The sequence below is a fragment of the Pseudomonas sp. G3-19 genome (genome assembly GCF_054855875.1).
Genome location: NZ_JBMPIQ010000003.1, coordinates 343,933 through 1,260,997 on the forward strand (window position 1 = coordinate 343,933; position 917,065 = coordinate 1,260,997).

Here is a 917,065-nt window from a genome sequence, read left to right on the forward strand (position 1 = left end):
ACCGCCGCGCTGGCCAAGTGACGACGCGACTGACGCTTGAGGCGCTGGCGAATCAGCGCGGGATCGAGTTCCGGATTGGCCGGTTGCTGCAAGGCACCGCCCAGGGCTGCGCGCAACAACTGGGCGTCGTGCTGCCAGGCGCGCACCTGCGCGGCGGCTTCCGGGTGAGTGGTCAGCCAGGTGTCGACCAGACGCCGGTCGGCTTCGTTGAGTTGGTGATCGACGTACGCGTGCAGGTCGCGCTCGCTGGGGGGCATGCTGATCATCTGAGTATCCGCAAAGAAGGGCTGCTGATTTCGCCGTCGCTGAGCTGGCGCAAGGCTTGGCGGGCGCGGGACAGGCGCGACATCACCGTGCCTGTGGGGATGTCGAGGATTTCGGCGACTTCCTTGTAGCTCAGGCCTTCGACCGAGACCATCAGCAACAGCGCGCGTTGTTCGGTGGGCAGGCGATCGAAGGCTTGCAGGGTCGATTGGGCGATCACGGTACGCTCGACCGAGGGCTCGGCATCGTCGCGACCAGTGAAGAATTCGAGCATCCGCGCATAACGACGCGAGCGCCGATGGGCGTCGAGAAATTGCCGATAGAGAATCGCGAACAGCCACGCGCGCACATCACCCTCGGCGCGTTTCGCACCCCAGCCGGACAGGGCCCGCTCGAGGCTGGCCTGCACCAGATCGTCGGCGCTGCTGCTGTTGCGGGTCAATGACACGGCAAAGCGGCGCAATCTGGGAATGATTTCTCTCAACTGTTCGTCGAATTCGCTCATGAATTTCTGCTAGTCACTACGCTGTGGACTAGGGAGACGTCTGCCGTTCGAGGTTATTCCACGTTCGGAGAAATAAATACCGGGCCATGGAATAAATCCCGCTGGGGCGCGTCTTGCTGATTCTTCCTACTTGTGGCCGATGGCCCTGGAGTTATTCATGGTTGATCGCACTTCACCGCCGGGCAGGCCGTCGCGCCCGCCCTTGAGTGCCGCGAGCACAGTGTTGCGCCTGACGGCGATTGCCGTGGTGGTTGCCGCAGTGGCTGGGGCGTTTGCCTACGTGCACGGTAACCTTGACCCACAACGTCTGACGCCCAAGGCGCTGGTCGATGTGCTGGAGAAAAACAACGGCGTGCATCCCGGGTTCCGGCGCAACCACGCCAAGGGCGTGTGCGTGATCGGGCATTTCGAGAGCAGTGGCGAGGCGCGGGCGTTTTCTTCGGCGCAGGTATTCAACGAGGCGCAAACCCCGGTGGTCGGGCGTTTCGCATTGCCGGCGGGGAATCCCTACGCCCCGGACAGCAGCGTGCCGATCCGCAGCCTGGCGCTGCGTTTCACCCAGGCCAACGGTCAGCAATGGCGCACCGGGATGAACAGCATGCCGGTGTTCCCGGTTGGCACCCCCGAGGCGTTCTATCAGTTGCAGCAGGCGCAGTCGCCGGATCCGGCCACGGGTAAACCGGATCCGTCGAAAGTGCCGGCATTCTTTGCCGCGCACCCGGAAGCCGTGCCGTTTCTGACGTGGGTGAAGACCGCCAAACCGTCGGCCAGCTATGCCACTGAAACCTACAACAGCGTGAATGCGTTCTATCTGGTCAACGCCAGTGGGCATAAGCAGGCGGTGCGCTGGAGTGTCACGCCATTGGCGCGCGATGCCGCCGGAGCCTCGGCGCCGGAGGGTGCGGATTTTCTCGAGAAGGATCTGGTGCAGCGTCTGGCCGAAGGGCCGTTGCGCTGGCAGCTGAATATCACCCTGGCCAACCCCGGTGATCCGGTGAACGATGCCAGCAAAACCTGGCCCGAGGGTCGCAAGGTGATCAACGCCGGCACGCTGGTGCTGGAGAAGACTCAGCCGCAGCTCAGCGGCGAATGCCGCGACATCAACTACGATCCGCTGGTGTTGCCGGCCGGTATCGAAGGTTCCGACGACCCGCTGCTCGCCGCGCGTTCCGCCGGTTACGCCGATTCCTATCTACGGCGCACCAGTGAAGTCAGCCAATTGCCCGCCGCCCGTCAGGAGGCTCGCCCATGAGCACGCAACCGACTCATTTCGCGCTGTTGGCGCGGCTGCTGCACTGGCTGATGGCGCTGATGATCATCGCCATGTTGTTCATTGGAGCCGGCATGGTCACTTCGGTTTCACAGCGGCATGAATGGCTGATTCATCTGCACAAACCATTGGGGATCGCGATTCTGCTGCTGGTGGTCGTGCGTCTGTTGGTGCGGTTTTCCACTCGACAGCCGCCGCTGCCGGCCGATCTGCCGGGCTGGCAGGTGATGGCGGCCAAGGCTTCGCATGTGTTGTTGTACGCGTTGATGCTGGTGCTGCCGCTGCTCGGTTGGGCGATGATCAGTGCGTCCGGGGAGCCGGTGATGCTCAACAATACCTTGCAGTTGCCGTCGATCCTGCCGGCCGATGCGCAAGTGTTCGCCCTGCTGCGCAAGGCGCATGGCTATCTGGCGTACCTGTTGTTCCTCACCGTGCTGTTGCACCTGGCAGCGGCGCTGTTCCATGGTTGGGTGCGCCGCGACGAGGTGCTCGACAGCATGTTGCGCGGTCGCGATCGCGATTAACCCGCTTGTGTGGCGCACCGCTGCGGTGCGCCACTTCTCAGGGTCAGCCACCAATAACCCAGCGCCACTGCGTTGATAACGGCGCCAAGCAGACACACGCCGGTCCAGCCGGCCCAGGCGTACATCGCCGTCGAGGTAATCGAACCCAATGCACTGCCGATCGAATAGAACAGCATGTAGCCGGCGGTGAGGCGGCTTTGCGCTTCAGGGCGCACGCTGTAGATCATGCTCTGGCTGGTGACGTGCACGGCCTGCAAGCCCAGATCGAGGGTGATCACGCCGAGCAACAGCGCCCACAGCGAGGACTGGGTGAGGGCGATCGGCAGCCACGAGGCGAGCATCAGCAGCAGCGACAGGCCACTGACCCATTGGCCGAGGCCGCGGTCGGCCAGATGCCCGGCCCGTGCGGCGGCAAGTGCACCGGCGGCACCTGCCAACCCGAACAGGCCGATTTCACTGTGCGACAGCGACAGTGGCGGGGCGGCCAGCGGCAGCACCATCGGCGTCCACAGCACCATGGCGCTGGCAAAGGTCAGCAGCGCGAGAATCGCCCGTTGCCGCAGCACCGGCTCTTGCCCGAACAGGCTGAACACCGATGCGATCAGCGCGCCGTAACGGCTTGCGGGCTGCGCGGCTTCATTCTTGGGCAAGACGCGCAACAGCAGCAGTGCCATCAGCAGCGTCAGCCCCGCCGACAGCAGATAGATCGCCCGCCAACCGGCCAGATCAGCCATGGCCCCGGCAATGGTGCGCGCGAGCAGAATGCCAACGACGATGCCGCTGGTGACCACGCCGACCACCCGGCCGCGTTGCGCCGGGACGGCCAATGTCGCGGCGTACGCCACCAGCACTTGCGTCACCACCGCGAGCAAACCGGTCAGGGTCATGCCGAGCAGCAACCACACACTGTTGGGCGCCAGCGCGATCATCAACAGCGCGGCGGCCGAGAGCAGGGTCTGGGTGACGATCAGCCGCCGACGGTTGAGCAGGTCGCCAAGTGGCACCAGCAACACCAGACCGATGCCATAGCCGATCTGCGTCAGGGTAATGACGATGCCGATGGTTGCCGGTGACATGGCGAAGGCATCGGCCATGGCGTCCAGCAGCGGCTGCGCGTAATACACGTTGCCCACCGCAAGTCCGCAGGCGACGGCAAACAGCAGCACCACGCTGCTTTTGAGAGGTTGAGGTTGCATGCCCTGATTCCTTTTTGGGTTTCAAATTAAAACCATAATCAAGGTAGGCACTCTGGTTTTAATTTGCAACCTTGTTGGTCATGGCGTGTGATTGCGCAAAAAAAAGATCGCAGGCATAGCTGCGATCTTTGGGTAGAGCGGGGGAAGGATCAGCGCAGAGTGTCGATCATGTCTGCGATCGTGGTCAGCACGTCCTTGCCCAACTGTTTCGAGCGCTTGCCCGACCAGCCCGTTTCTTTGTTCGGATGGTCATCGTGATCCTTGAACGGCATTTCCAGGGTCAGCGACAGGCAGTCGTATTTCTGGCCGACCGCGTTGCAGGCCAGGGTCATGTTGGCCTGACCCGGTTCGTCACGGGTGTAGCCGTATTTGGTCTGGAAGTCTTTCGTGGTGTGCTTGAGGTGCGTGCGGAAATGCTCTTCGAGCTTCTCGATGCGCGGCGTGTAACCCGGGTTGCCTTCGCAACCGGCGGTGAACACGTGGGGAATTTCTTCATCACCGTGTACGTCGAGGAACAGATCGACGCCGTACTTTTCCATCTGCTGTTGTACGAAAAGGACTTCAGGGCTGATGTCCTGACTGGCGCTCTGCCAGGCGCGGTTCAGGTCCTGGCCCATGGCATTGGTTCGCAGATGCCCGTGGAAGGCGCCGTCCGGGTTCATGTTCGGTACCAGATACAGATCGGCGCTGGCGAGCAGCTTGTTCAGCACCGGGTCGTCGTGGCGCTCCAAACGTTCGATCACGCCTTCCATGAACCATTCGGCCATGTGTTCGCCCGGGTGCTGTTGCGCGATGATCCAGATTTTGCGCTGGCCTTCGGCACCGATGCCCTTGCGCAGCAACTGAATGTCACGACCCTCGACGCTTTTGCCGGTGGCCAGCAGTTCGGTGCCGGCCTTGGTCAGCGCTTGCTCGATCAGCCAGTCGTGACGACCTCGGCTGTAGGGTTCGAAGTAGGCGAACCAGGCGTGGGTCTGCTCGGCTTCGAGGCAGAAGCGCAGGCTGTCGCCTTCGAAACTGGTAGGAATACGAAACCAATTCACATGGTCGTAGGACGCAACAGCCTGATAGCCAGTCCAGGCCTTGTTGTAAGAGGATTGACTGGCGTTGACCAGGCGAAACCAGTGTTCCTGATGAACATGCAGGCCGCTGGCCTTGAAGTGGAACCACTGAAAATGCGCGCTGCGGGTATCCGGGCGAATGGCCAGAACCGGGTTGAGCGGGTTGGAGATGTCGATGACTTGGATGTTGCCGTTGTCGAAGTTGGCGCTGATGTCGAACGAAGATTTGGCCACGGTCATAATCGGTTCCTGAATATGATTTTTATGGCGGCTACTTTACACGCAAGACAGGGCTGAAACCGAGGGAAATTGCGGGTTGCGTGGGGGGCGTCTTCCATGACGCGCAAGCAGCTTAGAGAGTGTGCGATTGATTCTCAAGTGCTAATTGTCATTAGTTTGCCCCAATCGGGCCGGGCTTTGCTTGCCAAGCGATATTCTTTTGATATTATCCGCGCCATCGAATTTGCAGCACCCAAAGACTTCATTAGCCTGAAGCCATAAGCCCGAAAAACGGGCAAAAAAAGACCCGGCAAAAAGCCGGGTCAAAAACCGTGATTAGCCTGATGAGGAGATAGTCCAGAAGACCGACCTAAGGTCTCTGGTCCATCGACTGATCTCGCGACCAGCTGCTTGCAATAATAATCATTATCATTTGCAAGTCAAATGTTTTTATCTGCGCGATTGGAAAACTCTTTCCTGCCCGTCCGCTTCCCGTGTCCGTCAGAGCTGTTCGCCATCGATTGAATGGTCGACCATCGCTCGCGCCATATCCACCATATGCACCACCGAAAATGCCAGGTCGCGGCTCGCGCCCTGCAGGTTTTCGGCTGCCTTGAAGGCGGTGGCGGCTGCGCAGCGCAACAGATCCGACGCGTGCACCAGAGCTTCTTCGCCGCTGAGATGGCGTTTCACATCAAAAAAACGTTCATCTACCTCGGGTTCTGACACAGCTGGTTTCAAGTAATAGTCCAGTGCTCGCTGCGCTGCTGCATTGCCTTGAGGGGAGGTGAACGTGGTGTCCATTTGCAGATCGGGCAAGTCTTTGCTGCTGATATTCATGGTGAAGGGTCACTCCTTGTTCGATTGAAAGTCCGTGCTTCCAGCATAGTACGATGCGTAGTTGTGACCAGAATTTAAATACTACAATATGTGTTTTGCCGGCCGAAGGCGGGGCAAGTAAGGTGCCGCACATGGATAAATGGATTGAGTTGGTCAAGGCCAAAATGAGTGAACTCAAAATCACTCAAACAGAGCTCGGAGAGCGCGTCGGCATGTCCCAGGGCGGGATCGGCCATTGGCTGAACAAACGTCGCGAGCCGGGTATTACGGAAATGAACCGCGTATTGCAGGCGCTGGGGATGGACTTCCTGGAAGTGGTGCTGGTGATTCGCGAGCCGCAGGAGACCGACGATGACGAGATGCCGCTGGCGCAGAAGTACAACCCGTATTTCCGCTATCCGGTCAGCGATTGGCACACGCCGTGCGAATCGCGTGAGAGTGCAACCGCCGCTTACGCCCCGTCACATGACAAGCAGCGCTTCGAACTGACGGATTATCACGCCCGTGGCGCAGCGTTCTGGCTGACCGTGACGGGAAATTCGATGACCGCACCTTCAGGTCAGAGCATCGCCGAAGGCATGCTGATCCTGGTGGACCCGGAGGTGGAGGCGCTGCCCGGCAAACTGGTGATCGCCCAGTGGCAGGGCTGCGATGAAGCGATCTTTCGCAAGCTCGACGAAGAGGGCGGCCAGCGTTATCTGGTACCGCTCAATCCGACCTGGCCCAAAGCCCTGTTCACCGATGAGTGTCGAATCATCGGCGTGGTGGTTCAGGCCACGGCGCGTTTCTAGTCCGATCGATCCTCGCTCGGCGTAGGATCGATCTCCCATTTACTCGGCTTCCAGTTCCACCAAAGCGCTGCCTTCGCCGACCATTTCGCCTTCCTGGCAATACAGCGCTTTGATCACTCCCGCATGGGGCGCGCGAATGCTGTGCTCCATCTTCATCGCCTCCAGCACCACCAGTTGCGCACCGGCCTCGACCGATTGCCCGGCCTCCACCAACACCCGCACGATGCTGCCGTTCATGGGCGCAGTCAGACCGCCCTGATGGCTGTGGCTGGCGTCGACGGCGCTGATCGGGTCATACGCCTGAATGCGCCGCAACTCGCCGTCCCATTGCAGGTACAGCGAATCGCCCTGGCGAATTGCCCGCAGGACACGGCGTACGCCATCGTGCTCGACCACCAGTGCTTCACCGGACAGTGTGGCGTTGCCTGAGCTATTCAGCGTCAGCGCCCGATCCTGGCCCTCGCAGCTCAAATGCAAAGTGACTTCTGCCGGCAGACCGGCGCGCAAACCACTGTTCAAGGCCCACGGCGACTCCGGATCATCCGCCCGAACAGTACCCGGCAAACTCTGCGCGAAAGCCTGTGCTGCGGTCTGCCAGAACTCATCGCTCAGCTCACCCGGAGCGGGCAGCAGCGTTTCCTGATAACGCGGAATAAACCCGGTATCCAGCTCCGCGGCGGCAAACGCGGGATGCGCGATGATCCGCCGCAGGAAGTTGATGTTGGTCTTCAAGCCGCCAATCGCGAACTCATCAAGCATGCTCAACAGCCGTAGGCGCGCCTGTTCGCGATCCTCGCCCCAGGCGATCAGCTTACCGAGCATCGGGTCGTAGAACGGCGAAATTTCATCGCCTTCTGCAACCCCGCTGTCCACCCGACGCCCAGGTCCTCCTGCCGATTCACGGTACAAATCCAGGCGACCGGTAGCCGGAAGGAAATCATTCGACGGATCTTCGGCATACAGGCGCACTTCAATCGCATGGCCATTGAGCGGCACCTGATCCTGGGTGATCGGCAGCGCTTCACCGCGCGCCACAAGAATCTGCCACGCCACCAGATCGAGGCCAGTGATCGCTTCGGTGACCGGGTGCTCGACCTGCAAGCGCGTGTTCATCTCCATGAAGAAGAATTCGCCACGCGCATCGAGCAGAAACTCGACGGTGCCGGCACCGACGTAACCGATCGCCTGCGCCGAACGCACGGCCGCTTCGCCCATGGCGCGGCGCAGTTCCGGGGTCAGGCCCGGGGCCGGGGCTTCTTCGACGACCTTCTGGTGCCGGCGCTGGATCGAGCAATCACGCTCGTTGAGGTACAGGCAGTTGCCATGCTGATCGGCGAACACCTGAATTTCCACATGGCGTGGTTTGAGCAGGTATTTCTCCACCAGCATCCGCGAATCGCCGAACGACGACTGCGCCTCACGCTGCGCCGAGGCCAGCGCTTCGGCCAGTTGGCTGACGTCCTCAACCACTTTCATACCTTTGCCGCCGCCACCGGCCGTGGCCTTGAGCAGCACCGGATAGCCAATGCGTGCGCAGGCATCGCGGAAGGTTTCGAGATCCTGCGCCTCGCCGTGATAGCCCGGCACCAGCGGCACACCGGCGGTTTCCATCAGCGCCTTGGCTGCGGATTTGCTGCCCATCGCGTCGATGGCCGAAGCGGGCGGGCCGAGGAAAATCAGCCCGGCCTGTTCAATGGCACGGGCGAAGCCGGCATTCTCCGACAGGAAACCGTAACCCGGGTGAATCGCCTGCGCGCCGCTGGCCTTGGCCGCTGCGATCAGTTTGTCGATTTGCAGATAGCTGTCGGCGGCTTTGCTGCCCCCGAGATCAACGCGGATATCCGCCTCCCGGCTGTGCCGCGCTTCGCGGTCGGTGGCACTGTGCACGGCGACGGTGGTCAGGCCCAGCGCCTTGGCGGTACGCATGACCCGGCAAGCGATTTCGCCACGGTTGGCCACCAGCAGGGTGGTGAGAACAGGTGCGCTCATCAACGCGGCTCCTTAGTGGTGGTTGCGGCTTGCCAGCTTGGCGCACGTTTTTGCAGAAAGGCGCGCAAGCCTTCCTGGCCTTCAGGGCTGACGCGGATGCGCGCGATGGCGTTTTCGGTGTAGCGGCGCAGCGCCGGGGTCAGCGCGCCGTTACCGACTTCGCGCAACAGATCCTTGCTGGCGCGCATCGCGGCCGGACTGTTGAGCAGCAGGTTGTCGATCCATTGCTCGACGGCTTGATCAAGCTCGGCGGCCGGGTAGCTGTCGGACAACAAACCGATTTCTCGCGCACGCTGCCCGCCGAAGCGCTCGGCAGTCAGCGCATAACGACGCGCGGCACGTTCGCCGATGGCCTGCACCACGAACGGACTGATCACCGCCGGTGCCAGGCCGATGCGCACTTCCGACAGACAGAATTGCGCGTCATCGGCGCCAATCGCCATGTCGCAGCAACTGATCAGCCCCAGCGCGCCGCCGAACGCCGCGCCCTGCACCACGGCCACGGTCGGGATTTTCAGCTTGGCGAGGTTGTACATCAGCTCCGCCAGTTCGCGGGCATCGTCCAGATTGGTGTGATAATCGAGCTCGGCCGATTGCTGCATCCACGCCAGATCGGCGCCGGCGCTGAAATGCTTGCCACGCCCGCGCACCAACAGGAAACGCAGGCTGGCGTCGCTGGCAACCTTGTCCAGTGCGAGGATCAGTTCGCGGATCATTTCGGCGTTGAACGCGTTGTTCTTTTCCGCACGGTTGAGCCACAGGGTGGCGAAACCCCGTGGGTCGTTGTGCAGTTCGAGGGTGTTGAAGTCGCTCATATTCTTCCGTCTCCACGGTTTCTGTGGGAGCGGGCTTGCTCGCGAAGACGGTCTGTCAGTTGCGGATACGTCGACTGATACACCGCTTTCGCGAGCAAGCCCGCTCCCACAAAAAAGCATCACATCCGGAACACGCCGAAGCGGCTCGGTTCGATAGGCGCGTTCAACGACGCGGACAAGGCCAGGGCCAGCACATCGCGGGTCTGCGCCGGGTCGATGACGCCGTCGTCCCACAGGCGTGCGCTGGAGTAGTAGGGGTGACCCTGCTCTTCGTACTGGTCGAGGATCGGTTGCTTGATCTCGGCTTCCTGCGCGGCGCTGAAGGTCTGGCCGCTGCGTTCGGCCTGCTCGCGCTTGACTTGCACCAACACGCCCGCAGCCTGCTCTGCGCCCATCACGCCGATGCGCGCATTCGGCCACATCCACAGGAAACGCGGATCGTAAGCGCGCCCGCACATGCCGTAGTTACCGGCGCCGAAGCTACCGCCGATGATCACGGTGAATTTCGGCACTTTGGCGCAGGCCACGGCGGTCACCAGTTTCGCGCCGTGCTTGGCGATGCCGCCGGCCTCGTATTTCTGGCCGACCATGAACCCGGTGATGTTCTGCAGGAACAGCAGCGGAATGCCGCGCTGGCAGGCCAGCTCGATGAAGTGCGCGCCTTTTTGCGCGGCTTCGGCGAAGAGGATGCCGTTGTTGGCGAGGATCGCGATCGGGTAGCCATGCAGGTGCGCAAAACCGCAGACCAGCGTGGTGCCGAACAGCGCCTTGAATTCATCGAACACCGAACCGTCGACCAGCCGCGCAATCACTTCGCGCACGTCGAATGGCTGTTTGGCGTCGGCCGAAACCACGCCATATAACTCGTCGCTGGCGTACAGCGGCGCAATCGGCGTGCGCTGCTGCACTTCGCCGAGCTTGCGCCAGTTGAGGTTGGCGACGCTGCGGCGGGCGAGGGCGAGGGCGTGTTCGTCGCTCTCGGCGTAATGGTCGGCCACGCCGGAAATCTTGCAGTGCACGTCGGCACCGCCGAGGTCTTCTGCGCTGACCACTTCACCGGTCGCGGCTTTCACCAGCGGTGGGCCGGCGAGGAAGATCGTCGCCTGATTGCGCACCATGATTGCTTCGTCCGCCATCGCCGGCACATAGGCACCGCCTGCGGTGCAGGAGCCCATGACCACGGCGATCTGCGGAATGCCCATCGCGCTCATGTTGGCCTGGTTGAAGAAGATCCGGCCAAAGTGCTCGCGATCCGGGAACACTTCGTCCTGACGCGGCAGATTGGCGCCGCCCGAGTCCACCAGATAGATGCACGGCAGGCGGTTCTGCTGGGCGATGGTCTGCGCGCGCAGGTGTTTTTTCACGGTCAGCGGGTAGTACGAGCCACCTTTCACCGTCGCGTCGTTGGCGACGATCATGCACTCGACGCCTTCGACCCGGCCGATCCCGGCAATCACCCCGGCGGCTGGCACGTCTTCGCCGTACACGGCGTGGGCGGCGAGCTGGCTGATCTCGAGAAACGGCGAGCCCGGATCGAGCAGGCGGTTGATGCGTTCGCGCGGCAGCAACTTGCCCCGCGAGGTGTGACGTTCCTGGGCTTTCGCGCCGCCGCCCAGCGCCACTTGGGCGAGCAGGGTGTGCAGCGCGTCCACCTGTTCAAGCATCGCCGCGCTGTTGGCGGCGAACTCCGCTGAGCGGGGGTTGAGCTGGGTATGCAGGATAGCCATGTGCAGCTCCGTTTAGCGGGTTTCGTTGAACAGTTCGCGGCCGATCAGCATGCGCCGGATCTCACTGGTGCCGGCGCCGATTTCGTACAGCTTGGCGTCACGCAGCAGACGTCCGGCCGGGAATTCGTTGATGTAGCCGTTGCCGCCAAGAATCTGGATCGCGTCGAGGGCCATTTGCGTGGCGCGCTCGGCGGTGTAGAGGATCACCCCGGCGGCGTCCTTGCGCGTGGTTTCGCCACGCTCGCAGGCCTGAGCGACTGCATACAGGTAGGCGCGGCTGGCGTTGAGCTGGGTGTACATGTCGGCGACTTTGCCCTGGATCAGCTGGAATTCGCCGATGCTCTGGCCGAACTGCTTGCGATCGTGGATGTACGGCACGATCAGGTCCATGCACGACTGCATGATCCCGGTCGGGCCGCCGGACAGTACGACGCGCTCGTAATCGAGGCCGCTCATCAGCACTTTCACGCCGCCATTGAGCACGCCGAGGATATTTTCTTCTGGCACTTCGACGTCATCGAAGAACAGCTCGCAGGTGTTGGAACCGCGCATGCCGAGCTTGTCGAACTTGTTGCTGCGGCTGAAGCCTTTCCAGTCGCGCTCGACGATGAACGCGGTGATGCCGTGCGGGCCTTTTTCCAGGTCGGTCTTGGCGTAGATCACGTAGGTGTTGGCGTCGGGGCCGTTGGTGATCCAGGTCTTGCTGCCATTGAGCACGAAGCGGTCGCCGCGTTTGTCGGCGCGCAGTTTCATCGAAACCACGTCGGAACCGGCGTTCGGCTCGCTCATGGCGAGTGCACCAACGTGTTCGCCGCTGATCAGCTTCGGCAGGTATTTGGATTTCTGTTCGTGGTTGCCGTTGCGGTTGATCTGGTTGACGCAGAGATTGGAGTGCGCGCCGTAGGACAGCGCCACGGAAGCCGAGCCGCGGCTGATTTCTTCCATCGCCACCACGTGCGCCAGGTAACCCAGGCCCGCGCCGCCGTACTCTTCCGGCACGGTGATGCCGAGCAGGCCCATGTCACCGAATTTGCGCCACATGTCGGCCGGGAACAGGTTGTCGCGGTCGATCTGCGCGGCGCGTGGGGCGATCTGATCGGCGACGAAGGACTGAACCTGATCGCGCAGCATGTCGATGGTTTCACCGAGGGCGAAGTTCAGGGATGGGTAGCTCATGGGTCACCTTTTGGCTTTTTTGTAGGGTGGGGAGGGCGGTCGAACGGCTCTCACCTTTACGTTAACGTAAGCCTGTGACGAATGGCTGTCAATCACCCTTTACGTTAACGTCAACATAGGCGAGAGTAGGACCAGTTCAGGATTGAAGCGGAGTGCTTTTGGTGGGAGCGGGCTTGCTCGCGAATGCAGTGTGTCAGCCTATACATCTGGCGACTGATCCTCCCCATTCGCGAGCAAGCCCGCTCCCACCCGAAGCAAAATCCCGGTAAACCCACTAATAAAGACAATAGGGGTCATCATGGATCAACCCAGTGCAAACCCGCAGCGCAGCTATACCCGAGGCTCCCAGGAAAAAGCCTTGCTGGCGATGACCATCGGGCAGAAGTTCGATCAGACTGTCGCGCAACACCCACACGGCGAGGCGCTGGTCGTAAGGCATCAGCAGTTGCGTTATACCTGGCAGCAACTGGCCGATAGCGTCGACCTGCACGCCAGAGCCTTGCTGGCGCTGGGTTTGCAGGCGGGAGATCGGCTCGGTATCTGGGCGCCGAACTGTGCACAGTGGTGCATCACGCAAATCGCCACGGCGAAGCTCGGCGTGATCCTGGTCAACATCAACCCGGCCTACCGCAGCTCCGAACTGGAATACGTGCTCAAGCAGTCCGGTTGCCAGTGGCTGGTGTGCGCCGGCGCTTTCAAGTCCTCCAACTACCACGCCATGCTGCAAGGGCTGGTACCGGAACTCGCAGAGCAATCCATTGGCCATTTGTGCAGCGAACGTCTGGCGGATTTGCGCGGGGTGATCAGCCTCGACGCACAGCCACCGTCGGGCTTCCTGCCGTGGTCGCAACTGGCCGATCTGGCGAGCAGAGTTTCGCCCGAACAACTGCGTGAACGCAGCGACAGTCTGCACTTCGATCAACCGGTGAACATCCAGTACACCTCCGGCACCACCGGTTTCCCCAAGGGCGCGACCCTCAGTCACTACAACATCCTCAACAACGGTTACATGGTCGGCGAAAGCATCGGCCTGACCCCGAGCGACCGCCTGGTGATCCCCGTGCCGCTGTATCACTGCTTCGGCATGGTCATGGGCAACCTCGGCTGCATCACCCACGCCAGCACCATGATTTATCCCAACGACGCGTTCGACCCGCTGCTGACCCTGCAAACTGTCGCCGAAGAACAAGCCACCGGCCTGTACGGTGTGCCAACCATGTTCATCGCCATGCTCGATCAGCCGCAGCGGGCCGAGTTCGACTTGTCGACCCTGCGCACCGGGATCATGGCCGGCGCCACTTGCCCGATCGAGGTAATGCGCCGGGTCATCAGCGAGATGCACATGAGCGAAGTGCAGATTGCCTACGGCATGACCGAGACCAGTCCGGTGTCGCTGCAGACCGGGCCGAACGATGAGCTGGAACTGCGCGTCACCACCGTCGGCCGCACCCAGCCGCAACTGGAAAGCAAAATCATCGACGAGGCGGGCAACCTGGTGCCGCGCGGCACCATCGGTGAGCTGTGCACCCGCGGTTACAGTGTGATGCTCGGTTACTGGAGCAACCCGCAAGCCACGGCCGAAGCCATCGACGAGGCCGGCTGGATGCACACCGGCGATCTGGCGAGCATGAACGATGAGGGTTACGTGAACATCGCCGGGCGCAACAAGGACATGATCATCCGTGGTGGCGAGAACGTTTATCCGCGTGAGCTGGAAGAGTTTTTCTTCACCCACCCGGCGGTGGCGGACGTACAAGTGATCGGCATTCCGTGCTCGCGTTACGGCGAGGAGATTGTCGCCTGGATCAAATTCCATCCCGGCCACAGTGCCTCGGAACTGGAACTGCAAACCTGGTGCAAGGAGCGCATCGCCCACTTCAAGACGCCGCGTTACTTCAAGTTTGTGGAGGAGTTTCCGATGACGGTGACGGGCAAGATCCAGAAATTTCGGATGCGTGAGATCAGTATCGAGGAGCTCCGCGAAAAGCAGGCCTGACACAATCAAATGTGGGAGCGGGCTTGCTCGCGAATGCGGTGTATCAGATACAAATTTGTCGCCTGACACTCAGCATTCGCGAGCAAGCCCGCTCCCACAGGGAATCTGTGATGTTTTCAGGAATCACAGAAAGCACAAAGGGGAGCCGAAGCTCCCCTTTAATTTTGTCGTCGCGTGCTCTTTTTTATTATTGAGGGGCGGTCTGTTGTTGTTTTTGGCAACCGTGGCCCTTTACCGCTGTTTTTGGCGACCCCCATCCGGGGTCAAGAGCAAACGTATTTTTTTGAGCGCTGATCTGCTTTCTCGTTAAACGATCCAACCGATTCGGGAGCTACCTGAAGGTAGTTTTATTGTTCTCTGCCCGGTTGCGGGTCACTCCTGAGAGCACCCTGAAAAGCACACCTTCTCCAAAAAAATCTGTTAGCTGCGTCTCTGCCGTGTTGTTTTTGTTATGTCAGAGTCGGTACGTCTTATTTTTATTGGTTTGCTGCTTTTTATTCTTGTTATGCCATAGAGATAGCAGAAGCCGTGCCAACTTTTTAAATCCCTTGTAAATCAATGCCTTGAGATTTTTGAAGGATTTTTCCTTCAGGGCAAACCAGACAATTTGTTTCCGTGTTACTCGACTACGCCCGCGTTTCGGACACAGCGGTAACACCTTCGCCCTCACTGGGCGTTACGGGCCTTGGCCACACGCGAACCGCTCGGGCGACCGAGCACCGCGCTGATCTGCTGACCCGCCGCAATCAGGGCGTCGAGGTCGATACCGGTCTCGATGCCCAGGCCGTTGAGCAGGTACACCACGTCTTCGGTGGCGACGTTACCGCTCGCGCCTTTGGCGTACGGGCAGCCGCCGAGGCCGGCGATAGAGCTGTCGAACACCGCGATGCCTTCCAGCAGGCTGGCATAGATGTTGGCCATCGCCTGGCCGTAGGTGTCGTGGAAGTGCCCGGCGAGTTTTTCCCGTGGCACTTGCGCCGACACCACTTCGAACAACCGCCGGGTCGCGCCGGCGGTGCCGGTGCCGATGGTGTCGCCGAGGGACACTTCGTAGCAGCCCATCGCATACAACTCGCGGGCGACCATCGCCACTTGTTCCGGTGCGACCTCGCCTTCATAAGGGCAACCGAGCACGCAGGACACGTAACCGCGCACGGTAACGCCGTGCTGTTTCGCGGCCTCCATGATCGGTGCGAAGCGCGCCAGGCTTTCGCTGATCGAGCAGTTGATGTTGCGCTGCGAGAACGCCTCGGACGCCGCAGCGAACACCGCGACTTCTTTCACGCCGGCAGCCAGCGCATCTTCAAATCCGCGCAGGTTCGGCGCCAGTGCGCCGTAGGTCACACCGGGTTTGCGCTGGATCTGCGCAAACACTTCGGCGGATCCGGCCATCTGCGGCACCCATTTCGGCGAGACAAAACTGCCGACTTCGATATAACCAAGGCCGGCGGCGCTCAGGGCGTCGACCAGTTGCACCTTGTCAGCCACGCTGATCGGTTGGGCTTCGTTCTGCAGGCCATCGCGCGGGCCGACTTCGATCAGGCGTACTTGGGAGGGGAGGGACATGGGTTGACCTGCTCTTCTGGATTCGAGGAGATCCCCTGTAGGAGTGAGCCTGCTCGCGATAGCGGTGAGTCAGTTAATATTTGCTCGACTGACACACCGCTATCGCGAGCAGGCTCACTCCTACAAGGGATTTGTGTTGTTTACTAGCTCGCCTGCTGGCCCTTGAGCGTCTGCTCCAACGCCTGCACGCAGCGCTCTTCAGCGGTGTCGAGTTCCAGCTTCATCTGTTCGATGTCGAGCAACTGCTGCTCAAGCTGTTCGCGGCGTTCGCTGATTTTCGCCAGCATGCTGTTGAGCTGTTTGGTGTTACCGCTGGACGGGTCGTAGAGTTCGATCAATTCGCGGCATTCGGCCAACGAAAAGCCGATGCGCTTGCCACGCAGGATCAGCTTCAGGCTGACCTTGTCGCGCGGCGAGTAGATGCGTTCCTGGCCACGGCGCTCAGGGCTGAGCAAGCCTTGTTCTTCGTAAAAGCGGATCGCCCGGGTGGTGATGTCCAGCTCGCGGGCGAGGTCGGAAATGCTGTAGGTCTGGCTGCTCATGAAAGCGCTCGGAAAAAGGTCTTGGCGCTAAGCTAATGGCGAGTTGACGTTTACGTCAAGAAGGATGATCTGCGGTGTTCTTGTGGGCCTCATCGCGAGCAGGCTCACTCCTACAATTGAAACGCGGTCGTATGTAGGAGTGAGCCTGCTCGCGATGCCAGCGACTCGGTGCAAAGACTTACACCTTGTCCAGCTTCTTCTCCTGCGCTGCCACCTGCTGGCACAACTCGATGATCTGCTCGCGCATCCAGCGATTGGCCGGGTCCTGGTCGGTGCTTTCATGCCAGTACAGGTGAGTCTCCAGCGGCGGCACGTCGTTGACCGGCAGGTTGAACGCATGCAAGTCATTACGCCGGGCAAAGCGCTCGGGCACCGTCATCACCATGTCGGTCTGCTGCATGACCTGCGACGCCATCAGATAATGCTGCGAGCGCAGGGCGATCTTGCGCTGAATGCCCATTTTGCCCAGCGCCAGATCCACATAGCCCAGCCCGCTGCGGCGACTGGAGATATGGATGTGGGTCAGCGACAGATAGTCATCCAGCGACAGTTTCTCCTTGCCCGCCAGCGGATGGCCCTTGCGCATCGCACAGACGTAACGGTCTTCCATCAGCTTGACGTGGCGCACCTGCGGGTCGGTGTTGAGCGGGGCATCGACGGCAAAATCCAGGCGTCCGGCCGCCAGTTCCTTGGTGGTCTCGCGGCGTTTCGACAGGAAACTTTCAATGATCACCGTCGGCGCCAGACGCCGCAAACGCTGGAACAGCGGCGGCAGAATCACTGCTTCAGTGAGGTCGGTCATGCTGATGCGATAAGTCTTCACCGCCTGCGCCGGGTTGAAAATCCGGCTCTCCTGGACCGACACCCGCAGCAGCGACAGCGCGTTGCGCACCGGGCCGATGATGTTCTGTGCCATCGGCGTCGGCACCATGCCCTGGGCGGTGCGCACGAACAGCGGATCGTTGAAGGTCTCGCGCAACCGCGCCAGCGCGTTGGACACCGCCGGCTGGGTAATCCCGACAATCTGCCCGGCGCGGGTCAGGTTGGCTTCGGTGTAAATCGCGTCGAAGACGATGAAAAGGTTGAGGTCGACCTTACTCAGATTCATAACGCGGCTTCTCTTGTTCTAGGGGCTGACGATCAGCGGATCATATATCGGTGATGAATGTTTATACACGCCGAGAATAGGCTAGGTAAATTATCAGCGCTGTTCTAGCATCGATTGCATGATCTGAACAACCTCTGCCTAAAGAAGGTAATTGCTCATGGATTTCGCTTATTCGCCCAAGGTGCAAGAACTGCGTGAGCGCGTGACCGCGTTCATGGACACTTACGTTTACCCGGCCGAAGCCGTGTTCGAACGCCAGGTTGCCGAGGGTGATCGCTGGCAGCCGACCGCGATCATGGAAGAGCTCAAAGCCAAGGCCAAGGCTGAAGGGCTGTGGAATCTGTTCCTGCCTGAGTCGGAACTCGGCGCCGGTCTGACCAACCTTGAATACGCACCGCTGGCAGAAATCATGGGCCGTTCGCTGCTGGGGCCGGAGCCGTTCAACTGCTCGGCGCCGGACACCGGCAACATGGAAGTGCTGGTGCGCTACGCCAACGAAGAGCAGAAACAGCGCTGGCTCGAACCGCTGTTGCGCGGCGAGATTCGCTCGGCGTTCGCCATGACCGAGCCGGACGTGGCCTCGTCAGATGCCACCAACATGGCCGCCCGCGCCGTGCGTGATGGCGATGAGTGGGTGATCAACGGCAAGAAGTGGTGGACTTCCGGCGCCTGCGATCCGCGCTGCAAGATTCTGATCTTCATGGGCCTGAGCAACCCCGACGCACCGCGCCATGCGCAGCACTCGATGATCCTCGTGCCGGTCGACACCCCCGGGGTGAAAATCGTCCGCCCGCTGCCGGTATTCGGCTACGACGATGCACCGCACGGCCACGCCGAAGTGTTGTTCGACAACGTGCGCGTGCCGTACGAAAACGTCCTGCTCGGCGAAGGTCGCGGCTTCGAAATAGCTCAGGGTCGCCTAGGTCCAGGGCGGATTCACCACTGCATGCGCTCGATCGGCATGGCTGAACGTGCGCTGGAATTGATGTGCAAACGCTCGGTGAGCCGCACCGCGTTCGGCAAACCGCTGGCGCGTCTGGGCGGTAACGTCGACAAAATCGCCGACTCGCGCATGGAAATTGACATGGCACGCCTGCTGACCCTGAAAGCGGCGTACATGATGGACACCGTCGGCAACAAAGTAGCGAAGAGCGAGATCGCGCAGATCAAGGTCGTCGCACCGAACGTGGCGCTGCGGGTGATCGACCGGGCGATCCAGATTCACGGCGGCGCCGGGGTCTCCAACGATTTCCCGCTGGCCTACATGTACGCCATGCAGCGCACCCTGCGCCTGGCCGACGGCCCGGACGAAGTGCACCGCGCGGCGATCGGCAAGTTCGAGATCGGCAAGTACGTGCCGAAGGAAATGCTGCGCAGCGGTCATTAAGACCGCGTCGCCGGCTTCGCGAGCAAGCCCGCTCCCACATTCGACCGCATCCCGACTGGAAGAATGCGATCAAAAGTGGGAGCGGGCTTGCTCGCGAAGGGGCCCATGCATCCAGCACACCTGCATCAGATTCAGTACACCCAAACCTCAACCCGCCGATTCTTGATCCTGCCTTCATCCGCACTGTTCGCCGCCACCGGCATCAACGCGCCAAACCCGCGCACTTCGCGCATCACCACGCCGTTCTTCACCAATTCACGGCGCACCGCCATCGCCCGCAGCTTTGACAGCAGGTCGGCGCGGGCCGGATCGTCTTTCTCGTCGCCAAACCCCACCAGCGTCACCGCGCGCTCGGTCTTGTCGTGGCGCTGTATATAGTCGAGCACCCGCGCCAGATCCAGCCGCGCCTTGTTGTCGAGACTGGCGCTGCCTTCTTCGAAGCGGAAGTTCACTGTCAGACGCTGGGCATGGCGGCTGAGGGATTGATAACCCTCGGGCATCAGCACATTCGGGGTCACGGTCATCGCGTGCACGGTCTGGCTGATGAAGCCGTTGGCCGCGACAATCTTCTGGCCCTGTGGGCTTTGCGCAAACGCCACCAGTGCCGATGCCCACGGATTCTGGTTGCCCGGCGGCAGATAAAAGAACAGGCGCCGCGACAGCGGATAGTCCTCAGTGGCAATCAGGCTGTTGAGCGGCAACATCGATTGCGATGCGCCATCGGCGATTGCCACGGCTTTGGCTTGGCGCACATAAGGCAGACCAATAAAACCGATACCCTGCGGATCACTGCTCACCGCGTCGGACAATTGCTCGCTGGATTCGAAGCGTTTCGCACTGGAACTCAGACTTTTCCCACGCCGACCCAGCACCAGTTCCTTGAACGTGTCGTAAGTGCCGGACTGATCATCCCGCGCATATAAATGAATCGCGCCGCCGCGACCGCCGAGGTCTTCCCAGGTTTTCACCTCACCGCTGAAGATCCGCGCCAGTTGCTCGGTGTCCAGTTGCTGCAGTGGGTTGTCGGGGTGAAGGATGATCGCCAGACCGTCGATGGCAATCACCTGCTCGGCGGCGGCGCTTTTCAGATCGCCGAGCGCTTGCAGGCTGAGCAGTTCGCTGTCCTTGATCGGGCGGGAGGAGGCGGCGAGGTCGGCACTGGCGCTTTTCAGCGCGGTGAATCCGGTGCTGGAACCGTGGGCGGCGACTTCAATCACCACCCGTTTGCCTTGGGCAGTCTGGCCGACGATGTGTTGTTCGTTGGCGGCGTCGGGGTTCTCGCGGTGAACTTTCAGCAGGCCCTGGTCCTGTAGAAAGCCTTCGACCAGCGCCGGGCCGAGATCGGCGCCGATGGTGTTGGAACCCTGAATGCGCAAAGCCGGGCCGTTTTCAGGGATGGGCAGGGCGGCGGCACTGACCGTCAGCCATGCACTCGACAGAAAAGCGAACAGAACACGCAGGATCATGCCGGCACCGAATCAAGCCAAGGGGATTGCCGGGGAGATTAAGTCAGGCGCATGACCAAAACATGACAGTGATCCAATGTAGGAGTGAGCCTGTGGTGAGGGGATTTATCCCCGATGGTTGGCGAAGCCGACCCAAAATCTTCATTTCGATCTATTAGAGACGACTGGGGCCGCTTCGCAGCCCATCGGGGATAAATCCCCTCACCACAGGCTCACTCCTACAGGGAGAAGCGTTGTGAATCAGCTCAACTCAAGCCAGATCGGCGCATGATCCGACGGTTTTTCCATGCCGCGCAGTTCATAGTCCACGCCCGCATCCTTGACCCTTGGCAGCAAACCATGGGACGCCAGGATCACGTCGATGCGCAGCCCGCGCTTCGGTTCGTCTTCAAAACCACGGCTGCGATAGTCGAACCAGCTGAACATGTCGGTCACGTCCGGGTTCAAGTGGCGATAGCTGTCGGTCAGGCCCCAGTTTTTCAGGCGGGCCATCCACTCGCGCTCTTCCGGCAGGAAGCTGCATTTGCCAGTTTTCAACCAGCGCTTCATGTTGTCCGGGCCGATGCCGATGTCGCAGTCCTCCGGGGAAATGTTCACATCACCCATCACCACCAGCGGCTGCTCGTTGTGAAACTGGCTTTCCAGCAGGGTTTGCAGGTCGCTGTAAAAGCGTTGCTTGGCCGGGAATTTGGTCGGGTGGTCGCGGCTTTCGCCCTGCGGGAAGTAGCCGTTCATGATGGTCACCGGCACGCCATTGGCGTCGGCGAAGGTGCCCCAGATAAAGCGGCGCTGTGCGTCTTCTTCATCGCTGGCGAAGCCTTTGTGGATCGCAAGCGGTTCTTTGCGCGACAGCAGCGCGACGCCGTAATGGCCTTTCTGACCGTGGAAATAAACGTGGTAGCCCAGCGCACGCACTTCTTCCAGTGGGAACTGGTCGTCGTGGACCTTGGTTTCCTGCAGGCCGATCACGTCCGGCTGATGCTTTTCGATCAGCGCTGCCAGCTGATGCGGACGGGCGCGCAGTCCGTTGATGTTGAAGGAAACAATCTTCATGGTCGGCAGTCCTGGCAAAAGGGCGATGCTAGCTGACATGTGGGATGGGGGCCAGTGTGGGGTGGGAGAAATCATTTTTGTCTGTGGGATGTGGGTTGCCCGAGCTGACGCCATCGCGAGCAGGCTCACTCCTACAATTTGGAATGCGTACCCCTGTAGGAGTGAGCCTGCTCGCGATTGACGGCCGCCCGGTCGATGAAGAGTCTGGCTTGGTCTATACCTGTGGGGAACTGCGCCACCCGCAAAAGGTTCGTACCATCAAGAGCGCAGTCATTTGAGCCGCGCCCCGGGGGAGAATCACCGTCATGCCTGAAACCCAGACCGCCATCGCCGACATCCACATGCTCGACCGCGGTTACTCGCGCGAAGCCCGATCGCTGCTGTATCAGGCCTATCGCCACGAGCCGACCTTCGGTTACTTGTTCGAGGCCGAGCGGCCGGGTTACGAGCAGCGCGTGCGGGCCACGGTGCGGGAACTGGTCAAACAGCACTTTCTGCAGGATCAGCCGGCCATCGGCCTGTTGGTCAACGACCGGCTGATCGGCATCGCCCTGATCGCACCGCCGCAGCGTCGTCTGGGCATCACCGAAAGTTGGGCGTGGCGCCTGCGCATGGTGCTCAGCACCGGATTCCGCTGCACCCGGCGTTATCTGGAATACCACGATGCGGTGGCCGCCTGCGTGCCCAGCGATTCGGTGCACATGCTGCCGCTGCTGGGGATTCATCCGCAGTTTCAGGGCAAACACTTCGGCGAGCAGTTGCTGACCGCCGTGCATAACTGGTGCGCAGTGGACGAAACCTCGCAAGGCGTGGTGCTCGACACCGGCAACCCGCGCTACCTGGAATTCTACAAACGTCAGGGTTATGAGGAGATTGGCGAAGTGGCCGTCGGCCCGGTGCGCGAGCACGTGTTTTTCCACGCCAATCCGCAGGTGTTACAAACTGCAACGGCTTAGCCATAGAACTTTTCAGGAAATTTCCTGTTCTATCACGCTCCCAAGCCCGTGATAGCATCCGCGCCTATGAAGTTTCCAGGAAGATTTACCAGTGGCGTGCTCATGCTGTTAACCAGCTGCGCGGCGCTGGCGCAAAGTGAATTGGACGTGCGGATCAAACCGTCCAACGATGAACTCAAGGCCAATATAGAAGGTTATATCGGCAGCCTTGGCGATCGTGACGAACAAGCCTTGCTGCGCTTCAGTCGCGGGGCCGAGGAGCAGGCGCGCAAAGCGGCGCAGGCCTTGGGTTATTACCAGCCGCAGATCGACAGTGACGTGAAGGGCGGCGAAAAGCCGCGCCTGGTGCTGAACATCGATCCCGGCGAACCGATTCGTCTGCGCAACGTCACCATCCGCGTCGACGGGCCTGCCGCCTCCCTCAAATCCTTTCGTGTGCCGAGCAGTGACACGCTCAAGTCCGGCGCCGTGCTCAACCATGGGCGTTATGAAGACGCCAAACGCCTGATCCAGAACCAGGCCTCGCGCTTCGGCTTTTTCAGTGGCCATTTCACCAGCCAGAAACTTTTGGTCGACCCGCGTGCCGGGGTGGCCGACGTTGAATTGATCTACGACAGCGGCCCGCGTTATGCGCTGGGCAAAGTCAGTTTCGAGGGCGATACGCCGTTCGACGAAGACCTGCTGCAACGCATGGTGCCGTTCAAGGCTGGCGATCCGTATGACTCCGAGCTGATCGCCGAACTCAACCGCGACCTGCAATCGAGTGGCTATTTCGAAGGCGTGCGCGTCGATGCGGCGCCGACGGCGGCGAAAAACGACGTGATCCCGGTCGACGTCAAACTCGACACGCGCAAACCACGCACCATGGGCCTGGGCCTCGGTTATTCGACCGACGTCGGCCCGCGGATCAAGGCCAACTGGACGCGCCACTGGGTCAACCCGCAGGGCGACAGTTACGGCTGGGAAGCCGAGTTGTCGGCTCCACGGCAGAACGTCGGATTGTTCTATGACATCCCGCTTGACCCGCCGCTGACCGACAAACTGCGCTGGGCCGGTGGTTATCAATACGAAGACATCGACGGCTCCGACACCCTGAGCAAGCTGCTGACGTTTGGCCCGGAATGGCACAGCAAGTTGCCCAGCGGCTGGCAGCGAGTGATCTCGCTGAAATGGCAGCGCGAAGAATATGAACTCGGCGACGACTCCGGCCTGAGTACCTTGCTGATGCCCGGCATCAGTTACTCGTACCTGAAAAGCGACAACCGCATCGACCCGCACAACGGCTATCGCCTGACCTTTGAAAGCAAGGTGGCGAAGGAGGGCCTCGGTTCGGACAACAACCTCTTATATGGCACGGCGTTGATCAAAGGCCTGACCACGGTGTTCGACAACCACCGCTTCCTCGGTCGGGTGCAGGTCGGCGGCAGCGCCACCAATGGTTACAACTCGGTACCGCCGTCCCTGCGTTTCTTCGCCGGTGGCGATCAGAGCGTGCGCGGTTACGACTACCAAAGTCTGTCCCCGGAGAACTCCAAGGGCGACCGTATTGGCGGACGCTACATGGTCGCCGGCAGCGTCGAGTACCAGTATTCGATTGCCGAGAAGTGGCGGGTCGCGACCTTCGTCGACCAGGGCAACTCCTTCAACAAACTCGAACTGCCGAACCTCAAGACCGGGGTCGGTATCGGTGTGCGCTGGGTCTCGCCGGTGGGGCCGATCCGCCTCGACCTGGCCCACGCGCTGGACGACGACGGCGGCATCCGGCTGCACTTTTCCATGGGGCCTGAGCTGTGAAGCGTGGTTTGAAAATATCGGCACTGGCGCTGTTGGCGCTGGTGCTGTTGGTTGTATTGAGCATCAGCGCGGTACTCGGGACGCAGGCCGGCAGCCGTTGGGCGCTGAGCCTGGTGCCGGGTTTGAGCGTGGAGAATTTCCAGGGCCGTCTCGGTGGCCAATGGAGCGCCGATCATCTGCTGTGGCAGCAGGACAGCAGTCGCGTCGAGCTGAACAAGGCAATCTTCGCCTGGTCACCGCTGTGCCTGACCCGCATGACTTTGTGCATCGAACAGCTCAAGGCCGATCGGGTAACTCTGCAATTCCCGCCGAGTGAAGAAACCACTGAAAGCGGCCCGATCAAACTGCCGGATCTGCAACTGCCGGTGGCCATCGAACTCGGCGACGTACAAGTCGGCAGCCTGTTGTTCAACGGCAGCGAGCAGCTCAAGGGCCTGCAACTGGCGGCGCACTGGACCGCCCAGGGCATGCAGATCGACAGCGTGAAATTGCAGCGCGACGACCTCAGCCTGAATCTCTCCGGCCTGCTGCAACCGACCGGCAACTGGCCGCTGAACATCGCCGGTGACCTGAACCTGCCGTCCCCAGGCACTGGCCCATGGACGCTGGCGTTGAAAGTCGACGGCGATCTGCTGAAAACCCTCAACCTGCACGCCGATAGCCTTGGCTACCTCGACGGCCAGTTGAGCGGCGAACTGCAACCGCTGGCGGAAAACCTGCCGGCCAAGGTGCGTATCACCTCCGAGGCATTCAAACCGAGCGCCGATCTGCCGGACACTCTGCAACTCAATCAACTGGTTTTGACCGGCGAAGGTGACTTGAAAAACGGTTACCAGTTAAACGGCAATGCCACGCTGCCCGCCGATAAAGGCCCGGTGGCGCTGCTGCTCAAAGGTAAGGTCGATGCCAGCGGCGCGCAGATCGCCGGCCTCGACCTGACGGCCAACGATAAGCAAAGCCTCAAGCTCACCGGCAGCGTTGACTGGAGCAAGGGCCTCACGGCTCAGGCCAACATCAACTGGCAGGATTTCCCGTGGCATCGGCTGTATAACGAAATCGACGAGCCGCAAGTCGCCTTGCGCACCTTCACCGGCGAAGTCTCCTACACCGACGGTCAGTACCTCGGTAACTTCGCCGCCGACCTCGATGGCCCGGCGGGGGCGTTCAGCTTGAGCAGTCCGTTCAGCGGCAATCTGAAACAGATCGCCTTACCGCAATTGAAAATGCAGGCCGGGCAGGGCAAGGCTGAAGGGCATGTCAACGTGCAGTTCGCCGATGGCATCGCCTGGGACACCGCGCTGGATCTCTCTGCGCTGAACCCGGCGTACTGGGTTGCGGAGCTGCCGGGCACCTTGGCCGGGCCACTGAAAAGCAAAGGCGAAATGAAGAACGAACGCCTGAGCCTCACCGCCGATCTCGACCTCAAAGGCAAATTGCGCGGGCAACCGGCGATCCTGCAAGCCAAGGCTGACGGCGCGGGTGAGCAGTGGAACCTGAATGCCCTGCACATCCGCCTCGGCGATAACAGCATCAGCGGCAAGGGCAGCCTGCAACAGAAACTCACCGGCCAGATCGACATCAAACTGACGCGTCTGGCCCAGCTCTGGCCGCAGCTGCGGGGGCAGGTCACGGGTCAGGTCAACGTTGCCGGTACGCTGAAAGCACCGCAAGGCAAACTTGATCTGCAAGGTTCGCAACTGGCGTTTCAGGACAATCGTCTACAAAGCCTCAACCTCGACGCCACGCTCGACAGTGCGCAACGGGCGAAGATCGACTTGAAGGGCAGCGGCATTCAGGCCGGCGACACCAACCTCGGTGTGTTGACCGCCAGCGCGCAGGGCGACATCAAGAGCCAGAAACTCAACCTCGACCTGCTCGGGCCGAAGCTGAAACTGGCCCTCGGTCTGGACGGCAATCTGGACAAGGGTAACTGGCGCGGTCGTTTGGCCAGCGGCGATATTCAGGCCGGCGGCCAGGACTGGAAACTGCAGAATCCGGCCAAACTCGAACGCCTCGCCGACGGCAAGATCAACTTCGGCGCGCATTGCTGGATGTCCGGCAATGCCAGTCTGTGCGGTGAAGATCAGCGCCTGCTGCCGGAGCCGAAACTGCGTTACCACCTCAAGCAGTTTCCGATCGAAAGCCTGGCGCAATGGTTGCCGAAAGACTTTGCCTGGCAGGGCAAGCTTAACGCCGACCTGCAGCTGGACTTGCCAGCCAGCGGCCCCAACGGCGTGGTCAGCGTCGACGCCAGCGGCGGCACCTTGCGCATGAAGGAAAAGGATCAGTGGCTGGACTTCCCGTACCAGACCCTGAAGCTCACCAGCAAACTCACACCGAAGCGCGTGGACACCGAACTCAACTTCGTCGGCGGCAAGCTCGGCGAATTGATGGTGCAGACACAGCTCAATCCGTTGCCGAAAAACAAACCGCTGAACGGCTCGTTCCGTCTCTCCGGGCTGGACCTGTCGGTGGCGCGGCCGTTTGTGCCGATGGTCGAGAAACTGACCGGGCGCCTCAACGGCAGCGGCACGATATCCGGCGGACTGCTGGCGCCGCTGGTCAACGGTACGGTGAAACTCAGTGACGGCGAAGTCTCCGGCGCCGAGCTGCCGACGGAACTCAAGGATCTGCAACTGCAAGCAGTGATTGCCGGTGAGTCGGTACGTCTGGACGGCGGCTGGAACAGCGGCAAGACCGGCCAGGGCAGCCTCAATGGCAACGTCGCGTGGGGGCAGGCGCTGATAGTCGATCTGGCGCTCAAGGGCACGCAATTGCCGGTCACCGTTGAACCGTACGCCAAGCTTGAAGTGGCGCCGGACCTGAAGATTTCCATGGCCGGCGATGAGCTGAAGATTGCCGGCAAGGTACAGGTGCCGCGAGGCGAAATCACCGTGCGTGAACTGCCGCCATCGACGGTAAAGGTTTCCGACGACACGATCATCGTCGGGGCGCAGACCGAAGAGGGTAAACCACCGATGGCGATGAAAATGGACATCGACGTGGTGGTCGGCGAAGACAAACTGAGCTTCGCCGGGTTCGGCCTGACCGCCAACCTGCAAGGTCACGTGCACATCGGCGACAACATGGACACCCGTGGCGAGCTGTGGCTCAACGACGGCCGTTACCGCGCCTACGGCCAGCGCCTGAACGTGCGCCGTGCGCGTCTGTTGTTTGCCGGCCCGATCGATCAGCCGTATCTGGACATCGAAGCGATCCGCCAGACCGACGACGTGATCGCCGGTATCCGCCTGAGCGGCAGCGCCGAGCAACCGACCACGCAAATCTTCTCTGAACCGGCGATGAGTCAGGAGCAGGCGTTGTCGTATCTGGTGCTCGGGCGACCGTTGAGCACCAACGGCGAAGACAACAACATGCTCGCGCAAGCGGCGTTGGGTCTGGGCTTGATGGGCAGTTCCGGGGTCACCAGCGGCCTGGCCAAAGACCTTGGGATTCAGGACTTCCAGCTCGACACCCAAGGCAGCGGCAACACCACCAGCGTGGTCGCCAGCGGTAATATTTCCGAGAAGCTCAGCTTGCGTTATGGCGTCGGCGTGTTCGAGCCAGCCAACACCATCGCGCTGCGCTACAAGCTGAGCAAGAAGGTATATGTCGAGGCGGCGAGTGGCGTGGCCAGTTCGCTGGATATCTTCTACAAGCGCGATTTCTGAGAACTGGGCCAATAGCCGGGTCGTGACGCTGCGATCCGGTTTTTCCAGGATGTATTAGACTCACCGAGCCCTCAAAACCTTGCCGGTTGCGCCTATGGTCCGCTTGAGTATTGTCTTGCTCGGTAATGACTTTGTCCGTAACCGTTGGTCGACGCTGGCGCTGACCGGCATTGTCTGGGGCGCGGCCGGGGTGGCGATCTTCATCGATGCACTGGACGGCGTGCTGTATTTTCCGCTGCATGTCTTTGGCTATCTGCTGTTACTCGAGGCCCTGATTATCCTGCTGGTGCCAGCACCGCAGACCGGCACCGCCGCCGCGTTGCGCAAGGCGCGCGGTCTGGCGTTCCTGCTGCTTGGGCTGCTGATCGTCGACCGGCAACATGTCGCCAGCCTGATTCTGGCAGTGCTGTTCGGTGTGGCGTTTCTGCTCGATGGCGGCTTTCGGCTGGCGGCGGCGGTGGTGGTGCGCTTTGTCGGTTGGCGATTGTCGCTGCTCACCGGATTGTTCGAAATCACCTTTGGCCTGTTCATCCTCGAACCGTATCCGACGTTGTATAAGGGCACGGTGCCTTTCTGCATTGGCATGAGCATCTTTCTTTCGGGCTGCGCGTTGTTGCGCCAGTCACTGCGCTTCAAACACCAGCCACCGTTGGCGAGTCCGGCCTCGGTCGGTGGGCCGGCCCCCAGCACAGCGCTGGTGATCCATGTCTGGACCCCCAGCGGCACCGTCGATGACACTCTGGTGCGCAACCGTCTGCTCAACCGCTATATCGCCGCGGTCGACATCAACGGCGTGATCTCCGCCGGCCACGCGGCGCTGGAATGTGGCCCGGAGATTTACATCAGCCATTACCCGCTGGACGACATCGATCGTTCGGCGGGGGATTTCGTGCGCTTGCTGCGGGCGACGCCGAACAACGATGTCGCCGGGCGGTTTCTGCCGGACTATGCGGGGGAGGTGGCCGACTGGTGCCCGTCTTCGGTTCAGGTCAGTTTTGCTCACTATGACGCCCGGCGGTTGCAGGCGTTCTGGGCTGAGTATCGACAGAACAGCACATACAACCTCACCAGCCGCAACTGCTCGAGTGCCGTCGCCCACAGCCTCGAAGCAGCCCTTGAAGGGGCGATGAATCGCGGGCATTCGAGCATGCTCGATTTCGCCAGAGTGATCCTCAGCCCCGAGTTCTGGGTGGCGGCGCAGGTGCGTAAACGCGCCGAAGTGATGGCCTGGACGCCCGGTCTGGTGCTCGATTATGCACGGGCGTTGCATGCCGCCATCGAGCCGGCACCGCCGGGCTGGCACAGCATGTATGCGGTGATCAAACGCGCTTGCGGTTATGCGCTGACGGCCTTGCGCGGGCGCGAAGTGCATCCCCTCCAGCCGCCATCTGTGCATCCTTCCGACAAATCCTGACCGACGTTACACCCAGTCGCTGCCTTCGCGAGCAAGCTCGCTCCCACATTGATCCATGTATGCATGAGATCCCTGTGGGAGCGAGCTTGCTCGCGAAAGCGTCAGTGCGGGCAACACAAAAACCCACTCCACTGGTCAACTAATTACAAAGCAACCTAACTATTACGTTGACATTCGCTGCCTAGGCAGTAACATCTCGACATACATTCACTGCCTAGGCAGTTATTAGGTGAGCACATGAAGCATTTCACCCCGGACGAATTCAAACATTGCCATCTCGGCCTGTTGCTCGGCCGTGCCGCGCTGCTCAAGGACCGGATCATCGACACCCACATGGAACCCCACGGCATCACCGCCGCGCAGTTCAAGGTGTTGATCATCATGGCCCAGTTCGGCGTCGACACCCCGGCCGAGCTGTGCCGGCATCTGTCGCTGGACAGCGGTTCGATGACACGCATGCTCGATCGTCTGGAGCAGAAAGGCTTCCTGGTTCGCCAACGCAGCGAAGGCGATCGCCGTCAGGTGCAGCTCAAGCTCACCGAGCAGGGCCAGCAACTGGCCGATCGCCTGCCGCACATCGGCGCCGATGCGATGAATGAACTGGCCGGTGCCGTCACTACGGACGAGTTGAAAACCCTGGAATACATCCTCAAGAAAATCCTGCTGGCAGCCGGTGACCCGATCACTATCCAGCGGTTAGGTGAACACAATGAGCGGTAAAACCTTGCGCACCAGCCTGACCCTGGTGCTGTCGGCGATGATCCTCGCCGGCTGCGCCAATTACAGCGGCCTCGACACACAGGGCAAAAGCCTGGATGCGAAAAGCCTCAACGCCAGCCAGTCCCTCAACGGCGTGACCCTGTCGCCGGCCGCCTGGCCGAAGAGCGACTGGTGGACCAGCCTTGGCGATTCGCAACTCGACGGGCTGATCCGCGAAGCGCTGCACGACAGCCCGGACATGCAGATCGCCGAAGCCCGCGCGCATCAGGCCAGCGCCGCCGCGTATGCCGCCGATGCCGAACGCTATCCGACCCTCGACGCCAGCGCCGGCATCAGCCGTTCGCGCTTGGCCAAGGATCAGGACCCGCGAGGGCAGGGCGATGCCTACGCCACCGTGCGTAACGTCAGCGCCGGTTTCAATTACAACTTCGACCTGTGGGGCGGCCAGCGTGATGCCTGGGAAGCTGCACTCGGTCAGGCTCGCGCTGCCGAAGTCGACCGTCAGGCCGCGCAATTGACCCTCGCCGCCGACGTGGCCCGGGCCTACAGCGATTTGGGTCAGGCGCACATCGTCTACGACCTGGCCAACGACGATCTGAAACGCACCAAACAGATGCTTGATCTGAGCCAGCGCCGCTTGAGTGCCGGGATCGACAGCCAGTACCAGTTCCAGCAAACCCAAAGCCTTGAGGCCAGTTCCGAAGCCAGCCTGATCGACGCTGAAAAACGTCTGAACAGCGCGAAAATCGCCCTGGCCGTACTGCTCGGCAAAGGCCCGGATCGCGGCAACGAAATTGCTCGACCGAAAGTTCTGCAAGCCAGCGCCGTGGCGGTGCCGTCGGTGTTGCCGGCGGAACTGCTCGGTCGGCGTCCGGATCTGGTCGCTGCGCGCTGGCGCGTAGAGGCGGCGAGCAAAGACATCGACTCGGCGAAAACCCGCTTCTATCCCAACTTGAACCTCACGGCTTCGGCCGGTGCCGAATCTTTGTTGGGTGACGCGATGTTCGGGTCGGCCAGTCGCTTCTTCAGCATCGCCCCGACCATTTCGGTGCCGATCTTCGACGGTGGACGCCTGCGCGCCAACCTCGATGCGCGCGACGCCGATTACGATCTGGCGGTGGCGCAGTACAACAAAAGCCTGGTGAAAGCCCTCGGTGATGTCAGCGACACGATCAACCAGTTGCGTGACATCGGCCGGCAGATCGGCGCGCAGCAGCACGCCACCGAGATTGCTCAGGATTCTTACAACACCGTCGTCCAGCGTTACGGTTCCGGCATCGGCAACTACCTGGACGTGCTCAGCATCGAGCAGCAATTGCTGCAGGCCCAGCGTCAGCTGGCCAACCTCAATGCCGAGCAGATCGACCTGTCGATTCAACTGATGCAAGCGCTGGGCGGCGGCTTTCAGGGTGAAACCCTGACCGCAGCCAACGCCACCCCAGCCACGTCGCACAACTAATTCAGGTATTTGTCATGGCCACTGCCGAAAACACTCAAGCTCAAGCCAACACCCCCGACACCGGCAATCCGCGCAAGCGCAAAGTCATGCTGTTGGTCTTGGCCGTTATCGTGCTCCTCGCCTGTGCTGGCGTGTGGGCGTATCACGAATTCATCGGGCGCTTCAACGAGAGCACCGACGACGCCTACGTCAACGGCAACGTCGTGGAGATCACCCCGCTGGTCACCGGCACCGTGGTCAGCATTGGCGCTGACGATGGTGATCTGGTTCACGAAGGTCAGGTGCTGATCAACTTTGACCCGAACGACGCTGAAGTCGGCCTGCAAAGTGCCCAGGCGAAACTGGCGCGTACCGTGCGTCAGGTGCGCGGCCTGTACAGCAACGTCGATGGCATGAAAGCCCAGGTCAACGCGCAACAGGCAGAAGTACAGAAAGCGCAGGACAACTACAACCGCCGGAAAAACCTCGCTGCTGGCGGGGCGATTTCCCAGGAAGAGCTGTCCCACGCCCGCGACGACCTGACCTCGGCGCAAAACGCCCTGGCCAACGCCAAGCAGCAACTGAAAACTACCAGCGCGCTGGTCGATGACACCGTGGTTTCGTCGCACCCGGACGTGATGTCCGCCGCAGCGGATCTGCGTCAGGCGTACCTGACCAACGCCCGTAGCACCCTGATCGCGCCAGTCACCGGTTACGTCGCCAAGCGCACCGTGCAACTCGGTCAGCGCGTACAGCCGGGCACCGCGCTGATGGCGGTGATTCCGCTGGATCAACTGTGGATCGATGCCAACTTCAAGGAAACCCAATTGCGTGACATGCGCATCGGCCAACCGGTGGACATCGAGTCCGACATCTACGGCAGCAGCGTGAAATACAGCGGCACCGTCGACAGCCTCGGCGCCGGTACCGGCAGCGCGTTCGCCCTGTTGCCGGCGCAGAACGCCACCGGTAACTGGATCAAGATCGTGCAGCGCGTGCCGGTGCGGATTCACATCAACGCCGAAGAACTGGCCAAGCACCCGCTGCGGGTCGGCCTGTCGACCAACGTAGAAGTGAACCTGCACGACCAGAGCGGCCCGGTACTGGCCCAGCAACCACCGCAAAAGGCCTCGTTCAGCACCAACGTCTACGACCGCCAACTGGCCGAAGCCGACGCGATGATTGCGCAACTGATTCACGACAACAGCGCTGCGGTGAGCAAGACCGCGCAACGCTGAATCTTCCCCCTGTGGGAACAGGTTCTCAAGGTGATGAGATTTACTGTGGCGAGGGGATTTATCCCCGATGGACTGCGCAGCAGACCCAGCTTTTCTGAATCAAAGGAGGGGCCGCTTCGCGACCCATCGGGGATAAACCCCCTCACCACAGATGAACTTCCTCATCACAAGGGCCTGTTCCTTATGGGCAACTGCTTCTTTAACAGACGCAGCGTCAACCCGGTTTCATAGGATTCACAATGAGCAATAACGCCTCTTTCACGCCGCCCAGCCTGTTGCTCAGCACCATCGGCCTGTCGCTGGCGACGTTCATGCAAGTGCTCGACACCACCATCGCCAACGTGGCTCTGCCGACGATTTCCGGCAACCTTGGGGTGAGTTCGGAGCAGGGCACCTGGGTGATCACCTCGTTCGCCGTGAGCAACGCGATTGCGCTGCCGCTGACCGGTTGGCTCAGCCGCCGTTTCGGTGAGGTGAAGCTGTTTCTCTGGGCCACCATTCTGTTCGTGCTGGCCTCGTTCCTCTGCGGTATCTCCACCTCAATGCCGGAATTGATAGGCTTCCGCGTGCTGCAAGGCCTGGTGGCCGGGCCGCTGTACCCGATGACGCAAACCCTGTTGATTGCCGTGTATCCCCCCGCGAGGCGCGGCATGGCCCTGGCGTTGCTGGCGATGGTCACAGTGGTCGCACCGATTGCAGGTCCGATTCTTGGTGGCTGGATCACCGATAGCTACAGCTGGCCGTGGATCTTCTTCATCAACGTACCGATCGGCATCTTTGCGGTGATGGTGGTGCGCTCGCAACTGGCCAAGCGCCCGGTGGAAACCAGTCGCCAACCGATGGACTACGTCGGGCTGATCACGTTGATCATCGGCGTCGGCGCGTTGCAGGTGATCCTCGACAAGGGCAATGACCTGGACTGGTTCGAGTCGAACTTCATCATCATCGGCGCGGCGATTTCGGTGATCGCCTTGGCAGTGTTCGTCATCTGGGAAATGACCGACCAGCATCCGGTGGTGAACCTGCGGTTGTTCGCCTACCGCAACTTCCGCATCGGCACGCTGGTGCTGGTCCTTGGATACGCCGGTTTCTTCGGCATCAACCTGATCCTGCCGCAGTGGCTGCAAACCCAGATGGGTTACACCGCGACCTGGGCCGGTCTGGCGGTGGCGCCGATCGGGATTCTGCCGGTGCTGTTGTCGCCATTTGTCGGCAAGTACGCGAACAAGTTCGACCTGCGCCTGCTGGCCGGTCTGGCGTTCCTCGCGATTGGCCTGAGCTGCTTCATGCGCGCCGAGTTCACCAACGAGGTGGACTTCCAGCACATCGCTCTGGTGCAGCTGTTCATGGGTATCGGCGTGGCGCTGTTCTTCATGCCGACCCTGAGCATCCTGATGTCCGACCTGCCGCCAAGCCAGATCGCCGACGGCGCAGGCCTGGCAACCTTCCTGCGCACCTTGGGCGGCAGCTTTGCGGCATCGTTGACCACGTGGATCTGGATCCGCCGCGCCGATCAGCATCATGCGTACATGAGCGAAAGCATCAGTACCTTCGAACCGGCGACCCGCGAGACCTTGAACCATTTAGGCGGCGCGAGCCAATCGGCGTACGCGCAGATGGATCAGATCCTCACCAGTCAGGCGTACATGCTCTCCACCGTGGATTACTTCACGTTGTTGGGCTGGGGCTTCATGGGGCTGATTCTGATTGTGTGGCTGGCGAAGCCGCCGTTTGCGGCGAAGGCCGGGCCTGCTGCTTCAGGACACTAAGGTCAAAAGCCCCTCACCCTAACCCTCTCCCGGAGGGAGGAGGGGACTGACTGAGGGTTTCTTTCGAGGTCCGCCGACCTGAGCCACCGAGTTGAACTCAGGTTTTGAATAGCATGAAGATCGGCTCCCTTTCCCCCTCGCCCCCCTGGGGGAGAGGGCTGGGGTGAGGGGGGGCGATCTTCAGCCGTGCGGCAGGGCCGGCGGCGGAGCAAAGTCGAACGGTGCCAGGGCATACCCGTTCTCATCCACCTGCAACGCCCAGCCCTGACGATCCCAGTCCCCCAGCACAATCCGCTTAGCTGCCTGCTCGCCGAGTTGCAGCTTGTGGATCGCCGGACGATGGGTATGCCCGTGAATCAGGGTTTTCACCGCGTATTGCTGCATGATCCGCGGAATTTCCTCAGGTGTGACATCAACAATGTCATTGGCCTTCATCCGCGTCTGCGCGCGGCTTTCGCTGCGCAGCTTGCGCGCCAGTTTGTGGCGGGTGCTCAGCGGCAGGTGGCGCAGGATGAACAAGGTGATCGGGTTGCGCAGGTAGCGCCGCAGCTTCATGTAGCCGACATCGCGGGTGCACAGGCTGTCGCCGTGCATCAGCAGCACCGGCTCGCCATAAAACTGCACGACACTCGGGTCCTTCAACAGCGTGCAGCCGGCTGCTTTGCAGAAGGCCTTGCCGAGCAGGAAGTCGCGATTGCCGTGCATCAGAAAGATCGCCGTGCCGCTGTCGCTCAACTGGCGCAGGGCCTGGCAGATGGAACGCTGGAAGGGCGTCATGGCGTCGTCGCCAATCCATGCCTCGAAAAAGTCGCCAAGGATATACAACGCACTCGCCGAGCGGGCGCGTCCGGCGAGCAAATCCAGAAACGCCCGGGTAATGTCCGGGCGCTCCTCTTCCAGATGCAAGTCTGAAATCAGCAATATCACGCTTCGATGATCTCGGCTTTCTCGATGATCACGTCGTCTTTCGGCACGTCCTGGTGACCGGCCTTGGAAGTGGTGGCAACGGCTTCGATCTTGTCGACGACATCGGTGCCGGCAACGACTTTACCGAACACGGCGTAACCCCAGCCCTGAGCGGTCTTGGCGGTGTGGTTGAGGAAGCTGTTGTTGGTGGCGTTGATGAAGAACTGCGCCGAGGCCGAGTGCGGGTCCATGGTGCGGGCCATGGCCAGGGTGTACTTCTCGTTCTTCAGGCCGTTGTCGGCTTCGTTCTGGATGCTGGCGCGCTTGTCTTTCTTTTCCTGCATGCCAGGCTGGAAACCGCCGCCCTGGATCATGAAACCCTTGATCACACGGTGAAAGACTACGTTTTCGTAGTGACCGGCCTTAACGTATTCAAGGAAGTTGGCAACGGTGATCGGCGCTTTTTCAGCGTCCAGTTCGATGACGATGTCGCCGTAGTTGGTGGTCAGTTTGACTTGAGTCATGATCGGTGCTCTTTTTCAATGAAGCGTTTTATAAGGAATTCGTGGGTATTGGGACATTTGCGCCCTATACCGGTTCAGCCCATCGGCCAAGGTGCGCAGTTTAGCGTGACAGGCGCGAATTTCGAGGCTGTTTTTCATATCCCGGCGATTAAATGCGCTCCTTTATAGGCCGCGCTCTGTCAGGCCCTTGACAGCATCGGCTATGATAGCGGCTTTGTTTTGTCTGGCCCCCTTTGCGGCCGCGCACATGTAAGTCAAGGATCCTATGAGCAAGCCCACTGTCGACCCTACCTCGAATGCCAAGTCCGGCCCTGCCGTGCCGGTCAATTTCCTGCGGCCGATCATCCAGGCAGACCTGGACTCGGGCAAGCACACCCAGATCGTCACCCGTTTTCCGCCTGAGCCCAACGGCTACCTGCACATCGGCCACGCCAAGTCGATCTGCGTGAACTTCGGCCTGGCCCAGGAGTTCGGCGGCGTCACGCACCTGCGTTTCGACGACACTAACCCGGCCAAGGAAGACCAGGAATACATCGACGCGATCGAATCCGACGTCAAATGGCTGGGCTTCGAGTGGTCCGGCGAAGTGCGCTACGCCTCGCAGTATTTCGACCAGTTGCACGATTGGGCCATCGAGCTGATCAAGGCCGGCAAGGCCTACGTCGACGACCTGACCCCGGAGCAGGCCAAGGAATACCGTGGCAGCCTGACTGAGCCAGGCAAGAACAGCCCGTTCCGCGACCGTTCGGTGGAAGAGAACCTCGACTGGTTTGCGCGCATGCGCGCCGGTGAGTTCCCGGACGGTGCCCGCGTGCTGCGCGCGAAGATCGACATGGCCTCGCCGAACATGAACCTGCGCGATCCGATCATGTACCGCATCCGCCACGCCCATCACCATCAGACCGGTGACAAGTGGTGCATCTACCCGAACTATGACTTCACCCACGGTCAGTCGGACGCCATCGAAGGCATCACCCACTCGATCTGCACCCTGGAATTCGAAAGCCATCGTCCGCTGTACGAGTGGTTCCTGGAAAACCTGCCGGTGCCGGCCAACCCGCGCCAGTACGAGTTCAGCCGCCTGAACCTGAACTACACCATCACTAGCAAGCGCAAGCTCAAGCAACTGGTCGATGAAAAGCACGTCAATGGCTGGGATGACCCGCGCATGTCGACGCTGTCGGGCTTCCGTCGCCGTGGCTACACGCCGGCGTCGATCCGTAACTTCTGCGACATGATCGGCACCAACCGTTCCGATGGCGTGGTCGACTTCGGCATGCTCGAGTTCAGCATCCGCCAGGACCTGGACGCGAACGCCCCGCGTGCCATGTGCGTGCTGCGTCCGTTGAAAGTCGTGATCACCAACTACCCGGAAGGTCAGGTCGAAAACCTCGAACTGCCGCGTCATCCGCAGAAAGAAGAACTCGGCGTGCGCCAGCTGCCGTTCGCCCGTGAGATCTACATCGACCGCGATGACTTCATGGAAGAACCGCCAAAGGGCTACAAGCGCCTGGAGCCTAACGGCGAAGTACGTCTACGCGGCAGCTACGTGATCCGTGCCGAGGAAGCGATCAAGGACGCCGACGGCAACATCGTCGAACTGCGTTGCTCGTACGACCCGGACACCCTCGGCAAGAACCCTGAAGGCCGCAAGGTCAAAGGCGTGATCCACTGGGTGCCGGCCGCTGCCAGCATCGAGTGCGAAGTGCGTCTGTACGATCGCCTGTTCCGTTCTCCGAACCCGGAGAAGGCCGAAGACAGCGCGAGTTTCCTCGACAACATCAACCCTGACTCACTGCAAGTGCTGACCGGTTGTCGTGCTGAGCCATCGCTTGGCAACGCACAGCCGGAAGACCGTTTCCAGTTCGAGCGCGAAGGCTACTTCGTCGCCGACATCAAGGACTCGAAACCAGGTCAGCCGGTATTCAACCGTACCGTGACCCTGCGTGATTCGTGGGGCCAGTGATTTAGCGTCAAGGAAATATAAAGTGCTGACGATCTACAACACGCTCACCAAGAGCAAAGAAGTCTTCAAGCCGCTGGATGGCAACAAGGTGCGCATGTACGTCTGCGGCATGACCGTGTACGACTACTGCCACCTCGGCCACGGCCGCAGCATGGTCGCGTTCGACCTGGTGACCCGCTGGTTGCGGTTCAGCGGTTACGGCCTGACCTACGTGCGCAACATCACCGACATCGACGACAAGATCATCAATCGTGCCCGCGAGAACGGTGAGTCGTTCGACGCGCTGACCGAGCGCATGATCGCGGCGATGCACGAAGACGAAGCGCGCCTGAACATCAAGAAGCCGGACATGGAACCGCGCGCCACGGATCACATTCCGGGCATGCACGCGATGATCCAGACCCTGATCGACAAGGGCTTCGCTTACGCTCCGGGCAATGGCGACGTGTATTACCGCGTCGCCAAGTTCATGGGTTACGGCAAGCTGTCGCGCAAGAAGATCGAAGACCTGCGCATCGGTGCGCGCATCGAAGTCGACGAGTCGAAAGAAGATCCGCTGGACTTCGTCCTGTGGAAAGCCGCCAAACCGGGCGAGCCGAGCTGGGAATCGCCGTGGGGCGCCGGGCGTCCGGGCTGGCACATCGAGTGCTCGGTGATGTCCACCTGCTGCCTCGGTGAGACCTTCGACATTCATGGCGGCGGCAGCGACCTCGAGTTCCCGCACCATGAAAACGAAATCGCCCAAAGCGAAGCGGCCACCGGCAAGACCTACGCCAACGCGTGGATGCATTGCGGCATGATCCGTATCAATGGCGAGAAGATGTCCAAGTCCTTGAACAACTTCTTCACCATTCGCGACGTGCTCGACAAGTACCACCCGGAAGTCGTGCGTTACCTGCTGGTGTCGAGCCACTACCGCAGCGCGATCAACTACTCGGAAGACAACCTCAAGGACGCCAAAGGCGCACTCGAGCGTTTCTACCACGCGTTGAAAGGCCTGCCGAACGTGGCACCGGCCGGCGGCGAAGCGTTCGTCGAACGTTTCACCACCGTGATGAACGACGACTTCGGCACGCCGGAAGCCTGCGCGGTGCTGTTTGAGATGGTTCGCGAGATCAACCGTCTGCGCGAGAGCGATCTCGACGCGGCGGCCGGTCTGGCGGCGCGCCTCAAAGAACTGGCCAGCGTGCTGGGTGTGTTGCAGCTCGAAGCCGATGACTTCCTGCAGGCCGGCGCCGAAGGGCGTGTCGATGCCGCTGAAGTCGAGGCGCTGATCGCTGCGCGTCTGGCGGCACGTGCCGGCAAGGACTGGGCCGAATCCGACCGCATCCGCGACCAGCTCACCGCCATGGGCGTGGTGCTGGAAGACGGCAAGGGTGGCACGACCTGGCGTCTGGCTGACTGATTGCCTGATCCGCGTTAAAACAAAACCCGCCGAGTGCGGGTTTTGTTTTTTCTGGCGGGGCCTTAGCTCAAGGCGCCGGTGCTGACCGCGACGATCAGGAAAATCCCCAGCACCGCACGGTAGATGACGAATGGCCAGGTGGAGAACTTCTCCAGAAAACGCATCAGGCCCCAGATCGCGAAGAACGCCGAGATGCTGGCAATCACCAGACCGAAAATCAGGTGCCCCCAAACGGCAGCTGGAAGGTCGGCATGGAACAACACCCACAACTCTTTCAAACCGGCGAGGGCGATGGCCGGCAGCCCGAGCAGGAACGAGAACCGCGCCGCTTCTTCACGCTTGAAGTTGAGAAACAACGCCGCCGTCAGCGTCGAGCCGGAGCGCGACACCCCAGGAATCAGCGCGCCAATCTGTGCGATGCCGACGATCAGCGCATCGCGCAGACGCATTTCGTCAACGCTGCGCCGATGGCGGCAGGTCAGTTCGGCAGCCGCCAGCAGCACCGCCATGACCACGCAGGAAATCCCGATCACCATCAGGCCGCGCAAGGGTGAGTTGCAGGCGTTGAGTGTCGATGACAAAGCTATACCGGCGATGCCGATGGGGATGGTCGCCAGCACGATGGCCACCGCGAGGATGAACCAGCGATTGTTGAAATCCCGTTGGCGCACCGCATCGACGCTGCCGCCGACCACTTGGCGGACATCGCGCCAGAAATAACTGACCACCGCCGCCAGTGCCGCCAATTGCATCGCTGCGGAAAACGCCGAGCCGGGATCCGGCCAGCCGAGCAGGGCCGGGACGATGCGCATATGCGCGGTGGAGGAAACGGGCAGCAACTCGGTGATGCCTTGAATGATGCCGAGGAAGCCGATCTGCAGGTAGTCCAGCGAAGCGAAGCCGATATCGAGGCCGGTGGAACAGATGTTGGTCAAAGCACTTATCCTGTGAAAATCAGGAGGAGGGAGGTGTCTGAATCAATGGCATGGCGAAAAACTGAAACATTTCGTCACAGTCTAGTCGGTTCGGTCAATGAGGGCGGATTGATAGTTGTGGGGTGACTGGGCTGGCGCCTTCGCGAGCAAGCCCAATCCCACATTGGATTTTTGTCATGTCTGATTTTTGTGTACGACACGGATCCCCTGTAGGAGCGGGCTTGCTCGCGAAGAGGCCGGTTCAGCCACCCTGTCACTCAGCCTGACGCAAGCGCTTGTAAAGGGTATTGCGACTAACCCCCAACCGCCGCGCCAGATGCGAAATATTCCCCCCGGCTGCTTTCAACTCCCGGTTCAACGCTTCCACATCATTCAGATCCAGCCCCAGCGGCTGCACGCTCTCCACCGGCTCCATCTCCAGATCGACAAAAAAGTCATCCGGCAAATGCTCCGGCCGCACCGGCTGTTCCTCGGCCATTGCCAGCGCTACCTGCATCACACTGCTGACCTGACGCAGATTACCCGGCCACGGGTGCCGCTCGAACAGCTCCAGCACTTCGCGGCTGAGCCCGGCCCATTGCGTCGGTTCGCGATGCTGCTCCCACAGGCGTTTGAACAGCGCCTCTTTATCACTGCGCTCTCTGAGCGGCGGCAGTTCCAGTGTCAAACCGCCAATTCGGTAGTACAAGTCCTCACGAAATCGGCCCAATTGCACTTGTTCGCGCAAAGAGCGGTTGGTCGCCGAGATGATCCGCAGATCCACCGCGAACAACTCGCTGCTGCCCACCGGTTGCACGCAGCGCTCCTGCAACACCCGCAACAACCGCGCCTGAGTCGGCAACGGCATGTCGCCGATTTCGTCGAGGAACAGGGTGCCTTTGTCGGCTTTGCGGATCAGGCCGATGCTGCCTTTCTGGTTGGCGCCGGTGAACGCGCCTTTTTCATAGCCGAACAGTTCTGATTCCACCAGTTCGGCGGGGATCGCCGCGCAGTTGACGGCGATAAATGCCTGTTTGCTTCTCGAACTGGCCTGGTGCAGGGCTTTGACGAAGACTTCCTTGCCGACTCCGGTTTCGCCGTGGATCAGCAGCGGAATGTCTTTTTCCAGCAGGCGTTCGGCCTGACGCACGGCTTTTTCCACCCGGCTGTCACCGAAGTGCAGGGTGCTGAGGCTGATGGCGCCCGCGGGTTTGAGCGACGTTTCGGCGCTTTTCGGTTCAGCAAATACCCGAGGCTGAACCGCTGCCTGTTGCGGTCGCTTCAACAAACACTGAAAACGGTTGCGCCCGGAGGTCTGCAGGGCGAACGGCAAGCCGTCGGGCTGATTCAACAGCTCCAGCAGCGACACGTTGAACAGGCTCTCGACACTGACCCGCGACAGGCGCACGCCGAGCAGATTGTCCGCCCGGCGATTAGCCGACAGCACCTGCCCGCTCTCATCGAAAATCAACAAACCGGCCCACTGACTGTCGAGGTTGTTCAACCCGGTGTTGAAGGTCAGTTGAAAGTGCTGGCCGTGGAACAGGTTGAGGATCAGCCGGTTCTCCACGGTCTGGCTCATCATCTTGACCATGCCCAGCGTGTGCGAGGGCGGCAAATAGCTGTCGCTGGACACGTCGAGTACGGCGATAACTTTGCGCTCGGCATCGAAAATCGGCGCGGCGGAACCGGTCATGAAACGGTTGGCTTTGAGAAAGTGTTCATCGTGCTCGATGTGCACCGCTTGCTCGCAGGCCAGCGCGGTGCCGATCGCATTGGTGCCACTGCAGCGTTCCATCCAGCTCGCCCCGGCGCTAAACCCTCGGGCCAGGTTCGGCTCGATAAAGCGCTGAGTGCCCCACGAGGTCAGCACCTGACCCTGATGGTCGGCGAGCATGATCAGGCAATTGGAGTTGCTGAGGATGTTCTCGTAGTACGGCAGCACTTCCTGATGGGTGGTTTGCACCAGCGCGTGGTGACGGTCGAGCAGCTGGGCGATGCCGGCGGCGGGCAATTGATCGAAGGCCGGGGTGCTTTGGTGGTCAAGGCCGAAGGCGCGGCAACGTTGCCAGGAGGTCTGGACAATCGCGTCGTGGGACAGCGGCGGGGCAGGTGCGGCCATGGTGGTGGGCCTCTGAAGGGCATTTTATTGTTGTTATGGCACTGCTTTCAAAACCAACACAGATCAAAACTGTGGGAGCGGGCTTGCTCGCGAAAGCGGTATATCAGACACATTTACATCGACTGACACACCGCATTCGCGAGCAAGCTCGCTGCCACAGGATCTCCGGTGTTCACCGAAATGAGTTCATAGAGTGTTGTTCACTATTGTTCATTGTCAATCGCCCAGCTGTTCAAATGTGTTCAGCAATGAACGCCTGATCCCCGCGTTTTCAGCCCTTTTCACGACAAATCAACCACTTGCCATTTCTGGCACGAATGTCGCTCTGCTGCACAGATCGCTTGACTCCAATAATAAAAAGGCCGAGCCATGTCACTCACCCTGGAGCACGTCAGCCGCACCGTCGAGGGCCAGAACTGGATCGACGATGCCTGCCTGAAATTCGAACCCGGATCTTTCAACGTTCTGCTCGGCCGCACGCTGTCCGGCAAGACCAGCCTGATGCGCCTGATGGCAGGCCTGGACAAGCCCGACAGCGGCCGGATCCTGATGAACGGCGTCGACGTCACCCAGCGCCCGGTGCGCCTGCGCAACGTGTCGATGGTTTATCAGCAGTTCATCAATTACCCGACCATGACCGTGTTCGAGAACATCGCCTCGCCGCTGCGTCAGGCCGGTGTTTCCAAAGAAATCATCCATAGCAAAGTGCTGGAAACCGCGAAGATGCTGCGCATCGAGAAGTTCCTGCAGCGCTATCCGCTGGAGCTGTCCGGCGGCCAACAGCAGCGCACGGCGATGGCCCGGGCGTTGGTCAAGGATGCCGAGTTGATCCTGTTCGACGAGCCGCTGGTCAACCTCGACTACAAGCTGCGCGAAGAACTGCGCCAGGAAATGCGCGAGCTGTTCAAGCTGCGCCACACCATCGCGATCTACGCCACCACTGAACCCAACGAAGCGTTGGCGCTGGGCGGCACCACGACGATTCTGCACGAGGGCCGGGTGATCCAGAGCGGCCCATCGACCTCGGTCTACCACCAGCCGCAAACCGTGCTGGCGGCGGAGTTGTTCTCCGAGCCGCCGATCAACCTGATGCCCGGGCGCATCGCCGGCAACGAAGTCAGCTTCGCCAACTTCGTGCACTTCCCGTTGAACGTCGACCTGCGCCCGGTGGGTGAGGGCGAGTTCCGCTTTGGCGTGCGCCCCAGCCATATCTCGCTGGTGCCGAGCAACGATGACGATTTGGAACTGGCAGTCACCGTCGAAGTGGCGGAGATCAGCGGCTCGGAAACCTTCCTGCACGTGCGCAACGAGCATTTCCTGCTGGTGCTGCACCTGCCGGGGGTTCACGAATACGACGTCGATGCGCCGATCCGCATCTACATCCCGACCCACAAACTGTTCGTGTTCGATGCGCAGGGCCGTCTGGTGCAGGCACCGGGTCAACGTGTCGCGAGGGTTGCCTGATGGCCGAAATCCGTTTGCAGCACCTCGCCCACAGCTACAGCAAGCAGCCGAGCGGGCCTGACGATTACGCGATCCGCGAGATGGATCACATTTGGGAGCAGGGCGGCGCGTATGCCTTGCTAGGCCCTTCGGGTTGCGGCAAGTCGACCTTGCTCAACATCATTTCCGGCCTGCTCAGCCCCTCGCAAGGGCATGTGCTGTTCGATGGCAAAGCGGTCAACGACCTGACCCCGGAGAAGCGCAACATCGCTCAGGTGTTCCAGTTCCCGGTGGTCTACGACACCATGACCGTGTTCGACAACCTGGCCTTCCCCCTGCGCAATCAGGGCATGGCCGAGGCGAAAGTGCACAGCAAGGTGCAGGAAATTGCCGAAGTCCTCGACCTGCAAAACTTGCTGAGCAAGAAGGCGCGTAACCTCACTGCCGACGAAAAACAGAAAGTCTCCATGGGCCGTGGCCTGGTGCGTGACGACGTCTCGGCGATTCTCTTCGACGAGCCGCTAACGGTGATCGACCCGCACCTGAAGTGGAAACTGCGGCGCAAGCTCAAGCAGATCCACGAGCAGTTCAACATCACCATGGTCTACGTCACCCACGATCAACTGGAGGCCTCGACCTTCGCCGACAAGATCGCAGTGATGTACGGCGGACAGATCGTGCAGTTCGGCACGCCCCGGGAATTGTTCGAGCGGCCGACTCACACCTTTGTCGGCTACTTCATCGGCAGCCCGGGGATGAACCTGATCGAGGTGCAGCCGCAGCCGGGCGGGGTCGGTTTCGCCTCGACGCACTTGCCGTTGTCCGACGCCTTGCAACGGCATATCGAACACGGTCAGTGGAAAAATCTGAAGGTCGGCATCCGCCCCGAATTCATTCACGTCTGGGACGAGCCGTTTGACGAGGCGATGCAGGCGCGGGTGGTTCACGTCGAAGACCTCGGCACCTACAAGATCCTCACCCTCGACCTCGATGGCGCGCCGCTGAAGGTGCGTCTGGCCGAAGACAAACCGGTGCCGCAGGGCACGGCGTATATCAGTTTTCCGGCGCAGTGGCTGATGGTCTATGCCGATGAGTTTCTGCTCGAAGCCGACGACGAGGTGCAGCCATGAACAAGGTGCAGAACAACAAGGCCTGGTGGCTGGTGTTGCCGGTATTTCTGCTGGTGGCGTTCAGCGCGGTGATCCCGATGATGACCGTGGTCAACTACTCGGTACAGGACATCTTCGACCAGTCCAGCCGCTACTTTGTCGGCGCCGACTGGTACAAGCAGGTGCTGCTCGACCCGCGTCTGCATGACTCGCTGCTGCGCCAATTCATCTACTCGGCCTGCGTGCTGCTGATCGAAATTCCGTTGGGTATCGCCGTCGCCCTGACCATGCCGACCAAGGGCCGCTGGTCGTCGGTGGTGCTGATCATCCTGGCGATTCCGCTGCTGATCCCATGGAACGTGGTGGGCACCATCTGGCAGATTTTCGGGCGTGCCGACATTGGTCTGCTGGGGTCGAGCCTGAATGCGCTGGGCATCAGTTACAACTACGCGGCCAACACCATGGACGCCTGGGTGACGGTGCTGGTGATGGACGTCTGGCACTGGACTTCGCTGGTGGCGCTGCTGTGTTTTTCCGGGTTGCGGGCGATTCCCGACGTGTATTACCAGGCGGCGCGGATCGACCGCGCCTCGGCGTGGGCAGTGTTCCGCCATATTCAGTTGCCGAAGCTGAAGAGCGTGCTGCTGATCGCGGTGATGCTGCGCTTCATGGACAGTTTCATGATCTACACCGAGCCGTTCGTGCTCACCGGCGGCGGGCCGGGCAATGCCACGACCTTCTTGAGTCAGACGTTGACGCAGATGGCGGTCGGTCAATTCGATCTGGGGCCGGCGGCGGCGTTTTCGCTGGTGTACTTCCTGATCATCCTGCTGGTCTCGTGGCTGTTCTACACCGCCATGACCCATTCCGACGCCAACCGCTGAGGGCCCGGCCATGAGCAAGAGAAAGCTGATTCCGCTGCTGGTGTACATCCTGTTTCTGCTGGTGCCGATCTACTGGCTGCTGAACATGTCGTTCAAGAGCAACACCGAAATTCTCGGCGGGTTGACCCTGTTCCCCCAGGATTTCACCTGGCACAACTACAAGGTGATTTTCACCGATCCGAGCTGGTACACCGGTTATCTCAATTCGCTGTATTACGTCAGCCTGAACACGGTGATCTCGCTGAGTGTGGCGCTGCCGGCGGCCTATGCGTTTTCGCGCTATCGCTTCCTCGGCGACAAGCACCTGTTCTTCTGGCTGCTGACCAACCGCATGGCGCCACCGGCGGTGTTTCTGTTGCCGTTCTTCCAGCTGTATTCGTCGATTGGGCTGTTCGACACGCACATCGCCGTGGCGCTGGCGCACTGCCTGTTCAACGTGCCGCTGGCGGTGTGGATTCTTGAAGGTTTCATGTCCGGGGTGCCCAAGGAAATCGACGAAACCGCGTACATCGACGGCTACAGCTTTCCCAAGTTCTTCGTGAAGATTTTCATCCCGCTGATCGGCTCCGGCATCGGCGTCACGGCGTTTTTCTGCTTCATGTTTTCCTGGGTCGAACTGCTGCTGGCGCGCACGCTGACTTCGGTTAATGCCAAGCCGATTGCCGCGGTGATGACCCGCACGGTGTCGGCTTCCGGCATCGACTGGGGCGTGCTGGCGGCGGCGGGGGTGTTGACCATCCTGCCGGGCATGCTGGTGATCTGGTTTGTTCGCAACCACGTGGCCAAGGGCTTTGCCCTGGGTCGGGTCTGAGGAACGCATGATGGAATGGATGAGTTGGACCACCCCCACGGCGGGGTTCTTTATCGCCATCGGCCTGTTGCTGGTGGGCATGACCACCTGGGAATTGCGCTCGCCGAGCATCCTGCGACGCGGTTTTCTGCCGATTGCCACCACCCGTGGCGATCGCTTGTTCATCGGTCTTCTCGGCAGCGCCTACCTGCATCTGCTGGTAATCGGCGTCACCGACTGGAGCATCTGGGTAGCGTCCGCGCTGTCTCTGGTGTGGCTGTTGGTTGTGATGCGCTGGGGCTAGTCGAGTCGCTCGGCAATCGTGCTCCGTAACTCAAACTGGAGGTCTCTATGTTCGACAAAAACAATAAGCTGCGACATAGCATTTCATTGGCAGCCGTGCTGGCACTCAGCGGTTTGAGCGCATCTGCCTGGGCCGATGCCTACGAAGACGCTGCGAAAAAATGGATCGGCAGTGAATTCAAGCCGTCGACCCTGACGGCCGATCAGCAACTCGAAGAATTGAAGTGGTTCATCAAGGCCGCCGAGCCGTTTCGCGGCATGGAAATCAAAGTGGTTTCCGAGACCCTGACCACCCACGAATACGAGTCCAAGGTGCTGGCCAAGGCGTTCACCGAAATCACCGGGATCAAGCTCACCCACGACCTGCTGCAAGAAGGCGATGTGGTGGAAAAAATGCAGACGGTGATGCAGTCGGACAAGAACATCTACGACGGCTGGGTCAACGACTCGGACCTGATCGGTACGCACTTTCGCTACGGCAAGACCGAATCGATCACCGACCTGATGGCCAACGAAGGCAAGAACTTCACCTCGCCGACCCTCGACATCAAGGACTTCATCGGCATCTCGTTCACCACCGCGCCGGACGGCAAGATCTATCAACTGCCCGATCAGCAGTTCGCCAACCTGTACTGGTTTCGCGCCGACTGGTTCGAACGCGCGGATCTGAAAGCCAAGTTCAAGGAAAAGTACGGCTACGAATTGGGCGTGCCGGTGAACTGGTCGGCCTATGAAGACATCGCAAAATTCTTCAGCGAAGACGTCAAGGAAATCGACGGCAAGCGCGTTTACGGCCACATGGACTACGGCAAGAAAGACCCGTCGCTGGGCTGGCGTTTCACCGATGCCTGGTTCTCCATGGCCGGTGGCGGCGACAAGGGCCTGCCCAACGGCTTGCCGGTGGACGAGTGGGGGATTCGCGTCGAGGATTGCCACCCGGTCGGTTCCAGCGTGACCCGCGGCGGCGACACCAACGGCCCGGCGGCGGTGTTCGCCACCACCAAGTATGTCGACTGGCTGAAGAAGTACGCGCCACCGGAAGCGGCGGGCATGACTTTCTCCGAGTCCGGCCCGGTGCCGTCGCAGGGCAACATCGCCCAGCAGATTTTCTGGTACACCGCGTTCACCGCCGACATGACCAAACCGGGCCTGCCGGTGGTCAACGCCGACGGCACGCCGAAATGGCGCATGGCGCCGTCGCCGCGTGGGCCGTATTGGGAAGAGGGCATGAAGCTCGGCTATCAGGACGTGGGTTCGTGGACGTTCATGAAATCCACGCCTGAGAAACAGAAGCTGGCGGCGTGGCTGTACGCGCAGTTCGTCACCTCGAAAACCGTGTCGCTGAAGAAAACCATCGTCGGCCTGACGCCGATTCGTGAGTCGGACATCAACTCGCAGGCGATGACCGATCTGGCGCCGAAACTCGGTGGCCTGGTCGAGTTCTACCGCAGCCCGGCCCGCGTGCAATGGACCCCGACCGGGACCAACGTGCCGGACTATCCGCGTCTGGCGCAATTGTGGTGGAGCCACATCGCCGAAGCGGCCAGCGGCGAGAAGACTCCGCAACAGGCGCTGGATGGCCTGGCCAAGGATCAGGACGCAATCATGACCCGCCTCGAACGCTCCAAGGCGCAAGCCACTTGCGCACCGAAAATGAACCCGGAACGCGACGCGCAATACTGGTTCGATCAACCGGGCGCACCAAAACCGAAACTGGCCAACGAGAAGCCGAAGGGCGAGACCGTGAGCTACAACGAACTGCTGAAATCGTGGGCGGATGCGCGCAAGTGATGGTTGATGTGTGAAAGGCAAACGGCACCGTAAGGTGCCGTTTTTTTTGTTGCCTGATCTACCGCTATCGCGGGCAAGCCACGCTCCCACAGGTTTCTGTGTTGCTTACAAATTCAGAGTGCACCCGAAACCACTGTGGGAGCTTGCCTGCAAGCGATTGCTTTCTGACATTCAACATGGATATCGCCTGATCCGACGCTTTCGCGAGCAAGCTCGCTCCCACAGGTTTTGGCGGTGTCCACACATTTTGTGAATGACTACTGTCCCTGTGGGAGCGAGCTTGCTCGCGAAGGCTCAGTATCAGGCAGTGCAGATGTTGCAGGACCCACCGCCATCGCGAGCAGGTGAAGGCCTACAGGTTTCAGTGGTGGTCACAAAACCTGAGTACCCCGCAAATCACTGTGGGAGCTTGCCTGCAAGCGAAGGGCCATGGGTGTCGCCGCGGGAAAACCGAGGCGGAATACGGTCATGACACCTGGCAAGCTCTTCACCTCCGCCACGCCCTGATGCAGACTCATGATCGAGCGCACGATTGCCAGTCCCAGCCCGGTGCTGCCCTGTGAACGCGAGCGGGCGCTGTCGACGCGGTAGAAGCGGTCGAACAGGTGCGGCAGATGTTGCGCCTCGATGCCGGCGCCGGGATTGCTCACCAGCAGTGACGCTTGCGTCGCGCCTTGCTCGATCAGCAAAGTGATGGTTTTGCCGTTCGGGCAATGGCGCAGCGCGTTGGACAGCAGATTGGAAATAGCCCGCTGGATCATCAGCCGATCGCCCAACACCGATGCGCTGCCAACAACATTCAAATGAATCTGCTTGTCCTGCGCCGCCAGCGAAAACATCTCCGCGACCTTCGCCGCTTCCTCCTCCAGCGCCACCGATTCAAACGGCGCCAGTGCCGACGGATGACTGACCTGCGCCAAAAACAGCATGTCGGAAACAATCCGCGCCACGCGCTCCAGCTCCTCGGTGCACGACACCAGAACGTCCTGGTATTCCTCGCTCGTGCGCTCGCGCGACAGCGTCACCTGGGCCTTGCCCATCAGGTTGTTGATCGGCGTGCGCAGTTCATGCGCCAGGTCATCGGAGAACTGTGACAACTGCTGCACCCCGGCATCGAGGCGATGCAGCATGAAGTTGATGCCCTGCGCCAGTTCGCTCAACTCCTGCGGCATGTTCACCACCGACAGCCGATGATCCAGGTCCTGCGTCGAGACCATCGCCGCCACTTTGCGAAACTCGCGCAGCGGCGCCAATCCACGCTGCACCGCGCCCCACGCGGTGAGGCCGATGAACACCAGCAACAACGGCAGGGCAATCAGCGTCGAGCGCAGATAGGCGCTGAGCAAAGCCTGATCATGGGCGTTGTCCATCGACAGCAGCACCGGCACGCTGCTGCCATCCTTGAGGCGAATCAGCTTCGACGCGGTGAGGAACTTCGCACCTTCGGCATCGCTGCTGTCGCTGTAGGTCAGTTGATCGGTGGTCCCGCGAACAGCTCTGAGTTCCACCCGTGGATCGTTCAGACCCGTGCCGGATTTGAGCAGCGGCGAACGCAGATTCGAGCGCTCGTAAATCGTCAGCGTCAGGTTGTCATGGCCCATGACCTGATCGAGCAGAATGTGCGGCTTGCCACTGACTTCGTTGGTGTCGGCGTACAGCGACAGGCTGTGCTCGACCTGCGCCATCTTCTTTTGCAGGCTGTCGCGGGCCAGCGCATTCAGCTCATGGGTCAGGGCGAAATAGGCGAGGATCGCCAGGAATACCACCAACAGCGCGCCGAGAATACTTACCGTCAGACCGAGGCGCATCGACAGGCTGGCCGGCTTCATTCCCGCGCCTCCAGCACATAGCCGACACCGCGCAGGGTGTGGATCAGCTTGTTGTCGAACGGATCATCGATCTTCGCCCGCAAGCGCCGGATCGATACTTCGACCACGTTGGTGTCGCAGTCGAAATTCATGTCCCACACCAGCGAGATGATCTGCGTGCGGGTCAGCACCTCGCCGGACTGGCGCATCAGCAAATGCAGCAGGGCGAATTCCTTGGTGGTCAGGTCGATGCGCTGCTCGCCACGAAACGCCCGATGCCGGCCCGGATCAAGCTCCAGATCGGCGACTTTCAACACCTGCGGTAGCGGGATGTTTTCACTGCGGCGCATCAGGGTACGCACCCGCGCCAGCAGTTCGGGAAACTCGAACGGCTTGACCAGATAGTCGTCGGCGCCCAGGTCCAGACCACGAATCTTGTCCGCCAGCCGCCCGCGCGCGGTGAGCATCATCACCCGCGTCGAGTGGGTGCGGCGCAGTTGCTCCAGCACGCCCCAGCCGTCCAGTTCCGGCAAGTTCACGTCGAGAATGATCAGGTCATACGCCTGCTGTTGCGCCAGATGCAATCCATCGGCACCGGTGGCGGCGTGGTCAACGATATAACCACTTTCGGTCAAACCCTGATGCAAGTATTCGGCAGCTTTAAGCTCGTCCTCGACGACAAGGATTCGCATGATCTATCACCACTTTTATTTAAGGGATATCTAATTAAGGCAACCCCTCACCCTAACCCTCTCCCCGAGGGAGAGGGGACTGAATGCGGGATATTTCAGAACTACGCCAACGTGAAAAAACTTTACTGAATCCATAATCGACTTGATGTAACAGGTCGATAAAAAACCCGAGACACTTCGGTCGGCCCCCTCTCCCCCCGGGAGAGGGCTGGGGTGAGGGGATGTCCGCAACGATAAAGGTTGTAGCGGCTACAGGGTCAACAACCCAATGCTTTAAACCGGGGCTGTGCGACAGTCCGCCGCAGCGCGGACTACGTGATTCTCGTAAGTTTGATTCCGACAAGTACTGTTCAGCAGTTAACTACCGAGTATTTGTTTCCATGTATTACGACAAAGCCGATTGCACTTCGCATCCTAGAACAAAACAACTTTGCTGAACCGTGGATAACGGATTTGTAATGTTCCAGTCACCTTGTCGATAAGTTCAAAACCCTAACGTGGCGGCATCGAAAAATCCTGAATTAAAGGAAGCCCTCCATTGCCCGGTTTAATTGAACTGACGGCGCGATCACGCCTGAACAAAACCGCCAGCTGCCTCTTGTTGCTGGCGTGCAGCAGCCTGGCCAGCGCATCGACCCTGACACTGGATCAGGCGCTGCAAAGTGCCTTCGCCGGCAACCCCGATCTCGCTGCTGCGCAATGGGAAATCGGTATTGCCGAGGGCGATCGCCAGCAGGCCGGGCTGATCCCCAATCCCGAGGTGTCGTGGGAGGCCGAAGACACCCGGCGCGACTCGCGCACCACTACGGTGATGCTCAGCCAGCCGATTGAACTGGGCGGCAAACGCGGTGCGCGCATTGATGTCGCCAGCCGTGCGCAGGACGCCGCCGGCATTGAGCTGGAGCGCAAGCGCAATGCCTTGCGCGCCGATGTGATTCAGGCGTTCAACAGCGCGCAAACCGCGCAGCAACGCTTGCAGCTGTCGCGTCAGTCACTGCAACTGGCCGAGCACGGTTTGCGCGTCGCTCAGGGGCGGATCGAGGCCGGTAAATCGTCGCCGGTCGAAGGTGCGCGAGCACAGGTGCAGCTCTCGGAAGTGCGCCTGGAGGTGAGCCGCGCCGAGCGCGATCAGGCCAACGCCTATCAGCAACTGGCGCAGGTCATGGGCGCACCGTTGCCGACTTCGACCAACGTCCAAGCCGCCACGCAAAACCTCGCCACGCTGCCGCCGCCCGGCCGTTTGCTCGAGCGTCTGAACCAGACTGCCGAGCTGCGTCTGGCGAAGCTGCAGATCGATCAGCGCGAAGCCTCGTTGGGCCTGGAAAAGTCGCAGCGCATTCCCGACCTGACCGTGAGCATCGGCAGTCAGTACAGCGAAACCGAGCGCGAACGGGTCAACGTGGTCGGGCTGTCGATGCCGATTCCGCTGTTCAACCGTAATCAGGGCAACGTGCTCGCCGCCGCACGCCGCAGCGATCAGGCGCGGGATCTGCGCAACGCCACCGAGCTGCGTTTGCGCACCGAAGTCCAGACCAGCCTTGAGCAATGGCAGACCGCCAACGGCGAAGTCAACGCGTTCAACCAGACCATCCTGCCCGCCGCACAAAGCGCAGTGGACAGCGCCACGCGCGGTTTCGAAATGGGCAAGTTCGGTTTCCTCGACGTACTCGATGCCCAACGCACCCTGATCGCCGCGCGCAGCCAATACATCCAGGCCGTCAGCGAGGCGACCGACGCCCGCGTGCGCCTCGAACGGATCTACGGCGACCTCAGCGTCAGCCCTTGAATTTCACTTTTCAGACAACTGCGCGATGGCACGGCGCAGAGGAGTTTCCATGGATAAAAAACTGATGGTGGTCGCGGTGGCGACCTTGGCGCTGGGCATTGGCCTCGGTTCGATGTGGCCGGCCAATTCAAATATCGACGCGCATGCCGATGAGGCCTCCGAACACGCCGATCACGCCGAGGAGGGCGCTGCCGCCGAAGGCGAACATGCCGAAGAAGGCCACATCGAATTGAGCACCGAGCAGATCGCCGCCGCAGGCATTCAACTGGCCGAGGCGCGGGCGCAGAGCATCAGTCTTGGCCTGTCGTTCCCCGGCGAAGTGCGCTTCGACGAGGACCGCACTGCGCACGTCGTGCCGCGCGTGCCGGGGGTGGTCGAGTCGGTGGCAGTCAACCTCGGGCAACCGGTGAAAAAGGGCCAGTTGCTGGCCGTGATCGCCAGTCAGCAGATTTCCGATCAGCGTAGCGAGCAGGCCGCCGCGCAACGTCGCCTGGCGCTGGCGCGCACCACCTACGAGCGCGAGAAAAAACTGTGGCAGGACAAGATCTCCGCCGAGCAGGATTTCCTCCAGGCGAAGCAGGCGTTGGAAGAGGCGGAAATCGCCATGAACAACGCCCGGCAGAAAATCAGCGTACTCAGCGGCAGCGTGGTCGCCACCGGTGGCAATCGCTACGAACTGCGCGCGCCATTCGACGGCGTAGTGGTGGAAAAACACCTGACGCCGGGCGAGGTGGTTGATGAAACCACTGCCGCATTCACCCTCTCGGATCTGTCGCGGGTGTGGGTCACGTTCGGTGTCTCGCCCAAGGATCTGACCCAGGTGCAGGTGGGCAAACCCGTCACCGTCAGCGCGCCTGAACTGAAGGCCGAAGTGACCGGCAGCGTGGCGTACGTCGGCAGCCTGCTCGGCGAACAAACGCGCACCGCGACCGTGCGCGTGACGCTGGAAAACCCGCAGGGCTCATGGCGTCCGGGGCTGTTCGTCACCGCGCGGGTCGCCACCGACAGCCGCCAGGCCAAAGTCGCCGTGCCGGAAACCGCGATCCAGACCGTCGAGGACAAACCCACGGTGTTCGTGCGTACCGACGACGGCTTCAAGGCGCAGGCGGTGGAACTGGGCAGCCGTGCCGCAGGCCACGTGGAAGTCACCCAAGGGCTGGAACCGGGCGTGCAAGTCGCCAGCGCCGGCAGCTTCGTCCTCAAGTCGGAGCTGGGCAAAGCCTCAGCCGAGCACAGTCATTAATTCTGGAAGGTTCCCATGTTCGAACGCCTGATCCAGTTTGCCATCGAGCAGCGCATCATCGTGCTGCTCGCCGTTCTGCTCATGGCCGGCCTCGGCATCGCCAGTTATCAGAAACTGCCGATCGACGCCGTGCCCGACATCACCAACGTCCAGGTGCAGATCAATACCGGCGCCGCCGGGTTCTCGCCGCTGGAAACCGAGCAGCGCATCACCTTCCCGATTGAAACCGCGATGGCCGGTTTGCCGGCGCTGGAACAGACCCGGTCGCTGTCGCGTTCGGGGCTGTCGCAAGTGACGGTGATCTTCAAGGACGGCACCGACCTGTTCTTCGCCCGCCAACTGGTCAACGAGCGTCTGCAGATTGCCAAGGAGCAATTGCCCGAAGGCGCCGAAGCGCTGATGGGACCGATCTCCACCGGCCTCGGCGAGATCTTTCTGTGGACGGTCGAGGCGCAGGAGGGCGCGTTGAAGGACGACGGCACAACCTACACGCCGACCGATCTGCGGGTGATTCAGGACTGGATCATCAAGCCGCAATTGCGCAACGTACCGGGCGTCGCCGAGATCAACACCATCGGTGGGTTTGCCAAGGAATATCAGATCGCGCCGGACCCGAAACGCCTCGCCGCGTACAAGCTCACGCTCACCGATCTGATCACCGCGCTGGAGCGCAACAACGCCAACGTCGGCGCCGGGTATATCGAGCGCAGCGGCGAGCAATTGCTGATCCGCGCGCCGGGGCAAGTGGCGAGTACTGAGGACATCGCCAACATCGTCATGGCCAATGTCGATGGCACGCCGATCCGGGTGAAGAACGTCGCCACCGTGGAAATCGGCCGTGAGTTGCGCAGCGGTGCAGCCACCGAAAACGGTCGCGAAGTGGTGCTGGGTACGGTGTTCATGTTGATCGGCGAGAACAGCCGCACCGTTTCGCAAGCGGTGGCCAGCAAGCTGGAACAGATCAATAAATCCCTGCCGCAAGGCGTGATCGCCGTGCCGGTGTACGACCGCACGCACCTGGTCGACAAAGCCATCGCTACGGTGAAAAAGAACCTGATCGAAGGCGCGATTCTGGTGATCGCGATTCTGTTCCTGTTCCTCGGCAACATCCGCGCCGCGCTGATTACGGCGATGGTGATTCCGCTGTCGATGCTGTTCACCTTCACCGGGATGTTCAGCAACAAGGTCAGTGCCAACCTGATGAGCCTCGGCGCGCTGGACTTCGGGATCATCGTCGACGGTGCGGTGGTGATCGTCGAAAACACCCTGCGCCGGTTGGCTCACGCACAGCAGCATCACGGCCGTTTGCTGACTCGTGCCGAGCGTTTCAAGGAAGTGTTTGCGGCGGCGAAAGAGGCGCGGCGCCCGCTGATATTCGGCCAGTTGATCATCATGGTGGTGTACCTGCCGATCTTCGCGCTGAGCGGCGTCGAAGGGAAAATGTTCCACCCGATGGCGTTCACCGTGGTCATCGCGTTGCTCGGTGCGATGCTGCTGTCGGTGACCTTTGTGCCGGCAGCGATTGCGCTGTTCGTCACCGGCAAGGTCAAGGAAGAAGAGGGCGTGGTGATGCGCGGCGCCCGTCGTATTTATGCGCCGGCGCTGGCCTGGGTCATGGCCCATCGCACGGTGGCCGTGGGCGCGGCGTTGGGCGTGATCGTGCTCAGCGGCGTGCTCACCAGCCGCATGGGCAGCGAGTTTGTACCGAGCCTCAGTGAGGGGGATTTTGCCCTGCAAGCGCTGCGCGTGCCGGGCACCAGCCTGACGCAATCGGTGGACATGCAGCAGCGGCTGGAGACGCTGATCCTGGCCAAAGTGCCGGAGGTTGAACGGGTGTTCGCCCGCACCGGTACGGCGGAAATCGCCTCCGATCCGATGCCGCCGAACATCTCTGACAGCTACGTGATGCTCAAACCGAAGGATCAATGGCCAGACCCGAACAAGTCCCGCGAAACACTGATGGCCGAGTTGCAACAAGCCGCCGCGACGTTGCCGGGCAGCAACTATGAGCTGTCGCAGCCGATCCAGTTGCGCTTCAACGAACTGATCTCCGGTGTGCGCAGCGATGTCGCGGTGAAGGTGTTCGGCGATGACATGGACGTGCTCAACGCCACGGCGGCGAAGATCGCGGCGGCGATGCAAAAGGTCAACGGCGCCTCTGAAGTGAAAGTCGAGCAGACCACCGGGTTGCCGGTGCTGACCATCAACATCGACCGCGACAAGGCGGCGCGTTACGGGCTCAACGTCGGTGATGTGCAGGACACCATCGCTGTGGCAGTGGGCGGGCGTCAGGCCGGCACCTTGTACGAGGGCGATCGGCGCTTCGACATGGTGGTGCGTTTGTCCGACGCCATGCGCAAGGACATTGACGGCTTGTCGGCGTTGCTGATTCCGGTGCCGGCGCTGAGCGGTGCGGCGAATCAGATCGGGTTTATCGCGCTGAAGGACGTCGCCAGCCTCGATCTGGTGCTCGGGCCGAACCAGGTCAGCCGCGAAAACGGCAAGCGCCTGGTGATCGTCAGCGCCAACGTGCGCGGGCGGGATATCGGCTCGTTCGTCAGCGAGGCGGGTGCGCTGATCGAGCGCGAGGTGCAGGTGCCGGCCGGTTACTGGACCAGTTGGGGCGGGCAGTTCGAACAACTGCAATCGGCGGCCAAGCGCTTGCAGATCGTGGTGCCGGTGGCGTTGCTGCTGGTGTTCGGCTTGCTGTTCATGATGTTCAACAATCTGAAGGACGGCTTGCTGGTGTTTACCGGGATTCCGTTTGCGCTGACAGGTGGGGTGATGGCGCTGTGGCTGCGGGATATTCCGTTGTCGATTTCCGCAGGCGTGGGGTTTATCGCGCTGTCCGGGGTAGCGGTGCTCAACGGGCTGGTGATGATCGCGTTTATTCGCAATTTGCGCGAGGAAGGAAGGTCGCTGGCGGAGGCGATCAACGTCGGCGCGTTGACGCGGTTGCGGCCAGTGTTGATGACCGCGCTGGTGGCTTCGCTGGGGTTTATTCCGATGGCGCTGGCAACCGGCACCGGTGCTGAAGTGCAGCGGCCGCTGGCAACCGTGGTGATTGGCGGGATTCTGTCCTCGACGATCCTCACGTTGCTGATCTTGCCCGCGCTGTACCAGATCGCCCATCGCCGGGATGAGGACACCGTACCGTCTGAATAGGTGATCCCTTGTGGGAGCGGGCTTGCTCGCGAAGAGGCCGTGTCAGTCGACATCAATGTTGGATGACACACCGCTTTCGCGAGCAAGCCCGCTCCCACATGGGTTCCGTGCACTGATCCGGCAGATAACGGATATGTAATTCCCCCGCCACCGTCACGAAAGGTGCGCCTTGTTACTTTGATCCCGTCAGCTACTTAAACGAGGAATCAACCATGAAATTCGCCCAACTGAGCACCTTCGCAGCCGCCCTGATGCTGTCGTCCCTGGCCATGGCCGAAGGCGGCGGTGACCGCACGTTCGACCGGATGATGACCGCCAATGATCGCGCCGTGGAGCTGTTCGTGACCAAGGAACAGGCCCGCGACCCGGTCGTCGTCAACGAGAAGAAAGACGACAAGACCAAAGACCTGTAAGCCCGGCGCACTGGAACAAGCCCGTTGTCGTGTGCCGATGCCGGGCTTTTTTACGGAGGAGTAAACATGCAGTTGATCAAATGGATGACCTTCGCCGGCGTCATGGCGATGTCGGTAAATGCACTGGCTGAAGGCGGCGGCGATCGCACTTTCGAACGTGCTTTCAGCGCCAACGCCAAAGCCATGGCGCAATACGCAGCCGAGCGCGGCAAAGCGGCGCCGGTGGTCAAGGAATACGAATACGGCATGAAGCTCGACGTGGTGAAAATCGTCAGCGTGGTGAAGCCGCAGCCTGCCTGCTCGGTGGTGCCTACCGCTATGACCTACGAAGACTCGCAAGGGCAGCTCAACACCCTCAGATACAGCGTGGCCGGCGTGTGCCGCAACAGTGGTGGCTAACCAACACCTGATCCCCGGAGCTGCATTTAAAAGTTGTGTGGGAAAAGCAGAACCTTCCCACAATGTTTTCAGGTTGCCCTTCGGACGTCAGCTCTCTAGCCTGTGTGTTCAAGGAGGGTTACTTGGTCGGCAAGGGCTCGACGTCGACAGTGGCCGGGAGCGGAGACGCTTCCTGGTTCAACTTGCGTCGGGCAATCTCGGCGCCGCGCAGACGCAGAGGCGTTTCGATAAAGCGGTAGTTGAGTTCGCTCAGCAGCACCAGCAGACCCACCGACGTCAGTAACAGCTCAAGGGTGAAACGCCCATCCAGCGGCACGCCTTGGTTGGCGGCAATACGCGTCCAGATCTCTGTACTCAGGTGGTTGGTGAACACGTGGATCACGTAGAGCCCATACGACCGTGAGCCAAGCCACTGCATGAGACCGCGCATGAAGGCCGGACAGTAGATGTAGCCTTTCTGATAACTCGCCAGCCAGACAATCAATACCGCGACCATCGCGACGATGCCGACAGCAATGGGCATGGCAATCAGCTGGATGGCGATAGAACCCAGCATGTAGAGCAGGAACAGCGTGCAAAGCAGCGGTTTGATCGTCCCCTGACCCAGCCCGACCGGTTCTATCTGCCGATAGAGGCGGGTACGGGTGAACAGGCACAGAAGAATTCCCCAGAGCATTGCATCCAGACGGAAGTGCGTGAGGATGCTTGTGGGTTGGCCGTAGGGGTTTCGATCAATACCGAACTGCAACGCAATCAGTGCGAACAGGGCAATGATCCGCCAACGCGGGGCCGTGACAAACAGCAGAAAAAACGGAAACACGAAGTAAAACTGCTCTTCGAGCGCCAGGCTCCAGTATTGAGGGCTAGGGCCCAACAGCGAGTTGTAATGCATCGCCAGATTGCCGCTGAAGGTCGCGACGGCGGTGAAACTGCGCAGATTGTCGTACCACGAACCAAAGGCGTTCGATTGGTTGAAAACAATGGAAAACAACAGCGGAATGAGTATCCAGAGCCATGCCGTGGGCAGCAGGCGATAGGCGCGGCGCAGCCAGAAACAGGCCGTTGCCAGACCGAACTGACCTTGGGCGCGCTGTTGGTCGAAATGGTCCAGATAGGCCTTGCTGACCACGAAACCGGAAATGCAGAAGAACAGGTCGACACCGGTCCAGGGCATGAAAATCGAGAATATTCTCAGCAGCGTATCGGTATGGAACGGCAGCATCATGGTGACATGGCACAAGAAGGTCATGGCCACAGCAGCCCCTCGCAAGTACTCGATTTCCAGGTTCTTACGGCTACTCATCGGTCCCTCGTTATTCTTGTTGGTCAGCGCAGGCGAAGATGGCAGGTGGCTTGCGGTTCGGTCAAGAAAACGATGAGTTTATTCAGCGCAAAAAAAGGCGCCCCGAAGGACGCCAAAAAATTCACCTCTGACCAAAGGAGCAAGGAGCTTCTAAAGGTGAATGGTATTGCTCGGGAAACTCAGAGAATCGCCAGCGGGTATTCGACGATCACCCGCACTTCATCCAGGTCCGACTCGAACGCCGTGGCGCGGGTGGTGGCCTGGCGCAAACGCAGTGACAGGTCTTTCATCGAACCGCTCTGCACCACGTATTTGACTTCGATGTCGCGCTCCCAGCGCTTCTGGTCGGTCAGCGGATTGCCTTCGGCATCGCGGCGCATGTACACGGCGTTGGCGTTGGAATAGTCGGCGTCGGTGCCGCGCGCGTAACGGGTCATGAACGACAGACCCGGCACGCCATAAGCGCTCATGTCGAGGTCGTAGCGCACCATCCACGAACGTTCTTTCGGTGAGTTGAAGTCGCTGTACTGGATCGAGTTGTCGAGGAAGATCGAGTCGGACTGGCGCAGGTAATCGAAGTCGTCGTTGCCGTTGTTGCGCTGATGGGAGAGGGCGACGGAATGGGCGCCGAGCTTCACGCCGACGCGGCCGCTCCAGATGTTGTTGTCGAACTGGCCAAGCAGTTGTTTGCCTTCGTCGACCGCCTTGTAATAGTTCAGGCCGCCGAACAGCGACAGGTCGTCCGCCAGCGGATAGGTCCAAGCGGTGCCGGCGTAATACTGATTCCAGGCATCCTTGAGACGACTGGAGTACAGGCTGAAACTGAGGTTCTTGTTCAGCACGTAGTCGCCCCCGCCATAAGCGATCCACGGCGAATTGACCGGGCCGGCGTAGAACGTGGCGAAATTTTCGCGCATGTCGCTGGACACCGGTTGGCTCATCGCATGCAAACGACCGCCCTGAATCGACAGACCGTCGATGCTGGTGTTGGTCGCCGTCACACCACGAAAGCTTTCCGGCAGCAGGCGCGAATCACCTGCGGCCACCACCGGGTTGGCCGGGAACACATCACCGACCTTGACCACGGTATCGAAGGCCCGCACTTTGGCGGCGCCACCGATCTTGGTGTATTCATCCCGCGCCTGGCCGTCACGGTTGACCGGCAGCACATCGAACGAACTGCGCCCGCCGTTGCGGCCGTCACCGGTGTCGAGTTTCAAGCCGACCATGGCAAATGCGTCGACACCGACCCCGACGGTGCCTTGGGTGAAACCGGATTCGAACTTGCTGATCACCGCATGCGCCCAGGCTTCGGAATAACCGTTGCCGGTGGGGCTGGACTGGCCGTTGCGATGATCACGATTGAAGTAGAAGTTGCGGTTGAGCACCGTCAGGCTGCTGCCTTCGACAAAGCCTTCGGGCTTGTCTTCTGCAAACACCATGGACGGCCCGGAGCCGACCACCACCGCTAAAGCGGCCATCGACATTTTTGTATTGTTAACCATCAAACACTCCTTGGGTTCGGCAGAACGGGAACGTGCGTCGGCGTGGTTTTATTGTTCGACGGGGCAGGGCCCGCCGGCATTGGTCGCCGGGTCACATCGTTGCAAGCTGCGGATAACGCCAAGGTGATGGGGGAATTACAATTTCGTCATGTGGCTGGAATCAAAACCCCGTGTCAGGTCAGGGCTGCGAGTTGTTCGATTGTCTGTGGAAAACGCTCGACCAGACGGATCAGGGTTGTGGCCTGAGCATTGGGCGTAGCTCGTCCTTGCTCCCAGTTCTCGAGCGTTCGCGTATTGGTGCGTAGATACATCGCGAAAACTGACCGGGAAAGATTAAGTTGCTGACGGATGGCTATCACTTCCTCAGCAGTGATCGGCATCAGTTTTGGCAGCTGAACCTTATGGGTACGCAAGGTGATTTTGCCTTGGCGTTCATCGGCCAGTGCTTCCAGTCCATCCATCAGTTCGGAAAAAATGTCACGTTTCATAGTGGCTTCTCGCGTTGAGTTCTCTATCCAGTGTTTTTCTGAAAAGCTTTTTCTGGGCAGGCGTCAAATCGTCCTGCTCGTTTTTGTTGAAGACGGTAAAGAGCCAGAACTGATCGAAGCCTGACCACCAGTAATAAATCACTCGTAATCCGCTGCGCTTGCCTTTCCCTCTTCGTTGGTCGCTGAAGCGAATTTTACGAAGCCCGCCTGTGTCCTCGATGAGATCGCCCGCTTCCGGATTTTTCAGCAACTCCAATTGAAAGCTGCGAAACAGTTCGTCATCCAGATAGTCGTCTCGGTGCTTCTGAAACACAGGCAATTCGATAAATAGAGCATCCATGTTCTGTACGTTACCTACGTATAGTGTTGTCTCGATAATCGAATCGGTCAAGGCCTCCAGGCCTTGCTTTTCGTCCCTTTTTCAACCGTAGACGCCGGTCGTAAAAACACCTGTAGGACGAATCGACGAGTGTGGTGAGAACGTTCGATTGAGTAGAGAGGAGGCTTAGCAATTGACGTGTCGGAACAATCCGCAGCACTATCGCCCCATGACTGTCCAACTTCGAATGACCATGATGTGCTCCTCCATGACCGCTTCCGGCGGGCCATGAGGTCATACGTGTTTGTCATTTGACGTGTTACCCGAGGCCCCGCCAGCCATGGACGGGGCTTTTTTCATGCCCCGTCCGCACATGGCTCAAGGAGAGAGAAATGTTCGACATAAGAAGAGCCACCCCGGACGACGCGCAGATCGCATTCGACATTCGGCGACTGGCCATCCGGCACCAATGCATCGGTGCCTACAGTCAGCAGCAAATGCTCGACTGGACCAAAGGCGCGGCCGAAGACGGCTACGACACGCTGATGGCAAAACACTTTTATCTGGGCTGCATTGAGGGTCAGGCTGTAGCGACCGGCATGCTTGATCTGGATTACCGTGAAATCGGCGCGATCTTCATTCGCCCGGATTTCATGCAGCGTGGGCTGGGCAAGCGTGTTCTGTTCTTTCTCGAAGATTTGGCGCGGGATCTCGGGTTGACCGAGGTGTGTCTGGACGCCACATTGAATGCGGCCGACTTTTATCGGCGCTGTGGTTATGTCGGGGAAGAGAGTGCGGTTTATCAATCACCTTCGGGTCTGCAACTGGCGTGCGTGCCGATGGTGAAGAGGTTGTAAAGATCAAAAGATCGCGGCCTTCGGCAGCTCCTACACAATTCCCCTGTAGGAGCTGCCGCAGGCTGCGATCTTTTGACGTTAAATCCCACAAAAACAAAAACGGCACCCGAAGGTGCCGTTTCCGTTTCCAGCCAGCCGAATATCAGCCCGCCAGACCCGCCTGCTGAACCAAGGTCAGCAATGGCTGCGGGTACACACCGAGGAAGAACGCGACCAGGGCGATGGCCAGCAGCATTACGCCGCCTGCCTTCTGTTCCCAGTGCAGCTGGGCGTCGTGGCGGCGCAGGTTCGGTTCGATCAGGTACAGGGTGACCATCACGCGCAGGTAGTAGAACACGCCGATGGCGCTGCCCAGTACCAGCGAACCGACCAGCCACCATTGGTGCGACTCGACACCGGTGGCGATGATGTAGAACTTGCCGATGAAGCCAGCGGTCAGCGGGATACCGGCCAGGGACAGCATCATCACGGTCAGTACCGCGGTCAGGTACGGACGGCGCCAGAACAGGCCGCGGTACTCGTACAGCGCGTCGGCGTCACGGCCGTTGTACGGCGAGGACATCAGGGTGATCACGCCGAAGGCGCCAAGGCTGGTGATCACATAAGTAACCAGATACACGCCGATGGCTTCCACCGCCAGACCCTTGCTCGCCACCAGCGCGATCAGCAGGTAGCCGAAGTGCGCGATGGACGAGTAACCGAGCAGACGCTTGAGGTTGCTCTGGGTCAGGGCCAGCAGGTTACCGAACAGGATCGAGGCGACGGCGATCACGCTCAGTACGTCGCTCAGCACGCCACTGCTCGCGGCAGGGGAGATCTGGAACAGACGCACCATCACCGCGAACACGGCAACCTTCGACGCCGTGGCGAGGAACGCGGCGACCGGTGCAGGAGCACCTTCGTACACGTCCGGCGTCCACAGGTGGAACGGTACCAGCGACAGCTTGAATGCCAGACCGATCAGCATCATGCCCAGACCCAATTGAGCCAGCGAGCTCGGCAGGTTGGTGGTGGCCAGCGCCTGACCGATACCGTTGAAGCTCAGGGTGCCGGCGTCAGCGTAGAGCAGGGCCATACCGAACAACAGGAACGCGGAACCGGCGGCCGACAGCACCATGTACTTGATACCGGCTTCCAGCGAACGCTTGTTGAAGAAGGCGTAAGCCACCAGACCGTAGACCGGCACCGACAGCAGTTCCAGACCGATGAACAAACCGGCCAGGTGCTGCGCGCTGACCAGAACCAGACCACCGGCGGCGGCCATCAGGATCAGCAGGTACAGTTCTTCACGGTTGCCCGGGTAACCCGAACCGCCATCGCCGAGGTAGGCGTGGGCGAGGGTCACACAAGCGAGGGTGGCGACCAGGATCAGCGCCATGTACAGGCAGGCGAAGGTGTCGATCTGGAGCAATGGGGTCACGGCCAGAGGCGCGACTTTCAGGGCTGGCAGGATCGACAGCAGGGCCAGGTTCAGACCGGCGACCGAGATCAGGAAGGTCTGCGAGTGGTTGCGGCGCCAGGCGATTGCCAGCATCACCACGATAATGGTGAGGCTGGTGATCAACAGTGGCGCAAGCGCAATAAAGTGTTGAATCGTGAATTCCATAGCGCTCTTACCGGGCCGAAGCGAGTTGAGTGAAGGCGGTGCCGAGCCACTGCTGCACGCCATGCATCGTGGCGGCGGAAGTGTCGAGGAACGGTTGCGGGTAGACGCCGAGGTAAATCAGCAGCACCGCAAGGCCCAGCACCATGATCAGTTCGCGACCGTCCATGCCGTGCAGTATCGAATCCGATTTCGACGGACCGAAGTAGGCACGGTGGATCATGATCAGCGAGTAGACCGAACCGAACACCAGACCGGAGGTGGCAATCGCGGTGATCCATGGCGCACTGGCGAACGTACCGATCAGGATCAGGAACTCGCCGACGAAGTTACCGGTACCCGGCAGACCCAGCGAGGCGGCGGCGAAGAACAGGCTGATCGCCGGCAGGTAAGCGATACGCGACCACAGACCGCCCATCTCACGCATGTCACGGGTGTGCAGACGCTCGTACAGCTGACCGCTGAGGATAAACAGTGCCGCGGCCGACAGACCGTGCGCCAGCATCTGGATCACTGCACCTTGCAGCGCCAGTTGGCTGCCGGAGTAGATGCCGATCAACACGAAGCCCATGTGGGAAACGGACGAGAAGGCGATCAGACGCTTGATGTCGGTTTGCGCGAACGCGAGGAACGCACCGTAGAAGATCCCGATCAGACCGAGGGTCATGGCGATCGGCGCGAACTCGGCCGAAGCATTCGGGAACAGCGGCAGGGCGAAACGCAGCAGACCGTAGGCCGCGGTTTTCAGCAGGATACCGGCGAGGTCGACGGAACCGGCAGTCGGCGCCTGGGCGTGCGCGTCAGGCAACCACGAGTGGAACGGTACGACTGGCAGCTTGACCGCGAAGGCGATGAAGAAGCCGAGCATCAGAATGTACTCGGTGGTCATCGACATCTTGGTCTTCAACAGGTCGGCGTAGTTGAAGGTAATCACGCCAGTGTTGTTGAAGTTGACCAGCACCAGACCGAGGATCGCCACCAGCATGATCAGGCCGGAAGCCTGAGTGAAGATGAAGAACTTGGTTGCTGCGTAGATCCGGGTTTTCTTGCCGTCCGAAGAACTGTGACCCCAGAGCGCGATGAGGAAGTACATCGGCACCAGCATCATTTCCCAGAAGAAGAAGAACATGAACAGGTCGAGGGCGAGGAACACGCCGACCACGCCGCCCAGGATCCACATCAGGTTCAGGTGGAAGAAGCCAACGTGACGTTGAATCTCTTTCCACGAGCAGAGTACCGAGAGGATACCCAGCAGGCCGGTCAGCAGGATCATCAACAGCGACAGGCCGTCGAGGGCCAGGTGCACGTTGATGCCGAAGCGCTGGATCCAGACGTGCTTGAACTCGAGCGCCCAGGTCGGATCGGCGCCAGGCGCCGGAGCAAATGAATAGTCACCGTGGGCCCACAGCCAGAGGCCGAGGGCGAGTTCCAGGGTCATGGTCAACAGCGCAATCCAGCGGGGGAGGGTAGCGCCGAAGCGCTCACCCATCCAGCACAGCAGGCCGCCGATGAAGGGGATCAGGATTAGCCAAGGCAGAATCATGACGGGCTCGTTTCCTTTCGCAAATTCGCAAGGTTCATATCAGACCGCTACCAGCACGATGGCGCCAATTACCAGCACGGCACCAGCAGCCATCGAGGCGGCATACCAACGCAGTTGACCGGTCTCGGTGCGGCTCAGGGCGGTGTGACCGCCTTTGGCCATACGCGGGATCAGACCGATGGTCTGGTCGAGCGGGTCTCTGCGCAGTACATGGCTGATCGCAAGGTACGGCTTGACGAACAGTTTGTCGTAGATCCAGTCGAAGCCCCAGGCAGCGAACCACCAGGCTGAAAGGAAACGGCCGACGCCGCTGTTGGCGATCGCGGTCACGAAGCGACGCTTGCCGAGGAACAGCAGGGCCGCCAGCAGGATACCGGCCAGGGCGATGGCGCCCGAAGCGATTTCCAGACTGTGCTTGGCTTCACCACCGGCATGGCCAACGCTCTCAGGCAGTACGCCGTGCAGCGGTGGAACGATCATGGCGCCGACGAACGTCGACAGTACGATCAGCACCGACAGTGGCAGCCAGTGAGAGATGCCGTGACCGGCGTGGGCTTCGGTCTTGGCTTCACCGTGGAACGTGATGAAGATCAGGCGGAAGGTGTACAGCGAAGTCATGAACGCACCGACCAGACCGGCGTAAAGCAGACCGTGGTTGCCGCTGGCGAACGCTTCCCAAAGGATTTCGTCCTTGGAGTAGAAGCCTGCGGTGACCAGTGGCAGGGCGGCCAGTGCAGCACCACCGACGATGAAGCTGGCGTAGGCCAGTGGCAGCTTTTTCCACAGACCGCCCATCTTGAAGATGTTCTGCTCGTGGTGGCAGGCAACGATCACCGCACCGGAAGCAAGGAACAGCAGGGCCTTGAAGAAGGCGTGGGTCATCAGGTGGAAAATCGCGCCATCCCAGGCACCCACGCCCAGCGCCAGGAACATGTAGCCGATCTGGCTCATGGTCGAGTAGGCGAGGATACGTTTGATGTCGGTCTGTACCAGTGCGGCGAAACCGGCCAGTACCAGAGTCACACCACCGACGATGCCGACCAGGTGCAGGATTTCCGGCGCCAGGGTGAACAGACCGTGGGTACGGGCAATCAGGTAGACACCGGCGGTCACCATGGTCGCGGCGTGGATCAGTGCCGACACCGGGGTCGGACCGGCCATCGCGTCCGCGAGCCAGGTTTGCAGTGGCAGTTGCGCCGATTTACCGACCGCGCCACCCAGCAGCATCAGGGTCGCCAGGGTGATCCAGAAGTCGCCGACCTGGAATTTCTGCGGTGCCAGCACCAGCAGTTCCTGGATGTTCAGCGTGCCCACTTGCTGGAACAGGATGAACAGGCCGATGGCCATGAACACGTCGCCGATCCGGGTCACGATGAAGGCCTTGAGTGCGGCGTTACCGTTGTTGCGGTTGCTGTAGTAGAAACCGATCAACAGGTACGAGCACAGGCCCACGCCTTCCCAGCCGAAGTACAGGAACAACAGGTTATCGCCGAGTACCAGGAACAGCATGCTGGCGATAAACAGGTTGGTGTACGAGAAGAAGCGCGAGTAGCCCGCTTCGCCGCGCATGTACCAGGACGCGAACAGGTGGATCAGGAAACCCACGCCCACCACCACGCCGAGCATGGTGATCGACAGGCCATCGATGTAGAGGGCGAAGTCAGGCTTGAATCCTTCGACCGCCATCCACTTCCACAGCACCAGGGTGTAGTGACCACCTTCGGGCGGCGCGACGTTGAATTGCCAGATGACGTAGGCGGCGACAATCGCCGACAAGCCAATGGAGCCCACGCCGATCAGCGCCGAGAGGTTTTCCGACCAGCGTCCACGGGAGAACGACAGCAGCAGGAAACCGATCAGAGGGAATACAAAAGTCAGAAAGATTAGGTTCATCCGCGCATCTCACTGGCAGCGTCGATATCGAGCGTGTGGAAGCGGCGATACAGTTGCAGCAGGATCGCCAGGCCAATACTGGCCTCGGCGGCTGCCAGACTGATCACCAGGATGAACATGATCTGTCCATCCGGTTGGCCCCAACGGGCGCCTGCAACGATGAAGGCCAGTGCAGAGGCGTTCATCATCACTTCCAGACTCATCAACACGAACAAAATGTTGCGGCGGACCATCAGGCCGACCAGACCAAGGCAGAACAGGATGCCGGCAACGGCCAATCCATGTTCGAGAGGGATAGCAGGCATGTCTTACTCCTTCGCCTCGTTACGGCCCAAATGGAACGCCGTGACGGCTGCAGCGAGCAGCAGCATCGAGGCGAGTTCGACCACCAGCAGATACGGACCGAACAGGCTGACGCCCACGGCTTTTGCATCGACGGTGGTGTGGCCGATGGCCTGGCCGCTCTGGTGAGCGAACAGCACATACAGCAGTTCGGCCAGCAGCAGGGCGGCGAGAATCACCGGCCCTGCCCAGATGCCGGGCTTGAGCCAGGTGCGTTCCTGCTGAACCGAGGCCGGGCCCAGATTCAGCATCATCACCACGAACACGAACAGCACCATGATGGCGCCGGCGTAGGCGATCACTTCCAGCACGCCGGCGAACGGTGCGCCGAGGGCGAAGAAGGTCATGGCCACGGCGATCAACGAGATGATCAGGTAGAGCAGGGCGTGCACAGGGTTGGTGTTGGTGACCACACGAAGCGTGGACACCACCGCGATACCCGATGCGAAATAGAAAGCGAATTCCATCGTTCTTCCTTAAGGCAGCAAGCTCTTCACGTTGATCGGTTCGGCTTCGTTCTGCGCAGAGCCTTTCGGCTTGCCAGCGATTGCCATACCTGCAACACGATAGAAGTTGTAATCAGGGTTTTTGCCGGGGCCGGAGATCAAAAGATCTTCTTTCTCGTACACCAGGTCCTGACGTTTGAACTCGGCCATCTCGAAATCCGGAGTCAGCTGGATTGCGGTGGTCGGACAGGCTTCCTCGCAGAGACCGCAGAAAATGCAGCGCGAGAAGTTGATACGGAAGAAGTCCGGGTACCAGCGACCGTCTTCGGTTTCAGCTTTCTGCAGCGAGATGCAACCTACCGGGCAAGCCACGGCGCACAGGTTGCAGGCTACGCAACGCTCTTCGCCATCGGGGTCACGGGTCAGGACGATGCGACCACGGTAGCGTGGTGGCAGGTAGACCGGCTCTTCCGGGTATTGCAGGGTGTCGCGCTTGCGGAAGCCATGGCCGAAGACCATGACCAGGCTGCGCAACTGGGTACCGGTACCCTTAACGATGTCGCCAATATATTTGAACATGGGTCAAATCCTCACTGAACCGCAACCGCAGGTGTGTTCCACAACACAACCGCAGCGGTTATCAGCAAATTGATCAGGGTCAGTGGCAGGCAGAATTTCCAGCTGAAATCCATCACCTGGTCATAACGCGGACGCGGAATGGAAGCGCGCAGCAGGATGAACAGCATGATGAAGAACGCGGTCTTCAGTGCGAACCAGACGAAGGACAGTTGCGGCAGGATGCCGAACGGACCGTGCCAGCCACCGAAGAACAGGGTGACCAGCAGCGCCGAGATCAGGATGATGCCGATGTATTCACCGACGAAGAACATGCCCCATTTCATACCGGCGTATTCAATGTGGTAACCGTCGGCCAGTTCCTGTTCCGCTTCCGGCTGGTCGAACGGGTGACGGTGAGTCACGGCGACGCCAGCGATGAAGAAGGTACAGAAGCCGAAGAACTGCGGAATGATGAACCACAGGTTCTGCGCCTGGTACTCGACGATGTCGCGCATGTTGAACGAGCCGACCTGCACCACGATGCCCATCAGGGCCAGGCCCATGAACACTTCGTAGGACACGGTCTGCGCCGAAGCACGCAAGCTGCCGAGCAGGGCGAACTTGTTGTTGCTCGACCAGCCGGCGAACAGCACCGCGTAGACCGACAGACCGGCCATGGCGAAGAAGAACAGCAGGCCGATGTTCAGATCCGCCACGCCCCAGGTCGGGGTGATCGGGATGATCGCGAACGCGATCAGCAGGGCGGACATGGCGACCACCGGTGCCAGGGTGAAGATCACCTTGTCGGCAAACGGCGGGGTCCAGTCTTCCTTGAAGAACATCTTCAGCATGTCGGCGGCGATCTGGAACATGCCGAACGGGCCAACGCGGTTCGGACCGTAACGGTCCTGCCACCAGCCCAGCAGGCGACGTTCGACAAAGCTGAGCAACGCGCCCGCGACCACAACGGCCAGCAGAATCACGATGGCTTTGATGACCGTCAGGATCACATCGATCACTTCAGGGGTGAACCAGGTCATTGCGCTGCCTCCTGCAGACCGTCGACGGACAGGCCGGCGAATGCCGGTGGAATGCCGGCGATGCCCGCAGGCAAGGCCACCAGACCCGCGCCCAGTTCTTCATTGATGCGCAGCGGCAGACGCAGGGTCTGGCCGGCCACGTTCAGGCTCAGCAGAGCACCGTCGTTGACGCCCAGGCGATCCGCTTCGGATTTGGCCAGAGCGACGTATGGCGCCGGGATGCGTTCCTGTACCGGCGCGGCTTTCGACGAGTTTTCGTCGCTGCCGAACAGGTGGTAGAACGGCACGGCTTGCCAGGTGCCCGGCGCCGGGTTGAAGGCGCGCGGAGCAGCGGCGAACCAGTTCAGCGAATCACCGGTGCTTTCGATCAGGCGGGTGCCCGGGTCGCCAGCACGCAGGTGACCACCGACTTCGTCCTGGAACTTGTTCCAGGCTTGCGGCGAGTTCCAGCCCGGCGACCAGGCAAACGGCACTTGCTGACGCGGTTCGGCAGAGCCCGAGTAACCTTCCATGGAGAAGGCGAACGCGGTGTCTTTGTCTTGCGGGGTGCGCGGTTCGTGAACGCTGATGTCGGCGCGCATCGCGGTGCGACCGGAATAACGCAGCGGCTCACGCGCCAGTTTCAGACCCTTGATGCGGAACGCGGCAGACGGCGCGGCGTCGACGATACGCGCCAGTTGCTCGGTGCTCGACGCCACGGCAGCGGTGACGTGGTCGAGTTGCGTCCAGTCGATCGGCTGGTTCAGCAGGGTCGAGCGCAGGGCGTGCAGCCAGCGCCAGCCTTCGTGAACCAGGATGCTCGCGTCCATGTATTGCGGATCGAAAACCTGGAAGAAGCGCTGGGCGCGACCTTCCTGGCTGACCAGCGTACCGTCGCCTTCAGCGAAGCTCGCCGCTGGCAGCACCAGTTGCGCGCGGTCGGTGGTGGCGGTTTTCTGGTGGTCGGCAACGATCACTACTTTCGCAGCGTTCAGCGCGGCATCGACCTTGGCTTTCGAGGTGCGGGTGTACAGATCGTTTTCCAGCACGACGATGGCGTCGGCCTTGCCGTCGATCACGGCTTGCAGCGCCGCGTCGACCGATTCGCCACCGAGCATGGCCAGGCCAAGGCTGTTGGCTTCCGGCACGATCAGGCTGATCGAACCGTTCTTCTCGCGCAGCTTCAGGGCTTTGGCGATGTTCGCCGCCGCTTCGATCAAGGCTTTGGAACCGAGCGAAGTACCGGCGATGATCAGCGGACGCTTGGCCGCGAGCAGGGCGTCAGCGATGCGCTGAGCCAGTTCCAGTGCTTCGGCGTCCAGACCTTCAACGGCCGGGGCGCTGGCATCCAGTGCGTGGGCCACAGCGAAGCCGATGCGCGCCAGATCGTCCGGAGCGGCGTGAACGCACTCTTCCGCGATGTCGTCGAGCTTGGTTTCCGCCAGGCTGGCGATGAACAGCGGGTTCAGTTCGTGCTGACCGATGTTCTTCACCGCGGCGTCGAGCCACGGCTGAACGCGCATGGCCTCGGCCATGTCTTCAGCTTTGCCCTTGACCGACTGACGCAGGGACAGCGCCATACGGGCGGCGGTCTGGGTCAGGTCTTCACCGAGGACGAACACGGCGTCGTGGTCTTCGATGTCGCGCATGTTCGGCACTGGCAGCGGGCTGTCTTTGAGCACTTGCAGGACCAGACGGATGCGCTCCAGTTCGGAGGCTTCGATACCGGAGTAGAAATGCTCGGCGCCGACCAGTTCACGCAGCGCGTAGTTGCTTTCGAGGCTGGCACGCGGCGAACCGATACCGACGATATTGCGCCCGCGCAGCAGGTCAGCGGCTTTATCCAGCGCAGCGTCGACGCTCAGCTTGGTGCCGTCGGCCAGCAGTGGCTGACGTGGGCGGTCGGTGCGGTTGACGTAGCCATAACCGAAACGGCCGCGGTCGCACAGGAAGTAATGGTTCACCGAACCGTTGAAACGGTTTTCGATGCGACGCAGTTCGCCGTAACGCTCGCCCGGGGAGATGTTGCAACCGCTGGAGCAGCCATGGCAGATGCTCGGCGAGAACTGCATGTCCCATTTACGGTTGTAGCGCTCGGAGTGAGTCTTGTCGGTGAACACACCGGTCGGGCAGACCTCGGTGAGGTTGCCGGAGAACTCGCTTTCGAGGGTGCCGTCTTCAACGCGACCGAAGTACACGTTGTCGTGGGCGCCGAACACACCGAGGTCGGTGCCGCCGGCGTAGTCCTTGTAGAAACGCACGCAGCGGTAGCAGGCGATGCAGCGGTTCATTTCGTGGGAAATGAACGGGCCCAGTTGCTGGTTCTGGTGGGTGCGTTTGGTGAAGCGATAACGGCGCTCGTTGTGGCCGGTCATCACCGTCATGTCTTGCAGGTGGCAGTGACCGCCTTCTTCGCACACAGGGCAGTCGTGCGGGTGGTTGGTCATCAGCCATTCGACAACACTGGCGCGGAACGCCTTGGATTCTTCATCGTCGATGGAGATCCAGGTGTTGTCGGTGGCAGGGGTCATGCAGGACATGACGATGCGACCACGGGTGTCGTTCTCGTCGCTGTATTGCTTGACCGCGCACTGGCGGCAGGCCCCGACGCTACCAAGCGCGGGGTGCCAGCAGAAATAAGGGATGTCGAGGCCCAGCGACAGACATGCCTGTAACAGGTTGTCTGCCCCGTCGACTTCGAGCGCTTTGCCGTCTACGTGGATAGTGGCCATGGTTCAAAGGTCTTCGTTGGCCCGGTGTCAGCGGGCGTGGCTAATGGAATCTTGTTATCCGTCCGAATCCAGTCAGCCCCGAAAGGCGTCATCGGACGAAAGGCGAAGGGCACGGACCCTTCGCCTTTTTAAGCGTTTACGCGCCGATTACGATCGGCCTTGCCAGAGGCGGGACGGCGGCGCTTGCAGGCGCGATACCGGCTTCGAACTCTGGACGGAAGTATTTGATGGCACTGCCCAACGGCTCCACGGCACCCGGTGCGTGAGCACAGAAGGTCTTGCCTGGGCCGAGGAAGCCGACCAGACCCAGCAGGGTCTCGATGTCGCCTGGCTGACCACGGCCTTCTTCGATGGCCATCAAGAGCTTGACGCTCCATGGCAGGCCATCACGGCACGGGGTGCAGAAGCCGCAGGATTCGCGAGCGAAGAACTGCTCCATGTTGCGCAGCAAGGAGACCATGTTGACGCTGTCGTCCACCGCCATCGCCAGGCCGGTACCCATCCGGGTGCCCACTTTGGCGATGCCGCCGGCGTACATCTGTGCGTCGAGGTGTTCCGGCAACAGGAAACCGGTACCGGCGCCACCTGGCTGCCAAGCCTTGAGCTTGTAACCGTCGCGCATGCCGCCGGCGTAGTCTTCGAACAGCTCGCGACCGGTGACGCCGAATGGCAGCTCCCACAGCCCCGGATTCTTGACCTTGCCGGAGAAGCCCATGAGCTTGGTGCCCATGTCTTCGCTGCCTTCGCGGGCCAACGATTTGTACCAGTCAACGCCGTCGGCAATGATCGCCGGCACGTTGCACAGGGTTTCCACGTTGTTCACGCAGGTCGGCTTGCCCCACACGCCGACGGCGGCAGGGAAGGGCGGCTTGGAGCGCGGGTTGGCGCGGCGGCCTTCGAGGGAGTTGATCAGTGCGGTTTCTTCACCGCAGATGTAACGCCCGGCGCCGGTGTGGACGAACAGTTCGAAATCGAAACCGCTGCCCAGAATGTTCTTGCCCAGCAGGCCCGCAGCCTTGGCTTCTTCCACGGCACGATTCAAGTGCTTGGCGGCGGTGGTGTACTCGCCACGCAGGAAGATGTAGCCACGGTAGGTTTTCAGCGCGCGGGCACTGATCAGCATGCCTTCGATCAGCAGATGGGGCAGTTGCTCCATGAGCATGCGGTCTTTCCAGGTGTTCGGCTCCATTTCATCCGCGTTGCACAGCAGGTAGCGGATGTTGATGGATTCGTCCTTGGGCATCAGGCCCCACTTCACGCCAGTGGGGAAGCCTGCACCGCCGCGACCTTTGAGGCCGGCGTCTTTCACGGTCTGGACGATGTCGTCCTGGGCCATGTCGGCGAAGGCCTTGCGCGCAGCGGCGTAACCGTTCTTGGCCTGGTATTCGTCGAGCCACACGGCTTCGCCGTCGTCACGCAGACGCCAGGTCAGCGGGTGAGTCTCGGCCGAACGCTTGATGCGGTTGGCGGGACCGAAAGATGTCAGGGTCATACGTAGCCCTCGAGCAGTTTGGCCACGCCGGCAGGCTGCACGTCGCCAAAGGTGTCGTCGTCGATCATCAACGCCGGTGCCTTGTCGCAGTTGCCGAGGCAGCAGACAGGCAGCAGGGTGAAACGACCGTCGGCGGTGGTCTGACCCAGGCCGATGCCCAGATTGTTCTGGATTTCGCTGACCACCGACTCGTGGCCGCCGATGTAGCAGACCATGCTGTCGCAGACGCGAATGATGTGACGGCCGACCGGCTGACGGAAGATCTGGCTGTAGAACGTCGCCACGCCTTCAACGTCGCTGGCCGGGATGCCGAGGATCTCGCCGATCGCGTACAGGGCGCCATCCGGCACCCAGCCGCGTTCCTTCTGAACGATCTTCAGGGCTTCGATCGACGCCGCGCGCGGGTCTTCGTAGTGATGCAGCTCGTGCTCGATGGCCGAGCGCTCGGTTTCACTCAAGGTGAAACGGTCTGTCTGGATAAGCGTGCTGTTCATGCTTAGCGGTCCACGTCGGCCATAACGAAGTCGATACTACCCAGGTACGCAATCAAGTCCGCGACCATGCTGCCTTTGATCACCGAAGGGATCTGCTGCAGGTGCGGGAAGCTCGGAGTACGGATCCGGGTACGGTAGCTCATGGTGCCGCCGTCGCTCGTCAGGTAATAACTGTTGATGCCCTTGGTCGCTTCGATCATCTGGAAGGATTCGTTGGCCGGCATGACCGGGCCCCACGAAACCTGCAGGAAGTGCGTGATCAGGGTTTCGATGTGCTGCAGCGTGCGCTCTTTCGGCGGCGGCGTGGTCAGCGGGTGATCCGCCTTGTACGGGCCTTCCGGCATGTTGCGCATGCACTGGTCGATGATCTTGATGCTCTGGCGCATCTCTTCGACACGGACCATGCAGCGATCGTAGGCATCGCCATTGGCGGCCAGCGGTACTTCGAATTCGAAGTTCTCGTAGCCGGAGTATGGACGCGCTTTACGCAGGTCGAAGTCGCAACCGGTCGAACGCAGGCCGGCACCGGTGACGCCCCATTCCAGGGCTTCTTTGGTGTTGTACTGGGCGACGCCGATGGTCCGACCTTTGAGGATGCTGTTCTGCAGGGCAGCCTTGGTGTACTCGTCGAGGCGCTTTGGCAGCCATTCAACGAAGTCTTTCACCAGTTTGTCCCAGCCGCGCGGCAGGTCGTGGGCGACGCCACCGATGCGGTACCAGGCCGGGTGCAGACGGAAACCGGTAATGGCTTCGATCACCGTGTACGCCTTCTGGCGGTCGGTGAAGGTGAAGAACACCGGGGTCATGGCGCCGACGTCCTGGATGTAGGTCCCCAGGAACAGCAGGTGGCTGGTGATCCGGAAGAACTCGGCCATCATGATGCGGATGACGTCGACCTTCTCCGGGACCTTGATGCCGGCCAGCTTCTCGACCGAGAGCACGTACGGCAGGTTGTTCATCACGCCGCCGAGGTAGTCGATACGGTCGGTGTACGGGATGAAGCTGTGCCAGGACTGACGCTCGGCCATCTTCTCGGCGCCACGGTGGTGGTAACCGATGTCCGGTACGCAGTCGACGATCTCTTCACCGTCGAGTTGCAGAATGATGCGGAACGCACCGTGAGCTGAAGGGTGGTTCGGGCCCAGGTTGAGGAACATGTAGTCCTCGTTGGCCCCGGAGCGCTTCATGCCCCAGTCTTCAGGACGGAAGCGCGCGGCTTCTTCCTCAAGCTGCTGCTTGGCGAGGTTGAGGCTGAACGGATCGAATTCGGTGGCGCGCGCCGGGAAGTCCTTGCGCAGCGGGTGACCTTCCCAAGTAGGCGGCATCATGATGCGCGACAGGTGCGGGTGGCCTTTGAAGTCGATGCCGTACATGTCCCAGACTTCACGCTCGTACCAGTTGGCGTTCGGCCAGATGCTGGTGACGGTCGGCAAGCTCAGGTCGCTTTCGGACAAGGCGACTTTGATCATCACGTCACTATTACGCTCAAGCGACATGAGGTGATAGAACACGGTGAAGTCGGCGCCCGATGGCAGCCCTTGACGCTTGGTGCGCAGACGCTCGTCCACGCCGTGCAGGTCATAGAGCATGACGTACGGCTTGGGCAGGTTACGCAGGAAGGTCAGGACTTCGACGAGTCTGGCGCGCGCCACCCACAGCACCGGCATGCCGGTGCGGGTCGACTGAGCGGTGAACGCTTCGGCGCCAAAACGGTTGTTCAATTCGACGACCACATCCTGGTCGTCTGCCTTATAAGGCGGGATGTACAGAGCGCTGCCTGTAGTCATGGTTATTTTTTCGCTTTCGGTCAACGTAAAGAATGAAGCCAGCTTCTCGTTTCTTTGAAACAGACTGGATCAGACTTCGTCAGGGCTGCGCAGATTGGTGACTGCGATTCGCTGTTCGCGGCGCTGTTCCTTTTGCGAAGGCATGTCGGCGCGATAAACGCCTTGGTCGCCAACGACCCAGGAAAGCGGACGACGCTCCTGTCCAATCGATTCCTGCAACAGCATCAAGCCTTGAAGGAAAGCTTCTGGACGAGGCGGGCAGCCAGGTACGTAGACGTCCACGGGCAGGAACTTGTCCACCCCTTGAACCACGGAGTAGATGTCGTACATGCCACCGGAGTTGGCGCACGAACCCATGGAGATAACCCACTTAGGCTCGAGCATCTGCTCGTAGAGACGCTGAATGATCGGCGCCATCTTGATGAAGCAGGTACCGGCGATAACCATGAAGTCGGCCTGACGCGGTGATGCCCGGATAACTTCGGCGCCAAAGCGCGCGATGTCGTGGGGCGCCGTGAAGGCGGTGGTCATTTCCACGTAGCAGCACGAAAGGCCGAAGTTGTACGGCCACAGGGAGTTTTTACGCCCCCAGTTGACCGCGCCACTCAGCACGTCTTCGAGCTTGCCCATGAAAATGTTTTTGTGAACTTGATCCTCTAACGGATCGGAAACGGTTTCCCGTTCGCCGATCGGATACTGCTCGTTAGGAGCATCGGGGTCGATTCTGGTGAGATTGTATTGCATTGCCAAAGCCTCATTGTTTCAGCTTCGCCTGCCGCTTGCGACGAGCTTCCGGAGCCCAGTCAAGGGCGCCCACTCGGAACAGGTAGACAAGACCTGCCAACAGAATTGCTATGAAAACGAGAGCTTCGACGAATCCGGTCCAGCCGCTTTCGCGGACGGACACAGACCATGCAAAGAGAAAGAGGGCTTCGATATCGAAGATCACGAACAGCATCGCGACCAGATAGAATTTGGCTGAGAGCCGCAAGCGGGCGCCACCTGTAGGTAGCATGCCGGACTCGAACGGTTCGTTTTTGCTGCGGCCCCAGGCTTTTGACCCGAGGAGGCTGGAGACGCCAAGCATGAAGGCACACAGGCCGACGACACCCAGAAGGAAAATGGCAAAGCCCCAGTTGTGGGCCATGAGTCCTGTCGCTTCGGGCATGCTGGTAATCCTTAACAGAGAGCAAAGGTCTCTGAGCTTGATAAAGAAATAGGCAGTGACGATATGTCGCAGCAATCAATCGCGCTGATTTTATGGCTAAACACCCGGCAAGTAAAATTCCTATAGCGAAATTATTTATTGGAATAAGGACATAGCGTACCTCCAATGCCCTGCAGCCCATGCGTTGCGGGCATTAGCCGGGTTTATGCAAATAATGTTTTGTAGGGAATGTAACGAACATAGTTGCGGCTAAATGATAATTGATATCGTTTGCAGGGGTTTTGTAACTGTTTAGCGGCGCAGTAAACAGAAAGTTGTCTTATATGCCTGTTACTGCAAGTAGCGGTGGCGCCCGTTTTAGCTGATTTTTCTGACCTGAGTACTGGTCTGGATCAATGTTTTGTCGCGCGGCGGGCGTCAAACCTGTGGGAGCGGGCTTGCTCGCGAATGCGGTGGGTCAGTCGCGCATGTGCAAGCTGACACTTCGCTTTCGCGAGCAAGCCCGCTCCCACAGGGGGGGGGGGGTTGGGAAATAGGCGCGCAAAAAAAAAAGCCCCGAACCAGTCGGGGCGTCAGTCTTGCGGCTTTGCGGTTAGCTTTCTATACGATCCGCAAAGGCCGTTTGCTCAGCGAAGCCGAATCAGTGGAACTGTTCTTCTTCGGTCGAACCGGTCAGCGCGGTCACCGAGGACGAGCCACCCTGAATCACGGTGGTCATGTCGTCGAAGTAGCCGGTGCCCACTTCCTGCTGGTGAGCCACGAAGGTGTAACCCTTGGCGGCGTCAGCGAATTCCTGCTCTTGCAGCTTCACGTAGGCAGTCATGTCGTTGCGGGCGTAGTCGTGCGCCAGGTTGAACATGCTGTGCCACATGTTGTGAATGCCGGCCAGGGTGATGAACTGGTGCTTGTAGCCCATGGCGGACAGTTCGCGCTGGAACTTGGCGATGGTCGCGTCGTCCAGGTTTTTCTTCCAGTTGAAGGAAGGCGAGCAGTTGTACGACAGCAGTTGGTCCGGGTATTCCTTCTTGATCGCTTCAGCGAAGCGACGGGCTTCTTCCAGATCCGGTTTGGCGGTTTCGCACCAGATCAGGTCGGCGTACGGTGCGTAGGCCAGGCCACGGGCAATCGCCTGATCCAGACCGGCACGTACCTTGTAGAAGCCTTCCTGAGTACGCTCGCCTGTCACGAACGGCTGGTCGTACGGATCGCAGTCCGAAGTCAGCAGGTCAGCCGCGTTGGCGTCGGTACGCGCCAGGATGATGGTCGGCGTGCCGGCAACGTCAGCCGCCAGACGAGCAGCGGTCAGCTTCTGTACGGCTTCCTGAGTAGGAACCAGTACCTTGCCGCCCATGTGGCCGCATTTTTTCACGGAAGCCAGTTGGTCTTCGAAGTGAACGCCGGCGGCGCCTGCTTCGATCATGCTCTTCATCAGCTCGTAGGCGTTCAGCACGCCGCCGAAACCGGCTTCAGCGTCAGCCACGATTGGTGCGAAGTAGTCGATGTAGCCTTCGTCGCCCGGATTCTTGCCGGCTTTCCACTGGATCTGGTCGGCACGACGGAACGAGTTGTTGATGCGCTTGACCACGGTTGGCACCGAGTCCACCGGGTACAGCGACTGGTCCGGGTACATCGATTCTGCGGAGTTGTTGTCCGCAGCCACTTGCCAGCCCGACAGGTAGATCGCCTGGATACCGGCCTTGACCTGCTGAACAGCCTGGCCACCGGTCAGGGCGCCCATGCAGTTGACGAAATCTTTCTCTGGGCGGAAGGACGGCTTGGCACCCTGGGTCACCAGGTTCCACAGCTTCTCGGCGCCCATTTTCGCAAAGGTGTGCTCAGGTTGAACCGAGCCACGCAGACGGACGACGTCAGCAGCGGAATAAGTGCGAGTCACGCCTTTCCAGCGCGGGTTTTCAGCCCAGTCTTTTTCAAGGGCTGCAATTTGCTGTTCGCGTGTCAGTGCCATGGAGATAAACCTCGTCGCGTCTTTATGAAAAGTTGTTCTGCGGTGGAAAATTCCTGCGCTCGCTGACCAGAAGCTTAGGTGGTCAAGTCGGATTCGGCGGGGGAGGCGACGGGATGAACGATGGGCTCGAGGGGAAGTGAGCAGGTAGTGGCGGACTGCGGGCGCATTCGGGCGTCGTGGGCCTTTATACGGTCTACAGCGTGAAGCCGGGTTACCTAATTACGCTTCCGTCCCTCGGGACAACTTCGTTCCAGTCGGCAACCTCGTCAAACACACCTTGTGGGCGGTACAGACACGAAGCGGTTCGCGGGGTAGGTGCGAACATCGCTTCGAAGGCCCTTGCCAGGGCCTCTGATTAGCGGGAGCGAGGCCATCATGCCTTCGCTTTTTTAACCCGTCAAACGTTTTGTAGTGCTTTTTTTCAAGCACTACATCTTTCGTCTAATACGACTAATCAGTCAGTTTTCGGTGCTTTAGTCCAGGGCGTCGACTTTGACCCGTAAAGTCATGTCATCTCGGCCTTGAGTCGAGTAGCTGCGGGTCAGGCCCTGTTTGTCGGCCTGAGTCTGGCGATTTACGCCGGCGAGGGTGATCCATTCGCCCAGGCGTCCGCTGACCGTTGTGTCGGTACTTTGCACGTTCACTACATCGGGACGTTCCTGGCTCATGCGGTCACGGTTGGTACTGATTGCCAGGTGAACGATGTCGCCGGTGACGCTGGCGGTGACGTAGAAGCCTTGAGTGACGTTGCGGTATTGGGTCTGGCTACTGTAGTCGCCGTAGGAGTTGGTCTGGCTGCTGGTGATCGGCACACTTTGGCCGACCTGGATCAGCGCCGGCGCGCCCTCGCTGGCCTGAATCTGCTGGATGCCGCCGTCACGGCTGGCGGTGCTGTAGTTGATGATCCGGGTCTGTTGGTCGCCAGTGTTCTGCTGGTTGTTTTCGTTGGTGTCGACCGTGATCAGCAGGCGCTTGGGCGCAGTGTCAAGCTGGGTGATCAGCGCTTTGAGTTCCTGAATCTTGTCCGGCTCGGCCTTGATGATCAGTTGGTTGCCATAGGCGCTGACCTGGCCATCCTTGCCGATAAAGTCTTGCGCCATCGGCAACATGTCGGCGCTGGTGCGGTAGTTGAGAGGCACGATTTCTGTGGCTGCCATCACCGAAAAACTGCAACCGAGCAGCAGGGTGGTGAGCAGGGTGCGTAGGGACATGTCCGTTATCTCCGCTTTCGAAAGGCTTGATATTGCCAGTTTGTCGGCTCGGGGTGGGGCAAGTTGAATCGTAGACAGCAAAACGCCCCGGCATCCGAAAATGGCAGGGCGTTTTGAGAGGGTGCTCAAGAGCCTTTGTAGTGAGGGGATTTATCCCCGATGGGGCGCGGAGCGGCCCCAAAAAACCTTGGGCCTGCTTCGCAGTCCATCGGGGATAAATCCCCTCACCACAGGATCTCCAAAGATCACAAGATCTCTGCCGCTCAAGCCGAATGGCGAACCATATCGACATGCGGAATCCCGGCTTCGAGGAATTCCTCGCTGACCAGTCTGAAGCCCAGACGCTCATAGAACGCCGTGGCCTGTACCTGCGCACTGAGCATCTGCTCTTTCAGGCCGCGGGCTTCGGCTTCGGCGATGACCGCTTGCATCAGCGCATCGCCTACCTTCATGCCGCGCCAGTCCTTCAACACCGAAACCCGACCAATGTGCCCGTCGGGCAGCAGGCGGGCGGTGCCGATCGGAAAGTCGCCTTCGAACGCCAGAAAATGCACGGCGGTCGCGTCATCGGCGTCCCATTCCAGCTCGGGTGGGACCGATTGTTCGGCGATGAACACCGTTTCACGAATGCGCCGGATCTCGGCGTTGTCCTTTTGCCAGTCTGCGACACGTACGCGAATCTTATTCATCGGCAAATCCCAGGCTGCCCTGTTTGACCAGCTCGCACAGCAGGCCGCGACCGTCTTCGTCGTTCAGCCACTCGCCGAGGTTGTCGACGTGCAGCGCCTCGGCGGCGCAGATCATCTTCAGCAGCTCGCGCAGCTTGCCCGGCAGGTAACGGCTCTGGCCGCTGGCGAACAGCAGCAGATCGTCATCGACTTCCGACCAGGCCAGGCGCGCGCTCGGGTTGCGGATCAGCACGGCGCCGTCTTGCAGGGCGTTGAGGAAGTCGTCTTCTTCAACGTCTTCCGGGCCGACCACCAGTTCCGGGTAGCGTGGCTCGGTCATGTACTGGCCGAACCACGTCAGCAGCAGGCGCTCGTCACTCATGTGTTCGGCGAGCAGGCTTTTCAGGCGGCCGAGTGCATCGTGCTGGATCTGATGTGGATCATCGCTGACCGGCTTCGCATCGGCGTCGGTGTAGCGTTCTTCGTCAGTCAGGAACTGGCTGAGGAAGTCGGTGAAGTGGGTCAGCACTTCCGAGGCGCTTGGCGCACGGAAACCAACCGAGTAGGTCATGCAGTTGTCCACGGCGACACCGCAGTGAGCCAGGCGCGGCGGCAGGTAGAGCATGTCGCCCGGTTCCAGCACCCACTCTTCGGTCTCGTGGAATTCGGCGAGGATGCGCAGATCCGCGTGTTGCAGCAGCGGGCTCTCGGAGTCGCACATCTGGCCGATTTTCCAGTTGCGCTTGCCGTGGCCTTGCAGCAGGAATACGTCGTAATTGTCGAAGTGCGGACCGACGCTGCCACCTGGGGCGGCGAAGCTGATCATCACGTCATCGACGCGCCAGCTCGGCAGGAAGCGGAAGTTTTCCAGCAGTTCGCTGACTTCCGGGACGAATTGGTCAACGGCCTGAACGAGCAGGGTCCACTCTTTTTCCGGCAGCTTGCTGAATTCGTCTTCGGCGAACGGGCCGCGACGCAGCTCCCACGGGCGCTCGCCGTGCTCGATCACCAGGCGCGACTCGACCTCTTCTTCCAGGGCCAGGCCGGCCAGCTCGTCGGCGTCGATCGGGCTTTCGAAGTCAGGGATGGCCTGACGGATCAGCAGCGGCTTTTTCTGCCAGTAATCGCGCATGAATTCGCGCGCCGTGAGACCGCCCAGAAGTTGAAGAGGAGTATCAGGATTCATGTGTAACCTATTGAAAAAAAGCATTTTTCAGACGGGAATAAAAACGCCCGGCGCGGCCGGGCGTCTCAAACGGGTCAAGCGGTGAATCAGATGCGTTTGGCTTGCGCTACAGCGTTACCGATGTAGTTGGCCGGGGTCAGCTGTTTCAGCTCGGCTTTCGCTTCGGCTGGCATGTCCAGGCCGTCGATGAAAGTCTGCAGCGCTTGCGGGCTGATGCCCTTGCCGCGGGTCAGTTCTTTGAGCTTTTCGTACGGGTTTTCGATGTTGTAGCGGCGCATCACGGTCTGGATCGGCTCGGCCAATACTTCCCAGCAAGCGTCCAGATCGGCAGCGATCTTGTCAGCGTTCAGCTCAAGCTTGCTGATGCCTTTGAGGCTGGCTTCGTAGGCGATCACGCTGTGAGCGAAGCCCACACCGAGGTTGCGCAGTACGGTGGAGTCGGTCAGGTCGCGCTGCCAGCGGGAAATTGGCAGTTTGCTCGCCAGGTGCTGGAACAGTGCATTGGCGATGCCCAGGTTGCCTTCGGAGTTTTCGAAGTCGATCGGGTTGACCTTGTGCGGCATGGTCGACGAACCGATTTCGCCAGCGATGGTGCGCTGCTTGAAATAACCCAGGGAAATGTAGCCCCAGATGTCACGGTCGAAGTCGATCAGGATGGTGTTGAAGCGCGCGATCGCGTCGAACAGCTCGGCGATGTAGTCGTGCGGCTCGATCTGCGTGGTGTACGGGTTGAAGCCCAGGCCCAGCTCGTCTTCGATGAAGGCGCGGGCGTTGGCTTCCCAGTCGATCTGCGGGTAGGCCGACAGGTGCGCGTTGTAGTTGCCTACTGCGCCATTGATCTTGCCCAGCAGCGGCACGGCAGCGACTTGAGCGATCTGACGCTCGAGACGGTAAACCACGTTCGCCAGCTCTTTACCCAGAGTAGTCGGGGAGGCCGGTTGGCCGTGGGTGCGCGACAGCATCGGCACGTCGGCGAAACGGATCGCCAGTTCGCGGATGGCGTTGGCAGTCTGGCGCATCAGCGGCAGCATCACGTCGTCACGGCCTTCGCGCAGCATCAGGGCGTGGGACAGGTTGTTGATGTCTTCACTGGTGCAGGCAAAGTGGATGAACTCGCTGACCTTGGCCAGCTCCGGTAGCTTGGCCGCCTGCTCCTTGAGCAGGTATTCGATCGCCTTGACGTCGTGGTTGGTGGTGCGCTCGATCTCTTTGACGCGCTCGGCGTGCTCCAGCGAGAAGTTTTCAGCCAGTTCATTGAGAACGGCGTTGGCCTCGGCGGAGAAGGCTGGCACTTCCGGGATACCGGCGTGGGCGGCCAGGCGCTGGAGCCAGCGCACTTCAACCAGGACGCGGGCACGGATCAGGCCGTACTCGCTGAAAATCGGGCGCAGGGCCTGGGTTTTGCCGGCGTAGCGGCCGTCAACAGGGGAAACCGCAGTGAGCGAAGAGAGCTGCATGGGGTGTTCTCGGACAGTCGGGCAACGAAATGGGGCGCGTATCATACATGAAAAAATCCGCCGGTCCGTTGCCAACTGACCGGCGTATTACGCGCTACAGACTACAAAACTTTTATTGCGCGACGATTTACTCGCTGCGCATCAACGGATACAGCTCTTTGAGCAGCTTGCGCCGGCTGATCACCAACTGCCAGCGGTGGCCGCCGAGCTGCCGCCACAGGCGTGCCGAACGGATGCCGGCCAGCAGCAGGGCGCGGATCTTCGAGGCGTTGCTCGGTTGCTGCAGGTTGCGCATGTCGCCATGCACCTGAATCCGCTGGCGCAGCGTGCTCAGGGTGTCCTGATACAGCGCACCGCAGGCGGCGATCACGTTTTCGTGGGCCGGGCCGAAGTGTTCGACCTGCGACTGGATCTGCGGCAGGCGTTTGCCAATGGTGTCGAGCATGTCGTCACGTTTGGCCAGTTGGCGTTCCAGGCCGAGCATCGACAGGGCATAGCGCAGCGGTTCGCGTTGCAGGGTGCTCGGGTCGCGCTCGAGAGCGCCGATCAATGCGCGATAACCCTCGCGCAGATTGAGGTCGTCGCCACCGTACACGTCCAGTGTGTCCTTCGGGTCGCGTACCAGCAGGCTGCCGAGCATGCAGCTCAGGCCGGCCTCGCTGGTCTGGCCGGTCTTGGCGATGCGGTCGACCAGCACCGCGGCGAGAAACACGCCGCCCAGCGCCGTCAGTTGCTCCTGAGTCGGGCTCATGCCTGGCCGCTCCACGGCTCGGCAACTTCGATCACGCCGCCACCGAGGCAGATTTCACCGTCATAGAACACCACGGACTGACCCGGGGTTACCGCGCGTTGCGGTTCGTCGAACACGGCGCGGTAGCCGTTTTCGGTTTTTTCCAGGGTGCAAGCCTGATCACTCTGGCGATAACGCACTTTGGCGGTCAGGCGCAGCGGCTGGCTCAGGTCGATCGGATTGACCCAGTAGATTTCCGAAGCGAGCAGGGCGCTGGAGAACAGCCACGGATGGTTGTTGCCCTGGCCGACGATCAGCTCGTTGCTGTCCAGATCCTTGCGCAGCACGTACCACGGCTCGTCGCCGGCATCTTTCAGGCCGCCAATGCCCAGGCCCTGACGCTGACCGATGGTGTGGTACATCAAGCCGTGGTGACGGCCGATGACTTCGCCTTCGGTGGTCTTGATCTCGCCCGGTTGTGCCGGCAGGTATTGCTTGAGGAAGTCGCTGAAACGTCGCTCGCCGATGAAGCAGATCCCGGTGGAATCCTTCTTCTTGGCGGTCGCCAGCTCGTATTTCTCGGCAATGGCGCGCACTTCGGGCTTTTCCAGTTCACCGACCGGGAACAGGGTCTTGGCGATCTGTTCGCCGCCGACAGCGTGCAGGAAGTAGCTCTGGTCCTTGTTCGGATCGAGGCCCTTGAGCAGTTCGGTACGACCATCGATGTCGCGACGGCGCACGTAGTGGCCGGTGGCGATCAGGTCGGCGCCAAGCATCATGGCGTAGTCGAGGAACGCCTTGAACTTGATCTCGCGGTTGCACAGGATGTCCGGGTTCGGCGTGCGACCGGCCTTGTATTCGGCCAGGAAGTGCTCGAACACGTTGTCCCAGTACTCGGCGGCGAAGTTGGCGGTGTGCAGCTTGATGCCGATCTTGTCGCACACGGCCTGGGCATCCGCCAGGTCGTCCATGGCGGTGCAGTATTCCGTTCCGTCGTCTTCTTCCCAGTTCTTCATGAACAGGCCTTCCACCTCGTAACCCTGCTCGATCAGCAGGAGAGCGGAAACGGAAGAGTCCACGCCGCCGGACATGCCGACAATGACGCGCTTCTTGGATGTGTCAGAAGGGGCTGGATCACGCATAGGGATTCAATGAGTGTCTTGAAAAAGGACGCGATTCTAGCAGGCTCACGGCCTCAAGGCTAAAGAGAAGGGCGGATCAGTTCGAGACTGAAGTGATGACCGGCCAGATAGTCGTCGATGCAGCGGATGATCAGCTCGCTGCGCCAGTTGTCGCGCTGAGCGATTAATTCGCTACGGGTCAACCACTTGGCGCCGACGATGCCGTCGTCGAGTTGATAGTCCGGGTGATGTTTCACCGCTTTGGCGCTGAAGCACACGCGTTGATACGTCACGCCGTTGCTCGGCGCGGTATACAGATAAATGCCGATCACGCCGGTGGGTTCGACGTCCCAGCCGGTTTCCTCAAGGGTTTCGCGGATGGCGGCGTCGATCAGGGTCTCGTTCGGATCCAGGTGGCCGGCGGGCTGGTTGAGCACATTACGCCCTGCTTTGTGCTCTTCGACCATCAGGAAACGGCCGTTGTCTTCGACGATGGTGGCGACGGTGATGTGGGGGAGCCATTCCATAAATCTTCCTCAATCTATTGGTTAAACCCCAATCCCCTGTGGGAGCGAGCTTGCTCGCGAAAGCGGTGGGTCAGTCAATGACGATGTTGAATGATAAACCGCATTCGCGAGCAAGCCCGCTCCCACAGGGGTTTCGTGTTGTATTTGGAAACAGAAACCCCGGCACTGGGCCGGGGCTTCTTTTGCAGCATTACAACCTTAAACCAGCGCAGCAATCGCCGCGTTGAAGGTTGCGCTTGGGCGCATGGCCTTGCTGATCAGCTCGGCATCGGCGTGGTAGTAACCGCCGATGTCCACTGGCTTGCCCTGCACAGCGTTGAGCTCGGCAACGATGGTCGCCTCGTTCTCGGTCAGGGTTTTGGCCAGGGTCGCGAACTGCGCTTGCAGTGCAGTGTCTTCGGTCTGGGCGGCCAGGGCCTGAGCCCAGTACAGCGCCAGGTAGAAGTGGCTGCCGCGGTTGTCGATGTTGCCGACCTTGCGCGATGGCGACTTGTTGTTGTCGAGGAACTGACCGGTGGCCTGATCCAGGGTTTTCGACAGAACCAGCGCTTTCGGGTTGTTGTAGTTCACACCCAAATGCTCGAGGGAGGCTGCCAGAGCCAGGAATTCGCCCAGCGAATCCCAGCGCAGGAAGTTCTCTTCAACCAGTTGCTGCACGTGCTTCGGCGCCGAACCGCCGGCGCCGGTTTCGAACAGGCCACCGCCGTTCATCAGCGGCACGATCGACAGCATCTTGGCGCTGGTGCCCAGTTCCATGATCGGGAACAGGTCGGTCAGGTAGTCGCGCAGTACGTTGCCGGTCACCGAGATGGTGTCCTTGCCTTCGCGGGTGCGCTGCAGGGTGTACTTCATGGCATCGACCGGCGCCATGATCTGGATATCCAGACCAGTGGTGTCGTGATCCTTCAGGTAAGCCTGAACCTTCTCGATCACTACGCCGTCGTGGGCGCGCATCGGGTCCAGCCAGAAGATCGCCGGGGTGCTGCTGGCGCGAGCACGGTTGACAGCCAGTTTGACCCAGTCCTGGATCGGCGCATCTTTGGTCTGGCACATGCGGAAGATGTCGCCGGCTTCGACAGTCTGTTCCATCAGCAGGTTGCCCTTGCTGTCGGTGACGCGAACCACGCCGTCAGCCTTGATCTGGAAGGTCTTGTCGTGCGAGCCGTACTCTTCGGCTTTCTTCGCCATCAGGCCAACGTTTGGCACGCTGCCCATGGTGGTCGGATCGAACGCGCCATTGGCTTTGCAATCTTCGATCACAGCCTGGTAGATGGTTGCGTAGCAACGATCCGGGATCACTGCCTTGGTGTCGTGTAGCTGACCGTCGGTGCCCCACATCTTGCCGGAGTCACGGATCATTGCTGGCATCGAGGCGTCGACGATGACGTCGCTCGGCACGTGCAGGTTGGTGATGCCCTTGTCGGAGTTGACCATCGCCAGCGATGGGCGAGCAGCGTAGACCGCCGCGATGTCAGCTTCGATCTGTGCTTGCTGCTCGGCCGGCAGGGCCTTGATGCGCGCGTACAGATCACCGATGCCGTTGTTCAGGTTGAAGCCGATCTGGGCCAGCACGTCAGCGTGCTTGGTCAGGGCGTCTTTATAGAACTCGGCAACGATCTGGCCGAACATGATCGGGTCGGAGACCTTCATCATGGTCGCTTTCAGGTGCACCGAGAGCAGTACGCCTTGCGCCTTGGCGCTGTCGATTTCAGCGGCGATGAACGCGCGCAGGGCGTTTTTGCTCATCACGGCGCAGTCGAGGATCTCGCCAGCCTGAACGCTGGTTTTTTCTTTCAGGACGGTTGCGGTGCCGTCTTTGGCGATCAGCTCGATTTTCACAGCGTCAGCGGCGTCGATCAGGGCAGCTTTTTCGCTGCCGTAGAAATCGCCGGTGCTCATGTGAGCGACGTGGGATTTGGAGTCTTTGGCCCAGGCGCCCATTTTGTGCGGGTGCTTGCGGGCGTAGTTTTTTACCGACAGCGGAGCGCGGCGGTCGGAGTTGCCTTCACGCAGAACCGGGTTCACGGCGCTGCCCTTGACCTTGTCGTAACGCGCCTTGGCTTCTTTTTCGGCGTCGTTGGTCACGGTTTCCGGGTAGTCCGGCAGGTTGTAACCCTGGGCTTGCAGCTCTTTGATCGCCGCTTGCAGCTGAGGCACCGAAGCACTGATGTTCGGCAGCTTGATGATGTTGGCTTCAGGCGTAACGGCCAGGTCGCCCAGTTCGGCGAGGTGGTCGGCTACGGCTTTGTCGCCCAGTTGCTCGGGGAAGCTGGCCAGGATGCGTGCTGCAAGAGAGATATCGCGGGTTTCCACGGCGATATCGGCCGAGGCGGTGTAAGCCTCGATGATCGGCAGCAGGGAATAGGTGGCGAGGGCTGGAGCTTCGTCGGTGAAGGTATAGATGATCTTCGAGCGGGTGGGCATATTCGGATTAACTCTCTCTTCTTTGCTAAAGCGTGCGCAGAAACTCGAGGGGCGCCGGGTAAGCGCGTTCGTTCAAAGTCATCCATGAACCGAATGTCGAGATTCTTCGCGGTGATGTTGGGTGCATCAGTAGAGCGTCAAGCAGTCGGACTGCGGTAACAACCCGACCAATCAGGCGGAAAGTCTCGTGCTAGAGAGGCCAGCCGTCGTGACCCTTTGGTCAGCGGGCGGCATTATACATAGGTAGCTGGCAATCTGCCGATGGTTCATATGCAACGATTCTCGTCCATTGGTCTAAAGGTCGCAGGGGCGGGTGGGGCGTAGAGTCGCTGCGAATGCTTGAGTTTGGCGCTTTTCCCTTTGCTTTCAGGCTTGTACGAAACCAGATGTGCCCGCGCCGTGAACAGAGGGTTTGCGTGTTGATTTAACTGGGTTACGCTCGAACCAAGCCAGATGTTCAATCCAAACAATGGAGTTCAGCATGGGTTACAAGAAGATTCAGGTTCCAGCCGTCGGCGACAAAATCACCGTCAATGCAGACCATTCTCTCAATGTTCCTGATAACCCGATCATCCCCTTCATCGAAGGTGACGGCATTGGCGTCGACGTCAGTCCGGTGATGATCAAAGTGGTTGATGCTGCCGTGGCCAAGGCCTACGGGGGCAAGCGCAAGATTTCCTGGATGGAGGTTTATGCTGGCGAAAAAGCGACTCAAGTCTATGACCAGGACACCTGGCTGCCCCAGGAAACCCTGGACGCCGTCAAGGATTACGTGGTCTCTATCAAGGGCCCGCTGACCACCCCGGTCGGTGGTGGCATCCGCTCCCTCAACGTGGCCCTGCGCCAGCAACTCGACCTTTATGTCTGCCTGCGTCCCGTAGTGTGGTTCGAAGGTGTGCCGAGCCCGGTGAAAAAGCCTGGCGACGTCGACATGGTGATTTTCCGCGAGAACTCGGAAGACATTTATGCCGGTATCGAATGGAAGGCCGGCTCCCCTGAGGCCACCAAGGTCATCAAGTTTCTGAAAGAAGAAATGGGCGTCACCAAGATCCGTTTCGACCAGGATTGCGGTATCGGCATCAAGCCTGTTTCCAAGGAAGGCACCAAACGTCTGGTGCGCAAGGCCCTGCAATACGTGGTGGACAACGACCGCAAGTCGCTGACCATCGTGCACAAGGGCAACATCATGAAATTCACCGAAGGTGCCTTCAAGGACTGGGGCTACGAGGTGGCGAAGGAAGAATTCGGCGCCGAGCTGCTCGATGGCGGCCCATGGATGAAATTCAAGAACCCGAAAACCGGCCGTGAAGTCATCGTCAAGGACGCCATCGCCGACGCCATGCTTCAGCAGATCCTGCTGCGTCCAGCCGAGTACGACGTAATCGCCACGCTGAACCTCAACGGTGACTACCTCTCCGACGCCCTGGCGGCGGAAGTGGGCGGTATCGGTATCGCGCCGGGCGCCAACCTGTCCGACACCGTGGCCATGTTCGAGGCGACCCACGGTACCGCGCCGAAGTACGCCGGCAAGGACCAGGTCAACCCGGGTTCGGTGATTCTGTCGGCCGAGATGATGTTGCGTCATCTGGGCTGGACCGAAGCAGCGGATCTCATCATCAAGGGCACTAACGGCGCCATCAAGGCCAAGACCGTGACCTATGACTTCGAACGTCTGATGGAAGGCGCCACGCTGGTGTCTTCTTCGGGCTTTGGTGAGGCGATCATCAAGCACATGTAAATCGTGCAGGTACAAAAAAACCGCCTTCGGGCGGTTTTTTCATGACTGGGTGACGGTTGAGTCAGCCTGATACCGTTTCTGTATGAGGGGCATGCATAGCCGCTTCGCCTGCCACGGTTGCCGCTTTGATCTTTACCGCGTGCAGGCCTTTGGGCCCCTGGACGATGTCGAAACTGACGATCTGCCCGGCCTTGAGAGTTTTATACCCGTCCATCTCAATGGCCGAGTAGTGGGCAAAGAAATCGACCTCTTTGCCGTCCTCGTCACGTCCTTCCCGGGCATCGGTGTTGATGAAGCCGAATCCCTTGGCATTGTTGAACCACTTGACCTTGCCGACAGCCATGCTCAAATCCCTCTGCAACAGACTCCATCGCTGGAGTATCATCCAGGACATCCGCAATCTAATCCGTTAAAAGGATTGACTCCGCGGATCTTTTTTACCCACTGTGGGCTCTATTGGTTGTAACACCGTTTTCCCGATAGTCAAGGTGACCGGGCAGTCGGAGTTGAAAAGGTGTACAGCCGCCCCCACCACTGTATTTGCACAACTGACGAACCTTTCTTTCCATGCATGCAATCAGCCAGATTCGACTAACATTCAATCAGGATCGCCCGCTTCTCCAAAAGGATCATCCAGAGGAGCACGACGACGATTCGGCAGGCGTTGCTGTTCAGGAAGCAAAGCCTGCGTTACAGGCGCCGCCGATGTACAAGGTGGTTTTGTTCAACGATGACTACACACCGATGGATTTCGTCGTCGAAGTGCTCGAGGTGTTTTTTAACCTGAATCGCGAGCTGGCGACCAAGGTCATGCTGGCCGTTCACACAGAAGGACGGGCAGTATGTGGAGTGTTTACCCGCGACATCGCCGAGACAAAGGCCATGCAGGTCAACCAGTACGCCAGGGAAAGCCAGCATCCGCTACTCTGTGAAATCGAGAAGGACGGTTAATCGCCGACCACTTGGGTATGAGGTGAAGCTATGTTAAACCGCGAGCTCGAAGTCACCCTCAATCTTGCCTTCAAGGAGGCTCGTTCGAAGCGTCATGAATTCATGACCGTCGAACACCTGCTGCTGGCCCTATTGGACAATGAGGCTGCCGCCACCGTATTGCGTGCCTGCGGCGCAAACCTCGACAAACTCAAGCACGACCTGCAGGAGTTCATCGACTCCACCACGCCATTGATCCCCGTCCACGACGAAGATCGCGAAACCCAGCCAACCCTGGGCTTCCAGCGTGTACTGCAACGTGCTGTCTTTCATGTGCAGAGCTCGGGCAAACGCGAAGTAACCGGCGCCAACGTGCTGGTTGCAATCTTCAGTGAGCAAGAGAGTCAGGCCGTATTCCTGCTGAAACAGCAGAGCGTTGCGCGCATTGATGTCGTCAATTACATCGCCCACGGCATTTCCAAAGTGCCAGGGCACGGCGATCACTCTGAAGGTGAACAAGATATGCAGGACGACGAGGGCGGTGAGTCTTCTTCTTCAGGCAATCCGCTGGATGCTTATGCCAGCAATCTCAACGAACTCGCGCGCCAGGGTCGGATCGACCCGCTGGTCGGCCGCGAGATGGAAGTCGAGCGTGTCGCGCAGATTCTCGCGCGTCGGCGCAAGAACAATCCGTTGCTGGTCGGCGAGGCAGGTGTGGGTAAAACCGCGATTGCCGAAGGCCTGGCCAAGCGCATTGTCGACAACCAGGTGCCGGATCTGCTGGCCAACAGCGTCGTCTATTCGCTCGACCTCGGTGCACTGCTCGCAGGCACCAAGTATCGCGGTGATTTCGAGAAGCGCTTCAAGGCGCTGCTCAATGAACTGAAAAAACGTCCGCAGGCGATCCTGTTCATCGACGAGATTCACACCATCATCGGTGCGGGTGCTGCGTCCGGTGGCGTGATGGATGCCTCGAACCTGCTCAAGCCGCTGCTGTCGTCTGGCGACATTCGCTGCATCGGCTCGACCACGTTCCAGGAATTCCGTGGCATCTTCGAGAAGGATCGTGCGCTGGCACGACGCTTCCAGAAGGTCGATGTTGTCGAGCCGTCGGTGGAAGACACCATCGGTATCCTGCGCGGCCTGAAAGGGCGTTTCGAACAGCACCACAACATCGAATACAGCGATGAGTCGTTGCGCGCTGCTGCCGAGCTGGCATCGCGCTACATCAATGACCGGCATATGCCGGACAAGGCCATCGACGTGATCGACGAGGCGGGTGCCTATCAGCGCCTGCAGCCGGTCGAGATGCGCGTCAAACGCATCGAAGTGCCGCAGGTTGAAGACATTGTGGCGAAGATCGCGCGGATTCCGCCAAAACACGTCACCAGCTCCGACAAGGAATTGCTGCGTAACCTGGAGCGCGACCTGAAGCTGACGGTGTTTGGTCAGGATGCGGCGATCGATTCGCTGTCGACCGCGATCAAACTGTCCCGTGCCGGGCTCAAGTCGCCTGACAAGCCAGTCGGCTCGTTCCTGTTCGCAGGTCCTACCGGTGTCGGTAAAACCGAGGCCGCGCGGCAACTGGCCAAGGCGTTGGGTATCGAACTGGTGCGCTTCGACATGTCCGAGTACATGGAGCGCCACACCGTATCGCGTCTGATCGGTGCGCCTCCGGGCTATGTCGGCTTTGATCAGGGCGGTCTGTTGACCGAAGCGATCACCAAGCAACCGCACTGCGTATTGCTGCTCGATGAAATCGAGAAGGCGCATCCGGAAGTCTTCAACCTGCTGCTGCAGGTGATGGACCACGGCACGCTCACCGACAACAACGGGCGCAAGGCGGATTTCCGCAATGTGATCGTGATCATGACCACCAACGCCGGTGCCGAAACCGCGGCGCGTGCTTCGATCGGTTTCACCCATCAGGACCACTCGTCTGATGCGATGGAAGTGATCAAGAAGAGCTTCACGCCGGAGTTCCGTAACCGTCTGGACACCATTATCCAGTTTGGTCGCCTCAGCCATGAGGTCATCAAAAGCGTGGTGGACAAGTTCCTTACCGAACTGCAGGCGCAGTTGGAGGACAAGCGTGTGTTGCTGGAGGTTACCGATGCGGCGCGCAGTTGGCTGGCGGCCGGTGGTTATGACTCGGCGATGGGCGCACGTCCGATGGCGCGTCTGATCCAGGACAAGATCAAGCGTCCGCTGGCGGAGGAGATTCTGTTTGGCGAGCTGGCCGAGCATGGCGGTGTGGTGCACATCGACATCAAGGATGGTGAGTTGACGTTTGACTTCGAAACCACGGCGGAGATGGCCTGACGGTTGTTGGTCTGTTGTAAAGCGAAAGGCGCCTTCGGGCGCCTTTTTTGTTGTCTGATTTTTTTGGGTGTATATCCGTTGCTGCGGTTATGGCTGCTTAGGGTTCCGCCCTTACGGCGGGTCACTTTTGGCAAACGCCCCAAAAGTAACCAAAAGGTCTATGCCCTGACGTTCGGCCCTCGCCTAGGCTCGGGTTCCTTCGCTCCGGGATTCATCCGGGGGCAGCGCCTACGGTTTGCTTCGCTGCACCTCCTCTCGCTGTGTTTGGCTGCGCCAAACGGTCGCTGCGCTCCCACCCCGGATAAATCCCTCCACTCAGCCTGCCGACGGGCCCTGAGATCAAAAGCGGTACTCGAGCTAACGCTCATCGTGTTGAGTGGGGCGGCTTCGCCGCATGGGGTGCACGCACTCTGAACTGTAGGAGCCAGCCTGCTGGTGATGGCGGCCTACGAGCCGACCGATCTCTAACTGAATACACTCATTCCAAATGTGGGAGCTGGCCTGCCAGCGATGGCGGCCGACCAGCCTACCAATCTCCAACTGCCTACCCCAATCCACTGTGGGAGCGGGCTTGCTCGCGAAGGCGGCCTGCCAGCCGACCAAACTCCAAATGAAAACACCCAATCCCATGTAGGAACTGCCGAAGGCTGTGATCTTTTGATCTGCTTTGGCTTTGGCTTTTGATGTGGCTTTTGATCTTCAACCCCTTCGGCAGGCCGAGCGTAGGTGTCCATCAGGGGGGGGGGCGCGCAGCGCCATGCGGCGAAGCCGCATCCATCGAGAGGAGGTGCAGCGAAGCAAACCGGAGGCGATGCCCCCTGATGGGCACCGTAGCGAGGGAACACTGAGCCTCAGCGAAGTGCCGTACGCCGGGGGTAGCCTTTTTGGTTACTTTTTCGGCGTTTGGAAAAAGTGACCCGCCGTAAGGGCGGAACCGTAATCAGCAACCACCGCAGCAACGGATATGCTCACAAACCCAAACCCAAACCCAAATCGCAGACAAACAAAAACGCCCGGCAAAGCCGGGCGTCTTGTATTGACTTGATTAACGAGCGCGGTAAGTAATGCGCCCTTTGCTCAAGTCATAGGGCGTCAGCTCGACGCGCACTTTGTCACCGGTAAGAATACGAATGTAGTTCTTGCGCATCTTGCCGGAGATATGCGCGGTTACGACGTGCCCATTTTCCAACTCCACACGAAACATGGTGTTGGGCAGGGTGTCGACGACAGTGCCTTCCATTTCGAAGCTGTCTTCTTTCGACATGCAGTAAAGCCCTCGGTGTCCAATGAATGGCCCGGTGCAACTGCGCCAGGCAAAAGCGGCGTGCATTGTGCCCGAAAAAGGGGGTTTAAGCCAAGGGGTTTACGGCTTGCGATCAGTTAAGAATCACCCAGCGCTGATTAATCAGCAATTCAATGGGGCGATACTGGGTCTTGTAGTTCATCTTTTTGCAGTTCTTGATCCAGTAACCGAGATACACCGCCTCTAGCCCCAGGCGCTGGCTTTCGGTGATTTGCCACAGAATTGCGAAACGCCCCAGGCTGCGGCGTTCCTCGTCAGGTTCGTAGAAGGTATAGACCGCTGACAAGCCATTGGGCAGCAGATCGGTCACCGCGACGGCGAGTAACCGTCCGTCGAGACGAAATTCATAAAAGCGCGAGAAGGGCAGATCGCGTACCAGAAAGGTCGAGAACTGGTCCCGGCTCGGCGGGTACATATCGCCGTCGGCGTGTCGTTGCTCGATATAGCGCTGATACAGATCGAAATATTCTTCGCTGAAGTGCGGTTTTACCGGGCGTACCTGCAGATCGGCATTGCGTTTGAAAATGCGTTTCTGCTGGCGGTTGGGCAGGAACTGCGCCACCGGGATGCGTGCAGGCACGCACGCATTGCAATTCTGGCAATGGGGCCGATACAGATGATCGCCGCTGCGACGAAAACCCATTTCCGACAGGTCTGCGTAGACGTGCACATCCATGGGCTGACTCGGATCGAGAAACAGCGTCGTCGCCTGCTCCTCGGGCAGATAACTGCAGGAATGAGGCTGAGTGGCATAGAACTTCAAGCGCGCCAACTCGGTCATGATCAACCCTCGGGATAAGCTGGTGAATTAAGTGTAAGCCACGCGCGCAAAAGTCGCTCAGCAAACCCAGGTGGCACGACTCGGTTGATCCAGGTGGCGAGCCAGATAGTCGGCGAATTCGTGGCGGGGGATCGCGCGGGCGCCGAGGCTGTGCAGATGATCGGTCGGCATCTGGCAGTCAATCAGAACGAATCCAGCGTCTTTCAAATGCTGCACCAGCGTGGCAAAGCCGAATTTGGAGGCGTTGTCGGCGCGGCTGAACATCGATTCGCCGAAAAACAGCTGACCCATCGCCAGGCCATACAGGCCGCCGACCAGTTGGCCCTGATCCCAGACCTCTACTGAGTGGGCGAAGCCGCGGCGGTGCAGTTCGAGGTAGGCGTCCTGCATCGCTTCGGTGATCCAGGTGCCGTCGGCGTAGTCCCGTGGCGCGGCGCAGGCGCGAATCACTGCGTCGAAATCCTGATCGAAGGTCACCTGGTAGCGTTGCTTGCGCAGCAATTTGCCGAGGCTGCGCGAGACATGCAGTTCGTCGGGAAACAGAACGGTGCGCGGATCCGGTGACCACCAGAGGATCGGCTGGCCTTCGGAGAACCACGGAAAACAGCCGTGCCGGTAAGCCTGCACCAGCCGATCGGCGGACAGATCGCCACCGGCAGCCAGCAATCCATTGGGATCGCGCATGGCCTTTTCCAGGGGCGGGAAAGTCAGGGAATTGCGTTGTAACCAAGTCAGCATGGCGTCCAGGCTTGCAGAAGGGGAGGGCGGTGCGGGCGCGAGGCCCGCGATAAAGTGTGCCGTTAAATGACAGGAATGTCGTCCAGATACTTCTCCGCGTCCAGTGCCGCCATGCAGCCGGCGCCGGCCGAGGTCACGGCCTGGCGGTAGACGTGGTCGGCCACATCGCCGGCAGCGAAGACGCCGGGGATCTCCGTGGAGGTGGCGTCGCCGTCGCTGCCGCCCTTGACCAGCAGGTAGCCGTCGCGCATTGGTAATTGGCCCTGAAACAGGTCGGTGTTGGGTTTGTGGCCGATGGCGATGAACACGCCGGCCAGCGGCAACTCGCGGGTTTCGCCTGTGTGGCTGTCACGCAGGCGTGCACCGGTCACGCCGCTGGCGTCGCCCAGCACTTCATCCAGATTCTGGTTCCAGTGCAGGCGAACGTTGCCGTTGGCGGCTTTTTCGAACAGTTTGTCCTGAAGGATTTTCTCCGAGCGCAATTTGTCGCGGCGATGGATCAAATGCACCTCTCTGGCGATGTTCGACAGGTACAGCGCCTCCTCGACAGCGGTATTGCCGCCGCCCACCACGGCGACCACCTGATTGCGATAGAAGAAGCCGTCACAGGTCGCGCAAGCCGAAACCCCTTTGCCGGCGAACGCTTCTTCCGAGGGCAGGCCCAGATACTGCGCCGAAGCGCCGGTGGCGATAATCAGCGCGTCGCAGGTGTAAGTGCCGCTGTCGCCAATGAGTTCGAACGGGCGCTGCTGCAACTTGGCGGTGTGGATGTGGTCGTAAACGATCTCTGTGGCAAAGCGCTCGGCGTGTTTTTGCATGCGCTCCATCAGCACCGGACCGGTCAGGCCTTCGACGTCGCCAGGCCAGTTGTCGACTTCGACGGTGGTGGTGAGCTGACCACCGGCCTGCAGTCCGGTAATCACCACCGGTTTGAGGTTGGCACGGGCGGCGTACACGGCGGCGCTGTAACCGGCAGGGCCGGAGCCGAGAATGATCAGGCGTGAATGCTTCGCTGCGTTCATCAAATACACCTCATAAGCCTTTGTCACAAAAGACAATGCATGCTCAAATTGAAACGCAGTATTTGTGCGCTTGGCTATGCTCAGCTATGGGTTGAAGCATGGCATCAGCCGCACAAACCCGTACAATGCCGGGCTGTTACAGAATATTTGTAGAGCGCTGTGTTTATGGCTGTGTTTATAAAAGCTGCGGCACAGTGTTAAAAGTAGTCTCAGATGCGCCGGTTCACTTTTTTACCTGCCTGGATTGGGCAGTTTTTTATCGACATTCAATAGATGGACGCGCCCCGGGCGCAGGAAAAGAAGCGTTTTGAAGAAATCCACCGCAGCACCAAAAACAGTCGTTCCGCTCTGGCGCCAGCAATTGCACTACCGGCTCAAGGAAGGTGCATTGATCGCCATCGGTGCCTTGTGCCTGTTCCTGATGATGGCCTTGCTGACCTACGGCAAGGATGATCCGGGCTGGAGCCACAACAGCAAGATCGACGATGTGCAGAATTTCGGCGGCCCCGCCGGTTCTTACAGCGCCGACATCCTGTTCATGGTGCTGGGTTACTTCGCGTACATCTTCCCGCTGCTGCTGGCGGTCAAGGCGTATCAGATCTTCCGTCAACGCCACGAGCCGTGGCAGTGGAGCGGCTGGCTGTTCTCCTGGCGCCTGATTGGTCTGGTGTTTCTGGTGCTGTCGGGCGCCGCGCTGGCGCATATCCATTTTCATGCGGCCACCGGCCTGCCGGCGGGCGCCGGCGGGGCGCTGGGCGAAAGTCTCGGTGATCTGGCGCGTAACGCGCTGAATATCCAGGGCAGCACGCTGCTGTTCATTGCACTGTTCCTGTTCGGCCTGACCGTATTCACTGACCTGTCGTGGTTCAAGGTGATGGACGTCACCGGCAAGATCACCCTCGACCTGTTCGAACTGTTCCAGGGCGCGATCAACCGCTGGTGGTCGGCCCGAACCGAGCGTAAGCAACTGGTTGCGCAACTGCGTGAAGTCGATGATCGCGTTCACGATGTGGTCGCCCCGACTGTCACCGACAAGCGTGAACAGGCCAAGGTCAAGGAGCGTCTGATCGAGCGCGAGCAGGCCCTGAGCAAGCACATGTCCGATCGCGAGAAGCAGGTACCGCCGGTCATCGCCCCGGCCCCGGTCAAGGCGCCGGAGCCAAGCAAGCGTGTGCAGAAAGAGAAACAGGTGCCGTTGTTCGTCGACAGCGCCGTGGAAGGCACCTTGCCGCCGATCTCGATCCTCGATCCTGCGGAAAAGAAACAACTCAACTATTCGCCGGAATCCCTGGCAGCGGTCGGCCACTTGCTGGAGATCAAGCTCAAGGAATTCGGCGTCGAAGTCACCGTGGACTCGATCCATCCGGGTCCGGTGATTACCCGTTACGAAATCCAGCCTGCAGCCGGCGTTAAAGTCAGCCGCATCGCCAACCTGGCGAAAGACCTTGCACGTTCGCTGGCCGTGACCAGTGTGCGGGTGGTCGAGGTGATTCCGGGCAAGACCACGGTCGGTATCGAGATCCCCAACGAAGACCGGCAGATCGTGCGCTTCTCCGAAGTGCTGTCGACCCCCGAGTACGACAATTTCAAGTCGCCGGTCACCCTGGCTCTGGGCCACGACATCGGCGGCAAACCGGTCATCACTGACCTGGCGAAGATGCCGCACCTGCTGGTCGCCGGTACCACTGGTTCCGGTAAGTCGGTGGGCGTGAACGCGATGATCCTGTCGATCCTGTTCAAATCCGGCCCGGACGACGCCAAACTGATCATGATCGACCCGAAAATGCTCGAACTGTCGATCTACGAAGGCATTCCGCACCTGCTGTGCCCGGTAGTAACTGACATGAAAGACGCTGCCAACGCCCTGCGCTGGAGCGTTGCCGAGATGGAGCGTCGCTACAAGCTGATGGCGAAGATGGGCGTGCGTAACCTGTCCGGCTTCAACGCCAAGGTCAAGGAAGCCCAGGACGCTGGCGAGCCGTTGAGCGATCCGTTGTACAAGCGCGAAAGCATTCACGACGAAGCGCCGCTGCTGCAGAAGCTGCCGACCATCGTCGTGGTGGTCGACGAATTCGCCGACATGATGATGATCGTCGGCAAGAAGGTTGAAGAATTGATTGCGCGTATCGCGCAGAAGGCGCGTGCCGCCGGTATTCACCTGATCCTCGCGACCCAGCGACCTTCGGTGGACGTGATCACCGGTCTGATCAAGGCCAACATTCCGACGCGTATGGCGTTCCAGGTGTCGAGCAAGATCGACTCGCGGACCATCATCGACCAGGGTGGCGCCGAACAACTGCTCGGTCACGGTGACATGCTCTACATGCCACCGGGCACCAGCCTGCCGATCCGGGTACACGGCGCGTTCGTTTCCGACGATGAAGTACACCGCGTGGTCGAAGCCTGGAAACTGCGTGGCGCACCGGAATACAACGATGACATCCTCAACGGTGTCGAAGAGGCGGGCAGCGGTTTCGAAGGCAGCAGCGGTGGCGGTGACGGTGATGATCCGGAAGCCGACGCGCTGTATGACGAAGCCGTACAGTTCGTCCTGGAAAGCCGCCGGGCGTCGATTTCCGCGGTACAGCGCAAGCTGAAGATTGGTTACAACCGCGCTGCGCGCATGATCGAAGCCATGGAAATGGCCGGGGTCGTCACCTCAATGAACACCAACGGTTCGCGTGAAGTTCTGGCCCCGGGCCCGGTTCGCGACTGATTGCAAAAGCAAAGGGCGGGACAATGATGTGCCGCCGCTCTCCCAACGAGTATTCAAGAGGACTCCCATGCGTCTTATCCGCATGCTGTTGCCAGTACTGGCGCTGACCACGTTCACGGCCCACGCCGACGACAAGGATGTGGCGCGTCTGACCCAATTGCTGGAAACATCGAAAACCCTGACCGCGAACTTCTCGCAGCTGACCCTCGACGGCAGCGGCACGCAGTTGCAGGAAACTCGCGGTGATATGGTTCTGCAGCGTCCGGGCCTGTTCTACTGGCACACCGAAGCGCCAAACGAGCAGACCATGGTCTCCGATGGCAAGAAAGTCACCCTGTGGGACCCGGACCTGGAGCAGGCAACCATCAAGAAGCTCGACGAGCGTCTGACCCAGACCCCGGCGCTGCTGCTGTCCGGTGACGTGTCGAAGATCAGCCAGAGCTTCGAGATCAGCGCGAAAGAGGCAGGTGGCGTGATCGACTTCACCCTCAAGCCGAAGACCAAGGACACCCTGTTCGACAGCCTGCGTCTGTCGTTCCGCAACGGCCTGGTCAATGACATGCAACTGATCGACAGCGTTGGTCAGCGCACCAACATCCTGTTCACCGGGGTCAAGGCCAACGAAGCGGTGTCGGCGTCGAAGTTCAAGTTCGACATCCCGAAGGGTGCTGACGTTATCCAGGAATAAGCCCTCAGCCCTGTAGTTCTGTGAAGGGGCTTTTGTGGCGAGGGGATTCATCCCCGATGGGCTGCGAGCAGCCCCAAAAAAGGTGACTGCTACGCAGTCAGTCGGGGATGAATCCCCTCACCACAGGGTTCTCGACAGGCTTTAAGACAATCAGAGGTTTCAACGCTACGTGATGGATCTGTTTCGCAGTGCACCGATTGCCCAGCCACTGGCCGCGCGTTTGCGTGCGACCAATCTGGATGAGTATGTCGGTCAGGAGCACGTGCTCGCTCGCGGCAAGCCTCTGCGTGAGGCGCTGGAGCAGGGTGCCCTGCATTCGATGATCTTCTGGGGGCCGCCGGGCGTGGGCAAGACCACCCTGGCGCGATTGCTCGCGGAAGTCTCGGATGCGCACTTCGAAACGGTCTCGGCGGTGCTTGCCGGGGTCAAGGAGATCCGTCAGGCGGTGGAAATCGCCAAACAGCAGGCCGGCCAATACGGCAAGCGCACGATCCTGTTCGTCGATGAAGTGCACCGCTTCAACAAATCGCAGCAGGATGCGTTCCTGCCGTACGTCGAAGACGGCACGCTGATTTTCATCGGTGCCACCACCGAAAACCCTTCATTTGAATTGAACAACGCGCTGTTGTCGCGGGCCCGTGTCTATGTGCTGAAAAGCCTCGACGAGACCGCGCTGCGCAAACTGGTACATCGCGCGCTCACCGAAGAGCGCGGGCTGGGCAAGCGCAACCTGACCCTCAGCGATGAAGGCTTCCAGATGCTGCTGTCGGCCGCCGATGGCGATGGCCGGCGCCTGCTCAATCTGCTGGAGAACGCCTCGGATCTGGCCGAAGACAACAGCGAGATGGGCACCGAGCTGCTGCAAAGCCTGCTCGGCGATACCCGACGGCGCTTCGACAAGGGCGGCGAAGCGTTCTACGACCAGATCTCGGCGCTGCACAAATCGGTACGCGGCTCCAACCCCGACGGCGCGCTGTACTGGTTCGCGCGGATGATCGACGGCGGCTGCGATCCGTTGTACCTGGCCCGGCGCGTGGTGCGCATGGCCAGCGAAGACATTGGCAACGCCGACCCACGCGCCCTGAGCTTGTGCCTGGCGGCGTGGGAGGTGCAGGAGCGCCTCGGCAGCCCGGAAGGCGAATTGGCGGTGGCTCAGGCCATCACCTATCTGGCCTGCGCGCCAAAAAGCAACGCGGTGTATATGGGTTTCAAGACTGCACTGCGCGCCGCTGCCGAATACGGTTCGCTGGAAGTGCCGCTGCACTTGCGCAATGCACCGACCAAGCTGATGAAACAATTGGGCTATGGCGACGAATACCGCTACGCCCACGACGAACCGGATGCCTATGCCGCCGGCGAAGATTATTTCCCGGAAGAGCTCGAGCCGATCCCGTTCTATCAACCGGTGCCCCGTGGCCTGGAATTGAAGATCGGCGAGAAGCTCAACCACCTCGCCCAACTCGACCGTTTAAGCCCAAGACAGCGGAGAAAATAGTGCTTCCATTGATCGTTGCGGTCTCCGTCGGCGGGATTGCCGGCACCCTGTTGCGCTTCGCCACCGGCAATTGGGTCAACGCCAATTGGCCGCGGCACTTCTATACCGCGACGCTGGCCGTTAATATCGTGGGCTGTCTGCTGATTGGCGTGTTGTACGGCCTGTTTTTGATACGCCCGGAGGTGCCGATCGAGGTGCGTGCCGGGTTGATGGTCGGCTTCCTCGGGGGGCTGACGACTTTTTCATCCTTTTCACTGGATACGGTGCGCCTGCTGGAAAGCGGGCAAGTGCCGCTGGCCCTGGGCTATGCGGCGATCAGCGTATTCGGCGGGCTGCTCGCGACGTGGGCCGGCCTGTCCCTGACCAAACTTTGATAACGAGAAACCGACATGCTCGATTCCAAACTGTTACGTAGCAACCTTCAGGACGTAGCGGACCGCCTGGCTTCCCGTGGCTTTGCCCTGGATACCGCGCGCATCGAAGCGCTGGAAGAACAGCGCAAGACCGTCCAGACCCGCACCGAAGCACTGCAGGCTGAGCGTAACGCGCGTTCCAAATCCATCGGTCAGGCCAAGCAGCGCGGCGAAGACATCGCGCCGCTGATGGCGGACGTCGAGCGCATGGCGGGCGAGCTGAGTGCCGGTAAAGTCGAGCTGGACGCGATCCAGACCGAGCTGGACTCGATTCTGCTGGGTATCCCCAACCTGCCGCACGAATCGGTACCGGTTGGCAAAGACGAAGACGATAACGTTGAAGTGCGCCGCTGGGGCACGCCGACGCAGTTCGATTTCGAAGTGAAAGACCACGTTGCACTGGGCGAGAAGTTCGGCTGGCTGGACTTTGAAACCGCCGCCAAGCTGTCCGGCGCCCGTTTCGCTCTGCTGCGCGGTCCGATCGCCCGTCTGCACCGCGCTCTGGCGCAGTTCATGATCAACCTGCACGTCAACGAGCACGGCTACGAAGAGGCCTACACGCCTTATCTGGTCCAGGCCCCGGCGCTGCAAGGCACCGGTCAGCTGCCGAAGTTCGAAGAAGACCTGTTCAAGATCGCTCGCGAAGGCGAAGCCGATCTGTACCTGATCCCGACGGCCGAAGTGTCGCTGACCAACATTGTGGCCGGTGAAATCGTCGACTCGAAACTGCTGCCGATCAAGTTCGTCGCCCACACCCCGTGCTTCCGCAGCGAAGCCGGTGCGTCGGGTCGCGACACTCGCGGCATGATCCGTCAGCACCAGTTCGACAAGGTTGAAATGGTCCAGATCGTCGAGCCGTCGACTTCGATGGAAGCGCTGGAAGGCCTGACCGCCAACGCCGAAAAAGTCTTGCAACTGCTGGGTCTGCCTTACCGCACCCTGGCGCTGTGCACCGGCGACATGGGCTTCAGTGCCGTCAAGACCTACGACCTCGAAGTGTGGATTCCGAGCCAGGACAAGTACCGCGAAATTTCGTCGTGCTCCAACTGCGGCGACTTCCAGGCCCGCCGCATGCAGGCGCGTTTCCGCAACCCGGAAACCGGCAAGCCTGAGCTGGTACACACTCTCAACGGTTCGGGTCTGGCGGTCGGTCGTACGCTGGTGGCGGTGCTGGAAAACTACCAGCAGGCCGACGGTTCGATCCGCGTGCCGGACGTACTGAAGCCGTACATGGGTGGCCTCGAGGTCATCGGCTAAATGAAATATCTGCCGCTGTTTCACAACCTGCGCGGCAGTCGTGTGTTGGTGGTCGGTGGGGGGGAAATTGCCTTGCGCAAATCCCGCCTGCTGGCCGATGCCGGTGCGCTGCTGCGGGTGGTCGCACCTGAAATCGAAGCGCAACTGCGCGAACTGGTCAGCGCCAGCGGTGGCGAATGTCTGCTGCGTGGTTACGTGGAAGCGGATCTGGACGGTTGCGGGCTGATCATCGCCGCCACCGACGACGAAACGCTCAACGCTCAAGTCTCCAGCGATGCCCATCGGCGTTGCGTGCCGGTCAACGTGGTCGATGCGCCGCAGCTGTGCAGCGTGATCTTCCCGGCGATCGTCGATCGCTCGCCGCTGATTATTGCAGTGTCCAGCGGCGGCGATGCGCCAGTGCTGGCGCGGCTGATTCGCGCCAAGATCGAAACCTGGATTCCCTCAACCTATGGCCAATTGGCCGGACTGGCCGCACGTTTCCGCAATCAGGTGAAAAACCTGTTTCCGGATGTGCAGCAACGTCGCGGTTTCTGGGAAGACGTGTTTCAGGGCCCGATTGCCGACCGACAACTGGCCGGACAGGGTAATGAAGCCGAGCGGCTGTTACAGGCCAAGATTGATGGCGAAGCGACCGTCACCACCGGAGAGGTGTATCTGGTGGGGGCAGGGCCGGGTGATCCGGATCTGCTGACCTTCCGCGCCTTGCGCCTGATGCAGCAAGCCGACGTGGTGCTGTACGACCGCTTGGTCGCTCCGGCGATTCTTGAGCTGTGCCGTCGCGATGCCGAGCGCGTCTATGTCGGCAAGCGTCGCTCTGATCATGCGGTGCCACAGGATCAGATCAACCAGCAACTGGTGGATCTGGCCAAGGCCGGCAAACGCGTGGTGCGCTTGAAGGGCGGCGACCCGTTCATCTTCGGTCGCGGCGGTGAAGAGATCGAAGAGCTGGCAGCCCACGGGATTCCGTTCCAGGTGGTGCCGGGGATCACGGCGGCCAGCGGTTGCGCGGCGTATGCCGGGATTCCGCTGACCCACCGCGATTACGCGCAGTCGGTGCGCTTCGTCACCGGCCACCTGAAGGACGGTTCCACCGATCTGCCGTGGGCCGACCTCGTCGCCCCGGCGCAGACGCTGGTGTTCTACATGGGCCTGGTGGGCTTGCCGGTGATCTGCGAGCAGTTGATCAAGCACGGCCGCAGCGCGGATACCCCGGCGGCGTTGATCCAGCAGGGCACCACAGTCAATCAGCGAGTCTTCACCGGCACGCTGGCCGACCTGCCGCGTCTGGTGGCGGAGCATGAAGTGCATGCGCCGACACTGGTGATCGTCGGTGAAGTGGTGCAGCTGCGCGAGAAACTGGCGTGGTTCGAAGGGGCTCAGGCGCAGGTCTGAAAACGAGTTGCCCTCATTCGCGAGCAAGCCCGCTCCCACATTGGATTTGTGCATGACACAGATCCAATGTGGGAGCGGGCTTGCTCGCGAAGAGGCCCTCAAAAACACCGAATCAATTAACCCCGCCGCCAAACTCCTTTCCCGCTCAGCCGCTCCCGATCATGAGCGATGGTGAAATCCTGCTTCGGCCCCTTCGGCACAATCCCCGTCGGATTGATGGTCTTGTGGCTACCGTAGTAGTGGTTTTTGATGTGCTGAGAATCCACCGTCTCGCCAATCCCCGGCCACTGATACAGCTCACGCAGCCAGTTCGACAGGTTCGGGTAATCGGCAATCCGCCGCAGATTGCACTTGAAGTGCCCGTGGTACACCGCATCGAAGCGAATCAGCGTGGTGAACAGTCGCACATCGGCCTCGGTCAGGTATTCACCCGTCAGATAGCGATTGGCGCCCAGCACCCGTTCCAAGTGATCCAGCTCGGCAAACACCTCATCGAACGCCTCTTCATAAGCCTGTTGCGAGGTGGCAAAGCCGGCGCGATACACACCGTTGTTCACCGCCGGATAAATCCGTTCGTTCAGTGCATCAATCTCGCCGTGTAACGGTGCCGGGTAGAAGTCCAGTTCGTTACCGGTCAGGTCATCGAAGGCGCTGTTGAACATGCGGATGATTTCCGCCGACTCATTGCTGACAATGCGCTTGAGCTTTTTGTCCCACAGCACCGGCACAGTGACACGGCCGGTGTAGTCCGGCGTGTCGGCGGTGTAGCGCTGATGCATGAAGTCGAAGTGGTCGAGCTTGTCGCCGGTCGAGCCAAGGGTTTGGTCGAAGGTCCAGCCGTTTTCCAGCATCAGCCAACTGACCACGGACACGTCGATCAGGCTTTCCAGACCTTTGAGCTTGCGCAGAATCAGCGTGCGGTGTGCCCACGGGCAGGCGAGGGAAACGTAAAGGTGATAGCGCCCGGCTTCGGCGGCGAAACCGCCTTCACCGCTCGGCCCGGGCTGGCCATCTGCGGTGACCCAGTGGCGACGCTGCGCCTGTTCGCGCTGAAAGGCGCCGTCCTTGCTGCTTTCGTACCACTTGTCCTGCCAGTGGCCGTCGACGAGTAAACCCATGATCAAGACTCCTGAATCCAATAAGCGTTGGAGCCGAGTCTATTCCGATGAGTTCGAACAAAAAGCGCAAAGATCGGGCGTCGATGATCGGTTAAATCGATTTGTTACGCGCCGCCCAGTATTGCTCGGCGGTTGCGAACGCCTGCTCGCGACTTTGACCGAGACCGCGCAGGGCCAAGGCCATGGTCGAAATCAGGGCCATTTGCGGATAGCTGTCGACCACCTCGCCGCGCCACACAGCCTTGAGATGTTCGACGTCCAGCGAGGCCGGTTTGACGTGGCGCTGGCTCGACAGCTGCGGCCATTCCTCGTCCCAGCTCTCGCCGCCCCTGGTGCCGTAAAGATGGCTGTCGGCATCCGGGTTGATCTCGATTTCGCCGCCATCGCCCTTGACCACGATCGCCGTGTCGCCGAGCAGACCGCTGGCCTCGCGATGCACCGCTTGATAGCCCGGGTGGAAAATACTTTGCAGGCCACAACGGGCGCGCAGTGGATTGAGGATGCGTGCCAGCGAGTGAATCGGCGAGCGCAGGCCCATGGTGTTGCGCAGGTCGATCATCTTCTGCAACTGTGGCGCCCAGTCGATCAGCGGCATGAACGCCAGACCGCCGTGGTCCAGCGCGCTGCCGACTTGCTGCCAGGTGCGGCACAGCGGGATGTTCAGCTCGCCAAGCAGTTGTTCGGTGTACAGACGTCCGGCGGTGTGCGCGCCGCCGCCGTGCATGAAAATCCGCACGCCGTTTTGCGCCAGGCACTTGGCCGACAGCAGGTACCACGGCAGATGGCGTTTCTTGCCGGCATAGGTCGGCCAGTCCAGATCGACATTCAGCGTTGGCGCTGACAGGCGCTCGCGCAAGGCTTCGGTGAAACCGGCCATTTCCTCCGCGCTTTCTTCCTTGTGCCGAAGCAGCATCAGAAAGGCGCCGAGCTGGGTGTCTTCGACTTTGTCGTCGAGCACCATGCCCATGGCTTCCCGCGCTTCTTCACGGGTCAGGTCGCGGGCGCCGCGTTTGCCCTTGCCGAGGATCCGTACGAACTGCGCGAACGGGTGCTCGGCGGGCGTTTCGAGGGTCAGCGCTGGAAAGTCGGTCATAAGCAATTCGTCGGTTTGGGCAGGCCCGCCAGTTTCGCGGCGAGTTTGGCAGGGGTGCCTTTGAACAGTCGGTTCAGGTGCAGGCTGTTGCCTTTGTCCGGGCCGAGTTTGAGTGCGGTGTACTTGATCAGCGGGCGGGTGGCCGGCGACAGCTGGAATTCTGCGTAGAAACTGCGCAGCAGTTCGAGGACTTCCCAGTGTTCCGCGGTCAGTTCGATGTCTTCAGCGACGGCGAGGGCGCTGGCAACGTCATGAGACCAGTCGTCGAGGTCGACCAGAAAGCCGTCCTTGTCCAGTTCGATGGCGCGGGCGCCGACAGTCATCGAGTTCATAGCCAACTGTTGACCTTGTCGTGGTGGATCGACAGTTCGACGAAGGCCGGGTAATCGATGGCTTCGGCCCAGTCGGGAGCAACGATGGCACGGGCCTGCAGGTCTTCGGCGAGGGCGAATAGCTTGCCCCGGCGCTCGTTCAGCGTGGCGAATGGCGCAGTGCCCGGTTGCAGGGCGTAGACCGCGTCGCCGGATAACAGTAAGGCGTCGGCAGCGCCGATCACGCGCAGGCAACTGCTCAGGCGATCATCGCCGAACGGGGAATGAGACAACACATGCAAAGTCGACATCAGAGGGTGATCACCTGGTCGTAACGGTCAATAAGGGCGGTGATTTCGCTGGCGCCGAGCGGCTGCGCTTCGTCCAGCGACAGCGTGCTCAGGCCACGGGCGCTGGCGCTGTCGGTGCAGTAGAACAGTTCTTCAACGCCGAACATCGGCAGCGCCTGCAGATTGGCACTGAGGTCTTTCTGTTGCAGGGCCTTGGCGTTCTGTCCGGCGGCCAGTTGCAACACGCCATCGTCGAGAAACAGCAGGCCGATCGGCAGATCGAACGCGCCGCCAGCCAGGACGATGTCCAGCGCTTCGCGGGCGCCGGGGCCGGACCATGGCGACTGGCTGCTGATGATCAAAAGGGATTTGGCCATTTCACGCGCCTCCGAAACAGATCAGTCGATCGGCGTCCTGCACCGCGTCGTGCAACTGGCCGAGGCCGGACAACTCCCACGGCGCGCTGACCGCGACGGCATCACGCTGGTAGCGTTTGGCTTCTTCGTCATTCAGCACGCCACGGCGCAGGGCGGCGGCGATGCACACCACGCCGTCCAGTTGCTGCTCGCTGATGAACGCGCGCCACTGTTTGGGCAGGTCCAGTTCGTCCTGCGGGGTGACCACCGCGTCGGAGGCGTTGTAGACGCCGTCCTGATAAAAAACAGCCGGACAATCTCATGCCCGCCGGCCAGCGCAGCCTGCGCAAACAGCAGGGCACGGCGCGAGGAGGGCGCATGGGCGGCGGAAAACAGCGCAATGGCGAACTTCATGACGGACTCGATCAGCAAAACTGCGGCCATGATAAAGCTTTATGAAGGCAGCCGCGAAACCAAGTGAAGCACATGCCCTCTGTGGGAGCGGGCTTGCTCGCGAAGGCGTTGGGTCATTCGACACATCTTTGACTGATGCACCGCTTTCGCGAGCAAGCCCGCTCCCACAGGATCGTATTTCAGCGCGGCATATAGCCCAGTTGCCAACGCCGCGGAATGCTCAGGGACAGCACGCCCAGCACCGCCGCCAGCAAGCCGCTGGCGAACAATGCCCGAAGTCCGAAATGATGTTCCAGCACTGCGCCGAGTATCGCGCCGATGAACATCCCGCTCCACGGCACCAGTTGCACCCGCCAGCCATTACGGCGTTCGCCGAGCATCCAGCGCCCCAGTCCACGGCCGAACCGCGACAGCGCTCCGGTCACGTACGTCAGGCCCACTGGCAGGCCATTCACTTCCTCGACCGCCGCGTTGAGCATGCCCATCGCGATGATCGCCGCCAGCAGCGCCGGCAGTTGCGTGTCGTACGGCCATGCCGCCGCCAGGCAAAGCAGGGTGGCGATGCACAGCAACAAGGGCAATGTGCGCCGACCACCGAGGCGCCCGATCACGATCCCCAAGGCATTACCGATCACGAAGGTGACGACGAGGATGATCAGGCGCAAAGTCAGTCCGAGGTCGCCGTCACTGATCGCCACCGCCAGCCGCGTGGTATTACCGCTCATGAAAGAAACGAAATCGCCGCTGGCCATGAAGCCGATCGCGTCGGTCATGCCCGCCAGCACTGACAGGCTGGCCACCAGCGCCAGACCGATGCGCCCGCGCCATTTCTGCCGATGCAGATGCCCGGAGGTGGCGCGGTGAGTCGAAGTGGAGGGCAGCATCGGCGACGATATCCTTCAGCGGCGTTTACGGTTCCAGCCCATACAGATCGCAGTAATCCTTCCAGCTCATGTGCGCCATTTCCGCTACCTCGCGATGCACCTCCATGCGCTGGGCCTGATACTCCTGGGGCGATGCAGCCGTGAGTCGCAAGGTCAGTTCCCAGGCGAACAGCCCCTGATTTTCCGCCTCGGCCTCGAAGGCTTCGTGCAGGCGTTCTTCACGATACTGCGCCGGGGTTTCGCCTTTGGCCTGGGCCAGCAGCGGATTGAGATGATCGAGGGATTCGCGCAGTTCGGGGCGCGCGTCGAGAAACAGTTTCAGGGCTTGTTCATGTCGCTGGTCGGTGGGCGCCATGTGTGTTCCTTGTGAGGCTGATGACCCTAGGGTGCCGGAGCGGCCGTCGCATGTCGCGCTATAAATGCAGTAAAGCAGAACGATTTTGCCTGTTGCGGTGATACAGTCCGCTTTTTTCTGAATGAGCGAATGCAATGCGAATTCTGATGGTAGCGCTGGCCGCGACCCTGCTGGCTGGCTGCGCGGGTTCGGTGATGGACGATTCTCGCACCAAAGCCCCGTACAAGGTTCTGACTTCGGACAAGCCGGAGAAAGTTGTCGCTCAGTGCGTACAGTTCGGCTGGCAGGACGAAGCAGTGTTTGGCGTGGACGCCGGAGCGTATCTGCAACCGGGCAAGAAGGGTGGCTCGACGGTGTACACCCGTTCCGCAGAGTCATTTGTCGACGTGACCAGCGATGCGTCGGGAACCGTGCTCAACTACTACGCGCAGAAGGACGATTTTGTTGCCAAGCGCCGGTTGGCGGCGTTGGCGACCTGCCTCTGATCATGCGTTGAAGCGGCTGCCGTTATCGCCAGCAGGCTGGCTCCCACACTGGATTTGTGTTTGCCACCGATCCTGTAGGAGTGAGCCTGCTCGCGATGAGGCCAATGAATTCAACCGATCAAGCGCTTCTGGAAATAATGCCGGCTATGCCCCGGCGGGTAATCAACGATCTCGCCAAACTGGCTGAATCCCAGCTTCTGGTAGAACGCCGGCGCCTGAAAATCGAAGGTGTCCAGCCAGATGCCCAGGCAGTTCTTCTCCTTGGCCAGATTTTCCGCCATGGCCATCAGTTCCGAGCCGATGCGTTGCCCGCGACCCTGTTCCGGGACGCACAGCAACTCGATGTACATCCACTGGAAGATCACCCGGCCGTACAAACCGCCGAGAATCGCGTCGTGTTCATCGCGCACCAGCAGGGCGAAAGGTTCAGATGTGGAACCACCGGTCCGGGCGTCGTTATACGCAATCAAAGGCTCGAGAATGGCTTTGCGCTGTTCTTCCGTAGGGTTCTGCGACAGCTCGATTCGCAACGTCATGTGCAACTTCCTTGTGAGATGAACCGCCAGCCTATCCTGCCCGGGGAGCGTCTTCCAAGTCCTTCCTCATCCCTTTGGAACCGCCGCTGTCGCGCCGGGGTCTAGCTTTTACAGCGTCATTCCGAACGCGGTTGATGAGGATCCCCCATGAATATTTTCGAAGCCCTTCGCGAAAGCCACGACCGCCAGCGCAGTTACGCCAAAGCCCTGGTCGAAACCAGCGGTGATACTCCGGAGCGGGTTGAGGCCTACAAACAGCTCAAGGCTGAACTTCAGGCCCATGAAACCGCCGAAGAGCGGCACTTCTACATCCCGCTGATGGAGTTCGACAACGGTGTCGACCTCAGTCGCCATGCCATCTCCGAGCACCATGAAATGGACGAGATGATGGAAGAGCTGGACGAGACCGAGATGTCCAGCCCGGCGTGGCTGGCAACGGCGAAGAAGCTCTCCGACAAAGTCCATCACCATCTCAAGGAAGAAGAGCAGAAGTTCTTCCAGATGGCCGGCAAATTGCTCGATGACAAGCAAAAGGAACAGCTCGCTGGCCAGTACGAAAAGGAGTACCAGGCGCAACTGCCATAAGTACTGAATGCCAGTTTTTGCAGTGTCGGCGTGTAGGCCTTTGGCCATGCGTTGGGTGGGTCTTGTCGTAATAAGCTGTATATTCATCCAGTGTTTTCGGCGTTTTTGACTTGAGACGCCGATCGACTGCGACAAAACCGCCGATGGACAAAAAAACCACCTCCGTTAGCTTGAAGGCCTCTCCTCGGACAGGAGAGTTCTTAAATCAACGGAGTGAAAAACATGAATCAACCACACGCTCAAACCCAACTGCGACACGGTCGCGTCACCTCTCCAGCCAGCCGCGGTGCGGTAGCCATCGAGCAAGGATTGCTCGGTGCCTGGCAGGTCAACGAAATGGAAGGCGGCAAGAACTTCCCGGCGCTGACGGCAGGACCTTTTCCTGCTCCCTATGGCAGCGACAGTGACAGTGTCACGCCGCCCGCCGACGGTTACATCCTCAGCGGTGGCAAGACCGATGCCCGTGACTGCGTGAACTTCACCGACGAGGAAATGAGCAAAAAGCTCAATCGTCCGTTCAGCTGGCCACTGCTCAGTGTCACCCCGGGCCAGACGCTGGAAGTGAAGTGGGAATACACCGCGCCACACACCACCCGTGGTTATCGCTGGCTGATCACCAAGGATGGCTGGGATCCGAAACAGCGTATTTCCCGTGCACAACTCGAAGCGCAGCCTTTCGCCGAAGACTTCTACACTCAAGTGCCGTATTACAGCTATCCGGGGGAATTGAAGGCCAAGGTCAATCATTCGGTGAAATTGCCGGCCACCAAAAAGGGCCGTCACGTCATCGTGCTGATGTGGATCGTCGCCAACACCGGCAACGCGTTCTATCAGGCGTTCGACGTCGACTTCAAATAACGGCGTTACGCTCAACTCACAGGTTCTGAAGGATTAGAACATGTCAAATATCGACTTCACGCTAGTGCAAAACCAGGCGGCCGACGCGGCCTCGCTGATGCCGAGCATCGCCGGCAAAAAAATACTCATGGGCTTCTGGCACAACTGGCCGGCGGGTCCAAGTGACGGCTATCGTCAGGGCCGCTTCGCCGAAATCGCTCTGGAAGCGGTGCCTAAGGAGTACAACGTGGTCGCGGTGGCGTTCATGAAGGGCAGCGGGATTCCAACCTTCAAGCCGTACAACGTCTCCGATGCCGAGTTCCGGCGTCAGGTCGGCGTGCTCAACAGCCAGGGGCGGGCGGTGCTCTTGTCCCTGGGTGGCGCCGATGCGCACATCGAGTTGCGGGCCGGACAGGAACAACCACTGGCCAATGAGATTATCCGTCTGGTGGAAACCTACGGCTTCGATGGGCTGGACATCGATCTTGAACAGAGCGCGATTGATTTCGCCGCCAACAAGACCGTGCTGCCGGCCGCGCTGAAACTGGTCAAGGATCACTACGCAGGCCAGGGCAAGCACTTCATCATCAGCATGGCCCCGGAGTTTCCGTACCTGACCACCAATGGCAAATACGTCGGTTACCTGCAGGCACTTGAAGGCTATTACGACTTCATCGCGCCGCAGTTCTACAACCAGGGCGGCGACGGGGTCTGGGTGCCGGAAGCCAATAATGGCAATGGTGCGTGGATCGCGCAGAACAACGATGCGCTGAAAGAGGACTTCCTCTATTACCTGACCGAAAGTCTGGTGACCGGCACCCGGGGCTTCACCAAAATCCCGGCGGACAAATTCGTCATCGGCCTGCCGGCCAACGTCGATGCGGCGGCCACCGGTTACGTGATCGACAGCACTGCCGTCGGCAATGCGCTCAAACGTCTGGCGATCAAAGGGCTGCCGATCAAGGGCCTGATGACCTGGTCGGTAAACTGGGACAACGGCGTCAGCAAGGATCGCGTGCCGTATGGCTGGGAATTCAGTCGGCGTTATGGACCGCTGATTCACGGAGCGAAAACAGCGGCACAGGAAACGGATGACACGTTGTCGCGCGTCGCCCGTTAGCAGCAATTAAAGAGCCCGGTAGCGCTGCCGGGCTTTTTTGCGTGGGCCAGGCAAACAATGCTCGGGTGTGAGTCATAGCGGAGCGGGTTGCTTATCCGATTGGGACGCGCTCGATACATTGAGTGAATGACTGGACGAGATCCAGCAAGCAGGCAGCCGCCTGATTGATCTGCGTATCGGTAAGCGCCGCGTAGCCAATCAGCACGCCGGGTTTGACCGCGTGACTGCTGGTGAATGCGGATACCGGTTGCAGGCAAAGATTGAAGAGGGCAGCCCGTGCGCAGAATTCTCTTTCATCAATGTCTGTGGGTAACCAGAGCACAAAATGTAATCCGGATTGCTCGCCGGAAATCTGCAGATCAGGGTTTTCTCGCAGCTTTGAGATCAGCAAATCGCGTCGATGTTGATACGTCTGTCGCGAGATGCGCAAATGCCGTACATATTTTCCGGTGCAGAGAAACTGGTTGAGTGCGAGCTGACCCAGTATGCCTGGCGTCTGGCCGGTGTCTTCGATGAGGTTGATGACTTTCTTCTGTAAATGTTTGGGAATGACCATGAAGCCCAGACGAAAGTTGCTGAACAGGGTTTTATTGAAGCTGCCGCAGAAAATCACCCGGTCGTTTGTATCTATTGATTTGATGGCGGGCAGGGGAGCACTGCCATAGTTGTATTCGCTGTCGTAGTCGTCCTCGATGATGATCGCATTGGCTGCGGTCGCCGAGGCCAGCAGAGCCTTGCGGCGTGCCATGCTCATGCAGACACCCAAAGGAGCCTGGTGAGAGGGCGTGACATAAATGGCCTGAACCGGACTGGCGGGTGACAACGCTTCAACGATCAGACCTGCATCGTCCACTGGAATATCGATGATTGTGTTGCCGGAACAATTGAATATCCGCCGGGCCCAGTAATAGCCGGGATCTTCCATGGCAACGACGGCCTCTTTTCCCAATACCCGGCTGATGAGGTCGAGACAGTGCCTGATGCCGTGGGTAATCACGATGTCCTGAGGTGAGCAGTCAATTCCCCGGTAGATCTGGATATGGTCGCAAATGGACTTGCGCAAGTTCTCGTCACCGCCGAGTGACGAGGCCGATACTGCGGTGGCGAGGTCTTTGGCGGAAGGTGTGCATAACGACTTTACATCTTTTTCTTCGAGCAATCCCGGATCGGCCAGTCTGGCAATAAACGGTACATACGGCTGTAAATAAGTAATGGGAGCAGGTGAATCGGATGACCGGTGAGTATCAAGTTCGACTTGCAGTTCCTTAGTTCTGGCGGCGGCGATCAGATTATCCGGCAATGTTGCGCAGACTACCGAGCCGGCACCTCGCTTGCGAATGATGAAACCTTCTTCGCGCAATTGATCGAAAACAGTTTCCAGGGTCCCTCGGGAAACTCCCCATCTTTGCGCAAGCGTACGCGTGGAGGGCAGCGCTTCGCCGGATTGGAGCCGACCGGAGCTGATCAGGTGTTCAAGGAAACGGCACAAAAGCTGATGTTTGGTGGACAGCGAATGTTCGGTCAATTCGAACGGCAAGACTAGGTCGAGGCCAACTGGCCGCTTACCTCTGGTCATAGTGGTACACACCAAAATCCATTTAATGGATCTTCATCTTAGCGCGGCATACAAATACGCTCAACGCCGCTCAAGCTAACGCGTTGAGGGGTGGCGCGCGAGTCATTGGGGTCAAGAGAAACTGGATTGGTATAGGGATATCGTCGGCAATGACTGCTTTTGAAAAACTGTCAACACTCAATAAGACTAATCATCGCGAGCCGCAACTAAAGATTGCGATAGTCGGAGGGGGTGCAACAGCGATTAGTGTAATTGATGCGTTGCAGCGCGACGTTAAGCTGAAAAATATGGATGTTGCAATTACCCTCTATGAGCCTGACAAGAAAATAGGTCCAGGTCGCGCTTATCAAAACGATGGTGATTATGGATTGATTAATCGCCAGGCCCGCTTCATGTCCGTGAAAAGTGACGATCCCCGGCACTTTGTAGGATGGGTCACTCATAAATATGGAAGTGCACTGGCGCAACTTGATTTCTTGCCCCGTCACTATTTTGGTGAGTACCTGTCCGATTGTTTTGCCGAGCAAGTGGCGCTGGCGCGCGACCTCAAGCGGCCGATTCGGGTGATCGGGCAAAAGGTCACCAGCCTGACAATGCACGATGACAAAGCAGTCGTCGGTGTCGAAAACGGGCCGCAACAAGTGTTCGACCGGGTGATTCTGTGCATCGGTACCGCTGAACCGGCGGATATCTTCTCGTTGGCCTGCTCCCAAAACTACATCGGCAATCCGTATCCGATGTGGACCAAGTTTTCCGCGATTGGCGGCGACGATCAGGTGGCGATCATTGGTTCCAGCCTCTCCGCTGTCGATGCAGTCCTGGCCCTGAATGCCCAGGGACACCGCGGCAAGATCGTCATGCTGTCGCGCAATGCGCTGCTGCCAGCGGTGCGCATGCCGCATCACGACTTCACTTACAAGGTCATCACCCGCGAACGCATCGAAGAGCTGCGTGATGAAGCGGGGATGATCTCCTGGTCGAAATGGCTTGGCCTGATCACCTTCGAACTGACAGCCCAAGGCGTGGATCTGGAGAAGCTCAAGGCTGAACTGGCGCCAGGTCAACTGCCGTTCGAGCGGCTGGAGCGCCATCTTCAGGCGTCGGCCCGCGGCGAAAAGTGGCTGTCCATCCTGATTGATATTGCCAACGACTACGTCGAGCTGGCCTGGGACAGCCTGAGTGCGGGCGATCGCAGTTATTACATGGCCAACTATCACTCGATTTTCATGAGCCTGTGCAACCCGATGCCTCCGGCAACGGCCAACAAGTTGCGCAACATGCTCGAATCCGGGCACCTCGTGATTCGTCCTGGCCTGAAGGGCGTGGAACTGAGTCCCGGAGGCGGTTTCGTCCTGAATTACCAGGCAGGCGCCTGTCATGCCGACTGGGTCATCAACGCCACGCGATCTGAAACCGGTGGTGTCGGGCAGACCGGTACCGAGCTGGTGTCTTCGATGGTCAACAATGGCGTCGCTCAGCACCATCCGTTTGGTGGACTGCACGTGTCATTCGGCTCGCACAAGGTCATCGACCGCAGTGGCAAGGCCAGCGACGCTATTTATGCCTTGGGCCAACTGGCTGCCGGTAACCATTACTACACCAGTTCACTGGCCATGATCACACGTCAGATCGACCGGGTTCTGCCGCATTTGCTGACGACTGATCAATACCTCAAGGAGCTTTCTGCGTGAAATCCAGCCGCCCCGGAATCCTGTTACCTGCAGCGTTGTTGTCGGCCGTAATCGTGCCGCAGCTCGGACTCGGTCTGATGACGCCCACCGTTGCAAAACTGGCGGAGGAGTTTCGAGTCCCCCATGAGGCGATTCAGGAAACGTTTGTTGTTTACATGATCGGGTATGCGTTGTCCGTGGTCTTGGCGGGGATTCTTGCCGATCGTATCGGAGCCCGTCGCGTACAGATTTCGGGGTTGCTGATTTGTGCTGCCGGGTGCCTGCTTGCAGCGTTCTCGGACTCCTTTTACCTGTTTGCGGTTGCGCGTTTCATGCAGGCCCTCGGAGGGTGTGTAGGGACCGTAACCACCAGGCTGATCGTGAAATCCGATTATCCGGAAAGCAAACGCCTGCGAATTCTCACCACCCTTGCCTCAGCGATAGCGCTCACGCCGTGTATCGCACCGTTGCTCGGCGGCGTGTTGTTACCTTCGCTGGGATGGCGCTGGATGATGGGCGGCGTGGGGATGTTCAATCTTGCGGCATTGGTGCTTTTCTGGCAGGTCGACACCTCTCCGGGGGCATCGGATTCGACGGGGCGCAGCATCATTGCCGTTTATGCCGCCAACTTCAAAAATGCGGATTATCTGGCTTATGCCGCCGGCATCAGTCTGGTGTGGATGAGTTACTTCGTGTTCCTGTCCTGTTCGACTTATGCGTTGCAAACGGAACTGGGCATGTCCAGCCTGGGTTACGGTGCGGTGATCTCCCTGTGCGCCGTCGGTTATGTGATTGGCAGTACGTTGGCGCGAGCATTGAGCGCCAGGTGGGCGTTGAACGAGATCCTGCTGCTTGGAAGCAGGGTAGGCATGGCCGGGTGCATGTTGCTGGGCATTCTGCTGTCGGTGTTTGGCAGTGTGCTGCCGGCGCTGCTGATTCCGATGGTGTTCATTCTGTTGTCGGTCGGGATGGTGATTCCCGCGACTCAGGCCGGGCTATTGAAGAGTGTCAGTCGCGATATCGGTATTTCCTCCGGGCAGTTTTTCTTTTTCCAGATGGCGGCGGGGGCCGGTTACGGTTTGCTGGTCAGTTCCTTTTCCGAACTGGGCGTTCGTGGCCTGGCACTGTTTATCGCCATTCCGATGGTCGTGTTGTTCGTTTTCCTGAATATGTCGCGGGCACTGTCGAAGTCCCCGGAAGAACAGTTGAAGGCAGTCTCTCGGACCTGAGTTTGCTGTTGCTGCGACCCTGATAAAAAAAACAAGGATGTGTAGTCGTGCAGTATCTGAAATCGCTGAAGTTGAACAGTGTGTGTTATGACATTCGTGGCCCGGCACTGGAGCAGGCCAGAAAGATGGAGGAGGACGGCCAGCGCATTCTCAAGTTGAATATCGGCAATCCCGCGCCCTTCGGTTTCGAGGCGCCCGACGAGATACTCCAGGATGTGATCCGTAATTTGCCGACGGCGCAAGGTTACAGTGACTCCAAAGGCTTGTTCAGCGCCCGCAAGGCCGTCATGCAGTACTGTCAGCAGAAGCAGATCGAGGGCGTCGGCGTAGACGATATCTACCTGGGCAATGGCGTCTCCGAGCTCATTGTGATGTCACTGCAGGCGCTGCTGAACAACCGCGACGAAGTGCTGGTGCCTGCTCCGGATTATCCGTTGTGGACCGCCGCGGTGAGTCTTGCCGGGGGCAATGCGGTGCACTACAGGTGCGACGAGCATCAGGACTGGTGGCCGGACCTCGATGACATACGGGCCAAAATCACCCCCAACACCCGAGCGCTGGTGATCATCAACCCCAACAATCCCACCGGTGCGGTGTATCCGCGAGACGTGCTGCTGGGAATGCTGGAGATCGCGCGCCAGCACAATCTGGTGGTGTTCTCCGACGAGATCTACGACAAGATTCTCTACGACGAGGCTGTGCACATCAGCACCGCCTCGCTGGCGCCGGACTTGCTGTGCCTGACCTTCAACGGGTTGTCCAAGTCGTACCGGGTGGCCGGGTTCCGCTCCGGCTGGCTGGTGATTTCCGGGCCGAAGCAGCATGCCGCCGGCTACATCGAAGGCATCGACATGCTGGCGAACATGCGCCTGTGCGCCAACGTTCCGGCCCAGCATGCGATCCAGACCGCGCTGGGGGGTTACCAGAGTATCAATGACCTGGTCTTGCCTCAGGGGCGCCTGCTCGAACAGCGCAACCGGGTGCATGAACTGCTCAACGCTATTCCTGGCGTCAGTTGCGTCAAGCCGATGGGCGCGCTGTACGCATTTCCAAGGATCGATCCGAAAATTTGCCCGATCAAGGATGACGAGAAGTTTGTCCTCGAACTGCTGATGTCGGAAAGGCTGCTGGTGGTTCAGGGAACCGCGTTCAACTGGCCCGCGCCCGACCATTTCCGCGTGGTCACGTTGCCGGCATTGCCGGACATCGAAGACGCGATGGCGCGGATTCATCGATTCATCAGCAGCAGGTCAGTCAACAACCTGAGCGTTCGTCGAGTGGCGAATAACGCCCGGGACCTGTGGCCGGTCTTCTGATTCCAGACGCAGATCAAGTAAGCAAGTTGTCATGCCAGACGTAAGTTCGTGGCAGGTGTGACAGCGCAAAGTGCCAGACGGCTGGATGCCACGCTCGGCCATCTCTCTAAGTTGTGCAGCATAAAGGAATGAGTATGCGGAACTTTGATGCGCAGGTTTCTTATCGGGTCATGCTTTCTCAGGATGAGATTAATCATCGTGGGGCCGGTTGGGAAAAAGAGGCCTTGAATGAACTGCAAGAGCGACTTGGGGCAGGGTCCGACTTTCCCTGCATCTTTTCCAAGAATGCATTCAAGAAGTCTTCGATCAAGTTTGTATTTGTCGACACTTTGGATGCTCAAGGGCTGGCGAAACTGGCTGAAGGGTTAAAAGAGTATGTAACGCTTTCCAGAACATGGAGTGGTTCAATCGAGGACGCTTATCCGCTCATCGTGTTCTTTTCAACCGATGCGATATCGGCGAGTACCGCGCAGGAGTATCAGGCCGCCGGGTGGGGCGTGCTGCAGAGCCTGCACTGGCTGGATGAAAGCCCGTGGCCGGACAGCGTCGATGTCGACCCGGAGTCACCGTTCTGGTCGATGTGCTTCGCGGGAATGCAACTGTTTGTGAATATGAGTTCTCCCGCACACAAACTTCGCAAGAGCAGAAACCTCGGGTCGAGATTTGCGTTGGTCATTAATCCGCGTGAACGCTTCGATGTATTTGCCGGCGATACCGTGGGCGGACGTAATGTTCGCGCCAATATACGCAAACGCATCCTTAAATATGATTCGGTACCCCACGCCTTGCAATTGGGCGGCTTCGGCTCTGACGCCAAAGAGTGGTGGCAATACGGTTTGATTGAAGAAAATGCAGAGCGCACGGATGTTTGCCCGTTCAAACATTCCAGCCATGAAAATAAAGAGGAAGCCTGATGTTCAAGTTGATTGTATCCAACGGCAGGGTGGCAGACCGCACGGCATTTACCCGTATCGGCGCGTTGAAGGCCGCGTCGGCACTTGAAGCAAAGTACGGTGTAGCGCCGCTGTATGTCGGTGACGGCAGCTGCGAGCCTGCGGCCGATGACTGGACAGTCAGTCTGCCGGCAGGACGTGAGCAGATCGATTCGCTGCATCGCGCCGTAGCCTGTGCGGTAGAGGAGCAGCAACTCACAGTGGTCATCAACGGCACCTGCCCGGCCAGCCTGGGCAGCGTACCTGCGGTTGCCAGACATTACCCGGACCTTTGTCTGGTGTGGGTCGATGCCCATGGTGACTTCAATATTCCGACGACCACTGACACGGGCTACCTGGGCGGGATGGTGGTGTCGGCATTATGTGGCCTCTGGGACAGCGGCTGTGGCGCCGGCGTGCGTGCGGAGAACGTCATTCTGGTCGGCGCGCGTGACATCGACGGGCAAGAGCAGCGTCTGCTGAGCGTCAATAATGTGCGCACGCTTTCTCCGCAGCAGGCAACCGCCGAAGCGGTGCGTAGCGCGATCGGCCAATCGAAGGTCTGGGTGCACATCGATTGGGACTCTCTTGAGCCTGGCTACGTTCCCGCCGACTACGCAGTGCCTGACGGTCTGCTGCCGCAACAGCTCGCGGCGATCCTGGGAGCAATTCCGCTGGAGCAGATCGTCGGCCTGGAAATCGCCGAGTTCAACGCCTCCTGCGATGCGGCGACGGCACAGCGTGCGACCCAGTGCATCATCGATATCGTTGACCCGCTCCTGTCCAAAGCGTGTCTTGAGGCGAGTGTGTGCCATGCATAAGCCGCCTGCTGCTGCCCGGCTGCGTTTCAGCAAGATGCACGGTGCGGGCAATGACATGATCATTCTCGATCTGCGTGATGCGCAGGATCCGTCGCGCGAATTGTGCAAGTACCTGGCTAACCGCCATAAAGGTATCGGCGCCGATATGGTTCTGGGCGTCAAGGCGGCGCGCAATCCATCGTCCGTGGCCTCGTTCGATATATGGACGGCGCAGGGCGAGTCCTCCCGGCAATGCGGCAACGGCGCGCGGTGTGTCGCCGCATGGCTGGTTCGGGCAGGCCTGACGGAGGCGTCCGAGTTCACCCTCGACAGTCCCTCCGGTACCCACCGGGTCCGGGTCATGGAGGACGGCAACTATCAGATCAGCATGGGCGCACCGAATTTCTCGCCCGCCGCCATCCCGGTGTTCGGCTTCGACCAGGCGCAGTCGGCTTATCAACTCGAACTCGCCGGGCAACACCTGGCGTGTTCGGCGGTATCGATGGGCAACCCGCATGCGGTGATCGAAGCCGAACGTGATCAGTATGAGATTCCAGCTGTCGGCAGCGCCCTGCAAAACTCCGGGTATTTCTCCCCTGATGTCAACGTCGGGTTTGTACAGCTGCAATCGCGCAACAGGATAAAACTCAAGGTCTACGAATTCGGCGCAGGCGAGACGCTGGCCTGCGGCAGCGGTGCCTGCGCGGCGGTCGCGGTGCTGGCGCGGGCCGGGCGGGTCGACCGCTCGGTCGATGTCGAACTGCCCGGCGGAACCCTTGAAGTGACATGGGAGAGTGACTTGTCCGCGATGTACCTCTCCGGCCCTGCTGAATTCGTATTTGATGGAGAACTCGCTCATGCCGTTGTATGAAAGCATTCTGGACACGATCGGCCGTACGCCAATCGTCAAGCTGCAAAGGCTCGCCCCGGAACACGTCAGCATTTATGTGAAGGTCGAGTCGTTCAACCCCGGCGGCTCGGTCAAGGACCGGCTGGCGCTGGCGGTGGTACTCGACGCCGAAGCCAGAGGCCTGTTGAAGCCTGGCGATACGATCGCCGAATGCACCTCCGGCAACGTCGGCATTGCGTTGGCGATGGTTGCCGCGGCGCGCGGCTATAACTTTGTGGCGATCATGTCCGACAGTTACTCGATCGAACGGCGCAAGCTGATTCGTGCCTATGGCGGCAAGGTTCTGCTGTTTCCTGCTCACCTGGGCAGCAGCGGCGGCAACCAGATTGCCGATGAACTGGCGCAGAAGTTTGGCTGGTTCAGATCGCGACAATTCGATAACCCGGCCAACCCTTCCTATCACCGCGAAACCACCGCCACCGAAATCCTCGGTGATTTTGCCGGTAAACGCCTGGACTACTTTGTCACCGGTTTCGGCACCAGCGGCACACTGACCGGCGTTGGCCAGATGCTGCGAGTCGCGCGACCTGCGGTGCAGATCGTTGCCGCAGAACCGGAAAATGCTGCGTTGCTGTCGGGCGGCACCTGGGGCGTGCACCAGATTCAGGGACTCGCGCCCAACTTCACGCCGACCATCATGGACAAGACCGTCATCGACAAAGTCCTGACCGTGAACGAGTACGAAGCACGTGACACTTCGCAGCGCCTGGCCAGGGAAGAGGGGATCTTCGTCGGCATTTCTTCGGGCGCTTCGGTCGCCGCAGCGTTGAAGGTTGCCGAGACCGCGGCGGCCGGTTCGGTGCTGCTGGCCATGTTGCCGGATACCGGTGAACGTTATCTCTCGACGTTCCTGATGGACGGCATCGCCGAAGGTTCCGACGATGACTGGTTGCAGTCGCTCGAGCCGTAACAGGCAACCGGTTACTTGGCGAAGCAGGCGCTCTAAGGGATTAGCATCATGGTGGAAACTCTTCCGGCAGCAGATTACATCGAGTTCGCGCGCCCGTTTCCAATGCATCGTGGAGGTGTACTGGAAGATTTCAGGCTGACGTATGAGACGTTCGGGCAACTGAATGATCGTCGCGACAACATCGTCCTGGTGCTGCCCGGCATGTCCGCCAACAGCCACGTCTGCAGTGTCGCCCGCGATCCTGAGGCGGGCTGGTGGGAGGACTTTGCCGGTTCAGGCAAGCCGATCGATACAGACCGCTGGTATGTGATCTGTTTCAACTATCTGGGGGGTTGCAAGGGCTCGACGGGGCCGCTGTCCACCGAGCGGGCGAGTGGCAGGCCTTACCAGTCGCGCTTTCCCGAGCTGAGCATCGAAGACATCGTCGACACGATCGTCATGGCCGTGAAAGCGCTGGGCATGGCGCAAGTGACCTGCCTGATCGGCGCTTCGATGGGTGGCATGTGTGCGCTGGCCCTGTTGACCCGGCATCCGGGGTTTGTCCGGCATCACATCAACCTGTGCGGCGCGGCCAGTTCGCTTCCCGTGTCCACGGCCTTGCGTTCATTGCAGCGGGAAGCCATCCGCAGTGATCCGCTATGGGCCGGTGGCGAGTATTCGCCGGATGCGCGCCCGATTCACGGCATGACGCTGGCCCGCAAGATCGGCCTGTTGAGTTATCGCTCCGGCGCGCAATTGAATCGCCGTTTCAGCCGCAGCGATCAGGCGGCGGGGAAATCCGCCGGCATGACCCACGACTTTGAAGTCGAGGATTATCTGCAGGCCAATGCCTGGCGATTCGCGCGGGATTTCGACCCCAACAGTTATCTGCAGCTAAGCCGCGCGATTGATCTTTATGCCTGTCTGACGCCGCCGCAGGGCGGTTTTCAGACTGCCGGGCTGGAGCAGGTTCTGGTGGTCGGCGTCGAGAGCGACACGCTGTTTCCTGTTGCGCAACAGCAGCACATCGCTCAAGGGCTCGAGCAGGATGGTGCCGAGGTGACCTTTGTCCGGCTCGATTGCCCGGACGGCCACGACGCCTTTCTGACCGATCTGCGGGCGTTCGGGCCGCTGCTGGAACATTTCATGAATCGTATTGGTTCCGTCCTTCCTGCGGGCAGGGCGGAGCGTTGTCTGGAGTTGCACGATGAACGATTTTGACAAGGTTGCATTGGTGACCGGTGCCAACCGTGGCATCGGTTTCGAGGTGGCGCGACAACTGGCCGCCGAGGGCGTGACGGTGGTGCTCAGTGGCAGGAATTATCAGGCTGTCGCTCAGGCGGCCGACGAATTGGTCGACATGGGCCTGAAGGCGTTCCCGTGCCTGCTGGATGTCACGGATGAAGACAGCATCGCCTCGGCGGTCAAATTGCTGGAGGCGAAGTTCGGTCGACTGGATATCCTGATCAATAACGCGGCGATCCGTATCGAATCCTACGGGTTGAACCCTTCGCAACAACCACTTCAACAGTGGCGCCAGACGTTTGAAACCAACCTGTTCGGCATGGTCGCGGTGACCCAGCATTGTCTGCCGCTGATTCGCCAGTCTGCGGCCGGGCGCATCGTCAACGTATCCAGTCTGCTGGCATCGCTCACCACCCATACGGACGTCGATTCTTACGCCTATTCACCGATGTTCAAATCCTTGCCGGGCTACAGCGCCAGTAAAAGCGGGGTGAATTCGTGGACGGTTCATCTGGCTTACGAGCTTCGCGACACGCCCGTCAAGGTCAATGCCGTGCACCCCGGTTACACCAAAACCGGCATGAATGACGGCGCCGGTGATCTCGATGTGCAGGAAGGCGCGCGGACCAGTGTCGCTCTGGCATTGATCGGTGCCGATGGCCCCACGGGCACTTACCGCCATCAGGACCGCGTGATTCCCTGGTGAGTCGTCGCTGTTTTTCTGCTTCCAACTGTTCAGTAGAAAGGATTCTTCATGATTAAGCTTGCACTCGTCACCGATAAGCCGAACCTGCACATTGACTACGACATGCCGCCATTGCTTGAAGCCTGCAAGCAACTGTCGATCAACGCCGATGTGTGCTTCTGGGACGATCCGTCAATCGATTGGGCGGCGTATACCGCCGTATTGATCCGTTCACCGTGGGACTGCATTGAAAGCCTCGACGAATTCTTTGCCTGGTGCGACAAGGTGCATGCACTGACCTGCCTGTTGAACGTGCCGTCCGTGGCCCGGTGGGGCTTGAACAAGTTGTACCTGAAGGACATTGCTGCGCGCGGCGTGCCGATTATTCCGAGTGTGTTCCTGGCGCCCGACGACGCTCCCGAGGGTTATCTGGCTGACTTCCTCGACGCGAACACCGACAGCCACGAATTTGTCGTCAAACCGACGATCGGCTCGTATTCGCGCGGAGTGAAAAGATTTGTCCGCTGCGGTTCCGAGGCCGCGCTGGCGCACATTCGCGCGCTGCAAAAGCGCGGTTCGCACGTGATCATCCAGCCGTACATCACCACCATCGACACTTACGGCGAGACGGACCTGACCTTCTTCGATAACACCTTCAGCCATTCCATCCGCAAGGGCGCCATGCTCATGGCGGACGGTACGGTGAATGTGCCGACCCCCGAATTTCGCCAGCCGCGCGAGGCGGATGCCGAGGAGCAGGCGGTGGCGCTATCGGCGCTGGTGGCTTCTGCCGAGGTGCTCGGGCTTGAGCTGCCGTTGCTCTACGGCCGGGTCGACGTGATCCGCGACTATGACGGTCGGCCGATGATCATGGAAATGGAGATTTGCGAGCCTTCGCTTAACCTGCCGTTTCGCGCCGACAGTGCGATGAACCTGATCAAAGGCGTGCTCAAGCGCATCGACCGGCACCTGGTCGATCTCTGACACCCTCCGCGAACACCAGTAAACAGGCCCGACAGCATTGCCGGGCTTTTTTTGTGCGCGCGATTATTCGACTATGGGCGTTTTCCGATGGCACAAGGAACAGGCGTCATGACCAAGACAGCCGAGCGGGTCAACATTGTCGATACTCATGTGTTGTCCCACGACTGGTATCTGTTGCAGAAAATCACCTTCGACTATCTGCGCAACAACGGTGACTGGCAGCGGCAGACTCGCGAAGTCTACGACCGTGGCAATGGCGCGGCGATTCTGTTGTTCAACCGCGAAAAGCGCACGGTGGTGCTGACCCGCCAATTTCGCTTGCCGGTGTTCGTCAACGGCCACGACGGCTTGTTGATCGAAGTGGCGGCGGGGCTGCTGGAAGGTGCGGCGCCGGAACAGCGGATCCGCGACGAGGCCGAAGAGGAAACCGGTTACCGCGTGCATGAGGTGAAGAAGGTCTTCGAGGCCTACATGAGCCCCGGCTCGGTGACCGAGAAGCTGCACTTTTTTATCGCCGAATACGACGCGAAGTCGAAGGTCAGCGAGGGCGGCGGCCTGGAAGAGGAAACCGAAGAACTGGAAGTGCTGGAATGGCGCTTCGATGAGGCACTGGCGGCGTTTCAGCGCGGCGAGATCTGCGACGCCAAGACCATCATGCTGCTGCAATACGCGGCGATGAATAACCTTTTCGACAGCTGATTCAACGCCAATCCATTGTGGCGAGGGAGCTTACTCCCGCTGGGCTGCGCAGCGGCCCCAGGTTTTTGCCCGTGCTGCGCACTGGAGCGGGAGCAAGCGCCCTCGCCACACAATGGCATTTACGGGGTTAAAACAGGTCGCCTGTTCTACCGACATCAGACCAGTCCCCGCCCTCCAGCGTCAGCAACCGCTCCTTGGCCTCAAGCCCACCCGCAAACCCGGTCAACTTCCCCGACGCGCCGATCACCCGATGACACGGCGCCACAATCGAGATCGGGTTACGCCCATTCGCCGCTCCCACCGCGCGCACGGCTGTCGGATTACCGATCTGCTCGGCGATCTGGCTGTAAGTGCGGGTTTCGCCAAACGGAATGGTCAGCAACGCCGCCCAGACCTTTTTCTGAAAATCGGTGCCGACAAAATCCAGCTCCAGATCGAAGCGATCACGCTTGCCGGCAAAATATTCTTCAAGCTGCTGCGAGGTTCGCTGCAGCAGCGGATTGTCCGGTGCTTCGCTCATCGGCCCGAGGCGCACCCGGCCCGGTTTGTCGTTTTCCCAGAGGATGGCCGCCAGTCGTGAGCCGTTCGCCACCAGCTTCAATTCGCCGACCGGTGAGGGCAGGGTGATGAACGTGTACGACATGGGCAGAACTCCGGATCGGTACGGCGAAAGCGCCCAGCATACTGCCTGAGCGGGGAGGCGCAAATCGCAATAGCGACCATACTGCTTGGTGCTTTTGCTGCGTTCCCCTCTGTTCTGCACAGAACCCGAAAACAAAAAAGAGATCGACTCATGAAGTACGAACCTTTGGCCAAAACGCTGATTGCGACGTCACTGGCACTGAGCTGCCTCATGGCCCACGCCGCTTCCGTAGCACCGGTTGCCGCCGAAAACGGCATGGTGGTCACCGCTCAACACTTGGCCTCGCATGTCGGTGTCGATGTGTTGAAAAACGGCGGTAACGCGGTGGATGCGGCGGTCGCTGTGGGCTATGCGCTGGCGGTGGTGTATCCCGCCGCAGGCAACCTCGGCGGTGGCGGTTTCATGACCATTCAACTGGCGGACGGGCGCAAGACCTTCCTCGACTTCCGCGAAAAAGCCCCGCTGGCGGCGACTGCCAACATGTATCTGGACAAGGACGGCAACGTCGTCCCGGATCTGAGCACTCGTGGTCATCTCGCCGTGGCGGTGCCGGGCACCGTGTCGGGCATGGAGCTGGCGCTGAGCAAGTACGGCACCAAACCGCGCAAGGACATGATCGCCCCGGCGATCAAACTGGCGGAAGACGGCTTCGAGCTGGAGCAGGGCGACGTCGATCTGTTGGACTACGCCACCGATGTGTTCAAAAAGGACATGCGTGATTCCGGCTCGATCTTTCTGCACAACGGCGAACCGATGCAGGTCGGGCAGAAACTGGTGCAGAAGGATCTGGCGAAAACCCTGCGCACCATTTCGGACAAAGGCGCCGACGGTTTCTATAAAGGCTGGGTGGCCGACGCCATTGTCACGTCCAGTCAGGCCAACAAGGGCATCATCACCCAGGCCGACCTCGACAAATACAAGACCCGCGAACTGGCCCCGGTGGAGTGCGATTACCGTGGCTACCATGTGGTTTCGGCGCCACCGCCAAGCTCCGGCGGGGTGGTGATCTGCGAGATCATGAACATCCTCGAAGGCTATCCGATGAAGGATCTGGGCTTCCATTCGGCCCAAGGCATGCACTACCAGATCGAGGCGATGCGCCACGCTTACGTGGACCGCAACAGCTATCTGGGTGACCCGGATTTTGTGAAGAACCCGATCGAGCATCTGCTGGACAAGAACTACGCGACCAAGCTGCGCAACGCGATCCAGCCGCAGAAGGCCGGGATCTCCGCCGAACTGAAACCCGGCGTCGCGCCGCATGAAGGCAACAACACCACGCACTATTCGATCGTCGACAAGTGGGGCAATGCGGTGTCGGTGACTTACACCCTCAACGACTGGTTCGGCGCCGGGGTGATGGCGAGCAAGACCGGTGTGATCCTCAACGACGAGATGGACGACTTCACCTCCAAGGTCGGTGTGCCGAACATGTACGGTCTGGTGCAGGGCGAGGCCAACGCCATCGCCCCGGGCAAAACCCCGCTGTCGTCGATGAGCCCGACCATCGTCACCAAGGACGGCAAAGTGGTGATGGTGGTTGGTACGCCGGGTGGCAGTCGGATCATCACCGCGACCTTGCTGACCATGCTCAACGTCATCGACTACAGCATGGGCCTGCAGGAAGCGGTCGACGCGCCGCGTTTCCACCAGCAATGGATGCCCGAGCAGACCAACCTCGAAGACTACGCCGCCAGTCCCGACACGAAGAAAATCCTCGAAAGCTGGGGCCACAAATTTGCCGGGCCGCAGGATGCCAACCACATCGCCGCGATCTTGGTCGGCGCGCCGTCGCTGGGCGGTAAACCGGTGGGCAACAACCGTTTCTACGGGGCCAACGATCCACGGCGCAATACCGGGTTGTCGCTGGGTTACTAAGAGGCGTAAAACGGGGTGGGCTCAGGTCCGCCCCTGTTTCAAGGATCGATCAAGGAAGACTCATCATGTCTACTGCATTGCTGATCATCGACGTCCAACAGGCTCTCTGCTCAGGCGAGTATCAGTGCTTCGACATCCACCGTGTGATCGACACCATTAACCCGCTCAGCACGCGTGCGCGCAAGACTGGCGTGCCGGTGGTGCTGATACAGCATGAAGAAAAGGACAGTCCTTTGGCCTACAGTGCCGAAGGCTGGCAACTCGCCGACGGCCTGCTGACGACGGAGCAAGACCTGCGCGTACGCAAAACCACCCCGGATTCGTTCTATCAGACCGAGCTGGGCAAACTGCTGCCCAGCGAAGACTTCGAACGCCTGATCATTTGCGGCCTGCAGACCGACTACTGCGTCAACGCCACCGTGCGCAAGGCTCATCAGTTGGGTTACGACGTGGTGCTTGTGGCAGACGCCCATTCCACCCTCGACAACGGCACCATGAGCGCCGAAGACATCATCGCCGAACACAACAAGGACCTGGCGCACCTGACGGGCGCCACGGCCCGGGTCGACGTCAAACCCGCAGCCGAGATCACTTTCTAAAACCAGCGCATACCCCTGTGGGAGCGGGCTTGCTCGCGAAAGCGGTGGGCCTGTGACGCATGTGTGGGCTGACCCGGCGCCTTCGCGAGCAAGCCCGCTCCCACAATGATTGATGGTGTTCACGGATTCCCATGTCCAGCACAAATCCCCTGTGGGAGCGAGCTTGCTCGCGAAAGCGGTGGGCCTGTGAAGCATGTATTGGCTGACCCGACGCCTTCGCGAGCAAGCCCGCTCCCACAATGATTGATGGTGTTCACGGATTCCCATGTCCAGCACAAATCCCCTGTGGGAGCGAGCTTGCTCGCGAAATCGGTGAGCCTGTGAAGCATGTATTGGCTGACCCGACGCCTTCGCGAGCAAGCCCACTCCCACAATGATTGAAGGTGTTCACAGATTCCTTGCCCAGCACAAATCCCCTGTGGGAGCGGGCTTGCTCGCGAAAACGGTGGGTCTGTGACGCATGTGTTGGCTGACCCGACGCCTTCGCGAGCAAGCCCACTCCCACAATGATTGATGGTGTTTACAGATTCCCACGTCCGGCACAAATCCCCTGTGGGAGCGGGCTTGCTCGCGAAAGCGGTGGGTCTGTGACGCATGTGTTGGCTGACCCGACGCCTTCGCGAGCAAGCCCACTCCCACAATGATTGGTGGTGTTCACAGATTCCCATGTCCAGCACAAATCCCCTGTGGGAGCGAGCTTGCTCGCGAAATCGGTGAGCCTGTGAAGCATGTATTGGCTGACCCGACGCCTTCGCGGGCAAGCCCGCTCCCACAATGATTGAAGGTGTTCACCAATTCCTTGCCCAGCACAAATCCCCTGTGGGAGCGGGCTTGCTCGCGAAAACGATGGGCCTGTGACGCATGTGTGGGCTGATCCGACGCCTTCGCGAGCAAGCCCGCTCCCACAATGATTGAAGGTGTTCACCAATTCCCATGTCCAGCATGAGTTCCCTGTGGCGAGCGAGCTTGCTCGCGCCGGCTGCGTAGCAGCCCTCACACTTCAAGTCGCAAACAAAACCCCACGAATCTCCCCAACCCGCGGGGCCACGACGCCCTCCAGCACCAACCGCGTAATGGTCTCGGCTGCCGTCGCGTAATCCTCATCCTGCGGCACTTCGCGTCCGGTGATGCAGCCCATCTGCCAGCCAATATTGGTGTAGGTGCGGGTCGCCGACCAGATGAACAGCATCAGGTGTTCCGGGTCCACCGGGGCCAGCAGGCCGCGTTCGATCCAGCTGCGCAGGCAGTCGACGTTGCGTCGGGCTTCGGCGTGCAACAGGTCGCGGCATTCGTCTGGCAACTGGCGCCCGCCGAGCAGCAGCTCGCCGCTGAATACCCTGGCAATCGCCGGGTGTTCACGGGCGATGCGGATACGCGCGGCGATGTAGGCGCGCAGGCCGATCAGCGGGTCATCGCTTTCGCGCAACGCTGCCGAGGCTTCCAGCAGCGGTTCGACAAATCCCAGGAGGACTTTCGAGTACAGGTTTTCCTTGGTCTGGAAGTAGTAATACAGGTTGGCCTTGGGCACACCGGCGCGGGCGGCGATGTCGCGGGTCTGGGTCGCTTCAAAGCCGTTGGCGGCAAATTCTTCGCTGGCGGCGGCGAGGATCAGTTGCTCGTTGCGTACGCGGATGGCGCTCATGGGAACACGATGTGAATAGTAGGCATGGGCAGATACGGGCAATTTCGGTTTCGCAATATACAAAACTATATAGCGGCGAAGCCAGCTAACTGTTCCACTTGCGACAGGGCTGAGCGGATATTTTTGTGTAAATTTCCTGATTCAGTCTTTCCTCAAGCGAGCGCTCTCTCTAGAATCCGCCCCGCCTCCGCAATGGAGGCTCATTGCTATCATTTGGCTCGGTTCACATAGGGAGGACAACATGCAATTCGGGAAAATCCTGGCGCTGGGCCTGGTGCTTGCGCTCGGTGGTTGTGCCAGTTTCACCAAAGACGAAGTGGCGCCGGTCAAACTGCCATCGATGGCCAGCTACGCCAACAAACCCAATGTCTATGTGGACTTCGACTTCTATCAGGGCGAGCCGAAAAGCGCTTCGGCCGTAGAAGTGCCGCAGGCGCGTGATCAGCTCAAGCCTGAGCTGCAAAAGATTCTGACCGATTCGGGCCTGTTCGGCCGTGTCACCCTGGACGAGTTCCAGAAGCAACCGGGCGACTACAGCCTGCGTCTGAAAATGTACAACCATCCGCCGAATGCCGGTTCGATGGTGCTGGGCTTCATCAGTGGTTTCAGCCTGGGGGTGATCCCGGCGTACGGCACCGATCAGTACACCATGAGCCTCGAAGCCGTCGACGGCACAGGCCAGGCCCTGACCACCGCGAGCAACCATGATGCGGTCGGTACCTGGATCGGTATCTGGTTCATTCCGCTGATGGGCAACACTCCGAAGGCTGCGGTCAACGACACCTTCGCCCGTCAGGTCAACGCGCTGCTCAAGCAGATGATCGACAACAACAACCTGAAATACTCGGCACTCGAGCCCCGTACTCCACGGGCCTGATGGCAAAAAAAAAGAGCCGCAATCGCGGCTCTTTTTTCGCCCTTACTTCAGGGCCTGGATGAACTGAGGATCGCTGTACAGTTCTTTCAGCAAGTCACGCAGCATCGGGTTGTAGGCGTTGACCGCATTTGGAATCGCAATGAAACCGAAGAAGCTGCTGCTCCACTGGCTGCTGACATGCTTGGTCGCGTCGTAAACCACATTCTGGCCATTGAGCAGGGTGAAGCGTGCCGCGAGTTGGCCTTCGCCTGTGCCCATGCCGGCCGACAGGTTGTTCTTCACCACCAGCACTTTCAACTGACGCTGAGCCTGCGGATCAAGCAGACCGGCCTTGCGCAGTTCTTCGGTGATCGCGTCCTGGATATGCGCCGGGATGCTGCCGGATGGCGAGCGCACCGGGTTGGCCCGCACAGTCAGCGAACCTTCACCGGATTCGGCAGTTACCTGAGGATTGCTGATCGCCTGCAGCGGCGGAGTCTGCTTGAGCTTCTGAACGTTTTCGAAGCTCGGCTCATAGCGAGTCATGGTCATGCCACAACCTTGCAGCAGCACTGCCAGCATCGGGATCAACAACAGAGACTTTTTCACGGCGTTTCCTTGCGTGAGGAATAAGGGGGGCGAATTATGGGCAGAGTGCCATCATTGGGCAACCGACTTCATCGTGAAGCGCTCAGAGCTTCAACAAATTCTCGATCTGCGCCAGTTCCCAGGTACTGAGCAGATTCACCGGGTCGGTGCCGTAACGGCTGTTGAATTGCCATTCGCGGCCATCCGGGCAGCGGCACTGTTCACAGTGATGCAAGCGCCCACCCTCAAAATCCAGCAACAAGCGCCAGCCCTCGATATCGACCGTAACCAGTCCGGTATCAGCGGGCGTCTCGGATCTATTGAACATCAGCACGCCCAGCGCAGCCTCGCGCAAGCGCTGGCAAACGTCGCGGGCGGTCAGCAATGCAGTCATGGTCGTACTCAATGGGCAGAAGCGCGTCAGGATAAATCGCGCGTCGACGGGTGTCAGCGATCACTGGCCCGATTCCGAACTATTCCGTAACATCCGCTCCCCGCTTTTTTACGAACATCAGCGGCCGTACTCGTCGGCCGTCAGTCAGGTAAGCCATGAAACCGAAACGTCTGCGCGCCGATGTCCTGGCCGGACTCACCACCTCATTTGCCCTGTTGCCCGAATGCATTGCGTTCGCGCTGGTGGCTCACCTCAACCCGCTGATGGGCCTGTACGGCGCCTTCATCATTTGTACGCTGACTGCGTTGTTCGGCGGCCGGCCGGGAATGGTCTCCGGGGCGGCGGGTTCGATGGCGGTGGTGATCGTGGCGCTGGTGGTGCAGCACGGCGTGCAGTACTTGCTGGCGACGGTGTTGCTCGGCGGTTTGATCATGATGGCGTTCGGCTTGTTGCGCCTGGGCAAACTGGTGCGCATGGTGCCGCATCCGGTGATGCTCGGTTTCGTCAACGGCCTGGCAATCATCATTGCACTGGCGCAACTGGAGCATTTCAAGAGCGGTGAACATTGGCTCAGCGGCACGCCGCTGTACCTGATGACCGGGCTGGTGCTGCTGACCATGGCCATCGTCTACATCCTGCCGCGCCTGACCCGCGCAGTGCCGCCGGCATTGGTGGCGATCCTCGGCGTGGGCCTGCTGGTCTACCTGTTCGGTCTGCCGACCCGCACCCTTGGCGACATGGCGCACATCGCCGGCGGTCTGCCGACTTTCGCGCTGCCGGACATCCCGTGGACGCTGGAAACCCTGCGCATCATCGCCCCGTACGCGATTCTGATGGCGCTGGTCGGTCTGCTGGAAACCCTGCTTACCCTGAACCTCACCGACGAAATCACTGAAACTCGCGGCTACCCGGATCGCGAGTGCGTGGCGCTGGGCGCGGCGAACGTGGTCTCGGGCGCGTTCGGTGGCATGGGCGGTTGCGCGATGATCGGCCAGACCGTGATCAACCTCAGTTCCGGCGGCCGTGGGCGTTTGTCCGGGGTGGTGGCGGGAGTGCTGATTCTGCTGTTCATCCTGTTTCTGTCGCCGCTGATCGAGCGTATTCCGCTGGCGGCACTGGTAGGAGTGATGTTGGTGGTCTCGCAGCAGACCTTCGCCTGGGCGTCGTTGCGGGTGTTGAACAAAGTGCCGCTCAACGATGTACTGGTGATCATCGCCGTGACCACTATCACCGTGTTCACCGACCTGGCCACTGCCGTACTCTGCGGGATCATCATCGCCGCGCTGAATTTCGCCTGGCAGCAGGCCCGCGAGTTGTACGCCGATGAGCATCTTGAAGCCGACGGCAACAAACTCTACCGCCTGCACGGCACGCTGTTTTTCGCCTCGACCACGCCGTTCCTCAACCAGTTCGACCCGGCCAATGACCCGGCCCGTGTGACTCTCGATTGCCGGCATTTGAGCTTCGTCGATTACTCGGCGATTGCCGCGTTGAAGACCCTGCGCGAGCGTTACGAAAAGGCGGGCAAGGAGCTGCAGGTGTTTCATCTCTCCGAGCGCTGCAAGAAGCTGTTGAAACGCGCCGGCGTCGAACACCACTGAGTGCAGTTGTGGGCGCGGCTTGCTCGCGAAGGCGGTATGTCGGTGAAACGGTATCGACTGCCACTACGCCTTCGAGCAAGCCCACTCCCACAGAGGCGATGCCAAAGATCACTATCGGGAGAACTTCTTCGCCCCGGCCACACAAAGAATCACGCCCACCGTCACCACCAGCATGCCGATGCTGACTTGCTCATGCAGCAACGTCGCTGCCAGCGCCAGGCCGAAAAACGGTTGCAGCAACTGCAGTTGACCAACCGCGGCAATCCCGCCCTGGGCCAGGCCGCGATACCAGAACACGAACGCGATCAGCATGCTGAACAGCGAAACGTAGCCCAGACAGACCCATGCCGACACGCTGATGCCGCTGAACGACGGCGGGGCCAGCCACAGGCTCGCAATTGCCATCGGGGGCAGCGACAAGACCAGCGCCCAACAGATCACCTGCCAGCCACCCAGGGTGCGCGACAGTTTTGCGCCTTCGGCATAACCCAGACCGCAGACCAGAATCGAGGCCAGCATCAGCAGGTCACCGGTGGGCGAGGCGGACAATCCCTGTGACAAGGCGAACCCCACCACCAGAGCACTGCCGAGGATCGAGAAGAACCAGAATACCGGGCGCGGACGCTCGCCACCGCGCAACACGCCAAACAGCGCAGTGGCCAATGGCAGCAAGCCGACAAAGACGATCGAATGCGCCGATGTCACGTGCTGCAATGCCAACGCCGTCAGCAGCGGGAAACCGAGCACGACGCCCAATGCCACGATCAGCAACGAAAACCACTGATCCCTGGACGGTCGCCGCTCACGGAACAACCACAACAGGGCAACGGCCAGGACGCCGGCAATGGCGGCGCGCGCGACGGTGAGAAACACCGGGTCAAACTCCAGCACGGCCAGGCGCGTCGCCGGCAGCGAGCCGCTGAAGCACACCACGCCAATAAAGCCGTTGATCCAGCCGCTGGTTTTTTCCAGTGTCGGGTTGCTCACGTTTGAAGTCCGTTCCATACGATTCACACTCATTGTGGGTTGCTTTGAGAGAATCCTATGATTGAGAATCAGGACAATCAAAAAATTGTCATGGATACATCCCGACATGTCCCGCTCTCGCTACAAGACCCTCGTCGACACTTACGCCGCCGACATTCGCACCGGACGTCTGGCGCCCGGCACCCGTCTGCCGACGCACCGGCAACTGGCCACGCAGGAAGGCCTGGCGCTGGTCACGGCCTCGCGGGTGTACGCCGAACTCGAAGCCATGGGGCTGGTCAGCGGCGAAACCGGGCGCGGCACCTTCGTGCGCGAAACCTCGTTGTCGCCGGGGCAGGGCATCGACCAGAAAGACGTGGCCGTCGGCATGATCGACCTCAATTTCAACTACCCGTCCTTGCCCGGTCAGACGCAATTGTTGCGCACCGCACTGCGCCAGTTGGCGTTGTCGGGAGATCTGGAAGCGTTGTTGCGCTATCAGCCCCATGCCGGCCGGGCCCACGAACGGGCTTCGGTCGCGCGCCATTTGCTCAGTCGCGGTGTCAACGTCGACGCCGAACAAGTACTGCTGGTCAACGGCGCCCAGCAGGGGCTGGCGGTGACGCTGATGGCGTTGCTCAAGCCCGGCGATGTGATCGCCGCCGATGCGCTGACCTATTCCGGGTTCAAAGTGCTGGCCGAGGCGTTGCATCTGGAAGTGGTGGCGATCCCGGTCAACGAGCAGGGGCCGGATCTGGCCGCGCTGGAAAAGCTCTGCCGCAGTCGCTCGGTGCGTGCGGTGTACAGCATGCCGACCCTGCACAACCCGCTTGGTTGGGTGATGCCTATCGAGCAGCGCGAAGAATTGGCTGCCATCGCGCGGCGGCATGATCTGACCCTTATCGAAGACGCGGCCTACGCTTTTCTGGTGGAAGACCCGCCGCGTCCTCTGATCGACCTGGCGCCTGAGCGCACGGTCTACGTTTCGGGCCTTTCGAAGAACATCGCCACCGGCCTGCGCGTCGGTTTCATTGCTGCGCCTGCGGCCCACGTTCCGGCACTGGAGCGGGTGATTCGCGCAACCACCTGGAACACCCCGGGACTGATGACCGCGATCGTCTGCGGCTGGCTCGACGACGGCACCGTGATCGAACTGGAAGCGCAAAAACGCCACGATGCTCAGGCGCGCCAGGCACTGGCTGCCGAGTTGCTCAAAGGGTTGCCATGCGTCGCCCATCCGAACTCGTATTTCCTGTGGCTGCCCTTGCCGGAAGACGTGCGTGCCGATCAGATTGTGGTGGAGCTGATGCAGAAGCAGATTTCGGTCACCACGGCCGAGCCGTTCGCCGTATCGGCGCATGTGCCGCATGCGATTCGACTGGCCCTGGGTTCAGTGGAAATGGATGTGTTGCGGCAGGCCTTGACCACCGTCAGGAAGGTCATCGCCGCTTACCTGTAAAACGAGGCCCGGGGACAGATGTTACCCTTGCGCAGCCAGATTCAAGCCGTTCCGGAACCTTAGATGAAAAACACCGTTGCACTCTTGCTTGCCTTGACCGCCACCGCCGTACTGTTCAGCTCGACCACCCGCGCTGCAGGCGATCCGCAGGCCGGCGAAAAGATCTTCCCGCGCCTGTGCGGCGGCTGCCACCAGGTTGGCCCGGATGCGCGCCCGGGGTTCGGCCCGCAACTCAACGGCATCATCGGTCGAGCGGCCGGAACCTCGGCCAATTACGTGTATTCCGAGGCGATGAAAAATTCGGGCAAGACCTGGGACCGCGAAACGCTGACTGCGTATCTGAAAGATCCAAAGGGCGTGGTGCCGGGCACACGAATGATTTTCTGGGGGCTGAGTGACGAGGAGAAAATCGATAATTTGCTGGCGTATCTGCAGCAGTTCTCCAATTAAAGATTTTGCTCGACCGGCCCGGCAAACCAGGCCAACGGCATTTGCGAAGTCAAAGAGGGCTGATCAAGCCACCTGATTACGGCCCGCCGCTTTCGCCTGATACAGCTGCTGGTCGGCACGTTTGATCAGCATCGTGTGGCTGTTGTCCGCCGGGTCGGCCAGCGCGACGCCAATGCTCACCGTGACCTGTCCGATCTCGGGAAAGTGCGCCTGGGCCACGGCGACACGGATCTTTTCGGCGACCACCTCTGGAGTATCAGGCTGGGCGACTTCCGGCAGCAGTACGGCGAATTCCTCGCCGCCATAACGGGCGACGAAGTCTGTGGCGCGCACGCTGACCTGAATGAGCTGCGCCAATTGCTGCAACACGTCGTCGCCAATCGCGTGGCCGTAGGTGTCGTTGATACGCTTGAAGTGATCGGCGTCGATCAGCAGCAGGGCAAACGGTCGCCCGGTGCGGCGGAACAGCAGACTGTATTCGCTGAGTTTTTCATCGAAGCGGCGACGGTTGTAGACGCCGGACAGGGCGTCGTGGGTCGCCAGGTTCAACAGGTCGGCATTGGCCTGCATCAGGGCCGCGGTGCGCTGGGCGACGGTTGCTTCCAGCGAGGCGTTGGCTTCCTGCAGTTCGCGCTCCTTGGCCAGCAGCGACCGGGTCATGGCGTCGATCGACTGCCCAAGCTGGGCGATTTCCCGCACCGGGTGCTGCAGCGGGAAGTGTGCGCCGGGCTGCTGGTTCTGCACCTGTTTGGCCGAGTGCGCGAGTTGCTCGATCGGCCGGCTCAGATACTGCGCCAGATAGTACGCCACCAGCCCGAATGCCACGGCGGCGGCCACACCCAGCAGCAACAATTTATAGAGCAGCAGGCGCGCCGGCTCCAGAGCGGTGTCCAGTGGCTGGCGCACGGCAATCGACCAGGACAACGCCGTACTCGAAGGCGTCGGTACGGTGACCATGCTGGTCAGGTAACCGTTGCCGACCGACCAGCCCGGCGACTTCGAATCATTCACCGCCAGTTGCTGGCCCATCAGGGCTTCCGGGTACAGCACCTTGCCGTCGTGATCGATGATCAGCGCTTCGATATCCGGCGACGCATTTTTATGCGAGAACGCTGCCGATTCGACGATACGCGTCACCCAGCTCCAGTGCGCGTGCGCGCCCAGCACGCCAATCACCTGGCCGTCGGCGTTGCGGATCGGGGCGGCGAAGTCGATGAAACGCAGCGGTTCGCCGTTGGGCGTTCCCGGCAGCAGTTTGGCCAGCAACACCGCTTCGTGCGGGTCACCGGTGTACTCACCCCGCAGGCCAGCCTGGAACCATGGCCGTTGCTGCACCGATTGCCCGACCAGCAAATTATTCACCGCTTGATGCACATGGCCCTCGGCATCGGTCACGCCCATCCACGCATACTCGGCCCGGGCCTGGGTGCGCAGTTGCATCGATTTGAGAATCGCCGGGTTGTCGAGGTCGCCGCGTTCCAGATGCGGCGCACGGCTGAGCAGGTAGACCTCCAGCTGGCGCTCGCGTAATTGGTCACCGAGCAACGTTGCCGCAGAACGCGCGGTATTGAGCAGTGAATTGCCGCTGACCTGTTTCATCTGTTCGGTGGCGATATGCCCGACATAGAAGCCGACGCTCGCCAGGGTCAGCAGGGACAAACCGGCGAACCAGAGGGTCAGGTGACTTCGCAGACTGGCTTTGAGCATGGGCAGGCAAATTCTGTTTGGACGTTGTGGCCGCATGGTATGCGCATTAAGCGTCGGGCTGCCAGTCGGTCGCTTCGGATAAGCACCGTCGGAAGTTTCGCCAATGCCCTACAAGGCAAGGTCCTTTCTGACGCGGGTTGTTGAAAAGAACCACGCCAGCAAACGACGAAATGCAAAAGCCCGGCTGATCAGGCCGGGCTTCTTTGACTGCTTTAGAGCCGTTGTTTTATGCATTGCGGCTTTCGATCAGACGATCCGAACCACCTTCAGCGACACGGCGTTCTTGCAGACGATCCGAACCACCTTCAGCGACACGGCGTTCCTGCAGACGATCCGAACCACCTTCAGCGACACGGCGTTCTTGCAGACGATCCGAACCACCTTCAGCGACGCGGCGCTCCAGCAGACGATCCGAGCCACCTTCAGCGACACGGCGCTCCAGCAGACGATCCGAGCCACCTTCGGCAACACGGCGCTCCAGCAAACGATCAGAACCACCTTCAGCCAGACGGCTTTCAATCAACTTGTCCGAGCCGCCTTCAGCGACCAAGGTGTGAACGGGTGTTGCTGCAAAAGCGTTAACTGCAAGAACCGAGAAAGCGATGCCGAGGATGGTTTGGCGTTTCATGATCGTGTGCTCCGGGGTGTATTGGGTTGGTATGGAGCTGATGTTACGCCGCGGATTTTTTATGAGAACTTCATTGGCGTGATGGTGACTATCGACGCCAGCGATGTATGCCGCAAGTCCGGATTCAGAGCTTCTGCGCCCGAATGCATAGTTCTCCGGTGGCGCGGGTCAGGGCCAGATCATGCAGTGCGTCGTGTGTCAGGCCCTGCCGGGCCTTGGCCAGCCAGACCGGGCAATCCGGGTCGCGGCGATGCGGCGCGAAGTCGGCGTACTGGCGCAGCAGGCGGGTTTGCAGCTCGTCCAGGCGCGGACGAATCTGCCCGGCCAGATCCGGTCGCGGCGTGTCCGGCGCCGCACCAGCCGCTTGCCATTGCGCGAGCAATCCGTACTGCACCAGTTTGTTTGCCTCCATTTGTGCAGCGATCAACTGGGCGACTTCTTCGGGGTCGAGCTGGTGTTCGGTCGCCAGGGTGCGGGCATTGGCGATGACCTGGGCTTCGCGCGGGCTGTCCTGAATCGGCTTGCCACTGTCCCATTTGGTCAGGGCGACGAGGTCGCCGATGTTCAGGCGTTCGTTCAAGGTTGTCAGCAACGGACGCAACGATTCGGAGGAAACAGGGGGCTCGGCGGCGCCGGCAGTATGGCTGAACAGAAGCAGCAGGGAACAGGTCAGAGCATTTCGCAACGGAGTCATGGGCAGGCGCGTTCCACAAAAAATAGTGCCGACATTTAAGCCTTGAGCAGAGGCGATGTCGACCGACTTTATCCCGCCCATCTAGCGTAATATCCCTCGCATCTCCCACCCCGAGAACGATCCTCAATGCAAACCCCCAGCACCATCAAACCGCTCTGGCAAACCTACCTGCTGTTCCTTGCGCCGATGGTGTTGTCCAACTTCCTGCAATCGATGTCGGGCACGGTCAACAGCATTTACATTGGGCAGATGCTCGGTACGCAAGCGCTGGCGGCGGTGTCGGGGATGTTTCCGGTGATCTTTTTCTTTATCGCGCTGGTGATCGGCCTGGGCGCGGGCGCCGGGGTGTTGATCGGCCAGGCGTGGGGCGCGCGCGAGGCACACATGGTCAAGGCGATCGCCGGGGCAACGCTGTTGCTGGGGGTGTTGATCGGTTTGCTGGCGGCGGTACTCGGCAGCGTGTTTGCGCGTCAGGCATTGCAAGGGTTAGGAACGCCGGCGGATGTACTGGACGACGCAGTGGCGTATGCGCACGTGATGATGTGGATTCTGCCGTCGATGCTGGTGTTTGTGCTGTTCACGCAATTGCTGCGCGGAGTCAGCGACACCGTGTCGCCACTGTTGGCGCTGATCGTGTCGACCTCGGTCGGGCTGGCGCTGACCCCGGCGTTGATTCGCGGCTGGTTCGGTCTGCCACAGTTGGGCATTCAGAGTGCCGCCTTCGCCGGACTGGCCGGTAACCTGTCGGCCATGACGTGGCTGGCGTGGCGGCTGATTCGCAAGGACCATCCGCTGGCGCCGGACCGCGAGTTCTTCGCGGCACTGCGCCTGGACGCGGCGATTCTCGGCAAGGTGCTGCGCATCGGCCTGCCGACCGGGGTGCAGATGATCGTGTTGTCGCTGTCGGAGCTGGTGATTCTGGCGCTGGTCAACCAGCACGGCTCGCAGGCGACAGCGGCCTATGGCGCGGTGACGCAGATCGTCAACTACGTGCAGTTTCCGGCGCTGTCGATTGCCATCACCGCCTCGATCCTTGGCGCCCAGGCCATTGGTGCCGGGCAACTGCAACGCCTGGCAGCGATCCTGCGCACCGGGCTGTTGATCAACGTGTGCCTGACCGGCGGTTTGATTGTGCTCGGTTACCTGTTGTCGCACTGGTTGCTGGGACTGTTCCTGACCGAAGATTCGACCCGGGCGATGGCTGAGCACTTGCTGCACATCATGTTGTGGAGCCTGTTGGTGTTCGGCTTCCAGGCGATCATCGGCGGCATCATGCGCGCCAGCGGAACGGTGCTGGTGCCGGTGATTATTGCGATTGTCTGCGTGGTCGGCGTGCAGTTGCCGGCAGCTTACTGGCTGGACGGTCAGTACGGTTTGCAGGGCGTTTGGATGGCGTTCCCGGTGGCGTATCTGGGCATGCTGGTGTTGCAGACGCTGTATTACAAACTGGTCTGGCAGCATCAGAAGATCGAGCGGCTGGTCTGAGCCCGAGCCACATCGGCAGACAAATGACATGGCGCATTCGCCGGTTGTTTGCTTAAGTCAGTCGAGGCCTCGAAGGTTTGCCCTGTCCGGAGAATCCCATGCGTGCCCGATTCACCGCTGTGGCACTGTTTGCCTGCCTGTGCGTCACGAGCGCGGCGCAGGCCGCTGAATACAACCGCGTCAACACCACCGCCAGCCAGATCAGTTTCACCTACAGCCAGATGGGCTCGCTGATGTACGGCACCTTCGGCAAGTTCGACGCGACACTGCAGTTCGACAGCGACAACCTCGCCGGCGCCCACACCACATTGCACATCGACCTGAACAGCATCGACGCCGGCAGCACCGACGCCAACACCGAACTGGTGAAACCGGCGTGGTTCGATACGCAGCGCTTTCCCGTGGCGGTGTTCGAGTCCAGCCGTTTTACCTGGGTCACGGGCAATCATTATCTGATCGCCGGCCAGCTCACCCTCAAGGGCATCACCCGCGAGGTGCAGGTGCCGGTCGAGCTGAAACCGGACAGTTCGATCGGCATTTTCGACGGTGAGCTGGTGCTCAAGCGTGACCAGTTCGGACTCGGGGCGGGGGAGTGGACGGACACTGTGGTGTCCAACGACATCGCGATCAAGTTCAAGGTAGTGGCGCCACAGCAGTGACGCCAGCCGCTCAGGTCAGTAGGCGCGCCAATGTCCCGGTGCCCAGCGCCACTCACGTCCATCCCAACGATAGTGACCGGCGACCCAGTGATAACCGGGCGCTGGCATGACCGGCACGACTTCCACCGGCGGTGGTGGCCGATGCGGCCGTACCGGTTCGACAATGCAGCCCGACAGGGTGATCGCGACCAGTGAGGCGGCGAGCAGGGTTTTCAGGTTTCGCGACATGGTGGTCTTCCCGGTAGATAAGTTGTTGTTGCCGAGCGGGTTCAACGGGCCCAGTGGCCTTCGACCCAGTACCAGTTAGGACCGCGCGCCTGCCAGTGGCCTGGTCGCCAGTGCGCGCCGTACCTCACCGGTTGCCAATGACCGGGCATCCACACGTAGCCGCGTCCTTCCCAGCGCCAATGGCCCTGATCCCAGACATAACCGGGGCGCGGGCCGGGCATCACTTCCATGCGCATCGGCGGCGGTGCCTGCTGAATGTAAACCGGGGGTTGTGCAAACACCGGGGTGCTGGCCAGCGCTGCCAGGGTCAGCGGCACCAGCAACAAGGCTTGCCGCCATTTGAACAGAGAACGCAAAACGTTCATGTGAACTCCTCAAGGCCTGCGTTAAAAAAGTGAACGCAGCTGAAGAATTGGACGCTAAATCGGCGAAAGATCCGAGCCTTGGCAGATGAAATTTTCTTCAGGTCAACCGTCAGCTTGCTTCGGTATTTCCTGCGACAGTGGCAGGCGTCGGGACACGGTATGATGTCGCGGTTTTCCGCCGGAGTTCAGTTGTCATGCCACGCATCACCCACTACAAATCCCCATGCCCCGAAAGCGTCAACAGCCAGATTCTGCAACTGGTGGTCGATTACCTGACCGACATCAGCGCGGTCGGTCTTGGCCCGAGCAATCTGCTGTACAACGTCTATCAGTACGCGGTCGGCTATGAGGTGCATCTGTATCTGGAGGCGCTGAATGGCGAGAAGGGCACCGAGGTGGAGTTGCTGGTAGCGACGGCCGAGGACGATCCGGAGCGGGTCATAGGTTTCCTCTTGTACCTGCCGGTGCAAGGCGATTGGGAGGCGTGCAGCGTCGCCTACATGGCCGTGCGCGAAGGCTATCGGCGCCAGGGCGTGGCGCGGGCGATGATCGGCGAGATGGTCAGCCGTTATCCGCACGCCGAACTGACCTGCAGCGTCGGCAAGGTGCCGTACTTCGAGGCGCTGGGTTTCGAGGTGATCGGCGCGCGCGAAACCCAGGTGTTGATGAGCACCCGGCATTACCGCAGCAATGGCCTGCGCGGTTTCATCGACACCACACCGATCTATCGCTCGCTGGAAGTGCAGCAGATCCACACCTACCTGCTGCAGAAAAACGGCAAGCGCGCGATGCTCGATGCGGAAAAACAGCGCGACCGGCATCTGGATCAAACTACCCGTCACGTCGAAGAGTTTGTCCGTCAGCGCCTGACGCTGCACTGAGTCCTGAGTCCGGCGCAAAAAACGGACAAAAAAAGAGCCTCAAGGCTCTTTGATGGGGAGAAGTAGAGCCCATGAGGCTCAAGCTGCGCATGAAACAGGGAACAGGCTTGATTTGGGGTTCAGAACACCCGTTCCCTACGCAGTCGCTCAGGAGTGAAGCGCCTGCGTACCTTCATCATGGGAACGCGCGGGGGCCGACTCAAGTACCGCTAGTCGCACGGGCGGCGGCCCGTTCCACCATCGCGATGATGGTCGCGAACAACTCGTCCTTCGCTTGCCGGGCACTGATTTCAGCACTGGCGGCAGCATTCGACAACGCCTCGGCGGCACCGAGCATCGCGCGCAAACCGGCTTGGGTGATTTCCCCGCCAGCAGCCAGCGGTTGCAGCACACTGCGGCACTTTTCGAGGAAGATTGCCTCGTAGTCGCGCTTGATCTTTTCCAGCTCCGGCGTGCTGCCCAGCGCGGCAATCACTCCAGGAATCTCATTGCCCTGCAATAACACGCAATCGACGTACGCCGTGGCGATCACTGTCGCGGTGGCGGTCAGTGTCGGCGGACATTGGTCGATGGCAGCGTCCATCACCGCGGTCTGGCGCGTATCGAAGTCCCGGTAAAGCGCCGCGAGCAAGCCCGAGCGAGTGGTGAAGTGGTCGTAGACCACCGGTTTGGTCACCCCTGCCTTGTCCGCCAGATAACCCAGGGTCAGGGCATCGGTGCCCTCGGCCCGAATGATCTGCCAGGCGACGTCGAGCAACTGGCGGTTGCGATCTTCGCGCGACAGGCGACGTCGCGGCTGGGCAGGGGAGTCGGCTTCGGTCATTTCTGTGGTTGACATCGGTTATATACCAAACGTAACTTACTGTTCGTAACTTACCAAGAGTACATAGCCCTTGGTCAGCGCAAACTTACAGGAGAATGACCATGCACGCATTGATTGTTGTGGCGCATCACGAACCGCGTTCGCTGACCCACAGCGTGGCAACGCAGATTGCCGAGGGCCTGACAAGCGCCAACCCTGCCAATACCCGGGAAATCGCCGATCTGTACGCCGAGGGATTTCAGCCGGTGTTCGGCGCAGCGGATTTCGCCGTGCATCACCGTGAGGCGCGGCCGCCAGCCGACGTATTGGCGGAACAGGCACGGATTGATCGGGCCGACGCTCTGGTGCTGGTATTCCCGGTGTACTGGTGGTCGATGCCGGCGTTGCTCAAGGGTTGGATTGATCGGGTGTTCAGCAACGGCTGGGCGTTTGATTTCGCTGGCGACCTCAAGCATGTGAAGAAGCTGCAGCGCCTGCGCGTGCATCTGGTCGGGCTTGCGGGGGCCGACGAACGCGCCTACGAACGCCACGGTTATGGCCCGGCGATGAAGGCGCAGATCGAACACGGGATTTTCGATTACAGCGGGGCGACGGTGGTCAGCTCGACGCTGATGGTGGAGTCGGAGGTGCGTGATCCGCAGGAGCATCTGCAAACGGCGCGACATATCGGCGCCCAGATGTTCACCTGAACCTCACCTCCTGCAGCAGCTGCCGAAGGCTGCGATCTTTTGATTTATGAAAGCAAGGTCAAAAGATCGCAGCGTGCCGCAGCTCCTACAGGTCAGCGGGCGCCGGGCCAGCCGGCCTTGGCGAGGGCGGCGAGCAGAGTTTCCTTATCCAGCCCAGGCACTGCATGCCCGTTGCCCTCGGTGCTCTCGCTGGCGAGCAGGGCGTTGATGATCGCTTCTTCGACCGCTTCGGTGGCGGCGAGGAACAGCTCGCTGATGTGGTCGTTGTTGACCATGCGCAAGCCGTCGCAGGTTGGCGCGCCTTTGCCCTCGTAGGCGGCGGGCGGCACGTGATCGTTGCCGGTGGCGAAGGCGATGAAGATGTCGCCGCTGTGGTCTTCGTTACCGCCGCCGCTGCGCGCCAGACCGAGGCTGGCGCGCTGTGCCAGGCGCGTGCATTGATGCGGCAGCAGCGGTGCGTCGGTGGCCAGGCAGACCACGATCGAACCCATGCCTGGATGCGGCAGCGAAGCCCGCAGGAACGGCGAATCTACCTGCTCCATGTAGCGGCCCACCGGATAACCGTCTACCCGCAACTCACTGCGAATGCCGTGGTTGGCCTGCACGATCGCCCCCACGGTCCAACCGCCCTGAGCGCTGCTCAAACGGCGTGACGCGCTGCCGATGCCGCCCTTGAATTCATGGCAGATCATGCCGCTGCCGCCACCAACGGCGCCTTCTTCTACTGCGCCGTCATGCGCTGAGCTCAGCGCCTCGGCGACATGCTCGGGCTTTACGTGAAAACCATTAATGTCGTTGAGCAAGCCATCGAAAGTTTCCAGCACCACCGGCATGTTCCAGTAGAGGCGCCCGTCGTCCGGTTGCTGCTGACGATCCAGCGCAATCAACGCATCGCGCACCACGCCAAGACTGTGGGTGTTGGTGAAGGCGATGGGACTGGTCAGCAGCCCGGCCTCGCGAATCCACTCAAGGCCGGTGGCATCGCCATTGCCATTGAGCACATGCACCCCGGCGAAGCACGGTTGCTGGTTGGTCGAGCCGCGGCGCGGTTCGATCACTGTGACGCCGGTGCAGATGTCCCGTCCGCTGTCGCTGCGGCCACGCACGTTACTGTGGCCGACGCGCACGCCGGGGACGTCGGTGATGGCGTTGAGCGGGCCGGGTTGCAGTTGGCCGATGCGGATGTTGAGGTCACGGGCACGAGGTTTCATGGGATGTCTCTCTATAAAAAGGCAGAAATGAATGAGCGGGACTGAACACAAAACCCCTGTGGGAGCGTGGCTTGCCCGCGAATGCGGTGTGTCATTCAAAGGAGATGTTGACTGACCCGACGCATTCGCGAGCAAGCTCGCTCCCACAGGGAAATGTGTTGGGGTTACTGGCCGTTCTTGACCTTGCTCCACACCCGCGTACGCACGCGTTCGGTGGCTTTGGGCAGCGGTTCCAGGGTGTACAACGTGGCCATCGCCGCGGCCGACGGATACACCGCCGGGTTATCCCGCGTGGCCTCGGCCACCAGTGGTGTCGCCGCACGATTGCCGTTGGGGTACGACAGGTGATCACTGACCGGCGCGATCACTTCCGGGCGCAGCAGGTAGTCGATAAACGCCAGACCCTGAGCGCGGTTCGGCGCATCCTTGAGCAGCACCAGCGTGTCGAACCACACTGGCGCGCCTTCCTTGGGCAGGCTGTAGGCGATCTTCACGCCGTTGTTGGCCTGCTCGGCGTTGGTCTTGGCTTCGAGCATTGCACCGGACCAGCCGACTGCCACGCAGATGTTGCCGTTGGACAGGTCACTGATGAACTTCGACGAGTTGAAGTAGGCAATGTGCGGGCGCAATTTGAGCAGCAGCGCTTCGGCTTTCTGATAGTCCTCGGGGTTGGTGCTGTTGGGCGGCAAGCCCAGGTAGTGCAGGGCCACCGGGAGCATTTCCGACGGCGAGTCGAGCATCGCCACCCCGCACTGGCCGAGCTTGGCGAGGTTCTCTTCTTTGAACACCAGATCCCACGAATCCAGCGGCGCCTTGTCGCCGAGCGCGGCGCGCACTTTGTCGACGTTGTAGCCGATGCCGTTGGTGCCCCACAGATAAGGCACGGCGTATTGATTGCCGGGGTCGTTGTTGGCCAGTTTGCTCAGCAGATCGCTGTCCAGATTGTTCCAGCCCGGCAGTTGATCGCGAGGCAGCGGGGCGAGGGCGCCGGCCTTGATCAGCGTCGGCAGGCTGAAGTTGCTCGCCACCACCACGTCGTAACCGCTGCGGCTGGTCAGCAGTTTGCCTTCGAGCACTTCGGCGCTGTCGAAGGTGTCGTAAACCGGTTGAATGCCGCTGTCGCGCTTGAAGTCAGCCAACGTCGTGGGGCCGATGTAGTCGTACCAGTTGTAAACGTGCACGCTCGGCGCATCGGCGGCACTGGCGGCGGATGCGACGCCAAAACAGGCGAGCAGGCCAAGGTTGATGCCCCGGTTGATATAGCCACGACGACAACGCATGATGCGGCACTCCTGGCCTGCGGCAGGCCGGTGATTGACAGGAGTGCTCAGCCTATCGGGGCGGGCACGCCTGACCCATTCCCATCATGGGTTACTCAAAAGGGGTAGAGCGTGGACGCGTTGTTGCAGGAGTTGCCGGTGCACCAAAGTCTGGCGCGGGTGTTTGCCGCCGTCGGCCAGGACGCTTTCTGGCGCGCGTTGGTCGACACGCTGCGCCTGCTGGTGCCGCTGGACAACGCGCTGGTGGCGTTGATGAAGGCGGGGCAGGCACCGCAATTGCTGATCGACTTCGACAGCAAGGGCCGCGCCGACGAGCAGGAAGAACTGGCCAGCTACACCGCTGGCATGTACCTGCTCGATCCGTTCTACCAAACCGCCTCGACCGGCATCGCCGACGGCCTGCATAGCCTGGCCTCGGTGGCGCCGGACCAGTTTCTGCACAGCGAGTATTACCAGAGCTACTTTCGCTCGGTGGTCGGTGAGGACGAGTTGCAGTTCATGATCAACATCGAGGGCGGCGTGCTTGGCCTGTCACTCGGACGCTCGACGGCTTTCGATCTGGCCGAGCAGGGCCGTCTGCTGTGTGTGCGCGACTGGGTGCTGGCGGCGATGCGCCGACACGTGCAGCTGTTGCCGCCGCAAGGGACGGGCGCCGAGCCGGTGGCGGGGGATCTGGCAACGCTGCTCGATCGCTTCGATGCGCGCCTGACCACCCGTGAAGTCGACACCGCGCGGCTGATTCTGCAGGGCTTTTCCAGCAAGGCCATCGCCCAGCAGATGGGCATCTCGCCGGAGACGGTGAAAGTGCATCGGCGCAATCTCTATCACAAGCTCAATGTGAACGGGCATGGCGAACTGTTTGCGCTGGTGTTGCGCCCACCGACTGCCTGAACCTGTGGGAACTGGCTTGCCAGCAATGACGCCCTTACAGCCAACCAATCCCCAAATGAATACACCCAATACAACTGTAAGGGCCAGCCTGCTGGCGAAGGCGGCTCACCAGCCAACCAATCCCAAACTGAATGCACTCAGTCAAATTGTGGGAGCGGGCTTACCAGCGATGGCGGCCTGCCAACCGACCAACCTCCCACCTGAATGCACTCATTCCAACTGTGGGAGCGGGCTTGCTCGCGAAAGCGGCCTGCCAGACAAAATCAAAACAACAGAGCAAACGCCGCACATAAACATCACCCCGCAACCACGTTTAAAGTACACGAACCGTTACGCCATGCCGGCTACAACGCCTTGCGCCGTTACCTACGCGTACGCCAGAATCCGCCGGCTTACACGGCTATGCGACGGGCTTATCGTTTCCCTGTCACTGAAAATCAGTGATCGGGTTTGGTAGCCCGTCTGTAATAGCTGTATGGCAACACCTATGCAGTCCCTTTGTGGGGCTCGGTTTTATGGTGGTCATGCGTGGGGCTCACTCGTGAGCGCCGGGTTCCTATTGCAGCCGGTCTACCAACCCGCGTATGGCCACCACCCCTCGTTTGGTAGCGAGAGTGATGGCTCCTGAATAACTGCAATAGGAGTACATCCATGTTCAAAGCCACACCCAACCCCCCGGACACCTCAATCCCGTACGACCCAGCCCTCGACCCGCAGAAGATAAAAGCCGCGACCGACCGTGCCATCAACTTCTACCTCAACCCCGGCGCCCTGAAGATCTCGATCCCTTCAATCTCGTCATGCAAGGCGAACAGAATCTTCCTCATCGACCCCACCGTGGACGAAGAAACCTTGCTCGTCGAAGCCTGCGAATCATTAGCCGCCGCCAGCGACATGGCCCGCGATATTGGCGACGTCGTCGACCACCCACAGCGCCGGGCGATGCTGATGCTGCATCAGGTGATCATGCTCAGTGAACTGATGGTCAACCGGGTACTGGACGGCCGCCGCGTGCCGAATTAACTGCCCGGTCCCCCTGTAGGAGCTGCCGCAGGCTGCGATCTTTTGATTTTGTTTTTCAAGATCAAGATCAATAGATCGCAGCCTGCGGCAGCTCCTACAGTGAGTAATCCTTTCAAAGTGCCCCGATCGGAGTTCCAGCTGATGTCCGAAACCTCAACCAATCCGCCAATCACAGACCCGCTATCTCCCTACGAATCCCTCAACTCCAGAAAACTCCACGAAGCCGCCGAACGCGCCCTCGACCATTACCTCGCGCCCGCGAACATCATGGCAACGCCGTACACCCCCAGCAGCATGTTCCTGGTCAACCCACAAACCGACACCGAATCCCTGCTGGCCAACGCCTGCGAATCCCTGGCCTTCGGCCACGGTCATGCTCGGTGATTTCGCCGGCACGCTGGAGGGGCCGAGTCGTAATACGGTGTTGGGCATTGCGCAGGTGGTGATGCTGGGGGAGTTGGCGGTGAATCAGGTGCTGGATAATGTTGTGCCCAAGGAATAGGTGCTGACAGTTCTGGCCTCTTCGCGAGCAGGCTCGCTCCTACAGTGGATCTGCGTTGGTCACGGGTTAAGTGCCCGGCAAAGATCCCTTGTAGGCGTGAGTCTATTAAATAAATTCGTCCCCTTCTCCCGCCTTATTCCAGATTGTTTTTCGCAGGCCAAGAATTGGCCTGCATATGTTTTGAGTAATGTAGGTGAGTATTCGGATACAGCTGTGCTCGGGTTAATTGATCGGGGTAACACTATCGTGGGAAATCGTTACCCCGGCCAATAACCTCCTGGGTTCACTTCAGTTCATTGAAAACACACCAGCTTTAGGCGAAAGTGCTAAGCACCTCCCCACCAAGGAGAGGTGCCTAGCGTGGATTACCCGTTTTCGGGCAGTGATGCTCTTGGAGAGGTCACGGGAACTGTTTAGCTTTTGAATGTGACCCTGCCGATGTCAATCCAATGCGCGGATTCATTCCCAAAATTCGTAGTCACCACGAACTTGAGTGTATCGAACGCTTGGCCATTGTCTGGGGCGACGTCCCGTTCATAATATTCTTCAGGTGGCTTACCCTCGTAATACAACATTGAGAACACCACAAAATTGTTCCGTAGAAACTCAAGCTGGACGCGGATAGAAAGAGTTATGGAAAAGATGCCGTAGATTGTTGCGCTCTTGGCACTCCCTTGTTTCAATCCTAAGGAGTACGCAAGTGTGGCTGAACTATCCGCGCCGTGCATACTGCCCCGAAACCACGGTGTCGAACCCATGTCGGTCACCAAAACGCCCTGGTGCCGCATCCCCCCTGTATTTGTATTCAACGTTACTTTGGTGTGCGTCCCCTCGAGAGATCCCCCTGGATTTGAAATCAGTACTTCTTTTGGATATGACTTAAAGTCTTCGACGAGGTCAACGAAATCGACCACGTTCACTATCCACTCTCCCGACTCCATCCCGCTGCCATACAACGCCTTGGCTTTGAACACATGCTTCGTACGCGTCAGTCCGGTCAGTTCAACCGTCCATATTCCATCTGCATTGGCCTCGACCCTTTTGCCTGTGGAGCTGTTACCGTCGAAAATTTCCACCTCAAGATGCTTGGTCGCCGTCCCCCTCAGACGAACAGTGGTGTCACCGGTGCTTCCATCATTGCTGATTGGCTGCCCGTTGGAATCTTCCGCACCGGTGATCGCCGGCCGGACCCCATTCAATACGGTCAGGCGCCAGGGATTCGACGGCGGGTTATTTGCGTATTGACCAATGGCCGTGAAAGTATGCAACACGTCCAACGACAACCCGCTAACGGGACGGCTCCAGATGGAGTTGCTTTCTGCCTTGGCCTTGCCTTTGGAGACCGCACCGAGAAAAACTTCCACCTCCTGGCCGGCCGGCGCAGAGCCAGTGAGCGTGATGCTGGTGTGCACGGTGTAACCGTTTTCGCGGATGTTCCAGTTGCTCTCGTCTTTTACTGATGTGATGGCCGGTGTGTCGGCAGCCACCACGACCACGATCCGCGGAAGCGATACCTCCTCATTACCATACCGCGCAGTAGCGGTGAAACTATGGGTGTCGGCGCTCAGCCCCGTCACCGGGAACTCCCAGTCACCACTCTGTGGATCGATGTCGGCAATGCCTATCTCGATATTGCCATCCTTGATCAGGACTTTCTGACCTTTAGCGCCTTTCCCTTCAAGCTTGATCGAGGTGTCAACGGTCGTGGCGCCCGGGAGAATTTCTTCCCCTTTGGAGTTTTCCACCCGAGTGATAGTTGGCGCGGTAGGAGCGGTCACGACCACGACCCACTGATCCGATATCTGCCCATTGCCGTACTGGGCAGTGGCGGTGAAACTATGGGAGACAAGGGCCAGCCCCGTCACCGGAAACTCCCAGTCACCACTCTGTGGATCGACGTCGGCAATGCCTATCTCGATGTTGCCGTCTTTGATCAGGACTTTCTGACCTTTAGCCCCTTTCCCTTCAAGCTTGATCGAAGTGTCAACGGTCGTGGCGCCCGGGAGAATCTCATTCCCTTTGGAGTCTTTCGATCCGGTAATTTCTGGCCGAACATCCTCAAACGCTTTGATCATGTAGGTGCGCACAGGGAAGTCCACTGCCTCGCTCTCATTCGTGTTCTTGCCGAACGCGGCCTTGAACTCCATGGTCAGCGGGCTGCCATCCTTGAGGTTTCTCAAGCCTGCAAAGGCGATGCTTCGCTCGTAATAACCTTGATTGATCCATTGATCAGTGACGTATGAGCCTGGTGCCGTATGAATCTGCAGGTTGTAGTTGCTGCCATCAGCGTTCGTCCCTTTCAGGCGCAGCCAGACATATTGGCCTGTGGCAATCAACGGCCAGACGCCCATGCGATAGGTGGCATTGCTGGTCAGATTCCCTACGTTGAACTCCGGGCCTTCGCCGTCGTTGTCCGCGTCCTTGATGATCGGTTTGAGCAGTTCATTCTGCGGCATGCTCAACACAGTCAAATCAAAGACGAGGGACGGCAGCGGCTTGCTGTCGCGGATGACGACGTAGGACACCTTCACATCTTTGTTCAGGTTGAACGCGACCACACTATTCGGAATCGCAAACTCCCGGTTGCTGCCCAGCGGCCGAGGAACAGAGGTGTGCGAACCGCCTGCGGGCGTACCCTGTGCGCCAGTCCAGGTGGCGATGATTTCATCAGTTGGCAGCAACGCGCTGTTGTCCGGCACCACGATGGTCAAGGTGTCCCTGACCAGCAGCGGGTTGAGTGTGCTGTCGCCGTTGTTCTCCTTGATCGAGGGGGCGAGCAGTTCCAGCGCGACGCCCACGGTGAACACCAATGGATTCGAAAGGCTGGTCTCATCTGTGGCATTCCGCCAGAGCTGGTAACGGACGGTGATCTTGCTGCCGCGGTTCGGTTCGATGTGCTGGGCGACGAAGGCGGCGTCCAGGTTGATGACCCAGTCTTGTTGGGCGGTTACGGCATTGAATGTGCGGGACCCGGGTTCCTCGCCGGAGATGTCGCCCACCCACTTCCAGGTGGCCTCGTCGTTGGCTACCCATGGCTTCACCACAGGCCTGGGGATGGTCAGTTTACTGGTACCGCCGGGCAGTGTGGCCGGGTCGAGGAAGCCGTTCGCCACCCCGAGGACAATGGGGGCGTCCAGCTCGAATTTCGGTTCACCCACATTGAGCAATTTCGTGTGCAGCGATTCCCGTCTGAGGATCTCGTCGCCTTCGGCTGTCAGCAGGTCGTACCACCCCTTCAGGGTTCCGCCGTCAAGGAGCTTGAGGTTGTAGTCATCGACGGTGATGACAAAACCTTCGGGATTCTCGACTTCATCCTCCTCCGGAATGTGCCACTCCAACTCAGGCAGGAAGGTGCTGCCGTCCGGACGTTTACCCAACAGGAACAGCTCAATGCCCATGCCGTACTCGATGGCCGGATCGAACGGAATGCGGACGTTGATGGGTGTCTTCGTGGGATCGATGAAGTCTCCCTCGGCTTCTTCGATGATCGGTGCGGCCAGGCGGTGGGCTGCGCCGGTGACTTGTACAAACTGCCTTTTTGAGCGTAACGGGTCACTGCTGCCGCTGCGTTCCAGCCGATAGAAGAAACTGATCTGGGTATTGACCAGTTTACGCACGGCCGCAATGGACAGCTTGAACTCGTAGTTATGCGGGATATTGTCGACGGTCTGGGGCAGAGCGGTGACTTCGACTTTTTCGCCCTCCAGGGTGGTGCCGAGCATGGTCAAGTGAATGATGTCATTCATCTCGAAGTCTGGTCGGTCGGCCGTGACATGCACTGTGATGTCGTTGTCGCCCTGTTTATCGGCGTCGAGCTTGTTGTTGACGGCCTCCTGAACAATCGGTGCGGCCAGCAGGTCGATGCCGGTGGTGACGACAATGCGGGTTGCCTTGCACCAGTCTTCCGATTCATTGCCGACGATGTCGCGCACCTTGAAGGTGACCGCCAGACCGAAGAGGTCGGTGTCACCAGCCTCTTTAATAGTGGCTTTGGAGACCGTGATTAATATCGGGTTTGCCGCTGGATCGTTGATCTGCTCCAGGGTCACCGGTGTGGAATACTCAAAAAAGCCACCCCAACTGAGATGAATGACGTCGCCCTCCGCGATGTCAGGGTAAGGCAAGCCGCCGGCCGCGGACCTGATGACAATCGGCACCCCCGCTTCGGCAACGTCTTTGTCCACCCCGCCGTTGACGATTGCCGGGGGAATGTACATGTACAGGTTGGAGTGACCAGGGTCCGGGTCGGTATCCTGGCCACCGGGGAGTTCCAGTTTGACGAAGAGGTCGAGGGGCTTGTCCGGACGCTCTTCTTTTTGATTGGGCTGTTTGATTTCGTAGGTGAGTTGGTAAGGACCTGTCTGCAGATGACGAGGAGCCACCCACAAGAGGGTCGGTTGTTTGAGCTCGGTCTGGTCAATGATGGGACGCCCGTCGACCTCACGGTCATTGAGCAGCAGCTTGACGGTATCGCCGACAGCCTTGGTGGCCCAGATGGGGATGACGACCAGCAGGCCGAGGTCGGGAAAAGTGAACACCGCCGCCCGGTTGATCCCCCACTGACCGGAAGGCAGGAGGCGCCCGAGCACTATCGGGTCCAGCAGTGAATGGGGGGCAGAGATTTTCATCTTGGGCTGAACGAGCATGGACGGAACTCCGTGCGAACTGTCGGGAGACAAAGGGCGTGGAGTTATTCAGCGCTGAAGATGACGGCTCTGGCTACTGTCAGAAATTACAGGTAGGGACGTATTTGCGATGAACGGTCGGGGGGCGCTGAGGTGATTGCGGGTGGGCAGGACAGCGCGGCAATCATCAGCAGCGTGCTCAATGATCATTCGTTGAAGACGGGGACGGTTTGATCTCGGCCTGAACGACAAAACCCGCCGCCCCGGTTGATCGGGGCGGCGGGTTTTGTCCTTCTGAAGAAATGGGTTGCCGGTGAGTCAGTCTTCGCGAGCAGGCTCACTCCTACAGGGATGAGCGGGGTTCGCGGGATGTCGGGTCAGTCGAGGCGTTTGAAGACGAGCGCCTTCAGGCCGCTCTCAGGATCAATATCCGGAAACTCCGGCGGATTCTCCAGCCGCTCCTCAAAGCGCAAACTCGGCGCCTCTTGCGTCACGCCATCGATCAGAAAGTCCGAACCGAACGACGGATCATTCATGCACGCCAGCACCGTGCCGTCAGCCGTGAGCAATTCCGGTAAACGACGCAATACGCGCTGGTAATCCTTGGTCAGCAGAAAGCTGCCTTTCTGGAACGACGGCGGGTCGATGATGACCAGGTCGTACGGGCCGCTGTTGATCACCTTGCCCCAGGACTTGAACAAGTCGTGACCGAGAAAACTCACCTTGCTCAGGTCATGCCCGTTCAGCCGGTGATTGTCGCGACCACGGCTCAGCGCGGCGCGGGACATGTCGAGATTGACCACATGGCTGGCGCCGCCTTCGATGGCTGCCACGGAAAACCCGCAGGTGTAGGCGAACAGGTTCAGCACCCGTTTGCCCGCCGCTTGTTCACGCACCCAGTTGCGCCCGTAGCGCATGTCGAGAAAAAGCCCGGCGTTTTGCTTGCGGCCCAGGTCGACGCGGTACTGCAAGCCGCCCTCGACGATGCTCATCTCGTCGATTTCATTGCCCAGCAACCATTCGGCGGTGCTCTGCGGCAAATACCGATGTTGCACCAGCAAGGTGTGGGCGCCGGACTGTTGCCACTCGGCCGAGGTGCTGAGGTCTAGCAGCGATTGCTTGAGCGCTTCGAGCTGTTCGGGCTGCGGCTCCTTGAACAGCGACACCAGCACCACGCCTTGCAGCCAGTCCACCGTCAACTGTTCCAGCCCCGGCCAGCAACGCCCACGGCCATGGAACAGGCGGCGGGTTTCGCTCGGTGCCGCGGCGAGTGCAGGCAGCAGATGGGCGCGGAGGGTGGCGAGGGCTTCAGGGTTCATCAGTCACGGTCGGCAAGCAAAAGGGCCGGCATTTTAACCACAAAAGCCGCTTGGCGAACGCCCGTCGCCGAACGCTGATCAGGACTGTTAAGAAAAGACCTGTATCAAAAATGAATTTATGCAGGGCGCGCTGCTCATACCAGATAAGCAGCGGAAACAAGCCGCTAAATCGTTAATGCAATTCAGGGAGTGCCAGTTCATGAGTCCAACACCGACGGCGAGCGAGCACCTTCCTGACGGGTTGATTCTGGTGGTTGAGGACGACCCGTTGATTCTGGAGTTTCTCTGCGAAATTCTTCAGGAGGAAGGTTTCAAGGTCGAGCCGCAAACCAGCGCGGATGCCGCCAAGCTGTATCTGGAAGAGCACGCGCCGGAAGTCGCGCTGCTGCTCACCGACATCACCATGCCCGGTGAAATCAACGGAGCGGGGCTGGCCAATCTGGTCGGCGACCGCTGGCCGGACAAACCGGTGATGGTCATGTCCGGTTATGAAACCCCGGAAACTTCCGGGGTCAAGCATCCGGTGGCGTTCATCAAAAAGCCTTGGGCCATCGGCCAGTTGCTTGACTGTGTCGACAGCGCGTTCAAGTCCAAGGCCGCGCGTCTGCACTGAGCCCTTCGGGGCGAATGGCCGGGCAAAAATGCTACATTGCCCGGCCAATCTGCCCAATTCTGTCAAAGGATGCGACCTTTTGTCTGCTCACGATAACGTCTTCGACCGCGCGTTCGGCGCGTTCCTGTTCGACATGGACGGCACCGTCCTCAATTCCATCGCCGCTGCCGAGCGCGTCTGGGCCGCGTGGGCCGAGCGCCACGGGGTTGATGTCGAGCGTTTCCTGCCGACCATCCACGGTGCTCGCGCCATCGACACCATCCGCCGGCTGAACCTGCCGGGAGTGGACGCCGAGGCGCAAGCGGCGTTCATCGCGCAGGCGGAAATCGATGATGTCGAAGGGATTGTGCAGATACCTGGGGCTGCGGCGTTTCTCGAAGCCTTGCCGAGTGAGCGCTGGGCGATGGTGACGTCGGCGCCACGGGATCTGGCGTTGCGGCGGATGGCCGCGGCGGGGATTTCCGAGCCTGCGGTGATGATTACGGCGGAGAATGTGGCGGCTGGCAAGCCTGATCCGGCGGGTTATCTTCTGGCCGCGCAACGTCTGGGGCTTGATCCCGCTGATTGCCTGATTTTCGAAGATGCCACTGTCGGTATTCAGGCCGCTGAAGCGGCAGGTGCAGCGCTGATGATCATCACCACGACGCACCAGCATCCCCTCGAAACCCGCCACGCGACTATCGACAGTTATGAGCAGATGAGCGTTGTCGTCGATAGCCAAGGTCAACTGCACCTGCAAAAGGCCTGACACTACAAAGTCCCCTGTGGGAGCGGGCTTGCTCGCGAATGCGGTCTTTCAGTTGCATGCGATGTCGACTGATTCAGCGCATTCGCGAGCAAGCCCGCTCCCACATTCGATCAATGTCGGGCCGTAAATGTTGCCCGCTATCCAACACTGCAGGAGCCAGTCAGTCTGCTGGTGATGGCGTCAGTAAACCCTCGGCAACAATCGCCAGCTACGCGCGCAATAAGCCTCGTACTCTGCACCAAACTGCCCGCGCAGCAGCGCCTCTTCCGAGTGAATACGTGCGATCAGTGGAATCAGCGTCAGCGCCGCCAGAATCAACCCGACACTGGAACGAAACGCCAGCGCCCAGCCCACGGCGTTGACCACCAGCCCCAGATAGCTCGGATTGCGCAGGCGTGTGTAAATGCCGTCGGTGACCAGCCGATGCCCCGGCTGAATCGCCACCAGGCCGCTGAACCGACGGCCCAGCACAAACACCGGCCACAGCCGCAGCGTGCCACCGACGATAAACAACAGCGCGCCGAGCCAGCGCACGCCTTCAGCGCCGAAGGTCCAGAAGTCGATGCGGTCGCAGTATGCCGGGAGAAAACCGCTGACCAGACCGATCACGCCGAACGCCGGAATCACCCAGCGATTGGCGCGGTCCTCGCGCTCGCCCGAGCTCATGTTTACATCGGTGAACAGCGACGCCACCACCATCAGCACCGTGGCCAGCGCCACCAGCACCAGCGCCCCATGCGAAAAGAACACCGCCGGCCCGCCAATGCCCCACACCGCAAGGCCCAGGTAGGCGAGGGTGGCGAGCACCGCAACCACGGTCATTTGCGCAGACATTTTCATGGTCATCTCTTGAAAAGCGGCTGATCCTTTCAGTGTAGGACGCCGCTGAACCCGCGTAGGTACCGGATCAGTCACCATTGAAGCCGGATGTCCCGACCCCTTCGTGAGCAAGCCCACTCCCACCCTTGATCCGGGCCAGCCCGAGAGCCTCCATCGACCGACAATCCCCAGTGGGAGCGGGCTTGCTCGCGAAGGCGTCAGGTCAGTCACCATTGAAGCCGGATGTCCCGACCCCTTCGTGAGCAAGCCCACTCCCACCCTTGATCCGGGCCAGCCCGAGAATCTCCATCCACCGACAATCCCCAGTGGGAGCAGGCTTGTTCGTGAAGGCGTCGGGTCAGTCACCATTGAAGCCGGATGTCCCGGCCCCTTCGTGAGCAAGCCCACTCCCACCCTTGATCATGGCCAGCCCGAGAGCCTCCATCGACCGACAATCCCAAGTGGGAGCGGGCTTGCTCGCGAAGGCGTCGGGTCGGTCGTGACCAGTCTTTGGTCGGCAACGCCTTCATCCGGCCAACATCGCGTCTACGCTGATCCATTCCTTCTATTTGTCCGTGTATTGCCCATCGAAGAGGTGAACCCATGAAAATCGACTTGAGTGGAAAACTGGCCATCGTCAGCGGCAGCACGGGTGGCATTGGTCTGGGCATCAGTCAGTCACTGGCCGAGGCCGGAGCCACGGTTGTGGTGATCGGGCGTGAAACGGCCAAGGTCGAGCAAGCGCTGGCGAGCATTCGCCAGCAGGTGCCGGGTGCGCAACTGCGCGGACTGACGGCCGACCTGGGCACTGCCGAAGGTGCGGAAAAACTGTTCGCCGCCGAACCACGCGCCGACATTCTGGTGAACAACCTCGGCATTTTCGATGCCGTGGATTTCTTCGACACCCCGGACAGTGAGTGGACGCGTTTCTACGAGGTCAACGTGATTTCCGGCGTGCGCCTGTCGCGGCATTACGTGCCGGCGATGGTCGAGCAGGGCTGGGGACGGGTGATTTTCCTGTCCTCGGAATCCGGTGTGGCGACCCCGGCCGACATGCTTAATTACGGCGTGACCAAAAGCGCCAACCTTGCGGTGTCCCATGGCTTGGCCAAGCGTCTGGCGGGCACCGGTGTGACGGTCAATGCGATCCTGCCGGGGCCGACGTTTACCGGTGGCGTGGAACACATGCTCAAGGATGCTGCCGCCGAGTCCGGCCGTAATCTGCGTGAAGAGGCTGATGCGTTTGTGCGCAGAGCGCGGCCGACGTCGATCATCCAGCGGGTGGCCGATGTTGCCGAGGTGGCGCATCTGGTCACGTACATCGCTTCGCCGTTTTCCTCCGCCACCACTGGCGCGGCCTTGCGCGTGGATGGCGGTGTAGTCGACAGTATGGCGATCTGAACCGCGAAGACTCTGGAGAAGCGTTTATTTATGGCAACTGCATCAGCAACGATCGACATCCCGGCTTCGGCCGATCAGGTCTGGCAATTGATCGGCGGCTTCAACACGCTGCCGGATTGGCTGCCGTTGATTCCCAAGAGTGAGCTGAGCGAAGGCGGACGCGTGCGCACCCTGCAAACCGCCGACGGCGCGGTGGTGATCGAGCGTCTGCAAGCGTTCGACAACGCTGCCAGGACCTACAGCTACTCGATCGAACAGGCACCGTTCCCGGCGACTGACTATCTGGCGACGATCAAGGTTGAAGCTCAGGGGCAGGGCGCCCGGGTAACGTGGTCGGGACGCTTCAACGCCAAGGGCGTGAGCGAAGAGGAAGTGGTGGCGCTGTTCACCGGCATCTATCAGGGTGGCCTTGAGGCGCTGCGGGCCAACTATCCAGCCTGATTGAACGCCACAAAAACCCTTGTAGGAGTGAGCCTGCTCGCGATAGCGGTCGATCATTCAACAATTATGTTGGCTGACCCACCGATATCGCGAGCAGGCTCACTCCTACAATGCAGCGCGGTGATTCTCAGGACTGCGAGATCAAACTCTGTCGACAATCCAGCACCAGCTGCGCACCGCCCAGCTCACTGCTGCCCACCTCAAGATTGAAGCCATGCAGGCTGACAATCGCCGCGACAATCGACAAACCAAGGCCAAAACCACTCTGCGGTTGCCCGCCCTCGGCACGATAGAAACGCTGGAACACCGCCTCACGCTCGGCTTCGGGAATCCCCGGTCCGGAGTCGTGGACTTCAATCCGCGTATGCCCACCGTCATTCACACCACGCAAAATCACCGTGCCGCCTGCCGGGGTGAACTTTATCGAGTTGCTCAACAGATTGGCCAGCGCCTCGAACAACAACGCCCGGTCGCCATTGAGCGGTGGCAGGGTTTCCGGCATGTTCAGTACGAACAGCAGTTCGCCTTCCTCGGCCAGTGGCAGATAAAACTCATGCAGTTCTTCCAGCAGTTGCACCGGATCGAGCTCGACAAAACCTGAGCGGCGCTGACGATCTTCCAATTCGGAAATCCGCAGCAATCCGCGAAACCGCGCCATCAGCGTGTCCGCCTCGGCCAGCACCAGGTCCAGTTGCGCCGCCTCCTGTGAGCCTTCACCCGCCTGCTGTTGCATGCGATACAACTGCGCGCGCAAACGCGTCAGCGGCGTGCGCAAATCGTGGGCGATGTTGTCGCACACGCCTTTGACTTCATGCATCAGCCGTTCGATGCGATCGAGCATGGCGTTGACGATGGCGGCGAGCATGTCCAGTTCGTCGCGGCGGTTGGACAGCGGCAAACGGTGGGTCAGGTCGCCAGCGACAATCGCCTGGGCGCTGTCCTGAATCGCGCGGATGCGGCGCATTGGTCGGCGGCGCAGCAGATGCCAACCGGCAATCCCCGGCAGAATCGTCAGTGATACCCCCCAGAACAACGCGTGCAGAATGATCCGCGTCACGGCGAACAACGAACCGTTATCGCGCAACAACACCAGCCAGCGACCGTCGCGGGTCTGGGTTGCCACCGCGTCGCAGCTGTCGGCGGGCAGGGTCGGGTCATCGGAATCGGCGCAGTCATCCAGGGTGTGGATCTTGCCATCCAGCGGCAGGCCTTCGGGCAGTTGCTGCAAGGCACCGCCGAGGTAAACGCCCTGGGCGTCGAACAGGCCATAGGCGTCGATGCCGCGGATGTCAAAGGTCATGCTGGCGGCGAGCGCTTCTTCCAGTTGTTCACCGCGAAAGTGCGAAAACAGATGCTGACGTTGCATCAGCGAATGCTTGGCGAGGTTATCGAGATAGCTGGAGACCTCGAAATACATGACCCCCATGAGGATCGCGCTCCAGGCCACGAACAGCGAACTGTACAGCGCCAGCAGTCGACTGCTAGAGGAGCGCCAGCCGTCAGACGGGTTCGGCAATGACATAACCCGAGCCCCGTACCGTGCGAATCAGCGGAACATTGCCCGCCGCGTCGATCTTCTTGCGCAGACGACCGATGTGTACGTCGATCAGATTGGTGCCCGGGTCGAAGTGATAACCCCAGACCTCTTCGAAAATCATCATCCGCGACAGGATCTGCCCGCTGTTGCGCATGAGGAATTCCAGCAACTTGTATTCGGTGGGCAGCAGCGTCAGCACCTGCCCGGCGCGGCGTGCTTCGTGGCTGATCAAGTCCAGTTCGAGGTCGGCAACCTGCAACGTGGTGGCCTGGGTGGCAACGCTGTTCTGCCGGCGCAGCAGCACTTCCACGCGTGCGGCCATCTCGTCGGTGGCGAACGGTTTGGTCAGGTAATCATCGCCGCCGGCGCGCAAGCCGCGCACGCGCTCATCGACATCGGAGAGGGCGCTGATCATCAGAATCGGCGTGGCCACGCCCATGGTGCGCAGGGTGGTGACGATCGCCAGGCCATCGAGTTCCGGCAGCATGCGGTCGAGGGTGATCAGGTCGTAGTTGCCGCTGACGGCGCGGTCCAGGCCCTCGCGGCCATTGTCGACCCAATCCACTTGCAGGCCGTGGCTGCTGAGTTCGGCAACGATTTCACGGGCAGTCACGGCGTCGTCTTCGATGGTCAAAATACGCGTCATAGGGCAGGCCTTGATCGGTTCAAACGGAATGGCAGCATTTTGCCAAGTATTTTGCGTCGCGCTTTAAATTAACTTTCATGTATAGCCTGTCACAAACGTCAATTCGGGGCGCTTCGCGGCGTTGGCGTCAATGCATAAAACCCGCTGCTTTCCGTCCATTGTTGCAAATTGCAATGAATGTAGAAGTTCAGTCTTTTTAAATCATTGAAATTGAAGGATTTATTTCGGGCTCTCGACTGGCACGGTCGCTGCAATTCATCTCGTGACGAGTTGTAACACCATTTTTCATGCCTGGAGCACTACAACAATGAATAGATCCTCTGATGGGTTTTATCCTGCCTTCGAAGGAGAGTCGAGCAACGTGTCAGGCGTGTCCTGGGGCGCGATTTTCGCGGGCGCAGCGGCGGCCGCAGCACTGTCGATGATTTTAGTGCTGCTTGGCTTCGGTTTGGGATTCTCTGCCGTTTCACCTTGGGCCGGGGAGGGCATCAGCGCCAAGGGTCTGGGGATTTCGACGATTGTCTGGCTGGCGGCGACGCAAATCATCGCCTCGGGTCTGGGTGGCTACATCGCCGGTCGGCTGCGGGTGAAGTGGGCCAACATGCACGGGGATGAAGTGTATTTTCGTGATACTGCCCATGGCTTCCTTGCCTGGTGTGTGGCCACGCTGGTCACCGCAGTATTGGTAGTCGGCTCGGTCAGCAGTGTGATCAGTGGCGGTGTGCAGGCCGGTGCCAGTGTCGCCGGTGGCGCAGCGGCTGCCGCGACTCAGGCTGCCGGTAGCGCAGCGGCCAACACCGACAGCAATCAGTACGGTTACTACATCGACAATCTGTTCCGCGATGACCGTCCAGCGTCGGTCAGTGATGATGCCGCCCATGGCGCCGTAGCGCGGATCTTCGCCCAGAGCCTGGCCAACGGCCAACTCAGTCCGGAAGACCGTACCTACCTCGCGCAACTGGTCGCACAACGAACCAATCTGAGTCAGGCCGACGCCGAGAAGCGTGTCGATGAAGTGTATGCCCGCACTCAGAAGGCCATCGCCGACGCCAAAGTCAAAGCCCAACAGGCTGCCGACACCGCTGCGAAAGTTGCTGCCTGGACCTCGCTGTGGATGTTCATCGCGTTGCTGGCCGGTGCGTTCTTCGCCAGTCTCGCAGCCACCTTCGGCGGTCGTCGCCGGGATGCGGTCGAGTACGTTGAAGTCGAGACCTACGCCACCACGACCACTCTGCCTCCAGTCCGTTAACAAGGAGAATCACCATGCGCTCTCTATTACTGTTTTTCCTCGGTGTGCCAATCCCGATCATCATCCTGATCGCCCTGTTCGTACACTGATTCCAATGCTCCATTGAGGCCCATGCCTCGGCCGCTTTCACTTCACGGTGAAAGCGGCTTTTTGCTTTCTGGCGTGCACCATTCGTCTTCTTCAACCGAATCGTTGAACAATCCGACCGCTTTCACTGGCCTGGATCAATATTCGCGTTTGTAACTTCCCCTAACGTAAATGTTCCAGGCCTTCGCTGAGGTTTGAACTACAGTGCTTCACGCGCACTTTGCTGCGCTGACGAAGTACCCGCGAGCCCGCCTGTAATCGAACAATTAAACGGGCCGCATGGTGTAGAGCAGCAAGGAGCTGACGCAATACCTTCCCCCTGAACCTTTTCACGGATGAACTTCGTAATGCACTGCCTAGAACGCACTTTCGATATCCAGCCCCTGACCCAGGCGGATATGACCGTCCACATCAATGGTCAACCGGTGACGGCGGCCATTGGCGAAACCGTCCTGAGCGTTATCCAGTCCCTTGGCGTGCGCCAGGTCGCACGCAACGACCATGGCCAGATCAGCGGCGCCTACTGCGGCATGGGTGTGTGCCAGTGCTGCCTGGTGAAGATCAACGGCCGCCACAAGCGCCGTGCCTGTCAGACCGTGGTGCGCGACGGCATGCAGATCGAAACCCAGGTCAACCGCATCAACGAGCTGGAGGTCGTATGAGCCTGCAACCGGTGATCGTCGGCGGTGGTCCGGCGGGGATGGCGGCGGCCATCGAGCTGGCGCGTCATGGGGTGCGCTGCACCTTGCTCGAAGAGGCCTCGCGTCTTGGTGGCGTGGTCTATCGCGGGCCGCTGCGCGACGGCGTGCAACTGGATTATCTGGGGCCGCGCTATTCCGAAGCCCTGAGCAAACTGCACGGTGATTTCCAGGAACAGTCCGGGTTGATCGACGTGCGCCTCAATCATCGCGTGGTCGGCGCCGAAGGCACCCGCGCGCTGGTGGTGCTCGACGGCGACGAGCAGCTGCACGAGATCGAGTATCCGCAATTGCTGCTGGCCGCCGGCTGCCACGAACGCAGCGTGCCGTTTCCCGGCTGGACCCTGCCGGGGGTGATCATGCTCGGCGGCCTGCAACTGCAAATCAAAAGTGGCGTGGTCAAGCCGCAGGGGCCGGTGGTCATCGCCGGTACCGGGCCGTTGCTGCCATTGGTGGCAACGCAGCTGCACGCGTCCGGCGTCAAGGTCGCGGGCGTGTACGAAGCCTGCGCCTTCGGCAAGATCGCCCGCGAAAGCCTGGCGTTGCTGAACAAGCCGCAGCTGTTCCTCGACGGTTTGAGCATGCTTGCTTACCTTAAACTGCACGGCATCCCGATGAACTACGGCTGGGGCGTGGTCGAAGCCCACGGCGACGGCGAGCTGAAAAGCGTCACCGTGGCACCTTACTCGGCCAGCTGGGAGCCGGACCTGACGCGCATCGAGCGCTTCGAAGCGCAGACCCTGGCGGTCGGTTACGGCTTCATTCCGCGCACCCAGCTCAGTCAGCAGATGGGCCTCGATCACGGTTTCAGCGACGACGGTTACCTGCGCGCCAATTCGAACAACTGGCAGCAAAGCAACGACCCGCACGTGCATCTGGCCGGTGACATGGGCGGGATTCGCGGCGGTGAAGCGGCGATGCTTGCCGGCAAGATCGCCGCGACCTCGATCCTCCTGCAACGCGGGGTGATCGAAGAAGAGCTGGCGCGGGTTCGCCGCGATCGTTATCTGGGCAAGCTCAAATCCATCGTGCGCTTCCGCGCGGCTGTTGATCGCTACACCGAACGCGGTGTCGGCCAGACCGCTTTGCCGGCCGCCGACACCGTGATCTGCCGCTGTGAACACGCCACCCGCGCGGACATCGATCTGGCACTGGAGCAGGGTGTGCAAGACATCGCCAGCCTGAAAATGCGCACCCGCGTCAGCATGGGCGATTGTCAGGGGCGGATGTGTGTCGGCTACTGCAGCGACCGTCTGCGTCAGGCCACCGGGCGCAAGGACGTCGGCTGGCTGCGTCCGCGCTTCCCGATTGATCCGATCCCTTTTTCCGCGTTCCAGTCCGTCGGCACGGAGGCCGCATCCCATGAGTAAGTTCTATGACGTGATCATTGCCGGCGGCGGCGTGATCGGGGCGTCCTGCGCCTATCAATTGTCCAAGCGCCAGGGCCTCAAGGTGGCGGTGATCGACGCCAAGCGCCCGGGCAACGCGACCCGCGCTTCGGCCGGAGGCTTGTGGGCCATCGGCGAGTCGGTGGGGCTGGGCTGCGGGGTGATTTTCTTCCGCATGATGTCGGCCAACCGCAAGCGCGAAACCCAGGGCGCGGCGGTCGCGGTGGACGCCAGCACGCCGCACATCCTGCCGGAGTCCTTCTTCGATTTCGCCTTGCAGTCCAACGCGCTGTACCCGGCGTTGCACCGCGAGCTTAAAGACAAGCACGGGATGGATTTCAAGTTTGAAAAGACCGGGCTGAAGTTCGTCATCTATGACGACGAAGACCGCCTCTACGCCGAGCACATCGTCAGTTGCATTCCGCATCTGGCCGATCAGGTACGCTGGCTCGATCAGGCGGCGCTGCGTGAAGCGGAACCGAGCGTCAGCCATGAGGCCCGTGGCGCGCTGGAGTTTCTTTGCGATCACCAGGTCAGCCCGTTCCGTCTGGCCGATGCCTACATGGAAGGCGCGCGGCAGAATGGCGTCGACATCTTCGTCAACACCAACGTCACCGGTGTGTTGCACCACGGCAGCCGCGTGACTGGCGTGCAGACGGCCGAGGAGGGCGTGTTCCACTGCAAGACCCTGATCAATGCTGCTGGTGCCTGGGCGGCGGACTTGAGCGAGTGGGCGACGGGGATTCGTATCCCGGTGAAACCGGTCAAGGGCCAGATTCTGCTGACCGAACGCATGCCGAAGATCCTCAACGGCTGCCTGACCACCAGCGACTGCTATGTGGCACAGAAGGACAACGGCGAGATCCTGATCGGCAGCACCACCGAAGACAAAGGCTTCGACGTCACCACCACCTACCCGGAAATCGCCGGACTGGTGCAGGGCGCGGTGCGGTGCCTGCCGGAACTCAAGGACGTCAATCTAAAGCGCACCTGGGCCGGATTGCGTCCGGGCTCGCCGGATGAGCTGCCGATCCTCGGGCCGATGCGTGGGGTGGAGGGTTACCTGAATGCCTGCGGACACTTCCGCACCGGTATTCTGACCTCAGCGATCACCGGCGTGCTGCTGGACAAACTGGTCAATCAGGAAGCGCTGCCGCTGGATATCACACCGTTCCTGGCGGATCGGTTTGAGACTGTACCGGTCAAGCAAGAGCGTGAATTGGAAATGGCCTGAGCCCATCCACAATCCCTGTAGGAGTGAGCCTGCTCGCGATGGCGGTGTGTCAGTAACAGAGATGGGTACTGATAGATCGCCATCGCGAGCAGGCTCACTCCTACAATTGGAATTGCGCTGAAGTCAGACCTTGCGCGCTTCTTCTTCCAGTTGATCCGACTCGAACAACCGCGCCAGTTCCGCTCGGGCTTCCTGGGCGGTTTGCAGGACTTTGGCCGCGTCGTCGTAGACCGCGTGCTGGGCTTCCAGCACCTGTTCGTCATGGTGTTTGAAACGCTTGATCCGCGCATCGGCCTGGGCCTGGGTCAGGCCGAGGCCGACCAGGGTACGGCGGCTCATTTCCAGGCTGGAGTAATAGGTCTCGCGAATCGCTTCGGCGCCGACATCGACCAGGCGGTGCACGTGCTGACGGTTACGTGCGCGAGCGATGATCTTCATGTGCGGATACAGCTTGCGCACGATCTCGGCGGTCTTGATGTTGGTCTCCGGATCATCCGTGGCAATCACGAAATACTCCGCCTCGCCAACCTTCGCCGCATTGAGGATTTCCGGGCGCATCGGGTCGCCGTAGAACACCGGCACGCCGCCAAAACTGCGCGACAGTTCGATGGTTTCCACCGAGGTGTCCAGCGCCACGAACTTGATGTTCTGCGCCCGCAGAATCCGCGCCACGATCTGGCCCATCCGGCCCATGCCGGCAATCACCACGCGCGGTGCCTCGGTGTCGATTTCGCGGAATTTCTCCGGCACCTCCACTGGCTGCACTTTCGGGCTGACCAATCGTGCACAGATCAACAGCAGCAACGGCGTCAAGGCCATCGACAGAGTGATGGTCAGCACCAGCAAGTCATACAGGCGCGGTTCGAACAGGCCCTGATCGCGCCCGATCTTGAACACCACAAAGGCAAATTCACCGCCGGCGGCGAGCACGATACCCAAGCGAATCGCACTGACCTTGGTCAGCCCACCGGCCAGACGCCCGACCACAAACAGCAGCGGCAACTTCAAGCCGATCAGCAGCAGCGTCAGGCCCAGCACGGTGATCGGCGCACTCAGTAGCAGACTCAGGTTGGCGCCCATGCCGACGCTGATGAAAAACAGCCCGAGCAGCAGGCCTTTGAACGGCTCGATCTGCGCTTCCAGTTCATGGCGATACTCCGAGTCCGCCAGCAGCAGGCCGGCGAGGAAAGCTCCGAGCGCCATCGACACGCCGACCAGATCCATCAGCCACGCCGTACCGATCACCACCAGCAATGCGGTGGCGGTAGAGACTTCCGGCAGACCGGTTTTTGCCACCACGCGAAACACCGGACGCAACAGATAACGCCCGCCGACCACCACCACGGCGATCCCGCCGAGTACTTGCAAACCGTGGTTCAGGCTTTCCGCGTTGCTGCTGGCGTGGGCGCTGCTGGCGAGCATCGGCACCAGCGCGATCAACGGGATCGCGGCGATGTCCTGAAACAGCAGAATCGCAAACGCCAGCCGCCCATGCGGGCTGGTCAGTTCCTTGCGCTCGGCCAGGCTTTGCAGGCCGAATGCGGTGGAAGACAGCGCCAGACCAAGACCGAGCACGATCGCACTGTTCAGCGGCTGTCCGAACACGTACAACGCCAGCACGCCGATCACCGCCGCCGTCAGCAGCACCTGCGCCAGACCCACGCCGAACACCGACTTGCGCATTACCCACAAGCGACGGGGTGACAGCTCAAGGCCGATGATGAACAACAGCAACACCACGCCCAGTTCGGAAATATGCGCAACGCTCTGCGGATTGCCGATCAGGCCGAGCACCGACGGGCCGATGATCACCCCCGCCAACAGATAACCGAGCACCGCGCCCAGTTGCAGACGCTTGGCCAGTGGCACGGTAAGCACGGCTGCGAGGAGAAACACGACAGCGGCTTGTAACAGGTTGCCTTCATGGGGCATGGGTTGACTCCTGACAGCGGTACGGCGGGGGGTGACAAGGATAAGGGCTGCGCCGCTCGTCAATCCACCACAAAACCCTGTGGGAGCGGGCTTGCTCGCGAAAGCGCTGGTTCAGTCGATGTTGATGGCGACTGTGACACCGCATTCGCGAGCAAGCCCGCTCCCACAAGGGCGATATCATCAAATCTGTAATAAATTGCATCATTTGGTTACATTGATAGCCTTCATGAATCAATCTTTTCGAGTCCGCCATGGCCATCAACTTCGACCTCAACGACCTGCAAGCCTTTCGCGCCGTGGTCGAGCAGGGCAGTTTCCGCAAGGCCGCCGACACCGTGCGCCTGTCACAACCGGCCCTGAGCCGACGCATCGAGAAGCTTGAAGACGCCCTCGGCGTAAAGCTGTTCGAGCGGACCACGCGCAAAGTCAGCCTGACCCAGGCCGGGCGTGGCTTCATGCCCAGCGTCGAGCGTTTGCTGGATGATCTGGACGTGGCGCTGCTGGGCATCAGTGAAGTCGCATCGACCCGACTCGGTCATGTCACCGTGGCTTGCGTACCCTCGGCGGCGTACTACTTCATGCCGCGGGTGGTCGCTCGCTATCACCAGCAGTTTCCGCGGATCAAGGTCAAAGTCCTCGACTCCAGCGCCCACGACGTGTTGAGCGCAGTGGTCAACGGCGAGGCGGATTTCGGGTTGAGTTTTCTGGGCACGCAGGATGCCAAAGTCGATTTCGAACCGCTTGTGCAGGAGTGCTATGTCGTCGCTTGCCGGCGCGATCACCCTTTGGCCGGACGCAGCAGCGTGACCTGGGACGAGTTCTATCAGCAGGATTACATCTCGCTGGACAAGACGTCCGGCAACCGTTTTCTGCTCGATCAGGCCTTGAGCAGCGTGGTGCCGCAGCGCCCGAGCATCTGCGAGACGCGGCATGTGACGACCATGATTGGTCTGGTGGAGGCGGGGCTTGGCGTGGCGGCGGTGCCGTTGATGGCGATGCCCGGGCCGGATCATCCGATCCTGACGCGGGTGCCGCTGACCGATCCGCAAGTGATGCGCAGTGTCGGCATCCTCAAGCGCCGGGGTCGCACGTTGACCCCGGCGGCATTGGAACTGGAGCGGCTGGTAGTGGAAATGAAAGTCCAGCCGCCAACGCTTAGCGCTTGACCGAATCCAGCCCTGTGGCTTGCACGTCAGCCTGGGCGGCAGGCGCGGCAAGATAGTTGAGCAGGGCCTTGGCCTCTTTTGGATGCTGTGCGCCGACCGGGATGCCGGCGGCGAAGCGCGTCACCGACTGCACCGACTCCGGAATCTTGCCGACAAACGTCACCCCCGGCACCGGCAGCAATTCGCTGACCTGCTGGAAGCCCAGTTGATAATCGCCGGTGGCAACCACCGAGCCGACCGGGACTTTCGGGACCATCTTCGCTTTCGGTTTCAGTTGATCCTCGACACCGAGTTTGTTGAACAACTCCTTCTCGATGTACACGCCGCTGGCGCTGTCGGAGTAGGCCACCGATTTTGCGTCGAGCAGGGTTTTCTTCAGGCTTTCGACGCTGCTGATGTCCGGCTTCGGCGCGCCTTCACGCACCACCAGACCGATCCGTGAATCCGCCAGTTCGACCCGCGAGGCCGGGTCGACCTTGCCCTGTTTGATCAGGTCATCGAGGGCGTAGCCGACCATGATCACCACGTCGGCGTGCTCACCGCGAGCGAGGCGATTAGGGATCGCTTCCGGCGCCTTGCCCATCGACGGGCCGAGTTGGGTGTCGAGGGTGTTGCCGGTGGCGGCCGCGAATTTCGGGCCGAGGATTTTGTAGGCGGCGGTGAAGCCGCCCGACGTCATCACATTCAGCTGTTCAGCATGGGCCAGGGCGCTGAAAGCGAAGAGGGCGATGGCGCTGAGATTGATCAGTTTTTTCAAGGTGATTGCTCCTTATGCGGCAACCGGTTGCAAACGGCCGCCTGCGCGGCGATAGAGGTACAACGTGGCGCACAACGCGCACAGTGCGCCGACGCTCATCCAGTAACCCGGCGCCGCTTTGTCGCCGGTGTACTGGATCAGGAAGGTCGACATCGCCGGGGTGAAACCGCCGAAAATCGCGGTCGCCAGGCTGTAGGCGAGGGAGAAACCGGCTACTCGCACTTCCACCGGCATGATCTCGGTCAGCGCCGGAATCATCGCGCCGTTGTACATGCCGTAGATGAACGACAGCCACAGCAGCGACAGCAACATGTGACTGAAGCTCGGCGCCTGCACCAGGTACGACAGCGCCGGATAGGTGGTGGCCAATGCCAGCAGCGCCATGGCGATCAGCACCGGGCGCCGGCCGATACGGTCGGACAACATGCCGCCAATCGGCAACCAGAAGAAGTTCGACACGCCGACCAGCAAGGTCACCAGCAACGCATCGGAAGTGCTCAGGTGCAGCACGGTTTTACCGAAGGTCGGCGCGTACACGGTGATCAGGTAGAACGCGGTGGTAGTCAGCGCGACCATCAACATGCCGCCCAGCACCACGCCCCAGTTCTGACCAAGCGTGCGAAACACTTCCTTCATGCTCGGGCGGTGTTTGCGTGCGGCAAACTCTTCGGTTTCTGCCAGGTTACGCCGCAGGAAAAAGATGAAGGGCACGATCATGCAACCGACGAAAAACGGAATGCGCCAGCCCCAATCGGCAATCACGTCTGGCGCCATCCACGCGTTCAACGCATAGCCCAAGGCTGCCGCGACGATGATCGCCACTTGCTGACTGGCCGACTGCCAGGCAGTGAAAAAGCCCTTGCGGCCAGGGGTGGCGATTTCCGACAAGTACACCGAAACACCGCCCAGTTCCGCACCGGCGGAGAAGCCTTGCAATAGCCGTCCGACCAGCACCAGCGCTGGCGCAAACAGACCGATGGTCTCGTATCCGGGCACCAGCACAATCAGGATCGTGCCGCTGGCCATGATCGACAGGGTGACGATCAACCCTTTGCGCCGACCGACGTCATCGATGTACGCACCCAGCACGATCGCCCCCAGCGGACGCATCAGAAAGCCTGCGCCGAATACGGCAAAGGTCATCATCAGGGAAGCGAACTCACTGCTCGCGGGGAAGAACACCGCCGCGATCTGCGTGGCGTAGAAGCCGAACAGAAAGAAGTCGAACTGTTCGAGGAAGTTGCCCGAGGTGACCCGGAAAATGGCGCCGGCCCGCGAGCCGCCGTGTGGGATTGAGGCTGTCATAGAAAAATCTCCACCGCTTTTATGACGTGCGCGGCGTGGAAGCGGCGCACGGTTGTTATTGCGGCGGATGGTCGCGCAGCTGTAACAGGATGTTAATTGCATTGTTGGCATGGATTGATGCACAAAGCGGATCAATCCTGAAAACACCATCTAATCTGTGGGAGCGGGCTTGCTCGCGAAAGCGGTGGTTCAGGCGGAAAAGTGTTGAATGTGCCGGCCTCTTCGCGAGCAAGCTCGCTCCCACAAGTTTCCGGATTGACTGCAAACCTTGCTCCCACCAACTGCTCTGTGGGAGCGAGCTTGCTCGCGAAGGCGTTGTGTCAGATAAAGCGAGTGCTGGAAGTGCCGCCCGGTTAGTCTGCACTCCCATTCATGCTCGTTCCCGTGTCGGGCTCTGTGATCAGAAAGGGTGGCAGCGGGCAGTCGAGCAGATCCGCCACCGCACGAAACAACTCGGCTTCCGCCACAGTGATTACCCCGTCATGCATCACACAGCGGGTCATCGCATTGAGCAGGGCAGGCCGTTCTTCTGGCATCAAGTGGCGCAGGCGTTTGATTGCGGCTTCGAGCCCTTGCAGATCCTCAAGTTCGACCGGTAATTCCGACGGTCGCTCGAATGGCAATCCCTCCCAGGCAAAGTGCAGCGCCTGCAACGCCACTTGCTGATTCTGCTGACCGGCGCGCGCCATCGCATTCAGCAGCACCAGCAGTTGTTCGGCGCACTGGAACAAGCCGAACTTGAACTGAACCGCTGGCGCGCCCTCGACATTGCGTTCGACTATGCGTAGCAGTGTCCACTCCAGCAGCTCGGTTTCGTTATCGGCGTCAATCAGCAGGTTCATGTTCTGCTTCATCGTCGCGAAAGGTTTCTTGCCAAGGCGCTTAAGGCTGGGAATCAGAAGATCCAGCAACGGCAGGCGCAGGCCCGGATTGAGTAGTGACAAATGCTCGCGCATGGCATTGAGGATGTTGAACAGCGTGCGGTCGAGGCTCGACTCCAGCAGAGATAATTGCAGTGCCCGCAGCGAGTCGGAGCGTGACAACAACAGGCCGTATACCAAAGCTTGCGCGCTGTCAGTGCTGCGTGCCGCAAGTTTGAGCTTTTGTGGAATTTTCTCCAGCACCCGGCGCGCTTCGATCAGATGTTCGGCGCGTGGCGCACCGATAGCGGCCACGGATGCCTGCACGGCGTTCATGTCGTACACCACGGACATCGCTGTGTCCGGCACGCCGCTGAAGGCATCCGGGACCGGCAACACGGCTCTGGCCACCATTGAGTCCTGCGGCGGCGCGGCAATTTTCACGAACGTGCCATCCCAACTGGCATCGATGCGACGAATACGCTCGCTCAAATCCGGATGACTGGACATCAAGTCAAAGCTTGAAGTACCCGAACCGAAATACAGATGGCTGAACTCGGCGGCGCGCGCCGCGTTGATCTTCGCGCCCAACGCGTAGCCGCCGATCTTCTTCAATGCACCGGCAATGCTATGTGGGTCGCGGGTGTACTGCACCGCTGTTGCATCGGCAAGGAATTCGCGCTGCCGGCTGACCGCCGCCTTGATGAGATTGCCGAACACAGTCCCGCCATACCCGACGATGCACAGCACGGTGCCAAACATCACGGTGAGGATGGCCGGTTGAGTGCGATTGACTGGGGAGCGACGCACGTCATCCATGCCGCGCAAAATGAAGCTGCCAGTCAGGCCGATCACCAGGATGCCGTGGACGACGGCGACCAGGCGAGTGTTCAAACGCATGTCACCGTTGTAGATGTGACTGAACTCGTGGGCGATTACGCCTTGCAGTTCATCACGCGACAGTAGGGTGATCGCTCCCTGCGTCACACCGATGACCGCGTCTTGCGCGGTAAAACCTGCGGCGAATGCGTTGATGCCCAAATCCGGTAGCAGGTACACCGAAGGCACGACGGTGCCCGACGCCAGGGCCATTTCCTCGACCACATTGACCAGGCGCTGCTCTTCCAGAGTTTGCGCGCTGTGATTGATCAGACGTCCGCCCAGCCGACGTGCGATCACTTTGCCGCCGGCCGATAATTCGCCGTATTTGACCAGGCCGCCGACCAGCACAATGCTTGTCACCACCACCGAAACGGCGGTGAACATTTCCCAGCTCAACTCAAGGTCTATGACCGTATTGCCGTCGCCGTCGGAAACCGGCAGCGTCATCAGTAAGCACGACATGAGGATCAGACTGAGTACAGCGAGGCCCATCAAAATAACGAGCAGCACCGAGCGGCGCTTGGCCTGGCGCTGTTGCTGGAAGAAATTCATCGTAAAGTCCGGAAGATGTCGGGTGCGCCTGTCGTATCGTGTTCAGGGGGGCTGGCGGTTACTGCGCGGACGACGCAGTAAGCTGGCCGTCCCATTGTGGATCGATACGCCGGATACGTACGCTCAGATCGGGATGGGTAGCAAACATGCGACTCAGCGTGGTCGAGACGCCTGTGCTGAAGTACAAATGACTGTACTCACCGGCCCGGGCAGCGCTGATTGACGAACCTTGAGCGCCGATTTTTTTCAGGGCGCTGACGAGTGCCTGAGGGTTGCGAGTGAATTGCACCGCACTGGCATCGGCCAGGAACTCGCGCTGGCGGCTCACGCCGGCCTTGACCAGATTGCCAAAAAAATTGCCGATGCAACCGGCCAGACACAGCAAAAAGCCAGCGAATAACGCCAGCAGCATCAAGCGCACGTCGCGCTTTCCACCCTTGAGCAGGCTTGCCATCAACAGACCGCCGGAAAGCCCTAGCACCAGAAGGCCGTGTACCACTGCCACGAGTTGCGTGTTCAGGCGCATATCGCCATTGAAAATGTGGCTGAACTCATGGGCGATCACCCCTTGCAGCTCTTCGCGCGTCAGTTGGGTGACTGCGCCCTGGGTTACGCCGATGACCGCGTCCTCAGGTGTAAACCCCGCGGCGAAGGCGTTGATACTTTGATCCGGTAACAGGTACACCGCTGGCATTACGCTGCCAGAGGCGATAGCCATTTCCTCGACAACGTTCATCAGCCGTTTTTCGCCCGGCGTCATCGCAAATCCGTTGAGCCAACGCCCGCCAAGCTTCTCGGCCACCACTTTGCCGCCCGCCCGTAACTCCCGGTATTTCAGGAGGCCGCCGATCACCACGATGCCGCCGACGATTGTTGCGATAACGCCCAGCGCCATAAAGGCATCCAGCAGACTTCCGGTTCCGCTCAGATAATCCTCAAAACCACTGAAGACGAAAGGCAGGCTCGTCAGACCGATCAACATGACAATGGACAGGATCATCATGTTGATCAGGCGCGCGGTCTGGTTTTTCGCCTGGCGTTGTTGTTCGAAAAAGTTCATCGGGCCTTCCGTGGGCAAGGGGGTTAGAAAGAAACTTTGGGAGCCGTCTTGATCGCCAGAGTGTCGGCAAATTTGAGCGGTGCCGCATCATCGCGATGGCCGAAGCTGGGGGCTAGCAACACTGTCGGAAAACTCTGCTTGAGGGTGTTGTAGGTCATCACCGCATCGTTGTAAGCCTGGCGGGCAAAACTCACTCTGTTTTCAGTACTGCTCAATTCTTCACTCAACTGCAGCATGTTCTGCGAGGCCTTGAGATCGGGATAAGCCTCCAGCGTGACATTCAGACGATCCACGGCAGTATTGAGCGCGCTGTCGGCCTGACCCAGATGTTCGATGTTTTGCGCGTTCCCCGGTTGTGCCTGCGCGGCCTCAAGTACGGCCACCGCGGCATTGCGTGCCGCGATCACGGCTTCAAGGGTTTCGCGCTCGTGGGCCAGAGCGCCCTTGGCAATGGCAACCAGATTGGGAATCAGGTCGTAGCGACGCTTGAGCTGGACTTCGACTTGCGCGAAGGCGTTCTTGATTTCGTTGCGGCGTGCGACCAGCGAGTTGAATGCGCGAACCGCGTAGAGGGCGCAAAGACCGAGCAAAACCAGATTGACGACAAGATAGGTGTTCACGGTGATGTCCTTATTCACTCGGCGGGATTTTACGCGCGGCATATTAGCGCAAAAGCATGCAGTTGAGCCCGGATCCTGTGGGAGTGAGCCTGCTCGCGAAGGCGGCCTGCCTGCCAACGACAATGCCCGGGCATCCCAAGCTAAAAAACAAGGAATGATTGCGTGACGCCGCAGTCGGAGTTCAGGTATCACACATCTGAAGGAGGTTCACCGATGAACAGCAAAACCCTAATCGCCAGCCTGGCCCTGGTCGCCGGCATTGCCGGGATCAGCCCACTTGTTCAAGCGGCGCAAACCTCAAGCGAACAGGCTGTCCAGTCGCCGACCAGCGACCGTGAGTTGAAGGTCAACGACCGTGCACCAGACATTTATCAGCGCAGCGACAAAGCATTGAAAAACTGGAAGCAGAAAGGCTTGAAAGCCCCGGTCGATCAGGCGCAGTGGGTGCAGATCAACGACAAGTACGTGATGGTCATGATCACCAACGGCACCATCGTTGAGATGCAGCCTGTCGAGCGTTAATCACCGGACTCAAAGGCCCTGCGCATGCATCCGTGCAGGGCTCTCGCCCCCCAAACGATACTGATTATTCCCACTGCGCTTGGCCTCATACATCGCCAGATCGGCAATGTGCAGCAGCCGATCCATGGTTGGCGCATGGTCCGGAAACACCGCGACCCCAAGGCTGGTACCGACATGGCGCTGGTCGTTGCCGATGCAGATCGGTGGGGACAGTTCGATGAAAATTTTCTGACAGATGCTGCGGGCTTCGTCCTGCAGGTTGAGGCTCGGGGCCAGGCCTTGCAGAATCACCACGAATTCGTCGCCGCCAATCCGCGCGACGGTGTCGGTGGCGCGCAGGATGCGTTTCAGACGAGTCGCAGTGGTGATCAGCACGCGGTCGCCGGCGGCATGACCGTAGTGGTCATTGATCGCCTTGAAACCGTTGAGATCGATAAACACCAGTGCCACCCGGGTCAGGCTGCGGCGCGCCTGTTCCAGTGCTTCGGATAAACGCTCCTCGAGCACCAGACGATTGGGCAGACCGGTCAACGGGTCGAAGTGGGCGAGGTGCTGGAGGTAACTCGCCGAGGCTTTCTCCTCGGTAATGTCGCGCACCACGCCCATCATTTTGATGACGGCGTCGTGGTCGTTGCGCACCACATTACCAGTCTCGCGGAGCCAGCGAATCGTGCCGTCGGGCCAGACCACGCGGTATTCCTCATCGTGGTTTTCACCGGTCTCCAGGCAACGCAATTCACCGTCGCGCACTCTGACGCGGTCGTCCGGGTGCACGCAGGAGCAGAACAGCGCATAAGACGGCGTGATCTCGCCGATCTTGAACCCGAACATGCCATAGATCGCGTCTGACCAGTACAGCCGATCGGTGTCGACTTCCCAATCCCAAGTGCCGATCCGCGCAAAATATTGGCTGCGTTTGAAACGCTCGGCGTCACCGTCCTGGTGGATGTTCTGCCGTTCGGCGGCGCGGGTCAGCAACTCGCGGTATTCGTCCAGTTGCTTGCGCAAACCGCGCGCTCGCCAGATCAAGACGACGATCAATCCAATCATGACAACGCCAAGGGCAAGGCTGATCCAGAGGTAAGTCATTCGGGAACTGCCAGCATGAAGAATCGATCCGTGAAGTAATGGCGGTTGGCTATCTTAATGGGTTGTCAGTCACTTCGGATACAGCGCCAATTTTCGTCAATGAGTTGCGAACAGCCGACATTTCTGGGAAAACGGCGGCCAGTTGAGCAATAGAGTGAATGTCATGAATGATGAACTGCAGGTAATCGATCTTCAGGTGGGCGAGGGCAAGGCTGCCGTCAAAGGCGCGCTCATCACCACCCACTACACCGGCTGGCTGGAAGACGGCAGCGAGTTCGACTCTTCCCACAGCCGAGGCAAACCTTTTCAGTGCGTGATTGGAACGGGCCGGGTGATCAAGGGTTGGGATCAGGGGCTGATGGGGATGCAAGTGGGCGGCAAGCGCAAACTGCTGGTGCCGGCGCATCTGGGCTATGGCGAGCGGACGATGGGCAAGATTCCGCCACATTCGAATCTGGTGTTCGAGATTGAGTTGTTGGAGGTTTTGACGCGGGACGATTGAGGCGAATAAACGCCGATCAATCAGTGTCCATGCAACCTGTGGCGAGGGGATTTATCCCCGATGGACTGCGCAGCAGGCCTTGTTGGGGCATTGCTCCGCGATCCATCAAGCCCTCGCCATTTTTACTCAGGCAACCATCGCAATCTCGGTCAACGTGTCAGCCACTGTCCTTTCAAGTGACGGAAACCGCCGTTTCACCCGCTGCAGCGCGGGCAGCACAGCCTCCATCTCAAGCTCATCGAGTTTCCCGAGAGCGGCCACTGCCGAGGCCACAATTGTTTCTAGCTTGCTGTCATTCCTTAAAGCCTGGTAGGCCTTGAGCTGCACGCCATTCCTTCACTGTTCGTGTTACACCTTCGGCAGAGTTGTCCGCCCCGGGTTCCGGGTGGAAAATCAGGTCGTAGCCATCTGGATGCCCCGCAAGTCGACTGAACTTTTCAAGCAACTCGCCAAGCTCTTCGTCCGTGCCTCCTTTGTTAACGACACGTATATTTTTGATAAAGGCAATGAATTCGGCTTCGGTAAAGTCAGAAATATTTTCCATGCTGTGCCTATTTCCTTCTGTGAAGATCAATGTGATTTCGTGGGGTGTTAACCCTTAAGTTATCCACGTCATAGACCGCGCCGCCATCTTTAATTAGCTCGACATGGTGTATTTCATAGGTAACCCGTTTGCCTACCGAGTCTCTGAATCGAACAGTAGGGGCGTTACCAGTTAGCACACGCGCCTGATCGTCCGCACTCAGTTGGCTAAATAGCTCAGGATCGTTGCTAACTGCTCTCCAGAACGCACCTCTGAAAGTATCGAAGCTTTTAAAGGTTTGTCCTCTTAATGAATCCGCTATTCGGGTAGGGATAGGTGCACCTAGCCCTGTTGTAGCGCCAGCAAGCCATATACCAGAGACATCCTCGCCGCGACCCGTGACAACGCCCGGTGAGTAGCGAGCGCTGATGACAATGTATAGCGGCTGTATGCCAGAATCCGCCGGGAACACGAGGATGAAGTCTTTGTACTCGGGCGGATAGATCGGGTTGACGATGATGCTATCCGCTTTTTCGGACGGCGGATAAATCCAGATCTGCGGGGCTTGAGGTGCACCCTCTAACGGTGGGATACCTGACGTGCTGGACGGGTCAACGGCTGGTGTCCAGATCAGGGTCACACCATCGCCAAAGTCCGCCACTTGTTGAGAACCTTGCTCCACAAATTGCACAACCGGAATCATCTCCCAGTCAGTGCGGTTCTGGGGGTTGTACCCATACCCCTTCAGAGTGCCATCTGCTTGCTGTTCTACGTGAATCCGAACCCGTGTGCGGCCTTCCTTTAACGCCTTCAGTTGCTCTTCAGAGTACAAGCTGCTGTCTCCGAGATTACCGGGCACCATCAGCCCGATAGCTCCCAGTAAAGAGCCAAGAACTACGCCAGCAGTAACTATTCCAGCTCCCGCACCCGCAGCTCCCGCAGCACCTGCACTCGTTGCAGCATTCCCGCCAGCAACAGCAACTCCGGCAGTACACAGGCCACCACAAGACGCACCAGCAGCCGCAGCACCACCTAATAGAAGGCTGCCCAGTGCAGTTGGTAGAGCGTTACCACTGATTTTCTTGAGCGGGATGTTCCCGTCTGCATCCGTTTCATTGCCGCCGAGAATGGCAAACTCGCCGTAGTTAGCCACCTTCTCGACGGGGATGAATCCGGCTGGATTCTTGTGGTCGATCACGCCGTCTGGAAGATCGCAGCTCTTGGCGAACACACACCCCAAGCTATTTGGCTTGGCTTCCTCTTTGGGGGGAAGGTCTTTGTATTCAGCCCAACGCTGGGCGTGCATATCAACAGGCTCAACGCCGCTGTAGCGGTAGCCCTTTGGTGGGTTGGGTACATAGCCAGACATGCAGCTTCCTTTCTTCCTTTCTTCCTTGGTGAGTTCCAGCCGAAGCTGGGGCAGCATTGACGTTATCGAGCAGCGAACGCGGTGGCTGTAGGACTAATCCCAAAAGCCTTGCAGATGGTTCCCTGTATTTCGTGTCGTTTGCTGAGGGGCGAAGGATAAACTCTTGGGGTGAGCGTTTGAATGGTGGCCACTGGCTATAAAGTGGTGGATTTCGCGACTGTATTCTCTGCTAACCTCCAGTGCTTGGGATTCTTTTAATCAGAAAATACAGGCGTAAGAATGAGCAAAGTCATCAAGTGGATTGGTGTAGGTGTTATGGTTCTGGTTGTCGCTGCGATTGCAGCCTACAAGATAGAGCAAACTAGTATCGCAACTTCAACCACAGGTTACACTCGTGAGGGTGCTGTAATGCAAGTTACTATATGCAAGGCTTGGATTTATATCTGCTCGCGTACAGTTGATTACAATGTTCGGAATCTTGATGTCTGTCTTTTTGTCGCTGCAATAGCTCAGCAAGGGTTGCAACGTCTTGCTTCCCCTTGGTATGAAACAAAGAACGCCGAGTGTGTAGCCGTTAGTGTCAAATGAACTGCCTGATTGGCATTGTATTGCAAAGGGTTATATTTCTCGGATGGGCCGCTGTAGTTCATTGTTAAGCGCATGACTCCTGTTAACATCTGCAACACTAACCGGGCTTAGGTGACCGCATGAATTCCAGACGTAGGAAGCAGCTAGTGTGGACGGTTATGCTTGGGGCTATTACCGCCTTCATTGGCGCCGTTATCAAGATGTTAGTGACAGATCAGTGGCCGAACCTTCGTCCTTTAGTCGCCACCGGCTGGGACAGGACACTAGCTGCCTTCACGTGGCTGGATCAGACTATTGCTCTCCCGCACTGGGTAGTCATCAGCGTTCCACTGATGATGCTCTTTTTGATGGCGATTCTTGTGTGGTCGCTGAATTCAACGGGTGCGAAATTGACCGATGCTGAAGAGGCTATAGCCGGTCTGAAAACTCCTTCAGTGCCTCCCCTGAACAACCATCAGGAAATTGTCCTTGCAGCCATTGCTGCATACGATACCGCTGATAATGGCTGTGATGTCAGAACTTTGCCTCCTGGTAGCGGCCTCACACTTTTGCAGGTGAATGGTGCAGTTGATGTGCTTGAGCAAAGGAAGCTAGTTTCGTTTTACTACGCAAGTTCTGGAAAATTCGTATCTTTGAGTCCTGCTGGCCGTGCCCACGTACTTGCTCCCGACTATTCTCCCCCTATCCTTCCTAGCGCTTCTACTGTGCCTGTAGCTAAACGTCGCTAAGCCCGTTTCCTCGGCGTCATCAGGGGCTGATGGGGATGCAAGTGGGCGGTTAGCGCAAACTGCTGGTGCCGGCGCATCTGGGCTATGGCGAGCGGACGATGGGCAAGATTCCGCCGAATTCGAATCTGGTGTTTGAGATCGAGTTGCTGGAGGTTTTGACGCGGGACGATTGAGGCGAATAAACGCCGATCAATCAATGTCCATGCAACCTGTGGCGAGGGGATTTATCCCCGATGGACCGCGCAGCAGGCCTTGTTGGGGCATTGCTCCGCGATCCATCAAGCCCTCGCCATTTTTACTCAGGCAACCATCGCAATCTCGCCCAACGTTTCTGCCACCGTCCGTTCCAATGCAGGAAAGCGGCGTTTCACCCGCTGTAGCGCTGGCAGCACAGCCTCCATTTCAAGCCCATCAAGTTTCCCTAGAGCGTTCACGGCCGAGGCCACAATTGTTTCTCGCTCGCTTTCAAACAACACCAGGCATGCGTTCTGCGCCCAGCGGCGATCCCGTTCGTTGAGGCCCATGGCGACTAATGCGGCGACGACGTGGGCATCTGGTTTATTGGCCATGTGAAGTTCTCCTTTGCGTCGTTTTCCTTGTGGCGAGGGAGCTTGCTCCCGCTGGGTTGCGAAGCGACCCCAAGCCCCATCGATCCGGTTCGGATCCGGATTTTCGACTGCTGTGCAGTCGAGCGGGAGCAAGCTCCCTCGCCACAGGGATGCTTTTTCAATTGCTGATCGGGGGCTCGAGGTTGTCGAGGGCGCGGTTGACGGCGAGTTCGCCGAGCATGACTACTTGCTGGATGCCGAGCACGGTGTTGCGATAGGGCGTGTCGAGCAGGCCGGCGAAGTCGCTGAGCATGATGCTGGCCGAGGCCATGGATTCGCAGGCGTGGGCCAGCAGTTCTTCGTTGTCCATGTTCGGGGCGACGACGAACATGTGGCTGGGTTTGCGCTCGGGCGGGGCTTGCGGTCTCAGGTAGTGATCGAGGGCGCGTTCGGCGGCTTCGTGGAGTTTTCTGGAATTGGGGTCGGAGTAGGGGGACGTTGATTCGGGGTCAGGTATTGCGTCCGCTTCAGGCGGATTTGGCGTCACTTTAAACATTTGCTGGGTAACCTCAATGAGGCTGACACGCACTTGCGACTAAACAATGGGTGGCAGCTGTACGCAGGTTAGTCGACCAGTACCCAAGCATTACCGGCGCGCCAGAAGGCGCCCTGCGCACAGCCGCCATTGAGCGCAGGCGTAGAGATGCCTGACTGAATAACAGCTTGCGAACTTGAGATAACACCGAGCGACTAAACCCGATCACTGATCATTCAGTGACGCGAGCCAAGTTACCGATGCCCCCCAAACCGCACAAGCCGGCGGATTCTGGCGTACTTGTAGGCAAAGGCGCAAGGCGATGTAGCCTCTTGGATGATGCTGAAATGATGCTGCGTTTTTCAGGCTGCCATCGCCAGCAGGCTGGCTCCTACAGGGGAATCTGCGTACGGCGCGGAACCCGAGCACCCCCCGGAAAAATGTAGGAGTGAGCCTGCTCGCGAAGGGGCCGGTACATTCAGCATCTTTGTTTCCAGACACACCGCTATCGCGAGCAGGCTCACTCCTACAACGGGAGTGAGGTCGCTTTCCGCATCCCGTTCATCCTTTGAACACTCACCGAGCTTGCGATTGCCCAAGCCATAGGCGACCATGCGCGCCATATAGGGGTAGGGGGTATAGGTATGTCGCACATTCATGAACACAAAGACGAGCTGCTCAACCGTGTACGACGCATTGCCGGCCAGGTACAGGCCGTCGAGAAAGCGCTCGAGGGCGATGCCGATTGTGCCAAGACCTTGCATCTGGTGGCGGCGATTCGTGGGGCGGTCAACGGGTTGATGGAGCAGTTCATTGAGGCTCACACCCGTGAGCACGTGGCGCATCCCGACCTCACCGACGAACAGCGCGCTCAGGGCGCCGAAGATCTGCTGCAAGCCATCCGCCGTTATTCCAAATAGAGCATCCGTATCATGAGCCTGACCCCAAGCGCTGAGCGTTTCAGCCACGATCACCAATTCCTCGGCGGGTCTCACGACGAAAACGCCCGCCGCACCTTGTGGGTGGTGGCGCTAACCTTTGTGATGATGATCGGCGAGATCGCCGCCGGTTATCTCACCGGCTCCATGGCCCTGCTGGCCGACGGTTTCCACATGGCGACCCATGCCGGTGCGTTGGGCATTGCTGCTGCGGCCTATGGTTTCGCCCGGCGCAACGCCAACAACCGCCGCTACAGTTTCGGCACCGGCAAGGTCGGCGATCTGGCCGGTTTTGCTTCAGCCATGGTGCTGGGGCTGGTGTCGCTGGGCATTGCCGGCGAGTCGATTTTTCGTTTGTTCGAACCGACCACCGTGGCGTTTGGCGAAGCGACCGTGATCGCGATTGTCGGGCTGGGCGTGAACGTCCTCAGCGCCTTCCTGTTGATGGGCCATCACGGCCATGACCACGGCCATCATCATGACCACGGTCATGATCATCATCACCATCACGACAACAATCTGCGTTCGGCCTATGTCCACGTGCTGGCCGATGCCCTGACCTCGGTGCTGGCAATTGCCGCGTTGCTGGCCGGACGCTATTTGGGTTGGGTGTGGCTGGACCCGGCGATGGGGATTGTCGGCTCCATTGTCATCGCGAAATGGGCTTACAACCTGATGCGCGACAGCGCTGCGGTGCTGCTCGACACCACCGACGAACCGGTTGCCGCAGAGATTCGCGAACTGCTGGAAACCTCGGACAACGTGCGCATCAGCGACCTGCATGTCTGGCAGGTCGGCCCGCAGGCGCGGGCGGCGATTGTCAGTGTGGTCGCGGCGGCGGGCGTGACGACGGAGGCGATTCGCGAACGGCTGGCGCCGGTGCATGAGCTGTCGCACCTGACCATTGAGCTGCGCAGCGCTTAAGGCTGCATTGCGCTGAACAGTGGAATCCGCCCATTGAGCGATGGGCGGTAATGCCACGTCAGTTGTTGCAGATTCATACCCTGATCAAGGATTTCTCTGACAGTCGCAGCGGCAATGCTCAACGCCAGCGTCTGCCCCGGACACTGATGCCGGCCGCTGCCAAAGCTGAAACTGCGCCGGTCAGGACGATCCAGCAGAAACCGCTCGGGCTCTGCATTCAACAAAGGATCGCGGTTGGCCGAGGCCAGCAGCACCAGAATCACCTCACCGGCCTCAAGCCGCACGCCATTGATCTCGCAAGTCTGCGCGACAAAGCGCCGAGTGTTCTGCACTGGCGGATCAAAGCGCTGAACCTCGGCCAACAGTGCGTCCACTGAGGCATGGCGCAATTCGGGCTGACGTCGCAGCGCAATCAGTGCATTGCCGATCAGTCCCGCACTGGCCTCGAGCGTCTGCGAACAGAGGCCGATCAGGTTGGCAATCATGGTCTCCTCATCGCCATCAAATCGCTGCCCGACGGCCTTGAGCAAATCGCTAGGCGGTTCGGCCAGCAACTCGACGAAGTAACCGCGCAATTGCTCCGCCGCCGCATGCGCCGCCGCCAGTTGCAGGTCATTGCTCAGCGGCGACAGGCAGGCGACGAAGTCCGCGGTCAGATCACTGATCGCCCGGCCCTGCGCCGGGGTGAAGCCGAGCAGCGCCGCGACCACGCACACCGGGCCGCGAAACATCGCCTTATTTAAGCCGTCGGCGTCCGCTGTAATCAGACGCGCGGCCACCAGTGCGCGTACCTGCTCGTCATCTATCAACTGCAGTGACGGCTCGATTGCCGCACGCGGACAGCGCTGACGTTCGCCATCGTTCATCCGCATCAACTGCCCGAACACCTTGCCGGCCAGCCCCGAGGCAATCGCCTTGGGCACCGGTTCCTGCAACGGTCGCACCCGACAATCGGCATGCGTCAGCACCGCACGCACCGCTCGGGCGCTGCTGGCGACCCACAGCTTCAATCCATGATCAAAGGTCAGTCCGCCCTCGGCGCGCAGTTTGGCGTAGTAGGGGTAGGGATCGGCATGCGTCGCAGCGATGATCGGGTCCATGGTTCACAGCCTTGTGGTCGGGAAAGTGATGCGAGTATCTTCAGTTCGCAGCGACGACGATTCGTCGGGGAGCGAAATATGCACGCAGAACATCAAGACATCGGCGTTTCGCAGGTGGCGGCCGCCATCGCCGAACCGGCACGCACGAAAATTCTCTGCTCGCTGATGGACGGCCACGCCCGCACCAGCACTGAATTAGCGGCCGTGGCGGAAGTCAGCGCCTCCACCGCCAGTGCACATCTGGCCAAGCTCAAGGATCTGGCACTGGTGCGCCTGCACGTGCAGGGCCGCCATCGTTATTACAGCCTCGCCGATCAGCGGGTGGCTCAGGCGCTGGAAGCGTTGATGGTGATCGGACAGAACGCCGCGCCGGGCTTCAAGCCGCACACCCCGGATCGCCTGCAATTCGCCCGCACCTGCTACGACCACATGGCTGGGACGCTCGCGGTGTTGCTCCACGACCGTTTGCTCGAGGCGGGGTGGCTGGTGGAAACCGATGAGCGGGTTTATCGCTTGAGCGGCACCGGCGACGCGTTGTTTGCGAGCTTGGGAATTGAGGTGCAGGACTTGAGTACCTTGCGCCGCAAGTTTGCTTGCCCGTGCCTGGACTGGAGCATGCGCCGGCCGCATCTGGGCGGATCGTTGGGCGCGGCGTTGTTGCAGATGGCGTTGAAACGCAAGTGGGTGACGCAGGATCTTGATAGTCGAGCGTTGGCGCTCACCGTGGCGGGGCGAAAGGAAATGGGTAAGCGGTTTGGTCTTGAGTTGCCTTTAGACGCGAAGATCAAAAGATCGCAGCCTGCGGCAGCTCCTACAGTAAGTCCGTACACCCGATAAATCTCGACCCTGCCCAATCCATGTAGGAGCTGCCGCTGGCGGAATCCTTTGATCTTGAGCTTCTGCCCGACGAGGTGCGCTTCTACCACCTTGTAACCCCGTGCTCGGACCTATACTGTATATCCACACAGTAAAGAGCCCGCGCCATGCAAATCATCGACAAGCTCAGCATTCTCGCCGACGCCGCCAAGTACGACGCCTCCTGCGCCAGCAGCGGTGCGCCCAAGCGCAGCTCCGAAGGCAAGAGCGGGTTGGGCTCGACCGATGGCATGGGCATCTGCCACAGCTACACGCCGGACGGCCGTTGCGTGTCGCTGCTGAAAATCCTCCTGACCAATTTCTGTCTCTACGACTGCCAGTATTGCGTCAACCGTCGCTCCAGCGATGTGCCGCGCGCACGCTTCACCCCCGAGGAAGTGGTCACGCTGACCCTGGATTTCTACCGGCGCAACTGCGTCAGCGGGCTGTTTCTCAGTTCGGGGATCATCCGTTCGGCGGACTACACCATGGAACAACTGGTGCGCGTGGCGAAGCTGTTGCGCGAGCAGCACGAGTTTCGCGGCTACATTCACCTCAAGACCATTCCCGAGGCCGATCCGGCATTGATCGAGGAGGCCGGGCGCTACGCCGATCGCCTCAGCGTCAATATCGAACTGCCCACCGACGCCAGCCTGCAAACCCTGGCGCCGGAGAAGCAGATCGGTTCGATCAAGCAGGCAATGAACACCATTTACACCGGCGTACAAACGGTGCTCAACGAACCGCGTTCGGCAAAATTCGCTCCCGCCGGGCAGAGCACGCAAATGATTGTCGGCGCCGATGACACCGACGACAGCACGATCCTGCACAGCGCCCAGTCGCTGTATGGCAACTACCGCTTGCGGCGGGTTTACTATTCGGCCTTCAGCCCGATTCCCGATAGCCCGAAAAGCGTGCCATTGGCCGCACCACCGCTGATGCGCGAACATCGTTTGTATCAAGCCGATTTCCTCTTGCGCAGCTACGGCTACAGCGCCGATGAGTTGCTCAAGGGCCCGGGTAATCTGGCGCTGGATATCGATCCGAAACTGGCTTGGGCGCTGCAGAATCGCGAGGTGTTTCCGCTGGACCTGAACCGCGCCGAACCGGCGCTGATCGCACGAATCCCCGGCATCGGCCTGCGTACCACCGAACGTCTGGTGCAATTGCGCCAGCAACGGCGCATTCGCTACGAAGATGTGGCGCGCATGCGTTGTGTGCTGGCCAAAGCCAAGCCGTTCATCATCACCAGCGACTACCATCCGCAACAGGCCGAAGTCACCAGCCACATGCTTTACCAGCAATTGCGCGATCGGCCGCAGCCGCAGCAGATGGGGTTGTGGGGATGATCAATCTCGATTGCGACGACCTGTTCGACACCTGGCGCCAGCAGGCACGCTGGCTGCTCAGCCATGAAGTCGACCCGAGTCTGGTGAGTTGGGCGTCGGAAGGGGTGAGCGATCTGTTTGCCAGTGACGTCTCGGTACCCGAGGGGCAGGGGCCGTTTCAGGCACGCATCCCCCGTGCAATGCTCGATACCCTGGAGCAAGCCGCGCGCTACCGGGGCGACCAGCGCTGGAGTCTGTTGTATGAAGTGCTGTGGCGAGTCAGCCATGGCGATCGCACGGCGATGATGGCCGGCGACAAGCTCGGCAGCGAGTTGCAGCGGCGGATCAAGCAGGTGCAGCGCGAAGCCCACCATTTGCATGCGTTCGTGCGTTTCATCGAACGCCCGCAGGATCAGCCAGGCCCGCAATACGTCGCGTGGCACGAACCGGCCCACGACATCCTGCACAGTGCCAGCGAACATTTCATCGGACGCATGGGCCGGCATCGCTGGTTGATCGCCACGCCGCGTGACGGGGTTTATTACGACGGTGAACAGTTGATTCATCAGCGCCAGTGCCCGGTGGAATGGCAGCAACTGGCGCAGAACGTCGATGACCCGCATGGCGAGCTATGGCTGACCTATTACAGCCACATCTTCAACCCGGCGCGATTGAACGAGAAGGTCATGCAAGGGCATTTGCCGGTGCGGTTCTGGAAGAATCTGCCGGAAGGGGAATTGATCCCCGGGTTGATCACCCAGGCGCGGATGGGCAAACAGCAAAATGGTCAGGCCAGCGGAATAGCCGCGCGAGCCGGCAAGCGAATTGCCTTGAAACAGAATGAGCCTGAGCAGGTCGATCAGCGGGTTGCCGACGCCATCAGCAGACCAAAACCGGCAAAGGTCACCCCCGAGACTTTTGCCGCCAGCCAGGATCCTTTCGGGCTCGACAGCCAGCCTTTGGCCGCATTGGCGAGCAGGGCGTAGCTGCCGTGCACCAGAATTACCAGCACCGCGTAAGAGGCCACCAGTTTGAAGAACTGCGGGTAAAAAGCCTGTTCAGTGTCGATGAACTGCGGGAATACGGCCAGAAAGAAGAAGATCGCTTTCGGATTGAGAAACTGCAGGGACGCGGCTTCGAGAAAACGGTAGCCCGGACGAGAAGGGCGAACCTGCTGCAGGCTACGGAAACGATCTGAACGCCAGCTCTTGAAGCCCAAGTACAACAGGTATGCAGCTCCGGCGTATTTCAGCACGGTAAACGCCTCGGCCGAGGCGCTGAGGATCAAGCCGACGCTGGTGGCGCTGAGGGCAGCCACCACGAACGCGCCCGAGGCGATGCCCAGAATGCCGGGTGCTGCGCCGGTCCAGCCCAGGCGCACGGCGTTGGACAGGGTCAGCACCACGCCCGGGCCGGGGCTCAAAATGGTCAGGGCGGCGAACAATACAAAGAGTCCGTAGCTGTGCATGATGTTGCTCCGTCGAATCGCGTATCTGCGTGCGGGCAGATTGGCGTGGCGGCAACGCGCTGACAAACGCTTTAAATGCAGTGCATATGTAACTAAATTAGACCCATGAAAAATTCACTTCCCCCGCTCAATGCGGTTCGCGCCTTCGCTGTGGCTGCTCGTCATCAGAGTTTCAGCCTGGCGGCCGACGAGCTGCATGTCAGTCATAGTGCGGTCAGCCGCCACGTCAAATTGCTTGAAGAACATCTGGGCGTTTTGTTGTTTGAACGGCGCATCAGGCAGTCGCTGCTGACGCCGGCGGGTGAGCTTTTTTATCAGCAAGTCAGCGCCGGTCTGGCGCAGATTGCCGACGCCGCTGCCGAGTTGAGGCGACAGGCAGCGCGGCCGACGATCACGATCAATGTCCGGCCGTCCTTCGCCCTGTTATGGCTGACGCCTCGTTTGGCGGACTTTTCGGTGCAGCATCCGCACATCGACACCCAGGTCGTCACGCAGACCCAGTCGCCGGATCCGGCCCGCGACGATTTCGACATTGTCATCCGCCGGGGCCGCGACGATTGGGCGCCGACGCTGGAGGCGCACGCGTTGTTCGAGGATGAATTGGTCATGGTCGCGGCGCCGGCATTGATTGAGCGACTGCCGCTGACAAATCTCGCCGGCCTCAGTGCGCATACCTTGCTGACCGTCAGGGCGCGGCGTGAAGACTGGCACCACTGGGCCATGCATTTTGGCCAGAGCCAGAGCAGTAGCCAGGTGATCCGCCAGTTTGATTACATGCACCGGGTGCTGGAAGCGGCCGTGGCGGGCGAGGGCATCGCGCTGTGTCCGACTACTTTGCTCGGCACACATTTGTCGAGTGGTCGCCTGATCTGTCCGTTGCCGGATCTGCGCATGCCGCTGCCACGCTATTACTACGGCGTTGCCCCGCAAGCGTCGGCGCACACCAAAGTGTTGATTGAGTGGCTACAGCAACAGCGCCCATGAAAAAGCCCCCATCGATCACTCGATGGGGGCTTTTGTGCATCAGCAGCCGTCAGATCAAACCTTGACGATCCAGCCCGCTGGCGCTTCGATGTCGCCGGTCTGCACGCCAGTCAGCTCTTTGTAGAGCTTCTGGGTGACCGGGCCGACTTCGGTTTCGCTGTGGAACACGTGCAGGTGGTCGTTGTAACTGATCCCGCCGATCGGGGTGATCACCGCCGCGGTACCGCAGGCGCCGGCTTCCTTGAAGTCCGACAGTTTGTCGATCAGCACGTCGCCTTCAATCACTTCCAGACCCAGACGGGTTTTCGCCAGTTCGATCAGCGACAGACGGGTGATGCCTGGCAGCACGGATGGCGAGTTCGGGGTGATGAACTTGTTGTCGTGGGTGATCCCGAAGAAGTTGGCCGAACCGACTTCCTCGATCTTCTTGTGGGTCAGCGGATCCAGGTAGATGGCGTCAGCGAAGTGCGCTTTCTTGGCCTGAGAGCCCGGCATCAGGCTGGCGGCATAGTTGCCACCGACCTTGGCCGCACCAGTGCCTTGTGGGGCGGCGCGGTCGAAGCTGGAGATCTGGAAGTTGTGCGGAGTCAGGCCGCCCTTGAAGTAGGCGCCGACCGGGATCGCGAATACCGAGAAGATGAACTCCGGCGCGGTACGCACGCCGATGTTGTCACCCACGCCGATCACGAACGGACGCAGGTATAGCGCGCCGCCGGTGCCGTATGGCGGGATGAAGCGCTCGTTGGCGCGAACCACTTCCTTGCACGCTTCGATGAACTGCTCGGTCGACACGTGCGGCATCAGCAGGCGAGCGCAGCTGCGTTGCATGCGCGCGGCGTTCTGGTCAGGACGGAACAGGTTGATCGAGCCGTCCTTGCAACGATAAGCCTTCAGGCCTTCGAAGCACTGCTGGCCATAGTGAAGGGCAGTCGAGCCTTCGCTGATGTGCAGCACGTTGTCTTCGGTCAGGGTGCCTTTGTCCCACTCGCCATTGCGAAAGTACGACAGATAGCGTTTGTCGGTCTTGATGTAGTCAAAACCCAGCTTGTCCCAATTGATGCTTTCGTTACCCATGACACCCTCTATCACTGAACAACCGTCGAAACGGTTCAAGGCTTCTGACGTTTTTTTGGATGGGCACAACAATACTTCATTCTTGCGCGGTTTCGCAGCCCGGACTATCGGATGACAGGCAGATAAATCGAGTCGGCCTCAAGAATTCGCGAGCAAGCCCGCTCCCACAGGGGGAATGCATTTCCCTGAAGAAGCCGCTCCCACATTTTGGAATACATTTCCCTGTGGGAGCGGGCTTGCTCGCGAAGAGGCCACCACTGCCACCATCCATCACAGATGCAACGCATGCCCCAAAGCACGCAACGCCGCTTCCTGCACCGCTTCACCCAGGGTCGGATGCGCATGAATAGTGCCGCCAATGTCTTCGAGGCGCGCACCCATTTCCAGGCTTTGCGCGAACGCGGTCGACAACTCGGAAACGCCTGCCCCGACCGCTTGCCAGCCGACAATCACATGATTGTCGCGACGCGCGACCACCCGCACGAAGCCGCTTTTCGATTCCAGGGTCATCGCCCGGCCGTTGGCAGCGAACGGGAAGCTGGAAACGATGCAGTCCAGTCCGGCAGCCTTGGCTTCGTCCGGGGTCTGGCCGACCACCACTAGTTCCGGGTCGGTAAAGCACACGGCGGCGATGGCGGTCGGGTTGAATTCGCGGGATTTGCCGCTGATCAGTTCGGCAACCATTTCGCCCTGAGCCATGGCGCGATGGGCGAGCATCGGCTCGCCGCTGAGGTCGCCGATGGCGTAGACGTTGCGCATGCTGGTCTGGCAGCGGCTGTCGATCTTGACCGCCGAGCCGTTCATGTCCAGGTTCAGCGCTTCGAGGTTCCAGCCTTGAGTACTTGGCTTGCGCCCGACTGCCACCAGCACCTGATCGGTTTCCAGATTGAGGGTGTCGCCGTTCGGGTCACGCACCTGCAAGGTGCCGTCGAAACCCAGCACGCTGTGCTTGAGATAGAGCTTCACGCCCAGTTGCTTCAGTGCTTCGTGCACCGGTTGCGTCAGCTCGGCATCGTAGGCCGGCAGGATACGATCCTGCGCCTCGACCACACTGACCTCGGCGCCGAGCTTGCGGTAAGCAATGCCCAGCTCCAGACCGATGTAACCGCCGCCGACCACCACCAGACGTTTGGGCACGGACTTCGGTGCCAGCGCTTCGGTGGAGGAGATGATCGGCCCGCCGATTGGCAGGATCGGCAGGTTGACGCTGGTCGAACCGGTGGCCAGCACCAGATGTTCGCACTGGATCCGCGTATCGCCGACTTCCACGGTTTTGCCGTCGATGACTTTGGCCCAGCCATTGATGACCTGGACCTTGTTCTTTTTCAGCAGTGCGGCGACGCCGGTGGTCAGGCGATCGACGATGCCGTCCTTCCACTCGACGCTCTTGCTGATGTCGAGGGTTGGCGCCGAGACGCTGATGCCCAGCGCCGAATGCTGGCTGTGATGGCGGGTCTGGTGGAACTGCTCGGCCACGTGAATCAACGCTTTGGACGGAATGCAGCCGATGTTCAGGCAAGTGCCACCCAGCGATTGGCCTTCGACCAGAATCGTCGAAATGCCCAGTTGCCCGGCGCGAATCGCCGTGACGTAACCGCCGGGGCCGCCGCCGATGATCAGCAGCGTGGTGTTCAAGGTTTGCATTGCATCACTCCACAAACAGGGTTGCGGGTTGTTCGATCAAGCCACGAATGGCCTGGATGAAGAGCGCCGCGTCCATGCCGTCGACCACGCGGTGATCGAAGGAGCTGGAGAGGTTCATCATCTTGCGGATCACCACTTGGCCTTTGACGACCATTGGCCGTTCGACGATTTTGTTCACGCCGACGATCGCCACTTCCGGCAGGTTCAGCACCGGGGTGCTGACGATGCCGCCCAACGCACCGAGGCTGGTGAGGGTGATGGTCGAGCCGGACAATTCGTCGCGGCTGGCCTTGCCATTGCGTGCGGCATTGGCCAGACGCGAGATTTCCGCGGCGCTGTCCCACAGGCTGCGCGCTTCGGCGTGACGCACCACCGGCACCATCAGGCCGACATCGCTTTGCGTGGCGACACCGACATGCACTGCGCCGAGGCGGGTGATGACCTGGGCTTCGTCGTCGTAACGGGCGTTCATCTGCGGGAAGTCACGCAGGGCGACGACCAGTGCGCGGACCAGGAACGGCAGCAAGGTCAACTTGCCCCGGGTGGCACCGTGTTTTTCATTCAGATGCGCGCGCAGTTCTTCGATGGCGGTGACGTCGATTTCCTCGACGTAGCTGAAGTGCGCGGCACGCTGAGTGGCGTCCTGCATGCGCTGGGCGATCTTGCGGCGCATGCCGATCACTTGAATCTGTTCTTCATCGTGACGCTGGGCGTACGCGGCGGTTGCCGGTGCCGAAGCGTTTGATTGACCCTGGGCCAAATAAGCGTCGAGGTCTTCGTGCAGCACACGACCGGCCGGGCCGGTGCCGCGTACCAGACGCAGCTGAATGCCCAGATCCAGCGCATGTTTGCGCACGGCCGGCGAAGCCAGCGGACGTTCATCAGCCTCGCGGGCAACCATCGGACCCTGGCAAACCGGTGCGGAACGCGGTGCAGCAGCGGCGGCAGGTTTGCTCTCGACTGCGGCTTCAACTTTCGGCGCAGCAGGTGCCTCTTTCGTAGCAACCGGTGCTGGTGCGGCGGATTTCTTCAGGTTTCCGGCGCCTTCAACTTCGATGCTGATCAGCACACTGCCGACCGCCATCACTTCACCCGGCTGACCGCCGAGCGAAATCACCTTTCCGTGCACCGGCGATGGAATATCAACCATTGCCTTGTCGGTCATCACGTCCGCCAGCACCTGGTCTTCAACCACCAGATCGCCAACCTTGACGTGCCACTGCGACAGTTCTACTTCTGCGATGCCTTCGCCGATGTCCGGCATCTTGATAACGTGCGTGCCCATTCAGACCTCCATGACCCGTTTCAACGCCGCGCCCACTCGGGACGGCCCTGGGAAATACGCCCACTCTTGCGCGTGCGGGTAGGGGGTGTCCCAACCGGTGACGCGTTCGATCGGCGCTTCCAGGTGATGGAAGCAATGCTCTTGCACCAGCGACACCAGCTCGGCGCCGAAACCGCAGGTGCGCGTGGCTTCGTGTACCACCACGCAGCGGCCGGTTTTCTTCACCGACTTGACGATGGTTTCCAGGTCCAGCGGCCACAGGCTGCGCAGGTCGATGACTTCGGCGTCAACGCCGGATTCTTCGGCGGCAACTTGCGACACATACACGGTGGTGCCGTAGGTCAGCACGGTCACGTCCTTGCCCGGACGGGTGATGGCGGCGACGTCCAGCGGCACGGTGTAGTAACCGTCCGGCACTTGGGCCTGCGGATGTTTCGACCACGGGGTTACGGGGCGGTCGTGGTGGCCGTCGAACGGGCCGTTGTACAGGCGTTTCGGCTCAAGGAAGATCACCGGGTCATCGTTTTCGATGGAGGCGATCAGCAGGCCCTTGGCGTCGTACGGGTTGGATGGCATGACGGTGCGCAGGCCGCAGACTTGAGTGAACATCGCCTCAATGCTCTGGCTGTGGGTCTGGCCGCCGTAGATCCCGCCGCCGCACGGCATGCGCAGGGTCATCGGCGCGGTGAACTCGCCGGCCGAGCGATAACGCAGGCGCGCGGCTTCGGAAATGATCTGGTCGGAAGCCGGGTAGACGTAGTCGGCGAACTGAATCTCGGCGACCGGACGCAGGCCGTAAGCGCCCATGCCCACCGCAACACCGACAATGCCGCTTTCAGAGATCGGCGCGTCGAATACCCGCGAGGTGCCGTACTTGGTCTGCAGGCCTTCGGTGCAACGGAACACGCCGCCGAAGTAGCCGACGTCCTGACCGAACACCACCACATTATCGTCACGCTCAAGCATCACATCCATGGCCGAGCGCAGGGCCTGGATCATGGTCATGGTGGTCGTGGTCATGGCGGTTTCCAACTGAATATTGTTGTTGTGATCGTTCATGTCAGATCCCCAACTGCTGACGCTGGCGCTTCAAGTGCTCCGGCATCTCTTTGTAGACGTCTTCGAACATGGTTGCGGCGCTTGGAATCTGCCCGCCGGCGAGGGTGCCGTACTGTTCGGCCTGTTTCTGCGCGGCAATCACTTCGGCTTCGAGCTCGGCGCTGACGGCGGCGTGCTCTTCTTCCGACCAGTGGCCGACCTTGATCAGGTGCTGCTTCAGGCGGGCAATCGGGTCGCCCAGCGGGAAGTGGCTCCAGTCATCGGCAGGACGGTATTTCGACGGATCGTCGGAGGTCGAGTGCGGGCCGGCGCGGTAGGTGACCCATTCGATCATGGTCGGGCCGAGGTTGCGCCGGGCGCGTTCGGCAGCCCAGGCGGAAGCGGCGTAGACCGCGTAGAAGTCGTTGCCATCGACCCGCAGCGAGGCGATGCCGCAACCAACGCCGCGTCCGGCGAAAGTGGTGGCTTCACCCCCGGCGATGGCCTGGAAGGTCGAGATCGCCCACTGGTTGTTGACCACGTTGAGGATCACCGGCGCGCGGTAAACGTGAGCGAAGGTGAGGGCGGTGTGGAAGTCCGATTCGGCGGTGGCGCCGTCACCGATCCAGGCCGAGGCGATTTTCGTGTCGCCCTTGATCGCCGAGGCCATGCCCCAGCCGACGGCCTGAATGAATTGGGTCGCGAGGTTGCCGGAGATGGTGAAGAAACCGGCGTCCTTGACCGAATACATGATCGGCAACTGCCGGCCCTTGAGCGGATCACGCTCGTTGGACAGCAGTTGGCAGATCAGATCGACCAGCGGGACTTCGCGGGCCATCAGAATGCTTTGCTGACGGTAGGTCGGGAAGCACATGTCGTCGATGTTCAAGGCCAGGGCCTGGGCGCTGCCGATGGCTTCCTCGCCAAGGCTCTGCATGTAGAACGACATTTTTTTCTGGCGCTGGGCGACCACCATGCGGTTGTCGTAGATCCGCGTCTTGAGCATGGCGCGCATGCCCTTGCGCAGGATCTCGACCGGCACGTTTTCAGCCCAGGGGCCGAGGGCGTTGCCCTGATCGTCGAGCACCCGAATCAGCCCACGCGCCAGGTCGGCGGTGTCGGCAGGTTCGACGTCGATGGAAGGTTTGCGCACCGTGCCGGCATCGGTCAGATGCAGGTAGGAGAAGTCGGTTTTGCAGCCTGGGCGGCCCGAGGGTTCAGGGACGTGCAGACGCAGCGGTTCATACGCTTGGGTCATGGCTTCTACGCTCGATCTTGTGAATTTCTTGTAGTGAGCTGGCAATCATTCTTGGGTGAAAGAAATCTTGTCCTACAACAATCATAGGCCCGGGCCAGAAGAATATTTCTCTCTGTTTCGTTGCGCTGGAGACGATTTGCAGATAGAAATTCTGCATAAACATAAAAAACAGGTGGTTTTGTCTCATGCGCAAACTGGACCGTACCGACATCGGCATTCTCAACAGCCTTCAGGAGAACGCGCGCATCACCAACGCCGACCTCGCGCGCTCGGTGAACCTGTCGCCGACGCCGTGTTTCAACCGGGTCAAGGCGATGGAGGAATTAGGGCTGATTCGCGAGCAGGTGACGCTGCTGGATGCCGATCTGCTGGGGCTGCATGTGAACGTGTTCATTCACGTCAGCCTGGAGAAACAGGTCGAGGAGGCGTTGCAGCATTTCGAAGAGGCGATCTCCGACCGCCCCGAGGTGATGGAGTGCTACCTGATGGCCGGCGACCCGGACTATCTGATCCGGGTGCTGGTGCCGACGATTCAGGCGCTGGAGAGGTTCATGATGGACTTTCTGACCAAGGTGCCGGGGGTGGCGAATATCCGCTCGAGTTTTGCCTTGAAGCAGGTGCGCTACAAGACGGCGTTGCCGTTGCCGGCGAATGGGTTGACCCTCGGGTCCTGAAGATCAAAAGATCGCAGCCTGCGGCAGCTCCTACAGGGACACCGTTTATGTGTGCCCTGTGTAGGAGCTGCCGCAGGCTGCGATCTTTTGCTTTAAAGCTTGTTGATCGGCACTTTCAGATAAACCACACCATTGTCTTCGGCCGCCGGAAAATTCCCCGCCCGCACATTCACCTGAATCGCCGGCAGCAACAGCGTCGGCATGCCCAACCCGGCGTCACGTTTGGTGCGCATCTCGACAAACGCCGCCTCGTCGATCCCGTCATGCACATGAATATTGCTCAGGCGCTGCTCACCGACGGTGGTCTGGCACTGTGACTCGCGGCCTTCCGGCGGGTAGTCGTGGCAGACGTAGAGTTTGACGCTGGCCGGGAAGGCCAGCAGTTTGTGGATCGAGTTGAACAGCTGATGCGCGTTGCCGCCGGGGAAGTCGCAGCGGGCGGTGCCGACATCGGGCATGAACAGCGTGTCGCCGACCAGAATCTGTTCGCCGTCGATCAGGTAAGCCATGTCCGCCGGGGTGTGGCCGGGGACGTGCAGGGCGGTGGCCTTGAGGTTGCCGATCATGAACGACTCGTTCGGCGCGAACAGGTGATCGAACTGCGAGCCGTCGACGCAGAATTCCTGTTCCAGATTGAATAGCGCCTTGAACACGTTCTGCACCTTGCTGATGGACTGGCCGATCGCAATCTTGCCGCCGAGTTCGCGGCGCAGGTACGGCGCGGCGGACAGGTGGTCGGCGTGGGCGTGGGTTTCCAGCAGCCATTGCACCTGCAAGTGGTGTTCTCGGACGAAGGTGATGATTTTGTCGGCCTGCGCGGTGCAGGTGCGACCGGCGGCGCCGTCGTAATCGAGTACCGGGTCGACGATTGCACACTGCCCGCCATCGGCTTCATAGACCACGTAGCTGTAGGTCGAGGAGGCGGGGTCGAGGAAAGCTTCAATCTGCGCGGGCATGGACACCAACCTGAATCAGGGAAATGGGTTGCAACACTTTATCTAAAAACATAATGTTCGCAGCTTAAGTGACGTTGAAGGCATCGTGCAAATGCAATCCAGTCTGACCGAATGTGAAGTCGCCCAATTGCGGGCGTCCGCCTCCAAGGCCTGCGCGCTGCTCAAGGCGCTGGCCAATGAGGATCGCCTGTTGATCCTGTGCCAGCTGACCCAGGGCGAGCGCAATGTCGGCGAGCTGGAAAAAATGACCGGCGTGCGCCAGCCGACCCTGTCCCAGCAACTGGGCATCCTGCGCGATGAAGGCCTGGTGGCGACCCGTCGCGAAGGTAAATACATCTTTTACGGTCTGGCCAGTCCTGAAGTGATTCAGGTGATGAAGACCCTGTCCGGGTTGTATTGCGGAGCGGTGCTGAAAAGCCTGGGCCATCAATAAATGTCAGCCACCACACAATCTCTGTAGGAGTGAGCCTGCTCGCGATAGCGGTGTATCAGCCAACATCTTCATAGACTGACATACCGCTATCGCGAGCAGGCTCACTCCTACAATGGATTTGTGCGATGGCCAAGAAATCCTTGCATGCAGCAATAAGGAACAAGCAATGAACGATCAACACTGGGGCCTATCCATCAGTGCCGATATCGTGGTCATCGGCGGCGGCACCGCCGGCATCGGCTTCGTCGCCAGTCTGCTCAAGCGTGATCCCACTCTTAAAGTCACTGTGATCGAGCCAAGCGTCCAGCACTACTACCAACCGGCGTGGACGCTGGTCGGCGGTGGCGCCTACGACGTCAAGGACACCGTGCGGCCGATGAGCAAAGTGATGCCGCGTCAGGCCACCTGGATTCAGGCGGCGGTGACCGGTATCGATCCCGATCAGCGCCAGTTGACCCTCAACGATCAGTGCACCGTCACTTACCAGAACCTGATCGTCTGCCCCGGCCTGCGGCTGGCCTGGGAGAAGATCGAAGGCCTGCAGGAAAGCCTCGGCCAGCATGGCGTGACCTCCAACTACAGCTATCAGCACTCGCAGTACACCTGGGATCAAGTGCAGAAACTGCGTGGCGGCAAGGCGTTGTTCACTCAGCCGGCGATGCCGATCAAATGCGCCGGCGCGCCGCAGAAGGCGTTGTACCTGTCGTGCGATCACTGGCGTAAAACCGGCGTCCTGAACAACGTTAAAGTCGAGTTCAACCTGGCCGGCGCCGCGTTGTTTGGCGTCGCGACCTTCGTCCCGCCGCTGATGAAGTACATCGAAAAGTACAACGCGCAACTGGCCTTCAGCTCCAACCTGGTCAAGGTCGACGGCCCGGCGAAAACCGCCTGGTTCGAGGTCAAGGATGCTGACGGCAACCTCACCACACAGGCGAAAACCTTCGATCTGCTGCACGTGGTGCCGCCGCAAGTCTCGCCGGATTTCATCGCCCAGAGCCCGCTGGCCGACGCTGCCGGCTGGTGCGAAGTCAATCCGCATAGCCTGCAACATCCGCGTTACCCCGAGGTGTTCGGCCTCGGTGATATCTGCGGCACCAGCAATGCGAAAACCGCTGCCGCCGTGCGCAAGCAGGTCGTCGTAGTCGCCGAAAACCTCTTGGCCCTGCGCAAGCAACAACCGCTGCCACTGAAGTACGACGGCTACGGTTCGTGCCCGCTGACGGTGGAGAAGGGCAAGGTGATCCTCGCCGAGTTTGGTTACGGCGGAAAGTTGCTGCCGACCTTCGCCCTCGATGCGACCGTGCCGCGCCGCTCGGCGTGGTTCCTCAAGGCGACGCTGCTGCCGTGGTTCTATTGGAACGGCATGCTCAAGGGCCGCGAGTGGCTGACCGGTTTGTCCAAAGTCGACTGAGAATTCCCTATGTTGCTGGCAAGTCTGTTTGGCGTGTTGATGGGGCTGATTCTCGGACTGACCGGGGCGGGCGGCGGGATTCTCGCGGTGCCGGCGCTGGTGCTTGGCCTCGGCTGGAGCATGACCCAGGCCGCGCCCGTGGCGTTGTTCGCCGTCGGCAGTGCGGCGGCAGTGGGCGCGATCGACGGTTTGCGCCATGGGCTGGTGCGCTACCGCGCGGCGCTGCTGATCGCCGCGCTTGGCGCGGTATTTTCGCCACTGGGCATCTATTTTGCGCACCAGTTGCCGGAGAAGATCCTGATGATCCTCTTCAGCCTGCTGATGGTCATGGTGGCCTGGCGCATGCTGCGCCGCGAGCGTGCGCAAACGGGGCCGAGCGACCACGGCCACGCCAGTTGGGGGCAGAAAAACTGCATGCTCAATGAGCAGACCGGGCGTTTCGACTGGACCGCCAAATGCACCGCGACCCTCGCGGCGCTGGGTGCGGTGACCGGCGTGGTCTCGGGCTTGCTCGGCGTCGGCGGTGGCTTCCTGATCGTGCCGGCGTTCAAGCAACTGACCGATGTGCAGATGCGCGGGATTGTCGCGACGTCGCTGATGGTGATCAGCCTGATTTCGGCGATTGGTGTGATCGGCTCGTTTCACGCGGGTGTGCGGATTGATGCTCAGGGCGCGGCGTTTATCGTGGCCAGCATCGTCGGCATGATCATCGGCCGCAAACTGTGCGCGCGGGTGCCAGCGCGGACGTTGCAGGTGGGGTTTGCCAGCGTGTGTCTGGTGGTGGCGGGGTATATGTTGTTGCGTGCCTGAATGTTGGCAGATCAAAAGATCGCAGCCTTCGGCAGCTCCTACAGGAAGCGCATTCCCATGCAGGAGCTGTCGAGTGAAACGAGGCTGCGATCTTTCAGGCTGTTACAACACCAGATGCGGTAGCCACAGGGAAATGGCGGGGATGTAAGTGACCAGCATCAACACCAGAAACAGCACCGCATAAAACGGCAGCAGCGCCTTCACGGTGCTTTCGATACTGACCTTGCCCACCGCCGAACCGACAAACAGCACCGCACCCACCGGCGGTGTTATCAGCCCGATCCCGAGGTTGACCAGCATGATCATGCCGAACTGCACTGGATCGACACCGATGCCGAGAATCACCGGCATCAGGATCGGCGTCAGAATCAGGATCAGCGGCGCCATGTCCATCACCGTGCCGAGCAACAGCAGCATGACGTTGATGCACATCAGGATCACGTAACGGTTGTCCGACAGGGTCAGAAACAGCGTGGTGATTTTCGCCGGAATCTGCATCAGGGTCATGATGTAGCCGAAGCTCGCGGCGAAACCGATCAGGATCATCACGATGGAAATGGTGCGTACCGTGCGGTGCATCAGCTTCGGCAGTTCACGCCACTTGTAATCGCGGTAGATGAACATGGTCACGAAAAACGACCACAACACGGCGATGGCCGCCGATTCCGTGGCGGTGAAAATCCCCGAGAGGATGCCGCCGAGGATGATCACCATCGCCATCAGGCCCCAGAGGGCTTCGCCGACGATTTTCAGCGCCTGGCGCATCGGGATCACTTCACCCTTGGGGTAGTTGCGCTTTTTCGCGAAGATCAGGCACAGCACCATCAGGCAGGCGCTCATCATCAAGCCCGGCACGATGCCGGCCATGAATAGCGAGGCAATCGAAACCGTACCACCGGCGGCCAGGGAGTAGAGCACCGAGTTATGGCTGGGTGGCGTGAGCAGGGCTTGCACCGAGCCGCTGACGGTCACTGCGGTGGAGAAATCCCGTGGATAGCCTTTGCGTTCCATTTCCGGAATCAGCACCGAACCCACCGACGCGGTGTCGGCCACCGAGGAACCGGAGATCGCGCCGAAAAAGGTCGAGGCGACAATGTTGACCAGCGACAGGCCACCACGCACGAAACCCACCAGCACCCCGGCACACGCCACCAAGCGCCGCGACATGCCGCCCTCGGCCATGATCGCGCCGGCCAGGACGAAGAACGGAATGGCCAGCAGCGAGAACTTGTTCACCCCCGACGCGACCTGGATCATCACCGCCTGGAACGGGATGTCGATCCACCACGCACCGATCAGCGCGGCGGCGCCCAGCGCATAGGCGACCGGCATGCCGATCAGGATCAATACGATAAAACTGCCCAGCAGAATCAGAGCGTCCATTAAGCGCCACCTTCACTTTCTTCAACCAGATCGAACTGCACGACCCGCCGTTTGCTCTGGTCACCGAGCAAGAGTTTTTCCAGGACGAAAACCAGCGTCAGCAAGCCGCCCACGGGAATCGGCAGATAGGTCACGCCAACCCGCAGATCGGGCAGGGCCGCCATGAACTGGTTCCAGGTGGACAGGCACAACTTGGCGCCCCAGATGGTCATGAAAATGCAGATCGACGCCATGAGCAGTTGCGAGAATATCGCCGCCGCAGATCTCAGCCGGGGTGGCATGCGGTCGGTGAGCATGGCCACGGCCATGTGCGCACCGGCGCGGTAACTGGCGGCGGCACCGATGAAGGTGAACACCATCATCAGCAGGATCGCCGTGGGCTCTGGCCAGCTCGAACCGGTGCCCAGCACGTAGCGGGCGAAGACGCCCCAGGGAATCATCAGGGAAATCGCCAGGACGGAAAGGCCGGCGACCCAGATGCACGTCATGTAGATCTTGTCGTTGATACGCAGCAGTAGATTCTTCATCGGGTTCCACCGTAACCGGGCGCGCCTGTGTCATCAGGTGCGCCGGGCCTGGTTAATGAGGACGGAGCGGGAGGCGTTACTGCACGGCTTCGATTTTCTTGATCAGGTCGGCGTACTTCGCACCGTACTTTTCCCGCACCGGTGCGGTGGCGTCGTAGAAGGGTTTCTTGTCGACCTCGATGAACTCGACGCCAGCGGCCTTGAGTTTTTCTTCGCTGGCAGCGGACTTCTTGTCCCACAGCACACGCTCTTCAGCCTGGGCAGCCTTGGCGGCGTTCTTGACCAGCGCCTGTTGATCCGGGGTGAGTTTTTCCCAGGTGATTTTCGACATCACAATCGGCTCTGGCAGGATCAAGTGACCGGTCAGGCTGTAGAACTTGGCGTTCTGGAAGTGGTTGTGTTCGAGCAGGGTCGGCGGGTTGTTTTCCGCGCCGTCGATCACGCCGGTTTGCAAGGCGCTGAAGATTTCCCCGGTGTCCATGGCGATACCGTTTCCGCCCATGGCGTTCATCATGTCGATGAACATCGGGTTGCCCTGGACACGAATCTTCATGCCCTTGAGGTCTTCGAGCTTGCGCACCGGTTTCTTGGTGTAGACGTTGCGCGTGCCGCCGTCCATCCAGGCCAGCGCCACGAGGCCGAATTCGGAGTTGGTGATTTTGTCGAGGATCTCGTCGCCCACTGCGCCGTCGATGACGTTACGCATGTGTTGATGGTCGCGGAAGATGAACGGCATGTTGAACACGTTCACATCCGGCACTACCGGGCCGACGATACCCAGGCTGACGCGAGACAGCTGTACCGCGCCGACTTGCATCTGCTCGATGACTTCCTTTTCAGAACCCAGCACGCCGCCGGGAAAGTATTGGAAGGTCAGCTCGCCGTTGGTTTCCCTGGTCAGGGTCTTGCCCATGTTTTCTTCGGCTACCACGGTGGGATAACCGGCGGGATGGATGTCAGCGAATTTGAGTTGCAGGGCCTGGGCGGCGCCAGTGAAGGTGAACATCAGCGGGAGTGCAGCGGCCAGCAAGGTGCGTTTGAAGTTCATGGGGGGGAGTCTCCAGTCTTGTTATTGTTGTGTTCAAGGCGCAGCGGTGCAGCAGAGGCGGGTGTTACAGGGAATCGTCGAATAGTGGTTCTTCCAGGCCTTTGACTCCGGGATTGAGGGCGAACACGCCGCCGGCCAGGGATTGCGGATCGCGGTCGTCGCCGGGACGAATCGAGGTCACGAAGAGGGTGTCCAGGCGGCTGCCGCCGAAGGCACACATCGTCGGTTTCTTCACCGGCACTTCCAGCGAGAAATCGAGGCGGCCGTCCGGGGCAAAACGGTGAATCAGTCCGGCGTCGTTGGCGCAGATCCAGTAGCAGCCTTCGGCATCCACGGCAGCGCCATCCGGCCGGCCGGGGAAGTGGTTCATGTCAACGAAGATCCGCCGATTCGACGGGGTGCCGGTCTCGGTGTCGTAATCGAAGGCCCAGATCAATTGCACGTGCGGATGTGAATCGGACAGGTACATCGTCTTGCCGTCAGGGCTGAAGCCGAGGCCGTTGGGCACGATGAACCCGTCGAGTTGCGCTTCGATCACACCAGACTGCCCGGCGCCGTAGCGGTAGAGGCGGCCTTCGGATGCGTTCAGGCCCATGTTGAGCACCATGCTGCCAGCCCAGAAACGGCCCTGGCGGTCGCAGCGACCGTCGTTGAGGCGCATGTCTGCTCGGCTGTGCTCGACGGTGGCGAGCCATTCGCTGTCGAGGCTGCCGTCGCTGTGCGGGTGCAGATGAAAAAAGCCGCTCTCCATGCCGGCAACCCAGCCGCCACTGCTATGACGGGCAATGCAGGCGAGCATTTGCGGGGTTTTCCAGGCATGCACATGGCCGGTGTCAGCGTTCCAGCGTTGCAGTCCGCCGTTGGCAATATCGACCCAATACAGCGCGTTTTCCTGCGGCACCCAGACCGGGCTTTCGCCCACGGCGTTGCGCGCATCGACGATCAATTCGGCTTGCATACTCATTCCTTTGCGTCGTTGGCAGAGTGTTCAGTCGCCGAAGGGGCCGGCCGCGACGAACGCGCCGCCCTGATAGATCCGCGCCGGGTCATCGGCGGCGGGCATAGGCTGCGCTTCGACTTTTTCGCGGAACACTTCGGAGCTGTCCCTGGCCTCAAAACCGAGGTGACTGGCGAAGCGGTTGTCCCACCAGACGTCCTTGTTGGCGGACATGCCATAGACCACGGTATGGCCAACGTTTGGCGTGTACAGCGCGCGCTCGAGCAATTGGGTGAGGTCGTCGAAGCTCAGCCAGGTGTGCATCATTCGGCGGTTCTGCGGCTCGGGAAATGAGGAGCCGATGCGGATGCTGACCGTCTCGATGCCGTAGCGATCGAAGTAGAAACTGGCCATGTCTTCGCCGTAGGACTTGGACAATCCGTAGTAGCCGTCGGGGCGGCGGGCGCAGCTGGCATCGAGCGGCTCGTCCTGTTTGTAGAAGCCGATGACGTGGTTGGAACTGGCGAAGATCACTCGCTTCACACCATGGCGGCGTGCAGCTTCGTAGATGTGAAATACGCCGCAAATGTTGGCGCCGAGGATTTCTTCGAAGGGCCGCTCCACGGAGACACCGCCGAAATGCAGGATCGCGTCGACGCCTTCGACCAGTTGGTGCACTGCCTGTTTGTCGGCAAGGTCGCAGGGGACGATTTCTTCGCGATCATCAATGGCTGGGGCGAGAGCCGCGATGTCCGACAGGCGCAGGACATGGGCATAAGGGCGCATACGTTCGCGCAGGACTTTGCCCAGGCCACCGGCAGCGCCGGTCAGCAGCAGACGGTTGAACGGGGCGCGGGGAGTAGAGGTAGACGTCATGGCAATCCCTTACACGTTGTTATTAGGTTTGTTGTAGGTTGTCGTATGACTGCGCTGAAGTATCGGTAGGGTTTCCGGAACTTGTCAACGCGACTTTTGGGGTAAATGACGGAAGGGGCTCATTCACTTTTCAATCACCGCGACGCCTTCGTTGCAATGCAATCCCCCTATGGGAGCGGGCTTGCTCGCGAAAGCGGTGTGTCATTAAAAGGTAAATTGACTGACCCGACGCATTCGCGAGCAAGCTCGCTCCCACAGGGAAACCCGGTGTGAGGACTGGCTTTACAACAACGAAATCGGGTAGCTGACAAAGATCCGGTTCTCATCGAACTCATTGGTGCTGAAGTCCCGGCGTATCGTCGCGTTGCGCCATCTCACGTTGAGGTTTTTCAGCGGCCCGCTCTGCACGGTGTATCCCAGTTCCGACTCGCGACCCCATTCCTTGCCGTCGGTAATCGTCCCGGTATGCACGTTATCGCCGCTGATGTAGCGGTTCATCAGGGTCAGGCCGGGAATCCCGAGGGCGACGAAGTTGTAGTCATGACGCAACTGCCAGGAACGCTCTTTGGCGTTGTCATAACTGGCGTTGTAGCTGTCGTTGGCCAGGGTGCCGCCGCTGGTGCCGTTGACCCGCATCCACGCGTCGTCGCCGCTGAGTTTTTGCAGGCCGACATAGAAGGTGTTGCCGCCGTAGCGGGCCGACAGCATGGCGAACGCGGTCTTGTTATCGAGGTCGCCGGCCTGGGCGCTGCCGTCTTCCTTGCCGGTGAAGAAACCGAGGTTGGCGCCCAGCGTCCAGTCACCTAGCGGCTGGCTGTGGCTGAGGTTGAAATACTGCTGCTGGTAGATGTCGCTGAGTTCGGCGTACCACACGCCGACCAGGGTGCGCTTGTCGTTGAAGGTGTATTCGCCGCCGCCGAAGTTGAAACGGTCGGAGGTGAAGGCGCCGCGGCCGTTCATCGACATGTCTTCCATGCTGGCGTCGTTGCGCGGGCTGTTGCCACGGAACTGCCCACCGTAGAGGGTCAGGCCGTTGATTTCGGTGGAGGTGATCTGGCCACCGCGAAAGGTCTGCGGCAACGAGCGGCCATCGTCCGAGCGCAGGATCGGCAGCACCGGCATCCATTCGCCAACCTTCAATTCGGTCTTCGACACCTTGGCCTTCAGCGCCACGCCGAGGCGACCGAAGTTGTCCGCCGGACGCCCGTCATCGTGAATCGGCAACAGTTGCGTACCGCCGGTGCCCTTGCCGCCATCGAGTTTTTGCGAATACATCCCCAGCACATCGAGACCGAAGCCGACGGTGCCTTGGGTGAAGCCGGATTTGGCATCAAGGATGAAGTTTTGCGTCCACTCTTCAGCCTTGCCCTGCGGGTAGTTCGGGTTGACGAAGTTGCGATTGAAGTAGGCGTTGCGCAGGTTCAGCGTGGCTTTGCTGTCTTCGAGGAAGCCTTCGGCGTCTGCGCTCATCGGCAAAACCAGGGCGAGGCTGCTGCAGCCGATCAAACTCAGGGTGGAACACGGGCGGGGGAAGGAAATACGGGACGTGCGAACGGAATTGCAGACGAGTGTGCTCACTGTGACGCTCCCTGTTGTTGTTTTTATTATTTGTCATACGTCGTCGTACAACATGGTTGCGGATAGTTGCGAGGTTTTCCGCAAAAGTCAACAGGGCTTGTTACGATTGTTTTGCGCGATTTGGCAGCCCTCCAAATACTGCGAAGAGGGCTGTTTTCGGCGGGTTTACCGGTTATAGAGCGCCTCTGTGTTGTCGATCAGCGGGTTTTTCTCGGTCAGGACGATCCGGGCGATCTGGTCCTTGCGCATGAATGTCACCTTCGGATGCGCCTGCGCATAGCGGATAAAGCGTTCCATCGCCTCGACCATCGCCGGAGTGCCGCCGATGCGATCGTGCAGACTCACTGACATCATCCGCCGCTTGCCAGCTCCTTCGGAGTACAGGCGATCAAATTCCAGAACCAGTTGCTGATAGAACTGCTCGGCGGAGAAATGCCGACCCTCGATCAACACGATGTCGTTGTTGCGCAAGGTATAGGGCACCACGGCGAATTTGCGCCCACGGACCATGGTCACGAACGGTTCGTCGCGGCTGACATCATCGATGTGGTAGGTGAAATTCAGGTCTTGCAGGACCTTCAGCGTGTTGGCGCTGCGCCGCAACCAGTTGGCGTTGTAGCCCAGCGAGCGCTGGCCGGTAAGTCTCTCGACCGCGTTGACACCGTCGCCGATGAACTGTTTTTCCTGGTCGTAACTCATGTTGTAGGAATCGGCCCAGCGCATGCCGTGGGCTGCCAGTTCGTGGCCGCGCTCGGCAATCGCTTTCGCCAGTTCCGGGTGCTTGAGCGCCGCTTCGCCGACCACATGCGAGGTGACCTTGATCCCGGTGCGATCCCACAGGTCGAGCATCCGCCACAAGCCTTCCTTGTAGCCATAATCAAACCAGGTCTGCGCCGGCAGATCAGGGTAACCCTTGGGCAATGGACTGCCGGAAAACGGACTTTCCGCACCCTCGGGCTGGCCGCCGGTTTCGAACTGCATCGACACCGAGATCACCAGTTGCGAGCCGTCCGGCCACGGGCGTGCCTGGGCGAAGGCGAGGGCGGGCAGCAACAGGGCGGCAGCCAGAAGGTTTTTCAGCAGGCGTGGGGAGCGTTGCCGGTGGGGCGTGGTCATAACGGGCACCTTGCAGGTTGAGAAGGGCTGCAAGGGTGGCAGTTGCCCGGCGCGGGAAAAATCCGTTGCGGGCGAGAGGACCTTTAAACAGAATTTACGAATCCACCGCGAACCCTGTGGGGGCGGGCGTGCCCGCGATAACGGTCTGCCAGTCAGCCTGTTGCCGAGCCGACTACCGTCATCGCCGGCAGGTCAGCTCCCACAGGATTGTGGGTTTGCCGCAAGATTTGCGGCAAACTCCCGGCAACACAAGCACAAGGCCTTTCAATGGATCGATACGCCCCGCGCGACTGGCAGCCTCACGAGAAGCCCAGTCTGCCCGGTTCCCCCTCGACGCCGCTGCACTCCAACCCCAAGCGCCTGGCCTATGCGCTGGTCGGGCTGCTGGTGGCGGTGACCGGTGGTTTGGGTAACTCGCTGGTGGTCGCCAACCTGCCTTACCTGCAAGGCGCGCTGGGCGCGACCACGGCGGAGATGGCCTGGCTGCCAGCTGCGTACGTGATGACCAACGTGTCGATGAACCTGCTGCTGGTGAAGTTTCGCCAGCAGTTTGGCCTGCGTGCATTCACCGAAGTGTTTCTGGTGCTGTATGCGCTAGTGACGTTCGGTCATCTGTTCGTCAACGACTTGAGCTCGGCCATCGCGGTGCGGGCGGCGCACGGCATGGTCGGTGCGGCGTTGAGTTCGCTGGGTCTGTATTACATGGTTCAGGCGTTTCCGGCCAAGTGGCGGCTGAAGGCGCTGGTGCTGGGCCTCGGCGCCTCGCAACTGGCTTTGCCGCTGGCGCGATTGTTCTCCGAAGACTTGCTGCAGATTGCCGAATGGCGCGGTTTGTACCTGTTCGAATTGGGCATGGCCTTGCTGTCGCTGGGCTGCGTGCTGCTGCTCAAGTTGCCGCCCGGTGACCGCTTCAAAACCTTCGAGCCGCTGGACTTTCTGACCTTCGCCATTCTCGCCAGCGGCGTGGCGCTGCTCTGCGCGGTGTTGTCGCTGGGACGCATCGACTGGTGGCTGGAGGCGAACTGGATCGGCTACGCGCTGGCGGCCTCGATTGCCCTGATCCTCGCCGGCCTGGCGATTGAACACAATCGCAGCAACCCGATGCTGATGACCCGCTGGCTCGGCAGCGGCACGATGATCCGCCTGGCGCTGGCGGTGACCCTGATCCGCATGGTCACCTCGGAACAGTCCACCGGCGCCGTCGGTTTCATGCAGAACCTCAACATGGGTTATGAGCAGTTGCACAGCCTGTATGTGGTGATGCTGATCGGCAGCGTCGCCGGGCTGGCGACCAGCGCACTGACCATCGATCCCAAGCACCTGCTGATGCCGCTGATCATCTCGCTGGCGCTGATGGCGACCGGTTCGGTGATGGACAGTTTTTCCAACAACCTGACCCGCCCGCAAAACCTGTATTTCAGCCAGTTCCTGCTGGCCTTCGGCAGCACGTTTTTTCTGGGACCGACCATGGTTTTCGGCACCCGCAACGTGCTGACCAATCCGCGCAATCTGGTGAGTTTTTCGGTGTTGTTCGGGATCTGCAACAACCTCGGCGGCCTGCTCGGCGCGGCGTTGTTGGGCACGTTCCAGATCGTGCGCGAGAAATTCCATTCCAGTCACCTGGTCGAGCACCTGACGCTGTCCGATCCGCTGGTGGCCGCCCGTGTGCAGAGCGGCGGGTCGGCTTACGGTTCCTTGCTGGCCGACCCGAGCCTGCGCAATCTGGCCGGGATTCGCAGCCTGGCGAATGCCGCGACTCGCGAAGCCAACGTGCTGGCCTATAACGATGTATTCATGCTGATCGCCGTGATTGCGGTGCTGACCATGATCTGGCTGTCCATTCGTGCGCTGTGGCTGATGAGCACCACCAAAGCCGTCGACCCCGCGCCTTCCGTACCTCCTGACGGTGCTTCCAATTCATGACCGAACCGACCACCACAACCACCAATGCCATCGCCGCCACCCCGGAAGGCGTGGCACCGCCGTCCTCGCCGAACACCGAGCCGCGCTCGTTGCGGGTGCGGATCATCTCGTCGCTGGGCTTTGCCGCGATTGCCATCGTCGGTGTGCTGATCGTGCTCTACGCCTGGCAGTTGCCGCCGTTCAGCAGTGCGGTCGAAACCACTGAGAACGCCCTGGTGCGTGGCCAGGTGACGATCATCGGCCCGCAGCTCAGCGGTTACGTGTTCGAGGTGCCGGTGCAGGACTTCCAGTACGTGAAGGCCGGCGACCTGCTGGTGCGGCTGGACGACCGGATTTATCAGCAGCGCCTCGACCAGTCGCTGGCGCAACTGGCGGTGCAGAAAGCCGCGCTGGCCAACGTGGTGCAGCAACGCAACAGCGCCGAAGCGACGATCAAACTGCGTCAGGCGGTGGTGGCCGACAGCGAGGCGCAGTTGCGCAAAAGCGAGGCGGATCTGCGCCGTAACAAGGAGCTGGTGAGTGACGGCTCGGTGTCGAAACGCGAGATGGACGTGACGCTCGCGGCCAATGCGCAGAGCATTGCGGCGGTGGCGCAGTCAAAGGCCAATCTGGAAATCGCCCGGCAGGATCTGCAAACGGTGATCGTCAATCGCGGCTCGCTGGAAGCGGCAGTGGCCAGCGCTGAAGCAGCGGTGCAACTGGCGCGGATCGACCTGTCGAATACGCGCATCGTCGCCCCGCGCGACGGCCAACTCGGGCAGATCGGCGTGCGCCTGGGCGCTTACGTCAACTCCGGCGCGCAGTTGATGGCGTTGGTGCCGAACCAGAAATGGGTGATCGCCAACATGAAGGAAACCCAGATGAACAACGTGCGCGTCGGGCAGCCGGTGCGTTTCACCGTCGATGCGCTGAACCACCGCAAGTTCACCGGCCATGTGCAGCACATTTCGCCCGGCACCGGTTCGGAATTTGCCCTGTTGCAGGCCGACAACGCCACGGGCAACTTCGTGAAAATCGCCCAGCGCGTGCCGGTGCGGATCACCATTGATGAGGGGCAGCAGGAAGAGGAACGCTTGCGTCCGGGGATGTCGGTGGTGGTCAGCATCGACACCGCGGCGGGTGACACACAACCGCATTGACCTGCGCAGATCAAAAATGTGGGAGCGGGCTTGCTCGCGAAAGCGGTGTGTCAGGCGATATTTTCGTATCTGATACACAGCCTTCGCGAGCAAGCCCGCTCCCACAGTCTGATTGGGTTTATCCAGCAATCATCGGCGGCAAGGTACCGAGCAGGGAGACGGCCGCCACCGCACCCATCCCCAACAACCACTCCAGCACCACACTGCGCTTGAGCGCGCCCATCCGCTGTTCGCAATCATCAATCCGCAAGCGATTGAACAGCGCCAGCGCGAGCATGCCCAGCACCAGCAAGGCCTTGATCAGCAGAATCAAGGCAAACCCTGCAAAGAGCGGCGTCGGCCACCATTGCCCGGTCAGCACGCGCACGTTGATCAACCCGGTGATCAGAAGGCCGCCAACGATCGCATAACCGACACCGCTGAAGCGTTGCAGGATCCGCCCCATCGCTGTGCTCGGCTGACGCAGGATCAACACCAATAGCAACAAGCCGCCCAGCCATGCAGCGACGCAGGTCAGGTGAACGATCTGGTTGAGGATCAGCAGTTGCCCGCTGAGGCCGTCGAGCATCGCGCCGTGACCGACCGGCGCCAGGGTCGCCAAGAGCAGCGCGCTCAAGCCCAGGCGCAGCAGCACATTCGAACGCCACGGCGTGAACAGCAGTGCCAGCAACAGCGCGTTGATCAGCAGATGCCAGCGCCAGACCTGGCCGAAAAAGGTGTTGCCGAGCACCACGCCAACAGTGTCCGGATCGAACGCTGCCGCCGCCGAACCGGCCATGCTCGCGGTGATCAACAGTGCCCAGGTGACACCGCTGACCAACGCAATCGCGGTCAGCCAACGCGCCAGTCGCGCCAGATGCCGATCCAGTGTCGGCACTGGCGTCTTGAGCAGCAACGGCTGGAACAGCCAGGCGCCGAACAACATCAACACCGCGCTGAAATGCACAAAGCGGCACAGCACCAGCGCTTCACTCATGAATTACTGACCAACCTTGAACTGGTAGGCGCCTTCGCTCTTGTGTGTGTCGACCGACACCGCGTGCCATTCGACTTTGTATTCACCGGCGCCGAGCGGTGCGGCGGGGGTGACGATCAGGGTTTTCTTGTCGCCTTCGGTGGTCAGCGGTTTGATTGCGACCGGGGCGCCGTCGTGGGTCAGGCTGACTTTGGTGAAACTGGCTTCGACGCCTTCAGAAAAGGTCAGGCGCAGATCGGCCGGCGCGGCGACGGTGCTGTCGGCGGCCGGGGTGGCACTTTTCAAGTGGGCGTGGGCGAAAACCGAAGATGCGGCGAACAGCGAAGCGAGCAGGGCAGTGGTGGTCAGGACGTTCTTGAACAGCATCGCGGATACCTCTGAGGCAGGACAAAGAAGCGCCAGTTTAGCCATGCGCCGGCCTTCATACGAAGTTTTGTTTGCAGCGGTCGCCCCGAGGCCAGAGCGGATGCTAGTCTTCAACAACGTCGTTGTCAGGGAGCCCTCATGGGCAATCACAAGATCGAGATTCGTCGCAGTAACGTCGAGAAAATCCTGCTCGCGGCGGAAAAAGTCTTCGCCGAAAAAGGTTTCGGCGGCACCGCCATGGCCGACATCGCCGCCGAAGTGCAGCTGCCGCGTTCCAACCTGCATTACTACTTCTCGACCAAAAGCGAACTGTACAGCGCGGTGCTGTTCGACCTGCTGGAGGTGTGGAAACAGGACGCGCTGTGCTTCGAGATGTTCGATGACCCGCGGGTGGTGCTCAGCAGCTACATCCGCGCCAAGATGAACCACTCGCGCAGCCGGCCGCACGGCTCGAAAGTCTGGGCCAACGAGATCATCCACGGCGCGCCAACGTTAGGCGAGGCGCTGGATGTCAGCCTGTATGACTGGGCGAAAATGAAGGAAGCGAAGATCCGCCAATGGGTTGAGGACAAGCGGATTCTGCCGGTGGAGCCGTCGAGCCTGCTGTACATGATCTGGGCTTCGACCCAGCATTACGCCGACTTCGATCATCAGGTGAATATTCTCAACGAGCATCAACCGCTGTCGGACATGCAGTTCGAGCGGGCGGTGCAGACGGTGACCAGTGTGATTTTGCGCGGGATCGGGTTGGAGCCCTGAAGCAAGAGCTGACCCTCACCCCAGCCCTCTCCCGGAGGGAGAGGGGGCCGACCGAGGTGTCTTGCGAGTTACATCGACCTGAAAAATCCAGTCGAATATGGACTCAAAAAGCCGTCCGTGCCTGTGCATGCATCGATTTTGGATTCAAAGCCGTCCGTGCCTGTGCATGCATCGATTATGGATTCAAAGCCGTCCGTGCCTGTGCATGCATCGATTATGGATTCAAAGCCGTCCGTGCCTGTGCATGTATCGATTATGGATTCAAAGTAAATCGCTCAAGTCGGTGGATTTCTGAAATATCCCCCAATCAGTCCCCTCTCCCTTTGGGAGAGGGTTAGGGTGAGGGGGCTGTTGGATCAGCCGGCGATCTAGACGGCAACGTGGTAAGGATTCCTCGGATCATGATTCCAGTCCAGAAACGGCTTGCCGGTTTCCATCGGCACCATCTCGATACAGTCCGCCACCGGACAAGTGATCTGGCACAAGTTACAACCCACACACTCCTCATCGATCACTTCATATTTATGCGTGCCGTCAGCCTGTTTCAAGCTGCTGATCGCCTGGTGTGAAGTGTCTTCGCAAGCAATGTGGCAACGCCCGCAACCGATGCACGCGTCCTGGTCGATCTTGGCGATCACCTGGTAGTTGATGTCGAGGTACTTCCAGTCGGTGGTATTGCCCACTGCGCGCCCGGAGAACTCGGCGATGTTGGCGTAGCCTTGGCTGTCCATCCAGCGCGACAGACCGTCCTTCATCTCCTCGACAATCCGGAAACCGTGGAGCATCGCCGCCGTGCACACCTGCACCGCGCCGCTGCCCAACGCCATGAACTCCGCCGCGTCACGCCAACTGCCGATGCCACCAATGCCGCAGATCGGCAGGCCCTGGGTCTGTGGATCACGGGCGATTTCGGCGACCATGTTCAGCGCGATCGGTTTGACGGCCGAGCCGCAGTAACCGCCGTGGGTGCTCTTGCTGCCGACGGTGGGCAGGGCGACCATGTGTTCCAGGTCGACGCTGGTGATCGAGTTGATGGTGTTGATCAGCGACACCGCATCGGCGCCCCCGCGATGCGCAGCGCGGGCGGCGACACGGATGTCGGTGATGTTCGGTGTCAGCTTGACGATCACCGGTAGCGAGCAATAGGTCTTGCACCAGCGCGTCACCTGCTCGACGTACTCCGGCACCTGACCCACCGCTGCGCCCATGCCGCGTTCGGGCATGCCGTGCGGGCAACCGAAATTCAGCTCGATGCCGTCGGCACCGGTGGCTTCCACCAGCGGCAGGATGTGTTTCCACGATTCCTCGACGCACGGCACCATCAGCGAGACGATCAGCGCACGGTCCGGCCAGTCCTTCTTGACCTGTGTGATCTCGCGCAGGTTGATTTCCAGCGAGCGGTCGGTGATCAGTTCGATGTTGTTGATGCCCAGCACCTCGCGGTTGTTGCCGTAGTGCGCCGAGTAGCGCGACGATACGTTGACCGCTGCCGGGTCCTCGCCGAGGGTTTTCCAGACCACGCCACCCCAGCCGGCCTCGAAGGCGCGGACCACGTTGTAGGCCTTGTCGGTCGGTGGCGCGGAGGCCAGCCAGAACGGATTGGGGGCTTTGATACCGGCGAAGACTATCGAGAGATCGGCCATTTACGCAGCCTCCACGTTGAGCATCAGTTGCGCGTTGATCGCCTCGGCGGCGAGTTTGCCATGCTGCACCGCTTGCACGGTGAGGTCCTGATCGAGGCTGGTGCAGTCGCCGCCGGCATACACGCCGGGAATGCTGGTGCGCAGGTTGTCATCGACCTGAATCCGTTCGCCCTGACGCTTGAGTTCACGGGCCAGCGGGTCGGCGAGGGCGCTGCTGTCGAAGGCCTGACCGATGGCTTTGAAGATCGCGTCGGCGGCCAGTTCGAAGGTCTCGCCAGTGGTTTGCAGGCGACCGTCGACCAGTTGTGTACGGGCGAAACGCATGCCGCGCACCTTGCCTTGCGCGTCGAGCAGCACTTCCTCCGGTTGTGCCCAGGTCAGCAGGCGCACCTGATTGGCTTTGGCGATGTCTTGTTCGTGACCGGTGGCGCCCATGTCCGCCGCGCCCCGGCGATATACCAGATTCACGTCACGCGCTCCGAGGCGGGCCATTTGCACGGCCATGTCGATCGCGGTGTTGCCGGCGCCAAGGACGATGCAGCGTTCGGCCAGTGGCAGTTGCGTCAGGTCATCGGCCTGGCGCAGCTCGCGGATGTAGTCGGTGGCGGCGAGCAGGCCGGGCGCGCCTTCGTGGGCCAGACCGAGCTGTTTGCTGGCGTTGAGGCCGAGGCCGAGGAACACCGCGTCGAACTGCTGATGCAGCTCGCTGAGGGTCAGATTCTCGCCGAGTTTCTGTCCGTGACGGATTTCGATGCCGCCGATCTGCAGGAGAAAATCCAGCTCTTTCTGCGCATAGTCATCGACCAGTTTGTACTTGGCGATCCCGTATTCATTGAGGCCGCCAGCCTTCTCCCGTGCTTCGAAAATCACCACGTCATGCCCGTGCATCGCACTGCGGTGGGCGCAGGACAAACCCGCTGGCCCGGCGCCGACCACGGCGATGCGCTTGCCGGTGCTGGCCGCACGCTGGAACGGGTGCTCGGTGAAATTCGCATTGTCCACGGCGTAGCGTTGCAACAGGCCGATCAGCACTGGCGCGCATTCCTGGGCGTTGTTGCGCACGCAGGCTTGCTGACAAAGGATTTCCGTCGGACAGACCCGGGCGCAACTGCCGCCGAGGATGTTCGCCGAGAGAATTTTCTGCGCCGCACCGGGGACGTTGTCCTGATGGATATTGCGGATGAACGACGGAATATCGATCTCGCTTGGGCACGCGTTGACGCATGGCGCGTCGTAGCAATACAGGCAGCGCGAGGCTTCCAGATGCGCCTGCCGGGCGTTGAGCGGTGGCGCCAGATCGGTGAAATGACCGGCGAGGGCGGCCGCGCTTTCGTGCGGATGCGGGAGATGGTTCAGGGTCTCGATCACGGTTTTGTGCCTCACGGTTATTGAGGTTCTCTGCCTCTGATGGGCAGTGGTTTTTGTGTTGTCTGGACGGGCCCCTTCGCGAGCAAGCTCGCTCCCACATTTTGGAATGCGTACACCCTGTGGGAGCGAGCTTGCTCGCGAAGGCCGAAGGCCTGGATTTCAGCGTTTCACCGCCGTCGGCTTGTGCAACTCAGCCCGCTTGCTCAGCAAATCAAACACCGCCGGATACGGCGGCCGTTCGATATACCGCCCGGCCCCACGCTCGGCGCGCAGGTCGCCGTCGGCCCAGACCACTTTGCCTTGGCTGACGGTATGGCTCGGCACGCCGCGCACGGTCTTGCCTTCGAAGATGTTGAAATCCACCTGCTGATGGTGGGTCTTGGCGGAGATGGTGCGGGTGCCTTGCGGGTCCCACAGCACCAGGTCGGCATCGGCGCCGACGCGGATCGCGCCTTTGCGCGGGTAGAGGTTGAAGATTTTCGCGGTGTTGGTGGAGGTGAGGGCGACGAAGTCCTGCATCGACAAACGTCCGCTGTTGACCCCTTCATCCCACAGCACCGCCATGCGGTCTTCAATGCCGGCGGTGCCGTTGGGGATCTTGCTGAAGTCGTCGCGTCCGGCGGCTTTTTGCTCGGCGCAGAAGCAGCAGTGGTCAGTGGCGGTGGTGTGCAGATTGCCGCTTTGCAGACCGTGCCACAGCGCTTCCTGATGGCCGCGCGGGCGGAACGGCGGGCTCATCACGTAACCGGCGGCGGTCTGCCAGTCCGGGTGCTGATAGACGCTGTCGTCGAGCAGCAGATGCCCGGCCAGCACTTCGCCGTACACTGGTTGACCCTTGCTGCGGGCGTAGGTGATTTCGTCCAGCGCTTCCTTGGTGGAAACGTGCACCAGATACAACGGCGTGCCGATGGTCTCGGCAATACGGATCGCCCGGCTCGCCGCTTCGCCTTCCACCTGCGATGGCCGCGACAGTGGATGCGCTTCCGGCCCGGTGATGCCCTGGGCCATCAACTTGCGTTGCAGGTGATAGACCAGTTCGCCGTTTTCCGCATGCACGGTCGGCACCGCGCCGAGTTCCAGGCAGCGTTCAAAACTTGCCACCAGCGTGTCGTCGGCGGCCATGATCGCGTTCTTGTAGGCCATGAAATGCTTGAAGCTGTTGATCCCGTGATGGCTGACCAACTCGGCCATTTCCTCACGCACTTGCTCGCTCCACCAGGTGATCGCGACGTGGAAGCCGTAGTCCGATGCCGACTTCTCGGCCCAGCCGCGCCACTGATGAAACGCTTCCATCAACGACTGCTGCGGATTGGGAATCACGAAGTCGATGATCGACGTGGTGCCGCCGGCCAGACCTGCAGCGGTGCCGCTGTAAAAGTCTTCACTGGCCACGGTGCCCATGAAAGGCAGTTGCATGTGAGTGTGTGGGTCGATGCCGCCGGGCATCAGGTATTGGCCGCTGCCGTCGAGCACTTCGGCGCCGGCGGGAACATCCAGGTTCTGACCAATGGCTTTGATCACGCCGTCGGCGCAATAGACGTCGGCGCGATAACTTTCATCATGGGTAACAACGGTGGCGCCACGGATCAACAGAGACATTCCGAGTTCCTCGCAGGCATGACCGACTTGTGCCGGTTCTAAATGTTTTATTGATGTACAACGCTGATCGGCGTATTCCTGTCAGCGCTGTCAGGAATAGAAGCTAGTCGCAGTTTTGAAATTGATCAAGATTATTTTTTATAAGCTTATGACTGTTTTAAGTGTATGAAAAATAACGTTAAAAAACCTAAATCACCAAAATGGTGAGGCTGTTCACCATTTTGACGCACTTGACAGGATGGAAATATGAGCAAGATTTCCTATGTGAAATCAGCCGCTTGAAGTTGAGCTGCGGCTGATTGCCCATGATGAAAAAAAGAGCAGTGCACCAGATTGAGTCCTGACAGTTCGAACAACTTGGCAAACGTTTGGCCTGAGCGTGCAGACAAGTTATCGCGGACTCTTTCGGTGAATAATTAAAACCGAGCAATATCAGAAAGTTGCAATGTGTTTGAACCACGGCCCTACCGTTAAGCGGGGCACCCGGCACGTTTATTGATGCCGCCGCTGACACCATGGCCGGTACACGAAAGTTGTCAGTTCCTCCGGCCATCGTCCGGCTCGCACCCCGTGTGCAGCCGCCTGATGAGCAAAAAAATAATCAGAAGAACAGTGGAGCGGCCATGCAACAGAACAGATCGCAAGTGACCGAGCGCGACGGCTTGTTCGAACTCGAAGCCGGCAGTGACGTCCTCGACAGTCCCCGTTACAACCACGACATGGCACCGACCAAGGTGCGCGAACGAACCTGGAATAAATGGCACATCACCGCGCTGTGGGTCGGCATGTCGGTGTGCGTGCCGACTTACACCCTCGGCGGCGTACTTACCGCGTATTTCGGCCTGACCGTCGGCGAAGCGCTGATGGCGATTCTGCTGGCCAACGTCATCGTGCTGATCCCGTTGACCCTCAATGCTTTCCCCGGCACCAAGTACGGCATTCCATTCCCGGTGCTGCTGCGCTCGTCGTTCGGCGTGCTCGGTTCCAACGTGCCGTGCCTGATTCGTGCGCTGGTGGCGTGTGGCTGGTTCGGCATTCAGACCATGTTCGGCGGGCTGGCGATTCACCTGTTTCTCGGCTCGATCTTCGACGGCTGGAAGTCACTCGGTGGAACAGGGGAGGTGATCGGCTTCATGATCTTCTGGTCGCTGAATCTGTGGGTGGTGATCCGCGGGGCCGAGTCGATCAAGTGGCTTGAAACCCTGTCCGCGCCGTTGCTGGTGGCGGTCGGCATCGGCCTGCTGATGTGGGCGATGCCCAATGTGTCGATGACCGAGCTGCTGGCGATTCCACCCAAGCGTCCTGAGGGCGCGAGCGTGGTCAGTTACTTCGCCGCCGGGCTGACGGCGATGGTCGGCTTCTGGGCCACGCTGTCGCTGAACATTCCTGACTTCAGCCGTTACGCCAAGAGCCAGAAGGACCAGATCCTCGGGCAGATTTTCGGTCTGCCGCTGACCATGTTCCTGTTCGCTTCGCTGGGTGTGGTGATGACTGCCGCGTCGGTGAAACTGGTCGGCGTGACGGTGTCCGACCCGGTGAGCCTGATCGGCCATATCCAGAGCCCGCTGTGGGTGGCGGTGGCCATGGCACTGATCATCATCGCCACGCTGTCGACCAATACCGCAGCGAACATTGTCTCGCCGACCAACGACTTCCAGAACATCGCGCCCAAGGTGATCAACCGCACCAAAGCCGTGTTGCTCACCGGCTTCGTCGGGCTGGCGCTGATGGCCCACGAGCTGCTGAAAAAGCTCGGGCTGATCGTTTCCGATGTCAGCTTGGAAACCGTGTATTCCAACTGGCTGCTGGGCTATTCGAGCCTGCTCGGACCGATTGCCGGGATCATGGTGGTGGACTATTTCCTGATCAAGAAACAGCAGCTGGACCTGGCCGGGCTTTATCGCGACGACGTGTATCCGGCGTGGAACTGGGCCGGGTTTACCGCATTTGGCGTGCCGGTGGTGCTGACCTTGCTGTCGCTGGGCAGCGATGCGTTCAGTTGGTTTTACAGCTACGGCTGGTTTACCGGTTCGGCGCTGGGTGGGGTGATTTATTACGGGTTGTGTTCGATGCGAAGCAGCCCCTCTGTTGTGAAATCTTCGGTGTGAGGAATGGCCCCTTCGCGAGCAAGCCCGCTCCCACAGGGTGAACGCATTCCAAATGTGGGAGCGGGCTTGCTCGCGAAGACGGCCTCAAATACACACAAGAACTGCCTGTAGAAACTCATAAAAAAACTGCCTGAGGAGATCAACATGAACGCAGCCGTAGACGTTCTGCAATCCACCCATCAGCACATCAACCGCGACCGCCTCTGGGCCTCGCTCATGGAACTGGCCAAGCTCGGTGCCACGGTCAAGGGCGGGGTCTGTCGTCTGGCCCTGACCGACCTCGACCGTCAGGCTCGTGACCTGTTCGTGCAGTGGTGCAAGGACGCCGGGTGCAGCGTCACGGTGGATGAAGTCGGCAACATCTTCGCCCGCCGTCCCGGGCGCAATCCGAACCTGCCGCCGGTGATGACCGGCAGCCACATCGACACCCAGCCCACCGGCGGCAAGTTCGACGGCTGTTTCGGCGTGCTCGCCGGCGTCGAAGTGCTGCGCACCCTCAATGACCTCGGCGTAGAAACCGAAGCGCCGCTGGAAGTGGTGGTCTGGACCAACGAAGAAGGCTCGCGCTTTGCTCCGTGCATGATGGGTTCCGGCGTGTTCGCCGAGAAATTCACCCTTGAAGAAACTCTGGCCAAGGTCGATGCCGACGGCGTCACCGTCGGCCAAGCCCTGAATGCCATCGGCTATGCCGGGTCACGCAAGGTCAGCGGACATAAGGTCGGTGCCTATTTCGAGGCACACATCGAGCAAGGCCCGATCCTCGAAGACGAACAGAAAACCATCGGCGTGGTACTCGGCGCTCTCGGGCAGAAGTGGTTCGACCTGAAACTGCGCGGCGTAGAAGCCCACGCCGGGCCAACGCCGATGCACCTGCGCAAGGACGCGCTGGTCGGCGCCTCGGTCATCGTTGGTGCGGTCAACCGCGCCGCCCTCGGCCATCAACCCCACGCCTGCGGCACGGTCGGTTGCCTGCAAGCCTACCCCGGCTCGCGCAACGTCATCCCCGGCGAAGTGCGCATGACCCTCGACTTCCGGCATCTGCAACCGGAGCGGCTGGACTCAATGATCGCCGAGGTGAAGCAGGTCATCGACGCCACCTGCGAGGAACACGGCCTGACCTATGAGCTGACCCCGACTGCAGACTTTCCGCCGCTGTACTTCGAAAAGGGCTGCGTCGAGGCGGTACGCGGCGCGGCAAAAGGCCTTGGCCTGTCGCACATGGACATCGTCAGCGGCGCCGGGCATGACGCGATCTTCCTCGCCGAACTCGGTCCTGCGGGGATGATTTTCGTACCGTGCGAAGGCGGGATCAGCCACAACGAAATCGAGAATGCCGCGCCGGAAGATCTGGCGGCCGGGTGTGCGGTGTTGTTGCGGGCGATGCTGGCGGCTTCGGCGATGGTGGCGGAGGGGCAGCGCGCGGCCTGAAAACGCGGCGTGACCTGTGGGAGCTGGCTCGCCAGCGATGGCGGTGGACCAGTCGACACTGGATTAACTGAAAGTCCGTCATCGCTGGCAAGCCAGCTCCCACAGGTTTTTGTTCAGTTGAGTAAAGTGATCAGCCGGGCCGGTCATTCTTGCCCGCTGTGCCCTGGCGTCGGTCGGGGCCGTTGGGGTTGCCGACATCCAGCAACCGTCGTTCGACCAAAACATTCTCCAGCGCCTGACGCTCGACCGGCGCCATTTGGTGTTCGCGCTTTTTCAGCTCCAGCAGAATCGGGCTGGACCAGGTGCGATAAGTCTGTTCGATGTTGCGACGCGACGTCATCAGTCTCTCCTTGATCAAGAGCCCGGTGGATCTGGCAGGGGCTCAATCCGATGAGGGGGTAACCTTAGTCGAGAATCCCCGGGTCCGCGAATGTGGCGTTGTTCCCTGTAGGAGTGAGCCTGCTCGCGATAGCGGTGTGTCAGTAGCGCAAATGTCAGCTGACACACCGCTATCGCGAGCAGGCTCACTCCTACAGGTTTTGCATTGCATGTGGATCCGCGGTCAATCCTCGATATTCATCATCGCCTGCACACCTTCCCATGCCTCGGCGCGCATCCGTTCGATATCCAGCCCCGGAATCACGCCGTTATCGACCACGATCCGGCCGCCCACCAGGCTGTACTTCACCGTGATCGGTTCTCCCGCGACCACCGGTGCAACCGCACTGTCGTGGAAACCGAAGAAGCGTGGGTGATCAAGGCTGTAGATCACCAGATCCGCCGCTTGCCCGATTTCCAGCGTACCGACCGCGCCCAGTCCCAATACCTGCGCGCCGCCCGCCGTGCCCCAGTGGATCACGTCTTCGGCAGTGGTCGCCGAGGCGCCTTGTTCGGCGCGATGGATCAGCCATGCGGTGTTGGCTTCGCCGACCATGCTTCCGGATTCGTTGGACGCGACGCCGTCGACGCCGAGGGAGATCGGTACGCCGGCCTCATACATTTGCGGAACCGGCGCGACGCCGCTGCCCAGGCGCGCGTTGCTCACCGGGCAATGCGAGATGCCGGTACCGGTCTGGGCGAGCATGCGGATTTCGCCGGGTTGCAGGTGCACGGCGTGGGCGAACCAGACGTCGGGGCCGAGCCATTCGTGTTCGGCGACGAACTCCACCGGCAGGCAGTTGTATTTCTCGCGGCAGAAATTCACGTAGTTCTGCGTTTCCGACAGGTGCGTGTGCAGGCGCAAACCGAGGCCGCGCGCGGTGTGCGCCAGTTCGCGCAGCAGGGTCGGCGGCAGCGAAAAGGTCGGTGTGGTTGGCGCGACGACCACCCGGCGCAGGGCATCCGGGGTGTCCTGGTGATACAGCGATTTCAGTCGCTCGATATCGCCGACCATTTGTTCGAGGCTTTCCGGTTGCAGCGCGGTTTTCGAGAAACCCGGGTGCGCGCTGGCGGATTCCAGCGCGCCACCGCGACACAGCACAAAGCGCAGGCCGAACTCATCGGCCAGATCGAACAGCAGGTCCCCGGTCTCGGTGCTGCCGTGGGCGTGGTAGAGATAATGATGATCGGCGCAGGTCGTCACCCCGGACAACAGCAATTCGACCATGCCCAGCCGAGCGGCGATCCGCGCCAGTTGCGGGGTAAAGCGGTTCAACCTTGGGTAGGGCACGCTCGCCAGCCAGCCTTGCAGATCCTGATTCAAACCTTCGGGCACGGCTTTGAGCAGGTTCTGGAACAGGTGATGGTGGGTGTTGATCCAGCCCGGATAGACCACGCAGTTGCGTGCATCGATCACGCGCTCGCCGGGTTGCGCTTGAAGGTCGGCGGCCATTTCGGCGATGCGGCCGTTGACCACGCGAATGTCCACCGCACCGGCCCGGGCTCGCGGGCCGCGCAGGCCGGTCATCACCGCCAGCGGGTTTTTGATCAGGATGTTTTGAAGTTGAATCATGGGCAGGCTCCAGTCAGAGAATGTGCGAGGCGGATTTGCCGGGTGTGGTGTCTGGCACGCTGACGCCGTTGAGCGCCGCGTTGAGCAGCACCGACACCAGGCAGGCGATGACCACGCTGCTGTGCAGGAACGGCTGTGACCACTCGGGCATTTGTTTGAACAGGGTCGGGGCGAGCACCGGTACCAGCGCGGCGGCGATGGTGAAACCGACGATCAATACGTTGTAGCGATTGCGCTCGTAATCGACCTTGGCCAGGGTCTGAATCCCCGCCGCCGCGACCACGCCGAACATCGCGATACCGGCGCCGCCCAACGCCGCGGTCGGCATCGACGCGATGATCGCCCCGGCCTTGGGCACCAGCGCAATCGAACACATCAACAGGCCACTGACGGCGACCACCCAACGGCTGCGCACGCCGGTCAGGATCACCAGGCCGACGTTTTCCATGAAGGCGATAAACGGGAACGCGGCGAACATCCCGGCGATGGTGCTGGCCAGGCCATTGGCGCGCAGGCCGTTGATCACTTGCTGGTCTTCCACCGGTTTGTCGACGATGTCGCCGATGGCCACGAACAGCCCCATCGACTCGACCATCTGCACGATCATCACCACCACCATGGTCGCGATGGGGATCAGGCTGAAAGTCGGCAAGCCGAAGTAGAACGGGTAGGGCAAGGTCAGCCAGGGCGCCTCTTCGACGCTGTGGAAATTGCCCATGCCCAGACCGTAGGCCAGACCGGCGCCGACCAGCATGCCCACCAGCACCGCCATGTTGCGCAGCAGCGGACTGCCATAGCGATTGACCAGCAGAATGGTCAGCAGCACCACCACCGCCACCGCGAGAAATGCCGGGGCGCCGAAGTTGCTCGCGTTGCGTCCGCCACCGACCCATTCATAGGCGATCGGGAACAGCTGCAAACCAATCACCGTGACGATGCAGCCGGTGACCACCGGCGGGAAAAACCGCCGCAATCGGCCCACGAACGGCGCCATCAGCAGGGTGAAAATCCCGGCGCCGATCACCGCGCCGCAGACTCCCGCAAACCCCACGTCGGGGTTGCTGCCGATGGCAATCACCGGACCGACGCTGCTGAACGCCACGCCTTGCAGGATCGGCAGGCGTACACCGAACTTCCAGAAGCCGACGGTTTGCAAAAGGGTGGCGATGCCGGAGCAGAACAGCGTGGTGCTGATCAGCACCACGGTATCGGCGTGGGACATCTTCAGGGCACTGGCGACGATCAACGGCACGGCGATGGCGCCGATGTACGAGACGGCCATGTGTTGCAGGCCGAGGGTGAGCATCTGTCGCACCGGCAAAACGCGGTCGACGGGGTGCACGGTGGAGGAAGGAGTGGCTGACGACATGGAATCACCTCTGGCTGTTTTTATGCGGTAGAGAGGGGTATTCGTCTGATGCCGCGTAGCGCCAGAACACGGTGTAACCCTGTGGGAGCGGGCTTGCTCGCGAAAGCGTTGTGTCAGTCGACATCACTGTGCAATGACCCACCGCATTCGCGAGCAAGCCCGCTCCCACATGTTCTGCGCCAGGCGAAAGAACATCAGTCATTCGTGCTGCGAAGCCGCCATCCACCGGCTCCGATGCCTTGTTCAGCCTGCCAGGCAGGCGGCAAAGCCCTGGTTCAGCGCCGCGCGGTCCAGGTCGCGGCCGATGAACACGATCTTGCTCGAACGGGGCTCCGTGCCCCAGGCGGTCGAGGCGCGGAATTCCACCAGGCTGTGCACGCCTTGCAGCACGTAGCGCTGGTCTTCGTTGGCCACGGCGAGCACGCCTTTCATGCGATAGAGGTTGTCGGCCTGGGACGAGCGCAGCTCGCTGATCCAGCGGTGGAACGCCATCAGATTGACCGCGCCGTCGACGGCGATGCCCACCGATGACACGCTCGGATCGTGTTCGTGGTCTTCTGATTCATGGTGGTGGTCATGGTCGTGATGCTCAGGTTCCGCGCCGATTTCCATAAGCTTCTGCGTGCACTCGAACGCACCGATGCCGAGGATTTTCGTCAGGTCGATCTGCGCGTGGGTGGAGGTCACCAGATCTGCGGTGGCGTTCAAACCACGGATCTTGCCGCGCAGAATGTCCACCTCTTCAGGGCTGACCAGATCGACCTTGTTGATGACGATGCGGTCGGCGCAGACGATCTGATCCACCGCCTGATTGTCGACGCCATCCAGTTGCAGATCCTCCAGGTGCTGGGCGATGTGCCTGGCGTCGACCATGGTCACGATCGCGTCGAGTTCGACTTCTTCGGCAATGGGGTCATTGATGAAAAAGCTCTGCGCCACCGGGTACGGATCGGCGAGGCCGCTGGTCTCGATGAGGATGTGATCGAGGCGCACCGGGCGCGCCACCAGCTCGCGGACGATGCGCACCAGGTCCTCACGAACCTCGGCGGTACAACACACGCAGCCGTTGACCATTTCGTAGATCTCTTCGGTCTCCGAGCTGAGCACCAGATCGCCGTCGATGCCGACCTCGCCGAACTCGTTTTCGATTACGGCAATCTTGCGCCCGTGGTTTTCCTTGAGGATGTAGTTGAGCAGGGTGGTTTTGCCGGCACCGAGGAAGCCGGTGAGGATGGTCACGGGGATTTTGGTGTTGGGGGTTGGGGCGTTGAAGGGGGTGTTCATATGCAGCTCCTTGATGGACGCGGATTTGCTTTGGGTGGGAGCGGGCTTGCTCGCGAATGCGGTGGTTCAGCCACCATCATTGTTGAATGACCCACCGCATTCGCGAGCAAGCCCGCTCCCACAGGGTTCTCGGTGTTCTTTCCAGCGGGTGGCAACGCCGGCATCGAGGCCGAACAGGTCGAGCACTCTGCCGAGGCTGTGATCGACCATCTGCGCCAGGCTTTCGGGCCGGGCGTAGAACGCCGGCACCGGCGGGGCGATGATTCCGCCCATCTCGGTCACGGCAGTCATGTTGCGCAGGTGGGCGAGGGTCAGCGGGGTTTCGCGGGCCATCAGCACCAGGGTGCGGCGTTCCTTGAGGGTGACGTCGGCGGCGCGGCCGATCAGCCCGGACGAAGTGCCTGTGGCGATCTCCGCCAGGGTGCGCATCGAACACGGCGCGACCACCATGCCCAAGCAGCGAAAGGAACCGCTGGCAATCCCGGCGGCGACGTCATCGGCGCGGTGGTAGTGGCTGGCGAGCGCAGTGACCTCGGCCAGTTTGTAGTCGGTTTCGTGGGCCATGGTCAGCAGCGCGGCGCGGCTGATGATCAGGTGGCTTTCGATGTCCAGTTCGACGAGCAATTGCAGCAGGCGCACGCCGTAGATGAAGCCGGACGCGCCGCTGATGCCGACCACCATCCGCTGACGGTTCACGATGCCAGACCCTTGAGCAATTGCCGGGCACGTTCGAGCACGTCCTGATCGAGCTGCGCCTTGATCCCGTCGAAGCCCGAGCCACGGGTGGCGTCCAGGCCCATGCGCGAAGTGGTGCCGTTGACCGATGACGACGGATCCAGCGGGCTGCCGGGCAAGCCGTCGATCATGAACAGATCCAGATGCGGCTGGAAATGCGTGGCCAGCGCCCACAACACCTGGCTGTCGTCGGTGATATCGATATCGCTGTCCACCGCGATCACGTTTTTCAGATACGGATCCCAGCCGAGCAGGGCCAGCATGATCTGCCGCGCCTCACCGTCGCGGCTCTGATCCAGTGCCACGTAGCAATGAAAGTGGGTGCCGGAGTTCGGGTAATGCACGGCGGTGACGGCGGGGAAACGCGCCTTGAGCTTCTCGCTCATTTCCGCTTCGCGCGGCAGCCGGGCGAGGGTCAGATGCTCGGCGTAGCGGCCGCCCATCACGTCCACCAGCCAGGCGTCCCTGCGCCGCAACAGGGTGTCGACGCGCAGCACGTTGTTGGTCGAGCGATCCGAGGAGTAACCGCTGAACTCGCCGAACGGGCCTTCCTCGGCGTAGGCCGTCGGGTCGATGGCGCCTTCGAGGACGAACTCGGCGTATGCCGGGACGCCGATGCCATAGCGCGGGGTCTTGACCAGTTCCAGCGGTGCGCCGAACAACCCGCCAGCGACAGCGCGCTCATCGGCGCCATACGGCAAACGCGCTGCCGCCGCGAGCATGAACAGCGGATGTGCGCCGACCACCATTGCCACGCGCAATTCTTCGCCGCGCTCACGGGCGGTCTGCAGCATCCGCCACAGGTGTCCGCGCGAGTGCAGGCTGGTCGCCAGGGACTGGCGCGCGTGGCGCATCGAGCGGTGGTAGCTCATGTTGGCGATGCCGGTCAGCGGGTCCTCGGCGATGATGATCGCGTTGGTGATGTACGGCCCGCGATCGCTGTCGAAATGCTTGAGCATCGGCAGCAGCGCCAGATCTACGGCTTCGCCTTCGAACACTTCATCAAGCACGGGGCCGCTTTCCACGTAGCGCGGGGCGATGGGCTGGTTGGCGCGGCGCTGGAAGGTTTCGTGCAGTTGTGCCGGGGTGACATCGAACAACCGGGCAATGCGGGTGCGGGAGGCGAACAGGTTAGTTGCCACCGGTACCTTGAGGCCGCCGACGTTGTCGCAGATCAGCAATGGATCGCGGCCCTGTGTGGCGAGGGCATCGACCAGGGCGGTGATGTCCTGATCGGCAGAAACGGGTTGGGTGATGGTCAGCACATCGTCCGGGTACTCACGGCGATAGGCGTCGATGAACACGTGAAAATCCTGAGAATCGCCGAGCGTCGAACGGGTCATGGTTTCACCTCGTAAAAAGCAGGCACGCAGGGGTGAGAGGGCGTTCGATCGAGCAGCCGTTGGCCTGCCGGTCGAGGGAACGCCGGGTCATCTTCGTGCCTGTAAAGTCGCTGTGTAACTGTCGTAACACGGCCCCAATGTGGGAGCGGGCTTGCTCGCGAATGCGGTGGATCAGCCACCTTCATTGTTGAATGAAGCACCGCTTTCGCGAGCAAGCCCGCTCCCACATGGATTGTGTGTGGCTACAAGTACGTGGTGGTCAGGCGTATATCCGCCTCAACCAGATCCTTCGGCGGTGGCGTCGGTTCGATCCCGCACAACCGGGCGATGTTGTTGCCCAGGTAGTCCTCCAGATGATCCTCATCGATGCCAAGACCTTGCGGCGCCGGTGAGCACAACACCTCCAGTTCGCGCAGCCACATGCCCGGTTCGTTCGGCGGCGAGTCGGTGCCGAACACGATCTTGTTGCGCGGCAGTTCCTTGGCGAACTCGACGATCCGCGACTGGAAGCACCAACCCGATTCGCAGTACACGTTCGGCGTGTCCATCGCCATCCAGAACGCCTCGAACGAGTAGTTGCCGCCGGTCTGGATGCCGAAGTGGCCGATGATGAAATTGACCATCGGGAACTCACGGATGATCGGGTAGAACATCGTCGGAATGGTGTACGGGCCGTCGCCGGTATGGATCAGCACCACGATGTTGTACTTGGCGCAGACTTTCATTGCCGGGCGCAACCAGTCCAGCGCCCGGTCCGGGCGATAGCCGTGCATGTTGGCGTGCAGCTTGAGCATCTTGAAACCGTATTCCTTGATGTGGAATTCCAGCTCCGCCGCACCGTTTTCCGGTCCCCAGCGCGGGTTGAAGTTGAAGTTGCCGATGAAGCGATCCGGGTACTTCACACAGAGTTCGGCGACATACGACATGTAGTCGCGCACGCCCTCGCGGCCCCGGCGGTTACCGTCGCGATAACCGGTGTTGCCCGGTGGCGGCTGGATGAAACCCATGTCGATGCGGCGCGGTTTGCCGTTGATCATGTACGGGCCGTCCATCAGTTTGAGCATGCGCTCGCCGGTGAACGGTTCGCCGGTGTGGCGCCAGGCCTCGTCGACCAGATTGGTGGGGTGCAGATGGGTGTCGATGATCATCGGTTCAGCTCCTGGCCAGTTGCGTGGTGACGGGGCGCTTGAGTTGCGCCTCTGCTTCGGAAACGGAACGCGGCGGCGGGGTCGGTTCGAGGCCGATCATCCGCGCGGTGTTGTTGCCCAGGTATTCCTCGAGGGTGTCTTCGTCGAGGTTCAGGCCTTGCGGCGGCTCGTGGCACAACACTTCGAGCAGGCGCAGCCACATGCCCGGTTCGTTCGGCGGGGTGTCGGTGCCGAACAGGATCTTGTGCGTTGGCAAGACCTTGGCGAACTCGACGATCCGCGATTGTAGGCACCAGCCCGATTCGCAATAGACGTTGGGCAGCTCCATCGCCCATTGCATCGGTTCGAACACGTAGACCCCGCCGGTCTGCACGCCGAAGTGGGCCATGATGAAATTCACGTTGGGGAATTCCTTGATCATCGGCACCCATTCCGACGGGATGCTGTACGGCCCGTCGCCAGTGTGCAGCTTGACCGGGATGCCCAGTTCGGCGCATTTCTCGAAGCACGGGCGCACCCAGTCCAGTGCACGATCAGGCCGGTAGGCGTGCATATTGGCCTGCATCTGCACCATCTTGAAACCGTGCTCCTTGACGTAGCGCTCGATCGCCTCGACGCCGTTTTCCACGCCGCAGCGCGGGTTGTAGACGAAGCAGCCGATGAAACGATCGGGGTAGGTCTGCACCATTTTCAGGGTGTAGGCCATGTAGGCGTCGATGGATTCGCGGCCCGAGAGTTCGCCGTCGGTCCAGGTGTAAATGGTGTTGCCCTGCGGCGGCTGGATGAAGGCTTTGTCGATCCGGCGAGGTTTGCCGTTGACCATGTACGGGCCATCCATCATCTCCAGCAAACGCTCGCCGGTGAACGGGTCACCGTCATGCCTCCAGGCGAGGTCCACGAGATCCGTGGGATAGCAGCTGATATCGATGATCATTGAAGTCGATCTCCTGATAGCGGGGAAGGGAGCCTTGCGGCTCTCGGCATCCACGCCCCGGGCTATCGGCCATTTCTATGCGCAGCACTCGCGCATTCCCTCGCCTGTTCGCATCCGGCCCGGGTGGGTGGTTGCTGAGGGCGAGTATTGGAAGGCGGGGGAGGGTTCGTACAATATTAATTGGGTGGGGTGGTGATACTTCTGGGATATGGGCCTTGGATCAAGAGCCTTGCCCTCACCCTAGCCCTCTCCCGGAGGGAGAGGGAACCTACGGAGGTGTCTTTCGGTTTACATCGACCTGAAAGATCCAGTCGATTATGGATTCACAGCTGAGCTTTCACGTCGGCGTAATTCGTCAATATTCCCCAATCGGTCCCCTCTACCTCTGGGAGAGGGAACTTACGGAGGTGTCTTTCGGTTTACATCGACCTGAAAGATCCAGTCGATTATGGATTCACAGCTGAGCTTTCACGTCGGCGTAATTCGTCAATATTCCCCAATCGGTCCCCTCTACCTCTGGGAGAGGGCTAGGGTGAGGGCAGCGTTCTCAAGCGTACACAGAGCCAACTGTTTGATGACCTCAACCACCGGCGCCACACGCTCGGCCTGCCCATGCGGCCAAACCGCATACAGGTTGTAATGCGCAGCAATCTGCGCCTCGTTCAACGCCACCAGCCGCCCATTGCGCAACGCATCGGCGGCGAGTAAACCGCGCACCAGCCCGGCACCAACCCCGGCTTCAGCCGCCGCAATCAGGTTCGCCGCATTATCGAAAATCACCCGCGCCGCTGGCTCTACCGGGGGCATTCCGGCCGCATCCAGCCACGGTATCCACGAGCGCCGCGTATAGCCCAACAGCGGCAATTCAAGAATCTGCGCCGGGCTCAGCGGCAACTGCAAACCATAGCGCTCAAGCAGCGCCGGTGAAGCCACCGCCAGCACCCGGTCGCCGCAGATCTGCGTCATCTCGCAGTCATCCCAATCGCCATAGCCGTAACGCAACGCCAGATCGACCCGCTCAAACGTGCTGCGATCACTGCGTGGCATCGACAGCAGCGTCACCTCGTAATCCGGCAGTCCGTCGAGCAACTCCGGCAGGCGCGGATTGAGCCAGCTCTGCGCCAGTTCACTGTCGACGTCCAGGGTCAGGCGCTGCGCCACGCTGCGGTTTTTCACCGAGGACAGGGCCCGGTCGATCTGCGCCAGCCCGTCCGCTAGCACGCTGGCAAACAACTGCCCGGCATCGGTGAGGTTGCTGCCGCCGCCCTCACGTACGAACAACGGCTGACCGATGAAATCTTCCAGTGCGCGAATCTGCTGGCTGATCGCACTGTGCGTCAGGTCGAGCTTGCGCGCAGCGCTGGAGAAACTGCCGCTGCGCGCCGCTTGGATGAACGCGCTCATGGACTGCACCGACGGGTATCGCTTGTACATGTTGTTAGTCCTGCTTACACCGGTTGGCAGAAATCGTCGCTGGCCGCGTGTTGCGTGGGCTTCCAATAATCGGTCACCAGGCCCGCACAAAGACGGGCCGCTCTTTTGGAGCCTGACAATGATCGCATTCACGGTTAACGGCGAACGACGCGAGCTGGATGAGGCGTCCCCCTCCATGCCCTTGTTATGGGTACTGCGTGATCAACTGAAACTCACCGGCACCAAATTCGGCTGCGGCATGGGCCTGTGCGGTGCCTGCACCGTGCATCTGGACGGTGTCGCGGTGCGTTCCTGCCAGTTGCCGCTGGCCGCCGTCGCGGGCCACAGCATCACCACCATCGAAGGCTTGTCGCCGAACGAAAGCCATCCGCTGCAACTGGCCTGGGTCGCCGAAGATGTGCCGCAATGCGGCTACTGTCAATCCGGGCAGATCATGTCCGCCGCCGCGCTGCTCAACACCGGCGCGACGGTAACCGACGATTCGATCCGCAATGCGATGACCGGCAATATCTGCCGTTGCGGCACTTACGCGCGGATCAACAAAGCGATCAAACGTGCGGCGAATGCGCCGAAGGAGGCGTGATGAGCCTGCGCGACGACACCTTGATCGAACCGTCACGCCGGGTGTTTCTCAAGCAGGCAGCGACGGTCGCTTCGGGCCTGGCGATTGCCTTGTACCTGCCATCCGGCAGCGCCGCCAGCGACCCGAAAGCCCCAGCGCCGGCCACCGAATTCGAGCCCAACGCCTGGGTGCGGATCTTCCCCGACGGCACAGTGAAACTGGTGGTGCACAAACACGATTCCGGCACCGGCACGCAAACGGCGTTGGCCGCGTGTGTGGCCGAAGAGCTGGATGTGAACCCGATGACCGTGCAGGTCATCACCCCGGAAGATCCGTTCTTCGAGACCTACATTCACCCGGTCTGGAAAGTCTTTTCCACCGGCGGCAGCACCAGTGTTTCGCTGGAATACGAGCGCCTGCGTATGGCCGGGGCCACGGCGCGGGCGCTGCTGATCGCGGCGGCAGCGCAGCAATGGAAAGTCAGCCCCGACAGCTGCAGCACCGAAGAAGGTTGGGTGGTTCATCTGCCCAGCAAACGCAGCCTCGGCTATGGCGAACTGGTCGACGTGGCGGCGCATTTGCCGGCGCCGGCCGGTGTCACGCTGAAGGATCCGACGCAGTTCAAATACATCGGCAAACTGCGGCACAAGCGCGATGCCGCGGCCAAGGTCTGCGGGCGCTTCAAGTACAGCATCGACGTGCAGTTGCCGGGGATGATGGTGGCAGTGATTCAGCGCGCGCCGGTGGTCGGGGCGAAAGTCGTCAGCGTGAATTCGGCGGCGGCATTGCAGGTGCCGGGCGTGCGCCAGGTGCTTGCAATCCCTGGGCGCCCGGACGTGCTCGGCGGCAATCTGGAAGGCGTCGCGGTGCTGGCCGAGACATTCTGGGCGGCGCAGCAGGGGCGCAAAGTGCTGGAGATCAAATGGAGCGATTCGCCGCTGGCCGGGTTCGACAGCGCGGAACTGGCCAAGGCCCAAGCGGCCGCTATTTCCGACCCGAACAGCCAAACCATCAAAGCCATGACGCATGGCGATGTCGGCGCGCAATGGCCGCACGCGGCGCAACTGATCGAAGCCGATTACCGCATGCCGTACAAGGTGCAGAACCCGCTCGAGCCAATCTGCATCACCGCGCACGTGCAGGACAAGGCGATCACTTATTGGGGCGGCGTGCAGGTACCGTCGTCGGCGCTGGAAGCCGCGCAAACCGTATGCGGCATCGCCAAGGAGAAGGTCACCATCAATGAGCTGGTGTCCGGCGGCAGCTTCGGCGCGCGGGAGGCCAAATACTGGTTGTTCGAGGTGGCGTATCTGGCGCAAAAGACCGGCGTGCCGGTGAAGTTGCTCAACAGCCGCGAAGACGAAATGCACGCACTGTTCAATCACCCGGCGACGCTGCACCGGGTCAGAGGCGCGCTGGATGCCCAAGGCAAACTCAACGCACTGCAACTGCACGCGGTGTCACCGGCCTCGCCGGAGCAGTGGGAGCCGGGCTATTTCGAACGCCCGGATCACATGGATTACAGCACCACCGAAGCGATCACCGCGTGGGACTTCGCCTACCGTCCGCCGCACCTGGAGTTGAACTGGGTCAAGCACGAAAGCCATGTGCCCAGCGGCTGGTATCGCTCGGTGAGCTTTATTCCCAATGTGTTCGCCGTCGAGAGTTTCATGGACGAACTGGCCCATGCGGCAGGCGCGGATCCGCTGGCGTTCCGTCTGGCCAACATGCAGGAGCGGCCACGGCATGTGGCGGTGCTGAAACAGGCTGCCGAACGCGCCGGATGGGGCCAGCCGTTACCGCCCGGCACTGCGTTGGGGATTGCGACCAATCAGGGTTACACCAGTTTTATCGCGGTGGTGGCGCGGGTCGCGACGGTCGATGGCAAGTCGAAAGTCGAGAAGCTGACCTGCGTGGTCGATTGCGGTCTGGCGGTGTCGCCGGGCGGGGTCGAGGAGCAGATCTACGGCGGACTGATGTGGGGCTTGGGCCATGCGTTGTTTGATCGCCTCGACATTCAACAGGGCAGGGTGGTGCAGAGCAATTTCCACGACTACCGCGTGACCCGCATGTCGGACATGCCGGCCACCGACATCGTGGTGCTGGATGGCGAGCCGGGCAAGCCCGGTGGCGTAGGCGAGTTGGGCAGTCCGTCGGTGGCGCCGGCGATTGCCAACGCCTTGTTTGCGCTGACCGGCGTGCGCCAGCGCTCAACGCCGCTGAGTCTGGGGTAAGCGCCATGGACCTGCGTCTGCTGCGGTACTTCATGGCCCTGGCCGATGAGCTGCATTTCGGCCGGGCCGCCGAACGTTTGCACATCTGCCAGCCGCCGCTGAGCCAGCAGATTCGCCTGCTGGAGGAGGAGCTGGGCACGCCGTTGTTCGAGCGCAGTCACCACCGGGTCGAACTGACAGCGGCGGGGCAGATGCTCAAGGAGCAGGCGCCGCTGGTGTTCGAACAACTGGAACGGGCGCTGGACCTGACGCGCCAGACCGGGCGCGGGCAGCTTGGCGAGCTGGAAATCGGCATGATCAGCTCGGTGATGGTCGGCGTGCTGCCCAGAGCCCTGCACCTGTTTCGCGAGCGCTATCCGCAGGTGAACTGGCGCCTGCATGAAATGACCCCGGCGGCGCAGGTCAAGGCGTTGAAGGAAAAACGTATCGATGCCTGCGTGTTCCGCGTGGGTTATGACGATCCGTTGCTGCGCAACGAGTTGTTGATCTACGAACCGATTCATGTGGTGATGCCGGCCGATCATCCGCTGGCCAGCCGCGAGCTTCTGGCCCCGGCTGATCTGGCACAGGAACCGTTTGTCGCGCTGGAACTGAAGCAGTCGCGGTTCGCCAACTTCCTTTATCAGTGCTGCATCCAGGCCGGTTTCACCCCGCAGATCCGTCAGCAGGTGATCGAGGTGCAGACCTTGCTCAGTCTGGTGCGCGCCGGTTTCGGGGTGGCGCTGTTGCCGGCCTCGATCGAGCAGTTGGCCCCGGCGGGGCTGGTGTTTCGCAAGCTGACACCGGCGCTGCCGGAGGTGCCGTTGTATGCGACTTACCGGGCGGATGATGCCTCGCCGGTGCTCAAGCTGTTTCTCAATACGTTGCGCGAGCTGGTGGAAACTTCAGATCACCATTGATCCCCTGTAGGAGTGAGCCTGCTCGCGATAGCAGTGTGTCAGTCAGAGTTGATGTGGCTGACAGACCGCTATCGCGAGCAGGCTCACTCCTACAGGGATTTGTGGTGTTGTTGAAGAGTTCGGCACGATCACGAACGCCTGCGGTCGTAATCTTCACACGCGAATTCCCTGTGGAGATCCAATGAGCCAGGAAGTCCTGACCACTGAAACCAACCGTCGCCAGTTGCAGCAGATCATCGCCGGGCTGTCCGACGGGGTGATTCTGCTGGAGCTCGATCAGAGCATCCTCTGGGCCAATGAGGCGGCGCTGGCGATGCACGGTGTCAGCCGGATCGGTGAGCTGGGCACTAATGCCGATGAGTATGCCAAGCGCTTCAGCCTGCGCTATCGCAACAATCATACGGTGCCCCCGGAACACTATCCGATCAGCCGCGCTGCACGCTGCGAAGCCTTCAACGACGTGCTGATCGAAGTGTCTGCCGTGAATGATCCCGAGCACGTCTGGGTGCACAGCGTGCGCAGCATGATCCTGACTGATCGCGAAGGGCAGCCGGAGTCACTGGTGCTGATCATGAGCGACGTCACCGATTGGGCGAACGCCGAGCAGCGCTTCGAAAAGACCTTCAATGCCAACCCGGCGCCGGCGGTGATCTGCCGCCTCAGCGATTTGCGCTACATCAAGGTCAATCCGGGGTTTCTGGAGATGACCGGTTACACCCGCGAGCAGGTGATCGGCACCTCGGCCTATGAAATCGACATCTTCGAGCAGGCCGAGCAAAAGGATCTGGCGATCCAGCGCCTGCGCGATGTGGCGACCATTCCGCAGATGCAGGCTCAACTGCGCCTGCCCGATGGCGGCAGCAAGCAAGTGATCGTCGCCGGGCAGCCTCTGGTGCTCAATGATGAGGATTGCATGCTGTTTTCCTTCGTCGACATGGAGCTGCGCCACAAGGCCGAAGTTGCGCTGCGTCAGAGTGAAGAGCGCTTTGCCAAGGCGTTCCGCCTGACTCCGGTGCCGATTCTGATCTGTACCGCCGACGAACAGCAGGTGATCGATGTCAATCAGGCGTTCCTCGACACCCTGGCGTACGAGAGTGACGACGTCGTCGGCAAAACCGTGACGCAGCTGAATTTCATTGACGACGATGGTGCGCGGGCCCGACTGCTGACCGCCTTGGCGAAAAGCGGACGAGTGGATCGGGTCGATGTGCGGGTGCGCAAGAAGGACTCGGATCTGCTGGAGTGCGCGGTGTCTGCCGACACCGTGAATATTCAGGACACGCCGTGCTATCTGCTGGTGCTGATGGACATCACCGAACGCAAGCGCACCGAGCTGGAGCTGGTGGCGGCGATTGAAGAGGTGATGAAGGACGCATCATGGTTCAGCCGGACGCTGATCGAAAAACTGGCCAATGTGAAGAAGGTCAACTCGCCGCAACTGCCGAGCGTGTCGTTCACTGACCTGACGGCGCGTGAGCGCGACGTGCTGGGGCTGATCTGCGAAGGCCTGGCCGACAAGGAGATCGCCGCCCGCCTGAAACTGGCGCCGAATACCGTGCGCAATCATGTGGCGACCGTGTATTCCAAGCTTGATGTACACAGTCGCAGCGAGGCGATTGTCTGGGCGCGGGAGCGTGGTCTGTTTTCTGGCGAGCGCGGCGCGAAGGGTCAGCGGTAGGTGCAAATGCACTAGCTGATGCGGTGCAAATGCAGGTTCTGGTGAGATAGGGCAGTTCTTAGTCTGTTGGGGTGCGATACGAGCCTGTTGGCTTGGGATCGTCTCCCTTCGAAACAGCTAAAGGAACAGGCTCCATGATGAATCTTGCGCAGTTGCGCGCCAGCCTCGAACAGAGTTTTTCGCCCTTGGCGTGCGAGTGTTCAGTGGATGGGGATCATTCGCTGACGGTGAAGTTGTATCACCCGGATTCGGGGCAGGTGGATCTGGTGATCAGCGGGTTGAAGCTCAATGCGTTGCGTACGCCGGAGTCGGTGGCGGCGTTGGTTGATGAGTTGCGCTATGAGTTGGAGAGCAATTCTTTGCGGGCTGCTCGGGATCCGGATATGGCCTAGGGTTTTGGTGTTGGTTTGTTTTGGGTGTATATCCGTTGCTGCGGTAACGGCCACTTAGGGTTCCGCCCTTACGGCGGGTCACTTTTTCCAGACGCCGAAAAAGTAACCAAAAAGGCTTTACCCTGACGTTCGGCCCTCGCCTAGGCTCGGGTTCCTTCGCTGCGGGATTCATCCGGGGGGCAGCGCCTACGGTTTGCTTCGCTGCACCTCCTCTCGCTGTGTTTGGCTGCGCCAAACGGTCGCTGCGCTCCCACCCCCGGACAAATCCCTCCACTCAGCCTGCCGACGGGCCCTCAGATCAAAAGCGGTACTCGAGCTAACGCTCATTGTGTTGAGTGGGGCGGCTTCGCCGCATGGGGGGCTCGCTCTCTGAATTGCAGGAGTCAGCCTGCTGGCGATGGCGGCCTGACAGCCGACCAATTTTTTGCTGATGCACCCGGCCCAACTGTGGGAGCGGGCTTGCTCGCGAAGGCGGCCTGACAGCTGACCCATTTCAGTCAGGAATACTCAACCCCTGTGGGAGCTGGCTTGCCAGCGATGGCGGCCTTCCAGTCAAAAAAATTCTTGTTGATGTACCCCTCCCACACAGATTTACTCCCCGCAAAATCGACAGCCAATTCTCTTATCCCCCTCCATTTCACTGGCGCTTACAGGGTGGTCGGCTATAAAGAATGAGTGGTCAGGTCTTCCGTCATCCGCGGTATTCGTGCGCGATTGCGGAAGTGGCTCTTCCATTCATCGCGGGTCGTCCTATGAATAATCCTGGGAAACGCGTGTATCTGCCGTTGTCGCTGGCTTTCTCTGTCGCGCTATTGAGCGGCTGCGCCAGTCCTCCGCCACCGCCTCCTGCTGCACCGCCGCCACCGCCGGTGCGTACCTGTCAGACTCTGGAAAACACTCAGGTGTCGGGCGATATGTATGTTGACGAGCAGGTCACTCGGCATATCACCACCACCCGGTGTGTCACGCAGTAGTGCTGTGGGGGTGCTTGCCGGTGCACTTTGTCAGGCAATTACCCAAAGTCACCGTCTTACGGATAACCCCTGTGGGAGCGGGCTTGCTCGCGAATGCGGTGTGTCATTCAAGGCAATGCTGCCTGACACTCCGACTTCGCGAGCAAGCCCGCTCCCACAGGGTTGTCAGAGAGATCAGGACAGGAACCCACCGTCCACATTCAGCGAAACCCCGGTGGTGTAGCTCGATGCATCACTTGCCAGATACAGCACCGCCCCGGCCATTTCACTCGGATCGGCCACGCGCTTGAGCGGGATCTGCGTCAGTGCCTGCTTGAGGATCGAGTCATTCTTCACCAAGGCCGAAGCGAATTTGGTGTCGGTCAGGCCCGGCAGCAAGGCGTTGCAGCGGATGCCGAATTGCGCGCATTCCTTGGCGAAGACTTTGGTCATGTTGATCACGGCGGCCTTGGTCACCGAGTAGATGCCCTGGAACACGCCCGGTGAAATCCCGTTGATCGAGGCGACGTTGATGATGCTGCCGCCACCGTTTTCGCGCATCAGCTTGCCGGCTTCCACCGACATGAAGAAGTAGCCACGGATGTTCACGTCGACAGTCTTCTGGAACGCACCCAGATCGGTGTCCAGCACGTTGCAGAACTGCGGGTTGGTCGCCGCGTTGTTCACCAGAATATCGAGGCGACCGAACTGTTCCTTGATCCCGGCGAAGACCTGGCTGATCTGTTCCATTTCACCAATGTGGCAGGCCACGGCGGTGGCCTTGCCGCCGGCGGCAATGATCGCGTCGGCGACGTGCTGGCAGCCTTCGAGCTTGCGGCTCGAGACGATCACGTGGGCGCCTTGCTGGGCCAGCAGTTTGGCGATGGCTTCACCGATGCCACGGCTGGCGCCGGAGACGAATGCGATTTTGCCGTCGAGGTCGAACAACTGAGTCTTGGACATAAAGGTTCCTTGGTGTGGGCCGTCAGAGGCTCGATTTCGCAATGACCTGCAGGCTCATGTGCTCCAGCAGTTTGTTCATGTGAATGAACTGCGCGAAGCGTTTGTCCTGGGTCTGGCCGTGGTAGAAGCGGTAGTAGATCTGCTGCACGATGCCGGCCAGACGGAACAGGCCGTAGGTGTAGTAGAAGTCGAAATTGTCGATCTGGATGCCCGAGCGTTCGGCGTAGTAATCGACGAATTCGCGTCGAGTCAGCATGCCCGGGGCGTGGCTCGGCTGGCGGCGCATCAGTTGCACCGGTGCCGGATCATCGGCCTGAATCCAGTAGGCGAGGGTGTTGCCCAGATCCATCAGCGGATCGCCGAGGGTGGTCAGTTCCCAGTCAAGCACGCCGATGATCTGCATCGGGTTGTTCGGGTCGAGGATCACGTTGTCGAAGCGATAGTCGTTGTGGACGATGCTTGAGGTCGGATGGTCGGCCGGCATCTTGTCGTTGAGCCAGGCTTTGACTTTCTCCCAATGCGGCGCGTCCGGGGTCAGGGCTTTTTCGTAACGTTCGCTCCAGCCTTTGATCTGGCGGGCGACATAGCCTTCAGGTTTGCCCAGATCGCCGAGGCCGCAGGCGTTGTAGTCAACCCGGTGCAGTTCGACGAAACGGTCGATGAAGCTCTTGCACAGTGCTTCAGTCTTGGCCGCATCGAGGCCCAGTTCTGGCGGCAGGTCGGAGCGCAGGATGATGCCCTTGACCCGTTCCATCACATAGAACTCGGCACCGATCACCGACTCGTCGGTGCAGTGCACGTAGGCTTTCGGGCAGTAGGGGAAACCGTCGAGCAGTTGATTGAGGATGCGGAATTCGCGGCCCATGTCGTGGGCGGATTTGGCCTTGTGGCCGAACGGCGGCCGGCGCAGCACGAACTCCTGCTGCGGGTATTCCAGAAGGTAAGTCAGGTTCGACGCACCGCCTGGAAACTGGCTGATCTGCGGGGTGCCGGTCAGGCCCGGAATGTGCGCCTTCAAGTATGGATCGATCAGGCTGGCATCGAGTTCTTCGCCAGAGCGGATCCGGGTGGACTGGTCAGTAAGCGCCATGCTTATCCCTTCTGCTTATTTTGGAGGCCAGACATCATTGGCTAATCTAATGGCGCACTCGGGCGGCCACAAGCGCGCAGCGGTCTTATAGGTTAGCGTGTTGCAGGATAATCAGCGTTTCGAATAGGTACGGCAGCAGGGCGCTGCCGGCTCTTTTCAATGCACGCGCTGGTTGTTGAGCCTGGGGGGCAGGGCGATGGGCGTCAGCACCGGTTGCCCTGAGAAGAACGCCACGAGGTTTTTTCCACCAGTTCCACCGTGCCTTGGGTGGCCTCGGGTGACAGGCCGGCGACGTGTGGCGTGAGAATCACATTACTCAGGGTTTTCAACGCATCCGGCACCTGCGGTTCGTGATCGAACACGTCCAGTGCGGCGCCGGCAATCCGCCGTTGCTCAAGGGCGCTGATCAGCTCAGCGGTGGCGATCACACTGGCCCGCGCGATGTTGACGATGAAACCGTTCGGGCCAAGGGCGTCGAGTACCGGGCGAGTCACCAGATGCTGGGTGCCAATCCCGCCCGGCGTGGCGACGATCAGAAAGTCCGAGGCCCGCGCCAGTTCGGTCGGCGTCGAGCAGAACGCGTAGGGCACATCACTGCGCAACTGACGGTTGTGGTAACTGATCTGCATGTCGAAACCGAGGTGAGCACGCTTGGCAATCGCCATGCCTACCGCGCCCAGACCGAGAATCCCCAGGCGTTTATTGGCCAGCGACGGGCGCATGATCTTCGGCCATTCACCCCGGCGCACCGCCGCGTCGCAGCGTGGAATGTCGCGCACCAGCGCCAACAGCATCGCCATCGCATGATCGGCCACCGACGAGGCGTTGACCCCGGCACCATTGGTCACGGTGATCCCGCGATCGCTGGCAGCCTGCAGGTCAACGTGTTCATAACCGGCGCCGATCACGGTGATGATTTTCAGCGCCGGCAGGGCGGCGATTTCCTCAGCGGTCAGTCCCAGCGGGCCACGGGTCAGCACCGCGTCGATCCGTGCGCCGTGGCTGGCGATGGCTTGCGCACGTTCGGCAGGGGTTGGTGCGAGGATCAGGTGAAAGCCCTGATGCTCGAGAATCGGCAAATAGTCATTGATGGTTTCAACCAGTACCAGAACGGTGGCGGGCATTGCGCGGCTCCTGTGATCTATGACGGTGTGGTCGCGAAAGTCGTGTCAGAGTGCTGATTCCAGAGCGGTTTGGCAATGGTGGCCGCAGCCCCGCTTCAGCCAGTGTAGGAGCTGAAACGGGGAGCGCGCGGGCGCTTCGTCAGAAGCTCACGTCGGCGCTGTTGATCAGCCGTGCAAATGCTCCGCCGAGGGTGGCGTTATGGTGCTCGATGATGACCTGGGCGGGTAATGCCGGTGTGTCCATGCAAGTGTGGGCGTCGGCCACCAGCAACGGTTTGAAGCCCAGATCGGCAGCGGCGCGGCAGGTGGCGTCGACGCAGAACTGAGTTTTCATGCCGACCAGGTAAAGGTCGTCAATCTGATTAGTGTTGAGCTGCTGCGCCAGATCGGTGCCATGGAAGGCGTTGGGTCGGGACTTGTCGAACACGTGGTCGGACTCGGCATTCAGGTCAAGTTCCGGCAGCAATTGCCAGAAGGGGCTGCCGGCGGCAATCGGCGAACCTGTCGGGCCGGTGTGGCGTACGGCGTAGATCGGCACGTGCTGCTGGCGTGCCTGGCGGATCAGCTGCTGGATGTTGGCGAGCACACGTTCGCCGTCGTGGGGTTTTTCCGGGCCATGGAACAGACCGACCTGCATATCGATGATCAACAATGCTGCGGACATGATGTTTCTCCTTGAGGGCTGCAAAAGCCGCACGGACGGGAGAAACAACAAGGCCCCGTCCATTGCTGGCGGGGCCTTGGGTTCACTGCGCTGGATTCACCTCAGGCAGCAACACCACGACCCGCCGGTGGCGGTCGTGGTGGTACGGGTGAGGTGCAGCGGGCGAAGGTTCATGCCGCCGATCATGCTGGCGGCGGCGAAGGGCTGTCAACTGGCGTATTGAGCGATGCCGTTGCCGAACGACCAATTCTCCTTTTTGACTTCCACCAGATTGATGAACACGTCTTCCAGGCGGATGCCCAGTTGGGTGTTCAGGTTGTGCGCGATGGTCTGGTACAGGGCTTTTTTCTGCTCCAGCGTCCGGCCTTCATTGAGGGTGATCTGGATGATCACCAACCGATCGCTGCGCTGGATGCCCAGGTACTGCGGGTCGAAGATGAAATGCTCGCCGTCGTGCTCGTTGAGGATCTGGAAGTTGTCGTGCTCCGGCACGTTGATGGTGCTGCGCATGGCGGCGTAGATCTGCTCGCCGATGCGTTTGGCGAAGGTGGGGTCAGAGTGTTTTTTGATTTCGACGCGGACGAGGGGCATGGGCAGAGACTCCGTGAGGCAGGGGACTGATCTCACGCTAGAACATGTCGGCCAGATTGAAAGTGTAGGGTGATGAACTCGCCGCTGTTTTTGTACGAGGCTACCTACGTTTTTCGCGGATTTTGCCTACGAGTTTGGCGGATGCGTCTGCTACCGGAATGGTGATGAACGCGAAATCATGGAGGCACAAAGTAGCTTGGGCAGTGACTACCAACAGCCAAGGAAGGCAAATGCTTCAAAACAATCGAGAACACCTGGAACTCGAAAGGATAATGAGTGAAATACGGAAACTGGCGGCCGAGAGAAAAAAGCTTATAGCGGAAGAAAAGAAGTTGAGGTGGGATACGTATTTTTATCCGTTTGCGGTAGTCACTGGGGTGTTGACCGCAACAGCAGCCGCAGTAGGACTTTCACTCAAGGTTTAAGTGTTTGCGTTTGTACCATTCAGACCCCTCTCTAAAAAAGGAAATCACCATGAGTACATTTGACCGTCAGGCCATGATTGAACGGGCAGATCGAGAATACGATGAGGACGTTGAAAGAATGCGCATTAAAAACAAGGGCGATATGTACCCAATCTGGGGGATGCTGGTGTTCGGCCTGTTTTGCATGTCACTCGGATTCATGCTGGCTCGATCAATCTGATCAAGTCTTGCCGGTGGAATTGTCGCTGAAACTTGCCGGAAAACGACATCTCACGTATCCGGAGCCGACAGCCATTTTCCCGAAAACGACAACCCGCTGATCTGCTCCGCACAACCATTCCTCAGCTAAGTCTTTGCTTCTGCTCATTTATCGCGGAGAATCGCGCCCCTGTTTCGGCCGGAGCATGTCTGTCGGTTTTTTCCGACGCGTCCTGACCGAGTGGCAAGTGACCGGAATGCGGAGATCCGACCGGATGAATGATCAGGCCAATAGCGTCGACGCACGCTATGAAGCGGCAGCACCAGCTGAACTGTCGAGCTGGAATCGCCATGACACCACGTGGATGTTGGGACTGTTCGGGACGGCCATTGGCGCCGGTACCCTGTTTTTGCCGATCAACGCGGGTCTGGGTGGCTTCTGGCCGCTGGTGATCCTCGCGCTGCTGGCCTTCCCGATGACGTTCTTCGCTCACCGCGGCCTGACCCGCTTCGTGCTCTCCGGTCGCGAAGGCGCCGACATCACCGAGGTGGTCGAGCAGCATTTCGGCATCAAGGCCGGCGCGCTGATCACCCTGCTGTACTTCTTCGCCATCTTCCCGATCCTGCTGATCTACAGCGTCGGCCTGACCAACACGGTCGCCAGCTTCCTCGAACACCAACTGCACATCACGCCGCCACCGCGCGCGCTGCTGTCGTTCGTGCTGATCCTCGGCCTGCTGGCCGTGGTGCGTTGCGGCGAGCAGGCGATCGTCAAGGCGATGAGCCTGATGGTGTATCCGTTCATCGTCGCGTTGCTGTTCCTCGCGGTGTACCTGATTCCGCACTGGAATGGCGGCATTCTCACCACCGCTTCGCAAGTGCCGGCACCGTCGGCACTGCTGCACACACTGTGGCTGGCGATTCCGGTGATGGTGTTCTCGTTCAACCACTCGCCGATCATCTCGGCCTTCGCGGTGGACCAGAAGCGTCGTTACGGTGCCAATGCGGAGCAGCGCAGCTCGCAGATCCTCTGCCGCGCCCACCTGCTGATGGTGGTGATGGTGCTGTTCTTCGTCTTCAGTTGCGTGCTGACCCTGTCGCCGGAACAACTGGCCGAAGCCAAGGCGCAGAATCTGTCGATCCTGTCGTACCTGGCCAACCACTTCAGCAATCCGGCCATCGCTTTTGCGGCGCCGTTGATTGCCTTTGTGGCGATTTCCAAGTCGTTCCTCGGCCACTATATCGGTGCCAGCGAAGGCCTCAAGGGCCTGATCGTCAAGAGCGGCAAGCGTCCGGGCGCCAAAGCGCTGGATCGCATAGTCGCGGCGTTCATGCTGGTGGTGTGCTGGATCGTTGCAACCCTGAACCCGAGCATTCTCGGGATGATCGAGGCCGTCGGCGGTCCGGTGATTGCGGCGATCCTGTTCCTGATGCCGATGTACGCGATTCGTAAAGTACCGGCGATGGCGCGCTATCGCGGTCAGGCGTCGAACGTATTCGTTACCCTGGTCGGTCTGGTGGCCATTTCGGCGGTGATTTATTCGCTGACGGCGTAAGCCAAAGCGCCAGAGACTCAGCTACAGTGGCCGCTGTGCGTGATACGCACAGCGGCTTTTTTTCGTCTGGAGACAGTGGATTGTCGAGCGCGCCCCAATCTGTAGAGCCACCCAATCGCTGGCAGGATATCCTCGCCGGTCTGTCGATTGCCGGTCTGCTGTTGCCCGAAGCGGTCGCCTATTCGACCATCGCCGCACTGGCGCCCCAGGCCGGGGTGATTGCGCTGTTTGCCGGGTTGCTGTGCTATGGGTTGTTTGGCACCAGCCGCTTTGCCATTGTCTCGGCCACGTCTTCGTCAGCGGCGGTGCTAGCGGCGGCCACCGCGACCATGGCCAATGGCGACCTGCAGTTACGCGCGACGCTGGCGGTCGGGTTGGTGCTGGTCACCGGTGGGCTGTTCTTGCTGGCGGGGATCTTTCGTTTCGGCAGCGTCACTGCGTTTATCGCCAAACCGGTACTGCGCGGCTTCGCTTTCGGCCTCGCGCTGACCATCATCCTCAAGCAGGTCGCCAGCGTGGTCGGCGTGCACCTGATCGACGCCAATCTGGTGCGCTTCGCCCCGCAACTGCTCGAACAACTGCCGCAGTGGAACTGGCCGGCGGCGGCCGTCGCAGCGGTGGCGCTGGTGCTGTTGGGACTGTTCTCGCGTTTTCCACGGGTGCCTGGCGGTTTGCTGGTGGTGGTGATCGGCATTGTGGCCGGGCAATGGCTGAACCTTCCGGCGTATGGCGTGAACATGATCGGTTTGATCGACCTGAGCCTGGAGGTACCGAGCCTGCCGGTGCTGCCGTTTGCCGACTGGCTGCGGCTTGGGGAGGTGGGTTTTGCGCTGGTGATGATTCTGTACGCCGAGTCGTACGGCTCGATCAGTTCGTTCGCCCTCAAGCACGGTGATCGTGTGACCTCCAACCGCGATCTGCTGGCGCTCGGCGCAGCGAACTTGTTGTCCGGATTGTTCCATGGCATGCCGGCGGGGGCCGGGTATTCGGCAACGTCGGCGAACGAGGCCGCTGGCGCGACTTCTCGCTGGGCCGGTGGGGTGGCGGCGCTGGTGGTGCTGGTGATCGTGCTGACGGTGCTGCCGTGGATCGCCCTGACACCGGAGCCGATTCTGGCCGCCATCGTGGTTCATGCGCTGGCGCGGGGCTTGAGTCTGCAGCCGCTGGGGCGCTATTTCGTCTGGCGCCGGGATCGGCTGCTGGTGCTGTGCGCGGTGGGGGCGGTGCTGGTACTGGGCATTCTCGATGGCTTGCTGGTGTCGGTGGCCATCAGCGTGTTGCTGATGCTCAAACAGATGTCGGCGGCGGACATTCAGGTGCTCGGTCGGATCGACGGCGGGCATGATTTTGTCGATCTGCAGCGTCACCCAACGGCGGTGACTGAGCCGGGAGTGCTGATTGTGCGGCCCAGTGAGGCGTTGTTCTTTGCTAACGTCGAGCGAGTTCTTGGTGCAGCTTTGCACTTGATTCGTCATTCGGACGTGGCGCTGCACACGGTGATTCTCAGTCTGGAGGAAACCCCGGATCTGGACGGCACCAGCATCGAGGCGATCCAGGAGTTCTTCCTGCGGGTGCATCAGGAGGGCAAGCGCCTGATTCTGGCGCGACTCAAGCATGAGGCACTGGCGGTGCTGGAGGTGTTGCCTGAAGTGCAAGCAAATGGCGTGACGCTTAGCGGGCTGAGCGTTGATGGCGCGGTCCGGCAAGCCCTCAAACTCAACACTTAACCCCCCTGTAGGAGTGAGCCTGCTCGCGATAGCGGTGTGTCAGTCGATACAAATGTATCTGACACACCGCTATCGCGAGCAGGCTCACTCCTACAGGGGACGGTATTCCAAGGCATAAAAAAACGCCGCGCATCTCACGATGGGCGGCGTTTTCTATTGCTTTGTAACGTTAGGCTTGAACGACCGGAATCTTGGCGTTCGCAGCAGCTTCACGGAACTCGGCGATCTGGTCGAAGGACAGGTAGCGGTAGACATCGGCCGCCATGCTGTCGATCTTGCCAGCGTATTCCATGTACTCCTCGACGGTCGGCAGGCGACCCAGGATCGAAGCCACGGACGCCAGCTCGGCCGAAGCCAGGTAGACGTTCGCGCCGTCGCCCAGACGGTTCGGGAAGTTACGGGTCGACGTCGAGACCACGGTGCTGTTCGGCTCAACGCGTGCCTGGTTACCCATGCACAGCGAGCAGCCTGGCATTTCCATGCGTGCGCCGGCCTTGCCGTAGATGCCGTAGTAGCCTTCTTCGGTCAGTTGGTGAGCGTCCATCTTGGTCGGCGGCGACAGCCACAGACGGGTAGGCAGCTGACCCTTGACCTGATCCAGCAGTTTACCGGCAGCGCGGAAGTGACCGATGTTGGTCATGCACGAACCGATGAACACTTCGTCGATCTTCTCGCCAGCCACGCTGGACAGCAGACGGGCGTCGTCCGGATCGTTCGGCGCGCACAGTACCGGCTCGTTGATGTCGGCCAGATCGATTTCGATGACTTCGGCGTATTCGGCGTCGGCATCGGCTTCCATCAGCTCAGGGTTGGCGATCCAGGCTTCCATCGCTTGCGCGCGACGTTCCAGGGTACGCGCATCGCCGTAGCCTTCGCCGATCATCCAGCGCAGCAGGGTGATGTTGGACTGCAGGTACTCGGTGATCGACTCTTTCGACAGCTTGATGGTGCAACCGGCAGCCGAACGTTCGGCCGAGGCGTCGGACAGTTCGAACGCCTGTTCCAGGGTCAGACCTTCCAGGCCTTCGATCTCCAGGATGCGGCCGGAGAAGGCGTTTTTCTTGCCTTTCTTCTCGACGGTCAGCAGACCGTTCTGGATGGCGAAGTAAGGAATGGCATGAACCAGGTCACGCAGGGTGATGCCAGGTTTCATTTTGCCTTTGAAGCGCACCAGGATCGATTCCGGCATGTCCAGCGGCATGACGCCGGTGGCAGCGGCGAACGCGACCAGACCGGAACCGGCCGGGAACGAGATGCCCATCGGGAAGCGGGTGTGCGAGTCACCACCGGTACCTACGGTGTCCGGCAGCAGCATGCGGTTCAGCCACGAGTGGATGATGCCATCGCCCGGACGCAGGGAAACGCCGCCGCGGGTCATGATGAAGTCAGGCAGGGTGTGGTGGGTGGTCACGTCGATCGGCTTCGGATACGCCGCGGTGTGGCAGAAGGACTGCATCACCAGGTCAGCGGAGAAGCCCAGGCACGCCAGGTCTTTCAGTTCGTCACGGGTCATCGGACCGGTGGTGTCCTGAGAGCCGACGGTGGTCATTTTCGGTTCGCAGTAGGTGCCAGGACGAACGCCTTTGCCTTCTGCCAGACCGCACGCCTTGCCGACCATTTTCTGCGCCAGGGTGAAGCCCTTGGTGCTTTCAGCCGGTGCTTCCGGCTTCTTGAACAGATCGAATGCCGGCAGACCCAGTTCGGCACGAGCCTTCTCGGTCAGGCCACGGCCGATGATCAGCGGAATACGACCGCCGGCACGGACTTCGTCCAGCAGCACAGGGGTCTTCATTTCGAAGGTGGTGATGACTTCGTCGGTACCGTGCTTGCAGACTTTGCCAGCGTGCGGGTACAGGTCGATCACGTCGCCCATGTTCATGTTCGACACGTCGAACTCGATTGGCAGTGCGCCGGCATCTTCCATGGTGTTGTAGAAGATCGGAGCGATTTTGCTGCCGAAGCAGAAACCGCCAGCGCGCTTGTTCGGCACGTAAGGGATGTCGTCGCCGAAGAACCACAGCACCGAGTTGGTTGCCGATTTACGCGAGGAACCGGTACCGACCACGTCACCGACGTAGGCGATCGGGAAGCCTTGACCGCGCATCTCTTCGATCTGCTTCATCGGGCCGGTCTTGCCTTGCTCGTCCGGAACGATGCCGTCACGGGCCATTTTCAACATGGCCAGGGCGTGCAGCGGGATGTCAGGACGCGACCAGGCGTCTGGTGCAGGCGACAGGTCGTCGGTGTTGGTTTCGCCGGTGACCTTGAATACGCGCAGGCTGATCTTGTCGGCCAGGACAGGACGCTTCTTGAACCACTCGCCGTCAGCCCAGGATTGCAGCACGGCCTTGGCGTGAACGTTGCCGTTCTTGGCTTTTTCAGCCACGTCGTGGAAGGCATCGAACATCAGCAGGGTGTGCTTGAGTTCTTCGGCAGCCACTGGCGCCAGCTCGGCGTTGTCCAGCAGTTCAACCAGAGTCACGATGTTGTAGCCGCCCTGCATGGTGCCGAGCAGTTCTACAGCGCGCTTCTTGTCCAGCAGAGGGGAGGTGACTTCGCCTTTGGCCAGGGCCGACAGGAAACCGGCTTTGACGTAAGCGGCTTCGTCCACTCCTGGTGGTACGCGATTGGTGATCAGGTCAACGAGGAAAGCTTCTTCGCCAGCCGGAGGATTCTTCAGCAGCTCGACCAGGCCTGCAGTTTGTTCGGCGTTAAGCGGCTGGGGAACGATACCCAGGGCTGCACGCTCTTCGATATGTTTGCGGTAGGCTTCAAGCACAGTTATTACCCTCATCAGTGGTCCCAAATGGGTGTCCGGGACGCTCATCCCGAAATTGCCGTACTCATGCACCGCACGACGTTGTGGGTCGTTTGGCCAGAATTACCGGCAATTCCTTACAGAAGCTGCTTTCAAAGTTTTACGCCTGCAGAACGGGGAGCTGATGAGGGTTGGCGTTGGGCTTTTCCCCGCTGGAAAAACCCTTCGCCAACACCGCTCTGAAGGAACGACTGTGCTCGTGACGCTTTGAAAACAGCTTCTAACGGACATTGGCGCCTTAAAAGGCTGGCTGATTCTACGGCAAAAAAAATTTAAAGGTAAGTCGCGCTCTATTGGACTTTGGTGGCGTTGTGCGCGGGCGAGGCAAACCGCGAGCCAGCGCTTGCCCCTGACGTTTGAGGGGTGATCAATGCCCGACAAAGGGCTAACATGCCGGCCTGTTCCGCGTTTCAGTGTTTTGCCAATTTATGCCCAATCAGACCATCAAGACCCCCTGCGTCGGCCTCTGCTCCACTGTTTACGGAGATCTGGTGTGCCGTGGCTGCAAGCGTTTCCACCACGAAGTGATCCACTGGAATGGTTACGGCGAGGAGGAAAAGCGTGCGGTGTGGTTGCGTCTGGAGCAATTGCTGTCACAAGTGATGGCGAGCAAGGTCGAGATCTTCGATTCGGCGCGCCTGCGCCAACAGCTGGAACAGCGCAAGATCCGCTTCGTGCCGCATCAGTCGGAATATTGCTGGGCCTATCAGCTGATTGCGCGCGGGGCGCGGGTGATCATTAATCTGGAAGCCTACGGGATGGTGTTGCTGCCGGAGTTCCGCGACTGGAACCTGCCGGCGTTGCGCGATGCCATTGATCGGGAATTTTTCCTGCTGTCGGAAGCGCATTATCAGCGCTACATCGCCCCTGGCTTCCTCAAGGACGTCTTTGGCGCCTGAAGATCAAAAAGCTTCGCGAGCAAGCCCGCTCCCACAGGAGATTGCATTCCAAATGTGGGAGCGGGCTTGCTCGCGAAGACTGACTTTCAAACGCCGCAGTCCTTAATGCTTCACTGCCAACTCCACCAGATGATCCTCAACCTCCTGCGGCTTGAGCACCAGCACGTCGCTTTCCAGCGCATCCAGCACCACTTCGGCGGTATTGCCGATCAGTGCGCCCGACAACCCGGTGCGCGCCACGGTGCCGATCACGGTCACTGCCGCCTGCAGCTTGTGCGCCATGAACGGAATCAGCACATCCGCCGGGCCTTCCTCGATGTGCAGGTGTTCGTCGTCCACATCGAACTCGGCCTGAAACGCTTTGCACTGTTCGCGGTATTTCGCCTCGATGGTTTCCTTGAGTTGAAAGGTCGGATCCGCTGCCGAGAGCATGGGTGACGGATGCGCCGTGATCACATGCAGATGCGCCTTGGCGAGGCTGGCAATGTCGTAGCCGTGATCAATGATCGTGGTGTGCAAATGCCGGTGTTCGCCATCGGCATTGCCCACGTCCACGGCCGCAAGAATCACCCGGTCTTTCCAGGAAGTGGATGTTTTTACCAATAGCACCGGGGTCGGGCAGTGCCGCAGCAGTTTCCAGTCCGCCGGGGTCAGCAGGGCCTTTTTCAGCGCACTGTCGGGATAGTGCTGCTTGACCACCAGCCCGCAGCCTTCGGCCTGCTGCACATCGATGATGGTTTCATGCAGGCTCTCGTTCCACGCCTGTTCGGTGGTCGCGCTGTAGCCATCCGCCAGCAGCGCGGCTTTGAGCACGCCGAGCATGCCGGCGTGGTCGTGCTTGCGGTCGCACACCAGCAGGTGCAGATGGGCCTGGGTCACGCCGGCGATCAACTTGGCGCGCTTGAGCGCCAGGCTTTCCGAATGTTCGGGTTCGATGACCACCAGAATGCTGCGAATGGCTTGCATGAGCGGAGTCTCCAGCAAAGAAAAGGCACGGCGTTGCACAACTATAGTTGCTGCTCATGCGCCTGCGACTTGATACATATCAACGCCTGCGACTGGTGGTCTGCGGGCAGGCCGGTATAATCGGCGGCCTTTGCTCGTACACCTTTTACCGTGAGCCCCATGATCCTTCCCGAAATCCACGAATTCCTTGGCTGCCGCACGCCCGACGCCTGGGTCCAGGCGGCACTGGCCGATCAGGAAACCCTGCTGATCGACCACAAGAACTGCGAGTTCAAGGCCGCCAGTACCGCGTTGAGCCTGATTGCCAAGTACCATTCCCACGTCGACCTGATCAACATGATGTCGCGTCTGGCCCGGGAAGAACTGGTGCACCACGAACAAGTCATGCGCATCATGAAACGCCGCAAGATCGAGCTGCGCCAGTTGCACGCCGGGCGTTACGCCTCGGGCCTGCGCAAAGTGGTGCGCAGCCATGAGCCGGTGAAACTGGTGGATACCCTGGTGGTCGGCGCATTTATCGAAGCGCGCAGTTGCGAGCGTTTCGAAGCGCTGGTGCCGCATCTGGACGAAGAACTCGGCAAGTTCTATTTCGGCCTGCTGAAAAGCGAGGCGCGGCACTTTCAGGGTTATCTGAAACTGGCTTACCAGTACGGCGACGCGAAGGACATCGCTCAGGTGATCGACAAGGTGCGTGCGGCCGAGCAGGAGCTGATCGAGTCGCCGGATGAAGAATTCCGCTTTCACAGTGGTGTGCCGGCCGCGGCCTGAAACACAAACTGTTAAAAACTCTTAAGAGTATGAAATATCACCGAAAACCGGCCCCTGCGGCCGGTTTTTGCTGGCCGAAACAACGCCTCGCCGACGAATCCCGCCATACTGTCGCCCACTTCACACATGGGTTGGCAGACGGTCGTTATGGATAACCTGGGTTTTGGCAAAGTCCTGCTGGTCGAAGACGATGAGCGTCTGGCCACGTTGATTGCGCACTTTCTCGAACAACATGGCTACGAGGTGCGCGCGGTGCATCGCGGTGATCTGGCAGTGGCCGCGTTTCTCGAGTTCCAGCCCAAAGTGGTGGTGCTCGACCTGATGCTGCCGGGGCAGAGCGGCCTGCACGTGTGCCGGGAAATCCGCAGCGTGTCGGACACGCCAATTGTCATCCTTACCGCCAAGGAAGACGACCTCGACCATATTCTCGGCCTGGAATCCGGCGCCGACGACTACGTGATCAAACCGATCAAACCGCCGGTACTGCTCGCTCGGCTGCGCGCCTTGCAGCGGCGGCAGATGCCGGAAGCCGGCGTGGTCAGTGCGCTGGAGTTTGGGCGCTTGAGCATCGATCGCAGCTGTCGCGAAGTGCGTCTGGCCGGCGAGATCATCGAAATGACCACCATGGAATTCGAGCTGCTGTGGTTGCTGGCCAGCGCCGCCGGCAAGACCCTGTCCCGCGATGACATCCTCAATCGCATGCGCGGTATCGCTTTTGACGGGCTCAACCGCAGCGTCGACGTGTACATCAGCAAGTTGCGCAACAAACTCAAGGACAACCCACGCGAACCGGTGTGCATCAAGACCGTGTGGGGCAAGGGGTATCTGTTCAATCCGTTCGCGTGGGAGCTGTAGATGCTGCGGTTATTCCTCGGGCTGTTTCTGGTGATGACGGTGGGCCTGGTCCTGGCCCTGCAAACTGTCGAGCGTACGTTCGATGCCTTGCTCGACTATCAGATGCAGGACTACAACCGCGAGGCGGTGCGTGGTCAGGCCTGGACGCTGGGGGAGTTGCTGCGCAACCTCGACAGCCCGGCCCGTGAAAAACAATTGCAGGCCCTGCGCCCGCACTATGGCCTGGGGTTGACCTTGGTCGACGCCGATCAACTGGCGCTCAGCGACGAGGAAAAAGCCGAGCTGGCTCAAGGCTTGCTGGTGATCCGCGACAAATACACCCAATACATTTCAGCCATCGACGGCGGCTCGCAACTGCTCAGCATTCGCTTGCCCGCCGAACCCAGCCTGATGCCGTTCTACATTGCCGGTGCCTACTTGATGATCGCCGTGCTGATCGGCTGTGTGTTGTTTTTCTGGGTGCGTCCGCACTGGCGCGATCTGGAAAAACTGCGTCTGGCCGCCGAGCGCTTTGGCGACAACGACCTGTCGGTGCGCATTCAACTGTCCAAGCGCTCGAACATTCGCGATCTGGCTGAACACTTCAACCTGATGGCGGCGCGCATCGAGAGTTTGATCGCCAATCAGCGTGAGCTGACCAACGCGGTTTCCCACGAACTGCGCACGCCGATTGCGCGATTGTCGTTCGAACTCGACCAGCTCAAGCAGCAACCGGACGCCAGCCAGAACCGCGAACTGATCGCCGACATGTACGCCGACCTTGGCGAACTGGAAGAAATGGTCTCCGAGCTGCTGACCTACGCCAGCCTCGAACGCGGCGCGACGGTGATCAAGTGCGAAAACATTCAAGCCGCCAACTGGCTCGACAGCGTGGTCGGCAGTGTGGCGCTGGAGGCGGAAGCGGCGGGGGTGCAGTTGCTGATTGGTGATTGCCTGCTCGACACCGTACGCATCGAGCCGCGCTTTATGGCGCGCGCAGTGATCAATCTGCTGCGCAACGCCATTCGTTATGCCGAGCGCCGTGTCGAGGTGACGCTGGTGCGCAGCGGCGATTACTACGAAGTGCGGGTCAACGACGACGGCCCGGGTGTGCCGGTGGAAGGTCGAGAGAAGATCTTCGAGCCGTTCTCGCGGCTGGATGCCAGTCGCGATCGGCGTACCGGTGGGTTCGGCCTGGGTCTGGCGCTGGTGCGGCGGGTGTCGCAGTCTCATGGCGGGCAGGTCGAGGTCGGGGAATCAGTGTGGGGTGGGGCGTCGTTCCGGATGACCTGGGCGCATCTGGACTGATTTGTGTAGACAGGTTGGGCCCTATCGCGAGCAGGCTCACTCCTACATTTGGAATGCATTCCCTTGTAGGAGTGAGCCTGCTCGCGATAGGGCCATCAATCACAACACCCCCCCTGTCATTTGACCAACCCCAACCGCTCATGCCACTGCGCAATCGACTCCTCGGGATACACCGCAAACTGCTTGTCCTTGGGCTTCGCATCCACCTCGACCCAGGGCGCCTTCGACCCCAGCATCAAATGCGTGTGCTGCGGCGGCACCGGCAGTGGCGTATCGATGGCCGAGGCAAATGGATGAATCAACTCCGGCCATTCCGGGCTGAACAGCCACAAACCACTGCCGCACTGTGAGCAGAAATGCCGCTCGGCGGTGCTGCGATGGGCACGTTTTTCACCTGCTTCCTTCATCTTCGCGTGGTAGATGCTGATGTGCTTGCGCCCCTGAATCTTGAGGCTGGCCGCATCGCCACCGAGGTTGATCGCATAGCCGCCACCGCCCTGAGTCTTGCGGCAGATCGAGCAGTAGCAGCGTTGATAGGGGTAGGGATGGGCGCTGGTCAGGCTGAAAGTGACGGCGCCGCAGTGGCAGGAGCCTTCGAGGTGCATGTTGGGCCTCCGGTTGGCTGAAGTGGGTGCGGTTGAGCCTAGAAGATTTGTGGTGATCATGTTGACGCCTTCGCGAGCAAGCCCGCTCCCACAGGGGAACGCATTTCAAAGTGTGGGAGCGGGCTTGCTCGCGAAGAACGATAACGCGGTGCCACTGGACGCCTGCTCAAGGCCCGGTCAGCATGTCCCAAAAAAAGGCACCCCAACCCATGCGAAGACTCCCCTCACTGGCCGCCCTGCGAACCTTCGAATGCGCCGCCCGCCACGCGCATTTCGGCCGGGCTGCCGCCGAGTTGTGCGTCACCGACAGCGCGGTCAGCCACCAGATCCGTCAGCTCGAAGAGCAGCTCGGCGTCTCGCTGTTCATCCGCGAAGGCCGGCAGATTCGCCCGACCATCGCCGCCGGACGCTTGATGCAAAGCCTGCAACAGGCCTTCGAACTGATCGGCGAGGCCTGCGATGAACTGCGCGATCCTTCCTCGCTGGCGGTGTTGCGCCTGGCGGTCACCGCCGAGCTGGCGCAAAAGTGGCTGATGAACCGCCTCACCGATTTCTACGCACGCTATCCGCACATCACCCTGCATCTCTACGAACAGCCGATCGACGCCAGCGCGCCGGGCGAAGACATCGACCTGGCGATCACCTACGGCACCGGCCCGGTGGACAGCAGCGCCTACTTCGTACGGCCGTTACCAGCGCTGCAATTTTTCCCGGTGTGCAGCCCGGGGCTGTTCAACCAGGGCACTCTGAAAACCCCCAAGGACCTGGCCCGTCATTGCTTGCTGCACGACGATCAGGACGGCAAGACCTGGACCGCCTGGCTCACCAGTCACGCCGGTGATCTGCGCCCGCAGCGCCAGTTGTATTTCGCTCACGCCGGTCTGGCGCTGGAAGCGGCGGCACAGGGGCAGGGTGTGGCGATGGGCGACAACCTCACCGCGCAGGAGGACTTGCTGAGCGGGCGGCTGGTGCGGCCGTTCGCATCGAGCATGACCGCGCTCGGCCAATACGCGCTGGTCTGCGAGCGGCTGCGCCTGGAGCGGCCGGCGGTGGCGCAGATGCTTGAATGGTTCAACGATCAACTGGCCGATTGATGAGTTGAATTCAACTGTTCCGCAATATTCATCGTTGGCGGGCCAGCCGTCCGCGATCGTAGCCTGTGGTCATTCCCAACCCCAAGACGAGGTTTGACCATGGCACGTTTGCTCGACTCCACCCCCAAGCGCGACGGCTTCCGTCTGCCCGGCGAATTCGAAGCCAAGTCCGGCTGCTGGCTCGGCTGGCCGGAGCGCACCGACGTGTGGCGCAACGGCGCGAAACCGGCGCAGAAAGTCTGGGTGCAGATCGTCACCGCCATCGCGCAGAGCGAACCGGTCACCGTCTGCGCCTCCGCCGCGCAATTCGCCACCGCCCGCCGCCAGTTGCCGCCGCAAGTGCGCGTGGTCGAGATGACCTGCAACGACACCTGGTTCCGCGACAGCGGTCCGTGCTTCGTGGTCAACGACCAGAGCGGCGAAGTGCGCGGCGTCGACTTCGAATTCAACGCCTATGGCGGCCTCGACGGCGGGCTGTACTACCCGTGGGACAAGGACGATCAGATCGCCAGCAAGATCCTCGAAATCGAACGCTTCGACCGTTACCGCGCACCGCTGATAGCCGAACTCGGCGGCATCCAGAGCGATGGCCAGGGCAGCATCCTCACCACCGAACAGTGCCTGCTCAACCGCAATCGCAACCAGCATCTGGGCAAGGACGAGGTCACTCGACGCCTGACCGATTACCTCGGCGCCGAACAGGTGATCTGGCTGCCACGCGGCTGCAAGTTCGACGAGACCGATGGCCATGTCGATGACCTCGCCTGCTTCGTGCGCCCCGGCGAAGTGGTGCTGCAGTGGACCGACAACCGCGACGATCCGCAATGGGAAATCTATCAGGAGGCCTACGACATCCTGCGCAGCATCCGCGACAGCCGTGGTCGCGAGTTGATCGTGCATAAACTGCCGCAACCGGACGTGCTGGAGTGGACCGCTGAGGAAGCCGAAGGCCTCGATCAGCAGGACAGCACGCACACCCGTCAGGCCGGCACCCAAATCTGTGCGTCGTATATCAACTACTACGCCGGCAACAGCTCGATCGTGGTGCCGCTGTTCGGTGATCGCAACGATCAGGTGGCGCTGGCGACCCTCGCCGAACTGTTCCCGCAGCACAAGATCGTCGGCATCGAAAACTCCCGGGAAATCCTCCTCGGTGGCGGCAACGTCGCGTGCATCACCATGCCGCAATACGCCGGCACGTCTAATCGCAAGGGGGTGTGATGATGGGCCTGCACAAACTGACTCAAGCGTTATTGCTGGTGCTTGCACCCCTGTGTGTGCAGGCCGCCGACCCCGCCAGACCGGTGGTCAATCTGTATATCTGGGGCGAGTACCTGGCCCCGGATACGCTGAAGAACTTCGAGGCGCAGACCGGTATTCAGGTGGTCGCCGATCACTTCGATTCGCTGGAAACCGTGGAGACCAAACTGCTCACCGGACGCAGCGGGTATGACCTGGTACTGACCGCCGGCCAGCACCTGTCGCGGGCCATTGAAAGCGGTGCGATCCAGCCGCTGGACAAGGCCCGGGTGCCGCACTTTGCCGGGGTTGGCGAGGAGTTCCGCCAGCACATGGCGGTGTTCGATCCGGGTAACCGTTACGCCGGGATCTACGCCTGGGGCACAACCGGCGTCGGCTATCAGGAGCAAGCGATCAAGCAGCGTTTACCAGAAGCGCCGACCGACAGCTGGGCGATGCTGTTCGACCCGGCGGTGGTGGCGAAATTTGCCGATTGCGGGGTGAGTCTGCTCAACGACCCGAACGAAGTGTTCGCGGCGGTCATGAAGTACCTGGGCCTGGACATCAACCGGCAGAACCTTGATGACTTGAAACTCGCCGAGCAGCAACTGGCGAAGATCCGCCCGTACATTCGCTACTTCGACAACGACCTGAACATCAGCGACCTGGCCAACGGCAACACCTGCGTGGCGATGTCGTGGAATGGCAACGTGGCGATTGCAGCGGGGCAGGCGCAAGCGGCGAGCAAGCCGTTCCAGCTCAGTTACCGCATCCCCAAAGAAGGCACGTTGATCTGGTTTGACGCCATGGTCATTCCCAAGGATGCGCCGCATCCTCAGGCCGGGCTGGCGTTGATGGATTACCTGATGACGCCTGAGGTGATCGCGCCGATCACCGACACCATCCACTACGCCAATGCGATCACGGCGGCGGATGGTCTGGTGGATGTATCGATCCGTAATGATCCGGGGACGTATCCGTCGGAGGCGGTGCGGGCTTCGCTGTACAGCAAGAATGACAATGGCAAGGCGTTCAATCGGGCTTTGATTCGGGCGTTCAGCAAGTTGAAATCCGGCCTCTGAAAAGCCAACCCTCACCCCAGCCCTCTCCCGGAGGGAGAGGGAGCCGACCGAGGAGTCTTGCGTAATACATTGACCTGAAAATCCTGGGCGACTATGGATTCGCAGCAGCTATTACAGGTCGGCAAACATCTCCAGTCTCCCCCAGTCAGTTCCCTCTCCTGGAAGGACAGGGAGCCAACCGGGGCGACTATGGATTCACAGCCGCTATTTCAGGTCGGCGGATATCTCCAATCTCCCCCAGTCAGTTCCCTCTCCCTCCGGGAGAGGGCTAGGGTGAGGGCAGCGGTTTTGGCACGCGCCACAAATACCACGCCGCCACCGTCCGATACGGACTCCACGCCAGGCCGATCTCGATCATCTGCCTGCGCGTCGGCTGTACCTCCAGCGCCTTCAATCGGCGATAGCCCTCGCGCACGCCAAAATCATCCGCCGGCAGAATATCCATGCGCTCCAGGCTGTAAATCAGCAGCATCTCCACGGTCCAGCGGCCAACCCCGCGCAGGCTGACCAGGCGTTCGATCAGCGCTTCATCGTCCATCGCCAGCGCGGTGGGATAATCCGGCACCATACCGTCCAGCGTTGCCCGGGCGATGCCCTGAATGGTCGCAATCTTGCCCGCCGAAAAACCGCAACCGCGCAGTTGATCGAAGTCGGTCGCGAGAATCTGTTCAGGCCGGGGAAACGTCTGCCCCGGAAACAGCGCCACCAGACGCCCGACAATCGCATCCCCGGCCTTGGCGTGCAGTTGCTGATAGGCAATCGCCCGCACCAGCGATTCGTAAGGGTCACGCGCCGGGTGCGGTTGATGCAGGCACTGGCCGACGGCTGCAACGTGGCGCTGCCAGTCCTCGTTGAGCGCGGCCAGAAATTCGCTGGCCGCCTGATAACGATCCGGCATGCTATTTCAGCAGTCCGTTGACTTCGCCGTAGGTCAGCGCCTTCAGGTCGTGGGTGTCGAGCTTGCCGCTGACGAGGAAGCTTTTTACCAGCGAACCCATCGCGCCGTAGAGGAACTCGGCGATCCCGGACCCGGCGCTCAGGCGCCGCACGCCCAAAGCTTGCAGCTCGGACGGCGAGGGCAGGCAGGCGAAGCCGAGCACGTTCACCGGCAGTGACGTGCCCTTGCAGATTGCCTCGATTTCATAAGCGGCGGTCACGCCAGCGGCAAACAAGCCATCGGCCCCGGCGGCCTGGTACAACGCTGAACGGTGCAGGGTTTCGGCGACGCGATCCTCGGCCGGTACCAGGCCCTTGAGGTAGACGTCAGTGCGCGCGTTGATGAACAGCTTCACACCACGCTTCTGAGCGACTTGCCGCGCCACTTCAATCTTGCGCGCCAACAGCTCCGGGGCGCCGCTGCCGTCCTCGATATTGATCCCGACCGCACCGGCGGCGAGCACCGCGTCGACCACTTCGGCCACACGGCCAAGGTCATCCGAATAACCCGCCTCGATGTCCACGCTCAGCGGCACCTGGATCACCCGCGCGATGGATTCCACGGTTGAAATCAGCCGTTCGAGGGGCAAGGTGTTGCCGTCTGGATAGCCATGCGCCCAAGCGACTGCCGCGCTGCTGGTGGCGACCGCTTGCCCACCCGCGTGCTCGACCAGCCGCGCGCCGGTGGCGTCGGCGACGTTGGTCAGGATCAGCAGACCTTCCTGGTGTAACTGGTGAAACCGAGTGTCGAGCGCGTTCATCGAAATCCCTTTTTGTGAGTGGTGCAAAGCGTCAGAAAGCCAGTGGTTGCGTGAGCTGCACCGCAGCGTTTTCCAGCCTCAGCAAAAACGCCTTGCGCGGCTGTCCACCACCATAGCCGGTCAGCGAACCGTCCGCACCGATCACCCGATGGCACGGGACCACGATCGACAGCCGATTGTGTCCATTGGCCAAGCCTACCGCGCGACTGGCGCCGGGTTTGCCCAGGCGTGAGGCGATGGCGCCGTAGGTGCTGGTCTGGCCATAAGGAATTTGCAGCAGTTGCTCCCAGACTTGCTGGTCGAACGCGCTGCCGGGCAGATGCAGCGGGACGCTGAATGCACTGCGCGTCCCGGCAAAATATTCGTTGAGTTGCTCTTCGATCTGCCGCAAAGGCGCGTTGTGTCCCGGGGCGACCAAGTAGCCATGACGGGTTTGCAGCTCTTCGACTTCGCGGGTCAGCGCCGGGCGATCGAGAAACTCCAGCAACACCAGTCCGCGACGTTCGGCCATGGCGATCATCGGCCCCAGCGGCGTGGTCAGGCGGGTGAACAGCAGCGGTTCACTGTTGGCCGCGCGGCCCGGGGTGATGTGGAACGACTTCTGGAACGCATCGCGAAAACCGCTGAGTGATTCGTAGCCGGAATCGAACGCCGCATGATCAATCGAGGTACCTTGGCGAATGCCGCCCAGCGCCATGCCGAGCCGGCGCGTGCGCAGCCAGGCATGAAAGGTCATGCCGAAATGCTGCTTGAACCAGCGCCGCAGCTTCAGCGGTTCGATGCCTGCGGCCAGCAGTTGCGCATCGCTCCAGCGCATTTCCGGGTCGGCATCGACGGCGGTGAGCAGGCGCTGCACCCAGTCGGGGGCGATGGCTGCGGCGTCCAGCGGCTTGCAGCGCAGGCAGGCGCGATAACCGGCGCTCAAGCACTCATCGGCATGGGCGAAGAATTCGACGTTCTCCGGTTTCGGCTTGCGCGCCGTGCAGCTGGGGCGGCAGAAGATCCCGGTGGTTTTCACGGCCGTGAAGAACACCCCTTCGTAGGCGGTGTCGCGTTCGAGCATGGCGCGAACCATCTCGGCGTGGGGCGGCAGGAGTGCGGTTTGTATGTTCATGGGCAGAGCTTAAATCCAGGATTTCGATGGCTCCACCGAAAAATCGACAGTGAATTTTTTCGATTCTGCACCACAATCAGCGGATCGCCGATTCGCTGGAGCCAACCATGCCACCGTTCATCATTCAACACATCGATCACATCGTCCTACGTGTCGCCGATCTGCAACGCAGTATCGAGTTCTACCGCCAGGTCTTCGGCGCCGAGGTGGTCAGGCACAACGAACCATTGGGGCTGGTGCACCTGCGCGCCGGCACCTCGATGATCGACCTCGTCGACTTGCAAGGCGAACTCGGCAAAAAGGGTGGCGCGGCGGCCGGTGCCGAGCGGCGCAACGTCGATCACTTCTGCCTGCGCATCGAGCCGTTCGATGAATCTGCGCTGACCGAGCACTTGCAGGCGCACGGTCTGACTGTGGAAAAAGCCGCCAGACGCTTCGGCGCCGAGGGCTACGGCCTGTCGTTGTATTGCTTCGACCCGGACGGCAATCAGGTCGAACTCAAAGGGCCGTCCGAGGCCTAGGTATCACGCGCGTTTCGCCAGCAACAACACCGAAGCCGCCGCCGACAACAGCCCTGCGCAGCAACGGTTGAAGATCCGTTTGCCGCGCGGCTCGGCGAACCAGCGGCGCATGTGCAGGCCCATCCACGCGTAGGCGCCGATGGCAATCCATTCCAGCAGCAGAAACAGCGCGCCGAGCACGGCGAATTGCGCCGGCACCGGGCGGCTCGGATCAACGAATTGCGGCAGAAACGCGGTGAACAACAGGATCGCCTTCGGATTGCCCGCCGCCACCAGAAACTCCTGACGTGCCAGCCGCCAGAACCCCACCGACGCTCCGTCCATCTGCTGCTCAGCCTCGGGGTTGGCCCGCCACAGTTGCCAGGCCAGGTACAGCAAGTACGCCGCGCCAATGATCTTGATCGCATGGAACAGCCATTCCGAGGTCTGCAGCACCACCGACAGCCCCGCGCCGGCGAGGGCGATCATTGCGGCGAATGCAACGATTCGCCCGATACCGGCGGCGCAGGCCCGACGATAGCCATAGCGGGTGGCATTACTGACCGACAGCAGGTTGTTCGGGCCGGGGGCCATGTTCAGGGCGAAACAGGCCGGGAGAAACAGCGAGAGCGTGGCGAGATCCATGGGCTTGGGCTCCGGAAACGATGACGCTTTTTTATCACAGGCTGCGGGCGCGCTGACCCGTACAGTCACGTGCTGCTGTCGCGGTACAGCATTGGCAGCCCTTTAATCGAGTCGAACTTTTCTGATTCTTCAGAACTCTGAAAGGTCAGAAGGTGCTGGTTTCGTCAGAAAAATCTGTGCGCCAAGTCAGAAAAAGGCGTTTGCCGTGTAATATCCGTCCAAAGCTGCAAACACCCTGCCGGCCCCGAAGCGGCCCCACCAAGAGCGATCTACATGCAAGCAAAGGCCCGTGAAGTTTATGTGCCACCGGTGCTGCAAGATCTGCGAGCCGGCACTGCCGAACTGCACATCGCACTGGAAAAACGTCTTCCTTTTTTCTCCGATACCCTCGATTCCAACGCTTTTTTGCGGTTGATGCAGGCCTACTACGGCTTTTATCGACCGCTGGAAAGTGCACTGCTCGACAGTGGCGTGATGCCGGTCGATTTCGATCTTGCGCCACGTCTCAAGGCACCGACCCTGTTCAATGATCTGAGGGCCCAGGGTCTGTCGGTCGAGGCTATCGCCCGTTTGCCGCTGTGTCAGGCGCTGCCCGTGATCGACTCCAACGCTGCCTGTCTGGGAGTGACGTACGTGCTGGAAGGGGCAACCCTCGGCGGGCAGATCCTGCGCCGCGAAATCGCCTCGCGGTTGAGCCTGAACGCCGACAATGGCGCGGCATTCCTCGACATTTATGGCGCCGCCACCGGCCGCCGCTGGCGCGCTTTCATTGAATACCTGGGCAGTCGATCACTGGATGCGAGCGAACGTGAAGCCGTGGTTGCGGCGGCCCGAACCACATTCAGTTGTTTCGAGCGCTGGCTCGAAAGCCGGGAGGTACTGGCATGAACCCGCAAGACCAAGAAGCCTTTGAAGAACTGCTGGCCAACTGTGCCGACGAACCGATCCGCTTTCCCGGGGCAATCCAGCCCCATGGCCTGTTGCTGACCCTGAGCGAGCCGGCGCTGGAGATCATTCAGATCAGCGCCAACGTCGAGACCCTGCTGGCACGCCCGGCGCAGGAACTGATCGGCCAGCCGCTGCACGAATTGCTGGGTGAGAAGCACGCGGTGGCCGTGCGCGAGGCGTTGCAACAACCGGTATTTGCCGATGCCGCACCGCTGCACTTTCGCCTCAACGGCACCGCGTTCGAAGGTCTGCTGCACCGGCATCAAGGCGTGTTGATTCTGGAACTGGAAATCCACGTTGAAAACTTCCAGCCGCGCAACGTCGCCGGTAACCAGACCCATCTGGGGCGCATGCTCCAGCGCTTGCAAGCGGCCACTTCGCTGCAGGCCCTGTACGACATCAGCGTCAAGGAAATCCAGGCGATGACCGGTTACGACCGGGTGCTGATCTACCGCTTCGAGGAGGAGGGCCACGGTCAGGTGATCGCCGAGGCGTCCGATCCGTCGATGGAAGTGTTCAACGGCCTGTTTTTCCCGGCCTCGGACATCCCCGAGCAGGCGCGCGAGCTGTACCGCACCAACTGGCTGCGGATCATCCCGAATGCCGATTACCAGCCGGTGCCGCTGGTGCCCAAGTTGCGCCCGGACACCCAGACCCCGCTGGACCTGAGTTTTGCCACTCTGCGTAGCGTCTCGCCGATTCATTGCCAGTACATGAAGAACATGGGCGTGCTGTCGTCGATGAGCATCTCGCTGCTCAAGGGCGACAAGCTCTGGGGCCTGATCAGCTGCGGTAATCGCCAGCCGCTGCATGTGCCGCACGAACTGCGCAGCGCGTGCCAGACCATCGGTCAGGTGCTGTCACTGCAGATCAGCGCGATGGAGGCGCTGGAGATCAGCCGCCAGCGCGAAGAGAAAGTCGAGGCGCTGGCGCTGCTCAATCAAGCGATGATCGACTCGCCGGAAAATGTCTTCGATGGTCTGGCGCAGCAGCCGCAAGTGCTGATGGCGCTGGCCGGGGCCGGGGGCATTGCGATCATCGAAGACAAGCAATTGCATCGCTACGGCAACTGCCCGGAGCCGGAAGACATTCGCGCCTTGCACAAGTGGTTGCAGGAAACCGGTGAGCCGGTGTTCGCCAGCCATCATCTGGCGAGCGTCTATCCGCCGGCTGCGCAGTTTCAGCAAGTGGCCAGCGGCGTGCTTGCCATGAGCCTGCCCAAGCCGGTGGACAACGGGGTGATGTGGTTCCGTCCCGAGGTCAAGGAAAACATCAACTGGAGCGGCGACCCGCGCAAACCGCTGGATCTGGAAAATTCCGACGCCGGCCTGCGTCTGCGTCCGCGTACTTCGTTCGAAATCTGGAAAGTCGAGATGGCTGGAATCTCCACCAAATGGAGTCACGGTGATCTGTTTGCGGCCAATGACCTGCGCCGTTCGGCACTGGAAAACGACCTCGCCCGTCAGGTGCGCCGTGAGCAGGAGGCGGTGCGCGCCCGTGATGAACTGGTAGCGGTGGTGTCCCACGACTTGCGCAACCCGATGACCGTGATTTCCATGCTCTGCGGCATGATGCAGAAGACCTTCAGTTCCGACGGCCCGCACACCTCGCGGCGCATCTCCACCGCGATCGACACCATGCAGCAGGCAGCTGGGCGGATGAACACGCTACTGGAAGATCTGCTCGACACCTCGAAGATCGACGCCGGGCGCTACACCATCGCCCCGCAGACCCTGGATGTCGGGCAGATGTTCGAGGAAACCCAGTCGCTGCTCGGGCCACTGGCGATGGACAAGGACATCAATATCTCGTTCGAGGCCGATCCCGACCTGAAAATCCACGCCGACCCGGAGCGCCTGTTTCAGGTGCTGTCGAACCTGATCGGCAACGCGATCAAGTTCACCCCGCGCAAAGGTTCGGTGGGCGTGTTGGCCAAGTCTGACGGCAAAGAGATCGTGTTTACCGTGCGCGATACCGGCGAAGGCATTCCCAAGGAAAACCTGGCGCGGGTGTTCGATCGCTACTGGACGGTGAAGGAGGGCAACCCGACCGGAACCGGACTGGGCTTGTACATCACGCAGGGGATTGTTGAAGCCCATGGCGGGCGCATCGAGGCCAGCAGTGAGCCGGGTGAGGGCACGGAGTTTCGGTTTACCGTGCCGGCGATGCTCTCCGGGGAATGAAGAAATCCGTGCCACGTTAAACGGGGCACGGATTTTGGGTGGTTAGCCCAGATCGCTCAACGACATGAACACGTGTTTCGGCATCGGTACAAATCGATTGTTGCGCAGTTGGCTGATCGCATACACCGCGCTGGCGGTACGACCATTGCCGTCGCCGAAGCCTTGAAAACCGGCGATGGCCGCCAGCAAGTGTTTGTCGACGTGCTCATGGGCGGCATCGAGCTTTTTCAGATGTTGTTCCAGCGAAGCATAACCGCTGATGCTGCCACCATATTTTGTTGGCTGTCCTACCTCGCGCACAGACTCCGCCAGTTGAGGCACCAGTCGAGCGTGGATCTCTTTGACCACGTTCGCATCGGTGAGCGATTTATTGTTGCTCGTATACTCGCGCAGGATCGCGACAATGTGCTCCAGTTCGTTGTCGGAGGACGAACCCTTGACCATCCAGGCTCCGGCTCTCTGCGCATTGTCGGTGAAACCCTGCGGGTTGAACGCCGTTTCGGGCATCACGTCGCTGTAGGGTGGCTTGCCCAGATCCGTCTTCAAGACGCTTTGCTGATGATTCTTCAGATAGATGACTTTCCTGGATTCAAGCTCGGCCATTGATCCAAGTATTTCCGAATAGTCACCAGCTTTTGTAGTGAACTTTGTGCCGTTGAACCGGGGGCCTCTGCTTTTGGTGAAGCTGATCAGTACGTCGTTCGCCGCGGCATGACCTATTAACGATTCCAGTTGCTGGAATCCCTTTGAGGACTGAGTCGCTTCCCTCGTTGCAGCGTTGAACAGATGCTGCAGTTCTGTCGCATTGCCGCCCTTGGGTATGGAAACAACGTCCTGGCTCAGGCGTGTGACGAGCTGTTCGACTGTTTCGAGTGCATCATCCTTGAACAATGCCCGTGCATGCGCCAGCGTCGGCAACGTCATGCGAATCTCCGCTGCAACTCCGGTCTTGCTCAGGGCCTTGACCAGGTCGTACGAGCCGCTGCTGGTACTGCTCAGCGCTCGGAGTTGTCCGGCTCCGGCCCGGATGACGGTATGGCCGAAATGGCTGAGTTTCATCACGCCTTTGCCGACCAGTCTGGCGCCACCGTAAACCAGCTTCGGAACGCCATCGAGCGGATTGAACACCGACAGCGCTACGCTTGCGCCGACCTTGCTCAGGCTTAACAGTCTTGTACTGCTGCCCAGCGCCTTGCTGAACGGCCCCAGCGCTCCGGCAAAGACGAAGAGGATCGCGGTCAGGTCCATCACACAACTGAATATGGCGCCGCTGCGAAGATCCGGGTCACTGGAGGACAGGCCCCTGATGCATTGGCGGAACGGGATGACGACGTCGAGAATGGTTTCGGTGATGTTGTCCCAGTCATCAAGATTCTTCTCCAGGGCGGTTTTGTCGTAACTGATTGCATAAAACTGATCGTAATGGGTCGGCGGATTATGTTCGGCAATGATTTCGCCGATCTTGTTGAAACGTTCCGAGTTGAAACTGTGCATAGGGCTACGCGTAAAGGGTAGCGCGTCGTCAGGCTCATCGAATTCGGCAAAGCGTTCGAGAATGATGCCCGGCCTGTCTCGCAGCTCCTCGCCCAAGGGGGCCTGGCCTTCGAAGTAGGCGGTTTTTTCGATTCGCGTATGAAGATACGTCAGCGACTTGAAGTCGTTGTCGCCGTTCGGCCCTTCGGTAAACCATCCGATCTCATCGAGTGTCTGGCCGCGGACGTAGGCCTCAGCAAGAGCCGGATTATTGCGGCAAATGCCTTGCAGGGGGAATATTTCAAAACAGTAAAACTGCAATCCATACTTGCAAAACAGCAGGGTGCCGAAGCGCGCTGTTTTACGTGGATCAAAAGGCACAAAGCTGCTGTTTATCGGGGTTTGTATGGAGAATTCGCGAACGATGAATATGGCTGCCTTGCCAAATTCAAGTGCCATCCGTTCTTCCTGTGGCAGTCGTGAAAGTGTCAGGCGCATAGTGGTGTTGATGGCCGCTTTGTATTGCTTGAAGTATTCTTTTACTTTTGCCTTGTAAAGGTCATTGATTGGTTCGAGTCTCAGCAGATCCGGATGTGCCTTGTAGATACTTGTGCCGGATTGCCTGTCATAGTCCTTTTTGAACAACAGGTTGCGCGTCATATAAACATCAAGTACGGAATGATAGTTGCGTTTGAATCCGTATTCGACCGGCAACGATATTTCTGTCGTCGGATCGCAATCAATGTCGTACAGCTCGGCTTTCGCCAGCTTGCGCCGACTGACCGGTGGGGTGGCGAGCGTTGTCAGTGCGGCGCTGATCGCATCGAGGTGGGCGTTGTATTGGGTGGCAGCCAGCTTGAATAGGTCTTGGGTTGGCAGTTCATTGGCATTTTCCGGTTCCAGGCCATTCAGCATCGACCAGTCCATGATGCCTTGCAGGTTCGCCCAGTCATGCAGGGTCTGCTGTTGCGCACTGGTGGGCAAAATCGCGCCCAATTCAAGCAGCTTGTCATAGGACATCTGACTGGACAGGCCCGGCGCGACGCTCTCGGCCAGACTTACCGATTTGCGCAGAATTACCCAACCAGGCGTGCCGATCTGCAGAGTCGCGGGTGTCCTGACCAGGAACTCAGGTGCAAGTCCGGCGAGGATCAGTTCCAGCGTCATGGGAACTGCATATTCCTTGATACGTCGGCGTCCGAGTGCCTGTTCCAGTCTCAGGTTGACCTCATGGGAGGTAGCCTGCACGTAACCTGGGTTATAGATATTCTGCTCGATGAAGTTCTGGTTCTTGTCTTCGCGACCCAACGACAAATCCAGCATGACCGCTGCGACCAGCAGGCGACTGCGCTGCGCTGTGCTCAGCACAGTCGCATTGACCATGGACGGTCCATTCAGCGCTTCAAGGCAGGACTGGACGAAAGCTCTGGCTTCTTCGGTCTCGATCAGCAGTGCCCAGGCGCGACGCGGGTATTCACGCAGGGCTGTCGGCGTCTCTTTCTTGAGCAGTGCGCCCGCCAGATAATTGATCAGCGGTTCCGCGCGCGGCTCGCCCTTGTCCATCAACTTATGGATGACCTGGTAGATAGCCGATTGCTGATCTTCGTCGATGCACAGCTCTGTTGCGCTGGTTTCGTTCGATATCCCCCAGTAGTTGCCATGCGTGGGCGGCAGCGGCAACGTCAGTTCGAGCCAGGCAATCAGGTTTTGCAACTGGTCTGCGGTCTCGGGCAGGTTCAGTTGCTGGAACTGCAGCCAGTTGAGCAAGGGCAGACGTTCGCTTGAAGACACGATGCCGCCTGTCATGACTGCACTGCTGGCCAGCAGTTGCAGGTCGGCTTTCAACGAATCAATCTCGTTGATCTGCTGGGTGATATCAATGCGCTCGATAAACGTCCCGACAGTTGTTTCGATTTCATGGACTTGAAAGATTTCGCCCTTTTTATTGACCAGTGTCCAGTTGTCATCATTGATTTCTAACGTATCGACGATTGCAACGAATTGTGGCTGACGTACCAGTTGGCGCAGGACGATGTGTGCCGAAAAATGCGCTTGATTGAATAGACTTCCCTCAAGAGTCGATATGCACAGTTGTTTGTTATTAACACGGTTGGTGGGGTAGGCATAGTTGTCGCTGGCCTTGGCCTTTTCCCACTTTTCGAGCATGGCTCTCATTGTCTGCGCAATATCACGTCGCTCAAGTTGCTCACTTGATAGAGGTGCTGGGGTAAAAAGATTGGTTGAAGTCGTCATTGGGTGTCAGTCCATCCATGGCTATATAGGTGGGTCAATAAACGGGTACCGCGAAGATTTGTTTTCGCGTGGCGACTATATCGGCGCAACCAGGGTTTGTTTTGCAGTATTGGTTTCAACGTATGTTTCGTGTCGGTCGATACGAGGGCAATTTTGTTCAATACAGCAGGCCGTGCCTTAGTTAGCCTGAGTCTCTTTCTCCCCACTCTGCAGCAGGTGCGTAATGAGTCTGATTGTGTCGATGGCGGCGTTTGCGCTGGTGGCGTCCATAACCCCGGGGCCGGTGAATATAGTGGCGCTGAGTTCCGGTGCGCAGTTCGGCTTTCGGGCCAGTCAGCGGCACGTGGCAGGAGCGACGCTGGGTTTTGTGCTGTTGCTGGTGCTGATGGGCCTGGGGCTGCATGAGGTCCTGAAACTGTGGCCATTTCTGACCCGGGTGGTGCAATTGGCCGGGGTGGCGTTTCTGTTGTTCATGGCCTGGAAACTGGCTGCCGATGACGGCCAGTTGCATGCCGGCGAGGCGGGTCGGGCGCCGTCGATGTTGTACGGCGCGGTGATGCAATGGCTCAACCCGAAAGCCTGGCTGGCGTGTGTGGCAGGGATGGGCGCGTTTGTCGCCGATGGCGAGGCACGGCTGGTCTGGCAGTTCGCCGCGGTGTATCTGGTGATCTGTTATCTGTCGGTCGGTTGCTGGGTCTATGCCGGGACGTTTCTGCGTGGGTATCTGGGCAATCCGAAGGGGATGCGCCTGTTCAATCGGTTGATGGCCTTGTTGCTGGCGGCGAGCGCGGGTTATCTGCTGTTGCCGTGAGCCCGGCGCCAGGATCAGCCGCGATATTGGCCGGGTGTCGCCGCCAGATGCTGTTTGAATGCGCGCTGAAAATGCGCCTGATCGGCAAACCCTGCTTCCAGCGCGACATCGGCAATCAACTGGCCGCTGCGCAGGCGTTCGCGGGCGAACTGGATGCGCTGGTTGACCACAAAGGCATGCGGAGTCATGCCGTAATGCTGCTTGAACGCACGGATCAGATACGACGGTGACAACTGCGCCGCCGTGCAGATGTCCTCCAGGCTGAGCAGGTCAGTGCAGTGTTCGCGGATGAAGTCGGCGGCGCGTTCGAGCTTGAAATTCGGCTCGCGTAACGGTGGTTCAGCCGGGTTCAGGCGAAGTTGCAGATCGCCGAAAAACTCCACCGCTGCGCTGTGTTTGCGCAGTACGTCCTGCTGCTCGTCGACCAGTGTGGCGTAAAGCCCTTGCAGGTCACGAAACAGTCGCGGGTCATCCAGATGAGTAGTGGAAAACCGCCGAAACTCAAGCTCGGCACTGAACCCCAGTTGATGCTGCAGATCCGTCAGCCACGGCGTCTCGACATACAGCATCAAGTACGACCACGGCTGATCATCGAGTGGGTTGCAGGCATGCACGTCGCCCGGATTCATCAGCACCACGGTGCCGGCGGCGACTTCAAACGTCGATTGCTCATGCACATAAATGCTCCGTCCGGCGGTGATCGCGCCAATCGAAAAATGCGCATGGGAATGGCGCGAGTAGCAGACCTCACGGCCATCGGCGATGGCCCGTGCCTCGATGAAGGGCAGAGCATCGTCGCGCCAGAAGCGAGGGGCTTTTTCAGGTTTTTTGGCGGCAGCGTGTTTCATCGTTATGGTTCCCGGCAGGCCAGAACCGGAGTGTATTAGCTCTGGCCGGCAAAGGCCCGCTCCAGTTCGGCGATGTCGAGTTTTTTCATCTTGAACATGGCCTGCATTGCCCGTTGCGACTTGCTGGTGTCGGGGTCCAGCATCATGTGCATGAACGCCACCGGCACGATCTGCCACGACACCCCGAACTTGTCCTTGAGCCAGCCGCATTGCTGGGCCTCGACCGGGCCGCCTGCCGACAGATTGCCCCAGAAGTGGTCGACCTCTTCCTGATTCTGGCAATTGACCTGAAACGAAATGGCCTCGCTGAACTTGAACATCGGCCCGCCGTTGAGGCCGGTGAAGGTCTGGCCGTCGAGTTCGAAACTGACGGTCATCACCGCGCCTTCCGGCTTGCCGTGAAATTCCTGGCCGACCTTGCTGTAGTGGGTCAGGCCGGTGATTTTCGAATGATCGAAGATCGAGCAATAGAACTTCGCGGCGGCTTCGGCCTGATCATCGAACCACAGGCACGGTGTGAGTTTTTGAAAGCGTTGCATGGCAGTCATCCTCGGCAGGTTAGACACGCAGGATTTACAGCGTAGTCAGTCCTTGGTCGAATGGCGGTGCCGTAGATCGACAAGTGCGGCGCTTGCTGACAAACCCTGTAGGAGTGAGCCTGCTCGCGAAAGCGTCGGCACATGCGGCAACGAGCCTGTCAGACACTCCGCATTCGCGAGCAAGCTCGCTCCCACAAGGGGTTCGAGTCGCCCCGGTCAGCGCCGTTCGGCGATCAGCAACAGCGACTGTGGCACTGGGCTTTGCGGATGCTGCGGCTCTTGCAGGCTGACCAGGTGAAACCCGGCCATGTCCAGCGCGTTGCACCAGCTCGACAGCGTGCGGAAATACCATGGCATCGGCTGCCACTGGCCCTTGAACCCGGCGAAGAACTCTTCACGCCAGCCATCCTGATAATCGCCGGCCGCCACGGCCCACGGATGCAGGGTCTGAATGATCATGGCGCCGCCGGGAACCAGTAACTCATGCATTGCGGCGAGCAATGGAATGATGTCCTGATGCAGCAGCGAGAAGTTGGCGCAGATCAAATCGTAGTCACGGCCAATATCAATTTCGGTGTCGACCAATGCCGCATAACTGGCCACATGTACCTTGGCCGAACCGGCCTCGCGTGCAGCTTCTATCAAGGTCGCATCGCCATCGACGCCCGCCGAATCGATACCGCGATCCGCCAGCGCCCGCAACAACCAGCCTTCGCCGCAACCCAGATCCAGCACGTGTTCCGGTTGGCGGCCCATGATCGCCAGCAGGATCGCCTGATCGGTGACCTGCTGACGGCTTTCGATGGCACCGCTGCGGATCGCGTCGATCCAGGCATTAGCGTTGGTGTGCCAGCTCTGTAACAAGATGGATTCAGGGGAGGGCATGGAGCGGTCTCCGGTAAAGGCCGATTGTGGGCGTTCGCTTGTTGGCTGCTATGTTCAAAGGCTGAACAGAGTCTGGCAGAGGATAGACACCATGAACCCATTAACTGGCGGTTGCCTGTGCGGCGATGTGCGTTTCGAAGCATCAGGCCAACCTTACCGCGTCGGCATCTGCCACTGCCTCGACTGCCGCAAACACCACGGCACGTTGTTTCATGCCTCGGCGATATTTCCCGAGAATGCGGTGACCGTCAGTGGCAAGACCGGCGAATATCAAGGGCGGGTGTTCTGTCCGCGCTGTGGTTCGCCGGTACTGGCGCGTTCGGGGGATGAAATTGAAGTGAATGTCGGCTCGCTGGACGCGCCGAACCAGCTCAAGCCGACTTATGAACTGTGGACTGTACGGCGCGAGTCATGGTTGCCGGCGCTGCCACTTGCGCACCACTACGAACGTGATCGCGAACGCACGGGGCGCACCGAGGAATAGCAAAAAGTCCGGGCAAGCCCGAGTCCCCTGGTGGGAGCGGGCTTGCTCGCGAAAGCGGTGGTTCAGCCAACTCGATATCGACAGACCGATTGCCTTCGCGAGCAAGCCCGCTCCCACAGGATTTGTGTTGGATAGATAGAATTGTTTGCACCACCGACCTTGGTGGGAGCGAGCTTGCTCGCGAAAGCGGTGATTCAGTCAACCTGATATCGACAGACAGATAGCCTTCGCGAGCAAGCCCGTTCCTACAGGGGAGTCAGCTGACTTCGGTTATCTCAACCGCGAATAAACGCCAGCAAATCGGCATTGATCGTCGCCGCCTCAGTCGTCGGCATCCCGTGCGGAAACCCCGGATATGACTTCAGCGTGCCATTTGGCAGCAGTTTCGCCGACAAAGGCCCCGAGTTCGCATACGGTACGATCTGATCGTCCTCGCCATGCATCACCAGCACCGGCACGGTGACTTTCTTCAGGTCTTCAGTGAAATCGGTCTGCGAGAACGCAACGATCCCGTCGTAATGCGCCTTGGCGCCGCCGATCATGCCCTGACGCCACCAGTTGCCGATGATCCCCTCAGACGGCTTGGCCCCGGGGCGGTTATAGCCATAAAACGGCCCGCTGGGGATATCGCGGTAGAACTGCGCACGATTGTCCGCCAGTTGCGCCTGAAAATCGTCGAACACCGATTTCGGCAAGCCACCCGGATTGCTTTCGGTCTGCACCATCAACGGTGGCACCGCGCTGATCAACACGCCTTTGGCGACGTTGTCCTGACCATGACGGGCGATGTAGTGGATGACCTCGCCGCCGCCGGTGGAGTGGCCGACATGCACCACGTTCTTCACCCCCAGGTGCTGAACCACCGCCAGCGCATCGTCGGCGTAATGGTCCATGTCATGGCCGTCCCAGACCTGACTCGACCTTCCGTGCCCCCGGCGGTCATGGGCGATCACTCGAAAACCCTGGCCCAGGAAGAACAGCATCTGCGCATCCCAGTCATCCGAGCTGAGCGGCCAGCCGTGGTGGAAGTGGATCACCGGGGCGTCCTTCGGGCCCCAGTCCTTGTAGAAAATATCGACGCCGTCTTTGGTGGTGACAAATCCCATGTTCGCGACTCCTGAGCATTGTGATGGGTTACCGCGCTCGTCGCAGACCGGTCGTGAGGGTTCGGATAAGCGCCGTTATCAGCCAGAGGATTAAAGTCGACATTTTTGCGATAGGGCATGACCGGTGGTCGCCACGTCTGGCTTCACGCGCAAATTAGGCTTTGCTGAAAGGGATAAGCCGAGGCGCGCACAGGCTTCGATGGCCGTAACGACGCCCCTTCAGAACACCGTGAGTCTGAGGAAAATCCCCGATGTTGACCTTGAATATCAATGGCAAGGATCAGGAGCTCGATGTGCCGGCCGACATGCCGTTGCTCTGGGTCCTGCGTGACGTTGCGCACCTGACCGGTACCAAATTCGGCTGTGGCATGGCCCAGTGCGGCGCCTGCACCGTACACGTCGATGGCGCACCATTGCGTGCCTGTATCACGCCCGCCACCGCGGTGGCCAACGGGCAGAAAATTCTCACCATCGAAGGCCTTTCGACCGATGGCTCGCACCCGGTGCAGCAGGCCTGGGCCGAACTTGATGTGGTGCAGTGCGGCTACTGCCAGTCGGGGCAGATCATGTCTGCCGCCGCGCTGCTGGCGAAAATCCCCAAGCCCACCGACAGCGATATCGATCAGGCGCTCTCCGGCAATATTTGCCGCTGCGGTACCTATCCGCGAATCCGCGCGGCTGTGAAACGTGCGGCCGAGATCGGCTGATTGGGAGACAGACGATGAACAGTCCTGTATCGCGTCGCGGATTTCTCAAGGGCAGTGCCGTGCTGGGGGGCGGTCTGGTGGTGGCGTTCGTCGTGCCTGGTGCCCATCGTTTTGCTCTGGCGGCGGAGAATGAAGGCAAGGTCTTCGCGCCGAATGCGTTTTTGCGCATTGCCGCCGACAACAGCGTGACGGTGTTGCTCGGGCATTCGGAAATGGGTCAGGGCATCTGGACCGGTCTGACCATGCTGATCGCCGAAGAACTGGACGCCGACTGGTCGACGATCCGCGTCGAACACTCGCCGGCCTCAGCGGCGAATTACGGCATGCCCGCGTTTGGCGGGATGCAGATTACTGGCGGCTCGACCTCGACCTGGATGGAATTCGACCGCTACCGGCTCGCCGGGGCCACGGCGCGGCAGATGCTGGTGGAAGCGGCGGCCAAGCGCTTCAACGTCGCTGCGTCGACTATTCGCACCGAGTCCGGCGTAGTGATCGCCGGCGATAAACGCGCGACGTACGGCGAACTGGCGGACGCCGCCGGGCAACTGCCAGTGCCGGATCCAAAGTCGATCACCTTCAAGGAGGCCAAAGACTGGAAGGTCATCGGCAAGCCGACCAAGCGTCTCGACACCCCGGAGAAAATCACCGGCCGCGCCAAGTTCGGCATGGACGTGCAGTTCGACGGTTTGATGACGGCGATGGTCGCCCGTGCGCCAGTGTTCGGTGCCACGGTCAAATCCTTCGAGGGCGCCGAGGCGCTGGCGGTGCCCGGCGTGCACAAAGTGGTGCAGGTGCCGACCGGCGTGGCGGTGATTGCCGATCATTACTGGGCGGCGAAACTTGGTCGCGATGCGCTGAAGGTCGATTGGGATCTCGGGCCGCACGCTGACCTGAGCAGCCAGGGCCTGCTCGACAGTTTCCGCAAACTGGCAGCGACACCGGGCACTTCCGCCAGCCAGGCTGGGGATCCGAAAGGCAACTTCGACAAGGCGGCGAAGAAAATCGACGTCGAATACAGCGTGCCGTATCTGGCGCACGCACCGATGGAACCGCTGAACTGCACAGTGAAGATCAGCGCCGAAAAGTGCGAGATCTGGACCGGCACGCAATTTCAGACCCTCGACCAGATGGTCGCCGGCAAGATCACCGGACTCAAACCGGAACAGGTGGAAATTCACACCGAATTTCTCGGTGGCGGCTTCGGGCGTCGGGCCAATCCGACCTCGGACTTCGTCGCCGAAGCGGTGCAAGTGGCGAAAGCCGCCGGCATGCCGGTAAAAACCGTGTGGTCCCGCGAAGATGACATTCGTGGCGGCTATTACCGCTCGATGTTCCTGCATCAGGCACGCATAGGCCTGGACGGGCAGGGCATGCCGCTGAGCTGGCAGCATGTGCTGGTCGGCCAGTCGATCATGGCCGGCACCATGCTCGAACAGACCATGGTCAAGAACGGCATCGACGCGACTTCGGTCGAAGGTGTGGCCGACAGCCCGTATATCAAGGGCCTGGCCCATCAACAGGTCGAGCTGCATTCGCCGCAGACCGGAATCAATGTGCTGTGGCTGCGTTCGGTGGGGCACAGCCACACCGCGTTCGTCATGGAGTCGCTGATCGATGAAATGGCCTCAGCGGCGGGCAAGGATCCGGTGGAATACCGACGCACCTTGCTCAAGGACCACGCGCGCCATCTCGGGGTGCTGAATCTGGCGGTGGAGAAGGCCAACTGGACAGCGCCGTTGCCTGACGGGCATGCATTGGGCGTGGCGGTACACGAGTCGTTCGGCAGTTATGTGGCGCAGGTGGCCGAGGTCTCGCAGGACAACCTGGCGATCCGCGTGCACCGCGTGGTGTGTGCGGTGGATTGCGGAATCGCGGTCAATCCGCAAAGCATCGCGGCGCAGATGGAATCGTGCATCACCTTTGGCCTGGGCATGGCGCTGCACAGCAAACTGACGCTCAAGAACGGCGCGGTGGTGCAGTCCAATTATCACGATTACCAGGTGCTGCGGCTCAACGAGATGCCGATGGTCGAGGTGCATATCGTGCCCAGCAGCGACAAACCCGGCGGCATCGGTGAGGCCGGTGTTCCGCCCACAGCGCCGGCGGTGGCCAATGCCGTGTATGCGCTGACCGGGCAGCGCTTGCGTGAACTGCCGCTGCAACTGTCGGGGGTGTGAGATGAAACGACATCTGCTGTTGGGCACGGTGATATTGCTGGGGCTGGGCGGCTACGCCTCGGACCTGTTCGCCGATGATCAGGAAGCGCTCAAGGCGTTCGGCACGGTGCAGAAGGTGTTCCAGAGCCCGCGCTGCCAGAACTGCCACATCCCTGGCGACTCGCCGCTGCAATTCGATGCCGGCAAACCACACGCGATGAATGTGGTGCGCGGCATGGACGGCAAGGGTGCCGCCGGTTTGCCCTGCGCCACCTGCCACGCCGAGACCAATCCGCCGGCCAGTTATGGCCCGCATGCACCGCCGGGGGCGCCGCACTGGAGCTTGCCTCCGGCGGCGCACAAGATGGCGTGGATCGGCCTGCCGCCGGACAAGTTGTGCGCAATGATCAAGGATCGTTCGAGCAATGGCGACCGTGATTTCGCCGCGCTGATCAAACATGTCAGCGACGACAAACTGGTGTTGTGGGGATGGAATCCCGGGGCAGGGCGCACGCCGGTACCGGTACCGCATGACATTTTTGTGGCCCAGTTCAAGCTTTGGGCCGATGCTGGCGGGCCATGTCCGGTGGCGGGCGGTTGAGTGTGTGAGTCGCTGGCGAATCAAGCTACTCTAACGGTCATTGACCCTGATGGAGTGCGTGATGCTGGCCCCGATCAAACCCGCCAATGAAGCCACCCGAATTCAAGCGCTGCACGGCTTGAAGGTTCTTGATTCGGCGCCGGAGGAGCGTTTTGACCGGCTCACGCGGCTGGCCAAACGCCTGTTCAACGTGCCGATTGCGCTGGTGACGCTGGTGGACAAGGATCGGCAGTGGTTCAAGTCGTGCGTCGGCCTCGAGGTCAACGAAACCCCGCGTGATGTGTCGTTCTGTGGGCACGCGATTCTTCAGGACGAATTGCTGCTGGTGCCTGATGCCAAGCAGGACAAGCGCTTTCATGACAATCCGCTGGTCACCGGCGAGCCGAAGATTCGTTTCTACGCGGGCTACCCGCTGACCGTGCCCAACGGCAACAAAATGGGCACGTTGTGCCTGATCGACACCAAGCCGCGTGAACTCGACGACGAGGAGCGTGCCCTGTTGCGCGATCTCGCCGGCATGGCCGAGCAAGAGTTGATGGCGGTGCAGATGGCAAGCATGGACGAGCTGACGCTGCTGTCCAACCGCCGCGGCTTCAAGACCCTGGCCCAGCATGCGCTGGACGCCTGCAAACACCGGGACAAACCGGCGACGCTGCTGTTTTTCGATCTCAATGACTTCAAACAGATCAATGATCGTTACGGCCATGCTGAGGGCGACAGTGCGCTGAAGACCTTTGCCGATGTGCTGCGCATCGCTTTTCGCGAGAGCGATGTGGTCGGGCGCCTGGGCGGTGACGAGTTCGTGGCGCTGCTGACCGGCTCCAGTCACGTCGAAACCACAGCGATCATGGCCCGGCTCAAGGAAATCCTCGACGAACGCAATGCGATGTTGCAGCGCGGCTACGAGATTCGCTTCAGCGTCGGCCAGATCGAATACGATCCGCAACGCCATGAAACGGTGGATCGACTGCTGGCCGATGCCGACGAGGCGATGTATGCGCACAAGCAGGCGTTGAAACGGCGCTGATTCAGGCCTCATCGCTGGCAAGCCAGCTCCCACAGGTTTATCGGCTGCCCACAAAATCCAGATACACCGCAGAACCCTGTGGGAGCTGGCTTGCTCGCGAAAGCGTCCGCTCAGGCGATATCCATGTCGAATGTGCCGGCCTCTTCGTGAGCAAGCCCACTCCCACAGGTTTATCCGCTGCCCACAAAATCCAGATACACCGCAGAACCCTGTGGGAGCGGGCTTGCTCGCGAAAGCGTCCGCTCAGGCGATATCCATGTTGAATGTGCCGGCCTCTTCGTGAGCAAGCTCACTCCCACAGGTTTATCGGCTGCTCACAAAATCCAGATACACCGCAAAACAGTGTGGGAGCGAGCTTGCTCGCGAAAGTGTCCGGTCAGGCGATATCCATGTCGAATGTGCCGGCCTCTTCCTGAGCAAGCCCACTCCCACAGGTTTATCGGGTGCTCACAAAATCCAGATACACCGCAGAACCCTGTGGGAGCGAGCTTGCTCGCGAAAACGTCCGGTCAGGCGATATCCATGTTGAATGTGCCAGCCTCTTCGTGAGCAAGCCCACTCCCACAGGTTTATCGGGTGCTCACAAAATCCAGATACACCGCAGAACCCTGTGGGAGCGAGCTTGCTCGCGAAAGCGTCCGGCCAGGCAATATCCATGTTGAATGTGCCAGCCTCTTCGTGAGCAAGCCCACTCCCACAGGTTTATCGGCTGCTCACAAAATCCAGATACACCGAAAAACAGTGTGGGAGCGGGCTTGCTCGCGAAAGTGTCCGGTCAGGCGATATCCATGTTGAATGTGCCGGCCTCTTCGTGAGCAAGCCCACTCCCACAGGTTTATCGGCTGCTCACAAAATCCAGATACACCGCAGAACCCTGTGGGAGCGAGCTTGCTCGCGAAAGCGTCCGCTCAGGCGATATCCATGTTGAATGTGCCGGCCTCTTCGTGAGCAAGCCCACTCCCACAGGTTTATCGGGTGCTCACAAAATTCAGGCATATCGTAAAAACAGTGTGGGAGCGGGCTTGCTCGCGAAAGCGTCCGGTCAGGCGATATCCATGTTGAATGTGCCGGCCTCTTCGTGAGCAAGCCCACTCCCACAGGTTTATCCGCTGTTCACGAAATTCAGGCTCACTCCTACAGGGGATTTGGGTTGTTGAAGACATTGCAGGCACAAAAAAACCCGCCGATTGGCGGGTTTTTTATCGGCAGAGCGAAGATTACTCTTCGATGTTGCCCATGGCGGTGGTGTTGAAGCCGCCGTCCACGTACATGATTTCACCACTGATGCCCGACGCCAGGTCGGAGCACAGGAAGGCGCCGGCGTTGCCGACTTCTTCGATGGTGACGTTGCGGCGCAGTGGGGTTTGCGCTTCGTTGGCGGCCAGCATCTTGCGGAAGTTCTTGATGCCCGAGGCTGCCAGGGTACGGATCGGGCCAGCCGATACGCAGTTGACGCGGGTGCCGTCCGGGCCCAGGGAGCCGGCCAGGTAACGTACGCCAGCTTCCAGCGAAGCCTTGGCCATGCCCATCACGTTGTAGTTCGGCATGGTGCGCTCGGCGCCCAGATACGACAGGGTCAGCAGGCTGCCGTTGCGGCCTTTCATCATTTCGCGGCCAGCCTTGGCCAGGGCCACGAAGCTGTAGGCGCTGATGTCGTGAGCGATGCGGAAACCTTCACGGGTGGTGGCTTCGGTGAAGTCGCCGTCCAGTTGGTCGCCCGGGGCGAAGCCGACGGAGTGCACGATGCAGTCCAGGCCGTCCCACTTCTTGCTCAGTTCTTCGAAGACCTTGGCGATTTCTTCATCGCTGGCCACGTCGCACGGGAAGCACAGCTCAGGGCTCGAACCCCAGCCTTGAGCGAATTCCTCAACACGACCTTTCAGTTTGTCGTTCTGATAAGTGAAGGCAAGCTCAGCGCCCTCGCGATGCATGGCGGCAGCGATGCCGGATGCGATGGACAGCTTGCTGGCGACACCGACGATCAGTACGCGCTTACCGGCGAGAAAACCCATGTGTTGCTCCTCTTTCAGGTTATTGCGCAGTGGCTGGTGCCAAAAAAGCGGCTTCCAGCAACTGCTGTGTATACGGATGTTTGGGGGCGGCAAAAATATCTTGCGCAGCTCCCTGTTCGACCACTTGGCCATGCTTGACCACCATCAACTGGTGGCTCAGCGCTTTGACGACAGCCAGGTCATGGCTGATGAACAAATACGTCAGGTTGTACTTGGCTTGCAGTGAACGCAACAGCTCCACCACTTGCCGCTGCACCGTGCGGTCGAGCGCGGAAGTCGGCTCGTCCAGCAGGATCAGCGCCGGTTTCAGCACCAAAGCCCGGGCAATGGCGATACGTTGCCGTTGCCCACCGGAAAATTCGTGAGGGTAGCGGTGCCGGGTTTCCGGATCCAGACCTACCTCCTTCAATGCCGCAATAATCGCCGCTTCCTGCTCGGCGGCGGTGCCCATCTTGTGAATCCGCAGGCCTTCGCCAACGATGTCGCTCACGCACATGCGCGGGCTCAGGCTGCCAAACGGATCCTGAAACACCACCTGCATCTCCCGACGCAACGGGCGAACCTCGTTCTGCGTCAGGCAGTCTAGCTGTTTGCCCTCAAAGCGAATCGCGCCTCTGCTGCCGATCAGCCGCAAAATTGCCAGACCGAGGGTGGATTTGCCGGAACCGCTTTCCCCCACGATCCCCAGCGTCTGTCCCTGAGGCAGGCTGAAATTGATGCCGTCCACTGCCTTGACGTAATCCACCGTGCGCTTGAGCAGGCCTTTCTTGATCGGGAACCAGACTTTGAGGTTCTCGACTTCGAGCAGCGGCGCCCCGATTTTATTGGTCGCCGGGCCTCCGCTGGGCTCCGCGCCGAGCAATTCCCGAGTGTACGGATGCTGCGGCGAACGGAACAGCTCTGCGCACGATGCCTGTTCGACGATGCAACCGCGCTGCATGACACATACGCGATGCGCAATTCTTCGCACCAGGTTCAAATCGTGACTGATCAGTAGCAGCGACATGCCCAATCGAGCCTGAAGTTCCTTGAGCAAATCGAGGATTTTCAGCTGAACGGTCACGTCCAGTGCGGTGGTCGGCTCGTCGGCGATCAGCAGTTCCGGCTCGTTGGCCAACGCCATGGCGATCATCACCCGCTGGCGCTGGCCGCCGGACAATTCGTGGGGCAGGGCCTTGAGGCGTTTGTGCGGCTCGGGAATGCCGACCATCTCCAGCAGCTCCAAAGTGCGCTTGGTCGCGACTTTGCCGCTCAGACCCTTGTGGATGCCGAGGATCTCGTTGATCTGCTTCTCGATCGAGTGCAGCGGGTTGAGCGAGGTCATCGGCTCCTGAAAGATCATCGCGATGCGGTTGCCACGAATATGCCGGATGGTCTTTTCGCTCAGCCCCAGCAGATTCTGCCCGGCATAGGTGATGCTGCCGGCTGGATGGCGGGCCAGCGGGTAGGGCAGCAGGCGCAAGATCGAGTGCGCCGTCACTGATTTGCCCGAGCCGGACTCGCCGACCAGGGCCAAGGTTTCGCCGCGCTTGATGTCGAAGCTCACGCCCTCGACCACCCGGTGCAGCCGCTCGTTGAAGCCGAACTCGACGGCGAGGTCGCGCACTTCGATCAGATTGTCCTGATTCATTTCACTTCCTCGGGTCGAAGGCATCGCGAGCGGACTCGCCGATAAACACCAGCAAACTCAACATCAGCGCCAGCACCGCGAACGCGCTCATGCCCAGCCATGGTGCCTGCAAGTTGGATTTGCCCTGGGCCACCAGTTCACCCAGCGACGGACTGCCGGCCGGCAAGCCGAAGCCTAGGAAGTCCAGCGCAGTCAGGGTGCCGATGGCGCCGGTAAGGATGAACGGCATGAAGGTCATGGTCGAAACCATGGCGTTGGGCAGGATGTGGCGGAACATGATTGCGCCGTTCTGCATGCCCAGCGCCCGTGCCGCACGCACGTACTCGAGGTTGCGGCCACGCAGGAACTCGGCGCGCACCACGTCGACCAGGCTCATCCACGAAAACAGCAGCATGATCCCCAGCAACCACCAGAAATTCGGCTGGACGAAACTGGCAAGGATGATCAGCAGGTACAGCACCGGCAATCCCGACCAGATCTCCAGAAAGCGTTGCCCGGCCAGATCGACCCAGCCGCCATAGAAACCCTGTAGCGCGCCGGCGATCACGCCGATGATCGAGCTGAGCACGGTCAGCGTCAGGGCAAACAGTACGGAAATGCGGAAGCCGTAGATCACCCGCGCGAGCACATCGCGGCCCTGATCGTCGGTGCCGAGCAGGTTGTCCGCCGAGGGCGGGGCCGGGGCCGGGACTTTCAGGTCGTAGTTGATGCTCTGGTAGCTGTAGGGGATCGGCGCCCACAACACCCACGCATCCTTGGCCTTGAGCAGTTCGCGGATGTACGGGCTCTTGTAGTTGGCTTCCAGCGGGAATTCGCCGCCGAAGGTGGTTTCCGGGTAGCGCTTGATCGCCGGGAAGTACCAGTTGTTGTCGTAATGCACCACCAGCGGCTTGTCGTTGGCGATCAGCTCGGCACCGAGGCTCAGGCCGAACAGGATCAGAAACAGCCACAGCGACCACCAGCCGCGCTTGTTGGCCTTGAACAGTTCGAACCGGCGGCGGTTGAGAGGGGACAGGTTCATCTCAATGCTCCCGGCTGGCGAAGTCGATGCGCGGATCGACCAGGGTGTAGGTGAGGTCGCCGATCAGTTTCACCACCAGACCGAGCAGGGTGAAGATGAACAGAGTGCCGAACACCACCGGGTAATCGCGGTTGATCGCCGCTTCGAAACTCATCAGACCCAGACCGTCGAGGGAGAAGATCACCTCCACCAGCAACGAGCCGGTGAAGAAGATGCCGATGAACGCCGACGGAAACCCGGCAATCACCAGCAGCATGGCGTTGCGGAACACATGGCCGTAGAGCACGCGATTGCGCGTCAGGCCCTTGGCCTTGGCGGTGACCACGTACTGCTTGTTGATCTCGTCGAGGAAGCTGTTTTTGGTCAGCAGGGTCATGGTCGCGAAGTTGCCGATCACCAGCGCGGTCACCGGCAGCGCCAGATGCCAGAAATAGTCGAGAATTTTGCCGCCCAGGCTCAGCTCATCGAAGTTGTTCGAAGTGAGGCCGCGCAGCGGGAACCAGTCCAGATAACTGCCGCCGGCAAACACCACGATCAGCAGAATCGCAAAGAGGAACGCCGGAATCGCATAGCCGATGATGATCGCCGAACTGGTCCACACGTCGAAGTGGCTGCCGTGTCGCGTGGCCTTGGCGATCCCCAGCGGGATCGACACCAGATACATGATCAGCGTGCTCCACAACCCGAGGGAGATCGACACCGGCATCTTTTCCTTGATCAGGTCGATGACCTTGGCGTCGCGGAAAAAACTGTCGCCGAAATCCAGCTTCGCGTAGTTCTTGACCATGATCCACAGACGTTCCGGGGCCGACTTGTCGAACCCGTACATGTGCTCGATTTCCTTGATCAGCGCCGGGTCGAGGCCTTGCGCGCCACGATACGCCGAACCGGCCACCGAGACTTCGGCACCGCCACCGGCGATGCGGCTGGTGGCGCCTTCGAAGCCTTCGAGCTTGGCGATCATCTGCTCCACCGGGCCGCCGGGCGCGGCCTGGATGATCACGAAGTTGATCAGCAGGATGCCGAACAGGGTCGGGATGATCAGCAGCAGTCGCCGAAAGATATACGCCAGCATCTGATTACTCCGTGCCCACAGGGTCGGCTTGCAGTTTGGTTTCGACTTCTATGGCGGGTTTCGCGTCAGGCTTGACCCACCAGGTGTTAATCCCGATGTCGTATTTGGGCGAGACTTTCGGGTGACCGATGTGGTTCCAGTACGCCACGCGCCAGGTCTTGATGTGCCAGTTGGGGACCACGTAGTAACCCCATTGCAGCACTCGATCCAGCGCCCGGGCATGCGCCACCAGACTGCTGCGCGAATCGGCGTTGATCAGGTTTTCCACCAGTTGATCGACGATCGGATCCTTCAGGCCCATGGTGTTGCGGCTGCTCGGTTTGTCGGCGGCGGCGCTCATCCAGAATTCGCGCTGCTCGTTGCCCGGCGAGTTGGATTGCGGAAAGCTGCCGACCATCATGTCGAAGTCCCGCGAACGCACGCGGTTGATGTATTGCGAAACGTCGACACGGCGGATCACCAGATCGATGCCGAGGTCGGCCAGATTGCGTTTGAACGGCAGCAGCACGCGTTCGAATTCGGTCTGCGCCAGAAGGAACTCAATGACCACCGGTTTGCCGTTGGCGTCTACCATTTTGTCGTCGACGATCTTCCAGCCGGCCTCCTGCAGCAATTGATAGGCCTCGCGCTGCTGGGCGCGGATCATGCCGCTGGCGTCGGTCTTGGGGTTCTCGAAGGCTTCGCTGAACACCTGGGCCGGCAGTTTGCTGCGAAACGGTTCGAGGATCGCCCGTTGCTCGGCGTCGGGCAGGCCGGTGGCAGCCATTTCCGAGTTCTCGAAATAGCTGCGGGTGCGGAAGTAGGCACCGTTGAACAGCTGCTTGTTGGTCCACTCGAAATCAAACAGCAGGCCGAGCGCCTGACGCACGCGCACATCCTGAAACACCGGGCGGCGCAGGTTGAAAACGAAGCCCTGCATGCCGGTCGGGTTGCTGTTGGCGATCTGTTCCTTGATCAGCCGACCTTCGGTCACGGCCGGAATGTTGTAGGCGTTGGCCCAGTTCTTCGCGGTCATTTCCAGCCAGTAATCGAACTGGCCGGCCTTCAGCGCTTCGACGGCGACGGTGTTGTCGCGGTAGTAATCGGTGGTCATTACGTCGAAGTTGTAGAACCCGCGATTGACCGGCAGATCCTTGCCCCAGTAGTCCTTGACCCGTTCATAGCGCACCGAGCGCCCGGCTTTCACTTCGGCGACCTTGTACGGGCCGCTGCCCAGCGGGATCTCCAGATTGCCCTTGGAAAAATCACGACTGGCCCACCAGTGTTTCGGCAGCACCGGGAGCTGCCCGAGGATCAGCGGTAACTCGCGATTGTTGGTGTGCTTGAACTTGAACAACACCTTGAGCGGGTCTTCGGCGATGGCCTCTTCGACATCGCTGTAGTAGCCGCGAAACAGCGGCGAGCCGTCCTTGGTCAGGGTCTGGAAGCTGAACACCACGTCTTCGGCGCGCACCGGATGGCCATCGTGAAAACGCGCTTCCGGGCGCAGGTAGAAACGCACCCAACTGTTGTCCGGGGCTTTCTCGATCTTCGCGGCGATCAGGCCGTACTCGGTGAACGGCTCGTCGAGGCTGTGCTTGGTCAGGGTGTCGTAGATCTGCCCGACATCATCGGCCGGCACGCCTTTGCTGATGAACGGGTTGAGGCTGTCGAAGCCGCCGAACCCGGCCTGACGGAAGATCCCGCCCTTGGGCGCGTCGGGGTTCACGTAATCGAACTGCTTGAAGTCCGCCGGGTATTTCGGCGGCTCGTTGTACAGGGTCACGGCATGTTGCGGGGCGGCAATCGCCAGCCCGGCGAACAGCAGACCGCTGGCCTGCACGAGCAGGGCGCGGATGGGCGTCATTTATTGTTCTCCGAAGATTTCAGCCACCACGCGCTCAGGCCCAGGGTGTAGGGCGGCGTGGTGACGAAGGCCAACCGGTTGCGGTAGGCCAGTCGGTGATAATTGAGGTACCAGTTGGGAATGCTGTAGTGCTGCCAGAGCAGCACGCGGTCCAGCGCCTTGCCGGCGGCGACCTGTTCGTCGCGGGTTTGCGCGGCGAGCAATTGTTCGAGCAGGTGATCGACCACCGGGTTGGCAATACCGGCGTAATTCTTGCTGCCCTTGACCCCGACCTGACTGGAATGGAAGTACTGCCATTGCTCCAGACCCGGGCTGAGGGTCTGGTTGAGGGTCATCAGGATCATGTCGAAATCGAACTGGTCCAGACGCTGCTTGTACTGGGCGCGATCCACCGTGCGCAGGCGCGCATCGATGCCGATGCTGTTGAGGTTTTCGATATAGGGCTGGAGGATCCGCTCAAGGTTCGGATTGACCAGCAGCAGTTCGAAGCTCAGCGGTTGCCCTGCGGTGTTTTGCAGACGCTGGCCGTTGAGTTTCCAGCCGGCCTCGGCGAGCAGCGCCAGGGCCTTGCGCATGGTCTCTCGCGGGATGCCACGGCCATCGGTTTGCGGCAGGGTGAACGGCTCGGTGAATAGCTTCGCGGGTAACTGATCTTTATACGGCTTGAGCATCAGCCATTCGTGCCCGACCGGCAGGCCGCCGGCGCTGAATTCGCTGTTGGGGTAGTAGCTGGTGGTGCGTTTGTAGGCATCGCTGAACAGTGCGCGGTTGGTCCATTCGAAGTCGAACATCAGGCCCAGCGCTTCGCGCACCTTGACGTCGCTGAAGGTTACACGCCGGGTGTTCATGAACAGGCCTTGGCTCTGCGTCGGGATCTGGTGCGGAATCTGCGCCTTGATCACTTCGCCACGGCGCACGGCCGGAAAGTTGTAGCCGTTGGCCCAGTTCTTTGCCTGATGCTCGATGTAGATGTCGAATTCGCCGGCCTTGAACGCTTCGAAGGCCACGTCGCTGTCGCGGTAGAACTCGACTTCCATGCGATCGAAGTTGTACTTGCCGCGATTGACCGGCAGATCCTTGCCCCAGTAATCCTTGACCCGCTCGAAAATCAGCTGCCGCCCCGGCGTCACTGAGGTGATGCGGTACGGGCCGCTGCCCAGCGGTGGTTCGAAGGTGGTGGCCTTGAAGTCGCGATCCTTCCAGTAATGCTGCGGCAGCACCGGCAACTCGCCGAGGCGCAGGATCAGTAACGGATTGCCCGAGCGTTTCATCACGAAACGAATGCGCTGCGGGTTGAGGATGTCGACCCGCGAGACTTCCTGCAGGGCGGTGCGGTACAGCGGGTGGCCGTCCTTGAGCAGTGTTCGGTAGGAGAACGCCACGTCGTAGGCGGTGATCTGGGTGCCGTCGTGAAAGCGTGCTTCCGGGCGCAGATTGAACACCACCCAGCTGCGATCTTCGCTGTACTCCACCGATTGCGCGATCAGGCCATAACTGGATGCCGGTTCGTCACCGGACGGCGAATACTGGCCAGTGCCGACCATCAGCGGTTCGTTCAGCTCGTTGATGCCGTACTGCAGGAAATTCGGTGTGGTGACCGGGCTGGTGCCCTTGAACGTGTATGGATTGACCGTATCGAAGGTGCCGAACGCCATCACCCGCAACGTACCGCCCTTGGGCGCTTGCGGGTTGACCCAGTCGAAGTGGGTAAATCTGGCCGGGTACTTGAGCGTGCCGAACTGCGCATAACCGTGACTCTCGGTAATCGTCGCGCTTGCGGGTGAGCTCAAGGCCAGGCTGATCAGGAGCAGGAGGAGGGGACGCTTCAAGTCAGATCCGATCCAGGCGGCTTGGGCTTTGTGGGCCGTACAGTAACAGCTTGTCTGGACAGGAAAAAGACAGAGGTTAATGTGGGGTTAATCGGCAAGGCCAAGAGCCCCTCACCCTAACCCTCTCCCGGAGGGAGAGGGGACTGACCGAGGTGTTTATGAGAAGTACGCCGACCTGAAATATCGAGTTGAACCCAGGTTTGAAAAAAAACCCAATCTGCTCCCTTTCCCCCTCGCCCCCTTGGGGGAGAGGGTTGGGGTGAGGGGGAGAAATTTTGAGGGCGCAAACAAAATCAAGCCAGGCGCCAGGCGAAAAAAAGCCCCTGAAAGTTCAGGGGCTCTTCTGTCAGTGCGGCTGATAAACCGTGAGCATCTGCCCAGGCTTGAGGGCCTTGCCGGCACCCGGGTTCCAGCGCTTGAGATGCTGCATCTCGACGTTGAAACGCTTGGCTACCACGTACAGGGTGTCGCCACGTTTGACCTTGTACTGGGTCTGCTGCTGACTGTCGGCCTTGCCTTTGGTCTTGCTGTTGGCGGCGATCACCGTGTTGACCCGGCCACCGCTGCGCGCCGGGGTGCGCTTGGTGTTGTCCTGCATCACCAGAGTCTGGCCGACCTTGAGGTTCTTACCGGTCAGCTTGTTCCAGCGCTGCAGGTCCTTGACTTCGACCTTGTTGGCCTTGGCGATGGAACCGAGATTGTCGCCGCGTTTGACCCGGTAAGCGCGCTTGAGCTTCGCCACTTCAGTCGGGTCGGCACCGTCGAACACCGGCTTCAGCGAGCGCGGGCTGATCAGCTCTTCAGGCCGCATGGTCTGCAGGCTGGCGGTCAGCAATTGCGCCTTCGACGTCGGCACCAGCAGATGCTGAGGGCCGTCGATGGTGGTGCGCTGCTTGAAGGCCGGGTTGAGCTGGAACAGCTCGTCTTCGTCGATGTTGGCCACCGCTGCGACCTTGGACAGGTCCATGCGCTGGTTGATTTCGACGACCTGGAAATACGGTTCGTTGGCGATCGGGTTGAGGTTCACCCCGTAGGCTTCCGGGGCCAGTACCACTTGCGACAGGGCCAGCAGTTTTGGTACGTAAGCCTGGGTTTCTGCCGGCAACGACGACAGGTTCCAGTAGTCGGTCGGCAGGCCGAGCTTCTCGTTACGCTCGATGGCGCGGCTCACCGTGCCTTCACCGGCGTTATAGGCCGCCAGGGCCAGCAGCCAGTCACCGTTGAACATGTCGTGCAGACGAGTCAGGTAGTCCATCGCGGCGGTGGTCGAGGCGGTGATATCGCGACGGCCATCATAGAAGCGGGTCTGGCGCAGGTTGTAGTAACGACCGGTGGACGGAATGAATTGCCACAGGCCCGAAGCGTCGGCCCGGGAATAGGCCATCGGGTTGTAGGCGCTCTCGATCACTGGCAGCAGGGCCAGCTCCAGCGGCATGTTGCGCTCTTCGAGACGCTCGACGATGTAATGAATGTAGAGACTGCCGCGTTCGCCGGCGTTCTCCAGAAAGGACGGGTTGCTGGCAAACCACAGGCGCTGCTGCTCGATACGCGGGTTGACGCCCAGGCCGTCCTGCAGCTGGAAACCACCGCGCATGCGCTCCCAGATGTCCTGAGGCACCTGCGGGCTGGGCTTTTCACTGAGCCAGATCGGTTTCTGCTTGGCTCGCGCAGCAATGTTCGGCGTATGGCTCGCTTCAGGCTGCGGAGCATGGCTGGAACAGCCCGCCAACGTGGCGGACACAGCCACCGCGATGGCTTGCGCCAGGCGGGTCAGCGTGTCTGAATTGACGGACTTACGTATGGATGACGACATTGGCTGGAAGTAAGTTCCGGGCAAAAATGTCGGGCGATTCTAGAAAGCGCACCCCCTGCGGTCAACCATTCAGAATTTTTGTACCAGCTGGTGAGTCACTTAGAACGTATCTTTCCATGCCCGCAGAGCCGCAAAAACCTCACTCGGCGCCCGGTTTTGAGCGCCTGCCCGTTCGTCCACTTTTTGTGTAACTAATGTTTCAGCGGTACGCAAAAACGGATTTGTGAGCTTTTCCAGGGCCAGGGTCGAGGGCAGGGTCATCACGCCTTTTTCCCGTTGTTGGCTGACTTTTTCCAGACGGGCGGCAATGTCCGGGTTGCCCGGTTCGACTGCCGCAGCAAACTTCAGATTGCTCAGGGTGTATTCATGGGTGCAATACACCAGCGTATCCTCGGGCAAAGCGGCGAGACGGCCGAGCGAGTGGTGCATCTGCTCCGGCGTGCCTTCGAACAGGCGTCCGCACCCGGCGGCGAACAGGGTGTCGCCGCAAAACAGCAGGCCGTGGTGGTAATAGGCAATGTGGCCGAGGGTGTGGCCGGGCACCGCATAGACATCGAAGTCCCAGCCGAGCACGCTGACCTTGTCGTTGTCCTTGAGCGCCACGTCGCGCCCCGGAATGTTTTCGCTGGCCGGGCCGTAGACTTTGGCGCCGCTCGCGGCTTTCAGGCGCTCGACGCCGCCGACGTGATCATGGTGGTGATGGGTGATCAGAATGTCGCTCAGCACCCAGCCCGGGTGCGCGTCGAGCCAGGCCTGCACCGGCGCGGCATCGCCCGGGTCGACCACGGCGCAACGCTGGCTGCGGTGATCCTGTAACAACCAGATGTAGTTGTCGGTGAACGCGGGCAGGGCACTGATCTGTATCATCGTCGGAATTCGCCAAGCGGAAAACATTGGCGCATCTTAGAGCTTCTAGCGGCGTTGGAGAATGACATGACCGATAAAGCGTTCGCTCAGGCCGATCCCGACTGGCTGGCGTTGATCGGCGCGGCCCGTGAATGGCTGGCCGGCCCGCTCGGGCAATTTCTGCTGGATGAAGAACGGCGCATGCTCGAAGACGAGTTGGGGCGGTTCTTCGGCGGCTACCTGGTGCATTACGGGCCGTCGGCCCAGACCCCGCCGTCGGCGCCGCAAGTACAGCGCAACGTGCGGCTCGGCGCGCCGTTGCCGGGTGTCGAGATCGTCTGCGAGGAACAGGCCTGGCCGTTGAGCGAGCACGCCGCCGACGTGGTGGTGTTGCAGCACGGTCTGGATTTCTGCCTGTCACCCCACGGTTTGCTACGCGAAGCGGCAAGCAGCGTGCGCCCCGGCGGGCATCTGCTGATCATTGGCATCAACCCCTGGAGCAGCTGGGGCTTGCGCCATGTATTCGCCCACGACGCCTTGCGTCAGGCACGCTGCATCTCGCCGTCGCGGGTCGCCGACTGGCTCAATCTGCTGGGCTTTGCGCTGGAGAAACGCCGCTTCGGGTGCTATCGTCCGCCGCTCGCGTCGCCCAAGTGGCAGGCCCGACTGGCCGGCTGGGAACGCAAGGCCGGCGACTGGCAACTGTCGGGCGGTGGCTTCTATTTATTGGTCGCGCGCAAGATCGTGGTCGGCCTGCGTCCGGTGCGTCAGGAGCGTCGCGAGCCGATGGGCAAGCTGATTCCGCTGCCGATGGCCAAGGTCAACCGCCGTCGTATCGAACCGTAAACCTTCTTTTTATAGTGGCCGGACTTGTTCCGGCCGCGGCCATCGTCGATCCGCGATTGACGGGGCCAGGCATTTTTCTGGATAGAGTGGCATGAGCGAAAGCGTCGATAGCGTAGAACTGTTCACCGACGGTGCCTGCAAGGGCAACCCCGGCCCGGGCGGCTGGGGCGCCTTGCTGGTGTGCAAGGGCGTCGAAAAGGAACTGTGGGGCGGCGAAGCCAACACCACCAACAACCGCATGGAACTGCTCGGCGCCATCCGTGGCCTCGAAGCCTTGAAGCGGCCGTGCGAAGTGCTGCTGGTGACCGACTCGCAATACGTGATGAAGGGCATCAACGAGTGGATGGCCAACTGGAAAAAGCGCGGCTGGAAGACGGCGGCGAAAGAGCCGGTGAAAAACGCTGATCTGTGGAAAGAGCTGGACGAGCAGGTCAACCGGCACAAGGTCACCTGGAAGTGGGTGCGCGGGCACATTGGTCACCACGGTAACGAACGGGCTGACCAGTTGGCCAACCGTGGGGTGGATGAGGTTCGCGGGTACAAGCAGAGCTGATTCCCTCCGTTGCACCGAGTCGTGGCCTTCGCGAGCAAGCCCGCTCCCACACTGGATCTCCTGCGTACATCAGCACTGTGTCCACCGCAGATCAATTGTGGGAGCGGGCTTGCTCGCGAATGGAGCGACTCGGTCTACCTGAAACACCCCCACCGAGCGTGTTAACATCGCCGCTTTTGCACGATTGACCCCGTTGAGAATTGAACACTGATGGCCACCAGATCCGTTGTACTCGATACCGAAACCACCGGCATGCCGGTGACCGATGGTCACCGGATCATTGAAATCGGCTGTGTCGAACTGATCGGTCGGCGCCTGACGGGCCGGCACTTTCACGTTTACCTGCAACCGGATCGCGAGAGTGACGAGGGCGCGATCGGCGTTCACGGCATCACCAACGAATTCCTTGTCGGCAAACCGCGTTTCGCCGAAGTCGCCGACGAGTTCTTCGAGTTCATCAACGGCGCGCAACTGATCATCCATAACGCGGCGTTCGACGTTGGCTTCATCAACAACGAATTTGCCTTGATGGGTCAGCACGATCGCGCTGACATCACGCAGCACTGCACCATCCTCGACACCCTGATGATGGCCCGGGAACGTCACCCGGGGCAGCGCAACAGCCTCGACGCCTTGTGCAAACGTTATGGTGTCGACAACTCTGGCCGTGAACTGCACGGCGCCTTGCTCGACTCGGAGATTCTCGCCGACGTCTACCTGACCATGACCGGTGGCCAGACCAGTCTGTCGCTGGCCGGCAACGCTTCCGACGGAAATGGCACGGGCGAGGGCGCGGACAACTCCGCCACCGAAATCCGTCGTCTGCCGGCGAGTCGTCAGCCTGCGCGGATCATTCGGGCGACGGAAGATGAACTGGCGGCGCATATGGCGCGGCTGGAGATCATTGCCAAGTCGGCGGGCGGGCCGGCGCTGTGGACGCAGATTGCCGAGGCTGATGCTCAAGCTTGACCCCCTCTGTGGCGAGGGAGCTTGCTCCCGCTTGGCTGCGAAGCAGTCATAAAACCTGAATGCACTATTGATGCTGAACGAATACTGGGGGCCGCTTCGCGCCCCAGCGGGAGCAAGCTCCCTCGCCACAAAAGCCGAGTCAGGCTGAATGAAGCCAACTGGCCACCCTCGCCACTTTCGCTGCAACCCTCTACCCTGAGTGCATTGGCAGACTTTGATCCGCCGCCTCGGGACACTGAGCCTCATGTACAAAGATTTGAAGTTTCCGGTGTTGATCGTCCACCGCGACATCAAGGCCGACACGGTCGCCGGTGACCGTATCCGTGGCATCGCCCGGGAGTTGGAGCAGGAAGGTTTCAATATCGTTTCGGCCATCGACTACACCGAAGGGCGGTTGGTGGCCTCCACCCATCATGGTCTGGCGTGCATGCTGATCGCTGCCGAAGACGCCAGCACCCACTCGCATCTACTCCAAAACATGGCCGAACTGATCGGTCTGGCGCGAGTGCGGGCGCCGGATCTGCCGATCTTCGCGCTGGGCGAACAGGTCACCCTGGAAAACGCCCCCGCCGATGCCATGGCCGAGCTCAATCAACTGCGCGGCATTCTCTACCTGTTCGAAGACACCGTGCCGTTTCTGGCCCGGCAGGTAGCGCGGGCGGCGCGTAAATATCTGGATGGCCTGCTGCCTCCGTTTTTCAAAGCGCTGGTGCAGCACACCGCCGACTCCAACTATTCCTGGCACACCCCCGGGCATGGCGGTGGCGTGGCTTATCACAAGAGTCCGGTGGGGCAGGCGTTTCACCAGTTCTTTGGCGAAAACACCCTGCGTTCGGATTTGTCGGTATCGGTGCCGGAACTCGGTTCGCTGCTCGATCACACCGGCCCGCTCGCTGAAGCGGAAGAGCGTGCGGCACGCAATTTCGGCGCCGATCACACCTTTTTTGTGATCAATGGCACCTCGACTGCCAACAAGATCGTCTGGCACTCGATGGTCGGTCGTGATGATCTGGTGCTGGTTGATCGCAACTGTCACAAGTCGGTGCTGCACGCGATCATCATGACCGGCGCGATCCCGCTGTACCTGTGCCCGGAGCGCAATGAGCTGGGGATCATCGGCCCGATTCCGCTGAGCGAATTCAGCCGCGAGTCGATCCAGGCCAAGATCGACGCCAGCCCGTTGACCAAAGGCCGTGCGCCGAAAGTCAAACTGGCGGTGGTGACCAATTCGACCTACGACGGCCTGTGCTACAACGCCGAGCTGATCAAGCAGAGCCTGGGCAATAGCGTTGAAGTGCTGCATTTCGACGAGGCGTGGTACGCCTACGCAGCGTTTCACGAGTTCTTCGCCGGGCGCTATGGCATGGCCACCTCGCGCACAGCAGACAGCCCGCTGGTGTTCACCACTCACTCCACGCACAAGCTGCTCGCCGCGTTCAGCCAGGCCTCGATGATTCATGTGCAGGACGGCGGCGCGCGGCAACTGGACCGTGACCGTTTCAACGAAGCGTTCATGATGCACATCTCAACCTCGCCGCAGTACAGCATCATCGCTTCGCTGGATGTGGCCTCGGCCATGATGGAAGGCCCGGCCGGGCGCTCGCTGCTGCAGGAAACCTTCGATGAGGCGCTGAGTTTTCGCCGGGCGCTGGCCAATCTGCGCCAGCACATTGCGGCGGATGACTGGTGGTTCTCGATCTGGCAGCCGCCCGGCGTCGAAGGCATCGACCGGGTGCGGACTGAAGACTGGCTGCTGCAGCCGGACGCCGACTGGCACGGCTTCGGCGAAGTCAGTGACAACTATGTGCTGCTCGACCCGATCAAAGTGACCCTGGTCATGCCCGGGTTGAATGCCGGTGGCGCGCTGAGCGAGAAGGGCATCCCGGCGGCGGTGGTCAGCAAGTTCCTCTGGGAGCGCGGGCTGGTGGTGGAGAAGACCGGGCTGTATTCGTTCCTGGTGCTGTTCTCGATGGGCATCACCAAGGGCAAGTGGAGCACGCTGCTCACCGAATTGCTGGAATTCAAGCGCAGTTACGACGCCAACGTCAGTCTGGCCACTTGCCTGCCTTGCGTGGCGCAGCAAGACACCGCGCGCTATCGCGGCATGGGCCTGCGTGACCTGTGCGATCAACTGCACGCCTGTTACCGCAGCAACGCCACCGCCAAACATCTGAAGCGCATGTACACGGTACTGCCGGAAATCGCCATGAAGCCGGCCCATGCCTATGATCATCTGGTGCGCGGCGAAGTCGAGGCGGTGCCGATCGATGAGCTGGAAGGACGGATCGCGGCGGTGATGCTGGTGCCGTATCCACCGGGAATTCCGTTGATCATGCCGGGGGAGCGCTTTACCGAGGCAACCCGCTCGATCATCGACTACCTGAAGTTTGCCCGCACGTTCGATAGCAGCTTCCCCGGTTTTGTCGCTGATGTGCATGGACTGCAACATGAAGACGAGGGCAATGGACGGCAGTACACCGTCGATTGCGTCAAGGAATGAGGACTTTTCCGAGTATGCAACCGGTCATGAATCCGAAATACCCAGGGCTGTCGGTGCGCGTCGCCGACGATGGTTTCGCGGCGTACATCTGGGGCAGCGACTTCAGTTTCGAGGTCGCCGCGTACGGTGCCGCCGTCATTGGCCAACCGGTCGAGCGCTGGGCGGTGACGCCGATCGTGCCGTATCGCAAGTGCTACGGCATTGATCCTGAAGAGTTCAGCAGCTATCGCGATGCCGCCGACAGCGCGATTTTCATGGCGTATCTGGATGACGAGCCGGTCGGCCATCTGGTGATCAGCACCAACTGGAACGGCTTTGCTCACATTGATGAACTCGCGGTGCACGCACCGGCGCGCCGGCATGGTGTGGCCAAGGCGCTGCTGGATGTCGCGCAGTTCTGGAGTCGCAAGAAAAAACTGCCGGGGATCATGCTCGAGACGCAGAACAACAACCTCGGCGCCTGTCGTTTGTATGAGCGTTGTGGCTACGAGATTGGTGGTATCGACCATCTACGTTATCGCGGGATTGATCCGAACACCGCGGAAATCGCGCTGTTCTGGTACCGGCTGTTCGATAACCCGCTGGAAAACCCGCTCAGCTCGCCAGCATCGCCTCGGCTTGTTCCGTGACAATCGTCAGCAGCGTCTGAATCGCTGTGGGCGTGGCGCTGTGTCGGTAGGTCAGGGCATACAGGCTGATCGGAACCGCCGGTGACAATGGGCAGACATCCAGTCCGCTCGTCCGCGCGCCGAGGGCGGTGAACGGGTCGACGATGGCCAGGCCTTCGCCGGCCTCGACCATGCTGCGCATCATCTGATGGGTTTGTACTCGGGTCTGGATGCTCGGCGCCGGGCGCAGGGCCTGGAGTTTGTTCTCCAGCGCCGGGCTCAATGGGTCGTGGCCTTCGAGGCCAACCATTGCCTGGCCAGCCAGATCCTGCAGGGAAATGTATTTCTGCTTCGGTTGCAGCCAGCCGTGGGGCGCGAGCAGTTGCAGCTTGCCGTGGGCCAATGGCTGGCAGTGGATGTCGGGGTGTTCCGGATCGTGCAGGCTCAGGCCCAGATCGCTTTCGCGCAGCAGCAGGCTGCGGACGATGTCGCAGGTCGGAGAGCTGAGCAAGCGGCAAGGAGCGTCGGGCAACCGTCGGCGCAGCAGCGCGATACTTTGCGGCAACAGCTGTTGCGCCAGCGGCGGGGTGCCGATGATGCGCAGGGGCGGGGCGAGGTATTGCTTGAGGCTGCTGGCCAGACGCTGCACCGGCTCCAGCGCCTGATAGACATGAGCGATTTCCACCTGCAACGCCCGCGCTTCAGGCGTCGATTGCAGCCGGCCGCGTACGCTGGCGAACAGCATGAACCCCAGCTCGCTCTCGGCTTCGCGCAAACGCTCTTCGACCTCGGTCACCGGGAGCTGCAGCCATTCGGCGGCGGTGCCCAGGTGACCGGTCTGCAAGAGCGCCTGAATCACTTCGATATGACGTAAACGCATGCGTGAAGTCCATGTTCAGCAGGTGGGGTCAGTGGCTGAATCCTACCCCAAGTCTGCGCATATGACTTCTGCTCATAACGGCCAGTTATGACGCGACGGTTGTCTCAGGCTCACGGGTCAGGGTAATACCTGACTGAACCAGGAGAAACTCGGTGTCACTGACTTTGTTGACGCGATCGCCAATGGCCAGTTTGTAAATCGGCTCCGAGCCAGTGGAACCGTCTGCCGACGGGGTGGATTCCTGGAACTCATGCACGGAATAAACGCGGCCTTCCGCATCTCTTGCATGGAACTGACCGACGAGTACTGCTGCCATCTGCTTAGAACCTCTGGAGATAAAACGCTTGATTTGCGGCTTGGTAGACCGTCATCAAGCCCTGTAAGTTTTCCTACAGGAAAAAAATAATCAGCGCGCAGGAATTTCCCTTGCTCGCTGGTGAAACTGTCATCGAATCATCTATAACTACTGGCTCTTCCCACCGACAGTCGAGAGTCTTCCATGAGCAATGTCTACAACGTCGCTGTAGTCGTCGGCAGCCTGCGCAAAGCATCGATCAACCGCAAAGTCGCGCTGGCGCTGGCCGAGCTGGCACCGGCGAACCTCAAACTGAAGATTGTCGAGATTGGCGACCTGCCACTCTATAACGAAGACATCGACGGCGATTCACCGCCGGCAGCCTACAGCACTTTCCGCCAGGAAGTCGGTTCTTCCGACGCGGTGCTGTTCGTCACCCCGGAATATAACCGCTCGGTGCCGGCGCCTCTGAAGAATGCGATTGACGTGGGTTCACGGCCGTATGGCAAAGCCGTCTGGAGCGGCAAACCGGGTGCGGTGATCAGCGTGTCGCCGGGGGCGATTGGCGGTTTTGGCGCCAACCAGCATTTGCGCCAGTCCTTCGTGTTTCTCGATGTGCCGTGCATGCAGCAGCCGGAAGCGTATCTGGGTGGCGCGGGTTCGGCGTTTGACGAGGCGGGCAAGTTGAGCGAGTCGGTGAAACCGTTCCTGCAGAATTTCATCAATGCGTATGGGAAATTTGTGGAACAACACAAAAAATAATCTGGTCAGAGCTGCGATAAAACAGAGATCCTGTGGGAGCGGGCTTGCTCGCGAAAGCGGTGTGTCAGACACAAAGTTGTCATCTGACACACCGCTTTCGCGAGCAAGCCCGTTCCCACGTTTGGATCTCCACTCATTGAATAATTGAAGGCTGTCGCGAATGCTCGCTGCGTCACTGATCTTCCTGCTGACCATCACCCTTGTCATCTGGCAACCCAAAGGCCTCGGGGTCGGCTGGAGCGCGACGCTCGGTGCCGTGCTGGCGCTGATCTTCGGCGTCGTGCACCTGAGCGATATTCCGCTGGTGTGGCAGATCATCTGGAACGCCACCGGCACCTTCGTTGCGCTGATCATCATCAGCCTGTTGCTCGACGAAGCGGGGTTCTTCGCCTGGGCTGCGCTGCATGTAGCACGCTGGGGGCGGGGCAGTGGGCGCAAGCTGTTTGCCTTCATGGTGCTGCTCGGCGCGCTGGTATCGGCGTTGTTCGCCAATGACGGCGCGGCGCTGATCCTCACGCCGATCGTGATTTCCATGCTGCTGGCGCTGCGCTTTTCCCCGGCGGCGACCCTGGCGTTCGTCATGGGTGCCGGTTTTATCGCCGACACCGCGAGCCTGCCGCTGGTGGTGTCGAACCTGGTCAACATCGTTTCGGCGGACTTCTTTCACATCGGCTTCAACCGCTATGCGGCGGTGATGGTGCCGGTCAACTTCGTCAGTGTGGCCGCGACGCTGGGCGTGCTGCTGTGGTTTTTCCGTCGCGACATCCCTAAGGCTTACGATCCCGAACAGCTCGAACAGCCGCACACGGCGATCCACGATAAGGCCACGTTCTATGCCGGTTGGGTAGTGCTGGTGATTCTGCTGATCGGCTGCTTTTTCCTCGAACAGCTGGGCATCCCGATCAGCGCGATTTCGGCGGTCTGTGCGGCCCTGCTGCTGGGGATCGCCGCCCGTGGCCACAAGATTTCCACGCGCAAGGTGCTGAAAGAAGCGCCGTGGCAGATCGTGATTTTCTCGCTGGGCATGTATCTGGTGGTGTATGGCCTGCGCAATGCCGGGCTGACCGGGTATCTCGCTGGCTGGCTGGATGTGTTCGCCGGGTACGGCGTATGGGGCGCGGCGCTGGGCACCGGGGTGCTGACGGCGTTGTTGTCATCGATCATGAACAACTTGCCGACAGTGCTGATCGGCTTGTTGTCGATCGATGCCAGTCAGGCCAGCGGTGTGATCAAGGAAGCGATGATCTACGCCAACGTGATCGGCAGCGACTTGGGGCCGAAAATCACCCCGATCGGCAGCCTGGCGACCTTGCTCTGGCTGCATGTGCTGGCGCGCAAGGATATCCGGATTGGTTGGGGCTATTACTTCAAGGTCGGGATTGTGCTGACGGTGCCGGTGTTGTTGATTACCTTGGCGGCGTTGGCGTTGCGGTTATCCATCTAGAACGCGTTGGCCCCTTCGCGAGCAAGCCCGCTCCCACATTTTGAGCAGCATTCCAAATGTAGAAATTGGAATGCCATCCCCTTGTGGGAGCGGGCTTGCTCGCGAAAGGGCCGGTCCAGGCACTGCAGAAACTCAGGCCTGCCCCGGCACATTCGGCCAAAGATCCGCCACCAGAAACAACCGCTCCGCCTCTTCCCATTCGCCCTGCGCATTCTCGGTCAGGCGTACCAGCAGTTGCGCCGGGGCCATCGGTTCCAGGTCGTCCAGCCACATCTGCAGATGTTCAGCGCTCCAGGTCTGATCCGCCGGGTAGTGTGCCGGCGCGAGCCACGCATGGCGGGGCAGGGGTTGCCAGCGCCCGGCCGGACGTTGAGCGACGAACGCCGGCCAATCCTTCTGATGCAGCCAACTGCCACGCAGGTGCTGCGGATGCGCGCCTTTCGGTGGTTCGGCCTGACCGGGCCACGGGTACAGCAGATAACCGCCCAGCCACAACTGCGCACTGAACACCTCGATATCCAGCTTCGCCAGCACCTCACGGCTTTCCGGGCGCGCCGAGATCGGCAGTTGGTGTTCGGCCAGATGCGCCAGTTTGCGGTCCAGTCGATCATGACAACCCGGCCCCAGCCACTGCGCCGGGTCGTGGCCGTCGCCTTCCTGTGGGCCGAGGTAGAGCTTGATCGCCAGTTCCAGGTGATGCACGCCGTCGCGGTCGCGCAGCAGCATGTCGAGTTCACCGAGGGTGTGGCCTTCGCGGCGGATCGGCAGGTTGGCGGCAATCAGTTCGATGCCCGGCGCATGCTCCACGGCAAACTGCCACAACCGTTCGTAATAAAGGCCCAGCCGCCGGGTACGCGCCTGCGACAGCCAGTGCAGCAAACCATAACTGTCACGATCAAGTTGCCGCAGCCAGTGCTCCAGGCGCTGCGGATCACTGACCCAGTCGCTGCCGGCCAGCGGATGGCGCTGCGGCCACGGCGTTGCGGCCAACATCGGCGGCGCGAGAATCACCCACGCCAGATCACGCACTTCGGGATGGCGTAATTGGTGTGGCAACTGAAGCAGGTCGGGAAACAGGATCATCTTGCGAGCATAGCCTGAAACACGCGCGCACCCTTGAGGCTGAAAGGATTTTGTCTATCGCGGGCTTTCGCCCATAATCGTGTTTTTCGCGTTTTCGATTGTCCGCAGAGGTCCCATGGAGCAATTTCGTAATATCGGCATCATCGGTCGCCTGGGCAGTTCCCAGGTGCTGGATACCGTCCGCCGACTGAAACGCTTTCTGCTCGATCGTCACCTGCACGTGATTCTCGAAGACACCATCGCCGAAGTCCTGCCGGGCCATGGCCTGCAAACCTCGTCACGCAAGATGCTCGGCGAAGTCTGCGACATGGTCATCGTCGTCGGCGGTGACGGCAGCCTGCTCGGCGCCGCGCGGGCGCTGGCCAAGCACAATATTCCGGTACTCGGGATCAACCGGGGCAGCCTCGGTTTTCTCACCGACATTCGTCCCGATGAGCTGGAAGTCGAAGTGGCCAAGGTGCTCGACGGCCATTATCTGGTGGAAAACCGCTTCCTGCTGCAAGCCGAGGTGCGCCGGCATGCCGAGGCCATTGGCCAGGGCGATGCGTTGAACGACGTAGTGCTGCACCCGGGCAAGTCGACGCGGATGATCGAGTTCGAGCTGTACATCGACGGCCAGTTCGTCTGCAGCCAGAAGGCCGACGGCCTGATCGTCGCCACGCCGACCGGTTCCACCGCGTACGCGTTGTCCGCTGGCGGGCCGATCATGCATCCCAAGCTCGATGCCATTGTGATCGTGCCGATGTACCCCCATATGTTGTCGAGCCGGCCAATTGTGGTCGATGGCAACAGTGAGCTGAAAATCGTCGTGTCGAAAAACATGCAGATTTACCCGCAAGTCTCCTGCGACGGTCAGAACCACTTCACCTGCGCGCCGGGCGACACCATCACCGTGAGCAAGAAAGCCCAGAAGCTGCGGCTGATTCACCCGCTCGACCACAACTACTACGAAGTCTGCCGGACCAAGCTCGGCTGGGGCAGCAAGTTGGGTGGTGGAGGCGACTGATGCTCGATCCCGCGCGCAGTTATGACTTGATTGGTGACGTGCACGGATGCGCCCTGACCCTCGAACACTTGCTTGACCGTCTCGGTTATCACAAGCAGGGCGGGGTCTGGCGGCATCCATCGCGCATGGCCGTGTTCGTCGGCGATATCATCGACCGTGGCCCGCGAATCCGCGAGGCACTGCACATCGTCCACGACATGGTCGAGGCCGGGCAGGCGCTTTGCATCATGGGCAACCACGAATTCAACGCACTGGGCTGGAGCACGCCGTCGCTGCCGGGCAGCGGCAAGCAGTTCGTCCGTGAGCACACGCCGCGGCATGCGCGCCTGCTGCACGAAACCCTGACCCAGTTCGAAGACCATCCGGGCGACTGGCATGACTTTCTCAACTGGTTCTACGAACTGCCGCTGGTGGTTGATGCCGGACGCTTCCGTGTGGTGCACGCCTGTTGGGATGCCAGCCTGATCGAACCGTTACGCGGGCTGTTTCCCGATGCGCGCATCGACGAGCACTTTCTCCAGGCGTCGGCCGTGCCCGGCAGTTTCGCCTGCACCGTGTTCGACCGCTTGTTGCGCGGCACCGACATGCGCCTGCCGGATGGCTTGACCATGACCAGCGGCGACGGTCTGGTGCGCTCGTTCTTCCGCACCAAATTCTGGGAAGACGACCCGAAAACCTACGGCGACATCGTCTTCCAGCCGGATGCATTGCCGGAGCCGGTGGCGCAGAAGCCGCTGACCTCCAGCGAAAAAAACAATCTGCTGCGCTACGGCATTGACGAGCCGTTGCTGTTCGTCGGCCACTACTGGCGCAGCGGCAAACCGGCGCCGATCCGCCCGAACCTCGCTTGTCTCGATTACAGCGCGGTGCTCTACGGCAAACTGGTGGCCTATCGTCTGGATCAGGAAACACGTCTGGATCCGCATAAATTTGTCTGGGTCGATGTCGAGCGGCCGGAGGTGCTGCAATGAGTGCGGTAGCGGTATTGCGTCTGCCGTTGGCGGTGGATCTGAGCGGTTTCGTCAAGCTGCTGCAACGGATGCAGGTGCCGCATCGAGTCAGCGAAGAGGCGGGCGAGCAGGTGCTGTGGGCACCTTCGGAAATCAGCGCAGACGTACGCTCGCTGTACGAGCGCTTCCCGGCCGGCGACCCTGATCAGCAACTGGACATCCCGCTGGCGCCGACTTTCAAGCGTCCGAGCTTCGCCGAGCAACTCAAACACGCCAAGGCCACCGGGTTGATCCTGCTGCTGAGCCTGCTGGTCGGTGGCCTGACCTATCTGGGTGACAACCTCGACACCATTCGCTGGCTGACCTTCCTCGACTTCCGCGTGGTCGGCGAGTACATCCAGTTCACGCCGCTGGCCGACAGCCTGGCGGCGGGGCAGTGGTGGCGCCTGTTCACGCCGATGCTGCTGCACTTCGGCATCCTGCACCTGGCCATGAACGGCATGTGGTACTGGGAGCTGGGGCGGCGCATCGAGTCACGTCAGGGCAGCATCAACCTGCTCGGACTGACCCTGCTGTTCAGCCTGGTGTCGAACTACGCGCAGTTTGCCTGGAGCGGCCCGAGCCTGTTTGGCGGCTTGTCCGGCGTGCTCTACGGTTTGCTCGGCCATTGCTGGATTTTCCAGTTGCTGGCGCCGAACCCGGCGTATCGCCTGCCGCGAGGCGTGCTGGTGATGATGCTGGTGTGGCTGGTGATTTGCATGTCCGGACTGGTCTCGATGATCGGTTTCGGCCAGATCGCCAACGCCGCGCACGTCAGCGGGTTACTCATCGGATGCTTCACCGGTTTGTTGGGCGGTTTGTATAACCGCCGTAAACTGGCCGCCTGAAATTTTAAGTGAATAAAGAGCACGGAGACCCTGATGTCCTCTTTTAACGACATGATCAAGAACATCACCCCGGACATCTACGAGAGCCTGAAACTGGCCGTGGAAATCGGCAAGTGGTCCGACGGCGGCAAACTCACCGCCGAACAGCGCGAGCTGTCGCTGCAGGCGATGATCGCCTGGGAAATCCAGAACCTGCCTGAAGACCAGCGCACCGGTTACATGGGCCCGCAGGAATGTGCGTCGAAGTCGATCGAAGTACCGAACATCCTGTTCAAGTCGGATGCCATCCATTGATCGAGATTGGCCGCGGTGCAATCAGCAAAATGTCGGCGCGCCTGGACGGGCCGAATGTGCAATACGCGTTTCGTCTGGATGACGTCGAGGTCCCGGTCAACCCCATGATCGGCACCACGGTGCGTCTGGAGTACCTGGGGGCGATTCATTGCACCCATTGCGGGCGCAAGACCAAAACCAGTTTCAGTCAGGGTTACTGCTACCCGTGCATGACCAAACTGGCGCAGTGCGATCTGTGCATCATGAGCCCGGAGCGTTGTCACTTCGAGGCCGGTACCTGCCGGGAGCCTGAGTGGGGGCAGAAGTTCTGCATGACTGATCATGTGGTGTATCTGGCCAACTCGTCGGGGATCAAGGTCGGTATCACCCGCGCCACGCAGTTGCCGACCCGTTGGCTGGATCAGGGCGCGAGTCAGGCGCTGCCGATCATGCGCGTATCGACGCGCCAGCAGTCGGGCTTCGTCGAAGACCTGTTCCGCAGCCAGGTGGCCGACAAGACCAACTGGCGCGCCTTGCTCAAGGGCGATGCGGCGGCGGTGGATCTGGCCCAGGTGCGCGACCAGCTGTTTGAAAGCTGCGCCGAGGGCTTGCAAGGCCTGCAACAGCGATTCGGCCTACAGGCAATTCAGACGATTGCCGATGTAGAACCTCTCGAAATCCGCTATCCGGTCGAGCAATACCCGGCCAAAATCGTCAGCTTCAACCTGGACAAGAACCCGATTGCCGAAGGCACGCTGCTGGGAATCAAGGGTCAGTACCTGATTTTTGACACCGGCGTGATCAACATTCGTAAATACACGGCCTATCAGCTCGCCGTGCATCAATAAGGATTCCAGCATGCGCACCGAACAACCGAAGATGATTTACCTGAAGGACTATCAGGCCCCCGAGTACCTGATCGACGAGACGCACCTGACCTTCGAGCTGTTCGAGGACCACAGCCTGGTCCACGCGCAACTGGTGATGCGCCGCAACCCGGAGCGTGGCCCGGGCCTGCCGCCGCTGGTGCTCGACGGCCAGCAGCTGGAACTGCTGTCGGTAACCCTGGCCGACCAGGAACTGAGCGCCGGCGATTATCAGCTGAGCGAAAACACCCTGACCCTGCAACCGGCCAGCGCCAGCTTCACCGTCGACACCAGCGTCAGGATCCATCCGGAAACCAATACCGCGCTGGAAGGCCTGTACAAGTCCGGCACGATGTTCTGTACCCAGTGCGAAGCCGAAGGCTTCCGCAAGATCACCTATTACCTCGACCGCCCGGACGTGATGAGCAAGTTCACCACCACGGTGGTCGCCGAGCAGCACAGCTATCCGGTGCTGCTGTCCAACGGCAACCCGATTGCCTCCGGCCCGGGCGAAGACGGCCGACACTGGGCGACCTGGGAAGACCCGTTCATGAAACCGGCGTACCTGTTCGCGCTGGTGGCCGGTGATTTGTGGTGTGTCGAAGACACCTTCACCACCATGACCAATCGCAATGTTGCACTGCGCATTTACGTCGAGCCGGAAAACATCGACAAGTGCCAGCACGCGATGAACAGCCTGAAGAAGTCGATGCGCTGGGACGAAGAGGTCTACGGTCGCGAGTACGATCTGGACATCTTCATGATCGTCGCCGTCAACGACTTCAACATGGGCGCGATGGAGAACAAGGGCCTCAACATCTTCAACTCCAGCGCCGTGCTGGCCCGCGCCGAAACCGCCACCGACGCCGCGCACCAGCGGGTCGAGGCGATCGTCGCCCACGAATACTTCCACAACTGGTCGGGCAACCGCGTGACCTGCCGCGACTGGTTTCAGCTGTCGCTCAAGGAAGGCTTCACCGTGTTCCGCGACGCCGGTTTCTCCTCGGACATGAACTCGGCCACGGTCAAGCGCATCCAGGACGTGGCGTACCTGCGTACCCACCAGTTCGCCGAAGATGCCGGCCCGATGGCCCACGCGGTGCGCCCGGACAGCTTCATCGAGATTTCCAACTTCTACACCCTGACCGTGTACGAGAAAGGCTCGGAAGTGGTCGGCATGATTCACACCCTGCTGGGCGCCGAAGGCTTCCGCAAGGGCAGTGACCTGTACTTCGAACGCCATGATGGCCAGGCCGTGACCTGCGACGACTTCGTCAAGGCCATGGAAGATGCCAACGGTGTCGACCTGACCCAGTTCAAACGCTGGTACAGCCAGGCCGGGACGCCGCGTCTGGCGGTCAGCGAGTCCTACGACGCCGCAGCGAAAACCTACAGCCTGACCTTCCGCCAGAGCTGCCCGGAAACCCCGGACAAAGTGGAAAAACTGCCCTTCGTGATTCCGGTCGAACTCGGTCTGCTCGACAGCAAAGGCAACGAGATCGCGCTGCGTCTGGCCGGTGAAGCGTCGGCGCAAGGCACAACCCGCGTGATCTCGGTGACCGAGGCTGAGCAGACCTTCACCTTCGTCGACATCGCTGAACAGCCGCTGCCATCGTTGCTGCGTGGTTTCTCGGCACCGGTGAAACTGAGCTTCCCGTACAACCGTGACCAGTTGATGTTCCTGATGCAACACGACAGCGACGGCTTCAACCGCTGGGATGCCGGTCAGCAGCTGTCGGTGCAGGTCCTGCAGGAGCTGATCGCCCAGCAGCAGAAGGGCGAGAGCCTGGTGCTCGATCCGCGTCTGATCTCGGCGCTGAAAACCGTGCTGTCCGACGAGTCGCTGGATCAGGCCATGGTCGCCGAAATGCTCTCGCTGCCGAGCGAAGCGTATCTGACCGAAATCAGCGAAGTGGCGGATGTCGAGGCGATCCACACCGCTCGCGAGTTTGCCCGCAAGCAACTGGCGGACAACCTGTTCGAAGCGCTGTGGCTGCGTTATCAGGCCAACCGCGACCTGTCCAGGCAAACGCCGTATGTGGCCGAGGCCGAGCATTTCGCCCGGCGTGCGCTGCAGAACATTGCGCTGTCGTACCTGATGCTCAGCGGCAAGCCGGAAGTGTTGGCCGCGACCCTTGAGCAGTTCGAAAACAGCGACAATATGACCGAGCGTCTGACCGCGTTGGCGGTGCTGGTCAACTCGCCGTTCGAAGAGCAGAAGGCCTTGGCGCTGGCGAGCTTCGCCGAGCACTTCAAGGACAACCCGCTGGTCATGGATCAGTGGTTCAGCGTGCAGGCCGGCAGCACACTGCCGGGCGGTCTGGCGCGGGTCAAGGCGTTGATGCAGCACCCGGCGTTCAACATCAAGAACCCGAACAAGGTGCGTGCGCTGGTCGGTGCGTTTGCCGGGCAGAACCTGATCAACTTCCACGCCGCCGACGGTTCGGGCTACCGCTTCCTCGCGGATCTGGTGATCGAACTGAACGGCTTCAACCCGCAGATTGCTTCGCGGCAACTGGCGCCACTGACTCGCTGGCGTAAATACGACAGCGCCCGTCAGGCGTTGATGAAGGCTGAGCTGGAGCGGATTCGGGCTTCCGGTCAGCTGTCCAGCGACGTATATGAAGTGGTGAGCAAAAGCCTGGCGTAACGCATAACGACATGTGGGAGCGGGCTTGCTCGCGAAAGCGGTGTGTCAGACACGGAGATGTCGACTGGTATACCGCATTCGCGAGCAAGCCAGCTCCCACAGGTTTTTGCGTTTTCTGTTATTTCAGGTCGAATCGATCCAGCTCCATCACCTTGGCCCACGCCGCCACGAAGTCTTTGACGAACTGCTCTTTCGCGTCAGCACTCGCATACACCTCGGCCAGCGCACGCAGTATTGCGTTGGAACCAAACACCAGATCAACCCGCGTTGCCGTCCACTTCACGCTACCGGTTTTACGGTCGCGTCCTTCGAACTCGTCCGCCGCTGCCGACGTCGGCTTCCACTCCACACCCATGTCCAGCAGGTGGGTGAAGAAGTCGTTGCTCAGGGTTTCCGTGCGCGAGGTGAACACGCCATGCCGGCTCTGCCCGACATTCGCCCCCAATACCCGCAGACCACCGACCAGTACGGTCATTTCCGGAGCGGAGAGGGTGAGCAATTGCGCCTTGTCGATCAGCAGCGCCTCGGCCGACACGGTGTATTTGCCCTTGCTGTAGTTGCGGAAACCATCGGCAATCGGTTCGAGGAAACCAAACGACTCGACGTCGGTTTGCTCCTGAGTCGCGTCGGTGCGTCCTGGATTGAACGGCACAGAAACCGAGTGCCCGGCGTTTTTCGCCGCTTGCTCGACCCCGGCGTTACCCGCCAGCACGATCAGATCCGCCAGCGAGACTTTCTTGCCGGATGATCCGGCGTTGAACTCGTTCTGAATGCCCTCCAGGGTCTTCAGCACTTTGTCCAGTTGCTCCGGCTGGTTGGCCTGCCAGAATTTCTGCGGGGCCAGACGCAGACGTCCGCCGTTGGCGCCCCCCCGTTTGTCCGAACCACGGAATGTCGATGCCGCGGCCCAGGCGGTGGACACCAGTTGCGACACCGACAGGCCGGAAGCCAGCACTTTGCTTTTCAGCGCTGCCGCATCGTTGCTGTCGATCAGTGGGTGAGTGGCATCGGGAATCGGGTCTTGCCACAGCAGTTCTTCGTTCGGCAGTTCCGGGCCGAGGTAGCGCGACAGCGGACCCATGTCGCGGTGGATCAGTTTGTACCAGGCGCGGGCGAAGGCGTCGGCCAATTGATCAGGATTGGCCAGGAAACGGCGGGCGATCGGCTCGTAGATCGGGTCGAAACGCAGCGCCAGGTCGGAAGTGAGCATGGTCGGCGAGAGCTTTTTGCTCGGATCGTGCGCATGGGGAACAGTGCCAGCCCCGGCGCCGTTTTTTGGTTTCCACTGATGCGCACCGGCCGGGCTTTTGAACAGTTCCCACTCGAAACCGAACAGGTTTTCCAGGTAGTTGTTGCTCCACTGAGTCGGGGTCGTGGTCCAGGTGACTTCGAGGCCGCTGGTGATGGTGTCGGCGCCTTTGCCGGTGCCGAATGCGTTGCGCCAGCCGAGGCCTTGTTCTTCCAGCCCGGCCGCTTCCGGCTCAGGCCCGACATTATCGGCCGGGCCGGCGCCGTGGGTCTTGCCGAAGGCGTGACCGCCAGCGATCAGGGCCACGGTTTCTTCGTCGTTCATGGCCATGCGGCCGAAGGTTTCGCGGATATCGCGACCCGAAGTCACCGGATCCGGGTTGCCCTCGGGCCTTCCGGGTTGACGTAGATCAGGCCCATCTGCACGGCGGCCAGCGGGTTTTCCAGATTGCGTTCGCCCTGATCGGTGCGGCTTTGCTCTTTGCCGTGCAGGTCCGGTTCGGCCACCAGCGTACCGTCACCCGGTTCCTGCATGGCCGACTTGTCTTTGCCGTAGCGACTGTCGCCGCCAAGCCATTCGCGTTCCGAACCCCAATACACGTCTTCGTCCGGTTCCCAGACATCGGGACGTCCACCGGAGAAGCCGAAGGTCTTGAAGCCCATCGACTCCAGCGCGACGTTGCCGGTGAGCACGATCAGGTCGGCCCAGGAAATATTGCGGCCGTATTTCTGTTTGATCGGCCACAGCAGTCGCCGGGCCTTGTCGAGGCTGACGTTGTCCGGCCAGCTGTTGAGCGGAGCGAAACGCTGTTGCCCGGAACCGGCGCCACCACGGCCATCGGCGGTGCGATAGGTGCCGGCGCTGTGCCAGGCCATGCGAATGAACAGCGGGCCGTAGTGGCCGAAGTCGGCTGGCCACCAGTCCTGGGAGTCGGTCATCAGTGCGCGCAGGTCTTGTTTCAGCGCCTGGAAGTCCAGGCTTTTGAAGGCTTTGGCGTAGTCGAAGTCCTTGCCCAGCGGATCGGACTTGGGCGAGTGCTGGCTGAGGATCTTCAGGTTCAGTTGATTCGGCCACCAGTCACGGTTCGTCGTACCACCACCGGCGGCGTGGTTGAACGGGCATTTCGATTCGTTTGCCATGTTCGAGTCCTTATCAGGTCTTGTGCGGCCGGCTCATGCCGACTTCGGACTAGTAAGGCTAGACCCGACTTGGGCAGTCAGCTAATAGGCCGACTATTGGAGCGTGATAGGCGCAGTCTTTCGAGACCCTGGTAACGCGGGTCTATTCCATAGCTGGCTGATACTTTGCCGAAAACTGGTTTGATAACGCCGTTAATGATTTTAAATATTGAACTTTTTATTTCGAATTGGGCTAGCGGCCTGTCAGATATGACAGTAGCGCTCGAAGTAATGGCGCATTAGCTTTGTCAGCGGAAGCAACGGTCTCAAGATTTTTTGAGAGCCAATCATCACTATAAAACTATTTTGGAATGCATTCGGATGAACAAATCAATTAATACAAAAGAGCAACTTGATGCGTTGCTGCAGGAGATTGGTCGCGGCTCTAATGGTGAGTTCAGTGCATCTATTGGTGGAAGAAATTTCTTGTCGGCGACGAAGGAGAATGCGACTTTTTATATAGCAGCAAATGACTTCATGATTATTGGAGCTGATGACAACAATCGAGGGCATGTAGCTTTCTGCGTTCCAAAGAGCCTGGTTGGTGACGGACCTCATGAGGTGACGTGCTACACAGGTGACTTGAGTTGGACCGCGGCTGACAATGACAATTATCAACTTATTAAATCAGGACGGGCAAAACTGACGTTCTTGAAAAAGGAACATGCGCGAGTCGGCGTTACAGGAAAGATCTATTTTGATTTTCCTGATGGAGGGGAAATAGAGGGGGATTTTAATATCAAGCTTGTTTAGCAAACGTAAAGGGACGGATCCAGCCAATCCGTCCCTTCCCTGATTTCAACTCGATTGCACAGTCTCATCATCGGGCAACGCATCCAGCGGATCTTCCTGCCCCGGCAATTCAGTAATCACACTGAAATCCGTGACCTCGACCGCACCCAATCCATAACCCAGCAAATGAAACGAGAAAGCCTTGCGTTGCTGCGGGTTGTCGAAGCTGAAATCCATCTCCAGCGGCTGATCGGCTGTGGCGACCATCTCGGTCGGCAGGCCCAGTTGCACGTCCTGTTCGAACTCCTTGGCCTTGAGCTGAATGTACGCCGCCTGCTGCGGGTCCACCGAGCGCACGGTCAGGCGCACACGAGTGTGCGAGCCCTTGGGCATTTCCAGGTATTGCGCACCGATCAGGTTATCGGCCCAGTCATCCTTGATCTGCGCCTGTAGCGGGATGACGTTGTTGCTGCCGAACTGGTAACGCTGATTGAGCGGGGTGCGCAGCAGTGACAGGTCCAGCGCCATGGCCCGCGCGGCTATCTGTCGGGCCTGCTGGCTGCTTTCGGTACCCTTGAAGGTGGCGCGCTCGGCAATGAAACCGGCGCTTTCGTAGTAGCGACAACGGCGCGGCATGTCGCACTCGGAAAAGATTCCCTGGCCGTTGTGGTAGCGCAGTTTACCGTTGGTGTAGGACATGATTTCGCGTCCGCTGTCGTAATCGCGAAACAGCGAACGGCCGCTCAGCGCCGACGGCACCGGCAGATCGAAATAGTCGAGGATCGACGCACTCAGATCGACATGCCCATACACCCCGGCATTCAGTCGCGGCAGTTGCTCGTGTTCCGGCGCCAGCGTCAGGTTGAAGCCCCAGGACGACGCCAGACGCACGCCATCGATGCCGTGGGATTCGTCCGAAGTAATCACCACCAGCGTGTCCTTGAGCACGCCCTGGCGTTCGAGGCCGCTGAGGAACTGCTCCAGCGCATCGTCCAGATAACCGACGGCGGCCTGTTTCGGCGTCTCGTAGCGCGCCAGATAGTCTTCCGGTGCGGAGTAGGGCTGGTGGGTGCCGACAGTCAGCAGGGTGAGCATCCACGGTTGCTTCTGCTTCTTCAGTTGGCCGACGTAATCCAGCGCACCTTCGAAGAACGCCTTGTCATCCTTGCCCCACGGGAACTCCAGATAGTTGGCGTTGGTGAACCATTCCAGACCATGGGTCGCATCGAAACCGATGTGCGGCATGATCTTGTCTTTGGCCATGAAACGCAGACCGGCGCCTTGCAGGTAATGAGTGCTGAAGCCGTTCTGCCGCAGTTGCGCCGGCAGGCAGGCCTGATTGCGCTCCTGCTGAGTGAGCATCTCCACGCCTTTGGGCGTGCCGTTGTTGAGCTTGTCGTAATCGCCACAGAGCATGGCGTACAGGCCGCGAATGGTCTGGTGCGTATGCAGCACGTAATCCGGGGTGTTCATGCCGCGCTCGGCCCAGCGGCTGAGATGGGGCATCAGGTCTTCCTGATAATGACTGCCGATGGCCTCGCGATTGGCGCGGATGTACGCGCCGGGGATGCCTTCCAGGGCGATGATCAGCACATTGCGCGCCTGACCCGGTGCGGCCAGCAGCTTGTGGCCATTGAGATCCAGATCGGTCAACCCGGCCATCTGTGGCGCGGGCTCTTCGACGTCACCGTCCAGCCATTCCTCGGCCTGCAACTGCAGCTCGGCGACTTGCGAGGCGAGCAACTGATGCGGCAGGTTGTACAGGCGCCATGGATCTTCCTCGCTTGGCCACTGGTTTTGCACGCCCCAGTGCGCGGCGAACAGCAGCGCCGGTGCGGCCCACACGGCACGGGGCAGGGCAGCAGCGGGCTGCGCGCGATTGGCGAAACGCGTCAGCAACCAGAGCAGCAGCGCCAGCAACAGGGCAACGCCCAGCGCCGGATGGGCAAAGCCGCCACCGGTGGAGTTTTCCACGAACTGCGGGTCAATCAGGTAATGCAGGTCGGATGGGGTCGGCAACCGGCCGACAGCGCTGACCAACTCCGCCGTCGCCACCGCCAGCAACCCCCAGAACAGCAGCAACGGCAACGCGAGCCACCACGCGCGGCGATGCAGCAACAGCACCAGCAAACTGCCAATCGCCAGGTCGGATAAATAGCCCAGCGACGACGACCAGCCCAACGCCGCGCGCAGGCACACCGGTACGATCAGCACCAACAGAATCAGGGAAAACAGGCGGGCATGCGGCTGCCGTAACCAACGCAATAAAACGCTCACAAACAAAGACCTTCCAGCCATCAAACCGTCATAAAAGTGTGCGCGATGATACCAAGGGTGGGCTGTCTGATCGCCCTTTTAAACACACGGCTGATCTGCTCTCGCAGGCACGGCGCAGGGCTTGAGGCCGTGACTGGCGTTGGTGTCAGCGCGCTGACGGCTGACGCACAGCGTGTAATCGATGGCAGATTTATTGTTTCAGGCTGTTTAAATCAGCGCATGACGGCAAACGTGAGCGTGCTATGGATATTCGATAACGGTATTTAATTTCTGTTTTTTATAGCGATAGAGTTCGGCCTTTCAGCCAATTCACCCGACTGCGAGGTTGTCATGGCCATACCGTTCAAACGTTCTGCGCTGATTCTGTTGGCCGCATCCCTGGCAGGCAGTCTGCTGTTCAGCACCGGCGCTCAGGCCGAAGGCAAGATCAGCATCGCCCAGCAATTCGGCATCGGTTATCTGATTCTCGACGTGGTTCGTGATCAGCAGTTGATCGAAAAACACGGCAAGGCGCAGGGGCTGGAGATCAAGGTCGACTGGAACAGCATCTCCGGCGCCACTGCGATGAACGAAGCGCTGCTGACCGGCGCGCTGGACGTGGTCTCCGCCGGGGTGCCGCCGATGCTCACCGTGTGGGATCGCACCCGAGGCAAACAGAACGTCAAGGCGATTGCCTCGCTCGGCTCGATGCCCAATTACCTGCTGACCAACAACCCGAACATCAAGACCCTGAAGGATTTCAGCGACAAGGATCGCATCGCCGTGCCGGCGGCGGGCGTGGGGTTCCAGTCGCGGACCCTGCAGATCGAAACGGCCAAGGAATTCGGCAATGACCAGTACAAAAAATTTGACGACATCTCGGTCAGCCTGCCGCATCCGGACGCCACGGCGGCGCTGATTGCCGGTGGTTCGGAAATCAACTCGCACTTCTCCAGTCCGCCGTTCCAGTATCAGGCGCTGCAAAACCCCAACGTGCACAAAGTGCTGAGTTCCTACGACGTGCTCGGCGGTCAGGCCACCTTCAACGTGCTCTACACCACGGAAAAATTCCACGACGAAAATCCCAGGACCTACAAGGCGTTCTACGACGCGTTGGCCGAAGCGGAAAAAATCATCAAGGCCGACAAGCCCGCCGCCGCCCAGGCGTACATCCGCGTCGAACAGTCGAAACTTCCGCTGGCGCTGGTCGAGAAGATCGTCACCGATCCGGAAATCGACTTCACGGTGGTGCCACAGCGTACGTTTATCTATGCCGAGAAACTGCAGGAACTGGGCGTGCTGAAGAACAAGGCTGGCAGCTGGAAGGATTACTTTTTTGAAGAGGCGCATGGTGGCGCTGGGAGCTGATAACGGCTCGCCAAAGAGTTGAAGCCTGTGGTCGTTTCTGGACAGCCTGATGGCCACTCAGTAGCATTCGAGCCCAACGGACTTTCCCTTCGCACGTCGTCCGACGTGGAGTTCACAAGGAATCGACATGCGCGACACCCCCAATGGCGAACAACGAACGGTCGTGACCTTGGTCAACGGCGAGATTCATCACGAAACCCAGATCAGTTTCAGCTCGGTGTCGGTCGTCAATGGCGAAGTGCGGGTGCATACCGCTGAAGGCAATCAGATAAATGTCCAGGTACCGGGGGCGGATTTCTCATTGCGCTTTGATCTGGATGGAGTGCAGCAGATTCCAGTGGCGCAGCAGGCACCGGTTGAAACGGTGCCCGTCGACAACAACCTGAAGCTGTTCACCTGGAAAACCGTACTGATCACCCTTGGGCTGTGGACAGTGGTCAACCTGATCACTGGTTGGCTGGGATTTTTTGCGGCGGCCGGTTATCTCGGTTATCGCTGGAGTCAGGTGTTGAAGCGCAAGCAGCAATTGGCTGCGGCACCCGTGGAGAAAACTGCGGCGGCATCGCGCTCGGGGATGTCGAGAGAAAGCGTGCGCAATGCACTGGCCCGCAAGCGCGGCTGACATGCGCGATAAAAAAGGGGCGACCTGATCATCAATCAGGCCGCCCCTTTTTATTACCGCCAAGTCAGATCAATGCATCTTGCTGTGATCGTGGCCTTCCATGTGCGTCAGCGCACGCACTTCGGCTTTGACTTCGACGGTTTCTTTCTCGCCCTTGGCGTTTTCCACGGTCAGGGTCAGCGGTACGCTTTCGCCTTCCTTGAGCTGGCCGGTCAGGCCCATCAGCATCACGTGGTAGCCGTTCGGGTCGAAGGTGACGGCTTTGCCGGCTGGCAGGTCGACCGATTTGACCGGGCCCATGCTCATCACGTCGTTCTTCATCGACATTTCGTGGATCTGCACATCCTTGGCCACTGGCGAGGCCACGCTCAGCAGTTTGCTGTCGCTGTCCGCGGTGACGGTCATGAACGCGCCGCTGGCCGATTGGGTCGGCACGGTCGCACGCACCCAGGCATCATCGACCTTGGTCTGAGCCGAGGCTTGAAACGCCAGGCCCAGCAGGGACAGGGCGAAAACGGCGCGTTTGATGTTGTTCAAAACGGGGTGCATCAGCAGACCTCCATAACGGTGAGCAAATCTTCCGTGCACTCTTGTGCCGAAAGCGATACAGACAGACCCAGGCGCAACTGGCCGCGCGAGTCGTAGACGTAACTGGTGGATGTGTGGGAGATCGTATAGGTGTCGCCGGCCGGCACCTTCTCGAAGAACACGTCGAATTCCTTGGCGGTGGCCTGGGTTTCTTCCAGCGTGCCGTACAGTGCGACGAAGCTCGGGTCGAAGGCTTTGACGTAGGCGTCGAGGATCTGCGGCGTGTCGCGTTCCGGGTCGAGGGTGATGAAGATCACCTGCAGACGGTCGCCGTCCTTGCCCATCAGCTTCTTGATTTGCGCGGCGCGGGCGAGGGTGGTCGGGCACACCGCCGGGCATTGGGTGAAGCCGAAGAAGATCATCGGCATCATCCCGCGAAAGCTCGACAGCGTCATGGTTTCGCCGTCGGTGTTCTTCAGCTTGAAGGTGCGTCCGAGGATCTTGTCACTCAGGTCCTTGCCGTACTTGTACGACAGTTGGCCACGGGTGTCGCAGCCGGCGAGCAGGCCCAGGCCCAGCACGCCCATTCCCGCAAGCACCTTGCGGCGAGTCAACAAAGCCGTCATCTAATACCGCCTTTTGCAGCCCGTCAGTCGGCAGGACTGGCGGGGGGTTAACCGTAAAAGCGGCGCATGATACCAAACTGACGGCAGACGCCGGCCACGGATCGCCGCGCGGCGTCGGATCGGGCGACAAAAGGTGTAAGAAAAAGTGACGAGGGGCTACTGAACCCGGGCCTCATTGGCCTGCCAGCCGCCGCCCAGCGCGGTGTACAGGTTGACCTCGGCAACCAGCTGCGCAAGACGATCAGTGATCAGCCCCTGCTGTGAACTGAACAGCGAACGCTGTGCATCAAGAAACGTCAGGCTGCTGTCGACGCCATTCTGGTAACGGTGTTGCGCCAGGTTGTAGTAGTCCTGAGTGGCCTGCACCAGATCGCGCTGTGCCTGCAATTGCTGCTGATAAGTGCTGCGCGCTGCCAGGCCGTCGGCAACTTCCTGAAACGCGGTTTGAATCGATTTCTCGTATTCGGCGACCGCGACGTCTTTCTGCAATTTCGAATAATCCAGACTCGCGCGCAGGCTGCCGGCGTTGAAAATCGGCAAGTTGATTTGCGGCTGGAACGTCCATGCCCCGGAGCCGGCGCTGAACAGGCCGGACAGATCGCGGCTGGAGGTGCCGGCGCTGGCGGTCAGGCTGACACTGGGGAAAAACGCCGCGCGCGCTGCACCGATGTTGGCGTTGGCCGCTTTCAGTTTGTACTCGGCCTGGAGAATGTCCGGGCGCCGTTGCAGGAGGTCCGACGGCAACCCGGCCGGCAATTGCTGAACCAGATCGTTGGCCAGTGGTTGCGCCGGCAGTTGCTCGGGGACTGGCGCGCCAACCAGCAGTGTCAGGCTGTTGAGATCCTGCGCCACCTGACGTTTGTATCGCGCCAGATTGGCTCGCGAACTGTCGACGCTGGTTTGCGCCTGCGCCTGTTCCAGCGCCGAAGACTTGCCGGCCTCACGGTTGCGCGTGGTCAGGCGCAGACTTTGCTGATCGGCGGCCAGGGTCTGGCGCGTCAGTTCGAGCAACTCTTGATCGGCGCGCCAGGTCAGGTAGGCATTGGCGACGTTGGCCACCAGACTCAGCTCGGCACTGCGCCGCGCCTGTTCGGTCGCCAGCCAGGTTTGCAGCGCCTGCTCGCTGAGGCTGCGCACTCGGCCGAAAAAATCCAGTTCATAGGCACTGACGCCCAGATTCACCGCATAGGTCGAATTGATCATGGCTTTGCTGCGGGTCACGCTGGGCGGCATGCGCTGGCGCGACTCGCTGGCATTGGCCGATACCGCCGGCAGCAGATCGGCGCGCTGGATCCGATACTGCGCCTGGAACGCCTCGACGTTCAGCGCCGCGACCCGCAGGTCGCGATTGTTCACCAGCGCGCTTTCAATCAACTGTTGCAGCGCCGGGTCGTTGAACAGCGTGCGCCAGTCTTCAGTGCGCGCTGCGGCGGGTTTCGGTGCCGGGTAAACCGCGCCTTGCGGATACTGCGCCGCGCTCGGTGAGGCAGGGCGCTGGTACTCGGGAATCAACGAACAACCGGCCAGCAGGGCGGCGAGGGACAGCAGGGAAATGCGCAGCATCGAACGCTCTCATGCAGAAAAAACACGTGCCGGGCACTGCGTCCCCACACCATCATCAAACACCGTTGAACCACGGCCGCGCGGTTATGCCCCAGCCATCCAGCGCGCCAGACCGTGCCGTCCGCTGACCCCCAGTTTGGCGGTCGCCCGTTTGAGGTAGGTCTCGACCGAACTGCTCTTGACCCGCAGCTTCTCGGCCAGTTGCGGCACGGTACCGCCGGTCAGCAGACCCAGGCAGACTTCCTTTTCCCGCGCCGACAGCACGATGCCACCCAGCGCCAGGCGTTCGTCGAACACCTGCTGCAACGGCGCCTGCTCCAGATCGGCCAAGGGCAGGCGCGGCTGTTTGGCGACAATCTGCCGACTGAGCTGCGCGTGCCGTTCGATCAGCGGCAACAGCGTGTCGGACAGGCTTTTAAGAAACGACAGCTCCGGCAAGGAAAACACTCGTTGCGTATGCGGTCGGTAGAACGAGATGACACAGCGGCGATTAGAGGTGCGGGACACCAGATTGCACTGGTGCACGCTGTGCTGCGGATGTTGCGGCTGGAGCGACGCTTTGAGTTGAATCAGCAGGGAATCATTCATCTCGATCATCTTCTGCAACAACGGATGATCGTCCGGACTTTTCAACGGGTCCGGTGGCGGGAAGGTCTGCGGCAGTCCGGCGCTGCCCAGCGCCTTGATCTCGACCACGCTGGCCTGACGTTCGTCCAGCGTCCACTCACTGAGATCGACGCGATTGACCGGCACCAGGGTGTCGACCAACTGGAACAGGTTGCTGGCGAAATGATCGTCGCCGGTGCTGGCAATCAGTTCCCCCAGTTGCCAGTAGAAATGCGGGTTTTCCATGTTGCGAATGCTGCCGGTCAGATTCATATCCTTGTCATCCCTGGTTTCGAGTCATCACCGAGTCGTCCGCTGTTTATGCAAAAGCCGCCCACGCAATCGTCTCTCCTTGAAACTGATCTGGGGCGGGATTTAAGCCTATGGATTTGTCCTACGTCTGTAGGGGAAAACAGGGACACAAAGTGCCATCATTTCTGAAAGTTGGCGCCGGGCTTCTGACGCCGTTTGCGACAGGTGTTGCGCATCGCGTGACTGTTTGGTCACGGCAAGACCTTGAAAACCGGGGCAGTTGCGTTTTTTTGAGGTCACAACGCAGGTCGATGGCAGCGCTGGTGTGTGGCATTTTTCCTACAGGATTTTCAGTGTTTCCTCTTCGAACTTTTAGTGGGTTCCCACCCAATCAGGGGCTACAAGCGCTGACAGGCCAGCGCCCGGGGCGGGGTTGTCCGGGTTTTACGTGTCATGTCGGCATCGGGGCCGATGCTTGAATAGGCGCAAAATCACATGAGAAGGATCTTATGCCGCCTATTTCTGCCCCTGCGGTGGCCACGCCGTCCGCATCGCTCCAGACGTATCCGCTGACCGCTGCGCAGCTGGATATCTGGCTGGATCAGCTGAGTCGCGGGGATTCGCCGCTGTACAACATCGGCGGCTATCTGGACCTCAGCGGGCCGCTGGATCCGGCGCGGCTGCAGGCTGCGCTGGAAGCACTGGTAGCCCGGCATGACGCGCTGCGCACGATTCTACTGCCGGGCGCCGGCGCCGATGGCCTGCCTTTGCAGCAGTTCGCCCGGTCAGTAGCGGTGCCGATGCCGATCGACGATGTGTCGGCGCACAGCGACCCGGAATCGGCGGCGCGGGCATTGGTGCAGGCGCGAATCGATCAGCCCTTTGTACTGGACGGCGGCTGCCTGTTGCGCTTTCTGTTGATCCGCCTCGATGACCAGCGACACTGGCTGTCCGTGCAGGCGCATCACTTGATCGTCGATGGCTGGGGCTTCGGCGAAATGTTCAAGTCGCTGGACGAGATCTACAACGCGCTGGCACACGGTCAACCGACACCGGTCGCGGCGCCGTCGTACATCGACTTCATCGAGGACAATGCGCGCTATCACGCGTCGCCGCGTTATGCGCAGGATCGCGCCTATTGGCTGGACAAGTACCGACAATTACCCGAGCCGCTGTTGCTGCCACGGCATCAGCAGAGTCTGGCCGGCCAGACCGCGCAGACGCAGGTCTACGCGCAGCCCTTGCCGGCGTTGCTGCACGAGCGCATGCAGCAGGTGGCCCGAGCGTTCGGCGCGTCGGCGTTCCATGTGTTGCTGGCGGCGCTGCATGTCTACTTCAGCCGCACCGCACAACGTGACGAATGGGTGGTTGGATTGCCGATTCTCAACCGCTCCGGCGCGCGCTTCAAATCCACGCTTGGGCTGTTCGCCCAGGTCAGTGCGGTGCGCATGGGCTTCGGTCGCCACTGCACGTTCGCGGAACTGGTCAGAGCGATCCGTGAGGAACTGCGCAAGGATTTCCGCCATCAGCGCTTCCCCGTGAGTGAGATGAACCGCGCCCTCGGCCTGCTGCGGGAGGAGCGCTCGCAGCTGTTCGAGGTCACGGTGTCTTACGAGCAGGGCACTCACGATTATCGCTACGGCGAGGCGTCGGGACGGATCATCAAGGCCTCGAACGTCGAAGAGGCCACACCGCTGGCGGTGCACTTGCTGAGCAATCTGGCCAATGACGACGCGCGGCTGTACCTGATCTACAGCGAGGCGTATTTCAACGCCGATGAAGTCCAGGCACTGGCTGAACGCTGGCTGCTGATTCTGGAGCAGGGGCTGGAAGCGGTGAACCTGGCGGTGACGGATTTCGATCTGAGCACGCCGGAAGAAACCGCGCTGCTGCAACAGTGGAATGCCACGCGGGTGGACTACCCGGCCCCGACGACCATTCAGCAGCGTGTCGAAGCGCAGGCGACGCTACGGCCGCAGGCGCTGTCGGCGGTTGAGCAAGGGCAAGGCCTGACCTATGCCGAGCTCAATCAGCGCGCCAACGCGCTGGCTCATCATCTGCTCGATCTCGGGGTGCGCCCGGATGACCGGGTGGCGATCGTTGCCCGGCGCGGCCTCGACACACTGGTCGGGCTGTTGGCGATCCTCAAGGCTGGCGCCGCTTATGTGCCGCTGGATCCGACGCATCCAGCCGAGCGCCTGAGCTACCTGCTGGAGGACAGCGCGCCCATCGCGGTGCTGACCCAGCGCGCGCTACGCGGGCATTTGCCGGCGTTGTCGGTGCCGGTGATCGAACTGGATCAGCCGAGCTGGCCCGCCGAACATGTCGGCGCGCCGAAGGTGCCGGGGCTGACCCCGGCCAACCTCGCTTATGTGATTTACACCTCCGGCTCGACCGGCCTGCCCAAGGGGGTGATGGTCGAGCACCGCACCCTGTGCAATCTGGTCGATTGGCACGCTGATGTCTTCGACCTGCATGCCGGCAGCCATACCTCGAGCCTGGCCGGTTTCGGTTTCGATGCGATGGCCTGGGAAGTCTGGCCGGCGCTGTGCGTGGGCGCGACCCTGCACCTGGCGCCGGCCAGCGAGGGCAGCGAAGACATCGATGCGCTGCTCGATTGGTGGCGTGCGCAGCCGCTGGACGTGAGCTTCTTGCCGACGCCGATCGCCGAATACGCGTTCAGCCGCCAGCTCGATCACCCGACGTTGCGCACGCTGCTGATCGGTGGCGATCGCCTGCGTCAGTTCCCGCGTCAGCCATCGTTCGAAGTGATCAACAACTACGGCCCGACCGAAGCCACCGTGGTGGCGACCTCGGGACGTATCGACGCCGGGCAGGCGCTGCACATCGGCAAACCGGTGAGCAACGCCACGGTGTATCTGCTCGACGAGCAGCAGCAACCGGTGCCGCTGGGCGTGACGGGCGAGTTGTACGTCGGCGGGGCCGGGGTGGCGCGCGGTTACCTGAACCGCGCAGAGCTGAGCGCCGAACGCTTCCTGCGTGATCCGTTCAGTGCTGAACCGGGCGCGCGCCTGTACCGCACCGGCGACCTCGCGCGCTGGCGCGCCGACGGCAATCTCGAGTACCTGGGGCGCAACGATGATCAGGTGAAAATCCGTGGCATCCGGATCGAGCCGGGGGAGATCGAGAGCGCAATCGCCAGCCATTCGGCGGTGCGCGAAGCGGTGGTGCTGGTGCGCGACGGGCAGTTGCTGGCGTGGTTCACCGAGCAGGCGCCGCTGGACATCAATGAGCTGCACGCGCAGCTGAAAACCCGCCTGAGCAGCGCCATGCTGCCGAGCGCCTACGTGCGTCTAACGTCGCTGCCGCTGACCGCCAACGGCAAGGTCGATCGCAAGGCCCTGCCGGCGCCTGGGCCGGACGATCTGATCCGCCGCGAATACGAGGCGCCGCAGGGTGAGGTCGAAATCGCCCTGGCGCAGATCTGGGCCGAAGTCCTGCAAGTCGAGCGGGTCGGGCGTCACGACCATTTCTTCGAACTCGGCGGCCATTCGTTGCTGGCGGTGATTCTGATCGAGCGCATGCGTCAGCTCGATCTGAGCAGCGACGTGCGCGTGCTGTTCAGTCAACCGACCCTGGCAGCGCTGGCGGCTTCGGTCGGCAGCGGTCGAGAGATCGAAGTGCCGGCCAACCGCATCGCCGCCGATTGCACCCATATCACCCCGGATATGCTGACCCTGCTGCAACTGAATCAGCCGACGCTCGACCGGATCGTTGCGACGGTACCGGGCGGCGCCGCCAATGTGCAGGACATCTATCCGTTGGCACCGCTGCAGGAAGGCATTCTCTATCACCACATCACCGCCGCGCAGGGCGATCCGTACCTGCTGCAATCGCAACTGGCGTTCGACAGTCTTGAGCGCGTCGAGGCTTTCGCTGCGGCACTGCGCGAGGTCATGGCGCGCCACGACATTCTGCGCACTTCGGTGCTCTGGGAAGGCCTGAGCACCCCGGTGCAGGTGGTGTGGCGCGAAGCGATTCTGCCGTTGCAGGAGGTCGAACTGGACCCGGCCGACGGCCCGGTCATCGAGCAGTTGCACGAGCGTTTCAACGCCCGGCGTTATCGCCTCGACGTCAGCCAGGCGCCGCTGATGCGCCTGGTGTATGCCCGTGATCCGGCGCTGGATCGGGTGGTGGGGATTCTGCTGTTCCATCACCTGGCCATGGATCACATCGCCCTCGAAGTGATGCGCAGCGAAATGCAGGCCAGTCTGTCGGGGCAGGTCGTGGCGCTGGCGCCGCCGGTGCCGTATCGCAATTACGTGGCGCAGACGCGGCTGGGCGTCAGCGAGCAGGAACACGAGGCGTTTTTCCGTGAGCAACTGGCGGACATCGACGAGCCGACCCTGCCATTCGGCCTGCAGGAAGTGCAGGGCGACGGACGCGGCATCGACGAAGCGCAGCAGGCGTTGCCGGCTGACGTCTATCAGCGTCTGCGCACCCAAGCACGACAGGCCGGGGTCAGTGTGGCGAGCCTGATTCATCTGGCCTGGGCGCGGGTGCTGGCGGCGACGTCGGGCCAACAGCGTGTGGTGTTCGGTACGGTGCTGATGGGGCGTATGCAAGGCGGCGAGGGCGCCGACCGGGCCTTGGGCGTGTTCATCAACAGCTTGCCGTTGCGCATCGATGTCGATGCCGGGGTGCGCGACGCCGTGCGCGCCACCCATGCGCGGCTGACCGCGCTGCTCGGGCATGAGCACGCGTCGCTGGCACTGGCCCAGCGCTGCAGCGGCGTCGCCTCGCCGTCACCGTTGTTCAGCGCGCTGCTCAATTATCGGCACAGTGACGAGTCCGAACTGCTGGAGCCGTCCAGCCATGCCTGGAAAGGCATCGAAACCCTGGCCAACGAGGAGCGCACCAATTACCCGCTGACCATGAGCGTGGATGATTTTGGCAACGGCTTGCGCCTGACCGGCAGGGCCGTGGCGCAGATCGGCGCGCAGCGGATTTGCGGCTACATGCAAACCGCGTTGAGCGGCCTGGTACAGGCCTTGGAGCAGACTCCGCAACAACTGTTGAACCGCTTGCCGATCCTGCAAGCCGAGGAGTTGCAACGTTTGCTGATCACGTTCAACGCCACCGAGGTCGATTGTCCGCTGGACCAGCCACTGCACGCGTTGTTCGAAGCACAGGTGCGGCGTAAGCCGGACGCCATCGCGCTGCAATCCGCGCAGGGAACCCTGACTTACCTTGAGCTCAATCAGCGCGCCAATCGCCTGGCCCATCACCTGCGTGAACTCGGCGTGCAACCGGACTCGCGCGTAGCAATCTGCGTCGAGCGCGGACTGGATCTGATCGTTGGTTTGCTCGGCATCCTCAAGGCCGGTGGTGCTTATGTGCCGCTGGACCCGGACTATCCGCTGGAGCGCCTGAATTACATGTTGCAGGACAGCGCGCCGGTCGCACTGCTGGTGCATGGCGCCACGCGGCAATTGCTCGGCGAACCGGGTGTGACGCTGATCAATCTGGATCACGGCAGTTGGGAGCAGCAGTCGTCAGGAAATCCGCAGGTGCCTGGCCTGAATGCTTCGAATCTCGCGTACATGATCTACACCTCGGGCTCCACCGGGTTGCCGAAAGGCGTGATGATCGAGCATCGCAGCGCCTGCAACATGGTGCATTGGGGTTCGCAGCTCAGTCCGCCGACCGAGCACGGTGCGCTGCTGCAAAAAGCGCCGTTCAGCTTCGACAGTTCGGTGTGGGAGATCTTCTGGCCGCTGTGTTCCGGGATGCGTCTGGTACTGGCGCGACCGGACGGCAACCGCGATTCGGCGTATGTGGTGCAGACCATTCGTGAGCAGCAGGTGACGGTGGTCAAGTTCGTCCCGGCGCTGTTGCAGCAGTTCATTGAGCAGGACGGTGTCGAACAGTGCACCAGCCTGACCGATGTGCTCAACGGTGGTGGCGAACTCAGCGCAGCGCTGGCCCGCCAAGTGCGCGATCGCCTGCCGTGGGTGCGGTTGCACAACGTTTATGGCCCGACTGAAACCACGGTGGACAGCACAGGCTGGACGCTGGAACCGGACATGCCGGTGCCGGACAACGTGGTGCCAATCGGCACAGCACTGAGCAACACGCGGCTGTACGTGCTTGATCCGTACGGTCAACCAGTGCCACATGGCGTCAGCGGTGAGTTGCACATCGGCGGCGTCGGCGTGGCGCGTGGTTATCACGGTTTGCCGGAAATGCAGGCCGAGCGCTTCATCGACAGCCCGTTTGTGGCGGGTGATCGCCTGTACCGCACTGGCGATTTGGCGCGCTACAACAATCATGGGGAACTGGAATTCCTCGGCCGCAACGACTTCCAGATCAAGCTGCGGGGCTTGCGTCTGGAGCCGGGGGAAATCGAGGCACGGTTGATCGAACATCCGGCGATTCGCGAGGCGGTGGTGATGGTCCGCGATGAGCGTCTGGTGGCCTGGTACAGCTTGCGCGCCGGCATCGACGCGCCATCGTTGGAAACCTTGCGCGGCCATGTGCTGGAGCGTTTGCCGGAGTACATGGTGCCCGGCGCGTTTGTGCGGCTCGACGCTTTGCCGCTGACACCAAACGACAAGATCGATCGCAAAGCCTTGCCGGAGCCGGGAGCCGACGCAGTCATCAATCGCCCATACGTGGCACCCGAGGGTGAAGTCGAAACCGCGCTGGCGCAGATCTGGAGCGAAGTGCTTGGCGTCGAACAGGTCGGTCGTCACGACAACTTCTTCGAACTCGGTGGGCATTCGTTGCTGGCGGTGAGTCTGGTGGCGCGCATGCGTCAGAGCGGCCTGCACACCGACGCCCGGGCACTGTTCAGCCAGCCGACGCTGGCGGCACTTGCGCTCAGCACCACACCCGAGGCGCAGCAAGTGTTCATCCCGCAAACCACCATCCCGAGCCTCACCCGCAAACGCCGGCTCTAGCCCGGAATTGATTGTGTAAACCAAACCCTGTGGGGGATTGCGGCGGCCGAGCCGGCGGCTTGTCCCCGCTTCCCATGTCAGCCCCGCAAGCCCCGATGTTTTAGTTTTTCCAGGCTGCGCACAGCAGGCACGGACTCGCGGCTGCGCGCTCCTTTTTCTCGTATTTACAGCAGGTTATCCCATGCATTTCAGCGAACTGATGGCTGTTCTTTCCACCCATGCGATCCGCCTTCAACAGGAAGATGAAGACCTGGTCATTCTGGGCAGCGACGACGCGCTGGACGATGCGTTGTGGGACAGCCTCAGCGAACACAAGGCGCAGTTGCTGGAACTGGTCGCGCAAAACGGTGGCGACTGGCTGAGCCCGGCGTTTCGCATCACCCCGGACATGCTGCCGCTGGTGACTCTGGATCAGCCGACCATCGATCGCCTGGTCGCCAAAGTACCCGGCGGCGCCGCCAACCTGCAGGACATTTACCCGCTGGCGCCGCTGCAGGAAGGCATGCTCTATCTGCACCTGTCGGCGCCCGCCGGCGACCCGTACGTGTCGCAAGCGCGATTCGCCTTCGACAGCCGCGAACATCTCGAAGCCTTCGCCGAGGCGCTGCAATGGATGATCGAACGCCACGACATTCTGCGCACCTCGTTCGTCTGGGAACGCCTGGACGAACCGCTGCAAGTGGTGCAGCGGCAGGCTCGTCTGCACTGCGAAGAAATCGCCCTCGACCCGGGCTCGGATGTCCTGACGCAACTGCTGGAGCGCCACGACCCACGGTTCTTCCGCCTCGACATCCGGCAGGCGCCGCTGCTGCGTCTGGTGTACGCCATGGATCCGGCCAACGGGCGCGTGGTCGCGCTGTTGCTGTTTCATCACCTGATCATGGACCACGTCGCGCTCGACGTGGTGCGCCGTGAAACCCGCGCGCATCTGCTGGGCCAGACCGCGCAGGTCGGGCCGCCGGTGCCGTACCGTGATCACCTGGCCAAGGCGCGCATGGGCCTGGACGAAAAATCCCATGAAGGGTTTTTCCGCGAGATGCTCGCCGACATCGACGAGCCGACCTTGCCCTGTGGTCTGCAGGATGTGCAGGGCGATGGCCAAGGCATCGAAGAAGCCTTGCTGATGCTCGACACCGATTTCAGCCGGCAACTGCGCGGCCAGGCACGTCAGCTCGGCGTCAGTGTGGCGAGCCTGATGCACCTGGCGCTGGCGCGGGTGCTCGGCCAGTTGTCCGGGCGCACGGCTGTGGTGTTCGGCACTGTGCTGCTGGGGCGGATGGAGGCGGGCGAGGGCGGCGAACAGGCGCTGGGGATGTTCATCAACACATTGCCGCTGCGCGTGGATGTCGGGCAGGACGGCGTGCGTGCCGGGGTGCTGGCCACCCATCGACGCCTGACCGCGTTGCTCGGCCATGAACAGACCTCACTGGCCCTGGCCCAGCGTTGCAGCGCAGTGGCGGTGCCGACGCCGTTGTTCAGCGCGATCCTCAACTATCGCCACAGCAGCAGTGAAGAGATCGCCGAGGTCAGCGAACTGGCCCCCGGCGTGCAAGTGCTGGGCGCCCGCGAGCGCACCAACTACCCGCTGACGATCAACATCGACGACCTCGGCGAAGACTTGCGCATCACCGCGCTGGCGGATGCGGCGCTGGGTGCCGAACGCATCGCCGCTTACCTGCACACCGCGTTGCACAGCCTGCTGCAGGCCTTGCAATCGACCCCGGATGCACCGCTGCAACGCCTGAATACTCTGCCGGCGGCCGAGCGCGAATACCTGCTGCACGGGGTCAACTCGCCGTTGCCGCAGTTCCCGGAAACCCCTTTGATCCATCAGCAATTCGAAGCCCACGCGGCGGCACGCCCGGAGGCCGCAGCGCTGCTGTTCGAAGAGCAGACGCTGAGCTACGGCGAGCTCAACCGCCGCGCCAATCAGCTTGCGCATCACCTGCTGGCGCGGGGGATTCGTCCGGATCAGCGCGTGGCGATCTGCGTCGAGCGCGGCCCGCAGATGATCATCGGCCTGCTTGGTATCCTCAAGGCCGGCGCCGGTTACGTGCCGATCGACCCGGCCTATCCACTGGAGCGCATCGCTTACACCCTGGAGGACAGCGCCCCGGTGGCGGTGCTGACCCAGGCCGATACGCTGGATCGGGTTGGCGCGCTTGGCGTGCCGATCATCGATCTGGACAGCCTGCAGTTGCAGGCTGAACTCAGCAGCAATCCGCAGATTCCCGAGCTGACCCCAAATCATCTCGCCTACGTGATCTACACCTCCGGTTCCACCGGGTTGCCCAAAGGCGTGATGGTCGAACACCGCAACGTGGTGCGACTGTTTTCGGCGACCCACGACTGGTTCAACTTCAACCCGCAGGACGTGTGGGCGCTGTTCCATTCCTTCGCTTTCGACTTCTCGGTGTGGGAAATCTGGGGTGCACTGGCGTTCGGCGGACAATTGTTGCTGGTGCCGCAGGCCGTCAGCCGCTCGCCGGACGACTGCTACGCATTGCTGTGCCGTAGCGGCGTGACCGTACTCAATCAGACCCCGAGCGCCTTCCGCCAGTTGATCGCGGCGCAGGGCCGCAGCCCGTTGCAGCACTCGTTGCGCGAAGTGATTTTCGGCGGCGAAGCCCTGGAGCCGGGCCTGCTCAAACCGTGGTACGCGCGGGTCGGCAATGCCGGTACACGGTTGGTGAACATGTACGGCATCACCGAAACCACGGTGCACGTGACCTATCGGCCACTGGAGGCAGCGGACTCGCTACTGGTCGGGCGCAGCCCGATCGGTGTGGGCATTCCCGACCTGCAACTGTACGTGCTAGACGCGCAGCGCGAACCGGTGCCTGCCGGCGTGATCGGCGAGTTATACGTCGGTGGCGCCGGGGTTGCCCGCGGCTACCTCAACCGCGAGACGCTGACCGCCGAGCGCTTTATTGCCGACCCGTTCAGCGGCCGTGCCGAGGCGCGTCTGTACAAGACCGGTGACCTGGCGCGCTGGACCGCCGATGGCAGCCTCGAATACCTCGGTCGCAACGACGATCAAGTGAAGATCCGTGGTTTTCGCATCGAACTCGGTGAAATCGAAGCTCGCCTCGCCGCCTGCGCCGGTGTGCGTGAAGCGCTGGTGATTGCCCGCGAAGACAGCCCCGGTGACAAGCGTCTGGTGGCCTACTGGCTGGCCGCAGCAGGCATTGAGCCGAGCGCCGCGCAATTGCGCGACGAGTTGCTGCTGTCGCTGGCCGACTACATGGTGCCGAGCGCCTTTGTGCGCCTCGACGCCATACCGCTGACCACCAACGGCAAGCTTGATCGCAAAGCCTTGCCGCAACCGGACAGCGATGCGTTTGCCCGGCGCGGTTTCGAAGCGCCAGTGGGGGAAGTCGAAACCCTAATTGCCGGGATTTGGCAGACCCTGCTCGGTGTCGAGCAGGTCGGGCGGCATGACAATTTCTTCGAACTCGGCGGCCATTCGCTGTTGGCGGTGAAACTGATCGAGCGCATGCGCCAGCACGACTTGCAGTGCGACGTGCGCGTGCTGTTCGGTCAGCCAAGCGTCGCGGCGCTGGCGGCGACCTTGAGTCACAGTCACGCCCTGCGGGTGGCGGACAATCTGATTGCTGCCGATTGCACGCGCATCACCCCGGACATGTTGCCGCTGGCCACGCTGGATCAGGCGGCCATCGACCGTGTGGTCGCCACTGTGCCCGGCGGCGTTGCCAATGTGCAGGACATCTATGGTCTGGCACCGTTGCAGGCGGGGATTCTCTATCACCATCTGGCGACCAGCGCCGGTGACCCCTACGTGCTGCAGGCGCAATTCGCCTTCGCCGGTCTGGCGCAGATCAAGGCCTTCGTCCGTGCGTTGAATGCGGTGATCGAGCGCCACGATATTCTGCGCACCAGCGTGGTCTGGGAAAGCCTTGAAGAGCCGGTGCAAGTGGTCTGGCGCGAGGCGCCGCTGGCGCTGGAACGGGTCGATGCCGACTTGCTGGAGGGCGATGTGCTGGAGCAGATGCAGGCACGTTTCGATCCGCGGCACTACCGCCTCGACCTGCGCCGGGCGCCGCTGATGCGTCTGGCCTACACCGAAGACCGTGAACAACAGCGCTGGGTCGGCATCCTGTTGCTGCACCATATCGTCCTCGACCACACCGCACTGGAAGTGTTGCTGGCGGAAATGAACGACAGCCTGTACCCGAGCGGCGCCGATTTGCCGATGCCGATGCCGGTGCAGTACCGCAACTACGTGGCGCAGGCGCAGCAACAGGCCAATGCCGAGGCGCATGAAGCGTTCTTCCGCGACATGCTCGGCGACATCGACGAGCCGACCGTGGCCTTCGGTGTGCAGGACGTACATGGCGACGGCAGCAGCATCGTCGACAGCGAGCAGGCGCTGGATTCGAGCGTGGCCCAGCGCTTGCGCGAGCAGGCGCGCCGCCTCGGCATCAGCGCCGCCAGTCTGGTGCACCAGGCCTGGGGCCAGGTGCTGGCGCAGGTTTCGGGGCGCGAAGAGGTGGTGTTCGGCACCGTGCTGCTCGGGCGCATGCAGGGTGGCGAGGGCGCCGATCGCGCACTCGGCATGTTCATCAACACCTTGCCGTTGCGGGTCAGTGTTGGCGCTACCTCGGTAGAGCAAGGCGTGCGCGCTACTCATGAGCGTCTGGCGCAACTGCTGGCGCATGAGCAGGCCTCGCTGTCGCTGGCCCAGCGTTGCAGCGGTGTTGCCGCGTCGCTGCCGCTGTTCAGCAGCTTGCTCAACTATCGCCACAGCGCGGCGGAACCGACAGGCGTGGCCTGGGACGGGATCGAGATTCTCAGCTCGCGCGAGCGCAGCAACTATCCGCTGGTGGTCAGCGTCGACGACCTCGGCACCGGTTTCCGCCTGAGCGTGCAAGCGGTGCCGCAAGTGGATGGCGCGCGGGTCTGCGATTACCTGCAAACCGCGCTGCACAACTTGCTGACCGCTCTGGAGCACTCGCCAGCAACGTCGCTGCGGCAGATCTCGGTGCTGTCACCGAGTGAACGCCAGCGGGTCCTGGTCGGCTTTAACATCAGCGGTCGCGACTACCCGCCGGCGCAAACCGTGCAGCATTTGGTCGAGGCCCAGGCCGCCGCGCACCCCGAGGCTTTGGCGGCGGTGCAAGGTGCGCAGCAGTTGCGCTATGGCGAACTCAATCAGCGGGCCAATCGCCTGGCGCATCACCTGATCGGCCTTGGCGTGCAGCCCGATGACCGGGTCGCCCTGTGCGCCCGGCGCAGCCCGGACATGCTGGTGGCGCTGCTGGCGATCCTCAAAGCCGGCGCCGGTTATGTGCCGGTCGATCCGGCGTATCCGCCGGAACGCATCGCCTATCTGTTGCAGGACTGCGCCCCGGTGGCGGTGGTGGCGCAGGCGTCGACTCGCGATCTGCTCGGTGGCGTGCCGGTCATCGATCTGGACAACGACCTCTGGCAGCACCTGTCGGATGCCAATCCGCAGGTGCCGGCATTAACCCCGAACCATCTGGCTTACGTGATCTACACCTCCGGCTCCACCGGTCAACCGAAAGGGGTGATGGTCGAGCATGCGACCCTGGAAAACCTTGTGTACTGGCACGCTGAAGCCTTTGATTTGGAGGCCGGCAGCCAGACCGCGAGTGTCGCCGGCTTCGGTTTCGATGCCATGGCCTGGGAAGTCTGGCCGGCACTGTGTGTTGGCGCGACCTTGCACCTGCCGCCGCAGTCGATCCGCAATGAACATCTGGACGAGCTGCTCGACTGGTGGTGCGCGCAGCCGTTGCAGGTCAGCTTCTTGCCGACGCCGGTGGCCGAATTCGCGTTCAGCCGGCAATTGCAGCACCCGACCTTGCGTACGCTGCTGATCGGTGGCGACAGACTGCGTCAGTTCAGTCGCCAGCAAACCTTCGCAGTGATCAACAACTATGGCCCGACCGAAGCGACGGTGGTCGCCACCTCGGGGCGGGTAGAGCTTGACCAGCCGTTGCATATCGGCCGCCCTATCGCCAATGCCAAAGTCTACGTGCTGGACGCTGAGCAGTGCCCGGTGCCTGTGGGTGTGGCAGGCGAGTTGTATGTTGGCGGGGCCGGCGTGGCGCGTGGTTATCTGAATCGCCCCGAGCTGAGCGCTGCGCAGTTCCTCTTCGATCCGTTCAGCGACGAGCCGCAGGCACGCATGTACCGCACCGGCGATCAGGCGCGTTGGCTGGCCGACGGCAACATCGAGTACCTGGGGCGCAACGACGATCAGGTCAAATTGCGTGGCGTGCGTATCGAACTCGGTGAAATCGAAGCCGCGCTCGGCAGCCACGCTGCGCTGCAGGAAGCGGTGGTGCTGGTCCGCGACGGACGGCTGATTGCCTGGTTCACCGAGCGCACGGCGGTCGATATTCAACAGTTGCACTCGCATTTACAGGCTCGCTTGCCGGATGCGCTGTTGCCGGCGGCTTACGTGCGGCTGGACGCATTGCCGCTGACCGCTAACGGCAAGATCGACCGCAAGGCCTTGCCGGAGCCGGAACAGGGCGCATGGCTCAGCCGCGAATATGAAGCGCCACAAGGTGCCGTGGAAAACGCGCTGGCGCAGATCTGGATCGACGTGCTGAAAGTCGAGCGGGTCGGGCGTCACGACAACTTCTTCGAATTGGGCGGGCATTCGCTGTTGGCGGTGAGCCTGATCGAACGCATGCGCCAGATTGACCTTGCGGCCGACGTGCGCGTGCTGTTCAATCAGCCGACCCTGGCCGCACTCGCCGCCGCCGTCGGCAGCGGTCGCGAAATCGAGGTGCCAGCCAATCGCATCCCGTCGGGCTGCACCCGCATCACCCCGGACATGCTCAGCCTGACTGAACTCGATCAGGCCAGCATCGAGCGCATCGTCGCCACCGTGCCGGGCGGGGCTGCCAACGTGCAGGACATCTATCCGCTGGCACCGTTGCAGGAAGGCATTCTTTATCACCACTTGAGCGCCGAACAGGGCGATCCGTACCTGCTGCAATCGCGGCTGATCTTCGACAGCGTCGAGCGCCTGCGCACGTTCAGCCAAGCCTTGCAGCAGGTCATCGCGCGCCACGACATTCTGCGCACCAGTGTGGTCTGGGAAGGGCTGGCGAGTCCGCAGCAAGTGGTCTGGCGTCAGGCGCCGCTGGTGGTGCAAGCGGTGGCGCTGGACCCGGCGCAGGGCGACGTTCTCGAACAGTTGCACGCGCGGTTCGATGCCCGGCACAACCGCCTCGACCTGAGTCAGGCGCCGCTGATGCGTATCGTCTATGCCGAAGACCCGGCGCAACAACGTGTGGTAGCGATCATCCTGTTCCAGCACTTGATTCTCGACCACACCGCCATGGAGGTGGTGGGCCAGGAAATGCGCGCGTTCATGTTCAATCAGGCCGACAGCCTCGGCACGCCGATGCCGTACCGCAACTACGTGGCGCAGGCGCGTCTGGGCGCCAGCGAGCAGGAGCACGAAACGTTCTTCCGCGACATGCTCGGCGATATCGACGAACCGACCTTGCCGTTCGGTCTGCATGACGTGCAAGGCGATGGCGGCAACATTGAAGAGGCGCAGCAAGCCGTCGATGCCGGGTTGACCCTGCGTCTGCGTGAACAGGCGCGGCAGTTGGGTGTCAGTCCGGCGAGCTTGATGCACCTGGCCTGGGCGCAGGTGCTGGGCGTGCTTGCCAACCGCCGCGACGTGGTGTTCGGCACGGTGCTGTTGGGGCGTTTGCAGGGCGGTGAGGGCGCGGATCGCACCCTCGGCGTGTTCATCAATACCTTGCCGCTGCGGGTGGATGTCAGCGAAGGCGTGCGCGCTGCGGTCAAGACTACCCACGCACGGCTGACCGCGTTGCTGGCCCATGAACACGCGCCATTGGCGCTGGCCCAGCGTTGCAGCGCGGTGTCCGGGGCGCCGCTGTTCAGCGCACTGCTCAACTACCGGCATACCGCTGCCGAAGCGCAGCCGCATGACGGTCAGGGCATCTGGGAAGGCGTGCAATTGCTTGGCGGCGAAGAGCGCAGCAACTATCCGCTGACCCTCAGCGTCGACGATCTCGGCGAAGACTTTTCCCTGTCCGTGCTGGCGTTGGCGCAGATCGGCGCGCAACGGATCTGCGGCTACATGCACACCGCGCTGGAGCATCTGGTGCACGCGCTGGAACAGGCGCCGCAACGTCCGCTCAACCGCTTGCCGATTCTTGCGGTCGAGGAATACGAGCGCTTGCTGGTCGGTTTCAACCCGACTGCGGCAGCCTACCCGCGCGGTGCAACGATTCAGGCGCTGGTGCAAGCGCAGGCCGAGCAGCAGCCGCAGGCATTGGCGGTGGTGCAGGGCACGCAGCAACTGACCTATGCGCAACTCAATCAGCAGGCCAATCGCCTGGCGCATCACTTGCTCGGCCTCGGCGTGCAACCGGACGACCGGATTGCCGTGTGCCTGCAACGCGGCCCGCAGATGCTGGTGGCGCTGCTGGCGATTCTCAAGGCCGGCGCCGGTTACGTGCCAATCGACCCGGCGTACCCGGCCGAACGCATCGCCTACCTGCTGCAGGACAGCGATCCGGTGGCGGTGCTGGCGCAGGGCTCGACCCGCGAGTTGCTGGGCCGGGTGCCGGTGATCGATCTGGACAACGCCCTCTGGCAACACCTGCCGGCTACCAATCCGCAACTGCCAACGCTGACCCCGGCGCATCTGGCCTACGTGATCTACACCTCGGGTTCGACCGGTCAGCCGAAAGGCGTGATGGTCGAACACGCAACCCTGGAAAACCTTGTGCACTGGCACTGTGAGGCGTTCGACCTGCGCGCCGGCAGCCACACCGCCAGCGTCGCCGGTTGCGGTTTCGACGCGATGGCCTGGGAGGTCTGGCCGGCGCTGTGTGTCGGCGCGACCCTGCACCTGCCGCCGCCGTCGATCAGCAACGAACACCTGGATGAACTGCTCGACTGGTGGCGCGCGCAGCCGTTGCAAGTGAGCTTCCTGCCGACGCCGATTGCCGAATACGCCTTCAGTCGTGAGTTGGGTCACCCGACCTTGCGCACGCTGTTGATCGGTGGCGACAAGTTGCGCCAGTTCTCGCGTGGGCAGACGTTCGACGTCATCAACAACTACGGCCCGACCGAGGCCACGGTGGTTGCGACTTCCGGTCAAATCCATGCCGGGCAATTGCTGCACATCGGCCGGCCCATCAGCAACGCCAGGATCTACCTGCTCGATGAACAGCAACGTCCGGTGCCGGTTGGCGTGGCGGGCGAGCTGTACGTCGGTGGCGCGGGTGTGGCCCGTGGTTATCTGAACCGTCCCGAGCTGACCGCCGAACGCTTCCTCGAAGACCCGTTCAGTGACGAGCCACAGGCGCGCATGTACCGCACCGGCGACCTCGCGCGCTGGTTGGCCGACGGCAATATCGAGTACCTGGGGCGTAACGACGATCAGGTCAAACTGCGCGGCGTGCGGGTGGAACTGGGGGAAATCGAAGCTGCGCTGTCCAGCCATCCAGCGGTGCAGGACTCGGTGGTGCTGGTACGCGAGGCGCGGTTGATCGCCTGGTTCACTGCGCGCGCAGCGGTCGATATCGAAGAGCTGCGTGCGCATCTGCAAGCGCGTCTGCCACAGGCACTGGTGCCGGCAGCTTACGTGCGGCTTGAGGCGCTGCCGCTGACCGCCAACGGCAAACTCGACCGCAAGGCCTTGCCAGAACCGGATCAGGACGCCTGGCTCAGCCGCGAATACGCAGCCCCGCAAGGGCCGGTGGAAACCGCGCTGGCGCAGGTCTGGGCCGAGGTGCTGCAAGTCGAACAGGTCGGTCGTCACGACAACTTCTTTGAACTGGGCGGACATTCGCTGCTGGCGGTGACCCTGATCGAGCGCATGCGTCAGCTCGGCCTGAGCACCGACGTGCGCGTGCTGTTCAGCCAGCCAACCCTCGCCGCGCTGGCGGCCGCCGTCGGCAGCGGTCGCGAAGTCGCGGTGCCGGTCAATCTGATTCCACTCGGTTGCACGCACATCACGCCAGACATGCTGACCCTGCTGCAACTGGATCAGCAGAGCATCGAGCGGATCGTTGCAACGGTGCCGGGCGGTGCCGCCAACGTGCAGGACATCTATCCGCTGGCGCCGTTGCAGGAAGGCATTCTTTATCACCACCTGAGCGCCGGGCAGGGCGATCCATACCTGCTGCAATCGCGCCTGGCATTCGATAGCCTTGAACGCTTGCAGGCCTTTGCCGCCGCGCTGCGCCAGGTCATGACACGTCACGACATTCTGCGCAGCGGAGTGGTCTGGGAAGGGTTGTCGACGCCGGTGCAAGTGGTCTGGCGCGAAGCTCAACTGCCGGTGCAGGAAGTCGCACTCGACCCGGCCGCCGGTGATGTTCTGGCGCAGTTGTATGAGCGCTTCGACGCGCGGCATTACCGCATCGACCTCAGTCAGGCGCCGTTGATTCGCCTGGTCTATGCACAAGACCCGGCCAATGATCGAGTGGTCGCCATGCTGCTGTTCCATCACATCGCCATGGATCACACGGCGCTGGAAGTGGTGCAGCAGGAACTGCAGGCGCTGCTCTTCGGTCACGGCGAAGCCCTGATCCCCGCCGTGCCGTATCGCAACTACGTGGCGCAGACCCGGTTGGGCGTCAGCGAGCAGGAGCATGAAGCGTTCTTCCGCACGATGCTCGGCGAGATCGATGAGCCGACGCTGCCGTTCGGTCTGCTGGATGTGCACGGTGACGGCCATGACATCGAAGAAGTCCGTCAGCGCGTGCCGGAAGTCTTGGCGCAGCGCTTGCGCAGCCAGGCGCGGCAGCTGGGCGTGAGCGTCGCGAGCCTGTTCCATCTGGCATTTGCCCAGGTATTGGCGGCGACTTCCGGACATGAGCGCGTGGTGTTCGGCACCGTGCTGCTGGGGCGGATGCAGGGCGGTACCGGTGCTGATCGCGGTCTGGGAATGTTCATCAATACGCTGCCGCTGCGGGTGGATCTGGGTGATGTTCCGGTGCGTGCCGGGGTGCGCGCCACCCATGCGCAACTGACCGCATTGCTCGGCCATGAACATGCGTCACTGGCATTGGCCCAGCGTTGCAGCGGGGTGGCGGCGCCGTCGCCGCTGTTCAGCGCCATGCTCAACTACCGGCACAGCGTCAGCGCGGAACAGTTGCAAGCCAATCGCCTGGCCTGGCAAGGCATCGAAAACCTGTCCAGCGAGGAGCGCACCAACTATCCGCTGAGCTTCAACGTCGATGACCTGGGCCAGGGCTTTGACCTTACGGCAATGACCCCTTCACAGATTGGCGCGGCGCGGGTGTGTGGCTACATGCAGCAGGCGTTGGCGGGGCTGGTCGAAGCGCTGGAGCAGACACCGCAGCAGGCCCTGAATCGCCTGCCGGTGCTGGCGGATGCCGAGCGCCAGCAGTTGCTGTTCGGCCTCAATGCCACGGACGTCGATTACGACCTTGAGCAGACCATTCATGGCTTGTTTGAAGCGCAAGTGGCGCGTTCGCCTTGGGCACCCGCGGTGGTTGCTGATGAACAGCAACTGAGCTACGCCGAACTCAACGCCCGGGCCAATCAACTGGCGCGGCACCTGCGTGAATTGGGTGTAGGGCCGGATGCGCGGGTGGCTATCTGCGTCGAGCGCGGTCTGGACATGGTGGTCGGGCTGCTGGCGATCCTCAAGGCTGGCGGCGGTTATGTGCCACTGGACCCGGCGTATCCGCTGGAACGACTGGCCTACATGCTGGAGGACAGCGCGCCGCTGGCGGTGCTGGTGCAGGGAACGACGCGCTCGTTACTCGGTGACGTTGGCGTGCCGGTGATCGACCTGGATCAGCCGCATTGGCAAGCGCTGCCGCCAGACAATCTTGCGATAGCCGAACTGGCCCCGCAGCACACCGCGTACGTGATCTACACCTCCGGTTCCACTGGCCAACCGAAAGGCGTGATCAACGAACACAGCGGGGTAGTCAACCGCCTGCTGTGGATGCAGGACGCCTATCAACTCACCGCCAGCGACACGGTGTTGCAGAAGACCCCGTTCAGCTTCGACGTCTCGGTCTGGGAGTTCTTCTGGCCGCTGATGACCGGCGCCCGACTGGTCATGGCCCGGCCCGAGGGACACAAGGACCCGCTGTATCTCAGCGACATCATCGAACGCGAACACATCACCACGCTGCACTTTGTCCCGTCGATGCTCGACGTGTTCCTCGCTCACTCCGACACCGCACGTTGCAGCAGTCTGCGGCAAGTCATGTGCAGCGGCGAAGCCCTGCCGGGCAGTGTGGTGCGGCGCTTCAAACAGCAACTGCCGGGCAGCCAATTGCACAACCTTTACGGCCCGACCGAAGCCGCGGTGGACGTGACCGCGTGGAACTGCGCCGGTCCACTGGAAAGCACCCCGGACAACACGCCGATCGGCAAACCGATTGCCAACACCCGCATGTACATCCTCGATGCCCAGCAACAACCGGTGCCGCACGGCGTGGTTGGTGAGTTGTACATCGGTGGCGTGCAGGTGGCGCGCGGTTATCTGAATCGCCCGGAGCTGAACGCCGAGCGCTTCCTCAACGATCCGTTCCAGAACAATGGGCGGATGTACCGCACCGGCGATGTCGCGCGTTACCTGCCGGACGGCAACATTGAATACCTCGGCCGTAACGATGATCAGGTGAAGATCCGTGGCTTGCGCATCGAACTCGGCGAGATTCAGGCACGCCTGACCCAGATCGACGGCATTCAGGAAGCCGCCGTGCTCGCCCGCGAAGACGCATCCGGCGACAAGCGTCTGGTGGCGTACTACACCGGGGCACGCCTGGAAATCGACGTGCTGCGCAGTCATCTGCTGGAAAACCTGCCGGACTACATGGTGCCCGCGCTGTTCGTGCATCTCGATGCACTGCCGCTGAGCCCCAACGGCAAACTCGACCGCAAGGCGCTGCCGGCGCCGGATCAGGCCGCATTGCCGGTGCGCGAATACGAAGCCCCGGTGGGCGACGTCGAAATCACCCTCGCACGGCTCTGGGCCGAGTTGCTCAACGTCGAGCGGGTAGGGCGCCACGATCATTTCTTTGAACTGGGTGGTCACTCGCTGCTGGCGGTCAGTCTGATCGGCCGGCTGCGTCAGGAAGGCATGGAAGCCGATGTCAGGTCGCTGTTCGAACATCCGACCTTGGCAGGCTACGCCGCAATTACCGAACGAATGGAGATCGTCCTGTGAACGTGATCGAACTGTTGGCCACATTGAAGGCTAAAGATATCCAGCTGGCGGTCGCGGACGACCAATTGCGGGTCAATGGCAACAAGCAGGCGTTGAACGACCCGGCGTTGCTGGCGCTGTTGCGCGAGCACAAACCGGCGCTGATCGAGCTGATCAAGGCCGGGCAGTACTCGGCCAGCAAGCACGGCCAGGTCGAGGTGCCGGCCAACGGCATCGCCTCGGATACCACGCGCATCACCCCGGCGATGCTGACGCTGGTCGAACTCGACCAGGCGACCATCGACCACCTCGTCGCACAAGTCCCTGGCGGCGCGGCCAACGTGCAGGACATCTACCCGCTGGCGCCGCTGCAGGAAGGCATCCTGTATCACCACGTGAGTGGCGGTGACGGTGATCCGTATGTCATGCAATCGCATTTCGCCTTTGCCAGCCGCGAGCGTTTTCAGGCGTTTGCTCAAGCGCTGCAAGCGGTGATCGATCGGCATGACATTCTGCGCACCGCTGTGCATTGGGCAGGGCTGGATGCGCCGGTGCAGGTGGTCTGGCGTCGGGCCGAACTGCCAGTGGAAGAGGTGACGTTGCCTGATGCAAATGGCGACGTGCTGGCGTATCTGCATGAGCGTTTCGACGCCCGGCACTTCCGCCTCGACGTTACCCTGGCGCCACTGATGCGTCTGGCCCACGCCTGGGATGAAGCCGGGCAACGGGTGATCGCCACGCTGTTGTTCCATCACATGGCGCTCGACCACTCGGCCCTCGACGTGGTGCGCCACGAAATGCGCGCCTGCCTCACCGGGCAGCGTGAACGGCTCGGGCGCCCGGTGCCGTTTCGCAACTACGTGGCGCAGGCGCGTCTGGGCGTCAGCGAGGCCGAGCACGAGGCGTTCTTCCGCGAGATGCTCAGCGACATCGACGAACCGACGCTGCCTTACGGCCTGCAGGACGTGCAGGGTGACGGCAGCGAAATCGTCGAACTCAGCGTGCCGGTCGCGGCGCTATTGGGCCAGCGTCTGCGGGCGCAGGCGCGGTCGCTCGGCGTCAGTGTCGCCAGCCTGTTCCACCTCGGCTGGGCGCAGGTGCTGGCCGCGCTGACCGGCAAGCAGCAAGTGGTGTTCGGCACCGTGCTGATGGGCCGCATGCAGGGCGCCGAAGCGATTGACCGGGCGCTGGGGATTTTCATCAACACCTTGCCGTTGCGGGTGAACATCGACGGGCAGGACGTGCGCGCGGCGGTCAACGCCACCCACGCCCGGTTGACCACGCTGATGCGGCACGAACACGCACCGCTGGCCCTGGCTCAGCGCTGCAGTCACGTGGTGGCGCCGACGCCGCTGTTCAGCACACTGCTCAATTATCGCCACAGCCACAACGTCGCCACCGCCAGCGCCGAAACCCTCGCGGCGTGGGACGGTATCTCCACGTTGCACTCCGAAGAGCGCAGCAACTATCCGCTGACCCTGAGTGTCGATGACCTCGGTGATGCCTTCAGCCTGACCCTGCTGGCGAGCACCCAGACCGATCCGCAGCGCATCTGCGATTACCTGCACTGCGCGCTGGAAAACCTCGTGCTCGGGCTGGAGCAGGCGCCGCAGACACCGATCAACCAACTGCCGATTCTGCCGGCGGCAGAGCTTGAACAGGTGCTGCTCGGCTTCAATGCCACCCATGTGGATTTCCCGACGGCACAGACCATCCAGCAGCGTTTCGAGGCGCAGGTGGCCGAGCAGCCTGAGGCGCTGGCGGCAGTGTTTGCCGACGTGCAACTGACCTACGCCGAACTCAATCAACAAGCCAATGCCTTGGCGCAGCACCTGATCGGCTTGGGTGTGAAGCCGGATGATCGCGTGGCGATCGTTGCCCGCCGTGGGCTGGACACCCTGGTCGGGCTGGTGGCGATCCTCAAGGCCGGCGCCGGTTACGTGCCGATTGACCCGGCGCACCCGGCGGAGCGCTTGAACTACCTGCTCGACGACAGCGCGCCAGTCGCCGTACTGACCCAAAGTCATCTGCGCGAGCGACTGCCGGCGCTAAGCGTGCCGGTGCTCGACCTCGATCACTGCAACTGGCCGCAGGGCGTGACCCATAATCCGCGCGTTCCCGGCCTGAGTACCGAAAACCTGGCCTACGTGATCTACACCTCCGGCTCCACCGGCCTGCCCAAGGGTGTGATGGTCGAGCATCACACCTTGAGCAATCTGGTCGACTGGCACTGCACCGCGTTCGACCTCTGCGCCGGACGTCACACCTCAAGCCTCGCCGGTTTCGGCTTCGATGCGATGGCTTGGGAAGTCTGGCCGGCGCTCTGCGCGGGCGCGACCCTGCATCTGGCGCCGACTCACGAGGGCGGCGAAGACATCGATGCCTTGCTCGCGTGGTGGTGCGCGCAGCCGCTGGACGTGAGCTTCCTGCCGACCCCGGTGGCCGAATACGCCTTCAGCCAGAACCTCGAACACCCGACCCTGCGCACGTTGCTGATCGGCGGCGACCGCTTGCGTCAGTTCAATCGCAACCAGCATTTCGACGTGATCAACAACTACGGCCCGACCGAGGCCACAGTGGTCGCGACCTCAGGTCTGGTGCAAAGCGGCGACGCGCTGCACATCGGCAAACCGCTGAGCAACGCCACGGTGTACCTGCTCGACGAACAACAGCGCCCGGTGCCGCTTGGCGTGGCGGGCGAGTTGTACGTTGGCGGTGCCGGGGTCGCCCGTGGCTACCTGAATCGCCCGGACATGACTGCCGAACGCTTTCTGCGTGACCCGTTCAGCCGCGCGCCGAACGCGCGGATGTACCGCACCGGCGACCTTGCACGCTGGCGCGAGGACGGCAACATCGAGTACCTGGGACGCAACGACGATCAAGTGAAAATCCGTGGCGTGCGCATCGAGCTGGGCGAGATCGAAACCTGCCTCAACCAGTTGCCGGGGATTCAGGAAGCGGTACTGCTGGCCCGCGAAGATCAACCCGGTCAGCCGCGACTGGTGGCCTACTTCACCGAGCAGGCGCAGGTCGAAGCGCTGCCGGTGGGCGAGTTGCGCGCGCAATTGCTCAGCCGTTTGCCGGAGTACATGGTGCCGACCGCGTTCGTCAAACTCGCCGCGCTGCCGCTGACCGCCAACGGCAAAGTCGACCGCAAGGCCTTGCCGGCGCCGGATCTGGCGGCGCTGTTCACCCGCGAGTACGCGGCGCCCGAAGGCGAGGTGGAAACCGCGCTGGCGCAGATCTGGGCCGACGTGCTGCAGATCGAGCGGGTCGGGCGGCAGGATCACTTTTTCGAACTCGGCGGGCATTCGTTGCTGGCAATGCGCATGGTCTCGCAAGTGCGCCAGCGCCTGGGTGTCGAGCTGGCGCTGAGCGATCTGTTTGCCAACGCCGAACTGGCGGCTGTCGCGGCAGTGCTGAACGAGGCCGGACGCTGTGCGCAACCGCAGATCGTGCCGGTCCCGCGTGACGGCGCGTTGCCGCTGTCGTTCGCCCAACAACGCCTGTGGTTCCTCGCGCAAATGGAAGGCGCCAACACCGCCTACAACATTCCCGTGGCCCTGCGGCTGCGTGGCCGTCTCGACGACGCGGCGCTGCAACGCGCACTGGCACGGATCGTCGCCCGGCACGAAACCCTGCGCAGTCGCTTTGCGCAATTCAACGACGAAGCGCAAGTGCTGATTGCCCCGGTGGACACCGGTCTGCTGCTGCGTGTCGAGGACCTGCGCCAGCACCCGCAACCCGAGGAAACCTTGCAAGCGCTGATTCAGGGCGAAGCCTCCGGGCCGTTCGACTTGCAGGACGATCCGTTGATTCGCGGGCGACTGGTGCGGTTGGCGGATGATCACCATGTGCTGTTGCTGACCCTGCACCACATCATCTCTGACGGTTGGTCGATGGGCGTTTTGACCCGCGAACTGATGGCGCTGTATCAGGCGTTCAGTCACGGTCAGCCGGATCCATTGCCGCCGCTGGCGCTGCAATACACCGACTACGCGGTGTGGCAGCGGCGCTGGCTCAGCGGCGAGGTGCTGCAACGCCAGAGCGAATACTGGCAACAGAACCTGGCCGGCGCCCCGGCGCTGCTGATGCTGCCGACCGATCGGCTGCGCCCGGCGCAGCAGGACTATGCCGGCAGCAGTGTCGCCGTCGTGCTCGACGAGCGCCTTAGCGCCGGGCTCAAAGCCTTGGGCCAGCGCCACGGCGTGACCCTGTACATGACGCTGATGAGTGCCTGGGCGATGCTGCTCAGTCGCTTGTCCGGGCAGGCGGAAGTGGTGATCGGTTCGCCGGTGGCCAACCGCACCCGCGCCGAAATCGAAGGCCTGATCGGCATGTTCGTCAACACCCTGGCGCTGCGCATCGACACCTCCGGCGAGCTGAGCGTCGAAGCGCTGCTGGCGCGGGTCAAGGCGCAAACCCTGCAAGCGCAGGCGCATCAGGATCTACCGTTCGAGCAAGTGGTGGAAATCACCCGGCCGGTGCGCAGCCTGGCGCACAGCCCGTTGTTCCAGACCTTGCTCAGTTGGGATGGCCTCGAAAGCCCGGCGCTGGCCCTCGGTGAACTGACGCTGGAAGGCGTGGCCGAGCCGAGCCACTTTGCCAAGTTCGACCTGTCGCTGAGCCTCAGTGAGTCCAACGGCAGCATTCGCGGATCGCTGGAATACGCCACGGCGTTGTTTGACCAGAGCACGGTCGAGCGCTTCACCGGTTACTTCCTGCGCCTGTTGCAGGCGATGGTCGCCAACGATCAGGCGCTGCTGGAACAGGCGCCGCTGCTGGAGCCGGAAGAAGAGCAGCGTTTGCTGGTCGAGTTCAATGCCACGGCGGTCGATTACAACCTTGAGCAGACCATTCACGGCTTGTTCGAGGCGCAAGTGGCGCGCTCGCCGCTGGCACCAGCGGTGGTCGCGGGTGAGCAGCAACTGAGCTACACCGAACTCAACGCCCGAGCCAATCAACTGGCGCGGCACCTGCGTGATTTGGGCGTAGGGCCGGATGCGCGGGTGGCGATCTGCGTCGAACGCGGTCTGGACATGGTGGTCGGGCTGTTGGCGATCCTTAAGGCCGGCAGCGGTTATGTGCCGCTGGACCCGGCGTATCCGCTAGAGCGTCTGGCTTACATGCTGGAAGACAGCACGCCGCTGGCGGTGCTGGTGCAGGGTGCGACGCGTTCGTTGCTCGGCGAAGTCGCAGTGCCGCTGATCGACCTGGATCAGCCGCATTGGCAAGCGCTGCCGACAGACAATCTATCGCTCGCTGAACTGACTCCGCAGCACACCGCCTACGTGATCTACACCTCCGGTTCCACCGGCCAACCGAAAGGCGTGATCAACGAACATCGCGGGGTGGTCAACCGCCTGCTGTGGATGCAGGACTCCTATCAACTGACGTCGGCCGACAACGTATTGCAGAAGACCCCGTTCAGCTTCGACGTCTCGGTCTGGGAGTTCTTCTGGCCGTTGATGACTGGCGCACGTCTGGTCATGGCCCGACCTGAAGGGCACAAGGATCCGCAATACCTCAGCGAAATCATCGAACGCGAACACATCACCACGTTGCACTTTGTCCCGTCGATGCTCGATGTATTTCTCGCTCATGCTGACACCGCGCGTTGCGCCAGCCTGCGGCAAGTCATGTGCAGCGGCGAAGCGTTGCCGGGCAGCGTGGTGCGGCGTTTCAAGCAGCAACTGCCGGGCAGCCAATTGCACAACCTCTACGGCCCGACCGAAGCCGCGGTGGACGTGACCGCGTGGAATTGTGCCGGGCCGCTGGAACAAACGCCAGACAACACGCCGATCGGCAAACCGATCGCCAACACCCGGATGTACATCCTCGATGCCCAGCAGCAACCGGTGCCGCACGGCGTGGTCGGCGAGCTGTACATCGGTGGCGTGCAGGTGGCGCGTGGTTATCTGAATCGCCCGGAACTGAACGCCGAGCGCTTCCTCAATGATCCGTTCCAGAGCAATGGGCGGATGTACCGCACCGGCGACGTCGCGCGTTATCTACCGGACGGCAACATTGAATACCTCGGCCGTAACGATGATCAGGTGAAGATCCGTGGCCTGCGCATCGAACTCGGTGAAATCCAGGCACGTCTGACCCAGATCGACGGCATTCAGGAAGCCGCTGTACTGGCCCGCGAAGACGTGCCGGGGGACAAGCGTCTGGTGGCGTACTACACCGGCGCACCGCTGGAAGTCGAAACGCTGCGCAGCCATCTGCTGGAAAACTTGCCGGACTACATGGTGCCCGCACTGTTCGTGCATCTCGATGCATTGCCGCTGAGCCCCAACGGCAAACTTGACCGCAAGGCGCTGCCGGCCCCGGATCAGGCGGCGCTGACCGCCCGTGAATACGAAGCCCCGGTCGGCGAAGTGGAAACCGCGCTCGCGCAGCTCTGGGCTGAATTGCTCAAGATTGAGCGGGTAGGGCGCCACGACCATTTCTTCGAACTCGGTGGTCACTCGCTGCTGGCGGTGAATCTGGTGGCGCGGATGCGCCGTGCCGGCCTGAGCGCCGACATTCGCGTGCTGTTCAACCAGCCGACCCTCGCCGCGCTGGCCGCTGCCGTGGGCGGTGAACCGGAAGCCGAAGTCCCGGCCAACCTCATCCCGGCGGACTGCACGCGCATCACTCCCGAGTTGTTGCCACTGGTGGCGCTCGACCAGCCGAGCATCGACCGCATCGTCGCCAGCATCCCCGGCGGCGTGGCCAACGTGCAGGATATTTACCCGTTGGCGCCGTTGCAGACCGGCATCCTCTTTCATCACCTGTCCGCCGCCCAGGGCGATCCGTATGTGTTGCAGGCGCAGTTCGCGTTTGCCGATGAGCAACGCCTGAACAGCTTCACCCAAGCCTTGCAGAACGTAATCCAGCGCCACGACATCCTGCGCACTTCGTTGTTCTGGGACGGACTGCAAGACCCGGTGCAAGTGGTCTGGCGTGAGGCGCCGCTGGCGTGCGAATACCTGGAACTGCATGACGCGGACGGCGATGTACTGGAGCAATTGCGCCAACGCTTCGACGCTGCGCAATACCGCATGGCCGTCAATCAGGCGCCACTGATGCGCGTGGTGCACGCCTGGGACGCCGCCAATCAACGTGTGGTGGCGTTGCTGCTGTTCCATCACCTGGTGATGGACCACGTGGCACTGGAGGTGCTGCAACACGAAATGCAGGCGTTCCTCAGCGGCCAGCCGCAACGTCTGGCCGAGCCGGTGCCGTATCGCAATTATGTGGCGCACAGCCGTGGCGCAATCAGTGATCAGGCGCATGAAGCGTTCTTCCGCGAAATGCTCGGTGACATCAGCGAACCGAGCGCGCCGTACGGCCAGCAGAGCATTGCCGAGGGCCACGCCGCAGAAGCACGACGGGTACTCGACCTCGATCTGAGTCAGCGCGTCAGGGCCAAGGCCCGGCGTCTGGGGATCAGCGCCGCGAGCCTGATGCATCTGGCCTGGGCGCAGGTGCTGGGAAAACTCTCCGGGCGAGACGCGGTGGTGTTCGGCACCGTGTTGCTGGGGCGGTTGCAGGCGGGCGAGGGCGCCGAACGCGCGCTGGGGGTGTTCATCAACACCTTGCCGCTGCGCGTCGATCTCGGGCAACGCTCGGCGCAGGAAGCCGCGCTCGCCACCCACCAACAGTTGAACGCGCTGCTGCAACATGAGCATGCGCAATTGGCGCTGGCCCAGCGTTGCAGTGGTATGCCCGCCGGCACGCCGTTATTCAGCACGCTGTTCAACTATCGCCACAGCGCAACTGCCGGCACGCCTTCCCCGGAGGCGGCGAACGCGTGGCAAGGCATGCAGTTGCTCAATACCCAGGAGCACACCAATTACCAGTTGAGCGTGAGTGTCGATGACCTCGGCGAAGGTTTCGGCTTCACCGCACTGGCCGCTCCCGGCATTGATCCCGCACGCATCTGCGAGTACCTGCAACGGGCGGTGAGCAACCTGCTGCAGGCACTGGAACAGACACCGCAACTGAGCATTGATCAAGTGTCGATTCTGGCGCCGGACGAACGCCGGCAATTGCTGGTCGAGTTCAATGCCACCGAGCGGGAATACCCGCGTGCGCTGACCGTGCACGCATTATTCGAAAGGCAAATGGCGGCAGATCCACACGCCATCGCTGTGGTGCATGGCGGGCAAATGTCGAGTTATGCCGATTTGAATGATCGGGCCAACCGTTTGGCCCACTACCTGATCGCTCAAGGCGCAAAGCCGGGCGCTCATGTGGCGATCCTGCTGCCGCGCTCGCGGGAGCTGTTGGTCGCGCAGCTGGCGATTGCCAAGTGTGCGGCGGCTTATGTGCCGCTGGACATCAACGCGCCGAGCGAGCGCCAGGCGTTCATGCTTGAGGACAGCCGCGCCGTGGCGTTGCTGACACTCAGCAGCGAAGAGATCGACTACGCCGCGCCGCGCATCGACCTCGACCGGCTCAAGCTCAGCGGTCAGTCGACGCACAATCCGAATCTGGCGCAAAGCTCGGACGCGCTGGCGTACATCATGTACACCTCCGGTTCCACCGGTACGCCGAAGGGTGTGATGGTGCCGCACCGTGGCATCGCTCGTCTGGTGCTGAACAACGGCTACGCCGATTTCAACCCGCAGGATCGCGTGGCGTTTGCGTCCAACCCGGCGTTCGACGCCAGCACCATGGACATCTGGGGGCCGCTGCTCAACGGCGGACGCGTGGTGGTGATCGATCACCAGACCCTGCTGGATCCGAACGCATTCGGTCGCGAATTGAGCGCCAGCGGCGCGACAATCCTGTTTGTCACCACGGCGCTGTTCAACCAGTACGTGCAACTGATTCCGCAGGCCTTGAAAGGCTTGCGCATGGTTCTGTGCGGCGGTGAACGCGGCGATCCGGCAAGCTTCCGCCGCTTGCGGGCCGAGGCGCCGCAGCTGCGCATCGTGCATTGCTACGGCCCGACCGAAACCACCACTTACGCCACCACGTTTGAAGTGCACGAAGTGGCGGAAAATGCCGAAAGCGTGCCAATTGGCGGGCCTATCTCCAACACCCAGGTGTATGTGCTCGACGCGCATCAGCAACCGGTGCCGATGGGCGTGACCGGCGAGTTGTACATCGGCGGGCAGGGCGTGGCCCTCGGTTACTTGAACCGTGCCGATCTGACGGCGGAAAAATTCCTGCCCGATCCGTTCAGCGACCGTCCGGGCGCGTTGCTCTACCGCACTGGCGACCTCGTGCGCTGGCTGGCGCCGGGGCAGCTCGATTGCATCGGGCGCAATGACGATCAGGTGAAAATTCGTGGTTTCCGCATCGAACTCGGTGAGATCGAAAATCGTCTGCTGAGCTATCCGGGGATCAACGAAGCGGTGGTGCTCGCCCGGCGCGATGGTCAGGAACCGCTGCGGCTGGTGGCCTACTACACCGCGCACGACAGCACGCTGGAACTGGCTGACCTGCGTGAGCATTTGCAGACGCAATTGCCGGAATACATGGTGCCGAGTGCCTGGGTGCAGCTCGATACCTTGCCGCTGAACAACAACGGCAAAGTCGATCGCAAAGCCTTGCCCGAACCGGATGCTGCGGCGTTGTTCACCCGTGAATACGTTGCGCCGCAAGGTGAACTGGAAACCGCGCTGGCGCAGATCTGGGCCGAAACCCTGCAAGTCGAGCCGATCGGCCGCCATGACCACTTCTTCGAACTCGGCGGTCATTCGTTGCTGGCGATGCGCATGTTGTCGCAGGTGCGCCAGCGTCTCGGCGTTGAATTGCCCTTGAGCGAATTGTTTGCCGACCCGCATCTCAGCGCCGTGGCCGAGGTGCTGAACCGCGCCGGGCGCAGCACGCTGCCGGAGATCTTGCCGGCGGCGCCTGAGCAAGCACTGCCGCTGTCCTTCGCCCAGCAACGCCTGTGGTTCCTCGCGCAAATGGACGGCGGCAATTCGGCGTACAACATTCCGCTTGGCCTGCACCTGCGCGGGCAGCTCGATGTCGAAGCTTTGCAGCGCGCGCTGACGCAGATCGTTGCGCGGCACGAAACGCTGCGCAGCCGTTTCGTCAGCGTCGACGATCAGGCGCAGGTGACGATTGCACCGGTCGATAGCGGCCTGCTGCTGCAGGTGGAGGACCTGCGCCAGGTTCCACAGGCCGAAGCCACGGTGCAGGCACTGCTCGCGCAGGAAGCCGTGACTGCCTTTGATCTGCAGCACGATCCACTGATTCGCGGACGCCTGCTGCGTCTGGCTGACGAGCACCATGTGCTGTTGCTGACCGTGCATCACATCGTCGCCGACGGTTGGTCGATGGGTGTGCTGACCCGTGAGCTGATGGCGCTGTATCAGGCCTTCAGTCACGGTCAGCCGGATCCATTGCCGCCACTTGCGCTGCAATACGGCGACTACGCCGTGTGGCAGCGGCGCTGGCTCAGCGGTGAAGTGCTGCAGCGGCAGAGCGATTACTGGCAGCAGACCCTCGACGGCGCGCCGGCCTTGCTGACCCTGCCCACCGACCGTCCGCGTCCGCCACAACAGGACTTTGCCGGCAGCAGCGTCGAAGTACGCCTGGATGAGCAACTAAGTGCCGGGCTAAGAGCCTTGAGTCAGCGTCACGGCGTGACCCTGTTCATGACCCTGATGAGTGCCTGGTCGCTGTTGCTGAGTCGTCTGTCTGGGCAGTCCGACGTGGTGATCGGCTCGCCGGTGGCCAACCGCACCCGCGCTGAGATCGAAGGCCTGATCGGCATGTTCGTCAACACCCTGGCGCTGCGCATCGACACCTCGGGTGAACCGAGCGTTGCCACGCTGCTGGCGCGGGTCAAGGCGCGCACGCTGGAGGCGCAGGCGCATCAGGATCTGCCGTTCGAGCACGTGGTGGAAATCGCCCGGCCGGCGCGCAGTCTGGCGCACAGCCCTTTGTTCCAGAGCACGCTGAGCTGGGACAGCAGCGTCGGCCCGCACCTGGCGCTGGGCGATCTGCGCCTCGAAGGGGTGGCCGCGCCGGGCCGGGTGGCCAAGTTCGACCTGACTTTGACCCTGGGTGAGGTCAACGGGGTGATTCGCGGTTCGCTGGAATACGCCACGGCGTTGTTCGATCAAGCGACCGTCGAGCGTTATGTCGGCTACTTGCAGCGCCTGCTGGCGGCGATGGTCAGCGATGAGCTGACAGTCCTGGAGCGGGTGCAATTACTCGCCGAGTCTGAGCGTCAGCGCTTGCTGTACGACTTCAACGCCACGGCGCGCGAGTATCCGCAAACGCTGACCGTACACGGGATTTTCCAGCAACAGGCAGCGGCGCATCCCAAAGCGGTGGCGGCGGTGCATGGCGAGCATTCGCTGAGCTACTTTGAGCTGAACGCCCAGGCCAACCGTCTGGCGCATCACTTGATCAGCCACGGCGTGCAGCCCGGCGACCACGTGGCGATCCTGTTGCCGCGTTCGCTGGAATTGCTGGTGGCGCAACTGGCGATTGCCAAGTGCGCGGCGGCCTATGTGCCGCTGGACATCAACGCGCCAAGCGAGCGGCAGGCGTTCATGGTCGAGGACTGTCACGCGGCGGCGTTGCTGACCCTCAGCAGTGAAGTCATCGACTACGCTGCGCCACGCATCGACCTCGACCGCTTGACCCTCAGCGGCCAACCGACGCACAACCCGAATCTGGCGCAGTCCTCGGAGTCGCTGGCGTACATCATGTACACCTCCGGCTCCACCGGCACCCCGAAAGGCGTGATGGTGCCGCACCGCGCCATCGGCCGCCTGGTGCTGAACAACGGTTATGCCGATTTCAATGCGCAGGACCGCGTGGTGTTCGCCTCCAACCCGGCGTTCGACGCCAGCACCATGGACATCTGGGGACCGCTGCTCAACGGCGGGCGCGTGCTGGTGATGGATCACCAGACCCTGCTTGATCCGAACGCCTTTGGCCGCGAGTTGAGCGTCTCCGGGGCGACCGTGCTGTTCGTCACCACTGCGCTGTTCAACCAATACGTGCAACTGATTCCGCAGGCGCTGAAAGGCTTGCGCATTCTGCTGTGCGGCGGTGAGCGCGGCGACCCGGCGGCGTTCCGTCGACTGCTGGCCGAGGCGCCAAAGTTACGCATCGTGCACTGCTACGGCCCGACCGAAACCACCACTTACGCCACCACCTTCGAAGTGCGTGAAGTGGCGGAAAACGCCGAGAGCGTGCCGATTGGCGGGCCGATCTCCAACACCCAGGTGTATGTGCTCGACGCGCATCAGCAACCGGTGCCGATGGGCGTGACCGGCGAGTTGTACATCGGCGGGCAGGGCGTGGCGCTGGGTTACCTGAACCGCGCCGATCTGACCGCCGAGAAGTTCCTGCGCGATCCGTTCAGCGAGCAGCCGGGTGCGTTGCTGTATCGCACCGGCGACCTCGCACGCTGGCTGGCCCCGGGGCAGCTCGATTGCATCGGGCGCAATGACGATCAGGTGAAGATTCGCGGTTTCCGTATCGAGTTGGGCGAAATCGAAAACCGCCTGCTCAACTGCCAAGGGATCAAGGAAGCGGTGGTGCTGGCGCGCCGCGATGGTCAGGACATCACGCGTCTGGTGGCCTACTACACCGCGCACGCCGGCCGTCTGGACAGCGCGGATCTGCACGCGCAGTTGCTGGCGCGACTGCCGGAATACATGGTGCCGACCGCCTGGGTACAACTGGATGTACTGCCGTTGAACAACAACGGCAAGGTCGACCGCAAGGCGCTGCCGGCACCGACGCAGGCAGCGCTGCTCAGCCGGGTGTATGTGGCGCCGATCTCGGCGCTGGAAGACCATTTGGCGCGGATCTGGGCTGGCTTGTTGCAGCTCGAACAGGTCGGTCGTCACGACAACTTCTTCGAACTGGGCGGGCATTCGTTGCTGGCGATGCGCATGCTGTCGCAGGTGCGCCAGCAGTTGGGCGTCGAGCTGACACTCGCCGAGTTGTTCGCCAATCCCGAGCTGGCCGCTGTCGCCGAAGTGCTGAGCCGGGCGGGGCGCAGCACCTTGCCGGAGATTTTGCCGGCGCCCCGCGACCAGCTATTGCCGCTGTCATTCGCCCAGCAACGCCTGTGGTTCCTGGCGCAGATGGACGGCGGCAACAGCGCCTACAACATCCCGGTCGGTTTGCGCCTGCGCGGTCGGCTGGATGAAGACGCGCTGCAACGGGCACTGGCACGCATCGTCGCGCGTCACGAAACCCTGCGCAGCCGCTTCAGCCAGATCGACGATCAGCCGCAGGTGCTGATTCTGCCGGCCGAGAGCGGTCTGTTGCTGGCGGTAGAAGACTTGCGTCAGCACCCGCAGGCTGACAACGCCTTGCGCGGTCTGATCGAAGAGCAGGCCTGCGCCTCCTTCAATCTGCAGCACGATGCGCTGCTGCGCGGACGTCTGGTGCGTCTGGCTGATGATCATCATGTGCTGTTGTTGACGCTGCACCACATCATCGCCGATGGCTGGTCGATGGGCGTGCTGACCCGCGAGCTGGCGGCGTTGTATCAGGCCTTCAGCCGTGGCGAAGACGATCCGCTGCCGCCGCTGGCGCTGCAATACACCGACTACGCGGTGTGGCAACGGCGCTGGCTCAGTGGCGAGGTGCTGCAGCGTCAGAGCGATTACTGGCAGCGGACCCTGGCCGGCGCGCCAGCCCTGCTGACCCTGCCCACCGACCGTCCGCGTCCGCCACAGCAGGACTATTCCGGCAGCCGCGTCGACCTGCTGCTCGATCAACACTTGAGCGCCGGTTTGAAAGCCTTGTGTCAGCGTCGCGCGGTGACGCCGTACATGGTGATCATGAGCGCCTGGGCGATGTTGCTCAGTCGGTTGTCCGGGCAGAGCGACGTGGTGATCGGCTCGCCGGTGGCCAACCGCACCCGCGCCGAGATCGAAGGCCTGATCGGCATGTTCGTCAACACCCTGGCGCTGCGCATCGACACCTCGGGTGAGCCGAGCGGCGAGGCGCTGCTGGCGCGGGTCAAGGCGCAGACTCTGGACGCTCAGGCGCATCAGGATCTGCCGTTCGAGCAAGTGGTGGACATCAGCAAGCCTGTCCGCAGCCTGTCGCACAGCGCGTTGTTCCAGACCATGCTCAGTTGGGACAACAACGACGGTCCGAGCCTGACCCTCGGCGACCTGACCCTGGAAGGGGTGGCCGGCGACAGCCATTTTGTGAAGTTCGACCTGTCGCTGAGTCTTGGCGATTCCCACGACGGGATTCGCGGTTCGTTGCGCTATGCCACGGCGTTGTTCGATGAAGCGACGGTGCAGCGTTTTGTCGGCTACTTCCAGCGGCTGCTGGCGGCGCTGGTCAACGATGATCAGGCGGTGCTTGCGCGAGTGCCGTTGCTGGCACCGCAGGAGCAGCAGCGTTTGCTGGTCGATTTCAATGCCAGCGCCGTTGATTGTCCGCTGGAGCAGCCGTTGCATGGCTTGTTCGAAGCGCAGGTGCGGCGCAAACCGGACGCTGTCGCGCTGCAGTCCGCGCAAGGCAACCTGACCTACCGCGAGCTCAATCAGCGCGCCAACCGCTTGGCCCAGCACCTGCGCGAACTCGGTGTGCAGCCGGATGCGCGGGTGGCGATCTGCGTCGAGCGCGGGTTGGATCTGGTGGTCGGTCTGCTCGGCATCCTCAAGGCCGGTGGTGCCTATGTGCCGCTGGACCCGGGGTATCCGGTGGAGCGTCTGGCCTACATGCTCAAGGACAGCGCGCCGACTGCGGTGCTGGTGCAGACCGCTACTCGCGGGTTGTTCGATGACGCGGTCGCCACGGTGATCGACCTTGACCGCAGTACCTGGCAGCACCTGCCGGATCACGATTCGTCAGTGCCGGGCCTCAGCGCCTCGAACCTTGCGTACATGATCTACACCTCCGGTTCTACCGGGCTGCCGAAGGGCGTGATGATCGAACACCGCAGCGCCTGCAACATGGTGCATTGGGGTTCGCAGATTTCGCCGCCGACCGAACACGGTGCGTTGCTGCAAAAAGCACCGTTCAGCTTCGACAGTTCGGTGTGGGAGATCTTCTGGCCGCTGTGTTCCGGGATGCGTCTGGTGCTGGCGCGGCCGAACGGCAACCGCGATTCGGCCTATGTGGTGCAGACCATTCGTGAGCAGCAGGTCACCGTAGTCAAATTCGTTCCGGCGCTGTTGCAGCAGTTCATTGAGCAGGACGGTGTCGAGCAATGCACCAGCCTGACCGATGTGCTCAACGGTGGTGGTGAACTCAGTGCGGTACTGGCGCGACAGGTGCGTGATCGCCTGCCGTGGGTGCGTTTGCACAACGTTTATGGCCCGACTGAAACCACGGTGGACAGCACGGGCTGGACGCTGGAGCCGCATATGCCGGTGCCGGACAACGTGGTGCCGATCGGCACAGCCTTGAGCAACACTCGGCTGTACGTGCTCGATGCGTACGGTCAGCCGGTGCCGCAAGGCGTCAGTGGTGAGTTGCACATTGGCGGCGTCGGCGTGGCGCGTGGTTATCACGGACTGCCGGAGATGCAGGCCGAGCGCTTCATCGACAGCCCGTTTGTGGCGGGTGATCGCCTTTACCGTACGGGAGATCTGGCGCGCTACAACAATCACGGCGAGCTGGAATTCCTTGGTCGCAACGACTTCCAGATCAAGCTGCGGGGCTTGCGCTTGGAGCCGGGGGAAATCGAGGCGCGGCTGATCGAACATCCGGCGATTCGCGAGGCGGTGGTGATGGTCCGTGATGAGCGTCTGGTGGCCTGGTACACCGTGCGTTCCGGCGTGGAAGCACCGAGTCTTGAGACGTTGCGCAGCCATGTGCTGGAGCGCCTGCCGGAATACATGGTGCCGGGCGCGTTCGTGTTGCTCGACGCTTTGCCGCTGACACCAAACGACAAGATTGATCGCAAAGCCCTGCCGGAGCCGGGAGCGGACGCCGTGATCAACCGCCCATACGTGGCGCCACAGGGTGACGTCGAAACCGCGCTGGCGCAGATATGGGGTGAAGTCCTCGGCGTCGAACAGGTCGGTCGCCATGACAACTTCTTTGAACTGGGCGGGCATTCGTTGCTGGCGGTGAAGCTGGTCAATCTGATGCAACGGGCCGGGCTGTCGCTGTCGCTGGCCGAACTGTTCCAGCATCCGAGCATCGAGTCTGCCGCCGCGCTGCTCAGTCAGGGCGAGGCGGTCAGTCAGCCTGACGGGCTGGTCGTGGTGCGTGCCGGGACGCACGGTACGCCGCTGTTCCTGCTGCATGAATTCAGCGGCAGGGACGTGTATTTCCCGACGCTGGCCCAGCACATCGGTGGCGAGTTCCCGATTTACGGCCTGCCCGGTGTGCCGCTGGGGCAAGCGCAATTGCGCACGCTTGAGTGCATGGCGCAGCGCATGGTCGGGATCATCCGCGCGGTACAGCCTCACGGGCCGTATCGGCTGGCGGGCTGGTCGTTCGGCGGGGTGCTGGCGCATGAGGTCGCGCAGCAATTGCTCGGCCTCGATGAGCCGGTGGATTTCATCGGCATGCTCGACAGCTATGCGCCAAACCCACTCGCCCAAGACAAAACGATGTGGAGCGGCGAGGGCCTCGACAAGCGTCAGTTGCTCGGCCATTGCCGTGGGCGTTCGCTGATGCTTGGTGCTGGAAGCGAGACGGCGCTGGCGGCGGTGCAAGCGCTGGAAGCGCAAGTCGAACAACTGGATTTCCCCGAGCTGTTCAAGCGCTGTCAGGCGCAGCAACTGACCGATCCGGAACTGGCCACGGTCAGCGCGGCGGACGCCTGGCATTACTTTGATCGCGAAGCGGCGCATCGTCTGGCGCTGGCGCATTACCGGGTCAGCCCGGCGAGCCAGCCGATCCACCTGTTCCGTGCACAGGAACTGATGGAAGGCCAGTCATTGCCGAGCTCGACGCGCGGCTGGGAAGAGCGCTTCGACATTGGCTTGCTGCGCTGCATCGACATCCCCGGCGACCACCGGACCATGATGAAGCACCCGCACATCCAAGCGCTTGGCCAGGCCATTACCCAGGCGCTGGAAACCCTGGTGACGCCGGAACCGGCGCTGTATCAACCGCTGCTGACGATTCAGACCGGGCAGCCGGGGCATGCGCCGATTTTCTGTGTGCCGGGGGCGGGTGACAGCGTCACCGGGTTCATTCACCTGACCGAGGCGATCGGCCCGGAGTGGCCGATCATCGGCCTGCAACCGCGCGGGCTGGACGGCGTCAGTGTGCCGCACAGCGCGGTCGAAGCCGCTGCCGCGTTCTACCTGCAAGCCATCGAGCAGATCCACCCGCAGGGGCCGCTGCACCTGATCGGCCATTCGTTCGGCGGCTGGGTCGCGCATGCCATGGCTGCGCAGTTGCAGGCGGCCGGGCGCGAGGTGGCTTCGCTGACCTTGATCGACAGCGAGGCACCGGGCGGTGACGGCACGGCGGGCAAGCCGTACACGGCCACTGCCGCGCTGCAACGGCTGATTGACACCCTGCAGTTATCCTGTGGCAAATCGCTGGGCATCGATCCTGCGACCTTCGCCAACGCCGACGACACCACGCAACTGCGTCTGCTGCACGACGGCATGGTGCGCGCCGGGGTGTTGTCGGAGCGCGCGGCGCCGGACGCGATGCATGGCCCGGTACGCACCTTCGCCAGCGCCTTGCGCACGGTCTATCAACCGCGACTGGCCTATACCGGGCCGGTGCGGCTGGTACTGGTCGATGACCCGACGCTGGACGAGTGGGGCAATCAGCGCGAACAGGCGGCGGTGCTTGAAGGCTGGCAGCGGCAGGTCAGCGATCTGGCGGTGTGGTACGGGCCGGGCAACCACTTCACGATTCTCAAGGCGCCCAACGTCTTCAGTTTCGCCGCGTGGTGGCATGACGGCCTGGCGCTGACGGTCGGCGAAGTGCTGTCCTGAGTGTGGTTGTTCTATCAAGACCCGGCCGCTGGCCGGGTTCATCCCTGAACGGACTTGTGGTTATTTATGGAAAAGTCGAAGTTGCGCAAAGTCGGTATGGGGTTGGCATTGGCGGCGGTGGCCGGGTTGGTGCTGTACACGGTGCAGGCACCGGCCGAAGCGCCGAAATACCAGACCGCCCCGGTCGAACGCTCGGATATCGAAAACACTGTGCTAGCTACCGGTTTGCTGGAAGGCGTCAAGCAGGTGGACGTCGGTGCCCAGGTGTCGGGGCAGTTGAAGTCGCTCAAGGTCAAGGTGGGCGACAAGGTGAAGAAGGGCCAGTGGCTGGCCGAGATCGATCCGCTGGTGCTGCAGAACACCCTGCGGCAGGCGCAGGTCGATGAGGAAAACCTGCAGGCGCAAAAGCGCGCCACACAAGCCCAGCTCAAGCAGACCAAAGCGATTTACCAGCGCTATCAGAACCTGCAGGAAGACGCGTCGATCTCGCGTCAGGACTTCGAAACCGCGCAATCGGACTACGAGGTGCAGCAGGCCAATCTGCTGTCGCTGGACGCGCAGATCAAAAGTGCGCACATCCAGATCGACACCGCCAAGGTCAACCTCGCGTATACGCGGATCGTCGCGCCGATCGATGGCGACGTGGTCGGCATCGTCACCCAGGAAGGCCAAACCGTGATTGCTAACCAGTTGGCGCCGATCCTGCTGAAACTGGCGGATCTGGACACCATGACCATCAAGGCCCAGGTCTCGGAGGCCGACGTGATTCATATCGCGCCGGGGCAGCAGGTGTATTTCACCATTCTCGGCGAAGACAAACGCTATTACGGCAAGCTGCGCGGCACTGAGCCGGCGCCGCAGAACTTCCTCGAAACGCCGCCGGCCGGCACCCCGAAGCAAAACACCGCAGTGTTCTATAACGCGCTGTTCGAGGTGCCCAATCCCGACCATCGCTTGCGCATCTCGATGACCGCGCAGGTGCGTATCGTCCTCGATACCGCGCAATCGGTGCTGACCGTGCCGGTGGCCGCGCTTGGGCCACGCAACGCCGATGGCAGCTTTCCGGTGCGGGTGCTCGATGCCAAGGGCCAGGCGCAGTCGCGCAACGTGCAGACCGGGATCAACAACAACGTCAAAGTGCAGATCAATCAGGGCCTCAGCGAAGGCGAGCGGGTGGTGATCGGTGATCCGTTGCCCGCCGTGGCGGGGGCTTGAGCATGACGCAAGCGTTGCTGCAATTGACCGGCATCACCCGCAGTTTCACCGCCGGCGACCGCGAGTTTCTCGCGCTGAAGGACATCAACCTGACGATCAATGCCGGAGAAATGGTGGCGATCATCGGCGCCTCCGGCTCCGGCAAGTCAACCCTGATGAACATCCTCGGCTGCCTCGATTACGCCACCGCTGGCAGCTACAAGATCAATGGCCAGGAAACCCGCGACCTCGATGATCAGGCGCTGGCCGAGCTGCGCCGCGATTACTTCGGTTTCATCTTCCAGCGCTATCACTTGCTGCCGCACCTGAGCGCGATGCACAACGTCGAGATGCCGGCGATCTACGCCGGCATCCCCGCGCCGCAACGCCACGCCCGCGCCCGCGAGCTGCTGGCGCGTCTGGGTCTCGACGGGCACTTGACGCACCGTCCGAGCCAGCTCTCCGGTGGTCAGCAGCAGCGGGTGAGTATCGCCCGGGCCTTGATGAACGGCGGTGAAGTGATCCTCGCCGACGAACCCACCGGCGCCCTCGACACCGCCAGCGGCAAAGAGGTGATGCGCATCCTGCTGGAGCTGCACGCGGCCGGGCACACGGTGATTCTGGTGACCCACGACCCGAAAGTCGCGGCCAACGCCGAGCGCATCATCGAAGTCAGCGACGGTGAAATCCTCAGCGACCGGCGCAACCAGCGCGACACCGGGCAACTGTCCGACGAAGAGGAGGTGCCGCCCAAACCACCGGCGACACGCCGTTTGGTCGCCAGCCTCGGGCTGTTCAAGGAGGCCTTCAACATGGCCTGGGTGGCGCTGATTTCGCACCGCATGCGCACCTTGCTGACCATGCTCGGGATCGTCATCGGCATCACCTCGGTGGTGTCGATTTCGGCGATCGGCGAGGGCGCGAAAAACTACGTGCTCAAGGACATTTCGGCAATCGGCAGCAACACCATCGATATCTATTCCGGCAGCAGTTTCGGCGACAAACGCGCCGCCTCGATCGAGACACTGGTGCCGGCCGACGTCACCGCGCTGAATCAGCTGTATTACGTCGACAGCGCCACCCCGGTGGTCGGCCGCAGCATGCTTTTGCGTTACCGCAACATCGACCTCGACGCGCAGATCAATGGTGTCAGCGACCAGTATTTCCAGGTTCGCGGAATCAAACTGGAGGCGGGCATCACCTTCAGCGAGAGCGACGCGCGGCGCCAGGCGCAGGTGGTGGTGATCGACTACAACACCCGGCATCGGTTATTCGGCGAGGGCGTCGATCCGCTGGGCCAGGTGATCCTGATCGGCAACCTGCCGTGCACGGTGATCGGCGTGGCGGCCGAGAACAAAAACCTGTTTGCCTCTGGCAAGACCCTCAACGTCTGGGTGCCCTACGAAACCGCCGCCGGCCGTATTCTGGGCCAACGCTTCCTCGACAGCATCAGCGTGCGCATCAAGGACGGTCAGTCGAGCAAAGTCGTGGAAAATCACGTCACCCAATTGATGCTGCAACGCCACGGCATCAAGGACTTCTACACCAACAACCTCGACAGCGTGATGCAGACCGTGCAGAAAACCAGCCGCTCGCTGGCCTTGCTGCTGTCGCTGATCGCGGTGATTTCGCTGGTGGTCGGCGGCATCGGCGTGATGAACATCATGCTGGTGTCGGTCACCGAGCGTACCCGCGAGATCGGCATTCGCATGGCGGTCGGCGCCCGCCAGTCGGACATTCGTCAGCAGTTTCTGGTGGAGGCGGTGATGGTCTGCCTGCTCGGCGGGGCCATCGGCATTTCCCTGTCGTATGCCATCGGCCACCTGTTTTCGCTGTTCATCAAGGAATGGGAGATGGTGTTCTCCATGGCCTCGGTGCTGACGGCAGTGATCTGCTCGACGCTGATCGGCATCGTCTTCGGCTTCGTCCCCGCGCGCAATGCTTCGCGCCTGGACCCGATCGAAGCGTTGGCACGGGACTGATTGCCGAAGCTGATTGGCCGGGCTCGTGCCTGAAGTGCAAAAATCGAAAGGGACGGGTCATGAACCCGTCCCTGTTTTTCGCTTTCCAACTGTGGGAGCTGGCTTGCCAGCGATGACGGCCCAGAAGCCGACCAACCTCCCAACTGAATGCACTCGTTCCAACTGTGGGAGCTGGCTTGCCAGCGATGGCGGCCTACCCGCCGACCAACTCCCACCTGAATGCACTCATTCCAACTGTGGGAGCGGGCTTGCTCGCGAAAGCGGCCTCACAGTCGACCAATCCCCAACTGAATACACTCGGTCAAATTGTGGGAGCTGGCTTGCCAGCGATGGCGGCCTACCAGCCGACCAACCTCCCACCTGAATGCACGCAATCCAACTGTGGGAGCGGGCTTGCTCGCGAAAGCGGCCTCACAGTCGACCAATCCCCAACTGAATACACTCGGTCAAATTGTGGGAGCTGGCTTGCCAGCGATGGCGGCCTACAAGACGATCACCCTCCCACTGAATGCACTCATTCCAACTGTGGGAGCGAGCTTGCTCGCGAAAGCGGCCTGCCAGACACCATCAAAACTACAGGAGCAATCCCGGTTCTCCACACACACACACACACAATAAACGCACCCCTGCAACCACGTTTAAAGTACACGAACCGTTACGCCATAACGGCTACAACGCCTTGCGCCGTTACCTACGCGTACGCCAGAATCCGCCGGCTTACACGACTATGGGTCGGGCTATATCGTTTCCCTGTCACTGAAAATCAGTGATCGGGTTTGGTAGCCCGTTTCTAAGTGTGATGGCGACACCATATGCAGTCCCTTTTCAGGGGGACTCGATTTTTTATGGTGGCCATGCGTGGGGCTTCTTCGGGAGCGCCGGGTTTTCCTGCTTAGACCGGTCTACCAACCCGCGTATGGCCGCCACCCTCGTTTGGTAGCGAGAGTGATGGCTCCTTACTTTTGCTAAGCAGGAGCTTCATCCATGTTCAAAGCCACACCCAACCCCCCGGACACCTCGATCCCGTACGACCCAGCCCTCGACCCGCAGAAGATAAAAGCGGCAACCGACCGCGCCATCAACTTCTACCTCAACCCCGGCGCACTGAAGATCTCCATCCCTTCAGCCTCGTCATGCAAGGCGAACAGAATCTTCCTCATCGACCCCACCGTGGACGAAGAAACCTTGCTCGTCGAAGCCTGCGAATCATTAGCCGCCGCCAGCGACATGGCCCGCGACATCGGCGACACCGTCGATAACCCACAGCGCCGGGCCATGCTGATGCTGCATCAGGTGATCATGCTCAGTGAACTGATGGTCAACCGGGTACTGGACAGTCGCCGCGTGCCGAACTAACTGCCCGGTCCCCTGTAGGAGCTGCCGCAGGCTGCGATCTTTTGATTTTGCTTCTAAAAACAAGATCAAAAGATCGCAGCCTTCGGCAGCTCCTACAGGGAGTCATTCTTTCAAAGTACTTTGATCGGAGTTCTTGCTGATGTCCGAAACCAAGCCCAATCCGCCAATCACAGACCCGCTATCACCCTACGAATCCCTCAACTCCAGAAAACTCCACGAAGCCGCCGAACGCGCCCTGGACCACTACCTGGCCCCCGCGCAAATCATGGCCACACCCTACACCCCCAACAGCATGTTCCTGGTCAACCCGCAAACCGACACCCAATCCCTGCTGGCCAACGCCTGCGAATCCCTGGCCTCGGCCACGGTGATGCTCGGTGATTTCGCCGGCACGCTGGAGGGGCCGGGCCGTAATACGGCGCTGGGCATTGCGCAGGTGGTGATGCTGGGGGAGTTGGCGGTGAATCAGGCGCTGGATAATGTTGTGCCCAAGGAATAGGCGCTGACAGTCCTGGCCTCTTCGCGAGCAAGCCCGCTCCCACAGTGGATCTGCGTTGGTCACAGGTTTTGTGCCCGACAAAGATCCCTTGTAGGTGTGAGTTTGCTCGCGATTTTCATTAAATAAATCCTTCTCTGATCCCCGTTATCCAGGCGCCTACCCATCAGGGAGAGGCGCTTAGTGTGGCTCGCGGTTTTTTCGTTTCAAACAAATCGCAGTTCGAAAGTACCGTACACCTCGGTAGGTTTGGTGTCGGAGGAGACAACGAAGGTATAAATACTTCGGGAGTTAATCCTGACAACAATATGATCGGTCGGACCGACAGTCACTGGTTTCCCTGCGGTAACTGGTATCCATAGCCAAGTGAAACTGTCATAGGGTCCGCCAGCCCCCCGCCTTAAATTAAAATTTACTCTTCGTATCGATTTAGAGAAGGTTGTGACGATAGAAATCGTTTTGTCACGATAAGCATCAAAGCTCAAGGTTGCGCCGGATGTGTGCTGTTGCCGGTCCGTCCCGTCGAGCCGCTGTGTGTATAGCGCATGGGAAAGAATCACGCCTGTGGATTTGATCGTATAAGTGCGCACTGGAAACTCCACCGCCTCACTCTCCACCGTGCTCTGACCAAGCGCCGCTTTAAACACCAATTCCAGGCCGCTGCCATCCTGCAGAGCGTTGAGCTCATCGGCTGGAAGCTGAACAGTGAAGAACCGGTCAGCAATCCAGTCGGGGGTGGTGAAGGCCGTCGGTGCGCTCCAGATCTCGCGTGTGTAGGCGCTGCCGTCGGCATTGGTCCCGCGCAGGCGCAACCAGACGTATTGGCCGAGGGCGATCAGCGGCCAGTCACCCATGCGTACGGAAGCTTGGGTCAGGTTGCCGGTATGCAGTTCCGGGCCGGCGCCGTCGTTGTCGGCCTGCTCGATGGTGGGGCTGACCAGCGCGCTCTGCGGCATTGCTTGCACCGTCAGGTCAAATACCCGGGACGGTGTCGGATGACCATCAATGATGACGACGTAGGAGATTTTTACCTGCTTACCCAGATTGAACGCCACCACGCTGTTGGGGATCGCAAACTCAAGCCCTTCGCTTACCGCGCGCGGCACTGAGGTATGCGACCCGCCGGCCGGCGTGCCGTCAGCGCCAGTCCAGGTGACGCTGATTGCATGGTTTGGCAGCAACGCGCTGTTGTCCGGCACCACAATGGTCAAGGTGTCCTTGACCAGCAGCGGGTTGAGTGCGCTGTCGCCGTTGTTCTCCTTGATCGAGGGGGCGAGCAGTTCCAGCGCGACGCCCACGGTGAACACCAATGGATTCGAGAGGCTGGTCTCATTTGTGGCATGGCGCCAGAGCTGGTAACGGACGGTGATCTTGCTGCCGCGGTTCGGTTCGATGTGCTGGGCGACGAAGGCGGCGTCCAGGTTGATGACCCAGTCTTGTTGGGCGGTGACGGCATTGAATGTGCGGGACCCGGGTTCCTCGCCGGAGATGTCGCCCACCCACTTCCAGGTGGCCTCGTCGTTGGCTACCCATGGCTTCACCACAGGCCTGGGGATGGTCAGTTTACTGGTACCGCCGGGCAGTGTGGCCGGGTCGAGGAAGCCGTTCGCCACCCCGAGGACAATGGGTGCGTCCAGCTCGAATTTCGGTTCACCCACATTGAACAATTTCGTGTGCAGCGACTCCCGTCTGAGGATCTCGTCGCCTTCGGCTATCAGCAGGTCGTACCACCCCTTCAGGGTTCCGCCGTCAAGGAGCTTGAGGTTGTAGTCATCGACGGTGATGACAAAACCTTCGGGATTCTCGACTTCATCCTCCTCCGGAATGTGCCACTCCAACTCAGGCAGGAAGGTGCTGCCGTCCGGACGTTTACCCAACAGGAACAGCTCAATGCCCATGCCGTACTCGATGGCCGGATCGAACGGAATGCGGACGTTGATGGGGGTCTTCGTGGGATCGATGAAGTCACCCTCGGCTTCTTCGATGATCGGTGCGGCCAGGCGGTGGGCTGCGCCGGTGACTTGTACAAACTGCCTTTTTGAGCGTAACGGGTCACTGCTGCCGCTGCGTTCCAGCCGATAGAAGAAACTGACCTGGGTATTGACCAGTTTACGCACGGCCGCAATGGACAGCTTGAACTCGTAGTTATGCGGGATATTGTCGACGGTCTGGGGCAGGGCGGTGACTTCGACTTTTTCGCCCTCCAGGGTGGTGCCGAGCATGGTCAAGTGAATGATGTCACCCATCTCGAAGTCTGGTCGGTCGGCCGTGACATGCACCGTGATGTCGTTATCGCCCTGTTTATCGGCGTCGAGCTTGTTGTTGACGGCCTCCTGAACAATCGGTGCGGCCAGCAGGTCGATGCCGGTGGTGACGACAATGCGGGTTTCCTTGCACCAGTCTTCCGATTCATTGCCGACGATGTCGCGCACCTTGAAGGTGACCGCCAGACCGAAGAGGTCGGTGTCACCAGCCTCTTTAATAGTGGCTTTGGAGACCGTGATTAATATCGGGTTTGCCGCTGGATCGTTGATCTGCTCCAGGGTCACCGGTGTGGAATACTCAAAAAAGCCGCCCCAACTGAGATGAATGACGTCGCCCTCCGCGATGACGGGGTAAGGCAAGCCGCTGCCGGACTCGGACCTGATGACAATCGGCACTCCCGCTTCGGCAACGTCTTTGTCCACACCGCCGTTGACGATTGCCGGGGGAATGTACATGTACAGGTTGGAGTGACCAGGGCCCGGGTCGATGTCCTGGCCAGCGGGGAGTTCCAGTTTGACGAAGAGGTTGAGGGGCTTGTCCGGACGCTCTTCTTTTTGATTGGGCTGTTTGATTTCGTAGGTGAGTTCGTAAGGACCTGTCTGCAGATGACGGGGAGCCACCCACAAGAGGGTCGGTTGCTTGAGCTCGGCTTCGTCAATGATGGGACGCCCGTCGACCTCACGGTCATTGAGCAGCAGCTTGACGGTATCTCCGACAGCCTTGGTGGCCCAGATGGGGATGACGACTTGCAGACCGTCATCGGGAAAGGTGAGCAGCGCCGCCCGGTTGATCCCCCACTGGCCGGAAGGCAGGAGGCGCCCGGGGACTATCGGGTCCAGCAGTGAATGGGGGGCAGAGATTTTCATCTTGGGCTGAACGAGCATGGACGGAACTCCGTGCGAACTGTCGGGAGACAAAGGGCGTGGAGTTATTCAGCGCTGAAGATGACGGCTCTGGCTACTGTCAGAAATTACAGGTACGAGGCCTTTTCGGATGAGCGGTAAGGCGCGGCCCGACGGATAAAAATACGTTTCCCGGCATCCCTTGGCGCCTTCTGTGCCCGTCGCGGGCAGTGCCTGCAGGGCTTGAAGGAGAGGGTTGCCAGCCGTACCGGCCTCTTCGCGAGCAAGCCCGCTCCCACAGTTTTAGCCGGGTGTTGCCGTAACCATTGGCTCAGCGCATACCAATGTGGGAGCGGGCTTGCTCGCGAATGCGGTGTGCCAGCCAACACCTTAAGTGCCTGACACGGCCTCTTCGCGAGCAAGCCCGCTCCCACAGTTTTAACCGGGTGTTGCTGTAACCATCGGCTCAGCGCATTTCGATGTGGGAGCGGGCTTGCTCGCAGCGGCAGTTCCTGCAGATCGGGCACCATCAAGCGGCGTGGGGTGAGCCGGGCAGGGTGGCGGTATGTTCAGGCGAGTACATCCAGCGCATCAACGAATGCCGGCCGCTGATCCCCAGTTTGATCGCGGCGCGCTTGAGGTAACTTTCCACCGTGTTGACCTTCAGTTGCAACTGCTCGGCCAGCTCCGGTGCGGTACGCCCGGCGAGCAGGCCGATGCACACTTCGGTTTCGCGATTGGACAGCCTCAGGCCCAGTTGCTGCAAACGCTCGTTGAAGCGCAGCCGCAGGTTTTCCAGGCCCTGTTGCGCGCCATCAGCGCTGGGCGACGGGTCTTCTGTGTTGGTCTGCTGGGGTTGCAGGGCGTGAATGTGTTTTTCCACCATCGGCAACAGCACCGGAGATATGTCCTGCAACAAACTCTGCTCCTGAGCCGAGAAGCGCTGCGACTGGTCGTTGCGATACACCGAAATCACGTAGCGGTAGCCGTCCTTGCGCCGGGTCAGGTGCAGCTGCGAGGCATCGGCGCTGGCCGCGTCTGGCGTGTCCATCGGCTCGCTCGAGCGTGCGGCAATCTGTTCGCAGAATACCGTTTCAGCCTGCTGGGCCGAGTCTTGGCCGGTTTCCGGCGGGTTGCGATGGGCGGGGCGGCCCACCGGCTCGACGCGCATCTGGCGAATGTGTGTGGCGTCCACCGCCAGTTGTGTCTGGATCAGGTCATGCAGCATCCGCGGAAAGTGCCGGCTGCCGGTGCTCGCAATGACTTTACCGATGTGGGGAAACAGGTGTGAATTCATAAACATCATCCATGAGTTGCAGGTGAAACAGTCCCATTCCTGACCTGCGTCGAGCATGTTCCCTGGTCGGCGCAAATGTCAGGATGTGGATCCTATCCTAGTACAACGTTTGAAAGACGGTTTAATGAAGGCGTTATTAGCTCATAACTTCATCCACAGGGTTATGCGGTGAACCCAGGAATGTCGGCTTGTCGAGATCATTGTGGGAGCGGTGAACTCAGGAATGACGGCCTGCCGAGATCCAGTGTGGGAGCGGGCTTGCTCGCGAAAGCGGTGTGTCAGCCATTTGAGATGTTGCCTGGAATGAACCCTTCGCGGGCAAGCCCGCTCCCACAGGGTTATGGGGCACCGCCTACCCGCAAGGCCTCAACTTGATTGGCGCAACGGTGGAGAGGGTCCTGAACCGGGCACCGTACAGTTTGATGATCGCCAAACCAATTCCCGAGGCGGATTGAGTTGGAGGCTGGCAAGCCTGTGTTGTGTCGCCAGGATTGTCCGTTATGAGTTGACAGTGAAACGCTTTTCAACCGATTTATCCGTTCAGGCGGTATCCGTAATCTGTGCCCATGTTCAACGCAACGCCCACTACCTCAACCAAGAAAAGGGATTCAAACATGAGCACTGCAACCTACAACCGCCTGAACAAAGACGACGCCGTAGTCCTGCTGGTCGACCACCAGACCGGTCTGATTTCTCTGGTTCAGGACTTTTCGCCGAACGAGTTCAAGAACAACGTCCTGGCCTTGGCCGACCTGGCAAAATTCTTCAACCTGCCGACCATTCTCACCACCAGTTTCGAACAAGGCCCCAACGGCCCGCTGGTCCCGGAACTGAAAGAAATGTTCCCAGACGCGCCGTACATCGCCCGTCCAGGCCAGATCAACGCCTGGGACAACGAAGACTTCGTCAAGGCGATCAAGGCCACCGGCCGCAAACAGATCATCATTGCCGGTGTGGTCACCGACGTCTGCGTAGCGTTCCCGACCCTGTCGGCACTGGCCGAAGGCTTCGACGTATTCGTCGTCACCGACGCCTCCGGCACCTTCAACACCACCGTCCAGCAAGCCGCGTGGAGCCGCATGACCCAGGCCGGCGCACAAATGATGAACTGGTTCTCGGTCGCCTGTGAGCTGCACCGCGACTGGCGCAACGACATCGAAGGGCTGGGCAATCTGCTGTCGCAGCGGATTCCGAACTACCGGAACCTGATGAACAGTTACTCGGCGTTGACCGCTCAGCAGAAGTGATTGCAGCGTTGTGAACGTGAAAGCCTGCCCTGAAAAGCAGGCTTTCTTTGTTTGCGCCGCTGCATCAACGTTACTACCCGGCGCGATGAACCGAGCGCTGGCGTCTGCGGTTTTTTGATCAGACTCCGCTGGGTATTCCCTGACGTTTACGGCTAATCTGCGCACTCGCTGACGACAACAAGACAAAAACAGGAGTCACTGATGCAACCGATCCGTCTCGGTCTGGTGGGCTACGGCAAGATTGCCCAGGATCAACATGTTCCGGCGATCAACGCCAATCCCGGATTTCGTCTGGTGGCGGTCGCCACGCAAGGTAAACCCTGTGCCGGGGTGGAGAACTTTCACTCGTTGAGCGAGTTGCTGGAGAACGGCCCCGAGGTGGATGCGATTGCGTTTTGTACGCCGCCGCAAGGTCGGTTCGCACTGGTGCAGCAGGCGCTGGCCGCCGGCAAACATGTGTTGGTGGAAAAACCGCCGTGCGCGACGCTGGGCGAGGCGCTGGCCCTGGTCAGTCAAGCGCAGCAACAGGGTGTCAGTGCGTTGTTCGCCTGGCATTCGCGCTACGCCCCCGGTATCGAAGCCGCCCGCGACTGGCTCGCCAGCCGCACGTTGCAAAGCGTGCAGATCGACTGGAAAGAAGACGTGCGCAAGTGGCATCCCGGTCAGACGTGGATCTGGCAACCCGGTGGTCTGGGCGTTTTCGATCCGGGCATCAATGCCTTGTCGATTGTCACCTATTTGCTGACGCAGCCACTGTTTGTGAAGTCCGCCGAACTGCGCGTACCGGACAACTGCCAGTCGCCGATAGCCGCGTCGATCAAGATGTCCGATGCGAACCGACTCGACGTGCAGGCCGAGTTCGATTTCGACCACGGTCACGACGAACTCTGGAGCATCGAGATTCGCTGCGCCGAAGGGCTGCTGCGCCTGGACAACGGCGGGGCGCTGCTGAGCATCGACGGCGTGCGCCAAGTGGTGTCGGAAGAGGGCGAGTACACCGCGGTGTATCGACACTTCCGGCAACTGATTGGCGATCGGGCTAGCGACGTCGATCTGCAGCCACTGCGGCTGGTGGCTGACAGTTTCTTTGTCGGCAGCCGGGTGGCAGTCGAACCGTTTTATGACCCGGCACGTTGATCAGTTGAAGCGGGAGAGCTGTCGCGTGATGACAGCGAACTTGAGCGTCAGGCCTAAGCTAATGCAAAAAGGGTATTTGTTCGTGGTTTTTAAGATCGTTTAGTTTTGTCTCACGACGAATCGAACGCATCAAACCGATAGACCCCCGATTGCCATGACGGCACACGCTGAATCGATCAAAGGCTCTTAAGGTTTGGTTCACACGGGAGTGAATCATGCCGCATACCCTCGATATCACTACGCTGCCGACGCTCGACCTTTCGTTGTTCGAAGGCACCGCGCAACAGCGTTATGAATTTCTTGAAAACCTGCGTCACGCCGCGCGTGACGTCGGCTTTTTCTATCTCACCGGCCATGGCATCGACAGCCACCTGCTCAAGCAGGTGCAGGATCACGCCCGGCAGTTCTTCGCCTTGTCCGAGCAGGAAAAGACCGCCGTCGGCATGATCAATTCGCCGCATTTTCGCGGTTACAACCGTGCCGCTTCCGAGATCACCCGTGGTCAACCCGACTGGCGTGAGCAATTCGATCTCGGCGCCGAGCGCGAAGCGTTGCCGCTGGACGCGGACAGTCCGTTGTGGGCTCGGTTGCAGGGGCCCAACCAATGGCCGGCGGCGCTGCCAGAACTGAAACCGCTGCTGCTCGAATGGCAACAGGCGATGACGCGCATGGCGTTGCGTCTGCTGCGTGCCTTTGCCCAGGCGCTGTCGCTGCGGGCGGACGCGTTCGATCAGTTGTACGGCGACAAGCCCAACGAACACATCAAGTTGATGCGCTATCCAGGCCAGGCCGCCAACGCGAGCCAGCAAGGCGTCGGCGCGCACAAGGATTCCGGATTCCTCAGCTTTCTCCTGCAAGACCAGCAGGCCGGGTTGCAAGTGGAAGTCGAGGAGGGGCGCTGGATCGATGCGCTGCCCCGCGACAACACGCTGGTGGTGAACATCGGCGAACTGCTGGAGCTGGCCACCAACGGTTATCTGCGCGCCACGGTGCATCGGGTGGTGTCGCCGCCCGCAGGCAGCGAACGCTTGTCCATCGCCTTCTTCCTCGGCGCGCAACTCGATGCCGTGGTGCCGCTGTACCCGTTGCCCACCGCGCTGCTGCGCGAAGCGCGTGGCCCGGCGAGTGATCCGCTCAATCCGTTGTTTCGCGATGTCGGCTGGAACTACCTCAAGGGACGGTTGCGTTCGCACCCCGACGTCGCCCGGCGCTTCTATGCCGACGCGCTGATGCCCGCCGCACCAGCTCGTAAAACCGCCAACGCCTGATTCATCACTCGCTCAAGGACTCCGCACATGTTGAAAAAAGCAGGTTTGACCCTGGCCGTGCTCGGCGCGCTGGTGACTTCGTTCGGCGCTCAGGCACTGGAGCCGTTGCGGGTGGCCGCCGACCCGGTGCCCCACGCGCAGATTCTCGCGTACATCCAGACAATCGATCCGCAACTCAAGCTCAAGGTCATCGAGATTCCCAACGGCGTGAACTCCAACGAGCTGTTGGTGCATGGCGATGTCGATGCCAATTACTTCCAGCATCTGCCTTATCTGAAATCCCAGGAACAAGCGCTGGGGCAGAAACTCGCGGTGGCCGCCACGGTGCATATCGAGCCGCTGGGCATCTATTCGCGCCGGCACAAAAGCTTCGCCGACGTGCCGGAAAAAGGCACCGTGGCGGTTCCCAACAACGTCACCAACCTGAGCCGTGCGCTGTACCTGTTACAGGACAACGGGCTGATCAAACTCAAGCCCGGTTTCAAGGATCCGGCAGCCGATCAGGCCACACCCAAGGACATCGCCGAGAACCCGAAACAGCTGAAGATCCTTGAAATCGAATCGCCGCAAATCCCTCGGGCCCTGGACGATGTCGACCTTGCGGTGATCAACGGCAACTACGCGCTGGAAGCCGGACTGGTGCCGGCCCAGGATGCGCTGGGGCTGGAGAAGGCCGAGCACAATCCGTACGCCAACATTCTGGTGACCACGCCGACACTGCAGAACGATCCGCGCATTGTGCAACTGGCCAAGGACCTGACCTCGCCGCAAGTGGCGAAATACATCACCGATAACTTCAAGGGGTCGGTGATTCCGGTGGAGGATGGCAAGCCATGATCGTCGTCGAGCAGTTGAGCAAGACCTACCCGTCGGCGCCGGCACCAGCACTGGATCAGGTGTCGCTGAGTATTCCCGACGGCGCGATCTACGGCATCCTCGGGCGCAGCGGGGCGGGCAAGTCGACCCTGTTGCGATGTCTCAATCTGCTTGAACGCCCGGACAGCGGGCGAATCCTGATCGACGGCGTGGACCTGCTGACGCTGTCTGCCAGCGACCTGCGCCGCCAGCGTCAGCGCATCGGCATGATTTTCCAGGGCTTCAATCTGCTGCATTCGCGCACGGTGTTCGACAACATCGCCGTGCCGCTGGAAATCGCCAACGTCGGCAAGCCGTGGCGCCATGTGCGGGTGCGCGAGCTGCTGGAACTGGTCGGATTGACGGACAAGGCGCAAGCCTTTCCCTCGCAGTTGTCCGGTGGGCAAAAACAACGGGTGGGGATCGCCCGCGCCCTGGCCGCCGAGCCGGCGTATCTGCTGTCGGACGAAGCCACCAGTGCACTGGATCCGGAAACCACGGCGTCGATTCTTGAGCTGCTGCGCGATATCAATCGGCAACTGGGCGTGACCATCGTGCTGATCACCCATGAGCTGGAGGTGGTCAAGTCGATCTGCGATCACGCGGCGTTGATGGCGGACGGGCGTCTGGTCGAGTCCGGCCCGGTGCCGCGCTTGCTCGCCGATGCGCAATCGAGTCTCGGCACTTCGTTACGTCCGACCTGCGGCCTGCCGCTGGGCCACGACATCCCCGGGCTCAGCTTCCTCAAGCAATACGGCGTGCGGGCGGCCCAGTCATGAACCGCGCGATCAACTGGGATGAAATCCTGCAACTGGTGTTCAACGCCACCGGCGAAACCCTGTACATGGTCTTGCTTGCCGGGCTGTTCACGCTGCTGATCGGTTTGCCGCTCGGGGTGTTGCTGTTTGTCAGTCGCCGAGACGGACTGTGGCCGCTGCCACGGCTCAATGCCGCGATGGGTTCGCTGGTCAATCTGGGGCGCTCGCTGCCGTTTGTGGTGATGTTGATTGCACTGATTCCGCTGACCCGACTGGTGGTCGGCACCACCCTCGGCAGCACCGCTGCGGTAGTGCCGATCACCATCGGCGCGTTTCCGTTTTTTGCGCGGATCGTCGAGAACGCGCTGGACGAAGTCGACAAGGGCCGCATCGAAGCGATCCTCGCCATGGGCGGCGACATCCGTCATGTGATTTTCAAAGTGCTGTTGCCCGAAGCGCTGCCCGCGTTGCTGGCGGGGATCACTCTGACGCTGGTGATGCTGATCGGTTTTTCATCCATGGCCGGGGTGATTGGCGGTGGCGGCCTCGGTGATCTGGCGATCCGATATGGCTATCAGCGTTTCAACAATGAAGTGATGGTCGCCACCGTGGTGGTGCTGGTCATTCTGGTGCAGGGCGTGCAGAGCCTGGGCGACCGGCTGGTGCGTTCGCTGGCCCATCGGCGTTAAGGAATTTTATGAGTGTCGTCGTGGCCCGCGCGCCGCTGATTCAGGTGCGTGAACTGAGCAAGCGCTTCGGCTCGAACAGCGCCCTGGATCGCGTCAGCCTGCAGATTCATCCCGCCGAAGTGGTGGCGTTGCTCGGTGCCAACGGTGCCGGCAAATCGACGCTGGTGAAGATTCTCGCCGGCAGCCAGCGCGCCGATGGCGGCGAGATTTACATCGACGGGCAGCCCCGGCAATTCAGTTCGCCGCTGTCGGCACGCCGGGTCGGGATTGTCGCGGTGCATCAGCAGATCAACGAGGGCATTGCGCCCGGTTTGAGCGTGGCGGAAAACCTGTTGCTCGATGAGTTGTGCAAGCCTGACGCGGACTTCTGGCTCAATCGCAAACGCTTGCTGGAACGCGCCGCGAGTATCGCCGCCGGGCTGGGTCTGGTGTTGCCGCTGGAGCAGCCGATTGAACACTTGGGCCAGGCCGAGCGGCAGTTGGTGGTGCTGGCGCGGGCCTTTGCCTTGCAGCCGCGTCTGCTGATTCTCGATGAGCCAACGGCGGCGTTGTCGGATGCCGAGGCGCAGCGTCTGTTTGATCTGATCGATATCTTGCGCAGCCGTGGCGTGGCGATTGTTTACATCTCCCATCGCTTGTCCGATCTGCAACGGGTGGCGGATCGCGCCATTGTCCTGCGCGATGGGCGACTGGCCGGAGAGTTCAGCGCGCGGCAGTTGCCCGAGGCGGTGCACGCCATGCTCGGGCAGGCGCTGGACGGGCATGTCTACACGCCCGGCAGCGTGGGGCAAAAAGTATTGGGTGCGCGAGGTTTGCAGATTTTGCCACGATCCAGACGTTTCGATTTCGACCTGCACCAAGGCGAAGTGGTGGTGCTGACCGGGCTGCTCGGCGCTGGCAAAAGCGAGATCGCCGAAGTGCTGTTCGGCTTGCGTAAAGCCGTGGCTGGCAGCCTGCAACTGGACGGCATGGACTGGCTGCCGGGTTCGCCAAGGGCGGCGATTCGCAGCGGTGTGTTTCTCGCAGCGGAGGATCGCGCCAGTCAATCGTTGGTGCCCGACTTTTCCCTGCGCCGCACCCTGACGCTGCCGTTTCTGCAGCGCTTCACCCGTGCCGGGTTCATTCGCAACCGCGCCGAAGCCGCAGCGGTCGAGGCGCAAGTCGCGGCGCTGGGGATCAAGACCGCCGGCATCGAGGTGCCGATGAGCGCGCTGTCCGGCGGCAATCAACAGAAAGTTGTGCTGGGTCGCTGGCTGCTCGGGGACGGGCGGGTGCTGATTCTCGATGAACCGTTTCAGGGTGTCGACGTGCGCGCCCGTCGCGAGATCGGCCAGTTGCTGCGCGACAGTGCCGGCGGCCGCGCGACCCTGGTGATCTGCGCCGATGTCGATGAAACCCTGGAAATCGCCGACCGCATTCTGTTGGTGCGCGATCACGCGGTGGTCGCCGAATACCCGCGCGCCGGTCTTGAACGCGCGACCCTGGTCGCTGCGCTGGCCGGCAGCGACGCTAGCGAAAATCCCTTTCATGCCACGCCAAGGAGCAGAGCGAGTGCCTGATTCGAGTTCATTGTTGTCTGCCGCTACGGCACCCGCCGAGCGCCTGCTGCAAGCGCTGATCCGCTACGGCCTGTTGTGGCTGCTGGCGCTGATCGTGGTGTTTTTCAGTGTCGCGGAGCCGGCGTTTTGGCGCGTCGGCAATCTGTTCAGCATCTTGCAGTCGGTGTCGATCGTCGCACTGCTGGCCCTTGGCGTGACCCTGACCATGGCGGTCGGCGGGCTTGATCTGTCGATTGGTGCGGTGGCGGCGATGAGCCTGATGATCGCCAGTTACGTGATGGTGGTGCTCGGTTGGGGCGCGGTGCCGGCGGTGCTGATCAGTCTGGCCGGTGGCGCACTGGTCGGGCTGCTCAATGGCTGGCTGATCGTCAAGCTGCGGGTGCCGGACATTCTCGCGACGCTGGGCAGCATGTTTCTGGTGATCGGCGTGCAACTGATTCCCACGGGCGGACGCTCGATTGCGGTGGGCATGACCTTGCCCAGTGGCGTGGAAACCGAAGGCACGTTCAGTACGGCGTTTCTCGCCCTCGGCCGCGGCCGCTTGTGGGACGTGGTGCCGGTGCCGGTGTTGATCACTGCGTTGGTGGCGCTGGCGGTGTGGCTGTTTCTTGAGCGCACGCGCATCGGCCGGTTGTTTTATGCGATTGGCGGCAACGAGCAGGCAGCGCGATTGGCAGGCGCGCCAGTGCAGCGCTTCAAGTTGCTCGCTTACGTACTGTCGGCATTGCTCGCTTCGCTTGGCGGGTTGCTGTTGGCGGCGCGCCTGGGTCGGGGTGATGTCAGCTCCGGCAACGGACTGGTGCTCGACGCCCTCGGCGCGGCGCTAATCGGTTTTGCCGTGCTCGGGGCGAAGAAGCCCAATGCCTTTGGCACATTGGTCGGCGCACTACTCGTTGCCTCGTTGCTCAACGGTCTGACCATGCTCAACGCGCCGTACTACACGCAGGATTTCGTCAAGGGACTGGTGCTGGTGCTGGCCCTGATGTTCACCTTCGGCCTCGCGCATCGGGCGCGCTGAGCCGGTTCATTTGTCGCTGCAAGGAAGATGTATGCACGGTTCAATCAAGCAGTTCGCACGCCATTGCCTCGCCGGCGCGGTGCTCTCGGCGTTGGCTTTGAGCGCTCAGGCCAAGGCATTGCCGGGGGCTCCGGCGCCGTTCGACAAGGGGCAGGTGCAGATCGCGCTGGTCGGCTATCTGTTTTCCGGGGACTTTCCCGAAGCGTATCTGCGCGGCGTGGAGAAACAGACCGAGGCGCTGGGGGCCAATCTGCGGGTGTTCGATGCGCGGCAGCAGGCAGCGAGTCAGGGCGAGATGATCGATCAGGCGATCGACCTCGGCGTAGACGGGATCATCGTGCAACTGGGCCTGGCGGAAACCCTCAAGGGACCGATTGACCGGGCGATCGCCAAAGGCATCAAGGTGGTGGCGTTCGACGTTGACCTGAACAGCCCGCAGGTGACCCAGGTCGAGCAGGATCACCATGCACTGGCGCGACTGGCGCTGGATCAGGCGGTGAAGGACAACGGCACGCGGTTCGATGCCGGTTATGTGTACATCAGCGGCTTCACGCCGATGGAGCGCCGCGACGAGATCTGGAGTCAGGTGAAAAAGGCCAATCCGGGCATCATCGAGAAGGCGCGTTTCGGCACGCTCAACCCGCCGATTGCCAACTCGGTGGCGGATCAGGCCAGCGCGGTGTTGCGCGCCAATCCGGATATCAGCGTGATCTTCGCGCCGTTCGACGAGTTTGCCAAAGGCGCGAAGATCGCCGTCGACGAGGCCGGGCTGGGGCGCAAGGTGAAGATCTACAGCGCCGACATCTCCACCGCCGACATTCAGATCATGAAAGAACCTGACAGCGCCTGGGCGGCGACCGCCGCGGTCAATCCGCAAGTGGCGGGGGCGATCAGCGTGCGCAGTCTGGCGATGTTGATTGCCGGCGAAAATCCGGGACATCAGGTGTTGGTGCCACCGACCCTGATCACCCGTCAGCAATTGCTCGATCTGGACGTGAAAAACGTCCGCGACCTGGCGCAGAAACTCCCGGCGTTCGGTGATACCGCCAACGTGGCGCGGGCCGAGTGGATTCCTGTGGCGAACTAAATGCAGCCGTTATCACCGGGTGATGCGCTGTATGCGCGGCAGGCATCCTGACGCGCTTGGGAGTGAATATGCACAACAAAGCCATGCGCTTGCGCAACAGCCGCGCACCCAAGGCTGATCCGGCGCTCGGTCAACGCTTGCCGCCGGGGCAGGTGTTGACGGAGCGCTTCCCGATCCTCCACGAAGGCACGGTGCCGGAGTATGAGTTGGCAACCTGGTCACTGCGCCTGTTCGGCAAGGTCGGACGTGTCGTCGAGTTGAGTTTTGCTGACCTGCAAAGGTTGCCGCAGCGCGAGCTGCAATGTGACATTCATTGCGTGACACGCTGGTCGAAGTTCGACACGCAGTGGAGCGGGGTGCATCTGCAGGATCTGCTGAGCGAGTTCGGGATCCAGCCCGCTTCACGTTTTGTCATGGCCCACGCCGATCACGATTACCAGACCAACCTGTTGCTGGACGACCTGCTGCACCCGGACAGCCTGCTCGCCACCCATTACGCCGGCCAACCCTTGACCGCCCAGCACGGCTGGCCACTGCGGCTGGTGGTCGCCGGGCGCTACTTCTGGAAGAGCGCCAAATGGCTGCGCGGTCTGGAGTTTGTCGACGAAGAACAACCCGGTTTCTGGGAGCGCAACGGCTTTCACCTGCACGCCGACCCGTTTGCGGAACAACGCTTCAGTGCGCAGGCCCTGGACATCGCCGCGGATGCCTGGCTGGAAAAGGAATTCGACTAAAGGTTTGCGCATGTTTGCAGTCAACATCTCGGGTGACTGGACTGGCCCCTTCGCGAGCAAGCCCGCTCCCACATTGGATCTGCGGTGGATGAAAGCAATGTATTCACCCCGATCAACCTGTAGGAGTGAGCCTGCTCGCGATGGGGCCCGGACATTCAACTGCTTCGGTGGCTGATATACCGCTATCGCGAGCAGGCTCACTCCTACATTGGATCTGTGATGGATGATAACTATGCGTTTACCCCGATCAACCTGTAGGAGTGAGCCTGCTCGCGATGGGGCCCGGACATTCAACTAATTTGGTGGCTGATACACCGCTATCGCGAGCAGACTCACTCCTACATTGGATCTGTGGTGGATGAGAAGTCAGTGTTCACCCAGTCAGACCTGTGGGAGCGGGCTTGCTCGCGAAGGGGCCAGCCCAGTCGATATTTTCGGTGACTGAACGATAGCTATCGCGAGCAGGCTCACTCCTACAAAAGATCTTTGTCTGATCTCGAATTAGTTGGTGTTAGTTACGGCTTCAGTGTTTGTCCAGCAACACTTGTGTTGGACTAAATACAATTATTCAACCCGATCTAACCTAAGTGTTATTGGTTCTTTTACGGCAAACCTCTGCCCGTCTAGCATCGGTGTTCAAGGGGAAATAACTAACTTTGGGGATTCTGCGCTTAACCAACTCAATACGTTTAACCAGCCTTCACCACCTTCCTGCTTTCTAAAACTACAGCAGACATTGCCGTGCATTGATTGCCGAACCTTTATTGTCGGCAACGGCCGGGTATTAGCTGCGATAAAGGAGCTGTCCCATGTATCAGCGTTCCCGTTCATTACTGGCCATCGCGGTTGTCGGTGCGATCTGGCAAGTTCCGGCGCAAGCCGAAGACACTTCCACGCGCGTTAACGATGACACACGGCTGGGTACCGTGCTGGTCACCGGCACCCGTGGCACTGCTCGCACGGTGCTGGATTCTCCGGTGCCGGTTGACATATTGACTGCCACCGACCTCAAGTCCACCGGCGCGGCCGACGGTGAGCTGGGTCAGGCGCTGCAAACGTTGCTGCCATCGTTCAGCATGCCGCGTCAGTCCAACTCCGGTGGCGCCGACCACGTGCGCGCCGCACAGCTGCGCGGCATGAGCCCGGATCAGGTGCTAGTGCTGGTCAACGGCAAGCGTCGTCACACTTCAGCGGTGGTCAACGACTCGTCGAAAATCGGTCGCGGTACGGCGCCGGTGGACTTCAACTCGATCCCCATCAGCGCGATCAAACGCATCGAAGTGCTGCGCGACGGCGCCGGTGCGCAGTACGGTTCCGATGCGATTGCCGGGGTGATCAACATCATCCTCGACGACGCGCCCGAGGGCGGCGAAGTGTCCACCAGCTACGGCGCGTTTCACACCCATCAGGACGCCATCGGCAGAACCACCACCGACGGCCAGAACAGCGTGACCACGGCCAAGATCGGCACGCGTCTGGGTGAAGAGGGCGGGTTCATTCGCGGCGGTACCGAGTACAAAAATCGCAACCCGACCAACCGCGCCGGTTTCGACGGTTTTGCCGATACCCCGGACCAGCGCAACTACGTGATGGGCGACGGCCTGGCGCGGGACGTCAACCTGTGGTTCAACAGCGAGCTGCCGCTGGCCGGCGGCAAGGCCTACAGCTTCGGCACCTACAACCAGCGCCACACCACCGGCGCCGAATTCTATCGCTACCCCTACGAGCAGCCGCAGTTCTATCCCAACGGCTACCTGCCGCAGTCGCTGGGCGACAACAAGGACGTCTCTGCCACCGCCGGTTTCAAAGGCATGATCGGCGAAGACTGGGACTTCGACAGCAGCCTTACCCATGGCCGTAACCGCTTCGACGGATCCACCCGCCGCACCCTTAACGTCAGCCTCGGCGAGGACTCGCCGACGAAATTCGACACCGGCGATTACGAGCTGCGCCAGACCACCACCAACCTCGATTTCAGCCGCGAACTGCGCTTGGGCGGACGCTCGTTCGTGCTGGCGCTGGGCGGCGAATATCGCTACGAAAACTACCTGACCTACGCGGGTGACGAGGCCTCTTACATTGGCTCCGGCGCTGATGGTGCCAACGGTCTGCGCCCCAGCGAAGAGTCGGACCTGGACCGCAACGTGTTCGCGACTTACGCCGAGTTGTCGGGCGATCTCACCGAGCGCTTCTTCGTCGACGCCGCCACGCGTTGGGAACATTACGATGATGCCGGCAGCAAACTCACCGGCAAGCTCAGCGGTCGCTACAAACTGACCGAGCAGTGGGCGCTGCGCGGTGCGGTGTCGAACAACTTCCGCGCGCCATCGCTGGCGCAGAGCGGTTTCCAGAACACCACCAGCAACTTCGGCGAAGGCGGCACGCTCACCGATATTCGTGTGCTCTCGGTCAACGACCCGATCGCCCGCGCGCTGGGGGCCGAGAAGCTCGATCCGGAAACCTCGAAGAACTTCAGCTTGGGGCTAACCTTCCAGCTCAACGAACGCTTCGACGCTTCGCTCGATGTGTTCCGCATCGACGTCAAGGACCGCATCACCCTGTCGCAGCGCATCGGCAGCGACGCCATGGAGCAATACATCAACGACAACTTCGGCGTGGCCGGGGTGCACGACGTCAACTTCTTCACCAACGCCGCCGACACCAGCACCCACGGTGCCGAACTGGTGCTCAACTACCATCAGCCGCTGTACGAAGGGCAACTGGGCCTGACCACCGCGTACACCTACAACCACACCAAAGTCACCAACACCAAAGGCACACCCTCGCAACTGACGGCGTTGGGTATCGGCAACGATGCACTGGTCGGTGTCGAAGAAACCAACACCCTGACCGACGCTGCGCCCAAGGATCGTTTCGTGTTTTCCGCCAACTGGGCCAGCGAACACTGGGGCCTGCTCGGGCGTCTGACCCGTCAGGGCGAGACCACCCGGGTGTTCGATTTCGGCGACTCGCAACCGGAGCAGACCTATGGCGCGGTGTGGCAACTGGATGCCGAGGTGACCTACAAATTCACCCCGAAATTCAGCGTCGCCCTGGGCGGCAACAACCTCACCGACAACTACCCGGAGCGCTCCGGCTCGGCGATCAATTACGGCGGCAACCTGCCGTATGACGTGCTGTCGCCGATCGGCACCAACGGCGCGTACTACTACGCCAGCGCCACCTACGGCTTCTGAGCCGATCCGCCACGGATGGCGGACTTTTTGCGGAACTCTCCATGAATCACTCCAACGGCCCCAAGCGCCATCTGCCGGTGCTGCAGGCGTTGCTGATCACGCTGGGCATGGTGATCACCACCGACATCCTGAAAACCGCGCCAACCGTGGCGCTGAACGTCGGGCCTGCCTGGTTCTACTGGGTCTGGGTGCTCGGCGGCCTGGCGTCGATGGCCGGGGCGTTGTGCTTTGCCGAAATGGCCGCGGCATTTCCACATCCTGGCGGCGACTATCACTTTCTGCGCACGGCCTATGGCGAGCGCATGGGTTTCCTGTTCGCCTGGTCGCGCTTTTCGGTGATGCACACCGGCTGGATCGCCTTGTCGGCGTTCATGTTTGCTGATTACGTCAATGCCGTGGTGCCGCTCGGTCGATACGGCTCGGGGCTGTTTGCTGGCGGGGTGATCGCCGCGTTGGTGCTGCTCAATCTGACCGGCAAGCACATCGGTTTCATCACCCAGACGTTGTTGGTCGGCTTGTTGGCGCTGGGCTTTCTGAGCATCGCCAGCGCCGGGGTGTGGCTGGCGTGGCAGGGGATTGAAGCGGCGCCAGCGAGCGTTTCGGTTGCGCCGGAAAACACCGGTATGGCCGGGTTTTCGGCGGCGATGATTTTTGTGTTTCTGGCGTTTGGCGGCTGGAGCGATGCGGCCACATTATCGGCGGAAGTGCGCGATGGGCGGCGAGGGATTTTCATCGCCATGCTCGGTGCGCTGACGCTGCTGATGGCGATTTATCTGGCGCTGAACTGGGCGTTTGTGCGAGGCCTGGGATTCGCCGGACTGGCGGCGAGCAATGCACCGGCGGTGGAACTGTTGAACCGTGCATTCGGCGCGCCGGGGGTGCTGCTGATTCTGCTGATGGTCGGCATCGCGGCCATCGCTACCATCAACTCGACCTTGCTGGTCGGCGCCCGCACCACCTATGCCGCTGCTCGCGATGTGCCGCAGTTGCGTCGTTTTGGCGAGTGGCACGAACGCGACGGCGTGCCGCGCAAGGCCTTGCTGGCGGAGGGCGCGGTGGCATTGTTGCTGGTGCTGTTCGGCAGTTTCACCCAGAGCGGCTTCAACACCATGGTCGAGTACCTGACCCCGGTGTACTGGCTATTTCTGAGCTTCAGCAGCCTGGCGCTGATCATTCTGCGCCGGCGTTTCCCTGAGGTGCCGAGGCCGGTGAGGGTGCCGTGGTATCCGCTGTTGCCGCTGCTGTTTTTCGGGCTGTGCCTGTACATGCTCTATTCGAGCGTGAAGGTGGTGGGGTGGGGCGCGTTTCTGGGGATTGGCGTGTTGGTGGTCGGTGCGCTGCTGCTGGTGGGATTGAGCCGCCTGGCGTCGACGCCTCGGCAAGCTCTCGGCCAGATCAGCGATTAGAACGATACGTCGGCCGGTTGCGACAGACGCAGTACCGACAAGTCCCCGGTAATGCGTTTGTACGCCAGTCGAATTGCCTCGATGTTGCCGGCGTTCTGCGGATTGTTCTCGTGCAGGATCACGATGACCTTGGTGCTCAGCCGCTCCGGCTCCTTCGCCCCATGATCACGCCACTGCCCATAGGCATCGAACACGGTGAAACCGTCGGGAAACCGCGACGTCACTTCCTTGTCGAGAAACTCGCGCCAGCGCGCCGGGCTGACCGCGCCTTCCTTGCCATCCACGGTGCCCACCGAGAAGTACAGCTCGGTGCGGATCCACTGTGCCTGTGCCGGACGCGTGGCGTCGCCTTGCAGGGTTGAACTGGTGGGGTCATGGGTGTGAACGGCGGCAGGCGGCGGGCTGGCACAACCGGCGACAGTGACGAACAGTGCGGCCAGTAACAGGCGTCTTTGCATGGAATATCCCTTTTTATGAGTTAGTGCAGACGCGCAATTATAAGGGGCGGGGTTAATAGCCATAAAAGATTAAAAAGTGGTTTTTTGGTTGATTAATGGAATAAGAAACCAACGAGTCCTGGATGCTCAATGTACCGCCGCCTTCGCGGGCAAGCCCGGCTCCCACAGGTTTTGTGGTGTACACAAATCCGCTGATCGAAACATCTCCCCTGTGGGAGCTGGCTTGCCAGCGAAAGCGGTGTGTCAGGCAATGAAGATGCGGGATGTACCGCCACCATCTCGGGCAAGCCCGGCTCCCACAGGTTGTGTGGTGTGCTCACGGTTGGTGATCAGCACAGATCCAATGTGGGAGCTGGCTTGCCAGCGAAAGCGGTGTGTCAGGCAATGAAGGTGCTGGATGTACCGCCGCCTTCGCGGGCAAGCCCGGCTCCCACAGGTTGTGTGGTGTGCTGATCGACGCTGGGAAACGCCATCTGCAAATAGGCCGCTCAGCGCCCCTCATGCTGCTTGCGATAAGCCCCCGGTTGCACACCCACCGACTTGGCAAACGCTCGGGTAAATGCGGCGATCGACTGATAGCCCACCGCCGCGCACACCTGTTCCACCGTGTGATTGGCCCGCAGCAACTGGCAGGCATGCCGAATGCGCAACGCCAGCAATACCTGCCCCGGCGATTGCCCGGCCAGTTCGTTGAAGCGTTTGAAAAACGCCGAGCGCGACAGGCCGATACTCGCCGCCATGCTCTCCAGCGACCACGGCAATTGCGGTTGTTCGATCAACTGGTCCAGCAACGGCGCGAACTGCGGATTGCGCGCCAAAGCCACGAGGCCGCCGAGGCTCTGGTTGTCGGCCATCTGTTGGCGCAACACATACAAAAACAGCAGATGACTCAAGCGTTCGAGCAGCGCCGAGGAGGGCGCCGGCAAGCGTTCGCACTCTTGCAGGATCAACTCGAACAAGGCTCGCGCGGCGCTCGAAGAAGGATCGCCCGCGCGCAGGATGATCCAGTCCGGCAAGCCTTCGATGATCAGCGACGACAGCCCGGACTTGAAATGAAAGAACCCGCAGACCAGCCCGACGCCATCCTGTGCCTGACTGTCGAGCGCGGTCATGGCCCTGCGCGGCAGCGTTTGGGCGAGTGCCGGCTCTTCGGCGCTGGAGAGGCGGTAGTTCAGATCGCGCAGCAGAAATACCGCATCTCCGGCGTTCAACACTATCGACTGCTCCTGCCCGTCAATGTGCAGCCAGCAGCGGCCCTGCACGATCAAGTGAAAACTGGCGCGCGCCAGTCCGTGCGTACTTGCATGCCAGCCACCGCAATAGCGCCCGACGTGAAACAGGCTGGCATCGAGTTCGAGGCTTTCTAATAACCAATCAACCAGGGGGCTGGACGAAATCATCTAATGGAAACACTCAGGAGCAAGTAATCGCTACTTTAGAATATGGATCGAAATTTTTATAACCAACAGACTGGCCGGACACTCAACAGCAGGAGTCCACTCCATGTCGCGCGTCACTCTTCACACCGTGCAAAGCGCTCCCGAAGCCGCCAAACCGTTTCTGGAAAATGCGCAGAAAAACTCCGGATTCATTCCGAACCTGCTGGCCGTGCTGGCCAATGCCCCGGCCGCGCTGGAAACCTACGTTACGGTATCGGCGCTCAATGGCAAGTCCGAACTCAGCCTCGCCGAGCGCGAAGTGGTGCAACTGATTGCGGCGACCAACCATGGTTGCGATTTCTGTGTCGCAGGTCATACCGCCGTCGCGCTGAATAAGGCAAAACTGCCGCCGGAAGTGGTCAGTGCGCTGCGTGAGAAAGCCACCGTGCCCGTGGAAAAACTGGAAACCCTGGCCGCGTTTGCCCGCGAAGTGATTGCCACCCGGGGCAAGGTCAGCGACCAGACCTTCAACCAATTCAAGGCTGCCGGCTACACCGAAGGCAATGCGCTGGAAGTGATCCTCGGCATCAGCCTGGCGACCCTGTGCAACTTCGCCAACGTGTTCGCCGGCACGCCGCTCAACCCCGAGCTGGCGCCGTATCGCGCGTAATCGGCCAGCGCTTCAGGCCGCATCGTCTATGGTTGATGCGGCTGCGTACAAGGAGAGAAACGACATGCTCAATCCGGCATTGATGCAATGGCTGGAACACAACGCCCAGGCCCTGGATGCGGGCGACGGCGATCCGCAACAGGTGCTGACGCAACTGGCGCAGGCCGGGGTGCTACGGGTCGGCATCAGCCCGGCGCTGGGCGGCAGCGGTGGTCACGTCAGTGATGCCGTGGAAACCCTGGCTGCCGTCGCCAGCCATTCATTGGCGGCGGCGTTTGTGTTCTGGGGCCAACGGGCCTTTATCGAATACCTGCTGCACAGCCCCAACACTGCGCTGAGGGAAAAACTGCTGCCGGCGTTGCTCAGCGGCGAACTGGCCGGCGCCACCGGTTTGTCCAACGCGATGAAGTACCTGTCCGGCATCGAGGCATTGCAAGTGCGCGCCGCCCACACCGCAGACGGCTGGACCTTGAACGGGCGCCTGCACTGGGTCACCAATCTGCGCAAAAGCGGTTTTGTGGTGGCGGCGGCGATCGAGCACGAGGAGGGCGGTTCGCCGTTCGTGCTGGCGATTGCGGATGACGCGGCCGGTGTGCAACGTTCCGCCGACCTGCAACTGATGGGGCTGCAATCGAGCAACACGGCTGCGATCGATTTCGCGCAAGTGGCGGTCGGACGCGAATGGCTGCTGCATGAAGATGCACGCAAGTTTCTGCCAGCGGTGCGCCCGGCGTTTCTCGGTCTGCAATGCGGTATGGCGATCGGTCTGGCGCGACGGGCGCTGGCCGAGGTCGAAGGACATTTGCAGGACGGCCGTTCGATTCTGCTGGAGCCGTTGCAGGAACAACGCGAGCAACTGGCGCAGAGCGTCGATGCGCTCAAGCAAGGTTTGCACGACGGGCGTTTCCTGACCCAGCCGGGCGCCTTGTTCCAGATCCGCATCGCGCTGGCCGAATCCGCCGCCAACGCCGTGCAACTGGAACTGCAATCGAGCGGCGGCAAGGCTTATCTGACCGAGCACGGCAGCGGTTTCGCCCGGCGCTGGCGCGAGTCGGCGTTCGTGCCGATTGTCACCCCAAGCCTGGTGCAACTGCGCGCCGAATTACAGCGGCAGAAACGGGAAGCGACGGCATGACGGCGCCGGTGCTGGAGGCGCAGGGCATCAGCTTCGGCTACCCGCGAGAGCAGGGCTGGCACACGGTGCTGGAACACTTCGACCTGCAATTGCAGCCCGGTGAAGTGGTGACCATTCTCGGCCCCAGCGGTGTCGGCAAATCCAGTCTGCTGCGAGTGCTGGCGGGTTTGCAGGCACCGCAACAGGGGCGGGTGAGCCTGCTTGGCGAACCGCTGACCGGTGCGCATCCACGGGTCGCAGTGGCGTTTCAGGATCCGAGCCTGTTGCCGTGGCTGACCCTGGAAAACAACGTTGCCTTCGGTCTCGACTTCGCCCGCCAGCCGCATCTCACGGCCGAGCAGCGCAAGGCGCGGATCGACCACGCCATTGCTGCGGTCGGCCTCGAACATGCACGTCAGCAGCACCCGGCGCAGTTGTCCGGCGGCATGGCCCAGCGCACCGCGTTGGCCCGCTGTCTGGCGCGGCAGCCGCAGGTGCTGTTGCTCGATGAACCGTTCGGTGCGCTGGATGAAATCACCCGCGCCGACATGCAGCAGTTGCTCCTGCAACTGATTGCCGAGCACCACACCGCAGCCGTGTTGATCACCCACGACATCGACGAAGCCCTGCTGCTTTCCGAGCGGATTCTGCTACTGGGTAACAGCCCGGCGCACATCCTCGGCGAGTGGCGCATCGACCTGCCTCAGCCGCGTGCCGAGCTGGTCGAGGAACTGGGCGCGCTGCGCATCGACATCCTCAAAACCCTTCGGCGGGCGAGCCGCAATCCTCTTACTCAACCTGTGCCCGCTATGTCGGAGATTGACCATGTGCCTGGACGACTTCACTCACACACGTCGTGACTTCCTCAAACTCAGCGCGCTGCTGACCGCTGGCGGCGCGTTGCCGCTGCTCAACAGCCTCAACGCCCGCGCCGCGTCCGAGCCGAACGCGCCGGTGCGCATCGGTTACCTGCCGATCACCGACGCCACGCCGTTGCTGGTGGCGCACAACAACGGCCTGTTCGAAGCCGAAGGCATTCAGGCCGAGCGCCCGGTGCTGCTGCGCAGTTGGGCGCAAGTGATCGAGGCGTTCATTTCCGGGCAGGTCAACGTGATTCACCTGCTTTCGCCGATGACCGTGTGGGCGCGTTACGGCAGCAAGGTGCCGGCCAAGGTCGTGGCGTGGAACCACGTCGGCGGCTCGGGCCTGACCGTGGCGCCGGGCATCACCGAGGTCAAGCAACTTGGCGGGCAGTCGGTGGCGATTCCGTTCTGGTATTCGATTCATAACGTGGTGGTGCAGCAGTTGTTCCGCGACCACGGTCTGGTGCCGGTGAGCAAATCGGCGAGCGCCGCGCTGGCGCCGAACGAGGTCAATCTGCTGGTGCTGCCGCCGTCGGACATGCCGCCAGCCCTGGCGAGCAAACGCATTGCCGGCTACATCGTCGCCGAGCCGTTCAATGCGCTGGCCGAGGAACTCAAGGTTGGCCGCGTGCAGCGCTTTACCGGCGACGTCTGGCGCAATCACGCCTGCTGCGTGGTGTTCATGCACGAGCAGGATCTGAACAACCGCCCCGAGTGGTCGCAGAAAGTGGTGAACGCCATCGTCAAGGCGCAGGTCTGGACCCGCGACAACCGCGCCGAGGCGGCGAAACTGTTGTCCAAGGACGGCGCCAATCGCTACACGCCGCACGCGCAACCGGTGCTCGACCGGGTGCTGTCGCCGGCCACTAGCGACCGCGAGCAGTATCTGGCCAGCGGCGCGATCCAGCACAGCCATTGGGACGAGCAGCGCATCGATTTTCAGCCGTACCCGTTCCCCAGCTACACCGAAGAACTGGTCAAACGTCTGAAGGACACGCTGATCGAGGGCGACAAGGGTTTCCTTGCCAACCTCGATCCGCAGCAAACCGCTCGGGATCTGGTAGACGATCGCTTCGTGCGCAATGCCATTGCTACAGTCGGCGGGATGAAGGCATTCGGATTACCGGAAAGCTTCGAACGCAGCGAGGAGTTCAGCCTCTGATGCGTCAGCGATCTTCTTCGACCGTTCATGGTTTGTTGGGTGTGGCGGGACTGTTGGGCCTGTTGCTGCTGTGGTGGCTGGGCGTACACGTGTTCGGCGGCAACGACAGCCTGGCGCTGCGCTTTTCACCCGAGGCAACCCTGGCGAGCCTCGGCGAACTGCTGCTGCGCCCGGAGCTGTACGAGCATGTGCTGGTCAGCCTGAAGCGGATTCTGGTCGGTCTGCTGCTGGCGCTGCTGATCGGCGTGCCACTGGGCTTGATGATCGGCAGCTACCGGCATCTGGAAGCAGCGACCACGCCGGCGTTTCAGTTTCTGCGGATGATTTCGCCGCTGTCGTGGATGCCGGTGGTGGTGATGCTGATGGGCGTTGGCGATCAGCCGATCTACTTTCTGCTGACCTTTGCCGCCGTGTGGCCGATCCTGCTCAACACCGTGGCCGGTGTGCGCCAGCTCGACCCGCGCTGGCTGCAACTCAGCCGCAGCCTCAGCGCCACCCGCTGGGAAACCCTGCGCAAGGTGATCCTGCCCGGCGTGCTCGGCCATGTGCTGACCGGGGTGCGGCTGTCGATCGGCATTCTGTGGATCGTGCTGGTGCCGTGCGAGATGCTCGGGGTCAGCGCCGGGTTGGGCTACTTCATCCTCGATACGCGGGACCGCCTGGCGTATTCGGAACTGATGGCGATGGTACTGCTGATCGGCGTACTGGGCTTTGCCCTGGATGCGTTCGCGCGCTGGCTGCATCGGCGTTGGGCGCCGGCGTGAGGCTCATCGCGAGCAGGCTCGTTCCCACAATGGATTAATGACAAGCATGCATTCCGTGTTTAGCGCAGAACCCCTTGTGGGAGCGAGCCTGCTCGCGAAGGCGGAGTATCAGTCGCCGGAAATTTTCCCTGTGCCGGCGTCTTCGCGAGCAAGCCCGCTCCCACAATGGATTAATGACAAGCATGCATTCTGTGTTTAGCGCAGAGCCCCTGTGGAAGCGGGCTTGCTTGCGAAAGCGGAGTGTCAGTCGCCGGAGGTTTTGCCTGTGCCGGCGTCTTCGCGAGCAAGCCCGCTCCCACAATGGATAAATGGCAGGCATGCATTCTGTGTTTAGCGCAGAGCCCCTGTGGAAGCGGGCTTGCTTGCGAAAGCGGAGTGTCAGTCGCCGGAGGTTTTGCCTGTGCCGGCGTCTTCGCGAGCAAGCCCGCTCCCACAATGGATTAATGACAGGCATACATTCCGTGTTTAACGCAGAGCCCGCTCCCACAGGGGGGCTGTTACGGGGCGGAGGCTGGTTTCGCCAGCGCAATCCCCGCATCCCCCAACCGCTTGAGAATTTCGAACAGCAAATCACTCTTGGTCCCGCCGACAATCCGCGGGCTGCCGACGTAGCCGGTCACCGTCAAGGTGATGCCATCCGGCGACAGCTTGCTGAAGCGCACGTACGACGCTGGTTTGTCGAGGATGTTTTCGTTTTCGCGGTAGGTGTTCAGCAGCAATTCCTTGACCTGTTCGGGGTCGATGTCCAGCGGGAACATCAGCTCCAGGCTTGCCACCCCCTGGGCGCTGCCGCCGAGGGTGACGTTGCGCAGGTTCTGCGAGATCAGTTGCGAGTTGGGCACGATCACGATGGAGCGGTCGCTGAGCTGAATTTCCGTGGCGCGCACGTTAATCCGGCGGATGTCGCCCTCGACGCCGCTGATGCTGATCAGGTCGCCGACCTTCACCGGGCGTTCGGTGAGCAGGATCAGCCCGGAGACGAAGTTCTTGACGATCTCCTGCAAACCGAAACCGATCCCCACCGAGAGCGCACTGACGATCCACGCCAGATTGGTCCAGCGCACGCCCAGCGACGACAGCGTCAGGAGGATGACCGTGGCATAACCGATGTTGGAAAACAGCGTGCTCAACGACGCGCACATGCCCGGATCCATGTCGGTCTTGGGCAGGAATTCATTGTCGAGCCAACGGCGCAAAGCGCGGATCAGGTAGATGCCGATCAGCAACGCCAGCACGGCATTGATCAGATGCGCGGGAACGATGTTCAGCTTGCGCAATCCGGCGCCGCCGAGAATGCCCATGACATTGGTGGTCAGTTGCCCGAACGTGGTGCCGATGCCGCCGACGAACAGGGTAATCACCGCCAGCAACAGCAGCCCGGCGCGGCTGGCACCGGACAGCACAATCGAAATCTGCTCCAGCCGCCGGTCGCCCATGCCCAGGGTCTGCTTGATGGTTTTACCGGCCGAGTAGCGCGGCGAGAACAGGTATTCGCAGGCATCCTTGACCACTTGAATCAGCAAATAGAACCCGGCCAGCACGATATAGGCCCAGACCAATTCATAGGTGACGAAGCGGGCCAGCGACACGTAGCCGGTGAGCAAGGCCAGCGCCGACACGCACATGCACACCGTGGCGATGCTGTAGATCGCCCCGGCAAATGTGCTGCCGGCCTCTGGTTCATTGGCGCTGATCAACGCCTTGCGCACTCTGCCGACGCGCAACAGCAGCGGCACCAGAATCACGATCACCACGATGGCAATCACCCCACGTTGAGCGATCACGATCTGGCTGCTCATGCCGGTGGCATTGCTGACCTGCACCAGTGTCACCAGCACCAGCAGTATGGCCGCGAGAATCCTTGGATAGGGTCTCAGTGCCAGCGCCACCGAGTCGGCAATCGCCGGCAGCCGCCATGAGGGATGTTTGGTCGACAGCAGTGCGCGGCTCAACGCGGTGATCAGGACGCAGGCGTAGACGGCTTTTTCGAATTCCTCGGAAAAAGTCTGCAGCACTGGCGTCAGCGGTTCGTGGCGGGTGCAGGCGTAGAACAGCAGATGCAGGGCGATGGCCGTGGTGCCAAGGGTCGCCAGCGCCGAGGCGAATGCCAGCGCGCTACGGCGCAAGCGCCCCTCCGGCATGCGGTGGATGCACAACCAGGTCAGCCCGCGCTCGGCGAGTCGGCGGCCGACCGTCCAGAAAGCCAGCGCCAGCAGCACCAGCACGCAGGTGAAAAAACGTTGCCCCGGTGCCCAGACCGTGGCCCAGGTGAGGTTCACCTGATTGATGAAAAAATTCAGTCGCTGGCGGTCATCCGGCTCTGGCGACACCAATGGCGACCAGAAGGCCGGACTCAGAATGCTGTCGGTGCGCAGCGTCAGTTCGCTTTCGAGCAGTGTGCGGCGAATGCCGGCGATTTGCGTGATCAGCTCGGCGGCGCTTTGTTTGAGCGCGGCAAGGCTTTTGAGCGTGGCATCGACCTTGTTTTTTTGCTCGTTGAGCTGCGCCCGTTGCGCGGCGATTTCCGCTTGTTCGGCGGCAATCTGCGTATCCGGCGCTGCGCCGAGCACCCCCAGTTGCACCGTCAATTGAGCTTGCTGCGGCAACAACGAAGCCGACAACCGATCGATGTCCAGAATGAACGTTTGCACCCGGTCTTGCGGGCCTTCGAGCTGGTTGTAGTTGTTGGCGGCGGAAATCTGCTGCTTCAGCCCGTCGAGGCGCAGTTGCAGGGCTTGCAGATCACTTTGCGAGACCTCCACCAGCGGCGCCGCAGTGGTCGCCGAAGGCGCCGGCAAATCCGCCGCCCACAACGCCGAACTGCCCGCAGCGAGCAGGAGCAGCGCGACAAACAACAATAACTTCAATGTGTTGCGCATGAGAGGGGCCGGTTCTCGTTGATCACACAAGCTATGAGGTTAGGTGATCGAACCGGGCGCGGCGGAAAATTTCAGGCGAGCAGGGCGGGCCAGTGAGCCGGCCGTGCCGTGTAGGCCCTCAGTCTCAGCTAAGTATTGGCTCGTATCTTCCCCCCAGCGCAAGTTCAGCGCTGGACAGCAGAGGCGATCCACACATGAATCCCGCAAAAGCCGGATGGCTTAACAAAGTCCCCGAAGTGACACTGGCCTTCTGGGTGATCAAGATTCTCTCGACGACCGTGGGTGAAACCGGCGCCGACTTTCTCGCCGTGGATGCCGGTTTCGGTGCTGGCTGGACCAGCATCGGCATGGCGCTGTTACTCGGGTGCGCGCTGTTCTTTCAAATGCGTAAAACCGCGTATACGCCCTGGATCTACTGGTTGACCGTGGTGCTGGTGAGCATCGTCGGCACGCAGATCACCGACATCATGACCGACATGCTCGACATCAGCCTGTACGTCAGCACTGCGGTGTTCTCGGTGTTGCTGGCCGTTAACTTCCTGATCTGGTTCACGATGGAGAACAACCTGTCGATCCGCGAAATCAACACGCCGCGGCGCGAGCTTTTTTACTGGTCCACTGTGCTCTGCACCTTTGCCCTGGGCACTGCCGCCGGGGACCTGGCAACCGAAGCGTTGGGGTTGGGCTTCACCGTCGGTGCAGTGATATTCGGCGCGCTGATCGCGGCGACGCTGTTGGCCTGGCGGATGGGGGCCAACGTGGTGCTGACCTTCTGGATCGCCTACATCCTCACCCGTCCGTTCGGCGCCTCTCTCGGTGACTTGCTGACTCAGGCCAAGACCTACGGTGGCCTGGGCATGGGCGCCGCCTGGACCAGTGCGATCTTCCTCAGCGTCATCGTGCTGCTGGTGGCGGTCGCGCAGATCAGCCTTGGCAATCGCAAAACCCTCACTCAATAAACGTTTGGATACCCATCAAGGAATCAATATGCACGCCTTCAAAACGGCTTTTCGCCACGTCGCGATCATCTCGTCTCTGGTACTGCTCGGTAGCCTCGCCGGCTGCTCGAAACCCGCCGACAAGCCCGCTGTCGGCACGCCGACCAGCTCTTTGAGCGCGCCGCCGCAATCGGGCTCGAAGCTGGGTGACCTGAGCGAGTTCCGCAACATCGCCGCTGACGTCAGTACGCTAGTCGAGAAAAACGACCTGCTCGGCGCCAAGACCCGGATCAAGGATCTGGAGACCTCCTGGGACTCTGCCGAAGCCGGCATCAAGCCGCGTGCCGCTGCCGACTGGCATGTACTGGACAAGGCCATTGACCGCGCGCTGGATGCTCTGCGCGCCAACTCGCCGAAGCAGGCTGACTGCAAGGCGGCCATGGACGACCTGCTCAAGGCCTTCGATTCGATGAACGGCAAGCAGTGATCGCAGCGCTGAACCGGCGGCGGACAAACGTCGGTTCAAGTGCTTCAATACAGGCGCGATGGCAATGACCGTCGCGCCTTTTTCTGTCGGAGCGCTGCATGCGGATTCTGCTGGTCGAAGATGACCTGATGATTGGCGAAGCCATCGAGGCGGCGCTCAAGGAAGCGAGCTACGCCACCGACTGGGTGAAAAACGGCCTCACCGCGCTGGCGGCGCTGGACACCCAGACCTACGATCTGGTGTTGCTCGACCTCGGCCTGCCCGGCAAGGACGGGCTCGATGTGCTGGATGCCATTCGCGCGCGCAACAACCCCGTGCCGCTGCTGATTATTACCGCCCGCGATGGCCTCGATGATCGGCTGCGCGGCCTCGATGGCGGTGCGGATGACTTCCTGCTCAAACCGTTCGCCATGGCCGAGTTGCTGGCACGGATGCGCGCGGTATTGCGCCGTCGCGGCGGTAACGCGCAATCGTTGCTGGATAACGGCGAGGTGTCGCTGAACCTGATTTCGAAACAGGCCTCTACCGCGCAAGTCGCCGATGTGCAGCTTTCCAGCCGCGAGTTTGCGCTGTTACAGGCACTGTTGATCCGCCCGGGGGCGATTCTCTCGCGCAGCGAACTTGAAGACCGGATTTACGGCTGGGGCAACGAAGTGGAAAGCAACGCGGTGGAGTTTTTGATCCATTCGCTGCGGCGCAAACTGGGCAACCATGTCATCAGGAATGTCAGGGGGATGGGATGGATGGTTTCAAAAGGCGTTTGAGCGACTCGGTGCAGTCACGGCTATCCATCACGCTGTCACTGGCGATACTCATCGTCGCCTTGCTCGCCGGTGCATTCGCGTTCATCTCGGCACTCGACGAAGCGCACGAAATGCAGGACGAAAGCCTGCGTCAGGTGGCGCTGCTGTTCGATCGGCAGCACATGACCCTGGGTTATCCCGCTGCCGGGCAGGTCGTTGGCGATGACGAAGACTCGCGGATCACCGTGCAATACCTGTCCGACAGCAGCAAAGCCGTCGGCACTGATGACGCGAGCATTCCGTTGCCCTTTCCCCTGACCCTGGCCGATGGTCTGGCGACGCTGAATATCGCCGGTGAACACTATCGTGTGCTGGTCAGAACCACCTCGGCAGGCGAACGCATTGCGGTCGCGCAGGAAGCCGATGTGCGCGACAAGGAAGCCCGGGAAAGCGCCTGGCGCAGCCTGCTGCCATTTCTGATTCTGTTTCCGGTGCTGCTGTTGGTGGTGGGGGATCTGGTGCGCAAGCTGTTTCGCCCGATCGCGACGCTCTCGGCGGAAATCGATCAGCGCGACCAACAGGCGCTGCATGCGATTGATGAACAGCACTTGCCGAGCGAAATCCGGCCCTTCGTCGTGGCGATCAATCGATTGCTGCGCCGCGTTGCGCAGGCGATGGAGGCGCAACGACGGTTTATCGCCGATGCCGCCCATGAACTGCGCTCGCCGATGACGGCGCTGTCGCTGCAGGCTGAGCGATTGGCCGCTACGCCCATGTCGGCTGACACCCGGCAGAACTTTCTGCCGCTGGCTCAGGGGATCGAGCGCAGTCGCAAGCTGATCGAGCAATTGCTCGCTCTGGCCGCCGCACAATCAATCGCGCAACGCGCCGAGGCCGCCGTGTCGGTGCATGCAGTGTTCCGCCGAGTGCTGGAAGACCTGCTGCCACTGGCAGAGAACAAAGACATCGATATCGGCGTGGAGAGCGTCGAGGATGTGCAGGTCGTCATCAGCGAACTGGATCTGATCATCCTGATCAAGAACCTGGTGGATAACGCCGTCCGCTATACCCCGGCGGGCGGACGAGTCGACCTCAGCGTCGAACGGACGGAGCAGGGCGCGCGCATCGAAATCAAGGACTCGGGGCCGGGCATCCGCGCCGAAGAACAGGCGCTGGTGTTCGATCCGTTTTACCGCAGCCTGGGCACCGGCGAGGCCGGGTCCGGGTTGGGGCTGTCGATTGTCAGGGCGATCGCCGAACGGACGGGGATTCGGGTGGGTTTGAGTTTTGTCGATGAAGTGGGGCGGTGTGGCTTGCGTGTTTCGCTGTGGTTGAAAGATAGGTTGTGAGAGAACCCTGCATTTAAAAAAGCGACGGTGACAGGCATGCTATGGCTCACGCCAATGTTCGGACGTCAGGGATAGTCAGCTCCATGTGGAAAGTTTTGTTGCAAAGACTCACCGGAAAAACATCCACCACTGCAAAAACCGAACGCTCAGTAGATCCAGTAGATCCAGTAGATCCACCTGAAGTATTGCCAGTGCGTGACTGGAAGTGGCTGGTCATGTCCTGGGATGGATTCCACAGGGAGGCCGGTCTACGGCAAATCCGCTCATCGCAATCGACCGAGCGGCTGGCGTCCATTATCGTGCGGCTCAACGACTGGGTGCCGCAGGTACGTGCGGCGGCCAGAGACGCTTTCGCAGACTACCTGACCCCCGAGTATGGCCCTTGGCTGATCGCCAAGACTCCCGCCATCCTTGCCCTTGAGCAGCGCCGACGCGAAGACCACGGCGTTACTATCCAAAAGCTTGAAGCGCTGCTGGCAACACCCGAATGCCTCGCGCAAACCACAGCTGCCTTCGAAACCAGCCGTGGCGCCTGTACGCGGTTGTTTTTCAGGGTACTCGCTCAGACAAAGCGCGCAGATGAGCTGGAGGCGTTTCTTGTCGCGAGCCTTCATCATGCAGATTTCAGTGTGCGGCGAGCTGCGCTCGGCAGGGCAATGGCGCTGCCTCTGGAATCGGCGCAGAAGGCCATCGCCTATGGACTCGCCAGCAACAGCAGCATTCTCAGGCGCCTGTCGTTTCTGCAAGCCATTGAGTTGCAAACGGATCGCACACGACTGATCGAAGACTTTCTGACCGACCCATCGTCTGCAGCAAGATCGACTGCACTCTGGGCCGCCAGAAAGTATGGCGTCGACCCGTTGCAGGTACTTCAAGCGCAACTGGCAGGCGAGATTCCCGCTACCAAAGCCCGTTGGCTTGGCGTACTCGGGTTGGCGCAGTCGCTTGGCATGGCGATCCCGCAAGGGTGGATGAACGCTGCCCTCAGCCAAAACAGTGGCGAGGTTCGGGCACTGGTCCTGAGCCTCGAAGGAGAGGGCAGGCCTGATTTACTGATCGCGGCGATCGCGGACCCGTCACGCCCGGTGTTCGAGGCCGGGGTACGCGGCCTGCGCCCGCAGCCATGGAAAGTCATCGAGTCAGCATTCAGCGCTCAGCTCGAGACCCTCTGGCCAGCGCTGTCCGCCTCTCGACGTCAGGCACTGCTTGAACTGATGCCCAAATGGACACAAGCCGGGTATCTGTTGCAGCAGCTGTCTCGCACACCTGCTGAACCCTCCGTGCTTGAGCAGTTGCGTGCATGGGTCTATGGCCAGACTTACTCGATTACTGACCGGGAAACATCGGAAAGCGAGCGTGCCCGAGTTGTCGCGAAACTGACTGCGCTTGAGAAGGACGGGGTATTGCCGACAGGGTCGGTTGCCAGGCTGACATGAAGGTGATGTCAGGCAGGCATGAGTGCTCGAACCCGGATAGGTTGAATCGGGGAAGGTCTGTTATGCGGTTGGATCCGGATCACGGCTGCTGGCTGTCATGGCCTGTCCACGACATTTCGATATGCGTGTCCGTCGCCCCAGTCCTGCGAAAACCCAGTCGTTCATAGAGCTTCTGCGCCAGAGTGTTCGTGCGAAAAGCGCCCAACTGCAACGGCACCTTGCGGGCAGCGGCTTCCAGTTGGAGGTTCTTCAGAATCTGCGAGCCAATGCCCTTGCCTTGGTATTCGGGCGAAATAGCGATGTTCTGAACATGGATTCGGTCTTCCTTGTCCAGTATTTGCACATAGCCAACAAGCCGGCCGTCTTGTTCAATAACCGAAGTGGCTGTGCATGCGAATTCCACCGCGAAATTTGCGCGTTGCCAACTCTCATCCCAGCCCCATATTTTTTCGATGTGTTCGCGGAAGACTGCTCGATGCAAGTCGAAGAGGGCTGTCTGGTCACCATCGGTGGCGGTGCGTAGCGTCATGCGGGTCTCTGATTTGTGCTTTTGACTTTTGCTGAGGCTAGTGGCTGCAACAAAAAACGGCAATTCGGATCGATATGCCGCGCAGCATCTGACTGCCCCACGTACACTCAAAGCGCCACCCGCTGCAGAAACCTGCTGACCTCCAGCGAATACGCCGCCGGATGCGAGAACCTGAACATATGCCCGGTTCTCGGCATGACGACTTCCTGCGCTGCCTTTATCCCCTTCAGCAGGATCCCCGAAGCCTCTTTGCCGATGAGCCTGTCTTCCTCGGGCGTAAGGATCAGCGTCGGCACGTCGATCTTTGGCAGCAGGGCGGTGTAGTCGACTTTCTCGATCGAGCGCCCGCGGTTGACGTAGGCCTTGTGTGGGGTTTGCTCGATGAAGAAGGCGCGGCTCCTGGCGGTTGACCAGGGAATTTCGCCTTCCTTGTCGAACGACGAAGCCAGTTGTGCGGCGTGGAGGCGCAGGGTCGTCTGTCGATAAAACGGCCCGGGGAAGAACGGCGCCAGTGCGGCCAGCGTTTTCAGCAGGGGCGAGGTGATCGGGTTTTTGGCGAAACCGCCGGACAGCACCAGGCCCTTGAGGCCTTTTGGCTGGCGCGTTGCAACCGCGATCGAGGCGACCGCGCCGTAGGAGTCGCCCACCAGCACGTAGCATTCGAGATCTTTCACTTGATCAACGATGAAGTTGGCGAGCGTTTCCAGATCAGCGACGTCGTCCGGTAAGCGCAACGTACGCATGGCGCGGTGCTGCAAGTGGCTGAGTTGGTTGAGCTGCCACGGCGCACCGGCGAAGCAAGGGACCATGACCAGGGTGGGCTCGGTTTGCATGAGAATTCCAGGGATGTTGAACGGATGTCCGCACTCTAGGAGCACCGAGGCGCGCGATCCAATGGCATTGGTGCAGCCTCTCGATGCACGAGGTCGATCATCAGTCGCCGATCAGCATTCTGGTGATCCATTCAACCGCCGGCTCGTTGGCGCGCCCGCGTGCGCGGACGACGAAGACCTCCCAGGTGGGCAGCGTCAGGGGCAATTCGAACAGGCTCAGTTGTGCGGTTTCCTGCATCTGCAAGGCGACACGTTCGGCGACCACGGCAATCGATTCCGATGCGCCAACCATGAATGGCACTGCGAGAAAACTCGGGCAGGTGACGCTGACCTTGCGGCTGCGACCGAGCTGTTCCAGCGCGTCATCGACAGCGCCCCGCGCGTCGCCACGGGGCGAAATCAGAACGTGCGGCAGACGCGTAAAGTCATCCAGTTCCATATGCAAATGTTTGCCGCGCTTGACCAATGCCGGGTGCCCTTTGCGGGCGATGCCGACGAATCGCTCCTTGTGCGCGAGCTGGCAATCAAAGCGTTGCGGCACTTGCGCAAACGAACCCGAACCCAACACCAGGTCGATCTCGCCGGCGTCCAGTTGGCGCATCGCCGACTCGCCATCCACCGGCCCGAGTTTCAGCACCACCTCCGGCGCCGCAACCTGAATTTTCGCCAGCGCCGGGGCGATGACGGTCAGCACGGCGTGATCGGTGGCCGCTATCCGCAGTGTCGCCTGCAGACGCGCTGGATCGAACGGCCCCCGTGGGCTGGCGACCAGCCGCACCGATTCGAGCACCGCCGCCACTCTGGGCATCAGCTCGATGGCCAGCGGCGTCGGTGCCATGCCGCGAGGGTTGCGAATGAACAACTGATCATCAAACGCCGTGCGCAAACGCGACAGGGCATGGCTGGTGGCCGACTGCGACAGATGCAGGTGCTGCGCCGCACGACCGACGTGCCTTTGCGCCCAAAGCGCCTCAAGAACCACCAGAAGATTGAGGTCGAAACGCGTCAGATCCAGCGGCTTCATGAGGTGTTGGCCTTTTCATCATTCGATGTTCGCCACTTTCCTACAGCCACTGGCTGAAAGCTACAGCCCGATCTTTCCTGGCAGGCATGCAGGCGTGGTCGCCTGAGAAGGTATAGGGCGAGACGACGCGGTTGTTCAGCCGTCCTTTCCGTGGCGCGTAGCCGGTGTATCAAATGCCCGTCGATGTCGCCCGCAATGTACCCATGACAATTTTTTGATTGTGATAAGCGCCAGATTTTACGATGAGTCATCGCCCATTTAGAGACTCACCATGCACATCGCCATCCTGACCTTTGAAGGCTTCAACGAACTGGATTCGCTCATCGCGTTCAGCATTCTCAACCGCGTCAAACAGCCCGATTGGCGCGTGTCGATCGCCAGCCCGACGGAAAAAGTGCGCTCGATGAATGGCCTGGTAATCGAGGCTCAGGTGTCATTGGAGGAGGCGAGCGACGCGGACGCGGTGTTGGTGGGCAGCGGAAGTCTGACCCGGGATATCGTGGCGGATACCGAGCTGATGGCGCGGCTACGGCTCGATCCGCAGCGCCAGCTCTTGGGCGCCCAGTGCTCGGGCACGCTGATCCTGGCAAAGCTCGGCCTGCTCAATGACGTCCCAGCCTGTACCGATCTGATCACCAAGCCCTGGGTGGAGGAGGCCGGTGTGGCGGTGCTCAATCAGCCGTTCATGGCCAAGGGCAATGTCGCCACCGCTGGCGGTTGCCTGTCCTCACAATATATGGCGGCCTGGTTCATCGCCCGTCTGGCCGGTGTGGAGGCCACCCGCAACGCGTTTCATTATGTGACGCCCGTTGGCGAGAAAGAGCTCTACATCGATCGGGCGATCGCGAACATCGAGGCGTATCTGTAAAGCGCGTTTAATCGACGCCTGAAGCAGCGAATCAACTCTCACGGGTTTCAACCGGTTCGGCCGCCGCTTCGGCCGCCAGTTTCGCGCGGTCGGCCTTGCTGATGTACTTGGGCTTTTTCGGCGCGAGTTTGGCGCTGGCCTTTTTGGCCTTTTCCTTGAACAACTGCTGCAGTTTCTTTTGGCGGTTCATGTTTCTACTCGGAGAAGGGGAGCCGGGCATATGCCCATCCAGCGCGCATTAAAACCGGCTCGGAGCGATTTGGCGAGTCTGTTGCAGCGATGCAGGATCAAACGGCTCACCGGTGTCCGTCATCAGCCATTTCGCAAAGGGGTTGCCGCGGCCGGGGTCATGGCTTCGACGCCGCCAGAAAATCGCTGATCAGCGCTACCACCTGCTGCTGGATCACTTTACGCGGGCGCGCATTGTCGCGATCCTGGCAAATGACGCCATCGCCCGGTGCGTCTTCCTCGAGCATCTCGATCGCGCCCGGTTTGCAGATCGACGTGAAGCTGAAGTGAGTGGCGTCGTTGATCTCGACATAACGTGTGGTAGCCGGTGGCAGGCGTTTGGCCAGATCTGCGGATTCCAGTTGCGCCGGCAGGTCTTCGGAAGGTGCGCCGGCGGCGATCACCAGCGTCGGTACTGGCAACGCCGCGAGGCTTGCGTCGGTCATTCCGCGTGACAGGCCCAGGTCCAGCGAAACGATGGCGCTGACTGGTTTGTAACGCCGGTCGGCCGCCAGGTCGGCTTTGCCTTGCGCGGTGCTGGCGGGGTTCATTTGCTTATAGACGTTGCAACTGGCGAGCTGCGCATGGGCCTTGCAGTCCTCGGCAAAACGCTCGGGGTCAAAGCGTGCACCGGCGATTTCCAGAGCCGTCCAGCCACCGAGCGAATGCCCGACGACGGCAATCCGCTGCGGCGCCACCGCGCCAAATTTTCCCGGCTGCGCCACAACGGCTTCGATGGCCCGCCGCAGATCGACCGGCCGCTGCCACAGCTGCGCCGCCGCTTGCGGACTGCGGTCGTGGGTGGTGCTGCCGGGATGGTTGACTGCCGCGACGATGTAACCCTGATCGGCCAGCGCACTTGCCAGCCACATCTGATTGCTCCAGTTGCCCCGGTAACCATGGGACAGCACCACCAGCGGATGCTCGCCGGCGGTCGGCGGCGCATCGCGCACCGCAGAGGCACTGACGAACACCGGACTGTCGTCAATCACTTGCGCGGTTGCATGGGTTGTCGCCGGGTACCAGACGACCATTTCCAGCGGCCGCTGCGGATCCGCCAGGGTTGTGCGGTGGAAGCCGATGGGGTGCGAGTCCGCGAGTGCGCTGGTGGACAGGCCAAGCAGAAGCAGGGCGCCGAGAGCTGTTTTCAAGGTTGATCTTCCATGAGTGCATTTGTTGTTTTGAGATACGGCTGCGCGCAGGTTAGTAGACCGGTTGCAAAGAAGATAGTGGATGCCTCGACTGTGCAGTGACAGGCCGAATCCGAAACAAGACCGCGCCCGTCCGGATTTGAAATACCCACCATTGCCCGCTAGAGTCGCGCCCCTTGTCCGGCCAGCAGCGCCGGCGATGGCTGGGGAAGAGGGCGGCAGTTGAACGAACACACATTGTCCATGCGTCTGGAGCGGGTGGCGGCGCATGTACCGGCCGGCGCGCGCTTGGCGGATATCGGCTCGGATCACGGCTATCTGCCGGTGGCCCTGATGCGACGTGGCGCCATCGTTGCGGCGGTGGCCGGCGAGGTGGCGCTGACGCCGTTCCATGCCGCGGTGCGCACGGTGCGCGACAACGATCTGCAGCAGCACATCAGCGTGCGTCTGGCCAGTGGCCTGGCGGCGATCGAGCCTGATGACGGAATCACCGCGATCAGCCTCTGCGGCATGGGCGGCGAGACGATTCGCGACATTCTCGACAGCGGCAAGGCGCACCTGCGCGGGCACGAACGGCTGATCCTGCAACCCAACGGCGGCGAGCAACCCCTGCGCCAATGGCTGATGGACAACGGCTACCGCATCCTCGACGAGGAAGTGCTGCAGGAAAACCGTTTCTTCTACGAAATCATCGTCGCCGAGCGCGGCGCACCACTGAGTTATAGCGCCGAACAGTTGTACTTCGGCCCGTTGCTGATGCAAGCACGCAGCCCGGCATTCCTCGCTAAATGGCAGCGTTCTTTAAGGCAGAAACAGAAAACCCTGAACAGTTTCAAACAGGCGCGCCAGGCTGTGCCCGAGGAGAGGCTGGAAGAGGTTGCGCGGCAGGTGCAGTGGATGACTGAGTTGCTGGCGTGATTTGCCGTGTTGGCTGTTGCACTCCTTCAGGTTTAAAGTCAGCTTCAAGGTTAACGTGCTGCGGAGTCGGACATGAGAATTGGTGAACTGGCAAAAATCAGCGGACTGGCGCCATCGCGTATCCGCTTCTACGAAGCGAGCGGGTTGATCACTTCAGTCGCGCGCAAAGCCAATGGTTATCGCGATTACGCCCCCGACACACAGTGGGTGTTGCATATCATCACCGGCGCGCAGGCGGCAGGTTTCTCCCTGGAGGAAATCCGTCAGTTGATGCCGATGAACGCGAGTGGCTGGCAGCATGACCAGTTGCTCAGTGGCTTGAAGCAAAAGGTCGAAGAAATCGAGGTGCTGCAGCAACGGCTGGCGCAGAACAAGGAACAACTTCAGCTCGTCATCCAGGGCATTGAAGGCAAGCCCGTGGGAGTGGCGTGCGCGGACAATGCGCAAATGCTGATAAATCGACTGCGCGAACAAGGTGTGGTGGGCGCTGCAGAGTGTCGCGATGTGGCGCGTTAAAGCGCGAATCAGCTAAAAAGGCTATTGACCTTAAAGTTGACTTCAATCTTATGGTGGCCTCATCTCCAGTTGAGGACTGCCCCATGAATGTGTTCGACCCCCTGACCTTACCCAACGGTTCGACCATCAAGAACCGCATCGCCAAAGCCGCCATGGAGGAAAACATGGCGGACGCCGACCAGGCGCCCTCTGCAGAACTGATGCGTCTGTATCAGGCATGGGCCGACGGTGGTGCCGGGCTGATCATCACCGGCAACGTGATGGTCGACGGCCGCGCCATGACCGGGCCGGGCGGCGTGGTGTTGCAGGATGATCAACAACTGGACAAGTTCAAGCGCTGGGCGCGGATTGGCCGTTCTGCCGGTGCGCAGTTCTGGTTGCAGATCAATCATCCGGGGCGCCAGATGCAGTCCAACCTCGGGCAGAAAACCTGGGCGCCATCAGCGGTACCGCTGGACCTGGGCAAACTGTCCAAGCGTTTCGCCACGCCCCACGCCATGACCGCCAGTGTGATCAAGGACGTCATCCAGCGTTTTGCGAATACCGCACGCCTGGGTGAACAGGCGGGGTTCACCGGCGTGGAAATCCACGCCGCCCACGGCTATCTGTTGAGCCAGTTTCTCTCGCCTCTGACCAATCAAAGGATGGACGAGTGGGGCGGCTCTCTGCAGAACCGTGCGCGGTTGTTGGTCGAGATCGTCAAGGCAGTCAGGGCAGTGGTTTCTGCAGAGTTTGCCGTAGCGGTCAAACTCAATTCCGCCGATTTCCAGCGCGGCGGATTCACCGCTGACGACGCGAAAAAGGTCGTTGAGCTGCTCAACGATCTGGGCGTGGATCTGGTGGAACTGTCCGGTGGCAGCTACGAAGTTCCGGCCATGCAAGGTGAGGCGCGCGATGGTCGAACTCTGGCTCGCGAGGCCTATTTCGTCGAGTTTGCCCGGGACCTGCAGACCGTTGCCAAAATGCCAGTGATGGTCACCGGCGGCATCCGCCGTCGTCCGGTGGCCGAAAGCGTCGTGCACAGTGGTGTGGACATGGTCGGCATCGGTACCGCGTTGGCCATCGATCCGTACCTGCCGCGTGACTGGCTGCAGGGCAAGGACAACGCCCCGCAATTGCCGCCGATCACCTGGAAAAACAAGGCCATTGCGGCCTTGGCGAACATGGCGGTGGTGAAGTTTCAGCTGGGTAAACTCAGTCGGGCGAAAAAGCCTGATCCGGGGGTGTCACCGTTACGCGCGCTGATTTTGCAGCAGATCGCCATGGCGTTTCGCACCCGGCAATATCGGCGCTGGATGGAAAAGCGTTCGGCGTGAGTCGCAAGGCATTTCAATCGTGAAGTTGGCGGACGTTCTGGCGAGAGCCCGCCAACCTCAGCCAGTCAATTCGGCATCAGCACCGTATCGACCACATGAATCACGCCATTGGATTGCATGACGTCCGCGATGGTAATGGCCGCCTTGCCGCCTTTGGCGTCCTGCACCCACAGCTTGCCGTCGTGCAACATCACGGTCAGCGATTCGCCCTGGACGGTTTTCAGCATCACTTTGCCGCCGTGCATTTTGGCGTCGTCCATCAACTGTTTAGCCGTGTGAGTGCCGGCGACGACGTGGTAAGTCAGGATCTTCGTCAGATCGGCCTTGTGTTCAGGCTTGACCAATGTATCGACCGTGCCGGCGGGCAGTTTTGCGAAGGCTTCGTTGGTGGGGGCGAAGACCGTGAACGGTCCCTTGCTGTTGAGCGTATCCACCAGCCCGGCGGCCTTGACCGCAGCGACCAGGGTCGTGTGATCCTTGGAGTTGACTGCGTTCTCGACGATGGTCTTGGTCGGATACATGGCCGCGCCGCCAACCATCACGGTATCGGCGGCAAAGCTGGATCCGGCTCCGAGGCAGAGCAGGGTGAAGCAAGCGACAGCAAGGCGTTTGATGAGCATGTGCATGGTGCGTCTCCTTGGTTCTTCGACCCTTCGAATGAGGGTGTTGAATATACGGAGCAGGGAGTGAAACGGATGCAGCATGCAGCGAAAAACCTTTTGCGGTGCGCTGAAACGGATTACCGCTAATCACGCAGGGTGGCTTCACCTGTGCGCGGGTTGGTCAGGGTCACATTCTCCAGCGCTCTGATGCGCCAAGCCTCGTTCTGCCAGATCAGCACCGCGAGAATCAGCGTATCCACCACATGCGCCCCGGCCGGATGCGCAGCACCGGCCGACAAACGACTCCAGAAATGAATGATCGCCACCCCGTCAGCAACAGGGTCGATATCGATCAGTTCATTCTCAAGAGTGGAGTCACGATAGATCGTCTGGTGAATGGGCGCGTGCAGCGCAACGATCTGCTCGACGCCCCGAACGAAGTGGCCGAAACGATTGACGAACGTCGCTTGCGGATCGAACAGAGCTCCGAGTGCCGCCATGTCGTGAGCGTTCCAGGCTGCCTGGAATGCGGCGGGAGCGTCTTCGGGGGTTTTTATCTGAGTCATGGCCGGGGCCTCGCAGATCGTTAGAATGCGCTTTTAAACATAAGAAGCTCAGTATGGATGTACAAGCGCTCGAAAGTAGCGACGTTTTATCGTTCGCGTTGGATCAGGCACATCGCTGTTTCGAAATGGTCGTCAGCCTGAAGGACGGCTGCCGATGCAAACTGACGGCGTGGAATATCGATGGCGCAGAGTTGCCCATCAGTCTCGGTGCTCTGCACCTTCAAAATTCTCGCGTCCTCGGAGAGCTGGAAGGGATCAGCTTTGTTGAAAACGTTCTATCTCTCGAGGGCGATTTTGGCGATATGTCTATCGAGGCGGACACGGTTTTGGTCGAAAAGCTGATTTAGGCTTTGAGCGCAAAAGGAGGGATCGCCATCTCGATAGACGATTCCATTCAAATCTCTGTAAAGCTTGGCGCAATACATTCTGTCTGTAACCTGAGGTTCTGCCGGCGCGCTTGTTTCTAAACCTGACGCCAGCGCCTGATCAATCGTTTTTCCAAGGAGGTCCCCATGACAACAGGGCAGTGTCTTTGCGCGGCAGTACGCTTTTCCCTCTCAGTGGAACCGCGCTTTTTCTATCGCTGCCACTGCTCATTGTGTCGCAAGCAAACCGGTGTCGGGTTCAACCTCGCCACTCTGGTCAACGCTCGGGACTTTCGCTGGGATGCAGGGCAGGACTTGATTAACAGTTGGGTCAAACCCAGCGGCTACAGAAACGACTTCTGCGCACAATGCGGCTCGACCGTGCCCAACCCGCTTCGCGAATCGCCTTACGTGTGGATTCCGCTCGGACTGCTCGATGAGGATCTGAGCATGGAATGCGTTGGCGATTTCTGTGTGGACGATGCCATGTCATGGGATACGCAGCGTTCAACGCGGAGTTATCACGGGACGGTGGAGTCACTGGCGTTTCTTCTGCAAAAACTCCGGCTCAATCCTGATTGACCCGAAGCTCGCGCTGCAATTACTTCCTTAGATACGCAAACATGTGCTGCACATAATCCGCCTTGCCCAGCGGCACACCATTGTGGCGCAGGATGTTGTAGGCACAGCACACTTTGCGCAGGAGCCTCCCCACGGCATTTGCCGTAGGCTCAATGATTGGCAGCGTCGCTCAACTGTTGAAGCTCAAGTTGCCTGGCAGCACTCGCTTCGAGGGTCGCACGCTCTACATCCAGATACCGATGGATGCTTTGGAGGTTGGCAATTTTCTGTTTGATTTCGGCCATCTTCTTTTCAATCAGCTTCGCGCCGTCAGCACAGTCGATCAGCTTGTTGCGCTGCGCATCCAGAATCTCGCCTATTTCCCCCAAGGAAAATCCCATGCTTTGCGCGCGCTGGATAAAGTCCAGATCCTGCAGGGTTTGCTCGGTGTAGACACGATAGTTGTTGGTTTGCCGCAGCGGTGAGATCAGGCCGATTTGCTCGTAGTAACGCAACGTATGACGGCTGGCGCCGCTGCGAGCCTCGAGTTCGCCGATTTTCATGAAAACACCGCTTGACTGTAGAGTTGGGTCGATACTTTACGCTTGATTTCTCACCTTCAACAAGGAGCAGGGAAATGAGCGTGGAGTGCTTTGTCACGGGGGGAACCGGCTTCATCGGTCAACATTTGCTGGCGAACCTGAGTGCAAAAGGTCACACCCTTCGGGTATTGATGCGTCGCCCGGAGCGGCTGGCTGCGTTGCGCGAGCAAGTTGATAGTTTAGGCGGGTGCGCGACACGGGTATTTGCCGTGGCTGGCGATCTGGAACAGGACAATCTCGGGCTGAGTCTGGTTGATCAGGAAGTGCTGAGGCGCGCCAGCGTCATATTCCATCTGGGCGCTCACTTCGCATGGGGGCTTTCGATGGAGCAGTCTCGTGCGGTGAATGTGGAGGGGGCAAAGCGTGTGGCGCTGTTGGCGGCTGAGCAAAAAAGCCGTTTAGTGATGATCGGCGGCTACATGCTGAACAATCATGAACATCTGCAACGCATCGGCATTGATCCTCGTCAGCCGGAGTTGACGAACTGGCCCGCCGTCTACCGGCGTGTCGGTGGTTACGAGGCAAGCAAGCTGGAGGCGCATTTTGCGACCCTGCAGGTCATGTCCGCCAAGGGGGGTGAGATGACCGTTGTCCACCCTGCGACGGTCTGTGGCCACAGCCGCACCGGGCATATCGTTGACGGTCAGCCGCTGGTGGCGCTGATACGCAACCTGGTGCAGGGCAAGATGAGTGCAGTGCCCGGTACCGCCGAGCACTGGCTGCCACTGGTCACCGTGGATTATCTGGTCGAACTGGTGGCTGTTTGTGCTTTTGATCCTGCCATGGTGGGCGAGGAACTGCTGGCGCTTGATGATCAAACGCCAAACTTGCGAGAACTCCTGGCACAGGTGGCTAAACCTTTGGGCTTGAAGTCTCCCAAACATCACATTTCACTCCGACTGCTGAAGTGGCTACTGAGTATTCCTCCGGTCGCGTGGTTTTTGAATACAAAACCCGAAGCCCTGGACTTTATCCAGACCACTCGTTTCAACACCGCGGCGGTCGAGCAATTTGCCAACAGGCATGGAATAGCCAAACCGGATATACGTCAGGCTTTGCAGCACACGGCAACGTTCGTCAACGCGTATTGCATAGCCAAGGGCCAGGCACTCTGACTTCTCCCTTGGGCGGCGCCGTCGATACAGGGCGGCATGCTATCGAACGACAATTCAGCGACAAGGATCGTCACCGCGCAGCCTCGGATGCGCGGCAGGATCTTGTTTCGCTACTCACGGAACTGTCGCTAGACCAACGTCGGTTTTACAACGCAAACGTAGTCCCGCGAGTATTCACAAACAATGAGTAGATCGAGTGACTACTGGCCATGAACAGTCGATTGCCTTCGCGCCCGCCGAAGCACAGGTTCGGGCAGCGCTCTGGCAATGAAATGTGCCCGATGGCCTTGCCCTGCAAATTGAAAACACGCACGCCGTCGAGTTTTTCCAGGTCCGCCTTGGGATCACCATTACCGCCCCAGCCGCACCACAGGTTGCCCGCTTCGTCGCACTTGATGCCGTCAATCGCGGCATAGTCCAAGCCTTCGATGTGCTTGCGGCGTTCACCCAGGGTGCCGTCGTCTTTCACCGTAATCGCCCAGATCAAGCGATTGGGCTTGGCGCGACCTTCGACGACATACAGGGTCTTTTCATCGGGAGAAAAGCACAGGCCGTTGGGGCCGTTAAGGTCGTCGATTACCCGAGTGACTTTTTGGCTCTCACCGTCGATGCGGTACACGGCGTGGGGTTGGGTCGGGGTGACTTTGTGGCCTTCGTAGTTGTTGCCGGTCTGGAATGGCGGGTCGGTGAACCAGATCGAGCCATCACTTTTGCAGACAATGTCGTTGGGCGAGTTGAAGGGCTTGCCGTCGAAACTGTCGGCCAGCACGGTGATCGTGCCATTGTGTTCGGTGCGCGTGATGCGGCGCCCTTCGCTAGTGGTGGTGGAGCCTTCGCAAACGATCAGACGCCCTTGTCGATCCCGGCACATGCCGTTGGAGAAGTTTGAGTGTTCGCGGTACACCGTGAAGGAGTCGGTGATTTCGTCCCAGCGCATGATGCGATTATTGGGGATGTCGCTGACCAACAGATAGCGGCCATCACCGACCCACACCGGTCCTTCGGCCCAGCGCATGCCGGTGGCGAGCTTTTCAACACTGGCGTTGAAAACGCGTAGCTCCAGGAAACTGTCGTCGAGGATATGAATCAGTGGATCAGGGTAGCGCTGACTCAAGGGTTCGGCGGCATCGGAGAAGCGGGGCAGTGCGGCGCTGCCGACAGTGGCGAGCGTGGCGGAAACAGCGAGCGACTGTTTCAGGAAACTGCGGCGGGTATTGCCTTTCGCTTGATCAAGGCTTTGAGGCTTGGCGGACAGGAATGAGTCCATGTAGCGATCTCCGTGGTTTTATTTTTGTTGAGGAGACGTAGTAATACCCTGTGATAAGACATCGTACAAGATGGCATGCCGTTGCCAGCGCTGCATTTTATCGCGGGTGAATTACTCAAAACGCTGATTGGAATCGATCTGGCCGACACGGCGCTAACGCGGTCGCAAAGCCTCCCCCGACGATCTCCTCGGCCACCAGTCGTCCTACGACTGCCGCCAATGTCACGCCCGGATGCATGACGCAAACATAGGCACCGCTGAGGTTCGGCAGATAGCCAATGACTGGAATGCCATCGACAGGCATTGGTCTGAGGCCGACGCACGCCGTTTGCGGCTCTATGGATAGCACCCCGTGCAGTTCGTGCTGGATGACTTTGGCCGTTCTCTGTGCGATGGCTTGCGCGCTGTTTTGCGGCGCCTCATCTACGTAGTCTTCTGCAGCGAGCAACGTACCGTCAGTGTCTTGCCTGATTTCCATTTCGGGGCTGGAGATGATCGTGTTCACTCGTTGGGGTTGGGTTTTGTAACGGATGAATATTGCGGGTGAGGCGTCGATGGGCAGGGTGACGTTCAGTTGATCCACCAACAGCGGGGTGGCGGTTCCGGCTGCCAGTACGACAACGTCGGCATCGTGCTTGCCCGTCGCAGTGATCACGCCGCTGACGATACCGTCCAGAATCTGCAAACCGAGCACTGGCGTATGGGTAAGCAGAGTCGCTCCTTGCGCCTGCGCACCTGCAATCAAGGCCCGCGTTGCCTGCACGGCATCCAGCGCGCCTTCTTCGGCGGCAAAGAACGCCCGTTCTGGAGGATGTTTGAGGTTGGGTTCAAGCTCGAGAATCTGCGCGCTATATATAGAAGGCGCTTGAAACCGGCCATCGCCGTAAGACAGCGCACCGGTCCAGCGCACCTTCAGCCCCGGCAGCTCGGATTCGAGTCGGCGGTATTCTGCGATGGCCGCTGCGCGCAACGGCGCAATGGAATCCGGTCCGCCGTGCGAAGTATTGATCCAGGCGAAGGAGCGGCCCGTCACACCGGACGCAATCTCACCGGCCTCGACCATTATGACGTGTGCACCTTTCGCGGCGAGATGATACGCAACTGACGCGCCGACGATTCCCGCGCCGATGACGATGATTCGTTTACTCATATCAACCTCCGTTGTCGAGGCGCTGACGTTACTACATCGCCGCCCTTTGACGCAGGCTTGCCTGACCCGGTGATATCAGGGAAGCTGCGCCGAATCCGGTTACGGGTCAGTTGTTGAATTGTTCAGGGAAGCGTTGATGGCACTCAGGGTGTTGGTGGTTGGCGGGTATGGAAACTTTGGCAGTATCGTTTGTCGGCATCTGATCGACATGCCGGGCGTCGAACTGGCGATCTCGGGGCGCGATCCGCAGAAGCTGGAGCGCAAGGTCGCTGAGTTGGGGGCGAGCTGCGAGCGCTGGTGTGGTGATGCGATGGGCGCCGGTTTCACCGCTGCTCTGCGCGCAATGAATATTCAACTGGTGATTCACACGGGCGGCCCGTTTCAGGGGCAATCCTATGCAGTGGCCGAAAGCTGCATCGAGGCGGGCGTCAATTATTGCGATCTGGCGGACTGCCGGACGTTCGTCAATGGCATCGGCACACTCGATGCACGGGCGAGGGAGGCCGGTGTCGTCATCCTCAGTGGTTGCAGTTCGGTGCCGACGCTGTCGTCGGCGATCATCGATGAGCAGCGCCATCACTTCAAACGCATCAACTCGATCGAGCACGGCATTTCCTCGTCAGCGAAAATGCCGGGGTTGTCGACGATTGAGGGTGTACTGGCGTATGCGGGCAAACCGATCCGCCAACTGCGCAATGGTCAAGTGCATGAGGTGATGGGCTGGGAAGACCTGACCCTGCGCAAGCTGCAGAACCTGGGTACTCGTGCGCTGGCCAATGTTGATGTGCCGGACATGGACATCTTTGCCAGCCGGTTTGGTGCGCACACGTTGAGTTTCAAGGCAGGCGCTGGCCTCAAGCTCGGCGGCGTGGCCAATTATCTGTTTGCACTGGGGATGAGGAAAGGGCTGGTGCGTGACCACAGGGTGTGGGCGGCCCGGTTGCATCGCTGGGGGACATGGTTTGAGCGTTTCGGTGATGGCAAAAGTGCAATGTATATAGATGTGCGAGGTGTCGGTTTGAACGACCAGCCGTTGTCGATGATGGCGCAACTGACCGCGCTGAATGACAAGGGGCCGGAGATCCCTAGTTGTGCTGCCGTCGCTCTGGCCGCGAAGATCGCCCGAGGTTACTTGCCCGAACCGGGGGCTCGTCCATGTGTTGGTGAGATCAGCGTCGACGAATACATGGCAGCGATCAACGATCCGCAGAATCTTGGCCTGTCCGTGATGTTCTCTGACGGGATGCGTTGAGCATGCTTTATCTGAGCGTGAAGTACGTGCATGTCATCGCTGCGATTTTCCTCTTCGGCTTCGGCATGGGTTCCTATCTGTACCTGATCGCCGCCAGTCGCACGGCCAATCCGCAAGTGATTGCACATGTGGCGAAGATGGTCGTGCGCTATGACGCCTGGATCACCACGCCGGCGGGCTTCATCCAGATCGCGACGGGTTATTGGCTGACAAGGCTTTCCGGGTTGCCCTTGACCACGGAATGGGTGCTGATGTCGCTGATCCTGTTCTTTATCGTGGGCTCGCTTTGGTTGCCGGTGCTGTTGCTGCAGAAACGTTTGCTGGGGATGGCGGCGGACGCGGTGCAATGTGGCGCAAGGCTTGATGCTGATTACCGGGCTGTTTATCGGCAGTGGTTCTGGATGGGTGTTTGCGGGTTTCTCGGGATGTTCGTAATTGTTTTGATGATGGTGACGAAGATGACGCCGGGGCAGTGGCTGCAGTTGATGTAGCTGAGCATTCACATTGGCGACTTGAGAAAGCGTCGTTCGTGATCGGGGTCGGGTAACAGGCAGGTGTCGTACTTGCCGAAGATCCGATAACGATTCAGCGCCACGCGGTCGTAGGTCCAGTCTCTAAGTGCTCGTGGGAAAACTCGCAGAAGCGTGATCGGCGACCAACGAGCCGGCAGTTGTGCAATCACTTCGAAGAACGCATCGGAGCGCACCCAGTAATGCTCGTCGCGGATCACCGCCATAGTGTCGAATTCGTCCACCGGGAGACCGGCCCATGCCAGCAAGGCCTGACCTTCTGGCGATTGCACTGCCGCCAGGCGCACTCGCTGTTTGTTGTCGTGGCGAATCAGAAAACGCGCCCAGCCGTTGCATAGCTTGCAGACGCCGTCGAACAGCACCACGGTCTCGCCTGGATTGAGCAGGGGCGCTGGGGTAGGGCGTATTCGGGAGCCGGGCAAGGGCCGGGATCCAGGAAGTTGGGCTGTCATTGTGAGGCATCATCCGAAGGCGTTGTTTTAGGCGATGGGCCGTATGCTGCGCATCTGTTGACGGTGCGTCTATATATAAGCAGGCTTTTTCGGTGCATTGATAGAAAACTGAAATTAACGGTTGACGGCAGATTCAGGAGGTCTATAATTCGCCCCACTTCCGGCGCAGTCGAAACGGAAAACTCCTTGAGATTCAATGAGTTACGCAGTTTTCGACAGCGACTTGCTTCAGTTCATCGAAGCCTGGAAGGAGTTGAAAGAGCGGTGATGTTTGGCTCTTTTGACGGTTCGATCTTCTCGGTCGAAAGCGGAGAAAAAGAGGTGTTGACAGCAGCGTGTAACGCTGTAGAATTCGCCTCCCGCTAACGAGAGATCGGAAGCGCAAGTGGTTGAAGTTGTTGAAGAAATCTTCGAAAACTTCTGAAAATAATCACTTGACAGCAAATGGGGCTGCTGTAGAATGCGCGCCTCGGTTGAGACGAAAGATCTTAACCAATCGCTCTTTAACAACTGAATCAAGCAATTCGTGTGGGTGCTTGTGGAGTCAGACTGATAGTCAACAAGATTATCAGCATCACAAGTTGCTCCGCGAGAAATCAAAGATGTAACCAACGATTGCTGAGCCAAGTTTAGGGTTTCTTAAAAACCCAAAGATGTTTGAACTGAAGAGTTTGATCATGGCTCAGATTGAACGCTGGCGGCAGGCCTAACACATGCAAGTCGAGCGGATGAAAGGAGCTTGCTCCTGGATTCAGCGGCGGACGGGTGAGTAATGCCTAGGAATCTGCCTGGTAGTGGGGGACAACGTTTCGAAAGGAACGCTAATACCGCATACGTCCTACGGGAGAAAGCAGGGGACCTTCGGGCCTTGCGCTATCAGATGAGCCTAGGTCGGATTAGCTAGTTGGTGAGGTAATGGCTCACCAAGGCGACGATCCGTAACTGGTCTGAGAGGATGATCAGTCACACTGGAACTGAGACACGGTCCAGACTCCTACGGGAGGCAGCAGTGGGGAATATTGGACAATGGGCGAAAGCCTGATCCAGCCATGCCGCGTGTGTGAAGAAGGTCTTCGGATTGTAAAGCACTTTAAGTTGGGAGGAAGGGTTGTAGATTAATACTCTGCAATTTTGACGTTACCGACAGAATAAGCACCGGCTAACTCTGTGCCAGCAGCCGCGGTAATACAGAGGGTGCAAGCGTTAATCGGAATTACTGGGCGTAAAGCGCGCGTAGGTGGTTTGTTAAGTTGGATGTGAAATCCCCGGGCTCAACCTGGGAACTGCATCCAAAACTGGCAAGCTAGAGTATGGTAGAGGGTGGTGGAATTTCCTGTGTAGCGGTGAAATGCGTAGATATAGGAAGGAACACCAGTGGCGAAGGCGACCACCTGGACTGATACTGACACTGAGGTGCGAAAGCGTGGGGAGCAAACAGGATTAGATACCCTGGTAGTCCACGCCGTAAACGATGTCAACTAGCCGTTGGGAGCCTTGAGCTCTTAGTGGCGCAGCTAACGCATTAAGTTGACCGCCTGGGGAGTACGGCCGCAAGGTTAAAACTCAAATGAATTGACGGGGGCCCGCACAAGCGGTGGAGCATGTGGTTTAATTCGAAGCAACGCGAAGAACCTTACCAGGCCTTGACATCCAATGAACTTTCCAGAGATGGATTGGTGCCTTCGGGAACATTGAGACAGGTGCTGCATGGCTGTCGTCAGCTCGTGTCGTGAGATGTTGGGTTAAGTCCCGTAACGAGCGCAACCCTTGTCCTTAGTTACCAGCACGTAATGGTGGGCACTCTAAGGAGACTGCCGGTGACAAACCGGAGGAAGGTGGGGATGACGTCAAGTCATCATGGCCCTTACGGCCTGGGCTACACACGTGCTACAATGGTCGGTACAGAGGGTTGCCAAGCCGCGAGGTGGAGCTAATCCCACAAAACCGATCGTAGTCCGGATCGCAGTCTGCAACTCGACTGCGTGAAGTCGGAATCGCTAGTAATCGCGAATCAGAATGTCGCGGTGAATACGTTCCCGGGCCTTGTACACACCGCCCGTCACACCATGGGAGTGGGTTGCACCAGAAGTAGCTAGTCTAACCTTCGGGAGGACGGTTACCACGGTGTGATTCATGACTGGGGTGAAGTCGTAACAAGGTAGCCGTAGGGGAACCTGCGGCTGGATCACCTCCTTAATCGACGACATCAGCTGCTCCATAAGTTCCCACACGAATTGCTTGATTCATTGAAGAAGACGATAGAAGCAGCCCGAAATTGGGTCTGTAGCTCAGTTGGTTAGAGCGCACCCCTGATAAGGGTGAGGTCGGCAGTTCGAATCTGCCCAGACCCACCAATTTTTGTGTGGGAAACCTGTAGAAATACGGGGCCATAGCTCAGCTGGGAGAGCGCCTGCCTTGCACGCAGGAGGTCAGCGGTTCGATCCCGCTTGGCTCCACCACCACTGCTTCTGAAGTTTGAAAGCTTAGAAATGAGCATTCCATCGCTGTGATGGTGAATGCTGATTTCTAGTCTTTTGATTAGATCGTTCTTTAAAAATTTGGGTATGTGATAGAAAGATAGACTGAACGTTACTTTCACTGGTAACGGATCAGGCTAAGGTAAAATTTGTGAGTGACTCTTAAGAGTTTTGCGAATTTTCGGCGAATGTCGTCTTCACAGTATAACCAGATTGCTTGGGGTTATATGGTCAAGTGAAGAAGCGCATACGGTGGATGCCTTGGCAGTCAGAGGCGATGAAAGACGTGGTAGCCTGCGAAAAGCTTCGGGGAGTCGGCAAACAGACTTTGATCCGGAGATGTCTGAATGGGGGAACCCAGCCATCACAAGATGGTTATCTTGTACTGAATACATAGGTGCAAGAGGCGAACCAGGGGAACTGAAACATCTAAGTACCCTGAGGAAAAGAAATCAACCGAGATTCCCTTAGTAGTGGCGAGCGAACGGGGACTAGCCCTTAAGTGGCTTTGAGATTAGCGGAACGCTCTGGAAAGTGCGGCCATAGTGGGTGATAGCCCTGTACGCGAAAGTCTCTTAGTCATGAAATCGAGTAGGACGGAGCACGAGAAACTTTGTCTGAATATGGGGGGACCATCCTCCAAGGCTAAATACTACTGACTGACCGATAGTGAACTAGTACCGTGAGGGAAAGGCGAAAAGAACCCCGGAGAGGGGAGTGAAATAGATCCTGAAACCGTATGCGTACAAGCAGTGGGAGCCCACTTTGTTGGGTGACTGCGTACCTTTTGTATAATGGGTCAGCGACTTATTTTCAGTGGCGAGCTTAACCGAATAGGGGAGGCGTAGCGAAAGCGAGTCTTAATAGGGCGTCTAGTCGCTGGGAATAGACCCGAAACCGGGCGATCTATCCATGGGCAGGTTGAAGGTTAGGTAACACTGACTGGAGGACCGAACCGACTACCGTTGAAAAGTTAGCGGATGACCTGTGGATCGGAGTGAAAGGCTAATCAAGCTCGGAGATAGCTGGTTCTCCTCGAAAGCTATTTAGGTAGCGCCTCATGTATCACTGTAGGGGGTAGAGCACTGTTTCGGCTAGGGGGTCATCCCGACTTACCAAACCGATGCAAACTCCGAATACCTACAAGTGCCGAGCATGGGAGACACACGGCGGGTGCTAACGTCCGTCGTGAAAAGGGAAACAACCCAGACCGTCAGCTAAGGTCCCAAAGTTATGGTTAAGTGGGAAACGATGTGGGAAGGCTTAGACAGCTAGGAGGTTGGCTTAGAAGCAGCCACCCTTTAAAGAAAGCGTAATAGCTCACTAGTCGAGTCGGCCTGCGCGGAAGATGTAACGGGGCTCAAACCATACACCGAAGCTACGGGTATCACGCAAGTGATGCGGTAGAGGAGCGTTCTGTAAGCCTGTGAAGGTGAGTTGAGAAGCTTGCTGGAGGTATCAGAAGTGCGAATGCTGACATGAGTAACGACAATGGGTGTGAAAAACACCCACGCCGAAAGACCAAGGTTTCCTGCGCAACGTTAATCGACGCAGGGTTAGTCGGTCCCTAAGGCGAGGCTGAAAAGCGTAGTCGATGGAAAACAGGTTAATATTCCTGTACTTCTGGTTATTGCGATGGAGGGACGGAGAAGGCTAGGCCAGCTTGGCGTTGGTTGTCCAAGTTTAAGGTGGTAGGCTGAGATCTTAGGTAAATCCGGGATCTTAAGGCCGAGAGCTGATGACGAGTTACCTTTTAGGTGACGAAGTGGTTGATGCCATGCTTCCAAGAAAAGCTTCTAAGCTTCAGATAACCAGGAACCGTACCCCAAACCGACACAGGTGGTTGGGTAGAGAATACCAAGGCGCTTGAGAGAACTCGGGTGAAGGAACTAGGCAAAATGGCACCGTAACTTCGGGAGAAGGTGCGCCGGTGAGGGTGAAGGACTTGCTCCGTAAGCTCATGCCGGTCGAAGATACCAGGCCGCTGCGACTGTTTATTAAAAACACAGCACTCTGCAAACACGAAAGTGGACGTATAGGGTGTGACGCCTGCCCGGTGCCGGAAGGTTAATTGATGGGGTTAGCTAACGCGAAGCTCTTGATCGAAGCCCCGGTAAACGGCGGCCGTAACTATAACGGTCCTAAGGTAGCGAAATTCCTTGTCGGGTAAGTTCCGACCTGCACGAATGGCGTAACGATGGCGGCGCTGTCTCCACCCGAGACTCAGTGAAATTGAAATCGCTGTGAAGATGCAGTGTATCCGCGGCTAGACGGAAAGACCCCGTGAACCTTTACTATAGCTTTGCACTGGACTTTGAATTTGCTTGTGTAGGATAGGTGGGAGGCTTTGAAGCGTGGACGCCAGTTCGCGTGGAGCCATCCTTGAAATACCACCCTGGCAACTTTGAGGTTCTAACTCAGGTCCGTTATCCGGATCGAGGACAGTGTATGGTGGGTAGTTTGACTGGGGCGGTCTCCTCCTAAAGAGTAACGGAGGAGTACGAAGGTGCGCTCAGACCGGTCGGAAATCGGTCGTAGAGTATAAAGGCAAAAGCGCGCTTGACTGCGAGACAGACACGTCGAGCAGGTACGAAAGTAGGTCTTAGTGATCCGGTGGTTCTGTATGGAAGGGCCATCGCTCAACGGATAAAAGGTACTCCGGGGATAACAGGCTGATACCGCCCAAGAGTTCATATCGACGGCGGTGTTTGGCACCTCGATGTCGGCTCATCACATCCTGGGGCTGAAGCCGGTCCCAAGGGTATGGCTGTTCGCCATTTAAAGTGGTACGCGAGCTGGGTTTAGAACGTCGTGAGACAGTTCGGTCCCTATCTGCCGTGGACGTTTGAGATTTGAGAGGGGCTGCTCCTAGTACGAGAGGACCGGAGTGGACGAACCTCTGGTGTTCCGGTTGTCACGCCAGTGGCATTGCCGGGTAGCTATGTTCGGGAAAGATAACCGCTGAAAGCATCTAAGCGGGAAACTTGCCTCAAGATGAGATCTCACTGGAACCTTGAGTTCCCTGAAGGGCCGTCGAAGACTACGACGTTGATAGGTTGGGTGTGTAAGCGCTGTGAGGCGTTGAGCTAACCAATACTAATTGCCCGTGAGGCTTGACCATATAACACCCAAGCAATCTGCATGCTCGAAAGAGACCAGATTGCGGTGTGTGAAGACGCAATGAACCGAAAGTTCGCGATGCTCACAAACACCTGTATCACATACCCGATTTGCTGAAGCGAGGCCAACCGGTCACGAGTCAGTACCCGAATTTCTTGACGACCATAGAGCGTTGGAACCACCTGATCCCATCCCGAACTCAGAAGTGAAACGATGCATCGCCGATGGTAGTGTGGGGTTTCCCCATGTGAGAGTAGGTCATCGTCAAGATTAAATTCCGAAACCCCAATTGCGAAAGCAGTTGGGGTTTTGTTTTGCCCGCAGGAAAGTATTTTCCTGCCAATACAGGCCCTAACTGCTTGTTTTTGCCCTGATCTGACGCGAAATCCAAGCCCGACTGTAGGACAAAACACGACTAGCCATGGTGGTCGGAAAATGGATAAAGCCATGGGCGGACGAGGGCAGTAGATGGATTTCAACCGGTGCTGATTGTTGCCAGCGCTCAGCCAGTTCCAGCGTGTCATCGCGCAGCGGATCCAGTTCACCGGTGAACATCAACGCCGGTGGCAATCCGCTCAAGTCGCCGTACAGCGGAGACAGTGGCGCCTGCCGGCGTTCATCATCGCTCAATCCTGGAGTCAACAAGCGTAGCGCCTCGACCATTCCCGGGCCGTCGAGTACCAGCGTGTCAGCAGGTGCTGCGTGCACGCTTGGGGTGCCGGCGAGATCGTAAACGCCGTAATAGAGCAGGGCGCCGCTGACCCGCTGCAGCAAATCGGATGATGCTTTGAGCGCTAACAGGGTGGCAGCTGCCAGATGCGCGCCTGCCGATTCGCCGACAACGATTACCGGCAGGCCGACGAACTCCGTGCAATCATCGCTCAACAGCCAGCGTGCGGCGCATAGACAATCCTGCATGAGATCCTCAACTGGCGTATTGACTGCCAACCGATAGTCGACCGATACCACCGCCACGTTGCATGCCTTGACCATGCCGATATTAAGGTCGTCGTTCATCCGTGCATTGCCGATCACCCAGCCGCCACCGTGGTAATCCAGCACCACACCTTGAGCCTTTCCTTGCGGGCGGATGATTCGGACGGGTACTGAAGTGCCTTGTGAGTGGACCACAATGTTCTGCGCATGAAGATCATGCTTGAGCGTTTTATCCGCGCTGACAATCTGACTGGCACGCAGCAATGCCTGGATCAAACGCGGCGTCAGCCGATTGCGGATGCGAAAGCGCGGCAGCCAGGCGAGCTTGCGATTGAAGCGTTGCATCTGCGCCAGATCACTATCGCTGAACTTAAGCACATTCTTAGCCAAATCCTTCCTCCTTAGGTTGCAGCGCCGGCTCAATATTCCCCACCTGCGGCAATGTCTCAGGCACCGCCAGCCACAACAGCACAAACGCCACTCCGGCAATCACCGCCAGGGTCAGAAATGCCGCGTTGTAACCGGCCTCCTGCAGCACAATGCCCGCCACGCTGGCACTCAATGCTGCGCCCAGACCAAACACCGTCGAGAGAGCGCCGAGGCTGATGTTGAAGTGTCCAGTGCCCAGCGTCAGGTCTTTCACTACCACCGGGAACAGCGCACCGAAGATCCCCGCGCCGACGCCGTCGAGCATCTGCACCGCTACCAACCAGTAAGGGTCGGCGGATAACGTATAAAGCACGCCACGCAGCTGCAGAATCAGGAAGCCTGCGAGTAGCAGCGGCTTGCGTCCCCAAACATCGGCTTTGGCCCCGACCAGCAAGGCGACCGGCACCATGACCAGTTGTGCGGCAACGATACAGGCCGAGGTCAGTGGCGTCGCCATCTGCAAGTTGACCTGCGCCAGTTTCTGGCTCACCAGTGGCAGCATCGCTGCGTTGGCCAGGTGAAAGAGGGCGCAGCAGATGGCGAACATCAGCAGCGCCTTGTTGGTCAGCAGCACCGCCAATCCCGAAGGCGCCTTGGCGTGAGTGGCGTCGCTGGGGTCAAGGCCCCGGGCCAGATCATGGTTGATCGCGTTGGCATCGACGAAGCTCACGGCGATAACACTGCACAGCGCCATGACCGCCATCAGATAAAACACCGCCACCGGCCCGAACAGGTACGCGAATCCACCGGCCAGCAGCGCCGCGCAGGCGTTGCCGGCATGGTTGAAGGTCTCGTTGCGTCCGGTGCGTCGGGTGAACGCGCGCGGCCCGGTGATGCCCAGGGTGATCGCCGAAATGGCCGGAGCGAACACCGATGCCGCGGCGGCGCTCAGCGCTTGGGTGATCGCTACCAGACTGAAGGACGTCACGAAGGGCAACACCACGCAACTGCCGGTCACCAGTAACGCGGCAATCGCGATCACCGCTCGTTTACTGCGTGTGTTGTCGACCAGGGCCCCGGCGGGCGTCTGGGTGACAAGGGCGGCAATGCCAGCGAGGGTCATCACCAGCCCGATGCTGGCCGGCTCCCAGTGATGAACGGCCAGCAGGTAAATGGCCAGATACGGCCCGAGCCCGTCGCGCACATCGGCGAGGAAGAAATTCAGGCTGTCCAGCGAGAGGTTGTTGCGACGATCGGTATGAGTGACCACGCTGGCATCTTCAATAAACGAGGTTCGGCGAAATGCCTCAACCTCCGCTAAGTCAGTGACTTGTCGCCAGCGGATTTAGTTTCCTGGCGAATGCCGACGGCACACACTTTTTCGCTCGGCGCTCGCACCAGCAATGGCAACCCGACCAGGGTCAGACCGATACCGAGTAGCGCGCTGGCACTCAGCGGATCGTCGAACTGCATCCACGCCCACAACAATGTCACCGGTGGCGTCAGAAACAGCGCGCCACTGATGCGCTGTATGCTGAATTGCTGCAAGCACAGCCAATAAAATCCGTAGCCACCAAACGTCGAGAAGATCACCAGCCACAGCACGCCACTGACGAAATCCGCAGTGATGGGCGGGCGCAATTCACCCTCAAGGCCAGCCAGCAGCGCAAATACAGGAATCACCGCGCATACCTGAATGAACAGCGCCGTGGTGGCCGGTATTGCAATGCCCGGCCGGGCTTTCTCAAACAAGGTGGCCGCCGCCAGCGACAATACCGCCAGTAACGGCAAGCTGTAGGCCCACAACCCCGCACCGGCCCATTCGACACTCGCGGCGCTGGCCAGCAGCATGCCGATCACGCATAGCGCCACACCCAGCCATTGCCAGCCACGTGTGCGCTGGCCTGGGACGCTGCCGGCCAGCAGCACGATCGTCAGCGGCAACAGATTGGCAAACAGTGACGCAGTGCCAGGCGTGACGCCAAGTTGAATCGAGGCGGCAATCGGTCCGATGTAGCCACCCATCGCGAATAGCCCAAGCAGTGCCTGATTCCACATGTCCTTGCCGCGTAAACCACGCAAGCCGGGCCAGGCGAACGGCAGCAACAGCAATGCCGCCAATACAAAACGCCACAACGAGGCCAGGTATACGCTGCCCTGATCGGCGACGTAGCGATAGCCAATGAACCCCGAACTCCAGCTGACCACCATTGCCATCAGCAGTAAAAAACGAACAGGCATGACGTTCATCGCATGGCACCTGACAGAGGAATGAGTTCGATGATATGAATCAAGCACTGATGCATTCAAACGATACGATCCGCACCACTGATGCAGGAATTCTCAAGCATGGCCGAAGCCCTTGATATCGAACTGTTGCGCACCTTTCAGGCAATCGTGCGCTTCGGGCAATTTCTCGCCGCCGCGAGTTTCCTCAACAAGAGCCCGTCAGCGGTCAGCCTGCATGTGCGGCGTCTGGAAGCGCTGGCGGGCGGGCGCTTGCTGGAGCGCGATAACCAGACGGTCAACCTCACGCCACTGGGTCGACGCTTCGCCCTGCAGAGCGCCGATTTGCTACGCCACCACGATCAATTGCTGGCGAGTTTCAGCACGCCGCTGGCCAGCGGGCGGGTTCGCCTGGGGATTTCCGAGGAATACGCCGGCGCGGTCCTGGGCTGTACGTTGCCGCACCTGTCGGCAGATTTTCCGCACATCGAATTGGAAGTCGAAACAGGTGCCAGCGGTCGGTTGAGTGCGCGTCTGGAACGCGGGCAACTGGATCTGGCGTTGCTGGTGGTCGTCGCAGACGCGCCGCCATCGACGCGTTGCGTAAGGATGCTGGGCCTGACCCAGCCCGTGTGGGTTGCCGCGCACAATTACACGCAGGATCTCACCCGGCCGGTACCGCTGGCCTTGCACGGCAAGGGTTGTCCCTATCGCAGCGTTGCCGTGGATGCATTGAGCGAGCAGGGACGCCGGTGGCGCGCAGTGATTGTCAGCGCCGGTGCCAGCGCGCTGGAAACAGCCATCGAGGCCGGACTGGCGGTGGGCATTGTTGATCGTGCGCAAGTGCGACCCGGCCTGCGCGTGTTGAGCAGTGAGGAGGGGCTACCCGAGTTGCCGCTGCACGAGTTGCGCCTGATGCAGGCACCGGGTGAATTGAGTGAGGCGGGGGAGGTTCTGGTGCGCTTGATCGGTGACGGCTTCGTGTTGTGACGCGTTGAGCGACGGCGGCCTCCGGGCAGGGCCGCCGTCAGTCATTACATCAGTTGATGCGCGGATGCTGCTGCACCAAATCCTTGCGCTTGGCTTCCAGTTCGGCGATTTCGGCGTCGATGTCTTCGATTTTCTGCTCGATGTTGTCGTGATGTTCCTTGAGCAGTTCCTTGGCTTCCTCAAGATCCGACGCCGCCGGTGCGGCACCGCGCAGCGGTTTGTTGGCGGTCTCTTTCATGGTCACGCCGGTGATCAGGCCGACCACGGCAATCACCATCAGGTAGTAGGCCGGCATGTACAGGTTGTTGGTGCTTTCTACCAGCCAGGCCACGGCAGTCGGGGTCAGACCGGCGATCAACACCGAGACGTTGAACGCGGCGGCCAGTGCGCTGTAGCGGATGTGCGTGGGGAACATTGCCGGCAGGGTCGAGGCCATGACACCGATGAAGAAGTTCAGCAACACCGCGAGGATCAGCAAGCCGGAGAAGATCAGGCCGATCTTGCCGCTGTTGATCAGCATGAACGCCGGAATCGCCAGCAGGAACAGGCCGATGCTGCCGACCACAATGAAGGGCTTGCGGCCGATCTTATCGCTGATAAAACCGATCGCCGGCTGCACGAACAGCATGCCGACCATGATCGCGATGATGATCAGCACGCCACGGTTTTCGCTGTAGTGCAGGTTGTGCGACAGGTAGCTCGGCATGTAGGTCAGCAGCATGTAATAGGTGACGTTAGTCACCGCCACCACGCCAATGCAGGTCATCAGGCTGCGCCAGTGTTTGGTCGCGACTTCCTTGAACGAGACCTTCGGCCCGCCCGCCAGACCTTCACGGTCGCCTTCTTCGAGTTTCTCGACGTGCTGTTGAAACGCCGGCGTCTCTTCCAGCGCATGCCGCAGATAGAGGCCGATCATGCCCAGCGGCAGGGCGAGGAAGAACGGCAGACGCCAGCCCCATTCGAGGAATTTCTCTTCGCCGATGATCGTCGAGATCAGCACCACCACACCGGCGCCGAGGACGAAACCGGCAATCGAGCCGAAGTCCAGCCAACTGCCAAGGAAACCGCGCTTGCGGTCGGGCGCATATTCGGCGACGAAGATCGAGGCGCCGGTGTACTCACCGCCGACCGAGAAGCCCTGAGCCATTTTCGCCAGCAACAGCAGGATCGGCGCCCAGATGCCGATCGACTCATACGACGGTATCAGGCCGATGGCGAAGGTACTCAGCGACATGATCACGATGGTCGCGGCCAGCACTTTCTGCCGCCCGTATTTGTCGCCCAGCGCACCGAAGAACAGGCCGCCCAACGGACGGATCAGGAACGGCACCGAGAAGGTCGCCAGCGCTGCGATCATCTGCACGCCAGGATCGGCGCCGGGGAAGAAGATCTTGCCCAGTGCATAGGCGACGAAGCCGTACACCCCGAAGTCGAACCATTCCATGGCGTTGCCCAGTGCGGCAGCGGTGATCGCCTTGCGCATCTTGGCGTCGTCGACAATCGTGATGTCTTTCAATCCGATGGGATTGACCTTGTTTTTCCTTGATTTCATGCGGGTCACTCATAGCTGAACGGATTCGATGCCATTGTTTTGCTGGCATGGGTTCTTTCCGTCAGATACAAGAAGACACGAAAAAATTCACTGCTCAGGGCATTTTTGTCGTTCGCACCCGCCAAGACGCAGCAGAGCCCACCCGGCGGCGATTACGCAAAAGCACAAGACGTCAGGCTGAAAACCCGGATAATGGCCGCCAATTCGTTTCTGCTCTCTGGTAAACCCGCATGGAAATCAAGGTCAACTTTCTCGACAACCTTCGACTTGAAGCCAAGTTCGACGACTTCACGGTGATCGCCGATCAGCCCATTCGCTACAAGGGCGATGGCTCGGCACCGGGGCCGTTCGACTACTTCCTGGCGTCGTCGGCCTTGTGCGCGGCTTACTTCGTGAAGCTGTACTGCGAAACGCGCAATATCCCGACCGAGAATATTCGCCTGTCGCAGAACAACATCGTCGACCCGGAAAACCGTTACAACCAGATCTTCAAGATCCAGGTCGAATTGCCAGCGGACATTTCCGAGAAGGATCGTCTGGGCATCCTGCGTTCGATTGATCGCTGCACGGTGAAGAAGGTCGTGCAGACCGGTCCCGAGTTTGTGATCGAAGAAGTCGAGAACCTCGACGCCGATGCGCAGGCCTTGTTGATGCCGCATTCGACTTCCGAAGCCGGCACCTACATTGCCGGTAAAGATCTGCCGCTGGAGCAGACCATCGCCAATATGTCGGGAATTCTCGCCGATCTGGGGATGAAGATCGAAATCGCCTCGTGGCGCAACATTGTGCCTAACGTATGGTCGCTGCACATCCGTGATGCGCATTCGCCCATGTGTTTCACCAACGGCAAAGGCGCGACCAAAGAGGGCGCGCTGGCCTCGGCACTGGGCGAGTTCATCGAGCGCCTGAACTGCAACTTCTTCTACAACGACCAGTTCTGGGGCGAGGACATCGCCACCGCCGAGTTCGTGCATTATCCGAACGAGCGCTGGTTCAAGCCCGGTCCGAAAGACGAGCTGCCGGCAGAGATTCTCGACCCATACTGCCTGGACATTTACAACCGCGACGGCGAGCTCAAAGGCTCGCACCTGTTCGACACCAACTCCGGCAACACCCAGCGTGGCATCTGCTCGCTGCCGTTCGTGCGCCAGTCGGACGGCGAGGTGGTGTACTTCCCGTCGAACCTGATCGAAAACCTGTTCCTGAGCAACGGCATGAGCGCCGGCAATACCTTGGCCGAAGCGCAGGTGCAATGTCTGTCGGAGATCTTCGAGCGCGCGGTCAAACGCGAAATTCTCGAAGGCGAGATGGCTTTGCCCGACGTGCCGCAGGAAGTGCTGGAGAAGTACCCGAGCATTCTCGCCGGGATCAAAGGCCTGGAAGAGCAGGGCTTCCCGGTGCTGGTCAAGGACGCGTCGCTGGGCGGTGAATTCCCGGTGATGTGCGTGACCCTGATGAACCCGCGCACTGGCGGCGTGTTCGCCTCGTTCGGCGCGCACCCGAGCCTGGAAGTGGCGCTGGAACGCAGCCTGACCGAACTGCTGCAGGGCCGCAGTTTCGAAGGCTTGAACGATCTGCCGCAACCGACTTTCTCGGGCCAGGCCGTGACCGAGCCGAACAACTTTGTCGAGCACTTTATCGACTCCAGCGGTGTGGTGTCGTGGCGCTTCTTCAGTGCCAAGTCTGACTTCGAATTCGTCGAGTGGGACTTCTCGGGGCAGGGCGAAAACTCCAACGCCGAAGAAGCCGCAACGCTGTTCGGCATCCTCGAGGAAATGGGCAAAGAAGCCTACATGGCGGTCTACGACGACCTCGGCGCCAACGCTTGCCGGATCCTGGTGCCGGACTACTCGGAAATCTATCCGGTGGACGACCTGATCTGGGACAACACCAACAAGGCCCTGCAATTCCGCGCCGACATCCTCAACCTGCACAGTCTGAGCAAGGTCGGCCTGCGCAACCTTGCTCAAGGCCTGGAAAACAGCGAGCTGGATGATTACACCGACATCACCACGCTGATCGGTATCGAGTTCGACGACAACACGCCGTGGGGCAAACTAACGATTCTGGAACTGCGCCTGCTGATCTACCTCGCCCTGCAGAAATTCGAACAGGCCAAGGATCTGGTCGAAGCCTTCCTGCAGTACAACGACAACACTGTCGAGCGCGGTTTGTTCTACCAAGCGGTGAACGTGTGCCTGGAAATGGAGCTGGACGAGGATCTGGAGCTGGCCGATTACGAGGCCAACTTCCGCCGCATGTTCGGCGACGAGCGCATGGACGCGGCGATCGGTTCGGTCAATGGCAGCGTGCGTTTCTACGGTCTGACGCCGACCAGCATGAAGCTCGAAGGGCTGGATCGTCACCTGCGTCTGATCGACAGCTATAAGAAGCTGCACGCGGCGCGGGCTAATGCGGCGGCGTTGAATCGCTGATAGCAGACGGTCACTTCTGCTGAGTAAACCTGTCGTGAGGGGATTTATACCCGATGGCGCGCAAAGTGGGCCGGGCTTCTTCAACCAATAAAGAAGCGGGCCTGCTACGCAGTCCATCGGGGATAAATCCCCTCACCACAAGTGAGTATTGTGGGGACATGGAGTCGGCAAAATGACTCTCACGAATACTGCTGTGTACTTGAACGCCAACGCCATGAACCGCATGGATCAGGACGGCACACTGGACGCCAATCCCGTCTCCGCCGCAAAACCTGCGGGAACCCGCCGCTAATTCTGAGTCCACTGCACAACCCCATGTGGGAGCGAGCCTGCTCGCGAAGAGGGCGTGTCAGTCGCCATCGCTTTGGCTGACAGATCGCATTCGCGAGCAGGCTCGCTCCCACATTGGATTTCTGGCAGCCGCCAATCCTGAGTCCACCCAATAACCCTGTGGGAGCTGGCTTGCCAGCGATAGGGCCGTTTCAGCCAACATCATTATCGGTGCCGTCAGCGCTTGCACTGCGCCTGCACCACCTGGCAAGTGTTCGGCGTCCCTCCGGAGCGGCTCGCATAACGCATGCAGTTATTCAACGACTTCTTGCGCGCCATGCTCAAGGTATCGCCCCAGGCCAGACCGCCTTCGCCGGAAGTGGGCACGGCTTTGGCGTAGCAGTTCGAGCCGTTGGTGGCGTAGCGCTTGCTCGAACAGCCGGCCGTCAGCGCCATGGCAGTGGCGAGCAGGGTAAGTAGCACCCAGGACGAGCATTGGCGTGCGGTGATTGTGGTCATCTGGGTTCCTCGTTGGGTCATGCGCCTCAATTGCCTCGCCGACAGGCGTTGGGCATTATCCAGCAATCGACATAAGGAAGCGTCCCCAATGCGTGCACCCACACTACACCTGATGTGCGGCAAGATCGCCTCGGGCAAATCGACACTGGCCCAATTACTGGCTGAGGAGCACCGCGCGCTGGTGCTCAGTGAGGATCAGTGGCTGTCGCGGCTGTATCCGGAGCAGATCAAATCCGTGGCGGATTACCTTCGATGTGCGCGGCAGATTCGCGGCGTGCTGGGGCCGTTGGTGATCGATCTGCTTAGCGCGGGGGTGAGTGTGGTGCTGGATTTTCCGGCCAATACCGTGGCGGATCGGCAGTGGTTGCGAGGGCTGGCGGATACTGCAAAAGTGCCGCATTGCCTGCACTATCTCGCGGTGGATGACGATACTTGCCGCGCCCGGCTGCATTCGCGCAACGCGCTGGCGGAGCACGAGTTTGCCGCTTCGGATGCAGAGTTTGATTTGATCACCAGCTACTTTCAGGTGCCGGAAGCAGGCGAGGGGCTGGAGATCGTCATGCACCGCAATCGTTCGTTAGCAGGGCTAGCTCCGCAATGAACTCGGGCGGCGGTCAATCCTGAGTCCACCACATAACCCCTGTGGGAGCTGGCTTGCCAGCGAAGGGGCCGTGTCAGTGGCCATCACTTTGGCAGGCTCGCCCCAATCGCCAGCAGGCTAGCTCCCACAATGATCTCCACCGCCTGATCCACGGAGAGACTCGTGGTGTCGAGCCGAAGGATCGGCTGCGCCCAGGCTTCAAATTCGTGATTCGCCACGGAGGACCAGGTCGGTGGTGTCAGCCCCGTGATGTCTGATTGCCGCTGCTCAACCCGACGACGATGCTCACGTCGATCCGAGCAAATCACTTCGATGTTGAGCAACGGCGCACCCGAGCGAGCCGCGATGTCGGCCCACGTCGCGTGCAGAAGTGGATGAAGAACTTGACCTACAAAGCCCACATCCGAACCAGGGCAAATTGCAGATCCACAGTGACGCATGTCCGGCCATCCACCCATTCATCTTCGCGAAGGCGACGTCCGGTATTGGTTTCGCGCTCGCCTTTGGCGATGACCAGGACGAACAGGCGGGTGGGGCATTCGAAAGAGCGCAACCGATCAACATCGGCCCGCACTGACCAATCGCCTTCCAGGCACTTGGCCTGCGAGACATCGCCCAGGCATTTGATTTCGGCGACCATCCTCGGCGCACCGTTGTCGTCCAATGAGTACAGGTCCGCTTTGCGTCGGTCGCCTATCGGCAGATCCGTCCAGATCTCGATCTCATCTTCGAACCAGGCTTGCAGACTGATCTGGGCTTGAATCCAATGCTCGCGGCAACTGTTGAGTTGCAGCACTTGCTCAAGATTCTTCTCCATGCCGCGAAAAGCCCGCTCGAACAAACCGAGCCATTGAGTGGTGTCCATTTCACATTTCCTGTGTCAGTCCATTTGGGGGAGGGATTATGGACGGAATCGCCTTCAACCGAAAACTCCACATTCTTCACCGAACCCTGTAGGAGTGAGCCTGCTCGCGATAGCGGTATATCGCTGACATTTGCGTTGTCTGACCCACCGCTATCGCGAGCAGGCTCACTCCTACAGTGGCTCTCCGGCAGATACGGACAAAAAACGCAGCCCACGGCCCAATCGCGCAGGCATTTGCGTGCGCAGTCGTTCTGTCATATTCGGTATCAGTTGATTGCAGATAGTAGCCAGCCCAATGCTAATTCCAATGAGGCTGCACTGTGTTTCAACGTCTTGTGTGTTCGCTGTCCGTTCTGAGCCTGTCCATCGCCGCTGCCCACGCCGCCGAGCCTGTGGTGCTCGACACGCCGCGCCTGCAAAGCATCGACAACTTCCGTGATGTCGCCGGCCTGACTACTGCGTATTCCACCGCCCACGACGGCACCATGCGTAGCGGCGTGTTTTACCGCTCCAACGCGATCACGCCGTCGGCAGCGGATCTGGCGACCCTCAACAGCCTCGGCATCAAAGCCGTCTACGACCTGCGCACGCCGAGCGAAATCGCCGGCACGCCGGATACGATGCTGAGCGGTGCGACCTACCAGAACATCGACATTATCGGCAGCACTACCTCGGGCGCGAACATCACCACCGTGTCGTTCAAAAGCGCCGCCGACGCCATCGCCATGATGGAGCAGACCAACCGCGCCTTCGTCAGCGACGCCGGGATGCGCGGTCAGTTCGGCAAGCTGTTCAACGAACTGGCTACCACCGACGGCGCACAATTGTTCCATTGCACCGCCGGCAAGGACCGCACCGGCTGGACCGCCGCCGTGCTGCAGAGCATCGCCGGGGTCGATAACGCGACCATCATGGCCAACTACCTGGCGACCAACGACTACACCGCCGCCCGCGTCGCCGCGACTCTTAAAGCAATGCCGCCAAGCATGGCTTCGGTGTACGCGCCGCTGCTCGGCGTGCAGGCCAGTTACCTCCAGGCCGGTCTGGATGAGGTCACCGCCGAATACGGCAGCATGGACAACTACCTCAAACAAGGCCTCGGCCTGTCGCAGGAAACCATCTACGTGTTGCGCGGCAAACTGGTCGAGTACAACAGCCTGCCGGGTCAGGCGGGGTTGATCGGCAACGCCGCTGCCGGTGCCCAATTGCTCCGCGAGTTGCAGAACACCAACCTGTCCGGCACCTACAGCGCCTACAACTACTACCTGCAATCGGCCATCGACGCCGGCACCCTCGGCGGTGTCGAGTCCCATGTCGGCGGTCAGGTTCACGCTGACGCCGCCAGCTACCTGCTGCGGCAGAATGCGCTGATCGAGCAAGCCGCCGCGCCTTACGCCAGCGGCACCGATCTGAAAGTCGGCCAATACCGGTTGTGGACCACCGCGCTTGCCGGATACCTCGGCACCGACGGCTCGTCCCACGCCGAGAGCAGCAACGAACACAGCCAAGGCCTGATGGTCGGCATCACCCAGCGCTTCTCCGAACAACTCAGCGCGCGCGGCGGTTTCGGCTACAGCAAAGGCACCGTCGGCGGCGGGGGTGGCGAGGCCGATACCGACTTCACCTTCTTCAACCTCGGCGCGCGCTACGGCTTCACTAGCCTGGAACGTGGCCTGTTCGTCGACGCCAACGCCAGCGCCGGCTACGTCGATTACGACAGCAAACGCGAACTCGGTGGCGGCCTCGGCGCGGCCAAGGGCGACACTCACGGCAACCTCACCGGCGCGACGTTGGCGCTGGGTTACCGCGCACCGGTCAACGGCATGATCCTCGAACCGAGCCTCGGCGTGCGCATCAGCCACCTCGACCTCAAAGGCTTTAAAGAGAAGGGCAGCGAACTGGCACTCGACATCGACGACAACACCGCCACCCGCCGCAGCACCGTCGCCAACCTCCACGTGGCATTTGCCCCGGTGGCGATGGGCGCCTGGCAACTGGTGCCGGGCGTACGAGTCGGCTACGAACGCACCCTGGGCAACAACGACGTCAACAGCCAGGGCCACCTGCTGGGCCTCGACATCGAACAGCGCGCCGCCTTCGACAACCGCGACCAGTTCAGCGGCGGCGTCAACCTGATGGCCAGCCTCGGCGCGGTCAGCGTCGGCGCAGAAGTCGGTGCCAGCGGCGGTGGTGACAGCCACGGTTTCAGTGGCAGCCTGAAGGCCAGTTACGCGTTCTAAAGCAGGGACAACCGCGCAAGGTCAAGGACGACCACCATTCACAAAGCACCAGCAAAATATGGTGGAGCAGGGAACGGCCAACCCTGAGTCACCGCAAAAACTTGTGGGAGCGGGCTTGCTCGCGAAGAGGCCGTGTCAGTCACCATCACCTCGCCTGACCCACAGCATTCGCGAGCAAGCCCGCTCCCACATTCAGATCCCGGCCAGCCGCCAAACCTGAGCCCATCACATCAGTCGTGTCACCGACCAGCGCCAGTCTTGAGTCCACCAACTAACCCTGTGGGAGCGAGCTTGCTCGCGAAGGCGCCATGTCAGCCAACATCACCTTGGCTGACCCATCGCATTCGCGAGCAAGCCCGCTCCCACATTCAGATCCCCGCCAGCCGCCAAACCTGAGTCCAGCACATCAGCCGTGTCACCGACCAGCGCCAGTCTTGAGTCCACTGCATAACCCTGTGGGAGCGGGCTTGCTCGCGAAGGCGCCATGACAGCCAACATCACCATCAACTGATCCACCAGCATCCCCGCCGATAAACCAATCAACCCCGCCCTCTCAGATGCGCCGGACTCACCCCATACGCCTGCTGAAAATACTGACAAAACCGCCCGACATTACTGAAGCCAAAGCGCAACGCCACCTCCGTCACCGACGCCGAATGCCGCTGCCCCAGCGCCTCGAAAGCGCGCTCCAGCCGCACCTGCCGCTGATACGCCACAATCGACATCCCGACAAACCGTCGAAACCCCTCCTGCAATGCGCGCTGACTGACATTGCTCAACCGCGCCAACTCCACGCCACTCACCAGTTGCTCCGGATGCGCCTGAATAAACTCCATCGCCAACTTCACATGCCGCGGCGCCACCCTCGGTGCCGGCTGGCGCAACGCCTCGGTAAAATTGTGCGGCCACGCCTCCAGCACCGCATCGATCAACATCTCGCGCAACCGCGACGGCATCAGCGTCCCGCTGTTGAGCAACAAATCAAACTCCGTCCCCGTCGCCAGATCAATCAACGCCTTGATCCCGCCAAACGCCGCCGAGTGCAGATCCACCACCGGCTCAAATACAATCTTCTGCACAATGGGCCGCCCCAACAACGCCGCCAACCGCTCCGTCAGTTGCCCCCGATTCACCGAAATCCCGTGCTGCGCGTGATTGTCGAGAAACCGCATCGAGCGGATATCCGCCTTATCAATCGCCAACCCCACTTGCGCCACACCGACGGACTCGGTGCGGTGGTTGAACACAATCTTGCCCGCCGTGGGAATCACAAAAGTGATCTCGTCCTGCGGGTCGGGGAAGGTGACGGTGAAATCACCGTGGTAATGCATACGCCGGAAACTGACCCCGTCGTGCCGCCCGTAGACGCCGCCGATGATGATGTTGGAGGGGATCGGCGGGGTGTCGGCGTAGCGATTGCCGAAGAGCCGGGAGAAGAGGGCGCCGAAGTCTTCGGAGTGGAGGTTTTCGGAGCGGAGGATGATTTTTTGGCGGGGTGGGGCGACGGAGTACACCTTGGGGCACCTTTTGTTGGGGCTCTTAAGTAAGTGGGGAGGAGGCGCAGGGGAGGTTAGCAGGTTGGGGGTGACAGGTTTGTGACGGGAGATTGAGCCACTGGAGGCAGGTTTCCTTTCGACCAATAACCCCCAGGTATATCCAGCAGCAGTCAGATACTTCAGGTTGTTCTTGCTTAGGTTTTATCTAAGGCTTCTTAAATATCTGTTCTGTCATTTTCGTGGTTGGAATGATCAATGACTTTGTGTAATAGGTTTTATATCCATACGCGGTAATGCGTACCTTGCAGGGTATGAAAGCTTTATTGGCTAGTAGCGGTCGGACGGCTTCGTAATCATTCAGATCGAGTTGCGTCCCGTAGGGTCTAGCGTTGTAGAAAACAAGCTCTGAGGTGAAAGTGTAATTTGGTCTGGTTTGGCTGCTCGCATTCACCAGGCCTTCAGCCTTTATATTGATTGAATGCTTGGACGAAAAATCCATATCGCCGTCTAGTGAGCAGATCAGCGTTGGCGTGAGCTGATTAGAGTTCTCGAAATCATTGAATGCGCTAGCCAAATCTACTGTTGAAGTGAATTTCACAGTAAAAAGATTATTCGGTCCTAATTCGAAAGACGATAAAGTAAGGTCGGCGGGCGGGATGTTGGCTGTTTTTACACAGCCAGCGCAGAGAAGTAATGTCAGGTAAACGAAGCCGCGATATAGATTCATTGGCCGAAAATACCATTGATGGAATCAAAAATCAGATCGAGCGCTGATTTTGCTTCCTGAACAGGTTGAATGAACATCCAGTTATTCGGCTTGTCTTGTTTTATCTCTTTGCGCACATTTCAATTTCAGCTTGTGTTGACACTTTTGTGTCAATACCTAATCTGTATTTGCAATAGTCAATGATGTCCTGCCTTTGCTCGTTCGTGAGTTTTTCTACTCGACGGTAATTCCCATCGTTTGCATGGATGTTTGTAAATTTCACACGCATGCTTGGATCCTTCTTAATGAAGAAAACTCGATTGACCTCACCATCAGATACTTCGTTATAGAAGCCCACGTTCAGGATGATTAAAAGCGAGACCAATCCTGCAAATATAAAATATTTCATTCCGCGCCTGGCTTCGGTGGTGGGAGAAGTCCGGTCTTGGTGCGGATGTTTCTGACAAGCTCCATGCCAATGTTGCCGGGGCAGATTTTCCCTTCACTCACTTGGCCGGGGTACTCCCGGTGGCCGCCAAAATTCTTGATCAGAAAAACGTCTTTAAGCACTTTGATCAATCGCAGTAACGAGTCAATCTGTGCCGCAGGTATGACATTTGTTGTGCTAACCCCGAAGTACTCCAGGGTTTCCCTGCCTTTCGCAACGATGTCTCCGCCTTCCTCTGCAGTAGTCAGGTTTTCCAGAAGCACTATTCCGATCACGCCTGTGTTGAACAGGTGAACGTTCGACCCTAGAAACCTGATGTCACGGCCTTCGAGAACCGTTCCGTCGCAAGCGATCCCATAGTGGTAGCCGATATCGTCAAAGCCGTTACCCATGTGATGGGATTGAACGCCTTTCATCTGCTTGCTTCCGCCTGGAGTGCATTCGTATGAGCGCCCGGCATGATGCAGAGCAATCATTGAATAGTCCCAATCCTTTTCCATGTCAGGTTTGGCCTTGGCCGCTCCCCAACTAGAGCGTTCGGTAAAGACGCCACCTGCCTTTCGAAAGCTTTGAATGATCGCTTCGCGTGTCGCCGCACGATCATCGACTTTTACCGGGATGGGGCACATGAACTCGCCGGGTCTGATTTTTTGAGCGGTCGCTTTCGTTGAGAAATTGTCAGCCATTACTGCCCCTCCGACAGTTCGTCGAGTGTTCTTGCCGGAGCATTAAATATGACGTGCAGAGAGATTTTTGAGTCTTTCGATGGCGCCTTTACGTGAGCAACTCCACTTGCATCCGTGACGCCCGTGATTTTTACCCCGTCGATGGTTGCAACAAAATCCCTGAGTGCCAATGGCTCACCGGTCTCGCTATTGAGCACGCTGAATGATTGACCAAAGGTATTAGGCAGGACTAACGGCAGTGGAGGCGTAAACGGCGCGGGAGTATGCGAATTGCCAATGATTACGGTACCGGAGCCACTGATGACATTGTTGCCATGAGCCCCCGTGCTACCCAAGGTTGCTGCGGGCAAGCCATTGATGAGAACCGTGGAGGCGACGTCTCCGACAATTGCGCTTCCACATGCGCTCTTGTCAGTCTGTCGTGCGGCAGCCAAGCCATCGAAGAAAACGTCTGGAGACCCAGAGGCTATTGGGTTGACTCCGTGCCCTGGTAGTGGGCAGGACGTGGGATCGGTAATACGAGCGGCAGGTTTGCCCGACATCTTGAACATCCTTGTAGAAGTAACGGCAGTCGAAGTCTGGCATAGAGGCAGGCTGCAAACCATAGCAGGGCGATCTTGAGCTTTCGGAGCGAGATGTTGGGAATCTGAGAATTCGCCTATCGGTTCGTCCTGAAGGCAGATGCCTAACGCGTTCCTGTTTCTAGTTAGTCCCTCCGTGGCGACCTATTTAACGCCGCCAAGGAGGGAGCGTTCGTTATGCCGTCGGCACAACATTATCCAACGCCTGATTCACCGCCAGTTCCCCCAGCATCACCACCTGCGCAATGCCCAGCAGCGTCTTGCGAATCGGCCCCTCCACCAGCGCGGCCACATCCCCCAACATCACCGTTGCCGAACCCAGTGATTCACTGGCGTTCGCCAGCAATTCCTCGGTGGCGATTTTGGGGTTGGCCAGGAACATGGCGTTGGGTGTGTAGGGCGTGGCCATGATTTGGCTGGCGGGGTTCAGGTAGTGGTCGAGGGCGCGTTCGGCGGCTTCGCTGAGTTTTCGGGAATCGGAGGATTCGTAGGGTGAGACCGTTTCGGTTACGGGTGGGTTTGGTGTGACCTTGAACATAGTGACGCTCCATATGTGGCTAAGGGAACCATCACATTCGCTACCAAACGAGGGTGGTGGCCATTACGAAGGTTGGTAGACCGGCACACATGGAAAAACCGGCGCGCTCGAAAGCGCCCTGCGCATGGCCACCATAAAACACAGGCGCCAGAAGGCATCTGCGTAAGGTGACGTTTTGCGCCATGTGTGAAACCGGGCTACCAAACCCGATCGCTGCTTTATCAGCGACCGACCCACGATAGAACCCGCACTCTAGGCGCACAAGCCGGCGGATTCTGGCGTAGTCGTAGGCAATGGCGCAAGGCGTTGTAGCCTTGGGGACGTAACACCGGGTGTCATATAAACAACTCTGTTTAAACGCGTCATCGCGCGCCATTGGTAGGGTCGCCCTCGGCCAGCATGTGTTTCATGTATTCGCGTTCTGGCGCGCCGGGCAGGACGCCGGTGGTGATAGCTTCGAGCACGGTGATGTGTTGTTCGTTGAAGACGCTGACTTCGGCTGTTGCGTGGCCTCGCTCGTCGATGCTGGTGATGAGCCAGTGGCAGGTGATGGTTTCGCCGGGATAGACGGGGCGCTTGAACTGGAGGTTCATGCCGGTGGCGAGCCAGCCGATCTGGCCGCCGATTTCGGTCATCAGGCTGGCCGTGAGCAGGCCGTGGGTGATCGGCGCTTTGAATGCTCGCAGTTGCGCATAGTGCGCGTCGCAGTGGACGGGGTTGTAGTCGCGGGACAGTTGCGCGAAGTGATGGACGTCGTCGGGTGTGAAACGGCGGACGACGTTGAAGCGGTCGCCCACCTTGAGGCCTTCGGCGGCGCGTTGTCTCGGGGTTTGCATGGGGGCCTCCTGCTGCTGGCGGTTGGTTAAAAGGTGTGTTCGGGGCCGGGGAAGGTGCCGGCCTGTACGTCGTCGGCGAAGTCTCTGGCCGCCGTTTGCAGGACGCTGCGCAGGTCGGCGTACTGTTTGACGAAGCGCGGCAGACGTCCCTGGCGCAGGCCGGCCATGTCTTGCCAGACCAGCACTTGCGCGTCGCACTGATTGCCGGCGCCGATGCCCACAGTGGGGATCGCCACCGCTTGAGTGATCGCTGCGCCAACGTCGCCGGGCACCATTTCGATCAGCAGGGCGAACGCGCCGGCGGCTTCCAGCGCTTTGGCGCTGTCGATCAGGCGCTGCCCGTCTTCGCCCCGACCTTGTACACGATAGCCGCCCAATTGATGTTCCATCTGCGGGGTGAAACCGATGTGGGCCATGACCGGGATGCCCGAGACGCTGAGCTTGGCGATGTGTGGCAGCAATTCGACACCGCCCTCGATCTTCACCGCATGGGCGCCAGCCTCCTTCATGAAACGCACGGCGGTTTGCAGGCATTGTTCGGGTGAAACCTGGTACGAGCCGAAGGGCAGGTCGGCGATGACCAAGGCCCGCCGGGTTGATCGGGTGACGGCGCGCACCAGCGGGAGCAGTTCGTCGACGGTCACGGCCAAGGTCGAGTCGTTGCCAAACACGTTGTTGGACGCTGAGTCGCCGACCAGCAGGACGGGAATGCCGGCGTCCTCGAAAATTACTGCGCTGTACATGTCGTACGCGGTCAGCATCGCCCATTTGCGCCCTTCGACTTTCATCTGTTTGAGCTGCGGGATGCGCAGGCGTGTTGCCGGCTTGGTTAGGGCAGTGGTGTCGTAGGGTGAGGTGTGTTCGGTCATTGGCAGATCTCGTCAGGAGGAAGAATCAGGCGTGCAGCTGTTCGATCAGCAGCCCCAGCGCAATCGCAATCATGATCAGCCCTGAAACTCGACTGACCCTGCGTGCCGCTGCAGGCCGGGCGCGCAGTACCACCTGTGAGCCAAACCCGACCAGCAGATAGATCACCGCGCAACTGGCGGTATGCACCAGGCCGAGCGCGACCATTTGCAGCGGCACGGGCCACGGCGCGCCGGCGTCGGTGAATTGCGGCAACAGGGCGAGAAACAGCAAGAACACTTTCGGGTTGAGCCCGCTCACGCAAAGACCCTTCAAGGCCCAGCGCGCCCATGAGTCGCTGGTCTGGCTCGCTGCGGCGTGCAGAGTGGAAGGGCGGGCGAACAGATTGGCGCCCAGCCACAGCAGGTAACCGGCGCCGGCTACGGTCAGTGCTGTCAGGGCCAGCGGATGTCCGGCGATCAGCGTGCCTACCCCGGCCGCCACAATCAGCGTCGCGAGTAAGTGCCCGGACAGCAGACCGCCCACGGCGGGGAGTACGACGCGGTGCTTCAAGCCTGCGGAAATCGCGTAGGCCCAGTCGGCGCCGGGGGTGATCACAAACAGAATCGATACCGCCCAGAAAGCGGCGAATACGCTGAAGGTCATGGCGTCACCCATGGCCGTTGACGTGGCGTTGCTTTGCTCATGTTGGTTTTCCATCAATCAAGTGCCGCGCCGGTTGCAGCGGTGCGGCAGTTTTTGGTTGAGGGAGAATAAGCAAACTCGGCTAGAATATTTTTCCAAAGATGGTCGTCATGGCGCATCAGATTAGAAGGTTTTATTGCGTGGACAGAACTGATCGGAAGATTCTTGCTGAGCTGCAAAAGGATGGTCGGCTGTCGGTCACCGAACTGGCCGATCGCGTGGGCCTGAGCCTTTCACCCTGCCACCGCCGCGTGCGGGCGCTGGAAGAGTCCGGGGTGCTGCTCGGCTACCGGGCAAAACTCGACCCCGCCGCGCTGGGCCTGAACTTTTCCGCGATGGTCTTCGCCACGTTGCGCGAAGGCGACCGGCAAGCGGTGGAGGCGTTCGAGGCGGCGCTGGTGGAGATTCCGCAGGTGGTGGATGCGCAACGGTTGTTCGGCGAACCGGATTATTTGCTGCACGTCATCGCTCAGGATTTGCCAGCGTTTCAGCGCCTGTATGACGAGTGCCTTTCGACTTTGCCGAATGTGCAGCGGCTGACCTCGACGCTGGTGATGAAGCGCGTGGTGCAGGATCGACCGTTGCCGTTGTAAACAGAGTGATACGATCGGGGCGTGCCTCCCACGCCACAGAGCAGAATCGTCCACCATGAAACCCAGTTTCGAAAAAATCCCCACCGAAGCCACTGCCTCCTGGACGCTGCTGAACCGGCGCCTGCCAGGGGCAATTCCGTTTGAGTGGCACCACCACCCCGAGTACGAACTGACGCTGACCTTGAACAGTCGTGGCCATCGCTATATCGGCAATGACGTCGCGGCTTACGATGACGGCGATCTGATTCTGGTCGGGCCGAATGTGCCGCATAGCTGGTCGTCGGCGGAGCGGGTCGACGCCGGGCAACCGCATGTGGCGTTGGTGATCTGGTTTTCGGCGGCGTGGGCGGAGTCGCTGGTGACGTTGTTTCCGGAGATGGGGTCGCTGCGGCAATTACTTGTGGCGGCGCGGCAGGCGTTGAGTTTCAGTGCGGCAGCGTCGCGGGAGATTCGGCCACTGATCGAGGCGATGGTTGAGCAGGAGCCGGCCGAGCGTTTGATCGCGCTGTTGACCGTGTTGAGCAAACTGACGCGGGACGTCGATGCCAGGCGAATCCTCTCTGCGTCGGACTCGCAGGCTGGCAGCCAGATTGTTGAAGACCCGCGCATCCACCGGGTTCTGGATTATTTGCATGGTCACTACGCCCAGGCCATCAGCATTCCAGCGTTGGCCGTGATGGCGTGCGTCAGTGTGTCGGCGTTCCATCGGATGTTCCGCCGTCATACGCGCTGCACGGCGTTGGACTACATCGTACGGCTAAGAGTCGGACACGCCTGTGCGTTGTTGATGCAGGGGAATACGACGGTTTCGCTGATTGCCGACGAAGTAGGGTACTCGTCGCTGGCGCTGTTCAATCGGCAGTTCAAGGCGTTGAAGGGGCTGACGCCTTCGGAGTTTCGTCGTCAGCACGGTCATCACTTTCAGTAAGCAGCGCGCCGCTACAACGCCACAATCGTATTACTTGACGCGGCAAATCAGGCTGCCGCCGACACCATCGGAAGTGGTCCCATACCTGCACCAACAACAAGGTCTGCAGGTCCCCCGATGAGCAAATACCAGGCATTCGAGAGCGCAACGCTTCCGGAGAATTACCGCGAAAGTATCGTCAAAATGAAACGCACCTTGCGCGCGCAGATCGGCGATGTGCAGGGGCTGTTTGCCGAGGTCAGTGAGTTTATTGCCGGCGAGATTGCGTCGATCAAAGCCCAGGAGGCGCAGACCGGGTCGGGCTGGCCGGTGCTGGAGTTCGCTGACATCGCCGCTGGCACAGTGACTGCCGAGCAACTGGCGTTGATCAAGCGTCGCGGTTGCGTGGTGATCCGCAATCACTTCCCCCGCGAGCAGGTGTTGCAGTGGGACCAGGGGTTACTGGATTACCTCGACAAGAACCGGTTCGATGCGTTTTACCGTGGGCCGGCCGACCAGTTTTTCGGCAATCTTGAGGCGTCGCGGCCGGAGATTTTTCCGATCTATTGGTCGGCGGCGCAAATGCAGTTGCGCCAGCATGAGCGGATGGGCACGGCGCAGGCGTTTCTCAATCGGTTGTGGAAGACTCATTCGCACGGTCAGGACTGGTTCAATCCGGACATCAACGCGCTGTATCCGGATCGGGTACGTCGGCGTCCGCCGGGCACGCACTCGAAAGGCCTTGGCCCGCACACCGATTCCGGGGCGCTGGAGCGCTGGCTGCATCCGGCGTATTTGAAGGTCTTCGACAAAATCTACAGCAACGACTTCGCGGCCTACGACCCGTGGGATGCGGCGTTTCGTACCGAGGTGGATGAATACGCCTACAAGGACACGGTGAAGTGTTCGGCGTTTCGCACGTTTCAGGGCTGGACTGCGCTGTCGGACATGCAGGCCGATCAAGGCGTGCTGCACACCCTGCCGATCCCCACGGCGATGGCGTACCTGCTGCTGCGGCCGCTGCTCGATGACGTGCCCGAAGACGAGTTGTGTGGGGTGGCGCCGGGCAAGGTGCTGCCGGTATCGCGGCAATGGCATCCGCTGCTGATCGAGGGGCTAAGTCCGATTCCGGATGTGCAGGCCGGCGATTCGGTTTGGTGGCATTGCGATGTGATCCATAGCGTCGCGCCGGTGGAGAATCAGCAGGGCTGGGGCAACGTGATGTACGTGCCGGCGGCGCCGATGTGTGCGAAGAATCTGCGCTATGCGCGGGATGTGTTCAGGGCGTTTGAGCAGGGGGCGTCGCCGGATGATTTTCCGCGGGAGGATTATGAGCGGGCGTGGGTGGAGCGTTTTCCGGTGGAGCGTCTGAATTCGATGGGGCGTGCGGGGCTTGGGTTGGAGTAGGTGAGTTTGGGGTTTGGGGCCGATTCGCGGCCCATCGGGACGGTGCGACGTATCGCTAAACCTCTCGGCATGGGTTTTGTGTTGTCTGGTCGCTGGCGGTCGTCTCGGGTTCTTTGTTGACTGGGCTGGCGCCATCGCGAGCGGGAGTGTCATAAATTTTGTGTTCGGGCATAACATGTCGCAGAGGTGCATGTATGCCGACCAAAAAGAGACCGGCCCGAGAGGCCCAGCGTGACCTTCCTTCCATTCCCCAAGAGCTGATCGACCAGTTCGTCAGCGGCCCGATGAGTGCCGACGCTATTCAGGATGCCGCGATGGCGTTTAAGAAAGCGCTGATCGAGCGAGCCCTTGGCGCCGAGATGGGGCACCACCTTGGTTATCCTCAGGGCGCGGAGCGCCCTGAGGATTCGAGTAATCAGCGTAATGGCAGAAGCAGCAAGACCGTGCTGACCGAAGACGGCCCGTTGCGTCTGGATATTCCCAGAGACCGCGACGGCAGTTTCGCCCCGATCCTGATCCCCAAGCACGAGCGCCGTTTCACGGGTTTCGACGACAAAATCATCGCCATGTATGCCCGTGGCATGAGCGTTCGCGAGATTCGTGCTTTCCTCTCGGAACAGTACGGCACAGATGTCTCTCATGACTTCATCAGCTCCGTCACCGATGCGGTTCTGGAGGAAGTCAGTACCTGGCAGCAACGCCCGCTTGAGCCCATGTATCCGGTCATTTTCTTCGATGCTCTGCGGGTCAAGATCCGTGACGAAGGCGTGGTTCGCAATAAGGCCATCTACTTGGCTCTGGGCGTGCTGCCGGATGGGACCCGAGATATTTTGGGGATCTGGATCGAGAACACTGAAGGTGCCAAGTTCTGGATGAAGGTCTTCAATGACCTCAAAACCCGGGGCGTCGAAGACGTGCTGATCGCGGTAACTGACGGGCTCAAAGGTATGCCGGAGGCTTTGAGTGCGGTGTTTCCAGAGACAACGCTGCAGACATGCATCGTCCATTTGATCCGCAACAGCCTTGATTACGCGGCGTGGGACAAGCGCCGTGAACTGGCCAAGGCCCTTAAGCCGATTTATCAAGCTCTCAATGCCGATGTCGCCGAACAGGCTCTGGACGCCTTCGAAGCGGGGCCGTGGGGCAAGCAGTATCCGACGATAGCGGCGGCTTGGAGACGCGCCTGGGAGCGGGTTATCCCATTTTTCGTGTTCCCACCCGCGATACGCAAAGTGATCTACACCACCAACGCGATCGAAAGCATCAATTCGCAGTTACGCAAGATCATCAAGACAAGAGGCCACTTTCCAACCGATGAGGCGGCGACAAAACTGATCTGGCTGGCGCTGAAAAACATCACCGCCAACTGGGGCAGCGCCGCCCATGACTGGAAAAGCGCCATGAATCAGTTTGCGGTTTTATATGGAGACCGATTCATCAGGCCGAACTGGTGAAATGAAGGCCTGCCTGACGGCAGGCCATTACCGGCCCGCACACAAAAAATCTGACACTCTCTCGCGAGCAGGCTCACTCCTACAGGTTTTGCGCCCGCCACAACATTCGTGAGCACTGCAAAATCCACTGTAGGAGTGAGCCTGCTCGCGAAAAGGGCACCCACGGTGTCTGGACTTATTCATCACCATTCTGGACACAGTGTTTGTCCAGCCGACCGATTTTTGCCGTGCGCTTGAACCCCTAACATCGTCTCCACTCCGTGAACAAACACGGTTCCCCACGAGACGGTGAACATCATGAAACTTGCAAAAATCGCTCTTCTTCTGGCCCTAGGCGGTATCGGCGCGCAAGTCTTTGCGGCGGATGAAACCGCACAAGTCGAGGCGTACAACTCCGCCAGCCAACTCGACATCGCTCACGTGGTGTCGATCTCCGACACTGCCAATCAGTGCGGCGCGGTGCCGGTGCAGATGACTTATGACGACTCAACCGGCGCGCAACACGTCGTGCAATACCAAGTGATGGGCAGCGGTTGCTCTAACGGTTAATGGTCGATGCCGGTGCTGGAGGGTCGACACTCCAGGTCTGCGGCACTAAGCATCAGCGAGTTGCTTGGCCCCAGCCATGTCTTCATCCGATGCCAACAGTTGCGGGATGGCGGTTTTCAGGAACTCCACCCAGGTCTTGATTTTGGCGTCGACGAATTTGCGCGACGGGTAGATCGCGAACAGGTTGTATTCCTCCAGGCGGTACTGCGGCAGTACCCGCACCAGTGTGCCTCCGACCAATCCTTCGACGGCTGATGCCAGCGGCTGAATGCCGATGCCCATGCCATTTCTGATCGCCGTGGCCATGCCGTCGGCGGTGTTGATGTGGAAAGGGGAGTCGGGGATATTCTGGGTTTCCATGCCTTGAGGCCCTTCGAACACCCAGTTGTCTGCGGGCATCACCGTGTTGACGATGCGCAGGCAGTCGTGCGCGGCGAGGTCGGCGGGTGTGGCGGGGTGGCCGTGTTTGGCCAGGTACGCCGGTGAGGCGCAGAGGATGCTGTAAGTAGTGCCCAGGCGTTGCGCGACGAAGCCGGAATCCGGCAGGTCGCGGGCGAGGACGATCGACATGTCGTAGCTTTCTTCGAGCAGGTCGGGCAGGCGATTGCTCAGGGTCAGGTCGAACATCACCGTGGGGTGAATTTCGCGGTAGCGGGCGATCGCATTGATCACATAGTGGTTGCCGATGGCGGCCATGGCGTGGATCTTCAGACGCCCGACCGGCAAGGTCTGCGCGGTGCCGGCTTCGTCATCGGCCTCGCGCAGGTCATCGAGAATTTTCTCGGCGCGCTGCAAATAACGCACGCCGGCTTCGGTCAGGGCGAGGCGGCGAGTGGTGCGGTTGATCAGGCGCGTGTGCAGCCGGGCTTCGAGGCTGGAGACGGCTTTGGAGACGTTGGTCGTGGTGGTGTCGAGCACGTCGGCCGCAGCGGTGAAGCTGCCGCTCTGGGCCACGGCGACGAAGCAGCGCAGGGTCTGAATAACGTCCATCGTTGTGCTTGGCTCTGTGGCTGGGATGGCCATTCTAGGGTTTGCCGTGGGTGGTGGTGCAAATGTTTGCGAATGAGGGCGGGCGCATGGCGGGTGAAGGGCTTGAAGACATTCTGGCGCCGGGGCTTTCGGTGGTGTTCTGCGGGATCAATCCGGGATTGCTCGCGGCGGCGCAGGGGCATCATTTTGCCGGGCGCAGTAATCGCTTCTGGCGCACCTTGCACTTGGCCGGGTTCACCCCGCATGAGGTGCCGGCGGAGGAGGATCGAAGCATCCTGCAATTTGGCTGCGGCTTGACGGCGGTGGTCGAGCGGCCGACGGCGCGGGCGGATCAATTGGCGGCGCAAGAGTTCGCCGCTGCCGCCCTGAGCTTTGAGCAGAAGATCACCCGCCATGCGCCGCGCTTTGTGGCGTTTCTCGGCAAGGCTGCATATGCGGCGTTGACGGGGCAGAAGGTGGTGGCGTGGGGGCCGCAGGCGAAGACCTTCGGTGGCGCGCACGTGTGGGTGTTGCCGAACCCGAGCGGGAGGAACCTCGCGTTCAATCTTCAGCAGTTGGTCGACGCTTATCGTCAACTGCAGGTGGCGTTGTCAGCGTCGAAAATCTAAACATCACCACTGCGCAAAAAGTTGCGCAGTAGTTTCACGGATTTCACCCGAGAATCTACTTGAAACCCTTATAAACCGTGCCCTTCAGCCAAGTGCGCAAGAACTTGCACAGTACTGCGCAACTTCTTGCGCACTTTTTTCTGTTTATCGAAATTTTAAACGCCTAAACGCAAAGGCATTGCCGCCAACCCCTTGATCCATAATGGCTAGGTGATAGCTGGCACGGAACTGATATCCGAGCAGACACCCGGACAGGCAATGGTGCTTGTCGGTTGTGTATTTTTCGAGCAAGGAGAGCATCCCCATGGCAACACCAGCGTACATGTCCGTCACTGGCGAAAAACAAGGTCTGATCACTGCCGGCGCGTTCACCGCCGACTCCGTGGGTAACACCTTCCAGGAAGGTCACGAAGACCAGGTCATGGTTCAGGCCTTCACCCACGACGTGATCATCCCGCGTGATCCGCAATCCGGTCAGCCAACCGGTCAGCGTGTGCATAAGCCAGTGGTCATCACCAAGGTCTACGATAAGGCTTCGCCTCTGCTGCAAGCGGCGCTGACTTCCGGCGAGCGCATGAGCGAAATCGTTATCCAGTGGTACCGCACTTCGGCTCAAGGTACTCAAGAGCACTACTACACCACCAAACTGGAAGACGCGATCATCGTCGCCATCAACAACAAGATGCACAACTGCCAGGACCCGTCGAACGCCCACTTCACCCACCTGGAAGAAGTGCAGTTCACCTACCGCAAAATCACCTGGACCCACGAAGTCTCCGGTACTTCGGGTTCCGATGACTGGCGTGCTCCAGTCGTTTAATCGCGACTGATGGTTGTACTGCCCCGGCCAGTGCGGCTGGCCGGGGCTGCTCTTAACAGAATTTTTTGCGTGCGCCACGCTTCATGGAATGGCGCCCGTCGCAGCATTGCGCGAGGAACAAGGGATGTTCTCACCGGCCAATCAGCCTCATTTCAATCTGACCATCGATGGCGCGGACAGCGATTTCCAGGTGCTGTCGTTCACCGGGAAAGAGGCGCTCAACACCCCCTTCGAGTTTGAGCTGGAACTGGTCAGTGAGAAAGCCTCGATCAACCTCGAAAGCCTGCTGCACAAACTCGCGTTCCTGCAGCTGTCGCCCAGCGGCACGGGGATTCACGGGCTGATCTACAGCATCGCCCAGGGCGAGGCCGGTAAGCGCCTGACCCGCTATAAAATCTCCCTGCGCCCGCAGCTGTCGTACCTCGCGCATCGGGTCAACCAGCGCATCTTCCAGCAGATGACCGTGCAACAGATCATCAGCAAGGTGCTGGAAGAACACGGCATTCTCGCCAGTGACTATCACTTCCAACTGAGCGCGATTTATCCGGAGCGCATCTACTGCGTGCAGTACGACGAAAGCGATCTGCATTTCGTCCAGCGCCTGTGTGAGGAGGAGGGGATTCACTACCACTTTCAGCACACCGCCAGCGGCCACAAACTGATGTTCGGCGATGATCAGACGGTGTTTCCGAAACTGGCGCCAGTGGCTTATCAGCAGGACTCTGGACTGGTCGCCGATCAACCGGTGGTCAAGCGTTTCGGTCTGCGCCTGGTCACGCGCACCAGCCGCACCACGCGGCGTGATTACGACTTCGTCAAACCGAAGATCGAGCTCGAAAGCGATGCCAAGAGCAGCGCTCAGCCGGATCTGGAAGATTACGATTACCCGGGGCGTTTCGTAGATCGCGAGCGCGGCAAGCACCTGGCCAATCGCGCACTGGAACGCCATCGCAGCGACTATCGTCTGGCCGAGGGCAACAGCGATCAGCCGATTTTGGTCAGCGGGCATTACCTCGCCCTGACCGAACACGCCAACCCGACCTGGAACGATCTGTGGCTGCTCACCGAGATCTTCCACGAAGGCAAACAGCCGCAAGTGCTGGAAGAGTCGGTGACCAGCGACACCACCGACAACAAGGACGATTTCCACCAGGGCTACCGCAACCGCTTCAATGCGATCCCGTGGGACGTGCCGTACCGGCCGCCGCTCGACCACCCGAAACCAAAAGTCCTCGGCACCCAGAGCGCCGTGGTCTGCGGCCCTGAGGGCGAAGAGATCTACTGCGACCAGTACGGTCGGGTGAAGGTGCAGTTCTTCTGGGACCGCGAAGGCGAGCACGACGACAAGACCAGTTGCTGGATGCGCGTGGCCTCGAACTGGGCTGCCGAAACCTTTGGCGCGATCAACATTCCGCGGGTCGGCATGGAGGTGTTGATCACCTTCCTGGAAGGCGATCCCGACCAGCCGCTGATCACCGGTTGCCTGTACCACGGCGCCAACCTGCCGCCGTACAAACTACCGGACTTCAAGACTCTGGCCACGGTCAAGAGCAAGGAATACAAGGGCAGCCGCGCCAACGAACTGCGCATCGACGACACCACCAGCGAGATCAGTATCGCGCTGCGCAGTGACCACGGCGCCAGTGCGATCAACCTCGGCTACCTGACACACCCGCGCCCGAGCGGCGGGCAGCCGCGTGGCGAAGGTTTCGAGTTGCGCACCGACCGCCATGGCGCGGTGCGTGCTGGCGCCGGTCTGTTGATCACCACCGAGCCGCGCCCTAACGAATCGAAGCACCACAAGGATTTGCCGGAAACCGCCGAGCGCCTCGCCACCGCGAGCGATCAGCAGGACGGTTTCGCCACTCAGGCCAAAGAGCTTCAAGCGCAAGAGGCCGGCGATCAGGACGATGTGGCCAAGGCGTTGCACGCGCAGCATCAAGGTGTGCTGGGCAGTGGCCCGGCGAACATGACCGCCAATGAATTCCCTGAATTCACCGAGCCGCATCTGGTCCTCGCCAGCCCCGCCGGCATCGCCCTGACCACGCCGCGCTCCAGCCATATCGCCACCGGTGAACACCTGGCGCTGAGTAGCACCGGGCACACCAGTTTTTCCATCGGCAAACGCCTGCTGGCCAGTGCCAGCCGTGGCATGCGTCTGTTCGTGCAGAGCATGGGCTGGCGCCTGGTCGCGGCCTCCGGCGACATCGACGTCAAGGCCCTCAAGGACAGCATCAACCTGCTGGCCAAACTCAACATCACTGCCAATGCTGACCGCATCACCATCACCGCCAAGACCGAACTGGTGATCCAGGGCGGTGGCAGCGCCACCACCTACAACGCCGGCGGCATCACCCACGCCACTACGGGCCCGTACACCGCGCACGCGGCGAACTTCGCCTACACCGGGGCGAAAAGTCTCGCCGGGGTATTCCCGGAACCGCCGAAACCGGGCAAAGGCAATCTGGAGCTGTTCAACCAGTACGCCGGGCGTCAGGGCATCAAGGAAGGCGACTACGAAGTCATCGACGCCCTCGGCAAAAGCATCAAGGGCAAGCTCGACGCCAAGGGTTTCGCCAGCGTTTCTGGCGCTGCACCAGGCCCCGCGCGTGTGTTGTTCGGCAAGGATCCGGCGGACACCTGGAGTGAGGGCAGCTACATCGGCAAAGCGGAGTGGCCGCTGAAACCGCCAGCCGCAGAAGACGTGCCGAGCCAGGTGCAGGCGATGGTTGCGCAGGTTCTGCCGAACAAGAACTGGGACGTGCTGGAGAAGGGCAAGGACATGGCGCAAGCAGGGATGAATGCGATGCAGACGGCGCAAGGCGCACTGCAAACGGCGCAGCAGGTGAAAGGGGCGGTGCAGGGCGGGGCGGCCGGGTTGCCGAAACTGGCGAGTGCGGCGCTGCCGAGTGCGGCGCTGCCGAGTGCATCAAGGATTCTGGGTGCGGCGAGCAAGAGCGGCAAGTTGCCGGGGTTGCCGGCGCCGAGGTTGCCTGAACCTTCCTTGAAAACTCCGGGCCTGTTGGCCGGTGAGATGCTGTCATGACCACTGAAAATGCTGTTGTAAAACGTGAGCCTCAAGTTGCCATCGTTCCACTGAACACCATCGACATCAAGGATGTCGGGCGCGGTGCCGCCAGGTTTGACGCCTGGCTGCAATCGATCAGTGGTGGTGTGGTCACGCTTGAACGGGTCAAGAACGTCGCCGGAGCGCTCCCGGTAGTCGGCAATATCATGGCATTGGTTGATGCGCTCGGGGACGTTGTCACCCTGGCCAAAAGCAAGCAACGCCAGGTATTGGACTGGGTCAGTCTGGGCATCAACCTGATCGGTGTATTGCCGGCTCCACCGACGATGGCCTCTGCGCGAATGACTTTGCGCCCGACGTTGTCGCTGGTACGTCAAGAGCTGCGTAACAGCGCGAAAATGTTGTTGGGCGATTCGCTGATTGAAGTTCTGATCGGACATTTGAATGCCACCATCGTTGGCACAATCGATGACTTTGTCGAGCAGGCGAAGCCCAAACTAGCGAGCATTTTGGACGACGCGGGCGAGCTCGGCCAGAAAGCAGTGAACGAGATAGCCAAAGGACTGGAGACCGTCATCAACGGCAAGCTCGACGCGAAAGGTGATATGCAGGCGGCGAGCGCCAAGATGAGTGCCGCCGGTGGTCAACTGATGCACGATCCCAAGGCCGCCATCAGCAATATCTTCGGCGCCGCTTTCAGTGCATACAAGGCCGCTGGCAAGGGTGTTGCCAACAGTGCAGCGAAGAATCTGCTGCCGGACAGTGCCAAGGCTCTGGTCCTGACCAACACATCAATGCTGCGCACCCTGGGTGCGGATCTGAGAGTCCAGATGAAGAAGCTCGGCGATCCGGGCGTGCAGCACTCCATCGGTTGGCTGCTGCAGATGCTCGCGGGTGCTGTAGTGACCTGGCGTAAACGCCGTGGGCAAGGACAAAGTGCGGGCGTCAAACCGAACACGACAACTCAGGCAAAACACCAGGCCGGCGAAGGTCGGCTTGAGGCCAGCAATCACCAGGCGCCGGCGTCAGGCAATTGCAATAGCTGCAAGAATGGTGTTCCGCCAGGTACCAAGCGCAGTATCAGTTTTGCCATGGGAACCGAGACCCTCAGCCATACGGATTTCAGCCTGCCTGGCTCATTCCCGATTGAATGGAGCCGCACCTACCACTCCGGGCTTGATGCCTATGACGCCGGCATGCTTGGTGCGCGCTGGATTACTCCCTTTACCATGCGTTTTGACTGCGTTGACGATGCTGTGGTGTTTCATGACACGGATGGACGCAGCCATGCCTATCCACTGCCGAAATCAGGGCTCTTTCATTACGACGCCATCGAGAATTTTTCCGTCGTGCGCGTCAGCGAAGATCAACTGCTGCTTTGCCGGGGACTTGAGCGAAAGGAAACCTATGTCCGGTTCGGCCAGCGTTTTTTACTCGTCAACGCGGTACTGCGGAACGGTGCTGGCGTCATGCTGCATTACGAACATCGGCATGGCGATAGTCATGTGCTTTCCGATGTTATTACTTATCAGGGTGATATCTCTGAGGTGCAGCGTCATTTAGGCACGATGATCGATGACCAGGGGCGAGTAACCGGCATCTGGGAAATTCGCAATGGTGTTCCTGAGCGCCAGCTCTGCGCTTATCAATACAATCGCGAGGGTGACCTTGTCCTGGCACAGGATGAACACAGTGCCGCCTGGTCATATCAGTACCGTCATCACTTGCTGACTCGTTACGCCGATCGAACCGGCCGCGCAATGAACATCGATTGGCAAGGTTCGGGGGCGGATGCCAAAGCCGTGCGCGAGTGGGCTGACGATGGCAGTTTTGATACGCGGCTGGAATGGGATGAAAATATCCGTCTGACCTATGTCACGGATGCTCATGGAAACGAGACATGGCACTACTACGACATACTTGGCTATACGTATCGCATTCGTCATTGCGATGAGCGCTCTGAATGGTTGTTCCGTGACGATGCCAAGAACGTGATTCGTCATGTCCATGTCGACGGAACGACTGACCGTTACAGCTACGACGAACGAGGAAACCTGCTGTCGCACATTCGTGCGGATGACAGTGAAGTTCATTTTGCTTATGACGATCAGGATCAATTGATCAGGATCAGCGACGCCGAGGGAGGGCAGTGGCATCGCAGTTATGACGATGTCGGCAATCTGGTTGAAGCCGTAGACCCCTTGGGCAACAAAACCGAATACGCCTATACCCTTGCGGGTTTGCCTAAAACAATAAAGGATGCTGACGGCAACCAGAAAAAATTCGATTACAACGCTGCCGGACAACTGGTGGAATACGTCGATTGTTCCGGGAAGACCAGCGCCTGGCAATATGATGAACTTGGCCAGATGATTGGCTTCACCGATGCGGCGGGGCAATCGATCGAGTACCGATACGAGGCCGGGCAGTTGGTGTGGGTCAAGCACCCGGATAATACCGAGGAGCATTACAAACGCGACGCAGAAGGTCGTTTATTGGCGCATGTTGACGCACTGGATCGCTGCACTACATGGAGTTACACCGATGCCGGTCTGATTGCAGAGCGGGTCGATGCCGCCGAGCAAACCTTACGGTACCGCTGGGATCGTCTGGGGCGCCTCATCGCGCTGGAAAACGAAAACGAACAGAGTGCCGAGTTTAAATATGATCCGGCCGGCCGATTGTTGGCGGAGAAGGATTTTGACGGGCGCTTCCTTCGCTATCAATACGACCCCGAAAGCGGGCGGATGGTCAATGTAGTCAATGGTGATCGGGTCATCGGCGTCACTTTCGATCCGATGGGCCGGGTGACCAGGCGCCATGCACAACGAGGCGGCGAGTCTCAGACAGAGACTTTCGATTACGACGGCAATGGCAACCTCTTGCAGGCTTGCAATGCTCATAGCCGACTGCAATGGTTTCATGATCCAGCCGGCAATGTCGTCCGAGAGCACCATCATTACCTCTTTCTGGATCAAGGCTCGGTCGCGATCTGGCAGCATGAATATGATGTGCTCAATCAGCGCGTTGCAACGGTACGTCCCGATGGTCATCGGGTCAGCTGGCTGACTTATGGCAGCGGTCACTTGTTGGCTCTGCGTCTGGATGAGCATGATCTGGTGGCATACGAGCGCGATGAGTTGCATCGTGAAATCGCTCGCCACCAAGGTAACAAACTGTTCCAGGCACAAAGCTGGGATCCTGCCGGGCGACTGCTTCAGCAATTGCTGGGACGCAGTGATGATAAATCGACACTGCTCAAGCGTGACTACGGCTACGACGCTGTCGGGCAACTGACTGGCGTAAGTGATAGTCGGCGAGGCCCATTGTCTTATCAATATGACCCGGTCAGTCGTTTGCTCAGTGCAACAAGTCGGCTGGGTACCGAGACGTTTGCGTTCGACCCTGCCAGTAACTTGCTCGAAACCCGACACAAGGGCATTCGACGTCCGCTGGATCCAGATCCTTTACAGTGGAAAACGCTCGATAACGTTGTGCGTGAGTACGATGGCACGCGCTATGAATATGATGAGCGAGGCAATCAGGTTGGCCGTTGGAAAGACGGTATCCATAGCCAGCTGAGTTGGGATTTGTTTGACCGACTTGCGCACTTTGAAGACTCCCGACTGTCCGTGGAGTTTATCTATGACGCACTGGGCCGCAGGTTGTGTAAAAAGTCCCGGGCGCACTACAAGCAACAGCGCGAGGCGGGCTCTGAATGGAATCGCATTGAACACGCGCGGTTACAGCGTGAGTATGGTTGTGGGGTCTCCCTATATGGTTGGGATGGAGATAACCTGGCTTGGGAAAGCACGCCGTCTGAGCTGGATGGAGAGACGGGTAAAACCGTGCACTACATTTTTGAGCCAGGGTCATTCGTGCCAGTCGCCCAAGGGCTGATAAAACAACCGATCAACTTGATCAGTGCCTCGGTTCAAAGGCATGAATATGACATTGCCGAGGATCCGCTGTGGAACCCTGTTCAAACCGTGGTGCCGTTCGACAGGTTGGCCTGGTATCAATGCGATCATCTGGGGACGCCTCTGGAGCTGACGGATGAACATGGCGACATTGTCTGGAGTGCGCAGTACGAGGCGTTCGGCAACGCTCACGAAGAGCACTCGCAGATTGCAAAGAAAATCGGGCTGAGTAACCCGATCAGGTTCCAGGGACAGTTCCATGACCATGAGACGGGGCTGCACTACAACCGCTATCGTTACTATGATCCTCACTGTGGCCGGTTCATCAGCAAGGACCCGATCCGCTATGCGGGTGGGCTGAATCTTTATGCGTACGGCAAGAACCCCATAGGTTGCGTTGATCCACTTGGACTCACGACACCTCCGGTGATCACGGCAGCCGATATTACCGATAAGACACGTACGGAGATTCGTGATCTGGCCAGGCAAAAAGGACTTGTCGTTGCCAAGTCGGATGCGAGCGGCGAACCGATCAAGTGGAAATGTCCCAGCACCAATAAACAACGGTTGCGCCTGGATCGCGGACATATAGACCCGGTCACCAAACTACCTTACAACGATCCCAAGGCTGCGGTAGATCACGTGCATGCTTATGATTCCACCGGCACCGTCAAAGTGAAATCCCCGGTTGACGGCAATCCTCATTTCCCGACTACAGGCGAGTAAAGATGCAAGGCGAAGAAGGACAAGATTATTTTGAGAACAGTGATAAAACCATTCGCGTATGGATAGAGCAGGAAACGTCTATTCAGATCAAGGCAATAACTGAGCACGACGATCCGGTTGAGTTATCCGAATCAGAAGCGTTGGAGCTTGCAGAGGTGCTTCGCAAATTTGCCAGTCGTCTCTCGGACTGACTGTGCGTGACCTGTGCGCGTGCCTCGGCACCGTGATGGTGCTCTGGATGGTAGATGTGCTGATCACGCAGCGGGATTGAGCTTTGAACGGTTCTGAGCCTGCTCGCAAGTCAAAGGAGTGACAACATGAAAGACGCCATTCGCTTGGGCGACTCCACCACTCACGGTGGCAAAGTCCTCGAAGCGTTCTCCCGGACCGACCTCAACGGCAAACCGATTGCCGGGGTCGGTCACAAGGTAAGTTGCCCGTTGTGCAAGGGGATTTTTCCGATTGCCGAGGGCAGCAGCACCTACACCGTCGACGGCGTGCCCATCGCGCTCGACGGCATGAAAACCGCCTGCGGTGCCGCGTTGATTGCCAGCGGCCCGAAAGGGGCGGTTGTCAGCTGAATCACTGAATTTCGATAGGGAACCGGATCTCCGATCCGTGGCGTTGTTCGCCCGGTCATCAGAGGTCTGCGCCTTCACTAACTACCCGAAGAATCCCCGGGCCCGTTGGATCTTGTCATGACGACTGAAACTGCTGCGGTAAAACGAGAATCCCAGGTTGCTGTTGTACCGCTTAATCAGATTCAAGTAGCGGATGTCGGGCGCGATGCGGCGAAATTCGATGCCTGGCTGCAAGAAGTCAGTGGCGGTTACGTCACCCTCGAGCGCATCAAGTATTTCGCCGGAGCCCTGCCGGTTGTCGGCAACATCATGGCGCTGGTCGATGTCTTGAACGACATCGCTGTTTTATCGCGGAGTGAAAAGCGTGATCCGCTGGATTGGGTCAGCCTTGGCATCGACCTTATCGGTGTAATCCCCGTACCGGCGAATATGGCTGCCGCTCGCATGAGCCTGCGACCGACGCTTTACCTGGTCAGACAGGAAATGAAGGTCGCTGGCAAGGCGCTCTTGGGCGACGCGTTGATCAACGTGATTGCCGGCCACTTGAATGCGACGATAGTTGGCGAGATTGATCATTTCGTTAAGACAGCCCAATCCGCCTTGCCGGATTTGCTGGATAAGGCCGGGCAAAAGGGGGAGGAGTTCCTCAAGCAGATTGCCACGGGGTTGAACGCGGTTGTAGACGCTAATCTTGATGCGGACAGTGACCTCAAGCGCGCAGGGAAAAAAATCGACGGTGTGGGAGGACAGCTCCTGCATGACCCCAGCAAGGCTATCAGCAATATTTTTGATGCCGTCTACGATGTTTATAAAGCGGCCGGAAAGGGCGTAGTCAATAGTGCTGCCAAGCACTTGTTGCCTCGGGAAGCCAGGAAACTTGTCCACGATCAGACAAAAATCCTGGTGGCCATGGGGCCGGAGTTACGGGCCCAGTTAAAAAAGCTCAGTGATCCGAACATGGCGTTTTCTATCGGGGCGCTCTTGATTGTATTGGCCAAGGCTGTGGAAGCCTGGCATCTGCGCAACAAGCGTGGTGTCGCGGGCCACGTCAAGGTGGGGGGTACGAGCCAAGCCAGACACCGGGCGGGCGAGGGCCGAACTGAAGTCAGGAAAACCGAAGTACCGGCGAAGAAGAAACCCAACGCGGAAAAAAATGGTACCTGTCCCGGGACTTGCGACAGCATCAGCTTTGCGGTCGGTTCCGAAAGTATCGCTCACACGGACTTCAACCTGACCGGGCCATTTCCGATCGAGTGGACGCGTATCTACAGTTCGGACCTGCAGGCCTATGACAAGGGTGATCTCGGGGCACGATGGATTACTTCATTCACCACACGCTTTGACCTCGTCGACGGCGCCTTGCAGTTCCATGATGCGGACGGGCGCAGCCATGACTATCCGTTGCCGAAAGTCGAGCTGTTCCATTACGACGCGATTGAAAATCTCACCGTTGTTCGGGTCAGTGACGACAAGCTTTTGCTCTGCCGTGGCTTCGAACGCAAGGAAACCTATATACGTCGTGGTCAACAGTTTTTGCTGGTCGGTGTGGAGTTGCGAAGTGGCGCCGGCCTCATGCTGCATTACGAGCACCAGCAGGGTGACCGGACAGTTCTGTCTGACCTGATTACGTATGAGGGCGATCCGAGCAAGGTGCATCTGCATCTCGGCACGATGATTGACGAGCACGGGCGTTTGACCGGCCTCTGGGAAATTCGTGACGGTGAACCTTTGCGTCAACTCTGCGCCTATGTTTACAGTCCGGCAGGCGATCTGGTTCAGGCCCAGGATGAAAATGGGGCGGCCTGGAGTTATCAGTATCAACATCACCTGATCACCCGTTACACCGACCGCACTGGCCGAGGTATGAATTTGCAGTGGCAAGGCGACGGTGCCGACGCCAAGGCTATTCGCGAATGGGCTGATGACGGCAGTTTCGACACGCGTCTGGAATGGGATGAAAACATTCGTCTGGTGTATGTCACAGACGCGCTCGGTCACGAAACCTGGCACTACTTTGACAGCCTTGGTTATACCTACCGCATCCGCCACGCCGATGACCGTTCCGATTGGTTCTTCCGTGATGACGCCAAGAACGTCATTCGCCACGTTCGCGCCGATGGCCGTTCTGAACGCTACAGCTACGATGAGCGGAGCAATCTTCTCGAGCACATTCGCGCCGATGACACGGTGGTGCACTATGCGTACGACGATCTCGACCAACTGATCAAGATCAGCGATGCCGAGGGCGGCCAGTGGCTGAGGGCTTATGACGAGACCGGCAATCTTGTCGAGAGCGTCGATCCCCTGGGCAACAAGACCGAGTACGCCTACAGCCCAACGAACCTGCTAGTCGCCGTTAAAGATGCCAACGGCAATGAAAAAAAACTGGACTACAACAGCGCCGGACAACTGGTGGAGTACGTCGACTGTTCAGGCAAGACCAGTGCGTGGGAATACAACGAACGAGGGCAAATGGTCTGTTTCACAGACGCCGCCGGACAAAACACCGAATACCAGTACAAGGCCGGTCAACTCGTGCTGATCAAGCATCCGGACAAGACCGAGGAGCGTTTCGAACGGGATGCCGAGGGACGCCTGCTGGCTCACGTTGATGGTCTGGATCGTTGCACTACCTGGAGTTATACCGTCGCGGGATTGATTGCCGAACGGGTTGATGCGCTGGAGCATGCTGTCCGTTATCGCTGGGACAAACTTGGCCGTCTGGTCGCCCTGGAAAACGAAAACGAACGCCGTGCGCACTTCACCTATGACCCGATCGGCCGGCTGCTCGAAGAAAACGGTTTCGATGGCCGTTCCACTCGTTATGTGTATGAGCCGGAATCCGGTCGCCTGGTCAGAATGTACAACGGGGAGCGGTGCATCGAGCTGCGTTACGATCCGATGAACCGTGTGATTGAGCGTCGGGCCACCCTGGGCGATCAGCAGCAGAGCGAGACTTTTGCCTATGACGGCAACGGTCACCTGATTTTTGCAAGCAATTCCGATAGCCGCCTCCAATGGTTCCATGATCCGGCCGGCAACCTGTTGCGTGAACATCAACACTATCTGCAGTTGGAAAAGCCGAAAGTAGCGGTTTGGCAGCATGAGTACGACGTGCTTAACCAGCGAGTCGCGACCATTCGCCCTGACGGGCATCGCGTCAGCTGGCTCACCTATGGCAGTGGGCATTTGCTGGGAATGCGTCTGGATGAGCATGAACTGATCGGGTACGAGCGCGACGATTTACATCGTGAAGTGGCGCGGCATCAGGGCAATCGCCTGTTACAGACCCAGAAGTGGGATCCGGCAGGTCGGCTGCATGAGCAATTGCTGGGGCGCAGTGACGATAGAACGGTGCTGCTCAAACGAGACTATAAATATGACGCAGCGGGTCAGCTGAACGATGTCCATGACAGTCGCCGGGGCTCGTTGTCCTATCGTTACGATCCGGTCGGTCGGCTGATCGGTGCTGTTTCCCGGCTTGGCGTGGAAACTTTCGCATTTGACCCGGCCGGCAATCTTCTGGATGACAAGTCTTTTGAGGTCATCAGGCCGCTGGACCTTGCACCGCCGCGCAGCAAACTTATCGACAACCTGTTGCGTGAGTACGCCGGGGCGCAATATGAATACGACGCGCGTGGAAACCTGATCAAACGTTGGCATAACGGCCGTCATAGTCAGATGCGATGGGATCTGTTTGATCGTCTGGTGCATTTCGAAGACGACCGTCTGGCAGTCGATTATGCGTACGACCCGCTCGGTCGCCGACTGCATAAGAACTCCAGCGCTCATTACAAACAGCGTCCAGAAGCCGGTTCGCTCTGGAACCGCAATGAGCATGCCCGCAAACAGCGCGAATTCGGCTGCGGCTTCACGCTGTTTGGCTGGGACGGTGACAACCTGGCGTGGGAGAGCAGCCCGGCACAACACGATGGTGATACGGGGCGCACTGTTCATTATGTGTTCGAGCCGGCGACATTTGTGCCTGTGGCACAGGCATTGAGTCACCGGCCGATCAGTCTTGCCAATCAACCAACCTATGATGATGTCTACGCTCAGGAAGATGACCCACTGTGGAATCACAAGCCGATAGCTCACGCCTTTGACGACATCGCGTGGTACCAGTGTGACCACCTCGGCACACCGCAGGAGCTTACCGACCAGCAAGGTGATATGGCGTGGAGTGCACAATATAAAGCGTGGGGCAGTGCGATCGAGCAACTTTCGCCCGCGGCTCATCAACAGGGGCTGACTAACCCGATCCGCTTTATGGGGCAGTACCACGACCACGAGACCGGTCTGCATTACAACCGGCATCGATACTATGATCCGGAGGTCGGCCGCTTCATTTCTCGCGATCCGATCAGCTACGCCGGGGGGATCAATTTCTATCAGTATGCGGTCAGCCCGACGCAGTGGGTCGACCCGAACGGATTATGCAGTACTGCTCTCAATCGAGCGCTCGGCGGCACAACCCATGACAAAATGCAGGCGCATCACCTCATCCCTGAGGAGGTATGGGGAAGGCAAGCCAGCTTCTTCTCGGATATCGGAATGGGCGCAGACCGCGATAAAAAGGCAAACGGGTTACTGATGCCTGACAGTGCGGATCAGGCGAAGAAAACCAAGCGTGTTTTTTACCATTGTGGTTCGCATGGTAAGGTCTATAGCCCGATGGTTGATAACATGGTGACGACTGTCAGAACCAAATATGAGGCGGGTGTCATCGACGAAGCGCAGGCGCGCGCTCAGATATCTTCGATTCAGACAAGATTGAGAGCAAGTCTTTCAGTACCCGGCACCAAACAACGCCGACTTCGATAAGCAGGGAGAGTTGATATGGAATTTTATGTGCTTTCTCAAAAGGAAGAACCTGGTTGCCCGACTGGCTTCTTGCAAGCGGATCTTTACGATAAGTTTTACTCGGATACCAAAGATGTCGAGCATGGTTTTTTTTCGTGGTATGCGGAGAAGATCCATTACAAAACACACACACCCTATCCTGAAGGGATGGTGCTGATTTCTAAAGATAAATTCTATGATTTTGATATTAGGAGCGTGGCGCGATTTTACATAGTCAGCGACGACTTCATGTCTATCTGCAGTGATTTAGATGTAAGCGTTACCGATGCCGTTGCCATTCAGGTCGTTTCCAGACAAGGGCAAAGGATCTCGACAAAAAATTACAATGCTGTACTTTTTGAAGAGTTGGATGCGCGCTCGCAGACAGATGCTGCTTCTACCTTTATAGAAGAAGATGGATTGATTTTCAGATTCAAGAAATTAGTATTGCCTCCTGGCTTCAAACGTCATCTGTTTAAATTCAAAGGACTGATTTCAGGAAGTAATACGCTTATTTGCTCGAGTGAATTCAAGGAGCTTGCGAGCGGTATTAAAGGGGTTGGTTTTACGCCACTGGAAAATGTGACTTGGTCGGCTATCAAACCCATTTGAACGTGGCTGGTTGCAATGCGATGAATTATTATGTTCTGTCTCAAAAAGAAGAGCCGGGTTGCCCGGCAGGTATTTTATATGCCGACCTTTTTGATAAATTCTATGCGGATACAAAAGGTGTGGAGTTTGGCTTTTTCCCCTGGTATGCAGAAAGAGGTAGGCCCGGGCCACGCACTCCTTTTCCAGAGGGCATGGTTCTTATATCCAGGGAAAAATTTTATGACTTCGATATCCGTAGCGTTTCGAAGTTTTTTTATGTCGTAAGTGACGCGTTTCTGGCTGCCTGTCGCCAGGTTGAAGTCGATATTATCGATAGCGTGAGAATCAAGGTTCTGTCAGGAGCGGGTGAGAGGATCTCAAAAAAAGATTACCACGCTGTGTTGTTTGATGAGTTGGACGTGCGGGCTAACAGTGATCCGCGTTCAATATTCGTAGAGGAGAATGGCAGGCCTGTCAGGTTTGAGAAGCTGGTTTTTCCTGATGAATGGAAGTTGGATCTATTCAAATATAAACGAATGATTTCTGGTAGTGGCAGTCTGGTCTGCTCTGAAGTATTTAAAAGGTTGGCGGAGGGGTTCAAAGGTATTGAGTTTAATCCGATAGACACCGTTCGATGGTCAGGGGTCAGAAGAATCTGAAGCCATGATGGAACTTAAATCGCTCTAATATTAAAGGAATAACTATGAAAGCCACTTCTTTGATCCTCGCACTGACTGCCACTTTCGGCCTCTCCACCCTGGCACGCGCAGAAGCACCAGATCCCGCTACCCTGAAAAGCATGTATGACAGCGGTCGCAACATGTCGGGCCTGATCAAGCATTGCGTCGACAAGGGCTACCTGAAAGCGGATAGCACTGAAAACGCCAACAAGATGGTGGCGTTCGTTGCGAATATGCCGGGCGAGTTCGACAAGGCCGATGGCGACAAGAACGAAGGTCTCGGTCGCAAGGGCGAAGTGTTGGCCGACGGTCAATACAAGAGCCTGGAAGGCAACCTGCCGCCGGATCTGAGCCTCAAGCAATGGTGCGAGCAAGCGGATCAAGGGATGCGTGAGGGGCTCAAGCAAATCGGCTTGTAAACCACATCGAAGAGAACACTTGCCATGAAATCCGAAATACCACCCACCGACGCCTCGGCACTCATCGACGCTCGAATCGCCGAACTGGCCGATTGGCGTGGTGCCGTCCTCGGCGAGATTCGCAAGGTCATGCACCAGGCCGATCCCGAGGTGGTGGAGGAGTGGAAGTGGCGCGGCGTTCCGGTGTGGTCGCGGGGCGGGATCATTTGCACCGGGGAGACCTACAAGGCGGCGGTGAAGATGACCTTCGCCAAGGGCGCGGCGCTGGCTGATCCTGCGGGATTGTTCAACGCCAGCCTTGAGGGCAACACCCGCCGGGCGATTGATTTTCATGAGGGCGACAAGGTCGATGAACAGGCCTTGCAAGCGCTGATTCGCGAGGCGATTGCGCTGAATTTGTCGAAGTGAATCGTGCCGTTTGCCTCGGCTCAGAAATAACTGGCTGTTTTAAAACAAATTTTTTTGCACTCAGGGCTTCCCAAATCAAAAAAAGGTTGGTAAATTGCGGCCCATTCTCGCAGAGCTTGTTACAGAGCTTGAGATACAGGGGCGTCGCCAAGCGGTAAGGCAGCAGGTTTTGATCCTGCCATGCGTTGGTTCGAATCCAGCCGCCCCTGCCATATTCAGAAAAAACGCCAGTCCGAAAGGGCTGGCGTTTTTTTATGCGCGCGATTTGTGGCTGGGGGCTGACAGTTGCCTGAGCCGGAGCGGGGGACTGATGTAAACTGCCCGCGCGAAAGTCCCGGCGGGTTGTTGGCCGGCGACCCTCAATCTCTCCAGACAAGAGACTTTCATGGCTAATCAAGACCTCAGCTTCACCCCTGATCCGGATGCAGATTCGATTTCCTCCGACATCGTCGGTTTCAACGGCATTCTGGTTTCGACCCAGATCCCGACCCGCGCCGACGGCAGTCTGGAGCTGGGCGACATCACCCTGCAAAGCGAATGCACCCTGCAGGCGCTGAAAGTGGCGCTGGAGCGGGCCGGCAGTTCGATGGATCGGGTCATGCACCTGACCATCTACCTCACCGACATGGCCGATCGTGCGGCGTTCAACGAAGTCTACAAGCGCTTCTTCGCCAAACCATGGCCGGTGCGCGCCGCTGTGGGCGTGGCGTCGCTGGCGGTGGAAGGCATGCGCGTGGAAGTCACCGCAATGGCCGCCAAGGCCTGACCGCCCCCTGTAGGAGTGAGCCTGCTCGCGATAGCGGTAAATCAGCCACCATCAACGTTGACTGTGCCACCATCATCGCGAGCAGGCTCACTCCTACAGGAGACTCTCGTGTCGGATTGGAGCGAGGTCATCTGCCACTTGGCAGCACAGGCGTGCCGCTCGGGCGTTTCGCGGCTACAATGCGCGCCTTAACCGTGACAGCCTGACTAAAAAAACTATGTCCTTGCCCAAGCATCATCTGGAATTGCTCAGCCCCGCCCGTGACGTGGCGATTGCCCGCGAGGCGATCCTGCACGGCGCCGATGCCGTGTACATCGGTGGCCCGAGCTTCGGCGCGCGCCACAACGCCTGCAACGAGGTGAGCGAAATCGCCGAGCTGGTGGAGTTTGCCCGCCGTTATCACGCGCGCATTTTCACCACCATCAACACCATCCTGCACGACAACGAACTGGAGCCGGCGCGCAAGCTGATCCACCAGTTGTACGACGCCGGTGTCGACGCGCTGATCGTCCAGGATCTGGGCGTGATGGAACTGGACATCCCGCCGATCGAGCTGCATGCCAGTACCCAGACTGACATCCGCACGCTGGAGCGGGCGAAGTTCCTTGATCAGGCCGGTTTCTCGCAGCTGGTACTGGCCCGCGAGCTGAACCTCAAAGAAATCCGCGCCATCGCCGACGAAACCGATGCCGCCATCGAATTCTTCATCCACGGCGCACTGTGCGTGGCGTTCTCCGGGCAGTGCAACATCTCCCACGCGCAGACCGGGCGCAGCGCCAACCGTGGCGACTGCTCGCAGGCCTGCCGTTTGCCGTACACCCTCAAAGACGAAAAGGGTGGGGTGATCGCCTACGAAAAACACCTGCTGTCGATGAAGGACAACAACCAGAGCGCCAACATCCGCGCGCTGGTCGAGGCCGGTGTGCGTTCGTTCAAGATCGAAGGTCGCTACAAGGACATGGGCTATGTGAAGAACATCACCGCCTATTACCGCCAGCGCCTCGACGACGTGCTCGAAGACCGCCCGGACCTGGCCCGCGCTTCCAGCGGCCGTACCGCGCACTTCTTCCTGCCGGACCCGGAAAAGACCTTCCACCGTGGCAGCACCGACTACTTTGTCACCGATCGCAAGATCGACATCGGCGCGTTCGACTCGCCGACCTTCACCGGTCTGCCAGTGGGCACCGTCGAGAAAGTCGGCAAGCGTGACATGCAGGTGGTGACGCAGGAACCGCTGTCCAACGGCGATGGCCTCAACGTGCTGGTCAAGCGTGAAGTCGTGGGTTTCCGCGCCAACATCGCCGAGCCAAAGGGCGAGTTCGAAGAAGACGGCGAGAAGCGCTATCGCTACCGCGTCGAGCCGAACGAAATGCCCGAAGGCCTGTACAAGCTGCGGCCGAATCATCCGCTGAACCGCAACCTCGACCACAACTGGCAACAGGCTCTGCAGAAGACCTCTGCCGAGCGTCGTGTCGCATTGAGCTGGGTTGCACGCCTGCGTGAAGAACAGCTGGAAGTGACTGCGACCAGTGAAGAGGGGATCAGCGCCAGTGTGACTCTGAACGGCCCGTTCGGTGTGGCCAACAAACCGGAGCAGGCGCTGGAGCAATTGCAGGATCTGCTCGGTCAGCTCGGTACCACTCAGTACCACGCCACCGACATCAAACTTGATGCACCGCAGGCGTTTTTCATTCCGAACTCGCAGCTCAAGGCCTTGCGCCGTGAAGTGATCGAAGCCCTGACCGCCGCCCGTGTCGCGGCGCATCCGCGTGGCAGCCGCAAGGCCGAAACCACGCCGCCGCCGGTGTACCCGGAGTCGCACCTGTCGTTCCTGGCCAACGTCTACAACCAGAAGGCGCGCGACTTCTATCACCGTCATGGCGTGAAGCTGATCGATGCGGCCTACGAGGCGCACGAAGAGGCCGGTGAAGTGCCGGTGATGATCACCAAGCACTGCCTGCGTTTCTCGTTCAACCTGTGCCCGAAACAGGCCAAGGGCGTGACCGGTGTGCGCACCAAGGTCGCACCGATGCAGCTGATTCACGGCGACGAAGTGCTGACCCTGAAGTTCGACTGCAAGCCGTGCGAGATGCACATCATCGGCAAGATGAAAGGCCACATCCTCAACATGCCGCAACCGGGCAGTGTGGTCGGCCACATCAGCCCGGAAGACCTGCTGAAAACCATCCCGCGCGCGCCACACTGAGTGACGGGCGGGCGTGGCGCTACGGTGTCACGCCTGCTCGGGCTCGCGCTCCGCGAGGTCTTCGAGCAAGTCGGCTGACGGCACAAAGAACAGCCCCCCGGTGACTGCCGTGCTGAAGTCCAGCAAACGGTCGTAGTTGCCGACGGGTTTGCCGACAAACATATTCTCCAGCATCTGCTCGATCGGTTCCGGCGAGCGCGCGTAACCGATGAAATAGGTGCCGAACTCGCCAACCCCCGGACGACCGAACGGCATGTTGTCGCGCAGGATCTTCTGCTCCTGACCGTCCTTGGTGATGGTGGTCAGGGCGCTGTGGGAGTTGCTCGGTTTCACCTCTTCACCGAGTTCGATGTCGGCCAGCTTGGTGCGGCCGATCACCTTCTCCTGAGCCTCCACGCTCAGCGCATTCCACGCCTCCATCTTGTGCAGGTACTTCTGCACCAGCACATAACTGCCGGATTCGAACGCCGGGTCTTCGTTGCCGATCAGGGTGAAGTGGTCTGCCTTGCGGCCCACCGGGTTCTCGGTGCCATCGACGAAACCGATGATGCTGCGCATGTCGAAGTAGCGGAACCCCTGCACCTCATCCACCACGGTGATCGCGCCATTGAGTGCGCTGCACAACTGGGTTGCCAGTTCGAAACACAGGTCCATCTGGTCGGCACGGATGTGCAGCAGGATGTCGCCCGGCGTTGCGACGGCACGACGGCCCTCGACGCCGAACTCACGAAACGGATGCAGCGAGGCCGGGCGCGGGCTGCCGAACAGCGAGTCCCAGGCGCTGGCGCTGAACCCGCAGACACACGACAGGTTGCCGTTGGGCACACGTTTGCCGACCGAACGGGTGAGGGCGGCGATGTCGCCGCACCAGCCGCGCACCTGACTGGCGGCGTCGTTCCCGGGCAGCAACGTGGCGACGATGAAGATCGCGCTGCTGGTGATGGGGTTGCAGATCGCTTGCGGCTCGGGGGTATCCATTGCTGAGGTCATCGTCGGTTCCATATGCGCGGGGCCAAGGTCGGCGCTCAGTATGAAACCAAAAACGTTTCATCGATATCTCAGAAGCGACCCAGTCGATAGGCATCCATCGTCGGCACGCCGACATTGGTCGAGGGTGACGCCAACTGAGCAATCATCTCAGCAGTCACCGCCGCCTGCGTCAGCCCCAGATGCTGATGACCGAAGGCGAGCAGCACCTTGCCGTCGCAAACCTGGTCGATGACCGGCAGCGAGTCCGGCAGCGACGGACGAAAGCCCATCCACGGCGTCGCGTCTTCAGCGTTCAAATCATGGCGGAACAAGCCCTTGCTCAAGCGATGCAGTTGCCAGGCGCGCTCCATGAACGGCGGGCGCTGCAGGCCGGCGAACTCCACGGTACCGGCCAGGCGCAGACCGCAGGTCATTGGCGTCATGATGAACTTGCGCTCCAGTGACGTCACCGCAAACGGCAGGCGCCCGTGCTCGTGCGGCAACATGAGGTGATAGCCGCGCTCGGTGTCCAGCGGCACCTGCTTGCCGGTCAGCGCGGCAGTCAGCTTCGCCGAGTGCGCACCACAGGCGATCAGCACCTGCCGCGCGCTGAAACGCCCCTGATCGGTGAGCAACGACACGCCATGTTCCTGCAACTGGCCACCCCGAACCTCCTGCTGAATGAACTGCACGCCGGCCGTTTTCGCCGCACTCACCAGTTCACACACCACCTGATACGGATCGAGAAAATGCCCGGTGCGCGGGTAGAACAATCCGCCCTGAATCTGTTCGCTGAGCTGCGGCGCGCGCTCCCTTACGGCGTTGGCCGACCAGAAATCCACCGGCACCTGCTGTTGACGCATGCGCGCCTGCAAGGCTTCGATGGCTGGCTGCGACTCGGCGCGCTCGAACACCAGCAGCGAGCCGTCCTCCTTGAGCAGGTCGGGGCGGGCGATGCTGTGCAGCAAGCGCTGCCACGCGTCGAGGCTGCTTTCGTTGAGCGCGCGCAAACCGGCCACGGTGCGCTGAAACGGCGCCGGGCGCAGGTTCAGCAGTAATCGGCTGAACCACGGCACGGCGCGTGGCAGGTACTTCCAGTCCAGGCGCAGCGGTCCCATCGGGTCCATCAGCATTGCCGGCAGGCGCTTGAGGATTGACGCATCGGCAATCGGAAACACCTGCTCGGTGGCCAGATGCCCGGCGTTGCCGAACGAGGCGCCATGACCGGGCGGCTGCTTGTCGATGACCACCACCCGTTTACCCTGACGTGCCAGTTGCAGGGCGCAGGCGACACCGATGATGCCGGCGCCGATCACCGCGATATCGGCGTTGTCCGCTGTGAGGTTGTCAGGCATGTTCAGGCTTCCCTCTGGCCGTCGAGCAAGCGTCGTAACTGCAGCGGATTCGCCTGTTTCAGCGGCGGCGGCAGCAGGCTGTCGGGAAAATCCTGATAACACACCGGACGCAGGAAACGCAGGATCGCCGCCGTACCGACCGAGGTGCTGCGCGAATCCGAGGTGGCCGGGAACGGCCCGCCATGCACCATCGCGTCACACACCTCGACCCCCGTCGGCCAGCCGTTGACCAGCAGACGTCCGGCCTTGCGTTCCAGTGTCGGCAACAAGGCCCGGGCTTGATCCAGATCGGCGTCATCCAGGTGCAGGGTGGCGGTCAACTGGCCTTCGAGGTGTTCGCAGACCTGACGGATTTCATCGTCGTTGGCGCACTGTACGAACAGTGATGCGGCACCAAAGATTTCACCTTGCAGGCGTGCGTCGGCGAGGAAGTCCTGCGCCTGAGTCATGAACAATTGCGTCTGGCACTGGTTCGGGCCTTCAGCCGCTAGACCGCTCGCCACGTGTTGCGCCTGCGGATGTTCGGCCAACGCGGCGACGGCGCTTGCATAGGCGCGGAAAATCCCCGGCGTGAGCATGGTCTGCGCCGGGCTGCGCTGGACCCCTTCGGCGGCGGTGGCGATGAAACTGTCCAGCGCCGGCCCTTGGTGAGCGATGACCAGCCCGGGATTGGTACAGAACTGCCCGGCACCCTGAGTCAGCGAGGCGACAAAACCCTGCGCCAACGCCTCACCGCGAGCGGCAAGCGCTGCGGGAAACAGCAGCACCGGATTGATCGAGCTCATTTCCGCGTACACCGGAATCGGCTCCGGCCGTGCCTGCGCCGCTTGGCTCAGGGCGAGGCCGCCACTGCGCGAGCCGGTGAAGCCCGCAGCCTTGATGCGCCAATCGCTGACCAACGCAATGCCCACTTCATTGCCCGAACCGAACAGCAGCGAAAACACGCCTTCAGGCAAACCGCATTTTTTCACCGCGCGAGCCAGCGCCTGGCCGACCAGTTCACTGGTGCCGGGATGTGCGCTATGCGCCTTGACGATCACCGGGCAACCGGCGGCCAATGCCGAAGCGGTGTCGCCGCCCGCCACCGAGAACGCCAGCGGAAAGTTGCTGGCGCCGAACACGGCCACTGGCCCCAGCGCGATCTGCCGCTGGCGCAAATCAGAACGTGGCAGCGGCTGGCGCTGTGGTTGTGATTGATCGACGCGAACGTCCAGCCACTCGCCAGCACGCACGGTGCGGGCAAAGGTGCGCAGTTGCCCGCAAGTGCGTCCGCGTTCGCCCTGGATACGGGCGCGTGGCAGGCCGGTTTCGGCCACGGCACGGTCGATCAGCGCATCGCCAAGGGCTTCGATCTCATTGGCGATGGTTTCGAGAAATTTGGCGCGCGCCTCCAGGGAGGTCTCGCGATAACGATCAAACGCTTGCCACGCCAGTGCGCAGGCCTGTTCGACATGTTCTGCAGTGCCACCGGCATAGGCCGGTTCCAGCACTGCGTCGGTGGCGGGGTTGATCGCATGGATCGCTTCACGGCTGCCGGCAATGGCTTGGCCGCCGATCAGCATGTGGCCTGTCAGAGTCATGACGCTTCCTTGATAAAAGAGGTGAAGCCCCGGCATCACACCGGGGCAGGGACTGCGATCAGGCGAGGTTCTGTTCGGCGGACCAGTTTTTGTACCACTGGCGGAACAGCGCGTACTGGGTCTCGGCGTAACGGCGCTGGGCATCGCTCAAGGCGTCGGTTTCGTTGAAGTGCAAGGCGTATTCGCGGTCGCCGTTGAGCACCATCAGGTGCTTGTAATAGAGCACCAGGTCGCAGCCTTCGTCGAACGACGACAGCACTGCCAGCGCCGCTTCCAGTTCGCGCGCCAGACGTCGGGCCTTGGCATCGCCCTTGGCCGCTTGCTTGCTCAGCGCCACCAGTTGCAGCACTTCGCGGGGCAGGGCGTTGCCGATACCGGTGATCGCGCCGGTGGCGTTGCAGTTGACGAAACCGTGCACCACTTGGGTATCGACACCGACCATTAGGGTCACGGCATCGTCCTGCGAGGTGATGTTTTCGGCGGCGTAGCGCAAGTCGGCGCCACCGCCGAACTCCTTGAAGCCGATCAGGTTCGGGTGTTCACGGCGCAGTTCGAAGAACAGCTCGGCGCGGGTGGCGAAGCCGTAGTAGGGACTGTTGTAGATCACCGCCGGCAGGTTCGGCGCGGCGTTGAGGATCGCGGCGAAGTGGGCTTTTTGCGCGGTGGCCGAAGCACCACGGGACAAGACACGCGGAATCACCATCAGGCCATGGGCGCCGACTTTCGCCGCATGTGCAGCGTGGGACACCGCTTCACGGCTGTTGACCGCGCCAGTGCCGACGATGGTCGGTACGCCGGCGGCCACCAGACGAGCTACGCCTTCCTGACGCTCGGCCTCGGTCAGCAGCGGCCAGTCGCCCATCGAGCCGCAGTAAACCACTGCGCTCATGCCGATATCGATCAGCTCGCGCCCCTTGGCCACCAGGGCGTCGAAGTCGGGTTTACGCGCGGCGGTGCACGGGGTCATCAGCGCGGGAATGCAGCCAGTGAAGATGTTATCGCTCATTGTTGTAGCTCCTCGGGACATTCATTCGGATCGTTAGAAAAGCGGGGCACTCAGATGCCCCAGGCGAAAGGATCCTGCTCGTCGATCAGCAGGGTGGCGTCGGCGGTCATGTAGGCGCGGCCGGTAATGAATGGGCGTACGCGTTCGCCTTGCCATTCGAAGCGCCCTTCGAACTGGCTGCCGGTGATGCTCGCTTGCGTCCAGACCTGGCCTTCGGCGAGTTTGCCGTCGGCGGCCAGGCAGGCCAGTTTGGCGCTGGTGCCGGTGCCGCAGGGCGAGCGGTCGTAGGCCTTCCCCGGGCACATGACGAAGTTGCGGCTGTCGGCGTGGGCGTCGTCGGCAAACAGTTCGACGTGGTCGATCAGCGCGCCGTCCTCACCGTGGATGCCTTGGGCCTCCAGGGCCTTGAGCATCGCCCAGGTGTACTCGGTGAGGGCTTCGACGTTGCTCATCTGCAGGTCCTGGCCGTGTTCGGAAACCAGGAAAAACCAGTTGCCGCCCCAAGCGATATCGCCGGACACGCGACCGTAACCGGGCACATCGACCGGCACCTGTTTGCGGTAGCGCCAGGCGGGGACGTTGCCAAGGGTCACCGCGCCGTCCTCGTGCAGGGTGGCGCTGACCGGGCCGACCGGGGTGTCGATCTTGTGCACGCCCGGTTCGATCTGCCCCAGGTAATGCAGCGAGTTGACCAGGCCGATGGTGCCGTGGCCGCACATGCCGAGGTATCCGGCGTTGTTGAAGAAAATCACCCCGCAAGTGGCGTCCGGCGACACCGGCGCGCAATACAGCGCGCCGACCAGTACGTCGTTGCCACGCGGTTCCAGCAGGCAGGCGCGGCGCCATTGATCGTGGCCTTCGCGCAAGGCATCGCGCTTCTCGGCCATGCTGTTGCCGGGCAGCTCGGGGAAGCCCTTCATCACCAGACGCGTGGGTTCGCCGCCGGTATGGGAATCGATGATGTGCAGTCGTTTCATGGTTCGTCCCTTGAGTGAAGGTCAGGCGTGAGCAGGGCGCTGGCCCGTTGCCGAATGGGTGGAGGATTCAGCGGCTTCGCTTTCGTCGTCCTCGGTTTCCAGACGAATCAGGTGTGCCGGTACGCCGGTGGCCGCGCCCCAGTAGTAGATGGCCAGCGCGCAGACCGCGACGATCACGGTGTCGAACGGATGACTGAGCACGCCGATACCACCGAAACTGCCGAGCTTGGAGAGGACGATGGTCACCGCGTAGAAGCCGATCAGCCACGCTGAAGAGCGCACTTGCTGGCCGAGATTCAGGTGCGCGGTCGGTACCATGCGCCCGCACAGCAGGTAGATGACAAACATCAGGATTTGCAGGCCGAGCAACCACGACACGGTGCCCCAGCCCGACCAGTAGACGATCAGCGCGGCGATGATGAACGACAGCGGCCCGAGGACGCTCATGCCCTTGACCCGGAACGGACGCGGCATGTCCGGCGCGTTGCGGCGCAGTGCGGCCACCGTCACCGGAGCCACCGCATAGCTCAATACCAGCGCGGCGGAGACCACGTTGATCAGCGCTTCCCACGACGGGAACGGCAGGGTCCAGAACACCGACAGGCCAAAGGTCAGCCACAGCGCCGGGCGCGGGATGCCGGATTTTTCATCGATGCGGGTGAAGATCTTGAAGAAGGTCCCGGTCTGCGCCCAGCCATAGATCACCCGTGGCGTGGCGTTCATGTAGATGTTGCCGCAGCCGCTGGGCGAGATCACCGCATCGGCCACCACCAGATACGCTAGCCAGCCGATGCCCAGTGCCAGGGCGATGTCGCGGTACGGCAGGGCCAGTTCCTTGGCGACCCCGGCCCAGCCATTGGCGAGCATTTCGGTCGGGATGCCGCCGAGGAAAGCGGTTTGCAGCAACACGTAAATCGCGGTGGACAGCAGCACCGACAGGATCAGCGCAATCGGGATCGTGCGTTGCGGGTTCTTCACTTCACTGGCCACGGAAATGATCGGCGTCAGGCCCAGATAAGCGAAGATCACCCCGCCGGCCGACACGGCCATTTCGATGCCGGACAGACCGAACGGCGCAAAGCCATGCACTGCGAAATTCGCTGGTTTGAAGAAGGTGAACAGCACGCCGATCACCAGCAGCGGCACGATGAACTTGAACACGCTGACCAGATTGTTGGCCATGGCGAAGGTCTTCACGCTGCGGTAATTGAGCAGGAAAAACAGGCACAACAACCCGAACTGGACGAACCAGCCGAGCACGGTCGGGTCGCTGGAACCGGCCTTGGTCAATTCGGGAAACCACGCTGCCGCATATTGCCGCGAGGCAACCACTTCGATCGCCACCAGACTGGAAAACGCGATCAGCGTGATGAAGCCCATCAGGTAGCCAAGCAGCGGGCCGTGGGAGTAAACCGGGTAGCGCACCACACCGCCGGCACGGGGCAGTGCGGCGCCCAGTTCGCAGTAGACGATGCCCAGCAGCAACACGGCGAAACCACCGAGCAGCCAGGAAAAAATCCCTGCCGGGCCGGCGATGGCCGACACGTGACTGGCCGCGAACAACCAGCCCGAACCGAAGATCGCCCCCAGTCCGATGAACGTGAGGTCTATCAATGAAAGTTGTTTCTTGAACTTGCCTTGGCCTGTCATAGCGTCGCCTTCTTGTTGGTTGTTGGAGGGGCGTGCAGTGGCGCTACAGTGAACTCATCAGGCGATGCGCGATTGATGTTTTTTGCCGGTGACGATGACGAAATCAGCACAATGGCCAAGGTCAAAGGCCCGGCTCGACAGGCTGTCGGCCATCGGGCAATCTGCGCGCAAGCCAATGCGCACCGTGGGGAGTGACAGTCATGACGCAGAATGCGTTTGCGATCCTGAGCCAGCAGAACGAAGCGAGCCGACCGCAAAGCCTCGACGATCTGCTCGCCAGCATGGCGCTGCTGTTACCGATGCTGGATGTGATTCCCAACGCGGCGATCTTCATCAAGGACCTGCAGGCGCGTTACGTCATGGCCAACCAGACTTTGGTGCAGCGCTGCGGTTTGAAAGACCTGCGACCGCTGCTGGGCAAGACCAGCGCCGAGGTGTTTCCGGCGCAATTGGGGCCGGGCTATACCGAGCAGGATCGGCGCGTGCTGGAAGAGGGGTTTGTGTTGGAGGATCAGCTGGAGCTGCATCTGTACGGCAGCCGCGAACCGGGTTGGTGCCTGACCCACAAGCGTCCGCTGTACGATCGCGACAACCGGATCATTGGCCTGGCGGGAATTTCCGTCGACCTGCAAACCGCCAGCGAAACCCATCCGGCGTATCAGCGGCTGGCGGCGGTGGACGAGTACATTCGGGCGAATTTCGCCAGCCGCGTCAGCCTGAGCGAACTGACGCGCATCGCCGGGATTTCAGTGGCGCAACTGGAGCGCTACTGCAAGCGCGTGTTCCACCTCACGCCGCGGCAGATGATCCAGAAAGTCCGTCTTGAGCACGCGCATCGGCTGTTGCACGGCGACTTGCCGATCACCGAAGTGGCGCTGCAGTGCGGTTATACCGACCACAGCGCGTTCACCCGGCAGTTCAAGGCTTCCACCGGATTCACCCCGCGCCAGTATCGCTTGGCGACAGCGCCCTGAGGCTTGCCCGTCAGGCCTTGACCCAACGCTGCCGGCTCCAGGCACTCAGCGAATCCACGCCCAGCACCAGAATCAGCATCGCCAGAATCACCGTGCTCGCCTGCGCTTCCTGAAACAGGCTGAGGCTGACATACAGCATCTGCCCCAAACCACCGGCACCGACAAAGCCCAACACGCTGGCCATGCGAATGTTGTTTTCCCAGCGATACAGGCAATAGGCGAGCAATTGCGGAGCGAGGTTGGGCAGGGTGCCATAGCAGAAGGCGAGCGCCGGGTTGCCGCCCTGCAAGCGGATCGCTTCGGCCGGTTCCGGCGGGGTATTTTCCAGCGCTTCGGCGAACAACCGGCCGAGCACGCCGGTGGTGTGCAGGGCCAGCGCCAGGGTGCCGGCGTTCGGGCCGAGGCCGGCGGCGAGCACCATCAGTGCCGCCCACACCAGTTCCGGAATCGCCCGCAGACCGTTGAGCAGCAGGCGCGAAGCGCTTTGCAGCGGCCAGCCGAAACGTCCGGCGGCGGGCAGCGCGAGGAGGATGCCGAACACCGCCGCGAGCAGGGTGCCGAGGGCCGACATGGCCAGGGTTTCCAGCGAGCCCTTGAGGATCGCCTGCAAATGCGTGGCGCTCAGGTCCGGGCTGAGAAAGCGCTGCGCGTAGGCACCCATCTGCTTGAGGCTGGTGGCGCTGCCGAGTTCACCGAGATCGAGTTCGAGGTAACCGAACGAGGCGATAACCGCGACGCCAATGCCGACGATCAGCAACAGATTGATCAGGCGATTCATGTCAGCCTCCAGCGCAGCAGGCGGCTGAGTTGGTCGGCACCGAGCACCAGAATCAGGAACGTCAGCAACATGCTCGCCACTTCACCGCTGGCGAACATGCGCAATGATAGGTCGATCTGTTGGCCGAGGCCTCCGGCGCCGACAAATCCCATCACCACCGACGCACGAATCGCGCACTCCCAGCGATACACCGTGTACGACAGCAGCTCGGCCGCGACATTCGGCAGAATCCCGTAGGCAAACGCCGCGAGTCGTCCGCTGCCGGCCTGCATCAAGGCGTGCGCCGGGCGTTGGTCGGTGGATTCGAAAATTTCCGCGTAGACCTTGCCGAGCATGCCGCTGTAGGTGATGGCGATCGCCAGCACACCGGCTGCCGGGCCTAGGCCCACGGCACGCACAAACAGCAGTGCCCAGACGATCTCCGGCACGCTGCGCAAGAAGATCAGCAGCCCGCGTACCGGCCAGCGCAGCAAGCGCCCGACCCGACTGGGAATGCCGCCGCGGGACGCGGCGGACAACGACAGCGCGCGGCTGGCAATCAGGCTCGCCGGTACCGCCAGCAGCAGCGCCAGGGCCATGCCGGCGGTGGCGATGGCCAGTGTTTGCAGAGTGGCTTTGAACAGTAACTGAAGAAAGTCGTGGTCATGCGCCGGTGGCCAGAACCCGGAGATGAAACGACCCATTTCGGTCTGGCTGTCGCTGTGTAGCAGCACGCCAAGGTCCAGTTCGCTGAGCTGGATGCCCGGCCACAGCAGGGCAAGTGCCAGCAGGGTCAGCAGTAATCGCGGCGCGGCGGCCGGGTCGCGTGAATCGGCCCTCAGCATCGCGGGATCTGCACAATCAGCGGCGCACTGGGCGTTGTCGGGCTTTGCAATTGCTCGTTGACGTACAGCGTGTCGAGCATCTCGCGGCTGACCTGTTCGGCCGGGCTGTCGAACAGGATCTGGCCATCGCGCAAACCGATGATGCGCGGAAAGTGTGCCAGCGCCAGTTCCACCGCGTGCAGGCTCGCCACCAGCGTGACGTTATGCGCCCGGGCATGCTGCGAGAGGATCGACAGGGTGTGCCCGGCCAGCACCGGGTCCATCGCCGACACCGGTTCGTCCGCCAGCAGAATCTCCGGCGCCTGATACAGCACCCGGGCAATGCCTACGCGCTGCAATTGGCCGCCGGACAATTGCTGGCAGTAAGCGAAGAGTTTGTCGCCCAGATCCAGGCGGGCGAGGGCCGCACGGGCGCCGGGAATATCCGTGGGATGCAGCAGATTCAGCAGGCTCTTGCCCAAACTCCATTGGCCGAGTTTACCGGCCAGCACCGCCGTCACCACGCGCTGGCGCGGCGGCAGCGGTGGGGCTTGATGCACCAGGCCGATGCGCGCACGCAGGCGTTGCCGTTGACGAGTGGAGAGGTGCCAGGGACGTTCGCCCAGCACCTCGATTTCGCCGCTGCTGGGGCGCAACGCGGTGGCCAGCAAGTTCAGCAGACTGGATTTTCCGGCGCCGGACGGGCCGATGATCGCCACCTGTTCGCCCGCGCCAATCTGCAGGTCGACGCCGCGTAGCGCATCGACCCCGTTGACGTGGTGCAGTTTGGCTTGTTTGAGGCTCAGGGTCATTTCAACAGATCGGCAGCGCGAGCAGCTTCCTCGATACCCTTGTAGTTTTCGGGCTTGGTGTCGATGAAGCGGCTGGCAGCCTGCAGATCAAGAATCTTCTTTTGCTCGGGGTTGGCCGGGTCGAGGTCAAGGAAAGCTTTCTTGATCTTCGCCGCCAGCGCCGGGTCGAGGGTGCCACGCACGGTCCAGTTGTAATCGAAGTAAGCGGGGGTGGTGGCGAACACATGCACCTTGCTGGTATCGACCTTGCCGGCGTCCACCAGTTTCTGCCAGACGCTGGCGTTCAAGACACCGGCATCGACCTTGCCGGCCTGAACCCAGGCGACGGTGGCATCGTGCGCGCCGGAGTAGGCGACGCGGCTGAAATAGGCTTCAGGCTTGATGTTGTCGTTCTTCAGCATGAAATAACGAGGCATCAGGCTGCCGGAGGTGGACGACACCGAGCCGAAGGCAAAGGTTTTGCCCTTGAGGTCGGCCAGGCTCTTGACGTTCGGGTCGGCGGTGATGAATTTGCTGGTGAACTGCGCATCCTGCTCGCGCTGCACCAGCGGGATCACCGGGGTGGTGGCGTCGGTCTTCAGGCGTGCCTGAACAAAGGTGAAACCGCCCAGCCAGGCCATGTCGAGGCGGTCGGTCGCCAGCGCTTCAACCACCGCCGGATAGTCGGCCACGGGAACGAACTGCACCTTCATGCCCAACTGCTGCTCCAGGTACGCACCGAGCGGCTCGAACTTGCGCAGCAATTCGGTCGGGGCTTCGTCGGGAATCGCGCTGACCCGCAACACATCGGCGGCATGCGCCACCAGAGCAGAAAAAGACAGGGCCAGAGCAGCAGTCAGTGCCAGGGTTCGTTTGAGCATGGAAATCTCCGTTTCATGAGCGTCGCATTCTAAGCGCCACCGGGCGCGGTGTCGCGCGCGGACGCTCAATCAGGTTAGACGAAACGGCGAGGTTATACGCAGCCGCGCTGTCAATGACCAGCGCGGGTGCTCGGTGATGTTTTGCTCCACGTTTCTTGCCAGTGGATTGATCCGAGATGAATCGGCCGATTCAGGATCGCTCGTTGCCGTTTTGGCCGTCGCTGATGCGCTGTCGCGTGTCTTGGTCGATCAGCTCACGCAGGGTGGCGAAGACCGGGTCGGCACTGGTGTATTTCTTGCCGTAGCCCAGATTGAAACCGTAATCGAAATCCGCCGGGTTCAGCCCCTGGTTGTGTTGCAGCAGCGTCTCCAGTTTATCCAGTGCCTTGACCGCTTTGGCTTCGGCGGACTGAGCATTTTCGTAGTCGTCCCACAGCGCCAGAATTTCGCTGCGCAGCGCCTCATCGAGCGCACCGGTCAGCAGCAGAAGGTCGTTGCGTTCCTGTTCACCCTTGTCGGGGAACGCGGCCTGATTGACCGCTGGAATGTCACCATTGATGGCTTCGCCCAAATCGTGAATCACGCACATCTTCAGGACCTTGAGCAGGTCGAGGCCGGCCAGTTGATCGGCGAATACAATCGCCATCAGGCACAGGCGCCAGCTGTGTTCGGCGGTGCTTTCGGTGCGGCCGCTGGAGGTGTGCGCGCTGCGCAGCACGTCCTTGAGTTTTTCTGCTTCGCGCAGAAATTCGAGGCGGCCTTTGATCATTTCGAGGTTCATGTGTCTGCCTGGCTGATTACGCCGAAAAGCTCAGCCTAGAACCGCAGGGGCTTGGCGTCCACGCATAAAATATGCGTTCAGAGGGTTTCCACCAGCCGCGCGGCGCTGCCGTCGGAGAGTGGAATGCGCGTCCAGCGGCATCGGCCGGCGCGGATCGGCACGAGGTCGGAGGCATTGCTGCCGGTGCTGAATTCCACGGCTGGCGGCGCCTGAATTTCGTGCCAACCGCTGGTTGCCAGGGCCGACTCTCTGAGCACAATTTCCGGCGTTGCGAAGCGCCACAGCGATTGTCCCAGCAACGTACTCAAGGGTCGGGTGAACTCGGCAGCACGCGCAGGAGAGCAGGCCAGCAGGCGATGGGTGAGGTCGCAGATCAGGTGCATCGGCCGCTGACTCTCCCCGATCAGACGCGCCAATACCTGATCGGCGGCGCTGTCCAGGCGCGCAGTCAGCAAACGCTCCAGTTGCAGTTGCGCGGCAGGTTCCATCGCCTGCACACCGCTTTCCCAGCGGGAAATGGTCGACTGGGTGACGTTGAACAACAGCGCCGCGTGAGTCTGTTTGACGCGATGCAACAGGCGCCAGCGTCGCAGGGCGATACCGGGCAGGGCGGGCTTCAATAACAGGTCTGACATGGCGGTTGTCGAGCAAAGGCAAGCGGGCCGGACAGTCTGAAGGCGGCCGGCCCTCGGCGCAAATCCGCCGGACGATCAGGCCGTTTCGCGCAGTTTGGCAATCACCTTGATCTCGAACTGAAACCCGGCCAGCCAGGTCACGCCCACCGCAGTGATCGTCGGATACGGTGCGCTGCCCCAGAACTCCGGTACCACTTCCCAGATGGTTTCGAAGGTCGATTGTGGATCGATCATGAACACCGTGACGTCCACCGCATCGGCGAAGCTGCAACCGGCGGCGTCGAGAATCGCATTGAGGTTATTGAACGCCAGGCGCACCTGGTTCTGCAGATCCGGTTCGGGCGAACCGTCTTCACGGCTGCCGACTTGCCCCGAGACGAACAGAAAACCGTTGGAACGAATCGCTGGCGAATAACGATGGCGCTCGTAAAGCGCATGGCGGGCTGGCGGGAACACGACGTCGCGCTGGGTCATGGGTGTCTCCATCATTGTTTGGTGGTTGTTGAAGGAGTGACTGTAGGGACTTGCGCAGTGGCGATAAACGCGCAAGCTTGGCGCTCACTGTTTGCAGATTCCAAACAATCCGAGGGTGCAAAGTGGACCGTTTCGATGCAATGCAGGCGTTCGCCCGGGTGGTCGAGGCGGGCAGTTTCACCAAGGCTGCCGAGACCTTGCACATGAGCAAGACCACCGTGACCCAACTGGTGCAGCAACTGGAAGCCCGGCTGCGGGTCAGGTTGCTCAATCGCACCACACGCAAGGTCAACGTCACTGCCGATGGCGCGATTTACTACGAGCGAGTGATCAAGCTGTTGGCCGATATGGACGACGCTGAAACCGGTCTGTCCGGCGCGTCGGCATTGCCCAGAGGACGCTTGCGCGTAGATGTGCCGAGCCCGCTGGCGAGGCTGATTCTGGTGCCAGCATTGCCTGAGTTTCATGCGCGTTATCCGGACATTCAGATCGACATGGGTGTCAGCGACCGCATCGTCGACATCATCGATGAGAACGTTGACTGCGTGGTGCGCGGCGGCGAATTGCTTGATCAGTCACTGATGGCGCGGCGGGTGGCCGATCTTCAGCTCGGGGTTTTCGCCGCGCCGGATTATCTGGCCCGCGCCGGCACGCCGCAGCATCCACGCGAGCTGGAGGACTCGCATCATCGGGTGGTCGGTTTTCTCTGGGCGCGCACCGGCAAACCCGTGCCTTACGCCTTGCACAATGGCAGCGAACACCTGCAGATCAAGGGCCGCCACGTGCTCGCCGTCGATGACGGCAACGCTTACCTTGCGGCAGGTCTGGCCGGCATGGGCGTGCTGTGGTTGCCCAGGTACATGTCGCACGCGCATCAGACTCGGGGTGAGTTGGTGCCGCTGTTCGAGGACTGGCAACTCGAGCCGATGCCGCTCTACGTGGCGTACCCGCCGAACCGGCATATCAGCCAAAAGCTAAGGGTATTTATCGATTGGATCGTGGCGTTGATGGCGCACCATGGTAATGGCCCGGAACTTGCTGAGCCGCGCTCCGGGACTGTCAAATAACTAACGAATAACGCCAACCATGACAGTCGCCAGCTGTGGATGCACCGCTATTCACTCAAGGAGCGTCACCCGTCATGAACATGTACATCGATATTGTCGGCGCGTGCAATTTAAGCTGCCCTTCGTGCCCGATGGGCAACTCGGAAAACGTCAACTTCAAGAAAGCCATGCAAGTCGACATGTTCCGCAAGATCGTCGAGAAGGCCCGCAACGAAGGGGTCGAGACGATCTTTCTGTACAACTGGACCGAGCCGTTGATCCACCCGCGAATCGGTGAGTTTGTCGAGATCATCAATGCCGCCGGTTTGCAGAGCGGTATCAGTTCCAACTTGAACCTGGCCAAGAACATGGAAACCGCCATGCTTGCCAACCCGTGGTTCTTCCGTATTTCGTTGTCCGGGTTTTACCAGGAGACTTACCGGCAGGGGCACGTGGGCGGCGACATTGAAGTGGTCAAAGCCAACATGATCAAACTGCATGAACTCAAGCAGCAACATGGCTTGAGTACGCGCATCGAGGTTTACTACCACCGTTATCTGGACAACATGGAAGAAGAAGGGCTGATGCGCGAATTCAGCCAGAGTCTGGGTTTCGAGTTCTCCACCGGGTATTCAGTGATGATGCCGCTGGAGAAAACGCTGGCGCTGATCGAGCGCGACCCTTCGGTGACGGCTACCGATCATGAAACCCTGAAAAGGCTGGCGCTGCCGCCCTTCGACGATCTGGTCAATCTGGTCCGTCAATATCCCAAGCAAGCGTGCTCGCTCAAGGATGACTGGCTGGTGCTCGACTGCAACGGCAATACCGTTTTGTGCTGTTCCGTTTTCAATCAGACCGAATACCAGGTCGGCAAGTATCTGGACATGCCTCTGGCGCAATTGACCGGCCTGAAGTCCACCCAGAAAAATTGCGTCGACATGTGCAATCGCTGCGCAAAAAACGGCTTGCACATCTACTCGACCCAATCCAATCGGGGGCCGCTGGAAAGTCACGCCGTCAACCGCATTATCGACTTCCAGCGGCGCACGATCATGGGGCTGCCGGTCGAAAGCGAAAAGCTTGGGCGAACCGGTGAAGTCAGTGCGGATAACTTCGACGAAGCGCAATACCTGCATATGAATCAGGACGTCAAAAACGCGATTTCCACGGGTGCGTTCACCAGCGGTTATCAGCATTACGTGCTGTTCGGTCGTCTGGAAGGCCGGCTCGGTGCGGGTTATCTCACGGTCGTCTGATCGTGCGGATCAGGTCCCGCCAGTTGGCTTGAAAGCCATTCACTGAAGCATCGCGCCATCGGGTCATTCTCGCTGTCGCGATGGGTCAGCAGCGCCCAGTTCGGGCCACGAATGGTTTGCTCCACCAAGGGCTGCAACCGCCCGTTTTCCTGCGCCTGATGGCTGAGCAACTGACTGACCAGCGCAATCCCCAGCCCTGCCGCAGCGGCATCGAGCAACAAGCCCGGATCGGAAAAATTCAGCCCCTGATCCTGTTGCCCGACATCGACGCCGGCCTCCACCGCCCAGTGGCTCCAGTCCATTTCCCGCTCACCGTGCAGGGTGGTGCGCTGCGCGGCGGGCTGCGCCAAAACGCTGGGATGACACGCCGGAAACAGGCGGTCGGCATGCAGCACCTTGAAGCTGCATTCAGCCTGGGAGCTGATGTCGTCGCGCACCGCCAGGTCGATGGTTTGCGTGGCCATGTCCGGTACTTCATCGGTGCTGAAAATCCACAAATCGACTTGCGGATGCTGGCGCCGAAAATCCGCCAGACGCGGCAGCAACCAGTGCCGGGCAAACGCCGGCGTGGTGTTGAGCACCAGTTGATTGGGCTTCTGATATTGCCCCAGACGCCGGATGCCGACCGCCAGTTGCTGCAGCATCGCCTGGGTGGTGCTGAGCAGATCGTGGCCGGCATCGGTCAGCGCGACACTGCGACCGTTGCGAAAGAACAGCGGCTGTTCGAGGTACGCTTCGAGGCTGCGAATCTGCTGGCTGATCGCCGATTGAGTAAGGCTCAACTCATCGGCCGCCTTGTGAAAACTGCCGAGGCGCGCAGCCGCTTCGAAGCCGCGCAGGGAGCTGAGCGGCGGCCAGTGCTTGAGCATATCGATAAGTTCCTCTAATCAGTTGTGCGCTAAATCCATCGTTTGTTGGTGCGGTTTTAGCTCCGTAGCATTCACCTCAAGCCAAATCACGGCAATATCCATTGAACACAATGGCTTAATCGAGAGGTGCTTGTCATGCCGCGCAACGAGAATAACAACAACGCTTGGATGATGCCTGCTGAATGGGTGACGCATGCCGCGACCTGGATGGTCTGGCCGCACAACAAGGCGCTGTGGGAGTCAGGCTGGCGCGTGACATTGCCGCAGGTGCAAGAGGATTTCGCCCGGGTCGCCAACGCCATCGCGCGCTTCGAACCGGTGAAAATGGTCGTGGACCCTTCGGCGCTAGCGAGCGCCAAAGCCCTGTGCGGGCCGAACATCGAGCTGATCCCGCTGGCGGTCAACGACAGCTGGTGCCGCGACTCTGGCCCAAGCTTCGTCTGCCACCCACAACAAGGGCTGGCCGGTGTCAGCTGGCGCTTCAATGCCTGGGGCGGCAAGTCGGCGCATGAGCTGGACGAAAGCCTGGCGCGGCGCGCACTCAATCATCTGGGGCTGGAATGCTTCGGCACGCCGTTGAGCAACGAGGGCGGGGCGATTCATGTCGACGGCGAGGGCACGCTGATCACCACCGAGTCGGTGCTGCTCAACCCCAATCGCAACCCGGGCATTGGCAAGGCCGAAATGGAGGAGATTTTCAGCCGTTTGCTCGGCGTGAAGAAAACCATCTGGCTGCCGGGCGACCCGGACTACGTCACCGGCGACATGACTGACGGTCACGTTGATGGCGTCTGCGCCTTCGCCCGTCCCGGCGTGTTGCTGGTGGATGCGACCCACGACCAAAGCTCGGTGTACGCCGAAGTGGTCCGCGAAAACCGTCGTGCGCTGGAGTTGGCGACCGACGCCCAAGGCCGCCGGTTCGAGTTGATCGAACTGTTCGAAGCCAGCGAAGCGGTGGACAGCGACGCCGAAGTGTTCTGCGCCTCGTACACCAATTTCTACATCGCCAACGGCGCGATCATCATGCCGGCCTACGGCATCGAGGCCGACGAGGTGGCGGCCAAAGTGCTGGCGCAGGCGTTCCCCGGACGCGAAGTGGTGCCGGTGCGCATCAATCATCTGGCCCATGGCGGCGGAGGGGTGCATTGCATCACCCAGCAGCAACCGGCCTGGCCAGTGGAGGGTTGAGCGATGAGCCATCTGACCATCGCCACCACCCAGATGCCGTGCACCTGGGATCTGCCGCGCAACCTCGATCAGGCCGAGCAACTGGTCCGCGACGCGGCCGCGAAGGGCGCGCAGGTGATCCTGTTGCAGGAGCTGTTCGCCACGCCATATTTCTGCATCGAACAGAGCCACAAACATCTGGCGCTGGCCGAGGAGTATCGCGACAGCCGCGTGCTGCAGCGTTTCGCCGCGCTGGCCAAAGAGCTGGGCGTGGTGCTGCCGCTGAGCTGGTTCGAGCAGGCCGGCAATGCGTATTTCAATTCGCTCACCGTAGCCGATGCCGACGGGCGCCTGTCGGGGGTGTACCGCAAAACCCACATCCCCAACGCCATCGGCTATCAGGAGAAGGAATATTTCAGCCCCGGCGATAGCGGCTTCAAAGTCTGGGAAACCGCGTTCGGTCGCCTCGGCGTGGGTATCTGCTGGGATCAGTGGTTTCCCGAGACCGCGCGTTGTCTGGCGTTGATGGGCGCTGAAGTGTTGCTGTTTCCCACGGCCATCGGCTCTGAGCCGGGTTGCGTGGCGCTGGATTCTCGCGACCACTGGCAGATGACCATGCGCGGCCATGCCGCCGCTAATCTGCTGCCGGTGGTGGCGGCCAACCGGGTCGGGCGCGAAGTGGCGAGCACCGATCCGTCGCTGCAGATGAGCTTCTACGGTTCGTCGTTCATCAGCGATCACAAAGGCCAGTTGCTGGCCGAAGCCGACCGCGACAGCACGGGCGTGCTGGTGCACGGCCTCGATCTCGACGCGATGCGCGAAGAGCGCCTGAGCTGGGGCATCTACCGCGACCGCAGGCCGGACATGTACGGCGCGCTGCTCAGTCAGGATGGTCGCAATCTTCATGCACGCTGGAACGCTCAAGGGGTTTGATATGGCTAAGCATCACAAACGACTGCTCGGCGTTCTGGGCCTGGCGCTGACCTGCGTGATTCCGGCGCTGCATGCCGAGGACAAAACCCTGCGGCTGTACAACTGGGCCGATTACTTTGCCGAAGACACCCTGAGCCGCTTTACCGCGGAAACCGGGATCAAGGTGATCTACGACGTCATGGACGGCAGCGAAACCCTCGAAGCGAAGATGCTTTCAGGTGGCAGCAGCTATGACCTGATTTTCCCCGGTGACACCGTCGCCGAGCGCCTTATGCGCGCCGGCAGCCTGATGCCGCTGGCCCCATCGAAGCTGACGGCGCTGGCCGACATAGAACCCGGCTTGCAGAAATTGCGCAGCCATTACGAGCACTCCAGCAAAGCCACCGTGCCCTACACCTGGGGCACCATCGGCCTGACCTACAACGCGGCGCAGATCCAGCAGCGCGTGGCCGACGCACCGGTCAACAGCCTGGACATGCTGTTCAAACCGGAGTTGGCGGCGAAGTTTGCCGATTGCGGTATTTCGCTGATCGACTCGCCAGACGAAGTGCTGGCAGTCGTGCTCAATTATCTGGGCCGCGATCCGCGCAGCGCGAAACCGGCGGATCTGGCGGCGGCCAGTGAGCTGCTGATGAAGCTGCGGCCGTACGTGCGCAAGTTTCAGTCGCAACCGGTGACCGATCTGGTCAACGGCAACCTGTGCCTGTCGCTGGGTTACAGCGGCGATATGACCCAGGCCCAACGCACCTCGGACAGTGCCGGCAAGACCACCCGGTTCGAGTACCGCATCCCTCGCGAAGGCACCACTGTGTGGATGGACACCATGGCGATTCCTGTCGATGCGAAACACCCGGAATACGCCTACGCGTTCATCAACTTCGTGATGCGCCCGCAGAACATGGCGGCGATCAGTAACTTCACCGGTTACCCGACTTCCAACGCCAAGGCGCGGGACAGCGTCGACGCCGCGATGCGCAATAACCCGGACATCTACCTCGACGAGGCGACCTATGCTCGATTGATCCCGGGCAAGGACATCCCCCAGGCCGACATGCGCGCACGGATGCGCACCTGGACCAAATTCAAAACCGCCACCCACCCATGATTCAACGGCCGGCGCCCGGTCGCCGGCCCTTTTCAGGAAAACCAGAGATGTCGACACGTCGTGAATTCATCAAACAGGTATCGGTCGCTGCAGGTGTCGGTGCTGCGTTCGTGGGGCTGGGCCTGGCACCCGGCAGACTTCTGGCGGCCAGCACGGGAGATTGGTTCATGCCCGACGAGGGTGACAGGCACGAACGCGCCTTCATTGCTTTCGGCGCACAGGATGCGATCTGGGAAGATTTCACCGCCGATGTGCAGGCTGCGCTGGGCCGCATCGCCCGCACCATTGCCCGTTATGAGCCGGTCACGGTGTTGTGTCGCAGTGGCGAACGCAGCCTCGCCGAAGAGTATTGCGGCACCCGCAACGTCACCTACGTGACCGCCGCGCTCGACGACATCTGGATGCGAGATATCGGCGCCAATTTTGTCATCGATGACAAAGGCGGGCTTGGCGCGGTGGACTTCAATTTCAACGGTTGGGGCAACAAGCAGCGGCACAGCAAGGATGCGAAAATCGCTGCGCGAGTGGCCGCCGATGCACAGGCGACCTACCTGCGCAGTGAACTGGTGGGCGAGGGCGGTGGTATCGAGGTCGACGGCCACGGTACCGGGATCATGACCGAAAGCAGCTGGATCAACAGCAACCGCAATCCCGGCTGGAGCAAGGCCGATGTCGAGGCTGAATTGAAGGAACGTCTGGGCCTGCGCAAAATCATCTGGCTGCCGGGGATCAAGGGCAAGGACATCACCGACGCCCACGTCGATTTCTATGCACGGTTCATCAAGCCCGGTGTGGTGATCGCCAACCTCGACAGCGACCCTGAATCCTACGATCACCAGGTCACGCTGGCGCACCTGGAGATTCTCAGGAAAGCCACCGACGCTGATGGTCGCAAACTGCAGATCCACACGATTTCGCCGCCGCTCAAGCCGCGCCAGAGCAAGTTCAACCAGAACAACCCGGATTTCGCTGCGTGTTACATCAACTACTTCGTGATCAACGGCGCGATCATCGCCCCGGAATTCGGTGACAAGGAGGCCGATAAAAAGGCTTATGACCTGTTATTGAAGCTGTACCCGCAGCGCAAAGTCGAGTTGCTGAACATCGATGCGATTGCTGCCGGTGGCGGCGGGATTCACTGCGTGACCAGTCATCAGCCGCAAGCGTGATTGACTCTTTGGCCCATCAAGCCAACTATCGGCGCATAACAACATGACCGATGGGCCAGACCTTGATCGAACGACGTCAATTCAGCGGAGGCATGAAGGGTAAAAACCTCCGCTATCTGAATGAGCAAGCCGCCGAGACCCGCATCACCCGCACCGGTTTCCTGTTGCTGGAGCACTTCTCACTGCCGGCCTTCACCCAGGCGCTGGACACCATTATCACCGCCAACCTGTTGCGCGCCGGACTGTTCAGCTCGCGCACGTTCGGGCTGGGCGAGGGTGAAGTGATCAGCGATCTGGGGCTGGTGATTCGCCCGGATGCGCGGATTGACGCCGCCAGCCTTGCGGATCTGGACGTGCTGGTGGTGTGCGGCGGCTACCGCACTGAGCTGAAGGCCAGCGAGGAGTTGAACAGCCTGCTGCGCTCGGCGGCGGAGCGTGGGGTCAGTCTGGCTGGTTTGTGGAACGGTGCGTGGTTTCTCGGCCGCGCCGGGCTGCTCGATGGTTATCGTTGCGCGATCCACCCGGAACACCGTCCCGCACTCACGGAAATTGCCAAAGCCACTCAGGTCAGCAGCGAACCTTATGTGATCGATCGCGACCGGCTCACGGCATCGAGCCCGTCCGGGGCTTTCCATATGGCGCTGGACTGGATCAAGAGCCTGCACGGCAAGGCGCTGGTCGAAGGCATCGAGGACATTCTGGCGTTCGAGGAGTCGCGGTACCGGCGGATCAAACCGGATGAAAACCTCTGCGTCAGCGCGCCGTTGCGCGAGGTGGTCAAACTGATGGACGCCAACCTCGAGGAGCCGCTGGAGCTGGAGCAACTGGCAGTGTATGCCGGTCGCTCGCGGCGGCAGCTGGAGCGTTTGTTCAAGGAGCAACTCGGCACCACACCGCAGCGCTATTATCTGGAATTGCGCATCACCGAAGCCCGGCGCCTGCTGCAACACACCGAGCTGTCGCAGATGGAAGTGCTGGTGGCCTGCGGTTTCGTTTCGCCGAGCCATTTCAGCAAGTGCTACAGCGCGTTTTTCGGTTATCGCCCGTCCAGGGAAAAACGCCTGGTCAAATAACCCGCGCTGTTTCTACTGCCAGCTACAGACCGACCCCTGTGGTTGGTGTCAGAACCACTGGCTTAGCACAGACTAATGTGGGAGCGGGCTTGCTCGCGAAGGCGGTGTGTCAGTCAGCATATGAATTGGCTGACACGGCCTCTTCGCGAGCAAGCCCGCTCCCACGGTTTTAATCGAGTGGTGTCAGGTCCACTGGTTTAGCGCAGGCCAATCAAGCTATAGGCCAGTGACGCTTCATCGGGCGCGCAGCAACTTGCGGTAATCCACCGGCGAAATCCCGCGGGCCTGACGGAAGGAATGGCTGAAAGAACTGGCCTGCGAGTAACCCAGCATCAGGGCGATGTTCATGATGCTGGTCTCGGTGCGGCGCAGGTAATGGTCGGCCAGTTCCATGCGCATGGTTTCCAGCACCTGATTGAAGTTTTCCCCTTCGGCGGCCAGTTTGCGCTGCAAGGTGCGCGGCGAAATCGCCAATTGTCGGGCCAGGCTTTTCAGGCTGAAATCACCGGTCGGCAATTGCTCGGTGAGCAGCGCGCGCAATCGATCTGTGACCGAAAACGCCGGATACGACAGGCACAACTGCCAGTCCGCCTCCAGCAGCATGCTGCGATGCATGCGCGGGTCGGCGCCCTGGATCCGCGTCGAGAGCGTCGACTCGGCAAACACCAGTGCATTGCAACCGGCCTCGAACTGCACCGGACAGCCAAAGAAGTGTTCATACAGCGCCGGTTCGCCCACCGCCGAATGCATCATCCGGACTTCCAGCATCGGCTGATGACTCGCGATCAACCAGCGGCCGAACGCTGCCCAGCCGACCATCAGCGCTTCCTGATGCAGGGCGCAGTAAGGCTCCAGCTCACTGATGCGTTGATCTTCGAGAGTCACGCGGCCGTCGCCGATGACGATTCGGGTCTGGCTGGACGGACTGTCGTAAACGATCTTGCCGAAACGCAGAATCATGTTCAGCGACTCGCCCAGTGTCGCGCTGGTCATCAGCACATAACCCAGCACGCCATAGGTGCCCGGGCGCACGGCGGCGCCGACCAACAGGCCGAAATGCGGCAGGTTGCTGCTGAGCGCCGCCAGTTCCAGCAAGGCACGCAGTTGGCGCATGGGGATGCGCACGATCGAGTCAGACAACTGCTCGCGTGAGAGTCCGGTCTGCTGCAACAGCCAGTCGCCATCGCAGCCGTATTGTTCGGCGACATCAAGGACGTGGTTAACGAAGGCAGCGCTGGAAGTGGCGGGTCGCATGGGGGGAGGGGAAGTCCGGTAATCCGGTGATCTTGCTTTTCCGAAAGGTGAAGAAAGCGACGTCGCCAAGGCGCGCGGCGTCAATAGACCCTACATGCGCCCGATCACCGGAATACCGGTGCCAGTGACGGCCGACGCTTGTTCCGAGATCAGAAACAGAATGACCGCCGCCAGTTGAGCGGGCGTCACCCAGCGCTGATGCTCGGCGTCGGGCATGGCTTCACGGTTTTGCGGGGTGTCGAGCACGCTCGGTAACACGGCATTGACCGTGATGCTCATGTCCTTGAGTTCTTCGGCGAGGCTTTCGGTCAGGCGCAAAACGCTGGATTTCGAAGCGGCGTAAGCGCCCATGCCCAGCCCGGCCTTCGCCGCCATGCTCGATCCGATATTGACGATGCGTCCCGCCGAGGATTGCAGCAGCAATGGCAGCAAGGCTTTGCTGGCGTTCAATGCGGTTCGAAGGTTCAGCGAGTAGAGCCGATCCCAGGCCTCTATCGCACTGCCCAGCAACGGCTCCCACGCATAGCCTCCGGCGCCGTTGACCAGGGCGTCGAGGCGTCCGAAATAGCGATTGATCTGGTGGGCGACTGCCTGGCAATCGGCAAGGGAGGTCAGATCGATGCCGGACAGGACCAGTCGATTGTGGGAACTGGGCATCGCCATCGTCGCCTGATCGATCAGCACCAGATCCGCGCCCTGGGCTGCGGCCATGTCCGCCAGGGTCTCGCCGAGATTCCCCAGGGCGCCGGTAATCGCCACAACGCGCCGTGAGAGTGACTGAGTCATCAAGAGTCCTTTCCTTTTTAAGGGCGCATACTCTAATGATATCGGTGGCCCGTGGCATGCTTTTGGATGTCAACTTGTTGTGCAAAAGTGCCAAAATTTTATGCTTGGCAACACATCACGAAAGGGTCGTGAAACAGGCGTCAGAAAGTTGGCTTCAGGCGTGTGGCGCCAAGCGGATTCTGAAAGCCTGGCGATGGTTTGGTCTGGCATTCTTGTCGCTGTTTCGCCAAGCGCAAAGCCTGTCCTGAAGTCTTTAGCACGCTTTTTCCGGACGACGCAGCGCAAATCGGAAGTATGTCTTTTTTGCGCGACATAATCTGTTGCTGCAGCAAGCCAGTGCTGCTTGTATCCTTGCGCGCGACAAGGACACGCGGCTGCAGTCATCGAGTCGGTCGACCCGCCGCAGGAACGGAAACCGGACTTTCCCAAAGGTAGTAATGTGAAGCGTGATACCCGCCTGGTTGTGCTTTTGTTGTTGGTGATCGGTTGTTCCCTCGGGTCACTGACGGTGTGGAAAGTGCTGGCCTCTCGAGAGCGCGCACTGGAGGAAGTCAACGTTCATGGCTTGAACCTGACCCAGGCGCTGGCGACTTATTCCGAAGGGATCGTTCGCCAGAGTTCGTTGCTGTTGCTCGGGATCGTCGAACGTCTGGAAACCGAAGGCAGTGGCCCCGCGCAGATCCAGCGTCTGAGCGCACTGGTCAATCGCCAGGAACCGCTGATGCCGCAGCTCAGCGGCATCACCATCTACGACAATCAGGGCCGTTGGCTGATGTCGTCCAACCGACCGATCCCGGCCGGGGCCAACAGCAGTGATCGCGTCTACTTCACCCATCATCGTGACGACCCGAGCCGCGAGACCTTTATCGGTCCGCCGATCCAGAGCCGCTCCAATCAGGAGTGGGTGATCACCGTCAGTCGCCGTTTCAATGACGCGCACGGCGAGTTTGCCGGTGTGGTGGCGGTGACCCTGGGAATCGAAAACTTCCTGCGCCTGTTCGGCAAGATCGACGTCGGGCAGGAGGGGGCCATCGGCTTGTCCTACACCGACGGCACGTTGCTGGTGCGCTATCCCTTCCGTGAGCAGGACATGGGCCGCAATTTTTCCAAGTCGCCCATCTATGCGAAGTATCTGGTCGATCGATCCGTCGGTACCGCGTCGTTTACCTCCAGCCTCGATGGCGTCGAGCGGCTCTACGCTTTCCGCAAGAGTGACCGGCTGCCGCTGATCACCACCGTCGCCCTCGGCAAACGCGAAGCCCTTGCTGCGTGGCGCATGGAAGCCTGGCTGTCGGCAGTGGTGGTCACGGGGCTGCTGGGGCTTACCGGGCTCATCGGCTGGTTTCTGATTCTCGATATTCGCAGGCGTACCAGGGCTGAAGATCAATTGCGCGGGACGCAGCAGCAGTTGCTTTCCTCCAATCGTCAGCTTGAGTTACTGGCGATGAAGGACGCCTTGACCGGTCTGGCCAACCGGCGCTGCTTCGATGAGAGCCTCGCCATGGAAGCCCGGCGCGCACAACGTGACGGCACGACGCTGGCGTTGCTGATGATCGATATCGATTACTTCAAGCTGTTCAACGACTCGTTCGGGCATGTCGCCGGCGATGCCTGCCTGCAGAAGGTCGGCACAATCCTCGAAGGTTGTGTGCGGCGCCCGTCGGATCTGGTAGCGCGTTACGGCGGCGAGGAGCTGAGCGTGATCATGCCGGCCACCGACAGTGACGGTGCTGCAGTGGTCGCGCAGTTGATCCTCGAACGCTTGGAGCAAGCGAACATCGCACACCCGTCCAGCCCATTCGGCCGGCTGAGTGTGAGTATCGGCATCGCTACGGCCTCGGGGGCGCAACTGCAATCCTTGCAAGGGTTGATCGAGGTCGCCGATCAGGCGCTGTATAACGCCAAGACGCTGGGGCGTAACCGGTTTGTGAAGTGATCGGTGGGCGTTAATCCGATAGATCGCCGTCAGGCTGACTTTCATGCCGGGCGGGAACCCGCTGGGTGTCTTTTGATGGCAGACACCCAAACTGGCGACTGAATTGCGACGGGCTTTCGTAGCCCACTCGATGGCAGGCACTCGCCCCATCCAGCCCTTCGCCGAGCTCGCAGCCCGCGCGATCTCGGATGATTTGTGCCAGGAAACGGACAAGATCCGCGTCACGGTGGTGTGCCCGGGCGTCGTCGAGTCCGACTGGCCGCTTCATTTATCGAGGCCGCAACGAAAACCATCCGTCGCGCCATCAGTCGCCGCCGCTGAACACTCCAGAACCGCAGCCCTCTACCGACTTACAAGTCACCCGGGGTAATGACCATGAGCGACGATGGGAAAGAGCAGGCGTTGGCCGCCTGGCGAAAATTACTGGAAGAGCCAGCGATCCGTATGGACGCCGAGGATCAATACGACGAGTTGCTGAAAATGGCCGATAGCATGGAACAGCAAAGGCTGATTACAGCAACTGAATGGCGCCAGTTGGTGCGCAAGGCCGGGGCGAGGTTCGTCCAGGCCACCGAGGGGCTTTCGGGCGGAACATAAACATTCGCGGGGCAGGGTGCAGAGCGACGGTGTCTCCCTTACCAGGGATAACGCCGTTAATGGGAATTTGTATTAATTGCGAATAATTTTGTATAGCATGCGCGGGAGTTTTTTGGCGGATTCACCCCCTGCATTGGCCTATTCGTAAAGGTTTCCCTCTCCATGCGTCGAACCCTGCTTTCCATTTGTGTGCTGCAAGCATTGTCGCCTGCCTCATGGGCTGATCAAACGGGGGCATCTCCCTCAACGCTGGAGCTGGACGCAACCGATGTCATCGGTACGGCGAATTACGAAAGGGCGGACGGCCCGGTGCAGGGTTATCGCGCGACGCGCTCGGCCAGCGCCACGCGCACCGACACCTCGATCCACGAAACTGCGCAATCGATCAGTGTGGTCTCGAAGGATGCGGTCGAAGATCTGGGCGCCACCCGTTTGCAGGATGCGCTGGACTACGCCGGCGGCGTGGGGCGGGCGAACAACTTTGGTGGTCAGGGCCTGACCACGTTTACCGTGCGTGGCTTCACCACCGGCGAGTTCTATCGCAACGGTTTCCCGATCAACCGCGGCTATCCGAACATGCCGGATGCCAACACAATCGAACGCCTCGAAGTGCTGCGCGGCCCGGCCACCATGCTCTACGGTCGAGGTGATCCTGGCGGCACCTTCAACGTGGTGTCCAAGCAGCCGTTGCCTGAAAGCAGCGTCACCCTGGGCAGCCAACTCAACGATCAGGGCATGAAACGCGGCACGCTGGACGCTTCCGGCCCGCTCGACGAAGAAGGGCGTCTGGCCTATCGCTTGAACGTCGTGGGCGAGGGCGGCGACACCTTCCGCGATCACGTCGAAACAGAGCGCTACGGCATCGCGCCGGTGCTCACCTGGCAGGCAAGCGACGCGACCAAGCTGATTTTCGAAGGCGATTTCATGCGCAACAACGCGCCTCTGGATCGCGGCCTTACCCGTTACGCAAAACAGACGGGAACCGCTTCGCGCGACAGTTTTTTCGGCGAAAAAGACGCTGGCAAGCTGCATAACGACAACAACGTGGCGCAAATGCGTTTCGAGCATATGCTCAATGACGACTGGACCCTGGGCGGCGGTTTCCAGTGGCTCGACGGTTCGCTCAAGGGCAACGCAATCGAGGCCAATGGCATTGCCGATGACGGCCGCACCCTTGGGCGCAATTTCAACTATCGCAAGCTGGAGTGGACCGACAAGGATACCCAGCTCAATCTGACCGGGCATTTCGATACCGCGGGTTTGCAGCACACGTTGCTCACCGGTATCGAGTACGAGGATTACGACTACAAGTCGATCATCCAGCGCTCCAGCGGCGCCGTCGGTGCGTACCCGATCGACATCTTCGACCCGGTCTACGGCCAGCCGCGCCCGGCACTCACCCGCACGCCGACGCACGACAAGGAAAACCTCAAGACGTATGCCGCGTTCGTGCAGGATCAGGTGGCGTTGACCGATAAACTCAAGGTGTTGGCCGGGGCGCGTTTCGAGCGCTTCGAACATGACTACGAAACTTACGTGCCCGGTGGCAAGAGCTGGCAGGCCAGTGACAACGCGGTGACTCCGCGCATCGGCGTGACCTATGACCTGACCGAGACATTGGCGATCTATGCCGACACGGCGCGCTCTTTCAAGCCGAACACCGGCGCCAGTCGCCAGGGCGGAGGGTTCGAGCCAGAGAAGGGCAAGTCCTATGAAATGGGGCTCAAGTGGGAAGCGCTGGATCAGCAGTTGAGCGTCGACGCGGCGATCTATCAGATCGAAAAACGTAACGTGCTGACCACCGACCCGGTTGACTCGACCTTCAGCGTTGCGGCCGGCGAGGTGCGCAGCCGTGGATTCGACGTCAACGTGGCCGGCAACCTGACGCCCGAATGGCGGGTGATGGGTGGCTACGCCTATGTCGATGCCGAAGTGACCAAGGACAATGTGCTGCGCTCTGGCACGCGGCTGATGAACATCCCGAAGAACAGCTTCAGCCTGCTGAACATGTATGAGTTCCAGGACGGCACCTTCAAGGGACTGGGCCTGGGCACTGGCCTCAAGTACGTCGACGAGCGCGCCGGCCAAACCGCCAACACCGCGTTTTCGATGGGCAGCTATACCGTTGTCGACTTGCTCAGCTTCTACAAGATCAATGACAAGGTGCGGCTTAATCTCGACGTGAAAAACCTCTTTGACCGTGATTATGAAGAGGGCGCATTCGGCAACGTCTATGCCTACCCGGGGGCGCCGCGAACCGTGCAGGTCGGCGTTTCCTACACCTTGTAGCAGGGTGGAGCAAAATTCTCACAGGCCACAAATGAAACAGCCCTGAATATTCAGGGCTGTTTCTTGTTTATCCGATAACGCTTGAAACGTTCTTGCTGTAGCCGCTGCCGGCCTCCGTCAGATTCGCGTAAAAGATACAGCCGATCAGTCTCGCGAACAGGCCTAACGTGTCTGCCAGATCCGGGTCATCGAAAATCACCGCCCTGGAGTCCAACGCACACAGCGCGCCCCAAAGTTGTCCGTCAGGAAGGAAAATGGGCGCGCCTGCGTAGCTTTCAATCAAATATTGCTTCACCACGGGACGTGTGGAAAACCTGCCGTCGCGACTTATCTGCGGCACGAAAAGCACCTGAGGGTCTCTGCGAAACTCGCTGCACAGCGTGGTCTCCAATTCCAGCGTGTCGCCGGAGTTGATCCCAAGTTCGATCGGATCGTAGGCGGAACAGACGATCCAGTCCGTGTCGGTGAATTTTGCGATCGCCGCGAAGCGCGTTCCGGTCATGCGTGTAACAAGCTGCAGAATATTGGTTGTAGCTTCAATTTCAGCGATAGAGGAACGTTCCTCTGCGCTTAGCAACGCTCTGTCAATGGTGTCACTGAGGGGCATGCATTGTTCTCCGGTCATGATTTTTTAAGTTGGCGACTGCTAAACGCTTTTGAAACTGCCCATTTTGATACTAAACAAAATGGATTCGTTCACATCAAAGGTTCCTGATGGCTGCAATAGCGAAGCGTCATTGGCGTGCGGCTTGAGGCGCCGTTATCGGCGGCGTAGCCTTGATCTCATAAATGTTGGATGTCGCATTGAATGAAAGGTGAGGAAAGTGGAAGGGGTAGTGTTGAGCGAAAAGATGCAACGTGAAGCTGATCGGCTCCTGGCGCAGATTGTCCGGGCAGACTCGATGATCATCGCCGTGAAGGCGGGGGCTCGTGCGGATGGCTTCGTGCTTGGGCTGGAAACCAGCGAGGTTCTGCGTGCCGGCGATGCTGAAAAGCTGTACGTCATTTTTGAAGCGGCTTTGGTCGAGCGGCTGAAAACGCTTTCTCGCAGTTGAGCTGCAGAACATTTATCCGCTTGAACTAACGATTGACCGGTAAGTCAGGGTAGTTGTCTGCCACTCTGATTTTGAGGTTATCAATGCGCAACTACACCATCGAGTATCTGTTCAACGGCGAGTCCCGTACGCATCAACTCGCGTTGCAGCAGTCGAAGCTCTCCGTTCACGACGCTGCCATGCATCTGCTGGAACTGCATTTTGGGGATGCTGAGAACAGTCTGATCATGCCAACAGCTGACTCGACTGCTGAAGAGATACTGGAGCAGGCCAGTCTGGTGGGTATTACGCAAATCGACGTGAAGGATGCAGGCGCTGACTGATTTCTTCTTCGCTCGCCCCCGGCCCCTGCGCGATGCCCAACCCTGCATTGACGATACTTACGTATACACTCAGGCGAGTTGACACGCAGTCGTTCGGAAATCGGGACATCAGCATCCTTGAACCGCCAGTTGGTTCCAGTGGACAGGAGGGTATAACTGAGGCAGGCGGCGAAGGCGTCCCAGGCCATGGCCGCGCTGTTGAAGGAGATCGCTATTGGTTTGATTGCTACAAAAAAGCGAGTTTGCTTGTGAGTGGCGGCTAATGGCCGATCTGTGGCATTCGTGGAGGGCAGAAAACGGCCAGAAGCGGACCTGCGCCACGGATTGCATAGCTCCCTCGGCAGGGCGGCGGGTGGCCTGGATCAGGTCTCCGCACCACCCAGGTGCCCATCACGTGGGTTACTCAAGCGGTGTCGCTGCAACGTGCAGCGCACACTCGCTCTCATGAAGAGCCCCATGCCGGCCGTTGCTGTAATGAAAAGTTTTTATGACGATGAATGTTGGTAGGTTCCTTGGTGGACGGGTGGATTCTGAACCGACGGGCAAATACGCTTGCATGTACGTAGAGGCTGCGCAGTGTCAGGCTTTGGATCTCTGGGATGATTTATGTCGTCAGACTCTGGGCCGGCAAGCCAATAAGTTTCAATGAAATCGCCTTCCGAAACTTGGTCGGTTACAAATCGAAGAACGTTTGCTCTATCGTCGAAAACGCTTAGTTCGATCATCATTGAGGAATCACTAGGTCGATGGGATTCCACGAAAGAGCTTGAGGCCAAAGCAGGACCAAGTATGTTAGATAGGCCCAGTTCACGAAGCTTTGAAGCCAATTCATCGAAAAATTTATTGTGGCTGATGGGATTAAACGTTGGATCATTCAGGAGATGGGTCGCAGAAAACTCCATTGGGACGTACCCCGTATCTGTAAGTATCCAGCTATTCGGGAGAATTGCTTCACCTATTTCGCTGATCGATCGAGCCCTCGTGATTAGGGCAAACCCAATCTCATCTGAAAGTGTACCTTCGACCATCAATTCATGCTCAGCAATCAAGTTATGCTTGTGAAGAAGGCGTAGGCCGACAAAAGATTCAACTTTGTGCTTTCGAACTATGTCAAGAAGTTGATCGACCGATTTTTTTCGACCAGGCTCGTGCAACATACGATCTGCGTCAAATACATCGGGGAGCATGTTGTAGATCTTGGATGTTTCGGAGGATACGAGGATCATTGTCAAACTCCTATAAAGCGTTTATAGCCTAAAATAGCGTAAGTGATCGAAGCTATGAAATGCTGATTTTGTCTTTTATAAAAATGGCGTATTAATTCTCCTGAGCATTGATCGACTTTCAGTTATTTATAGTTCACTTTGACACAGCAGCTTTAGGGCATTAGTGTTCGATAGGCGATCTGTCCATTGACGAGCTAAAAATAATTTGTGAATGATACCATTGAAAATTTCTTTTATATGAATAGAGTGGAGGTCACGCTTTGTATATATAGCGATAAGTTTTAGAGTTATCGTAAATGGGGTGGTAGTATTGCGTTTTTTAGTCGGCTCACTATCTGAGCTAGGTAAATTTACTATGACTGGCAAATTCTTTATTTAAAATAAATATAACGAACGCAGTGTAGTGGATATCTAGCTAACGCGTTTCTGCTCAAAGGCAGATGCCATAAGATGGGGTTTAGGGCTAGGTTGACCTGAGGCTTGCCAAGCCTAGTTAGATGTATTCCTCCCACACGTTCTATTTTTCGAGCACTGCACGTTAGCCAGCAGCGTCGGTTCTTACGCCGACTCTATGACCAACGGGTTTATAAAGTTGTTCACGTAAAAAATACTCCCCCCACGGGAGTCGATGCGCGACGGTATCAAAGCCTACATGCTTCCTGCGGTTTCCTCACTGGACTGCATGTTTGCGGACATAGGTTTCGATCCCTCACGACGCGATTGTCAAATATTCGAGGCTACAGATTTTTTGACCCGCACTAGAACACCAGATACCGCCGCCGCTGTGATAATTATTCAACCTGGCGCAATTGGAGACATGCGGTTCCGATTTCGACGATATGATCGTATAAACATGCCTGTGTTTGTTGACTACCTACAAAGTTTCTATGGTGCTGACCACGACGTCACTCTTTATCAAGCGGCGCAATGTCCTGTTTGCGAGCCTGTGATACATAAAGTGGCGATACGGGATATCGTTGCTGCAAAGCCTTCAGGCATCACGACTCTTTACATTCCATCGAAACGTTCCCCGCGACAAATTCGGAGATGATGAGTCGCTTAGGGCTTGGGAAGTCCGCGTCCAAAAGCGAGTAAGCGAACGAATGTAGCATCACCTGCCCTATACCGCCGGTGAGGTGGTGGTTGGCATTGCCGCTGCCGCCGCCGGCTGAGTCGATCGCATCGAGTAGGACTGGCAGGCGCAGATTAGCTGTGGCAAGACGGTCGCGCAGACGACTTTGATCGCGTTGGGCATCATTCAGCGCTCGGTGATAATATTGTTCGCTGACCGAAAGCCGCTGTTACAGGGACAGACGCTGGTGCTGTTCGGCACGCTGTTGCGCATTCGAGGCCAAAGCAAATTGATGAAGAGTGTCGGTGTGCAGCCGAGTCTGTTCGGCCAGTTGTTCACTGTAATGCCAAGCTTTGACCTGCCAAGCCAAGGCGGCAGCACGCGCGACGGCAACCAGTAGGTTGCCGACGATCAACACACGATACGGCGCGGGGATCAGATTAAGGAAACGCATAACACCGCCCTTGCCTGCTCCCATAGGTGCGCACGATTCGCCAATCCATTCAGCCCGCCATTGATCTTACAGGTGATTTTTTCGCGCTCGTCCCGATCGGCAAGCGCGTTCAGTTCACGTATCCACCAGAGCCTGGCCGCCGACTCGGCTACCCACTGCGGTTGCTCGACCAACTCCGATGTGCGGAAAAGACGCTCGTCGCCGAACAGCAGCAAAGCTGCAGCGCAGGTAGTTTCTGCGACCGGTAAATTGGATCAACCCGCGACCACGGTAACGCTGGCCATTGCCTCGGTTTGCGGTGTGTTACCTAACCGAACCTACAGCGCATCGGTGTCGTATTTGCTCAGGTAGTGGTCCCCCCAATTCACACACGTACTGTAGCTGACCGGATTCGTGCGCAATCTGTGCAAGGAAGGCCGCCTGACGTTCTGGCGTTCACTGCTACAGTTAGTTTAGTTGTATAAACCGAAATCAACCGAGGAAATAAATATGTCTCAAACTCATCACTTCGGCTCTGGCTCATTTAAAAAAGAGCTGTGGGTTGCTAGCAAGAAAATCTTCCCAAAGCTCACAGATGTAAATGTTGAATTCCAAAGTGGTCAATGGGAATGGATAATTGCGGATTCAGCTGGGAATTTTGTGAGATCCGTCAATGGAGGAGGTGGCGGCTGGCACGGCATAAACCTTCCCTCATTAGGTCTTTATGGGGATTACAGCATTGGATTTCGTAGCACTTCATCCGATACAAAGAAAATCGTACAGGGTGATATAAATTACGGATAATTTGCACAAAATTACAGACTCACAAGATCACCCCCTCTGCAAAAAAGGCGCTCCATTTGCATTTTGCAAATCAGAGCGCCGCTCAAAGCTCTAATCCTCTGCGTGCGAATGCGATGTAGCACCTACATGCCCACCTTCAGGAAGCACAGAACAAAAACGGTTGCACGAGTTAATCCACCTAACTTTACCATCTACATCCACTTCTTTCTGAGCACACCACTTTATACATATTCGTATTACGCTACGATAAAAAAGCTCAAAATGCCTATTATTCACGTCCCCTCCAAGTCAAAGGTCAAAATGGACCATTACAAAACTTCATCTCCACAGTTTCCTCTCCCTTTTCACAGGAGTCTTGACGAACCCTATAAACTGGGCAAATCCTCCTGCCACTATCGCAACTCTCTCTACTAAGACAACACAACGAACCACAGCTTTTGGCAGAACTACTCTTAGCTGAAGATGCAAATAGCGGAGGGCCAATGCGATAAATATGATCATTTTTATTAACGAGGAAATCAGCAAAAGCACTCGAGCAGAATGCCAGAAAGAACATTGAAAAAATAGTATTGGCAAGTTGATTCTTCATGTCCGCTACTCACGTAATCCTACGCTCACAATATAGACGACAAGGAACTATGCTGGCGCCATTCTTTATAATATTTCGCTATTATATGAATTTCAAAACCATCGACCAGCCACTAAAAATTATCCTTTCGATCAAAAAACAACCAACCAAAACTTAGACACAACTAATTTCCAGCTTTTGGCAAGCCTCGTTAACTACCTAAATTTCATAATTGGTCGAAGTCTGCTGGCCATAATTAGGGGCGTACTGGTTAGATTCGGTCCAAAGTGCTTTCAGGACTAACAGATATTGTTTCGACTATTCGAAATATCGCCAACGAACCTGCTGGTGCTAAAGCATCCCGCACAGGGGATGCAGGGGGTGGTTTTGTAGTGGTGACGTCGAGGTGCGTAAGTTGTCTACTCTGACTAGCGTTTCGACCTGAGAAGGCAGTATCACTCGCAACCAAGGGCGAGTGATCGAAATGTATGTAGATGTAATGAGCCTTGTTTTCACATATAGGCATGCTGCTTGAGTCTTGAAATGACCGCTTCTGGCCGATAGCTGCCGCTCACGAACGGCGACTTTCGGCCAATAGCTGCCATTCATAATGAGCAGTAAACCACCCATTGCAGTCGGTCGCGCCCGAAGCAGTCGATCAAAATCATCTGCTCATTCACGGTTATGAGGGGGCGGAAAAAATTCAGACGCCTTGAAGGTCGATGTCTCAGCCCCTGTAGAGTAACGCTTCAACTACAACGCCAAACGCTGATGAGTGTTCGCGACGATTGGGGTAGTAGAGATGGTAGCCGGCAAAGGGTTGGCACCAATCTTCCAACACCCGCACAAGGCTACCGTCGCCAAGCTCCTTCGCCACCATGTCCTCTGGCAGGAAAGCCAAGCCACATCCCGCCACGGCCGCACGCAGAATTGGCACGCTGCTGTTGAATGTCCATTGGCCTTCGACGCGAGCTTTGAGTTCGTGGCCATCCTTTTCGAAATCCCATTGCATCAGGCTGCCGTGAGTCGGCAGGCGCAGGTTGATGCAGTTGTGTGCCGCCAGATCTCCCGGTTCCATCGGGTAAGGCCGATGCCGGAAATACTGAGGCGAGCCGACAACTGCAATACGCAAGGATGGACCGATCGGCACGGCGATCATGTCCTTGGCCACCTGTTCACCCAGGCGCACACCTGCGTCATAACGCTGCGCGACGATGTCGGAGAGGGCGTAGTCGACGGTGATTTCGACCTTGATGTCCGGGTAGTCGGGCAACACCTTCAGCAGCTTCGGCCAGAGGATATTGTTGGCTGCATGTTCGGACGCCGAGATCCGCACGTTGCCGGCCGGCGTGTCGCGAAACTCACTGACAGCAGCCAGTTCCAGTTCGATCTCATCGAAGCGCGGCGCCATCGACTGATACAAGCGCTGGCCGGCCTCGGTCGGCGAAACGCTGCGTGTGGTTCGCGTCAACAGGCGCACGCCCAGCCGAGTTTCTAGGGCGCGCATGGTGTGACTCAGCGCCGACTGCGAAACGCCCAGTTGCGCGGCAGCACGGGTAAAACTGCCTTCGCGGGTGATGACCACGAAGGCTTGCAGGTCGTTGAGATTGGGGCGGGACATTGATGAGTACCTCTCATGAGGAGCGCGTGATTATTCCATGGAAGCAGGTCGCGCACGGATGCGCGACCCTTGGCGCGCTGATCACAAGGTGCGTGCGTAAAAATCCGTCAGTTTGCCGATCGCCGCATCGACATAACGCGGCACCCAGTAGGTTTCGATGTGTGTGGCGCCATCGAGGATGAACACTTCCTTGTCAGTGGTGCCGATGGCTTTCGGGAACGCATCCTGGGTCATGTACAGGCTGTCGGCCTTGCTGCCGGCGATCATCAGCAAGGGTTGATTGATCAACTCGATATGGTCGGTGGCGTCGAAACGCATAAGGTCAATAAGGCTGCTGGTGGTGTATTTGAAGGTCGAGTTCGGGTGCGCGTGGGTTTTCCAGTAGTACTCATAACCTTGGCGATACAGTTCGAAAGGCAGTTCGGCAATCTGCTCGTCGGTGAGGTTGGCATCCCCCGAATACAACACTGCGCCCCCCGCTGCCTCTTGCGCGCGCGCTACTGATGCCTGTTGCAAACGTTGCTGAATGCTGTCCATTTGCGAGTCGTTGTAGCCGTTGCGGCGTACTCGACCCGAGTTGAACACGCTCACCGTCGCCAGGGATTTGAAGCGTTTGTCGGTTTGCGCCGCCGCCAACGAATAACCACCGCCGCCACAAATGCCGAGCAGGCCCAGGCGATTGTCATCCACACCAGCGAACTGGCTGATGAAATCGGCCATGCCGTGAATGTCTTCGATGCGATACGCCGGTTTATCGATGCTGCGCGGCTGACCACCGCTGGCGCCCTGATAGGCCGCATCGGCCGTGATGGTGATGTAGCCCTGTTCGGCGAGGCGCTGGGCATACAGACCGGCGACTTGCTCTTTTACGCCGCCATTCGGATGCGCAACCACCACGGTCGGGTAGTTCTTCTTCGCGTCGTAGTTGGCAGGAGTGTAGACGTTGGCGGCGATGTCCAGACCGTTGAGCTTATAGCTGACCGGGTGAATGTTGACCTTGCCCGGTTCGTTGCGGGTGATCGCGCCGTCGTAGGCGAGGGTGAACGGGTTCTTCTTGTAGTCGGCGGCCAAGGCTTCGCCTGCCGAGAGGCCGACCAATGCCGACATGAACGTGGCTTTGAGAGTGTTCTTCACGTGAAGCTCCTGAGCAAAAAAAGGCGGCAGTTGCAAAAGTATTTGGGTCAGTCCAGCTGTTTTTCTTTGAGGAACTGCGCGACCAGGTCAGCGATCTGCACGTTGTTCAGATCCGACATGGGGAAATGGGTATTGCCGTGAATGCCAATCTCCGGCAGGTGTATCAATCGCACATCACCGCCATGGCGATTGACCGCGTCACGCCAGAACCGGGCCATTTTCAGGCGTGCGCGCCAACTGTCCTGAGCGGGCAGATCGACTGCCTGTTCCGGGATGTTGTCGCCGTACAGGATCAGGATCGGAATGCGCGTCAGTGCCATGAATTGCTCCATCGGCACCGCTGCGCCTTGCACCGTGTCGAATGCGCTGGGAATCGGCGCCGGCACTTCACCGTCAGCAAATACGAAACTGCTGCCCGGTTCGAACGCCACGATGGCTTTGACCTTGTCGTTCTTGATCGCCGTCAACCAGCCCGGCCCGCCACCCTGAGAATGCGTAAACAGGATGCCGGGGCCGATTTTGTCGAACAGCGCCGACACACCATCGGAGACCACGCCCATGTCAAACGGCCCGGTGTTCGGCGTCATTGCCCTGAAAAACTGCTCGCGGGTCTGGGCGTCCTGTGCCACTTGCACGCCGTTGAAGTAGCGGGGCCAAAGCCCGATGCGGAACTGGTTGAACCACAGTTGTTCGTCCGGCACAGGCTTTATGGTGGTCTCGACCATGCTGCGCCCGGCATCACCACGCCGGGGCTGATCGATCAGATAGACGCCGTAGTGGCGGCGCAGAAAGATGTTCTGAAAACCCTCGCGACCATCGGCGGTGGTTTCCCAGGTCTTGGAAAACTGACCCGCGCCGTGCCACATGACGATGGGCAGCTTTCGCGCGTCCGCCGGGATTTGATAGAAGGCGTAGGCGTGGTCCCCGTGGTAGGTCTGGCCGTTGGGTGTCATCGGTTGGCGCGGGTTGAAGGTGCCCGGTGCCGTGATCATCGTTCCGCCGGCGGCGAAGCTGCCTTGTTTCTGGATCAGCAGCGGGCCTTCGGAGTGGTTCGCGCAGGCCGCCAACAGGCTCAGCAGCGTGACGCTCAGTAAATGCTTTGCAGATTTCATGTCATTTCCCCGCTGGTGCGAGCGCTAGGGTCAGCGCTGCGCTTGCCCGCTTGGCAGTCTGTGTATCGCCATGCTTTTCAAGCAGCTCGGTGACCTGGCGCAACTGTGCCGCACTCAGCCCGACGCGCAGGCTCGCCGCCATGTGCGAACGCAGTTGCGATTCCACGCCCGGGGTCGCTGCCAGCGCCCCGACTGTCGCCAGTTCGCGGCTTTGCCAGTCGAGGTTGTCGCGCTCGAAAATGTCGCCGAACAGATGGGTTTGCAGGAACCGGTTGATCACCGGAGCGAACTCGAACACCGGGCCTTTGACCGGGGCGCCGGAGATTTTCGTTTGATTCGCCATACCCGCTGCCAATAGCTCATCCCCGACCGGAATCGCCCGGTTCGGCTCACGCCCCGGCGCATCGTCAAGGCCGCGTTGTTTGCGCGCCTGCACCACGGTCATCAATTCATTCAAGGCGTTGAGGCTGCGCGGGAAGCCGACGTAGGCGTAGAGCTGCACGAGAACTTCGCGGGTTTCGCTAATGGTCAGGCCGGCATCAAGCCCTTGGTTGAGCGCCGTGTTGAGGTTGGGCATGTCGCTGGTCGCCATGAACGCCGCGATCAGTGGAATGGCTTGTTGCTGGCTCGACAAGCTGGCTGCGCTGGCGGGTGTGCTGGTCATGGTGGGCGAAGCCTCGGCTGCTTGAGTGGTGACGCTGAACATCGCCCCGACGCCAAGGCAGAGCGCCATGAGTGTAGGGAGTGCAGTGCTGTTGCGGGTGTCAGTGATCATCGTGAAGGGCTCCATCCATTGCGGGGCGCTGCGGTGTCGCTGAATCGTACGGAGGTTGGTTATGGCGATTAACCCTGATATTGCGCATGGGTTCTTGAGCCGAACTCATGAATCGACGGAGCAGTCATCGCAGAAATCCCGACGCAACCCCGCAGATTCGGGGCTTAGACGTCGACTAGCCGATTGCCCCCAACGTGCCGGCAGCGCACCTTCGACACATTCCGTAACTTCATTTACCGGCGTATTGCGCATCCGAGACCTGTTCTGCCCAAGTGACGGTCTGGCCGTCCTCGGCTTCAGCGATGGCGATGTGGGTCATGCCGTTGCTGGCCGTGGCGCCATGCCAGTGACGGGTGTTCGGTGGAATCCAGACACTGTCGCCCGGACGGATCTCCTGACGCGCGCCCCCCTCTTGCTGCACATAGCCGACGCCGGCAGTGACGATCAGCGTTTGCCCCAGCGGATGGGTGTGCCACGCCGTGCGTGCGCCCGGCTCGAAGGTCACTGTGCCGCCGCCGATGCGCGCCGGCGGTTCACCTTTGAACAGGCCATCAACGCGCACCGTGCCGGTAAAGTTTTGCGCCGCGCCCTTGACCGAGGGCTGCGCGCCGTTTGGCGTGATGCGGATTTCGCCGGCGGCCTGGGACTCTGCCGCCATCAGTGACAAAGCAACGAGTGGCGCAATCAATCGGTTCATCGGATTGGTTCTCCGGTCAGACAAGAAAAGCGGCGCCGCCCGTGGCGCCGCGTTGGGCAGACTCAGAGTCCGGTCATTTTCAGTGCCGATTCCGGCAGGCGTTCACCGTGCACCTGAATCTGCGCGATCTGCTCGTTGATCACGCGCAGATCGTCGCCGGTCAATTGCAGTTCGACCGCGCCCAGATTCTCTTGCAGTCGATGGGGTTTGGTCGTGCCAGGGATCGGCACAATCCACGGTTTTTGTGCGAGCAACCAGGCTAGCGCGACTTGCGCAGGTGTCGCGTGCTTACGCTCAGCGACGACTTTCACCACATCGACCAGCGCCAGGTTGGCCTTGCGCGCTTCGGGGGAAAAACGCGGGACGAAGTTGCGGAAGTCGCTGGCGTCGAACTGCGTGTGCTCATCGATTTGACCGGTGAGAAAACCGGCGCCCAGCGGGCTGAACGGTACGAAGCCGATCCCCAGTTCTTCCAGCACCGCCAGCAGCTCCAGTTCCGGGCCGCGCCAGAACAGCGAGTATTCGCTCTGTACCGCCGTGACCGGTTGTACCGCGTGGGCCCGGCGGATGGTTTCCACACCTGCCTCAGACAGGCCGAAATGCTTGACCTTACCCTCGGTGATCAATTCCTTGATGGTGCCGGCGACGTCTTCAATGGGCACCTGCGGATCAACGCGGTGCTGATAAAACAGGTCGATGTGATCGGTACGCAAGCGCTTCAATGACGCCTCGGCGACGGCGCGGATACGCTCCGGCCGGCTATTGGTGCCGCCGCCTCGTGCGCCGGTGATCGGGTCGATATCGAAGCCGAACTTGGTGGCGATGACGACCTGCTCGCGGATCGGCTGCAAGGCCTCGCCCAGCAGCTCTTCATTGGCGAACGGGCCATACGCTTCGGCGGTGTCGAACAAGGTGACGCCTTGCTCGTGGGCCGAACGAATCAGCTTGATCATGCTGGCTTGGTCGGCTGCCGGCCCGTAGGCCGACGTCATGCTCATGCAGCCAAGGCCCAATGCAGACACTTCCAGGCCATTGCCCAACGTGCGGTTTTTCATGATGTCACTCCGTACAGAATTCGATTAATGCGTGAGAGGGTGATCGTTCAGCCAGCCGTTCACGCGTTCCATGGTCTTGCGCTCCTGCTCACCCTCCATCACAAATCCTTCCAGCACTTTGGCCTTCGGCGCGTGCTTGACCAGCACACTGCGGCTGTTGCCCAAGCCGTAACCGCCGTGGGTGTTGAAGGGGATGAGGGTCTTGCCGGTCAGGTCGTGGGCGCTGAGGAATGCGCGCACGACCGGCGGCGCGGTTTCGCCCCAGATCGGAAAACCGAGATAGATCGTGTCGTAGTCGCTGAGGGCATGAACCTTGTTCTGCAGCTCGGGCTCGAAGCCACTGTCACGCTCCTGGCGGGCCTGCTCCACGGTTTGCAGATAGTCCTCGGGGTAAGCGTGGGCCGGACAAATCTCGAACAGATCGGCACCCAGTCCACGCTGGATCAGCCCGGCAACTACACGGGTATTGCCCGAGCGCGAAAAATACGCGACCAGAATGCGCGAGCCAGAACGCGGTGTTTCACCGGCACTCTGCGTGTCGGCAAGCGACAGCAGTGGCGCGCTGGCCAATGCGGCGATCACCGTGCGCCGCAGCGGATCGTAATCGTTACTCATCGGCCGACACGCGCCTTGAGGGATTCGGGGTAGCGCTCGCCTTCGATGCGGACTTGCCCCAGCGCAGTATCAATCGCTTTGAGTTCGGCCGCATCGAGCGTGATCTCCGCGCCGCCGAGGTTTTCTTCCAAGCGATGCAGTTTGGTCGTGCCCGGAATCGGCACAATCCACGGTGCCTGCGCGAGCAGCCAGGCCAGCGCGATCTGCGCCGGTGTCGCTTGTTTCTGCGCGGCTATCTGACGGACCAACACCACCAGCGCCTGATTGGCCTGGAGCGCCGATTGGCTGAAACGCGGGACGATGCTGCGGAAATCGTCGCTGCCGTAAGTGGTCTCAGCCGTCACCGTGCCAGTGAGAAACCCCTTCCCCAGCGGACTGAACGGCACGAAGCCAATGCCCAGATCCCAAAGCGTCGGCAGGATTTCCTGCTCGGGCTCGCGCCACCACAGTGAGTACTCGCTTTGCAGCGCTGTGATCGGCTGCACCGCATGCGCACGGCGAATGGTCTGCGCACCGGCCTCCGACAGGCCGAAGTGCTTGACCTTGCCTTCGCCAATCAAGTCCTTCACTACGCCGGCTACGTCTTCGATCGGTACGTTCGGATCGACGCGGTGCTGGTAGAGCAAGTCGATGTAGTCGGTCTTCAAACGACGCAACGAGCCCTCGACGGCTATTCGAATACGTTCGGGGCGGCTGTCCAGAGTCTGCTTTGTATTGTCGGCGCCGACGGCGAAGCCGAATTTCGTGGCGATCACGACCTGGTCGCGAACTGGCGCCAGCGCCTCGCCGACTACTTGCTCATTGATATAGGGGCCGTAGAATTCGGCGGTATCGAAGAAGGTGACGCCTCGCTCAACGGCTGAGCGGATCAGTGCGATGGCTTGTTCGGTATCCGTGGCCGGGCCATAACCATGGCTCAGACCCATGCAGCCGAGGCCGAGGGCGGATACTTCGAGTGAACTGTTGCCGAGTGTGCGTTTGTGCATGTTGATCTCCCATTGGGCATGGGAAGAACAGTAAGCGCGCTAACGACTGAGGACTAGACGGGTAAATCGGCAAAGCTTGATGAGGTTTGCTCATCAGTCCCGGAAAAGGGGAGGTGGCGACTGCCGAATGAAAGCCTGAGTCACGGTAGGCCATCACCGCTCGCACACAAAAAATCTGACACTCTCTTGACCGTCCGCTTTTGGCCGAACCCAGCCGCTCATGAGAGACCGCTTTCGGCCAAAAGCTGCCACTCAACGCGACTCGATAATTCCAACCCGAACATGCATCATCGGGCTCGCCACGATCACGTCGCGGCGTCGAAGCCATAAGTGCAGAACCTGCCGCCTGCACGAATTAGCATTTTGAAATGGAAGTCATCTCATGTTCGAGCGTAACAAACTGGTTCCGGAGTTAATGGTCACCAACCTGGATAGTAGCCTAGCTTTTTGGGTTTCTTGCTTAGGGTTTAAAATAGCTTATCAACGCCCGGAAGACGGATTTGCATACCTTGATTTGAATGGTGCTCAAGTGATGCTTGAGCAGATTGATTCGGACGCGGGACAATGGCTTGCTGCGCCGTTGATTAAGCCGTTTGGAAGGGGCATTAACCTACAGATTGATGTTGAGGCTGTCGCACCCATCATCCAAAAACTTGATCTGGCTGGATTTCCACTCTATCGAGAATGCAAAGACACCTGGTATCGGGCTGATAATGTAGAAGTAGGCCAGCGCGAATTCATCGTCCAGGATCCCGACGGTTATCTCGTAAGGTTGGTAGAGCGGTTGGGGGAGAGACCGGCTTGCTCAATCTGAAACTGAGCAAAGCCTACCGTCAGCTTTGTGCCGGTGCAGCCCTTCACGACAGACAGCAATCGGCCAAGATCCGCCAGTCGACGTCCCTTAAATAAGCGCTAAGCAAGGTAAATTTCGCGATGAAAAGCTGGATAGCTAATACGAAAATTAATGCACTGTTAGGGGCTAGCTCTCAAAAATTTGATGGCGTGAAGGTTAGGCGGATCCTTATAGAATACTGCGACAGGTATCAAAAGATTTATCCTTTTGAAATTCTGGAAGAGCCACTTGAATTTCTGAAAAACAATGTAGATTCAGGTAGTAGATATAGGGAGATGCGAGCGCTGCTTAGGGTTGCCGCTGAAGAATACTGCATTAGTTTAAACGAGATAGCCGATGCTCTTCTTGACCTGATAGACATTCGTGTCCTTACTACGGACCAAGCAAAAAAAATTATTAACCACGTTTTCGAAGCTTTTTCCTGCAATGAAAGCCCCGAAGATTTCATCCCAAGAGAGGATGCCTATTTGTGCAAAAATCTATTTGCGATTACCTCCGGCTAGCAAATGGTTGAAACCTCTAGCCTTGCTCACAATGACGGGCCCGATTGGCGTGACTAGATATTCGCCTTGGGACATTTTTGGGGCTTTGATGACTGGCCGCTTTTGGCCGATAACTGCCGCTCACAAACGACCGACTTCGTAAACGCTCGCCCAATGCTGGTAAACCGAAAAATTTAATGTGATGAAAAATGATTTGTCCGAGATGCGATGAGCAAGGCGTGGTAGTTAACGTCGAAGTGCGTACAACGGGAGAAATTTTGCACGTGTGCGATGAGTGCGAAGCCACTTGGTTCAGTATTGACGCCATTGGCAGGGACGCTTTCGTTGATTTTTCTATTTACATGGAAGAAATTGGGTTGCCACCACTGTGGAGTTCAATTTATGTTCTTGACTCAACTGAATTTTTTAGTGAAAACTCATTGAAGTATTTGACTTCAGTAGGTTCCATAAAGATCGAGTGAGTTAAGCCCTCCTATATCGGCATACTGGTCGTGCGGCAGTACGCTCAGTCGTTTTCCCAATAGCAAACGGGCGTGTTACAGATCTTGCTGAAGACGTGGAGTGGTGGCTAGACAGCAGGTACCTGATCTAGAAGGGAGAGGGAGAGGCAAATACTACACAAAAACCATTCCGTCCGCTATTGGCCGAAAGCCGACGGTCGCGAACGGCAGCAATCGGCCACAAGCTGACATTCTCACAGTATCTTGATAGACATCCTTGAGGCCTGAGAGGCTCTCTGAAATTGGGGACGACTCAATGCAACCCACTCTAGGGCCGCGCTGTACTCGTCCTCTTAACTACCTGCCCAGAAGACTGCTTGAGGTAAGGACTAAATAGTATTGCTGCCCTCAACGAATGTGCCGCCGACATGCAACTGCTCAAGTATTTTGAGAGCCAAGAGGCCATAGACTACTTCAGGCTTGGTGTCATTTCGGGCGTACCGGATGTGGGTAACGACATGTGAGGTGCCAAAGCGTCGATTTGCCTCCGATGTTCCTTCGAGTACGCTTGCAACGATAACAGCCTCAACTAATGGTTCGTGATTACATGCCCCCTGCGGCGGGAGACACTCACAGATCGGCTCATGCTGCTCACCAACTCCTAGGCGCAGTTGCAGGAGATTATGCCGAGGCCCAATAATACGTGAAGCGGCAAGGTACTCTCCGTGGCGGACGAAATGCATGTGATGTGGCTCTGCTGTTTGGTTAAAGGGTGCACTCTTCGCGTCAGGAACTGCGTCCGCCCCCATTCATTGTTAGAGCGTCCCGAAGGAAAAGCGAGCATGAGAGGGCGGTCGCGTAAGTTGCCCGGCTTCTGTGCGGTACGCCCGTCGCGGTGTTCGCCACCGCGACGTGGGCGAATCATGTTTCATCGCGGACCTGCATCAGCGCGAACCCCAGCAGATTCAGGCCTTGCCACAGGTTGGGGTTATTCGCGTTTACGTGATCCTGGGCGAGTCCGATGCCCCAGATGCTGTCAACCGGGCTGGCCTCAACGATGATGCGAGAACCGGTATTCTTGAGGAATGCATTCAACTCCGGGTTTTGCGAGAACTTGGCCTGGTTGGCCCGGACGACAATTGCATACCGGTGTTGCAACCAATCGTGTTCGTTGAATCCACGCACGTTGCGGCCAAGCGCCTTGGCCGCGTTGGGCGTAGGCGCCCGTAGCACTTGAGCGCGAATGTCCTGATCGCCGAACAAGGCTGCTTTCTCTGCCATCATGAAATGTTCGGCAGTCGCGTAGCGTTGCCCGTCGACAACAAATTCGGCTTCGAACCACTGGCTGAAGCACGATGCGCTGACTCCGTGCCTGCTTCGCTGGTGTCCCCAGAAAAAGACATAGTTCAGCTCCTCACCAGCGTTGAAGCGGGAGCGGAGGTCTTCCAGATATTTGGAGTCGTGCAATTGGACTTCCTTCATGCTTTGTCAAAACCAAACAATGAACGCAGCCAGCCTGCCGACTTCCGTTCATAGAAGGGCGTGGTTTGCTTGAGCAAGTAATCGCTAAGGCCTGAATCTGCGTCATGAACGCGGTACAGGTCAACGGGTTCGCCATCCGGAGCCAAGTCCGCGGCAACGCTGCCCGCTTCGCGCATGACCTGTTCAAAATCGCCGTCCGCTTCGATCCCGATGATCAGATGAGGCTTTTGGTCAGACGAAGCGTCATGCATCAATGCCAGAAACGCGCGCTTCACATTGCGATGTCTGGCGAGTAGTTGCTTGAGCGAATGGACCATCTTCGAGGGATATTGCGACGGCTGTCCGAGCAGTACCTGAGTGTCCTTTTCGACCGTGCGCTGCACCGGTCCCTGGCCGATCTCATCGGAGAGCAGGTAGCGCACTTCCTCGGGGAAAAACTCTTTCCCGTAGGGAGACTTCGGATTGAGGAAAAGAGGAGTGCCCAGCGTGATTTCAAACAGCGATCTGGCCGGGATCTCTATATAGGACTCCTCGCTGTTTATGGATCTTCGTAGTGTATGCAACGAAGTGAAAAACGGGATGACAGCGGAGCCGTCGGGCTTTTGCCAGTGCGCAATGCTGATGTTGCTGCCTGCCTCAAGGTTGACTTGCCCTTCGCCAGTGCCGGCGGTGCCTAGGACGTAGATTTCCGAATTCAGCAGCGTCTTGAAAAAATCAGGTCGGTGGGCGGGTTCATCCGCCGCCAGTCTGAGTGACTTTTCGAGGGTGTTTTCTTGCTGGGTATCCATGATGTCCATCGGCCGTTCCATCAATGCAGGCAAAAAGAGGGTGACAAAGAACGCGCAGTTTTTCACGCTGCTGTGAAAACAGGAAGAACTGAAGCCTGATAAATCTGCCGCATCAGGAAGGCAACACCGCGTGATGACGCCGAGCCGCGTGGAAAGAATGCTCTACCTCGCCTTCAGTTCATTTGCGCACCGTAGAAGTGGTTGAGCAGTATCAACTCAATCACAGCTACAAAAACGCACAGCACGAGAAAGCCAGGACTGAAGACGCGCTTGCGGCCGGATGAGCTTGTATCCATCCAGTTAGCGCCGGAATCGCCGGAACTCAGCAGCAGGAACATTACCCAGGCACAAGCCCAAACTTTGCCCCAGAAACCAGCATTTCTGAAAGAAGTCATCCGTGTTTTTCCGTATGCCGCTTGATTCGGCAGACCTTTATTTGCTGGTTAAGCTTGGCGGGAGGGCATTTACGCCTCCCAGAGAACGCTTCCGTGCCAAACGAGACGGCCGATTGATTTCCTCAACCCCCAGAAACGACAAAGCCCTGAATAATCAGGGCTTTGTCGTACATAAGATGGCGGAGGCGATGGGATTCGAACTCATGGACCTGTTACAGTCGACGGTTTTCAAGACCGCTATGGAAAGCCGCTGAATACGCGGCCTCAGACTCTTTTTCGTTCCAATACTTTTGTTTTGCAGCACCTCTACAGACCGCATTCTACAAGGGGCGCGATTTGAGTTATGGAACGCATTTTTTGCCTATTTTGATGGTTTGGCGATGGCGCCGACGCGACGATAAACTCGCTCGGTAATATCGCCTTTTGTGTGCCCGAGCAGCAGGCTGGCGTCACCCACATCGCTGATTTCCGACGCCGCCTTTGGCCGAATGTCCCGGAACTGAAATTCACCGATCCGCTTCGCCAGCAGTTCGTCTCCCTGCTCAAGCGCTTCCAACTTTGCTTTTTCCCGCGCCGTGTCCCACCGTTTCCTCAGCATCGTCGCAGTCATCCGCTTACCGCTCCGGTTGATGATCAGGTAGCTCGAAACGTGCGCAGCGTTTCGCTCTGTGATCGCTGCGATCAGAATGCCCAGGCTGTTCGCCTCTCCGGCGGTCGTCATCTGAATGCGCAGCTTCTTGTGCGTCTTGTTCTGTTGAACAGTCAGATATCCGCCCTCAACATCATCCTTCCGCATTACCAGCACATCTGCCGGCCTTTGCCCGGTCAGATAGGCCAGGTCCATCGCTTCCTTCAGCTCCTGAGCTGCCTTCTTGTACACCGCCTCCCAAACCACATCATTCGCGTAATAATCCCTCGGCGTCTCCTTGTTCTTGCGCACCCCTTGGCAGGGGTTCTCCTTCGTTGTCAGCCCCCATTCTCGGGCGATATTGAAAATGTGGGAGAGGGTAGCGATCTCACGGTTCGCCCGGACCTTCGCCGATCGCGCGTCTCGGTAGCCAGCAATCGTTGCTGGCGTGATTGAGTCGATCGGGGCGCTGTCGAACATCGGCCGTAGCTGCTTGATTTCCGCCAGGTTGTCCTTCTGCGTGCGCGGTGCTTTCTTCGGCACCACATCGCGAATGTACCGATCGAAGATTCCCTTCATGGTGCGCAGGTCGAGCGGTTTTTCCTTGGCTTCGAGTTCGGCCCACTTCAGTCTGGCCTTATCGAGATCCTTGCCCAGAGGGATGTCATTGCCGAGCAGGTCGCGGTAGTAATACGCGGTCCAGGTACTACCGTTTTTGCGCTTTCGGGATCGCTTGTACATTCGTGGGGGCAGATGCTGGTGCTCGGTCTTGCGGGGGCGCATATCAGTTCACTCGCGAATAATCAGGTGTCCATACCGGTGCGGCCGGTGGCGGGTTCGGATCGGCGATGGTGGGGCTGATCATGCCCAGCTTCATGCGGGCGTACATCCGCCCCACCAGCGGGCGCTTACCGCGGCTTTCGACGAACACCCACTGGCGATCTATCAGCCAGCGGCGCTGGTAGGCCCGTGCCTTGTAGCCGGTGAGTTCGGCCAGCTCCTCGTCGGAGAGAATTTCAGTTTCCATTGTGTTGCTCCATGCCGCGCGTGGCGGCAGAAGGTGGTGATGGTTCAGGGTTTGAATTCTTCGGCGGCGCACAGCTTCCGCGCGTAATCGAGTAGGTCGGCTGACCAGTTCAAGCCAACGCCGTCGTCAATGGCGAAAAGCATCCCGGCGAGGGCTTTACGAAGGTTTCCTTTTTCTTCGGTCAGCTTGATCACCTCTTCGTGAAGCTGCTCAGCGTGATCCGTCCATTCCTCAGCCATGATTTCGAAGTGCTCGGCCGGCTCCCATGGAGAAGGTATTACGTTCGTGACCCAGTCATTCCAATGCTCAACGCATTCACCGCGCGCGATGCGCTCCTGCTTCATGCGCTCGCCCAGATCGCGCAGCTCCTGCGCCCTCTGCTCTGCATCTTCTTTATTGAGGCATGGGTACTGCTCGCCTGGCCCGACGCTGTGGATTGCCCAAAGCTCAATCTTCGGCTCCGCTAATGACTGCCGGAAAACGCATACCTCCTGACAGGCCGAAGGTCCGGCTTTGGCAAGATCGGGATGGCTTTCCAGCAAGGCCAGCGCGCGCTCGATAGTGTTTCGGTCTAGGGTGATGACCTCGGCAGCCGGCGGAGGCGCCGCGGTCAAAGCGTCGATGATTCGTGCAATTTCGGACATGCGAATTCCTCGCCCGCCGTACACCGGCAGGCTGTTGAGTTGGGAGAGGGGTTACTGCTGGATCAGTTCGGCGGGGACCTTCACGGCGCCGCCGCACTTGGCGAAGACCAAGGCGCGGAACACTGCGATGGTCAGGGTTTCGCCGGGCTGGCGGTTGAACGGGTCGTTTGTCGCGTCGGCCAGCCATGGATGCCGGTGGCCAACATCGACCCAGACGCCGTACTTCGTGATCAGGTGGTCGGCTTCGGGCAGGGCGAAAAGTTGCAGTTGACCGGTACCGGGCTGCTGATCACCCTCGATCGCGTTGATTGCCCAGTCCAGCGCCGGGCCGGTCAGTTCCTCGGTGCGGACGCTGACCATGCGGTTCATCGGGTGGCGCTCAATGCCGTCGGCGGCGATGGCGGAAAGCCAAAGTGATGCCGCCGTTTGCCCGTGTAGCCACATTCGCTGCATCCCGCTGAAGGGCCGCAGCTGCAGCCACCCTCGCAGCCGCAGCTACATCCGGAGCAATCCAGGGTGCACCAGCTTTCCTGTTCAACTTCCCCCTCGGTGCTGATTGAGTAGTTGATTCGACGATCCAAACGGAAGCCGGTGATTTTCTCGGCGTCCTCATAGGTTGCTGGAACAGAACGAAATCCGTATTCGGCTGATGGATCATCTACGAATCGGCGAACACTTCTCATCACCGCGGCCCCTTGTAGCAGTACACGTAGGCGAACCAGGCGAGGGCGATCATGGGGTCACCTTCAGGCCGGCAGCTTCGATGGCTTTCGAGCAGGCATGGCGCATACCTTGCGCTGCGTGGTAGGCGTCCATGTAGCTGTCGTCAATGGCGTCATCTGGCTCATCAGGCTCTGGATATGGAGGCGGCAACTCGACCACCAGCGCTGCGCGGCATTCCTGCCATGCCCACCACGCAGACTGAACCAACGGGTTGAGATAATCGCCGCAGTGGTCCTTCGCAAAAATCGCAGCGTCGAAGCGCGGGATTGCGCGCTTCAGGCATGCGTCTTTGTATGCTGCTTCGAATTGTTCACGCAGTTTGTTGCTCATCCGATCACCGCCTTTATGGTCAGTACCAATGGAAGCCAGAAGAAGAGGAGGCAGAAGGCCAAATATTTGAGGATCATGGCGCCACCCGCTTGAACTCGACGACCCAGACCCACGGGTTGGCGTCCCAGTCGCCGCCGGTTGAGTTCCAGAGGTTGGCGAAAGCCCAGCGTGGCGCGCCCAGGCATTGTTCATGACTGGTTGTCTTGTCCCACATCCAGCCGTCGCGCTGCGGGTGATGTTCCTTCGGCGCCGGGCAGTCGCCGACCTCGGTCCAGCCTTTCCCGGAGTGACCGCACTTGCGCCCGTAATCGGTGAAGAAGCAGCCTTCGGCCTCGGCCTGATCGTCGCTGATGTCCTGCAACCGCTCGACGCGCACGTCGGTGATCTCCAGCAGGATGCGGCTGGCTGCTCGCGGCAAGTGAATCGAAGGCTTCCATGATTCAGCATCGGTGAACTTCCCGCCGCCTATGCTCTTCGGGAACTCCCCGTCAGCACGGTAGTAATAAACGCCTTCCGCGCCACCAGGGTTGGTGCGATTGAAAGTCTCACGGACGTACAGCCGTTCACCGATCTGGCCGAATGGACAAAGCTCATTGGCTGAAAGCGCGACGAACTCCGGCACGAATTCTTCCAGCCATTGCAACGCTGAACCTTTCACCGGACGCCGCATTACCGTCTTCCGGCTATCCAGAATGGCGCGCACCATGGGCGCCGAGAACAGAATCGGCCGTTCCTTGATTGCGGTCATGGCGCCACCTCGCGGCGAGCCCACCAGCAGACCGGGCCGCTGTCAGTGTCGTGGATGGAAAGGCAGAACCAGCCTTCGCCTTCAGGTTTGTCCGGATCCCAGTAGCTGCAATCCGGATCATGGGAGTCGAAGTAACGGTCAGAGACTGTTTGATCGCTGTGGTATTCGAGTTCGACCATTTTCACTTGCAGGCCCTGCTCGGTGATCCAGGCTTTGCACTTGTCTCCGTCGCCTTCATCGAAGTCGGGCAGGTCTGGATGCTGGAACATGCCGTCCTCATCGCGAACGACCGGAGCTGGCTGGATCAATTTGATTTCTTCAGGCATGACTTCGTCCTTGCCGCTATAGCGGCTGACTTTGAAGGGGGAGGGAGTTACAGCGAGTGGTTCAGTGCTTTCACTGTATGGAGACATGCGCTCCAGCCATCACGGAATCCACGGCGTAGCTTTTGGGATTTGTAGATTTTGCCGGCCGGCTGATCGGCTGGAAGAACGATTGATCCGCGAGAAGCATTTTCTGCAATCAGCCGCGCAAGCGCTTCGGGGTCTGGCTTGCAGCATCCGCAGCATGGCTCGCCGTAATAGTCATGACCAACGCCGTAACACCATTCGCAGTCGGCGTTTTCAGGCATGTCGGTTCGCGATTTCAGTGCCGCCTTGTAGATCTTTACTGCCTGCTCTTTGCCGATCGGGTAGCCCAGTCCGGCGGAGATCAGGGTGTCCTCCGACGGCCAAACCGACATCTTGTATCGCTCCAACTCATCAATTCGGTCATCGCGCTTGGTCAGCAGAAGTTGCAGGGCGTCACGCTCCGCGGTGACCCGATCGAGCTCGGCGCGGTCAATCAGCTGGATGTACACGTCATCGGTGCCCGTAACCAGCCGCTGCTGAAGCTCTTCGATCAGCTTCGTGTCCGGCTGGATGTCGGTCTCGCCAAGCTCGGTTGCGTCGAACGCGCCGCCGAGCACCAGGATCGCCAATGTTGGTATTTCGCTCATCATGCAATCTCCATCGATACCAGATCATGGGCATTCACAACCTTCATGCCGAGCTCCTTGCCGATATGAACCTCAAGGCTGGCGCCGCGGGAATCCTGCCAGCCGGGCAGGGTGGCCACGGTGTCGCATTCCATCAGGGCGGCGATGTCTCGGCGCATGCATTCGCTCCAAGTGCCGGGGTCTGGGTTGAGCTCGGCGGGGTTGATGACGCTGTGCCCGGCGGCGCGCAGGGTGGCGGCCGTGGAGTGGAACAGCGGGAAGTTCAGGTCCAGCATGTTGGTCATTGGGCCGCTGAGGTAGATGCGCTTCATGCTGCCACCGTGTCGTGGCCAGGGCAGCCATTACCTGCAAAGTCGAACCCTTCGCAGGGCGGCCCGAACGGCAGTACTTCTTTGCCCTGCGCCAGAGCTTCGAGCAGATGATCCTTCGCCTCATCGGCGGTGCAATCGCGACCACCCTCCATGCGGAACATGCCTTTAAGCTGGCGTTTGCTGAAGTCACGCAGCGCGCCGCGCACGCTCAAGTGAATGTGGAAAGTGCGACCGTTCGGACCAAATGGATCTGCCGGTTTGTTTTCTATGGGCATGGGACGTCCTATGCCGGGGCATGCCCGGGCGGTGGAGGGTGGTGTTTGGAAAAACACCAAGTGGAACGCCTGGGGCAAGCGGCAGACCATCAAGCAATACCGTCAGCGCATCGTGTGATAGCTGACCAATTGCCGAGGCGCCGCCGAATGAAGAAACTGACTGACCTGATAAACCTGATCGCTGCCGTGATTCGGCTGATCGACGCGATCATCCGTACGGGCTGGGTGTGATCTGCTTGGAGTCGGCGGCGGTAGCGAATGAAAGATACCGGAGCCTGTGATTTCGTAGTGTCTATCTGGCATCATGTGGAAAAAAATGGAGCCGGGTAAATGACAGATAATAGTGAAATTTCTAAGTCCGAACTCAAGAAGAAGGATTTAAATTCTCCAGAGTTTAGAAAGCGAATTGCTGAACAGGCATGTCGAACAGCTATAGATGACCTGGCTGCATGGAAGTCTATTTACAGCTTGTCAATTGATCTGAGAAATTTTGAAATTTCTCAACTGGTTCAGAGAAATAATTTCTTTATGATTTTTCAGGGGGTTCTTTTTGCCGGGATTTGTCAATCTGCTGGGCAGTTGCCGATAGTTAGCTTTGTTATATGTTTGGTTGGGTTGTTAGTTTCGCTGTTTCAGGCAGGAATGGCTGCTGGCGCGAAATATTGGCAGGAACATTGGGAAATTAATTGCAAGAAGTCAGAAGAATCCATGGTTGAGCTTTTGAAGCGTCACAGAGTGTACAGATACATGAATGACAAGCTTGATATAAATCTTTCTCCTGAGGTTGATCAAAAGTTACTTCGCAGAAAGGTTTTAATTCATTTGTTTCTGGATAACTCGAACAAGGACGACATCAAAAAAAGCGTCTGGAAAGGTAGGCCATGGGCTCCGGTGGCTAATTTGATGATCTTAGCTAGGTTTTCTTCCAGTAGACTTCCTATATATGTCGGGCTGGTACTAGCATTGGGCTGGGGGATTTTGTTTGTTTCCACCTTTAGGGTCGAGGCACTAGACTGGCACGTTCCAGAAAATATTTCCGGATTTAAACAGCGCCAGACCCCTGAACCAGTTTTGCCGAAGTAACCACCCGTATCTCATCGGAAGTCACTCACACAACCCATAGATTGAGCTGCAAAGCTCAACCTCCTGATCAACTCGGATGAGGTCATATTGACGGCCCCCGCGCGAAGTTTTGGCCCATTCGACCCTGGCGTGAATGCCATGCGATATCGTTCCGGCGTCGGCAGCGGATTTAGCGCCTAGGTCAGAGGCTGGGAAGAATGTGGCCACCTTCGTTTTGCTGACCTTCGATATCAGTTGCTCCCAAACGGCGAGCCGCTCCAGCTCTTCAGGGAAGCGTTTACTTATTTCCAGAAGCTCGTCCTTGCCGGCGTTTATGCATGGCATACAGCCGACTCGACGCATGCCCAACTCATACAAAGGATTCGACTTGAGCCCATGCTTTCGATGCATCTCGAAGCATTCATCTGCCGTCCACGGAAGGATGGGGCGGTAGTTCCAAAGTTCGGCTCCGCTGCTGCGCGTCAGCACGTGCTCTGACGCCGGCAACAGGGCGCGCTTCGCTCCTTCGTCGGCTCTTACCCCTTGCCACGATCGGACATCGTCGCCAGCGTCGAGCAGGGGAAGGTGAACTTGTTTGGTCAGTTGGTCGCGCTTGAGCTCTTTTGAGCAGAAGGCAACTTTTGTGGACGGGAACCGGCCGTGAACCATGCACATGTCAAGGAAGGGATTGCCGGTGGTGTAGAGCAAGCCAAGGGCCTGCTCAGCAATCTCTGTTGTCCACTCATAGCGGCCCTGATTCTTGTGCGTTCCGGCGATCACGTTACGCATCATTTGGCGCCGCCCTTCGATCTGCTTTGAGAAGTCGGCGCGGATCCAGCGAATCGGTACACCAGTGGCCTGCTCGACATAACGCACGTAGTCATAGGTTGACGGGTGCTCGTTCCCCGTGTCTGCAAAAACGGCCTGTAGGTTTTCCGCCTGCTGCTCAATGGCAAGCAATAGCATCGCGGTGCTGTCTTTCCCGCCGCTGTAGCTGATGACGTTGTGCTCGATGGTCATGGCGTTTTCCATGTGCGCGCCTGCCTCGCCGGCTGGCGTGATTCGTAGAAGTGGGGTATTTGTGTTCGGCCCGGCATGGGGCCGGAACAAGGAGCGAAAATGCGGAAGCAGATCGGTTATCTGGATAAGATGGGTGATGAACAGTTCTACTACCTGGACTTCAACGAAGAGACGCATCAGTTCAGCTACGTGATCGAATACATAACTCGCAAGGGCGAGCACAGCGAACGATCCGTTCCCTTACATGAGGCCAAACAGGAGCGAGGCTTTCATAAAGCAATCCAGCTGATCAAAGATCGCCTGTTCTTTGACGGCGAATGACTCGGCGCAGTGAACACGGCGGCCTATGCCTCCTCTGCGTCGAGTCGTGATGCTTGGCGCTGGCCGAGAACGTAGATTTCTGCCGCCACGTTTTCGCTAACTTCGATTTTGTGGCGCGAACGAAGCGCTTCACGTGCACCGTCCGGACCGAGCGAGTGCACGTAGCGCAGAGATGCAGCCATAACCGAAGCCTGCTCAGTGTCTTCAGTCCAAGCCATGAGATCCGCTAGCATCCGCTTTTCGCCCTGGCGGACACGGTGCCGCAATTCTTCCTCGCCGCGCTCCTTGCGCTTCGCCGCGCTCTTTGCAGATCGTTCCTGTCCGGTCTTGGCCATGGCCTACCTCTTCAATTCCGCTGGCGGGCAAGTCCAGCCAGGTCTGTCGTTTGCGTTGTTGGGGTCTTCGTTTCATCGAAATGCAGGCTTCAGCTTCGGGAAGTCGATCTCGTTATCCCGGATGATCCGGTCGAGCATGTTGTAACTGATCGCCAGAGCCTTGCAGCACTGACTCCGGTTCATGCCACCGGCGATGCAGTTCTTTATCTCCGCGACCAATCGCGCTTCCACATCAGGCGGCGCCTTGTTCGGCGCTGTGCCGATCTTCTGCCGAACCTGGAACTTGATTGCGTGCTTGGTGGCGATCGCCTTCAGCGTGGCCAGCGCTATTCCTTCCCGCTCGCAGATCTCGTTCCGTGTCAGCGTCTTGGCCATTTCACGGATTCGCGCAACGCGAGCGGTCGTTTCGTCCTTCACCTTCGGTCGCTGAAAACTTGGCGGATGCTTCCGCTCGGAGGTGCTGGTGAACTTGATCGGCGCCGGTTCCGGCTCATGAATTTTTCCGCCGGCGGCCAGGTACTGGGCAATCTGGGCGGATAGGTCGATTGCGTCCTGACGCCGCCGCTCGACGTCGTTGAGGTGGTTACTGATCATGATTCACCATCAGCGCGAAAGCGCTTTGCGAACGAATGGGTCAAGGTCCGACTGATTCAGCAGCCAGCGTCGGTAGTCGCTCGGCAAGTCAGCGAAGGCGGTGCCTTTGTGTTTGCCAAAGCCGATGATTGTAGGGATGCGGGCCTCCTCAGAAATCTGCCACAGCTCCTCCCAGTCATTGACCGGCCGGCCGAGCTCAGCCGCGAGCTGATCGAGGATCTTCACCAGCAGCAAGCGGCAGTTCTTCACGTCGTCGAGCGCTGCATGGGCGTTGCGGAGCAGACCGGTCGCCTCGGCGCGGTAGTGCAAGTAGATCATTGCCGACTGCGTGTGACTGCCTGCGCTGGGCCACAGCTTCGAGCTCAGGGCCTGGGTGCAGATGCGTTTCACATCTGGCTCGCCGATCACGCGCCAGTCGTAGTCGACGTTGTGCCCGATCAGATAGGCGATGTCTCCCGGCAAAGCAAAATCGGTGTGTGGTGGGCAATCGACCAATTCCTCGTCGAGGATGTGGCTGGTGGCGAGCGCGCTCAACTCAATAGGCTTGCCTGGCTTATAGCGATGCAGGAATGAGTCGGTTACAGCGAGACTGCTGACGCCGCTGAGTTTCAACCAGGCAGCCTCGACCAAGTGCGGATCGTTCAAGCCGGTTGTTTCGCTATCGAAGATGTATGCGGTCATGCTGATTGCCTTTGTGGGGAGAGTTCGTTTTTGCGCTTGTCTTTGGCCGTCACGACCTGTTGAACGAGGTCGTCGAAACCGACGGCAATCGCCTTAGCCGCGTTGAACGCCGATTGCAGTGAGGCAATGTCCTTGGCTGACGCAATGTCAGCCAGAGCGTCCACCAGCAGCTCCTTGGCGCGCTCCTCAGGGCTCACGCCTGAGTTGAGCCAGGCCAGCAGCCGGCGTCCGGTTTCTTCAGTGATCAGCTCAGGCTCTTCGAAGAGCTTCGTCCGGTCTTTGCTGGCCATGGCGGTATGACCGTCGTGGGTTAGGTCCAGCACCACGGTGAATTCGTAATCGGTGCCGTCGCGCTGCTCGGACTTCATGCCCAGCTTGAGGATCTTTTTCCCCTCGCCCTGGACCGTTTCCGTCTTGCTCCGCATGGTGCAAATGATGTGGAGTGAGCTGGTCAGGATCTTGTCTGTCAGCCGGCGGTGGCGCGGCGTCGTCTCGTTCCACGCCGCCCAGGTGTTGCCCTTGAATTTCTGGTGAGCAAGCTTCTCGTTCGCCTCCAGGCATCCGCCGGAGCCGGTCCACTCGTGGGAGTAGCTGTCGATGATGAGAACGCTGTAACCGGCATGTTCGGCGGCGGTGATGGCTTCGACGTAGCGCTCAGGCGAGTAGGGCGCGTGCAGCTCAAGCGTGTCGAAGTCCGCGATATCCGCGTACAGCGATGCGCTGCCATGTTCGGTGTCGATCACCGCGATTCGCCCGCCAATCCCCTGTGCGAGCAGAAGAGCGGAGTAGGTTTTGCCTGATCCAGATGGCCCGGCAAGTGCCAGCCGTAGCTTGGCCTGCTTGCGTTCGGCTTTCTTGAACATCGGAGTGTCCTCAGATTGGTTGGTTGTCCCACTGCTGTTCAATGCGGCGGGCTTCGTCTTCGTACTCTTTGCGCTGCTCGCCGCTGAACTGCTCGGGCGAGAATGCGCCGACCGTCATCCAATCGAACTTGGCGGCCAAGCGGGGTGATGTATTCATGTGGGCCTACTGCGTGATGCGTTCGGCGAGGGCGCTGAGCAGCATCAAGAGGGTGTAAACGCCGATGGCGGAGAACGAGCCGCGCCGAATCAACAGACGGCGCGCTCGCTGAAGCCTGGTCACCGGAAAACCCGGTAGGTGGTTGAGTGAGGAACTTGGCACGTTGCGGAGGACTCGCGAACTGCGCTATACGCCGCCAGAACGACAACAAGACCAGCAGAAAGACACCAGAACATGATCTTCATCAGCTGATCCTCGCGATGAGCATTCCCCGGCGCGACCGGATGGAAATACGGTTTGGCAGATCGGAGACCAGAAAAAAGCCCTGTCGCTGCAGGGCTTCGGTCATTGCTTTCGCGTTGCGTGCGATGATGGTCATGCTGCAGCTCCTTGCGTGATCGAAGCGTTGTAGGAGGTGTAGATCTGGTCGATGCGCGCCCGGTAATACCGGTGTTCATCGTTATCAATGGCACGGAGCAGGAAGGCGAGGGTGATCGCCGAAGTTGCTGCGGCGCTGGCGTTGGGTTTGCCGAGGTCGCGGATCATGTTTTCGATCTCGCCCTCGATCCAAGTGATCGCCGTCTGGTGATCTCGCTGTTGAGTGTTCATTTCAGCCCCCAGAACTCACCGTAAGCGACCACTGCTGCCGCGACTCGATTGGCCCGCGCCTTGCGGTCTACGAGCTCCTGAGCGGCCATCAGCGCTTGGCGCTGGGTGCGTTGCTGCTCAGCAGCTTCGTAGTCGTGGAAGTCTTCAACCTGCGGCGCTTTCGGTCGCCCCCAGTCGTCGTAGCGCCTGTCCCACTCTCGGGCCTGCGCACTGTCTGCATAGCTGGTTGCCATGGTCGCCTCCAGTGTTGGCTGGGTTATTCGTTTTCCAGCGGTGGAATTACCGTCCAGTGCGTGAAGTTGTTTGGCCAAGTCCTGACAACCCAGTCCTGCTGAACGCGCCGAATTCCTTGATTTGGGTAAGAACTGCTGAGCTCGTATTTCTTCACGCAGATGACCAACACCTGGTATGGGGTGCCCAAGTCTTCCGGAGGGCGCTCAGAAACAGGTATCCATGTACTCATGCGACCTCCGGCCAGTGGCGCTCAATGCTCTCTTTGGCGTACGGCGATAGACGCGCATAGCCGTTTACCGATCCGCACCCCGGCATGGTTCCTTCCAGCTCGACGCAGGCGCGGATGTCGCAGCGGCGCGAGCAAACCCAGCCGCCGTAATGGCAGCAGTGGACTTCACCTTTCGGATCGGGGTGATAGGCGAGGCCGCCTTTCCACGATGGCGAGCCGCGCAGCTTCAGCCCGCAACCTCGGCAAACTGCTTGTGTGTCGGTGCAGTTGTGCATGACGACCTCCAGTGTTTGGGGTTAGGCGGTGGCCGGAACGGCTTCACGAAAGCGCGAGGGGCTCCAGTCGCACGACTCATCCGCAGGGATGTGGCCGAACATCGCGGTGCAGCGCTTGCAGTGCACGCAGTCGCCGCAGGTCTTGCCCTCGGGCAGGTTCATCTGATCAGCGTTGTCCGCCGACCGTGGATACGGCGCTCGTTGCTCGGCCATGATTTGCTCCTTGTGGTTGATCCAACAAAACTCGGATGCACTCATCCGCTCCGCTGGTTGCCGTTGGGCGCGGAGGGGAGTGCAAGCTTGGGTTATGCAGAGCGGCCGTGGTTTGGGTGGAACCCATACCGGAGCTCTGCAGATTTTCTCGCTGCTGCAGCATCAAGAAAGCATTTGAAGTGCCCGAGAGTCAGACACTTGCCGTCAACGCCGATCGTCACTCGAAACGACGATGATTTTTTAAGGAAGTACACGCCGTGAATGCCGCTTCTGTTGAGGTGCTGAAGCTTGGCGTTACGGTTGTTGTCCGTGATTGAGACGGTGCGTAGATTCTCTATCCGGTTATCCGTCCGATTGCCGTTGATATGGTCAATTCGAAGGCCTGGAGGGATCTCGCCGTGATGGATTTGCCAGATTACCCTGTGCACATACAGCGCTTTCCTGCCTGCTCGGGTAGTGAGATACCCGTCATATCTCGGAGAGCCAACCTTTGTGCCGGCGGCATTTCCTGATGAGCGAACAAGAGTGCCATCGGTAGCGCAGTACCGGTAAAGGCTACTCAACTCAATAGCGCTGAGCTCAACAACTGGAAGCTCTCTCTTCTTCCTGGCGCGACCACAGTCACACGACTTACAGAAAGATCCGAAACCATTTTTTCGTGATCGATCCTTGTAGAAGCATTCAAGCTGAAGCTCTTGCAGGCACCTGCCGCATCGCTTGGTTTGCGCAAGCATCGCCACCTCCTTGCGGAAAGCGTTCTGTTGTCGGGAAAGGTGGAAGCCGCTTACGGCGGCAAGTCGGCTTGCTCATGGCTTACTGCAAGCAGGTAGCTGTAGTCCCCGGTGAGACGAGGATGCCTTTCCTTGCTGCCGATACCCGGCAAGGCAGGTTGTGGAGTTACCTGTCAGCTGTTGGAGCAGCTGACTAACAGATCGGCTCTGCTGCGTTGATGCAGGTGGGCGGTTATAGGCCGCAGTTTCGTCCGCATCGGGGTGTGATCTGGCGGTTCCGTCTCATCTTCGGCAGTAGCAAGCCGCCGATTTGCAACCACGTCGCCGCGCTTAGATGCTTCGTCACAGATCACACCCCGATGCGCTCTCATAGAGAGGATCGGGCAGTTAACGACAGGCTGTCGTGGTACCTGTTTTTACAGGGACAGGCTCCCTGTTTCCTCGCTTTCCACAGTCGAGGGAAAACCATATGCTTCGACCTCCACAGTCGAAACAAGGAGTGCAGTTATGGCGGAATATATGGCTCGAGTTGAGCTGTTCAGGGCGGATGGCGAGGACTACGCCGACCTTCACGAAAAGATGGAGGCTCTAGGCCTGAAGAGAACGGTTAGATTTGATGACGGGAAAACATACAGCATGCCGATAGGCACGTACTTCGGAACAAGCGCCCTAAGCACGTCCTTATTGAGAGATAGGGTCAAATCCATTTCTGACCCACTGACCTCAAGACAGTCAGCATCTATCTTTCTCTGTCGCGTACAGGATCAGGAATGGTCGGCATTTCTTTACGAGGCCTGACTCGATCCGCCGCTGGATGATGCCTCTCTTCCTTTTGGCATTTCACTGACCCAGTAAGCCAAGTAGTTCGATGCGATCGCGAAAGCCTCATCAAAACTGACGCTCTCGTCGGTCGCAATCTCTTGAACAATTTGGCGAAAGCGTTCTATCTGTTCGTCGTTCATTTCCTTCCTCCGGTTGTTTTCCCAATGCACCCGTCACCAGGTGCATCAGTGAAAAGACCGTCATGCTGAGTAACCGGCCCGTACGACGTCGCTCATGCATACGGTTGCCGTTCCGCGCAGACTGAGCACTTCCCGCTCGCGCTTTAGGCGCTCGGCCTTCGCCAGATACTCAAAGGTCGGGTGGAAGTAGCATTCAGGCTTGTGGCCATCTTTCTTCATGTGACCCAGCTCTCCGCTACGCACTGCTGCGTTGAGGGCCTTCCGAAGGCTTGCAGGGAGACTATTCACCACCATCCTGAAGCGCTCGTTGCGAACCATCTGCACGTTCGCTTGATCTGCGGTCAGCTCGCCTTTCTGCATCAGGTCTTGCAGGTGCTCGATGTCGTTCTGCCGTGCCATCTGCGTATCTCCCGTTGGATTTCCAATGCCGCCTCATCGAAGCGGCATCAGTAAATCTGTGGTCTTTCTCCGCACCCGCTTACCAGGTCATTCACTCAGTTCGGTCAACACCTCGTCCGCCGTCGCAGTGGGCTGCGCGTTGGCAGGCTTTCGGGCCTGTCGGATCGCCGGTCGCCGGTAGAGGCAAGTGCGGTTTTGTTCATCGGTTTACTGACCTCCCACCGATGGAGCCGGGAGTGACCTAACCGGACTGGCCGGGTAGTCGTTCATGGCGCTGGTTGTTAAAGAGCGGCGGGTCTGTTGAGGCCCTGGCGCCTTCTTGCTTTGGCGTTGAGGCAAATCTACAACTGAAAATTGTAATGTGCAAGCAAGAGTTGTAATTATTTTTGCAGTTATGCATGGGGTGGGTTTCCTGCAGGCGTAAAAAAGCCCGCGCTTGGCGGGCTCATTTGAGATGTGCGGCGTTTAGTCTCTGCGCAGCGTTGCTGATCTGCCGTGCTTCGCCTCGAACTTGTCGACCATGCCTCGGCATGCGCCGCGCACGAACGTCTTCGTCTGCACGGATGCCAGCGGATCATCGTAGTCCTTCCAGCACAGCTCTATCGCGAGGCGATCACGGTCGTTCTCAGAGGGTGGCCCCGATAGAGCGCCGATCACAAGAAGCAATCCGAATAAAACCAACGGCACCAATATGAACCACGGCCAAATCGGCTTGCGGGCTGCCTTTGGCGGTTCACCGCTAACTGTTCCAGTGAGCAGACTGGTGCCGCAGTGCTTGCACTTGATGGCCTCGGCTTTGATGGTTTCTGCGCAATAGGGGCACGCCTTTACCGCTTCGTCCATGTTGAAGCCTCTGAATTCAATTTGCGCGAGAGTACATCGCCCACCAAAAAACATGCCCAAGAATCGCTATCTGCTGCTCTTGGATCTGCTCGAAGGTGTAGTTTTCATCCGGGTGTTCGTCGTGGTTGAAGCTCCGCAGCTTAATGCCCGTGGCCGTGCGGTAGACCTGCTTCACACGAAGCTGGCCATTATGGTTCACCGCGTACATCTCGCCGTCGACAATATCGCCGAGCGAGTTTTTGCCCATGTTGACGCCCACTGTGGCGCCGTCACGCAGCACCGGCATCATGCTGTTGCCGCTCACCGTCACGCACTTGGCGTTGCTGAATTGAACGCCGTTGTTGCGTAGATCCTTCTTGAAGAAACGAAGCCTTGCGCTGTCGCTTTCTTCTATCGCGAATCGCCCCGTGCCCGCCGCCAACTCTACTTCCTTGAGGAAGGGGACGTAGACCTCGTCGTCACCGAGAGGCGTTTCGTCATCCCACGTTTCGATTGAGCTCAATGAAGTGTCGGCAGTCCGACTCTGGCTTTCGAGCGGGCCAGCCTCGCCCATCAGGTAGGCAACCGAAACCCCAAGCACCTCGCTCAGCATTTTGATCTTCGGGTTTCTCGGGACCGTGCGCCCGGATTCCCAGGCTTGAACGGATTGCGGGCTCACATCAAGTTTGCGCGCCAGCTCGGACTGATTCAGCCCAGCAGCCTCGCGGGCCGCAGCGATTCGGGAAGAGGTATTTGTCATGACAGCGAGAATACAACTCGAACTTGTAGCCAGCATTGCAATTCTCACTTGTAGTTGTAATTTAAAAGCTGTAACTTTGCGTTGTAATTACCAGTTTAACGAGGACGCTATGGAACAGAACGCAGCAGAGCGTGCAGCTAAGGCAGCAGGCGGCCAGTCGGCCCTCGCTCGCGTCCTTGGCTGTACGCCACAAAACGTACAGCGCTGGTGCGCCACCGGCCGAGTTCCGGCCGAGCGTGTAATTCCCGTCGAGCAGGCAACTGGCGTATCCCGCCATGACTTGCGCCCCGACCTGTACCCCGACGAAACCAGTAAAGCCGCTTAACCACTTTCCATTCACCAAGGAGCAAGACCCCTATGGCCTACGACGACAGCCGTCACCTGAAGGATCGGGAAATCAAATCCCGCTACGACGATGAGACCTACGAGGCATTGAAGGCCGTGGCACGCCTTCACAAGTTGCAGCTCGCAGTGTTCGTGCGCATGTGCGTGGAGGAGAAGCTGGAAAGCATCGTCGAGAGCGATGTTACCGATGAACGCCACATGGCCTGAAGGCCTACAGGAGGCCCTGTGCCTGAAACCACGATCTGCCACGGGATCGATGGAAGGCTTTACGAAAAGCTTGTGCGACTTGCGAAAGCAGAAGGACTGACGCCAGAGCAGTACGCCGCAAAGCTTGGAACAGAGCGTTTCTTCGAGAAGACCAGGCCAAAAGGCTCCGGAAAGCTGCGCAATCTTCCGGTGCCTCGGCGAGAGCCGCCCCCGGACTTAAAAGGGACTGAAAAAGGATTCGCTGATGAAGTCCAGAAGTAGCAAACCCCAAACCGCAGGCGAAAAAAAACCACCAGGCCCGGTGGTTTCTTCTACTGCATACAACAAAAGCATCTGTGAGGCCGATTATGCATACCTCTAACCATGATGTACAGGCCCTCAAAAAGCCCGCGACACCTTTTTATAATTCCGAAAACGTGTCGCGACACACTATGTCTTCTCGCGAGATCGCCAACGTAACCGGCAAGCGCCATGCGAACGTCAAGCGCGACATTCTCGCAATGCTAAAAGAGCTCAAGGCAGATGCACTCAGTTTTGAGCACATCTACTTGGACGGCCAAAACCGCGAACAAATCGAGTATCTGCTGGACCGCGAACACACCGATTGCCTGCTTACCGGCTACAGCGCGCCAATGCGGATGAAGGTGATTCGCCGCTGGCGTGAACTGGAGCAGCAGGATGGCGCCCGCCAAGCTGTTCTCGCCAACGGCACGAAGGTAGTGGGGGAACTGGCAATTCTCGAATGCTTCACGCGCCTGCTGAAGCCCGCGCCGTCCAGCCAGGTGCTGATGCTTGCCCAGATCGCAAAGAACAACGGCTTGGAGTCGAGCTTCCTCCCAGGATACGCAATCGACGCCGCACCCGATGCCACCGGCGGCTCCTCGATGCCTACCAAGTCTGCCACAGCGCTGCTAAAGGACAGCGGCATCCGCTGCGCGCCGGCCGCTTTCAATCGTGCGCTGGCCGACCACGGCTTCCTCAAGCAACTCCAGCGCAAGAACTCCAAACACGAGATGGTCGACTTCTGGTCCGTGACTGAAAAAGGCCTCAAGTACGGCAAGAACCTCACCAGCCCTCAATGCCCGCGCGAGACGCAACCTCACTGGTACGTCGATCGCTTCCTTGAGCTTGCCGTGCTTATCGGCAAAGGACGCCCATGATGGCCAGATCCAGAAATATCAAACCGGGGTTCTTCTCGAACGAACACCTGGCTGAAGTAGATTTTGCAACGCGCCTCCTTTTCATTGGCATGTGGACCGAGGCTGATCGGGAAGGGCGCCTGGAAGATCGCCCGCGCCGCCTGAAAATGGCTCTGTTCCCCGCTGACAACGTGGACATCGAAAAGATGCTCGCCGACCTGGATCATCTGGGGTTCATCACGCGCTACACCGTTGGATCATTCAAGGCCATCCAGATCGTGAACTGGTCGAAGCACCAAAACCCTCACGTGAAAGAGGCGAAGAGCGTCATCCCAGAAATGCCCGTTGTAGAGCCTTCGGAGGAGGGGCATGGTGCAAGCACGGTGCAAGCACCAGACAAGAACAGTTCTTTCCCGGCTGATTCCCTCTCTCTTGATTCCGGATTCCTGATTCCTGATTCCCTCTCTCCGTCGCCTGCTCCGGTGGTGACCGAGGACCTTTTCCAGAAGTTCTGGAAGCTCTATCCGCGCAAGGTCGGGAAGGACAAAGCCGAGAAGGCGTGGGCGAAGCTCAAGGTGAATCAGGCACTGTACGACCTGATGGTCGCAGCTTTGGCCAAGCAGGTTCTGACGCCTGACTGGACCAAAGAGCGGGGCCAGTTCATCCCGCACCCTGCGACGTGGCTAAACGGCAAGCGCTGGCAGGACGAGATTCCCGAGCTCGCCAGCAACGTGCACCCGTTCCCGCAGTCCCGCCACACCGGCTTCGCCGATCGCGATTACACCTCCGGACTGAAGCAGCGGGAGGACGGCAGCTATGCGCTCTGAGCCGGTTCAAGCCAATCCAGAACTGCCGCCGGGCACTCGCATCCAGCCTGCAGAGTGCGAAACCCACGGCGCCTACGAGCAGAAGGTCTATGCCGTGCTGGGCCGCGAACTCAGAAGCAATTGCCCTGAGTGCAGCCGTATTGCCCGCGAGAAATCCGATGCGGCCGAGAAGGCCAACAAGGCGATGGAGCTGCGCATGTCCCTCGCTCGCAAGCTGGGCGACGCGCTGATCCCCAAGCGTTTCACCACTCGCACCCTGGGCAACTACCAGGCCGAGAACGAAGGCCAGCGTAAAGCCCTCCGGTTCTGCCAGCACTACGTGCAGATCTTTGACGAGATCCTGAAGGCCGGGCGCTGCATGGTGTTGATCGGCAAGCCCGGCACTGGGAAAACGCACCTCGGCGCCGGCATGGCCAACGAGCTTCTGCACAACACGTCGCGCACGGCCGTGTACCGCACTGTCGGCGCAATCCTTCAGGCGATCCGCTCCACATACGACAAGCACAGCGAACGCAGCGAGGCGGAGATTCTGTCGAGCCTGATCGATCCCGATCTGCTGGTGCTGGACGAGGTAGGCGTGAGCAAGGAGCAGCCGAGCGACTTCGAGCTGACGACCTTGTTTGCAATCATCAACGGCCGTTACGAGCAGGAGCGCCCCACGGTGGTGATCTCCAACCTCGAAGCCAGCCAATTGCCGACTGCGATGGGTGACCGCTGCGTCGACCGCTTGCGCGAGGGCGGAATGATCGTGGTCCCGTTCGACTGGGAATCTCAGCGCGGCAAGGAGGGTTTCTGACATGACCGTAAAACTTTGGAGCATGCGCGAGCAGTGTCACATCGTCCGAGGTGTTCGCGGGACCGTGTTCGAACTGGCAAAGCACTTCGGAATTCCGCCCAAGGTCGCGCAAAGCCGAATCGCTCGGTATGGCTGGACCGTTGAGAAGGCTGTCACCGAGCCGATGCGTGAAGACTCTCGGAGGAATCGCCAATGAACGAGTTCGCAATCCGCAGCCAGCGCGATATCAGCCGTCTGATGGGCGTCCTGCACGCCACCGACTTCACCAAACCCAAGATCGTGGTCATCAAGGACGAGAAACGCCCAGACGTCTGTAACCGGAAGATGTGGGCAATGCTCAAGGACGTATCGGAACAAGTGGTCTGGCACGGCAAGAAGCTGACCAGCGAAGACTGGAAGTGCCTCTTCAGTGCCTCGCTGGAGAAGCAGCGCGCGGAGCCTGGCCTCGACGGTGGATTCGTCGTGATGGCCGTATCGACGCGCAAGCAGTCGCAGAAGTGGTTCAGCGATCTGTTCGAGCTGATGCATGCCTTCGGCGCCGAGCGTGACGTGCGTTGGACTGAGCAGGACAAGTGGGGAGGGCGCTACTGATGCGCGTAGCCATCAAGGAGTCGAAGGCGCCCAAGCCGAAGAAGTGCAAGAACCCAGCGTGCGGGGACTCATTCGTCCCGCAGCGCCTCGGGCAGGCGGTGTGTGGGTACAAGTGCGGTCTGGCCATCAAGGACGTCAATCAGGCGAAGGCCGGCAAGGCGTTGGCCCAGATTGGTCGCCGCGAGATCCAGGTGCGCAAGGAGAAGCTGAAGAGCAGGGCTGACCACCTGCGCGAAGCCCAGACCGCCGTGAATGAGTACGTGCGCCTGCGTGACGCGCATCTGCCGTGCATCAGCTGCGACTCAATGCCGAACGACAACGACCTGATGACCGGTAGCCGCTGGGACGCTGGGCACTACCGATCCGTCGGTGCCTGTCCGGAGCTGCGATTCGAGCCGCTGAACATCCACCGCCAGTGTGTGAAGTGCAACCGCAATCTGTCCGGTAACGCGGTCGAGTACCGCATCCGGCTGGTGCAGCGCATCGGCGCCGAAACCGTGGCATGGCTGGAAGGGCCTCATGAGCCCAGCAAGTACACCGTCGAAGAAATCAAAACCATCAAGGCCGAATACCGGGCCAAGACCCGCGAACTGAAAAAGGGGCAGGCAGCATGAAAATCAACTCAGCGCGCCAGGCTTGGCATGACTGCAAATACAACCCGGCCCCCGGCCAGACCTCGGATGTCGTCCAGCTTGGCGTGGTGGTGCAGAACACGGAGCGCGGGCCAACGGCCAATCATGCCGTCCATGGCGCCCTGGCCGGTCACATCCAGTCAGCAATCGCCAGGCTTCACCCGCAGATCCGCGTCTTCGGTGATTTCATGTACGCCGCCGAGCAGAGCGACGACATCCGCGAGGCGGCCGAAGACGTGGTGTTCCTGCTGGTGCAAAACAGATCGCCACGGATGACTGCGGCCAAGCGCGAAAAGCTGGAGTACGTGGTGAAGGGCGTCATGAGCCGGTACCGCTACATGCACCAAGGTGGCCAGTCGGCCAATGAGGACCCGCTCGCCAACGCCGAGAAGTTCCGGGCGTGGCTGTGGCAGGTGTACGGGGTTCGGTTGGAGTCGTGCAACTGGGAGCGGGATTGGGGTGGTGTTCTGCAACTGATTTTCGAGTGCTGCGAGGATCTGGATCGCCGTGCACTGAGTCCAGTTGCTGCGGTAATTTACGAAATGCGTGAGGCCGCTTGAGGGCCTATTGCGTTCCCGTGCGGCTCATGGCATGATTTCGCCACTGTTAGAGTTTTGCCTCCGGCAACTTACTCATGATTCAAGAAAACCCGGCCATCGTGCCGGGTTTTTTATTGCCTGAAATTCGCCGTCATAGCTCCAGCGGTAGAGCAGTCGCCTTGTAAGCGAATGGCCCGGGGTTCGAATCCTCGTGACGGCACCACATTGGCGCGTAGCTCAGTTGGTAGAGCAGGCGGCTGTTAACCGCCCGGTCGGAGGTTCGAGCCCTCCCGTGCCAGCCAGCAACACTGTAGCCAGGACAGCCCTCGGGAAGGCCTGGACGTCGATAGCCGGATAGTGCGACGTACGGAATCAACGCCGGCAGCCCGCGCACTTTGACCTCACACTTGCTTTCGGAGTGGCGCGAGACTGGATCAGCGAGATCGATGCAAAGGGGCGTCGACGTTGAGAAGGCCTTTGGACGACAGCTCGGAAAGACGAGCGCACCTATTCAGGGCCTCAGCACTTGCAGGGGCTTTTTCGTTTTCGGCCCCGCCACACCCATTGCTCCGAGCTGGGAGTGCTGACGGGGCTGATTCAACACATGCCCCACGGAGTCGAGCGCATGGAGTTATTGCAGCGCCTGCTCGACAAAATCGACAGGTTTGAATTGCTGATCGCAGGATTGGTCGGTGCTGTCGTCGCAAGCTGGTGGCACAAAGACGACCTGGCCGACTGGCGGGCTTGGATGATCTTCCTGGTCACCGGCATTGCCTGCTCTCTGTACCTAACGAGCATGGTCAGCACCTATCTGGGTGTGACCGAGCCAAAGATCGTCGCGGGCATTGGCTTCTTGCTGGGCACCTTCGGCGGATCGCTGCTGGCAGCCATCAACCGAGCCATCAAAGCCGCTGACCTCTGGGCGCTAATTCGCCAGCGGTTCGGGGGAGGCAATCCACCATGAATCTTGAACTGATCAACTCCATCGTCTGCGGCTTGATTGCCTTGTGGGCGACCTGGTGTGTTCTGAGCGGGCGAGTGCGGGACGGTGTCATCGGCAAGCTGATCTACTCGGCGATTGCCATCAGCGGCTTCGTGGTGATGAGTCGCGACCAGAACATTTTCATCATGGCCCCGACCACTGCCGGGATCACATTGCACGTCTCATTGGCCCTTGCCGGTATGCGTCACATCTTCATGGTCATTTGGTGGCAGAGGGTGAAGGCGTGGTTATGCCGCACCATGAACTGTGAACACTGCATGGGGTGTGACAAGGCGCCTGGCGGGATTGACCGTCGATCCAAATAGGTCGAGACACATTTCTCGGGTCGTAAAAACGTGTCGCGACACTGAGGTGGTGAATGGATAGGCCTTTGCCTCCGGCATCGCTGCTCGACTTGTCCGAAGTCGGTATGCGCCTGAAGCCTGCTCCAGAAGTATGGGATTGGCTGCAAACCGAAATCCTCGCCGACACCGGCAGCATCCACAACGAAGACCACGCCCATCTGATCGATGCGGACGTGCGAGTCATGTGGGCGTCTGCTGCCTTCACGAAGAAGGGGCGTACGGTGGTGGGACAGGCCGAACAGGTGGCGTTCCGCGCTGGTGGCTGGCAGAAGGCCCGGATGGAACAGCAGATGCAGGATTGGTTCGGCGACGTGCCGGCCTACATCATCACGCTGGCCGCCGACTACTGCGCGGATTGCTCAGACGCTGACTTTTGTGCACTGGTCGAGCATGAGCTGTATCACATTGCCCAGGCGACCGATAAGTACGGTCAGCCAGCGTTCACCCAAGAAGGACTGCCCAAGCTTGAGATGCGCGGACACGACGTTGAAGAGTTCGTCGGCGTGGTGCGTCGCTATGGGGCGAGCCCTCAAGTGCAAGAGCTGGTGGACGCTGCAAACAATCCCGCTGAGGTGGGGAAATTGAATATATCGAGGGCCTGCGGAACCTGTCTGCTCAAGTCGGCCTGATTCTGGACAGGCATTGGACGGATGAGAATTTATGGCTGCCCTTCAAACCGACGTGAAGGCCTTTATCGTTCAGGCCCTGGCATGCTTCGACACGCCTTCTCAGGTGGTTGAGTCTGTCCAGAAAGAATATGGGGTGACGATCACCCGCCAACAGGTTGAGACGCACGACCCTACAAAGACTTCAGGTAAGTGCCTGGCCAAGCGCTGGGTGACGTTGTTCGAGGACACCCGAAAGCGCTTCCGCGAAGACACCGCCGACATCCCGATCGCCAACCGGGCGTTCCGATTGCGTGCCCTTGGCCGAATGGCTGAGCGCGCTGAAAGCATCAAGAACCTTGCACTGGCCGCTCAACTCATGGAGCAGGCAGCCAAAGAGACTGGCGGGGCATACACGAACAAACAACAGGTGGATTTGAGTTCCGCTGATGGCTCGATGAGCCCCAAGGCGGTGCCAACCGGAGTAGATGCGGCCCTCGTTAAGGCCCTGGTAGACAAGCTGGTTGACTGATGGCTATCAAACCGATCGAGTGGGACACGCTTTCCGTTGACGAGCGTGCCGCCTTGATCGCGGCTGGCGAGCATAGCCCTCTGGCCTTCACCAGCCTCTGGTTCAACATTACCCAGGGCGACAGCTTCAGGACCAACTGGCACCACCACTACTTCGACTACGCCGCCCGCAAGATGCTTGCCGGTGAAGCGCAGAACATCGTCGTCAACATTCCACCGGGCGGCACGAAGACCGAATTCTGGTCTGTGCACCTGCCGGTCTACACGATGGTCAAGCACCGCCGGGTGCGGATCCTCAACACCAGCTACTCCAAGAATCTGGTGGACGAGAACAGCGAGCGCAGCCGCGCCCTGGTCAAGTCGTCCGAGTTCCGCGAGTTCTACCCCTTCGACATCGAGAAGGACAAGGTAGACGACTGGACGCTGGCCAAGGATGGGAAGCGCGTTCACCAACTGTTCAGCCGTTCAAGTGGCGGCCAGATCACTGGTGTCCGTGGCGGCTACATGGGTGATGGCTATACCGGTCACATCCAGGCGGATGACTGGGACAAGATCGACGACCTGTTCAGCGAGGCCAAGCGGCGTAAGTCGCACACGCGCCTAGTGAACACCCTGCGCAGCCGGAAGGCGCACAGCGGCACGCCATTCGTTGCGATTCAGCAGCGCGGACACGTCGACGACTCGACCGCGTTCCTGCTGTCCGGCGGCATGGGCCTGAAGATCGATCTGCACATTAAGATCCCAGCCCTGGTCAATCAGGAATACATCGAAAGCCTGCCTGACGGCATCCGCGAGCGCTGCATCAAGAGCGTGTGCGGGTCTGAGCAGGTTGATGGCTACTGGTCGTACTGGCCAGCCAAGGAAAACGTTCACGACCTGATCGCGCTCCGGACGGCTCACCCGTACACGTTCAGCAGCCAGTACATGCAGGATCCCGACACGCTCGACGGCGGGATATTCTCGGCTGATGACTTCCAGTACTACGGCGACGTGGATGCTGGTGCCGATCTGCCGCTGCCGGAGAAGTTCGACTACCGCTTCATCACCGCAGACACCGCCCAGAAGACCAACACCTGGAACGACTGGACTGTGTTCGGTGAGTGGGGCGTGGCCGAGGGTCGCATCTACCGGCTGAGCATGAAGCGCGGCCGGATGGATGCGAAGACTCTGCGCCGCGAGTTCGAGGCATTCGTCAAGGGTGCTTGGGCCAAGAACGGTAAAGCCAACGGCATCCTGCGCCGGGTCTACGTCGAGGACAAATCGAGCGGTACCGGCCTGATCCAGGAGATGGAAAAGCGCCTACCGCTCAAGGTGACACCTGTTCCGCGTGATCGCGACAAGCTGACCCGCGCACTCGACGTGCAGGGCTTTCACGCTGCGAAGCTGGTCTGCCTTCCGTACGACGACAGCCAAAACTACGAGTTCGTGTGTGAGGTCGCGTCCTTCACCGCCGACGACAGCCACAAGTACGACGACCAGACCGACGTGATGATCGACGCCTTGTCCGAGGTTTACATCAAGGGCAAGCGCTCGATCCGCGATCTTCTATAACCCAATCGGTGACCACATGAGCAAGAAGGGCTTAGTGCCAGCAGACAAAAAGCTGGGCAAAGCCCTTGTGAAGGCTGCTCAGAAGTACGAGGCGCAGATCAAGTCGTCGAGTGACGGTCTGGTCAACGTCGTGTCGGGGCTTGGCACCCAGAAGGCAAAGCGATCGCATAACCAGTTCCAGTACGGATTCCTGAACGACTTCCAGCAGCTCGACGCGGCGTATCAGACCAGTTGGCTTGCCAGGGCGATCGTGGACTACCCGGCCGAGGACATGACCCGCGAGTGGCGAACCCTCAAGTGCGACGACGCGGACGTGATTCGGGCCGAGGAAGACCGCCTGCAACTGCCTGCTATGGTGAGCGAGGCAACCAGCTGGGCGCGCCTGTACGGTGGCGCCGGCATCCTCATGTTGACCAATCAAGATCTGACCAAGCCGCTCAAGCCGGAGAAGATCAAGAAAGGCGACCTCTACCGCCTGCTGGTCATCGACCGATTCGACATGACGGCGATGGACCTGAACCAAACCAACATCCTGGCCGCGAACTATTTGCAGCCGGAGTTCTACACCATCGCCGCCGGCGCCCAGATGATCCACTGGACGCACTTTGCCCGGTTCGCCGGAGCCAAGTTGCCACGCCGCCAGCGTGCACAGACGCAAGGCTGGGGCGACTCGGAACTGCGCAAGTGCCTAGACGACGTGATGGATATGGTCGCCAGTAAAGACGGCATCGCCGAGCTGATGCAAGAAGCGAACGTCGACATCATCAAGCGTGTCGGCCTCTCGGATGAGCTGGCCAGCGATCAGGATGACGCCATCACGGCGCGCTACGCCCTGTTCAGCATGATGAAGTCCTCGATCAACCTGGCGCTGCTGGATGACGAAGAGACCTACGACCGCAAGACCCTGGACCTTTCCGGGGTGGCGCCGGTGCTTGACCTGCTCATGACCTGGATCGCCGGTGCCGCTGGCATCCCGGTGACGCGCCTGTTCGGCGAGTCTGCCAAGGGCCTGGGCAATGATGGCCAGGGTGACGACACCAACTACTACAACCACCTCTCATCGAAGCGCCTGACGCAGATCGATCCCGGTCTTCGCCAGCTCGATGAGGTGATGGTGCGTTCGGCCACCGGCCGGTGGCTGGATGACTTCAACTACGTCTGGAATCCGTACAAACAGCCGGACGCCGTGCAGATATCCGCTGCCAACAAGGCCAAGGCCGAGACCGATATGCTCTACAAGGACGGCGGGGTTGTGACCACCAGCCAAATCCAGCGCCGCCTGCAGGCCGAAGAGCTCTACCAGTTCGACGACGACAAGATCGCCGCGCTGGAGGCTGATGAGGACCTGACCATGTTCAATGACCCGGTGGATGACGACGACAAGGTTGAATGACCATGGACATGATCGGCATCCAGTACAACGCCAAGCTGCAGCGGCTGGTGAAGCAGGTCAAGGAGTCGATCAGCAAGGAGGTCATGCCTCTGGTTCGCCAACTGGCGCCGGAGTACACGCAGGACGCGGTGGTCACGACTGACGCCTGGTCCGACCTGATCATCAACGCCATATCAACGCTGGTGAGTCGCTGGTCGTCGCCGATGGTTCAGGCTGCCGGTGCGCGCATTGCTGGCGAGTTCGTTCAGTCGTCGCTCAAGAAGTCCGAGCGAGACCTGAAGAAGTCGGCAGGCATCGACGTATACAGCGGCAACAGCGCGCTGCAGGACTACCTGAAGGCCTCGGCCCAGCAGAACGCCCAGCTGATCAATTCCATCCCGGCCAAGTACCTCGACGAGGTGCAGACGCTGGTGATGGCGAACATGCGCTCCGGCATGCGCCCCGGCTACATCGAGAAGGCGTTGCAAGAGCAGTTCGGCGTGACCCAGCGCCGCGCCAAGATGATTGCCCGCGACCAGACATCGAAGATCAACGGCGAACTGGCTGAGAAGCAGCAGAAGGGCGCCGGCTTCGAGTACTTCCAGTGGATTGACTCCGACGACAGCCGTGTACGGCACCGCCACCACGAAATCGCCAACAAGGTCACCGCCTACGGCAAAGGGATTTATCGGTGGGACGACCTGCCGCTGAGTGCCGACGGCAAGCCAATCAAGCCCGGCTCCGACTATCAGTGCCGATGCATCGCGCGCCCAGTGAGCGCACGCGAGGTCAAGGCCAACCAAGACGCAGGCAAGACAGCGCCAGGCGTCTACCGCTAATCCATCCAATCCGCGAGGCCGCAACATGAAGTGCACGGTTTTCGACCGGGCTGGGTATCGCATCACCCAGCGAGAGTACACCGACGAGGGTTTTCTGAAGGTTCCGGGGCGGGTTGCCCGTACCGGGATTCAGGAGTACCTGTCGCGCGAGCTCGGGCTCGACGGTGATCCGAATCGCGTTATCCGCGTTTACCGGCCGCCGGAAGAGGTATTCGCGCCTGACTCGCTGAACACCTACGACGCCAGTGACATCACCAATGACCACCCGAAAGAGTTGGTCACTGCGCTGACCTACAAAGGCGTCGCCGTCGGCGTGGTGCGCGGGCCTGGACGACAAGATGGCGACTTTGTCGCTGCCGACCTGATCGTCAAAGACCAGAAGACCATCACCGACATCAATGCCGGCAAGTGCGAAATCTCCGCCGGCTACACCGCGATTTACGACGAAGCGCCGGGCGTCACTGAGGACGGCCAGGCGTACGAATACATCCAGCGTGAAATCCGAATCAACCACGTTGCGATCGTTGACCGAGCAAGGGCGGGCGCCAATGCCCGCGTTTTTGACCACAACCCAGGAGGCAACACAATGCCTGTACTTATCACCACCGATAGCGGGCGCAGCGTTGATGTTGCTGATCCTGCGAACGCCCAAGTGGTCGCCGACTCGTTCGACCGACTGTTGAAGCGTGCCACTGATGCGGAAACCAAGGCTGATAAGGCCCAGGCAACCGCTGACAAGGCTGCTGAAGACTTGGTCGAGGCCCGCAAAGCTTCCGGCGATGTCGCAATCGGCGAACGCGTCAAAGCCATCAGCTCAGCCCAGGCCCTTGCCCGCAAGGTCGCCGGCGACGAATTCACCTGCGATAGCCTCGACGTGATCGAGATCAAGCGCGCCGCACTGGCTGTGGCCCTGCCTAAGCGCGACTGGTCGGACAAGTCCGCCGGCTACGTTGAAGCCGCCTTCGACGCTGAGTCCGACAAGGACGAGGAAGAAGACGACAAAGACGAGAACGGCAACAAGAAGCCGAAGCCGGCCACCGGTGACACCGCCGCGCTCTTCGCTCAGTTCATGCAGTTGGCTAAAGACGGCGCAACTACCGCCGCAACCACCGACGCCGCACCTACCCCGTACCAGGCGCACAAGCAAAGCTTGTCCGGCGCCCACAAACAGAAAGGAGCCTAACCATGCCAGTTATCGGTGGTAACGCAATCAACCACGGCGTCGCGTACGCGGGCATGGTCGCTGACGGCGAAGTGTCCAACGGCGTCTCCAAAGTCAACAAAGGCACCGCGAACATCGCGTACGGCCTGGGTGTTGTGAGCGACGGTGACGACGGCGCAAAACTGCCGGTCGCTGCATCGACCGCAGCCCAGTTCATCGGCGTCGTGAAGCGCGAACTGAACCGCGCCTACACGCAGAGCGATGTATTCGGCGCGGTCGCCAAGCGCGACATGACCGTCGAGACCGTGGCGCCTATCTGGGTTACTGCTCGCGTGGCGGTTGCCAAGGATGACCCAGTCTATCTGGTTGTCGGCGACGGCACTGGCACCAACCAAGGACAGTTCTCGAACGTGATCGGCGCCGCCGCAACGCTGGCCGTCCTGATCCCGGACGCCAAATGGGTCAGTTCCGCCGGCGCCGGCGCACTGGCTAAAATTTCTCTCAAGGTCGGGGGCTAATCGACATGACTCAGCTTAAAAAAATCGTCGTAGCCATCGATGCCGCTATCGCGCACCAGATCGGCCGCGATGCGTACCAAGTGACCTTCAACGACGGTCTGCCGACCCTCGATGACGGCCTGGCGTTCTACATCAGCCAGCTGGCGAGTTTGGAATCTCGTATTTACGAGGCCAAGTACGCCGCGATCAACTACATGGAGCTGATCCCGGTCGACACCTCTCTGCCTGAGTGGGTAGATCAGTGGGACTACATCAGCTACGACGGCGTGACCATCGGCAAGTTCATCGGCGCCAGCGCTGACGACCTGCCAGATGTGACGGTAAACGCGAACAAATCGGTTGTGCCGATCGGCTACGCGGGCAACAAGTACAGCTACAGCCTGGACGAACTGCGCAAGTCGCAACAGCTGCGAATCCCGCTGGATACCACCAAAGCCCGTCTGGCTTTCCGTGGTGCCCAAGAGCATACCCAGCGTGTGGCGTACTTCGGTGACGCAGCTCGCGGCATGACTGGGCTGTTCAACAACCCCAACCTGGCGCTGTCGAACTCCACTCTCGACTGGTACAACGCCGCGACCACGGGTGACCAGATCGTCGCCGACCTGAACAAGATCCTGGTTGATGTCTACATCAACTCGGCCACCGTTCACGTCCCCGACACGATCATCCTGGATGCTGCCCGCTTCGCGTTCATCTCGAACAAGCGGATGGGCACCATCACCGACAAGACGATCCTCGAGTACTTCCGCACCAACAACCAGTTCACCGCGCTGACCGGTCGCCCGATCAATATCTTCAGCCGCCTGCAGCTGTCTGCTGCCCAGTTGGCAGCCGCCGGCGTGTCCAACGGCAACAAGGACCGCATCGTCGCTTACGAACTGAACGACGAGAACCTGGGCATGCAGGTGCCGATCCCGTGGCGCTCCCTGGCTCCGCAGATGTGGAATCTGAAGGTCAATGTGCCCTGCGAGTACAAGATCAGCGGCGTTGAATTCCGCTACCCGTTCTCTGGCGCGTACCGCGACCAGTTCTAACCACCCGATCCTTGGCTGCCTCCGCTCTGCCCGGGGCGGCGGCCAATGATTCCGGGCGAGGATTCGACATGTTCCTGAAGAACGAAGCAGCACGACTGATCACCATCAACCACCTGGTGGGCGACAAAGAAACCAGCTACCCAATCCTGCCGGGTGAAAACCCTGCGGTTGAAGTTCCTGACGCGGTGGCCAAGATCGATTTCGTCAAAGCTTTGCTGAAGAACGGCGACCTGCGCCGCGTTGGCGCTGACGAGCTCGGCGACGACGATGAGGGCGACGACGACAGCGATGCCATCATCGCCCAGCTTCAAGAAGAGGCCGCTGGCCTCGGCATCGAGGTGAATCCTGTATGGAAAGAGGCACGCCTGCGCAAAGAAATCGCCAAGGCTCAGCCTGCCGTGTAACACCCGGGCGCCTGGCGCCCACCCATTCAAGGTGAACGCATGCAAATCACTCCGGAAATGATCGCGGCATTTCGCGCCGATCCGCTGATGAAGGCGTTCGTCGATGCGACAAAGTGGCCTGATGAAGTCGTTACTGAGGCCCTGTGCGAAGCGGGGACCGAGACAGGATCATCGCGCTGGGGCGCGCTTGAGCTCACCTGCTGCAACTTTAAATGGCGCGGCATGAAGTACTACGCCGCGCACTGGCTGTCGACGAATTTCGGGTCGCTCGGTGCCGGCGGCAATCCGAACCCGGAGGCCCGGCTCAACGTGGCCGAGAAGTCTGTCGGTGATGAGTCAATCAGTTACCGAGTCCCGCAGATGATGGACGCCGGTACCGACTGGCTGACCTACACCAACTACGGGCAGCAGTTCTACCGGCTCAAGAAGCGCGCCGGCATGGGCGCCAAGGCGGTTTGAATGATCGATCTCACCATTCACGGCCTTCAGGAGCTGCAGGACGAGCTCGCGAAAGAGCTGAGTGCACTAAAGTCCGACAAGGTCGTGACGATCGGCATTCACGAAGAAGCCGGAAACGTCGAGTCGGGCGACATCACCATGGCCGGGCTTGGCGCCACGCATGAGTTTGGCGCCGATATCGATCACCCTGGTGGCACGCGTTATGGATACGCAACAGCAGAAGCGGCTGACGCCTACGTGGCGGGCCGCTCGACCGGAAGGGTCAGCTTCCTTGCTCCCGGGAAAGGATTTGCCGAACTCGGCGTAACTGGCCCGCACAAGATCAGCATCCCGGCAAGGCCATGGCTTGAGCCTGGAGTTGCGAGCGCCACACCGGAAGTGCTGCTGACCATTCAGGATGGCATGGAGGCCGGACAGTCGATGGATCAGATCCTCGAGACTGTAGGACTCGTCGCGGCTGCCGCAGTGAAGGTCTACATGACCGATCTGAAAACACCTCCGAACGCTGCTTCAACCATTCGCAAGAAAGGCAGCAGCAACCCTCTCATCGACTCCGGCGCCATGCGCCAATCAGTCACACACAAGGTCTCAATCGGGCCGGTTACGGAGGGTCTTGAATGAGCCTGAATATGGAAGGCCAGATCGACCAGGTCTTCGCCAGCGTCGAAGCAAGCCGCACGGTTGATACCGGTGGTGACTGGGTAGAAGGAATTTGGGTGCCCGGCACCCCAAGCACCACCCAGTACATCGTGAACATCCAGCCAGCCAGCGACAGGGAAGTTGATTTCCTTCGACAGGGTGGCGAGCGGATCGTCGACGCGCGGCGGATCTACATCAACCAGGGCGATATGCAGCTGATTGATCAGACCGGAACGTGGGAATTTCTGGGGCAGCAGTGGAAGGCCGTCAAATGCGACAACCGCCACTGGCGTAACTACTGCAAGGTCATTGTCTCCAGAATCGACGACCAGTCAGGCGGCCCGGCATGACCAACGAAGAACTGTTCAAGAAGCTCCGTCCGATTGTGATGCTGGCGACCGGCGTGCCTGAGTGCGTTCTTGCTGATCAGGCAGGCCCCGGAAGCATGCCAGCACCAAAGGGTGAATACGCGACCATCACGCCGCGGCAATACGTCGGCGAGCGCGGCCAGGCGAATATCAAGTCGCGTGACATCCCCGACGACAAAGTCGAGACCGAAGTTCGCGCGCAAATCATGTGTTCGGCCAGCATCAACTTCTATCGCGGTGAAGCGCTGATGTATGCCGAGCGCCTGAAGCAGGCCAATAAGCGGCCAGACATCAGCATGATGTTGTTCAAGTCCAAGATCGGCTGGAACAGCGCCGACGGCGTCAACAACCTGACCAGTCTGCAATCGGCCAACTTCGAGCAGCGCGCACAGATCACCGTTCGCCTGATGTACGAGGCGATCAGCGTGGCCGAGATCAACAACATCCTGAGCGTAGAAGTCGCCCTTCAGAACGAAAAAGCCCAGGTCCTCGACACTTTCATCGTGGAATTCGACCCCACATAACCCATTGGAGCTAGCACAGTGAGCTATCCAGCTACCAACATCATCCGGATTAATGCCCGGATCAGCCCGGCAGGCCTGGGCAATGCGAACTTTGCCAGCGCCATGCTGTTCGCGCCTCAACTTGAGCTTCCGGTTGGCTTTTCGCCGGACACGTACCGGACGTATTTCAGCCTCCCTGCGCTGTCAGAGGATTTCGCTGATACCACCGAGACATACAAGGCAGCACAGCGCTGGCTCGGCGGCACGCCTGCTACCCGCGAACTGAGGGTTTATGGTGTGGCTACAGCCGATGCGACACGCGACGCCACCCTCAACAAAGCCAGGAATCTGCTGTGGTGGTACTGGACGATGTGGACCGCGCCGATTCTAGCGGTCAAGGCTGATGTGCTGGCGATCGCCCAATGGTGCGAAGACAACACCAGCATGCTCATCAATAATCAGACCGGCGCGTCGGCAACCGAGATTCGCGACCCGGCCGACACTGACGATATCGCCACTCAACTGACGACCGCCGGTTTCCGCCACGTTTACACCGCCGCGCACGCCACCGATCCATATTCTGGTTCGGCACTGGCCAAGCATTTCGCAGCCGTCAACTACAGTGCTGACAACTCGACCATCACCGGTGAGTTCAAAAAATCTCCAGGAGTGCCGGCGGAATCGCTGACCGGTACTGCATACGCCGCGATGCAGAGTGCCACCAAGAAAGCGATCTTCTACACCGTCGTCGACAATCAAGGGTCGGTTGATTCTGGGCGCTGGATCAACACCGTCACGCACAGCACCTACGGCGAATTCATTGACGATGTGGTGAACCTGGATGCCTACATCAACGGGTTGACCACGGCGCTGTACAACGCAAATGCGAACCAGCCGACCAAGTTGCGGCAAACCCCGGCAGGCGAAGCCGTTTTGATTGGTGCGGCGAGATCGTTCTCGCAGGGCTATATCGGCAACGGCTACCTCGGCCCGCGCAATTACATTGATCCGGACGATGGTCTTGAGAAGTACACCTCCGGCTTCGAGATCCTGACAAAGCCTGAGGACATTCTCGATCTGTCTGAGGCCGATCGTAATGCCCGCAAGGCTGCTCCTTTGAGAATTCGCCTGTTCCGCGCCGGCGCCATCCACATTGTCGATGTCGATCTCGACGTCTATTGATAGGTGATCCATGAGCCTGAATAACTTCTCGACAGACCTGTGCGTCGTCACCATCAACGGCCGGCAGATCCAGGACTGGGGCGAGACCGCAACCCCGTACACGGACGCGCCAATCGATCCGCGCAGCCAACTGCGCCGAGGGCAGGGCGGGAATGCTGTCCGCCTCGACCGAATCAATCCCGGGCGCGAGGTGAACGTATACCTGAACCCCGGCTCTGCAGACTCCGCCTACGTGCAAGGCCTGCTGAACTCGAACGCCAACATCACACTGACCTTCACCCAGATCGGAACGCTGGAAACTGCGCTTGGATCGGAAGGAGTGCTGGTGAACGATGGTCAGCGCGGACGGGCTGGTTCCACCATCACGGACGACCAGTTCACGATGCAATTCAACATTTGGGAAGCAACAAGGGGCTGATAGATGAGCGTGAAAGCATTCACCATCGGCGGCGTGCAGTACAACGCCGCCATGGCCAGCGCTGTCGATCAAGACCGTCTGATGTCCTTGCTGTCCGCTGCCGTGCTTGAGCGATTCGCCACGGCTGCCGGCGCAGGTCTAGAGATTGATGACAAGGTGTTGAGCGCCATGTTCATGTCGATGCGTCAGGACGTGAAGGCGCAGGTCACGCAGATGCTCATGACCCGGGTATTCATCAACGGAACTGAGCGCGCGGTCACCGTTTCCGACTTTGGCGGCAAGATGGTGCAGTACAACCAGCTCTTGGCTGAGCTACTGCGCTGGAATCTCTCCGATTTTTTCGACTGGCTGCCAAGCGGCGAAAAAAGCCCAAGGCAGCCGGGCATGGAAAGCGTAGCGCCGTAAATTGGTTCTTGATGCGGCCCTGCGTTGGGATTGTGGGCATCTGCCCGCCACTCTGTACGTGGTCGCAACTCGCCGACGGGTCGCTATCGATCGCTGATGTCGAGCGCTTCAACCAAGCCATGGACGAACTGTTCGACCAATACGAGGCCGCGAAGAATGGCTAGCAAGGTACTGAAGTCGTTCCTGATTGGCATCGGCTATGACACGAAGGCGCTGGAAGCCGGCGACAAAAAGATCAACGCCAGCCTGAACGGAATAAAGTCTGGCGCGCTGGGAATCTCTGCTGCACTGGTTGGCGCTTTCGGAACTGCCGCCGCATCGATTGTTGGAGTGGCCAACAACGTCGACAAGCTGGCCATGTCGACGCAAAACCTGCGCACCTCTCAGGCCGCCGTCTACAACTACGGTAACGCCATCAAACTGATGGGCGGGGATGCGGCCGACGCCGTTGAAACCCTCAAGCGCTTCGAAGAAATCCAGAACAATCTGCGACTGAAAGGTGATGCGGGGCCGATCAATGATCTGGCCATGGCCGGTCTCGACGTCAGCACTCTTTACGAAACGAAAACTGGCGAGGAGTTCATGCGCGCGCTGGCGGAGATGATCCCCCGGCTCGACGAGGGTCAGCGATCCGTTGTTCAGAGCTCGCTAGGCTTGTCAGATGCGGTTTTCCGCTCCCTCGCAGGGGGCGTTGATCAGCTCGACGCATCGATGAAGAAGGCCGGCGATCTGACTGGGCCAGTCGATCAGTTGACCGACAATGCGCGAAAGCTCGCGGAGAACTCGAGCGAGTTCGGGCTGATCATCGAGGGCATCAAAAACGAGCTTGCTGACAAGTTCCTACCAAGCCTGATCGGTGCAGGCGATGCAGTGAACAACTTCCTCAAGGAATACCGTCCGCAGATCAGCAAGGCAATTGACTACTCAGCTGAAAACCCTGAGGCCACGGCCGCGCTTGGCGCATCGGCAACGGCGGCGGTAGTTGGCGCAACTGCCGCGAAGCTTGGGCTCAACACCGTCGGCGGCGCAGTAAGCAAGACCGGCACCGCTGGCGTGGCGCTTACTGGATCTGCTATCGGCGCAAACGTTGTAAACCGGACTCTTGATGAATACGTTCCAGGCTATTCGGCCGCATCGAGAAAATTCGACGAGATCCTGAAGAGCATGACCGGGCTCGAAAGGATCAAGGGCCCAATGGAGTTGATGTTCGGCGGAAATCCCGGCGTCACCAGTTCGTCCAGCGTTCAACAGGATATCGTCTCGACTGATGACGCTCAGCCATCGAAGGCTGCCCCGAACGTCGACAACCAAAGTCCTCAGACGTACAGCCATCCGCAATCCGATGAGGATTCTGGATATACCGGCTTGCCACTCCCGTCAGAAGAGCCTGGGCGCCATGTTGACGACGTGCTTGGCGGTAGAACAGCGGCAGACATCATGCCGCCAGCAAGCGAATCAACAGTAGAAGATGATCGCCAAGCAAATGCCGAAGCATTCGCCGGCGCACTCAGCAAGACGCCAATCAAGGTGCAAAACCAGCTCGGTATTACCGTCCAGCTTGATGGTCAGGCGCTGGAGACCAAGATCACTCAGGTCAACGAGCGGCAGAATTACGAAACCTTGGGCGACCTGAGGACCACTACGGAGCGATAGCCTTGAGCATCATGAATATCTTCACGCGACAGGCGCCCACCATCGCGGGCTACTCGTTCGACGCAGTGCTGGAGGACACGTTCGAGGCGACCGTCACCATCACATCCGTTCCGATCGAGTCCGGCGTGAGGATTTCAGATCACCGCATCCTGAATCCTTTCAAATGGACGATGACCGGGGCAATCAGTAACAACCCGGTCAAGGTTCAGCTGACCGACTTCCTCGGTGGCGCGATCTCAAACCTTACGAGCAATCCGATTGTTTCAACGGTTGCAGGTCTTTCCGCAGGCTTTCTTTCCGGTAGTGATGAAACCCGGGCAAGCACAACGCTTGAGTTCCTGATCTGGCTCATGCAATCCGCTGATCCGTTCGATATTGATGCCGGTGACATCCTGCTCAAGAACATGGCAATCACTCGCCTTTCGAGAACTAAAGAGCCGAGAAACGAAGGTGGCCTTGAGTTCGTAGCCGAACTTCAAGAGGTCATAAGTCTTGATCGGATTGCGCAAAGTACGGAATGCGCTCTCCCTCAGTTGCGAGAAGGTGACCCGTCACAAAGCGCGCTGTCGAAAGCGATCAAGCGGGGACAGGCAATCGCCAAAGAGGCAAATGACACCGTCGCTAGCGCGGTCAACGACATTCTTGATGGAGTGGTCTGATGTACGTGATTCCGCTGCGCCAAGGCGCTGGTAATGCACACCAGCGATTTTCAGTTCAGCTCGGCGAAAACTTGATCGACTTCGAGGTTGATTTCGTTTCTTACCTAGATCAGCCGGCCTGGTCGATGAATCTGATTCGTGATGGCAGCCAGCTTGTGTCAGGCGCCATGCTTGAACCTGGCAGCGACGTCATCCAGAGCTATCGCACAGGCATCGGCCAGATGGTGTTCACCGGCGCTGATGTAACGCTGGATAATCTTGGCGTCGATAACTTCCTCGTTTGGGTGCCCCCACTGGTGGAAACATGAGAGAGCGAGTCTGGTCGGTCGACGTAAACGGTCAGCCCTACATCGGCCCCCAATACGGGCGCCGGCAGTTCCGCATCCAGTTCAACATTGATATTTCGCCCGGTGACGCGATTTCGTTCGCAGACATTCGCCTCTACAACATAAACAAAGGCTCTAGCATCGCTCAAGGCTCCAGCATCGTGCTGCGCGCAGGGTACGACGATAACATCGACGCGGTTTTCACCGGGTTCGTGACGAACACTCTTCGTGAGCGCGAGCCTGGAGCGCCGGAGATCATTACCAGGCTCGTCTGTCGTTCCGGGCAGCCGGCGGTAGATAGGGCCTCTGCTCAGCTGTCGTTCGGTATCGGGACGCGCATTGAAGAAGTTCTCCGCGCTCTTGCGGCGGCTTGGCCGCTCCCGATCGACATCGACAATGCCCAGTTCGCTGATGCGAAGCCGTTGTCGTCCGGGCTGGTGGTGGACGGTGATATACCCTCAACCATGAACGACCTGGCCTATGCCTATAAATTCGAGTGGATGCAGGACCGCGGGCGAATCGTAGTCACGAAAACGAACATGCCACGTACTGCCGCACCGGTCAGGGTTGACCAGTTCAGCGGAATGATCGGCATCCCAGAGGTGTCTCGTGGACCTGACGGTCTCGGCGTGTTCGTTTCGGTGCAAATGAATCCAGCTCTGCGCATCAATGGCAAGATCGACGTCGAGAGTGAGTTCGCCACTTTCAACACTGGAAACCTGTTCGTTTCCGAGTTGAGCGGTGATGCCAGCGCCAACGGGGAGTACAACATCTTTGCAATGAAGCACAGCGGAGACTCCCATAGCGACGTTTGGCGTACTGAGATCGACGGTCTTCGCGCCGGGACGACGCCAAGCACTTCGCAGTTGGCTACGACCGAAAACGGGAAGCTGATCTGGGGCGCAAGGGTAGATCAGGCTTTCCGAGCGAAAGTTCGCGAGATAACGTCACGCTTATCGTTTGACCCCAATTGGCTGATGGCTGTAATGGGGTTCGAGACTGGCTATACGTTCAGCCCCGCCGCCAGAAACCCGGGAAGCACGGCAACCGGTCTGATTCAGTTCATCGAATCAACCGCACGTGGACTTGGAACATCAACGGCTCAGCTGGCGCGCATGACTGCGATTCGGCAGCTCGACTATGTCGAGAGTTACTACCGACCTTACGACGGGCGAATCCGTAATTTGGGAGACGCCTATCTTGCAGTGCTTTGGCCGGCTGCCGTCGGCAGACCTGACTCCTATGTAATGTGGGAGCGTGATTCCGGTCCTTATCAGCGCGAGTACGCCGCCAACTCTGGCCTGGATGTGAACCACAACGGCGTGATCACGCGCGGCGAAGCGGTGGCATCGGCCAACACCTCGTTCATGCGCGGACAGCAGTTCGTCAGATGAAAAGTAGGCCTTCGGAATTACGGTGCTGTGTCTGCTACATTTCGCTGTATTACCGAGCCATCTAGGGAAGCACACGCCGATGAAGATCAGGTCCATGATCACTAACTTCGTGATCCTCGCGGCCACCGCATCAAATACCGCATTTTCGGCCGAGAATCAGGCCGAGTGCGACGGACGTCAGATGTATAACTACGTCGATGTCGCGCTGAAAGCGGGCGGAGGAGTTGTGAATGTCGCGAACGATCCAGAATACGGCGGCAGTTCAGTATCTCTGGCGCTGAAGTCGCAGAACATGCGGATCTACAGAAAGATGATCTCCGACATCCGTGAGCACGACCTGAACCTGGCTCGAAGTGGGTGCAAGACTCTGGTCAAAGGACCTACGAAGGGGATGATGTCGACCCTCCGACAGGTAGAGTCGAAAATCCAAGCCTTGGTGAGCAGCCAGTACAGCGAGAATGGTGTCTTGACCGACGGCTTCGGAGATATCAGATAGACCAACAACACAGCAGAACCCATCAAATGACCCGCTCCGGCGGGTTTTTTATTGCCCGTGGAAAAATGGAGAGCTGGAATGCTTGAGTCTGAAGGGCGCGCAAAGCAGGCAAAACTCATCCGCGACGCATTTCGCGAGGTTTTGAAGGGTGTCAGCACCTCAATCCCGGGTCACGTACTGACGTTCAATCCAGATACCCAGCTCGCCCAGGTGCAGCCAGGCATCGCACGAGTGGATATCAACGGCGCCGAATTCAAGGTACCGCCAATCATCGAGGTTCCGGTCTACTTCCCTGGTGGCGACTTCTGCGTTGAGTATCAGATTGACCCAGGGTGCGAGGGCGACATCCTGTTCTCTCAACGTTGCATCGACGGCTGGATTCAGAGCGGTGGTATCGCCAGCAACCCGATCGGGCGCTTCCACAACATGCAGGACGCCATGTTCCTGCCGGGATTCAGGTCACAGCCGAACGCGCTACCGGAGTTCCAAAACAACGGCGTGCGCTTGCGCAATCGAGCGGGCACGCAGTTCGTATGGCTGAAGAACGACAACAGTATCTCCATGGATAACGGGGTCGCCAGGTTCAACGTGCTGCCAGATGGTACGACCCTCATGCAGAACAGCTCCGGCATGTTCCAGCTTCTGGCTGACGGTTATTTCCTGATCAACGGACTGAAGATAACGCCAGACGGCGACGTGATCACGGCTACCGGTATCTCCCTCAAAAATCACAGAACGTCAGGTGTTACGCCTGGATCTGGAACAAGTGGAGTGCCAGTTATATGACCGTTCGCAGACTCGACGACAGCGGCGACATCGTGACGCGCGGGCAACAGTTCATCTCCGGCCAGTCCGAGGTTGCGCAGACGGTGCTAACCCGGATCCGCCTATTCCTGGGCGAGTACTTCCGGGACATCACCGACGGCACGCCATGGTACGAGCAGATCCTGGGCAAGTTCACCAGCCTCTCCACCGCCGAGGCTGCACTCAGGGCGCGCATCGCCAACACGCCCGGCGTGATCAGGCTCACCAGCTTCTCCGCAGACTTCGACATCAATACCCGCCGTTACAGCGTGACCGCTGGAATTCTCACCGAGTTCGGCTTGGAAGAGGTAACACTGAATGGCTAGCCTGACTTCTACCGGCTACGTGCTCCAAACGCAAAACGAGTGGTTCGCCCAGGAGCGTCAGTTCTATGTGGATATCGATCCACTGTGGAACCTCGACCCTTCCACGCCAGACGGCTTGAAGATGGCGCACGACTCCGAAATCTTCTACGCCATGGACGAAACTCTGCAGCAGGCATACAACTCGAAGGATCCGAACAAGGCGAAAGGACTTGATCTCGATATTGTTTGCTCGCTCACAGGGACAATACGCTCGAACGGATCTCCGTCGAGTGTCGAACTGATCTTGACCTCAGCGCCCGGCACCGTGATTTTGAAAGGCAACCGTTTCGAGTCCATCACTACTGGTAGTCGCTGGGCCACGGACCAAACTGTCACAGCCGACGGATCTGGGGCTGTCACGGTCAATGCTACCTGCACTGTCGTCGGCCCCACTCAGGCGGACACAGACACCATCACCCGTATCGTTGACGTAGTGGCCGGCCTGGCTTCGGTCAACAACCCTGCGCCAGCCACGCCGGGGACGGACCGGCAGCGCGACGAACCGCTGCGTGTGACCCGCGCCACGGCAGTTGGGCGTCCAGGGAACAACCAGCTCGATTCGATGATCGGTGAGTTGTTCAGCGTCTCAGGCGTTCGCAGGGTCAAGGTTTACGAGAACGATACTGGGAGCGCCGCGGTATCGGCTGACAACCCCCACGGACTTCCCGAGCATTCCATTGCGCCTATCGTCGATGGCGGAACCGACGACGACATCGCCATGGCTATCTACGTGAAAAAGAACCCAGGGGCGCGCCTGTATCAGGCCGGAACCCCGTTCGAGGTTCTGGTGACGTCCCCCAAATACCCAAACAACACAAAATTGATCCGAGCCAGTCGACCGATATATGTCGACATGATCCTCATCATTAACGTGAAAAACGACGGAACGCTGCCGTCGAACGCTGACCAGCTCATCAAAGAGGCGGTGATGGAGTACGCCGCCGGCGATCTAATTCCGGCTGACGTGGGCTTCAAGATCAGCGGCTTCGACATTGGCGAGAGCGTTCCTTACAGCACGATGTTCACCCCGATCAACCAAGTGATTGGAGCGTATGGAAACAGCTACGTGACACTTCTCCAGCTCAACGGGGCGTCATCCAACGCAGCCATCGCCTACAACCAGATGTCACGGTGGACGGAGAGCAACATCACAGTGGTGATTACGTGATGAACATACCTGACCGCGTCTACGCGCAATACCGCGACAAGCCTAAAGCGGTGGCCTGGTATGAGATAGCAAGAAAGCTCGGCGGGAGTATTGAGGATGCCGCCCAGGCTGTTCGAAAGAGCTATGACGTCGACACCGCTGAAGGTGAGCAACTCAATGTGATAGGCAGAATCGTTGTGGCGCCGCGCAGCTTTGTCGGCTTGATGCCGATGAGCCCCGGGTTGTTCGATCTAACTGATGGGTCAGAGTTCGGTGATGACGAAGCAATGTTCAGTGCCTTGACGATCGATCAGGACGGACAGCTTTCTGACGAGCTTTACCGTCTGGTCATAAAGGCCAAGATCATCAAGAACAATGGCGAAGCCACGATAGAGAACATCCTCGACGGCATGAATTTTTTGCTACCCCACGCGGAGGTTTTGCGCGTAACGGATGGCGAGGATATGTCTTTCAGTATCGAGTTTTACGGTCAGATCACCAATCTTGAACGGTTCGCGTTGCTGAATGCCGGGCTGGTGCCGAAGCCGCAGGCGGTGAGATTTAACGGGTTCCTTGAGGGGCTTGAAATGGTCGAGTTCGGCGATATGGACGCAGAATTCGGTGACGAAAACAAAGAATTTGCAGGATATATAGGGGAATAACGATGGCACTGAAGCTTAACGAGCGCTACCCGGGCCGATTCAATAACCCGTCAGCTGACTATCCTCAAGGCTCTTTCAAAAACAGAACTACTCCCACTGCCAAGGATGGTTCATACCTTGAGCAGGACTGGGCAAACGATAAGGAAGGTTTTTTCCAGTCACTGATTTCTGTGGCGGGAGTAACGCCGAGCGGGACAGCCGATAAAGTTGGCACCTCTCAATACTATGATGCGTTGTTGACTGTCTTATATGCCGCAGCGCGCAAGACCCCTGTCCTAAACGACACAGGAACTACGGGTTCCTACGCGGCAGCCAACACTCCGACTCTCATCGCGCTGCCGTCGACTGGCTACATGCAGCGGGTGAAGATCGCCAACCCGAACACCGGACCATCAACTTATTCGCCAGACGGGCTGGCTGCCAAGCCAGTCTATGGCCTTGGCCTTCAGCCACTTCAGGGTGGAGAGCTGCCTGCCGGTATTGTTGTTCTGATGTATTTGGTGCAGGCAGGGGTAAACGGCGGGAACGGCGCCTGGATACTGATCGAATCTCTTGGTGGAGCGCAGCAGGTACCCCCCGCCACAAAAAGCCAGCACGCAATACAACTTGGGCAGGCCACCGGCCGCCTTCTTAATGTTCAAAAATTCGACACAAGCGGAACTTACACGCCGACAGCAGGCACCACTAAGATTCGCGTAAGGTGCCAAGGTGGTGGTGGCGGCGGTGGCGGCACTCCGGTTACTTCTGCAGGTCAGGTTGCTGTAGCTGGCGGTGGCGGTGCGGGAGCGTATTCAGAGGGGCTTTACGCCAACGCCGTAATTCAGTCCGTAGTAGTTGGCTCCGCGGGGCTTGCATCTGGCGCATCAGCTTCCCCTGGTGGCGTCGGAGGCGCGTCCTCTGTCGGCTCGCTCATCAGCGCAGCTGGCGGGGTGGGCGGTGGCGCGGGCGCAATTATTACTCCTCCTGCGCTTGTTAGTACGGGGGGTGCTGCGGGAGCTCTTCCGGCACTTGGCAACGTTGCCAACACAAGGGGGCAGGCAGGCGGGGTTGGAGTAATGCTAGGTGCCGCCAACGCGATCAGCGGATACGGAGGAAGTAGCGTTATGGGCGCTGGCGCAACTCCTGCGGCGAACGCTGCCGGCCAAAACTCTTTAGGGTATGGAGGCGGCGGATCTGGAGCATCTGCTTATGCGGGCTCACCAGCTACAAGCGGTGGAACCGGCGGCCAAGGGGTAGTTATTATCGAGGAGTATGCATGATGGGTACTTATGCAATTATCGAAATTGACTCTGGCTTAGTGACAAACACCATTGTCTGGGATGGAATCGCGGAATTTGCGCCAATTGAAGGTTGCCTGCTTATCGAAACGAGCACCGCGAGTATTGGTTGGACGTATGTGAATGGTGAATTCCTTCCTCCGCCAATTCAGCCACCTACACCTGCACAGGTCTTGGCAGCGCAAAGTGCGATTTTGCAATCGCTAACGCAGCTCGCCAATGCACAAAAAACCGCTCTGACGAACCGCATTGCAACTCTGCAGGATGCGATTGACAACGTCGGCGTCGAAGGGATGGAAGAATTTGCCGCTACGCCGGAAGAGCAGGGTGAATTCCCCAAGCGCAAAGCTCAGCTGACTAAGTGGAAGAACTACGGAATAGCCCTCGGCCGGGTCACGTCACAAGCTGGCTGGTACACGACCGTAGTGTGGCCGGCCCAGCCTGCGGAAGGGATGGATCTCACAGTGTCTGCAAGGGCGCCGGAGACGGTTTAGCTCTGCGAAGAAGGTTGTCGATTCCAGGGCGGATTTTGTACTTGTACACCCAATGCTCCAGCTTCCCGAACAGCACTGCGACCGGTAGCGCGGCGATGGCCATTAGTGCTACTGAGGTATACAGGGTTCCGCCATTTTTTTGCACTTCCAAATAAATGCAGTAGATGACGGCGGTATGTACAAGATATATGCCATACGAGTAGTCGCCAAGCGTATTCATAACTTTAGGGAGAGTTGGAGACTTTATTGCCCAGATGATGGCTGCAATAGTCAGGGCGCATACTGCAACTGGCGCCTTCATCCCGTAAAAGAAGATGCTGGAGGACGCAGAAATGAAAAGTGCCATGTATCCTATTTGCGGGCTTTTCGACAGTAGAATTCGCGACAGGAAAAAGCCGACAATGAAATAGATGTTCAGCGGGGAAAAGGCAATTTCTGAAACGGTTGGCATTGCCACGCTGAAGCTTACGCCGTTTGCTGTCTGGTAGATCATGACCAAAAGCCAGGCGAAGATCGCCCCGTCGATTATGGCTGCGCGACCGCGAAACACAGTCATCAATGCCAGCACCAGCGCATAGAAAAACATCTCGTAGATAAGCGTCCAGTAGGGAACCTGAAGAGATGGGTTCAGCGAGCCTGTAGGTATTAGCAGGATCGACATTGACGTGTCATTCAGATCTGGTCGATAGTCAGAGAATAAAAATAACACGCCGGCAGAAAACAAAACTGCTGCTATGTAGCCAGGATATATCCGAAAGATTCTGTGCAACATGAACTGCAGCGGTTTTCTATCTGTTTGCATTGCGATAACAAATCCAGATATAACAAAAAACACGAATACACCAATGTCTCCAAAGTTGAAGCTTAAGAATCGCGTTATCTGCGTGTTAGTTGCCAATCCAGAGAAATATACGCTGTGTTGAACAAATACCAAGAGAGCTGCTATCAAGCGCAGCGATTGTAAGTTTTGCAGGTTGTATGACACCGCTTAGTCCCTATCTAAATCACATCTTCATGATTGAGGCGCGATTTTGCGCCAAATTGCCATCAAGAGAAAGCCTCATGCCTATCACCGTGCTGCAATTATTGCAGATCCTCCCGAACATCCGCACCCAAGCGGGTATTTTTTTGCCTGGAGAAAAGTGATGCCAGTAACCGAGAAAGACCGAGATATTCTCGCCCGTACGATTTGGGGCGAAGCGCGCGGAGAAGGAACCGACGGCCAGGTTGCCGTCGCCTGGACTATCCGCAACCGCGTGTTTGATGGGAAGGAAAAGTCGTGGTGGGGGGAGGGCTATGCCGGCGTCTGTCAGAAGCCGTACCAGTTCAGCTGCTGGAACAAGACCGACGCGAACTATCAGTTCCTGATCGGCGTGAAGCAGATCCCGTTCCGCGAGCTGGCTCAATGTCGGATCGCTGCTGACCAGGTGATCGACGGCAAGGTGCCTGACCCAACCGGTGGCGCCACTCACTACTACGCCACCAGCATCAAAGCGCCGGCTTGGGCGGCGAAGGCCAAGCAGACGCTCAAGTTGGGCGGGCACGTGTTCTTCCGGGATGTGCAGTGATGGTCGTTCCGTGGAAAGCGGTGGGCGCGCTGGTGCTGGTGCTGATCGGCGCCGGCAGCACTTGGCAGTTTCAGGACTGGCGCTTCGGCAAGCAGTTGGCCGAACAGGCCCAGCAGCACGCCGAAACCCTCAATCAACTGACCCAAGCCGCGGCTACCGCGCAGCAGGCCGAGCAGGACAAGCGTCTGGCGCTCGAGCAGCGGCTCGCGGCCAGTGAGCAAACCCACTTCAGGAAAATGACCGATGCCCAACGTGACCAAAATCGCCTGCGCGATCGCCTTGCCACTGCTGATGTGCGGTTGTCAGTCCTCCTCGACGCACCCGACACTGCCAAAGGCTGTGGGATGCCAGCCACCGCCAGCGCCGGCGGCTTGGATCATGCAGCCGTACGAGCCAGACTTGACCCGGCGCATGCTCAACGAATTATCGCCATCACCGACACCGGCGACCGTGGACTGATCGCGCTACAGGCATGTCAGGCCTACGTCCGTGCGCTGAGTGATGGCTCGGCGCTATCGTTGCGAGGTGAACTCCGGTAAACCATCATTTATGTTCGATCTGGATGATGCGGGCACATGGACAAGCAACTGGCTGGTTACTCAATTGTGATGACGATTATCTGGGTTTCAGTCGTTCTTTCTGTCATTTATTGGATGTCGTAGTGAAGGTAATAGGTGGCTGATATGGAAGGCGTGGTGCTGAGCGAGAAGCAGAAACGAGAGGCGGATCGGTTGCTGGCGCAAATCGTTCGTGCTGATTCGATGATCATCGCTGTGAAGGCGGGAGCACGGGCGGATGGCTTCGTGCTTGGACTTGAAACCGGCGGGGCTTTGCGCGCCGGCGATGCGGAAAGGCTGTACATCATTTTTGAGGCCGCGCTGGTGGAGCGCTTGAAAACGCTGACGCACAGTTGATCAATCGATCGGCTTGATCAGGTCCGGACCCTGGTTTCGGACATTCCCCACAGCCCGGTCAACCTTGAACCACTCGAACACCTCTGTCGGTTCGCTTTGGTGCAGCACAATCTGTTCGGCGCGCTCTTTCGGTGTTGCCGGGTCTAACCATTCCCGTGCGAGTTCAGGCGATAACGCCACCGGCCGCCGGTCGTGGATATCGACCATTCCCCCGGCGCTGTCGGCTGTAATGATCACAAAGCCGTCGTGCTCGCCCGGTTCGTGCTCTTCGTTCGGATATTGGCCGATGGCGGCACACAGGATTGGTGACTGGTCCCGGTGCCTGATCAAATAGGGCTGCTTTTTCGGCCCGCCTTCGTCGACCCACTCGAACCAGTTATTGATCGCGATGATCGCTCGGTGCGGCCAGATCGCGCGGAAGAATGGGCCGTGGGCGACTTTCTCAACGCGTGCATTGATTGGCGCGGCGCGGTCTTTCGCCCAGTGCGGGCGCCAGCCCCAGCGAACCATGTCGGCGTGCAGGAATTGACCTTCTTGGTGGAAGAGGGCGAGTTGAGCGGTCGGCGCGGCGTTGTAGCGCTCGAACGGTTGCTCGCCGGTCGAGTTGACCAGGGCGTTGGGCATGCTGAGCGCTGCCACGAAGTCGTGAATGCCGCTGTACTGGGAGAGTCGTCCGCACATTGCCCGTTCCTCGCATGGTTCCTTCAGCGTAGACCCGCCGGTGCCGTCTTCCTCACAAAACCTTTTCCGGTGCAAGTTGGGCAGTCATCACGCGCATCAAATCGATCGAGGCAGGTGGGGCACATGCAAAAAGCCGCCGACTCGATGTGAGGGCGAACCTTTTCAAAAGCGCGTAGGTCTCGCTCTTCTTTGGCGATTTGAGCCGCATCAACCAGAGCGCGGTAAGCGTCTGGATCATCCATTGGCTTGTAATCAACCCCGCGAACAACCCGCTCGGTTTCAACGAGGTGGTACCGGCGCCCATTCAGTTCCAGAAACAGGCCCGAGATTGTCCCGATCTTTCGGGAAAGCCCCAAGGTCAGCCGCACTCCGTCCGCGCCAGAGTAAACCTTGCCGTCGTAGGGAAACGAGGCGCCGCGTGGTTCGTCGCTTTCGAAGTTGAAGATGGAACGGCTGATATTGCCAAGCAGCCTACCGGTGTCGACCTGCACGACATCGTAGGTCGACGCTCCGCGGTACTGGCCCGGCGAGTTTTGCAGCTCTTCTACAGAATGCCAGTAGGCGGCATCTGCCATCTCGTTCATATCGAACTGCTCAAGCTGGTCGATCAGTCCCTCTGTATGCAGGGCGTCCGCCATTTGATGAAGCGTTTCCCGGTGTGCCTCCGGGTTCTGCATGCGAAAGTCCTGGTCGTCTAGAGTCGCGCGCCATTGCTGGAGCCGAAGGGATTTGGCTTGGTCGAAATTCATGGAGGGAGATTCGCTGTACAAATGCTGTATGCATGTACAGTAATCGAGGTGCGCCGAGCAGGCGAGGGGAAGGCGACGAGCTGTCAGTCGGGCGCCATTAAAACCGCCAGGGTCATTTTGATGAACTCCTCGTTCTTGTCGATCGTCCAGAGTGCCCCGCGGATGTTCTCAGCGACATCTGCCGATCCACGCTGCTCGACCCAGTTGGACAGCTCCATGATGGCGGCTTCGAGGGCGAGCTGGTTTTCGTTGATCTTGAAGAGCAGGGAAGGGAGCAGGTCGGAGTTGGGCATTTTGGTTTCCTTGGCAGCCAAGGAATCAGCGTAGCACCGTGTTACATGAAGAGTGTTTTAACGATTGGCAGGACGCCGGAGAGGGGAGAAATCGGTCGGAGTTATGGAACGCGTCCACAAAAGTTATGGAACACATACCGAAAGGCAGAAATTTTCGTAAGCGCCAGAAACGACAAAGCCCTGAATAATCAGGGCTTTGTTGTATCAAATATGGCGGAGGCGATGGGATTCGAACTCATGGACCTGTTACAGTCGACGGTTTTCAAGACCGTTGCCTTAAACCACTCGGCCACACCTCCGTTTGCGTTGCGGGCGCCATAATACCTGAATGAAACACACTGTCAAACTCTGTGCATGGCTTGTTACAGAGCGTCTGTTATGATCTTTGCCACTGAACGTTTCAAACCAACAGGAGTGTCGCCATGCGCGAACAGGATTACGCAGTTCACAACAGCGTGCAGGCTGAGCAGCTAGAGGTTAGCCGCGTCCTGCGCAACACTTACGGTCTACTGGCGCTCACCCTCGCATTCAGCGGTGTGATGGCTTTCGTGGCCCAGCAGATGCGCGTCGGCTATCCGAACATTTTCGTGGTGCTGATCGGTTTCTACGGGCTGTTCTTCCTCACCAACAAACTCCGTGATTCTGCGTGGGGCCTGGTGTCCGCCTTTGCGCTGACCGGTTTCATGGGTTTCCTGCTCGGCCCGATCCTCAACCGTTACCTGGGCATGCAGGGCGGCGCTGAAGTGGTCAGTTCGGCATTCGCGATGACCGCGCTGGTGTTCGGTGGTCTCTCGGCCTACGTGCTGATCACCCGCAAGGACATGAGCTTCCTCGGTGGTTTCATCACCGCCGGTTTCTTCGTGTTGCTGGGTGCAACGCTGGCGAGCATGTTCTTCCAGATCAGCGGCCTGCAACTGGCGATCAGCGCCGGTTTCGTGCTGTTCTCGTCGGTGTGCATTCTGTTCCAGACCAGCGCGATCATCCACGGTGGCGAGCGCAACTACATCATGGCAACCATTAGCCTGTATGTATCGATCTACAACCTGTTCATCAGCTTGTTGCAGATCTTCGGCATCATGAGCCGCGACGACTGATCGCTGTTTGTGAATCAACAAAAAACCCGCTTCGGCGGGTTTTTTGTTGCCCGTGCGAAAACGTAGTGGCCTTTCGCCGACATTTTTTCAAGAAATCATGGCGCCTTTATGGAATTGGCCTACACCTAAGACAAGGAAGAACGGCAGGCGGTCGACAGGAGTCGGCATGCAGTAACACCTTCTACAGCCCCCGCATCCCATTTTTCTTCTTCTGTTCAAGCCCGGAGCGTCGCCCGGGTTGTCGTATTCGTTCATCCGGAAAACAGGAGGTCCTCCAAACCAGCCTACCCAGATTCAACCGTGAGTTGCTCTCGGCCCGCAAGCCGAGTCCCTGATTATCAAAAAAATAATGGAGGCCCTGGTGGTCGGACTCGATTCATGGGTCGCTGCAGGCGTTGTCCCAATCAAGGAGATCATCGATGAACCAGCCCCAAGGAAAGCGTGCCGTATTGGCTATCACGACAGCACTGTTCAGTGCCTCGACTCTTGCCGGTGTCTACCCCGATTTTGGCTATCAGCCACCCGCCAGCCAATATTCAGGCCCGTTGTTCGAACTTAGCCAGAGTTACCCGACCCAAGCTCCCCAAGGAGCGCTGCCGGATTTTTTCAAAAAACTCCCGACCAAACCCGACAACAACTTTGAAACCTGGCGTGCCTACATGGAGGAGGTGAAGCACTATTGCCTGGAAGGCAATGTCGAGGTTGATTGGAATGTACAGAAGAACAAGCTGCGTCAGTGGTACCACATGCCTTGGCAGCACTATGGCCCGCTGGGGCGTGAAGGTATTCATGGTCTGACCAAGGAAGCGCAGATTCCGGTCAAACAACTGGCACAGACGCAGATCGCCAGTGGCCAGACCTACGCCGTGGGCATTTACAACGACATTGGCGCCTACACCATTGGCGAGGTCTGGAAAGATCCGAACAACCCGGATCCTGGCTTCACTTCGCAACCCAAAAGCTTTGCCAATGGCACCGTAGTCTGCAAGGCATTGTTTGCCGATATTGATCGCACCACCGTACCGTTCCTCGTCAACCCGGTGTTGTGGCAAGGCTATATCACTGAAACTTTCACGTCCGCAAATCGCAAGATCAAAGATGTTGCGCTCATTCAGATGGACATCGCCGTGCGTGATACCCGTATGAGCGACACAGGCTGGATTTTCGGCACCTTCCAGTACAACGGGGCTAAAACCGGCAAACCCGGTTGGGACAATCTCGTTCCGGTCGGGATCATGTGGGGTAACGATCCGAAAGAAACCGGCAATGACTTCACCAATCCGACGCCGACTGAAACCAGAATCAACCCGGCATTGCAGCAGACGGCAATCAACGCCAACACCAAAGAACTGCCGCCCACCCACCTGGGCTGGAACGGTCGCCTCAACGGGCCTGTAGACAACCCCAACAGTTCCTGCCTGAGCTGCCACGCCACGGGTGAGTCGCCACAGGTGGCGATCATGAATCCCACCTTCCAGCCCAAGGACAAAATACCGAGCCCGGGTTCTGCGGAATGGATGAAGTGGTTCCAGAATATTCCGGCGGGTCATCCGTTCACGCCAGGGACCAAGAGCACGGACTACAGTCTGCAACTGTCAGGCGGTCTGGTTAATTATTTCGAATGGAAATGTGACATGAGCGGGATCTACGCCGATGGCAAGAACGCCTGCGCCAAGGTTCAGAACCTCAAGTTGAAAATGCTCAAGACAGGCGACGACAATTCGCAGCCTCAGCAAAAAGTCATGCGTGACCCAAGCTTGCAGCAATTGCTCGAGTAAAGTGCAGCAGCCTCCAGACGTCTCGGCGTCTGGAGGTTTTCAATCAGTTGATCACGATGCTGCCATCGGCCTGTTGCTTGTAAATCGTGTAGGGCAGCAAGAATGTGTCCAGCACACCTGAGACTGCTGCATCGACCACCAGGCCAAGGGAGGCGTTGTTGTAATTGAACGCGTCGACGTCATCCGGCTTTTCGGCGTGCAGCATGCAGAAGTCGTAGGTTGCACCGCTGTAAATGCGCGGAACAGCGCCGCAGTAGCTCTTCTTGGTCTTCAGCTGGTCCACAGAAGCCTTGTCGCTGAGCACGACGGTCTGCACCGTCCCGCACCCGCCGAGCATCAACACCGTCAGCATCACTGCCTGAATTCTCATTACCGCCCAATCCTTTCGCCGGAAAAACCTCAATCTACGCCGAGCAGGCGCAAAAAGCACTCACGCCATCGGCGGTAAACGGCGCTTGACCGGGGTTTTCTTGACGATCGCGGTGTTGGTTTCGGCCAGCGTATTAAGGCGGTCGAGCAGGGTGTCCAGCTGTTCCATCGAGCGCACGTGCAGGCGTGCGATGAAGCAATCTTCCCCGGTGACCTTGTCGCACTCGGTGAACTCCGGGATCGACATAATTTGCCGCTCCACCTCCTGCAATTGCCCCGGCAGTGGTCGCACCCGGACGATGGCCTGCAGCTGATAGCCGAAGCATTTAGGGTCGATCTCGACGGTATAGCCCTTGAGCACGCCGCGCTCCTCCAGGCGGCGCAGGCGTTCGGCCACGCTGGGTGAGGACAGGCCGCTGATTTGCGCCAATGCCTTGAGCGAGCGACGCGAGTCGTCCATCAAGGCGCTGATGAGGATCTGGTCGATATCGTCGGTCATGGGGCAACTCCGGTATTAGGCATTTGAGGGAAACCACCCGCGATAAAAAAGGCAGAAATCGAGTTTAGCCTGCTTTTTGCGCTGGAGGCGCTCGTGGTCGGCTTGGCATACTTTTGCCACGCTTTCGTCAAACGCTTAGGGAGATCGATGATGGACAACACAATCCGCCGTGGTTCATTGGAAATGACCGCCGCCATGCTGATTTCCGGGACCATCGGCTGGTTCGTGCTGGTGTCCGGGCAACCGGTGCTGGATGTGGTGTTCTGGCGTTGCGTGTTCGGCGCCGGCACCTTGCTGCTGATATGCGCGGCGTTCGGCTTCTTGCGTCCGGGCATTCTGACCCGCACCACGTTCCTGCTCGCGGTGCTCAGTGGGGTGGCGATTGTCGGCAACTGGGTGTTGTTGTTCGGCTCGTATTCCCGCGCCTCGATTGCCATCGGCACAGCGGTCTACAACGTGCAGCCGTTCATGCTGGTCGGTTTGGCGGCACTGTTTCTCGGCGAGAAAATCACCTTGCAAAAGCTGTTCTGGCTGGCGATTTCCTTTCTCGGCATGCTGGCGATCGTCAGTGCCCATGGCGGGCAGGGCGAGGGCGGTAGCGAATATCTGCTGGGGATTGCGCTGGCGTTGGGGGCGGCGTTGCTCTACGCGATGGCGGCGCTGATCATCAAGCGTCTGACCGGCACGCCGCCGCATCTGATCGCGCTGATCCAGGTCTGCACCGGAGTGCTGTTGCTCGCGCCGTTCGCGCACTTCAACGGCCTGCCGCAAACCAACGGAGCCTGGGCCAGTCTGGTGACGCTGGGCATCGTCCACACTGGCCTGATGTACGTGCTGCTGTACGGCGCGATCCAGAAACTGCCGACTGCCCTGACCGGTGCGCTGTCCTTCATCTACCCGATTGCGGCGATTTTCGTCGACTGGTTCGCCTTCGGCCATCGCCTGCAGATCCTGCAATGGATCGGGGTGGCAGCAATTCTGCTGGCCGCCGCCGGGATGCAACAGGGCTGGGGACTGAAAGCCCGGCGCCAGTTCAAATCGGTTTGATCAGATCCTTGAACAGGCCTTTGAGCTGCTGATTGCCGGCATCCACCAGATGGTTGTCGTCAAAGTACAGCGGCACGCCGTCCATGGAACCCATGCAGTTGCCGTTGGGGCACAGGTACGGCGTCGGGTCGATCACCGTCGCGTTGCAGCGGCTAGCAGCGGCTTCGATGGTTGCGATGGCGATGCGGTTGCGCTTCTCATAGGCCTGTAACGGCAAGGAAATGTCTGTGTTTTGCTGGAACAGACGCTGATTCAGATTCAAGCCCTTGTAGACACTGAAAGGCATCTCCGGGATCGGTTTGACGATGTACACCGGATGGTTTTCCGCGATCGAGCAGACCGTGCTGACGTACTCTTCGGTATACGCTTCGGCAAACGTGGCCTGGCGCTCGGGAAAGGAAATCCGGTAGCTGTTTTCCCGGCCCGAATCCGCATACAGCGCCGCACGGCTGAACAGCACCACCGGCACGCCGGCGTACGCGGTTTTCAGTTGTTGCAGCTTTTCCTGATTGAAGCCCCGGCACTGGCTTTCGACGGTCTTGTCGTGCATGGCGAAGTGCGTCAGGGTCGGGCAACCGCCCCGTGACCATGACAGTGCCGCCTGAGGATTTTCCATCTGCACCGCCGCTGCGGTGGATTGCGCATGGCTGTCGCCGTACAGAATTACCGACACATCACCCGTGCCCAGTTTGCAATCCGCCGCCGCATAGGCATTCGGGTAGCACTCCTGCGGATACAGCTTGCTGGTGTATTCCGGCTGGCCAAGTTCGACCAGTGCCGGGCGCCAGTCGGGGTGTTGCTTGACCAGCGACGACGTCGTTGCCGACACGGCCACCACCGCTACCGTCAGTGACGCGAACTTGACCACTGTTCGAGTAGCGCTCGTACCTTTCTTCACCTTCGATTCCACCAGGTAGAACGACAGGGTGCCGAGGGCGAACGAGGCGATGATTGCGCCGATCACGTGCGGCCAGCTGCTCAACAGCCCGCACAGGTAAAGCAGTACCACCAGCGGCCAATGCCACAGGTACACCGAGTAGGAAATGCTCCCGACAAATTGCAGCGCAGGATTGCCGCTGAACATCGACCGGGTGTTGGCGTGAATCACCAGCATCGTCCCCAGCACCGGCACCAGTGCCAGGTAGCCCGGCCACAGATCCGCCTCAGAAAAAACCAGCACGCTGACGGCAATCGCCAGCAGACCGAGCCCTTCGCAAATCGCGCCGCCGCGCTGGCTCAATCGCAGGGGAAACAGAAAAACCAGGCCGCCAGCGATCATTTCCCAGGCGCGGGTGGGCAGCATGTAGAAGGCGAACGTCGGGTTGACGCGGGTCACGATGATGGACGCCAGCAGCGAAATCAGCGCCACGGCCAGCAAGGCAACGCGAGTTTTATCGGTGCCGAAGAACCGGTGCAGCCCCATGATCAGCACGGGGTAAAGCAGGTAGAACTGCCATTCGACCGACAGCGACCAGGTATGCAGCAACCAGTTTTCATGCAGCGGCGCCGCGAAGTAATTGCCGCTTTGGGCAAAGCTGAAGTTCGAGCTGAACAGCAGACTGCTCTTGATCGTACGGATGGTTTCGCGCAAGTCATCCAGCGACAGATAAAAGTAGCCGAAGATCAGCAGCGCAACGCACAGGACCAGCAGGGCGGGAATGATGCGGCGGGCGCGGGAGGCATAGAAACCGAGGAGGGAAAAGTTCTGCTGCTGCACGCCATTGACGATGATGCCGGTCATCAGGAAGCCGGAGATGACGAAGAACACGTCTACGCCGACGAATCCGCCTTCAAACCCGGGCACCTTGAAATGAAACAGCACGACCGAAAGCACGGCCAGTGCCCGCAGGGCGTTGATACTCTTCCTGAATTGCATTTATGCGTCCATGTCACATCCGTTGTGCGGCGCATTGTAGTGATGATGTCAGCTTTGTTACATGGGTTTTTTCCGACGGCTCAGATGTTCCAGCGCGGTGCAGTCATCGCCAGGCGTTGGCGCAGTTCGCCAATGTTCGCGGCCAGTTGTCGGGTCAGCAACCGGTAACCGTCCAGCGTGCTGTAGACCGGTGTGTCGAGGCTCGCGTCAGGCAATTCCAGCGGGCGCTGCAGACGTTGCGTGGCGCCAGACTTCAAGGCCCGGGCCATGCCGATCAACTGTATGCGGATCACCCGGTGCTCGGCCCGCAGCGCCGATTGCAGATGCGCCATGGCTTCGGGGTCGTTGGCATCCGGGCGGGTGTTGCCGAGGATTTCCAGCGTGCTGACGCACATCCGCAGGTTGCGTTGAATTGCATCCAGCTCGGTCATGGAGATTTTCACTTCCTTGGACACCGAAGGCATCAGCGAGCGCAGTTGCACCATCACCGTGGTCACCCGGGCCATCAGCTTCAGGTGTTCATCGGCGCTGACCGGTTGGCCGCTGATGATCCGCCCATACAACGTGGCGCAGTCGCGCAAGGCATCGGCCAGGTTGTAGCGCCACGAATACACCGCATACAGCGGCAGGGCGAAGGAAAACGCCAGGGCCAGGGCGATGCCGATCAGGATGTCGACCCCGCGCCATAAGCCATCGGTGATCGGGTTGTCGCCATGCCCGGCGACAATGAAAACGGTGATCGCCGAGAGCAGGGCGGTGTAGCCGCCCTTGCCGATCGCGTGATAGGAGAAGAACCCGCAGACCACCGCCATGGCAAAGTAGGTCAGCCACGGCAGGCCCAGCCATGCCTGTTGCGCTACCAGCAGCAGACCGACGCCGGCACCGATCAGGGTGCCGGTGGCGCGTTCGGCGGCTTTCTTGCCGATGTTGCCGTGGTGTTGCAGGCCGCCGATCACCACCAGCATGGTCACCGAAGCCCACTCGCCGTGGGGCAGGTTGATGCCGGTGGTCAGCAGGATGGTCGCCAGCAGCCCCAGCGCTACCCGCACCGCGTGAATCAGTCGGGCGTGCTGGTAGCGGCGGTACGGGTCCAGCAACGGACGCAGGATTCGCCGCAGCAGCGGTGGCAGTCGTTGGGTGCTGAAGGTGCTCAGTGCAAAGTCCTCGTCAGAAGATGTAGTCGGTGGTCAGGAAGCTCGAATCGCGGCCGCGAATGATTTCGCTGATCAGATCCTTGTTGCTGTCCTGGAACTTGGTTGCCACCAGTGTGCGGATCGAAAACACCCGCAGGGCATCGTGTACCGACAGCGTGCCTTCGGCGGAGTTCTTGCGCCCGTTGAACGGGTAGGTGTCCGGGCCGCGCTGGCACTGGGCGTTGAGGTTGATCCGCCCGACCTGGTTGGCGAAAGTGTCGACCAGTCGACCGATCGCCACCGGGTTGGTGCCGAACAGGCTCAGTTGCTGGCCGAAGTCCGATTCCAGCACGTAATCGATCACGGTATCGAGGTGACGGTACGGCACGATCGGCACCACCGGGCCGAACTGTTCTTCGTTGTACACGCGCATCTGCGGCGTCACCGGGTACAACACGGCGGGGTAGAAGAACGACTCGCGACTCTCGCCGCCATTCGGGTTGACCACTTGTGCGCCCTTGCTCTGCGCGTCGGCCACCAGACCGTGCAGGTAGTCGACCTTGCCCGACTCCGGCAACGGCGTCAGCGCCACGCCGCTGTCCCATGGCATGCCCGGCTTGAGGGTGGCGAGTTTGGCGTTGAATTTTTCGATGAAGGCGTCGACCACGTCCTCGTGCACAAAGAGGATCTTCAGCGCGGTGCAGCGCTGGCCGTTGAACGACAGCGAACCGGTGACCGCTTCGCTGACCGCATTGTCCAGATCGACTTCCGGCAGGACGATGCCGGGGTTCTTCGCATCCAGGCCCAGCGCGGCGCGCAAGCGGTGTGGTTTCGGGTGCAGTTTCTTCAGGTCGCTGGCGGCCTTGTTGGTGCCGATGAAGGCGAAGATGTCGATCTTGCCGCTGGCCATCAGCGCGCTGACGGTTTCGCGGCCGCTGCCGTAGATCACGTTGATCACGCCGGTCGGGAAGCTGTCGCGGAACGCTTCGAGCAACGGGCGGATCAGCAACACGCCGAGCTTGGCCGGTTTGAACACCACGGTGTTGCCCATGATCAGCGCCGGAATCAGCGTGGTGAAGGTTTCGTTCAGCGGATAGTTGTAAGGCCCCATGCACAGTGCCACGCCGAGCGGCACGCGGCGGATCTGGCCGAGGGTGTCCTGTTCCAGTTCGAAACGGCTGGAGCGACGGTCGAGTTCTTTCAGTGCATTGATGGTGTCGACGATGTAGTCGCAGGTGCGGTCGAACTCTTTTTCCGAGTCCTTGAGGTTCTTGCCGATCTCCCACATCAGCAGCTTGACCACGGCTTCGCGCTGCTGGCGCATCCGGCCGAGGAACGCTTCGACGTACTGAATGCGTTCGGCCACGCGCATGGTCGGCCACAGGCCCTGACCGCGATCGTAGGCGCGCACGGCGGCATCGAGGGCGGTGAGGGCGGTGTCGGCGTCGAGCAGCGGGGTGCTGCCGAGAATCACTTGTTCATCGCCGTTTTCGCCGTGCAGATACACCGGGCTGCGCACGGTGGCGAGTGGGCCGTCCCAGCGCCGCAGTTGGCCATCGACGAGGTATTCGCGTTGCTCGACCTGACCGTCGAGGCGGTATTTTTCCGGGATGTCGCTGACAGAAGGGAACAGATTGCCAAGGATGTTTGCTGTGGTCATGTCGCTACCCCGTGTTGATGTCCGTATACAGATCAAAAAGTCTTTACAGGTTATACGCCTGAATGCGCCGATATTTAAACCCGCCAATGTCACGCGAATGTCACGCAGAGATGCGGAACAGAGCTCTGACTGGTTTATGAAATCCAATGTGGGAGCGGGCTTGCTCGCGAATGCGTCCTTTCAACTGACATCCTCATTTGCTGACACACCGCATTCGCGAGCAAGCCCGCTCCCACAGTTGAATGGGGTGGCCTGAACACTCTCTACTGGCCCCGGTTGGCCCCATCGTTGTCCGGCAATGCCCTCAACCCGCTGCCGTGCCTGCCTTAAGGTGTGATCACAACAAAAAGCGATGCCACCCTCGAGGATCGTTATGCGGGCAATCCCACTCACTTTACTGCTGGCGCTGATGATGACGCTGTGCGGCTGCGACGAAAAATCCGCACCGCCGGCGACCACTCACAATGCTACTCCCACCGACCCGGCACTGGCGCAGATCTACACCAACAGCTGCCAGCTGTGTCACGCCAACCCGGCTGCCAATGCGCCGCTCACTGGCGATCGTCAAGCCTGGGAACCACGCATCCGCCAGGGCGCCGACACGCTGCTCGACCACGCCATCAACGGCTACAACGGCATGCCGCCGATGGGCCAGTGCGTCGAGTGCAGCGAAGAACAATTCCTGCAACTGATCGGCTTCATGGCCGACCAGCCCCTCCCACAATAAGGGCGCGCGCATGAGCATGGATCTGACACGGCGTCAGTTGTTGCAACGGGCAAGCATCGTCGGCGCGTTCAGTGCATTGGCGGCCAATCCCGCGCTGGGACAATTGATGCGCGCCCCGCGACTGATTCCCTGGCGCAACTGGTCGGGCGGGCAGAGTTGCCTGCCGGCGGCGCGGCTGGCGCCGAAGAATCTTGATGAACTAAGCGCTGCGATTCGTCAGGCCCAGGGCAAGATCCGCCCGGTCGGTTCCGCGCATTCGTTCAGCGCACTGGTGCCCACCGACGACACTTTGCTGTCGCTGAGCTACTTCACCGGGCTGCTCGACCACGATCCGAACACCCTGCAGGCCGAATTCGGCGCCGGTACGCCAATGTCGCGCATGGGCGTGCCGCTGAAGGACGTCGGCCAGGCCCTGCAGAACATGGCCGATATCGATTACCAGACTCTCGCCGGGGCAATTTCCACCTCGACCCACGGCACCGGGAAAACCTTTCAGTCGTACTCGGCGCATGTCTGCGGCCTGCAACTGGTGACGGCCGACGGCGAGGTGCTGGACTGCGACAGTCAGCGCCACCCGGAAGTGTTCAATGCCGCCCGGGTATCCCTTGGGGCACTGGGCGTGGCGACGAAAATCCGTCTGCAAAATCGCCCGGCCTACCGCCTGCGCGAACGCCAGTGGATCGCCAAGACCGAAGAGCTGCTGGAAGACCTCGACAAAAACACCCGGGAAAATCAGCACTGGGAAATGCTCGTCGTCACCCATTCCGACTACGCGCTGTCCATCGCCCTCAACGAAACCAGCGACCCGGCCACGCCGCCGATCCCGCCCGAAGAGGAGGGCGGCAATGAGTTCGTGACCCTGATCGAGAAGATCGACAAATACGGCAGCGACTTCCCCGAGCTGCGCCGCACGCTGCTCAACAGTCTGCGGCATATGGCGAGTTTCGATGACCGGGTCGGCGACTCGTTCGACATCTACGCCAACGTGCGCACCGTGCGCTTCAACGAGATGGAATACTCGGTGCCCGCCGAACACGGCCCGGCCTGTCTGCGTGAAATCCTCAAGCTGATTCAGGACAAGGACCTGCGCACCTGGTTTCCCATCGAGTACCGCTACGTCAAGGCCGACGACATTCCGCTGAGCATGTTCGAGGGCCGCGACAGCTGTTCGATCTCGGTGCACCAGCATTACCAGATGGATCACCACAACTTCTTCGCCGCGGTCGAGCCGATCTTCTGGAAGTACAACGGCCGCCCGCACTGGGGCAAATTGCACACGCTCAACGCGAAGAATCTGCAACCGCTGTACCCGCGCTGGCACGAGTTTGTCGACGTACGTCAGGCGCTGGATCCGAGCGGACGCTTTCTCAATGCGCATCTGTCGTCGATTCTGGGGGTGAGCTGATGGCGGTCAATCGACGCAATTTTCTCCTCGGCACGCTGGGTGTCGGCGCTTTGTTAGTGGGCGTGGGCGCCTGGCTGCGACCGGGTGATCGTGGCGGCCCGTACAGCGAGTATTTTCGCGCGCTGAATAAAGAATTGAAGGACAACGGCCCGATGCGCCCGGTGTTGTTGATCGATCTGGATCGCCTCGATCACAACATCGACGTGGTGGTGCAGTCGGTCAAACGCGGCGGCAAGCAATTGCGTCTGGTGGAAAAATCCCTGCCGTCGCCGGGCTTGTTGAGCTACATCGCGCAACGGGCCGGGACGCAAAAACTCATGTCGTTTCACCAGCCGTTCCTCAATCACGACGCCGTCACGTTTCCCCAGTCCGACATCCTGCTCGGCAAGCCGTTGCCGGTGCGTTCAGCCGAGCTGTTTTATCAGACTCACAAAGGCTCGTTCGATCCTTCCAGGCAACTGCAATGGCTGCTCGACGGGCCTGAGCGCTTGCAGCAATACCTCGCGCTGGCGCAGGGTCTGGGCACGCGGATGCGCATCAACATCGAGCTGGATGTCGGCCTGCATCGCGGTGGGGTCAGTGATGTGAATGTGTTGGGGCAGATGCTCACGCTGATCAGCGCCAATCCGCAGCATCTGCAGTTCGCCGGGTTCATGGGTTACGACCCGTTCGTGGGTATGGGCGTGCCGGGGATACTCGGCTCACCGGAAGAACTGTTCGCCAAGGTCATGCTGATTTATCAGCGCTGCGTGGATTTCACCCGCCAGCAGTTTCCGGCGTTGTGGAACGAAAACCTGTGCCTGAACACCGCCGGCAGCCCGAGTTACCGCATCCACGAAAACGAGAAACTGAGCACTGAGGTGTCGGTGGGCACGGCGATGCTCAAACCGACGCATTACGACCTGCCGTCGCTGGTTGACCACGTGCCGGCGACCTACATCGCCACGCCGGTACTGAAAAGCACTGGTGCGGTGAATATCCCGGCGCTGGATGACAAGTCGACGTTGTTCTCGTGGTGGGACACCAACCAGCGGCAGACTTTTTTCATCTACGGCGGCAACTGGATGGCCGAGTTCGAATCCCCGCCAGGGTTGCAGAGCAATGGGGTGTACGGGCGCAGTTCGAATCAGGAGATGGTCAACGGCTCCAACGCCGTGGGCCTGACCATCGAAGATCAAGTGTTCCTGCGCCCGACCCAGACCGAGGCCGTGCTCCTGCAATTCGGTGATCTGCTGGCGGTGCGTGGCGGCAAGATTGTCGACACCTGGCCGGTCTACATCTGACCCAAAAACACCTCAGATCCCCCTGTGGGAGCGGGCTTGCTCGCGAAAGCGTCCTGTCAGTCAGCATCTATTTGACTGGCACACCGCATTCGCGAGCAAGCCCGCTCCCACAGGGTTTTGTGTTGTCTGTCAAATCCCGATCAATTTCTGTAATGAAGCTTTTATGACAAAAGTTCGGTAGCACATAGCCAGTCCGGTCATGCCTATGTAACGCGCTTGAGGGGCCCAACGGGGCGCTTTTCACAAGCCGAGGCGGGACGCCGGGAGTGAGGCAATGGGGACTATGGAACGCTACTCGAAAGTGGGCATGCAGGAGCTCGATCAGCGCCTGTCGAAGATCGTCGAGGCCGCGCGCAAGAAGCCGGTTTCGGTATATCGCTACGGCGCGCCGTGGGTCTGGATCGTCTCGCAGGATGACTGGCAGGGCGCCTTGAAAGAGGTCTCCAGCTACATTCCGCCCGGCCATTCGCTGGTGTTGCTGCGCCCGCAGATCGATGACTTGCTCGACGCCCATCAAGGCCTGTTGCACGAACTCAATGCCGAGCCCGGCATGCTCATCCCCGCGCAAACCGTCATGCACATCCTGCTCCTGCAACTGCTGTATTCGGTGCCCAGCGAGCAGCAACTGTATGAGCAACTCAATTACAACCTGCTGTTCCGCTGGTTCGTCGGTCTTGGCCTGAACCAGAAAGTCTGGAGCTTCAACGTCCTCAGTCGTGACATCGCCACGCTGCTCAACAACCCGCGTGCGGTGCAGCTCATTCAGAAAATCATCGGCGAAGTGTTCTGCGGTGCCTTGCTGCAAATGCCCGAGTTCTCGTTGAACTTCGCGCTGCTGCACACCTGGCTCGGCAAGCACAGCGGTGTCTCGACAGTCAGCAACTGACGCAACACACAAGGCGCGCAACAGCGCCAACAGGTCATCGCGAATTCAGGGGGTAGTGTGGATCAGATTTTCACGTCACGGCTGGCGCTGTGGGGCTGGCTGCTGGTGACGGCCGGCGCGCAACCGGCATTCGCCGAAGAGGCTGCCCAAGGCGCCGCGCCGCAACGTCTGGTGGACGTCAACGAATACTTCGTGCGCGGCAACACCGTGCTCGACGCCCGGGCAATTGAAGAGGCGGTGTACCCGTTTCTCGGCCCGCAAAAAGCCATGACTGACATCGAAGGCGCCCGCGATGCCCTGCAGAAGGCCTATCAGGAGCGTGGCTACCAATCGGTGTTCGTCGAGTTGCCGGAGCAATCGGTGGCGGACGGCATCGTCTATCTTCAAGTCAGCGAAACCAAGGTCGGCCGCGTGCGTGTGGTCGGCGCCAAACACTATTCGCCGCTGGACATCCGCGACAACGTGCCGGCGTTGAAAGAAGGCGAGGTGCCGGACTTCGCCAAGGTTCAGGGCGAACTGGCGCAGCTCAATAAAACCCCGGGCCGCCAGGTCATGCCGCTGGTGCGCGAAGGTCAACGCCCCGGCACCATGGACGTCGATTTGCAGGTCGAAGACCAGAACCCCTGGACCGGCAGCATCGGCCTCAACAACGATTACAGCGCCGACACCGAAAAGCTGCGCGCCGTGACCAGTCTCGGCTACAACAACCTGTGGCAGCTCGGCCACAGCATCAACCTGACGTACTTCACCGCGCCGCAGGACACCGACAACGCCAAGGTCTGGTCGGCTTCCTACACAGCGCCGTTGAGCGAGCGCTGGAGCGTGCAGTTCTCCGGTTATCAGTCCGACAGCAACGTCGCCACCATCGGCGGCAGTAACGTGTTGGGCAAGGGGCACTCCTACGGCGTGTCGGCGATCTACACGTTGCCGTCCAGTGGCAACTGGTCGAACTCGCTGTCGGCCGGTATCGACTTCAAGGACTTCGACGAGCGCCTGACCCTGTCCGGCGAGAGCGACAAGGTGCCGCTGAAATACGCGCCGTTCACCTTCGCCTACAACGGCTTCCGCTACACCGAAAAGAGCCAGCTCGGCCTCGGTCTGAGCCTGGTTGCGGCCACCCGCAGCATCTTCGGTTACGGCAGCTCCGACGAAGACTTCGACTACAAACGCTACCGGGCCAACCCGAGTTTCGCCGTGCTCAAGGGCGACAGCAACTTCACCTGGACCTTCGACAACGACTGGCAGAGCGCGAGCAAAGGCGCGTTCCAGCTGGCGTCGGGGCCACTGGTCTCCAACGAACAGTTTTCCGCCGGCGGCGCGACCTCGGTGCGCGGCTATCTGGCGGCCGAGCGCACCGGTGATGACGGCGTGCTGCTCAGTCAGGAGCTGCGCACCCCTTCGCTGGCGAAATACGCCGGCAGCTGGATGCAGGAATGGCGCTTCTACGCCTTTGCCGAAGGCGCGCAACTGTACCTGCGCGACGAACTGCCGGACCAGGACGCCAGTTACGCCCTGGCCAGCGTCGGCCTCGGCACCCGCGCCAGCCTGAGCAAATGGCTGTCCGGCAGCCTCGACTGGGGCTACCCGTTACTCGAAGGGCCGAACACCTCGAAGCAGGAGTCGCGCCTGCACTTCAACCTTCAAGCCACTTTCTAAAGGAGCACGTTCATGCAGCGCCTCATTCTTTCGTTGTTGATCTGCCTGGGCTTCGTGCTCCCGGCCACGGCGCAGGCCTGGTGGCAGGACGACTGGCATTACCGCAAACAGATCGCCGTCGACACCACGCCGCAGGGCGCCGGGATTAATCAGGCCCTGGGCCGCACCGCGCTGCTGGTGCGCCTGCACACCGGCAATTTCACCTTCGACGGGGTCAAGGAAGACGGCGCGGATTTGCGCTTCGTCGCCGCCGATGACAAGACCGTGCTCAACCACCAGATCGAAAGCTTCGATGCGCTGATGGGCATGGCGCTGATCTGGGTCGATGTGCCGAATGTCGAGGGCGGCCAGCGTCAGGACATCTGGATGTACTACGGCAATCAGAAGGCCCCGGCCACCGGCAACGGCCAGTTGACGTTCGATCCGAATTACACCGCGCTGTATCACTTCGACGGCGCCACCGGCACCCCGGCCAAGGACACCACCGCCTACGGCAACACCGCGCAAAGCGCCACCGGCGCGGCGATTGACGGCGTGGTCGGGCGCGCCTTGCAGTTCAGCGGCCAGCCGTTGCTGCTGCCGGCCAGTCCGTCGTTGCAGCACAGCGCCGGCAGTGCGTTCACCTTCAGCGCCTGGCTGCGTCTGGATCAGGCCAATGGCGAGCAGTTGATTCTGGCCCGTCGTGAAGGCGCCAACAGCCTGCTGGTCGGGGTCAATCAAGGTGTGCCGTTTGTGGAGATCGACGGCCAGCGCGCCGTGGCCACTCAGCCGCTGAATCCGGGCCAATGGCAGCACGTCGCGCTGACCGCCGAAGGTTCGAAAGTCAGCTTGTACATTAACGGTCGTGAGGGCGCGTCCCTCGCTCAAGCGATGCCGGCGTTCAATTCGGTGATGGCGATTGGCGGCGATCTGACCGCTGGCCCGTTCCAACCGTTCGTGGGCGCCATCGACGAACTGCGCCTGTCGAAAGTCGCGCGTCCGGCGCCGTTGCTGCTGGCTGACGCCACCGCGCAAGGCGCCGAGTCGAAACTGGTGGCCTACGGCGTCGACGAAGAACAGTCCGGTTTCGGCTTCGGCAGCCTCGGTTTCCTGCTCAACGCGGTACCGGTGGACGCCTGGGTGATCATCGTCGTGCTGGTGCTGATGATGTTCCAGTCGTGGATCATCATGCTGCGCAAGAACCGCACCCTCAGCCGCGTGAGCAAGGCCAACGAGGATTTCCGCGAGCAGTTCGCCAAGGTCGGTACCCGTCTGGAGATGTTCGCCGACGACGCGCAACTCGCTCAGCGTCTGCAGCACTCGCCGCTGTGGCGCCTGTACTCGGTGGCGGTCAAGGAAATCCGTACTCGCCGCGAGCAGGGCGCCGATACCTCTTCGGTGTCGGCGGCAACCATCGAAGCGATCCGCTGCTCGATGGACGGCGTGCGTACCCGTGAGAACCAGGCGCTCAGCTCGAAACTTTCGACCCTGTCCAACGCCATCGCCGGCGGCCCGTACATCGGCCTGCTCGGCACCGTGCTGGGGATCATGGTGGTGTTCCTCGGCACCGCCATGGCCGGCGACGTCAATATCAACGCCATCGCGCCCGGCATGGCCGCCGCATTGCTGGCCACCGCCATGGGCCTGTTCGTCGCGATCCCGGCGCTGTTTGGCTACAACCGCCTGATCACCCGCAACAAGGAAGTCAGCGCCGACATGCGCGTGTTCGTCGACGAGTTCATCACGCGTCTGGCGGAGATGCACGGCGAGAGCCAGTTCAGTGAGTCGTCGCATCAGCGCGGTCATCACGCCAACCACTCCGTACCGGCCTGAGGAGCACTGCCATGGCGTCCGTAAATGCCTCCCACGACGATGACGAAGATGCAGCGGTGGACAGCATCAACATCACCCCGCTGGTCGACGTGCTGATGGTGGTGCTGGTGATGTTTATCCTCACCGCCACCGCGCAGGTCTCCGGGATCCAGATCAACCTGCCCAAGGCCAGCGCCTCGGTGTCGCTGTCGGAGGCCAAGACCAAAGCGATTTCGGTCAACGACGGCGGTCAGGTGTTCCTCGACGCCTACCCGGTGACCCTTGCGGAGCTGGAAGAGCGCCTGCGTATCGAGAAGGCGCAGAGCCCGGACTTCCCGGTGATCGTGCGCGGCGACGCCACGGTGCAGTACCAGAAGGTCATTGAAGTGCTGGATCTGTTGCGCCGGCTCGAACTGTCTCAGGTCGGTCTGGTGACCGGCAAACCGACGCAGGGCTGAGTGATGACCGCACAACTTCCGATCGAGCCCTTGCCGGTGAAGAAATCACCACTGCGCTACGTGAAGTGGGGCGCCGGGCTGCTGCTCGGCGCGCTCGCCGCGTGGTTTCTGTGGCAGTGGGCCAATGACATGAGCGGCGTGCGCCGTGAAGCGCCGAAGTTGCCGACGATCATTCCGTTGCCGCCACCGCCGCCGCCACCTCCGGAAAAACCACCGGAGCCGGAAACCCCGGTGGAAGAAAAAGTCGTCGAGCCCGAACCCACGCCCGAGCCGCAAGAGGTCAAGCCCGAGGAAGAGGCGCCGCCATCGCCGGCGGACGATCTGGCCAACCCGATGCAAATGGACGGTGACGCGCAGAGTGGCAACGACGCTTTCAACATCGGCGCCGGCAAGGGTGGCGGCATGGCCGGTGCGGGTGGCGGACGCCTGGGCACCGGCACTTACAGCCAGTTCCTCGCGTTCACTTTTCAGCGCTTGCTGCGCGAGAACTCCGATCTGCGCAACCTCGCATTCTCGCTGCAGGCCGATGTGTGGCTGAGCAGCGTCGGCGAAATCACCCGGGTCGAGCTGGTCAAGTCCAGCGGCAAGCCCGAGATCGACACTCAGGTGCTGGCCGCATTGCGTAACGCGCCCCATCTGAGCGAACGGCCACCGGCCTCCATCACTTTGCCTGTGCGCCTGTCCCTGCAAGGGCGGCGTCCGGGTTAACCCACTTATTCATTGCCAAGCATTCAAGCTTTGCCAAAAGGAGTTGTGTGCAGATGATTTCCAACGTGAATCGATTGTCCCTGGCGGTCGGCATGGTCATTGCGACCCTGGTCGGTCAGGCCGCGGCAGCGCCTGCGCCCTCGGAGAACGCCACGATCAATCTGATCCGCTTGCTGGTCGAGCAGGGCATTCTGAAACAGGACAAGGCTGACGCGCTGATCGCCCAGGCGCAGAACGAAGCCGCCCAGGCCAAGCAGGCAGCGGCTTCGACAGCCGTAGCGGCCGGACCGGTGGCGGCACCGGGCGATGTGCGCGTGCAGTACGTGCCGGCCGCGGTGCGCGACCAGATCCGCGATCAGGTCAAGGCCGAGGTCATGGCCACCGCCAAGCAGGAAAACTGGGCAGCGCCCAACACCTTCCCGGACTGGGCGTCGCGTATCAGCTTCGATGGCGACATCCGCCTGCGCGATGAATCGCGCTACTACTCGGGCAGCAACAGCAACGAAATCGTCGACTTCGCCAAACTCAACAACAACGGCCCGTACGACGTGAACCCCAACAGCAGCACCAGCCTGCCGCCGTTGCTCAACACCCGTGAAGACCGCACCAATCAATTTCGCATTCGTGCGCGGTTGGGCATGAAAGCGGTGATTTCGCCGGAGTGGACCGCCGGCATCCGCATAGGCACCGGCTCGGACAACAACCCGGTGTCGACCACGCAGAACCTCGGCGGCGGATTTGCCAAGAAAGACATCTGGCTCGATCAGGGCTACCTGAACTGGAAGCCGACCGATGAGCTGACCCTGACCGGCGGGCGCTTCGCCAACCCGTTCATGTCCACCGACATGCTCTATTCCAACGACCTGAACTTCGATGGCGTGGCGGCGATTTTCGACCACAAGCTCAACCGCGACTGGGGTGTGTTCGGCACCGTCGGCGCGTTCCCGGTGGATTACACCAACGACACCAGCACCAGCAACGGTTTCGACAAGGAAGAAAGCGACAACAAGTGGCTCTACGGCGCGCAGCTCGGCGCCAAGTGGGCGATCAACAGCAACAACCGCCTCAAAGGTGCGCTGGCCTACTACCGCTTCGACGACATTCAGGGGCAGCGTTCCAGCCCTTGCGAGCCGTGGGCCGGCGCTCCGGGCTGCGACACCGATGGCAGCCGTGCAGCGTTCATGCAGAAGGGCAACAGCGTGTTCCTGCTGCGCGACATCACGCCGAACCCGGCCAACCCGACCACCACACCGCAGCCGCAGTTTGTCGGCCTGGCGTCGGAGTTCAATCTGCTCGACCTGAACCTGGTGTGGGACGCCGATCTGCCAGAGGACTTCAAGCTGCGCAGCCAGGGCAACTACATCCACAACCTCGGTTACGACGAAGGCGACATGCGCAAGCGCTCCGAGGGGCAGATCGTCAACAACCTCAACAGCAGCGGCGAGATCGAAAGCGGCGCCAATGCGTGGATGGTCCAGTTCACCCTCGGCAATGCGCTGGACCTGAAGAAGCAGGGCGACTGGAATATGTTCGCCGGGTACAAGTACATCCAGCCGGACGCCTTGCCCGACGGCTTCAACGATTCGTCGTTCCACCTCGGCGGCACCAACGCCAAGGGCTATTTCCTCGGCGGCAATTACGGTCTGGCGAAGAACGTCTACGCCACCGGCCGCTGGCTGAGCACCGAGGCGGTGTACGGCGCGCCGTTCGACATCGACGTCTTGCAGCTTGAGATCAACACGCGCTTCTAAGGCGCCGGGAGTACGGTCATGCACGCACGAGTTTTTCTGTTGGGGCTGAGTTTTTTCATCGCACAAGGCGCGCACGCCGAAGGCATGGAGGAGCGTCTGCGCACCCAGTTGCGCAGCACCACCCAGCAGTTGCAGACCCTGCAGAGCCAGCAGGCCCAAGCCAGCGCCGCGCAACTGGCGGCGCAGAACGAAGCCAAGGCTGCGCAGGCGCAGATCAAGCAATTGACCGCCGAACTGGCCAAGGCCAAAGGCGTCGCCGAGCAGTTGGCCGGCCAGCAGCAGAACCTGCACAACCAGGCGCAAGCGCAAGTCGCCGCCAGCAGCGAACAGGTCGGCAAGTTCAAGAAGGCCTACGACGAGTTGCTGGTCATGGCCCGTGCCAAAGAGGCAGAACGGTCTAAGCTTCAAGCGCAATTGGCTGAACGTGACACACAAGTGCAGCAATGTTCAGTCAAGAATCAGCAGATGTATGGCGTCGCCAAGCAGATCCTCAGCGCCTACGAAAACATCGATGTGGCCGAGGTGATGAAGATCCGCCAGCCCTTTGCGGGTAGTGCCCGGGTCAAGTTCGATGAGTTGGCCCAGGGGTTCGGTGACGAGCTGTACAAGACTCAATTCGACGCGCCACAAGCCGCGCTCGCACACTGATTTACCAACAAGGAAGAAGTCATGACTCAATTGATCAGCCATGTGTCCCCACAATCCCTGACCGACGTCCTGCAAGCCGCCGGTTATCGCGTCAACCAGAGCGAACAGAACGGCATCGTACAGTTGCTCAGCGCCAGTCAGGGCATCGGTTATGCCGTGCGTTTCGGCAACCCGGCGGTGGAGCAGGGCAGCTACGTCGATTTCACTTTCAGCTGCGCGCTGCGGGTGCAAGGTGAGTTGCCACAGGGCGTGGCCGAACAGTGGAACGCCACCCGGCGTTTTGCGCGGTTGTCGTTGCAGGGCGAGTTTCTGGTGATGGAGATGGACGTGGTGCTGGCGGCCGGTGTGAGCCACGATCACCTGCGCGGCAATCTGGAATTGTGGGATCGCCTGTTGCAGGAGTTCATCGTCTACCTGCGTGATTTCAGCCAGGCCGCACAATCTTCGACAGCAAAAGTCGCCACCACTGAGCAAGAGGAAGTCGCGCTGTGAAAAAGCCTGCCATGGTGATCGGCGCCGGGGCAGTGGCGCTGTTGGTGGTAGCCGTGGCGCTGGTGCTGCGACCGGGTGCTGACCCGGTTGCCGCCCAGCAATCGTCGCCGTTGGCGGCGGTTGCTGCGGGGCCTGCGGTGGCGCGGTTGGGCAATCAGCAAGTGACGCCGCAGGAGTTGCAGGCGCTGCTGGCGACCGTCCCGCCGGCGACTCGCGAGCAATTGCGCGGCAACCGTGAAGCGCTGGAGCGCTGGATTCGTGCGCGGTTGGCGGAAAAAGCCGTGTTGGAACAGGCCGACGCTCAGGGCTGGGCACAGCGTCCGGACGTGGTGCGGCAAACCCGCGCGGCCACTGAGCAGATCGTCTTTCGCGATTACCTGCGCTCGGTCAGCACGGTGCCGGCGGACTACCCGAGTGCGAGCGAGTTGCAGCAGGCGTATGACGCTGGCAAGGGCAACTGGCAGACTCCGGCGTTGTATCGGGTGAGCCAGATTTTCCTCGCGGTGCCGGATGCCCAGAGCCTGGAAGCTGTGCGCAAGCAGGCCACCGAGCTAAGCAAGAAGGCCCAGAGCACACCGGGGGATTTTGCCGCGCTGGCGACTCAGTATTCGCAGGATCGCCTGACCGCCGAACGCGGCGGCGACACCGGGCTGCAACCGTTGCAGCAACTGGTGCCGGAGGTAAGGGGTGCGGTGGCGAAATTGAAGGTCGGTGCGGTGTCCGATCCAGTGCAGAGCGCGGCCGGCTTCCATGTGATCAAACTCACTGAACAGCAACCGGCACGTACTGCGACCCTCGACGAACTGCGCGACCAATTGACTCAAGCCTTGCGTGCGCAACGTCAGGAGCAGATTGCTCAGGCGTATCTGGACGGGATGCTCAATACCGCGACGCTGAGTATCGATGGGGCTGAGCTGAACAAGGTCCTCGAAGAGAAACGCTGATGGTGATTCACCGCAGATCCCGGGTGGGAGCGGGCTTGCTCGCGAAAGCGGTGGGTCTTTCAACAAACAAGTTGGCTGGCATGGCCCCTTCGCGAGCAAGCCCGCTCCCACATTAGAACCGTGGCGTTTTCCAAAATACAAAGATCGACAGGGAGTCATCGATGTCATTCACCGAACCCGCAGGACGACAGGGTAGCCCCGACTATCGCTGGGCACAGGGCGAGCGCGAGCCTTGGCTGGCGCAAGCCGCGACCATCGATGCCGAGGTCGCGCAATATTTTCTGGTCAGTGCCCGTTGCGGCTGTTTCATGCAGGCGGCGCGCAGCCTCAACGTGCGCTCGACCTTGCTGCGCAAGCAGTTGGCGCAGCTTGAGCAGGAACTGCAGCACTCGCTGTTCAGCTTTCAGGGCAGCGCCCTGAGCCTGACCCGTGAAGGTCAGCAGTTGCAGGCGCAACTGGTGGCGCTGGCCCACGAACGCAAACTGCCGGTGGTCGAGCAGCCACTGGTGCGTTTGGCGGTAGCCGAATCGATCCTGCATGACATTCTCGGTCGCGACCTGATCGCGTTGCTGCGGCGCAATGCCAGCGTGCGTCTCGAGATCATTGCGCTGGACAGCGAGTTGGCCTTGCGCGCAGTCAGCGCCGACGTGGTGCTGTGGCTGGCCCACGGCGACACCCCCAGCCCCGGCCCGACCTTCGCCACCAGTCAGCCGCAGGCCCTGGCGCGTCTGGATTACCTGCCGCACATCGCCAAACGCTATTCCCGGGTCACCGCGCGCCCGGCGAGTGCCGATGATCTGAGCGATTTCATGCTGGTGCAATGGCAGCACGACCGCCAGATCGACAGCTTCCGGCCGTGGAATGAACTGGTCGAACAACGTTTGGCCGGCGTGGTGCAGATGCAGTCCTATGAGCTGATGCTGGAAATGATCCGCTGCAGCGCTTGCATCGGGTTGCTACCGGCGTACATGAGCCGTTTCGATCGCGGGCTGATTGCGCTGCCGGGGTTGTTTGACGAGCCGATGCAGTTGCAGGCATGGCTGGCGGTCAACGCTGATTCCCGGGACGTCGCCGAAGTGCAAACCCTGGTCGAACTGATCCAGCACACCTTCAACGAACGCCAGGAATGGTTCCAGACCTGATCTTCCCAACACCCCCAATCCACTGTGGGAGCGGGCTTGCTCGCGAAGGCGGTGTGTCAGGCAACAGAAGTGCTGAATTTCAGACCGTATTCGCGAGCAAGCCCGCTCCCACAGTTTGAAACCTCGCCAAATTGATAACCGGCAGTTTAGAGTGATCAGCCACACATCGATCCAGGAAGGATCCGCCATGCCCGACCACAACCCCGCCATCACCCTCGAACGCTTCAACGAATCCCATATCGAGGCCGTTACCGCGCTGTACAACGATCCGGCCGTGACCCGGCAGGTGTTGCAGATGCCGTTTCAGTCCACCGAGATCTGGCGCCAACGGCTGCTGGCGGAGAACGAGCGGATGGTCAAACTGGTGGCGCTGCATCAGGGCGCGGTGGTCGGTCATCTCGGGCTGGAAAACTATTCGCGGATTCGCCGCGCGCACGCCGGCAGTGTCGGCATGGCGGTCGCCGTGGCCTGGCAGGGCAAGGGTGTCGGGTCGAAACTGCTGGCGGCGGCGCTGGACGTCGCCGACAACTGGATGAACCTGCACCGGGTCGAACTCTCGGTGTACGCCGACAACGAGGCGGCTATCGGTCTCTACCGCAAGTTCGGCTTCGAGAACGAAGGCCTGTTTCGTGACTACGCCGTGCGCGACGGGCAATGGGTCGACACCCTGAGCATGGCCCGTCTGCGTCGTCGATAAGCCAAAAAATCCTGTGGGAGTCAGTTGCCCAGAGCGAACGCCACCGCCGACTGCGCATGCAGCTCGGTGGTGTCGAGCAGAGGCAGGGCGCTGTGTTCGGGTTTGACCAGCAGGCCGATTTCCGTGCAGCCGAGGATGATCGCCTGGGCACCGCGCGCGGCCAGCGTTTCGATCACTCGTTGATAGATTTTGCGTGATTCGTCACTGATCACTCCGACGCACAGTTCGTCGTAGATGATCCGGTGCACGTCCTTGCGCTCGGCGTCGTCCGGCACCAATACCGTCAGACCCTGCGCAATCAGGCGCTGCTTGAGAAAATCCTGCTCCATGGTGAACGCCGTGCCGAGCAGACCGACCGTGCGCGCATCGATGGCCAATGCTGCCTGCGCCGCCGGTTCGGCGATGTGCAGGAACGGAATGCTGATCGCTGCCTGAATCTGCGCCGCTACCTTGTGCATGGTGTTGGTACACAGCACCACGCATTCGGCGCCGCCGGCCTCGAGCCTGCGCGCGGCATCCACCAGAATCGCCGCTGCGTCGTCCCAGCGCCCGGCGTGCTGGGCCTGTTCGACCGGGCCGAAGTCGACGCTGTACATCAGGATTGGCGCCGAGCGCAGCGAGCCGAGCCGGTCACGAACCTGTTGATTGATGAGACGATAATATTCCGCGCTGGATTCCCAGCTCATGCCGCCGATCAGGCCGATGGTGCGCATTGAAATTCCTCGAACAATGGCCCGTATTGGAAAAGTCGGGCTCCGGCCGAGTGTCCATCGGTTCAATGACGGATGCCAGTACAAAGCAACTGTACCGTTGATCCTGTTGCCAAGTGTCCCGGTGCCGGCGATCGAGGTTTAACGTACGCCGGCGCCTCGATCTGTCACTATCGACTATCGCAGGCTCTCCCCGAGGAACGTACCGATGAACGACGTACAACAACTGGGCGAAATGCTTCGTCACTATGCCGAGAGTGAAGCGCACAAGAAGCAATTGTTCGAAACGCAGTCACAGGCGTGGGCCAGCCGCATCACCGAGCTGTTCGGCCAGATCCAGCAATGGCTGGAACCGGTGCAGGCACCGAACCTGCTGGAGGTGAGCCGCGAGGCTTACGTCGCATTCGGGCCGAGCACGCCGGTGGAAACCTCGACCTTCAAGACCGAGAAACTGAGCATCGTGATTGCCGGCAAAGCGGTGGAGTTCGTGCCAGACGTGATGGGCAGCGCCGGGCAGATTTCCCTGGCGGTGATGGGCCTGACGGCGGCGCGCTATGGCAGCATTTCGCTGGTCGGGCTGCCGAACGGCGAGTGGCAATGGCGCAAGACCAATGGCCTGAAGGATCCCGACACGTTTGTGTTTGATGCGGATTTTCTCGCGCAGCAGTTGCAGAGCCTGATCCCGCGCGATCGCGCCTAGATCTCAGGATTTGCACAAGTCCCCTGTAGGAGTGAGCCTGCTCGCGATGGCGGTATATCAGTCACCATACAGTTGGCTGAATGACCGCAATCGCGAGCAGGCTCACTCCTACAAAGGGGCGGTGGTGGGGTTACATCTCGAGGTTGATCCAGCCCGGCTTCGCCTCTTCCGGCGCCACGGCTTTCACGGTTTTACCGGTGGCCAACTCAACCCGCCGTGCCACCTCCGGATCATCAGCAAACGGCACCATGCTCGCATCGTCGAGGCTTTCCGCCGTCTGATGGCGCAGGCAGTACTCCACCGCCAGCCACAGAAACACCACCCCCAGCACATTCAAGAAAATATCCATCCTCTGCGGCTCCCTGCCTCAGGCGATCTGCGCCTGGCTGCGTGCCAGCGCCACGTCGGCGACCCGCACCGTGCGCCAGACGTTGTAGGCCATCAGCAGCATGCCGCTGAGGAAGAACACCCCGCCGGCAAAGCGCACGATGAACCCAGGATGACTGGCCTGCAGTGCTTCGACGAAGGAGTAGGTCAGCGTGCCGTCCTCGTTGATCGCTCGCCACATCAGGCCCTGAGTGATGCCGTTGACCCACATCGACGCGATGTACAACACCGTGCCGATGGTCGCCAGCCAGAAGTGCAGGTTGATCAGCGGCGTGCTGTACATCTGCTCGCGGCCAAAGACTTTCGGCACCATGTGATAAGTCGCGCCGAAGGTGATCATCGCCACCCAGCCGAAGGCCCCGGCGTGAACGTGGCCGATGGTCCAGTCGGTGTAGTGGGAGAGGGCGTTGACGGTTTTGATCGCCATCATCGGCCCTTCGAAGGTCGACATGCCGTAGAACGCCAGCGACAGGACGAGGAAGCGCAAAATCGGATCGGTGCGCAACTTATGCCAGGCACCGGACAAGGTCATCATGCCGTTGATCATCCCGCCCCAGCTCGGCGCCAGCAGGATCAGCGACATCGCCATGCCCAGCGACTGCGCCCAGTCCGGCAGCGCGGTGTAGTGCAAGTGGTGCGGGCCGGCCCAGATGTACAGGGTGATCAGCGCCCAGAAATGCACGATCGACAACCGATACGAATACACCGGGCGATTAACCTGTTTCGGCACGAAGTAATACATCATCCCGAGGAAGCCGGTGGTCAGGAAGAAACCCACCGCGTTATGGCCGTACCACCACTGCACCATGGCGTCGGTCGCCCCGGAATACACCGGATAGGATTTGAACCAGTCCACCGGGATCGACAGGTGATTGACCACGTGCAGCATGGCGATCACCAGAATGAACGCGCCGAAGAACCAGTTGCCGACGTAGATGTGTTTGGTCTTGCGCTGCACCACGGTGGTGAAAAACACGATGGCGTACGCGACCCAGACCACCGCCATCCACACCGCGCCGGAGAATTCGATCTCGGCGTATTCCTTGGTGGTGGTGTAGCCCATTGGCAGGGTGACCAGCATGATCACGATCACCGATTGCCAACCCCAGAAGGTGAAGGCCGCGAGCTTGTCCGAATACAGCCGTACTTGGCAGGTGCGCTGCACCGCGTAGTAACTGGCGGCGAATTGCGCGCTGCCGGCGAAACCGAAAATCACCAGGCTGGTGTGCAATGGCCGCAAGCGGCCGAAGGTGGTCCAGGGCAGGTCGAGGTTCATGTCCGGCCACACCAGTTGCGAGGCGATCCAGACCCCCATCGCCATGCCGACAACACCCCAGAAAACCGTCGCGATAACGAATTGGCGGACGACCTTGTAGTTATAAGCCTGTCCGATTGTTGCTGTGCTCATGGTCAGTTCATCCACGGTTGCAAAGTCTTGCCAGGCCAACCCGGTCTGGCACGAGCTGCACTGTAGGAACAGCGTCGGAAACAAAACAGGCTCAGGAATCTTTCATTTGTACGGATCAGATTGAAGTGCTGCCTGCGGCGTTCTGCCGCGCCCTGATATGGTTTTTATGACTTCAGGTGAATCTGTTGCGTGCTGCGCTGCTCGTCCATAGTCGGGGAAAATCCTGTGGGAGCGGGCTTGCTCGCGAAAGCGGCGTGTCAGGCAACGACTCTGTTGGCTGACACGCCGCTTTCGCGAGCAAGCCCGCTCCCACAGTTTTGATCTGGGATCAAACCTGATGGGGTAGCCGCTGCATGTATCAATACGATGATTACGACCGGGCGTTGGTGTTCGAGCGCGTTGCGCAATTTCGCGATCAGGTCGAGCGCTTCATGGCCGGAGAGTTGAGCGAGGAAGAGTTCCTGCCGCTGCGTCTGCAAAACGGCCTCTACCTGCAGAAGCACGCGTACATGCTGCGCGTGGCGATTCCCTACGGGACATTGAGTGCCGAGCAGATGCGCACGCTGGCGAGCATCGCCGCCGATTACGATCGCGGCTACGGCCACTTCACCACGCGGCAGAACCTGCAATTCAACTGGATCGAACTGGCGCAGGTGCCGGACATCCTTGAACGCCTGGCGCAGGTCAACATGCACGCGATCCAGACCTCCGGCAACTGCGTGCGCAACATCACCACCGAGGCGTTTGCCGGGGTCGCGGCGGACGAGTTGATCGACCCGCGCCCGCTGGCCGAGATCTTGCGGCAATGGTCGACGATCAACCCGGAGTTCCTCTTCCTGCCACGCAAGTTCAAGATCGCTATCTGCTCGGCGAAGCAGGACCGTGCGGCGATCATGATGCATGACATCGGCCTGTATCTTTATCCGGGGCGCGACGGGCAGATGCTGCTGCGGGTGATCGTCGGTGGCGGGTTGGGGCGCACGCCGATCCTCGGTCTGCAGATCCGCGAAGGCTTGCCGTGGCGGCATCTGCTGTCCTACGTCGAAGCGATCCTGCGGGTCTACAACCGCCATGGCCGGCGCGACAACAAGTACAAGGCGCGGATCAAGATTCTGGTCAAGGCGCTGGGCATCGAGGCATTCGCCAAAGAGGTCGAGGAAGAATGGCAGCACCTCAAGGACGGCCCGGCGCAGCTGACCGAGGCTGAATACGAGCGGGTCGCCAGTGCCTTCGTGCCGCCGATCTATCACACCCTGGCCGAAACCGATCTGGATTTCGGCACGCATCTGGCTGAAAGCCCGGCGTTCGCCCGCTGGGTCGCGCGCAACGTGCAGCCGCACAAGAAACCGGGTTACACCAGCGTGGTGCTGTCGACCAAACCGGGGCTGAGCGCACCGCCGGGGGATGTCACCGGATTGCAGATGCTGGCGGTGGCCGACTGGTCGGAGCGCTTCGGTTTCGGCGAGATTCGCATTGCCCACGAGCAGAATATCGTCCTGCCCGATGTGCAGAAGTCTGAGCTGTATGAGCTCTGGCGACTGGCCTGCGAGCGCAATCTGGGCAGCGCCAACGTCGGCCTGCTGACCGACATCATCGCCTGCCCGGGCGGCGATTTCTGCGCGCTGGCCAACGCCAAGTCGATCCCGATTGCCCAGGCGATTCAGGCGCGTTTCGACAACCTCGACTACCTGCACGATCTGGGCGACATCAGCCTGAACATCTCCGGTTGCATGAACGCCTGCGGCCATCACCACATCGGCAATATCGGCATCCTCGGCGTCGATAAGAACGGCAGCGAGTGGTATCAGATCACCCTTGGCGGCGCGCAGGGCAAAAACAGCGCCTTGGGCAAAGTCATCGGCCCGTCCTTCAGCGCGACTGAAGTGCCGCAGGTGATCGAACGGATCATCGGCACTTTTGTGCGATACCGCGAAAGCGAGGAATTGTTTGTCGACACCGTGGCGCGCATTGGTCTGGAGCCTTTCAAGGAACGCGTCTACCCGAAAGTGCTGGAGGCGTCGGCATGAACAATCTGCTGCGTCTGGAGCAAGGTGTCGCACGCCTGATCGAGGACGACCCATGGACGCTGGTTCGCGAGCCGGAGCAGGGCAGGCCGCAAGGATTGTTGATCTTGCCGCTGGCGCACTGGCTGCAATCGCCCTCGACCCACGCGGTGTGGCTGGGGCCTGACGATGAGGTCGAAAGCGTGGTGCCGTGGCTGGCCTCGCTGCCGCTGATTGCCCTGGATTTTCCGAGCTTTCGCGACGGTCGCGCCTACAGTCAGGCGTATCTGCTGCGTAGCCGGTTTGGCTGGGCTGGCGAGTTGCGCGCGATTGGCGATGTGTTGCGCGATCAGCTCAGTCATATGCGCCAGTGCGGGTTCGACAGCTTCGCGGTACGCGAGGACAAATCGGCTGAAGATGCATTGAAGGGCCTAGCCGGCATGAGCGTACTGTACGGCCGCTCGGTGATTGAGCCACGCCCGTTGTTCCGCAGACGCTGAATATCCATTGCTTGATAGATACTTTGTGGTGAGGGGATTTATCCCCGATGGGCTGCGAAGCAGACCTAAAATCTGCCGAAGCATTTCTTCAGCTAAAACCTGTTGGCTGGTTCTGCGGCCGCTGCGCAGCCGGTCGGGGATAAATCCCCTCACCACAATTGCCTAGCGGCCCCTTCTCTACAGGGGAAACCCTTACATCCCGCACCATTCCCGGATTTTTCCTTGGGTCGATGCTGGCCTTTTGGTAGAGTCCCCGTCGCCAGCGGGTTTTCGGCTGGACGACGGAACGAAGAAGGGAGTCTGGGTAGTGAGTGCGGGCAAAAAGATTTTGGGCCTCACGGCGTTGCTGTTGATGCTGACGCTGTGGGCCAGTTACTTCTATGTGTTCAAGGAAAACCGCGACGGCCAGTTGGGCGGCGCCGGTGAAAGCACCGCGTGGTGCGGCGCGCCGCCGTCCACCGAAGCGGCGCTGTTGGGCAAGGATCAACTGACCTTGCGCGTCACCAACAACCTGCGCGGCGAGTTCATGCTCAGTGGCTCGCTGGTGGTCTCCGAACGCACCTTCAACCGTTACGATCTGGGCCGCAACGAACTGCGTCTGCGCCTGGAACCGTTGCAGTGGTCGTACGGCGTGACGCCGATCTTCCTCGAACAGGTCAAGGTTCAGCCGCTGAGCCGCAACCTCGCGTCTCCAACGAAAAGCGCCTACGCCGAGCTTGAGCCACGGCCGATCGGCGTCCAGGGCCAGGTCACCGACTTCCCCTTCGACACCTATCGCTACGGCTACAAACCGGTGCTGTATTACCTCAAGGGCAGCGAGCGCATCGACCTGCGCTTCAAGAACATCACCACGCTGATGGAGATGTCCAACACCTTCACGCCGATCCAGAAGTACAACCGCGTCGAGTACATCAACGAGAAAAACTCGATGATCCGCGACGAGGATTACAAGGCCTACGGCCCGCACGAATGCGCGTTCAGCGTCGAGCGCAAAGGCTCGTTCAAGGTCGTGGTGCTGTTGTTCCTGCTGGTGCTGTGCCTGCCGCTGTTGCACGTGTTCTATCGTGACGAGCCGGGGATCGACTTCCTCGCCACGCTGGTGACGATTGCCGTGGTGCGGGTGCTGCTGGTCGGGCCGGTGCAGGACTTCCAGCTGTACAACATCGACTTCCTGTTCGGCGCTGCGATTCTGCTGGTGGGCTCGGTGTCGCTGATCAAGGCGATGCGCGCCAACAGCCGGCGCGAGATGGCGTTGAAGAGCGGGGCGACGTCTTCCTGGTAATACTCAGTGTTCGAGACCAACACTGACCCTGTGGGAGCGGGCTTGCTCGCGAATGCGGTACATCAGTCACCCTTGATGTTGGCTGAGGGAATGCATTCGCGAGCAAGTCCGCTCCCACAAGGGATCAGCGATCACTTCAGCGCCGGATCCCCCATGTTCATCTTCTTCCAGCCTTAAGTCGTATCTGCATCTGTGGCTTAAATGAGGTTTGCCAAGCCGCGCGGGGTCTCGTATGAATTTTGTGGTTTTGCAACGCAATCGCCGCGCTTTTAGCTATACCTGTAACTCCCCCATACGCACATTCAGGCCTTCTGACAGGAGTTACAGCATGAAGCTAGCAGTAATGATGGGCACCCTTTGCATCGCCACCCTTGGGGTGGTGGGTTGCTCCAGCAAAACCGTCGCTCCCGATGAGTATTCCGGCTTTCTCAAGGACTACAGCCAGCTCAAGGAGGCCAAATCGCCGTCCGGCGCCGAGGTGATGCGCTGGATCGATCCGAAGGTCGACATCAGCAAGTTCACCAGCGTGTACATCGAGCCAACCCAGCTCTATCCAAAGCCGCAACCGACCGCAAAGATTTCGCAGCAGACCCTCAACGGCATCACCTCCTATTACGATCAGGCGCTCAAGCGTGAAATCAGCAAGGATCTGCCGTTGGCCAACGGCCCCGGCCCAGGGGTGATTGTGGTGCGGGCGGCGATCACTGCCGTGAGCAGCAAGACCGAAGGCCTGCACGCGTATGAAGTGATCCCGGTCGCTCTGGTCGCGGCAGCGGTCAGCACCGCCAGCGGTATCCGCGATCAGGAAACCACCCTGGCCACCGAAGCGGTGTTCCTCGACGGTGCGAGCAACAAGGTGGTGGCGCAAGTGGTGCGCAAAGGCACCGGTAAACCGTTGGAAAATGAAACTCAAGCGATGAAGGCCTCCGACGTCAAACCTGTGATCGACGGCTGGGCCAATGACATGCGTCAGATGTATGTGAAGCTCAAGTCCAAATAAGCTGGGGCCTTTGTAGGAGCTGCCGCAGGCTCGGGCCGCGATCGGACGATCTTTTGACTTTGATTTTTTAAAAGCCAGATCAAAAGATCGCAGCCTTTGGCAGCTCCTACAGGGGGCAGGGATTACAGGTTTTTCTTCGCTTGCTCGCGAACACGCTCTTCCTGCGCCCGCGCCTCAGGCGTGAACTCGGCGCCGAAATCCTCGGCAGAGAATATCTGGCGGATCTCGATATCAGAATCGCCCGGCATCGGGTTCGGGCAGCGCTTGACCCATTCGATGGCTTCTTCCTTCGATTTGACTTCCCAGATCCAGTACCCGGCCACCAGCTCCTTGGTCTCGATGAACGGGCCGTCGATGACGCTGCGCTGGGCGCCGGAGAAATGCACGCGGACGCCTTTGCTGCTCGGGTGCAGGCCATTGCCGTCGATGAGGATGCCGGCCTTGACCAGTTCTTCGTTGAAGTTGCCCATGGCGGTGATCAGCTCTTCACTGGGCATGATGCCGGCTTCGGAGTCGGCGCTGGCTTTGACAAGGATCATGAATCGCATGGTGGTTTCTCCAGGGAATGGGGTTGATTCACTGCTTAGTCGAACGGGCACCTCACGAATCGACAGAACTCCTAAGTAAATGATGCAAACTCAAGCTCCGCGAAGATCACTGTGGGAGCGAGCTTGCTCGCGAAGACGGCGGCACATTCAGCATAGCGTTGACTGGCAGATTGCTTTCGCGAGCAAGCTCGCTCCCACAGGATTTGCGGTTGTATACAATTTTTTGCGCAGGCCCCTGACAATTTTCATGCAGGGCATAGGTCGTCGGACAATTTCGTGGTTAACTTCGGCCTCTTGCATGCTCAATCACCACGTTAAGAAGGACTAAAGTCATGGCTCAAGTCACCCTCAAAGGCAACCCGGTTCAAGTCAACGGCCAGTTGCCACAAGCCGGTTCCAAGGCGCCAGCCTTTTCCCTGGTTGCCGGCAATCTGTCCGACGTCACCCTGGCGAGCTTCGCCGGCAAGCGCAAAGTGCTGAACATCTTCCCAAGCGTTGATACCCCGACCTGCGCCACTTCGGTACGCAAGTTCAACGCTCAGGCCAACGAACTGGCCAACACCGTGGTGCTGTGCATCTCGGCTGACCTGCCATTCGCTCAGGCACGCTTCTGCGGCGCCGAAGGTCTGGAAAACGTGCAGAACCTGTCGACCCTGCGCGGTGCCGAATTCATCGAAAACTACGGCGTAGCCATCGCTGACGGCCCGCTCAAAGGCCTGACCGCCCGTGCCGTGGTAGTGCTGGACGAGAACGACAACGTCCTGCACAGCGAACTGGTCAAGGAAATCGCTGAAGAGCCGAACTACGACGCAGCACTCGCCGTTCTGAAATAAGCGCTTTTACAATTGTTAACGGCCTGGCCCTGTCCAGGCCGTTTTCATTTGTGTATCAGTGTTTTGCCTCACACCTTGAAACGTAAGTTGAAGGTAAATTGCCGGTAAAGCTGCTTTGCTTAAATCCGATCAGTGCTTATCGTTCAGCCTCCCGTAAAAGAAGCCCACGCGCCCAATGGTTAATCAATCCATGCAATCGTCCCCTCGCAACTCCCGTCGCTGGCTGATCAGCCTGCTCGTCCTGTTGGTCATCGCCGTCCTGTGCTGGAAATTCTGGCCCGCCGGTTCGGCCCACAAGGAGGGCGCCGACAAGGCGGCGAGCGGCCATGCCGGACGTTCGGGGATGATGCGGCCAGGCTTCGGCGGTGCGGCCGGGCCGATTCCGGTGCGTGTGGCGCCGGCGGTCACGGGCGACTTCCCGCTGTATTACAAGGCACTGGGCACGGTGACTGCGCTCAACACCATCAACGTGCGCAGCCGGGTCGGCGGTGAACTGGTGAAGATCAATTTCGAGGAAGGGCAGATGGTCAAGGCCGGCGACCTGCTGGCAGAGATCGATCCGCGTCCGTACCAGAACGCCTTGCTCCAGGCTGAAGGCACCTTGCTGCAGAATCAGGCGCAGTTGAAAAACGCACAGGTCGACGTCGAGCGTTATCGCGGCCTGTACAAGGAAGACAGCATCGCCAAGCAGACCCTGGACACCGCCGAAGCGCTGGTCGGCCAGTACCTGGGCACGGTCAAGACCAATCAGGCGGCGGTCAACGACGCCAAGCTCAATCTCGAATTCACCAAGATCCGCGCACCGATTGCCGGTCGCGTCGGTCTGCGTCAGGTCGACGTCGGCAACCTCGTCGCCGCCAACGACACCACGTTCCTTGCGGTCATCACTCAGACCCAACCGATCAGCGTGGTCTTCACCCTGCCGGAAAACAGTCTCGAAACCGTATTGGCGCGCTACCACAGCGGCGCCAGACTGCCGGCCGAGGCATGGGATCGCGGCGATACCAAGATCCAGGCCAGCGGCGTGCTGCAAAGTCTCGATAACCAGATCGACGTCGCCACCGGCACCCTGAAATTCAAGGCCCGTTACGATAACCGCGACCAGTCGCTGTTCCCCAATCAGTTCGTCAACGTCCATCTGCTGGCCGATACCTTGAAAGGCGTGGTACTCGCACCGTCGGCGGCGATTCAGTTCGGCACCAACGGCACGTTCGTTTACGCATTGGACGGCGACAAGAAAGTCACCATCCGCCAACTGAAGATCGGCGCCAGTGACGGTACCAACACCGTGGTCACCGAAGGCCTCGCCGCGGGCGATCGCGTGGTGCTGGAAGGCACCGACCGCCTGAAGGAAGGCAGCGAAGTGGAAGTGGTCAACGACAGCAATGACGTGCCGACAACCCCGACCGGGCACCTGCAGGGCAAACCCGCCGCCAGTGCACCGGACGCCGCCGCGGCTGACAAGGCCAAGAAGGGCGCATGAACATTTCGCGGCTGTTCATCCTCCGTCCGGTAGCCACCACCCTGAGCATGCTGGCCATTGTTCTGGCCGGCCTGATTGCTTATCGCCTGCTGCCGGTCTCGGCATTGCCGCAGGTCGATTATCCGACCATTCGCGTCATGACCCTGTACCCCGGCGCCAGTCCGGACGTGATGACCAGTGCCGTCACCGCGCCGCTCGAACGTCAGTTCGGGCAGATGCCGGGCCTGACGCAAATGGCCTCGACCAGCTCCGGCGGCGCTTCGGTGCTGACCCTGCGCTTCAGCCTCGACATCAACATGGACGTCGCCGAACAGCAGGTGCAAGCCGCGATCAACGCCGCGACCAACCTGCTGCCGACCGACCTGCCGGCGCCGCCGGTGTACAACAAGGTCAACCCGGCGGATACCCCGGTGCTGACCCTGGCGATCACCTCGAAAACCATGCTCCTGCCCAAGCTCAATGATCTGGTCGATACGCGCATGGCGCAGAAGATCGCCCAGATCAGCGGCGTCGGCATGGTCAGCATTGCCGGCGGTCAGCGGCAGGCGGTGCGGATCAAGGTCAACCCGGAAGCCCTCGCGGCGAACAGCCTGAACCTGGAAGACGTGCGCACCCTGATCGGCGCGTCCAATGTCAACCAGCCGAAAGGTAACTTCGACGGCCCGACCCGGGTCTCGATGCTCGACGCTAACGACCAACTGACGTCGCCCAAGGACTACGCCAACCTGATCCTCGCCTACAAGAACGGCGCGCCGCTGCGTCTGAAGGATGTGGCGGAAATCGTCGACGGCGCGGAGAACGAACGTCTCGCCGCGTGGGCCAATCAGAATCAGGCAGTGTTGCTGAACATCCAGCGTCAGCCGGGCGCCAACGTGATCGAGGTGGTCGACCGGATCAAGGCGTTGCTGCCGAGCATCACCGACAACCTGCCGGCCGGCCTCGACGTTACCGTGCTCACCGACCGCACCCAGACCATCCGCGCCTCGGTGACTGACGTGCAGCACGAACTGCTGATCGCCATTGCGCTGGTGGTGATGGTGACGTTCCTGTTTTTGCGGCGTGCCAGTGCGACGATCATCCCGTCGGTGGCGGTGCCGCTGTCGCTGATTGGTACGTTTGGCGTGATGTACCTGGCCGGCTTCTCGGTCAACAACCTGACCTTGATGGCCCTGACCATCGCCACCGGTTTTGTGGTCGACGATGCGATCGTGATGCTGGAAAACATCGCGCGCTTCATCGAGGAGGGTGATAGCCCGATGCAGGCAGCGCTGAAAGGCGCCAAACAGATCGGTTTCACTTTGATTTCGCTGACCCTGTCGCTGATCGCGGTACTGATTCCACTACTGTTCATGGCTGACGTGGTCGGGCGGCTGTTCCGCGAGTTCGCCATCACTCTGGCGGTGGCGATCCTTATTTCGCTGGTGGTCTCGCTGACCCTGACGCCGATGATGTGCGCGCGCTTGCTCAAGCGTGAGCCGGAGGCCCACGAACAGGGCCGCTTCTACCGGGCCAGTGGCGCGGTCATCGACTGGATGATCGCCGCGTACGGGCGCAAGTTGCAGTGGGTGCTCAAACACCAGCCGCTGACCCTGTTGGTGGCTATCGGTACGTTGGCGCTGACGGTGTTCCTTTATATGGTGGTGCCCAAGGGCTTTTTCCCGGTGCAGGACACCGGGGTGATCCAGGGCATCTCCGAAGCGCCGCAGTCGATTTCGTTCGCGGCCATGGGCGAGCGCCAGCAGGCGCTGGCCAAAGTGATTCTCGAAGATCCGGCGGTGGAGAGCCTGTCGTCCTACATCGGTGTCGACGGCGACAACGCCACGCTCAACAGCGGTCGCTTGCTGATCAACCTCAAGCCGCATGGCCAGCGTGACCTGAGCGCCACCGAGGTGATCGCGCGCCTGCAACCGCAACTGGACAAACTGGTCGGCATCCGTCTGTTCATGCAGCCGGTGCAGGATCTGACCATCGAGGATCGGGTCAGCCGCACCCAATACCAGTTCAGCATGTCCTCGCCGGATGCCGAACTGCTCAGCCAATGGAGCGGGCGTCTGGTCGAAGCCCTGGCCCAGCGTCCGGAACTGACCGACGTTGCCAGCGACTTGCAGGATAAAGGCCTGCAGGTCTATCTGGTGATCGACCGCGATGCGGCTTCGCGCCTCGGTGTCTCGGTGCAGAACATCACCGATGCGCTGTATGACGCCTTCGGTCAGCGGCAGATCTCGACCATTTACACCCAGGCCAGCCAGTACCGCGTGGTGCTGCAGGCGCAGGCCGGGGAGAAGATCGGCCCGGCGGCGCTGGACCAGATTCACGTCAAGACCACTGACGGTGCGCAGGTGCGCCTGTCGAGCCTGGCCCATGTCGAGGAGCGTCAGGCGCAACTGGCGATCACCCACATCGGCCAGTTCCCTGCGGTGATGATGTCGTTCAACCTGGCTCCCGGTGTGGCGCTGGGACATGCGGTGGATATCATCGATCAGGTGCAGAAGGACATCGGCATGCCGATTGGCGTGCAGACCCAGTTCCAGGGCGCGGCCGAAGCGTTCCAGGCGTCGCTGTCGAGCACCTTGCTGCTGATTCTGGCGGCGGTGGTGACCATGTACATCGTGCTCGGCGTGCTTTACGAAAGTTACATCCACCCGATCACCATTCTCTCGACCCTGCCGTCGGCGGCGGTCGGCGCCTTGCTCGCGTTGCTGCTCAGCGGCAATGACCTGGGGATGATCGCGATCATCGGCATCATCCTGCTGATCGGTATCGTCAAGAAGAACGCGATCATGATGATCGACTTCGCCCTCGACGCCGAACGCACCCAGGGCATGGCGCCGGAGCAGGCGATCTATCAGGCGGCGCTGCTGCGCTTCCGGCCGATTCTGATGACCACTCTGGCAGCGTTGTTCGGCGCCGTGCCGTTGATGCTCGCCACCGGTTCCGGGGCTGAGTTGCGTCAGCCACTGGGTCTGGTGATGGTCGGCGGCTTGCTGGTGAGCCAGGTGCTGACGCTGTTCACCACGCCGGTGATCTATCTGTACTTCGACCGTCTGGGTCGGCGCTTCGGCAAAACCAATGCCAAAGAGGTACCGGTATGACTGTCTGGACACATTCCCCCTGTGGGAGCGGGCTTGCTCGCGAAAGCGCTGTATCAGGCGACATGAATGTTGAATGTCAGACCGTATTCGCGAGCAAGCCCGCTCCCACAAGGGACTGGTGTGATGTTGGGGATTGCGGTCAATGAACCTCTCCGGTCCTTTCATCAAGCGCCCGGTCGCGACCATGCTCCTGAGTCTGGCGATCATGCTGCTGGGCGGTGTCAGTTTCGGTCTGTTGCCGGTGTCGCCGCTGCCGCAAATGGATTTCCCGGTGATCGTGGTCCAGGCCAGTCTGCCCGGCGCCAGTCCCGAGGTGATGGCGTCCACGGTGGCGACCCCGCTGGAGCGCTCGTTCGGGGCGATTGCCGGTGTCAACACCATGAGCAGCCGTTCCAGCCAGGGTTCGACCCGGGTCATTCTGCAATTTGACCTCGACCGTGATATCAACGGCGCGGCGCGGGAAGTGCAGGCGGCGATCAACGCTTCACGCAACCTGTTGCCGAGCGGGATGCGCAGCATGCCGACCTACAAGAAGGTCAACCCGTCGCAGGCGCCGATCATGGTGCTGTCGCTGACGTCGGATGTGCTGGAAAAAGGCCAGCTCTATGACCTGGCCTCGACCATCCTCTCGCAGAGCCTGTCCCAGGTGCAGGGTGTCGGTGAAGTGCAGATCGGCGGCAGTTCGCTGCCGGCGGTGCGTATCGAACTTGAACCGCAGGCGCTTAACCAGTACGGCGTGGCGCTCGACGATGTGCGCAAGACCATCGCCGGGGCCAACGTGCGCCGGCCCAAGGGCTCGGTCGAAGACGGCGAGCGCCTGTGGCAGATCCAGGCCAACGACCAGTTGGAGAAAGCCAAGGATTACGAGTCGCTGATCATCCATTACAAGGACGGCGCAGCCCTGCGCCTGAAGGACGTGGCCAAGGTCAGCGACGGCGTCGAAGACCGTTACAACAGCGGTTTCTTCAACGATGACGCGGCGGTGCTATTGGTGATCAACCGCCAGGCCGGCGCCAACATCATCGAGACGGTCAACGAGATCAAGGCGCAGTTGCCGGCTCTGCAAGCGGTACTGCCGGCCAGCGTCAAACTGAACCTGGCAATGGATCGCTCGCCAGTGATCAAGGCCACGTTGCACGAAGCGGAAATGACCCTGTTGATTGCCGTGGCGCTGGTGATTCTGGTGGTGTTCCTGTTTCTCGGGAATTTCCGCGCCTCGCTGATTCCGACGCTGGCAGTGCCGGTGTCGCTGGTCGGCACCTTTGCGGTGATGTACCTCTATGGCTTCTCGCTGAACAACTTGTCGCTGATGGCGCTGATTCTGGCTACCGGACTGGTGGTGGACGATGCCATCGTGGTGCTGGAGAACATCTCCCGGCACATCGACGAAGGCGTCAAACCGATGCAGGCTGCCTACCTCGGGGCCAAGGAAGTCGGTTTCACCTTGCTGTCGATGAACGTGTCGCTGGTGGCGGTGTTCCTGTCGATCCTGTTCATGGGCGGGATTGTCGAGAGCCTGTTCCGTGAGTTTTCCATCACCCTGGCAGCAGCCATCGTGGTGTCGCTGGTGGTCTCGCTGACCCTGACGCCAATGCTCTGCGCCCGCTGGCTCAAGCCGCACACGCCGGGCCAGGAAAACCGCCTGCAACGCTGGAGTCGCCGCGCCAACGACTGGATGGTCGGCAAATACGCGACCAGCCTCGACTGGGTGCTGCGCCACCGCCGTCTGACTTTGCTCAGCCTGATCATTACGGTCGGGGTCAACGTCGCGCTGTACGTGGTGGTGCCGAAGACGTTCATGCCGCAGCAGGACACCGGCCAGTTGATCGGTTTCGTCCGGGGTGACGACGGTCTGTCGTTCAGCGTGATGCAACCGAAAATGGAAACCTTCCGCCGCGCCGTGCTCAAGGACGAAGCAGTGGAAAGCGTCGCCGGGTTCATCGGCGGCACCAACGGCACCAACAACGCGTTCATGCTGGTACGCCTGAAGCCGATCAAGGAGCGCAACCTGTCGGCGCAGAAAGTCATCGAGCGCCTGCGCAAGGAAATGCCCAAGGTGCCCGGCGCCCAGTTGATGCTGATGGCCGATCAGGATCTGCAATTCGGCGGTGGTCGCGAGCAGACCACCTCGCAATACAGCTACATCCTGCAAAGCGGCGATCTGGGGGCGTTGCGCGAGTGGTACCCGAAAGTGGTGACCGCGCTGCGCGCACTGCCGGAGCTGACCGCCATTGATGCCCGCGAGGGGCGCGGCGCGCAGCAGGTGACGTTGATTGTCGACCGCGATCAGGCCAAGCGCCTCGGGGTCGACATGAACATGGTCACGGCGGTGTTGAACAACGCCTACAGCCAGCGGCAGATTTCGACGATCTACGACAGCCTCAACCAGTATCAGGTGGTGATGGAGGTCAATCCGAAATACGCGCAGGATCCGGTGACGCTCAATCAGGTGCAGGTGATTACCGCTGACGGTGCGCGGATTCCGTTGTCGACCATCGCCCATTACGAAAACAGCCTGGAAGACGACCGCGTCAGCCACGAAGGCCAGTTCGCCTCCGAAAGCATCGCGTTCGACATGGCTGAAGGCGTGACCGTGGAGCAGGGCAGTGCTGCGATCGAGCGGGCGATTGCCAAGGTCGGTCTGCCGGAAGACGTGATCGCGAAAATGGCCGGCACCGCCGATGCCTTTGCCGCCACGCAGAAGAGTCAGCCATTCATGATCCTCGGTGCGCTGCTGGCGGTGTATCTGGTGCTCGGTGTGCTGTATGAAAGCTACATTCACCCGCTGACGATTCTCTCGACCTTGCCGTCGGCCGGGGTCGGTGCGCTGTTGTCGATCTATGCGCTGGGCGGCGAGTTCAGCCTGATCTCCCTGCTCGGATTGTTCCTGCTGATCGGGGTGGTGAAGAAAAACGCGATCCTGATGATCGACCTGGCGCTGCAACTGGAACGCCATCAGGGCCTGTCGCCGCTGGAGTCGATCCGCAGCGCCTGCCTGCAACGGCTGCGGCCGATTCTGATGACCACCCTGGCGGCGATCCTCGGCGCCTTGCCGTTGCTGCTCGGCCGCGCGGAAGGCGCAGAAATGCGCCAGCCGTTGGGCCTGACCATCATCGGCGGCCTGATCTTCAGCCAGGTCCTGACCCTTTACACCACGCCTGTGGTTTACCTCTATCTCGACAAGCTGCGCCACCGCTTCAACAAGTGGCGTGGCGTGCGTACTGACGCCGCTCTGGAAACTCCGCTATGACTGACCGTTCGCTTCTCAATCTGGCCACTGCGCGCGGTTCGCGCCTGTTGAGTCTGTCACTGTGCGTGGCGATGCTCAGTGCCTGCGCCGTCGGCCCGGACTATCAGCGTCCGCAGACCGCCGAGGTCGCGCAATACAAAGAGGCCAAAGGCTGGCGTCAGGCCAATCCGAGCGATTCGCTGGCGCGCGGTGCCTGGTGGGAGTTGTATGGCGATCAGCAACTCAATGGTCTGATCGAAAAACTCAACAGTTCCAACCAGACCGTGGCGCAATCCGAAGCCCAGTTTCGTCAGGCCCAGGCCTTGGTGCGGAGTGCCCGTGGAGCGTTTTATCCCAGTGTCGACCTGAGCGTGGGCAAGACCCGCTCCAGCCAGGGCACCGGCAGCAGCAGTTCGAGCCTGAGCAGTTCCGCCAGCGGCATTCGCGACACCTACAACGCGCAGTTGGGCGTGAGTTGGGAAGCGGATATCTGGGGCAAATTGCGCCGAGGCCTGGAAGCCGACCAGGCCAGCGCCCAGGCGAGTTTTGCCGATCTGGCCGCGATGCGCCTGAGTCAGCAGTCGGAACTGGTGCAGAACTACCTGCAATTGCGGGTTATCGATCAGCAGAAGCGTCTGCTCGAAGCCACCGTCGCGGCCTACGAAAAATCCCTGCAAATGACCCAGAACCAGTACCGCGCGGGGATATCCGGGCGCGATGCGGTGGCGCAGGCGCAGACCCAGTTGAAAACCACCCAGGCCGATCTGGTGGATTTAATCTGGCAGCGGGCGCAGTTTGAGAATGCCATCGCCGTGCTCACCGGGCAGGCGCCGGCAGAATTCAGCATCGCTGAAACGCAGAACATTCCGAATCTGCCGCAGATTCCCCTGAGCCTGCCGTCGCAGCTACTGGAACGCCGCCCGGACATTGCCTCGGCGGAGCGTTCGGTGATTGCCGCCAACGCCAATATCGGTGTGGCCAAAGCGGCGTACTACCCCGATCTGACCTTGAGCATGAGCGGCGGCTACAGCAGCAGTACCTCGAAAAATCTTTTAACGCTGCCGAACCGTTTCTGGTCGGTCGGGCCGAAACTGGATTTGCCGATATTCGACGGTGGTATTCGTTCGGCCGAGGTTGACCGTACCGAGGCGGTGTATGACCAGACCGTTGCCAAGTACCGCCAGACCGTGCTCGACGGCTTCCGTGAAGTGGAAAACTATCTGGTGCAACTGAAGGTGTATGAAGACGAAGCGGCGGTGCGTCAGGAAGCACTGGATGCTGCACGCGACTCGCTGCGCCTGACCCAGAACCAGTACAAGGCCGGGTTGATTGCTTACATCGATGTGGTCGTGGTGCAAGCCACCGCGCTGAGCAACGAGCGGACTGTGCTGAACATTCTGCAGAACCGCTTGATCGCCAGTGTGCAATTGATTGCGGCGCTGGGTGGCGGCTGGGACGGACAACTCGATGTCAGCGACAATCGCTGATCCGTTGGAGCGAGCCTGCTCGCGAAGCCGTCAGTTCGGTCGATATCTGCGATGAACGTGCTGGCTTTTTCGCAAGCAGGCTCGCTCCCACATCAATCGCGCTGATTGCCGGAATCCTGGGAACGAGGCCCGGGCCAGAGCCTCGCAAAACCATCAAACAAGCGTTTCATCGGGTTGATGGCAAAATGATTACTTTGTCAGTGCGTTCTTCCGCGCAATCAGTACAATCGCCGCATTTGCCCAGCCGAGAATGGACGCAGTACGGCGCGGGTGGTCGCGAGAATCTTCATGCTCATCGGTAATTATTCCTTCACCCTGGTTTTCATTTCTTTGTGTGTGGCGATCCTCGCGTCCTACACCGCGCTCGATCTGACCGGGCGCATCGCCAGCGCCCGTGGGCGCGCAGTGCATTTCTGGACGGCCGGCGGTGCACTGGCGATGGGGGTCGGCGTCTGGTCAATGCACTTCATCGGCATGTTGGCCTTCAAGCTGCCGATCGACCTGGGCTACGACATTGCGATTACCGCGCTGTCGCTGCTGATTGCCGTGCTGTCCTGCGGGTTTGCCCTGTGGCTGGTCAGCCAGCCGAAACTGCCGATTTTGCAATTGGCCTTTGGCGCTTTGGTCATGGGCGCCGGCATCAGTGCAATGCATTACACCGGCATGGCCGCGCTGCGCATGACGCCTGGCATCGATTACGACCCGACCCTGTTCGGCGCCTCATTGCTGATCGCGGTCGGGGCCTCGGCGGCGGCGTTATGGATCGCCTTCCGCCTGCGCCAGCACTCGCCTTATGTACGTCTGATTCGTGGTGGTGCGGCAGTGATCATGGGCATCGCGATTGTCGGCATGCACTACACCGGCATGGCCGCCGCGCAGTTTCCTGATGGCAGTTTCTGCGGCGCAACGCTCGACGGCCTAAAAGGCAACGGCCTCGACAATCTGGTGCTGATCACCACGCTGGCGGTGCTGTCGATCGCCTTGCTCACTTCGATTCTCGATGCGCGCCTTGAAGCGCGTACCGCCGATCTGGCGCATTCGCTGACCCTGGCCAACCGTGAACTGACGCAACTGGCATTGCACGACACCCTGACCGGTCTGCCGAACCGTATGCTGCTGGACGACCGGATTAATCAGGCGATGAAGAAGGTCGAGGAGCAGGGCGGTTGTTTTGCGTTGATGTTCATCGATCTGGACGGTTTCAAACCGGTCAACGATGCCTTCGGCCACCACATGGGTGACCAGTTGCTGCGTGAAGTCGGGGTGCGCCTGCGCGAAGATCTGCGCAGTCAGGATACGCTCGCGCGAATTGGCGGCGACGAGTTCGTGCTGCTGGTGCGTCTGAGCGAACCCGACGATGCTCTGGGACTGGCTGCGCGTCAGGTCGGGTTGCTCGGTCAGGCGTTCCGCGTGGCCGAGCACGACTTGCAGATTTCTGCCAGCGTCGGCATCGCCCTGTACCCGGGTAACGGCCTGAGCGCCCAGGAACTGCTGATGAATGCCGACGCGGCGATGTATCACGCCAAGGGCAGCGGAAAAAACGGTTACAGCTTCTTCGATGCTTCGATGAACAGCAACGCGCGCAAGCAGCTGCAGCTGTTGCAGGACCTGCGCGCCGCGCTGGAACACAGTCAGTTCAGCCTGTATTTCCAGCCCAAATTCGACGCCATCAGTGGTCGTCCGGTCGGTGCCGAAGCGCTGCTGCGCTGGCAGCATCCGACCCAGGGCATGTTGCTGCCGGACAAGTTCATCGATCTGGCGGAGAAGACCGGCCTGATCATCGCCATCGGTGAATGGGTGCTCAACGAAGCTTGCCGGCAGATGCGCGAATGGTACGTGCTCGGTTACACCGACTGGCGCATTGCGGTGAACCTCTCGGCCTTGCAGTTCTGCCACGCGGGGCTGGTGCAGAGCGTGGCCAAGGCGCTGGCGACCCACCACCTGCCGGCCAACAGCCTGACCCTGGAGATCACCGAAACCACGGCCATGAGCGACGCGGATGCGAGCATGAAGGTGTTGCAGGAGTTGTCCGACATGGGCGTCGACCTGTCGATCGACGACTTCGGCACCGGTTATTCGAGCCTGATGTACCTCAAGCGTTTGCCGGCCAACGAGCTGAAGATCGACCGCGGTTTTGTCCGCGATCTGGAGCACGACAGCGATGACGCGGCCATCGTCTCGGCGATTGTGGCGTTGGGCCAGGCACTCGGTTTGCGCATTGTTGCCGAGGGGGTGGAGACCGGCGTGCAGCAGGATTTCCTCACGCAGTTGGGCTGTGATTCGTTGCAGGGCTATCTGTTGGGGCATCCGATGCCGGCGGATGCGTTCATGCAGAACATTGCCCGTGGAGAGGCTTTGGCGGCAGTCTGACTGCATTCTGTGGCGAGGGAGCTTGCTCCCGCCGGGGCGCGAAGCGGCCGCGTTTTTACTCGGTTTTACTGTGTTGCCCGGAATCACGGCTGCTTCGCAGCCGAGCGGGAGCAAGCTCCCTCGCCACAAAAAACATCTCAGTCTCATGCAGGGTTTTGTCTTTGACAGAGCCCATGCAAAACCGCCCAATGGCGGTTATTCTTCAACCCGACTGTTACGTGTGCATTGGGGGGAAGGGCCAGCATGGATAAAGTCATGGTAATCACCGGTGGCGGGCGCGGAATTGGCGCCGCTACGGCGTTGTTGGCTGCCGGGCAGGGCTATCGGATCTGCATCAACTATCAGTCGGATGAACAGGCCGCGCAAAGCGTGCTGGAGCAAGTGCGGGCGCTGGGGGCGCAAGCCATTGCGGTACGCGCCGATGTCAGCATCGAAGACGAAGTGATCGCGCTGTTTCAGCGGGTCGACACCGAATTGGGGCGGGTCACCGCGCTGGTGAACAACGCCGGCACCGTCGGGCACAAGTCGCGGGTCGATGAAATGTCCGAATTCCGCATTCTTAAAATCATGAAAACCAACGTCCTGGCGCCGATCCTCTGCGCCAAGCACGCGATCCTGCGCATGTCGCCCAAACACGGCGGGCAGGGCGGCAGCATCGTCAACGTCTCCTCGGTCGCCGCGCGCCTGGGTTCGCCCAACGAGTACGTCGACTACGCCGCGTCCAAAGGCGCACTTGACACCTTCACCATCGGTCTGTCCAAGGAAGTGGCGGGTGAGGGGATTCGGGTCAACGCGGTGCGTCCGGGCTATATCTATACCGATTTCCATGCACTGAGCGGCGATCCTGATCGGGTCAGCAAGCTTGAGTCGGCGATTCCGATGGCCCGGGGCGGGCGCCCGGATGAAGTGGCGGAGGCGATTGTCTGGTTGTTGTCGGACAAGGCTTCTTATGCGACCGGGACGTTTGTTGATTTGGGTGGCGGGCGCTGATCGTTGGGATTTGTGTTGCCTGATCTGGACTCTTCGCGAGCAAGCCCGCTCCCACAGTAGACCGCGTTTCTCCAGATGGAATGCGGTCTACTGTGGGAGCGGGCTTGCTCGCGAAGGCGTCATAAGCCCCAACATCTGTCTGTCAGAACGACCGCACAATCCGCCCCAACGTCTCCATCGCCTTCTCCGAATCCTCGGTCCACGGGCTGCCGTAATTCAGGCGAATGCAGTTCCTGAACCGCTGAGTCGGCGAGAAGATCGGCCCCGGCGCGATGCTGATGCCCTGCGCCAATGCCATCTGAAACAACTTCAACGAATCCATCTGCGGTGGCAGTTCCAGCCAAAGGAAGTAGCCGCCCGCCGGCTGGCTGACGCGGGTCTGCGCCGGGAAATAGCGGGCAATCGCTGCGAGCATCGCGCTTTGCTGTTCTTCCAGGGCGTAGCGCAGTTTGCGCAAGTGGCGGTCGTAGCCGCCGTGTTGCAGGTAGTCGGCGATGGCCGCTTGCGCCGGCATCGAGGCACAGAGCGAGGTCATCAGTTTCAGCCGTTCGATTTTCTGTGCGTAACGCCCGGCGGCGACCCAGCCGATGCGGTAGCCGGGGGCCAGGCTCTTGGCGAACGAACCGCAGTGCATCACCAGCCCTTCGGTGTCGAAGGCCTTGGCCGGTTTCGGTGCCTGCTGACCGTAATAGAGTTCGGCGTAGACGTCGTCCTCGATCAGCGGCACCTGATGCCGGCGCAGCAGTTCCACCAGTTCCTGTTTCTTCGCCTCGGGCATGGTCGCGCCCATCGGGTTCTGGAAACTGGTCATGCACCAGCAGGCCTTGATCGGATGGCGCTCCAGGGTCTGGGCGAGCACGCCGAGGTCGATACCGTCGCGCGGGTGCACGGGGATTTCCACGGCTTTGAGTTTCAAGCGCTCCAGCACTTGCAGGCTGGCGTAGAACGCCGGGGCTTCGATGGCCACCAGATCGCCCGGCTCGGTCACCGCTTGCAGGCACAGATTCAGCGCTTCGAGGGCGCCGTTGGTGATCAGCAGTTCTTCCATCGGCAGCATCAAGCCGCCAACCATGTAGCGCAGGGCGATCTGCCGACGCAGTTGCGGGTTGCCCGGCGACATGTCGGTGACCACCATGCGCGGGTCCATCTCCCGCGCCGCACTGGCCAGCGAACGTGACAGCCGTTGCAATGGGAACAGGGTCGGGCTGGGGAACGCCGAGCCGAAGGGCACGGTGCTCGGATCCTTGATCGATTCCAGCACCGAGAACACCAGTTCGCTGACGTCGACTTCGGTGGAGTCGTTGACGTGGCTGCTGATCACCGGCTCCGAGAACGGACTCGGTGCGTGGGTGTTGACGAAGTAACCGGAGCGCGGCCGCGCGCGGATCAGACCGCGACGTTCCAGCAGGTAATAGGCCTGGAACACCGTGGACGGGCTGACCCCGTAAGTCTGGCTGGCGTAGCGCACCGACGGCACCCGTTGCCCGGGGCCGAGCACGCCGGAGCGGATCAGTTCAGCGATGTCGTCGGCGAATTTTTCGTAGCGTTTCATCGGGGGCCTTGGTGCTGGTTGGGTGTGTAGGGTGTCAGGGAAAGCCCCTCACCCTAGCCCTCTCCCGGAGGGAGAGGGGACTGATCGGGTTGTATGTTCGAGTTACGCCGACTTGAAAGCCCGGAGTCGAACTCGGGTTTGAAAGCCACTGAGATCTGCTCCCTTTCCCCCTCGCCCCCTGGGGGGAGAGGCTGGGGTGAGGGGGAGGATTCTAACGGCTCAGCGATTCATCGGCGCCACAAACCTGCTTTTCGCCACGCTATAAATCTCGGGCTCGTCGCTGTCGGCGATCTTGAAGCTCAAGGTCTGCGAGCTGCTGGCCGGGCGCTCCGTGGTCATTGCCACCGACACCGGCACATCGACGATCTCACCCGGCGCCAGGCTCAGCTCGGTCTTGCCCTGCAACTGGAAGCCGTCGCCATCCACCAGGCTCAGGTTGTAGTCCTGACGCTGCTGGGTCTTGTTGATGACCTTGAGGGTGTAGATGTTTTCGATCTGGCCCTGACCGTTTTCGCGGAACAGCCCACGGTCCTTGGTCACGTCCAGCGAGACCATCGGCCGTTCGACCAAGGCTAGCGCCAGAGCGCCGATCATCACCAGCAGCACCGCGACGTAGCCGATCAGCCGTGGCCGCAGCAAGTGGGTCTTGCCGCCCTGCAATTCGCGCTCGGAACTGTAGCGGATCAAACCGCGCGGGTAGTTCATCTTGTCCATGATCGAATCACAGGCGTCGATGCATGCCGCGCAGCCGATGCATTCCATCTGCAAGCCATCGCGGATGTCGATGCCGGTCGGGCAGACCTGCACGCACAACTGGCAGTCGATGCAGTCGCCGAGGCCGGCCTCGGCGGGCTTCACATCGCGTTTGCGCGGGCCACGGTTTTCGCCACGGGCGACGTCGTAGGAAATAGCCAGGGTGTCCTTGTCGAACATCACGCTCTGGAACCGCGCATACGGGCACATGTGCATGCACACCGCTTCGCGCAGCCAACCGGCGTTGATGTAAGTGGCGGCGGTGAAGAACAACACCCAGAACAGACTGACCCCGCCGATCTGCAGGGTGAACAGCTCTTCGGCCAGCGGCCGGATCGGCGTGAAGTAGCCGACGAAAGTCAGCCCGGTCATCACGCTGATCGCCAGCCACAGGGTGTGCTTGGCCGCGCGCCGCGCCAGTTTGTTCAGGCCCCAGGGCGCCGCTTGCAGTTTGATCCGCTGGTTGCGTTCGCCTTCGGTGACTTTTTCGCACCACATGAAGATCCACGTCCACGAACTCTGCGGGCAGGTGTAACCGCACCAGACCCGGCCGGCGAACACGGTGATGGCGAACAGACCGAACGCAGCAATGATCAGCAGCGCCGAGAGCAGGATGAAATCCTGTGGCCAGAAGGTCGCGCCGAAGATATGGAATTTGCTTTCGGCCAAGTCCCACAGCACGGCCTGACGACCGCCCCAGTTCAGCCACACGGTGCCGAAGAACAGCAGAAACAGAAAGCCCGCGCCGCTGATGCGCAAGGTACGGAACAGGCCGGTGAAACTGCGGGTGTGGATGTGATTGTCGGTGGAGCCGGCCTTCGCCTTCATCGGGCGACCAGGCACATTTTTTATGGTGGGGCTTGCTTCTACGGTTCGGACGGGGATTTGTTCGCTCATGGTCATTCGCTCATCAGCCTCCATCAGGCGGACGAACTATGAGCGCCGATCTGTTTGCATAACAGACTCAGCTATTTGAATAAAAAGCGTATCAGATGGCGTTTGGTACACATCCTGCGACAACTTGAAGCAGCCCGCAGGCGCAGGCGCAAACGCCTATCGCAGGCGTCTGCGCCGGATGTTGATCCGGGTCAGTCAAATCACCGAATCACTCTCATCGGCCTTCAGGTGCTTGCGACCGTCTTTCGCGCCGGCGACGGTCAGTGCATCGGCTTCTGCTTCGGTGATGTAAACGCGCCGGCCTTCAATCTCTACGAACGACATGGCTTTTTCGCTATCGGTTTTGACTTCCAGCGTGTCGCAGATACGAATTTCCTCGCCATTTTCGACGGTGAAAAAACACACTTTGGATTCGGGATTGGATTCATCGATTCGAACGGGCATGAGGCTGTCCTTTTTTCATGAGTACCTGAGAGGTTAGGGCGCGTGCTTTGCCGATCGTTCTGCGCAACTGATTAATGGTCGCTGCTGTCCATCCACTAACGACCAATAAGAAAGGAGGGAGCGATGAACGCCTGGTGGCATGAAGTGTGGGTGACGCTGCAAGCGGAGTTCGCCGATGTCGGCGATGCCTCGCAACTGACGCGCATCACCGTGCGCCTGTTGATGGCGGCGGTGCTGGGCGGAATTCTCGGTTTCGAACGCGAGCACAAGGGTAAGGCCGCCGGGGTGCGCACGCACATGTTGGTGGCGTTGGGGGCGGCGCTGTTTGTGCTGGTGCCGCAGACCTCAGGGGCCGAATCCGATGCGATGAGCCGGGTGTTGCAGGGAGTGATCGCCGGGATCGGCTTTCTCGGTGCCGGTACGATTTTGAAGAATCAGGAAGGTGACGAAGGGCATGTGAAAGGACTGACCACGGCAGCCGGGTTGTGGATGACGGCGGCGATCGGCGTGGCGGCCGGGTTGGGCAGGGAAGCGACGGCGCTGCTCAGCACTTTGCTGGCGCTGGGAATTTTCAGCGTGATGCCACGGGTGGTCAGGATGTTTGAGAAGGATGGGGAGAAAAACCAGCACCTGTAACCGATCGTTCCCATGATGGTGGGAACGATCGGCTGGGTGCTTAAACGATCACGGGGGGCATCGTCGTCGGCGGTTCTTCCTTTGGCGGTGGCGTGGTGCCTGGGGGTTCCTGCTCGGGAATCGGCTGTGGCTCGGTCTCGGGCAGGGCTGGGTTGTCGATGTTCGGATCAGGCGTTTCGGCCGGGATCGGGATGTTCATCTGTAGACCTCCGTGTGGCACATGGCGTGAGAAGTGCTTAAGTGGATTGACCACCGTGTGATGAATTCGATCCGCTTTTCTGTCCAGACAAATCCCTGTGAACTTTTCCCCGCGCCGGTCGCTCGGAACCTAAGTGAGTTCAAGTCGGGGCCGGTGCCTCATTGTGAACACTGTTCCGGCACAAGAGCGTCCTTGGGGCGTTAAGGAGAGATGCTCGATGTCTGCTGAAAAACCTTCAGAGCAGAGCTACAACCCGCACATGCCGCTGTCGCAGGCGTTGCTGCTGCCGCGCATCGTGATCGAAAACACCATGCCGACCCTCGATGGCGGGCAGTTTGCTGTGAAGTCGATTGTCGAGCGTGACGTGATCGTCACCAGCAAGGTCTTCGCCGACGGCCATGACAAGCTGGCCGTGCGCATCCGCTGGCGTGCCGAGGGCGAAGAGTCCTGGCACAGCGAGGTGATGAGCGAGCTGGGCAATAACAGTTGGCAGGGGCAGTTTCGTCCGGACCGCCAGGGTCGCTATCTGTACTGCATCGAAGCGTGGATCGACCATTTCGCCAGTTTCCAGTACGAACTGGAGAAGAAGCACAACGCCGCCGTCCCGGTGTCGCTCGAACTGCAGGAAGGCCGCAGCATGGTGCTGCAGGCCGCCGAGCGCAGCGACGGTCAGCTCAGCGAACAGCTCGCCGCCTTGCATCATGAATTGTCCGGCCTGCTCGAAACCGAGCAGGTGGCGCTGTTTCTGCACTCGCGCAGTGCGCAATTGATGGCGCAGGCCGATCACCGCGCTTATCTGAGCCTGAGCGCCGAATTCCCGGTGGATGTCGAACGGGAACTGGCCGAGTTCGCCAGTTGGTACGAGCTGTTTCCGCGCTCGATCACCGACGATCCCAAGCGTCACGGTACATTCAACGATGTGCACTCGCGCCTGCCGATGATTCAGGACATGGGTTTTGACGTGCTGTACTTCACGCCGATCCACCCGATCGGCCGCGCCCACCGCAAGGGCCGCAACAATTCCCTGACCGCAGGTCCCGATGATCCGGGCAGTCCGTACGCGATTGGCAGCGAGGAGGGTGGCCATGAGGCGATTCACTCGCAGCTCGGTACTCGCGAAGACTTCCGCCGGCTGGTGGCCGCTGCCGCTGAGCATGGCCTGGAAATCGCCCTCGATTTCGCCATCCAGTGTTCGCAGGATCACCCGTGGCTCAAGCAGCATCCAGGCTGGTTCAACTGGCGCCCGGACGGCACGATCAAATACGCGGAAAACCCGCCGAAGAAGTACCAGGACATCGTCAACGTCGACTTCTATGCGCCGGATGCCATCCCCAGCCTGTGGGTCGAGCTGCGCGATATCGTCGTCGGCTGGGTCAACGAAGGTGTGAAGATCTTTCGCGTCGACAATCCGCACACCAAGCCGCTGCCGTTCTGGCAATGGCTGATTGCCGATGTGCGGGCACTGCACCCGGAAGTGATCTTCCTCGCCGAGGCGTTCACCACACCGGCGATGATGGCGCGCCTGGGCAAGGTCGGTTACAGCCAGAGCTACACCTATTTCACCTGGCGCAACACCAAGTCCGAGCTGGCGGCCTACTTCACCGAACTCAACGAGTCGCCGTGGCGCGAATGCTACCGGCCGAACTTTTTCGTCAATACGCCGGACATCAACCCGGCGTTCCTGCATGAATCAGGGCGGCCGGGGTTTCTGATCCGCGCGGCGCTGGCGACGATGGGCTCGGGCCTGTGGGGCATGTATTCCGGTTATGAGTTGTGCGAAGCGGCGCCGGTGCCGGGCAAGGAGGAATACCTCGATTCGGAGAAGTACGAGATCCGCGTCCGCGACTTCAATGCGCCGGGCAACATCATTGCCGAAATCGCCCAGCTCAATCGCATCCGCCGGCAGAACCCGGCGCTGCACACGCACCTGGGGTTGAAAATCTACAACGCGTGGAACGACAACATTCTGTACTTCGGCAAGCGCAGCTTTGACGGCAGCAATTTCATTCTGGTGGCGGTGAGCCTCGATCCGCACAACGTGCAGGAAGCCAATTTTGAACTGCCGCTGTGGGAGATGGGTCTGCCCGACGACGCGACCACCCACGGTGAGGACTTGATGAACGGGCATCGCTGGGACTGGCATGGCAAGTATCAGTTCATGCGCATTGACCCGGCGTACCAGCCGTTCGGGATCTGGCGGATTACTGCCGCGTAAGACCTTGCTCAAAAACTTGTGGTGAGGGGATTTATCCCCGACTGGCTGCGCAGCAGCCACAAAGAACAACCGGGTAAAACTGAATAAAAGCAGGGCCGCTTCGCAGCCCGTCGGGGATGAATCCCCTCACCACAGAGCCCCTCGTCACAGGGCATCCGTGTGGTCTGACAGAATTGAACAGGAGTTTCACATGGCGAAGAAACCCAAGGCAGCCACCTTTATCAAAGACCCGCTCTGGTACAAGGATGCGGTGATCTATCAAGTTCACGTCAAATCGTTTTTCGACTCCAACAACGACGGGATCGGCGACTTTCCCGGCCTGATCGCCAAACTCGATTACATCGCCGAACTTGGCGTCAACACCATCTGGCTGCTGCCGTTCTACCCGTCGCCACGTCGCGATGACGGCTATGACATCGCCGAATACCGCGGCGTACACAGCGACTACGGGACCATGGCCGACGCCAAGCGCTTTATCGCCGAGGCGCACAAGCGGGGTTTGCGGGTGATCACCGAGTTGGTCATCAACCACACCTCGGATCAGCACCCGTGGTTCCAGCGGGCGCGCAAGGCCAAGCCCGGTTCGGCGGCGCGGGACTTCTATGTGTGGTCGGATGACGATCAGAAGTACGACGGCACGCGGATCATCTTTCTCGACACCGAAAAGTCCAACTGGACCTGGGACCCGGTCGCCGGTCAGTACTTCTGGCACCGCTTCTATTCGCACCAGCCCGACCTCAATTTCGACAATCCGCAAGTGATGAAAGCCGTGCTGTCGGTGATGCGTTACTGGCTGGACATGGGCATCGACGGCCTGCGCCTTGACGCGATTCCGTACCTGATCGAGCGCGACGGCACCAACAACGAAAACCTGCCCGAGACCCACGATGTCCTCAAGCAGATCCGTGCCGAAATCGATGCCAATTACCCGGACCGCATGCTGCTGGCCGAGGCCAACCAATGGCCGGAAGACACCCAGCTGTACTTCGGCGACACCGATGCCGAGGGCGTCAACGGTGACGAATGCCACATGGCCTTTCACTTCCCGCTGATGCCGCGCATGTACATGGCGCTGGCCCAGGAAGATCGCTTCCCGATCACCGACATTCTGCGGCAAACCCCGGAAATTCCTGCCAACTGCCAGTGGGCAATCTTCCTGCGCAACCACGATGAGCTGACGCTGGAGATGGTCACCGACAAGGAGCGCGACTACCTGTGGAATTACTACGCCGCTGACCGCCGCGCGCGGATCAACCTTGGCATTCGTCGGCGTCTGGCGCCGTTGATGGAGCGTGATCGTCGCCGCGTCGAGTTGCTCAACAGCCTGCTGCTGTCGATGCCCGGCACGCCGACGCTGTATTACGGCGATGAAATCGGCATGGGCGACAACATCTACCTCGGCGACCGCGACGGCGTGCGCACGCCGATGCAATGGTCTATTGACCGCAACGGCGGCTTCTCCCGCGCCGATCCGGCCAGTCTGGTGCTGCCGCCGATCATGGACCCGCAATACGGTTATCTGTCGGTCAACGTCGAAACCCAGGCCGGCGATCCGCATTCGCTGCTGAACTGGACGCGGCGCATGCTCGCTGTGCGCAAGCAGTCCAAGGCGTTCGGTCGCGGCACGCTGAAGATGCTCTCGCCGAGCAACCGGCGGATTCTGGCCTACACCCGGGAATTCACCGACGCCGACGGCAAGCACGAAATAATTCTTTGCGTGGCCAACGTCTCGCGCAGCGCGCAAGCGGCGGAACTCGATCTGTCGGCGTACGTCGGCATGGTTCCGGTGGAGATGCTCGGCGGTAACGCGTTCCCGCCAATCGGCCAGTTGAATTTCCTCCTGACCCTGGCCCCGTACGGTTTCTATTGGTTCGCCCTGGCTGCAGAAAACCAGATGCCGAGCTGGCACGTGGAACCGGCGCAGAGCCTGCCGGACTTCACCACCCTGGTGCTGAAAAAACGCATGGAAGAGCTGCTCGAGGCGCCGACGCGTACCACCCTGGAGCAGAGCATCCTGCCGAGCTGGCTGCAGAACCGCCGCTGGTTCGCCGGCAAGGACGCGGCCATCGAGCAGGTCAATCTGGCCTACGGCGTGCGCTTCGGCGACGCGCAGCATCCGGTGCTGCTCAGCGAGATCGAAGTCACCAGCGCCGGGCAGACCAGCCGCTATCAACTGCCGTTCGGCTTCATCGCTGAAGATCAGGTCGGGCCGGCATTGCCGCAGCAACTGGCGTTGTCCCGGGTTCGTCGCGGGCGTCAGGTCGGTCTGATCACTGATGCGTTCAGCCTCGAAACGTTTGTGCACGCAGTGCTGCAAGGCATGCAGAGCAACACCGTGCTCAACTCCGAACAGGGCGAGATTCGTTTTGCGCCGACCGCGCAACTGGAAAAACTCGGCCTCGGTGCCGAATCCGAGGTGCGTTATCTGTCGGCCGAGCAATCGAACAGTTCGGTGGTGATCGGCAACAGTCTGGTGCTGAAGCTGATCCGCAAGGTCGCTTCGGGTGTACACCCGGAACTGGAAATGAGCGCGTACCTGACCGAGGCCGGTTTCGCCAACATCTCGCCGCTGCTCGGCTCGGTGATCCGCCGCGATGGCGCTGGCGAAGACAACCTGCTGATGATCGCCCAAGGCTATCTGAGCAATCAGGGCGATGCCTGGGAATGGACGCAGAACAACCTCGAACGGGCGTTGCGTGATGAGCTGGCGGACGCGATGTCCGAGCAGGAACAGCATTACAACGCCCTCGGCGAACTGAAGGACTTTGCCGGCATGCTCGGCCAGCGTCTGGGCGAAATGCACCAGGTGCTGGCGGCGCCGAGCGACAATCCCGACTTCGTCCCGCAAACCACCAGCGCCAAGGAGGCGCAAGCCACTGGCAAGGACGTCGCGGCGCAGGTAGAGCATGCGTTGAAGCTGCTCAAGCAACATCAGAGTCATCTGAGCGCGGCGGATCAGAAAATGGTCGCGCGGCTGCTCGACAACAAAAGAGTCATCCTCGGCCATGTGCAGGAACTCGCGCAGAAAGCTGTGGGCGGCTTGCGTATCCGCGTGCATGGCGACCTGCACCTGGGTCAGGTGCTGGTGATCAAGGGCGATGCCTATCTGATCGATTTCGAGGGTGAACCGGCGCGGCCGCTGCACGAACGGCGCGGCAAACACAGTCCGTACAAGGACGTCAGCGGCGTGCTGCGCTCCTTCGATTACGCGGCGGCGATGACCATCAACGTGCACAACGTCGATCACAGTCCAGAGTCGGAAGCGGCCCGGCATCGGGTTGCCGAGCGCTACCTGCGTGAGGCGCGCGAGGCATTTGTTCAGGCATATCGCCAAGCGGCAGCTAGTCTTGATCATGCTTGGCAGGATCCTGCGGGTGCCGACGCTGCGCTTGCGCTGTTCGGCCTGGAGAAGGCGGCCTATGAAGTGGCCTATGAAGCCGAAAATCGCCCCATGTGGCTGCCCGTGCCGTTGCACGGTTTGTATGGGTTATTGACGGGGCTTAAACCCTTTTCCGATCTTGGTGGAGAGTAGTCATGAGTTTCTCGAACAAGGAACAGGGTCACGCTAAAGAAGCGTTATTGCCGGCGGCGCGGGACATCGACGCCCTGGTGCGCGCGGAACACCACGACCCGTTTTCCATTCTCGGCCCGCACGGTGATGGTGCCGGCGGGCAATTTATCCGTGCTTATCTGCCGGGTGCGTTGAAAGTCGAAGTGCTGGACAAGGACAGCGGTGAAGAGCGCGGCGAACTGCAAGCCACCGAAACACCGGGGCTGTTTGTCGGTCACTTCGATCAGGCGCGACCCTATCTGCTGCGCACGCGCTGGGCCGGGGGCGAGCAGGTGGCGGAAGATCCCTACAGCTTTGGCCAATTGCTCGGCGAAATGGATTTGTATCTGTTCGCCGAAGGCAATCACCGCGACCTCAGCAGTTGCCTCGGCGCGCAACTGACCACGGTCGATGGCGTCGACGGTGTGCGTTTTGCCGTGTGGGCGCCGAATGCCCGGCGCGTGTCGGTGGTCGGTGATTTCAACGTGTGGGACGGTCGCCGGCATCCGATGCGCCTGCGCCATCCATCCGGGGTCTGGGAATTATTCATTCCGCGCCTGCAAGCGGGAGAGTTGTACAAATACGAGATCCTTGGCACCCACGGCATCCTGCCGCTGAAGGCTGACCCGATGGCGCTGGCCACCAGTCTGCCGCCGGACACCGCGTCGAAAGTCGCCGCACCGCTGCAGATCAACTGGCAGGATCAGGACTGGATGAACGGCCGTCGCGAACGGCAGAAGCATTCAGCGCCGCTGTCGATCTACGAATTGCATGCCGGCTCGTGGCAGTGCGAACTGGACGATCTGGGCGAAGTCGCCCGCCAGTACACCTGGCCGGAACTGGCCGAACGGCTGATCCCTTACGTCAAGGAACTGGGTTTCACCCACATCGAACTGATGCCGATCATGGAGCACCCGTTTGGTGGTTCGTGGGGTTATCAGTTGCTCTCGCAATTCGCCCCGAGCGCCCGATACGGCACGCCGGAGCAGTTCGGTGAGTTCGTCGATGCCTGCCACCGTGCCGACATCGGCGTGATCCTTGACTGGGTGCCAGCGCATTTCCCCACTGATACTCACGGTCTGGCGCAGTTCGATGGCACGGCGTTGTACGAATACGGCAACCCGCTGGAAGGCTTTCATCAGGACTGGGACACGCTGATTTACAACCTTGGGCGCACTGAAGTTCACGGCTACATGCTGGCGTCGGCGTTGCACTGGTTGAAGCATTTCCACATCGATGGCCTGCGCGTCGATGCGGTGGCCTCGATGCTGTATCGCGACTATTCGCGCAAGGCCGGCGAATGGGTGCCGAACCGTCACGGCGGGCGCGAGAATCTGGAGGCAATCGATTTCCTCCGCCACTTGAATGACGTGGTCGAGCTGGAGGCCCCGGGGGCGCTGGTGATCGCCGAGGAGTCCACCGCATGGCCGGGCGTCAGTCAGAGCACCCAGCAGGGCGGTCTTGGTTTCGCCTACAAATGGAACATGGGCTGGATGCACGACTCGCTGCACTACATCCAGCAGGATCCGGTGTATCGCGCGCACCATCACAATGAATTGAGTTTCGGCCTGGTTTACGCCTGGTCCGAGCGCTTCATCCTGCCGATCTCCCACGACGAAGTGGTGCACGGCAAGCACTCGCTGATCGACAAGATGCCCGGTGACCGCTGGCAGAAATTCGCCAACCTGCGCGCCTATCTGAGTTTCATGTGGACCCATCCGGGCAAGAAGCTGTTGTTCATGGGTTGCGAATTCGGCCAGTGGCGCGAGTGGAATCACGATCAGCAACTGGACTGGTACCTGCTGCAATACTCGGAACACAAAGGCGTGCAGAAACTGGTCGGCGACCTCAACCGCTTGTACCGCGAGGAACCGGCGCTGCACGATCAGGATGATGCGCCGCAGGGTTTCCAGTGGTTGATTGGCGATGACGCGATCAACAGCGTGTACGCGTGGCTGCGCTGGAGCAAGGACGGCAAACCGGTGCTGGTGGTGGCCAACTTTACTCCGGTGCCGCGTCAGTCGTACCGGGTCGGCGTGCCGTTTGCCGGGCGCTGGGCGGAGTTGCTCAACAGTGATGCCGACACTTACGCCGGTTCGAATTATGGCAATGGCGGCGGGGCGTTTACCGAAGAGGTGCCGAGCCATGGCCAGTCGCTGTCGCTGGAGCTGAATCTGCCGCCGCTGGCGGTGTTGATTCTCAAGCCGGAGGGTTGATCCGCGACCGCGTCGCTGCCATCGCGAGCAGGCTCACTCCTACATTTGGAATGCGTCTCCCTGTAGGAGTGAGCCTGCTCGCGATGGCGTCAGCTCAGAGGCCATCGCCCCTCAAGCCGAAATCACCAACGCATCCGCACCCCCAGGCTGCCAATCAACCCGTTCAAGTCATTGTCATCCACATCACTGCTGTAATCGGCGCTGACATACAGGCTGACCGCCGGCGTCACCCGCGCCACCAATCCCAACCCTAATTCGACCGTCGATGATTTGCGGCTGCTGCTGATCTTGTCGACCTGATCGAGAGTCACCGTGTTGCCGGTGTAGACCGTGTGCCAGAGGTTGGTGCGCACGTAGGGTTCCACGGGCAGACCGTTCACATCGTAGCTACCTTTGAGGCGGGCGCCGACGCGGCCGCTCCATGCCGACAGATCCGATGATGAAGCGTTGCCGGCACCCGCGTACGGCGTGTCGAGGGTGATGCGCTGATTGATCAGTTGCGCCTGGGGTTCAACCACCCAGTTGCCGCCCAGGCCGATCGGGTATCCACCTTCGACCGAGAAGGTCATCGCACTGCCTTCGGTGGCCTGGCGCGCGCCTTGTTCGTTGCGACTGAAACCGCTGACCCGGCCACCGCTGGCCGACAGGTCGACATGCCAGCCTTGCGCGCCAGTCAGGCGGTAATAAGCGCCGAGGCTCTGGCCTTGCAGGTTCAGAGTATCGGCGGCCGGGTCGGCGAGGGCGCGGCTGTTGATCGGGCCACCGCTGTTGGCCTGGATCTGGTTGTATCCGCCAATCAGGCCGAGGGTCTGAGTGTGGCCGCCGGCGCTTTGCACGGTGATTACTGGCGCGCCTTTGAAGTCGCCGTTGCCGGGGGTGGCAAAACCTGGTGACAGCACGTCGGTTTGCGCTCGCCGAGCGCTTTGCCCGTACAACTGATCCCAGGCCACCGGTGCCAGATCCTCGGTGATCAGGTCGGCGCCGCGCAGATCGGGACGGGGACTCAGGCGTTGGGGCCCGGGGGTAATAACGGTCGCCGGCAGGGTCAGGACGGGCACGTCCTGGCGATACCAGGGGGTGGTTTCATCCGCTGCAGGACCGGCCTGCGCCTCCATGGATGAGCACAGCAGAATCGAACTCGACACTGTGCAAAACGTCACTTTGATTTCTTGCGGGGTGAATGAGCTTTTCATGGAGGTCTATCTTGCAAGCGCATGCGGGGTCTCTTTTCTGGCGTCTCTCCTACCCCGAACGAGGGGCGACCGAATGGAGCGGGGCGAACCGCGGCGCTCGATTTCTCGAGTGCCGGAAGGGTCGCCCCGGTTAGTGATTCCGGGGGTAGTAAGGTAGAGATAAGAAGAGTGATGCCCATGCGTCAAGAAACTGAACGATGAGCGGTACAGCTAAATCAGGCGCTGCAAGTGTTTGTTTTTCTGCACATATCTAAGTCGTTGTCTGTGCTCACAAATGCACTTCGACCGCCAGCGGCAAATGGTCCGACAAGTGCGTCCAAGGCTTGTTGCCGAGGATCTGCGGGTCGTGGCTGCTGGCATTGCGCAGGTAGATGCGGTCCAGGCGCAGCAGTGGAAAACGCGCGGGGTAGGTCTTGGCCGGGCGGCCGTGGTGGCGTTCGAAGGCTTCGTGCAGGTAATCGCGGCGGGCGAGGGCGGCATTGCCCTGCAGCTGCCAGTCATTGAAGTCGCCGGCAATGATGACCGGCGCATCGTCGGGCAATGATTCGAGCAACTGGCAAAGCAGCTGCAACTGCAATTGGCGGTGGCTTTCCAGCAGACTCAGGTGCACGCAGATCGCGTGCACTTCGGCGTGGCCCGGTACGTCCAGCACGCAGTGCAGCAGGCCGCGGCGCTCGGGGCCGGTGATCGACACGTCGAGGTTGCGGTATTCGCGGATCGGGTATTTCGACAGCAGCGCATTGCCATGATGACCATCGGGGTACACCGCGTTGCGCCCGTAGGCAAAGTCGCTCCACATGCTGTCGGCGAGAAATTCGTATTGCGAGGTTTGCGGCCATTCCTGGTAGCGATTGGAGTGGCGCTCGTGTTCGCCCACCACCTCCTGCAGAAACACCAGATCAGCCGAGGTGCTGCGCACCGCTTCGCGCAGTTCCGGCAGGATGAAGCGCCGGTTGAGGGCGGTAAAACCCTTGTGAGTGTTGACCGTCAGCACGCGCAGGCGATGGATGACGGGTGCGTCGACGGCGTGACGCTTGGGATCGCTGGACACGTTCACTCCTCTGAAAAAACGGCTTCCTGTTCATGCGACTGGTCTGTGAGCGGGCAGTTCCTTCCAGATGCCTCAGGCCGTAATACAAATCACCAGAGCCGCCAGGAAACCTGTGGGAGCGAGCCTGCTCGCGAAAGCGGCCTCACAGTCGACCAATCTCCGACTGAATGCACTCGGTCAAATGGTGGGAGCTGGCTTGCCAGCGATGACGGCCTACAAGACGATCACCCTCCCAACTGAATGCACTCATTCCAAGTGTGGGAGCGGGCTTGCTCGCGAAAGCGGCCTGCCAGACAGCATCAAAACAACAGGGTAACTCTCGATACCCCCGCGCATATAAACCTAACTCCGCAACCACGTTTAAAGTACACGAACCGTTACGCCATAACGGCTACAACGCCTTGCGCCGTTACCTACGCGTACGCCAGAATCCGCCGGCTTACACGGCTATGCGTTGAGCTTATCGTTTCCCTGTCACTGGAAAACAGTGATCGGGTTTGGTAGCCCATTTCGGTACGGTCGTATGGCGTCACCTTATGCAGCCTCTTTTTGGGGCTCAGTTTTATGGTGGACATGCGTGGGGCTCATTCGTGAGCGCCGGGTTCCGTATCGACCGGTCTACCAACCCGCGCATGGCCGCCACCCATCGTTTGGTAGCGAGGGTGATGGCTCCTATTTCTCGATACGGAGTTTCATCCATGTTCAAAGCCACACCCAACCCCCCGGACACCTCAATCCCGTACGACCCAGCCCTCGACCCGCAGAAGATAAAAGCGGCAACCGACCGCGCCATCAACTTCTACCTCAACCCCGGCGCATTGAAGATCTCGATCCCTTCAACCTCGTCATGCAAGGCGAACAGAATCTTCCTCATCGACCCCACCGTGGACGAAGAAACCTTGCTCGTCGAAGCCTGCGAATCATTGGCCGCCGCCAGCGACATGGCCCGCGATATCGGCGACGTCGTCGACAACCCTCAGCGCCGGGCCATGCTGATGCTGCATCAGGTGATCATGCTCAGTGAACTGATGGTCAATCGGGTACTGGACGGCCGCCGCGTGCCGAACTAACTGCCCGGTCCCCTGTAGGAGCTGCCGAAGGCTGCGATCTTTTGATGTTGCTTTTAAAAAACAAGATCAAAAGATCGCAGCCTTCGGCAGCTCCTACAGGGAGTCATTCTTTCAAAGTACTTTGATCGGAGTTCCATCTGATGTCCGAAACCCCACCCAATCCGCCAGTCACAGACCCGCTATCACCCTACGAATCCCTCAACTCCAGAAAACTCCACGAAGCCGCCGAACGCGCCCTGGACCACTACCTGGCCCCCGCGCAAATCATGGCCACACCCTACACCCCCAGCAGCATGTTCCTGGTCAATCCACAAACCGACACCGAATCCCTGCTGGCCAACGCCTGCGAATCCCTGGCCTCAGCCACGGTGATGCTGGGCGATTTCGCCGGCACGCTGGAGGGGCCGAGTCGTAATACGGTGTTGGGCATTGCGCAGGTGGTGATGCTGGGGGAGTTGGCGGTGAATCAGGCGCTGGATAATGTTGTGCCAAAGGAATAGGCGCTGACAGTTCTGGCCTCTTCGCGAGCAAGCCCGCTCCCACAGTGGATCTGCGTTGGTCACAGGTTAAGTGTCCGGCAAAGATCCATTGCATGAGTGAGCCTGCTCGCGATTGCCATTAAATAAATCTGTCCCCTTATCACTTCTCAGCAACTAGGGTTTAAGGCGAGCAAACCCTTCTTATCAATTGAATGTGACGGTGAAGGGCGGAGTTATCTGCTTTCCTGTGGGGCCGAAAAAGTTCAGCGTATATAGTCCCGGCCCGTTGAGTTTGATACCCCATAATCCGAGTTGACGGGAACCAGGAGATTTAATGTCTAAAGTCCTGCTTTGAAGCTCAACCATGGGGCTACTTAGCGTTACTACATGAGTTCCTATGGCGAGGGATACGACCTGAAAACCCAAGCTCAAGCCGACGTAATTCGAAAATAACAATACGCTACCGTTTTGAGGAAGATACCCGGCGCCTCCTGACGGCAATTGCATCCAAAAACTGAGAACATCTTTTGCATCTATGACAACGATGAGGTACGGGGTAGAAGTCTGATTACTGCCATCCAGAACTTTGGCAGTGAAGATGTGAGTCAACGCGTCAAGCCCCATCAAGGTGTACGACCATTCTCCGTTTTGCGAGTCTGCCAAGACCTCGCCTATGGCTGTCAGGTTATCCAGAATTTCGACTCTTTGGCCCCTGCTTGCTACCCCGGTCAGAACTATCGTTCTGTCAGCAGTATCACCGCCAGACAGAATCATCTGGCCCACAGAGTCTCTTGCCGAAATGATGGTGGGCCGCACATCCTCAATCGCTTTGATCGTGTAAGTACGCACTGGAAACGCCACCGCCTCACTCTCCACCGTGCTCTGACCAAGCGCCGCTTTAAACGCCAACTCCAGGCCGCTGCCATCCTGCAGAGCTTTGAGCTCATCGGCTGGAAGCTGAACAGTGAAGAACCGGTCAGCAATCCAGTCGGGGGTGGTGCCGGCCGTCGGCGCGCTCCAGATCTCGCGCACGTAGGCGCTGCCGTCGGTATTGGTCCCGCGCAGGCGCAACCAGACGTATTGGTTGAGGGCGATCAGCGGCCAGTCACCCATGCGTACGGACGCTTGGGTCAGGTTGCCGGTATGCAGTTCCGGGCCGTCGCCGTCGTTGTCGGCCTGCTCGATGGTGGGGCTGGCCAGCGCGCTCTGCGGCATTGCTTGCACCGTCAGGTCAAATACCCGGGACGGTGTTGGATGACCATCAATGATGACGACGTAGGAGATTTTTACCCGCTTACCCAGGTTGAACGCCACCACGCTGTTGGGGATCGCAAACTCAAGCCCTTCGCTTACCGCACGCGGCGCTGAGGTGTGCGACCCGCCGGCCGGCGTGCCGTCAGCGCCAGTCCAGGTAACGCTGATTGCATGGTTTGGCAGCAACGCGCTGTTGTCCGGCACCACGATGGTCAAGGTGTCCCTGACCAGCAGCGGGTTGAGTGTGCTGTCGCCGTTGTTCTCCTTGATCGAGGGGGCGAGCAGTTCCAGCGCGACGCCCACGGTGAACACCAATGGATTCGAAAGGCTGGTCTCATTTGTGGCATGGCGCCAGAGCTGGTAGCGGACGGTGATCTTGCTGCCGCGGTTCGGTTCGATGTGCTGGGCGACGAAGGCGGCGTCCAGGTTGATGACCCAGTCTTGTTGGGCGGTTACGGCATTGAATGTGCGGGACCCGGGTTCCTCGCCGGAGATGTCGCCCACCCACTTCCAGGTGGCCTCGTCGTTGGCTACCCATGGCTTCACCACAGGCCTGGGGATGGTCAGTTTACTGGTACCGCCGGGCAGTGTGGCCGGGTCGAGGAAGCCGTTCGCCACCCCGAGGACAATGGGGGCGTCCAGCTCGAATTTCGGTTCACCCACATTGAGCAATTTCGTGTGCAGCGACTCCCGTCTGAGGATCTCGTCGCCGTCGGCTATCAGCAGGTCGTACCACCCCTTCAGGGTTCCGCCGTCAAGCAGCTTGAGGTTGTAGTCATCGACGGTGATGACAAAACCTTCGGGATTCTCGACTTCATCCTCCTCCGGAATGTGCCACTCCAACTCAGGCAGGAAGGTGCTGCCGTCCGGACTTTTACCCAACAGGAACAGCTCGATGCCCATGCCGTACTCGATGGCCGGATCGAACGGAATGCGGACGTTGATGGGTGTCTTCGTGGGATCGATGAACTCTCCCTCGGCTTCCTCGATGATCGGTGCGGCCAGGCGGTGGGCTGCGCCGGTGACTTGTACAAACTGCCTTTTTGAGCCTAACGGGTCACTGCTGCCGCTGCGTTCCAGCCGATAGAAGAAACTGACCTGGGTATTGACCAGTTTACGCACGGCCGCAATGGACAGCTTGAACTCGTAGTTATGCGGGATATTGTCGACGGTCTGGGGCAGGGCGGTGACTTCGACTTTTTCGCCCTCCGTGGTGGTGCCGAACATGGTCAAGTGAATGATGTCATTCATCTCGAAGTCTGGTCGGTCGGCCGTGACATGCACCGTGATGTCGTTATCGCCCTGTTTATCGGCGTCGAGCTTGTTGTTGACAGCCTCCTGAACAATCGGTGCGGCCAGCAGGTCGATGCCGGTGGTGACGACAATGCGGGTTTCCTTGCACCAGTCTTCCGATTCATTGCCGACGATGTCGCGCACCTTGAAGGTGACCGCCAGACCGAAGAGGTCGGTGTCACCAGCCTCTTTAATAGTGGCTTTGGAGACCGTGATTAATATCGGGTTTGCCGCTGGATCGTTGATCTGCGCCTGGGTCACCGGTGTGGAATACTCAAAAAAGCCACCCCAACTGAGATGAATAACGTCGCCCTCGGCGATGTCAGGGTAAGGCAAGCCGCTGCCGGACTCGGACCTGATGACAATCGGCACTCCCGCTTCGGCAACGTCTTTGTCCACGCCGCCGTTGACGATTGCCGGGGGAATGTACATGTACAGGTTGGAGTGACCAGGGCCCGGGTCGATGTCCTGGCCAGCGGGGAGTTCCAGTTTGACGAAGAGGTTGAGGGGCTTGTCCGGACGCTCTTCTTTTTGATTGGGCTGTTTGATTTCGTAGGTGAGTTGGTAAGGACCTGTCTGCAGATGACGAGGAGCCACCCACAAGAGGGTCGGTTGCTTGAGCTCGGCTTCGTCAATGATGGGACGTCCGTCGACCTCACGGTCATTGAGCAGCAGCTTGACGGTATCTCCAACAGCCTTGGTGGCCCAGATGGGGATGACGACAAGCAGTCCGAGGTCGGGAAAAGTGAACACCGCCGCCCGGTTGATCCCCCACTGACCGGAAGGCAGGAGGCGCCCGAGCACTATCGGGTCCAGCAGTGAATGGGGGGCAGAGATTTTCATCTTGGGCTGAACGAGCATGGACGGAACTCCGTGCGAACTGTCGGGAGACAAAGGGCGTGGAGTTATTCAGCGCTGAAGATGACGGCTCTGGCTACTGTCAGAAATTACAGGTAGGGACGTATTTGCGATGAACGGTCGTGAGCCATAGCCACTGGCTCGCCGCATATCAATGTGGGAGCGGGCTCGCTCGCGAATAGGCCGGCACATTCAACATCACAGGTGACTGAACCGACGCTTTCGCGAGCAAGCTCGCTCCCACAGGGGATGGGTGTTTCAGATGAAGACAATTTCGTAGGGCAGGCGCATCCGCTCCAGGATCACCGGCGGTAGCATCGGCGCGATGCCGATCGCCGGTTCGCCCTTGAGCTGGCTGGCATAGGCGTGGGTGGCGTGACTTTTTCGCGCGACGGTCCAGGTGTCGAGGCGCAGTTTGCGTGCACGATCCCAGGGGATCAGGCTCTGCTCGCGCTCCGGCCAGTGCCAGGCCCAGACTGCCACGTCGTGATAGGTGGCTCCGGCTTGCGCCGCCGCGTTGGCACTGGCACGTCCGACCGCTTCGTGGTCGTCGTTGCCGTCGTTGCGCCAAGTGCTGAACACCACGTCGCCGGGGCGCAGATAACGTGAGATGAAACTGCTGATTTCCGTCTCGCGCTCGAGCAGCGCGTTGTCGGTGAACCCGCCGCGCACCCATTTCAGACTGTGCATCGGCAGGCCGAGCCGACGCAGGGCTTCGACGCTCTCTTGCGGACGGAACACGCTCAGGCGTTTTTCCGACCACTGTCGCGAACCGGGATGGCTGGCGCTGCCGTCAGTGATCGACAGCAGTTGCAGCGGATGGCCAAGGCTGGAGAGCAATTGCAGGAGGCCGCCACAGGTCACCACTTCATCACCCGGATGCGGGGCGACGACGACGGCGCGAGCACCGGGGGGAACGAGGCTATGGGTGTTGATGACGGGGATGTTGTCCAGCTGCGGGGAACTGTTCCAGATCTGTACCGGCGGCGGGTTTTCGTTGAGGAATAACGGTTTCATGGGTGCTACGTCCTTGTCGAGTCAGGCCCTCAGCCGAATCTGCACCGTGCAAAAGCAGGTGCGCTCGACCCGTGAAGGCGAATGGATTGCTGTGCGACGCTCCCAACCCTGGATTGCCGCGCAGCAGAGTATTGCTCATGAAAACCGGTTCGTCGCGTTACAGATCAATCTGATCCGCTTTTTTTATGTCTAACTGTACCAATTTTCGCAGGTAGTCCCCGAAACCGCCCCGGGCACGGCTGTCCAGACGGGCGCTGGTGTGCACTTGCGGACGATGGCTCCAGGCAATGTCGGCACCGAGCAACTCCAGTTGCCGCACCAGTTGCACGTCCTCATCACAGGTCAAGGGGGCGAACCCCCCGGCCCAACGATAAGCATCGGCACTGACCCCGAGATTGGCGCCGTGGATATGGCGATGCCCGTCCCGCGCCTGATAGTGGCTGTGATAGCGGATTTGCGCGCTTTCGTCGAATGTCGGATCCCAATGTTCAACGGTCACCGTGCCGCACACCGCGTCCGCACCCAGACCCAACTGCGCCACCAGCCAGTCCTCGGCCACACGGCTGTCGGCGTCGGTGCAGGAGATCCAGCGCGCGCCACGCTCCAGCAACACCTGCGCGCCGGCGGCACGGGCCTGTCCGACGTTGCGCGCGTCGATGTGCAGGCTCAGTACCGGAAAGCCGCTGACGATCTGTGCCGAGCGATCCGTGCAGCTGTCGAGCACCACCAGTACTTCGACCGGTTCGCCGGCCAGCAGCCCGTGTTTGCTGGCGCGTACGGCGGCGCTCAGGCACTGTTCGAGCAGGTCTTGCTCGTTGTGCGCGGGAATCAGAATGCCGATCATCGCAGGCCCTCCAATGCGGCCACCGAGCGCGGCTCGCGGCTCCAGACTTCAAGAATGAAGTCCGCTTCCTGATGCAAGGCCAGACGCGGCAGCGGTAATTGCTCGTGGATCAGGTCGTGCACCTGCCGGGCATTGAGCGGGCAGCCGTCGATGGGCGGGCGCCAGTGGCAGGCGAGGAACTGGCCGTCCGCGGTCAGGGATTGACTGATGCGCCGGATCACTTCTGTCAGATCCTGGGCATCGAGGTAGTAGCCGATTTCGCTAAATACAATCAGGTCGAATTTTTCCTCCGGCCAGTCGCCGGGCAAGCGACTCTGACGCACTTCGGCGTGGTCAAACAGGCTCAACCGGGTACGCGCCAGATTCACCGCGGCACTGGCGGTGTCGCAACACAGCAGGCGGTCGCAGCGCTCGGCGAGTTCCGCGCTGAGCTCGCCATTGGCGCAGCCGGGCTCGAAGATCGCCCGGTAATGCGCACGGGGCAGGGCGGCGAGGGTGATCGCGCGTTTGCGCTGTTCGTACCAGCGCTCGCGGAAGGCCCAGGGATCGTCATTGGCGCTGAACAATCCGTCGAAGTAACGATCATCGACGCTCATAGAAACACCACTTCGAAAGGTTGCAGCAGGCGATCCAGCACGTACGGCGCCAATACCGGTTGCAGCCCGGCTTGCGGGTCGCCCTCCAACTGACTGGCGAAGGCATGGATCGCGTGGCGTTTGCGCGCCACTTGCTCGGGTGACAACAGAATCTTGCGCGCGCGCTGCCATGGCACTGAGGCGTCTTCGGGGGAGGCCCAGTGCCAGGTCCATACCGGCAATTCGTGGCAAGTGGCGCCGACCCGCCGCGCGGCTTCGATACTCGCGCGGCCGGCGGCTTCGTGATCGCAGTGGCCGTCCTCGCACCAGGTGCTGAACACCACGTCGCCGGGGCGCAGGTGGCGTTCGATGAACGCGACCAGCGACGGCTCATCCGCAGCGACCTGGCTATCGCTGAAACCGCCGCGCAGCCATTTCATCCGGTGCAACGGCACGCCGAGGCGGCGCAGGGCTTCGGCTGATTCCTGCGGCCGCACCACGCTCAGACGCTCCACCGGCCAGCGCTCGGAGCCGGGGTGACTGGCGCTGCCATCGGTGACCGAGATCAACTGCAACTGACGCCCGGCGGCGGCCAGCAACTGCAACATCCCGCCGCAGCCGAGCACTTCGTCGTCCGGGTGCGGGGCGACAATCACCGCCCGCGCGCCCGGTGGCACCAGACTGAGGACATCGACGCTGTCCAGCGCCGCGAGGTGCCGGGAATGTTGCCATTGCAGCAGTGAAGTGCCTTGGTGGCCGATGATCGGATCGGGTTTATTGGCGACATTCATAGCGTCCAGGCCTCCTCGGGGTGTTCAGCCAGCGCTTGGCCAAGGGCCGCCAGATCACGCTCGGCATGGCTCTGGCGTAGGAACACCGGCAGATCAGCGATCAGCCGGGCGAAGTGCCGGTCCTTGCAGAACGGCCCCGCGCCCAGCGCCCGACCGGTCTCGCGCATCACTTGCTCAGCCGATTGCTCGACCACGGCGCGAGCACGCCGCGCTAACAGTTCGGCATCGGCTTCGGGATGCGCATCGATGTGCAGCGCACTGAAACGCAGGACATTGGCGGCTGCGTACAGCGCCGCATCGACCGTGCCGAGGTGGGCGAGGGCGTGCGGCTCCTGACGTTGCGCGCAGTGTTTACGCAGCGCCTCGGCGATCTCCCTTGCCGCGCCGTACCAGCACGCGGCGATGCCGATCCCGCCTTGCCAGAACCCCGGACGATTCAGGTAGTCGCCGGGTTCGCCGATGGCCTGGGCTTCAGCGCCGTCGAACAACACTTCGACGCTGCCGGTGGCGCCCATGCCGACTGCTTGCCAGCCCTGATCGGTAATGTTCACGCCCGGTTGATCCAGCGCTACTGCCACCAGTTGCTGACGGTCTTCGGCGTCCCACGCGGTGAGCAGCGCATGGCTGAGCACCGCCGCCCCGGAGCACCAGGCCTTGCGCCCGTCGAGGCGCACCATGTGCCCGGCCGGGCGCACCTGCACCCGCGCCTGCGGTGGTTCAGCCGCCCACATGCCCCAGGTGCTGCCCGGCGTGGGCGAACCACCGAGTTGTTCGATGATCGCCAATGCGTCGGTGTGGCCTTCGTAGAGTTTGCACAAGCCCAGATCATGTCCGCCGACTTCAGCCAGACGCTGAAAACGCTCCAGCGTGCGGCCGCTGCCCGGTAACGGCAACTGATCCAGACCGGCCTCGACCAGCGCCCGCAGGCAATGGCCAAGTGCGGCGGTGTCGTGATAGTCCGGCGGTCGGCGCGCCAGATAACTGTGCAGGTCCATATCAGTCTTCTTCTTCGCGTTGCAGTTCGAACAGCAGCAACGAACGCCCGGTGACCGAATACTCATGGCCGAACTCGAAGCGTTCCTGACCGCGAATCGACGGCTGATTGGTGTCGATCATGCAGGTCCAGAAACTGCCTTCCGGCACTTCCGGCAGGCTGAAATTGACGATGTCGTGATGGGCGTTGACCACCAGCAGCAGCGTCGCATCGGCACCTTTGCGGCGGATCCCGGTTTCCTGCGCGCGACCGTCGAGCAGCATGCCCAGGCAACGGTTGTGCGCGTCATGCCAGTGTTCGGTGGTCATCTCGGTGCCGTCCGGCGCCAGCCAGGTGACGTCCTTGACGCCGATGTCCTCGTTGTACTCGCCGACCAGGAAACGGCCCCGGCGCAGGATCGGATAAGCCATACGCAACTTGATCAGGCGTTTGACGAATTTGAGCAGCGCCTTGCCGTCCTCGCTCAGGTCCCAGTTGACCCAGCCGATCTCGCTGTCCTGGCAATAGGCGTTGTTGTTGCCGTCCTGCGTGCGGGCGAATTCGTCGCCGGCGACAATCATCGGCGTGCCCTGCGACAGCAGCAGCGTGGCGAAGAAGTTGCGCATCTGCCGATGGCGCAGCGCGTTGATCTCCGGGTCATCGGTCGGGCCTTCGACGCCGTGGTTCCACGACAGGTTGTTGTTGCTGCCGTCCTGGTTGTTCTCGTCGTTGGCTTCGTTGTGCTTGTCGTTGTATGACACCAGATCGTTGAGGGTGAAACCGTCATGCGCGGTGATGAAGTTCACCGACGAGTACGGCCGCCGTCCGCGCTGGTTGAACATCTCGCCGGACGCGGTCATGCGGCTGGCGAAGTCGGCAACCTGGCCGTCGTCGCCTTTCCAGAACGCGCGCACGGTGTCGCGGAATTTGTCGTTCCACTCGACCCAGCCCGGCGGAAAGTGGCCGACCTGATAGCCACCGGGGCCACAGTCCCAAGGCTCGGCGATCATTTTCACCTGGCGCAGCACCGGGTCCTGACGGCAGGCGACGAGGAAGCTGTGGCGCTCGTCGAAACCGTCGTGATAGCGCCCGAGAATCGTCGCCAGATCGAAGCGGAAACCGTCGACGTGCATCTCGCTGGCCCAATAACGCAGCGAGTCGGTGACCATCTGCAGCACGCACGGGTGACTGAGGTCGAGGGTGTTGCCGGTACCGGAATCGTTGATGTAGTAGCGCTTGTCGTCCGGCATCAGGCGATAGTAGGAGGCGTTGTCGATGCCGCGCATCGACAGGGTCGGGCCTTGTTCGTTGCCCTCGGCGGTGTGGTTGTAGACCACGTCGAGGATCACTTCCAGATTGGCCTCGTGCAGGTGCGCGACCATCTCCTTGAACTCGGCGATCTTGCCGCTGGCCAGATAGCGCGGGTCCGGAGCAAAGAAGGCGATGCTGTTGTAGCCCCAGTAGTTGGTCATGCCCTTGTGCAGCAAATGCTGGTCGTTGACGAAGGCATGGATCGGCAGCAATTCCACACTCGACACGCCGAGTTTGCGGATGTGTTCGAGCACGTCGTCGACCATCAGGCCGGCAAAGGTACCGCGCACGTTCTCCGGCACCGATGGGTGACGCATGCTGATGCCGCGTACGTGGGTTTCATAGATGATGGTTTTGTCCCACGGCACGCTGACGCGGTGGTCGTTGCCCCAGGTATGCGCCGGGTCGATGACCTTGCACTTGGGCACAAACGGCGCGCTGTCGCGTTCATCGAAACTGAGGTCGGCGTCGGGGTGGCCGATGGTGTAGCCGAACAGCGCCTCGGACCATTTCAACTCGCCGACCAGTTGTTTGGCGTACGGATCGATCAGCAGTTTGTTGTGGTTGAAGCGATGGCCGTTCGCCGGGTCATACGGGCCATACACGCGGTAGCCGTAGATCAGCCCCGGATGGGCATCGGGCAGATAGCCGTGGTAGATCTCGTCGGTGTATTCCGGCAGTTCGATGCGCTCGAGTTCGACTTCGCCGGCATCGTCGAAGATGCACAGCTCGACCTTGGTGGCGTTGGCGGAAAACAGCGCAAAGTTCACCCCCAGACCATCCCAGGTGGCGCCGAGCGGGAAGGGCAGACCTTCACGGATTCTGGACGGCTCAGCGTGCGCTGCGGGCTCGGCTTTTTTTGGACTGGACATGATTGCTCCTGCAAAACGGGTTGGTTCGAATAACGGATCAACTGTGGGAACAGAATCTGTGGTGAGGGGATTTATCCCCGATGGGTCGCGCAGCGGCCCTGCGACTGCTTCGCAGCCGATCGGGGATAAATCCCCTCACCATAGACATCTGTCCCTGACAGGGGGTGTTTGAGGTTTCTTGAGGACGAGTTGTCCCTGTGTGGCGAGCGCACCCGCCACACGGTCATTCAGTTCAATAATCCGGGTGTGTCAGTTGGCCGGGGGCTTGCGTGGGGCGCGCGGCTTTTTCTCGGCGGCTTTTTCGCCCGGTGGAATCACTTTGGCGGCGCTGGATGGCTTGGCTTTGGCGTCCGCTGGCGCCTTGGGCTTGGCCGCCGGGGTCTTGCTTTCAGTGGCCTTGCCGGTCGCAGTCTTGCCGGCAGTTTTGCTGCCCGCAGCCTTCGGCGACTTCTTCGGCGCGAGGGCCTCGGCTTCGGCCAGTTTGCGCGCCATTTCCCAATGACGCGCTTCATGACCTTCAGGTTTGCCCTCCGATTCCCAGATCTGATAGGCAAACTCGCGGATGCGTTTATCGTCGGTACTCATCGCAATGCTCCTGAACTGAACTCGTCGTTACGTAAAGAGTTGGGTAAACAGATTGACCGGGAAATCCCCCAGCGCGGCGCTGACGTTCAGCTCCCTGTTTTTTGTGACTGCGCTGCTGTGAAAAAGTCCCTTCAGGTTTGTGTCAGAGGCGGCGAACGGTAAAACCACCCGTGTATCGCCCCAGCGCAGCGCATCCACCTGTGGCACGGCACTGTTTTCCAGCAACGTCGCGCAGCGGATCGGCACGATCACGATGGCGTAGCGGCCCTCGTGCTCACGGGCGAATGCGAGCACGTTGTGCGCCTGCTCGCCCAGCACCTCCAAGGCCTGATACGTGCCCCGGCGAAACAGCTCGGCGTGTTCGGCGCGCAGGTTCAATACCTCGGCGATCAACGCTTGCTTGATGCGCCCGTCACGCCAGTTCGCCAGCAGCTCCGGGAGCGGCGCGTGTCCGTCCAGAGCTTGCGCGCGCGCGGCGTAATCCACCGGCCGGCGGTTGTCCGGATCGACCAGGCTGAAGTCCCAGAACTCGTTGCCTTGATACAGATCCGGTACCCCCGGCACGGTCATGCGCAGCAAGGTTTGCGCCAGACTGTTAAGGGCGCCGGCTGCCGCGATGCTGTTGACGGTCTTGCTCAGTGCTGCGCGCAGCAGCTCACCTTCGTCACCGGTGAGCAGGCGTTGGGTGAACGTCTGCGCAGCGTTTTCATAGGCTTCATTCGGCGCACTCCAGCTGCTTTGCAACTTGGCTTCTCGCAGGGCTTTCTGTTGCCACTGCCAGATGCGCTCGGCGTAGTCGCTGAAACCTGCCTGATCGTCATCACGCAATAGCAGCGGCCAACTGCCGAGCAACGCCTGATACAGGATCAGTTCATCGCCGGACGACGGCACTTGATCATCGTCGCGCAGCGGCCGGGCGAGGGCGCGCCACAACTCGACCTGTTCGGCATACCAGTGGCTGCGTTCGCTGAGCACTGCCAGTCGTGCACGGGTGTCTTCGCCACGTTTGTGGTCGTGGGTCGCAGTGGCCAGCAAATTGTCGGGAAACGCATCCAGGCGTTGCTGATTGACCGCATGGAAGTCGCTGACCGGCGCGCTGAACTGCTCGGTGTTGTAGCCGACGTCATTGCGCGACAGCAGCACCGCCGAGCGATACAACGCGGTGTCTTCCACGGCTTTGGCCGCTGCCGGCGACGTCAGTTGCTGGAAACGCACGCAGGCGTGCTTGAGAATTTTGCGCGAGCGCCCGCGCGGCTTTTGCCGCCAGGGCGTGCCACCGAGCCAGGCCGCCACACAGTCAAGCACCGGCCAGTCGCCTTCGCCCAGCGTCTGCCGCGCGCCGTCCATGGCCTGCTGGAAGAACTGTTCATCCTGAGCCGCGCGACCCAGCGCATTGATGTAAGTGCGATACACCGGGAAATGCACGATCAGCGCCTGCAACACCCGGCGAATTGCGCCGAGAGTCAGGTCGCGGGTCATCAGGTCATCGCGGGCCACTTGCAGCAGCGCCTGGGCGACGCTTTCGAAGTCACTGGCCAGCGAGCCGTTGAGGATCTGTTGCCTCGCCAGTTGCGCTTCTTCAATGAACGCCGCCGGACGCTCGGTGCGTCGCTGCCAGAGGTCGCCGAGTACATGTTCGCCATCGGGGTCGTGTTGCAGCAACGACAGCTGATTCATGAACTCGTAACCGGTGCTGCCATCCACCGCCCAATCGGTACGCAGGGTTTCGCCGGCACCGAGAATCTTCTCGACATAGATCGGCAAGTGCCGATCCGGCGCAAGCAAGTCGAGGCGCCGCCGCAGCTTGCGGCAATAGCCACGCGGGTCAGCGAGACCGTCGATGTGGTCGATGCGCAAGCCGTCGACCAGGCCTTCGCTAATCAACTGAAAGATCTTGCCGTGAGTGGCTTCGAACACGGCCGGGCGCTCGACGCGCAGGCCACCGAGCTCGTTGATGTCGAAAAAGCGCCGCCAGTTGATGTCGTCTGCTGCGGTGCGCCAACTGGCCAAGCGGTAGCTTTGACGTTCGAGCAACTGATGCAGCTTGTCGAAGCCTTCTGCTGTCGTGGAGTCGTAATGCGCGAGATTTTCCTCGATCGCGGCAAGGATCTGCGGATCGCTTGCCAGTTCCTTCAATTCAGCCTTGAGCGGCATTGCCAGCGCATGCGCGTCGGTCTGGTAGCTGAGGGTACTGAAACGATCGGCGAGGGATTTCAGCGCTTCGAGCGGTTTGAGCAACTCGCCGTAGTCATTCGGGCAGATCGGGAAGTGGTGCTCGTAATGCTCGACGTGGAAGCGACCTTGCTGCGCATCGAAATGCAGTTTCAGCGTGCCTTCCTGCAGCGCGACACCGTAGTCGCTGCCGAGAAACGGCAGCAACAATTGGCCTTCCATCAACGGGTCCGGCGAGTGCCACTGGATGTCGAAGAACTCGCCGTAAGGGCTCAGTCGGCCCCACTCCAGCAGATCGAGCCACCACGGGTTGTCACCGCCGCCGACGGCCATGTGGTTGGAGACGATGTCGAGGATCAAGCCCATGCCGTGTTCGCGCAGGGTGCTGACCAGACGCCGCAGCGCCGGTTCGCCGCCGAGTTCCGGATTGACTTGCGTCGGGTCGACCACGTCGTAGCCGTGCATCGAGCCGGCGCGGGCCGCGAGCAGCGGTGAGGCATAAATGTGGCTGATGCCGAGGCGGGCAAAGTACGGCACCAGCGGCACCGCCTGTTCCAAAGTGAAACCCTTGTGAAATTGCAGGCGCAGGGTGGCACGCAGGGGTTGGATAAGGGTCTGGTTCATTGGTCACGCTCGGCAGCTTGCAGGCGGGCGCAGGCCAGCAGTTCCAGGCGGCGCGCGGCATCGGCGCCATCAAGCAAGGCTTCGCTGTTGCCGGGCAGGCGTCGCGACCAGTTCGGGTGGCTGTCGATGGTGCCCGGCAGGTTGGCCTGCTCGTCGATGCCCAGCGCATCTTCCAGCGGCAGCAACACCAGCGGTGCACGGGTGTGGCCGAGGAAACGCACGCTGGCATCGACCACTTGATCGGCTTCGTGGGACTCTTCGCGAAAGTTTTGCGGGTCCTGACTCAAGGCCCCGCGCAGGCCTTCGCGCTCGCGCTGGCGATGGCGGCGCCATTCGATTTCACCGTTGGCGTCGACAAATTCCAGACGCGCATTCCAGTCGATATCGCGGCCATGCCACCAACCGTTGAGCGTCGGCAGATCGTGGGTGCTGGTGGTCGCCAGCGCGTTGTCCGGCCAGTCGAGGATCGGTTTGAAATACGTGTTGTCCTGTTCGAACAGCAGCACGCGCATGCCAAGAATCGCCCGCGCACTGAGTTTTTCCCGCAGACCGTCGGGCACGGTGCCGAGGTCTTCGCCGAGGACGATCGCCTGATGTCGATGGGACTCAAGGGTCAGCAGGCGCAGCAGATCGTCAAACGGGTAATACAGATAAGCGCCATCGGCCGGGGCCGCGCCATTGGGGATCACCCACAGGCGTTGCAGGCCCATGACATGGTCGATGCGCAGCCCGCCAGCGTGGGCGAAGTTGGCGCGCAGCATGTCGATGAACGCACGAAAGCCGTTGCGGATCAGACCTTCGGGGGAAAACGCGGAAATCCCCCAACCCTGACCGGAGCGATTGAGAATGTCTGGCGGCGCACCCACGGTGAGCGAGGCGAGCAGTTCGTCCTGAAAACTCCAGGCCTGGCTCCCGGCGCCGTCGGCACCGACCGCAAGGTCAGCGATCAGGCCGATGCCCATGCCGGCGCTGCGCGCAGCCGTTTGCGCGCGCTCCAGGCAGCGGTGGATCAACCACTGGCAAAAGGCGAAGTAACTGATGCGTTCGGCGTATTCCTCGGCAAAGGCTTCGAGGGCGGCGCCGCGCGGGTCATGCCAGTGTGCCGGCCATTCGCGCCAATCGAGGCTTTCGCCACGGGCAGCGCGCATTTCCTGAATGGCTTCGAAGCGGCAATGGTTTTCCAGGGCTTCGCCACCGGCATGGCGGAAACCGGCGAAGTCCGGATGCAACGGATGCTCGCCCGCGACGAAGCCGTCGTACAAGGCTTGCAGCAATTTCTGTTTGGCGTCGGCGGCGGTGGGCCAGTCGATCAGCTTCAAGTCTTCCAGTCGCCGGAATTGCTCGGCCAGACCGCTGGCGTCGATCGCATCACGCAGGGCGCGTTCGCCAAGGATGGCGCCCGGTGCGGCATACAAGGCGTTGAGAAACAGGCGGCTGGACGGCGAATACGGGCTGTAGCGCCCGGTGTCGGCGCTGAACATCGCATGCAACGGACTGATTGCCAGCGCATCGGCGCCACGCTCGCCAGCCACCCGCACCAGTTCTTCCAGCGCCTGAGTGTCACCAAAACCGCCATCGCCGGGGCGGCGCAGACTGTACAGTTGCGCGCTTAATCCCCAGACGCGAGGGATCGGGTTGTCTACCGCATCGCCGACGCTGAAGCAGCGTTCGGGGGCCACGGCGAGGGTGAAATACTGATCGGCGATGTGCACCTGTTGATAGCCGACCGGGATCAACCCTGGCAGTCTGGCTTCGGCATCGAGCTTGAGGTTAAGCCGTGAGCCGTCTTCGAGGTGGATTTCGCAAGGGGTTTCAGGCTCGAAATAGCGGGCCAGATCAACGCTGATTCCGACATCTGCGGTCAACAGCGGCGGCAGGTGGCGATCCTGTTGCACCTGTTGCAGTTGCAGCAGGCTGGCGTCGATTTCCTGCGCGGTATTGGCCGGATGACCCAGGCCGGTGAGAACATTGCGCAGCACCGCCGGGGCGACTTTCTGCGGGCGGCCGTTGGCGTCGATCCAGTCGACGGCGAGGCCGGCGCGGCTTGCGAGTATTTCCAGTTGCGCATCGCTCATAGGCGCTCTCCATCCAGAGGTTGCAAGGGGGTTGCGGCCGTGAGGCTGACAAGCGCGCAATACGCGGGCAGTACGCCCGGTTCCGACAGGGCAACGGCGGGCGGCTGTTGAAACAGCCACACGGCGTCGGTCTGTGCAGGGTTGACCACTGGCGTATCGCTGAGGTTCAGGTCAATTCGCAGCTCACTGCCATCGCCCAGGCGCCAGCGTGCACTGACCGCACCGAAGCCGAGCATGTGCGCCCCAAGCGCCTGGGTGCCGGACAGATTGGGAATGATGTAGCGGTGGCGCAATTGCAGCAGTTGCCGGTACAGCGCGAGGGTTTCCTGCTGTTTTGCGCTGCCGCTGCCGACCAGGCGAGGCTGCGAGGCGTGGAAGGTCTGCTCGGCATTCGGATCGGGAATTTTTTCGCGTTTGTGCGGATCGGCGAAGGCGCTGAACCCGGCGAATTCATTGCGCCGACCTTCGCGCACCAGATCCGCCAGTTCACCGTGGTGACTGGTGAAAAACAGAAACGGTTGCTCGGCGGCGTACTCATCGCCCATGAACATCAGTGGAATCATCGGCGACAGCAATAACAGCACGGTGGCGGCCTGCACGGCGCGTGGATCGGCCAGTTGATGCAGACGTTCGCCGAAGGCGCGGTTGCCGATCTGGTCGTGGTTCTGCAGGAACAGGATGAAAGCGGTGGAGGGCAGGTGTTCGCTGGGCTCGCCGCGCGGTTCGCCGTGGCGGGTGATGTGGCCCTGAAACACGAAGCCCTGGCTTAGGCAGCGCACCAGTTGTTCGGTGGGTTGCAGCGCATAGTCAGCGTAGTAGGCGTCGGTTTCGCCGGTCAGCAGCACGTGCAGGGCGTTGTGGCCGTCGTCGTTCCACTGCGCGTCGTAATCCTCTTCAAGCAGGCTCGACTGGTTGAGCTCGTTTTCGACGGTCAGCCAGACGTGGCGGCTTGGATCGATCTGCTGACGAATACGCTGCGCCAGTTCGGGCAGGAAGTCCGGGCTTTCGATGGCGTGCACCGCGTCCAGGCGCAGTCCGTCGAAGCGGTATTCGAGCACCCACATCAGCGCGTTTTCAATGAAGAAGTCCCGCACTTCACGGCGGCGGAAATCGATCGCCGCGCCCCAGGGCGTGTGCTTGTCTTCGCGGAAAAAACCTTTGGCGTAGCGTCCGAGGTAATTGCCGTCGGGGCCGAAGTGGTTGTAGACCACGTCGAGAATCACCGCCAGCCCATGGCCGTGGGCGCTGTCGATCAGGTGTTTGAGTTGTTCCGGGGTGCCATAGGAGGCTTGCGGTGCGAAAGGCAGCACGCCGTCATAACCCCAGTTGCGCGTGCCGGGAAACTGCGCCAAAGGCATCAGTTCGATGGCGGTAATGCCCAGCTCGACCAAGCGCGCCAGATGCTGCTCCACTTCGGCAAAGCCGCCGAGCGCGCCGACATGCAGCTCGTAGATCACCGCTTCGCTCCACGGCCGGCCGTGCCAGGTGGTGTGGCGCCACTGATAGGCCAGCGGATCGACCACCACGCTGTGGCCGTCAAGGTCGCCGTCCTGGGCGCGGGAGGCCGGGTCGGGCACCTCCAGTTCACCATCGATGTTGAAGCGGTAGCGGGTGCCCGCCGGGCACCGGGTCTTGATCACGAACCAGCCATCGGCCTGCGGTAACATCGGCAAGGACTGGCCGTCTTCAAGTTCGACACTGACGTAAAACGCATCCGGTGCCCACAGCGCAAACTGAGTGTGTTCGGCGTCCTGCATGATCGCGCCGTGGGGCCAGTTTTCTTGGGTCCGTAACGGCATTGTGAAAAGCTCCCTGAGTTATTTGTGGCCGGCTTTACCCAGCGCCTTGGCGACCAGTTGTTCGTAGAGTTCGGCGTAGGGTTCGACCGCTTTGCACCAGTTGAACGGCGCGGCCATCGCTCGGCAGCGCATGGCGTTGAGCAGGTCGGGGAAGGCGAATACCTTGAACGCGCGGCTCAGGGCTTCGCGGTAGCTCTCGACAGTGGACTCGTCAAAGAGGAAACCGGTGACACCGTTCTCGATGGTGTCGGCCAGGCCGCCGGTATTGCGCGCCACGGGCAAAGAGCCGAAGCGCTGGGCGTACATCTGGCTCAGGCCGCAGGGTTCATAACGCGACGGCATCAGCAGGAAATCGCTGCCGGCGAACATGCGCCGGGCGTCGGTTTCATTGAAGCCGATGCGCACGCCGATCTGCCCGGGGAAGCGCAGCGCCAGTTCACGCATGGCCTGTTCTTCTTCCGGCTCGCCACGGCCGATGATTGCGATCTGGCCGCCGTTCTGCACGATGTATTCGGAGACGGCTTCAGTCAGGTCCAGACCTTTCTGATAAACCAGACGCGAGACCACGGCAAACAGCGGGCCGCTGGAATCGTTCAAGCCAAACAGTTCACGCACATGGGCAGCGTTGACCGCTTTGCCTTCCCAGTCGCCGATGGCGAACGGCGCGAACAGGTGTGGATCAGTGGCCGCGTCCCAGCTCTCGTCGATGCCGTTGGGGATGCCGCTGAGCAAGCCTTGCTGGGTTTTGGCGGCGAGAAAACCGTCGAGACCGCAGCCGAAATCCGGGGTGGTGATTTCCTGCGCGTAGGTGGCGCTGACCGTGGTGATGTGGCTCGAATAGGCCATGCCGGCCTTTAGGAACGACATCTTGCCGTAGAACTCCATGCCTTCCTGTTGCAGGGCGTGGGTCGGAATGCCGAGCTCCGGGCACGAGCCGAGGCTGGTCACACCTTGATAGGCGAGGTTGTGAATGGTGAACAGGGTTGGCGTGCGCTGCCCGCGCCAGTGCATATAGGCAGGGGCCAGACCGGCGGGCCAGTCATGGGCGTGCACCAGATCCGGGCACCAGTGAATTTGTGCGAGGTTGGCGGCGATGTCGGCAGCGGCCAGGCCCAGGCGGGCGAAACGAATATGGTTGTCCGGCCAGTCGCGACCGTTGTTGGCACCGTACGGCGAGCCTTCACGCTCATACAGCTCGGGGCAGATCAGCACGTAGATCACCAGCCCGTCCGGCATGTCCATGCGCCCGATCTTGCACGGAGGCAACGCGGCATGCCCGCCGAGTTCGCCGATGATGTGGATCGGGTTCTCGCTGTGCATCACCTGCGGGTAACCGGGGATCAACACGCGCACATCGTGCAGGTGCGCCATGGCGCGGGGCAGGGCGGCGGAGACGTCGCCCAGACCGCCGGTCTTCACCAGGTCGGCGATTTCCGACGTGACGAACAACACTTTCTTTTTGTTGGGATTCTGGCTGGCGACCGGCGTCAGCGTTTTAGTGCCCGGGACGTTGATCGACCGGCTGCCGGGAAGACTCACCGTGCTCGATTCACCAACCGCCTGCTGAGCACGCTCTCCCTGAATATCCAATGCCGCACTGATCATATGAATCTCCCGTGTCGTTGATCTGATTCTTGTATCGAACAAGCTGTGGCCAAATCCTGTGGCCGGGCGCAAACGCGCCACGCATCGGTGAGCAAACGCTACCCAACACGTGCAAGCAGAATGGGTGAAGGGGCCATTGCAAGGATTGCACCAGTCGCGTTAACCCTGCCTTTCAGATGACCCGCCGCCATCTGCAAAAGTTTCGACAATTTTTCGGGTTTGTGACTGGCCGGTTTTAATCCGCGAAAGTCAGTCTAGGCCAGATCCTAGAGCGGGCGAGAGCAAACGGGTAAATTGTTCGACAATCGGTTTGCAGGCAGCGAAATCCGTGGTGTGCAAGCAGGAACGCACCGACGAAGGGCAGGTTTTTTTGAGGGAGAGGGCTAAAACGGTGACTGGTTGGTCACGATTTTGTGCTAGTGCAAAGGGAGGGCGCACTGTTGTGGTGCGGGCAGTTTGTTGATGTGTTGTCTATTCAGGCCCCTTCGCGAGCATGCTCGCTCCCACAGTTGATTCGGGTACGACACATTTCCAATGTGGGAGCGGGCTTGCTCGCGAAGGCGTCAGTCAATTCACCGCAATCGAAACGTTGCGATCAATTCAACAGGCGCAGCGGGTTCCCGGCGGCCCACCCCTGAATATCCTCGATCATCTGCGCAAAGAACTGTTCGTAGTTCTGTCGGCTGACATACCCCACATGTGGCGTGGCCAGCACGTTGTCCAAGGTGCGGAACGGGTGCAGTTCAGGCAGCGGCTCCTGATCGAATACATCCAGCGCCGCGCCGGCGATCTTCTGTTTCTGCAACGCCTTGATCAGCGCCGCTTCATCGACGATCGGCCCGCGGGCGGTGTTGACCAGCAGCGCGGTGGGTTTCATCCAGTCCAGCGCCTGCGCATCGACCAGCCCGCGGCTGCGCTCGCTGAGCACCAGATGCACCGACAGCACGTCAGCCTGTTCGAACAGTTGCTGCTTGCTGACCCAGGTCACGCCGGCCTGCTGTGCGCGTTCAGCGGTGAGGTTTTCGCTCCAGGCAATCACGCGCATGCCAAACACCTGACCGAATTGCGCGACCTTCTGGCCGATGCTGCCCAGACCGAGAATGCCCAGGGTCTTGCCGTGCAAATCACCGCCCAGCCCTTGCTGCCAGCCGCCGGCGCGCAGGGAATTGGCTTCATTCACCAGATTGCGCGTAGCGGCCATGATCAGCGCCCAGGTCAGTTCCGGCGCCGCGTGTTTGTAGCTGTCGGTGCCGCAGACCTTGATCCCGAGGCCAGCGGCCGCCTGCATGTCCAGCGCCGCGTTACGCATGCCACCGGTGACCAGCAGCTTGAGATTGGGCAGGCGCTGCAGCAGGTCCTGGTCGAAACGCGTGCGCTCGCGCATCACGCAGATCACCTGGTACTGGCCCAGTCGCTCGGCCAGTGTGGTGTTGTCCGCCGGGTAGTCATGCACAAACGTCACTTCGCCGATGCTGTCGAGCACCGACCAGTCGACCACGTCCCGTGCCACGTCCTGCCAGTCATCGATCACTGCAATCTGCACCGCCATCAGTCTTACCTCATCAACGAACGGGATTGGTGTTGTTCAGCCAGCCGAGCAAGGCCTGGTGAAATTTCGCCGGTTCTTCCATCTGCGGTGCGTGGCCCATGCCGGGAAACTCCACCAGTGTCGATTGTGGAATCAGCTTGGCGACTTGCTTGCCGAGCACCTCATAATGGCCGATTTTCGCCTTGACCTCGGGTGACGCGAGATCCTTGCCGATGGCCGTGGTGTCGGACGTGCCGATCAACAGCAGGGTCGGCATCTTCAGGTCCTTGAACTCGTAGTACACCGGCTGGGTGAAGATCATGTCGTAGATCAGTGCCGAGTTCCACGCCACCTGGGTTTTGCCCGGGCCGTTGCTCAGGCCGGCGAGCATGTCGACCCAGCGGTCGAATTCGGGTTTCCAGCGGCCGTCATAATAGGTGTTGCGCTCGTAGTCGCGAATGCCTTGGGCGGTGACTTTGAGTTCGCGCTGATACCACTGATCCACGGTGCGGTACGGCACGCCGAGGGCTTTCCAGTCTTCCAGGCCGATCGGGTTGACCAGCGCCAGTTGTTCGACCTGATCCGGGAACAGCAGCGCGTAGCGAGTGGCGAGCATGCCGCCGGTGGAATGGCCGAGCAGGGTGGCTTTCTGAATGCCCAGGGCCTTGAGCAGCTGTTGGGTGTTGGTCGCCAGTTGCTGGAAGCTGTACTGGTAGTGATCGGGTTTGCTGGAGGTGCAGAAGCCGATCTGATCCGGCGCGACGACCCGGTAACCGGCCTCGCTCAAGGCCTTGATTGAACTGTCCCAGGTGGCGGCGCAAAAGTTCTTGCCGTGCATCAGCACCACGGTGCGCCCGTTGGCCTTGCCGTGGGCGGCGACGTCCATGTAACCCATTTGCAGGGATTTACCCTGAGACTGAAAGGCAAAGTGTTTGAGCGTGTAGGGGTATTGGAAACCTTGCAGCTCCGGGCCATAGGTCTGGCCATCGGCGGGTGCAGTTTCAGTGGGCGCTGCAGCGTGGGCGAACAGCGGCAGCGCAGCAGTCAGGACCAGGCCAGGCAGCCAGCGGGATAGCGTGACGGACATAAGGGCAAACTCCATGGAAATCGGCCGATGCTGGAACGCCCGGATTAGGGCGACGTTAACCACAGGCAACGCCATGGCTGGAATGTTCAACCGAGCCAGCCCAGGGTCAGCATCGCCACCACGGCGTAACGCGCAGCTTTGGCCAGCGTGACGATCAGCAGAAAGCGCCCGAGCGGCTCGCGCATGACGCCGGCGATCAGGGTCAGCGGATCACCGATCACCGGCAGCCAACTCAGTAGCAGCGACCAGTGACCATAGCGCTCGTAGTGTTTGCGCGCGGTGGCCATGTGGTTGGGGCTGACGGGGAACCAGCGTCGATCCTGAAAGCGTTCGAGGCCGCGCCCCAGCCACCAGTTGACCAGCGAACCGAGGACGTTGCCCAGCGTCGCTACGCCCAGCAGGCCCCAGAGCCAGTAACGGTCGCTGGCAATCAGCCCGACCAGCAGCGCTTCGGATTGCAGCGGCAACAGCGTCGCAGCGCCGAACGCCGCCGCGAACAGCCCGACGTAACCGGCAGCCATCAGTGGGCCGGGTAGTCTGCCACCACCACATCCGTGCCGTCCTTTTTCAGGCCGATCACTTGATAGGCATCGCTCATGCCGTCCATTTCCATGCCCGGTGACCCCATGGGCATGCCCGGCGCGGCCACGCCCAGCAGATCGTCACGCTTGCTCAGGGCCAGCACCTGTTCAGCCGGCACGTGGCCTTCGACGAACTTGCCGTTGATCAGCGCGGTATGGCACGAGCCCAGGCGCGGTGGCACGCCGTGTTGCTGCTTGAAGCTGCTCATGTCGCTTTCGACATGGTCTTCGACTTTGAAGCCGTTGGCTTCGAGGTGACTGATCCATTTTTTGCAGCAGCCGCAATTGGCGTCGCGGTGCACTTCGATCGGGATCAGCTCGGCGGCCTGGGCCAGGGAGGACAGGAGCAGGGCGCTGAGGGCGGCCAGTCGCAGGGAGGTTCGCATGGTGGGCTCTCGACAAGGATGACGGTCAAAAAGGAAAGTATTTTGACCGGATTATCCTGCCGGGCATCAACGGAGTGTTTCAAGTTGATACAAGACAGGCTGGCAGGATGATCATGGATCAAGCCTGACAGCCTGCTGAGCGGGAGATTACAAATCTGTCAGGCTCAACGAACCTTGAACCGCCCCATGATCGCGCTCACCCGGTTGTTGGCTTCCAGCAACTGGCGGGTGTTGAGTTCGCTGGCCTGGCCGCTGTGCACCAGTTCTTCGACCATGTGGCGGATCTGCACCATGCTGCGGTTGATCTCTTCGGTGACCGCACTCTGCTGTTCGGCAGCGGTGGCGATCTGGGTGCTGAGGCTGTTGATGTGGCTGACCGAGCCGGCCATTTCATCCAGACCGGAGTTGACCCGCGCCGTGGCGTCGGCGGCGGACTGGCAGCTGGCCTGAGTGTTTTCCATGGCGCTGACCGACGAGCTCACGCCTTGGGTCAGGCGGGTCAACATCTCGTTGATTTCCGAAGTGCTGGCCTGGGTGCGAGCGGCGAGGGCGCGGACTTCGTCGGCGACCACGGCAAAGCCGCGACCCTGTTCACCGGCCCGGGCGGCTTCGATGGCGGCGTTGAGCGCCAGCAGGTTGGTCTGCCCGGCGATTGCGCCGATCACCCCGAGAATCTCGGTGATGCGCTGCGCGTCCTGCTGCATGCTCTCGACTTTCTGGGTGGCGCTGGCCACTTCGTCGATCAAGGCCACCACGCTGTTGGTGGCTTCACCAACCACCACCCGTGAGCGATCGGCGTTTTCGTTGGCGCGCTGGGTGAACGCAGCGGTTTCTGCGGCGTTCTGCGCGACGCTTTCGGCCGTCGAGCTCATTTCGGTGATGGCGGTAACGGTCTGATCGGTTTCCGAAGCATGGCGCAGCAGAATCTGGCTGGTGTTGGCCGACGTACGCTGCAGGTCATCGAGGCTCGAGGCCATGGCGCCGGTGGCCTGCGTCACTTCACCGATCATGTTCTGCAGGTAGGCAATGAAGGTGTTGACCGAGTGGCCGATGGCGCCCAGTTCGTCTTCGGCACGGATGGTGATGCGCCGGGTCAGGTCGGCATCGCCGCTGGACAGCAAGTCGATGTTGGCTTTCAGCGCTTTCATCCGCGACACCAGTTGGCGGATCGCATACACCTGCAACAGCACCAGCAGGATCACCAGTGGAATCTGCAGCAGGCTCAGGCTGCTGAGCACGTCGTCACGCTGGGCGGTGAGCATTTTCGTTGGCAGGGCGGTGGCCAGGAACCACGGCGTGCCTTCGATCGGGCGCATGAAGAAAGTGCTGGCTTCGCCGTTGTTGTCGAACTCGACGCGTTGCGCCTGATCGCGGTTCTGCAGGCCGGCCTTGACCTGACTGGCGAAGGTCGAACCGGCGGCCAGTTCGCTGATGTTCTTCAGCACGATCGGGCCGCTGATGCGCGAGCTGTTGCTGATGATCTTGCCGTCGGCCTCGACGATCAGCATTTCGGCGTTGAGGTCTTTTTCCTTGCGCGCCACCAGATCGTTGAAGAAGCCCAGCGTCACGTCGATGGTCGACACGCCCCACGCTGCACCGTTTTTCTGGATCGCCATGGCGCAGTTGGTGCGCGGCTCGGCACTCGCGTCATCTTTATAGGCAGCGGCCCAGGCGCACTGGCCGCGCGGGGTCTGCATGCCGCCCTTGTACCAGCTCTGGTCGTAATAGTTGGGCGCCGCGTCGCTGTTCCAGAAGGTATTCACCGCCAGTTTGCCCGAGGCGTCGCGGTGCCAGAACGTGCTGAACTTGTTGCGCCCGGCCTCACGCTGACCCGGCAGTGGCCAGATCCCGCCACCGAAGACTTTCAGTTCGCCGTACTGATCCACCAGGCCCGGCAACACTGTGTCGATGGCCGCGCTGTCGAGCAGGGGAATGGTCTGGGTGATGCTGCGCTGTTGCGCCTGGACTTTGTTCAGTTCGCCCTGAATCTGTTCGGCGACTTCGGCAATCCGGTTGAGCACCACCTGTTCTTCGGTATGCCGCAGCTTGGGGGCAACCAATTGGCTGATACCGACCACGGTCAGCACCGACAGCAGCAGGATGAACAGAACCAGAAATAACGTGTAGCGAGCCTGAATGGTGCGGAATGCGGGCATGGATACCGGTCCTTGAGCTGCGATTCTTATTGTGGGTCGAGGAAAAACGGCGGGGTCACACCAGCGTATCGTCGGCGAACGGGGAAGCTTTAAGTACTTTGGTGCAAGAAAGTGTCGGGCTGACGGAAGGGGCGTGTCGACTCCGATACAAATGGATCGACCCTCTCGTCAGCCAACGCAAAAAAAGCTTCGCGAGCAATCGTCAAACTGCCATGAAACCGCGACACCGTGAGCTTCTGGTAATTTGTATCGAGAATGTACAAAAATTGTAAGCGGCTGCACTAAAAGGGTTGGTGCCACCAGTTCGCCGGTAGATACTTCCCGGCATTCAAGTAGTCCAGCAAGGGCATTTCATGGTTATTTCACAGGGAGTCTTCTCATGACGATCGGCATTGTCGGCGGCTGGGAGAGCAAGGCAGGGGTGCTGGTTCGCAATACAGGCGCGAAGAAAGAGGTCAAACAAAGCCTCAAGGTGCAGCAGATGCTCGCCAAGGTCGGCACCAATCCTAACGCGCTGAACACAGCCGAAATGGACAAGCAGGGCCTGCGCAAGAACATCAAGGGGTTCGATCCGGCGAATGTCTCGGTCAAGCAACTGAGCAATCTGAGTGTTTTTCTGCGTGAACGCGGGCTGATTTCCGACATCACCTCCTTTACATTGCTCAATGCCGGCGACAAGTTCGACCGTTTCGGCGTGACCAAAGACCCTGATGCAAAATTCAATGCGCTGGAGTATTTCGCCACCCAGCTCGACGCCATTCAGAACAATGGCCTCAATGGCAATGCCTACGGCAAGAACCTGATCCCCGAATACAAAAAGGCGATCTACGTGCTGCAGAACCTGAAAACCTACGGTGAAGGCAACGCGGCGAAACCGGTGGATCAAGGCGTCAAGTCCAAGGCCTGAGCCGGTCACCCACGGCCCACCCATTGATTGGGTGGGCCGTTTTCGTTTTTAGTCCTGATACCTTTCGCCGGCCTGCTGCGCCTGATCCTGCAGGTGCTGCATGTGTGGACAGTGCAGGCTCAGCGTGGAGGCCTGGTAGCCACGATGAAACAGGGCCAGCCAGCCGTCGCTGTGGTCATCGGGGACAATCCCGGTGAAAGCGAAACCGGCATCGGCCAGTTTGCGCAGCGCGCTGGAAAACCCTTGGGCGAGTCTGAGTCTGATCGAAATCAGCCAGTGCGCCGGCAGTTGTCCCAATTGCTCGAGCAGGTTGTCATCGAGGGCCTTGAGCAGCAGGTCGTAGCGCCCGGATACGTGATCGAAGCGGATCTTCGGGCCTTTCCATGGCACGGTATGGTCGGTGGTACCAAACACCGCCTCCAGACGCGACATCAGCTCGCGGCAATCCTGCGGCCAGGCCAGCGCCGGCAGCGGGCGCCGATAACCGTCGATGCTGCAGTGACCCACAACAATCGTCTCCCGCCCGGTTCCACCGAACGGCGAAGGCGCGTAATCGGGCAACAGACCACAGCTGTGAAACCCCAGGCCGGCGGCCATGCGCTGCGTATACGGGTGATGCGTGACCTGCTTGATCGTCACGCCTCGGCAATCCAGCGCCTGGGCATGAATCAGCAACTGCTGGCCCAACTGGGTGGCGATGTTTTGCCCGCGAGTGTCCGGGTGCACCACGGTCAGTGCCAGCTCCGCCAGTGCGGTTCGGCCAGATTGGCGAAACAACGTGGCATGCCCGCAGATATGCTCGTTTACCACCGCCACCAGCGAGTGCCAGCGACCGACACTGTGGTTCTGGCTGATCATCCAGGGCAAATACACGTGGGGTTGAGGATAATGAACGCCGTAGATTTCTTCGAACAGGCGGCTGACTGCCGGCGCATCGGCGACGCGATAGCGGCGGATGGTTGTCGTGTCCATCACGCTTGCCCCTGCTGCGGATGGTCATAAAGCCGTCGATCCACGACCCGCTGATGTTTGCCGGAGCGTGGATGACAGGTCAGTTCATCGTTCGCACAGGCGATCACGTTCAGCTCCAGCAATTGATCGGACTGCAGTTTCTCGATCAGCGGGTATTGGTTGATCAGCGCACGGCGCAGGGTTGAGCTTGCCTGGCTGATGTCAGCCGTTCGCGTGCAGGGTACCCACTTGAGGCTCAGCAGATCTTTGCTTGCTCGCTGTTCGATGAGCAGTTGCCAGCCATCGCTGGCGGCGATCTTGCGCACCAGCTCGCCGATGTCACCGGTATCCAGACTCAACACGCTCACCCGCACGCGCTGGCTGTTCATGCTGCGGCCCATCAGGGCGAACTTGCGCATCGGCGTCCCTCCCGGTTCACGCCAGCAGGCGAGGTCGCCGACCGGATAGCGGATCACCGGCATCAGGCGCCGGGTGAGATTGGTCAGGACCAGCCTGCCGTTACGGTTGCACTCTTCGATGACGGCACCGCTCACCTCATCGATGATCTCCAGCACGCTGTGCCGCTCCAGCATCCGGTGTTCGCCCAAGCTGCAATCGCGGGTGCTGACGCCGATCAGTCCGGCATCGACACTGGCGTAGCCGATAGAGGCAATGCGTGCGTTCGGGAACACCCGCTGGAGCGTTTGCAGTTGGGCGGCGAACAGGCTTTCGCCGCCGTAGAGCAGGGTTTCGACGCCCTCCAGGATCCGTGACTGGCGCTCAAGCCAGGCGGCGAATTTGAGCATTTGCGCCGGCAGACCGGCCAGCACATTGATCCGGTACGCAACGATCGACTCGGCCAGTACGGCGCTGTCGACGGCCCCGGTGAAGGGAAATTCGCTGACGGGAGTCTGGACATGTGCCAGCGCGTCGTGAAGAAAAATGAAGCTGGCATACAGGTCGCCGACGAAGAACAGATTGGCGACCCGGTCGCCGGGGTTCAGTTGCGCCGTGAGTTGGCTGCCGAAATCGCGCACCAGGGTTTGCCATTCTGCGCGGGCAAACAGCGAGAGTTTTCCTGAGCCGGTGGTGCCCCCGGTCTTGAAGACCATCGCGTCTTCCAGCGGGCCTGACAACACTGGCCATTGGTGCGGATGCTGACTGTCACGCCAGTATTGTTCAGGGTCGATCAGGGGCAGTTCAGTCAAAGCGCTGATGGGTGCCGCGACATGTTTGAAGTGTTCGCGGCAATAGGCCGAATGTTGGCGGGTGTAACCGAGCAAATTGTTCAATTCAACGATCGTGTTCATGATTTTTTCTTGTATGAAGTGGCGATGGGCCGCGTGCAGATAGCTGCTGTCAGCGGCGCGTATCAATCAGTAGGGGAGTTTTGCCGCTGTGCCGGTTTCGGGCGAACTGCTCGACGGCACATTGCTCGACGTCCAGCGTGAGCAAACCGGTCTGCACCAGCGTGGTCAGCGTCGAATAATTCTGCAGTCGGCGGTGGGCCTCGGCCGGTTCCTGAGGGCAGCACAGGCGCATGCGTTCCAGGCCGTCAGGGCCGTGATCGAGGACCAGTTGAAACGGCATCTGAAGGTGCTGCTCCAGGATCGCCAGCGAAATAAAATCGGTGCCGATGCGCAGCAGGTTGCCGTGGCGTTGCAGCAGTTCGAAGCGTGGCGAAGTCAGACCGCAGGCACACGGGCCGGGTAACCAGTGTCCGCTGTCGCCAATGTCATAGCGCTGCACGGACTGACCCTGACGCTCGCGGGAGGTCACCAGCAGACGACCGGATTCGCCGTCACCGACCGGCACGTCATGCTCGAAATCGACAATTTCCAGGTGCTGGATGTCGCTCATCAGATGGAAAACGCCATCTGCCGTGGCCCGGCAGGCATGGCCCAGGGGACCGGCATCGACGCTGCCGTAAATCGCCGAGCGGATCAGGCTGACGCCGCAACTTTGCAAGAGCTCGCGGGTTTGCTCACTCAGGTGTTCGCCACCGAGAAAGACCTTGGCGACGCCACCGTAGCGCCGCAGTATTTGTTGTTCGTTGATAAACAATCGGTGCAGGGTGCCGGGCATGCCGATCAGCACGGTGATCCGTTGAGCCTCGATCATCTGCGCGATCTCGCGGTAATCGTCGTCCGCCGGGGCGCCCATCGGCCAGTGCCGGGCCTGCAGTTGTTCCAGTACTTTGGCAAAACTGGAAAAGCCGCCGTACAGTCCGCCGCTGAAAAACAGGTTCATGACCCTGTCCTGCGCCGGGTCCAGTCCGGCCGCGAGCAAGCCATCAGCGGCCGCCTGCATCTGGCGCTGGAAGTCGTGGTAACTGAAGCCGGAAAGCACAGGTGCGCCACTGCTGCCGCCGGAGCGAAAGAACAGCTGCGCCGCTGAATCCGGCGGCTGGCGGACGAACTGTCCCTTGTCCATGATCGCCAGTCCGGTCAGTGGTGGTGGGGCAGGCAGCTGATCAAGCGTGGAATGGCCGGTCAGCACGTTCGCCGGCAGACTGACCGATACGCGTCGACTCAGGCGCTGCAGCGCATAAACACCGTCGTGGGGTTCGCCGGCGTAGCCATCGTGAATAGTCTCGATCGGGGTAATGCGCGTCACACCGGCGGCAATCAGCGTTTGCGCCAGTTCAGCGATCTGCGCCTCGGGGCAAAGCAAGGCGCAGCTCTGCAGCACGTTGCGCCAGGGCAGCAACGTGGCGCTGAGCCGCTCGCGGGGCAGGGGTTTGAGCAACAGGCTGCGAAACAGCGCAGAAGGTTCGAGCTGGCGATCATGGCTCCAGATCACCCGCCAGCCCGACGCACTCCAGACCCGGCCGGTCTGCCCGGCAAAACTCTGGGCCAGCCGGGCCATTGCCGTGCAGGTGGTGATTTGCGAAGCCTCTTCAAGCGTCGGTGCAAGGGCCGACCATTGTCCGGCACGGCGTTCGAACGCGGCGGCCAGTTGCTCCCCGATATCGTTCAGTACGCGCGCGTCGTCGCTGTCCACCAGCAACCACTGCGGGCTGGAGCAGGCTTGCTGATCGAGGCGGCAGACTTCATCGACAATCGCATCGAGGACGGCGGGCGATGCGGCGTCCGGGGTCAGGTAGGCGAAGCTGATGCGGTGCCCCCAGTCGATCCAGCGACAGCCTGGCGGGATCTGCTGGCGGATGGCTTGCAGCGCGGTTTCGCCACCCCACGCCGCGACACCGTTGGCGTGCCTGCACAACTGGCCGATTTGTTCGGTGCGGGTCGGCAGCACCGCCACGTAACCATTGAGTTGTCCGCTTGCATCGCAGGCAACCAACGCCTGAAGCAGGCGCGCGGTGAAGCCAGCGTCACTGCTGCTGGGACGCAGCCAGTTGACGTTGCCGCTCAGCAGACTTTCGATCACCGCACAGAACGCCAGCAGCGGCGCGTTGGCCGGAGTGATATGCACCACCAGGCCCAGCGGACTCCAGCGCTCGAAGCGTGACTGTCGATAGTCGATGCGACGCAGCGAATCGGGGCGCAAGCCCAGCTCACGATCCAGCTTGGCTTGCAGGGCGGCAGGCTGGCAGAAATCGATCAGTGCTTCGCGCTGACCGGGAGCCAGTGGCAGTTCCGTTTTTTCTTGTTGCAGACGTTCGGCGAAGGCCTTGGCAGTGGCGAGCAGCGTGCTGGTTTGCAGTGGAAGCTGCAGCCTTCGTGGCAACTCCCGCTGAAGTTGGTGCAAGGCGCTGTCGAGGCTGCACTCGGTGTGCAACTGACCGTTGATCAGGTACATATCAGTGCCTCCCCAGCAGTTCGGACGCGGCCATGGCACAGCTCCTCGCGGCCGTGGTGCCGGCGCGGCCGTGCAACTGGAACCAGTCGCTGGCCAGACCGCAGGCACAACGGGTGCCCGGATGCAGCGTGGCCAGATCGCTCATGACCACGGCATGGGCCGGGCTTGAGGAAATGTAGGGCGAGACCAGACTCAGCAGGCCGCGCTGGCCATAGGGCAAGACCGAAAAATCCACCGGGCAGCGTACGTACACTTTCGCGTAGACCGGTACGTGAAAGTGATGGTGGGCGCATTCGACGTAAGGCACCGCGTGTTCGACGGCGCCGTAACCGTCGCGACAGTCTTGGGTCGCGATGCCCAGTTGTTGCTGGATCCGTGCATACAAGGCTTGTCTGGGGACTTCTTCGGCGGCGCGGGTTTTCCAGCCGCCGCCGAAAAATGCCAGCGATCCAGCTGGCAGTTGCAGGTCCGCCACGCCGGTGGCGCGCATGCGTTGCAGGGTTTCCCAGAGAAAGGCGGGAAAGCCGAAGATGCGCACCGGCAGACCTTCTTCGGCAAAGGCCTGCAAGGCGCTGATCACGCCGAACAGATCAAACTGGTGGCCGTCACCAGTGCGACGCAGGGCGTAAACCACCCGATTGGCGGGAGCAAAACTGCACAGGAACTGATCGGTGAAGGATGTGCCCAAGGTGTTTTTCTGCTCCGGCTCATAGCCGAGCAACAGGTAGTTGCACGGCGCATGCGGGGCAATCCAGCCATATTGGACGAAAATCCGTTCGACCATGTACTGCGCGGCGCCGAGGCTGCGCGCGTCGTAGCGCATGCGGCTCTTCTGCCCGCTGGTGCCGGAGGAAGTCAGTTCCAGGGCGTCTTCGCCCGTCGGACTGAGCAGCATCTGTTGCTTGAAAAAACTGGCGAAAATCGGTGGCAATTGCGACCAGTCGTCGAGCTCGTCCAGGTCATCGACAGCGATTGCATGGGCGTTCAACCAGTGGCCATAACCGGGCGTATGGCGAGCGTGAAACCGGGTGATTTCGCGCATGGCCAGATTGAACAGCCCTTTGGGGACGGCCTCCTGGCAATAGGGCTGCGGCAATGCGCAAAGCGCATCGCTGTGGGGGAACAGAGTCATCGAATATCCTTATTGATGTGTGGTGGGCGCGGCGGGTGCCGCAGAAGGCGGTAGAGCAGGGGCAGGCACAGCAGGCCGCCGAGGCCGGCGAGCAGGGAAAAGGATTGCAGGTTCGAGCCACCGCCGATGATGGCGATGAGCGAGCCGCCGCTGCCCATTACGGCAATCGACAGCATGCCGATCATGGCCGACACCAGCCCCTTGCCCGCATCGCTGGAGAACAGCGCGAGGCGGTACAGCGCGGCGTTGCTCATACCAAGCCCCAGTGCATACACGGCCAGTGCGCAAACGGCCAATGGCAGCGCAGCCGAACTCAGGGCAGCAGCGATCAGCCCCAGCAGTCCGAGGCAAAACGGCCACAGGGCCAGACCGATCACCTGGGCGAGCGTGTGCCCGACGAGCAATCGATCCAGTAGTAAATTACCGAGGATCACCGCCGCAAACACCGGGATCTGCCACAGGCCATATACCAGCGCAGACAGCTCAAGGCGTTGCATGAGCAGCACCGGCGCCAGTCCGATCCAGGCAATCAGCGGCAGGCTCATCAGGCCCAGTGTCAGACTGGCGCCGATGAATCGGCGGTTGCGCAGCAGCGCGAGGTAACCCAGGCCGATCTGCCTGAGCGAAAACGCCGCTGGAGCCTGTCGCTGGCCGTCACGGCGCACGACGTCGATCGTTTCCGGCATCCAGGCAAACAGAGCGAGCCAGACAACCACACTCGTTGCCGTCAGCCCCAGAAACATCTGTCGCCAGCTCAGCCATTCCAGCAGCAGGCTGCCGAGTAAAGGGCCGAGCAGCGGCGACAGCAGCGCCACGTTGCCCAGTAATGCCATGAGGCGCACGGCATCGGCCTCGCAGAACACTTCCTGCAGGGTCGGGTAGCTGACGGCGACCACAAAGCCCAGGCCCATGCCCTGGATCAGGCGCAACGCATTAAAGGCTTCAATGCGCTGCGTTATGACTGCGGCGCTGCACGCCAGGCCGAACAGCGCACAACCGAGCAACAGCAAGCGACGCCGGCCGTAGCGGTCGGAAAGGGGGCCGATCAGCCATTGCAGGCACACGCCACCAATCAGATACAGGTTGAAGGCGTTGGCTACATGCCGGGTATTGGCGTTGAACTCGCCGGTCACCGTCAACATGGCCGGCATGATCATGTCGCTGGCCATATAGGTGAGCAGTTCAAAAGCGGTAATGGCCAGGCAGAATCCGATAATCTGCACGGGCGCCATTACGATCAAGGTTCTCTGCATAAACATCCCTGTTTCAGTAAGCGAGAAAAGTTCGCAGAGACTAGAGGCAGAGTTGTCGCGGCAGCCAATCCTTTGCTGCGACATGAAATTTCAAATACTTACAGCGTATTTACTGCCCCCCGCAGGCTGATCGAAAAGGCATTTGCGAGGCACAGGCGCGCCAACAAAAATGCCCGCTGGCGGGCGGGCATGGTTGGCATTGAAAAGGCTGGTGAGGTATCCCGACCGGTATTTCAGGCGCACCGGCGGGCGAACGATCCTGTTTTATCGATGGTAATAACCGGGGCCTTCCTGATAACGATGGTGGCCATCATGCCAGCCGCCGTGGGGGAAAATGATGCAGCCGCTCAAGGTCAGAACGGCAAGGACAGGAATCAGCCAGGTGATTCGACGGAACATTTCAAAGATCCTCATGGTTACGCCGGCATGAAGCCAAAACTCTTCATCGGCTGTAACATGAGACCGCGTTCAGCCAGGCCCATCCCCGCAACACGGTATGTGCATGGCATGCAACCGGATACAAACCGGATACATTTGAAAGTTTCAGGAACCTGCAATGACCCAGAAGCAACGTTTGAAATACTCGATCCTGATCGCCCTGTCGGTGTTGGCGATCATGCTCGGCCTGTCCTGGCTGCAAAATGCCGGGATGATCAGTCAGAAGATGTTCCAGTACATCGCCATGGGTGTGGCGGTGGTCGTGGTGGTGATCAACGGGGTGATGCGCCGCAAGGTCAAGCCCTGACGGCGATCGCGGGACGCTTCAATCGTGATTGAGCACTGCAGCAGCCTGTGGATGCAGGCTGTAACTCTTGTCCGGGTTGAAGGTGACCACCCCTTCGGCGCATAGACGCTTCAACACTTCGCGCACGCTGAGAAAGGACAACGGAATATCCAGGTCCAGCAGTTGACTGTGCACGCCGCGCACGCCCAGGCGTCGATCACTTTGTGCGGCGACCAGCAGGGCGTCGATGACTTTCAGACGAATCAGGCTGGTGCGCAGGCCGAAGCTTTTCAGCAACAGACGAATACGCTCATTGCCCTGACGCTCGGGGCTGGGGGCGAAGCTGCTCGCGCGGGAACTCATGGAAGCTCCTTGTGACGCCTGGCTACCATCCATTGGTAGTTGCGAGTTGTACATGGGGTTACTCCTTTTCAGAGCCCGATCAGGAAACGTTTTGACTGCTCTCAGTAAACAAGACGTTTCAGCACGACAAATCATGAAAGGAAATATGTAGAAATTTTGTCGGTTATTCGTTGTTTTCCCGTAATCAGTGAATTTCACCTTCCTCAATCGGGCTAAATTTTTTTTCTCGCATTCGTTTCCTGAACAGCCGTCTTGCGCCCCAGGCGCATGAATCAATTTCAGAGTGGATCCGGCGCAAGCGCCGATCCTTGTCTTGTCGTTCAGGAGCGAGTGTGATTATTTCCCGACAGTTAACCGGACTGGCCCTCGCCGGTGTGTTTCTCGGACTCAGTCTGTCCGCCCATGCGTTCAGTCCCGCTGCACAAGCCAGTGCCGATATCCGCCGCACCTCCTTTGGCGTGCCGCACATCCGCGCGGAAAATGAACGCGGACTGGGTTTCGGCATTGGTTACGCCTACGCGCAGGACAACCTGTGCCTGCTGGCCAACGAGATCGTCACGGTCAATGGCCAGCGCTCGCGTTATTTCGGGCCGGAGCAGTTCACCGTCGAACAACGCGAGAATCGCGTCAGCGACCTGTTCTTCACCTGGCTCAACACTCCCGCAGCGGTGAAAGCCTTCTGGGACGCGCAACCGGCGCAGGTGCACGATCTGGTGGAAGGTTATGCCGCGGGCTATAACCGTTATCTCGCCGAACGCCGCCAGCAGGGTCTCCCGCAACAGTGCCAGGGTGAGTGGGTGCGTGATATCAGCGCCGAAGATCTGGTCAAACTCACTCGGCGCCTGCTGGTCGAGGGCGGGGTCGGACAGTTCGCCGAAGCCCTGGCTGGCGCGACGCCGCCGCAGGCCACGGCGCAGCTCGGCAGCGATGCCCGGGCCTATCAGTTGGCGGACGCGCGCCTGCAGCGCTTCGCTCTGGATCGCGGCAGCAATGCCGTGGCGGTCGGCAGCGAACGCTCGTTCAACGGACGCGGCATGCTGCTGGCCAACCCGCATTTTCCATGGGTTGGCGGCATGCGCTTTTACCAGATGCACCTGACCATTCCGGGCAAACTCGACGTCATGGGTGCAGCCTTGCCGGGGTTGCCGATGATCAACATCGGTTTCAACCAGCATCTGGCCTGGACCCACACGGTGGATTCATCCAAACATTTCACCCTGTATCGTCTGCAACTCGACCCGAAAGACCCGACCCGCTACCTGCTCGACGGCAAGTCGCTGCCGTTGAACAAGCAGACGGTCACTGTGCAGGTCAAACAGGCGGACGGTCAGGTGGTGCCGGTCTCGCGCGATGTCTACAGCTCGCAGTTCGGCCCGATCGTGCAATGGCCGGGCAAACTCGACTGGGATCATCAGTACGCCTACAGCCTGCGCGACGCCAACCTGGACAATGATCGCGTGCTGACGCAGTGGTACGCGATGAACCAGGCGTCGAGCCTCAAGGCTCTGCAGGATTCGGTGCACAAGCTTCAGGGCATCCCCTGGGTCAACACCCTGGCCGTGGATGACAAGGGGCAGACGCTGTACATGAACCTGTCGGTGGTGCCGAACGTCAGCGCCGACAAACTGGCCAAGTGCAGCGACCCGCGCATCGGCTTGCAGATGATCGTGCTCGACGGTTCCAACAGCGCTTGCGCCTGGGATATCGATCCGCAAGCTGCGCAGAAGGGTATCTATGCCGCCAGCCAGCTGCCGCAACTGTTGCGCAAGGACTTCGTCCAGCATTCCAACGATTCCGCGTGGCTGGCGAACCCGGCACAACCGCTGACCGGGTTCTCGCCGCTGATCAGTCAGGACGGCCAGCCGCTGGGCCTGCGATCAAGATTTGCGCTGGAGCGCCTGAACACACTCGGCAAAAAAGGGCCGCTGGCGGTGAAGGATCTGCAACAGATGGTGATGGACGACAACGTCTATCTGGCGACTCAGGTGCTGCCTGATCTGCTGAAGTTCTGCGCTGCGGATCTGGGTGCGGACGCGGCCGCGTTGAAGCCGGTTTGTGCCAGTCTCAAGGGTTGGGATGGCCGGGCGAATCTGGATTCGGGCATTGGTCTGGTGCATTTCCAGAACATCATGCAGGCGCTGCAAGCGTCGCCGGATGTCTGGCGTGTGCCGTTCGATCCAAAAGACCCGCAACACACGCCACGCGGGTTGGCGATCGAGCAACCGGCCGTGAGCAAGGCACTGCGTGAAGCGCTGCTGGCGTCGGCTGCCACTGCGCAGAAAATGGGTCTCAAGCCTGAAACCCGCTGGGGCGATATTCAGGTGGCGAGCAGCGGCGCTCAACAAACCGCAATTCACGGCGGGCCGGGAACGCTGGGGATCTACAACGCGATCCAGAGCGTGCCGCGTGAAGACGGCAAACTCGAAGTGGTCAGCGGCACCAGCTACCTGCAAGTGGTGACCTTTGACGACAAAGGCCCGCACGCTCAAGGGCTGCTGGCGTTCTCGCTGTCCAGTGACCCTGAGTCGAAATATTCCCGGGATCAGACCGAGGCGTTTTCGAAAAAGCAGTGGAGCGTGTTGCCGTTCACTGAGCAGCAGATCGCTGCCGATCCGCAGTATCAGGTGCAAACGGTTCGCGAGGTGGCGGGCAAGGGCACCGAGGTGGTTGCGCAGTAAGTCAGGCTGAACGAAAAAGCCGCTGCTCCTTGACGGGAACAGCGGCTTTTTTGTGCCCTGAGTCAGCCATGGCCGACGGGAACCGCTTTCAGGTTTTTGGTGGCTGCCGCGGCATCGAGTTGATCACCGGATCACCCTCGGTATTGCGCGTAAGGTAGACCGGCAGCACCTTGGGCAGGGTGTTGACGAGGCCGCCGAGCTCTTTGATGTTGTAGACGCCGCCGACGCGGATCGCGCCGGTGTTGGCGTCGGCCAGTTTCAGCGGTTTGCTCAGGTAGCGATTGATCAGCGGCAAGGCTTCGTTCAGCGCCAGGTTGTCGAGCACCAGTTTGCCGCTGCGCCAGGCCAGGGCGTTATCGTTGGCGTAGGTCTGGCTGATCTGTGGCGTGTAGTCGCCATGCCGGTACTGCGCCTGCATGGCCGGCCCCAGGCGCAGACCGTCGCCGGGCAGGGCGGCGTTGCTGGTTACCAGAACCGAGCCTTCGATCAGGTTGACCCGCACCTGATCTTCGTAGAGCCAGACATTGAAGCGGGTGCCGGTCACGCGGATCTTGCCTTCGCCGGCCCTGACCACGAACGGGTGGGAGAGGTCATGGCTGACTTCGAAAAACGCCTCGCCTTTTTTCAGGGTGACCCGCCGTTCATCCTTGTAATTGCTGAAGGTCAACTCAGTATTGAGGTTGAGCTCGACCTGACTGCCATCCTTCAAGGTGACCTGACGGACATTGTCGGTGGCTGCGAAATGCTGATAGCTGTTGGGCAACCAGCCCAGATTCCAGCCACCGTACGCCGCCAGTGGCAAGGCCAGGGCGCAGACGCTCGCGGCAATTGCGTAGCGCCGCCAGGCGGGCAGTGGTTTATTCAGCGGCACACTCGGCGGCGTCTGCGGACGTGGCAAGTGTTCGGCAACGTCCCAGATCTCCAGCATCGCTTCGTATTCGAATGCATGCAGCGGATGCGCATCGCGCCATTGCTCGAAAGCCAGACGCTCCTCGGCGGAGCAGTCTACGGCGTGCAGACGCATGCACCAGTGCGCGGCGGCATCGGTGATCGCATCGTATTCGGCTTCCGAGAGGGATTCTTGGGTCATTGACTCGTCCTGATTTGCTGCATTCTAACCTTGCGGGCGTTGCGCCGAGAACATCCGTCATGGCAATTGCCCATCAAAGTGGAACTTATTTTTCCGTCAGACGCCCAAAAACAGGACATCAGAGGAACATCATCCACAAATGGAGTGAAAAAATGATCAAAAAAACCTTAGCCGCTGCAATCGCCACCGCCGCTTTGTTCAGCGCCGGTGCCGCCATGGCTGATCGTCCCGGTGCGGGCTGGGTCACCATCGAAAAGGCTATCGAGATCGTGAAAACCAAGGCCGGTTACGTCGAAGTCTATGAAATCGAGGCCGACAATGACGGCTACTGGAAAGGCGAGGGCCGCAAGGCCGACGGTTCGGTGTATGAATTCCGCATCGATGGCGCCTCGGGCAATGTATTGCGTGACCAGAAAGACTGAGTTCACCCAGCGATGAACCATGCGCAGGCCAACCGCCTGCGCATTTTTTTTATCTCAGTTGAGCCCTCCGTGAGGTTGGGTTACCGGATCCAGCTGGCGGCCCATTTCGCAAATCAGAAAGGCGATCGAATCGGCATTGCGCAATATGGTGTCGATGCGTGGATGCGGGTTGGTCGGGCTGAGAAATGCCGTTCGCGCGTCCTCGAGATTCCTCGTCCCCGTGGTCTTGAGAACTTCCCTGCGCACATGTTCCATGCCCTCAAACTCGTCGATATCGAGCCACTCCTGAAGGTTGTCGCTCCAGCGCGAAAACAGCTCTTCACGGCGCGTGGACAGTGACAGTGCTTCGCGCTGAAATCGTGTCTGTACCTGTTTGCGGGCAGCTCCGTAACCGGTCACCGTAGCAATCAGATCAGCAAACGGGCGCCGCGCTTCCAGGGAGGCAATGTCGACGGTCTTGCTGAATTGATGGGAAAACTCGTGGATCAGCGTCGCTGCCCGTGCATGCCCGTCAACATTGAACGGTTCGGTCAGGCCTGTGTTGTACCAATCCAGCCCTTGATTGAAGAACTTTTCGGTGAAATGGACTTTCTTGAGTAAATCGCCACCCAGCACAAAGGCGATTACACCCGAGCTGCTGTGTCTGTTCGAGCCGACCACAAAGCGACTGGTGTTCAACAGGTCTTCTGTTGGATCGACCAAGGCATCACAGATCGGCACGATGGCCTGCTTCAGCTTGTCGAGAATGTCGGCATCAATCCGTTGCACGTCAAAAAAAGACTTGAGAAAAGTATCGAGGCGGGTGCCCGGCACATAGTTTCTCAGTTGCGCAAGATTGTGCAGGCTGTTGAACGCGTAATGCCGGGCCAGATCAATTGCCTCGATCAACATGCGGGCTTTCTCCGGATGGCGGGCGCGGATTTCTTCCATGCCTTGCGCTTCGATATTCAGCATGTACCGCGCCTGGCGATGGGTGGCGTAATGGTTGAGCATCGTCGACATGGCCTTGCCGAAATGCACGGTATGGCGATCCGGGTCCAGCACCAGTTGCCGGGAAGCGGTGTGTTGCAACACCGGGCCTGGCTGCTCGGCGCCTTTGATCTGCCAGACGGCTCCCGGCCGCTCCACGGGATAGACTTTGCCGGCGATAGGGGCGTAAGTCGCTTTGGTTGTCAGATCCTGATACGTGCCCTCGGCAGCATCGTGAGTCAGATCCTTCAGGGCGATAGTCGGAGCTTCGAATGTCTGCAGCGAGGTGCGCAGCGGATCGGTCGGCTTTGTCTGCGCAAGGATGGGAGCGCTCAGCGTGGTTGGCTGCGGTGGTTGCGGCGCTGCCACGGCTTGAGATTCCAGACGTGACTCCAGCGCCAGTCGCCCGAGACTGATCATCTGCGCTGCGCCGGCGACAAAGGTTTGCAGCGCACGTTTCCAGTGGTGATCCTGCAACGCTTCGGCCGAGTCCAGAAAATCCTGGTAGCTTTGCCAGAGAAACTGCACATAGGCGAGCTTGCCCGGCAGCAGGCCCCGGATCCGCTGGAAGCCTGAACTGAACAGGTGCTTCGCGGCGTCCCAATCCGCCTGCGCCGATGGCAGCGAATGGCTGCTCAGCAAGTGCGGCAACAAGGCCAGATTGTCGTCGAACAACTGCAGCAGCAAGTTGCCGTCGACCGGGGTAGTGGCCAGGGTCATCTCGCTCGTCTGGCCGCTGCTCGCCTTGAACAACGCGCTGAAGATCGAACGTTGACTTTCCGGCAAGCGGCGCAGCAGCAAATCCTGCAGTGAGCCCGGCGTCTTCAGCGCGGCGATCACTGCCGCCTCGTCCTCGAACTCACTGAATGCGTGCTCTCCATGGTAGGGCGCATAAAGCACCTGAGGGCCGGGTTTTCCCGCAGGGCCGATCAAGTACAGCCCCAGCGCCTTGATCGCTGAGGCTTCGGCGGTCTTGATCAGCGCTAACGGCCGGACAATCGCATCGGCCCCTTGCACGGTCGCACGAGCGACGGCATCGGGCATGTCGAGCACCTGTGAAATCAAGTCGAAGGACTTCGGCGACAAGCGTTGTTGCAGTTGTAACTGGTGGGCATGTTGCAACAGTTGCCAGGGTAGTTGCTGGATGAAACGCAGCTTGCGTTGTTCGGCGTCGACGTCATTCGCGGACAACACCGTGGTGATTTTATTGGCGAATGTTGTCGCAACGTTCAAGGACAACAGCAGGCTCCTGACCGCTTGTTGGTCGAGTCCGGTCGGCAGCGCCCGGTCGGTGCTCGAGCTGAGGGAGAATGCAGTGTCCTGGGCAATATGCGCATGGTTCAAGGCGAAATCGGTCAGGCTCATTGCAGACCCAATCAGGCTCAGCGCGGGAGTGACGGTGATCTGTTCGGGGTCGAGATCCTGCCTGTGCAAGCGGGTGCTCAGCAGCGTCTTTAGGGTCTGCCGGATGTAATCACGCAAGGTTGGCAGCGCGTGGAGATAATCCTCGTCGTCGATGACGCTGTGCCGCCACTGTTCCAGCAGCTCCAGATGCAACTGCTGGTCTTCAAGCCTGGCCATTCCCAGCCAGGCAGGCAGTGAATGCTGTTTAGCGAGGGCCTGCGCCAGAGCGGTGGCACGTTGCAGGTTGGTCTCAACGACTTGCTCACTCAACGTTTTGAGAATCTGGGTTTCGCGCGGCTTTGGCCATTGGCGGCCCCGTACCTGTTCACAGCGCTGGAGAAAGTGTTCGATCGCTGATTCGGTGCGATCCTGCAGGACATTGCCGCTGATCAGCTGTAACCGTCCCAGTGTGTAGTGTTGATGGAACCTCTGGTGCAGGGGTGAAAGGTTTTCCAGCAGCGCCAGGCGTTTTTGCGGATCCAGCAGCCGCTGGCTCAAAACCTGTCTGGCGTGCTCGATCGAGCGGAAGACTTCCAGGCCCAGAGCCGGTGTCCACAAGATCGCGCGTCCGGAGTGCTGCGTATCGAGGCCACCGCGTTCCGTGAGCAGGACGCAGTTGGCCAACGGCAGCACTTCGCTCTCACCGGCGACCTGTAACGTCAATGACCAGGCATCCGGCCGAATCCCGTTGAGTGCCTTGCGGCGGCTGCGATCCGGGTGATCCGGATTGAACACGGTGTCGACCAGGGTTTGCGCATGACGGCTTAGCGTTCCGTCCAGGACTCTCAACCGTGCTTCGCCATTGATGCCGACAGACAGGGCGTGCGCCAGCTTCGCTACGATACCTTGCAGGTAGGTACGCTGCAGCGCTGTGACGGTCAACGGCTGAGCGGCGAAGTCTGCGGCGATGGTTGGCATGATGCTGGCGAACTTGCGCACTTCGGCTGCGGCGGTGTCCGCCAGCACCCTTGAAGGCAATGGGTTGCCGGTGAGCATCGGCCGGGTGCTCCAGCGCCCGCGAGCATCCAGGGTGACAAGGCGCTCGTGGAGCATCGAGCGGATGTCCAGGGCCTTATCGAACAGTGCGCGGATATCCACGACGCCGTCGCTGTGCCGGTACAACTGCAAGGCATAGTCGATGTTCTGTCGTTGCTTGGTGATGATCAATTCGAGCAGTACGCTGAACACGTCTCCGGCAATCGATTCACCGGAAACCTGCGGCCGATCAAAACCGAGAAAGCGCTGGCGCTCGTCGAGACTCAGCAGACCATAGAGTTCGTCTTCGTGCCCGGGGCTGGCGAACTTGCCGAGCAGCATGGATTTGAGATCTGCGTAGTCCTTGAGCACTTGCAAACCGTGAGTCGGGGTATACAGGCAGTTGTCGGAGTGGCTGATCATCAGCGCACCGGCCAGTTCCACGAAGTTTGCCTGGTGCTCCCATAAACGCACGGTTTCCACGGCCGCGCGAGGCGCCAGACTTTCGCTGAAACCCAGCGACGTCAGCAGGCTGTCGAATTGGCGCTGATCGATGATGCCAGCCTCGCGTTTGAACAAAAAGTCCGCCAGCGCCTGCTGCCGAATGATCTGCGCCAATACGTCGCGCCGCGAGGCCCCGTCAGCACTGAGCCCATTCCAGTAGCGCTCCATGTGCTGGTACAGCAACACCAGCAGTTTGCCTGAAGCCGTGGTGATGGCTGTTTCCCAGTGTTGCTGATCACTGGCCTGGAAAGTCCGGTCGGGGTGCGAAAACTCATGGGTCTGGCCAACCGGCCATCCGGAGTGGCGATAGTGCAACAGCAACGCATCGCCAAGCGACAGCGCTTCAACCCCGCGCCGTGAAGCAAGGTCTGCCGATGCCGGGCCGGTTGCGGTCGTGGTCGCGTACAGGTTCACGCGCGTGTGTGTCTGGTCGACGCCGCGCATCGTCGGCGTCAGAAGTTCGTCGGTAATGGTCTGAAGCAGGCTGCCAAGTTCGGGCAGTTGCATCAATTCATCAAGCATCGCTTGCGTGTTGAGCTGCTGGCAATGCTCGATGACGGCGTGTTGATCTTCGAAGATATCGCCTTCGACAAGCTGGTAGGTCACGCTGATGCCGTGCTGTTCTGCCAGTCGCTTGCGTTGGGAAAAGGCGAGGAATGCCAGCAGTCGGTCGTCCTCGCTGGCGCTGTTCAGATGCTGTTCCAGGTGCGCGGTCAGGGCGGTGAGGCTGGCATGTTTTTTCAGCCCGGCGAAAGGTGTGTACAACAGGATCCCGTGATCATCCGGGGTGGCACTGAGTATGAAACTGCCGGCCAGAGGCACCGCTGGCGCACTAGCGGTATTGAGCAGGATGCGCTGGGCAAGCATGGGCGGGGTCTGCTGACTGCGCAGTGCGTGGGTCGCCAGTTGCACGTGGCTCAACCATTGGAAGTCCGCGCTGGACAAGTGATGGAGATTGCCGAGTTCGCGCCACGATCCGGGGGAGTTGAGGATGGGCTGGAACAGCAGGGGAGGAATGGGAGCAGGCATCATCGGGTCTCGTTCAGGGCACCGTCCGGTGCACCGGTAAATTGAGACACGAGACTAAAGACCGGGCAGATAGCACGGGTGGTACATAGTTACCGCACCAGCGGCAGCGCAATGTGCTAGCCGCGACAAGCCGGCACCACAACGGTTGACAGCACCCGTACCGGGCGTGGTTAATCGCTGGGCAAGCTGTTCGTACGCTGTTGTTCCCTCCAATAATTAGTCTGGAGCTTCAGATGTCTGCGCCACACGATTCCGTGTCTTCCCCCGTTGCGTCCACACTCTCGCTCGAAGCGCTGACGCAATTGCTTGAAAAAATTTTCCTGCGCCACGGTACGTCGGCGTCCGTCGCCCGCACTCTGGCTGCCAACTGCGCCGGTGCCGAACGCGACGGTGCGCACAGTCATGGCGTGTTCCGTATCCCCGGATATGTTTCGACCCTAAATAGCGGTTGGGTCAATGGACAGGCTGTGCCGCAAGTCGAGGACGTAGCCTCGGGTTTCGTGCGAGTCGATGCCGGCAACGGTTTCGCCCAGCCAGCGCTGGCCGCTGCTCGTTCGTTGCTGGTGGAGAAGGCGCGTAACGCAGGAATTGCGGTGTTGGCAATTCGCAACTCGCATCATTTTGCGGCGCTGTGGCCGGACGTCGAGCCGTTTGCCGAAGACGGGCTGGTGGCGCTCAGCGTGGTCAACAGCATGACCTGCGTGGTGCCGCATGGCGCTGATCGGCCGCTGTTCGGCACCAACCCGATTGCCTTTGCCGCGCCGCGGGCCGGTGGTGCGCCGATTGTCTTTGATCTGGCGACCAGCGCCATTGCTCACGGTGATGTGCAGATCGCGGCGCGCAAGGGCGAACGTCTGCCCGCCGGAATGGGCGTGGATGGTCTTGGGCAGGCGACGCAGGATCCGAAAGCCATTCTTGAAGGCGGCGCACTGCTGCCGTTTGGCGGGCATAAGGGGTCGGCGCTGTCGATGATGGTCGAGCTGCTGGCGGCGGCGTTGACCGGGGGCAATTTCTCCTTCGAGTTCGACTGGTCGAACCATCCCGGGGCCAAGACCCCGTGGACCGGGCAGTTGCTGATCGTCATCGACCCAAGCAAATCCGCCGGGCAAAGTTTTGCCGAGCGCAGCGAAGAACTGGTGCGGCAGATGCATGGGGTGGGATTGAAGCGCTTGCCGGGTGATCGTCGGCATTTGCAGCGGGCCAGATCGCTGGCCGAGGGGATTGTGCTGGATGAGCAGACGCTGGCGCAGTTGCGCGAATTGGCCGGGGAATAATTGTCAGATAACCCATGTGGCGAGGGAGCTTGCTCCCGCCGGATTGCGGAGCGATCCCCTTTTATCTGCTTGAGAATAGGGGACTGCTGCGCAGTCCAGCGGGAGCAAGCTCCCTCGCCACATGTTTTTTGTCAGACGTCGATCAACGACGACCGAGCAACAAGCCCACCACCAGACCGAAACCGGCGGAAATCGCTACGGTCTGCCATGGATGGCCGCCAATGTAGCTCTCGGTGGCCTCGACCGCCGGTTTGGTGCGCTCACGCACGCTCGAAACAGAATCCAGCGCCTGTTGCAGTTTCAGGGCGATTTGTCCGCGCAGGGTCTCGGCTTCTTCGCCCACCAGTGAGGCGCTGCTCTTGAGCAGTTTGTCGGACTCTTCGATCAAAGCCTGAAGTTCGCTGAAGGCTTGATCCTTGATTTGGTCTTCGACGGCTTGCACGCGGGATTTGCGGGCCATTGGGTGACTCCTTGCAGATGGATGAACAGTGATCAATGGAGTGTGGCGCTGACTGAAAAGTTGCACTGATTTTAGGTGCGAAAGAAAAACCTGCGCGGGAGATTTCCCTCCAGCGTGTAAGATGTCGCCATTTTACGCAGCAGGTATTTCCCCATGAGTTTCAATCTGGCCGACAAATCCCTCGCCGAGCGCGCTGCGCTGGAAGACGAGAAATCCCGTCTGTTCGAACTCTGGCAGAACAATCTGGGCAAAGCCAAAGGCGAAGCCGCGCGGTTGTTCGGCGAACGCTCCAAGCGCAAGGGCAAATGGGCCGAGTGGGTGCGCGCCGAGCTGGATGGCATGTCCCCGCCGGAGTTCGCCAACATGGTGCGCAGTGAGGTCAATCGACTGATGGCAGCCAACAAGTAACACGCGCCTCAGTCCGCATTGAAACATCCGACAATCGCCTCACGCACCTTGATCACCACCGGATCGATCTGCGTGCTGGTGCGCCAGCCCAGTTCGATCGGGTAACGCGGCAGCGCCAGCGGGCAGGGCAGCAGCACCAGTCCGCTGAGCTCGGCAAGGGCCTGGGCGGCGTGGCTCGGGATGGTTGCCACCGCGCCGCTGCCCTTGAGCAGATGCGGCAGCGCGGCAAAGTGCGTGGTCGAGGCGCAGACCCGCCGGCTCAGGCCCAGCGCCGCCAGGCCTTCATCGGTGATGCCGATAAAGCCGCCCGAGGACACCAGAATGTGCTCGCGGGCGACGAACTCCGGCAAATCGATGTTCTGTTGGCCGGGCGCCAGACTGCCCGGATCGACCAGACACGCATAATCCCCTTCACCCAACACCTGACGACTGAGCAGACGCTCGGCGAACCCACCGGCGGTGATCGCCAGGTCGATGCTGCGCTCCATCAGGGCGCGGGCGACGATCTGGCTGTGGGTCTGGCGGAAGATCAGCCGCAGCTTGGGCGCGCTGCGAGCAATGGCTTCGATCAGGCGCCGGCCATAAGCGATTTCGAAATCATCCGACAGGCCCACGGTGACTGATCGGCCGTCATAGTGGTGGGCCGCCGGATCGACCATCGCCAGGCTCTGCCGACATTTGTTCAGCGCCTCGCTGACCACCGGTTTCAGTTGATTGGCCTTGAGCGTCGGCGCCAACCCGCGACCAGTGCGCACGAACAATTGATCGCCATACACCTCGCGTAACCGGCGCAACGCCGCGCTGACCGCCGATTGCGTCACGCCCAGACGCAGCGCCGCACGGCTGGCGCTGGACTCCTCATGCAGGGCTTCGAAGACTTTCAGCAGGTTGAGGTCGACGGTTGCGATATTCATTTGGCTCATATCATTCAGCAGTGAATCGGTGTTTATTCATGATCCCGCGCCGCCGCAGAATCGGCAACACTTGAACCCGATGGAGTGACCGCAATGCCCAAATCAATCGTCGCCGCCCTGCAGATCGGCGCCTTGCCCGGTGGCAAGGGTGAAACCCTGGAACAGATCCTCAGCTGGGAAGACGCGATCAGCGAGTCCGGCGCGGCACTGGTGGTGATGCCTGAAGCGTTGCTCGGGGGCTATCCGAAAGGTGAGGGCTTCGGCACGCAGTTGGGCTATCGCTTGCCCGAGGGGCGTGAGGCCTACGCCCGCTACTTCGCCAACGCCATTGACGTGCCAGGGGCAGAAACCGAGGCGCTGGCCGGTTTGGCGGCGCGCACCGGGGCCAATCTGGTGATCGGCGTGATCGAGCGTGCCGGCAGCACGTTGTATTGCACGGCGCTGTATTTCGATCCGCAGGCGGGGCTGGTGGCCAAGCATCGCAAACTGATGCCGACCGGCACCGAACGGCTGATCTGGGGCAAGGGCGACGGCTCGACGCTGCCGGTGCTCGACACTCAGGTCGGTAAACTCGGCGCGGTGGTGTGCTGGGAAAACATGATGCCGCTGCTGCGCACGGCGATGTACGCCAAGGGCATTGAAGTCTGGTGCGCGCCGACCGTGGACGAGCGCGAGATGTGGCAGGTCAGCATGCGTCACATCGCCCACGAGGGCCGCTGCTTTGTGGTCAGCGCCTGTCAGGTGCAGGCCTCGCCGAACGAGCTGGGCGTGGAGATTGCCAACTGGCCGGCGGATCGGCCGCTGATTGCCGGCGGCAGTGTGATTGTCGGGCCGATGGGCGATGTGCTGGCCGGGCCGTTGCGCGGGGAGGCCGGGTTGCTGACGGCTGAGATCGATACTGATGAGCTGGTGCGTGCGCGGTACGACTATGACGTGGTCGGCCACTATGCGCGGCCGGATGTGTTTGAGCTGAGTGTCGATGAGCGGGCCAAACCCGGCGTGCGCTTCACCGCATAACTTCCGCGCCGACACAAAACCTGTAGGAGTGAGCCTGCTCGCGATGGCGTCAGATCAGCCAACACCTTTATTGACTGACGTGACGCTATCGCGAGCAGGCTCACTCCTACAGGAGACTTGTGTGTTTAGTGGGTTACCACGTCGCAGCAGTGGCCTTCGGCAAACTCAGCTTGCCACTGTCGACAAATCGCATGGTGCCGAACACGCCGCCCGCGAGTTTGCCGCGCAGTACGTAGGGCAGGTTGTCGAGGGTTTGTGTCTGGCTCAAACCCAGAGTCTGGCGCAGTACCGAGAACGCGGAAACGCTGACCGGCACGCTGACCACGGTTTCCGAGAAGCGCGGGATCGAGCCGGTCTGATCGCTGACGCCCGAGGCCAGTGGTCGGCCATTGACCTCCAGATCCAGGGCGATGCCGTTGTAATCGATGGCCGTCTCATTGGGGTTCTGCACCCGCAACTTGATCGCGAAACGCACTTCCAGATCCTGGCTCGGCAACGGTTCGAGGCCGACCACGTTGATGTTCACCGGATCGCGGTTGGGAAACAGCGCGCAGGCGCTCAGGGACAACAGTAGCAGGGACAGGATGACGGCGTGGACGCGGCGCATAAACAGTCTCTCAACGAAAAAGGGCTGAACCGTTGCCGGCTCAGCCCTTTTTTCATGGCGCAGCGTCAGCGGTTCAACTGTGCGACCGCCGCGGCCGTTGCAGGTTCAGCTTTGGCCGGCAGATCGGGGTTTTCCATGACCTGCAGAATCGACGCTTCCGGATCGAAATCGTCTTCTTCCAGCTCAATGAATTCTTCCGGCAGGAAGATATTCAGCACGATAGCGCACAACGCACCGACGGTGATCGGCGATTCGAAGATGTTACGCAGCGCTTGCGGCAACTCGCGCAGCACTTCCGGCACCGCGGCGATGCCCAGGCCCATGCCCAGGGAGATCGCCACGATCAACATGTTGCGCCGATGCAGGCCGGCCTCGGCGAGGATTTTGATCCCGGCCACGGCCACGGTGCCGAACATCACCAGTTCAGCGCCGCCGAGCACCGGTTTAGGCATCAGTTGCAGCACCGCGCCGATCATCGGGAACAGCCCCAGCAGCACCAGCAGGCCGGCGATGAAGAACGCCACGTAGCGGCTGGCCACGCCAGTCAACTGGATCACGCCGTTATTCTGCGCGAACGTGACCATCGGCATGCTGTTGAACACCGCTGCCATCGCCGAGTTGAGGCCATCGGCGAGCAGACCGGATTTGATTCGGCGGATGTACAGCGGACCCTTGACCGGTTGCCGCGAGATCATCGAGTTGGCGGTCAGGTCACCGGCCGCTTCCAGCGGCGAAACCAGGAAGATCACCGCCACCGGCACGAACGCCACCCAGTCGAAATTGAAGCCGTATTTGAACGGCACCGGCACGCTGACCAGCGGCACTTCGGGCATCGAGGCGAAATCCACCGTGCCCATCAGCCAAGCGACCACGTAGCCGAGGGTCAGGCCGATGACGATCGCGCCCAGGCGCAGAAACGGCACGTCGACGCGGTTCAGCACAACGATAGTGCCGATCACCAGCGCGGCCAGAAACACATGGCTGGCGGCGCCCAGATCGGGTGCGCCGAAGCCGCCGGCAATGTCGGTCATCGCCACTTTGATCAGCGACAGGCCCATCAAGGTGATGATGGTGCCGGTGACCACCGGGGTGATCAGCATCCGCAGTTTGCCGATGAACTGGCTCAGCACCACTTCGATGAACGCGGCGAAAAAGCACACGCCAAAAATCGTCGAGAGAATTTCATCGGTGCCGCCGCCCCGGGCCTTGACCATGAACCCGGCGCTGAGAATCACGCTGATAAAGGAAAAACTGGTGCCTTGCAGGCACAGCAGACCGGAACCGACCGGGCCGAAACGCTTGGCTTGAACGAACGTGCCGAGGCCCGAAACGAACAGCGCCATGCTGATCAGGTACGGAATTTCACTTTGCAGACCGAGGGCGCCGCCCATGATCAGGGTCGGGGTGATGATGCCGACGAAGCTCGCCAGCACGTGTTGCAGCGCGGCGAAGACGGTTGCAGTCAGGTGCGGACGGTCGTTGAGGCCGTAGAGCAGATCGTTGTTGCGCGGGACTTTTTCAGAGGCGGTCATGGTGTTTTGCGCGCCGTGAGGCGGGGCCGGGTCAGAAAATGGAGGCGCAGGATGCCGGAAGAGGACGGCGAGGGCAACGAGCAAAAATTGCCTGAAAGGTCAAGAAATACGGGGTTTGAACTGGTTGCTGTTTATGTGGTGAGGGGATTTATCCCCGATGGACTGCGTAGCAGGCCCAGCTCCTGAATACCAAAGAGCCGGGCCGCTTCGCGCCCATCGGGGATAAATCCCCTCGCTACAGGGTTATTTGCTGGCAGAAATTTTTCAGGTGAAGGCTGCGAGCAAATCCTCCTCAAACGCCTTCTGCGCATCACCTGGCACCTGCGCGCGATGCCGGGCCAGATGAAATGCCACTTCGAAACTCAACTCCCCAGGCCGCAACGCGCGCAGCAAGCCCTTGACCTCCCAGACCCGCGCGTAGTGATCGGGCAGATAATCGACATGCTTGCCGGAAAGAATGAAGGCGAGGGTGCCTTCGACCTGTTCCGAACGCGCAGAAAAGCGCTTGTCCGGGAACGGCTCGTCCGTGCGCATGAATCGATACGGATGATCCACCCGGTCGCAGGCCCGCAACGCCGCATCATCCGGCGCATCGACGCTGAACAGCGGATGCCCCTGCGCGCAATACAAATGCTGGGTTTCCCGGAACAGCTCGCGGTAATCGAAAGCGCTCTGCACCTGGGAGAAATAACCAATGGCCAGGTCCAGCCGCTGTTGTAGCAGCAGGCGCTCCATTTCACCGGGCATCGCGCTGATCAACTCGATGCGCACCGACTCATCGCGCTCGCGAAAGCGCCGGATCGCATCTGCCACCCGCAGCAGCACCGACTGATCAACTGCCTCGGACAGGCCCAACCGCACCTCACCGATCAGCCGTCCGGCAACACCGTTGGATTGATGCCGGAACGTCTCGATGGACTGGAACAGTGCGCGAATCGCGATAAGCAATTGCTCACCCTTGGGCGTGACGCTGAAACCGCCCTTGCCCCGGCTGCACAGGCGATAGCCGAGGCGGGTTTCCAATTTGGCCATTTGCTGGCTGATGCTCGACTGGCTCAGGCCCAGCTCACCTTGCGCCGCGCTGAAGCCGCCACATTCCACGACCCGCACAAACAGGCGCAGCAACTGCAAATCGAGGTCGTGAAGCTGACCGAGCATTACATTACTCCGGGATAAAGTCAGGTTAACAAACTTGATATTTCTGCAATGTATCCGACGGCGCATCCTGCCACCACTTCCTCCGGTCAGGTGTTCGTCATGGTTCCCGTGTCCAAGCTGTGTTTTCCCGCGCTGTTGCTGTCCGTGGCCCTCAATGCCCAGGCGGAGGACAAAACCCTCAATCTTTACAGCTGGGCCGATTACGTGCCGGCGCAGACGCTGCAGCGTTTCGAGCAGGAGACTGGCATTCATGTGCGCTACGACACCTTCGATACGTCCGAGGTGCTGGAAACCAAACTGCTGACCGGCGGCAGCGGTTATGACGTGGTGGTGCCGTCGTCCAGCGTGCTGGCCCGGGGTTTGGCAGCGGGCGCGCTGAAGGAAATCCCGCATGAAGGCCTCCGGGGCTACGCCAATCTTGATCCCGATCTGCTGGAAAAACTCGCCGCCGTCGATCCCGGCAATCGCTACGCCGTGCCTTATACCTGGGGCACACTCGGGTTGGGGCTGAACGTCGAGGCGGTGAAAAAGCGCTTGCCGGACGTGCCGCTGAACAGCCTCGATCTGCTGTTCAAACCCGAGTACGCCAGCAAACTCAAGGACTGCGGGATTGCCGTGCTCGATTCGCCGCAGGAAGTCATTGGTCTGGCGCTGCATTACCTCGGCAAGGATCCCTACAGCACCGACAAGCATGATCTGGCCGCCGCCGAAGCCTTGTTGCAGAAACTCCAGCCGTCGGTGCTGTATGTCTCCACCGGCCGGCAGATCAACGATCTGGCCAATGGCAGTGTCTGTCTGGCGCTGACCTACAACGGCGACGTGAGCATGGCCGCCGATCAGGCGCACAAGGCCAACAAAGCCTACGAAGTCGCCTATCGGATTCCGCGCGAAGGCACGTTGATCTGGCAGGACAATCTGGCCATTCCCAAGGACGCGCCAAACCCGCAAGCGGCGCGGGCGTTCATCGAATTCATGCTGCGCCCCGAGTCGGTGGCCGAGCTGACCAATACGCTGTTTTTCGCCACCGCCAACCAGGCCGCGACGCCGCTGGTGGATGAGGCGGTGCGCAACGATCCGGACATCTATCCGCCCGCCGAAATGCGCGAACGCCTGTACGCCGACCGCAGCATGAGCCTCAAGGACATGCGTCAGCGCACGCGTCTGTGGACCACTTTCCGTAGCCATCAATAACAAAAGGAGCACACCGATGGACGTGCCGATGCTCAACGACCAAGCCCTGACCCGTGACAGCCTGTACGGCACTGCCGCCGAAAGCACCTACGCCGGGATCACCAGTTTCATGCGTCGTCGCTACAGCCGTGATTTGCGCGGCGTCGACGTGGCGGTCAGCGGGGTTCCGTTCGACACCGCCACCAGCAACCGCCCGGGCGCACGCTTCGGCCCACGGGGGATTCGCGCCGCATCCACCGGGATCGCCTGGGAACGGCACTGGCCGTGGGCGTTCGATCCGTTCGATCATCTGGCGGTGATCGACTACGGCGACTGCGATTTCGATTACGGCTCGCCGCACACCATCCCGGAAAGCATCGAGGCTCACGCCGAACGCGTTCTTCAAGCTGGCAGCGCCATGCTGACCTTTGGTGGCGACCACTTCATTACCTATCCGCTGCTCAAGGCTCATGCGCGCAAACACGGCGCACTGTCGCTGATCCACTTCGATGCGCACAGCGACACCTGGCCGGACGAGGGCGGCAAACGTGTCGATCACGGCACCATGTTCTGGCACGCGGCCAGGGAAGGGCTGGTCGATCCGGCGCGTTCGGTGCAGATCGGTTTGCGCACCACCAATGACGATCATCAGGGCTTTGCCGTGCTCGACGCCCGCCAGGTGCATCGGCGTGGCTGCGAAGCGATTGTCGAGGCGATTCGCGCGCGGGTCGGCGATCACCCGGTGTACCTGACGTTTGATATCGATTGCCTGGATCCGGCCTTTGCCCCGGGCACCGGCACTCCGGTGTGTGGCGGGTTGAGCACGCTGCAGGCGCTGGAAATCCTCGGCGGGTTGCGCGGGATCAATCTGGTGGGCATGGACGTGGTGGAAGTGGCGCCGGCCTATGACCATGCGGACGTGACGTCGCTGGCAGCGGCCACCCTGGCAATGGAAATGCTCTGCCTCTACGCCGCTCGACACAAAGTCGACCTTTAAAACACCGCAAAGCCAATGTGGGAGTGGGCTTGCTCACGAAAGCGGTGTGTCATACAACGATGCTGCTGGCTGACCTGACGCCTTCGCGAGCAAGCCCGCTCCCACAGGAGGTTGTATTCTAGGCAGTTGCTGCACGCTGTTTTGAGGTCGCGAGATATACAGTCGATCTTTGCCCCCCACAAAACCCATGTGGGAGTGGGCTTGCTCACGAATGCGGTGTGTCATTCAACGGTGATGTTGGCTGCCCCGACGCCTTCGCGAGCAAGCCCGCTCCCACAGGGGGTTGTATTCCAGGCAGTTCCTGCACGCTGTTTTGAGGTCGCGAGATATACAGTCGATCTTTGCCCCCCACAAAACCCATGTGGGAGTGGGCTTGCTCACGAATGCGGTGTGTCATTCAACGGTGATGTTGGCTGCCCCGGCGCCTTCGCGAGCAAGCCCGCTCCCACAGGGGGTTGTATTCCAGGCAGTTCCTGCACGCTGTTTTGAGGTCGCGAGATATACAGTCGATCTTTGCCCCCCACAAAACCCATGTGGGAGTGGGCTTGCTCACGAATGCGGTGTGTCATTCAACGGTGATGTTGGCTGCCCCGGCCCCTTCGCGAGCAAGCCCGCTCCCACAAAAGGGCACCTGTTTTTCAGGGACATCGTGGCATACTGCCGCGCATGACTTTCGACTCTCCCTTAAGCGCCTGGCAACACGCGATCGAGCACAAGGGGTTCATCCAGGATGAAGCCCAGGAGCATGCGGTCTGGGCGCTGCAAAAATGCCATGAAGCCTTACATACCGGTGCCCGGTCGGTCACTGGCGTGTATTTGTGGGGCCCGGTCGGGCGCGGCAAGACCTGGTTGATGGATCAGTTTTATCAGAGCCTGCGGGTGCCGGCCCGACGTCAACACTTTCATCATTTCATGGGCTGGGTGCATCAGCGCTCGTTCCAGCTCACTGGCATCGCCGATCCGTTGCGGGCGTTGGCCAAAGAGTTGGCGGCGGAAGTACGGGTGTTGTGCTTCGACGAACTGTTCGTCAACGACATCGGCGATGCGATCATTCTCGGGCGGCTGTTTCAGGTGATGTTCGACGAAGGCGTGGTGGTGGTCTGCACCTCCAACCTGCCGCCGGATGAGCTGTACGCCGACGGCTTCAACCGCGACCGGTTTGTCCCGGCGATTGCCGCGATCAAGGCGCACATGCAAGTGGTGGCGGTAAATGGTGCCGAGGATCATCGCCTGCATCCGGGCGCGGGTCAGCAGCGCTATTTTGTCGCTGCGCCGGGACAGGGCAGTGCTCTGGAGCAGGTCTTCCAGTCACTCAACGCCGGGCAGCCCGCCAGCGCCGAGCCGGTGCCCGTCGGCCATCGTGTGCTGAACGTGGTGCAAGCCGGTGCGACGGTGCTCTGGTGCCGCTATGCCGATCTCTGCGAGCAACCATTTGCCGCGATGGATTTCATCGCACTGTGCGACAACTATCGGTCTATTCTGTTGAGCGACGTGCCGAACCTCAGCGCGCAGAAACGCGAAGGGCGCATCGCTCGCGGCACCGAGGACGGCTCGGCGCAGGTGGTGGCCGGTGACCGTGAGTTGCCGCAACTGTCGGTGCACGACGACGGCGTGCGTCGCTTCATTGCTTTGGTCGACGAGTGTTACGACCGTAAGGTGCCGCTGTACATTGAGGCTCAGGTGCCGATGGACGCGCTGTACACCGAGGGTTATCTGGAATTCCCGTTCCGGCGTACCCTCAGCCGTTTGCAGGAGATGCAACTGCAGCGTTTTGCCGAATCCTGAGCGCAGAGGGCGCGAGCATGAGTCAACCGTTGTCGCATCATTTACTGACCATGGCTTACCAGAACGCGTGGGCCAATCATCGCCTGGGCAAAGCGTGGACTCAGCTCGATGCCACTGAGCTGGCGGCGCCGCGAACCAGCTTCTTTCCGAGTATCCGCCTCACCCTCAATCACATCCTCACCTGCGACTGGTTCTACGTCGACGCTCTGGAGCGTGAGTTGCGCGGTGATGAACCGCATCCTGATTGCTATGTGTTTTTCAACCATGACGAGCCGTTTACCGAGGCCGCAGCGCTGCGTGAAGAGCAGGCACACGTGGACCGCCGCTTGATCGCTTATTGCGAACAACTGCGCGATGCCGATCTGGGGCGGATCGTCACCATCGCCCGTGAAACGCCGCAGCATGACAGTCGCTTGCGTATGCTGTCGCACCTGTTCGAGCATCAGATCCATCATCGTGGGCAGGTGCACGCGATGCTCAGCGCGACCTCGGTAAAACCGCCGCAGCTGGATGAGTTTTTCTGCGCCGGCGAGAGCGGGTTGCGTGCTCAGGATTTTGCCGAGTTGGGCTGGACCGAAGAGCTGATCTGGGGGCGCTGAAGCCTGGAAATCAAAAGATCCGGTTGTGGCCCGCAACATCCTCGCGGTAAGGTCGAACAGCCTTTCAGGTGCGCACTTTGCACGCCGGGGCCATGATCGGGGATGGAAATGGATTCCGCAGAAATTCTTGTGCTGCAAGCCAGTTACACCAATCCACTGCACGCCGAAGCCATCGGCATCGTGCTCAATCATTACGCAGAAGATCCCATGGGCGGCGGCCATTCGCTTGACCCGGAACTGTTGCGTCGCGTGCCGGAAGAACTTGCGCGCAGGCCTCATGCGTTCAGTGTGCTGGCGTTCGTCGGTGGCGAGCCGGCAGGGCTGGTGAACTGCTTTGAAGGTTTCTCGACGTTCGCCTGCAAGCCGCTGGTCAATGTCCATGACGTGGCGGTCGTGAGCAAATTTCGCGGCCTCGGCTTGAGTCAGAAAATGCTGCGCAAGGTCGAGGAAATCTGCCGTCAGCGCGGTTGCTGCAAGATTACCCTGGAAGTGCTCGAAGGCAACGAGGTGGCACAGAACTCCTACCGCAAATTCGGCTTCGCCCCCGGCATGTTCGACCCGGAACATGGCCGTATGCTGTTCTGGATCAAGGATCTGCAGGCATAAAAAAAGGCGCCCCGGACAGGGCGCCCAACTGTCGTCTCCGAGGCCAGAGCGGAGCCATCGGAGGTCCATCGGTTGCTCGGTGAATCAGTCGCGATAAGACTCGGTGACTTGCGCGGTCTGATCGTTCGGAACCTTCAGTTCCGCTGCTTTGCTATCGGTCGGCTGTTCGCTTGGCGCGTGGTGGACCGGGAAGTTGTCGTAGTAATGCCGCATGCGTTCGGCGCCGCCCTCGGCAAAGGCGCTGGCGGAACCGAGGGCGAGTAGCCCGGCAAGAATGGCGGTGGTGGTTTTCATGGTGCCTCCTACTGAAAAACGTCGGAGCCGTTCGTCCATGAAGCAGATCTCGGGGCACAGTGTCCCGGCGGGGAATTAACTCGGGGTTAACAGCGGTGGCGAGGGGATTTGGTGACGCATTGCGCGTCACCTTGCGAGTGGGGCCGCTTCGCGACCCATCGGGGATGAATCCCCTCACTACAGGGGTTTTGTTGGACCGGTGCGCTCAGAGCTTCCAGTCCAGGCTCAGCGTCACTGTGCGCGGGTCGCCCCAGTACACGCCGTTGTAGAAGCCGACGTTGTCGTAATACTTCTTGTCGAACAGGTTATCGACGTTCAGCGACGCCGACAGATGCCTGTCGAACTCATAGCGCGACATCAGCTTGACCACGGTGTAGGCCTCCTGGTTGATCCGCGCCGGTTCGGTGATGATCCGGCCGTTGGCGCCGCGCCCGACCGGGCGGTTAGCCGCGCCATAGACGTCGCTCTGCCAGTTCACCGCGCCACCCACGGTCAATGCGTGCCAGTTGCCCGGCAGACGATAGGCCGTGGACAGCCGCAGCATGTTCAGTGGTTGAGCGGTGTTGCTGCGCTGTTTTTCGCCGTCGACGGAATGGGTGTAGGTGTAGCCGGCGGTCATGTTCCAGCCGCTGAGAATTTCCCCGGACACTTCGGCCTCGAAGCCATTGACCTTGTTACCCTTGCCGCCGGACTTGAAAAACTCCTCGCCGCTCACCGGGTCCGGGGGGGCCGAGTTGTCACGCTCGGCGACGTTGTCCTGTTTGCTCCAGAACACTGCCGTCGCCAGGTTCAGGCGTTCGTCGAGCAGGCTGCCTTTGAGCCCGACTTCATAGTTGCTGCCGATCACCGGGTCGAGGTAATTGCGTTTGCTGTCGCGCTTACTCTGCGGTTTGAAAATGTCGGTGTAGCTGGCGTAAACCGTGTACTCCGGCGTCAGGTCGTAAAGCAGGCCGGCGTAGGGCGTCCAGATATCATTCTGGCGTTGATGGGTGGCATCGGTGCGGGTCAGTTTTTGCTGCGCGTCATAGTAGTAATCGGTGCTGGATTCGTTCCAGCTGCCATAGCGGCTGCCGAGTACTGCATGCAGCTCATCGGTCAGGCTCAGACGGGTCGCGAGGTAACCGGCCTTTTGCCGAGTGATGCCTCGCGCGCCCGGCAGGCTGGTGACAGTGTCGGCGAATTTGCCGATGTCACCCATGTATTTCCAGTCGCGGATCTTGCTGTAGTCGGCGGCTTGGGGACTGTTGAAGGCGTAGGGCGAAGTCGAGCGGTTTTCCGCCTCGCCGTAGCCGAACATCATCTCGTGTTCGCGGCCGAACAGCTGGTACGGCCCTGACAGGTTGAAGTCGTACACGCTCATTTTCTGCGTGCCGAGCATGTGCCCCATGTAGGCCGTCATGCCGCTGCGGTCGGCCTCGGGAAAACCGGAGCCGCCGTAATAGACCTTGCCGTCGGTATCACTTTCGCGGTGGGTGTAGGCGGCCTTCAGCTTCCAGCCATTACCCAGTTGCTGGTCAAGGGTGACAAACGCGGTCTTGTCCTTCAGTGGCCAGGAGCTCCAGGATGTCGCCATGTTGGTCGACCGTCCGAGGCCGGCCTTGCTGCCGTCGGCGTTCCAGTACGGCACGGTGCCCCAGGAGGTGCCCTGAACCTGCTTGTCCTGATAGTCGTAACCGACGGCAAGCACCGTGGAGTCGGTCAGATCAGCTTCGAGAATGCCGTAGCCGACCTCGCGCTGCAGCGCGTATTTGTCGCGGAACGACTGGCTGTCGCGATAGGCCAGCACCGTACGCCCGCGCAGCCGACCATCGAAGGCCAGCGGCCCGCCGACATCGACATAGCTGTAGTAGTTGTCGTAGCTGCCGCCACTGACCCCGGCCAGTGCCTGCCACTGGGCAGTCGGGCGCTTGCGCACCATGTTGATCGTCGCTGAAGGATCACCCGCGCCGGTGGTCAGGCCGGTGGCGCCGCGTACCACTTCGATGCGGTCGTAGATGATGGTGTCCGAGTCTGACTTCATGCGCCCGAAGGTGTTGAGCATTCCGTCGATCTGGAAATTGTTGATCGGGTAACCCCGCGCCGAATAGCTGACCCGATCCGAGTCGTTGTGTTGCACGACGATGCCGGTGGTCTGGCGCATGGCTTCGGACAAGGTACCGAGCTTGAAATCATCCATCTGCTGGCGCGTGACCACGGACACCGATTGCGGGGTTTCCTTGATCGACAGGTTCAGCCGCGTCGCGGTGCTCATCGCGCCAGTGGTGTAGGAATCAGTGTTTTCAGTGTTAACGCCGAGGCCTTCGGCGCTGACGCTGGTGGCGTCCAGTTCCAGCGCCTGGGCGGTGGATTGTGGCGCTGTTTCAGGATCGGTTTCAGCCAGCAGATCGGGACTCAACGCCATGCTGAACAAGCCGACAGTCAGGGTCATGGAACGGGTAATGGGCGCGAACATCGCAGCCGACTCCTTGTCTTCGAGGGAAAAAATCCATTGGTTCAAAGACGAGACGCAGCACGACGATTTAGTAACAAACAAGAAATATTATTATTTGGAGATATTTCCCGACTTCGCCGAGACGGGCGAAAAGCTGCTCACGGCGCTTGCCCAATAGACGGCGGCGGGTATGCTGTTGGCCTGCCGAGGAGATAGCAATGGCCTACGATTTTGACCTTTATGTGATTGGTGCCGGTTCCGGCGGTGTACGTGCAGCGCGCTTCGCCGCCGGTTTCGGCGCGAAAGTGGCGGTGGCCGAGAGCCGTTACCTGGGCGGCACCTGCGTCAACGTCGGCTGCGTGCCGAAGAAACTGCTGGTGTACGGCGCGCATTTCGCCGAAGACTTCGAACAGTCGTCCGGTTTCGGCTGGAGTCTGGGTGAAGCAAATTTCGACTGGACGACCCTGATCGCCAACAAGGACCGCGAGATCAATCGCCTCAACGGCATTTATCGCAACCTGCTGGTCAACAGCGGCGTGACCCTGCACGAAGCCCACGCGAAGATCGTCGGCCCGCACGAGGTCGAGGTCAACGGTGAGCGCTTCACCGCGAAAAACATTCTGATTGCCACGGGTGGCTGGCCGCAGATTCCGGAAATCCCGGGGCACGAACACGCGATCAGTTCCAATCAGGCGTTTTTCCTCAAAGAGCTGCCGAAGCGGGTACTGGTGGTCGGTGGTGGTTACATCGCTGTCGAGTTCGCCGGGATTTTCCACGGTCTGGGCGCGAACACTACGCTGCTGTATCGCGGTGATCTGTTCCTGCGTGGTTTCGATGGCTCGGTGCGCAAGCATCTGCAGGAAGAGCTGACCAAGCGCGGCATGGATCTGCAATTCAACGCCGACATCGCGCGCATCGACAAACAGCCTGACGGCAGCCTGAAAGCGACCCTCAAGGATGGTCGCGTGCTGGAAGCCGATTGCGTGTTCTACGCCACGGGCCGGCGTCCGATGCTGGACAACCTCGGGCTGGAAAACACCGATGTGCAGCTCACCGACAAAGGTTTCATCAAGGTTGACGAGCAATACCAGACCAGCGAGCCGTCGATTCTGGCGCTGGGTGATGTGATCGGTCGGGTGCAACTGACGCCAGTGGCACTGGCCGAAGGCATGGCGGTGGCGCGGCGCTTGTTCAAGCCTGAGCAATACCGTCCGGTGGATTACAAGATGATCCCGACCGCCGTGTTCAGTCTGCCGAACATCGGCACTGTCGGCTTGACCGAAGAAGAGGCGCGGGAAGCGGGGCATGAAGTGGTGATTTACGAGAGCCGCTTCCGCCCGATGAAGCTGACGCTGACCGAGTGTCAGGAGAAAACCCTGATGAAACTGGTGGTCGACGGCAAGACCGACAAGGTGCTCGGTTGCCACATGGTCGGCCCGGACGCGGGGGAGATCGTCCAAGGCTTGGCGATCGCGCTGAAGGCTGGCGCGACCAAGCGTGACTTCGACGACACGATCGGGGTGCACCCGACGGCCGCCGAAGAGTTCGTCACCATGCGTACGCCGGTCGGCGCTTAAGCGTCCTTCGCTTTGGCTGTGTCTGGCGCTGCCGCAACGGTAGCCGCCAGACGCAAGCTGTCCTCGAGGCTGGCCTGAGTCTTGGTCAGTTCCTTTTCCAGTGACTGATTGAGCTGCCGCTGTTCGTCGGCATCCTGTTTCAGCGTCTGACTTTCCAGTAGGGCCACGCGCAGGCGTTCCTGGAGGAGGGTGCGTTCGTTGTCGACGCGAGTGGCTTGCTCCAGCAACTGATCCTGACGCTGGTTGCTGTGCTTGAGCTGATCCTGCATCAGGCTCAGCTCGCGCTGGGTGCCACGGTTTTCCGTGAGCAGGCGTTCGTTGTCGCGATGCAACTGAGTGATCTCGTCCTGACGCACCAGTGCACTTTGTTGCGCCTGGCGCAATTCCATCTGCAACTGCTGCAGCTGTCCTTCGTGACGGGCCTGCTCCTGCTCGCGCTGCTCTTTGGTGGCGTTGCGGTAATGCTCGAGAGCATCGCGGGCGTGCAGGTGTTTCTCTTCCAGCGAGCGGATCTGCTCGTCCTTGTCCTGCAGGCGCAATTCGAAATCAGCCAGCGCCTGATTGAGTCCGGCGTTGCGGGTTTGCTCGGTCTGCAGCATCGAGCGGGTTTCTTTTAGCGCTTCGGATTCCTTGGCCAGCGCCGCGCCTTGAATGTCGTGCTGTTGTTCCAGTTGCTCAAGTGCCTGGCGCACCTGCTTGAGTTCCGCTTCCAGGGTTTCGCGCTGCTCTTCGAACTGCTCGCGCGCTTGTTCGATCGGCTCTTGCGCCTGTTCTTTCAAGCGCTGGGCGAGACGCGAGACCAGTGCGGTCAGCTCGTCATTGATCGGTTCCGCGGACGCTTCGACCGGTTGGCTGCCGTCATCCAGCTCTTTCAGATAGCGATGGATCGTGGTTTTCGAACCGGTGTTGCCCAGTTCGATGCGTACTGCATCGATGCTGGGGTGTTCGCCTCGGGCCAGAATCGCTGAGCGCGCGATCTGCACCACTGCTTTGTTAACGCCACCACGGGCCATTTTAACTCCTACCATTACGTACTGTGGTACATGCCACCAAAGTACGCAGTGTACCACGCTGAAAATAAAGTTAAATGCTTGATTAATCACAGGCGGGATATACTGGTATTACCCAATGTCAGACCCCTGAATCGGTTTTTTCATCCAGCAATCAGTACGCCTGCGAGAACACTGCCCATGAGCGAGATCGATCGCTATCTGCAAGCCGCCACCCGTGACAACACCCGCCGCAGCTATCGTTCGGCGATCGAGCATTTCGAAGTGAAGTGGGGCGGCTTCCTGCCAGCGACCGCCGACAGTGTGGCGCGGTATCTGGTCGAGCATGCCGGGGTGCTGTCGATCAACACACTGAAACTGCGGCTGTCAGCGCTGGCGCAGTGGCACAACAGTCAGGGTTTTGCCGATCCGACCAAGGCCCCAGTGGTGCGCAAAGTGTTCAAAGGCATTCGCGCACTGCATCCGGCGCAGGAAAAACAGGCCGAACCGTTGCAATTGCACGATCTGCAGCAAGTGGTCGACTGGCTGGAGCAGGAAGCCAGTAGCGCCAGGCAGAATCAGGATCGTCCGCAGTTGCTCAAGGCCTATCGCGATCGGGCGCTGATTTTGCTGGGCTTCTGGCGTGGCTTCCGCAGCGACGAGTTGTGCCGTCTGCAGATCGAGCATGTGCAAGCGCACGCCGGCAGCGGCATCACCCTCTACCTGCCGCGCAGCAAGGGCGACCGCGACAACCTCGGGCAGACGTATCAGGCGCCGGCGCTGCTCAAGCTGTGCCCGGTGCAGGCTTATATCGACTGGATCACCGAGGCAGCGCTGGTACGCGGCCCGGTGTTTCGCGGCGTTGACCGCTGGGGCCATCTGAGCGAGGAGGGCTTGCACGCCAACAGCATCATTCCGCTGCTGCGTCAGGCGCTGGAGCGCGCCGGCATCCCGGCCGAGCGCTACACCAGCCATTCCCTGCGCCGCGGCTTTGCCACGTGGGCGCATCAAAGCGGCTGGGATCTGAAATCGTTGATGAGTTACGTTGGCTGGAAGGATATGAAGTCAGCCATGCGCTATGTTGAAGCCAGCCCCTTTCACGGGATGGCCCGGATTACGGATAAACCGGCTTCGTCGTAGATATGGTTTTCTTCTATTAATACAGTCCGCTAATAGCGAAAACAAATCAGCAGCATCAGGTTTGCCAATGAGCCATCCGTCGAGTGAGTGGGTAGGATTCACCCATCGAATTCACAACCCTGACGGAGAGTCATCAATGCCTATCATCAACAGCCAAGTAAAACCGTTCAAAGCTACCGCATTCAAAAACGGCGACTTCGTACAAGTCTCGGACGCTGACCTGAAAGGCAAATGGTCCGTAGTGTTCTTCTACCCAGCCGACTTCACCTTCGTGTGCCCAACCGAGCTGGAAGACCTGGCCGACAACTACGCTGCGTTCCAGAAACTGGGCGTGGAAATCTACAGCGTTTCGACCGACACCCACTTTGCTCACGCTGCCTGGCACAACACCTCGCCAGCGATCGGCAAAATCGAATACACCATGATCGGCGACCCGACCCACGTCATCTCCCGCAACTTCGACGTGCTGATCGAAGAAGCTGGCCTGGCTGACCGTGGCACCTTCGTGATCAACCCTGAAGGCCAGATCAAAATCGTTGAACTGAACGATGGCGGCGTTGGCCGTGACGCTTCCGAGCTGCTGCGCAAGATCAAGGCTGCTCAGTACGTTGCTGCTCACCCAGGCGAAGTTTGCCCGGCCAAGTGGAAAGAAGGCGAGGCCACTCTGGCTCCGTCCCTGGACCTGGTCGGCAAGATCTGAGTCTGTGACGCACGCAACACAGGGCGGGACTCCGCACCTACTTCAGTAAGCTGCACCGCCCATTGAAAAAGCCCGGGCGAGATTCGCTCGGGCTTTTTTTCGCCTCGAATAAAGACACAGGAGATCGCCCGTATGTTGGACGCCAATCTTAAAGCCCAGTTGAAATCGTACCTGGAACGGGTCACCCAGCCGATCGAGATCGTTGCTTCCCTCGACGACGGTGCGAAATCCCGGGAAATGCTTGACCTGCTGAAAGACGTTGCCAGTCTTTCGAGCCAAATTACTTTGATCGACAGCGGTACCGATGCCCGCAAACCGTCGTTCTCGATCAATCGTCCGGGTGCCGATATCAGCCTGCGTTTCGCCGGCATCCCGATGGGCCATGAATTCACCTCGCTGGTGCTGGCCCTGTTGCAAGTCGGCGGCCACCCATCGAAAGCCAGTGCTGAAGTCATCGAACAGATCCGCTCGCTCAAGGGCGAGTTCTGCTTCGAAACCTACTTCTCGCTGTCGTGCCAGAACTGCCCGGACGTGGTCCAGGCGCTGAACCTGATGGCTGTGTTGAACCCGAACATCCGTCACGTCGCCATCGACGGCGCGTTGTTCCAGGACGAAGTCAACGATCGCAAGATCATGGCCGTGCCGAGCATCTACCTCAACGGTGAGAACTTTGGCCAGGGCCGCATGGGCCTGGAAGAAATCCTCGCCAAACTCGACACCGGCGCCATCGAGCGTCAGGCCGAGAAAATCAGCGCCAAACAAGCCTTTGATGTGCTCGTAGTTGGCGGTGGCCCGGCCGGTGCGTCGGCCGCTATCTATGCCGCCCGTAAAGGCATTCGCACCGGTGTTGCGGCTGAGCGCTTCGGCGGTCAGGTGCTCGACACCATGGCCATCGAGAACTTCATTTCCGTGCAGGAAACCGAAGGCCCGAAACTGGCGACGGCGCTGGAAGAACACGTCAAGCAGTACGACGTCGATATCATGAACCTGCAGCGCGCCGACAAGCTGATTCCCGGCAAGAACGGCGAGCTGCACGAAGTCCACTTCGCCAGCGGTGCGACCCTGAAAGCCAAGAGCGTGATCCTGGCGACCGGCGCACGCTGGCGTGAAATGAACGTGCCGGGCGAGCAGGAATACCGTAACAAGGGCGTGGCGTACTGCCCGCACTGCGACGGCCCGCTGTTCAAAGGCAAGCGCGTGGCGGTGATCGGCGGTGGTAACTCCGGCGTTGAAGCGGCCATCGACCTGGCCGGTATCGTTGCCCACGTGACACTGCTGGAGTTCGACGTGCAACTGCGTGCCGACGCGGTGTTGCAACGCAAACTGCACAGCCTGCCAAACGTCACCGTGATCACCAGTGCGCAAACCACTGAAGTCACCGGTAATGGCGAGAAGGTCAACGGCCTGCGTTACAAGGATCGCAATACTGACGAACTGCGCAGCGTCGAGCTGGAAGGGATTTTCGTACAGATCGGTCTGCTGCCGAACACCGACTGGCTCAAAGGCACCATTGAGCTGTCGCCGCGTGGTGAAATCATCGTCGACAACCGTGGCGAGACGTCGATCCCGGGGATCTTCGCGGCCGGCGACGTGACCACTGTGCCGTACAAGCAGATCGTGATTGCGGTGGGCGAGGGCGCGAAGGCTTCCCTCAGCGCGTTCGATCACTTGATCCGTACTTCTGCGCCGGCGTAAACGGCAGTCGCTGAAACGAAAAAACCCATGAGCGATCATGGGTTTTTTTATGCCTGCCACAATCCAATTGTAGGAGTGAGCCTGCTCGCGATGGCGGCTGCACATTCAAAACATCATGGCCTGACACACCGCTATCGCGAGCAGGCTCACTCCTACAGGAGAAATTTGCAGTCAGTTACAGCGGCGCAGGCTGGATGATTTCAACCCAGTAGCCATCCGGGTCCTTGATGAACGCCAGGCTTTTCATACGGCCATCAGTCAGGCGCTTCTGGAAATCACAGCCCAGCTCTTCAAAACGTGCGCACGCGGCAACGATGTCTGGCACCGAGATGCAGATGTGGCCGAAACCGCGTGGGTCGGTGTTGCCATTGTGATAGGCGAAGTCGGCGTCGTTTTCGGTGCCGTGGTTGTGGGTCAGTTCCAGAATGCCGGGGATCGACTTCATCCATTCGGTGCGGGCGGCGGCGTCGGCCGGGATCTGCGCCTTGTCGACCAGCGCGAGGAAGTACAGGCTGAATTCGGCTTCCGGGAAATCACGCTTTTCAACCAGCGAGAAGCCCAGTACGCGGGTGTAGAAATCCAGCGACTTGGTGATGTCCTTTACACGCAGCATGGTGTGGTTGAAGACGAAGTTGCGGGTTGCGCTGTCTGGAGTGGCGGTGACGCCGGGGAAAGTGTTCAGTTCGTGCAGGCTCATAGGCCCTCCGTAACAATGGGGCGAGTGAATGGGCGCAATGATACGCATGCGGGGCGGCATCGCCAAACCGAATGCGCGGCTTGCTCTGTGGGCGGCCGGGCCTCAGACTTTGCTGCTCAATCTGCGAGTGCCTCTGGTAATGATCCGACCGTTCAAAGCGCTGTTCGTTTGCCTTTTCTCATCGCTGCTTGCCGTTCCGGCGCTGGCGGATCAGCCCAGTATCACCTGGCCTGCAGGCTGGGAAGTAGAGGCGCTGCCTGATCAAGCCCCTCAGGTTTCGCGCCAGCGCGCGGTGAAAACCGACACCGACGGCAATCAGGTGATGGTGATGGAGTTGACCATGAGCCAGGTTGAGGCAGGCCATCAGGTCAATGTGCAGGGTGTCCTGCTGGAAATGCGCAAATCTATTCAGAAAGACTTCTTCCAGGGCGGCTATCAAAGCGTTTGCAACAAGATACATCCGGCAAAACTCGCCGCTCTGGATGCACTGGAGACCACCTGCACGATCATCGAAAACGGCCGTCATGTGTTGTCGCAAACATTGGTTGCTGCGGTCGCGAAGGATAAGGCTTATGTACTTTCTTACGCGGGTCAGGCTGAGGTTTATACGGCGAGCGCCGAGGAAATAGTCGCAGTGAGAAACAGCTTGAAACTTTAAGCGTCTGTTTGCACCGCTACGGGTTTAGATACCCGAAGGAATTAAGCACAAAGTTTAGCGGTCGTTGCGGTTGCAACATCCCGGCGCAAAATGTTTAGCCTCACGGCTTGTGGGTGTTAAAGCAGATTGATAACTAGCGTGGCGGAAATCGTTGCTTTTGTTAGATATTGTCGAAAAAAAAGCCCTGCATAGAGCAGGGCTTGTTTGTTGACGCAAGATTAACCGCGCAACCAGGAATCGACGGTGGCAGCACCGTACTGTTCTTTCCAGGCTTTCAGGCCGCGGTGATTGCCGCCCTTGGTTTCGATCAGTTCACCGGTGTGCGGGTTCTGATAGACCTTGACCACGCGAGCGCGGCGGGTTTTCGGTGCGGCAGACACTTGCAGGCCGGACTTGGACGGGTTCGGATCGAGGATGGCGATGATGTCTTTCAGGCCTTTGCCGTAGGTTTTCATCAGCCCCTGGAGCTTTTCTTCGAATTCGATTTCTTTCTTGAGCCCGGCATCGTTCTTCAGCGATTCCAACTGCTTGAGCTGTTCCTGAAGGGCCTTTTCAGCTGCACGAAATTCAGCGAGTCTGGACAATATCTTTACTCCAATAGTGTGTTTGGCTGATACCAACCGCAAACAAAGCTATAAGCCAAGAGCCTTGAAGCGACTCGGTGATAATGGCTCACCTGCCAATCTTGCACAGGCTGAAAAAATTGTAGTAGTTAATGCGCCAAGAGTAAATCCTGATCTTGTCGTCATGTAACAACAGTGGTGTTTTGTATCAATTTGGTGCGCCCGGTCGCAGCGCCGGGCTTAATTTATTTTTAGTTAATGGTGACTTAATGCATCGATGAAGTCGGCGCCAGGCATGGGTTTTCCGAACAGATAGCCCTGCAGGAAGTTGACGTGGTGTGCGGTCAGATAGTCAGCCTGAGCCTGAGTTTCTACACCTTCGGCAACAATACCCAAATCGAGCTTGGCCGACAGTTCGATAATCGTGTCCAGAATATGCCGCGACAGCGCATCAATGCCGATCATCGCGACGAAACTCTGGTCGATCTTGAGAAAATCGACATTGAATGTTCGCAGGTAGCCCAGACTTGAATGGCCGGTACCGAAATCGTCGATGGCGATCATCACCCCCAGCGCGTGCAACTGCTCGAACAATAGGTGCGTGACATCGGTTGGCTCAATCAGCTCGCGCTCGGTCAGCTCCAGCACCAGGTTGATACTGCCGGGGGCAAAAGCAGCGAGAAACCCGCGACAGTCTTCGACCAGTTGCAGATCCTGGCAATGGCTGGCGGTGATGTTGATGCCGATGTGGAACGGTTTGTCGAACTCCGCCGACAACGGGCCGAGCAGGGCGGCTGTCTGCTGCATCAGCGAACGAGTCATGGGCACGATCAGGCCTGAATGTTCGGCAAACGGAATGAACAGATCCGGACGCACCAGACCCTCCTTGGGGTGATTCCAGCGCATCAGCACTTCAGCGCCGGACCACTTCCGGCTGTCGCCATGCACCACCGGCTGGAAGTAGGAAATGAATTCGCCAGCTTCCAGCGCGCGCAGCATCTCATGGCTGGGCGAAGTGGCGCGCCGTTGCAGGACATGGGCGATAGCGCCCGCGATCACCCCGAAAAATATCAGCAGACTGAACAGCGGCGGGTATTCGCCGGCCATGTAGCGCCACGTTTGCCCCTGCGGAAAGCCTGCACTGACACTGAAGGCATAGCGCGAAGACGCGAGCATACTCTGCGCCACCGGTAACGGCGGCAGGGCGCCTTGATGCACCTTGCCATCGACGGACAGCCAGTTATCGCCGACCTGCAACAACAGCAGCGTCTGCCGGCCGATCAGGCGCAGGATGTTGCTCAGGTGATAACCATCGAGGGTGGTCAGCGCGCCACCGCGACCTTCGCTGAGGCGATACACCAACAGCGCGGTGTTGGGCGTGACGGGGTTGCCATTCATCAACCACAGTTTGCCCTGCGTATAGTCGCCCGGATTCACGGCCTCCTTGAACTCCCCGAACAGCGAGCTGCAATAGAGGTTGTTGTCCCACACCAGATTGGTCGAGCGTACAAAAGGTCGACGGGTCACCTGCTCACGCAAGGCCAGTTTGACGCTGTCGCAGGGCTGGCCGGCCAGGGGCAGCAGTTCGCTGGCGGCCTGGGCGGTGTTGTCGAGCATCAGTTCAAACTGGCGCAGCGCCTCCTCGGCGGTATTTTGCGTGCTCTGTTGCAAGGTGCGTTCGGCTTGCAGATACAGAATCCCTGTGCCCAAAAGCACCGGCAGCAGGCCGCAAAGCAGGGTCACAATCATCCGCACGCTACGTTTGCGGCGGGGTTTGACAGTCAAGGGCATGGACGCGTCCTGTTGCGATGGAGTGAAACTCTCGAATGCAGGCTGGCAACGGCGCGCCTGTGAAAAACAGCGGAGTCAAAACGCATGATAGATGGCCGTTGCCGCTTGTGCCGCTTACAGGCGATTGATCTGCGGGGCGAGTGCGATACAGGCTCAGCTTGTTTACGTGTGCAACAAACCCCTTGCACCGATGCGAAAAAGGCGGATTTTATAGAGAGGGCAGACAACCCTATTTACGCTGTGTAGAATCGGGTTACGCATACAATAATAAACGTCTTCTGGCAGCAGAAGCCTCGCCCGCAAGAGCCTTGGGTCGACAATGAAGATATTCGGGTTTCAACTGATCTACGGTGACTTCCTCGCCCGCAGTGTGCGAGGCATTTCCTGCGCACCTCCCGCCGGTCTCAGCATTACTGACAAATAACTCTGGTTAATTGATAAGAATGATGAGGCGTCACCATGGCAGATTTATACGAAAACCCAATGGGCCTGATGGGCTTTGAGTTCATCGAGTTCGCATCGCCGACTCCTGGCACCCTGGAGCCGATCTTCGAGATCATGGGCTTCACCAAAGTCGCGACCCACCGCTCCAAGAACGTGCACCTGTACCGTCAGGGCGCGATCAACCTGATCCTCAACAACGAACCGCACAGTGTGGCCTCGTATTTCGCGGCCGAGCATGGACCGTCGGTGTGCGGCATGGCGTTCCGCGTGAAGGATTCGCAAAAGGCCTACAGCCGCGCACTGGAACTCGGTGCTCAGCCGATCCACATCGAAACCGGCCCGATGGAGCTGAACCTGCCAGCGATAAAGGGCATCGGCGGCGCGCCGCTGTACCTGATCGACCGTTTCGGCGAAGGCAGTTCGATCTATGACATCGACTTCGTGTTCATCGAGGGCGTTGATCGCAACCCGGTCGGTGCCGGTCTGAAGATCATCGACCACCTGACCCACAACGTGTACCGCGGCCGCATGGCCTACTGGGCCAACTTCTACGAGAAGCTGTTCAACTTCCGCGAGATCCGCTATTTCGACATCAAGGGCGAATACACCGGCCTGACCTCGAAAGCGATGACCGCACCGGACGGCATGATCCGCATCCCGCTGAACGAAGAGTCGTCCAAGGGCGCCGGGCAGATCGAAGAGTTCCTGATGCAGTTCAACGGCGAGGGCATTCAGCACGTGGCGTTCCTCACCGACGACCTGATCAAGACCTGGGATCAGTTGAAGAAGATCGGCATGCGCTTCATGACCGCACCGCCGGACACCTACTACGAAATGCTCGAAGGCCGCCTGCCGAACCACGGCGAGCCGGTGGATCAACTGCAATCGCGCGGCATCCTGCTCGACGGCTCGTCGAACCCGGACGACAAGCGCCTGCTGCTGCAGATCTTCTCGGAAACCCTGATGGGCCCGGTGTTCTTCGAATTCATCCAGCGTAAAGGCGACGATGGTTTCGGCGAGGGCAACTTCAAGGCCCTGTTCGAATCGATCGAGCGTGATCAGGTGCGTCGTGGTGTGCTCGCTACCGAGTAATCCGCCACCAGAATGAAAAAATCCCGGCTTGCAGTCATGCACAGCCGGGATTTTTTTGCGTCAGCAAAACTGTGGGAGCGGGCTTGCTCGCGAATTCGGTCTTTCGTTCAAGGTCTTTGTTGACTGACCTGACGCTTTCGCGAGCAAGCCCGCTCCCACAGTAGTTTTGTATTGCTTTTAAGACCTGCGTTGTCGCATCAGGTGTTTGAAGCCTTCGAAGATCAGCACCACAACGGCGAGCCAGATCGGAATGTAGGTCAGCCACTCACCCGCCTTGATGCTTTCCCCCAGCAACAGCGCCACGCCGAGCAGCAACACCGGTTCCACATAACTGAGCAAACCAAACAGGCTGAACGGCAGCAAGCGGCTGGCAATGATGTACACCACCAGCGCCGAAGCACTGATCAGACCGAGCAGCGGAATCAGCCAGAGCAAGCCCGGATACTGATCGAACACGGCGAAACCTTGCTCACCACCGCGCACGAACCAGTACGCCACCGGCAGCATCAAGGTCATGTCGACCCACAGACCGCCCAGGTTGTCGGTCTTCAGGCGTTTGCGCAGGATGAAATACAGCGGGTAACCGACCACGACCACCAGCGTCGCCCAGGAAAATCCGCCGACCCGATACAGCTCGTTGGCCACGCCGAGAACGGCAAAGAACACCGCGATTTTCTGCAGGTACGACAGGCTGTCGCCGTACACAATGCGCCCGGTCAGTACCATCGCCAGCGGCAACAGGAAATAACCCAGCGACACATCGAGGCTGTAGCCGTTGAGCGGCGCCCACATGAACAGCCACAACTGCACGCCGAGCAAACCCGACGAAACAATCAGACCGCCAATCAGCTTTGGATAGCCCGCCACCTTGCGCAGCAACTCCAGCACCCGCCGCCATTCACCCGACACCAGCATGAACACGGTCATGCACGGCACAGTCAGCAGCATCCGCCAGCCAAAGATTTCCACGCCGCTCAACGGAGTGAGCAGCGAGGTGTAGTAATACATGACGGCAAACAGCACCGAAGCTGAAACCGATAGAGCGATACCTTTAGACAAACTGTCCTCGCGGATGGGTGATCAAACAGGGCGCGCAGGATACGTGGTTTTTGTGCTGAATATTGGCCGGGGCGGTCAATATTTTCTACATGAACCCAAAAGCCCCTCACCCTAACCCTCTCCCAGAGGGAGAGGGGACTGACCGTAGGGTCTCGCGACATTCAGCGATGTGAAAGTCCGAGTCGATTATGGATTCAACACAACAGCTTCAGGCAAAAGCGTAGCTTCAATATTCCCCGATCGGTTCCCTCTCCTCCGGGAGAGGGCTAGGGTGAGGGCGGGGGGCTCACGTCGAACGCGGTTTACGGCCCGACACAAAATGGCTCACATCGTTAAACCCCGGCGTCGAAGCATGCCCCGGCGTCACCAGCGAGTCGATAAACGCTTCATCCTCCGCCGTGATCTGCACCGCCTGCGCCTTGGTATAAGCATCCCACTGTTGTTCGGTGCGCGGCCCGACAATCGCCGAGGTCACCGCGCTGTTGTTCAGCACCCAGGCAATCGCGAATTCGACAATCCCGACGCCACGGCCCTGGGTGTACTGCTGAATCTGCTGGGCGATGCGCAGCGATTCCACGCGCCATTCGGTTTCCAGAATGCGTTTGTCCTGACGCCCGGCGCGGCTGTTGGCGTCGGGAGTGGCGTCGGGTGCGTACTTGCCGCTGAGCACGCCGCGGGCCAGCGGGCTGTAAGGCACCACGCCGAGGCCATAGGTTTGCGCGGCGCTGATCTGCTCGGTCTCGGCCTGGCGGTTGACGATGTTGTACAGCGGCTGGCTGATCACCGGGCGGTCGATACCGAGCTTGTCAGCGATGCGAATCACCTCGGCGATGCGCCAGCCGCGATAGTTCGACAGGCCCCAATAACGGATCTTGCCCCGACGAATCAGGTCGCCGATCGCCGACACCGTGACTTCCAGCGGCGTGTTGTGGTCTTCGCGGTGCAGGTAATAGATGTCGAGATAGTCGGTGCCAAGACGGGTCAGGCTGGCCTCCAGACCATTGAAGATGTGCTTGCGGCTCAAGCCGCTGCGGTTTGGCACGCCGTCCGCCGGGCCGAAACCGACCTTGGTTGCCAACACCCATTCGTGCCGATGGCGGGCGATCGCCTCGCCGACAATTTCTTCCGAGCGGCCGTTGGTGTAGACGTCGGCGGTGTCGATGAAATTGATGCCCTGATCCCAAGCCTTGTCGATGATGCGCAGCGAATCCTGGGCGCTGGTCTGCTCGCCAAACATCATCGTGCCGAGGGTGAGGGTGGACACCTGCAACCCCGAATGCCCCAGTGTGCGATAGCTCATGCCGAAATCCTTTTGTCGGTGGGAAAACTCCAATCAAATACCAGAAGCATCCGATGGGGCAAAGTGAATTATCGGCTGAGCGCTGCGCAACGCATCTGCAAAAAAGCCTGCAACACCCGAACGCGTTCGGACACCTGCACCCGGTGCGGGCAGAGCAGATTGAACGGCACGCTTTCGCCATGCCAGTCATCGAACAGCGTCAACAGGCGCCCGGCGCGCACGTCTTCGGCGACGTCCAGCCAGGCTTTGTAGGCGATACCATGCCCGGCCAGTGCCCAGCGTCGTGCGACTTCGCCGTCATCGCTGAAGTAGTCGCCGTGGACTTCAATTTCCAGCGTTTCGTCCTCGCGACTGAAACGCCAGGTGTTGTACGGCCGACCATTGCGTAGGTAGAGCAGGGCGCTGTGTTCGCGTAATTCGCCGGGATGTTGCGGTGTGCCGTGGCGATCCAGATAGTCCGGACTGGCGCAGGCGACACGGCGATGTTCGGGCAGAATCGGTATCGCCACCAATGTTGAATCGCTGGGCACGCCAAAGCGCAGTGCGACGTCCACGGTTTCGCGGAACAGATCGGCGTGCCGATCGTTGAGCAGCAGTTGCAGCTGAATATTCGGGTGTTCGCGTTTGAAATCGTCCAGCCACGGCAACAACACGTTGCGCCCGAAGTCCGAAGGCGCCGCCAGTTGCAGCACACCGCTGAGGCCTTCGCCGTGTTGCCTGAGCGCTTGTTCACCTTCGGCCAGTGCGCCGAGGGCAATGCGTACGCTGTCGAGATAACGCCGACCTTCTTCGGTCAGGCGCATGCTGCGGGTGGAGCGCGCGAGCAGGCGGATGCCGAGGCGGGTTTCCAGACGCTTCAGCGCGATGCTTGCGGCGGCCGGCGTCAGTTCCAGCGCGCGGGCAGCGGCGGAGATGCTGCCGGAGTCGGCCACGCGGACGAAGATCTCCAGATCGAGAATCGAGCTCATTGGTAAAAATCCTTTAAAGATCTGTGCGTTTTTGCGGGATTTTTCCGTGATTGGCAAGTCAGGGCGTTGCAATCAGTGAGCAAAAAAAGATCGCAGCCTGCGGCAACTCCTACAGGGAAACGCGTATTTCCATGCATGTAGGAGCTGCCGCAGGCTGCGATCTTTTGATCTTGATGCGTGATGATTAAGCCCGCAGCGTTCGCGTCATGCGCAACGCCAGCAAGCTGCCGCCGACAATCACCCCCGCCAGCAGATACAACGCCGCATCGGTCGAACCGGTGCTGTCCTTGACCCAACCCACCAGGTACGGGCTGAGGAAACCGGCCATTTGCCCCATCGAGTTGATCAACGCCAGGCCACCGGCCGCGGCGCCCGCGCTCAACAGGGCAGTCGGCACTGGCCAGAACATCGGCAGACCGGTCAGCGCGCCCATGGTCGCAATGGTCAGGCCGAGAATGGCGATGGCCGGGTTGGCGGCGAAGTTCACCGCGATCAGCAGACCGAGCGCGCCCATCAGCATCGGTACGACCAAGTGCCAGCGACGCTCTTTGCGCAAGTCCGCCGAACGCCCCACCAGCAGCATGAACACCGCCGCCAGCAGATAGGGGATCGCACTCAGCCAGCCGATCACCAGGTTGTCGCTGAAGCCGAGGTTCTTGATGATCGACGGCAGCCAGAAGTTGATCGCGTACACGCCGCTCTGGATGCAGAAGTAGATCAGGCCGAAGGCCCAGATCGCTGGGGTCTTGAACACCGCGAGCAGCGAGTCCGAGGTGGTTTTCGGTTTGTTCGCCAGGTCTTCGGCCTGATCCGCCTCAAGCACCGCGCGCTCATTCGGACTCAGCCACTTGGCATTGGCGAAGCTGTCGCTGAGCAGGAAATAGGCGAGGGCGCCGAGGATCACGGTCGGAATACCTTGCAGCAGGAACATCCACTGCCAGCCGGCCAGTCCACCTTGCCCGGCGGCGAAGTGATTGAGGATCCAGCCGGAGAATGGGCTGCCGAGCAGGCCCGAGACCGGGATCGCCGACATGAACAGTGCCATGATCCGCCCACGGCGGAACGTCGGGAACCACTGCGAGAGATACAGCACCACACCTGGGAAAAACCCCGCTTCGGCGGCGCCGGTGAACAGGCGCAGGGTGTAGAACTGGGTCGGGGTGGTGACGAACAACAGGCAGGTCGACAGCGTGCCCCAAGTGATCATCATCAGCGCGATCCAGCGTCGCGGGCCGAATCGGGTCAGCGCCAGGTTGCTCGGCACGCCGCACAGCACGTAGCCGATGAAGAAGATCCCGGCACCGAGGCCGTATACGGTTTCACTGAACTTCAATGCGTCGAGCATCTGCAGTTTGGCGAAGCCAACGTTGACCCGGTCGAGGTAGTTGAACAGGTAGCAGATGAAGATGAAGGGGATCAAACGCAGGGTGATGCGTTTGTAGACGGCGTTTTTACCGTCGTCGATGGTCTGGGTAGCTGCGGCGCTCTGCGACATAGCGGCTCTCTCTTTATTATGATTTTTTGCGATGCACAGGTTAACGTTGATCGCTCCGAGAGTCTCGGCCACCTGTGGCCGGATTGTCTTTGTGCCTGAGCACAGGGTTTGCCGCCAGACCCTGTGCGGGTGAACAACCGTCCGCCGCCGCTGCTTAAGGATTTTGCCGATCATGTTCGAACTCGATCACGACCTCGCTCAGGATATCGTCGACCGGGCCATGGCCATTTTGCCCTACAACGTCAACGTCATGGACAGCCAGGGCCTGATTCTCGGCAGTGGCGAGCCGGAGCGCATCAACACCCGTCACGAAGGTGCGCAACTGGTGCTGGCCAACGGGCGGGTGGTAGAGATCGATGCACAAACCGCCGTGCACTTGAAGGGTGTGCAGCCGGGCATCAACCTGCCGCTGATGCTCGATCAACGCCTGATCGGCGTGCTCGGTATTACCGGCGAACCGGAGCAACTGCGCACCTACGCCGAACTGGTGCGCATGACCGCCGAAATGCTCGTCGGTCAGCGCAACCAGCAGGCCGAGCAGCAATGGCGGCGCCAGCGTTGCGATGACCTGTTGGCGTTGCTGTTGAGCGAAGCCGGCGACTCGCCGCGGCTGGTCGATGAGGCGCAGCAACTTGGGCTCAAGCCGCAGTTGACCCGGGTGCCGTATCTGTTCGAACTGGGTCTGGAGCATGGGCCGGGGCAAACCGTCGAGGCGTTGAGCGCGTGGCTGACCTCGCGCTATCCGGACAGCTGGTGCGTCAGTTCGGCCAAGTCGTCGCTGCTGTGGTGCCGACCCGCAAGTCAAACGGTTGAGCATGATCGCCTGCTGGAAAAACTCGATGGCCTCGGCTGGAACATTTTGCGTATCGCCGTCGGTGGGCAGGCGGACGGGCTGGGCGGATTGCGCCGTTGCTATCGGCGGGTGGGTGATCTGCTGGCCTATGGCCGGGGTGTGCTGCCGAATTCGCGCTTGCTGACGCTCAATCGCTATCGCTTGCCGGTGATGCTCTGGCGCCATCGCAACGATGATGCGCTGGATGAATTGCTCAAACCGTTGCGCAAGGTCATCGCCAAGGACGGCAACGGCCAGTTGCTCGCAACCCTGCGCAGTTGGTGTGAACACGACGGGCAGAGTCAGGCGTGTGCCGATGCGCTGGGCATTCATCGCAACAGCTTGCGTTATCGGATGGAGCGGATTGCTGAGTTGAGCGGGGTTGATCCGCTGAAACTCGACGGGATGCTGGCGCTATATCTCGGGGTGCAATTGCTGCCGCACATTGATCCGGGCTGATCGGATGTTTTCACCGACGCCTTCGCGAGCAAGCCCGCTCCCACATTTGGAATGCATTCCCCTGTGGGAGCGAGCTTGCTCGCGAAAGCGTCGGTACATTCGACACAGGCTTTTGTAGAAATGAACAATAAACGCCCACCGCACTTGTGCAGCGGACAGGCGTCAATGCGCAGGCCGACTGGCAGCATGAACGGCATTGGAACTGGAGAATTCGCATGAAGATCGTCATCGCCCCCGATTCGTTCAAGGACAGCCTGAGTGCCCAAGGCGTTGCCGAAGCCATTGCGCTGGGGCTGGCGCAAGTCTGGCCGCAAGCAACACTGGTCAAATGCCCGATGGCCGACGGCGGCGAGGGCACGGTGGAATCGATTCTCGCCGCTTGCGAGGGTGAACTGCGCCGCACCCGAGTACGCGGGCCGCTGGGTGCGCCGGTCGACGCCGCGTGGGGCTGGTTGCCACACAATCACACCGCGATCATCGAAATGGCCGAGGCCAGTGGTTTGCAATTAGTGCCTACGGGGCAACGCGATGCCTGCATCACCAGCACCTTCGGCACCGGCGAACTGATTCGCGCCGCGCTGGATGCCGGCGCGCAACGGGTGATTCTGGCGATTGGCGGCAGCGCCACCAACGACGGCGGCGCCGGCGCGATGCAGGCGCTTGGGGTGAAATTGCTCGATGCGCAAGGTCAGCCATTGGTGCCGGGCGGCTTGGCACTGGCGCAACTGGCGCGGCTGGATTTGAGTGAGCTTGATCCGCGTCTGGCCCACGTGCGCTTCGACATCGCCGCCGACGTCAACAACCCGCTGTGCGGCCCGCACGGGGCCTCGGCGATTTTCGGCCCGCAAAAAGGCGCGTCACCGGCACAAGTGCAGCAACTGGATCAGGCGCTGGGGCATTTCGCCGAGCTCTGCGCGCAAGCGTTGGGCAAGGACGTTCGCGATGAGCCGGGCAGTGGTGCGGCGGGGGGATTGGGTTTTGCGGCCAAGGCGTTTCTTGGCGCGCAATTTCAGGCCGGCGTGGAAGTGGTGGCCGAGTTGGTGGGGCTGGCCGAAGCGGTCAACGGCGCCGATCTGGTGATCACGGGAGAAGGGCGGTTCGACGCGCAAACCCTGCGCGGCAAGACCCCGTTCGGCGTGGCGCGGATTGCCAAGCAGCACGGCGTGCCGGTGATCGTCATCGCCGGCACCTTGGGTGAGGGTTATCAGGAACTCTACGAGCACGGCATCGACGCCGCTTTCGCCGTCACCAGCGGCCCGATGACCCTGGAGCAGGCCTGTGCCGAAGCTCCACGCTTGTTGCGCGAACGGGCGACTGACATTGCCCGCGTCTGGCAGATGGCCAAACTCAATAGCTGATTGCGTGAAGATGTTGTGGCGAGGGGATTCATCCCCGATGGGTTGCGAAGCAGCCCCCCCGCGTTTTTCGCAAAAAACCAGTTTTGAGATTTTGCGACTGCTGCGCAGCCGATCGGGGATAAATCCCCTCTCCACAGGGGGTTAGTGTCAAGGTGTTTCAGCGCTGAAACACCTTGAAAAATATTTTCGCTTTACACGAAATCTTCCTAAAGCGCCGCCGATACAGAGATCAGGCGCACACAGATTCCCTCGAACAGTGACGCCTGACTGGTCCCGCCCCCAAGGGCCAGTGATGACGGCACGGACGCTCGCAGCTACCTCTATCCGAGAGTCCAACCATGTCCTTGCGTAACCTGAATATCGCGCCCCGTGCCTTCCTCGGTTTTGCCTTTATCGCCTTGCTGGTGATTGTCCTTGGTGTGTTCGCCGTCAACCGCATGTCGACCATTCGCCAGGCGTCCATCGACATGGAGACCAACCAACTGCCTAGCGTCACCTACCTTGGCGTGGTCACGGAAAACGTTCTGCGCCTGCGGATTCTGTCGTTCCGGATTCTGGTCAACCGCGACCCGGCAGGCCTGCAAGAAGCGCAAACGCGCATCGGCGTGCTGGTGGACAAGGTGCGCAGTGCTCAGGCCAGTTACGCCGCGTTGCCGGCAGAGAGCGAAGAGCGTGCGTTGTATCAGACGTTCGCGACCACGCTCGACAACTACCTGCAAGCGCAAAACCAGATGATGGAGCTGTCGCGTCAGGACAAGGTCGACGAGATGCGCACCTTGATCAACACGCGGATCAAGGACGGCACCGACCAGATGGGCGAACAACTGAACAAGCTGATCGCAATCAACGCGGCGGGCGCGAAAGTCGCCTCCAATCAGGCCGGTGAGCATTACGACAGCGCCATTACCGGCATCATCGTTGTTGCCGTGGTCGCCGCGCTCGCCACGGTACTGCTGGCCCTGTTGCTGACTCGCAGCATCGTCACCCCATTGAATCGTGCCGTACAGGCTGCGCAAACCATCGCCGGCGGCAACTTGACCCAGTCCATCGAAGTCGATGGCAAGGACGAAGCCACCCAACTGCTGCAAGCCCTGTCCACGATGCAGATCAACCTGCGCAAAACCATCGAACAGATCGCCGGTTCCGCGACTCAGTTGGGCGCGGCTGCCGAAGAGCTGAGCGCGGTCACCGAAGAGGCTTCCCGTGGCCTGCAACAGCAGAACAACGAGATCGAACAAGCCGCCACCGCCGTCAACGAAATGACCGCCGCTGTGGAGGAAGTCGCACGCAACGCGGTATCGACCTCCGAAGCCTCGAACCAGTCGACCCAGGCCGCCCGTGAAGGTCGCGATCAAGTGGTGAAAACCGTCGACGCGATCCAGACCATGACTCATGACGTGCAGAGCACCGCGCAAATGATCGAAGGCCTCGCCGCGCAGGGTCGCGACATCGGCAAGGTGCTGGATGTGATCCGCGCCATCGCCGAACAGACCAACCTGCTGGCCCTCAACGCGGCGATCGAAGCAGCGCGTGCCGGTGAGGCCGGACGCGGTTTTGCGGTGGTAGCGGACGAAGTTCGCGCATTGGCGCATCGCACTGCGCAATCGACTCAGGAAATCGAAAAAATGGTCGCTGGCATCCAGAACGGTACCGGCGAAGCGGTGTCGTCGATGCAGCAAAGCAACCAGCGCACCCAGACCACTCTGGAAATGGCCCGCGCTGCGGGTGTGGCGCTGGAGCAAATCACCCAGTCGATCCACCAGATCAACGAACGCAACCTGGTGATCGCCAGTGCCTCGGAAGAACAGGCCCAGGTCTCGCGTGAGGTCGACCGCAACCTGGTCAACATCCGTGATCTGGCCACGCAGTCCGCCGCCGGCGCGAATCAAACCAGCGCCGCAACCCATGAACTGTCGCGTCTGGCGGTGGATTTGAATGCCATGGTGGCGCGGTTTGTGATTTGAGAAATACGCAGTTGCCTGAAGTGGGCCGAACCAGATGATTGTTCGGCCCACCTCGAAGAGTCAGCGCTTCAAGACAGGTCCACTTTGACTTGCTTAAACGAAGACTGTTGCCCAAGGTTTCCTGCACGATCGCGCAGCCTGTAAAACGCGAACATCGTGCCGGAGCCTATCTCACGGATAATCGCGCCACTCAGTTTGATAACGGTAGGTGAAGTTGCGTCATGCACCGTTTTAATGATGACTGGCTCCGCCGCAAGTGAGCCAAAGTGAAATTCGATGCTGTCGCAGGCTCGCTGCTGCATATAGATGGCAATGGTTACCAGAACTTCATCATTGTGGGCGGCGAGATACTGCGGTGTGATCCCCTCACTGTCGATTTCTGGTGGAAATTGCGGAGGTTCTCCCGGATTGCCGAAGTTGGGAGCCGTTAGATCGACCGTAATCGGCGTGCTCGCGGCCATGTCTTCATTCCCGCCAATATCGAGGATGTATGAAACCTCATATACGCCTTCTTGTACCAGGTGTGCCTCAGGAATATGGGCCTCAAATGGGAAAAGCGCCGGGTCGATGGGTGTCGTAAAAGGATAGTCCGCCACCCTATTCCCGTTTAACAACAGCCTTAACAGTACGGGCACGCCTGGATCAGAAGGTGAACTATACCATTCTGGAATTAACACTTTCAGAGGAGATACCAATGCACTCAATGGCAAAAGGTTAACCTGACTGCCAGGGAAATTGGGTAGCGCATCGGGGATTTCCGGTGCGTCCAATAAGAGGATTTTTTCATTCAGATTCGTCATCGTTTCAACACTCCGTCGTTTCGATTAGAGGGGGCCGCAGTTGTTTCCTCATGTTGATTAAGCGAGCGTTTGTGAAGTGGGTCTACTGTCAACTCTGACAGGTAGTCAGTCGACTGCTAATCGACCACTGTACGAAGTTCTTCTTTAAATTCATCCAAAGGACAAAGCGGCTGGCGCGGTTTGTGATTTGACCTAGGGTGAAGGCTGGAGACCGCGCAATCAGGAGACGTGCATGCGTTATTCAGCCTTGACCCAACGAATCGCCGGGGAGGGAGCCGCTGCCTGGCAGATTCATGACCGAGCGCTGGAGCTGCGCGCCGAGGGTGTCGATATCCTGCTGCTGAGCGTGGGGGATCCGGATTTCGATACGCCGCTGCCGATCATTCATGGCGCCATCGACAGTCTGCTGGCCGGCGATACGCATTATTCCGAAGTGCGTGGTCGCTTGGCGCTGCGCAAATTGATCGCCGCCCGCCACCAGCGGCGCAGCGGTCAGGTGGTGGATGCCGAGCACGTGATCGTGCTGCCCGGCGCGCAATGCGCGGTGTATTCGGTGGCCCAATGTCTGTTGGATCCGGGCGATGAAGTGATCGTCGCCGAGCCGATGTACGTGACCTACGAGGGCGTGTTCGGCGCGTGCGGTGCGACGGTGGTGCCGGTGCCGGTTCGACCGGAAAACGGCTTTCGTGTTGATCCCGCTGATGTCGCTGCGCTGATCACGCCGAAGACCCGCGCGATGTTGCTCAACAGTCCCAATAATCCTTCCGGCGCGAGCCTGTCGCTGCTGATCTGGCAAGAGCTGGCAGCGCTGTGCGTGCGCCACGATTTGTGGCTGATCAGTGACGAGGTCTACAGCGATCTGCTCTACGAGGGCGAACACATCAGTCCGGCGAGCCTGCCGGGCATGGCCGAACGCACGGCAACCATCAACAGCCTGTCGAAATCCCATGCCATGACCGGTTGGCGCATTGGCTGGTCGATCGGGCCGAAGGTGCTGGCCGAGCATCTGGTGAACCTGTCGTTGAGCATGCTGTTCGGTCTGCCGGATTTCGTGCAGAAAGCAGCGGAGGTCGCGTTGGCAGGCGATCTGCCGGAGGTGACGCAGATGCGCGAGGAATATCGGTTGCGCCGCGATCTGGTGTGCGAGCATTTGCGCGGTTGTCCGGGGTTGCAGCCGATTCGCCCGGATGGCGGGATGTTCGTGATGGTCGATGTGCGCCAGACCGGGTTTGGCGCGCAGGGGTTTGCCGAGCGATTGCTGGAAGGTTATGGGGTCTCTGTGCTGGCTGGCGAAGCGTTCGGGCCGAGTGCGGCGGGGCATATTCGCATCGGGCTGGTGCTGGATCGGGTGCAGCTGGCGGATGCCTGTGCGCGGATTGCGTTGTGTGCGGTCCAGCTGTTGCAGGCGCGTAGTGCCTGACAGTGTTGTGTTGCCTGAACTGGCCTCTTCGCGAGCAAGCCCGCTCCCACAGTGGATGGGTGTGTACATAATGTTATCTATACACACCGAACCCTGTGGGAGCGGGCTTGCTCGCGAATGCAATCTGCCATTCAACACATTTTTCAGCCCTGCCAAACCGCCGAATTCACCAGGTTCGCAGGCTTCTCCCCAGCCAAAGCCTGCAACAGATTCTCCACCGCACAGCTCGCCATCGCCTCCCGTGTCTCATGCGTCGCCGAACCCATGTGCGGGGTTGCCACCACATTATTCAGCTGCAACAACGGCGAATCATGATTCAGCGGTTCACGCTCGAACACATCCAGCCCCGCTGCGCGAATCCGCTGATGGCGCAACGCGTCGATCAGCGCCGCTTCATCCACCACTTTGCCGCGCGAGATATTGATGAAGATGCTCTCGGGGCGCATCAACGCAAACTGCTCGGCGCCAATCAGGCCTTCGGTCTGCGCAGTCAGCGGCAGGGTTAGGCAGATGAAATCGGCCTCTTGCAGCAGCGCTTCCAGGCTGCGGTACTGCGCCGCAAAACGCGTCTCGACTGTCGGTTTGCGCGACTGGCTGTGATAGAGCACCGGCATGCCAAAACCGAAATGTCCACGCTGCGCGAGCGCCTCGCCGATGCGCCCCATGCCGATGATGCCCAGGGTCTTGCCATGCACATCGGTGCCGAAATGCGCCGGGCCGATGTTGCGATGCCATTGGCCGCTGCGCACCATGTTCGCCAGTTCCACTACGCGCCGGGCGGTGGCGAGGATCAGCGCGAAACCGGTGTCGGCGGTGGTTTCGGTGAGCACGTCCGGGGTGTTGCTAAGGAGGATCTTGCGCCGGGTCAGGTAGTCGATGTCGTAGTTGTCGACACCCACTGAGACACTGGCGATGGCCTCAAGCTGCGGCGCCAGATCGAGCAGCGCGGCGTCGAGTTTCAGGCTGGCGCCGAGCAAGCCATGGGCGCCGGGCAGGGCGTCACGCAGCTTCATCAGGCCGTCGGCGTCGAGGCTTTCGATCAACGTCACTTCACACTGTTGCTGCAGACGCGTCATCAGCGCTGGCGACAGTTTCTTGTACAGCACGACTTGCTTTTTCATGGGCAAAAATCTCTTCAGGAATGCGCCGGCACGGGACGCGTGACTACGGCTTTGGCCACGACACGATCACTGGCGCCAGGCTTGAGAAAAATCGTCAGCACCACAGACAGCAGCAACGCGCCGCTCATCAGCAGGTACGAAGCACCGGGCGAACCGGTGGAGCTGTTCAGGTAGCCGACCAGGTACGAGCCGCCGAACGAACCGAGCGCGCCCATGCTGTTGATCAGCGCCATGGCACCGCCGGCGACGTTGGCCGGGAGGATCTCCGGAACGATGGCGAAGAACGGCCCGTACGGCGCGTACATGCAGGCGCCGGCGACCACCAGCAGCGTGTACGACCACCAGAAATGTTCCGCGCCCAAGGCGTAGGAACCGTAGAACGCAATGGAGGCGATCAGCAGTGGCGGCCATACGAAGCGTTTGCGCTTCTGCAGTTTGTCCGAGCCCCACGACACCGCGAGCATGCCGATCACTGCAGCCAGGTACGGCAGCGCCGACAGCCAGCCGGCCTCGATCATGTCCATTTGCGCGCCGGCCTTGAGGATCGACGGCAGCCACAGCACGAAGCCGTAGACGCCGATGCTCCAGCAGAAAAACTGCAGCGCCAGAATGATCACCTTCGGCGAGCGGAACGCTTCGGCGTAGTTCTTCACCGCTTTGATCCCGACCTGTTCGGCGGCGAGAGCGCTTTCCAGGTCGTGCTTTTCCTGTTCGCTCAGCCACTTGGCCTGAGCAGGACGATCATCGGCCAGCTTCCACCAGATAAACGCCCAGATCACCGCCGGCAAACCTTCGATGATGAACATCCAGCGCCAGCTGAAGTGCTGCACCAGATAGCCCGAAACCACCGACATCCACAGCATCGTTACCGGGTTGCCGAGGATCAGAAAGGTGTTGGCCCGCGAGCGTTCGGCGCGAGTGAACCAGTGGCACAGGTAAACCAGCATCGCCGGCATCACCGCGGCTTCGACCACGCCGAGCATGAAGCGAATCACGATCAGCCAGTAGGCGTTGGACACGACGCCGGTCAGGGTGGCGAGGCCGCCCCAGAAAATCAGGCTGAAGAAAATCAGCTTTTTCACGCTGTGCTTCTGCGCGTAGATCGCTCCCGGTACCTGGAAGAAAAAGTAACCGAGGAAGAACAGCGCGCCGAGCAATGAAGACAGGCCCGGGGTGATCATCAGGTCGGCGGCCATGCCGGAGGCGGCGGCAAAGCCATAGTTGGCGCGGTCGAGATACGCCAGGCTGTAGGTGATGAACACGATCGGCATGATGTACCACCAGCGGCGGGCGGCGAGGGATGCGGTTTTCATGGTGTTGCTCCTGAGCTTGTTGTTTTTGTCGCAGCAGGTTCAATTAATGGGTTGTCTGAGCGGGCCTCATCGCGAGCAGGCTCACTCCTACAAGGGTTATGTGTTTGCCGCTGCAGCTGTGACTGGCGGAGATCCACTGTAGGAGTGAGCCTGCTCGCGATCAGCGGCTTCGAATTCAGCGGAGAGCTCGGGCCGGGTCGGCAACCCCTCCATGTCCCCGCGACTCTGCACCGCCCGACTGCCAATCCAGTTCGCGCGTTGCACCGCCTCGGCAAAACTCTGATGCTCCAGCAGGGCACTGATCATGCCAACCGCAAAGCCATCACCCGCACCCACGGTGTCGACCACGTTGGCCACCGGCACCCCGGCGACAAAACCCTGATCCAGATGCGTGCGGTAATAGGCACCTTGCGGCCCAAGCTTGATCGCCACGGCTTCGGCGCCCTGATCGAGATAAAACGCCGCGATGTCCGCCGGGTCTTCGAAGCCGGTCAGCAAGCGACCTTCGCTCAAGCCCGGCAAGACCCAGTGGGCGAGGGCGGCGAGGCGGTTGATCTCGCGGATCATCTCTTGCTCAGAGGCCCACAGACTCGGGCGCAGATTGGGGTCGAACGACACGCTGCGCCCGGCATGACGCATGCGTGTCATCAGCTCGAGCGACATTTCCCGCGCACTGGCCGATAGCGCTGGTGGAATTCCGGTGGCGTGCAGATGGCGGGCGCTGAGCAAAGTGTCGCTGATCGACTGTACGGACAGATGACTGGCCGCCGAGCCACGGCGGAAATACTCGACCTGCGGATCGCTGCCGTCGTCGTTACGCGACTTGAACTGGAAACCGGTCGGGTGCTGGTGATCGACCGCGACGTGACTGCAATCCAGACCTTCCTTGATCAAGGTCTCGACTACAAAACGTCCGAGGGAATCGGCGCCGACCCGGCTCAGCCACGCCACATTGAAGCCCAGCCGCGACAGACCGATCGCCACATTGCTGTCGGCGCCGGCAATGCGTTTGTGAAAATGCTCGACCGCAGCCAGATCTCCGGTCTGCTCGGCGACCAGCATCGCCATGGTTTCGCCAAACGACAAAATATCGATGTCAGACATGGGCAGGCTCCAGACGCGATTGACCAAGGCGGGCGAGGGCGGCGACGTGCTCGGTGGTCAGTGCCACCAGGTCATCGCCCTGCAACGGGTATTCGGCGGCACGCATAACGCCTTGGGCCATGTGCCGCAGCAGTTGTTCCCACAAATGCAGGTCGCTGACGGCGGGCGGCACGGCGACCAGTTTGCCGTCGGCGCGGCGGGCCACGGCTTTGCAGTGCACGTAGCCGACGTGGCGTCCGAGCAGACGTGCGGCGTTGGCGGCGGACTGGTCTTGCCACTGCCAGTTGCCGATATCGAAGGTCATCTTGATCGGCAAATCATGCTGCTCCACCGCCGCGAAAAAACGCTGGAACGGCTCGATGCGGCCGCCCTGCAAGGTCTGGTCGTTTTCCACCAGCAGTTGCACCGGGCTGGCGCCGAGCAGCTGTTTCAGCGCCTGCAAATCACAGTTGTCGGTGAAGTAACCGAGCGAGACTTTCAACCATTTCGAGCCGAATGCTTCTGCATGTTGCAGGGCGTTGATCAGCTCGGGATTGGGCCGCGCCTGACCGGCGAGCCACAGTTCGCTCGGCGACGAATAGATGCTTTGCAGTCCCTGCGCCCGAGTGGCGGCTTGCAGTTGCTCGGGCACTTCGCGAGTCAGCAACTCTTCGCGCCACTCGATGCGATCAGCGCCGGCGGCAGCCAGCACATCGATGAAGAAGTCTTGCCCGCGTTGGCGCACAAGCTCGGCGCCGTAGCTGGAAAGGCTGATGGAAACGGCAGGTTTATTCATTGTTATCTACCTCTGAAACCGGTTTCATTTTTGTTCAAAAAAATCTGATTGATCTTCGTCGGGCGTTCGGGCGCCATCGCGAGCAGGCTCACTCCTACATTTGGAATGCGTTCCCCCTGTAGGAGTGAGCCTGCTCGCGATGGCGCCATAACATTCACCGCAAAGATCCTCGGGTAGACCCGCGCTCAATCAGCACCGGCGCAAAATCCACTCTGCGCGCTACCTCGACATCCCCCCGCAAACGCTTGAGCAAACATTCAAACGCCCGCGCGCCGATCTCGGCTGTGGGCTGGGCGAGGGCGGTAATTCCGCTGCCGACCAACGGGTACCAATCCAGATCATCCAAGGCAATCAGCCCGACATCCTCGAACAATCGGCAACCGATTTCGCGCAAGGCCAGGGTACAGGCCAACGCTGCCACGCCATTGGCGCAGAACAGTGCTTTCGGCCCGGTCGCCGGTGTGTCCAAAAAGATTTGAAGATGAGTAGCGAGTGCGTCGCCGGTTTCCAGCACCGCCCCGGTCAACCCGGAGCGCTGGGCGATCTGCGTCCGAAAACTGCTGACCCGCTCGATCCGCGAACTGGTGCCGTCATAAGGCTCAGTCACCAGCAACACATCGCGATAGCCGCGCTGTTCCAGGTGCTTCAGCGCCATCTCAACAGCTTGCGGATTGTTCAGCCCGACCATGTCGCTGTCGAGGCCATCGACCTTGCGGTCCACCAGCACCAAGGGCATTTCCCGGTGCAACTCGTGGAGTTCGTCACGGTGATGGCCTAGGGTGTTCACGATCAGCCCCTCGATGTTGTACGAGCGCAACAGCGCCAGATGCTGGCGCTCCTGCTCGTCGTCGCGGTCGGTGTTGCACACCACCAGGCTGTAGCCGTGCGCACGGCAGGCGGTTTCCACCCCGTGCATCACGGCAATCGAATAAGGGTTGCGGATATCGGCCACCAGCATGCCGATCAGGCGCGTGCGCCCGCGTTTCAGACCACGGGCCATCTGGTTCGGGCGATAACCCAGCTCACTGATCGCCTGCTCGATACGCAGGGCGATGGCATCGGAGAGCAGGGCGCGGTCGTCGCCGATGAAGCGCGAGACGCTGGCCTTGGATACGCCGGCGCGTTCGGCAACATCAAGCATGGTCACGCGGCTGCGCTGGGCGGCGGAGAAGTCGTTCACGGTCTGAAACCTATTATTGGATTTATTCGTTTCATGCGCCTCGATGGCGCTGAAACCGGTTTCAGGAAACACCAGAAGCTGACACTCCGTCAAGTGAATGCGCGTGGTACTTCAACTTGGCGCCGACGGGCGGTGCTCAGCGTTACTGAAGTATCTGCGCAATGCTCAGCCAAACAGGCCGGCAGCAATATTGATCGAAAAGCCCAGAATCGCGGTGTTGAACACAAAACCGATCAATGATTGCGCCAGGACGATCTTGCGAATATCGCGGGTAGCCACGCCGACATCGGCAGTCTGCACTGCCACGCCGATGGTGAAGGAGAAATACAGGAAGTCCCAATAATTGGGCGTGGTCAGACCTTCAGCGAAACGCAGGGCCGGTTCCTTGCCGTCCCAGGTGTAAAACAGGCGCGCGTAGTGCACACAGAAGATCACCCCGATCACCAGCCAGGAACCTACGACGGTGACGGCGGTGAACGCGTAATGCAGAAGTTTGTGATGGGTATCCAGATCCTTGGTGCCGGCCAACTCCAGGGTGATGGCGGCCAGGCTGGCCAATGCTGCGATGCACACCACGAACAGCACCAGTCCGGCATTCTCGTCTTCGACGACGGCGATGCGTTTGACGTCCGGTGCCTTGGCTCGGGTGGCGAGCCAGAACATCAGGATCAGGTAAGTCCAGACGCCGGCGTTCCAGCCGATGAGGATTTTGCTGACGACGGAGTCGGCAGGGACCAGCAGGCCGGTGGCAAGGCCGACCAAAGCGGCGCCGGACAGGCGAGGGTGGGTGCGGGCGAGAAAGCGCATGGGGACTCGATGGGCCAGGATGTTTTTACACCTTAGCCCAGCGACGTCTCGGATGACCACTGACTTGACTGTTCGATGACCTTGTGGGAGCGGGCTTGCTCGCGAAAGCGGTGTGTCAGCTACATGAATACTGACTGACACGATGCCTTCGCGAGCAAGCCCGCTCCCACAGGGATCAATGGTGTTTAGTGAAGCGTTGTACGAGCTTCATCACCACCACAAAGAACAACGGCACGAAAATCACCGGATGAACACTGCCCCGACTGTTCGAATGACCTTGTGGGAGCGGGCTTGCTCGCGAAAGCGGTGTGTCAGCTACATGAATACTGACTGACACGACGCCTTCGCGAGCAAGCCCGCTCCCACAGGGATCAGTGGTGTTTGGTGAAGCGTTGTACGAGCTTCATCACTACTACAAAGAACAATGGCACGAAGATCACCGCCAGCGTCGCCGTGATCATCCCGCCGATCACTCCGGTGCCGATAGCTTGCTGGCTCGCCGAACTGGCGCCAGTGGCGATGGCCAACGGCACCACGCCGAGGATGAACGCCAGCGAAGTCATGACGATCGGGCGCAGACGCAGGCGCGCGGCTTGCAACGTCGCGTCGATCAGGTCGTGACCTTCGTCGTACAGGCTCTTGGCGAACTCGATGATCAGGATCGCGTTCTTCGCCGAAAGACCGATGATGGTAATCAGCCCGACCTTGAAGAACACGTCGTTGGGCATGCCGCGCAAGGTCACCGCCAGCACTGCGCCGAGCACACCCAGCGGCACCACCAGCAGCACCGAAGTCGGAATCGACCAGCTCTCGTACAGCGCCGCCAGGCACAGGAACACGATCAGCAACGACAGACCGAGCAGGATCGGCGCCTGACTGCCGGACAAACGTTCCTGCAACGACAGCCCGGTCCATTCCTGACCCAGACCTTTCGGCCCCTGAGCGACCAAGCGTTCAATCTCCGCCATCGCTTCACCGGTACTGTGCCCCGGCGACGGTTCGCCGGAAATCGCAATCGCCGGATAACCGTTATAACGGGTCAGTTGCGCCGGGCCTTGCGTCCACTTGGCCTGAACGAACGCCGACAGCGGCACCATGTGCCCGGCGTTGTTGCGCACGTGCATTTTCAGCAGATCATCAACCTGACTGCGCTGATCGCCTTCGGCCTGGACCACCACCCGCTGCATGCGTCCCTGATTGGGGAAATCATTGATGTAGGAGGAACCCACGGCGGTGGACAACACGCTGCCGATGTCAGCAAACGACACGCCCAGCGCATTGGCCTGCTTGCGGTCTACCTCCAGTTGCACCTGCGGCGCTTCGGCCAGCGCGCTTTCGCGCACGTTCATCAGTACCGGGCTTTTCTCGGCGGCGGCGAGCAATTCGGTGCGCGCCTGCATCAATGTCGCGTGACCGAGACCGCCGCGATCCTGCAGACGGAATTCGAAGCCGCTGGAAGTACCGAGACCGTCAACCGGTGGCGGCAACACAGCGAACGCGATGGCATCCTTGATCTGGCTCAGGGCGATGTTGGCGCGATCGGCAATCGAGGTGGCGGAATCATCATGGCCGCGTTCAGACCAGTTCTTGAGAGTGGTAAACGCCAGCGCCGCATTCTGCCCGCTGCCGGAGAAGCTGAAGCCGAGAATCACCGTGCTGTCGCCAACCCCCAGTTCACTGGCGTTGTGCGCCTCGATCTGCTCGACCACCTGCACCGTACGGTTTTTGCTCGCACCCGGCGGCAACTGAATGTCGGTGATGGTGTAACCCTGATCCTCAACCGGCAGGAACGAGGAGGGCAGACGCGCAAAGCACAACCCCATGCCGATCAGCAGCACGCCGTAGATCAGCAGATAACGCCCGCTGCGCTTCAGCGCGTAGCCGACCCAGCCTTGATAGCGATCGGTCAGTTGCTCGAAGCGGCGGTTGAACCAGCCGAAGAATCCGCTCTTCTCATGATGCTCGCCCTTGGCAATCGGCTTGAGCAGCGTGGCGCACAGTGCCGGCGTCAGCGTCAGGGCAAGGAACGCCGAGAACAGGATCGATGTCGCCATCGACAGCGAGAACTGCCGGTAAATCACGCCCACCGAACCCTGCATGAACGCCATCGGGATGAACACCGCCACCAGCACCAGGGTAATGCCGATGATCGCCCCGGTAATCTGCTTCATCGCCTTGCGCGTCGCTTCTTTCGGCGACAGGCCTTCAGTGGCCATGATCCGCTCGACGTTTTCCACCACGACAATAGCATCGTCCACCAGAATGCCGATCGCCAGGACCATGCCGAACATAGTCAGCACGTTGATCGAGAAACCCAGCGCGAGCATGGTGGCGAAGGTGCCCATCAGGGCCACCGGCACCACCAGCGTCGGGATCAGCGTGTAGCGGATGTTCTGCAGGAACAGAAACATCACCGCAAACACCAGCAGCATCGCTTCGCCGAGGGTGTAGACAACCTTGGTGATCGAGACTTTGACGAACGGCGAGGTGTCGTACGGAATCTTGTATTCGACGCCGGCCGGGAAGTAGCGCGACAGTTCGTCCATCTTCGCCCGGATCAATGTGGCGGTCGCCAGCGCATTGGCCCCAGGCGCCAACTGCACGCCGACGGCGGTGGACGGCTTGCCGTTCAGGCGCGTGCCGAACTGGTATTCCTGACTGCCGACTTCGACCCGTGCCACATCGCCGATGCGTACGGTGGAGCCGTCCGGATTGGCCTTGAGCACGATGTCGGCGAACTCTTCCGGCGTCGACAACTGCCCCTTGACCAGAATGGTCGCGGTGATTTCCTGCGAGGATGGGTTGGGCAAGTCGCCAATACTGCCCGCCGACACCTGGGCGTTTTGCGCGACGATGGCGGCGTTGACGTCAGCCGGGGTCAGGTTGAAACCGATCAGCTTCTGCGGATCGATCCAGATCCGCATCGCCCGTTCGGCGCCATACAGCTGCGCCTTGCCGACGCCGTCGATGCGTTTGATCTCGTTCATCACGTTGCGCGCCAGATAATCACTGAGCGCTACGTCATCAAGCTTGCCGTCGCTGGAGGTCAGGGTGATCAGCAACAGGAAGCCGGCAGAGACTTTCTCCACCTGCAGGCCTTGCTGATTGACTGCCTGCGGCAGGCGCGACTCGACCACTTTGAGGCGGTTCTGCACATCGACCTGCGCCAGTTCCGGGTTAGTGCCCGGCTGGAACGTCGCTTTGATCGTCGCGCTGCCGAGGCTGCTCTGCGATTCGAAGTACAGCAGGTGATCGGCGCCGTTGAGTTCTTCTTCGATCAGGCTGACCACGCTTTCATCGACGGTCTGCGCCGAGGCGCCAGGGTACACCGCGTAGATTTCGATCTGTGGCGGCGCGACATCGGGGTACTGCGCCACCGGCAATTGCGGAATGGCCAGCGCACCGGCCAACAGGATGAACAGGGCGACAACCCAGGCGAACACCGGGCGATCGATAAAGAACTGCGGCATATGAAAGCGTCCTGCTTACTGACCAGAGGTCTGGGCAAGTGGAAGAGGGGTGTCGTCGATCTGCACTTTTTCGCCTGGACGGGCGTGTTGCAGGCCTTCGATGACAATGCGGTCGCCGGGCTTGAGGCCGCCGGTGACGATCCAGCGGTCGTTCTGCACCGCGCCCAGTTGCACCGGCTGCTGGGCGACGCGCATCTGCTCGTCGACGGTCAGCACCTGGGCGATACCCGCGCTGTCACGCTGCACCGCACGTTGCGGCACGGTGATGCCGTTCTGTACGGTGGCTTGTTGCAGACGTACACGTATGAAGCTGCCCGGCAGCAGGTCGAGATCGGGATTGGGGAACTCGCTGCGCAGAATGATCTGGCCGGTGCCCGGATCGACGCTGATGTCGCTGAACAGCAATTTGCCCGGCAACGGATAGAGGCTGCCGTCATCCTGAATCAGCGTGGCCTTGACCTGATCCTGACCGACTGCCTGCAACTGCCCGGAACGGAGCGCGCGACGCAGTTCGTTGAGTTCACGGGTCGACTGAGTAAGGTCGGCGTAGATCGGGTTGAGCTGCTGAATCAGCGCCAGCGGCGTGGTTTCGTTCTGCCCGACCAGCGCACCTTCAGTGACCAATGCACGGCCGACCCGCCCGGAAATCGGCGCGGTGACGGTGGCGTAGCCGAGGTTCAGCTTCGCGCGTTCCACTGCAGCTTTATTGGCCGCCACATCGGCGGCGGTTTGCCGGGCATTGGCGCGGGCGTTGTCGTAATCCTGAGCGCTGATGGCCTTGTCGTCGATCAACTGCGCGTAGCGTTGTTCCTGCAGCCTGGCCTGGAAGGCATTGGCCTCGGCCTTGCGCAACGCGGCTTCGGCGCTATCGAGATCAGCCTTGAACGGTGCCGGGTCGATGCGAAACAGCACGTCACCCTTTTTCACGTCGCTGCCTTCACGGAAGGTCCGTTGCAACACCACCCCGGCCACTCGGGCACGCACTTCAGCGATGCGCGGGGCGGCGATACGCCCGCTCAGTTCGCTGCTGATCGACAGGGGGCGGGCCTCGATGGTCTCGATGCGCACGGTAGCTGGCGGCGCTTCTTCTTCGGCCTTCGAGGACGAATCACAGGCGCTCAGCAACAGCGCAGCGGCGATCAGGCCGAGCCCGGCCAGAAGATTTTTTGACATGTACCACCCCCAATATTGAAGCCCGCATCCTAAGGCCAGACGCCGAGGGTAGCGGTGAAGCTTTGTAGGCGCTGTGTGAAATTGTGTAAGGGTTTTACTCAGGGACGGGCGAGGGCGTATATCCTTTACGCCTTGAAATTTATTGCGACAGATAAACCGCCATCGCGAGCAGGCTCACTCCTACATTGGAACTGTGTCAGACACGAACCTTGTAGGAGTGAGCCTGCTCGCGATGAGGCCCAAACAGTCGCCACAGCACTTTCCTGGAACACCCCATGCCCAACATCCTCCTGGTCGAAGACGACACCGCCCTCGCCGAACTGATTTCCAGCTACCTGGAGCGCAACGGCTATTCCGTCAGCGTGATCGGCCGTGGTGACCACGTGCGCGAGCGGGCACGGATCAATCCGCCGGATCTGGTGATCCTCGACCTGATGCTGCCCGGTCTCGACGGCCTGCAGGTCTGCCGCTTGCTGCGGGCCGATTCGGCGACGCTGCCGATCCTGATGCTGACCGCCCGCGACGACAGTCACGATCAGGTGCTGGGCCTGGAAATGGGCGCCGACGATTACGTCACCAAACCCTGCGAGCCACGGGTTCTGCTGGCCCGGGTGCGTACTTTGCTGCGGCGCAGCAGCCTCGGTGAACCGATGACGGTCAATGACCGCATTGTCATGGGCAATCTCTGCATCGACCTGTCCGAGCGCACCGTGACCTGGCGCGAGCAACCGGTGGAACTGTCCAGCGGCGAATACAATTTGCTGGTGGTGCTGGCCCGGCATGCCGGGGAAGTGCTGAGCCGCGATCAAATCCTGCAACGCCTGCGCGGCATCGAGTTCAACGGCACCGACCGCTCGGTGGACGTGGCGATTTCCAAGCTGCGGCGCAAGTTCGACGACCATGCGGGCGAGGCGCGCAAGATCAAGACGGTATGGGGCAAGGGCTACCTGTTCAGCCGCTCCGAGTGGGAATGCTGAGCTGATGTTCAGAATCCTGTTTCGCCTGTATCTGGTGACGATCGTCTCCTACAGCGCGGCGATCTATCTGGTGCCGGATCTGGTGATCATGGCGTTCCGCGAGCGCTTCATCACCTACAACCTCGACTACTCGCGCGGCCTGCAATCGCTGATCACCCGGCAGTTTCACGCGGTGCCGCAGGATCAGTGGCCGGCACTGGCGCAATCGATGGACAAGGACTTCCAGCCGCTGCACATCGCACTGGCGCGCATCGACGACGCCGGGTTCACCGCCCCCGAGCAAGTGCGCTTGCGCGCCGGGGAAAACGTGGTGCGTATCGGCGATTGGGGATGGCGCACCTTGGCGGTCACGCCGCTGAACGATGACGTTGCCGTGCAGATGGTGGTGCCGCCGGATCCGCTGGACGTCAATCTGTTGTACTGGAGCATCAACGTGCTGATCGGCGCGAGCATGCTCGCCTGCCTGCTGCTGTGGATTCGTCCGCACTGGCGCGATCTTGAACGCCTCAAGGGCGCCGCCGAACGCTTCGGCAAGGGCCACCTGAACGAGCGCACGCAGATCCCCGCCAGCTCCAACATCGGCAGCCTGGCCAACGTGTTCGATACCATGGCCGGCGATATCGAAAATCTGCTCAATCAGCAGCGCGACCTGCTGAATGCGGTGTCCCACGAATTGCGCACGCCGCTGACCCGTCTGGACTTCGGTCTGGCCCTGGCGCTGTCCGATGATTTGCCGGCGACCAGTCGCGAGCGCCTGCAAGGACTGGTCGCACACATTCGGGAACTGGATGAGCTGGTGCTGGAACTGCTGTCCTACAGCCGCCTGCAGAACCCGGCGCAGTTGCCGGAACAGGTCGAGGTTTCGCTGGATGAGTTCATCGACAGCATTCTGGGCAGTGTCGATGAAGAACTGGACTCGCCGGACATCGTCATCGATGTGCTGCTGCACGGTCAGCTCGAACGTTTCACGCTGGATCCGCGCCTGACCGCCCGGGCGATCCAGAACCTGCTGCGCAATGCCATGCGCTATTGCGAAAAACGCATTCAGATTGGCGTGCAGGTCAGCCCCGATGGTTGCGAGATCTGGGTCGACGACGATGGCATTGGCATCCCGGATGATGAGCGTGAGCGGATTTTCGAACCGTTTTATCGACTTGATCGCAGTCGTGATCGGGCTACCGGCGGCTTTGGTCTGGGCCTGGCCATCAGCCGTCGGGCGCTGGAAGCGCAGGGCGGGACCTTGACAGTTGAAAGTTCGCCGCTGGGTGGGGCGCGGTTCAGGTTGTGGTTGCCTGACATGACTTGACCCGAAACCCGTGGGAGCGGGCTTGTGTTGCTCAGATCAGTTGGTTCGACTGAATCAAGCCAACCCCGGCCGTCTGCATCCGCTCCATCGCCGCTGCCAGTGACCCATCCCTGTCAATGGCACGACAGGCATCCAGCACCACGAACGCGTTGAACCCCGCCGCCCGTGCATCCAGCGCAGAAAACATTACGCAGAAATCCAGCGCCAGACCGACCATGTACACCGTGTCGATACCGCGCTCCTTCAGATAACCGGCCAGACCGGTGGTGGTGCGCCGGTCCGCCTCGAGAAACGCCGAATAGCTGTCGATGTCCGGATTACAGCCCTTGCGGATGATCAGTTGCGCGTGCGGCAGGTTCAGCTCGGGGTGAAACTCGGCGCCGGCAGTGCCTTGCACACAATGCTCCGGCCAGAGTACCTGCTCGCCGTAGGGCAACTGAATTACCTCGTAAGGCTGGTGTCCGGGGTGGCTTGAGGCAAAGGACGCGTGGCCGCTCGGGTGCCAGTCCTGGGCAATCACCACCTGTTTGAACAGGCCACCGAGGCGATTGATCAGCGGCACGATCTGATCGCCTTCGGGCACGGCCAACTGGCCGCCGGGGATGAAGTCGTTCTGCACGTCAATGACCAGCAGGGCGGTGCGGGGTGAAATCTGCATCGGGGCTTCCTCCTTGGATAATCACCCGCTCAGCATAGTGGAGCGGCACTCACGCGCCCAGCTTGTCGACCAGGTGTTTTGCCAGGTCTTCCAGCGCCGGCGCCGGGTTGTGCCCGATCAACATCCACGCATGCTCACCTTCGGTCCAGTACACCACGTTCATTTCGTGGCGCCGTTCGTGCGCCAAAGGCTGGCTGCCACTGTTGGAGCGAGTCACGCACAAGGCCAGCGGCCCGTGTTTCGCATCGAGATAGGTCAGTTGCGCAATCGGCACACCGTCGTACTCGAGCATTTGTGCACGTTTGAGTTCGGCGCCCGGTAACCTCACCAGTGCCGGCGACAGACTCAGCCCCAATCGTGCATCCACCGCACGCAGTTGCGCGCGCTGGCTGGCTTCGTCACTGGGCAGGTGATCGAGGGTTTGCGGCACATACAGTGCCATGTAGTCGCCCACCAGGGCGCGCCAGTTATGCGTTTGCTGCGTTTGCCAGGCGAGAAACAGGCGATCGGCCAACACGCCGCCCGCCAGCAGACTCGCGGCGGCCGCACCGATGAACCAGCGTCGGCTCAGGCCTGGCTGCTGAGGGGCGGGGATGGCATCGAGGCGCGCCTGCAAACGTTCCAGCGGTGCCTGTTGCGCCAGTTCGTCATAGGCTTCCTTGTACGGCAGGCTGCTGCGTTCGAACCATTGCACGCGCAGGCTGAGCAAGGGGTCGTCGGCAATCGCGCTGTCGAGCTGGGCGCGATACGCGGGGTCCAGCTCGTCGTCGAGGTAGGCCACCAGTTGTTCGTCGGAGGGCTTGTTCATGGGCGGTCACCTCCGGTGGTTTTCGGCACGGCTTGCAGGGGCGGGTATTCAGCCAGTTTCAGGCGCGCGGTGGCCAGACGGCTCATGACCGTGCCGATCGGCACTTGCAGGATCTCGGCGACTTCGCGGTAGGACAGGCCTTCGACATAAGCCAGATACACGGTTTCGCGCTGGGTTTCCGGCAACGCATCGACCCGGCGAATCACTTGCGCCGCCATCACATGAGTCTGCGCGGCGTATTCGCCATCGAAGGCCAGTTGCGCGTCGGCATCGACCTGACCGGCGCCCTGACGCACCCGACGCGCGCGCACTTCGTTGAGCCAGATTGAATGCAGGATGCTCAGCAACCAGCGATCCATGCGCGTGCCGGCCACATATTGGCCGGCACGCTCCAGCGCCCGTACACACGTGGCCTGCACCAGATCCTCGGCCACGTGCCGATTGCGCGACAGCAGCAGGCCGTAGCGCCACAGCCGCGCCAGATGCTGTCCGAGTTCCGCTCTGAATGCCTGATCGCTGACGATGATGGCGTTCCTTTATCTATGTCAGGTTTTCGATGAATCGTTGATGGCTTCAGCCAGGTCCTGGTATTCCTCGCAGGCGGTGCCGCAAATCGATTTGATCTGCTGCAATTGCTCCTGCGCCAGGTCGACGCGGCCTTTGATCACATAGGCTTCGCCGAGGTATTCACGCACTTGCGCGTACTGCGGATCGAGTTTCACCGATTGCAGGTAATAGCCGATGCCTTCATCGGTACGTCCCAGTTTTCGCGTGGCGTAACCGCGATAGTTGAGGGCTTTGGCGGTGTTCGGTTGTTGCAGGGTGTCGAGCAGAGCCAGGGCCTCTTCGTAGCGACCGTCCTTGGCCAATCGGTAGGCATAGTCGGTGCGATCGACATCCCGTACGGCGCCGCTGGTCTGCAGCACACATTTCTGTGATTTGCTGTCCCAGACCTGGCCTTTGGGGCAGTTGGGCTTCTGCACGGGCGCGCTTTCATCACCGTTGGCAAACGCCATCGATGCGGACAACACGGTGACCAGCAGCAACGGGGCGGCGAACATAACGGAACGGATAGTCATGGGCAAGGCTCCACAGAGGGTTATGTTTCACTTTGAACACCACAGCCCGGCATTTTATTCATTGCTTTGTCAGGCTCTGTTCAAGGTACGCGCAAATCGCGGCGTTATGCTCGGCTACGCCTGCCGTCCATCCAGCGCTTTGCCATGCCCCGGCGCTGACACACGAGGAACTGCCATGAAAGATCAGGTCCATCATTCCGCTGCTGCCGGCTACAAGACTGCCGCTGACACCTACATTAAGGGCCGCCCGGACTATCCGCCGCAGGTCAGTCAGTGGCTGACCCAGACGTTGGGTCTGGACAGTCACAAGACCGTCATCGATCTGGGTGCCGGCACCGGCAAGTTCACCGGCCGGCTGGCGGCCACCGACGCGCAGGTGATCGCCGTGGAACCGGTGGCGCAGATGCTGGAAAAACTTTCCGCTGCCTGGCCGCAGGTGTTGGCGGTGAGCGGTACCGCGACCGATCTGCCTCTGCCTGACGCGTCGGTGGATGCAGTGGTCTGCGCGCAGGCGTTCCATTGGTTCGCCACCCCGGAAGCCCTGACGGAAATCGCCCGCGTACTCAAGCCTGGCGGCAGACTCGGGCTGATCTGGAACCTGCGCGATACACAGGTCAGCTGGGTGCCGAAACTCGACGCTATCGTGAATGCGCTGGAGGGGGACACGCCGCGTTACTACACCGGCCAATGGCGTCAGGCGTTTCCGCATCCGGCGTTCGGGCCGTTGCAGTTGCAGCAGTTTCATCATGGGCACACCGGCTCGCCCGAGGACGTGATTTTCAATCGGGTGCGCTCCACCAGTTTCATTGCAGCATTGCCGCAGGCGCAGCGCGACAAGGTTGATGAGCAGATTCGCGTGTTGATTGCCTCGGAGCCGGCGTTGCGTGGGCGGCATGTGCTGACGGTGCCTTATGAGACGGCGGCTTATGTGGCGGTGAAGGTTAGTTAGATCGGCGGTGAGCCTATCGCGGGCAAGCCACGCTCCCACAGGTCTTGGGTGGATCACAAAGTCTGTGATCAAACCTGACCCTGTGGGAGCGGGCTTGCTCGCGAAGAGGCCAGCCCTGTCACCCCATTTCTCGAAGCAGTCCCGCATTTGGCCGAACCGCCATCGTCATGCCTTGGTATAGTTCGGGCCTCATTTTCAGCCCGGTAAAGGATCACTGCCATGACTCAATACACCGCCTTCAGCGTCGAACTGGCCGACAACATCGCGCATGTGCAGATCAATCGCCCGGAAAAGATCAACTCGATGAACGCCGCGTTCTGGAGCGAGATCGTCGAGATTTTCCAGTGGATCGATGACACCGACGAAGTGCGGGTGGTGGTACTGAGTGGCAACGGCAAACACTTTTCCTCGGGTATCGACCTGATGATGCTCGCCGGCGTCGCCAATGAACTGGGCAAGGACGTCGGCCGTAACGCGCGCCTGCTGCGGCGCAAGATTCTCACCCTGCAAGCCTCGTTCAATGCTGTCGACAACTGCCGCAAACCGGTACTGGCGGCGATTCAGGGCTACTGCCTCGGCGGTGCGATTGACCTGATTGCTGCGTGCGATATGCGCTACGCCGCCGAAGACGCGCAGTTCTCGATCAAGGAAATCGATATCGGTATGGCTGCCGATGTTGGCACTTTGCAACGGTTGCCACGGATCATCGGGGACGGCATGCTGCGTGAACTGGCTTACACCGGGCGCACTTTCGGCGCAGATGAAGCGCGCAGCATCGGTCTGGTCAATCGTGTTTACGCTGACAAGGAGCTGCTGCTCGAAGGCGTGATGGACATTGCTCGCGAGATCGCCAGCAAATCGCCAATCGCGGTCACCGGCACCAAGGAAATGATCAGCTACATGCGCGACCATCGCATCGATGACGGCCTCGAATACGTTGCCACCTGGAACGCCGCCATGTTGCAATCCACCGACTTGCGCGTGGCCATGGCCGCCCATATGAGTAAACAGAAACCCGAATTTCTGGATTGAGAAACCATGACAGCTCGCTGGACCACTGCAGTACTGGACACCGATCAACCCGGCGGCTGGGCCGTGGCGCGCAGCCCCGAAGGCTTTCTGTTCGATGACAACGGCGCGCTGTTCCCCCGGGAATGGCTCAAGCGTCAGGACTTGTCGATCCTCGCCGAACACGGCATCGGCCATCTCGATGGCGAGCCGGTGTATCTGCTGGAGCTGCGCAGTTCCAGCGACGTGCCGGGCTGCAACTGGAAAGGTCTGCGGGCGTTCATGCTCGATGGCGATCACACTGTCTACAAGGTGCTTGGTTATGCCGCGCAGATCGGCACCTGGGCGCGTGAACATCGCTTCTGCGGCAACTGTGGGCAGGCGATGACGCAGGTGCCGCGCGAGCGAGCGATGTATTGCCAGCCGTGCGACCTGCGCAGTTACCCGCGGATTTCGCCGAGCATGATCGTGCTGGTGACCCGTGGCGACGAGATCCTGCTGGCGCGCTCACCGCGTTTCGTCACCGGGGTCTACAGCACGCTGGCCGGGTTCGCCGAGCCGGGCGAGTCGGCGGAGGATTGCCTGATTCGCGAAGTACGCGAGGAAGTCAGCATCGAAGTGAAGAACATCCAGTACCTAGGCAGCCAGTGCTGGCCGTTCCCGCATTCGATGATGCTCGGCTTCCATGCCGAATACGCCGGGGGCGAGATCATCTGCCAGGAAGACGAGATTGAAGACGCCCAATGGTTCAACGTGCACGATCTGCCGCCGTTGCCGGCGTCAAAATCGATTGCCCGTTATCTGATCGACGTCTACGTGGCCCGCCGCTTAGGCCACGCTGAACCAGTGTTGCCAGGCTAGGCGCACGGTCAAACCCAATACCACGGTGATGAACACCGGACGAATGAACTTGGCGCCGCCGCTGATCGCGGTGCGCGCCCCGAAGAACGCGCCGACCATCACCGACAGGCCCATGCTCAGGCCGATGATCCAGTCCACTTGCCCGGAAAACACGAACACCGACAGCGCCGCGATGTTGCTGACGAAGTTCATGCTGCGCGCCACACCGCTGGCCTTGACCAGGTCGATCGGGTAGAGCAGCAGGCTGCTGACCGTCCAGAACGCACCCGTGCCAGGGCCGGCCACGCCGTCGTAGAAACCGAGGCTGAAGCCTTGGGTCGATTGCCATTTCTTCTTGATCGGCGCGTCGCTGTCCAGCGGCGCTTTGGGCGTGCCGCCGAACAACAGATACAGGCCACAGGCGAAGACGATCACCGGCAGCATCTTGTTCAGCCATTCCGCCGGCAGATAGTGCGCGACGATGGCACCGGTGAGCGCACCGACCAGGGTGCCGACGATCGCGTGCATCCACTGCCGGGGGTGGAACAGTTTGCGTCGGTAGAAGGTGAAACTGGCGGTGGCCGAGCCGAACGTCGAACTCAGTTTGTTGGTGCCCAGCACCAGGTGCGGCGGCAGGCCGGCAGTGAGCAGCGCCGGGGTGGTCAACAGACCGCCGCCGCCAGCAATGGCGTCGATGAAACCGGCAATGAAAGCGACAAGGGCCAGAACGGCCAGGGTGGTGAGGTCAACGCTGAGTTCGAAAGGCATGGAATCGGCTTATTCGGCAGGGCGCAGAGGGGCTGCGGGAGGTCGGTCATGTTACCTGTATCCGGCTTTTGCGGCGACCCGTCGGACGCCTTCGCGAGCAAGCCCGCTCCCACATTCTGGAATGCATTCAACCTGTGGGAGCGGGCTTGCTCGCGAAGAGGTCGGCTCAGGCACCGCCTATTCAACTGTTGCCCACCCAACACCTCGACAACAAATCACCCTCCAACAATGCAACTCCATCAGCCTCAAGCCCAATAAAACCGGCCCTCTGGACGCTGGCACGCTTGCTGCTCTGTCCCATTGACCTTCCCAATGTCCCGAGGACACGCCAATGAGCAAGCAAGCCGTGAAATTCGCCTACTGGGTGCCGAACGTCAGTGGCGGCCTGGTGGTCAGCAAAATCGAGCAGCGCACCGACTGGGGCATCGACTACAACCGCAAACTCGCGCAACTCGCCGAAGCGGCCGGGTTCGAGTACGCCTTGACGCAGATCCGCTTTACCGCCGGTTACGGTGCCGAGTTCCAGCATGAGTCGGTGGCGTTCAGTCATGCGCTGCTGGCGGCTACCACCAGGCTCAAGGTGATCGCGGCGATTCTGCCGGGGCCATGGCAGCCGGCGCTGGCAGCCAAGCAACTGGCGACCATCGATCAACTCACCAACGGCCGGATTGCGGTGAACATCGTCAGCGGTTGGTTCAAGGGCGAATTCCAGGCCATCGGCGAACATTGGCTGGAACACGACGAGCGCTATCGGCGTTCCGAGGAATTCATCCGCTCGCTGCGCGGGATCTGGAGCCAGGATAACTTCAGCTTTCGCGGCGACTTCTACCGCTTCGACAATTACAGCCTCAAACCGAAACCGCTGGGCCGCCCGGAGATCTTTCAGGGCGGTAGTTCCCGTGCGGCTAGGGACATGGCGGCGCGGGTCTCGGACTGGTATTTCACCAACGGCAACAGCGTCGAAGGGATCAAGGCGCAGGTCGATGACATCCGGGCCAAAGCGGCAGCCAACAATCACTCGGTGAAGATCGGCGTCAACGCCTTCGTGATTGCTCGCGACACTGAAGAAGAAGCGCGTGCGGTACTGGCGCAGATCATCGACCAGGCTGACCCGGACGCGGTCAACGCTTTCGGTGACGCCGCGAAGCAGGCGGGCAGGGCGTCGCCGGAGGGTGAGGGTAACTGGGCGAAATCGACGTTCGAGGATCTGGTGCAATACAACGATGGCTTCAAGACCAACCTGATCGGCACGCCACAGCAGATTGCCGAGCGGATTGTGGCGCTGAAAGCGGTGGGGGTGGATCTGGTGTTGGCGGGGTTTCTGCACTTTCAGGAGGAGGTGGAGTATTTCGGCAAACGTGTGTTGCCGTTAGTGCGGGAACTGGAGGCTGAAAAGACTGCCGCAGTAGCCTGAAACACCACAAAAACCTGTAGGAGTGAGCCTGCTCGCGATTGCGTATGAACAGTCAATATTCAGGCTGACTGACACACCGCTATCGCGAGCAGGCTCACTCCTACAATTGGAACTATGTGGACTTAGAGGCCTAGATCGGAGAGCCCCGGATGATCATCCGGACGCCGACCCAGCGGCCAGTGGAACTTGCGCTCGCTTTCCTTGATCGGCATGTCGTTGATGCAGGCATAGCGCTGGAACATCAGCCCGTGCTTATCGAACTCCCAGTTTTCATTGCCGTAGGAACGAAACCAGTTGCCCGAATCGTCGTGCCATTCATAGGCATAGCGCACGGCAATCCGCGTGTCCGAATACGCCCAAAGTTCCTTGATCAAGCGGTAATCAAGTTCCTTGGCCCATTTACGGGTCAGGAAGGCCTTGGCTTCTTCGCGGTTGTTGGCGAACTCGGCGCGGTTGCGCCATTTGGTATCCAGGGTGTAGGCCAGCGACACCTTCTCGGGATCGCGGGAGTTCCAGCCATCTTCGGCCAGACGTACTTTTTCGATAGCCGATTCACGGTTGAACGGCGGTAAAGGCGGACGCACTTGGGCAGCAGTCGACATTTTCAGTCTCCCGATCTAATTAACGATTAAACAACGGTTGAGGCTTATTTAAGGCGTTACAGGTCCAATAACTTACGCGCCATGCATTGCGCATTATCAGCGGCACTGTGATCACCCATCACCAGCGCTACGGTAATGGCGCCGTCAATCAGGATCAGCAACTGTCTGGCCAGACGTTGCGGATCTTCGACGCCATGTTCGGCACACAGCTCGCACAGGTAGTCGAGCAGCTTCTGTTTGTGGTCTTTGGCGACCTGGCGCACCGGGTCTTCGGGGTCACCGGTCTCGCCACTGGTATTGATGAAGGCACAGCCACGGAAACCTTCCGAAGCGAACCAGCTTTTGAGCACGGTAAACAGGTTGAGCAGGCGGTCGGTCGGGGTTTCGGCCTGATCGACAGCACTTCTGTACCAATGCATCCAGCGCACGTCGCGGCGTTGCAGGGCGGCTACGGTCAGCTCCTCCTTGTTGGCGAAGTAGCGGTAGATGCTTTTTCTGGAGACGCCGGCGGTTTTCACCAGAAGATCCATGCCGGTGGCGGCGATGCCACTTTTGTAGATCAACTTTTCGGTGACATCCAGAATGATGTCGCGGGTCGAGGTGTCAGTGATTTCGTTCATGTGGCGAACAGTAGAACGATCGTTCTCCTTGGTCAAGCAGTTATTTTTGTGTCTGCGATACCGCTTTCGCGAGCAAGCCCGCTCCCACATTTGAAATGCGATCCACTGTGGGAGCGAGCTTGCTCGCGAAGGGGTCATTACAGACAGTAACAAGACCCGAACCGGTTGATGGTGTAAGCTCTCGGGTTCTTCGGATTCGACCCATTGCGAGCCCTATGCCGTTGCTTTTCAAACGCTCTTTGCTGCCCAAACTGCGCAGCTTTCCGCTGACTGCCGAGGCCGTGACCATTCTGTCCGGCGCCGCCGAGTTCCGTCGTTGCCTGCTGGAGAAAATCGCCGAGGCGACCCGGCGCATCTACATCGTTGCGCTGTATCTGCAGCACGACGAGGCCGGTCAGGAAATCCTCGATGCCTTGCACGCCGCCAAGCTCAAGCGCCCGGAGCTGGAGATCGTCGTGGTGGTTGACTGGCTGCGCGCCCAGCGCGGGTTGATCGGTGCCGGCAAACAGCCGGGCAACTCGGCGTGGTACCAGGAAATGACCCGCACCCATCAGAGTGAAGTGCCGGTCTACGGCGTGCCGGTGCAGACCCGCGAACTGTTCGGCGTCCTGCATCTGAAAGGCTTCGTGATCGACGATTGCGTGGTTTACAGCGGTGCAAGCCTGAACAACGTCTACCTGCACAAGTTCGACAAGTACCGTTTCGACCGCTACCACGTGCTGCACAGCCGCGAACTGGCGGATTCAATGCATCACCTGGTCAAGCACGGCCTGATCGAATCCAAGGCTGTGCATCGCCTCGACCTGCCCAACCTGCCGACCACCCGCAGCCTGCGCAACGACATCGGCGATCTGCGCAGTCGTCTCAAATATGCGGCGTACGACACCAGTGCCGGCAGCACCGCGCATACCGGCCTGTCGGTCAGTCCGTTGCTGGGCGTGGGCAAGAACAACCCGTTGAACCGGGTGATTGTCGAGCTGATCGCCAGTGCGCAACAGCAACTGACCATCTGCACGCCGTACTTCAACCTGCCGCTGCCGATCATCCGCGAGGTCAACCGTGCGCTGGCCCGTGGGGTGAAGATCGACATCGTGGTCGGCGACAAGACGGCCAACGATTTCTACATTCCGCCGAGCGAGCCGTTCAAGGTGATTGCGGCGCTGCCGTATCTGTACGAAATCAGCCTGCGGCGTTTTGCCAAGCGGCATCAGCGCAACATCGACAGCGGCCAGTTGAACCTGCATCTGTGGCGGGATGGCGACAACAGCTATCACCTCAAGGGCATGTGGGTCGACCAGCGCTATACGCTGCTGACCGGCAACAACCTCAATCCACGGGCGTTTCGTCTGGACCTGGAAAACGCTCTTTTGATCGATGATCCGCAAGGCGAGTGGCTTGAGCCACGGGCGAAGGAGCAGCAAGAGATCTTCCGCAACACCACGCGGATTGCCAGCTTCCAGAACCTGGAGACTCTGCCGGAGTACCCGGCGGGGGTGGCGAAGTTTCTCAAGCGCGTGAGTCGGGTGCGGATCGAGCGGTTGCTCTACCGGATTTTGTAAACCTTCAGATTATTCGGTTCGGTTAAAACCGCTATCGCGAGCAGGCTCACTCCTACAGGGGAATGCATTCCAACTGTAGGAGTGAGCCTGCTCGCGATGGGGCACTTAAGGCCTCTACATCAATCAGTTCAGACCGAGCTTGCCACGCAATGTGGACAGGTCTTCCGCCAAGGTATTGACCGGGCCAACCAGCGCCTTGCGGTCGTTATCCTTCACCTTGTCATAAGTCTCGAAACCACCGTCCTTGGTCTTGTACTTGGCAAGGATCTTGTCCACGGTTGCGAAGTTCTTGTCGACTTTGGCAACAAACGCCTTGTCCTGTTTTTCGATCTGCGGACGGAACAGGTCGACGATTTTCTTCGCGCCGTCGATGTTGCCCTGGAAGTCATACAGGTCAGTGTGGCTGTAGCGGTCTTCTTCACCGGAGATCTTGGTCGCGGCGACTTCTTCCAGCAGCGCGGCCGCACCACCGACGACTTTTTCGGGCGGGAAGGTCAGGCCAGCGACGCGGGTTTGCAGGTCTTTCACATCGCTGTCGAGCTTGTCCGCCAGAGCGGTCAGGCCTTCAGTGGTTTTCTCCGAGAACAGCGAGTATTCGATACGGTGAAAACCGGTGAAGTCTTCAGCCTTCACGCCTTTTTCGTGGTCGTCGACGCGCGAGTCGATGGACGCATCAAGGTCACTGAACAGCTCGGCAATCGGCTCGATCGACTCGTAGTAGACGCGGGTCGGCGCGTAGAGCTTTTGCGCGGTGGCCAGATCACCTTTCTTCACCGCATCGGTGAATTGTTTAGTGTGGCTGCCCAGTTCATCCAGTTGCACGGTGACGTAGATCTTGTAGTCCGACACCGGGCCGACCAGATCCAGTGGCGCCGTCGCGGCGAACGCCGACAGCGGGGTGTTGAGCAAACCGAGGGTCAGCAGTAACGCGAGTGGCGACTTTTTCATGGAGCGGCTCCGAGGTTTTTTATGGTTAGGCAGCTGTTTTGGGTTGGGTGGCATTGAGCAGCGAACGACCGATGAAATCCTTGTCGCCGGTGACACCCGGAAGGGTGAAGAAATAACCGCCGCCGACCGGTTTGAGGTATTCCTCAAGCGGCTCGCCGTTGAGCCGGGTCTGCACGGTGATGAAGCCTTTTTCCAGATCGGCCTGGTAGCAGATGAACAGCAAGCCCATGTCGAGCTGGCCGTTCTTGTTCACGCCGTTGGAGTAGTTGAACGGCCGGCGCAGGATCAGGTTGGCCTGGCTCGCGGCGGTGCGCGGGTTGGCCAGGCGAATGTGCGCGTCGAGCTTGGTCAGTTTGCCTTCCGGGTCTTTGCTGTAATCCGGGATTTCGGTTTCGTGATTCGCGCCCATCGGTGCGCCCGTGGTCTTGACCCGGCCGATGATGCTTTCCTGTTCCTGCAACGGTGTACGGTCCCAACGCTCGACGAAGTTGCGGATGATCCGTACAGCTTGATAGCTGCCGTGGGCCGCCCACGCCGGCTCATCGCTGCCCGGTTGCACCCACACAATCTTGTCCATCGCTCTGGTGTCGTTGGAATCGGGGTTGGCCGAGCCGTCGCGGAAACCGAGAAAGTTACGCGCCGATTGCGCCGGCACACCCGGTTTGGCCGGAGCTTGCGGCGGCACGCTGCCTTCCTGCTTCCAGCGCACCAGCAGCAGGTCCGGCAGGTTCTTGACGATGTCGCGCAGGGCGTGAATGTTGGTGTCGGCGGTGTTCGAGCAAAACTGCAGGCTCAGATCGCCGTGGCAGCAATCGGCCTCCAGCGCATCGTTGGGAAAGCCGACCATGCGTTGCAGGCGCTTCGGTTTGGCGTCGGCCAGGCCGAAGCGCTCGTCGAACAGCGACTCGCCCACCGAGACGGTGATGGTCAGGTTGTCCGGAGTCACCACCGGGCCGAGAATGCCGGAATCCGGCGGCGGCAGTTTCGGGTCGATCTGCGCCACCGGGCCGCCCTTCATCAGGAACGCGATGCGCTCGTTGAGGGTACGGAACAGCCGCTCAAGGTCTTCGCGATCGCTAGCCAGTACGTCGAACGACACGAACATGCCGGCCGCCGGCCGCGGGGTGACGATCCCGGTCTGGTGCACCCCATGGAAATCGTGGCGGTCTTCGGTCTTGTCGCTGCTCGGCGCTTCGGTGACTTGCGCCGGCGCTGCAGCCATGGCCGGGCAGCTCAGGGCCGAACCGGCCAGGGCGACGCCGGCGACACCCATGCCCATCAGCAGGCGGCGACGTTGCAGATCGAGGTTTTGCAATTCTTTCATCGGTATTCGTCTTCTGCTTACAGGCCGGAAAGGCCGAGGGCGGGATCGATGCCATCCAGAGCGTCAGCCAGAGCCTGAGCCTTGTCGGCGATCTGTTTGCGTTGTTCGCCACTGACCGTGTCGTAAGTGGCGTAGCCGTCCTTGACCTTGAAGTTGTTCAGTACGCTGTCGAAATCACTCAGCGCCGCGTCGATTATCGGCAGCAGATCCGGCGCCGACCTGGTCAGCATCGGCCGCAGCAGCTCGACCACTTTGTGTGCGGTTTCCAGGTTGCTGGCGAAGCCATTGAGGTCGCCGTGGCTGTAGCGTTCCTCTTCACCGCTGGCAGCACGCACGTCGGCCAGGGTGTTGAGATTGCGCACCACGATGCTTACCAGTTGCTCCGGCGGCAGCGATTGCGCCAGCAGTTGCTGTTTGAGGGTGGTGACGTCGGCCAGCAGGCGCTCGGCGACCGTGTTCAAGCCGTCGAGGCTGCGTTGCTGAAACAGCGCGTATTCGATCCGGTGGAAACCGACGAACGCCGGATCCTGTTCGCGTTTTTCGAAGTAATCGGCGCGGGCATTGATGCTGTTGTCCAGTTCGGCCAGACGTTGCGCGGCCGGGGCCAGACGCTGGTAAGCGCCACGGGCCGGCAGGTACAGCGCCTGTGCCTGGGCCAGGTCGCCGCTGGTAATCGCCTGATTCAGTGCGGTCACGGCTTTGATCAGCGCGCTGCCCTGAGTGGCCAGATACACGCGGAATTCCGACAGTGGCCCGACGAACGCGACCATCGACGGTTTTGCCTTGGCGGCCTCATCGGAGGCGGCAGTCGGCGTTACGTGCAGCACGCCACGCGGATTGCTCAGCAGACCGCACGTAATCGCGTAGTCGCCGGGTTGCAGATTGGCGTTGATCACCTGGCTCAGGCCGGGGGCGATGTTCTCGCGCTCTTCGATCACCAGCACGCCGTCGAGGATTTCCCATTCCACCGCCCGGTCGGAGCGGTTGACGATGCGGAAACTGGCGCGACCGGCGGGAACCGTCAGCTCGTTCGGATCGCAGCTGTGCGCGTTGATGTTCACCACCACTTCATCATGGTTATGCTGCCGCTTGGCCGCGGCCATTTTCGAGGCGTAGTAGAACAGGCCACCGGCGGCGATCATCACGACCACCGAACCGGCCACCGCCCAGCGCAAGGCGCGGGGAGGCGAGGCCTGAGGAGTATTAGGCTTTGACATGGAGGCCCTTATTGGCTGGAAACGGAAGACGATTTGCCGGCGGCGTCAGCGCTGGAGGCCGGCGCGGCGGGGTAGAAAAACATCACCAGCGCCAGCACCAGATAGATCAGGTACGCACCGAGAGTGCTGACGGTCGGCGCATCCTGATACCCGAACATGCCGGCCAGCACCGAACCCAGCGGGCCGTCCATCGGCAGCGTCGCGCTGAAGTCGAACAGCACGGTTTGTAGGTGGTTCCACACGCCGGCTTCATGCAGAGCTTGCACCGAATTGGCGAGGATCCCGGCGGCGACCACCAGAATGAACAACCCGGTCCATTTGAAGAACGCCGACAGGTTCAGGCGCATGCTGCCGCTGTAGATCAGGAAACCGACGACAATCGCCAGCACCAGGCCGAGCAGGGCACCGATCGGCGCGCCCGGGCCTTCGCTCTGCTGGAACACGGCGAGCAGGAAGAACACAGTTTCCAGGCCTTCGCGAGCCACGGCGAAGAACACCATGGCGATCAGCGCGATTACCTGGTGCTTTGACGAAGTCAGAGCGTGATCGAGCGAGGCTTGCAGCGAATGCTTGATCGAGCGCGCAACCTTGCGCATCCAGAACACCATCGAACTGAGAATGCCCACCGCGACGAGTCCGACAATGCCTTCAAACAACTCCTGCTGTTTCTGCGGGAATTCGGCGCTGACCAGTTCCAGGCCACCGCCGACCAGCAGCGCCAGCGCAGCGGCGAGGAAGACGCCGATCCACACTGCCGGCATCCACTGGCCACGACCGGTCTGTTGCAGGTAGCTGGCGATGATGCCAACGATCAGCGCGGCTTCAATGCCTTCGCGCAGCATGATCAGAAAGGGAACGAGCATTGCGGCAACCACGAGTGATTTAGATAGGTGGCTAAGTTGTAACATAATGACACTCATTCCCAAATGGGGATGGTTGACATTTACCTGAACATTCGCTGAACGGCACCTATCTTGGCCTTGCTCAGATCCAATTGTGGGAGCGGGCTTGCTCGCGAAGGCGGCGCGTCAGTCGATAAGGATGTTGCTGACACATCGCCTTCGCGAGCAAGCGCGCTCCCACAGGGGATTCGTGCTGAATTCGCATCCTGCGTTAAGATGCCACTCACTCGAAAACAACAAGGTCTGCCTCGCTCCATGTCGGAAAAAGACACCATTGCCGTTCAACTGGTGCGTGAAGCGCTGCTGCAAAGTTGTGCCCCGGGCGCGGCCACGGATGAAGTCTTGAACAAGGTCGGGATTGCTCCGGCGCTGCTGCATAGCGAGCAAGGCCGGGTGCCGGCCTCGCAATACGCGAAACTCTGGCGCTTGCTGGCCCGGCGTGGCGATGACGAGTTCTTCGGCATGGATCCACGCAAGCTCAAGTCCGGCAGCCTTGAGTTCCTTTGTCGAAGCGCCATGGCGCAACCGACCCTGGCCGTCGGCCTGAGCATGGGCCTGAATTTCCTCTCCTTGATGCTGGAAAAAATGCCCGCGCAATTGGCGCATCAGCAGAGCTTGGCGGAAATCGTCCTGCTCGAAGACGATCCCGAGCCGCGCCGGGCGTTTACCTATTTCACCTACTGGATGATCGTCCACGGCGTGGCCTGTTGGCTGGCGGGGCGGCGGATTCCGATTCTGGCGATCGAACTGCGCTGCGCCGAGCCGGATTTCTGCGACGACTACCGGGTAATGTTCTCGGAAAACCTGCGCTTCGACCGTCCGCGCACGCGGATGATCTTTGCTGCTGACTGCCTCGACCTGCCGATCAAACGTACGGCCGAAGAACTGAAACGCTTTCTGGCCCATGCGCCGGCGAACATTCTGGTGAAATACCGCGACCCCGAAAGCCTCGCCAGCCGAATCAAGCAGGATCTGCGGCAGCTACCCGCCGAACAGTGGCCGGAGACTGAGGCGCTGGCGCAACAACTGTGCATGTCCGCCTCGACCCTGCGCCGGCGACTGTCCGAGGAGGGGCAGACCTATCAGGGGCTCAAGGACAGCGTGCGCAAGGAACTGGCAATTACCTGGCTGGCCGAACCGTCGATCAGCTTCGTCGAAATCGCGACGCGGCTGGGGTTTGCCGATGCGAGTTCGTTCTACAAGGCTTTTCGCAAGTGGTCCGGGTCGAATCCGGGGCATTACCGCACGTTGATCCTCAACGAAGCCGTCTGATCCGGATTGTCAGTCGCCTGATCGGGCCTCTTCGGGAGCAAGCCCCCTCCCACATTTGAAATGCATTTTTCCTGTTATTTGCAGCCTGCCTGGATTGCCCAGGTGGCCATCATTTGAAATGCATTGTTCCTGTGATTTGCAGCCTGCCTGGCTTACCCAGGTGGCCTTCCATTTGAAATGCATTCCTTCTGTGATTGCAGCCTCCCTTGCTTTTGTGGCTGATCCCTCATTGTGAAATGCAATTCCCTGTGGGAGGGGGCTTGCTCCCGAAAGCGTCAGTCCAGCCTGTAGATCTCTCGAACCTTGGCCAAACCAGTCAGCCACTTTGATGGCTTTGACCATTGCCGCCTCCGCGCCGCAGCGCGACTATCCCTGTGTTGTTTACGGTTCCCAGCCTAATAAAAACACCGAGGGATTCTGGCAATGCGCGATTACTTGTCTGCCACCGAACAGTTCAACTATCAGCACACCGTGGACGCTGCGCTCAGCGGCACGCTGGAGGCGCTCAACGCCTGCGTCGAATGTTGCGACCGCCACGCCTTGCCGGGGCGCATTGCGTTGTTCTGGGAAGGCCGCGACGGCGCGAGTGCCACGTACACCTTCAGCGAGCTGCAAGACAAAGCCGCACGTTTCGCCAATTTCCTTCGCGAACAAGGCGTGCAGAAGGGCGACAAGGTCGCCGGCCTGCTGCCACGCAACATCGAATTGCTCATCACCGTATTCGCCACCTGGCGCATCGGCGCGGTGTATCAGCCGCTGTTCACCGCGTTCGGCCCTAAGGCCATCGAGCATCGCCTGAACAGTTCCGGCGCCAAAGTGGTGGTCACCGACGCGGTCAACCGGCCGAAGCTCGCTGAAGTCAGCGATTGCCCGACCATCGTCACCGTCGGCGGCGCCAAGGGCCAGGGCATCGTCCGTGGCGATTTCAGTTTCTGGGCCGAGCTGGCCAACTATTCCAGCGTTTGCGAGCCGGTGCTGCTGAGCGGCGAAGATCCGTTCCTGCTGATGTTCACCTCGGGCACCACCGGCCCGTCGAAAGCACTGTCGGTGCCGCTCAAGGCGATCGTCGCGTTCCAGAGCTACACCCGCGACGCGGTGGATCTGCGTCCCGAAGATTCGTTCTGGAACGTCGCCGATCCGGGCTGGGCCTACGGCATCTATTTCGGCGTCACCGGCCCTATGTCGATGGGGCACCCGATCACCTTTTACGATGGCCCGTTCACCCTCGAAAGCACCTGCCGGGTGATCAACAAATACGCCATCACCAACCTCACCGGTTCGCCGACCGCGTACCGCTTGTTGATTGCCGGCGGCAACGAGTTCGCCAAGTCGATCAAGGGCAAGCTGCGCATCGTCAGCAGCGCTGGCGAGCCGCTGAACCCGGAAGTGATCCGCTGGTTCGCCGACAACCTCGGCGTAGTCATTCACGACCATTACGGCCAGACCGAACTGGGCATGGTCCTGTGCAACCACCACGGTCTGCAGCACCCGATCCACCTCGGCGCCGCCGGTTTCGCCTCGCCGGGCCATCGCATCGTGGTGCTCGACGAGCACTACAACGAACTCGGCGTCGGCCAGCCGGGCATCCTCGCCATCGACCGCACCCAGTCGCCGATGTGCTGGTTCGGCGGCTACGAGGGCGTGCCGACCAAAGCCTTCGTCGGCGATTACTACCTCAGCGGCGACACGGTGGAATGGAACCCGGACGGCAGCATCAGCTTCGTCGGGCGCAGTGATGACGTGATCACCACTTCCGGCTACCGCGTCGGCCCGTTCGACGTCGAAAGCGCGCTGATCGAACACCCGGCGGTGGTCGAAGCCGCCGTGGTCGGCAAGCCGGATCCGGAGCGCACCGAACTGGTCAAGGCCTTCGTCGTACTCAACCCGCAATACCGCGCCGAACCGGCGCTGGCCGAAGAGCTGCGGCAACACGTGCGCAAACGTCTGGCCGCGCATTCGTACCCGCGTGAAATCGAATTTGTCAGCGAATTGCCGAAAACCCCAAGCGGCAAATTGCAGCGCTTTATCTTGCGCAACCAGGAAATCGCCAAGGCTCAAGAGGCTGCGGCGCACAACGTTTCAGCTTGAATCAGGAAGTCAGTCATGCAGATCGAGAACAAGGTTTTTATCGTCACCGGCGGCGCCTCCGGCCTGGGTGCGGCCAGCGCTGAGTTGCTGGTCAACGCCGGCGCCAAAGTGATGCTGGTGGACATGAACGCCGAAGCCGTTGCCGCTCAGGCCCAGCGCCTCGGCGCGCACAGCGTGGTGGCCGACATCAGCAATGAAGCCGCTGCCGAAGCCGCCGTGCAGGCCACGCTCAAAGCCTTTGGCAGCCTCAACGGTCTGGTCAACTGCGCCGGCATCGTCCGGGGCGAGAAGATCCTCGGCAAGAACGGCCCGCATGCGCTGTCGAGTTTTGCCCAGGTGATCAACGTCAATCTGATCGGCAGCTTCAACATGTTGCGTCTGGCCGCAGCGGCCATCGCCGAGAGCGAAGCCAATGCCGATGGCGAGCGCGGGGTAATCATCAACACCGCCTCGGTCGCCGCGTTCGACGGCCAGATCGGTCAGGCCGCGTATTCCGCCTCCAAAGGCGCGATCGCCAGCCTGACCCTGCCGGCCGCCCGTGAACTGGCGCGTTTCGGCATCCGCGTGATGACCATCGCCCCGGGCATTTTCGAAACCCCGATGATGGCCGGTATGACCCCGGAAGTGCGCGAGTCGCTGGCCGCTGGCGTGCCGTTCCCGCCGCGTCTTGGCAAACCTGCCGAGTACGCCGCGCTGGTTCGGCATATCATCGAAAACAGCATGCTCAATGGTGAGGTGATCCGTCTCGACGGCGCCTTGCGCATGGCCGCCAAGTAAGGAGGATTTGTCATGACTATTGCCAACGATCCGATTGTTATTGTCAGTGCCGTCCGTACCCCGATGGGTGGTTTTCAGGGCGAACTGAAAAGCCTCACCGCGCCGCAACTTGGCGCCGCCGCGATCAAGGCAGCGGTTGAACGCGCCGGGGTTGCCAGCGATGCGGTTGATGAAGTGTTGTTCGGTTGCGTATTGCCGGCCGGCCTCGGTCAGGCGCCGGCGCGGCAGGCGGCACTGGGTGCCGGGCTGGATAAATCGACACGCTGCACCACCGTCAACAAAATGTGCGGCTCGGGCATGGAAACCACCATTCTCGCCCACGACATGCTGCTGGCCGGCAGCGCCGATGTGGTGATCGCCGGCGGTATGGAAAGCATGTCCAACTCGCCATACTTGCTCGACCGTGCTCGCGCCGGTTACCGCATGGGCCATGGCCGGGTGCTCGACTCGATGTTCCTCGACGGCCTCGAAGACGCCTACGACAAGGGCCGTCTGATGGGCACCTTTGCCGAAGACTGCGCCGAAACCAACGACTTCAGCCGCGAAGCCCAGGATGCGTTTGCCATCGCTTCGACCACCCGTGCCCAACAGGCGATCAACGACGGCAGCTTCAAAGCCGAGATCGTGCCGCTGACCGTGACCGTCGGCAAAGAACAGGTGCTGATCAGCAACGACGAGCAGCCGCCGAAAGCCAAACTGGACAAGGTTGCCTCGCTGAAACCGGCATTCCGCGACGGCGGCACGGTAACCGCGGCCAACTCCAGCTCGATCTCCGATGGCGCGGCGGCGCTGGTGCTGATGCGCCAGTCGCAAGCGCAGAAACTCGGACTGAAACCGCTGGCGGTGATTCACGGTCATGCGGCGTTTGCCGACACGCCGGGCCTGTTCCCGGTGGCACCGATTGGCGCGATCAAGAAACTGGTGAAGAAAACCGGTTGGGCGTTGAACGAGGTCGATCTGTTCGAAATCAACGAAGCGTTCGCCGTGGTGGCGATGGCGGCGATGACCCACCTGGAAATCCCCCACGACAAGCTCAACGTGCACGGCGGCGCCTGCGCGCTGGGCCATCCGATCGGTGCCTCGGGCGCGCGGATTCTGGTGACCTTGCTCTCGGCCCTGCGCCAGAAAAACCTGAAACGCGGGATCGCGGCGATCTGCATCGGCGGCGGCGAAGCCACGGCAATGGCCGTGGAATGCATCTACTGAGGCCAACGCCCTTTCTCCCTGTGGGAGGGGGCTTGCTCCCGAAGGCGGTGTGTCATTCAGAAATTGTCTGACTGACACGGCCAATTCGGGAGCAAGCCCCCTCCCACAATGAATAGGCGGTGCGACTTGAATTTAAGGATTCACCATGATTCCCAACGAAGACCAATCCCAGATCCGCGACATGGCCCGGCAGTTCGCCGAGGAACGGCTGAAACCGTTCGCCGCCGAGTGGGATCGCGAGCATCGTTTCCCCAAGGAAGCCATCGGCGAGATGGCCGAACTGGGCTTCTTCGGCATGCTGGTGCCGGAGCAGTGGGGCGGCTGTGACACCGGCTACCTGGCGTACGCCATGGCCCTGGAAGAAATCGCCGCCGGCGACGGCGCCTGCTCGACCATCATGAGCGTGCACAACTCGGTGGGCTGCGTGCCGATCCTCAAGTTCGGCAACGACGACCAGCGCGAGCGCTTCCTCAAACCGCTGGCCAGCGGCGCCATGCTCGGCGCCTTCGCCTTGACCGAACCGCAGGCAGGCTCCGACGCCAGCAGCCTGAAAACCCGGGCACGGCTGGAAGGCGATCACTACGTACTCAACGGCTGCAAACAGTTCATCACTTCCGGGCAGAACGCCGGGATCGTGATCGTGTTTGCGGTGACCGATCCGAGTGCCGGCAAACGCGGGATCACGGCGTTCATCGTGCCCACCGATTCGCCCGGCTACAAAGTCGCGCGGGTCGAAGACAAGCTCGGCCAGCACGCGTCGGACACCTGCCAGATTCTGTTTGAAGACGTCAAAGTGCCGGTCGCCAATCGCTTGGGCGAAGAGGGCGAAGGCTACAAGATCGCCCTGGCCAACCTAGAAGGCGGACGTGTCGGCATCGCCTCGCAAGCGGTGGGCATGGCCCGTGCCGCGTTCGAAGCGGCTCGCGACTATGCACGTGAGCGCGATACTTTCGGCAAGCCGATCATCGAGCACCAGGCTGTGGCCTTCCGCCTCGCCGATATGGCCACGCAGATCGCCGTCGCCCGGCAGATGGTGCATTACGCCGCGGCCCTGCGCGATAGCGGTCAGCCGGCGCTGGTCGAGGCTTCGATGGCGAAACTGTTCGCCTCGGAAATGGCCGAGAAGGTTTGCTCAATGGCGTTGCAGACGCTGGGCGGTTACGGTTATCTCAACGACTTCCCGCTGGAACGCATCTACCGCGACGTGCGCGTCTGCCAGATCTACGAAGGCACCAGCGACATTCAGCGCATGGTTATTTCGCGCAATCTCTGACAAGGAATCTTGCCCATGACTTACGAAACGATTCTGCTGGAAAACCACGGCCGCGTCGGCCTGATCACCCTCAACCGCCCACAGGCGCTGAACGCCCTGAACGCGCAACTGGTCAGCGAAGTGAACCATGCCCTCGATGGTCTGGAAGCGGATGCGAACATCGGTTGCATCGTCATCACCGGTTCGAAGAAAGCCTTCGCCGCCGGCGCCGACATCAAGGAAATGGCCGAACTGACCTATCCGCAGATCTACATGGATGATCTGTTCAGCGACAGCGACCGTGTGGCCAACCGCCGTAAGCCGATCATTGCTGCGGTCAACGGTTTCGCCCTCGGTGGCGGCTGCGAACTGGCGCTGATGTGCGACTTCATCCTGGCCGGTGACAACGCCAAATTCGGTCAGCCGGAAATCAACCTCGGCGTGCTCCCGGGCATGGGCGGCACCCAGCGCCTGACCCGCGCCGTGGGCAAGGCCAAGGCCATGGAAATGTGCCTCAGCGGGCGGATGATCGATGCGGTGGAAGCCGAACGCTGCGGCATCGTTGCGCGGATCGTGCCGAGTGATGAACTGCTCGACGAGGCGTTGAAAGTCGCTGCGGTGATCGCCAGCAAGTCGTTGCCGATTGCGATGATGATCAAGGAAAGCGTCAACCGCGCCTTTGAGGTCAACCTGACCGAAGGCGTGCGCTTCGAGCGCCGGGTGTTCCATGCGGCGTTTGCCACGCAGGATCAGAAGGAAGGTATGGCGGCGTTCGTCGCCAAGCGGACGCCGGAGTTTCAGGGCAAATAATGCGCTGACCTGACTGACGCCTTCGCGAGCAAGCCCGCTCCCACATGGGATTTGTGTACGACGCAGATCCAATGTGGGAGCGGGCTTGCTCGCGAAGCTTTTGGCGTTACAACTGGTAGTTCTTCAGCTCCCGCGCAATCACCATCCGCTGAATCTCGCTCGACCCCTCGTAGATCTGGGTAATCCGTGCATCGCGGTAGTACTTCTCGACCGGATAGTCCTCCAGATACCCATACCCGCCATGAATCTGAATCGCCGAGGAGCAGACCTTTTCGGCCATTTCCGAGGCGAACAGTTTGGCCTGTGAGGCCTCCGACAGGCACGGTTTGCCCGCCGTGCGCAGGCGCGCCGCATGCAGGATCATCAGTCGCGCCGCGTTGATTTGCATGTGCATGTCGGCCAGCAGGTTGGCGATGCTCTGGTGTTCGTTGATCGGCTTGCCGAACTGGATGCGATCGCGGGAATACACCAGCGCCGCTTCAAACGCGGCCCGGGCGATGCCCAAGGCTTGCGCGGCGATGCCGATGCGGCCGCCTTCGAGGTTGGACAGGGCAATCGCCAGACCCTTGCCGCGCTCGCCGAGCAGATTGGCCTCGGGAATGCTGCAGTTGTTCAGGGTCACCGCGCAGGTGTCGGAGGCGCGGATGCCCATTTTGTGTTCGGTGCGATCGACGATGAAACCCGGGGTATCGGTCGGTACGAGGAACGCGGAAATGCCTTTCTTGCCCAGATCCGGATCCGTCACCGCAAACACGATTGCCAGTTTCGCCCGTTTGCCATTGCTGACGAATTGCTTGGCGCCGTTGATCACCCACTGGCCGTCGCGCAGTTCGGCGCGGGTGCGCAGGTTGTGCGCTTCGGAGCCGGCCTGCGGTTCAGTGAGGCAGAAGCAGCCAATCGTCTGGCCACTGGCGAGATCCGCCAGCCAGATCTGTTTCTGCGTTTCGCTGCCGTAGTTCATGACCGGGCCGCAGCCCACCGAATTGTGGATGCTCATGAACGCACCGGTGGCGCCGTCGCCGGCAGAAATCTCTTCCACCGCCAGCGCATAGGCCACGTAATCGACGTAAGTGCCGCCCCATTCCTCGGGCACCACCATGCCGAGCAAACCGAGTTCGCCCATCTTCGCCACCAGCGCGTCGTCGATCCAGCCGGCCTTTTCCCAGGCTTGCGCATGGGGCGCGATTTCGCCACGGGCGAAGTCCCGGGCCATGTCGCGGATCATCACTTGTTCTTCAGTCAGTTCGAGATCGTGCATGGCTCAGCTCCCGCTCTCAGTAAAGCCGTGGAAGAAACTCGCGACATGCCCGGCGTCCAGCGCAGCGAGGGTCGGCGGGTTCCAGCGTGGTGTCTTGTCTTTGTCGATCAGCAGGGCGCGCACGCCCTCGATCAGGTCGCCGCGTGCGAACCACTGGCGATCCAGATGCAGTTCGAGGGCGAAACAGTGTTCCAAGCTCAAGTGCCGACCGCGACGGAGCATCTCCAGGGTCACGGCCATCGCCAGTGGCGAGCGGGTTTCCAGCAGATCGGCCGTGGTAGTCGCCCACTCATGGCTGTCGGCGACGGTGACTGCGCGCAGTTGCTCGACGATGCTCGGTACGTCCGGCAGGGCGAAGAAATGGTCGATGGCCGGGCGCAGTTTCTCCAGCGGCGCATCGGCGAGGGTTTGCACGCCGTTTTTCGCCAGCAGGCCCTGCAGATCCTTGAGCGGCGTGTCGCGCCATTCCAGGTGATCGAGTTGTTCGTCGAGGCTCGACAGTTTGCTGCTGTCGACAAACCAGTCCGCCAACCCGCAGTACAACGCATCGGCCGCGCGAATCTGCACGCCGCTGACGCCCAGATAGATCCCCAGTTCACCGGGAATCCGTGAGAGGAAATAGCTGCCGCCGACATCGGGGAAATACCCGATCGCCACTTCCGGCATCGCCAGCCGGCTCTTTTCGGTGACCACTCGCAGATCCGCGCCTTGGACCAGGCCCATGCCGCCGCCGAGGACAAAACCGTCCATCAAGGCCAGCACCGGTTTGCGGTAGTGATGTAGCGTCAGGTCGAGGGCGTATTCCTCGACGAAGAAATCTTCGTGCAGCGTGTCGCCGCTTTTGAAGCTGTCGTACAGCGAACGGATATCGCCACCGGCGCAGAACGCCTTCTCACCGGCACCGCGCAGCACCACGGCGTGCACGCTGGCGTCAGTCGCCCAGGCATCGAGTTGCTGCTGCAACTGACGAACCATGTCGAGGGTGATGGCGTTGAGACCGGCGGGGCGGTTGAGGGTCAGGTGACCGATGTGATTGCGAACCTCGGCCAGCACTTCGTCTGGCGTGGCATCCATGGACGGCGTCCGCGGGGATGAAGCCTGAGCAGTCATCACTAACTCCCTGCTTTTATTGTCTTTATTCGAGAAGCTCGCGCGCGAGCGTTGACGGATCGTAACAGTGCAAATTTGCCGTGTACAACCGGGATATGTGCAGGGGGAGTTTGCGTTTTTGCAGCAGGTTGAGGATTGCCTTTGTGGCGAGGGAGCTTGCTCCCGCCGGGTTGCGAAGCGGCCCGACACCACGGGTTTACGACTGCTGCGCAGCCGAGCGGGAGCAAGCTCCCTCGCCACAATGATGCAGGTGGTTATCGGGTGAAGACTTCGCCGATGCTGCGGCGTTTGGCGTGCAGTTCGCTGGCATGAATCAACTGTTCGAGGTCTTCGGGGGTGACGTCGATAAACGCTTCCATGTCGGCCAATGCCAGTTTCAAATCCTCAGCGGTAATGGCCTGGCTATCCACCGGCACCAGTGCCGGCGCTGGCTCGGCCGCGCGTTTCGGGTAGCGGATGCGCGTCAGGTTGTTGTAGGCCAGCGCGCTGAGCAGCATGCAGGCGGCGGCGAGCATCACCGGTTCCATGGCTTTCCAGTCCATGGCGATGGTGGCCGGATCGGCCAGTACCAGCGTCAGCGCCAAGGCGCCGGCCGGTGGATGCAGGCAACGCAGCCAGCACATCAGGATCAGCGCCATGCCCGCCGCCAGGCAGGCGCTTCCCAAGGTGCGACCGAGGACGTGGGCCACCAACAGCGCGACCACGCTGGCGCACAGGTAGCCGCCGATGATCGACCAGGGTTGCGCGAGTGCGCCGGAAGACACGGCAAACAGCAACACGGCCGAGGCGCCCAACGGCCCGATCAGGTGGTACGCGACCTCGATGCCGAACACCTGACTGCACGCCCAGACGCTGAACAAGGTGCCCAGCGCCATGCCGATCGCGGCGCGGCTCCATTCGGTGGGGCGGGTGTTGATGGCGGCGGGCAACCAGCGAGCGAGCATGTGAATCGGGTCCTTGCAGTAAATTCGGGGCAAAAAAAAGGACTTGTCCGTTTCGGAAAGTCCTCGAAGCGTTCCAACTATTGGGGGAGGAACGCGCACAGTGTGCCGTGCAAAGTCGATGCTGACAAATTCATATAAATGCTGCTTCAGTGCATTATTTTTGAATTATCGCCACGCGGCGTCCACTGACGAAACACAAGTACCCACCCAACGCCGCCAGAGCGCTCAGGGCGTAGAACATGCTCGGCGCCGGCGTGTGCATCAGCAGGAACCCGCACATCACCGGACTCAGCGCACCGCCCAGTGCCGCGAGGTTCTGCGCACCGTAGTAACTGCCGCGCAGCTCTTCGGGAGCGAGGGTGTCGACGAAGAGGAAATCCGCCGGATAGATGATCATCTCGCCGAGGGTGAAGATGAACATCGCCACGCACCAGCCGACCAGACTGTCGGCCATGCTGAAGCCGATCAGACCGACGATGAACAACGCGGTGCCGCCGGCAATCCAGTAGCGCAGATGCTCACGCTTGAGAAAGCGCCCGATCTGGTACTGCAGCAGGATCACCGTGATCGCGTTGCAGGCGAGCAAGGCAGCCATGGTATCGAGGGTCTGCTGCTGCGTGTGGGTCACCAGCAGATACTGCGACAGGTACAGGGTGAAGCGCCCGTGAACCAGGGTGCTGAGCAAGCAACCGAGGGTAAACAGGATCATCGTGCGGTCGTTTTTCAGGATGATCAGGGTGTTCAGGAAACTCTGCGGGGGGCTGGCCTGCGACTCCGGACTGGCCTCGCGGGACACGCCCAGCAGCAGAAAAACGCTGCCAGCGGCAATCAGCCCCGCGACGATAAATGGCGCTGAAGGCTGAACCCCGGCAATCACCACGCCGATCATCGGGCCGACGGCGTAGCCGATATTCGTCAGCGTGTAGTTCAGCGAAAACGCCTTGACCCGCTGGCCGACCGGCAGGTTTTCACTGAGCATCGCTTTGGAGCAGATCAGGAACAGCGCAGAGGCGGTTTCACTGATGATCAACACCAGCGTGACCAGGTACAGATTCTGCGCGAAGGTCAGCAGCATCAGGCCGACACCGCTGGAGAGCATGGTCAGGATCAACAGCTGACGCTTGTCGAGGCGATCGATGATGTAGCCGCCGTACAGCGACAACAGCGTGGCACTGAACACGGCGATGCCCAACAGCAGACCGACGTCCTGCGGGTTGAGGCCCAGTTTGTTGCTGAGGAACAGGGTCAGCAGCGGACTGATCAGGGCGCGGCTGATGACGATGCTCAGCGAGGTGATCATCAGTCGGCGGATCAGGCGGGAGTAGGTGGCCACGAAGAGGTCAATGTCCTTATTTCAGAATGCGCGGGCGGCGTTGTCATCCTCACCGGGTCCCGCTCAGCGGTCAACCTGACACACCGCAAATCCGTGTGGGAGCGGGCTTGCTCGCGAAGGGGCCGGCACATCCAGCATCGTTATCAGCGGGCACACCGCCTTCGCGAGCAAGCCCGCTCCCACAGAGGGGATTTGCAGTGTTATCAATAGAGGGGCAGGTGCATGGCGCAGCGGCGTTCGGTGGCAAAACCATGCTCGACTTCTTTCTGCAAAGCGTCGAGCAAATGCGCTTCATGCTCACCGGACGCGACTTCCACAAACCCCATCCGCTGATAAAACGGCGCATTCCACGGCACGTCGCGAAACGTGGTCAGGGTCACCGCGCGCACTTGCTCACGGCGGGCATGTTCAATCGCGGCCAGCAGCAGTTGACGGCCCACGCCTTGTCCCTGAAACGCGAGGCTGACCGACAGTTCTTCAATGTGCAGCAAGTTGTCGAAATCCAGCGCGCGGATAAACCCTGCGAGTTGCGCCGAGGTGGTTTCGGCGACCCAGACGTGTGCATTGTCGATGGCATGGCGGTGTTGCGCGGCGCTGGCCACGTCGGTGTCGGCAAGCCAGGCGAGGGTCGGATCTGTGCGAAACAGCTCGGCGGCCGAGCGTTCGATGGCGGGGAGGGCGGCGGCATCATTCTGCCGCGCCCGGCGTACAACAAAACTCATGGTAAAAATCCCTGTAGGAGCTGCCGCAGGCTGCGATCTTTTTCCTGAAAGCGCAAAAGATCGCAGCCTCAATCAGTTCCTACAAGGGCTTCAGATACAACAGCACGTAATCGTTCTTGTCGAAACGCCCCGTCAGCACGGGTTGCAGGCTGGCCAGCGAGGTTCCTTGCAGCGATTGCAGGTCCTTGCTGTCCATCATCAGCCAGGCCGGGCCCTTGAGGGCTTCGAGTTGCTGGACTGTTTCGGTGAACTGCGGTTGCAGGTCCTGCTCGACGTTGACCATGAACTTGATCGCCTTGGCGTCTTTGCCCATGCCGTGCAGCACCAGCGGTGCCGGGTTCTGCTGCACCTGCGCGAAGGCAGCACGACTGAAGGCCTGCGTGTCGTACAGACGTCGCTCTACCGGTTCGAACACCGCGGCATACACCGTCCACAACGCCAATACCGAGCACAGCGCCAACACTTCGGCCCGCCAGCGCGGGACCATCAGGCGCGACAACGCGAGCAATTGCAGAACGCCGAGCACGACCAGCACCAGGGTGATGCCGTCCAGCTGCTCGGGAAAACGGCGCTTGGCAACCAGCAGGGCCACCATCAACAGCCCCGGTGTCACCAGCCAAATGCCTTGAATTACCCCACGCAATACGCGGAACACTCGTCCGTGCAGCACCTGAAACGGGTACGCCGCGATGATCGCCGCCATCGGCAACATCGGCAGCAGGTAACGCGCCTTCTTCGCCTGTGGAATCGACAGACCGACCATGACGATCAGCCCGGCGGCCGCACAGTATTGCACCAGACGCAAGGCCGGCCTGCGCTGATGCGGCTTGCTCAGCCAGGTCGCGGCCAACGCCAGAATCGCCAGCGGATACGCCAGTGCGTAGTTGCCGATGGAGCTGGTGAAGTAATACAGCGAACCACTGACGCCCTCACTGCCGTCCATGCGCCCCATGAACTGCATGCGGATCACGTCCTGCAGGAAGGCTTCGCCACCGCTGAGTTTCGCCAGCCACAACAGCAGGCTGACACACGCTGCGAGTAACACAGAAGCGATCACGCCGAACACGAAGAGGCGTTTCCACTCACGGTTGAGCAGGTAGTAACTGCAGAGCATGCCGGTCGGTACCACCAGGCCGATAGGCCCGCGAATCCCGAAGCCCAGCAACAGCAGGACAAAGATCAGCGGCCAGCGCCGGCGCGAGCCGAAGTGGTCGTGTGCGTAGCCGAGGTAAAACACCGACAGCGCCACGGCGGCGAGCATCAGGTCTTGCGACACCGCGCGCACTTCGGTGACGAAGGTACTGGTGAGCATCAACAGCGCGATGCTGATCAGGGCCCAGCGTTGCGAATGCACCGCCAGCAACCGATACATCAACGTCACGATCACGCCGCCGGCAATCGCGCTCGGCAGCCATGCCGTCAGGGTGTTGATCGCGCCGAAGGGCAACGACAACAGCCAGATGAACAGCGTCGAGAGCGCTGAATAGTCGGCGTAAGGTTGACCGTATGTGGTCGGGAATACGGTCGGCCCGTGTCTCAGCATTTCCTGGGCAAACAGTACGAACCGTGAATCGAAGCCAATGGGAGCCTGTCCGTAAACCCCGGCTATGAACAGCAACAGCGCCAGCAGCCCTGCGATCAGGGACTGCCGGCGGATGACAGGCGACAACGTGATCAAGCGACGTCCGCTTTGTTAGGCCACTGTTGCAACGGGATCGGCAGTTTGCGCGAATCACCTCGGCCGATCGGGAAGTACTTGAAGCCGTTGCGCGCCAGACGCTCGGCGTCGTACAGGTTGCGGCCGTCGAAGATCACCGGGGCTTTCAGACGCTGCTCGATCAGGTCGAAATCCGGCGCCTTGAACTGCTGCCATTCGGTGCAGATGATCAGCGCATCGGAACCCGCCAGCACCGATTCCGGAGTGCCCATCAGCATCAGTTTTTCTTCGTTCGGATACAGATGCTGGGTTTCCTGCATCGCTTCCGGGTCGAACGCGCGAACGCTGGCGCCAGCGGCGAACAACGAATCGAGCAGTACACGGCTCGGCGCGTCGCGCATGTCGTCGGTGTTTGGCTTGAACGCCAGGCCCCACAGGGCGAAGGTCTTGCCGCGCAGATCACCTTTGTAGAACGCATTGATGCGGTCGAACAGCTTGTGCTTCTGCCGCTCGTTGATCGCTTCGACCGCTTGCAGCAGGTCGCTGGAGCAATGCGCCTGTTCGGCACTGTGGATCAGCGCGCGCATGTCTTTCGGGAAGCACGAACCGCCGTAACCGCAGCCTGGGTAGATGAAGTGGTAACCGATGCGCGTGTCGGCACCGATGCCCTGACGGACTGACTCGATGTCGGCGCCCAGGTGTTCGGCCAGTTCGGCGATCTGGTTGATGAAGCTGATCTTGGTCGCCAGCATGCAGTTGGCGGCGTACTTGGTCAGCTCGGCGCTGCGCAGGTCCATGAACATGATGCGGTCATGGTTGCGGTTGAATGGCGAGTACAGGTCGCGCATCACATCGCGCACTTCGTCACCTTCGCAGCCGATGACGATGCGGTCCGGACGACGGCAGTCGGACACCGCCGAACCTTCCTTGAGGAATTCCGGGTTGGAGACGATATCGAACTGCAGCTCACGACCGGCCTTGTCCAGTGCGGCTTGAATGTGTGCACGCAGGGTGTCGCCGGTGCCGACCGGTACGGTGGATTTCTCCACCAGGATCAGCGGCTGCTCACGATGGCGCGCCACGGCGTCACCCACCGACAGCACGTATTTCAGATCGGCCGATCCGTCTTCGCTGGACGGTGTACCGACGGCGATGAACGCAACACGACCGTGCTGTACGGCAAGTTTTTCATCGGAGGTAAAATGCAGGCGGCTGGAGTCCAGGCCTTCGCGCACCAGGCTCGACAGGCCCGGTTCGAAGATGCTGACGTGACCCTGACGCAGCAGTTCGACTTTCTTCTGATCGATGTCCATACACACGACGTCGTGACCGACTTCGGCCAACACGGCGGCCTGCACCAGGCCGACATAACCGCTACCAAATACTGTGATTTTCATGGAGCACTCCTGAATTCGGGCGCACGAGACGGACGAGTGTTAATAGTGATGACCCCGAGCATGACCAGTGCCACGCCCAGCGATTTAGTGAAACTGAACGATTCGTTGAACAGCGGCAGACTGGCCGCCAGCAGGTACACCAGCGCGTAGCTGATGCTCAATAGTGAATAAGCCCGGCCCAGCGGCAGATCGCGCAATGCCGCGAGCCAGCAGAGCATCGACAGGGCGTAGGCGAAAATCGCCGCCACCACCACGGCCATTGCCGACAGATCGACACTGCCGGCGCTCAGCGCCGTCAGCCATTGTTCCGGTTGCGGCAGGCGCGTCATGCTCCAGCGCATGCCCAGTTGGGCGCCACTGACCAGCATTACGCTGCCCAGAGCAAATCCGATTCCACGAGCCTGGTTCATGACTGTTGCCCCAGCAAAACCACGCCGCCGATCACCAGCGCCACGCCCAGCCAATGCTGACGGTCGATGGGCTCGCGAAAGACGAAGCGGGCGATCAGGGTGATCAGCACGAAGTTGAGGCTGAGCATCGGGTAAGCGATGCCCACTTCAAGACGTTGCAACACCAGCAGCCAGACCAGCAGCCCGCTACCCAGCGAAAACAGCGCCAGCCACAACCATGGCGAACGCAGTTTGTCGGCCCAGGACGAATCAACGCCGCGCCAGCTCTCCACGGCGAATTTCTGCGCGACTTGCCCCAGGCACGTCAGCAGACACGCCGTCAGTAACAGCAACCAACTCATGACGGATCCTTGGGCAGCACCATGATCACCAGATTGCCCGATTCGTAACGGGTACCGTCCTTGGGCAGCAGATCCAGCTCTTCGAGCTCGTCCTGGCCCTTGACGCGCATCAGCACACCGACCGATCCGCTGCGGCGCGCTTCGCGTACCCATTGTTGAACGTTGTCCTTGGTGAGTCGGCGTTCAGCGCCTTCCGGGTAGGACAGACCGTATTTGAGTTCGCCGACCGTGTTGTACAGCGCGACCTCTGGTTGTTTCATGCGCCAGGCCAGCGCTGCCGCCGCACCCAGATCATTGCTTAGCAGGTGCGTGGCGCCGGACAGTTCAGTGACGTGGTGCCGGATGAACTGATCCGGGGTTTTGTTGGCCACCACCGACTTGGGCAACGCCGCCGGCAGGATCCCGGCCAGTAACAGACTGCCCAGCGCCGGCGCCGCCCAGCACTGCAACGGCAGGAACGCTTGCGCCAGGTTGGCGATGATCCAGCCGATCAGGGCGATGAACACCAGCACCAGGCTGTGCAGTTCGTGGTCGTACACCGGTTTGTTCAGTTGCAGGTAAACCAGTGCGATCAGCGTGACCACACCCAGCAGCAGGTTCAGCAGACCGTTGATCCCCAGTGCCCGACCTTGTTCCAGACGCAGGCGATCAGCCAGCGCATTGCCCAGCAGCAGTGCCAATGGCAACAGGCACGGCAGAATGTAGGTCGGCAGCTTGCCGTTGCTCAGGCTGAAAAAGCCCAGCGGCAGCCACAGCCATAACAGCAGGAAAACCATGTTCGGCTGGGCCCGGGTTTGCCAGGCTTGCTTGAACGCGGTCGGCAACAGGCCAACCCACGGCAGACTGAATGCAACCAGCAGCGGCAGGTAGAACCACCACGGTGCATCGTGCTGCGCATCGTCACCGGCAAAGCGGCGGATGTGTTCGTGCCAGAAGAAGAACCGCCAGTAATCCGGTTCTTGTGCGTGCACCGCCAGCGCCCACGGCAAGCTGACGATGATCGCGATGGCGATCGCCACCGGACCGAACACCAGTAGTTCACGCCAGCGTTTCTGCCAGAGCATCCACGGCAACGCGATCAGTACCGGCAGCAACCAGGCGAGAAAGCCCTTGGTCATGAAACCCATGCCGCAGGCCAGCCCCAGCAGCGCCCAGGCGCCCAGACGGTGCCCGGTGCTTTTGCTGTCGAGCGCAAACCACAGCGCCACCAGGCTCAGGTTGACCCAGAAGGTGAATTGCGGATCGAGGTTGGCATACCCGGCCTGACCGGCGACGACTGTAAAGCTCATGTAGAGCAGGGCGCAGACGAAGCTCTTGCGCGGATCGTTCCACAACCGCCGCGCGACCAGGTAGGCCAGCAGCACACTCAACGCCGTGCTGAGTGCCGACGCGAAGCGCACGCCGAACAGGTTCTGTCCGAACAATTCCTGGCCGATGGCGATCATCCAGTAGCCGGCAATCGGTTTCTCGAAATACCGCAGCCCCATGAAATGCGGCGACACCCAGTTGCCACTGAGCAGCATGTCCTGGCTGATCTGTGCGTAACGGGTTTCGTCGGGGATCCACAGGCCATGGGTGCTCAATGGCAACAGATAGGCCAGCAGACAGAGGCCGACCAACAGCGGCAGTGCCCAGCGTCTGGTCATGCGCCTTGCACTCCCAGCCAGCCTTCACGGCCTTCGAGCACACCGCGTTGCACGCGGCCCACGGGCAGGGTGTTGAAAAACTCGGGCAACAAGTCGCCCAAGGGTTTGAAGTCAATATTGCGCTGGCGTGCATCAGCCAGCAATTGACGAAAGTCCTGAGCCATCAGAATCCCTTCTACTTCGGCATGAATGGTGTAGACGTTGAGTGCTTGCGCCTGGAACCGGTCGAGGATGAAGGCGTTGAAGTCCTTCGCCGCCACGTGCGGGCCGACGACTTCGTCGAAGGTCGGCAGGTCCACCGGAATCTGTGGAGTGCCCAGCGAACCGTCCGCCAGCAGCGGACGAAACAGGCTCTGCCCGCGGCAATCGCTGTTATAGCGAAAGCCGAAGGTCTGCTTGGCCTCGATCACGCGCTCGTCCGCACGCCAACCGGCAGCGGCCGAACACTGGATCTTTTCGCCGAGGATGTCGCTCAAGGTGTCGACGCCGCGCCGAATCTGTTCGATCAGTTGCGCGTCGCTCCAGCGCCCGGCGTTGGCCTGCCAGCCATGGTGATCCCAGGCGTGCAGGCCGACTTCGTGACCGGCGTCCCGGGCCTGACGCATCAGGTGCCCGAGATCACGGCCAATCGGTTTGCCGGGCCAGGCAGTGCCGGCCAGCAAAATGTCCCAGCCGTAGAGGCCGGCAGCGTTGGAGCGCAGCATTTTCCAGAGGAACTGCGGGCGGATCAGGCGCCACAGATGCCGACCCATGTTGTCCGGGCCGACACTGAAGAAAAACGTTGCCTTGACCTGCGCCTCGTCGAGCATCTCCAGCAACCGCGGCACACCTTCACGGGTGCCACGGTAGGTGTCGACATCGATACGAAGACCTGCCTGCATTACTTCTTGTCCGCGATTTCGAGCATGGCTTCACGCAGGAAGAAGTCCAGGGTGTTGCCGATGGTCTCGCGCATTTCCACGGTCGGCTCCCAGTTCAGCAGGCGCTTGGCGTTGGCGATGCTTGGCTTGCGGTGTTCCACGTCCTGGTAACCGGCACCGTAGAACGCCTTGCTTTCCACGTCGCGGAAACCGGCGAACGGAGGGAAGTTGTGACGCAGCGGGTGCGCTTCGAACTGACGCAGCAGCTCTTCGCCCAACTGACGGATGCTGGCTTCGTTGTCCGGGTTGCCGATGTTGATGATCTGGCCGTTGCAGACATCGTTGTCGTTGTCGATGATCCGCGCCAGGGCTTCAACGCCGTCAGCGATGTCAGTGAAGCAACGCTTCTGCTCGCCACCGTCGAACAGACGGATCGGCGTACCTTCCACCAGGTTGAGGATCAACTGGGTGATGGCGCGGGAGCTGCCGATACGCGCCGAATCCAGACGGTCCAGACGTGGGCCCATCCAGTTGAACGGACGGAACAGGGTGAAGTTCAGGCCCTTGGCGCCGTAAGCCCAGATCACGCGGTCCAGCAGTTGTTTGGAGACCGAGTAGATCCAGCGCTGCTTGTTGATCGGACCGACGATCAGGTTCGAGCTGTCTTCGTCGAAGTTCTTGTCCTGGCACATGCCATAGACTTCCGAAGTCGACGGGAAAATCACGCGCTTGTTGTACTTGACGCAGTAGCGAACCAGTTTCAGGTTTTCTTCGAAGTCCAGCTCGAATACGCGCAGTGGGTTGCGGGTGTATTCGATCGGGGTGGCGATGGCCACCAGCGGCAGGACCACGTCGCACTTCTTGATGTGGTACTCGATCCACTCGGAGTGAATGCTGATGTCGCCTTCGACGAAGTGGAAGTTCGGGTGGCTGCGCAGACGCTCGATGGCGTCGGAGCCGATGTCCAGACCGTAGACTTCGTAGCGGTCGTCACGCAGCAGGCGCTCGGACAGGTGGTTACCGATGAAACCGTTGACGCCCAGGATCAGTACGCGAGTACGACGTGGCGCACGACCGGATTCGGCACCGCGCAGCAGCGAGCCATCGACCAGACCCAGTTCGTTGGCCAGTTGCGGGCCGCTGAGGTACAGACCGTTGTCGTTGCGCTGACCGGCGTTGATCACCAGCGAGTCTTGACCGCAGGCAATGCGCAGCGGATCGACGCTGATCACGCGACCTGGCGCCTGACCTTCGTTGCCCTTGACGACTTCAGCGCTCCAGACGATCAGTTTGTGTTCGCCCACAGCGCAGAAGGCGCCCGGGTAAGGACGGGTGACGGCGCGCACCAGGTTGAACAGTTCTTCTGCCGGTTTGGCCCAGACCAGTTTGCCGTCCGCCGGGGTGCGGCGACCGAACACGGTGGCTTTCGATTCGTCTTGCGGAGTTTCAGTGATCTTGCCTTGCAGCATGTTCGGCAGGGTGTCGCGCAGCAGGTCGCTGGCGGCGGTGCGCAGTTTGGCGTGCAGGGTCAGGCCGGTATCACTGCGCTCGATGGCAACGCGCTGCTGGGCAACGATGGCGCCGGCATCAGCGCGCTTGACCATGCGGTGCAGGGTAACGCCGGTTTCGGTTTCGCCGTTGACCAGCACCCAGTTCGCCGGAGCGCGGCCGCGATAGCGTGGCAGCAGCGAACCGTGCAGGTTGAACGCGCCTTTTTTGGCCAGGGCCAGCAGTGGTTCGCTCAGCAGGTTGCGGTAGTAGAAGGAGAAAATGTACTCCGGGTCCAGCTTGGCGATGCGCTCGATCCACAGTGGGTGGTTGGCGTCTTCCGGGGCGTGGACCGGGATGCCTTTGTTGGCGCACAGCTGGGCAACCGACGCATAGAACGCGTTTTCTTTCGGATCATCGGCGTGAGTGAACACTGCTGCAATGTCAAAGCCGCTGTTGAGCAGGGCTTCAATGCCGGCGCAGCCAATATCGTGGTAGGCGAAGACAACAGTTTTTGCACTCATGAGAGAACCTGATCGGAAGTGGAAGAAGTAGCGGTAGAAGAAAGACCATCAACGGTGACGGCAGGGGCCGGATCGGCCGGCTGGCTGCGCAACACCTTTTCGATGAAGAAACGTGGACGGGCGCGCACATCGCTGTACATGCGGCCGAGGTATTCACCCAGCAGCCCCATGCCGATGAACTGACCACCGGTGAACACGAACAGTACGGCGAACAGTACGAAGGTACCGTCACCGGCCCAACCGGCACCGAAGGCCAGACGCAGGATGATCAACGCGGCGGCGAACAGCACGCCCAATCCGGCCATGGCGAAGCCGACGATGCTCAACAGACGCAGCGGGGTGGTGGTCATGCAGGTGACCAGATCGAACATCAGGTTGATCAGACGCATCGGGCTGTATTTCGAGTCGCCGTGTTCACGCTCGGCGTGGGCCACGACGATTTCGGTGGTGTGACGGGCGAAGCTGTTGGCCAGGATCGGGATGAACGTACTGCGTTCGCGGCAGGCGAGCATCGCGTCGATGATGGTGCGGCGGTAGGCACGCAGCATGCAGCCGTAGTCGCTCATGGCGACGCCGGTGGAGCGCTGCACGGCGAGGTTGATCAGCTTCGACGGATAGCGACGCAGCGCCGAGTCCTGACGATTGCCGCGCACGGTGCCGACCACGTCGTAACCTTTTTCGGCTTCGGCCACCAGCCGGGGGATTTCCTCCGGCGGGTTCTGCAGGTCGGCATCGAGGGTGATCACCACGTCGCCCTTGCACTGTTCGAAACCGGCCATGATCGCGGCGTGCTGACCATAGTTGCGGTTGAGGATGACCGCCACGAACGGGCTGTTTTCACGCCCGGCGGCTTCTTCGAGCATGTTCGCCGATTCGTCGCGGCTGCCGTCGTCGACCAGCACGATTTCGAAATCGTGATTCAGTTGGCGGCAGGCCGCCTCGGTACGACGCAGCAGCTCTGGCAGGCTTTCCTGTTCGTTGTAGACCGGGATGACGATCGACACGCTACGGATTGGATAAGGTTTCACAGGCGTTTTTCCATGATGTGTGCGATGGCACCGACCACCCGGTCAAGGTCTTGACCGGTCATGTCGGGGAACAGCGGAATCGAGCACAGCCGCGCCGAGTTCCATTCGGTGTTTGGCAGGTACAGGTCGGGGTCACGCTGGCGATACCAGGTGTGCAGGTGGGTGGCGATGAAATGGATACCGGTGCCGATGCCCTGATCCTGCAACGCCTTCATGAAGGCTTCGCGATCCATGCCGCAACGCTCGCTGTCGATGCGCAGGATGAACAGGTGCCAGGCGTGTTGCTGGGCATAGGCGGGCAGGGCCAGCGGTTGCACCGGCAGGCCTTCGAATTTTTGCAGGTAGCTGGTGGCCAGTTCGGTGCGCCGGGCGTTGATTTCGTCCAGACGTTGCAGCTGCACCAGGGCAATCGCGGCGTTGATGTCGGCCAGGTTGTACTTGAAGCCCGGTTCCATCACTTGCGCCTGCGGCTTGCGGCCACCGGTCAGACGGTCATAGGCGTCAACGCCCAGGCCGTGGAATTTGAGCATGCGCACGCGGCTGGCGAGCGCTTCGTCGTCGGTGACGAACATCGCGCCTTCGGCACAGGTCATGTTCTTGATCGCATGGAACGAGAAGATCGCCGTGCCTTGCGAACCGACGTGGCGCCCCTTGTAGCGGGTGCCGGCGGCGTGGGCGGCGTCTTCGATGACCGGGATGCCGTGCTTGTCGGCCAGGGCATACAGCGGATCGAGATCGAATGCAGCACCGGCGTAGTGCACTGGAACGATTGCCTTGGTTCGCGGGGTGATGGCCGCTTCGATGCGCGCAGCGTCGGTCATCAGCGTGTCGCGGTCGACATCGACAAACACCGGTTTGGCGCCCAGCAGGGAGATCATGTTGGCGGTCGAGACCCAGGTCTGCGACGGGGTGATGACTTCGTCGCCCGGGCCGATGCCCAGGGCCAGCAGCGTGATGTGCATGCCGCCGGTGGCCGAAGACAAGGCCACCGCGTGCTTGCAACCCACGTACTGCGCAAACTGCTCTTCGAGTGCCTGGTTTTTCGGTCCCGTGGTGATCCAGCCCGAGCGCAACACCTGCTCGACAGCGGCAATTTCCTCATCGCCAATACTTGGGCGGGAGAAGGGGAGAAACGCCTGACTCATGGGCACCTCATTGCAAAAAATAAAAGGATGGACTCACGTAACTGTTGGATCCAACCACAGCGTAGACACAGAAAAGCGCTCCTGCATCAATAACTTGGCAAAAAAAGCATGACGTCGGGGATTGATTGACTTTTCACGATTTGCCCGGCAGGTTGGGGCATAGCCACTACCGAACCTATGGGAATTAAGGTTATGCCGGTTTTTGTGAAAGGAACATGAAAAACCGGTTGGCGAATCGTTTATCTGTCACTTATACAGCCGCTGTTCAGGCTTCTGCCGTCCATCGCAGTTTTTTCTCGGACAGTGCCGCTCAAGTACCTTCTTTACTTCAAGTACATTGCATTTGTTAGTTGTTGTAGTGCTGTACGTTTTTTACTCAAGGTTTAACGTTTGATTGATTTAGTTGCTGCAACCCCCGACGCTCCAAAAACCAACCCGATGAGCCTGTACCTCGCGCGTTTGGCGCCCTCCAGCCAACTGACCATGCGCTATGTGCTGCAAGATGCGGCCGATCGCCTGGGCTTTGAAGACATGAATGTCGAAGAGATTCCCTGGCATGCCTTGCAACCGGAAGATGTTGTAGCGCTGGTCGCTGCATTACGCGCAGACAACTACGCACCGAACACTTCTTCGTTGTATGTGAATGCGGTGCGCGGGGTGATGAATGAGGCCTGGCGCATGAGTCTGATCAGCCAGGAACATCTGTTGAAGATGCGCTCGGTCAAGGGCATTGCCGGCACGCGGCTGTCTCAGGGGCGCAATCTCAAGCGCACGCTGATTCACGAATTGATGGAAGTCTGCGCCGCCGACCCACGCCCGCAGGGCTTGCGTGATGCAGCAATCATCGCGCTGCTGTACGGCACCGGTATGCGCAAGTCGGAATCGGTGGATCTGGACCTGAATCAGGTCGACTTCAGCGAGCGCAGCCTGTGCGTTACTGCCAAGGGCAACAAGCAGTTGATCAAATACGCACCGGCATGGGCGTTCAGCAAGCTCGATGCATGGCTCGAACTGCGCCGCTCGCAGCTCAAGGAAGGCGAGAGCGACGATGCCTTCCTGTTCAACCGTATTCGCCGTGGCAGCCACATCACCCGCGAGCGGATCACCAAGCATGCGATCTACTACATCGCCCGCCAGCGCGGCACGCAGGTCGGGGTGAAGATCATGCCCCACGATTTCCGTCGCTCGTTCATCACTCGGGTGATCGAGGAGCACGACCTGTCGATCGCGCAGAAACTGGCGCATCACAGCAACATCCAGACCACCGCCAACTACGATGTGCGCGATGACAACGAGCGGCGGCGGGCGGTGGATCGCTTCGATCTCTGATCAGCTCAGGCCAAACACATGCGCCGCACCGAGTACCGACAGCTGCACCGCGCTGCCGGCGGGCGGCGCGTGCATGCCGGAGCTGCGCACCAGAATCGAACGGGGCGGATCCTGAGTCGCGGATGAGCTCAGTTCAACGGTCAGGGTGCAGGTGTTGCCGGCAAAGTCACGGTCGGTGACCAGCGCATGGCAGCCTTGACTGTCAGACGCCCCTTCGGCGATCTGCAATTGCTCGGGGCGCAGCATGATCTGCGCGGCGCCGCTGAAGCCGTTGCTGTTCACCGCCACCTGACCCAGATCGCAATGCGCCCAACCCGCCTCGATTCGCGCGGGCAGGACCACCGCTTCGCCGAGAAAGTGCGCGGTCTGTTCATCCTGCGGATAGCGGTAGAGATCCATCGGATGCCCGGACTGCACCAGCCGGCCGCTGCGCATCACCGCCAATTGATCGGCAAACGACAACGCTTCGCTCTGATCGTGAGTCACCAGAATGGTGGTGACGCCGGCGTCTTCGAGCAGGCGCGCGACCATTTTGCGCATGGCACTGCGCAAACCGGTGTCGAGGGCGGAGAACGGCTCATCGAGCAGCATCAGCCGTGGTTGCTGCGCCAGAGCGCGGGCCAGCGAGACCCGCTGTTGCTGGCCACCGGACAATTCGTGGGGCCAACGGTTGGCCATGTTGGCGTCGAGGGCGACGCTGTCCATTAACTCAAGGATACGCTGGGTGCGGGCCGCACCGGTCAGGGCCAGGCCGAAACCGATGTTCGCCGCCACCGTCATGTGCGGGAACAACGCGCCGTCTTGCGGTACGTAGCCGATCTGCCGTTGATAGGCCGGCACTGCGTGGCTGCGGTCGACCAGCGTCTGGCCGTTGAGGGTGAGGCTGCCGCTGTCGGGAAACTCGAAGCCGGCGATCATCCGCAACAGCGTGGTCTTGCCGGAACCGGAGGGGCCGACGATCACCGTGCGGCTGCCGGTCGGCACGTTGAGGCTGACGTCGTCGAGCGCCTTTTGCGCGCCGAAGGTTTTACTGAGGTTGAGCAGTTCGAGAGCGTTCATCGGCCAGCGGTACGCCTGGATTGGTGATAGAGAATGGCCGTCAGCGGCAGTGAAAGCAGGATCATCAAGAACGCGTAGGGCGCGGCGGCGGCGTAATCGATTTCGCTGGTCATCGCCCAGAAACCGGTGGCGAGGGTGCGTGTGCCGTTGGGTGCGAGCAGCAGGGTCGCGGTCAGCTCATTGGTGATTGCCAGAAACACCAGCGCTGCACCTGCCGCCGCGCCGGGGGCCGCCAGGCGCACGGTGATCAGCCACAATGCGCGTATCGGCGAGCGGCCAAGGCTTTGTGCGATGTTTTCCAGCTCGACCGGGGCCTGCGCGAAACCGGCACGCATGCTGACCAGTGCTCGCGGCAAGAACATCAGCAGGTAAGCCAGCAGCACGGTGATGGTGGTCTGGTAGATCGGCCGGGCGAAATGGATGGTCACAGTGACCAACGCCAGCGCGACGACAATGCCGGGCAGGGAGCTGGTGATGTAGTTGCAGCCTTCCAGCAAGCGCTGCAGTTTGCCCGGCGAGCGGATCGACAGCCACGCGATGGGAATCGCCGCGACACTGGTCAGCAATGCGCCGGCCACTCCGTAAGACAAGGTCTGCAGCAGCGCCGGCAGCAACTCGTCACCTTCCCAGACCTGCACGCCACCGGCCAGCAGCCAGCGGCCCAGCGTGAGCAACGGCACACCGAGTGCCAGCAGGCAGGTCAAGGTTTGCAGCAATAAAGCCAGGGTTGTCACGCCTCGGCCCAGTTGCACGCTGCGCTGATCCCGGGCGCTGCCGGAACCGACTCGCGCATAGCGGGCGTTGCCACGGGCGGCAGATTCGGCGGTGAGCATCGCCAGACAGCACAGCGCCAGAACGCCAGCGAGCATGTTGGCCGCCGGGCCGTTAAACGTCGATTTGAACTGATCGAAGATCGCCGTGGTGAAGGTGTCGAAACGGATCATCGCGTACAAGCCGTACTCGGCCAGCAAATGCAGACCGACCAACAACGCGCCACCGCAGATTGCCAGGCGCAATTGCGGCAACACCACCCGAAAGAACACCGCCCACGGCTTGAGTCCCAAGGATTGCGCGACGTCTTCAATCGCCGGATCGAGACGGCGCAAGGTCGCGGCAATCGGCAAATACAGAAACGGGAAATAGGCGATCACCGACACCAGCACACCGGCCGGCAGACCGTGGATCGACGGAATCAGGCTGACCCACGCATAACTGTGGACGAACGCCGGCACGGCCAGCGGTGCGACCGCCAGCACTGACCACAAGCGTCGGCCGGGCAGATTGCTGCGTTCGGTCAGCCAAGCCAGGGTGGTTCCGAGCAGGATGCACAGCGGCAGGGTGATCAGCACCAGCAGCACGGTGTTGATCAGCAATTCGCCGACCCGCGGGCGAAAGATCAGAGCTTCGATGGTCGCCCAGCCGGTGTACCACGCCACGCCGATCACGAATGCGATCGGCAGCAGGGACAACAACGACACCAGCACCGCCGAGCTCACCACCCACGAGCTGCCACGCCCGGCCAGCGTACGGGGCGGGTGAAGGAGGCTGGCGGCGGCCGTCGCAACGGCCGGTGCAGGCAAGGTTTCGGGCATCACTTAGAGCAATCCGGCCTGGGTCATCAGCTCGACGGCTTTTTTGCTGTCGAGGGTCGACGCATCGACTTTCGGCGCGTCGAGGGTTTTCAGCGGAGTCAGCTTCGGATTGGATGGCGCGTCTTTACCCACGGCGTATTCGAAGGAGGTGCCGGTTTCGAGAACTTCCTGACCTTCCTTGCTGGTGATGTATTTGACGAACGCCTGCGCCTGCTCCTGATGTTTGCTCGAGGCCAGCACGCCGGCGCCGGAAGTGCTGACGAACGCGCCCGGATCCTGATGTTTGAAGTAGTACAGCTTGGTGTTTTTGCTGTTTTCGCCGGTCTTGGACTGATCGACGAAGCTGTAATAGTGATAGATCACGCCGCTGTCGATCTGCCCGGCGTTCACCGCTTTGAGCACCGCACTGTTGCCGCGATAGATCGTGGCGTTGGTCTTCATGCCCTTGAGCCATTCCAGGGTGGCAGCTTCACCTTTCTGTTGCAGGACGGCGGCGACGATCGCCTGGAAGTCGGCGCCAGCCGGGGAGGCGGCCCAACGGCCTTTCCAGGCCGGGGTGGCGAGGTCGAGCAGGGATTTGGGCAAGTCCTTTTCAGTCAGTTTGCTTGGGTTGTAGACGAACACGGTGGAGCGGGCGGCGATGCCGACCCAATTGCCGTGGGCCGGACGGTAGGCGGAATCGACTTGCTCAAGGGTTGTCGGCGCCAACGGGGCGAACAGTTTGGCGTTGTCCACCAGCACCATCGCCGGGGAGTTCTCGGTGAGGAATACGTCTGCCGGCGAGGCGGCGCCTTCCTGCACGAGCTGGTTGCCCATCTCGGTGTCATCGCCGTTGCGAATGGTCACCGGAATGCCGGTTTCCTCGGTGAAGCCGGCCACCCAGGCCTTGGTCAGGGTTTCATGCTGGGCGTTGTAAACCACCAGACCCACCGAATCGGCGGCAAAAGCCTGCCCGGTGCCGAGCAACGCAGTGGCCAGCAATGCGCGCTTGAAGAAGGATGGAAAGCGTGGATTCATTCGGGCAGCTCCTGTTTTCAGACGTTATGAGCAAACCCTCGCAGGAAACAATGCGAACGATTTGCAAGTGTCGAGTCGCGGCAATGTAGGGTGGCAAATGAGAAAAAAACGTCAAAGAAGCCGTTAATACTTGTCATTGCCATTCAAATTTACCGCGACTCTCTCCTTTTGTCTTAACGTCATTGCTCAGGAGTGGGGAATGTAAGCCACGCTCTGGTCTGCACGCCCGTGGAATACCTGTTCGCCACGGGTCGGGGTGGTGGTGATGACCTGATGATCAGCCTTCAGCGCATCCAGTGGCACGGCGTCACCGGAACGATATTGCGCGACGAAGATCGTGCGTTGCGGATCCCAATGTTCCCCGCTGGTCCTTTCCAGCCAGGCGATCAGCGTCGCGGTGTCGCCATTGTGCGGGAAGTCCTCGATCGTTTCCGGCACGTAGTAGAACGGTGCACCACCGGTTTGCAGGTACATCGGTACTTTGTTGTCGACCTCGATCATGACCATGCGCCATTGATTCAACGGTGCCTGCTGACTGGCCTGTTCGCGAACCTGCTCGCCGAAGCGGATGACACCGCCGCCGCTGTTGGTCCATGGGTAAAGCACACCCAGTACCGCAGCGAGCAGTATAGTAGTGACAGCGAAGCCGATCTTCAGCCCACGGCCTTCGCTGTTGCGGGCGGCCATGCGCCGGGTCACCCACCAGGCACCCAGCAATTGCGCGAAGGGCACCAGCGGCAAGACGTAATAGCTGCGGCGACTGCCACTGGCGGTGAAGAACAGCATCAGCAGCGCGAGCCCTTGAATCAGCCAGCGGGTATCCGGTTCGATGTGCTTCCAGTTGCGCGCGGCCACCCACAAGGCGATCAACCAGCACGGTGCCCAGGGCAGGGTGTAAACCGGCAGGTAGATCAAGTAGGTGTAAATCGGCCCGAACTGATCGAACGGCTGGAAAAACCGCACGACGTTTTCACGCAGCACCAGGCCGAGGCCGCTTTGTTCGTAGTTGGGCGCACCGTAGAGGTGAGACAACAGGAACGGCGCCATGTAAAACGCCCCGGCGATCAAGAGCGCGCCGAACAGTCGCAGGTTCAGATGACGTTTCCAGCGGTGTTCGCTGAGCAGGTGCGGCAGCAGCACCAGCCCCGGCAGGATGAAACCGATCAGGCCTTTGAACAGCGAGGTCAGCGACAGCAAGCCGAAAAACACCACATAGCGCCAGAACCGGGTGTCATCCGGGCCGCGCCAGTACCACCAGACGGCCGCCAGCACGCCGCAGACCGTGAGAATGTCGGCGGTGGCGACTCGCGCCCAGAACACGAAATAGAAGGTGGTCGCCAGCATCCAGCCGGCGATCAGCCCGGTGCCTTTGCGGAACAGTTGCTCGCCGAGCAGATACACCAGCCACACGCTGAACCACGCGGAAATCACCGATGACAGGCGCAACGACCAATGCCCCAGTCCGCCGGTGAACCACGAGGTGGCGGTGATCAGCCAGTACGACAGCAGCGGTTTGTCGTAATAAGGGCTGCCCTTGAGATAGGGGTCGAAATAATCGCCGCTTTGCAGCATCTGCAAGGCGATGTTGGCCCAGCGGGTTTCCGGCCCCCACAGCTCGCGACTGCCCAGACCGAGCAATAACAGCAGGGCAGTCGCCGCCAGCAGAAGCAGCAACTGCCTCCGTTCAGTCCTGGTTCGGGTCATGGCTGGCTCTGGCTGAAGATGAGGATTTCGATCTGGCCACGGCGGTAGTGCTTGCCGTCTATCGGCAACAGCTCCAGTTGTTGCTCGTCAGAGGTGCTGTTGACGCGCATCACCACGCCCACCGAGCCTTTTTTGCGCGCTGCGGTCATCCATTCGCCTACGCCGTCGAGGCTGACCTTGCGTGAGGCCGTGGCCGGGTCATCGAGGCCGTACTTGAGCTCGCCAATGGTGTTGAACAGGTCGACTTGCGGGCGGCGCAAACGCCATGACAATGCCGAAGCGGCTCCCAGGTCGTTACTCAGCAACGAGCTGGTTTCGCTCAGTTCCTGCTGATGTTCAGCAATGAACTGATCCGGCATCTTGCTGTTGACGATGGTCGCCGGCATCGCCGCTGGCAGCAATGCGACGAGCAGGCCGATGCCCAACGCCGGCATCGCCCACAGCGCCAGAGGGCGCAAGGCTTGCAGCGATCCGGCAATCAGCCAGCCGAGCAGCACGATATAGCCCAGCGACAGGCTGAACATTTCGGTGTGTTCGTAAATTTCACGGGTCGCTTGCAGATAAATCAGCGCGATCAGTGCGGCGATGGCCAGCACTACGTTGACCACACCGTTGATGCGTAAGACGCGGCCGTTCTGGTCAGCTATCCAGTTCATCACGGTGTAGCCCATCAACAGAGCCAATGGCAGCAGGCACGGCATGATGTAAGTCGGCAGTTTGCCGCTGCTCGCGCTGAAAAAAGCCAGAGGCAGCAGGAACCACAAGGCGAGGAAGGCGATTTTCGGATCACGCTTTTCGCGCCAGGTACGCAGCAGCGTCGAAGGCAACAGCAGTGCCCACGGCAAGGTGGACGCAAACAGCAGCGGCAGGTAGAACCACCATGGTCGTGCGTGCTGTGCGTCTTCACCGGCGGCGAAGCGACGGATGTGTTCGTGCCAGAAGAAGAACCGCCAGAAATCCGGTTCACGCGCATGCACGGCCAGTGCCCATGGCACGCTGACCAGCGCGGCCACCGCCACGGCAACCAGTCCATAACGCACCAGTTCACCGAAGCGCCGTTGCCAGATCATGTAGGGCAGGGCGATCAGCACCGGCAGCATCAGGGCGAGGAAACCTTTGGTCATCAGGCCCATGCCGCAGGCAAATCCCAACAAAGCCCAGCCGCCCAGGCGCGCGCGCGGGGTGTTGCTGTCGATGGCAAACCAGATCGCCACCAGACTCAGGTTGACCCACAAGGTGAACTGCGGATCGAGGTTGGCATAGCCGGCTTGTCCTGCGATCAGGCCGAAGCTCATATAAAGGAGGGCGCACGCGGCGCTGATTCGCGGGTTGTTCCACAGGCGCCGGGCCAACAGGTAGGCCAGCCACACACTAATCCCGGAGCTGAGTGCCGAGGCGATGCGCACGCCGAACAGGTTTTCACCGAAAATCGCCTGGCCGATGGCGATCATCCAGTAGCCGGCAATCGGTTCTTCGAAGTAGCGAATGCCCATGAAGTGCGGCGCCACCCAGTTGCCGCTCTGCAGCATTTCCTGGCTGATCTGCCCATAACGGGTTTCATCGGGAATCCACAGGCCGTGGGTCATCAGCGGCAGCAGATAAAACACCACGAATGCCAGCACCAGCCCGGGTATCGCAAAGCGTTCGATCAGGGAGCTCTGGTGGAGGCGCGGCAAATTCAGCGCTGCACGGTGCAGCGGTTTGTTCTCAGACGTCATGACTGGACCTTGGTGCAGTACAAAGTGTGCGTTTCAGTGACGGCCCGGTGATTTCCGTAGCAGGCGCGGCACTGGGTTGAATGAATGCAGAGGCGAGCACGGCCGAGGGGCGTGTCCTGCATTCAGAGAACGGGTCTGCTTCCAGCTTTAAGTTCTCCTCGGGAAGACAAGCTTTAAAATGAAATATTTCCAGTTTTTTCAGTCTGAAAAACATTTCTTATTACAAATTTCATACACGCCAATACCCTGTGCCAGAGCATTGGCCGAGTCGTTTGTTCTCGACTAAGTTTGATGATTACTTGGCCAATCGTTGCCAGCCTTCGGGATTCATGATGCCGATTACATCAAGTTTTCCTTGTGCATCTATCCGGGCCAAAACAGTGCTGCCATATTCGGCGGCGACCGCGCGCGGGTAACCGGTCTGCCGTTCGAAATCGGCGATGCAGCCGCTGTGGGTTACCAGAATCATGTTCTGTCCCGGGGTCTTGTGCGCCACCAATTCATTGCGCATCGTCGGGCCACAGGTTTCCAGCCATTCCGCCGCCACGGCATCGTGGCCAAGCATGTAATGCGCAGTCTGCAGGGTGCGCGTCAACGGGCTGCTGAAGAACTGGGTCTTTTCCAGGCCCAGTTGCGTAAAGCCACGGCCGACGTCGGCTGCAGCAATGCTGCCAGCCTGGGTGATACCGTCCGCCGGCCCCAGGCAAGTATTGGTCGAGCGGTCGCAACGTTCGGTGTGGCGAACCAGTGCGACGACTTCACCGGCCTGCCAGGCCTTTACCCATTCCTGAGTAGCCGACGCACTCGCATAGCGCAGGTTGGGGGGCGAGCGTTGCATCCAGACGAAGCCGCAAATCAGTGCGATCAGCAGCAAACCGACGGCAATGATTGCCCAGGTGCGCGGACGAGACAGGTCCCATCGCTTGGACGCTGATTGTACTTGTACTAATTCAACCACGACGTTGCCCCTTGTCATTCCCGAGTTCCATTCAGTCAACACGCAAAGTGCAACGTAAGCTCCAGGAGATTAGTTACTTTACGGTGATCTGCTTGAATGGCTGCTGAACACTACGTTCAGAGTCGTGGCGGGGCAGTGAAGAACATGTGAAAAATTTGCGAGAGAAGCGCAGGTATTAGCGGAAAAGTCTATTTGATAACTAAACTCAAATAGTCGTTTTGTTTGTTTTGGCCACTTAACAATGGCGCCAGTGGAGGCGAAGCTGCGACTTTGGATAACGTCGTGGCGCAGCTGCTTTCAGCCCCCGACATCAGCACTGGAGTCATTGAACCGGATGGACCTCAAGCAAAGCCTCGCCAATCGGATCGTGATTGTGTTCGCCTTGATGAGCGCGGTGGTGGCCGGTGTCTTCGCGATGGGCATTGTGGCTACCGTGCATGTCGTGGAGCACAAGTTGACCATGACCGCCCTCAGCGGTGGGCTGCGCCGGTTGTTGGCGATGGACGACATCAACCAGTGGCGCCACGAGCCGGAAAAGAGCGAACTGTTTTTTTTCGAGAACGGCCCGGGGCCCATGGCGCTGACGCCGCAACTGGCAGCACTGCCCCAGGGTTTTCAGGAGATCACCTTCAACGGTGATGACTTTTACGCGATGGTTGAGGCAGTCGGCGGACGCAAGTATGTGCTGTTGCGCAATCAGGAAAGCTTCGAACAGCGTGAACACCTGCTGTTCGTGGTGGTGATAGTCGGGTTCATCCTCAGTGTCATGCTGGCGGTCGCGCTCGGCAGGTTGTTGGCGCGGCAGGTCATGGCGCCGGTGATTCGCCTGGCGGGGCAGGTACGTCATCGCGATCAGTTGATCGCGTTGGCGCCGGCCCTGCATCCGGATTACGCCGATGATGAAGTAGGGGAGCTGGCCCTGTCTTTCGACCAGACACTCGGCCGGTTACGCGAAACCCTGAACCGCGAAAAACTCTTCACCAGTGATGTCAGTCATGAACTGCGCACACCGTTGATGATTCTGGCCAGCTCCTGCGAGCTGTTGCTGGCCAACCCCTCGCTGGATCCGCGTTCCACTCAGCAGGTCAAACGCATTGCCCGGGCCAGCGCTGAAATGCGCCAACTGGTCGAAACTTTCTTGATGCTGGCGCGAAAGCCGGAAGAGCTTGGCACCGAATCCACCTGCACACTCAAATCGATCGCCGACGCCCAGGCGGAAATCTGGGGACGATTGATTCGCGAAAAAGGTCTGGAATTCATCTACGAGCCGCAACTGGCGGGCAGCACGCGTTATGACCTGACGTTCTTGCAGTCGGTCATGGGCAATCTGCTGCGCAATGCCTGGCACTACACTGATCAGGGCTTTGTAAGGTTGACCCTGCTCAAGGACAGCTTCGTGGTCGAGGACAGCGGCATCGGTATTCCGGAAGAGAAACGTCACGCGATGTTCCAGCCATTCGTGCGCGGTGACGAACAGCGCGGTGAAGGTCTTGGGTTGGGATTGTCGCTGGTGCAGCGGATCTGCAGCCATCAGCGCTGGCAGGTTCAGTTGGTGACTCGCGAACCCAACGGCTGCCGTTTCACCGTCACGCTGTCGGCGGCTCAGGAGGCCGAAGGGCAGACGCGAGAATTGCCCGCCGCCTGATTGATCAGGACAGCCAGGCGTTTGACGTTGTTCTGTTGCGCGGCCACCAGGTCGTCGATGCTCGGGCCGGACGGAGTTTGCAAGGTTGAATGGCAGGTCAGCAGAGCATTGTCCGCCGCACCGCTGGGACGCAGGCGCCATTTGACGTCGATCAGCCCGTACTGGCCGGGGATCGAGTCGAAACGCTGCACATCGATGCGCACCGAGACGTTGCCGCGACTGCCGGTATTGCTCAGTTGATCGTTCAAGGCACTGCGCAGCTCATCCGCCAGACTCGCCCCCCACCACTGGGTTTCCAGAATCGCCAGGCCATTGTTGCCCTGGCGGATGACGATTTGCGGGCGGTCGACTTGTGGCGGCACGCTGATCCCCTCGATCGGAATCTGCGCGCCCGAGCGGGACGCCGGCAGTTGCACCGGGGTCAGGGTGTGAAAGTTGATCGGCTCGCTGCGGCAGGCGCCCAACAGCATGAACGCAGCGAGCAGGGTGATCTTCAGCGGTAAAGCCATGGGGGAGCTCCTGTGCTCAATTGCGCGGCGGTCCTTTCAGATCCAGCGGCGCCGCGTTGTCGGGACGACCGCGAATCAGCGATTCCGGATGGCGACCGAGATAATCCGACAGCTCACGCAGCGAACGCGACATGCGCCCGAGTTCGTCGAGGGTCTCGGTGAGTTTCTCGCGCTGCGGCGAATCTTCGGCCAGGGTCGAACTGGCGGATTGCAAGGTCTTGCTGACGTCGGCCAGGGTGGTCTGCACGCTTGGCAGGGTTTTCGCGTTGAACTGGGTCAGGCCTTTGCGCAGCTCGACGAGGTTGCTGTCGAGGTTGCCGGCAATCCGTTCGACCGGCAGTTTGTTGAGCTTGTCGACCACGGCTTCGAGTTTTTCCTGCAACTGTTCGAGGCTGCCGGGCACGGTTGGCAAGACCACCGGCCGGGCCGTCGCGTCGAAGGCGACTTTCTCGGCTTTCGGGAAGAAATCCAGCGCAATGTACAGTTGCCCGGTCAGCAGGTTGCCGCTGCGGGCCTGGGCGCGCAGACCATTGTCGACGAAGGTGCCAAGCAGGCGAATGCCGGCGGCTTCGTCGTTGGGATCGTGCTTGAATTCGGTCAGCATCTTTTTGTAGGCCTGCCCCAGGCGCTGCGGGTAAATGACGATGCCGACATTAAGCGGGAAGCTGCGTTTCTTCGCGTCGAAATCCAGATTGATGCCGACCACCCGGCCGATCTCCATGCCGAGAAATTCCACCGGCGCATCGACCTTGAGCCCACGCAGCGACTGATCGAAACGCAGCACCATGTATTGCGCCTTGCCGTTGGGCGGGGCGAGGGCGGTCTGCTGATCGGCGAACAGTTCGAAATCCTTGTCGTCGGCGGCGGCAACGTCGTTGGGGCTGTAATCCGGCGCACGGAAGGCAATGCCGCCGACCAGCATGGTCGACAGCGATTCGGTCTTCACCGCAAAGCCGTTGGCGCCGACATTGATGTCGATGCCGCTGGCGTTCCAGAACCGGGTGTTTTCGGTGACGAACGCGTCGTTCGGCGAATGGATGAACACCTCGATGTCCACGCCTTTGCCCTCGGGATTGAGGGTGTAAGTAACCACCTGACCGACCGGAATCTTGCGGTAGTAAACCGGCGAACCAATGTCCAGCGAACCGAGATCCGGCGCATGCAGCATGAAGCGCTTGCCCGGTTCGCCGTAGGTGATCGGCGGTGGATTCTCCAGGCCCTTGAAGTGTTTGGCACGGCTGTCGGACTGGCCGATATCGGCACCGATGTAGTCGCCGGAGAGCAGAGTGTCGATGCCCGACACACCACCAGCGCCAATGCGCGGGCGCACGACCCAGAAGTGCGAGTCTTCGCGGGTAAAGGTTTCGGCCTGCTTGGCCAGTTTGATCGTGGCGTCGACGCTCTTCTGATCGCCGCTCAACTCGACGTCAGTCACCTGACCGATCACCACATTGCGGTATTTGACCTCGGTCTTGTTGGCGGTCAGGCCACTGCCGGTCTTGAAGTTGACGACGATGGTCGGGCCTTCCTGCATCAGGTTGTGCACCACCAGCGAAATACCGACCAGCACCGCGACGATCGGCACGATCCACACCAGTGAAATACTGAAGCGACGCGTCTTGATCGGCGCTTGGCCCGGTGCTCGTGGCTCATCGGCGGCTGACGACTTCATCCATGTCCTCCTCGGTTTTGTGGATGCTGAGCGTCAGGAACGCAAAAGCACTTCATCAATATAGAAGTGCTTGGCGATAGAGCAAATAAGCGAGGAGATGGTTACGTGGTGGATGCCTCAGCCGAGGATTTCACGCAGGCGATACCAGAACATGCCCAGTGCCAGCAGCGGCGAACGCAGGGCCGGGCCGCCGGGGAAGGTCATGTGCGGCACCGCGCTGAACACATCCATGCCCTGACTGTGGCCGGCGTGAATCGCTTCGCCCAGCAGCTTGGCGCACCAGTGCGTGACGTTGAGGCCGTGCCCGGAGTAACCCTGAGCGTAGAACACGTTCGGCTGCTGCTGGAGCCGGCCGACCTGCGGGAAACGGTTGGCGGTGATGCCGATCTTGCCACCCCATTGATAGTCGATGCGCACGTCCGCCAGTTGCGGGAAGACCTTGAGCATCTTCGGCCGCATGTAGGCAGCGATGTCTGCCGGATCGCGTCCGGAATAATGACAGGCGCCGCCAAACAGCAGGCGTCGATCCGCCGAGAGCCGGTAGTAATCGAGGCCGACTTTCTGGTCGCACAACGCGAGGTTGTGCGGGATCAATTGCGCGGCACGTTCCTCGGACAGCGGCTCGGTGGCGATGATGTAACTGCCGGCGGGCAGGACCTTGCCGCTGAGTTGCTGTTCGAGTTCATCCAGATGCGCATTGCAACCGAGCACCAGACTGCCGGCGCGGACGCTGCCAGTGGCGCAGCGCACTTCAACGGTTTCGCCACGAATGATCTGCAGCACCGGGCTTTGCTCGAAGATTCGCACACCGAGGGACGCCGCCAGACGCGCTTCGCCTTGCACCAGATCCAGCGGGTGCAGATGACCGGACCCCATGTCGATCAGACCACCCGCGTAGATGTCGGCGTTGACCACTTGCTGACGGATCAGCTCCGGGCCGACCAGACGGGTCTGGTGTTGATAACCGAGTTTGTCGAGGCTGACCTGTTCGTCCTTGAACGCTGCGAATTGCGCCGGAGTGTTGGCCAGCTCGCAGAAGCCCCAACGCAGGTCGCACTCGATGGCGTTCTCGGTGATGCGCTGGCGCACCAGTTCCACCGAATCGATCCCGGCGCGCTGCAAGTAACGCACGCCGTCATTGCCGACATAGCGGGCAAAGCCTTCGACCTCGTGACCGATGCCGCGAATCAACTGACCGCCGTTGCGCCCGCTGGCGCCCCAGCCGATACGCCGGGCTTCGAGCAACACCACCGACAGCCCGCGCTGCGCCAGTTCAATCGCGGTGTTGACCCCGGTGAAGCCGCCGCCGATCACGCAGACATCGGCGCTGAGATCACCGTCGAGTGTCGGCCAAGGCGTGCTGGCCCGGGCCGAAGCTGCGTAATAGGAGCGGGCGTGTTCTCTGCTGTACTGATTCATTTGTTCGACTTCACTTTGCTCCAGGACCGGGTCATCAGACGCATGATCGATTGGGGCGGGGTAGAGGAGATGTAGAGCTTGTCCAGCACCGCCTGCGACGGGTAGACCTCGGGATTGTTCACCAGCGCCTGATCCATGTACTGCTTGGCGGCCGGGTTCGGGTTGGCGTAACCGACCGAAGCGCTGACCTTGGCAATCACTTGCGGATCGAGCAGGTAATTGATGAAGGCGTGGGCTTCCTTGGTGTTGCTGGCGTCGGCCGGGATCGCCAGCAAATCGAACCACAGGTTGGCGCCTTCCTTCGGAATCGCATAAGCGATGTTCACCCCGTTCTTGGCTTCCTTGGCGCGGTTGGCCGCCTGGAACACATCGCCGGAGTAACCGAAGGCTACGCAGATATCGCCATTGGCCAGATCGGAAACGTATTTCGAGGAGTGGAAATAGGTGATGTACGGGCGAATGCTCAGCAGTTTCGCTTCAGCCTTTTTATAGTCTTCCGGGTTTTCGCTGCGTGGGTCCATGCCCATGTAGTTGAGGATCGCCGGAAACACTTCGTCCGCCGAGTCCATCATCGACACGCCGCACTGGGTGAGTTTCTTCAGATTCTCCGGCTCGAACAGCACGGCCCAGGAGTCGATGTGGTCGATGCCGAGCACAGCCTTGACCTTGTCGACGTTGTAGCCGATGCCGTTGGTGCCCCACAGGTACGGTACCGAATGCTGGTTGCCCGGGTCGTTCTTCTCAAGCAGTTCAAGCAGCTTGGGATCGAGATTTTTCCAGTTTGGTAGCTGCTCGCGATCGAGTTTGAGGAACGCGCCGGCCTTCACCTGACGCGCGAGGAAGTGGTTGGACGGCACCACCACGTCATAGCCGGTACGGCCGGCGAGCAGCTTGCCTTCCAGGGTTTCATTGGAGTCGAAAACGTCGTAGATCACCTTAATCCCGGTCTTGGCCTGGAAGTCGGCGAGGGTGGTTTCACCGATGTAGTCGGTCCAGTTGTAGACGCTGACCTGTGGCTGGGCCAGGGCTGCAGTGCTGCACAACAGCGCCATTGCGGCGGGAACCATGGATTTCAATAGACGCATATCGACACCTCTTGGAATTATTGGAGTTTTCGGGTGGTTCTGGATTTTCAGATGGATCATTGTTCCCCTGCTCTTTGTGGGAGGGGGCTTGCTCCCGAAGAGGCCGGTACCTCCAACATTACAGCTGGCTGATACACCGCTTTCGGGAGCAAGCCCCCTCCCACAAAAAGCCATGCCATGGAGGAAGGGGATTTGTGCTGGAGTCAGACGCTCAGCAGCAGGAACTCGCGCTCCCAGGAGCTGATCACGCGCTTGAAGTTTTCATGCTCGGCGCGTTTGACCGCGACGTAGCCGCGCACGAATTTGTTGCCCAGGTAACGCGCAACGGTGTCGCATTCTTCCATTTGCGTCAGCGCGTCTTCGATGGTGATCGGCAAGCGCAGGTTACGGCGTTCGTAGGCGCGGCCTTCGACGGCGGCACTCGGTTCGATGCCTTCGACCATGCCGATGTAGCCACACAGCAGGCTCGCGGCGATCGCCAGATACGGGTTGGCATCGGCGCCCGGCAGGCGGTTTTCCACGCGCATGGCTTCCGGCCCGGAGGTCGGCACACGCAGGCCGACGGTGCGGTTTTCTTCGCCCCACTCGACGTTGACCGGTGCCGAAGTGTCCGGCAGGAAGCGGCGGAACGAGTTCACGTTCGGCGCGAACATCGGCAGGACTTTCGGGATGTACTTCTGCAGGCCGCCGATGTGATGGCGGAACAGCTCGCTCATTGTGCCGTCGGCATTGGCGAAGATCGGCTTGCCGGTGGCGATCTCCACGACGCTCTGGTGCAGGTGCATGGCGCTGCCGGGTTCGTCACCAATCGGCTTGGCCATGAACGTGGCAGTGACGTTGTGCTTGAGCGCCGCTTCGCGCAGGGTGCGTTTGAACACGGTGATCTGGTCGGCCAGATCCAGTGCGTCGCCGTGACGGAAGTTGATTTCCATCTGCGCCGGGCCGTCTTCATGGATCAGCGTGTCCAGATCCAGACCTTGCAGCTCGCACCAGTCGTAGACGTCTTCGAACAGCGGATCGAATTCGTTGGCGGCATCGATCGAGAACGATTGCCGCCCGCTTTCAGCCCTGCCCGAGCGCCCCAGTGGTGCCTTGAGTGGCAGGTCGGGGTCTTCGCAGCGCTGGGTCAGGTAGAACTCCATTTCCGGCGCCACGATCGGCTTCCAGCCCTTGTCGGTGTACAGCTGCAGGACTTTCTTCAGCACGTTGCGCGGCGACAGTTCGATCGGGTTGCCGAACTTGTCGAAGGTGTCGTGGATGACGATGGCGGTCGGCTCGATCGCCCATGGAATCACATACACGGCGTCGCTCACCGGTTTGCAGACCATGTCGATGTCGGCCGGGTCGAGCAGGTCGTAGTAGATATCGTCGTCGACAAAATCCCCGGTTACCGTTTGCAGCAGCACACTTTCCGGCAGGCGCATGCCTCGCTCATGCAGGAACTTGTTGGTCGGTGCGATCTTGCCGCGGGCGATGCCGGTCAGGTCGCTGACCACACATTCAACTTCGGTAATCTTGTGATCTTTCAGCCACGTGAACAGCTGATCGAAAGGGGCATTCATAAAGACCTCGTTATTGGTTTTATAGACGCCGGGGAGGGCGGGTTTCATCTTCCGCCCCTTCCCCTGTGGCGCGTTGACGACTATCTTGGGCGTGCCTTGCCGTTCCATCTATCCACTTTAAGCAGCACCAAAGCGCACCAAAAGAGTGCGCAAGGTCTCCCATGACAACGTGTAATCCGCTACAGGTTCAGGCTTTCAATACCGCTGATGTCAGCGAACAGATCCGCGCCACGCCGGGTTGGGTTCAGCATTACCAGCAGATGTCTCCCGGGCATTTCGCCGGGCAGATTCGCTATCTGGACCTGGAGGGTGTGCAGGTCTACGAAGAACAGATGAACACTCGCGTCGAGCAGACGTTCAGCGCGCCATCGGGGGCCTTGGCCTTCTGTTTCGATCGCAGTGACAACGCGCTGTATCTGCTCAACGAAGACAGCCGCAACATCTGGATCACCCCGGAGAACTACCAGGAAATTGCCGTGGTGTTCGGCCCGGAATTCGTCCGTCAGCACGGTCTGGAGGTGGCGAGACTCGAAGGATTGTTCATGGCGCCGCTTAACTGCGGGCAGAACGCCTTGTTCAGTCGCTGGTTAAGCTCAACTCTCACGAAGTTGTCGCAAGCTGTTGATCCGTTTGATAAAGACTCACTGACTCAGCAGTTACTCGAAGACTGCCTGTTCATCCTCGACAACGCACACACCCGTCTTGATCGCGGCGGATTACAGCGGCGTAGCGAAGAACGGATGATCATGAAGCGAGTAGGGGAGTGGGCGGCAGATTCGCCGGAAGACACCGTCAATCTGCTCGAACTGTCGAAGGTCGCAGGGGTGCCGTTGCGGCAACTACAGCAGGCGTTCAAGGCCTACACCGGGATGACCCCGAGTCACTGGTTGCGCCTGCGCCGGCTGAACAGTGCACACCGCGAATTGCTCAAGCGCCGGCCCACGGAAACCACCGTGGCTGAGGTGGCGATGCGCTGGTCGTTCTGGCATCTGGGGCGGTTTTCCAGCAGTTATCGGGCGCTGTTCAAAGAGCTGCCGAGCGAGACGCTGAAACGCTAGAGATTGCAGTAACGGGCAAAAAGATCTTTGTGTCCCAAGCGAAGTTAAATAGAATCAGTCTCATTTGAATCTAACTTCGCGCAGGGTCTCTTGAGATGATTGAAGCCGCCACGCCATCTGAGCAGAGCCTGCACGCGCTGTACCGCGATCACCGAGGCTGGCTGGAAACTTGGCTGCGTCGACGCATGGGTAACGCGTGGGATGCGGCGGATCTGAGCCAGGACACCTTCATGCGCGTGCTGTGCAGTGCGCAACCGATTGCCGACATGCGTGAGCCCCGCGCCTATCTGCTGACCGTGGGCAAGCGTCTACTGAGCAACTTCTACAGCCGCCGCAGTCTGGAAAAAGCCTACCTCGAAGCCCTCGCGCAACTGCCGGAAGAGTGCGTGCCATCGCCCGAGCAGCGTTGGCTGCTGCTGGAAACCCTGCAAGCGCTGGATGAGTTGCTCGATGGTTTGCCGCGAGCAGTGCGTCGGGCGTTTTTGTGGAGTCAGCTTGAGGGCCTCGGTTACCGCGAAATCGCCGAGCGCCTGCAAGTGTCCGAGCGCACCGTCAAACGTTACATGGCGCAGGCCTACGAGCATTGTCTGCTGGTGGAGCTTTGATGCGCGTAGCCCCCAGTGATGAAGCCCGCGAAGTCGCCCGCGCCGCCGCGCACTGGCTGGCGTTGATTGAGTCCGGCGAAGCGGGCGCTGACGATCATGCGCAATTGCAGGTCTGGCGCAACAGCGATAGCCGGCATGAACACGCGTGGCAGAAAATCCAGCGCTTGCGCGAACGGTTTTCCGCTCTGCCTTCTGCGCTGGCCATGGCTACGCTGGATCGTCCGGACGCAACGCGTCGGGCCGTGCTGAAACGCGCGCTTGGTATCGCGGCACTGGTGCCGGCTGCCTGGCTGATCAGTCGGCAACTGCCGCTGGATGTCTGGCGCGCGGATTTGCAGACGGGCACGGGTGAACACAAGACATTGCCACTCGCCGATGGCAGTTCGTTGCAGCTCAATACCGACAGTGCCGTCAATGTGGATCTTGCTGCCGGTCAGCTGACGCTGGTGCGAGGAGAGATGGCCCTTGATGTACCAGGCAACTCAGCCCTGATCATCAATGTGCCGTACGGGCGGATCATCGTCAGTCACAGTGAGATTTGCGTGCGTCTCAATGAGCGTGACTGCAATGTGTCGGTGGTTCGTGGCTCGGTGCAGTTGCAACCGTCAAGCGGGCTAGCGCTGTTACTCAATCAGGGACAGCAGATCAGGCTGCAGGCTTCTGGCGCGGGTTCTGTCCGAGCGTTTGACGCCTCGATGCCGAGCTGGCGCGACGGTGTATTGATGGCGCAAAACCAGCCGCTGGGGGATTTTCTGCGCGAATTGAGCCGTTATCGCCCAGGCGTGCTGCGCTGGGATCCGGAGCTGGAGGCGCTGCGCATCACCGGCAGTTTTCGCCTGGATAACACCGATCAAGTGCTCTCACTGTTGGCGGCCAGCCTGCCGATCGACGTGCAGCAACGCACGCGCTTTTGGGTCTCTCTCGTTCCGCGAAAATTGTCCCAGTCCAAAAAAACAGTCTGAGACCTGTCCCTTTTTTTCGCCTCGCTGGTCATTCCAGGCAAGTGAACCAAATCGAGAGCTTTTTCCTATGCCTGCAGTATTTCCAGGTCGTTTGCGTCCGTTGTTGCAGTTGAGCCTTTTGTTGAGCCTGAGTGCCAGCCCCCTGTTGATTCCCAGCAGTTGGGCGGAAAGCGCCGACCGCCGCGCTTATCAGTTGCCTGCCGGCAGCCTGGGTGCGGCGCTGACCCGTTTTGCCGGACTGGCCGGGGTCAATCTGTCGGTAGATCCGGCCTTGGTCAGCGGGCGCAACAGCAATGGTTTGTCGGGTGAGTTTGGCGTGGAGGAGGGCTTTACCCGGTTGTTGCTGGGGTCCGGTCTACAGCTGCAACCGGCGGGCGACCGCGCTTTCACAGTCATTCCTGCGCCGGACGGCGGCAGTCTGGAACTGGCACCCACTTCGATTCTTGGATCGACGGGTGGCACGGATTCAGAGGTTTTTGCCGGTGGCCAGGTGGCGCGCCGTGGTTCGCAAGGACTGCTGGGTTCCAGGGATTTCATGGAGACCCCGTTCAGCATGACCACCTACACCAGCGAAACGGTGAAAAACCAGCAGGCCCGCACTCTGGGCGACGTGATCGCCAGCGATCCCTCGGTGCGTGCGACCAACCCGGCAGGCGGCCGTTATGAGCAATTCACCATCCGCGGTTTCAGCCTGTTCAACAGTGATGTTTCCTACAACGGGCTCTACGGGGTTCTGCCCACTTACACGATCGACATGGAAATGGCCGAGCGCGTCGACATCCTCAAGGGCCCGAGCCAACTGATCAACGGCATTTCGCCGCGGGGCAGTGTAGGAGGGGGGATCAACGTGGTGCCCAAGCGCGCCGGCGATCAGCCGAATACATCGCTGACGGCCAGTTACGCTTCCAACAATCAGCTCGGCGGCGCCGTCGACATCGGCCGTCGTTTTGGTGAGGACAACCAGTTCGGCCTGCGTTTCAACGGCGTCAAACAAGCGGGTGACACTGAATGGGATCACCAGAGCGTCGATCGCGACATGGCAGTGCTGGGCCTGGATTTTCGCGGTGAGCGCCTGCGGCTTTCCACCGATATCGGTCACACCGAGCGCGATACCGATACACCGCAAGAACGTGTGCAGGTCGGTGCAAACGCGAAAGTTCCGGATGCTGATGATGTGCGCGACAACTACGCGCAACCCTGGAGCCAGGCGCGAACCAAAGATACGTTTGGCACGCTCAATGGCGAGTTCGACGTCAGCGATTCGGTCATGTTGTATGGCGGCGTCGGCGCCCGTAAAAGTAACCACGATTTCCTTCGGCATGCGGTGTCGGTGACCAACGACGCCGGCGACTTCAGTGTTCAACCGCGGAATTTCACCCGTGACGAAAATGTCCGGACCGCCACGGCAGGTGTGCGCAACTGGTTCCATACCGGTTCAGTCAGCCACGAGGTCAATCTGGCGGCCAGCTACTTCTACATGGATTTCGAAAATGGTGGCGCGCGGTATGCGGCAGGGCGCAGCAATCTGTATGACCCGGTGGAAACCGCAAAGCCGCGCACGCCAACACGCTACGACGCCAGGGTCTACACGGAAAACCGCTTCAGCGGCGTCGCACTGTCCGATACGCTGGGGTTCTTCGATGATCGCCTGTTGCTGACCCTTGGTGCTCGCTGGCAAAGGGTTCAAGTCGACGACTGGAGCGATGATGTGAAGGGCGACACAGCCTATGACGAAGAAAAACTCTCGCCATCGGGCGGCATTCTGTTCAAGGCGACGGACAAGCTCTCGCTCTACGCCAACTACATGGAAGGCCTCAGCCAAGGGAAAATTGCGCCATCGACGTCGATCAACGAGGATGAAATCTTCCCGCCTTTTATCAGCCGACAAGTCGAAGTCGGGGCCAAATATGACGCGGGTTCGTATGCGCTTACAGCGTCTGTGTTCCGGATCAAACAGCCTGCTTATGAAACCAACGCCTCGACACGAGTCTTCGGCCCGAACGGCAAACGACAGAACGATGGTGTGGAATTGAGTGTGTTCGGCGAGCCGTTCAAAGGGTTTCGATTGCTCGGCGGCGTGATGTACATCGACAGCGAACTGACCCAGACCACCAATGGAACCTTTGACGGTAACCGCGCGCCCGCGACACCCAAATACAACGTCAATCTCGGCGCAGAGTGGGATGTACCCAATATGCAGGGGCTGACGCTGACAGGCCGTGGAATCTATTCGAGTTCGCAGTATCTGGATCAGTCCAACCAGAAGGAAATCGACTCATGGGAGCGATTCGACGTGGGGACGCGTTACGCCTTTAAACTGGACGACAAGACCATCACCGTACGCGCCAATGTCGAGAACGTATTGGATAAACGCTATTGGAGTTCGGCGGGCGCATCAGATGACAGCGAACCAGGTTTGACGCTTTCGACGCCAAGGACTTATCTGCTATCGGCAACGGTGGATTTCTGATTTGCTTTGTTAAACAAGTGCGCGCTGAAAAGGAGGGTAAAATCTTCTAAATTCAGCGATCTACTGTTAACTACACTAAATAGCCGTTTAGTAGAGCTATCGTAAAACGAGCCGCCATCCACCGGAGCAGAGCATGTCTCAACGCACAGTAAACGCACAGGCCTTGATTCAGGCGCTGGATCTGCAATCTCACGTGGAAGGCGGTTACTTTCGCAGAACCTATCAGGCCGATCATAGAGAGATGCTCGATACCGTCGGTGGCCCACGGTACCTGATGACATCGATTTACTACCTGTTGACCGAGCAATCACCAGTGGGCCAGTTTCATTTCAATCATTCCGACATTGTGCATTTTTTCCATCTGGGCGATCCCATCGAGTACAGCATGATCCATGCTGACGGCTCGCTGGAAACGCTGGTAATGGGCAACGACATTCTGGCGGGACAGCATCTGCAAATGCACGTGCCTGGCGGAATCTGGAAAGCTTCGCGACTGCTCGAGGGAGAACATGGATTTGGCTTGATCAGCGAGGCCGTGTCGCCGGGATTTGATTTTGCGGATATGGAGATGGGTGATCGACGCAAACTGATTGCGCAATTTCCACAGCACCGGATGCTGATTGAAAAACTGACGCGGGATGCTGATTGAAGGTCGCCAATTGCAGGCAAGGCCGAGGTTTTGAAAAGAGGACTCAGGGTAAAACTCTGGATTGAAATCTGGCGTGCAACCGGGCTAACCCTGAAACATCTTGTTACGTGTAATGTATATTATGTTAAACCACGTATTACGCTACGCGCCTTCCTGCACCAACATCTGTCTCCACTCCAACAATCACCCCAGCACCCTATAAATCTCAGAAACCACCTGCATCGTAGCGTCTTCGATTGTTCCCTCATTACGGCACAGAACCCAACCGTGTTCCTTGACCGCTTGCTCGAACATCTCCGTACACGCCACATGCTCTGCGTACTTCTGGATCACAGTGCCGCCCAATCCTCGCGATCTTGTCGCAGCCCTTGCCCATGAAATATCCGGATCGGTGACGACGCCGACATGCAGATCCGGCACGCGCACGTCTTGATCCAGGTTCAACTGGAGAATCTCGGCAAACGGGATGGTTCGGCGAAACGCGGCATCTGACGGATACCAGCGATCGATCAGGATAATGCTGTCCAGCGGCTGCTGCGTCAGTACGTGTCGGGAAATCCAGCGCCGACTATCAGCCAGGCGCTGGCACACAGCCCATTCCAGATCCCGGGAAGGATTTCTGGCTAGCGTGTTGATCAGGGCCATGGTTTCACCCCGGAAAGGATCGCTTTTTCTCTCGCAGAGCCGGATGACTTTCCTGTTGCCGGCCCTTAGCAGCTTCGTAACGGCCTCCAACAGCGTGGTTTTGCCGGTGCCTTTGGGCCCATCCAGAGAAACAAACAGCGGACGATTCATTGTTCACATAACGATGGATTTACGGAGGGGTACTCTAACCGCATTCCTGGCATTCCAATGGCTGAATTGTCATTTCCAATGGCATGGCCCTGCCCTCACCCTACTTCACCGCCCTCCTCAGCTTGTTGCTGGAGAAATGACTGGAGACTGTTGTGGCCGTCTACGATCAGTCCTCTAACAAGCGCCTCATAGTGTTCGGCAGTAGTGAGATCTTGCAGATCGAAGCTTGCAGACCAACGGATGAACGTCTTTGACTGTCCAGTCAGCGAGGCTAATTGAACAGTAGCTACATAGTTGTCCAACGGTAACGGAGCCTCCTCGAAGCGATAAGACAGCATCGTATTGCGATCATCGACCGACAAAAGACGCTCCCTGACCACGGCACCATCGACCAACGTGAGTTTGCGAATACAGCCAACCAATCCATCGGGCTGGTTGTCCTCAATGCTGCTTTCCAAAATGGAGTGATGCCATTTACCAATCTCACCAAACCTCTTCAACACGCTCCAGGCGTGCGCTATATCGCTGTCCAGAACAGCGGAGAACTCAACTAGCGGCATCGTGTACACCCTCAAAATCAACTGCTTTCGAACCTGACCTCTGCGCACGTCAGGTGGATGAACTCCGGTCCCGGTATGGATCAACCGGGACCGGAAGACGCTCAACCTGCGAATTGGTGATAAACCTTGGCAATGACCTTCCAGGCCCCGTCGATTTTGATCAGGGTCAGGTAATCGTTGTAATCAGCGCCGATTGCATCCTGTTCCATGTCGACACGAACCACGGCGGTGGTTGGCGTGATCGCCAGCACGTCGAGTCGGGTGATGATGTTCGGGGCATCGCCGTTCTTCTCTACGAAATCAAACAGATTCCTGATCGGGCCGCCCAGCAGTTCACCATTGGTGAATCCGTACATCACAGCGTCTTTATGAAACGCCTGCGCAACGCTCTGTGCACTGCCCACACGCAGCCCTTCAACATACTGATTGGCAATGGCGATGACAGCGTTGTACTCAGCGGTGGGTACTGCCTTGATGTTTTTCGACATGGGTCTGTTCTTCCAGTAAGGACGAGGCGCGACGCACCTCGCCAATTGCATTCAACGGCTTAGGCGCTTGGGTGGGTGTGGTAGATCTTGCTGACAATCGTCCACTGACCTTCAACCTTCAGCAGGTTGAAAAAATCGGTGAAACGAAATCCTGAAACATTGTCGGTGTCGACCCGGGCGCTGGCTGCCGAGCCTACGATGTCGATGCGAACGATCGCTGCTTGCGCTTCCGGAGATGGGCGGAACGCGTTATCGATGACGTCGTACAGGTTCTGGATCGCACCGCCGACGAGCTTGCCTTCGTCGACCCCGAACATGGTGGCCTGCTGGTTGAATGCGGGCTTCATCAAGGCGCTGTCAGCTTTGGTACCACCTTCGTTGTACTGGCTGAGCACGTCGACGATTGCGTTGTATTCCTGAACATAAGTTGAAGTGGACATGAGGTATTCCTGAGTTGGTAAATGGCTGAAGAAAGCAAGGAAGGTTTACGGACGAGGCTCGGTAAACAGTCACCAATCCTGGCGCGTCGGCGAGATGATCAAGTCGTTGACGGTGACGTTTTCCGGTTGGTTGAGCGCGTAAATCACGGCCCCCGCGATATCGTCGGGGGCGATGGCAACTCGGTTGAGCGCTTGGGCAGCCTTGCGCCCTTCAGGATCACTGACCTTGTCGGCCCAGCCGGTATTGATGACACCCGGGCTGACCGTGTTGACGCGGATGCCGTGCTGCACACCGAGCTCCTTGCGCATGGACTCGGTCATGGCCTGAACGAAAAATTTTGTTGCGCTGTAAACACCGGCCGCCGGTCCGACCTGATGACCGGCAACAGAGTCCATATTGAGAATCTGCCCGGACTTGCGCTCCAGCATGAAAGGCAGCACCGCCGCCGTAGTGTTGAGGTAGCCTTTGATATTCACGTCGATCATCTTTTCCCAGTCCTGTACCGCCAGGTCGACCCAGTTGGAAAAAAGCATCAGCCCGGCGTTGTTCACCAGAATGTCTACGGTGCCGTAGGTCTCATGCGCAAATTGCGCGAGCGCTTGGGTTTGATGCGCCTGAGTCACGTCGGTGGTAAAAGCGACCACTTCGTTACCGCCCGCCCGCAACTCGGCGACAAAGCTTTCCAGACCCTGTTCATCCAGTGCGGCGGCCACTACGCGCACGCCTTGGGCGACAAGCGCGCGGGTGGTGGCGGCGCCGATACCGGAAGACGCGCCGGTGACGATGGCTACCTTGTTTTGCAGATAATTCATGCTCATTACCTCTTATCGATAAATGCCGTCGTTCAGGCGTTCGCGGTTGGCCAGTCGATGTAACCCTTGGCACCGCCGCCGTAGTAACTCTCGCGTGGCGCGATGGTGAGCTCGATCCCGCGACGCAAGCGCTCCACGAGGTCGGGGTTGGCAATGAACAAACGACCAAACGCCACCGCATCGATCCGCCCCTGCGCACGACGCTCTAGCGCCATCGGCAGGTCGTAGTTGTTATTGCCAATGAATGGCCCTTCGAACTGCGCACTCAGCGCGTCCAGATCCACGCCTTCCGGGACCGTGCGGGAGGTCGCCGTGGCGCCTTCGACAAAATGCAGATAAGCCAGATTGAATTGATTGAGCTGCTGAATCAGGTAACCGTAAGTCGCCATGACATTGCTGTCGGGAGGTGTATTTCCGGCATCGGGTGTAACTGGCGAGAGGCGAATACCGACCCGATCGCTACCCCAGATCGAAATCACGGCTGCGGTGACTTCCAGCGTCAGTCGAGCCCGGTTCTCGATGGAGCCGCCATATGGGTCAGTGCGTTGATTGGTGGAGTCGCGCAGGAACTGGTCAAGCAGATAGCTGTTGGCGGAATGCACTTCCACACCATCGAAACCGGCTCGCCGGGCATTCTCTGCGGCCAGTTTGTACTGCTCGATGATTCCTGGAATCTCCGAGGTTTCCAATGCGCGAGGCATCGACACCTCGACAAAGCCTTTCTCGGTGTAAGTGCTGCCTTCGGCCTTGATCGCCGAAGGCGCTACTGGCGCTTCTCCGTTGGGTTGTAGCTCGACACTCGAAAAGCGCCCCACGTGCCACAACTGACTGACGATTTTTCCGCCCGCCGCGTGCACCGCGTCAGTGACTTTTTTCCAGCCAGCTACCTGTGCCTCCGACCAGATACCCGGGGTCATGGCGTAACCCCGCCCCTGGGGAGAAATATTGGTCGCTTCGGCGATGATCAAGCCTGCACTGGCGCGCTGGGCGTAGTAAGTCGCATGCATTTCATTCGGTACGCCGTCTTCGGCCATTCGGCTGCGTGTCACAGGCGCCATGACAATTCGGTTAGCCAATTGGAGTGCGCCCATTTGCATGGGCGAAAAAAGGTCGGTATCAAACGTGTTAGCCGTCATAAAATCCTCGACTGAATAGACCGGTCGTCTAGTGGAAGGTTAAAAAAATACGCCCCTCTGTCAGCAGGCGTTTGCTGGTGATAATGCTGTTTCAAAAGCTGCCATCGTGTTCACGACTGTTACCGGCAGCGTTGCACCTGGTCACACAGGTGTTCGTCTGTATGACCCGTTCGTGAGGGCTCTAGCGCGACTTTCTCCCACTTGCTGATAACCAGCGGCGCAATCGCATTGCCCAGTACATTGAGCGTGGTGGTGCCGCTGTCGATAATCCTGAAAATGCCGGCGATCAATGCCACACCTTCCAACGGAAGACCGGCAGAGGCCAAGGTGGCTGACAAGATCACGATTGCAAACCCAGGCACACCTGCGGCGCCCTTCGAGGTCAGCACCATCGTCACGACCAACAGAATCTGCTGTGACAGAGACAGGTCGATCCCATAGAGTTGCGCCACAAAAATGGTCGCCACACCGAGAAAAATCGATGCGCCATCGAGATTGAACGCATACCCCACCGGCACCACAAAACTGACGATCCGACGCGGTACACCGTAGCTTTCCAGTTTGGTCATCAGTTGCGGCATGACGGCGGCTGAGGCGGCACTGGAAAACGCCAGAATCAATTCATTACGGAAGTAGCGGATCAACTTGAAGATGTTTTCGCCAATCAAATAACAAATGCCACCCAGTACCACTAAAGCGAACACCATCAGCGCCAGATACACCACCCCAATCAACTTGAGCAGCGGCAACAGCGAGGCAAAACCAAACGTCGCGACGGTCGCGCCGATCATGCCAAACACCCCTATCGGCGCGTAGGCCATCACAATGGAAACCACCTTGAACATCGCATCGGAAAGGCTCTGAACAACCGCAATAAATGGCGCGCTTTTGTCTTTGGGCAAAGCATTCAACGCCAGCCCCAACAGCACAGCGAAGAACAGTACCGACAGCAACTTCGCTTCTGACATTGCCACTATCACGTTGTCTGGAACGATGTTCTGCAAAATCACCAGCGCCCCTTTGGACGGCTCAAGCGTGATCGATGCAGCGCCATGCGAAAGGCCTGAAATATCGGTTCCTCGTCCTGGTTCGAAGAGGTTGGCAAAACACAGGCCTATGACGATGGCCAGCGCGGTAATCGCAAAGAAGTAGCCGAGCGACTTCACCCCCATACGCCCGAACGATTTGCTGTCACCGCCGCCCGCGATCCCCAAAATCATGCAACAGAACACGATCGGAACAACCACCATCTTCATCATCTTGATAAAGATGTCACCGAGCGGTTTGAGGATCTCCGCACTCACCCATGTCTGATAGTGCGGATGCGTATTGAAGTACCAACCTGCAAGCACGCCAAGCAATAGCCCGGCAACGATTTGCCACACCAAGGGAATACGTTTCATGTCTAGCCTTCTTGTTGGAATGAAAGGTCTGCGTCTATTCGCAGTTGCTAGAGTCATGAGCTTCCAGCTCACTTGAGATCGAATGGCACAAACGGGTTGTGCCATGCGTGTTCCTATTTAGCGAAGAGCTGGCTCATATCCTTGAACGCCTTGAATTCAAGAGCGTTGCCGCACGGGTCAAAGAGAAACATGGTGGCTTGCTCGCCTACCTGGCCTTTAAACCGAATGTACGGTTCGATCACAAACTCGGTACCAAACGACTTCAGACGTTCGGCCAGCGCTTCCCATTGTTCCCAACCCAAAATGATGCCGAAGTGCGGAACCGGGACATCGTGTCCGTCGACCGGGTTGCTGTGAACGCTCTCTTGTGAGGCTGTTTTCGGATGTTCGTGGATCACCAGTTGGTGACCATAAAAATCGAAATCGACCCATTGCGTGCTGGAGCGCCCTTCTTCAAGACCAAAGACCTCACCGTAGAAGGTGCGCGCCGCAGCCAGGTCATAAACAGGGATCGCGAGGTGAAATGGCGAGAGGCTCATCAGAACTCCAAATATTTTTTGTTGGTTGGCGAACATTTCCACCGTCATCAGCTCTCTGGGTTCAGCCGGTGCCGGGGGTTGGAAAACATCCTAGGACGAAAAAACAAACAGAAAAATCAATATATATTTCTCAGAAACACAATTAATATTTGTGAATGATCAAAGAACTGAAAACACTCATTGCGGTGGCGCGGGAAGGCACATTCGCCGCTGCCGGGAACAAGATCGGCCTGACCCAGGCCGCCGTCAGCGCGCAGATTCAGCGCCTGGAAACCGAACTCGGTTTTGAGATTTTCGACAGGAAAGGACGTTCGGCCCATCTGAACAAAATGGGTCACCAGATACTTCTGCAGGCGCAGGAGTTACTCAGGCTATACGACAATCTGGGTTCCACTGCGCTGGGCCAACCTACCAACATACTCATCAACATCGGTGCGATCGCATCCGTGCAACGTTCCTATTTGCCCGATGCGCTGGCGAAGTTTCACCAGCAGTGTCCGCAATGCCGCACCCGTGTCATTCCAGGGCTGTCGATGGAAATGGTGAACCTCGTAGACGCCGGCGAAATCGACATGGCTGTCATCATTCGACCGCCCTTCTCTCTTCAAAGTGACCTGCGCTGGACGACGCTGGCGCGAGAACCCTACCGACTGATCGTGCCGCGCGAGCTGGAGGGAAATGACTGGTCGGAACTGCTGTCCAGCCAGCCATTCATTCGCTATGACCGATCATCTTTCGGCGGCCGGCAGGTTGATCGTTTCCTGCGACAGATGCATTTCACCTTGCAGGAAGTTTGCGAACTGGATGAACTGGAGGCCATCATCAAACTGGTGGGAAAAGGTGTAGGCATAGCGCTGGTGCCACAGACAGAGCCCCATCAGGAATGGCCCGAAGGTGTACGAGCGATCGATTTGGGACAACACACCTTTCACCGGGATATCGGGCTGGTACATCGATCTCGACAGAGTTTCACCGAGCCTGTGCGAATTTTGGCTCAGCTTATAAGTGATCAGGTAACCGCCGTTGCAGAATAATAGTCGCCAAGCGCGGATCGAAATGCTGCGCAGCGACGACGCCAGCAATGCTAGAGCTTCGTCGCCGACATCACTTGGCTCGAAGTGCATCTTGCACGACTACTGCCAACACCTGCGACGTCTGCAATAATGCCGACCACAGCGGCGCGAAGGCATATCGAGTGCTCGTGCCCACATCTGCTTTTCGGGTTTGGAGGACTTCATGCAGGACATTATTGACGGCTTTCTGCGCTTTCAGCGCGAGGTTTATCCGCAACGCGTCGAGCTGTTCAAGCAGCTCGCGACAGAACAGAATCCAAAGGCGTTGTTCGTCACCTGCTCGGACAGCCGTGTGGTGCCGGAACTCCTTACGCAGCGCGAGCCGGGCGAACTGTTCGTTATTCGTAACGCCGGCAACATTGTGCCGTCTTACGGCCCTGAACCGGGTGGCGTGTCGGCGACCGTCGAGTATGCGGTCGCCGTGCTCGGGGTACAGGATATTGTGATCTGCGGCCACTCGGACTGCGGGGCGATGGGCGCGATTTCACGCTGCACGTGCCTGGACCATCTTCCGGCGGTTGCTAACTGGCTACGTCACTCGGACGCCGCGAAAGCGATTAACGCAGCACATGAGTTCGACACCCCCCGCGCCAAGCTTGATGGTCTGGTGCGGGAAAACGTGATCGCGCAACTGGCGAATCTGCGGACGCATCCATCGGTGGCCCTGGCGCTTGAGCAGGGACGTATGAATCTGCACGGCTGGGTCTACGACATCGAAGCGGGATGCATCGATGCTCTGGATGGCGCGACCCGCAAATTCGTGTCACTGGCTGATTCGCCGACCACCGTTGCGATCGCTGCGCGTAACGGCAAACAGATGTGATGGCTACAGATAAGTAAGGCAGAAGCCGCCTGGGGCGGCTTCTTGTCGACTCGCTTTCTTCATCAGTGACCGGCGCTTTGGCCGCCATCGACATGCAGGATTTCGCCGGTGACGAAGTTGGCGCTGTCCAGGTACAGCACCGCTGCAACGATGTCTTGCACCTCGCCCATGTGTCCGACCGGATGCAGGCTGCCCAGAGCGGCGTGATTTTCCTCGCCATGCATCGGGGTCTTGATGATGCCAGGCGATACGGCGTTAACGCGGATGCCGCGCTTGGCGTACTCGATCGCCAGGGATTTGGTCGCGGCGTTCATGCCACCTTTGGTCAGCGACGCCAGCACCGACGGCACCCCATCGATGGCATGATCGACCAGCGATGTGGTGATGCTGACCACGTGTCCACCCTCACCTTGTTTCTCCATCTGGGCAATCGCCTGCTGCGACATGTGGAAGAAGCTGCCCATATTGGTGGCCACAGTATTTACATACTCTTCGCGGGTATAGGCTGTGAACGGTTTGGCGAGGAAGATCCCGGCGTTGTTCACCAACGTGTCAATGCGGCCGAAACGCGCTACGCCTTCGCGGATGATTTTCTCGGCAGTCACCGGATCGGCAATGTCACCGGCGACGGTCAGGATGTCCGGATCCGCTGACGGTTTGATGGAACGCGAAGTCGCCACCACTTGATAGCCGAGTTTGCGAAAACCTTCAACGATGCCTGCGCCCAGCCCTTGGGATGCGCCAGTGACCACAACGACTTTTTTTGAATGGCTCATGATAATTCCTCAATAGTTTACGAAAGGGGTTTCACACACAGACGAGCCTGATGGCGTGATTACTTGGGCTCCACCAGCGACTGGCGGTACTCGGTAGTGGTTATTCCTGCGTAGCCCCAGTTATCGGTATCGACTTCCTCGATCACGATGTGCGTCAGGTGCGGATCCTTGTTGAGCACCGTCTGCATGGTTTTGGTGATCTCGGCGATGACCTGGGCTTTCTGTTCTTTGGTAACGCCGTCGCGGGTGATACGAACGCTGATGAAAGGCACGGGAGAGTCTCCAGTTCGCGCCTCATCGGCATGAGGAGGCGGCAGTGGAGTGAACTCTAGGAGGTTGCCTTCAATGAATAAATGCGGGTGCGGTTACTTCATTTGTGACGCGGTGTAATGAATCGATCCCCGGTCCTCGCCACTGCATCATCGACATCGGTATGCTTTCGGGCACTTCGCGAATACCCGGTGTGATTAATATGAAGCGCCATTTTGATGACCTGCAGTTAGGCAGCATCGAGCTGTTTTGCCTCGCCTCGGAAACCGGCAGTTTTACCGCAGCCGCGCAGGTCGCCGGTGTGACGCCTGCGGCAGTAAGCCGATCGATTTTGCGTCTTGAGGAGCGTTTGGGATCACGCCTGTTCGTGAGAACCACGCGCAGCATCCGGATGACTGAACCGGGGCGGGTGTTCTACGAACAATGCCGACAAGCCCTGACTCAACTGGTGGAAGCGCAGCAAGAAGTCATGGGCGCTCAATCGAAGCCTTCAGGGCGGCTGCGTATCAGTCTTCCGACCACCTATGGGCATCACCGGATCTTGCCGCTTCTGCCGAAGTTTCGAGCGCTTTATCCAGACGTCACCGTAGATATCCACTTGGGTAACCGAAATATCGACTTCGTGGCGGAGGGCTATGACCTGGCGATTCGGGTTCGCGCTCAACCGGACTCGACCCTGATTGCGCGCTTGCTCGAAGACGCACAACTGGTCGTGGTCGCAACACCTGAATACCTGAGCAAGGCCGGCACGCCAACGACAGTGGATGACCTCGTCGCTCACGAGTGCATTCAATTTGAACTGCCGAGCAGCGGTCGACGCATCTCATGGCTGTTCGACGTCGAGGGCAAACATCGGGAGATCTTCACTGAGGGCAGCTATTGCTGCTCGGATGATGTGCTGGGCGGCGTTACCCTGGCCAAACACAGTGCGGGTCTGTTCCAGACTTACAAATTCATTGTCGAGCGCGAACTGGCCGATGGCAGCCTCATCGAGGTACTCCAGCCCTACAATGGACGCTCCAGGCCTTACACCCTGCTCTACCCCCATGGCCGCTATGTTCCTCAGCGGGTTCGGGCATTCGTCGACTTCCTGTTGCAGTATCGAGCCGATTGGGCGGCGAACTGAGCGACGGGATGGATTGGGCGGCGCGCTCATCTTCCAGAACATCATCCACTATCACTGAGAAGAACACTGCATTTCCCGCGCATTGAGCGGGATGTCGTTGAATCCATAACGTCCATGAAAGGCCGGTTAAAAAAAAGAGCCCCTAAGGGCCCTTTCCTTTAATTCAATTTTCCTGTCTTTCAACGTCTGGTGAAAAACCCGGTCACTCACTCAGCGACGAAAAATTCGGTTTATCAGGATCAATGCCGCAGCACCTATCGCGATTGCAGCTATCGGTTTTTCTTTGACGAAGGTCGATACGTTATCCAGTGCATCGCCGTAGGATTTAGTCAGCTGTCCAGCTGCCTGATGTCCGGCACCTTCAGCTTCCATCTTCGAATCACCCATCAGTTTCCCGACCGCGCTCTGCGCCTTGCCAGCCAACTTTTCCGCTACGCCTTCTACCTGTTCACTCTTCATGATTCATAAACCTTCGTGTAAGTGGGAAGCTCTGAGTCTCGACAGAAAAGTTGACTGGTGGCTGTGAGTTGTAGTTCCACTTTTTATGGCTGCCGCCCGTCAGTGGTGCTCAAAAAGGTAATCGCCGCGCCCGCGGCACGCGTTTCATTCCATACACAATTTGGGGGTGACACGGATGTCTTGTGCTGGTTGCCTCCCGACGCTGGGCGCCGCGTCCCTCTGTGCCTTTAACTCGACGGGGTATGGACCGGTCTGCGCCAGAGCGGCTCGTACCTTGGTGATGAAGGCCTCATCGCTTTGCGTATAGAAGATCCACTCCCGCTGTTGCCCACCGGTGGCTGTGCATACCCACTTCGCCAGCCCGTTTTCCTGCACCGCCGCCATGATCAGCACCTGCATTTTCTCCATCTGCAGGGCGTCCCGGCGCTCTGGCTGGAGGCTCGGTGAAGAATATTTCCAGACTATCCGGGCTTTGAACGGCAGCGCTTGCTTTTCAGCCAGCGAAATCGAATCCACTCCCCTGTAGGACATGGGGATGGGCGTATCCGGGAAATCAGAAGATTGGTACTTGCTCTCGGGCATTTCGATGATTTGCAAGTGCTGCAGATGAGCCGGGTCATCGTCAAGCAGCGCTTCAAGTGCTTCCTTCCTTTGGCGATCCCGCTCAGCCACACAGTGATCGTACCCGAGACTGTTTACCGGGCCTGCGTCGAGGCAAGGGTCGCGCTCGACAGGTCGGGGCACCGTGTGGCTGGAGCAGCCGCTGAGAAGCACGCCGGCCAATGCCAAGATGCAACCTGTTGGCATGTGAAAAAAAGGAGTATGTCGCAGGCCCATTTACGCTTCCTTGGCGGGTCGGGAGAAAGGGTTGTGGGGGTCCTCAGCTTTGCAAAAGCTGTTTGGTCATCACCATCGACGTCTGCAGCGACTGCCCCGTGCGCTGCAGTTTGTTCAACAGACTCGCCCCCAACCAGAGTTGATACAGGGTTTCTGCCAGTTGCCGAGCGTCAGTCTGCGGCAAACTTTTATCCAGCTGCCCTTCTTCCAGGCACGTCGTAATTCGTGCAACGATGCGCTCGGCGCCGTCGCGCAAGGTCAGGCGCATCGACTCGGACAGGTCGGCGACTTCCGCGCTCAACTTCACCACCAGGCATTCATCACCATGGCCTTCCAGGGTGCAGCGGTTCTGCCAGCCCTGCCAGTAATCCATCAGCCGCTCATAGGCACTGAGCCCAGGCAGGGTCAGGCGTCGCTCCATGTCCGCGAGGTAGCCGACAAAGTAGTCCTCCAGCAGCGCCTGGCCGTAGAGTTCCTTGGATTTGAAGTAGTGATAGAACGAGCCCTTGGGCACACCGGCGGTCTGCAGGATCTCGCTCAGGCCAACGCTGGTGAAGCCCTTTTCGGCCATCATGCGGTGGCCGGTGTCGAGCAGGTGTTGGCGGGTATCGTCGTAGGTCGGTTTCATGGGGCGCAAAATACCAAACATTAGACCAGTCGTATATTTCTGATGAGCAGGAGTTTGCCACAGTGATGGCGCGGAAACACGGGCGTAAAAATTTACTAGACGACCGGTCTAATATGAATCTATTCTGTGCCTGTCACTCCTTCCGAGGTGTCGCAGACGAACCCGTCGAGGACACCAGACCAATACAGGGCGCTCTATGAAAATCTTGATGGTTCTGACTTCCCACGATCAGCTTGGCAACACCGGCAAGAAAACCGGCTTCTGGCTCGAAGAGTTCGCGGCCCCCTACTACGCCTTCAAGGATGCCGGCGCGCAGATCACTCTGGTATCGCCGGCCGGCGGCCAGCCACCGCTCGATCCGAAAAGCGATGAGCCCGATGCGCAAACCGCTGAAACCGACCGCTTCCGCAAGGACCCTGCTGCTCAGCAGGCGCTGGCTAATACCGGGCGCCTGGCGGATGTCCGCGCTGAGGATTTCGATGCCGTGTTTTATCCCGGTGGCCATGGCCCGCTGTGGGATCTGGCCGATGACAAACACTCGATTGCGCTGATCGAAGCGTTCGACCGCAGCAACAAACCTCACGGTTTCGTCTGCCATGCGCCGGGCGTTCTGCGTCACGTGGTGGCTGCCGATGGCAAGCCGTTGATTCAAGGCCGGGACGTCACCGGTTTCACCAACGCTGAAGAAGCCGCTGTAGGCCTGACCGATGTCGTGCCGTTCCTGATCGAAGACGAATTCCAGCGTCTCGGCGGCCGCTACTCCAAAGTCGCTGACTGGCAGGTTCACGTGGTGACCGATGGCCAACTGGTGACGGGTCAAAACCCTGCCAGCTCGGCAGCCGTCGCCGAAAAACTGCTGAAGCTGTTGGCCTGAACCCTCCAGCGTCCAGACACCGTGCGCATCCCGCACGGTGTTTTTTTTACCGCATTACTAGTCGACTGGTCTAATAAGGCCAAAACAGGAATCACATGAACAACAGCCCTTACTTCACCCCCGTCAAACTGGGCCTGCACACCCTGAAGAACCGCATCGTCCTGCCGCCCCTCACCCGCCAGCGCAGCACACAACCGGGCAATGTCGCCAACGCATTGATGGCCGAGTATTACCAGCAACGCGCCGGCGCCGGTCTGCTGGTCACCGAAGGCACGCAGATCGAGCCTCGCGGTCAGGGCTACGCCTGGACTCCCGGCATTCACACCCCTGAGCAAATTGCCGGATGGCGCACAGTCACCGAAGCGGTTCATGCACAGGGCGGCGTGATTTTCGCCCAGCTTTGGCACGTCGGCCGTGTGTCCCACACCGCGCTGCAGCCTGATGGGGCGGCACCGGTTTCAGCGTCCGCCATCGCCACCGAGCGAGTCAGCGTGTTCATCGAAACTGCGCCGGGCGCCGGCGAACTGGTTACGCCATCCGCGCCGCGAGCACTGAGCACCGATGAAGTCCAGGAACTGGTTCAGCTCTATATACAGGCGGCGCGCAATGCGATGGACGCCGGCTTCGACGGGATCGAACTGCACTGCGCCAATGGCTATCTGGTGAACCAGTTCATTTCTGCCCACAGCAATGTGCGCACCGATCAATACGGTGGCTCGCTGCACAATCGCCTGCGCTTTCTGCGCGAAGTGGTGTCGGGTGTCGCCGAGTGCATCGGTAAAGATAAAGTCGGCGTGCGTTTCGCGCCGCTGTTCACCACCACCGATGAAGCGCGCACCTATCTGGGCATGGTCGAAGAGGACCCGCACACCACTTACATCGAAGCGATCAAAGTGCTTGAGGATGTGGGCATCGCCTACCTGTCCATCGCCGAAGCGGACTGGGACGACGCCCCCGCGATGCCGCAAACCTTCCGCCGTGCAGTGCGCGATACCTTCAGTGGCGCGATCATCTACGCCGGGCGTTACAACGCTGACTCCGGTGCGCAGTTGCTTGAATCGGGACTGGCTGATCTGGTGGCTTTCGGCCGTCCGTTCATGGCTAACCCGGACCTGCCGGCGCGCATCGCCAATGACTGGCCGCTCAATCCACTGAATCCCGCGACGGTCTACGGCGGCAATGCCGAAGGCTATGTGGATTACCCGACCTACAGCGAATAATTCCGCGAATTCGCACAGCGCTCCCACTCACCGGGAGCGCTTCCTCTCTCCCCCGCTACACCCGCAACCTCGCGCGCTGCGCTGCGAGGTTTTCGCATCTGCACAAAAAAGATTGCCGATTGATTGTCAGGTTTATTTTTTCAGCCTATCTTGAATAAAACCTATACAAGACACTTCTTTACGTACAACTCTTGCGCTACGGATTGGCCCCCACGCACAGCACTGCCGCGAGCACCCTGAATGAACCCACTACTAGCCAGCCATCTAGCCAGCCATTACCGCGAAATCCTCGTCGGTGTCGGTGAAAATCCCGAACGCGAAGGTCTGCTCGACACGCCCCAACGTGCGGCCAAAGCAATGCAGTATCTGTGCAACGGCTACTCGATGAGCCTGGAAGACGTCACCAACGGTGCCCTGTTCGAATCGCAAAGCGATGAGATGGTCATCGTCAGTGACATCGAGCTCTATTCCTTGTGCGAGCACCATATGCTGCCTTTCATCGGCAAGGCACACGTGGCGTACATCCCCACCGGCAGGGTGCTGGGACTGTCGAAAGTAGCGCGCGTGGTGGACATGTTCGCCCGCCGTCTGCAGATCCAGGAAAACCTCACCCGGCAAATCGCCGAGGCGATCCAGCAGATCACCGATGCCGCCGGCGTGGCCGTGGTCATTGAAGCCAGGCACATGTGCATGATGATGCGCGGCGTCGAAAAGCAGAATTCGATCATGACCTCTTCGGTGATGCTCGGTGCTTTTCGCGACAGCTCCACGACGCGTCAGGAGTTCCTGCAATTGATCGGGCGGCGAAGTTGATTTCCGACCTTCGACAGGCGCGATAAACCTGTACACGATAAACCCACTGTACAAGCACGATATTCCCAACTTCACCCCCATACCTGTGCACTCAGGGAGAACGGCAATGGCCCGACTTGTGCTCTTACTGGCTCTGGCACTCGGCGTTGCAAGCTGCGGCAGCGTGGATGTCAGCCACTATGCCGATCAGCAACCGGCGCTGGATCTGCAACGCTTTTTCAGCAAACCCGTGAAAGCCTGGGGGATGTTTCAGAAGCGCTCCGGGGAAGTGGTCAAGCGCTTTGAGGTCAACATCGTCAGCCATCGTGAAGGCGACAACCTGATTCTCGATGAGCGCTTCCTGTACAGCGACGGCACGCGCCAACGCCGCGTCTGGACCCTGACGCCCGAGGGCCAGGGACGCTGGAGTGGGCGTGCGGGTGATGTGGTGGGTGTCGCTACAGGTCAGGTCGCTGGCAATGCGCTGCACTGGCGTTATCGCCTGAATCTGCCGGTCGACGGCTCAACCTATGAAATGAGCATGGACGACTGGATGTACCAGATGGACGAGGACACGCTGATCAACCGCACCAGCATGTCCAAACTCGGTGTTGAAGTCGGTCAGGTGACCTTGTTCTTCCGTCGCCAGAGCGCGGGAGAAAACCAATGAACAGTGCTGAATTTATAGGCAAGGAGTGAAGCATGAATCTGCAAACCCTGACCGAACGTGCGGCCAACAGCGAAATACGTGAGCTGGAGCTGCTGTCGCTTGAAGGTGGTTTTTATCTGGCCCGCATCCGTCTGGATCACGGCCAGTTCACCTTGCTCGACGATGCAGCCAAACCGATGCATCTGCGCTCGATCACCCATCTGCGTGACCTGCTGCAGACTGTGCCGGCATTCCCCTGCGTGCTGGTGCAGCAATGCGTGCACGACGAAATGTGCGGGCGTGATAGCGGGCCCGTCGAAGAGCTGCGGATTCCGTTTTCGCTGACCACACCGTTATGAAACGGATACTGTGAATGAACCAGAACCGTCGGTTGTGCCTGGTGCTGGGCGATCAGTTGTCCTTCGATCTGGCTTCATTGCAGACGCTCGATAGCGAGCGCGACAGCGTGCTGCTGGTCGAGGTCATGGAAGAAGCCAGCCATGTGCCGCACCATCCGCAAAAGATTGCCCTGATCTTCAGTGCCATGCGCCATTTCGCCCAGGCCCTGCGAGACCAGGGCGTTCGTGTCGAATACGTGACCCTGGATGATCCGCACAATAGCGGCTCTGTACCGGGGGAATTACGCCGCTGGCAACAGCGGTTGCAGGTCGAGGAAGTGCACGTCACCGAGTGCGGGGACTGGCGCCTGGAGCAATCGATCAGGGACTGTGGCTTGCCCATCCATTGGCACGCCGATACGCGTTTTCTGTGCAGTCGCGCCGAGTTCGCCGCCTGGGCCGCCGGCAAAAAGCAGTTGCGAATGGAGTTCTTCTATCGCGAGATGCGCCGCAAGAGTCGCTTGCTGCTCAATGGCGACGGCACGCCGGTGGGTGGTGCGTGGAATTTCGATGCGGAGAATCGCAAGGCCCTGCCCAAAGGCGTGAAAGCCCCCTACCCGATCCGTTTCGGTAATGACGCGATCACCCGCGAAGTGCTGGACCTGGTGAAGGCCCGTTTCAGTCAGCATTACGGCGCACTCGACGACTTCAACTACCCGGTCACCCATGCCGACGCGCAGGCGCTCTGGGAGTATTTTCTGGACTATGGCCTGGCAGGTTTCGGCGACTATCAGGACGCCATGGCCAGTGACGAACCGTTTCTGTTTCACGCGCGCATCAGCGCTGCGCTCAATATTGGCCTGCTGGATTTGCGGCAGTTGTGCAGCGACGTCGAGTCGGCCTATTGGGCCGGCAGGATTGCCCTGAATGCCGCCGAAGGCTTCATTCGGCAACTGATCGGCTGGCGGGAATATGTGCGCGGCGTGTACTGGCTGAAAATGCCGGACTACGCACTGGGCAATGTATTCGGCAACGACCGGCCACTGCCCGAGTTCTACTGGACCGGTGCGACGCAGATGAACTGCATGCGCCAGGCCATCGGCCAGAGTCTGCAGCACGCCTACGCGCATCACATCCAGCGGCTGATGGTCACCGGTAATTTTGCCCTGCTCGCCGGCATCGCGCCGAGCCAGATCTGTGAGTGGTATCTGGCGATCTATATGGACGCCTTTGACTGGGTCGAGCTGCCCAACACCTTGGGCATGGTCATGCATGCCGATGGCGGTTACCTCGGTTCCAAACCCTATTGCGCCAGTGGCCAATACATCAATCGCATGTCCGACTACTGCCGAAGCTGCGCCTACAAGGTCAGCGAAAGTACCGCGGACAATGCCTGCCCGTTTAATGCGTTGTATTGGCATTTTCTGATGCGCCACGGTGAACAACTGCGCGGCAATCAGCGCATGGCGATGATGTACAAGAACCTCGACCGCATGCCGCCAGCCAAGCAGGAGGCGCTGTGGCAACGCGGGCAGAACCTGTTGGCGCGCCTGGATAACGGCGAATCGATCTGAAATGAGCGCTCGCTTGCGCGGGTGGTGAAACTTAAGCACAGCGCGCCCGGTCAACGGATGATTGGCGCTCGAGTCCACTGCGAGCGCGACGTTCACTGCTCGCGTTGTGCCTACGCGCTCTATGAAGCCAGCCCCTGAACATTCAATAAAGCAGGTCACATGGATACCCTTGAACACCTTAGTCGCGAAGCGCTTGAGTCAGAGGTAAGGCGATTGCGCGCGGCGCTTCAGAGCACCCTGGTCGACACGCAGGACGTTGACCTCGATCGCGACATGGCGGCGCAACTGCAAGCCAGTCGGGATGCGCTCGCACGTAGCGAGGCACGCTTCATCACCATTCTGGAAACCATCGAATCGGCGTTCGCCATCGTCAAGGTCAAATTCGACGCTGACGATAAACCCGTCGATTACTACTTCGTCGAAGCCAACCCGGCGTTCGAACACCAGTGCGGGGTCAACCTGCGCGGCAAATGGGTGACCGAGTTCGCGCCCAATCTGGAAAGCTTCTGGTTCGAAACCTATGGCCACGTGGCCAAGACCGGAGAGCCGGCGAACTTCGAAAATTACGCCAACACCTTCGAACGCTGGTTCGACGTGCGCGCGGTACGGGTCGGCGATCCTGCCGACCGGCAGATCGCGATCCTGTTCAACGACGTCACCCAGCGGCGCGACGCCGAAGAGCGCTTGCGAGCCAGTGAAGCGCTGGCGCGGGAGAACGTCGAGCGTGTGCAACTGGCGCTTGCCGCCGGTGCGATCATCGGCACCTGGCACTGGGACCTGCTCACCGACCGCTTTGCCGTGGACGAAGCATTCGCCCGGGTGTTTGACCTCGACCCGGCGCTGGGCCGCGAAGGGCTCAGCCTCGAACAAGTCATGGTGACCGTGCATCCCGAAGACCAGGATGGCCTGACCACCGCGATCAACGAAGCCATAGGCCGTGGTGGCGCCTACTCCCACCAGTACCGTGTGCGCCGCACAGACGGCAAATATCAGTGGATCGAGGCCAACGGCCGTGTTGAGTGTGCCGATGATGGAACGCCGCTGCGCTTTCCCGGCGTGCTGATCGATGTCGAGGAACGGCGCAATGTCGAAGCGGAGCGCGACCGCGCCATCGCCGCGTTGCGCGCGCTCAACGATACGCTGGAGCAGCGCGTGTCATCGCGCACTTCAGAGCTGATGCAAGCCGAAGAGAAACTGCGTCAGTCGCAGAAAATGGAAGCCGTCGGCCAACTGACCGGGGGCCTGGCGCATGACTTCAACAATTTGCTGGCCGGCATTTCCGGCGCGCTGGAGTTGATGGGCGCGCGCATCAGCCAGGGCCGGCTGAATGAGGTCGACAAATACATGGTGACCGCCCAGGGCGCGGTCAAGCGCGCCGCCGCCCTGACCCACCGTCTGCTGGCGTTTTCCAGACGCCAGACCCTCGATCCGCGGCCGACCGATGTCAACACGCTGATGACCGGCATGACCGAGCTGATCCAGCGTACGGTCGGCCCCAGCATCGTTCTGGAAACCCGCGCCGCGCCGGGGCTCTGGCCAACGCTGGTGGATGCCAGCCAGTTGGAGAACGCCCTGCTCAACCTGTGCATCAACGCGCGCGATGCGATGCCCGATGGCGGGCGCATCACCATCGAGACGGCTAACCGTGCGCTGGACTGCGAGACGGCGCGCACCCTGGACATGCCCGAGGGCGAATACCTGTGCCTGTGCGTGACCGATACCGGCACCGGCATGACCGCCGATGTCATCGCCAAAGCCTTCGACCCGTTCTTCACCACCAAACCGCTGGGCCAGGGCACGGGGTTGGGGTTGTCGATGATCTACGGTTTCGCCAAGCAGTCCGGCGGCCAGGTGCGCGTGCATTCGCAGGTTGGCCAGGGCACTGAGATGTGCATTTATCTGCCGCGCTACCATGGCGAGCCCGTGCCGAATCAGGATCACAAGGACAACACGCCGGCAGCCTTGCCCAAGTCTGGCGAGACGATTCTGGTGGTGGACGACGAGCCTACGGTGCGCGCGCTGCTAACAGACGTGCTCGGCGATCTCGGCTACACCTTGATAGAGGCCGCTGACAGTGTGGTTGGGTTGAAGATGTTGCGCTCGGACATACACATCGACTTGCTGATCACCGACGTCGGCTTGCCGGGTGGCATGAATGGTCGGCAACTGGCCGATGCCGGCCGGGAAATCCGCCAGAATCTGAAGACCCTGTTCATTACCGGGTACGCAGAAAACGCGGTGATTGGTGCCGGTCAATTGGGCCCGGACATGCAGGTGCTGACCAAGCCGTTTGCCGTCGACACGCTGGTGGCGCGGGTCAGCGACCTGATGGCGATGAAATCCGAATGAGCGACCGTTGCGGCGCTGTAATCCCAGAGAGAGTGGCTGCGGCCAAGGAGTGAAAAATGGTGACGTTTCTGATTTTTCTGATCGCGTGCGGCGCTGCGGCGACTACCGGGGTGATTTTCAAACCCGGGCCATGGTACGAAGGGCTCAATAAACCCGGATTTACTCCACCGAATTGGGCGTTTCCGGTGGCCTGGACAATAATCTATCTATTGCTGGCCTGGGCCGGTTATCGCTTGAGTCTGATTCCTGGCAGTCAGACGGTACTGGCGCTGTGGGCCGCGCAAATTGCCCTGAACACGTTGTGGACGCCGGTGTTCTTCGGCGCGCATCAGGTGGCCGCCGCCATGGTGATTCTGCTGCTGTTGTGGCTGGTGGTCGCGGTGATGGTGTTTATGGCGTTGCGCCTGGATTTGATCACCGGGTTGATCCTGTTTCCGTATCTGGCCTGGCTGTGTGTAGCGGCGGCGTTGAATTTCTCGATTCTGCGCAATAACCGTGGTTGATGACGGCAGCTGTCATAACTCCCATTTTTTCTGACAAAAAGGCGGTTTTTCAGGCATTCAAAATATCTTTCCAGGCCCTTGAAAGCGCAGGTCCCCGCTCAGGACGGGGATTTCGCAATGAACAACAGTTCATTACTGAATTAGTGATTTAACTAGGTAGTTACCTATCTATATAATGCACGCCTCATTTCAACGGGACATTCAACGTGAAGCAGAGTCAACGCCTCTCGGGCATATCAAAATTCATTCTGGTCGGGCTGGGGGTGATCATCGCCCTGCTCGGCCTGGCACTTGCGGCTGGCGGAGTGAAGCTGGTCAGCCTGGGAGGGTCGTGGTACTTCCTCGTGGGCGGTCTGGTGATGGCCGTTTCCGGTCTGCTGATCGCTCGCTTCAAGACGGCCGGCGCCTGGCTGTTTGCAGCGTTTCTGGTGGGCACAGCGATCTGGGCAGTGAGCGATGCCGGGCTGGTGTTCTGGCCGGTGTTCTCGCGTCTGTTCATGTTCAGCGCCGTGGGTCTTGCGGTGACGCTGGTCTACCCGCTGCTCAAGCGTGCCAACGGTGGTGTTCCGGGTCGTGGCGCTTACGGCGTTGCCGCTGTCCTGGCCGTGGGACTGGCGGTGGCTGCCGGCAATATGTTCGTTGCGCACCCGACTGTCGCCGCGACCGGCACTGGTCCGGGCCTGACCCCGGTTGAGCCAGACAAGGCGCAAAAAGACTGGGCGCACTACGGTAATACCGAGGGCGGCAGCCGCTTTGCTGCGCTGGACCAGATCAACCGCAACAACGTCGACAAGCTGAAAGTAGCCTGGACCTACCACACCGGTGACGTCGCCGAGAGCGATGGCAACGGTGCCGAAGACCAGCTCACTCCGCTGCAGATCGGCAACAAAGTGTTCATCTGCACCCCGCACAACAACCTGATCGCGCTGGATGCCGACACCGGCAAAGAGCTGTGGAAGAACGCGATCAACGCTAAGTCGAAAGTCTGGCAGCGTTGCCGTGGCATGGCCTATTTCGATGCGACCAAAAGCATCGCTCAACCAAGCAATTCGAGCATCATCGAAGCCAAACCGGCGCCGGCCGCCAATTGCCAGCGCCGTCTGCTGACCAACACCATCGACGCCCGCCTGATCGCGGTCGATGCCGACACCGGCGAGTTCTGCCAGGGCTTCGGCAACAATGGCCAGGTTGATCTGAAGGCCGGTCTCGGTGACGTACCGGACAGCTACTACCAGCTCTCCTCCGCTCCGCTGATGGCCGGCACCACTGTGGTGGTCGGCGGTCGCGTAGCCGATAACGTGCAAACCGACATGCCGGGCGGCGTGATCCGTGGTTTCGACGTAATCACCGGCGCCATGCGCTGGGCCTTCGACCCGGGCAACCCGCAGGCCAAAAAGGCCCCGGCCGACGGCAGCACGTATGTGCGCAGCACGCCGAACAGCTGGGCGCCGATGTCCTACGATCCGGCAACCAACACCGTGTTCCTGCCAATGGGCAGCTCGTCCACCGACATCTATGGTGTCGAGCGCAGCAAACTCGATCACACCTACGGCGCCTCGATCCTCGCGCTGGACGCCACCACCGGTGATGAACGCTGGGTATTCCAGACCGTGCACAACGATCTCTGGGACTTCGACCTGCCGATGCAGCCGAGCCTGATCGACTTCACCAAGGACGGCAAAACCGTTCCGGCGCTGGTCATCGGCACCAAGGCCGGGCAGATCTACGTGCTCGATCGTGCCACCGGTAAACCGTTGACCGAGGTTAAAGAAGTCCCGGTCAAAGCCGCGAACATCCCGAACGAACCGTACTCGCCAACCCAGCCGAAATCGGTGGGCATGCCACAGATCGGTGCCCAGCACCTGACTGAATCGGACATGTGGGGCGCCACCCCGTACGACCAGTTGCTGTGCCGGATTGATTTCAAATCGATGCGTTACGACGGCCTGTACACCGCGCCCGGTACCGATAAATCCCTGAGCTTCCCGGGTTCCCTGGGCGGCATGAACTGGGGCAGCATCTCCACTGACCCGGTGCACGGTTTCATCTTCGTCAACGACATGCGCCTGGGTCTGTGGATTCAGATGATCCCGTCGCAGAACAAGGCTCAAGCTTCCTCCGGTGGCGAAGCGTTGAACACCGGTATGGGCGCGGTACCGCTCAAAGGCACGCCTTACGCGGTCAACAAAAACCGCTTCCTGTCGGTGGCCGGCATTCCGTGCCAGGCTCCGCCGTTCGGCACTCTGACCGCCATTGATATGAAGACCCAGAAAGTCGCGTGGCAGGTTCCGGTCGGTACCGTTGAAGACACAGGTCCCTTGGGCATCCGCATGCACCTGCCGATCAAGATCGGTCTGCCGACCCTCGGCGGCACCCTGTCGACCCAAGGTGGCCTGATTTTTATCGCCGGCACCCAGGACTTCTACCTGCGCGCCTTCAACAGCGCCAATGGCGAAGAAGTGTGGAAAGCGCGTCTGCCGGTCGGCAGTCAGGGCGGCCCGATGACCTTCGTTTCGCCGAAGACCGGCAAGCAGTACATCGTCATCACCGCCGGTGGTGCGCGTCAGTCGACCGATCGCGGCGACTACGTGATGGCTTACGCCTTGCCGTAAGCCGCAGCGCCCGTGCTGACCACGGGCGCTTTCTTTTTGCGCGCGGCACCTGAGGGTGCCGCGCCGCTTTCCGATATCGCTACAGCTTTGAGCAGGAAGATCTCCATGTTTGGTTTTACTCGTAACGGCTGGGTCAACGGCGTGCTGTTGGGCCTGACCTGCACCACCCTGCCCGCCTTCGCCGATACCGATTCGAACCTGTTGACCCGCAACACCCTGACCGGTGACTGGGGTGGCCTGCGCCACCAGATGGACGAAGACGGCATCAAGTTCACCGGCGATTACACCGGCGAAATGGCTTACAACGCCGATGGCGGCCTGCATCGCTCCGGCCGTTACTCGCAGAACATCAAGCTCGGCGCGCAGTTCGACCTGAGCAAGTTGTATGGCGTAGAGAACGCCGGCAAGGTTCAGCTGACCATCAACGACCGCCGCGGCAACAGCGCCTCCGAAGATCTGGTTGGCAACCGTCTGCCGATCCAGGAAAACTACGGCGGCCTCTACACCCGCCTGACCGAACTGAGCTATGAGCGCAGTCTGTTCACCCCGGCGCTCAACGTGAAGCTGGGTTACATGGCAATGGGCAACGACCTCGGCGGCCTCGACAGCGGCATTCTGTGCAACTTCATGAACGCCGGTTTCTGCGGCCATCCGCTGAACATGTCCGGCGGCAGCGGCTGGACCAATTACCCGAACGCACACCTGGGCGTGCGGGTGAAATACGACTTGTCGCCGTCCTGGCAACTGCGCGTGGCCGCGTTCAACGTCGATCCGGAAAGCAACGGCAACTCCAGCCGTGCCTGGCATCTGGGCCCGAAACACACCACCGGCACCGTGGTGCCGATCGAGCTGGTGTACAAGCACGCGGGCCAATTGCCTGGCGAATACAAGCTCGGTTACTACTACGACAGCTCCGACGTGAAACGCGTCGGCAGCGACAAGGAAGTCTCCGGCCGTGGCGGTCACTACCTGCTGATCGATCAGGCCGTATGGAGTTCGCCAACGTCCGAGGGCCGCAGCCTGCATGCGTTCGGCCAATACTCGGCGGCCAGCGAAGCGGCTTCGCCATTCAGCAAGTGGTACGGCACCGGTCTGGTGCTGTACAAACCGTTCGAAGGTCGCCCGCGTGACACCGTCGCTCTGGGCTACGGCCGCGCCGTGCCTAACTCGCGCAGCCGCGACGTGCAACAGGACGCTGCCATGGCCAATGGCACGCAGTTCCCGAACCTGGACAGTGGCGAGCAGTTGATCGAACTCGGCTACGGCTATCAGGCCACGCCGTGGCTGACGCTGCGCCCGAACATGCAATACATCATCGAACCGGGCGCGTTTTCCGGTCAGGACATCGACAATGCGTTGGTGTTTGGCTTGCAGGTGAAAGCTTCGCTCTGACTTCTGGCAGAACTGCAGGCAATAAAAAACCCGGCGTAATGACCGGGTTTTTTATTGCCTGAAAATTGTCGTAACCAAGAAGCTCACTCGACACCGAACCTTTACCCCCGAACCAGCGTCGGAGCTAGGGCGTTAACGCTTACCGCTCGCCACGAGGTTTCCGTTTGAAAGCAGCCATCGTCAAAAAATACCGTTTGATCATCAAGACCATGGGCTACGTGGGCTGGTCGCTGTTCTGGTTGTTGCTCTGGGACATCGCCGTCACCGTCGACTTCATGTTGTTCCTCAACGCCAAGATCAACCTGCCGCTGATGCCTCTGACTTTGCTCGGTTCAGCGCTGGTGGTGCTGATCAGTTTCCGCAACAGCAGCGCCTACAACCGTTGGTGGGAAGCGCGCACGCTGTGGGGCATGATGATCAACAGCTCGCGCAGCTTCGCCCGGCAGGTGCTGACGCTGCTGGATGATCCCGACAACGAAGTGAACCCGGTGAAGGCGACGCTGTTGCGCCGCCATGTGGCGTACGTCAATTGCCTCGCGGCGCATCTGCAGGGTCAGCCTTGCCCGGAGGAAGTCCGCGCGTTCATCCCGGCGGATGAATTCGCCCGCAGCGGCACCACCAACAACTTTGCCAACGACATCCTCACCGGTTCCGCGGCGTTGCTGGCTCGGGAATACAAGGCCGGGCGCCTGGACAGCATTCGGCTGGCACGGCTGGAATCGACGATGGTCGATCTGTCCAACAGCCAGGGCGGGATGGAACGCATTGCCAATACTCCGCTGCCCTACCCCTACGTGTATTTCCCGCGCCTGTTTATCTCGCTGTTCTGCCTGATTGTGCCGGTGGGCCTGGTGGAGTCGCTGGGTTGGTTCACCCCGCTGGCCTCGACGGTGGTGGGCTTCATGCTGCTGGCCATTGAACGCATCGGTACTGACCTGCAAAGCCCGTTTCGCCACAGCGAGCACCAGATCCAGATGGAAGCCCTGTGCGAAACCATCGAGAAAAACCTGCAGTCGATGCAGCGTGATTCGTTGGGGGATGTGCACAGGGTTGAAGAAACGGCTTGAACAACGATCTGAGGGACGCCAGGGCGTAAAGCCCTGGCGAGTCGCAGGTATTACTTCTTCTTTTTCGCCGGCTTGTCAGCCTTCTTAGCATCCTTGGCCTTTTCCGGCTTGCTATCGGCTTTTTTCGCAGACTTTTTCGGTTCGGCGTCTTTCTTCTTGTCTTTCTTGTCGGAGGATTTGGAAAGCGCCGAAGCTGCCGCTGATTTCTTTTCCGGCGAGGACTTTTTGTCTTTCAAGTCCTTGCTGGCTTTCGAAGCGTCGTCTTTTTTGCTTTTCTTCTCGTCTTTAGCCACGTTGACCACCTCTCGGAATGTGCCGGTATTGGCACCGGGCCTGTGCGAATGAACACAAGCTGATCGTTAGGCGTGAGCGTTCGGGCGGGGTTCAGATTATTTGACTCTGATCCAGCGCCCATGGCGAAGACCGGCCGTTCAACAAGTTGTCAATAGCACAGTTGTGCGACTTTTCTGGAGATAGCGCAGTGATAGGCTTTTCTGGCGTGACATTACGCGAATGCCCGATCTGTTCAGAAGGCAGGTCGGGGCCTATGTATAAGCCCGCTGTCAGCTAACTGAAAGGATTCGAACATGAAAAAGTCCATGACTACTCTGGCCATCGCGGCGACGCTCGCTCTCGCCGCAACGGTCACAAACGCTTCCGTGCATCCAACTATCATCAGTGCTCCACAGACGGTCAAGCAGGTGACCGCCTCAATTGACACGCCTTTCGCAACCCAGCGAAAGGCTGGAGAAATCCAGACGGCCAGCCTGGCCAGAAGCTGCTCTGATGAGCGCTATTCCTGGTGGGAATTCAGTGGCTGGGAAATAATCGCCTGCCTCGGAAGCGGTCAGTGGTAATTTTTCAGAGGAGGCTGGTGCGTGACTTATGTGCTGAGCACGCACCACAGCCTGTTCTAACCAATGGCTTTGCACACCTGCTTACAGGGTTCTACCACTGGCTTGCTCATAGCTCGAAAGGAAATGCCGCCACTGCGACTCATCCCAGAAAGAATGCCGTCTGAGTTGAGGAATGTCGTGACGCGCCGCACCCATTGCCGTAGCGCGACCACGAGATTTCTCCAGATCAAGCAGCGCCAGTTCGAAATCGAAGTCTGCGTCAGTAATCGACGCCTTGATAAAGATGTGTTTGGAGCGCATGCAACCGTGCTGCCATTTGCCCGAGTGCATCCGCGCCAGCATTTGCGCCAAACGTTCAAGAAGTCGCAGATGTTGCTCTGTGGTCAACAGGCTTGCAGCGCCCTGGCTATACCAGGTATCCAGATCGATGAAGCCGCCCAGGTCTTTGGTAACCAAGACACCCTGCCATACGCCGTCGACTTTTCTCGCGCCATAAAATACCGGTCTTGGCGCATTCACGCCCAGCTCTTCGAGTCTTGAAAGGGCAACGCCTTCACGCAATGCGGTCGGTCGGCCAGTGGGGTAACGGAGACTGCGGAACAAATGGCCGGTCTGGCGCTTTACAAAAAACGTCTTGTCACCTTGAACAATCAGCTGGACACCGCTGGTGCCGCTGCGGCGCACATTCGGCGGTTCCACCCACGACCCGGAAGTACCCCACCAGAAATCAAACTCATCGCGTGCCCTGCCCATTGTGTGCTCCATTTATTGTAGAAATCGTTTCGTGCGACGTTTGCATGAAGGTCGCAACAGCAGCTCAGTCTGTTGGTGGACGTTAATAGTTCCCTCGGTTTTCGAGGATTTTAGGGCCAGCTTGGGGCTTTTACGCAACCACGTGACGAAAATTGGCTATTGAGGGGTGTTTATCCCTTCAGGTGTGTCCTTTTCGCCGATAGCCGACGACATCAAACACAGATGCCAACCGCGTCGCGAGGGTCCGCCCGACTGTTTTTTCGATTAACTTGAAAGCCGTTAAATTGACCCAGGTCATGATTCAATTCGATTGAGGCAAATAACGAGCAACGTCCTTGATCCGCGTTTTCTTTGTGCTAAAAGTATTGCCGCCAGTGGCTCCTTACAGGGATGAGTAAGGGTTTGCTCATCCGCAGCCATTGCCCACGGATGCATACTTTCAACAAGGAAGTCATATGAAAATAGTTGGTCTGTCCGGGATTCTCCCGTCACGCATTATCAGCAATCAAGACGTTATAAACCTGGTCGAGGAACACTCTAAAGATACGTTCCAGGAAGACTTGCCAAAAACCTTGAAGACCATCAGCAAGTTGCTTGAAAAAAGCGGCAGCGGCACGCGCCACTGGCTGGGCGCCGATGAAACGCCGATGCAACTGATGGAGACTGCATTCAACTCGGCGCTCGCTCAGGCCAACATCGACAAGGCCGACCTGGATCTGTTGATCTATCCGAACGTCACGCGAGGCTTCATCGAGCCGGCCAACAGTACGTTCATTGCCAAGGCGCTGGGCCTGAGCTGCAGAAACTTTGATGTGGTGGACGCCTGCAACGGCTGGGTGACCGCCATGGATGTCATCAACAGCAAAATGCAGGCCGGCGAGATTCGCTACGCGGCGATCGTCAATATGGAATTTGGCATGTCTGCTGGCGGGCCGGTCATGCCCAAGAACTTCTCTTTGCAGTCGTCGGCGGAACTGGCTTACAAGTTTCCGAGTTTTACCATTGGCGAAGCCGTCACGGTCACCATCCTCAGTCATGAGGCCCCCGGCAACTTCAAGTTCTCGTACATCAACCGGCCGGACTTGAGCGACTTGTCGACCATTTCCCTGCCGGACTGGAAACTGTTCTGCAATGAGGAGGATATTCCCCGTATTGCACCGACCGGCGGGCAATATCAATTCAACTCCTACGCGGCAGCCTTGCATGAAGATGGTCGTAATGAAGCGATCAAAGTCTTCAATCTGCAAAACATCTCTGCAGCAGATGTTCATAAAGTGTTTATTCATACCGGTTCGCCAAAGATGTGGGAGCACATTGGGCAACTGATCGGTATTGATCACAAGCTGCACCATGTCGGGCATAAAACCGGCAACATCATTACCGCGTCCATCCCCTACGGCATCTTCGATGCGATGAGTCGGGGCGAAGCCGAGAAAGACCAGTTTTGCATGGGTTGGGCAGGCAGTGGCGGGATGGTCTTCTCTGCGTTGTCATTTACTCTGTAAGGCCGAAGCAACTTGCCGTCGTGAGGCGGCAAGTTGCTCGTCCATGATCAAACTGTTGGTCGGTACCAAACGAAAATCGCGCTTCGATCTCTAGGCCAGCGGCGGGTAGTCGGTATAGCCCTCTTGCGAACCACTGTAAAAAGTAGAGGCATCCGCAGTAGCCAGCGGCGCATCAAGGAAGAAGCGTTCCGGCAGATCAGGGTTGCTGATGAACAGTGTGCCAAATGTGACGGCATCGGCCAGGCCGGTTTGCAGGGCCTGTTCCGCAGACTTCCGATCATAACCAACATTTAACACGAAAATTCCTGAGAACCGCTGGCGAGCCCCGGGCGCCAAGGGTTTCGCGCCTTCCGGCAGAGTCCCGGGTTCCATGAAATGCAGAATTCCAACGTTTCTCTTTTCCAGCGCTTCTACCGCGTACATGTAGGTCTGCTCGAGATTGGAGTCGCCCATGTCATTGTACGGAATGCGCGGCGACAGCCTGACCGAGATACGGGCCGGTCCGAAGACTCTGATCGCGGCGTCCGTGGCTTCAAGCAAGAACCTCGCCCGCTTCTCAATGGTACCGCCGTACTCGTCGGTGCGTTTGTTTGAGCCGTCTTCCAGAAACTGCGCGGGCAGATAACCATTGGCACCGTGTATCTCTACACCATCAAAGCCCGCATCTTTCGCGGCCTGTGCAGCTTTTTCGTAGTCCGCAATGGTGGACTTGATTTCATCAATGGTCAGTTCGCGTGGGGTCACCGAGGGTTTGATGCCTTCGGGCGTGAACGCTTGGCTATTGAAGGGGACTGACGATGGCGCGACCGGGAGTTCTCCACCATGAAAATCAGGATGAGATGCTCTACCGGTGTGCCAAAGCTGGGCGAAAATGAGGCCGCCGGCTTCATGAACTGCCTGAGTTACCTTCTTCCAGCCCGCAATCTGTTCAGGCGTATAGATCCCTGGGGTATTCGTCCAGCCGACGGCCTGGGCGCTGATCTGGGTGCCTTCGGTAAAAATAAGGCCCGCCGAGGCACGCTGTGCGTAATAGGTCGCAGTCAATTCGTTGGCCACCTGATCCTTGGATCGACCTCTTGTCATCGGCGCCATGAACACCCGATTTCTGAAAGTGAGTTCTTCGTTGTTCAAGGGGGTTAGAAGCTTAAAATTTCCCATACTTTCCTCAGAATAAATTTTATTGAATGTCCGCCCGTGCCTAACGATTTCTCAAGTGCGGCTCGACCAAAGAAATGCTTCTGTCGGATGCTCGATTGGCTGGCTGCAAGCCGCCGGCAAGAGTGGCGAACGAAGGGTCCGGTTCGGACCGCTTCCCTCAAATGAGGACAGTCGAAAAGGTATCAATAATAAACCTGGCGTCAATTAGGCACCGTTCGTACACCTGGTAGGTCTGAGGATACCTACCGTCAGGAAATGGTCGGCGGCGTATGGGCTGGCGAGCCGTATACAGTGGCCTCGCGCGCAAGAGCAGGACGCTCCGCGTTCATGATCGAACGGCCTGAGCAATCGATGTGAAGGTTCGGTTGAAGCAGGTATCGAGATTGATTGCCCGCGCATGAAAGGCAAAAACCAGCGCACTGCCAACAACAAAAAGTGTTAGCAGAGTTTCATGCTTACCAGATCGCACTGGTTCGATTGAGATCTTCGGTGTTTTTCAAGCCATCGGATGACAAGTCCCGAAGCGCAGCATGGGCGGCCGACAACGCGTTCAAGTAATCCAGTGAAGCAACCTTCCCTACGTACTTGTCGGTCCGATTGCAGCGGCGTCGAACTTCTGCCGGGCAGCATCAACCTCCGGCAACTTGGCGAGCGTCCATTCATGCAGTGCTCGAAAAGGTTGTTGCAGCGTGCGGCCCAGCGGCGTGATTTGGTACTGCACCGCGACTGGCGAAAGCGAAATCACCTCGCGCGATACCAGGCCGTTGCGCTCCAGCCGGCGCAGACATTGCGTGAGCGCTTTTTGGGTAACGCCTTGCAGGCGACGACGGATCGCGTTGAAGCGTTGCGGACCGTCATCAAGCACGGCTAATACCATCATCGACCATTTATCAGCGATCTGCTCGAATAAAGCTCGGCTAGGGCAGTCGGACGAGAAGCACAGCGGTTCGAGTTCAAGCATGGCGGTTTCCTTCTGTATACCCAGGCGCTCTAAGGCGCGAGATTGACGCCAAGTTTACTGGATATACCGAGCCTGAGAACGCTTTCTACCGTTGTTTCGCCGGAACACTCTGACGCACATAATAATTGTCGACTTCACTGCTTTCGGTGAATTGGAAGCCATGGCGGGTATAAAAGCGATTCGAAGCACTTTCTTTGAGAGCGCCAACTTTAACAGGGAGCGCAGCCGCATCCGCCTCTTTGAAAATCTGAGTGAGAACAGCAGCCCCTACACCTGATCCTTGCGCGCTCGGTCTCACATACAAGTGGTCGAGCAAGAGTTCATTGTGGTGATGCTTGACCACTACAAAACCAACCCTCTCTCCAGATACCTCGATATAGCGTGTGTTGCGAGCGTCAAAACCGCCAAGAAACCGCTCTCGCGCACGCACCGGATCAAATCGCCCGACACGCTCCAGACTTTCGCGCATGGCCTCAATTCGAATGGCTACAAGATTTTCCACGTCGCTTGGTTGAGCCGGGACCAAAATGACTGGGAAATTTTGATTAGGTGCGACGGGCATAGGGTGTGCTCTATTTACCATCCTGGAAGGCCAGTATAGAGAGCCTGACTTGTGGGGCCCAGTTTGGCTTCACCGTCGAATTCAGGCCCCCCTCTCAAAAACGAACATGACTTGGTCAATCTGGGTTTTGATTGCCAGAGCCTTGCGTGACCGACAGGTCTCCAATACGACCTCATGGTATTCACATGTCGATATCAGACACGATCATGGCGCAATCAGGCTATTGAATCGGCAGCAAGGCCGGCTAAGGTGCCGTGTCTTCCTATCAAAACAATCCCGGTCAGATCATGGGGTTGATAAGAACTGCGGCGGTTGGACGGGCTTCTTTCGGGAGTTTCAGCAGGCAACGATGGTGCTCGGTCGTGTGCCCGGTCAATTGCTTAAATGTCGATCAGCAGAGAATAAAAATACCGATGATCAGCCCGAACTCCATGGATTCGAGTAGCCAATTGGCGCAGGGCTTCAAGCCTCGTCACGTCACAATGTTGTCCATCGCCGGGATTATCGGCGCCGGTTTGTTCGTCGGTTCAGGACACGCGATTGCCGCAGCAGGGCCGGCGGTGCTGCTCGCCTATCTGTTTTCAGGTCTGCTTGTCGTGCTGGTCATGCGCATGCTCGGCGAGATGGCGGTGGCCAATCCGGACACCGGTTCGTTCTCCACCTACGCCGACCAGGCCATCGGCCGCTGGGCCGGTTTTACCATCGGTTGGCTGTACTGGTGGTTCTGGGTGTTGGTGATTCCCATCGAAGCACTGGCGGCCGGGCATGTGCTGCACCAATGGTTTCCGCAGGTCGATGCCTGGCTGTTCGCGTTGGGATCGATCATTGCGTTGGTGGTGACCAACCTGTTCAGCGTGTCCAAGTATGGTGAATTCGAGTTCTGGTTCGCCATGGCCAAGGTTGTGGCGATCATCGGCTTCATCGGGGTCGGTTTTGCCGTGTTGATGGGCTGGGTGCCCGACCGCGAAGTCAGCGGGTTGAGCGGCCTGATGGCCGAGCACGGCGGGTTTGCGCCCAACGGCTTGTCGGCGGTGGTCGGCGCTTTCATCACGATCATGTTCAGCTTCATCGGCACTGAAGCGGTGACCATCGCGGCCGCCGAATCGAATAACCCGGCGCAGAACATCGCCAAGGCCACCCGCTCGGTGATCTGGCGCATCGGCGTGTTCTACCTGCTGTCGATCTTCGTGGTCATCTCCGTGGTGCCCTGGAATGATCCGTTGCTGGCCTCGGTGGGCTCGTATCAGCGCGCCCTGGAAATCATGAACATTCCAAACGCCAAGTTCATGGTCGACGTTGTCGTGCTGATCGCCGTGGCCAGTTGCATGAACTCCTCGATCTACATTGCCTCGCGCATGCTGTACTCGCTGGGCCGTCGCGGCGATGCACCGAAAGCGCTGAAGGCCACTTCCGCGGCCGGTGTGCCACGCGCCGCCGTGATCGCCAGCACCGTGCTGGGTGCGTCGATCACCGTGTGGAGCTACTTCATGCCCGCCGGGCTGTTCGAGTTCCTGCTGGCCAGTTCCGGGGCGATTGCCCTTCTGGTGTACCTGGCGATTGCGGTGTCGCAGCTGCGCATGCGGCGGATATTGCAACAGCGCAAGGTCGAGCTGACCTTCCGCATGTGGCTGTTCCCGTGGCTGACGTGGCTGGTGATCGGCTTCATCTGCGCGGCGCTGGCGGTCATGATGATCACCCCGCAGCACCGCACCGAAGTCACCACCACCATTGGCCTGGCGCTGGCAATCTCCTTTATCGGCCTGATGACTTCGCGTCACCCTGCCCCGGCGGCACGCGCAACCTCGGTGGGCTAGGCGTTCACGCCGAAGCCGATATTCCCTTGGCGAAGACCAAGGGAATGACCGACGCCTGCATCTCAGACCGATTCCTGTGAGGACACGATGTCATCGACCCCCTCCGTGGCCGACGGTACGACCCAATCCGTCGAGTTTCTGCTGTTGGATAAATTCACCCTCATGTCGCTGGCATCCGCCGTCGAACCACTGCGCATGGCCAATCAATTGTCGGGGCGAACGCTGTATCGCTGGCATACCTTCAGCGCCAATGGTGCGGCTGTTTGGGCCAGCGACGGGGTCCCGATCACGCCGGATGCCTCGTGGAGCAACCCCAGCGTGGCGGACACGGTGATTGTTTGTGGCGGGGTCGGCATCCAGAGCGTGATCACCCGTGAGCACACATCCTGGTTGCAAGCCCTGGCCCGGCAATCCAGACGTTTGGGCGGTGTGTGCACCGGTAGCTGGGCACTCGCCAAAGCCGGATTGCTCGATGGCTATGAGTGCAGCGTGCATTGGGAATTTCTGGCGGCCATGCAGGAAGCTTTCCCACGCGTCAACGTCAGCACCAGCCTCTTCACCCTCGACCGCAACCGCTTTACCAGTTCCGGAGGAACAGCACCGCTGGACATGATGCTGCACCTGATCGCCCGCGATCATGGTCGTGAATTGTCCGCCGCCATCTCGGAGATGTTTGTTTACGAGCGCATCCGCAACGAGCAGGACCATCAACGCGTACCGCTCAAGCATGTGGTCGGTACGCATCAGCCCAAGCTGCAAGAAGTCGTTGCGTTGATGGAGGCCAATCTTGAGGAACCGATCGAGCTGGACAACCTTGCCGAATACGTCGATCTGTCACGCCGACAGCTGGAGCGGTTGTTTCAGAAATACCTGCAATGCACGCCGTCACGCTACTACTTGAGGTTGCGGCTGATTCGCGCGCGACAACTGCTCAAGCAAACCTCCCTGTCGATCGTGGAACTGGCGTATGTCTGCGGATTTGCCTCCACACCGCATTTCTCAAAATGCTATCGCGAGCACTTTGGGGTGCCGCCGAGCGACGAGCGCTCAGGTTCTGCAATGAGTCGTAAACGGGCAACGCCGCCGTCATCGATCAACACACTGACAACGCTCGATCAGGCGAGAAACGAATCGACGTTTGCCAGTGTTCGGATGATGGCGAGTGTCGATCTGGCTTGAATGAACCGAGGCAAATCGGCCGGGAACACCCAAGATGCCCCGGCCATGTGCCCTGCCCGTTTACGCCTGATCCAAGGCCTCCACCACGCCTTTGTCTTCTCCAAGAAACCCGCCGCTCTGATGCGCCCACAGCCGCGCATACACGCCGTTCTTCTCCAGCAACTCCGAATGGGTGCCCTGCTCGATGATGCGCCCGTCATCCATGACAATCAGCCGATCCATCGCCGCGATCGTCGACAGTCGATGCGCGATCGCGATCACGGTCTTGCCCTGCATCATGTCATCGAGGCTTTCCTGAATCGCCACTTCGACTTCCGAGTCCAGCGCGCTGGTGGCTTCGTCCAGCAGCAGGATCGGCGCGTTCTTCAGCATCACCCGGGCGATCGCCACCCGTTGCCGCTGGCCGCCCGACAGCTTGATCCCGCGTTCACCTACCAGAGTGTCGTAGCCGGTATGGCCCTGACGGTCGCTGAGTTGGCTGATGAACTCGTCAGCCTGCGCATTGGCAGCGGCGCGGCGGATCTGTGCGTCTGTAGCATCGGGCCGGCCGTAGGCGATGTTGTCGCGAATCGAGCGGTGCAGCAGCGAAGTGTCCTGGGTGACCATACCAATCGCGCTGCGCAGGCTGTCCTGGGTCACGTGCGCAATGTTCTGGCCATCGATACGAATCTCGCCGCTGTCGACGTCATAGAAGCGCAGCAGCAAATTGATCAGCGTCGATTTGCCCGCACCGGAGCGCCCTACCAGACCGATTTTCTCACCCGGCCGAATGCTCAGGCTCAGGCCATCGAGCACCTGACGCTCGCCACCGTAGTTGAACTTGACCTTGTCGAACGTCACCGCGCCGCCAGAAGTGACCAGCACGCCGGCATCCGGCGCGTCTTGCACTTTGGTGCCTTGGGTCAGCGTCGCCATGCCGTCCTGAACGGTGCCGATGCTTTCGAACAGCGAGGTCATTTGCCACATGATCCAGTTCGACATGCCATTGATCCGCAACGCCATGGCGGTAATCGCCGCCACCGCACCGGCGCCGACGTCGCCCTGGTGCCACAGCCACAGCGCATAGCCGCCGGCGGACATGATCAATGCCACCACCAAGGCCTGATTGACGATCTCGAACAGACTGACCAGACGCATCTGGCGAAAACCGGTCTGCTTGAAATCTTCCATCGCCGCCCGCGCAAAGTGCGCTTCGCGGTTGGAGTGGGAAAACAGCTTCACGGTGGTGATGTTGGTGTACGCGTCGGCGATACGCCCGGTCATCATCGACCGCGCATTGGCCTGCTCCTGGCCGACCTTGCCCAGGCGCGGCACGAAGTACCACATGGCCAGACCGAACAGCACGACCCAAGCAAGGAACGGCAGCATCAGCTTCAGCGCAAAGCCGCCGGCCAGGGCAATGATCGCGATGAAGTACACGCCAATCCCCGGCAAGATCTCGATCATGGTGAACAGCACGTCGCGTACAGCGAGCGCCGTCTGCATCACCTTGGTCGTGACCCGGCCGGAGAACTCGTCGGAGAAAAACGAAAGGCTCTGCCGCAGCATCAGCCGATGGAAATCCCAGCGCAGGCGCAGCGGCAGGTTAATCGCCAGAATCTGGTGCTGGACCATGGTGCGCAACGCCACCAGCCCGACACTGAGCACCATGACAATGCCCATGCCCCACAACACAAGGCTCTCCTGCACCGCCGCTTCGCCGCCGGCCTGCCACGTCGAGAGCAGATCGACGACCTGGCCGAGGAAGGAAAACAGCCAGGCTTCATAGATCGACACAGCAGCGCTGAGCAACGCCAATGCCAGAATGTAGCCGCGAGCCCCCCGCGTGCAGGCCCAGAGAAATTTAGCCAGACCGTTGGGTGGCGGTGGCACCTCGTCAGGCGGGAAAGGGTCGAGTCTTCGTTCAAACACACGAAGCATGATGTTCTCCTGAACGTTCAAGTCAGGGAGATTCTGCCACCGATTGGATCCCGGGAGGTCTTTGTGAAAAAGTGTGTGCTCCCGACCTGACGAGTGCCTGCCGTCCCTACCAGACTGCGATATGCGAATCCGCCCGCGGCTCAGTCCCGCCACACAGTACGCCCGTCACTGGATCACGCAGAATGATTTGTCCGCGTCCGTAATCCGTCAGGTCACTGGCGATCTGCACCTCATGCCCGCGACGCGCCAACGCGTTGGCCAGATCCCTTGAAGCACCCTGCTCGATGCCCACCTTCATCCCACCCAGCCACTGCCAACGCGGCGCGTCCAGTGCCGACTGCGGGTTCAAGCCGAAATCCACCAGGTTCATCACCATCTGCACATGCCCCTGCGGCTGCATGTAGCCGCCCATCACACCGAACGGGCCCAACGCCTGACCGTCTTTGGTGAGGAAACCGGGAATGATCGTGTGAAAGGTCTTTTTCCCCGGCGCCAACGCGTTGGCATGCTCGGCATCCAGGCTGAATTCCTGGCCACGGTTCTGCAGGGCGATGCCGCTGTCCGGCAGCACCGCGCCTGAGCCGAAACCGTGGTAATTGCTCTGAATGAACGACACCATATTGCCCTGCCCGTCCGCCGTGGCCAGGTACACCGTGCCGCTGGCGTGGGGATCGCCCGGCTTCGGCGGCTGGGCCTGTTCGCCGATCTGAGCGCGGCGGCGGGCGCTGTACTCGTCGCTCAACAGATCGGCGACGGCCACGCGCATGTGCAGCGGATCGGTGATGTAGTGCAGGCCATCGCTGTAGGCCAGCTTCATCGCCTCCAGTTGCCGGTGCCAGGTCTGCTGGCTGTCACGGTGATCGAAGTTGAAGCCTTCAAGAATCTTCAGCGCCATCAGCGCCACCAGACCTTGCCCGCTCGGTGGGATTTCCCAGACATCCACGCCCCGGTAATTGACGTGAATCGGCTCGACCCATTGCGCGCGGTAATGCTCCAGATCCGTGGCGCGCAGATAGCCGCCGGTAGCTCGTGAATGCGCATCCAGGCGTTGCGCCAGTGCGCCGCGATACAAACTCTCGCAACGAGTGCTGGCCAACTCCTCAAGGGTTCGCGCCTGCGCCGGGTTACGGAAAATCTCTCCGGCCTTGGGCGCGCGACCGTCAATCAAAAACGTATCGAACCAGGCCTGCAGCACCTCATCGCGATGGGGACTGAACTCATCCAGCGCGATCTGCCATTGATGGGCAACCACCGGCGACAGCGGAAAACCGTCTCTGGCCAGACTGATCGCCGGTTGCAGTAAATCGGCGAACGGCAACACGCCAAAGCGTTGCGACAGCTCGGCCCAGGCCGATGGGCAACCGGGCACCGTCACTGGCGTCCAGCCATACAGCGGCATCTGTTCAAGGCCGGTCGCCTTGACCGCTTCGATACTTAGCGACGCCGGGGCATGGCCGTTGGCATTGAGGCCATGCAACTGATCCTTGAACCAGACCAGCGCAAACGCATCACCGCCCAGGCCGCAGCCCGTAGGCTCGACCACGGTCAGTGCCGCCGCCGTGGCGATGGCCGCGTCGATTGCATTTCCACCCTTCTGCAGCATCTCGATGCCGGCCTGCGCGGCGAGTGGCTGAGACGCCGCGACCATGCCACGACGGGCAAACACGCTTTGGCGTTGCGACGGATAGGGATATTCGTGAGCAGAAAATTTCAACATGGCAGAGGCTCTTCAAATCAGCAATTCATTGGCCGGACTTGATCCGGTTCCATTCGCGGGTGATCAGGCGCTGGATGTTTTCCGGCAGTCTTCTCGAAGATCTGCAACATGTCGGGGCTGCGGCTCCGCGTACAAGCTCGATAAACGCATCGTCGAAATCCTTGTGAAGTTCACAGCACGCGGCTGAGAAAGGCCTGGGTACGGGGATGGGTGGGCCGGCTGAAAATCTGCTCCGGCGGGCCTTGTTCGATCAGTTCGCCCTGATCGAGCACCACCACCCGGTCAGCCACTTCGCGGGCAAAACCCATTTCATGGGTGACCACGACCATGGTCATGCCCTCCTCGGCCAGCTCCTTCATCACCTGCAGAACCTCGCCGACAGTTTCCGGGTCGAGGGCACTGGTGGGTTCGTCGAACAGCATCGCCTGGGGCTTCATCGCCAGTGCTCGCGCGATTGCCACCCGTTGCTGCTGGCCGCCGGAAAGCATCGAGGGGTAATGCCCGTCCTTGTCCGCCAGACCGACTCGTTTGAGCAACGCGTGCGCCTGCTCCAGCGCAGCCTGGCGTGGCACACCCAACACCTGAATCGGTGCTTCGATGATGTTTTCCAGCGCGGTCATGTGCGGGAACAGGTTGAAGCGCTGGAACACCATGCCGATGTCACGGCGCTGGCGAGCGATGTTGCGTTCCGAGTCGCGCACCAGACTGCCGTCCGCCCGGGTGCGATAACCCATGGGCTTGCCGTTGACCCGGATCTCTCCGCCCTGAATGTCTTCAAGCAGATTGATGCAGCGAATAAACGTGGTTTTGCCCGAGCCCGAGGCGCCGATCAGCACCACCACTTCACCGCGTCGCACTTGCAGCGAGATGCCCTTGAGAATCTGCAGGTCACCGAAGGCCTTGTGAATGTTTAGCGCCTCGATGATCAGCTCGTCACTTTGCTGCGCCATGATTAACGTCCCCTCAGCAGTTTCAAAGTGCTGCGACCGAACATCCGGCTGGAGGCCGGCGGTGGCGCAGAAGGTCGGTCGGACTGGCCGAAACGGTTCTCCAGCCAGCGCTGAAAGAAGCCCCACAGCGTGGTGAGCAACAGGAAATAGATCGCCACCACCAAGTACAACTCGAACACCCGAAAGGTCGCCGAGGTGACCATCTGCGTGCTGAGCAACAGCTCTTGCACGCCGATCACGCTGACCAGCGTGGTGTTTTTCAGCATCACGTTGAACTCGTTGCCCAGCGGCGGCACGATCACCCGGAACGCTTGCGGCAGCACGATGCGACGCATCAGTTTGGCGAAGGTCATGCCCAGTGAACGGCCGGCCTCGTACTGGCCCTTGTCCACGGCGCCGATCCCGGCGCGGATGATCTCGGCCATGTACGCACCTTCGTTGAGGCCCAGAGCAATGATCGCCGCCTGAATGTTGCCGGGGATCACCAGCCCGAACAGCTCAATGTCTTCGAAGCGAAAAATCCCGCCCGCCGCCAGCGCGGTGTAGAGGAAAACGATCTGCACCAGCAACGGTGTGCCGCGCATCAGCCACACATAAAAACGCACCGGCAGATGCAGTAAAGGGTTCTTCGACAAGCGCAGCAGCGCGGCGGCCAGCCCCAGCACACAGCCCAGCAACATCGCCAGCAAACTGATCAGGCACGTCAGCCAGAGGCCGGTGAGGTACACGCCGCTGGGCTGCAACAGGTACTGCCAGAACACATCCCAATTGAAGTTCATCAACGCTTACCTCAATCGAGTGTGTCGCTGGAGACGTGCCACTTGTTCAAGAGCTGGTTGTAGCTGCCATCGCTGCGCATGTCGGTGATGATTTGCTGCACGGCGGCGCTCAGTTGCGCATCATCCTTGCGAATGCCCAGACCGGTGAGGATCCGGCTGAAGGCTGGCACGCCTTCCTCGAACAGGTCCGGCGCCATCGCCGCGTAATAGCCGGCGGTTTCTACGGTGGTGCCGTAAGCGTCGACCTGATTGATGCGCAGGGCCTGGAAGGCATCGGTATCGGTGTTGTAGACCACCAGTTTCATCGGCGGCTTGCCGGTCTTGCTCAGGCTTTCATTCTCGGTGTCGAGCAGGGTCTTGATGGTCGAACCGTTGAGCACCGCGATCTTGTGCCCGCTGAGATCCGCAAGGGTTTTCAGCGCCTTCGGATTGCCCTTGGGCACCACCACCGCCTGACTGGAATACATGTAATTGACGATGTCGATTACCTCGCGGCGCTCAGGCTTGTCGAACAACTGATCGACGATCATGTCGCACTGTTTGGCGAGCAGGGCCGGGAGCAATCCGGAGAATGGAATCACCCGCCAATCGACCTTCTTGTCGCCCAGACGCTTGGCGATTTCCAGGCCCAGATCGACGGTCAGCCCTTTGGGCTTTTGCGCTTCATCGAAGGACACCAGTGGCGGCGAATCCATGCCCGAGCAATAGGTCAGCTTGTCGACCTTGAGCAGACGCTCCGGCACCGTGGGTGCGGCAAGCGCCCACTGAGTACAGAGCCCGAGGGATATTGCAGCCAGTAACAGGCGAGACGTATGCATGACCAGACACTCCAGTTCGGTTAGTAACGGGGCAGTACTCAAAGTCAAAACATCGGCGGACTCGTGTTCCGCTCTGTGGTTATTTTTCCGATTGCAAAAATTTGATCAGCTCGGGGACCGTGCCTTCGATGTGCTCTCGCACCACAGCTTCGGCCTTGTTGGCGTCGCCGGCACGAATCGCATCGAGGATCATCTGGTGTTCCTGGCGCGCACTCAGGGGCTTTTCGATGTGCTGCAGCCAAAGGCGCATGGGGGCTTCGATCAATGAGTAGAGGGCGCCGATCTGCTTGAGCAGCCGTGGGCGATCGCTGAGGCTGCACAGGTATTCATGGAACTTGCGATGGCGGCTGACCCACGCTGCACTCTCCTCGCGGTAGTCGTCCATTTCATCGAGCAGCCGCTCCAGCGCGGTCAACTGACGCTCGTTGATCTTGGGCACAGCGATGCGAATCGCCAGCCCCTCCAGAGCGCTGCGCATCTCGAACACTTCGTGCATTTGCTCGACATCCAGACCGCTGACCACGGCGCCACGATTGGGCCTCAGCGTCACCAGGCCCTGCGCATCGAGGCGGCGAAAAGCTTCGCGCACCGGCATGCGGCTCATGCCGATTTCACTGGCAATGTCCTCGGCGATCAACCGGTCGCCCTTGCGATAACGACCACCGCAGATGCCTTCCAACAGAAAGTTGTAGGCCTCTTCCTCGGCGGTCATCGGTTGACGCTGATCGTAGGCGGGAGCGAATTGCATGGCAGCACCTTTTGTCTTTTTGTATCCAATTATCCACAGATACAAAAGAGCACGATGCATGCCAGATTTCTCCGCACCGTGCCAAGCGCTTGATTTGAATGATTTAACAAAACAACAGCGATCAGATCCTGCAGCGCGAAACTTGAGTAGTGCTACCCGATGGCCCATGGCGATCCCCGCAAAGGTGCAAATTGGTAGCTGAGTAACACTCGCCTCAACCGCACCCTTGCGGTATGTATCACTGCGTCACCACCACCTTGCCGATCATTTGCGGATGCAACACGCAAAAATATTCAAACTCCCCCGGCGTATCGAACACCCAGGAAAAGCTGTCATTGGTATCCAGCGCCCCTGAGCGAAATACCTTGTGGGTTTCCGCCACCGTGTGCGGAATCTGATCGTCATTGACCCACGTCACCTTGGTGCCGACGGCCACGGTCAGATCCTTGGGGGCGAACATGAATTCCTTGATGTCGATCTTCACTTCCGCGGCCCACAGCGGCATCGCCAGCAACAGGCCCATCAGCGCCAACAGTCGCGTTTTCATCGGTTCGCCCTCCGTCACACCAGCGTCGAATCAATCAGTGCCAGCGGGTGATCACCCTGAGTCGCGCGCACGTCGGTGATCCCCAGGTAATTGCGCAATTGATCGGCTGCCACCGTCATCGGCCCCGGCGACGGTGCGGCACCCGGTGCCGGCTGCGGATACGCGGTGCCACGGGCGGTGTGAAAGGTGATATTGCCTTCGACTTTCTGGATCACCTGATGGATATGCCCGTTGAGCACCGTCACTGAACCGTACTTGCGCAGCATCGCAATCGCCTGATCGCCATCCTCGGTGCCCCAGCCCCACGGCTGATAAATGGTCCAGAGCGGGATGTGCGTGAACACGACGATGGGCGTGCTGCTGCTGACCGCACGCAAGTCATCCGCCAGCCAGGCCAGTTGATCGGCGCCGAGAGTGGCTTCGTGACCGGCCTGGAAGTTGAAGACGTTGATCAGCCCAATGAAGTGCACGCCGTGATCATCGAAGCTGTACCAGCCGTTGCCTTTGGTGCCCTTGCCGTAGCGCTCCAGATAAAGCTTGCCGCCGCCCTCGTCGAGGGTGTCGTGTTCGCCGGGCACGTAATGCACGGTGGATGGCAGGCCTTTGAGCAGCTGTGCGGCGGTGTCGAATTCCTCAGGTTTGGACAGGTGGGTGATGTCACCGGTGTGCAGGATCAGTGACGGCCGTTTGGGCAGTGCGATGACCTTGTCGATCGCCACTTGCAAGGTCTTCACCGGCTCCGGATTGGCTTCCTTGTTGAAGCCGATGTGCGAGTCGCTGATCTGTACGAAGTGAAAGCTGCTGGCCAGCGCTTTGGGATCGCTGACGTCACCCGCCTCGTCCAGCGCAAAGGCTTTGGGAATCCCGCCGCTCAAGGCCCAGAGGACTCCTGCCCCGGCCCACGCCGAGCATTTGAGCAGGGTGCGCCGGTCCGGGTTGAGCGGGCCGTCGGTACGCAGCGGATGTTTTGCTTGAATGTCCATCGGTATGTCCTCGCGGGCGAACTACAGTGAGGTAGCTGACACGAGGTAAACCTGGCCGCGCGAGGCTTTATTCCACGGTAAAAATAAATCTTTTGGCGCGAATAAAACCTGCCGCAGCACGGTTATAGGGGTGTGACGGTGCGGAACCGACCATGAAGCGATTTGAGGAACTGATTGCGCCCCATCTGGACGCGGCCTACAACCTTGCGCGCTGGCTCACCGGCAACGACAGCGCTGCGCGCGATGTGGTGCAGGAAAGCGCGCTGCGCGCCTTCCGGTTTTTGCAGCGTTTCGCCGACGGCAACGCCAAGGCGTGGTTTCTGACCATTGTGCGCAACGAAAGCTACACCTGGCTCAAGGCCTCGGCCGGACGCCATTGGGTCGCCATCGATGACGACATGGCGACTGACGACGGCCCCCTGAGCCATAGCCAGACCCCAGAATTGCTGGCCATTCACACGGAAAACGCCGCGCTGCTGCAGCAAGCGCTGTGCGCCCTGCCGCCGGCGTTTCGCGAGGTGATTGTGCTCAAGGAACTCGAAGACCTGCCCTACAAGGACATCGCTCTGGTGGTCGATATTCCCATCGGCACCGTCATGTCCAGGCTGGCCCGGGCGCGGGCCCTGCTCAAGCTCGAACTACTGAAGTTGCACGATCATGAATGAACTCGACTGCACGGTTTGCCAGACACAGCTGCACGGCTATCTGGATCAGGAACTTGATCCGGCGACAGCTACGCAGGTGGCAGCGCACATGAGCGCCTGCGCCGAGTGCGCGCGGCTGCATGATCAAGCGAAGTTGCTCAAGCTCAGCGTGAGACGCCATGCACCCTACTACCGCGCCCCCGCCTCATTGGCGACCAGCGTGTTCGCCGCCAACACACCTGCGCCGGGGTTCATCCGGCGCTGGCAAAAATGGCTGGCTCCGGGCTTTTCCGCCGCAGCGCTGGCCCTGGCGATGGTGCTGTATGTCGCCACTCCGGGCAGCGAGCAACCCTTGATCGACGAGGCCGTGTCCAGCCATGTGCGCTCGTTGATGGGCGAACACCTCAACGACGTGGTGTCCTCCGACCGCCACACCGTAAAACCGTGGTTCACCGGCAAACTCGACTTCTCGCCCCCGGTTTCCGACTACTCGGCGCAGGGCTTTCCCTTGCTCGGCGGGCGCCTGGATTACCTGCAACACCAGACCACCGCTGCCCTGAGCTATGGGCATGGCAAACACATCATCAACGTGTTCATCCTGCCTACGAGCGAGGCTGATAAAGCCGTGCAAAGCCAAAGCTTGCGCGGCTTCAATGTGGTGTCGTGGCAGGCCAGTTATATGCGTTTCGTGCTGGTGTCGGATGCGGAGAAAGCTGAGCTGCAGGCGTTGGGGCAGTTGCTCAGAGCGCAATAGCGTGGCCTCAAAGGCAAAATCCTCGCGCATTCACTACGCTTGAGAAATCCGCCTCGGTGCAAGCCCGGCAAACACATTGAACATTGCACGCAGGCCGCTGTTCCAGATGATTCAGACAGAGAATCAAGGACGAACATATGGATGTCTTCGCTCCCGCTGCGCCTGTTCCGCCTCAGCAAAGCGCAATCACCCGTCGGCTGGCGTTTGCGGTCGGTGCGCTGTTTATCGTCGGGGTGATTGCCACTATCGGCACCTTGCTCAGCATCGCTACTCGACTGGATCGCGAGGATGTCGAGGAGACGCGGTTCTATACCGCCCGTGCGTTGGAAAATCGCATCAGCGCGTCGAAAAGCTATATCACCAGCTACGCCGACTGGACCACGGCCTACGAACACCTACACGCCCAAGTCGACAGCGACTGGGCCTATACCCAGCAGAACATCGGCAAGACGCTGTTCACCACTGACGGTTATGACGGCGTGTTCGTGCTGGATCGGCAACGCACCAAATACGCTGTGGTGCAAGGCGAGCAAGAAAACGGCGACCTCTCGCGTTGGCTCAAGGTCACCGCCGCCGCGCTGGTGGATCAGGTGCAGAGCCAGGCTGATCTGACCGTGCCCATCAGCACCTATTCGCTGTTCGACGACTGGCCGGCACTGGTCACGGCGGCGGCTATCCTGCCTAACGATGAGCGTCCAGTGGGCGATCCCAAACAAACCTCGGTACTGGTGTTCGTCGACAAGCTCACGCCCAGCAAACTGCAGGCACTCGGCACGGCCTATGGCCTGAACAACCTGATGCTGACCCAGGATGATCAACTCGCCAAGACGCAACCGCGCGTGCCGCTGGACAGCACCGGTTACAGCCTGACGGCGGATCTGGAACGCCCCGGCCAGCAATTGTTGTGGTCATTGCTACCATCACTCGGCGCGGTGCTGGTGGTGCTGATGCTGTTGACTGCGTATTTCCTGCGCTACGCCTTGCGCTCGTCCACTTACGTCGACCATAGCTTCAGCACGCTGCAGGCCTCAAACCAGGCACTGGAAGCGGCCAACCACGCGCTGGAAGCCAGTGAAGAACGCTTTCGCGCCGTGGCCGAAGCCGCATCGGACTGGATCTGGGAAGTCGACAATCAGCTGCGCCTGACCTATCTCTCGGCGCGCTTCAGCGAGGTGACCGGTTACCCGCAAACCGAGTGGCTGGGGCAAGGCATCGGGCAACTGGTGTCCTGCGATACCACGCCGCTGGAGCTGTGGCTGAAAAAACTCACCGAAGACAGCAATGCCAGCGACCTGCGCTGCACCTACCGCGATCACGCCGGGCAGCAACGCCACTGCCGGCTATCAGCGCGGCCGATCATCGAGAAGCAAAGCGTGGTCGGCTATCGCGGCACCGCCAGTGACATCACCGACGAAGTCGCTGCCCATGCGCAGATCCAGCACCTGTCGATGCACGACGCCTTGACCGGCCTGCCCAATCGCAATCAGTTGTCGCGTTATCTGGATGACGCGCTGCTGCTCAAAGAGCATGCCCCGCCACTGTCGTTGCTGGTGATCGATCTGGACAACTTCAAGCCGATCAACGACTCGCTCGGCCATCCGGCCGGTGATGCGGTGTTGCAGGAAGTCGCCAGTCGCCTGCGCGAATGCACCCGTGAGCTCGACATCGTCGCCCGCCTGGGCGGTGACGAATTCGTCGTGGTGCTCAATGGTATGGACACTCGGCAAGAGGTCGACCGCTTTTGTACCCGGCTGGTCGAGAGCCTGCATCAACCGATGGTCTTCGAGCACCATCCGCTGCACGTCGGGGCCAGCATCGGTATCGCTCTGAGCCGCCGCCAGGGCTTCGTGCCCAGCGAGTTGATCCGTTGCGCCGACATCGCGCTGTATCAGGCCAAGTCCGAGGGCAAGAACACCTGGTGCTATTTCGAAGCGCACATGAACGACCAGATCCAGACCCGCCGGCAAATGGAAAGCGATCTGCGCGGTGCGCTGAAAAACGACGAATTCATCCTGCATTACCAGCCGCGCTACACCGTCGACGGCAAGCACATCGTCTCGGTCGAGGCATTGGTACGCTGGCAGCATCCGACCAAGGGCCTGCTGGGGCCGGACGTGTTCATCGGCCTGGCGGAACAGACCGACCTGATCGTGGCGCTGGGGCGCTGGGTATTGCGTGAAGCCTGTGAAACCGCACTGAGCTGGCCGTCAGACATTCTGCTCTCGGTCAATCTGTCCCCGGCACAGTTTGCCCTCAGCGATGTCGTCGAAGACGTTCGCGAAGCGCTGATCCAGACCCGTTTCCCGGCCAGTCGTCTGGAACTGGAAATCACCGAAAACGTGATGCTCGTCGACACCGACGGTGCGCTGGCCACGATGAATGCGCTGAAGCAACTCGGGGTGCGCCTGAACATGGACGACTTCGGCACCGGCTATTCGTCCCTCGGCTACCTGCGCGCCTACCCGTTCGACGGGATCAAGATCGACAAGCGCTTTATCGCCTCGATCAGCAACGGCGCCAACGATCGCGCCGTGGTTCAGGCGATCATCGGCCTGGGCAAAGCCATGGGCCTGACCGTCACCGCCGAAGGCGTGGAAACCGAGGAGCAACTGGAGATTCTCGGCAAGGATCAATGCAATGAGGTGCAGGGTTATTTCATGAGTCGACCAGTAGACAAAACGGCGTTCGCCCGGTTGTTGCAAACCGCCAGAACCGGGCCGGCCGATCATTCGCCGTCGAAGAAAGGTCGCGTCATTTAGCCAAGCGGGCGTCCCCGCCCGGATTCGAACTAAAGCGTCGCGTCGATCTTTTTCGCCGCTGCATCGCTGACCCAGGTGTGCCAGATTTCCGGATGTTCCTTGAAGAATATCTTCGCCAGTTTCGGCGAGTCGATGTGCTCGTTGGTCATGCGGGCCAGGTTCTGGTTCAGTAGATCGATGGGCAGATTGACCTTTTCCAGTACCCCGACCAGTTCGGGTGCCTGCGCATGGAACACGCTGGACAGGCCGACCTTGATGCTGATCTGTTTATCGACGCCGGGTTTCTCGCCCAGTTTGATCAGATCAACCTGACCCATCAGCGGGGTTGGCGACCAGTAGTAGAACAGGATCGGCTCGCCGCGCTTGTAGCTCGACAGCACCGCCGCATCGAGGGCCGGGCCGGTGCCGGGGCGGAAGTTGGTGTAGCTGGCTTGCAGGCCGTAGCTCTTGAGCATCTCGCTGTTTTCCAGTTCGCAGGTCCAACCGGCCGGGCAGTTGTAGAAACGGCCCTTGCCCGGTTCTTCCGGATCCTTGAATAGCGCGGCGTACTGCGGCAGATCGGCGATGTTTTTCAGGTTCGGCGCTTTGGGCTTGAGGTTGCGTTTGGCATCGCCCTCGACCAGATACCGCGGCACATACCAGCCTTCGGTGGCGCCAATGATCGGCGCACCGACACCCACGACCTTGCCGCTGCTGGCGGCCTTGTTCCAGACCTCGCTGCGCCCGACCCACTCTTCCGCCAACACTTGGATATCGTTGCTGCCCAAGGCGCTTTCCATGGTGATGGAGTTGCCGGGCAGCGTGTCGACGGCACAGCCGTAACCATCCTTGAGCACGATCTGCAGCACCTCGGTGAGCAACATGCCACTTTCCCAATTGAGCCCGGCGAACTTCACCGGTTTGCCCGACTCGCACCAACCGGCGGCCTGGCTCGACGCACTGACGGCCAACAGGCCGATGGAAAACAGGGGGGCCAACAGGCTGTTTGTTCTTTTCACAATCGCACGCTCCAACACAGTGAACAGGATTACGGCGGTACAGGTGCTCATCACGACGTGACGGGCACCTGTCAGCAATTCACAACTCAGGCTTGCCGATGAATCGTCGGAAACCAGTCTTCGCGCAGTCGTTGACCGGTTTGCATCGCATGCCCCGGATACGGCGGCGAAGTCCGCCCCGGCCGCTCGAAGTAGCGCATGTCATCGCCGAGCCAGCGCAGCGATAGCACCCGGCGACGCTGCGCCGACGCGTTGCCTCGGGCGCCATGCACGGTGCGAAAATCGAACAGCACCGCATCGCCCGGCTGCATCTCCCACTCCAGCACTTGCATGCCCTCCTCCGAATCCGGATCCGGCGCTTCACGATAGCCATCGGCATCGCGGTAGAAGTCACTCTGATCAGCCCAGTGCACCGGTTTGATGCCTTTCTCCCAACGATGCGACCCGGCCAGCAGGCGCAACGTCGACTCGCGAACCGGGTCGACCGGAATCCAGAAACTCACGCTCTGGCTGCCTTCAACGAAGTAATAGGGAATGTCCTGATGCCAAGGCGTGGCTTTCTGCGCGCCTGGCTCCTTGACCAGCACATGATCATGGAAGAACTGTGCCGAGTTTGAACGCATGATCGCAGCGGCGACCGATGCGGCCGGGGACTGTTCGACCATGTGGCGAAATTCCGGGATCCGTTGCCAGTTGCAGTAGTCGTCGAAAAATCCGCCCGGCTGGTCATCTTTTTCAACGTAGCGGCTCGCATACACGCCCGGTTCAGCGAGGTTGCGCTCGATGCCGGCGGCAATCGTGTCGATCCACCCGGAGAACACTCCGCGCAGGCAAACCGCACCATCGCGCTGGAAGGCTTCGATGTCTTTTTCATTAACGGTGTAAGCGCTGGCTGTCATGACCTGAAACTCCCTCACGCAAGAAATAAAAGTAGGCGCAGGGCAAATATTCCATGACACTCAGCCAAGAGAAAATAATATGTCTTGATCTGTCACCGAAGAAAATCTTATGAAGTTCAGCCTGCGACAACTGCGTTACGCACTCGCTGCGGCCAAGCACGGCAACCTGACACTGGCGGCCGAGGAACTGCATGTTTCACAGCCCTCGATCTCCACCGCGATTACCGAACTGGAACAGCTTTTCGGCCAGCCGTTGTTCGTTCGTCAACGAGGCCTCGGGGTCTCGCTGACGCCGTTCGGGCGCACGCTGATGACTCAGGCCAAGCGCGTGTTGAGCGAGGCTCGGGCATTCGCCGACATCGGTGCTGACAGCACGGATTTTTCCGGAGAACTGGTGCTCGGCTGCTACGCGGATCTGGCGCCGTACTGCCTGCCCCAGATCCTGCGACGCTTGCAGCAGGAACACCCGCAGGTCACGGTGGACATGCGCGAAGGCGAGTTCGAGTATCTCGGCAAGCGTCTGGCCGAGGGCACGCTGGAGTTGGCGTTGACCTACGATCTGGGCTTGCCGGCCAACACCACATGCGTCGAGCTCTGTCAGCTGCGCGCACACGCCCTGCTGCCGGCCGATCATCCGCTGGCCAGTGCGGCCGAGGTCTGCCTGCAAGCACTAAGCGAATGCCCTCTGGTGGTGACGGATCAGATCCACAGCTGGCAGCACGTGCTGGACTTGTTCAACTTCCATGGCTATGCCCCGGCCAGCGTCCAGCACACCCACAGTTTCGAGTTTCAGCGCAGTCTGGTGGCCAACGGATTTGGCGTGGCGTTGACCTATACCCGGCCCTTCGGCGATCACAGTTACGACGGCCAGCCACTGGTCTGCCGCCCCATTCGCGAGCCATTGCCGGTACAACGCATCGTGCTCGCCCACGACCAGCGTTATCCACTGACACCGCCGGCCGAGGCGTTCAAACAACAGGCGCTGACGTGGTTCAAGGAGCGGCAGCCGTTTGCCACAAGCTGAGATTTGCCATGCCTCAAGCGGCAGTCGGAGCCCGTAAAGTCTCAGATGGCCCACCTTGGCGCTGAAACAATTTCGACTCGATCCAGCGCTTGAACGCGCTGGAAAACTTCTCAAATCCTTCCTCGATGATGTCGACCAGAGCCCCGCACAGTCGAACAGATTAACGACCTGCTCACCATGGCGCCTGGCTTTACTCTGACGGGGGAATTCGACGTAACACATCGCCATAAGCAGACAGATCGAGGAACGCCGTCACCTCTGTCGCACGCCCTTGCTCCATGCGGAAGATCCAGACGTAGCTGTTGGTATAGGGCTTTGCGTCGTGAGCGACGGCTTCGCCTTTCCAGTGGATGATGACGTAATCACCATCGGCCCAAAGCTGCCTTGACACTGGCCGGATGGGCGTCTTGAGGCGGACGGTCAGGGGGCGAACGGCTCGCTCCATCAAGTCGTTGCGGCCACGGTAAGTGCCGGAGTGAGGTCCTGATCCCTCAATGGTCCACACGACGTTGGGGGCCACAACATCGTTGAAGAAGTCAGCCCCACCAGCCGCCCAACGGTCGAACGCCGCGGCAACAAAGGCCTTGTTGCTTGCGACCACCGCCCCCTGTCCTTGCTCGAGATTGGCCGAGGCGCAAGTCGCAAAACAGGCAAGCAAAGCACAGAACACAAGCTTGTAGGTGAGATTGGCGAAACGGATTCTGGCCATGGTATCTGCTCCTGCTATCGATAGTGTTCCTGCTTGCGGCACTTAGCCCGCTCGCCCCTGCAGCTTGATGCCGCCAAATACCAATTGCTGAACCATCGGCTTGGCCACAAACCGGCCTGGAAAAATCAGCTCCGGCGCGCTTGCCTGATCCAGGCGGGCGATATGCGATTGATCCAGCTCGATGCTCAGTGCTTTCAAGTTGTCCTCGGCTTGCGCCAATGTTCGCGCGCCGATAATGGGCGCCACCACGGCCGGGTTTTGCAATGTCCACGCAAGCGCTACCTGGGACGGCTTCGCGCCGATCTCCCCAGCGATATCAACCACCACACTGGCGATTTGCAACGAACGCTCGGTCAAGTGGCCCGATGAACTGATCACGCCCTTGCGATTTGCCGCTATGCCGGCTTCGTTACTGTTGCTCAGGTCGTCACGCCCGTATTTGCCGGTCAGAACACCGCCGCCCAGCGGAGACCACGGCATTACGCCCAGCCCCATTTCTCGCGCCATTGGCAGCAGCTCGTGCTCCACCGTGCGCTCCACCAGGCTGTATTCGATTTGCAGTGCCACGAGGGGCGACCAACCGCGCAGCTCGGCAAGCGTTTGCATTTGCGCCACCTTCCACGCGGGCGTGTTACAGATGCCCAGATACACCACCTTGCCGCTGCGCACGAGGTCATCCAGGCCGCGCATCACTTCTTCCGCACCCGTGGTGAAGTCCCATGCATGCAGGTACAACAGGTCAATGCGATCAGTGTCCAGTTGACGAAGGCTGGTTTCCACCGAACGCATCAGGTTCAGGCGCTGATTGCCGCCTGAGTTGGGATCACCGGGATTACGGGCCATGGTGTACTTGGTTGAAATAACCAGGCGCTCGCGCCGGCCCTTCATCAATTGGCCAAGAATGCGCTCGGAAGCCCCGTTCGTGTAATTGACCGCGGTGTCGATAAAGTTTCCACCCGCCTCGACATAGGCGTCGAAAATTTGCCGGGCGCCGGCGGCGTCCGTCCCCCACCCCCAGTCAGATCCGAAGGTCATCGTGCCCAATGCGAGCGGGGAAACACGAATGCCGGAGCGGCCGAGCAGACGGTAGTGATCGAGTGCTGAACGAGTAGACATAGGAACTCCTTACGAAACACAGGTTTTTCTGTAGGGAGATTTTGCGTGGAGATCGCGACTTGCACGTATCAGTATCGTCCAGCATCCTTGCATCATCCTCCGAACCATTTTGCGTTCCGTAGTAGAACGTTTTGGGAAACGCCATGAATCCGCGGCACAAGCTGATCGACCTCATCAGCCGTCATGCACCGTCAAATGGTTTTCACCTGACACCACTGGCAGGCGTTACTCTGGTGCGTTCTGATACCCCGACAGTGCCCATGCCCGTGGTTTATGAGCCGACGCTCTGCTACATCGTGCAAGGCCGCAAGCAAGTGTTGGTGGGCAGCACGACCTACGTTTACGACGCGGCCAACTACTTGGTGGCCTCGGTGGATATTCCGGTGATGGGTTCGGTTATCGAAGCCAGCGAGGCAGAACCCTATTTATGCCTGGTGCTCGATCTGGACATGACGGTGCTAAGCGAACTGGCCTTGCGCAATCCTCCGACCAGCCACGAGAAGGCCGTGGTGTCGACCGGCATCGAACTCAATGGCAGCACGCCGGAGCTACTCGACGCGGTGACCAGGCTGGCTGGCTTACTGGACACGCCGCAAGACGCAGCCGAACTGGCTCCGCTGGTGGTACGTGAGGTGCTCTATCGCCTGCTCACCCTCCGTGGCAATGGCATGCTGTGGCAAATGGCCAAGGCCGACAGCCGCCTCGGCCAGATCGCCAAAGCGATTACTTGGCTTCGTGCCCATTATCAGGAACCGTTGCGCATTGACGATATTGCCGACATCGCAGGCATGAGCCGCTCCACCTTTCATGCTCATTTCAAAGCGGTGACGTCGATGAGTCCGATCGAATTTCGCTGTCTGCTTCGGCTGCAGGAAGCCCGGCGCCTGATGGTGGCCGAAGCACTGGATGCGGCGAGTGCCGGTTACCGCGTGGGCTACGAGAGTCCGTCCCAATTCAGCCGTGACTACGCGCGAATGTTTGGCCTGCCTCCTGCCCGAGATGCCGGGCGCTTGCGCAGCGGAGCCATGGACTAGCTAATTTGCCAGGCGCAAAAGTGCTTTCACCCTGGACGCGGTAGTCTGGGTGGAATAGTTATGTTCCCGAACAATCAAAAAGTGAGCTTCGACCCCATTGCCTACTGACTGGCACAGATGGAGTCCGCTGTTACTTTCAAGATTAAACAGGGATCAACTCACATCAAACCTTTTCTACCTACCGCCAATATTGCCGAGCACGAAATATGTAGAAAGCCCGGCTCGACGCGCCTCGTTAATAATGTTTTTTGTCGACTTTGATTAGTCTTGTTCAGGGAGTGTTTAGGCACGTCATGCTTGAATAGTCCATGCCGTGGGCTAGGCTCAAATTCAATTTTCCGAAATACACAACTTCACTTACGGCTTACCGGGCTTTCAGGACTGCGGTAAAAAAGAACATCTTCACTAAAGGGTTACCGATGGATCGATATGAGGCCCCGCTTGTTGTAGAGCGCACTTGGCGGGCAGTGTTGTTGAAAGGACTGATTACAAGAAATCCATGCCTGAGCATTTTTTTCATGACGCTGGCCGTGTTCATGGCGTTGCAGTACAAACCCGCTGTCCTCAACTACACAACACGTTTTGTCGACTTTGCCGAGTACATGTTGCTGCACGGCATCACACTGTTCCCGATTGCCGACGACATCAAGCCTTATCCCGACTATACGGTTCTCAATACCCTGTTGGTCTATCTGGTTTCCTTGCCGTTCGGCCGGGTGTCCATTCTTTCCATGGGTCTTCCGTCCTGCGTGGCCGCTTCGCTGATGCTGGTATTCATTTATCGGCTGGGCGCGTTGCACAGCAAGAAATGGGGCGCGTATGGCGTTCTTTTCAGCCTGCTCACCTGGGCTTTTCTTGACGGCGTCAACTCACTGGCACTGGATATCTATCCGGCGCTGTTAACGGTGATGTGCTTCTACTTTGCCTATTCGGCCGAAATGAAAAAGGCCCCACAGCGCCTGGTGTTTCTGTACCTCGGCCTGGCGCTGGGTTTCGCCTTTCGTGGGCCAATTGGCTTGATCGGGCCCGCGAGTGTCATTGGCGCTTATTACTTGCTGAGTCGGCAGTGGCGCATGTTGCTGCTGTATTCATTGCTCTCGGGCGTGATTCTGACTCTTGGCGTTGCGCTGCTGGCATGGGCGGCCTACTTGCAAGGCGGGCAAGCGTTCCTTGAGGAAGTGCTGAACATGCAGGGCATCGGACGCTTCGGTTCCGACCACGCGCCACGCTATTACTTCTACTTCTCCGCAGGCTTGTTGACCTACGGCATCACGGTGTTTTACGCCATTAATGTAATTCTCAAGAAGTACAAACTGTTCTTCCGCTCGACCCGCGATAAAGACATCGACCTGCTGCTGTATCTGACCGGGTGGCTGTTGGTGCTGCTGGTGCTGTTCACTATTCCCAGCTCGAAGAAAGCGCGCTACATCCTCGCAATCACCCCGGCCATTTCGCTGCTGGCCGCCTACCTTTTCGTCAGCAAGGAAGCCGCCTTGGTCCGCGCCAAAAACAGCCTGATGAATTTCTGCCTGAAGTTGCCTCTGCTTGGGTTGGGGATGCTGGTGGCGGTGCTGGTCTACAACAACTTCGCCGATGTTCCGTTACTGCCCAACTACCTGGGCGTAGTCTTGGGATTGTCTGCGCTGCTGAGCTTCTACCATGGCAAACACCAGTACTTCGCCGAGCATCCCTATCGCGAGTTCATGACGCTGTCGTTTGGCGTAGCGGCATTTCTGATACTGGATATGTTTTTCTTCAACCCGATCACCTACCACCTGGAACTCATGATCGAACCCACGCCGAAGTTTTTGCCGTATTGGTTTTGGTGAAGCCTCTTCCTGAGACATGAGTTAGCGACACGACTGTCCAGTATCCACATGTTGATATCTGACAGGGTCATGACGCATCCAAGGTACTGAATCGGCGGCAGGGTCTGCACAAAAGCAGTCGTTTGCAGCAGTAAGAAAATAAAGGTGGCGCCCGCTTTCGCGAGCGACACCTTCATCCCCTGCCCGCTAATCAGGCCTTCTTGTTCGCCTCTTCCAGCGCTTTTTCAGCGTTGAACCCGTCGAAGTTCTCGAATACGCCCAGAAAGCCCGGCACGGTCACTTCTCGCGCCCAGTCGCGCTGTAGTTCGCAGTACATTTGCACCCGGCTGATGAGCTTCGCGCCCGCCTGTTCCATTCTGCGCAACGCCGCCTCGTGCGCGGCGAGCGATGTGCCGCCGACCGCATCGACCGGCACATAAACGTCATAACCTTCCTGGATCGCGTCGAGCACCGGGAATGTCAGGCACGCTTCGGTCCAGAGTGCAGTCATGATCAGCTTTTTGCGCCCGAGCGCCTTGACTGCCTGCTTGAATTGCGTGTCCTCCCAACTGTTGATCGATGTGCGGTCATAGGTCGGCAGATGGCCGAGCACCTGTTGCAGCTCCTGAATCGGCGGCTTGTTGCGGCCGGTCGCGACATTGACTGTCGAGTGGATGATCGGAAGGTTGTAGTTGACCGCCGCCTTCGCGACGCTGGTTATGTTGAAGACGAGTTCATCACGCGGCATCGAGCGGATCGAAGAAACCTGAACCGGCTGATAATCGATGATGATCAACACCGAGTTTTCCGGGGTCAGTAGCTGATCGGTATGGGGGTTGCGGAGAGTCTCGCTTGCCATTGGCAAATCCTTTTCATGGGTGACGCACGTTTGTGAATCAGGCCGGAGCCTGTGCGGGTGATGGATTCCGAGACACGTGCGAATGACGCCATGCCCGGAAAATCCATTGTGCTGTTCCCATGTTTGACGCAGTAGTAGCATTGCGCGACGTGCTGTGTCGCGAAAAGAGGAACGCAAGCGTGGACATCGAAGAACTGCAGACCTTCGTGGAAGTGGCTGATGCCGGGGGCATTTCGCAGGCTGCCCTGCGTCTTGGCGTGTCGAAATCGATCGTCAGCCGCCGCCTGGCTCGGCTTGAAACCGAATTGGGTGTGCAATTGCTGGCACGCTCCACGCGCGGGGCGGCGCTTACCGAGGCCGGTGCGACGTTCCGGGACTACGCCGCCAGGGTTTGCACCGAGATCGACATCGCCAAGGAAACGATCCTGCCCGCCGGCGCCCTCCGCGGCCGCTTGCGCGTGGCCGTGCCGCTGTCGTTCGGCCAGAGTCACTTCGCCCCGATGCTGGCAGAAATGGCGCGTCGGCATCCGCAGCTGCACATCCAGACCTGTTACAGCGATCGCTTCGTTGACCTCATTGCCGAGGGGTACGATTGCGCCATCCGGGTGGGCTATATGCAGGACTCCAATCTGATCGCCAGACGGATTGGCCCGGTCTACACCAAGCTCGTCGCGAGCCCCGCCTACATCAACGCGCATGGAGAACCCCAGACGCCGGATGAACTGATTGCCCATCAGGCGCTCATGCAGGGCACCGAAGCCTGGCAATTCATGGATGGCGACAAAGTCATCACGGTTCGTCCGCAAGGCCGCTTCAAGGCCGACAACGGCATCGCCCTGGTCGCCGCCGCGACCGCAGGCCTGGGTGTCGCCTACCTGCCCGATTGCCTCACCCATGAACACGTGGCATCCGGCGCATTGGTGCCGATCATGACAAACCATCCTCCCCCTCCGGCCGGTGCCTACATCATCCGCCCGTCGGGTCCGCACCCTGCGCGCAAAATTCGTGTGCTCACTGAACTGCTGATCGAGTTCTTCGGCGAAACGCCACACCTGGCGGTGCAACCGCTGTCACATCAGGATGATGCGTTGGCGTGAGGTTGGGCTAAGCGAGAGCGACAGACTTCCTCTTTATCCGCCGTTCGCGCAGGGCCGCTATGGAAAAGCGGTCAATCGCGAGTGTCGCCTTCTGACCGGAAGTTGTCCGATAAAAACTCCAAAGCCAGCTCGGATGATTAAAAATCGCCCCCAAACACGCATTGCCGCATCTGTCCGGCGTCAGTAGGATTCGGTCATCGCTGACATAAATGGATGTGTATATGGAAAGCATGCCGAGACTGGAAATTGAGCGCGTTGCGTATCAAGAGTTTTTAACTCTTTGGGAACGCGGTGTATTCGATAATCAGCGCTTAGGCCAAGCGTTCTATAACCATTTTCGGCTTCATCGTCTGAGCGACCAAACGCGCCTGTTAGGTCTCTATGAAACTGACGGAGACAAGGCCATAACCGCGATCTCCCGCCTGTTCCAAATCAGATAACTTCGACCCCGCGTTTCGCGAGAGCAGGGTCAGCCTTGAAGACCGAGAGGAGATCTAGCGTTTTTACAGACTCTGGGCCAGAAGCGGACGTATTGGCATTTGTGTAGTATCTGCCTCTCTTCCAACCTATATGAGGTGCCCGACGTCTACTCGACACCCCCATCCCCTACAAGAGCTGTCCTAGACCTGCAATACGCCCTTTACTCGATGGAGCGTCCATCACGGTAAGGTCATGTTTGTATGACGTACACGAGCAACCACAATCCCTTGATATTTTACAATAAACCCTTCCATTTACCTGAAGCCTATATCATGTAGCCATAACTGCCGCGAGCTTCGGATGTTTATTTTGATAATACAGCTCCGCCTCAGCATCATTCTCCAGGAATTGCCATACCTCTTTTGAACGCATGGAGTATAAAACGATAACTGCAAACACTCCCAGATACAGCCATACCAGACTCGCCGTGCCGAATTTAGACATGATAGCGCCAGTTATCACGAATGAAACCGAACTTCCCAACTGACTAATAACCAACGTGGACGCCATCAATCTTACGCGTGCACCCGAAGGTATAGACACAACTCTTTTATCCATTCCGATCAAGGTAATACAAGCACTGGCCGCCCCCGCGAAAAATAGCCAAGGAATCAATAGCCAAACTTCATCGCTTTGCGTCGTCGCGCAAAGTGAAAAAGTCAGTAACGACCAACATCCAAGATACTTTTTGCGCTGATTTTGTCTTTTAGCAATAATTGGGCTCAAAATTAACAAGCCTGCAATAGCTCCACTCGCGAAGACAGCATTCAACAGGCCTGCACTGCCTTCCGCAAGATTGCGAGTATGTATAAGTGTTGGAACCAGCATCGGCACGATCGCCGTGACGGTCAAACCAAGTAGCAGCCCAGAACAGGTCAAAAATTGTTCTGGCGGAAGAATGCATTTAAGTTTAAGCCCAAGAAATATGTCATTAATACGATGTGATGTTGATCTCGGCTTTGTGGGGGCTTCACTTATCGGTAGAGCCATTGCTATTACTACGGCTACTAGTCCCAGTATTGAAGAAAAAAGTAGCGAGATGTCCAATGAATACACCGCAATTACAATGCCCGCTAACAAAGGCCCCGCAACCCTACCCACGGTAACAACGATACGCCGAATGCGAAATGCAGCACTCGTTTGATGTTTATCAACAGTTTCAGCAGGATAGATGCCAAAAAGAGGCTGGACCACTCCAAATGCTGCTACGGCGATAACGTCGATGAGAATCAGGGCGTCAAGCGAATACCAGTTAGAAGCAAATAAGTACCGCAATGCACTGGCAAACAAGATTACAATACAACCTGCCTTGAGAGCAGTACTACGGCGCATCGACTCAACGCGTGGCGCAAAGCACAACATTGAAATTATCGCTGCGAATGCGAGTGCTGTTTCGTAGACAGCCAGTTCAAACAGGCTGCCCCGCTGTACAATAATCAGAGGCAGCGTTGTGTTCCAACATCCGAGGTAGATCCAGAGCAATAACTCCAGGTATAGATACGTTCGGAATGTACTCAATTCATAATTTCCTTCTTCGTATGGGGGCCGCTATAGCTCCCTGCCATGGCGACCCCTTCACACGAATCAGCCTGCTACAAAATGATTGACTTTAAAGCTTTCTGCGCTCACACCAAACTTAGAAAAGAGGTGGCCGTGCATTTTATTCTTGTATATATCTCGATTCTTTTCGAAATACTCTCGATCATACCATCTTACGCCGAAAAACATGGTCAACCCCCTTACCACAGTCGCAAGCTGCCAATCGTAGAAACGGCCTCAACCGGTCGAGCGCCCAATCGCTCATACTGCTCAATACGAAGTAGCAACCCTTAAACACGAACCGCAGCAGAGTGTGTTTCACATTCCAGTTGAGCGCCCTGATAATTAATGTTCAACCGAACTGCGCTGTCAAACTATTTTTTATGCACCATTTTGGCAAATGAACCACGACCAACGGCGCCTTTAATTGTGGAGATGTGGCTGCAACAGCATCAAAAAGGAGCGCATATGAATTATTTGGTGCACCTCCATAAAGCAAAGAAAGTGTGAAGAAATAATGGTTAGAGACTGACAACCATCCTTTGAATGACCCCTTCTGGCCGATAGCTGCCAGCCAAAGTCAACTATTTCCAACTCAGCGCAGACACCGCACGGGATGGCGTTGGTTATCTCCAGAGGTCATTCGAAGCCGTTCTTTCGCCATCTTCACGCCTGGTTTTCAAAATACCTGGTGGCTCCATCATCAGTTTGATGACCGGATGGAATTCACCAGTACTGAATTCCATCCGGTCATCGCGGCCGCTGCACCTGACTCAAGTGTGACGCTGAACCAGTGATCACAAATACCAGCGATACTCCCGCGCGCTGATCTCCTGCATGAATGCCAGGTGATCCTGACGTTTGTTCTCGCAATACACGTCGACAAACTCGGCGCCCAGACCCGCACGCAGTTGCGGCTGGTGTTGCAGAGCCCGCACCGCGTCAAGGATTTCCGTCGGGAAATCGATGCCGCTGTTGCGATCGTCGTTGAGGGGCGGGATCGGTTCCTGGCCTGATGCCAGACCATGTTCCAGGCCCACCAGAATCGCCGCCAGCACCAGATACGGGTTGGCGTCGGCGCCGGCCAGACGGTATTCGATGCGCAGGTTTTTCGTGTCCGATTCGGGGATGCGCAGGCAGGCGTCGCGATCTTCGTAACCCCAGCTCGCCTGGGTCGCGGTGTTCACCGTGCCGCTCAGGCGGCGCATGGCGTTCTGGTTTGGAGCGAAGATCGGCATGCTGTGCGGCAGCAGATCCAGGCAGCCGGCCACCGCATGGCGCAGCGCTTGCTGGTGATTGGCGGCCAGCAGGTTATTGCCAGCGGCGTCATACAGGCTGACATGCACATGCATGCCGCTGCCCGGATGCTCCACGTACGGTTTGGCCATGAAGCTGGCGCGATAGCCATGCTTGAGCGCGACTCCACGGGTGCTGCGACAGAACAGCGCCGCCCAGTCGGCGGCACGCAAGCCGTCGTCCAGATGGCCGAAATTAATTTCGAACTGCCCCGGCCCCAGCTCGGCGGTAATCACCGTGGCGTCGATACCCTGCGCCCGCGTTGCTTCAACCATTTCGTCGAGCACCGGGGCGAAACGTGACAGACGTTCGATGTGCATGTTTGGCTGATCATCGGCATCGTCGGTCAGTTCGTCCCGAGGGAATTGCGGCAGGCCGTCGCGCAGTTTTTTGTCGAACAGATAGAACTCCAGTTCGAAGGCCACCACCGGGTGAATGCCTTTGCCCGCCAATCGATCCAGTACCTTCGCCAGCACTTCGCGGGGTTCGAACTCGATCGGTTTGGCGGTGCCGTCGGAGGTAATCAGCATCTGCCCCAGCGGCTGCGCTTCCCAGGTCACAGGCTTGAGCGTGCCCGGCACCAAGCGGCGCACGGCGTCCGGGTCGCCGTCGTTGAAGCAGTAATCACCAATCTTGAACAGACCGCCCTGCACGCCGAGCAGCACGCAGTTTTGCGGCAGTTTCAGTGCGCTGCCCGCCGCGACTTTTTCGAGCATGTCCACCGGATAACGCTTGCCGTAAAAATGCCCCGGAATGTCCAGGGAAATCAGGTCGACATAACGCACCTCGGGGTAACGTTGGCGAAACGCGCGCACTTCGGCGAGCAGATCAGAGCAGACAGCGTCCATCGTGTTCATCCTTTGTTGTTATCAGGTGTAGACCCACAGCACGCGGGTGAGCTGCCCGGTGAGATTGCCGTAACGGCAATGGGTGTGACTGTCGAATTGAAAGCTGTCGCCGGCCTTTAAGGTCACCGGCTCGCCGTCGTTGCCCAGCCACAAGGTCAGTTCGCCTTCGAGCACATAACCGCCCTGCTCCGAGCTGTCACTCATGTGCCGGTCGCCGCTGCTCGCGCCCGGCTCCAGATGACTTTCGAGCATCGAGAACGAGGCACGCATCTGCGGCGACACCAGAATGTCGGTGATGCCGTTGGCGTAATACAGCGTGCGTCGTTCGTCCGGACGGGTGACCCACGGCACTTGTTTGGCTTTGGGCAGGCTGTAGAAATAAGTGGTCGGCACGCCGAGGGTTTCGCTGATCGCGGTGAGGTCGGCCACGGTCGGGCGCGACAGCCCACGTTCGACCTGCGAGAGAAAACCCACCGAACGGCCGATCTTGTCGGCCAGCTCTTTGAGGGTGTATTTCTTGTGCTTGCGCAGGTCGTGGATCAGGATCGCCAGCGCAGCGATTTCTTCTTGCTTGTTCATGGTCAAAATCTCATCAAATGCTGTCGCGCAGCCGATACCAGGCCTTGCCGATAGCCTCCAGCGGTGCTGCGAAGTGCTTGCCGCCGGGGAAACGGCCATTGCTCAGGCCCTGGTACAACGCCAATTCATCCGCCTCGCCGAGAATCGCATCGGACACCGCACGGGCGGCGGCCAGCGTCGGCAACACGCCGTGCCCCGAATAACCCTGAAGCCAATAACGATTGCCCTCGCCGCCGACATCCGGCGTGCGGTTCATGGTCAGATCGATATGCCCGCCCCAAGCGAATTCCACCTCTACACCTTTAAGCTGCGGAAACACGCGTTCGAGAAACGGCCGAGTCGCCGCCGCAATGTCCTTGGGCATACCGCCCAGATAAGTGCAGCCACCGCCGAACAACAAGCGGTTGTCCGGCGTGCGACGGAAGTAATCGAGAACGAACTGGTTGTCGGTCACACAGACGTTGCTCGGCAGCAGCGCAGTGGCTTGCTCCGGCATCAGCGGCGCGGTGGCGACTTGATAGGTGCCGACCGGCAGGATGCAGCTGGAGAGTTGCGGGTCGAGTTGATCGAGATAGGCGTTGCAGGCCAGCACCAGCACGTCGGCGTTCACCGAACCGCGCTCGGTATTGACCCGGAAACCGTTGCCCTCCTGCCGATAACTCAACGCTTTGCTTTGCTCATGAATACGCCCGCCGGCATGCTCGATGGCGGCAGCCAGGCCAAGGGCGAGTTTCAGCGGATTGAGGTGTGCGCCCTCGGCGTCAAAGAGGCCGGCCTGATAACGATCACTGGCGACCCATTGCGGCAAATCTTTGCGAGGGATGAACTGCAGACCGTCATGGCCCCATTTGTGACTGGCTTCGTGTTGCCACTCAGTCAGCAGGCTGACCCGACGCGGCATCACCGACGTCCACAAATGGCCCGGGCGATAGTCGCAATCGAAACCGTGCCGCCCGGGCAATTCACGCAGCTCCTGCGCGGCCCAACGCATGCCGTCCCACAGACGCCTGGCGCGCTCATATCCAAGCGCAGCCTCCAGCGGCGGCATGTCGCACGACCAGCCCAAAATCGCCTGACCGCCATTACGCCCGGACGCGGCCCACGCCACGCGACTGGCTTCGAGTACGGTGACGCGCTTGCCGGCCAAGGCCAGACGCAACGCGGTGTGCAGCCCACTGAAACCGGCGCCGATGATCACGACTTCGGTGTCGTGCGCACCTTCCAGAACGGGCCGTGTGCTGAGAATATCGGCGCAACTGTGGGCGTAATAGCTGGCGACATGCTGTTGGGATTGCTGAAACATTCGGCGCCTCATGAAATTTATTTCTTATAATTTCATGAAAATTTACAGAACAAATTTCATATCGGCAACCGACAACTGAATCACCCACACAGATCAATGCTCCAACGCATAACGCCGGCAATGCTCCAGATAACCTTTCTCATGTTTGCCAACCAACTGCACAACACTGGTCCACAGCCACGACGGCGCATCCAGTGTCTTCGAGCGGCACGCTTGCAGTTCACGCATCCATGACGCCCGTGTGCTCATGTCCATCTGCCGGGCATGGGCCAGCCCCACGACGCGGGCCAGATAGCCGGCGGCGAGCATAGCGTCGGTCTGGCTCAATTGATCCAGTTCCAGTTTCATGTCTTGCGGCAGCAGTTCGCGGATGAAGAAGCCATGGTCGAGCACGCGGGTGGCGATCATCCGATTGCCCAGGCCCGGCGAGAGAAAACGCGCGCCTTCAACCACACGTTTGCCGTTATCGCGAGGCATCGCGGCGCGGGCCACCCGAGGTGCGGCGGCGGCAATCGCTTCCTTGATATCCAGCAGACAATATTCCTGATCGTCGCCCTCGCCCACACCGAGTAGCACCGCATAACGCTTGAGCCCCAGCGAACTGCAGCCTTTGACCCAATAAGCCGAGTCGAGCATTTTCACCCGGTCGTCCTTGTTGCGGCCCTTCAATGAGGTCACCAGCGTGTGCAGGTCTGGCGTGGCGCAAAGGGTCTTCAGCGCACTGCGTTCTTCCCGTGACAGCGACCAGAAATGCTTGCCCAGCGGAATAGTTGGTTTGGTGCTCTCGATGCGCTCCTGGGCCAGATGCTTCCAGGTGCGCTGCACCGCGCTGCGCATGCCGGCCTTGACTTGCGCGGGTCTTGGCGGCTCTTTGTCGACGTCGTCTTCGAATGCTTGTTCATAGCCGCGCATCATCTCTTCAAGCATGCGCGCGGTGGCGACGCCGGGCAGGTCCGAACCTCGGGCGGCGGTGGCCAAGGAAAGCGCCAGACGCACCAGATCATGCGCAGGGTTGCCGATAACGGTTTGGTCGAGGTCGCGGATGTGTATGTCGATGCGCCCTTTCAGGTCGCCGGTCGGTCCGAGATTGCCGGCGTGACAATCGCCGCAGATCCACACCGCCGGCCCCTTCGGTAAGTTGCGGCCCGGTTGGCTGTGCAGCCACTCATAAAACTGCACCGTACTGCCACGGACATAGGCGTGGGCGGAGCGAGCCATTTTCAGATTGCGCAGTTGCGACAGGGGTTCAAGACGTGCGGAGGGCCGTGGGGTTTTCATGGACGCTTCTTGCAGTGAATGTGTCCTGTTGACCGCCGGCCGCTCGCAAATGTTTCAAAGTATTACAAAGGCAACTCAACCCGCGCCAGCAAGCCACCGCTGCTGCGATTGCTCAAACTCAGTTCGCCGCCCTGCTCGCGCACAATCGCCCGCGCCGCCGACAGCCCGAGCCCGACACCACCGGTTTCCCGGTTGCGCGAGGTTTCCAGGCGGAAAAACGGGTCGAACACCCGCTGCAACGACGCTTCGGGAATTCCCGGCCCGTTGTCACTGACGTCGATGCACACGCTGTAACCGTCGCTGCTCAGCGCGATTGCCGGCTGCTGCGCGTACTTTTCGGCGTTTTCCAGCAGATTGACGATCACCCGTTTGATCCCCAGCGGCCGGCCCTCGTAGACCAGATGCGCCGGGCCGTTGAAATCGATGGCAATGTTCTGGTCGCGGTAGTCGTCGATGATCGTCTGCAACAGTTCCGACAGGTCGAACGCGGTGCTTTGCTCCGGCTGAGTGTCTTCCCGAAAGAACGCCAGTGCCGCGTTGATCATCGACTGCATTTCTTCGATGTCGCGGATCAGTTTGCTCTGGTGATCGAGATCCTCCATGAACTCGCTGCGCAGGCGCATGCGGGTCAACGGTGCGCGCAAATCGTGGGAAATCGACGCCAACATGTGCGTGCGCTCGCTGATGTAGTGCTGAATCTGCGCCTGCATGGTGTTGAAGGCGATGATCGCCTGGCGGATCTCGTCGGGGCCTTCGACTTTGATCGGCGGCGCACGCAGATCACCGCCAAAACGCCGGGCGGCGCTGGCAAAGCGTTGCAGTGGCTTGGCCAGTTGCTGCGTGGCCAGCCAGGCCACCAGCACGGTGGCGATCAGGCCGAGGGCGATGATGATCGCGATGCGCGTGCCGATGTCCAGGCCCCAGGAGCGCTCGGGCGAAGAGAACAACAGCCAACTGGAATCCGGCAGTTGAATCAGCGCCGCATAGCGCGCCAGCGGACTGCCGCTCGGCCAGTCAGCGGGATTGAACACCCGAATGTCTCGCTCATCGCCCAACAACTGATGCAACCCCGACGTCTTGTTGGCGATGAGCTGCGTACCACCTGCTGGCAATCCAAGTTCGTCGCGTTGCGCACTCCACGTCACCTCCTGCGTCGGGCCGGTTGCCGCGTGCGCCAGTTTCGGGCGTAAAGGCGCTGGTGCAGCCTCGATCACTTTGACGGTCGCGGCAATCTGCTCCAGCAACCCGGTACGTTCAATCGGTGGTCGCGCCCAGGTCCCGGCAACCTCCACGAACAGGAAATTGAGTGCCAGCGAAGCGAGCATGGCCGCGACGATGGTAAGGGCGATCCGCCGACTCAGCGGATCACGGCGCAGGAATCGACGGATCATGAACGCGTGACCTTGGCGGTAAACATGTAACCACCGTTGCGCACGGTGCGGATCAGGTCCGGGCGTTTGCTGTCCGGCTCGATCTTGCGCCGCAGGCGGCTGACCTGCACGTCGATGCTGCGATCAAAGGCGTCGTGGCCCTGACCGCGAGACAGGTCGATCAATTGCTCGCGGGTGAGGATGCGCTGCGGGTGTTCGAGAAACACCACCAGCAGATCGAACTCGCCACCGGACAGCGGAATCATCACGTTTTCCGGGGAGCGCAGCTCGCGACAGGTGATGTCCAGATGCCAACCGGCGAAGGCGATCACCGGCCGCGACGGTTCACTCGCCGGGCTGACCTGCTCACCGGCGCGACGCTGCACGGCGCGCAGGCGGGCCAGCAGTTCACGTGGGGCGAACGGTTTGGTGACGTAGTCATCGGCGCCCAGTTCGAGGCCGACAATGCGGTCGCTCAACTCGCCCATGGCGGTCAGCATGATGATCGGAATGCCCATCTGCGCGCGCACTTTCTGGCACAGGCTCAGGCCACCTTCACCGGGCAGCATCAGGTCAAGAATGATCGTGTCCGGGCGCTGCTGGGCAATCGCCGCCCACATCGCTGCGCCGTCGGCGGCGACATCGACCTCATAGGCGTGCTGGACGAAGAACTTCTTCAGCAGGGCGAGAATTTCCACGTCATCGTCGACGATCAGCAGTCTGCTCACGGGCACAGGATCCTCAGGCCAAAAAAGAACGCATCTAAAACTATTCTGGCGGGCGGGTCATATATTTCAATCGAGCAACATTCCGTCGCCCCGGACATCAAGCGGACATGCTGCGGCAAAACCCCTTTGGCACCCTGCACGCCATCGACAACCGGGGGGCTTTCAATGAGCGCATTGCACAACCGTTATACCGCCGAGGGCCACGACGCCCGCTATCCGTTGATTCTCAGCCAGCGCACCACCGCGCCTGAGCAGGATACGCCGCTGTTGTTCCAGGAGTTCTGCCTGGGCCTGTCAGATGATCAAAGCCGAATCGTCCTGCGCCGCTATTTCGAGCAGTACGGCCCCGGCGATTCGCAATGGGTGGAGTACGCGCATTCGATTCCGACCGCCGACCTGATCCAATGGATCATGAGCCACGGCCAGCTGCACATCGAATGCTCGGACAACACCCCGCCGCTCTCCTCCCCAATCACTGCCCGCGCTTGAACCACGCGGGGCAAAAGCGCAAAACAAGGATTCGCATGATCAGAAGCCATTGCTTGATGTCGGTACTGTGTACGGCGTCCCTCAGCCTGTCGGCCTGCAGCAGCAAAACCGTCGAACCGCAGAAGTACACCGGATTTCTGCACGATTACAGTGTGCTCAGCGAGCGCCAGTCGCCATCGGGGCAGACGGTACTGGGTTGGGTCAGCCCGGCGCTGGCGCGGGGGCGTTACACCCAGGCCTATCTGGCGCCCAGCCAGTTCTACCCCAGCGCCGCGCCAACCGAGCGGATCCCGCTGAGCACGCTGTCCGGCGTCACCGACTACTACGACGCCGCCCTCAGGCTGGAACTGGGCAAGGTCATGCACCTGGTATCGCAACCCGGCCCGAACACCCTGACCGTCAGACCGGCGATCACCCGCGTCGCCGCCAGCACCCAGGGCCTGCGCTTTTATGAATGGCTCCCGGTGACTCTGGTTGCCGCCGGCGTGAGCACCGCCAGCGGCATCCGTGACCAGGACAGTGAAATCACCACCGAAGTCTCGTTCGAAGACGGCTCAACCGGCGAAGTGGTCGCCGAAGTCGTGCGCAAGGGCATCGGGCTGCCGCTGGAAAACGACCAACAGGTGCTGACCGCCGATGACGTCAAAGGCGTGCTGGATGGTTGGGCCAGTGATCTGCGGCAATCGTATACGGCCATCCGCCGGTAAACACATATCCTCTGTAGATCTGATGAGCGAGACGTGGCAGCTGGTAACTGGACTGAGCTACAAGAATGGGCAGACGCTGTGCGGAGCTATCCCTTCAGCGCGCTGTATATCGTAGGGGACGGTGTGCCTTGACGGTTATGAGCCACTCGCGTTGAGCTCATAGGCGTTCTCTGGCGAGGAAGTTATTTGACAAACCAAGCATCGTCGTTATCGCAAGACAGATTGGCAATGCCTGGTTTATTTGGGTAGTTCAAGCGGGGGCGTCATGACTTTGTAAATAGGTTGTCGCTACTCCAGGGCAAGAAGTTCTATTTCGTAGATAAGGGTCGCATTAGGTGGAATTGCGCCGCCCGGCCCCCCTAGCGGCCCGTAGGCATAATCAGAAGTGATTGTCAGCTTGCTGGTTTCACCTACACTCATTTGAGCAATACCCTCGTCCCAGCCTTTAATGACCTGTCCTCGACCAATTTTAAACTTAAAGGGCTTCTCTTTATACTTACTTGAATCGAACGTCCGACCATCTATAAGAAAACCGGTGTACTCAACCACGACCGTTTGCCCACTCTTCGGGAAAGTAACGCCGTTACCAGGTTTAATCGTATCTACAATAACACCCATTTTTTATCTCCTTGAATAAGAGCAAATGTATTGCATCAGCACTGCTACGAATCTGCATATTCAAGGATCTGAGGATGTTTTTAACTGTAAAAAATGACAGTTTTTTAGTTCATTTGGCAATAGGTAAGAGTTTGTTCAGTTCTTTTTATTTAGGTTTGATTAGCTTCTCCGAACAATCCAAGGCTCGTCATCCTTGAGCACAAATCCCCCCGCATATCAGATTCAACACACTTCGCATATGCCCGGCGTGAGCATCCCGGTCTGCCCACTCGTCGGTCGCAAGGCGAATGAACGCCATATTCGCGTACTGATTGAAGAGCTTGGCAGCCACATCGATATCAACTGACTCGCGCACCTTGCCCAACCGCTAGAAAATGCTCCAGCAAAGCCTTGGTTTCTTCAATAACTACGGCGTTCCACGGACTCATCGCCTCTGCCAGTTCACCCGTGAGCAGAAACGGCGCCAACTCACGCCACAGCGAGGCCGGCATCGCTTGCAGTTGGTAGTCGGTCATCAGGCCTTCGAACTCGCACAACGCCTCCAGCGGGTCACTGTCGTCGTCGAGATTGGCCCGGGCATCGCGCATGGCCTGCTCGTCCGGCTGTTTGAGCAAGGCCAGCAGAATCTCCTGTTTGCCACCGAAATAATTGACCACCGTCGGCGCGGACACCCCGGCCTGGACCGCGATCTGGTCCAGCGTGGTGGCCGCAAAACCATTGGTCTTGAACAGCTCCAGCGCTGCCTGCGCGATGACTTCCCTGCGCTGTTCCTTTTGCCGTTCTCTGAGCCCGCTCATGGTGCTGATGTCCTGTCTTGCTGATCGGCGTCAGCCTACGGATTTCTTTTTTCACCGACAAATATTTTCTTTACAAAAATATTTTTAAGTGACAAATATTAACCGTGCACCGCTGGAATGAACGCGCACCCACTTGCCCCGTTTCTCTGGAGAACCGCCATGTCCGCCGAATTCGATCCGACCCGCAGCACCCGCGATTACCAGGCCGCCGACGCCGCCCACCACATTCACGCGTTCGTCGATCAGAAGGCCCTCAACGAGGAAGGCCCGCGGGTGATGGTCAGCGGTGATCGCCTCGCGCTGTGGGACAACGACGGCAATCGCTACCTGGACGGCATGTCCGGCCTGTGGTGCACCAACCTCGGTTACGGACGTAAGGATTTGGCCGCCGCTGCGACCGCGCAGCTGCAACAACTGCCCTACTACAACATGTTCTTCCACACCACTCACCCTCAGGTGATCGAGCTCTCCGAGCTGCTGTTCAGCCTGCTGCCCCAGCACTACAGCCACGCGATCTACACCAACTCCGGCTCGGAAGCCAACGAAGTGTTGATCCGCACCGTGCGCAAGTTCTGGCAGGTGATGGGCCAGCCCGAGAAGAAGATCATGATCGGCCGATGGAACGGCTACCACGGCTCGACCCTGGCTGCGACGGCGCTGGGCGGCATGAAATTCATGCACGAAATGGGCGGCACCATCCCCGACGTCGCGCACATCGACGAACCGTACTGGTTCGCCCACGAAGGTGATCTCAGTCCAGAAGAATTTGGCCTGCAGGCGGCGCGGCAACTGGAAGACAAGATCCTCGAACTGGGCGCCGACAAGGTCGCCGCGTTCGTCGCCGAACCATTCCAGGGTGCCGGCGGCATGATCATTCCGCCCGCCACTTACTGGCCGGAAATCCAGCGCATCTGCCGCAAATATGATGTGCTGCTGTGCGCCGACGAAGTCATCGGCGGTTTCGGTCGCACCGGCGAATGGTTCGCGCACCAGGCCTTCGGTTTTGAACCGGACACGCTGTCGATCGCCAAAGGCCTGACCTCCGGCTACATCCCCATGGGTGGGTTGATCCTGTCGCGACGCATGGCCGAGGCGTTGGTGGAAAAAGGCGGCGTGTTCGCTCACGGCCTGACCTACTCCGGGCACCCGGTGGCGGCTGCGGTGGCGATTGCCAACCTCAAGGCGTTGCGCGATGAAGGCGTGGTCACTCAGGTGAAAAACGACACCGGTCCTTATCTGCAGAACTGCCTGCGTGAGGTGTTCGGCAACCATCCGCTGGTGGGTGAGGTTCAGGGCGTGGGGCTGGTGGCGGCGCTACAATTCGCCGAAGACAAAGCCACCCGCAAGCGCTTTGCCAACGAGAACGACATCGCCTGGCGCTGCCGCACCATTGGTTTTGAGGAAGGCCTGATCATTCGCTCGACGCTGGGCCGGATGATCATGGCCCCCGCATTGATCGCCACGCGCGCGGAGCTGGATGAATTGGTCGACAAGACACGCATCACCGTAGATCGCACGGCTCGCGAATATGGCGTGCTGTAACACATACCCCTTGTAGGAGTGAGCCTGCTCGCGATAGCGGTGTGTCATTAACATCGATCTAAACTGATCGACCGCTATCGCGAGCAGGCTCACTCCTACAACGGAATCAGGTATGCCTTGAACTCAGCACATCGGCTCAATCCAGCCCGGTTGATCCTGCCCATCATCAGCAGACCTTCCCTGATTGTCGGTCCCTCACGATGGCTCCCTCGACACCACGCTTTGCACTGTTGGCCCTGCTTTGCGCAGCGACCGACACTGTTTTCGCCAGCGACTTCTTCAACGACGCCAAAACCGAAGTGCTCAGCCGCAACTTCTACCTGAGCAACGACTACCGCTCGCCCTCTCCCTCCGGCAAAAACTATAAACAGGAATGGGCCCAGGGCTTTATCGGCACGTTCACCTCTGGCTACACGCCAGGCACTGTCGGGTTCGGCATCGATGCCCACGCCTTTCTCGGCCTGAAACTCGATGGCGGCAAAGGACATTCCGGCACGGGTCTGTTGCCGGTCGACAGCAATGGTCGTAGTGAACCGAACTACTCCAGCGCTGGCGGCGCGTTCAAACTGAAAGCTTCGCGCACCACCCTCGCGTTCGGCGAGATGACCGTGGAAACGCCGGTGTTCGACACCTCGGACAAACGCCTGCAACCGGAATACGCCACAGGTTTGCTAGTGAACAGTCGTGAAATCGACAACGTTAACTTCACGGCCGGACACTTCACCGCATTCAAGAATCAGGACAGCTCCTCAGGGCGCGGCGACTTTTCCGGTTACGGCGCCACTACCGAGGCTGGCGGAATCAGTTTTCTCGGCGCCGATCTGTTCGGCGACAGTCCGGTGGGTGGATCGCTTTACGCCTCGGATCTGACTGACACCTGGCACCAGTACTACGCCAATCTGCACTTCAAACAGTCCGGCCTGTTGCTCGATGCCAACCTCTACCACACCCGCGATACCGGTCGGGCGCTGGCCGGCGCGATCGACAACACCGCGTTCAGCCTGTCCGGCAAGTACAGTTTCGGCCCGCACGCGGTCATGCTCGGCTGGCAACGCGTCAATGGCGACACGTCGTTCGATTTCGTGGGCGGCGACTCGATCTACCTCGCCAACTCGATCAAATACGCCGACTTCAACGGCGCCGGCGAACGCTCCTGGCAAGCACGCTACAACCTTGACCTCGGCGCCTTCGGCATCCCCGGCCTGACCTTCATGACCCGCTACGTCTCCGGCGACCACATCGATGGCACCCATGCGCCCAAGGGCGGCGCGTACAACCCGTTCGATGCCGACACGGGCGACTATCAGCCGCAGCAAGGTGCTGGCGGCAAGCATTGGGAACGGGATATCGATCTGAAATACATCGTGCAATCGGGCACGGCAAAGGACCTGTCGGTGCAGCTGTCGCACGTCTCGCACCGGGCCAACGAGGCACAGGCCGGGGATGATATCGACCGAATTTATGTGGTGATTCAGTACCCGCTAGGATTCTGATGGCCCGTGATTAAACCCGGACTCAGACCCGAGGTCGCCCTACGAATCCATCGACTCAAAAAACTTCACGAAGCCGCCGACAACGAAGCCCTGCTGGGCATTCAGCAAGTCGTGATGCTCGGCGAACTGACCGTCAACCGCGCCCTCGACAACCTCGACCCGCCCGCCTGAAAACGCGATCCCCTGTAGGAGTGAGCCTGCTCGCGATGGCGGTCGAACAGCCGACTTTGAGGTTAATGACACACCGGCCACCACCAGCAGGCTGGCTCCAACCAGGGGATCGAGTGACATATTGAACATTGCGTGATTCGCGGACGGAAGCCGACCTGCGTTATTGGCTAGCCAAATGCCACTACATCACTTAGTCTGCGCGCCCCGCAAAAACGTTTGGCCAGGAAGGCTTTGATTGGCCTTCGCAACTGAACGTCATCAATCACGCAGATTCAGGGATGTTCATGTTTCATGTCTTCAAAATAGCGGTCGCCGGCCTGCTGGCCTCGCTGCTCAGTGGTTGTATCACCGAAAGCGCGTCATGGGTCAGCGAACCATTGCAGGCCAAGGCCAATGAGCCTGTGGCTTATCTGATCGGGTCTATCGGGCCGCGCTCGCTCAAACTGTCTCCGGCGGATAACCAACGCCTGTTTATACGCAAACGTGGCTCCCAGTACGGCGCTGCCGGTATCTGGAAAATGGCCGGTGCCTATTCAACGCCGCAGGATATTCAGGACGCTAGCGGTGCCGCGAGTGTCTTCGTCCTTGCTTTGAAACCGGGCGACTACGAGTTCTACGATTTCCAGTTCTTCTCTGCGCGATACACACCGGGGCTTGGCACCGTTTACAGTTCGATGGAAGCGCGTGAGAAATTCAACCTTCCGCTACGTCTTGAAGCCGGAAAAGCCTATTACATGGGTGAATATCGCTCGCTCTGCCTCAACGGCATCGGCTGCACCTTCCTCTGGCGCGATCAGCGCGCCCGTGACGCCGTGATCGCCCAGCGCCAGGTGCCCGGACTACCACCTCTGCAATCACTGAAGCTCGATCTGAAAAGCGCCGAACCCTATATTTTTGCCGATACCCCGCCGGGTGTTGCCGCGGACATCAAACCATGAAAAAAATCACCACGCTTGCCACCGTCGCTCTGCTGGCCGGTTGTACCGCCACCAACACCTTGCCAGAGCGCACACTGGCCGACGGACAGGATTATCTGGCACCGATCCACGTCATGATCGACGACCCTCTGCAGTCTTCGTCGTTGCGCAATCATCTGCGCGAAACTGGCGTATTTCGCAACGTCGAAACCGGGTCCGGCCAAAACGATGCGTACAACGTCCAAGTCAAATTGAACATGCAACGCGAGTTCCCGCCGTTCCCGGTGGTGTTGTTGAGTTGCGCCACACTGTTCATGCTGCCGCTTTCGAAGGAATACGACACGCAGGCCGAGTTCTCGGTGTATCAAGGCGACAAGCGCCTCAAGCAGTACACCTATCGCAATAACACCCAGAAATACACCTGGTTGCTCGACCAGGGTGGCGAGCTGGAAGGACAGAACCTCAGCCGTATTGCACGGGCCTTTGCCCAGGACGTTCAACATGACCGGTTGATCCCTGTCGTGGGAAGTGCCCAATGAAGCTGGCCTTGATCAAGAACGGCGCCATGCTCAGTGCGCTAATGGCACTCAGCGGTTGCGCCAACACCCTGCCGCCCCTCGATTATCACGCTACGCAAGCCTATGTGCCGGTGACGTTGAGCCTGGGCCCGGCCAATACCCGGCACGAAGAATATCGTCAGCGTGAAACCATTTCTGCATTGAAAGACTCCGGTGCGTTTTCCATGCTCGACGGCGGTTACACCCGCAACGGTTACAGCCTGCTGATTACCCAGCCGTGGTCGGGCGAAACCCATTATCTGGCCATGTTCAATGTTCTGACCCTGTTCACCCTCCCAGTGCCTTATCACTACCAGGACAACTTGCGCAGCTCGGTCTTCAAGGACGGTAAACTGCTCAAGACCTATAACTATTCCCGCGAAGGCTGGAGCGTGATGGCGTGGTACGTGCCGATCCCGAACAACAAAAACAAGCAGCAGATGCTGGATCAGTTTCTGGGAGAGTTGGAGAAGGACAAGCTGATTCCCTATCAGCCTTGACCGTTGTGCCGCGACAGCAAGCATCACTGCGGCGAGGACGGGAATTTATTGGCGGAAGGCAGCCGGAGTCGAACCTGCCCGGGAACGGATGCCGTCCCCAACCGGGTTTGAAGCCCGGCCGCGCCACCGGGCGCGATTGCCTTCCTTTGAACTCAGGGTGCGTCGGCACTGGCCAGCGCGTTGTCGTGGCGGATCACCCGGGATTCGCCGATGCGCCGGGTCAGGCCGAGGCGGTCGAAGTATTCCAGGTACTGAATACAGCGTTTGCGTCCCAAGCCTAGCGCATCACGGAAGGTTGTCACCTGGATCGACGGATTTTCCTGTTCCAGTTGCAACAGAATGTCGGCCATGCGCCGCAGTTGCCCGTCAGACAGAAACAGATCGCGCACCACTTGGTGCATCAATCCCAAGCGCGCCAGTTTGCGCAACAGCAGGCGCACCATCGCATCTTCCACGCCCAACACGTTGGCGACATCACGTACCCACGGCGGATCAAACCCGGCCTGTTCGAACAGCGGCTGCATGCGCTGCCACAGGGTTTCGTCTTCAGCACTCAAACGCACCTGATGATCGGGCAAATGCAACCACGGCCCGCTGGCGTTGATCGCCCCGGCAGCGCGCAGTTCTTCCAGCAGGCTGACAAAGGTCGAGCGCTCCAGCGCCAGACCACTGAAGCGTCGCAGGCGATCGCGATCCGGCCCCATCTGGTCCGGTTCCAGCTCGTGCAATTTCGCCAGTTGCTCCAGCAGGGTGAACTTCAACTGCCCCCAGCGCTGCACGTTGAACAGCACCGGGCCCTGGCGGGTGTCGATCAGGCGCACGTTGGCCGGGAGTGCCCAGTCTTCACGCGGGCGATTGAACTGGCGCTCCAGCCGTTGCGGATCGAGGCCGCCAGCGCTGTGGTCGAGCAGCAGTGGCAGCGCTTGTTCAAGACTGTCGCTGCCGGCCAGGGCCTGCAGTTGCGCAAGCCGTTCCGGGCTGCGGCGCTGGCGGGCCGGGGCGAACGGGTCGAGCACCTGACCACCACCGAGGGTGCGTTGCGCGCTCTGGTCACGCAGGATCAGGCGATCGCCCTTCACCGCGTGCACCGGGGCGTTGATCAGCAGTTGCGCGAACATTCGTTCGCCTGCACGCAAACGCGGGCCTTCGAGCAACGCCACGCGGGCGATGACGTCTTGCGTACCGAGGTGCACGTGCACCGGGTGAAAGTGTTCGAAGGTGCGCTCACCGGGCAACAGTTGAAATTCGATATCGACCCGTTGCGTCGGTGCGTGCAGCCATTCGGCCAACAGCCATTGGCCGCGATGGATCTGCTCCAGGGTCAATCGATCGCCACTGATGTTCAGCGCCACCCGTTGCCCGGCGAAGGCCTGCTCGGCGGCCTGATTCTGCGCGTGCAGTCCTCGCACCCGCACCGATTTCCCGGACGGCCCGAGGGCCAGTTTGTCCCCGACTGACACCGTTCCCGACAACGCCGTGCCAGTGACCACAATCCCGGCGCCCGCCACGCTGAAGGCGCGGTCGATGGCCAGGCGCAAACCACCTTCGCGGCTGCGCTCATGCACTTCGCTTTGAATCTGCAGCAAGCTCTGGCGCAGTTCATCGACGCCCTGCCCGGTCACGCTCGACACCGCCAGCGTCGGCGCATCGGCAAACGGCCCGGCTTCGAGCAGATCGAGAACCTGGCGCTGCACCTCCTCCACCCTGCCCGCTTCAACCCGATCGCATTTGGTGATCGCCACCAGCGCCCGGGGAATGCCCAGCAATTGGACAATCGCCAGATGCTCGCGGGTCTGCGGCATCACCCCGTCATCCGCCGCCACCACCAGCAACACCAGATCGATGCCCTGCGCGCCGGCGAGCATGTTGTGGGTGAATTTCTCGTGGCCCGGCACGTCGATGAACCCGGTCAGCCCGGCTCCGGGTTCCAGCTCCGCGTAGAGATAACCGAGGTCGATGGTCATTCCGCGCTCGCGCTCCTGCGGGCGGCGGTCGCCGGTTTGCCCGGTCAGCGCTTGCAGCAGCGAGGTCTTGCCGTGGTCGATGTGCCCTGCGGTGCCGACGATCACGACTCGACCTGCAACTGCGGCAACTGCGGCAACTGCGGCAACTGCGCCAGCCACGCCGGCTCGTCATCGAGTTGGCGTAGATCGAGCCATAGCGCATCGTCGTCAATGCGCCCGAGCACCGGGATCGGCAAGGCGCGCAACGCCGCTTCCAGATTGAGTAGACAACGCCCGCGCAAGCGTTTCGACACGTGCGGGCGCAGGCACAACGCCGCACTTGGCAACCGCGCCACCGGTTGGCTGCCGCTGCCGATCATGCCCAACGCTTTCACTGCACTGACATTCCACGGTTCGCCGATGACCTGTACCAGTGCCGGTAGCAGGCGCTCCGCTTGTGCGAGGATCTCGGCTTGCGGGCGAGTCAACAGCCGCAGGCTCGGCAGACGTTCGGCGAGGCGATCCGGGTCGCGATACAAACCCAGCACCGCCTCCAGAGCGGCCAGGGTCAGCTTGTCGACCCGCAAAGCACGCTTCAACGGATTTTTCTTGATCTTCGCGATCAGGTCTTTGCGCCCGACAATCAACCCGGCCTGCGGCCCGCCGAGCAATTTGTCACCGCTGAAGGTGACGATGTCTGCACCGTCGAGCAGCGCCTGGCGCACTGTGGGTTCCGCCGGCAGACCCCAGCGGGTCAGGTCCAGCAGACTGCCGCTGCCCAGATCCTCCAGCAGCGGCAAGCCGTGCCGATGAGCCAGCTCGGCCAGTTCGGCGGTGGGCACCCGGGCGGTAAAGCCTTCGATGCTGTAGTTGCTCGCATGCACGCGCATGATCAAACCACTGCGCGGGCTGATCGCTGCTTCGTAGTCGCGGGCGTGGGTACGGTTGGTGGTGCCGACTTCATGCAGGCGCACGCCGGCGCGGGCCATGATGTCGGGGATGCGGAACGCGCCGCCGATTTCGATCAGCTCGCCGCGCGAGATGATGCCTTCCTTGCGCGCGCCGAGGCTGTTCAGCGTCAGCAACACCGCAGCGGCATTGTTGTTGACCACGGTGACGGCTTCAGCGCCGGTCAGTTCGCGAATCAGGCCTTCGATCAGATCATCGCGATCACCGCGCTTGCCGGTCGCCAGATCGAATTCCAGATTGAGCGGATAACGTGCGGCCATCTGCACCGCGTCGATGGCTTCTTCGGGCAACAAGGCGCGGCCGAGGTTGGTGTGCAGCACCGTGCCGGTGAGGTTGAACACCCGCCGCACGTTGCTGCGCTGCTGCTGGGCCAGACGCTCAGCAACCCGCCCGGCGAGCACGTCGGGGCTGATTTCGACGGCTGACAATTGCCCGCTCAACACGTCTGCACGCAATTCATCCAGCAACAGCCGCAAACCGCTCAGCAACGCCTCACGACCATAACGCTCAAGCAGTGGCACACAGGCCGGGTGACGCAACAAACCATCAATGGAAGGCAACCGCAGGGCAACACTCGAAGACATCAGCCACTCCCGAAAACAAGACTCTCCGGCATGACCTGACGCAACGCGTCTAAATACAGCACACCGGCCCCCAATTGTGGGAGCGGGCTTGCTCGCGAATGCGGTGAGTCAGCCACAAATGATCTGACTGACACGGCCCCTTCGGGAGCAAGCCCCTCTCACAAGTTTTTCAGGAGTGTAGACGCTCTGGTCATTCGTCTCCCGGCGCCAGCATCAGATTCGGTGCCAGACGCTGAAAACCGTCCTGCGCCAGACGCATGTCGAGCAGCAGGCTGCTGAGATCCGCCGACAACGCTTCGCCTTCGGCATCGTTCTCCAGATACACCAGTTTCAGGTAGCTGTTGCAGCTGGGGCACACCTCCGCGCGAATCGGCGCCTGATTGGCGGCGTGGCGATCGTCCTCCAGGCTCAGGTAATCGAGGCCTTTACTCGACTCGCAATACACGCACTTGACCCGCACCACGTGCCATTCGCAGGCGCACAACGAACACACCAGATAGCGCAGGCCGTTGTGTTTGCCGCGATGGCGGATCACCCCGGCCATCGCCGGTGAACCACAGCCCGGGCACTGGCTGAGGCTGTCGCCGGGTTTCAGTTGCAGGTTCGGTGCGCTGAGCAGCCAGTGGCTCCACGCCGCTTGCAACCCGGCGCCGAGAAACGGCACCAACTGTGCCGGCACCATCGAAAATTGACCGCTGACCAACGCCACCGCCCACGCACGCAACTGGCCGGCACTGGCGCCGCGCAGTGTCGCGAGCGCGTCGACTACGGCGGGTTGATCGGGCGCCACGTAACGTTGCAATAAAGCATCCAGATAAGCCCGCCAAACGTCTTCGCGAACCAGTGTGTCGGCAGCAAACGGCGGCAACCCATGCAACTGACAGGCTTCGATCCTTTGCTTATCAAACGGTACCGTCAGCGGTGGATCGTCGAAAACCTGCTGCTGAGCCCGGCACAATCCGGCGATCAGCCGCAGGTAATCAGCCAGCGGATGCCCCTGAGCCAATTGCTCCAGACGCTGGGCGCGCAGGGTGAACAGATTGTGCGGCGGCAGGTGCAGAAACGGCGGCGAACTGGCCGCCGCTTCGATTTCCCCGGGTTCAAGAATGGTTGCCAAAAGTCAGCCCTTTTTGGTGATCGGTCGCTCCGGCACGTCCGGATTGCGTTCATCGCGGGTGATGTCGCGATACCACAGTTCGTGGTGTTTCCTCGCCCAGGCGCGGCTGACCCAGCCATGCAGCATCGCGTCCACCGAACCCTTGATCCACAGGCCGGCGTAGATGTGCACGATGATGCTGAGGATCAGCACAAACCCGGCCAGTGCATGCAGGAGCATGGCCCAGCGGATCACGGTGATGCCGAAGTACGCACTGAAATACGCACGCCAGATCACCAGACCGGTGAACAGCAAACCGAGCATGCACAGCAGTAAAGTCCAGAACAGCATCTTCTGCCCGGCGTTGTACTTGCCCACCGGCGGCACGCTTTCCTCGTCGTTGACCAGCACCCGATCAATGCGGCGCATCCACTTCCAGTCGTTGTCGATGAAGAAGTTCGCGCGCCAGAAGCGGAACACCAGGCCGAGGAACAACACGAACATCAGCACGCCCATGAACGGGTGCAGAATCCGCGTCCACGGCCCGCCGCCGAACAGGTGGGTCAACCAGAACATCGACGGATGAAACAACGCCAGCCCGGACAGCCCGGCCATGAAGAACAGAATCGCCACCAGCCAGTGATTGGTGCGCTGGTTGGCGGTGTAGCGCAGGATCGTCTTGTTGCTCATGGCCGGTCCTCCCCGCGTGGATCGAAGGTGTGCACCGCCGGATCGACAACATGCACCGAGGTATCGGGCGGCGTCGGATGATCATCCTCTTCGGTGCGATTCGGCCCGATGCGCACATAGTGGAAGAAACCGGCGAGCACCGCCGCACCCATCGCCAGCAGGCCCAACGGTTTGCTGATGCCTTTCCACAAGCCCACCAGCGGGCTGATGGCCGGCGCCTCTGGCAACCCGGCGTAGATCTTCGGCGTATCGGCGTGGTGCAACACATACATCACGTGAGTGCCGCCGACGCCTTCCGGGTCATACAGACCGGCGTTGTCGAAGCCCCGGCTTTTCAGATCGACGATGCGTTCGGCGGCGTGTTCCTTCATGTCTTCCTTGGTGCCGAAGACGATGGCCCCGGTCGGACAGGTTTTCACGCAGGCCGGCTCCAGCCCTACCGCGACGCGGTCGGAACACAAGGTGCATTTGTAGGCCTTGTGATCCTTCTGCGAGATCCGCGGAATGTTGAACGGGCAACCGGTGATGCAATAACCGCAGCCGATGCAGTGGTCCTGATCGAAATCGACGATGCCGTTGGCGTGCTTGATGATCGCCCCGGGACTTGGGCATGCCGCGAGGCACCCCGGCTCGGCGCAATGCATGCAGCCGTCCTTGCGAATCAACCATTCGAGGTTGCCGGCATCGTTTTCGTGTTCGGTGAAGCGCATCAGGGTCCAGGTTTCTGCGCTCAGGTCCTGCGGGTTGTCGTAGGTGCCATGGTTGTGGCCGACCTCGTCGCGCAGCTCGTTCCATTCCGAGCAGGCGACCTGGCAGGCCTTGCAGCCAATGCATTTGGTGGTGTCGATCAGCTTGGCGACTTCCTGCTGATTCCGCACCGAGGGCGGCACCGTGGTGGTGGCCGAGCGGGCAATGATGTCTTGGCTGGCCATTTACAGTTTCTCCACGTTGACCAGGAATGACTTGGATTCCGGGGTCTGTGTGTTACCATCGCCGAGGAACGGCACCAGGGTGTTGGTCAGATAACCGTGGCGTGTCTGGCCGGTGAATCCCCAGTGCAGCGGGATGCCGATCTGATGCACCACCTGGCCGTTGACCTGCAGCGGCCGGATGCGTTTGGTCACCACCGCCACGGCCTCGATGAACCCGCGCTTGCAGCTGACCCGCACCCGATCTCCGGCGGCGATGCCCTTCTCCTTCGCCAGCACTTCGCCGATTTCGACGAACTGCTCAGGCTGGGCAATCGCATTCAACTTGCAATGCTTGCTCCAGAAGTGGAAGTGCTCGGTCAACCGGTAACTGGTACCGGCGTATGGGAAGTCCTTGGCTTCGCCGAGGCTTTCCCAGACCGAATCGAAGATCCGCGCTGCCGGGTTGCTGGTGGCTTTCTTGTTTTGCGGGTGCAGCGGGTTGATGCCGATCGGCGTTTCGAACGGCTCGTAGTGCTCGGGGAAAGGCCCTTCGTTCATCTTGTCGACGGCGAAGAACCGCGCCACGCCTTCGGGGTTCATGATGAACGGGTTCATCCCGGCTTCCGGCGGCACATCGGCCTTGTAGTCCGGCACATCGGTGCCGCCCCAGGCCTTGCCGTTCCACCATACGAGGCGCTTTTTCGGATCCCACGGTTTGCCGGCGACGTCCGCTGAAGCGCGGTTGTAGAGGATCCGCCGGTTGGCTGGCCACGCCCAGGCCCAGCCCTGATGCTGATGCATGCCATACGGATCGGCATTGTCACGCCGGGCCATCTGGTTGCCGGCCTCGGTCCAGCTGCCGGCGAAGATCCAGCAACCGGACGCGGTGCTGCCGTCGTCCTTGAGCAACCCGAACCCGGCCAGTTGCGAGCCGGCCTTGACCGCCACGCCGCTGGCATCGGTGAAGTCAGCCATGGCGCTGCCGTTGATCTCTTTGGCCAGTTCCTCCGGCGATGGCTCGTCCGGAATCTTGTACGGCCACGACAGGTTCAGCAGTGGATCGGGGAACTTGCCGCCCTCGGCCTGGTAGCGCTTGCGCAGGCGCAGAAACAGTTCGCTCATGATGCGGATGTCGGTTTGTGCTTCACCGGGGCCGTCGGCGCCTTTCCAGTGCCATTGCAGCCAGCGACTGCTGTTGACCAGCGAGCCGTCCTCCTCGGCAAAGCAGGTGGTCGGCAGACGAATCACTTCGGTCTGGATCTCGGCGCTTTTCACGTCGTTGTACGGCCCGACGTTTTGCCAGAACTCCGAGGTTTCGGTGGCCAGCGGATCCATCACCACCAGCCATTTGAGCTTGGCTAGCGCGCCCATCACCCGGTTCTTGTCCGGCAACGCGGCGATCGGGTTGAAACCCTGGCACATGTAGCCGTTGACCTTGCCCTGGCTCATCAGGTCGAACATCTTCAGGACGTCGTAGTTGGGGATATCCAGTTTCGGCAGGTAGTCGTAATTCCAGTTGTTCTCCGGCGTCGCGTTGGCGCCGTACCACGACTTCATCAGGCTGACGTGGAATTTGCTGTAGTTCTGCCAGTAGGACAACTGCCCCGGACGCAACGGCATTTGCGTACGCTTTTTGATAAAGGCGTTGTAGTCCTGCTCGCCATCGCCACCCAGGGTCAGATAACCCGGCAGCGAGTTGGACAACAACCCGAGGTCGGTCAGGCCCTGAATGTTCGAGTGCCCACGCAAGGCATTGACCCCGCCGCCCGGCATGCCGACGTTGCCCAGCAGCAGTTGCACCATCGCCGCACTGCGGATGATCTGTGCGCCGATCGAGTGTTGCGTCCAGCCGAGTGCATAGAGGATGGTCATGGTTTTGCCCGGCGTGGAGCACGTGGCAATCTCATCCCAGATTTTCTGCATGGCATCGACCGGCATCCCACAGATCTGGCTCGCCAGCTCAATGTTGTAGCGGCTGTAATGCTGCTTCATCAATTGATAGACGCAGCGCGGGTCCTGCAGGGTCGGGTCGACCTTGACGAAGCCGTCTTCCCCCAGCTCGTAACCCCAGCCGGATTTGTCGGTGTAGCTGCGTTTGGCCGCGTCATAGCCGCTGAAGATGCCGTCCTCAAAGCCATAGCCGGCTTTGACGATGAACGAGACGTCGGTGTAGTTGCGCACGTATTCGTGCTGGATCTTGTCCTGAGTCAGCAGGTAATTGATCAATCCGCCCATGAAGGCGATGTCGGTACCGGTGCGGATCGGCGCGTAATAGTCGGCCACGGAAGCGGTCCGGGTAAAACGCGGGTCGACCACGATCAGCCGGGCAGCGTTATGCGCCTTGGCCTCGGTCACCCATTTGAAGCCGCACGGATGCGCTTCTGCTGCGTTGCCACCCATCACCAGGATCAGATTCGCGTTGGCGATATCGGTCCAGGTATTGGTCATGGCTCCACGGCCGTACGTCGGGGCAAGACTTGCCACCGTCGGGCCGTGTCAGACACGCGCCTGGTTATCGAACCCCAGCATGCCAAGACTGCGAATCACCTTCTGGGTGATGTAACCGGCTTCGTTGGACGCTGCCGACGCGGCGAGGAACCCGGTGGTCAGCCAGCGATTCACCGTTTGCCCGGTGGCGTTTTTCTCGATGAAGTTGGCGTCGCGGTCGGCCTTCATCAGGTCGGCGATGCGATCCAGTGCTTCATCCCAGCTGATCCGGGTCCATTCGCTGCTGCCGGGCTTGCGCGTTTGCGGATACAGCAAGCGGCCCGGGCTGTGAATGAAGTCCAGCAGGCCCGCGCCTTTTGGACACAGGGTGCCGCGGTTGACCGGGTGGTCGGCGTCGCCCTCGATGTGAATGATATTTTGCGCGACGTTCTTCGCGGCATCGCCCTGGCTGTACATGATCAACCCGCAACCGACCGAGCAATACGGGCAGGTGTTGCGGGTTTCATGGGTGTGGGCAAGCTTGAAGTGACGCACCTGCTCGGCGAAGGCCAGCGTCGGGGCCATGCCCAACGCGCCCAGGCTAGAGCCTGCAAGGCCGATACCGGCGACCTTGAAGAATTGACGACGGCTGAGATCCATCGTGCACTCCTGATCAGGTGGAACCCGGTACTTGAGCCGGGCTTTTTCTGGACAAACACGGTTACGGCAGAATGCCTGCCGGCTTTTTCACTGTAGACAATGACCACACACTCTGTGTGAAAACCGACCGTCGGCCGTTTGTCGGTCTATTCGCCAACGAACACAAAACCCTGTGGGAGCTGGCTTGCCAGCGAAAGCGGTGGATCAGTCAACACTAATAGCGACAGTGACGACGCCATCGCTGGCAAGCCAGCTCCCACAGGGGTCGCGTTGGGCTTAGAATGGCGCCCAGGATCCATCCCGCCTTCACGAGACCGCGCATGACTTTCGATTTTGATCAGCTATTCGACCGCCACAACACCGGCAGCACCAAGTGGAGCCGCTACCCGGCCGATGTGTTGCCGATGTGGGTCGCTGATATGGATTTCGCCGCGCCACCGGTGATCATCGAGGCGCTGCAGCAGCGCCTGTTGCACCCACTGGTGGGTTACAGCGTGGCGCAGGACAACTTGCGTGAGGCGATCGTCGCCGACCTGTGGGACAAGTTCGCCTGGAAGGTCAAACCGCAGGAGCTGATCTTCCTGCCGGGCGTTGAATCCGGTTTCAACATGGCTTTGAAAGCCCTGGTACAGCCGCAGCAGAACGTCGTGGTGCAAGTGCCGAACTACCCGCCGCTGCGGCATGCGCCGGGGCATTGGGGGCTGAACAAGGTCGAGCTGGAATTCGTCGCCCAGGCCGATGGCACTTACGCCACGCCGCTGGAGACCCTGCGCGAATCGCTGAACGGTGGCGGCGCCCTGCTCTTGAGCAACCCGCACAACCCGATCGGCAAGGTCTTTGGCCGTGAGGAACTGCAAGCCGTAGCGGATATCTGCGCGGCGCAGGACGCCTGGATCATCTCCGACGAGATCCACGCCGAGCTGTGCTTCGACGGCCGCGTGCACATTCCGACCGCGTCCCTCAGCCCGGAAATCGCCAAGCGCACCATCACCCTGATGTCGGCGAGCAAGGCCTACAACATCGCCGGCCTCAAGACCTCGTTCATGATCATCCAGGACGCCGCCCTGCGCGAGCGCGTCAACCACGCCCGTTGCGGCATGGTCGACAGCGTCAACCCGTTGGGCATGGAAGCCACCCGTGTCGCCTACAGCGAAGGCGCGCCGTGGCTGGCCGAACTGAAAACCTATCTGCAGGCCAACCGCGACTGGTTGGTGGATGCGGTGCGCAGCCGCTTGCCGGGGGTGACGATCAATGTGCCGCAAGGGACGTATCTGGCGTGGCTCGATTGCTCGGCGCTGGACCTGGACAATCCGCAGCAGTTCTTCCTTGAACAGGCCAGTGTCGGTCTGAGCGCCGGGCTGGATTTCGGCGATCAGCACCAACAGTTCGTGCGCCTGAACTTCGGCTGCCCGCGGTCGTTGCTCGAAGAGGGCATCAGCCGCATGGAGCGCGCCCTGAACAACCGCAATACCTGAAACACAGATGATCCCCTGTGGGAGCGGGCTTGCTCGCGAAGGCGGTGTGTCAGCCGATATCAATGTTGACTGAACCACCGCATTCGCGAGCAAGCCCGCTCCCACAGGGTTTTGCATTGTCATCGCCAAACAATCCAGCGCAAATCCGATCGAACTCACGGCAAACCGTCCGGGTCAACCGCCCATACCTGCCCTAAGAACCTCGGAGATCTGTGATGACCGACTATCCAAAACCACCCTTCCCCGCACAAGCCCAAGCCGTCCCCGGTGCGCAAAGCAAAATGCAGCCCTACCCCGACTGCGGCGAGCAAAGCTACGTCGGCTCCGGGCGGCTGGCCGGCAAGATTGCGCTGATTACCGGTGCCGACAGCGGCATTGGCCGCGCGGTGGCGATCGCCTTTGCCCGTGAAGGTGCAGACGTGGTCGTGGCTTATCTGAATGAACATGAAGATGCCAAAGAGACCGCGCGCTGGGTCGAACAGGCAGGCCGCCAGTGCCTGTTGCTGTCCGGCGATCTCGCGCACAAGGCCCATTGCCAGGAACTGGTGGACAAGACCGTCGAACGCTTCGGGCGCATCGACATTCTGGTGAACAACGCCGCGTTCCAGATGACCCACGAAACCTTCGAAGAAATCCCCGACGAAGAATGGGTGATGACCTTCGACGTCAACATCACGGCGATTTTCCGCCTGTGTCAGGCGGCGATCAAACACATGCGCCCCGGCGCCTCGATCATCAACACCAGCTCGGTCAACTCGGACATGCCCAAACCGACCCTGCTGGCCTATGCCACCACCAAAGGCGCCATTGCCAACTTCACCGGCGGTCTGGCGCAGATCCTTGGGCCGAAAGAGATCCGCGTGAACTGCGTGGCCCCCGGGCCGATCTGGACGCCATTGATTGTCTCGACCATGCCCGATGAAGAAGTACAGAACTTCGGCAGCGAAACCCCGCTCGGGCGCCCCGGACAACCGGTGGAAGTGGCGCCAATCTATGTGCTGCTGGCTTCCGATGAAGCCAGTTACATCACCGGTCAGCGCTATGGCGTCACCGGCGGCAAGCCGATGTTGTAAGCCTCCAATGAGCTTTGTCATCTGGGTCGCGGTGCTTGGCGCGGTGTTGCTGACCCTCGCGTTGACCTCGTCGTACCTGCGCTGGATGCCGGTCACCACTTCGGCCGTGTGCCTGCTGCTGGGGATCGCGCATCGGCCCCAGCGGTCTGGATTTACTGAAACTGTCACTGGAAAACGCCTCGGTGTGGATGGAGCACCTCACGGAAGTGGCGGTGCTGTTTTCGCTGTTTGTCTGCGGGCTGAAGTTGCGTCTGCCACTGGCGCGACAAGCGTTGGCGGATTGCGTTCGGGCTGGCGGGCCCGGTGATGGTCTTGACCATCGCCGGGGTCAGCGTATTGCTGCACTGGGGCCTGCAACTGTCGTGGGGGCCGTCGCTGCTGATCGGGGCGATGCTGGCACCGACCGACCCGGTGCTGGCCGCTCTGGTGCAGGTCAACGACGCACGGGATGTCGACAGCGTACGCTTCGGTCTGTCCGGTGAAGCCGGGCTTAACGACGGCATCGCTTTTCCGTTCGTGATTCTCGGCTTGCTGCTGTTGCAGGCCGACGCGCAACCCGGCGCTCGACCGATTGGGTGCTGCACGGTTTGCTCTGGGCGGTGCCGGTCGGTTTGCTCACCGGTTACTGGATGGGGCGCGGCATCGGTCGGTTGACGCTGTCGTTGCGCATCCGCAACGACGACAGCACCCTGAGCCCGAATGATTATCTGGCGCTGTCGCTGATTGCTCTGGCTTATGTCGGCGCAGATGCGATTGGCGGTTATGGTTTTCTGTCGGTATTCGCCGCCGGCCTCGGCTTGCGTCAGGAAGAAGTCAAATCCACCGGCGCCAGCCAGCCGCCCGCCGAACATCTGGTGCAACCGGTGGTCGGCCACCAGAACATCGAACCGCAGCACGCGGTGCACGGCGATACCGAACGACTGGAGAGCAGTCAGGTCGCCGCCGGCATCATGATGGGCGACATGCTCTCATTCGGCAGTCTGGTGGAACGGGCCATGGAAGTGTTTCTGGTGACCCTGCTCGGCGTGGTGCTGGTGCCGCATTGGGACTGGCGGGCGTTGGCCATTGGCGCGGTGCTGTTCTGCGTGGTGCGTCCGGCCTGCGTCGCGTTGATGCCATGGGGCAGCTTGCTCGACGGTGGTCAGCGGCTGTTGATCGGCTGGTTTGGCATTCGCGGGATCGGCAGCCTGTTCTATCTGTTTTACGCCTTGAACCATGGCCTCAGTCCTTCAGTCGCGACGTTGTGCACCAACATCACCCTGTCCGTGGTAGCGCTGAGCATTTTACTGCATGGCATCAGCACCCAGCCGCTGCTGGCGCGCTACGAACAACGGCAAAAACGAAAAAACTGATTTTTCCGGCGGCAATATGTCGGGAAATCCATCGAAGTTTTTTCTGAAAATAAATGGATCCCTCGGCCAAAACCGACAGTCACAACCATAACCCCTCGCTGGATGCACTCGGCGGGGTCCGGCAGGTTCGGTTCCCCTGCGGCTTGCAGCCCATGAAGAGGAATCTTTGGATAACAAGGTCACGGTCATGAAAGAATGCTCGACTCCGGCACAAATCAAGGCTTGCAGGGCTTTGGCCCTGGAACGCAATCGTCAACTGTTCGAAGATGCCCATGCCCTCAACCGAGCGGCTTACGAGCTGCTGGAAGCGGACAATCTGGACCTCGAACAGTTTGAGCACTATCGAGCAATGCGCCGCAAAGCCGATGCGAAGTTCGAGGAAGCCATCGATCACTTGTGCGTCCTCAACGAAGACTTCCCGCCGATTCCAATGTCACCGCATCACTCGCAGGAATTGCGTCGGCAACTTGAAACCGTCGAATAAAGCACACAAGAAAAAGCCCGGCAGCGATGTCCGGGCTTTTTCTTTGGGCGGCGTTCAGCCCCCGGGGTTGGTCACCTGAATGAACACTGCATAAGCTCCGAGCAGGATCCAGAACGTGGCGAAGATCCATGGCGTGCGCACCGAAAACAACAGCGACTTGCGATAGCCCTTGTGGCTCGACTCCATTTCACTGAACAGCGGCGACTCGTCGTAAGCCATGCCCATGATCGGCTCGCTGCGCAACAACTCGCTCTGCTTGTAGTGCCAGTGATCGATGATGTCGTACGCCGCACGAATCCCCGGCCAAGCGTTGAGCGAACTGAGCAACCCGAGCAGTGCGAGAAACGGCGGCACCACCAGCGTGAACAGCTTGCCCCACTCGGGGTTGAGGTTGGCCATGCACGAAGCGAAGGCAATCACCAGAAACGACTGCGCCGCGAGATAGGCATCGGTGCGATTGGCGAGGATGCTGGTTTCGTACTGGATTTCCTTGCGATAGAAATCCAGCCGTTCCTTAGGTGAGCCGAACATCTTGGCATCGTGTTCGGTCAAGTGCTCTTCAGCGCTGGGCTGAGTCAGTATGCGGGGCAAGGGACGCGCACTCCGTGGCGGGGAAACCTTTTAGAAGGCCCTCGCCACGGACAAGTTCAGGCGGATTCACTTCATCGACTGCGCGATGATTTCCACCAGGTTGAGCTGGGTGAATGGCTTGGGCAGACGCGGCAATTGCGCGGCAAAGCCTTCCAGACGTTCGGCGTAACCGGTGGCCAGAATGATCGGCAGATCCGGCTTGAGCAAACGCACCGCATGCGCCAGTTGCGCGCCGCTCATCTGCGGCATGGCCATGTCGGTGATCATCAGATCGATGACTTCGTCCTGCTCGAACAACGCCAGCGCCTTGGCACCGGACGTGGCGCTGATCACGCGATGGCCAAGGTCTTCGAGCAGCAGCGTGGTGCTGGTCATCACCAGCGAATCGTCGTCCACCACCAGCACGCTGAGGCGCGGCACCAACACCGGTTTGACCGCCGGGTAGAGGTTTTTTGCCGTCTCCCCGGCTAACGCCACCGGTATCCACATTTCAGCGCGGGTGCCATGGCCTTTTTCGCTCTTGAGAATGAAACGGCCACCCAGTTGCTCGATAAAGCCATGCACCATCGACAAGCCCAGCCCGGTGCCCTTGCCCACGCCCTTGGTGGTGAAAAACGGATCCCTGGCCGAACCCAGCGTGGCTTCGTCCATGCCCTCACCCGTGTCGATCACGCTCAGGCACACATAGCGTCCCGCCGCCATTGACGAATGGCTTTGCTCAAGCACGACTTCCGGCTGCGCGCAAATGCACAGGCTGCCACCGTCGGCCATGGCGTCGCGGGCGTTGGTCGCCAAATTGAGCAACGCCAGTTCCAGTTGGTTGCTGTCGGCCAGCACCGGTTGCAGATCCTCGGGAAAGCGTGTCTCGATGCGAATCCCGGGGCCTATCGAGCTGCGCAACAGTCCGGTGATGCCTTGCACCAGTTGCGGAATATCGACCGGCTCGGTCTTGAGTTCCTGACGGCGGGCGAAGGCCAGCATGCGTTGGGTCAGCGATACGCCACGCAATGCACCCTGCGTGGCGTTTTCCAGCAGACGGCTGTTTTTCGGGTCGTCACCGATGCGCTTTTGCAGAATCTCCAGATTGCCCAGAATCACCGTCAGCAGATTGTTGAAGTCATGGGCGATGCCGCCGCTGAGCTGACCGATGGCCTGCATCTTCTGCGCCTGGAACAACGCCTCACGGGTCTTTTCCAGCGCCACTTGCGACTCATGGGCTTCGGTGACATCGCGGGTGATCTTGGCAAACCCGAGCAGCGTGCCGGTTTCGCCGCGAATGGCATCGACCACCACGTGGGCCAGAAACCGCGTGCCATCCTTGCGCATGCGCCAGCTCTTGTTCTCGAAACGGCCCTCGCGGGTGGCAATCTCCAGCGCCCGTTGCGGTTCGCCGGCCACGCGGTCTTCCGGGGTGTAGAAAATCGAAAAATGCTGGCCGATGATTTCTTCCGGCTGGTACCCCTTGATCCGCTGGGCGCCCTGATTCCAGTTGCTCACACGACCTTCGGGGCTGAGCATGTAGATCGCATAATCGGTGACACCCTGCACCAGCAGGCGGAACTGCTGCTCGCTTTGCTTGAGGGTTTCCTCGGCCATCTTGCGGTCGGTCAGGTCGCGGGTGATCTTGGCGTAGCCGAGCAGTTTGCCGTTGGGATCAATGATCGGATCGATGACCACATGGCACCAGAAGCTGGTGCCATCCTTGCGCACCCGCCAACCCTCGCCTTCGAAGCGTCCTTCGTGCAGCGCTGTGTCGAGCGCGCGTTGCGGCAGACCCGCCGCACGATCATCGGCGGTATAGAAGCGCGAGAAATGCTCGCCGAGAATCTCCGCCTCTTCGTAGCCCTTGAAGCGTTTCGCGCCGGAGTTCCAACTGGTGATGATGCCGTCCGGGTCGATCATGTAAATCGCATAATCGACCACCGCATCGATCAGCAGACGAAAACGCATCTCCTCGATCGCGGCAGTTTTGCTCGGGTTGTCACTCATCAGGTTCACCGCTGGTTTTCATTAGCGCAAGTATGCGGCAATCCGGCGCCATGGGAAGGTGCAAACGCGCTTCTATTCACGGCGTGATCAATGGGTTGATTGAGGACGAGTCGGTGCCGAGCGACCACCAGCGTGGCAGCAGTTGCTGAATGCGCGGTTCGGCGAAGCGGTCATCGATCAGCATCACCACGCCACGATCTTCACGGGTGCGGATCACCCGCCCGGCGGCCTGCACCACTTTCTGCACGCCCGGATACAGATAGGTGTAGTCGTAACCTGCGCCGAAAATCGCCGCCATGCGCCGTTTCAACTGTTCGTTGACCGGGTTGAGCTGGGCCAGCCCCAGGGTCGCAATGAACGCGCCGATCAACCGTGCTCCGGGCAGGTCGATACCCTCGCCGAACGCACCGCCCAACACGGCGAAGCCGATGCCCTGGCTGTCGGCGGTGAACTGATCGAGAAAGGCCTGCCGCTGCCCTTCGGCCATGCCCCGGGACTGCTGCCACAGATTGATCTGCGGATGGCGTTCGGCGAGCAGCGTCAGCACTTGTTGCAGGTAATCGAAGCTGCTGAAGAACGCCAGGTAATTGCCCGGGCGCTCGCTGAACTGGCGGGCGATCAGCTCGACGATCGGTTCCAGCGACGCCTGGCGATGATTGAAGCGCGTCGAAATGCGGCTGACGATCTGCACCTGCAACTGTTCGGCGCTGAACGGTGACTCGACGTCTATCCACACTGTGTCGGCCGGCGTGCCGAGCAGATCGGCGTAATAGCGTCGCGGGCTCAGCGTCGCCGAGAACAACACGCTGCTGCGCGCCGCTTTCAGGCGCGGGCCGATGAACGCCGCCGGCACCACGTTGCGCAGGCACAACTGCGACAGCGGCCGCTTGCGCTCAAGGTCGCGCTTGCTGATGTCGAACAGGTAATGCTCGTCGAACAGCTCCGCCACCCGGCCGAACTGCAGCATGTCGAAGTAGAAGGTTTGCAGTGCGCTGTCGAGTCCCTGCGGATGATCATTGAGGTAGTCGCCGATGGCCGCGCTGCACAACGACACCGCTTGCAGCAGTTTCTCCGGGGCCTTGTCGTAGGCTTGATACGGCGCCAGTTGCGGCTGATGCAGCGCGTTCCACTCGCGGTTGACCCGTTGCAGGGATTTTTTCAGCACTTCGGGGGCAGTCTTGCGCACACTGGCCAGCGCGGCCTGATCGAGACTGGCGCTGTACATCGAGCGCCCGCGCTCGACCAGGTTGTGCGCTTCATCCGCCAGCACCGCGACTTTCCACTGATTGAGCTGGGCCAGACCGAACAGCAGCGCGCTGAAATCGAAGTAATAGTTGTAGTCCGCCACCACCACGTCGGCCCAGCGGGCCATTTCCTGGCTCAAGTAATACGGGCACACCGTGTGCTCACGGGCCACTTCGCGCATCGCCGCCTGATCGAGCAGATTGATCCGGCTGGCCGCTTGCCGGGCGGCGGGCAGGCGATCATAAAAGCCCTGGGCCAACGGGCAGGATTCACCGTGACAGGCTTTGTCCGGGTGTTCGCAGGCCTTGTCGCGGGCGACCATCTCCAGCACCCGCAGCGGCAAGCGTTCAGACTGATCGAACAACACCTGACTGGCATCCAGCGCCAGTTTGCGCCCCGGGGTCTTGGCGGTCAGAAAGAACACCTTGTCCAGTTGCTGCGGCGCCAAAGCCTTGAGCATGGGGAACAGCGTGCCGAGGGTCTTACCGATCCCGGTGGGCGCCTGGGCCATCAGGCAGCGGCCGGTGCTGACCGCTTTGAACACCGATTCAGCCAGATGCCGCTGGCCGGGGCGAAAGTCGGCGTGGGGAAAGCTCAATTGCTGCGCGGCCAGATTGCGCGCCTCGCGATGGGCCATTTCCTGCTCGGCCCAGTTCAGGAACAACCGGCATTGTTGTTCGAAAAATTCCTGCAAGACCGGCGCACTGAAGGCCTCGACCAGACAGGTTTCCTTTTCGCTGACGATGTCGAAATACACCAGCGCCAGATTGATCTGCTCAAGCTCCAGCTTGCGGCACATCAGCCAGCCATAGATTTTCGCCTGCGCCCAATGCAGCTGGCGATGGTTGGCCGGTTGCTTGCTCAGGTCGCCGCGATAGGTTTTGACTTCTTCCAGACAGTTCTGCGCCGGGTCATAGCCGTCCGCCCTGCCCCTGACTTTCAATTGCAGAAACCCACCTTCCAGCGCCACTTCGCTTTGGTATTTGTCGCTGCGCCGCGAGGCCACGGTGCGGTGCCCGAGCATGCCTTCGAGGGCTGTCGGCGAAGGGGTAAAACGCAGGTCGAGGTCGCCGGTCTTGGCGGTGAACTCGCATAGGGCACGGACGGCAATGCTGTAGCTCAAGCGCTCTGCTCCGCCCATTGCACGTAGCACACGGCGACCGGCATCTGGTGTTGGTGGCAGAACTCCAGCCAGCGCAGTTGGTTGTCCTGCAAGCGGTCACCGGGGCCTTTGACTTCGATCATGCGGTAGGTCTTGTGCTGCGGCCAGAACTGGATCAGATCCGGCATGCCGGCGCGATTGGCCTTGATGTCGAGCAGCAGGCGATTGAACCAGTGCTTGAGGTGTTCCGCCGGCAAACACGCCAGCGCCTGCTCCAGCAGTTGCTCATTCAACGCGCCCCAGAACACGAACGGCGACTGCACGCCCCATTTGGCGGCGAAGCGCTCACGAATGGTCGCCGCATAACGGCCGTCGTCGAGTTGGTCGAGACAGGCCTGGAACAGTTCGGCACGGCGTTGCTGAAAGTCTTCATTGAGCAAGTCCACCGGCCCGCGCTGGAACGGATGAAAGAACGCCCCCGGCAACGGCGCAAAAATCGCCGGCCAGCACAACAGGCCGAACAGCGAGTTGATCAGGCTGTTCTCGACGTAGTGCACCGGGCCGCTGTCTTCGTGCAAATGCGCCTGCACGTAAAACTCCACAGACAATCCCGGATCAGTGCGCGGCAGTTGCAGATCGAGGCGCTCGACCGGGCGTGGCGTTGCCCGTTTGAGCGGCGGCCCGCCGAGTTTGCGTCGCAGGCGGGGCAGCATCCGCTGCAGACTCTGCTGTTCGGCGGCGCTTTCCGGCGCCTGTTCGGCGAGGCTGGCGAGCTCCAGCGCCAGTGCGTATTCGCCGCAGCGCTCCAGCACGCGGATCATTCGCTGACGGGCGCCGGGGTAGGCGCAATCGCGGTAAATGCTCAACGCCAGGGCGAACTCGGCGATGCGTTCGCAATACTGGCCGATCTGGAACAGCACCTTGCCGCGCCGCCGCTGCAGCCACGGGTTGTCGAACTGCAACGCGCGGACCTGCTCGACGATGGGCTCCAACGGTTCACCGGCTTCGAAAAGCAGTTGGCAATGATGCAGGAACAGGCAGGCGTCAACGTCTTCACGGCTGCGCAGACCACGGGAGTCAGCGCAGAACTCGACTTTTTCGTAGGTAAAGATCCCGAGGTCGGCGAGGACGAATTCCGACCAGTCCTGATAAAGATTGCCGAAGAACATCAGACGCAGGCGGTCGCAGAGGTCCATGATGGTCAGGCTGAGCAAGCGGTCGCCGAGCGTCGGTGCCCAAACGGAGAGGCTGCGCGACTCGCTGAATTGCTCGGCGAGCGGCGGCAGCCAGTCGTCCTTGCGGCCCTTGGGTTGCTCGATAAAGCTACCGAACGCCTGCAGCAGTTCAGCCTTGAGCAACACGTCGAACACTTCGGGCATGCTCAATAAAGCCTGATCGTCGAGCCAGCCGTGACGCAACAACGGCTGCGCGGCGTTGCTGATGTCCCCGATTTCCGGGTAGTTGAGTTTGCCGAAGCGGAAATGCACGCCCTTGCGCATTATCATGCGCACCAGCAAACCCTGCGAAGCGCGTGGCAAGGCCTTGAAGTCGCGGATAAAGCCGTGCTCGGATTCGCTCATCACATCGGCATAGCGAAGCTCAAGCCAATCAAGCACTTGCCGGAAGTTGTTGAGGTAATAGAACGGATCGTCGAGCGGGTTGGCAGTCACGGTAATTCAGGGCCATGGCGAGCGAATACTGGTTATGCGTACAGATACCAGCTCTGCCCCGTCGCGTGCAAACGGAAAAAGATCAGTGGCAGCGGCAATCGGGATTTTTTCAGGGTGCCATCGAACTTTTCCCCGTTCGATGGCACCAACCGCGTTAGAGACCGAAGTCGGTCAATTGATATGGAATGAGGGATTTGAGGTGGGTATGAACATCAAGACTCTGGGTCTTCCCCTGGCGGTAGCAGCCTTCCTGGCATTGGGCGGCTGCTCGACACCGACCGTGGTGACCTTGCAGAACGGTACTCAGTATTTGACCAAGGACATGCCGAAAACCAAAAACAAGGACGGGTTCTATGAGTTCGAGGATATTTCCGGGACCAAGGTGAGAGTCCGCGGCGACGAGGTCGCGACGGTGCGCAAGGAAGACTGACACCCTGCTGTACGTGTAGGAGCTGCCGAAGGCTGCGATCTTTTGACTTTGTTTTTCAAGATCAAAATCAAAAGATCGCAGCCTTCGGCAGCTCCTACAGGGGAAGTGTTATCCGCCTGGGTTATTCGAAAGCAGGCAGGCCCACAATGCTGTGATCGCAACTGAAATGCTGCTCACCGCGCCGCGCCAGCTCCGCTTGCAGACGCCGGCAGCGCTCCAGATCCTGTTGGGTCATGCGGTCAATGCTCAGATTGCCAGTGGCTTGCGCTTGTTTGTCATCACCGCGCCGAAACGTCACGAACGGCTGTTCGGGCTGGATCTGAAACAGGCTTTTCTCTTCGACCGGCTCGGCTGCTTCGGTCTTCGCCGGTTTCGGCAATTGATCGCTGCTGATGCCGTAGCGGCTCAAAATCGAGGTTTGAGGCAGATCGGCCCAGGCATTGGCCGATAACAGCGCCAGTCCGACAATCCCGACATACCCCTTGAACCTTTTCACGTGTGCATCTCCTGTACTCAATGGCGGCTGGCTATAGAACGTGTGTGCACGTGCTGGCTTTAGGCCGCTTCTGCTGTTTGCAGAGCTTTTGAGTCAGGGTGTGGCTGTTGAGTCACTTTTGATACCGAGTTGTGGCGAGGGAGCTTGCTCCCGCTTGAGCGCGTAGCGCTCACAAAATCTTCAGGGCCGCTTCGCGACCCAGCGGGAGCAAGCTCCCTCGCCACAGGTTACGGATGCATCAGGCGATCACAATTCCATCGGCACTGAGGCTATTCAGCGCCACCCCAACCAATGTCACCGAATCCCCGCCAAACTTCAGCACCGTGTCCTGCCCCACCATCGAGGCATGCGCGCGGAAGTCATCATTGGGCAACACACCCTGCACGCCAAGGAACACCAGTTTGTCGTTCGACGTAAAACCTACCACCCGATCCTGACCGAACGCGCCGTTGAACAGGAACGTATCCGCCCCGCCCCCCGATTCCATCAGGTCATTGCCGGCGCCACCGATAAACACGTCGTTGCCGACGCCGCCAATCAAATGATCGTTGCCATCCAGACCAAACAACCAGTCACCGCCGGCATGCGCCTTGAGCGTATCGGCGCCGCTGGTGCCTTTGACGCTGGACTCATACTGAGTGACGTTGCTGCCGACCTTCAGACCGCTGGCCGTGACGCTGTGGGTCACGTCGTCCTTGAACAGCCCCCAGAGAAAGCCCGGCTCCTTGGTGACGATGCTACCGATGTCGCGGGTGATGCTGATCCCGCCGTTGGCGTCGCGCACGTACAGATTGCCGGCGCCGTCGTTGGCGAAGTCGAAGGTGTTCACCGACTTCTGCAAATCGAGGGTGTTGTTGCCGGCGCCACCGAGAATCACGTTGTAGCCACCACCGTCACGGAAAGTGTCATTGCCGGCGCGACCTTCGAGGTAGTCGTTGCCGCTGCCGCCCTGGATCAGGTCATTACTGTCACTGCCGATGATGAACGTGCTGCCCTTGTGGGTTTCGGCGTTGCGGTTCAGATCCTGCACCCAGGTGTTGGCCCGCGCCGGGTCCGACAGGTTGGCGACGATGATCGTCGAGTCCTTGCTGGTCAGGTCGTAGAACTTCGACTCGATGATGCGGTTCATGCCGTCGCCGTAAGCGGTCGGCAGGTGCGAGATCCAGGTCGGGATATTGAGAATCGAGAACGGCAGCAGATTCCACGCGGTCGAGGCGTAGTGATCGTTGAAGCTGACGATGTTGTCGGTGGCCGATTCCTTGGGCGCGTCGTGCACGCCGACCGAGGCGCCGGTGAAGGTCGAGCCGTCGAGGGCGCGGAACACCGGATCGTTTTCGTAACCGACGTTGAGCACTTTGTCGGTGCTGCTCTGGGTCGGCGAGGCGTAGGCGATGTAGTTGGAATCGGCGAAGAACCCGCCCCACTTGCCGCCACTCAGGTCAGCCATGCTGTTGACCGCCAACCCGCCGAGGCTGTGGCCGCTGACCAGCACGTCCTTGCCGCTGAGGCCGTTGGCCTTGGCGAACGCCACCACGTCATTCAGTAGATTGCCGAACGCTTCGCCGACGTAATTCTTGGCGTAGTCCTTGGGACCGAACGCTGCCAGCAGGTCGTTGATCACGTCGCCGATGGAATCGAGGATCAGGTTTTCCCGCGGGCCGCTGGTGCCGCGAAAGGCGATACCGATTTCCGTGATATGGCCCTGGGCGTCGTACTTGCCGAGGATTTCCACCTGAGCGGTGGTGTAACCGGCCTTCTCACCGAAGAAGGTTCCGCGCGCGTCGGTCTTGCCGTCGTAGCCCAGTTGCGAGGCGGTGATCGGTGTCCAGCCAGCCTTTTTCACCGCGTCGAGGGCGAGTTTTTCCGAGTCGGGGTTCCACGGAATACCGGGGATCACCCCTTGCGAATCAGTACCGCCGAGCAGCGCAGTCACCAACGTGGCCGGCAGGCCGAGACCGAAGCCGTTGTGCTGATAACCGGCGGCAAAGCCGTTATCGAGGTTGTGGTAGGAATACAGCGTGATCGCCATGGCATCGCTGAACAGCGCCTTGGAATCGGCTGTGCCGAAGTTCTTGTAGTCATACACACCCATTGCTATTGCCTCTCTTTTGTTGGAATTGTCAGAGATAGCTCACAGCCAGGGCGCCCCTCACGGGCACGCCCCGGAGCATTTCAGTACTACTTGCATTGCTTTTAACTGTAGGAGTGAGCCTGCTCGCGATGAGACCGTGTCAGGCAACATGGATGGAGACTGACTGACCGCGATCGCGAGCAGGCTCACTCCTACAGGGTTTGTCTTAACAAGGAGCTAGGCGAACACGAACGCCGAGTCCGACAGGTTAGCCACTCCCACCCCGACCAGGGTCACGGCATATTCGCCAATCTTCAGCACGGTATCGGCCCCCGACTGCACAGCATGCTGCTTGTAGTCGTAGCCCTGCCCCGCGCCTTCGACGCCCATGAACACCAGTTTGTCGCTGCCCTGATATCCATTGATCGCGTCGAAACCGAACGCGCCGCTGAACAGAAAGGTGTTGTTGCCACCCACCGCCGTCATCACGTCGTTGCCGGCGCCGCCGACGAAGGTTACGTGGCCCTTGTCGCTGATCAGCTTGTCATCGCCACCCAGCCCGAACAGCCAGTCACCCTCGGCGCTGGCGTGTAGTGCGTTGCCATACGCATCGCCGTTGAGCGAATGGGTGTACTGGGTCAGTTCGCTGCCTTTGGTCAAACCCTTGGCCGTGACACCCCAGGTGATTTCCTTGCTGCCCCACCACGAACCCGACTCCTTGCTCACCAGCGCGCCGATGTCGCGGGTCATGCTGATGCCGCCGTAGGCGTCGCGCACGTACAGCGTGCCGTCGCCGTCGTTGGCGAAGCTGAAGTTCTGCAGCGGTTTCTGCAGCTCGAAGGTGTTGTGACCCTGGCCGCCCAGCAGAATATTGAAGCCACCGTCATCACGGAACCGATCATCACCACCCAGGCCTTCGAGGAAGTCGTTACCCGCCCCGCCCTTGAGCCAGTCGTTGCTCTGCGTACCGATGATGAAGGTGCTGCCGGTGTGCGGCTCGCCGCTGCGCCCCAGATCCTCGACCCAGGTCTTGCCCCGGGACGATTCCTCAAGGTTGGAGACGATGAGGGTCGAGTCCTTGTGCGTGAGGTTGTAGAACTCCGAATCGATCACCCGGTTCAAGCCATCGGCATATCCGAGCGAGCTATGGGCCGACCAGTTCAGCGGATTGACGATGCTGAACGGCACCAGGTTCTGCGCGGTGGACGCGTAGTTGTCGGTGAAATTGACGATGTTGTCGGTGGTCGACTCATGCGGCCCGTCATGCTTGCCCAGCGAACCGCTGCTGAACGTGGTGCCGTCCAGCGCACGGAACACCGGATCGTTTTCGTAACCAATGTTCAGCACGTTATTGCCGGTGCTGCTCTGGGTCGGCGAAGCGAACGCGATGTAGTTGGCGTCCTTGAAGTACCCGCCCCAGTTGCTGGCACTCAACTCGGCCACACTGTTGACCCCGAGGCCACCGAGGCTGTGGCCACTGAACAGCACGTCCTTGGCGGCGATGCCGTTGGCGATGGCAAACGCGGCAACGGACTTGAGCAGGTTGTCGAAGGCATTTTTCGCGTAGTTGCTCGCGTAATCCGATGGCCCGATGGCGGCCAGCAGGTTGTTCTTCATGTCGCCGAAGGTATCGCTGTAACCCAGTCCGCCAGTGCCGCGAAAGGCCACGCCGATGCCGATCAGCTTGCCGCCGGCGTCGTACTTGCCGAGCACTTCAGCCTCGGCGCTGGTGAAGCCGTCCTTCTCGCCGAAGAACGTGCCTTGGGCGCCGACCTTGCCCTGATAACCCAGCGCCGTGGCGCTGAGCGGTTTCCAGGCGGTGGCCGGCAACGGCTGGCCGGTTGGCGTGTAGGCATACAGCGTCAGTGCGATGGCATCGCTGTATAACGCTTTGCCATCGGCATTTTTATAATCGAACAATCCCATGTTGTGCTCTCTCTTCCTTCAAAACCGGCAGCCCCCCAAGGGACTGCCGGCACGCTTTTAGAACTGCCAGTCGAGGGTCAGACCCACACCGTGGTCTTTCTCGTTGTTACCGATCAGTCCGTTGTAGTCCAGGTTGACCCGGACATCGCGATTGAGCGCCAGCCCGGCGCGTACGCCGACCACCGCCGCGTCACGATCCATCGACACACTCTGCACAGTGAAGGCGCTGTTGCCATTGGCGAAGGCCAGGTGGCTGTCAGCATCGACACTGCTCAGGTTGTGCTGCCAGCCGAGGGTCGCGCCCAGTTCCAACCGATGTTTGTCCGACAGCGCGAAGCTGCGCTTGGCACGCACACCAAGGGTCGACAGCACCACGTCGCGGTTGTCTTCGCCGCTCTTGAGCGCCGCAGCATCACCCTTCTCGGTGAAGCTGTCGGTGTTCAAGTGCACGTACGACAGGTTGGCGAACGGCTCCAGATTCAACGGTTGCAGGCGCAGATCGTAAGCCGCTTCGGTGAACACCTGAGTGGTCGCCGCATCGTGCTTGGTTTTCTCTTTGCCATTGACGCCCGCGAACTGCAGATCACGCTTCACATCCACGCGATGCCAGCTGTAAGCCGCACCGGCGGTCAGACGCAGCGCATCAATCTGATGCCCCAGGTACGCACCCAGGTGGTAGCTGTCGACCGAGGCCGACGAATGCGTGTCGCTGCCCATGTTCAACGAGCTGTCGCTATAACCGGTAACGAAACCCAGACGCGTATCTTCAGCAATCAAACCGTCGACACCGGCCAGCAGCCCGCCAATGGAGCTGTTGGAGTCGGCGTTTTCATGGCCGCCATCGCTCTTGCCCCACGAACCCAGTACCTTGACCCAGGCGTTGCTGCGGTCGTCGGTCGGTGCGTCGGCATTGAACAGATCACGCTCACGCAGACGCTCGCCCACCGCTTCACGCAGGTAGCGACTGTCGTTGATCAGCATCGTCCCAATGGCGGGATGAATCTCGCCGGACAGTTGCTGGAAGGCTTGTTGCGCCGAGGCCGCATTCGGCGAAAGCAGCAGGGTTTCGAACAGCGCATTGCCCGCGCCCAGACCCTCGGCAGCCGCGCCAACCGCACGCTGGTTCGGCGTCAGGCCGACACTGGCGAACGACGCGCCGTTGCGCCCGACGTCCAGTTGCACGCCGTTTGCCGAGTACGCCAGGGTGCCGCCGAGGAACGCGTAGTTCGGCAGCACTTGCCCGAACTGGCCTTGGATGCCACCGGCCGCTTGCAGGATGTTGAACTGCGAACCGAGCAGGCTCTTCACTTCAGTCGTCGTCAGCAAGGTCGGGCTGTTTTCCAGCGACAGACTGACCGTGGCGCCATCGATCAGCGCTTTGCCACCAGCAACGATCTTGTCGCTGCTGGTCGGCGAGACTTCCACCGCGTAGGTCGAACCGCGCTCGAAGGTCACGTCACCGGCGACGTTCAGCGTGCCGATCGAGTTGCCCGGGGCGACGGTACCGCCGCTTTTCGCGGTCAGTGCACCGATGCGGCCGTTACCGCCGAGGATGCCGCTGTCGTTGACCGTGACCGCCGAAGCCAGCGAGCCATTGATCGCCAGACGCCCCTGATTGACCAGAGTCGGGCCGCTGTAGGTGTTGTTGCCGGTCAGCACCAGCGTGCCGATGCCCTGCTTGGTCAGGCCGCCGTGACCGGAAATGTCGTTGCGCCAGGTGTCGAGGCCGCAAGTGATGTCGGTGCACAGGCGCTCGGTCGGTTTGCCCTTGTCGATGATCGCGCCGATGCCCGGCAAGTCCGCGACAAACTGCCCGGAACCGTAGGCCCCCTGAATGCGGAACTCTTCCGGGATGTCCTGCTCGGTGACGAACATCGCCGGGCCGTCGATGCCTTTGCGCAGGTTGATCATGCCCCAGCCGTACAAGGCGTCGACGCCCGGTGCGCCGAGGTCGGTGGCGGTGGTACGCAGCACCGTGGCGACCTGATCGCCCGTCATGTACGGGAAGCGCTCCATCAACACCGCCATCGAGCCCGCCACATGCGGTGCGGCCATCGAGGTGCCGTTGTAGTTCTTGTAGCCGGTGGTCAGGTTATCGGCGTTGGTGCCGCTGATGATCGAGCTGTAGATCTGCGTGCCCGGCGCCGAGACGCAGAAGCTCGCGGTGTAGCCGCAGCGCGAGGAAAACGTACTCATGATGTACGGATTGGCGCTGGCCAGATCCGGGTTCTTCTGCAACGCGGCGACGGTGATCCAGTTCGGCGCGATGTCCGGCACGAAGTAGCCGAGGCCGGCGATGGCGTCCGGGTTGTTCAGGTTGTAATCGTTACCGGCGGCGAAGATCGTCACGATGCCGCTGCGGGCGGCGGCGATGGCGCCGTCGTAGGCGCCGCCGGGCTTGGTGCCGAGCAGTGTGCGGATCTCGTTGAACTGCACTTGCGCGTCGTTGACGGTGAAGTGCGGATACGCCGGGTCGCGGCCGCCGAGGTCGAAACGGTCAGTGATGCCGATGCCCCAGCTGTTGTTGATGATCCGCGCGCCACTGGCGATCAGCGCATCCCAACCGGCCTTGTACACCGCGCCGTCGTTGCCACGGACGATGCCGTCTTCCGGGCCCGGGTCGCCGTTATCCGCGCTGATGATCTGCGCACCGAACGCCACGCCGTGCATCGGCCCGCCGTCACGGCTGCCGGCAGCGATGCCACCGACGTGGGTGCCGTGGGCACCGAGCTTGCCGTCGGAACCGACCGAGGGCGAACCGTCATAACGGAACGCATCGCCGGCTTTGACCGGGATGTACGGGTCGGTGTATTCGCGGATTCCGCTGGTGACCAGGGTGATGACTTTATTGGCACCGGAGAACTCCGGGTGCGCGGCGTACACCGGCTGGTCGAAGATCCCCAGTTTCACACCTTTGCCGGTGTAACCGGCGGCGTAAGCGTGATCCGCGCCAATGGCGCCCAGGCCCCATTCCGCCTGGAACTCGGCGCTGCGCCAACTGGCGGGATCGCCAGTGCGGCCGCTTTCCACGTAAGGCGCCGCGTGCGCGGTGCCCCAGGTGGTCAGCGCACAAATCACGGCGCAATTGAGGGTTTTCATGGCGAAGCGACCGCCCGTTTGCGCGGGGGTTTTGTTGTTATTCATCCAGCGACCTTCCTTAGTGTTGTTGCGAAAAATCCGTGTACCAGGCCCACACCCGGGCATGGGAAATAACGCTTGTGGCGAGGGGATTTATCCCCGATGGGGCGCGAAGCGACCCCGAGCAGCTTCCAGTAACCGAGTTGTCCGGGTGAGCGACTGCTGCGCAGTCGATTGGGGATAAATCCCCTCGCCACAAGTGTGTGTTCACCTGACCTGCGGGGTTTGTTTCAGAACTGCCAATTCAGGCTCAGCCCCACGCCGTGGCTCTTCTCGCGGTTGGCCAGTTGTCCGTTGTAATCGAGGTTGACTCGCACGTCCTTGCTCAGCGCCAGGCTGGCTTGTACGCCGACCAGCGCCGCGTCACGCACCAATGCCGAACTCTCGACCGCGTACGGTGTGCTACCGCTGGCAAAGCGCAGATGCTGTTCGGCGTCGATGTCGCTGAGGCTGTGCTGCCAGCCGAGGTGGCCGCTGACGTCCAGTGCCTGTTGCGCCGACAAATTGAAGCGCTTAACCGCACGCACACCGAGGGTGCTGAGGACCGCATCACGCTGGTCGCCGGAGCTTTTCAGCGCCGCCGCGTCGCCCTTTTCCGTGAAGCCTTCGGTATCCAGATGCACGTAAGCGAGGTTGGCGAACGGCTCCAGTGCCAGCGGCTGCAGGTTCAGCCGGTAAGCCGCTTCACCGAAAACCTGCGTGGTCGCCGCATCGACCTTGGCTTTCTGTTTGGCGCTGACGTCACCGTATTGCAGATCGCGCTTCACATCGGCGCGATGCCAGCTGTAGGCCGCGCCAGTGCTCAGGCGCCAGGCGCCGATGTCATGACCGGCGTAAGCGCCGAGGTGATAGCTGTCGACCTTGGCCGACGAATGCGTGTCCGAGCCCATGTTCAGCGAGCTGTCGCTGTAACCGGTGACCAGACCGATGCGCGTCTGCTCGTCCAGCGCGCCGTCAACACCGGCGAGCAAACCGCCGATTGAGGTGCTGTAGCGCGAGGTGTCGTTACCTGAGTTGGTCGAACCCCAGGCGCCGAGGGCCTTGATCCAGCCATTGCTTTGCGTGGCGTTGGCATCGTGCAGACGCTCACCGACCGCGTCGCGCAACTGGCGGCTGTCATTGATCAGCATCGAGCCGAGCGCCGGGTAGATTTCGCCGCTCAATTGCTGGAAGGCTTGCTGCGCCGAGGCGGCAGACGCCGACAGCAGCAGGCTTTCGTACACCGAATTGCCGGCGCCGAGGCCTTCGACGGCGGCCGCCACCGCACGCTGATTCGGGGTCTGCCCGACGCTGGCGAACGAGGTGGCGTTGCGCTGAATGTCGAGCTGAATGGCGTTGGCCGTGTAGTCGAGGTTGCCGCCGATGAACAGGTAATCCGGCAGCACCGCGCCGAACTGGCCCTGAATACCACCGGCCGCTTGCAAAATGTCGTACGAATGGCCGAGCAGGCTGCGGGTTTCAGTGGTGCTGAGCAGGGTCGGACTGTTTTCCAGCGACAGGCTGACCGTGGCACCGCTGATGCTCGCGGTGCCGCCAGCGACGATGCGGTCGCTGCTGGTCGGCGACAGCTCGACCGCGTAGGTCGAGCCTGGGGCGAAGGTCACGTCACCGGCCACGCTTAAGGTGCCAATGGAGTTGCCCGGCGCTACGCGGCCGCCGCTGTTGGCGAGCAACGAGGCGATCCGCCCGGAACCGCCGAGGGTGCCGCTGTCGTTGACGGTCACCGCCGAGGCCAGCGAGCCGTTGACGCTCAACAAGCCGCCATTGACCGTGGTCGGGCCACGGAAAGTGTTGTCGCCGGTCAGCAGCAAGCGCCCTGCCCCGGACTTGATCAGGCTGCCCTGATAGACCCGCGTCGCCGCTGCGGCATCGCGCGCCATACCGACGGCGTAGTCGGTCTGATCCTGCTGAGTGGCGCCGGCCGGAATACCGTTCTGCCAGCCCTTGTCCTGCAAGGTCTGCTGCCAGGCGCCGTGTTCGGCGAGGTCTTCGCGCTGGCGCTGAATCAATGCTTTGTCGGAGATGTCATTGCTCCATACATCGCTTTGCCCGGCCGTCAGATTGGCATCGAATGCACCGAGCAATTGCCCCGGCCCGCGCATTGCCCGATTGAGGTTGGCCACGCCCCAGCCGACCCGCTCGGTCGGCGCATCGGTAATCGAGCCGTCGAGTTGCGTGGCGGTGGTCAGCAGCACTTCGAGCGCCTGCTGATTATTCATGTACGGGTAGCGTTCCATCACCAGCGCCAGTGCCCCGGTAGCGTGCGGCGCGGCCATCGAGGTGCCGGACTTGATTGCGTAATCGCCACCCGGAATGGTGCTGTCGATCTTCGCCCCCGGCGTGGTGATGCACCAGTATTTGGCGATGCCGCACTGGTTGTACTTCTGCTGATTGCTTTGGTCCAGCCCGGAGACTGCCAGCCAGTGGCCTTCGAGGTCCGGCTGAAAGTACGGCAGCGCCGAGCGCACGCTGGCGTTCGGGTAGCCGCTGTTGCCGGCACTGAACACGTTGATCACGCCACGGCGCGAGACGTCCGCCGCCGCGTCGAGCCAGGTGCCCTGATTCCAGTGTTGAGCATAAGCGGCATGCAGATCGGCCAGGGTGCGATAGCTGACATCCGGCGGCTGACTGCCCCAACTGTTGTTGATTGCGCGCACGCCGGCAGCGGCCAGGGCGTCATACGCGGCTTTGAAATAACGCGGGTCGGGTTTCGGGCCGAAGAGGAAGCTGTCGTTGTTGTTGGTGTTGCCGACGTAGATTTGCGCGTTGTACGCCACCCCGTGCATGCCGGTGCCGTCACGGCTCGCGCCCATGGTGCCGACCACGTGGGTGCCGTGGGAATCGTTGTTGGGGTTGAGGGTGCCGTTGACGTTGAACAGTGAGCCGTCGACGTAACTGCCGGAGGCCAGCACCGGGTGATAGCGGTCGCTGGCGAACTCGGGATGGGCGGCGTCGAAGCCGGAGTCGAGGGCGCCGATCTTCACGCCTTTGCCGGTGATGCCGGCAGCGTAGGCCTGATCCGCCTGCATCCGCGCAAGGCCCCAGTCACGCTGGAATTCGGCGCTGCGCCAACTGGCGGGATCGCCGGGCTTGCCGGTTTCAAGGTACTGCGCATTGGCTTGCGCGATGGAAACTGCGAGCAACAGGGTGCCGACCGCTGCCGGCTTGATGCGTACTTCCATGTTCACCACTCACTTTTATTGTTTTATGCAGGTTCTTCTGCGGTGTAAAACCCTCACCCCAGCCCTCTCCCAGAGGGAGAGGGAGCCAATCCGGGTGTCTTGAGCCATGCATCGACCTGAGAAACCGAGTCGATTATGGATTCAGCACCGCTCACTCATATCGGTGCCCATCTGGAACACCCCCCATTCAGTCCCCTCTCCCTCTGGGAGAGGGAGCCTATCCGGGTGTCTTGAGCCATGCATCGACCTGAGAAACCGAGTCGATTATGGATTCAGCACCGCTCACTCATATCGGTGCCCATCTGGAACACCCCCCATTCAGTCCCCTGTCCCTCTGGGAGAGAGAGCCAATCCGGGTGTCTTGAGCCATGCATCGACCTGAGAAACCGAGTCGATTATGGATTCAGCACCGCTCGCTCATATCGGTGCCCATCTGGAACATCCCCCATTCAGTCCCCTCTCCCTCTGGGAGAGGGTTAGGGTGAGGGCCACTCCCAAGCCATGCACATTAGCGATGAGCAACACCGAACGCCTCATCCACCCGCGCCAGATCCTGTTCGTTCAACGTCCCCGCGTAGTAATGCAGCTTGGTCCAGGCCATCAAGTAGTCGTAGCGCGCCTGGGCCAGATCGCGGCGGGTGGTAAACAGTTGCTGTTCGGCGTTCAGCGCATCGAGGTTCGTCCGTTCACCGCCAAGAATGCTTTGCTTGGTCGACACCACCAGTGCTTCAGCCGAGGCCAGGGCCTTCTGGTAGGCGCGCAGTTTGTTGACGCCCGACAGGCAGGCGCTGAACTGGCGGCGCAGTTCGATCAGCGTCTCGCGGGTCTTGCCGTCGAGTTCGTATTCCGCCTGCTCCATGGTGCGGCTGGCCTGACGGGTCGAGGCCGATACCCCGCCACCGGCGTACAGTGGCACGTTGACTTCAAAGCCGATGGTGTTGGTGTCATAGCGCTGGTTATAGGTGTTGCCGCTGTCCGATTCAGTCTTGCGGATCGACGCATAGGCACTGACTTTCGGCAGGTGCCCGGCGCGGTTGCGCTCGACTTCGTACTTGGCCACTTCCACCGCCTGGCGTTGCGACGCCAGATTGGGATTGTTGCTGATCGCCAGCTCATGCCAGGTGTCGTAGTTGGCCGGCATCAGCGCGAAGGTCTGGAAATTCTGATCCAGTGGTGCCAGCTCGCTGATGTCCACCGTCTGCACGCCGACCAGCGCGCCCAACTCGCGCAGCGCCGCGTCCTGCTCGTTGCGCGCCTCGATCTCTTCGGCGGTCGCCAGTTCATAGCGCGACTCGGCTTCGAGAATGTCGGTGCGGGTGCCCTCGCCCTGCTTGAACATGTGCTCGTTCTGTTGGAACTGCTGCTCATAGGCCTTTTTCTTGGCCTGGGCGATGTCGATCTGATCCTGGGCGAACAAGGCCTTGGTGTAGTTATCCAGCACCCGCACCAGCAGTTCCTGACTCTTGCCGCGAAACGCCTCGTCGGCGAACAGCGACTGCGCCACGCCTTTGCGATACGCCGCGTAGGCTTCGTAGTCGAGCAACGGTTGCTGCAAGGTCAGGGTCGAGCCATAGCTGTTGTAGTTGCGGTCTTCGGTGAGGTTGCCGCGAGCGGTCAGTTGCGTGGCCTTCGAGGTGTTGTGACCCCGGTTGTAGTTGTAACCCAGTCTCGGCAACAGCCCGGCGCGGCCGATGATGCGGTTTTCCAGGCCCGCGTCGCGCTCCTTGATCGCGCCGAGGAACACCGGATCGTTGCGCAATGCCTGTTCGTAGACTTCGAATGGCCCCATGGCCGCCAGCGCGCTGTTTCCTGCGAGCAGCGCGAACGCTGCTCCCAACATCGAAAGCTTATTCATACAGCCGAACATCCTTATTCTTCAGTCAACGCAGAGCCAGCGCGATCGAGCAGTGGTTTGAACAGGTAGTTGAGCAGTGACCGTTCGCCCGTGCGCACGAACATTTCTGCCGGCATACCGGGCTTGATCACCAGGCCATGGAGTTTTTCCATCGCCTGATCACTGACGCTGCTGCGCAACACGTAGTACGGCACGCCGGTTTTCTCGTCGACCATCTGGTCGGCGGAAATCAGGCTGACCTCACCCGGTACACGCGGGGTCTTGCTCTGGTTGAACGCGGTGAACAGGATGTCGACCGGCAGATGCGTGCCGACCTTGTCGATCAGGTTGATCGGCAAGTGCCCTTCGACTTCCAGGGTGGTGCCTTGCGGGACGATCTCCAGCAGGGTTTCGCCCTGACGCACCACAGCGCCTTCGGTGTGCACGCCAAGGTTGACCGCCACGCCGTCGGCGGTGGCGAGGATCTCGCTGTGTTGCAGGTCGAAACCGGCCGAGGTCAGTTGCTCGGACAGGGTCACGCTTTTGAGTTGCGCGTCGGCCAGTTGCGTGCGCACTTCCTTTTGATATTCCTCGCCATGCTGTTGCAGTTTCAGGCGCGATTCGAGGATGCCCTGCTCCACCCGGCCGCTTTCACCGGTGTTTTCCGCCAGTTGTTGCTGCACTTGCGACAGCTGACGCTGGTACTCCATCAAGCGGTTGCGCGGGATGTAGCCGTTGTCCGCCAGTGGCTGCAGGTTGCTCAGTTGCTGTTGCAGCGAATCGGCCTGGGCATTGAGGTCGGTGCGGGCGCGACGCATGCCCGCCAGCTGCGCGGTGGCGCCTTCGATGCTGGCGCGCAGACCGGCCTGCTCGCGGTAGAACGCTTCGCGACGGCTGCTGAACAGTTGACGCTGGCCTTCAAGAACCAGCGCCAGACGCGGATCCGGATCGTTACTCAGTTCGGCAGGAAAGGTGATTTCTTTGAGGTTGTCGCGCTCGGCCTGCCAGCGTGCGAGGCTGGCCCAGGCCATGCGGTACTGGGCTTGCAGCGACTGCACGTCGGCGGCCACCTGGGTCTGATCGAGGCGAAACAGCGGTTGACCCTGCTTCACGATCTCGCCTTCGCGCACCAGAATCCGGCTGACCACGCCGCTGCTCATCGACTGCACAGCCTTGCGCTTGCCCGAGACCACCACGGTGCCCTGCACCGGAATGCCCTGATCAAGCGGCGCCAGTGCGGCCCAGGTGAAGAAACTGCCGGCGCCGACGATGGCCAGAATCCAGCCCATGCGGGCGAAGAATTTCGCATCGCGCTCCGGGCGCTCGGTGACGTACGCGTGTTCCATGGAGGCTTCGTTTTCAGTGTTCATGCTGGCGCTGCTCATACACCCGAATTCCTTGTCGAGGGCTGGTACTGCCGGCTCATGCTGAGCCCGCCCGGTGCCTGCGCGGATTTTTCCCGTTGTTGTTCCTGAGCGCCGGACAGCGCCTTGAGCACTTCCTGACTGGCGCCGAACGCCTGCAAGCGGCCATCGTTGAGCACCAGCAGTTTGTCCGCCTGAGCCAGTACCGAAGAGCGATGCGTCACCAGCACCACGGTGGTGCCCTTGGCCTTGAGCTGGGCGATGGCGCTGGCCAGCGCGGCTTCACCAACAGTGTCGAGGTTGGAGTTCGGCTCATCGAGCACCACCAGGCTTGGATCGCCATACATCGCACGGGCCAGGGCCACACGCTGCTTTTGACCGCCGGACAGGCCACTGCCGTCCTCGCCCAGTTGCGTGTCGTAGCCTTGCGGCAGGCGCAGAATCATCTCGTGGACGCCGGCCTGTTGCGCGGCGGCCACGACCTTCTCCGGGTTGGCTTCGCTGAAACGGGCAATGTTTTCGGCGATGCTGCCGCTGAACAGTTCGATGTCTTGTGGCAAATAGCCGATGTACGGGCCGAGCTCGTCGCGGTTCCAGCGATGGATGTCCGCACCGTCCAGGCGCACCGTGCCGCCGAGGGTCGGCCACACGCCGACCAGCACTCGGGCCAGGGTCGACTTGCCGGAACCGGAGGCACCGAGCACGCCGAGCACTTCACCAGCACCCAGATTGAAATTGATCATCTGCAGGGTTGCCGCGCGCTGCCCCGGAGGGCCGGCACTGACTTGCTCGAAGGTGATCTGGCCTTTCGGCGCCGGCAGCGCCATGGCGTCATCACTCGGCGGGAACGCCTGCAGCAAAGAGTCCAGACGACGATAGGCCAGCTTCGCCCCGCTCCACTGTTTCCACACGGCGATCAACTGGTCGATCGGGCTCAGCACGCGGCCCATCAAAATCGAACCGGCGATCATCATCCCGGCGGTCATGTCGCCCTTGATCACCAGCAACGCACCGAGGCCCAGCACCAGCGATTGCAGGCACAGGCGCAGGGTTTTACTGATCGAGCTGATCACCGCGCCGGTGTCGCTGGCCTGATTCTGCAAGCCGAGAAACCGCGAGTGCACACCGAACCAGCGCTTGCGCAACGCGCCGAGCATGCCCATGGCCTGGATGGTTTCCGCGTTGTGCAGGTGACTAGTGGCCAGTTGACTGGACTTCTGCGAGTAACCGGCGGCTTCGCCCAGCGGTTTTTTGGTCATGTATTCGTTGAGGCAGGCCAGCGCAATCAGCAGCAGCGCGCCGGCTGTGGCGAGCACGCCCAGCCAGACGTTGAACAGGTAGATGACAAACAGATAGACCGGGAACCACGGCGCGTCGAAAAACGCGAACAGGGCCGGCCCGGTGACGAATTGGCGAATGTGGGTCAGGTCGCCCAGCGATTGTCCGGCGTTGCCCTCGCCCTTGAACAGGTTGCGTTCGAACGCCGCCTGATACACCCGCAGGTTGAAGCGGCGCTCCAGTTGGCTGCCGATGCGGATCACGATGAAGCTGCGGATCACCTCCAGCATGCCGATGAAGGCAAAGAAGCCAACCACCATCAACGACAGCATCGCCAACGTCGTTTCGTTCTGCGAAGACAGTACGCGGTCGTAGACCTGCAGCATATAAATGGAGGGCACCAGCATCAGCACGTTAATCAGTGCGGTAAAGCACCCGACGCTGATCAGAATGCTTTTATAGTCACCCAAAGCCTTGAACAAGGGAGCGGTGGCTGGGGCCTTCGCCATCTTCATTGTTTCTTCCTGAAATGATAGATCCCGCCAGACTTCGACGAGCGCTCAATTAATGTTCCGCCTACCTGCGAAAGATGTTTTGCAAGTACTCGCTTACCATTCAACAACTGCGACGATCACTTATAACGTTCAAACACTGCCATATATTCAATCTGAATTAGTTGAGCGTTTATTTCGTCGCGCGTTCGAGTGTAACAATCAGGCCCGACTTCAAAGTGCTGGAATAGAGCCCGTCACGTTGTCGGCTGAAAAACACGATTCTTGAACCTTCCTTGCCGGTGATCGAAATTCCGTCGGGGTCCGGAAACCAGCCGATGGGTGAATCTTCCAGCCATGCGCCGAGGCATTCGGCGCCCTTGCCGACGGTCTGATTGGCTTGCAGTTCGAGGGCACAGGTGTTCGACGGTTTATCCTGCAGCTTTTGCACTTCGGGCGCGTCATTTTCAGTGCTCAACGTCGCCTGCCATTGCCCGGCAAAAACCGATGGATCTTCAAGTCTGAGGCTGCTTGCCATGGTTGTTTCTCCAGAAATCATGATGAACGCCGCCGAAAGCCACGCCATTGCCTTGTAGGTAAAAACTTTACAGATCATCAGAAAATTCGCTCCAGCACCTAGCCTTGCCCAGCCATCAACACGATGCAAGCAAAGAAAACGGCGCATCAAGCGCCGCTTCCCGTTTCACATCACGCCACGATGTCGCTGGTCGCTGCCTGGCCCACGGTGCTGACCTGGAAGTCCGCCACGCCGTGCCCGGAGAAATCCACCGACAACAGGCTGTTACCGCCCGACGAGGTCAGGATCGCGTCGCCGGCCGAACCGGTGAAGCTGCTGACAAAGTGCAGGCCGGAACCGTTGGTGATGGCGCTCAGGTCGATTTTGTCCAGACCGCTGACGAAATCGAGGATCTGATCGATTGCACCCGGCTTGGAGTCGGAGCTGGAGGCGAACACGAAAGTGTCCGAACCCGCACCGCCCCACAGTTTGTCCGCACCACCAGCGCCGTAGATGATGTCGTTGCCGGCACCGCCCTTCAGCTCGTTGGACGCACTGTTACCGATCAGCAGGTCGTTGCCCGAACCACCAATGGCGTTCTCGATGGTCACGCCCTTGGCGATGGACACGTTACCGATCATGCCGCCAACGTCGGAGAACGAGGCTTCGTTGAGATTGATCTTCTGGTTCTGGGTGAAACCCGAGAAGTCGAAGGTGTCCTTGCCGCCCGCGTCCCAAACCGAGAACACCAGCTTGTCGCTCGACGACGAGGCGCTGAGGAAATCGCGACCGGCGTTGGAGTTGAAGCCGTAGGTGGTGTCACCGGTACGGGTGGTCAGGTTGGCGCCGTACAGCTTCTGGATCGCTGCAATGTCGTCCATCAGTGGGCCGGAAGCATAGGCTTCCACACCACCCTTACTGAAGTTCTGGGCGGTGTTGCTTTCGCTCCAGTAACTCATGAGGCTGTAACCGCGGGTGTCTTGCCCGTAGGAAGCATCCTTGTAAGTCGGATTGCCTTCGCCGGCGTTGTAGTCGCCAGGGTGAGACAGGCCCAGGGTGTGGCCGATTTCATGGGTCAGGGTTTGACGCCCGTAATTGTTCAGACCCGGGGTTTTGTTGACGTCGTAGCCACTGCCGGTCAGGTACCAGGACTGACCGTCATAGCCTGGCTCGGTGCCTGGCAGGAATGCAAACGCCGCTGCGCCTTCCTGGCCGCCGCTGTAGTTACCGAAGGTCATGTGACCGTCGCCACCACGGGCCGATTCGGTGAACGTCACGTTGGCGACATCCGCCCAGGATTGCATGGCGAGCACGGCCTGGGCTTTCTGCAGGGAGCTGAACTGACTGAAACCGGTGACGCCCAGGCCGCTGAAGTTAGCGGTTTTGGCGGTCAGAAAGGTGTAGGTCAGTTCGATCTTGCCGCTGTTGTCGAGGTCGTGCCAGGAGGCACCGTCGCGCAACAATTGAGTGGCGGCTTGATCCACCGAGAAGGACGGTTTGCCATTGACCGTGAGGTTGCCGCCACGATCGTATTGATGGCTGAAGCTATTGATCTGGTTCCAGGCAGAGCTGGTCGCAGCCAGAGATTGCGCTGCGCCGACAGGCACGAATGTGTCTGCGGTGATATCAATAGCGTTCGCTTTTACTTTCGACATAAACACACTTCCTTGTTTAGCAATGGAACAGTTTTTGTCAGATAGCGACGATCCCTGGCGAGATCGTCCTATCACTCGCCCAATGAAGGCGTAAGAAACCTGACACAATTTGAAATCTGTCGTCTAGCATTTTTTTGAGATCAAAACCGACTGTTCCGTCAAATGCCCGTAAACAATGACTGCGGGGTCGAAAGATTGTTATGAGGTGTTTGTTCTCGCCTAATTGTCTGACGATTTTCTATTTAAATATTAAATATCGGTAAGTTGCTTTTTGATAGATACGTCTCACTTTGCTGCACTCTATTAGTGCGATGCCAGTGTATTGATATCAAATAAAATGCTGCGCTGAAAACACATTGTGGGAGCGGGCTTGCTCGCGAATGCGGCTTATCAATCAACATAATTGCTGACTGAACGGACGCATTCGCGAGCAAGCCCGCTCCCACAGGAATGAAGTGATTCAACTACCCGTTCGAATCTTGTTCCACACCCGCGTGCGGATCCGATCGATGTTCAGCGGCATTGCCTCCAGCGCAAACAGCTTGCCCATCATCTCCGGGCTCGGATAGACCTTGGTGTCACCCTTGATTGCCGGATCGATCAGGCTGTCAGCCTGCTCGTTGCCGTTGGCGTAGTGCACGTAATTGCTGATGCCGGCCATCACATCCGGACGCAGCAAGTAGTTCATGAACGCGTAACCGGCCTTCTCGTCCGGCGCATCGGCGGGCATGGCGACCATGTCGAACCAGATGGCGGCGCCTTCCTTGGGAATCGCGTAACCGATGTCGATGCCGTTCTTCGCTTCCTTGGCGCGGTTTTCCGCTTGCAGGATGTCACCGGAGAAACCGACCGCCACGCAGATATCGCCATTGGCCAGGTCGCTGGTGTATTTCGAGGAATGGAAGTAGCTGACATACGGCCGCACTTTCATCAGCAGTGCTTCGGCTTTCTTGTAGTCCTCGGGGTTCTTGCTGTGGGGCGGCAAGCCCAGGTAATTGAGCGCCGCCGGCAGCAGTTCCGGGCCGTTATCGAGGATCGCCACGCCGCACTTCTGCAGTTTTTCCATGTATTCGGGCTTGAAGATCAGATCCCAGGAATCCACTGGCGCGTTATCACCCAGCACCGCCTTGACCTTGGCGACGTTGTAGCCGATGCCGGTGCTGCCCCACAGATACGGGAAACCGTGCTCGTTGTTCGGGTCATTGACCTGCAAGGCCTTGAGCAACACCGGGTTGAGGTTTTTCCAGTTCGGCAACTGGCTCTTGTCGAGCTTCTTCAGCGCCCCGCCCTGGATCTGCCGCGCCATGAAGTGGTTGGAAGGGAACACCACGTCATAACCGGATTTGCCGGTCATCAACTTGCCGTCGAGGGTTTCGTTGCTGTCGTAGACGTCATAGGTGACGCCGATGCCGGTGTCTTTCTGGAAATTTTTCGTGGTGTCCGGCGCGATGTAGTCCGACCAGTTGTAAATTTTCACCGTTTCAGCGGCATGACTAATGGAGGCGACCAGCAGCAGCGGCGCCAGAGCGAGGGTTTTCTGGATCATGGGGTCGATTCCTGTAGTGGCTATTTTTGTTGGCAGGCAATCAAAGGATCAAACAATCAGAAAATAAGAACGTAGGTCTTGCGCACGGTCTCCTGGATATCCCAGATGCCGAGCGTGTTGGCCGGCAACATCAGTGCGTCGCCACCTTGTATGTGCAGGGTTTCGCCGCCGTCGTCCGGGGTGAACGTGCAACGGCCGGAGATGAAGTGGCAGAACTCCTGCGCGGTGATCTGCCGGCGCCAGCGTCCCGGGGTGCATTCCCAGACGCCGGTTTCAACGCCGTCGTCGCGCTCGACACTGGTGGTCGAGGCAATGGCGACCGGCTCGCCGAGTGGCACGGCCACCGGGTTGGATTCATCCAGTTGCAGGCTGGCGGTGTTCTTGAACTGCGTAATGCTCATGGTGAGACCTGTCTTGTGAAGAAAACGGCGGTTAGTGCATGAAACCTTCCATGAACCCAGCGACCTGACTGGCCAGCTTGCGCCGCCACGGTGCGCTGGCCGGGTTGGCCAGGGTCTGGTCTTCGTGGACGAAACTTTTGATGATCGCGTTGTAACCGAGCCAGCGGCACGGCTCCGGCTCCCAGGCGCGTAGCGCATGAATTCCGCCGTCCGGCAGCACCCACGGCTGATGCACCAGTTCGGTATCGCGCTCAAGAATCAGATCGGCCAGGGTGCGGCCGCCGAGATTGCTGGCACCCACACCCTCCCCGCCATAACCGCCGGACAGCGCAATGCCATTGGCGCGATCGCAGAGCATGTGCGGCTTGAAGTGCCGGGACATGCCGAGGTTGCCGCCCCAGGCGTGGGTGATCTGCACGTTTTTCAACTGCGGGAACAGCTCGCCGAACAGATAGCGGCGCAGCTCGACTTCATCACGGGTCAGATCGAAGTTGTGGCGCAGCTTCCCGGCGAACTGGTAACCGCCGCGGGCGCCGAAGATCAGGCGGTTATCGGCGCTGCGCTGGCCATAAGTGACCTGACGGCTGAACTCACTGAAGGCCTGGCCACGGTTGAGGCCAATTTCATCCCAGGTCGCTGCCGACAACGGCTCGGTGGCAACAATCAGACTCTGCACCGGTAACTGATAGCGACCCAACGGTGGGAGCGTGACCGAATAACCTTCGACCGCCGGCACAATCCAGCGACTGCGCACACTGGCCCTGGCCGTGCGCAAACTGCCGGACTGCCAATGGGTGACTGGGCTGTTTTCATAGATCTTCACGCCCATGCTCTGCACGGTGCGCGCCAGACCGCGCACCAGTTTCGCCGGGTGAATGGTCGCCACGTGCGGCGCATAAATGCCGCCGTAGGGTTTCGCCACACGAATCTGTTGCGCCAGTTGCTCGGGGTTCAGCCAGCGGTAATCGTTGTCGGTCAGGCCTTGGGCGTGCAGTTTGTCGAGGTATTCGCGCAGGCTGGCTTCCTGCTCCGGGTAACGGGCGGCGCAGTACAGCACCCCGCCTTTACGGTAATCGCAGTGGATGCCCTCACGTTCGAGGACAACTTCCACTTCATCCGGAATGCTGTGCAGCAGATCAAACGATGCGCGACGTTGTTCTGGAGAGAGACCGGCGAACAGTCGATCCTCGCCCAGCAGGTTACCCATCAGCCAGCCGCCATTGCGCCCGGACGCGCCGAAACCGGCGGTTTGCGCCTCGACGATGGCGATATCGAGACCGGGGGCGAGTTTTTTCAGGTAGTACGCGGTCCACAACCCGGTATAACCGGCGCCGATGATCGCCACGTCGACATCCAGATCCTGCTCCAGCGCCGGCCGCGCAATCAGCGGCTCGTCGAGTTGATCCATCCACAAACTGATAGTGCGCCACGCCGGCATGCAAGACTCCGCCACTGAAAACCTTCGATGGCGTCGATCCTAGTGTGTGACTTCAATCACTGTCTTGCGCGCGTGCCCGCAAAGAAATTTGTTTGGCGTAGGCCTTCGGCGACTGGCCGGTGTGTTGGCGGAAACAACTGTAGAACGCTGACAGCGAGTTGAAACCGGCAGCAAACGCCAGCTCATCGATGCGCAGCGGTGGCGTGGCCTGATCCAGTGACTTGAGCAAGTGCTGCAGGCGGGCCTGGTTGACGTAGCGATAGAAGCTCTGGCCCAACACCTGATTGAGCAGATAGGAAATCTGATTGCGGCTGTAGCCGCACTCCTTTGCCACCCGTTGCAGATCCAGTTCCGGATCGAGATACGGTTGCTGGCGTTCGAAATATTGCTGCAGATCCTCGGCCATGAAACTGATCTGGCGCGGCGACAGCCCCAAGCGACTGACCGCCGGGCGCTGACTGGGTGCGACAGCGCCGTTGGTTTGCGTGCGGACCAGCGAGGCGTATTCGTTGACCCGCCAGATCAGCCCGTCCTTGACCGTGATCGCTTCGCTGGATCGGAACGACACCAGCCCGTCGCCACCGCGCAAAGTCACTTCGTATTGAATGAACGCGGTGTTGCCATCCACGCGAATCCGGTCGCAATGCTCGAGCGCTTCGTCGGATTCTCGCGGCATGCTCACGCGCACGTACTCGCGCAATTCGTCGAGGCCCAGGACCCGGTTCTGAAAGAAATCGTTGTATTGGACGTCCGGGTGATACAGCGCCATGACGCTGTCCAGATCTCGGTGCTTCCAGCTCAGGTGGTAGCGCATGACCGTGGCGGCCGTGGCCGGGGTCTGTTCGGGGCCGTCATCGTCGGCGTGCATAAAGGGCTCGGCGCAAAAGAACCGAGCTTGCCCAAGTTCGACAAAACGATCAACGAGCAAACCGTAGTGGCCATTTGGCGATGACTGATCCCGACGTGACTTACATCAAAAAACGCGCAGCAATCGCAAAATGAACTGAAAAATCTCACGGAAAATTCACATGCGGGTGCTACTTTTAACGTCATTGACCGGTTGAGCCAATGAAGGCTCTTCCCACCTAACATGAGCAAAAGGAAGCGCTCGATGAAGAAGGCGGGCAACACATGAATAAAGGCTCCAGTAAAGTCACGTTTCCCAATGCGTGCCAACTGATGCGTTGGCACTTTCATCCCATGGGTTTTGAGGCAACGATGGATGCGCCGGGCAGCATGATTGCCCGTCTGTTTGATCGTGCCAGCGGTGAAACCATGATCGCCATCGCCGGTATTCCTTGTGCGACGGTGATGAACGCGGCCGATGTTGAGCGCATCATTGAGGCTGTGGAAGACGAACTGGAGGCTTTCATTCCTCCGGAGTCTCTCAAGAGTTACGCATAAACTATTGTTTTATATAAAAAAAGCCCGCCAATTCAGGCGGGCTTTTTTTGTGCTTGCGTGCTACGCGTTTTGCGGCTGTTTCCGGTGATCAGCGAAAAACGCCTTGCCTTGGGTAACCCGATCGGACGCCCTTGGCATGTTCACCGCCTGAGTATCCTGCGGCTCGACGTACCAGTAGCAATGGCTGACCGCCCGGGTGATACCAACGTAGGCCAGCCGCAGAATCTCGTCCTTCTGCGCCGTGTCATAAGGCTCACTGTCGCCAGCCTTGCCCAAGCCGGCCATGCGATACACCTGATTCTTGTAGGGCGAACTGGTCAGGTGCTGGCAGTCACCGAGCAGGAACACCGCATCAGCCTGCAGCCCCTTGGCGCTGTGGTAAGTCAGCTGTTTCAGCCGTCGCGCTTCGTACGGCAAGCTCGAATCAACATTAACTACAGGCTGAATATGCTGCTCTATCAATAACTTATCGCTGCTTTTTCGATAGAGCATCAAGATCGAATCGCCACGATTGTAATGTTCAGCCAGGCGCTGTCCCAAGGCCTGATCATCGCGCTCCAGCACATTGACTGGCTGCAATGCCTTGGGAGCACCGCTGGCCTTGGCCTTCTTGCCGGGGATTGCCGGCGCGGCGCGGACGATGTGTTCGGCAGCATCGATGATGTGCTGATGGCTGCGATAGTTGTCACTGAGCATCACCCGCGTGGTGCTCGGTGACGGGAATTCCTTGTTGAACTCCATGAAGTAACTCGGCGAACTGCCGCGCCAGCCGTAGATCGACTGCCAATCGTCGCCGACACACAGCAACGAAGAACGCTGCGCACCCCGCCCGACATGCATGGCCGGGCCGCGACTGCGGATTTCCGCCAGGCTGGCGCGGATCCACGAGACGATTTGCGGCGATACGTCCTGAAACTCGTCGATCATCACGTGCGACATCGGTCGCAGCAGCTCATCGCTGAGCAACTTGAGGTTCTCCGGCGAATGTTCGCTGAACAGCGCGAACATTCGGTTATAGGTCATCACCGGCGGCTTCTGATCAAGCAAATGATCTTCCAGGGCACGCCAGAACAGGCTCAGCGCCTCAAAGAAGAATCGGTCCGGGTCGTCTTTGGCAAAACTCATGCGGCCGACGGCATCCGGCACGTCCAGCCCAAGGTTTTCGATAAAGCCGGCCGCCGCAACAAAACAGTCCAGTAACGGCGCCGAAACCAGTTCACCTTTGACCTTGTAATCGAACCCCGGACCCGCGCTCGCATCGCCAGCCAACGTCGACAGAACCCGCTTTGACATTTCATAGCTATCCAGCCAAATCAATGGCTTACGACAGAAAGCTTGAAACAGGGTGCGCTTCACAGCCCATTCAGCACGCACGCTAAGTTTGGCGTTTGGACGGCAGATTTGCGGGTTTTCCCGGGAATCGAAGCCGAGCACCACCCAGGCATCGAGGCTGGGAATGTAGCCGTGGCAGTGAAAGGTCGAACCGTTGATCTCGAACGTCTGCCGGCTGGGCTCAATGCCCTTGATCGGCCAGGCACCGGCGCGAAACCACAGGTCTTCGATGGCATCGCACAGTTCTTCGTCGCGTTTGGCTGCCAGTTCGGTCACCGCCATGCGCTTCTGCACGTCCGGGTGATCGCGCTCAAGCTCCTTGAGCTGCAAGGCAGCCTTGGCCAGTGGTTGAATCAACTGGCGGAAACGTTGGTCCTGATTGAATAACCGGTGGTAGCACGCGTTGAGCTGCTGGCGCTGGGCATCGTTGATCCGCAGATCGAACGGGTTGCTGTCGACCTCCTCGTCAGCGCCTTGTGGCCGATTGCTGAGATTTTCAAAAGCCTGCAAGCGTTCGAACCCCGGCAGGCTGCGTACCATCGGCAAAATGCGTGAGTGAAAGGTGCGCACCAGATCCCGCGCGTGTTTCAGGCTCAATGGCCGCCCCCAGAGCGCGAACATCTCGATCAGCTTATTGATGAAATCCTTGCGCGACTCGCGGGTGAAGGTCACCACGGTCATTGAATCCAGCTCAAAGCCCAGATAATGCGTGAGCAGCAGAATACGTAGAACCAGCGTGGTCGACTTGCCTGCCCCGGCCCCGGCGATCACTGAGGTCGAGGGAGTGTCACTGAAAATCATCTTCCATTGAGCGAGGCTTGGCTGGGCATGCGCGGGCAGCAGGCGCGCCACATCGGCTTTCATGCGTTTCTTCAGCTCGGCGCTGAGCGGCAGACGCCAGTCGTCGAACAGATGATTATCGACGCTCGGCGGACGATGCTCGGTGCTGCGACTGTCACGAATCAGCAAAACCTGGCGGCCTTCCTCCAGCCCTTCAAGTTTTCCCTCTTTGAAGCCGTACTCCACGCCAGCGGTGTGTCCGCTGCGAAAACCGTCCGCCTGACCGTGCAGCCAAGAGGCTCGGTGCTGGGCGCGCAAACGCGTCAGGCCGTGGCCGAAAAAACGCGCGGCCAGACGCTTGAACCATGGCATCTCGGCCAGTGGGCGAAGTTCGGGAGGAAGATCGGGAGTGTGTTGCGCCACGCTGAGGGGCTCCAGTGTGTGAGGCTGTTGGGGGCTATGGTGGCTTTATTTGCTCATGAGTTCTAGCGAAATGCTTACAGCTCATTGGTTTAGGCGATGAACTGAAAGTTGCGTGAGATTATTTTGAGCCGGTTTCCCATCAACGGATTCGATGAGAATGCCGCACTTTTTACGCTTTTTCTCGATGGTTGACTGATGGATGATGCCCGTCATAACCGACGGTCTCGCTTATGGCTTTGGCGTTACGCCCCATGACGAACCTTTTCAGGAGACGATCATGCTTGAACTCAGACCTTTCAATACGCTGGGCGGCGCTCACCACGGCTGGTTGGATGCCCATCACCACTTTTCGTTCGCCGAATACTACGACCCGCAACGCATGAACTGGGGCAATCTGCGGGTGTGGAACGATGACGTAATCGCCGCCGGCACCGGATTCCCGCTGCACCCGCACCGCGACATGGAAATCATCACTTACGTGCGTGAAGGTGCGATTACTCACCAGGACAACCTTGGCAACAAGGGCCGTACTGAAGCCGGCGACGTGCAGGTCATGAGCGCCGGCACCGGCATCGCACACAGCGAGTACAACCTGGAAGACAAAGAGACCCGAATCTTTCAGATCTGGATTCTGCCGACGGAAACTGGCGCGCCGCCATCGTGGGGTGCCAAACCGTTCCCCAAAGGCCAGCGCGAAGGCTTCGTGACCCTCGCCAGCGGCAAGGACGGCGACGATCAGAGCCTGCGCATTCGCGGTGATGCGCGGTTGGTCGCGGCCAACCTCAAGGCCGGCGAAACAGCTGAATATCAGTTGGATGCCGGACGTCGAGCGTATCTGGTACCCGCCACCGGTCTGATTGAAGTCAATGGCTTGCGCGCACAAGCTCGAGACGGTGTCGCCGTCGAGCATGAGTCAATACTGACGGTGACGGCACTCGAAGACAGCGAAATCGTGTTGGTGGATCTGGCTTGATCGCCTGATATGCAGGTAAAAAAAGGGGCGACCGTCATGGTCGCCCCTTTTTTGCAGCTTTTGTGGCGAGGGGATTCATCCCCGATAGGCGCAAAGCGGCCTTCTTTTCAATGGAGCGGACTGCTACGCAGTCCATCGGGGATAAATCCCCTCACCACAGGAAGAACTCACCCCCCTGAAGATCACTTGGTGCTGATTGCGCCATCCACCAGCGTTTGCGCTTCAGCCACCAGTTGCTTGAGGTGGTCATCGCCAATGAAGCTTTCGGCGTAGATCTTGTAGATGTCTTCGGTGCCCGAAGGACGTGCGGCGAACCAGCCGTTTTCGGTCATCACCTTCAGACCACCAATGGCCTGATCGTTGCCCGGCGCATGGCTGAGAATGCTCTGAATCTTCTCGCCTGCCAGTTCGGTCGACGTTACTTGCTCCGGCGACAGTTTGCTCAACAGCGCTTTCTGCTCAGGGTTGGCCTTGGCGTCTACGCGCACCGAGAACGGCTCGCCCAGCTCATCGGTCAGTGCGCGATAAGCCTGGCTTGGATCACGCCCGGTACGAGCAGTCATTTCCGCCGCCAACAACGCCGGAATCAGACCGTCCTTGTCGGTGCTCCAGACGCCGCCGTCCTTGCGCAGGAACGAAGCGCCAGCGCTTTCTTCGCCACCAAAACCCAGCGAGCCATCGAACAGGCCATCGGCAAACCATTTGAAACCGACCGGCACTTCGTACAGACGACGTCCCAGACGCTTGGCCACACGATCGATCAGACCGCTGCTGACCACGGTTTTACCCACGGCGGCGTCGGCGCGCCATTGCGGACGGTTCTGGAACAGGTAATCGATGGACACCGCCAGATAGTTGTTCGGTGCCAGCAGACCACCCGACGGGGTGACGATGCCATGGCGATCGTGATCCGGGTCGCAGGCGAAGGCCACGTCGTAACGCTCCTTGAGACCGATCAAACCTTGCATGGCATGGCTGGACGACGGGTCCATACGGATCTGTCCATCCCAGTCGACCGTCATGAAGCGGAAAGTCGGATCGACCTGCTTATTCACCACATCCAGATCAAGACGGTAATGCTCGGCAATCGCCGACCAGTAGCGCACCCCTGCTCCGCCCAACGGATCTACACCCAGACGCAGCTTGGCGTCACGGATGGCATCGAAGTCGATCACGTTGATGAGGTCAGCGACGTAGGTGTTGAGGTAGTCGTGACGGTGGGTGGTGCTGGCCTTGAGCGCCTGCTCGTAGCTGATGCGTTTGACGCCTGCCAGCTTGTTGGCCAGCAGCTCGTTGGCCTTGGCTTCGATCCACTTGGTGATGTGGGTGTCGGCCGGGCCGCCGTTGGTAGGGTTGTATTTGTAGCCCCCGCTTTGTGGCGGATTGTGCGACGGCGTAATCACGATGCCATCGGCCAGGCCCGAGGTGCGGCCACGGTTGTAGCAGAGGATTGCATGCGAAACCGCCGGTGTCGGCGTGTATTCGTCACCTTCGGCGATCATCACGGTCACGCCGTTGGCCGCCAGCACTTCCAGCGCACTGGCCCCGGCCGGGGTCGACAGCGCATGGGTGTCGATACCGACGAACAACGGGCCGTCGATGCCCTGGGCTTCGCGATACAGGCAGATCGCCTGGCTGATCGCCAGAACGTGCCATTCATTGAAACTCAGGTCGAAGGAGCTGCCGCGGTGCCCGGAAGTACCGAATGCAACACGCTGGGTGGCAATCGAAGCGTCCGGTTGGCCGGTGTAATAAGCCGTTACCAGTCGCGGGATGTCGACCAACAATTCTGCTGGTGCCGGTTTGCCCGCAAAAGGACTGATAGTCATGCAAAACCTCTGAAATAGAGTGGTTCAGGAAATAAAGCGCAGTTTACTGACACTTCGACCGCAGCGCGACGGGATCTATCCGACAGATTTCAACGTTCATTCCAGCGGCGCCAAGCGCAACGCCTCTCCCAACCTCTCGAGCGCTCCGCCCAAGCCGCTCTCGCCATGATCCAGCAGGTTCAGGCGCAGATGCCGACGGTGCAATCCCTGCAAGCTGAACAGTTCGCCCGGCGCAATCAACACCTGTTGCCTGAGCAGGCGCTGAAACACATCGCGCATGTCCACCGGCCGCCGTGCCCGCACCCAGACCGTCGCCCCACCTTGTGGCTCGACAACCTGCAACGCTTCGCCCAGACGTTCGCGCAACAAGTCGATCATCGGCGTACGGCGTTCCTTGAGGAGCCGGCGAAGTACGTGCAGATGCTGATCGACCCGACCGTTTCCATACAGCCGGGCAATGGCTTTCTGGCGAACGGGCGACAACCGGAACGAGCGCATCAGAAAATGCCGCTGCATTTCGTGCTTCCATTGGCGCGACAACACGTACCCGTAAGGCGCTTCGATACCGATGAATTTCTCGAACGTGGAGAAGACCAGCAGTCGGTCAGGGTCCAGTTGATCACGCAGACGCTCGACGCCCGTTGCCTCGCCCAGTTCACCGTAGCAGTCGTTTTCCAGCACCCAGGTGCCGTGCTCGCCAAGCAGGCCGGCGATCGCGTTGCGGTTATCCGCTGGAACCTGTGTACCGCGCGGCATGCATAGGCCCGAGGACAGCAGAATCAGCCGCACGTCTTCGGTCTTGAGCAGTGTTTCCAGCCGCTGCGGCTCCAGCCCGCCACAGGCCTGCAACGGCAGTTCGATTACACGCACCTCAGCCGCCTGCAGCAACCGCAGTATCACCCAGTCACAGGGCGACTCGACCAGAATGGTTGAGTGCCTGAGCTGCAGAACGGCCACCAGGATCTCCAGCACCCCGCGCATATCCGCGCCGATGTAAACATCCTCGGCGTGCCAGCACTGCTTTGGCGAGGTGGTATAGCGGGCCGCCAGGACGGCGCGTAATTCCAGTTCACCACAAGGCTGGTCGAGCAACGGCGGCTGGCGGGGATACTGGCGCAGCAGCTCACGCTCCAACAACAGCAATGGACTGTCCAGTGACTGCAGCGAAACCGGATCATCAGCATTCAACAAACGCATACCCGGGTGCCGCGCGTTGACATAGAGCGTTTCGAGCAGATCATTGCTCATGGCAGGTGGCGTCCCCCCCGAAACCGCCGTGGCGTAATACCCGGACTTGGCCACCGAATAGATCCGCCCTTCCTTTTCGAGCAACGAGTAAGCGTATTGAATGGTCGAGATCGACACGTTCAAGCGATCTGCCAACTGACGCAGCGATGGCAGCCTTGAATTGCCATCGCAAGCCGACTCGGCCATCAAGCGCATCAGGTATCGATAGACTGCCTGGTAGGCGAAACCGGATTCCCGTGCAGCCTTCATGAGGCGGACACCATAACCGTTGGTGCGCCCAAGGATCGCTCGCTCACTTCATCGTTCCACTGACCGGTCACCCACGCCGGAGCCATCGAGGCCTGCCGCGTCGAGTGCGGTCTCCAGTGTTTGCCGGGCCGCACCGTGCGCTGGCAAGGGTTCCATGGCGTAGAGGTGGCCGATGAGCCGAACCGGTAAACCGCTGACGTCCATCATCCACTGCATTACCTGCTCCGGGCCGTGCAGCCCCTGCATGGCCCGATGCAAATCAGGCAGCGCCACCAACATGCCGGGATGACAGCTGCGCAGAAACCGCTCGAGCCCGGCTCCACGCTCGATGAACGGCGTGAACAGCAGGCAGACCCATTGTGCTTCGTTCAGACCGTAAGTCTGGTGCAGCCAGCTCGCCGCTGCTTCGCGCAGTTCTTCCGTGGTCTGCCGTTGCCCCAATCTTGCGATCATCTGCTCGCAGACCGGTTCCGGCACCCGCTGCAGCTGCATGTTCGCCAGCATGCGCTGGACATGTTCCGAGAACCCCGCTTCATAGCTGCGATCGCTGAGGAACTCGGCTTCCAGGCCGCGTAAATGGGCCTCGATCAAAGGGTCGGCGTATTCGCCCTCACCCTGGTGAAACACCCATTCCTCTGCCTCGAACCCCAGAAACTCGCTCAGTAGCGGCCAGCGTTCTTCAAGATTGCCGACCGCCATGTCATGAATGTCGACAAATGTCGTGCGACGACATGACTCGAAGCCACCCTCGGGACGCCAGCATTGCCGCTCCGATTCGGAGTAAAAACCGCGATACAAATCCCCTCCCAATCCGTCCAGCAAAGCGAACAGCTCATCGAACGTCCCGGAATTCGGCGTCAGCGCCCCGATACCGGCCTTCTGCACGGCCCGGTCGAGGTCTTCGACAAACTGCTTCTGACGACGCGGCGATTCGCTGGCCAGCCAGGCATCCACGCCGTTACTCCAGCGAGCAATCTGGCCGTAAAATTCGGCCCAGGCCAGGCAGGCGTCGTCCCGCCACTCAAGCTTCTCGCCCCTGGCACGTCGATGCCCCATCATCAGCAGATTGGTGCGATGGGCGTCCGCGCTGTCCATTCCGAGTGGCGCCAGATGGTTGAACGGCAACACTTGTCGATGTTCCACCATGAGCAACTCGACACGGGGGTCGTCATACAGAAACAAGGCAGCGAAGCTGCGGTGCATGTTGTTCAGCGCCGCCGTCCCCGATTCGCTGCGGCGCAAGGTGGCCACACGTAACTGGAACGTGGCGGGCGCGCGGCCGGCAATACTCAACTGGGCGGCGCGCAGCAGCGCCAGCATGTAGCAACTGTCACGGGTACCGGATGGCGTCACCATGACCTTGTATTCACCCATGCGCTCCATTCCGCCGGCGGCGACCACCAGACGCTGGATCAGCAACTGCAGCGCTGTGCGCTCGGCTCTGGAAAAGAAACTCAGCAGGCGTTGCAATACTTGCTGGTAGACATAGTTCATTGCCTGATCATGGATCGTGCTCATCAGTACTTTACCCGGCATAAAAAATTCATATCGCGCATCAGCGATGACGCTGGCGCAATAAATTCATCAATAAGTAATAGACGATCAAATACTAACACTTATGATTTTGAAGTTATTTGAAACACTTGACGCAATGAAGTCAGCAACCCCACCGCCTCAGACAACGTAAACCCCCGTCAGCATTGAGTTTTTTCTGATCAGAAAATATCTGAGGAAACTTCTTACAGCGTCCCACGAACATTGAGTACAACAAAAGCAGAACAACAATAGGAAATGCCCTACAGTCATTAAACAAAAACCGCTATATCGCCCATGAGGGGAAACGTTAAACGCAAAATGAAAAACAGAATGCACAGACATGGCTCATTCCTTGAGATGAAAGTAATCATTCAATTATCAGGGCTTATATGGCGAATAGAAGATACAGATGGCAGACAAAAACCGGTTCAGATGCACAACCGGCCACGCACCATGCTTGGTCTGTCTGATTATTTGCGAGAGGTAAAAACGCAAGAGTCCGTGGGGCCACGGACTCTGTTCGGAGGGCGTTACGCGGGTTCGACCTGCAGGGCGACCCGTTCGCGGCATGGGCATTCGTCCATGTAGCGATGTGCTTCGACGAACTCGTTGAACGGGAAGACCCGGGTCTTGAGCGGCAGCAGCACACGGTCGGCCGTCAGCTGATTGATATCACGCAGGGCACGTTGCAAGGCGACTTGATCCTGAACAATGCCCAACTCGGGTTTACCGGTGAAATTACCGATGCAGTGCACAAAGAACTGGATGTTTTTCTGGAACGCCGCACAGGCCGGAAATGGTGTCTGGTTGCCACCCTGAAGACCATACAGGACCAGGCTGCCACGCGGTGCGAGGACATCACCGAGCAACGACATCTGCGGGCCGCCAAGACCGTCGAACACCACATCGACGCCACGGTTGTCGGTGATCTTGTTGATTCGCATCAACAAGTCTTCTTCCTCGGTGACGATGACTTTCTCGGCACCCAGCGACAGCAGGTATTCACGCTCATCAGCGGTTTTTGTCGCGGCAATCACCCGCACGCCCATGGCCTTGCCCAACTGGACAAAGGACGGACCGGCGCAATGGCTGGCGTCAGTGACCAGAGCAAACTGCCCTGGTTTGACCCGCGCCAGATCCGCATAGGCAAAATAGGCGATCAACAACGGCGTGTAATGCACGCTGGCCTCAACCGGGCTGAGCACATCCGGATAACGGGTCAGCGCGGTACGTGGCAGCACGATCTGCTCGCCATATACCGGGTAATCGTTCGGGCTTTCGGCCGGGAAACTGGCCACCTTGTCGCCGACCGACAGATCGTCCACACCGTCACCGACGGCGGTGACCACACCGGCCATTTCATGGCCGAGACCGGACGGCAGGCGTGCCTGGGACGAGGCCAGGTTCTGACGCCAGAGAATGTCGTACCAGCTGATGCCGATCGCCTCGACACGCACCTGCACTTCGCCAGGACCTGGCTGAGCGGCCGCATGCTCTTCGCATTTGAGCACCTCGGCCGGACCAAACTTGTGAAAACGGATCGTGCGGGACATCGCAAACCTCGTCAAAGTAACCTCTAATGCCCTGAACTCTATCTGGGCTTTTGACCCAAGACTATCAGTGGCTATTAATAGTCGACATGCCTGTCATTGATTCCGCAGTATGAACGGCATTGGCAAAATTGATGAAAAAATGCCGCCACCGGCCCGGTAAAGCTGAATTTAGCGGTGCAGAGTACCAGCCTTTCCCCGTAATATTCATGCCGGCCATTGTTCTCATATGGTCGCTCTCGTCAAGCTTGATGACTCTGCCAGGACTCCAGATGAATCGTAATGACCTGCGTCGTGTCGACCTGAACCTGTTGATCGTATTCGAAACACTGATGCACGAACGCAGCGTGACCCGCGCCGCCGAGAAGCTGTTTCTAGGCCAGCCGGCGATCAGTGCGGCGCTCTCGCGCCTGCGCAGCCTGTTCGATGACCCGTTGTTCGTGCGCACCGGACGCAGCATGGAACCGTCCGCCCGCGCGGTGGAAATCTTCGCCCTGCTCTCCCCGGCGCTCGACTCGATTTCAACGGCTGTCAGCCGCGCGGCGGAATTCGACCCCGCCACCAGCACTTCGGTATTTCGCATCGGCCTGTCCGACGACGTCGAATTCGCCCTGCTGCCGATGCTGCTCAAACGCCTGCGCGCCGAAGCACCGGGCATCGTCCTCGTCGTGCGCCGAGTCAACTACATATTGATGCCGGGCCTGCTGGCCTCCGGCGAAATCTCCATCGGCGTCAGCTACACCACCGACCTGCCGGCCAACGCCAAGCGCAAGGTGCTGCGCCGCAGCCAGCCGAAACTGCTGCGCGCCGACACCGTGCCCGGCCCGCTTAGTCTGGATGACTACTGCGCGCGTCCGCATGCACTGGTGTCGTTCGCCGGTGACCTCAGTGGCTTTATTGATGAAGAGCTGGAGAAACTCGGGCGCAAGCGCCACGTGGTGCTGGCCGTGCCGCAGTTCAATGGTTTGAGTACGTTGCTCGCTGGCACTGACATTGTTGCGACCGTGCCGGACTACACCGCGGATGCACTGACGGCTGCCGGCGGTGTGCGGGCGGAGGATCCACCGTTGCCGACGCGCACGTTCGAACTGCATATGGCGTGGCGTGGGTCGCAGGATAACGATCCGGGGGAGCGTTGGTTGCGGTCGCGGATTCAGATGTTTTTTGGCGACCCGGACAGTCTCGAGTTGCCTGCGCATTGAGCAGGCAACCTCGAAATGAAATGCGCCCGGCGGCGAACGGAAGTCCGCGAGCTCAGGCCCCGGACCGGGCGAGTCGATAAATCGACAAACAGTAAAACGCCAGCGCCGAAGCCGCCAGCATCCCCCCCACCACGCCGATGTAAGCAAAACCAAACTGACTGCCCACCCAACTGCCCACCAGTGCCCCGCCGCCGATACCGATGTTGTAGATGCCTGAAAACAGCGCCATCGCCACGTCGGTGGCGTCCGGCGCCAGCACCAGGACTTTTGACTGCAACGCCAGACCGAAGCCCATGATCGCCATACCCCAGAACACACTCAGCACGCCGAGGTAGGAGACGTTGCCGCTCAACGGCAACAGCAAAGCCAGGCACAAGGCGAGCACCGATACGCAGATGATCAGAAAGCGCTGGGGGTTATAGCTGTGCAGGTAGCTGAACAGCAGCGAGCCGAAGATACCGGCACCGCCGAATAGCAACAGCAGCAGCGTCACCACGTCGCCGCTCATGTTGGCCACGGTCAGTACGAACGGTTCGATGTAGCTGTAAGCGGTGAACTGTGCCGTCACCACCAGAGCCGTCAGAACATAGACGGCCACCAGCGCAGGTCGCTTCAGCAATATCGGCAGGCTCTTGAGCGAGCCTGAGTTCTGGCTGGGCAGCAGCGGCAGTACCTTCGCCAGGCAGAACACCAGCGCCGCGGCAAAGCCTGCAATCACGATGAACGTGGTGCGCCAGCCCATGGCCTCGCCCAGCAAGCGGCCGAGGGGAATCCCCAGCACCATCGCCAGCGAAGTACCGGTTGCCAGCAAGCCCAAGGCCTGAACCTGTTTGCCCGGTGGTGCCAGGCGCACGGCCAGAGACGCGGTGATCGACCAGAACAACGCATGCGACAACGCCACACCGATCCGGCTCACCAGCAGTACACCGAAGCTGGTCGCCAGACTCGACAGAATGTGACTGGCGATAAACATCCCGAACAGCACAATCAGCAATTTCCGCCGCTCGACGTTGCGCGTCAGCAGCATGATCGGCAGCGACGTCAAAGACACCACCCACGCATAGATGGTCAACATGAGGCCGACCTGCGCAGTCGACATGTCGAAGCTGCTGCCGATCGAACTCAACAGACCGACCGGGACGAACTCGGTGGTGTTGAACACGAACGCAGCCAGTGCCAAGGCAATGACTGCGTACCAGTTGCCGTTGTTTGTCGCCGTAGAATCACTCATTTAAACGTCGTATTACTCTTTGATGATCGCGCGTAATTGTACGCAAGCGATCTGTGCCCATCTGTCGGTGTCTTGATACCGATTGCCGAATGTGTCGACGTTCAGGGGACGCACCATCAGAGGGTCAAGCCACACTGATCGGGTCCAATGCGGTAGAGCATACGAGGTCTTGATCAATCAATCTGCCTTGTTCACTGGCCCGAGTAACCTTTGACGCGCATGCAGTCATTGGTCAGGTCGATCTGTTTCTCCGCTATGACAATCCCGTCACCCACGGCGCTGCCCATGCCGTGGGTTTTATCGTTCGCTGCCGGGGTTGAATGGTAGCTGGCGGTCGCGGCCTTGGCCTGATACTGGCATTCAGCTTTATCGTGCTGGATATCAGCAGCACTGGCGCCGGGCCTGGACCAGTCCTGCACAGATGTCACACAGGCGCTCAACAGCGTCGCAAACAACGCAATCATCAATAATTTCATAGTGTGTACCGCCGATTGATTAAGGGCTGCTTACTTGCAGACGAATGTCACATTGGTTACTTCATTCGCAGGATCGAGCGGCAGGCGCGATTGCACGTCAAACACGTCGATCTGCTTGCCGAGCGATGCACATTTTTTCTCGGCGCCATCAAGGGCCATCCGACGGGCCTCGGAGTGCGTGTGTCGGGACTGCAGTGTCTTTGCCGAGACCTGGTACTCGTAGGGACCGAGTTTCAGGTCATGGGACTGCCAGACATAGTTGCCGACCAATGCAATTGCGCTCACAGCGATGATCATATTGAGTTTCATGGCCAGTATCGGACGCTGGATATTTGATTGCTCATCACGCCCACCCTTCTCTTTGAATCAAGCCTCATTGCTGTCATGCGAAAGTTCGGATGACACCCGGTGCAGTGTGTTGTGCAGGTTGAAGCCGCTCACTGTCACCGCAGAGCAATGATTGAGCAGCCATATGTTTAAGTGAAGAAAAACGCAGTATCTTTCAGCAAAGATTAGAAATACTTATCCAGAGCGACAGCCATGCAACTCGACGCAAAACAGATGCAGGCGTTCCTCGCTGTGGTCGACAGCGGCAGTTTCGAGAAGGCTGCGGAACGGCTAAACGTGACGCCGTCGGCGGTGTCGCAACGCATACACGCCCTTGAAGTGCGTCTGGGCAGCTCGGTTGTGGTGCGCGGGCGCCCGTGCGAGCCGACGCTGGCGGGTAGAAAACTGATGCTCTATCTGCGCCGTGCAACCGTGCTTGAAGAGGAACTGCTCAACGAGCTGAGCGGCGATGAACAGGATCACCTGCGCGTGGTGATTGCGGTCAATGGCGACACGCTGGCGACCTGGTTCTTTCCGGCACTGGCCGAGATCTTCGTCAGCGAGAATATTTTGCTCGACGTTGTGGTCGACGATCAGGATCACACCTATGCCTTGCTGGAAAGTGGTCAGGTTATTGGCTGCATCGGCACGCGTTCACAGCCTATGCGGGGATGTTTTGCCGAGTTGCTGGGGTCGATGCGCTATCAGTTGGTCGCATCGCCCGCGTTTCAGCAGCGCTGGTTTGCCAAGGGCCTGACTCGCGCGACTGCACGTAAGGCGCCGGTATTCGCCTATTCGCGCAAGGACACCTTGCAGTCGGATTTCATGCAGTCGCGTTTCGGTCTTACCGCAGACGCTTATCCCACGCACTACCTGTCACTTCCGGAGGCACGCCTCAAAGCCATACGCCGTGGACTGGGTTATGGAATGGTGCCGCACATGCAGGTCAGCGATTTGCTGAAAAGTCGGGAACTGGTGGATGTCGCGCCGAATCACTTCACCGATGTAGAGCTTTATTGGCACGCCTGGGAGTTGCAATCGCCGCGCATGGAAATGCTCTCCGAGCGCGCGGTACATGCTGCGCGACGTATTCTGAGTAGCAAAGTGCCGGTCAAACGCTCCACCATGTCGAGAAAGTGACTGGTATCGCTACAGGTCCAGATCAAATACCACTGTTCCCAACTGCCCCAAAACGGTAAACCGGGTCAGGCTGGATTAACTCGATGAAGCTACCGTGTAGCTGGCGGCAGTGGCGGTATGCTCGTCACATCGGAGTTGTTACAGGCATCCCAGTACCACCACCCCAAGCGTTGTGCATACTCAGTCTGATAGTGAGAGATCTTCGCATTTTTGCGTAGCACGTACTCTGTTGTGTTCATCCCGAACACTTCCATTGGGAACTCGTCGTCCAGGTCGTTCAACCAGAAGTCCGGGATAGTTTTGTCATCAGCGTCAAAACGCAACGGCTTGGAAAATTTACGCTTTTGTTCGCGCAACATTGCTTCAACTTTACCTTCAAGACCTGAGTCCAAAGGGATTAGCATTTCGCTCACGCGCATCAGCGCTACTTCTAGAACATCGTAATATCTGCTCTTATCCCGAAGGCTCAAGAACGCGATGGCAACGGTCTTTGCTCCAGACTTCCAGGCGTTGAGCTCGCGGGCAAAACTAAGCCGCGCATCCGCCCAGGGCTTCCCTTTAAGCCACATGGTCGGTATGCCGGCGCTGCTCATCAGTGGCAGTGACTGCAGGTCATCCAATGTGTCATCGACACCGCCGGAAAATGGCTGGAGCACGCCCACAGCAATCAAACGGTATTGGTGGGTTTTGGCCCTATCCAAGACTTCACGGTTACGCGAACCATGTTTTGCAGGACTCAACAGCACGCGATCCAGTGTCATACGATGGGTTTTGATATTCTCGGCGGTCCGCTCGAGTAACCATTGAAGAATGGAGTCATCCCGCTTGCCTTCCATTTTTGGAAACCAAGTATTCAGGCCACTACGCGTCCACAGGAGATGTAGTAAACCGAGGAGACTCATTGCACGCTGAGTTCGCCCGGGTTTACGAGAATCGAATGGGAGGTCAACTTTGGGGTCGGCGTCATCGTTCTTCTTCCTGAGCTGAATCGCTTGGGAGAGACGGACAGATACGTCGTCTTCGTTACCCTCCTGAACAACCCCTTCAACGTATGACCCCAACCCCGTCCGATACTCGGCCTCACTGAAAAATCGACAATCCGTCGCGTGTTCATGCCCTGAATTGGCAGACCTGGCAAGCACGTAACGCTTCAAAGCCTTGAGGTGGCGGATATTCAATGCTTTTTGACCGTTGCCAAGACATAAACAAGTGGCCGATTTACCATGTGCGTTTTTCAGAAGCCGCTGCCATTTTTCGGCGTTCGCCGGAAGTGTCTGGTAGTCCTTTGAACAGGGATACTTCGCGCCAGGCAACTGAATACTGTACGTCTCAAACATGTCTTCCCTTTCTTGTAATGCATAGATTGCACGGATGTCGAAGTAGAGCTTACGGACTTGATTGCCAGAATTACAGTCACGCACAGCAAGCCCCTTTCAAGCGGCAATCCACAGCCTCTTGCACGCGACGAGCGAGACGCACCCGATTGCCACAACCGACTCTTGCACATGCCGCAACACTGAATATCATTTGAAAAGATTGATAGCCCCCTAACGAAAGGTGCATGCTAGAGGGCTCGAATCGGTCTTATATCATTCCGAATGATAGTTACCTTTGCTTCATTCGATTCGTGCCATCACAGCCCGCCGAGCATCATCCGCCCATCTTCAATACATTGGCGGATGATTCCATGGAACAGTCACTCAAACATTTGCGCTTCCCCTTGGCCATGCTGGCCGTGCTGGTGATGAGCGCTTGCGGCAAGACTCCGGAGACTGCCGCCACCCTGCCCGCTGCCAAAGTCAGCGTGGCCAAGGTGCTGGAACAACCGGTCAACGAGTGGGACGAATTCACCGGGCGCCTCGAAGCGCCGGAAACTGTTGAAATTCGTCCTCGGGTCTCAGGCCAGATTGACGAGGTGGCGTTCACCGAAGGCGCACTGGTCAAAAAAGGCGACCTGCTGTTCCAGATCGATCCGCGTCCTTTCCAGGCTGAGGTGCGCCGCCTCGAAGCCTTGGTAGCCCAGGCCCGCGCCAATGCCACCCGCAGTGAAAACGAAGCCGGTCGTGGCGAACGTCTGCGTGCGAGCAACGCGATTTCCGCTGAACTGGCCGACTCGCGCACCAGCGCTGCCCAGGAAGCCCGCGCCGCCGTCGGCGCCCTGCAGGCGCAACTGGATCTGGCCAAGCTGAACCTGAGCTTCACCCGTGTCACCGCGCCCATCAGCGGTCGCGTCAGCCGTGCCGAGATCACCGCCGGTAACCTGGTGACTGCCGACACCACCCCGCTGACTAGCGTGGTCTCCACCGACAAGGTCTACGCCTACTTCGACGCCGACGAGCGTGTGTTCCTCAAATACACCCAACTCGCCCGCAACGGCCAACGTGGCGCCACCACTCCGGTGTACATGGGCCTGTCCAATGAAGACGGCAACCCGCACCTCGGTCAGATGAACTTCGTCGACAACCAGGTCAACCCGAAAACCGGCACCATCCGTGGTCGTGCGGTGTTCGACAACAGCGACGGCACCTACACCCCTGGCCTGTATGCACGTCTGAAACTGGTCGGCAGCGGCACCTACAACGCCATGCTGATCAACGACGAAGCGGTCGGTACCGATCTGGGCAAGAAGTTCGTGCTGGTGATGGATGCGGACAACAAGACCGCTTACCGCGCCGTCGAACTGGGGCCGAAAATCGAAGGCCTGCGCATTGTGCGCACCGGTCTGAACAAGGACGACACGATCATCGTCAAGGGTCTGCAGCGGGTACGTCCGGGTTCGCCGGTGACGCCTGAAGTGATCCCGATGGCCAGCGAGCAGACCATTGCCGCTCTGGCTCAACAACGTCAAGCGCTGGAAGCCAGCAACCTGCCCAAAGTCGCACCTGCCAAGGGTGCACAGGGTACGGCTGTGAAGCTGGCCGCTACGACCCCACGCGGTTAAGGGACGACAACTCCGATGAATTTTTCCCAATTCTTCATTTCACGGCCGATCTTCGCAGCGGTGCTCTCGCTGTTGATCCTGATCGCCGGTGCGATCTCGCTGTTCCAGCTGCCGATCAGCGAATACCCGGAAGTCGTGCCACCGACCGTGGTGGTGCGTGCCAACTTCCCGGGCGCCAACCCCAAAGTCATCGGTGAAACCGTGGCCGCTCCGCTGGAGCAAGCCATCACCGGCGTCGAGAACATGCTGTACATGTCCTCGCAGTCCACCGCTGACGGCAAGATCACCCTGACCATCACCTTCGCCCTGGGCACCGACCTGGACAACGCGCAGGTGCAGGTGCAGAACCGGGTGACCCGGACCGAGCCGAAACTTCCCGAAGAAGTGACGCGCATCGGTATCACCGTCGACAAGGCCTCGCCCGACCTGACCATGGTTGTGCACTTGACCTCGCCGGACAAACGCTACGACATGCTCTACCTGTCGAACTACGCGATCCTCAACATCAAGGATGAGCTGGCTCGTCTGGGTGGTGTCGGTGACGTGCAGCTGTTCGGTATGGGCGACTACTCGCTGCGGGTCTGGCTCGATCCGAACAAGACTGCTTCGCGCAATCTGACCGCCACTGACGTGGTGACCGCGATCCGTGAGCAGAACCGTCAAGTCGCTGCCGGTCAACTCGGTGCGCCCCCTGCCCCGAATGCCCAGAGCTTCCAGCTGTCGGTCAACACTCAGGGCCGTTTGGTCACTGAAGAAGAGTTCGAGAACATCATCATTCGCGCAGGCGATAACGGTGAAATCACTCGTCTGAAGGACATCGCGCGCGTCGAGCTGGGTTCCAGCCAATACGCCCTGCGTTCGCTGCTGAACAACCAGCCCGCTGTAGCGATCCCGATCTTCCAGCGTCCAGGCTCCAACGCCATCGATATCTCGAACGAAGTTCGCGGCAAGATGGAAGAGCTGAAGAAAGGCTTCCCGCAAGGCATGGACTACAGCATCGTCTATGACCCGACGATCTTCGTACGCGGCTCGATCGAGGCGGTGGTTCACACCCTCTTCGAAGCGCTGATCCTCGTGGTGCTGGTGGTGATCCTGTTCCTGCAGACCTGGCGCGCCTCGATCATTCCGTTGGTGGCGGTGCCGGTATCGTTGATCGGTACGTTTGCAGTCATGCACCTGTTCGGTTTCTCGCTCAACGCCCTGTCGCTGTTCGGCCTGGTACTGGCGATCGGGATCGTGGTGGACGACGCCATCGTGGTGGTGGAGAACGTCGAACGGAATATCGAGCTCGGACTGACCCCGGTCGAAGCGACCAAACGGGCGATGCGTGAAGTGACCGGCCCGATCATCGCAACCGCGCTGGTGCTGTGTGCGGTGTTTGTTCCGGCGGCGTTCATCTCCGGCCTCACCGGGCAGTTCTACAAGCAGTTTGCGTTGACCATTGCGATCTCGACCGTGATCTCCGCGTTCAACTCGCTGACCCTGTCGCCAGCGCTGGCCGCTGTGTTGCTGAAAAGTCATGACGCGCCGAAAGACCGCTTCTCCAAAGTGCTCGACAAGATCTTTGGTGGCTGGTTGTTCCGTCCGTTCAACCGCTTCTTTGAAAAGGCCAGTCACGGTTACGTCGGTACTGTGCGCCGGGTCATCCGTGGCAGCGGCATCGCCCTGCTGCTGTATGCGGGTCTGATGGTGCTGACGTTCTTCGGTTTCTCCAGCACACCGACCGGTTTCGTACCTGGCCAGGACAAGCAATACCTGGTGGCCTTCGCGCAACTGCCGGACGCCGCGAGCCTGGATCGCACCGAAGACGTGATCAAGCGCATGTCCGACCTGGCGCTGAAACAGCCGGGCGTGGAAAGCGCCGTAGCGTTCCCGGGCCTGTCTATCAACGGCTTCACCAACAGCCCGAACGCCGGCATCGTGTTCGTGACCCTGAAACCGTTCGACGAGCGTAAAGACCCGAGCATGTCCGCCGGTGCCATCGCCGGGGCCTTGAACGGTCAGTACGCGAACATTCAGGAAGCGTACATGGCGATCTTCCCGCCTCCGCCGGTACAAGGTCTGGGCACCATTGGCGGTTTCCGTCTGCAAATCGAAGACCGGGGCAACCTGGGCTACGACGAGCTGTACAAAGAGACGATGAACATCATCACCAAGAGCCACAGCGTGCCTGAGCTTGCGGGGCTGTTCACCAGCTACACCGTGAACGTGCCGCAGGTCGATGCTGCCATCGACCGCGAAAAAGCCAAGACCCACGGCGTGGCCGTCAGCGACATCTTCGACACCCTGCAGATTTATCTGGGTTCGCTGTATGCCAACGACTTCAACCGCTTCGGGCGCACCTATCAGGTCAACGTACAGGCTGAGCAACAGTTCCGCCTCGAATCCGACCAGATCGGTCAACTGAAAGTGCGCAACAACAAGGGCGAAATGATCCCGCTGGCGACCTTCATCAAGGTCAGCGACACCTCGGGCCCGGATCGCGTGATGCACTACAACGGCTTCATCACTGCGGAAATCAACGGTGCGGCAGCCCCCGGCTACAGCTCCGGCCAGGCCGAAAAAGCCATCGAGAAACTGCTGAAAGATGAACTGCCGAACGGCATGACCTACGAGTGGACCGACCTGACCTACCAGCAGATTCTGTCCGGTAACACCGCGCTGTTCGTGTTCCCGCTCTGCGTATTGCTGGCGTTCCTGGTGCTCGCGGCGCAGTACGAAAGCTGGAGCCTGCCACTGGCGGTGATCCTGATCGTACCGATGACCCTGCTGTCGGCCATCACCGGGGTGATTGTCTCCGGCGGCGACAACAACATCTTCACCCAGATCGGCCTGATCGTACTGGTGGGCCTGGCGTGCAAGAACGCGATTCTGATCGTCGAGTTCGCCAAGGATAAACAGCTGGAAGGTCTCGATCCGCTGGCTGCGGTACTGGAAGCCTGCCGCCTGCGTCTGCGGCCGATCCTGATGACCTCCTTCGCGTTCATCATGGGTGTGGTGCCACTGGTGTTCTCCAGCGGTGCCGGTGCCGAGATGCGTCACGCGATGGGTGTGGCGGTGTTCTCCGGGATGCTCGGGGTAACCTTCTTCGGTCTGTTGCTGACGCCAGTGTTCTACGTGTTGATCCGTAATTTCGTCGAGCGTGGCGAAGCCCGCAAAGCGGCCAAGGTGCACGCTCTTCAAAAGCCACTGGAGGCGCAATAATGAGTCTGAAAGTCTTCCTGCCGAGTCTGCTGGTGCTGGCATTGAGCGCCTGCGCCGTCGGCCCCGACTACAAGACCCCGGCGACGGAGGCGGCCAATATAACGACCGCCACCGACGGCGCCGCCGGGCAAAAGAACTTTGACCGTTCGAAATTCGAAGGCATCTGGTGGCAGCAATTCGACGACCCGACCCTCAACCAGTTGGTGACGCAATCGCTGCAAGGCAACCGTGAACTGCGCGTGGCGTTCGCCCGTTGGAAAGCCGCCCGGGCGATCCGCGACGACGTCAGCAACGATGCGATGCCGACCATCACCAGCCGCGCGAGCAGTGATCTGGCCAAGGGGCAAATCCCCGGCCAGACCACCAAACGGGTCAACAGCGAACGCTACGACCTGGGGCTGGACATGGCCTGGGAACTCGACCTGTTCGGGCGTATCCAGCGCAATCTGGAAGCCAGCGACGCCGACCAGCAGGCGGCCGAAGCCGATCTGTACCAACTGCAAGTCACCATGATTGCCGAACTGGTGGACGCCTACGGTCAACTGCGCGGTGCGCAATTGCGCGAGAAGATCGCCGTGGCCAACCTGGAGAACCAGCAGGAGTCGCGCAAGATCACCATCAGCCTGCGTGACGCCGGCGTGGGCGATCAGCTCGACGTCGAACGTGCCGATGCGCGTCTGGCCTCGGTCGAAGCCAGCGTGCCGCAATTGCAGGCGGAACAGGTTCGGCAGAAAAACCGCATCGCCACTCTGTTGGGTGAACGTCCCGACAAACTGACCGTGGATCTGAGCCCGAAAGACTTGCCGGCGATTGCCAAGGCCCTGCCGATCGGCGATCCGGGTGAACTGCTGCAACGCCGGCCGGACATCCTCAGCGCCGAACGCAAACTGGCCTCGGCCACCGCGCGAATCGGTGTGGCGAAGGCTGATCTGTTTCCACGGGTCAGCCTCAGCGGGTTCCTCGGCTGGACGGCCGGGCGTGGTTCGCAGATCGGCTCCTCGGCGGCCAACGCCTGGGCACTCGGCCCGAGCATCACCTGGGCGGCGTTCGATCTGGGCAGCGTGCGCGCGCGTCTGCGCGGCGCCGATGCCGACGCCGAAGGCGCACTCGCCACCTACGAGCAACAGGTGTTGCTGGCGCTGGAAGAATCGGAAAACGCCTTCAGCGATTACGGCAAGCGTCAGCAACGGCTGATCTCGCTGATTCGTCAGAGTGAATCGAGCCGCAAGGCTGCCGATCTGGCGGAAATCCGCTACCGCGAAGGCACCACCGACTTCCTCGTGCTGCTCGATGCTCAGCGCGAACGCCTGAATGCCGAAGACAGCCAGGCACAGGCCGAAGTTGATCTGTATCGCGGCATCGTCGCGATCTACAAGGCCTTGGGTGGTGGCTGGCAGCCGGAAACCGTCGCCAGTAAGTAATAGTTGTTAAAGAGCTCCTTTGGTTGGCCGCAACCAACCAATTTTTTTGCCCCGCGTATCATTCGGTCGCGGGGCTTTTTTTGGCCTGATGGTTTTGCGCTTCCAGAACAGTGACAGTGGCTGTCGTACCGGCCCTTAATCGATTCTTGCCGGCATAGTCACCATCAATGCCGATGCGCACAGGCACCCGCTGCGCCAGCTTCACCCAGGTGTAACTCGGATTGATATTGGCCAGCAGTCGGCCACCCGTGGCGTTTTCTCGGTCGGCGATGGCAAAGGCGATGCTCTGGACCGTGCCACCAAAGGTTTCTCCGCTCATCAACTGCACGCGCACGCGGTCCCCCTCCTCGATTCGCGGCAATTTGGTCTCTTCAAAGTAACCGCTGACGTAGAACGAATCGCTGTCGACCAGTGCCAGCAGTGCACCACCCGCAACCGCGTAATCACCCTGTCGGGTCAGCAGATTAGTGACGTAACCGCTGACCGGCGATTCGACACGAGTACGCTGCAAGTCCAGTTCCGCCTGAGTCAGTGCAGCAATCGCCAATTGCACATTGGCCTCGGCCAGCCCGAGATTGGCCTGATTGCGCAACAGATCAGCCTGAGCCACCGCCACATCGGTATTGGACTTCTCCCATTCTTCCCCGGAAATTGCAAAACCCTGCTTGAGCGTACGCCGGCGCCGCTCTTCGCTCTGGCGTTGTTTGAGCAGCGCTTCACTGGCGACGATGGATGCCTGTGATTGCCCCAGCGTCGCCTTCGCCACCTCGACCGAACGCCGCGCATGCTCGACTGCCAGGCTATAGCGCGCCGGATCGATCTCCATGAGCAATTGCCCCTTGTCGACATGCTGGTTGTCCTGCACCACGAGGCTGACGATACGCCCGGAAACATCGGCTGATAGCGTCACCACATCCGCCCTCACCCGCGCATCCCGCGTCCAAGGCGCACGGGTGTAATGCTCCCAAGCAAACCAGCCAAGCACGATGGCCAGCAACACCACCGCTAATGTCGTTGTTCGAGCGAGTAACACTTTCAAGGCATCAGGCTCCCATCAGCAAAATCAGCGAGGCACAAACGCATGCATACAAGGCGCCCTCAAACAGCGCCTCGTGCCAGACCAGTCGCAACACACCCAGACGTCGCAAACACCAGTCCAGGAGCATAAATATCGGTATCGCCAGCAATAGGGCCTGGGCAATGGGTGGCAGATAAACACCACCCATTTCGAAATCAATGGGCAAGGGCCGGTTCTCCTTCCGAGACGTTACGTTGCAGGTATTCGCCGTGGCGTTTCAGGAAAGACACGACGATCAACAGCGCCACGCGCATGCGAAACACCGACCACAAATGATCGTGGCTGGCGACGTGCAACTCGTCCAGCTCATCACCCAATAGCTGGAGCGAGGTCAACAACGCTTGCAATTGCACGTCCTGGCGCCCGGCCACAAAACGGCCGGTCTTGCGCAGCGCCGAAGCCAATTGCTGGCTGAACGCGTCCGTCAGCAGTGCATTGTTCTGTGCCTGCTGCCGGAGTTGATGCATTGCTACGCCCAATGCGACGCACGCCAGACTGATTTCATAGAGCTGCTGCATGGCGCGCTCGCTCACGGCCGGCAGCAAGCCAAGCATGCTGGTCAGTCGGTCGACCATACGGCTTTCGAAAGCGAATTGCTGTTCATCGGTGGCCGGTTTTTTGGTCAGTTCATAAACCTGCTCACGCGCCTCGTTATAAAAGCGGCGAATGCGCAATGCCGGACGGAACGGGAAAATCCATGCGTAGACCATCAAAGCGAGCATCGCCGCGCTGACATAGGCGCCGGCGAATTCGAACCATTGAATCGCAGTGTTCTGCCCGGTGCCGACATTCTGTGGGCCGAGCAGGAGGAAACTCGACAACCCCAGGCCCATACCAATGCCCGCGGTCGTCGGGCTCGCCAAACCGACAGCGATCACGTACAGCAGCGGTGCCAGCATCAACGCCAATGGCTCGAAATCACTGATGGTCGGCACCAGCATGAATTGATAGAACGCCGAGACCACCAGTGCCAGTCCCAACCCACGCGCGTAACTCTGCGCGGCCATCAGTGGCCGCGGGAATGTCGCCATCAGCGAACAGAGAATCCCCACCAGAATCATCCCTCCCCGCGCGCCATCCCAGGCGGTTTCGATCCAGATCAACCCGGCTACCAGTAATGCGGTAAAGGCGCGGATGGCGTTCATTGAAGCCAGTGTGAAATCCAGATGCAGCGGGCTGGCCTGACCGCGATACAGACAACTGGCTTCGCGCCCTTCCTGAATGGCATCACTCAACTCCAGAATCTGCTCCAGTTGCTGCAACAGCCGCGCCTGCTCCCAGCGTAACGCCCACGCCAGCGAGCGCAGGATAGCGCTCATGTCTTCGGTCAGTTGTTCGGCCTCATACGCCAAGGCTTCAAACTGCTGCTGCAGCGTGATGAATTGATGCCGCCGCTCGGCGGGCAGCGCTCGGCCCAACTGCGCCAACTGGTCGAGAAGTGCGAGCTCTTCTGCACGCAAGCGCTGTACGTCCAGAGGAAGATCGCCCTCCCAACGTTCGGTGAGCAATTCGCGCTGATGACGTAATGCAGTCAAACGCGAGGTCAGCAACATCAGTTGATTACCCAACAGCAGCACCAGATTGTCGGCACCGCGCAACCGTGGGGCATCGAAATACAGATGGCGGCGCAACCCTTCGAGCGCGCTGATTTCACCGAGCAACTGCATCTGACGGCGCTGAAAGTCGGCTTCACTTTCTTCTGTGCGAATCACCGCAGCGGAGTGACTGGCAGCCAGTTTGATCACCTGATCGACCTTGGCGAAGTAACCTTTGGCAACTGCTTCCGGACGCGCAGTGAGCAGGCTGACCACGCAGACGCACGCTACGGCCAGCAAGGTTTCGGTAACGCGGGTGACAGCCAGCAGAAAGGTGCCATCCTGGTCGGGAATGGCCAGCAATGCCACCACCACGGCGGTATAACCACTGAGCACAAACGCCTGAGAACTGGTATAGCGCAGCAACGTGCCGCCCGCGGTGCAGAGCGCCAGCCACAGTGCCAGCGTTGTGATGAACGGAAGCGGCGCCTGCGGGAATATCGCCATGATCAACACCGCCACCGCAGCACCCAGCGTGGTGCCAATCACTTGACCGAAACTACGCGCCAGCGCCATGCCGGCCAACGGCTGGCTGACAATCACGACGGCCATGATCGACCACTTGGGTTGGTCGAGATCGAACAAAAACGCCAGATACAGCGTCAACAGCCCGGCGGCAATGGTGCGCAGGGCAAACAGCAGGACAGCCTGACCGGGATGGATCACGACCTGGAAATAATTGCGCAGGGCTTGCATGGGGGCTCTCATCGAAGCGACTCCTGCAAGCGTAGACTCTGCATCGAATGCCTGATGGGTAACT

Annotated in this window: 792 protein-coding genes, 7 tRNA genes, 3 rRNA genes and 16 pseudogenes (1 of these 818 cut by a window edge); 390 read left to right on the forward strand and 428 right to left on the reverse strand. The window is 60.2% G+C overall.

All coding sequences use genetic code 11. The features are described from left to right. Both ACOYXI_RS01650 and ACOYXI_RS01655 read right to left on the reverse strand, forming a co-directional pair. Positions 1–266, reverse strand: the start of a protein-coding gene (locus tag ACOYXI_RS01650) for an anti-sigma factor family protein (RefSeq protein ID WP_461674193.1). It extends 490 nt beyond the left edge of the window; the window shows 266 of its 756 coding nt (coding positions 1–266); its start codon is at positions 264–266; its stop codon lies off the left edge, out of view. After that, positions 263–769 carry an RNA polymerase sigma factor gene (locus tag ACOYXI_RS01655; RefSeq protein WP_461674194.1) on the reverse strand — a complete coding sequence of 169 codons (507 nt, stop codon included), beginning with the start codon at positions 767–769 and terminating at the stop codon, positions 263–265. The genes ACOYXI_RS01650 and ACOYXI_RS01655 overlap by 4 nt, the downstream gene beginning before the upstream one ends. Positions 770–926: 157 nt before the next feature. On the opposite strand from ACOYXI_RS01655, the gene ACOYXI_RS01660 reads away from it, so the two are divergent. Together ACOYXI_RS01660 and ACOYXI_RS01665 are read left to right on the forward strand one after the other, a co-directional pair. After that, entirely contained in the window at positions 927–2,021 is a 1,095-nt protein-coding gene (locus ACOYXI_RS01660; RefSeq protein ID WP_461674195.1) for a catalase family peroxidase, read from the forward strand. Beyond that, positions 2,018–2,563 (forward strand): cytochrome b, encoded by a 546-nt coding sequence (locus ACOYXI_RS01665; protein ID WP_096795674.1) that lies wholly within the window; start codon positions 2,018–2,020, stop codon positions 2,561–2,563. The genes ACOYXI_RS01660 and ACOYXI_RS01665 overlap by 4 nt, the downstream gene beginning before the upstream one ends. Here the strand turns inward: ACOYXI_RS01665 and ACOYXI_RS01670 are convergent. Together ACOYXI_RS01670 and ACOYXI_RS01675 are read right to left on the reverse strand one after the other, a co-directional pair. Then, the gene (locus ACOYXI_RS01670) at positions 2,560–3,759 is read right to left on the reverse strand and encodes an MFS transporter (protein ID WP_461674196.1); all 1,200 of its coding nucleotides are present in this window, start codon (positions 3,757–3,759) and stop codon (positions 2,560–2,562) included. The two genes, ACOYXI_RS01665 and ACOYXI_RS01670, sit on opposite strands and share 4 nt — an antisense overlap. Positions 3,760–3,908: 149 nt before the next feature. Then, positions 3,909–5,060 (reverse strand): M14 family metallopeptidase, encoded by a 1,152-nt coding sequence (locus tag ACOYXI_RS01675; RefSeq protein WP_461674197.1) that lies wholly within the window; start codon positions 5,058–5,060, stop codon positions 3,909–3,911. A 96-nt stretch (positions 5,061–5,156) separates the two neighbouring features. Between ACOYXI_RS01675 and ACOYXI_RS01680 the strand changes: the two genes are divergently transcribed. Beyond that, positions 5,157–5,321, forward strand: a complete 165-nt coding sequence (locus ACOYXI_RS01680) for a hypothetical protein (RefSeq protein WP_158556651.1) — start codon at positions 5,157–5,159, stop codon at positions 5,319–5,321. Between the two features lie 219 nt (positions 5,322–5,540). On the opposite strand, the gene ACOYXI_RS01685 is transcribed toward ACOYXI_RS01680, so the two are convergent. Next, on the reverse strand, positions 5,541–5,879 hold the full coding sequence (locus tag ACOYXI_RS01685) for a DUF6124 family protein (protein WP_003223691.1): 339 nt from the start codon (positions 5,877–5,879) through the stop codon (positions 5,541–5,543). A gap of 131 nt (positions 5,880–6,010) precedes the next feature. Here ACOYXI_RS01685 and ACOYXI_RS01690 point away from each other — a divergent pair, with 131 nt between their 5' ends. Further along, positions 6,011–6,670: a LexA family protein gene (locus ACOYXI_RS01690; RefSeq protein ID WP_027614618.1), complete on the forward strand. Its 660-nt coding sequence runs from the start codon at positions 6,011–6,013 to the stop codon at positions 6,668–6,670. Between the two features lie 39 nt (positions 6,671–6,709). On the opposite strand, the gene ACOYXI_RS01695 is transcribed toward ACOYXI_RS01690, so the two are convergent. The 4 genes from ACOYXI_RS01695 to ACOYXI_RS01710 form a co-directional block, all read right to left on the reverse strand. Next, positions 6,710–8,659 carry an acetyl/propionyl/methylcrotonyl-CoA carboxylase subunit alpha gene (locus ACOYXI_RS01695; RefSeq protein WP_134785979.1) on the reverse strand — a complete coding sequence of 650 codons (1,950 nt, stop codon included), beginning with the start codon at positions 8,657–8,659 and terminating at the stop codon, positions 6,710–6,712. After that, positions 8,659–9,474 (reverse strand): gamma-carboxygeranoyl-CoA hydratase, encoded by an 816-nt coding sequence (locus ACOYXI_RS01700; RefSeq protein ID WP_098968120.1) that lies wholly within the window; start codon positions 9,472–9,474, stop codon positions 8,659–8,661. Before ACOYXI_RS01700 ends, ACOYXI_RS01695 begins: the two co-directional genes overlap by 1 nt. Before the next feature lie 119 nt (positions 9,475–9,593). Further along, complete coding sequence (locus ACOYXI_RS01705; protein ID WP_210557630.1) at positions 9,594–11,201, reverse strand: carboxyl transferase domain-containing protein; 1,608 nt, start codon at positions 11,199–11,201, stop codon at positions 9,594–9,596. Between the two features lie 12 nt (positions 11,202–11,213). Further along, positions 11,214–12,377: an isovaleryl-CoA dehydrogenase gene (locus tag ACOYXI_RS01710; protein ID WP_007961115.1), complete on the reverse strand. Its 1,164-nt coding sequence runs from the start codon at positions 12,375–12,377 to the stop codon at positions 11,214–11,216. Positions 12,378–12,675: 298 nt separating this feature from the next. On the opposite strand from ACOYXI_RS01710, the gene ACOYXI_RS01715 reads away from it, so the two are divergent. After that, the gene (locus ACOYXI_RS01715) at positions 12,676–14,373 is read left to right on the forward strand and encodes an AMP-binding protein (protein ID WP_282413893.1); all 1,698 of its coding nucleotides are present in this window, start codon (positions 12,676–12,678) and stop codon (positions 14,371–14,373) included. A gap of 666 nt (positions 14,374–15,039) precedes the next feature. Here ACOYXI_RS01715 and ACOYXI_RS01720 read toward each other — a convergent pair. The 3 genes from ACOYXI_RS01720 to ACOYXI_RS01730 all read right to left on the reverse strand — a co-directional run bounded on the left by ACOYXI_RS01720 (position 15,040) and on the right by ACOYXI_RS01730 (position 17,589). Next, entirely contained in the window at positions 15,040–15,939 is a 900-nt protein-coding gene (locus tag ACOYXI_RS01720; protein ID WP_027614624.1) for a hydroxymethylglutaryl-CoA lyase, read from the reverse strand. A gap of 143 nt (positions 15,940–16,082) precedes the next feature. Next, entirely contained in the window at positions 16,083–16,481 is a 399-nt protein-coding gene (locus tag ACOYXI_RS01725; protein ID WP_098968123.1) for a MerR family transcriptional regulator, read from the reverse strand. A 178-nt stretch (positions 16,482–16,659) separates the two neighbouring features. Next, entirely contained in the window at positions 16,660–17,589 is a 930-nt protein-coding gene (locus ACOYXI_RS01730) for a LysR family transcriptional regulator (protein ID WP_027614626.1), read from the reverse strand. A gap of 157 nt (positions 17,590–17,746) precedes the next feature. Here ACOYXI_RS01730 and ACOYXI_RS01735 point away from each other — a divergent pair, with 157 nt between their 5' ends. Beyond that, entirely contained in the window at positions 17,747–18,976 is a 1,230-nt protein-coding gene (locus ACOYXI_RS01735) for an acyl-CoA dehydrogenase (RefSeq protein WP_003223710.1), read from the forward strand. A 131-nt stretch (positions 18,977–19,107) separates the two neighbouring features. Here the strand turns inward: ACOYXI_RS01735 and ACOYXI_RS01740 are convergent, their stop codons facing one another. Together ACOYXI_RS01740 and xthA are read right to left on the reverse strand one after the other, a co-directional pair. Continuing rightward, entirely contained in the window at positions 19,108–20,442 is a 1,335-nt protein-coding gene (locus ACOYXI_RS01740; RefSeq protein ID WP_461674198.1) for a substrate-binding domain-containing protein, read from the reverse strand. A 240-nt stretch (positions 20,443–20,682) separates the two neighbouring features. Beyond that, positions 20,683–21,495 (reverse strand): exodeoxyribonuclease III, encoded by an 813-nt coding sequence (gene xthA, locus ACOYXI_RS01745; protein WP_247842040.1) that lies wholly within the window; start codon positions 21,493–21,495, stop codon positions 20,683–20,685. A 305-nt stretch (positions 21,496–21,800) separates the two neighbouring features. Here xthA and ACOYXI_RS01750 point away from each other — a divergent pair, with 305 nt between their 5' ends. The 8 genes from ACOYXI_RS01750 to ACOYXI_RS01785 all read left to right on the forward strand — a co-directional run bounded on the left by ACOYXI_RS01750 (position 21,801) and on the right by ACOYXI_RS01785 (position 34,495). Next, positions 21,801–22,451 (forward strand): GNAT family N-acetyltransferase, encoded by a 651-nt coding sequence (locus tag ACOYXI_RS01750; protein ID WP_007961094.1) that lies wholly within the window; start codon positions 21,801–21,803, stop codon positions 22,449–22,451. Between the two features lie 66 nt (positions 22,452–22,517). Then, positions 22,518–24,245 (forward strand): autotransporter assembly complex protein TamA, encoded by a 1,728-nt coding sequence (locus tag ACOYXI_RS01755; RefSeq protein WP_134785984.1) that lies wholly within the window; start codon positions 22,518–22,520, stop codon positions 24,243–24,245. Beyond that, complete coding sequence (locus ACOYXI_RS01760) at positions 24,242–27,916, forward strand: translocation/assembly module TamB domain-containing protein (RefSeq protein ID WP_461674199.1); 3,675 nt, start codon at positions 24,242–24,244, stop codon at positions 27,914–27,916. Before ACOYXI_RS01755 ends, ACOYXI_RS01760 begins: the two co-directional genes overlap by 4 nt. 94 nt (positions 27,917–28,010) lie before the next feature. After that, positions 28,011–29,330, forward strand: a complete 1,320-nt coding sequence (locus tag ACOYXI_RS01765; protein ID WP_461674200.1) for a DUF308 domain-containing protein — start codon at positions 28,011–28,013, stop codon at positions 29,328–29,330. A gap of 237 nt (positions 29,331–29,567) precedes the next feature. Beyond that, complete coding sequence (locus tag ACOYXI_RS01770) at positions 29,568–30,050, forward strand: MarR family winged helix-turn-helix transcriptional regulator (RefSeq protein ID WP_134785987.1); 483 nt, start codon at positions 29,568–29,570, stop codon at positions 30,048–30,050. After that, complete coding sequence (locus tag ACOYXI_RS01775) at positions 30,040–31,509, forward strand: efflux transporter outer membrane subunit (RefSeq protein ID WP_461674201.1); 1,470 nt, start codon at positions 30,040–30,042, stop codon at positions 31,507–31,509. Before ACOYXI_RS01770 ends, ACOYXI_RS01775 begins: the two co-directional genes overlap by 11 nt. A gap of 14 nt (positions 31,510–31,523) precedes the next feature. After that, positions 31,524–32,726: an HlyD family secretion protein gene (locus tag ACOYXI_RS01780; protein WP_461674202.1), complete on the forward strand. Its 1,203-nt coding sequence runs from the start codon at positions 31,524–31,526 to the stop codon at positions 32,724–32,726. A 239-nt stretch (positions 32,727–32,965) separates the two neighbouring features. Further along, positions 32,966–34,495 carry a DHA2 family efflux MFS transporter permease subunit gene (locus ACOYXI_RS01785; protein ID WP_047597558.1) on the forward strand — a complete coding sequence of 510 codons (1,530 nt, stop codon included), beginning with the start codon at positions 32,966–32,968 and terminating at the stop codon, positions 34,493–34,495. Between the two features lie 180 nt (positions 34,496–34,675). Here ACOYXI_RS01785 and lpxH read toward each other — a convergent pair whose 3' ends face one another. Then, on the reverse strand, positions 34,676–35,422 hold the full coding sequence (lpxH, locus tag ACOYXI_RS01790; protein WP_210557648.1) for a UDP-2,3-diacylglucosamine diphosphatase: 747 nt from the start codon (positions 35,420–35,422) through the stop codon (positions 34,676–34,678). Then, positions 35,419–35,925 carry a peptidylprolyl isomerase gene (locus tag ACOYXI_RS01795; RefSeq protein ID WP_098968133.1) on the reverse strand — a complete coding sequence of 169 codons (507 nt, stop codon included), beginning with the start codon at positions 35,923–35,925 and terminating at the stop codon, positions 35,419–35,421. The genes lpxH and ACOYXI_RS01795 overlap by 4 nt, the downstream gene beginning before the upstream one ends. Positions 35,926–36,190: 265 nt before the next feature. Here ACOYXI_RS01795 and ACOYXI_RS01800 point away from each other — a divergent pair, with 265 nt between their 5' ends. Continuing rightward, on the forward strand, positions 36,191–37,891 hold the full coding sequence (locus tag ACOYXI_RS01800; protein ID WP_461674203.1) for a glutamine--tRNA ligase/YqeY domain fusion protein: 1,701 nt from the start codon (positions 36,191–36,193) through the stop codon (positions 37,889–37,891). Between the two features lie 22 nt (positions 37,892–37,913). Beyond that, on the forward strand, positions 37,914–39,296 hold the full coding sequence (gene cysS, locus ACOYXI_RS01805; RefSeq protein ID WP_461674204.1) for a cysteine--tRNA ligase: 1,383 nt from the start codon (positions 37,914–37,916) through the stop codon (positions 39,294–39,296). 62 nt (positions 39,297–39,358) lie between these two features. On the opposite strand, the gene uppP is transcribed toward cysS, so the two are convergent. Both uppP and ACOYXI_RS01815 read right to left on the reverse strand, forming a co-directional pair. After that, positions 39,359–40,231 (reverse strand): undecaprenyl-diphosphatase UppP, encoded by an 873-nt coding sequence (gene uppP / locus ACOYXI_RS01810; RefSeq protein WP_134785993.1) that lies wholly within the window; start codon positions 40,229–40,231, stop codon positions 39,359–39,361. 253 nt (positions 40,232–40,484) lie between these two features. Continuing rightward, complete coding sequence (locus ACOYXI_RS01815; protein ID WP_461674205.1) at positions 40,485–42,332, reverse strand: sigma-54-dependent Fis family transcriptional regulator; 1,848 nt, start codon at positions 42,330–42,332, stop codon at positions 40,485–40,487. Positions 42,333–42,701: 369 nt separating this feature from the next. Here ACOYXI_RS01815 and ACOYXI_RS01820 point away from each other — a divergent pair, with 369 nt between their 5' ends. The 6 genes from ACOYXI_RS01820 to ACOYXI_RS01845 are packed head-to-tail and all read left to right on the forward strand — an operon-like array spanning position 42,702 to position 48,652. Next, positions 42,702–43,796 carry an ABC transporter ATP-binding protein gene (locus tag ACOYXI_RS01820; protein ID WP_123586784.1) on the forward strand — a complete coding sequence of 365 codons (1,095 nt, stop codon included), beginning with the start codon at positions 42,702–42,704 and terminating at the stop codon, positions 43,794–43,796. After that, positions 43,796–44,905, forward strand: a complete 1,110-nt coding sequence (locus tag ACOYXI_RS01825) for an ABC transporter ATP-binding protein (RefSeq protein ID WP_098968137.1) — start codon at positions 43,796–43,798, stop codon at positions 44,903–44,905. Before ACOYXI_RS01820 ends, ACOYXI_RS01825 begins: the two co-directional genes overlap by 1 nt. Next, on the forward strand, positions 44,902–45,768 hold the full coding sequence (locus tag ACOYXI_RS01830) for a carbohydrate ABC transporter permease (RefSeq protein ID WP_007961995.1): 867 nt from the start codon (positions 44,902–44,904) through the stop codon (positions 45,766–45,768). Before ACOYXI_RS01825 ends, ACOYXI_RS01830 begins: the two co-directional genes overlap by 4 nt. Before the next feature lie 10 nt (positions 45,769–45,778). Continuing rightward, positions 45,779–46,579 carry a carbohydrate ABC transporter permease gene (locus ACOYXI_RS01835; protein WP_027614646.1) on the forward strand — a complete coding sequence of 267 codons (801 nt, stop codon included), beginning with the start codon at positions 45,779–45,781 and terminating at the stop codon, positions 46,577–46,579. Between the two features lie 10 nt (positions 46,580–46,589). After that, entirely contained in the window at positions 46,590–46,862 is a 273-nt protein-coding gene (locus ACOYXI_RS01840) for a DUF2160 domain-containing protein (protein ID WP_027614647.1), read from the forward strand. A gap of 47 nt (positions 46,863–46,909) precedes the next feature. Next, positions 46,910–48,652, forward strand: a complete 1,743-nt coding sequence (locus tag ACOYXI_RS01845; RefSeq protein WP_461674206.1) for an ABC transporter substrate-binding protein — start codon at positions 46,910–46,912, stop codon at positions 48,650–48,652. A 371-nt stretch (positions 48,653–49,023) separates the two neighbouring features. Here ACOYXI_RS01845 and ACOYXI_RS01850 read toward each other — a convergent pair whose 3' ends face one another. Together ACOYXI_RS01850 and ACOYXI_RS01855 are read right to left on the reverse strand one after the other, a co-directional pair. Further along, positions 49,024–50,481 (reverse strand): heavy metal sensor histidine kinase, encoded by a 1,458-nt coding sequence (locus ACOYXI_RS01850; RefSeq protein WP_461674207.1) that lies wholly within the window; start codon positions 50,479–50,481, stop codon positions 49,024–49,026. After that, positions 50,478–51,152 (reverse strand): heavy metal response regulator transcription factor, encoded by a 675-nt coding sequence (locus ACOYXI_RS01855; protein ID WP_007968802.1) that lies wholly within the window; start codon positions 51,150–51,152, stop codon positions 50,478–50,480. The genes ACOYXI_RS01850 and ACOYXI_RS01855 overlap by 4 nt, the downstream gene beginning before the upstream one ends. A gap of 538 nt (positions 51,153–51,690) precedes the next feature. Between ACOYXI_RS01855 and ACOYXI_RS01860 the strand changes: the two genes are divergently transcribed. From ACOYXI_RS01860 to ACOYXI_RS01880, 5 genes are all read left to right on the forward strand, one after another. Then, positions 51,691–52,938: a TolC family protein gene (locus ACOYXI_RS01860; protein ID WP_461674208.1), complete on the forward strand. Its 1,248-nt coding sequence runs from the start codon at positions 51,691–51,693 to the stop codon at positions 52,936–52,938. Between the two features lie 49 nt (positions 52,939–52,987). Then, positions 52,988–54,181 carry an efflux RND transporter periplasmic adaptor subunit gene (locus tag ACOYXI_RS01865; protein WP_461674209.1) on the forward strand — a complete coding sequence of 398 codons (1,194 nt, stop codon included), beginning with the start codon at positions 52,988–52,990 and terminating at the stop codon, positions 54,179–54,181. Positions 54,182–54,196: 15 nt separating this feature from the next. Continuing rightward, complete coding sequence (locus ACOYXI_RS01870) at positions 54,197–57,346, forward strand: CusA/CzcA family heavy metal efflux RND transporter (RefSeq protein ID WP_461674210.1); 3,150 nt, start codon at positions 54,197–54,199, stop codon at positions 57,344–57,346. A gap of 212 nt (positions 57,347–57,558) precedes the next feature. Further along, complete coding sequence (locus ACOYXI_RS01875; protein ID WP_134785998.1) at positions 57,559–57,759, forward strand: co-regulatory protein PtrA N-terminal domain-containing protein; 201 nt, start codon at positions 57,559–57,561, stop codon at positions 57,757–57,759. A 66-nt stretch (positions 57,760–57,825) separates the two neighbouring features. Further along, complete coding sequence (locus ACOYXI_RS01880; protein ID WP_461674211.1) at positions 57,826–58,158, forward strand: DUF2790 domain-containing protein; 333 nt, start codon at positions 57,826–57,828, stop codon at positions 58,156–58,158. Positions 58,159–58,276: 118 nt separating this feature from the next. On the opposite strand, the gene ACOYXI_RS01885 is transcribed toward ACOYXI_RS01880, so the two are convergent. The 4 genes from ACOYXI_RS01885 to ACOYXI_RS01900 all read right to left on the reverse strand — a co-directional run bounded on the left by ACOYXI_RS01885 (position 58,277) and on the right by ACOYXI_RS01900 (position 61,794). After that, positions 58,277–59,461: an acyltransferase family protein gene (locus ACOYXI_RS01885; RefSeq protein ID WP_461674212.1), complete on the reverse strand. Its 1,185-nt coding sequence runs from the start codon at positions 59,459–59,461 to the stop codon at positions 58,277–58,279. 179 nt (positions 59,462–59,640) lie between these two features. Beyond that, on the reverse strand, positions 59,641–60,966 hold the full coding sequence (locus ACOYXI_RS01890) for an OprD family porin (protein ID WP_461674213.1): 1,326 nt from the start codon (positions 60,964–60,966) through the stop codon (positions 59,641–59,643). 173 nt (positions 60,967–61,139) lie between these two features. Next, the gene (locus ACOYXI_RS01895) at positions 61,140–61,454 is read right to left on the reverse strand and encodes a helix-turn-helix domain-containing protein (protein WP_027614657.1); all 315 of its coding nucleotides are present in this window, start codon (positions 61,452–61,454) and stop codon (positions 61,140–61,142) included. Next, on the reverse strand, positions 61,444–61,794 hold the full coding sequence (locus ACOYXI_RS01900; RefSeq protein ID WP_282413823.1) for a type II toxin-antitoxin system RelE/ParE family toxin: 351 nt from the start codon (positions 61,792–61,794) through the stop codon (positions 61,444–61,446). Before ACOYXI_RS01900 ends, ACOYXI_RS01895 begins: the two co-directional genes overlap by 11 nt. A 371-nt stretch (positions 61,795–62,165) precedes the next feature. Here ACOYXI_RS01900 and ACOYXI_RS01905 point away from each other — a divergent pair, with 371 nt between their 5' ends. Then, a complete protein-coding gene (locus tag ACOYXI_RS01905; RefSeq protein ID WP_461674214.1) occupies positions 62,166–62,630 on the forward strand; it encodes a GNAT family N-acetyltransferase in 465 nt (154 codons plus the stop codon). 142 nt (positions 62,631–62,772) lie between these two features. On the opposite strand, the gene nuoN is transcribed toward ACOYXI_RS01905, so the two are convergent. The 22 genes from nuoN to ACOYXI_RS02015 all read right to left on the reverse strand — a co-directional run bounded on the left by nuoN (position 62,773) and on the right by ACOYXI_RS02015 (position 88,997). After that, complete coding sequence (gene nuoN / locus ACOYXI_RS01910) at positions 62,773–64,236, reverse strand: NADH-quinone oxidoreductase subunit NuoN (RefSeq protein ID WP_007964865.1); 1,464 nt, start codon at positions 64,234–64,236, stop codon at positions 62,773–62,775. A 7-nt stretch (positions 64,237–64,243) separates the two neighbouring features. After that, positions 64,244–65,776: an NADH-quinone oxidoreductase subunit M gene (gene nuoM, locus ACOYXI_RS01915; protein WP_003223785.1), complete on the reverse strand. Its 1,533-nt coding sequence runs from the start codon at positions 65,774–65,776 to the stop codon at positions 64,244–64,246. 39 nt (positions 65,777–65,815) lie between these two features. Then, positions 65,816–67,669: an NADH-quinone oxidoreductase subunit L gene (nuoL, locus tag ACOYXI_RS01920; protein ID WP_115990180.1), complete on the reverse strand. Its 1,854-nt coding sequence runs from the start codon at positions 67,667–67,669 to the stop codon at positions 65,816–65,818. After that, positions 67,666–67,974 carry an NADH-quinone oxidoreductase subunit NuoK gene (nuoK, locus tag ACOYXI_RS01925; protein WP_003223790.1) on the reverse strand — a complete coding sequence of 103 codons (309 nt, stop codon included), beginning with the start codon at positions 67,972–67,974 and terminating at the stop codon, positions 67,666–67,668. Before nuoK ends, nuoL begins: the two co-directional genes overlap by 4 nt. A gap of 3 nt (positions 67,975–67,977) precedes the next feature. Continuing rightward, complete coding sequence (nuoJ, locus tag ACOYXI_RS01930; protein ID WP_003223793.1) at positions 67,978–68,478, reverse strand: NADH-quinone oxidoreductase subunit J; 501 nt, start codon at positions 68,476–68,478, stop codon at positions 67,978–67,980. A 9-nt stretch (positions 68,479–68,487) separates the two neighbouring features. Then, positions 68,488–69,036, reverse strand: a complete 549-nt coding sequence (gene nuoI / locus ACOYXI_RS01935) for an NADH-quinone oxidoreductase subunit NuoI (protein ID WP_003223795.1) — start codon at positions 69,034–69,036, stop codon at positions 68,488–68,490. Between the two features lie 11 nt (positions 69,037–69,047). Next, positions 69,048–70,055: an NADH-quinone oxidoreductase subunit NuoH gene (gene nuoH, locus ACOYXI_RS01940; RefSeq protein ID WP_007964859.1), complete on the reverse strand. Its 1,008-nt coding sequence runs from the start codon at positions 70,053–70,055 to the stop codon at positions 69,048–69,050. After that, a complete protein-coding gene (gene nuoG / locus ACOYXI_RS01945; protein ID WP_461674215.1) occupies positions 70,052–72,766 on the reverse strand; it encodes an NADH-quinone oxidoreductase subunit NuoG in 2,715 nt (904 codons plus the stop codon). Before nuoG ends, nuoH begins: the two co-directional genes overlap by 4 nt. A gap of 136 nt (positions 72,767–72,902) precedes the next feature. Continuing rightward, positions 72,903–74,258 carry an NADH-quinone oxidoreductase subunit NuoF gene (nuoF, locus tag ACOYXI_RS01950; protein WP_041073222.1) on the reverse strand — a complete coding sequence of 452 codons (1,356 nt, stop codon included), beginning with the start codon at positions 74,256–74,258 and terminating at the stop codon, positions 72,903–72,905. Beyond that, complete coding sequence (gene nuoE / locus ACOYXI_RS01955) at positions 74,255–74,752, reverse strand: NADH-quinone oxidoreductase subunit NuoE (RefSeq protein ID WP_003223804.1); 498 nt, start codon at positions 74,750–74,752, stop codon at positions 74,255–74,257. Before nuoE ends, nuoF begins: the two co-directional genes overlap by 4 nt. A 2-nt stretch (positions 74,753–74,754) precedes the next feature. Then, positions 74,755–76,539 carry an NADH-quinone oxidoreductase subunit C/D gene (gene nuoC / locus ACOYXI_RS01960; RefSeq protein ID WP_027614664.1) on the reverse strand — a complete coding sequence of 595 codons (1,785 nt, stop codon included), beginning with the start codon at positions 76,537–76,539 and terminating at the stop codon, positions 74,755–74,757. Positions 76,540–76,608: 69 nt separating this feature from the next. After that, the gene (locus tag ACOYXI_RS01965; RefSeq protein ID WP_003223809.1) at positions 76,609–77,283 is read right to left on the reverse strand and encodes a NuoB/complex I 20 kDa subunit family protein; all 675 of its coding nucleotides are present in this window, start codon (positions 77,281–77,283) and stop codon (positions 76,609–76,611) included. Between the two features lie 10 nt (positions 77,284–77,293). Beyond that, positions 77,294–77,707, reverse strand: a complete 414-nt coding sequence (locus ACOYXI_RS01970) for an NADH-quinone oxidoreductase subunit A (protein ID WP_003223812.1) — start codon at positions 77,705–77,707, stop codon at positions 77,294–77,296. Between the two features lie 640 nt (positions 77,708–78,347). After that, a complete protein-coding gene (gene aceA, locus ACOYXI_RS01975) occupies positions 78,348–79,673 on the reverse strand; it encodes an isocitrate lyase (protein WP_003223815.1) in 1,326 nt (441 codons plus the stop codon). Between the two features lie 473 nt (positions 79,674–80,146). Further along, a complete protein-coding gene (locus ACOYXI_RS01980) occupies positions 80,147–80,884 on the reverse strand; it encodes a secretin N-terminal domain-containing protein (RefSeq protein WP_134786003.1) in 738 nt (245 codons plus the stop codon). 263 nt (positions 80,885–81,147) lie between these two features. Beyond that, positions 81,148–81,573 carry a GNAT family N-acetyltransferase gene (locus tag ACOYXI_RS01985; protein ID WP_210557669.1) on the reverse strand — a complete coding sequence of 142 codons (426 nt, stop codon included), beginning with the start codon at positions 81,571–81,573 and terminating at the stop codon, positions 81,148–81,150. Continuing rightward, complete coding sequence (locus ACOYXI_RS01990) at positions 81,566–82,738, reverse strand: ribosomal protein uL16 3-hydroxylase (protein ID WP_461674216.1); 1,173 nt, start codon at positions 82,736–82,738, stop codon at positions 81,566–81,568. Before ACOYXI_RS01990 ends, ACOYXI_RS01985 begins: the two co-directional genes overlap by 8 nt. A gap of 86 nt (positions 82,739–82,824) precedes the next feature. Continuing rightward, a complete protein-coding gene (gene purB, locus ACOYXI_RS01995) occupies positions 82,825–84,195 on the reverse strand; it encodes an adenylosuccinate lyase (RefSeq protein WP_098968150.1) in 1,371 nt (456 codons plus the stop codon). Positions 84,196–84,322: 127 nt separating this feature from the next. Then, the gene (gene hflD / locus ACOYXI_RS02000; RefSeq protein WP_003223824.1) at positions 84,323–84,946 is read right to left on the reverse strand and encodes a high frequency lysogenization protein HflD; all 624 of its coding nucleotides are present in this window, start codon (positions 84,944–84,946) and stop codon (positions 84,323–84,325) included. Beyond that, positions 84,943–86,067: a tRNA 2-thiouridine(34) synthase MnmA gene (gene mnmA, locus ACOYXI_RS02005; protein ID WP_096795638.1), complete on the reverse strand. Its 1,125-nt coding sequence runs from the start codon at positions 86,065–86,067 to the stop codon at positions 84,943–84,945. The genes hflD and mnmA overlap by 4 nt, the downstream gene beginning before the upstream one ends. A 59-nt stretch (positions 86,068–86,126) precedes the next feature. Next, positions 86,127–86,573: an NUDIX hydrolase gene (locus ACOYXI_RS02010; RefSeq protein ID WP_007964846.1), complete on the reverse strand. Its 447-nt coding sequence runs from the start codon at positions 86,571–86,573 to the stop codon at positions 86,127–86,129. A 198-nt stretch (positions 86,574–86,771) separates the two neighbouring features. Next, positions 86,772–88,997 (reverse strand): NADP-dependent isocitrate dehydrogenase, encoded by a 2,226-nt coding sequence (locus tag ACOYXI_RS02015; protein WP_223008067.1) that lies wholly within the window; start codon positions 88,995–88,997, stop codon positions 86,772–86,774. Between the two features lie 481 nt (positions 88,998–89,478). On the opposite strand from ACOYXI_RS02015, the gene icd reads away from it, so the two are divergent. Continuing rightward, entirely contained in the window at positions 89,479–90,735 is a 1,257-nt protein-coding gene (icd, locus tag ACOYXI_RS02020) for an NADP-dependent isocitrate dehydrogenase (protein ID WP_003223831.1), read from the forward strand. Between the two features lie 61 nt (positions 90,736–90,796). Here icd and ACOYXI_RS02025 read toward each other — a convergent pair whose 3' ends face one another. Further along, a complete protein-coding gene (locus tag ACOYXI_RS02025; RefSeq protein WP_098968501.1) occupies positions 90,797–91,078 on the reverse strand; it encodes a cold shock domain-containing protein in 282 nt (93 codons plus the stop codon). Between the two features lie 224 nt (positions 91,079–91,302). Between ACOYXI_RS02025 and clpS the strand changes: the two genes are divergently transcribed. Together clpS and clpA are read left to right on the forward strand one after the other, a co-directional pair. Beyond that, positions 91,303–91,686, forward strand: coding sequence for an ATP-dependent Clp protease adapter ClpS (clpS, locus tag ACOYXI_RS02030; protein ID WP_027614670.1), 384 nt, complete (start codon positions 91,303–91,305; stop codon positions 91,684–91,686). Between the two features lie 30 nt (positions 91,687–91,716). Further along, positions 91,717–93,987, forward strand: a complete 2,271-nt coding sequence (clpA, locus tag ACOYXI_RS02035; protein ID WP_097088113.1) for an ATP-dependent Clp protease ATP-binding subunit ClpA — start codon at positions 91,717–91,719, stop codon at positions 93,985–93,987. 1,045 nt (positions 93,988–95,032) lie between these two features. Here the strand turns inward: clpA and infA are convergent. The 4 genes from infA to trxB form a co-directional block, all read right to left on the reverse strand. Then, positions 95,033–95,251, reverse strand: coding sequence for a translation initiation factor IF-1 (gene infA, locus ACOYXI_RS02040; protein WP_002553999.1), 219 nt, complete (start codon positions 95,249–95,251; stop codon positions 95,033–95,035). A 112-nt stretch (positions 95,252–95,363) separates the two neighbouring features. After that, complete coding sequence (locus ACOYXI_RS02045; RefSeq protein WP_027614671.1) at positions 95,364–96,071, reverse strand: arginyltransferase; 708 nt, start codon at positions 96,069–96,071, stop codon at positions 95,364–95,366. Positions 96,072–96,128: 57 nt separating this feature from the next. Continuing rightward, on the reverse strand, positions 96,129–96,809 hold the full coding sequence (gene aat, locus ACOYXI_RS02050; RefSeq protein WP_047601673.1) for a leucyl/phenylalanyl-tRNA--protein transferase: 681 nt from the start codon (positions 96,807–96,809) through the stop codon (positions 96,129–96,131). A 62-nt stretch (positions 96,810–96,871) separates the two neighbouring features. Next, positions 96,872–97,831: a thioredoxin-disulfide reductase gene (gene trxB / locus ACOYXI_RS02055; protein ID WP_461674217.1), complete on the reverse strand. Its 960-nt coding sequence runs from the start codon at positions 97,829–97,831 to the stop codon at positions 96,872–96,874. A 307-nt stretch (positions 97,832–98,138) separates the two neighbouring features. On the opposite strand from trxB, the gene ACOYXI_RS02060 reads away from it, so the two are divergent. The 6 genes from ACOYXI_RS02060 (at position 98,139) to cysG (ending at position 105,795) form a co-directional block, all read left to right on the forward strand. After that, entirely contained in the window at positions 98,139–100,547 is a 2,409-nt protein-coding gene (locus ACOYXI_RS02060) for a DNA translocase FtsK (RefSeq protein WP_098968156.1), read from the forward strand. A gap of 67 nt (positions 100,548–100,614) precedes the next feature. Beyond that, positions 100,615–101,235 (forward strand): outer membrane lipoprotein chaperone LolA, encoded by a 621-nt coding sequence (gene lolA / locus ACOYXI_RS02065; RefSeq protein WP_007966612.1) that lies wholly within the window; start codon positions 100,615–100,617, stop codon positions 101,233–101,235. Between the two features lie 172 nt (positions 101,236–101,407). Beyond that, a complete protein-coding gene (locus ACOYXI_RS02070) occupies positions 101,408–102,730 on the forward strand; it encodes a replication-associated recombination protein A (protein WP_003223849.1) in 1,323 nt (440 codons plus the stop codon). Continuing rightward, on the forward strand, positions 102,730–103,104 hold the full coding sequence (crcB, locus tag ACOYXI_RS02075; protein WP_027614675.1) for a fluoride efflux transporter CrcB: 375 nt from the start codon (positions 102,730–102,732) through the stop codon (positions 103,102–103,104). Before ACOYXI_RS02070 ends, crcB begins: the two co-directional genes overlap by 1 nt. Before the next feature lie 15 nt (positions 103,105–103,119). Further along, positions 103,120–104,400 (forward strand): serine--tRNA ligase, encoded by a 1,281-nt coding sequence (gene serS, locus ACOYXI_RS02080; protein WP_003223852.1) that lies wholly within the window; start codon positions 103,120–103,122, stop codon positions 104,398–104,400. Then, positions 104,401–105,795, forward strand: coding sequence for a siroheme synthase CysG (gene cysG, locus ACOYXI_RS02085; protein ID WP_098968159.1), 1,395 nt, complete (start codon positions 104,401–104,403; stop codon positions 105,793–105,795). Between the two features lie 116 nt (positions 105,796–105,911). On the opposite strand, the gene ACOYXI_RS02090 is transcribed toward cysG, so the two are convergent. The 6 genes and pseudogenes from ACOYXI_RS02090 to tusD all read right to left on the reverse strand — a co-directional run bounded on the left by ACOYXI_RS02090 (position 105,912) and on the right by tusD (position 109,320). Beyond that, positions 105,912–106,913, reverse strand: coding sequence for a glutathione S-transferase family protein (locus ACOYXI_RS02090; protein WP_461674218.1), 1,002 nt, complete (start codon positions 106,911–106,913; stop codon positions 105,912–105,914). 91 nt (positions 106,914–107,004) lie between these two features. Further along, positions 107,005–108,006 (reverse strand): glycosyl transferase family protein, encoded by a 1,002-nt coding sequence (locus ACOYXI_RS02095; protein ID WP_461674219.1) that lies wholly within the window; start codon positions 108,004–108,006, stop codon positions 107,005–107,007. Continuing rightward, positions 108,003–108,338: a TusE/DsrC/DsvC family sulfur relay protein gene (locus tag ACOYXI_RS02100; RefSeq protein ID WP_098968162.1), complete on the reverse strand. Its 336-nt coding sequence runs from the start codon at positions 108,336–108,338 to the stop codon at positions 108,003–108,005. Before ACOYXI_RS02100 ends, ACOYXI_RS02095 begins: the two co-directional genes overlap by 4 nt. Next, entirely contained in the window at positions 108,335–108,628 is a 294-nt protein-coding gene (gene tusB / locus ACOYXI_RS02105; protein WP_461674220.1) for a sulfurtransferase complex subunit TusB, read from the reverse strand. Before tusB ends, ACOYXI_RS02100 begins: the two co-directional genes overlap by 4 nt. Further along, positions 108,628–108,984 carry a sulfurtransferase complex subunit TusC gene (gene tusC, locus ACOYXI_RS02110; protein ID WP_461674221.1) on the reverse strand — a complete coding sequence of 119 codons (357 nt, stop codon included), beginning with the start codon at positions 108,982–108,984 and terminating at the stop codon, positions 108,628–108,630. Before tusC ends, tusB begins: the two co-directional genes overlap by 1 nt. Before the next feature lies 1 nt (position 108,985). Then, positions 108,986–109,320: pseudogene (tusD, locus tag ACOYXI_RS02115) on the reverse strand (sulfurtransferase complex subunit TusD). Between tusD and ACOYXI_RS02120 the strand changes: the two are divergent. Then, a complete protein-coding gene (locus ACOYXI_RS02120) occupies positions 109,285–109,422 on the forward strand; it encodes a hypothetical protein (protein ID WP_461675585.1) in 138 nt (45 codons plus the stop codon). The pseudogene tusD and the gene ACOYXI_RS02120 sit on opposite strands and share 36 nt — an antisense overlap. Before the next feature lie 134 nt (positions 109,423–109,556). Here the strand turns inward: ACOYXI_RS02120 and ACOYXI_RS02125 are convergent, their stop codons facing one another. Together ACOYXI_RS02125 and ACOYXI_RS02130 are read right to left on the reverse strand one after the other, a co-directional pair. Further along, entirely contained in the window at positions 109,557–110,261 is a 705-nt protein-coding gene (locus ACOYXI_RS02125) for a YoaK family protein (RefSeq protein WP_027614683.1), read from the reverse strand. Between the two features lie 25 nt (positions 110,262–110,286). Continuing rightward, a complete protein-coding gene (locus tag ACOYXI_RS02130; RefSeq protein WP_135296916.1) occupies positions 110,287–110,616 on the reverse strand; it encodes a DUF6388 family protein in 330 nt (109 codons plus the stop codon). 134 nt (positions 110,617–110,750) lie between these two features. On the opposite strand from ACOYXI_RS02130, the gene ACOYXI_RS02135 reads away from it, so the two are divergent. Next, positions 110,751–111,101, forward strand: a complete 351-nt coding sequence (locus ACOYXI_RS02135) for a hypothetical protein (RefSeq protein WP_097088098.1) — start codon at positions 110,751–110,753, stop codon at positions 111,099–111,101. Between the two features lie 110 nt (positions 111,102–111,211). On the opposite strand, the gene ACOYXI_RS02140 is transcribed toward ACOYXI_RS02135, so the two are convergent. Beyond that, positions 111,212–111,637 carry a GNAT family N-acetyltransferase gene (locus ACOYXI_RS02140; protein WP_135295449.1) on the reverse strand — a complete coding sequence of 142 codons (426 nt, stop codon included), beginning with the start codon at positions 111,635–111,637 and terminating at the stop codon, positions 111,212–111,214. Positions 111,638–111,784: 147 nt separating this feature from the next. Here ACOYXI_RS02140 and ACOYXI_RS02145 point away from each other — a divergent pair, with 147 nt between their 5' ends. The 3 genes and pseudogenes from ACOYXI_RS02145 to ACOYXI_RS02155 all read left to right on the forward strand — a co-directional run. Further along, positions 111,785–112,222, forward strand: a complete 438-nt coding sequence (locus ACOYXI_RS02145; protein ID WP_027614687.1) for a hemerythrin domain-containing protein — start codon at positions 111,785–111,787, stop codon at positions 112,220–112,222. A 222-nt stretch (positions 112,223–112,444) separates the two neighbouring features. Then, on the forward strand, positions 112,445–113,080 hold the full coding sequence (locus tag ACOYXI_RS02150) for a lytic polysaccharide monooxygenase auxiliary activity family 9 protein (RefSeq protein WP_461674222.1): 636 nt from the start codon (positions 112,445–112,447) through the stop codon (positions 113,078–113,080). Between the two features lie 40 nt (positions 113,081–113,120). Further along, positions 113,121–114,143 (forward strand): annotated as a pseudogene (locus tag ACOYXI_RS02155) (chitinase); the annotation flags it as partial. 127 nt (positions 114,144–114,270) lie between these two features. Here the strand turns inward: ACOYXI_RS02155 and pdxR are convergent. After that, entirely contained in the window at positions 114,271–115,716 is a 1,446-nt protein-coding gene (gene pdxR, locus ACOYXI_RS02160; protein ID WP_167734116.1) for a MocR-like pyridoxine biosynthesis transcription factor PdxR, read from the reverse strand. 188 nt (positions 115,717–115,904) lie between these two features. On the opposite strand from pdxR, the gene ACOYXI_RS02165 reads away from it, so the two are divergent. The 11 genes and pseudogenes from ACOYXI_RS02165 (at position 115,905) to ACOYXI_RS02215 (ending at position 127,114) form a co-directional block, all read left to right on the forward strand. Next, a complete protein-coding gene (locus ACOYXI_RS02165) occupies positions 115,905–117,446 on the forward strand; it encodes an FAD/NAD(P)-binding protein (RefSeq protein WP_081730309.1) in 1,542 nt (513 codons plus the stop codon). Further along, on the forward strand, positions 117,443–118,654 hold the full coding sequence (locus ACOYXI_RS02170) for an MFS transporter (RefSeq protein WP_115990170.1): 1,212 nt from the start codon (positions 117,443–117,445) through the stop codon (positions 118,652–118,654). The genes ACOYXI_RS02165 and ACOYXI_RS02170 overlap by 4 nt, the downstream gene beginning before the upstream one ends. 47 nt (positions 118,655–118,701) lie before the next feature. Further along, a pseudogene (locus ACOYXI_RS02175) lies at positions 118,702–119,895 on the forward strand (pyridoxal phosphate-dependent aminotransferase); the annotation flags it as partial. A gap of 209 nt (positions 119,896–120,104) precedes the next feature. Continuing rightward, positions 120,105–120,884, forward strand: coding sequence for a YqcI/YcgG family protein (locus tag ACOYXI_RS02180; protein ID WP_223008061.1), 780 nt, complete (start codon positions 120,105–120,107; stop codon positions 120,882–120,884). Further along, positions 120,884–121,723 carry an arginase family protein gene (locus tag ACOYXI_RS02185; protein ID WP_461674223.1) on the forward strand — a complete coding sequence of 280 codons (840 nt, stop codon included), beginning with the start codon at positions 120,884–120,886 and terminating at the stop codon, positions 121,721–121,723. The genes ACOYXI_RS02180 and ACOYXI_RS02185 overlap by 1 nt, the downstream gene beginning before the upstream one ends. After that, positions 121,716–122,573, forward strand: coding sequence for a diaminopimelate epimerase (gene dapF, locus ACOYXI_RS02190; protein ID WP_167797070.1), 858 nt, complete (start codon positions 121,716–121,718; stop codon positions 122,571–122,573). The genes ACOYXI_RS02185 and dapF overlap by 8 nt, the downstream gene beginning before the upstream one ends. Then, a complete protein-coding gene (gene cysK, locus ACOYXI_RS02195; RefSeq protein WP_027614693.1) occupies positions 122,560–123,522 on the forward strand; it encodes a cysteine synthase A in 963 nt (320 codons plus the stop codon). The genes dapF and cysK overlap by 14 nt, the downstream gene beginning before the upstream one ends. 48 nt (positions 123,523–123,570) lie before the next feature. Further along, positions 123,571–124,722 (forward strand): homoserine O-acetyltransferase MetX, encoded by a 1,152-nt coding sequence (metX, locus tag ACOYXI_RS02200; RefSeq protein WP_081730311.1) that lies wholly within the window; start codon positions 123,571–123,573, stop codon positions 124,720–124,722. Continuing rightward, positions 124,709–125,452: an SDR family oxidoreductase gene (locus ACOYXI_RS02205; RefSeq protein WP_134786017.1), complete on the forward strand. Its 744-nt coding sequence runs from the start codon at positions 124,709–124,711 to the stop codon at positions 125,450–125,452. The genes metX and ACOYXI_RS02205 overlap by 14 nt, the downstream gene beginning before the upstream one ends. Positions 125,453–125,500: 48 nt before the next feature. Beyond that, the gene (locus tag ACOYXI_RS02210) at positions 125,501–126,415 is read left to right on the forward strand and encodes an ATP-grasp domain-containing protein (protein WP_461674224.1); all 915 of its coding nucleotides are present in this window, start codon (positions 125,501–125,503) and stop codon (positions 126,413–126,415) included. A 108-nt stretch (positions 126,416–126,523) separates the two neighbouring features. Beyond that, the gene (locus ACOYXI_RS02215; protein WP_461674225.1) at positions 126,524–127,114 is read left to right on the forward strand and encodes an NUDIX domain-containing protein; all 591 of its coding nucleotides are present in this window, start codon (positions 126,524–126,526) and stop codon (positions 127,112–127,114) included. A gap of 127 nt (positions 127,115–127,241) precedes the next feature. Here ACOYXI_RS02215 and ACOYXI_RS02220 read toward each other — a convergent pair whose 3' ends face one another. Further along, positions 127,242–127,757, reverse strand: a complete 516-nt coding sequence (locus ACOYXI_RS02220) for a methylated-DNA--[protein]-cysteine S-methyltransferase (RefSeq protein ID WP_461674226.1) — start codon at positions 127,755–127,757, stop codon at positions 127,242–127,244. Positions 127,758–127,907: 150 nt separating this feature from the next. On the opposite strand from ACOYXI_RS02220, the gene ggt reads away from it, so the two are divergent. Both ggt and ACOYXI_RS02230 read left to right on the forward strand, forming a co-directional pair. Then, positions 127,908–129,635 carry a gamma-glutamyltransferase gene (gene ggt, locus ACOYXI_RS02225; RefSeq protein WP_461674227.1) on the forward strand — a complete coding sequence of 576 codons (1,728 nt, stop codon included), beginning with the start codon at positions 127,908–127,910 and terminating at the stop codon, positions 129,633–129,635. Positions 129,636–129,700: 65 nt separating this feature from the next. Further along, positions 129,701–130,234, forward strand: a complete 534-nt coding sequence (locus tag ACOYXI_RS02230) for a cysteine hydrolase family protein (RefSeq protein ID WP_461674228.1) — start codon at positions 129,701–129,703, stop codon at positions 130,232–130,234. A gap of 1,000 nt (positions 130,235–131,234) precedes the next feature. Here ACOYXI_RS02230 and ACOYXI_RS02235 read toward each other — a convergent pair. Next, positions 131,235–131,876: a TetR family transcriptional regulator C-terminal domain-containing protein gene (locus tag ACOYXI_RS02235; protein ID WP_461674229.1), complete on the reverse strand. Its 642-nt coding sequence runs from the start codon at positions 131,874–131,876 to the stop codon at positions 131,235–131,237. Between the two features lie 241 nt (positions 131,877–132,117). On the opposite strand from ACOYXI_RS02235, the gene ACOYXI_RS02240 reads away from it, so the two are divergent. Further along, positions 132,118–132,753 carry a hypothetical protein gene (locus ACOYXI_RS02240; protein WP_098968177.1) on the forward strand — a complete coding sequence of 212 codons (636 nt, stop codon included), beginning with the start codon at positions 132,118–132,120 and terminating at the stop codon, positions 132,751–132,753. Positions 132,754–132,795: 42 nt separating this feature from the next. On the opposite strand, the gene ACOYXI_RS02245 is transcribed toward ACOYXI_RS02240, so the two are convergent. Together ACOYXI_RS02245 and ACOYXI_RS02250 are read right to left on the reverse strand one after the other, a co-directional pair. Next, positions 132,796–133,341 (reverse strand): hypothetical protein, encoded by a 546-nt coding sequence (locus tag ACOYXI_RS02245; protein ID WP_027614702.1) that lies wholly within the window; start codon positions 133,339–133,341, stop codon positions 132,796–132,798. Between the two features lie 82 nt (positions 133,342–133,423). After that, entirely contained in the window at positions 133,424–133,714 is a 291-nt protein-coding gene (locus tag ACOYXI_RS02250; RefSeq protein ID WP_098968178.1) for a DUF7693 family protein, read from the reverse strand. A 155-nt stretch (positions 133,715–133,869) separates the two neighbouring features. Between ACOYXI_RS02250 and ACOYXI_RS02255 the strand changes: the two genes are divergently transcribed. Further along, a complete protein-coding gene (locus ACOYXI_RS02255; protein ID WP_461674230.1) occupies positions 133,870–135,315 on the forward strand; it encodes a SulP family inorganic anion transporter in 1,446 nt (481 codons plus the stop codon). Between the two features lie 111 nt (positions 135,316–135,426). Here the strand turns inward: ACOYXI_RS02255 and ACOYXI_RS02260 are convergent, their stop codons facing one another. Next, on the reverse strand, positions 135,427–136,320 hold the full coding sequence (locus ACOYXI_RS02260; RefSeq protein ID WP_135295458.1) for a DMT family transporter: 894 nt from the start codon (positions 136,318–136,320) through the stop codon (positions 135,427–135,429). 88 nt (positions 136,321–136,408) lie between these two features. On the opposite strand from ACOYXI_RS02260, the gene ACOYXI_RS02265 reads away from it, so the two are divergent. Both ACOYXI_RS02265 and ACOYXI_RS02270 read left to right on the forward strand, forming a co-directional pair. Next, on the forward strand, positions 136,409–137,740 hold the full coding sequence (locus ACOYXI_RS02265; protein ID WP_096795617.1) for an aminotransferase-like domain-containing protein: 1,332 nt from the start codon (positions 136,409–136,411) through the stop codon (positions 137,738–137,740). Between the two features lie 63 nt (positions 137,741–137,803). Beyond that, complete coding sequence (locus tag ACOYXI_RS02270) at positions 137,804–138,190, forward strand: c-type cytochrome (protein WP_027614707.1); 387 nt, start codon at positions 137,804–137,806, stop codon at positions 138,188–138,190. A gap of 63 nt (positions 138,191–138,253) precedes the next feature. On the opposite strand, the gene ACOYXI_RS02275 is transcribed toward ACOYXI_RS02270, so the two are convergent. The 3 genes from ACOYXI_RS02275 to ACOYXI_RS02285 form a co-directional block, all read right to left on the reverse strand. Continuing rightward, complete coding sequence (locus tag ACOYXI_RS02275; protein ID WP_461674231.1) at positions 138,254–139,897, reverse strand: sensor domain-containing diguanylate cyclase; 1,644 nt, start codon at positions 139,895–139,897, stop codon at positions 138,254–138,256. A 226-nt stretch (positions 139,898–140,123) separates the two neighbouring features. Further along, positions 140,124–140,525: a hypothetical protein gene (locus ACOYXI_RS02280; protein ID WP_027614709.1), complete on the reverse strand. Its 402-nt coding sequence runs from the start codon at positions 140,523–140,525 to the stop codon at positions 140,124–140,126. Between the two features lie 124 nt (positions 140,526–140,649). After that, a complete protein-coding gene (locus tag ACOYXI_RS02285) occupies positions 140,650–141,219 on the reverse strand; it encodes a chorismate mutase (protein WP_336841357.1) in 570 nt (189 codons plus the stop codon). Between the two features lie 126 nt (positions 141,220–141,345). Between ACOYXI_RS02285 and ACOYXI_RS02290 the strand changes: the two genes are divergently transcribed. After that, the gene (locus ACOYXI_RS02290) at positions 141,346–142,704 is read left to right on the forward strand and encodes an MATE family efflux transporter (RefSeq protein ID WP_027614711.1); all 1,359 of its coding nucleotides are present in this window, start codon (positions 141,346–141,348) and stop codon (positions 142,702–142,704) included. A gap of 98 nt (positions 142,705–142,802) precedes the next feature. Further along, positions 142,803–143,363 (forward strand): YceI family protein, encoded by a 561-nt coding sequence (locus tag ACOYXI_RS02295; protein WP_461674232.1) that lies wholly within the window; start codon positions 142,803–142,805, stop codon positions 143,361–143,363. Positions 143,364–143,378: 15 nt separating this feature from the next. Here the strand turns inward: ACOYXI_RS02295 and ACOYXI_RS02300 are convergent, their stop codons facing one another. Together ACOYXI_RS02300 and ACOYXI_RS02305 are read right to left on the reverse strand one after the other, a co-directional pair. Further along, positions 143,379–143,591 (reverse strand): YXWGXW repeat-containing protein, encoded by a 213-nt coding sequence (locus tag ACOYXI_RS02300; protein WP_027614713.1) that lies wholly within the window; start codon positions 143,589–143,591, stop codon positions 143,379–143,381. A 41-nt stretch (positions 143,592–143,632) separates the two neighbouring features. After that, complete coding sequence (locus tag ACOYXI_RS02305) at positions 143,633–143,956, reverse strand: YXWGXW repeat-containing protein (protein ID WP_097088058.1); 324 nt, start codon at positions 143,954–143,956, stop codon at positions 143,633–143,635. A 194-nt stretch (positions 143,957–144,150) separates the two neighbouring features. On the opposite strand from ACOYXI_RS02305, the gene ACOYXI_RS02310 reads away from it, so the two are divergent. Beyond that, complete coding sequence (locus ACOYXI_RS02310; protein ID WP_103369584.1) at positions 144,151–144,837, forward strand: GNAT family N-acetyltransferase; 687 nt, start codon at positions 144,151–144,153, stop codon at positions 144,835–144,837. Between the two features lie 199 nt (positions 144,838–145,036). Here the strand turns inward: ACOYXI_RS02310 and ACOYXI_RS02315 are convergent, their stop codons facing one another. Then, positions 145,037–145,675 carry a TetR/AcrR family transcriptional regulator gene (locus tag ACOYXI_RS02315; RefSeq protein WP_461674233.1) on the reverse strand — a complete coding sequence of 213 codons (639 nt, stop codon included), beginning with the start codon at positions 145,673–145,675 and terminating at the stop codon, positions 145,037–145,039. A gap of 86 nt (positions 145,676–145,761) precedes the next feature. On the opposite strand from ACOYXI_RS02315, the gene ACOYXI_RS02320 reads away from it, so the two are divergent. After that, positions 145,762–146,349, forward strand: a complete 588-nt coding sequence (locus tag ACOYXI_RS02320; RefSeq protein WP_098968187.1) for an NAD(P)H-dependent oxidoreductase — start codon at positions 145,762–145,764, stop codon at positions 146,347–146,349. 92 nt (positions 146,350–146,441) lie between these two features. Here ACOYXI_RS02320 and ACOYXI_RS02325 read toward each other — a convergent pair whose 3' ends face one another. Next, positions 146,442–147,560 carry a DmpA family aminopeptidase gene (locus ACOYXI_RS02325; RefSeq protein ID WP_461674234.1) on the reverse strand — a complete coding sequence of 373 codons (1,119 nt, stop codon included), beginning with the start codon at positions 147,558–147,560 and terminating at the stop codon, positions 146,442–146,444. A gap of 164 nt (positions 147,561–147,724) precedes the next feature. After that, complete coding sequence (locus ACOYXI_RS02330; RefSeq protein WP_461674235.1) at positions 147,725–148,840, reverse strand: polyamine ABC transporter substrate-binding protein; 1,116 nt, start codon at positions 148,838–148,840, stop codon at positions 147,725–147,727. 111 nt (positions 148,841–148,951) lie between these two features. Between ACOYXI_RS02330 and ACOYXI_RS02335 the strand changes: the two genes are divergently transcribed. The 3 genes and pseudogenes from ACOYXI_RS02335 (at position 148,952) to ACOYXI_RS02345 (ending at position 151,256) form a co-directional block, all read left to right on the forward strand. Next, positions 148,952–149,731, forward strand: coding sequence for a helix-turn-helix transcriptional regulator (locus ACOYXI_RS02335; RefSeq protein WP_461674236.1), 780 nt, complete (start codon positions 148,952–148,954; stop codon positions 149,729–149,731). A gap of 651 nt (positions 149,732–150,382) precedes the next feature. Further along, the gene (locus ACOYXI_RS02340) at positions 150,383–150,754 is read left to right on the forward strand and encodes a DUF6124 family protein (RefSeq protein WP_461674237.1); all 372 of its coding nucleotides are present in this window, start codon (positions 150,383–150,385) and stop codon (positions 150,752–150,754) included. A 141-nt stretch (positions 150,755–150,895) separates the two neighbouring features. Beyond that, positions 150,896–151,256 (forward strand): annotated as a pseudogene (locus ACOYXI_RS02345) (DUF6124 family protein). A 413-nt stretch (positions 151,257–151,669) separates the two neighbouring features. On the opposite strand, the gene ACOYXI_RS02350 reads toward ACOYXI_RS02345, so the two are convergent. Then, on the reverse strand, positions 151,670–155,902 hold the full coding sequence (locus ACOYXI_RS02350; protein ID WP_461674238.1) for a hypothetical protein: 4,233 nt from the start codon (positions 155,900–155,902) through the stop codon (positions 151,670–151,672). Positions 155,903–156,258: 356 nt separating this feature from the next. Then, complete coding sequence (locus ACOYXI_RS02355; protein ID WP_461674239.1) at positions 156,259–157,200, reverse strand: class I SAM-dependent methyltransferase; 942 nt, start codon at positions 157,198–157,200, stop codon at positions 156,259–156,261. A 199-nt stretch (positions 157,201–157,399) separates the two neighbouring features. On the opposite strand from ACOYXI_RS02355, the gene ACOYXI_RS02360 reads away from it, so the two are divergent. Both ACOYXI_RS02360 and ACOYXI_RS02365 read left to right on the forward strand, forming a co-directional pair. After that, entirely contained in the window at positions 157,400–157,813 is a 414-nt protein-coding gene (locus ACOYXI_RS02360; protein ID WP_098968195.1) for a response regulator, read from the forward strand. Positions 157,814–157,892: 79 nt separating this feature from the next. Further along, complete coding sequence (locus tag ACOYXI_RS02365; protein WP_461674240.1) at positions 157,893–158,561, forward strand: HAD-IA family hydrolase; 669 nt, start codon at positions 157,893–157,895, stop codon at positions 158,559–158,561. A 180-nt stretch (positions 158,562–158,741) separates the two neighbouring features. Here ACOYXI_RS02365 and ACOYXI_RS02370 read toward each other — a convergent pair whose 3' ends face one another. Beyond that, on the reverse strand, positions 158,742–159,401 hold the full coding sequence (locus tag ACOYXI_RS02370; RefSeq protein ID WP_134786039.1) for a methyltransferase family protein: 660 nt from the start codon (positions 159,399–159,401) through the stop codon (positions 158,742–158,744). A gap of 582 nt (positions 159,402–159,983) precedes the next feature. Between ACOYXI_RS02370 and ACOYXI_RS02375 the strand changes: the two genes are divergently transcribed. Then, positions 159,984–160,781: an SDR family NAD(P)-dependent oxidoreductase gene (locus tag ACOYXI_RS02375; RefSeq protein WP_027613242.1), complete on the forward strand. Its 798-nt coding sequence runs from the start codon at positions 159,984–159,986 to the stop codon at positions 160,779–160,781. Positions 160,782–160,811: 30 nt separating this feature from the next. Further along, on the forward strand, positions 160,812–161,222 hold the full coding sequence (locus ACOYXI_RS02380; protein WP_461674241.1) for an SRPBCC family protein: 411 nt from the start codon (positions 160,812–160,814) through the stop codon (positions 161,220–161,222). Positions 161,223–161,349: 127 nt separating this feature from the next. Here the strand turns inward: ACOYXI_RS02380 and ACOYXI_RS02385 are convergent, their stop codons facing one another. Then, entirely contained in the window at positions 161,350–162,744 is a 1,395-nt protein-coding gene (locus ACOYXI_RS02385) for a sensor histidine kinase (RefSeq protein WP_027613240.1), read from the reverse strand. Further along, positions 162,722–163,405, reverse strand: coding sequence for a response regulator transcription factor (locus tag ACOYXI_RS02390; RefSeq protein ID WP_027613239.1), 684 nt, complete (start codon positions 163,403–163,405; stop codon positions 162,722–162,724). The genes ACOYXI_RS02385 and ACOYXI_RS02390 overlap by 23 nt, the downstream gene beginning before the upstream one ends. Before the next feature lie 307 nt (positions 163,406–163,712). Between ACOYXI_RS02390 and ACOYXI_RS02395 the strand changes: the two genes are divergently transcribed. The 4 genes from ACOYXI_RS02395 to hcnC all read left to right on the forward strand — a co-directional run bounded on the left by ACOYXI_RS02395 (position 163,713) and on the right by hcnC (position 168,061). After that, positions 163,713–164,654, forward strand: a complete 942-nt coding sequence (locus tag ACOYXI_RS02395) for a hypothetical protein (RefSeq protein WP_027613238.1) — start codon at positions 163,713–163,715, stop codon at positions 164,652–164,654. A 434-nt stretch (positions 164,655–165,088) separates the two neighbouring features. Continuing rightward, a complete protein-coding gene (gene hcnA, locus ACOYXI_RS02400) occupies positions 165,089–165,403 on the forward strand; it encodes a cyanide-forming glycine dehydrogenase subunit HcnA (protein ID WP_461674242.1) in 315 nt (104 codons plus the stop codon). Beyond that, complete coding sequence (gene hcnB / locus ACOYXI_RS02405; RefSeq protein ID WP_461674243.1) at positions 165,400–166,809, forward strand: cyanide-forming glycine dehydrogenase subunit HcnB; 1,410 nt, start codon at positions 165,400–165,402, stop codon at positions 166,807–166,809. The genes hcnA and hcnB overlap by 4 nt, the downstream gene beginning before the upstream one ends. Then, positions 166,802–168,061, forward strand: coding sequence for a cyanide-forming glycine dehydrogenase subunit HcnC (hcnC, locus tag ACOYXI_RS02410; RefSeq protein WP_098968200.1), 1,260 nt, complete (start codon positions 166,802–166,804; stop codon positions 168,059–168,061). The genes hcnB and hcnC overlap by 8 nt, the downstream gene beginning before the upstream one ends. A gap of 123 nt (positions 168,062–168,184) precedes the next feature. Here the strand turns inward: hcnC and ACOYXI_RS02415 are convergent, their stop codons facing one another. After that, on the reverse strand, positions 168,185–169,993 hold the full coding sequence (locus ACOYXI_RS02415) for a monovalent cation:proton antiporter-2 (CPA2) family protein (protein ID WP_461674244.1): 1,809 nt from the start codon (positions 169,991–169,993) through the stop codon (positions 168,185–168,187). A 251-nt stretch (positions 169,994–170,244) separates the two neighbouring features. Here ACOYXI_RS02415 and ACOYXI_RS02420 point away from each other — a divergent pair, with 251 nt between their 5' ends. Continuing rightward, positions 170,245–171,159: a LysR family transcriptional regulator gene (locus tag ACOYXI_RS02420; protein ID WP_097088034.1), complete on the forward strand. Its 915-nt coding sequence runs from the start codon at positions 170,245–170,247 to the stop codon at positions 171,157–171,159. On the opposite strand, the gene ACOYXI_RS02425 is transcribed toward ACOYXI_RS02420, so the two are convergent. The 5 genes from ACOYXI_RS02425 to ACOYXI_RS02445 all read right to left on the reverse strand — a co-directional run bounded on the left by ACOYXI_RS02425 (position 171,149) and on the right by ACOYXI_RS02445 (position 177,195). Next, positions 171,149–171,916 carry a substrate-binding domain-containing protein gene (locus ACOYXI_RS02425; protein ID WP_461674245.1) on the reverse strand — a complete coding sequence of 256 codons (768 nt, stop codon included), beginning with the start codon at positions 171,914–171,916 and terminating at the stop codon, positions 171,149–171,151. The two genes, ACOYXI_RS02420 and ACOYXI_RS02425, sit on opposite strands and share 11 nt — an antisense overlap. Positions 171,917–171,928: 12 nt before the next feature. Continuing rightward, complete coding sequence (gene tcuC, locus ACOYXI_RS02430; protein WP_098968204.1) at positions 171,929–173,221, reverse strand: MFS transporter; 1,293 nt, start codon at positions 173,219–173,221, stop codon at positions 171,929–171,931. 353 nt (positions 173,222–173,574) lie between these two features. Continuing rightward, positions 173,575–175,515 carry a M48 family metallopeptidase gene (locus ACOYXI_RS02435; protein WP_461674246.1) on the reverse strand — a complete coding sequence of 647 codons (1,941 nt, stop codon included), beginning with the start codon at positions 175,513–175,515 and terminating at the stop codon, positions 173,575–173,577. A 58-nt stretch (positions 175,516–175,573) separates the two neighbouring features. Then, positions 175,574–176,575, reverse strand: coding sequence for a M48 family metalloprotease (locus ACOYXI_RS02440; RefSeq protein ID WP_095139685.1), 1,002 nt, complete (start codon positions 176,573–176,575; stop codon positions 175,574–175,576). Between the two features lie 23 nt (positions 176,576–176,598). Beyond that, positions 176,599–177,195, reverse strand: coding sequence for a LemA family protein (locus ACOYXI_RS02445; protein ID WP_372241212.1), 597 nt, complete (start codon positions 177,193–177,195; stop codon positions 176,599–176,601). 213 nt (positions 177,196–177,408) lie between these two features. Here ACOYXI_RS02445 and ACOYXI_RS02450 point away from each other — a divergent pair, with 213 nt between their 5' ends. Then, positions 177,409–177,717 carry an RcnB family protein gene (locus tag ACOYXI_RS02450; RefSeq protein ID WP_003223974.1) on the forward strand — a complete coding sequence of 103 codons (309 nt, stop codon included), beginning with the start codon at positions 177,409–177,411 and terminating at the stop codon, positions 177,715–177,717. 9 nt (positions 177,718–177,726) lie between these two features. On the opposite strand, the gene ACOYXI_RS02455 is transcribed toward ACOYXI_RS02450, so the two are convergent. Next, positions 177,727–178,806 carry a sensor domain-containing diguanylate cyclase gene (locus tag ACOYXI_RS02455; protein ID WP_134786044.1) on the reverse strand — a complete coding sequence of 360 codons (1,080 nt, stop codon included), beginning with the start codon at positions 178,804–178,806 and terminating at the stop codon, positions 177,727–177,729. 163 nt (positions 178,807–178,969) lie between these two features. Between ACOYXI_RS02455 and ACOYXI_RS02460 the strand changes: the two genes are divergently transcribed. Further along, positions 178,970–179,308: an FKBP-type peptidyl-prolyl cis-trans isomerase gene (locus tag ACOYXI_RS02460; RefSeq protein WP_134786045.1), complete on the forward strand. Its 339-nt coding sequence runs from the start codon at positions 178,970–178,972 to the stop codon at positions 179,306–179,308. A 292-nt stretch (positions 179,309–179,600) separates the two neighbouring features. Here the strand turns inward: ACOYXI_RS02460 and ACOYXI_RS02465 are convergent, their stop codons facing one another. Next, positions 179,601–179,852 carry a bacteriocin immunity protein gene (locus ACOYXI_RS02465; RefSeq protein WP_134786047.1) on the reverse strand — a complete coding sequence of 84 codons (252 nt, stop codon included), beginning with the start codon at positions 179,850–179,852 and terminating at the stop codon, positions 179,601–179,603. 7 nt (positions 179,853–179,859) lie between these two features. Next, complete coding sequence (locus ACOYXI_RS02470) at positions 179,860–181,200, reverse strand: S-type pyocin domain-containing protein (protein WP_461674247.1); 1,341 nt, start codon at positions 181,198–181,200, stop codon at positions 179,860–179,862. A gap of 279 nt (positions 181,201–181,479) precedes the next feature. On the opposite strand from ACOYXI_RS02470, the gene ACOYXI_RS02475 reads away from it, so the two are divergent. From ACOYXI_RS02475 to ACOYXI_RS02485, 3 genes and pseudogenes are all read left to right on the forward strand, one after another. Next, on the forward strand, positions 181,480–181,788 hold the full coding sequence (locus ACOYXI_RS02475; RefSeq protein WP_461674248.1) for a hypothetical protein: 309 nt from the start codon (positions 181,480–181,482) through the stop codon (positions 181,786–181,788). A 119-nt stretch (positions 181,789–181,907) separates the two neighbouring features. Further along, complete coding sequence (locus ACOYXI_RS02480; RefSeq protein ID WP_461674249.1) at positions 181,908–182,516, forward strand: hypothetical protein; 609 nt, start codon at positions 181,908–181,910, stop codon at positions 182,514–182,516. A 20-nt stretch (positions 182,517–182,536) separates the two neighbouring features. After that, a pseudogene (locus ACOYXI_RS02485) lies at positions 182,537–182,689 on the forward strand (FKBP-type peptidyl-prolyl cis-trans isomerase); the annotation flags it as partial. 126 nt (positions 182,690–182,815) lie between these two features. Here the strand turns inward: ACOYXI_RS02485 and ACOYXI_RS02490 are convergent. Next, the gene (locus tag ACOYXI_RS02490; protein WP_247841705.1) at positions 182,816–183,085 is read right to left on the reverse strand and encodes a hypothetical protein; all 270 of its coding nucleotides are present in this window, start codon (positions 183,083–183,085) and stop codon (positions 182,816–182,818) included. Between the two features lie 157 nt (positions 183,086–183,242). Further along, positions 183,243–183,620 carry a DUF6124 family protein gene (locus ACOYXI_RS02495; RefSeq protein WP_210557741.1) on the reverse strand — a complete coding sequence of 126 codons (378 nt, stop codon included), beginning with the start codon at positions 183,618–183,620 and terminating at the stop codon, positions 183,243–183,245. A 623-nt stretch (positions 183,621–184,243) separates the two neighbouring features. Here ACOYXI_RS02495 and ACOYXI_RS02500 point away from each other — a divergent pair. Next, positions 184,244–184,519, forward strand: a complete 276-nt coding sequence (locus tag ACOYXI_RS02500) for a metal/formaldehyde-sensitive transcriptional repressor (RefSeq protein ID WP_003223990.1) — start codon at positions 184,244–184,246, stop codon at positions 184,517–184,519. A 12-nt stretch (positions 184,520–184,531) separates the two neighbouring features. Further along, positions 184,532–185,461, forward strand: a complete 930-nt coding sequence (gene dmeF, locus ACOYXI_RS02505; RefSeq protein ID WP_461674250.1) for a CDF family Co(II)/Ni(II) efflux transporter DmeF — start codon at positions 184,532–184,534, stop codon at positions 185,459–185,461. On the opposite strand, the gene ACOYXI_RS02510 is transcribed toward dmeF, so the two are convergent. Then, entirely contained in the window at positions 185,458–186,561 is a 1,104-nt protein-coding gene (locus ACOYXI_RS02510) for a cytochrome P450 (RefSeq protein ID WP_134786055.1), read from the reverse strand. The genes dmeF and ACOYXI_RS02510 overlap by 4 nt on opposite strands. A gap of 78 nt (positions 186,562–186,639) precedes the next feature. On the opposite strand from ACOYXI_RS02510, the gene ACOYXI_RS02515 reads away from it, so the two are divergent. The 3 genes and pseudogenes from ACOYXI_RS02515 to ACOYXI_RS02525 all read left to right on the forward strand — a co-directional run. Continuing rightward, entirely contained in the window at positions 186,640–187,398 is a 759-nt protein-coding gene (locus tag ACOYXI_RS02515; RefSeq protein WP_098968215.1) for an ArsR/SmtB family transcription factor, read from the forward strand. Positions 187,399–187,544: 146 nt separating this feature from the next. Then, the gene (locus ACOYXI_RS02520) at positions 187,545–188,765 is read left to right on the forward strand and encodes a putative DNA modification/repair radical SAM protein (protein ID WP_139055924.1); all 1,221 of its coding nucleotides are present in this window, start codon (positions 187,545–187,547) and stop codon (positions 188,763–188,765) included. After that, positions 188,762–189,580, forward strand: a pseudogene (locus ACOYXI_RS02525) (TIGR03915 family putative DNA repair protein); the annotation flags it as partial. The gene ACOYXI_RS02520 and the pseudogene ACOYXI_RS02525, both read left to right, overlap by 4 nt. Positions 189,581–189,603: 23 nt before the next feature. Here the strand turns inward: ACOYXI_RS02525 and ACOYXI_RS02530 are convergent. Further along, positions 189,604–190,212, reverse strand: a complete 609-nt coding sequence (locus ACOYXI_RS02530) for a LysE family translocator (protein WP_461674251.1) — start codon at positions 190,210–190,212, stop codon at positions 189,604–189,606. A 105-nt stretch (positions 190,213–190,317) separates the two neighbouring features. Between ACOYXI_RS02530 and ACOYXI_RS02535 the strand changes: the two genes are divergently transcribed. Further along, on the forward strand, positions 190,318–191,196 hold the full coding sequence (locus ACOYXI_RS02535; protein WP_098968217.1) for a LysR substrate-binding domain-containing protein: 879 nt from the start codon (positions 190,318–190,320) through the stop codon (positions 191,194–191,196). Between the two features lie 54 nt (positions 191,197–191,250). Here the strand turns inward: ACOYXI_RS02535 and ACOYXI_RS02540 are convergent, their stop codons facing one another. The 5 genes from ACOYXI_RS02540 to ACOYXI_RS02560 form a co-directional block, all read right to left on the reverse strand. Further along, positions 191,251–192,270 carry a branched-chain amino acid aminotransferase gene (locus tag ACOYXI_RS02540; protein ID WP_027613221.1) on the reverse strand — a complete coding sequence of 340 codons (1,020 nt, stop codon included), beginning with the start codon at positions 192,268–192,270 and terminating at the stop codon, positions 191,251–191,253. Between the two features lie 270 nt (positions 192,271–192,540). Then, the gene (gene lpdA, locus ACOYXI_RS02545; protein ID WP_461674252.1) at positions 192,541–193,914 is read right to left on the reverse strand and encodes a dihydrolipoyl dehydrogenase; all 1,374 of its coding nucleotides are present in this window, start codon (positions 193,912–193,914) and stop codon (positions 192,541–192,543) included. A gap of 4 nt (positions 193,915–193,918) precedes the next feature. Then, positions 193,919–195,199: a dihydrolipoamide acetyltransferase family protein gene (locus tag ACOYXI_RS02550; protein WP_461674253.1), complete on the reverse strand. Its 1,281-nt coding sequence runs from the start codon at positions 195,197–195,199 to the stop codon at positions 193,919–193,921. Then, positions 195,200–196,258, reverse strand: a complete 1,059-nt coding sequence (locus tag ACOYXI_RS02555; RefSeq protein WP_003224000.1) for an alpha-ketoacid dehydrogenase subunit beta — start codon at positions 196,256–196,258, stop codon at positions 195,200–195,202. Between the two features lies 1 nt (position 196,259). Further along, on the reverse strand, positions 196,260–197,495 hold the full coding sequence (locus ACOYXI_RS02560; protein WP_003224001.1) for a 3-methyl-2-oxobutanoate dehydrogenase (2-methylpropanoyl-transferring) subunit alpha: 1,236 nt from the start codon (positions 197,493–197,495) through the stop codon (positions 196,260–196,262). Positions 197,496–197,680: 185 nt separating this feature from the next. On the opposite strand from ACOYXI_RS02560, the gene bkdR reads away from it, so the two are divergent. Continuing rightward, positions 197,681–198,169 carry a Bkd operon transcriptional regulator BkdR gene (gene bkdR, locus ACOYXI_RS02565; RefSeq protein WP_027613216.1) on the forward strand — a complete coding sequence of 163 codons (489 nt, stop codon included), beginning with the start codon at positions 197,681–197,683 and terminating at the stop codon, positions 198,167–198,169. A 92-nt stretch (positions 198,170–198,261) separates the two neighbouring features. Here bkdR and ACOYXI_RS02570 read toward each other — a convergent pair whose 3' ends face one another. Continuing rightward, the gene (locus ACOYXI_RS02570) at positions 198,262–199,125 is read right to left on the reverse strand and encodes an MBL fold metallo-hydrolase (RefSeq protein ID WP_461674254.1); all 864 of its coding nucleotides are present in this window, start codon (positions 199,123–199,125) and stop codon (positions 198,262–198,264) included. 91 nt (positions 199,126–199,216) lie between these two features. Between ACOYXI_RS02570 and ACOYXI_RS02575 the strand changes: the two genes are divergently transcribed. The 3 genes from ACOYXI_RS02575 to ACOYXI_RS02585 all read left to right on the forward strand — a co-directional run bounded on the left by ACOYXI_RS02575 (position 199,217) and on the right by ACOYXI_RS02585 (position 201,779). Next, a complete protein-coding gene (locus ACOYXI_RS02575) occupies positions 199,217–199,558 on the forward strand; it encodes an ArsR/SmtB family transcription factor (protein ID WP_007965280.1) in 342 nt (113 codons plus the stop codon). A gap of 166 nt (positions 199,559–199,724) precedes the next feature. Further along, positions 199,725–200,969, forward strand: coding sequence for an NAD(P)/FAD-dependent oxidoreductase (locus ACOYXI_RS02580; protein WP_461674255.1), 1,245 nt, complete (start codon positions 199,725–199,727; stop codon positions 200,967–200,969). 9 nt (positions 200,970–200,978) lie between these two features. Beyond that, complete coding sequence (locus tag ACOYXI_RS02585) at positions 200,979–201,779, forward strand: sulfite exporter TauE/SafE family protein (RefSeq protein WP_098968223.1); 801 nt, start codon at positions 200,979–200,981, stop codon at positions 201,777–201,779. A gap of 102 nt (positions 201,780–201,881) precedes the next feature. On the opposite strand, the gene ACOYXI_RS02590 is transcribed toward ACOYXI_RS02585, so the two are convergent. From ACOYXI_RS02590 to ACOYXI_RS02620, 7 genes are all read right to left on the reverse strand, one after another. Next, positions 201,882–203,162 carry a TRAP transporter large permease gene (locus ACOYXI_RS02590; RefSeq protein WP_134786063.1) on the reverse strand — a complete coding sequence of 427 codons (1,281 nt, stop codon included), beginning with the start codon at positions 203,160–203,162 and terminating at the stop codon, positions 201,882–201,884. After that, a complete protein-coding gene (locus ACOYXI_RS02595) occupies positions 203,162–203,689 on the reverse strand; it encodes a TRAP transporter small permease (protein ID WP_098968224.1) in 528 nt (175 codons plus the stop codon). The genes ACOYXI_RS02590 and ACOYXI_RS02595 overlap by 1 nt, the downstream gene beginning before the upstream one ends. Before the next feature lie 76 nt (positions 203,690–203,765). After that, positions 203,766–204,737, reverse strand: coding sequence for a TRAP transporter substrate-binding protein (locus ACOYXI_RS02600; RefSeq protein ID WP_210557757.1), 972 nt, complete (start codon positions 204,735–204,737; stop codon positions 203,766–203,768). 64 nt (positions 204,738–204,801) lie between these two features. Next, a complete protein-coding gene (locus tag ACOYXI_RS02605) occupies positions 204,802–205,695 on the reverse strand; it encodes an SMP-30/gluconolactonase/LRE family protein (protein ID WP_461674256.1) in 894 nt (297 codons plus the stop codon). 30 nt (positions 205,696–205,725) lie between these two features. After that, the gene (locus tag ACOYXI_RS02610) at positions 205,726–206,550 is read right to left on the reverse strand and encodes an NAD-dependent epimerase/dehydratase family protein (RefSeq protein WP_134786066.1); all 825 of its coding nucleotides are present in this window, start codon (positions 206,548–206,550) and stop codon (positions 205,726–205,728) included. Positions 206,551–206,832: 282 nt separating this feature from the next. Then, the gene (locus ACOYXI_RS02615) at positions 206,833–208,128 is read right to left on the reverse strand and encodes an OprD family porin (RefSeq protein WP_096795910.1); all 1,296 of its coding nucleotides are present in this window, start codon (positions 208,126–208,128) and stop codon (positions 206,833–206,835) included. A gap of 165 nt (positions 208,129–208,293) precedes the next feature. Then, positions 208,294–209,244 (reverse strand): polysaccharide deacetylase family protein, encoded by a 951-nt coding sequence (locus ACOYXI_RS02620; protein ID WP_461674257.1) that lies wholly within the window; start codon positions 209,242–209,244, stop codon positions 208,294–208,296. Between the two features lie 267 nt (positions 209,245–209,511). Here ACOYXI_RS02620 and ACOYXI_RS02625 point away from each other — a divergent pair, with 267 nt between their 5' ends. Both ACOYXI_RS02625 and ACOYXI_RS02630 read left to right on the forward strand, forming a co-directional pair. Beyond that, a complete protein-coding gene (locus tag ACOYXI_RS02625) occupies positions 209,512–211,167 on the forward strand; it encodes an MFS transporter (RefSeq protein WP_225138612.1) in 1,656 nt (551 codons plus the stop codon). Next, positions 211,164–212,306, forward strand: coding sequence for an HlyD family secretion protein (locus ACOYXI_RS02630; RefSeq protein WP_461674258.1), 1,143 nt, complete (start codon positions 211,164–211,166; stop codon positions 212,304–212,306). Before ACOYXI_RS02625 ends, ACOYXI_RS02630 begins: the two co-directional genes overlap by 4 nt. A 118-nt stretch (positions 212,307–212,424) precedes the next feature. Here the strand turns inward: ACOYXI_RS02630 and copD are convergent, their stop codons facing one another. Both copD and copC read right to left on the reverse strand, forming a co-directional pair. Beyond that, positions 212,425–213,282 carry a copper homeostasis membrane protein CopD gene (copD, locus tag ACOYXI_RS02635; protein ID WP_461674259.1) on the reverse strand — a complete coding sequence of 286 codons (858 nt, stop codon included), beginning with the start codon at positions 213,280–213,282 and terminating at the stop codon, positions 212,425–212,427. A gap of 3 nt (positions 213,283–213,285) precedes the next feature. After that, complete coding sequence (copC, locus tag ACOYXI_RS02640; RefSeq protein ID WP_139055940.1) at positions 213,286–213,648, reverse strand: copper homeostasis periplasmic binding protein CopC; 363 nt, start codon at positions 213,646–213,648, stop codon at positions 213,286–213,288. 138 nt (positions 213,649–213,786) lie between these two features. On the opposite strand from copC, the gene ACOYXI_RS02645 reads away from it, so the two are divergent. Then, a complete protein-coding gene (locus ACOYXI_RS02645) occupies positions 213,787–214,407 on the forward strand; it encodes a TetR/AcrR family transcriptional regulator (RefSeq protein WP_007965266.1) in 621 nt (206 codons plus the stop codon). 368 nt (positions 214,408–214,775) lie between these two features. Here the strand turns inward: ACOYXI_RS02645 and preA are convergent, their stop codons facing one another. The 3 genes from preA to hydA form a co-directional block, all read right to left on the reverse strand. Continuing rightward, on the reverse strand, positions 214,776–216,050 hold the full coding sequence (gene preA, locus ACOYXI_RS02650) for an NAD-dependent dihydropyrimidine dehydrogenase subunit PreA (protein WP_007965265.1): 1,275 nt from the start codon (positions 216,048–216,050) through the stop codon (positions 214,776–214,778). Then, entirely contained in the window at positions 216,051–217,418 is a 1,368-nt protein-coding gene (locus tag ACOYXI_RS02655; protein WP_461674260.1) for an NAD(P)-dependent oxidoreductase, read from the reverse strand. A gap of 159 nt (positions 217,419–217,577) precedes the next feature. Next, positions 217,578–219,017 carry a dihydropyrimidinase gene (gene hydA, locus ACOYXI_RS02660; protein WP_202370759.1) on the reverse strand — a complete coding sequence of 480 codons (1,440 nt, stop codon included), beginning with the start codon at positions 219,015–219,017 and terminating at the stop codon, positions 217,578–217,580. Positions 219,018–219,640: 623 nt separating this feature from the next. Here hydA and ACOYXI_RS02665 point away from each other — a divergent pair. Beyond that, the gene (locus ACOYXI_RS02665) at positions 219,641–221,125 is read left to right on the forward strand and encodes an NCS1 family nucleobase:cation symporter-1 (RefSeq protein ID WP_134786072.1); all 1,485 of its coding nucleotides are present in this window, start codon (positions 219,641–219,643) and stop codon (positions 221,123–221,125) included. Between the two features lie 144 nt (positions 221,126–221,269). Then, positions 221,270–222,553 (forward strand): Zn-dependent hydrolase, encoded by a 1,284-nt coding sequence (locus tag ACOYXI_RS02670; protein WP_134786073.1) that lies wholly within the window; start codon positions 221,270–221,272, stop codon positions 222,551–222,553. A 130-nt stretch (positions 222,554–222,683) separates the two neighbouring features. Here ACOYXI_RS02670 and ACOYXI_RS02675 read toward each other — a convergent pair whose 3' ends face one another. The 9 genes from ACOYXI_RS02675 to ACOYXI_RS02715 all read right to left on the reverse strand — a co-directional run bounded on the left by ACOYXI_RS02675 (position 222,684) and on the right by ACOYXI_RS02715 (position 232,751). Then, positions 222,684–222,893 carry a hypothetical protein gene (locus ACOYXI_RS02675; RefSeq protein ID WP_003224027.1) on the reverse strand — a complete coding sequence of 70 codons (210 nt, stop codon included), beginning with the start codon at positions 222,891–222,893 and terminating at the stop codon, positions 222,684–222,686. A gap of 222 nt (positions 222,894–223,115) precedes the next feature. Then, positions 223,116–224,504: an amidohydrolase family protein gene (locus tag ACOYXI_RS02680; RefSeq protein ID WP_461674261.1), complete on the reverse strand. Its 1,389-nt coding sequence runs from the start codon at positions 224,502–224,504 to the stop codon at positions 223,116–223,118. Between the two features lie 13 nt (positions 224,505–224,517). Further along, the gene (locus ACOYXI_RS02685) at positions 224,518–225,873 is read right to left on the reverse strand and encodes a nucleobase:cation symporter-2 family protein (RefSeq protein ID WP_139055946.1); all 1,356 of its coding nucleotides are present in this window, start codon (positions 225,871–225,873) and stop codon (positions 224,518–224,520) included. 243 nt (positions 225,874–226,116) lie between these two features. Then, positions 226,117–227,157 carry a CobW family GTP-binding protein gene (locus ACOYXI_RS02690; RefSeq protein ID WP_210557772.1) on the reverse strand — a complete coding sequence of 347 codons (1,041 nt, stop codon included), beginning with the start codon at positions 227,155–227,157 and terminating at the stop codon, positions 226,117–226,119. 66 nt (positions 227,158–227,223) lie between these two features. Further along, positions 227,224–227,838, reverse strand: a complete 615-nt coding sequence (locus tag ACOYXI_RS02695; protein WP_461675535.1) for a UbiX family flavin prenyltransferase — start codon at positions 227,836–227,838, stop codon at positions 227,224–227,226. Between the two features lie 11 nt (positions 227,839–227,849). Next, the gene (locus ACOYXI_RS02700; protein ID WP_461674262.1) at positions 227,850–229,235 is read right to left on the reverse strand and encodes a UbiD family decarboxylase; all 1,386 of its coding nucleotides are present in this window, start codon (positions 229,233–229,235) and stop codon (positions 227,850–227,852) included. A 242-nt stretch (positions 229,236–229,477) separates the two neighbouring features. Then, complete coding sequence (locus ACOYXI_RS02705) at positions 229,478–230,383, reverse strand: amidohydrolase family protein (RefSeq protein ID WP_003224037.1); 906 nt, start codon at positions 230,381–230,383, stop codon at positions 229,478–229,480. Between the two features lie 4 nt (positions 230,384–230,387). Next, positions 230,388–231,317, reverse strand: a complete 930-nt coding sequence (locus ACOYXI_RS02710) for an amidohydrolase family protein (protein ID WP_007965237.1) — start codon at positions 231,315–231,317, stop codon at positions 230,388–230,390. A 510-nt stretch (positions 231,318–231,827) separates the two neighbouring features. Beyond that, the gene (locus ACOYXI_RS02715; RefSeq protein ID WP_282413196.1) at positions 231,828–232,751 is read right to left on the reverse strand and encodes a LysR substrate-binding domain-containing protein; all 924 of its coding nucleotides are present in this window, start codon (positions 232,749–232,751) and stop codon (positions 231,828–231,830) included. A gap of 118 nt (positions 232,752–232,869) precedes the next feature. On the opposite strand from ACOYXI_RS02715, the gene ACOYXI_RS02720 reads away from it, so the two are divergent. The 5 genes from ACOYXI_RS02720 (at position 232,870) to ACOYXI_RS02740 (ending at position 238,516) form a co-directional block, all read left to right on the forward strand. Further along, entirely contained in the window at positions 232,870–233,334 is a 465-nt protein-coding gene (locus tag ACOYXI_RS02720; RefSeq protein WP_461674263.1) for a (2Fe-2S)-binding protein, read from the forward strand. Then, on the forward strand, positions 233,334–235,547 hold the full coding sequence (locus ACOYXI_RS02725) for a xanthine dehydrogenase family protein molybdopterin-binding subunit (RefSeq protein ID WP_461674264.1): 2,214 nt from the start codon (positions 233,334–233,336) through the stop codon (positions 235,545–235,547). Before ACOYXI_RS02720 ends, ACOYXI_RS02725 begins: the two co-directional genes overlap by 1 nt. Before the next feature lie 5 nt (positions 235,548–235,552). Then, positions 235,553–236,446: a LysR substrate-binding domain-containing protein gene (locus ACOYXI_RS02730; RefSeq protein WP_461674265.1), complete on the forward strand. Its 894-nt coding sequence runs from the start codon at positions 235,553–235,555 to the stop codon at positions 236,444–236,446. A 181-nt stretch (positions 236,447–236,627) separates the two neighbouring features. Next, the gene (locus ACOYXI_RS02735) at positions 236,628–238,124 is read left to right on the forward strand and encodes a helix-turn-helix transcriptional regulator (RefSeq protein ID WP_461674266.1); all 1,497 of its coding nucleotides are present in this window, start codon (positions 236,628–236,630) and stop codon (positions 238,122–238,124) included. 134 nt (positions 238,125–238,258) lie between these two features. Beyond that, positions 238,259–238,516: a DUF1652 domain-containing protein gene (locus tag ACOYXI_RS02740; RefSeq protein ID WP_096795930.1), complete on the forward strand. Its 258-nt coding sequence runs from the start codon at positions 238,259–238,261 to the stop codon at positions 238,514–238,516. A 1,148-nt stretch (positions 238,517–239,664) separates the two neighbouring features. On the opposite strand, the gene ACOYXI_RS02745 is transcribed toward ACOYXI_RS02740, so the two are convergent. From ACOYXI_RS02745 to ACOYXI_RS02765, 5 genes and pseudogenes are all read right to left on the reverse strand, one after another. Then, entirely contained in the window at positions 239,665–240,432 is a 768-nt protein-coding gene (locus ACOYXI_RS02745; RefSeq protein ID WP_461674267.1) for an SDR family oxidoreductase, read from the reverse strand. Between the two features lie 22 nt (positions 240,433–240,454). Then, positions 240,455–241,522, reverse strand: a complete 1,068-nt coding sequence (locus ACOYXI_RS02750; protein WP_461674268.1) for a phosphotransferase family protein — start codon at positions 241,520–241,522, stop codon at positions 240,455–240,457. Positions 241,523–241,678: 156 nt separating this feature from the next. After that, a pseudogene (locus tag ACOYXI_RS02755) lies at positions 241,679–242,646 on the reverse strand (2-hydroxyacid dehydrogenase). 139 nt (positions 242,647–242,785) lie between these two features. Beyond that, complete coding sequence (locus tag ACOYXI_RS02760; protein WP_461674269.1) at positions 242,786–243,310, reverse strand: cysteine hydrolase family protein; 525 nt, start codon at positions 243,308–243,310, stop codon at positions 242,786–242,788. A gap of 207 nt (positions 243,311–243,517) precedes the next feature. Then, a complete protein-coding gene (locus tag ACOYXI_RS02765; protein ID WP_134786084.1) occupies positions 243,518–243,901 on the reverse strand; it encodes a tautomerase family protein in 384 nt (127 codons plus the stop codon). 164 nt (positions 243,902–244,065) lie between these two features. Between ACOYXI_RS02765 and ACOYXI_RS02770 the strand changes: the two genes are divergently transcribed. The 4 genes from ACOYXI_RS02770 to ACOYXI_RS02785 all read left to right on the forward strand — a co-directional run bounded on the left by ACOYXI_RS02770 (position 244,066) and on the right by ACOYXI_RS02785 (position 247,807). After that, entirely contained in the window at positions 244,066–244,326 is a 261-nt protein-coding gene (locus ACOYXI_RS02770) for a hypothetical protein (RefSeq protein WP_461674270.1), read from the forward strand. Between the two features lie 49 nt (positions 244,327–244,375). Then, positions 244,376–244,546, forward strand: a complete 171-nt coding sequence (locus ACOYXI_RS02775; RefSeq protein ID WP_171061925.1) for a hypothetical protein — start codon at positions 244,376–244,378, stop codon at positions 244,544–244,546. 253 nt (positions 244,547–244,799) lie between these two features. Then, the gene (locus ACOYXI_RS02780; protein ID WP_027613177.1) at positions 244,800–246,080 is read left to right on the forward strand and encodes an HAAAP family serine/threonine permease; all 1,281 of its coding nucleotides are present in this window, start codon (positions 244,800–244,802) and stop codon (positions 246,078–246,080) included. Between the two features lie 80 nt (positions 246,081–246,160). Next, positions 246,161–247,807, forward strand: a complete 1,647-nt coding sequence (locus ACOYXI_RS02785) for a SulP family inorganic anion transporter (RefSeq protein ID WP_461674271.1) — start codon at positions 246,161–246,163, stop codon at positions 247,805–247,807. Positions 247,808–247,976: 169 nt separating this feature from the next. Here ACOYXI_RS02785 and acnB read toward each other — a convergent pair whose 3' ends face one another. After that, a complete protein-coding gene (acnB, locus tag ACOYXI_RS02790) occupies positions 247,977–250,586 on the reverse strand; it encodes a bifunctional aconitate hydratase 2/2-methylisocitrate dehydratase (RefSeq protein WP_027613175.1) in 2,610 nt (869 codons plus the stop codon). Between the two features lie 467 nt (positions 250,587–251,053). On the opposite strand from acnB, the gene ACOYXI_RS02795 reads away from it, so the two are divergent. After that, positions 251,054–251,524 carry a DUF1289 domain-containing protein gene (locus ACOYXI_RS02795; RefSeq protein ID WP_098968254.1) on the forward strand — a complete coding sequence of 157 codons (471 nt, stop codon included), beginning with the start codon at positions 251,054–251,056 and terminating at the stop codon, positions 251,522–251,524. A gap of 102 nt (positions 251,525–251,626) precedes the next feature. Here the strand turns inward: ACOYXI_RS02795 and ACOYXI_RS02800 are convergent, their stop codons facing one another. Next, on the reverse strand, positions 251,627–252,490 hold the full coding sequence (locus tag ACOYXI_RS02800) for a universal stress protein (protein WP_098968255.1): 864 nt from the start codon (positions 252,488–252,490) through the stop codon (positions 251,627–251,629). A gap of 159 nt (positions 252,491–252,649) precedes the next feature. Here ACOYXI_RS02800 and ACOYXI_RS02805 point away from each other — a divergent pair, with 159 nt between their 5' ends. The 3 genes from ACOYXI_RS02805 (at position 252,650) to ACOYXI_RS02815 (ending at position 255,400) form a co-directional block, all read left to right on the forward strand. Then, complete coding sequence (locus tag ACOYXI_RS02805) at positions 252,650–253,258, forward strand: MiaE family protein (RefSeq protein WP_007965776.1); 609 nt, start codon at positions 252,650–252,652, stop codon at positions 253,256–253,258. Positions 253,259–253,405: 147 nt separating this feature from the next. After that, the gene (locus ACOYXI_RS02810) at positions 253,406–254,113 is read left to right on the forward strand and encodes a response regulator (protein WP_027613172.1); all 708 of its coding nucleotides are present in this window, start codon (positions 253,406–253,408) and stop codon (positions 254,111–254,113) included. Then, the gene (locus tag ACOYXI_RS02815; RefSeq protein ID WP_225138635.1) at positions 254,114–255,400 is read left to right on the forward strand and encodes an ATP-binding protein; all 1,287 of its coding nucleotides are present in this window, start codon (positions 254,114–254,116) and stop codon (positions 255,398–255,400) included. A gap of 116 nt (positions 255,401–255,516) precedes the next feature. Here ACOYXI_RS02815 and ACOYXI_RS02820 read toward each other — a convergent pair whose 3' ends face one another. Beyond that, a complete protein-coding gene (locus ACOYXI_RS02820) occupies positions 255,517–256,005 on the reverse strand; it encodes a GFA family protein (RefSeq protein ID WP_115990096.1) in 489 nt (162 codons plus the stop codon). Between the two features lie 209 nt (positions 256,006–256,214). Between ACOYXI_RS02820 and ACOYXI_RS02825 the strand changes: the two genes are divergently transcribed. The 3 genes from ACOYXI_RS02825 (at position 256,215) to ACOYXI_RS02835 (ending at position 259,420) form a co-directional block, all read left to right on the forward strand. Then, on the forward strand, positions 256,215–257,099 hold the full coding sequence (locus ACOYXI_RS02825) for a LysR substrate-binding domain-containing protein (RefSeq protein WP_098968259.1): 885 nt from the start codon (positions 256,215–256,217) through the stop codon (positions 257,097–257,099). A 99-nt stretch (positions 257,100–257,198) separates the two neighbouring features. After that, positions 257,199–258,320, forward strand: coding sequence for an agmatine deiminase (gene aguA, locus ACOYXI_RS02830; protein ID WP_210559202.1), 1,122 nt, complete (start codon positions 257,199–257,201; stop codon positions 258,318–258,320). Between the two features lie 2 nt (positions 258,321–258,322). Further along, complete coding sequence (locus ACOYXI_RS02835) at positions 258,323–259,420, forward strand: extracellular solute-binding protein (RefSeq protein ID WP_461675536.1); 1,098 nt, start codon at positions 258,323–258,325, stop codon at positions 259,418–259,420. 268 nt (positions 259,421–259,688) lie between these two features. Here ACOYXI_RS02835 and ACOYXI_RS02840 read toward each other — a convergent pair whose 3' ends face one another. The 3 genes from ACOYXI_RS02840 to ACOYXI_RS02850 are packed head-to-tail and all read right to left on the reverse strand — an operon-like array spanning position 259,689 to position 262,231. Continuing rightward, positions 259,689–260,318, reverse strand: coding sequence for a DNA-3-methyladenine glycosylase family protein (locus ACOYXI_RS02840; protein ID WP_461674272.1), 630 nt, complete (start codon positions 260,316–260,318; stop codon positions 259,689–259,691). A gap of 1 nt (position 260,319) precedes the next feature. Next, complete coding sequence (locus tag ACOYXI_RS02845) at positions 260,320–261,117, reverse strand: isocitrate lyase/PEP mutase family protein (RefSeq protein ID WP_134786091.1); 798 nt, start codon at positions 261,115–261,117, stop codon at positions 260,320–260,322. A gap of 31 nt (positions 261,118–261,148) precedes the next feature. Continuing rightward, positions 261,149–262,231 carry a bifunctional transcriptional activator/DNA repair enzyme AdaA gene (locus tag ACOYXI_RS02850; protein ID WP_461674273.1) on the reverse strand — a complete coding sequence of 361 codons (1,083 nt, stop codon included), beginning with the start codon at positions 262,229–262,231 and terminating at the stop codon, positions 261,149–261,151. A 107-nt stretch (positions 262,232–262,338) separates the two neighbouring features. On the opposite strand from ACOYXI_RS02850, the gene ACOYXI_RS02855 reads away from it, so the two are divergent. Next, the gene (locus ACOYXI_RS02855; protein WP_135295518.1) at positions 262,339–262,752 is read left to right on the forward strand and encodes a VOC family protein; all 414 of its coding nucleotides are present in this window, start codon (positions 262,339–262,341) and stop codon (positions 262,750–262,752) included. 3 nt (positions 262,753–262,755) lie between these two features. On the opposite strand, the gene ACOYXI_RS02860 is transcribed toward ACOYXI_RS02855, so the two are convergent. Next, complete coding sequence (locus ACOYXI_RS02860) at positions 262,756–263,376, reverse strand: LysE family translocator (protein ID WP_134786094.1); 621 nt, start codon at positions 263,374–263,376, stop codon at positions 262,756–262,758. Positions 263,377–263,649: 273 nt separating this feature from the next. Between ACOYXI_RS02860 and ACOYXI_RS02865 the strand changes: the two genes are divergently transcribed. Then, positions 263,650–264,264: a biliverdin-producing heme oxygenase gene (locus ACOYXI_RS02865; RefSeq protein ID WP_461674274.1), complete on the forward strand. Its 615-nt coding sequence runs from the start codon at positions 263,650–263,652 to the stop codon at positions 264,262–264,264. Beyond that, the gene (locus tag ACOYXI_RS02870; protein WP_461674275.1) at positions 264,261–266,507 is read left to right on the forward strand and encodes an ATP-binding protein; all 2,247 of its coding nucleotides are present in this window, start codon (positions 264,261–264,263) and stop codon (positions 266,505–266,507) included. The genes ACOYXI_RS02865 and ACOYXI_RS02870 overlap by 4 nt, the downstream gene beginning before the upstream one ends. Before the next feature lie 42 nt (positions 266,508–266,549). On the opposite strand, the gene ACOYXI_RS02875 is transcribed toward ACOYXI_RS02870, so the two are convergent. After that, the gene (locus tag ACOYXI_RS02875) at positions 266,550–270,233 is read right to left on the reverse strand and encodes a hypothetical protein (protein WP_461674276.1); all 3,684 of its coding nucleotides are present in this window, start codon (positions 270,231–270,233) and stop codon (positions 266,550–266,552) included. Positions 270,234–270,456: 223 nt separating this feature from the next. On the opposite strand from ACOYXI_RS02875, the gene ACOYXI_RS02880 reads away from it, so the two are divergent. Then, entirely contained in the window at positions 270,457–271,044 is a 588-nt protein-coding gene (locus ACOYXI_RS02880) for a LysE family translocator (RefSeq protein ID WP_095139638.1), read from the forward strand. 14 nt (positions 271,045–271,058) lie between these two features. Here ACOYXI_RS02880 and ACOYXI_RS02885 read toward each other — a convergent pair whose 3' ends face one another. The 3 genes from ACOYXI_RS02885 to ACOYXI_RS02895 form a co-directional block, all read right to left on the reverse strand. After that, a complete protein-coding gene (locus ACOYXI_RS02885; RefSeq protein ID WP_461674277.1) occupies positions 271,059–271,892 on the reverse strand; it encodes an AraC family ligand binding domain-containing protein in 834 nt (277 codons plus the stop codon). A 35-nt stretch (positions 271,893–271,927) separates the two neighbouring features. Continuing rightward, entirely contained in the window at positions 271,928–272,431 is a 504-nt protein-coding gene (locus tag ACOYXI_RS02890; RefSeq protein WP_096795948.1) for a VOC family protein, read from the reverse strand. 216 nt (positions 272,432–272,647) lie between these two features. Then, positions 272,648–273,316 carry a class I SAM-dependent methyltransferase gene (locus ACOYXI_RS02895; RefSeq protein ID WP_461674278.1) on the reverse strand — a complete coding sequence of 223 codons (669 nt, stop codon included), beginning with the start codon at positions 273,314–273,316 and terminating at the stop codon, positions 272,648–272,650. Between the two features lie 91 nt (positions 273,317–273,407). On the opposite strand from ACOYXI_RS02895, the gene ACOYXI_RS02900 reads away from it, so the two are divergent. Further along, complete coding sequence (locus ACOYXI_RS02900; protein ID WP_461674279.1) at positions 273,408–273,800, forward strand: GFA family protein; 393 nt, start codon at positions 273,408–273,410, stop codon at positions 273,798–273,800. 275 nt (positions 273,801–274,075) lie between these two features. Here ACOYXI_RS02900 and ACOYXI_RS02905 read toward each other — a convergent pair whose 3' ends face one another. Further along, complete coding sequence (locus ACOYXI_RS02905; RefSeq protein ID WP_134786101.1) at positions 274,076–274,906, reverse strand: alpha/beta fold hydrolase; 831 nt, start codon at positions 274,904–274,906, stop codon at positions 274,076–274,078. A 251-nt stretch (positions 274,907–275,157) separates the two neighbouring features. Here ACOYXI_RS02905 and ACOYXI_RS02910 point away from each other — a divergent pair, with 251 nt between their 5' ends. The 4 genes from ACOYXI_RS02910 (at position 275,158) to ACOYXI_RS02925 (ending at position 279,397) form a co-directional block, all read left to right on the forward strand. After that, on the forward strand, positions 275,158–275,613 hold the full coding sequence (locus tag ACOYXI_RS02910; RefSeq protein ID WP_025111491.1) for a (2Fe-2S)-binding protein: 456 nt from the start codon (positions 275,158–275,160) through the stop codon (positions 275,611–275,613). Positions 275,614–275,627: 14 nt separating this feature from the next. After that, positions 275,628–277,790, forward strand: a complete 2,163-nt coding sequence (locus tag ACOYXI_RS02915) for a xanthine dehydrogenase family protein molybdopterin-binding subunit (RefSeq protein ID WP_461674280.1) — start codon at positions 275,628–275,630, stop codon at positions 277,788–277,790. 1 nt (position 277,791) lies between these two features. Then, entirely contained in the window at positions 277,792–278,370 is a 579-nt protein-coding gene (locus ACOYXI_RS02920) for a hypothetical protein (RefSeq protein WP_461674281.1), read from the forward strand. A 61-nt stretch (positions 278,371–278,431) separates the two neighbouring features. After that, positions 278,432–279,397: a sensor domain-containing diguanylate cyclase gene (locus ACOYXI_RS02925; RefSeq protein WP_134786105.1), complete on the forward strand. Its 966-nt coding sequence runs from the start codon at positions 278,432–278,434 to the stop codon at positions 279,395–279,397. A gap of 1,217 nt (positions 279,398–280,614) precedes the next feature. On the opposite strand, the gene fabI is transcribed toward ACOYXI_RS02925, so the two are convergent. From fabI to gloB, 8 genes are all read right to left on the reverse strand, one after another. Beyond that, complete coding sequence (gene fabI, locus ACOYXI_RS02930) at positions 280,615–281,409, reverse strand: enoyl-ACP reductase FabI (protein WP_003202751.1); 795 nt, start codon at positions 281,407–281,409, stop codon at positions 280,615–280,617. Between the two features lie 19 nt (positions 281,410–281,428). Continuing rightward, complete coding sequence (locus ACOYXI_RS02935; protein ID WP_461674282.1) at positions 281,429–283,039, reverse strand: ABC transporter ATP-binding protein; 1,611 nt, start codon at positions 283,037–283,039, stop codon at positions 281,429–281,431. Position 283,040: 1 nt separating this feature from the next. After that, complete coding sequence (locus tag ACOYXI_RS02940; RefSeq protein ID WP_064587187.1) at positions 283,041–284,060, reverse strand: ABC transporter permease; 1,020 nt, start codon at positions 284,058–284,060, stop codon at positions 283,041–283,043. Position 284,061: 1 nt separating this feature from the next. Next, a complete protein-coding gene (locus tag ACOYXI_RS02945; RefSeq protein ID WP_003224148.1) occupies positions 284,062–285,135 on the reverse strand; it encodes a microcin C ABC transporter permease YejB in 1,074 nt (357 codons plus the stop codon). A 4-nt stretch (positions 285,136–285,139) separates the two neighbouring features. After that, entirely contained in the window at positions 285,140–286,981 is a 1,842-nt protein-coding gene (locus tag ACOYXI_RS02950; protein ID WP_282413372.1) for an extracellular solute-binding protein, read from the reverse strand. Then, a complete protein-coding gene (locus ACOYXI_RS02955; protein ID WP_134786109.1) occupies positions 286,978–288,810 on the reverse strand; it encodes an extracellular solute-binding protein in 1,833 nt (610 codons plus the stop codon). Before ACOYXI_RS02955 ends, ACOYXI_RS02950 begins: the two co-directional genes overlap by 4 nt. 346 nt (positions 288,811–289,156) lie before the next feature. Further along, positions 289,157–290,623, reverse strand: a complete 1,467-nt coding sequence (locus ACOYXI_RS02960) for a LysM peptidoglycan-binding domain-containing protein (protein ID WP_247268505.1) — start codon at positions 290,621–290,623, stop codon at positions 289,157–289,159. A 99-nt stretch (positions 290,624–290,722) separates the two neighbouring features. Next, positions 290,723–291,490, reverse strand: a complete 768-nt coding sequence (gene gloB / locus ACOYXI_RS02965; protein WP_461674283.1) for a hydroxyacylglutathione hydrolase — start codon at positions 291,488–291,490, stop codon at positions 290,723–290,725. 66 nt (positions 291,491–291,556) lie between these two features. Here gloB and ACOYXI_RS02970 point away from each other — a divergent pair, with 66 nt between their 5' ends. From ACOYXI_RS02970 to ACOYXI_RS02990, 5 genes are all read left to right on the forward strand, one after another. After that, positions 291,557–292,315: a methyltransferase domain-containing protein gene (locus ACOYXI_RS02970; protein ID WP_282413369.1), complete on the forward strand. Its 759-nt coding sequence runs from the start codon at positions 291,557–291,559 to the stop codon at positions 292,313–292,315. A 91-nt stretch (positions 292,316–292,406) separates the two neighbouring features. After that, complete coding sequence (gene rnhA, locus ACOYXI_RS02975; protein ID WP_003224162.1) at positions 292,407–292,868, forward strand: ribonuclease HI; 462 nt, start codon at positions 292,407–292,409, stop codon at positions 292,866–292,868. A 210-nt stretch (positions 292,869–293,078) separates the two neighbouring features. Beyond that, a complete protein-coding gene (gene dnaQ / locus ACOYXI_RS02980) occupies positions 293,079–293,837 on the forward strand; it encodes a DNA polymerase III subunit epsilon (RefSeq protein WP_139055851.1) in 759 nt (252 codons plus the stop codon). 244 nt (positions 293,838–294,081) lie between these two features. Then, positions 294,082–296,337 (forward strand): Orn/Lys/Arg family decarboxylase, encoded by a 2,256-nt coding sequence (locus ACOYXI_RS02985; RefSeq protein WP_461674284.1) that lies wholly within the window; start codon positions 294,082–294,084, stop codon positions 296,335–296,337. 14 nt (positions 296,338–296,351) lie between these two features. Next, the gene (locus ACOYXI_RS02990) at positions 296,352–296,966 is read left to right on the forward strand and encodes a GNAT family N-acetyltransferase (RefSeq protein WP_041067268.1); all 615 of its coding nucleotides are present in this window, start codon (positions 296,352–296,354) and stop codon (positions 296,964–296,966) included. Here the strand turns inward: ACOYXI_RS02990 and ACOYXI_RS02995 are convergent. Both ACOYXI_RS02995 and ACOYXI_RS03000 read right to left on the reverse strand, forming a co-directional pair. Then, a complete protein-coding gene (locus ACOYXI_RS02995) occupies positions 296,932–297,825 on the reverse strand; it encodes a LysR substrate-binding domain-containing protein (RefSeq protein WP_134786113.1) in 894 nt (297 codons plus the stop codon). The genes ACOYXI_RS02990 and ACOYXI_RS02995 overlap by 35 nt on opposite strands. 85 nt (positions 297,826–297,910) lie before the next feature. Beyond that, complete coding sequence (locus ACOYXI_RS03000) at positions 297,911–298,141, reverse strand: hypothetical protein (protein ID WP_007965845.1); 231 nt, start codon at positions 298,139–298,141, stop codon at positions 297,911–297,913. A 183-nt stretch (positions 298,142–298,324) separates the two neighbouring features. Here ACOYXI_RS03000 and ACOYXI_RS03005 point away from each other — a divergent pair, with 183 nt between their 5' ends. Together ACOYXI_RS03005 and ACOYXI_RS03010 are read left to right on the forward strand one after the other, a co-directional pair. Then, positions 298,325–298,882 (forward strand): NADPH-dependent FMN reductase, encoded by a 558-nt coding sequence (locus ACOYXI_RS03005; protein WP_027613142.1) that lies wholly within the window; start codon positions 298,325–298,327, stop codon positions 298,880–298,882. Between the two features lie 160 nt (positions 298,883–299,042). Next, positions 299,043–300,326 (forward strand): arsenic transporter, encoded by a 1,284-nt coding sequence (locus ACOYXI_RS03010; RefSeq protein ID WP_223007937.1) that lies wholly within the window; start codon positions 299,043–299,045, stop codon positions 300,324–300,326. Positions 300,327–300,458: 132 nt separating this feature from the next. Here the strand turns inward: ACOYXI_RS03010 and ACOYXI_RS03015 are convergent, their stop codons facing one another. After that, positions 300,459–301,409, reverse strand: a complete 951-nt coding sequence (locus tag ACOYXI_RS03015) for a DUF1853 family protein (protein ID WP_134786115.1) — start codon at positions 301,407–301,409, stop codon at positions 300,459–300,461. Positions 301,410–301,524: 115 nt separating this feature from the next. Between ACOYXI_RS03015 and ACOYXI_RS03020 the strand changes: the two genes are divergently transcribed. From ACOYXI_RS03020 to pepN, 6 genes are read left to right on the forward strand one after another with little or no spacing between them, the layout of a single operon-like run. Then, positions 301,525–302,415: an NAD(+) kinase gene (locus tag ACOYXI_RS03020; RefSeq protein WP_003224174.1), complete on the forward strand. Its 891-nt coding sequence runs from the start codon at positions 301,525–301,527 to the stop codon at positions 302,413–302,415. Continuing rightward, positions 302,415–303,386: a metallophosphoesterase gene (locus ACOYXI_RS03025; protein WP_461674285.1), complete on the forward strand. Its 972-nt coding sequence runs from the start codon at positions 302,415–302,417 to the stop codon at positions 303,384–303,386. The genes ACOYXI_RS03020 and ACOYXI_RS03025 overlap by 1 nt, the downstream gene beginning before the upstream one ends. Then, on the forward strand, positions 303,383–304,252 hold the full coding sequence (locus tag ACOYXI_RS03030) for a rhomboid family intramembrane serine protease (protein WP_098968288.1): 870 nt from the start codon (positions 303,383–303,385) through the stop codon (positions 304,250–304,252). Before ACOYXI_RS03025 ends, ACOYXI_RS03030 begins: the two co-directional genes overlap by 4 nt. A 33-nt stretch (positions 304,253–304,285) precedes the next feature. Then, positions 304,286–304,546, forward strand: coding sequence for a YeaC family protein (locus ACOYXI_RS03035; RefSeq protein WP_003224178.1), 261 nt, complete (start codon positions 304,286–304,288; stop codon positions 304,544–304,546). Further along, complete coding sequence (locus ACOYXI_RS03040; protein ID WP_027613137.1) at positions 304,543–305,373, forward strand: DUF2797 domain-containing protein; 831 nt, start codon at positions 304,543–304,545, stop codon at positions 305,371–305,373. Before ACOYXI_RS03035 ends, ACOYXI_RS03040 begins: the two co-directional genes overlap by 4 nt. A gap of 10 nt (positions 305,374–305,383) precedes the next feature. Beyond that, positions 305,384–308,041 (forward strand): aminopeptidase N, encoded by a 2,658-nt coding sequence (gene pepN, locus ACOYXI_RS03045; protein ID WP_134786116.1) that lies wholly within the window; start codon positions 305,384–305,386, stop codon positions 308,039–308,041. 118 nt (positions 308,042–308,159) lie between these two features. On the opposite strand, the pseudogene katG reads toward pepN, so the two are convergent. After that, positions 308,160–310,429 (reverse strand): annotated as a pseudogene (katG, locus tag ACOYXI_RS03050) (catalase/peroxidase HPI). Positions 310,430–310,789: 360 nt separating this feature from the next. Here katG and ACOYXI_RS03055 point away from each other — a divergent pair. Continuing rightward, complete coding sequence (locus ACOYXI_RS03055; RefSeq protein ID WP_098968292.1) at positions 310,790–311,221, forward strand: hypothetical protein; 432 nt, start codon at positions 310,790–310,792, stop codon at positions 311,219–311,221. A 45-nt stretch (positions 311,222–311,266) separates the two neighbouring features. Here the strand turns inward: ACOYXI_RS03055 and ACOYXI_RS03060 are convergent, their stop codons facing one another. Beyond that, complete coding sequence (locus ACOYXI_RS03060) at positions 311,267–313,498, reverse strand: LTA synthase family protein (RefSeq protein WP_134786118.1); 2,232 nt, start codon at positions 313,496–313,498, stop codon at positions 311,267–311,269. Positions 313,499–313,807: 309 nt separating this feature from the next. Between ACOYXI_RS03060 and ACOYXI_RS03065 the strand changes: the two genes are divergently transcribed. Both ACOYXI_RS03065 and ACOYXI_RS03070 read left to right on the forward strand, forming a co-directional pair. Further along, positions 313,808–314,824, forward strand: a complete 1,017-nt coding sequence (locus tag ACOYXI_RS03065; RefSeq protein WP_461674286.1) for an ABC transporter substrate-binding protein — start codon at positions 313,808–313,810, stop codon at positions 314,822–314,824. A 127-nt stretch (positions 314,825–314,951) separates the two neighbouring features. Further along, positions 314,952–315,446 carry a hypothetical protein gene (locus ACOYXI_RS03070; RefSeq protein ID WP_098968295.1) on the forward strand — a complete coding sequence of 165 codons (495 nt, stop codon included), beginning with the start codon at positions 314,952–314,954 and terminating at the stop codon, positions 315,444–315,446. Between the two features lie 69 nt (positions 315,447–315,515). On the opposite strand, the gene ACOYXI_RS03075 is transcribed toward ACOYXI_RS03070, so the two are convergent. The 4 genes from ACOYXI_RS03075 to ACOYXI_RS03090 form a co-directional block, all read right to left on the reverse strand. Then, positions 315,516–315,995 (reverse strand): copper chaperone PCu(A)C, encoded by a 480-nt coding sequence (locus ACOYXI_RS03075; RefSeq protein ID WP_027613130.1) that lies wholly within the window; start codon positions 315,993–315,995, stop codon positions 315,516–315,518. Then, on the reverse strand, positions 315,995–316,600 hold the full coding sequence (locus ACOYXI_RS03080; protein WP_003224200.1) for an SCO family protein: 606 nt from the start codon (positions 316,598–316,600) through the stop codon (positions 315,995–315,997). Before ACOYXI_RS03080 ends, ACOYXI_RS03075 begins: the two co-directional genes overlap by 1 nt. 156 nt (positions 316,601–316,756) lie before the next feature. Next, complete coding sequence (gene adeC, locus ACOYXI_RS03085) at positions 316,757–318,163, reverse strand: AdeC/AdeK/OprM family multidrug efflux complex outer membrane factor (protein ID WP_282597954.1); 1,407 nt, start codon at positions 318,161–318,163, stop codon at positions 316,757–316,759. A gap of 84 nt (positions 318,164–318,247) precedes the next feature. Further along, positions 318,248–319,042 carry a helix-turn-helix transcriptional regulator gene (locus ACOYXI_RS03090; RefSeq protein ID WP_098968297.1) on the reverse strand — a complete coding sequence of 265 codons (795 nt, stop codon included), beginning with the start codon at positions 319,040–319,042 and terminating at the stop codon, positions 318,248–318,250. 488 nt (positions 319,043–319,530) lie between these two features. Here ACOYXI_RS03090 and ACOYXI_RS03095 point away from each other — a divergent pair. From ACOYXI_RS03095 to ACOYXI_RS03130, 8 genes and pseudogenes are all read left to right on the forward strand, one after another. After that, positions 319,531–320,853 (forward strand): annotated as a pseudogene (locus ACOYXI_RS03095) (condensation domain-containing protein); the annotation flags it as partial. A 42-nt stretch (positions 320,854–320,895) separates the two neighbouring features. Further along, positions 320,896–325,944, forward strand: a pseudogene (locus ACOYXI_RS03100) (amino acid adenylation domain-containing protein); the annotation flags it as partial. A 181-nt stretch (positions 325,945–326,125) separates the two neighbouring features. Next, positions 326,126–339,145 (forward strand): amino acid adenylation domain-containing protein, encoded by a 13,020-nt coding sequence (locus tag ACOYXI_RS03105; protein WP_461674287.1) that lies wholly within the window; start codon positions 326,126–326,128, stop codon positions 339,143–339,145. Continuing rightward, positions 339,142–356,985, forward strand: coding sequence for a non-ribosomal peptide synthase/polyketide synthase (locus ACOYXI_RS03110; RefSeq protein WP_461674288.1), 17,844 nt, complete (start codon positions 339,142–339,144; stop codon positions 356,983–356,985). The genes ACOYXI_RS03105 and ACOYXI_RS03110 overlap by 4 nt, the downstream gene beginning before the upstream one ends. Before the next feature lie 66 nt (positions 356,986–357,051). Continuing rightward, positions 357,052–358,200, forward strand: a complete 1,149-nt coding sequence (gene macA / locus ACOYXI_RS03115; protein WP_096797354.1) for a macrolide transporter subunit MacA — start codon at positions 357,052–357,054, stop codon at positions 358,198–358,200. A gap of 2 nt (positions 358,201–358,202) precedes the next feature. Continuing rightward, entirely contained in the window at positions 358,203–360,161 is a 1,959-nt protein-coding gene (locus tag ACOYXI_RS03120; protein WP_134786123.1) for a MacB family efflux pump subunit, read from the forward strand. A gap of 984 nt (positions 360,162–361,145) precedes the next feature. Further along, a complete protein-coding gene (locus ACOYXI_RS03125) occupies positions 361,146–361,517 on the forward strand; it encodes a DUF6124 family protein (protein WP_461674289.1) in 372 nt (123 codons plus the stop codon). Positions 361,518–361,656: 139 nt separating this feature from the next. Continuing rightward, positions 361,657–362,016 (forward strand): DUF6124 family protein, encoded by a 360-nt coding sequence (locus ACOYXI_RS03130; RefSeq protein WP_461674290.1) that lies wholly within the window; start codon positions 361,657–361,659, stop codon positions 362,014–362,016. A gap of 203 nt (positions 362,017–362,219) precedes the next feature. On the opposite strand, the gene ACOYXI_RS03135 is transcribed toward ACOYXI_RS03130, so the two are convergent. Together ACOYXI_RS03135 and ACOYXI_RS03140 are read right to left on the reverse strand one after the other, a co-directional pair. Continuing rightward, positions 362,220–365,162 (reverse strand): hypothetical protein, encoded by a 2,943-nt coding sequence (locus ACOYXI_RS03135; protein WP_461674291.1) that lies wholly within the window; start codon positions 365,160–365,162, stop codon positions 362,220–362,222. 487 nt (positions 365,163–365,649) lie between these two features. Continuing rightward, on the reverse strand, positions 365,650–366,417 hold the full coding sequence (locus ACOYXI_RS03140) for a helix-turn-helix transcriptional regulator (RefSeq protein WP_461674292.1): 768 nt from the start codon (positions 366,415–366,417) through the stop codon (positions 365,650–365,652). 614 nt (positions 366,418–367,031) lie between these two features. On the opposite strand from ACOYXI_RS03140, the gene ycaC reads away from it, so the two are divergent. The 12 genes from ycaC (at position 367,032) to ACOYXI_RS03200 (ending at position 381,372) form a co-directional block, all read left to right on the forward strand. Continuing rightward, a complete protein-coding gene (ycaC, locus tag ACOYXI_RS03145) occupies positions 367,032–367,664 on the forward strand; it encodes an isochorismate family cysteine hydrolase YcaC (protein ID WP_007966399.1) in 633 nt (210 codons plus the stop codon). Between the two features lie 201 nt (positions 367,665–367,865). Then, positions 367,866–368,801 (forward strand): Gfo/Idh/MocA family protein, encoded by a 936-nt coding sequence (locus tag ACOYXI_RS03150; protein ID WP_461674293.1) that lies wholly within the window; start codon positions 367,866–367,868, stop codon positions 368,799–368,801. A gap of 215 nt (positions 368,802–369,016) precedes the next feature. Continuing rightward, positions 369,017–370,069 (forward strand): isopenicillin N synthase family dioxygenase, encoded by a 1,053-nt coding sequence (locus tag ACOYXI_RS03155; RefSeq protein ID WP_134786133.1) that lies wholly within the window; start codon positions 369,017–369,019, stop codon positions 370,067–370,069. Between the two features lie 27 nt (positions 370,070–370,096). Continuing rightward, positions 370,097–370,906 carry a MetQ/NlpA family ABC transporter substrate-binding protein gene (locus ACOYXI_RS03160; RefSeq protein ID WP_461674294.1) on the forward strand — a complete coding sequence of 270 codons (810 nt, stop codon included), beginning with the start codon at positions 370,097–370,099 and terminating at the stop codon, positions 370,904–370,906. Then, positions 370,903–371,703 (forward strand): methionine ABC transporter ATP-binding protein, encoded by an 801-nt coding sequence (locus ACOYXI_RS03165; protein ID WP_461674295.1) that lies wholly within the window; start codon positions 370,903–370,905, stop codon positions 371,701–371,703. Before ACOYXI_RS03160 ends, ACOYXI_RS03165 begins: the two co-directional genes overlap by 4 nt. Further along, positions 371,700–372,371 (forward strand): methionine ABC transporter permease, encoded by a 672-nt coding sequence (locus ACOYXI_RS03170; protein WP_210559026.1) that lies wholly within the window; start codon positions 371,700–371,702, stop codon positions 372,369–372,371. The genes ACOYXI_RS03165 and ACOYXI_RS03170 overlap by 4 nt, the downstream gene beginning before the upstream one ends. Before the next feature lie 8 nt (positions 372,372–372,379). Further along, positions 372,380–373,930 carry a sugar ABC transporter ATP-binding protein gene (locus ACOYXI_RS03175; RefSeq protein WP_135295556.1) on the forward strand — a complete coding sequence of 517 codons (1,551 nt, stop codon included), beginning with the start codon at positions 372,380–372,382 and terminating at the stop codon, positions 373,928–373,930. After that, positions 373,923–374,948 carry an ABC transporter permease gene (locus tag ACOYXI_RS03180; protein WP_135295557.1) on the forward strand — a complete coding sequence of 342 codons (1,026 nt, stop codon included), beginning with the start codon at positions 373,923–373,925 and terminating at the stop codon, positions 374,946–374,948. The genes ACOYXI_RS03175 and ACOYXI_RS03180 overlap by 8 nt, the downstream gene beginning before the upstream one ends. 31 nt (positions 374,949–374,979) lie before the next feature. Then, positions 374,980–376,035 carry a substrate-binding domain-containing protein gene (locus ACOYXI_RS03185; protein ID WP_007966380.1) on the forward strand — a complete coding sequence of 352 codons (1,056 nt, stop codon included), beginning with the start codon at positions 374,980–374,982 and terminating at the stop codon, positions 376,033–376,035. 68 nt (positions 376,036–376,103) lie between these two features. Continuing rightward, the gene (locus ACOYXI_RS03190; RefSeq protein WP_003224252.1) at positions 376,104–376,769 is read left to right on the forward strand and encodes a sulfite oxidase-like oxidoreductase; all 666 of its coding nucleotides are present in this window, start codon (positions 376,104–376,106) and stop codon (positions 376,767–376,769) included. Positions 376,770–377,578: 809 nt separating this feature from the next. Beyond that, complete coding sequence (locus ACOYXI_RS03195) at positions 377,579–379,966, forward strand: TonB-dependent receptor plug domain-containing protein (RefSeq protein WP_266277304.1); 2,388 nt, start codon at positions 377,579–377,581, stop codon at positions 379,964–379,966. A 41-nt stretch (positions 379,967–380,007) separates the two neighbouring features. Then, positions 380,008–381,372 carry an APC family permease gene (locus ACOYXI_RS03200; protein ID WP_461674296.1) on the forward strand — a complete coding sequence of 455 codons (1,365 nt, stop codon included), beginning with the start codon at positions 380,008–380,010 and terminating at the stop codon, positions 381,370–381,372. Here ACOYXI_RS03200 and ACOYXI_RS03205 read toward each other — a convergent pair. Further along, entirely contained in the window at positions 381,369–381,830 is a 462-nt protein-coding gene (locus ACOYXI_RS03205) for a DUF3574 domain-containing protein (RefSeq protein ID WP_098968323.1), read from the reverse strand. The two genes, ACOYXI_RS03200 and ACOYXI_RS03205, sit on opposite strands and share 4 nt — an antisense overlap. A 488-nt stretch (positions 381,831–382,318) precedes the next feature. Beyond that, positions 382,319–383,230 carry a cupin domain-containing protein gene (locus ACOYXI_RS03210; protein ID WP_460357730.1) on the reverse strand — a complete coding sequence of 304 codons (912 nt, stop codon included), beginning with the start codon at positions 383,228–383,230 and terminating at the stop codon, positions 382,319–382,321. Positions 383,231–383,333: 103 nt separating this feature from the next. Between ACOYXI_RS03210 and ACOYXI_RS03215 the strand changes: the two genes are divergently transcribed. The 5 genes from ACOYXI_RS03215 (at position 383,334) to ACOYXI_RS03235 (ending at position 387,782) form a co-directional block, all read left to right on the forward strand. Continuing rightward, positions 383,334–383,879, forward strand: a complete 546-nt coding sequence (locus ACOYXI_RS03215) for a carboxymuconolactone decarboxylase family protein (protein WP_461674297.1) — start codon at positions 383,334–383,336, stop codon at positions 383,877–383,879. A gap of 64 nt (positions 383,880–383,943) precedes the next feature. Then, positions 383,944–385,014 (forward strand): acyl-CoA dehydrogenase family protein, encoded by a 1,071-nt coding sequence (locus ACOYXI_RS03220; protein WP_461674298.1) that lies wholly within the window; start codon positions 383,944–383,946, stop codon positions 385,012–385,014. Beyond that, positions 385,011–385,853: an ABC transporter ATP-binding protein gene (locus tag ACOYXI_RS03225; protein WP_461674299.1), complete on the forward strand. Its 843-nt coding sequence runs from the start codon at positions 385,011–385,013 to the stop codon at positions 385,851–385,853. The genes ACOYXI_RS03220 and ACOYXI_RS03225 overlap by 4 nt, the downstream gene beginning before the upstream one ends. Then, entirely contained in the window at positions 385,819–387,018 is a 1,200-nt protein-coding gene (locus ACOYXI_RS03230) for an ABC transporter substrate-binding protein (RefSeq protein ID WP_461674300.1), read from the forward strand. Before ACOYXI_RS03225 ends, ACOYXI_RS03230 begins: the two co-directional genes overlap by 35 nt. Continuing rightward, positions 387,018–387,782, forward strand: coding sequence for an ABC transporter permease (locus tag ACOYXI_RS03235; protein WP_461674301.1), 765 nt, complete (start codon positions 387,018–387,020; stop codon positions 387,780–387,782). The genes ACOYXI_RS03230 and ACOYXI_RS03235 overlap by 1 nt, the downstream gene beginning before the upstream one ends. A 497-nt stretch (positions 387,783–388,279) precedes the next feature. On the opposite strand, the gene ACOYXI_RS03240 is transcribed toward ACOYXI_RS03235, so the two are convergent. Further along, positions 388,280–390,661: a DUF3772 domain-containing protein gene (locus ACOYXI_RS03240; protein WP_461674302.1), complete on the reverse strand. Its 2,382-nt coding sequence runs from the start codon at positions 390,659–390,661 to the stop codon at positions 388,280–388,282. 194 nt (positions 390,662–390,855) lie between these two features. On the opposite strand from ACOYXI_RS03240, the gene ACOYXI_RS03245 reads away from it, so the two are divergent. The 5 genes from ACOYXI_RS03245 (at position 390,856) to ACOYXI_RS03265 (ending at position 395,614) form a co-directional block, all read left to right on the forward strand. After that, entirely contained in the window at positions 390,856–391,620 is a 765-nt protein-coding gene (locus ACOYXI_RS03245; RefSeq protein WP_098968329.1) for a COG4705 family protein, read from the forward strand. Positions 391,621–391,648: 28 nt separating this feature from the next. Next, positions 391,649–392,086 carry a hypothetical protein gene (locus tag ACOYXI_RS03250; protein ID WP_461674303.1) on the forward strand — a complete coding sequence of 146 codons (438 nt, stop codon included), beginning with the start codon at positions 391,649–391,651 and terminating at the stop codon, positions 392,084–392,086. Positions 392,087–392,184: 98 nt separating this feature from the next. Beyond that, on the forward strand, positions 392,185–392,850 hold the full coding sequence (locus ACOYXI_RS03255; RefSeq protein WP_098968331.1) for a response regulator: 666 nt from the start codon (positions 392,185–392,187) through the stop codon (positions 392,848–392,850). Further along, positions 392,826–394,178 carry an ATP-binding protein gene (locus ACOYXI_RS03260; protein ID WP_461674304.1) on the forward strand — a complete coding sequence of 451 codons (1,353 nt, stop codon included), beginning with the start codon at positions 392,826–392,828 and terminating at the stop codon, positions 394,176–394,178. Before ACOYXI_RS03255 ends, ACOYXI_RS03260 begins: the two co-directional genes overlap by 25 nt. A gap of 83 nt (positions 394,179–394,261) precedes the next feature. Further along, positions 394,262–395,614, forward strand: a complete 1,353-nt coding sequence (locus tag ACOYXI_RS03265; RefSeq protein WP_461674305.1) for a hypothetical protein — start codon at positions 394,262–394,264, stop codon at positions 395,612–395,614. Positions 395,615–395,693: 79 nt separating this feature from the next. Here ACOYXI_RS03265 and ACOYXI_RS03270 read toward each other — a convergent pair whose 3' ends face one another. The 3 genes from ACOYXI_RS03270 to ACOYXI_RS03280 form a co-directional block, all read right to left on the reverse strand. Next, on the reverse strand, positions 395,694–396,143 hold the full coding sequence (locus tag ACOYXI_RS03270) for a GNAT family N-acetyltransferase (RefSeq protein ID WP_461674306.1): 450 nt from the start codon (positions 396,141–396,143) through the stop codon (positions 395,694–395,696). A 107-nt stretch (positions 396,144–396,250) separates the two neighbouring features. Then, complete coding sequence (locus ACOYXI_RS03275) at positions 396,251–396,976, reverse strand: alpha/beta fold hydrolase (RefSeq protein WP_461674307.1); 726 nt, start codon at positions 396,974–396,976, stop codon at positions 396,251–396,253. 100 nt (positions 396,977–397,076) lie between these two features. Further along, positions 397,077–398,000 (reverse strand): LysR family transcriptional regulator, encoded by a 924-nt coding sequence (locus tag ACOYXI_RS03280; protein WP_223009414.1) that lies wholly within the window; start codon positions 397,998–398,000, stop codon positions 397,077–397,079. 271 nt (positions 398,001–398,271) lie between these two features. On the opposite strand from ACOYXI_RS03280, the gene ACOYXI_RS03285 reads away from it, so the two are divergent. Continuing rightward, entirely contained in the window at positions 398,272–398,868 is a 597-nt protein-coding gene (locus ACOYXI_RS03285; RefSeq protein WP_096797689.1) for a DJ-1/PfpI family protein, read from the forward strand. Positions 398,869–398,899: 31 nt separating this feature from the next. Here ACOYXI_RS03285 and ACOYXI_RS03290 read toward each other — a convergent pair whose 3' ends face one another. Together ACOYXI_RS03290 and ACOYXI_RS03295 are read right to left on the reverse strand one after the other, a co-directional pair. Beyond that, complete coding sequence (locus ACOYXI_RS03290; protein WP_081730283.1) at positions 398,900–399,058, reverse strand: DUF2986 domain-containing protein; 159 nt, start codon at positions 399,056–399,058, stop codon at positions 398,900–398,902. Positions 399,059–399,215: 157 nt separating this feature from the next. Beyond that, positions 399,216–400,247 carry an alpha/beta hydrolase family protein gene (locus ACOYXI_RS03295; RefSeq protein ID WP_210559013.1) on the reverse strand — a complete coding sequence of 344 codons (1,032 nt, stop codon included), beginning with the start codon at positions 400,245–400,247 and terminating at the stop codon, positions 399,216–399,218. A gap of 222 nt (positions 400,248–400,469) precedes the next feature. On the opposite strand from ACOYXI_RS03295, the gene ACOYXI_RS03300 reads away from it, so the two are divergent. From ACOYXI_RS03300 to ACOYXI_RS03310, 3 genes are all read left to right on the forward strand, one after another. Beyond that, the gene (locus ACOYXI_RS03300; RefSeq protein ID WP_134786153.1) at positions 400,470–401,165 is read left to right on the forward strand and encodes a tRNA (adenine(22)-N(1))-methyltransferase; all 696 of its coding nucleotides are present in this window, start codon (positions 400,470–400,472) and stop codon (positions 401,163–401,165) included. Positions 401,166–401,237: 72 nt separating this feature from the next. After that, positions 401,238–401,681: a MerR family transcriptional regulator gene (locus ACOYXI_RS03305; RefSeq protein ID WP_098968341.1), complete on the forward strand. Its 444-nt coding sequence runs from the start codon at positions 401,238–401,240 to the stop codon at positions 401,679–401,681. 83 nt (positions 401,682–401,764) lie between these two features. Further along, positions 401,765–402,997, forward strand: a complete 1,233-nt coding sequence (locus tag ACOYXI_RS03310; protein WP_461674308.1) for an NADH:flavin oxidoreductase/NADH oxidase family protein — start codon at positions 401,765–401,767, stop codon at positions 402,995–402,997. 65 nt (positions 402,998–403,062) lie between these two features. Here the strand turns inward: ACOYXI_RS03310 and ACOYXI_RS03315 are convergent, their stop codons facing one another. Together ACOYXI_RS03315 and ACOYXI_RS03320 are read right to left on the reverse strand one after the other, a co-directional pair. Then, positions 403,063–403,623: a fasciclin domain-containing protein gene (locus tag ACOYXI_RS03315; RefSeq protein ID WP_097087837.1), complete on the reverse strand. Its 561-nt coding sequence runs from the start codon at positions 403,621–403,623 to the stop codon at positions 403,063–403,065. 119 nt (positions 403,624–403,742) lie between these two features. Continuing rightward, positions 403,743–404,165, reverse strand: coding sequence for an SgcJ/EcaC family oxidoreductase (locus ACOYXI_RS03320; protein WP_098968343.1), 423 nt, complete (start codon positions 404,163–404,165; stop codon positions 403,743–403,745). 53 nt (positions 404,166–404,218) lie between these two features. On the opposite strand from ACOYXI_RS03320, the gene ACOYXI_RS03325 reads away from it, so the two are divergent. Continuing rightward, positions 404,219–404,512, forward strand: coding sequence for a hypothetical protein (locus tag ACOYXI_RS03325; protein WP_098968344.1), 294 nt, complete (start codon positions 404,219–404,221; stop codon positions 404,510–404,512). 165 nt (positions 404,513–404,677) lie between these two features. Continuing rightward, on the forward strand, positions 404,678–405,112 hold the full coding sequence (locus ACOYXI_RS03330) for a GFA family protein (RefSeq protein WP_461674309.1): 435 nt from the start codon (positions 404,678–404,680) through the stop codon (positions 405,110–405,112). Positions 405,113–405,131: 19 nt separating this feature from the next. Here ACOYXI_RS03330 and ACOYXI_RS03335 read toward each other — a convergent pair whose 3' ends face one another. Together ACOYXI_RS03335 and ACOYXI_RS03340 are read right to left on the reverse strand one after the other, a co-directional pair. Further along, positions 405,132–405,269 carry a DUF1993 family protein gene (locus ACOYXI_RS03335; RefSeq protein WP_276615404.1) on the reverse strand — a complete coding sequence of 46 codons (138 nt, stop codon included), beginning with the start codon at positions 405,267–405,269 and terminating at the stop codon, positions 405,132–405,134. Further along, on the reverse strand, positions 405,262–405,654 hold the full coding sequence (locus tag ACOYXI_RS03340; RefSeq protein WP_041074696.1) for a MerR family transcriptional regulator: 393 nt from the start codon (positions 405,652–405,654) through the stop codon (positions 405,262–405,264). Before ACOYXI_RS03340 ends, ACOYXI_RS03335 begins: the two co-directional genes overlap by 8 nt. Before the next feature lie 74 nt (positions 405,655–405,728). Here ACOYXI_RS03340 and ACOYXI_RS03345 point away from each other — a divergent pair, with 74 nt between their 5' ends. Next, positions 405,729–406,808, forward strand: a complete 1,080-nt coding sequence (locus ACOYXI_RS03345; protein WP_461674310.1) for an SDR family oxidoreductase — start codon at positions 405,729–405,731, stop codon at positions 406,806–406,808. Positions 406,809–406,953: 145 nt separating this feature from the next. Here ACOYXI_RS03345 and ACOYXI_RS03350 read toward each other — a convergent pair whose 3' ends face one another. Further along, positions 406,954–408,075, reverse strand: a complete 1,122-nt coding sequence (locus tag ACOYXI_RS03350; RefSeq protein WP_098968347.1) for an SMP-30/gluconolactonase/LRE family protein — start codon at positions 408,073–408,075, stop codon at positions 406,954–406,956. Positions 408,076–408,190: 115 nt separating this feature from the next. Further along, a complete protein-coding gene (locus tag ACOYXI_RS03355; RefSeq protein ID WP_098968348.1) occupies positions 408,191–409,225 on the reverse strand; it encodes an NAD(P)/FAD-dependent oxidoreductase in 1,035 nt (344 codons plus the stop codon). A 136-nt stretch (positions 409,226–409,361) separates the two neighbouring features. On the opposite strand from ACOYXI_RS03355, the gene ACOYXI_RS03360 reads away from it, so the two are divergent. Together ACOYXI_RS03360 and ACOYXI_RS03365 are read left to right on the forward strand one after the other, a co-directional pair. Continuing rightward, on the forward strand, positions 409,362–410,477 hold the full coding sequence (locus tag ACOYXI_RS03360) for a saccharopine dehydrogenase family protein (RefSeq protein WP_461674311.1): 1,116 nt from the start codon (positions 409,362–409,364) through the stop codon (positions 410,475–410,477). Positions 410,478–410,479: 2 nt separating this feature from the next. After that, positions 410,480–410,968 carry a DUF2269 family protein gene (locus ACOYXI_RS03365; protein ID WP_098968350.1) on the forward strand — a complete coding sequence of 163 codons (489 nt, stop codon included), beginning with the start codon at positions 410,480–410,482 and terminating at the stop codon, positions 410,966–410,968. Between the two features lie 8 nt (positions 410,969–410,976). On the opposite strand, the gene ACOYXI_RS03370 is transcribed toward ACOYXI_RS03365, so the two are convergent. After that, positions 410,977–411,429: a thiol-disulfide oxidoreductase DCC family protein gene (locus ACOYXI_RS03370; protein WP_139054607.1), complete on the reverse strand. Its 453-nt coding sequence runs from the start codon at positions 411,427–411,429 to the stop codon at positions 410,977–410,979. A 689-nt stretch (positions 411,430–412,118) separates the two neighbouring features. On the opposite strand from ACOYXI_RS03370, the gene ACOYXI_RS03375 reads away from it, so the two are divergent. The 5 genes from ACOYXI_RS03375 to rrf all read left to right on the forward strand — a co-directional run bounded on the left by ACOYXI_RS03375 (position 412,119) and on the right by rrf (position 417,326). Beyond that, a 16S ribosomal RNA gene (locus ACOYXI_RS03375) occupies positions 412,119–413,655 on the forward strand. A gap of 81 nt (positions 413,656–413,736) precedes the next feature. Then, a tRNA-Ile gene (locus tag ACOYXI_RS03380) sits at positions 413,737–413,813 on the forward strand. A 29-nt stretch (positions 413,814–413,842) separates the two neighbouring features. Then, positions 413,843–413,918, forward strand: a tRNA-Ala gene (locus ACOYXI_RS03385). A 247-nt stretch (positions 413,919–414,165) separates the two neighbouring features. Then, positions 414,166–417,057 (forward strand): 23S ribosomal RNA (locus ACOYXI_RS03390). Positions 417,058–417,210: 153 nt separating this feature from the next. Then, positions 417,211–417,326 (forward strand): 5S ribosomal RNA (gene rrf / locus ACOYXI_RS03395). The 16S, 23S and 5S rRNA genes sit together here with 2 tRNA genes alongside, the layout of an rRNA operon. Before the next feature lie 81 nt (positions 417,327–417,407). On the opposite strand, the gene ACOYXI_RS03400 is transcribed toward rrf, so the two are convergent. Genes ACOYXI_RS03400 through ACOYXI_RS03410 form a run of 3 tightly spaced genes read right to left on the reverse strand, consistent with a single transcriptional unit; the run spans position 417,408 to position 420,611 of the window. Further along, positions 417,408–418,337, reverse strand: a complete 930-nt coding sequence (locus tag ACOYXI_RS03400) for an alpha/beta hydrolase fold domain-containing protein (protein ID WP_461675537.1) — start codon at positions 418,335–418,337, stop codon at positions 417,408–417,410. Between the two features lie 37 nt (positions 418,338–418,374). Next, positions 418,375–419,631, reverse strand: a complete 1,257-nt coding sequence (locus ACOYXI_RS03405; protein ID WP_461674312.1) for an MFS transporter — start codon at positions 419,629–419,631, stop codon at positions 418,375–418,377. Positions 419,632–419,678: 47 nt separating this feature from the next. Further along, entirely contained in the window at positions 419,679–420,611 is a 933-nt protein-coding gene (locus tag ACOYXI_RS03410) for a DMT family transporter (RefSeq protein WP_256662000.1), read from the reverse strand. A gap of 99 nt (positions 420,612–420,710) precedes the next feature. On the opposite strand from ACOYXI_RS03410, the gene ACOYXI_RS03415 reads away from it, so the two are divergent. Next, a complete protein-coding gene (locus ACOYXI_RS03415) occupies positions 420,711–421,577 on the forward strand; it encodes a LysR substrate-binding domain-containing protein (RefSeq protein ID WP_134786161.1) in 867 nt (288 codons plus the stop codon). A gap of 49 nt (positions 421,578–421,626) precedes the next feature. Here the strand turns inward: ACOYXI_RS03415 and proP are convergent, their stop codons facing one another. Beyond that, positions 421,627–423,129 (reverse strand): glycine betaine/L-proline transporter ProP, encoded by a 1,503-nt coding sequence (proP, locus tag ACOYXI_RS03420; protein ID WP_134786162.1) that lies wholly within the window; start codon positions 423,127–423,129, stop codon positions 421,627–421,629. A 230-nt stretch (positions 423,130–423,359) separates the two neighbouring features. Between proP and ACOYXI_RS03425 the strand changes: the two genes are divergently transcribed. Continuing rightward, positions 423,360–425,564, forward strand: coding sequence for an OsmC domain/YcaO domain-containing protein (locus ACOYXI_RS03425; protein WP_210559168.1), 2,205 nt, complete (start codon positions 423,360–423,362; stop codon positions 425,562–425,564). Between the two features lie 507 nt (positions 425,565–426,071). Here ACOYXI_RS03425 and ACOYXI_RS03430 read toward each other — a convergent pair. Next, the gene (locus ACOYXI_RS03430) at positions 426,072–426,353 is read right to left on the reverse strand and encodes a hypothetical protein (protein WP_461674313.1); all 282 of its coding nucleotides are present in this window, start codon (positions 426,351–426,353) and stop codon (positions 426,072–426,074) included. Between the two features lie 88 nt (positions 426,354–426,441). Between ACOYXI_RS03430 and ACOYXI_RS03435 the strand changes: the two genes are divergently transcribed. Continuing rightward, positions 426,442–426,954, forward strand: a complete 513-nt coding sequence (locus tag ACOYXI_RS03435; protein ID WP_461674314.1) for an AAA family ATPase — start codon at positions 426,442–426,444, stop codon at positions 426,952–426,954. An 83-nt stretch (positions 426,955–427,037) separates the two neighbouring features. Here the strand turns inward: ACOYXI_RS03435 and ACOYXI_RS03440 are convergent, their stop codons facing one another. Together ACOYXI_RS03440 and ACOYXI_RS03445 are read right to left on the reverse strand one after the other, a co-directional pair. After that, positions 427,038–427,277, reverse strand: a complete 240-nt coding sequence (locus tag ACOYXI_RS03440) for a hypothetical protein (RefSeq protein ID WP_461674315.1) — start codon at positions 427,275–427,277, stop codon at positions 427,038–427,040. A 65-nt stretch (positions 427,278–427,342) separates the two neighbouring features. Beyond that, on the reverse strand, positions 427,343–427,819 hold the full coding sequence (locus tag ACOYXI_RS03445) for a hypothetical protein (RefSeq protein ID WP_098968357.1): 477 nt from the start codon (positions 427,817–427,819) through the stop codon (positions 427,343–427,345). A 320-nt stretch (positions 427,820–428,139) separates the two neighbouring features. On the opposite strand from ACOYXI_RS03445, the gene ACOYXI_RS03450 reads away from it, so the two are divergent. Next, on the forward strand, positions 428,140–430,059 hold the full coding sequence (locus ACOYXI_RS03450; protein ID WP_461674316.1) for a tyrosine-protein phosphatase: 1,920 nt from the start codon (positions 428,140–428,142) through the stop codon (positions 430,057–430,059). 539 nt (positions 430,060–430,598) lie between these two features. On the opposite strand, the gene ACOYXI_RS03455 is transcribed toward ACOYXI_RS03450, so the two are convergent. The 8 genes from ACOYXI_RS03455 to ACOYXI_RS03490 all read right to left on the reverse strand — a co-directional run bounded on the left by ACOYXI_RS03455 (position 430,599) and on the right by ACOYXI_RS03490 (position 436,862). After that, a complete protein-coding gene (locus ACOYXI_RS03455; RefSeq protein WP_134786165.1) occupies positions 430,599–431,573 on the reverse strand; it encodes an AraC family transcriptional regulator in 975 nt (324 codons plus the stop codon). A 187-nt stretch (positions 431,574–431,760) separates the two neighbouring features. Continuing rightward, positions 431,761–432,282, reverse strand: coding sequence for a hypothetical protein (locus ACOYXI_RS03460; RefSeq protein ID WP_098968361.1), 522 nt, complete (start codon positions 432,280–432,282; stop codon positions 431,761–431,763). A 384-nt stretch (positions 432,283–432,666) separates the two neighbouring features. After that, positions 432,667–433,395, reverse strand: a complete 729-nt coding sequence (locus ACOYXI_RS03465; RefSeq protein ID WP_461674317.1) for a peptidoglycan recognition protein family protein — start codon at positions 433,393–433,395, stop codon at positions 432,667–432,669. Further along, positions 433,395–433,937 (reverse strand): PAAR domain-containing protein, encoded by a 543-nt coding sequence (locus ACOYXI_RS03470; protein ID WP_461674318.1) that lies wholly within the window; start codon positions 433,935–433,937, stop codon positions 433,395–433,397. The genes ACOYXI_RS03465 and ACOYXI_RS03470 overlap by 1 nt, the downstream gene beginning before the upstream one ends. 214 nt (positions 433,938–434,151) lie before the next feature. Continuing rightward, the gene (locus ACOYXI_RS03475) at positions 434,152–434,514 is read right to left on the reverse strand and encodes a DUF6124 family protein (RefSeq protein WP_134786166.1); all 363 of its coding nucleotides are present in this window, start codon (positions 434,512–434,514) and stop codon (positions 434,152–434,154) included. 362 nt (positions 434,515–434,876) lie between these two features. Then, positions 434,877–435,350, reverse strand: coding sequence for a MaoC family dehydratase (locus ACOYXI_RS03480; RefSeq protein WP_098968367.1), 474 nt, complete (start codon positions 435,348–435,350; stop codon positions 434,877–434,879). A 26-nt stretch (positions 435,351–435,376) separates the two neighbouring features. Then, the gene (panB, locus tag ACOYXI_RS03485; RefSeq protein ID WP_003224363.1) at positions 435,377–436,219 is read right to left on the reverse strand and encodes a 3-methyl-2-oxobutanoate hydroxymethyltransferase; all 843 of its coding nucleotides are present in this window, start codon (positions 436,217–436,219) and stop codon (positions 435,377–435,379) included. Positions 436,220–436,244: 25 nt separating this feature from the next. After that, complete coding sequence (locus tag ACOYXI_RS03490; protein ID WP_461675538.1) at positions 436,245–436,862, reverse strand: LysE family translocator; 618 nt, start codon at positions 436,860–436,862, stop codon at positions 436,245–436,247. A gap of 179 nt (positions 436,863–437,041) precedes the next feature. Here ACOYXI_RS03490 and ACOYXI_RS03495 point away from each other — a divergent pair, with 179 nt between their 5' ends. The 5 genes from ACOYXI_RS03495 to ACOYXI_RS03515 all read left to right on the forward strand — a co-directional run bounded on the left by ACOYXI_RS03495 (position 437,042) and on the right by ACOYXI_RS03515 (position 441,811). Continuing rightward, a complete protein-coding gene (locus ACOYXI_RS03495; protein WP_045122414.1) occupies positions 437,042–437,494 on the forward strand; it encodes an Lrp/AsnC family transcriptional regulator in 453 nt (150 codons plus the stop codon). Between the two features lie 55 nt (positions 437,495–437,549). Next, positions 437,550–438,422, forward strand: coding sequence for a helix-turn-helix domain-containing protein (locus ACOYXI_RS03500; RefSeq protein ID WP_134786167.1), 873 nt, complete (start codon positions 437,550–437,552; stop codon positions 438,420–438,422). Between the two features lie 117 nt (positions 438,423–438,539). Next, positions 438,540–439,808 (forward strand): DUF1479 domain-containing protein, encoded by a 1,269-nt coding sequence (locus tag ACOYXI_RS03505; RefSeq protein WP_134786168.1) that lies wholly within the window; start codon positions 438,540–438,542, stop codon positions 439,806–439,808. Between the two features lie 194 nt (positions 439,809–440,002). Beyond that, positions 440,003–441,262, forward strand: coding sequence for an IS256 family transposase (locus ACOYXI_RS03510; protein WP_134785609.1), 1,260 nt, complete (start codon positions 440,003–440,005; stop codon positions 441,260–441,262). A 297-nt stretch (positions 441,263–441,559) separates the two neighbouring features. Further along, positions 441,560–441,811 (forward strand): DUF2790 domain-containing protein, encoded by a 252-nt coding sequence (locus ACOYXI_RS03515; protein ID WP_461674319.1) that lies wholly within the window; start codon positions 441,560–441,562, stop codon positions 441,809–441,811. 45 nt (positions 441,812–441,856) lie between these two features. On the opposite strand, the gene ACOYXI_RS03520 is transcribed toward ACOYXI_RS03515, so the two are convergent. Continuing rightward, positions 441,857–442,801, reverse strand: coding sequence for a LysR family transcriptional regulator (locus ACOYXI_RS03520; RefSeq protein WP_210559175.1), 945 nt, complete (start codon positions 442,799–442,801; stop codon positions 441,857–441,859). 86 nt (positions 442,802–442,887) lie between these two features. On the opposite strand from ACOYXI_RS03520, the gene mug reads away from it, so the two are divergent. The 14 genes from mug (at position 442,888) to ACOYXI_RS03590 (ending at position 462,396) form a co-directional block, all read left to right on the forward strand. Then, positions 442,888–443,409: a G/U mismatch-specific DNA glycosylase gene (gene mug, locus ACOYXI_RS03525; RefSeq protein ID WP_461675539.1), complete on the forward strand. Its 522-nt coding sequence runs from the start codon at positions 442,888–442,890 to the stop codon at positions 443,407–443,409. Between the two features lie 304 nt (positions 443,410–443,713). After that, positions 443,714–444,229, forward strand: a complete 516-nt coding sequence (locus ACOYXI_RS03530; protein ID WP_027613808.1) for an Hcp family type VI secretion system effector — start codon at positions 443,714–443,716, stop codon at positions 444,227–444,229. Positions 444,230–444,353: 124 nt separating this feature from the next. Further along, positions 444,354–447,275, forward strand: a complete 2,922-nt coding sequence (locus tag ACOYXI_RS03535; RefSeq protein ID WP_461674320.1) for a type VI secretion system Vgr family protein — start codon at positions 444,354–444,356, stop codon at positions 447,273–447,275. Beyond that, positions 447,272–451,903 (forward strand): RHS repeat-associated core domain-containing protein, encoded by a 4,632-nt coding sequence (locus ACOYXI_RS03540; RefSeq protein WP_461674321.1) that lies wholly within the window; start codon positions 447,272–447,274, stop codon positions 451,901–451,903. The genes ACOYXI_RS03535 and ACOYXI_RS03540 overlap by 4 nt, the downstream gene beginning before the upstream one ends. Positions 451,904–451,905: 2 nt before the next feature. Further along, the gene (locus ACOYXI_RS03545; RefSeq protein ID WP_461674322.1) at positions 451,906–452,094 is read left to right on the forward strand and encodes a DUF6360 family protein; all 189 of its coding nucleotides are present in this window, start codon (positions 451,906–451,908) and stop codon (positions 452,092–452,094) included. Between the two features lie 126 nt (positions 452,095–452,220). After that, positions 452,221–452,484, forward strand: a complete 264-nt coding sequence (locus tag ACOYXI_RS03550; protein WP_096821618.1) for a PAAR domain-containing protein — start codon at positions 452,221–452,223, stop codon at positions 452,482–452,484. Positions 452,485–452,601: 117 nt separating this feature from the next. Next, positions 452,602–457,308 (forward strand): RHS repeat-associated core domain-containing protein, encoded by a 4,707-nt coding sequence (locus ACOYXI_RS03555; protein ID WP_461674323.1) that lies wholly within the window; start codon positions 452,602–452,604, stop codon positions 457,306–457,308. 15 nt (positions 457,309–457,323) lie between these two features. Beyond that, positions 457,324–457,938, forward strand: a complete 615-nt coding sequence (locus ACOYXI_RS03560; RefSeq protein WP_461674324.1) for an Imm43 family immunity protein — start codon at positions 457,324–457,326, stop codon at positions 457,936–457,938. Beyond that, complete coding sequence (locus ACOYXI_RS03565) at positions 457,914–458,576, forward strand: Imm43 family immunity protein (protein WP_461674325.1); 663 nt, start codon at positions 457,914–457,916, stop codon at positions 458,574–458,576. Before ACOYXI_RS03560 ends, ACOYXI_RS03565 begins: the two co-directional genes overlap by 25 nt. Before the next feature lie 44 nt (positions 458,577–458,620). Further along, the gene (locus ACOYXI_RS03570; protein ID WP_461674326.1) at positions 458,621–459,016 is read left to right on the forward strand and encodes a hypothetical protein; all 396 of its coding nucleotides are present in this window, start codon (positions 458,621–458,623) and stop codon (positions 459,014–459,016) included. A gap of 24 nt (positions 459,017–459,040) precedes the next feature. Continuing rightward, on the forward strand, positions 459,041–459,424 hold the full coding sequence (locus ACOYXI_RS03575; RefSeq protein WP_210559176.1) for a DUF1801 domain-containing protein: 384 nt from the start codon (positions 459,041–459,043) through the stop codon (positions 459,422–459,424). Positions 459,425–459,561: 137 nt separating this feature from the next. Continuing rightward, positions 459,562–459,636 (forward strand) — tRNA-Gln (locus tag ACOYXI_RS03580). A 173-nt stretch (positions 459,637–459,809) separates the two neighbouring features. Beyond that, complete coding sequence (locus ACOYXI_RS03585) at positions 459,810–460,190, forward strand: RidA family protein (RefSeq protein ID WP_135295591.1); 381 nt, start codon at positions 459,810–459,812, stop codon at positions 460,188–460,190. Between the two features lie 217 nt (positions 460,191–460,407). Continuing rightward, positions 460,408–462,396 carry a peptidase U32 family protein gene (locus ACOYXI_RS03590; RefSeq protein WP_003224378.1) on the forward strand — a complete coding sequence of 663 codons (1,989 nt, stop codon included), beginning with the start codon at positions 460,408–460,410 and terminating at the stop codon, positions 462,394–462,396. 27 nt (positions 462,397–462,423) lie between these two features. Here ACOYXI_RS03590 and ACOYXI_RS03595 read toward each other — a convergent pair whose 3' ends face one another. The 6 genes from ACOYXI_RS03595 to ACOYXI_RS03620 form a co-directional block, all read right to left on the reverse strand. Continuing rightward, positions 462,424–463,386, reverse strand: coding sequence for a Dyp-type peroxidase (locus ACOYXI_RS03595; RefSeq protein WP_135295593.1), 963 nt, complete (start codon positions 463,384–463,386; stop codon positions 462,424–462,426). A 68-nt stretch (positions 463,387–463,454) separates the two neighbouring features. Further along, positions 463,455–464,720 carry an NAD(P)/FAD-dependent oxidoreductase gene (locus tag ACOYXI_RS03600; RefSeq protein WP_461674327.1) on the reverse strand — a complete coding sequence of 422 codons (1,266 nt, stop codon included), beginning with the start codon at positions 464,718–464,720 and terminating at the stop codon, positions 463,455–463,457. A 2-nt stretch (positions 464,721–464,722) separates the two neighbouring features. Next, complete coding sequence (locus ACOYXI_RS03605) at positions 464,723–466,300, reverse strand: aldehyde dehydrogenase (NADP(+)) (protein WP_223008591.1); 1,578 nt, start codon at positions 466,298–466,300, stop codon at positions 464,723–464,725. A gap of 58 nt (positions 466,301–466,358) precedes the next feature. Next, the gene (locus tag ACOYXI_RS03610; protein WP_041072540.1) at positions 466,359–467,306 is read right to left on the reverse strand and encodes a dihydrodipicolinate synthase family protein; all 948 of its coding nucleotides are present in this window, start codon (positions 467,304–467,306) and stop codon (positions 466,359–466,361) included. 50 nt (positions 467,307–467,356) lie between these two features. After that, on the reverse strand, positions 467,357–468,283 hold the full coding sequence (locus ACOYXI_RS03615) for a 4-hydroxyproline epimerase (protein WP_098968380.1): 927 nt from the start codon (positions 468,281–468,283) through the stop codon (positions 467,357–467,359). Between the two features lie 21 nt (positions 468,284–468,304). Further along, positions 468,305–469,933 (reverse strand): APC family permease, encoded by a 1,629-nt coding sequence (locus ACOYXI_RS03620; RefSeq protein WP_461674328.1) that lies wholly within the window; start codon positions 469,931–469,933, stop codon positions 468,305–468,307. A 200-nt stretch (positions 469,934–470,133) separates the two neighbouring features. Here ACOYXI_RS03620 and ACOYXI_RS03625 point away from each other — a divergent pair, with 200 nt between their 5' ends. Beyond that, positions 470,134–470,907, forward strand: coding sequence for an AraC family transcriptional regulator (locus ACOYXI_RS03625; RefSeq protein WP_135295599.1), 774 nt, complete (start codon positions 470,134–470,136; stop codon positions 470,905–470,907). A gap of 10 nt (positions 470,908–470,917) precedes the next feature. Here ACOYXI_RS03625 and phnE read toward each other — a convergent pair whose 3' ends face one another. The 7 genes from phnE to ACOYXI_RS03660 all read right to left on the reverse strand — a co-directional run bounded on the left by phnE (position 470,918) and on the right by ACOYXI_RS03660 (position 476,050). Further along, positions 470,918–471,685 (reverse strand): phosphonate ABC transporter, permease protein PhnE, encoded by a 768-nt coding sequence (gene phnE / locus ACOYXI_RS03630; protein WP_461674329.1) that lies wholly within the window; start codon positions 471,683–471,685, stop codon positions 470,918–470,920. After that, positions 471,682–472,509, reverse strand: coding sequence for a PhnE/PtxC family ABC transporter permease (locus ACOYXI_RS03635; protein ID WP_103485021.1), 828 nt, complete (start codon positions 472,507–472,509; stop codon positions 471,682–471,684). The genes phnE and ACOYXI_RS03635 overlap by 4 nt, the downstream gene beginning before the upstream one ends. Then, positions 472,503–473,300 (reverse strand): phosphonate ABC transporter ATP-binding protein, encoded by a 798-nt coding sequence (locus ACOYXI_RS03640; RefSeq protein WP_282412947.1) that lies wholly within the window; start codon positions 473,298–473,300, stop codon positions 472,503–472,505. The genes ACOYXI_RS03635 and ACOYXI_RS03640 overlap by 7 nt, the downstream gene beginning before the upstream one ends. Then, positions 473,297–474,160 carry a putative selenate ABC transporter substrate-binding protein gene (locus ACOYXI_RS03645; protein WP_223008582.1) on the reverse strand — a complete coding sequence of 288 codons (864 nt, stop codon included), beginning with the start codon at positions 474,158–474,160 and terminating at the stop codon, positions 473,297–473,299. The genes ACOYXI_RS03640 and ACOYXI_RS03645 overlap by 4 nt, the downstream gene beginning before the upstream one ends. 190 nt (positions 474,161–474,350) lie before the next feature. Continuing rightward, the gene (locus ACOYXI_RS03650) at positions 474,351–474,941 is read right to left on the reverse strand and encodes an HD domain-containing protein (protein ID WP_095135366.1); all 591 of its coding nucleotides are present in this window, start codon (positions 474,939–474,941) and stop codon (positions 474,351–474,353) included. Positions 474,942–475,018: 77 nt separating this feature from the next. Further along, complete coding sequence (locus tag ACOYXI_RS03655) at positions 475,019–475,576, reverse strand: helix-turn-helix domain-containing protein (protein WP_461674330.1); 558 nt, start codon at positions 475,574–475,576, stop codon at positions 475,019–475,021. 75 nt (positions 475,577–475,651) lie between these two features. After that, positions 475,652–476,050, reverse strand: a complete 399-nt coding sequence (locus tag ACOYXI_RS03660) for a RidA family protein (RefSeq protein ID WP_461674331.1) — start codon at positions 476,048–476,050, stop codon at positions 475,652–475,654. 122 nt (positions 476,051–476,172) lie between these two features. Between ACOYXI_RS03660 and ACOYXI_RS03665 the strand changes: the two genes are divergently transcribed. Continuing rightward, positions 476,173–477,117, forward strand: a complete 945-nt coding sequence (locus tag ACOYXI_RS03665) for a LysR family transcriptional regulator (protein ID WP_461674332.1) — start codon at positions 476,173–476,175, stop codon at positions 477,115–477,117. Between the two features lie 74 nt (positions 477,118–477,191). Next, positions 477,192–478,352, forward strand: coding sequence for a radical SAM protein (locus ACOYXI_RS03670; protein ID WP_098968389.1), 1,161 nt, complete (start codon positions 477,192–477,194; stop codon positions 478,350–478,352). On the opposite strand, the gene ACOYXI_RS03675 is transcribed toward ACOYXI_RS03670, so the two are convergent. Continuing rightward, positions 478,334–479,221: a LysR substrate-binding domain-containing protein gene (locus ACOYXI_RS03675; protein WP_098968390.1), complete on the reverse strand. Its 888-nt coding sequence runs from the start codon at positions 479,219–479,221 to the stop codon at positions 478,334–478,336. The two genes, ACOYXI_RS03670 and ACOYXI_RS03675, sit on opposite strands and share 19 nt — an antisense overlap. A 135-nt stretch (positions 479,222–479,356) precedes the next feature. Between ACOYXI_RS03675 and ACOYXI_RS03680 the strand changes: the two genes are divergently transcribed. From ACOYXI_RS03680 to ACOYXI_RS03700, 5 genes are read left to right on the forward strand one after another with little or no spacing between them, the layout of a single operon-like run. Then, positions 479,357–480,409: an agmatine deiminase family protein gene (locus ACOYXI_RS03680; RefSeq protein ID WP_461674333.1), complete on the forward strand. Its 1,053-nt coding sequence runs from the start codon at positions 479,357–479,359 to the stop codon at positions 480,407–480,409. A gap of 3 nt (positions 480,410–480,412) precedes the next feature. Continuing rightward, positions 480,413–481,321: an N-carbamoylputrescine amidase gene (aguB, locus tag ACOYXI_RS03685; RefSeq protein ID WP_210559185.1), complete on the forward strand. Its 909-nt coding sequence runs from the start codon at positions 480,413–480,415 to the stop codon at positions 481,319–481,321. A 1-nt stretch (position 481,322) separates the two neighbouring features. After that, positions 481,323–482,426: an extracellular solute-binding protein gene (locus ACOYXI_RS03690; RefSeq protein ID WP_461674334.1), complete on the forward strand. Its 1,104-nt coding sequence runs from the start codon at positions 481,323–481,325 to the stop codon at positions 482,424–482,426. A gap of 47 nt (positions 482,427–482,473) precedes the next feature. Then, positions 482,474–483,595 carry an agmatine deiminase family protein gene (locus ACOYXI_RS03695; protein ID WP_461674335.1) on the forward strand — a complete coding sequence of 374 codons (1,122 nt, stop codon included), beginning with the start codon at positions 482,474–482,476 and terminating at the stop codon, positions 483,593–483,595. Positions 483,596–483,645: 50 nt separating this feature from the next. After that, entirely contained in the window at positions 483,646–484,668 is a 1,023-nt protein-coding gene (locus tag ACOYXI_RS03700) for a GlxA family transcriptional regulator (RefSeq protein ID WP_135295611.1), read from the forward strand. A gap of 234 nt (positions 484,669–484,902) precedes the next feature. On the opposite strand, the gene ACOYXI_RS03705 is transcribed toward ACOYXI_RS03700, so the two are convergent. Together ACOYXI_RS03705 and ACOYXI_RS03710 are read right to left on the reverse strand one after the other, a co-directional pair. After that, positions 484,903–485,922 carry an AraC family transcriptional regulator gene (locus ACOYXI_RS03705; protein ID WP_134786192.1) on the reverse strand — a complete coding sequence of 340 codons (1,020 nt, stop codon included), beginning with the start codon at positions 485,920–485,922 and terminating at the stop codon, positions 484,903–484,905. 90 nt (positions 485,923–486,012) lie between these two features. Beyond that, on the reverse strand, positions 486,013–486,708 hold the full coding sequence (locus ACOYXI_RS03710; RefSeq protein ID WP_027613831.1) for an SDR family NAD(P)-dependent oxidoreductase: 696 nt from the start codon (positions 486,706–486,708) through the stop codon (positions 486,013–486,015). Positions 486,709–487,147: 439 nt separating this feature from the next. On the opposite strand from ACOYXI_RS03710, the gene ACOYXI_RS03715 reads away from it, so the two are divergent. The 4 genes and pseudogenes from ACOYXI_RS03715 (at position 487,148) to ACOYXI_RS03730 (ending at position 491,530) form a co-directional block, all read left to right on the forward strand. Next, positions 487,148–488,644: a sensor domain-containing diguanylate cyclase gene (locus ACOYXI_RS03715; RefSeq protein WP_098968397.1), complete on the forward strand. Its 1,497-nt coding sequence runs from the start codon at positions 487,148–487,150 to the stop codon at positions 488,642–488,644. 169 nt (positions 488,645–488,813) lie between these two features. Beyond that, positions 488,814–488,900: pseudogene (locus ACOYXI_RS03720) on the forward strand (oxidoreductase); the annotation flags it as partial. 119 nt (positions 488,901–489,019) lie between these two features. After that, entirely contained in the window at positions 489,020–489,241 is a 222-nt protein-coding gene (locus ACOYXI_RS03725; protein ID WP_098968507.1) for a hypothetical protein, read from the forward strand. 162 nt (positions 489,242–489,403) lie between these two features. Then, a complete protein-coding gene (locus ACOYXI_RS03730) occupies positions 489,404–491,530 on the forward strand; it encodes a TonB-dependent siderophore receptor (RefSeq protein ID WP_461674336.1) in 2,127 nt (708 codons plus the stop codon). A gap of 67 nt (positions 491,531–491,597) precedes the next feature. Here the strand turns inward: ACOYXI_RS03730 and ACOYXI_RS03735 are convergent, their stop codons facing one another. After that, on the reverse strand, positions 491,598–492,137 hold the full coding sequence (locus ACOYXI_RS03735) for a GAF domain-containing protein (RefSeq protein WP_095135414.1): 540 nt from the start codon (positions 492,135–492,137) through the stop codon (positions 491,598–491,600). Between the two features lie 244 nt (positions 492,138–492,381). On the opposite strand from ACOYXI_RS03735, the gene ACOYXI_RS03740 reads away from it, so the two are divergent. Both ACOYXI_RS03740 and ACOYXI_RS03745 read left to right on the forward strand, forming a co-directional pair. Further along, complete coding sequence (locus ACOYXI_RS03740) at positions 492,382–492,585, forward strand: hypothetical protein (protein WP_208101696.1); 204 nt, start codon at positions 492,382–492,384, stop codon at positions 492,583–492,585. A gap of 83 nt (positions 492,586–492,668) precedes the next feature. Beyond that, positions 492,669–492,908, forward strand: coding sequence for a hypothetical protein (locus tag ACOYXI_RS03745; RefSeq protein ID WP_098963785.1), 240 nt, complete (start codon positions 492,669–492,671; stop codon positions 492,906–492,908). Position 492,909: 1 nt separating this feature from the next. Here ACOYXI_RS03745 and ACOYXI_RS03750 read toward each other — a convergent pair. The 4 genes and pseudogenes from ACOYXI_RS03750 to ACOYXI_RS03765 all read right to left on the reverse strand — a co-directional run. Beyond that, positions 492,910–493,072 (reverse strand): annotated as a pseudogene (locus ACOYXI_RS03750) (LysR family transcriptional regulator); the annotation flags it as partial. Between the two features lie 321 nt (positions 493,073–493,393). Further along, positions 493,394–494,134, reverse strand: a complete 741-nt coding sequence (locus tag ACOYXI_RS03755; RefSeq protein ID WP_461674337.1) for a hypothetical protein — start codon at positions 494,132–494,134, stop codon at positions 493,394–493,396. A gap of 1,301 nt (positions 494,135–495,435) precedes the next feature. Further along, the gene (locus ACOYXI_RS03760) at positions 495,436–495,660 is read right to left on the reverse strand and encodes a hypothetical protein (RefSeq protein WP_205884897.1); all 225 of its coding nucleotides are present in this window, start codon (positions 495,658–495,660) and stop codon (positions 495,436–495,438) included. Beyond that, a pseudogene (locus ACOYXI_RS03765) lies at positions 495,642–496,062 on the reverse strand (glycoside hydrolase family 19 protein). The gene ACOYXI_RS03760 and the pseudogene ACOYXI_RS03765 overlap by 19 nt, the downstream one beginning before the upstream one ends. An 87-nt stretch (positions 496,063–496,149) precedes the next feature. Here ACOYXI_RS03765 and ACOYXI_RS03770 point away from each other — a divergent pair. After that, positions 496,150–496,443 (forward strand): hypothetical protein, encoded by a 294-nt coding sequence (locus tag ACOYXI_RS03770; protein ID WP_139054490.1) that lies wholly within the window; start codon positions 496,150–496,152, stop codon positions 496,441–496,443. A gap of 1,295 nt (positions 496,444–497,738) precedes the next feature. On the opposite strand, the gene ACOYXI_RS03775 is transcribed toward ACOYXI_RS03770, so the two are convergent. From ACOYXI_RS03775 to ACOYXI_RS03810, 8 genes are all read right to left on the reverse strand, one after another. Further along, entirely contained in the window at positions 497,739–498,632 is an 894-nt protein-coding gene (locus ACOYXI_RS03775; RefSeq protein WP_134786195.1) for a LysR family transcriptional regulator, read from the reverse strand. Between the two features lie 81 nt (positions 498,633–498,713). Continuing rightward, the gene (locus ACOYXI_RS03780; protein WP_461674338.1) at positions 498,714–499,766 is read right to left on the reverse strand and encodes an alpha/beta hydrolase; all 1,053 of its coding nucleotides are present in this window, start codon (positions 499,764–499,766) and stop codon (positions 498,714–498,716) included. 47 nt (positions 499,767–499,813) lie between these two features. Further along, a complete protein-coding gene (locus ACOYXI_RS03785) occupies positions 499,814–500,758 on the reverse strand; it encodes an alpha/beta hydrolase (protein WP_171061861.1) in 945 nt (314 codons plus the stop codon). Between the two features lie 121 nt (positions 500,759–500,879). After that, positions 500,880–501,653: a carboxymuconolactone decarboxylase family protein gene (locus ACOYXI_RS03790; protein WP_134786198.1), complete on the reverse strand. Its 774-nt coding sequence runs from the start codon at positions 501,651–501,653 to the stop codon at positions 500,880–500,882. Positions 501,654–501,882: 229 nt separating this feature from the next. Then, positions 501,883–502,350, reverse strand: coding sequence for a (R)-mandelonitrile lyase (locus ACOYXI_RS03795; protein WP_134786199.1), 468 nt, complete (start codon positions 502,348–502,350; stop codon positions 501,883–501,885). A gap of 62 nt (positions 502,351–502,412) precedes the next feature. Beyond that, positions 502,413–503,405, reverse strand: a complete 993-nt coding sequence (locus ACOYXI_RS03800; RefSeq protein ID WP_134786200.1) for an aldo/keto reductase — start codon at positions 503,403–503,405, stop codon at positions 502,413–502,415. Between the two features lie 24 nt (positions 503,406–503,429). Next, on the reverse strand, positions 503,430–504,020 hold the full coding sequence (locus ACOYXI_RS03805) for a flavodoxin (RefSeq protein WP_134786201.1): 591 nt from the start codon (positions 504,018–504,020) through the stop codon (positions 503,430–503,432). After that, positions 504,017–505,006 carry an aldo/keto reductase gene (locus ACOYXI_RS03810; RefSeq protein WP_134786202.1) on the reverse strand — a complete coding sequence of 330 codons (990 nt, stop codon included), beginning with the start codon at positions 505,004–505,006 and terminating at the stop codon, positions 504,017–504,019. Before ACOYXI_RS03810 ends, ACOYXI_RS03805 begins: the two co-directional genes overlap by 4 nt. A gap of 382 nt (positions 505,007–505,388) precedes the next feature. Here ACOYXI_RS03810 and ACOYXI_RS03815 point away from each other — a divergent pair, with 382 nt between their 5' ends. Beyond that, entirely contained in the window at positions 505,389–505,820 is a 432-nt protein-coding gene (locus ACOYXI_RS03815) for a bleomycin resistance protein (protein ID WP_098963786.1), read from the forward strand. A gap of 119 nt (positions 505,821–505,939) precedes the next feature. Beyond that, positions 505,940–506,362 (forward strand): hypothetical protein, encoded by a 423-nt coding sequence (locus ACOYXI_RS03820; RefSeq protein WP_098963787.1) that lies wholly within the window; start codon positions 505,940–505,942, stop codon positions 506,360–506,362. A gap of 1,361 nt (positions 506,363–507,723) precedes the next feature. Here the strand turns inward: ACOYXI_RS03820 and ACOYXI_RS03825 are convergent. From ACOYXI_RS03825 to ACOYXI_RS03835, 3 genes are all read right to left on the reverse strand, one after another. Continuing rightward, positions 507,724–508,269 carry an NADAR family protein gene (locus ACOYXI_RS03825; RefSeq protein WP_139054493.1) on the reverse strand — a complete coding sequence of 182 codons (546 nt, stop codon included), beginning with the start codon at positions 508,267–508,269 and terminating at the stop codon, positions 507,724–507,726. A gap of 11 nt (positions 508,270–508,280) precedes the next feature. Next, positions 508,281–509,081, reverse strand: a complete 801-nt coding sequence (gene sseB / locus ACOYXI_RS03830; protein ID WP_150368137.1) for an enhanced serine sensitivity protein SseB — start codon at positions 509,079–509,081, stop codon at positions 508,281–508,283. 164 nt (positions 509,082–509,245) lie between these two features. Beyond that, positions 509,246–509,467 (reverse strand): hypothetical protein, encoded by a 222-nt coding sequence (locus tag ACOYXI_RS03835; RefSeq protein WP_098963790.1) that lies wholly within the window; start codon positions 509,465–509,467, stop codon positions 509,246–509,248. Positions 509,468–509,469: 2 nt separating this feature from the next. Between ACOYXI_RS03835 and ACOYXI_RS03840 the strand changes: the two genes are divergently transcribed. Further along, a complete protein-coding gene (locus ACOYXI_RS03840) occupies positions 509,470–509,721 on the forward strand; it encodes a hypothetical protein (protein ID WP_461674339.1) in 252 nt (83 codons plus the stop codon). 107 nt (positions 509,722–509,828) lie between these two features. Here ACOYXI_RS03840 and ACOYXI_RS03845 read toward each other — a convergent pair whose 3' ends face one another. The 10 genes from ACOYXI_RS03845 to ACOYXI_RS03890 form a co-directional block, all read right to left on the reverse strand. Next, complete coding sequence (locus tag ACOYXI_RS03845) at positions 509,829–510,878, reverse strand: tyrosine-type recombinase/integrase (protein ID WP_336839961.1); 1,050 nt, start codon at positions 510,876–510,878, stop codon at positions 509,829–509,831. Position 510,879: 1 nt separating this feature from the next. Continuing rightward, positions 510,880–511,122, reverse strand: coding sequence for a DUF4224 domain-containing protein (locus ACOYXI_RS03850; protein WP_095135434.1), 243 nt, complete (start codon positions 511,120–511,122; stop codon positions 510,880–510,882). Positions 511,123–511,166: 44 nt separating this feature from the next. Continuing rightward, positions 511,167–511,766, reverse strand: a complete 600-nt coding sequence (locus ACOYXI_RS03855) for a hypothetical protein (RefSeq protein ID WP_461674340.1) — start codon at positions 511,764–511,766, stop codon at positions 511,167–511,169. 51 nt (positions 511,767–511,817) lie between these two features. Beyond that, a complete protein-coding gene (locus ACOYXI_RS03860) occupies positions 511,818–512,210 on the reverse strand; it encodes a hypothetical protein (RefSeq protein WP_461674341.1) in 393 nt (130 codons plus the stop codon). Between the two features lie 288 nt (positions 512,211–512,498). After that, positions 512,499–512,819: a hypothetical protein gene (locus tag ACOYXI_RS03865; protein WP_461674342.1), complete on the reverse strand. Its 321-nt coding sequence runs from the start codon at positions 512,817–512,819 to the stop codon at positions 512,499–512,501. Between the two features lie 73 nt (positions 512,820–512,892). Then, positions 512,893–513,567, reverse strand: coding sequence for a hypothetical protein (locus tag ACOYXI_RS03870; protein ID WP_461674343.1), 675 nt, complete (start codon positions 513,565–513,567; stop codon positions 512,893–512,895). Then, on the reverse strand, positions 513,564–513,893 hold the full coding sequence (locus ACOYXI_RS03875; protein WP_461674344.1) for a hypothetical protein: 330 nt from the start codon (positions 513,891–513,893) through the stop codon (positions 513,564–513,566). Before ACOYXI_RS03875 ends, ACOYXI_RS03870 begins: the two co-directional genes overlap by 4 nt. Before the next feature lie 47 nt (positions 513,894–513,940). Beyond that, positions 513,941–514,567: a hypothetical protein gene (locus ACOYXI_RS03880; protein WP_461674345.1), complete on the reverse strand. Its 627-nt coding sequence runs from the start codon at positions 514,565–514,567 to the stop codon at positions 513,941–513,943. Then, positions 514,564–514,875 carry a DUF4406 domain-containing protein gene (locus ACOYXI_RS03885; RefSeq protein ID WP_461674346.1) on the reverse strand — a complete coding sequence of 104 codons (312 nt, stop codon included), beginning with the start codon at positions 514,873–514,875 and terminating at the stop codon, positions 514,564–514,566. The genes ACOYXI_RS03880 and ACOYXI_RS03885 overlap by 4 nt, the downstream gene beginning before the upstream one ends. Continuing rightward, positions 514,872–515,150, reverse strand: coding sequence for a hypothetical protein (locus ACOYXI_RS03890; protein ID WP_461674347.1), 279 nt, complete (start codon positions 515,148–515,150; stop codon positions 514,872–514,874). The genes ACOYXI_RS03885 and ACOYXI_RS03890 overlap by 4 nt, the downstream gene beginning before the upstream one ends. A 330-nt stretch (positions 515,151–515,480) precedes the next feature. Here ACOYXI_RS03890 and ACOYXI_RS03895 point away from each other — a divergent pair, with 330 nt between their 5' ends. Then, positions 515,481–516,233 (forward strand): RipA family octameric membrane protein, encoded by a 753-nt coding sequence (locus ACOYXI_RS03895; protein ID WP_461674348.1) that lies wholly within the window; start codon positions 515,481–515,483, stop codon positions 516,231–516,233. 21 nt (positions 516,234–516,254) lie between these two features. Here the strand turns inward: ACOYXI_RS03895 and ACOYXI_RS03900 are convergent, their stop codons facing one another. Then, complete coding sequence (locus ACOYXI_RS03900; protein ID WP_461674349.1) at positions 516,255–517,232, reverse strand: phosphoadenosine phosphosulfate reductase domain-containing protein; 978 nt, start codon at positions 517,230–517,232, stop codon at positions 516,255–516,257. Positions 517,233–517,331: 99 nt separating this feature from the next. Between ACOYXI_RS03900 and ACOYXI_RS03905 the strand changes: the two genes are divergently transcribed. Next, a complete protein-coding gene (locus ACOYXI_RS03905; protein ID WP_461674350.1) occupies positions 517,332–517,553 on the forward strand; it encodes a hypothetical protein in 222 nt (73 codons plus the stop codon). Between the two features lie 23 nt (positions 517,554–517,576). Here the strand turns inward: ACOYXI_RS03905 and ACOYXI_RS03910 are convergent, their stop codons facing one another. From ACOYXI_RS03910 to ACOYXI_RS03980, 15 genes are all read right to left on the reverse strand, one after another. After that, a complete protein-coding gene (locus ACOYXI_RS03910) occupies positions 517,577–517,888 on the reverse strand; it encodes a hypothetical protein (RefSeq protein WP_461674351.1) in 312 nt (103 codons plus the stop codon). A 72-nt stretch (positions 517,889–517,960) separates the two neighbouring features. Continuing rightward, positions 517,961–518,482, reverse strand: a complete 522-nt coding sequence (locus tag ACOYXI_RS03915) for a hypothetical protein (protein WP_461674352.1) — start codon at positions 518,480–518,482, stop codon at positions 517,961–517,963. A 9-nt stretch (positions 518,483–518,491) separates the two neighbouring features. Further along, entirely contained in the window at positions 518,492–519,163 is a 672-nt protein-coding gene (locus tag ACOYXI_RS03920; RefSeq protein WP_461674353.1) for a 3'-5' exonuclease, read from the reverse strand. Then, a complete protein-coding gene (locus ACOYXI_RS03925; protein ID WP_461674354.1) occupies positions 519,160–520,026 on the reverse strand; it encodes an ATP-binding protein in 867 nt (288 codons plus the stop codon). Before ACOYXI_RS03925 ends, ACOYXI_RS03920 begins: the two co-directional genes overlap by 4 nt. A gap of 10 nt (positions 520,027–520,036) precedes the next feature. After that, on the reverse strand, positions 520,037–520,183 hold the full coding sequence (locus ACOYXI_RS03930) for a hypothetical protein (RefSeq protein WP_155294691.1): 147 nt from the start codon (positions 520,181–520,183) through the stop codon (positions 520,037–520,039). A 244-nt stretch (positions 520,184–520,427) separates the two neighbouring features. Then, positions 520,428–520,562, reverse strand: a complete 135-nt coding sequence (locus ACOYXI_RS03935) for a hypothetical protein (RefSeq protein ID WP_460100127.1) — start codon at positions 520,560–520,562, stop codon at positions 520,428–520,430. Next, on the reverse strand, positions 520,559–520,792 hold the full coding sequence (locus ACOYXI_RS03940; RefSeq protein ID WP_461674355.1) for a hypothetical protein: 234 nt from the start codon (positions 520,790–520,792) through the stop codon (positions 520,559–520,561). Before ACOYXI_RS03940 ends, ACOYXI_RS03935 begins: the two co-directional genes overlap by 4 nt. Continuing rightward, on the reverse strand, positions 520,789–521,025 hold the full coding sequence (locus tag ACOYXI_RS03945) for a hypothetical protein (RefSeq protein ID WP_461674356.1): 237 nt from the start codon (positions 521,023–521,025) through the stop codon (positions 520,789–520,791). The genes ACOYXI_RS03940 and ACOYXI_RS03945 overlap by 4 nt, the downstream gene beginning before the upstream one ends. 226 nt (positions 521,026–521,251) lie before the next feature. Beyond that, positions 521,252–521,530, reverse strand: coding sequence for a hypothetical protein (locus ACOYXI_RS03950; protein ID WP_461674357.1), 279 nt, complete (start codon positions 521,528–521,530; stop codon positions 521,252–521,254). A 21-nt stretch (positions 521,531–521,551) separates the two neighbouring features. After that, the gene (locus ACOYXI_RS03955; protein WP_215731547.1) at positions 521,552–521,743 is read right to left on the reverse strand and encodes a hypothetical protein; all 192 of its coding nucleotides are present in this window, start codon (positions 521,741–521,743) and stop codon (positions 521,552–521,554) included. Positions 521,744–521,835: 92 nt separating this feature from the next. Next, on the reverse strand, positions 521,836–522,477 hold the full coding sequence (locus ACOYXI_RS03960; RefSeq protein WP_461674358.1) for an HNH endonuclease: 642 nt from the start codon (positions 522,475–522,477) through the stop codon (positions 521,836–521,838). A 782-nt stretch (positions 522,478–523,259) separates the two neighbouring features. Then, positions 523,260–523,436, reverse strand: coding sequence for a hypothetical protein (locus ACOYXI_RS03965; protein ID WP_212809042.1), 177 nt, complete (start codon positions 523,434–523,436; stop codon positions 523,260–523,262). Between the two features lie 60 nt (positions 523,437–523,496). Then, on the reverse strand, positions 523,497–523,835 hold the full coding sequence (locus ACOYXI_RS03970; RefSeq protein WP_461674359.1) for a hypothetical protein: 339 nt from the start codon (positions 523,833–523,835) through the stop codon (positions 523,497–523,499). A gap of 465 nt (positions 523,836–524,300) precedes the next feature. Next, positions 524,301–524,678 (reverse strand): zinc ribbon domain-containing protein, encoded by a 378-nt coding sequence (locus tag ACOYXI_RS03975; RefSeq protein WP_461674360.1) that lies wholly within the window; start codon positions 524,676–524,678, stop codon positions 524,301–524,303. A 16-nt stretch (positions 524,679–524,694) separates the two neighbouring features. Next, positions 524,695–525,453 (reverse strand): XRE family transcriptional regulator, encoded by a 759-nt coding sequence (locus tag ACOYXI_RS03980; protein WP_461674361.1) that lies wholly within the window; start codon positions 525,451–525,453, stop codon positions 524,695–524,697. Positions 525,454–525,526: 73 nt separating this feature from the next. Here ACOYXI_RS03980 and ACOYXI_RS03985 point away from each other — a divergent pair, with 73 nt between their 5' ends. The 40 genes from ACOYXI_RS03985 to ACOYXI_RS04180 all read left to right on the forward strand — a co-directional run bounded on the left by ACOYXI_RS03985 (position 525,527) and on the right by ACOYXI_RS04180 (position 553,107). After that, positions 525,527–525,742 (forward strand): transcriptional regulator, encoded by a 216-nt coding sequence (locus tag ACOYXI_RS03985; protein WP_083352049.1) that lies wholly within the window; start codon positions 525,527–525,529, stop codon positions 525,740–525,742. A 32-nt stretch (positions 525,743–525,774) separates the two neighbouring features. Continuing rightward, entirely contained in the window at positions 525,775–525,969 is a 195-nt protein-coding gene (locus tag ACOYXI_RS03990; protein WP_150052257.1) for a hypothetical protein, read from the forward strand. Positions 525,970–525,987: 18 nt separating this feature from the next. Beyond that, on the forward strand, positions 525,988–526,230 hold the full coding sequence (locus tag ACOYXI_RS03995) for a hypothetical protein (RefSeq protein WP_461674362.1): 243 nt from the start codon (positions 525,988–525,990) through the stop codon (positions 526,228–526,230). Between the two features lie 170 nt (positions 526,231–526,400). After that, positions 526,401–527,129, forward strand: a complete 729-nt coding sequence (locus tag ACOYXI_RS04000; protein ID WP_460062413.1) for a Rha family transcriptional regulator — start codon at positions 526,401–526,403, stop codon at positions 527,127–527,129. Beyond that, positions 527,129–527,935 (forward strand): hypothetical protein, encoded by an 807-nt coding sequence (locus tag ACOYXI_RS04005; protein ID WP_461675540.1) that lies wholly within the window; start codon positions 527,129–527,131, stop codon positions 527,933–527,935. Before ACOYXI_RS04000 ends, ACOYXI_RS04005 begins: the two co-directional genes overlap by 1 nt. Next, complete coding sequence (locus tag ACOYXI_RS04010; RefSeq protein WP_461674363.1) at positions 527,925–528,731, forward strand: ATP-binding protein; 807 nt, start codon at positions 527,925–527,927, stop codon at positions 528,729–528,731. Before ACOYXI_RS04005 ends, ACOYXI_RS04010 begins: the two co-directional genes overlap by 11 nt. 192 nt (positions 528,732–528,923) lie before the next feature. Further along, complete coding sequence (locus ACOYXI_RS04015) at positions 528,924–529,322, forward strand: recombination protein NinB (RefSeq protein WP_461674364.1); 399 nt, start codon at positions 528,924–528,926, stop codon at positions 529,320–529,322. After that, a complete protein-coding gene (locus ACOYXI_RS04020) occupies positions 529,322–529,936 on the forward strand; it encodes a recombination protein NinG (RefSeq protein ID WP_461674365.1) in 615 nt (204 codons plus the stop codon). The genes ACOYXI_RS04015 and ACOYXI_RS04020 overlap by 1 nt, the downstream gene beginning before the upstream one ends. Beyond that, positions 529,933–530,514 carry a hypothetical protein gene (locus ACOYXI_RS04025; protein WP_461674366.1) on the forward strand — a complete coding sequence of 194 codons (582 nt, stop codon included), beginning with the start codon at positions 529,933–529,935 and terminating at the stop codon, positions 530,512–530,514. The genes ACOYXI_RS04020 and ACOYXI_RS04025 overlap by 4 nt, the downstream gene beginning before the upstream one ends. Before the next feature lie 126 nt (positions 530,515–530,640). Beyond that, positions 530,641–530,716, forward strand: a tRNA-Thr gene (locus ACOYXI_RS04030). 3 nt (positions 530,717–530,719) lie between these two features. After that, positions 530,720–530,795 (forward strand) — tRNA-Asn (locus tag ACOYXI_RS04035). A 323-nt stretch (positions 530,796–531,118) separates the two neighbouring features. Then, positions 531,119–531,457: an MFS transporter gene (locus ACOYXI_RS04040; RefSeq protein WP_097090027.1), complete on the forward strand. Its 339-nt coding sequence runs from the start codon at positions 531,119–531,121 to the stop codon at positions 531,455–531,457. Then, on the forward strand, positions 531,454–531,801 hold the full coding sequence (locus ACOYXI_RS04045; protein WP_461674367.1) for a hypothetical protein: 348 nt from the start codon (positions 531,454–531,456) through the stop codon (positions 531,799–531,801). Before ACOYXI_RS04040 ends, ACOYXI_RS04045 begins: the two co-directional genes overlap by 4 nt. 53 nt (positions 531,802–531,854) lie before the next feature. Beyond that, on the forward strand, positions 531,855–532,469 hold the full coding sequence (locus tag ACOYXI_RS04050; protein ID WP_461674368.1) for a putative metallopeptidase: 615 nt from the start codon (positions 531,855–531,857) through the stop codon (positions 532,467–532,469). Positions 532,470–532,500: 31 nt separating this feature from the next. Next, positions 532,501–532,977, forward strand: coding sequence for a DUF2280 domain-containing protein (locus ACOYXI_RS04055; protein WP_242209165.1), 477 nt, complete (start codon positions 532,501–532,503; stop codon positions 532,975–532,977). After that, the gene (gene terL / locus ACOYXI_RS04060; RefSeq protein ID WP_461674369.1) at positions 532,977–534,527 is read left to right on the forward strand and encodes a phage terminase large subunit; all 1,551 of its coding nucleotides are present in this window, start codon (positions 532,977–532,979) and stop codon (positions 534,525–534,527) included. Before ACOYXI_RS04055 ends, terL begins: the two co-directional genes overlap by 1 nt. A gap of 16 nt (positions 534,528–534,543) precedes the next feature. Beyond that, positions 534,544–535,920: a DUF1073 domain-containing protein gene (locus ACOYXI_RS04065; RefSeq protein WP_461674370.1), complete on the forward strand. Its 1,377-nt coding sequence runs from the start codon at positions 534,544–534,546 to the stop codon at positions 535,918–535,920. Continuing rightward, positions 535,917–536,738 carry a phage head morphogenesis protein gene (locus ACOYXI_RS04070; protein WP_461674371.1) on the forward strand — a complete coding sequence of 274 codons (822 nt, stop codon included), beginning with the start codon at positions 535,917–535,919 and terminating at the stop codon, positions 536,736–536,738. The genes ACOYXI_RS04065 and ACOYXI_RS04070 overlap by 4 nt, the downstream gene beginning before the upstream one ends. Before the next feature lie 25 nt (positions 536,739–536,763). Next, positions 536,764–537,921, forward strand: a complete 1,158-nt coding sequence (locus ACOYXI_RS04075; RefSeq protein ID WP_461674372.1) for a DUF2213 domain-containing protein — start codon at positions 536,764–536,766, stop codon at positions 537,919–537,921. Between the two features lie 2 nt (positions 537,922–537,923). Continuing rightward, on the forward strand, positions 537,924–538,418 hold the full coding sequence (locus tag ACOYXI_RS04080) for a structural cement protein Gp24 (protein WP_461674373.1): 495 nt from the start codon (positions 537,924–537,926) through the stop codon (positions 538,416–538,418). A gap of 5 nt (positions 538,419–538,423) precedes the next feature. After that, on the forward strand, positions 538,424–539,452 hold the full coding sequence (locus ACOYXI_RS04085; protein ID WP_461674374.1) for a DUF2184 domain-containing protein: 1,029 nt from the start codon (positions 538,424–538,426) through the stop codon (positions 539,450–539,452). Positions 539,453–539,520: 68 nt separating this feature from the next. Continuing rightward, on the forward strand, positions 539,521–539,856 hold the full coding sequence (locus ACOYXI_RS04090) for a hypothetical protein (protein ID WP_461674375.1): 336 nt from the start codon (positions 539,521–539,523) through the stop codon (positions 539,854–539,856). Positions 539,857–539,895: 39 nt separating this feature from the next. Next, complete coding sequence (locus ACOYXI_RS04095) at positions 539,896–540,315, forward strand: DUF4054 domain-containing protein (protein WP_461674376.1); 420 nt, start codon at positions 539,896–539,898, stop codon at positions 540,313–540,315. Continuing rightward, on the forward strand, positions 540,316–540,936 hold the full coding sequence (locus ACOYXI_RS04100; RefSeq protein ID WP_461674377.1) for a hypothetical protein: 621 nt from the start codon (positions 540,316–540,318) through the stop codon (positions 540,934–540,936). After that, on the forward strand, positions 540,933–541,304 hold the full coding sequence (locus ACOYXI_RS04105; protein WP_242209176.1) for a hypothetical protein: 372 nt from the start codon (positions 540,933–540,935) through the stop codon (positions 541,302–541,304). Before ACOYXI_RS04100 ends, ACOYXI_RS04105 begins: the two co-directional genes overlap by 4 nt. Next, positions 541,301–541,846 carry a phage neck terminator protein gene (locus tag ACOYXI_RS04110; protein WP_461674378.1) on the forward strand — a complete coding sequence of 182 codons (546 nt, stop codon included), beginning with the start codon at positions 541,301–541,303 and terminating at the stop codon, positions 541,844–541,846. The genes ACOYXI_RS04105 and ACOYXI_RS04110 overlap by 4 nt, the downstream gene beginning before the upstream one ends. Positions 541,847–541,864: 18 nt before the next feature. Continuing rightward, a complete protein-coding gene (locus ACOYXI_RS04115; RefSeq protein WP_461674379.1) occupies positions 541,865–543,007 on the forward strand; it encodes a DUF3383 family protein in 1,143 nt (380 codons plus the stop codon). 10 nt (positions 543,008–543,017) lie between these two features. Beyond that, on the forward strand, positions 543,018–543,425 hold the full coding sequence (locus tag ACOYXI_RS04120; RefSeq protein WP_461674380.1) for a hypothetical protein: 408 nt from the start codon (positions 543,018–543,020) through the stop codon (positions 543,423–543,425). Between the two features lie 3 nt (positions 543,426–543,428). Then, positions 543,429–543,830: a hypothetical protein gene (locus tag ACOYXI_RS04125; protein WP_461674381.1), complete on the forward strand. Its 402-nt coding sequence runs from the start codon at positions 543,429–543,431 to the stop codon at positions 543,828–543,830. A gap of 156 nt (positions 543,831–543,986) precedes the next feature. Next, positions 543,987–545,483, forward strand: a complete 1,497-nt coding sequence (locus tag ACOYXI_RS04130) for a hypothetical protein (protein WP_461674382.1) — start codon at positions 543,987–543,989, stop codon at positions 545,481–545,483. 11 nt (positions 545,484–545,494) lie between these two features. Next, on the forward strand, positions 545,495–546,142 hold the full coding sequence (locus ACOYXI_RS04135) for a phage baseplate protein (RefSeq protein ID WP_461675541.1): 648 nt from the start codon (positions 545,495–545,497) through the stop codon (positions 546,140–546,142). Further along, the gene (locus tag ACOYXI_RS04140) at positions 546,142–546,450 is read left to right on the forward strand and encodes a phage baseplate plug family protein (protein WP_461674383.1); all 309 of its coding nucleotides are present in this window, start codon (positions 546,142–546,144) and stop codon (positions 546,448–546,450) included. The genes ACOYXI_RS04135 and ACOYXI_RS04140 overlap by 1 nt, the downstream gene beginning before the upstream one ends. Beyond that, positions 546,447–547,862 carry a baseplate hub protein gene (locus ACOYXI_RS04145; protein WP_461674384.1) on the forward strand — a complete coding sequence of 472 codons (1,416 nt, stop codon included), beginning with the start codon at positions 546,447–546,449 and terminating at the stop codon, positions 547,860–547,862. Before ACOYXI_RS04140 ends, ACOYXI_RS04145 begins: the two co-directional genes overlap by 4 nt. A gap of 94 nt (positions 547,863–547,956) precedes the next feature. Then, a complete protein-coding gene (locus ACOYXI_RS04150) occupies positions 547,957–548,358 on the forward strand; it encodes a hypothetical protein (protein WP_461674385.1) in 402 nt (133 codons plus the stop codon). 78 nt (positions 548,359–548,436) lie between these two features. Beyond that, on the forward strand, positions 548,437–549,144 hold the full coding sequence (locus tag ACOYXI_RS04155; RefSeq protein ID WP_461674386.1) for a Gp138 family membrane-puncturing spike protein: 708 nt from the start codon (positions 548,437–548,439) through the stop codon (positions 549,142–549,144). After that, a complete protein-coding gene (locus ACOYXI_RS04160) occupies positions 549,141–549,488 on the forward strand; it encodes a hypothetical protein (protein ID WP_461674387.1) in 348 nt (115 codons plus the stop codon). Before ACOYXI_RS04155 ends, ACOYXI_RS04160 begins: the two co-directional genes overlap by 4 nt. Further along, complete coding sequence (locus ACOYXI_RS04165; RefSeq protein WP_461674388.1) at positions 549,481–550,695, forward strand: baseplate J/gp47 family protein; 1,215 nt, start codon at positions 549,481–549,483, stop codon at positions 550,693–550,695. The genes ACOYXI_RS04160 and ACOYXI_RS04165 overlap by 8 nt, the downstream gene beginning before the upstream one ends. After that, positions 550,695–551,336: a DUF2612 domain-containing protein gene (locus ACOYXI_RS04170; RefSeq protein WP_461674389.1), complete on the forward strand. Its 642-nt coding sequence runs from the start codon at positions 550,695–550,697 to the stop codon at positions 551,334–551,336. Before ACOYXI_RS04165 ends, ACOYXI_RS04170 begins: the two co-directional genes overlap by 1 nt. A gap of 2 nt (positions 551,337–551,338) precedes the next feature. After that, the gene (locus tag ACOYXI_RS04175) at positions 551,339–552,595 is read left to right on the forward strand and encodes a glycine-rich domain-containing protein (protein ID WP_461674390.1); all 1,257 of its coding nucleotides are present in this window, start codon (positions 551,339–551,341) and stop codon (positions 552,593–552,595) included. Beyond that, entirely contained in the window at positions 552,592–553,107 is a 516-nt protein-coding gene (locus tag ACOYXI_RS04180) for a tail fiber assembly protein (protein ID WP_461674391.1), read from the forward strand. Before ACOYXI_RS04175 ends, ACOYXI_RS04180 begins: the two co-directional genes overlap by 4 nt. On the opposite strand, the gene ACOYXI_RS04185 is transcribed toward ACOYXI_RS04180, so the two are convergent. Continuing rightward, a complete protein-coding gene (locus tag ACOYXI_RS04185) occupies positions 553,073–554,092 on the reverse strand; it encodes an acyltransferase family protein (RefSeq protein ID WP_461674392.1) in 1,020 nt (339 codons plus the stop codon). The two genes, ACOYXI_RS04180 and ACOYXI_RS04185, sit on opposite strands and share 35 nt — an antisense overlap. Before the next feature lie 160 nt (positions 554,093–554,252). On the opposite strand from ACOYXI_RS04185, the gene ACOYXI_RS04190 reads away from it, so the two are divergent. From ACOYXI_RS04190 to ACOYXI_RS04200, 3 genes are all read left to right on the forward strand, one after another. Further along, a complete protein-coding gene (locus ACOYXI_RS04190) occupies positions 554,253–554,675 on the forward strand; it encodes a cell wall hydrolase (RefSeq protein ID WP_461675542.1) in 423 nt (140 codons plus the stop codon). Next, positions 554,675–555,214, forward strand: coding sequence for a lysis system i-spanin subunit Rz (locus ACOYXI_RS04195; protein ID WP_461674393.1), 540 nt, complete (start codon positions 554,675–554,677; stop codon positions 555,212–555,214). The genes ACOYXI_RS04190 and ACOYXI_RS04195 overlap by 1 nt, the downstream gene beginning before the upstream one ends. A 144-nt stretch (positions 555,215–555,358) precedes the next feature. Next, entirely contained in the window at positions 555,359–555,589 is a 231-nt protein-coding gene (locus ACOYXI_RS04200; RefSeq protein ID WP_103367496.1) for a hypothetical protein, read from the forward strand. Here ACOYXI_RS04200 and ACOYXI_RS04205 read toward each other — a convergent pair whose 3' ends face one another. From ACOYXI_RS04205 to ACOYXI_RS04220, 4 genes are all read right to left on the reverse strand, one after another. Beyond that, positions 555,590–556,270, reverse strand: coding sequence for an SOS response-associated peptidase family protein (locus ACOYXI_RS04205; protein WP_461674394.1), 681 nt, complete (start codon positions 556,268–556,270; stop codon positions 555,590–555,592). 23 nt (positions 556,271–556,293) lie between these two features. Beyond that, positions 556,294–557,019, reverse strand: coding sequence for a hypothetical protein (locus ACOYXI_RS04210; RefSeq protein WP_461674395.1), 726 nt, complete (start codon positions 557,017–557,019; stop codon positions 556,294–556,296). An 83-nt stretch (positions 557,020–557,102) separates the two neighbouring features. Then, a complete protein-coding gene (locus tag ACOYXI_RS04215) occupies positions 557,103–557,312 on the reverse strand; it encodes a hypothetical protein (protein ID WP_103519845.1) in 210 nt (69 codons plus the stop codon). Between the two features lie 211 nt (positions 557,313–557,523). Continuing rightward, positions 557,524–557,611, reverse strand: a tRNA-Ser gene (locus ACOYXI_RS04220). Between the two features lie 123 nt (positions 557,612–557,734). On the opposite strand from ACOYXI_RS04220, the gene ACOYXI_RS04225 reads away from it, so the two are divergent. Both ACOYXI_RS04225 and ACOYXI_RS04230 read left to right on the forward strand, forming a co-directional pair. Further along, positions 557,735–558,406 carry a Bax inhibitor-1/YccA family protein gene (locus tag ACOYXI_RS04225; protein ID WP_027613775.1) on the forward strand — a complete coding sequence of 224 codons (672 nt, stop codon included), beginning with the start codon at positions 557,735–557,737 and terminating at the stop codon, positions 558,404–558,406. A 419-nt stretch (positions 558,407–558,825) separates the two neighbouring features. Beyond that, the gene (locus ACOYXI_RS04230) at positions 558,826–560,184 is read left to right on the forward strand and encodes a hypothetical protein (protein WP_461674396.1); all 1,359 of its coding nucleotides are present in this window, start codon (positions 558,826–558,828) and stop codon (positions 560,182–560,184) included. Between the two features lie 43 nt (positions 560,185–560,227). On the opposite strand, the gene ACOYXI_RS04235 is transcribed toward ACOYXI_RS04230, so the two are convergent. Together ACOYXI_RS04235 and ACOYXI_RS04240 are read right to left on the reverse strand one after the other, a co-directional pair. Continuing rightward, on the reverse strand, positions 560,228–560,554 hold the full coding sequence (locus tag ACOYXI_RS04235) for a YceK/YidQ family lipoprotein (protein ID WP_027613773.1): 327 nt from the start codon (positions 560,552–560,554) through the stop codon (positions 560,228–560,230). A 60-nt stretch (positions 560,555–560,614) separates the two neighbouring features. Continuing rightward, complete coding sequence (locus ACOYXI_RS04240; protein WP_027613772.1) at positions 560,615–561,052, reverse strand: Lrp/AsnC family transcriptional regulator; 438 nt, start codon at positions 561,050–561,052, stop codon at positions 560,615–560,617. Positions 561,053–561,202: 150 nt separating this feature from the next. Between ACOYXI_RS04240 and ACOYXI_RS04245 the strand changes: the two genes are divergently transcribed. After that, entirely contained in the window at positions 561,203–562,099 is an 897-nt protein-coding gene (locus tag ACOYXI_RS04245) for a DMT family transporter (protein WP_461674397.1), read from the forward strand. Here the strand turns inward: ACOYXI_RS04245 and ACOYXI_RS04250 are convergent. From ACOYXI_RS04250 to ACOYXI_RS04260, 3 genes are all read right to left on the reverse strand, one after another. After that, a complete protein-coding gene (locus tag ACOYXI_RS04250) occupies positions 562,086–563,975 on the reverse strand; it encodes an acyltransferase family protein (RefSeq protein WP_461674398.1) in 1,890 nt (629 codons plus the stop codon). The genes ACOYXI_RS04245 and ACOYXI_RS04250 overlap by 14 nt on opposite strands. Positions 563,976–564,055: 80 nt before the next feature. Beyond that, a complete protein-coding gene (locus ACOYXI_RS04255) occupies positions 564,056–565,096 on the reverse strand; it encodes an FUSC family protein (protein WP_193774890.1) in 1,041 nt (346 codons plus the stop codon). A gap of 46 nt (positions 565,097–565,142) precedes the next feature. Further along, positions 565,143–566,768, reverse strand: a complete 1,626-nt coding sequence (locus ACOYXI_RS04260) for an NADP-dependent glyceraldehyde-3-phosphate dehydrogenase (RefSeq protein ID WP_461674399.1) — start codon at positions 566,766–566,768, stop codon at positions 565,143–565,145. 373 nt (positions 566,769–567,141) lie between these two features. Between ACOYXI_RS04260 and ACOYXI_RS04265 the strand changes: the two genes are divergently transcribed. The 14 genes from ACOYXI_RS04265 (at position 567,142) to ACOYXI_RS04330 (ending at position 581,356) form a co-directional block, all read left to right on the forward strand. Further along, the gene (locus ACOYXI_RS04265; RefSeq protein WP_134786262.1) at positions 567,142–567,495 is read left to right on the forward strand and encodes a c-type cytochrome; all 354 of its coding nucleotides are present in this window, start codon (positions 567,142–567,144) and stop codon (positions 567,493–567,495) included. Positions 567,496–567,571: 76 nt separating this feature from the next. Beyond that, the gene (locus tag ACOYXI_RS04270; protein ID WP_461675543.1) at positions 567,572–568,900 is read left to right on the forward strand and encodes a D-arabinono-1,4-lactone oxidase; all 1,329 of its coding nucleotides are present in this window, start codon (positions 567,572–567,574) and stop codon (positions 568,898–568,900) included. A 74-nt stretch (positions 568,901–568,974) separates the two neighbouring features. Beyond that, the gene (locus ACOYXI_RS04275) at positions 568,975–570,183 is read left to right on the forward strand and encodes a DSD1 family PLP-dependent enzyme (protein WP_461675544.1); all 1,209 of its coding nucleotides are present in this window, start codon (positions 568,975–568,977) and stop codon (positions 570,181–570,183) included. A 274-nt stretch (positions 570,184–570,457) separates the two neighbouring features. Continuing rightward, a complete protein-coding gene (locus tag ACOYXI_RS04280; RefSeq protein ID WP_223008537.1) occupies positions 570,458–571,069 on the forward strand; it encodes a transposase in 612 nt (203 codons plus the stop codon). 57 nt (positions 571,070–571,126) lie between these two features. Beyond that, positions 571,127–572,725, forward strand: coding sequence for a ShlB/FhaC/HecB family hemolysin secretion/activation protein (locus tag ACOYXI_RS04285; protein WP_461674400.1), 1,599 nt, complete (start codon positions 571,127–571,129; stop codon positions 572,723–572,725). A 12-nt stretch (positions 572,726–572,737) separates the two neighbouring features. Next, positions 572,738–574,537: a DUF2341 domain-containing protein gene (locus ACOYXI_RS04290; RefSeq protein WP_461674401.1), complete on the forward strand. Its 1,800-nt coding sequence runs from the start codon at positions 572,738–572,740 to the stop codon at positions 574,535–574,537. Positions 574,538–574,548: 11 nt separating this feature from the next. After that, the gene (locus ACOYXI_RS04295; RefSeq protein WP_003224462.1) at positions 574,549–574,974 is read left to right on the forward strand and encodes an ExbD/TolR family protein; all 426 of its coding nucleotides are present in this window, start codon (positions 574,549–574,551) and stop codon (positions 574,972–574,974) included. Positions 574,975–574,977: 3 nt separating this feature from the next. Continuing rightward, positions 574,978–575,682, forward strand: coding sequence for an energy transducer TonB family protein (locus ACOYXI_RS04300; RefSeq protein WP_210556974.1), 705 nt, complete (start codon positions 574,978–574,980; stop codon positions 575,680–575,682). Positions 575,683–575,735: 53 nt separating this feature from the next. After that, a complete protein-coding gene (locus ACOYXI_RS04305; protein WP_461674402.1) occupies positions 575,736–577,433 on the forward strand; it encodes a putative porin in 1,698 nt (565 codons plus the stop codon). Positions 577,434–577,451: 18 nt separating this feature from the next. Further along, positions 577,452–578,081: a DNA repair protein gene (locus ACOYXI_RS04310; RefSeq protein WP_134786269.1), complete on the forward strand. Its 630-nt coding sequence runs from the start codon at positions 577,452–577,454 to the stop codon at positions 578,079–578,081. Between the two features lie 21 nt (positions 578,082–578,102). After that, on the forward strand, positions 578,103–578,573 hold the full coding sequence (locus ACOYXI_RS04315) for a YbjN domain-containing protein (RefSeq protein WP_461674403.1): 471 nt from the start codon (positions 578,103–578,105) through the stop codon (positions 578,571–578,573). Continuing rightward, positions 578,570–579,517, forward strand: coding sequence for a peptidylprolyl isomerase (locus ACOYXI_RS04320; RefSeq protein ID WP_134786271.1), 948 nt, complete (start codon positions 578,570–578,572; stop codon positions 579,515–579,517). Before ACOYXI_RS04315 ends, ACOYXI_RS04320 begins: the two co-directional genes overlap by 4 nt. Before the next feature lie 161 nt (positions 579,518–579,678). Next, positions 579,679–580,659, forward strand: coding sequence for a LysR family transcriptional regulator (locus ACOYXI_RS04325; protein WP_135295693.1), 981 nt, complete (start codon positions 579,679–579,681; stop codon positions 580,657–580,659). A 187-nt stretch (positions 580,660–580,846) separates the two neighbouring features. Then, positions 580,847–581,356, forward strand: coding sequence for a GNAT family N-acetyltransferase (locus tag ACOYXI_RS04330; RefSeq protein ID WP_098963904.1), 510 nt, complete (start codon positions 580,847–580,849; stop codon positions 581,354–581,356). Between the two features lie 20 nt (positions 581,357–581,376). Here ACOYXI_RS04330 and ACOYXI_RS04335 read toward each other — a convergent pair whose 3' ends face one another. Beyond that, positions 581,377–582,069, reverse strand: coding sequence for an aspartate/glutamate racemase family protein (locus ACOYXI_RS04335; protein WP_461674404.1), 693 nt, complete (start codon positions 582,067–582,069; stop codon positions 581,377–581,379). Positions 582,070–582,274: 205 nt separating this feature from the next. On the opposite strand from ACOYXI_RS04335, the gene ACOYXI_RS04340 reads away from it, so the two are divergent. Further along, a complete protein-coding gene (locus tag ACOYXI_RS04340) occupies positions 582,275–582,766 on the forward strand; it encodes a hypothetical protein (RefSeq protein ID WP_098963906.1) in 492 nt (163 codons plus the stop codon). A 130-nt stretch (positions 582,767–582,896) separates the two neighbouring features. Here ACOYXI_RS04340 and ACOYXI_RS04345 read toward each other — a convergent pair whose 3' ends face one another. After that, a complete protein-coding gene (locus ACOYXI_RS04345) occupies positions 582,897–583,115 on the reverse strand; it encodes a cbb3-type cytochrome c oxidase subunit 3 (RefSeq protein ID WP_139054511.1) in 219 nt (72 codons plus the stop codon). Positions 583,116–583,133: 18 nt separating this feature from the next. Continuing rightward, positions 583,134–584,561, reverse strand: a complete 1,428-nt coding sequence (ccoN, locus tag ACOYXI_RS04350) for a cytochrome-c oxidase, cbb3-type subunit I (RefSeq protein WP_461674405.1) — start codon at positions 584,559–584,561, stop codon at positions 583,134–583,136. Between the two features lie 353 nt (positions 584,562–584,914). On the opposite strand from ccoN, the gene ACOYXI_RS04355 reads away from it, so the two are divergent. The 4 genes from ACOYXI_RS04355 to ACOYXI_RS04370 all read left to right on the forward strand — a co-directional run bounded on the left by ACOYXI_RS04355 (position 584,915) and on the right by ACOYXI_RS04370 (position 589,346). After that, entirely contained in the window at positions 584,915–586,588 is a 1,674-nt protein-coding gene (locus ACOYXI_RS04355; protein WP_461674406.1) for a nitrite/sulfite reductase, read from the forward strand. After that, positions 586,585–587,064 (forward strand): DUF934 domain-containing protein, encoded by a 480-nt coding sequence (locus tag ACOYXI_RS04360; protein ID WP_096797324.1) that lies wholly within the window; start codon positions 586,585–586,587, stop codon positions 587,062–587,064. Before ACOYXI_RS04355 ends, ACOYXI_RS04360 begins: the two co-directional genes overlap by 4 nt. Positions 587,065–587,371: 307 nt before the next feature. Beyond that, entirely contained in the window at positions 587,372–588,346 is a 975-nt protein-coding gene (locus tag ACOYXI_RS04365) for a hypothetical protein (RefSeq protein ID WP_135295697.1), read from the forward strand. 328 nt (positions 588,347–588,674) lie between these two features. Then, positions 588,675–589,346 (forward strand): DUF3313 domain-containing protein, encoded by a 672-nt coding sequence (locus ACOYXI_RS04370; RefSeq protein ID WP_139054513.1) that lies wholly within the window; start codon positions 588,675–588,677, stop codon positions 589,344–589,346. Between the two features lie 122 nt (positions 589,347–589,468). Here ACOYXI_RS04370 and ACOYXI_RS04375 read toward each other — a convergent pair whose 3' ends face one another. Continuing rightward, the gene (locus ACOYXI_RS04375; RefSeq protein ID WP_047602197.1) at positions 589,469–589,894 is read right to left on the reverse strand and encodes a YciI family protein; all 426 of its coding nucleotides are present in this window, start codon (positions 589,892–589,894) and stop codon (positions 589,469–589,471) included. 332 nt (positions 589,895–590,226) lie between these two features. On the opposite strand from ACOYXI_RS04375, the gene tpx reads away from it, so the two are divergent. From tpx to ACOYXI_RS04410, 7 genes are all read left to right on the forward strand, one after another. Continuing rightward, positions 590,227–590,727 carry a thiol peroxidase gene (gene tpx, locus ACOYXI_RS04380; RefSeq protein ID WP_003224497.1) on the forward strand — a complete coding sequence of 167 codons (501 nt, stop codon included), beginning with the start codon at positions 590,227–590,229 and terminating at the stop codon, positions 590,725–590,727. Positions 590,728–590,902: 175 nt separating this feature from the next. Then, the gene (locus ACOYXI_RS04385; RefSeq protein WP_135295701.1) at positions 590,903–592,210 is read left to right on the forward strand and encodes an MdtA/MuxA family multidrug efflux RND transporter periplasmic adaptor subunit; all 1,308 of its coding nucleotides are present in this window, start codon (positions 590,903–590,905) and stop codon (positions 592,208–592,210) included. Beyond that, a complete protein-coding gene (locus tag ACOYXI_RS04390) occupies positions 592,207–595,302 on the forward strand; it encodes an MdtB/MuxB family multidrug efflux RND transporter permease subunit (RefSeq protein WP_098963914.1) in 3,096 nt (1,031 codons plus the stop codon). Before ACOYXI_RS04385 ends, ACOYXI_RS04390 begins: the two co-directional genes overlap by 4 nt. Before the next feature lie 142 nt (positions 595,303–595,444). Then, positions 595,445–598,552, forward strand: coding sequence for an efflux RND transporter permease subunit (locus tag ACOYXI_RS04395; protein WP_027613729.1), 3,108 nt, complete (start codon positions 595,445–595,447; stop codon positions 598,550–598,552). Continuing rightward, positions 598,549–600,018 carry an efflux transporter outer membrane subunit gene (locus tag ACOYXI_RS04400; RefSeq protein ID WP_098963916.1) on the forward strand — a complete coding sequence of 490 codons (1,470 nt, stop codon included), beginning with the start codon at positions 598,549–598,551 and terminating at the stop codon, positions 600,016–600,018. The genes ACOYXI_RS04395 and ACOYXI_RS04400 overlap by 4 nt, the downstream gene beginning before the upstream one ends. Positions 600,019–600,306: 288 nt before the next feature. Next, entirely contained in the window at positions 600,307–602,388 is a 2,082-nt protein-coding gene (locus tag ACOYXI_RS04405; RefSeq protein ID WP_134786281.1) for a putative bifunctional diguanylate cyclase/phosphodiesterase, read from the forward strand. A gap of 243 nt (positions 602,389–602,631) precedes the next feature. Next, a complete protein-coding gene (locus ACOYXI_RS04410; protein WP_007968514.1) occupies positions 602,632–603,378 on the forward strand; it encodes an SDR family oxidoreductase in 747 nt (248 codons plus the stop codon). Between the two features lie 142 nt (positions 603,379–603,520). Here the strand turns inward: ACOYXI_RS04410 and mapR are convergent, their stop codons facing one another. The 3 genes from mapR to ACOYXI_RS04425 form a co-directional block, all read right to left on the reverse strand. Next, on the reverse strand, positions 603,521–604,930 hold the full coding sequence (mapR, locus tag ACOYXI_RS04415; RefSeq protein ID WP_008087199.1) for a GntR family transcriptional regulator MpaR: 1,410 nt from the start codon (positions 604,928–604,930) through the stop codon (positions 603,521–603,523). A gap of 219 nt (positions 604,931–605,149) precedes the next feature. Then, positions 605,150–606,580 carry a cytochrome c oxidase accessory protein CcoG gene (ccoG, locus tag ACOYXI_RS04420; protein ID WP_097090108.1) on the reverse strand — a complete coding sequence of 477 codons (1,431 nt, stop codon included), beginning with the start codon at positions 606,578–606,580 and terminating at the stop codon, positions 605,150–605,152. Positions 606,581–606,775: 195 nt separating this feature from the next. Then, positions 606,776–607,024 (reverse strand): DUF3203 family protein, encoded by a 249-nt coding sequence (locus ACOYXI_RS04425; RefSeq protein ID WP_134786282.1) that lies wholly within the window; start codon positions 607,022–607,024, stop codon positions 606,776–606,778. Positions 607,025–607,147: 123 nt separating this feature from the next. Here ACOYXI_RS04425 and ACOYXI_RS04430 point away from each other — a divergent pair, with 123 nt between their 5' ends. Further along, positions 607,148–607,660 carry an MgtC/SapB family protein gene (locus ACOYXI_RS04430; protein ID WP_027613723.1) on the forward strand — a complete coding sequence of 171 codons (513 nt, stop codon included), beginning with the start codon at positions 607,148–607,150 and terminating at the stop codon, positions 607,658–607,660. Between the two features lie 40 nt (positions 607,661–607,700). Here the strand turns inward: ACOYXI_RS04430 and ACOYXI_RS04435 are convergent, their stop codons facing one another. Then, a complete protein-coding gene (locus tag ACOYXI_RS04435) occupies positions 607,701–607,859 on the reverse strand; it encodes a hypothetical protein (RefSeq protein ID WP_461674407.1) in 159 nt (52 codons plus the stop codon). Between the two features lie 217 nt (positions 607,860–608,076). On the opposite strand from ACOYXI_RS04435, the gene ACOYXI_RS04440 reads away from it, so the two are divergent. From ACOYXI_RS04440 to glgB, 3 genes are all read left to right on the forward strand, one after another. After that, positions 608,077–610,074: an alpha-1,4-glucan--maltose-1-phosphate maltosyltransferase gene (locus ACOYXI_RS04440; RefSeq protein WP_461674408.1), complete on the forward strand. Its 1,998-nt coding sequence runs from the start codon at positions 608,077–608,079 to the stop codon at positions 610,072–610,074. 190 nt (positions 610,075–610,264) lie between these two features. Beyond that, a complete protein-coding gene (gene treS, locus ACOYXI_RS04445) occupies positions 610,265–613,606 on the forward strand; it encodes a maltose alpha-D-glucosyltransferase (RefSeq protein WP_461674409.1) in 3,342 nt (1,113 codons plus the stop codon). A gap of 2 nt (positions 613,607–613,608) precedes the next feature. Continuing rightward, complete coding sequence (gene glgB / locus ACOYXI_RS04450) at positions 613,609–615,840, forward strand: 1,4-alpha-glucan branching protein GlgB (RefSeq protein ID WP_461674410.1); 2,232 nt, start codon at positions 613,609–613,611, stop codon at positions 615,838–615,840. A gap of 122 nt (positions 615,841–615,962) precedes the next feature. On the opposite strand, the gene ACOYXI_RS04455 is transcribed toward glgB, so the two are convergent. Further along, positions 615,963–617,033 carry an autotransporter domain-containing protein gene (locus tag ACOYXI_RS04455; protein ID WP_461674411.1) on the reverse strand — a complete coding sequence of 357 codons (1,071 nt, stop codon included), beginning with the start codon at positions 617,031–617,033 and terminating at the stop codon, positions 615,963–615,965. A gap of 268 nt (positions 617,034–617,301) precedes the next feature. Further along, positions 617,302–618,084, reverse strand: coding sequence for an endonuclease/exonuclease/phosphatase family protein (locus ACOYXI_RS04460; RefSeq protein ID WP_027613718.1), 783 nt, complete (start codon positions 618,082–618,084; stop codon positions 617,302–617,304). A 698-nt stretch (positions 618,085–618,782) separates the two neighbouring features. Here ACOYXI_RS04460 and ACOYXI_RS04465 point away from each other — a divergent pair. After that, positions 618,783–619,154, forward strand: a complete 372-nt coding sequence (locus ACOYXI_RS04465; protein WP_461674412.1) for a DUF6124 family protein — start codon at positions 618,783–618,785, stop codon at positions 619,152–619,154. A 140-nt stretch (positions 619,155–619,294) separates the two neighbouring features. After that, entirely contained in the window at positions 619,295–619,654 is a 360-nt protein-coding gene (locus ACOYXI_RS04470; protein WP_098963921.1) for a DUF6124 family protein, read from the forward strand. A 183-nt stretch (positions 619,655–619,837) separates the two neighbouring features. Here ACOYXI_RS04470 and ACOYXI_RS04475 read toward each other — a convergent pair whose 3' ends face one another. The 17 genes from ACOYXI_RS04475 to ACOYXI_RS04555 form a co-directional block, all read right to left on the reverse strand. Beyond that, the gene (locus ACOYXI_RS04475) at positions 619,838–623,041 is read right to left on the reverse strand and encodes a hypothetical protein (RefSeq protein ID WP_461674413.1); all 3,204 of its coding nucleotides are present in this window, start codon (positions 623,039–623,041) and stop codon (positions 619,838–619,840) included. Positions 623,042–623,296: 255 nt separating this feature from the next. Beyond that, positions 623,297–624,055, reverse strand: coding sequence for a PIG-L deacetylase family protein (locus ACOYXI_RS04480; RefSeq protein ID WP_027612047.1), 759 nt, complete (start codon positions 624,053–624,055; stop codon positions 623,297–623,299). Positions 624,056–624,212: 157 nt separating this feature from the next. Further along, positions 624,213–624,899, reverse strand: coding sequence for a glycosyltransferase family 2 protein (locus ACOYXI_RS04485; RefSeq protein WP_134786288.1), 687 nt, complete (start codon positions 624,897–624,899; stop codon positions 624,213–624,215). Beyond that, positions 624,896–625,495 (reverse strand): SAM-dependent methyltransferase, encoded by a 600-nt coding sequence (locus tag ACOYXI_RS04490; protein ID WP_461674414.1) that lies wholly within the window; start codon positions 625,493–625,495, stop codon positions 624,896–624,898. Before ACOYXI_RS04490 ends, ACOYXI_RS04485 begins: the two co-directional genes overlap by 4 nt. Beyond that, the gene (locus ACOYXI_RS04495) at positions 625,492–626,265 is read right to left on the reverse strand and encodes a PIG-L deacetylase family protein (protein ID WP_223007515.1); all 774 of its coding nucleotides are present in this window, start codon (positions 626,263–626,265) and stop codon (positions 625,492–625,494) included. The genes ACOYXI_RS04490 and ACOYXI_RS04495 overlap by 4 nt, the downstream gene beginning before the upstream one ends. After that, on the reverse strand, positions 626,262–627,260 hold the full coding sequence (locus tag ACOYXI_RS04500; protein WP_461674415.1) for an acyl-CoA dehydrogenase: 999 nt from the start codon (positions 627,258–627,260) through the stop codon (positions 626,262–626,264). The genes ACOYXI_RS04495 and ACOYXI_RS04500 overlap by 4 nt, the downstream gene beginning before the upstream one ends. A 1-nt stretch (position 627,261) precedes the next feature. Next, entirely contained in the window at positions 627,262–629,421 is a 2,160-nt protein-coding gene (gene glgX, locus ACOYXI_RS04505) for a glycogen debranching protein GlgX (RefSeq protein ID WP_139055875.1), read from the reverse strand. Positions 629,422–629,670: 249 nt separating this feature from the next. Next, entirely contained in the window at positions 629,671–630,006 is a 336-nt protein-coding gene (locus tag ACOYXI_RS04510; protein WP_047602241.1) for a DUF2934 domain-containing protein, read from the reverse strand. Between the two features lie 27 nt (positions 630,007–630,033). Beyond that, positions 630,034–632,802, reverse strand: a complete 2,769-nt coding sequence (locus tag ACOYXI_RS04515; protein WP_461674416.1) for a malto-oligosyltrehalose synthase — start codon at positions 632,800–632,802, stop codon at positions 630,034–630,036. Beyond that, positions 632,799–634,877: a 4-alpha-glucanotransferase gene (malQ, locus tag ACOYXI_RS04520; protein WP_461674417.1), complete on the reverse strand. Its 2,079-nt coding sequence runs from the start codon at positions 634,875–634,877 to the stop codon at positions 632,799–632,801. Before malQ ends, ACOYXI_RS04515 begins: the two co-directional genes overlap by 4 nt. Continuing rightward, positions 634,874–636,676, reverse strand: coding sequence for a malto-oligosyltrehalose trehalohydrolase (gene treZ, locus ACOYXI_RS04525; protein WP_461674418.1), 1,803 nt, complete (start codon positions 636,674–636,676; stop codon positions 634,874–634,876). The genes malQ and treZ overlap by 4 nt, the downstream gene beginning before the upstream one ends. Before the next feature lie 18 nt (positions 636,677–636,694). Continuing rightward, entirely contained in the window at positions 636,695–638,281 is a 1,587-nt protein-coding gene (gene glgA / locus ACOYXI_RS04530; protein WP_210557014.1) for a glycogen synthase GlgA, read from the reverse strand. Between the two features lie 595 nt (positions 638,282–638,876). Beyond that, positions 638,877–639,830, reverse strand: coding sequence for a D-2-hydroxyacid dehydrogenase family protein (locus tag ACOYXI_RS04535; RefSeq protein WP_461674419.1), 954 nt, complete (start codon positions 639,828–639,830; stop codon positions 638,877–638,879). Between the two features lie 13 nt (positions 639,831–639,843). Beyond that, a complete protein-coding gene (locus tag ACOYXI_RS04540) occupies positions 639,844–640,896 on the reverse strand; it encodes an alpha/beta fold hydrolase (protein WP_134786295.1) in 1,053 nt (350 codons plus the stop codon). An 86-nt stretch (positions 640,897–640,982) separates the two neighbouring features. Further along, positions 640,983–641,417, reverse strand: a complete 435-nt coding sequence (locus ACOYXI_RS04545) for a YqaA family protein (protein ID WP_097089622.1) — start codon at positions 641,415–641,417, stop codon at positions 640,983–640,985. After that, positions 641,417–641,863, reverse strand: a complete 447-nt coding sequence (locus tag ACOYXI_RS04550) for a DUF411 domain-containing protein (protein ID WP_047602252.1) — start codon at positions 641,861–641,863, stop codon at positions 641,417–641,419. Before ACOYXI_RS04550 ends, ACOYXI_RS04545 begins: the two co-directional genes overlap by 1 nt. A gap of 164 nt (positions 641,864–642,027) precedes the next feature. After that, positions 642,028–644,019 carry a methyl-accepting chemotaxis protein gene (locus ACOYXI_RS04555; RefSeq protein ID WP_027612033.1) on the reverse strand — a complete coding sequence of 664 codons (1,992 nt, stop codon included), beginning with the start codon at positions 644,017–644,019 and terminating at the stop codon, positions 642,028–642,030. Positions 644,020–644,398: 379 nt separating this feature from the next. Between ACOYXI_RS04555 and ACOYXI_RS04560 the strand changes: the two genes are divergently transcribed. Next, positions 644,399–644,926 carry a hypothetical protein gene (locus ACOYXI_RS04560; RefSeq protein WP_098963937.1) on the forward strand — a complete coding sequence of 176 codons (528 nt, stop codon included), beginning with the start codon at positions 644,399–644,401 and terminating at the stop codon, positions 644,924–644,926. A gap of 48 nt (positions 644,927–644,974) precedes the next feature. On the opposite strand, the gene ACOYXI_RS04565 is transcribed toward ACOYXI_RS04560, so the two are convergent. The 6 genes from ACOYXI_RS04565 to ACOYXI_RS04590 form a co-directional block, all read right to left on the reverse strand. Further along, entirely contained in the window at positions 644,975–645,898 is a 924-nt protein-coding gene (locus ACOYXI_RS04565) for a GNAT family N-acetyltransferase (protein WP_139055882.1), read from the reverse strand. Beyond that, positions 645,898–647,187 (reverse strand): phenylacetate--CoA ligase family protein, encoded by a 1,290-nt coding sequence (locus tag ACOYXI_RS04570; RefSeq protein WP_461674420.1) that lies wholly within the window; start codon positions 647,185–647,187, stop codon positions 645,898–645,900. The genes ACOYXI_RS04565 and ACOYXI_RS04570 overlap by 1 nt, the downstream gene beginning before the upstream one ends. A 49-nt stretch (positions 647,188–647,236) precedes the next feature. After that, entirely contained in the window at positions 647,237–649,639 is a 2,403-nt protein-coding gene (locus tag ACOYXI_RS04575; protein ID WP_461674421.1) for an aldehyde dehydrogenase family protein, read from the reverse strand. Between the two features lies 1 nt (position 649,640). Next, positions 649,641–650,771 carry a LuxE/PaaK family acyltransferase gene (locus ACOYXI_RS04580; RefSeq protein ID WP_461674422.1) on the reverse strand — a complete coding sequence of 377 codons (1,131 nt, stop codon included), beginning with the start codon at positions 650,769–650,771 and terminating at the stop codon, positions 649,641–649,643. Continuing rightward, on the reverse strand, positions 650,768–652,024 hold the full coding sequence (locus tag ACOYXI_RS04585) for an MFS transporter (RefSeq protein WP_461674423.1): 1,257 nt from the start codon (positions 652,022–652,024) through the stop codon (positions 650,768–650,770). The genes ACOYXI_RS04580 and ACOYXI_RS04585 overlap by 4 nt, the downstream gene beginning before the upstream one ends. Positions 652,025–652,288: 264 nt before the next feature. Beyond that, on the reverse strand, positions 652,289–652,423 hold the full coding sequence (locus ACOYXI_RS04590) for a hypothetical protein (RefSeq protein WP_256578470.1): 135 nt from the start codon (positions 652,421–652,423) through the stop codon (positions 652,289–652,291). A gap of 157 nt (positions 652,424–652,580) precedes the next feature. Between ACOYXI_RS04590 and ACOYXI_RS04595 the strand changes: the two genes are divergently transcribed. Further along, a complete protein-coding gene (locus ACOYXI_RS04595) occupies positions 652,581–652,769 on the forward strand; it encodes a hypothetical protein (protein ID WP_007961862.1) in 189 nt (62 codons plus the stop codon). Between the two features lie 18 nt (positions 652,770–652,787). Here the strand turns inward: ACOYXI_RS04595 and ACOYXI_RS04600 are convergent, their stop codons facing one another. Then, positions 652,788–653,165 carry a fe2+ zn2+ uptake regulation protein gene (locus ACOYXI_RS04600; protein WP_027612026.1) on the reverse strand — a complete coding sequence of 126 codons (378 nt, stop codon included), beginning with the start codon at positions 653,163–653,165 and terminating at the stop codon, positions 652,788–652,790. A 278-nt stretch (positions 653,166–653,443) separates the two neighbouring features. Between ACOYXI_RS04600 and pvdQ the strand changes: the two genes are divergently transcribed. Then, positions 653,444–655,789 (forward strand): bifunctional acylase PvdQ, encoded by a 2,346-nt coding sequence (pvdQ, locus tag ACOYXI_RS04605; RefSeq protein ID WP_461674424.1) that lies wholly within the window; start codon positions 653,444–653,446, stop codon positions 655,787–655,789. Between the two features lie 88 nt (positions 655,790–655,877). Here pvdQ and ACOYXI_RS04610 read toward each other — a convergent pair whose 3' ends face one another. Continuing rightward, the gene (locus tag ACOYXI_RS04610; protein WP_461674425.1) at positions 655,878–656,879 is read right to left on the reverse strand and encodes a FecR family protein; all 1,002 of its coding nucleotides are present in this window, start codon (positions 656,877–656,879) and stop codon (positions 655,878–655,880) included. Positions 656,880–657,031: 152 nt separating this feature from the next. On the opposite strand from ACOYXI_RS04610, the gene ACOYXI_RS04615 reads away from it, so the two are divergent. After that, positions 657,032–657,301, forward strand: a complete 270-nt coding sequence (locus tag ACOYXI_RS04615; RefSeq protein ID WP_007961867.1) for a PepSY domain-containing protein — start codon at positions 657,032–657,034, stop codon at positions 657,299–657,301. 54 nt (positions 657,302–657,355) lie between these two features. On the opposite strand, the gene ACOYXI_RS04620 is transcribed toward ACOYXI_RS04615, so the two are convergent. Continuing rightward, on the reverse strand, positions 657,356–662,182 hold the full coding sequence (locus tag ACOYXI_RS04620) for a hypothetical protein (RefSeq protein WP_461675545.1): 4,827 nt from the start codon (positions 662,180–662,182) through the stop codon (positions 657,356–657,358). A gap of 233 nt (positions 662,183–662,415) precedes the next feature. Between ACOYXI_RS04620 and ACOYXI_RS04625 the strand changes: the two genes are divergently transcribed. Then, positions 662,416–663,456: an Ldh family oxidoreductase gene (locus ACOYXI_RS04625; protein WP_098963945.1), complete on the forward strand. Its 1,041-nt coding sequence runs from the start codon at positions 662,416–662,418 to the stop codon at positions 663,454–663,456. A 142-nt stretch (positions 663,457–663,598) separates the two neighbouring features. On the opposite strand, the gene ACOYXI_RS04630 is transcribed toward ACOYXI_RS04625, so the two are convergent. After that, positions 663,599–663,916 carry an ElaB/YgaM/YqjD family protein gene (locus ACOYXI_RS04630; RefSeq protein WP_007961870.1) on the reverse strand — a complete coding sequence of 106 codons (318 nt, stop codon included), beginning with the start codon at positions 663,914–663,916 and terminating at the stop codon, positions 663,599–663,601. 153 nt (positions 663,917–664,069) lie between these two features. Between ACOYXI_RS04630 and ACOYXI_RS04635 the strand changes: the two genes are divergently transcribed. Next, a complete protein-coding gene (locus tag ACOYXI_RS04635; RefSeq protein WP_003224595.1) occupies positions 664,070–664,324 on the forward strand; it encodes a hypothetical protein in 255 nt (84 codons plus the stop codon). Between the two features lie 8 nt (positions 664,325–664,332). Here ACOYXI_RS04635 and ACOYXI_RS04640 read toward each other — a convergent pair whose 3' ends face one another. Continuing rightward, positions 664,333–665,247 carry a LysR family transcriptional regulator gene (locus ACOYXI_RS04640; RefSeq protein WP_461674426.1) on the reverse strand — a complete coding sequence of 305 codons (915 nt, stop codon included), beginning with the start codon at positions 665,245–665,247 and terminating at the stop codon, positions 664,333–664,335. 84 nt (positions 665,248–665,331) lie between these two features. On the opposite strand from ACOYXI_RS04640, the gene ACOYXI_RS04645 reads away from it, so the two are divergent. Then, positions 665,332–666,255, forward strand: coding sequence for a carbon-nitrogen hydrolase family protein (locus tag ACOYXI_RS04645; RefSeq protein ID WP_282412533.1), 924 nt, complete (start codon positions 665,332–665,334; stop codon positions 666,253–666,255). A 133-nt stretch (positions 666,256–666,388) separates the two neighbouring features. On the opposite strand, the gene ACOYXI_RS04650 is transcribed toward ACOYXI_RS04645, so the two are convergent. The 3 genes from ACOYXI_RS04650 to ACOYXI_RS04660 all read right to left on the reverse strand — a co-directional run bounded on the left by ACOYXI_RS04650 (position 666,389) and on the right by ACOYXI_RS04660 (position 669,552). Then, the gene (locus ACOYXI_RS04650; protein ID WP_086791096.1) at positions 666,389–666,862 is read right to left on the reverse strand and encodes an LEA/WHy family protein; all 474 of its coding nucleotides are present in this window, start codon (positions 666,860–666,862) and stop codon (positions 666,389–666,391) included. Positions 666,863–666,927: 65 nt separating this feature from the next. Next, the gene (locus ACOYXI_RS04655) at positions 666,928–668,394 is read right to left on the reverse strand and encodes a nucleobase:cation symporter-2 family protein (RefSeq protein ID WP_210557030.1); all 1,467 of its coding nucleotides are present in this window, start codon (positions 668,392–668,394) and stop codon (positions 666,928–666,930) included. Between the two features lie 264 nt (positions 668,395–668,658). Beyond that, positions 668,659–669,552, reverse strand: a complete 894-nt coding sequence (locus ACOYXI_RS04660; protein ID WP_461674427.1) for a LysR family transcriptional regulator — start codon at positions 669,550–669,552, stop codon at positions 668,659–668,661. A 99-nt stretch (positions 669,553–669,651) separates the two neighbouring features. Here ACOYXI_RS04660 and ACOYXI_RS04665 point away from each other — a divergent pair, with 99 nt between their 5' ends. The 5 genes from ACOYXI_RS04665 to ACOYXI_RS04685 all read left to right on the forward strand — a co-directional run bounded on the left by ACOYXI_RS04665 (position 669,652) and on the right by ACOYXI_RS04685 (position 674,709). Then, positions 669,652–670,743, forward strand: coding sequence for a polyamine ABC transporter substrate-binding protein (locus tag ACOYXI_RS04665; RefSeq protein WP_282413233.1), 1,092 nt, complete (start codon positions 669,652–669,654; stop codon positions 670,741–670,743). Positions 670,744–670,759: 16 nt separating this feature from the next. Next, positions 670,760–671,719: an agmatinase gene (speB, locus tag ACOYXI_RS04670; protein ID WP_134786309.1), complete on the forward strand. Its 960-nt coding sequence runs from the start codon at positions 670,760–670,762 to the stop codon at positions 671,717–671,719. 666 nt (positions 671,720–672,385) lie between these two features. Next, positions 672,386–673,504, forward strand: a complete 1,119-nt coding sequence (zapE, locus tag ACOYXI_RS04675) for a cell division protein ZapE (RefSeq protein WP_461674428.1) — start codon at positions 672,386–672,388, stop codon at positions 673,502–673,504. Positions 673,505–673,521: 17 nt separating this feature from the next. Then, a complete protein-coding gene (locus tag ACOYXI_RS04680; RefSeq protein WP_202368079.1) occupies positions 673,522–674,103 on the forward strand; it encodes a DinB family protein in 582 nt (193 codons plus the stop codon). Positions 674,104–674,211: 108 nt separating this feature from the next. After that, positions 674,212–674,709: a GNAT family N-acetyltransferase gene (locus ACOYXI_RS04685; protein WP_098968408.1), complete on the forward strand. Its 498-nt coding sequence runs from the start codon at positions 674,212–674,214 to the stop codon at positions 674,707–674,709. Between the two features lie 84 nt (positions 674,710–674,793). On the opposite strand, the gene ACOYXI_RS04690 is transcribed toward ACOYXI_RS04685, so the two are convergent. Together ACOYXI_RS04690 and ACOYXI_RS04695 are read right to left on the reverse strand one after the other, a co-directional pair. Beyond that, positions 674,794–675,003, reverse strand: coding sequence for a hypothetical protein (locus tag ACOYXI_RS04690; protein WP_097089648.1), 210 nt, complete (start codon positions 675,001–675,003; stop codon positions 674,794–674,796). Between the two features lie 205 nt (positions 675,004–675,208). Beyond that, positions 675,209–677,455: a TonB-dependent siderophore receptor gene (locus tag ACOYXI_RS04695; protein ID WP_461674429.1), complete on the reverse strand. Its 2,247-nt coding sequence runs from the start codon at positions 677,453–677,455 to the stop codon at positions 675,209–675,211. Between ACOYXI_RS04695 and ACOYXI_RS04700 the strand changes: the two genes are divergently transcribed. After that, positions 677,442–677,612, forward strand: coding sequence for a GPO family capsid scaffolding protein (locus ACOYXI_RS04700; RefSeq protein ID WP_143503118.1), 171 nt, complete (start codon positions 677,442–677,444; stop codon positions 677,610–677,612). The genes ACOYXI_RS04695 and ACOYXI_RS04700 overlap by 14 nt on opposite strands. Positions 677,613–677,652: 40 nt before the next feature. Further along, complete coding sequence (gorA, locus tag ACOYXI_RS04705) at positions 677,653–679,011, forward strand: glutathione-disulfide reductase (RefSeq protein WP_134786312.1); 1,359 nt, start codon at positions 677,653–677,655, stop codon at positions 679,009–679,011. On the opposite strand, the gene ACOYXI_RS04710 is transcribed toward gorA, so the two are convergent. Beyond that, positions 679,008–680,024 carry a DNA-binding protein gene (locus tag ACOYXI_RS04710; RefSeq protein ID WP_103368981.1) on the reverse strand — a complete coding sequence of 339 codons (1,017 nt, stop codon included), beginning with the start codon at positions 680,022–680,024 and terminating at the stop codon, positions 679,008–679,010. The genes gorA and ACOYXI_RS04710 overlap by 4 nt on opposite strands. 177 nt (positions 680,025–680,201) lie before the next feature. On the opposite strand from ACOYXI_RS04710, the gene ACOYXI_RS04715 reads away from it, so the two are divergent. The 3 genes from ACOYXI_RS04715 (at position 680,202) to ahpF (ending at position 683,535) form a co-directional block, all read left to right on the forward strand. Further along, positions 680,202–681,140, forward strand: coding sequence for a site-specific integrase (locus ACOYXI_RS04715; protein ID WP_007963337.1), 939 nt, complete (start codon positions 680,202–680,204; stop codon positions 681,138–681,140). A 136-nt stretch (positions 681,141–681,276) separates the two neighbouring features. Beyond that, positions 681,277–681,840 (forward strand): alkyl hydroperoxide reductase subunit C, encoded by a 564-nt coding sequence (gene ahpC, locus ACOYXI_RS04720; RefSeq protein WP_003224621.1) that lies wholly within the window; start codon positions 681,277–681,279, stop codon positions 681,838–681,840. 132 nt (positions 681,841–681,972) lie between these two features. Then, positions 681,973–683,535, forward strand: coding sequence for an alkyl hydroperoxide reductase subunit F (gene ahpF, locus ACOYXI_RS04725; RefSeq protein WP_461674430.1), 1,563 nt, complete (start codon positions 681,973–681,975; stop codon positions 683,533–683,535). 175 nt (positions 683,536–683,710) lie between these two features. Here the strand turns inward: ahpF and gloA are convergent, their stop codons facing one another. Next, positions 683,711–684,232: a lactoylglutathione lyase gene (gene gloA, locus ACOYXI_RS04730; protein ID WP_007963339.1), complete on the reverse strand. Its 522-nt coding sequence runs from the start codon at positions 684,230–684,232 to the stop codon at positions 683,711–683,713. A 139-nt stretch (positions 684,233–684,371) separates the two neighbouring features. Here gloA and ACOYXI_RS04735 point away from each other — a divergent pair, with 139 nt between their 5' ends. Continuing rightward, a complete protein-coding gene (locus ACOYXI_RS04735) occupies positions 684,372–684,890 on the forward strand; it encodes a DUF4946 domain-containing protein (protein WP_171061835.1) in 519 nt (172 codons plus the stop codon). A gap of 218 nt (positions 684,891–685,108) precedes the next feature. On the opposite strand, the gene ACOYXI_RS04740 is transcribed toward ACOYXI_RS04735, so the two are convergent. After that, entirely contained in the window at positions 685,109–685,474 is a 366-nt protein-coding gene (locus ACOYXI_RS04740; RefSeq protein ID WP_003224630.1) for a histone-like nucleoid-structuring protein, MvaT/MvaU family, read from the reverse strand. A gap of 234 nt (positions 685,475–685,708) precedes the next feature. After that, positions 685,709–687,244, reverse strand: a complete 1,536-nt coding sequence (locus ACOYXI_RS04745; protein ID WP_461674431.1) for an EAL domain-containing protein — start codon at positions 687,242–687,244, stop codon at positions 685,709–685,711. A 459-nt stretch (positions 687,245–687,703) separates the two neighbouring features. Here ACOYXI_RS04745 and hppD point away from each other — a divergent pair, with 459 nt between their 5' ends. Then, on the forward strand, positions 687,704–688,780 hold the full coding sequence (gene hppD, locus ACOYXI_RS04750; RefSeq protein WP_202368086.1) for a 4-hydroxyphenylpyruvate dioxygenase: 1,077 nt from the start codon (positions 687,704–687,706) through the stop codon (positions 688,778–688,780). A 177-nt stretch (positions 688,781–688,957) separates the two neighbouring features. On the opposite strand, the gene rarD is transcribed toward hppD, so the two are convergent. The 4 genes from rarD to ACOYXI_RS04770 form a co-directional block, all read right to left on the reverse strand. Further along, complete coding sequence (gene rarD, locus ACOYXI_RS04755) at positions 688,958–689,839, reverse strand: EamA family transporter RarD (RefSeq protein WP_461674432.1); 882 nt, start codon at positions 689,837–689,839, stop codon at positions 688,958–688,960. A 286-nt stretch (positions 689,840–690,125) separates the two neighbouring features. Then, entirely contained in the window at positions 690,126–691,139 is a 1,014-nt protein-coding gene (locus tag ACOYXI_RS04760; RefSeq protein ID WP_461674433.1) for an aldo/keto reductase, read from the reverse strand. A gap of 68 nt (positions 691,140–691,207) precedes the next feature. Next, entirely contained in the window at positions 691,208–692,107 is a 900-nt protein-coding gene (locus tag ACOYXI_RS04765; protein ID WP_461674434.1) for a LysR family transcriptional regulator, read from the reverse strand. A 184-nt stretch (positions 692,108–692,291) separates the two neighbouring features. Beyond that, the gene (locus ACOYXI_RS04770; RefSeq protein ID WP_461674435.1) at positions 692,292–693,602 is read right to left on the reverse strand and encodes an MFS transporter; all 1,311 of its coding nucleotides are present in this window, start codon (positions 693,600–693,602) and stop codon (positions 692,292–692,294) included. A gap of 172 nt (positions 693,603–693,774) precedes the next feature. On the opposite strand from ACOYXI_RS04770, the gene ACOYXI_RS04775 reads away from it, so the two are divergent. The 3 genes from ACOYXI_RS04775 to ACOYXI_RS04785 all read left to right on the forward strand — a co-directional run bounded on the left by ACOYXI_RS04775 (position 693,775) and on the right by ACOYXI_RS04785 (position 698,215). Beyond that, complete coding sequence (locus ACOYXI_RS04775; protein WP_461674436.1) at positions 693,775–694,893, forward strand: sugar diacid recognition domain-containing protein; 1,119 nt, start codon at positions 693,775–693,777, stop codon at positions 694,891–694,893. Between the two features lie 215 nt (positions 694,894–695,108). Continuing rightward, entirely contained in the window at positions 695,109–696,251 is a 1,143-nt protein-coding gene (locus ACOYXI_RS04780; protein WP_247841756.1) for a glycerate kinase, read from the forward strand. Between the two features lie 338 nt (positions 696,252–696,589). Further along, complete coding sequence (locus ACOYXI_RS04785; protein ID WP_134786321.1) at positions 696,590–698,215, forward strand: methyl-accepting chemotaxis protein; 1,626 nt, start codon at positions 696,590–696,592, stop codon at positions 698,213–698,215. A 68-nt stretch (positions 698,216–698,283) separates the two neighbouring features. Here the strand turns inward: ACOYXI_RS04785 and ACOYXI_RS04790 are convergent, their stop codons facing one another. Then, complete coding sequence (locus ACOYXI_RS04790) at positions 698,284–699,015, reverse strand: hypothetical protein (RefSeq protein WP_461674437.1); 732 nt, start codon at positions 699,013–699,015, stop codon at positions 698,284–698,286. A 232-nt stretch (positions 699,016–699,247) separates the two neighbouring features. Here ACOYXI_RS04790 and ACOYXI_RS04795 point away from each other — a divergent pair, with 232 nt between their 5' ends. Beyond that, positions 699,248–700,435, forward strand: a complete 1,188-nt coding sequence (locus ACOYXI_RS04795) for a pyridoxal phosphate-dependent aminotransferase (protein WP_461674438.1) — start codon at positions 699,248–699,250, stop codon at positions 700,433–700,435. Between the two features lie 143 nt (positions 700,436–700,578). Here ACOYXI_RS04795 and ACOYXI_RS04800 read toward each other — a convergent pair whose 3' ends face one another. The 8 genes and pseudogenes from ACOYXI_RS04800 to ACOYXI_RS04835 form a co-directional block, all read right to left on the reverse strand. Continuing rightward, a complete protein-coding gene (locus ACOYXI_RS04800; protein ID WP_461675546.1) occupies positions 700,579–701,556 on the reverse strand; it encodes a 2-hydroxyacid dehydrogenase in 978 nt (325 codons plus the stop codon). A 21-nt stretch (positions 701,557–701,577) separates the two neighbouring features. Continuing rightward, positions 701,578–702,869: pseudogene (locus ACOYXI_RS04805) on the reverse strand (MFS transporter); the annotation flags it as partial. A 96-nt stretch (positions 702,870–702,965) separates the two neighbouring features. Then, positions 702,966–703,973, reverse strand: coding sequence for a sugar kinase (locus tag ACOYXI_RS04810; RefSeq protein ID WP_210557062.1), 1,008 nt, complete (start codon positions 703,971–703,973; stop codon positions 702,966–702,968). Then, positions 703,966–704,748, reverse strand: a complete 783-nt coding sequence (locus tag ACOYXI_RS04815) for a sugar phosphate isomerase/epimerase family protein (RefSeq protein ID WP_098963967.1) — start codon at positions 704,746–704,748, stop codon at positions 703,966–703,968. The genes ACOYXI_RS04810 and ACOYXI_RS04815 overlap by 8 nt, the downstream gene beginning before the upstream one ends. Positions 704,749–704,902: 154 nt before the next feature. Continuing rightward, the gene (locus ACOYXI_RS04820; protein ID WP_461674439.1) at positions 704,903–705,928 is read right to left on the reverse strand and encodes a LacI family DNA-binding transcriptional regulator; all 1,026 of its coding nucleotides are present in this window, start codon (positions 705,926–705,928) and stop codon (positions 704,903–704,905) included. 165 nt (positions 705,929–706,093) lie between these two features. Beyond that, on the reverse strand, positions 706,094–706,735 hold the full coding sequence (locus ACOYXI_RS04825; protein ID WP_461674440.1) for a DUF1345 domain-containing protein: 642 nt from the start codon (positions 706,733–706,735) through the stop codon (positions 706,094–706,096). 371 nt (positions 706,736–707,106) lie between these two features. After that, on the reverse strand, positions 707,107–710,205 hold the full coding sequence (locus tag ACOYXI_RS04830; protein ID WP_461674441.1) for a multidrug efflux RND transporter permease subunit: 3,099 nt from the start codon (positions 710,203–710,205) through the stop codon (positions 707,107–707,109). Between the two features lie 15 nt (positions 710,206–710,220). Continuing rightward, a complete protein-coding gene (locus ACOYXI_RS04835; RefSeq protein ID WP_134786329.1) occupies positions 710,221–711,378 on the reverse strand; it encodes an efflux RND transporter periplasmic adaptor subunit in 1,158 nt (385 codons plus the stop codon). A 275-nt stretch (positions 711,379–711,653) separates the two neighbouring features. On the opposite strand from ACOYXI_RS04835, the gene ACOYXI_RS04840 reads away from it, so the two are divergent. Together ACOYXI_RS04840 and ACOYXI_RS04845 are read left to right on the forward strand one after the other, a co-directional pair. Then, complete coding sequence (locus ACOYXI_RS04840; RefSeq protein ID WP_003224662.1) at positions 711,654–712,355, forward strand: response regulator; 702 nt, start codon at positions 711,654–711,656, stop codon at positions 712,353–712,355. A gap of 4 nt (positions 712,356–712,359) precedes the next feature. After that, on the forward strand, positions 712,360–713,661 hold the full coding sequence (locus ACOYXI_RS04845; protein WP_027611982.1) for an ATP-binding protein: 1,302 nt from the start codon (positions 712,360–712,362) through the stop codon (positions 713,659–713,661). Positions 713,662–713,692: 31 nt separating this feature from the next. On the opposite strand, the gene pncA is transcribed toward ACOYXI_RS04845, so the two are convergent. The 4 genes from pncA to ACOYXI_RS04865 form a co-directional block, all read right to left on the reverse strand. Continuing rightward, a complete protein-coding gene (pncA, locus tag ACOYXI_RS04850; RefSeq protein ID WP_098963969.1) occupies positions 713,693–714,319 on the reverse strand; it encodes a bifunctional nicotinamidase/pyrazinamidase in 627 nt (208 codons plus the stop codon). A 49-nt stretch (positions 714,320–714,368) separates the two neighbouring features. After that, complete coding sequence (locus ACOYXI_RS04855) at positions 714,369–715,127, reverse strand: anti-sigma factor family protein (RefSeq protein ID WP_461674442.1); 759 nt, start codon at positions 715,125–715,127, stop codon at positions 714,369–714,371. Further along, on the reverse strand, positions 715,124–715,582 hold the full coding sequence (locus ACOYXI_RS04860) for a sigma-70 family RNA polymerase sigma factor (RefSeq protein ID WP_245223462.1): 459 nt from the start codon (positions 715,580–715,582) through the stop codon (positions 715,124–715,126). Before ACOYXI_RS04860 ends, ACOYXI_RS04855 begins: the two co-directional genes overlap by 4 nt. Before the next feature lie 90 nt (positions 715,583–715,672). Next, entirely contained in the window at positions 715,673–716,206 is a 534-nt protein-coding gene (locus ACOYXI_RS04865; protein WP_210557070.1) for a tetratricopeptide repeat protein, read from the reverse strand. 175 nt (positions 716,207–716,381) lie between these two features. Here ACOYXI_RS04865 and ACOYXI_RS04870 point away from each other — a divergent pair, with 175 nt between their 5' ends. The 3 genes from ACOYXI_RS04870 (at position 716,382) to nudC (ending at position 719,024) form a co-directional block, all read left to right on the forward strand. Continuing rightward, positions 716,382–717,155, forward strand: a complete 774-nt coding sequence (locus ACOYXI_RS04870; protein WP_461674443.1) for a class I SAM-dependent methyltransferase — start codon at positions 716,382–716,384, stop codon at positions 717,153–717,155. A gap of 219 nt (positions 717,156–717,374) precedes the next feature. Then, a complete protein-coding gene (locus tag ACOYXI_RS04875; protein WP_027611976.1) occupies positions 717,375–718,187 on the forward strand; it encodes a crotonase/enoyl-CoA hydratase family protein in 813 nt (270 codons plus the stop codon). A gap of 6 nt (positions 718,188–718,193) precedes the next feature. After that, positions 718,194–719,024, forward strand: coding sequence for an NAD(+) diphosphatase (nudC, locus tag ACOYXI_RS04880; RefSeq protein WP_461674444.1), 831 nt, complete (start codon positions 718,194–718,196; stop codon positions 719,022–719,024). Here the strand turns inward: nudC and ACOYXI_RS04885 are convergent. Beyond that, positions 718,992–719,771: a TSUP family transporter gene (locus tag ACOYXI_RS04885; protein WP_027611974.1), complete on the reverse strand. Its 780-nt coding sequence runs from the start codon at positions 719,769–719,771 to the stop codon at positions 718,992–718,994. The two genes, nudC and ACOYXI_RS04885, sit on opposite strands and share 33 nt — an antisense overlap. A gap of 331 nt (positions 719,772–720,102) precedes the next feature. Here ACOYXI_RS04885 and sfnG point away from each other — a divergent pair, with 331 nt between their 5' ends. Beyond that, entirely contained in the window at positions 720,103–721,185 is a 1,083-nt protein-coding gene (sfnG, locus tag ACOYXI_RS04890; protein ID WP_135295762.1) for a dimethylsulfone monooxygenase SfnG, read from the forward strand. Between the two features lie 122 nt (positions 721,186–721,307). Here sfnG and ACOYXI_RS04895 read toward each other — a convergent pair whose 3' ends face one another. Further along, on the reverse strand, positions 721,308–721,787 hold the full coding sequence (locus ACOYXI_RS04895) for a nuclear transport factor 2 family protein (protein ID WP_461674445.1): 480 nt from the start codon (positions 721,785–721,787) through the stop codon (positions 721,308–721,310). 56 nt (positions 721,788–721,843) lie between these two features. Then, entirely contained in the window at positions 721,844–722,407 is a 564-nt protein-coding gene (locus tag ACOYXI_RS04900) for a TetR/AcrR family transcriptional regulator (protein ID WP_461674446.1), read from the reverse strand. A 215-nt stretch (positions 722,408–722,622) separates the two neighbouring features. On the opposite strand from ACOYXI_RS04900, the gene pssA reads away from it, so the two are divergent. Next, positions 722,623–723,966, forward strand: coding sequence for a CDP-diacylglycerol--serine O-phosphatidyltransferase (gene pssA / locus ACOYXI_RS04905; protein ID WP_115989828.1), 1,344 nt, complete (start codon positions 722,623–722,625; stop codon positions 723,964–723,966). 123 nt (positions 723,967–724,089) lie between these two features. Here the strand turns inward: pssA and efeO (ACOYXI_RS04910) are convergent, their stop codons facing one another. The 4 genes from efeO (ACOYXI_RS04910) to efeU are packed head-to-tail and all read right to left on the reverse strand — an operon-like array spanning position 724,090 to position 728,318. After that, positions 724,090–724,914, reverse strand: coding sequence for an iron uptake system protein EfeO (efeO, locus tag ACOYXI_RS04910; protein ID WP_461674447.1), 825 nt, complete (start codon positions 724,912–724,914; stop codon positions 724,090–724,092). Between the two features lie 25 nt (positions 724,915–724,939). Further along, positions 724,940–726,238, reverse strand: a complete 1,299-nt coding sequence (gene efeB, locus ACOYXI_RS04915) for an iron uptake transporter deferrochelatase/peroxidase subunit (RefSeq protein ID WP_461674448.1) — start codon at positions 726,236–726,238, stop codon at positions 724,940–724,942. Between the two features lie 17 nt (positions 726,239–726,255). Next, on the reverse strand, positions 726,256–727,455 hold the full coding sequence (efeO, locus tag ACOYXI_RS04920; RefSeq protein ID WP_461674449.1) for an iron uptake system protein EfeO: 1,200 nt from the start codon (positions 727,453–727,455) through the stop codon (positions 726,256–726,258). An 8-nt stretch (positions 727,456–727,463) separates the two neighbouring features. Then, positions 727,464–728,318 carry an iron uptake transporter permease EfeU gene (efeU, locus tag ACOYXI_RS04925; RefSeq protein ID WP_027611967.1) on the reverse strand — a complete coding sequence of 285 codons (855 nt, stop codon included), beginning with the start codon at positions 728,316–728,318 and terminating at the stop codon, positions 727,464–727,466. Between the two features lie 294 nt (positions 728,319–728,612). Between efeU and ACOYXI_RS04930 the strand changes: the two genes are divergently transcribed. Next, entirely contained in the window at positions 728,613–729,629 is a 1,017-nt protein-coding gene (locus ACOYXI_RS04930) for an AraC family transcriptional regulator (protein ID WP_210557082.1), read from the forward strand. A 9-nt stretch (positions 729,630–729,638) separates the two neighbouring features. On the opposite strand, the gene ACOYXI_RS04935 is transcribed toward ACOYXI_RS04930, so the two are convergent. After that, positions 729,639–729,971, reverse strand: coding sequence for a hypothetical protein (locus ACOYXI_RS04935; RefSeq protein WP_461674450.1), 333 nt, complete (start codon positions 729,969–729,971; stop codon positions 729,639–729,641). A gap of 81 nt (positions 729,972–730,052) precedes the next feature. Here ACOYXI_RS04935 and ACOYXI_RS04940 point away from each other — a divergent pair, with 81 nt between their 5' ends. The 5 genes from ACOYXI_RS04940 (at position 730,053) to ACOYXI_RS04960 (ending at position 735,762) form a co-directional block, all read left to right on the forward strand. Beyond that, complete coding sequence (locus tag ACOYXI_RS04940) at positions 730,053–731,717, forward strand: AMP-binding protein (protein ID WP_461674451.1); 1,665 nt, start codon at positions 730,053–730,055, stop codon at positions 731,715–731,717. 15 nt (positions 731,718–731,732) lie between these two features. Next, on the forward strand, positions 731,733–732,494 hold the full coding sequence (locus ACOYXI_RS04945; protein ID WP_095669207.1) for an SDR family NAD(P)-dependent oxidoreductase: 762 nt from the start codon (positions 731,733–731,735) through the stop codon (positions 732,492–732,494). Between the two features lie 12 nt (positions 732,495–732,506). Next, positions 732,507–733,700: an acetyl-CoA C-acyltransferase gene (locus tag ACOYXI_RS04950; protein WP_134786340.1), complete on the forward strand. Its 1,194-nt coding sequence runs from the start codon at positions 732,507–732,509 to the stop codon at positions 733,698–733,700. A 145-nt stretch (positions 733,701–733,845) separates the two neighbouring features. Continuing rightward, the gene (locus ACOYXI_RS04955) at positions 733,846–734,973 is read left to right on the forward strand and encodes an acyl-CoA dehydrogenase (protein WP_134786341.1); all 1,128 of its coding nucleotides are present in this window, start codon (positions 733,846–733,848) and stop codon (positions 734,971–734,973) included. 15 nt (positions 734,974–734,988) lie between these two features. Further along, on the forward strand, positions 734,989–735,762 hold the full coding sequence (locus ACOYXI_RS04960; protein ID WP_098963986.1) for an enoyl-CoA hydratase: 774 nt from the start codon (positions 734,989–734,991) through the stop codon (positions 735,760–735,762). A 106-nt stretch (positions 735,763–735,868) separates the two neighbouring features. On the opposite strand, the gene ACOYXI_RS04965 is transcribed toward ACOYXI_RS04960, so the two are convergent. From ACOYXI_RS04965 to arnB, 14 genes are all read right to left on the reverse strand, one after another. After that, positions 735,869–737,020 carry an acyl-CoA dehydrogenase family protein gene (locus ACOYXI_RS04965; protein WP_461674452.1) on the reverse strand — a complete coding sequence of 384 codons (1,152 nt, stop codon included), beginning with the start codon at positions 737,018–737,020 and terminating at the stop codon, positions 735,869–735,871. 3 nt (positions 737,021–737,023) lie between these two features. Continuing rightward, complete coding sequence (locus ACOYXI_RS04970) at positions 737,024–738,130, reverse strand: enoyl-CoA hydratase/isomerase family protein (protein WP_134786343.1); 1,107 nt, start codon at positions 738,128–738,130, stop codon at positions 737,024–737,026. 254 nt (positions 738,131–738,384) lie between these two features. Continuing rightward, on the reverse strand, positions 738,385–739,074 hold the full coding sequence (locus ACOYXI_RS04975) for an HPP family protein (RefSeq protein ID WP_204894680.1): 690 nt from the start codon (positions 739,072–739,074) through the stop codon (positions 738,385–738,387). Between the two features lie 154 nt (positions 739,075–739,228). Then, the gene (locus tag ACOYXI_RS04980) at positions 739,229–740,407 is read right to left on the reverse strand and encodes an MFS transporter (protein ID WP_461674453.1); all 1,179 of its coding nucleotides are present in this window, start codon (positions 740,405–740,407) and stop codon (positions 739,229–739,231) included. 203 nt (positions 740,408–740,610) lie between these two features. Then, a complete protein-coding gene (locus tag ACOYXI_RS04985) occupies positions 740,611–741,129 on the reverse strand; it encodes a GNAT family N-acetyltransferase (RefSeq protein ID WP_461674454.1) in 519 nt (172 codons plus the stop codon). Positions 741,130–741,208: 79 nt separating this feature from the next. Further along, positions 741,209–742,807 (reverse strand): ArnT family glycosyltransferase, encoded by a 1,599-nt coding sequence (locus ACOYXI_RS04990; RefSeq protein WP_461674455.1) that lies wholly within the window; start codon positions 742,805–742,807, stop codon positions 741,209–741,211. Beyond that, the gene (locus tag ACOYXI_RS04995; protein ID WP_134786348.1) at positions 742,804–744,183 is read right to left on the reverse strand and encodes a UDP-glucose dehydrogenase family protein; all 1,380 of its coding nucleotides are present in this window, start codon (positions 744,181–744,183) and stop codon (positions 742,804–742,806) included. Before ACOYXI_RS04995 ends, ACOYXI_RS04990 begins: the two co-directional genes overlap by 4 nt. Further along, positions 744,180–744,593: a 4-amino-4-deoxy-L-arabinose-phosphoundecaprenol flippase subunit ArnF gene (arnF, locus tag ACOYXI_RS05000; RefSeq protein WP_183785023.1), complete on the reverse strand. Its 414-nt coding sequence runs from the start codon at positions 744,591–744,593 to the stop codon at positions 744,180–744,182. The genes ACOYXI_RS04995 and arnF overlap by 4 nt, the downstream gene beginning before the upstream one ends. Beyond that, positions 744,590–744,934, reverse strand: coding sequence for a 4-amino-4-deoxy-L-arabinose-phosphoundecaprenol flippase subunit ArnE (gene arnE, locus ACOYXI_RS05005; RefSeq protein WP_097089729.1), 345 nt, complete (start codon positions 744,932–744,934; stop codon positions 744,590–744,592). Before arnE ends, arnF begins: the two co-directional genes overlap by 4 nt. Then, the gene (arnT, locus tag ACOYXI_RS05010) at positions 744,931–746,580 is read right to left on the reverse strand and encodes a lipid IV(A) 4-amino-4-deoxy-L-arabinosyltransferase (RefSeq protein WP_183785028.1); all 1,650 of its coding nucleotides are present in this window, start codon (positions 746,578–746,580) and stop codon (positions 744,931–744,933) included. The genes arnE and arnT (ACOYXI_RS05010) overlap by 4 nt, the downstream gene beginning before the upstream one ends. Continuing rightward, the gene (arnD, locus tag ACOYXI_RS05015; RefSeq protein WP_098963996.1) at positions 746,577–747,461 is read right to left on the reverse strand and encodes a 4-deoxy-4-formamido-L-arabinose-phosphoundecaprenol deformylase; all 885 of its coding nucleotides are present in this window, start codon (positions 747,459–747,461) and stop codon (positions 746,577–746,579) included. Before arnD ends, arnT (ACOYXI_RS05010) begins: the two co-directional genes overlap by 4 nt. Further along, a complete protein-coding gene (gene arnA, locus ACOYXI_RS05020; protein WP_003224731.1) occupies positions 747,461–749,452 on the reverse strand; it encodes a bifunctional UDP-4-amino-4-deoxy-L-arabinose formyltransferase/UDP-glucuronic acid oxidase ArnA in 1,992 nt (663 codons plus the stop codon). Before arnA ends, arnD begins: the two co-directional genes overlap by 1 nt. Next, the gene (gene arnC / locus ACOYXI_RS05025) at positions 749,449–750,480 is read right to left on the reverse strand and encodes an undecaprenyl-phosphate 4-deoxy-4-formamido-L-arabinose transferase (protein ID WP_098963997.1); all 1,032 of its coding nucleotides are present in this window, start codon (positions 750,478–750,480) and stop codon (positions 749,449–749,451) included. Before arnC ends, arnA begins: the two co-directional genes overlap by 4 nt. Beyond that, on the reverse strand, positions 750,477–751,625 hold the full coding sequence (gene arnB / locus ACOYXI_RS05030; RefSeq protein WP_461674456.1) for a UDP-4-amino-4-deoxy-L-arabinose aminotransferase: 1,149 nt from the start codon (positions 751,623–751,625) through the stop codon (positions 750,477–750,479). The genes arnC and arnB overlap by 4 nt, the downstream gene beginning before the upstream one ends. Before the next feature lie 438 nt (positions 751,626–752,063). Between arnB and ACOYXI_RS05035 the strand changes: the two genes are divergently transcribed. Further along, positions 752,064–752,954: a site-specific integrase gene (locus ACOYXI_RS05035; protein WP_027611947.1), complete on the forward strand. Its 891-nt coding sequence runs from the start codon at positions 752,064–752,066 to the stop codon at positions 752,952–752,954. On the opposite strand, the gene ACOYXI_RS05040 is transcribed toward ACOYXI_RS05035, so the two are convergent. The 6 genes from ACOYXI_RS05040 to pmrG form a co-directional block, all read right to left on the reverse strand. Further along, positions 752,955–754,013, reverse strand: coding sequence for an ABC transporter ATP-binding protein (locus ACOYXI_RS05040; protein WP_134786353.1), 1,059 nt, complete (start codon positions 754,011–754,013; stop codon positions 752,955–752,957). Continuing rightward, positions 754,010–755,605 (reverse strand): ABC transporter permease, encoded by a 1,596-nt coding sequence (locus ACOYXI_RS05045; RefSeq protein WP_223007465.1) that lies wholly within the window; start codon positions 755,603–755,605, stop codon positions 754,010–754,012. Before ACOYXI_RS05045 ends, ACOYXI_RS05040 begins: the two co-directional genes overlap by 4 nt. Positions 755,606–755,608: 3 nt before the next feature. Further along, positions 755,609–756,622, reverse strand: a complete 1,014-nt coding sequence (locus ACOYXI_RS05050) for an iron ABC transporter substrate-binding protein (RefSeq protein WP_461674457.1) — start codon at positions 756,620–756,622, stop codon at positions 755,609–755,611. 186 nt (positions 756,623–756,808) lie between these two features. After that, on the reverse strand, positions 756,809–758,326 hold the full coding sequence (locus tag ACOYXI_RS05055; protein ID WP_461674458.1) for an ArnT family glycosyltransferase: 1,518 nt from the start codon (positions 758,324–758,326) through the stop codon (positions 756,809–756,811). Continuing rightward, a complete protein-coding gene (arnT, locus tag ACOYXI_RS05060) occupies positions 758,323–760,044 on the reverse strand; it encodes a lipid IV(A) 4-amino-4-deoxy-L-arabinosyltransferase (RefSeq protein WP_461674459.1) in 1,722 nt (573 codons plus the stop codon). Before arnT (ACOYXI_RS05060) ends, ACOYXI_RS05055 begins: the two co-directional genes overlap by 4 nt. Positions 760,045–760,339: 295 nt before the next feature. Then, the gene (gene pmrG / locus ACOYXI_RS05065) at positions 760,340–761,020 is read right to left on the reverse strand and encodes a lipopolysaccharide core heptose(II)-phosphate phosphatase PmrG (protein WP_098964002.1); all 681 of its coding nucleotides are present in this window, start codon (positions 761,018–761,020) and stop codon (positions 760,340–760,342) included. 316 nt (positions 761,021–761,336) lie between these two features. Between pmrG and ACOYXI_RS05070 the strand changes: the two genes are divergently transcribed. Further along, complete coding sequence (locus ACOYXI_RS05070; protein WP_461674460.1) at positions 761,337–762,647, forward strand: sensor histidine kinase; 1,311 nt, start codon at positions 761,337–761,339, stop codon at positions 762,645–762,647. Here ACOYXI_RS05070 and ACOYXI_RS05075 read toward each other — a convergent pair. The 5 genes from ACOYXI_RS05075 to ACOYXI_RS05095 form a co-directional block, all read right to left on the reverse strand. Beyond that, positions 762,605–763,156: a PqiC family protein gene (locus ACOYXI_RS05075; RefSeq protein ID WP_461674461.1), complete on the reverse strand. Its 552-nt coding sequence runs from the start codon at positions 763,154–763,156 to the stop codon at positions 762,605–762,607. The two genes, ACOYXI_RS05070 and ACOYXI_RS05075, sit on opposite strands and share 43 nt — an antisense overlap. A 16-nt stretch (positions 763,157–763,172) precedes the next feature. Further along, positions 763,173–764,828: a PqiB family protein gene (locus ACOYXI_RS05080; protein WP_461674462.1), complete on the reverse strand. Its 1,656-nt coding sequence runs from the start codon at positions 764,826–764,828 to the stop codon at positions 763,173–763,175. Positions 764,829–764,945: 117 nt separating this feature from the next. Continuing rightward, positions 764,946–766,247, reverse strand: a complete 1,302-nt coding sequence (locus ACOYXI_RS05085; RefSeq protein ID WP_461674463.1) for an NAD(P)/FAD-dependent oxidoreductase — start codon at positions 766,245–766,247, stop codon at positions 764,946–764,948. Then, positions 766,244–767,332: a polyamine ABC transporter substrate-binding protein gene (locus ACOYXI_RS05090; RefSeq protein WP_098964007.1), complete on the reverse strand. Its 1,089-nt coding sequence runs from the start codon at positions 767,330–767,332 to the stop codon at positions 766,244–766,246. Before ACOYXI_RS05090 ends, ACOYXI_RS05085 begins: the two co-directional genes overlap by 4 nt. Before the next feature lie 203 nt (positions 767,333–767,535). Continuing rightward, complete coding sequence (locus ACOYXI_RS05095) at positions 767,536–768,894, reverse strand: glutamine synthetase family protein (RefSeq protein WP_095135836.1); 1,359 nt, start codon at positions 768,892–768,894, stop codon at positions 767,536–767,538. 161 nt (positions 768,895–769,055) lie between these two features. On the opposite strand from ACOYXI_RS05095, the gene ACOYXI_RS05100 reads away from it, so the two are divergent. The 5 genes from ACOYXI_RS05100 to ACOYXI_RS05120 all read left to right on the forward strand — a co-directional run bounded on the left by ACOYXI_RS05100 (position 769,056) and on the right by ACOYXI_RS05120 (position 774,638). Continuing rightward, the gene (locus ACOYXI_RS05100) at positions 769,056–769,952 is read left to right on the forward strand and encodes a helix-turn-helix domain-containing protein (RefSeq protein WP_103367165.1); all 897 of its coding nucleotides are present in this window, start codon (positions 769,056–769,058) and stop codon (positions 769,950–769,952) included. Between the two features lie 95 nt (positions 769,953–770,047). Continuing rightward, a complete protein-coding gene (locus ACOYXI_RS05105) occupies positions 770,048–770,557 on the forward strand; it encodes a sigma-70 family RNA polymerase sigma factor (protein WP_098964008.1) in 510 nt (169 codons plus the stop codon). Further along, positions 770,557–771,519 carry a FecR domain-containing protein gene (locus tag ACOYXI_RS05110; RefSeq protein WP_461674464.1) on the forward strand — a complete coding sequence of 321 codons (963 nt, stop codon included), beginning with the start codon at positions 770,557–770,559 and terminating at the stop codon, positions 771,517–771,519. The genes ACOYXI_RS05105 and ACOYXI_RS05110 overlap by 1 nt, the downstream gene beginning before the upstream one ends. Before the next feature lie 67 nt (positions 771,520–771,586). Then, a complete protein-coding gene (locus tag ACOYXI_RS05115) occupies positions 771,587–773,989 on the forward strand; it encodes a TonB-dependent siderophore receptor (protein WP_461674465.1) in 2,403 nt (800 codons plus the stop codon). Between the two features lie 133 nt (positions 773,990–774,122). Beyond that, a complete protein-coding gene (locus ACOYXI_RS05120) occupies positions 774,123–774,638 on the forward strand; it encodes a cupin domain-containing protein (protein ID WP_027611930.1) in 516 nt (171 codons plus the stop codon). 183 nt (positions 774,639–774,821) lie between these two features. Here ACOYXI_RS05120 and ACOYXI_RS05125 read toward each other — a convergent pair whose 3' ends face one another. From ACOYXI_RS05125 to ACOYXI_RS05160, 8 genes are all read right to left on the reverse strand, one after another. Further along, positions 774,822–775,433: a dTMP kinase gene (locus ACOYXI_RS05125; RefSeq protein ID WP_461674466.1), complete on the reverse strand. Its 612-nt coding sequence runs from the start codon at positions 775,431–775,433 to the stop codon at positions 774,822–774,824. Between the two features lie 95 nt (positions 775,434–775,528). Beyond that, positions 775,529–775,993, reverse strand: coding sequence for an SRPBCC family protein (locus tag ACOYXI_RS05130; protein WP_461674467.1), 465 nt, complete (start codon positions 775,991–775,993; stop codon positions 775,529–775,531). A 101-nt stretch (positions 775,994–776,094) separates the two neighbouring features. Continuing rightward, positions 776,095–776,481, reverse strand: a complete 387-nt coding sequence (locus ACOYXI_RS05135) for a nuclear transport factor 2 family protein (RefSeq protein ID WP_247267505.1) — start codon at positions 776,479–776,481, stop codon at positions 776,095–776,097. Between the two features lie 59 nt (positions 776,482–776,540). Then, complete coding sequence (locus ACOYXI_RS05140; RefSeq protein ID WP_098964013.1) at positions 776,541–776,921, reverse strand: nuclear transport factor 2 family protein; 381 nt, start codon at positions 776,919–776,921, stop codon at positions 776,541–776,543. 69 nt (positions 776,922–776,990) lie between these two features. Next, positions 776,991–777,734: an SDR family oxidoreductase gene (locus ACOYXI_RS05145; protein WP_223007452.1), complete on the reverse strand. Its 744-nt coding sequence runs from the start codon at positions 777,732–777,734 to the stop codon at positions 776,991–776,993. Positions 777,735–777,766: 32 nt separating this feature from the next. Continuing rightward, positions 777,767–778,870 (reverse strand): alkene reductase, encoded by a 1,104-nt coding sequence (locus tag ACOYXI_RS05150; RefSeq protein ID WP_027611807.1) that lies wholly within the window; start codon positions 778,868–778,870, stop codon positions 777,767–777,769. A 119-nt stretch (positions 778,871–778,989) separates the two neighbouring features. Continuing rightward, complete coding sequence (locus ACOYXI_RS05155; RefSeq protein ID WP_461674468.1) at positions 778,990–780,273, reverse strand: cation:dicarboxylate symporter family transporter; 1,284 nt, start codon at positions 780,271–780,273, stop codon at positions 778,990–778,992. 113 nt (positions 780,274–780,386) lie between these two features. Further along, positions 780,387–780,812, reverse strand: a complete 426-nt coding sequence (locus ACOYXI_RS05160; protein ID WP_039762906.1) for a VOC family protein — start codon at positions 780,810–780,812, stop codon at positions 780,387–780,389. Positions 780,813–780,967: 155 nt separating this feature from the next. On the opposite strand from ACOYXI_RS05160, the gene ACOYXI_RS05165 reads away from it, so the two are divergent. Both ACOYXI_RS05165 and ACOYXI_RS05170 read left to right on the forward strand, forming a co-directional pair. Further along, on the forward strand, positions 780,968–781,846 hold the full coding sequence (locus ACOYXI_RS05165; RefSeq protein ID WP_210557117.1) for a LysR family transcriptional regulator: 879 nt from the start codon (positions 780,968–780,970) through the stop codon (positions 781,844–781,846). A gap of 202 nt (positions 781,847–782,048) precedes the next feature. Further along, positions 782,049–782,708: a carbonic anhydrase gene (locus tag ACOYXI_RS05170; protein WP_095135815.1), complete on the forward strand. Its 660-nt coding sequence runs from the start codon at positions 782,049–782,051 to the stop codon at positions 782,706–782,708. Between the two features lie 62 nt (positions 782,709–782,770). On the opposite strand, the gene ACOYXI_RS05175 is transcribed toward ACOYXI_RS05170, so the two are convergent. Further along, positions 782,771–783,484 carry an SDR family NAD(P)-dependent oxidoreductase gene (locus ACOYXI_RS05175; protein WP_098964016.1) on the reverse strand — a complete coding sequence of 238 codons (714 nt, stop codon included), beginning with the start codon at positions 783,482–783,484 and terminating at the stop codon, positions 782,771–782,773. A gap of 59 nt (positions 783,485–783,543) precedes the next feature. Beyond that, positions 783,544–783,756: a tautomerase family protein gene (locus tag ACOYXI_RS05180; protein ID WP_095135811.1), complete on the reverse strand. Its 213-nt coding sequence runs from the start codon at positions 783,754–783,756 to the stop codon at positions 783,544–783,546. A gap of 200 nt (positions 783,757–783,956) precedes the next feature. Here ACOYXI_RS05180 and ACOYXI_RS05185 point away from each other — a divergent pair, with 200 nt between their 5' ends. Then, complete coding sequence (locus tag ACOYXI_RS05185) at positions 783,957–784,880, forward strand: LysR family transcriptional regulator (RefSeq protein ID WP_098964017.1); 924 nt, start codon at positions 783,957–783,959, stop codon at positions 784,878–784,880. 210 nt (positions 784,881–785,090) lie between these two features. Here the strand turns inward: ACOYXI_RS05185 and ACOYXI_RS05190 are convergent, their stop codons facing one another. The 3 genes from ACOYXI_RS05190 to ACOYXI_RS05200 form a co-directional block, all read right to left on the reverse strand. After that, on the reverse strand, positions 785,091–785,339 hold the full coding sequence (locus tag ACOYXI_RS05190; protein ID WP_098964018.1) for a CsbD family protein: 249 nt from the start codon (positions 785,337–785,339) through the stop codon (positions 785,091–785,093). A gap of 144 nt (positions 785,340–785,483) precedes the next feature. Continuing rightward, a complete protein-coding gene (locus ACOYXI_RS05195) occupies positions 785,484–786,176 on the reverse strand; it encodes a DUF695 domain-containing protein (protein ID WP_227698825.1) in 693 nt (230 codons plus the stop codon). Positions 786,177–786,219: 43 nt separating this feature from the next. Then, positions 786,220–786,804, reverse strand: a complete 585-nt coding sequence (locus tag ACOYXI_RS05200; RefSeq protein WP_007967154.1) for a TetR/AcrR family transcriptional regulator — start codon at positions 786,802–786,804, stop codon at positions 786,220–786,222. 196 nt (positions 786,805–787,000) lie between these two features. Between ACOYXI_RS05200 and ACOYXI_RS05205 the strand changes: the two genes are divergently transcribed. From ACOYXI_RS05205 to ACOYXI_RS05255, 11 genes are all read left to right on the forward strand, one after another. Continuing rightward, positions 787,001–787,678: a type 1 glutamine amidotransferase domain-containing protein gene (locus tag ACOYXI_RS05205; RefSeq protein WP_461674469.1), complete on the forward strand. Its 678-nt coding sequence runs from the start codon at positions 787,001–787,003 to the stop codon at positions 787,676–787,678. Positions 787,679–787,773: 95 nt separating this feature from the next. Next, positions 787,774–788,898, forward strand: a complete 1,125-nt coding sequence (locus tag ACOYXI_RS05210; RefSeq protein ID WP_461674470.1) for an alkene reductase — start codon at positions 787,774–787,776, stop codon at positions 788,896–788,898. Positions 788,899–789,138: 240 nt separating this feature from the next. Continuing rightward, positions 789,139–789,711 (forward strand): GTP cyclohydrolase I FolE, encoded by a 573-nt coding sequence (gene folE, locus ACOYXI_RS05215; protein ID WP_223007447.1) that lies wholly within the window; start codon positions 789,139–789,141, stop codon positions 789,709–789,711. Between the two features lie 106 nt (positions 789,712–789,817). Beyond that, positions 789,818–790,360 carry a DUF3833 domain-containing protein gene (locus tag ACOYXI_RS05220; RefSeq protein WP_461674471.1) on the forward strand — a complete coding sequence of 181 codons (543 nt, stop codon included), beginning with the start codon at positions 789,818–789,820 and terminating at the stop codon, positions 790,358–790,360. A 32-nt stretch (positions 790,361–790,392) separates the two neighbouring features. Then, positions 790,393–790,698, forward strand: a complete 306-nt coding sequence (locus tag ACOYXI_RS05225) for a DUF6482 family protein (protein WP_047597295.1) — start codon at positions 790,393–790,395, stop codon at positions 790,696–790,698. Positions 790,699–790,712: 14 nt separating this feature from the next. Next, a complete protein-coding gene (locus ACOYXI_RS05230; protein ID WP_461674472.1) occupies positions 790,713–792,251 on the forward strand; it encodes a cryptochrome/photolyase family protein in 1,539 nt (512 codons plus the stop codon). Between the two features lie 159 nt (positions 792,252–792,410). After that, positions 792,411–794,600, forward strand: a complete 2,190-nt coding sequence (locus tag ACOYXI_RS05235) for an ATP-binding protein (RefSeq protein WP_139053980.1) — start codon at positions 792,411–792,413, stop codon at positions 794,598–794,600. Between the two features lie 59 nt (positions 794,601–794,659). After that, complete coding sequence (gene tspO / locus ACOYXI_RS05240) at positions 794,660–795,103, forward strand: tryptophan-rich sensory protein TspO (protein WP_027611782.1); 444 nt, start codon at positions 794,660–794,662, stop codon at positions 795,101–795,103. 206 nt (positions 795,104–795,309) lie between these two features. Next, the gene (locus ACOYXI_RS05245; RefSeq protein ID WP_461674473.1) at positions 795,310–797,715 is read left to right on the forward strand and encodes a glucose/quinate/shikimate family membrane-bound PQQ-dependent dehydrogenase; all 2,406 of its coding nucleotides are present in this window, start codon (positions 795,310–795,312) and stop codon (positions 797,713–797,715) included. 105 nt (positions 797,716–797,820) lie between these two features. Further along, a complete protein-coding gene (locus ACOYXI_RS05250; RefSeq protein WP_210557137.1) occupies positions 797,821–799,107 on the forward strand; it encodes a carbohydrate porin in 1,287 nt (428 codons plus the stop codon). A 164-nt stretch (positions 799,108–799,271) separates the two neighbouring features. Beyond that, positions 799,272–800,174, forward strand: a complete 903-nt coding sequence (locus ACOYXI_RS05255) for a bestrophin family protein (protein WP_135295812.1) — start codon at positions 799,272–799,274, stop codon at positions 800,172–800,174. A gap of 50 nt (positions 800,175–800,224) precedes the next feature. On the opposite strand, the gene ACOYXI_RS05260 is transcribed toward ACOYXI_RS05255, so the two are convergent. Continuing rightward, positions 800,225–800,467: a hypothetical protein gene (locus ACOYXI_RS05260; RefSeq protein ID WP_103367089.1), complete on the reverse strand. Its 243-nt coding sequence runs from the start codon at positions 800,465–800,467 to the stop codon at positions 800,225–800,227. Between the two features lie 294 nt (positions 800,468–800,761). Between ACOYXI_RS05260 and ACOYXI_RS05265 the strand changes: the two genes are divergently transcribed. Next, a complete protein-coding gene (locus ACOYXI_RS05265) occupies positions 800,762–801,031 on the forward strand; it encodes a hypothetical protein (protein ID WP_461674474.1) in 270 nt (89 codons plus the stop codon). A gap of 81 nt (positions 801,032–801,112) precedes the next feature. Here the strand turns inward: ACOYXI_RS05265 and ACOYXI_RS05270 are convergent, their stop codons facing one another. Further along, entirely contained in the window at positions 801,113–801,784 is a 672-nt protein-coding gene (locus tag ACOYXI_RS05270) for a lipopolysaccharide kinase InaA family protein (protein WP_135295813.1), read from the reverse strand. 455 nt (positions 801,785–802,239) lie between these two features. Between ACOYXI_RS05270 and ACOYXI_RS05275 the strand changes: the two genes are divergently transcribed. Then, complete coding sequence (locus ACOYXI_RS05275; RefSeq protein WP_210557141.1) at positions 802,240–803,289, forward strand: 3-oxoacyl-[acyl-carrier-protein] synthase III C-terminal domain-containing protein; 1,050 nt, start codon at positions 802,240–802,242, stop codon at positions 803,287–803,289. 90 nt (positions 803,290–803,379) lie between these two features. Here the strand turns inward: ACOYXI_RS05275 and ACOYXI_RS05280 are convergent, their stop codons facing one another. The 3 genes from ACOYXI_RS05280 to ACOYXI_RS05290 form a co-directional block, all read right to left on the reverse strand. Then, positions 803,380–804,447, reverse strand: coding sequence for an alkene reductase (locus tag ACOYXI_RS05280; protein WP_461674475.1), 1,068 nt, complete (start codon positions 804,445–804,447; stop codon positions 803,380–803,382). Positions 804,448–805,024: 577 nt separating this feature from the next. Then, positions 805,025–805,408, reverse strand: coding sequence for a winged helix-turn-helix transcriptional regulator (locus ACOYXI_RS05285; protein ID WP_027611764.1), 384 nt, complete (start codon positions 805,406–805,408; stop codon positions 805,025–805,027). 85 nt (positions 805,409–805,493) lie between these two features. Further along, positions 805,494–805,970, reverse strand: a complete 477-nt coding sequence (locus ACOYXI_RS05290; RefSeq protein WP_461674476.1) for a GNAT family N-acetyltransferase — start codon at positions 805,968–805,970, stop codon at positions 805,494–805,496. Positions 805,971–806,383: 413 nt separating this feature from the next. On the opposite strand from ACOYXI_RS05290, the gene gabP reads away from it, so the two are divergent. Both gabP and gbdR read left to right on the forward strand, forming a co-directional pair. Further along, positions 806,384–807,784 (forward strand): GABA permease, encoded by a 1,401-nt coding sequence (gene gabP / locus ACOYXI_RS05295; protein WP_047597273.1) that lies wholly within the window; start codon positions 806,384–806,386, stop codon positions 807,782–807,784. An 87-nt stretch (positions 807,785–807,871) separates the two neighbouring features. Beyond that, positions 807,872–808,963, forward strand: a complete 1,092-nt coding sequence (gene gbdR / locus ACOYXI_RS05300; protein WP_461674477.1) for a choline metabolism transcriptional regulator GbdR — start codon at positions 807,872–807,874, stop codon at positions 808,961–808,963. A gap of 60 nt (positions 808,964–809,023) precedes the next feature. On the opposite strand, the gene ACOYXI_RS05305 is transcribed toward gbdR, so the two are convergent. The 8 genes from ACOYXI_RS05305 to ACOYXI_RS05340 all read right to left on the reverse strand — a co-directional run bounded on the left by ACOYXI_RS05305 (position 809,024) and on the right by ACOYXI_RS05340 (position 817,425). Continuing rightward, on the reverse strand, positions 809,024–810,883 hold the full coding sequence (locus ACOYXI_RS05305) for an ABC transporter ATP-binding protein (protein WP_461674478.1): 1,860 nt from the start codon (positions 810,881–810,883) through the stop codon (positions 809,024–809,026). Positions 810,884–810,989: 106 nt separating this feature from the next. After that, positions 810,990–812,600 carry a gamma-glutamyltransferase family protein gene (locus ACOYXI_RS05310; protein WP_461674479.1) on the reverse strand — a complete coding sequence of 537 codons (1,611 nt, stop codon included), beginning with the start codon at positions 812,598–812,600 and terminating at the stop codon, positions 810,990–810,992. 170 nt (positions 812,601–812,770) lie between these two features. Continuing rightward, positions 812,771–813,550 carry an amino acid ABC transporter ATP-binding protein gene (locus tag ACOYXI_RS05315; protein WP_461674480.1) on the reverse strand — a complete coding sequence of 260 codons (780 nt, stop codon included), beginning with the start codon at positions 813,548–813,550 and terminating at the stop codon, positions 812,771–812,773. A gap of 2 nt (positions 813,551–813,552) precedes the next feature. After that, positions 813,553–814,329, reverse strand: a complete 777-nt coding sequence (locus ACOYXI_RS05320; protein ID WP_139053970.1) for an amino acid ABC transporter permease — start codon at positions 814,327–814,329, stop codon at positions 813,553–813,555. A gap of 11 nt (positions 814,330–814,340) precedes the next feature. After that, entirely contained in the window at positions 814,341–815,147 is an 807-nt protein-coding gene (locus ACOYXI_RS05325) for an ABC transporter substrate-binding protein (protein ID WP_461674481.1), read from the reverse strand. A gap of 79 nt (positions 815,148–815,226) precedes the next feature. Then, a complete protein-coding gene (locus ACOYXI_RS05330) occupies positions 815,227–815,895 on the reverse strand; it encodes a GntR family transcriptional regulator (RefSeq protein ID WP_461674482.1) in 669 nt (222 codons plus the stop codon). Positions 815,896–816,133: 238 nt separating this feature from the next. Next, positions 816,134–816,442, reverse strand: a complete 309-nt coding sequence (locus ACOYXI_RS05335; protein WP_098964039.1) for a plastocyanin/azurin family copper-binding protein — start codon at positions 816,440–816,442, stop codon at positions 816,134–816,136. Between the two features lie 14 nt (positions 816,443–816,456). Beyond that, complete coding sequence (locus tag ACOYXI_RS05340; RefSeq protein WP_134786411.1) at positions 816,457–817,425, reverse strand: metallophosphoesterase family protein; 969 nt, start codon at positions 817,423–817,425, stop codon at positions 816,457–816,459. A gap of 152 nt (positions 817,426–817,577) precedes the next feature. Here ACOYXI_RS05340 and ACOYXI_RS05345 point away from each other — a divergent pair, with 152 nt between their 5' ends. The 3 genes from ACOYXI_RS05345 to ACOYXI_RS05355 all read left to right on the forward strand — a co-directional run bounded on the left by ACOYXI_RS05345 (position 817,578) and on the right by ACOYXI_RS05355 (position 821,582). Continuing rightward, positions 817,578–818,090, forward strand: a complete 513-nt coding sequence (locus ACOYXI_RS05345) for a sigma-70 family RNA polymerase sigma factor (protein ID WP_247841822.1) — start codon at positions 817,578–817,580, stop codon at positions 818,088–818,090. After that, entirely contained in the window at positions 818,083–818,823 is a 741-nt protein-coding gene (locus ACOYXI_RS05350; protein WP_461674483.1) for an anti-sigma factor family protein, read from the forward strand. The genes ACOYXI_RS05345 and ACOYXI_RS05350 overlap by 8 nt, the downstream gene beginning before the upstream one ends. Before the next feature lie 137 nt (positions 818,824–818,960). Further along, positions 818,961–821,582 carry a bifunctional diguanylate cyclase/phosphodiesterase gene (locus tag ACOYXI_RS05355; RefSeq protein ID WP_461674484.1) on the forward strand — a complete coding sequence of 874 codons (2,622 nt, stop codon included), beginning with the start codon at positions 818,961–818,963 and terminating at the stop codon, positions 821,580–821,582. A 29-nt stretch (positions 821,583–821,611) separates the two neighbouring features. Here ACOYXI_RS05355 and ACOYXI_RS05360 read toward each other — a convergent pair whose 3' ends face one another. Both ACOYXI_RS05360 and ACOYXI_RS05365 read right to left on the reverse strand, forming a co-directional pair. Further along, entirely contained in the window at positions 821,612–822,580 is a 969-nt protein-coding gene (locus ACOYXI_RS05360) for an ABC transporter substrate-binding protein (protein WP_086791533.1), read from the reverse strand. An 86-nt stretch (positions 822,581–822,666) separates the two neighbouring features. Next, a complete protein-coding gene (locus ACOYXI_RS05365; RefSeq protein WP_134786415.1) occupies positions 822,667–823,479 on the reverse strand; it encodes a phytanoyl-CoA dioxygenase family protein in 813 nt (270 codons plus the stop codon). Between the two features lie 109 nt (positions 823,480–823,588). Here ACOYXI_RS05365 and ACOYXI_RS05370 point away from each other — a divergent pair, with 109 nt between their 5' ends. After that, on the forward strand, positions 823,589–824,503 hold the full coding sequence (locus tag ACOYXI_RS05370; protein WP_134786416.1) for a LysR family transcriptional regulator: 915 nt from the start codon (positions 823,589–823,591) through the stop codon (positions 824,501–824,503). 190 nt (positions 824,504–824,693) lie between these two features. Here the strand turns inward: ACOYXI_RS05370 and ACOYXI_RS05375 are convergent, their stop codons facing one another. Beyond that, entirely contained in the window at positions 824,694–825,212 is a 519-nt protein-coding gene (locus tag ACOYXI_RS05375; RefSeq protein ID WP_134786417.1) for a nuclear transport factor 2 family protein, read from the reverse strand. A gap of 42 nt (positions 825,213–825,254) precedes the next feature. After that, positions 825,255–826,328, reverse strand: coding sequence for an aldo/keto reductase (locus tag ACOYXI_RS05380; protein WP_134786418.1), 1,074 nt, complete (start codon positions 826,326–826,328; stop codon positions 825,255–825,257). Positions 826,329–826,471: 143 nt separating this feature from the next. Between ACOYXI_RS05380 and ACOYXI_RS05385 the strand changes: the two genes are divergently transcribed. Further along, positions 826,472–827,362, forward strand: coding sequence for an AraC family transcriptional regulator (locus tag ACOYXI_RS05385; RefSeq protein ID WP_134786419.1), 891 nt, complete (start codon positions 826,472–826,474; stop codon positions 827,360–827,362). 518 nt (positions 827,363–827,880) lie between these two features. Next, complete coding sequence (locus ACOYXI_RS05390) at positions 827,881–829,191, forward strand: ArnT family glycosyltransferase (RefSeq protein WP_461675547.1); 1,311 nt, start codon at positions 827,881–827,883, stop codon at positions 829,189–829,191. 190 nt (positions 829,192–829,381) lie between these two features. Here ACOYXI_RS05390 and ACOYXI_RS05395 read toward each other — a convergent pair whose 3' ends face one another. Next, positions 829,382–830,029: a hydrolase gene (locus ACOYXI_RS05395; protein ID WP_098964047.1), complete on the reverse strand. Its 648-nt coding sequence runs from the start codon at positions 830,027–830,029 to the stop codon at positions 829,382–829,384. Positions 830,030–830,208: 179 nt separating this feature from the next. Here ACOYXI_RS05395 and ACOYXI_RS05400 point away from each other — a divergent pair, with 179 nt between their 5' ends. Then, positions 830,209–831,126 (forward strand): LysR family transcriptional regulator, encoded by a 918-nt coding sequence (locus ACOYXI_RS05400; protein WP_098964048.1) that lies wholly within the window; start codon positions 830,209–830,211, stop codon positions 831,124–831,126. Positions 831,127–831,347: 221 nt separating this feature from the next. Beyond that, on the forward strand, positions 831,348–831,566 hold the full coding sequence (locus tag ACOYXI_RS05405) for a hypothetical protein (RefSeq protein WP_098964050.1): 219 nt from the start codon (positions 831,348–831,350) through the stop codon (positions 831,564–831,566). 310 nt (positions 831,567–831,876) lie between these two features. Here ACOYXI_RS05405 and ACOYXI_RS05410 read toward each other — a convergent pair whose 3' ends face one another. The 7 genes from ACOYXI_RS05410 to ACOYXI_RS05440 form a co-directional block, all read right to left on the reverse strand. Beyond that, a complete protein-coding gene (locus ACOYXI_RS05410; protein WP_461674485.1) occupies positions 831,877–832,938 on the reverse strand; it encodes an MFS transporter in 1,062 nt (353 codons plus the stop codon). Between the two features lie 1,004 nt (positions 832,939–833,942). Then, positions 833,943–835,289: a glutamine synthetase family protein gene (locus ACOYXI_RS05415; RefSeq protein ID WP_461674486.1), complete on the reverse strand. Its 1,347-nt coding sequence runs from the start codon at positions 835,287–835,289 to the stop codon at positions 833,943–833,945. Positions 835,290–835,310: 21 nt separating this feature from the next. Continuing rightward, on the reverse strand, positions 835,311–835,868 hold the full coding sequence (locus tag ACOYXI_RS05420; protein ID WP_461674487.1) for a helix-turn-helix domain-containing protein: 558 nt from the start codon (positions 835,866–835,868) through the stop codon (positions 835,311–835,313). Between the two features lie 13 nt (positions 835,869–835,881). Beyond that, positions 835,882–837,171, reverse strand: a complete 1,290-nt coding sequence (locus ACOYXI_RS05425; protein ID WP_461674488.1) for an NAD(P)/FAD-dependent oxidoreductase — start codon at positions 837,169–837,171, stop codon at positions 835,882–835,884. Between the two features lie 93 nt (positions 837,172–837,264). Then, positions 837,265–838,449: a DUF2252 family protein gene (locus tag ACOYXI_RS05430; RefSeq protein ID WP_098964055.1), complete on the reverse strand. Its 1,185-nt coding sequence runs from the start codon at positions 838,447–838,449 to the stop codon at positions 837,265–837,267. Positions 838,450–838,511: 62 nt separating this feature from the next. Further along, complete coding sequence (locus tag ACOYXI_RS05435) at positions 838,512–839,840, reverse strand: ATP-binding protein (RefSeq protein WP_134786427.1); 1,329 nt, start codon at positions 839,838–839,840, stop codon at positions 838,512–838,514. Then, a complete protein-coding gene (locus ACOYXI_RS05440; RefSeq protein WP_027614282.1) occupies positions 839,837–840,547 on the reverse strand; it encodes a response regulator in 711 nt (236 codons plus the stop codon). The genes ACOYXI_RS05435 and ACOYXI_RS05440 overlap by 4 nt, the downstream gene beginning before the upstream one ends. Before the next feature lie 165 nt (positions 840,548–840,712). On the opposite strand from ACOYXI_RS05440, the gene ACOYXI_RS05445 reads away from it, so the two are divergent. After that, on the forward strand, positions 840,713–841,036 hold the full coding sequence (locus tag ACOYXI_RS05445; protein ID WP_461674489.1) for a hypothetical protein: 324 nt from the start codon (positions 840,713–840,715) through the stop codon (positions 841,034–841,036). Between the two features lie 56 nt (positions 841,037–841,092). Further along, the gene (locus ACOYXI_RS05450; protein WP_461674490.1) at positions 841,093–841,743 is read left to right on the forward strand and encodes a DUF3313 domain-containing protein; all 651 of its coding nucleotides are present in this window, start codon (positions 841,093–841,095) and stop codon (positions 841,741–841,743) included. Positions 841,744–842,031: 288 nt separating this feature from the next. Here ACOYXI_RS05450 and ACOYXI_RS05455 read toward each other — a convergent pair whose 3' ends face one another. Then, positions 842,032–842,361, reverse strand: coding sequence for an FKBP-type peptidyl-prolyl cis-trans isomerase (locus tag ACOYXI_RS05455; RefSeq protein WP_134786429.1), 330 nt, complete (start codon positions 842,359–842,361; stop codon positions 842,032–842,034). A 338-nt stretch (positions 842,362–842,699) separates the two neighbouring features. Next, positions 842,700–843,158 carry a TetR/AcrR family transcriptional regulator gene (locus ACOYXI_RS05460; RefSeq protein WP_461674491.1) on the reverse strand — a complete coding sequence of 153 codons (459 nt, stop codon included), beginning with the start codon at positions 843,156–843,158 and terminating at the stop codon, positions 842,700–842,702. 159 nt (positions 843,159–843,317) lie between these two features. Between ACOYXI_RS05460 and ACOYXI_RS05465 the strand changes: the two genes are divergently transcribed. The 6 genes and pseudogenes from ACOYXI_RS05465 (at position 843,318) to ACOYXI_RS05490 (ending at position 848,338) form a co-directional block, all read left to right on the forward strand. After that, entirely contained in the window at positions 843,318–844,700 is a 1,383-nt protein-coding gene (locus tag ACOYXI_RS05465; RefSeq protein WP_461674492.1) for an aspartate aminotransferase family protein, read from the forward strand. 200 nt (positions 844,701–844,900) lie between these two features. Then, complete coding sequence (locus tag ACOYXI_RS05470) at positions 844,901–846,193, forward strand: OprD family porin (RefSeq protein WP_461674493.1); 1,293 nt, start codon at positions 844,901–844,903, stop codon at positions 846,191–846,193. A gap of 84 nt (positions 846,194–846,277) precedes the next feature. Then, positions 846,278–846,364 (forward strand): annotated as a pseudogene (locus tag ACOYXI_RS05475) (DUF6124 family protein); the annotation flags it as partial. Between the two features lie 284 nt (positions 846,365–846,648). After that, positions 846,649–847,302, forward strand: coding sequence for a hypothetical protein (locus ACOYXI_RS05480; RefSeq protein WP_098968414.1), 654 nt, complete (start codon positions 846,649–846,651; stop codon positions 847,300–847,302). After that, complete coding sequence (locus tag ACOYXI_RS05485; protein ID WP_098964065.1) at positions 847,299–847,820, forward strand: hypothetical protein; 522 nt, start codon at positions 847,299–847,301, stop codon at positions 847,818–847,820. The genes ACOYXI_RS05480 and ACOYXI_RS05485 overlap by 4 nt, the downstream gene beginning before the upstream one ends. Beyond that, complete coding sequence (locus ACOYXI_RS05490) at positions 847,817–848,338, forward strand: hypothetical protein (RefSeq protein WP_461674494.1); 522 nt, start codon at positions 847,817–847,819, stop codon at positions 848,336–848,338. The genes ACOYXI_RS05485 and ACOYXI_RS05490 overlap by 4 nt, the downstream gene beginning before the upstream one ends. Before the next feature lie 49 nt (positions 848,339–848,387). Here ACOYXI_RS05490 and ACOYXI_RS05495 read toward each other — a convergent pair. The 7 genes from ACOYXI_RS05495 to fdnG form a co-directional block, all read right to left on the reverse strand. After that, a tRNA-Sec gene (locus ACOYXI_RS05495) sits at positions 848,388–848,483 on the reverse strand. A 7-nt stretch (positions 848,484–848,490) separates the two neighbouring features. After that, positions 848,491–850,407, reverse strand: coding sequence for a selenocysteine-specific translation elongation factor (selB, locus tag ACOYXI_RS05500; protein ID WP_461675548.1), 1,917 nt, complete (start codon positions 850,405–850,407; stop codon positions 848,491–848,493). Then, a complete protein-coding gene (gene selA / locus ACOYXI_RS05505; RefSeq protein WP_461674495.1) occupies positions 850,404–851,834 on the reverse strand; it encodes an L-seryl-tRNA(Sec) selenium transferase in 1,431 nt (476 codons plus the stop codon). The genes selB and selA overlap by 4 nt, the downstream gene beginning before the upstream one ends. Before the next feature lie 190 nt (positions 851,835–852,024). Continuing rightward, on the reverse strand, positions 852,025–852,951 hold the full coding sequence (gene fdhE, locus ACOYXI_RS05510; protein WP_461674496.1) for a formate dehydrogenase accessory protein FdhE: 927 nt from the start codon (positions 852,949–852,951) through the stop codon (positions 852,025–852,027). Between the two features lie 3 nt (positions 852,952–852,954). After that, on the reverse strand, positions 852,955–853,620 hold the full coding sequence (locus ACOYXI_RS05515; protein WP_003224974.1) for a formate dehydrogenase subunit gamma: 666 nt from the start codon (positions 853,618–853,620) through the stop codon (positions 852,955–852,957). Further along, positions 853,617–854,552 carry a formate dehydrogenase subunit beta gene (gene fdxH / locus ACOYXI_RS05520; protein WP_098964070.1) on the reverse strand — a complete coding sequence of 312 codons (936 nt, stop codon included), beginning with the start codon at positions 854,550–854,552 and terminating at the stop codon, positions 853,617–853,619. Before fdxH ends, ACOYXI_RS05515 begins: the two co-directional genes overlap by 4 nt. Further along, the gene (gene fdnG / locus ACOYXI_RS05525) at positions 854,553–857,618 is read right to left on the reverse strand and encodes a formate dehydrogenase-N subunit alpha (protein ID WP_461674497.1); all 3,066 of its coding nucleotides are present in this window, start codon (positions 857,616–857,618) and stop codon (positions 854,553–854,555) included. It abuts the gene before it with no gap. 320 nt (positions 857,619–857,938) lie between these two features. On the opposite strand from fdnG, the gene ACOYXI_RS05530 reads away from it, so the two are divergent. The 4 genes and pseudogenes from ACOYXI_RS05530 (at position 857,939) to ACOYXI_RS05545 (ending at position 862,002) form a co-directional block, all read left to right on the forward strand. Next, complete coding sequence (locus tag ACOYXI_RS05530; RefSeq protein ID WP_461674498.1) at positions 857,939–859,093, forward strand: MalY/PatB family protein; 1,155 nt, start codon at positions 857,939–857,941, stop codon at positions 859,091–859,093. Between the two features lie 215 nt (positions 859,094–859,308). Beyond that, positions 859,309–860,166, forward strand: a complete 858-nt coding sequence (locus tag ACOYXI_RS05535; protein ID WP_027612798.1) for a glucose 1-dehydrogenase — start codon at positions 859,309–859,311, stop codon at positions 860,164–860,166. A gap of 7 nt (positions 860,167–860,173) precedes the next feature. After that, positions 860,174–861,518 (forward strand): annotated as a pseudogene (locus tag ACOYXI_RS05540) (cation:proton antiporter). A 187-nt stretch (positions 861,519–861,705) separates the two neighbouring features. Next, positions 861,706–862,002 carry a hypothetical protein gene (locus tag ACOYXI_RS05545; protein ID WP_096796774.1) on the forward strand — a complete coding sequence of 99 codons (297 nt, stop codon included), beginning with the start codon at positions 861,706–861,708 and terminating at the stop codon, positions 862,000–862,002. 54 nt (positions 862,003–862,056) lie between these two features. Here the strand turns inward: ACOYXI_RS05545 and ACOYXI_RS05550 are convergent, their stop codons facing one another. The 4 genes from ACOYXI_RS05550 to ACOYXI_RS05565 form a co-directional block, all read right to left on the reverse strand. Continuing rightward, complete coding sequence (locus tag ACOYXI_RS05550; protein WP_047597231.1) at positions 862,057–862,593, reverse strand: hypothetical protein; 537 nt, start codon at positions 862,591–862,593, stop codon at positions 862,057–862,059. Positions 862,594–862,659: 66 nt separating this feature from the next. Further along, positions 862,660–864,582 (reverse strand): hybrid sensor histidine kinase/response regulator, encoded by a 1,923-nt coding sequence (locus ACOYXI_RS05555; protein ID WP_461674499.1) that lies wholly within the window; start codon positions 864,580–864,582, stop codon positions 862,660–862,662. Between the two features lie 76 nt (positions 864,583–864,658). Then, entirely contained in the window at positions 864,659–866,950 is a 2,292-nt protein-coding gene (locus ACOYXI_RS05560; protein WP_461674500.1) for an ATP-dependent DNA helicase, read from the reverse strand. Then, positions 866,947–868,599, reverse strand: a complete 1,653-nt coding sequence (locus tag ACOYXI_RS05565; protein ID WP_461674501.1) for a VRR-NUC domain-containing protein — start codon at positions 868,597–868,599, stop codon at positions 866,947–866,949. Before ACOYXI_RS05565 ends, ACOYXI_RS05560 begins: the two co-directional genes overlap by 4 nt. Before the next feature lie 205 nt (positions 868,600–868,804). On the opposite strand from ACOYXI_RS05565, the gene ACOYXI_RS05570 reads away from it, so the two are divergent. Continuing rightward, positions 868,805–869,029: a YgdI/YgdR family lipoprotein gene (locus ACOYXI_RS05570; protein WP_064590001.1), complete on the forward strand. Its 225-nt coding sequence runs from the start codon at positions 868,805–868,807 to the stop codon at positions 869,027–869,029. A 121-nt stretch (positions 869,030–869,150) separates the two neighbouring features. Here ACOYXI_RS05570 and ACOYXI_RS05575 read toward each other — a convergent pair whose 3' ends face one another. The 14 genes from ACOYXI_RS05575 to ACOYXI_RS05640 form a co-directional block, all read right to left on the reverse strand. Beyond that, the gene (locus ACOYXI_RS05575; RefSeq protein WP_134786444.1) at positions 869,151–869,525 is read right to left on the reverse strand and encodes a hypothetical protein; all 375 of its coding nucleotides are present in this window, start codon (positions 869,523–869,525) and stop codon (positions 869,151–869,153) included. Positions 869,526–869,763: 238 nt separating this feature from the next. Next, complete coding sequence (locus ACOYXI_RS05580) at positions 869,764–871,617, reverse strand: polyurethane esterase (protein ID WP_461674502.1); 1,854 nt, start codon at positions 871,615–871,617, stop codon at positions 869,764–869,766. Between the two features lie 216 nt (positions 871,618–871,833). Next, positions 871,834–873,522, reverse strand: a complete 1,689-nt coding sequence (locus ACOYXI_RS05585; protein ID WP_461674503.1) for a polyurethane esterase — start codon at positions 873,520–873,522, stop codon at positions 871,834–871,836. Positions 873,523–873,579: 57 nt separating this feature from the next. Beyond that, on the reverse strand, positions 873,580–876,666 hold the full coding sequence (locus ACOYXI_RS05590; RefSeq protein ID WP_461674504.1) for an autotransporter domain-containing protein: 3,087 nt from the start codon (positions 876,664–876,666) through the stop codon (positions 873,580–873,582). A 224-nt stretch (positions 876,667–876,890) separates the two neighbouring features. Then, a complete protein-coding gene (gene eprS / locus ACOYXI_RS05595; RefSeq protein ID WP_461674505.1) occupies positions 876,891–879,842 on the reverse strand; it encodes an autotransporter serine peptidase EprS in 2,952 nt (983 codons plus the stop codon). A 508-nt stretch (positions 879,843–880,350) separates the two neighbouring features. Next, entirely contained in the window at positions 880,351–881,709 is a 1,359-nt protein-coding gene (locus tag ACOYXI_RS05600) for a TolC family outer membrane protein (protein WP_098964081.1), read from the reverse strand. 2 nt (positions 881,710–881,711) lie between these two features. After that, positions 881,712–883,061, reverse strand: coding sequence for an HlyD family type I secretion periplasmic adaptor subunit (locus tag ACOYXI_RS05605; protein WP_003225006.1), 1,350 nt, complete (start codon positions 883,059–883,061; stop codon positions 881,712–881,714). Continuing rightward, positions 883,058–884,833, reverse strand: coding sequence for a type I secretion system permease/ATPase (locus tag ACOYXI_RS05610; protein ID WP_461674506.1), 1,776 nt, complete (start codon positions 884,831–884,833; stop codon positions 883,058–883,060). Before ACOYXI_RS05610 ends, ACOYXI_RS05605 begins: the two co-directional genes overlap by 4 nt. Positions 884,834–885,002: 169 nt before the next feature. After that, positions 885,003–885,425 carry an AprI/Inh family metalloprotease inhibitor gene (locus tag ACOYXI_RS05615; RefSeq protein WP_461675549.1) on the reverse strand — a complete coding sequence of 141 codons (423 nt, stop codon included), beginning with the start codon at positions 885,423–885,425 and terminating at the stop codon, positions 885,003–885,005. 92 nt (positions 885,426–885,517) lie between these two features. Next, positions 885,518–886,981 carry a serralysin family metalloprotease gene (locus ACOYXI_RS05620; protein ID WP_098964084.1) on the reverse strand — a complete coding sequence of 488 codons (1,464 nt, stop codon included), beginning with the start codon at positions 886,979–886,981 and terminating at the stop codon, positions 885,518–885,520. Positions 886,982–887,441: 460 nt separating this feature from the next. Continuing rightward, positions 887,442–888,527: a polyamine ABC transporter substrate-binding protein gene (locus ACOYXI_RS05625; RefSeq protein ID WP_461674507.1), complete on the reverse strand. Its 1,086-nt coding sequence runs from the start codon at positions 888,525–888,527 to the stop codon at positions 887,442–887,444. 56 nt (positions 888,528–888,583) lie between these two features. Beyond that, positions 888,584–888,928 (reverse strand): cupin domain-containing protein, encoded by a 345-nt coding sequence (locus tag ACOYXI_RS05630; protein ID WP_123586418.1) that lies wholly within the window; start codon positions 888,926–888,928, stop codon positions 888,584–888,586. A 31-nt stretch (positions 888,929–888,959) separates the two neighbouring features. Beyond that, positions 888,960–890,366 carry an NAD(P)/FAD-dependent oxidoreductase gene (locus ACOYXI_RS05635; RefSeq protein WP_461674508.1) on the reverse strand — a complete coding sequence of 469 codons (1,407 nt, stop codon included), beginning with the start codon at positions 890,364–890,366 and terminating at the stop codon, positions 888,960–888,962. Positions 890,367–890,418: 52 nt separating this feature from the next. Then, complete coding sequence (locus tag ACOYXI_RS05640) at positions 890,419–891,234, reverse strand: helix-turn-helix domain-containing protein (RefSeq protein ID WP_134786454.1); 816 nt, start codon at positions 891,232–891,234, stop codon at positions 890,419–890,421. A gap of 263 nt (positions 891,235–891,497) precedes the next feature. On the opposite strand from ACOYXI_RS05640, the gene ACOYXI_RS05645 reads away from it, so the two are divergent. After that, positions 891,498–891,770 (forward strand): DUF1652 domain-containing protein, encoded by a 273-nt coding sequence (locus ACOYXI_RS05645; protein ID WP_025109621.1) that lies wholly within the window; start codon positions 891,498–891,500, stop codon positions 891,768–891,770. A 60-nt stretch (positions 891,771–891,830) separates the two neighbouring features. Here the strand turns inward: ACOYXI_RS05645 and ACOYXI_RS05650 are convergent, their stop codons facing one another. Then, positions 891,831–894,305 carry a UvrD-helicase domain-containing protein gene (locus ACOYXI_RS05650; RefSeq protein ID WP_461674509.1) on the reverse strand — a complete coding sequence of 825 codons (2,475 nt, stop codon included), beginning with the start codon at positions 894,303–894,305 and terminating at the stop codon, positions 891,831–891,833. Between the two features lie 277 nt (positions 894,306–894,582). Here ACOYXI_RS05650 and ACOYXI_RS05655 point away from each other — a divergent pair, with 277 nt between their 5' ends. Then, positions 894,583–895,278 carry a pirin family protein gene (locus ACOYXI_RS05655; protein WP_027612774.1) on the forward strand — a complete coding sequence of 232 codons (696 nt, stop codon included), beginning with the start codon at positions 894,583–894,585 and terminating at the stop codon, positions 895,276–895,278. Between the two features lie 182 nt (positions 895,279–895,460). On the opposite strand, the gene pgm is transcribed toward ACOYXI_RS05655, so the two are convergent. The 4 genes from pgm to ACOYXI_RS05675 all read right to left on the reverse strand — a co-directional run bounded on the left by pgm (position 895,461) and on the right by ACOYXI_RS05675 (position 901,693). Beyond that, positions 895,461–897,107 carry a phosphoglucomutase (alpha-D-glucose-1,6-bisphosphate-dependent) gene (gene pgm, locus ACOYXI_RS05660; protein WP_096796764.1) on the reverse strand — a complete coding sequence of 549 codons (1,647 nt, stop codon included), beginning with the start codon at positions 897,105–897,107 and terminating at the stop codon, positions 895,461–895,463. A 96-nt stretch (positions 897,108–897,203) separates the two neighbouring features. Then, positions 897,204–898,604, reverse strand: coding sequence for an aminotransferase-like domain-containing protein (locus ACOYXI_RS05665; protein WP_461674510.1), 1,401 nt, complete (start codon positions 898,602–898,604; stop codon positions 897,204–897,206). A gap of 48 nt (positions 898,605–898,652) precedes the next feature. Beyond that, on the reverse strand, positions 898,653–900,122 hold the full coding sequence (locus ACOYXI_RS05670) for a hypothetical protein (RefSeq protein WP_282413068.1): 1,470 nt from the start codon (positions 900,120–900,122) through the stop codon (positions 898,653–898,655). Positions 900,123–900,670: 548 nt separating this feature from the next. Continuing rightward, positions 900,671–901,693: a zinc-dependent alcohol dehydrogenase family protein gene (locus tag ACOYXI_RS05675; protein ID WP_027612770.1), complete on the reverse strand. Its 1,023-nt coding sequence runs from the start codon at positions 901,691–901,693 to the stop codon at positions 900,671–900,673. Positions 901,694–901,962: 269 nt separating this feature from the next. Between ACOYXI_RS05675 and ACOYXI_RS05680 the strand changes: the two genes are divergently transcribed. Beyond that, positions 901,963–902,892 (forward strand): LysR family transcriptional regulator, encoded by a 930-nt coding sequence (locus ACOYXI_RS05680; protein ID WP_007963542.1) that lies wholly within the window; start codon positions 901,963–901,965, stop codon positions 902,890–902,892. 52 nt (positions 902,893–902,944) lie between these two features. Here ACOYXI_RS05680 and ACOYXI_RS05685 read toward each other — a convergent pair whose 3' ends face one another. The 3 genes from ACOYXI_RS05685 to ACOYXI_RS05695 all read right to left on the reverse strand — a co-directional run bounded on the left by ACOYXI_RS05685 (position 902,945) and on the right by ACOYXI_RS05695 (position 904,908). After that, entirely contained in the window at positions 902,945–904,123 is a 1,179-nt protein-coding gene (locus tag ACOYXI_RS05685; protein WP_134786459.1) for a sugar transporter, read from the reverse strand. 191 nt (positions 904,124–904,314) lie between these two features. Continuing rightward, the gene (locus ACOYXI_RS05690) at positions 904,315–904,587 is read right to left on the reverse strand and encodes a hypothetical protein (RefSeq protein WP_098964101.1); all 273 of its coding nucleotides are present in this window, start codon (positions 904,585–904,587) and stop codon (positions 904,315–904,317) included. Positions 904,588–904,629: 42 nt separating this feature from the next. After that, on the reverse strand, positions 904,630–904,908 hold the full coding sequence (locus ACOYXI_RS05695; protein WP_134786460.1) for a hypothetical protein: 279 nt from the start codon (positions 904,906–904,908) through the stop codon (positions 904,630–904,632). Between the two features lie 231 nt (positions 904,909–905,139). On the opposite strand from ACOYXI_RS05695, the gene argP reads away from it, so the two are divergent. After that, positions 905,140–906,066, forward strand: coding sequence for an HTH-type transcriptional regulator ArgP (gene argP, locus ACOYXI_RS05700; RefSeq protein WP_134786461.1), 927 nt, complete (start codon positions 905,140–905,142; stop codon positions 906,064–906,066). Positions 906,067–906,155: 89 nt separating this feature from the next. On the opposite strand, the gene ACOYXI_RS05705 is transcribed toward argP, so the two are convergent. Continuing rightward, positions 906,156–907,487 (reverse strand): DUF1173 family protein, encoded by a 1,332-nt coding sequence (locus ACOYXI_RS05705; RefSeq protein WP_461674511.1) that lies wholly within the window; start codon positions 907,485–907,487, stop codon positions 906,156–906,158. Positions 907,488–907,753: 266 nt separating this feature from the next. On the opposite strand from ACOYXI_RS05705, the gene mexE reads away from it, so the two are divergent. Genes mexE through ACOYXI_RS05720 form a run of 3 tightly spaced genes read left to right on the forward strand, consistent with a single transcriptional unit; the run spans position 907,754 to position 913,632 of the window. Next, positions 907,754–909,007 carry a multidrug efflux RND transporter periplasmic adaptor subunit MexE gene (mexE, locus tag ACOYXI_RS05710; protein ID WP_027612756.1) on the forward strand — a complete coding sequence of 418 codons (1,254 nt, stop codon included), beginning with the start codon at positions 907,754–907,756 and terminating at the stop codon, positions 909,005–909,007. A 15-nt stretch (positions 909,008–909,022) separates the two neighbouring features. Continuing rightward, a complete protein-coding gene (locus ACOYXI_RS05715) occupies positions 909,023–912,211 on the forward strand; it encodes an efflux RND transporter permease subunit (protein ID WP_461674512.1) in 3,189 nt (1,062 codons plus the stop codon). Continuing rightward, positions 912,211–913,632: an efflux transporter outer membrane subunit gene (locus ACOYXI_RS05720; RefSeq protein WP_027612754.1), complete on the forward strand. Its 1,422-nt coding sequence runs from the start codon at positions 912,211–912,213 to the stop codon at positions 913,630–913,632. Before ACOYXI_RS05715 ends, ACOYXI_RS05720 begins: the two co-directional genes overlap by 1 nt. A 58-nt stretch (positions 913,633–913,690) precedes the next feature. Here the strand turns inward: ACOYXI_RS05720 and ACOYXI_RS05725 are convergent, their stop codons facing one another. The 3 genes from ACOYXI_RS05725 to ACOYXI_RS05735 are packed head-to-tail and all read right to left on the reverse strand — an operon-like array spanning position 913,691 to position 917,013. Beyond that, a complete protein-coding gene (locus tag ACOYXI_RS05725) occupies positions 913,691–914,671 on the reverse strand; it encodes an HlyD family efflux transporter periplasmic adaptor subunit (protein WP_027612753.1) in 981 nt (326 codons plus the stop codon). Between the two features lie 4 nt (positions 914,672–914,675). Beyond that, positions 914,676–914,876, reverse strand: a complete 201-nt coding sequence (locus ACOYXI_RS05730) for a DUF1656 domain-containing protein (protein WP_027612752.1) — start codon at positions 914,874–914,876, stop codon at positions 914,676–914,678. Beyond that, positions 914,866–917,013 (reverse strand): FUSC family protein, encoded by a 2,148-nt coding sequence (locus ACOYXI_RS05735; protein ID WP_461674513.1) that lies wholly within the window; start codon positions 917,011–917,013, stop codon positions 914,866–914,868. Before ACOYXI_RS05735 ends, ACOYXI_RS05730 begins: the two co-directional genes overlap by 11 nt. Positions 917,014–917,065: the final 52 nt, after the last annotated feature.

Bases quoted from the DNA above. Each gene is read 5' to 3' on its own strand.
- ACOYXI_RS01655 (WP_461674194.1), bottom strand. From the start codon at position 769: ATGAGCGAATTCGACGAACAGTTGAGAGAAATCATTCCCAGATTGCGC.
- ACOYXI_RS01660 (WP_461674195.1), top strand. From the start codon at position 927: ATGGTTGATCGCACTTCACCGCCGGGCAGGCCGTCGCGCCCGCCCTTG.
- ACOYXI_RS01665 (WP_096795674.1), top strand. From the start codon at position 2,018: ATGAGCACGCAACCGACTCATTTCGCGCTGTTGGCGCGGCTGCTGCAC.
- ACOYXI_RS01670 (WP_461674196.1), bottom strand. From the start codon at position 3,759: ATGCAACCTCAACCTCTCAAAAGCAGCGTGGTGCTGCTGTTTGCCGTC.
- ACOYXI_RS01675 (WP_461674197.1), bottom strand. From the start codon at position 5,060: ATGACCGTGGCCAAATCTTCGTTCGACATCAGCGCCAACTTCGACAAC.
- ACOYXI_RS01680 (WP_158556651.1), top strand. From the start codon at position 5,157: ATGACGCGCAAGCAGCTTAGAGAGTGTGCGATTGATTCTCAAGTGCTA.
- ACOYXI_RS01685 (WP_003223691.1), bottom strand. From the start codon at position 5,879: ATGAATATCAGCAGCAAAGACTTGCCCGATCTGCAAATGGACACCACG.
- ACOYXI_RS01690 (WP_027614618.1), top strand. From the start codon at position 6,011: ATGGATAAATGGATTGAGTTGGTCAAGGCCAAAATGAGTGAACTCAAA.
- ACOYXI_RS01695 (WP_134785979.1), bottom strand. From the start codon at position 8,659: ATGAGCGCACCTGTTCTCACCACCCTGCTGGTGGCCAACCGTGGCGAA.
- ACOYXI_RS01700 (WP_098968120.1), bottom strand. From the start codon at position 9,474: ATGAGCGACTTCAACACCCTCGAACTGCACAACGACCCACGGGGTTTC.
- ACOYXI_RS01705 (WP_210557630.1), bottom strand. From the start codon at position 11,201: ATGGCTATCCTGCATACCCAGCTCAACCCCCGCTCAGCGGAGTTCGCC.
- ACOYXI_RS01710 (WP_007961115.1), bottom strand. From the start codon at position 12,377: ATGAGCTACCCATCCCTGAACTTCGCCCTCGGTGAAACCATCGACATG.
- ACOYXI_RS01715 (WP_282413893.1), top strand. From the start codon at position 12,676: ATGGATCAACCCAGTGCAAACCCGCAGCGCAGCTATACCCGAGGCTCC.
- ACOYXI_RS01720 (WP_027614624.1), bottom strand. From the start codon at position 15,939: ATGTCCCTCCCCTCCCAAGTACGCCTGATCGAAGTCGGCCCGCGCGAT.
- ACOYXI_RS01725 (WP_098968123.1), bottom strand. From the start codon at position 16,481: ATGAGCAGCCAGACCTACAGCATTTCCGACCTCGCCCGCGAGCTGGAC.
- ACOYXI_RS01730 (WP_027614626.1), bottom strand. From the start codon at position 17,589: ATGAATCTGAGTAAGGTCGACCTCAACCTTTTCATCGTCTTCGACGCG.
- ACOYXI_RS01735 (WP_003223710.1), top strand. From the start codon at position 17,747: ATGGATTTCGCTTATTCGCCCAAGGTGCAAGAACTGCGTGAGCGCGTG.
- ACOYXI_RS01740 (WP_461674198.1), bottom strand. From the start codon at position 20,442: ATGATCCTGCGTGTTCTGTTCGCTTTTCTGTCGAGTGCATGGCTGACG.
- xthA (WP_247842040.1), bottom strand. From the start codon at position 21,495: ATGAAGATTGTTTCCTTCAACATCAACGGACTGCGCGCCCGTCCGCAT.
- ACOYXI_RS01750 (WP_007961094.1), top strand. From the start codon at position 21,801: ATGCCTGAAACCCAGACCGCCATCGCCGACATCCACATGCTCGACCGC.
- ACOYXI_RS01755 (WP_134785984.1), top strand. From the start codon at position 22,518: ATGAAGTTTCCAGGAAGATTTACCAGTGGCGTGCTCATGCTGTTAACC.
- ACOYXI_RS01765 (WP_461674200.1), top strand. From the start codon at position 28,011: ATGGTCCGCTTGAGTATTGTCTTGCTCGGTAATGACTTTGTCCGTAAC.
- ACOYXI_RS01770 (WP_134785987.1), top strand. From the start codon at position 29,568: ATGAAGCATTTCACCCCGGACGAATTCAAACATTGCCATCTCGGCCTG.
- ACOYXI_RS01775 (WP_461674201.1), top strand. From the start codon at position 30,040: ATGAGCGGTAAAACCTTGCGCACCAGCCTGACCCTGGTGCTGTCGGCG.
- ACOYXI_RS01780 (WP_461674202.1), top strand. From the start codon at position 31,524: ATGGCCACTGCCGAAAACACTCAAGCTCAAGCCAACACCCCCGACACC.
- ACOYXI_RS01785 (WP_047597558.1), top strand. From the start codon at position 32,966: ATGAGCAATAACGCCTCTTTCACGCCGCCCAGCCTGTTGCTCAGCACC.
- ACOYXI_RS01795 (WP_098968133.1), bottom strand. From the start codon at position 35,925: ATGACTCAAGTCAAACTGACCACCAACTACGGCGACATCGTCATCGAA.
- ACOYXI_RS01800 (WP_461674203.1), top strand. From the start codon at position 36,191: ATGAGCAAGCCCACTGTCGACCCTACCTCGAATGCCAAGTCCGGCCCT.
- ACOYXI_RS01815 (WP_461674205.1), bottom strand. From the start codon at position 42,332: ATGGCCGCACCTGCCCCGCCGCTGTCCCACGACGCGATTGTCCAGACC.
- ACOYXI_RS01820 (WP_123586784.1), top strand. From the start codon at position 42,702: ATGTCACTCACCCTGGAGCACGTCAGCCGCACCGTCGAGGGCCAGAAC.
- ACOYXI_RS01825 (WP_098968137.1), top strand. From the start codon at position 43,796: ATGGCCGAAATCCGTTTGCAGCACCTCGCCCACAGCTACAGCAAGCAG.
- ACOYXI_RS01830 (WP_007961995.1), top strand. From the start codon at position 44,902: ATGAACAAGGTGCAGAACAACAAGGCCTGGTGGCTGGTGTTGCCGGTA.
- ACOYXI_RS01835 (WP_027614646.1), top strand. From the start codon at position 45,779: ATGAGCAAGAGAAAGCTGATTCCGCTGCTGGTGTACATCCTGTTTCTG.
- ACOYXI_RS01840 (WP_027614647.1), top strand. From the start codon at position 46,590: ATGGAATGGATGAGTTGGACCACCCCCACGGCGGGGTTCTTTATCGCC.
- ACOYXI_RS01845 (WP_461674206.1), top strand. From the start codon at position 46,910: ATGTTCGACAAAAACAATAAGCTGCGACATAGCATTTCATTGGCAGCC.
- ACOYXI_RS01850 (WP_461674207.1), bottom strand. From the start codon at position 50,481: ATGAAGCCGGCCAGCCTGTCGATGCGCCTCGGTCTGACGGTAAGTATT.
- ACOYXI_RS01855 (WP_007968802.1), bottom strand. From the start codon at position 51,152: ATGCGAATCCTTGTCGTCGAGGACGAGCTTAAAGCTGCCGAATACTTG.
- ACOYXI_RS01865 (WP_461674209.1), top strand. From the start codon at position 52,988: ATGGATAAAAAACTGATGGTGGTCGCGGTGGCGACCTTGGCGCTGGGC.
- ACOYXI_RS01870 (WP_461674210.1), top strand. From the start codon at position 54,197: ATGTTCGAACGCCTGATCCAGTTTGCCATCGAGCAGCGCATCATCGTG.
- ACOYXI_RS01875 (WP_134785998.1), top strand. From the start codon at position 57,559: ATGAAATTCGCCCAACTGAGCACCTTCGCAGCCGCCCTGATGCTGTCG.
- ACOYXI_RS01880 (WP_461674211.1), top strand. From the start codon at position 57,826: ATGCAGTTGATCAAATGGATGACCTTCGCCGGCGTCATGGCGATGTCG.
- ACOYXI_RS01885 (WP_461674212.1), bottom strand. From the start codon at position 59,461: ATGAGTAGCCGTAAGAACCTGGAAATCGAGTACTTGCGAGGGGCTGCT.
- ACOYXI_RS01890 (WP_461674213.1), bottom strand. From the start codon at position 60,966: ATGGTTAACAATACAAAAATGTCGATGGCCGCTTTAGCGGTGGTGGTC.
- ACOYXI_RS01895 (WP_027614657.1), bottom strand. From the start codon at position 61,454: ATGAAACGTGACATTTTTTCCGAACTGATGGATGGACTGGAAGCACTG.
- ACOYXI_RS01900 (WP_282413823.1), bottom strand. From the start codon at position 61,794: ATGGATGCTCTATTTATCGAATTGCCTGTGTTTCAGAAGCACCGAGAC.
- ACOYXI_RS01905 (WP_461674214.1), top strand. From the start codon at position 62,166: ATGTTCGACATAAGAAGAGCCACCCCGGACGACGCGCAGATCGCATTC.
- nuoN (WP_007964865.1), bottom strand. From the start codon at position 64,236: ATGGAATTCACGATTCAACACTTTATTGCGCTTGCGCCACTGTTGATC.
- nuoM (WP_003223785.1), bottom strand. From the start codon at position 65,776: ATGATTCTGCCTTGGCTAATCCTGATCCCCTTCATCGGCGGCCTGCTG.
- nuoL (WP_115990180.1), bottom strand. From the start codon at position 67,669: ATGAACCTAATCTTTCTGACTTTTGTATTCCCTCTGATCGGTTTCCTG.
- nuoK (WP_003223790.1), bottom strand. From the start codon at position 67,974: ATGCCTGCTATCCCTCTCGAACATGGATTGGCCGTTGCCGGCATCCTG.
- nuoJ (WP_003223793.1), bottom strand. From the start codon at position 68,478: ATGGAATTCGCTTTCTATTTCGCATCGGGTATCGCGGTGGTGTCCACG.
- nuoI (WP_003223795.1), bottom strand. From the start codon at position 69,036: ATGTTCAAATATATTGGCGACATCGTTAAGGGTACCGGTACCCAGTTG.
- nuoH (WP_007964859.1), bottom strand. From the start codon at position 70,055: ATGACCTGGTTCACCCCTGAAGTGATCGATGTGATCCTGACGGTCATC.
- nuoG (WP_461674215.1), bottom strand. From the start codon at position 72,766: ATGGCCACTATCCACGTAGACGGCAAAGCGCTCGAAGTCGACGGGGCA.
- nuoF (WP_041073222.1), bottom strand. From the start codon at position 74,258: ATGACCCTGACATCTTTCGGTCCCGCCAACCGCATCAAGCGTTCGGCC.
- nuoE (WP_003223804.1), bottom strand. From the start codon at position 74,752: ATGAACAGCACGCTTATCCAGACAGACCGTTTCACCTTGAGTGAAACC.
- nuoC (WP_027614664.1), bottom strand. From the start codon at position 76,539: ATGACTACAGGCAGCGCTCTGTACATCCCGCCTTATAAGGCAGACGAC.
- ACOYXI_RS01965 (WP_003223809.1), bottom strand. From the start codon at position 77,283: ATGCAATACAATCTCACCAGAATCGACCCCGATGCTCCTAACGAGCAG.
- ACOYXI_RS01970 (WP_003223812.1), bottom strand. From the start codon at position 77,707: ATGCCCGAAGCGACAGGACTCATGGCCCACAACTGGGGCTTTGCCATT.
- aceA (WP_003223815.1), bottom strand. From the start codon at position 79,673: ATGGCACTGACACGCGAACAGCAAATTGCAGCCCTTGAAAAAGACTGG.
- ACOYXI_RS01980 (WP_134786003.1), bottom strand. From the start codon at position 80,884: ATGTCCCTACGCACCCTGCTCACCACCCTGCTGCTCGGTTGCAGTTTT.
- ACOYXI_RS01985 (WP_210557669.1), bottom strand. From the start codon at position 81,573: ATGAATAAGATTCGCGTACGTGTCGCAGACTGGCAAAAGGACAACGCC.
- ACOYXI_RS01990 (WP_461674216.1), bottom strand. From the start codon at position 82,738: ATGAATCCTGATACTCCTCTTCAACTTCTGGGCGGTCTCACGGCGCGC.
- purB (WP_098968150.1), bottom strand. From the start codon at position 84,195: ATGCAGCTCTCTTCGCTCACTGCGGTTTCCCCTGTTGACGGCCGCTAC.
- hflD (WP_003223824.1), bottom strand. From the start codon at position 84,946: ATGAGCCCGACTCAGGAGCAACTGACGGCGCTGGGCGGCGTGTTTCTC.
- mnmA (WP_096795638.1), bottom strand. From the start codon at position 86,067: ATGCGTGATCCAGCCCCTTCTGACACATCCAAGAAGCGCGTCATTGTC.
- ACOYXI_RS02010 (WP_007964846.1), bottom strand. From the start codon at position 86,573: ATGGAATGGCTCCCCCACATCACCGTCGCCACCATCGTCGAAGACAAC.
- ACOYXI_RS02015 (WP_223008067.1), bottom strand. From the start codon at position 88,997: ATGCCCACCCGCTCGAAGATCATCTATACCTTCACCGACGAAGCTCCA.
- icd (WP_003223831.1), top strand. From the start codon at position 89,479: ATGGGTTACAAGAAGATTCAGGTTCCAGCCGTCGGCGACAAAATCACC.
- ACOYXI_RS02025 (WP_098968501.1), bottom strand. From the start codon at position 91,078: ATGGCTGTCGGCAAGGTCAAGTGGTTCAACAATGCCAAGGGATTCGGC.
- clpS (WP_027614670.1), top strand. From the start codon at position 91,303: ATGCATGCAATCAGCCAGATTCGACTAACATTCAATCAGGATCGCCCG.
- clpA (WP_097088113.1), top strand. From the start codon at position 91,717: ATGTTAAACCGCGAGCTCGAAGTCACCCTCAATCTTGCCTTCAAGGAG.
- infA (WP_002553999.1), bottom strand. From the start codon at position 95,251: ATGTCGAAAGAAGACAGCTTCGAAATGGAAGGCACTGTCGTCGACACC.
- ACOYXI_RS02045 (WP_027614671.1), bottom strand. From the start codon at position 96,071: ATGACCGAGTTGGCGCGCTTGAAGTTCTATGCCACTCAGCCTCATTCC.
- aat (WP_047601673.1), bottom strand. From the start codon at position 96,809: ATGCTGACTTGGTTACAACGCAATTCCCTGACTTTCCCGCCCCTGGAA.
- trxB (WP_461674217.1), bottom strand. From the start codon at position 97,831: ATGAACGCAGCGAAGCATTCACGCCTGATCATTCTCGGCTCCGGCCCT.
- lolA (WP_007966612.1), top strand. From the start codon at position 100,615: ATGCGTCTTATCCGCATGCTGTTGCCAGTACTGGCGCTGACCACGTTC.
- ACOYXI_RS02070 (WP_003223849.1), top strand. From the start codon at position 101,408: ATGGATCTGTTTCGCAGTGCACCGATTGCCCAGCCACTGGCCGCGCGT.
- serS (WP_003223852.1), top strand. From the start codon at position 103,120: ATGCTCGATTCCAAACTGTTACGTAGCAACCTTCAGGACGTAGCGGAC.
- cysG (WP_098968159.1), top strand. From the start codon at position 104,401: ATGAAATATCTGCCGCTGTTTCACAACCTGCGCGGCAGTCGTGTGTTG.
- ACOYXI_RS02090 (WP_461674218.1), bottom strand. From the start codon at position 106,913: ATGGGTTTACTCGTCGACGGCCACTGGCAGGACAAGTGGTACGAAAGC.
- ACOYXI_RS02095 (WP_461674219.1), bottom strand. From the start codon at position 108,006: ATGACCGACTTTCCAGCGCTGACCCTCGAAACGCCCGCCGAGCACCCG.
- ACOYXI_RS02100 (WP_098968162.1), bottom strand. From the start codon at position 108,338: ATGAACTCGATGACTGTCGGCGCCCGCGCCATCGAACTGGACAAGGAC.
- tusB (WP_461674220.1), bottom strand. From the start codon at position 108,628: ATGTCGACTTTGCATGTGTTGTCTCATTCCCCGTTCGGCGATGATCGC.
- tusC (WP_461674221.1), bottom strand. From the start codon at position 108,984: ATGGCCAAATCCCTTTTGATCATCAGCAGCCAGTCGCCATGGTCCGGC.
- ACOYXI_RS02120 (WP_461675585.1), top strand. From the start codon at position 109,285: ATGCCCGCCGGCCAGCGCAGCCTGCGCAAACAGCAGGGCACGGCGCGA.
- ACOYXI_RS02125 (WP_027614683.1), bottom strand. From the start codon at position 110,261: ATGCTGCCCTCCACTTCGACTCACCGCGCCACCTCCGGGCATCTGCAT.
- ACOYXI_RS02130 (WP_135296916.1), bottom strand. From the start codon at position 110,616: ATGGCGCCCACCGACCAGCGACATGAACAAGCCCTGAAACTGTTTCTC.
- ACOYXI_RS02135 (WP_097088098.1), top strand. From the start codon at position 110,751: ATGCGAATTCTGATGGTAGCGCTGGCCGCGACCCTGCTGGCTGGCTGC.
- ACOYXI_RS02140 (WP_135295449.1), bottom strand. From the start codon at position 111,637: ATGACGTTGCGAATCGAGCTGTCGCAGAACCCTACGGAAGAACAGCGC.
- ACOYXI_RS02145 (WP_027614687.1), top strand. From the start codon at position 111,785: ATGAATATTTTCGAAGCCCTTCGCGAAAGCCACGACCGCCAGCGCAGT.
- ACOYXI_RS02150 (WP_461674222.1), top strand. From the start codon at position 112,445: ATGAATCAACCACACGCTCAAACCCAACTGCGACACGGTCGCGTCACC.
- ACOYXI_RS02165 (WP_081730309.1), top strand. From the start codon at position 115,905: ATGACTGCTTTTGAAAAACTGTCAACACTCAATAAGACTAATCATCGC.
- ACOYXI_RS02180 (WP_223008061.1), top strand. From the start codon at position 120,105: ATGCGGAACTTTGATGCGCAGGTTTCTTATCGGGTCATGCTTTCTCAG.
- ACOYXI_RS02185 (WP_461674223.1), top strand. From the start codon at position 120,884: ATGTTCAAGTTGATTGTATCCAACGGCAGGGTGGCAGACCGCACGGCA.
- dapF (WP_167797070.1), top strand. From the start codon at position 121,716: ATGCATAAGCCGCCTGCTGCTGCCCGGCTGCGTTTCAGCAAGATGCAC.
- cysK (WP_027614693.1), top strand. From the start codon at position 122,560: ATGCCGTTGTATGAAAGCATTCTGGACACGATCGGCCGTACGCCAATC.
- metX (WP_081730311.1), top strand. From the start codon at position 123,571: ATGGTGGAAACTCTTCCGGCAGCAGATTACATCGAGTTCGCGCGCCCG.
- ACOYXI_RS02205 (WP_134786017.1), top strand. From the start codon at position 124,709: ATGAACGATTTTGACAAGGTTGCATTGGTGACCGGTGCCAACCGTGGC.
- ACOYXI_RS02210 (WP_461674224.1), top strand. From the start codon at position 125,501: ATGATTAAGCTTGCACTCGTCACCGATAAGCCGAACCTGCACATTGAC.
- ACOYXI_RS02215 (WP_461674225.1), top strand. From the start codon at position 126,524: ATGACCAAGACAGCCGAGCGGGTCAACATTGTCGATACTCATGTGTTG.
- ACOYXI_RS02220 (WP_461674226.1), bottom strand. From the start codon at position 127,757: ATGTCGTACACGTTCATCACCCTGCCCTCACCGGTCGGCGAATTGAAG.
- ggt (WP_461674227.1), top strand. From the start codon at position 127,908: ATGAAGTACGAACCTTTGGCCAAAACGCTGATTGCGACGTCACTGGCA.
- ACOYXI_RS02230 (WP_461674228.1), top strand. From the start codon at position 129,701: ATGTCTACTGCATTGCTGATCATCGACGTCCAACAGGCTCTCTGCTCA.
- ACOYXI_RS02235 (WP_461674229.1), bottom strand. From the start codon at position 131,876: ATGAGCGCCATCCGCGTACGCAACGAGCAACTGATCCTCGCCGCCGCC.
- ACOYXI_RS02240 (WP_098968177.1), top strand. From the start codon at position 132,118: ATGCAATTCGGGAAAATCCTGGCGCTGGGCCTGGTGCTTGCGCTCGGT.
- ACOYXI_RS02250 (WP_098968178.1), bottom strand. From the start codon at position 133,714: ATGACTGCATTGCTGACCGCCCGCGACGTTTGCCAGCGCTTGCGCGAG.
- ACOYXI_RS02255 (WP_461674230.1), top strand. From the start codon at position 133,870: ATGAAACCGAAACGTCTGCGCGCCGATGTCCTGGCCGGACTCACCACC.
- ACOYXI_RS02260 (WP_135295458.1), bottom strand. From the start codon at position 136,320: ATGGAACGGACTTCAAACGTGAGCAACCCGACACTGGAAAAAACCAGC.
- ACOYXI_RS02265 (WP_096795617.1), top strand. From the start codon at position 136,409: ATGTCCCGCTCTCGCTACAAGACCCTCGTCGACACTTACGCCGCCGAC.
- ACOYXI_RS02270 (WP_027614707.1), top strand. From the start codon at position 137,804: ATGAAAAACACCGTTGCACTCTTGCTTGCCTTGACCGCCACCGCCGTA.
- ACOYXI_RS02275 (WP_461674231.1), bottom strand. From the start codon at position 139,897: ATGCTCAAAGCCAGTCTGCGAAGTCACCTGACCCTCTGGTTCGCCGGT.
- ACOYXI_RS02280 (WP_027614709.1), bottom strand. From the start codon at position 140,525: ATGAAACGCCAAACCATCCTCGGCATCGCTTTCTCGGTTCTTGCAGTT.
- ACOYXI_RS02285 (WP_336841357.1), bottom strand. From the start codon at position 141,219: ATGACTCCGTTGCGAAATGCTCTGACCTGTTCCCTGCTGCTTCTGTTC.
- ACOYXI_RS02290 (WP_027614711.1), top strand. From the start codon at position 141,346: ATGCAAACCCCCAGCACCATCAAACCGCTCTGGCAAACCTACCTGCTG.
- ACOYXI_RS02295 (WP_461674232.1), top strand. From the start codon at position 142,803: ATGCGTGCCCGATTCACCGCTGTGGCACTGTTTGCCTGCCTGTGCGTC.
- ACOYXI_RS02300 (WP_027614713.1), bottom strand. From the start codon at position 143,591: ATGTCGCGAAACCTGAAAACCCTGCTCGCCGCCTCACTGGTCGCGATC.
- ACOYXI_RS02305 (WP_097088058.1), bottom strand. From the start codon at position 143,956: ATGAACGTTTTGCGTTCTCTGTTCAAATGGCGGCAAGCCTTGTTGCTG.
- ACOYXI_RS02310 (WP_103369584.1), top strand. From the start codon at position 144,151: ATGCCACGCATCACCCACTACAAATCCCCATGCCCCGAAAGCGTCAAC.
- ACOYXI_RS02315 (WP_461674233.1), bottom strand. From the start codon at position 145,675: ATGTCAACCACAGAAATGACCGAAGCCGACTCCCCTGCCCAGCCGCGA.
- ACOYXI_RS02320 (WP_098968187.1), top strand. From the start codon at position 145,762: ATGCACGCATTGATTGTTGTGGCGCATCACGAACCGCGTTCGCTGACC.
- ACOYXI_RS02325 (WP_461674234.1), bottom strand. From the start codon at position 147,560: ATGAAACCTCGTGCCCGTGACCTCAACATCCGCATCGGCCAACTGCAA.
- ACOYXI_RS02330 (WP_461674235.1), bottom strand. From the start codon at position 148,840: ATGCGTTGTCGTCGTGGCTATATCAACCGGGGCATCAACCTTGGCCTG.
- ACOYXI_RS02340 (WP_461674237.1), top strand. From the start codon at position 150,383: ATGTTCAAAGCCACACCCAACCCCCCGGACACCTCAATCCCGTACGAC.
- ACOYXI_RS02350 (WP_461674238.1), bottom strand. From the start codon at position 155,902: ATGCTCGTTCAGCCCAAGATGAAAATCTCTGCCCCCCATTCACTGCTG.
- ACOYXI_RS02355 (WP_461674239.1), bottom strand. From the start codon at position 157,200: ATGAACCCTGAAGCCCTCGCCACCCTCCGCGCCCATCTGCTGCCTGCA.
- ACOYXI_RS02360 (WP_098968195.1), top strand. From the start codon at position 157,400: ATGAGTCCAACACCGACGGCGAGCGAGCACCTTCCTGACGGGTTGATT.
- ACOYXI_RS02370 (WP_134786039.1), bottom strand. From the start codon at position 159,401: ATGAAAATGTCTGCGCAAATGACCGTGGTTGCGGTGCTCGCCACCCTC.
- ACOYXI_RS02375 (WP_027613242.1), top strand. From the start codon at position 159,984: ATGAAAATCGACTTGAGTGGAAAACTGGCCATCGTCAGCGGCAGCACG.
- ACOYXI_RS02380 (WP_461674241.1), top strand. From the start codon at position 160,812: ATGGCAACTGCATCAGCAACGATCGACATCCCGGCTTCGGCCGATCAG.
- ACOYXI_RS02385 (WP_027613240.1), bottom strand. From the start codon at position 162,744: ATGTCATTGCCGAACCCGTCTGACGGCTGGCGCTCCTCTAGCAGTCGA.
- ACOYXI_RS02390 (WP_027613239.1), bottom strand. From the start codon at position 163,405: ATGACGCGTATTTTGACCATCGAAGACGACGCCGTGACTGCCCGTGAA.
- ACOYXI_RS02395 (WP_027613238.1), top strand. From the start codon at position 163,713: ATGAATAGATCCTCTGATGGGTTTTATCCTGCCTTCGAAGGAGAGTCG.
- hcnA (WP_461674242.1), top strand. From the start codon at position 165,089: ATGCACTGCCTAGAACGCACTTTCGATATCCAGCCCCTGACCCAGGCG.
- hcnB (WP_461674243.1), top strand. From the start codon at position 165,400: ATGAGCCTGCAACCGGTGATCGTCGGCGGTGGTCCGGCGGGGATGGCG.
- hcnC (WP_098968200.1), top strand. From the start codon at position 166,802: ATGAGTAAGTTCTATGACGTGATCATTGCCGGCGGCGGCGTGATCGGG.
- ACOYXI_RS02415 (WP_461674244.1), bottom strand. From the start codon at position 169,993: ATGCCCCATGAAGGCAACCTGTTACAAGCCGCTGTCGTGTTTCTCCTC.
- ACOYXI_RS02420 (WP_097088034.1), top strand. From the start codon at position 170,245: ATGGCCATCAACTTCGACCTCAACGACCTGCAAGCCTTTCGCGCCGTG.
- tcuC (WP_098968204.1), bottom strand. From the start codon at position 173,221: ATGACAGCCTCAATCCCACACGGCGGCTCGCGGGCCGGCGCCATTTTC.
- ACOYXI_RS02435 (WP_461674246.1), bottom strand. From the start codon at position 175,515: ATGAATTTCTTCCAGCAACAGCGCCAGGCCAAGCGCCGCTCGGTGCTG.
- ACOYXI_RS02440 (WP_095139685.1), bottom strand. From the start codon at position 176,575: ATGAACTTTTTCGAACAACAACGCCAGGCGAAAAACCAGACCGCGCGC.
- ACOYXI_RS02450 (WP_003223974.1), top strand. From the start codon at position 177,409: ATGAACAGCAAAACCCTAATCGCCAGCCTGGCCCTGGTCGCCGGCATT.
- ACOYXI_RS02455 (WP_134786044.1), bottom strand. From the start codon at position 178,806: ATGACTTACCTCTGGATCAGCCTTGCCCTTGGCGTTGTCATGATTGGA.
- ACOYXI_RS02460 (WP_134786045.1), top strand. From the start codon at position 178,970: ATGAATGATGAACTGCAGGTAATCGATCTTCAGGTGGGCGAGGGCAAG.
- ACOYXI_RS02465 (WP_134786047.1), bottom strand. From the start codon at position 179,852: ATGGAAAATATTTCTGACTTTACCGAAGCCGAATTCATTGCCTTTATC.
- ACOYXI_RS02470 (WP_461674247.1), bottom strand. From the start codon at position 181,200: ATGTCTGGCTATGTACCCAACCCACCAAAGGGCTACCGCTACAGCGGC.
- ACOYXI_RS02475 (WP_461674248.1), top strand. From the start codon at position 181,480: ATGAGCAAAGTCATCAAGTGGATTGGTGTAGGTGTTATGGTTCTGGTT.
- ACOYXI_RS02480 (WP_461674249.1), top strand. From the start codon at position 181,908: ATGAATTCCAGACGTAGGAAGCAGCTAGTGTGGACGGTTATGCTTGGG.
- ACOYXI_RS02490 (WP_247841705.1), bottom strand. From the start codon at position 183,085: ATGGCCAATAAACCAGATGCCCACGTCGTCGCCGCATTAGTCGCCATG.
- ACOYXI_RS02495 (WP_210557741.1), bottom strand. From the start codon at position 183,620: ATGTTTAAAGTGACGCCAAATCCGCCTGAAGCGGACGCAATACCTGAC.
- ACOYXI_RS02500 (WP_003223990.1), top strand. From the start codon at position 184,244: ATGTCGCACATTCATGAACACAAAGACGAGCTGCTCAACCGTGTACGA.
- dmeF (WP_461674250.1), top strand. From the start codon at position 184,532: ATGAGCCTGACCCCAAGCGCTGAGCGTTTCAGCCACGATCACCAATTC.
- ACOYXI_RS02510 (WP_134786055.1), bottom strand. From the start codon at position 186,561: ATGGACCCGATCATCGCTGCGACGCATGCCGATCCCTACCCCTACTAC.
- ACOYXI_RS02515 (WP_098968215.1), top strand. From the start codon at position 186,640: ATGCACGCAGAACATCAAGACATCGGCGTTTCGCAGGTGGCGGCCGCC.
- ACOYXI_RS02520 (WP_139055924.1), top strand. From the start codon at position 187,545: ATGCAAATCATCGACAAGCTCAGCATTCTCGCCGACGCCGCCAAGTAC.
- ACOYXI_RS02530 (WP_461674251.1), bottom strand. From the start codon at position 190,212: ATGCACAGCTACGGACTCTTTGTATTGTTCGCCGCCCTGACCATTTTG.
- ACOYXI_RS02535 (WP_098968217.1), top strand. From the start codon at position 190,318: ATGAAAAATTCACTTCCCCCGCTCAATGCGGTTCGCGCCTTCGCTGTG.
- ACOYXI_RS02540 (WP_027613221.1), bottom strand. From the start codon at position 192,270: ATGGGTAACGAAAGCATCAATTGGGACAAGCTGGGTTTTGACTACATC.
- lpdA (WP_461674252.1), bottom strand. From the start codon at position 193,914: ATGCAAACCTTGAACACCACGCTGCTGATCATCGGCGGCGGCCCCGGC.
- ACOYXI_RS02550 (WP_461674253.1), bottom strand. From the start codon at position 195,199: ATGGGCACGCACGTTATCAAGATGCCGGACATCGGCGAAGGCATCGCA.
- ACOYXI_RS02555 (WP_003224000.1), bottom strand. From the start codon at position 196,258: ATGAACGATCACAACAACAATATTCAGTTGGAAACCGCCATGACCACG.
- ACOYXI_RS02560 (WP_003224001.1), bottom strand. From the start codon at position 197,495: ATGACCCAAGCGTATGAACCGCTGCGTCTGCACGTCCCTGAACCCTCG.
- bkdR (WP_027613216.1), top strand. From the start codon at position 197,681: ATGCGCAAACTGGACCGTACCGACATCGGCATTCTCAACAGCCTTCAG.
- ACOYXI_RS02570 (WP_461674254.1), bottom strand. From the start codon at position 199,125: ATGCCCGCGCAGATTGAAGCTTTCCTCGACCCCGCCTCCTCGACCTAC.
- ACOYXI_RS02575 (WP_007965280.1), top strand. From the start codon at position 199,217: ATGCAATCCAGTCTGACCGAATGTGAAGTCGCCCAATTGCGGGCGTCC.
- ACOYXI_RS02580 (WP_461674255.1), top strand. From the start codon at position 199,725: ATGAACGATCAACACTGGGGCCTATCCATCAGTGCCGATATCGTGGTC.
- ACOYXI_RS02585 (WP_098968223.1), top strand. From the start codon at position 200,979: ATGTTGCTGGCAAGTCTGTTTGGCGTGTTGATGGGGCTGATTCTCGGA.
- ACOYXI_RS02590 (WP_134786063.1), bottom strand. From the start codon at position 203,162: ATGGACGCTCTGATTCTGCTGGGCAGTTTTATCGTATTGATCCTGATC.
- ACOYXI_RS02595 (WP_098968224.1), bottom strand. From the start codon at position 203,689: ATGAAGAATCTACTGCTGCGTATCAACGACAAGATCTACATGACGTGC.
- ACOYXI_RS02600 (WP_210557757.1), bottom strand. From the start codon at position 204,737: ATGAACTTCAAACGCACCTTGCTGGCCGCTGCACTCCCGCTGATGTTC.
- ACOYXI_RS02605 (WP_461674256.1), bottom strand. From the start codon at position 205,695: ATGCAAGCCGAATTGATCGTCGATGCGCGCAACGCCGTGGGCGAAAGC.
- ACOYXI_RS02610 (WP_134786066.1), bottom strand. From the start codon at position 206,550: ATGACGTCTACCTCTACTCCCCGCGCCCCGTTCAACCGTCTGCTGCTG.
- ACOYXI_RS02620 (WP_461674257.1), bottom strand. From the start codon at position 209,244: ATGACCACGCCCCACCGGCAACGCTCCCCACGCCTGCTGAAAAACCTT.
- ACOYXI_RS02625 (WP_225138612.1), top strand. From the start codon at position 209,512: ATGGATCGATACGCCCCGCGCGACTGGCAGCCTCACGAGAAGCCCAGT.
- ACOYXI_RS02630 (WP_461674258.1), top strand. From the start codon at position 211,164: ATGACCGAACCGACCACCACAACCACCAATGCCATCGCCGCCACCCCG.
- copD (WP_461674259.1), bottom strand. From the start codon at position 213,282: ATGAGTGAAGCGCTGGTGCTGTGCCGCTTTGTGCATTTCAGCGCGGTG.
- copC (WP_139055940.1), bottom strand. From the start codon at position 213,648: ATGCTGTTCAAGAACGTCCTGACCACCACTGCCCTGCTCGCTTCGCTG.
- ACOYXI_RS02645 (WP_007965266.1), top strand. From the start codon at position 213,787: ATGGGCAATCACAAGATCGAGATTCGTCGCAGTAACGTCGAGAAAATC.
- preA (WP_007965265.1), bottom strand. From the start codon at position 216,050: ATGGCCGATCTCTCGATAGTCTTCGCCGGTATCAAAGCCCCCAATCCG.
- hydA (WP_202370759.1), bottom strand. From the start codon at position 219,017: ATGTCTCTGTTGATCCGTGGCGCCACCGTTGTTACCCATGATGAAAGT.
- ACOYXI_RS02665 (WP_134786072.1), top strand. From the start codon at position 219,641: ATGCAACAGAACAGATCGCAAGTGACCGAGCGCGACGGCTTGTTCGAA.
- ACOYXI_RS02670 (WP_134786073.1), top strand. From the start codon at position 221,270: ATGAACGCAGCCGTAGACGTTCTGCAATCCACCCATCAGCACATCAAC.
- ACOYXI_RS02675 (WP_003224027.1), bottom strand. From the start codon at position 222,893: ATGACGTCGCGTCGCAACATCGAACAGACTTATCGCACCTGGTCCAGC.
- ACOYXI_RS02680 (WP_461674261.1), bottom strand. From the start codon at position 224,504: ATGATTCAACTTCAAAACATCCTGATCAAAAACCCGCTGGCGGTGATG.
- ACOYXI_RS02685 (WP_139055946.1), bottom strand. From the start codon at position 225,873: ATGTCGTCAGCCACTCCTTCCTCCACCGTGCACCCCGTCGACCGCGTT.
- ACOYXI_RS02690 (WP_210557772.1), bottom strand. From the start codon at position 227,157: ATGAACACCCCCTTCAACGCCCCAACCCCCAACACCAAAATCCCCGTG.
- ACOYXI_RS02695 (WP_461675535.1), bottom strand. From the start codon at position 227,838: ATGGTGGTCGGCATCAGCGGCGCGTCCGGCTTCATCTACGGCGTGCGC.
- ACOYXI_RS02700 (WP_461674262.1), bottom strand. From the start codon at position 229,235: ATGACCCGTTCGACGCTCGGCGATTCTCAGGATTTTCACGTGTTCATC.
- ACOYXI_RS02705 (WP_003224037.1), bottom strand. From the start codon at position 230,383: ATGATCATCGACACCCATCTGCACCCCACCAATCTGGTCGACGAGGCC.
- ACOYXI_RS02710 (WP_007965237.1), bottom strand. From the start codon at position 231,317: ATGATCATCGATATCAGCTGCTATCCCACGGATCTCGTGGACCTCGCC.
- ACOYXI_RS02715 (WP_282413196.1), bottom strand. From the start codon at position 232,751: ATGTACAAGCGATACCCGTCGGTGCAGTCCATGAGCGCGTTCATCCAA.
- ACOYXI_RS02720 (WP_461674263.1), top strand. From the start codon at position 232,870: ATGATCGCATTCACGGTTAACGGCGAACGACGCGAGCTGGATGAGGCG.
- ACOYXI_RS02725 (WP_461674264.1), top strand. From the start codon at position 233,334: ATGAGCCTGCGCGACGACACCTTGATCGAACCGTCACGCCGGGTGTTT.
- ACOYXI_RS02730 (WP_461674265.1), top strand. From the start codon at position 235,553: ATGGACCTGCGTCTGCTGCGGTACTTCATGGCCCTGGCCGATGAGCTG.
- ACOYXI_RS02735 (WP_461674266.1), top strand. From the start codon at position 236,628: ATGAGCCAGGAAGTCCTGACCACTGAAACCAACCGTCGCCAGTTGCAG.
- ACOYXI_RS02740 (WP_096795930.1), top strand. From the start codon at position 238,259: ATGATGAATCTTGCGCAGTTGCGCGCCAGCCTCGAACAGAGTTTTTCG.
- ACOYXI_RS02745 (WP_461674267.1), bottom strand. From the start codon at position 240,432: ATGTCCAAGACTCAGTTGTTCGACCTCGACGGCAAAATCGCATTCGTC.
- ACOYXI_RS02750 (WP_461674268.1), bottom strand. From the start codon at position 241,522: ATGGCGCTTACTGACCAGTCCACCCGGATCCGCTCTGGCGAAGAACTC.
- ACOYXI_RS02760 (WP_461674269.1), bottom strand. From the start codon at position 243,310: ATGTCCGCAGCATTGTTGATCATCGATATGCAGGTCGGTCTGTTCCAT.
- ACOYXI_RS02765 (WP_134786084.1), bottom strand. From the start codon at position 243,901: ATGCCCCTCGTCCGCGTCGAAATCAAAAAACACTCTGACCCCACCTTC.
- ACOYXI_RS02770 (WP_461674270.1), top strand. From the start codon at position 244,066: ATGAACGCGAAATCATGGAGGCACAAAGTAGCTTGGGCAGTGACTACC.
- ACOYXI_RS02775 (WP_171061925.1), top strand. From the start codon at position 244,376: ATGAGTACATTTGACCGTCAGGCCATGATTGAACGGGCAGATCGAGAA.
- ACOYXI_RS02780 (WP_027613177.1), top strand. From the start codon at position 244,800: ATGAATGATCAGGCCAATAGCGTCGACGCACGCTATGAAGCGGCAGCA.
- ACOYXI_RS02795 (WP_098968254.1), top strand. From the start codon at position 251,054: ATGCCCAATCAGACCATCAAGACCCCCTGCGTCGGCCTCTGCTCCACT.
- ACOYXI_RS02800 (WP_098968255.1), bottom strand. From the start codon at position 252,490: ATGCAAGCCATTCGCAGCATTCTGGTGGTCATCGAACCCGAACATTCG.
- ACOYXI_RS02805 (WP_007965776.1), top strand. From the start codon at position 252,650: ATGATCCTTCCCGAAATCCACGAATTCCTTGGCTGCCGCACGCCCGAC.
- ACOYXI_RS02810 (WP_027613172.1), top strand. From the start codon at position 253,406: ATGGATAACCTGGGTTTTGGCAAAGTCCTGCTGGTCGAAGACGATGAG.
- ACOYXI_RS02815 (WP_225138635.1), top strand. From the start codon at position 254,114: ATGCTGCGGTTATTCCTCGGGCTGTTTCTGGTGATGACGGTGGGCCTG.
- ACOYXI_RS02820 (WP_115990096.1), bottom strand. From the start codon at position 256,005: ATGCACCTCGAAGGCTCCTGCCACTGCGGCGCCGTCACTTTCAGCCTG.
- ACOYXI_RS02825 (WP_098968259.1), top strand. From the start codon at position 256,215: ATGCGAAGACTCCCCTCACTGGCCGCCCTGCGAACCTTCGAATGCGCC.
- aguA (WP_210559202.1), top strand. From the start codon at position 257,199: ATGGCACGTTTGCTCGACTCCACCCCCAAGCGCGACGGCTTCCGTCTG.
- ACOYXI_RS02835 (WP_461675536.1), top strand. From the start codon at position 258,323: ATGGGCCTGCACAAACTGACTCAAGCGTTATTGCTGGTGCTTGCACCC.
- ACOYXI_RS02840 (WP_461674272.1), bottom strand. From the start codon at position 260,318: ATGCCGGATCGTTATCAGGCGGCCAGCGAATTTCTGGCCGCGCTCAAC.
- ACOYXI_RS02845 (WP_134786091.1), bottom strand. From the start codon at position 261,117: ATGAACGCGCTCGACACTCGGTTTCACCAGTTACACCAGGAAGGTCTG.
- ACOYXI_RS02850 (WP_461674273.1), bottom strand. From the start codon at position 262,231: ATGAACATACAAACCGCACTCCTGCCGCCCCACGCCGAGATGGTTCGC.
- ACOYXI_RS02855 (WP_135295518.1), top strand. From the start codon at position 262,339: ATGCCACCGTTCATCATTCAACACATCGATCACATCGTCCTACGTGTC.
- ACOYXI_RS02860 (WP_134786094.1), bottom strand. From the start codon at position 263,376: ATGGATCTCGCCACGCTCTCGCTGTTTCTCCCGGCCTGTTTCGCCCTG.
- ACOYXI_RS02865 (WP_461674274.1), top strand. From the start codon at position 263,650: ATGCAAGCAAAGGCCCGTGAAGTTTATGTGCCACCGGTGCTGCAAGAT.
- ACOYXI_RS02870 (WP_461674275.1), top strand. From the start codon at position 264,261: ATGAACCCGCAAGACCAAGAAGCCTTTGAAGAACTGCTGGCCAACTGT.
- ACOYXI_RS02875 (WP_461674276.1), bottom strand. From the start codon at position 270,233: ATGACGACTTCAACCAATCTTTTTACCCCAGCACCTCTATCAAGTGAG.
- ACOYXI_RS02880 (WP_095139638.1), top strand. From the start codon at position 270,457: ATGAGTCTGATTGTGTCGATGGCGGCGTTTGCGCTGGTGGCGTCCATA.
- ACOYXI_RS02885 (WP_461674277.1), bottom strand. From the start codon at position 271,892: ATGAAACACGCTGCCGCCAAAAAACCTGAAAAAGCCCCTCGCTTCTGG.
- ACOYXI_RS02890 (WP_096795948.1), bottom strand. From the start codon at position 272,431: ATGCAACGCTTTCAAAAACTCACACCGTGCCTGTGGTTCGATGATCAG.
- ACOYXI_RS02895 (WP_461674278.1), bottom strand. From the start codon at position 273,316: ATGCCCTCCCCTGAATCCATCTTGTTACAGAGCTGGCACACCAACGCT.
- ACOYXI_RS02900 (WP_461674279.1), top strand. From the start codon at position 273,408: ATGAACCCATTAACTGGCGGTTGCCTGTGCGGCGATGTGCGTTTCGAA.
- ACOYXI_RS02905 (WP_134786101.1), bottom strand. From the start codon at position 274,906: ATGGGATTTGTCACCACCAAAGACGGCGTCGATATTTTCTACAAGGAC.
- ACOYXI_RS02910 (WP_025111491.1), top strand. From the start codon at position 275,158: ATGTTGACCTTGAATATCAATGGCAAGGATCAGGAGCTCGATGTGCCG.
- ACOYXI_RS02915 (WP_461674280.1), top strand. From the start codon at position 275,628: ATGAACAGTCCTGTATCGCGTCGCGGATTTCTCAAGGGCAGTGCCGTG.
- ACOYXI_RS02920 (WP_461674281.1), top strand. From the start codon at position 277,792: ATGAAACGACATCTGCTGTTGGGCACGGTGATATTGCTGGGGCTGGGC.
- ACOYXI_RS02925 (WP_134786105.1), top strand. From the start codon at position 278,432: ATGCTGGCCCCGATCAAACCCGCCAATGAAGCCACCCGAATTCAAGCG.
- fabI (WP_003202751.1), bottom strand. From the start codon at position 281,409: ATGGGTTTTCTCGCCGGTAAGCGCGTACTGATCGTCGGTGTCGCCAGC.
- ACOYXI_RS02935 (WP_461674282.1), bottom strand. From the start codon at position 283,039: ATGAATCAGGACAATCTGATCGAAGTGCGCGACCTCGCCGTCGAGTTC.
- ACOYXI_RS02940 (WP_064587187.1), bottom strand. From the start codon at position 284,060: ATGAACCTGTCCCCTCTCAACCGCCGCCGGTTCGAACTGTTCAAGGCC.
- ACOYXI_RS02945 (WP_003224148.1), bottom strand. From the start codon at position 285,135: ATGCTGGCGTATATCTTTCGGCGACTGCTGCTGATCATCCCGACCCTG.
- ACOYXI_RS02950 (WP_282413372.1), bottom strand. From the start codon at position 286,981: ATGACGCCCATCCGCGCCCTGCTCGTGCAGGCCAGCGGTCTGCTGTTC.
- ACOYXI_RS02960 (WP_247268505.1), bottom strand. From the start codon at position 290,623: ATGTCGTCATCCATACGTAAGTCCGTCAATTCAGACACGCTGACCCGC.
- gloB (WP_461674283.1), bottom strand. From the start codon at position 291,490: ATGATACAGATCAGTGCCCTGCCCGCGTTCACCGACAACTACATCTGG.
- ACOYXI_RS02970 (WP_282413369.1), top strand. From the start codon at position 291,557: ATGACCGATAAAGCGTTCGCTCAGGCCGATCCCGACTGGCTGGCGTTG.
- rnhA (WP_003224162.1), top strand. From the start codon at position 292,407: ATGAGCGAAAGCGTCGATAGCGTAGAACTGTTCACCGACGGTGCCTGC.
- dnaQ (WP_139055851.1), top strand. From the start codon at position 293,079: ATGGCCACCAGATCCGTTGTACTCGATACCGAAACCACCGGCATGCCG.
- ACOYXI_RS02985 (WP_461674284.1), top strand. From the start codon at position 294,082: ATGTACAAAGATTTGAAGTTTCCGGTGTTGATCGTCCACCGCGACATC.
- ACOYXI_RS02990 (WP_041067268.1), top strand. From the start codon at position 296,352: ATGCAACCGGTCATGAATCCGAAATACCCAGGGCTGTCGGTGCGCGTC.
- ACOYXI_RS02995 (WP_134786113.1), bottom strand. From the start codon at position 297,825: ATGCGTTTACGTCATATCGAAGTGATTCAGGCGCTCTTGCAGACCGGT.
- ACOYXI_RS03000 (WP_007965845.1), bottom strand. From the start codon at position 298,141: ATGGCAGCAGTACTCGTCGGTCAGTTCCATGCAAGAGATGCGGAAGGC.
- ACOYXI_RS03005 (WP_027613142.1), top strand. From the start codon at position 298,325: ATGAGCAATGTCTACAACGTCGCTGTAGTCGTCGGCAGCCTGCGCAAA.
- ACOYXI_RS03010 (WP_223007937.1), top strand. From the start codon at position 299,043: ATGCTCGCTGCGTCACTGATCTTCCTGCTGACCATCACCCTTGTCATC.
- ACOYXI_RS03015 (WP_134786115.1), bottom strand. From the start codon at position 301,409: ATGATCCTGTTTCCCGACCTGCTTCAGTTGCCACACCAATTACGCCAT.
- ACOYXI_RS03020 (WP_003224174.1), top strand. From the start codon at position 301,525: ATGGAGCAATTTCGTAATATCGGCATCATCGGTCGCCTGGGCAGTTCC.
- ACOYXI_RS03025 (WP_461674285.1), top strand. From the start codon at position 302,415: ATGCTCGATCCCGCGCGCAGTTATGACTTGATTGGTGACGTGCACGGA.
- ACOYXI_RS03030 (WP_098968288.1), top strand. From the start codon at position 303,383: ATGAGTGCGGTAGCGGTATTGCGTCTGCCGTTGGCGGTGGATCTGAGC.
- ACOYXI_RS03035 (WP_003224178.1), top strand. From the start codon at position 304,286: ATGTCCTCTTTTAACGACATGATCAAGAACATCACCCCGGACATCTAC.
- pepN (WP_134786116.1), top strand. From the start codon at position 305,384: ATGCGCACCGAACAACCGAAGATGATTTACCTGAAGGACTATCAGGCC.
- ACOYXI_RS03055 (WP_098968292.1), top strand. From the start codon at position 310,790: ATGAACAAATCAATTAATACAAAAGAGCAACTTGATGCGTTGCTGCAG.
- ACOYXI_RS03060 (WP_134786118.1), bottom strand. From the start codon at position 313,498: ATGGCTGGAAGGTCTTTGTTTGTGAGCGTTTTATTGCGTTGGTTACGG.
- ACOYXI_RS03065 (WP_461674286.1), top strand. From the start codon at position 313,808: ATGGCCATACCGTTCAAACGTTCTGCGCTGATTCTGTTGGCCGCATCC.
- ACOYXI_RS03070 (WP_098968295.1), top strand. From the start codon at position 314,952: ATGCGCGACACCCCCAATGGCGAACAACGAACGGTCGTGACCTTGGTC.
- ACOYXI_RS03075 (WP_027613130.1), bottom strand. From the start codon at position 315,995: ATGCACCCCGTTTTGAACAACATCAAACGCGCCGTTTTCGCCCTGTCC.
- ACOYXI_RS03080 (WP_003224200.1), bottom strand. From the start codon at position 316,600: ATGACGGCTTTGTTGACTCGCCGCAAGGTGCTTGCGGGAATGGGCGTG.
- adeC (WP_282597954.1), bottom strand. From the start codon at position 318,163: ATGCTGCGCATTTCCCTGCTGTCCCTCGCCGCCCTGCTGGCCGGTTGT.
- ACOYXI_RS03090 (WP_098968297.1), bottom strand. From the start codon at position 319,042: ATGAATCTGACCGGCAGCATTCGCAACATGGAAAACCCGCATTTCTAC.
- ACOYXI_RS03105 (WP_461674287.1), top strand. From the start codon at position 326,126: ATGCATTTCAGCGAACTGATGGCTGTTCTTTCCACCCATGCGATCCGC.
- macA (WP_096797354.1), top strand. From the start codon at position 357,052: ATGGAAAAGTCGAAGTTGCGCAAAGTCGGTATGGGGTTGGCATTGGCG.
- ACOYXI_RS03120 (WP_134786123.1), top strand. From the start codon at position 358,203: ATGACGCAAGCGTTGCTGCAATTGACCGGCATCACCCGCAGTTTCACC.
- ACOYXI_RS03125 (WP_461674289.1), top strand. From the start codon at position 361,146: ATGTTCAAAGCCACACCCAACCCCCCGGACACCTCGATCCCGTACGAC.
- ACOYXI_RS03130 (WP_461674290.1), top strand. From the start codon at position 361,657: ATGTCCGAAACCAAGCCCAATCCGCCAATCACAGACCCGCTATCACCC.
- ACOYXI_RS03135 (WP_461674291.1), bottom strand. From the start codon at position 365,162: ATGCTCGTTCAGCCCAAGATGAAAATCTCTGCCCCCCATTCACTGCTG.
- ACOYXI_RS03140 (WP_461674292.1), bottom strand. From the start codon at position 366,417: ATGAATTCACACCTGTTTCCCCACATCGGTAAAGTCATTGCGAGCACC.
- ycaC (WP_007966399.1), top strand. From the start codon at position 367,032: ATGAGCACTGCAACCTACAACCGCCTGAACAAAGACGACGCCGTAGTC.
- ACOYXI_RS03150 (WP_461674293.1), top strand. From the start codon at position 367,866: ATGCAACCGATCCGTCTCGGTCTGGTGGGCTACGGCAAGATTGCCCAG.
- ACOYXI_RS03155 (WP_134786133.1), top strand. From the start codon at position 369,017: ATGCCGCATACCCTCGATATCACTACGCTGCCGACGCTCGACCTTTCG.
- ACOYXI_RS03160 (WP_461674294.1), top strand. From the start codon at position 370,097: ATGTTGAAAAAAGCAGGTTTGACCCTGGCCGTGCTCGGCGCGCTGGTG.
- ACOYXI_RS03165 (WP_461674295.1), top strand. From the start codon at position 370,903: ATGATCGTCGTCGAGCAGTTGAGCAAGACCTACCCGTCGGCGCCGGCA.
- ACOYXI_RS03170 (WP_210559026.1), top strand. From the start codon at position 371,700: ATGAACCGCGCGATCAACTGGGATGAAATCCTGCAACTGGTGTTCAAC.
- ACOYXI_RS03175 (WP_135295556.1), top strand. From the start codon at position 372,380: ATGAGTGTCGTCGTGGCCCGCGCGCCGCTGATTCAGGTGCGTGAACTG.
- ACOYXI_RS03185 (WP_007966380.1), top strand. From the start codon at position 374,980: ATGCACGGTTCAATCAAGCAGTTCGCACGCCATTGCCTCGCCGGCGCG.
- ACOYXI_RS03190 (WP_003224252.1), top strand. From the start codon at position 376,104: ATGCACAACAAAGCCATGCGCTTGCGCAACAGCCGCGCACCCAAGGCT.
- ACOYXI_RS03195 (WP_266277304.1), top strand. From the start codon at position 377,579: ATGTATCAGCGTTCCCGTTCATTACTGGCCATCGCGGTTGTCGGTGCG.
- ACOYXI_RS03200 (WP_461674296.1), top strand. From the start codon at position 380,008: ATGAATCACTCCAACGGCCCCAAGCGCCATCTGCCGGTGCTGCAGGCG.
- ACOYXI_RS03205 (WP_098968323.1), bottom strand. From the start codon at position 381,830: ATGCAAAGACGCCTGTTACTGGCCGCACTGTTCGTCACTGTCGCCGGT.
- ACOYXI_RS03210 (WP_460357730.1), bottom strand. From the start codon at position 383,230: ATGATTTCGTCCAGCCCCCTGGTTGATTGGTTATTAGAAAGCCTCGAA.
- ACOYXI_RS03215 (WP_461674297.1), top strand. From the start codon at position 383,334: ATGTCGCGCGTCACTCTTCACACCGTGCAAAGCGCTCCCGAAGCCGCC.
- ACOYXI_RS03220 (WP_461674298.1), top strand. From the start codon at position 383,944: ATGCTCAATCCGGCATTGATGCAATGGCTGGAACACAACGCCCAGGCC.
- ACOYXI_RS03225 (WP_461674299.1), top strand. From the start codon at position 385,011: ATGACGGCGCCGGTGCTGGAGGCGCAGGGCATCAGCTTCGGCTACCCG.
- ACOYXI_RS03230 (WP_461674300.1), top strand. From the start codon at position 385,819: ATGTGCCTGGACGACTTCACTCACACACGTCGTGACTTCCTCAAACTC.
- ACOYXI_RS03235 (WP_461674301.1), top strand. From the start codon at position 387,018: ATGCGTCAGCGATCTTCTTCGACCGTTCATGGTTTGTTGGGTGTGGCG.
- ACOYXI_RS03240 (WP_461674302.1), bottom strand. From the start codon at position 390,661: ATGCGCAACACATTGAAGTTATTGTTGTTTGTCGCGCTGCTCCTGCTC.
- ACOYXI_RS03245 (WP_098968329.1), top strand. From the start codon at position 390,856: ATGAATCCCGCAAAAGCCGGATGGCTTAACAAAGTCCCCGAAGTGACA.
- ACOYXI_RS03250 (WP_461674303.1), top strand. From the start codon at position 391,649: ATGCACGCCTTCAAAACGGCTTTTCGCCACGTCGCGATCATCTCGTCT.
- ACOYXI_RS03255 (WP_098968331.1), top strand. From the start codon at position 392,185: ATGCGGATTCTGCTGGTCGAAGATGACCTGATGATTGGCGAAGCCATC.
- ACOYXI_RS03260 (WP_461674304.1), top strand. From the start codon at position 392,826: ATGGATGGTTTCAAAAGGCGTTTGAGCGACTCGGTGCAGTCACGGCTA.
- ACOYXI_RS03265 (WP_461674305.1), top strand. From the start codon at position 394,262: ATGTGGAAAGTTTTGTTGCAAAGACTCACCGGAAAAACATCCACCACT.
- ACOYXI_RS03270 (WP_461674306.1), bottom strand. From the start codon at position 396,143: ATGACGCTACGCACCGCCACCGATGGTGACCAGACAGCCCTCTTCGAC.
- ACOYXI_RS03275 (WP_461674307.1), bottom strand. From the start codon at position 396,976: ATGCAAACCGAGCCCACCCTGGTCATGGTCCCTTGCTTCGCCGGTGCG.
- ACOYXI_RS03280 (WP_223009414.1), bottom strand. From the start codon at position 398,000: ATGAAGCCGCTGGATCTGACGCGTTTCGACCTCAATCTTCTGGTGGTT.
- ACOYXI_RS03285 (WP_096797689.1), top strand. From the start codon at position 398,272: ATGCACATCGCCATCCTGACCTTTGAAGGCTTCAACGAACTGGATTCG.
- ACOYXI_RS03290 (WP_081730283.1), bottom strand. From the start codon at position 399,058: ATGAACCGCCAAAAGAAACTGCAGCAGTTGTTCAAGGAAAAGGCCAAA.
- ACOYXI_RS03305 (WP_098968341.1), top strand. From the start codon at position 401,238: ATGAGAATTGGTGAACTGGCAAAAATCAGCGGACTGGCGCCATCGCGT.
- ACOYXI_RS03310 (WP_461674308.1), top strand. From the start codon at position 401,765: ATGAATGTGTTCGACCCCCTGACCTTACCCAACGGTTCGACCATCAAG.
- ACOYXI_RS03315 (WP_097087837.1), bottom strand. From the start codon at position 403,623: ATGCACATGCTCATCAAACGCCTTGCTGTCGCTTGCTTCACCCTGCTC.
- ACOYXI_RS03320 (WP_098968343.1), bottom strand. From the start codon at position 404,165: ATGACTCAGATAAAAACCCCCGAAGACGCTCCCGCCGCATTCCAGGCA.
- ACOYXI_RS03325 (WP_098968344.1), top strand. From the start codon at position 404,219: ATGGATGTACAAGCGCTCGAAAGTAGCGACGTTTTATCGTTCGCGTTG.
- ACOYXI_RS03330 (WP_461674309.1), top strand. From the start codon at position 404,678: ATGACAACAGGGCAGTGTCTTTGCGCGGCAGTACGCTTTTCCCTCTCA.
- ACOYXI_RS03340 (WP_041074696.1), bottom strand. From the start codon at position 405,654: ATGAAAATCGGCGAACTCGAGGCTCGCAGCGGCGCCAGCCGTCATACG.
- ACOYXI_RS03345 (WP_461674310.1), top strand. From the start codon at position 405,729: ATGAGCGTGGAGTGCTTTGTCACGGGGGGAACCGGCTTCATCGGTCAA.
- ACOYXI_RS03350 (WP_098968347.1), bottom strand. From the start codon at position 408,075: ATGGACTCATTCCTGTCCGCCAAGCCTCAAAGCCTTGATCAAGCGAAA.
- ACOYXI_RS03355 (WP_098968348.1), bottom strand. From the start codon at position 409,225: ATGAGTAAACGAATCATCGTCATCGGCGCGGGAATCGTCGGCGCGTCA.
- ACOYXI_RS03360 (WP_461674311.1), top strand. From the start codon at position 409,362: ATGGCACTCAGGGTGTTGGTGGTTGGCGGGTATGGAAACTTTGGCAGT.
- ACOYXI_RS03365 (WP_098968350.1), top strand. From the start codon at position 410,480: ATGCTTTATCTGAGCGTGAAGTACGTGCATGTCATCGCTGCGATTTTC.
- ACOYXI_RS03400 (WP_461675537.1), bottom strand. From the start codon at position 418,337: ATGCAACGCTTCAATCGCAAGCTCGCCTGGCTGCCGCGCTTTCGCATC.
- ACOYXI_RS03410 (WP_256662000.1), bottom strand. From the start codon at position 420,611: ATGAACGTCATGCCTGTTCGTTTTTTACTGCTGATGGCAATGGTGGTC.
- ACOYXI_RS03415 (WP_134786161.1), top strand. From the start codon at position 420,711: ATGGCCGAAGCCCTTGATATCGAACTGTTGCGCACCTTTCAGGCAATC.
- proP (WP_134786162.1), bottom strand. From the start codon at position 423,129: ATGAAATCAAGGAAAAACAAGGTCAATCCCATCGGATTGAAAGACATC.
- ACOYXI_RS03425 (WP_210559168.1), top strand. From the start codon at position 423,360: ATGGAAATCAAGGTCAACTTTCTCGACAACCTTCGACTTGAAGCCAAG.
- ACOYXI_RS03430 (WP_461674313.1), bottom strand. From the start codon at position 426,353: ATGACCACAATCACCGCACGCCAATGCTCGTCCTGGGTGCTACTTACC.
- ACOYXI_RS03435 (WP_461674314.1), top strand. From the start codon at position 426,442: ATGCGTGCACCCACACTACACCTGATGTGCGGCAAGATCGCCTCGGGC.
- ACOYXI_RS03445 (WP_098968357.1), bottom strand. From the start codon at position 427,819: ATGGACACCACTCAATGGCTCGGTTTGTTCGAGCGGGCTTTTCGCGGC.
- ACOYXI_RS03460 (WP_098968361.1), bottom strand. From the start codon at position 432,282: ATGAATCTATATCGCGGCTTCGTTTACCTGACATTACTTCTCTGCGCT.
- ACOYXI_RS03465 (WP_461674317.1), bottom strand. From the start codon at position 433,395: ATGGCTGACAATTTCTCAACGAAAGCGACCGCTCAAAAAATCAGACCC.
- ACOYXI_RS03470 (WP_461674318.1), bottom strand. From the start codon at position 433,937: ATGTCGGGCAAACCTGCCGCTCGTATTACCGATCCCACGTCCTGCCCA.
- ACOYXI_RS03475 (WP_134786166.1), bottom strand. From the start codon at position 434,514: ATGTTCAAGGTCACACCAAACCCACCCGTAACCGAAACGGTCTCACCC.
- ACOYXI_RS03480 (WP_098968367.1), bottom strand. From the start codon at position 435,350: ATGCAAACCCCGAGACAACGCGCCGCCGAAGGCCTCAAGGTGGGCGAC.
- panB (WP_003224363.1), bottom strand. From the start codon at position 436,219: ATGACCGAACACACCTCACCCTACGACACCACTGCCCTAACCAAGCCG.
- ACOYXI_RS03490 (WP_461675538.1), bottom strand. From the start codon at position 436,862: ATGACCTTCAGCGTATTCGCCGCTTTCTGGGCGGTATCGATTCTGTTT.
- ACOYXI_RS03500 (WP_134786167.1), top strand. From the start codon at position 437,550: ATGAAACCCAGTTTCGAAAAAATCCCCACCGAAGCCACTGCCTCCTGG.
- ACOYXI_RS03505 (WP_134786168.1), top strand. From the start codon at position 438,540: ATGAGCAAATACCAGGCATTCGAGAGCGCAACGCTTCCGGAGAATTAC.
- ACOYXI_RS03510 (WP_134785609.1), top strand. From the start codon at position 440,003: ATGCCGACCAAAAAGAGACCGGCCCGAGAGGCCCAGCGTGACCTTCCT.
- ACOYXI_RS03515 (WP_461674319.1), top strand. From the start codon at position 441,560: ATGAAACTTGCAAAAATCGCTCTTCTTCTGGCCCTAGGCGGTATCGGC.
- ACOYXI_RS03520 (WP_210559175.1), bottom strand. From the start codon at position 442,801: ATGGACGTTATTCAGACCCTGCGCTGCTTCGTCGCCGTGGCCCAGAGC.
- mug (WP_461675539.1), top strand. From the start codon at position 442,888: ATGGCGGGTGAAGGGCTTGAAGACATTCTGGCGCCGGGGCTTTCGGTG.
- ACOYXI_RS03530 (WP_027613808.1), top strand. From the start codon at position 443,714: ATGGCAACACCAGCGTACATGTCCGTCACTGGCGAAAAACAAGGTCTG.
- ACOYXI_RS03535 (WP_461674320.1), top strand. From the start codon at position 444,354: ATGTTCTCACCGGCCAATCAGCCTCATTTCAATCTGACCATCGATGGC.
- ACOYXI_RS03540 (WP_461674321.1), top strand. From the start codon at position 447,272: ATGACCACTGAAAATGCTGTTGTAAAACGTGAGCCTCAAGTTGCCATC.
- ACOYXI_RS03545 (WP_461674322.1), top strand. From the start codon at position 451,906: ATGCAAGGCGAAGAAGGACAAGATTATTTTGAGAACAGTGATAAAACC.
- ACOYXI_RS03550 (WP_096821618.1), top strand. From the start codon at position 452,221: ATGAAAGACGCCATTCGCTTGGGCGACTCCACCACTCACGGTGGCAAA.
- ACOYXI_RS03555 (WP_461674323.1), top strand. From the start codon at position 452,602: ATGACGACTGAAACTGCTGCGGTAAAACGAGAATCCCAGGTTGCTGTT.
- ACOYXI_RS03560 (WP_461674324.1), top strand. From the start codon at position 457,324: ATGGAATTTTATGTGCTTTCTCAAAAGGAAGAACCTGGTTGCCCGACT.
- ACOYXI_RS03570 (WP_461674326.1), top strand. From the start codon at position 458,621: ATGAAAGCCACTTCTTTGATCCTCGCACTGACTGCCACTTTCGGCCTC.
- ACOYXI_RS03575 (WP_210559176.1), top strand. From the start codon at position 459,041: ATGAAATCCGAAATACCACCCACCGACGCCTCGGCACTCATCGACGCT.
- ACOYXI_RS03585 (WP_135295591.1), top strand. From the start codon at position 459,810: ATGGCTAATCAAGACCTCAGCTTCACCCCTGATCCGGATGCAGATTCG.
- ACOYXI_RS03590 (WP_003224378.1), top strand. From the start codon at position 460,408: ATGTCCTTGCCCAAGCATCATCTGGAATTGCTCAGCCCCGCCCGTGAC.
- ACOYXI_RS03595 (WP_135295593.1), bottom strand. From the start codon at position 463,386: ATGACCTCAGCAATGGATACCCCCGAGCCGCAAGCGATCTGCAACCCC.
- ACOYXI_RS03600 (WP_461674327.1), bottom strand. From the start codon at position 464,720: ATGCCTGACAACCTCACAGCGGACAACGCCGATATCGCGGTGATCGGC.
- ACOYXI_RS03605 (WP_223008591.1), bottom strand. From the start codon at position 466,300: ATGACTCTGACAGGCCACATGCTGATCGGCGGCCAAGCCATTGCCGGC.
- ACOYXI_RS03610 (WP_041072540.1), bottom strand. From the start codon at position 467,306: ATGAGCGATAACATCTTCACTGGCTGCATTCCCGCGCTGATGACCCCG.
- ACOYXI_RS03615 (WP_098968380.1), bottom strand. From the start codon at position 468,283: ATGAAACGACTGCACATCATCGATTCCCATACCGGCGGCGAACCCACG.
- ACOYXI_RS03620 (WP_461674328.1), bottom strand. From the start codon at position 469,933: ATGACAGGCCAAGGCAAGTTCAAGAAACAACTTTCATTGATAGACCTC.
- ACOYXI_RS03625 (WP_135295599.1), top strand. From the start codon at position 470,134: ATGACGCAGAATGCGTTTGCGATCCTGAGCCAGCAGAACGAAGCGAGC.
- phnE (WP_461674329.1), bottom strand. From the start codon at position 471,685: ATGAATCGCCTGATCAATCTGTTGCTGATCGTCGGCATTGGCGTCGCG.
- ACOYXI_RS03635 (WP_103485021.1), bottom strand. From the start codon at position 472,509: ATGCTGAGGGCCGATTCACGCGACCCGGCCGCCGCGCCGCGATTACTG.
- ACOYXI_RS03640 (WP_282412947.1), bottom strand. From the start codon at position 473,300: ATGACCCTGAGCCTCAAACAAGCCAAACTGCACCACGTCAACGGGGTC.
- ACOYXI_RS03645 (WP_223008582.1), bottom strand. From the start codon at position 474,160: ATGCTCAAACGAACCCTGGCACTGACTGCTGCTCTGGCCCTGTCTTTT.
- ACOYXI_RS03650 (WP_095135366.1), bottom strand. From the start codon at position 474,941: ATGAACCTCGAAATGATCAAAGGCCGCCTCGAATTTCTGCGCGAAGCA.
- ACOYXI_RS03655 (WP_461674330.1), bottom strand. From the start codon at position 475,576: ATGTCAGACCTGTTATTGAAGCCCGCCCTGCCCGGTATCGCCCTGCGA.
- ACOYXI_RS03660 (WP_461674331.1), bottom strand. From the start codon at position 476,050: ATGACCCAGCGCGACGTCGTGTTCCCGCCAGCCCGCCATGCGCTTTAC.
- ACOYXI_RS03670 (WP_098968389.1), top strand. From the start codon at position 477,192: ATGAACATGTACATCGATATTGTCGGCGCGTGCAATTTAAGCTGCCCT.
- ACOYXI_RS03675 (WP_098968390.1), bottom strand. From the start codon at position 479,221: ATGCTCAAGCACTGGCCGCCGCTCAGCTCCCTGCGCGGCTTCGAAGCG.
- ACOYXI_RS03680 (WP_461674333.1), top strand. From the start codon at position 479,357: ATGCCGCGCAACGAGAATAACAACAACGCTTGGATGATGCCTGCTGAA.
- aguB (WP_210559185.1), top strand. From the start codon at position 480,413: ATGAGCCATCTGACCATCGCCACCACCCAGATGCCGTGCACCTGGGAT.
- ACOYXI_RS03690 (WP_461674334.1), top strand. From the start codon at position 481,323: ATGGCTAAGCATCACAAACGACTGCTCGGCGTTCTGGGCCTGGCGCTG.
- ACOYXI_RS03695 (WP_461674335.1), top strand. From the start codon at position 482,474: ATGTCGACACGTCGTGAATTCATCAAACAGGTATCGGTCGCTGCAGGT.
- ACOYXI_RS03700 (WP_135295611.1), top strand. From the start codon at position 483,646: ATGGGCCAGACCTTGATCGAACGACGTCAATTCAGCGGAGGCATGAAG.
- ACOYXI_RS03705 (WP_134786192.1), bottom strand. From the start codon at position 485,922: ATGCGACCCGCCACTTCCAGCGCTGCCTTCGTTAACCACGTCCTTGAT.
- ACOYXI_RS03710 (WP_027613831.1), bottom strand. From the start codon at position 486,708: ATGACTCAGTCACTCTCACGGCGCGTTGTGGCGATTACCGGCGCCCTG.
- ACOYXI_RS03725 (WP_098968507.1), top strand. From the start codon at position 489,020: ATGAGCGACGATGGGAAAGAGCAGGCGTTGGCCGCCTGGCGAAAATTA.
- ACOYXI_RS03730 (WP_461674336.1), top strand. From the start codon at position 489,404: ATGCGTCGAACCCTGCTTTCCATTTGTGTGCTGCAAGCATTGTCGCCT.
- ACOYXI_RS03735 (WP_095135414.1), bottom strand. From the start codon at position 492,137: ATGCCCCTCAGTGACACCATTGACAGAGCGTTGCTAAGCGCAGAGGAA.
- ACOYXI_RS03740 (WP_208101696.1), top strand. From the start codon at position 492,382: ATGCAACGTGAAGCTGATCGGCTCCTGGCGCAGATTGTCCGGGCAGAC.
- ACOYXI_RS03745 (WP_098963785.1), top strand. From the start codon at position 492,669: ATGCGCAACTACACCATCGAGTATCTGTTCAACGGCGAGTCCCGTACG.
- ACOYXI_RS03755 (WP_461674337.1), bottom strand. From the start codon at position 494,134: ATGATCCTCGTATCCTCCGAAACATCCAAGATCTACAACATGCTCCCC.
- ACOYXI_RS03760 (WP_205884897.1), bottom strand. From the start codon at position 495,660: ATGCGTTTCCTTAATCTGATCCCCGCGCCGTATCGTGTGTTGATCGTC.
- ACOYXI_RS03770 (WP_139054490.1), top strand. From the start codon at position 496,150: ATGTCTCAAACTCATCACTTCGGCTCTGGCTCATTTAAAAAAGAGCTG.
- ACOYXI_RS03775 (WP_134786195.1), bottom strand. From the start codon at position 498,632: ATGTCCCGCCCCAATCTCAACGACCTGCAAGCCTTCGTGGTCATCACC.
- ACOYXI_RS03785 (WP_171061861.1), bottom strand. From the start codon at position 500,758: ATGATCACGGCACCGGGCACCTTCAACCCGCGCCAACCGATGACACCC.
- ACOYXI_RS03790 (WP_134786198.1), bottom strand. From the start codon at position 501,653: ATGATCACTGACACCCGCAACAGCACTGCACTCCCTACACTCATGGCG.
- ACOYXI_RS03795 (WP_134786199.1), bottom strand. From the start codon at position 502,350: ATGAACCGATTGATTGCGCCACTCGTTGCTTTGTCACTGATGGCGGCA.
- ACOYXI_RS03800 (WP_134786200.1), bottom strand. From the start codon at position 503,405: ATGAAAAACCGCACGTTGGGCAATGGCCTGGAAGTGTCTGCATTGGGC.
- ACOYXI_RS03805 (WP_134786201.1), bottom strand. From the start codon at position 504,020: ATGAGTAACGATTACGATCCGCTGCGGCGCACGGTGATCGCCGCATTG.
- ACOYXI_RS03810 (WP_134786202.1), bottom strand. From the start codon at position 505,006: ATGCACAAACGCACACTCGGCAACAGTTCACTCGAAGTATCCGCCCTC.
- ACOYXI_RS03815 (WP_098963786.1), top strand. From the start codon at position 505,389: ATGTTCGAGCGTAACAAACTGGTTCCGGAGTTAATGGTCACCAACCTG.
- ACOYXI_RS03820 (WP_098963787.1), top strand. From the start codon at position 505,940: ATGAAAAGCTGGATAGCTAATACGAAAATTAATGCACTGTTAGGGGCT.
- sseB (WP_150368137.1), bottom strand. From the start codon at position 509,081: ATGGACATCATGGATACCCAGCAAGAAAACACCCTCGAAAAGTCACTC.
- ACOYXI_RS03835 (WP_098963790.1), bottom strand. From the start codon at position 509,467: ATGACTTCTTTCAGAAATGCTGGTTTCTGGGGCAAAGTTTGGGCTTGT.
- ACOYXI_RS03845 (WP_336839961.1), bottom strand. From the start codon at position 510,878: ATGCGCCCCCGCAAGACCGAGCACCAGCATCTGCCCCCACGAATGTAC.
- ACOYXI_RS03850 (WP_095135434.1), bottom strand. From the start codon at position 511,122: ATGGAAACTGAAATTCTCTCCGACGAGGAGCTGGCCGAACTCACCGGC.
- ACOYXI_RS03855 (WP_461674340.1), bottom strand. From the start codon at position 511,766: ATGTCCGAAATTGCACGAATCATCGACGCTTTGACCGCGGCGCCTCCG.
- ACOYXI_RS03860 (WP_461674341.1), bottom strand. From the start codon at position 512,210: ATGTGGCTACACGGGCAAACGGCGGCATCACTTTGGCTTTCCGCCATC.
- ACOYXI_RS03865 (WP_461674342.1), bottom strand. From the start codon at position 512,819: ATGAGCAACAAACTGCGTGAACAATTCGAAGCAGCATACAAAGACGCA.
- ACOYXI_RS03870 (WP_461674343.1), bottom strand. From the start codon at position 513,567: ATGACCGCAATCAAGGAACGGCCGATTCTGTTCTCGGCGCCCATGGTG.
- ACOYXI_RS03875 (WP_461674344.1), bottom strand. From the start codon at position 513,893: ATGCCTGAAGAAATCAAATTGATCCAGCCAGCTCCGGTCGTTCGCGAT.
- ACOYXI_RS03880 (WP_461674345.1), bottom strand. From the start codon at position 514,567: ATGATGAGCGAAATACCAACATTGGCGATCCTGGTGCTCGGCGGCGCG.
- ACOYXI_RS03885 (WP_461674346.1), bottom strand. From the start codon at position 514,875: ATGAAGCGCATCTACCTCAGCGGCCCAATGACCAACATGCTGGACCTG.
- ACOYXI_RS03890 (WP_461674347.1), bottom strand. From the start codon at position 515,150: ATGCCCATAGAAAACAAACCGGCAGATCCATTTGGTCCGAACGGTCGC.
- ACOYXI_RS03895 (WP_461674348.1), top strand. From the start codon at position 515,481: ATGACAGATAATAGTGAAATTTCTAAGTCCGAACTCAAGAAGAAGGAT.
- ACOYXI_RS03900 (WP_461674349.1), bottom strand. From the start codon at position 517,232: ATGACCATCGAGCACAACGTCATCAGCTACAGCGGCGGGAAAGACAGC.
- ACOYXI_RS03905 (WP_461674350.1), top strand. From the start codon at position 517,332: ATGCGGAAGCAGATCGGTTATCTGGATAAGATGGGTGATGAACAGTTC.
- ACOYXI_RS03910 (WP_461674351.1), bottom strand. From the start codon at position 517,888: ATGGCCAAGACCGGACAGGAACGATCTGCAAAGAGCGCGGCGAAGCGC.
- ACOYXI_RS03915 (WP_461674352.1), bottom strand. From the start codon at position 518,482: ATGATCAGTAACCACCTCAACGACGTCGAGCGGCGGCGTCAGGACGCA.
- ACOYXI_RS03920 (WP_461674353.1), bottom strand. From the start codon at position 519,163: ATGACCGCATACATCTTCGATAGCGAAACAACCGGCTTGAACGATCCG.
- ACOYXI_RS03925 (WP_461674354.1), bottom strand. From the start codon at position 520,026: ATGTTCAAGAAAGCCGAACGCAAGCAGGCCAAGCTACGGCTGGCACTT.
- ACOYXI_RS03930 (WP_155294691.1), bottom strand. From the start codon at position 520,183: ATGAATACATCACCCCGCTTGGCCGCCAAGTTCGATTGGATGACGGTC.
- ACOYXI_RS03935 (WP_460100127.1), bottom strand. From the start codon at position 520,562: ATGACCATCATCGCACGCAACGCGAAAGCAATGACCGAAGCCCTGCAG.
- ACOYXI_RS03940 (WP_461674355.1), bottom strand. From the start codon at position 520,792: ATGAACACTCAACAGCGAGATCACCAGACGGCGATCACTTGGATCGAG.
- ACOYXI_RS03945 (WP_461674356.1), bottom strand. From the start codon at position 521,025: ATGGCAACCAGCTATGCAGACAGTGCGCAGGCCCGAGAGTGGGACAGG.
- ACOYXI_RS03950 (WP_461674357.1), bottom strand. From the start codon at position 521,530: ATGCACAACTGCACCGACACACAAGCAGTTTGCCGAGGTTGCGGGCTG.
- ACOYXI_RS03955 (WP_215731547.1), bottom strand. From the start codon at position 521,743: ATGGCCGAGCAACGAGCGCCGTATCCACGGTCGGCGGACAACGCTGAT.
- ACOYXI_RS03960 (WP_461674358.1), bottom strand. From the start codon at position 522,477: ATGCTTGCGCAAACCAAGCGATGCGGCAGGTGCCTGCAAGAGCTTCAG.
- ACOYXI_RS03965 (WP_212809042.1), bottom strand. From the start codon at position 523,436: ATGAACGACGAACAGATAGAACGCTTTCGCCAAATTGTTCAAGAGATT.
- ACOYXI_RS03970 (WP_461674359.1), bottom strand. From the start codon at position 523,835: ATGGCACGGCAGAACGACATCGAGCACCTGCAAGACCTGATGCAGAAA.
- ACOYXI_RS03975 (WP_461674360.1), bottom strand. From the start codon at position 524,678: ATGGACGAAGCGGTAAAGGCGTGCCCCTATTGCGCAGAAACCATCAAA.
- ACOYXI_RS03980 (WP_461674361.1), bottom strand. From the start codon at position 525,453: ATGCTGGCTACAAGTTCGAGTTGTATTCTCGCTGTCATGACAAATACC.
- ACOYXI_RS03985 (WP_083352049.1), top strand. From the start codon at position 525,527: ATGGAACAGAACGCAGCAGAGCGTGCAGCTAAGGCAGCAGGCGGCCAG.
- ACOYXI_RS03990 (WP_150052257.1), top strand. From the start codon at position 525,775: ATGGCCTACGACGACAGCCGTCACCTGAAGGATCGGGAAATCAAATCC.
- ACOYXI_RS04000 (WP_460062413.1), top strand. From the start codon at position 526,401: ATGTCTTCTCGCGAGATCGCCAACGTAACCGGCAAGCGCCATGCGAAC.
- ACOYXI_RS04005 (WP_461675540.1), top strand. From the start codon at position 527,129: ATGGCCAGATCCAGAAATATCAAACCGGGGTTCTTCTCGAACGAACAC.
- ACOYXI_RS04010 (WP_461674363.1), top strand. From the start codon at position 527,925: ATGCGCTCTGAGCCGGTTCAAGCCAATCCAGAACTGCCGCCGGGCACT.
- ACOYXI_RS04015 (WP_461674364.1), top strand. From the start codon at position 528,924: ATGAACGAGTTCGCAATCCGCAGCCAGCGCGATATCAGCCGTCTGATG.
- ACOYXI_RS04020 (WP_461674365.1), top strand. From the start codon at position 529,322: ATGCGCGTAGCCATCAAGGAGTCGAAGGCGCCCAAGCCGAAGAAGTGC.
- ACOYXI_RS04025 (WP_461674366.1), top strand. From the start codon at position 529,933: ATGAAAATCAACTCAGCGCGCCAGGCTTGGCATGACTGCAAATACAAC.
- ACOYXI_RS04040 (WP_097090027.1), top strand. From the start codon at position 531,119: ATGGAGTTATTGCAGCGCCTGCTCGACAAAATCGACAGGTTTGAATTG.
- ACOYXI_RS04045 (WP_461674367.1), top strand. From the start codon at position 531,454: ATGAATCTTGAACTGATCAACTCCATCGTCTGCGGCTTGATTGCCTTG.
- ACOYXI_RS04050 (WP_461674368.1), top strand. From the start codon at position 531,855: ATGGATAGGCCTTTGCCTCCGGCATCGCTGCTCGACTTGTCCGAAGTC.
- ACOYXI_RS04055 (WP_242209165.1), top strand. From the start codon at position 532,501: ATGGCTGCCCTTCAAACCGACGTGAAGGCCTTTATCGTTCAGGCCCTG.
- terL (WP_461674369.1), top strand. From the start codon at position 532,977: ATGGCTATCAAACCGATCGAGTGGGACACGCTTTCCGTTGACGAGCGT.
- ACOYXI_RS04065 (WP_461674370.1), top strand. From the start codon at position 534,544: ATGAGCAAGAAGGGCTTAGTGCCAGCAGACAAAAAGCTGGGCAAAGCC.
- ACOYXI_RS04070 (WP_461674371.1), top strand. From the start codon at position 535,917: ATGACCATGGACATGATCGGCATCCAGTACAACGCCAAGCTGCAGCGG.
- ACOYXI_RS04075 (WP_461674372.1), top strand. From the start codon at position 536,764: ATGAAGTGCACGGTTTTCGACCGGGCTGGGTATCGCATCACCCAGCGA.
- ACOYXI_RS04080 (WP_461674373.1), top strand. From the start codon at position 537,924: ATGCCAGTTATCGGTGGTAACGCAATCAACCACGGCGTCGCGTACGCG.
- ACOYXI_RS04085 (WP_461674374.1), top strand. From the start codon at position 538,424: ATGACTCAGCTTAAAAAAATCGTCGTAGCCATCGATGCCGCTATCGCG.
- ACOYXI_RS04090 (WP_461674375.1), top strand. From the start codon at position 539,521: ATGTTCCTGAAGAACGAAGCAGCACGACTGATCACCATCAACCACCTG.
- ACOYXI_RS04095 (WP_461674376.1), top strand. From the start codon at position 539,896: ATGCAAATCACTCCGGAAATGATCGCGGCATTTCGCGCCGATCCGCTG.
- ACOYXI_RS04100 (WP_461674377.1), top strand. From the start codon at position 540,316: ATGATCGATCTCACCATTCACGGCCTTCAGGAGCTGCAGGACGAGCTC.
- ACOYXI_RS04105 (WP_242209176.1), top strand. From the start codon at position 540,933: ATGAGCCTGAATATGGAAGGCCAGATCGACCAGGTCTTCGCCAGCGTC.
- ACOYXI_RS04110 (WP_461674378.1), top strand. From the start codon at position 541,301: ATGACCAACGAAGAACTGTTCAAGAAGCTCCGTCCGATTGTGATGCTG.
- ACOYXI_RS04120 (WP_461674380.1), top strand. From the start codon at position 543,018: ATGAGCCTGAATAACTTCTCGACAGACCTGTGCGTCGTCACCATCAAC.
- ACOYXI_RS04125 (WP_461674381.1), top strand. From the start codon at position 543,429: ATGAGCGTGAAAGCATTCACCATCGGCGGCGTGCAGTACAACGCCGCC.
- ACOYXI_RS04130 (WP_461674382.1), top strand. From the start codon at position 543,987: ATGGCTAGCAAGGTACTGAAGTCGTTCCTGATTGGCATCGGCTATGAC.
- ACOYXI_RS04135 (WP_461675541.1), top strand. From the start codon at position 545,495: ATGAATATCTTCACGCGACAGGCGCCCACCATCGCGGGCTACTCGTTC.
- ACOYXI_RS04140 (WP_461674383.1), top strand. From the start codon at position 546,142: ATGTACGTGATTCCGCTGCGCCAAGGCGCTGGTAATGCACACCAGCGA.
- ACOYXI_RS04145 (WP_461674384.1), top strand. From the start codon at position 546,447: ATGAGAGAGCGAGTCTGGTCGGTCGACGTAAACGGTCAGCCCTACATC.
- ACOYXI_RS04150 (WP_461674385.1), top strand. From the start codon at position 547,957: ATGATCACTAACTTCGTGATCCTCGCGGCCACCGCATCAAATACCGCA.
- ACOYXI_RS04155 (WP_461674386.1), top strand. From the start codon at position 548,437: ATGCTTGAGTCTGAAGGGCGCGCAAAGCAGGCAAAACTCATCCGCGAC.
- ACOYXI_RS04160 (WP_461674387.1), top strand. From the start codon at position 549,141: ATGACCGTTCGCAGACTCGACGACAGCGGCGACATCGTGACGCGCGGG.
- ACOYXI_RS04165 (WP_461674388.1), top strand. From the start codon at position 549,481: ATGGCTAGCCTGACTTCTACCGGCTACGTGCTCCAAACGCAAAACGAG.
- ACOYXI_RS04170 (WP_461674389.1), top strand. From the start codon at position 550,695: ATGAACATACCTGACCGCGTCTACGCGCAATACCGCGACAAGCCTAAA.
- ACOYXI_RS04175 (WP_461674390.1), top strand. From the start codon at position 551,339: ATGGCACTGAAGCTTAACGAGCGCTACCCGGGCCGATTCAATAACCCG.
- ACOYXI_RS04180 (WP_461674391.1), top strand. From the start codon at position 552,592: ATGATGGGTACTTATGCAATTATCGAAATTGACTCTGGCTTAGTGACA.
- ACOYXI_RS04190 (WP_461675542.1), top strand. From the start codon at position 554,253: ATGCCAGTAACCGAGAAAGACCGAGATATTCTCGCCCGTACGATTTGG.
- ACOYXI_RS04195 (WP_461674393.1), top strand. From the start codon at position 554,675: ATGGTCGTTCCGTGGAAAGCGGTGGGCGCGCTGGTGCTGGTGCTGATC.
- ACOYXI_RS04200 (WP_103367496.1), top strand. From the start codon at position 555,359: ATGGAAGGCGTGGTGCTGAGCGAGAAGCAGAAACGAGAGGCGGATCGG.
- ACOYXI_RS04205 (WP_461674394.1), bottom strand. From the start codon at position 556,270: ATGTGCGGACGACTCTCCCAGTACAGCGGCATTCACGACTTCGTGGCA.
- ACOYXI_RS04210 (WP_461674395.1), bottom strand. From the start codon at position 557,019: ATGAATTTCGACCAAGCCAAATCCCTTCGGCTCCAGCAATGGCGCGCG.
- ACOYXI_RS04215 (WP_103519845.1), bottom strand. From the start codon at position 557,312: ATGCCCAACTCCGACCTGCTCCCTTCCCTGCTCTTCAAGATCAACGAA.
- ACOYXI_RS04225 (WP_027613775.1), top strand. From the start codon at position 557,735: ATGCGCGAACAGGATTACGCAGTTCACAACAGCGTGCAGGCTGAGCAG.
- ACOYXI_RS04230 (WP_461674396.1), top strand. From the start codon at position 558,826: ATGAACCAGCCCCAAGGAAAGCGTGCCGTATTGGCTATCACGACAGCA.
- ACOYXI_RS04235 (WP_027613773.1), bottom strand. From the start codon at position 560,554: ATGAGAATTCAGGCAGTGATGCTGACGGTGTTGATGCTCGGCGGGTGC.
- ACOYXI_RS04240 (WP_027613772.1), bottom strand. From the start codon at position 561,052: ATGACCGACGATATCGACCAGATCCTCATCAGCGCCTTGATGGACGAC.
- ACOYXI_RS04245 (WP_461674397.1), top strand. From the start codon at position 561,203: ATGGACAACACAATCCGCCGTGGTTCATTGGAAATGACCGCCGCCATG.
- ACOYXI_RS04250 (WP_461674398.1), bottom strand. From the start codon at position 563,975: ATGCAATTCAGGAAGAGTATCAACGCCCTGCGGGCACTGGCCGTGCTT.
- ACOYXI_RS04260 (WP_461674399.1), bottom strand. From the start codon at position 566,768: ATGACCACAGCAAACATCCTTGGCAATCTGTTCCCTTCTGTCAGCGAC.
- ACOYXI_RS04265 (WP_134786262.1), top strand. From the start codon at position 567,142: ATGCGGGCAATCCCACTCACTTTACTGCTGGCGCTGATGATGACGCTG.
- ACOYXI_RS04280 (WP_223008537.1), top strand. From the start codon at position 570,458: ATGGGGACTATGGAACGCTACTCGAAAGTGGGCATGCAGGAGCTCGAT.
- ACOYXI_RS04290 (WP_461674401.1), top strand. From the start codon at position 572,738: ATGCAGCGCCTCATTCTTTCGTTGTTGATCTGCCTGGGCTTCGTGCTC.
- ACOYXI_RS04295 (WP_003224462.1), top strand. From the start codon at position 574,549: ATGGCGTCCGTAAATGCCTCCCACGACGATGACGAAGATGCAGCGGTG.
- ACOYXI_RS04300 (WP_210556974.1), top strand. From the start codon at position 574,978: ATGACCGCACAACTTCCGATCGAGCCCTTGCCGGTGAAGAAATCACCA.
- ACOYXI_RS04305 (WP_461674402.1), top strand. From the start codon at position 575,736: ATGATTTCCAACGTGAATCGATTGTCCCTGGCGGTCGGCATGGTCATT.
- ACOYXI_RS04310 (WP_134786269.1), top strand. From the start codon at position 577,452: ATGCACGCACGAGTTTTTCTGTTGGGGCTGAGTTTTTTCATCGCACAA.
- ACOYXI_RS04315 (WP_461674403.1), top strand. From the start codon at position 578,103: ATGACTCAATTGATCAGCCATGTGTCCCCACAATCCCTGACCGACGTC.
- ACOYXI_RS04325 (WP_135295693.1), top strand. From the start codon at position 579,679: ATGTCATTCACCGAACCCGCAGGACGACAGGGTAGCCCCGACTATCGC.
- ACOYXI_RS04330 (WP_098963904.1), top strand. From the start codon at position 580,847: ATGCCCGACCACAACCCCGCCATCACCCTCGAACGCTTCAACGAATCC.
- ACOYXI_RS04335 (WP_461674404.1), bottom strand. From the start codon at position 582,069: ATGCGCACCATCGGCCTGATCGGCGGCATGAGCTGGGAATCCAGCGCG.
- ACOYXI_RS04340 (WP_098963906.1), top strand. From the start codon at position 582,275: ATGAACGACGTACAACAACTGGGCGAAATGCTTCGTCACTATGCCGAG.
- ACOYXI_RS04345 (WP_139054511.1), bottom strand. From the start codon at position 583,115: ATGGATATTTTCTTGAATGTGCTGGGGGTGGTGTTTCTGTGGCTGGCG.
- ccoN (WP_461674405.1), bottom strand. From the start codon at position 584,561: ATGAGCACAGCAACAATCGGACAGGCTTATAACTACAAGGTCGTCCGC.
- ACOYXI_RS04355 (WP_461674406.1), top strand. From the start codon at position 584,915: ATGTATCAATACGATGATTACGACCGGGCGTTGGTGTTCGAGCGCGTT.
- ACOYXI_RS04360 (WP_096797324.1), top strand. From the start codon at position 586,585: ATGAACAATCTGCTGCGTCTGGAGCAAGGTGTCGCACGCCTGATCGAG.
- ACOYXI_RS04370 (WP_139054513.1), top strand. From the start codon at position 588,675: ATGAAGCTAGCAGTAATGATGGGCACCCTTTGCATCGCCACCCTTGGG.
- ACOYXI_RS04375 (WP_047602197.1), bottom strand. From the start codon at position 589,894: ATGCGATTCATGATCCTTGTCAAAGCCAGCGCCGACTCCGAAGCCGGC.
- tpx (WP_003224497.1), top strand. From the start codon at position 590,227: ATGGCTCAAGTCACCCTCAAAGGCAACCCGGTTCAAGTCAACGGCCAG.
- ACOYXI_RS04385 (WP_135295701.1), top strand. From the start codon at position 590,903: ATGGTTAATCAATCCATGCAATCGTCCCCTCGCAACTCCCGTCGCTGG.
- ACOYXI_RS04390 (WP_098963914.1), top strand. From the start codon at position 592,207: ATGAACATTTCGCGGCTGTTCATCCTCCGTCCGGTAGCCACCACCCTG.
- ACOYXI_RS04395 (WP_027613729.1), top strand. From the start codon at position 595,445: ATGAACCTCTCCGGTCCTTTCATCAAGCGCCCGGTCGCGACCATGCTC.
- ACOYXI_RS04400 (WP_098963916.1), top strand. From the start codon at position 598,549: ATGACTGACCGTTCGCTTCTCAATCTGGCCACTGCGCGCGGTTCGCGC.
- ACOYXI_RS04405 (WP_134786281.1), top strand. From the start codon at position 600,307: ATGCTCATCGGTAATTATTCCTTCACCCTGGTTTTCATTTCTTTGTGT.
- ACOYXI_RS04410 (WP_007968514.1), top strand. From the start codon at position 602,632: ATGGATAAAGTCATGGTAATCACCGGTGGCGGGCGCGGAATTGGCGCC.
- mapR (WP_008087199.1), bottom strand. From the start codon at position 604,930: ATGAAACGCTACGAAAAATTCGCCGACGACATCGCTGAACTGATCCGC.
- ccoG (WP_097090108.1), bottom strand. From the start codon at position 606,580: ATGAGCGAACAAATCCCCGTCCGAACCGTAGAAGCAAGCCCCACCATA.
- ACOYXI_RS04425 (WP_134786282.1), bottom strand. From the start codon at position 607,024: ATGCCCGTTCGAATCGATGAATCCAATCCCGAATCCAAAGTGTGTTTT.
- ACOYXI_RS04430 (WP_027613723.1), top strand. From the start codon at position 607,148: ATGAACGCCTGGTGGCATGAAGTGTGGGTGACGCTGCAAGCGGAGTTC.
- ACOYXI_RS04435 (WP_461674407.1), bottom strand. From the start codon at position 607,859: ATGAACATCCCGATCCCGGCCGAAACGCCTGATCCGAACATCGACAAC.
- ACOYXI_RS04440 (WP_461674408.1), top strand. From the start codon at position 608,077: ATGTCTGCTGAAAAACCTTCAGAGCAGAGCTACAACCCGCACATGCCG.
- treS (WP_461674409.1), top strand. From the start codon at position 610,265: ATGGCGAAGAAACCCAAGGCAGCCACCTTTATCAAAGACCCGCTCTGG.
- glgB (WP_461674410.1), top strand. From the start codon at position 613,609: ATGAGTTTCTCGAACAAGGAACAGGGTCACGCTAAAGAAGCGTTATTG.
- ACOYXI_RS04455 (WP_461674411.1), bottom strand. From the start codon at position 617,033: ATGAAAAGCTCATTCACCCCGCAAGAAATCAAAGTGACGTTTTGCACA.
- ACOYXI_RS04465 (WP_461674412.1), top strand. From the start codon at position 618,783: ATGTTCAAAGCCACACCCAACCCCCCGGACACCTCAATCCCGTACGAC.
- ACOYXI_RS04470 (WP_098963921.1), top strand. From the start codon at position 619,295: ATGTCCGAAACCCCACCCAATCCGCCAGTCACAGACCCGCTATCACCC.
- ACOYXI_RS04475 (WP_461674413.1), bottom strand. From the start codon at position 623,041: ATGCTCGTTCAGCCCAAGATGAAAATCTCTGCCCCCCATTCACTGCTG.
- ACOYXI_RS04480 (WP_027612047.1), bottom strand. From the start codon at position 624,055: ATGAAACCGTTATTCCTCAACGAAAACCCGCCGCCGGTACAGATCTGG.
- ACOYXI_RS04485 (WP_134786288.1), bottom strand. From the start codon at position 624,899: ATGATCGGCATTCTGATTCCCGCGCACAACGAGCAAGACCTGCTCGAA.
- ACOYXI_RS04490 (WP_461674414.1), bottom strand. From the start codon at position 625,495: ATGAGCGTCGATGATCGTTACTTCGACGGATTGTTCAGCGCCAATGAC.
- ACOYXI_RS04495 (WP_223007515.1), bottom strand. From the start codon at position 626,265: ATGAATGTCGCCAATAAACCCGATCCGATCATCGGCCACCAAGGCACT.
- ACOYXI_RS04500 (WP_461674415.1), bottom strand. From the start codon at position 627,260: ATGGACCTGCACAGTTATCTGGCGCGCCGACCGCCGGACTATCACGAC.
- glgX (WP_139055875.1), bottom strand. From the start codon at position 629,421: ATGTCCAGTCCAAAAAAAGCCGAGCCCGCAGCGCACGCTGAGCCGTCC.
- ACOYXI_RS04510 (WP_047602241.1), bottom strand. From the start codon at position 630,006: ATGAGTACCGACGATAAACGCATCCGCGAGTTTGCCTATCAGATCTGG.
- ACOYXI_RS04515 (WP_461674416.1), bottom strand. From the start codon at position 632,802: ATGAACCAGACCCTTATCCAACCCCTGCGTGCCACCCTGCGCCTGCAA.
- malQ (WP_461674417.1), bottom strand. From the start codon at position 634,877: ATGAGCGATGCGCAACTGGAAATACTCGCAAGCCGCGCCGGCCTCGCC.
- treZ (WP_461674418.1), bottom strand. From the start codon at position 636,676: ATGCCGTTACGGACCCAAGAAAACTGGCCCCACGGCGCGATCATGCAG.
- glgA (WP_210557014.1), bottom strand. From the start codon at position 638,281: ATGATCAGTGCGGCATTGGATATTCAGGGAGAGCGTGCTCAGCAGGCG.
- ACOYXI_RS04535 (WP_461674419.1), bottom strand. From the start codon at position 639,830: ATGGCGGTGCAGATTGCAGTGATCGATGACTGGCAGGACGTGGCACGG.
- ACOYXI_RS04540 (WP_134786295.1), bottom strand. From the start codon at position 640,896: ATGTCCGTCACGCTATCCCGCTGGCTGCCTGGCCTGGTCCTGACTGCT.
- ACOYXI_RS04545 (WP_097089622.1), bottom strand. From the start codon at position 641,417: ATGGCTGCCGGTTACGTCGGGCTGTTCGCGGCGGCGTTCGGCGCTGCG.
- ACOYXI_RS04550 (WP_047602252.1), bottom strand. From the start codon at position 641,863: ATGCGAACCTCCCTGCGACTGGCCGCCCTCAGCGCCCTGCTCCTGTCC.
- ACOYXI_RS04555 (WP_027612033.1), bottom strand. From the start codon at position 644,019: ATGCCCGCATTCCGCACCATTCAGGCTCGCTACACGTTATTTCTGGTT.
- ACOYXI_RS04560 (WP_098963937.1), top strand. From the start codon at position 644,399: ATGACGATCGGCATTGTCGGCGGCTGGGAGAGCAAGGCAGGGGTGCTG.
- ACOYXI_RS04565 (WP_139055882.1), bottom strand. From the start codon at position 645,898: ATGGACACGACAACCATCCGCCGCTATCGCGTCGCCGATGCGCCGGCA.
- ACOYXI_RS04570 (WP_461674420.1), bottom strand. From the start codon at position 647,187: ATGAACACGATCGTTGAATTGAACAATTTGCTCGGTTACACCCGCCAA.
- ACOYXI_RS04575 (WP_461674421.1), bottom strand. From the start codon at position 649,639: ATGTACCTGATCAACGGTCAGTTGCACACCGAGTGCAGCCTCGACAGC.
- ACOYXI_RS04580 (WP_461674422.1), bottom strand. From the start codon at position 650,771: ATGACTCTGTTCCCCCACAGCGATGCGCTTTGCGCATTGCCGCAGCCC.
- ACOYXI_RS04585 (WP_461674423.1), bottom strand. From the start codon at position 652,024: ATGCAGAGAACCTTGATCGTAATGGCGCCCGTGCAGATTATCGGATTC.
- ACOYXI_RS04590 (WP_256578470.1), bottom strand. From the start codon at position 652,423: ATGTTCCGTCGAATCACCTGGCTGATTCCTGTCCTTGCCGTTCTGACC.
- ACOYXI_RS04595 (WP_007961862.1), top strand. From the start codon at position 652,581: ATGACCCAGAAGCAACGTTTGAAATACTCGATCCTGATCGCCCTGTCG.
- ACOYXI_RS04600 (WP_027612026.1), bottom strand. From the start codon at position 653,165: ATGTACAACTCGCAACTACCAATGGATGGTAGCCAGGCGTCACAAGGA.
- ACOYXI_RS04610 (WP_461674425.1), bottom strand. From the start codon at position 656,879: ATGACCCAAGAATCCCTCTCGGAAGCCGAATACGATGCGATCACCGAT.
- ACOYXI_RS04615 (WP_007961867.1), top strand. From the start codon at position 657,032: ATGATCAAAAAAACCTTAGCCGCTGCAATCGCCACCGCCGCTTTGTTC.
- ACOYXI_RS04620 (WP_461675545.1), bottom strand. From the start codon at position 662,182: ATGCCTGCTCCCATTCCTCCCCTGCTGTTCCAGCCCATCCTCAACTCC.
- ACOYXI_RS04625 (WP_098963945.1), top strand. From the start codon at position 662,416: ATGTCTGCGCCACACGATTCCGTGTCTTCCCCCGTTGCGTCCACACTC.
- ACOYXI_RS04630 (WP_007961870.1), bottom strand. From the start codon at position 663,916: ATGGCCCGCAAATCCCGCGTGCAAGCCGTCGAAGACCAAATCAAGGAT.
- ACOYXI_RS04635 (WP_003224595.1), top strand. From the start codon at position 664,070: ATGAGTTTCAATCTGGCCGACAAATCCCTCGCCGAGCGCGCTGCGCTG.
- ACOYXI_RS04640 (WP_461674426.1), bottom strand. From the start codon at position 665,247: ATGAGCCAAATGAATATCGCAACCGTCGACCTCAACCTGCTGAAAGTC.
- ACOYXI_RS04645 (WP_282412533.1), top strand. From the start codon at position 665,332: ATGCCCAAATCAATCGTCGCCGCCCTGCAGATCGGCGCCTTGCCCGGT.
- ACOYXI_RS04650 (WP_086791096.1), bottom strand. From the start codon at position 666,862: ATGCGCCGCGTCCACGCCGTCATCCTGTCCCTGCTACTGTTGTCCCTG.
- ACOYXI_RS04655 (WP_210557030.1), bottom strand. From the start codon at position 668,394: ATGACCGCCTCTGAAAAAGTCCCGCGCAACAACGATCTGCTCTACGGC.
- ACOYXI_RS04660 (WP_461674427.1), bottom strand. From the start codon at position 669,552: ATGCTCGGTCAGCTTCACGACCTCGATTTGCAGTTGCTGCGCCTGTTT.
- ACOYXI_RS04665 (WP_282413233.1), top strand. From the start codon at position 669,652: ATGGTTCCCGTGTCCAAGCTGTGTTTTCCCGCGCTGTTGCTGTCCGTG.
- speB (WP_134786309.1), top strand. From the start codon at position 670,760: ATGGACGTGCCGATGCTCAACGACCAAGCCCTGACCCGTGACAGCCTG.
- zapE (WP_461674428.1), top strand. From the start codon at position 672,386: ATGACTTTCGACTCTCCCTTAAGCGCCTGGCAACACGCGATCGAGCAC.
- ACOYXI_RS04680 (WP_202368079.1), top strand. From the start codon at position 673,522: ATGAGTCAACCGTTGTCGCATCATTTACTGACCATGGCTTACCAGAAC.
- ACOYXI_RS04685 (WP_098968408.1), top strand. From the start codon at position 674,212: ATGGATTCCGCAGAAATTCTTGTGCTGCAAGCCAGTTACACCAATCCA.
- ACOYXI_RS04690 (WP_097089648.1), bottom strand. From the start codon at position 675,003: ATGAAAACCACCACCGCCATTCTTGCCGGGCTACTCGCCCTCGGTTCC.
- ACOYXI_RS04700 (WP_143503118.1), top strand. From the start codon at position 677,442: ATGGGCGCGAACATCGCAGCCGACTCCTTGTCTTCGAGGGAAAAAATC.
- ACOYXI_RS04695 (WP_461674429.1), bottom strand. From the start codon at position 677,455: ATGTTCGCGCCCATTACCCGTTCCATGACCCTGACTGTCGGCTTGTTC.
- gorA (WP_134786312.1), top strand. From the start codon at position 677,653: ATGGCCTACGATTTTGACCTTTATGTGATTGGTGCCGGTTCCGGCGGT.
- ACOYXI_RS04710 (WP_103368981.1), bottom strand. From the start codon at position 680,024: ATGGCCCGTGGTGGCGTTAACAAAGCAGTGGTGCAGATCGCGCGCTCA.
- ACOYXI_RS04715 (WP_007963337.1), top strand. From the start codon at position 680,202: ATGAGCGAGATCGATCGCTATCTGCAAGCCGCCACCCGTGACAACACC.
- ahpC (WP_003224621.1), top strand. From the start codon at position 681,277: ATGCCTATCATCAACAGCCAAGTAAAACCGTTCAAAGCTACCGCATTC.
- ahpF (WP_461674430.1), top strand. From the start codon at position 681,973: ATGTTGGACGCCAATCTTAAAGCCCAGTTGAAATCGTACCTGGAACGG.
- gloA (WP_007963339.1), bottom strand. From the start codon at position 684,232: ATGAGCCTGCACGAACTGAACACTTTCCCCGGCGTCACCGCCACTCCA.
- ACOYXI_RS04735 (WP_171061835.1), top strand. From the start codon at position 684,372: ATGATCCGACCGTTCAAAGCGCTGTTCGTTTGCCTTTTCTCATCGCTG.
- ACOYXI_RS04745 (WP_461674431.1), bottom strand. From the start codon at position 687,244: ATGCCCTTGACTGTCAAACCCCGCCGCAAACGTAGCGTGCGGATGATT.
- hppD (WP_202368086.1), top strand. From the start codon at position 687,704: ATGGCAGATTTATACGAAAACCCAATGGGCCTGATGGGCTTTGAGTTC.
- ACOYXI_RS04760 (WP_461674433.1), bottom strand. From the start codon at position 691,139: ATGAGCTATCGCACACTGGGGCATTCGGGGTTGCAGGTGTCCACCCTC.
- ACOYXI_RS04765 (WP_461674434.1), bottom strand. From the start codon at position 692,107: ATGAGCTCGATTCTCGATCTGGAGATCTTCGTCCGCGTGGCCGACTCC.
- ACOYXI_RS04770 (WP_461674435.1), bottom strand. From the start codon at position 693,602: ATGTCGCAGAGCGCCGCAGCTACCCAGACCATCGACGACGGTAAAAAC.
- ACOYXI_RS04775 (WP_461674436.1), top strand. From the start codon at position 693,775: ATGTTCGAACTCGATCACGACCTCGCTCAGGATATCGTCGACCGGGCC.
- ACOYXI_RS04780 (WP_247841756.1), top strand. From the start codon at position 695,109: ATGAAGATCGTCATCGCCCCCGATTCGTTCAAGGACAGCCTGAGTGCC.
- ACOYXI_RS04785 (WP_134786321.1), top strand. From the start codon at position 696,590: ATGTCCTTGCGTAACCTGAATATCGCGCCCCGTGCCTTCCTCGGTTTT.
- ACOYXI_RS04790 (WP_461674437.1), bottom strand. From the start codon at position 699,015: ATGACGAATCTGAATGAAAAAATCCTCTTATTGGACGCACCGGAAATC.
- ACOYXI_RS04795 (WP_461674438.1), top strand. From the start codon at position 699,248: ATGCGTTATTCAGCCTTGACCCAACGAATCGCCGGGGAGGGAGCCGCT.
- ACOYXI_RS04800 (WP_461675546.1), bottom strand. From the start codon at position 701,556: ATGAAAAAGCAAGTCGTGCTGTACAAGAAACTGTCGCCAGCGCTGATG.
- ACOYXI_RS04810 (WP_210557062.1), bottom strand. From the start codon at position 703,973: ATGTCTGACATCGATATTTTGTCGTTTGGCGAAACCATGGCGATGCTG.
- ACOYXI_RS04815 (WP_098963967.1), bottom strand. From the start codon at position 704,748: ATGAATAAACCTGCCGTTTCCATCAGCCTTTCCAGCTACGGCGCCGAG.
- ACOYXI_RS04825 (WP_461674440.1), bottom strand. From the start codon at position 706,735: ATGCGCTTTCTCGCCCGCACCCACCCTCGCCTGTCCGGCGCCGCTTTG.
- ACOYXI_RS04830 (WP_461674441.1), bottom strand. From the start codon at position 710,205: ATGCCGCAGTTCTTTATCGATCGCCCGGTGTTCGCCTGGGTTGTCGCC.
- ACOYXI_RS04835 (WP_134786329.1), bottom strand. From the start codon at position 711,378: ATGTCAAAAAATCTTCTGGCCGGGCTCGGCCTGATCGCCGCTGCGCTG.
- ACOYXI_RS04840 (WP_003224662.1), top strand. From the start codon at position 711,654: ATGCCCAACATCCTCCTGGTCGAAGACGACACCGCCCTCGCCGAACTG.
- ACOYXI_RS04845 (WP_027611982.1), top strand. From the start codon at position 712,360: ATGTTCAGAATCCTGTTTCGCCTGTATCTGGTGACGATCGTCTCCTAC.
- pncA (WP_098963969.1), bottom strand. From the start codon at position 714,319: ATGCAGATTTCACCCCGCACCGCCCTGCTGGTCATTGACGTGCAGAAC.
- ACOYXI_RS04855 (WP_461674442.1), bottom strand. From the start codon at position 715,127: ATGAACAAGCCCTCCGACGAACAACTGGTGGCCTACCTCGACGACGAG.
- ACOYXI_RS04865 (WP_210557070.1), bottom strand. From the start codon at position 716,206: ATGACTATCCGTTCCGTTATGTTCGCCGCCCCGTTGCTGCTGGTCACC.
- ACOYXI_RS04870 (WP_461674443.1), top strand. From the start codon at position 716,382: ATGAAAGATCAGGTCCATCATTCCGCTGCTGCCGGCTACAAGACTGCC.
- ACOYXI_RS04875 (WP_027611976.1), top strand. From the start codon at position 717,375: ATGACTCAATACACCGCCTTCAGCGTCGAACTGGCCGACAACATCGCG.
- nudC (WP_461674444.1), top strand. From the start codon at position 718,194: ATGACAGCTCGCTGGACCACTGCAGTACTGGACACCGATCAACCCGGC.
- ACOYXI_RS04885 (WP_027611974.1), bottom strand. From the start codon at position 719,771: ATGCCTTTCGAACTCAGCGTTGACCTCACCACCCTGGCCGTTCTGGCC.
- sfnG (WP_135295762.1), top strand. From the start codon at position 720,103: ATGAGCAAGCAAGCCGTGAAATTCGCCTACTGGGTGCCGAACGTCAGT.
- ACOYXI_RS04895 (WP_461674445.1), bottom strand. From the start codon at position 721,787: ATGTCGACTGCTGCCCAAGTGCGTCCGCCTTTACCGCCGTTCAACCGT.
- ACOYXI_RS04900 (WP_461674446.1), bottom strand. From the start codon at position 722,407: ATGAACGAAATCACTGACACCTCGACCCGCGACATCATTCTGGATGTC.
- pssA (WP_115989828.1), top strand. From the start codon at position 722,623: ATGCCGTTGCTTTTCAAACGCTCTTTGCTGCCCAAACTGCGCAGCTTT.
- efeO (WP_461674447.1), bottom strand. From the start codon at position 724,914: ATGAAAAAGTCGCCACTCGCGTTACTGCTGACCCTCGGTTTGCTCAAC.
- efeB (WP_461674448.1), bottom strand. From the start codon at position 726,238: ATGAAAGAATTGCAAAACCTCGATCTGCAACGTCGCCGCCTGCTGATG.
- efeO (WP_461674449.1), bottom strand. From the start codon at position 727,455: ATGTCAAAGCCTAATACTCCTCAGGCCTCGCCTCCCCGCGCCTTGCGC.
- efeU (WP_027611967.1), bottom strand. From the start codon at position 728,318: ATGCTCGTTCCCTTTCTGATCATGCTGCGCGAAGGCATTGAAGCCGCG.
- ACOYXI_RS04930 (WP_210557082.1), top strand. From the start codon at position 728,613: ATGTCGGAAAAAGACACCATTGCCGTTCAACTGGTGCGTGAAGCGCTG.
- ACOYXI_RS04935 (WP_461674450.1), bottom strand. From the start codon at position 729,971: ATGGTCAAAGCCATCAAAGTGGCTGACTGGTTTGGCCAAGGTTCGAGA.
- ACOYXI_RS04940 (WP_461674451.1), top strand. From the start codon at position 730,053: ATGCGCGATTACTTGTCTGCCACCGAACAGTTCAACTATCAGCACACC.
- ACOYXI_RS04945 (WP_095669207.1), top strand. From the start codon at position 731,733: ATGCAGATCGAGAACAAGGTTTTTATCGTCACCGGCGGCGCCTCCGGC.
- ACOYXI_RS04950 (WP_134786340.1), top strand. From the start codon at position 732,507: ATGACTATTGCCAACGATCCGATTGTTATTGTCAGTGCCGTCCGTACC.
- ACOYXI_RS04955 (WP_134786341.1), top strand. From the start codon at position 733,846: ATGATTCCCAACGAAGACCAATCCCAGATCCGCGACATGGCCCGGCAG.
- ACOYXI_RS04960 (WP_098963986.1), top strand. From the start codon at position 734,989: ATGACTTACGAAACGATTCTGCTGGAAAACCACGGCCGCGTCGGCCTG.
- ACOYXI_RS04965 (WP_461674452.1), bottom strand. From the start codon at position 737,020: ATGCACGATCTCGAACTGACTGAAGAACAAGTGATGATCCGCGACATG.
- ACOYXI_RS04970 (WP_134786343.1), bottom strand. From the start codon at position 738,130: ATGACTGCTCAGGCTTCATCCCCGCGGACGCCGTCCATGGATGCCACG.
- ACOYXI_RS04975 (WP_204894680.1), bottom strand. From the start codon at position 739,074: ATGCTCGCTCGCTGGTTGCCCGCCGCCATCAACACCCGCCCCACCGAA.
- ACOYXI_RS04985 (WP_461674454.1), bottom strand. From the start codon at position 741,129: ATGAGTTTTGTTGTACGCCGGGCGCGGCAGAATGATGCCGCCGCCCTC.
- ACOYXI_RS04995 (WP_134786348.1), bottom strand. From the start codon at position 744,183: ATGAAAATCACAGTATTTGGTAGCGGTTATGTCGGCCTGGTGCAGGCC.
- arnF (WP_183785023.1), bottom strand. From the start codon at position 744,593: ATGAACCAGGCTCGTGGAATCGGATTTGCTCTGGGCAGCGTAATGCTG.
- arnE (WP_097089729.1), bottom strand. From the start codon at position 744,934: ATGAGTTGGTTGCTGTTACTGACGGCGTGTCTGCTGACGTGCCTGGGG.
- arnT (WP_183785028.1), bottom strand. From the start codon at position 746,580: ATGACCAGACGCTGGGCACTGCCGCTGTTGGTCGGCCTCTGTCTGCTG.
- arnD (WP_098963996.1), bottom strand. From the start codon at position 747,461: ATGCAGGCAGGTCTTCGTATCGATGTCGACACCTACCGTGGCACCCGT.
- arnA (WP_003224731.1), bottom strand. From the start codon at position 749,452: ATGAGTGCAAAAACTGTTGTCTTCGCCTACCACGATATTGGCTGCGCC.
- arnB (WP_461674456.1), bottom strand. From the start codon at position 751,625: ATGAGTCAGGCGTTTCTCCCCTTCTCCCGCCCAAGTATTGGCGATGAG.
- ACOYXI_RS05035 (WP_027611947.1), top strand. From the start codon at position 752,064: ATGAGCCTGTACCTCGCGCGTTTGGCGCCCTCCAGCCAACTGACCATG.
- ACOYXI_RS05040 (WP_134786353.1), bottom strand. From the start codon at position 754,013: ATGAACGCTCTCGAACTGCTCAACCTCAGTAAAACCTTCGGCGCGCAA.
- ACOYXI_RS05045 (WP_223007465.1), bottom strand. From the start codon at position 755,605: ATGCCCGAAACCTTGCCTGCACCGGCCGTTGCGACGGCCGCCGCCAGC.
- ACOYXI_RS05050 (WP_461674457.1), bottom strand. From the start codon at position 756,622: ATGAATCCACGCTTTCCATCCTTCTTCAAGCGCGCATTGCTGGCCACT.
- ACOYXI_RS05055 (WP_461674458.1), bottom strand. From the start codon at position 758,326: ATGACCCGAACCAGGACTGAACGGAGGCAGTTGCTGCTTCTGCTGGCG.
- arnT (WP_461674459.1), bottom strand. From the start codon at position 760,044: ATGACGTCTGAGAACAAACCGCTGCACCGTGCAGCGCTGAATTTGCCG.
- pmrG (WP_098964002.1), bottom strand. From the start codon at position 761,020: ATGACAAGGGGCAACGTCGTGGTTGAATTAGTACAAGTACAATCAGCG.
- ACOYXI_RS05070 (WP_461674460.1), top strand. From the start codon at position 761,337: ATGGACCTCAAGCAAAGCCTCGCCAATCGGATCGTGATTGTGTTCGCC.
- ACOYXI_RS05075 (WP_461674461.1), bottom strand. From the start codon at position 763,156: ATGGCTTTACCGCTGAAGATCACCCTGCTCGCTGCGTTCATGCTGTTG.
- ACOYXI_RS05080 (WP_461674462.1), bottom strand. From the start codon at position 764,828: ATGAAGTCGTCAGCCGCCGATGAGCCACGAGCACCGGGCCAAGCGCCG.
- ACOYXI_RS05085 (WP_461674463.1), bottom strand. From the start codon at position 766,247: ATGAATCAGTACAGCAGAGAACACGCCCGCTCCTATTACGCAGCTTCG.
- ACOYXI_RS05090 (WP_098964007.1), bottom strand. From the start codon at position 767,332: ATGCGTCTATTGAAATCCATGGTTCCCGCCGCAATGGCGCTGTTGTGC.
- ACOYXI_RS05095 (WP_095135836.1), bottom strand. From the start codon at position 768,894: ATGAATGCCCCTTTCGATCAGCTGTTCACGTGGCTGAAAGATCACAAG.
- ACOYXI_RS05100 (WP_103367165.1), top strand. From the start codon at position 769,056: ATGACAACGTGTAATCCGCTACAGGTTCAGGCTTTCAATACCGCTGAT.
- ACOYXI_RS05105 (WP_098964008.1), top strand. From the start codon at position 770,048: ATGATTGAAGCCGCCACGCCATCTGAGCAGAGCCTGCACGCGCTGTAC.
- ACOYXI_RS05110 (WP_461674464.1), top strand. From the start codon at position 770,557: ATGCGCGTAGCCCCCAGTGATGAAGCCCGCGAAGTCGCCCGCGCCGCC.
- ACOYXI_RS05115 (WP_461674465.1), top strand. From the start codon at position 771,587: ATGCCTGCAGTATTTCCAGGTCGTTTGCGTCCGTTGTTGCAGTTGAGC.
- ACOYXI_RS05120 (WP_027611930.1), top strand. From the start codon at position 774,123: ATGTCTCAACGCACAGTAAACGCACAGGCCTTGATTCAGGCGCTGGAT.
- ACOYXI_RS05125 (WP_461674466.1), bottom strand. From the start codon at position 775,433: ATGAATCGTCCGCTGTTTGTTTCTCTGGATGGGCCCAAAGGCACCGGC.
- ACOYXI_RS05130 (WP_461674467.1), bottom strand. From the start codon at position 775,993: ATGCCGCTAGTTGAGTTCTCCGCTGTTCTGGACAGCGATATAGCGCAC.
- ACOYXI_RS05135 (WP_247267505.1), bottom strand. From the start codon at position 776,481: ATGTCGAAAAACATCAAGGCAGTACCCACCGCTGAGTACAACGCTGTC.
- ACOYXI_RS05140 (WP_098964013.1), bottom strand. From the start codon at position 776,921: ATGTCCACTTCAACTTATGTTCAGGAATACAACGCAATCGTCGACGTG.
- ACOYXI_RS05145 (WP_223007452.1), bottom strand. From the start codon at position 777,734: ATGAATTATCTGCAAAACAAGGTAGCCATCGTCACCGGCGCGTCTTCC.
- ACOYXI_RS05150 (WP_027611807.1), bottom strand. From the start codon at position 778,870: ATGACGGCTAACACGTTTGATACCGACCTTTTTTCGCCCATGCAAATG.
- ACOYXI_RS05155 (WP_461674468.1), bottom strand. From the start codon at position 780,273: ATGAAACGTATTCCCTTGGTGTGGCAAATCGTTGCCGGGCTATTGCTT.
- ACOYXI_RS05160 (WP_039762906.1), bottom strand. From the start codon at position 780,812: ATGAGCCTCTCGCCATTTCACCTCGCGATCCCTGTTTATGACCTGGCT.
- ACOYXI_RS05165 (WP_210557117.1), top strand. From the start codon at position 780,968: ATGATCAAAGAACTGAAAACACTCATTGCGGTGGCGCGGGAAGGCACA.
- ACOYXI_RS05170 (WP_095135815.1), top strand. From the start codon at position 782,049: ATGCAGGACATTATTGACGGCTTTCTGCGCTTTCAGCGCGAGGTTTAT.
- ACOYXI_RS05175 (WP_098964016.1), bottom strand. From the start codon at position 783,484: ATGAGCCATTCAAAAAAAGTCGTTGTGGTCACTGGCGCATCCCAAGGG.
- ACOYXI_RS05185 (WP_098964017.1), top strand. From the start codon at position 783,957: ATGAAGCGCCATTTTGATGACCTGCAGTTAGGCAGCATCGAGCTGTTT.
- ACOYXI_RS05190 (WP_098964018.1), bottom strand. From the start codon at position 785,339: ATGAAGAGTGAACAGGTAGAAGGCGTAGCGGAAAAGTTGGCTGGCAAG.
- ACOYXI_RS05195 (WP_227698825.1), bottom strand. From the start codon at position 786,176: ATGGGCCTGCGACATACTCCTTTTTTTCACATGCCAACAGGTTGCATC.
- ACOYXI_RS05200 (WP_007967154.1), bottom strand. From the start codon at position 786,804: ATGAAACCGACCTACGACGATACCCGCCAACACCTGCTCGACACCGGC.
- ACOYXI_RS05205 (WP_461674469.1), top strand. From the start codon at position 787,001: ATGAAAATCTTGATGGTTCTGACTTCCCACGATCAGCTTGGCAACACC.
- ACOYXI_RS05210 (WP_461674470.1), top strand. From the start codon at position 787,774: ATGAACAACAGCCCTTACTTCACCCCCGTCAAACTGGGCCTGCACACC.
- folE (WP_223007447.1), top strand. From the start codon at position 789,139: ATGAACCCACTACTAGCCAGCCATCTAGCCAGCCATTACCGCGAAATC.
- ACOYXI_RS05220 (WP_461674471.1), top strand. From the start codon at position 789,818: ATGGCCCGACTTGTGCTCTTACTGGCTCTGGCACTCGGCGTTGCAAGC.
- ACOYXI_RS05225 (WP_047597295.1), top strand. From the start codon at position 790,393: ATGAATCTGCAAACCCTGACCGAACGTGCGGCCAACAGCGAAATACGT.
- ACOYXI_RS05230 (WP_461674472.1), top strand. From the start codon at position 790,713: ATGAACCAGAACCGTCGGTTGTGCCTGGTGCTGGGCGATCAGTTGTCC.
- ACOYXI_RS05235 (WP_139053980.1), top strand. From the start codon at position 792,411: ATGGATACCCTTGAACACCTTAGTCGCGAAGCGCTTGAGTCAGAGGTA.
- ACOYXI_RS05250 (WP_210557137.1), top strand. From the start codon at position 797,821: ATGTTTGGTTTTACTCGTAACGGCTGGGTCAACGGCGTGCTGTTGGGC.
- ACOYXI_RS05265 (WP_461674474.1), top strand. From the start codon at position 800,762: ATGAAAAAGTCCATGACTACTCTGGCCATCGCGGCGACGCTCGCTCTC.
- ACOYXI_RS05270 (WP_135295813.1), bottom strand. From the start codon at position 801,784: ATGGGCAGGGCACGCGATGAGTTTGATTTCTGGTGGGGTACTTCCGGG.
- ACOYXI_RS05275 (WP_210557141.1), top strand. From the start codon at position 802,240: ATGAAAATAGTTGGTCTGTCCGGGATTCTCCCGTCACGCATTATCAGC.
- ACOYXI_RS05280 (WP_461674475.1), bottom strand. From the start codon at position 804,447: ATGGGAAATTTTAAGCTTCTAACCCCCTTGAACAACGAAGAACTCACT.
- ACOYXI_RS05285 (WP_027611764.1), bottom strand. From the start codon at position 805,408: ATGCTTGAACTCGAACCGCTGTGCTTCTCGTCCGACTGCCCTAGCCGA.
- ACOYXI_RS05290 (WP_461674476.1), bottom strand. From the start codon at position 805,970: ATGCCCGTCGCACCTAATCAAAATTTCCCAGTCATTTTGGTCCCGGCT.
- gabP (WP_047597273.1), top strand. From the start codon at position 806,384: ATGATCAGCCCGAACTCCATGGATTCGAGTAGCCAATTGGCGCAGGGC.
- gbdR (WP_461674477.1), top strand. From the start codon at position 807,872: ATGTCATCGACCCCCTCCGTGGCCGACGGTACGACCCAATCCGTCGAG.
- ACOYXI_RS05305 (WP_461674478.1), bottom strand. From the start codon at position 810,883: ATGCTTCGTGTGTTTGAACGAAGACTCGACCCTTTCCCGCCTGACGAG.
- ACOYXI_RS05310 (WP_461674479.1), bottom strand. From the start codon at position 812,600: ATGTTGAAATTTTCTGCTCACGAATATCCCTATCCGTCGCAACGCCAA.
- ACOYXI_RS05315 (WP_461674480.1), bottom strand. From the start codon at position 813,550: ATGGCGCAGCAAAGTGACGAGCTGATCATCGAGGCGCTAAACATTCAC.
- ACOYXI_RS05320 (WP_139053970.1), bottom strand. From the start codon at position 814,329: ATGAACTTCAATTGGGATGTGTTCTGGCAGTACCTGTTGCAGCCCAGC.
- ACOYXI_RS05325 (WP_461674481.1), bottom strand. From the start codon at position 815,147: ATGCATACGTCTCGCCTGTTACTGGCTGCAATATCCCTCGGGCTCTGT.
- ACOYXI_RS05330 (WP_461674482.1), bottom strand. From the start codon at position 815,895: ATGCAATTCGCTCCCGCCTACGATCAGCGTCAACCGATGACCGCCGAG.
- ACOYXI_RS05335 (WP_098964039.1), bottom strand. From the start codon at position 816,442: ATGAAAACGCGACTGTTGGCGCTGATGGGCCTGTTGCTGGCGATGCCG.
- ACOYXI_RS05340 (WP_134786411.1), bottom strand. From the start codon at position 817,425: ATGGACATTCAAGCAAAACATCCGCTGCGTACCGACGGCCCGCTCAAC.
- ACOYXI_RS05345 (WP_247841822.1), top strand. From the start codon at position 817,578: ATGAAGCGATTTGAGGAACTGATTGCGCCCCATCTGGACGCGGCCTAC.
- ACOYXI_RS05350 (WP_461674483.1), top strand. From the start codon at position 818,083: ATGAATGAACTCGACTGCACGGTTTGCCAGACACAGCTGCACGGCTAT.
- ACOYXI_RS05355 (WP_461674484.1), top strand. From the start codon at position 818,961: ATGGATGTCTTCGCTCCCGCTGCGCCTGTTCCGCCTCAGCAAAGCGCA.
- ACOYXI_RS05365 (WP_134786415.1), bottom strand. From the start codon at position 823,479: ATGACAGCCAGCGCTTACACCGTTAATGAAAAAGACATCGAAGCCTTC.
- ACOYXI_RS05370 (WP_134786416.1), top strand. From the start codon at position 823,589: ATGAAGTTCAGCCTGCGACAACTGCGTTACGCACTCGCTGCGGCCAAG.
- ACOYXI_RS05375 (WP_134786417.1), bottom strand. From the start codon at position 825,212: ATGGCCAGAATCCGTTTCGCCAATCTCACCTACAAGCTTGTGTTCTGT.
- ACOYXI_RS05380 (WP_134786418.1), bottom strand. From the start codon at position 826,328: ATGTCTACTCGTTCAGCACTCGATCACTACCGTCTGCTCGGCCGCTCC.
- ACOYXI_RS05385 (WP_134786419.1), top strand. From the start codon at position 826,472: ATGAATCCGCGGCACAAGCTGATCGACCTCATCAGCCGTCATGCACCG.
- ACOYXI_RS05390 (WP_461675547.1), top strand. From the start codon at position 827,881: ATGACGCTGGCCGTGTTCATGGCGTTGCAGTACAAACCCGCTGTCCTC.
- ACOYXI_RS05395 (WP_098964047.1), bottom strand. From the start codon at position 830,029: ATGGCAAGCGAGACTCTCCGCAACCCCCATACCGATCAGCTACTGACC.
- ACOYXI_RS05405 (WP_098964050.1), top strand. From the start codon at position 831,348: ATGGAAAGCATGCCGAGACTGGAAATTGAGCGCGTTGCGTATCAAGAG.
- ACOYXI_RS05410 (WP_461674485.1), bottom strand. From the start codon at position 832,938: ATGCGCCGTAGTACTGCTCTCAAGGCAGGTTGTATTGTAATCTTGTTT.
- ACOYXI_RS05415 (WP_461674486.1), bottom strand. From the start codon at position 835,289: ATGGACGCTGTCTGCTCTGATCTGCTCGCCGAAGTGCGCGCGTTTCGC.
- ACOYXI_RS05420 (WP_461674487.1), bottom strand. From the start codon at position 835,868: ATGAACAAGCAAGAAGAAATCGCTGCGCTGGCGATCCTGATCCACGAC.
- ACOYXI_RS05425 (WP_461674488.1), bottom strand. From the start codon at position 837,171: ATGTTTCAGCAATCCCAACAGCATGTCGCCAGCTATTACGCCCACAGT.
- ACOYXI_RS05430 (WP_098964055.1), bottom strand. From the start codon at position 838,449: ATGAAAACCCCACGGCCCTCCGCACGTCTTGAACCCCTGTCGCAACTG.
- ACOYXI_RS05435 (WP_134786427.1), bottom strand. From the start codon at position 839,840: ATGATCCGTCGATTCCTGCGCCGTGATCCGCTGAGTCGGCGGATCGCC.
- ACOYXI_RS05445 (WP_461674489.1), top strand. From the start codon at position 840,713: ATGAGCGCATTGCACAACCGTTATACCGCCGAGGGCCACGACGCCCGC.
- ACOYXI_RS05450 (WP_461674490.1), top strand. From the start codon at position 841,093: ATGTCGGTACTGTGTACGGCGTCCCTCAGCCTGTCGGCCTGCAGCAGC.
- ACOYXI_RS05455 (WP_134786429.1), bottom strand. From the start codon at position 842,361: ATGGGTGTTATTGTAGATACGATTAAACCTGGTAACGGCGTTACTTTC.
- ACOYXI_RS05460 (WP_461674491.1), bottom strand. From the start codon at position 843,158: ATGAGCGGGCTCAGAGAACGGCAAAAGGAACAGCGCAGGGAAGTCATC.
- ACOYXI_RS05465 (WP_461674492.1), top strand. From the start codon at position 843,318: ATGTCCGCCGAATTCGATCCGACCCGCAGCACCCGCGATTACCAGGCC.
- ACOYXI_RS05470 (WP_461674493.1), top strand. From the start codon at position 844,901: ATGGCTCCCTCGACACCACGCTTTGCACTGTTGGCCCTGCTTTGCGCA.
- ACOYXI_RS05480 (WP_098968414.1), top strand. From the start codon at position 846,649: ATGTTTCATGTCTTCAAAATAGCGGTCGCCGGCCTGCTGGCCTCGCTG.
- ACOYXI_RS05485 (WP_098964065.1), top strand. From the start codon at position 847,299: ATGAAAAAAATCACCACGCTTGCCACCGTCGCTCTGCTGGCCGGTTGT.
- ACOYXI_RS05490 (WP_461674494.1), top strand. From the start codon at position 847,817: ATGAAGCTGGCCTTGATCAAGAACGGCGCCATGCTCAGTGCGCTAATG.
- selA (WP_461674495.1), bottom strand. From the start codon at position 851,834: ATGTCTTCGAGTGTTGCCCTGCGGTTGCCTTCCATTGATGGTTTGTTG.
- ACOYXI_RS05515 (WP_003224974.1), bottom strand. From the start codon at position 853,620: ATGAGCAACAAGACGATCCTGCGCTACACCGCCAACCAGCGCACCAAT.
- fdxH (WP_098964070.1), bottom strand. From the start codon at position 854,552: ATGGCCAGCCAAGACATCATTGCCCGCTCGGCCACCACCACGGTGCCG.
- ACOYXI_RS05530 (WP_461674498.1), top strand. From the start codon at position 857,939: ATGACTTTCGATTTTGATCAGCTATTCGACCGCCACAACACCGGCAGC.
- ACOYXI_RS05535 (WP_027612798.1), top strand. From the start codon at position 859,309: ATGACCGACTATCCAAAACCACCCTTCCCCGCACAAGCCCAAGCCGTC.
- ACOYXI_RS05545 (WP_096796774.1), top strand. From the start codon at position 861,706: ATGAAAGAATGCTCGACTCCGGCACAAATCAAGGCTTGCAGGGCTTTG.
- ACOYXI_RS05555 (WP_461674499.1), bottom strand. From the start codon at position 864,582: ATGAGTGACAACCCGAGCAAAACTGCCGCGATCGAGGAGATGCGTTTT.
- ACOYXI_RS05570 (WP_064590001.1), top strand. From the start codon at position 868,805: ATGAACATCAAGACTCTGGGTCTTCCCCTGGCGGTAGCAGCCTTCCTG.
- ACOYXI_RS05580 (WP_461674502.1), bottom strand. From the start codon at position 871,617: ATGGGTGTGTATGACTACAAGAACTTCGGCACAGCCGATTCCAAGGCG.
- ACOYXI_RS05585 (WP_461674503.1), bottom strand. From the start codon at position 873,522: ATGGGATTGTTCGATTATAAAAATGCCGATGGCAAAGCGTTATACAGC.
- ACOYXI_RS05590 (WP_461674504.1), bottom strand. From the start codon at position 876,666: ATGAATAACAACAAAACCCCCGCGCAAACGGGCGGTCGCTTCGCCATG.
- eprS (WP_461674505.1), bottom strand. From the start codon at position 879,842: ATGGAAGTACGCATCAAGCCGGCAGCGGTCGGCACCCTGTTGCTCGCA.
- ACOYXI_RS05600 (WP_098964081.1), bottom strand. From the start codon at position 881,709: ATGTTCGGCTGTATGAATAAGCTTTCGATGTTGGGAGCAGCGTTCGCG.
- ACOYXI_RS05605 (WP_003225006.1), bottom strand. From the start codon at position 883,061: ATGAGCAGCGCCAGCATGAACACTGAAAACGAAGCCTCCATGGAACAC.
- ACOYXI_RS05610 (WP_461674506.1), bottom strand. From the start codon at position 884,833: ATGAAGATGGCGAAGGCCCCAGCCACCGCTCCCTTGTTCAAGGCTTTG.
- ACOYXI_RS05615 (WP_461675549.1), bottom strand. From the start codon at position 885,425: ATGATCTGTAAAGTTTTTACCTACAAGGCAATGGCGTGGCTTTCGGCG.
- ACOYXI_RS05620 (WP_098964084.1), bottom strand. From the start codon at position 886,981: ATGTCGAAAGTAAAAGCGAACGCTATTGATATCACCGCAGACACATTC.
- ACOYXI_RS05625 (WP_461674507.1), bottom strand. From the start codon at position 888,527: ATGATCCAGAAAACCCTCGCTCTGGCGCCGCTGCTGCTGGTCGCCTCC.
- ACOYXI_RS05630 (WP_123586418.1), bottom strand. From the start codon at position 888,928: ATGAGCATTACGCAGTTCAAGAACACCGCCAGCCTGCAACTGGATGAA.
- ACOYXI_RS05635 (WP_461674508.1), bottom strand. From the start codon at position 890,366: ATGCCGGCGTGGCGCACTATCAGTTTGTGGATGGATCAACTCGACGAG.
- ACOYXI_RS05640 (WP_134786454.1), bottom strand. From the start codon at position 891,234: ATGCACGCCGACGATGACGGCCCCGAACAGACCCCGGCCACGGCCGCC.
- ACOYXI_RS05645 (WP_025109621.1), top strand. From the start codon at position 891,498: ATGAATAAAGGCTCCAGTAAAGTCACGTTTCCCAATGCGTGCCAACTG.
- ACOYXI_RS05655 (WP_027612774.1), top strand. From the start codon at position 894,583: ATGCTTGAACTCAGACCTTTCAATACGCTGGGCGGCGCTCACCACGGC.
- pgm (WP_096796764.1), bottom strand. From the start codon at position 897,107: ATGACTATCAGTCCTTTTGCGGGCAAACCGGCACCAGCAGAATTGTTG.
- ACOYXI_RS05665 (WP_461674510.1), bottom strand. From the start codon at position 898,604: ATGAAGGCTGCACGGGAATCCGGTTTCGCCTACCAGGCAGTCTATCGA.
- ACOYXI_RS05670 (WP_282413068.1), bottom strand. From the start codon at position 900,122: ATGAGCACGATCCATGATCAGGCAATGAACTATGTCTACCAGCAAGTA.
- ACOYXI_RS05675 (WP_027612770.1), bottom strand. From the start codon at position 901,693: ATGTCCCGCACGATCCGTTTTCACAAGTTTGGTCCGGCCGAGGTGCTC.
- ACOYXI_RS05680 (WP_007963542.1), top strand. From the start codon at position 901,963: ATGAATCGTAATGACCTGCGTCGTGTCGACCTGAACCTGTTGATCGTA.
- ACOYXI_RS05685 (WP_134786459.1), bottom strand. From the start codon at position 904,123: ATGAGTGATTCTACGGCGACAAACAACGGCAACTGGTACGCAGTCATT.
- ACOYXI_RS05690 (WP_098964101.1), bottom strand. From the start codon at position 904,587: ATGATTGCGTTGTTTGCGACGCTGTTGAGCGCCTGTGTGACATCTGTG.
- ACOYXI_RS05695 (WP_134786460.1), bottom strand. From the start codon at position 904,908: ATGAAACTCAATATGATCATCGCTGTGAGCGCAATTGCATTGGTCGGC.
- argP (WP_134786461.1), top strand. From the start codon at position 905,140: ATGCAACTCGACGCAAAACAGATGCAGGCGTTCCTCGCTGTGGTCGAC.
- mexE (WP_027612756.1), top strand. From the start codon at position 907,754: ATGGAACAGTCACTCAAACATTTGCGCTTCCCCTTGGCCATGCTGGCC.
- ACOYXI_RS05715 (WP_461674512.1), top strand. From the start codon at position 909,023: ATGAATTTTTCCCAATTCTTCATTTCACGGCCGATCTTCGCAGCGGTG.
- ACOYXI_RS05720 (WP_027612754.1), top strand. From the start codon at position 912,211: ATGAGTCTGAAAGTCTTCCTGCCGAGTCTGCTGGTGCTGGCATTGAGC.
- ACOYXI_RS05735 (WP_461674513.1), bottom strand. From the start codon at position 917,013: ATGAGAGCCCCCATGCAAGCCCTGCGCAATTATTTCCAGGTCGTGATC.